The following is a 915265-nucleotide window of genomic DNA, read 5'->3' as shown; positions in this document are numbered from 1 at the left end:
AGTCTATCTCTTTTCCAAATTCCCGACTTTGTATACAGATAACCGATGGGAAAAACGTTTTCTATAAAAGAAACAAAAGCAAGCTTGCTTTTGTTTTATGTCTGTCCTTTTCTCTCACTGCGGACTTCCCTCGGTGTGCTCCCATAGATTTCCCGGAACATTTTAATGAACAGTTTATAATTTTTAAATCCATGCTTCTCAATCAGATCCATGATCCCCTCCTCCGTGTTGCAGATATCATAGTATATGTGCAGCAGACGGACCTGGTTGACATATCTTGAGAAAGACACTCCCATATTCCTTTTAAAAAAGCGGCTGAAATACTCACGGTTTAGGTAAAAATGGGAAGCGATCTCCTCCAGCGGGATCGGATCTCTGTAATGCTCTTCAATATAATCCGTGATCTCACCCAGACGTTTTAAAGCTCCTTCCTTCTCTGCGGTCCTCCCGGTATCCTCTTCCCCAAAATGATTCAGCAGCTCATACAGGATCTCCATAGCGACTGCCTGGCTTTTTAGCTCATATCCCACGGGCTGCCTCACATACAAAAGGGGAAGCTTACGCAAAAGTCCGCAGACCGACTGGTATTCCTTTTCTTTTCCATGCTCCGCGCTCTCCCGGCTGCAGGACAGGCGGAAGCTGTCAATGTCCTTGACGTAGTTCTTCATTCTTTTCCTGGAAAACTGGATTATGATCATCATGGAGACTTCCGCACACTTCATCTCATGGATTTTATTGGAGTCAACGACCAGAAGATCCCCCGCTTTTGTGAGATGCTCTTTCCCGTCAAAGATCACGGATCCCGTGCCGTTCAGCACATAGATCAGCTCGATGGCCGTATGCCAATGGGGAGGGGTATACTGTCCCTTGTTAGTCCAATATTTGATATCTATACCTGTCTTTTCAAGTCTGTAGAGTGTTTCATACATATGTCAGCGCTTTCCTTTCCTATCACCCAGCCTCCTTGTCAATATTGCCCTAAAAACTGGTCAAAAAATCATCTAATCAATCCTTGTATACAATGATATCATAGGAACCGTAAAAGAAAAACATCATTTAAGAAAGGAGGAACCGATATGACAAATACAAAAGCAGTACAGATGAATGCAGCAAACTCTTCTCCAGCCAATACAGCAAAACTGTCCTTGAAGGAGAAAGTGAAAAAATATTTAATTGATAACTGTGACATCATCAGCGCCGGGATCACCGCAATGAACGGCGGTCATTACTATATCCCACCGAAGAAAAGAATGTGAGGTACACGTGCAGAACGATGAAACAACCAATGAACCAATGAAAGAGTAAAACAGCAGGTATGATCCATAGGATACCTGCTGTTTTGCCGTCTATTTATTTTACTTTCTAATAGGGTCTCCCACCATCAGTTTTCTGATCACCCCGAGAAGGCTTTCGTATCCTCCCAGGAACTGGCTGATGGTCTTTACAAAGGCTCCGTAATGTACAAATTCTTCTGGTTTCAGGCCGTCTTCTTCATATGCCATGATAAAATCAGGGATCTTCTTCAGTTCATTTAGATATTTTTCGGGAACCGGGCGGCTCATACGCTCTTTTACTTCCACGTCGCTTCCGTTGATCTTCTCCTGCCAAGGCTGTGTGATGGTGAGCACCACGTCTCCGCCGATAAACTCTGACCAGTGGAAATAATTCCTGTACGCGGCAGCCAGAAGTCTTGTCTTATATCCGCGTTCCTGATAGATCTTATATGCATTCTTGAATGCTGCAACTCCCGCATACTCTAATGCGCATGGATCCAGACACAGATTGTCCCGTTTCACTGCTTCTTTTACCCAGTCATCCGTGCGTCCCACCATGATGGTGCACACCGGTGTTATATTCTCGTTAGAAAGTCCCGCTTCTTCTCTCCGTTTTAATCCGCGCTCTACTGCCTCTGCCACTGCTACGGCCTGTGCCACAGTGAAGGATACAGTGGCGTTGATACTGATACCGGCGAAGGTAGCTTCCTCAAATGCCTTGATTCCCGCTGCGGAAGTCGGCATTTTAACCATGATATTCGGTGCCAGGTCCCCGAATCCGATTGCCTGTTCTGCCATTGCGTCTGCGTTTCTGTATAATTTTGCATTGGTCTGGATGGAGATTTTCCCTTTTTTATGATTTGTCTTTTCATAGACCGGATTAAGAAGTTTTGCTCCGCGCACTGCCATCTGTTCGATCAGGCGCCATGCAACCTCCTCCTCTGTTGCGTCCGGCATTTCATCGATCCACTTTACAAGAGTATCTTCCCAGAGATCCATCTCCTGATTTAATACATTTCCTACGATCACAGGATTGGTGGTAGCCCCGGTTGCTCCACGGTCGATGGCATACTCCAGTTCTTTTACCGCACAAGAATCGTTCCAATATTCGGTCTGTGGGAATTTTTCATTAGTTTCAAACAGTTTTCCTTTTGCATCTGACATAAAGAAGACTCCTTTCATGAGAAAGTCGTTGGTTACATAATGATTATATATTAGTATATTTAGATAATATTTTCAATATTTATTCCGAATTTTAACCAAAATATTATCAGCTCATTCACATGAACCTTTTCTTTTTCTCCAGAAACACAAGAATTCTACACCCGAAGGGTATAGAATACGGGGTGTCCTCTGGGTATAAGATTTGTTTATATTTCATTTAGAATTGTTTATTTTCTATCCATTGTTTCCTACGGTAATCCTGCTATACTAAAAACATACCTCATAAGACATGAAACACAGCATGTCCCTGAGGCAATCGTTTTTCATATATATTTTTAATCCTCTCTTTTCATTAAATATAAGAACCCCGCAGAGTACACTGCGGGGTTCTTATTATGATACCGGGATCTGATTATTTAAAATAGTTCACTCCTGAAAGGAAAATCTTCTGGTTTTTGTTTCCGGCAATGTTATTGGAAACAAAACGTCCCATACGTTCTGAATGGCCCATCTTTCCCAAAACCCTTCCGTCCGGGCTTGTGATACCCTCGATGGCATAATAGGAACCATTCGGGTTAAAGTCCTCATTCATAGTAGGATCTCCATTCAAGTCCACATACTGGGTTGCCACCTGGCCGTTTTCAAACAGCTTTTTGATCACATCGTCATTTGCCACAAAACGTCCTTCTCCGTGTGAAACAGGGATACTGAAAATGTCTCCCGCATTGACTTCATGGAACCATGGTGACAGGTTTGAAGTCACTTTGGTATAGGCTACTTTTGAAATATGACGTCCAATCCGGTTCATCGTCAGCGTCGGAGACTGCTCTGTCTGCTCCACAATCTTTCCTTCCGGTACCAGTCCAAGTTTGATCAGTGCCTGGAACCCGTTACAGATTCCCAGCACGAGACCATCCCGATTGTTCAGCAGGTCCATGACAGACTCTTTGAGCTTTTCATTTCGGAAGGCTGTTGCAAAGAATTTGGCAGAACCCTCCGGCTCATCACCTGCACTGAAGCCTCCCGGGAACATGATCATCTGTGACTCTTTGATTGCTTTTTCAAACTCATCTACAGAGTCACGGATTCCCTGTGCGTCCAGGTTCTTAAATACCTTAGTAATGACCTCTGCCCCTGCGTCTTCAAACGCCCTTGCAGAATCATATTCGCAGTTTGTACCCGGGAATACCGGAATAAATACTTTTGGTTTCGCTATTTTATTCTTGGCAAAATGCGCCTTGCCTTTGGTGTAGTTTCTTGTCTCTACTACATCCTGGCTTCCTTCAGAGCGGGTCGGGAAGACTTCTTCCAAAGGCTTGGTCCACGCATCTGCGGCCTCTTTCAGCGGAACCACTTCATTTCCTAATACAAGTTCCGGTGTTGTGGTGATCTCACCGAGGAGAAGGCTTGGGATCGCAAGTTTTCTGATATCCCTCGTATCCATTTCCACCACGAAAGATCCGTAATGGTTCTCAACAAGATCTTTGATTTCAACTTCCTGGTCAAAAATAACTCCAAGGCCATTTCCGAAGGCCATCTTGGCAACCGCTTCAATGGTTCCTCCGAATCCGATGGCATAGCAGGATTTGATCGCACCTTCTTCTATGAGCCTGTGGATACGTTTGTAAACTTTTTTCGCCTCACTGTAAACCGGAAGGTTATAGACATCCCTCGGAATACAGATCCGCACGAGACGGTTGCCTGCGCGTTTCAGTTCCGGAGTGATCACGTGTTTTCCGTCTGCCACATCTACAGCAAAGGATACGAGCGTCGGAGGCACATCAATGTCGTTGAAGGTTCCGGACATACTGTCCTTTCCTCCGATAGATGCAAGTCCAAATCCGATCTGTGCGTGGTATGCACCGAGCAGTGCCGCGAATGGCTGTCCCCAGCGCTCCGGATCTTCTCCAAGGCGTTTGAAGTACTCCTGGAAGGTCAGACGGATCTTCTTGTAGTCACCGCCAGCTGCCACGATTTTTGCGATGGAATGAGTGATCGCATAAACTGCTCCGTGGAATGGACTCCATTTGGACAAGTATGGGTCAAATCCATAACTCATCATGGTCACGGTATCTGTCTTTCCGTGAAGCACCGGAAGCTTGGCTACCATCGTCTGGACCGGTGTCATCTGATATTTTCCACCGTAAGGCAGAGTGACGCTGCCTGCACCAATGGTGCTGTCAAACATCTCCACAAGTCCTTTCTTGGAGCATACATTCAGATCTTTCAGTGTATTAATACATGCTTCCGTAAAACTCTTTGGAATCTCCTTATCAAAGAAGCTGCTGACGCGGTGCGGAATCTCTACATATACATCATTTTCCTGATGGGCTCCGTTCGTGTCCAAAAATGCACGGGACAGATTTACGATCTCTTTTCCTCTCCAGGAGAGAACTAATCTTGGCTCCTCGGTTACAACGGCAACCGCCACTGCTTCCAGGTTTTCTTCCTCGGAAAAGGCTAAGAACTGATCCACATCTTTTGGGTCCAGGACAACCGCCATACGTTCCTGGGATTCAGAGATGGCAAGCTCTGTTCCATCAAGTCCCGCATACTTTTTCGGCACCTTGTCAAGATCGATCGTAAGTCCGTCTGCGAGTTCTCCGATCGCCACAGAAACACCGCCTGCACCGAAATCATTGCACTTTTTGATCAGCCTGCTGACTTCTTTCCTTCTAAACAGTCTCTGGATCTTTCTCTCTGTCGGAGGATTACCTTTCTGTACTTCCGCGCCGCATGTCTCGATGGACTCTTCTGTGTGGACCTTAGAAGATCCGGTAGCTCCTCCGCAGCCGTCACGTCCGGTTCTTCCGCCGAGCAGAACGATGATATCTCCGGGATCTGAGCTTTCCCTTACGACGTTCTTTCTCGGCGCAGCACCCATGACAGCCCCGATCTCCATACGTTTTGCCACATAATCCGGATGATAGATCTCATCTACAAATCCAGTGGCCAATCCGATCTGGTTGCCGTAAGAACTATATCCATGAGCAGCTCCGGTCACGATCTTCCTCTGCGGAAGCTTTCCTTTTAAAGTATCTTTTAATGGTACAGTAGGATCGCCGGCTCCGGTCACACGCATAGCCTGATACACATAAGAACGCCCGGAAAGCGGATCTCTGATCGCTCCGCCGAGGCAGGTAGCCGCACCACCGAACGGCTCGATCTCAGTAGGATGGTTATGCGTCTCATTCTTAAAGCTTACGAGCCACTCCTCCTCTTTTCCGTCTATGGAGACAGGCACTACGATACTGCACGCGTTGATCTCTTCACTCTCTTCCATGTCATTTAAGGCACCTTCCCGTTTGAGCCGGCGCATAGCCATCAGCGCAAGGTCCATCAGGCAGACAAATTTGTCTTTCCTTCCCTGGAAAATGCTCTTGTGATCCAGCATATACTGCTCATAGGTCGCCTCCAAAGGCGCACGGTAAAAGCCTTCCTGGAACTTAATATTTTTAAGCTCCGTTGAAAAGGTCGTGTGACGGCAGTGATCAGACCAATATGTGTCCAGAACACGGATCTCGGTCATGGACGGGTCTCTCTGTTCCTCTTCTTTAAAATGCTTCTGGATGTGCAGGAAATCCTTAAAGGTCATAGCCAGGTTCAGGGAATCATAAAGTTCCTTAAACGGCTGTTCGTCCATATCCCTGAATCCTTCCACAATCTTTACATCTTCCGGCTCTTCAAACTCCATCACAAGAGTATCCGGTTTTTCTTCAGAGGACTCTCTGGAATCCACCGGATTGATGCAGTAATCTTTGATCTGACCCATCTCATCCTCAGATAATGCTCCCTTTACTACATATGTAGTGGCGCTCCGGATGACCGGTTCTTCACTTTCATTTAACAGCTTCAGACACTGCTGGGCAGAGTCTGCCCTCTGGTCAAACTGCCCCGGGAGGAATTCCACGCTGAAAGCCGTTTCCCCTTCTTCCGCAGGGAACGCTTCCTCATAAACTTCATCCACAGGAGGCTCACTGAACACGGTGCCCAGCGCCTTTTGATAGCTTTCCTCAGAAACATTTTCCACATCATAGCGGATCAGTACGCGGATGTTTTCCACATCCAATCCCAAGTACTGCCTCACTTCCTCCAGCAGTTCCTTTGCTTTGATGGCATAGTCCTGTTTCTTTTCCACATAAACTCTCTTTACTTGTCCCATATGGTCCTCCTCTATTCGTGCAGCTTCTTTATGATTTGAAACGCAGAAGCATTCTCCAAGATCATTGGATCTTTCTTCGCGTAAAAAACGATTCCATCCACGGTGGAATGCACCGCAGAAATAATATCTCCCTCGTAAGGGTCCAGGATCTCTCCTAAGAGCTGTCCCCGGTGCACTTCCTCTCCGACATTGACAAGACGCCGGAAAAATCCCGGTGCCTCCGTCTTAACTTCCGCCATGTCCTCTTCTTCTATAATACTTGCAATATAGCCGTTATGGCAATTATATTTTAAAATTCCCATTCTGGTTAAAAACCGCAAAACAGCAGATACAGCCTGTTTCGCCGAAAACTCATTGATATGTCCCGTATCACCGGAATAGACTGAAAATGCATCTGTCCCGTTGATCTGCCAGTTATAATTTAACGTCTTCACATCAAAGCTTCTCGGCTTGCTTGTGATCACATAAGGCAGTCCGAATAAATTTGCCAGACTTGCACTTTCCTTTCCCGTAGTCTGCATCCGCACATGGGGTATAAAATCTCCCTTCCGGTAAAATGAAGGAAACTGGATTCCATAGCGGTAGCCCTTTACTTTCTCAAATATATTGGCCGCCAGACGGCTGGTTGGCTCTCCCTGCGGATTCCCCGGAAACTCCCGGTTGATGTCACTGTTGTCCGATACCCAATACCGCATCCCTACATTCATTGATGAATTATTCATTGAAGGGATGACCAGGATCTCATGATTTCCCACAATCGAGCCGGATGCTTCCAGCTCCTTCAGTCTTTTTACCAGCAGAGAGCAGATAAAAAGCTGCTGAAATTCATTGCCTCTCATGGAGCCGACAATGCAGGCAGACGGTTCTGAGTCTTCGCCTGTACTGCCGAACCGAAATCCTTTTATTTTAAATTCTTCCCTGAGGTAAGAATCTGTCGTATACAATGTCTCTTTGATCATACCAGGGCACCTCCCACGACTCTGGCGATCAGAGACCCCTCCGTCACGCCCGGGTGTTCTCTGACAGTCATTAAGATACCGTCCACCGGCGCAATGATTTCTTCCTCCACCGCTCCCAGGATGGGACTGGTGATGCTGCCGATGATCTCACCCTTTTTCACATAATCTTTCACCTTCTTGTGAGTGACAAACAGACCGTTCGTCTCGCAGTTCAGATAATGAATCCCGTCATCATGGACGACCGGGGCCCTTTTCGGTTCTGCACACGTTCCCTTCCAGATGCCCAGTTCCTTCATGATGGCAAACACTCCCTCTATGATCTGTCTGCAGAAGTCATATTTAATCCTGAATGCAGCCCCTGATTCTGTGACCATACAAGGCACTCCCCGTTCATTCAGGGCATAGGAAAGGCTTCCCTCATTCACTGTCGTAGACGGATGTATCCAAATCAGATCAGTATTCATATATCCTGCGAGGCGGAGCAGGCGCTCGTCCGCATGGCTGTTTAATCTCACCTGGGGGATCTCCTGAAGGAAAATATTGCTGGAATGAATGTCGATTACACAGTCTGCACTCTCCATATCCTCCAGCAGCTTGGCCGCTGTATATTCCCCGAGTTCCCCTTTTAAGTCTCCCGGAAAAACCGCGCTGTAATCCTCCTGTGTAACTGGGATGCTCCGGCTCCTGGCATCCAGCCCCAAAGGGTTGACCGACGGATATACGTCCACGATTCCTGACAGGGAATCATAGTCCTCTTTGATCCTCTTTATGATTTCTCCGCATATATACTGCCCTCCAAGCTCATCTCCATATAAACCTGAAACGAGGCATATTCTCTTTTCTCTTCCCGTCATCACGTCCGGATGCAGGGAATTCTTCTTAATCCTTAATGTCTCCCGCACCGGGAGCTTTACTGATACTACTGTCTCAATCATCCTGTTATCTCTTTCCTGTCCTGTACGTCAATCCGCTGAACCACTCTGAAAAAAACAGCTTGAGAAGAATCGGCGCCAAAAGGGTTGTCACCAACACCATAATGACCATAGGTGCAAACATCTCTTCCCTGAGCAGCCCGACATGGATTCCTTTTTGTGCAACGATCAGTGCTACCTCTCCCCTGCAAACCATGCCGGCTCCGATCTTTAGGGACTCCTTATAGGAATACCTGCAGACCTTGGCCCCGATGCCGCAGCCGATGATCTTCGTCAGGACAGCGGCAATACTGATAAGTACAGTGAAGATGATCATCGTCTGAGTCATTCCCGCCACTTCGACTTTGAGGCCGATGCTGGCAAAGAAGATCGGGGTGATCAGCATGTATGAGATACACTCCACCTTCCGGTGAATATAGTAAGTCTCCGGTATTCTGCACAGGATGATCCCCGCCAGATATGCCCCGGTGATGTCTGCAATTCCAAATAATTCGGCCAAAAATGCCAGAAACAGGCAGAATGCCAGTGCAAGCACCGGAACCCGCCTTCTGTGGACCTGTTCGTTGTTTACTTTCATCGTGGACATCCTGCGGAAAAACTTGTACACAACAATTCCGCCGGCACCTGAGAGCACAAAAAACAGAGCCATCTTGCCGATTATCAAAAGAACTCCTGTGACCTCAACCGTTCCGGCCCTGCCGATGCTTGTCATCACAGAAAGCAGTATAATACCCAGGATATCGTCAATGATGGCCGCACCGAGTATTGCCGTTCCGACACGGCCCTTAAGCTTTCCCATATCCTGAAGAGTTTCTACCGTTATACTAACAGACGTGGCAGTCAGAATAACCCCCACAAAAATATTTTCCATTAAATTCTTTTCAAACATAAAAGAGATGACCGCTCCGACCGCCAGGGGCACGACAACTCCGCACAGCGCGATCACCATGGCTGCTTTTCCGCTCCGTTTCAGTTCCCTGATGTCGGTCTCCAGCCCTGCCTGAAACATCAGGACAATAACACCGATCTCTGCCAGACTCAGGATAGTATCAGACGGTTTGATCACGTTCAGCATCACCGGTCCCAGTATAATGCCCGCAATCAACGCTCCGACTACAGGAGGCATGTTTACTTTTCTCGAGAACAGGCTGAAAGACTTTGTCAAAACCAGTATCACCGCTATATCCAATAAATATCTGTATTCTTCCATAATAATAGCCTCCGCTGCCAATATTCGATGGTATCGTATCACACAGGAAAACACTTGTCAAACCTGTAACAATCTCTTTGTCCCCTTGCTTTTTCCTTTATTATTTAGTATATTAAGAACAGCCCAAAAATGCAAATAAAATTAGTAGAATTTCTGTGCTCACAAAGCCGGATTCTAAGAAAAGAGGTAGTCTTATGAGTGAAGATATCAACGTAGAAGCTGACGTATTTGAAGAAGAAAATCCAATCATCCATCTGGAAATGGAGGATGGTGTCCAGCTCGACTGCGCCGTGATCTGTATCTTCGGCATCGAAGAACAGGATTATATCGCCCTGGTTCCCGTAAAAGACCTTGAGAACGATGAGGAAGAAAGTGAACTGCTTCTTTACCGCTATAAAGAATTGCCGGATGATGAGGTTCAGCTGGACAATATTGAGGATGACGAGGAATATGAGATGGTTTCTGCTGCTTTTGATGCTATTTTAGACGACGAGGATGATGAAGAAGAATAAAACATTCCTGTTCCTCTGCCAAGCTTTGGCCCATTCCATATAAACAATATAAAAACCTTCGGAAACGGCTTTTTCTCTGCCGCAGCCGAAGGTTTTTTACTATTCAATTCATATACTTCTTAACTCTGCAGATCCAAAAGCCATCTCTTCTTCTGTTCATCATTTGTTGCGGTCCAGATGGATATCCCGGATGATCTTCATATCAATCTTGAGATATTGGGCTGTCACTACAAACACAAGAATCTTGTTAAATTTGTTGGAAAATGAAAACAGCTGATCTGGCTTCCGTTTTTTGCAGCTTTCGGAGTGTACATCTTATTACCGTAAACATCAAAAAAAACAACAGCCAGACTTTACGTCCGGCTGCTGCTTCGCTCATCCCATTTTTTTAATACCTGAAGAAAGCTGGCGACAGGAAATCCTACTACATTGTAGTAGTCTCCTTCGATTCTACGAATGAAACGCGCCGCTCTGCCCTGAATTCCGTAAGCTCCGGCTTTATCCATCGGTTCTCCCGTCTCAATATAGCATCTGATCTCATCTTCTGAAACAGGATAAAAGAAGACGGATGTCTCTTCGTAAAAAACATGTTTCTTTCCCCCGCAGATACACGCAACACCTGTATACACCTGATGTCTGCTTCCGCTGAGCATGCGGAGCATCCGGGCAGCATCATCCTTATTCTCAGGTTTTCCGAGTATACTGCCCTCCATGGCAACTACGGTATCAGCGCCTACAACCATACAGTCTCCGTCAACACGGCCAGCTATATCTTCCGCTTTTTGAAGAGCCAGCTCCATCACCGCATCTTTCGGTTCCTGCTTTGTGATCACTTCCTCTTTTGTGCTCGGGATCACCTCAAAATCGAGTCCTGCCTGCTTCAGTATCTCCCTGCGCCTCGGAGATGCGGATGCCAGTATTAATGTTTTCATTCTTTCTCCTCTTTTCTGATGGACTAAGCGGGCAAGCCCGCTTCATCTTCCCATTCTTTCTCTCTTTGAAGGACTTTGAAGCTTATTATAATGCAGCAGAGCCTGCTTGTCGACCGTTAAGCCTCTTTTATCATACCAAGGAAATACCGGTGGACGGTATTGTCTTCATCCAGTTCGGGATGAAAAGCCGTGACCAGCTGATTATCCTGTCTGGCAGCTGTGATCTTTCCTCCCGATAAGGCCAAAACCTTAACTCCATTTCCCGTCTCTTCAATATAGGGTGCGCGGATAAACGTCACGGGAATTTTTCCTTCTTCCCCAAACTGTTCTTCTGTTCGGAAACTTCCGAGCTGGCGTCCATAGGCATTTCTCCTGGCTGTGATATCCATCGTCGCAAGATAAGCGCTCTCCCCTTTTATCCTTTGAGCCATCAAAATCAGCCCGGCGCAGGTTCCAAAAGCCGGAAGCCCGTTTATGATCATATTTCTAATCTGATCGGCCATCTCAAGATCCCGCAGAAGCTTTCCCATGACCGTGCTCTCTCCTCCCGGAAGGATGATTCCGTCCATCTGGTTTTCTAAGTCTTTCTTCCTCCGTATTTCAAAACTCCGTACACCCAGTCCGTCCAGCTTCCTGCGGTGTTCCGTAAATGCTCCCTGTAAAGCCAGTACTCCGATCCTCATTACCGGCCTCTTTCTGCCATCAAAAGCTGAATCTCATCTTCATTGATGCCCACCATGGCTTCTCCCAGATCCGTGGATAATTCAGCAAGTATCTTCGGGTCACGGAAATTCGTAACGGCCTTTACAATAGACTGTGCACGCTTTCTGGGATCACCCGATTTAAAAATACCGGAGCCAACGAAAACTCCTTCCGCCCCAAGCTGCATCATCAGAGCCGCATCCGCCGGAGTCGCCACCCCGCCCGCCGCAAAATTGACTACGGGAAGCCTGCCGTCTTCGTGCACTTTCAGCACCAATTCGTAAGGTACTCCAAGTTTTTTTGCCTCGTCGAATAATTCGTCTTCCGACATAGAGGCAATCCTTCTGATGTCCCGGTTCATTTTCCGCATATGACGCACAGCCTGGACAACATCTCCGGTTCCCGGCTCTCCTTTGGTCCGTATCATAGATGCACCTTCATTAATCCGCCGGAGCGCTTCGCCAAGATCTTTTGCCCCGCAGACGAACGGCACATGAAACTTCGTCTTATCAATGTGATATACATCGTCGGCCGGCGAAAGCACCTCGCTCTCATCAATATAGTCGATCTCAATCGCCTCCAGTATCTGTGCCTCCGCAAAATGCCCGATTCTAACTTTTGCCATCACGGGGATGGATACCGCTTCCTGAATCCCTCTGATCATTTTCGGATCGCTCATTCTGGACACGCCTCCGGCTGCACGGATGTCTGCCGGAATCCTTTCCAGTGCCATGACCGCACAGGCCCCGGCCTCCTCTGCTGTTTTTGCCTGCTCGGGAGTCGTCACGTCCATAATGACTCCTCCTTTTAACATCTGTGCCAACTGTTTATTTAACTGGTAACGCTCATTATTCATTTCTGAAATCCTCCAAATGCAAACTATTTAAATATGTTATTATATCAGCCTGATATAGTAATTCATTATACAGTTTGCTGGTACTATATAAATATCCAGTTTTTATTTTTTTGACAGGGCCAGTTTTTAATATTATAATTGACCGCTATTCCAGTGCTCCTTTAACTTTCTTTTTGCGCCCGCAGAGCCTGGCTTCCGCATTGTTTACTTGATTTGCGTATGCAGAATTCGTCCATCGACAAAAAGATATCTTCATTAATTATACGAAGATATCTTTTTACAGTTCTTTATTCTTTATTCGATTTTATTTTGTTAAAATAGGCTTTTGTCTCTGCGATAACGACCGGACTTAATGCCGCCAAAGCGATCAAGTTTGGAAGTGCCATCAGCGCGTTAAAGATATCTGCGATCTTCCATACTGCTTCCACCGTCATAAATGGTCCGATAAACACAGCCAGAATATATAGATACCGGTATCCCATAACGATCTTCATTCTGCCGTTTGTGAGGTATTCCAGACACCGTTCCCCGTAATAATTCCACCCGAGAATTGTGGTAAATGCGAAAAACACAAGGCAGAGCATCAAGATGAAGGATGGCACGACCGGTGGAAACGGCATTTCCATCTGGAACGCTTTTGTGGTAACTTCCACTCCCTCAAGCCCTACATTCCATGTACCGGAGATGACAATGCTGAGCCCGGTCATCGTACAGATCACAATTGTGTCGATAAATGTTCCTGTCATGGACACAAGTCCCTGGCGCACCGGCTCTTTTGTCTGGGCTGCAGCTGCCGCGATCGGCGCGCTGCCAAGGCCCGCCTCATTGGAAAAAATACCTCTTGCAATCCCGGACTGCATGGCAGCCAGCATCGTTCCGAGAGCTCCGCCTGCCATTGCCTTGACTCCGAATGCACTTTTTACCACAAGTGCGATCGCCGCAGGTACTTCCTGTATATTAAAAATGATGATACTCAGCGCAGCAAGAACGTAAGCCACCGCCATAAACGGCACGACTACCTGGGAAACAGCCGCGATCCTTTTGATCCCTCCGAGAACTACTGCCGCAACACAGAGCGTAATGATCACGCTGGCAACAAGCACCATATAGGAATAGTCTTTTCCGAACAGGGAGATCACATGGGCATTGTTTGGATCAAAGAAATTTTTGACTGCTCCTGAAATACCGTTCACCTGTGTGAATGTTCCGATTCCGAACAGGCCGACGCCCGCTCCGAAAAAAGCAAAAATCTTGGCCAGCGGCCTCCATTTGCGCCCCATACCATTTTCTATGTAATAGAACGGCCCGCCGAGCACGTGGCCCTTCTCATCGATGGTCCGGTATTTGATCGCCAAAAGGCCTTCCGCATATTTCGTGGCCATGCCGAAAAATGCCGCCAGGATCATCCAGAACAAAGCTCCCGGTCCCCCGGCACAAAGCGCCGTCGCTACTCCAACGATATTTCCGGTACCGATCGTTGCAGAAAGGGCCGTACAGAGAGCACCAAAACTGGTGACTTCCCCGGAGCCTCCCTCCTCATTTTTCACCATATATTTTAATGCTCTGGGGAGATGCCTGATCTGTAAAAGCCTCAGACGCATGGTGAGATAAATACCCACAGATAAAATGAGGACGATCAGCGGTATCCCCCAAACTACATCGTCAAGCCAGATAATAAAATTGTTCAATTGTGTCAGCATGTTTCCTTCTCCTCTTTCGTTTCCTGTATTCTTTTCATTAAAAATTCATGGAGAACTCTTTATGGAAGAACATAGTGGGCAAACCCACTTTAACTCCCCAGCACCTCAATCTTTGAGGGGCTTGCCCACTTTGCGTGCCAGATGCGATTTGACGTAGCCAAATAATTTTCTTACGCATCTGTGTACAACCCGCGGAGCGTTTTTATTTCACAGGGAAGGTCGTAGAACTTTCTTATGGAATAAAAAAAGCCAAACCCAAAGTTTGACTAAGAAAGAGTAAGCAAATATACAGTACACTGAAAACGTGCCACACGATTATGTCTGCTCTGTCCTTTTGCCTGAGAGATAAACAGCTTGCGCTGCCGTACACCTTCGGCGCTCTTTCTTTGAGACTCTCCAGAGTGTATATAGTATCTATACATACGTTAAGATATTAACATACCTTGTTTTGCAAGGCAAGAAAATCTTACCTTGAATCCGTGAAAAAAATCCATTACCATTAGAAATAAAGAAAATCAGAAAGGAAACTCCCCGATGGAACACATGATACATGAAATAAAGCCAGTTTTTAACGACAAATCCAGAATCCTGATCTTAGGAAGCTTCCCCTCTGTAAAATCCAGAGAAGGGCAGTTTTTCTACCATCACCCTCAGAACCGCTTCTGGAAAGTGCTTGCCGCTTCGCTCTCCCAGCCTGTTCCCGCCACCGTAGAGGAGAAAACCCTCTTTCTCCTGTCCAATCACATAGCGGTCTGGGATGTAATCGCATCCTGCGACATCCGGGGTTCCAGCGACAGCTCAATCCGTAACGTGACCCCAAACGATCTGACCAATCTGCTTTCCCTTGCCCCCATCCGCAGCATTTACACCAACGGCGGAACTTCCCACAAGTTATTCTGTAAACACATTGAGTCTTCTCTCGGAAGATCTGCCGTCAAGCTTCCATCTACGAGTCCGGCCAATGCGGCATGGACACTGGAACGTCTTGTCAGTGTGTGGGGACCCGCCATCCGCGAAGGTTTATTTCCCGGAAATATCTGACCGTCGTGGGTATGTCCGGACAGGTCCAGATCGGCGCCAGCCTCCGACAACTGTTTAAACTCTTTCGGCTCATGATCCATGACGATGACCGGTTTTGTCAGGTCGCAATCTTTCAGCAAATCTTTTGCTCCCCTGCGCAGTTCTCCTATTTTCCGTGCTTTTGAAGGATCTTTCCTGCCCGCCAGATAAAACGCCCCGTCAATCAGGATTGTCTTGTCATCCAAAAGTCTGATCCCCGACCGGGATAAAAATTCTTCCATCTGTCTGTCATTATCAGATGCTTTTTTTGTGCCGAACGTAAAGCCTCCGAGGATTTTTTCGCCTATATCGTGATTTCCCCAGCACGCATATGTACCGTAAGTACTCTGTATTTTCCCAAGCTCCTTCTCTATCTTTTCCGGATCTTTTACCGTCCTGTATTCATTGTCAAAAATGTCTCCCGCAATACAGACCAGATCAGGCTTCCCCTGATTAATCTGTTTTACAATCTTTTTCACCTGAGAAAGTCCGCTGTTATAGCCGAGATGCAGATCTGCAACTAAGGCGACTCTGAGCTCCTTTCTGCCTGCACAGGCTTTGTCCACCGTCACTACATAGTCAGTAGTATCAATATGTCTGGCATGGATACTGCCGTAAACCGTAAAAACCAAGACCGCTGCTAAAATCATCACTCCTGCCGCCGCCAATATACTCTGGTCTTTCTTCGGGATGAAAAGTCCGATCAGATCACCGGCCGCTGCCAAAAAAAGGGCACAGAAAAAAATTCCGATCCATTAATTACTCAGGATTTTAAAAATCCTCTGAAGCCGCGACTGGGGCAGCACAAATGCGATCAAAAGGGAAAAAACCGTGATCCAGTACAGGATTCTGTAACAAAAACGAATCTTGTCCGGATGGATAATATGAATACATACGGTAAGCCAGCTAAAGCTCCGCTTATATAGATAATAATTCAGCGCCAGGTAAAACGGCGCCAATATCACTGCCAGCATACCTTTTCCTCAACTTTCTGCAATCTCTCTTACTGCCTCCACTGCCTTTTCTGTCTGTTCTCTTGTATTAAAGCTGGAAAAGCTGAACCGGACCATTCCCTGCTCCTTTGTCCCAAAGGCTTCGTGCATCAGCGGCGCACAGTGTCCTCCGGATCTTGTACAGATCCCGTATTCCTCTGTCAGCCAGCAGCTTACTTCTCCGGAACGCATCTCTTTTATATTCAGGCTCACAATCGGCGCCCTCTCCTCTTTTGTAAAATCACCATACAGAGTAACCCCCGGTATCTCACAGACGCCTTTATAAAACATATCGGCCAGGCACTGTTCTTTCTGCCGAAGCTTTTCCATGCCCTGTGACCTGATATAATCGATGCCGGCTCCCAGCCCGGCGATACCATGGCCGTTTAAAGTACCGGCTTCCAATCTCTCCGGCATCTGCTCCGGCTGTCCTCTGTCAAAGGTTTTGATCCCGCTGCCCCCTGTTTTTAAAGGGGCTATGAGAAGTCCCTGCCGCACTGCCATGCCTCCGGTTCCCTGGGGTCCAAGCAGACTTTTATGCCCTGTAAAACAAAAGACGTCCACATGGTCTTTGACAAGATCAACAGGAAAAACACCTGCGGTCTGTGCACCGTCCACGATCATCAGAATTCCCCTCTCATGAGCCAGTCTTCCGATCTCGCGGATGTCCGTCAGATTGCCGGTCAGATTCGACGCATGGGTGCAGACTACGGCTCTTGTGTTTTTCTGAAACAAGGACTCTATATCCTGGGCACTCACATTTCCCAGTTCATCACATCCCGCAGCGGAGAACTCCACTCCCTGCTGTTCCAGACGGTACAGAGGCCGCAGTACGCTGTTGTGTTCCAGCACGGTTGTCACCGCATGATCTCCTGGCCGGAGCAGTCCGCAGAGGACAGTGTTCAGACTCTCCGTTACATTGGATGTAAATACGATCTGAGAAGTCCCGCATCCAAACATATTTCCAAGCTTTTCCCTCACTTCGTATATAGTTCTGGAAGCATCCAAAGACGCACCATGAAGCCCTCTGGAGCTGTTTCCCATATGCCGGACGGCCTCCGCCACCGCAAGCGCCACGGATTCCGGGCGGTAATAGCTGGTGGCCGCACTGTCAAAATAAATCATAAATACCTCCCGGCTGCCTTTAAGGCTTAATGATCTGCGATGCCTGCATCATTGTCTCCGCAATCATATACATATTTGTCACCTCTCCCACGGCAAGCTGTTCTTCCAGACCGTAGTGGTTCAGACAGGTTCCGCAGGTAAGAATCTCAGTTCCGCCTTCCTCCAGAGTTTTTAAATCCTTTAATGCATCAGACCCCTCGCAGGAAAGCTTCGCGCCATTATTAAACAAGAGCATCCTGTCCGGCTTTTGGTCCAGCTGGGTCAGCGCAAAGACAAACCCTTTCATGAGCATCTTCCCAAGGACCTCATCTCCCTCTCCCATCTTATCTGAAGAAAGTACGACAACCGTGTCCCCTGTTCTTTCCCGAATATTATCAGTTCTTTTCCCGGTTTCTTCCGCAGTTTGTTCCTTGTCTGCGGTTCCCACTGTCATTCTTACTTCATACGTGTTTTTGCCTGTCTCTCTGGACACAAAACCGTATTGCTTCTGCACTGCCAGCTTTGACAGGTTCTGGACTGCAATATCATTGTCTACGACCACCGTGACTGTTCCGCCTTCCGGTGTTTCTTCCAAAGCCTTCTTTGCCAGGATCACCGGCATTGGGCACTGTTTTCCGACAGCATCAATTCTTTTTTCCATCTTTCTTCCTTTCCCTTAGTAAACAAGAATCTTTTTCTCTCTCCGTTTTGTGATCCTGCCCACAGCGGCACACGGCAGGCCGAGTTTTTTTAACTTTCCCAGCGCGCTCTGTGCATCTTCCGGCCGAATGCCTGCCAGAAGCCCTCCTGAAGTCTGAGGATCAAACAGGATTTCCTCCATCCAGAACGGAACATCTGAAAACCACACATCACTTCCGACCGAATTTCTGTTTCTCTGTCCCGCCGCGGTCAGATAAAATTCATCTGCATACCGCGCCGCATCCTCAATATATGGGATTTGGGAAGAGTCGATTTCGGCCGTATACTGTTCTTCGATCATTTCGTCCAGATGTTTTAAAAACCCGAAGCCCGTTACATCTGTACAGCCATGGACCTCATATCCCGAAAGAATTTCTGCCGCATATTTATTCAATGTCGTCATAGAATTCACCGCCTGTTCATACGCCGCAGCAGAAGCCGCCTTCATCTGGTTCGCCGCCAGCACAATGCCGACCCCCAGAGGTTTTGTCAGCAGAAGGATATCCCCTTCCCTGACTCCGTTATTTGCATAGACTCTGCCGGGATGAATGGTCCCCATGACCGACAGGCCGTACTTTACATCCTCATCCGCAATAGAATGACCTACCGCCAGCGTTCCTCCTGCTTCCTGGACCTTGGAATTCCCGCCGAGCAGGATTTCTCCCAAAATGTTTAAATCCATCTTTTCCGGAAAACACACGATATTCAGGGCAGTCTTCACCGTACCGCCCATGGCATAAATATCACTCAGTGCATTGGCAGCGGCGATCTGTCCGAATATATAAGGGTCCTCCACCATAGGCGGAAAAAAATCCAGCGTCTGCACCACGGCCAGATCATCGCTGAGTCTGTAAACCGCCGCATCATCCGCATGGTCAAACCCAATCAGCAGATTGTCATCCTTTTTCTTGGGGAGCCTGCCCAAAACGTGCTCTAACACCCCGGGGCCCAGTTTCGCCGTACAGCCGCCGCTTTTGCAAAACACAATATTCTCTTCACTCATAGAACTCTCCTTACAACAAAATCCGGTAAATTCCTTCCGTCTCAATGGACTGCCCGTTAAGAACTTCTTTCACCGCAGCCTCCTCTTCCGGCTCTGCGCACCAGGCCATTCCGCAGCCCGCTGTAATAGAGGGAGGAACCGCGATCAGCCTTCCTCCCACACCCCGCTGCCTGCAGTACTTCTCCATTGCCATGGCATTGGTAGTATTTGGAAACACAACTACCAGCCTTAAGCTCTTTTCTCTCATAGAATAAACTCTTCCCCGGCCTTTGTGATCTCTCTGACGATGCCCTGATAAGCCCGTCCGTCATCACAGTTCAGATAATGCCTGGAGATCTTATACTCTCCGAATGCGTGCATCGGGAACACAGCTTTCGGATGAATCTCTTTCATGAAATAATTGATCCCTTTACAGTATTTATCCTCCTGTCTAGGATCAAGGAGAAGAAATGCCAGATCGATCTCTCTTCCTCTAAGGCGGGCCACTTCTTCTTTATAGGTCCGGATCATAAATTCATTGTCCTCCTCCGGTTCCCCGTTCCAGTACCACCAGTTTAAATCTCCTGCATGATAAATCGTCCTGCCCTCGGCAGTAACCAGGAATGCAACGCCTTCGTCATTGGACTTCAGCGTCTCGATCCGAACGGAACCGACCATCCGGTCTTCATGTTCTCTGATCTTTGTGATATTTTGAGAAGCTTTTGCCGGGATATCATCGGATAAAATATATCTTACATTCGGGTATTTCTCTTCCAGATCAAAAATCCTGCGGCAAAAATGGTCCGGATGGCTGTGGGAAGCAAACACATAAAGCTCTTTGTCTTTAGGTATCTCCGGAAATGCTCCTTTATAGTAGTCAAACAGCAAAACCGTCCGGTCAAGTTCCACACAAAAACCGCTGTGTTCAATAAATGTAACTTTCATTGCCTATTTACCTCCTGTCTCTAAAATCTTTTCTTTCAGACTCGGATCAAATGTCCCATTTTTGAGCATCTCGATCTCATATTTGTACGGAGGATAAGAATTTTTGGTCCCTTCCTCTTTAATATACGGAGTCTCCAAAATCTTCGGCACCTGTGCGAAATCTTCATGGTGCACAATGTAATTCAGTGCATTGAAACCAATCTCCCCAAAGCCGATGTTTTCATGCCTGTCTTTCGCCGCACCCCGGGGGTTTTTACTGTCATTAATGTGAAACACCGCAATCTGATCTTTTCCTACGGCCTTATCAAAGGAATCCATGACTCCCTCAAAATCACTGACAATATCAAGCCCGCTGTCGCTTGTGTGGCAGGTATCAAAGCATACTCTTAATTTGTCATTATATTTGACCCCGTCGTAGATGCGCTTCAGTTCGTCAAAATTCCTTCCGACTTCACTTCCCTTTCCGGCCATGGTCTCCAGGGCTATAAAAACCGGCGTATCCTTTGTCAGAACCACATTCAGTCCCTCTATGATCCTGGCAATGCCGGCCTCCTCTCCCGCGCCCACATGCGCTCCCGGATGAAGCACGAGGGTACTGCCGCCCATAGCGCAGGTCCGTTCAATCTCCAGGGCTAAAAACTCCACTGCCAGTTCAAATGTCTCCGGCTTTACCGTATTTCCGAGATTAATGATGTACGGTGCATGAACTACAAATGTTTCAATTCCTGACTCCTCCATCAGAGCTTTTGCTTCCTCAATCCTAAGCTCGCTTATATCCTTTCTCCTTGTGTTCTGCGGCGCACCTGTGTACACCATAAATGTATTGGCTCCATAAGACAATGCTTCTTTGACTGACCCAAGAAACATCTCCTTTCCTTTCATTCCCACATGTGATCCTATTAACATCTATTTTCATTCCTTTTCTATTATATTTGTAAAGCATCTCTTATTATAAATGAAACCCTCCGAAATGTAAAAGGCTTCATGTTCAGAAAAAAATACAAATTTTTATTTGCATTTCCATAAAATCCATGATATTATAACTGTGTTGTGCAGTCGTGGCGGAATTGGCATACGCGCTAGACTAAGGATCTAGTCCGGGCTAACTGGGTGCGGGTTCAAGTCCCGCCGACTGCATTCTTTTTATGTAAAAAGCTGCTGTACCATTGATTTTTCATCATCGGTACAGCAGTTTTTTCTATATTTCCGTCTTAAATTTCACCGTTCCAGGCATGAACTAAAATATCCTTTAATACCAAACCCGCGTCTGTGTCATTATATCCATAGTCTCTTTTTAAACTTTCCAGCATCCGTTTCATTTCATCTTCATGACTCTTAAATCTCCTTCTCATTTAGTATAAGACGATAGGAAAACGAATGCCACCAAAGATACTGTTCAATTCTTCACTTTTTCTCTTTTTATTCTATAATAGAAATCCGGCTTCCCGCTTTCAGTTCCGGCATCCTGCTCTTTTCCACACAGATGCTCCCCGGGAGGCATTCTCTGTCTTCGTGAAAGAATACTGTCAAATGCCCGAGTTTCCCAAGATTCTCTGCCGCAATGCTGCCGACTTCTGTAATCCTATACTCGTTTCCGTCAATGACCAGTCTGCTGCCCGGCTTTATTTCTCCCATGACAGGATTCACTTCGACAAAATAACAAAAGTCTTTAAGGCTTACAAGAGCCGGCTCACCGAATGTTATGAAAAATCCTTTTTTAGCAAATGCCGCCACATCACTTCCTGCAGCTTTCACTGTTGTATGGTAGATCATAATTTATCACCCTTTCTTTAGAGAAGCTCCCGCTCAATGCGTTCTCTTGCTTCCGGCGCCTGTTTCTCCATCTTTTCCGGAAACCCGAACATGGATACACATGCGATATTGTCTCCTCCGGCTTTCGGTGCATTTTCTTTCAGCTGTTTATTGGCAAAATCCATCTCTCTCAATGTCTCAAAGATTCCTTCAAAATCCACGTCTCCCTCGCCCATAGCCAAATGCTGGTGGATCGTCACATCGGCCCTTCCACGGCTGTTTAACCATGGCGGGTTGGCGATATAGCGGCAGTCCAGAGTCTGATTGAACGTATCTGCAAACAGTACATGGGTCAGTTCTTCTCCCGCATATTTTAACATTGATCTCACGTCACCTTTTCCCTCGTCATAGAAGAATCCGTGCGGAGAAGAATATACATATCCAAGGTTCGGAGATCGAAAGGATTTTACCAGATCACAGGTCTCATTATTCAGCTCACAGAAATCATACGGATGAGACTGGATCTCTACTCGGAGCCCTTCCCGTTCGATGATCGGGAGCAGTTCTTCGATAGACCGAAACCACATGCCGCTGCAGATCTCCTGCTGATTGGGATCACCGGAGAGTTCGGTGTTGATCACGGGCACGCCCATGTCCACGGCGATCTCGATCATCCGTTTCCAGTTGGCTACTGCTATCTTCCTCTGTTCTTCGGTCGGCCCGGACCAGCGGTACACCACGATAAAAGAGGAGATCTCCACTCCGGTTTCCCGGAGTGCCTTTCTGTATTCCGCCTCACATTCTTTGGAAAACAGAGGATGTTTATAAAACGGATTGATCCTCGGATGTGGAGACTGTTCAATGTATTTGTATCCCCAGTCTGCCACCTGATGTACCATCCGGTTAATATCCATCTGCTTTGCCAGCACATCCACGTCAAATGCTATTTTCATAGAGCAGCTACTCTCCTTTCCGACAACTTATAAACCTGTTTTTTGAGCAATGTATTTTCTTGCCTTCACTGCATATTCCAGCGGATTGGCAACGGCAGGGTCCTGCTCTGCCTCCACTACGACATATCCTTCGTATCCGCTCTTTTCGATGATGTCAAAGATTGGTGTGAAATCCACGTCTCCGTCTCCGGGAACAGTGAAGGTTCCTTTCCTGACTCCTTTTAAGAAGCTCCAGCTTTCTTTTTTTGACTGAGCCACCACATCAGAACGAAGGTCCTTCAGGTGGATATGTCTGGTTCTGTCAATATACTTCTCAAGCACTTTCACCGGGTCCATCCCTGCAAAGGAGCAGTGTCCGCTGTCAAACAGCAGGTATACAAGCTCCGGATCAACTTCTGCCATAAACCGGTCGATCTCTTCTTCCGTCTGTACGACAGTTCCCATGTGATGATGGTAGGTCAGGATCATTCCCTTTTCTTTTGCAATTTTACCTAGTTTGTTCAGTCCCTGCACGAGAAGCTTCCACTCCTCATCGTTCATTACATATTTTCCTTCAAAGATCGGATGGTCCTTTCCCTGAATGCTGTAACTCTGTTCGGACACTCCGATGACTTTTGCTCCCATTGCTTTCAGGAAATCGGTCTGTTCGATAAATTCTTTTTCTGTTTCTTCATATGGTTTGGAGATCAGGAAACTGGAAAACCAGCAGTTACAGATCTCAATTCCTCTTAAGTCCAGGGCTTTTTTCAGTTTGGTGACATTCTTCGGATATTTCCCTCCGACCTCAGACCCCGTAAATCCTGCCAAAGCCATTTCACTGACACACTGTTCAAAAGTATTTTCTTTTCCCAGATCCGGCATATCGTCATTGGTCCATCCGATCGGCGCGATTCCCAGTTTTACTTTCTTTTTATCCAGCATTTCTATCATTACCTTTCTTTATTTTTAAAGCTTCCCTGACAGCTCCCTCACGGTCAGCTCCGCTATCATTTCCTTGTACGTCTTGTCCAGCTTATAGCACAGGGCGATCAGCATCATCACGACCCATACAGCAATCGGTACATAAAGATAAGTCACCTTAATGACTGCAATGGCAGCCGGTGCCTGTTCTGCCGCTGTCTGTGCCATTCCGTTGTATCCCACAAAGGATAATGCCGCTCCTAAAACTGCGTTGGTGATACCCGCTCCAAACTTCTGTCCGAAACTCATGGAAGAGAACATAAGTCCCTCAATCCGTTTTCCAGTCTTCCACTGTCCGTACTCGATCGCATCGCTCGGCAGCGAATACTGCACACCATAGAACGGTGACATTCCGATACCACGGATAATGGATGAAAAGATTGCCAGCGGCACGCTTGTGATATTAAACAGGAAAACAATCTGGCCTGCAATGCCGAGAAGGCATCCGGCTACGATCATATTTCTTTTCCCGTACTTCGGTATCAGCTTCGGCAGAAGAAGGATGACAAAGATCATCGGTACTTTCTCAGCCATGGATAACGGCATGACCAGGTTTACATCATTCAGCACATACTGACAGTAATAGGTGAGATCGATCCCAAGGATGATCTGATAGATCGTATAGAACAGCATAAGACCCAGGGAGATCAGGAAATACCGATTCTTTGCCATCAGCTTCAGCGCTGTGAATATCGGAAGTTTTTCCTCAGATTTTTCAGAAACCTTTACCCTTTCCTTACAGCAGCGGAATGTATTTAACAGAATGAGGACAGAGATGACCGAAAATACTGCTGTTACAATGATCCATGCCAGCTGGGTATTGTCGATCTTTACTGCCACCCAGTTGATGATCGGCAGTGTCAGTGCTGTGACCACCATACTTGCTGTGATGGATAAAGACATACGGATGTTGCTGATGGTTTCCCTCTCATGCTTATCACGGCTCATCAGGGAACCGAGTGTATGGAACGGCTGACTAATTCCGGTATACATTACGGTGTTAAGTAAGTTATATGTAATGAACACATAGGCTGCCTGCACTGTTTTTGTACCCTGCGGGACTGTCATCAGCAGTACCGCAGCAATGGCATAAGGAATGACCAGCCGCAAGATCCATACTCTGGACTTTCCGTACTTGGAATGAGTCCGGTCAATGATCGTTCCCATGATAACATCGGATACACCGTCAAATGCTCTGGACGCCAACATGATCATTCCTATGACTCCTGCTGAGAGTCCGATTACATTTGTATAGAAGTAAACCAGCAGAGTGTTCGCCAGAGTATATACAACCGTCAGCGCAGGATCGCCCACACAGTATGCCAGTTTTTCAGAAAGCTTTACCCTGGCAAACTCCCCTTCCAGCTCCTCAAAATTTTCTTCCACATTCATAGTCATCTTTATTGCTTGTTCACTCATAGACATCTTTGTCCCCCTTATGCTTTATGCAAAGTATTTTGCTACAAAATCCCTTGTCACTTCAGCAGATTTCTTTACGTTCTCGTCATGGGACATTTCATAATACTCCGGACGGAATTCTTCAATAGTACATACTCCGTCAAATCCGATCTTCTTTAAGGCCGCTGCTATCCCCGCATGGTCTACCACGCCTTCTCCGGGCCACAGGCGTTTGTCATCGCCGCAGGAACCAAGAGGCAGGTCTTCACAGTCATTTAAATGATAAGCAAAAATTTTCTTTCCGTCTGCCGCTTCCAAATCTTCTAATTCAGAACACATCTCATGGAAATGGAACGTATCCACTGTAATGCCCACGTTGTCGCGGTCTGTGGCTTTCACTACATCATAAGCAGTTCCGAACTGGTTAATGGAACAGTTCGGCGCACCACAGAATTCCAGTGAAATTTTAATGTCTTCTCCGACTTTGTCTGATAAGTAGCGGAGGCGTTCCACTGCTTCTTCTTTGATCTCTGAAATACTCTTGTCTTTGACATCAAATGAAGGAACCGTGATCAGCATCTTCATGCCGATGGCTTTGCAGACTTCGATGATAAAATCTGTTTCTTCATCAATTTCTTGCACTCCTTTTTCGTCTCTCTGGTTAAAAAAGATCAAGGTATTGTAAGCCCAAGGTTTTAAATGGTGATTTTTAAACCAGTCAGCCAGTTCTTCCAGCGTGTGTTCTTTCAGATAATCCTTTATGCAGTCAAATCTGATCTCTATGTAATCAAATCCGTATTTTTCACAGGCTTCCAGATCAGCCATCAGAGACTGTCCTTTACATTCCAGTGCTGTTGCTTCATTAAATCCAATTTTCATATCTATTTCCTCCTGATTTATGTAATGATCCTATGGCAGATTCTCCGATTTATTTATAGAATTCAGGTTTTTCTGCTGTCACGATCGGTTCAATCTGTCCTGTCTCCTGTGCTTTTACCAATGCGTCTGCTGTCACAGCCGCCAGGTATCCGTCCCATGCAGTAGGTCCGCTGATCACTCCCTGCCCGGCACAGTCTACCCAGTTCTGGACTTCTGTGTCATATGCATCTTCAAATCTTACAAAGCAGTCCGTGTCGATGGCTGTTGAAACTGCCGCATTCTTCCTGATGCTCGGGTAAGAAGGCTCAGCCATCTTGATCGCACCGTCTTCACATACCACTTCGCAGTTGATGTCATATCCGAACTTGCAGTTGACGAATACTTCTACGTCGATGCAGATTCCTCTCTTTGTGCGGAGCAGCATGATCTGAGGATCTTTCAATTCTGAGTGGGAATATTTTGTCACTTTCGGCATGATCACCTGTGCACTCTCATATTCGTCGTCGACTAACCAGTGAAGTGTGTCGATCTCGTGGATTGCTGTGTCATGGACTGCCATCGGCGTATTATAATTGGTTCCCACTTCTGGATTCCTGTGTGTGCAGTGAAGGATCAGCGGTTCACCATACTCTCCGGACTGGAGCGCCTCCTTTACCTGTACATATCCCTTATCATATCTTCTCATAAATCCAAGCTGGATCAGATGTTTTCCTGAAGCAGCTTCTGCATCCACAACCTTTTTGCAGTCCTCTGCCGTCGTTGCCAGCGGTTTTTCACAGAAAACACGTTTTCCCGCTTCAATAGCCTGAAGCAGAGAGTCTGTGTGGGCAAAACCCGGGGATACAATAAATACCGCGTCTACATCAGGATCATTAATCAGATCTTTTCCGTCTGTATATACCTTAGCTCCTCCGGCCAATGCCGCTGCTTCTTTTGCTCCTTCTTCAAAGACATCAGAAACTGCCACTACGTTTGCTCCCTGGATCTTGTTTGTGAGACGTTTGATATGATCTTTTCCCATTCCGCCGCATCCAATTACACCTACATTTAACATTACTCTACCTCCATATGTTCGTTGATTTGTTGTTTTTTATTGTGAACTTATGATAACATTGCGTGCGCGTGCACGCAATCAGCAACATACACAATAATTCCAATTATTTTTTAAATAATTTCACTTATACTATCCTTTTTGCACAAAAAAATACAATATCGCAGTCCGATATTGTATTTTTATTTATACATTCTGTATAAACAGAAAATTTAAAATGATTATATTATGATAATATTATTATTATATTTTTGTAACAATCAAAGATTGCATCTTGTTTTAATTACAATATCTGTGTGCCAAAACTCTCCCTGTCTCGTTGGATTGCCGCAGAGTGTATGGAATAGTTCCATGACAGACTCATACCCCTGAACATAGGAATTTTGTCTCAGGATGAAATTAATGATTCCTTTTTTGAGATTTTCACGGTTTTCTCCCTCATAGTCATGGGCGATCACTTTGATCTTCTTTTCCAGCCTGTATTTTTTTAATGTATCGCAGACCCCGCTCTCCCCCTGCGCCGTGATATAGATGCCTGCCAGATCCGGAGTCTCTTCCAGCTGTTCTTTCAGGAGCTTCCCGGCAACCCAGTCGTCATCATATGCATATCTTGGCTCCAGGACCTTTATCCTTGAATAATGGTGCTCCAGTTCATCCAAAAATCCTCTTGTACGCTCCATAGTGGCTACATTTTCCTGAGAGCCGGACAAGATCATAACCTTCCCGTCTCCGGGGATAATCTCCCCCATGAGTCCTCCGGCCACTCTGCCGCTGGCATAGGAGTCCTGCCCGATGAAGCAGAGCCTCTTTGTATCCTCCAGGTCAGAGTTGATCGTAATGATTGAAATCCTGTCCTTTTCCACAAACTCATTGATCGTCTTTTTGAGCAGTTCATCGTCGGTGGGAACCAAAGCGATCCCCTTCACCCCGGCTTCCCTGAAATCTTTCATTGTCTTGAGCAGCTTCTTTACGTCCCCGCCGTGAATGCACTCCACAAATACATGTCCTCCGAAGCGTTCGACTTCTTCCTTCGCGAATTCCGTGCCTTCCAGCACTGCCTTCATAAACGGAGTCTCTGCGTACTGAATGATAACTCCAATCTGAAGTGCGTGATTGGCGGTGGAAAGTGCCTTTGCCGCCATATTGGGCTGATATCCAAGTTCCTTTGCGATCCCTTTGATCCTTTCTGCCACTTCCGGCCGGATTCTTCCCCGGTTATTTAATGCCCGGTCCACCGTACCCCTGGATACCCCGGCCAGGTCTGCAATCTGCTGAATCGTAACTGCCATACTCTTTCTCCTCTCGCGTTCTCGTGCACGCATTGTTGATATCATTATATCATACTCTGCTGAATATTTAATAATCTCCAGCTTTCTCCCGCCATCGTTTGTCTTTAACGGCTGCTATGACACTATTTTAAATTCCTCTTCTCTTACCTCAAAACAAAAATATTATTAAAAAGGAGAAATGCTCCGGTAAAATAAGCCGGTGCGCTTCTCCTTTTAACAAAATATAATTTGGAATACCTTTACTTGCAGTTAAAGATCTCAATATGACGTTTTACGTTGTCATAGACACCTTTTACCATAGCTTCATTCATGTCAAAATAATTATGTTTTCCTTCAGACCCTATGTATTTTTCTACTTCTTTTGTCAGGCTGTTAAAACTTGCCGTTGCAATGTTGACTTTGCAGATTCCAAGAGAGATAGCTTTTCTGAAGCCGTCATCTGTAATTCCGCTTCCGCCGTGAAGTACCAGAGGTTTCTTGGTAATATTGCGGATTTCTTCTAAAACACCAAATTCCAGCGTCGGCGCCACCGGATAATCACCGTGTGCATTTCCTATGGCCACTGCCAGAGCATCTACACCGGTCTGTTCACAGAATATTTTTGCATCCTGCGGATTGGTACACTGAATCCCGTGATCACTCTTTCCATCTTCGCTTCCGCCTACAAGCCCTAATTCGGCCTCCACAGTTGCTCCATATTGAGCTGCCAGTTCCACTACTTCTTTTGTCTTTCTTATATTTTCTTCAAACGGATCTCGGGAAGCATCCAGCATGACAGAAGTAAATCCTAATTCCAGTGCTTTTTTTACAGTCTCCAGTGTAAGACCGTGATCTAAATGAACCGCCACATCCACCTTTGCTTCCTTTGCGGCCCGGACCATCATCGGGCCCATTAAGTGCAGGGGAGAATGTTCCAAACGCACTTCTGCGATTTGGAGGATGATCGATGTATTCATCTCTTCTGCAGCTTTGACGGCCCCTTTGACCATCTCCATATTTCCAACACTGAACGCGCCGCATCCTCTGTTTTCTTCTTTTGCCTGCTCCAGTAATTGTTTCATTTTCACTAATGCCATAATTGATACTTCCTTTCTCTTAATATCATTTCAACTGTAATTTTATCTGTGGTTCCAGCCTCTGTTTCCCGTTTTCCTGTTTTTCATTCTTAATTTCTTTTTCCAGCCTGGTTAAAAACAGAAATGCCGCTGCTGAAAATACAAAGCCGATTAAAAATGTCGTATTCACCGGATACTGCCCTGCCGCAATTAAGTTTGTAATGCATGGAGACAGTGCCGTCACGACGACAATCCCAAACATAACGATTCCATAATTCTGTCCGGAATGTCTCAGCCCGAAGATAGAGCTTGCCAGGGAAGGAAAACTTCCCATTATCCCTCCGAAGCATCCATAGATCAGGATCACTGCCAGAGTTGTCAATATCTTCTGTCCCGTTATGAGAAACACCATAGCTGCCATAGAGAGCAGGAGCACACCTTTGATGCACTGTATCCTGCCGATTTTATCTGAAAGAGACGGGAGCACCAGCCTCATCCCTGCATTCAATATGGAACCTGCCATGACCGAACCCACTGCGAGGGCTGCGCTGATGCCTCTGTCCGTCTGCAGTGTCTGCGATAACGGCGATGTGAGATAATATGCCATAAGTCCGCACATCATCGTGCATAGCAGGTAATAAAATTTTCTGGTCTTTACCATCTCTGCTGAGGTGTACTGACGTGTTTCCCCGTAAGATACCGGCATCTTCTCTTTTGCTGTTTCCTCTGGTTTCCTGATGAACAATGTTCCCAGAATCCATGAGACTCCAATCAGTAATCCCACGGCCAAAAATGCCAGCTGAGGGCCTCCGGCCTCCAATAGTGTTTTGCTCACCGGTGCCATCAAAAGGCCGCAGATTCCGTTTGCCGTGATCACAACGCCGGATGCAAACCCTGTTCTTCCCGGAAACCACTTTTGAGCCGTTGAAAGGATCGGTGCGTAGATCATTCCTGACCCGATGCCCTGCATGACTCCGAACGTCAGGTACATCCAAACGGGTGACGGCAGGAGCATGTATCTGGACAACAGCACTCCTGAAGTTAAGACTGTTCCCCCGATAAACACAGCGGGAGTCGGCCCCTTTTTATCCTGAAGCCTGCCCCCTAAAATATTTCCCAGTACAAAAAACATGGTCGGCAGATAAAAGCATATGGAGGCCTGCCCCGTGCTCCATCCTGCCGATTTCATCACATATGGCTGGTAGATAGACCAGACATGAGGATATCCGGTAAATAATATGGCAAAGGCTCCAAAAGCCATCATTGTATTGCGTTTTTTTCTGTTCATAGCACACTTCCCAATTTTTATGGTTATATTTTGATTATTTTTTGAGTTTATATTAGCACTTCAATAAAAAATTGTCAATAAAAATATCAAAACTCACCAAATAATAACAAGAGACAAAGTTGTCAAGCGCGTATGTTGTAGTGTTTGCCCGGCATTCGACCGGACCATGTATAGTAAATCGCATCAAATACAAATGGGCGGTTCCTTTATAATCACGATTATGGGAAAGACAGTACTCTACGATTTCCTTGCGTTCTTCAATAGTTATTTTTCTTCTTGCTTCTGCCATATAGACCTCCCTGTTAGGGCAATAACCCCTGAGTTCTCTATTGGCATTATACAACTTTATCCAAAATTCTAAAACTGCTGGCGCTAAATTATACTCATATGTAATATCAGATGGACTTCTTTTTCCTTCTATTACTTTTTTGACACACATAAGTTTAAAGTCCTTTTTATAACTTTTATTTCCTTTGTGCGGAAGAAAAGCTGCTATACCATGAATCTTATATACTCCAACCCATTTTTCAATAGTCCTTCGACCTATTTGATACTTTTGAGCAAGAACAGTATAAGACGCCCTACCTTCTAAAATATTCTTTAGAAACCATTGCTCTAAACTCTGGCGAATGTGGTGATCTAGACATAAAAAATCCCCCTTAAGTAGATTTTGGTTATTTACCTTGTCTACTTAAGAGGAATCATATCAAAGACTGTGTATCTCCCGTTTTGTTCACACGATTGATTACTTAACTTTGATTTCAAACCTTAAGATTGCTTTCATCATCTCTGTATGAATTTGGCTTTTTGATTCTTCCTTATTTAGCCGCAGGTCCGATATGAAATTGCATCCTATTTCAATCTTCATATTTTCAAAAATATCTCTGTCCATAAAATTCCTTGCAGTCTTTATCTGCTCCTACGTGATTTTCTTACTGTGAATACGCCAGCCAGCAAACTAAGAGATACGAACATTAGTGCAAGCCATGTTGTCATATTCGTGCTGTCGCCGGTCTTAGGGTTGTTAGCCGTTGTCTGCTTATCTTTGCTTGCTGGTTTCTTATCCGTATCCGTTGCAGACGGTTTCTTGTTGTCGTCTGTCGTTGGCTTCTGTGCGTCTTTTGCCTTGACAGTAACGGTAATCGTTTTTGTTGTGGAAGCACCTTTGCTGTCTGTAACCTTGTAAGTTACCGTATATATTCCTGCTTTTGATGTATCTACATCACTGCTTAATACTTCAACATCTTTTGTAATGTCTCCGTCTTCTTTATCGGAAGCAGTAACGTCTTTTAGTGGGTCGAATTTGTCGCCTACGGTTAAGGTCTTATCCTCTGCCTTGATTGTAGGAATTGCATTGATTGGTGTAATTGGTGTTGAATTTGACTTAAATCCCCATATACCAGTGAATTTGATATTTCTGCTGTTATCTGCATTTTCAGCATTAGCAACTTTGCTATCGGCGTCATATCCTTTAAACGTCCATACACCGTCTGATACCTTGATTTCTGTTTCATCTGGCTGGATTGCAGTAACCGTTGAACCCTCAGCATATTTTGTTGCGTCACTAGGGAGCAGGTCAGTAATATCATCAATCAGAGCTTTATTTTTTGTTTCACTCTTAAAGGCATAGATTACACGATAACTATCTTTCTTTGCTACTTGCCACATATAATAGCCATTTTCATCAGCTGGATCAACAACTCTTTTTAAATAATATCCATCCAAAATAGCTTCTTCATTTCCAAGTAAAAAACTAGCTTCTATTGGCTTATTTTCACCTATTTTTAATCCAGTAATATAATTATCGCCAAGTTTAGGTTTTGATTTATTTTTCCAATTATCAATATCCACAGTAATTACTGTTGTTTCGCCACTTATTGTACCATCAATATTTAAAGCAATATTACCCCCAGTATCTGTACCATCATAATTATCAATTACAACCGGCAAACGTAATTCACTATTTACTCCTACATAATCTGAAGCAAAATTTGATGGATTCATTAGAGCCATAATACCCTTTGATGTCACATTTCCCTTCAAAGAAGTTGTACCATGAGAAATTAGAATTCCATTTTCTCCAATTTGGGTCGTTCCTTTTACCCATAAATCAAGATAATTCTCTGCTTTTACATAAAGCTGTTCAAATGTACCTTCAATCAATAAATTCCCATATGAATATGCTTGATTTCCATCTGTAGTAAGCTTACATTTTTCATTAACTGTAATGTCTTTTACATTATAAAAAGGCTTTTGTGTTACTGATAATAAATCAGAAAAATTCTTTGACGTAACAATGACGTTCGCATTATTCTTCAGATTAACTTGCTGAAAATAATACAAATATCCTGTTTTTTGTGGATTCGTTTCACTGCCACTGCCATCATATTCGCAAATACTTTTACCAGTATCCGTTTCTACTGTATAGTGATTTTTGTTACCCTGTACTTGAGCAATGTCACTATTTTTAATTTTTATTATGCCTGTTCCGTTAATCGTACAGTTTCCTGCTTCCTCATTATCTAATACCACGAAGTTCATATTTCCGTTCTGAATATCTATTAGCGTATCGCCATTGATAAACGTAGGAACAGAATAATTACTTCCTGCATTGATACCTTCCGATGGAACTTCTGCTGAATATGTGATTTTTAGTGCATATTGTTCATTGTTTTCATTTAAAATCTCAACGCGACCATATTCACTGTCTAGAGAACCAGTTGGATTTATATCTCCACCACCGAAAATTCTATCACGGTCTAAGTCAGCGCCATCAACATGAATTTCTACTGTTCCTCGAATTGTATCACGAAATCCGCACCCATAATAACTTCGCCCAGTATGCCCTCTATCACTCCATGCACCATCTAATATTTGAAATTTTACATTCCCTACAGTTGAATGCCAAGAACCACCATAAGCATAAGTGGCCGTTCCAAATTCAGCCGTGTGAGCTGGAGCGTCTTCATATCCAACACTAATATTAACAGTTCCTGTTACAGTTGCAGGAATCCGGGAATTCACATCACTATATTCATTGCAACCACCACCAAACATACGCCCATTAGTGCCTTGCCTAAATTGAATATTTGTATTTCCATAAACTTTGCCAGATTCTGTGTTTTTTGCATGTCCTCCACCGTAAAGAATTTGTACTTTTACATTCGTTCCATCAATAAGAATTGATGTATCGCCTGTAACATCACTATCAAATCCACCTCCGTATAGATGGTTAATACGAATATTACCTCGTAAAATGATATTTGTATTGCCTACATTATTTTCTTTCTTTCCACCAGCATATAGTTTATCAATTACACATTCTGAATCTTTGCTAAAATTTTCAGTTGTTTCAAATAAATGTCCATTTGCATAAAAAGTATTAGTTTTGGTTCCTTTCAAAGAAACATTGTCAAGGGTAATATCTCCTTCAAGTTTATACTCTATATAAAGACCATACACATTCTCTCCTGCGCTTTTTACTGTGATATGTTTCCCTTTAACACCTGCAAATTTATTGTTTTTCGTTATATCATCTGCAGATAATATAATTGTAGCTTCGTTAGAGGAACTGGCTTCAATCTCAGACAACGCTTGCGTCCATTCGTCTGGTGTTGAAACCGTGTAAGTTTCTCCCTCTATGCTTAATTCTGAGAGTTGATTTTCTTCTTTTTCAGTTTCTTTTGTCTCTGCGGACACTTTCTCATCAACACTTTCCACAAAAGAAGTTACTTCAACGGGTATCTTTTCTTCTTGTGTTTTACCATCCGTTATGTAAGTTACAAGAAATTCATACGAACCATTTTCTGTAACATTGTAACTGATAGCAGATAATTCATCTGTCTGCTCTGTACCGTCAGGCAAAATCACTTTTTCTACCTGTACCGTTTTCATTTCTCCGAACGTCAAAGAAATTGTAGCAGTCAGATTATCTTCGCTGACTTCTTGCTTGATTTCATATTGAAGCGGAGATGTTATTGTTTCCTCGGCAAAGACTGTTTGTGCCACTACTCCTAGAACTAACAGTACTGCCAGAAACAAAGAAGTTATTTTCTTTCCAAGGTTCATTTTTTTGCTCCTTTCTTTCTTCGTTTTTCGAACCCATTTTTGAGAGAATGAGAGCATTGGTAAAAAAAGAAGACTTTTTTTACCAACAATGATAGAATGAAATCGAGTGAATATGTAGTGGTAAAAGGGGTATATTTTACGATAAAAAGTGCTTTTTCTTCATAAAAGCCACTAAAAATAAGTGAGAAAAAAAGTCTACTTTTTCTTGTGCTTTAAAAGGTGTTTTCTTCCATTTTTTCTGTATAACGTTTTATCCAACTGGAAAAGGTGTTATGGTTGGTGTGAAGAAGTCTCGCTCCCTCTCGCTTGCTGATTTTCTTTGCTTTCCACATGAAATAAACCTTTTCAAATTCATCTGGTATTTCAGTGCGTGGTCTACCGAATCGGACACCATTTTCTCTGGCTATCCTTATTCCCTCGGCTTGTCGTTGTCGGGTATTTTCTCTTTCTATCTGTGCTACATAGGAAAGTATCTGCAATACCAAATCTGCAATAAATTTTCCAGTAATACCGTTTATCTGATTATTTGTGTTCAGCAACGGAAAATCTAAGACTGTAATGTCCGCATTTTTTGTTTTTGTAAGATAACGCCACTGCTCCATAATTTCCTCATAATTGCGCCCCAAACGGTCGATTGATTTAATAAATAGTTCATCGTCTGCTTTTATCTTTTTCAATAACCTTTGATAGTTTTTCCGTTCAAAATTCTTTCCTGACTGCTTATCAATGTACATCTGTTTTTGCGTCAAACCAACCTTCCGCATTGCTTCCACCTGTCTTGCGATATTCTGGTCTTTGCTGGATACTCGAATGTATGCGTATTTTGCCATGTTAAATTCCTCCTTTGTTTGTTATCCACAAAGGAAATTATAATCAAGGCAATAGGACAAAAGATGAATGGATAGATTTATAACAGCGTGCATTTCTTTACAGGTTTGCACGCTGTTATAAATCTATCCTACAATCTTCCAGTTACTATCCTTATGTAGCACAAGCTCAAACTGTGATACCTGCGTTGCCTTTGTCTGATTACCCATATATTTCACAGCTTCTTTGACTTCCACATGGCTGTAAATATTCTGCCATTCTATCTCTTTATTTCTCTTAATTATCTCAAGGCAGTAAAGAAAAAGTCCTGTAAAGAAACCCAGAAACAGGACATAGACTTGAAAAACGGAGTTATTCATGTAAACCACCAGCTACTTTACAGCAAGCTTTTCCAATCTGACGAAGAAGTATAACAAATGCCATGAGGACAGCCTGCCAAAGATAACGTCCCATATCCTGCGTCATACTTTCTGTACAAGACTAGCGAATAAGAACATGAACCCTAAGAGTTTACAGTACATCATGGGACATTCAAATATTAGTATCACGTTAAACTTGTATGCTCATGCGTCAGTGGAGAGCGTCAAGGCAGAATTAAAAAACATGATAGCCTAAGCTGTACCACGATATTTACCACGTTTGACCGTGAAGAAGCCGATAAAATAAGGACTTGCGGACAAATAAGATGATATGAAAGGATAATCAAAAATCTATATTTAATTAAATATAAAACACATGAACGTATAAGCCATTTCAAAACTCGGCTGTTATGCCGCCTTTAAAGATAAATTGATAACCGGATACTGCTGGTCATGAGACAAATAAGTTTCTCTGCGGGAAAAGATTTTCAAACCGCCAAATAAATTCCAATAATCCACCATAGCTCCCTCCTGCTCTAATTCTAACTCAAAGGACCTCCGAAACATACTAAGATCCAATGTTTTCCCGAATCGTCGCAGCCTTGTAAACAGGCCTACTTTCGCTGGTGTGTCTGGCAATTCTTTTTTCATCAGGGATTTATCTACGTAATACATATTTTGTTCTATGATTTCTTTCAGGTCTTCATACCCAACTGGAATGACGGCTTTTTTCTTCATCCGGCTTACCTCCTTTCCTTTAGTATATGGTAAGTGGCTTTAAATTACAGTGAGAAAGCCAGCAGGCAAATACCCACTGGCAAAAATATATTGATCCCTATATATCTTATTTAGCTTTCACAGCCTTAACCGCTTCCGTAAGCTTCGGCACGATAGTATTTAAATCTCCTACGATTCCAAGATCCGCAATGTCAAAGATCGGAGCATCTTCATCTCGGTTGATAGCTACGATAAATTCAGAGTTTTCCATGCCTGCTGCGTGCTGGATGGCTCCTGATATACCGCAGGCCAGATATAATTCCGGACGAACAGTCTTTCCTGTCTGCCCTACCTGGCGGTCAGCACTGATCCATCCAGAATCCACACAGGCTCTGGAAGAGGATACTTCGCCTTCCATAACATCGGCAAGTTCTTCTAACATCTTGAACTTATCTGCGCTTCCGATTCCGCGTCCTCCGGAAACAAGAATCTTCGCCTCTGTGATGTCTACAGATTTATGAGCTGTCTTTACAGTCTCGCGTACTTTTACATTCATGTCTGCAGCAGAGAATTCCACCTTGAATTCTTCAACCTCACCACTTCTGGATGCATCGCTTTCCAACGCTTTCATAACACCCGGACGGACCGTTGCCATCTGAGGACGGAAGTCTTCACACACGATCGTTGCCATGATATTTCCGCCAAATGCCGGACGGGTCATCATAAGAAGCTTTGTCTCCTCATCAATCTCGAGTGCAGTACAGTCTGCTGTCAGTCCTGTGTGAATTCTTGCGGATACTCTCGGCGCAAGGTCTCGTCCGATGGAAGATGCCCCATAAAGCACGATCTCGGGATCTTTTGCATTGATCACGGCTGTCAGTGCCTTCGTATACGGCTCTGTGACATACTCTTTCAGCATAACATCATCTACAACAACGACTTTATCTGCTCCGCAGGCAATCAGTTCCTGCGCTTTATCTTTCACGCCTGACCCAAGCAGAACTGCAGCAACCTGCTGTCCAAGGTCGTCTGCCAGTTCTCTTGCTTTGCCAACTAATTCGATTCCGACTTTCTGAAGTTCGCCGTCTCTCTGTTCAGCGAATACGTATACGTCTCTGCTCATTTTTAATTCTCCTCCTTGCTTAAATGATGTGCTTTTCCTGAAGTTTACCAACAATAGATGCCACTGCTTCGTCTGCTGATAAATCTTTTAAAATGGTTCCCGCACCTTTGGCCTGTTTTGTAAAAGATTTCTTTACTCTTGTAGGAGATCCCTTTAATCCAATGTTTGCCTGGTCTATGGTATCTTCTAAGTCTGCAAGCCCCCAGACTTTTACTTCTTTTTCTCTGTAGGCATCAAATGCACCGTGTACCGTCATATATCTGGGATCAGCCAGTTCAGCCAAAGCTGTGATCAGACAAGGAGTCTTTACTTCAATGATCTGATGACGGTCTTCAAACTGTCTCTGAACGATCAGAGTGTCCTCCCCTTCCACATTTAAATCTTCCACATAGCTGACCTGAGGAATACCAAGATGTTCTGCGATCTGAGGACCTACCTGTGCGGTATCTCCGTCGATTGCCTGACGTCCTGTGATAATCACATCAAAATCTAATTTTTTGATAGCCGCTGCGATCGTAGAAGAGGTTGCCCATGTATCTGCTCCTCCGAAAGCTCTGTCAGAAACAAGAACTGCATCATCACATCCCATAGCAAGTGCTTCTCTTAATGCCACATCTGCCTGAGGCGGTCCCATGGAAACAACGGTCACAGTGCTTCCCGGGCATTTTTCTTTTAACTGCAGGGCAGCTTCGATCCCCGCTTTATCATCCGGATTGATGATACTAGGTACACCGTCTCTGATCAGGGTATTTGTCTTTGGATCTAATTTTACTTCAGTTGTATCTGGTACTTGTTTTGCACAAACAACGATTTTCATCTCTTTATTCTCCTTCCGCTTTAAGCTTATCTTAACAATCCGCCGCCTACGATCATCTTCATAGCCTCAGATGTACCTTCGTAGATCTCTGTGATCTTGGCGTCACGGTACATTCTTTCTACCGGATATTCTCTGGAGTATCCATATCCCCCAAGGAGCTGTACAGCCGCTCTTGTCACTTCCACTGCCACATCAGATGCAAACAATTTGCAGGATGCTGCCAGCGGAGCATAATTTTCATGATCGTCTTTGGCCTTTGCCGCTCTCCATACCATAAGGCGGGCAGCGTCAATTTTCACCTGGAGTTCTGCGATCAGGAACTGTGTATTCTGAAATTTAGAAATCGGTTTCCCAAACTGTTTTCTTTCTTTTACATATTTGATCGCCTCATCTAACGCACCCTGTGCAATACCAACAGACTGAGCTCCGATTCCGATACGTCCGCCTGCCAGTGCCGACATCGCGATCTTATATCCTTTTCCTTCACCTGCGATCACATTCTCTTTCGGAACCCTCACATCAACCAGCGCAACTTCACAGTTAGATGCAGCACGGATACCCATACGAGGAATATTTTTGCTGACCTCTAATCCCGGTGTGTTTCTGTCAACAATAAATGCAGACATTCCTCTTGTTCCCGCACTCTTATCTGTCATTGCAAAAATGATAAAAGTATCGGCAAAACCTGAGTTTGTAGTAAATACTTTCTGTCCGTTTAATACATAATGGTCACCGTCCAGCACAGCACTTGTCTTCACACCGCTGGCATCCGTACCCGCTCCAGGCTCTGTAAGGCCGAAGCATCCTACTTTAGATCCGTCAACCAGAGGACGAAGGAATTTCTGTTTCTGCTCTTCGGAAGCAAAGTCATTGATACAGGAACAGCATAGCGATGTATGTACGGAAATCGTGATTCCTGTAGAGGCATCTACTTTAGACATCTCTTCCATACAAAGTGTATATGTTAAGACATCGGCACCCTCTCCGCCGTATTCTTTGGAATATGGAATTCCCATAATACCGAATTTTTTCATTTTTTCAAGCAGATCCATGCTGAATTCTTCTGTTTCATCCATATCCCTGGCAATTGGTTTGATTTCTGTCTCTGCGAAATCTTTGAACATCTGCTGTGCAAGCAGCTGTTCTTTTGTCAATTTAAATTCAACCATTTTCTTTTTCCTCCTGTTTGCTTTTACATAAAACTTATTAGCATCCCTACTATTAGCCTGCCAATACTTTGTAAGCTAAATATTTGTGAGCTAATAGTATCACTTTGTGAAAGTTGTGTCAACAGCTTTCGTTAATTTATTGTCTATTTATATTGTATATTCATCATCTTTGTGCAAACTGTTGAATATATCAAGGTAATCTTGTGAAAAAATGCTATGATACCTCCACACGAATGTAAAATCATGAACTACCGGAAAATCTTTCAATTCCAGTTTTCTCAGTATACCGTCTCTTAATTCTTCTCTTGCGGCTGCCTCATACAGGAAGGTAATCCCGCACCCTTCAGCCACCAGTTTTTTTATCATATGCAGACTGCTGGCCTCATGATTTTTCTTAAAATCTCCGATCTTTAAGTTCCTTCCCTCCAGACTTTTTTCCATAATCTCTCTCGTACCTGATCCCGCCTCCCTCGTTATCAAAGGTTCAGAGAGCAGGTTCTCCAGCACCTCCGGTTCCTTTTGAAAACAATAGTCTCTGCCGCAGACAGCAATATAGGATTCCCTGGAATATATGCGGTAATCATATTCCTTCTTTTCAAAACATCCCTCAACCATGGCAAAATCAATCTCACCCTGATCCAGCTGGTTTAAGAGATCCTCTGTATTTGCAATCCTTATTGAAATTTCTGTGTCGGGATGCATTTTAATAAATTCAGCCGCTGCATGGGGAAGAATAAAATCTCCGATCGTCAAGGTCGCTCCGAAATAAAACCTGCGTTTTCCCTTTTTCATTTCCTGGATTTTATGTTTTAAGTACATCTCATCGTGCTGAAATGTCATAGCCGCATTCCGGAACAGATCTCCTTTTTCGGTAAGACTCAGCTTTTTCCCTTCCATCTCAAACAGCTTTATGCCGTATTCCTTTTCAAGCCATCTTATATGCTGTGACACCGCAGGCTGTGTGATATTCAGTTTTTTAGCTGCCTTTGTAAAATTCATCTGTTTACATACTTCAAGAAATGTAAAAATCCTAAAATCCAGCATATCGTTCTCCTTTGTCTTTTATGTCTGGGACAGAATGGACAAGTTTATATAACGAAAAAGACATCCCTGCAAATCAGAATGTCTCTCCTCTCCCGGCTGAACTTTTCCCGTTTCCAATACTCTGTCAGATCAATCCGCATCCAATTCGTCCAGCAGCTTCTTCAGTTTTTGGTGCTCGTCCCCGGATATTCTCTCGCTGAGAGCACTGATAAAGTTTTTTGCTGATCCGTCAAACCAGATATCCAATACCTCTTCTGCCTTGACTTTCTTGTAGTCATCTTTTTTGACAACCGGCTTCACATAGGAAAATTTTCCCCGTCTCTCAACCACCGCATATCCCTTTGCTTCCAGATCAAAAAGAAATGTACGTACGGTTGTCCTCTTGTAATCCTTACCATACTTATCCTTCAGCTCTTCTATTAATGTCAAAAACGGGATCTCTTCTTTCTCATAATTCCAAATACATCTCATTACTACTGATTCTGCTTCTGTTAGTTTTGCTCCACTCACTTAAATGCATCTCCTTTATATTTTTTGACTAAGCATACAGTTAGATTAACATATATGAATGCTTTATTCAATAGCAATTATGATAAATGTATATATATTTTTTATTTTGAATCAAAAATCATTAAATTATCTTATTATATGATCTATGAAGCCCGGGATTGCCTTTACCTCGAAGAAAATTTTGCAGTATGCGGTCATCCTCCTTGGATTCGGCATGAATCTTACCGATATCCTGGAAAAAGGACAGCAGCCACTGCACCTGTGATCGAAGCCGATGACGAAGAGATCGCACAATCTATCTCCGTCATCTTTCTGTTCAACGTGATTGCTGCCCTTATATTTCCAGCACTCGGAAATATACTTCACCTGTCCAATGGAGGCTTTGGCCTGTTCGCAGGCACAGCCGTCAACGACACATCCTCCGTCACTGCCACCGCTGCAGCATGGGATGGAATTCATGGCAGCAATACTCTGAATGTTGTTACTATTGTGAAACTTACAAGAACTTTAGCAATTATTCCGATCACCCTGGCGCTTGCGATTTTCCGTGCAGAGAAAAAAGAGAAGACTTTGGAAGAAAGCGGCTCCAATTTCAGCCTAAAGCATGTCTTTCCAATATTTGTATTGTTTTTCATCCTTGCCTCTGTCATCACAACTGTGTTTTCCCTGCCTGTAGCTGTGACAGATCCTTTAAAAACTTTAAGCAAATTTTTTATCGTTATGGCAATGTCCGCTATTGGGCTGAATACTCATATCGTCAAACTTGTAAAAACTGGCGGTAAGCCAATCTTTATGGGATTTTGCTGCTGGGTTGCCATCTCTGTGGTAAGCCTTGGGATACAGAGTATTATCGGAATTCTATAAATCGTGAAAAAAAGAAGTCTCAGCCTAAAAGCGAGAGACTTCTTTTATCTTTAAATCTTTATATCATTTCAACTTTATATGACTCAGGAAACAGCCGCAGTGACATAACGTCCTTTCCTCCATCAATATAAATCTCTAAAAATGTATTATCATAATACAGATCAACTTCAACAGATTTATGTGTATCCAGAGGACAGACCCTTCGTGTCCCATATTCCTCACTGATCTTTTGTTTCAGACAGCTCCGGTCAGCAATGAATTGTCCTTTGATTGGGTCCATAACAATCTTCAAATGATCATACGATTCCCCAATATGAATTTCTGTTTTGCATTCTGTATCAGATATGAGATGAAGTCTCCATGCATTTTCTTCCGGGATAATAATTTGACCTCTCTTTATGTCCAATGCAGAAAACTGTGAAATTATTTCCTGTGCAGGCATCTGATACAGTCTGCCGTCTTTAATACAAATTTCTCTTGGCAGAGTCAAAGCATGCTGCCACATATCTTCCCTGAAATACGGCAGTTCCTGTACTCCGCACCCGAACCAGCCAAACATCAGCGGCCTTCCGCCTTTGCCGCAAAACATCTGAGGAGCATAAAAATCAAATCCCTTATCCAGTTCTTCCATAGTTTCCGTTTCAAATGTAAGCTTTTCAAGATCAATTCTGCCAGTAAAACATACTGTGCTGAATTCATTCTGAAAACGTTCTTCCTGGGCTGCGCGGCCGATCAGAGATAAAAGAAGTACATCTTTTCCATCAATTTCCATGTACGCAGGGCATTCAAACATTGTGCCAAGATCCTGCCTACCAAGATCCAGATTTCCCCTATAGTCCCAGCTTAAGAGATCCGCACTTTTATAAATTAAAATCTGTCCGGTTCCGTCAAGATCTGAACCTCCAAGCATCATATAATAACTATCGTCTTTCTCAAATACAAACGGGTCACGGATCTCTCCTGACATTCCTTCCGGTGCTCCGTCTATGACGGGATTACCCGAATATTTATGAATTTTTCCGTCTTTTTCCATTACGGCCAATGCCTGTTTCGGCACCTTTCCCTGTTTGGTCTTATAGTTGGCTGTATAAAACAGATACTGTTTTCCTCCAGCCTCAATAGAATTTCCCGAATAACACCCGTTTTTTTCAAACTCGTGATCCGGCACAAGCATCTCCTCAGACCATTCCCAGTGTACAAGATCTTCAGAAATCACATGGGCCCAGTGTTTCATCCCATGTTTCGGGGCAAACGGAAACCATTGATAAAAAACATGATATTTCCCTTCAAAGTAACAGAGGCCATTGGGATCATTCAGCAACCCGCACGGCGGATGAATATGATATCGTGGAAGACGCGGGCTTTTTTTACAGAAGTCTTTCAGCTGGTCCAAATAACCGCGGTGTTTTTCTTCCAGATATGTATACTTTTCTATATTCAAAAATTCCATAGCTCTACCATTCTCCAATAACATCCGTACCAGCACTTACTTTCTGTCCGGTCTTAAATTTTATCGGCATCGGTGTTCCCTCTTCTGTTGCTACTACGATGACTGTTGGATCAAGCCCGTTTTTCTCAATCTTTTTCTTATCAAATGTCAGCAGTCTCTGTCCTTTTTTGACCTGATCCCCTACCTTCACGTAACAGGTGAACCCATCGCCGTTCATGGATACTGTTTCAATTCCCACGTGGATCAGAAATACAAAGCCATTAGCAAGTCTTATTCCTACCGCATGATTTGTTCCTTCCATAACAGTACAAATCTCACCATCGGCCGGAGCTTTTACCGTTTCTCCCTCAGGACGTATTCCGATTCCGTCACCCAGGATTTTTTCAGAAAACACCCCGTCGTTGACTTCTTCCACCGGAATCACGGTCCCGTCTGTCACTGCAAAAACTGCATGAACTTCCGCCTCTGCAGAGTTCTGTGCGAAAGCAGGCACTTCTTCCTCCGTTTCCTCATTCTCCTCTTCCTGTTCTTCTCTGGGCACCCCTTTACTCTTGTCATAAAGCAGGATTAATCCAATCGGCACAACAAATGCGATCAGGTTGCCTATTACATACATGAGAAGTTTATCCGGCACTACGATCAGCATTCCCAATACTCCGGTCAGTCCCTGTTCGATTGCTCTCACGGACATCAGCTTCATAAAAGCACCTCCCATTCCCGCTCCCAGACAGGAACAGATGAATGGAATGATGGAATACTTCATATTGACCGCGAAGATTGCAGGTTCTGAAATTCCTACCAAAGTCGGTACAAAACTGGACATTGCGATATCACGGTCTTTTGATTTTTTCTTTGCCAGCAAATACATTCCAATAGCTCCGCCGCCCTGAGCAATGATAGAGACAGACCAGATTGCCTGGATATAGTTATATCCGGTGGTGGCTACAAGATTAGCCTCAATTCCCTGGATTGCCTGGTGAGTTCCTGTGACAACCAGCGGCTGGAGCATAGCTGCGAACACAAAAGCTCCCAGAGCGCCTAAACGGTTATAAAGGACATCAATGATTCCTGCCAGCACACTTCCAATCACGTTGCCCACCGGCCCGAATACGGTAAAAAGTGCAATATTTGCCAATAGAATAGTGATTGTCGGTACTAATACAAAAGAAACTACTTCCGGTACATATTTCTGTGCGATCTTTTCAACCTTGGACATAAACCATGCGGTCAGGATTGCCGGGAACACACCTCCCTGGAAAGCCACTCTCGGCACAGAAAGTCCGAGGAAATTCCAATAATCGGCCTTCTCCGGCGTCAATGCAAAGACATTCCGGTTTAACAGCTCCGGATGAACCATAACAATTCCAACCAGGATACCAAGGACCGGATTGCCGCCGAACCGTTTTACTGCACTGTACATAACAAGAATCGGCAGATAATCAAAGGTGGTGGCTATAATTCCAAAGAAATCGGCCATGTTTGCCAGCAACACACTTTTGTCAGCCAGACTTCCTGTTATACCGAATAGACCGTCTGCCAAAAGCAGTGATTTTATTCCAATAATGATCGCTGCCGCCACAAAGGCCGGAATGATGGGGATAAAAATGTCTGAAAAGACTTTGAAGCCCTGCTGAAGTTTTCCCATCTTGCTCACGGCCTGTTTCTTGGCATCCGCCACAGTCACTTCTTTAGCCCCTGTCAGTCTGATAAATTCATCATATACCTTATTCACTGTTCCCGCTCCAAAAATGATCTGCAGCTGACCGCTGTTGAACATGACACCTTTCACCCCTTCAATCTTCTCCAGAGCCTTCCTGTCATATGCTGTGCTATCTTTTAAAATCAGTCTCAATCTTGTCACACAGTGAGTAGCACCATCTATATTCTGCGCACTGCCGATCAGTTCTGCCACATCCCGGGCCGTCTTCTGATAATCCATATCTGTTACCTCTCTTTCTTTACTTTCTTTGAAATCTTTGTATCCTTACAGTAGAATGTACCGTCTGTCACCGTCATTCCCAATGCAGTACCCGGTTTGTCATAAAATCTGGCGTTGAGTGCCGTTCCATTAATATACAAAGTGCCGATCGTATCATCCACGATAAGCCGGATCTTATATTCCTTCTCTGCCTCCAAAAGAATCGGACGCTCCAGGCCAATATTAAAACACTGATACCATGGATAGTTTGGAGACTTATCAAACACCACTCTGTTTTCTTCTATGAGAAATCTATATTCATAAGCAGTTCCGCTTTCCGGATCTTCATAGAATTTCAGCGAAAAAGCTCTGGTGCCTTCCGCAAATCTAATGGTTGTCTCAAAAGCCATCAGATCTCCTGTGTCTTCGATTATGATCTTTTCTGTTTTCGTGTCAATCGTTTTCACACAAAACCCAGAGAAATTTTCCCATTCCTTAAACGCATTCCACAGAGAATCCACTGGTTTTGCTCCCAGTGTCCCATCTTCTCTCTGGTAAAGCTCATGAGGTACAAAGGTCCCTCCCCAGAGGTAAGAGTTCTTATCATTATCTCCTTCAAATGACCACTCCTCCAGATCTCTGGATGTAAACTTTACCAGGCGTCCCGTCTGTTTTCTTTTATCCTCACCCTTTCTGGCACCAAGGATCAGCAGATACTCACCTTTATTTTCATCCCATAGTACAAACGGATCTCTCCAGTTTCTCCTGTCATATCCCTCCTGGGGCGGAAGTTTTAAGATCCCTTTTGATTTTTCCCACGTAACCCGTATAAAACGCATGAAACTTCCGGCCTGAACGAAACACGCTTCCCGCATAGATAAACTGGTCCGGGTCTGTATCAGATCCTCTTTTCAGACTTTCTCCCAAATCTTTATACTTCACAAAGTCCTCAGTCTTTGCCAATGCCCATCCAAACGGCTGACCAAATGGCACCGGATCCCGGGTATCTCTCTGGTGGTAGACAAAAAATTCTCCATCTTCAGCGTATGGCATGATATCACCCACCCATACACCCTCTGGCTGGTAGTAAAGCTTGTGCATGGCTGCTCCTCCTTTTCCCCTTTTTATGACTTATTATATGTCAATCGTTTTCATATGTCAATCGTTACCACGCTGTCACTTTAAATAAAATTTCCATTGCAGATTTGGTGATATCCAACAAAAAAAAAGAAAGTCCCTGAGAACTTTCTTTCGTTTTTTACCATATCTGTTTACGCCGTAGTACCCTCAATCAGCCGAACAGGAAGATCCGTATGACTCTCCACTTCTTTCCCTTCAATCTGATCGATCAGCGTCTGGACCGTCACCCTTGCAATGGCTTCAATAGGCTGCTGGACCGTTGTTAGCTCCGGCACCATACTGAGTGTCTGCTCTGCGCCGTCCACCCCGATCACTTTCATATCCTTGGGTATCTGGATTCCCTTTTCCCTGGCCAGGTTTAATACAAGCACTGCCAGTGTATCATCACCAGCAAAGACTCCGTCGATCTCCGGATGTTTCTCCAACATTTCGCTGACCAGCTTCTTCTTTTCCTCAATTGTTTTTATAAATTCCACTTCCATGATCAGCGGTTCATAGTGATATCTTTTCATCGTTTCCATATATGCGCGGCTTCTGTCGTTTCCAGGCATCTTAAGCCGGCTGTTTCCACGGATACACAAAATATGACGGCAGCCTTTCGCAATGAGCCGTTCAGTAGCGATCTTCCCTGCAATGTAATTGTCGCAGGAAACTGTTGCCACATCTTTTGCAATGTAACGGTCAATGGCCACAATTGGAAGTTTAGCCTCCTCATACTCCTTTAAATTTTCATTATGGGTTCCCACAATGATGCCGTCCACCTGGTTCCGCCTCAGCATACTGACATATTCTTTTTCCGTATCCGACCTGTTTTTGCTGTTGCACAGCAATGTTTTGTAATTGTCCTTTGCAAGAAACTGCTCAACATATTGTACAACCTGGCCGTGGAAAGGACTGGAGATTGATGGAACGATGACACCCACCAGGTACGTTCGGTTATTCAACAGTGCCCTGGCTATTTCATTTGGAGTATAGTCAATCGTTTTCATAGCCCGGTAAACTTTCTTTCTCGTCTCTTCGCTGATATACCCCCGGTCATTCAGCACTCTGGAAACGGTGGTTGGTGAAACTCCCGCAACTTTTGCCACATCTTTTATTCCCGGCTTCATTTTATTTCTCCTTTATCTCTTGGACTCATTCAAAGATATTTTAGATCATTTCCTTAAGATCCGTCAAGAAAACAAATGTGCAGGGATCCTTTCTGTTACTTCACTAAATAATCCACAGTATACATCAATCATCCTGCTGCTTTATTTAGTGATCAGATCCTTGATGACTTCCCCTGCTGCGATCAGTCCTGCCACAGAAGGCACAAACGCCACGCTTCCCGGCACCGCTCTTCTGCCTTCTTCCCCGGACAGATCAACTCCAGGCTGCAGGGCTTTTTCTGTAGAGTATACTACCTTCAGATTTTTTACACCCCGTTTTTTCAATTCCTTTCGCATAACCTTTGCCAGAGGGCAGACGGATGTCTTATAGATATCCGTCACCTCAAATTTTGTCGGGTCCAGCTTATTGCCCGCCCCCATACTGCTTATGATCGGGACTCCGGCTTTCCGGGCCTGCATCACAAGCTCAATCTTTGCAGTTACCGTATCTACTGCATCCACAACATAAGAATAACGGCTGAAATCAAACTCCCCTGCATTTTCCGGCAGAAAGAAGCACTTATGAATGTTCACCTTTGCTTCCGGATTGATCTCCAGGATCCTGTCTTTCATCACTTCCACTTTGACTTTACCGACAGTACTGTGTGTGGCGATGATCTGACGGTTGATATTGGAAACGGAAACCGTATCTCTGTCGATCAGGTCAAAAGTGCCGACACCCGTCCTTGCCAATGCCTCCACCACATAGCCTCCCACTCCCCCGACTCCGAATACAGCCACATGGGACTTTTTTAATTGTTCTACTGCCTCTTCTCCCAAAAGCAGCTCTGTTCTGATCCACTGGTTCTCCATATCATTCTCCAATAATCTTGATCAGTACACGCTTGTCCCGTTTGCCGTCGAACTCAAAATAAAAAATCTGTTCCCATGTGCCAAAATCCAGATCACCTTCAGTAATTGCCACAACAGATTCCCTGCCCATGACCGTCCGTTTCAGATGGGCATCCGCATTGTCCTCAAATCCATTATGCTGATACTGGCTGTATGGTTTTTCAGGGGCCAGTTTTTCCAGCCATTTCTCATAGTCATGGTGAAGCCCGGACTCATCGTCATTAATAAATACACTGGCTGTGATATTCATGGCATTTACTAACACCATGCCTTCTTTTATGCCGCTTTTATCCACAGCAGCCTGGACCTTATCCGTAATATTCACAATCCCCCGCCTGGACGGCAGATGAAAATGCAGTACTTCTCTGTATGATTTCATAAAACCTCCTGGATATTATATGAGTGATACTTTTTGTTTTCTTTCTACAATATCTTAACCCATACAACATCTATCTGCAACAGACATTACATCCTTTTTCCGGCCTTGTTATCCGTATAAAAATTGTCCTTATTTACTTCCAGAAATTGCTGTGCCTGTATGGGAGAAGCAAACCGGATATTCTCCCCTGTCAGATATCTGACAGCCTCATTCCATTCCCTCACGCTGTAACGTTCAGCCTTAACGGAACCGGCAATAAAACATGCCACCGGGAACCAAAAACCGGTGGGCAGATCGGACAAGTCCTGACAGCCCGCCTCCTCTGCCAGATATTCTAAAAGCCTGTTCCTGAAATCTTTTTTCTTCTGTATCATATCTTACCTCCAAAGAACGATAAAGCAGACTTTTTCGTTCGCTTAATGTATACTGTAAGAAATGAATTTATCTCTTAAATATATGAATATTTTTTGCAGTTTTATGTACAAAATGGATTGAATGATAATGTCTACTATTTCTTTTACTTCTGTCCTCTCGCCCACCTAAGAAATGTATCCTGGGCAATCTGAAGCTGTGCAGCGGCTTTCCGTGATGAAATTTCACCGCGTTTCCACTGTTCTTTTAACTCATAAAATTTCTCCGGTATCGGTTTCCTCGGCCTCCCAAAATGAACACCTCTCAGTTTGGCCGCCCTGATTCCTTCCTGTTGGCGTTTCTTTATATTTTCCCGTTCTGTCTGGGCCACATAGCTTAAAATCTGAAGTACCAGATCGGCTATAAATGTGCCTGTGAGATCATCCTGTTTCTTTCTTGTATCCAAAAGCGGCATATCTAGAACGACGATATCGGCTTTGGTCTCTTTCGTGACGACCCTCCACTGCTCCAGAATTTCGCCGTAGTTCCGCCCCAGCCTGTCTATGCTCTGGATCACCAGTACGTCTCCTTCCCTCAGTATTTTTGTCAGTTTCCTGTAGCTGGGCCTGTCAAAGTTTTTTCCGCTCAATTTGTCCAAATAAATATTCTTTCTCTCCACTCCAAACGCTTCCAGTGCAAGAAGCTGTCTGCTCTCATTTTGGTCCTTAGTTGACACACGGGCATAACCATAAATATTTGATGCCATAAAACTCACCTCCATATGAAATAGAGTTTCGTAAACGAAACTTTGCGCCTGCGTTGGCTGCCATAAGGCAGCAATTTCCCTATGCGCCGCAGTGCGATCCCACCGGAGAATTTTTATGGCAGAGGAAGGGTCCCAGAACTTTCCTCTGTTATAAAAATAGTACCCTGCCTCGGCGGGATACTATTTATTATGGAGCTTTTGAAATTTTTTTTACATTTCCTTTATAAACATATGCTGAAGATATTCCCCCTCAAACCGTTTGACAAAATAGTCGCATTTGCATAAGAAAAGATAATATACATTCAGCCCGCATCCGGATAAGGTTTCATAATTTCCCTGTCCTTTCGCTATGATCACGTCGGCTCTGCCAATGATTTCTTTTGCTTCCCTGCTGATCCTGTTTAAGCTGGTCCCTGCGATCCTCGTACCGTTTCCGATCACCCTGGCCTCGTCGGAGAGACCCACCTGTACTGCATCCTCCATGGACGCATCATTTGCCACACCCGCTCCACGAACGATCACTGTGACATCAACCTGAGGATAAAATTTTTTCAGTTCCTGGATCAAAACCTTATCCACCACAATCTCACCGCAGTTATCTGTAATATAGACAAGGTTTTTTGCAGAACTGAGATCTGCCTTAAAAGAATCGTAAACCTCAGGCTTCAGCCCTTTTTCTCCATTTTGAAACAAGAGCTGTTCCAGCTGGTCCCCGTCAATTTCGCCCAGAGCGATATAGTCTATGTAATTCCCCGCCTGTGCCGCCTGAATCGCTGTAGCTACCGGATCTTCAGACGCCTCGATCCTTTTTCTGATCTCCGGCTCTTTTTTAAGCATCAGTTCATTAAAATGCCGTTTGAGCGGATCAAAGGCTGTCTGCGCCCCAAAGTGCCGCTCATACAGTTCTGTAAACTCAGCCAGATATTCCGGCGGAGACAGTTCCAGATCCTCATCTCTTAAAGCTGCCTGCACCTGGTCAAGAAACAGCTGTTTCTTCTCCCAGTTCTGCTCCTGTTCCACTTTCCGCTCTTCGCTCCGAAGCAGACATTCCTTGCAATATTTCCCTGTCCTCATAATTTCCCTTTCCTTATCCCTGAATCACTGACTCATAAAAATCATACCTTTATAATATCATTCAATCCTCTGCCTGCAAAGCATTTCCTTATCAGTTCATCCTCTGACGGCACATATCCTTTTGCACTGTACCGGCCATTTCTCAGGCATTCGCTGCTTTGTGATGAATCTCGGAAGAAATGACCAGCCCGGTTCCTGCTTTTTTCGTGGAAAAATCGAGACAGGGATTGATTGTCCCCATCTCCCATAGATGAAACATATCAGGGACCTGCGCCGCAAGTCCCTGGAAAATAGTGTACGGTTATGATATAATATATCCATAAGAAAGAAATGCTCTGCCGACGCTTCGCCCCAAATGAAGACTGTCTATGAGTGTTTCTTTTTTCTTTCTGTGCTGTATATCCATCATTTTACCCTTTCTGCATATGCTCTTTAAAAAATTCATTCAGCAGTGCACAGATCTGCGCCGGTGAATCCAGAACTTCAAGCTTTGCCATTTCTTCTTCATTGGAGATCAGCAAAACCAGAGTACTCAGCACCTCTACCTGCTGACTCGGCTCTTTGACGCCCAGAACAAAAGCAAATTTTGCGTTCACCTGGATTTCAGGATCTCCCATGTGCGAAAACAAAACCGTCTCTTTAAATCTTACAAAAGATATGGATGCCTCTTTTACATGTTCCACATCCGTATGCGGAATTGCAATCTCAAATGCTTCGGTCTTGAGACCTGTAGGATAAACTGCTTCCCTGCTTTTCAGCCCATCGGCAAAACTTTCTCTGACTTTGCCCTGCTCATAAAGCCTTTCTCCGATCTGTTCAAAAAACTGATTTCTGTCCTCAAATGCTTCGTCCAGCCAGATGAAATCTTCTCTGAAAATCTGCTCCATCCTGTCTCCTCCCTTTATCTGCCGTCAAGATTCTTTTCCACTTCCTCATACAGTTTCCCTGTCCCCATCCATGGATATAAAAGACACAGTCCCTGAAGTACCGGAAGCGATGTATTCAGACTGCCTGTCGCCGTGGAGATCACCATATCATGGCCCTCTTCCAGACTTTTTATGTCCGTCACCTCATATGTATTTACAAATGTCACCTCGGCCTTTATGTCCCTTTCTATTAATCCTTCTTTCAGAAAATCTGCCGCCTTTTGGGCTTTTTCTTTCTTCATGCCCCCGGCCAGCAGTAAAGATGTCTCTCTCATAATATCACGCTCCTATTAGAATTCTTCCAGGATCGCTTTTGTTTTGCTGATGCCGATCCGGTCAGACCCCGCCTCAATCATTGCCACACATTCTGCAAGATTGTTGATCCCTCCGGCGGCTTTTACATGAACCTTCTCAGACACAGTATCTTTCATGAGTTTGATATCTTCAACCGTAGCCCCGGAAGGTGCAAATCCTGTGGATGTCTTTACGTAGGCGGCCCCTGCCTCCTCTGTCAGTTCACAGCCTTTTTTGATCTCTTCTTTGGTAAGAAATGCGGTCTCAAGAATGACTTTTACTATGCCCGGTGTCGCATTGACCACTGCCTCGATGTCCTTTTTTACATCCTCGTATTCACCATTCCTCAGTGCCCCGATGTCAATGACCATATCAAGCTCCACTGCCCCTCTGGCATATGCATCCACTGCCTCCGCTACTTTTGAAAATGTTGTATGTGCCCCTGAGGGAAATCCGATCACCGTTCCGATCTTTACATCGGTACCCTCCAGTACTTCTCTTGCCATATCCAGATTACACGGATTAATGCAGACAGATGCACAGTGATTCTCCTTTGCAAACTGAAGTCCTTCCATGATCTCTTCTCTGGTCAGCTGAGGTTTTAACAATGAGTGGTCCACTTTGCTTAAAAATTCTTGTTTTGTCATTTTCATAATCTTCTTTCTCCTTTAATCAATGAATGTGTTATTTAGCCAAACAGCGAGAATATCTTAACGAACAGCCACGAGATCAGGTTCGCGCGGTCAAGATTTCCGATCTGGGAAGCTCCCGCCGGCATTTTGATTCCTGCAGTCAATGCCATCTGCGTCTCGATCGGTGCCAGATTTGTTGCCATCAATAATACGCATGCCATAACGACTGTTCCCACGATCAGCGCCCGGATGACATTTCCCTTTGACATGGCAGTGATCAGACATACGATGAACGGGATAACCGCCAGATCCGCAAACGGCAGGAGTTTATTGCCCGGCAGTACGATAGCCAGCAGTATCGTGATCGGCACCAGCAGAAGCCCTACAGCAATTACAGAAGGCTCTCCCAGAGAAACTGCGGCATCCAGTCCGATAAAGATTTCTCTGTCCCCGAAATGCTTTGCCATAAACTCCCTGGCAGCCTCTGAGATCGGGATCAGCCCTTCCATCAGAATCGCTACCATCTTTGGCATGAGATACATGACCGCTGCCATGGTGATGGCAAGTTTTAAAACTGCGTCAATCTTCTGTCCTCCCAAAATCCCAAGTGCAAGACCGATGATCAAGCCCATGGACATTGGTTCTCCAAAGATGCCGAACCGTTTTCTGATGGTCTCCGGATTGGCATTCAGCTTATTGAGTCCCGGAATCTTATCGATCAGCCAGTTTAAAGGCACGACCAGCGGCAGAAATCCAAGTGCCGTCAAATGCGGAAATGAAATGCCCGGCATGCCGAAGAACTTTTCCACAAAAGGCTGGGTGTAATCTGCAAGAATCAGCGCGAGGATGGACAGTGCACTGGCTGCAATAATTCCCATCGGCAGGCTTCCGCTCACGGTTGTCACCGCATATCCCACGAAAGCGAACTGCCAGTAGTTCCAAATGTCAACGTTCATGGTCTTCGTAAGTTTCAGCGTCAGCATCACGAAATTAATCACGAGTCCGATCGGTATCATCAGACCTGCCGCTGCCCACGCCCAGGAAATAGATGACATTGCCGGCCATCCGATGTCGATGACCTGAAGATCCAGTCCCAGACGTTCCGTCATGGCCTGTGCCACCGGGCCCAGCTGATCCGTCAACAGTGTAATGACCAGATTGATCCCTGTAAATCCGATTCCTATGGTCACACCGGATTTAAATGATTTTGAAAATCCTGCCCTCATGATGAGCCCGAACACGAAAATAATGATCGGCAGCATAACTGTGGAACCCAATCCCAATATAAAATTTAATATTTCCATACAATTCCTCCCATTGTACCCTCATTCATCTATGGTACTTTGTGGCCCTTGACTGCCGTCCAGACCATAAACCACTGTTCCGGCGTCAGCCGGTATTTCAGCGCTTTGACCGGCCTCTCTGCCAATCCGATTTCTCCTGAACCTGTGATCGGAATCGGCTTTGCCGGATGTGAGAACAGCCATGCGAAGGCCACTTCATCAATCTCCCCCGCACCGATCTCCTCCCGGATGACTTCTAAAACCTCTCTGAGCCTTATTTCCTCTTCTCCCTGCCCGGTAAAGATCCTGCCTCCGGCAAGCGGAGACCAGAGCATCGGGTGAATTCTCTCCTCCAGACAAAGATTCATGACTCCGTTTTCCATATTTCCCATCCTGAGAGGAGAAAGTTCGATCTGATTGGTGATCAAAGGCACGGTGAGATAAGATTTCAGCAGACGGAATTCGTCCGGCAGAAAATTAGATACTCCAAAGGTCCTTACTTTTCCTTCCTTTAAAAGGATTTCAAACGCCCTGCTGATCTCTTCCGGGTCCATAAACGGACTCGGACGGTGCAGGAGCAATGTGTCCAGGTGATCGAGTCCCATATATTTCAAAGATTTCTCCACCTGTCCGATGATATAGTCTGTACCGTAGTTATAATACTTGACACGTGCAGTTTCTGACTTGTAGACAATGCCGCACTTTGAAATGATCTGCATTTTGTCTCTGAGATCCGGCCTTTTTTTCATGGCTTCCCCGAATTTCTCTTCGACCGTGTAGTCCCCGTAAATGTCCGCATGATCCATCGTCGTAATCCCCAAATCCAGACATTCTTCCAGATAGCGGATCAGTTCATCAGTTGAAAGATTCCAGTCTAAAAGTCTCCAAAAACCAAGCACCACCCTGGAAAACTCAAGGCCTTCCGCCATTGTTACATATTCCATGCTTTACCTCCATATACATCGTCATTCTCCCAGGTCCCTCAGGACCTTAAGAATTTGTTCGTCAACAGCTTCCGGTTTGATCCCTGTCAGATAGTTAATGGCAAATACTGACGGTGTCGTTACTGTTTCAGGAACTCTCGTGCTTGCAACAATGAGGTCAAATTCCGAAGCCATCTTTTCTACCTCCACAATTTTCACCTGCTGTACTTTTACTTTAAATCCATTGTCCTCGCAGAGATTCTTTACCCGGTTGGCAATCACCGTGCTGGTAGCAATACCGCTCCCGCAGGCGATCAAAATATGGTATTCCTTCATGTCATCCACCTCCTTTCTTAATTTATTTTTAAAGACCGGTTTTCCGGTCCTTAAAATCATTTGGACAGATACTCCGCGGTATCCTGATCCGTGATCAATATATCAATATATCCTGCCTCCAGTGCGGATCTCACGGAGTCATATTTTTCTTCACTCTCTACCACACAGATTTTGTTGGGAATCCTTTTTAACTGTTCCTCGGTGATCCCTATGCATCTCTCAGTAATATTTTCACAGCATATATGGCTGTTCTTATCCAGAAAAACAACGGAGACAACGTCACAGATGGCATCCTCCTTTTCCAGCTGTCTTAAGTCTGCCTCAGAAATGTAGCCCGACTTTTTGATGCTGCTGTCCTTTGCCAGCGGATTGCCAAGGCTGAAAACCGCATATTCTGCCTGGGCTGTGCGCTCGATTACACGTTTTACCTGGTTGTCATCTGTCAAAAATGCTTTCTCTTCTTTATTTTTCACAAGTGCTGGAGCAATCAGGGACAGCGATCTTCCTCCTGTTCTTTTTGCCAGATTGGAAGCTATGGTCGTGGCGTGCATATCCAGTTCGCTCTGTCCGTGTCCGCCGATGATTGGTGAAAATAACAGCTCCGGATCATCCATCTTCTGTATATAATCCGGGATCAGACGCATCGTGGACCCCCACCCGACGGCGACTGTAGAGCCGGCTTCCAAATGCCGTTCCAGATAATAGGCCGCAGCGGAGGCCACCTGTTCTTTTGAAGAATTTCCGATGGAGGTGTCTACGATGACCACATCCTTTAACTTATATTTTCCTTTGATGTCCTGTTCCAGTTCCGGATAAACGCCGGAGTAATCTATGATAATCCTTACGATGCCTTCTTCCTTTGCCTTCTGGAGAATCCTGGACACTTTCATCCTGGACAATCCGGTCTGCTTTGCGATCTGCTGCTGGGTCATATTTTCTTCATAATACAGCTTGCTGATCATAGTCATAGTTCTTCTCTGCATATCCATGTCATCACCTCTTTTTGTTCATTTGAACATATACTGTTATTTTGTTCATCTTTATAATATAACACTTATGTAAAAAAGTCAATAAAATTTACTGACAGGAAAATTTTCTCAACAGCAAAATGAACAAGCCGCCTCCTCTTCTGGGCCCCTCACTCGTTGAGCGGATTTATAATTTTTCCAAAAAAATCAAAAAAGGATGTAAGTCCTGTTTTCTGTACAGTTCTCACATCCCTTTTCAGTTTTTTAGCGGTTCGTCCGCCGTTTCCAAAAGTTCTCCGGCCACATCTCACCTATAGAACGATACTTTTTTACATGAATCTCTGCCTTGTTTTTCCCTGCCGCTTTTCTGCCCTTGTTGTACGCTGCTCTGCTTTTTATTTTTAGCAGCTCCGTAATGTCTGTTTTTTCTTTTGCTGAAACCGGAACCAAAAGACTTCCCATTGCCAGAACAACAGACATCAAGATTCCTATCAACTGCTTGCATCTTATACTCATAACCATTCCTCCTGTCAACTTGTCTGTCTATTATAACAAAATCCAAGGAGAAATTTGTAACATAACTGTGATGGATCTATTACGAATCACTCTCTGGTGCCGCCGAATGTAAGCAGATAAACACCCTTCTTGACCTGGATGCCGATCCACGCTCCCTGCTCATCTGCATAAAATGTCCGGTACCACTTTGGTTTTCCCTCTTCTTTCACATTCTCTGCCTTAAAATCTGCCATGCTCCAGCCGGCCCCTGTAAGGACAGACCCGATAATCAGAAAAACCGCACTCATTATAAGACATTTCTTTTTTAAATTTCTGATCTTCATAGTTTTTTCCTCCTCATCCCGGTGATTATCCCTGCCAGCCATTTACTGAATCTGACAGTTACTTTCACGAAATATTTTCCTAAAATCCATGTCAGCAGGCCTGCCAGAATAAAAATACCCGCAGATGACATGCCAACGCCCAGCTGTATGACCCCTGCCGCAGAGTTCTGAAAAATGATCACTGCTGCGCCGCCCATACTGACTACCGACAGGATCAGGCCTGCCACTGAAACTGCTCCGGTACATATCGGAATACACCAGATAACAATGTAGGCAGACAGTACCAGCAAAACAGCAGACAGCACGAGACAGAATCCGGCAAGCACCAAAGATCCCCAGAGCGGAAAGCCAAGGACCAGCAGGACTGCGATTAATCCCTTCATCCCGCGGGACATCGGCGTCTTCATCTGTGTCTGCTGTTCCTCCAGAATCTCCTGTGCGATCTGCTCCGGAGAGCCGATCTGCTCCACCGCTTCCTCCTCTGTATATCCGTCTTCCATATAATCGTCAATGATTTCATTGTAATAGGAGAGCGATTTTTCTCTCTCACTCTTCCCAAGACTTTTTAAAAGCCGGTTAAGACTTCCTAAAAACTCTTCTTTACTCATGTTCTGCCGCTCCTTTCACAAACTCATAAATACCCATGATCTGCTGCCACTCATCCAAAAATTCTCTGATATGGTCTCTTCCCTTTTCTGTTATCCTGTAATACTTTCTGAGACGGCTGTTGTGTTCCACCGTGTAAGTATTCAGATGTCCACTGTTTTCCAGACGTTTCAGAATGGGGTACAAAGTTGACTCGGAAATCTTAATACATCCCGATACATCTTTGATGATCTGGTAACCATAGGAGTCATCCTCACAGAGGGCAGCCAAAATACAAAACTCTAAAAACCCTTTTTTCAACTGTACATTCAATCTATCGCCTCCTTATGCATTATACTATATATTACATAGTATAATGTGTCAAGAGGTAATTATAACTTCATTATAGATTAATCGGACAATAAACCGAAAAAAAGCCAGCGAAACCTTTTTCAAAGGCTCATTGGCTTTTCGCTTTTTATGTATTTTAATTACCGCAGATTCTTTCTGAAATCGGCAAACTCCCGGGCATCTGCCATGGCTGCCAGTGCTCCTTCTTTTGTCGTCGTGCAGGCCGCATACGCATTAGCAAAATCCAGATACTTCTTTAAAGTCCCCAAATCCACCGCTTCCAGATCCCTCACTTCATCCCTCAAAAGCTGGTATAAAAACGCTCCGATAAAGGAATCACCCGCTCCGGTCGTATCTCTTACGTCAATGGAATATCCGGGTGCTTCCGTCATTCCATGTTTCGTATAAATCTCCGCGCCGTCTTTTCCTTTTGTATAGATGACATACTTCGTCCTTCCGTTCAGCAGGTCAGGCACTGCCTCCCTTATATCCGTATGTCCTGTGATAAACTCCAGCTCTTCATCCGAGATTTTTATGATATCCGCAAAAGGCAAAAATTCATTGACTGTCTCTTTCAGTTCCTGTAAATCGTCCCACAGGGAAAAACGGAGGTTTGGATCAAATGATACAAGCACGTCTTTGCCGTTAGCCATGTCAATTAATTTTTTATGTGCATCTTTCATCGGCGAATTCACCAAGTCTACGCTGCAGAAATGGATCATCCCGCAGTCATCCAGAACATCCGGCTCGATGTCATAGACACTATAACGCAGATCCGCGCTGTTCTTGCGGTAAAACTTAAAATCCCTGTTCCCGTCTGATGCCAGAGAGACAAAGGCGAGAGCCGTCTCTGCTTCTTTGTCCCTTTTGATATGGCTTGTGTCAATTCCAGCCTCATCAAGTACTTCAACTATATAATCACCAAAGGGATCGTCTCCAAGCTTTGTCAAAAACTTGGACGGAATCCCAAGCTTCGTCACCGCACCGGCTACATTGGCAGGAGCCCCTCCTGCTACCCTGGTAAAAGACGGTACATCCTTTAATCTCTGTCCTTTGACTTCCGGAATAAAATCAATCAGTGCCTCTCCAATTCCGCATAATTTTCTGGTCATTCTCTTTCTCCTATCTCCAGGGGCCGCAGGCAATAGATCTTCATGGTACCCGAACAGTCCCCGTCTATGCCAAGCTTTCCCTGGCTGCTGTATACCCTGGTGGTAAAGACTTCTTCACCGCCGTTTACAAAAATTTCAAGAGAAGTAGTGTCTGCGAAAATCCGCAGGTCTTTTAATTCATCCAATCCGGCACATCTTGTCGTCCTGCCCGCACCAAAATCCCCCAGATCAAGGGTGAGCAGTCCGTCACCATAGGACAAAGTGACACCTTTCTTTAAAGTCAGAACCATATCAGCACAATGTCTGAATCGAATCTCTGCTTCATACAGTTTAAGATTGCTCTCCATCCTGCCCTGTTCAGAAAATGTACAGATCAGTTCTCCTTTTCTCATCTGCTCCATCTCCTTTATGGGCTGCTGAATGATCCTTCCATCCTTTATGTGCAGTTCCCTTGGTATCGTCAGTGCGTGCTGCCATCCATGCTCAACTGTCGGATTCGCGTAACCGGCATCCGGAATCCCCATCCATCCGATCAGGATACGGCGTCCTTTCTCATCCTCAAAGGTCTGGGGCGCGTAAAAATCAAAGCCCCTGTCTAACTGCTGAAACTCCAGGTTATCGCAGATCTCATATGTCTTGTTCTCAAAGTCATAGTCAATCCTCACCGCTGTACACTGATGCACATTCTGATAGTCGATGCCTTTCGATTCTACCCCCTGAGGGCAGGTAATCAGCATCATCTGTCCGTCCAGCTCAAACAAGTCCGGACACTCCCACATATAGCCGAACGGTTCTTTCGGAACGATCCTGTCAAAATACTCCCAATGAGACAGATCCTTTGAATGAAACATCAGGATCAGTCCATGGCTGTCCATATCCCTGGCTCCCTGGACCATGTAGTAATCATCCCCTCGTTGGATGATCTTCGGATCTCGCACATGACAGCTCATATCTCCAGGATAATCGTCCGTGGTCATTAAAAGCTCTTTTTCAGAAAAATGATATCCGTCTTTGCTGGCCACATGAATCGTGTTGCTGCCCCGTCCTGAGTTGACGTAATCGTAATCATCCCTGTCAAAATACTTGATATTTCCTGTATAGAAATAGTGAATCGTATCCTCTTTTACAAAGGCGGAACCGGAGTAGACACCGTGGGCGTCAAACTCCGAATCCGGAAATAATGCCGGTCCTTCATCTATATAAGAAACAAAATCTTTTGTCGTATAATGCCCCCAAAGCTTCAGTTCTCCAGTCGGTTCAAACGGGGTGTACTGATAATAGATATGGTAGGTGCCGTGAAACTGGCACAGTCCGTTGGGATCGTTCAGCCATCCGGTCTTGGGCATCAGATGAAACTTAAGCCGCATCGGATCTTTCGCTGTCTCTTCTCTGTCACTTTCATGTTCAGCATACCACTTTTCATAGTCTTCTTTCAATACTTTATTATACTTCTTAAACATGATTTCCCTCTTATCTAACGATCATAACCTGTGTTTTTGTATCTGCACCAGTCTTTGGAATGACTTCCACCTGGCCGTCTCCCTCTGCCAGCGTCATCATAGTCTGAGCACTGTAGCCTTTTTCTTTCACGAGATCCATATCAAACGTAAGAATCTTGTCTCCCTGTTTTACCTTTGTTCCGGCTTCTACGAATGTCTCAAAGCCTTCCCCTTCCATTTTTACTGTGTCAATTCCCGCGTGAATCAGAAAACTCTTTCCTGTTTCTTCCTGAATCGCAATCGCATGTTTCGTCGGAAAGATCATAGTTACGGTACCGTCACACGGCGCGTACACTGTGCCCTCAGAAGGATTGACGGCCACACCGTCCCCCATGGCTTTCGATGCGAATGCAGCATCCTCAGACTCTGTGATGTAAAGCACTTCCCCTTTCATCGGTGAGTAAAGCACTGTTTCTGCCTGTCCCGGCGCTTTCTCTCTTTCCTCAGAGGTCTGTACCGGTTTTACTGTTTTTTCGTTACCGCCAAGGTTATATTTTTTCCAGAACACAACCGTGAGTCCTGCTGAAATGACCATGGAGAGGATCAATCCGATCCCAAAGTGAAGGAAATGCTCCGGTTTCATTGATATAAATCCGGGAATTCCCGCTGCTCCCAATGCCTGTGCCAGTGTTCTCGTAGCTGCCGCATATGCACTTCCCACTGCGGTACCAATGATCGCCGCATAGAAAGGATATTTTAATTTCAATGTCACACCGAACATGGCCGGCTCCGTGATTCCCAATAATGCGGATACTCCGGATGCAGAACAGATAGACTTCTGTTTCTGATCTTTTGTGAGGAACAGGACTGCTAAAACTGCCGCTCCCTGTGCAACATTGTTCATACTTGCTGTCGTAAAGATGAAGCTTCCTCCGGTCACTGCCTTTGCGGCCAGAAGCTGAGTTTCGATGGCAATAAAGCTGTGGTGAAGTCCTGTCATCGTGATTGGTGCGTATACAAAACCAAAGAGTCCACCTCCCACAGCGCCAAGTGTATTGTAAACCCATGTGATGCCGTCTGCTAATAAGTCACCTGCTTCTCTTAATACCGGTCCCACACAGATGAATGTTAAAAATGCAGTCACGATAATAGAAAGCAATGGTGTCGTAAGATTGTCAAGCCAGGTAGGTGTTACTTTGTGCAGCCTTTTTTCGATCTGGGCCAGGATCCAGGAAACTGCCAGAACAGGAAGTACCGTTCCCTGATAACCGATCGCCTGAATGTTGAATCCGAAGATATCCCATACCGGTGCCTGCCCGATGCCGATCTGGTAAGCATTTAAAAGGTCTGGATGTACCATGATCATACCCATTGCCGCGCCTAAAAACGGATTGCCTCCAAACTTTTTCGTGGCGCTGAATCCGATCAGTACCGGAAGAAATGTAAACGGTGCGTTGGCAAATGTATTGACTGCCTGAGTCAGCCCCTTCCACTGTGGATATAATTCAATGATCGATCTGCCGTCAAACAATCCCGCAGTCAAAATATTGTTCAGTCCCATCAGAAGACCGCCTGCCACGATGGCCGGGATGATCGGGACAAAAATATCACTGAGCATCTTTACAAAACGCTGTACGACAGAGCCCTGCTTTTCTTCTTTCTCCTCTTCTCCTCCGGCTGAGGAGACATCCCCAATCTGTTTCTGTACTTCGTCACAGACCAGATTTACGAGTCCTGATCCAAAAATAATCTGGAACTGTGACTGGGTTAAAAAGACTCCTTTCACCCCTTCTAAGTCACTGATGGCCTCTTCATTTCTCAAGTCATTATTCTTCAGCTGAAAACGAAGCCTGGTCGCACAGTGTGCCACAGATTTGATATTCTCTTTTCCGCCCACGTTAGCGATGACCTGGCCTGCAATCTTTGCATAATCCATAGTTTTTTCTTATCCTCCTTACGATATTTATGGCATCGGTTCCATATTTGTATTATAGGATGATTCTTTCTTTTCGTCAATACTTTTATGGTATCGGTTCCATAAAATTTTGCACAAAATTAAAGACTCCTGATTAGAAGTATTCAACAAAAACTAAATTATTGATGAATACTTTGCCTTGATTTGATCTGTCACTTCCTGATCTTCCAGCTCTCTTTCACTCTCCGGGACTTTTGTTTTTATCTTATTTAAAATACTATAGGTTCCCACTGCATAGAGCAGCCCTTCCTCCCTCCTTTTCTTTATGAAATTTATAAAATTCTTCTCCGTAGCTTTCATAATTTTGTCTCCTGTCCCCTGAACAGTTCCCGCCTTCACTCTATATTTCGTACGCAGACAGACTTTTCTGACAGAAAAAAGGCCATAAGCTCCAGCTAAATCCGGAACTTATGGCCTTTTTGCAGTCTTATGTTCGATTTTTTACGCTCTTTCCTTCTATAAATTCATACTCTACGATCTGTTTTTTGGATACCGGTTCTTCTTTTATCATCTTGAGAATCGTTTCCGCCCCAAGATATCCCATCCCATACGAATCAAATTTCAGTGTCGTAAGCTCCGGCGTTAAAAGACTGCTCTCGTCATATCCACCAAATCCCACGACCGAAATATCTTCCGGAATTCGCAGTCCTTTCTCCTGCAAAACTTTATAGGCCCCGAACGCCAGGCGGTCAGTGGCGCAAACAATAGCGTCCGGCTTCATTTCCTCCAGGATCTCTCTCGTATTTTTCTGTCCTCCGAGAAAACTGTAATCACTCTTTTTTATCAGCGGATCATAAATTCCGAATGACGCAAGTCCGTCCAGAACTCCCTGACGCCTCCGGACACCTACGGCCTCATCGGTCTCATAAACGCCAATATATCCAACTTTCTTATGACCTGTCCTTCCGATATATTCTCCCACACATTTTCCTGCATTGTAATCATCGTCGATGATAGAAATCCCGTCTTCATAATCCTGAGCCAGGATAACAATGGGAATCTGTGTCTGTTCAAAAATATCGTGATGATCCTCTGTGATCGCAATAGAGCTGATCAAAATCCCATCTACATTTAGATGGATCAGCTTTTGTATGTTTAAAAGCTCCAGATCAATATCGTGATCCGAATTCTTGATCAGTGTTGTATAATTCCTGTCCCTTATATACCGGTCAATGCTTGTGATGACACGGCTGGTAACCTTGGAATTCAGAGTGGGCACTACGACCCCGATCACATTGCTTTCCTTTGCCTTTAGCCTTGCGAATGTATTCGGCGCATAATTATATTCTTCGATTACTTTCTGGATCTTTTCCCTTGTAGCCTTTTTGACATATCCCCCATTAAAATAACGGGAAACCGTGCTTTTTGTCACTCCCGCCATCTCTGCCACAACAGCCATTGTTATTTTTTTTGGCATTGTGTATCCTGCCTTTCTCTCATACTTGATTTTATTGTAAGATGATTTTCCGGATTGTGCAACCAGAATCCGGTTTCTTTCTGTTTTCTTTGACATTTTATTATTTGTGTAATATATTACATATAGGAGGTGCTTTGACTATGAAATTGGAAGATTACGACAGCAGACACCTGCTGTTTGCAGCATTATTTACGACCAGCAACCGGCTCCAGTCGATCGGAGACCGCTTTTATGAAGAGATCACGTCAAAACAATGGTTTCTTCTGGCTGCTCTCAATACCTTTGAGTATGCCCCAACCTTTAATGAGCTTTCCTCCCTGATGGGCAGTTCCCACCAGAATGTAAAGCAGATCGCTTTAAAACTTCAGCAGAAGGGTTATGCAGAAATAGAAACAGACCCCGATGACCGCCGCAAAAGCCGGGTTCGCCTTGGCAGAAAGGCCGAGTCACTGCAGTCTGCATATGCCTCAAAGGAAGAAGATTTTATGGATCTTTTATACAAGGGTATCTCAGAATCACAGCTGAAAACTACACTGGAAACCCTGAATACTATGATGAAAAACATGGAGGAATGTAATATATGAAGAAAACCGCAGTTGTCTACGGGTCCGTTTACGGTTCCACAAAGCAGTACGCACAGTGGATTGCCGACGCCTTGTCCGCAGATCTATATGAAAATAAAAGTCTGGACATTTCTGTCCTGGATCCTTATGACATTATTATTTACGGCGGCGGCCTTTATGCCGGAGGAGTCACCGGTATTTCCCTGATCTCCCGCCATCCTGAATTTATTCAGAAGAAAAAAGTGTTTTTATTCACTTGCGGAATTGCCGATCCTGCGAAACCTGAAAACATAGAACATATTTTAAAAAACTTAGATTCAGTTTTCACCGGTAAATTAAAAGAACAGATTTCTTTTTACCATTTCAGAGGAAGAATGGATTATGAACGGCTCAGCACAAAGCACCGGGTCATGATGTGGATGATGAAAAAAATGCTCTCAAAGAAAAAACCTGAGGAGCGGACGGAAGAAGATCAGGGAATCCTTGACACTTATGGGACACTGGTTGACTTTACCGACCGGAGCAGCATCATTCCTCTGGTGCAGGATGCCAGTCAATATATCTAAAAATTCCAAGAAAAGTCGTCAAAAACTCTGAAATTAAGCCATAAAACAGGGATACGCCTGTACAATACAAGTGTATCCCGTAAAATTTTATTCTGTTTCTGCTGCTTCCCGGTTTTTTACCTGTTCTTCCTGCATATTATCTTTTTGTAAATAGATTCCTGCCAAAATAGTTCCTGAAATTGAGTGCCATACACAGGATACAGCACTGGCCATAGCCGCCTGAGGTGCCGCAGCAAAATGGGCTGTCGCCAGATTTGTAGCAAGTCCCGCATTCTGCATTCCGACTTCAATAGAAATTGTGCGTTTCTTTGCTGTGTTCATTCCTGTCAGTTTGCCGACTCCATAGCCAAGGGCATATCCAAGGCTGTTGTGCAGCAAGACTGCAATAAATATCACAGCACCGGATTTAAAGAAATTCGCTCCCTGAAGTGCAATGACGCCTCCGACGATCAATGCCAGTCCGATTACTGATATTCCCGGCATGACCTGCTGTGCTTCTTTGAATGCTTCCTTTTTGCCAAACAACGTATTCAGTATAAATCCGAGCAGGACTGGAAGCAGCACAGATTTCACGATCGAAATGAACATGGAAGCGGCGTTGACTTCGATCCTCGCTCCTGCCAAAAACAGTACCATCATCGGTGTCATGACCGGTGACAAAAGCGTGGAAGCCGTAGTCATTCCCACGGAAAACGGCACATCCCCATGGCATAAGTATGACATGATATTAGATGATACCCCTCCCGGGCAGCACCCGACGAGAATTAATCCGATGGCGATCTCATTGGGCAGGCGCAGGATAGCCGAAATCCCATAAGCAAGGAACGGCATTATCAGATACTGTGCCGCTGCTCCGATAAAGATATCCAGCGGGCGTTTTGCCAACACTTTGAAGTCCTCTGTCGTCAATGTCAATCCCATCGTAAACATGATGACTCCAAGTACAAGGCTCTGATTATTTCCCTGTACCCAGGAGAAAACATCCGGGACAAAGAAGGCTGCGATTGCCACTAAAATGACAAAAACAGACGTTTTGCTGGACAGCATACTGCTGATTTTTTGTAAGGTTTTCATATGTATCCTCCATCTTTCATATATAAGTCTATTGGATATTTTATTCTAATGAACAGAATGTGTCAAGAAAAGGAAATACGTATATTATTGAAAAATCCAGGACTTTCAGCCTCCCATGGAATGTTCTTAGCCTGAGATGCCTGAGCAAGACAAAACAAAATCTCTCCTTCATCCGGGTCCTCAGCATAAAAGCCTGCCTGCCATAATTCGTAGCTTTTTTCAGCCCCTTATTCTCCAGCAGAACTGAAAGAATGGTACGGTCCCCCTCTGTTCTGCCAGCTCGCTTAACGGCTCCACGTAAAATTCCTCATAAAGTCTCTTAATCTGCTCATTTTCATGGCTTATCCGAAGACCTCACCTTATCAATCATTTTTCTGGCATTTCCTGTGCCGTAGATCACTGCCACGTTGACTGTGAGACCGCCGATATCAAGTTTTCCCCTTGTAATATGCAATAAACAGTAAAAATTACTATTATTATATATCATTTTCCAGGAGAGCACAATGTTTATTTGCAATATCCTGTCTGAAAATCAACTACATGAAGCAATTCTTCTCCGCTCAGATATCTTCTGACATTTTCCACTGCGATGTCTGCGATAAAATCCAGTGTCTGCGGAAGATGGAAGTCCCCTGAAATATGAGGTGTGATTACTGCATTTTTAATATTCCACAGGCGGTGTTCCTGGGGCAGAGGTTCCGGATCTGTTACATCCAGTCCCGCGGCATAGATCTCTCCCGTGATCAGAGCATTGCACAGCGCCTCCGTATCCACGGCATTTCCACGGCCTGCATTGAGAAAGACAGCGGTCTTCTTCATTGTCCTGAACTGCTGCTTTCCGAACACACCCCGCGTTACCGGTGTATTTGGCAGAATAGAGACGACAACATCAGCCTTTGGGAGCAGCTCATCGAGTTCCTCCATGGTGTGCAGTTCATCCACTCCCTCCAGACACTCTCCCTTCCTTCTCTTAATCCCGATCACATAGGAATCCAGCCCTTTCATCAATTTAGCAAATGACAGCCCGATATCTCCGAGTCCCGCGATCAGCACCGTATTTCCGGTCAGTGAGAGGACCTGCCCTTCATCGGACCAGTCGCAGCGGTTCTGGTTATCCCGGTATACGTGAAGTTTCTTTTGTATAGACATGAGCACGGCAAACAGATGCTCCCCCACGGCTTTTCCATAGGCGCCGGTAGCGCTGGTCATGATTGTATTGTCATTTAAAATATTCACGCCCATATAAGCATCGGTCCCGGAAGAATTCAGCTGCAAAAGTTCCAGATTTTTTGACATGCCGATCATCCATGCGGGGACATTTCCGATGATGATATTTGCTTCCTGCACCATTTCTCTGTCCACATCCTCATAAGAAGAATACCTAATATCACATCCTTCGGAAACCTCTCTTAACTTCTCTTTATATGTATCACTCATCGGAACAACGGTCAAAATCTTTTTCTTTGTCATAATGATTCTCCTATCCTGTTTTATTTTTAGGGATTTTATTATATCATAAGGCATGGAGGAAAAAATATGAACCCGAAAAAGAAAATTTTGATTATCGGCTCCTCTGTGGCCGATGTAATTATAAATGTCAAAAAGCTCCCGGCACCCGGGGAAGATGTGCATATCTTAGATCAGCATCTCTGTATCGGCGGATGTGCTTTTAATGTATCCGATATCATCCGGCATTTCCAGGTGCCTCACCTGTTGTTTTCTCCGGCCGGCACCGGGATCTATGGAGATTTTGTCAGAGAAGAATGGAGAAAGCGTGGAGTTGTCCCTGTCCTGCCTGTCCCTGATCTTGAAAACGGCTGCTGCTACTGTTTTGTCGACCAGACAGGCGAACGGACTTTTGCTTCATACCACGGAGCCGAATATCTGTTTCAGAAAGAGTGGTTTGATCTGATTGATGCTTCCGACTATGACACAGCCTATATCTGCGGACTGGAAATCGAAGAAAAAACCGGAGAACACATCGTTTCGTTTTTAGAACAGCAGCCGCATATGGACATCTATTATGCGCCGGGTCCAAGGATTGACAAACAGCCGAAAGATCTGATGAAACGCCTTTTTGCACTTCATCCTGTAGTACATTTGAATGAGGCAGAGGCCTTCATGCTGTCCGGCGAAACAACGGCAGAACATGCCGCACAGTCCATCAGCAGATTGACCGGACAGGATATAGTGATCACTCTGGGCAAAGACGGAGCATACTGCCTGGAAAACGGAAACGGATTATTTCTTCCGTCCAGAAGTGCAAAACAAATGGACGCCACCGGAGCCGGTGACGCCCACATAGGAGCTGTAATGGCACTTAGAAAACTCGGAGCTTCACTTTCCGACGCGGTCCGCAGGGCCAATCTGATCTCCGCGGCGGTCGTCGAAAAAAAGGGAGCTTCTTTGGATCATCAGTCATTTTTACAATGCCTCAATAGATAATCGTCCCATAGCTTTCAAATGCTTCTTTCATTTCATCGGACAGCGGTTCATCCAGGATAAAGCCGTCGAAGTCTCCGATTTTTGCATACGAACAAATGGTACGTTTTCCGATCTTGGACGTATCGCATACGAGATAATTCTGATCTGCCGCGGCCATCATTTCCTTTTTGATCTCTGCCTGATCCATATTTGGTGTGGTGACGCCCTTGGTCAGTGACACACCGTCCGATGACATGAATGCCTTTTCTACCGAAATATGTTCAAGAAATTTCATGCCCATGCTGCCCACTGTGCTTTCAAAGGCTGTCCGCACATGCCCTCCGATCAGGATCAGATAGACGCCCTCCATTTTTTGAAGTTCCATGGCAGCAGGCAGGTCATTGGTCACGACCGTAAGCTTTTTTGCATCCTTTAAGAGTTTTGCAAGCTCCAGCATGGTCGTTCCGCTGTCCAGAAGGATCGTGTCTCCATCCTTAATCATGCTCCTGGCCTTTGCCGCTGCTTTCTGCTTTTCTCTCAGACATTTCTGCTTTCTTGCGGCAATGGATTCTTCCACATTTAAAATATCTTCGTTCAGCAGAGCCCCTCCGTGGGTCCTTGTAAGCCTCCCGGCATTTTCCAGTTCCATCAGATAGGTGCGGACCGTCGTTCCGCTCACATGAAACCGCTCAGAAAGTTCGGCGCTGCTCACCCTTTTATTTTCTTTCAAAAGCCTCATGATCTCTTCTTTTCGTTCTTCTGCAAACATACGGTCCTCCTGTCAGTCTCTTTTTATAATTTCACAATCTTTTTGTTTACGATGGATTCATTTCCTGCTTTTACGATCCTTACTGCCATCTTTCCGTCATAACCGCTGCACTCTACAGGCGTATCATTTATAATAGAGCGAATAAAACTCCTGTCTTCGGCTAAATAGGCATCCTTGAACAGGAACTTCCAGCTCCTTGTAGTCGGACGTTTCAGCTCATGGTTCGGGGTACAGGTAAGAATCTTCTTTTCATGGATATCGCCAAGACAGATCACCCCTTTTGTCCCCAGGATCTCTACCCTGGCATCATATCCGTACTGGACATACTGGGCGCCTTCCACGCAGGCATGTATCCCATTGGCAAACTCTCCGGTCATGATGACATTGTCATAGAAATCCGGGTACTGTTCGGCAATCTCTTTATTTCTGAAATTCCCTCCTATGGCGTACACGCTCTCAAGTTCACTCTCCGCGAACCAGCGGACCGTGTCAATATCATGGCTGCTGACCTCTGCCAAAGGCCCGTTGCTCTTCTTGATATCAAACATCCACTCTTTTGGTTTACTGGGCCCTCTGGAATGAGATTTGACCAGGACAATATCGCCGATTTCCCCTTCTGCGATCATCCGTTTTGCTTCCTGGAAGCTCTCGTCGAAACGACGCATAAATCCAATTTGAAGCTTTACATTGTTTTCATCGGCAGCCTTGATCATCTCGTCACATTCTTTCTCGTTCATAGCCATAGGCTTTTCACAGAAAATGTGCTTCTTTGCCTGGGCTGCGGCCACTGCGATCTCTTTGTGGTACTTGGTCGGCGTCACGATGTAAACCGCATTGATCTCGTCATTTTTCAGGACATCTCTGTAATCTGTATAATACTGATCAATCCCCAGTTCTTCTGCCGCATTTTTTGCTGTTTCCTCCACCGGGTCACAGACTGCGATAATCCTTGCATTGGGAACGCTTCCTGTGTAATTATGTGCGTGGACCATTCCTGCCCTCCCGGAGCCGATCAGACATACTTTGACTTCTCTCATCTTCTTTTCCTCCCCTTATTCATGCATTTCTTTTACAATCTCAACACCTGCACTCGTTCCGAGCCGCTCTGCACCGGCTTCTATCATGGCAAGGGCCGTTTTCAGATCTCTGATGCCTCCCGCGGCTTTTACCTTCACCTCATCGCCCACAACAGATTTCATCAGCCGGACGTCTTCCACTGTGGCCCCTCCGGTTCCAAATCCCGTAGAAGTTTTTATAAAATCCGGCTTCACTTGTTTTGCAATTTCAGCAACTTTTTGCTTTTCTTCGTCAGTGAGATAACAGTTTTCGAAGATCACTTTGCTGATGACCCCTGCCTTTCTGCAGACAGCGACGATCTGCTCCATCTCTTCTTTTATGTATCCGTAATGATTGTTTTTTACTTCCGCCACATTGATGACATAATCGATTTCATCGGCTCCTTTTTCTATAGCATCATTGGTCTCGAAGACTTTGCACTCGAGTGTGGTCTGACCCAGAGGAAATCCGATGGCTGCACCCACATGTACCGGGCTTCCATCCAACAGTTCTTTACACAGACTGATCTGTGCCGGATTGATCGCTACCATCTTGAACTGGTACTCTTTCGCCTCGCCGCAAAGCTTTTCAAACATTACTCTGTCTGCAAATGCCTTTAAATTCGTGTGATCCACCATACCTGCCAACTGTTCTGCCGTGATCTTCATCTCTGCACCCTCCATTTCGTTTACCTGCGTTATGCTTCGTTTACTTGTGTTTATGATTTTATATTACCACAGGTAATATAAAAAAGCAATACATAACTGAACAAAAGTAAATAAAAGTTTTCATAAGTATTTTATTATTAAAATTCTCAAATATGTCTATTCATTTGGCACAATTTTTGAAATATTAAATATGCTGCGGTTCTTATTAGATAGTCTCTCAGAAAATCCGGATTATTTGAAACAATCATCATACTCCAGAAAAGGTATGAAATGGATATTACAAACAAAATAAAATTTCCTTTATCTAGATGCCCACTTTTTAGTTGCTTCTCTATAAGTGAAATCACTTTAAACCAATTTGCATCTCTTTTATAAAGATAATAGCCTGCAAATAATAACAGGACCCCTAGATAAGTTATTTCCAACACCTGTTCTATCTCTTCGTTTTCACTGTGGTGGTATCCGAAAATTTTACGAACCATGCTGTTTATTCTCGTTGAACAATATGTTAATGAACCATATAACCAACGATCCAATACCACTTTTCTATAGTTCTCTGTTTCATCAAATGATACAGGCAAAATAAACAAAACAGCAATTACAACCAGAAAATCTTTTATAAGCATAATTTATACCTCCTTCGTTACTATAAACAACTTTGTGTCACTCATAGTATGAAGAAAGAAGAGTCCTGAAAGATTTTCTCTCATAGACTCTTCTTTTATAAAAGATTCTTCAGTTTTCTTATCTTTCTTTCATCCCCATGTAGATCTTCTCTGCTGTAATCGGCAGTTCTCTCACACGCACTCCTGACGCATTGTATACTGCCTCAGCGATTGCCGGACTCGGGGTATTGATGACAATTTCTCCGATGGATTTTGCCCCAAAAGGCCCTGTCGGCTCATAGCTGCTCTGAAATTCTACCCGGATATTTCCGATGTCCTGTCTTGTAGGAATCTTGTACTGCATAAAAGAGTTGGCCGATGTCTTCCCTTTTTCATTGTAAAGGATTTCTTCATACAAGGCCATTCCGATTCCCTGAGCAATGCCTCCCTCGGTCTGGACTTTTGCAAGGTTTGGATTAATGACGGTTCCACAGTCCACCACAGCCGCAAAATCAATCAGTTCCACTGCCCCTGTCTCCAAATCCACTTCCACTTCTGCGGCCCCTGCCATAAACGGAGGCGGAGAAGTCGGGGAGTAATGGGATTCACTTGCCTGAAGCGCTTCCTCATTTCCGCACATCACCTGATTGCCTATATCTTTTAATGATATTTCTTTTCCGCTTTCCGGGTGGAACACTCTCTTTCCGTCAAACTCTGCTTCTTCCGGCGGACAGGACAGGTACTGGGCACCTTTTTTTAAAATCTTTTCTTTCAATACCTCACAAGTCTTCACCACCGCCATCCCGGTCACATAAGTTGTGCTGGATGCGTAGGATCCTGTATCATACGGGGAAACATCTGTATCCACTCCGTGGACAATGATCTGATCCATATCACAGTCCAGACAGTCTGCCGCCATCTGGGCAAGAATCGTGTCACATCCGGTTCCCATATCAGAAGCACCGATGATCAGACTGTAAAATCCATCGTCGTTTACTTTGATCGTCACCGCAGCCGTGTCCACATTGGAAATGCCAGAGCCCTGCATAGCTAACGCCAGGCCGACACCCCTCACTTTTCCGTTGCCCATGTCTTTTCTTGGATATTTCTCATCCCATGAGATCATTTCTTTTACCCGCTCCACACACTTGTCCAGTGCACAGCTTGTTGCTGTCTCTCCATAGTAAGCAGGCATCTTCTGGCCTTTCTTCACCATGTTCAGTTCTTTTAACTTCACCGGGTCCATGCCCATCTTGTGAGCCAGTTCATTTACTGCGGATTCCACGGCAAAAATACCCTGGGTAGCTCCGTATCCCCGGTAAGCCCCGGCAGACATAACATTGGTATAGACTACATCGTAGGCAAAACGGAATGCTTCTGCCTTGCCGTACAGAGGAATGGACTTATGTCCGGAAAGCCCAACGGTCGTCGGACCATGCTCTCCGTATGCCCCTGTATTTGACAGGGTATATACATCAATTCCTTTAATAATTCCATTTTCATCTGCACCGATGCGCACGGTGATTTCCATCTCATGCCGCGGACTGGATGCGATGAAAGATTCTTCTCTTGTGTAGACGATCTTTGCGGGCTTTCCTGTCTTCATGGTCACCAGGGCCGGATAGACTTCCGTGACCACCGTCTGCTTCGCCCCAAAGCCTCCTCCAATCCTTGGCTTTACCACTCGGATTTTTGACTTTGGAATATCCAGGGCGTTGGACAGGATTCTTCTCACATGGAATGTAACCTGCGTGGAGGACACCACATTGAGCCTTCCATATGCGTCCATATGCGTAAACGTACAGAAGTTTTCCATCATAGCCTGCTGGTTTGCTTTCGTGTGATAAGTCTCCTCTACGTAATATTTACAATCTTTCAGTACCTGGTCAATATCGCCTTCCTGTGTCTCACTGCGGGCACAGAGATTTCTCTTATTGTCCGCCCCTACCTCACAGAGAGCTTTCCAGTTTTCCTCCGGATGTACCAGGATCTCATGATCTTTCGCTTTCCTGAAATCCAGGACCGGCTCCAGCACTTCGTAATCAACCTTTACAAGCTTCATGGCCTTTGCCACTGCTTTTTCAGAGACACCTGCGATAACTGCCACCGCATCTCCAACAAAACGCACCCGGTCATCTAAAATCCTGCGGTCATAGGGGCTCGGTTCCGGATAGGTCTGTCCTGCCATGGTAAATCTCTTATCCGAACAGTCTTCATGGGTCAAAACACACTCGATTCCCGGAACTTTCAGTGCTCTTTCCGTTTCTATTTTCCTGATCTTGGCATGGGCATGGGGACTTCTTAAAACCTTTACGATCAGGCAGTCTTTCGGAGCCAGGTCATCCGTATAGACAGGTTTTCCGGTCACCAATGCCATGGAATCTACTTTTGGGACAGAAGTATTGACTAAATTCATGTTACTGTGCTCCTTTTTCTTTCATGTAATTCCGGATAGCGCGCATCTGGCCCTCATATCCGGAACACCGGCAGAGGTTCCCTGCCAGGTACTCTTTTATTTCCTCAATAGACGGATCTTTTAATTCCCTCATCATCGCAATCACGTTCATGATAAATCCCGGAGAACAGTATCCGCACTGTTCTGCCCCTTCTTTTGCGAGGAACCTTCCAAAGTTTACCGCCTCTTCCTGAAGCCCTTCTAAAGTTATGATTTCTTTTCCTTCTGCTCTGGCTGCCGGCATGGCACAGGAAAGACTCGGCTTTCCATTCACCAGAACGGTACACAGGCCACAGTTGGTTGTGTCGCATCCCCGTTTTACACTGTAACATCCCATATCTCTCAATAAATCCAGCAGCATGCAGTCCGGCTCTATATCAGCTGCCGCCGGCTTTCCGTTTAACTGAAATTTCACTTCCATCCCTATGACTCCTCCAATACAGCATTTGCAGCGCGCCTCACGAGAACTTTTGCTACCGCTTCCCGATATTCAGCGCTGCCTCTCATATTGCTTCCAAATTTCATGTCAGCGACTGCCTTTTCGGCTAAAGTATCTGCCGGTTGCCCATGGATCACAGCAAGCTCAGCCTTCGCCGGCCTTGCTCCCACAGAGACATACCAGATATCTTCCTTTTTTGATACAGCACATGCAGCCACAGGGAAATCGGTCTTTGTCGCCCTCTGGGACAGATAAGCGACTCTGCGCCCATCTTTTTTAATGATGATCTTCTCTAAAATATCACGGTCACGCTTCCTGTCAGCAAATTCAGCCAAAGTCATTTTTCCTGCATGGACCAGCACCACTTCCGTGTCAAGGGCAAGCAGACAGGTCAGCACGTCAGAAAATCCAAATCTTCCATAGATACTTCCCCCTACCGTGGCCTGGTTCCTGAACTGGACACCCACGATATGCCGCACACTTTCCTTTATTGCCCCGCAAAAATAAGCCTCCAGCTCCGGATGAGTTTCCAGGCTCCTCAGGGAACACATAGCTCCGATCTCAAATGCTTCTTCTGTTTCCTTAATGTAGTCTAAATCAAGTCCGGACAAATCAATGGCATTTTGTATGCGCGGGGAACAAAGTCTCAGCCACATTATCCCCCCAAGGACCCGGTTTGTCTTTTTTTGATTCAGCTTATATGCATCTGAAAGACTTTCCGGCCTTAAATAATTTGCTATCGTTACCAATTCAATCTCCTCCATCGTCATTCGTTAAAATCACTCTCTGTCCGACACATTTTTTCGTTTCCGGACAGAAAATACTAATTTATACTGTAACATAGAAATAAGAAAGAGCGGAAGAGTTTTTTTAGAAAAACCATATGTATACAAAAATTAGATTAATTTATACCCACAGGGCACCCCGTATTCTATACCCTTCGGGTGCGCGCGCTTTGCGCGATAAGGTTTGACATACAGATAAATACCCTGGTAGTTAATCACAGAATCCTTTTCTGTGCCTAACTATCAGGGTACAACTTATTTCTTCTTCAAATATTCCTTTACTTAAGAATTAAATAATACTCCGATTCTATAAATAGTGTCGTATACAGATGCGGTTAGTTTTCTCTTATCATAGATAACACAATTTACTCTTGTTACTGTTTATCAAGCCGCAAGCAAGTGACCAAGGCATCTACATAGCATTTCAATACAACTCTTGTTACTGTTTATCGATGGCATATACAAAGGAGCAGGGAAAATATAGCATATTTCAATACAACTCTTGTTACTGTTTATCAAGATTTACTGTTAGAAGAATTAGACGGATACTGATTTCAATACAACTCTTGTTACTGTTTATCCCCGAACGGGAAATTCGACAGTATAATAATGCGCTATTTCAATACAACTCTTGTTACTGTTTATCTTCCGAAGTTCATCCATCTGGTTTTCCAGAAAAAATTTCAATACAACTCTTGTTACTGTTTATCACCATGGGCGGAGCTGCCGGAATGCAATTACAGTAATTTCAATACAACTCTTGTTACTGTTTATCTTTATCTCATCCTTGTTAGTCTGGATTTCTTTTGTGATTTCAATACAACTCTTGTTACTGTTTATCTGAAAGGGCTTGCAAGATACGATCAGACAAGTTAATTTCAATACAACTCTTGTTACTGTTTATCAGCCATACTTTTCACTATTATTATACTTTAAATCCATTTCAATACAACTCTTGTTACTGTTTATCATAATGATTATCTTATGCCAGTAGCCGCACATAAATTTCAATACAACTCTTGTTACTGTTTATCCAACACTTTTAAGCCATTCTTCTTTTTCATTATAGTCAGTTTCTCTGATAAAATCAACGTTTCTCTATATTTTTCCCAACCACCGTCAATTTTCTCACATTTTTCTCCAATGTGGCCTCAAATGGCTATTTCCCGTGGTTTACTCACACTTATCGATTTTATCGGTTGGGAAATCAGCAAAATATTGTGACAAATTTTCCGGCTTGCTGTTCCAAAGACGTAAGTCTCCTAAATAGCCAACTTGGACATAGTTTCTTCAGATAAGTATCCATCAATCAAGTCAAGCCATTCAACGATAGTATTTTATCACTATTGGAGGAACGCATTTTAAAGCGTGACGGAAATAGTGATAAAATACTTATGCAGAAAATGGAACTGGCAATACTCACAGTTATTTTATCATTTTTTTATTAAACTACACAAACTTAATAAAGTTTATATTTTTCACATTACAATTATAGTATTCTAAATGCCTTACCGTGAGATCACACTCTCCAAAGTATCTTTAATCAAGGTATCCCTTACGGTGTTTTCTTCACAAAAAAATTTATAATCAAAGGAGGCTCTATATGTTATTTCAAACAACCGAAGCTCATGAAGCCCGCGTGCGAAATTCAGGGAATTTGCAGAAACCGAAATAAAACCTCTCACCTTCCTCTTAGACAAAGAAAATTAATTTCCGACAGAAGCCATCGAAAAGTTTGCCAAAACAGGTATGATGGGACTGCAGTATCCAAAAGAATACGGGGCGCAGGATCTGATGTCCTGAGCTATGCCATTGCTGTAGAAGAACTTTCCAGAGTTGATGGCGATCATTACGTGTTAAACGGAGGCAAGATCTTTATCACCAACGCCGACAAAGCGTATGTAGGAATGTCCTGACAGAAATTTAAGGGCAACCTGTACATCGCCTGCGGCATTTCCGGAGCAGGGCGGCATTTAAGAGGAACCAAAGATGCCACAACCATCGTAGCGATCAATACCAATGCGAACGCACCGATCTTTAAAAATGCAGACTACGGCATTGTCGGGGATGTGGAGGAAAATCCGGCGAACGGAGATCCCGAGGGTGATATCGATCCGGGCACTCTGTTTGAAAAACTTCCGGAAGAGTGGATCTGTCCGGACTGTGGTGAATCAAAAGACATGTTTATTGAAGTTTAAGCGTTCCTGCGTTTGGATGACTGATCAAAAGGAGGTATGATCCATACATTGTGTTAGAAAAGTTACCAAAGATTTATATTGGGTTGGAGGTAATGAACACTGCCTGGTATGGATATATAAGCTGACGGTCTCATAGAATCCATCAAACAGTAAAAATGTTCTAACCCAGAAAAACCAGGTCCGCACTTAATATTGGCGGGTCTGGTTTTTCCCTTAAAGAATTCACTGGGTTCCATTGACAGCTATTTTTTAGTCTGGTATATTTTCACTAAAATAAGGAGGGAGAAATACATGCTGATCTCAAGAGAAACCGATTATGCCCTGCGCATTTTAAGGGCTTTAAGTGACGGAAAGAAACGCTCAATAGAAGAAATATGCTCTCTGGAAGCGACACCAAAACAGTTTGCATACCGTATCATAAAAAAACTGGAGACAGCCGGATGGATCATCATTACCAGAGGAGCAGAAGGCGGATGCCGCCTGACAGCAGACCTGCATGACATAAGCCTCTTTCAGCTAATGCATGGCCTCGGCAGCGGCTTCGGCATCAATGCCTGCTTTAAAGAAGGATATGAGTGCACCAGAGCACCTCTGTGCGATGAACCGTGCCATATCAGAGAAGGACTCTTACAACTGGAAAAAAGTATGGAAAAGGAGTTAAAAGGAACAAATCTATATTTTCTCATTTTCGGAATATCTGACTGAGATCAGTTTCCCGTTTTTGCCGGCATCTAAGTTCCGTTTTCCCCTGCGGTTTCATCGGATGCCAGTAAAAAACTCTCCTGCTCCAGGCCTTTTCCCTCTCTGGACAGAAGTTCTCTAAGCTCCGCCAATTCTGGGCTTCCATTCATTTGCATTTTTTTGAGTTTCTTTAAAGTCTCAGGTTCCATTTTTACCGCATACTTCTCATATTTATGATAGATTTCTCCATCCATTTGAAAAGGCATAAGATCTGGAAATATTTTTTGTTTGATATACCGGTAGATCAGGATACCGCCGTAATCCAAATCTCCGGAATGCAAATACTGTGTCTCCGGACAAAGAACATTTCGCAGGCTGATGAGAAATTCCCGTTCTTTTGGGGTGAAGAACCCATGGCTGTAAATGATGACGGCTTCTTCGTCATAGGGCGTCGCCATATAGTTTGCCTTGTTTTCTATTGTCAGGATTCTTTTTATATTTTGACCTGCCAGCGGCTTCGCATGGACCAGCATCTGTGAATTTAAGACCGCGCCGTAGCAAAACTGCCCGAGATTTATTTCCTGTCCGTTCACTGATATCCGCAGAGGCCCCTTTACGGCCAGCTCCTGAGAATATTCTTCGATCAAAAGCTGTGAAAGAATCTGCGTATTGTTCATTCCCTCTTCTATATCCTCATGATATTTTCTGGCTATGGAAAGCACAATGCTCTCCAGACTATTCTCAAACAGCTTGGAATCCCCCAGACAGTATTTGCTGAAGACCCTTTTATACAGCGGCTCTTTCAGCCCGTCGATCACTTTAAGGCACCGGAACAATGCATCCCTTTTTGAAAATTCCTGCGGGATCTTGCCCTGCTCCAACCGTTTCATGCAGCGAATTAAATATTCTTTTATCCACAGTCCTTTGACCGAATGAAGAAGGTTTTCAACAGCCATCATATTTTCTTCAATCCTCTGAAACTTCGGCCGGATACCGGACATTTCATACATGACTGCAAGATCCTTTAGGGAATACCGGATTCTGCGTATATCAACCCCTATGGCTTCCCATTCAATTTTTAACAGTCCCTGACGCTGAAGCTCTTTGGCTCCGTTTATAAACTCCGTTTTTCCTATCTGATCATAAAGTTCCTGGTGGACCAGAAAGGAACGGTTTCCTTCCGCTCCCTTCTTCCAGTCTGATGCAGACTTCTCGGTCCTGTCGATGATCATTTTAAGCAGTTCCTTCTTCATCCTCTGCTTCCTCCATCAGATGATCAAATTCCCGTTTTTCAAATTCCTGTATGGAAATACTTTTTTTATTTGGGTTGGCATAGACAAAGGTCTTGTCAACGTTTTCCAAATAATTCTGTATCTTATCATTGGTGGCACTTATGATAGCCTGGAATCCGAGTCCCCGGATCAATTCGATGCAGCTGGCTACCTTTTCCGCATCCATCTTGGAAAAGGCCTCGTCAAGGACTACCAGCCGGATCGTAGGGCTTCTCCTTAGCTTTGGCGACAGATTGATCCGGTAGGCCTGGGCAAAGCTCGCAAGAAGGGCTACGTAGAGAGGATTCTGCCCTTCCCCTCCGGAATTTTTCTTGATCATCCTGCCGAGACCGATGGTCAGCTTTTCTTCCCCTTCCACGATCTGTTCCATATCAAAAGAAAGATAGGTCCTGTAATCCGCATATTTTTCCATGTTCCTCTTGGCCTCTTCCAGCTCTTCCGGCGATGCGTTCTCCGGCGGTATGAAAATATCGATCAGATCACTCATGACCTCTCCGTATCGGTTTTCATGTTCCATGGAAAACAGATTCATCTGGTGATCCATGGATGCATCCAGGGTGGACGGATCGATCTGAAGCGATTCATCCATAAACATAGGATAGTAAACACCATCAGGGCCTTTGTTTTTCGTGATGCGGAACTGGTACTTATCTTTTCCGAAGTCCAGCCGGCTGATAATCCGGTTCAATTCGTCTCTTCTCTGATATGCCTCCAATATGGCATACCTGATCTTGGAAATAAAATCGTCCTTAAAATGCTCTGCCGCTGACCTCGCCTGTTCTCTGGCCCTCTCCTGATAATCCGCAAGATGGTCACATTCAAGCTTCAGCAGCAGTTCTTCATATGGTTCATTCGCCTCTATGGCCGGCGAGAAGGTCCGGTTCGGATACTCTCTCAAATATTCAGAGCGCAGTTCCACAAGTGACCTGTAAGCTTCTTCCCTGCCGTTCTCCGCCTGTTTGATCATTCTAAATGTCCCGTTTTTAAGGCTTTCAAGACTTGACGACACCCGCCCCTGCATATAGTCATCAAAAACTTTTTCCAATTCTTCGCTGTAACGAAAACTTCTCTCTTGTTCAGTCAGCTCACTGTTTGCGGAAACATAGAGCTTCTGCCAGTCCTCTATCTGTTTTTCCCTGTTCCAGACGGCTCTTGAAACTTCATTTAACAGCTCCTGCTTCTGTGTCTGAAGCCTTTTATTCTCTCTCTGTCTTTCTTCCAGTTCACCGATGGAGTCTTCCTTCATCTTCAGCATTCTATCCTGCAGGTCTTTTTTAAGCGCAGTTTTTTCTTTTATTTTCTTTAAGGCTTCCTGCTGTTCTATATATTCTTCCTCAGAACGCCCCAGGGCTTCCAGTCTCAAAATATCTTCTGCTTTTTCAAGCATCTTGGCAAATGGTTCTTTTTTGGCTGAAAGCTGTTTCAATTCTTCCTTCAGATCCCTGATCCTTTGTTTCACACTACTCTCACCGATATAGGAACGCTTCGTATAATCTGCCGGATTCAGCCGTTTTAACTGAAAATTCTTGTAGAGCAGACAGTCAGGGGTCACTCCGGTCCTCTGATTTCTCAGTTCTTCGATGGTATGACATTTGATCACCCTTCCGAGAAGCAGGTCCATGAAACTTCTGACATACGGCTTCTTGGCAATCAATTCCTCTGCCAGTGCGTGATCCATGACGGATATCTTTTCTTTTAGGAGCTTTTCCGTGTCCAGAATGGATGCCCTGAAAAACTGCTTTTCATCCATTTCCCGGTAGATCTCCATGGCCGCTTTGACATAATCAGGCTCCACCACCAGTGACAGCTTATTCGATCCTAAATACCCTTCCACAGCCTTATGCCATGTCTCTGACTTCATGTCCAGAAGATCTGAGAGAATGTGTACCTTTACTGCCGTTCCGAATTGAGAGCTTAACCGGGTCTGCAGCTCATACCGGGCATTTTCCAGCTCTCTGGGATAAGCCTTGTTCCCTTTTTTCAGTTCTTTCAGCTCCCCATCGATTTCCTTTTCCCTCTTCTTGATCCTTCTCAGTTCTGAGGCCGCGTCCTGCCGATCGTTTTCCACCTCTTCCCGGATCTCCTTTAAGCTGTGCCGGAGCCTGCGCAGCTCCCCGAGACTGATATTTCCCTTGGAAAAGCTTTCAATATCCCATATGGTCTGGTTCGGTGTTACCTCCAGTTCTGCCCATTGGCTCAGGCCTGCGGACGTCTGCTGCCACGCGGCCTTGCTTTTTTGCAGCTGATCCAGAAGTTCATTGACACCCTGCAGTTCTGTTTTTAAATTCTCATAGCCGCTGTTTGCGATCTGCTTTACCAGACGGTCATACTCCTCCGCGAGATCCGCAAGCTGGGCGGACAGTTCCTTTCTGTTCTCCTCCTGGATTTTCTTGTCTTCCCCCGCCTTCTCTATTTTTTCGTGCAAGTCTCTGATCTGTTCTTTCAGCTGGAGCATTACGAGCTTTTCCATCCGGTACTGACAGACCCGAACCTCCTGCTCTGCCTTGGAAAAACGTTCGTAACCGATTCCTATCTGTTTTAAGCTGCCGATCTCCCTCAGTGTATCCTCGATCTTCTTGCGCATCCTGCCGTATTGAAGCACGCTTTCCTGCATATCTTCGATCTGGATATCCTGTTCCATGCAGATGTATTCCCTCACAAAATCTTCCAGCTTAATGTTCATCTTAAACGGGATCGCTCGTTTGAAAAGCCTCGGAAATTTCTCCGCATCCAGTCCTCCCAGGTAGATGTCGTAGAGCTGTCTCCGAAACCGCTCATTGCTGGAACCAAAATAAAATTCTTCTCTTGGAAAATGTTCCTTTATGTAGTCTCTCACCTCTGTTGTAGCCATGGCACGTTCTTCTTTTCGATAGCGGTTTTCAAGGATTCCTCCTTTATGCCAGAAAAACAGCCTGGAAATCTCGTTGGTAGCAGTCTCCACATCAAAGACGACTCCGACGCATTCCTTTGTTCCGGTGACAATCTGTTCGAGTTCCAGAACGATCGTTGAGGAAAAGTTTCCGTTTCTAATATATTTGCCCTCATTATTGTCTCCCACTGAGATCATGCCTCTCAAATATTCGATCAGGCTCCGGTCCGAGTCATCAGCCGCCGCCTTGTTGAAAAATCCCCTTCCGTCCGTGTTGGCGTACAGAACGATCTGAAGGGCGTCGATGACCGTAGATTTTCCGCTGCCGGAATGTCCGGTAAAGAAATTGATCCCCTCACTGAAAGAAAGCACTTTCCGCTCAATATAATGCCAGTTATTCAGACAGATCTTCGATAGTGCTTTGAATGCCTGTTTGTTCTCCGTCTTCTTCTCCACGTTCGTCCTCCTCCGTAAATGTTTCAATCAATTTCTGTACATCCGCCCCGAGAAGAACCGCATTGATGCACGGATACACCACCATACGACTCTCCTCGTTAAGATCTTGGAGCACATCCATCGGCTCAATAATCTGGTATTTTTTTAATAGAGAAATGGTCTTCCTCATCTCTGTCGCGGAGGACAGATTTTTAAGCAAGCCAAAATCCCCGATTTTTTCATTGATTTCTCCCAGGGACGTATACACATAGCTGCTTGCAGACGCAGTTTCCATCTGCTCATCGTAGATCAGCTTTAAAATCAAAAGGTAAATGGTAGCCAGTCTGGGCAGCTTTTCTCCAAGTACAGTCTCTCCCTGGATATAAAATACTCCCATATGACTGTTATCCCGAAGTTCCAGTCCGGCAATCGAAAAATACTCCCTTAAAAATTCCAGGTGCTGGTTTAAGATCCTGTAATCCTTCTGGAAAGCAAATCTTCCGGTCCTTTTTTCGTATTTCCGTTCCAGCACAAAGGTCTGCCGGAACAAAAGCTGAATGACACGCTTTACATCATCTCTCTCCTCATCACTTAGCTGTTCATAGTATTCAATCATGTCTTTCTCCTCACAAACAACAGATCCGGATAACGGTATTTTCCATTTTCCAGCATCTTATATTCCCGATCGATCACCTGATACCGGCTGTTTTTCCTGGTACAGTAGTCATAGGCCAGGATCAGCTTTTCAAAAGCCTCATCGTCGCCGATGTCGACGTCTCTCATTTCCATGGAGCCGTCTTTCATATGGCTTTCCAGAAACTCCTCGATCTCTTTTTTACTATAACGTGTATGAATCTTATTGAGTCTCAATACTTCTTCTCTGGTAAGCTCCTGCACATCTTCGTCAGGTTCTAACCGGCTGATGAAATCTCTCCTTTTCTTTCTTCTGAAAAGAGATTTTTCCGACAGGACTTCCAGACGTAACAGATTCATTTTTTCCGCCACCTGAGAAAGCCGTTCTTCCCTCTTTTCATCGATTTCCAGGTGCTTTAAAAGACTGACCACCATTCCCTTCATATCTGCCTCGCCGCTGAGCATATAATTAAGTCTTGTGACTGTGGCACGCACATATTTGGAATGTTCTTTGTCCATGTTGGCGATTCGGTGCTCGATGTCGTCAAAACCTCTCTCGATGGCGTCCAGAATATCAAGCACATCTTCCTTTTCATCCCTGCCCTCTGCTCTTGCCTTTGCCCGGACTCTCTCGATCCACTCTGCGTCTTCCCGCATTTCCTGAAGACATTTTTTAATATCCATTTTGTAGAGATAAAAGTTATCGTTGGTCTTCAGCATATGGTACTTTTTCTTGACGATTTCTTCCACATATCCCTCCAAATGCTCCGCCAGGACATCGCCGTAAGACTGCTGTTTCAACAGGCGGCCGAAAAACTTGTCCATGTTGTGGAGCAGATCCTGAAGCGCCTTGTTCAATTTCTTCGTATTGATCAGGGCTGTTTTCAGCATCCCAAGATTGATCCGTTTATCATTTTGAAATGAGAACAATGTTGCATAGACATTTTGGATATAAATCTCCGTATCTTTCATCTGCGGATTCACGAGCTGTTCAAAAGTCTCGAGAAAAATTGCAGCGTAATCAGGGATCACAATATTGGACGTAAGTGTTGAAAAGTCATCCAGTTTTTTCAGCCATCCGGTCCTGATCAGCCAGTTTAGTATCCGGTTTGGGGGAGTCTCCAGTACATCCAGTTCAGATTCAAACTCTTCCCTCTGAAGCCAGATGCGCTTGTCCGCATTCCAGTCGCTTAAGACCTGAATGCAGACCTCCCGGCTTAGAAAGTAGTTGTTATATTCATATTCTTCGCTGATTTTCAACAGCGCTTCTATGTAAAGCTCCCGGTTTACAGAACGGAACAGGCTCCAAAAAGAATCCGGGATGTCGTAACCAAATCTCATAGTTCCTCCTTTGTGTTTTGCTCTCTTATCATAACATAAAAAAGGCAGCTTGTGGACTGGTGCAGCTGAACAGACAAAAGGTAAAAAAATAGAAGATAGGAAATCACTCCTGTCTTCTGAGCATATGTTTACTGGCTAAAATGAATGTGTTACAACGATACAACGTTTGTTTTTATTTATCTCGGTATAGTACCTGAAGAAATCAAAGAACACACCTACTTCCAATATAACCCTTGTTGATGTTTATCCTCCCGCTTTTAAGCCATTCCTATTTTTCATTATAGCCAGTTTTTCTGATAAAATCAACGTTCCCTTTGTTTTTTCCCAACCAACTTCATATTTCCTGTTTTTTCTTTCAAATCGCCTGCAAACCACCAATTTCTGAGGTTCTGCGATACTGTTTAAATATTTGTGGTTGGGAAACTTAATATTTATCAACCAGCCTCAATGTAGTGCTGAAACAACTCTCCATTTCTCAACGACTGCAGTGCCCACCGCAATGTTTGCAGTCATTCCCGCACTGGATCGACTTCCCCTGTTTCTTATCCTTTACCATGCTTCTGACTATCAAACTGACAATGCCAAGGACGGCCAAACCTACTGCTATTGTTCCCATATAAACCTCCTTCATAATGCAGGTCTGCACATTGAGTGCAGACCCGCATGTTTCCGGCATTATCTCACACCGGTTACTCCTTTTATATCAACATTTAACGCCTTGCCTTCCCTGTATGGCCTCACCAGCAGATAGATAAATCCAATAACCAGCAGGAAAGCAACGGCTGTACCGATCCCAAAGGTTCCTGTGGTGATCAATGTTCCAATCTGGTAAACACAAAGGGAGACCACATATGCAAGCGCTGTCTGGTATCCAACGGCGAACCAGAACCATTTCTTGTTATTCATCTCTCTTTTAATTGCTCCCATTGCTGCAAAGCATGGTGCACACAGCAGGTTAAATACGAGGAAGGAATATGCTGCCGCCGCAGTCATGCTTCCGGCAAGAGTTCCCCAGATCTCAGCTCCGTCTTCTGCCACTTCTGCGAAACCAAACAGAATCCCAAAGGTACCTACAACATTTTCTTTTGCTACCAATCCGGTGATAGCAGCTACAGCTGATTTCCAGTTGCCCCAGCCAAGCGGAGCAAAGATCCATGCAACGCCGTTTCCGATCGCGGCAAGAATACTGTGATCAAGTTCCATTTTAGTGAGCATTCTGAACTGTCCGTCAACCCATCCAAAGTAAGTAGTAAACCATACGAAAATGGTGGAGAGCAGGATAATGGTTCCGGCTTTCTTAATAAAGGACCATCCGCGCTCCCACATGCTTCTCAGCACATTGGACACTGTCGGCATATGATATGCAGGAAGTTCCATGACAAACGGCGCCGGATCTCCTGCGAACATGTTTGTTTTCTTTAAAATAATTCCAGAGCAGATAATGGCTGCGATACCCACAAAATAAGCACTCGGGGCCACCCACCATGCACCGTGGAACAGTGCCCCGGCGATCAGTGCGATAATCGGCAGCTTTGCGCCGCACGGAATGAATGTGGTTGTCATGATCGTCATTTTACGGTCCCGGTCATTTTCAATAGTACGGGATGCCATGATACCCGGCACTCCGCATCCGCTTCCGATTAACATCGGTATGAAGGATTTTCCGGAAAGTCCAAACTTGCGGAAAATACGGTCCATGATAAACGCTACTCTTGCCATATATCCACAGGACTCCAAAAACGCAAGGAAAATAAACAGCACCAGCATCTGCGGCACGAACCCTAATACCGCACCTACACCGGCAACCATACCGTCAAGGATCAGTCCCTGCAGCCATCCGGCACATCGGGCTGCGTTCAGTCCGGCTTCGATCACGGAAGGAATACCCGGCACACTGAGTCCAAAAAGGCTCCATCCGTCGCCGAACACTCCGTCGTTTACCCAATTTGTCGCCCATGTTCCTATGGTGCTGACGGAAACATAATAGACAACAAACATAACCGCTGCAAAGATCGGAAGTGCAAGAAATCTGTTTGTGACAATACGGTCGATCTTGTCAGACGTCGTCATCGTTTCTTTTCGGTTTCTCGTAAAACACTGTTCAATGATGGAAGAAATATAAGTATAACGTTCATTGGTGATAATGCTTTCTGTATCATCATCCATTACCTCTTCAATCTTCTTGATGTCATCAGAAACATCCGGAACCAGTTTCATCTGTTCCTGAATCTTATCATCTTTCTCCAGCATCTTGATGGCAAAGAAGCGCTTCTGTTCTGCCGGGATCTCACTGCCCAGCTTTGATTCTACGGAATTCAGAACTTCTTCTACCTGAGGATCAAACGTATGTATCGGAGGAGCTGCTTTTCTGTTATTTGCAAGTGCTGCTGCTTTCTCAGCCGCTTTTTTGATTCCTGTCCCTTTCAGTGCAGAAATCTCTACTACTTCACATCCCAGCTTCTCACCCAGCTGCTTGATATGTATCTGGTCTCCGCTCTTCTCCAGGACGTCCATCATGTTGACTGCCATAATGACCGGAATACCAAGCTCCATCAGCTGTGTGGACAAATAAAGGTTCCTCTCGATATTGGTACCGTCTACGATATTCAAGATAGCATCCGGCCGTTCCCCGATCAGAAAGTTTCTGGCAACAACCTCTTCCAATGTATACGGGGAAAGGGAATAGATACCCGGAAGGTCCATAATCGTTACATCTTTGTAGCCTTTTAGCTTCCCTTCCTTCTTTTCCACCGTAACACCGGGCCAGTTGCCCACAAATTGATTGGAACCCGTCAAAGCATTAAACAGCGTCGTTTTACCACTGTTAGGGTTTCCAGCTAAAGCAATTTTAATTGACATTCTGCATTTACCTCTTTTCTTTCCATACACTCTTGTTTGTTCATGCTTATTTATATTAGCTTTAACTAACTCCTATACAAAAAAAGAAAAAGCTATTCCACCAAAATCATTTCCGAATCCGCTTTTCTCACAGACAGTTCATATCCCCGCACCGTGATTTCCACCGGATCGCCCAAAGGGGCTACCTTTCTTACAAAAACATCCACTCCTTTTGTGATTCCCATATCCATAATACGGCGTTTTACAGGGCCTTCTCCATTCAATTTCTTAACTTTTACAGTCTCGCCGCAGGCAACTTCTTTTAATGTCTTCATTTTCTCTCCTTTTTAGTTCACCATAATCTTATTTGCCATATCTTTGCCAATCGCCACTCTGGAATCTTTGACATTCACAATGACATTTCCACCGATGACAGATACGACAGTAACCATCCCGCCAACAGTAAATCCAAGGTTTTCAAGAAATCTTTTCGTTTCTCCCCTGCCGCCGACTTTACAGATGATATTTTCCTTCCCTTCTCTTACCATTGTTAAAGGCATCATGACTCCTTCTTTCTTAATTGGTTTTGATTATCATTTTCTTTCAGTAATTAGTATATTCTAACATATGTTATCAGTCAATATCTCTTGTTGATTCTTTTTATCAATAAGCCAAATATTTGAAGTATATTATGAGATATGATATACTTTGTAATGCTTTACATAAAAATTATATATTATTAGAAATGAGGTAAATTCATGAGTTTAAATGAATCTGCTGAAAATTATTTAGAAACAATCTTAGTCTTGAGCGAGTCCCGCCCTGTTGTCCGGTCTGTGGATGTAGCAACAGAGTTAGGGTTTAAAAAATCCAGTGTCAGCGTAGCCATGAAAAAGCTCCGCCTGAACGGACATATTACCGTTTCGCCGGAAGGATACATTTATCTCACAGACTCCGGAAAAGAGATTGCGGAGATGATTTATGAGCGGCACAAGCTTCTCTCATCCTGGCTTACCGCGCTGGGAGTTAACAAAGATACCGCGGCAGAAGATGCATGCCGGATCGAGCATGTCATCAGCAAAGAGAGCTTTGAAGCCATAAAAAAACACGTAAAATAACAGAGATGCCAATACAACTTGGCATCTCTATTTTTTTGTACATTTTGCCTTCTCTTTGTATTTTCCTTAATTCTCCAGGAATCCAAGGATCTCTTCCACACTTTTCTTTCCGAAATACACATCTTTTTCATTCACGATCATGCACGGCACGCTCATGATCTGATACTTGTCTTTCAAATAAGGGAAATATGCCATGTCATAAATATCTGCCTCGACATTAGGATTTTCCAGTGCAATCCTCTGTACGGCCATTACCAGTTCCGGGCACATCGTACAGGAGAGAGATATGACAGTCTGAATCCTGATCTCTCTGCGGATGTTCCGAATACGGTCCAGCAGTCCCTCATCGATGGCCTGTCCGGGACCGGCGGCATTATAAATCGCTATAATGAAAGAATTGAATTCATGTCCTCCGGGAACTCCGTGGAATGCAGTGCCCAGATACGTTCCGTCGCCACTGCAGATACAGATTGCAGGAAGTTCGATCTTCTCTGCTCCTTCCGGATTCACTTCACATCGGATATGAGGCGACAGGTCTTTCATCTCTCCGGCAAACTCTTCCACTTCCCGTGAAATTGGACTGTCATCCGTGTAAAATTTCAGCACTACGTCTTTCTCAAGCCTCTCAAATACCGGCACCAGCTGCTGTTTCATTTCTTCTGTCAGAAATCCGCCAGTTTCCGCAGATTCCTGCTTCGGCACATCCGTCGGCTTCCTTCTTTCCGGTGTGGATATCTCACGCTCGGGAAGCTGCAGTTTTTCGTACATTCCGGATAAATATTTTTCCAGTGAGGTGGCGGCCACTGCCCCGTCAGAGACGGCAGTCACTACCTGCCTCAAGTTTTTCACACAGATATCCCCGGCGCCATAAATACCGTCTTTGCTTGTTTTCTGGTTCATATCCGTCACCAGATAACCGTCCTCATTCAGTTCCAGAAATTCTTTAAAAAGCCCCGTAGCCGGTGCATATCCGGCAAAGACAAAGATACCAAAACTTTTTCCTGTCGGCGGCTCGTATCTCCATGTTTCCCCGGTCTCATTGTTTCGGAACATGGCATACTGAAGGGTGCTTTCGCCTCCTGCCTCTACGATCTCGGTCTGATAGTGTACTTCGATCCCAGGATGGTTTTTGACCTGTTCTGCTACGGCTGCCGCACAGGTAAAGTCCTCTTCCCTGACGATGACCGTGACTTTTTTTGCGTACTTTGTAAGGAATACAGACTCTTCCGCCGCGGCAAAGCCTCCGCCTAAGACAAACACATCCAGCCCCGTAAAAAATTCTCCGTCGCATGTGGCGCAGTAAGCAACACCCCGTCCCTGGTATTTGATTTCTCCCTCAAACCCGATCTTTCTGGGACTGGCACCGGTGGCCAGCACAATCCCCAGGGTCTCAAAGATCCCCTTGTCTGTGACAACCTTTTTGACGTCTCCATCCGGATTCAGCTCCTTTACATCTGCCATCATAAATTCCGCACCAAAAAACTCGGCCTGCTGTCTCATATTTTCTGTGAGCCTTCTACCGTCAGTTTCAGGAACCCCCGGATAATTGACGACCTCCGACGTGATTGTGATCTGACCGCCCATCTTTTCTTTTTCTATGACCAGCACACGATATTTTGCCCTTGCGAGATAAATGGCGGCGGAAAGCCCTGCCGGGCCTCCGCCTATAATGATGCCGTCATAGAGTTTACTCATATCAATTCCGTTCAAAGTATCACCTTCCATTTACATCTGTGCTTAGATCAAACCTACCAGATCAAGACTCGGTTTTAAAGTTTCTGCTCCCGGCTGCCATTTTGCAGGACAAACCTCATCTCCGTGTTCTGCTACGAACTGGGATGCCTGTACTCTTCTAAAAAGCTCTTCCGCATTCCTTCCGACATTACCGGCAATGACTTCATAAGCCACGATCTTGCCTTCCGGATTCACAATGAAGCTTCCCCTCTCTGCCAGTCCGCTTTCTTCGATCATCACATCAAAATCTCTTGCGAGCACTCCAGTCGGGTCTGCCAGCATCGGATACTGGATCTTCTGAATTGTCTTAGACACATCATGCCATGCCTTGTGCACAAAATGTGTATCACATGACACAGAATAGATCTCACATCCCGCTTTTTTAAAGTCTTCATATTTATTCGCCAAGTCTTCCAATTCAGTTGGGCATACAAATGTAAAATCTGCCGGATAGAAAAAGAACACGGACCATTTTCCAAGGATATCTTCCTTTGATACCTCTTTAAATTCGTTTCCCTGATAAGACTGTACTTTAAAATCTGTTACTTCCTGACCTATTAATGACATTTTATTGTCCTCCTTAATTTTGTTTGCTTTATTCCAGGTTCTGTTCTTACTGCTTAAACTTTCCGAAAAAACAAGGTTTTATGCACAAAAAAGCAGAAAGAAATCACCTTAAAAGACATGTTCTTTCTGCTTTCCATGATACTCTTCATTTAAAATTGCCACCCTTTCACTTCTGCTTGGCGCACCGGTTTTAATCTGTCCGGTATTTAATGCTACGGCAAGGTCAGCTATGGTCGTGTCTTCCGTCTCACCCGAGCGGTGGGATACTACAGCGGTATATCCTGCCTTGTGTGCCACTTTAACAGCCTCCAGCGTCTCGGATATTGTCCCGATCTGGTTTAGCTTAATCAGGATAGAATTTCCGCATTTTTCTTTCGTACCTTTTTTAAGACGCTCCGTATTTGTTACAAACAGATCGTCTCCTGCCAGCTGAATCTTGTCTCCAAGCTCTCTGGTCATATGTTTCCAGCCTTCCCAGTCCTCTTCATCCAGACCGTCCTCAATGGACACGAAAAAAAATTCCTTGAGCGTTTGCTCAAGGAATTTTTATTTTTATCTGATGATTCAGTTCTATTTATCGTTCAGCGCCGCCTGTGCTGCTGCAAGTCTTGCGATCGGCACACGGTATGGACTGCATGATACATAGTTTAATCCAACTTTATGACAGAACTCAACGGATGCAGGATCTCCTCCGTGCTCTCCGCAGATACCAAGTTTGATATCCGGACGGGTTGATCTGCCCTTTTCAGCTGCCATGGCGATCAGCTGTCCGACTCCGTCCTGATCCAGTTTCGCAAACGGATCTGACTCGTAGATCTTGTTGTCGTAGTAAGCTTCCAGGAACTTACCTGCGTCATCACGTGAGAATCCGAAGGTCATCTGTGTCAGGTCATTGGTACCGAAAGAGAAGAACTCTGCTTCTTCTGCGATTTCATTGGCCAGAAGAGCAGCACGAGGTATTTCAATCATTGTACCAATGTGATAATTGATATCTGACTCATAATAAGCTTTTACCTTCTCTGCTGTTTCTACAACAACATTCTTGACAAACTGGAGCTCTTTCTTCTCTCCTACCAGAGGAATCATGATCTCAGGAACAATGTCGAATCCTTTTTCCTGTTTTACTTCGATAGCAGCTTCCATAACGGCTCTTGTCTGCATCTTGGCGATTTCCGGATAGGTGACAGCCAGACGGCATCCGCGGTGTCCCATCATAGGATTAAACTCATGCAAAGATGCACGTGTCATATTGATCTCTTCTACTGTCACATTCATGTCTTTAGCCAGTGCTGAAATCTCTTCCAGTGTGGTTGGCAGGAACTCATGCAGAGGCGGATCTAAGAAACGGATAGTAACCGGTTTTCCTTCCATAACCTCGTACAGTTCTTTGAAGTCTTTCTTCTGATATGGAATCAGCTGATTCAGAGCGATCTCTCTCGCCTCTTTGGTCCTTGATAAGATCATACGGCGGATCTTCGGAATTCTCTCTGCGTCAAAGAACATATGCTCTGTACGACAAAGTCCGATTCCCTCTGCCCCGAACTTAACTGCGTTCAGTGCATCTGCCGGTGTGTCGGCGTTGGTGCGTACCTTTAATGTACGGATCTCATCTGCCCATGTCATAATGCGGTCAAAGTTTCCGCTGATGGTTGCAGGTATCGTGCGGATCTCTCCATAGTAAACTTTACCGGTAGATCCGTCGATGGAAATATAATCTCCCTCACGGACAGTCTTTCCGCCCAGGGTGAACAGTCCTTTTTCTTCGTCTAACTGAATATCACCGCATCCTGCTACACAGGCTGTACCCATACCGCGGGCAACAACGGCCGCATGGGATGTCATGCCTCCGCGGGCTGTCAGGATGCCTTCAGCCGCATGCATACCTTCGATATCTTCCGGTGATGTCTCTAAGCGGACAAGGATAACTTTCTCTCCCGCTTCATGATGAAGTTTTGCAGTCTCAGCAGTAAAGTAAACCTTACCGGTTGCAGCTCCTGGTGATGCCGGGAGTGCTTCCCCGATTGGGACAGCAGCTTTGATGGCTTCCGGGTCAAAGCGCGGATGTAAGAGCTGATCCAATGCTTTTGCCTCAATCCTTGAAACGGCTTCCTCTTTTGTGATCATGCCTTCATCTACGAGCTCACAGGCAATACGGAGTGCTGCCGGTGCAGTTCTCTTTCCATTTCTGGTCTGTAAGAAGTAAAGTTTGCCTTCCTGAATGGTAAACTCCATATCCTGCATATCGCGGTAATGGTCTTCCAGAGTTTTGGCAATCTGCATGAATTGTTCATAGCAGTCCGGAAGGTCTTCTTTCAGTCTGGTGATCGGCTGCGGAGTACGCACACCTGCTACCACGTCCTCTCCCTGTGCATTGATGAGGTATTCTCCATAAATCTGTTTTTCACCAGTGGATGGATTTCTTGTAAATGCTACACCGGTTCCTGATGTATCTCCCATATTTCCGAATACCATGGTCTGCACGTTTACTGCAGTACCCCAGTCTCCAGGGATGTCGTTCATTCTTCTGTAATAGATAGCACGAGGATTATCCCACGAACGGAACACAGCCTTGATCGCTTCCAACAACTGTTCTTTCGGCTCCTGCGGGAAATCTTCCCCTAACTCGCTCTTATAAATCTCTTTGTATCGCACGATGACTTCTTTCAGGTCATCTGCGGTTAAATCTGTATCAAACTTCGCTCCCTTAGCTTCCTTCATCTCGTCAAGGACCGCTTCAAATTTAGCTTTGTCCACTTCTTTTACAACATCTGCGAACATCTGGATAAATCTGCGGTAAGAATCATAAGCAAACCGTGGGTTGCCGGTCTTCTTTGCAAATCCTTCCACAGCTACGTCATTCAGACCTAGGTTCAAAATCGTGTCCATCATACCAGGCATAGATACTCTGGCCCCGGAACGTACAGAAACCAACAGTGGGTCTTCTAAGTCTCCGAACTCCTTCCCCTGAATATTTTCCAATGCTTTCATCGCATCGAAAATCTGTCCCTGTACCTCATCACTGATGTTTTCGCCGCAGTCATAGTAATTGGTACATGCTTCTGTCGTTACCGTGAACCCCTGAGGAATTGGAAGACCAAGTCCTGTCATCTCTGCCAGGTTTGCTCCTTTGCCGCCCAAGAGGTTTCTCATTTCTGCATTGCCCTCGTTAAATTGATAAACCCATTTTGTTGACATGTCTATACCTCCTAAAATAGTATGTTGTAACAGTGTATGTCGTTGGATTAATTGTACCACAAAACAAATTATTTGTTAATTATTTTTATACGTTTTTAACAATAAATTTTATAAACTATTATAAAAACTATTTATATTCTCTAAATCGACATGTTTTTCTCACTTTTTTTGTTTTATGTTTCGTGAAATATTAATAAAATGGAAAGCCCTGCAATTCTTCCGGTGTAGCAGTCTCGTTCTGAAGCGCCTGTTGGCGATTAACTTTATAAAACTCTGCCCATGTTGCCTGCCGGTAAGGCATCACATAAAACACATCCAAAACCCCGCAGGTAATACTAGATAGAATCCACCATCCGATAAAAGATAAATCCAAAAAGAAAGCGTTCAGCTTCTGTCCGTCCATCATCTTTCTGCTTATCTCAAAAGCTCTTCTCCTTGAAATCGAAGGATTTTCCGCCAGTATATACGGAATCATTGAATAGGAATAAGACTTTACAAGTCCCGGTATCAGCAGCAGTAGACTCCACAGCGCTGTAAACAACTTTCTCAGAAACATTGTCAGCACAACATTCAGATAGTTTCCACTCTGAAAAACAGTTCCTATCAACCCAAATCTAGCCTTTCTGTCACTGTTTTCCAAAAAGAAACGGCTGCATCCTACCAGAAGAGGATTGCCCAGAAAGATTTTAAGCAGCGTAAATCCTATAAAAAGAATCATAAGAATTCCAATCGCTGCCGACACAATCATCAGAAATTGAGTGCTCGTAAAGAAATCCATGTTTTCCCCATTCCATCCGGAATCCCTCAGTTCGGTTTTTAAACTGTTGTAAGATACATTTCCCCCAATTTGTCCATTGATAATACCTGCGATCAGCGCTACCACCACCATAATCCAGTAGTTTCTCCTGATTGATTCTTTTGCCCTCTCTTTTAATTCAGCTCTCGTCCACCACATATTATGTCCTCCTTTTCTTGTCATCTTATGTGAAAGTTACATTAAATAGTATGACATTTTCCACACGATTTCCGTTCGGCTCTTAGAATGCCTCACTCCAATCGTGTAGAAAATGGACATATTATCTCCTGGAGCAGGCTGCTTAGAAATCAAAGTTGCCACCTGCGATAGTTTTTCTCCATTGTCAGAAGGAGGCCTTTCCAGAGCCGACTGGAGATAATGGAGAAAAACTCGTAGAATACAGTATGCCCTGTAGATATATCTTATCACCTTTACCTTGTCTGTTCCAGAAAAAAAGCAGATGCCGTAGTTCTTAACAGCATCTGCTTTTATACTTCTAATTTTCTATATGTTTTTTCAGATCGATTTTATTCCCTATCTTCAGCAGACCGTGGTCAATTCCTTTTTCCTGTACTTGCTTTTCCGGTTCTGTATAGCTGATCTCCCAGAAAGGACCACCGGCATCCGCGCCTTCTTTCCCCTGGCTTACGACCTTCTTTAACGACCATGTCTCGGCTGTATTGGCACGGCTGCCCACATCGGCAACCCTCACCTTATCTTTTCCGACCATCCTGGTCAAAACGATAAAATGTCCGTTTTTTGTGAAATCTCCGGGGCCTACCAGAGCAACCACCGGATGTCCGTTTTTCAAAGCCTTTTTTATAGCATGATAGTCGGTGCCCAGACCTTTGCAGTCCAGTCCGTATTCTTTTGCAAGCCCCGGAATCACCTGATGGACACATCCCTGTCCGTTGATATACCAGCCCTTTTTATAGGCTATTTTGCACATCTTCGGCACACTGACTTTCTTCCCCGTCAGTGAACTGTAACAGACTGCAATGCAGGTCGGCCCGCAGCCTGCAGCCTTGATCGTGCTCTTCCCGATTTTCTTACCGGGATAATCCGCCTGATTATAATAAACTACATTAAGTTCTTTTTTGTCTCCCTCTGCCGCCGGTACATTTGTCACCTGAAATAGCATGCCCAACATAACGCAGCACATCAGTGTACATACGATGCGTTTCAAGTTCAGAATCTTCATTCCCTGTTTCCCTCCGATTCTTTGCGCATTTTTCCCCACAATTCGAAGTATATCAAGGTTTGTTCTAAGAAGCAAGTATTATTTTTAATACTTTTGTAATAATTTTGTGAAATTTCTTCTAAATCAGCTGTCTTTTATCGTCAGACAGCTGTCTTTCTCTGAAAAACCATCTTAATATAAATTAATCTGTTTTTCCGCCAAGAAACGTGGCCCGCTGCACCGCGTCTCTTCCATACCTGTTCCTGATGGCATCGATGGACTGATCCAGTCTGCGGAGTTTCTCTTTTTTCTGATCACCGAAGAGATCCATCTGTGAGAATTCTACACTTGATATGTCTGTAGCCCGCAGCCCGATCAGACGAACAGAAACACCCCGAAAGCATTCTCTGTACAGTTTCTTTGCCGCCTGGACAATCTCATCAGTGATATCCGTGGGCACAGAAAGTTTTCTCTGATGGGAACTCCGTCGGAAATGACAGTCTTTGATCTCCACCGTGATGCATGAAGTCTTAACGCGGTCCGCCCTGAGCCTGGAGGCAACAGACTCTGCCAAAGATAATAAAACCACATCCGACTCCTCTAAAGAATCAACATCTGAGGGTAAAGTAACACTGTTGCCGTACCCCTTGCTGTCCGCCTGTCCGGCTTCAACGGGAGCCCTGTCAATGCCGTTGGCATATTCATAGATCAGCATGCCGTGCTTATTTCCTATATGGGACTTCAACAGTTCCGGATTCATATGTGCCAGTTCACCAATGGTCCGAATGCCCAGGCTGTGAAGCTTCTTTTTTGTGGCAGGACCGACAGAAAACAAATTCTCCACAGGCAGGGGCCACATTTTTGTCGGTATTTCTTCCTGAAACAAGGTATGCACTTTGTTTGGCTTCTCAAAATCGGATGCCATCTTAGCCAGCAGTTTATTCGGCGCCACACCGATATTGACCGTAAAACCAAGCTTTTCATAAATCCGGTCTTTCAGCAGGCAGGCCGCCTCATAAGGACTCTCATACTGCCCCGCCGTCTCGGTCATATCCAAAAACACCTCATCGATACTGAATTTCTCAAGAACCGGTGAAAACTCCAGCGCCTCTTTTAAAAAAGCTTCAGAGTACTTTTCATACAGCCCATGACAAGGAGGGCGAATGATAAGATCCGGACATTTGTTCAATGCTTCACGGACAGTCTCCGCTGTGCGTATTCCCTTTTTCTTGGCGGGTATGGAGGCCGCCAGTACGATCCCGCGGCGCTTAGACTCATCTCCGCCAATGATGGACGGTACTTCCCTCAGATCCACCTCATCTTTCCGTACAGAAATCCCATAGACCGCCTCCCAGCTGAGATAGGCAGAATTGACATCAATATGAAAAATCACCCTGGAATTCATTCTCATCTCTCCTTTTACTCACTGTTGAGATTATAGCACATCCAAACATATGTTTTCAACGAAAAAACTGCTCAGTTCATTAATAAAAAAAGACCCTTTGCATTAAACAAAAGATCTTTTTCATCTTATTAATTATAAATGTTTTTCAATCCACAGCAGCGTGTCGTCAATGACTTCTTCTTTCTCCACTTCATTGTAGATTTCATGAAAAAGTTTTGCATATATCTTTAATGTCTTGTCCTCAGAGCGATATCTCCAAAAAACTCTCTGTAGTCTTTTTCGCTGACCAGTCCGTCGTTGGCCCCGTGAAGGATCAGTACAGGATCGGTGAACTCCCTGCTGTTTTCTTTCAGCCATTCCACTCCCCCGCAAATGCTGTTTAAAAGTGCCGCGGAGATCTCCTTCTCCACCAGGGGATCATTGTTGTATGCCTCCAATCATAGCTGGCTTCCTTATTTGTATTTATTTTAATACAATTCCAAGCCATTGAAAAGGATATTCTTACGCATCTGTGCACAACCCGCGGAGCGTTTTTATTTCACAGAGAAGGTCGCAGAACTTTCCTATGGAATAAGAAAACTTCCCACCTGGTAGATAATTACAGCCACGGCCCACGCAAAGACCATCTGGAAAGCGACCAGCCCCAGCGTCCACCGGGTGGACCCTGTCTCTTTTCTTATGGTCATGACGGTTGCAAGACAAGGTGTATACAGAAGGCAGAACACCAGCAGGCAGTAAGCATTCAGCGAAGTGAAGCCCATTCCGGACAGCATGTGCACAATGTTTGCGTCCGAAGACGATGATACCTGAAACAGGACCATAAAGCTTGATGCCACCACTTCCTTGGCGGCCAGCCCTGAAATCAGCATGACTGCGATCTGCCAGAGTCCAAGACCTGCCGGGGCCAGCAGAGGCACTAAAAATTTTCCGAAAGAAGCACCAAAACTCTGACTCATGTCGCTGACCAGCCCTGTATGATTCAGATTGAGCAGCACCCACATGACGATGGATGCGGCACAGATCGTCGTTCCCGCCTTTGAGAGGAAATCTTTCAGCTTGCTCCACACATAGATGGCAATCGTCCGCTTATTTGGCGTCTTATATTCCGGCAGTTCGATCAGAAGCGGCTGTTTTACACTGCCTTTGAGCATCTTACTGTGGACAAACGCCACAAAAATCCCCAGAACCAGCCCCAGGATATACATGGAATAAGCCACTAACATGGCGGCTTTTCCAAAAAACAGCTGGGAAAACACAAGGTAAATAGGAAGCTTTGCGCTGCATGACATAAACGGGATCAGCATAATCGTCCTCTTCCGGTCCCTTTCATCTTCCAGAGCCCTTGATGCCATGACTGCCGGCACACTGCATCCGAATCCCAGAAGCATCGGGATAAACGCCCTTCCGGAGAGACCCAGTCTGTCCATGACGCTGTCCATGACAAATGCGACTCTGGACATATATCCGCTGTCCTCCAGAAGTCCCAGACTCAAAAACAGAATAAAGATATTCGGTACAAAAGAAAGTACACCTCCCACTCCGGCAAATACTCCGTCCTTCATGAGGGAGATCACCCACGGTCCCGCTCCCAGACTTTCAAGTCCGCCTATTATGTACCCGCTGACATAGTCGATCATCATCTCGACATATCCTTTTAAGAAATCTCCCACGGTAAATGTCAGGAAAAACACCACGGCCATAATGCCAAGAAATATAGGAATTCCCAGGACCGGATGTGTCAGGACATTGTCGATCTTATCGGTAAACGCTTCCTTCTTTTCTTTGTTGACCAGAACTTCAGCCATAACCCGTTCGATAAAGTGATATTTTTCATTGATAATATCATTCTCGTAGGACCTGTCCACGATCCCTTTCACGAGAGTTCCGTACTTTTGTGTAACTTCCTCGTCCTGTTCGAGAAGTTTTATGGCATACCACCGGCTGTTGGGCATATCCGGATATTTCTCCTTCAGCCGCAGCCTGATCTGTGTAATCTTTTCCTCGATCCTGTCCGGATAGTCAAAGACCTGGCGGTCATTGCCCTCTACCTTGTGATGAGCTACCGCATGCATGAGCACTTCCAGTCCGGTCTTTTTCCGGGCTGAAACCGGCACCACCGGAATCCCCAGCACCTCCGGCAGACGGTGAAGGTCCAGCTCCATTCCCCGCTCCTTGACAATATCCATCATATTTAAAGCCAGAATCACAGGCTTTCCAAGCTCAATCAGGCATAAAGTCAAATAAAGATTGCGTTCCAGCGCAGATGCATCTGCCACATCAACGATGACATCCACATCATCCTGAAGAATATATTTCCTGGAAAGCTTTTCTTCCATCGTATAGGATGTCAGGCTGTAAATGCCGGGGAGATCCACCAGCCTGTACATGTGATTGTGGTATTTTAAAGCCCCTTCTTTCTTTTCCACCGTGACACCAGGCCAGTTTGCCACTTTAAGCTTGGCCCCGGTATAGGCGTTAAATAACGTAGTCTTTCCGCAGTTCGGATTTCCCACGAATCCGACCTGCAATTCCTCTGCACTCATGATAAATCCCTCTTTCCTGCACGGTCCCTGACCTTGATCCCCATAACAATCTCTCTTCCGAGAGCAAATCGGGTCCCTCTGATCTTAATGATCACAGCCCCGTTGCGCTTCTTCCGCATCACGTTAATTTTAGAACCTTCCGTCATGCCGAGAGATTCAAGACGGCGTTTCGTTGCAAGTTCCAGCTGGATTTCTTCCACCAGATACTGATTACCTGGATTTGTCTCTGTTAATCTCATCTTTCGCTCCATTTTGATAATTGTTCTCAACAAAATAGTACGTCATATAAAGCTCCGTGTCAAGCTTCTTCTTTCTTTTCCATTCTCATCTCAAAAAATGTTGCGGCCAGCATAATGAGGACCGTTCCAAGGATCATCAGCGTCGAGAGTGCATTTACGTCCGGCGACACTCCTTTTCTCACCATTCCGAGGATCTTGATCGGAAGTGTCATGCTGTCCGGTCCGGTTGTGAAAAAGCTGACTACTACGTCATCCAGGGACATCGTAAGCGCCAGCATGGCTCCGGATAAAACCCCCGGCAGGATCATCGGCAGCGTAACCCTGCGAAAAATTCTCCAGTCATTTGCCCCGAGGTCTCTTGCCGCCTCCTCCACGGAAGGGTCGAAGCCCGCAAGCCTTGACCGCACTGTGATGACTACAAAAGGCATGGAAAATGTCACATGAGAAATGATCAGGGTAGCCATACTCATCTGTATTTTCACCATCGTAAAAAATGCCAGCACCGCAATACCGAGCACGATCTCCGGGATCACAATAGGAATATACAGCAGATTGCTGACAGTTTCCCGTCCTCTGAATTTAAACCGGTACATGCCCACGGCACACAGTGTCCCAAGAATCACGGAGAGCAGGGTGCTGACGGCCGCTACGATCAGAGTGTTGAAAAACGACTGCATCAGCTGGACATTTTCAAACATCCTTCCATACCACTCAAATGTAAAGCCCTGAAAGGTCACATTGAGCTGGGATGTGTTAAAGGAAAATGCAACGACCACCGCGATCGGCAAATATAAAAACAGATAGAAAAGACATGCATAGCACAGTGCCAAAGGGCGGAATCCAATCTTTTTCTTTTTCATTGCTCATTCCTCCTATACCATATCTTCTATACTTCCGACCCGTGTATACAGCTTCATGATAACGATCGTCACTGCGATGAGTGCAATCGCAAGCGCCGCTCCGAGAGGCCAGTTTCTCGCAGTCAGGAATTGGTTCTTGATCACATTTCCAATGTTCATCGTGGTGGCCCCTCCCATCATATCCGTGATAAAGAAGTACCCCAAAGACGGAATGAAGGTCTGAACCGATGCCGCAAAAATCCCGGGCATCGTGAGAGGAAGTATGACTTTTCGGAACACATGTACCTTGGATGCCCCCAGATCGCTGGCCGCCTCCAAAAGGGAATGATCAAGCTTTTCAATGGAAGAATACAGCGGCAGCACTGTAAACGGGATCAGCGCATACACCATACCCAGCAGGACTGCCCCGTCTGTGTAGAGCATCTGAAGCGGCTGGTTTATGATCCCCAGCTGCATCAGGAGTGTATTTAATATCCCCTGCTCGCGCAGGATACTGTTCCATCCGTAAGTACGGATCAGAGAATTGATCCAGAAGGGCAGCATGATCAGCAGGACACAAAACGGTTTCCATTTTTTCTTTGTATTTGAAATAATATAGGCAAACGGATAGCCGAACAGCAGGCAGAGCCCGGTAGTCTTCAGTGACAGCCACAGCGAATCTAAAAGAATCTTCATATACTTCGACTGAAACATCGTCTTATAGGCTGTCAGATCAAAGGTCTGGATCACGCCCCCATAAAGCCCTTTTTTCATGAAACTGATACCAACGATATACAGAAGAGGCAGCACCAGGAACAAAATAAGCCAGATGATGGCCGGCGATACGGTTGACAGAAACGGAATTTTATTGCTCTTCTTTTTCATTTCCGGCCCCCTCTATAATCTCATAGACCCGGTCTTCCCGCGTGTGCATGACCACAGTTTTTTGGGGAAGCCAGTGAAGGTATACGTTGGTACCCACCGGGATCACTTCATCTTCCGGAGGATTTGTCATCTTGACCAGCTGGCTGCTGGGCAGTTCTATGATGGTCTTTATAGTGGAACCAACAAAAATATGTTCCATCACAGTCCCTCTCAGGGTAAATCCATCCCTGGGTTCCATGGACGCTTTCATATTTTCCGGCCGTACACATACATAGACCATCTCATCGTATTCAAAATCCGGAGCGTCAAGTTCCACTTTCCCGGACTCCATCACGAGAGAAATCCTGTTTCCCTTCTTTTCCTCAATGTAGGCTTCAAAAATATTGGACTCCCCGATAAAATCAGCTACAAATTTTGTCTTAGGGTGATTGTAGATCTCGACCGGAGTCCCCAGCTGTTCGATCCTTCCCTCATTCATAACCGCGATCCGGTCGCTCATGGTCAGTGCTTCTTCCTGATCGTGGGTCACGTAAATGAACGTGATCTTCAGCTTTTTCTGCAGTTCTTTCAGTTCAAACTGCATCTGCTTTCTCAATTTTAGATCCAGAGCTCCCAGCGGCTCATCCAGAAGAAGCACCTTTGGCCGGTTCACCAGCGCTCTGGCGATGGCGACTCTCTGTTTCTGTCCCCCTGACATCTGAGATGGCATTCTTTTTTCCATACCCTGAAGCTGCACCAATTCAATCATCTCATCAACCCGTTTTTTGATCTCCGCTTTCGGCACCTTTTTTTCCACAAGGCCAAAAGCCACATTGTCAAAAACGTTCATGTGAGGAAACAGCGCATAGCTCTGAAACACCGTGTTCACATCCCGGTGATTCGGCGCTTTGCCCGCCACATCTTTATCTTCCAGAAAAATTTGTCCGCCGTCCGTATCTTCAAAACCTCCGATCATTCGAAGCGTAGTCGTTTTTCCGCAGCCTGACGGACCGAGGAGCGTCAAAAATTCACCCCGGGCCACATTAAGATTCAGATGATCAATGACAGATTTTCCTCCGTAAATTTTTTCTATGTTTCTTAAGCGTACGATGATATTTTTCAACGAAGTTTCCACCACCCTTCTACAAAGTTTCAGCGCCCCGTTCTCCGGTGCGGATGCGCATCACATCGTCCACCGGGGATATAAAGACCCTTCCGTCTCCCACCTGTCCGGTGGCCAGTTCCTCATGGATCGCCCCCAGCAGATCCTCCACGTCTTCTTCCCACACGACAACCATCACGACAACCTTCGGCAGCAGATTGATCTCAAAATTCATTTCCTCAAATTCAGGGATGAAGCCTTCCTGGTATCCGCATCCCATTGCCGTGAATACAGTCATGCCCGAATAGTCTTTCTTTTCCAGTATCTCTTTTAACTTCTCCAGTTTTTCCGGACGGATGATAATATCCAGACGTTTCATCGCTTTCATACTCATTCCTCCCATATCTTACTCTGTCTTTAATTTCGTATATAGATCGTCATAGATGCTCGCCGAATCCTTTACATCATCAATATATTCTGCCCTTTTTAACTCTTTCTGATCGACATTTGCACCGGGATTTTTCAGATAGTGGTCATCCAGCAGCTTCTTTGTGCCGTTATTGATACATACACCATAGTACTCATCCAGAACTTTTTTGTAGTTTTCAGGCCGTAAAACATAATCGATAAACAGCCTTGCCTCTTTGGCATGCTTTGCCCCCTTGATGATCACAAAATTGTCCAGACATTTCTGCGCGGGTTCTTTTGTATAGATCACGTCCAGGTCTTTATTCTCCTCAATGGCCATAGCCGCATCCATACTGTACATGAGGCCGACTGCCACGTCATTGGAGATCATTACGCTTTTCGGTGCATCAGCATCATAGACCTTCACATTTTTCGCCAGCTTCTTAAGCCACGGCAGTGTGCTCATAATCTCATCTTCCTTTGTGGTACTGGAGCTGTATCCTTTAACTTTCAGCGCCATAGCGGCAATTTCCCTTATATCATCTACAAGCACAATATTATTCTTTAGTTTCGGGTTGGTAAGATCATTAAAACTTTTGATATCCACACCCAGCTCTTTTAACTTCTTTTTGTTTCCACACAGCACTGTAAATGAAGTCATATATGGAATCGTGTATTCATTGTTCTTATCAAATGGCTGGTTCAGCGTGCTTTTGTCCAGATACTTCACATTTTTCACCTGATCCATCTGGATCGGCTCGATCAGGTCCTGTTCTTTCATGGCATCGATCACATAATTGCTGGCGATGGTCATGTCATACTGTCCGGTCCCTCCGGCCGTCAGCTTGGCAAGCATCTCTTCGTTGGACGTAAATGTGGATTCCACAACTTTGATGCCATATTCCTTCTCAAATCCATCCATCACACTCTGCGGGATATATTCTGTCCAATTATACAGGTACAATTTCTTTGCATATCCGTCTTTTGTTTTTTCTTCTTCCTTCCCGCCGCATCCGGCCAGCAAAGATACGGTAAGTGCCATCAGAAGCAGCAGAACTGTTACTTTTGTTTTTCTCATATCACTTCTCCTTTATAATCTTCCATATTTAAAATGCCGTCAGCTTACACTGACGACATTCATTCTTTCTATCCTATTATCTACCATCTTTTTTCATTTGTCTATTATTTTTTAATATAAAATCCGTTTGTTTTTCTCGTAGTCGTATTTCCTGATTTGTCGGTAAACTTCACATAAACGCGGACCCATTTCTTTTTTTTCTTATACGTCACACTGTTTCCTGTTTTCCATTTATACTTTGTATTTTTCTTGCCCCTGGGGACGATCTTATACTGGACTTTGGATTTCCCGCTTGTCCCGTAGGAGGCAGAAAATGTCAGTTTAATGGACTTCTTATACTTCTTGTTATAGCGGTTTTTCGCAGATATCTTATAAGTCTTGATGCCTGACTTGCTGCCCTTGATCTTTGCACTGGACGGCGCAGAAGTATCGACCGTAAATCCCGGAAGCTTGATGACAGTGGAGCCGAGCCATGTATTGTATTTTACATAAATTCTTCCCACCGACCCGTTCCTTACTGCCACCGAGCTTCCGCTGCGGTAAGGAACTGTCCGGTTGTCCACGCCTTTTTTCACAAACTTATACTGGACGCTCTTTACTTTCGTAAACGGCTGAGGCGTCCCTGAAAATTTGACCGTCACATTTTTCTTTTCATAAAGCTTATAGCTGTTAGCCGCACTGTAAGTCGTCGGCACCAGCTTGTTTTTTCCGTTGGTAGATACGATGACGCTCTTCATCGTCGGTGACGATTTCTTTTTCGGGTTATAATCGCCTGCGTAACTCGGTGCATTTTTCCCTTTTTCTGTCTGGACAGACAGGTTTGTTCCGTCAGAGGATACAATGACCGTACCTCGGTTGCTGGTCAGATAGACATCTGAACCCGCCAATTCATTTAACACCCTTGGAAGAGGTGATTCATTGTCATTGTCATAGCCATTGCTGACTACGGAAATTGATGCATTTGCTTTGTCAAATAAATATTTGTGGTCAGACGGATAATCTTTTCCAATTTTATTGTCTTCTGTCACATCCTGCATGCCGTGATGAGGAACTTTCAGCACCTGAGCCGACAGATTGTACCCTTTTCTCACAATTCCATCTATCGTCTGTCTCTGTGCATCTCCTGTCATAAGAAACGTATTGCTGCCATTGGTAATCTTGCATACAATAGATCTCTTATTAATCTCACGGACATCCAGATTCACTTTTCTTCCATACTGAAATGAAGTTTCATCCACCGGGCCATAGAACTGAAGCCGTACTGTTCCGATATTCGCCACACTTCCCATCTGGGGAACTTCATAAAAATCATCGCCCTTTCCGTTTCTCTCTGCATAGGAATCAATGGCTTCCAATGTTTCTGTATAAAATTCTTTATTGAACTCTTTATTGCTGCCGTCTGCTCCTGAATAAGTAAGATTCCGGTTATTTCCGTATATTTTTTCGACCTCAATATCATCATCCCGAAGGATTCTTCCGAGACCTCCGATGTGATCCCTGTGCGGGTGGGTCAGAAGGATAAATTTAAGCTTTTTGACGCCTTTTTTCCTGAGATAATTATATGCCCAGTCTTCTGTGGTAATCTGCTCGCCTTTTGTTGTTGTATAATAGTCAGCCCCGGTGTCTATCATGGCATACTCCGCACTGCTTCCTTCCCCATATTGAAGCAGCGCTCCATCCCCTGCGCCCACATCTATAAAATGGATCTGAAATTTTTCCGCTGCCCGGACCTGCTTTTTCTGCAGTCCTCCCGCTGTCACTGCAGCCGAGATAACAAATACTGCTGTCAGCAAGTAACTGATACATTTTTTCATGCCCGCTTTCATAATAAACCTCATTTCTTCTTGTCTTCTCTGGTAAACTCCCCCAGAACCTTGAAGCATATCTTGTAAGTAATTTACTCTATTTCAATTTTAACATAACATATTTTTAATATATAATCAATATATCGTCATAATTTTGTAACAAATAAATCTCCCCAAACATCTTCGGAGAGATTTATTTCGTCTATATAAATTCTTAAAAACTTCTGCACAATTCCAGAGTGATATCTTTCATAGAAGTCACTACATGGTCGGCCGGTTTTAGTCCCTGATTTGCAACCTCTAAATTCTGGAATCCGATCACACTCATTCCGGCACTCTTGGCAGCCGTGACTCCGTTGTTGGAATCCTCGATCACCAGACACTGTTCCCGGATTTCGTGCGTGCCCTTCAGACATTCCTCTACAGGAACATCCAGTCCCAGCATTTCTGTTGTTGTCTTCCACATGTGCTCCGATGCGCCGCCGAAAAATTGTTCAAAATATTCTTTGGTAATACTCTTTCCATAGCGCTCCAGAAACTTATTAGCCACAATAAAAAAGCCGGGTTCTGTATCTACGATGACTCCGTCCATGTCGAAAATAACTGCTTCCACTCTATTTCCTCTCCATTTATGTATTTTAATTAAATAATCCTTTCAAAGTAGTTACATTCACGTCTTCCAGGGAATGAACAACTTTGTGTGCCTTTTCATGAGCTGGACTTCCATATTCAGGATTGCTGAAACCGAGAACCTTCATACCTGCCCTGCTGCCTGCCAGAACACCATTGACAGAATCCTCCACCACAGCACAATGTTCCGGATTGATTCCAAGCTGTCCAGCGGCCTTTAAAAAGACTTCAGGATCAGGTTTGGAATGTTCGCAGTCTTCTCCTGTCACTAGCGCACGAAAACAGTCAATGACTCCTAAATTCTCTGTGATCCTTACGATGTGATCCATCGGTGAAGAAGATGCAACCGCTGTCGGAATTCCTTCTTTATGGAGAGAATGGATCAGCTCCAATGCTCCTTTGATCGGGGTAAATCCTTCCTCCTCAACCACTTCTTCATAGATCTCGAAAAAACGCCGAACACAATAATCAACGGTCGTATCCAGGTTTAAATATTCAATGGTATCCGTAAATAACTTTTCCATCGTAGTGCCGAAATACCGGGCATTGTATTCTTCATCCACATATGCATCGAATTCATCCAACAGTCTGAGCAAAGCTTTATAATATCCGGGCTCAGAATCTACAATAACTCCGTCCATATCAAAAATAACTGCTTCTAACATAATTCCCCCCTAAGTACTGCCTTTAACACTTTTAATACACCGTCTTCTTTGTTGGAATCTGTCACAAAATTTGCGGCTTCTTTCACCTCTTCCCTGGCATTGGCTACGGCAAAGCTGTGGGCAGCCCGTTTCAGCATCTCAATATCGTTGATATTATCGCCGAAAGCCAGTGTCTCATCCGCAGAAATATTATAATGCTCCTGAAAACGTTTCAAAGAGTTCCCTTTATTTACTCCAAGGTTCATACAGTCTACCCATTTCTCTCCTGCACTCGCAACGTAGATCCTGCCTCCCCATTTATCATAAAAATCTTTTCCTACCGCATCTTCCGCATTCCGGTTGTGGAACACAGACACTTTGCAGACCCCTGCTTCCACTTTGAATAAATCGTCCACCATCACTGCATTGTATCCATAGTCGTCCTTCATATGGCGGTAAAGCATTTCGGAGTCAAAATAGCTGGTCTCCCCGTCGTTCAGAGCGCAGGTACATCCGGGAATCTCCTTTGCATCCTCCATTATGCTTTTGACGATGAATGGGTCCATCACATCTACATGTTTATATTCTCTGGATGTGATACAGGCACCATTTTCGGACAGGAAAATAATATCATCTTTGATCGGTTCAAAAAAACGCTCAATGCTTTTTCTCTGACGTCCGCTGGCTGCTACGAACAAAACTCCCCGTTTTCTGAACTCCCGGATCACATCGAAATATTCAGGATTCAGATTCATAGCTGCTTCTTCTACCAGAGTTCCGTCAATATCTGTTGCAATTAGTCTAATCATGGGCATCCTTTCTATGAACAATAGTTGTCGCTGTAAGATGGTATCTGCCATAAACTCCGCAAAACAAAGTGGGCAATCCCACTTCAATGCCCCAGCCCCTCAAGCTTTGAAGGGCTTGACAACTTTGAGCGCCAAATGCGATTTGACGTAGTCAAATAGGTTCCTTTCGCATTTGTGCGCATCATGCCCGGAGGGCTATATTATTCCATAGGAAGGTTCTTAGGACTTTCCTATGGAATAATATAAAAGCCTTGATACCATAGCTAATGCTATCATATCAAGACTCTAAATTCAACGCCGCCGATTATAAATCTTTCTCTGTCCCAGGGATCTGGTCTCTGACCGCTTTCTCTCTATGGGCAATGGCAAGCATATTTTCAAGATAGACGGAAAAATTCTCATCCTGTAAAAGCATTTCGTTGATGAATCCGCTTCTCAACAAAAGTTCTCCGGCATGGATGATGGCTTCTAGCCTCCCGGAATGATCGTGTAGGCTGCATTCCCTGTACTTCCCTTTCTATTTCTCTCCCACTTTTTCGATGATACCGGGGTCTCGTACACGTTTTCGGGGGTCTCTTAAATGCTCTTCTCCTTTTCCAAAAAACCAGCATGCAATGAGTACTCCGAGTCCCGGTCCCAAGTTGCCTTCGAGGAGGAAGTAGATTGATTTTCCGGCCTCGGCCGCGTCTGCAAGTCCAAGCGGTGTCAGCACGCCATACTGAATGGCGTTGTTTAAGATTACGAGAATTCCTGCTGAAGAATTGTCATAAAGCATCTCAAAGCCTGTCGGAATCTTGTTTTTCAGCAGACTGTCCAGCTTTTTCACAAGCTATCCTCCCTGCAAAAAGATCGCGGTGAAAAATCCCATGCGATCAGAGCACTGATGTTTGGCAGCACCATGCCGCTCAAAAAAAACGTCCGAACTTCTGTACTTGCTGTTTCATAATGTCTCTCTCTTTTCTTAAAAAGATTGTATTGTTGGTATGCTTTTATTATAAAGGATGTTCAGAGCAAATAGTTGCCTAAGCAATTTAACCTTGGCAAGAATGAATCCTGTCAAAATTTATAGGGACATATTGTTCGTGTACGAAAAAAAAGCCAAAAGTGACGTTCTTGAACAAGGTCCTTTGGCATGATACCATTATGAATTGCTGAAAGGAGGCATTCTAATTGAACAATAAGACTAAAAAGATACTGGCTTCCTGCCAGGAAAGTCTGAAGAAGAATTTCAGATTTGCCACTCTGGATTTTATTTTTATTATTACTTTTGTTACAGTATTCCAGAAAGTATTTGGCATGGAGAATTCCATCGTCGGTGTTATTTTTACCATTATGATGGCATCTTCCATGTTAAAGGATATGACCGCTTCACCGGTAAAACATCTGGCAGGCCAGGCTGCTGTCCTTGCAGCCATGGCTGTCTCCGCCTGTGTTGTAAACACACTGCCCCCTGTGTTTTCATTTCCGCTGAACTTCGGAATGATCTTTCTGATCCTTTATGTTTTTACTTATGAGCATTCCAGCCACCTTTACTTCCCGTACATACTGTCCTATTTGTTCCTGATCTTTATATCACCGATTACACCGGATCTGCTGCCAAAGCGTCTGGCCGCCATGATCACAGGTGCTGTCTGCATCATTCTGTATCAGTTCATTATGGGCCGTAAACGGGTTGTTGAGACCACAAGAGATGCGCTGTCTGATATGATTGATGAGACGTGCAATCTGATCGATTATATGATCACCGGAAAAGGCTCCCCTGACACACCGGAAGACGTGAGAAAAAATCTGTTCCGCTTAAGCCGTATGGTTTATGACCGCCGGAAAAGGATTTTGTGCATTTCAGATGCTGATTTTGCAGTAATTGATTCCGGCCGGGGTATGGAACATCTGTTTCTGATCCTTTCCGGTATGGAACAGCCGCTCTCTGTCTTCCAGACTAAAATGCTTTGCTCCGTCTCCGAAAAGCTCTCTGTCTTCCGGCAGTTTGTCCAGGGACAGATCAAAGAGCTCCCTCCGCTCCTTTGGTCTGAATTTCTGTCTCAGAAAGAGGATTCCAAGGCAAATGAACTATTTGACGGGCTTACCTATCTGCGGGAACATCTCCTCCATATGACGGATCCGAAAAAAAAGACCCGGTACCGGAAGACGATGCTCTCTCTTTCCATCCGCCTTAAGGCCGCCCTGGATATCAGTCCCGTCAGAATCGTATATGCCCTGCGCGTCGGTCTGCTCCTGGCATGTTCATGCTTGTTTGTCCAATCCATGCATCTTGTTCACGGGAAATGGCTGCTGTTTACCATCGCTTCTGTTTCTCTGCCGTATGCCGACGACATCGGACAGAAGGCAAAGAAAAGGTTTGCCGCCACAGCAGCCGGCGGTCTCCTCAGCCTGCTTTTGTATGCGGCTGTCCCGTCTATGACAGGCCGCACTGCGATTATGATGTTATCCGGGTACCTTTCCTTTTACTTTACAGATTATACCGGTACTTTCGCCTGTTCCACCATTGGTGCTCTGGGCGCCGCCGTCTTTACCGATGTCTTTGGGTGGAGCAGTGTGGGAGAAATGCTGGCAATCCGTCTGGCGTATATAATAGCCGGAATCCTTGTCTCCCTGATCTTCAACCTCGTAATCTTTCCATTCAGCCGGAGACTTGCAACAGAACAGCTTTGGAATAAATATGCCGCAGCTACAAAACTGCTGACACAAATATGCAGGCAGGAGGATACGGATACACAGCTCTATTACAGCCTGATCATCCAGTCCCATCTGCTGGAAGAAAAGCTGGCAAAAAATGCGGATGATGAAGAATGGGAGAAACTGAAAAATATGCTTCCAAAATGCCGTCAAAGAGTGAGAAATGCCCACAGAAAGAAAACCCGCATTCAGACAGTGTAGGCATCAGAAAAGGGACAGCTGCAGATCCGAAGGCGAAGCCTCTGTTTCACAGTGATTTAACATAGATTTCTCTTTTCCTGTACCTGATCCTAGGCAGATATACTATACCAAAAGAAAAATGTGGGAAGGAGCTGACCATACTGTGATGTCATACAGATACAAGAACAAAAAGGGATTTACCTTAATGGAACTCATTGTAGTTCTCTTGCTCCTGGCAATACTTCTGGCTCTTTTGATTCCTTCCCTGATCGGCTATATTACAAATGCTCAGAAGAAAGCATGCCTGGTCAACAAAGCAGGGCTTCTGAGGGCTCTCACTGCCAATGAGATCTATGAGCTGGAAGGATCAGGCAAGTACGACACCGCATACCTGAAATCTCTTGCCGAGAAATCCGAATACAAATGCCGGATATGTGGCTGTACGGCGAGAGACATTGTCGGCTTCCGATTCTTTTGACGGAAAACCCCCGTACTTATAACGTGCCCGGAAGAAGCGACAGTGATTGGACGGAGTACACTGGAGTGAAGCAGAGTGAGGATGATAAGAAGAATTATACAAAGATATATCAGATATTTAAGAACATGTAAAATTAATGCTCCATTACCACAGGGACGACTCTGAAAAGTCCTCCCTGCGGTAATGGAGCAAAATTATGAAATAACCACAATCTTTTTTCAACAAGCATTATGCCTCTTATTTTTCTTCCGGCTGTTCCTTTTCATCTTTTTTATTATTTTTACTCATAAACTTATGTTTCTCCCTAAAAAATTTTCTGCAGCTGGGAAAATGCTTTTGTTTAGCATCATATGGAATACTGCTTTATTATGTTCTTTTTGTCCCGCTGCTATAATCTGCATATCTTGAAAGTTCTCAGGGATCCCGTCTATAATCTTTTCAACTGATTTTACATCCAAATGCTTTACAAATCTCAACAATGCAGCTGTACAGTCTGGATTTTCAGCGTTTTCAATGAACCGAAACGGATGAATATTTTTATCGTTTTTTAGACAGAGAAAACAGAAAATCGCTATGTCACAGCCTTGGTAGGCCATCGCGCAGCGATTTTGTTCAATTCCAGTTTATATGGCGAGTGATAGATTGGAAGTTGTCAAAATAAAGCATTTCGGCTATGAAAGGAGATATATAATTATGAAATATATTATTAGGATTATTCAGGTTTCTACACTTCTAGGTGGAGCAGAGTTTATGCTAATGTTGCTTTTTGGAGATTTAACCGAAAGTGTAAAGCCAATAGTATTAGGTGCTGTATCTATCAGTCTGATTATATCTGCGGTACTTGACATAATTGACAGAAGATTAGCAAGTAAAAAAAATGGGGTATCTAGTGTTTTATCCTGATATTTTAATGAATTTATCAGGAAATATTAGTTAGCAAAGTATTTATCAAATCCCTGTTTATGCAGGGAATAAGCTTAAAATTTTACAAACCGACAGAGTGATCCAGACACGGTGGCGATCGAAGACATAGAGCCACGCCAGCTATGCTGGCGAGTGTCAGCGAGCCGTTCAAAGCCCCCGTTATCTAACAGGGGGGTACTATTAGAAGAAATAAGAGACAAAGCAAATACAAAAATGCCGATATGCAACGATTTATAAGGTTATAAGAACTTACTGCACTTCACACCCTGTCTTTTCTACCCGACAGGTCAGAAACAGCATATCGGCACAAGAAATTATATGATACAAGGTGTATGCTCCTATGAGTATATGCCTTTTTTGATTGAAAAAAAACAAATACCGGTACCAAGGGCATCCTGATAGATATCTCTTTCATTTGCAATCCTCCTTTCTTTATTTAATTTCACACAAAAAAGAACCATTGATTTTTTCAATGATTCTTTAAATATCCATTATATTAAAGCCTTTTCATAACAGCATGTTACTTTTTTGTTGACACCAATTCTACACAATTTTCCTACAGATCGTAAGGGGTCGCCTGATAAACATAATAATTCAGCCAATTATAATACATGGCATTGGCATGGCATCTCCACGACTTTACAGGCCCCTTTTTCGGGTCGTCATCCAGGTAATAGTTTTTCGGTATCTCAGGGTTTAATCCGCGGTTTATATCCCTTATATATTCCTGATGCAGAGACATGACATCGTACTCCGGATGCCCTGTGACGAAGATCTGGCTCCCGTTCTCGTTTAAAATCAGATATGGCCCCGTCTCCTCGGATTCCGCCACAACCGTCAGCTCCCTGCACTGTTTGATAGCCTCGCCGTCCACACCGGTATTTCTGGAATGAGGGACAAAAAAGTAGTCGTCAAACCCTCTTACCAGCAGCGTCTTTTTGTGAAGCGGATAGTGCCGATACACACCGGAAATCTTTTGGTCCAGAACGTTTTTCTTAACCCCATAGTGATAGTAAAGCCCTGCCTGGGCAGCCCAGCAGATATGTAAGGTGGAAGTGACATTCTCTTTCGTCCATTCCATGATCTCCTCCACTTCCTTCCAGTAATCCACTTCTTCAAATTCTTTCAGCTCCACGGGAGCACCGGTTATGATCATTCCGTCAAATTTTTTGTCCCGTACCTCATCAAAGTACACATAAAATTTCTCCATGTGGGATTCCGGCACATGAGTGGGCTCATAAGAGGCTGTCTTTAAAAATGTAATATCGATCTGCAGCGGAGTGTTGGAGAGACTCCGGAGCAAATGCAGCTCTGTATCCAGCTTATTCGGCATCAGATTCAGGATCGCAATCCTAAGCGGCCGGATATCCTGCGTCACCGCCCGGTCTATATCCATCACAAAGACATTTTCCTCCTCCAGGATGGCCCTGGCCGGCAGGTCTGTATCAATTCTAATCGGCATATTTACACGCTCCTTTGTTCTCTACTTTTTCTTCTTTTTAATTACGAAACCTTTTGTCTTTACAATCGTGCTTCCGGAAGTAGTATTGTATTTTATGTAAAGACATCCTTTAAATCCTTTTTTTACCCTGACCTTCCTTCCGGTCTTCCATCGGTATTTGGCACTGCTTTTCCCCTTTTTGACCAGCTTGTACTGGACATTCTTAGTCCTTGTAAATGACTGGGGTTTGGTCTTAATTGAGATTTTCAAAGGTTTCTTTTCTTTGACCTTATACTTGTTTTTCGCATTGACTGACACGATAGACAGTTTTTTCTTCCCGCTGGACTTCACCGACATCTTTTTCAGGAGCAGTGATGACTTCTTGGAAGAAACATAAGTGCTGGCCCTGGCCGGCTCATTTTTATTTCTGGATGTGCTGACGCTCAGCCTGCTTCCATTGGAAGTAACGATAATATTGCCATTGTCGCCCGTAGTATAAATATTAGACTTGGCAAGTTCCCTCGTGATCAGACCGGACGGCACTCTGTCCTTATTTCGGTATCCATTGCTGATAATCGATATGGCCGGCTGTACTTTGTCAAAAAATTTCTTGTGATTCGATGAAAACTTCCCTTTCGCATCTTTATTGCGCACATCCTCATATCCGTGGTGCGGCACCTTCAGAACCTGGGATTTGAGTTTAAGTCTCTGGTTTATCATATCGTACTCGGACTCCTGCTGAGTATCCCCGGTCATCAGAAATGAATTTTTTCCATAAGTAATTCTGCATACAAGGGAAAATTTATTGACCTGCCGGGAATTAAAATCAACTTCCCGCCCATATTTAAAATTGGTCCGTCCCGGTGAATAAAATGTAAGCTTTGCGTTTCCAAGATATATAGATAATTTCATCCGCGGTACAACAACCGGTATTCCCCGCTTCTCTATCAGTTTATTGACGGCGCGGTAGATTTTTGAGCTGTAAATATCATCCTCGCCCGAATAATGATAATAAACCGGCTGCCGGGTCGCATAGACCCTTCCCACAGAGATCGATCTGTCCTCCAGTATGGAAATAAATCCTCCGATGTGGTCCTTGTGCGGATGAGTCATGATGACAAATTCCAGCCTGCGGATTTTATATTTCTTTAAGTAATTATGTACTCTACGGCTGACATCTATGGTTTTTCCTCCCAGAAGCTGTGTCGTCTGAGGACCTGCATCGATCAGTGCATACTTTGCGTTCTTTCCTGATCCATACTGAAGCAGGGCACCGTCTCCGGTGCCTACCTCGATAAAATGCACTTTAAATGCAGCTGCCGCTTCTGCCTGTTTCTCATTTCCCATCCATACGGCCGCAGATGTCATGACCATCACCGCCGCCAGCATCCATGAAATTAACCTTCGTTTCATTTTCATCATTCCTTACTTTATCATGTCCATAAATTCCTCTTCTGTTATGATCGGTATGGAAAGCTCCATGGCCTTTTTGTTTTTGGATGAAGTGGAATTTTTATTGTTGTTGATTAAATAGTCTGTTTTTTTCGTCACGGAGCCGGTCGCTTTTCCTCCCAGCAGTTCGATCTGCTCCTGGAGCTGCTTTCGGTTTTCGTAGTGCTCTAAAGAACCGGTGATGACAAAAGTCTTGCCGTCCAATATTTTCTCTGTCTTTTCGGGCTGCTTCTTCTCAATCTCCACGTACTGAAGCAGTCCATCCACAGTCTGCCTGTTGTTTTCCAGACGGAAGTATCCGCTGACAGCATCACCGATGACCGGTCCGATACCGTCAATGACTGTGAAATCATCGGCATCCGCATTTCTGATGGCATCCAGGTCATCCTCAAAGTACCGGCAGATCAGCTTTGCATTGGACAGACCTACATTGGCGATGCCAAGGCTGTACAAGAACTTAGGAAGTGTCACTTTTCTGGCTCTTTCAACGGCATCCACCAGGTTATGAAAGGACTTCTCCCCAAAGCCTTCCATCTCTATTATCTCTTCCATGTGATCTTTCAGGGTAAATAAATCGTACAGTTCGTTTAAAAGACCCTTGTTCATCATCTTATGCAGAGATGCCTCTGAAAGTCCGTCCACGTTCATTGCATCCCTGGATACAAAGTGCGAAAACAGCTTAATTTTTTTAGCACTGCAGAATTGATTCGGACAGACCAGGGTGCGGATCCCGTTTTCTTCCTCGATTTCCGTCTTTCCTCCGCAGGCCGGACAGGTATCCGGGATCGGTGCATCGCCGCTTCTGGTCTGATTTTCTGCCAGCTGTGGAATGATCATATTGGCCTTATATACGGAAATCTGATCTCCTACGCCAAGTTCCAGTTCTTCCATCACGCTGATATTATGGAGACTTGCCCTGCTGACCGTAGACCCCTCTAATTCCACAGGATCAAAGATCGCTACAGGATTGATCAGTCCTGTCCTGGACGGGCTCCATTCGATCTCTTTCAGTGTAGTCTCCGCAATCTCATCCGCCCATTTAAAAGCGATGGAATCCCTCGGAAATTTGGCTGTCGTCCCAAGGCTCCTGCCGTATGCAATATCATCATAGATCAGCACCAGTCCGTCGGAAGGCTGATCATTGGTCTCAATGGCCTGCGAGAAGCGTTCCACTTCCTCTGCCACCGTATCTTTCGTCACTGCCACATAATCCACGATATCAAAGCCAAGAGATCTTGCCCAGATGAATTTCTCTTCTACAGAATTATGAAAATCCACATCCGGAACATCCCCCACGGAAAAACCATAAAAGCGGACATTCCGTTTGGCTGTCACTTCATTGTTCAGTTGCCTGACAGAACCGCTGCAAAGATTCCTCGGATTTTTATATCTGCTGTCCAGGTCTTCCATCTCTTCGTTCATCCGCTCAAAATCAGAATAATGGATCACGGCTTCTCCCCGGATTACAAGGGTTCCTTTGTATGCGAGCTTTTTGGGCAGATTTACAAATACCTTTGCATTGTTTGTGACGACCTCTCCCACTTCCCCGTTTCCCCGGGTCACGGCTTTTAATAGTACGCCGTCCTGGTACGTAAGGACAATGGTAAGCCCGTCCAATTTCCATGACAAAAGGCCCTTTTGGTCTCCCAGCCATTCTTCCAGCTGTCCCACCTCTTTTGTCTTGTCCAGGGAAAGCATCGGGGAGGAATGGGGTTCTTTTTCCAGTGAAGTTAAAAGCTCATATCCCACATGGACAGACGGGCTGTTGGCCAGCACCGTATCTGTCTCTTTCTCCAGCTCCAAAAGTTCATCATAAAGCTTGTCATATTCAAAATTACTCATGAGCTCTCTGTTTTCCTGATAATAGGCTTTGGATGCCTCACTCAGGATATGGATCAGCTCTTTCATTCGGTCAAACTTATCTTTCACGGATCAGTTCCTCTTTTAACTTTTTTATTTCCTCCGGCGTAAGCTTCCGGTAGGATCCTTCTTTCAAATTGCCGAGCCTGATATTCATGACCCGGACTCTTCTTAGTTTGGTAACCCTGTATCCAAAATATTCACACATTCTGCGGATCTGCCGGTTTAAGCCCTGGGTCAGGATGATCCTGAAGTTCTCGGGACCTTCTTTTTTGACCGTACATTTCCTTGTGACTGTGTCAAGCTCTGAAAGGGGCACACCGTTTCTCATTCCCTGGATAAAGTCATTGGTGATCCTTTTGCTGACTTTCACTTCATATTCCTTTTCGTGATAATTCCTGGCCTTCATAATCTCATTGGCGGCTTCCCCGTCGTTGGTCAGCAGGATCAGTCCCTGGGAATCCTTGTCCAGCCGTCCCACCGGATAGATCCTGGAGGGATATCCGATGGCATCGATGATGTTATCCGGTTCCTCTTTGCTGGATGTACATACGATCCCTTTCGGTTTATTGTAGGCCAGATATACGGTCTGACTGCTGATCCGAACCGGTTTCCCCTCAAAACAGACCTCCTGGCCTTCAAAAACCTTTGTCCCCGGCAAAGCCGTCTTACCGTCCACCGTCACCTTGCCCTGCTCTACATAAAAATCAGCCTGCCTTCTGGAACACACGCCTGCCTGACTTAAAAACTTATTAATCCTCACGGCGGAGTTTTCATTCCGTCTCTCTTCCTTCATCGTTTCTCCCATATCCTTAAAAATGTCATACTTAATAATTGTATCACGATTGCCTGAAAATTGCACGTCTCTATAGACAGTTCCCGGATCATCCGGGTATTTTATATTTCCTGTGCAAAATACCCCAGCTCCCCCAAAACTTCTTTTGCTTTTTCGATCAGTGTATCATCATCTTCCGGAAGGATGATACTTTTGTCACTCAGTTCAACTTCCGCTTCAATGCCCGCGTCCATAAGACCTATCTTTATCCGGTCCACACAGTGGTCGCACAGCATCTCATCAGACTTTAAAACCTTCATCTGTTTCCTCCTTCATGATCACATCCTATAATGCTCTTATGCTGTCATCGCTCCCATTTGTCACAGAGAGCATTGATCTGATCCGCAAATCTGGCCAGATCCTTGTTGGCCCCGCCTTCACTTTTCCGTATGACAGACATCATGCGCTCACCTGCAGCCAGCAGCCTTGCAAATACAGCATTGGCTCTTCTCGTGCTCTTCCTGCTTTCCGGCACTTTTTTCGGCGCAACTCTGAGCTCCCACTCTCCTGCGGCCAAATCAAAAATATCTCCGCTGTACGGTGCTTCCGCCTTCCTGCCGCATTCACTTTCCAGGTATTGGGCAAAGCTGTCGCAGGTTTCATCCTCTCCGTGAACGATAAAAAATTTTTCAGGCTGGTCTTTAAAAGCCTCCGCCCAAACAGAGAGTCCTTTTTTGTCCGCATGTCCGCTCATTCCTTCCAGGCGCACCACATCGGCTTCTACTTTGATAGTCTCACCGAACAGCCGGACTTCTTTCGTACCTTCCACAAGAGCACGGCCCAATGTGCCGTAAGCCTGGTATCCGACAAACACAATGGTATTTTCAGGCTTCCACAGATTATGCTTTAAATGATGCCGTATCCTTCCCGCCTCACACATACCGGAAGCGGAGATGATCACCTTCCGGTCTTCATCAAAATTGATCGCCTTGGAATCATTGCTTGTGATGGATAATTTCAGATTGGAGAAAGTGATCGGATTGATGCCCTGATTGATCAGTGCCATGGCATCCTCATCAAATGTATCATGTATGTTTTCCTGAAAAACGTTGGTGGCCTCCACTGCAAGAGGACTGTCTACATACACGGCAAAATCTCCGTGGTCCTTCACCCTGCGCTCCTCTTTGATCTGGCGGATATAGTACAGAAGCTCCTGGGTCCTTTCAACCGCAAATGACGGGATAACTACATTTCCGCCCCTGTCAAACGTCTTCTGAATCAAACCTGCAAGTTCACCGACGTAATCGGGATGACTTTCATGAAAACGGTCTCCGTATGTGGATTCCATTACCACATAATCTGCACTCTCCGTATAATGGGGGTCTTTGATCAGAGGCTGGTTGTTATTCCCGATATCACCGGAGAAGACAAGCTTTTTCTGCGTGTCCGCCTCGGTGAGCCATACCTCAATGCTGGCGGAGCCGAGCAGATGTCCTATATCTGTAAAACGGACGCTGATGCCCCGGCTCAGTTCTAATTTCTCGTTATACTGACAGCCTATGAACTGCTCCATAACACTTACCGCGTCATCCATCGTATACAGAGGAGGCTCTTCCGGCTTCCCCGACCGTCTGGCCTTCCGGTTTTTCCACTCCGCCTCAAACTCCTGAATATGGGCGCTGTCACGGAGCATGATGTCACAGAGTTCTTTGGTAGCCTTTGTGGTAATGATACTGCCCCTGAAGCCATTGGCATATAAAAGCGGAAGCAGTCCCGAATGATCAATATGGGCGTGGGTCAGCAGCACAAAGTCAATTTCTGACGGATTCACCGGAAGTTCTGCATTCTCATAAACATTCTTTCCCTGCTCCATTCCATAGTCAACCAAAAAACGCTTCCCACACGCCTCCACGTAATGGCAGCTGCCCGTTACTTCATGGTCTGCTCCGATAAACATTAATTTCATAGTTATACCTCCTCGGTAATATATACGGCGTCCAATGGTATCAGTTCTCTCAGACACGGATGCCTCTCCAATACTTCCTCCCCGCCGTATCCAAATACTGCTTTTGAGAAATCACCGATCGACAGCTCTCCCACAGCTTTTTTGGATGAAGGGCGGATTTCTGTCCCGTCTTTTGAGGCGGAAAACAGGAAAGTTCCGTTATTCTTCCCGATCACAGGGTCCGTTACAGTAAGAATAAATTCTGTTTTTTTTCTGCTCTTCAGGCAGCGGCACAGCGCCTCAAGGGATGTAATTCTGAACATGATCTTCGGGACCTTTTTCCCCTGTTTCAGACAGCCCGCGGATATCTCGATTTTATTGTCCGGAAATGTTCTGCTGATCATCTCTAAAAATCTTTTCTCATCTGTACCGAATCCCAACCGTATATATACTGTATCTTTTTCTTTTCCGTATGCAAAAACTCCGGTTATCTCACCGTGCTCTCTGAACACCATCAAGTCTCCGTCCTGGCTTTTTGCTTCCCTTGCCGCCTGCTGTATATAATCCTGATCTATCACCGTATAAATATCATATGACCGGATCTGCCGGTTTAAGAACCGAAGTACTTCCTGCATATCATCTCCCTGGAACTGTTCCGGAGAACCTGTAACTGCGCCCGCTTCCCCTGTGATCTCTGTCTCTGCCCAGTCCATCACAAACACAAAGTCGAAAGGTTCATAGTAAGCCTTGTCGGCAGGTATCAGATATGTGAACGGCTCACCTCGCTCTGCCATATCATTGAGGACCCTGCAAAGCATTTTTCGCATGACGCCTTTTCTCCTCATTTCTTTCCTTGTGGCCACAGCCACGATATAATGTGCATCAAATTCTTTGTCTGAGATCTTCATGCGGTACGGATTCAGGTGGATCATTCCCTGCAGCCAGACGCCGTCCCATGCCATGAGCACCTGATTTTTAGGATAGATCACATCAAAATAATACTCCGCAAACTTTTCAGGGTCCTTAAAAATATCCTGATACATCTGAAAAATCAGATCCCTGTGGCTTTTGTCGTCATAAACAAGTTCCATCTATTCCCCTTTCCGGCATCCCTGGCATCCCTGGCATCCCTGACATCCGGTCTGTGCGCCCGGCCTCAATACGTCTTCATAGATATAATTATCTACTGCAGTCAGCATGCAGACCGCCTGGGCGCTGATCCCAAGTCCTTCACCGGTAAATCCCAGATGTTCTTCCGTGGTCGCCTTTACGTTGACCTGTCTTCTTCCGACTCCGAGTGTCTCTGCGATCTTCTCTGTCATATCTTCAATATAGGGCGCCAGCCTGGGTCTCTGTGCGATCACAGTGGCATCTACATTTTCAATCAGATAACACTCTTTCTCCACCAGTTCCCTGACCTTCTTTAACAGTTTCATGCTGTCCACACCTTTATATTTGGGGTCTGTATCCGGAAAATGCCGGCCGATGTCCCCCAGAGCCGCGGCTCCGAGCAATGCGTCACAGATGGCATGCAGAAGCACATCTGCATCTGAATGTCCTAACAGTCCTTTTTCGTATGGAATATGCACGCCTCCTAAAATCAAAGGACGGCCCTCTACTAACTTATGCACATCATATCCCATTCCAACTCTCATATCCCATACCTCGCTTTCATATTTTTCTGTCATCTATATAGAATATCTCATTTTCTTTATTATAATATAATTCCATGCAAGATACAAAAAAAAGACATGTTCTAAAAAAACATGCCTTTTTCATAGCGATGAGCAGATTCGAACTGCTGACACTACGGGTATGAACCTGCTGATTACAAATCAGCTGCTCTGCCAATTGAGCCACAACGGCTGACAAAAATGGGACCAATAGGGCTCGAACCTATGACCCTCTGCTTGTATGGCAGATGCTCTCCCAGCTGAGCTATGATCCCTTGTCTCGCGACAAAAATTAGTATATAAAATAATGCGAAAAATGTCAACAATTTTTTAAATTTTTTTTTAAAAAGTTTCCAGATTCACGATTTCCTTGAAAAACAAAGCAGACAAATCCACCTCATCGCCTGAACCCTTTCACTCTTATTATTAAAGAAAAAATACAGCCTGACCGCGTCTGTCCGCGGTTCAGACCGTATTGCTTATTGCTCAGTTTAATCTTTTAAGAAATCAGACAGGGTAGGTCCCTGGCTCTTTTCCATCGGATGGGTCATCTCCCAGAAGGTCTGGCTGATCGCCTTCGTCTGCAGTTCATCCACAACCGTCTTCAAAGAATAATCTTTGATCACCTGTTCTTTTAATTCTACGGATACATGATCCCTGGAATCAATATCCAACAGAGTCACAAAGCTTTCTTCCGTCACAATGGTTCCCCTTTTTAATGGAACAACAACGCTCTGGTGCTGCACCAGAACTGCTTTTAAGTCATTATAGCGGTGCTGTTTCTGCCGCTGTTCCTTTGTCTTTTCCGCATCTTCTCTTGACTTCTTGGCCTTCAGTGCAGCTTTCTCTTTCTTTCCGGGATTATAGATCTCCCAGAATGGCCCTCCTGCGGATGCAGATTTAGACTGCTCGATCACATCTTTTAAACGGTACTTGTATGTACTGCGCTGTCTGCTTCCCACGTCTGCAACCGTGACCTGGTCTTTGTCATCGATCGCCACCAGAGCTATAAAATGTCCTCCTTTGGTAAAATAGCCAGGTCCCATGAGACCGACTACCGGATGCTTCTTTTTAAGCGCATCCCTGATCTTCTTATAGTCCGTTCCGAGTCCATTGCAGCCCAGCTGATAATTTTTAGCCAGGGCCGGCACAACTTCATGAGCAGAACCTGCATTACTGTAATAACCATGCTCATATGCCCAGACAGTCGTGTCAAGCGGGGTTACCCACTTGCCGGTCAGCGAGGTAATACACACTGCCATGGCAGTAGGTCCGCAGCCGCTGCTCTTAATGCAGTAGCCATTCTGGTTCCAGGCGGAATCTCCCTGATTAAAATAGGTAAAACCTGCGATGGTTTCCTTCTTATCCTTCATGCTGAGACGCGTGTCATTGTAGATCTTGGGGATAATATTGGAAACTGTCTTTTCTTCCTTCAGATTCTTGTTCTTTTTCAGCTTTTTGACTTTGTTTTTCTGTTTGATCTTTTTTGTCTTTTTGTTAGAAGCCTTAGATGTCTGTTTCTTCTTTTTTGTCGTTTTCTGGTCCTTATGCGCCGTTGTCGTCTGCTGTTCCGTCGTCTCCTGCGGCTGTGCCGTGGTTGTGGCTTCTGTCTGTGCAGCCGTTGTCGATGTGCTTTCGGACGCTGTTGTCTGATCTGTTGCCGAGCTCTGTTCTGTTGTCTTTGCCGTTGCTGCTGCTTCCTGACCGTATGCAAACGTGTTGCTGCCCACTACAAGGCAGCCGCATAGTACAGCAGAGCAGATGGATTTCATGTGTTTGTTCATTCTGTATTCACTCCTTAGCTCACTCATTTATTCTCCATCCCCCGAAATTTATTATAATCCTTTTCTCACAATTTCTCAATGATACTCCCCATATTTTTCTTACGGACCGTAATTTTTTCTTCAATCCGCTCAGACAGCTCCGGAACATGGGAAATAATGCCGATCATCCTGTTTTTTCCGGAGAGCTCCTGGAGACAGGAAACTGCCTGTTCTAAGGATTCACTGTCCAGGGAACCGAACCCCTCGTCTACAAACAAAACTTCGATCTCAATGCCTCCGGCGCTGTTCCTGACAATATCCGATAGTCCCAATGCCAGGCACAGTGCCGCCTTAAAGGACTCACCGCCCGAGAGGGTTTTTACAGACCTGCGCTTTCCGGTATAATAATCCATTACTTCTATTTCTAAATTATCTTTTTTTCTGGCATCTGTGACTGTCTCACTCCGAAACATCTCATACCGCCCTCCGGTCATTTTCAGAAACCTGATATTTGCGGCCTTTAAAATATCCCGGAAATAAGTAATGAGAATAAACTGTTCAAAGGTCAGACGAAGTGCATTATTTCCGCTCAAAAGCCGGTCCACATCTCCCACAATGCCGTAACTCTCTTCAAGCTTTTCTCTCTTTTTCTGCTTCTCTTTTAAAGAACAAAGTGCCCTCTGTCTCTGATGCACAAGCACGGCAAGCTGTTCTCTTTCCTCCTCTGTTTTTTTGATCTCTTCTTCCAGTTTCTCCAGTTCACCTCTTGAAACCTTCCCGCGTTCAAGCTCAGCCTGCTGTTTCTGCTTTTCCTCAAAATCCGCACGGCGTTCCTCCAGGAGAGTCCGCGTCTTGGAAAGCGCCGTTTCCGACTCGATGCTCTCTGCCGTCAGCCGGTCTTTCCCGGATTCATATTCTTCCAGCTCTTTTGAAAGCATGAGATGCTCCTCCTGGAGTTCCTCCGCTTTGCCCCACGATTTCAGCTGTTCTCTGAACGCCCTCATCTGACCTTCTGCCTTCATCAGCTGTTCTCTGATGTCCGCCAGACATTTTTCTTCCTCCTGTCTGGAAAGCTTTTCCGCTGAACAGGCTTCTTCTCGCGTGATCTCCTCATATTCAGGTTCTTCTCCGAGCTCTTCCTGTTTTCTTTTCCATTGTGTCTCTGCCGTATTCTTCTGTTCTTTCAATTCCAGCATTTTTTCATACCATTTACGGAAAAGTTCTTCTGCCTTTTCTGCCCGGTCTTTTTGTGCCTCCATCTGCTCCCTGTCCGGAGCTTTTGAAGGAACCCTGGCCGGCTTTGGATGCTCCATGGAACCGCAGACAGGACATGGTTTGCCTGCCCTTAAATCTTTTGCCAAAATGCCAATGCTGCCCGCATAAAAAGCGGACTGCATCTCCATATAGGTGCCCTGTTCTTCTTTCCTTAATGTATCTGCCCTCCGGTACTCGCATTCAGCCTGATCAAATTCATCTGAGAGACGCTTAAAAATCTCAGAAGAAGCCTTTGCCTCTTCCTCTGCTTCAAGCCATTCCTGGTAAACTGCCATCCTGGTCCTCTTGATCTGCCCGAACTCTTTCTGACTGGCTTTTTCATATTCTGTTTCCAGCTGTCCCAATCGTTCCAGTTGGTCTTTGATCTCCTTTAATGCGCCGAGACGCTCCTTTTTAAGATCCATCACATCCCTGAGGCTGTAAAGTTCTTGCTTCTTTTTCCGGATATTCTCACGCTTTTCTTTAAGCTTTACTAATTCCTCTTCCAGACTGCGGATCTGGGAAGCCAGAATTTCTGCCTCCTCAGATATTGTCTTCGACTGCTCAAAAATCTGTTTCTTTGAGTCAAACTCTTCTCTCTTATGCCTGCTGTTTATTAAAGCCTCGGCTGCCTGCTGTTTCTTTTCCTTGTAATCGGCCTTAAGATAAGCGATCACAGACGGGAAATCTTTGTTTTCCCTCATTTCTTCGTATGCCGGATCTTCTCCTGACAGTTTGGCCGCCTCTTCCATCTGATTTGTGATCTCACGTATTTCACCAAGCAGAGCTCTGGCTTTTTCACCTGCCAAAGCCTGGATTCTTTTATAGATCTGCGTATGAAAAATAGAGCGGAACACTTCTGCCCGGTCACTGGATTTTGCTATGAGCAGCCTTTGGAATTCCCCCTGTGCCAGCATGGAAATCTGGCGGAACTGGTCATAATCAATAGAGAGGAGGCGGGCTAACTCCTCGTTAACTTTGGACGTTCCCGCTTTTACAGTTCCATCAGGCAAAGTCAGCACAGCATCCTCTTTTTTTACCGTCATTCCCGAACCTTTTCTTTTGGCTCTCCTATATTTCGGATGGCGCTCTACCCGGTACTTCTCATTCCTGTGTGTAAATTCGAGGATCACATAGGTATCTTCCTTTTGTGAAGCGAAATCGCTCCTAAGATTTTCCTTCGTGCGGATGCTTCCGCTGACTTCTCCGTAGAGAGCATAGGTCAGCCCGTCAAATATTGTAGTTTTCCCGGAGCCGGTAGGCCCGGTGATCAAAAACAGTCCTCCCTGAAATTTTGAAAAATCAATCTGGTTTTTGCCCGCATATGGGCCCCATCCGCTGATCTCGAGAAATAATGGCTTCATGAGTCCAATCCTCCTTCTTCCAGAAGTTTTTTAAGAAATTCCATCCTCTTTTCTTCTGCCTCACCGCAGGTCAGCTTAAGAAACGATTCCCCGAGTTCCAGCGGTGTCTTTTCACGGACATCGGCATAAACCTCACCGCCACCGGATCTCTGTTTTTTTTCCAGGTTCAGTTCCATAATATTCGGATAAGAGGCACGGAGCTTTTCCATAGGATCTGCAAGTTCCTCATCATCTGTCAGCACAGCGCTGATATAGTCTTCACAGTCGGCGGCCTCAACCACCTGCGGATCGAGTAGGTCTCCAAGTTTTCCTTTGATCCGGCGCATATCATGTCTGGGCCTGAGCGGGTAGACTGTCAGTGTTATATTGCCTTTTTCTTTCAATTCAACCAGCGTCACAGATTTCTTGTGAAATTCTTCAGAAAAAGAGTATTTAAGTAGGGAACCACTGTATCTCACGGTCTCCCTTCCCGCTTTTTGAGGGCCATGGATATGCCCAAGTGCAGCATAGTCATAGCCTTCAAAAATGGTGTAAGAAATCTGTTCTGTCCCTCCCACACTCAGCAACAGTTCTGAATCAGACTGCCTGACAGGTTCCGTCCCTGTGACAAACTGATGGGTGACCAGCACATTCCGCTCTGTCCTGTCCACCGGATGACGGGCGAGGACGGAGCGCATGGCATCTTCATGTGTGCGGATCTCATCCTCAGGAAACAATGCTCTTGCCTCAGCCGGCTTAAAATACGGAAGCAGGTGCAGGCAGACCGGCCCGTATTCATCTTCCAGCCTGACAGCGGGGAATTCTTCTCTAAGCGTCCCTTCCATATAAATGTTCTGCTGTCCGAAAAGCTTCTGCCCAAACTCCAGCCTCTCGCCCGAATCGTGGTTTCCCGCCACTAAAAAAACAGGCACCATAAGCTTTGCCGTACCTGTCAGAAACCAGTCAAACAAGGTCACAGCCTCAGCCGGAGGAATACTCCGGTCATAAATATCTCCTGCCAAAAGGAGCCCGTCAACGGGCTCCTTCTCCATCAGTTCCAGTACCTGTGTAAGCACATGTCTCTGATCTTCTATAAAATTCATTCCATTTACTGTCTTGCCCAAATGCAGGTCAGCCATATGCAAAAGCTTCATGATCTTTCGTTCCCCTTTAGTTCAGCGCGAACCGCTCGATGGCATAGGCGACTCCGTCTTCCTCATTGGATTTTGTAACAAAGTCTGCTATATTTTTCAGTTCATCTATTCCATTCTCCATCACTACACCGAAGCCCGCTGCCTGAATCATAAATGTATCATTGGCTGCATCCCCGCACGCCATCGTTTCCTCGATCGGTATGGAAAGATGTTTTGCAAGCTGTGTGATTCCGTCTCCTTTGTCACATCCCATCTGAGTAATCTCTATATTATTAAACAGTGCGCTGGAAACGCTGGCAATCCCCAGATCACTCAGTTCCTTCATGACACGTTTTCTCTCTTCCAGATCACCAAAGAAGGCACTGATCTTTTCAATGCCGTCACTGTTTTCTTCCACATAGGCTTCCAGATCATTGATCTCCTGTCTGGTTGTTAAAATAAGGTCTTTCTGCTGGCTCTTAATATCAAAATCTTCTAAATGATGATAGAATTTCCCTTCCATATAGCCCTGGCCGTTCCTGTAAATATCTCTGGTACAATTATATTCAGTAAGTTTCCTGAGCAGAGTCAGAGCTGTCTCTTTCGGAATGTGGTTCTTGTATATAATTTTATCTTCCAAAGCGTCATAGATCGTCGCCCCATTGCAGCAGACGGCATATCGGACTCCCTCTAAATTCCTGATAAAATCTGGGATTGCTTTGTAAATCCGCCCTGTGGCCGGCACAATATGTACGCCTCTCCTCGCTGCTTCCTCAAGTACTTCCCTCGTATGTTCCGAAATCTGCTTCTGGTCATTCAGCAAAGTTCCGTCTAAATCCATGGTTACCAATTTAATCTGGCTCATAACTGTCCTCCCTAGGTAAAAAAGTAATGCTGTATCCGTATCTGCAGGCTCTCATTTCCCCTGTATACGTTAATATCCGGATAGTAGGTGCAAGTGATGTACTGCTTTCCCTCTCCCATCTTTTCACGGAATATATCTTCCTCTTCAAAGATCATGCCCGTCATTCTTGTTCCCCTGTTACTTAAAAGCGACAGCCGGATTACATTTCTATTATCGCCGAATACCTGGATTCTTTCAATGAAAAGTTTTCTGTGGGCAAACAAAGGCCTCTTATTTTCCTTTCCAAACGGCTCCAGCACCGCCATCTGGCGCACCAGTTCTGCAGAAATATAGTCAATCGGCATATCCACATCGATCGAAACCTTTTTTATGAAATCATCCTCTTTAAGATCACAGCAGCCATTGATCCGTCTGCGGAATTCCTCCACTTTCGACTCATCTGACAGAGAACACCCTGCAGCCATGGCGTGTCCCCCGAATCTGGTAAAGACATCCTTCACTTCATTCATGGCTTCAAACATGTGATAGTTCTCGATGGAACGTCCGGAACCTTTGATCCCCTCTCTTCCTTTGGTCAGTACAAAAACCGGCCTGTGCACCTTGTCTTTGACCCGCCCGGCAATGATTCCCGCGATGCTCTCATGGCAGTCCGGAAGATAGATCACGAGGACCTTGTCTTCCCCGTATCCATTTTGTTCTATCTGATCCAGCGCTTTTTTGACTCCCTCGTTGGTCATTCCCTTTCTCTGGTCATTGAGCTCTTTCAATTCCTGAGCTGTCTCTTCTGCGGCGGCCATATCCTTTTCCATGAACAGTCTTAAAACCTTTTCCGCCGATTCCAGTCTTCCGCTGGCGTTGATGCACGGGCCGATGACAAACCCTAAATGATAAGAATTGACAGATGCCTCTTCAAGATTGTGTACCCTTAAAAGCGCCCTCAGACCAGTATTTTCAGTTATACCGATTCGGTTCAGCCCTTCTCTCACAAAAATGCGGTTTTCCTCCGTGAGATCCACCACATCACATACTGTGGCGATGGCCAAAAAACAGAGCAGCGGTTCCAGGTTCTTATCCTCCCTGCCCTCCATTCGGTAAAGTGCTCTCATGAGCTGAAACGCCACCCCGGCCCCGCAGAGCTGTTTATAGGGGTATACGCACGATTCCTGTTTTGGATTCACGACCGCATCCGCCGGCGGCAGGATCTCCCTCTTTCTGCCTTCTTCCATTTGATACGGAACCTCATGATGGTCTGTGACAATGACTTCTATGCCCAGATCTTTTGCTTTTTTTACCGGATCAAAAGCGGCGATCCCATTGTCACAGGTAATGATCAGTCCGACACCGTCTTCTTTGGCATTCACAGCCATCTCCGAATTCATTCCGTAACCGTCCTGGATGCGGTCGGGAATGGTAAAGTCCACACTCCCTCCGAGATCACTGAGGCCTTTCCACAATATATAATTAGATATCACCCCGTCCACATCATAGTCAGAGATGATCCTGATTCTTGTGCCCCCACGGATCGCATGATGGAGCAGTCTGCATGCTTCCGTTGCGTCCTTCATCATGAACGGATCTGAAATATCCGAAAGAGTCCCGGATAAGTACCTGCGTATCTCCTCCTCTCCCGTGATATCCCGGTTCCGGATCAGCCTGGCTATGACCGGATCGATGCCGAATTTCTCTCCGATCCGGATAAAATCTGCTTTCTTCTTGCTGATAAACCATTTTTCCATAAGTAACTTTTTGTCCCCTTCTCGTGATGTAAGAAAACTGCAATCAAACTTCTTGTCTGATCACAGTTTTCAAATGTTCTATCGGATTCCTTTTTTCTTTTTCTTCTTCTTTTTCTTAGGCTTTGGCGCAGCAATGGTCTCCTGCCCGTTTTCGGTCTCTGTTTTATGGTCAGTGACAGCAGCCTTCTGCTCTTTCTTAAACCCTGTCTTCATAAAGTACCAGAGCGGTCCCGTGATGCACACAGAGGAGAATGCCCCGCACACAACGCCGACCATCAGGGTCAAAGCGAACTGGCGGATGGATGACACTCCCATCAGGAACAGTACAAACACCATGATAAACGTAGTGAGCGACGTATTGATGGATCTGGTGAGTGTCTGGATGATACTCCTGTTTACAATGCCTTTCAGCTGTGTATTGTCCGCCTCCTGTATATTCTCCCGGATACGGTCAAATATGACGATGGTAGAGTTGATAGAGTATCCGATGATCGTAAGCATACATGCGATAAAGGTTCCCCCGACGGAGAGCCTTCCGATAGAGTATGCCGCAAAGACGATGAGCACGTCATTCAGCAGTGCGATGATGGCACTGGCTCCGAATTTCACATCTTTAAACCGGATGGCGATATAGATCAGCATACAGATACTTGCGATCACCACGGAAACGATTGCATCCCTCTGCATCTCATTGCTGATAGTAGAGCTTATATTTTCAGTGGCAACGGATTTTGCCTTAAAATCTTTCTTCATGGTATTCTCGATCTGCTTCCTCTGACTAAGGTTCAATTCCACAGACTTGATTACCATCTGATTATTTGCTTTTACTTTCTGTCCCTGGACCGAAGTGGATTTGCTGACTTTTTCGTAGGCAGATACTACCTTCTTCTCAAGGCTGTCGTCTACTTTTACACTCTTATCAAATGTAATCGTAGAAGATGTCCCTCCGGAAAATTCCAAATCAAAATTAAGCGGCGTCCCAATCTTTGATTTATTGACCGGCAGGAATGCCAGACCTACAACGATCACAAGCAGCGCTGCCGCCATGCACCGTCTGCTGACTCCGATGAAATCCCGTTCTTTTAAAGCTCTCGCTTTTCCATAGAGTTTAGGGCTCCTCAGACCGAATTTGTATGCGGCGGTAACCAAAAACCTGCTGATGACCAGGGCTGTAAACATGGAAATCAGGACACTCATACCGAGTGTCTGCGCAAATCCCTTGACCGTTCCGGTCCCCTTAAACCAGAGGACTGCCACCGCGATCAGCGTGGTCACATTTCCGTCGATAATGGCTGAGGCAGCCTTGTGAAATCCCGACTTAATGGCAGTTCCCACATTTTTGCCAAGCGACACTTCTTCCTTGATTCTGGAATAAATGATGACATTGGCATCCACCGCCATACCGATACCGAGTATGATACCGGCCAGACCCGGAAGGGTCAGCGTCACATTGAATCCATTCAGCGCCAGCAGCGTCATGAGCACATAGATGGCCAGCGCAAAACATGCGATCACTCCCGGAAGATAATACAGGGCGATCATCAGTATACAGACTAATGCAAATCCAATGGCACCGGCTTTGACACTTGTCTGGATGGCATCCACTCCTAATTTGGCGGAAACCACATTGGAGCGCAGTTCCTTTAATTTTACAGGGAGCGATCCGATCCGGATGGAAGATGCCAGATTCTCGGCGGCTTCAAAGCTTTCCATTCCTGTTATGCTGCATTCTCCCTTAGTTATGACAGTCTGCACGTTCGGCGCACTGATGATCTGATTGTCATATATGATATAGATCGGTTTTCCGACATTCTTCTTTGTGGCATCTGCAAATGCCTTGGTTCCTTTCTTGTCGAACTCCAGGGCTACGACATAGTCTTTTGCCCCATTGTCTCCCTCGGTTGTCTGTGCTTTTGCGGATTTGACGTTATTTCCGGTCAGAACTGTCTTCATGGACTTGCCGTCCTGGACCATAAATGCCAGAGTTCCTGGCTGTCCCAGTTCATCAAGGATCTTATTGGCATCTGTCACACCCGGGATCTCGATGTTGATTCTGTTTTTACCCTGACGGTAGACTTCGGATTCTGTACTGTATCCTTCCACACGCTTCTGCAGCTTATATACCGTATCGTCAATGTTTTTATCAGATACATTTTTGCCGTCCACTTCATAGGTAATGCTGACTCCTCCGGCCAGATCCAGACCCAGTTCGATGTTTTTTGCACGGCCTATCTTGTTTTTCCCAAGCCCCTTTGCGGTGATAAAAACTCCAAACACACACAACGCGGCCAGCAGGATAATCCCGACAGCGTATCTTCCCTTCTTATTTTTGTTTGTCTTCATAAGTTTTCTGCTCCTTTATTCTTCACTCTGATCAGCCAATGCAGCCTTTATCATCAGTGCACACTCCACTCGCTTTCTCTCCAGCTTACAGCCCACTTCATAGGTACCGTTGATCGTACCGTTCAGTTTATGAGAGTTAGCACTGCATCCCCCGCTGCAGTAAAATCTGGCGAAACACTCCCTGCAGTCTTCTTTCGAGTAAACACTGGTCTTCTTAAACTCAGAGACAATATCACGGCGGGTGACTCCGTCAAACACATTTCCCACACAGAACTCATCTTCCCCCACAAACTGATGACACGGATACAGATCTCCCCACGGTGTCACCGCGAGATATTCGGTTCCCGATCCGCATCCTGAAAGGCGTTTTGCCACACAGGGTCCTCCGGTAAGGTCGATCATGAAGTGGAAGAACGTAAAGCCCTTCCCTTCTTTTTCCCGCCGGATGATTTCTTTTGCCAGAAGGTCATATTCTTCCATGATTTTTGGAAGATCGGCTTCTTTGATCGTGTACCGCTCCTCTTCGGGTCCTACCACAGGTTCCACGGAAATCTGGTCAAAACCTTCGTCTGCAAGGTGCAGCACATCTTTTGAAAAGTCCAGGTTGTCATGGGTGAAAGTACCTCTCACATAATAACTTTTTCCGTTTCGCATCTCTGCAAACTTTTTAAATTTATCAATGATCAGATCGTAGCTGCCTTTACCGTTTCTGGTAGGCCTCATCTTGTCATGAACCTCTTTCCGCCCGTCAATGCTCAGGACCACGTTGGCCATCTCACGGTTTGCAAACTCCATCACATCGTCATCCAGAAGGACGCCGTTGGTCGTCAGAGTAAAACGGAACTTTTTATTGTGTTTCTCCTCCAGAGACCTGCCGTAAGCCACCAGCTGTTTTACAACTTCAAAGTTCATCAGCGGCTCCCCGCCGAAGAAATCCACTTCCAGGTTTCTCCTGCTGCCTGAGTTTTCAACGAGGAAATTCAATGCCTGTTTTCCTACCTCCAAACTCATCATCGAACGGTCCCCGTGATATTCCCCTTCTTCAGCAAAACAGTATCTGCACGCCAAGTTACAGTCATGGGCAATGTGCAGGCAGAGTGCTTTGACCACGGTGGGGCGCCTTTTGAACTCCGTTATGTAATCCTCATACTCGTCCCTTGTAAAGAGTGCCCCTTCGCTCTCCAGACGCCTGATTTCCTCATAGACTTCCTCGATCTCCCCGGCATCGTATCCGGAAAGTTCTTTTTGTATTTCTTTCAAAGTGTGGGTGCCGTAAAGCCCAACAACGTCATAGCTCAGATCATCCACGACGTGGACTGATCCGCTCTCCACATCCAGCACCATATTATATCCGTTATTTTTGTATTGATAAACCACGCTGCTTCTTCTCCTTTATCTGTCCTTAACGAAAAGAGACGGTTCAAAAAGGAACCGCCTCTCATTCTTCTGCTCTTTCCCACCGTGGGTTATTTGCTGTGTTCGCAGCTCTGGTTTCCTACGGTGCAGGATGTCTTGCATGCTGACTGACAGGATGTCTGGCACTCACCGCATCCGCCTTTCTTTACTGTGTTCTGCAATGTTTTATTCGTTAGAGTCTTAATGTGCTTCATGCCAAGTTCCTCCTTCAATATGAATCTCTCTTATTCCCTTTTTAACTTGCCCATTATATCATATTCATTTCGGAATTACAATAAGTTCTTCAGTTCATCGTAGAGGTGATCCGGGACCTTTAAATTGCCCCGTCCCGTCCCGATCTCAATGTCCGGTTTATTGCTCCCATGAAAGTCCGAGCCTCCTGTGGCCAGCATCCCATATTTCCTGCACCATTGCCTGAGCTTCACGATCTGTCCGTGATGATGGGAAGAATGGTAGACCTCTATTCCCCCCAGGCCGTAAGAGATCAGCTCCCTGATCAGTTCCTCAAGATCCGCGTTGGAAAGATGATACTGAAACGGATGCGCCAGGACCGCAGTGCCTCCTGCATCTTTGATCAGCCTGACCGCATCCCCGGGCGCAAAATAAGGCTTTGGAATATAGTATTTGCATCCATCACCCACATATTTCTTAAATGCCTGATCTTTACTGGCACAATATCCTTCCTCGATCAGCACTCTTGCAAAATGTGCCCTGGTGATCACCGTCTCTTCGTTGCCATGCAGAAGTTTTTCGAGCGTCATCGGTATCCCGTCCTCACGGAACTTTTCAATCATGGAGAGATTTCTCTGCCTTCTACCTCTACGCAGCCCCTCCAGTGTTTCGAGGAGTTTCTGATCACAGATATCAATATTATAACCCAGTATGTGGATCTCGTGTTTTTCCGCCTCACATGAAAGCTCGATCCCCGGCATAAAATGAATATCTGTAAGTTCTCCCGAATAAAGGATTGGCGGAATTCCTCCGACTGTATCGTGATCGGTGAGTGCGAACGCATAAAGTCCCTTTTGTTTGGCTGCACGCAGCACCTCTGTCGGCTTCAGTGTTCCGTCCGAAGCATCCGAGTGCAAATGTAAGTCAATCATCGTCTGTCCTTTCTCTCTATGTGTCATAGAATGACCCCCTCCTGCATAAAATCTTACTAAAAGGAGGCATCCCATGGAAAATAAAAATATCGGTATTTCAATCTTAAAAAGCTTAATCTTTTCCTACATATTGACAGGAATTATTCTATGTATTCTGGCTTTTATTATGTATCAGACCGAAGTCAGCACAAAAGTGGCAAACCTTGGTGTAACCTTTACCTATGTGGCTGCGTCTGTATTTGCAGGGTTTATCATCGGCAAAAGGATGGGAAAGAGAAAATTCCTCTGGGGCCTGGCCGTAGGCCTTCTGTACTTTGCCGTACTCTTTCTGATCTCCCTTCTCCTGGATCAGAACCAGGCACTGATGAGCGGAGAGCGCATCACCGCAATGCTTCTGTGCGCAGCCGGAGGAACCCTGGGCGGGGCTCTGGCATAATCTTTTGCCGCCGGCAGCGGGCTCTAAGCCCCTGCCGGTATCTTCCATACTTCCTCCGCAATTCTCTTCATATTCCTGATCTTCTCCCACTGCTGTTCCTCTGTCAAAAATCTCTGTTGTTCTTCTGAGGCAAATCCGCACTGCGGGCTTAAGCAAAGCTGTGTCAGCGGAACATAGGACGATGCTTCCATAATTTTCTTTTGAATTACTTCATCCTTTTCCATCACAGGAGACCTGGTAGAAATCAATCCAAGCGCAACTTTCTGATTCTTTATGTATCTGAGCGGCCTGAAATCTCCGGCCTGCGCACTGTCATTATATTCCAGAAAAAAGCCGTCCACAAGACAATTACCGAATAACTGCTCTGCCACTGCCTCATAGCTTCCTGATATCATACAGGCAGAATGGAACTTTCCCCGGCAGATATGAAGGGTCACCGCCATATCCTCCGGTTTCACTTTCAGCACCTGGTTGATCAGCCAGACATAATGCTCTGACAGGTTCTCTGTGTCAATCCCCCTGTTCCGATAAACCTCCCTCCGTTCCCCGGAACAAAATTCTCCCCAGGAGACATCATCAAACTGAAGGTATCTGCAGCCTGCATTGTAAAAAGCCCTCAGCGCTATTTGATAACTCTTGACGATATCTTCAAACAAAACTTTTTCATTCCTGTAAAGCGGAATCGACTGGTATGACTCAGAGTGTACACAGCAGATTAAATGGAACATAGCCGGTGACGGAATCGTCATCTTAGTCGCCGTATTCCCGGCAATCGACTTTAGAAACCGAAAATGGTTTAAAAACGGATGATTGCCGAAGCTGATCCTGCTGCAGACTGCAAGCGTCTCCGGCTCTGTCTCTTCTTCCCTGAAAATGTCCGGTCTCCGTTTATATTTCTTTCTCTCGATTCCGTTCAAATACCAAAGAAAATCCAGATGCCACCATCTTCTGTGCAGTTCTCCGTCGGTAACTGCCTTAAGTCCTGCTTCTTTCTGCTTCCTGACCAGTTCCCTGACCGCCTGATTTTCAACTCTCTTTAATTTTACTGCACTCATATCACCCTGTTTATACTGTCTTTTGGCAGCTTTCAATGTCTCTGTTCGCAAAAAACTGCCAACGATATCATAATAGTAGGGAAACGATGTCCTGTCCATGATCACTCCTCCTGGATGCTTCTGATAACCAACTTCTTTTGACTCACTCCTTCTTAAAGCGCCCTCTTGGGTACAGAAAAGACGGCGCAAAAAAGCGCCGTCCCTGCATATTAATCTTCTTTTGTTCCCTGATTCGGTTTCTCAACCTGAGAAATGGCAGCACGTTCCATAGGAATACGGCAATGTTTGTCATTTCCGAATTCTACAACGATCGTTTTGTCATCTACGACATCCACGATCACACCATAGAAGCCGCTGATGGTAAGTACACTGTCCCCAACTTCCAGAGAAGCCGCTAATTCCTTCATCTGCTGGTCTTTTTTCTTCTGCGGACGGATCAGTAAGAAATACATACCTCCGAACACAATAATAAGCCACAGAATCATACTAAATTGTGATTGCATTTGTTCTTTTTCCTCCATTTAAAATAATAATATATCAAATTCAATTTCTTGAATCCTGATCACTTATTTTCCATACCAGAAAGCTTTCTCTCCTTGTACTCTCTGTATCGCCCCTGTTCAATGGCCTCCCGAATCTCTTCCATCATTGTATTATAAAAATATAAGTTATGCAAGACACACAGTCTCATACCAAGCATTTCTTTTGCCTTGAGCAGATGTCTGATATAAGCCCTGCTGAAGCTTCTGCACGCCGGACACTGGCATCCTTCTTCTATAGGCCTGTGATCCAGCTCATATTTTTTATTGAACAGGTTCATCTTGCCGTGGTTGGTATAGACATGTCCATGCCTGCCGTTTCTTGTCGGGTAAACGCAGTCAAAAAAGTCTACTCCCCGGTCTACCGCTTCCAAAATATTGGCGGGAGTGCCCACTCCCATCAGATAAGTAGGTTTTGCTTCTGGAAGATACGGGACGGTTTCATCCAGAATACGGTACATCTCCGCGTGGGATTCCCCTACCGCCAGGCCTCCCAGGGCATAGCCGTCAAGGTCAAGCCTGGAAATCTCTTTTGCATGAGAGATACGGATGTCTTCATAGGTTCCGCCCTGATTGATTCCAAACAGCATCTGATGCGGATTCACCGTATCCGGCAGACGGTTCAGACGATCCAGCTCTTTTTTACAGCGGTGCAGCCATCTGGTCGTGCGGTCCACAGAATCCTGCATGTATTTTCTCTCCGCTGGATGGGGCGGACACTCGTCGAAGGCCATAGCGATAGTAGATCCCAGATTAGACTGGATCTGCATACTCTCCTCGGGTCCCATAAAAATCTTCCGTCCATCGATATGGGAAGAAAAAGAAACACCTTCCTCCTTTATCTTACGCAGCTTGGCCAGGGAAAAGACCTGAAATCCCCCTGAATCTGTAAGGATCGGGCGGTCCCAGTTCATAAACTTATGAAGGCCCCCGAATTCCTTGATCAGCCGATCCCCCGGTCTTACATGGAGATGATAGGTATTGGAAAGTTCCACCTGTGTTCTGATCTCTTTTAAATCATCTGTGCTCACTGCCCCCTTGATCGCAGCCACTGTCCCCACATTCATAAAAACCGGGGTTTCTATCGTCCCATGAACGGTCGTAAACCGTCCTCTTTTTGCTCTTCCGTCTTTTTTTATTAACTGATACATATATTCACCATTGTCCGTATATTTTTTTTACAGAGTCCATGCTGGCACTCAGATTCATAAGCAGCCCGTCTGCAATCGTGACCGCTGCCATGGATTCGACCACTACCACAGCTCTTGGAACAATCATCGGATCATGTCTTCCCCCGATGGAAAGGTCGATATCTGCTCCGTTTTTTCCTGCCGTAGGCTGGACCTTTGCGATAGACGGAGTCGGCTTGACTGCCGCCCGGAACACGACCGGGCTGCCGTCACTGATTCCTCCCAGCACTCCTCCTGAGTGATTTGACTTTTTTACAATTCTGCCTTCCCGATACTCATAAGCGTCATTATTCTGGGATCCGCTGGATGAGGCCGCCGCAAAGCCGTCACCGATCTCAAATCCCTTTACGGCACCGATCGAAAGCACTGCTTTGGCCAGATTGGCATCCAGCTTTTCAAACACCGGATCACCGATCCCGGGCTTTAACCCTTGAACGGTACACTCGATAATACCGCCCATAGAATCCTGTTCTCTCATCATGTGGTCCGCATATTCCTGCACTTTCAATGCTGCTTCTCTGTCGGGCATATAAAACGGGTTCCGGAAGATCTCTTCTATATCAAATCGTTTCTCGTCTGCCGTGATGCCGCCGATCTCTTTTGCGTATGCCGTTACCGTAATGCCAAGTTCCTTTAAGAGCTTGACGGCCACTGCCCCGGCAGCCACACGCCCGATGGTCTCTCTTCCGGAAGACCTTCCTCCGCCTCTGTAATCCCTGATTCCATATTTGGCATCATAAGTATAATCCGCATGCCCGGGCCGGTAAACATCTTTGATCTGACTGTAGTCTCTGGATCTCTGGTCCTTGTTATAGACAGCCATGGAAATGGGAGTTCCGGTAGTTTTTCCTTCGAAAACTCCGGACAGGATCTCTGCCTGATCGTCCTCTTTCCGGGGCGTCGTATATTTTGACTGTCCCGGTTTTCTGCGGTTTAAGTACTGCTGAATATCTTCCTTTGAAATAGAAAGTCCGGCCGGGCATCCATCTACGACGACTCCAAGCCCCTCTCCATGGGTCTCTCCCCACGTTGTAATTTTGAATAATGTGCCAATGCTTGAACCTGCCATCTTTTGATTCCTCTCTGAATTATAACTTAAGATTTGCCAGTAAGTCTCCGAGGCTGGTCTGTGCCTTTTCCTCTTCCTTATATTCAATTCCGGTCTCAACTTTTTCCGCCTCTCTGGATTCCTCCAGTACCTTCATGCTGAGACTGATCTTGTTGTCGGCGATTTTTAAAACCTTTACTTTGACCTTTTGTCCTTCTTCTACCATTTCTTTCGGGCTTTTAATTCTTTTTTCGCTGAACTGTGATATATGGATCAAACCGCTAAGTCCATCGCCAAGATCCACAAACGCTCCGTACGGCATGATATTTTCTACAGTACCTTCCAGCACCATGCCCGGACGCATCATGGCCATCTTGTGGTTAAGCTCCTCCTGAGCCTTTGCCTTTTCCACTTCTTTGGCTGAGAGTACAAGTTTATTCCTGCTTTCATCTACGTTAATGATCTTGGCTTCCACTTCTTTTTTGAGCCATGTGTTCAGGTCTTCCACATAATTTAAGGAAAGCTGGGAAGCCGGGATAAACCCGCGGATTCCTTCTACGTAAACGATCACACCTCCGTTGACGACTCCGCCCACAGTGAGACTGAGAACTGCTTCTTCATCCATCAGTTTCTGAAGGCGGTCCCAGGCGAGAACCTGATTGGCCTCTCTCTTGGACAACAGGATATTTCCCTCTCCGTCATCCACGGAAATTACTTTTGCTTTTAGCCTGTCGCCTTCACGGAGTGCTTCTGTCAATGTGATATTCGGATCATCGCTGTATTCAGAAGCTTTCAGAATACCCTGAGCATAATATTTTAAATCGATAACTGCCTCTTCGTCGCTGACGCTCAATACATCCCCCTCAACTATATCTCCCTCATCCATCTTACGGAAGGATGCTTCCAATTCATTCTCATACTGTTCCATTGTTTCTTTCATTTCTTCTGCCATTTTTAAATCTCCTTTCACGAAACCTCTGCATTAAGCCTCATTATAACACAGAATAAAGAAGATTTTAACTTGTTTCTTATGATTTTCGGCTTCGGAAAAAGAAAAACATGAGATAAAGTGCCGTAAGGAAATAGATCCCGGAAATCAGAAACCCGAATGGACGTTTTGAATGTTTTCTCTGTTTCGTACTGATTTTAAACTCCACCGTTCTGCCGGACTTAAGCCCCGACCTTCCCACGGCCTCAGCCTTTAGCCTGTGATTTCCGTCTGTGCCGCACCGGATCACCGTCTGTCCGTCTGAAAACTTTATCTTCCTGCCGTCCATCCATAAACCCGTTATCCGGTCCTGATCATCCTGAACTTTTACCTGGATTTGCTTTTTCTCCCGATAAGTGATTCCGTGTCTGACCCCGGATATGAGGATCACAGGAGGTTCCGCATCATAGTGAAGATTCAATGGCTTTTTCAGTGTACTGACATGGCCGGTTATATCTTTCATCTTCACTTTTATCTGGTTTGACCCATTCTTTAAATACTTATTGCTTATATAGACATAATCTCCCTTTCTCTCATAGGGTACGGTCCGGCCATTCACAACAAATTCTGTCACATAAGAAGGCACTACATTTTTCATCCGAAATCCGAATGATCCCTGATCCTTCATTGAACTGCTTTGGTGTACGGTATTCCCGTCCGGTATGATCTGTGTTCCCTTACAGCTGACAGTAAAAAAAACTTTTTCTGATGCCGTATTTCCGGCACTGTCTCTGGCCCGGGCTTCGGCACAATAGTATCCGTCTTCTGACAGCATCGGGTACGCCGCTTTCCTGTTTTCTCCTGGCTTTACGTTCTCTCTCTTTAACAATTTACCGTTTAAGTATAAAGAAACCTCCGTAGGAGTATCGTCCATACAGCTCACCTTGGCCTCTGGCGCAAAATTATAGATTCCAAGAGAACTGATCCCCGTGATTTTAAGCTGTGGTTTTGTTTTATCTATGAAAAAATGCCCGGCAGAAGCCTCTGCGGAATTTCCGGCCTGATCCTGACATGAGACTGACAGCTTTTGCTCCCCTTCTTTTTCAAAATATATATCTGCTTTCAGCACCCCTTCTTTTGCTGTTTGATTCACAACTTTCCCCGTAGTCTGCCACCGTATGCTCTCTGCATCCAGATAGGAATCTTTTATGGTCACTTTGAGTTTGCAGCCATCCTTCTCATATAGATTCACCGTTTTTCCTTCCAGGCTGATCCGGGGCTTACTGCCGTCTATATAAATATTCTTTTTCCATTCTTTCTTTGAGATATTTCCTGCCTCATCCTTCTGAACCACTCGGATCTGGTATTTCCCTTCTTCAGAAAGCAAAAGACTGTTTTCTTCAATAGTTTTTTTCCTCCCCGTATCCAAATTCTTTGCTGTGATAAAGGTTTTTAGTCTGGGACCCTTTTTCTGCCTTTTCTCTGCACGGATCCTCACCTCTTTTTTGTGCCACTCTCCATCCGCGGAGCCGGGGCAGTTTACCTTTGGTTTTCCGGGCTGTTTATCCCAGAACTTCACAAAGACATCGGCAGCGGCACTCCGGTTCCCTGCTTTGGAAACCGCGCGCACTTTGTATCTGTGTATCCCGTTTGTCTTAACTGTGATACTGTCTCCCTCAGCTTCTTTCCACTCTCCCTGTTCTGATTCCAGGTATTCAAAGCCGGATCGTCCTGAAAAAGAGCTTCCCTGAGACAAATTTATATGCACAGGGCGGTTTGTCCATGTGCCCTGCATATAGGAACCCGTATCCGCCTCCGGCTCCTCCGGTTTTGTTGTTTCCAGACAAAATTCCTGAAGCATACTGGATTCACCATCATATTCCACACTGACTCTGTACCAGCCCTCCCTCTGAAAGATAACCCTGCCTTCTTTGTCTGACAGCCAAGTTATATTTCCTGCATCCCACTTTTCTTTACCATCGTTCCCTTCGGCGCGGCAGATTACTTTGTCCCTGTCTGCTCCTTCCTTCAGCAGAGTAATTTTTAGTTCCCGCTCCTTTGCTGTATAAGTTTCCTGCTCTCCATCCGCAAACTCCGCCCTCAAAGAAGGTTCCTCTTTCTCACCGCCAAAAACCGTGCATCCCGCCGCAGCAAACACGATCATAAAAACTCCTGCTATCTTTTTTCGATTCAGCATCTAATTATTTTCCTCCCCCAAAACAGCTCCGAGTTTATGAAGTTCCGTATCCCCTCCTGCACCGAGGCCCTTTGCCCTGCGGTACATATTCTGTGCCATATCCCTCTTTCCTGCTTCCGCCAAATAAAAACCATATGCTATATATCCCTCAGGCCATCCCGAATACTGTCTGATGACTGCCCGGTACACTTCCTCTGCACTCTTTTTTCTCCCATACCCGGCGAACAGTCTGGCTTTTTTCAGCTGCATCTCTGCCTTTTCCTTTTCCTGCTCCAGCATATCTGTGTACCGGTCTGCGGCCTCTATCCATGCCTCAAGGCCGCGGCTGTCTATCATGCGCTCATAATATGCCGCTTTTTCGCGCAGTGCAGTCCTCCTTTCATCACTGTTCTCAGACAATTTTTCCATGAGATCTGCCAGTTCCTCCTGCTTTTTTTCAACATCCCCGAACTTCTTCAGCTCCTGCTCTTTTTGTCGGCAGATCTGAAATAAAAGATATGTCTGCCGGAAATCTTCTGTCTTTTTCCCGCACCGGTCCAGAATTTCCCACAGCCTGTCTCCCTGATAGCTCTTTCCTGATAAAATCCCCGCGAGTTCTGTATAATCTTTTTCGATATCTGAAGGATGCTCCTGCATCGCCAGATACCGGTATGCCAAAATCGGGTCCGGTGGGAATCCTTCCTTTCCCTCTTTTCCCTGAAGATATAAAAGACCCATCCTGTATAAAAGAGCTTCCTTCCCCACGGCATCAAAGTCTTTAGACTCCACATATTCTGCCAGAACTGTAAGGCCTTCTTTTTCCCTTCCGGCAGACTGATAATATTTCAGCAGTCTCTCATATGCCGGTGCCTGACCCGGGCCCCGATCGATCGCCAGCTCATAATACCGGACTGCTTTCATCGAAAACCTGCTCCCTGCCTTTGACCGTTCTTCTTCGGCTTTGGATAACAGCTCAGCATATGCAGACTGCTCTTGCCCGTCTCCAGTCTTCCAGCAAGTTCCCGCCGCAAGAATCAAAAAAACTGCTGCTCCGGTCCGGATAGCGGCCCGCTTTCTTAAAGCTCTCTTAAGCCCGCGTCTCACTTCTGATACCGTCAGATAACGGTCTTTCTTATCCTTTTGCAGGCACTTGTTCAGCACCTTTGAAAATCCCCTGGAAAACCCATAGTTTTTATCATCTTCCCATGGTTTCTTACCAGGGTGGTGTCCTGTGGCCATGTGATATAAGGTCATGCCAAAACTGTAAATATCACTCTGTTCATCTGCATATCCGAGTCCATCCATCTGCTCCGGTGCAGCATATCCGCAGGTCCCCAGCTTTTGATTCCCATCCTTCCCCAGAATTGCCGTGCCATAGTCGATCAGAAAGAGCCTGCCTCTCTTCGTGATTATCAGATTGGACGGTTTAATATCGCAGTGGATCACCGGCGGAGATCTCCTATGAAGATAGTCTAAAATATCCAGCAGCTGTATGCCCCATACAGCTGTCCGGCGTTCGGGGATCTTCTCATGAATCCTGATATACTCTTTCACTGAGATGCCCGGAATATATTCCATAAAAAGATCTAAGTGTCCGTCTTCCGATCTCCGTCCAAGATACTCCGGTATCCCCGGATGACATAATGACTCCAGTATCCGCGCTTCCCTGATTCCTTCCAAGAGCTGGCTTTCAAACCTTTTAACCGCTGTGTAGCTTGATTTCTCTTCATCCCAGGCTAAATAGATCTCTCCCTGTCCTCCCCTGCCCAACCGCTTTAAAAGTATACAGTTTCCTGTACAGTCTCTGTCCATGTCAGGAAACTTTTACGACAATGCATGATAAGTTGTCCAATTCCCCTCTTTCTTTTACTTTATCAAAACATTTTCTCACCCATCGTCTCATCTCGTCTTTGGAAGCTTCCACTTCGTAAATCTCCTCCTCCCTGAGCATACCGTAGAACCCGTCTGTGCAGAGCAGAAATTCCATCCCCGGTTTAAGTTTCCCATTGTAACAGTCAATGGTGATCTCCTTTGTAACACCAATGCACTGCATCAGAATATGTTTTCTGGCATCGGTCTTCGCTTCCTCTATGGTCAGCAGTCCGCGGCTGACTTCTTCCTGGACCAGGGTATGATCCCTGGTGACATACTTCTGGTCCCGGTCAAACCAATAGGCTCTGGAGTCACCGATGTTCAGTACAAAAAACCGGCGGTCTGCCGCAAAAAGAAGCGTCAGGGTGCTCCCCATCGTGTCCCCGTATTCTTGGCTCAAAAGGATCAGCCGGTGGTTGATCTTCTTGATGGCAGCCACCAGTTCCTTTTGAATCCTCATGATCTTCATCTTTTGTTTGAGGAGGACCGGGAGTGTGTGGGCAAACCACCGGTCCAGCGAACCTACAATGTATCCGCTTGCGATCTCTCCCCTGCTGAGTCCTCCCATGCCGTCGCACATAACCGCCATCAATATCTGCTGTCCGCAGATCTCTTCTTCTTTCAGGAGATAAGAGTCCTGATTGGAATCCCGGCCATTGCCCATATCTGTCATATCTACAATTTGAAACATAATGTAAATCCTCCTTTTATTTCCATTTATTGATCTCATTATACAATTATTTCCAGTCACAGTCAATTTATTTTTAAAAATTAATTGACTTTTTTTCCAGTCTATTATACCATTGTACTAGATACTTAATACAAGAAAGCGAGGTTTATTATGGCATGGGAATTATCCGATGACCGGCCGATTTATCTTCAGCTGATGGAACATATTCAAGGCGATATCCTTTCCGGTGTCTATCCTCTCGGAGGAAAGCTGCCTTCCGTCCGGGATCTGGCCGCCTGTGCTTCTGTGAATCCGAATACAATGCAGAAAGCACTGTCCGAACTGGAGCGCAGCGGCCTGCTCTATTCCCAGAGGACCAGCGGACGCTTTGTCACCGAAGATGAGCAGCTGATTCAGTCACTGCAGGCTTCAATTGCCGAAAAGGAAATTGCAGAGTTCCTGAAGAAGATGGAACGATTTGGTCTGAAAAAAGAAGACATTATCAAACTAATAAGATAGCAATGAGAGGTATCTATATGAACTATATTCTTGAATGTAATAATCTTTCTAAGGTTTACTCAGGTTTTTTAGCCTTAGACAGACTCAACTTAAAAATTCCCTCCGGACGTATCATCGGTCTTTTAGGCCCTAATGGAAGCGGCAAGAGCACACTGATCAAACTGATCAACGGCCTGCTGACGGCAACAGAGGGAGATATCCTGTTTGACAGCCAGCCCCTCGGCATCCATTCCCGGGAGCACATTTCCTATCTTCCGGACCGGATGTATCTGCCGGAGTGGATGAAAATCCATGAAGTATTTACTTACTTTGATGATTTTTATAAAGACTTTAACAAAGAAAAGGCGCTCTATATGCTGAAGGATCTTGGAATTGACGAGAATAAGCGCCTGAAAACACTGTCTAAGGGAACAAAAGAAAAAGTACAGCTCATCTTAGTCATGAGCCGGAATGCAAAATTATATCTTCTGGATGAGCCGATCGCCGGTGTAGATCCCGCTGCCCGTGATTATATTTTAAAAACGATTATTTCAAACTACAATCCGGATGCCAGCCTGATCATTTCCACCCATCTGATCAGTGACATCGAAACCGTCCTGGACGACGTCCTGTTTTTACAGAACGGAAAGATCACTCTGTCTGCAACCGTCGACCAGATCCGGGAGGAGAAACAAAAATCTGTGGACCAGTTATTCAGGGAGGTATTCAAATGCTAGGAAAACTACTGAAATATGAATTGAAAGCCACCGCCCGGTATTTTGTGCCTCTGCTCGCAACATTCGGCGGGATCACACTGTTATTCAAACTGTTTATGATGATGATCGGATTCGGCAATGATCCGCTGCGCATGACTCTCAGCATTTTTATTGTGACCATCTATGTAGTGGCCGTGATCGCTCTGTACCTCATGTGCTTTATTATCTCTTTTTACCGGTTTTATAAGAACTTTTATACCGATGAAGGATACTTAAGCTTTACGCTTCCTGTTTCCATCAACCTTCAGATCCTGAACAAACTTCTGATCAGTATCTTCTGGTTTGTTATCTCCTCCGTCGCATTCATGTTCTCTATTTTTATTTTCCTGGCAGGTACGCCATACTGGACCGATTTCTGTCATGTGCTGTCCCTTTCATTCCAGGAATTTAACAAGATTGACCCAGGAATCAGATTTTTATTTATCACTGAGACTTTGTCTTCATTGATATTGAGTGCCATATCATCACCGCTGTTCGTATACCTCTGTATTACCATCGGAGGTCTTTTACCGAACCACCGCCTGGCGGCATCCATAGGAACTTATTTCCTTGCAACTGCGGCACTTTCACTTGTGACCAACATCTTCTCGTCCATCTTCCCGAACTTTATGAATTTTACTGGACTTGAGAAATTCTGCTACTATCTGCTGCCTATGATGATCATCGGCAGCATCATAGAGATTATCGTCTCCTTCTTCCTGACAAGATATCTCATGGAAAGAAAAACAAATCTCTGATCACACAACACTAAAAAGCCGGCAGGATAAAATTTCCTGCCGGCTTTTATATTTTACTAATCTCAATCTTACGATTCTTCTTCTCTGACCATCTCAAGGTCCGCTTCCATGACTTTGATATCTCCCCGGATCTTTTCGATCAGATTAAACAGATCAATATATTCCGCTTCCGGATAATCCATATGAGACTCAAAATACTGCCGTCCAACCTGCTCATACAAATCATTTAATTCACGCTTCGCAACGCGGATATCATTTTTAATCTTTGCCGTATCTGCTACTTCCCTTGCCTTTTTCGCCGCTGCCTTCCCAGTAGTCGTTATGGTCTGCTCGATCTTATCAAATAAATCCTTTGGCATAATCACCGTCTCCTCACATACTTTTTCTTAAATTATACCTTAACACGCGAAGCGTGTCCACCCGTAGGGTATAAAATACGGGATGCCCTGTGGGTATACCTTAACACGCGATGCGTGTCCGCCCTCAGGGTATGGCATTTTTATCTCTGAGGCATCTTAAAGCCTTCCAATGCTCTGTTCAGATAATCATTAAACGGTTTCATTTTATGAAAAATGTCTGCAGCTCTGTCCAGAAATTGTTCCCCATCCAGGAGTTCCTCGTCTTTTATGAAATATTCCAGATACCAGCTTTTATTCTTCAGATATTTAGCCTGTAGATGATCCTCATCGTAGCCTGCCGGCACATTTTTCAGTGCCGTGCCCTTTACAGCAAAATAGCTCTTAAACTCTTCAGACCCGATGATTTGTTCCCACTCCGCAGGATGTTTTGAAAGATAGTCCCGCACCATCCTTGTAGCGTCTTTAAACATATCCGCAAATAAACCTCCGCCTAAAAAAGACTGATCACCCGGCCGGATCATGATATAATATCCAACGGGAACCGGCAGTTTGCCTTTTGATGAAATGTGAGCGCGGAAACAGGGATTATACGGAGACTTATCACGGCTGAACCTGGTGTCCCTCACCAGTTGCATTGGCCTGCTGATACTCTTCCTTGTGCGCATGATACCACTCCCGGTTATTATTTCGACTGAGTTCCGATAAATAATTTAAAATCAGTTCCATATTCATGTATAATCCCTCCTCACGATTCTTTCACAACAGAAAACGGAGCAGAATCCAGAAATTCCCTGATAAACTGTTTCATTTTCTCCGGTGACCCATAGGATTTACAAAAAGAAAATTTCATTGATAAATCATCAATATCTTCCATTGCATCCTTCACATGAAACAATGTCTGTTCTGAAATTTTATCTGCCGCCGTATAATCCAGCTTGCCCGGGTCCAGGCGGTGATTCTCGATGGCATAGTTGAGCCTGTCTCTGCATCTGCATGTCCCCCGGCCAAATTCACCGCAGTAGCAGTCAAGGAAATCTGCAACTTTGCCGCGTATTCTGGAAAGCCTCTTTCGGTATGCCTCCGGTGTCATTCCCAGGATATCACCTGCGATACGGCTGTCCAGTTTAAACATTGTTCCCAGAATAAAAATACATCTGCTCTCGCTGTCCAGACACTGCAGCAGCACATTGGTACATGACATTTTCAGTTCTTCTTCTAAAATAGAAACCTCTACATTCTGTGTAAGATCAGGGATGTCCCGGATTTGGGCATTCTCAATATCATCCCTGTAAAAATCCAGACTCAGAGGACTATTGGCAAACATGTGCTTTTTATAATCCTTCAAATGGTTTACCGCAATCCTGTAGACCCACGTAGAAAAAGCACTCTCTTTTCTAAACGATGACAAGTGGGTGATGACTTTCACTATGATGTCCTGTGACGCATCCTCTGCATCCGCAAAAGTCCCGAGCATCCTGAGGGAAAGATTGAAGATCAGGTCCTGTACGCTCATGATCACTGTTTCCAGGGATTTTTTGTCTCCGTCTACGGCTTTGCCGATGAGCAGTTCAAGTTGTTGGTTTGTTATCTTATCCATAAATTTTACCTCCTGCAGTATTAGACATCAAATATACTTTTTTGTGACAAAAAAACGGCAGAGAATTCAACTCTGCCGTTTTTAATAATTGGTATCTTAAATATTCAAGATTTTTTTCATTTCTTCTTCCATAGCTGCCGTCTCACAGACTGTATCGTGGAGGATCGGAGCCGTCCTGATCTCTTCGATGGCGCCGGGGACAGTCACGCCGGAAATTCTATGTAACTCATCCACTAATTCAAAATCAGACTTTTCATCATATTTTGGATCGATGGCATTCATTACGCTTCTGGTAAACTTATACGGGCTGGCGGTGGACGCTATGACTGTCGGTGTCTTGTCACCACTGTCTTTGATATATTTGTCATATGCCACGGATGCTACTGCCGTATGGGTATCCAGTACATAATGTTCTGCCTCATAGATCTGTCTGATCTTCTCCATAGTCTCTTCTTCTGTGGCATAAGCCCCGAAGAACTCTGAGAGCTGGTCTCTCATCTCCTGTGTGATCTCATATGCGCCGTCTTCTGTCAGAGCATTCATAAATTTCGCACACTGTTCGGCATCATTTCCAGCAATTCTGTAAATCAAACGCTCCAGATTGCTGGAAATCAAAATGTCCATGGAAGGAGATGATGTCACAACAAACTCACGCTTTCTGTCATATTCTCCAGTCCGGAAGAAATCAAACAAAACTTTATTTTCATTGGACGCACAGACAAACTTTCCGATCGGAATTCCCATCTGTTTTGCATAAAACGCTGCCAAGATATTTCCAAAGTTACCCGTAGGGACTACGACGTTCATCGGATCTCCTGCTTTTACTGCACCTTTTTTCACCAGATCCGCATAGGCTTTTACGTAATATACGATCTGAGGAACCAGACGTCCGATGTTAATTGAGTTTGCAGATGAAAACTGATACCCGTTCCCGTCCATCACTGCTGCCAGTTCCCTGTTGGAGAACATCTTTTTCACGCCGGTCTGGGCATCGTCAAAGTTACCTTTGATGCCGATAACGTAAGTATTTTCACCCTTCTGGGTCAGCATCTGCTTTTCCTGGATCGGGCTGACCCCGGATTTCGGATAAAAGACAATGATCTTCGTTCCCGGCACGTCTGCAAAACCGGCCAGAGCAGCTTTGCCGGTGTCTCCGGAAGTGGCTGTCAGGATCACGATCTCATTTTTCACATGATTCTTTTTTGCGGAAGTAACTAAAAGATGAGGGAGGATGGAGAGAGCCATATCCTTGAATGCGATGGTGGAGCCGTGGAACAGCTCAAGATAATATACATCCCCTGCTTTCACTATCGGAGCGATCTCCTCTGTGTCAAACTTGTCATCATAAGCATTGGCAATACAGGTCTTTAACTCTTCCTCTGTAAAATCTGTGAGAAACTCCTTCATAACCGCATACGCAATTTCCTGATAGGTCATCTCTGTCAGGTCTTCTACGGAAACCTGGAGCTTCGGAATAGAATCCGGCACAAAAAGTCCTCCGTCATCCGTCAGTCCCTTAAGGATCGCTTCAGAAGCAGATGCCGTCTCTTCCCTGTTTCTTGTACTACGATAAACTAAATTCATAATTACCCGCCTTTTCCCTTGTTTATAATCTGTAAGGCCATAAATGAGACCTATTTTTTCTTTGGCTATGATTATAGCATACTTGTGAATTGCGGTCTAGCACGAAATACTGTACATTCTACCGTTTTTTGTACTGCTCATCCCTGCGAACTGCCTACTCTTCCATGACATAAGCAAGCATCAGTTTCACTCCGCTTACCAGTGCCTTTTCATCCATGTCAAATCTGCCGTGGTGATTGGGAAACTGATCTTTACCTCCTCCCACAAATGCAAAGGCTCCCGGAATCGTCTTTAAATAGTTGGAATAATCTTCTCCGAGCATCATCGGAGGCACATGCACAAAGTCCTTCTCGGAAAAAATCTTTCCTGCTCCCCGCATGGCTCTCTCCACCGTCGATTCCCCGTTGATCAGAGGCGGATGACTGGACGGCGGATAATCTACGGCCGCTTCTCCTCCCAGCTGACCGGCTGTTCCCACGGCGATTTCGATGACCCGTTCCTTCACCATTTTTTCAGTCTCCTCCGAAAATGTCCGGACCGTTCCCTCGATTCCGGCAGAGCCGGATATGACATTTCTGGCTGTACCTGAGGTCATCTTTCCCACAGTAACTACAGCTGAGTCCAGAGGATCGGTATTTCTGCTCACGATCGTCTGAAGGTTCATGACCGTGGCGGCAGCGATCACCGATGCGTCCGTACAAAGATGAGGTTTTCCGGCATGACCGGATTTCCCTCTGATGTCTATAGAAAACCAGTCCGTAGCAGCCATTCTCGGCCCTGCCTCCAGAGAAATCTTCCCGGCTTCGATCCCGGAAAAAATATGGAGGCCGAAAATTTCTTTTACACCTTCTAATAGCCCTGACTCCAGGACCAGTTTTGCCCCCTGGGCAGTCTCCTCCGCCGGCTGAAAAACAAGAAATACTTTTTTTGATAATTCCTTTTCATACTTTTTCAGAATACCGGCTGCGCCCAAAAGAATGGCTGCATGCCCGTCATGTCCGCAGGCATGCATATATCCCTGATGTTCTGACGCAAAAGAACACCCTGTCTCCTCTTTTACTTTTAATGCATCAATATCGGCCCTTAGGGCAGCCGCTCCCCTGCCCTTCCCGATCTCCGCCACAATACCTGTGGGATGCAACGGTGTATAGGATATCCCCATGGCATCCAGCTGCCGCTTGATATAGGCTGTAGTCTTATATTCTTCAAAGGCCGTCTCCGGACATCGGTGAAGATCCTGCCTGTACTTTACGATCCTCTCCCTGGCCTGGTTTACTTCCTGAATGATATCCATTTTCTGCCCTTACCTCTTTCCAAAAACATTTTTGATCAGGTAGATAAGAAGAAGGATCATAATGATCGGTCCGATAAAGCGGAGCGCTACGGCGAACACGCTTCCAATCAGTATGATGACAATGATCACCGCTGCCAGACACCCAATCTTCGTCAGAAAAGAATCAAACACAAAAACTTTCGGAGAACCTTCCTCTTCATTCACCTGTTCTTCATAGGTATCTTCATAATAGATCTGCTCCCCGCCCTTTGTCTCGATGATGGATTTTGCGATAAGTCTTGGGCTGCCTAGTTCTTCCAAGATCTCCTGCTCACTCCTTCCATCTGCCTCCTGGCGGCTGAAATAATCTCTGTAATAGGAAATGGAATCCTCAATTTCACTCATCGGCACCTGTCCCTCCAGCGCTTCCCGGAGTTCCTTTAAAAACTCATATTTCGTCATCGTATGTCTCCTTTAGCTTCTTTCTCTTTCTGAATTTCAATAAAGGACCTCTGCCTCACTGAGAACACAGAAACGGCCGTCTTTTAATTCTGCCGTACTTATGGAACAATTCTTCAGCTTCGGCCCCTTCCAAAAGTCTCTCACATCTCTTTTATACATGTTTGTCAGCATTCCGTGAATAAACGCTCCGTGCGTAAATAAGATCACACTTTCTGCTTCCTTTTCCATCGGAAGAATAAATTCCTCCAGAAATATTTTCGACCGCTCTACGACCTGAGCCGGGGTTTCCGCGCCCTCGATCAGTGTCATCTTGTGCGGACGGTCAAAAAAGTCCAGAATAGGTTCTTTTTTTTCGTATAATTCATTCAGGTCAGCCCCTTCATACGGTCCGAAATTGGCCTCTTTCAGGCGTTCGTCTTCGATCAGCGGAATATCTCTTCCTGCAAGTACGATCTCCCCCGTTTCCCTGGCCCTGCTGAGCGGACTCGTATAGGCTGCGTCGAATCTGAAATCTTTCAGAGCCTTACTCGTGAGCCTGGCCGCCTCTCTGCCGGCCTCATTCAGATCAATGTCCGACTGTCCCTGAATCCTGCGTATTTTATTCCATGAAGTTTCTCCATGCCTCATCATGTATAATTTCAATAAGATTCCTCCTCACCTTAATTTTAATATTATATCCGTCAAAAACTATTTTAACGTATTTACCGGCTTTGCACCATAGCCTTTTCAGGACTTTTACAGCCTTACGCTGTGAGAATCATCTTCAGACATATATAGATTACAATAAATTCTTAAAAAACTATGGCATTTTTATCTTATTTTGCTATACTAAGTGTATGAAATGTTACCTATCCTAAAATGATATGGAATAAATCAAGAGAGGACAACTTATGAAGATTGAAATTGGAGACAAGATCACCCTGTCAGAAGAAGTTACTGACGAACTGACTGCCGCCCGCTGGGGGAGCGGAAGTCTTCCTGTGTATGCCACACCTGCCATGACACTCCTGGTAGAAAGGGCTGCCGTAAAATTATTAGAGGGAAAGCTGGATGAGGGCATGACCACAGTCGGCACCAATTTAAACATTTCCCATGTATCTGCCACTCCCGTAGGCTGCAAAGTGACCTGCCAGTGTCATCTGACAGAGATCAACCGCAGGAAATTAGAGTTTCAGGTGGAAATTATGGACAATAAAGGCCGAATCGGTATCGGCACACACGAGCGCTATATCGTAGCCGCCGATTCATTTTTAGATAATGCAAAACAAAAATTAAATTAAACATTCATCAAAAAACGTCAATCCTTAATTTCGGATTGACGTTTTATTATATTCTGTGATAGTTGTCTTAAATCTTAATGTTTTCCTTTCAAGATCGGGGATATCCTCTTATATACCAAAAATGTGATTACAACGCTGAACATTCCTTTTACGAAGGTAAATGGCATGTTAAACCAAATTAATGCATCCCATAAGTTCCTGACATTGTGGTTGATCGCCTGGTAAGCTCCGATGATCGCTTCCATCGGCATGAAGTTTTCATAGACCGGATAGACGATAAAGTAGTTGGAAAACACACTCACGACTGCCATTATAACGGCTCCTGTCAGGGCACCGATCAATGCTCCCTTCTGTGATTTATTTCTCTTATAGATCAAACCTGCCGGAAGTACAAAGCAGACTCCCAGGATGAAGTTGGAAATCTCGCCTACTCCGCCGGACGTGGTGTGCAGAAGATTTACGATATTTTTAATAAAGCACACTGCGATGCCGGATACCGGCCCCATGGAAAACGCGGCGATCAGAGCGGGAAGTTCGGAAAAGTCCATCTTAATGAATCCCGGCATGATAAACGGTACGCTGAATTCAAAAAACATCAGGATTGTGGCCAGCGCTCCAAGCATGGCGGTCACTGTGATCTTTCTTACATTTACTTTACTCACTGCTGCTGTTTCATTCATCATTTTCTTTCTCCTCCATTTAACAATTCTTTTATTCTGAGGGGGCTGTCTGATCCAATCCCGCAAAATAAAAAATGCCCATGTCACCAAAGACAGGGCTGTGCTGAACGATACAAAAATACCGTCCATGGTTACTTCTTTCATCCAGACTATACTGTTGGTTTGAGATTCACACTCAATCGGCCTTTCGGTTCGCGGACTTGCCTTCTAAATAAAGAAGAATCACCGCCAGTCGAGAATTGACGCTTTTAAACGCCTCACTCTGCCCTGAAGTTGGAGAATTATTATTCTCTACTTCGATATGCAATTTTATACTACGTTTATTATAGACAAATTTTTCCCGTTTGTAAAGTCATCTTCAGAATTTTTTCGGGTACACATCGTTTTGTCTTTCCTTCTTTACAGCACTGTGGACATTTGGTAAACTTATAACAATCGGCTTAATGGGCCGTCTACATACAGATTGAGATATAAAGGAGAGGTAAGATTATGGGTATGCATAGAATCAATAAAATGCCGTCTTCTGAGGAACTTCAGCAGGAATTTCCTTTGAGCAAAGAGGCAAAACAGATAAAAATGGCGAGAGATGAAGAGATCAAAAAGGTCTTTACAGGGGAGTCCGAAAAGTTTATCGTGATCATCGGTCCCTGCTCTGCCGACAATGAGACAGCGGTGATGGACTATCTGGGACGACTGGCCGGCGTTCAGAAAAAAGTTTCCGACAAACTTCTGATGATCCCCAGGATCTATACAAATAAACCGAGAACAAACGGCGCCGGATACAAGGGAATGGTTCACCAGCCGGATCCAGAGAAAGCTCCGGATATGGCAGCAGGTCTCCGTTCCGTGAGAAAACTCCACATCGACGCTCTGGAAGCATTCCACATGCCTGCGGCTGATGAGATGCTTTATCCCGGAAACTGGCCTTATATGGAAGATATTTTATCCTACGTAGCCGTAGGTGCCCGTTCCGTAGAAAATCAGCAGCATCGTCTAACTGTCAGCGGGTTCGACATTCCCGCAGGGATGAAAAACCCAACCGGAGGCGATCTCACCGTAATGATGAATTCTATCGTGGCCGGACAGAGTTCCCACAATTTCATTGCCAACGGCTATGAAGTAAATACAGACGGAAATCCTCTGACCCATGCGATCCTCCGCGGCTCTGTCAACAAGCACGGCAACAATGTGCCGAATTACCACTATGAAGATCTGGCAAGAGTTGCTTATATGTATGAAAAATTCGGCCTTGCGAACCCGGCTGTCATCGTGGATGCCAACCACTCTAACTCCGGAAAGCAGTGGGATCAGCAGCCAAGGATTGTCCAGGAAGTTCTCCACAGCCGAAGCTTCCTCCCCGAGATCAATTCTCTCGTTAAAGGCATCATGATCGAAAGCTACATTGAAGACGGCAGCCAGCCGATCGGAAACGGCGTGTACGGCCAATCCATCACAGACCCCTGCCTTGGATGGGAAAAGACCGAGGAATTACTTTATAAGATGGCTGAACATGTTTAAAATTCCCGGATTGACATAGCTCTCTAAAAAGCAGCCCAGCACCAGCAGTATCAGTTCCAGATGAATGGAAAACTTTTTTAAGAAGGAATGACCTGTATCAAAGGTTATTTCTTCTTTTTTTTCATCTCTTACATTCCGCTGGTACAGAAGATACATAGACCCGCCGTAACAGATATAGTGCGGAAACAGGCTCAGTATCACAATCAGCAGGCCTGCAATTCCTAAATTCATCACCTGGAGAGACAGGATAGAGCCCAGAAAAAAAGAAAGGCTGAAAAGTCCGCCGTATAAAAGCACAACCGGCTTCAAAATAAAACCGATCAGAAATAGAATTCCGTACTGTTTTCCCCTCTTAAATAAAATATAGGGCAGAAGGCTGCTGCCTGATATGTATAATCCTTTCCCGCTGAGCACAAGGGAATCCATCTGTCCCCCATACTCCAGATAATCTTTATACACTGCATTTGTAAAAAGGCTTCCCAGCACAAGACCGGTCAGCACGAACACGCCGATGAAAAATTTCTTCCGCTCCATCTAAATTCCCTCCCAGATATCATTTGCTCCGCAGATATAAAAAAAGAGCCACATAAAATTATATGTGCTCTCTTTTTTCTTTATGACACCGGGTATCTCATCCTTACAGCGTATTTAAATATGTCATGATTCCAGAAATCGTCTTGGCATCCACGATCTCTCCTTTTAGGATCATATCCTTCACTTTCTCCGGCGTAAATTCATATACATCGATAAACTCGTCTTCGTCCAGATTCTGCTCTGTCTTATGAAGTCCGGTCCCGACAAAGATCGGGATTTTTTCGTCGCAGAAGCCAATGGCAGTTACAATCGTGATCAGAGGTTCAATCTTTTCTGCCCTGCATCCTGTCTCTTCCTCGATCTCCCTTTTTACACAGTCGTACCCGCTCTCCCCCTGTTCAATTCCTCCAGCCGGTATCTCATAAGTCATTGCATCCAGAGCATTTCTATATTGACGGACCAGCAGGATATTTCCTTCCTCTGTGACCGGAATAATCGCTGCCGCTCCCGGATGCTTTACCAGGTCCCAGGTGACAGTATTGCCATTGGGCAGTGTAATGATATCTTCATAAAAGCCCACTACTTTTCCCTGGTGTACAAGATTCTGTCTGATTTTTTTATATCCATCCATATGATTCCCCGCCTTTTAGCTTACAGACTGATGATAATATTCGATTACACGTTTTGCAATCGGGCTGTCTGCGTCCAGACCAGTATATTCAGATACCGCCTGTTCAATTCCGTTATTTTTAATTTCCTGCTGAAGTTTCTGTGCGTTTGCGTCCCTGGGCTCCGCATATTGGAATCCGGCCGCCATAGCTTTGGCGATCGAATCGAAACTGACGCCGTGTTTCAGACACAGCTCGGCGGCTCCTGTCAGACGGTCTCCTTTTGACAATTTACGAATCGGATCGTATCCTACCCTGTAGATAGAATCCGGAAGCACACCCTTGGCCGGTGCAAAATAAACGAGATTGTGCAGCTCTTCCGGTGTAATCGGATATTCCTTCATAACGGCTGCCGTGATCTCCTCTACCACTCCTTCCACAACTTCCGCGATCTCAGGATCAGCCTCAGATTCCGGAATCGTACTGTACCCCTTTAAATATCCCATATAGGCCAGCGTTGCATGGGGACCGTTGACTGCGGTGACTTTAATGTCTTTGAGCATCTCAATCTTGTCCGTAAGTTCCATCCATTCCACATCACTGAAATCGTTATTGACCGGCTGCTGGATCAAAAGCGAATTAACTGCAACGGTATCAATGTGAACATCGTAATTGCTCTTCGCATCTGTACTTCTGCGGATAATAGAGTCGCGGATCACTACATTCTGATCAAACCACTCCTTTGCTTCTTCGGACAAGTCTTTTCTGAATGCCTCCGTAATTCCCGGGATCAGATAGTTTTTATTTGTAATACAGATCATAGTCAGTCTGCGGTCCGGATGAACCCTGTAAAATTCTTCAAAGCACTTCGCCAGATAACCTGCCGCCTCTTCAAAATCTTCCGGGTAAAGGGGAAGTACGATCACATCCGTCTCCAAGAAAGCTTCCATGCATGAGTATTCTTCATCACAAGTATATGCTTTAAAATTTTTGACAGTACGGTTTTGTATTTCATCCACCCGGTGTACCTTCACATAATAGCATCCGTGTTTTTGTAATTCTTCTGAAACTCTCGGGTCCTTATCCAGGAATGTAATATTCCATCCCGCATTGTCAAAAGTTTCGCCTACAAACCCTTTTCCTAACCGTCCTGCTCCTACAATCAATACATTCTTCATTTTTCCTCCTAATCAGTGTTATGTCTGAAAGACAGCTCTATATTTACTGATCAGAATCTGTAATCAAATATGTAATATCACCTGTCTTGCATATGACATAATTTGACACAGATCCGATCTTTTCCTTCGTCACAAGCGCTGCAGTCTGATAAGAGACAGAAAGCATCTTCTGTTTCAGCTGGCATTCTTCTATGGATGAATGGCTGATGCCCACTTCACTGCTCATACAGTAAATTCCCATAAAATACAAATCCGGATGAAGCAGTTCCAGCTGTTTGATGACTTCATATCCATAAGTGGCCATGGAAGACTTATACAGATTCCCGCCCAGTGTGATCACATCGATGTTTGGATAATCCCTTAAAAGAAGGATGATCGGGATACTGTTTGTAATAACCGTACAGCGCATGTGTTTATCCAGGTGCCTGATCACCTGATAATTGGTTGTTCCGTCATCGATCAAAATCACTGATCCGGGTTTAATCAATTCTGCGCCCTTTTTGGCCAGACGAATCTTTTCTTCCAGATTCAGATCAATCCTTGCATCAAAATCTTCCTTCAAAGGTCCGTTTTTTACCGCTCCGCTGTGCACCTTCTTCAGAAGGCCTCTCTGGTCTAATTCTTTAATATCTCTGCGGATCGTATCCTCAGAAACTTCAAGCCTCACACTTAATTCGCTGGCAATAATTTTATTTTCGAGGGACAGTATCTCCAGGATCTTATCCTGCCTCTCTGCTTTTAACATCTTCATCGCTTTACCTTCTCCTACACATACATTCTGTTGATTAAATTAATATTATTATAACGAATCCGCCGAAAAAGGGAAAGCAAAAGCGGCCATTAAATATTCTTCAATATTTCCATTATCTCTTGTTTGTTTTCAGCGCGCCTCATCTTTTCAATATTTTCTTCCTCAGCACAGATCAATGCTATGTTGCTGAGCATATTCAGATGAGTGCCGTCTTTTCCGGCGATGCCTATGACTACATATGCAATATTTCCATCACCAAAATCAACGCCTTCCGGAACCTGTACTACAGACAGGCCCGATGTATATATTTCCGAATCCGACGATTCTATCCCATGAGGGATCGCCAAATGGTTTCCGATATAGACAGAGAATCTCCTCTGCCTCTCCAGCATATGTTCAATATACTTCGGAGTCGTATACGCGTTTTCCATTAAAATTTTTCCGGCATACCGGATTGCCTCTTCTTTATCTTTTACCTTTACATTTAACGCAATATTTTCTTCTGATAAAATAGGTTTTACTTTTTCTTTGCCGTTTCTGTCTTCGATCACTTCCAGAGCCCGGTCGTAATCAGCTTCTTTCAGGAAGTTGTTGATCGCCAGAAATTCCTTGCCTGTATTATCTACACTGAGTTTGGCCCTCTCAATCAGCCCTTCCAGCGTGATAATCATGTCTGCATCAGGATCGATCCGGCTGGCTGATGAATTCTTTACTTTAATATCTTTGTATCCTTCTTTCTGGAGACGGTTCTTTAAAACCGATGCTCCCATGGCACTGGACCCCATTCCCGAATCACAGGCCACAATGATGTAACGAATGGCACCTCCTAAAGAAGGCTTATGTTTCTTAAAGGCCGCTTCCGGCTTTTCTGCCTTTGTTCCCATATCGACACCGGCCACGGCAAGATCTGCCTCTTCCTCCGGAGAGCCTATGGTCTTCAGAATAAATGAACCGATCAGCAGCGCCACCGCGAATCCCGCTCCGATTGCCAGAACATTTGCCACCGCAGCATCCTTTGGTGTCATAAGGGCTATATTTATCAAACTGCCCGGAGACGGCATGCCGACCAGACCGCCGCCCAACACGACCAGGAGCAGAAGAGAGGTTGCAAGCCCTCCCATCGTGGCAAAAATCATGATCGGATTTGCCAGGACAAAAGGAAAATACACTTCCCCGATACCGGCGATTCCCGCAATAAACATCGCCATGGGAGCTGTCTCTTTTGCTTTTCCCTTTCCAAAAACAGCAATGGAGCATAAGGTGCCCAGCAGCGGACCACAGTTAGAATCGAGCAGGAACATCAGGGATTTACCGGCCTCCTGAGCCTGAGCGAATGCAATCGGTGAGATGATTCCATGATTTACTGAATTGTTCAAAAACAACACCTGGGCAGGACACATGAATACAGCCAAAAGCGGAATCAGTTTCTTCGCGATCAGGAAGTTTATTCCTGCCGTCAAAAATACGATAATTGCATTTACCACCGGCCCGATGATCAAATAACCGAGGATAGCCAAAGCAAATCCAATGATTCCAAGGCTGAAATTATTGATGAGCATTTCAAATCCGGGCTTGATTTTTCCCTCCACTGCACGGTCAAACTTCTTTAGAATCCATGAGGAAAACGGACCCATGATCATGGCTCCGCTGAACATAGTGATATCAGAACCCACAATCACTCCCATGGTAGTAAATGCACCGATAACACCTCCCCGCTGTCCATGGATATTATAGCCTGCCGTATAGCCGATCAGAAGCGGCAGCAGATAATTTAATATCGGACCTACCATCTCATTTAATTTTTCGTTGGGAATCCACCCTGTTGGTATGAACAATGCTGCCAGCAGTCCCCAGCCCACAAATGCACCCAGATTCGGCATGACCATCCCGCTCATATGCCCGCCAAATTTACGAATTCTGTCCAGTGCCCCTGCTTTTGTTTCCATATCTTACACCTCCGGTTCTCATTCTTATACTTTTTACTATTTAAATGCTTTTTAACGTGTAGACTTAGCTCCGCTGATATTTACAGTAGTTCCTGATATGTAACTTGCGCGGTCGGACATCAGGTAGCAGATCAAATCGGCAACTTCATCTAATTTCCCCGGCCTTCCCATAGGAATAACTTTTTCATAATCAGATGAAATATTGTTCTTATCCTGTCCTCTTGTATAAGCAAGTGCTTCAAATGCTGCGTCGTTATTCATAGGAGTTCTCTCGTTAATCGACGGCGCCACACCGACAACACGGATATTATAAGGGCCCAGCTCTTTCGCCCATGACATTGTGTAAGAAAGGACTGCTCCTTTGGTGCCTGAATAGCAGCTCTGGCCTTTAGATCCCTGCATCCCTGCCTCAGATGACATATTTACGATCACTCCGGATTTCTGTTTTATCATGTAACGTGCAACAGCCTGTGAGCACAGGAACACTCCTTTTTGATTTACATTGACCATAAAATCGAAGTCTTCTTCTGAAAGTTCATATTCCGGCCGTTTTCCGTAAAAATCAACCAGCAGTCTCGGACGGCTGACTCCTGCATTGTTAAGAAGGCCATCAATTTTTCCATATTTTTTTATAACCTGCTCAACCATCGCATCCACACTTTTCTTGTCGGCAACGTTGCACTCAACAAAAAAGATATTCTCATCCTTTTCAAATCTCTCATTGTTTCTCAAATCCGCTACTACTACTGCCGCACCGTTTTGTCTCAATGTCTCAACTACATGTTCACCGATCCCCTGGCTTCCGCCTGTTACGATCATAACTTTCCCGCTTAAATCCATCCATTTTTCCATATTTGCTTTCCTTTCTTTCTGCATTTTTTTGCGTCTTCATTTGCATTTTATGCGTCTATTTGCTTGTTTTATTTGCTATATCTTTATAATACCAGCATATTTTTGCATTGTCAATGCTATTTCTTGCAGTTATATGCGTTTTTATATAAAATAACCCGCATTTTTCGTAAAAAAATGCGGTTATCTGCATGTTTTTTGCGGTTCAAATATGTGTAAAAGATTTCTCACAGCAGAAAAAGACAGCAGATGAATAAATTCATCTGCTGTCTCACTTTACATTGATTATTTCGCATAGTCCACAACCCGTGACTCACGGATAATATTGACCTTGATCTGTCCCGGGTAATCCAGGTTATCTTCCACCTGTTTTGAAATATCCCTGGCCAGCAAAATCATATCGTCGTCACTGATCTGTTCCGGAACTACCATTACCCGAATCTCCCGACCTGCCTGAATCGCAAAAGTTTTATCAACACCCTGGAAGGAATCTGCGATCTCTTCCAGCTGTTTCAGCCTTGTCGTATAGCTTTCCAGTGTCTCGCTTCTCGCTCCCGGTCTCGCTGCAGAAATTGCATCTGCAGCCTGAACAAGACAAGCGATTAATGTATCTGGTTCTGCATCCCCATGATGGGACTCCACTGCATTGATTACGATTGGATGTTCCTTGTACTTCTTGCACAAGTTCACTCCAAGTTCTACGTGGGAACCTTCCACTTCGTGGTCGATAGCTTTTCCAATATCATGGAGCAGCCCAGCGCGCTTTGCCATCCTGACATCGACTCCGATCTCAGATGCCAGCAGCCCTGAAAGCTGTGCCACCTCCATAGAGTGCTTCAGTGCGTTCTGTCCATAGCTGGTACGGTATTTCATCTTGCCCAGCAGGCGGACCAGTTCAGGATGGATGCCGTGAACTCCAAGTTCCAGAGTTGCAGCCTCCCCGTCTTCCCGCATCTTCGTCTCCACTTCTTTTGTGGCTTTTTCGACCATCTCTTCGATCCTGGCCGGATGAATCCTTCCGTCCACGATCAGCTTTTCAAGAGCAATCCTTGCAATCTCTCTCCTGACCGGATTAAAACTTGACAATACGACTGCTTCCGGTGTATCGTCGATGATCAATTCTACTCCTGTCATATTCTCAAGGGCACGGATATTTCTGCCCTCCCGGCCGATGATACGTCCTTTCATCTCGTCGTTTGGAAGCTGTACAAGAGAGATCGTCGTCTCAGCCACATGGTCTACCGCGCACTTCTGAATGGCTGTGACCACATATTCCTTAGCTCTCTTTCTCGCATCTTCCTTTGCTCTGGATTCCATCTCTTTTACGAGCATCGCTGTCTCGTGCTTTACGTCTTCCTTAACTGCTGATAATAGTTGTTCTTTTGCCTGATCAGAGGTCAGCCCAGAAATTCTCTCCAATTCCTGTAGGTGTTTGGACTTGAGCTCCTGCACTTTTGCCTTGTCTGCCTCAAAATTCTTTTCTTTGGCAGTCAGAGACTGTTCTCTGCGCTCCAGCATCTCAGCCTTTTTGTCAACAGTTTCTTCCTTGTTGAGAACGCGCTTTTCGTACTTCTGCAGTTCGCCCCTGCGTTCCTTTGTTTCCTTTTCAAAGTCATGTCTCGCTTTTATAGTTTCTTCCTTGATCTCAAGTGAAGCTTCGCGTTTCTTCGCATCCGCTGCTTTTATGGCTTCATCTATAATATCTCTGGCTTTGCTCTCTGCATTTCCAATGGTTACTTCCATGGCCTTCCTGCTTCTTTGATTGGCAACAAGGACGGAAATTGGCGCTACAATGACCAGAGTTGCGATAATGGCAATAATTATACTTACCACAGGCCTCCTCCTTATTCAATTTTTTGTGCATAAAACACTCTTCTAATTTTAAATGTTTTTGCACAAAAAGTCAAGAAAGCCTAATGCTCAGGTTGAATAATTACAGCCTGGTACGGAGGAATCAAAAGCCCTCCCCCAAAATCCTTCTCTTCTCCAGTCAAGAGATCTGTACCTTTTCCCGCTCTGGCGTCAAAATGCAGCGTGTATTCCTCCGGTCCTGCATTCAGGGCAAAGATAATTCTCTCTTCTCCGGCTTCCCTCTCAAAAGCGATGATATCCTGTTCCGTGCGTATTTCTCTGTAACCGCCGTCTTTCAGTGCCTGACTGTCTTTCCTCACCTCTGAAAGCTTTGCGATGTATTTATAGAGTTCTCCCTGCTTAAGATCCTCAGGTCTTACTCTCGGACGAAGTGAATCGTCACTGCCAGGTTCCTTAAATCCTTCGATTCCCCACTCACTTCCGTAGTAGACGGACGGTACCCCCGGCATGGCAAACATGAGTGCATAGATCAGAGGCAGATGCTTTTCATCCGTAAGCTGGGTGGCAATCCGCATCACATCGTGGTTATCCACAAAACTGTACAGAGGGAGCCCCTGGTAAAGCGTCCATGGTTCCGGCCCAAACTGCCGGTTCAGAGAATAACCGATCTCATGCATGTTGTGGGTATTAAAACTGGAGTACAATCCCTTATAACATTCATAATTCGTGACAGAATCAAGCATATGGTGATTGACCAGCGTGCTGTAATCCCCGTGCAGCATTTCTCCTATAAAGACCATCTCGGGATTTCTGTCTCTGGCAAAATCCACCAGAGTCTTCATAAACGTCCGGTTCAGCATATAGGCTACATCCAGGCGGATACCATCGATCTCGAATTCATCCATCCACATACCCACTGCATCCAGAAGGTGGTCTCTGACTGCCGGATTATCCAGATTTAATTTTACCAGTTCAAAATGGCCTTCCCAGCCCTCGTACCAGAATCCGTCGCCGTAGTTGCTGTTCCCGTCAAAATTGATATAGAACCAGTCTCTGTATTCAGAATCCTGTCTCTTTTCCAAAACGTCCTGAAATGCCCAGAACTCTCTGCCCACATGGTTGAATACACCGTCTAAAACAACTTTTATCCCTTCCTCATGCAGGGTGCCGCATACTTCCTTAAAATCCTCGTTGGTTCCAAGCCTTTGATCGATCACTTTATAATCTTTCGTATCGTATCCATGGCTGCTGGACTCAAAAACCGGTGAAAAATAAATGGCATTGGCTCCGAGTCCTTTGATATGGGGTATCCATTTCTTCACTTCCAGTATTCCATGTTCTGCCTCATCATCCACAAAAGCTCCCAGCGGAAAAATGTGATAAAATATCAGGTCCTTCATTGTTAATTCTTTCATAGTCAATCTCCCTTCCTACCTTTGGGGTGTCACTCTGTGCTCTTTAAAGATTCTACCATGTTGATCTTCCGAAGCTGGAAAAACATCATGAAATTGATCAGCGCCGCAAACCCTATGGTGAGCAGAACACTGTATAGATAACTGGCCGGCAGGATCTGTCTTCCAAACATGATCAGATCTACCTCCGCAGTCAAAATCACATATCGGTGGAGGAGGATGCCCAAGCCCGCTCCCACAGCTGTGCCTATGATGGTGAGCAGGATATTTTCCCTGTAGACATAGGCCGCGGTCTCCATGTCAAAAAAGCCCAGGACTTTAAGGGTTGCAAGTTCCGCCTTCCTCTCCGCGATATTAATGTTGTTCAGATTATATAATACTACAAAAGCCAGTAGTCCGGCAGATACAATTAAAACAAACACAACAATATTCAGATTGTTCAGCATGTCGTTCATCTCTTTCTCAAAATCCGAAGTGAAGGAAACAGATGCAGCTCCGTCCTGTTTCAGCAGGCCTTTTCCGAGATTAGTTTCTGTTTTATCAGATCTGTCCTTGTTTTTTAAAAGAATCTGATTGTACTCCGGCTTTTCTTCATATAGCTTCTGGTATAACTTTTTGGACATATAAACATTGTGGCGCATATAATTCTCTGTGATATGCTCTACTTTTGCTCCAACCGACTTTGTTTCTCCTTCCTTGATCGTGACGGTATCTCCTTCTTTTATGCCCAGGAGGGTGCATACTTTTTCCGTAAGGATCACACCGCTGTCAGAAAGCCGATATTTCTCCCCGGACATCCGGTCCTTAAACCGGATATAAGCCGAAAGTTCTTTCGCATCTTCCGGAACAAACAGAGAAGCCGACTTGCGGTCCCCGCCAAACTCCACATCCACAGAGACATTGTGGATTTTGGTGCTGTTCCGTATTGTATGCTGTTTTTGTATCCAAGATGCAATTTCCTGCTCCTTTTTTACAGACAGATTATCTTCCAGGGTAACCGATGCATCATAGGTCATAATATTTTGATACTGATTTTTTGATATGGCAAAAATAGAATCTTTCAATCCAAAACCGACGAGCAGCAGCGCCATACATCCGCCGATCCCGAATATGGTCATAAAAAACCGCTTTTTATACCGGAACAGGTTTCTTAACGTGGATTTCCACGTAAAGTTTAAATGCCTCCACAGAATTCCGATCTGCTCCAGCAAGATCCGTTTGCCCTCCTTCGGCGCCTCCGGGCGCATCAGCTGCGCCGGTTTTTCCCTCAGCTCCTTATAGCAGGCAAATATGGTGGCTCCAAGCGTAATGCACACAGAAGCCGTGGATGCCGTCAGTGCAAACCTGGTCTCAAACGGATGTTGTACCGGACCGATCCCCGTATACATCATAGAATATGCCTCTATAATGATCTTGGGGAGAATTGTCTCTCCCACAAGCACACCCGCGATGCTTCCGCCTGCCGTGGCAAGCAGGGCATACAATCCATACTTCTTTGCCACATAGAAACCTGTGTATCCCAGAGCCTTTAAAATGCCGATCTGGGTCCTCTGTTCCTCCACCATCCTGGTCATAGTCGTCAGACTCACCAGTGCGGCTACCAGGAAGAAAATCACCGGAAATACTTCTCCGATCGCCCCGATTCTTTCGGTATCCCCTCCGTATTCCACGTAAGACTGGATCCTGTTCCGGTCCAGCACATACCATTTAGGCATCTTTATATCATTAATCTCTTTCCGGGCATCGCCGATCTTTTTCTTTGCCTTGGCAAACTTGCGGTCCGCCTTCTTTTTGGAAGATTTATATTCTTTCTCTCCCTTTTCAAGTTTTTTTCTGGCGTTTGAGAGCTCTTCTCTGGCATCCCGAATTTTCTGTTCACCGCTTTTCAGCTCTTTTTCGTTCTGTCTCAGCAGAGCGGCAGAACGATTCAGCTTTTGTTTATTCGCCTTCAGTTCTTTTTTCCCTTTAGCCAGTTCTTTTTTGGAAGCCTTTAGGACAGCCTCCTCTCTGGACAGTTCTTTCTTTGCCTGCTCAAATTTCATCTGCATTTCCGGAGGAATCTGCCCCATGACACCTGCCTGCTGCATCTGTTCTCTCAGCTGTTCTTTCGCTTCAAAGAACTGTTTTTCTGCCCTGGCAAGCTTTTTTTCATTGGCCTTGATCTCTTTCCCGGCCTTTGCAAGCTGCTTCTTCCCGCTGTTATAGCTCTGCCATCCTTTTTTTATTTCTTTTTTACCCCGCGAAATCTCAGTCTCCTGGGTTGTGATCTCCCTCTCCCCGGTGTTTATATCATTTTTGGCGTCTACCAGTTTCTTTTTCGCTTTGACAAGCTCTTTATCCGCCTTTTTCTTTTCTTTTATATATATGTCTTCTGCTTTCTTTACTTCCTTTTTGGCCTCATCCTTTATTTCTTTTTGTCTGGCCTCACAGCGGCTGTCGGAAATACCCCTGATCTTTTTTTCTGTTTTCTCTACGATATTGTCGTAATCGTCCGTATATGCGGTCTTCTCTGCCGCTCCTTTCACAGTGATATACAAATCCGTGTAGACATCCAATTTGAAATTTTCTTTCGGCACCACGGCAAAACCGCTGATCTGCCCATTTCCTATGGTTGCCGTTCCCCTGTCCCTGGAAAGGTAATATGAGGAACTTCCCACTCCGACTACTCTGAGTTCTGATTTTTTTAATGTCTCCCCGATATCATCATCAGTTCCCGAAGACACTGTGATCGTATCGCCGACTTTAATATCCGAATGTTCCATCAGATAAGAATCGATCAGGCACTCGCCATTCGTTTCGGGCATCCTGCCCTCTGTGACTTTGATCTGGTTGAGCCGGCCGGTCGCCGCCATGACTTTTAAGACCATCTCTGTGTCATTCAATTTACAGATCGTATCCACAGAGCAGCTTGGCTCCGCCACGGAAACCCCGGAAATTTCTCTGACCGCCTTTACATCTTTATCTGTGATACCCATGGTGCCAAGGACCCTTAGATCCATGAGCCTGCTCTCGTCAAATTGGGCATCTGCGGTTAACTTCATATCAGGCTCTGTAACCCGGACCCCTGAAAAAAATGCGACTCCCAGGGCTACAATAAAAAAAATGGACAGAAACCTGGGCAGTGTTTTTCGGACCATCATAAAATTGTCTTTATGAAGCGCTTTCTTCATGTGACCCACCTACCATTCTATCGTGTCTACCGATTTAGGTTCCTTATTGATCCACATGTCATGTACTTTTCCGCTCTTGATCTCGATTACACGGTCTGCGATCGGGGCGATCGCAAGATTGTGAGTGATGACGATCACGGTCTTATTTCTCTCCCGGCATGTATCCTGCAAGAGTTTCAAAATAGACTTTCCTGTCTTATAGTCCAGCGCCCCGGTTGGCTCATCGCAGAGCAGGAGCTTTGGATTTTTGGCGAGGGCCCTGGCAATGGAAACCCGCTGCTGTTCTCCTCCGGAAAGCTGGGCAGGGAAATTAGACAGGCGCTCAGAGAGTCCCACATCCGAGAGAATCTGCTCCGCATCCAGCGGATTTTTGCTGATCTGAAGGGCCAGCTCCACATTTTCCAGCGCCGTCAGGTTGGGCACCAGATTGTAAAACTGAAATACAAATCCGATGTCATTTCTCCGGTACTGGGTCAGCTGTCTCCTTGAATACTTTGCGATATCATTTCCATCTACAAAAACAGAACCGGAGGTGACTGTGTCCATCCCTCCCAAAATGTTCAGAATCGTCGTCTTTCCGGCGCCGCTGGCTCCTATGATAACGACAAATTCTCCCTCACTGATGGTAAAATTAATCCCATCCACGGCCTTGGTAACGACCTGTCCCGTCTGATATATTTTCCTCACTTCTTCCAACCGAATAAAACCATCCATATGCAGTTCCCTCCGCTATCCGAGATACATAAATTTTAACATATTTTTGCCCAAATTAATACCTAAATGCGCTGCTGCAGCCCGATGAGGGCGGATTTCTCATGTTTTTAGGATTGTGGGAACACAAAGTGCGGAACAATCCGCAGGTATCCAGGGGTTAAAATATATTTTGACCCCAACATCATTTGATATGTTATGACGAAGTCTATAAAACGTATGTCTGGTATATAAAATTTGAAAGGACTGGCAGCTTATGATCACTAAAGATGACCTGAAATTTTATCGTGAACCTCATCGTGTTCTGGAAAAAGGAGAAGATTATATGTATCTCCTTCCTCATCCGGCACTGCGGGATTGGATTTCAAGTTGCACTGTTACCTTCCCCGGCAATGACATGATCTCAAATCATTACACCGTCATCCCCATGGGTACGCAACTCTGGTATGTTCATGTGATGAGACCAGAATGATCGGCCGGTTTATATGCATTTTTTCCAGCCTGGTCCGCATCAATACAGCATCACCAATGCCTGTAATTTATCCGGATTTTATGATCTGCCTAACTTTATCCACGATTTTAAATCTGTATGCAAAATTTCTCCACAGGAATGCCGTCGTGAGATGTCCCATTTTTACAGCGAGATTGCCAAATTCTGATCTATAATGTAGGTACAAAGCAGAAAGGAGAAAATATGATATACGGCAGTACGTTGATTTAGGTGTCTGACATGGAAAGATCAAAAAATTTTTATGAGAAGGTAATGGACAAACGGTAGAAATGGATCTGGAGGTTCATGTTTCTTTTGAAAATGGCCTGTCTCTGCAGTCCAACTACGAGGAATTGGTCGGAGTGAAACTGGAGTTTCTCCATGGAATCAAAGAATATCCTTGGGGCCAGTATGTTATGCAATTTTACGATTATGACAAATATATCGTAGAGGTAGCATTGAGTATGTAGAGCGTTGCAAAACGTTTTGAGTTTCTTATGAAATTAAAGAAGCTCAATGCCTTATAATGATTTCTATTTATTGTAAAAATAATTCTAGTACAACTCTTGTTTTTATTTTGGTCCTATGTCAAGATTTAGTACAAGTTAAAATGAGAAATTTATCCTCATCTTAACTCGCCAAAAGCAATCCGTCTTTCTAGTAAAAAACACTACATGCGGTTTAAAAAATGGATTTTACCTGCCAATGGTATTATTTGTGATAATATTTATGTTATTACAGGCATTCATACATGCTTTTGATGTCAACAAGATACACGCGTTATTGGCTTTGGAACTGATTCATTTTGGGATTTCACAGATGATGAGGAAAATGGTGAATATTATTGGTCTGATGCATTACACGTAACCTGACTATATATAGGTTTAAATTAACAAATGACTTAATTATTTTATCTCTATAAAGAATGATTTATTTCTGTAAAAAATAAGGAGTATCCAATTTGAATACTCCTGCTTTCTTTTATGATATCACCCTTGAGATGTGAACTGCCAGATACCCTATTTCTTCTTCCGTTATGGTTTTTTGAATGGTGCTTTCGATATATCGTTGTATCTGTCTTGCACAACTTAATTCTTTTGGCAGTTTTTCTTTGATATGTTCGTAAAACATCACGCCCTGGTCATCCAGCATTTTATCTTCAAATAGTCTTTGAAGGAAAAACTGGATATGAATGACCAGACGTGTATAATTCATAGAATTAACATCTAATTTCTTCTGAAAAGTCATCTGGATAATATTAAAAATGTTTTTCTGCATTTTGATTCCCAGAATTGTATTGCCCATATCTTTCTGTCCCGACTGAGCATTTACAAGATGAAAAGCAATATTCCCTGCTTCCTCCTCCGGAAGTTCAATGGACAGCTCCTTATTTAAAAAGGCTAATACTCTTTCACTGACCTGATATTCCTTTGGATAAAACTGTTTAATTTCCCAAAGCATCCTGTTTTGAAGCACAATATGATTGTTATATCTTTCCAGAGCATAAATCAAATGATCAAACAAGGTAACAAAAAGCTGTTCATTTAATTCTTTTTCCGACCACAGATTTGCAAGACGAACTGCTTCCTGAACTGTTTCTACGTACTCCTTCGGTGCTTCTTCCAAAAGACTCATGTAATTTTTTGTATTTTCTTCTTTTAATACATATACTTTCTCTATGTCCGACTCTACCAATTCCTTGCCCACAGTATTGGTAAAGCGAAGCCCTCTGCCCATGACGATATGCTCTCTTCCCTTTTCATCGGATACCAATATCAAATTGTTATTTAATATCTTTTTCACAATCATGTTCTTCGTTCCTTTTATACGTCTTTTTTCCTATTCTACAGGCTTTTCCCGTTTTCGGCAATCACTTTCTGATACCAGAAAAAACTATCTTTCGGATACCGTTTCATCTCCTTTAAGTCAAATTCCTCTCTGTCCACATAGATAAAACCATATCTTTTCTTATATCCCTGATGAGTACTGACGACATCAATCGCTGCCCACGGACAATATCCAATCATTTCTACTCCGTCTGCAATGGCCAGTTTCATCTGAATTAAATGCTTTTTCAGAAAATCAATTCGATAATCATCATGTATTTTCCCATCTTCCAGAATATCCGGTGCTCCGATTCCATTTTCTGTTACCAGAATAGGAAGATGATAACGCTCATATACCTTTCTTAAGGTGTAACGGAAGCCTACAGGATCGATTACCCATCCATATTTTGTTTTATCCACATAGGGATTTTCTTCAGGTCTGTATACCCCCTGTTCTCCCAGCATAATCTGCTGGTCTCCTGCCCGCGCGGCCACATCAGAACTATCATTTCTGCTTGCTCCAATGGTAGCGGTAGAATAATAATTCATAGCAATAAAATCCGGATCTGCGTCTTTTAGAATTTCCATATCTCCTGGCAAAATCTCAGGAGCGATTCCCCGATCTTTCATATAAGAAAACGCCAGTGGATGATAGGTTCCAAACACAGGGACATCAGCGAAGTTCCAGCACCGAATCGACACCCAGTTATGGGCAGCGATTGCGTCTTCCGGTCTGCATGAAGCAGGATACATAGCAGTAAGATTTAAAGCCGGTCCAATTTTTCCATTCCGCACCATTTTATGAAACAGCTTCATAACTCTGGCCTGCGCCAGCATCATATGATGATTTTGCTGGTAAAGCTCCTTTTTGGTAGGAAGAGTGCCTCCTTTTGGCAAGCCGATTGCTCCCGGATGCAAAATCATTGTATTTTGTTCATTAATTGTAAGCCAGTAAGTAACTTCTCTGCCGTAGATTTCAAACAAAACCCTGGCATACTCTACAAAAGCATCTACAGTTTCCCGTTTATTCCATCCACCCTGTTCTTCCAGACAATAGGGCAGATCAAAATGATACATGGTTACAACAGGCTCTATTTTATATTTTCGACATTCGGCAATGATATTTTTATAATAATCCACTCCCGGCTGATTGATTTTCCCTGTACCTTCCGGTAAAATCCGGGTCCAGGCAATGGAGAAACGATATGCCTTAAGCCCCATTTTGGCAAACCACTGAATATCCTCTTTATAGCGGTGATAATGATCACTGGCTATTCGAAAACCCGCTGTATCTTTTGGATGTTCATACATATCAATAATAGAAGGACTTTTTCCATCCTCCAGGACAGCTCCCTCTACCTGATAGGCAGAGGTTGAAGCTCCCCATAAAAAATTTTCAGGAAAATTCGTTTTAGTATTATAAATCATTTTTCTTACACCCTTTATGCTATTACATGAATGAATTCTTCTGTCGGATTAATTTCTCCTTCTCTGATTGGAACAATCTCTTTATAGTTGTCTGTGTTTCCAACCAATACAGGAGTCACTGTCTCATATCCTGCTTTTTTAATCTCTTCTATATTAAATTCCAGCAGTTTTTCTCCCTTTTTGATCCTGTCTCCAGCATCCTTAACTGCAGTAAATGGTTTTCCTTCCAGATTTACAGTATCAATTCCAACATGGATCAAGAGTTCCATTCCATCATCACTTACTAAACAAATAGCATGTTTTGTATCAAAAACAGAAGCAATTTTTCCATCAAAAGGTGCATAAACACATCCTTCCTCCGGTACGATCGCAGCTCCTTTTCCTAAAATGCCATTGGAAAATACTTCATCAGGAACTTCTTCTAATGGAATCACTCTTCCTTTGATTGGCGCGTAGACAATCTCACCTTTTATTTCACTCTTTACAGTAACATCCTGCAATTTTTCTGATTCAGAAGAAATGTTATCCTTCACCGGACTCTCCTCTTCAGGATCATCAAATCCAAGAATCCAGGATGCCGCAAAACCTGCTGCAAAAGAGATAACAATTGTAATCAATGCATGTACCACATTCATTGGATTTTCCCCAATAAATGCCGGAACTGCTGCCAGTCCCGGAGAGACAAAAGAGTATCGAACCAGTCCGGAAAGACCTGCATAGATTCCACCGATTCCACCGCCGATCATAGAAGCAATAAATGGACGTTTTAATTTCAGATTCACTCCATAAAGACAAGGTTCTGTAATACCCATCACACCTGTAAAACCGGAAGAAGATGCCAACTGTTTTAACTGTTTATTTTTTGTTTTTACTGCAACAGCCAGTGCAGCAGCACCCTGTGCAATGTTTGATGCCAGCATACCAGGACCGTTGACTGTCTCAAATCCTACATTTGTAATCTGCACTGTTGCAATTGGTGTCATAGCCCAGGCTGTTCCTGTCAGAACAAGGAATGGTTGGAAAGCACCCATCAGCATTGGAATCAGCCAGCTTGCTTTTCCATTAATAAAATCTGCTCCTGCCTGTACCATATCATTTAACAGATTACCAAATGGCCCAACAATCAATAAACCAATTGGAATTGAGACAAACATAATAATCAACGGTTTTATAAAAAATTTGATTATAGATGGAGAATATTTCTCTGCAAATTTTTCTACATAAGACAGAATCCATACACCTAAAATAATAGGAATCACAGAATAGGAATAATCTACCAGAGTGACCGGAATTCCAAAGAAACTGATTGCTTCCCCTGCTGCCACGAAACCGCTCCAGGTTGGATGAAGCAAGGCACAAGCCATAGTCATAGCGAGAATAGGGCTGCAGTTAAATTTAATTGCAGCTCCATATGCTAAAAGGACCGGCATGAAATAAAATGGAGCATCTGAGATAAAATTAATGATTCCATAAGTAGTGCCAGTTGTATCAACCAGATTCAGCAGTACTAAAATAGAAAGGACTGCTTTCATCATACCTCCTCCGATTAATGCCGGAATGACAGGAGTAAAGGTTGTAGAGATCACACTGATAATTCTGTTAACTATGCTTCCCTTGTCTTCTTTCTTTTCCTCTTTTCCATTAGAAGCTGCCTGATCTCCCATTTCATCTACAATCACGCGAAACGTAGTCTGGACCTCATTTCCGATGACAACCTGAAATTGTCCTCCTTTATCTACGACGTTGATTACTCCAGGTGTATTTTCAATCCTTTTTAAATCTACTTTATTTTTGTCGTAAAATTCAAATCGCAGTCGGGTTGCACAGTGTGTCAGTCTGCTGATATTATCTTTTCCTCCCACTAGCTTAATTAACTCATGGCCTAATGCCTTGTAATCCATAAAAACTCTCCTTTTCTTTTTTCCTCTCTGTATAAACAACCGCGGACTCGTTTATACAAAAAAAGACCAAGCAGCAATAAAGCCTTATCTAAGACTCTATTCCAAACTTGGTCTTGCCTGCATTACCAGTAACAGCCATAGCTATTCTTTTTTCAACAGCGATATAGTAACAAATTTTTTATCCATATGCAAGTATGAATTTATACAAAAATCCCTTAGGTATTTTGGTCACTTTTCACATATTCCTGTCTAACTGATTTTCTTCCCATTATGTCAAGCACTAAATCCTTATTTTTAGGCTTTTTCCTACATTGTTGCTTCTTAAAAACTATATAAATTTTTGATTATCTTTTCATAAGTTGGCAAATGTCGGTTTAGCCTGTATTTATGGGCTTTACCGACGTTTTTTGTTTTTGGAGTTTCAACGTAGTAGCCAACCTGCGAATCTTTCAATAGCTGATGGTCTACATTGATTATCCTGATTTCAAAATCCAGATTGTCAGTCAGTCCTCAGCAGTTAATTTCCAAACGTACACGAATTGCGGTTTACCGTTTGCGTCCATGTATTTGTATGCGTATCTTCCGTCTTTTCTCTGACATGATATAAAGCTCCTTTCCATACTGGAATGAGCCGTAATACGATATATGTATATTATACCATATTTTCGGCTTTTTTCATCATATTACGACCAGAGAATCAATGATTTTTTACTCTGGCAAGCTCCACAGGACTTTCACCTTTCCCATTCTGATGGGTGAACCGTGTCATACGGGTGTATCATTATCCAGATATACAGGTCATAGCTGCAACCTTTCCAACAGTTGCCTGCGGAACATTACAGGAATCGCTCACTTTATCTCAAAAGGTCATGGCGTGCAATTTCCGCTGGCTCGCTGCATATCGAACGTATCTATCTGCTTTATTCAGTTGTCAAAGAACTCTTGACTGTGATTGCCAGTCTATGAAAAACCACTATCTGAATAATGGACTTTCATAGATTGACAAGTGGAGCAAAAAAAGGGGGCTCCGCCCATCAGAATGGTTAAATTACAATAATCTCAAAGTTTGCAATCATATCCATGACCGCCGCCTGTATTCTGCCTTTCAATTCAGAACCCACCACCATGTAGACGTTTTCATATTCGTCATACAACTGGTGTAAGCTCAACTTTGATATGTACCCATCATAGAATTTTAAGATTTTCTGTATGGCAGCTTCATCACCATCGGTAGCCGCCACAATCACAGCAAAGGGTATGTGTCTTTGGTTGTTATCCGCGGTTATTCCTCCATCATTTTTCTTAATTCTTCCAGAATACTTGTCCTGTGACGGTAAACAGTGGTGCGTAACACGTTTATAAGCTCTCCGATTTCTGCGTCAGACATATCCATAAAGTATGACAACAAAATGATATTGCGTTTTTTCTCTGGTAAACATTTGAGTGCTTTGCTTAACTGGTCGTCAGATACTTGGACTTCCATGCCAAGAAGATTGAACGCTGTATAATCGCTGGAATATCTGTCATAAATGCCAGCCTTATTCAATTCCAATGATATTGTCAATATTAGTTGACACATTTTTCTCAAGCATATCACTGACTATGCGGCCAGTTCCAAATCCTCATATTACTGCCTGCGTTTTATCATAGGTGGAAGCCCGCCATTGGCAGAGCATATCCTCCGGTTATTCCAGTAGCTGAGGAAGTATCTCCAAATGAGTACCTTTAATTCCTCTACAGTCATCTGCTTTGTTTCATAGCGGTCGTAGAGAAGTTCTGTCTTCATTCTGGCCCACATGCTCTCGCAACGGGCATTATCATGGCAGCGTCCTCCGGCACTGTTCATGCTTTGATGGATGTGATACTTCCGAATGGCCTGACGGTAGACCTCACTGGTGTACTGTGTTCCACGGTCACTGTGGATGATAGCGCCTTCCAGTGCAGGATAAGCAGTCAGGGCGTTTTCCAGTGTATGGACACACAGATCTGCTTTCATGTTTGTTTCCATTGCCAGACCAAGGACGCTAAGATCAAAGCAGTCGAAAATCACAGATACATACAGTTTCCCATTGGACGCCGGGATTTCCGTGATATCTGTAATACATTTTTCTAATGGGGCATCTGAATGGAAATCCCGTTTCAGCAGATCATCTGATTTCATAGCCTCCCGGTCTGCCTTTGTGATCCCGTTCGGTCTTCGCTTGGGGCGATGGCTCAGGCCAATTTGGTCCATGACCCGGTATACGGTCCGCTCACTGGGAATCGACACTCCCTCCGGCCGCTTCAGGCACAGTGCCTGATACATCCGAATCCGTCCGTAAGTATCGTTACATTCATCCTCGCTGGCGATTTCTTTCATGGCATCCGCCAGGTCTTGGTACTTCCAGGGACGATCTTTGGTTTCAAGATATTTATAGAAGCCTTGCCGGCTAATACCAAGCATTCGGCAATAAAATGAAATTTTCCCGGTAATCCTGCCGTCCTCTGTTTTCAAAGCCAAAAAGATCATTCTCTGGTTTTTACTGACTTCTGATTTTGTCAAGATTAGTTGACACTATTTCCTCAAGGATTTTGCATCCTATGCTGCTTCTTGTAGAGAATCATAGTATTGCTGTCGTTTTACCATTGGGGGAAGTCCTCCATTCGCTGAACAGATTCTCCGGTTATTCCAGTAGCTAATGAAATATCTCCAGATGAGTGTTTTTAGTTCTTCTGTGGTCATCTTCTCGCTATCATAGCGTTCGTACAACAGCTCTGATTTCATTCTGCCCCACATACTTTCACATCGGGCATTGTCGTGGCATCTTCCTCCCGCGCTATTCATGCTTTGTTGAATACCATATCTATAAATTGCCTCCTGGTAAATCTGACTGGTATACTGGCTCCCTCTGTCACTGTGAATGATTGCTCCACGGATATCCGGATATGCCTTGCTGGCATTTTCCAGTGTTTGTACACATAATGGGGCTTTCATGTTGGTATCCATCGCTAAACCAATCACACTGGAATCGAAACAATCAAAAATGGCAGAAACATAAAGTTTTCCATCGCTGGCTTTGATCTCTGTTATATCTGTTACGCATTTTGTCAGTGGTTTCTCCGCAGTGAAATCTCGTTTTAATAGATCTTCTGACTTTCTGGCTTCCCTGTCTGCCTTTGTGATCCCATTCGGCTTGCGTTTTGGATGATGTCTGATCCCAATCTCTTCCATGACGCGGTAAACCGTGCGTTCACTGGGAATATCAACGTTTTCAGGCTGTTTCAGGAGTAACGCCTGGTACATCCGAACCCGCCCATAAGTATCATTGCACTCGTCTTCTTCAACTATTTCCATCATGACATCTGCCAAAGGCTGGTACTTCCACGGACGGTCTATATTTGCAAGATACTGATAAAAGCCCTGTCTGCTGACATGAAGGACTCTGCAATAAAAAGTGATCTCTCCTTTTAATTTGCCGTCTTGCGTTTTTAAAGCAATAAACTTCATTCTTTCGTTTTTGCTGACTTCAGACGGCTCGCGGCGAAAAAAGCGCTGGCTTCCTCCAGAAAATCATTTTCTTTCTTCAAACGGCGGTTTTCTTTTTCCAGCTCTTTCACTTGTTGGCGAAGCCTTATGAGTTCCTCATTCAGTGTCATAGCGCTTTGTGGTGTCTGTGAGCCTGCTCCCAGATCAAGATTCCCAAGCCGGTTGGCCCTTACCCAGCCATACATGGTATTCTTGGGAACTCCCAGCTCTTTGGCGGCCTTAGCTTGTCCGATTTCTTTTGCCAGCTTGACGGCCTGTACTTTGTATTCGTGGTCATATTGCCTGTTTTCTGCCATTTTTGTTCACTCCTTATTCTCTTGATTATATACCCAATCCTTGAGAATGGGGTGTCAACTTTTTTTATACCACATCAATATTATATTTCAATACAACACTTGTTTTTATTTATCGAGCGTATTACAACTGCGAAGACAGAAGTAAGTATGATTTCAATACAACACTTGTTTTTATTTATCCAGTATAAAGGGGCTAAGGCCAAGGCAGAAAATGATTTCAATACAACACTTGTTTTTATTTATCAAGACAATGGTATTATGGATGAATGGGGGACGCTGGTATTTCAATACAACACTTGTTTTTATTTATCCCGGATACTTGATTCCGTAGCGATCTGCAACGCAATTTCAATACAACACTTGTTTTTATTTATCCATTTCCAGGAAAATCCGGATTGATTATAGCAAATAATTTCAATACAACACTTGTTTTTATTTATCGTAAAACATTCTAAGGATATTGGATGGGACTATTTTAATTTCAATACAACACTTGTTTTTATTTATCCCAAAGGCGAAAGAAAGATTTTCATGTCTAGTAGTATTTCAATACAACACTTGTTTTTATTTATCTTTGTGTAGCATCAATTACGGCGTCACATTTGCTAAATTTCAATACAACACTTGTTTTTATTTATCAATAAGCCCGACCAAGAAAAACAGCCCCATTATGTTATTTCAATACAACACTTGTTTTTATTTATCAAGAGCGGTAGTACATGTTAATGGCGGGGTGAGTGATTTCAATACAACACTTGTTTTTATTTATCGACGAGCCGAGTACATCAGAAAGGAGATTTTTAAATTTCAATACAACACTTGTTTTTATTTATCAACCTTTCCTAGTGTCCCGGTAAAGTCTTTATATTGATTTCAATACAACACTTGTTTTTATTTATCGCTCCGATAGTGGAATCCATCTCCATGTTTCTTTTATTTCAATACAACACTTGTTTTTATTTATCACAGTTCCGAAAAGAATTTAGAAAATCCTATTTGATTTCAATACAACACTTGTTTTTATTTATCGAAGTGCAAGGCACACGGCACTGTGCAACTGGAAACATTTCAATACAACACTTGTTTTTATTTATCTTTATGCGGTCTATGAAGCCTTTCCGACAAATTTCATTTCAATACAACACTTGTTTTTATTTATCAAAAGATTAAACCCCTCTTGACATTAATCCTTAAAAATTTCAATACAACACTTGTTTTTATTTATCCAACGTATTTCCGCCATTCCTTATTTCCATTATAGTCATTTTTCCTGATAAATTCAACGTTTCTCTGAATTTTTCCCAACCGTTTCTGTTTTTCCGGTATTTTCTTTCAAACCGGCTACCAACCGCCATTTTAAGCGGTCTCCCGGCATTTCGTATCTTTTTCAGGTTGGGAAAACCAATAAAAGCCGCCCATCCGGCTGCCTTTATTCTCCACTATCTAAATTGATTTGTCTCAGGATGATATTCATAACCGATACCCGAAAGTTTTGCACTGATCTCCCCTGAGTCCACACACAGACTCTTGCACAGTTCCTCGAAACTGTCATAATAGTCCCTGAGCTGTGTGTTGATGTAGCTTAACAGTATCACCGGATCATTCGGCAGCATTTCTTTTCCTCCTTACTTATGTCACAACCAAAAAAAAGCAGTGTTCTTTTCCAAATTCGTAATAAATCTTTTGTTTTTCAATATGATGAATCACATAAATCAGCCCAAAGCCATGTTCCGTCAACCAGCGTTCCATGGCTCTCCATATTTCTTTATCTTCCTGCGCTTCGGCAATCAACGTCTCTGTCCCCTGCTCCCGGTCACAATAATACAGCTTCATAAGCAGGCACCTCCTTTAACTCCTTTTTAAGAAGAATGCATAGGATACCAATATACTGACGGCAAATACGAATAAATCCATGATCAGCATATCTTTCTTTAACACGGCGGTATATGCGTCAAACAATCCTCTGATAGCCACACAGCCCAAACCGGTCCCCACGGCCAGGCGGAGCCAGTAATATCTGATATGCCTGTACATAAACCGAAACATCAGAAGGCCGTAGATCAGATTCGGATAAATTAAAAGCTTATAGTGCTCCTCCACTTTTTCGCTGACCGGAAACAACCACCAGAGAAATTCCGATCTTCCAATCCAGTCATAGATAAAATGCCAGAGGCTGCCCACCACAGCCGTAAACAGAATGCCTCCAAGGATAAACTTTTTGGTTTTAGTCATAACCATCCCTCCTTTGGGATAGTATATGCAAACTTTTGGTTCTCATCCTGCAACGGCCCGTCCAGCAAAAACCACAAGGACAGAAAACAGCACACTCAGTACGACATATAAAATACCTTCACTCACTCTTCCCTCTGAGACAAGGGTCCCTGTCTCAAGAGCAAACGTAGAAAATGTAGTGAATCCTCCGCAGAGTCCAGTCTTTAAAAACAGGATCAGATTGGGATTTTGGGCCGGTATCTTTCCCGTCCACCCGGCGATCATGCCAATCACAAATGCTCCCAGCACATTAATCCCCAAAGTGACCACAGGAATCCTTATCTGCGCCGATACCGGGATCAACCCAAGAAGATAGCGGAAGACTGCGCCGAGAAATCCTCCCAGACCTACAAATACACACTGAATCATGTATTATTCTCCTTTGAATTCTTCTGTTGTCATAATCTCTCCGGTATCCGTATTCATCACATACCCGAATATCTTAATGTCGTCCGGAATCAGCGGATGCGTGCGCAGAAGTTCCACAGTCTCATTGACAGAGTCGGAAACACAGTCAAATCCTGCAAGCCAGGAATCAAAATCAATGCCGCAGTGTCTGATGAAATTAATCTTGTCTTCTTCTATCCCCCGGTCGATCATGTGCTGGATCATGCCATCGCTGTTCATATGCCCAACACCGCAGTCTGTATGGCCGATGACCATGACCTCCTCGATCCCCAATTCATAGACTGCGATTAAAAGACTTCTCACCACACTTCCAAACAAATGATTGGTGACTCCTCCGGCATTTTTAATGATCTTTACATCCCCGTTTTTTAAACCAAGGGCTGCCGGAAGCAGTTCCGTAAGCCTGGTATCCATACAGGTTAAGATCGCAATCTTTTTGTCCGGATATTTGCTTGTCTTGTACTGTTCATACATCTTATTTTTCACAAATACCTTGTTATATTCCAAAATATCTTCAATCATTTTTTCGTCCTCTCTTGTCTTTTATCAAATCCGCCGTGCTTCCCTTACAGGCTCTCAAATAATCTGCAGGATTAAGCTCCACCTGTGTTCCCCGCTTTCCGCCGCTGACGATAAGTGTCTCCAGATTCTTCACGCTCTCATCCACCACAGTGCGGTAGGCCTTTTTCATCCCTATGGCGGTACAGCCGCCTCTTATGTAGCCTGTGACTTTGTTTATATCCTTTACGTGAATCATTTCCACTGATTTTTCGCCCACGGCTTTAGCTGCCTTTTTTAAGTCCAGCTCCTCGGCAATGGGAATGACAAACACAAAATATTGCCTGCTCTTTCCCTCCGTGACCAGCGTCTTAAACACCTTATCATAGGGCTGTCCAAGCATATCCGCAATGGCCACCCCGTCAGTAAATTCTTCACATTCGTAGCGATGGATCTCAAACCTGATTTTTTCTTTCTCCAAAATCCTCATCGCATTGGTCTTCGGCTCTTTTTTTGCCATGTTCCTTCCTCCCAACATTCATAGAATGTATGTTGCTGTCTATTATATCACATTTTTTCAGCAGGACAATAGGGGCCTGAAAGGCGGCATACAGCTCCTGAGCAAAAAAACGTCCCGCAAAAATCTGCGGGACGTTTTCAACTCCGGTTATAATGAGTACTATACTAAAGAAAAATTTAAGCTTCTACAAATACATCTTTTCCAAGGCCGCAGATCGGGCAGACCCAATCTTCCGGAAGATCCTCAAAAGCAGTTCCCGGTTCGATTCCCTGACTCGGATCACCTTCTGCCGGATCGTATTCATAGCCGCATGGTTCGCAAAGATATTTTTTCATTGTTGTTACCTCCATCTATTAACTTATTTATATTGTGATGTAGGGGGCAAAAGGTATTTTGACCCCCAGATACCTACGGATTGTTCCGCATTTTGTGCTCCCACAATCCTAAAAACATTCGAAATCCGCCCTAATCGGGCTACTTTCTGATGTTTTATGGATCCCAAAGTCATGCTTTTTCATGCAAACATGAAACGCATGCCCTTTTGACCCTGGTATCATATTATCTTTCATCTGTGACGTAAGTATACCATGCTGCCCATGATTTTTACTGTTGCATTTGCAACATTTATATGCCATATTTAAAAAAAGGAGGTTTTTTTATGCAGTACAATGAAAATCCGCTGTTCACAGATATCACATCCAGGGACTGCCTGGAAATGCTGAACTGTTTTCACTCAGAGGAAAAACTGTTTTCTTCCGGTGAAATGATCCATCATTTTTCTTCTCAAAAACCTGTCATGGGCATTCTTCTCTCCGGCACTGCTTCCGTCCTGCGCTATGAATTCAACGGAAGCCGGACCATTTTAGAGAAGCTGGAGACAAACAGTGTATTTGGTGAAATTCTGGCTTTTCATTCTGAAGAGTATGAAGATATTCACCTGAAGTGTGATACCGAATGCAGGGTACTCATGATCGATTATGAGTCTCTCATGAAGCCCTGCACTAATGCCTGTGCCTGCCATATCCGGCTGATCCAGAATGTCACCTGGCTGATATCTCAAAAAACTATGAGTCTCAGCCAGAGAGTCGAGGTTTTGAGCAAGCGCACCATCCGTGAAAAGCTATATTGTTATTTCATGCAGGAATCCCTGCGGCAGAAATCCAGTTCTTTTCATATCCCGTTTACCATGTCAGATTTGGCGGATTATCTGTCCGTAGACCGGAGTGCAATGATGCGGGAGCTGAAAAAAATGAAAGAAGACGGCATCCTTTCCTCTGAAAAAAGAATGGTCCGCCTTCTCCCGGAGCATACTGCGGGTGTTTAATCTTCCAGCGCAGTTTCATATGCTTTTTTTGTCTTTTCGTCGAAACAGATGAATTCAATGCAGTCAAAATCATCTTTGTTTCCGCAGAATTCTTTTATGGTCCTCACCGCAATCGGCGCAGCCTTTGAGAGCGGAAACCGGAACAGGCCCGTGCTGATGGACGGAAAGGTCACATGCCTGCATCCATGCTCTGAGGCCAGCTTAAGACAGCTCTCATAACAGCCTGCCAAAAGCTCTTCCTCGCAGTCGTCTCCGCCTCTCCACACCGGTCCCGGCGTATGGATTACGTACCTGGCCGGGAGGCTGTAAGCCTTTGTGATCTTGGCGTCTCCGGTATCACATCCGCCCAAAGTGCGGCACTCCGCCAAAAGTCCGGGTCCGGCCGCCGCATGGATGGCACCGTCCACACCTCCTCCGCCCAAAAGCGTCGGATTGGCGGCATTGACTATGGCATCTGCCGGAACCTTCGTGATATCACCTAGGGTTATCTTTATCTCCATTTTTCATATCCTTTCTAGCGCGCAGATAAACCGTAAAGCATAGCTACATAGCAGGCAAAATCTCCAATCCGTTTTCTCTGGTCACCGAGCTGCTTTCTCCATGAAACATCCAGCCCTCTCTGCTCCATCATGCCGCTCAGAAGATTCAATGTGTGTATGACATTATCATGCTTTCTCGTCCTTCCGTCATTGTCCCGCTGACCTTTCCTGATCTGCTTCCAATTTGCCCGGAGGTCCGCATAGACAGTCATTGCACTCAGAGCCAATTCCCAAAATTCTTCAAACTCTTCGTCATCCTCCGGCGAATTCTGAAGGATTGCCTCATAAATCTCCATAGCTTCCTCAAAAGGGAGTGAATTCGGCTGTGTCAGATAATTCTCATATTTTAAATCTTTGTTCATAAAAAGGCTCCTTTCCTCTGCATAACTGCTGATCTGTTCTGCACTTTCCCGGCTGTCTTCCATTGCTTTATATCTCTAGTTTAACTTGCTTTCAGGTCTTTGTAAATCTAAAATCCTTATCTCACCGCATCTTTGATCTGTTCAAGAATCCCTTCCTGTCTTTCGTCAAAAAGGAGGCCTTTATTATATTTATAATAAGGATCACAGCCGTTTTCTTTAATAAATCGGACACTGTAATAATTCACATTCAGCTCCGTGACAAAGACCACCATTTCCTGTCCGTCCCCGAAGGCTGCCTCCATGAAATCAAAGGCATAAAGAAGGGCATCCGATATCTTCTCCACCAGCTGCTCCCTGCTTTCTGTCTCTGCTTTAAACCAGCTTCGAACCGCTTTCGGCTCATCCTGCGGTTTCTCTTTCTTCAAATTTTCAAGGTAAGTTTCCAGTCTCCCGATGACCTTCTTCCATATATGTTCTTCCTCCTTCGCAATCTGCTCGGCTTTCTTTCTCTTCTGAAATTCTGACTCAGCTTTTTTATGTGTTTCCTGCATAGACTCATGCTCCATGTAGTCTTTCAGCCATGAAAAAAGCTCGCTTACATAGGCATCTGTTTTCGCATATTCCATGAAAAACTCATTTAATTTTCCGTTCAGCAGATGGACAATGCTGAGCCGCTCGTCAAACGGAGCAAATTTCAGTTTCTCCAGCATGTCTTCCGTGAAAGAACCCTCGAGGATCTCGTCAATTTTATAGTCCTTTCTGTATTTTCTGTAAAGTTCCAAATAATTTGCAAACTCTTTGGCAATCCCTAAATGCCGGATATACTGATAAATCACATCCCGATCAACAGTTTTTCCAAGTCCTTCGTACGCCTTCATAAAGTCGGACAAATCCTCCCATCCCCTGGCAGTCACAAAGGCTTTTCCGTCTACTGTTGTCTCCATCCTGTAAAAATGATTTTTCCGGATCTCAAGGTAAGCCATGACAGCAGGATGGATTCCTGCTCTGTATGCATATTCCTTCCAGACATCATAGTCTGCTTCCACATCGATCAGTTTGATCCTGTCCAATGTCACCACATCAAACTCCCTGACAGACTTATTGTATTCCGGTGGATTCCCGGCCGCCACGATGACCCATCCCTCCGGTACCTTCTGATTTCCAAAGGTCTTGCACTGCAAAAACTGCAGCATGGTGGGCGCCAGCGTCTCAGAGACGCAGTTGATCTCATCAATGAATAAGATGCCCTCCTCAAGACCGGTCTGTTCTATTTTTTCATATACCGAAGCTATGATCTCGCTCATAGTATACTCTGTCACGGAATATGTGGCATCTCCATAGGTTTTTTCTTTAATGAACGGAAGCCCAACGGCACTCTGTCTTGTGTGATGGGTGATCGTATAAGCTACCAGCCCAATGCCGCATTCCTTTGCAATCTGTTCCATAATCTGTGTCTTTCCGATCCCGGGAGGCCCCATCAAAAGAATCGGCCTCTGTCTCAACGCCGGTATCCGGTATTCCCCGTACTCATTTTTATTTAAATACGCTTCCACAGAATCTTTAATTTCCTGTTTCGCACGTTTAATGTCCATAATCTTCTCCTTCAAACTCTTCTTCGCAAACAATCAGTTTCATCGCCCACGGCGGTACGTGGGCATCCTCGTATTCTTCTTCCATGAAAATAAAAGCAGTCTCAAACGGCGGCTTTTTCTTCGGATAAATCCCCTGCCCGTCTGTAAAATACAAAACTCCCTTGAGACTGTAAAATTCTCCTTCTTCCATGAGCTTTACTATATACTCAAATGCCGGGCGGAAGTCTGTACCGCCTTCCCCTTTGAGCTCCAAATGTTTCATATATTCTTTCAGCTCTTTTTTATCACGGATCTTTTTATCTTTCTGGATTTTTTCATCACATTGAATGATATGGATGTTGACCTTTTTAAGAAATGTTTCTTCTTCCTTTAAAATGCCATAGGTCTCTTCCAAAAACTTCTTTACCAGTTCACCGGAACAGGACATGGAGGTATCAATGACGATCGCAAATTCTTCTACTTTTTTTACTTCTTTCCACTCCTGTGGCTCCACTAACGGCATGTTTCCGTACATACGAAGCCCGTAGGTGTAGAACACATAGTCAAAAGAATCCTCGTCCACACCGATTTCCTCTTTAAGCACCGCAAATTTTTTCAGAAATTCCCGGTAATCATACCTCTCCCTGTTTTCGATCTGCATCTGCCGGACCATATCTCCCGCGTCCGCAGACATCTCCTGGGAAAATGTCTCCATATCCAGTTCCATCTTTTCACTGATGTCCTGCCACTGGTTCCGGATCTCCTGCTGCATCTTTGGCTGGTCTTTCGTCGGCCAGAAGCTGTGGCTGTCCATGACAAACTCTTCCCCGATGCGCTTTATTTCCTGTTCTGTAAGCTCCCATTCCTTGATCCTTTTGTAGATGCCTTCCGCCGTCAGCACCTTCAGTTCTTTCCTGAGACGTTTATAAATATCTTTTCGGAACATAGTTCCATATAAAGAAACCGACGCGGTCTTCCACTGGTCGATCACGGATTCGACAGCAATATCACAGCTGATGTCCCACAATTCTTTTTCCCTGTTTTTCTGTCCGGTCAGATGATGAAAAAGGCAGTGCAGTACCAAATGGAGATACATCCGGTTCACCATTCTTCTGTCCTGTGCATACAACTTTGCCAGATACCCCTGATGAAAGTATATAACCCTGCCGTCAGAGGCGATTCTCTCTGCGTCTGCATGGCATATATAAAAAAAGCTGCTCAATGCCAGATCCATGAACCTCATGTGCAGATAAAGTTCATCTCTTGAAGCCATGAGGATCTGCTTTCCAGCTTCGGCAAGCCTCTCTGCTTTTTCTGTTTCTTTCTGCATATTTCTCCTAACTATAACTCAAAAATTTTCTTTTTCGGAGGAAACAGGCGCTGCTTTTCATTCATCAGAAAACTCATGATTTCTCCGTCTTTCTGTGAGGATGCCTGCTCTATAGCCGCTTCCATCGCCTTCTCATTCCAGAGACCCTCCTTAGATAAGAACCGCAGTGCTTCCATATCACGTTGTTTGACAAATCCTTTTGCAATATTCTTTGCACGGTCTTTTACATATGTTGTATACTCTTTTCTTGCTTTTTCACTCAGTTCATATGGATATCTGAGCCGTCGGACGGCAATTTCCGATACCAGCTCCGGCCGTTCTTCTATCACTGCAACGGAAAACAGCTGGTCATAGGCCTGATAGTCCACTTCCCTTTTCTGAAAGCACTGACGATACTTATAGCCCGACCCATTAAAATATTTCTCAATGATCCTTGCCGGAGTATTTTCTACCGCCTCTTCATAAAATTCGGGAAAGACCAGCTTTGCTGTCTTTACGGGCCCAGCTTCTGTACAGTAATGCAGGTCGGCATACAGCTCATATCGTATTTCTCCGACGATATCTTTAAGACACGTGCTTTTCCCTTTATTGCAGAAAATCTCCACATGACGGAGCCTGCATCCGTTAAACACTCCGGTTCCGGTGACTTTCAGTGCATCTGAAAAAGTCAGTTTTTTAAGATTGCTGCATCCGTAGAAAGCATATTTACCCAGTTCCTCTATTTCATTAGGTAAATATACCATTTCAATCATGTTCCCGCAGAGCAGTTCACTTTTATCGTCAAAAAATTTGTTATCTGTTACGTCATATATTTCTACATCTTCCTCTTCCTGTTTCTTCCACTGGGAAAATGCATAGTCTCCTAGTATTTTAAAAGGCTGTCCGCCCACAGTGTCCGGAAATGATACAATGCCGTCATTTCCATAACAGCGGATCAGTTTAAGACCTCTCTTTTCTTTCCGGTAATAAAGGGTAAGTCCCATTGCGTCCATCCTTTCCGCAAATTTGTCTGATAATTACAGTCCTATTATACTACATAAGAAAAAAAAGAAAACAGCCTTATTTTGGGGTGATCTGATATGTTATTTACTGAAGTACGGCCTGTCCAGCAATTTCAGTTTTTGACTGAAACAATTTCTCAATTAAAAAGCATTATAAAGATGTACAAAATAAAAATCCGGACATGCCGGATTAAGTAGCTATGGGATATTCATTTCTTACGATATTTTTTCTCTATCACTGTCACATAGACAGCCATAGTCACAATAGCCTCTGCCATGACTTCTAAAATTGAAAACAGAATAAATGAAGAATTTTGCTTTTTTAAAAGGGGCAGCCCCAAAACAATTAGAATTAAACCGAAGACACACCATAATTTACCCATCGCGCGGTTATATGATTTTACATTATTTACAGGAAAAACTTCTGCATTCGCCCAAAAGCCAAACGCAACTTCCTTCTTTGCGTTGAAAGCATAAATGCCAAGAATAATAAATGAAAGACCTATAAATAACCATATTAAAAATGATATCATTGTTGCGCACTTCCCTCCTGTAAACTGTAATTACACTTTGTTCAAGGGCAGTAAGACAAATTCTCTTAACCATAATAGCAGTTATAATGTAAAAGTAAAAAACGAGAGGCTTCAATATTCAACTCTTGTTATTGTTTATCGATGATGGCAAAAATAACAATACCAATACAAACAAATTTCAATACAACTCTTGTTATTGTTTATCAGTATAAGGGCCGCTGCATTCATAAAGTTTTTTCCTATTTCAATACAACTCTTGTTATTGTTTATCGCCGTACTTACCTATCTTGGACTTAAGTAAGGAGATTTCAATACAACTCTTGTTATTGTTTATCTGTCTTGCAGGCTCTTGATCTCATTATATTGTTCCATTTCAATACAACTCTTGTTATTGTTTATCGATGTTGACGAACAAATACGGAAAGGAACGAAAGTAATTTCAATACAACTCTTGTTATTGTTTATCAATCCGGCATCTGGAGAAGACCTTTTGCAATTGATATTTCAATACAACTCTTGTTATTGTTTATCATACAACCATGGCAATTCGGCCATCCATATACAAATTTCAATACAACTCTTGTTATTGTTTATCTTTATGCACAATAGAGAGAAATCTATCGTGTGCAGTAATTTCAATACAACTCTTGTTATTGTTTATCTTTATAGACAGATAGGAAGGTGGTGTTGTGGCAAAATTTCAATACAACTCTTGTTATTGTTTATCTTTCTAGCATCCACATATGAAATTTCATTATTTTTATTTCAATACAACTCTTGTTATTGTTTATCCTCCCTCCATATTAAATAAAATCGAATATGTCCATTATTTCAATACAACTCTTGTTATTGTTTATCCAACGTATTTCCGCCATTCTTTATTTTCATTATAGTCATTTTCCCTGATAAAATCAACGTTTCCCTTATTTTTTCCCAACCGGCAGCAGTTTTTCAGTTTTGTCTTAAAAATGATCTCTAACCCGCAGTTTTATGCGGTTTCTACGTACTCATAGAATTTACCGGTTGGGAAATTGAACAATTCTTTTAGAAAAATTTATGAAACTTCCCTATTGTACTAGAAAGATCATTGCCGCTGAAACTGCCAATGTCAGCAGTCCTGCGCAGACTGCCAGCAGTAATTTCTGATACGGCCGTTTTCCGGACTCCCGGTATTTCTCTATTTCATCGAGTTTTTTTCCTTCCGTAAAAGCCATGATCTCTTTATACGTCTGAATATCATGTGTCTTCTTCTGTTTCTCAACGCGGCTTGCATAATAAATTGCACAGCCGAAAATCACTAACCAGATCACGATTCCGACCACGTCTCCATAGAAAGAAAGCGGTACTGCCAGCACTGCTGTTGCTACGAGAAGCAAACCGAAGATGAAACTGTCACGATTCCATTTTTTAATATCCTCTGCTTTAATCTGTTCTCTCATCTCTTCCAAATCTCCTTTCACTAAGGTATCAAGAGAAATATGAAAAAGAGTGCTCAGCAGAAGCAGACTTTTTACGTCGGGATAGTTCTTACCGTTTTCCCAATTTGAAATTGTCTGCCGTGTGACGTATACCTTCTCTGCCAATTCATCCTGTGAGAGATTTGAATCAAGCCTGTATTTCTTTATTTGTTTGCTGAACTCCATTTTCTGATTCCTCCTGCTTGTGTTTTATGTTGTATCGACATTATATCGATTGAGATTCAGATTTTCTATCAAAAGTGTTTGACATCCTCGTTTTTTCAGCATGTAAAATAGATTTGACATGTCCTTTCCGGGCCAAAAATGGCCCTGCAGCCTTCATCCATTCATCAGGCAGACAGACAGCATAAATCCATTGACCGATTTTGAGAAGACCCCTTTTAATAATTCGGCTCATCAATTTTTATAATCCGGATTTCTTTATCCCCGGCTATTTTTTGAACCAACGATTCCACTCCCAAGATTTCCGTATTCGTATGACTTCCCACAAACAGGTTCATTCCCACATGCTGTGCGTATTGCTGTGAATAGAGCACGTACTCCCCTGTGACATATGTATCACATCCGGCCTCTGCAGCTATTCTCATTTCTGTTGTCATGTTGCCTCCGCCTGCAGCCACTGCCACTTTTCTTACCGGGTTTGCATTATTCTGGTAACAGCGCACTTGTTCCTTAAGAATATCGGTCAGCATTTCACTGAACACATTGAAATCAACGGGCTCGACCTCACCTGTCACCCCGCCGTAATAGATATCTGCATATGGCATCACTTTTTCAAGGCCTCTCATCCCAAGTGCTTTTGCCAGTGACGCACTGGTTCCAAACTCCGCATCATCTAACGGCGCATGAAAATAAGCATGGGTAATTCCGTTTTTTTCTAAGATTTGATTGCAGCTTTCTTTCAGTCCAAAAATAAATTCCCATGAATCATGATGGGTCACGAGAAACTCTATCTGTTTCTGACAGGCTTTTTCTATGAGTGCCTCTGTCAGATTTACTGCATACCCGATAGTTTTAATTTCTCTCTCGAATTCATTAAAAAACCCCCATTCCTGCGGAAGCATCTGCAGTTTTTTTTCGTCAAACATACCCATGAGATCTGCTTTAAGTTCACTGTACTTCATCATATACTACTTTCCCTCCCATCAAAGTTTTAGATATCATTCTATCACCTCACTGTAAGAATTGCAACAATGGCTCTGGGCTCAAAAAAATCCCTGAACGCCGAGTCTGATCTAAACAGCCTCTGCACACAAGGATTTTTCATGGGAATTATTTATTTGCTTTGTATTCTTCTACTTTTTTTGTATCAGTATTTTTCTTATAGATTTTTCCGTTGTCTTTGTCGACGTAGAAATCACCGTATTTTTTACCGGAGTCTTTGGATGTGTCATAAATTTCAAAGTGGTAACCTTTTGCCCCATCTCTGTACTCTATGACATTTTTGTCTTTATTTCTTACTTCATACTGACCGTCTCCATCAGAACTAAGTTTATTGATCAGATAGTCATGGGCATCATCATAATCATCAAATCCATTGGCTACATCGTCCGCCAGGTCTTTTGCTCCGTCTGCCACATCATCAGCCGCATCTTCCACGTCGTCACCCAAATCATTGTTCGTTGCTGTAGTGGATGAACCGCCTTCTGTGGTTTTTTCTGTTGTTGTAGCATCATTTTTGTTTGAGCATCCTGTAAACATCGCAGCGACACTTAATGTGAGGACTGCAACCATTGTAAGCATCCAACATTTCTTTTTCATTATGAACTCTCCTTTTCCTTTGGAATAATTATTTGATACCACTATTGTTTCCAATGAAAAGGAAAATATACCTTAACAAATTTTGTGACAGGTTTTTATCAATATTGGAGGAACGCATTTCAAATCGTGACGAAAATATTGGTAAAAAACTCTTAATCAAAAATTTTATTTGGATTTAAAATATTTTTCGGGTCCAGGGAAAGCTTTACCTGCTTCATCATCTGAAGGTTTAAAGGATCTGCTGCTTTTTTTAAATATTTTTTCTTGCTCAGCCCGATCCCGTGTTCTCCTGACGTCAGGCCGCCAAGCTCACTGCTTTTATCGTAGGCCGAAGCCAGTACTTCTTTCCGGTCTTTTTCCCACTGCTCCTGTGTCCTGCCGCCCCGGACAACACAAAGGTGTACATTCCCGTCTCCCGCATGTCCGAAACTTACCATTTGAACTCCGGTTTTCTGTTCTAAATCATTGATATATTCTATGAATTCAGCTGATTTATTGATGGGAACCACAATGTCCACCGGCTCCTGTTCCGATTTTGCCTCCACGGCTTTTACAAGGGCTCCCCGTATTTTCCACACCGTATCAATCGTCTCTCCGTCTCTCAGCACGAGCGCGTCCTTAGCTCCGCTTTCTTTGGCGATTATTCTCAGTTTTTCGACCCGTTTATAAATTTCCTCCAAGTCGTCTCCGTCAAAGGTCAGAAGAATATATGCCGCTGCATCTTGATAAGGAAAAGCAAGACCAACGTATTCTTCTCCCAATGCAACTACTTTCTTCTCCACAAATTCAATAGCTGTCGGGTCCAGATTACCCCGTATCACGTTTAAGACCGCCCGGATACCCGTATGGAGATCATTAAAAGGCAGAAGAACACTCAATGACTCCTGAGGTTTTGCTATAAGCTTCACAATGGCCTTTGTGATTACTCCGAGGGTTCCCTCTGAGCCGATCATCAGATGTTTCAGGGAAAGACCAGAACTGTCTTTTACGACTTTACCGCCAAGCTCTGCCACACTGCCGTCGGCCAACACTACTTCCAATCCACGGATATAATCTCTGGTGACACCGTATTTTACGGCGCGCATTCCTCCTGCATTGGTGCTGATATTTCCACCGATGGTCGCTGTCTTCTCGCCCGGGTCCGGAGGGTAAAACAAGCCTTCCTGCTCCACCAGCTCCTGAAAATCTTTCAGCACTACACCGGGTTCCACCGTTGCCGTAAAAGTATCCTTATCAATCTCCAGCACCCGATTCATGCGGGACAGATCCAAAACGATCCCTCCGTCCGCCGGTACCGTAGAACCTACAAGATTGGTCCCTGCTCCTCTCGGTGTAACCGGAATCTTATGATCATATGCGTATTTCATAATATCGCTGACCTCTCTTACAGACTCAGGAAATACCAGCGCTTTTGCCCGGCCCTTGAGCCTTCCCAGAGTGTCCGATAAATATTTTTCTTCTATATCAGAGTCAAAGATCACCCGCCTGCTGTCGGGGATCAAACTTTCAAGTCCGTTCAAAGTCATCACCTACCGTTTCGTAAATTTTAATGCTACCTTATCTCCGAGCCACTGCCCGAGCTGGACAATGAAGATCAATACGATTACTGTAAAGGTCAGGACACCGGTCTCATACCGGTTGTATCCGTACCGGATCGCCAAGTCTCCGATCCCGCCTCCTCCGACGCTTCCTGCCATGGCAGAGTAACCGATGATGCTTACAAATGTCACCGTAAGTCCACGGATCAGACTCGGAAGAGCTTCCACAAACAGAACCTTGCGGATGATCAGGGAAACACTTGCCCCCGTAGCCACCGCTGCCTCCACGACTCCTTTGTCCACTTCACTGAAAGATCCTTCCACCAATCTCGCATAAAATGCTACAGATGCGATTGAAAGAGGAACCGCCGCCGCTGCCGCACCAATGCTGGTACCTACTAAGATTCTTGTCAGCGGCAGGAGTACTACGAGCAGAATAATAAACGGCATGGAACGGATAATATTTATAATTGTACCTGCCACCGCATTGACTGCCCGGTTCTTGAAAAACAGGGGATTAGCCGTCAAATGCAGCACCAGCCCGATCAGCATTCCGAATACAACGGCTGCTGCCATGGCGATCAGTACCATCTGTATGGTCTCTACTGTTGCATTTCCAAATTCTAATTTTATAATCTCCATCGTTTCCTTCATCTTACCGTCCTCCCTCTAATTTTTCTACGCGGTACACATTTTCTTTCATATAACGAAGAGCTTTTTCCCGTTCTTCTTTTCTGCCTCTCAAGATCACAATCAGCACACCCAATGGTTTCTTATGAATATAGTCGATCTTTCCGTTGATGATATCGATCACCACGTCAAATTGCTTGGAAACCTGGCTGATCACAGAGGCATAAGCCTTTTCTCCGGTATAACAGAGTTTCACGAGTTCCTCTTCCTCCGACAGCTTCACCTCATCAGGAACGCCCACATTGAGCACCCGCTCCACAAGACTTTTGGTAATCTCTTCTCTCGGCTCTGCAAATGCAGAATAAATATCCCGTACTTCCTTGATTTCTCCGTTCTCCATGAATGCAATCCTGTCAAATAATTTTTTTGCAACTTCCATCTCATGTGTGATGAAAACTATGGTGATATGATATTTTTCATTGATCTCTTTTAACAGAGCCACGATTTCTTCTGTATTCTCCAAATCCAGTGCAGATGTCGCCTCATCACAGAGCAGGATCTTCGGATCGTTTGCCAGCGCTCTCGCGATCGCCACTCTCTGTTTCTGCCCGCCGCTTAAGTTGGCCGGATAGGAATCCGCTTTTTCAGGCAGATGTACCATTTCGAGGAGTTCTTTTACTCTTCCCTGTATTTTCTCTTTCGGATAATGGTTTGCATGGAGAGCAAACGCCACATTTTCTGCGATCGTGGAACCGCTGATCAAATTAAAGTGCTGGAAGATCATTCCGATGTCCAGACGGACCTTACACAGCTCTTTTCTTTTCAGGGAAGTGATTTCATTCCCTTCGATCAGTACCTGTCCGGAGGTAGGCGGCTGAAGCAGATTGATCACCCTGACAAGCGTGCTCTTGCCGGCTCCGCTGGGCCCTACAATACCAAAGATTTCTCCTTCCTCAATGGTCAGATTCACATTTTTAACCGCCTGAAAATCCTTTTTATTCTGCTGAAATGTCACTCCAATATTCTTTAATTCAATCACAGTTTCTCACCTTTCTCTTTTAAGTTTATTTTTCTTTGTATTTTTCTGTCCACCAGTCTGGTTTCTGGAAGGACTTAAAGCTGCTCTTTTTGTCTGACACTGCTTTATAAAAATCTTCTGACTCCACAGCCTCTTTGAGGTCTTTTCCCAGCTGTCCTTTCACATCGTCAGCTTTTACGGCAATGACATTTTTATATTCTTCCGCCAAGGTCTCGACTGCCAATGCCTTGGAAAAGTCCAGTTTTGCCGCATATGCATAATTTCCGGGAACTACACCCGCCGCAAGACTGTCCAAGCTCCTTGATATCTGAGCGGCATCCAAAGTTATAAGCTTTAGTTTTTTAGGATTTTGGGCGATATCCTTTTCCGAAGCCTTTGTCTGATCGATGTTTTTCTTTAAAGTAATGATCTTTTCTTTGTCAAGAATGCCAAGAGCCCTTGCCAGGTTAGAAGGATCGTTCGGTATCCCGATCTTGTCACCCTTTTTCAGTTCTTTCAAAGATTTGATGCTGTCAGAAAAAATTCCTGCTCCTGCAGTCGGCACCGCAATGACTTTGCTGATTCTCAGATCATTATCTGCCGCAAACTTTTCTAAATATGCCGTGTGCTGCATTAAATTTGCATCGATCTCACCGTTTGCCAGGGCCTGATCCGGCAGTACATAATCACTGAACTCTCTCACCGATACTTTGTAGCCCTTTTTCTCCAAAGAAGGCGCGATCGCTTTTTTAACCATGTCCCCGTATGGTCCGGCACATACACCGATGGTGATATCTTTTGCAGCGCTGGCATTTCTTCTCCCGCAGCCGGTCAAAGCACCCAGTGCCAATACTCCAATCATAACGATTCCTGTCAGCTTTTTCAACGATTTTTTCATAATACGTTCCTCCATTTTTATACAAATCCTATTTTTTCAGTATGGAATTATTAATTTCAAACTTCAGCTCAGTCTGCGGCCGTTCAGACATGGAGCGTTTTCATGTTTTAGGGAACCGGCATAATATCTTCAGAAGCACAAAAAAAGGAGGCCATGCATGGGCCTCCTTATAAATCAACCGTTCTATTCTTTTCTCGGCATCTAAGATATCTCCATACAAATATGATGTTCCGGTATTCGATTGTACACAAAAGAACTGCACATGCTCTGCATCTGCATTCCCATACCCATCATATCCATCATGAAATTCTTATATGCCTTGATAAAATTCATAGCGGTATCTCCTTCTTGCTGATTTCCTATCGTACCTATAGGTTATTTGGAATCTTACACGTTTTTTTTCGATTTGTCAATAGGATTTTTATGATTTCATCACTTTTTTCCAAAAGATCCGATCTCGATGAGATTCCCGTCAGGGTCTGCAACGTAGCTTGTCCTCTGTCCCCACGGTTCCGTTACCGGTGCGAGCACCGGCTTCCAGCACTCTCTGATACTCCCGGTCCACATCTTTATAGGAAGGCAGATCAAAGGCAAGCTCCACCGTCCCATTTATTTTTTCCGGATAGCTGACAAATAATCCTGCTGCTGTCATTTTTAACATAGTACTTCCTCCTTCTTTGAATACATTCAGTATATCAGAAGGAACCGGACAGCTTTATGTCATGTTCCTGTATATCTGTTTAAATTCTTCTTCAGTTCCGATACAAGATCATCCGCCAGGCATTTGGGTTCCATGACCATTGCCTGGCTTCCAAAACTCAAAACCCACTGCTTCATGTTATCATAATTTACGAAATCCCATTCAAAAATCAGACGGCCCTGCTTATCTTCTGTATAACATCCGACCCCGTATTCTTCCACAAGCCTGTATTTTGCTTCCTTTTCAAAGACCGCTCTCAGTCTGACTGCATTCTGTCTGAAATAGTCCTGAAAATCCGTCTCCGTTCTACCTGCTTTTCTCACCAAAAAACTGTTTTCTGTCTCTTTGAGCGATCTCTCGGTATTCTTCTCCTTTGCCGTAATAATACAAAAAATTCACCGTATGCCGGCTGGAAACCGCATGTTTTATGATCCCAATCTTTTCTTTCAGCGACTCTTTATAGTGAGAAGCCAGATCGATCAGGATCATTCCTTCTGACAGAACCGAATCTTCCGGTTCTAAAGAGAGCTTTTCCATGAGACTTAACGCAGCGGAAGTCCCCGATACGCTGTCAATTCCTTTCAGCCCTTCAAAAACTGCTCTCAGCTCTTCTTTCGTAAAAACAGTTTTGTCAAGCTTATAGCCTTCTGCGATGCGGATTCCGGCGCCGTAACTCTGTCGTTTCTGAGTAAAAGTGTGATAATTCCGATTAAACGGTCTATTTTCATTGGAATACCTCCTGGTAAAAGAAAAATGTTCAGAAAAAAACAAAGTTGCAAGCCCACTTCAGCTCTTAGGCCCCTCAATCTTTGAGGGGGGCTTGACAACTTTGCATGCCAGATGCGATTTGCCGAAGGCAAATGATTTTCTTATGCATCTGTGTACAGCCCGCGGAGTGTTTTTTATTTCATAGGATTAGGGTGTCAAAAGACATATTAATAAATATCTGATTTTGTTTGTACCTTGAAAATTTAACACGAATTGGTTTGAGAATATTAAATTTAGAACAATCAACAGAAGGTGAGCTTGATGTTTTGAGTATTAATTATGCTATCTCTTTTTCAGAGGCACAATAAACCAAGCTATTTTCATAATCCAATAGCTTTTGAAAATTCAAAGCTGCGACTTTGAATCCGAAATGCAGACGAGTCTGTTTTTTGCCATGTGTTGGGATTTTGTCGGCATGATATTTTCTGCGAAGCAGTGAAGGTAATGATTCTACTCCATTTCGGAAATGTGCATACTGCTTGAATTCTTCTGTTTTCATAAAACGAAGTTGTTTTGCTCGATTGACTGCTTTCCAAGACAGTTCTTTTAACGCATTGTTTTGGCGTAAACGTGGTTTGCATTCTGCCAGGTATGGACAGTCTGCACAGTCACATTTTTTAAACAACGCATCACAACGGTCATTGTGCTCATCATAGCGGAACTGATATGGCTTTTTATGATTGATACACTCCAACAGTTCATGCCCATCTTCGCTAAAAATAAACTCTGCAAAAATATCAGCCGGTTTTCTCCCGGTAAAATTCGTAGTGATAAGTCGGATTCTATGTTTAGCAGCTTCGGCAACATTAACCTCACTGCCGTAAGCACCATCGGCAATCAGTAATACTTCCTGTTTATATATCGGTTCCTTGGCTAAATGATCCTTCATGAATTGGCTGTCTCCGTATATGTTTTGTTCGTACGCATAATCGGTGATCAGGCTTTTGTTTTCCCCTACGGTTTCTGTGAGATTTGCTACGTATCCTAAATGTTTACCTCCTGCTTTTTTTCGGAAAGTGGCTTCCGGATCAGATGGATTTAACAACACTTTTGATGGATCCTCTTTTTCCTTTTTTTCACGCAACCTGCGGGTCCCATCGTCATTGAAGATGGTTTGTTCTTTGAGTAAACGTATCAACAGCTGATATTCGCTGGTATCATCAAAATCTCCTTCGCAGAGTTCCAGAAGTTTTTCGGCATCATGCATTACAACAATTGTTCTTTCGTTAGCATCTAGCTTACGCTGGTGATAGATAAACGCATTGTAATCATCCTTTTCCACATAATGTTTTTGCTTTTCTGGAAGAGTAACCCCTCTGCTAACCATAACTTTTGCTAAATTTGCAGTACAAGTATAGAAAAGCTCTAATAGTGAAAGATTCCGGATATTTGCCGCGATCATCATACTGTCCATTCTCTGCATAGAAGGGGTAAGCCCCATAAATTCAGATATTTCTTTTGATAAAGAGGTAACACATATATGAATCAGGTCAATACCGGTTTCTGTTTCATAAGCAAGGCATCTTGCACGAAATCTACTCAGAGTTCTGTCGCTCAAGGGCTGTTCTTCAAAACTAGTAGTATGAAGAGCATGCTGATACCGTATATCAAACATTAGAGCCTGAACAAGTTCATCATCACTATCACCAAGTGCTTCTTTGAGAATCAATGCACCAACGATGACATTTACGGGAGTATTTGGACGAGAAGCTTTACTACTATACAATACAGAAAATATATCTTCGTTTATGGCAGGAAAAATCCTATCCGAAAAAGTCTTTGCCCATGATTTTTCAAGAAACCTACGTTCTCTTTCTGTCAGGTTAAATGTGCTGTCAGTCAACGACATTTGTTGACTATTATTTGATACAAAACACATGCGAATCACCTCGATATTTGATATTTATATTTTACCAAATGTTCGGATGGATTGATATATCGTGTTAAATTTTCAAGGTACAAATTTATATCAAAGGTCAATGACCTTTTGACACCCTAATCTTCATAGGGAAGGTCGCAGAACTTTCCTATGAAATGAAAAAACTCCGTTTCATCTGAAACGGAGTCCTATGAGCGTGCGGGGATTCGAACCCCGGACAACTTGATTAAAAGTCAAGTGCTCTACCACCTGAGCTACACACCCTGATTATGTTATTTTAATTCTGATGGAACTGGGCTAGCTGGATTCGAACCAGCGGATGCAGGAGTCAGAATCCTGTGCCTTACCACTTGGCGATAGCCCAACAGCTTTATCAATATATCACAGCAAAAATCTTATGTCAACTACTTTTTTACTGATTTTCCAAAAAATATGAGACAGATCTCCGTCTGCGATTTCCTGATTCGGAACTGAGCGTGCGGGGATTCGAACCCCGGACAACTTGATTAAAAGTCAACTATTCTAAACCGCTCTGGACGGCTTATTTACTGTGATCTTGAAAAAATTGTGGAACAAAAATGGAACATTTGCTCAACAACTTTTTATATAATACCACAGCATTTCCACGATTGCAACATGAAATTTTATAAATAGCCCGGCAGGGAACCGGGCCTATACATTATATCAGCTCTATGTCCGTGATCCTAATTACATTATCGAGAGGATCTTCTTTTTCTTCTATTACCTCAAAACAGTAATTGATCCAGTCGGAATCCGTGAGCTGTATGCTCCAAGACTCCTGCGGCACGTCTCCTGTGCCGTCCCAAAGATCACTGAGAGTTAGCTCCCCCCCTGCTCAATGTCAGGGATGTCGTTTCCAAATTGGTCAAGTTCCAGGGCTTTTTCTACTACGTTATTCATATCTCTTACCTCCGTATAAGTTTTTTACTTTACCTTATTTATTGTTATTCAAAATCTATTAAATCGTATATCGTGCAGTCAAGTGCACGTGCAAGTTTTTCTATCTGATATACATCCCTCGGTATCCGGGTACCATCCACCCAGTTCTGTAATGTCCGGTATGGTACCCCGGATAGCTCGGATGCCTGTTTCATATTCATTCCTTTTTTATCTATATATTTTTTGATATTATTTTTCATTTCGCATCACCCAATTTATAACGGACACCAATCCACTGCATATTGAAACCCCAATTAAACACCAGGATGAAACCACGTCCCATCTACTGTATATTGCGATCAATAAACAAAATAACATGAGGATCACACACTTATTTTTCATTGTTTCTTCACTCCTTTTATGTTATGATTGTGGTGAAAGGAAGAGGGATAAACCCTCTATCCTTTAGAAAAGTTGTTTTACTGCGGTTATGATGGTAAGAATTGTTGCGAGCACTTCTAAAATCGTCTTAACCGCTTTTAGTTTTTCTTTTGTATCTCTTTTCATTTATCCACCCCCTTTCTATGATTTAATTATATACTCATATGGGTGTATTGTCAAGTATTTTAATGCGTTAATTTCCCAAAATTTCAATATTTTGTGCACAAAAAAAGACCGGGATTTCTCCCGGCCCTGAAACTGATATTAAGCTGCAATCTTTGCGCTATTATTCTGTTGTATAAACTCTTTGATCTGGTCATATCCCCAGCCGCAGTCGACCAATCCGCTCACTAAACATTCCATAGACTGCACAGCTCTCAGATCCTCCTCTGACAGGTAATCCCTAAGATTTTCTTTCTTATCTATGCCATACTTTTCACGGAGTTGTTTAGCATTCATTCCGAATAATACCTTGTAAATACAATTCGTATATGTGGAATAGGCATGACCATGCATCCTTTCGTTTTCCGTAGACTGCTGTAATGCCTTTGTGAGAGATTGCCGAACCGCAATACCTTTTTCCCTTTCGATTAGTTTCCCTTGTAAAGTACGTTCCATTGCATTGAACTGTTTTATATACGCCTCTTTAAATTTCATTGCTGTTTCGCCGGTGTAACCCATAACCAAAAGAGTGAACCCATCTCGTGTCAAATAGTACATCGGCTGCTTATGCTTCTGTTCGTTTAGATATTTTGACTCCTCAAAATTTAGGAGTCGGAACTCTTCACTACAACCAAGTTCTCGAATATCTTTTAATACATTGTCATGCCTTTTTCCAAAAGTATTTGCAACGTCCAAACTACTAACTACTGTTTTTTCCTGTTTGTCAATTCTTTTTACTTCAACTAACATTTTATAATTCCTTTCCTTGATTATTATTTGCATGTAAGGTAGTTAAAAAAATAAGCATACCGGAGGATTCCAGATGCCCATTCTATTTCTTTCTATTTTTGTACAGAGCCGTGCAGGTCTTTTTCCCGGCATAGCTGCCTTTCTTCCATCCGAGCTGTTTCCAGTATCTTTCCAGCTTTTTCTGTGTTGCTGGTCCCCAATCTCCGTCTACTGCAATGTCTGTACCAGAAGTCAAGGCGTTTAGTTTTCCCTGCATCCACCGTATTGCATTTTTAGAGGAGGTCTTTTTTACGGTCGTGTATTTTACAGCCTGGCCACCGATCTCCTTTTTAAATTCTGTCCAACCATCATTGTCCGCGCCCATCCACGGCGCCGGACAGTCTTTTCCGTTCACATCCCAGTGCCGGATCACACGGGATGCAGGGACGCCATATTTCTTCATAAGGAACTTTACGAGTTCGACCGTCTGGTCCCGGACTTTTCCCGGCACCTTCCCTGCACTGTTGCACATTTCCACGGACAAGCTGTTTGCGTTCGTGCACTTCTTATAGTAGTTTCCTGCAGCCCCTGCCGTGGAATAGCAGCCGCCAACTGCCCAGGCCGCCCGGTTTACTGCTACGGACTTATAGATGTACTTCCCGCCGTCTACAAAGTAGTGTGCAGACGCTCCTCTGGATGCCCCCTGGAAGTATTTGCAGTTGTTCAAGGCCGTATCTCCGCTGTTCCCGGTGTAGTGCAGCACGATATAATCTATATCTTTCGTGCTCCTTGTTCCGCCGTAATTGCTCTTACGTGCAAACTTCTTTTTAAATTTTAATGCCATGTGTTGCCCCTTTCTGAATATAAAAAGAGGACGAATTATTCGCCCTCTTCCTCCTGATCTTTATTTACAATTTTGTCTGCAACCTCAAGCCCTTTAATAAGGATTGTCGGGACGTTAAAGCCTGCCTCCACAAAGTTCTCAACAATGGATCGAATCTCATTTACCAGAAGCGATGCCAAGACAAACCACCCCAGCAATGTAGTTATACCAAGGTCAACTCCAATCACCTTTCCGATTTCTATAAACACTGCACTTGCTCCAAATGCTACCATAATCATTAGCCAGTAGCCTAACTTTTTAAGGACTCCCTTCCATCCCTCCGCAGAGTTCTCTTTGCCCGCCATACGGCTTTTCATCCATCCAGTAAGCCAATCCACCACATTTAGAGCAAAGAACGCCACAAATAGAATCCAGTGCTCTCCTAGAATGTAACTTAAGACTGCTACCGCCGCTCCTGTGATCGCATTGTATGTGTCAATAATGTTGTTTCCCATCTTCTTCATTTACCTCACTTTCCTTTCTTTTTGCAAAATAAAAAGGCCCTATGGCCTCTTACTGCTGTTCTGCTGTGTCTGTTACCCTTGCGTCCTGCGCTGCGTAGAACTGCTCTGTAAACTCTGCAATTTCTTGCCGCACGGCTTCTTTGTTCGCTTCGTAGAGCTTGCTGTCCTGAATATTCTGATTAATACTGTCTTCTCCACCTCCTTCTGAGATTGTGGCGTTTAGATAGACTACTGTGCGGTCAGAATCGGGTACTTTTATTTCCCCGGTAAGGGTGATGCTTCTCTTTGTTTCTAACATGTTTGTTCTCCCTCCTTTTATTTTTTACGAACCCACATGAAGCAAGTGATGTATGGCTGTAGATTGTTATGCGCTTGACCACCTCCACTTTTTTGAGTCCCCATCATATCTGTTGTTGATCCACTATTTCCGGCAATGTGCGAAACATTTCCTGTTGGCGTAACATTTGATCCAAAACCAATGATACCGTGATCATGGGATGGGATTTCTTGTAGCGTCAGGTTGTGTTTTATCTCTCCACCTTTTTTTTCTACTACTGCAAATTCCGTTTCATTTTCGCTGACTCCGACTGGAACTCTGCCGTTTCCCCAACGTTCCCAAACCCCTCCAAACAGCACGGAGGGGTCAACATTCACGGTAGACATATATATAGCCCCTACCGGATAAATTTTGGACGACAGTTCACTTTGATATGCTTCAAATGTCGTTTTCAAATTTAATAATGCATCATCGCCTGTATCAAGTCTGATCTTAAGACTTTGATATGTTGTTCCAGCAGCATTCATTCTCGCATCTACAACCTCTGCCGAAGATGGATCAGATTTCGATAACTCATCCAGCAAATTGTCATATTTTTGATCTAATAAATCCTGCTTAGCTGTGTAGGCCTCTATCACTGCTTGCTTCGCCTCCATGTCGGCCTTGCTTTCCTTATTTATTGCATCTATTCCATCGTGGATGCTCTGTCTTACATCTTTTCCAAATACCGCCTGTAAAATATTCTGTAATGCTTCTTGTATTGTCATATTGCTCCTTTCTATCCTATCCTTTTCCACATATATACCGTTATATATGGCTGTAAATTCCCGGCATTTCCGCCTCCTGCGGAAGTTGTATTTCCGCTGTTTCCGCCCGTGTTTCCACTATTTCCTCCCGTGGTACATGTCCCAGAAGAGTTCATGGTATGCGCATGGTTGCCTGTTGTGTTTGATTTATAAGAGGTACTTCCAGATTCGAAATTGTTGGGCTTGTTATAACTTGTACCTTTCTGTACAGCGCTCTTATTAATACCCAAATAGTGAAAATGATTTCCAGCCCCCTGCATCGTATGAACATGATTCGGAACACTATGTGTATGATTATTTAGGCTATGTACGTGATTATTAAGCCCATGTGCGTGGCTCTGCAACTCCTTATGCCCTCCTGATTTCTCAACGGCATTAAACTCCCCCTGACTTGTATCTACCCCGACGATCGTTCGTCCTGTTGCAAATGCTGTCCAGCTGCCGCCGAAAAAGGACGCCGGATTCGCATTGTTAACAGAGATGTAGATACTGCCCACGGGCCACAGCTTGTTTGTTACTGCGTCCATTTCCACCTTCACCTGCTCCGCAGTATTTGCGGCGTTGTTTGCTGTATTTACCGCGGTGTTCACGCTCCCGGCCATCCCCTGAACAATGTTCGTCAAATTGGAAGTTCCTGCCACCTTATCGGTTAGGCTACTGATCGTCCGGCCCAGCACAATCTTGTTATTAGCCGGGTTTTCCAGATCAATTTCATATTTGCTGACAAGGTAGTATGTAGATACATCGCCCATGGTGCTCAGAAGTCCATGCTGCTGTGACACGCATGGGACCAGATCGCCCAATCTGATAGCGTTTATATCCACGTCTATCATGTGCAGATCTACCGCTGTGAGTTCTATTGTGATTGCAAGATTCACGCAGGTTTTAAGATATTCCTGCGCTTTTGCAAGTAACGTCTGAGCATCCACCACATCGGGAAAATCCACTTTCTCAAAAATCCATCCGTATAAGTCCACGGCCTCTTGGTTATAGACATAATCTTTCCCGCCGTTTATATTCGTGATCTTTGTCTGTCCGTTTGCGCCCAGGGGGATAATTGCAGTCTTGATATTTTCGGCCTTGGTGTACTTTTTAAGGTCCAGCAGATTTTCTCCGAACCGGATCACCTGATTGCTCACTTTTCCATACTGCTTCACATAATCCAGATAGCGGATGCCGTTTTCATGCCGCACACGCAAATATCCAGGATATTTCCCTATAAAATTTGTATTTATAAAATCCCATGTTGTTTCATAATTCGTAGATAATTTTGTAATCGGGACACTATCAATATCTATGGTCCCAATCGTGAATTGCTTTTCTGCTCCCATCTGTGAATTATGTTCTGCAATAAGGGCTTTGAAAATATCTATATTGTTATCTGCCTTATGCACTTCCGAAGATTCGCTTCCGTATGTGTGCGCCCGCTGTACGGAATCTAACAAAAAAGCAAGCTCCCCCTCACAGGAAACTTGCCCGGTCCTCTGAAAATCTATTTCATCCGTTAAGGATCTGCCCGAAAACAATAGTTCTGAATCCTCATAGACTTCAATTTTTGATTTCAGCTTATTGATAACATCTACATTCGGATGCCGTGGGAGAATTGAAAAATCAAAGTTCCCGGTTTTGTTAAGCTCTAAAGCCACTTTTGGCCCCAGTAGCATATAGTCTTCGTCCCGCACATCGTGCAGCACCTTTCCATCACATAGAACTCTATACATCACAAACTTCCTCCTCTGTAATCCACGGATACCGTGCCTGTACCTGTAAAAGTAAGATAGTTGTCTCCTTCACCCAACCAAATTTCAAATACCTTTGACTTTCCAGCCGGGAGACTGTACGTTTTCTCATTGTATGTTACCTGCATTGCTGTAGAACACACGATCACCGGAACGATCTTCTTTCTGCGGCCTGGGATATAGAGTGTATAGCTGCCATCTATCTGCAGATCCTTATACTCACGGATGATGCCCGTTTCAAAATTAAAATCGTCAAAGGTCCAATCCTCCAGACTACTGTACTTTTCATATTTGTACGGATCAACCTCCCCGGAGATAGTGATCTTGCTCTCTGCTTTCTCCGACTTCTCAGTATCCAATTTTAGGCGTCCCATGTAATAGAACGCCGGATCACTGTCCAGAAAAATTTTAAACTTCTGTCCCACCAGGTAGTTTGCAATCTCTGAAATCTTTGCGTTCCAATCAAAATAATCCGCATCCAGCATATCAAACTCCATTGTAATAGACCTGGGTTTATACTTTACATCACCCGGTGTCATTGCCTCTGTCAGATCCAGGGAGCCGTCAGCCCCCGGTATATCCTGCTCATATGTCTTTGCCTCTGGGAATCCCAGTGTGATCGACAACCACCCCAGATTCCAATCTTTCAAGGTGTGCTTTCCTCCAATCTGCACACCTAATGTTCCTCTATCTTCCATCTATACACCCCCTCTTGCTTTCCTATCTGCCATGCTGTTCAATCGGCTGTCCATAAACGGGGCCAGCGTCCTTGCCGCCTCTCGGCCCTCTATGTTTGTTACAACCTCTATTTTTTCCGGCCCGGTATAGACCGTCTTTTCGATTGTCGTTGTCCCGCCGCCTCCGGCATAGACAACCTGCGGCTGCACACTTGCTGTAATCTTGCTCATCTGTTGTGCTACTGCCGCTTGCATGCGGTTTTGCAAATCCGGCAAGTTCAGATTTGCCCTTGCAAAGCGTGCGACCATGGTATCTGCCATCCGGTCGATCTGCTTATATAACTTCGGAGCTTCTTTTCCCTGTCCTTTTTCGGCTCCTTGGATGTTATATTTTCCGATTTCTTCAAATACCCTTGACGGAGATTTGATCTTAAACTTAGTTTTTACAGCCTTTATGATTTGATCGCAAAGTTTCTTTGTACTCTTGTTCAGATTTTTCTTCTGGCCATTCATTCCATTAATGAACCCCTGCCAGACATTTTTCCCGGCTGTATTCATCTGTGTTTTGAGATCTTTTACAACAGCATCAATTTCCTTTGCATAACCCGCCTTTAAGTTTGCAATGTCATCGGAAAAGAAGTTGCTTGAGAAATTCTTTGACATCTCCTGTTGCTTATTCCACTTATCTGTATAAGCTTTTTGTTCCGCAGCCGTGAGGGACTGGAACCAGGCCATATATTGCCGCCCCTCTTCTACATCCATCCCGAGAATCCGGTCCATCATGGATTGCGGAATTTTGTTTTCTAGGGCTTTTAAGCGGCGCTGATAATCCTCTATATCATGTAGGTTCTGGTCCAGATCGTAGAGGCTGCCATAGGTCTGCTGTTTACTAATCAATGCCTCCTGTTTCTGCATGATCTCATCATATTTTTGCTGGTACTTGTCAGAAATCTCATTGATCTTCTGATCTGCCAGTTTTTCTAGGCGGTTTGTTTCCGCAGTGATCGCTTTATTATAGGCTGTTGCAACTGCTTTCCCGGCTTTTTTCGCCGCTGACTTCTGAGCCTTTATATCATCCTTAACATTGTTCAGGCTGTTCTTTGCCTTCTTGGCTTGTTTACTGTTCTTTCCGTGCTTTTTCTGAGCATTTTTGTAAGCCTTTTCAGCGGCTTCAAGGCGTTTCTTCTCAGATTTATCAATCTGTTTTTTCGCCGCCTTGATCTGCGTATCCGTCAGATTCTTGATAGATGTTACGGACTTATCTTTCTGCCCATCCAAAGAGCTTTTGAAGCTGTCAACAAAATTGGAACCTGTGTCCGAAAACTTTGTTGTGGTTTTTGAAGCTTTCAGTAAGTTTTCCATGAGGCTTTTTACGGCACCGATAGCGCCTTTTTGCGCCGACTTAATACCATCTCTAATGCCCTTTGGTATGCTTTCCCCAATGATCTTTTTGAATTTCTTCTGTGGTGATTGTTTTTTAGCTGCGCCTATTGTGACGTTTATCACCCGCATAGACGCTTCTGCAACTTTTCCGGCATTCTTGTCTATACCTACGGCGATACCAAGGGCCAGATAACGTCCAAGTTCGTCTCTAAACAGTACAGACGGAGAATGGGTTTTGGACTTTTTCTTTCCCGCCTCAAGTCCCTGCATAACAGCCCCAGCGGCGGCTCCTGCAATAAGCCCGGCAGATCCCCCGATTCCGGCGGCAATACCAGCAGCGATATTTCCGCCTAAAGTACTGAATCCGCTAGTGTCTACGTCTTGGGCATCGTTTACCGCTCCCTGGGTTGCTGTTTTTATCTGTCCCTTATTTTTATCTACAGCTGTGGCAGTGCTATCGTCGATTTTCTTTCCGGTTTTGCTCCCGGCCTTTTCACCGCCTTTAACGCCTGCGTCTCCCATGAGCTTTGTCAGCTCTTCCATGGCCTTCTTCGGGGATGTTTTGCCAGCGTTCACGGATTTTACAAGCTCTTTTACCGCCTTATCTCCTGCTTTTCCTGATTTATCTACCAGGTCAGCAAACGAAACAAAAGAGTTCATTTGCTTTATAGCCGCATTTGGCTTTGTGTTACCGCTTATAATACCTTCTGCAATTTTGGAAGGTATCTGAACACCAGCTTTCAGACCTTTTGTCTGTAAATCATTGAACTGGACAAGGGCTTTCATTCCATTTACCGTTGTGGGGACTGCATATTGTCCGCTACGGATTCCTTCTGCTAACCCCCTCGGAATCTCCGCACCTTTTCCAAAAGCTTTTTCATATAAATTTTGAAAATTTAAACCATTTTCTAGCTGTGTAACGGCATCTTTGAATGAAATACTTCCGTTTGAGATGCCTGATTTCAAATACTCCGGTATTTTAAGTCCTGCATTTTTGGCATCTTTCATTAGACTATCTAAATTAATAAGCTGTTTTAGATCGTCCCCATTTTTCGGCTTTGCATATTTTCCACTCGCAATGCCTTCAAGCAAAGATTTTTTTATTTCACTTCCTTTTATCTTCGCTTTTTTCGCCATTTCTGTGATATCTTTTGTGATATCCGGAAGATTCATTTTTGTATTGTAGCTTTTAGCAGTTTTGTCGTATTTGCTATTTAACTCATCCAGCTTTTTCTTTTCTTTTTCTAACTCATCGTTGGCCTCACCCTGCAACTTCTTTTTTTCTTTTAGATGATCCCTTGCAACAATGTAATCGTTATACTCTGTAATGAGTTTGCTTCCGCCAGCATCTTTCCACTTTTGTTCAGCCTCGTTTAATTCATCCTGAGCCTTTGCCTGTTCCTTCGTGGCCTTTCCAACGGCTTTCTTTGCAGAAGCCACTTGCTTTTCTTGAGAAACAATATCTCCGGCAAGACTCTCCATATTCTTCTGTTCTGCTTTTGCAAGAAGAAGGTCTTTCTGTGCGTCAATCTGCTTTCTGATTGATTCTGTTGTTTTATCGAGCTTATCCTTTTCCTTGTCGTAATGAAGGTTTAAATCTGGCAGTTTTTCATTCAGCTCATCAACAATCCGAGCCATTTCTTGTTTCTGAGCCGTTGTTTTTCCTTGAATCTTGTTTAGATCTTTCAACCTTGCAAAAAGAAACTGGGTGGTATTTGCTTCATCTTTTGCAGAAGATATATTGCTTTTACGTTCCTTTTCATTTTGCTGATATTCTTTTGAAAGCTCTTTTCTCTTTTGAGTAAGATTCTGTATTGATTGGGCTGCGTCATCGCTTTCCTTTTTACTACCCTTCGTTGCTATTGCATAGGCTATTGTTCCAGCTGCCAAGGCACCAATGGCTATGACTGCCAAGCCTATAGGGCCTCCTAATGCCGTCATAGCTGCATTAAATGCTGTTGTTGCCCCGGTTGCTGCAATCGTTTTTCCTGTGAACAGGTTCAGTGCAGTTCCAAGGAGTATGGTTCCGGTCTTTGCACCTTCCATTGCCGCAGATGCTGTTGTAAATGCTGCCGCAACAGTTGTGACTACTTTAAGAGTTTTGAATCCTACTACAAGGGCTGTGACTGCCGGGAGCACCGTTTTTATGTTGTTTCCGACTGTTGCAATCCCTTTTCCAAGGATAGGTAGTACTGTTTTAGCAATATTTAAAGCAGTTGTGCCAAAGTTTTTTAGTGCTGTAATGGTTTCGGCCGGGATGATCGCTTTGATTCCACCTTTTTTGACCTTTGCTGTCAGGGAGTTTACTGCCTTAATCCCGGCTTTTGCAGCACTTGTTAAAGGTTTCTTCACATTGTCATAGATTTCTATGCCCAGACCTTCAAGAGACGATTTCAGAATCGTAATCTGTCCTTTCAGGTTGTTCTGCATCGTCTTCGCCATCTTCTCGGCGCTTCCGTCAGATTTGTCGATGGCTTTTGTCAACTTATCAAAGTCACTGGGGCTGGCGTTTACAATAGCCAGAAGGCCGGACATAGCCTCCTGCCCTGCGATGCTTGCGGCATACTGCGCTTTCTGACTGTCATTCAAGCCAGCGAATTTCTCCCGGAGATCTCCAATCACCTCACGCAGAGGTTTCATAGTCCCGTCTGAGTTCTTTGCACTTACACCAAGTTCATCTAATGCCGCTGCCGCATCCTTCGGCGGTTTCACCAGTCTGGTCAGGACCGCACGGAGCGTGGTTCCTGCCTGTTCCCCTTTAATCCCGGCGTTTGCCATTAATCCAATAGCGGTTGCTGTATCCTCGATGCTGTATTTCATAGAACCAGCAATAGGAGCCACATACTTAAATGTAGCCCCCATCATTCCGACATTGGTATTACTGCTGCTGGATGCTTTCGCCAACACATCGGCAAAGTGTCCAGCCTCCTTCGCCTGCAAGCCAAACGCCGTCATGGAGTCTGTTACAATATCGGACACTGTAGCAAGATCTTCTCCGGATGCCGCCGCTAGATTCATGATCCCCGGCAGACCAGCCGTCATTTGCTTGGTCTTCCATCCGGCCATAGCCATGTATTTTAGAGCTTCGGCACTTTCTGTGGCACTAAACTTTGTAGCGGCCCCCATTTCTTTTGCTTTCGCTGTGAGTGCTGCCAAGTCCTTTCCGGATGCCCCGGAGATCGCCTGTACCTCGGACATCCCGGCTTCAAAGTCTGCCCCCATCTTAATCGCTGCTACTCCCGCAGCCGCAACACTTGCTGTTGCCACTTTGAAACCTGTCTTAACAAGCCCTTGAAATTTCTTTAGGCCACTTTCCACCCCTTTCGTGTCCAGGCCCGTCTCTATGATTACTTTTCCATCTGCCAAGAGTTTTCACCTACCTTATTTTTAAAAACAAAGTAGGCTTGGACGCTACTCTCTGGTGCGCCTCTGAACTCTTCCCTTTGTACTCATTTCCAGTTTATTTATGTGTTTGCATCGAGGGCACTTTACTTCCCCTTTGATTTGTTCTGCTTTTAAGAGGGTCTGCCCACAGACTTCGCATTTAATCTTTACAATCTTTATCACCCCTTTAAAAGTGAAGATACGTCTCCCCCGTTTAAGAGGGCTTGTGTGATCTGGTCCTGATATTCCCGTTCTTCCTTTGATATGTCGTCATATGGGAGCTTATACGCTTCTTTCATCTGTTTATAGAATTTCTTCTGCTCTCCGTCCATGTCTTTCAGATCTGCCGCACGATACCCCATGATCTTAACGATCATAGAGCTTTCTTTTAAGCACGTGAACAGCGAAAAGAATTTCCACCAATGCAGATATTCTATATCGTATAGATCAATCCCATATTCCAGGAACGCAGCATAGATATACTCCATATCGTATCGAAAAGAATAAATTGGCTTCTGATTCTTGCTACTTTTCCCTTCCACTTCCGGATGATCCCCGCATTGATAAAACCAGATCAGTTTTTCCATTGCTTTTTCAAGATTATCCGGTATCTCCTGATAAAAAAGAGCCAATCCGCTGTTGTATTTTGTCAAAAGTTCAGCTTTCTTTCGATCAAACCCCGGATATTTCAAGAGCTCGTCTGCGAAATCTTTCTGTTCCTTTGTAAGCGTCGGCTCTTTTATCATTTCATCAAACTCAACAAAAATACGAAAATCCGAATTAACAGGATAATCTATGCCATCAATCCGGACAGATGTAGGAAGTTTTGAAAACATCATTTTTTCTTCGCCTTGGCTCTCTTCTGCTGCCGATTCTTATAAACCTTTTTCTTATAGTCCTCCACATCTTTTTCATCAAATCCATAAAGATCAATGACGATCTGGTTATTCTTTTTCATCGCTTCTCCTTGGGCATCGTCGAACTCTCTGAAAGCGATATATGCCTCTAAGTGTTTCCCAAGACTCAGCTTTTCCCCACAAATTTTCTTGCCAAGCCCTTTTTCTTCGGACACATCATCAAAAAAGTTCCTTACACCAAGGCAGAATCTTTTTACATACAGCTCATAATTGGTCTTTTCCAGGCCTAAAATTTCTTCCATCACATTAGATAGTTTGTCATTAGCCTTGCTTGCCCTTTGAATATCATCGTATACGGTTGCATCATACTCGAACTGCGCACCATTGCGCATGAATGTTGTATTTAACATATTCCCTCCTTATGCTCCTGCCGCTTCTGTAACCGTCACCGCACAGACAGCTGTTTTACTCCCATCCATGGTTGTGACCGTAATATCCGCATTTCCTGCGGAGATCCCGGAAACTTCACCAGTAACAGATACAGTTGCCTTTGTTTCATCGCTGCTGGCCCATTCCACGGTTTTGTTTGTGGCATCTTCCGGCAGCACTGTGGCTACAAGTGTCTCTTTCGCCGCAACTGCAAGGGACAGCGTTGTTTTATTCAACGCCACCCCGGTCACGGCTTTAAGAGGGTGTATCGCCTTTCGCCATAAATGTCTTTGTTGTTGTGTTAAATTCTCCCTCAATAATGTCTCCAATCCCTAAAAGTTCACCTTCTACCTGTATTTCCCCATCATTATCATTAAATGTTGATACAGCAACGCATACGCCGATCTTCCTTGCATAAAAAGTATTTTCCTTTGCAGGAATCGGATTGTCAAATTCCACCATGACATTTGTTGTGTTACAATCGGAGCCTGTTTTTAAAAGTTTGCCAATCTCAGAAATAAATTTAATGACAGGCTGGCTTTTAATCATATCTGCTGTGAATGGCTTTTTCCATTCGTATGACTTTACGGATCCAGTAGCAGAAGCGTCATTGATATACTTCTTGCTGTCTGTCTGCGCCCCTACCTCCTCGTTTGCTTCTGTAAAACCTGTACCCATGAGTTCGTAGGTCGGTCCGTCTTCTTTTGTTCTAACGTCCAAATATTCCGCTTTCATGTGGCGTTTTTCAATTCCTGTATCATTTGATGCAAAAAACTGAATATTCATCTTTTCCATTCTTCTACTTCCTTTCTTGAAAATATGTTAATTTGCACTGTATCTGGTACTGTGCAAGGGTTTCTGAGGCATCGAACACATATCCGTGCGTGGTCGCCTCTATTTTTCTTGCTTCTTTTCCTTCTCCAAGGATTGGTAGTTTCTTTTCCATGCTGCACTCTTCCAGCCATTCGGAAAACTTTTCGTAAAACTCGTCTATGTCCAGGTTTTCTGCCAGCTCTCGCCCGAAGTATTCCCGGCTGGCAAAGATAAAGTTGAGTTGCCTCACGGTGCTGCCGTCCATGTACCGTTTTTTAATCGGCCTATCATTAACAGACGGTTCGACCATGTAGCTTTTCTTTCCTTCATCCAAGTAGTTTACGTTTATTAACTTGCCGATCCCCTGGCTAAACTCGTTTAAAAAAGGACATCCGCTTATGAATGTCCTTACATCTCCTATTACGCTCATTCGCGCCTACCTCCTACAAAATTAGCCACCGAATCCACAACATCATCGCCGTGGTCTGCCATCATCCGGCGGTCCCATTCTTTACCCCTCAGTCCGTTTCCTTTGTTTGTACGATATTGAATGTCCGCATACGGCTGTGGATATATTATCCGGGCTACCTGCTCAATCGCAGTTTCTTTTAATGGTCCGTTTTTAAATGGGACATATGAATCGCTGAACCTGCGTACTTCGTGCGTCATATGTCGTTGTGCAGGTCCTCCTTGCTGCATCCCTCTTTCAAGGAGGATCTGTTGCGTAGGATTCATATGCAATTTTATATTCACCTTTTGCCTCCTATCCTGAAATGATGCATCCGTGGAGAACCTCGACGATTATCAGAAAATGACACCACTTTTCCTGCACATGGAAGATTGAGAATGTCAGACTCTTTTCTGATCTCCCCATGCAGTCCCTTCACAAAGATGCTGCCATTGTCGATCGTCCAATAGTTCTCCCTTTCTCCATCCGACAAAAGTAGATACTTGTCAGGATCAATAAAATATTTTCCCTGGGTATCGGCAGTTTCCGGTATTCGGATCTGGTAGCTGTCTTGAGACACAAGCCCTGTCTTTTCTGCTGCCGTTTCCTGCTTCGTATAGAAAGATACACCCCTGATCTGTGTCCCAATCCATTCCTGCTTCTGCGGTGTTTCCACGTAGTTGTAAAGGGTTATATCTGCATTTGTCAGCACTCTTAACACCCCCTATACAGTAGCCCGGTATGGATCAAATATGGATATGCTGCCTTATAGGCTTTCTTTTCGACAGTGATTGGCTTTCCATCAGGTCCCTCTGTGACATAATTCACGGAATAACCATCGTTATTCTCAGATTTAATGTCATATCCCCCGGTTCCCACTTTCATTTCGTCATCTGCATGAAAAACTTCCGCCACAGCACAGGCAGCCATCCGGGCCTCCTCCGGGATCTCTATATCCTCTATTCGTCCAAATGTGATGTACTTTATATAGATGCTCGCCCGCAGGATGACAGAGGAAAAGGCAGCCTCCGGTATGGTGCTGCCATTGAACTGCTCTTTATAAAATGTGTAGTCTGCATACTCTACCATACCGTGACCTCCTTATGCCTTTTCGACCAATACAATCTCCTGTGTTACTGCCGCAGCATCGACATTGATCGTAGTCGTTACCTGAGAATATCCATTCTTCTTTACTTTCGCCGGATAAGTACCCTTTCTCAAGTTATACACCACCTGTCCGGTTGCGTCTGTTTTTTGTCTTGAGCCGTTCACGTCCACAATCGCGCCCTCAATCGGCTGTGCTTCTTCTGCATTATCTTTCACTGTCAGTGTTACTGTCTGCGTTGTTACTGGCACAGTTGGCTCCAAGTAAGCAAAAGGACAACCAAGTCGGTCTTCGTCCATTCTTGTTGCCGGGTTTGGAAGAGCCCATCCCATGCGGAATACAACTCGTAAAGCCACCATGTCCTGCTGTGCAAGGTTATATACGATTTCTTTCGTGGAAGGGTCCTGGATAACTCCCTGGTCTAAGATTTTAACTGTTATATCCTGACGGATAGAATATACTGCCTGTTTAAAGTCTCCTACAACCAGCTGTGCAATAGAAGAATCAAAAGAACCATTCTGAGGGAAATACATCGGTGCGCCGTCAAGTGCATACTGCGTTGTTCCCTGCATATCTGACTTAAAGATCGGGGTTCCGTCTGTTGCTCTAATACCTCTAAGTTTCGCTCTCATTCCCATGGCAGCCAACGCACCAGTTGCCATATATCCAGATTCCTCTATATTTGCAATGACACCGTTTTCCTCCATGATTAACTTGTAATAATCAGGAGATGCCCCGACTGGTACATTATTCCCTGCCTGTCTTGCCAAAGTGATAATATCATTCTGCCATTCTGCCGGACGATTTGAACCGAAGATAATCGCACTGTCCACTTTCTGTCCGATCGCTTCATTAACCCTCGGTGTGATTTCTCCGAAAATATCAAACTCAGCATCATCCAATACGGCCTCCGGGATCGGAACGATTACCGCAAGCTCTCCGGCATTAATATAGACATTATCCCACGCCTGGTTGGATGTCTGTTTCATGCCTGTATCTCCGTTTACCCAGTAAGCGGTCGGTAAGAAGTCAAGAACTCTGATCCTTGTTTGATTGCTTGTCATGTTTGGCAACTTTTTTGCCAACCCCATAAATACAGACTGCTTTGGTGCATCCTGAAAAATGGTACTTACCACCTGTTCCCGGATAATTGCCTCTGCGTCTGCCCTGCTTGTAATATGTACTGCCATATATACCTCCTATTCTTTCCCGAATACACTTCTAAGTGCATCGTTTGCTTTGCTCTTTAAATCATCATTTTCACCAGTTGCCCCAGGAGTGCTTGACACAAACTTTGGAATTTCTTTTTCTGGCTGAAAAAGGTAATCGTTTTCCTCTTTTGCTTTCTTTAAAGCGTCTTCAATGTCATGATCCTGGTTCTTGCTCTCTTTTAAGCTGTCAATGTCAAGGATCGCCATTACTGCCTTTTCATTTTTACCACCAGCCTTTAAGATTGCGTCTTTGATCGCAGAATTAAATTTCATGTCTTGGATCTCTCTGTTGTGGTCTTCATCCTTTTTCTGTAAATCTTTTGTAAGATCTTTGATCTTGGTTTCCAACTCAGAAATGTCCACTCCTTCAAAACTTTTCAACGTTGCCTTTGCGTCTTTTAGCTGAGTCTCAAAACTGTCACGATCTGACTTTAATGGATTTACGACTTTTCCATGTTCAGCCATAACAAAGTCAATCTGTTCCTGTGTTAGTCCCTGTGATTTTAAATCGTCTGTGTTCATTATCTTCTTCCTTTCTTTATCACTATTAAGTTATTTTAGGTGTGTAACTATCCACCAGTGACCGGACTATTTTAGGTCTAATCTCCTGACCGATTAATTTGTTGCATAAAAATAACACGCCATGAGCGTGTCAGTACGGCGTATCCCTGCCGCTGGGAGATGATCGGACCACCGCCTCTCTAATCTTCCTCTTTTAGATAATTTAAGGCCTCCACAAGTGCTGTATTTAGAAATCGGTTCATCGCTTTTAACTGCTTATTTTCATTTTTTAATGTGTCTATCTTCATCATGTATTTATCATGAGTTTCAGCGATCTGCTGGTTATACTCATCTCTTGACATGCAGATTTCACTGTCCTTTTTGTTAATGAAACTTTTTTCTACCAATGTGATTCTCCTTTCAAAATGGGCAAAAATACCACCTGAGATTTTATCAGGTAGTATTTAGTAGGTTTCAAATCTTATCTTGATATTTCCGTCATTTTCAGACCATTCCGCCCAAAAAATAAATTCTGTCCATTTGTCAGATACTTGCCCCTGCTGCCATTCCGTCTCAAATTCTTTGGCTTTCTCTTTTGGAATCAGCCATCCTCGCATATCTTCACATTCCAAATCAGGAGTCTCTAAGATATTCCCTTCTCCACAGTCAGCAAAGAATACCTTGCCTTGGCTTTTTGCCTCCATCTGCACAAGCTCCCAGAACCTATTGAATTTATCGCTTTCTTGCGTTCTTAACCCTAACATTGTCAATTCCTCCTTTCAGTATTGTGACAAATTCTCCACTTTCTTTTGCCACAACAACGTCTTTCCCTTTTATATAGAAGAAAGTCTCCCCTGCCTGGCCTCTCCATTCTCCGCTTCTGACCTCACTGGCATTTTCAACAATGTCTAAAATGGTATGCCGCATAGTCTGTCTGTCCTTGGTACTCTTAGGGTTCAGACCGTATTCTTTGGTATGTTTTCCAATCTTTTTACCGAACTGTTTGTCTGATACCTTTATTATACTACTGTTTTCTACCTTTTGATACCGTTTGTTCGCCCATACAGCTTTTTGTGCCACACTCCGGTTGAATCCCACAATATTGCCGCTATTGTCCATGATCGCATGAACCTGAGTCCTTGCGGATTCTACCCGGCGACCCGTCTGTCTGCAAAACTCTTTTAGCTTCTTTTCCTGCTCTTTGAGCCGCACAGATTCAGATTCAAAACGCTGCTGCAATGTGCCTTTCAACACATCGTCACCGTCTGCTGCTTTGATCCCGGCATCATATCCGGTCAGCTTGCGCTTTGTATTCCTGATCTGCCGCTCACGTAAACGTTGCATCTGCGAAACTTCATATTCTGTGTAGTTCTTTCCATTATATGTATAACTTCTCGCCTGATACTCCTTAAGTATCTGATCCGTGTACGCAGGAACAGATATCTCAGGTATGAATGCATGGAAATTGTGTCGACAGCCCCAGCCACACAGTCCTGGCCCTGTTCCATATCCTGTGCTTTCGTAAAACGGAAGATACTTAGAATCTTTCCCAGAAAGACAGAAGACTTTCCCTTGCCATACTTCATGCTCCGGTCTGGCCCCACTGTGAGCTGTGGTTTCCACATAGTCACAGTCCATTTCTTCGGCATATTGCAGGTTTAATTGCCCAGCCGATTGGTTGACCCCGGCTAGTACACTGCGCCTGACTGCTACGTCCAACTTATCTGTGTGCCCGCTAGGATACAAAACTTCTGTGCCCTGTACTGCCGCCTCTTTGATCGCATCTGCTATGGCCTTATCGTAGCTGAACGCCCCCGTTTGCACTTTTAGCATGGCATTATTGCAGGCGTTTATATATGCACTCTGCGCTTTGTTTGCGGTCGTTAGAGTAAGATTGCTAATCTCTCCTTTGGTCTTCCGGAAGTTTGCATTTAAAATCTTCTGCATTTCTTCCGACTGGTGTAATTCGATCGGTTTTTTTCCTGCACGTTTGTAGATCACGGATTCATTTTTTATATTTTTTACCCCGGATTCTTCAAACAACCGCTTAACTTCCCGGTCTGTATACCCGGACACTTGGCCAATCCGTTTGATTGCGTCCTGATAGACAACTCCTGAGTTCTGTAAAACATACGCCTGATGCTTTGACGTGTCTGTGATCTGCTTTGTCTTTACAATCCGGCGGGAAATGTCTCCGATAATTGCGGTTGTGAGTTCATCTATCAGGGCCAGAAGCTGATCTGAACAACTATCTAAATATTCCGGATCAAGCATAAGCTATCACCTACTCTTCCTGAATGTTAAACCGATCATCTGTCTGCTGCGGCATCATCTTTAACGCTTCTTCTTCGGATACTCCGTATTTTTTTGCGATATAAAGTTCTTTTCTGATGATTCCGGCGGTCACGTCCTGCTGCATTTCCGCCAACTCTTTTTCTCTGTCGGATAGGATGCTGTCACCCCAGTTGAATGTAGTTGTGTATGAACCAGATGGGGCCAGATGATAAATGCTTGCATAAAAATCCATAGCAACCAGCATATCTTCCAGGGCCTCTTGTAAAGCTCCCTGCATGTCTTTTGTCATATCAAAAGATCTTTGCTTGCTGCTTCTGATTTCCTCGGCTGTCTTATCCACATTATTCGGATCAGATAAAGTCCCATATGCAAGGCTACAATTAAATTCCACCAGTCGTAGCTGATGGTTCAAGCCATTATAATAAGAAGAATCTCGAATATCCGGTGAAAATACATCCAGCAAAGGCTTATCCGTAGCTCCTGCGTTGAACTGTAATCCTCTGTATAGCCGATCCTTGCCATCTGGATATATAAACCGATCTTGCGTCTTATCATATTTCAGCATGGATTCACCGATATGGACAGCGGTTTCCTTTGCCTCATACTCCCAGTCTATTTGTGAGTATCTTTTATCTGCTTTTCTGATAGGATCAATCGCTTTTGAGAAAACAGATACACCAAGAGGTGAGGTCGAATCTGAATTGTTTGCCAGCGGAACTTTGAAATACCCAAAAGGCAGTCGGTCCATCCCTGAGAATGTGACAGACCCCGAAAGTTCGGACCATTCCTCCACAGATCCCACAGATATTTCTGATCCAAGGCTAAAGTCATTGGTGCTGACAAATGCACGGTTACTGATTCTTAAAAGTCCATTTGTCAGCTCGTGTATCTCAAGCTTTGTATATATCTTTTGTCCTTTTCTCAGCTGGCTTGCAAAAGCACACATTGTCATTTTCCCTGCACTATCAAAATTGATCGGGAAAAAGGAATCCCCGTGTATATATTCCACGCTGATTCCGGTGCTTGTGACATACGGTTTTAGTACCATTCCGCCCTTTGCAGAGCCATACTCTAACTGCTGCCGTATATATCTTATCGCCTTTTTATATTGCGTATTCAGATAGTCCGCCCTGGTTCCTCCTGTCACTTCGGTTTCTGACTCAAGCAGTGCCAATCTTGCCAATTCTCCCGACACTGCTGCCGGAATCCCCATGGAATATATTTTATCCTTTTCAAGCCATGGGGCTTTATCTTCGTACATACGAGACCATAATTCGATGTCTCGTGCCATCTGGCTTGTCAGACACGCATCTATTTTTGTCTCGGAATCCTTATTCAGAACTTCCGTTATCAGTGTCAGTAATCTTGTAAATTTCATATTTTTGTTCTCACCTCCTATTCATATCGGATCAAGTTTGCAATATCACGCTCAAATGTATATTCAAAGGAATCCAGACTATCAATATCGCTGGTTCCATCGTCCAGTCTTTCATTTTCTGTCAGATTTTTTGGATTCCACACAGCACTACATAAAGCCGTTACCAAACTGTCACACATCAGATCCATGTAACGGAACCTTTGCTGTGCCATCAGCCTTGTAGTCGCTCTGATCCGGTCATTTATTACTGTTTTCAGGGCGTTTTCTACTCGAATCCATCCAAGCCCGGACTTTCTAAGCGCAGCCTTGATACCAAGAATGAGCGTTTGCTCTGCACTGTCACAATACACAACGTCAATGGATCCATAGATATTGATTACCTTTAGGCAGAAATCTACAAATAACTGCCCCAGCTTATCCGGATCTATGTCCTCGGTATCACATCTGTGCCGTTCTGCTGCCAGAGCCACAATACCATTAAATCCCCGTTCAATCCCTGTTGCAGTAAACGCATGGCCTGACCCGCTGCCTCCAAAGTCTATTCCAAGATTGATCCGCATGAGATTCATAGGCTTTTCAGCTTTACGGAAGTGATAGAGTTTTGCACTTGTATCATCTGCAAACTGCCTATAAATCAGCCCTTCTGCAATGACACGCTGTCCTTTTATATCCCTCAAATACCACATACTATTAGGATCATACTGACTCTCGATTTCCCGTTTTCTTTCTTCTGGTATATTGATATTGTCATACAGAGTGCAATGCATGTAATTGAATCCACCCAGGAGCGTGCCGTCTTCATCCAGTGCCGCATATTTGTCTATATAGTCCGTATAGATAAAGGCGTTCGGATTGTCCGGGTTCAGGTCCCAGAAGATTTTTCTGTTTTGGGCCGCAAGCTGACGATTGAACGCCTCACGAATCGTATTAATATGATGCAGGTTGATCTCCGTAGCAATCCAAAACCCATAGGAGTTTCCACGGATCTTTTTATAGCTGTCTTCCTTTGCTGCTCCTGCAAAAATCACAATCCGCTGCCGATTCTTTGTCGCAGGTCCTTTGATAAACAACGCCTCATTGTCCTTATACTTTCCCCAGTGGCACTGTCCACGAAAGATCCACTCTAACCCCATGCCGTTACAGTCTCCAATGTTCAGCTTTGCATTTGCCATGGTAGATCCTGTCGCAAGGTGAATACGATCCTTTGTATCTTTAATCTCGTGAGCAAACGAAAATACATTGTCTACCGTTTTTCCTGCTCTTACCGCCCCCTCTGCTATGTTGAAGGTACAGTTCTCACATTTTCGGATATAGTTTTTATGCTTTTCAGAGAAATTAAAGTGTATCGTCTTTTTCTTTTTATACTTACTTTTCATAGATTTCACCCTCTATGTCGTCCATATCTTCAATTTCTTGATTGTTCCCGGTGATTTTATCTCTCTGTGCAGTCAACAAGGCTACCTTTGCTTTCTGCTCCGCTGTCGCAAGGTCCATATGGTCCGACAGCCACCGCAGGGCCTTTTCCCGGTCCGGCAGCTTTACCTTAACCCCGTCTTTCCCTTTTGAAATCTCGTTTATCAGAGTGCCATCTACTTCCCCGGAATCTTTTAGATTTACATACGACACCGTCATAGGGCCGTTTTCTGTATTGATCTCTACGTTACCAAAGTCCGTGAAGTCCGTAACATCCGCAAAGGCAATATCTATATACTTCTGAAAGATATCCTCTGTGCTGAGCATCTCCCGGTTTAGGCGGTTCTGCTTGAGACGCTGTATTTCCGCTTTGACACGAGGATTTACGAGGAGTTTGTATCCTTCTGCGTTTGCAACCATGTAGCTGCTTCTATATGCTTTCTGATATGCTTTGGTAGCATTAAAGCATCGTACATACTGCAAACAAAAAAGCCGTTGCTTATCGGTCAGATCAGGATTGCTTATTACTTCCTGTACCTCCGGTGCAATGGCTTCTACTTTCTTACTATTCTGTTCTGTTTCCTGTTTCCGAACGTTCGCTTTCTTATCCGAGCGTTCGCTATCCCATCCCTGAGTGCTTTTCCATCGTCTCACGGTCCCAGGGGGCTTTCCGATTTCTTTTGCTATATCTACCAGATTCATACCTTGCTTATACATCTGCTCTGCCTTTATGGAATCCGGACTTCTGCTCCTTGGCACTTTTCTTTCACCCCTTATTATCTTCCCATCTGTCTAATCCATGCCTCTACTTCTTCTTCGTTGTAACTTAGCTGTTCCAGCACTGTTACAAGAGGAACTGTCTGGTTCAGAAATATCTGTTCATATGCATACCGCATACATTTCGCTATTTCCTCGTACATCACAGCTCCCGTTGCCCCTCCGAACGCCGGGATCATGGCTGTTTGTATCCCCAGTCTTTTCAGTTCAATGAGACTGCTTCTCATGCAGTTGTAAATAACAGATTTATCCATTATTATTTCTGGTATTCTCATTGTCGGGGCATATACAAGATGCTTTCCTCCGACTTTGACTGTGGTTGCAATTCCAGGCGGCAGTTCTCTATACCAATCGTTCTTTATTTTCATTTGCAAGTCTTCTTGTGCCTTCATCCCGAGATAATTTCTTATTTCCAGATCCATCCCGCCATCCATGATTCCGAAACTGTTACCAGGGGCCACGATTGCCTCTGGATTATATTTCTTTACAAAGTTTTTAAAAGAGTCGCTTACGATTGTTACATCTTTATAATCAAATTCATTCCGCCATGCATCCGTCATGGCGACATTGAAGTCTAATAGGTATAATTTCATTTCCGTTCCTCCTTTTCTATAACGGAGAATGAAGGACTCGAACCTCCGAACCCCGGAGGGTGTACCGGTTAGCAACCGGGCGCATTTCCAACTCTGCCAATTCTCCAGGTCTGTGTTCTTAGAATAATTTTTTTTGTATAGGACAGAACACAGAAGACCCATTACGGTTTTTAGTTATAAAAGCGGATGTCCCGGAATCGAACCGGGATGAAGGGAGCGACCCTTCCGTCTGCCGTTGACATAACATCCACATAAAAATACCCCGATACCTTAGAGATACCGGAGTAATGCCAAAACAATTAAAGTTTCAATACGCCTTGCGTTGTTGTTTATCCAAGGCATAATCCCCGGCGTTCATGCTTATTAAAAAACAAGGAATCCCGCCAGTTCATATGTCTTATAAAAAAACGTTAAGAGGATTGCAAGAAAAACAACTGTTATAGTTATTCTAGTTGCTCTATTATATTTATACCACACTTTCCCGTGACACGGAGTGACATTATGACGCTTTTTCTAAAAATCTTTTATGTCTTTGCTTGCAGTTATCTTCTGTATATGCGATTCTTCGTCTCGGGAACATTTCATTCATCTGCATCGCTACCTGTGCCCATGTCAGATTGTCGATATAGTAGAACCTGAACATGATTCTTATTTCACTTTTTTCAATACCGTTTATGTAGTCCTCCACCTGACACACAAGTTCTAACAGCTCCCCTTCCATCTTTGCCGCCTTTTCCTTCCTGGCTTTGATCTGCAATGCTTTCCTTCTCAATGCCGGTGCTGGCAGCCCCTCTACAACAAAGTGCTGTGTTCCGCCCATGCCCCCGGTGACAGTATCCTTTACCGTCCCTTCTTCTTCCATTTTATACAATTCCCTCTTTAGCTGCTCTATTCTCCGGTGGAGGTCTTTTATTTCTTCTTTCATATCGCTGTATTGGATAAGTATGTCTTTACTCAGTGCCACTCTTCTAGTCTCCTTTCTACCAGCAAAATATACAATATCCGTCCATAAGACCATATTCCTGGCAATCTCTTAGGACGTATCTAATAATATTTACAAACACTTTGCCTGTATATCCTGTCTCTGGGCTCCACTCTCGCAGCGCAAAGATGTCCCCAACCTTATAATCTCTATCATCTTTTCTGATCTCGAATCGTTTTATTGTGGATTCCACATCCTTATAGTATTCCGGCAATATTTTTAAATCGTGTTTTATATGTTCCACCATGGCCTCCTTTATAAAATCTCAGTTTAGTTCATTGGCATCTCATACAGATCAGTGGTTTTGTTCCACCCACTTGTTGTGATTTCTGAAAAGATTTCACAAACTCTTTTTTTGTCACGGTACTTACCAAGTATATATTTTTGTTCTGGATTCTTATTATCTAAACATTTTATAGTTAGTCCACTTGTCTCAATCTCGTGTACATCGTACACGATGCCTTCTTGCGATTTCACTTTCATACTTTCCTCCTTAAAATCGTAATTATGGTTTTTCCCAAAATGGAAATAACCACTAAATCTTAATTCTCCGGCTTATATGGCTCTGGCAGAGGCATCCCCGCCGTCAGCATAACCATCTCCCTCATAATTAGGTTTCTTCTCTATCTGCTTTTCTGGTGCAGATATTGCCAATGTGATACTCTCTCCAAATTTACTATTTAAGTCATCAAACCTTCCTTCTACCATCTTGCAAGTTTTAGGATAATTATTTCTTAAAATCTCAATTACTTCCTGTTCTTTCATTCTCATTCCTCCTTAACTCTTAATCTTCTATGCTAACATTGCTTCCGTTTGTAGCATACCGCCAACACTTTAAACAAGATCTGTCTCCCATACAGCCTTCAATTTCTTCTAAAAGCATTGACGTCGGACATGTTTCAGCATTAGACATATTTTCTATAAACTTTTCCTTTTCCTCTTCACTCTCAAAAATAATTTTCATATTGCTTATCCTCCATAAAATCTTAATTTACACTAATAATTTTGCAATCTCGTCTGCACAGAAAGTAAACGCTGTGTCTTCGTCAGAAACACTTATTGTCTTTACTTTCTGATCGTTTGTGACCATTACCCTAAATATTCCATTTTTAAAACCTTTTTTCCCACAATATTTGATTCCTTTGACAAAAAGCTCTTTATGTTTACACTTCATATGTACTCCTACTCTATTTTTCCTTTATCCCAATAAGCTGAATTTTCAGCTATTGCCATATCTATTAACCAGAAATCTCCTTTTTCGTCCAGTAAAATGTCTACTGACCAGTTCCCTATTAATTCTACTTCTTTCATTTTTTCTGACACGAGTTTTAAAACCTCGCCTTTATATTTTTCATAATCTCTTTCCAGCCTGACTCTCTCATGTTCAAATATTATTTTATCCGTTGCGTTGTGCATCGACTTAATACAATATTCATAATTCCAGTAATTTTCTATATACAATATTTTTTTTGAGTCAAAATCATAAAAAACACGGAACTCACTCTGTAAAGGCATCCCTTCATAGATACAAGGAATTTTAGATTTGTTACACGGAATTACTTCTCGTAGGACTATTTCTTCAAGTCCGCCTGCTCCAAGGAGTAACGCTGCATAATTAATTTCCATAATGTTGTTTTTTATGTTATCTTTCCTTGATATACAATTTTTAAATGAAAACTTGTTTGAAAATGTAGCATTTTTGCAAAATAAGAGAGGATGCTTATCAAAAATTTTGATCACATTTTTTTCTAAAAAATCAAAAATATTTTTATTCCATTCTTTTTCAGGGAGTCCTGAATCATAACACCAAAATGAGCGTTGCACGATTTCAGGTACTTCAATTATTTTACTTTCCGGAACTTTGATTCCACAATTTTTTACTTTAGGGAACCAGTATGAAAAATTATTTTTATTTTTGTCTAACATAGTTATTTCTCCTTTAAATTCTAACTTTAAATCCCGTGTAGCCGATAGAACAGCTAATTTGTTCGCAGTAGTTTTCTGTCTACTCTCTTTTTTATTTTCTATCAGGTTTTTGCTCCTGAGATTTTTTTACAAGGTCCCCCGTTCGTCCTTGCCCCGTATAGCCGATAGGACAGCTATGTTTCCCATCCTTAGATTCCCCTCAAATATACTCCTTCAAAATTTCCTGTTGATTTTACATCTTTTGATATTTCAAAAGTGTTTTCTATTGCGAAACTATCCTCGACCGGATTATCATTGTGTAAATAAAAAAATACTTCCGTATTTTTGTCTGTTACATTTCTTAAAAATTCTTCAAGTTCTCTTACTTTCATCCCTGCCCTCCTTCCTGCCCGCCGGAGCGGGCTGTAAAACAGGATGCCTAAATGTTTTCTTGTTACGTGTGATATATAAACTCTACTGAGTAAATACCTACCTCTTTTCAATCTTTACTCCAGTCTCCTCGTAGATTGTCCGAATGAGATCCTCAAGTGTAATGTAATCCTTTTCATAACTGTCATACAGTTCAAATACTTCATCCGTGAACTTCTCCATTCGTTTTCGTCCAAATCCAAAGTGATCCCTTAGTACCATTGCAGGAATACCCAGCATTAGGATAAATGCACGTTCTGTTGCCTCCTGTGCTACATCCTCCTTTAGAGTCTGGATCTGCTGTGTATTCATGTTGTAAGTCGGGACCCGGTTCTTTACTCCGGCTTTTCTTCTCTCTGCTCGGTTCATTTAATCCTCCAGTCTATATACGCACTGCTGGAAGTTGGTCGAACGACTTTTAGCTCCCTCCCATTCACGAACCGACGCTTTCGATTTCGTGCCGCTGTGGCTCGGTCCTCTCGTTTTTTCTCCAGCTCTTTTTGCAGTTCGCACTCTTCTTTCTCCCAGTAGCTAGAAATCCATCCCTTGATGGTAGATGCCGGTATTCCATATTCTTTGCTGACTTGTTGCACATCAGCCTTTTCCTGCAAATACGTTGCAACTACCTTTTCTTTCACTTTCTCAGAATATCGATTACTCCACATCGTCCTCATCCTCCACTATCTGATATACAGCCGCCTTTCTTCCGGTTAAGCTGTCTTTCTTTTTCCCGCAGACTTCTACAACCCCTCGTTGCATCATTTCCGTTAAACGTGGTGCTGTTTCATTGCGGTCCGCTGTAAGAGTCAATCCATGCTTATGTAACACTACAGCGATTTCTCTGGCGGTCGCAGGACCATAGGAAAGCTGGTCCAAAATCATACGGTTCTTCTTATCCCGTCGTACTTCCTGATTAGATGCCCTTCGGGTCTGTTTCGTGATCCGACTGCTCCGATACGCTGTCTCACAACCAAATATATTTAACTGTTCCAAGTCTGTCACCTCCCTGATACTCTACAAAACATTGCTTCATTTTTCTCCGCCGATATCGTCTCTCTTACACTTTCTTCCGGGAAGGCGATCAGATAAGAGACCTCCTTCATCCGGTTTGTAATACGGTCGTCGTACTCAAGCTGATCCAATGGATAATTACTGGTAAATATCGTTACCCTCTGGTCCACATAGCGGTTGTTTATAATCTGGTAAAACTTATCATTGATCCATCCTGCCACCTGCTCTGTTCCAAAATCGTCGATTACAAGGATATCTGTTTCCTGGAGCTGGTCTAACAGCTTGCTTTCGGAAAGGTCATTATCCCGGTCCCAGGTCCTTTTGATCTCTTGGATGATCTCCGTGGAAAGAGAAAACTTGACCTGATATCCCATGTCCACAAGTTCATTTGCAATGCTGGCGGCCATGCGGGTCTTCCCGCTCCCTTTTGTCTGAGAGTAAAGATACAGCCCCATCCCGTCCCGGTGTTCATTCTCAAACCCATCCATGTACTGCTTTATGTACTTACATGCGGCCCGGATCACAGCTTTGCTTTTCTCGTCCTTATAGGCAGTCACACTAAAATTCTTTAGCCGCATATGCTTAAAGGTCTCTGGGATATTTGCAAATCTCAGGCGACTTTCTGCAATCTGCTTCTTCCGGCAGACACACTCTGAAAAATACTCTTTTCCGTCTTCCCAGTGTCTAATCCATCCGGTTCCGCCACAGTGCGGACATTTAGAACCCGTCGAAGTCGTCACCGATTCCAAGGTCGATGCCTTTCTTGACAAGGTCATCTGCTGTATTTTGTCCATCAGCGTCATTCTTTCCTTCTCCCTTCTTTGGCAGATAATCTAAAAACGGTCTGGTCGAACTCAGGAAGGTAGACGCATGTTTTATGAATCTTGTCTCCGTTTTATTCTTCCTGCACTCTGCCGCATAATTTTCACATGCCGTGATTAACTCTCTTTCTGCATAACCTTCGTTCAGCCTGGCTTGGAACTTTTTATATGCATTACCCTTATCCACTTTGCGGGGGTAACTTTTCCAGAAGTCGTCAAACGCACATGTATATTTATTATTCTTTTCTTTCTTTCCTTCTTTACTTTCTTTAGTTGTTGTTATTTGAATGTTATCTGTTTGTTGTTTGGTTGTTACTGGCTTGTTATTTTGCTTGTTATCACCTTGGTACAAATCGTAATTATTCACGATAAATACGGTGTTTTTGTTACTACTTTTGCTTGTTATCTCACCTGTTGATTTTAGCTTTTTTATTGCTGTCCTAACCTGCATCACAGATAACCCTGTTTCGGTTGCCAGTTTCTCATAGGAGGATACGATTGAACCACGTTTAATCTCCTGTCCCTTCCATTTCTTATCCGTCCAATTTACAGTAATTAGAAGATGAAGAAACACCCGGCTCACGTTTATGTCATCATACCACTCCCATTCAGTGAACTTCCGATATACTTTAACGAATGTCTCAATCGTTATCACCTCTTATTTCTTGAATCAATATTTCAATTCTTGGATTCCCATTATCCACATAAAATAGGTCCTCAAATCCAGTTACATATTTCTGGCTGTCATCAACCAAGACTCCATACTCCACAAGGGCGTCCAAAATAAACTTTTTCGCGAATGCGATATTATCACAGTCCCTCCGCCGATTCTTCTCATACCAGCAAAAACTAATATAAACCGGATTTTTAATATGTACCCCTCGGAGTTGATGGGCGATGTATGTCTTACATATATGCTCGTTATCTGCTTTCATTTTGGCCCCTTTAAACTGATTTGTACGGTTTGAGGCCGTATATTCGTTTAAGCCAGATAAACGTCCGTAAATCGTCAAATGATAAGTTATAGCCACGACTTTCCAAACTCCTTCCTAAAGTCATCTCTGGTTCCAAGATTCTTTTCAAAATATCTTTGAGCCATCATCTTAACTGCATTATCAAAACAAGTATCGAAATGGATGCCGTAATTTGACATATTGTGATGCCGGCCGCATAGCCAAACTTTAAATCCATACTTTTCAGATTTCTTTCTATTGGCTGTTCCAAAGAATACATGATGACAATGCAAGTCCAATTCAGTTCCACACATTAAACAGGCTTTCTCAGCTTGCAGAACACTTTTCAAATTTCATTCCCCACTTTTCTTCCATCCTTCGTATTTCCTCTGGTGTTGCTGTTTCAATTCCTAATTCCTTTGCTTCTTCTACTGTATTTTCAATCAAATGGGACATCTGGGCTGTATCGTATGTATGGGATCCTGCAATAACAAGATAAGAGCGAAATACAATACCATTACTATTCACTGTCGTCTTAGATGTTGGTGCTAAATGGATATGCTCTAATTCTTCAACCTCAATATCATCTCTCATTGTCATTTCCCATAAATGTCCATTAATGATTTGGTATTGTCCGTATCTCCGCAGTAATAGATTTTTCATGTACGCTATGCTAGTCCCTAGGACCTCTGCCATTTTCCCAACTAAGACATGAAAATATGCATTTGCATCTCTGCTCCGCTTTTTCCTATGCTTCGCCATTTTTATATCTAGCTCTTTGTCCTTGAGCGCCTCATATTCATTTATAACATCCCTTCTAGTTGATACAGTTATAAGAAACTCTCCAGTTGTAATATCCCTTGAAATACTTCTTAATTGACCTGAAAATTCCATAGGCTATTCCTTCTTCTTATTAATGATTTTGATTAACTCCTTATACTGCTTCTCTGTCATATCCTCTATTTTGTCAATCTTGAATTTGTCCAAAACTTCTTGTTTGAATCCAGTATGCCGATCAAATACATTCTCTAGCGATTTAATCTTTATTGCATCGATCTTTTGTTCCGCCAGGCGATTCAGCTCTGCATTGGCAGTCTCTTCAAAACTGCGTACAGCCGTATCTATTCCAAACCCTGACATACCCAAGGCCCTTCCTACGGCGGAAGTCTCACAGTTCTCTATATAAGACAGCTTATTGATAAAGCTAGATCCTTCCTTCTCATAAGCATGCCCCGTTCCCAGCACCATCCCACTTTCATCAAGAATGGTTGCCTTAATCAGGCAAAACCCATTTTCAAGCTTTAAGATCTCTGTCTTTATCTTTCCGTTTGGACACACAGACCGAAATGCCTTGATCCTCTGGCTTACCTCTGCATAGTCCTTTCCCTTAATATCTGTTGTTTGAATTAGCTCATTTGCCTTCTGTAAATCTTCATACGTCATAGTCACATCCTCCTGAGATATTTGGTTTCGCTGTTTATGTACTCCTGCGTCATATCATCAACGGTTTCCATTTCTTCGTCTTCATCATAGTAGTGCCATCCCATTTCCCAGCGATAGAACCAGTCAGTAAACGCGTCCTGCATCAGGATATCACCGTTTTCCACGGCTTCTAAAGCAAAGGTAAATGCATCGTCTTCCGGCACTCTTTTCCCGTTCTTTTCATAAAAACCCATTTTCAAAAACCTCCGGTTGTGCTATAATGCACCTGTAAGTTTTTCTTTGCCCTTTATCGGAGTTGCCGCTCCGAAGGGGCATTTTTATTTGAAACCACGCACATGACGATAGGCCAGAGCAGCAGCGTAACAGTCGTAAAGCGGATTGTGCGTACCGCCATCACAGTCTGGCACTTCGATCCTGTGTTTTGCGTTATATCCGTCCACGCTATCCCAGATTTCCGGGTATGCCGCAATGTCTACCAATGGATATGGTCCATCGAACGGTCCCATGAAGTTATATCTTTCCGCATCAATAAACAACTTTGCCTCCACAGGAACCCCCATGTGCACAATTACGTCTGCGTTTTCTTTATTCTCTTTGAAAAAGTCAATGAAATCTATTAACATGCGTCCGTAATGTAAATGTGTGTTTTCGATTGTTTTCATCTGAGGCAATACGTTTTCTCTTACAAATGGGTCTACATCACCGTAAATATGACACCTCGCCAAGAATCTCTTTTCCTCTTTTCCGGTTTCTTTGTCCATTAGGATTGCTCCAATGGCAAAAGCGTCACCATAAAGACCATTTGTTTCTGCGTCGATTGATAAAATTTTCTTGTTTTCGTTCATAATTCTTCTCCTTTTTTTAAATGTTTGATTTCCATGCTGCCCCTGCCGCCCAGCAACTCACAGCCAGCCAACCATAACCTCTTAAGGCTAATAGGCAGCCAGCGGCGTTTAGGGCTGTTGCCATGTAGTTTTCTGCTTTACTCATCGCATCCCTCCTTTACATAACCCCGTATCCACGCTGCAAAGACCTGTTTTCTGTTTGTATCTGTTTCAGCCGCCACTTCTCAAACTCTACGGTATCAAATACAATGGCGCTGTTCCGCTTCATCGGGCTGATTTTCTGAGCACATGTCTGCCCTTTCTCCCGGTATGCCCTGTCAAGGAGTTCCTCCGGGAATCCTAATTTAAGAAGCTCCGTTCTCCGCATCATCTTATTTGGATACTCCATGTTTATCACCTCATTTCAATGAAAGTCACAGTCAAACCCTTGTGTTATCAGAATTTTTCACAAGTTGACGGTTAATTTCTTTTGCAACGACTTGCGCAATGCCTTGTTTATCTAAAACAATTTCGTGTTTAATTTCCATCACGTGATCTCTTGGACTTTTATAGATTTCATCTTTTGTAATTTCAACAGACCATATTCCGTTCTCATACATGATGTTCAGGAACGAACATTTTTCTAATCGCTTTCCGTTTAATTCAAAAATATTCTTATCTAAATCCACGTGGATTTTTTTAAGTTCTTTACTCATCTTCTATATCACCTACCTTTTATAAAGACATCTGCGCGTTACATCGGTTAATCCTCAATGATTTCTTTAACATCGCATTTTAATGCATCTGCTAAACGACCTGCACACATGGGCGTGATATTTCGACTGTTAAGAATTACATTCATTCTTGCCCTGCTTACGCCGTATTGATCAGCTAGTTTTGTTACGGTCAGCTTTTCTCTTGCCATGGCAATGTCGACTTTGGTTCGTTCTAAATTCATTTAAACCTCCTTTTCAAACTTATTGGTTTCTTCATACTTCGCTTTCCTTTTATTAACATTGATAATCCAGAACATTTGTTCTATTATTGTTTCGTTGTCTCTTCCTCAAGGAAATATTCAAGAGGAACATTGAAATAATCTGATAGTTTTTTTAATTTATCAACCTTTGGATTGCTCCTTCCATTTTTCCAATCTGTAAATGTGGATTTTGTGATATTTGTATCCTTAGATACCCTATAATCTGTCAGATTATTTTTGTCTCTCAACTCCACATATTTTTGATACACCAAAAATCACCTCATTTCTGAACTTTTTATTGATTTTAGTTCGGAAATCAGTTATAATTTGTTTGTAAAGAAAATTATAAAAAAATAATTCGTACTGATTTCTGAACCTTACAACATTATGATAGTACTATTTTCAGTACTTGTCAATACTTTTTGTACAGATTTCCGAATTATTTTTTAGAAAGGATTTGCCATGAACGAAAGCATATATGACAGGTACTGTTCTATTCGCGATAAGCAAAATTTAAAGGATTCTGATATTGCGAAAGGTGCATGCATTACAAAATCTACGTTTTCTGACTGGAAAGCCGGCAGATATACACCAAAGCGGGACAAATTGCAGAAAATAGCTAACTTTTTAGGAGTATCAGTAGAGTATCTTACAACAGGCACAAGTAACGAATACAATCCATACATTAATAAAAAAGATGAAAAAGATATTGAAAAGCGTTTAGAACAGACATTGGAAGATTTAGAAAGAGGCCAGAATGGCCTAATGTTTTCTGGAGAAGCCCTTGACGATGAAACCAGAGAATTATTAAAAGCTAGTCTAAGAAGTAGTTTAGAAATAGCAAAGATCAATGCAAAAAAGAAATTTACACCAAAGAAATACAGAAAATAAGGACGTGATTTATTGAACATTAAGGAAATTGTGGTAGGTTTAAAAAATAAATATAAAACCTCAAATCCGTTTGAAATTGCAAAGTCTATGAATATATGTATTATTTATGAAGATCTTGGAGGAATATATGGATATTACAATAATCCTTTGAGAATGAAACAGATACATATTAATTCCAACTTATCAAATCATTTACAAACCTTGACTTGTGCCCACGAGCTTGGACATGCCGTTTTACATCCAGGATCAAATACTCCGTTTTTGAAGAAGAGTACATTTATTTCTGTAGATAAATTGGAAATACAAGCCAATAAATTTGCCATGGAGCTTTTGATTCCAGATGATTTTTGGGAAGAATATAAACACTTTACAATCGAGCAACTTTCTAGACTTCTCGGATATAATGAAGGGCTTATAAAATTACATTTACAATAAGGAGATTACAATGGGACTATTTGATAAAATCAAAACTCTGATAGCCGATGATCAAACCTCAGCCACGGACAATACTTCCATATCAGCCGCAACAGATATTGAAAAGTCTGGACTTCATATCCATCCAGATTTAATAGATTTAATTTGGATTGGTGATGGAAAACATAAAAATTATAAATCAGAACCCAAATCGACTATGTACTACCCGTATGAAGGATTTACAATCAAAGTTTCTGCTTTCGGCGCAGAAGAACCTAGTTTGCTTTATTTGAAATATCCAATACAGCAGCCTATCCCTTCAGAAATAATCGAAAGGCCACCATATTACCCATTTTATAAGGAACTGACACCGAAGCAAAAATGGTTATACTGGAGCTTTTTGAATAACCCGTATGATGCATCAAATGATATAGGATATGTTTTCATTTTTTATTATGGATTGGAACGTCATCTTTTACATGGTGATTTTGATAATGCATTTAATGTTATTTTGAAATTAAGGGATGTTTACAGCAATCGTTCATTCCAAAACTATTCTGCAAGTGCCCTAATTTTATCTGCTATGATACACAAACGTCCAGATTATGCAAAAAATTTTATAAACTCTCTTGATAAAGAATATGAATTTCAAATGTCTGGAGAACTTTATTTCTTGTGCAAGCTTGGATTGGATCTTCCCATTGATGCTTACGACATAATGAAATTTTATAAATTTTTTGGGTTTTCAAACAACCGTTATATCAAAAAATATCCAGATCTTTTCGTAGAGAAGCTAGTAAAACAAATTGCCGACATAAATAATCACCACGAACTGATTGATGCGAAGCACTATTTTTCAAAATCGGATTTACAGGGCATGACACCGATTTCAATCCCTGTCTTCGCAAATGTGTCAATTCATGAAAAGGAAATTCCTGTCCCAGATATTACAAAGTCATTGAAATTCATGGGAACGATGTACAACCTTTTAGAAAAAGCACATAGCGATGTGAAGCAAGAGTTAGCCATCAAAAGAAAGTCACAAAAAAATACTTCTCAGCATAACCAGCAAAAAACAAATAACATCTCTTATGTTAAAAGAAGTTATTTTGACGACAAAGATTTTCTGAAAAAACAAGAACAATATTATAAAAAACTTGAAGATGTTGAGAATCAATGGTCTGTTTTGCATAATTTAGGCGCATATGAAGGCGCTCCAACAGAAAAATATATAAAACTTTGCTTATCAAATATTAAGCAGTTTATTACAATGAACAATCTTGGAAAACAATATGAAGATTATGTAACTCCACTTTCTGTTCCAGCTTATAAAAGGTTGTCTATGCTTTACGAAAAACAAGGAAAATACAAAGAAGCCTATGAAATATGCATAAAAGCTATTCAAGAAGGAGTTTGCCAAGACGGGACAAAAGCAGGATTTAAGGGACGTGCAGCACGTATGTTGAAAAAATCCGGAATAACCCCAGACAGCGAAATAATAAACCTTTTGCTTCAATAAAAACGACGGGTATCAACTTCCTAATTTAGGATTAACAGCATTAATTCAGCTTTCAAATTGCACTTAAAGAGGGATGTAGCTTATAATTTTCACAATAAGGAGGAAACATCATGGAAACAACCAGAAATTCAAAAAAGAAACTTATTATAATTGGTATTGCTATTATTTTAATTGCAGCCATCGGCGTGTGGTATTTTACATATAAAAAGCCATATGACAGCGCCGTCAGTAAATATAATGCTGCTGCCGAAAAAATACTTAAGGAAAACACCAACCTTGATAAAAGTATAAATGAAGCTCAGAAGCTCATTGATTCAAAAAAGCAGCCGTTGGAAGAATCCGTTTTAGTAAGTACAAAAGAGTCAGTAAAAAAGGCTAAAAAGGTAAAAATGAATGTTCCTGATGCCCCAAAAAAGATAAACGATGTGAAAAAGGAAACTAAAGTTTTAGAAAAGGGGGTCGACTATTCCAAGCAATTAGCTGAATTGCAAAAAAATACACAAATGCTGGACAGAAGCATAAAACAGTTAGTTCAGGTAACGAACCCATCTCAGGAATTTGTGCTAAAAGCATTAAAAAATATAAAATCAATTAACGATGTAAAGGCTGTAACAGAAAAGAATGATCCAAACGGTAATTTAAACAAGGCAGGTGGCTACACCGCAGCAATCTATTTTTCAAGTTCGCAGGTTGACCATTCTTTATTTAGCGGAAAAGATTCAATAGATAACGGAGCCGACGGGGGTGGATGCGTAGAGGTTTATAAAACAAAAAAAGATGCAGAAGCCCGGAACAAATATCTTGCTGCTTTTGATACAGCAGGAATGATGAACTCCGGATCACATAGCGTACTAGGAACTATCGTGGTAAGAACTTCTTCACAATTAACTGCGACACAACAGAAAAAATTAGAAAAGAGCATCATAGATAAACTGATAGAATTATAAACAAAAACCGCCCGGCTGCAACCGGACGGCAACTACATAACTCCGAAGAGATACGCTTATACTTCAAAAATATTGTATCATCTTCGGGCAGCTGTCACAATCGGAACGTTTGTTCACGGATGGCTGTTATTTTTGTACACTTTTTTAAGGAGGATGATAAGATGGCAACAGCAAAATACAAGCGGGGAGCGGACGGATATTTTAGTACGAACGTATGGGACGGGACATACACAACGGGAGGAAAGAAGCATCAGAAGCACTTGCGATCTAAAAAGAGCAGCAAAGACTTAGAAAAAAAGGTTAAAGAATTTGAGGACAAAGTTAAAAAACGAACGTCTATAAGAAAATCTGATGTAGCGTTCCTGGAATACTCCAGGATGTGGAAAGACGTATATAAGAGCCAGCGGGAAAACGCCACAAAGGAAATGTATGAGAATATTATAGAAAAGCATTTTGTCTCGCTTGGAAATGTCCGTCTACAAGACATAGATAGGATACATTTACAGATGCTTTTAAACAATGCAGAGGGAAAAACCAGGACGCAACAGCAGATCTATATGACGTTCCGGCAAGTCCTAAAGTCTGCGGTTGCAGATCACCTGTTTCCAGCAAACGTCTATGAAGATCTCTTTAAGAATATTGAGTCTATAAAATATAAGGCAAAGGAAAAACGTCCACTAACGGAGTACGAACGGAAAGCTGTTTTTAAGGCCGATTTTGACGAACAGGACAAAATATATGTCTATGTTATTTTCGGCTGCGGATTACGGCGTGAGGAAGCCATAGCGCTAACGATATTTGACGTGAATCTGAAACAAAAAGAAATTTCTATCACTAAGGCCCACTCTCTTGCGCATGGATCCCCGGAAGAGAAAAAACCGAAGTCCGACAACGGTTATAGAACTGTTCCCATACCTGCTGCCATATTCCCGGATGTGGAGCGGTACATACAAAAATTAAAGGCATCCGGTAAGACATACATGTTTACGATGCGGAACGGTCGACCCATTACAAAAAGCAGCTATGACAAAATGTGGGCTAGGATCTTAAAGCGGATGCAAGAAGTATCCAAGGAAGAAATATCCGGATTAACTTCACACGTGTTCCGGCATAACTACTGCGCAAATCTCTGTTATCAGATCCCGAAAATCTCGATCAAGAAAATTGCACAGCTTATGGGAGACACGGAGGCAGTTGTTCTTAATGTGTATAACCATATCATCTTGGAAAAAGAGGATGCCGAAGCAGCGGTAAACGATGCCATGGGCAGGTAGAAAAAACGGAACAAAAATGGAACATTGGAACACGGATGGAACATTTATATTCCATTACTTCCCTCTAAAATCGGTTACTTTAAAAACACATAAAAATAGCGCAAACACCGATAAATACAGTGTTTGCGCCACTTTTTTATAATGAGCGTGCGGGGATTCGAACCCCGGACAACTTGATTAAAAGTCAAGTGCTCTACCACCTGAGCTACACACCCTGATTATGTTATTTTTAATTCTGATGGAACTGGGCTAGCTGGATTCGAACCAGCGGATGCAGGAGTCAGAATCCTGTGCCTTACCACTTGGCGATAGCCCAACAGCTTTATTAATATACCACGGAATTTCGACAAGCGCAATGGTTTTTTATATTTTTTTTAATTTCTTTTGTTCTTGTATGCCGAATAAAAAATGTTGTAAAACTGTCCTATTTAGTTTTACAACATTTTCTTTCAGCATTTTTTTATTTTACCGTTACGCTGACCTTTTTATACTTTCCATTTTCACTGATCACATAAATTGTTGCCTTACCGGCTTTCTTTGCCCTGATCTTTCCCTTATTATTTACTGCTGCCACAGAACCTTTTGATGTAATGTAACGTATTTTGCACCGTGATTTTTCGGCTGTTTCCTGCCAGACGGGACTTTGACCTTCGCTTTAATAACGGCTGTCTTTCCCTTTTGAAGTTTCATTGATCTCTTCTTTACAGAGACAGAGGATGCATTTGCATACTGGGAACTAGCCCTCATCAATACATGTGCCGTATTAGATTTTCCAATGTTCTTTTACTTTTTGTTCACATTTTGATATGGTCTTACATAAAACTTATAGGAACCGTTGGATTTCAGTTTCCGTTTTCCGACTTTTAGGGTATTACATACTGCAGGATGCCACAATCTTATAGTTATCTGGTATATTGTATTTATTTTCCACAGGCTCGAGATTCCAGCTGATCTCACATAAGGTCTCCCTCATCACCTTTTTGCAGTAAAGCATGACAATGCCCGCATCGATTTGTTCTTCGTAGAGATTGGTCTCCTCATCGTCCCTGACCGTAAGGATCAGCAGTCCGCCGTCAATAATGAATCTCCACGGCTGGCGGTTCAAAGTAGAAGGCGCCATTCTTGCATAATTTAACGGTTCATAAACAGCCCGGCTCACAAGCTCATCCACTGTTGCCTTATTATCCCATGTATCAATAAAAACGATCTCTTCTAAAGGCATCCTTGGGGATGTAACGCTGTCTTTCACCTGGAAATCCGCATTGGCATATCCTTTTCCCAGTGTGACATTCCCTGTAACCTTTTTAAACCGCTTCTTTCCGTATCCTAATGCCATGATCGCCACCACTTCTTTATCCGTGACAATGTTCAGCTTTTCAATGACTGTATGGCTGTCTTTAAAAGTAATCCAGCAGGAATCCACTCCCAGAGAATGAGCTTTAACAGAGATAGATTCACCCACATATCCGCCGTTTTCAATATAATGATCCTTTTTCTCTGACAAAACGATCATATAATGCGGCGCATTGATCAAAATCCCTTTATACCCTGCATACCCATCCAGCTGGCGGTAAACGGTATCATTATCCATGAACCGAATATCGATCTCAATACTGTCATCCAGACGCTCACAGGACTGGGCAAAATCCCGGATCTTCTTAATTGTACCGGCATCGACTTCCTTCTCTTTATAATCCCTGACGGAGTTCTTGCTTTCAATCAAATCTTTATATTCCATAATCATACAACCTCCCTTATCCAGTAAAAACATCTTCCTGCTACTTGTTATATTATACCTTATCGCGCAAAGCGCGTCCACCCGAGAGACATATTCCACATAATTTCCGTTCGGCTCTTAGAATGCCTCGCTCCAGTCATGTAGAAAATGGATATAGTGTCTGCCGCAGAAGACGGCCTTACAAACTGCCCTCCATCGGCTTAAAAAGGACAGGTGGATCATTTCTCCATCTGCCCTTTATATCTATTCTTCTAAATAAGATTCTATGACTTTTACCGCTTTGTCTATGCCTGTCCGGCCGGTGTTGATGACCAGTTCATAATTGCTCGGATGTCCCCACTTGATTTTTGTGTAGTAGTTGTGGTAAGAAGCCCTCTCCTTATCCACCTTTTTCATGAGACGTTTCGCCTCCCTCTCAGAGACGTTCTCCGTCTCCATGATCCTCTGAATCCGCACTGCCTCAGAGCTGTGGATGAAAAAAGAGTGGCAGCCGGGAATTTTCTGAAGGATAACATCCGCACACCTCCCCACAAAGATGCAGGACTTCTCCTGCTCTGCGATCTGGCGGATGGCAATGGACTGGATGATAAAAAGCTTCTCAGGTGTCAGGATACATTCATCCATCGGTGTCGTGGCTGGGTGCCCAATGGGTACCCCGAAAATATATGCATAGTCACCGGTTTCTTCCCTGCGGCTGATATATTCTTCCGATACGTCCGCCATCTTAGCCACTCTGGCGATCAGCTCTTTGTCAAAAAACTTTATACCCAGATCTTCTGAAAGCTTCTCCGCAATTTCATGGCCTCCGCTCCCGTACTCCCTGGAAATACATATGATCGTATTCGGTCTCATATCATCTCTCCTCTCTGTATCATGTTCAGTGTTCTACATAATAGGAAATTAGATCCACTGCGTTTTCCATACCCAGTTTGCCCATGTTAAGAACCAGGTGATAGTTACTCGGATGTCCCCACTTGATTTTCGTGTAATAGTTGTGATAAGAGGCTCTCTCCCGGTCAGTCCTCTTGATCAGTTTCCCTGCTTCCTTTTCTGTGATCTGCCGCAGTTCCATAATTCTCTGAATCCTGTCTTCGAGCGGACTGTGGACAAAAACTGAAATGCACTCTGCCTGATTCTGCAGGATAACATCCGCGCATCGTCCCACAAAAATACAGGAGCCTTCGTCTTTTGCCATCTGCCGGATGGCAATGGACTGAAGGGCAAACAGCTTCTCCGAAGTGACTACAAAATCCCTTGTAATGTCCGTTGCAACATGTCCAGCCGGCATCACCCCCAGAAACCCCCGGAAGTCTCTGGCCTCTCCCTGTTCTTCCACGAAGTCTTCAGGCACATTGCCAAGTTCAGCTACCTTTGTTATGATCTCGCTGTCGAACAGCTTGATCCCCAGCTTCTCTGACAGATGTTCTCCCAATTCATGGCCTCCGCTTCCGAATTCCCTGGAAATACATATGATCCTGTTCTCTTTCATAAACATCACTCCTTTGCTCATAAACAGTGATTGCTAAGACCAATATCTTATCTACATTATACCATGATAGAGCAAAAAAAACATAAAAAATAGAAGGAATTGTTCTTTTATAAAAACAATCCCTTCTATTCTCTTCCTATATAACAGCGATATGATAAGTTTCCAGCCAGTAGTTGACCTGAAGCATAAACGCCACCATCTGCGGTCCTGCCATCAGCTGTCCATACCACGGCTTTCCGTAGTCCGATGGACTCTCTAAAAATTCTTCCGTTTTCTTTTTATCGATCAAATCCCGGATCGGAGCGTTTGGATCTGCGATCACTTCCCGCAGCCGGTCTCCCAGCATTTTTTCATATTCAGGATGATAAGTTTTCGGATACGGACTCTTCCTCCTGTATAATACTTCATTTGGGAGGTCTCCTTCGCCCGCGGCCCTTAACAGGCCTTTGACCACACCACCCGGACATTTCATTTCCCACGGCACGTTCCACATATATTCCACGATTCTGTGGTCGGCAAACGGTACTCTGGCTTCCAGCCCGGAATACATGCTGGTGCGGTCCATCCGGTCCAGAAGTGTGACCATAAACCATTTAAGATTAAGATAAGAGATCTCTCTCCTCCTGCTTTCTGTTGGATCTTCTCCAAGTAGCCTTGGGGTTTCCCCGATTGTCTTTTCATATGCCCGCCGTGCATGGGCTTTCAGATCCACCGCCTGAAGCACATCGTCGCTTAACAGAGCCTCCCTGGGCTCCATATCCATAGACCACGGAAATGCATGGGCCTCAAAACACTCTTTTTTATGAAACCACGGGTATCCTCCGAAAATCTCATCCGCACATTCTCCGGTCAAAGTAACCTTCTTTGTCTCGGCGACTTTCGAACAGAAATAGAGAAGGGAAGACTCCACATCAGCCATGCAGGGAAGGTCTCTTGCGTCTACGGCGCTGTATAGGTTCTCAATCTGCTGCTCGTTATTACATTCCAGGTAAGTGTGATTCGTTCCCGATGCCTCTACCATGCGGTCTACCCAAGGGCGGTCCTGGGACGGCTGAAAAGAATTGGCCTTAAAATACCGGTCATTGTTTACAAAATCAAAAGAAAAGGTATTCAGCTGTTTCCCCTGTCTGTCAAGCTCTTTGGCACAGATGGCTGTCACAAGACTGCTGTCCACCCCTCCGGATAAGAATGTACAGATTGGGATGTCTGAGAGCATCTGCATCTTTACCGCATCATGGACCAGATAAGACAGTTTCTCTACTGTCTGATCATAAGATTCTTCATGAGGCCGGCTCTCAAGCTTCCAGTAGATGTGATCTTTCAGCCCCTCCGTACTGTACTCAAGAAAATGACCCGGCAATACTTCTGAAATGCCTTTGAATACTCCTTTTCCATAGGATTTTGCCGGTCCCAGTCCAAAAATCTCACCGAGTCCGTCCCCGTCTATGACCGGTTCTATCCCCGGGTACTGAAATATACCCTTGATCTCGGATGAAAATACAAGGGTCTGGCCGGAAAAAGCATAAAACAGCGGTTTGACCCCAAGCCGGTCTCTGAACAAAAACAGCTTCTTTTCCGCAGAATCCCAAATGCTGACCGCAAAAATGCCGTTCAGCTTCTCCACAAAGGCCGGTCCGTGAAGGATGTACCCCTCCAGGATCACTTCCGTATCGCTCGCTGTCCTGAAGATCGCCCCTTCCTTTTTCAGCTCCTGTTTCAATTCCTTCATGTTATAAATTTCACCGTTATACACAATGACAAACTTACGTCCGGATTCCTCTCTGACCATGGGCTGATGACCGGTGTATAAGTCAATGATCGAGAGACGGACATGGGCCAGGCCGCATCCGTTTTCCAAAAACGTTCCCTGATCATCCGGGCCCCGGTGCTTCTGTACCCGATTCATACGGTTCAGAATATCCTCCCACTGCCCTTTCTTTTCCAGATACCTGTTATGAGGATTACAAAATCCCGCAATACCACACATATGTGCCACCTCTTCAACTATTTTTCATGCAGGCCCCGCGGTGAAGCATCACCGGGAGCCTTACGTTCTATCCCCGGATAACCGGCTGATATTGTCTGCCTTCCAGCGCTTTTTCCACCGTCGGGATCAAAAGGCTGGTATCGGCGATCATGGAGTTCGGTTTTTTAACCGGATCATCCTGCCCAAATGGTACAAAATAAATATTTTTCATATTCATCAGGGCTCCGATGTTCTTCATATTTATTCCCAGAGCGTCATTGGTTGATACAGAAATCACCAAAGGTTTATCGTTCCTTAAATGGGCTTTTGCCGCCATCAGGACCGGTGAATCTGTGATCCCGCTGCACAGCTTTGCAAGCGTGTTTCCTGTACACGGGAAGATCACCAGGATATCCAGAAGACTCTTTGGACCGATCGGTTCCGCCTGGGCAATCGTTTTCATCGGGGTAATCCCAGTGATCTTCTCTGCCCTCTCTAAGAAATCCTCTGCCTTTCCAAATCGGCTGTCTATGCTCTGTGCGGCCCCGGAAAAAATGGTCTGCACCTGTGCTCCTTCTTCTGCCAGCTTCTTAAGCTGGATAAAAATTTTTTCATATGTGCAGAATGAGCCAGTTACGGCAATTCCTATTTTCTTTCCTTTTACACTCATCATACATCCCATTCCGTAATCATTGTTTCTGTCAGAATGGCAGCTGCTGAACACGCTGCATACTTGCCGGGAATTCCAAGACATTGTTTTGCATTGATCCCCAATTCGTCTGCCGCCCTGAAATCCACGCCTCCCGGTGCAGATGCAATATCCACGATTAACGCCTCTTTTTTTACCTGTTCCAGACGTTCTCTGTCTAAAATCATGGCCGGAATCGTGTTAAAAATAAAATCAGCCTGAGAAAGCTCTTCCTTCAGCTCATCGAGAGAGACTGCTTTCATTCCAAAGGACTCCGCCAGGGCACGCTGCTCCTTATTTCTTGCGGCTGCCGTTACTTTGGCTGACCAAAGCTTCAGCTTTTCTGCCAGGACGCTGCCGCATCGTCCGAAGCCTGTCACCAGACAGCGGCTTCCCTGTATCTGAACAGGAGAGTCAAAAACAGCTTCTGCCACAGCCCCCTCGGCAGTAGGCACGGCATTTTTTAACGCCACTGAGTCCAATTTCATAAAGTCATGGACAGCAACTCCCGTATTCATGCAATAGTGGCAGAAGTCATCCGGAATACAACCCGCAAAGATCTTCTGCCCTTTCCTCAGATGCCGTTTTACATCCTCTATTCCGAAGTCAGCACAGCATTCCATGGAAACCAGGTTTTCACGGTCTTTGGAAAAAGGAATCGGGCCAACCAGGATTTCTGCATTTTCCACAGCTTCTTTCATGGAAGAAGCCTGCACCTCCCCGGATGCGATCCCATAGGTAATCACAGAATAGCCTTTAAAAGCAAGCTGCTTTGCCATATAAAACTGTCTTAAATCACCGCCAAGCACTGCAAAATCATACATTTTACCGCTCCTTTCTGCTGCCATCTAATGATAGTATATGAAATTTGTCACAGAGTTGCTTCATTTTCTCCAAATTTTACAGACAAATGACGCATGTTCCAGGCACTACCGACGGGGCAACAGAAAAACACGTTCCGGTCGTTTCAGCGGATGACCGCAAGATCAGCGTAAAGGTCGGAGAAGCCGAACACCCTATGATGGAGGCTCACTACATCATGTTCATCTGCATTGAAACCAGCCGTGGCCACCAGATAAAATATCTGAATCCGGGTGAAAAACCGGAGGCAGAATTCCTTCTGGCAGACAGTGAGGAATTTATTGCCGCATATGAATACTGCAATCTCCACGGACTGTGGAAAGCATAAAACCGGACATAATAAAAGAGGCATCTCTGATCTTCTCAGAAATGCCTCTTGCTTTATGTCTCTTAATTTAAGACTACCCTCATATTAATTCTTTATCCTTTGTAATTAGTCCTCAAAACGGACTAGATGACGATTAGAAAGGCCAAGGCCATCTCATGCATGTCATTGTTTTATCCCCCTTTATACTGCTTTGCTTTCAACAATTATCTCTGTAACAATACACACTATAAAAGGTCCTATTCCTTGTTTCAATATATCTGCGGGGAACGACTTGATATTCGAATAACCGTCATCTTTTTTTCCATTAAATAGTATCCAGAAGAATAATTTTTACATGAAATCTTCCGTTTTCAAACCGGAAGGAAACATCTCCGTTATACTTTTCGGCGATCTCGATCATATTGCGGCTTCCGATGCCGTGCTTTTCTTTGTCATGTTTTGTAGTTTTCAGCCGGCCGTCTTCTATGATCACCGGCTTCATGGTCCGGTTGCTCTCTTCCAAAACTAAATGATGCCCGTTGAGTTTGACCGTGACATCAACGGTCTTGTCATCCATATCCCTGACGGCTTCCGCCGCATTTTTGAGAAGATTGGAAAATAAAATACAGATCTCTGCATTGGTCATGTTAAGCCTGCTTGGAATCTTTCCTTTCCAGCTGAGCTCGATCTTCTCACTCTGAATGATGTCATTTACCACAATATCAACCACATCATTTCCCGTGGAAATGAGAATATTCAAACGCTTTATATTTCCGGTCAGTTCACGCAGATAATCTCTCGCACTGCCGTACTCTTCTTTTTCAAGAAATCTGCTCAGGCATGCCAGCTGGCTTTTCATATCATGTCTGATCTTTTTGGTCGTCTCCTCCTTTTGAAGGAGCAGTTCATAATACTTTTTCTGTTCATTTAACAGCCGTTCGTTCCACAGCATCTGCTGTTCAAACTGTTCCTGCTCCTGTCTGACTCTGCAGATCCGGTATATAATACTGCTGATTCCAAACAGCATCAGAAGAAATCCAAGCAGGATCTCCAGTCTCTTGCCGATGGATGTCCAGTTCTCAAACCCTTCCGACAGAAAAGGACCGGTACAGGCGATCACTCCTACCAATACCATGGCTCCCAATGCCACATCGCTGTATGTATATTGGATCTTCCTGACCTCAAATCTCTTCCGGAGCGCAATGATAACAATCAAAAGAAGAAAACTGAAGACTTCCTCTACATCGGCGAAATGATTGCTGTTATAGGCTGTCTGGAAATCCATCTGTGCAAAAAAGATAATAAACAGTCCGATCAAAAAATCCATGATTGAAATTCCAAGCCAGGTAAACACTGACAGGAAAAACTTATTAAAATAAATCCATGCCGACAACATAATGAACAGCACAATAACTATATTCACGGGAAGCTGGTACTTAAAGCTTACCAGCACTCCCAAAACCGCCGGAATCTGAAACATCAGCACCTGCCGTTTCCGCACCGGTTCGATCCCTAAAATCCCCCTCATGATCAAGATCATCTTCCAAAGTTCAATGGCGTACACATACACCCAATATAATCCTTTCACTTTTCACCCTCACTGCCCATTTTCCATATGGGTTCATTAAATCACCTTTGCATATTTGGTTATATACTCAAAATAGTGTTTCTTGACTTCCTTCTGTTTCCTCTTGGAAATCTGAAATTCCTTTCCGCAGAACAGCACAAGCCGTTCTTTATAATAATGCTCTACGAATTGGAAATTAATAATGTATCCCTTGTGGATCCGCTGAAACCTCTCATCCAAACACCCCTCAATCTTTTTCAGAGACAATCTCACGATCAGATGCCCTCCCACAAGAAACACCGCTATTTCATCGCCCAGAGCTTCGATCCATCGAATCTCCCGGAAGAATACGAATCTGCTCTCCTCCTTTCCTTCCAGCACAATCCCTTCATTGTCGTTCATATCTTTGAGCGCATCTTCCAGCGCCTCCAAAAGCTCCTGTCCGCTTCCACTTTTATACAGATACCTGAATGCCTGAACCTTAAAAGCTCTCTGGACCCATTCATCATGGCTCGTTATAAAAATGATCTTTCCGGGTCTCTGAAGGTTCTTCCACTCTTCCGCAACAGAAAATCCATCCATATCCGGCAGTTCCACGTCGAGCAGGATGATATCGAACTCATCCTCCGAAGAAAGCAGAGCTTTTCCCCTTTGAAAACAGAAGATTTGTGCCTTTTGATTTCTGCACTCCAGGAACCGGAGGCATTCATCTTCCAAGATATCCAAATAAGTCTGTTCATCGTCACAGATTGCTATTTTTAACGTTCTCTCCATCCTCAGTCCTTTCTATATTATAAAACGTAAAATATAATCATATTTTACCCCTTTCCCACGCCAAATGCAAAAAAGAACAGGCATGTGCAATAAAAAATGCATCATGCCTGCTTTTTTAATTATGATAAATATTTGTCTGTGCTCCGGCAGATTCTGGGATTACATTCTCTAAGGATGTTGTCTCTGCTGATCAACAACAAAACCCGCCAAGCTTGTGGTCAGTATAGAACAATACCGTATGATCGTCAAGCATATTGGTGGAAATCCAGATATACGTTCTAATTTCCTGATAACCGTTCCATTTTTTACATTATATTACTTGTATTATTTGCTCTGATATCCTTCCGGATGTGTGCTGTGCCACTTCCATGCACTCTCAATGATCTCATGAAGATCCGCATGTTCCGGCTTCCACCCAAGGACTTTCTTTGCCTTCTCACTGGATGCGATCAGCACTGCAGGGTCCCCGGCCCTCCGGCCTTCTTCCACTGCCTTGATCGGTTTTTGCGTTACCTCTTTTGCAGTCTCGATCACCTCTTTGACCGTAAAGCCGATTCCATTTCCGAGATTGAAGATATCACTTTCATTTCCTTCCATCAGATATTTTACCGCGAGGATATGCGCTTGTGCAAGATCCGTCACATGAATATAGTCCCTGACGCAGGTCCCGTCTTTGGTCGGATAATCGGTTCCGAAAATACTGATCGCTTCTCTTTTTCCGTTCGGCACCTGAAGGATCAGCGGAATCAGATGGGTCTCCGGATTGTGGGCCTCGCCGATCTCTCCGCTTTTATGGGCTCCGCATGCATTAAAATAGCGCAGTGATACAAACCGGAGTCCGTGTGCTTTGCCCACCCATTTGAACATCTTTTCCATGGAGAGCTTTGTCTCGCCATAAGTATTGGTCGGCTCTGTCCGGTCTGTCTCCAGGATCGGAGTCTTCTCCGGTTCTCCATAGGTCGCCGCCGTAGAAGAAAAAACAATCTTATCGATGCCGTGTGCCACCATAGATTCCAGCATGGTCTTTGTGCCGCACAGATTGTTGTCATAATATTTCAGCGGATTCGTCATGCTCTCACCTACGAGTGAGTTTGCCGCAAAGTGGATGACCGCATCGATGCCGGTCTCCTGATCCAGAACGCTGTCCACAAATGCCCTGTCTCTTAAATCTCCCTGATAGAATTTGGCTTTCGGGTGAACCGCCTCTTTGTATCCGGTCTCCAGGTTATCAATGATCACAACGTCTTCTCCCGCATCAGTCAGTTCATAAACCGTATGGGACCCGATGTAGCCTGCTCCGCCTAATACTAAAATCTTCATATTTCATTCCGCCTTTCTTACTGCTGATCCAGTGTAAAAATGAATCTCTCAAACTGTTTCCTGCCCTTTTCGGTGCATTTATAAACTCCTGCATCCTCAAGGACTTTTACAAATATCTGTCCGATCTCTTCTTTCAGGATATCCATGACATTCTCTTTGTTGATCTCCTTATATTTTGGCACAAACTGCTCCGCCCAGTCAACATGCTTTCTAAGACATTCATATTCTTCGATCGGAGTTTTACATACAAGGCACTCCGCAAGAAGCTCCATTTCTTTTTTTAATCTGGATGGCAGCACCGCAAGACCCATGACTTCGATCAGACCGATATTTTCTTTCTTAATATGGTGATATTGTTCATGAGGATGAAACAGCCCCAGAGGATGTTTTACAGTCGTGATATTATTTCTCAATACGAGATCCAGCTCATAGGTCTCCCCGGTCTTTCTCGCAATCGGAGTGATGGTATTGTGCGGTTCCCCGCCGGTCTGTGCATAAATATGGGCATCCCCGTCGCTGTATTCCCTCCATACTTTTAGGACATGATCCGCCATATCAATCAGCCGATTCTCGTCCTTTGACCGGATTCGGAGCACTGACAGCGGCCAGTTTAAGATTCCCGTCTCCACATCCTCAAATCCCTTGATCGTATAATGTTTTTCGATCTTCGCATCTGCCATGGCAAATTGATAATGTCCGCCCTGGAAATGGTCGTGTGACAGGATGGAACCTCCCACGATCGGAAGATCTGCATTGGAGCCGAGGAAGTAGTGAGGAAACTGTCTGACAAAATCAAACAGCTTCACAAACGCCGTCCGGTCAATCTTCATAGGCACATGCTCTCCGTTAAATACGATACAGTGCTCATTGTAATAAACATACGGTGAATACTGGAATCCCCATCTGCTGCCGTTGACTGTAACCGGAATGACTCTGTGATTCTGTCTCGCCGGGTGATTCATGTGCCCTGCATACCCTTCATTTTCCATGCACAGCTGGCATTTGGGATAACGGCTCTGCGCCGCATTCTTTGCCGCGGCAATGGCCTTCGGGTCCTTTTCCGGCTTGGAGAGATTCACGGTAATATCAATGATTCCATATGGGCTGTCTACGGTCCACTTCCAGTCCTTCTTCACACGGTATCTGCGGATATAGTCTGTATCCTGACTGAACTTATAGAAAAATTCGGTGGCTGCTTCCGGACTTTTTTGATACTTCTCCCGGAAATCCCGTATCACCTGGCTTGGCCTCGGCACCAAAACACCCATGAGCTTTGTGTCAAACAGATCTCTCGTCACGACATCATTGCTCTTTATAATATAACGGTCATATGCCTCATCCGTCAGTTTTGTCAGGATTTCTTCCAGATTGATCTCCCCGGCAGGTCTTTTGGGCTCCTCGTAATCATCCAGCTTAAAGATCTCCAGATACTGATTGATCGTGTAAATCTTGTCCTCCGGTTCGATCAGTTTTTTATCGAGCCCATACTGTACTAATTTTGCAATATATTCATCAATCATCTTCCTGCACCTCGAATTTAAAAGCGGTAAACACTGCATAACTGCCGCCTTTTCTGAGGATCACCTGTGGCTTTTCCTCAAGATTGACAGCATTTGGCATGAACTGGGTTTCCAGGCAGACACCGTCCCTGTTTACGTTGACTCTTCCCTCTTTCCCCGGCAAGCCTCCTTCCAGAAAGTTTGAAGTGTAAAGCTGTACGGTCGGAAGGTTCGTGGAAACTGTCACTTTTCTCCCTGTTTCTTCATGAAACAGCGTGATCTGGTCTTTCTGCCCGCTGAAAACAAAAGCGTGGTCATACCCTCCTGCAAAGTTAAGCTGTTCATGATCTTCATCGATCCGTTCCCCGATCCTGTGGAATTTTCTGAAATCGAACGGGGTGCCGTCCACGAAGAGTTTTTCGCCGGTAGTACATCCGTCCTGGTCTACACAGGCAATCTGAGCTGCTTTTATTTTCAGCTTATGGTCATAAATCTTTTCTTTTCCTCCGGACAGGTTAAAGTAGGTGTGGTTGGACAGATTTACAATCGTGTCCTTGTCGGTTGTTCCGTAGTAAACCATGGTAAACGTATTTCCTGTCAGTTCATAGGAAACATGTATCTTCAAGTTTCCAGGATATCCTTCTTCCATATCTTTTGACAGATAGGAAAAGATCACTTTATGGTCCCGGATCTCATAATCCCAGACTTTCTTATCGAACCCTTCTGTGCCTCCGTGAAGATGGTTCGGTCCGTTATTGACCGGCAGATGATACTCCTGTCCGTTAAGGGTAAACTTTCCGTCTTTGATCCGGTTCGCCGCCCTTCCTAGGATTCCTCCGATATATTTGTCATCCTCCTTATAGTCTTCTATATTTTGAAGTCCGAGCACAACATCGTCTATATTTTCTTTGTTGTCTTTCATCCAGACCGAAAGAATGTGGCATCCCAGATTTGTAACTCTCACTGTCAGATCCTGATTCTTCATCTCAATGATGTCAATGCCGTCTTGTCGCTGTTCGATCACTTTCATCTCCGCCATTGTCCTGTCTCCCTATAAAACTTTCATTCCGCCGTATTTGCGGACTTTCAAAATATGGCACGCTTCTTCTCCAAATACACTGTCCATGGTTTTCTGATACAGCGGAACGATCTCATCCGGTACAAAAGCCTGAATGGTTCCTGCAAAGCCTCCCCCGTGGACACGGCTTACACCTCTGTCTTTCAGTATCACATCACTGACTGCAAGTCCGATGGAAACACTCTGGTTGTTCACCTGGTGATTGGAATATACGTTTTGTAAATACTTGAAAGAGGAATCTCCTGAATCCTTCACCAGTTTTTTGAAGACCTCGAATTTTCCCTGTTCCAGGGCCTCCGCCTCTTCTTCCACCCTCTTATTTTCCTCAAACAAATGCATGGCGCGGAGCACGGCCCGGTCCCCAAGGATTTCACGGATGGCCGGTATATTCAGATAAAAGTCGGTCTTGTCTACTTTCCGCAGCACATCTTCTTCAAAATAATGGGCCACCTGCTTCATTTCAGACGGAATCATGGCATAGTCCTCTGTCAGATCCGCATGGGACCCTCTCGTATCCACAATGCAGAGGCTGTGTCCAAAACCTTCAAAGTCAACTTTTACCTGCTTTACTTCCGGCTCCTCCGGATTTTCAAAATCAATATAGATCATTCCTCCCACCGAAGACGCCATCTGATCCATCAGGCCGCATGGTTTCCCAAAATATTCATTTTCTGCATACTGGCCCGCCTGGGCTAAGAACACCGGGTCCAGTTTCATCTGATTGTACAGTCCGGACAGGATCGTACCAATCAAGGTTTCGTAGGCTGCGGAGGAAGACATTCCTGCGCCGATCAGCACATCACTGGTGATATATGCCCGGAAACCTCCTATCTTATGACCTTTCTGTTTCAGCCTGGCGGCAACCCCCCTGATTAGTGCCAGAGAGGTTTCTCTTTCATCCTCTTTGGCAGGCAGGTCGTTTAAACCGATTTCCATGCGCTCATATCCGTCAGATACTATCGTGATCTTCTCATCTTCTGTCCTGGCAGTCACTGCAATGGCATCCAGGTTAATAGACGTTGCAAGAACCTTACCATATTGATGGTCCGTGTGATTGCCCCCCACTTCACTTCGTCCCGGTGCAGAATAGATCTCCACTTCCTCTTCCCCGAATATTTCTTCATACTGATTCAGTGCTTTTATGTATCTTTCTCTCTGATATTCCAGCACACTGTCATCTACATAAATATCTTTCAACAGACTCTCATAAGTTCCTTTTTTAAATTCTTTGATCAACACACTTGAATCTTTCATCTTTTCACCTCCGCAGAATGTCAGGCTTCTGCGTTAAATCTCCTTTCCTGTATCGTTTCTATAACCTTTTTCATAAAACTGTCGCTGAGCTTATATGCATTTTTATAAATGACATATGCAGTCAGCATTGAAAGCGCAGGCGCGGCACACATCAGTATCCGTATGGAATTCATGGTCAGCATACTCTGGTCCGGGCTGTTTGGTATGTATCCCGTCTGCTCATGGCAAATCTGTGATACCCGATATAACCTCCTCCCAGAGCCCCAATGATCTACACTCCGAAACCGGCAATGATCAGGGATTGTCCCAGACTGGCAAAAATACGCGGAAGGACGGAAACCACTTCCCTCTCTCTGCCACTATTCGTTTCCATACATCAAGCCTCCTATTTCATATCTTAGTTTCGTTCCTATGTCTATATAGTAATACTGTTTAGTAAATATTTCAACTATATTTTACTTAATTATTTACTAAATTTATTCACTATATTTTAGTAAATTATAATAAAAAGATTTTATTTTCATTTACAGATATGGTATACTTGGAATAAAAAAGAGTTGGAATTAGATGCTAAAGGAGAATTCATATGGCTACCATTAAAGATATCGCTGAAAAAGCAGGCGTATCATCCGCCACAGTCTCCCGTATTTTAAATCAGGATGACACCCTGAGCGTCACTGATGAGACAAGAGCCAGAGTTTTAAAGATTGCAGACGGTCTGAACTACAGAAAAAAGGGGAAAGGAACAACGAAAAGGACTACCATTGGAGTGTTCCAGTGGTACTCCCTGTTTCAGGAATTAGAAGACCCCTACTACCAGAACATCCGCGTAGGGATCGAGAAATACTGTGCAGACCAGAACATTGAAGTCATCCGGGCATTCCAGAGTGATCCGGACTATTTAAAAACATTAAGCGGTGTGGACGGCCTGATCTGTATTGGAAAGTTTGCGCAAAAGGATATCAAAGCCTTTGAGCAGCTTACGGACAATATTATTTTTATTGATATGCGCACTTCCAGGATTTCCTTCAATAACATTGTACTGGATTTACACCAGTCTGTCATAGATGTGATTGATTACTTTGTGGAACTCGGACACACAAGGATCGGTTATCTGGGCGGAAAGGAATACATCGACGAGGATACCGTCTATTTTGAGCAGCGGAAAGAAACGTTTATCAATTACTGCAGGAAACTTGAACTCTGTTATGAACCTTATGTTATAGAGGAAGAATTCAGCGCAGAATCCGGATATCAGATGATGAACAGACTTATAGAATCTGGAAATCTGCCTACTGCAGTTTTTGCCGCCAGCGATCCAATCGCGATCGGCGCCATGCGCTCCCTCTATGAACATGGGTATAAAATTCCCGACGATATTTCGATCATCGGCTTTGATGATATCAGTGTGGCCGAATTTTCCAATCCTCCGCTGACTACGGTCCATGCTCCTTCAGAGTATATGGGGGAATATGCAGCAAACTTTGTGGCGAAACTCTATAACGAAGTGCCAAGCGAATACAAGACACCGGTGCGCCTGACACTGCCGTGTACACTGATTAAAAGGCAGACCTGCGGAAAACCCCGCGGAGAAAAATAAAGAATTTTATTTTAATCACTAAAAAAGACACTGGCAGATGAATGAGGTGACCCCTAAAAGTTAGACTTTATTGCGAAGTGGAAAATCCACTTCGCATGTATCAGTCGTAATCTTCTGGTGTGGGATTTTCGTATCAAAACGTCTCCGTAATCTGTTCGGAGCCACTTTTCCAATCCGTCCTTTATATGAGCTATACTTACGGCTTTTTCTGGTAAAGGAAGTAATTTCCATGCTTTTTCCTCAAGCTCTTTATTAGGATTATCTCTCTGGAATCTTTTTTGCCAGTACATATAGATTGCTTTCGGAAACCCAACAACAGCGAGAATATCTTTTAATTTGAAGTCTCCTCGGAGGCTGTGGATGATTCTCGCTTTTTTTTCAGAAGAGCTTCCTCCTCTAAACGCAGCCTCCTCACATCTTTTAAATAGGCATTCTCTATTCGCAGTTTTAATAATTCATCTTCGAGCTGTTTGATATGTTCAGCACTTGTATCTACAGGAGTAGTATCTAGCACGGACTGCATTTGCTTTTTTCTGGAACGCATCAGGCCTTCACAGCCAAACGCATCATATGAATGAACCCAATTTAAAACCTGACGCTTATTTGTAATTCCATACTTTTGAGCAAGAAAACAATAGCTACCCTCCCGGCGATGATATGCTTCAACTACTTTCTTTTTTAGCTCAAGGCTATATTTTGCCATAATAAAACCGACCTCCAATCGTTAGATTTTTGGTCTAACTTTTGGGGGTCGGTTCAGAATTTTTTCATCCGTCAATGTCTTTGTTAACTATTTTATATGCATCGTCTGTGAGCTCAAAATCTAATCCGTCACTGACATAAACATTTTTTTGTTTATCCACAAAGATCGCTTTTGCTCCGTACTTTTTCAACAGTGAACGGCTTTTTTCCGGCCCCAGCACAAAACATGCGGTGGACAGCCCGTCACTGGCAATACCTGAACTGCACACAATGGTACATGAGGTGATCTCTGTCTGTGCCGGATATCCGGTCTTCTCATCTAAGATGTGGAAATACCGTTTCCCTGTCTTTTTATCAATAAAATATTTTTCATAATCACCGGAGGTAGAGATGAAGGTCCCGCCTTTTACGCTAAGCCCTCCAATTGTCTCCCCCTGCTTTCCGTCAGGGTTCTGTATCCCGACTTTCCAGTCCTCCCCGCCGGGCTTTTCTCCATAAACAGCGATGCTTCCCCCAAGAGCCACCATGGCTCCGGTAATTATCTTTTCTTTTTTGAGAAACCTCATGGCTTCGTCGGTTCCGATCCCCTTCCCGAAAGCTCCCAGATCCATTTTAATCTCTCTCGCTTTTCGCACGGTTTTCTGCTTTTCATTCAGTTTTACATGCTCATATGCATTGCTGACGATACCGTCTTTGATCAGCGCTTTGATCTTATCAGCATCGGGTACCTTTGGATTCTCGGATTCAAAATCCCACATTCGAGTGAGGCTTCCGATGGCCGGGTCCGCAGCGCCTTTGCTGTCTTTGGCAATCTGAAGAGACTTTTTCATCCAGGTAAACAGCGGCTCCGGGACATCCGCCACTCTTTGATTCCCTTGATTAAGCTTTGCCACGGCAGAACTGTCCTTCCTCCAGGACAGCTGCTCTGTCTCCAGCTTCTTCATCTTCTCCATCATCTCTTGTTCAGCCTCAGAAAGATCCGGGCTTCTCCCATATAGTGTCGTATTGGTCACTGTCCCCATGGCATAGTCTACATGGGAATATTTCTGTATCTCTTCTTTCTTCACACAGCCTGATGCCATGACCGCCGTCAGCACAAATACCATGACCGCACATAATTTTTTTTTCACATCTTTCCTCCTGTAGGAGTTTTTTATCACTATTTCCGTCACACTTTAAAATACGTTCCTCCAATAGTGATAAAAAACTATCATTGGATAGCTCCTTTTGCTAAATGGATACTTATTCAGTAAAAATTACGTACATTTTCTACTGAAATAAGTTTGCCGAAACCTTCTTTACCAGCCCCGCCGTCAGCACTCCGATCGCAATGCCGGCAATGGTTCCGGTGACCAGCAGTATCGGCGTATAATAATAAATTCTTACATTCTCCATCAGGCACACTGCAACACTGAGCTGCCCGAGATTGTGTGCTACTCCTCCGGCAACGCTGAGTCCCACTGCCGAAAATCCCCCGGCTTTTTTCAGAAGCGCCATGAGAAAGATACTCAAAATCCCGCCCGCCAGGCTGTAAACAATCGTCATCGGATTCCCAAAAAGCATTCCTGCCAGAAGAATTCTCAAAACGGAGATAAACAGCGCCCGTTTCCACCCGGTAAAAAAGAGAAGAACCATAATGACTCCGTTGGCAAGCCCGATCTTCACTCCGGGAATCCCTACAGGAATCGGAAGGAGTACCTCTATATAAGAAACAACGATGGCCAGTGTCAGAAACATGCCATCCACAGCAATCCGCCTGGTCATTGGTTTTTCTCCTTAGATTGTAATTCCGTCATATTCTTTCTCCTTGGTTCCGTCTTTAATTTCCACTACGAGTTTATGAGGCAGGCAGACAATGGTTTCCCCGGTTTTATCGATGGCTTTATGCTTTCTGCATATCTGATCAGGGCAGTCTGCCTCTGTGACTGAGGCTTTCCCTCCCTGGATGCGGACTACATTGGACCCGTTCCTGCTCTTTACCGTATAGACCGCATCCTCAGAAAGGCTGTGGCTCCAGACTTCCTTTCCGTCCACAGTCACCACTGCCTTTTCCCCGTCCTGCTTCACAAGAGACAGGAATAAAAATCCCACCGCTGCCATAAAAAGAACTACTCCGATCAACACGATATCTCTTCTTTTCATGAATTCACCTTAATCTGCCCAAGGACCTCACCGATTGGATCTGTAATGCAGAGCTCTGCCTGCCGGTCTCTGGATGTGGCATCCCTGTTGATGAGCACCAAATGCTCTCCGCGGAAATAATCGATCATGCCCGCCGCCGGATACACTACGAGAGAAGTTCCACCGATGATCAGCATATCCGCCTTAGAAATCGCATCGATGGCTCCCCTCATCACGGATGCATCCAGTCCTTCTTCATATAGTACAACATCCGGCTTCACCAGTCCTCCGCATTCGTCGCAGTGCGGCACTCCCTGTGCTCCGGCCACATAGTTTACATCAAAAAACTTATGGCATTTCTGACAGTAATTTCTGTGAACACTTCCGTGCAGCTCAAATACCTTCTGGCTTCCGGCTTTCTGGTGCAGACCGTCGATATTCTGAGTGACAACCGCCGTGAGCTTTCCAGCCCTCTCAAGCTCTGCAAGCTTTAAATGGGCAGGATTCGGTTCGGCATCCGGAAATATCATTTTCTTCTTATAAAAATCATAAAATTCCTCTGTCTTCTGCACAAAAAATGTATGGCTGACAATCACCTCCGGAGGGTATTTATAAGTTTGATGATAGAGTCCGTCCGTACTTCTGAAGTCAGGAATATCACTTTCTGTGGATACTCCTGCCCCGCCGAAGAAAACAATCCTGCTGCTCTCATCTATCATATTCTGAAGTTGTTCAATCTGGTCCATGGCAATTATCTCCTTGTATCTTCAAATAGGGTTAAAAGACAAACAAAACGGTAATAAAAAAGCCGCTTATTTTCTGTTCTATTTTACAGTAAATAAGCGGCTCCGTCCAGTTTAACCAATCTCTTTCAATAAATTTACCATTTCAATCGCTGACAGTGCACAGTCATACCCCTTGTTTCCGGCTTTCGTACCGGCGCGCTCAATGGCCTGCTCGATATTTTCCGTGGTCAGTACACCGAACAGCACAGGAATCTGACTCTCCATAGACACGTGAGCGATACCCTTGGATACCTCATTGCACACATAATCATAGTGGCTGGTAGATCCCCGGATCACGGTTCCCAGACAGATTACAGCGTCATATTTCCCTGATCCCGCCATCTTCTGTGCGGCAACAGGAATCTCAAATGCCCCAGGCACCCAGGCAACAGCAATATCGTCTTCCTTCACGTCATGGCGGCGCAGGCCGTCCAATGCCCCAGAAAGCAGCTTGGATACGATAAACTCATTGAATCTGGCGGCGACAATGCCGACTTTCATCCCTTTTGCGACTAATTTTCCTTCTAAAACATTCATCTTTTATCTCCTCTTTCTTATTTATTTGCAGCTTAATAAGTTAAATAATGTCCCATCTTTTTCTGTTTTGTCTTCATATAAAAAGAATCATAATCTGTGAGCTTGATCTGGATGGGCACTCTCTCTACGATTTCCAGCCCGAAATCACCCAGACCTTCGATTTTCGTCGGATTATTTGTCAAAAGTCTCAACTTAGACGCACCCAGGTCTCTCAGAATCTGTGCTCCTATGTAATATTCCCGTTGGTCTTCTTCAAATCCGAGAGCCAGATTTGCCTCTACCGTATCCATTCCCTGGTCCTGCAGAGCATAGGCCTTCAGTTTGTTGATCAAACCAATGCCCCGGCCTTCCTGTCTCAGATAGAGCAGAATTCCCCGGCCTTCCGCTTCGATCTGTCTCATGGCCGTGGTAAGCTGATCTCCGCAGTCGCACCTTAACGAGCCAAAGGTATCTCCCGTCAGGCACTCGGAATGTACCCGGCACAATATCGGCTCCCCGTCATCTACATTTCCTTTTACTAAGGCGACATGATGTTCGCCGTTTAGTTTATTCACATAACCGTAAGCCCGAAACTCTCCATACTTGGTGGGCATCGGCGTCTCCGCCTCCCTGCTCACGAACACTTCATGTTTTTTCCGGTAATCCTGCAGTGCCTTTATGGTGATTATCTTAAGGCCGAACTTCTCTGCCAGTCCCATGAGTTCTGTGGTACGCATCATAGTGCCGTCTTCCCTCATGATCTCACAGCACAGACCGCTTTCTTTTAAACCTGCAAGCTTCATAAGGTCCACTGTTGCCTCTGTGTGACCGTTCCGCTCCATAACACCGCCCGGCTTTGCGATCAGCGGAAACATGTGTCCGGGGCGCCTTAAATCCTCCGGTCTGATGCCGTTCTCCATACATTTCAGCGCTGTGACAGAACGTTCCACTGCTGAAATTCCCGTGGTGGTTTCCACATGATCAATACTCTCTGTAAATGCAGTCTCATGGTTATCTGTATTCTTGGTTACCATTGGAGACAGTCCAAGTTTCTCTCCCATAGCTGCACTCATGGGCATACAGATCAAACCTTTTCCATGGACTGCCATAAAATTAATATTGTTAGTATTCGCAAACTCAGAGGCACAGATAAAATCGCCCTCATTTTCCCTGTCTTCATCATCTGTTGCAATGATGATCTTCCCCTGTCTTAAGTCTTCCAATGCTTCTTTAATCGTGCTGAACTTCATGTTCTTTCCTCCTAAAATCCTGCTTTCATTAACATTTCCTCTGTAATGGCACTGGTTTTTTCATCATGCCCCAAATTCATCAGTTTCTCCACATATTTTCCGATCATATCATTTTCCAGATTCACCAGATCTCCAGTTTTTTTTGCTCCCAGTACCGTTTCCTTTAAGGTGTGGGGAATGACCGAAACCTGAAACCATTGGTCCCCGGTCTTTGCAATGGTCAGACTGATGCCGTCCAGGGCGATGGAACCTTTGCTGACACAGTACCGCATGATCTCTGACGGTGCCGCCACCGTAAACCAAACTGCATTGGCATCCTGTTCCACTGATGTGACCGTTCCGGTTCCATCCACATGGCCGGCAACCATATGTCCGCCAAAACGTCCTCCTGCTTTCATGGCCCGCTCTAAATTGACCGGATCTCCAGGCTTCAAGCTTTTCAGACTGCTCTTTTCAAAGGTCTCGTTCATCACATCCGCCAGAAACCCCTGTCCGTCAAATGTGACCGCGGTAAGGCATACACCGTTGACTGCAATACTGTCTCCTGTATGGATATCTTTCAGGACTTTGGATGCCCCGATCCTGACGGCTGAGGACTGCCCTCCTTTTTTTACTGACAGAACGGTGCCTATTTCTTCAATGATTCCTGTAAACACATTCTCACCTCGCTTCATATTCTAACAGCAGATCTTCGCCGAGCCTGGTAATCTCCGGGCCCTTTAAAAGTATCGCATCGCTGATTTTATCTATCCCTTTTCCTTCCACTGGTGACCTTGCCTGTCTTCCCCCGAAAAGCTTCGGTGCCACAAAAGCATACACTTTGTTTACCGATTTGGTCTGAATAACTGAATCGTTAATATCAGCTCCCCCCTCCACAAGGATACTATCGATCTTTTCTTTCCTCAGTGTCCTCAGAAGTTCCAGCAGATCCGTCTTTCCATCCTTCTCCGGACATATCAGCACCCGGCATCCCAAAGCCTCAAGCCTCTGCGCCTTTTCGTTTCTTTCACATGCCGCAATGATGGTCGGAATTACTTTGGCACTCTGAACAATTTTCGAACTTAAAGGGAGCCTGAGTCTGCTGTCGCAGATCACACGTGTCGGGTTGTTCCCGCCTATGATCCGGGCATTGAGCATCGGATCATCACTTAAGACCGTATCGATTCCCACGAGAATCGCTGCATACCGGTGTCTGAGAAACTGTACATGTTCCCTTGCCTCCCTTCCGGTAATCCATTTGGACTCTCCTGTCTTCACTGCAATTTTCCCATCCAGTGTCATTGCATATTTCAATGCTACATAAGGCGTATCGTGGGCAATGTAGTGGAAAAAGATTTCATTGATCTCTCTGCATTCCGCATCAAGTACTCCTGTTTCTGCCTCAATGCCATGCTCTCTTAAAATATCAATACCCTTACCGGAAACTTTTGGATTCGGATCAATATTTCCAACATAGACTTTCCTGATTCCACTTTTTATGACGGCCTCTGTACAAGGCGGTGTCTTTCCAAAATGGCAGCATGGCTCCAGGGTCACATAAAGTTCCGCACCTTTTGGGTCTTCCGTACAGTTCTTTAACGCATTCCTTTCTGCGTGCAGACCTCCGTATGTCTCATGGAATCCCTCTCCGATTATCCGCCCATCCTTTACGATGACAGCCCCCACCAACGGGTTTGGATTGGTATATCCTGTTCCTTTCCCGGCCAGTTCAATGGCCCTTCTCATATAAAGTTCCTGCAACTGGACAAACCTCCTTTCTCATGTGTGCAGCATCGCGGAACGCTTTGTATTTCATAGGAAAAACTCTCGCGTATAAGCGTGATAAGGTATTTCGCAAGAAATAAAAAAGCCCCAAAATCCTACAATACAGGACTTCAGGGCTTTCTTAAGCTAAAGTTCACTCATAGATAAACTGTCTAAACAAACAGCTAATATGAAAACAAAAAACTGAGATTTATAACAGCACGCCAAATACACCAAATGCATCTGACCTACGCTGTGCGTAAATCCCAGAGTTCTTTTATCACTATCTTCTTTCATCCAGACTATACCTGTCTGGCTTCGGAGTTTCACCGAATCATGCCTTGCGGCTCGTGGGCTGTACCACCGGTAGGAATTTCACCCTGCCCTGAAGATCCTATTCAATTTTTATACATTCCATTATAACCTATCATAAATCCTTGTCAAGACTTAAAAGAATGATATTCAGGCTATTTCATAATTTTTTCTTTCTTCTGTCAATTTGTATATTACTGTAAAACACTGAATTTTTCAAGTGGATTCGGTAAATAAAATCTTTGAAGAATATTCTAAATGGATGCCATTATGATCATTGTGAACACTGATTTTATTACGGAAAAAAATTAGAAACGATTGGATTGGTGAAAGGTAGTACGATCCATTCCAAAAACTTTGGAAAAGATAACGGACAGGGATTTAAGTCTCTTGTTGGTGGGGAGTTGAAATCTTATACAAAAATGATGAACGAAGCCAGAGATCTGGCAACGGAGCGTATGGTTGAAGAAGCCGAAGAACTTGGGGCTGACGCTGTAATCAATGTAAGATATTCCCCTTCTGCTGTTATGCAGGGAGCTGCTGAAATTATTGTTTATGGAACTGCTGTAAAATTCCTGTAAGATTCAAATAAACTACAAAAAGTCTATAGAGTATTCGACTTTTGAATAATTCTATAGACTTTCTGAGACTATGAAAAAAGTCTGTAAATAAGATTCTTCTATGATAATGAAGGGCGAAAGTCTTGAAAAACAGGCTTTTCGCCCTTACTTTATATATAACAGTTACAAAAAAAACATGTCAACAGCAGGCGGTAAATCCGCCCGTTTTAGGCCGTCTTTGAATTACTCTGGAAGTCGTCCCTCGTACATGATGCTTAACTCCCCATATACCTGTGCCCAGTTGCGCATCGTTACCGTCCATTTCTTTGTAGCCTCAAATGTCGCTAAATACAGCGCTTTCAACAGCGCCGTATCACTTGGGAATACGCTTCTCTGGCGGTTCAGCTTCCGATAGGTGGAATTCAGTGATTCTATGGCATTGGTTGTGTATATCACCTTCCTGACGGTTGCTGAAAACTTGAAGATGGGAGAAACAGCATCCCAGTTGTCCTTCCAGCGTTTCATCGAATTCGGATATTTGGGTGTCCATTTCTCTGTCACACGTTCAAGGGCTGCAAGGGCCTTCTTTTCATCCGATGCCTGGTAGATCGTCTTTAAATCTGCTGCAAACGCCTTCCTGTCTTTATCTGGAACATATTTTAAGGTATTTCTCACCTGGTGGACAATGCATCTCTGATATTCTGTTTTGGGGAATGCAGCAGCAATGGCCTCCTTTATGCCTGTAAGACCATCCGCACAGATGATAAGGATGTCCTTTACGCCCCGGTTTTTCAGCTCATTCAAAACAGACAGCCAGTATTTTGAGCTTTCATTCTCTCCAACATGAATCGTAAGTACCTCTTTCTTCCCTTCCGCATTGATCCCAAGAATGACATAGGCGGCAAGTTTACGGATCATTCCATTGTCACGGACAGAATAGTGGATGGCGTCAATATATAGGATTGGATAGACCTCATCCAGTGGCCGGTTTTGCCAATCTTCAATCTGGGGCAGGATCTTGTCTGTGACATCAGAGATAAATCCTTCCGAGGTTTCAACATAGATCTCCTCCATGGTTTCTGATATCTGCCGGGTCGTCATCCTTTTGCATACATGGAAATGATCTTTTGGTCAATATCAGAAATATCTTTCTGCCGTTTTTTCACCACTTGTGGTTCGAAAGTAGATTTCCGATCTTGTGGCACAGGGATCTGCATAGAACCATAACTGCTATTTACCTGTTTTGGTTTGTATCCATTCCGGTAATTCTCATTGTCGGAGCGTTCTGATTTTGCATATCCCAGATGATCATCCAGTTCCGCTTCCATCATTTCCTTGATGGTTCCGCCAAGGAGATCTTTCAGGGCATCTTGAATATCTTCCGCTGTTTGGATATGGTATTCCTCCAGGAGCTGATGGATGATGTTGCGTTTCCCTTCTGTCATTTGTACTTTGTGCACTGGTTTCTTTTCTCTTGCCATAATAAAAGGCCCTCCTATGATTTTTATTTTATCATAGAAGAACCTTCTAAGTTCTATTTTACAGAAAAAGTTTCACACACTCGACTTTCTCCATTTAAATTAATTAAACATTTTGTATATATTTTTTTGCAAGTTCTGTAATCTGTTTATAGTCTTCTTTCATAACTAATTCTTTATTTACCAGATTACCTCCTACTGCTACCATGTTATATCCGGCATCCAACAGAGATTTCATATTGTCTGCATTTACTCCTCCTACTGCAGCATATGGAATAAAATCACATGGTCCCTGAAGTGCTTTAATATAACTTTCACCAAAATTCCCTGCTGGGAAAATCTTTACAACATCTGCTCCTGCATTATATGCTGTTAAAACTTCTGTTGCCGTAAATGCTCCTGGCATTGATCCCTTGCCTAATTCCTTTGTCTTTTTAATAACTTCAACATCCATATTCGGAGAAATCATATATTCCGCACCCATTTCTGCTGCTTTTTCGACTTCTTCAGGACTTAGTACTGTTCCTGCTCCTAAGTAAATTTTATCTCCAAATGTATCATGTACTTTCTTTATTATTTTCAAAGTTTTATCATACGCTTCTTTGGATTTATGACTCAAAGGCAGTTCTACAGCATTAATTCCACCATCAATCAGTGCCTGAATCGTTGGGATGATATGGTCTTCATCTATCCCTCTTGCGATTGCCACAATTTTATGATCTAACAATTTACACATTTCATTTTCTCCCTCTTACCATTCAGCCATGGTTCCATCATAATTTCTCCATTTTGGATTTGTCCAGTGAAGTCCTTCTGCTGAAACCTCTTTCACCATATCCTCATCAATCTCCAGACCAAGTCCTGGTTTTTTAGGTATATCCACATAACCATCTTTATACTGAAAAACCTCTTTGTTCTTAATAAAATCAAGCAGATCGAATCCTTTATTATAATGAATTCCAAGGCTCTGCTCCTGAATAAATACATTAGGAGAGCAGACATCCACCTGTAATGTTGCTGCAAGAGCAATAGGTCCGTATGGTGCATGTGGTGCTGCTGCCATATCATATGCCTCTGCCATAGATACAATTTTTTTGGTTTCCAAAATTCCACCACACAATGCCACATCCGGTTGTATAATATCTACAGCCCCCTGCTGAAACAATCGTTTATACTCCCAGCGACTGACCAGTCTTTCCCCTGTTGCCAATGGTGTTGATACCTGATTTGCAATTGATTGGAAACTTTCTTCATTTTCCGGTAAAACTACTTCTTCAAAGAACATTAATTTATATGGTTCTAATTCATGTGCCAGTACTTTTGCCATTGGTTTGTGAACTCGTCCATGGAAATCTACAGCAATTCCAAAATCATTTCCTAAAACTTCTCTGATAGATGCGACCCTGTCTACAACTGCCTGAACTTTATCAAACATATCAACATAATGTAATTCTTCTGTAGCATTCATTTTTACAGCATCAAATCCCATTTTTTTTCTTTCTAATGCTGCTTTTGCCACATCGTCCGGACGATCTCCTCCAATCCATGAATATACTTTGATACGATCTCTGGCTTTTCCACCTAAAAATTCGTAGATTGGAATTCCATAATATTTTCCTTTAATATCCCATAATGCCATTTCAAATCCTGATACGATTGTACCGTTAATCGGTCCACCTCTAAAAAACGATTTATACATTTCCTGCCATAAACGTTCAATTTCAAAAGGATTCCTTCCCATCAGATATGCACCCATTTCTTTGGCTCCGGCTACTACTGTTTCCGTTTTGGTCCCTGAGATCATCTCACCCCAGCCTTCAATTCCTTCATCTGTACAAACCTTTACAAAAATCCATCTGGGCTTTACTTCATACACAACGACATCTGTAATTTTCATCAATAATCTCCTTTTCTTCCTGCCTTGTCTGCTCTGCGTTATTTAAAATCTGTATCTAGAAAATTCGCGCAATCAAAGATAGAATATAAGATAATAAATGAGTTCCCGCATCCTCTGTTGATACTAAAACTGCTTTTCCTAATTTATATCCACCAGCAACCGCTAATGATGTATGAACCGGTGCCAATGCTGTTGCAATTCCTAACATAATTGTTGTGAAAATAACACAAGAAATATATGCTCTTACTACATTTCCTTTACTAAAAGCTACTGGATATGCAGACAACCACATAGCCTGATATGCAATATCTGAAATTGGAAGTAATCTGTTAAATGGTAAAACCATTGCTAATACAATTGTTGTTGGAACCATTAAAATACCAACTGCAATACAACTGGGATTTGCAATCGTTAATGCTGCATCAATTCCTATATGGAAATTGTTTCCTTCAAATTTTTTATTTAATAGTTCTTTTACAGCATCTGCAAATGGAATTAATCCTTCCATTAAAACCTGCATCATTTTAGGAGTTAATAACATAGTTGCTGCTGTATACATTGCAACACTCATAACACCTGCTACATCATTTCCACCAAGAATTCCAAAAATAACTCCTAAAATCAATCCAATGATCAGAGGTTCTCCAAGAATACCAAATTTTTTTTGAATTGACTCAGGATCAGCTTTCAACTTATTTAATCCAGGAATTTTGTCATATAATTTATTTAATAAATAAGCTAATGGTGCCCAACTGATGCTGTTAGATGTTGGAAATGATACGCCTGGCAAACCAAACGCTTCTTCAACTACCGGCTGCGTCCAGTCTGCAAGTTTAAACGTAACTACCGCACAAACAGCACCACAGATTAATCCAACAATGACACTTCCTGATGCATAATAACAAATTGCTGCACAGAAAATAAAATGATTATAACTCCAGAAATCAACCATGACACAATTTGTTAATTTAAGAACTAACATTAAAATATTTAATCCTAATACTACAAATACTACAACTGCCGCCATTGGATATGCCCATGTCGCTGCTGCACGTGCAGGCCATCCCACATCCATAATATTTGTATGTAAGCCAAATGTTTTTACCATATTTTGCACACTTGGTCCAACCTGAGCAATAAATGCGTTAATAACCAAATTAACCCCACAAAATCCAACACCCGTTGTAATACAGCATTTAATCAGCTTACTAATCTGAACCCTTAAACAAATACCAATTACAAACATAATGATTGGCATCATACACATTGGTCCTAATCCGCAGATCCAGTTTAATGCATCAATAACTACCTGTAATTTCATATCTACTTTCCTCCTGTTTTTTTATTTTTTTAATATTTCAACAATTTTTTCAATTGTATCCTTTTCTCCAACCCCTGTTACAAAACATGTGCCAACTACTACCGGAACATCATCTGTTAATGTATCCTTCAAAGCCCCTGTTGGCACTATTACATCCGGACGTTCTTCCTTTACTTTCCCCTGAACTTCTGCAAATTTGCACTGGATAAATTTTGCACCAATCCCCGCATCCTGCATTGCCTGTTTTAATTTGTTAATTGCCATTGTTGAAGTAATCATTGATGATCCACAGCATACCATAATTTTTTTCATTTTCGTTTCCTCCTAATTAACCTTGGTAGTGTCAAGTTTCACTACCGTTTTTTATTGTTAAACCTTGAGTTTATGGGAGTTTGCAATAAAAAGAGCATTGACCTCCCTTTTTTGGTATAATATCCTCGACCAAAATTCCAAAATACCGAAAGGAGCCAATGCTCATGGACATTATACTTTATTTACTTCACTACATTCAATACCAACAGCGAATGATTCGCTATCTTTTTTCGTTTATCTGCAGATACATTCCTCTCCGGCAGTGGGCTTTTGATGATTCCCACTCTCCAAAGTACCAGAAATTCAAAACTGATGAGCTTCCTCTCATTACAGTTTTCCGTCAAGACTGGACTTATAAGGAGCTGATTCCTTACTTTGAAAAACGTTACGGTAAGAAAATCCGTCCCGTCAACCGCCGATCCGAGTGTGATATCCCAGATGAATACTGTTGCCCCCGCTGTGGAACACACTCGTTCCAAAAAAGAACCGCAAGCACTTCATCATCCATAAATGTGTAAACCCCAAGTGCCCTTACTATCTTCACAATCTTCGTAACGTTGATAAAAAAGATCTGAATGAGGACTATGGCAAGAATAAATACAAACTCCACTACATCTACCGTGAATTCACGATAGATTTTTTTCGCATGGATTTAAACTCTTTACCAAAGAATGCATCTTCCCTGAAATTCAGCAAGTTCGATTCCAACACAATGGCTCTGTGCCTGACTCTCCACATAAATCTTGGATTATCTCTCAGAAAAACATCTCAGGCCTTAAAAGATTTGTACAATATCTCCATCTCCCATCAGCAGATAGCTAATTACTGTAGAACGGCCGCTATCTGCGTTAAACCTTTTGTCGATAACTACGATTATGGCTCCGGCAGTGTCTTCACTGCTGATGAAACCTACATCAAAATCCGTGGTATCAAGACTTACATCTGTTTCATCATGGATGCTGCCAAACGTTCCATCATCGGCTATCAGGTATCTGACAACCGCGGGGTCGGCCCATGTATTCTCGCCATGAGAATGGCTTTTCGTCACTTAAACGTGGAATAATGGAGCAAAGCTCCGTTATTCCGCGAAAGTCACTTGACATAAGGTTCTCGGATTATCCTGTCTGTGCAGAAAACTATCTTAACCTTTGATAATTGAAATAACTTCCTCTGGTGATTCTGCATTTACAATACGTTCCATTTTTTCAGAATTTGAAAAAATTGCCATAATATCTTGCAAAATCTCTATTTGTTTTCCGTCTTTTCCTAGTGCGATATTAAATACTACTTTTACATGGACAAAAGAATCATCATCCATCCGCTTAAATTCGATTGGTTCATCAAGAACTGCAATCGCTACCGTCGAAGCAAGTACATGTTCCGGCGAAACATGAGGAATTGCAACTTCCCACTCTTCAAATTTAAGTCCTGTTGGGTATTCCTTTTCTCGCTCTAAAACTGCATCATAAAAACTTTCTTTTATCCTTCCATTTTGCAACAGTTTTTCATATAACCTCCAGATAACATCTTCTTTTCTGTCAGCTTTTACATGAACTAGTGTACATTCTGGAAATAACATATCTTCTAACTGCATTTTTGTCCCTTTCTTTTACTAGTCACTTCCACTTAAAAACCTTTGTGGATTCTTAATCAACATCTTCCAAAAGTCTTCTTCTGAAATATGCTTTAACAGCGTATTCTTTAAATCTGTTAATATGTATTTGAGTCCCGGCGTTCCTCCATATGCTAAAAGGTAATCCATCTTTCCCATGTCCCCTGATAATACAACATGATCGGCAAATCCATCTTCTACTAAATCTGTAATCATACGAACACAAAATGCATCTTTATCACTTAAACATCTTCCTACATGATCAATGCAGATTGTTGCACCTCTTTTACACAGTTCCTTTGCATAATCAATATCATGTTTACTATCAATATGTCCTAACAAAACTTCTTCTGGAAATACACCATAATGTTCTAACATGTCTAACTGTTCAATTCCCATCGTTCCTTTATCGCAATGGGTACTTATCGGAATTCCAGTATCCCGATGAATTTTTGCAACAATCTCTATGGATTTTTCTTCCTGCTTCGTAATGGTTTCAAAACTTGTTCCCATTTTTATAACTCCCGGTTGTATCAATGTTCCATCCATACCATTGTTAATTTCATCTACAACCAGATCATATAATTCTGAAAGTTTCTTTTCCTTAAACCATGGTGGCATAAACAATTCTTTATGAAACCCTGTACAACATACAACATATATCCCTGCTTCTTTAGCAATCCTTTGGTATGCCAAAACATCTCTTCCATAATATATCGGAGTCATTTCCACAATTGTTTTTCCTCCGGCATTTGCAAATGATTCTGCTTCTTTGAAAGATGCTTTCTCATCTTTCAAAGTATATAGGATATATTGATCTTCTGAAATTTGTGGTTGAACAATCAAATGTTCATGAGCATAAACTGTTCCCAACTGTTCAGCATCCACGAATCCTGATACTGTCATTACCTGACTTTTTCCCATCGCAGCACCTCCTTTATTGTTTTAAATAAAAAACGTTGTATATCTAAAACACATTACATCTTTAACATGTTTTAAATATACAACGTTTCAAAATCAGACACCACAACAGGAATGTCCGTTATCATTACGGACATCCCAACATCCCAAACTATCAATTAAGGACATGTTAACAATTGCCGTAATTCATTATTTCCTTTTTTGTTATTTACATTTCAATTTGAGACAACAAATTTACAAAAGCCGTAAAGTTTCGTTCTTTAATTAATTGTAATACCGCTTTTTCATTTGCAATAAATTCTGAGATTAATTGCAAGAAATTAGTTAAATCTCTTTGCTCATCTTCTGCAACCGTCATTAAAATCACTACCTGCACTTCTTGTCTTGTCCATTGGATTGGATGATCTAACACTGCTATACAGGCAAAACTTATACTAGATGTTGTTTCGTACGGATGTGGAAGTGCTACATGTTTTGCAAGATCAGTTCCTGCAATTTCCTCTCTCCTTAAAAGACCCTCATAAAAATCTGTTGGAATTCCATATTTCTCAGGTATTCTCTGACATATTTCAAATAGAACTTCCTCTTTTGTTTCCCCTTTTATATTATCATAGAATAACTCTTCATTATACACATCTGCAATTGTATTTGAAGCCTTAAATTTCAAAATAGAGCTGATCTTATCAACTTCTTCGTCTTCTAAGAAAGCAGAAATTCCTAATACCGGTTTCGGTAAAACCCTGTTAATCTCCACGGTTGTAAAAATATAATCCACTTTTGAAAAATCAAAAGAATCCAAATTATACATCTCACATGTGTACACTTCATCCACATATTTCTTAAATTTCTTCTTATATTGATACGCCAATAATTTCGATGTACTCATATTGGTTGCACAAATAACTAGAATATTATATTTTTTCTTTTTATCCTTTTCCTGTTCAATAAATAATGCAAAAATACTGGTTATATATGCAATTTCATTTTCTGGAATTTCATGAAAATATGTTTTTTTCAATGGTATGACTGCCTGCGATGCAACATTATATGCAAAAAAGTATTTTTTCTTTGTTGCATCTGCAAATGGATTCTTGGCAATGATGCCATATCTCATTCGTATATCCATAGGAATTAAGAAAATGATCAAATCATATAACAATGTAAGATTTTGACGCATATCTAAATGCATCATATCGTATACACACTCTAACATCTGCGTTGCCTGTTTTCTTGCCTGATTGATAACTCCTGATTCCACTTCTCCTTCTAATACATTATAATCGCTTCTTGCCGCAATATTAATAGCAATATAATACACTTCAGAATCTGGAAGATTAATAACAAAACTCTTATTTATCTCCTCTATAATCTTCTGTGCAACATCAATACATGGTTTATAAATTCTATTAACTACTTCATTTTTGCTAACTGTAATTTTATAATGTTCTTCATATCGTACCTTTGAAATATAAATACAATACATCATTTCTTGAATCATAGATTTTGACAAAACTACTTTTTGATTCTGAATATTATTTAAAAGAATCTCTAAAATTATTTTCAATTCTCGTGTTTTTTCTTCTGAGATTCTCTTCGTCCATTGATTATCTTTAAACTGAGATATCATACAATTACGAATATCAAACTCAATTCCCTGTACATGCAATCCATAATTTGGTCGTCGAATCAATGTTATATGATAATTTTTTAAAATATCTTCAACATTTCTTAAATCGTTTGTGATTGTTGATCTGGATACATACAACATCTCACTCAAATCATCAATTCGAACAAATTTATGCTGTTTCAATAAATAATCCAGCAGCCATTCTTCCCTTTCTTTTGAATTATTCGGAATATCTGTTTTCAACAAAAATGCATCGTCATTTATCAATTTCTGATATTTATTCTTATCATTAATAATCAAATGATACCCTTTTCTTGTTTTAGCCTCAATTTCCACCCCATATTCATCTACAGAATCACGCATTTTAGCTATAGTTGTTCTAACTGTCTTCTCATTCAAATCCAAAATTTTAGCAAGTTCTGAGGCTGTGACATACTTCTTGTCAGATAATTCTATAATAATTTTTTTCATTCTGTAATCTAACATAACCACATCTCTCTTCACAAAGGTATTTTTAACTATTTTTTTATTATAACAATTCCTAAAAAAGATGACAATTAGCAATCTGTATTTCCACTTGAAAATTATGTTTGCAAAAAAGGTACTGAATTCCTCTTTTCTCTGAATTGGAATCCAGTACCTTCTTTTTATTTATTGTATTTTATATATTATTGTTGTAATTATCATAAGTATAGTGTTTGAAGACTAGATGTCTTAAAATTATAATAATGATTTATAAAGTGCAATAATATACTCTACGCTCGCATCTTTTGGATTTCCTGGTGCGCATGCGTCTGCATAAGCGGATTCTGCTAAAAACTGTACATCTTCTTCTTTCACGAATTCTTTTAAATCTGCTGGTATTCCGACATCTGCTGATAATTTTATCACTGCATCAACGGCTGCTTTTCTGTATTCTTTCTGTGTCATATCTTCAACACCTTCAACACCCATTGCTTTTGCAATATATTTGTATTTGTCTCCTGTTGCATCTGCGTTATATTCCATAGCTGTTGGAAGAAGGACCGCATTTGCTACTCCGTGTGGTATGTCATAAACTGCACCTAATGCATGAGCCATAGAATGTACGATTCCAAGTCCTACGTTTGAGAATCCCATTCCTGCAATGTACTGTCCCATTGCCATTCCTTCTCTTCCTTCTGGTGTATTTTCAACAGCTCCTCTTAAGTTTTCAGAGATCAGTTTGATCAGTTCGATCGCTTTGATATGGAACATATCTGTCATTTCCCATGCAGCTTTTGTTGTATATCCTTCGATGGCATGTGTTAATGCATCCATACCTGTTGCTGCTGTTGCGATTTCCTGGATTGCTCCTGCTCCGTGATAAGATGTTCCATTTAATACGATACGCAATTTTTTAACTATTTCCGTTATAAAATTGTTCAAGTAGCAATACAAGTTACACATTTGGTAAAATATAAATAATGTTACATTTCGTTAAAAGTGTAACACCTTATCTTTTCTAAATATCTTTAAATAAATTGTAAATCTTCGGTGGCATCGCATTGATCTACGATCTGTTTTACCGTGATCTTATTTACCGGGGTATGTACGAGTAATTCTTTCATATATAATCTTATTTTACATTATTTTTGATATTTTATAAAGACAAATGATTTCCTTACACATCTGTGCACAAAGCTGACTTACGTCCATTTTGTAATTGATATTTTATTTCTGCGCTTTTCCTGCACTTCCGCAAACTTTTATTTTGCTCATAACATATTTTTTTACTTCTTCACGGCCTGCTGCGCTATATTTCTTAGGATCAATAGTATCAGTATCTGCAGTAAAAACACCCTTTACTCCTTTTGTAAATGCAATACGGAGATCGGTAGCATAATTTACTTTACAGATACCACGTTTAATACACTCTTTTACCGCTTCGTCCGGCACACCGCTTGTTCCGTGAAGAACGAGCGGAATCTCTACAACATCTCTGATCCGGCTTAAGATGTCAAACTGAAGCTTTGGTTCTCCCTTATAAACACCGTGGGCTGTACCAATCCCCACTGCGAGAAAATCAACCCCTGTTCTCTCTGCAAATTCCTTCGCTTCCTGTGGATCTGTATATGGATTATCATCTCCGCCGTCTAAATCATCTTCTTTCCCCCCAACCTTCCCAAGCTCAGCCTCTACCGGAACTTCGGATGGATGGCAGGCATTTGCGACTGCCCTGCTGACAGTCATATTAACTTCAAATGCCTCATGGGAACCATCGATCATGATGGAAGTATAACCCGCTCTGAGTGCCTGCATCGCAAGTTCAAAGCTATTGCCATGATCTAAATGCATCACTACAGGAACCGATGTCCTCTCTGCCGCTGTTTTAACATTTGCAAGATAATAATCAAGTCCCGCATATTTTACTGTAGACGGAGTTGTCTGCATAATAACCGGTGACTGTAATTCCTCTGCAGCTTCTGCAACTGCCTGTACCATTTCCATATTTTCTACATTGAATGCACCGACTGCGTATCCGCCGGCCTGTGCTTTCAGTAATATTTCTTTCGATGTTGTTAACATAACTTTCCCTTTCCGGATATTATAATTTGATTATCTTAACGTTCTGGCTGATCTCGTCTCTCTTTGCAGGATCAAATGTCCCTGTATTGGATGAGAGCGCGTTGGCAGATGCAACTGCCACTGCGAATTTCAGGGCATCTTCCGGCTCCATATTTCTCTCCAATGCGACTGCAAACGCTCCAACCATAGAGTCTCCGCATCCTACCGTATTTACCACTTCTATTCTCGGCGGTTTACCCTGATAAATGCCTTTTTTGCATACGAGTAAAGCCCCTTCGCCTCCAAGAGAAATTACTACATATGGGATCCCCTTTTCGTAGATTTTTTGAGCATATCCTATGACATCTTCCTGGCTGCGGACTTTGATATCAAAAAGCATTTCTATCTCATCTTTATTAGGTTTTACCATAGTTGGCAGGCTCTCAAGACCTCTCTTTAAATATTCTCCGCTGGTATCTAAGATCACTTTTCTTCCCAGCTTCTTAACGATCCGGATCATTTTTTGATAGATATCCCTGCCCATTCCCCTGGGAGCACTTCCTGAAATGGTCACAACATCACTGTTCCGGATGATCCCGGGAAATCTTTCTAAAAATGAAGTTTCTTCTTCCGCTGTAACTTCACACCCGCCTTCCAGATATTCGGTAGAACCATATCCGGGATCTAAAATGTTAATGCAGCTTCTCGTTTCGCCATTGATATGCTCAAATTCATAGGAAATTCCATCTGCGTCCAGAAGTGATTCTAAATATTGACCGTTATATCCTCCCACAAAACCGGCGGCTTTTGTATCAGAACCGCAAAGTTTGACCACCCTTGCCACATTCAGCCCCTTTCCGCCGGCACTGTTATGTGTCTCTGCTACTCGCATTACCGTACCGTTCTCAATTTTTTGGGTCATATGATAGGCTTTATCAATGGAAGCATTTAACGTTACAGTTGTAATCATGCTCTTCCCCTCCCATCATTACAGACTTTTTAAATATTTCACTCCCGCGGCGGCATCTGCCACAAGTCCGTCAATATCATCTGCTGCTTTGATCGTTCTCCAAAGGGATACACTCTTAGCACTTGCGGACGTATCGAGAACGAATGGTTCCATTACCAAAGGTCCTTCAAAACCGATCTCTCTGATCGTTTCTGCAATAGCTACCCAGTCAATATTGGTCTTTCTCTCTCCGGCAGGAATCTTACGGTTGCTTTCTCCAATATGGAGATAGCCCAGATATCCCTTTTCATAGGCCGTACGGATGGCATCCGGAATATAATCTTCTTCAATGTTCATATGAAACGTATCTAAAAGAAGCTTACAATAGTCATTGCCAATTGCTTCGCAGATTGCAATCCCTTCTCCTGCAGTATTCGCTGTATACTGTTCAAAACGGTTTACAATTTCCAAACAAATTGTTACGCCGACTTTTTGGGCATGTTTTGCAACTTCGGTTAATCCTTTGACTGCGTTTGCTGTACGGACCTTCTTGATTTCTGTAATATTTTCTCCTTCCGGACGTGTATTCCACAAACCATACGGGATACCGGAAAAAAGTTTTGCGCCCATCTCCACACAAAGATCCAACATATGACATAAATGTTTGATGCCTGCTTGATGGGATTCTTTATCCGAACTGGAAACATCTCTTTCCGGTCTGAGTCCAGTCCCGTTGATCGTCACTGAAAGCCCTGCATCTTTTATATATTTACTAAGTTTCCCTCTGTCTTGTGCCGTCAAAGGAACAAAATCGCCTGCTTTCAGTTCAATGGTATCCATATTGGCTTTTTTTGTTAAGTCAATTATTTTATAAATATCCAATTCAGGAGTTGTTCCATTCCAATATGCTGTTTGTAACCCGATATTATTCTGCATTTCTATTCTCCTTGTTTTTCTGAAATAGAGTTTCGCTTGCGAAACTCTCGCACTGCGTGCGGTCGCTCTGGCGACATTGTTCCCCTGTGCACGCAATTGCATCCCCCGGAGGGTTTTTTATTCTATAGGAATCATTCCTTTATCACTTTGTTGTAACAATGTCTTTCCTATAGAATGAAAGATTTCTGTCACAAGCTACTCCAGACTTGCGTGTCTCTTTGCCATATCGTCATTACTTCCCGGCTTTTCCCGGCTTATTTCCAATACTGCCGCATCAAACACTATGAGCAGCATCTGTTCGAACAAACTGCCCAGAGGCTGGATGCTTGTGTCAGACACAGCAAATTTTGTTGCAGATTCAATTGTGATATTCGGTGTCTGGATCTTTTTCAAGGTCGATTCCGCTGCTGAAGAAATGACGACTAAATCTGCACCCTGATTCTTTGCCGACTGTGCCGTCATACAAACACTGCCTGTTTCTCCTGAAGCAGAAGCCACGATCAGCAAATCTCCCTTTTCTACAGACGGTGTTGTGGTTTCTCCCACTACATATGCATCCAGGCCAATCTGCATTAGTCTCATAGCAAGGGCTTTTAACATTAATCCTGATCTTCCGGTCCCATAAACAAAGATCCGTTTATGAGACTTAATCTTCTGGATCAGATCTGAAATCTGATATTCAGGAATTCTGTCAGCTGATTGTTCTAATTCTTTTATAATTACTTTCGTTCCCAAAATACCACCTTCTTTACATGATTTCTTCCGGATATAACAGAACTTTTCCGAATCCCTTTGGATCGGCAATGATCTTTTCAAACATCTCCGGGCCTTTGCTTAAATTCACTTTATGCGTAACCATTCCAAGAACATCCACCTTTTTGTTTCCGATATATTCTACCGCATTGTTCCATTCCTCTCCCGGATATGGAGCAGAAATGGTACACCAGGAACCGATGATATTTAATTCGTTTCTCATAATTCTTTCAAAATAAAATCTTGGAACCGGAACATCCGCATATGGAATTCCCATGTATACAACCTCCCCGCCCTTTTTCGGCAGCCCGAGCACTCTTGCAGCAGTAAAAGGATTTCCTGCTGATTCAATGGCCAGATCCACGCCATTTCCATATTTTCTGATCTCATCATGGAAATCGATATCAGCAGAATTAATTAGCACATCAGCGCCAAAATCCTCAGCAGCCTGTAATTGCGCATCATCGATGTCAATGGCAAACACTTTCTTTGCCCCAAATGCTTTGGCCCATTGGATTGCCATCAGTCCAATATTTCCACATCCCACAACGGCAACTTCATATCCCATTTTAATGTTTGTCTGATATAATCCGTGAATCGCAACCGTTGCCGGTTCTACCAATGCACCCTGCTCAAAGGTCATACCTTCCACCATCTTGACAAGATTGACGGCCGGCATTTTAATGTATTCTGCAAATGCACCCGGAACATATGCTCCAATGGTATTTAAAGATTCACATCTTGATGGATATCCGCTTTTGCAGTACTCACATTCATGACAAACCAGGTTTGGGCATCCTACCACCCGGTCACCGACTTTTAATTCTGTAACGGCAGGACCGGCCTCTACAACCTCTCCTGAAAATTCGTGCCCCCAGACATTCCCTTTTACATAAGGTCCCAGATTGCGGTATCTTGCGATATCCGAACCACAAATTCCGCCTACTTTCACTTTTACAATAACATCATCGTCTTTTTCAATTTTAGGATCAGGAACCTCTTCATATCTTAAATCCTGTACATCATAAAATGTTAAAGCTTTCATCCTCTCACTGCCTTTCTTAAAGCCTCTGTATTCTCTTTAATATTTTTGAATAAATATCCCCCGGATACAAAAACATTTGCTCCTGCTTCATAACATGGTTTTATTGTCTTTTGATCAATACTTCCGTCTACTTCAATATCAATATTCCGGTCTCCGATCATTGCCCGGACATTCTTAATTTTCTTCACGGTTGAACTCAGGAAATGCTGTCCGCCTTCCCCGGGATTTACACTCATCAGAAGGATCATATCTACATCATCCAATAAATATTTAATAGTCTCTTCCGGCGTCCCTGGACTCAGCACGATGCCGGCCTTGATGCCCCGGTTACGGATTTTATGCAGACAGCTTAACACCCTTGCGGTCGACTCCTGATGGATCGTTATGATATCTGCCCCTGCGTCAGCAATGCTGTCAATATGTACTTCCGGATGTTCGATCATTAAATGAACATCCAGCGGAATGTCGGTCATTGATTTCAGTGCCTTAATGTGATCTGCTCCAAATGCCATCCGCTCCACAAAATGTCCGTCCATCACGTCCACATGGAGCAGTTCTGTCTGACTGTCTTCTAATTCTTTGATCTGGTTTTTTAATTCTCCTAAGTCTGCTGCAAAGATGGATGGAGATAGTTTTATTTTTCTCACGGTCAAACCTCTTTCTTTTATCTCTTCAGACGCCTTATGATCATGCTTCACTGTCAATTAAAATCTTTCCTTTTACTGCTCCCCGGGTCTTGAACATCTCAAATCCTTCTGCGATCCTGGAAAGCGGAAGCTTCTTATAGATCAGGGATTCTTCCCCCTTTAATTGTCCTGTTGCAAAATAGTGTGCCGCACACTCCCACTCATGTCCCGGAAACGGAGCAGAATAAGATAGCCAGGACCCTGTCATAGTGAACTCTTTACGGTTCATGTTCTCCCATTCTTTCACAGTAAAGGTTAATTCTCTTGTAGGTTTTCCGATATAGCAGATTCCAGCCTTATTTGCCGCCAGTTCATATGCCATCTTCATTGTCACAGTACTTCCTGCCGTTTCAAAAATATAATCGTAGCCTTTTTGATCCGTCAGTTCCATGGCCTTTTCCATAAAACCTTCTTTTAAGGTATTTACGCCATCGGCTGCTCCCAACTGTTTTGCCAGTTCAATTTTTTCATCGTCAATATCAAATACAACAGTCTTTGCAGATCCGAAAATATTTGCCCACTGCATGACAAGCAGTCCGATCGTTCCTCCGCCCAGCACAGCAACAGTCTTTCCTCCCTCATATGGAAGACACTCTAATCCATGGAGCGCAACTGCCGCCGGTTCAAACAGCGCTCCTTGTTCAAAGGATACTGTATCCTTAAAAGGAACCACGTTTTGCTCCGGAAGACAGATATATTCTGCATAGCTTCCTGCTTGTCTTGTCCCGATAAAACTATAGTCTTTACAGAGTGCATAATCACCTTTCATACAGTCTTCACATTTCATGCACGGGACCAATGGAGCTCCGGCGACCCGCTGGCCTTTCTTTACCTTTGTCACTCCATCTCCCACAGCTTCCACAATCCCTGAGAACTCATGTCCGAGAATGATCGGATAGAAGTGGGCTCCGTCTTCATTTACCCGGGGTACATCTGAACCGCAGATCCCGGAATATTTTACTTTTACAAGCACTTCCCCGGCTTTTGGCTCCGGGGTCTGTACTTCCTCATATCTTATGTCATCTCTTGCGAGTAAAACTCCTGCTTTCATCTATAACCACCTGATCCTTTCACATATTCGGGCTTTTATAACTCTTCTGAAATCGTTTTAAGCAATTCTTCAACTTTCTTTTTTGATGCTTCCTTATTCAGTCCGGAGACAAGCCCAAACACACTGAGATGCGGCTTTTCAAGCGGATTTCGGTAATTGGCAGTAGTAAAAACTACATCTACGTCTTTTTGTTTGATGGGAACTTCTGCAATCGTCCCTTTCACCAATCTGATCTTCACCCCTGCATTTTTTGCAATCTCTTTGATTTCTTCCTGGGCAATGGTTGACGTTGCCACACCGCTGCCGCATGCTACTAATACTTTCACTTCTTTTGCCATAATTCTTCTCCTTTACTGTGATTAATTATGATCCTAATTTTTCCTGAAGATAAGCCTCCGTTTCTTTATTTGAAAGTTTTTTACATTTTAATAAGACTTCCGGATCATTCAAAAATGCCATCATTTTTTGCAGCACTGCTAAGTGTTCATTGGCATCTTTGATCGCCAGATTGAAAATCATATCTGTTTTCACTTCTTCTGTATCATCGTCCAGTCGTTTGAAGGTTACCGGACAGTTGAGTTTCAGCAGACAGATTGCGTTCTGTGTAATCCCTTCATCTTTTACATGAGGAATGGCTGTTGGAATTTCTGTAGGAAGCCCTGTTGGGAAATCTTTTTCACGTTGGGCACAAAGAACTCCAAAATTTTTTTCAACAATACCTGCTTTATATAAGGCATCTCCACATAATTTAATTGCTTCTTCACTATTAGCTGCTGTCCCGTGAATTACCAAATATCTAGTTTTCATTTAGAGCCCCCTCATACGAACATCGCCATAATTCTATGAATAATTGATACAACTACATTGCCGGGATTCCATCCAAAATGAGATGCCGTGACACTTTTTCCAAAATCTACATTCGTAACAGACATCATGCTTGTGGCTTCCGGAATAAACATATTCGCCAAAAACAGAGTTATGTACATCAAAATAGTCATTGCAATCAGTGAGCGAAATAGATTTCCCTTGCTGCTCAAAACGACCATAGGTGCCAAATAACAGATCTCAGCTAATAATCCAAGTGGAAAGAATCTCATATCCGGTACAAGAAATACAAGCAGTATGGTAATCGGAATCATAATCGCAGTACATGTAATACAAGTTGGATCACCTAAACCAAGTGCAATATCCATACCAATATAAATATCTGCATCTTCTCCGATTTTTTTATGCATATATTCATTTGCGGACTGTCCCAGCGGAGATAATCCTTCCATCATGATGGATACCATTCTTGGGATCAATACCATAGCTGCCGCAACACCCATTGCCATTGTGAGAGTTTCTCCAGGACTTTGCTTTGTAATGATTGCAAGAAAAGCTCCTACTACAACACCAATGATTGCAGGATCGCCAAACACTCCAAGCTTTTGTCCCACCTTATCCATATTTATATCAATCTTGTTAAGTCCCGGAATTTTGTCTATGATCTTATTTAATCCGTAGCCGATCGGATAAGCCCATGCTACGAAAGACAGGCATGTACATGTTGTCCCTTCCAGTCCAAAAAATTCCTGCCAGGGTTTCGCAGTCCACTGAGCAAAAAACAGAACAATAATACCGCAGACAAAAGCAACTAAAAATCCAATGACAGCATTTCCAAACAAAGCATATGCGAGTGCTCCCGGCACAAGAAAATGCATGAAATTCCAGATATCAACATTTAATACCTTTGTAACCTTTAAGCGGACTAAAATGATATTGACAAGGATAATTGACGGAATTACAAGAACTGCAAATGGTGTGGTCCATGATGCTGCACCCAGTGCTGCAAATCCAACTTCCAATGTGTCATATCCTGATCCTAATTTTTCATAATATTCCATCGCCGGTGTCACTGAAGTAATCAGTAAATTTACCGCTAAACAAAGCCCCTGAAAACCAATCCCTACCAATAAGCCGGCTTTAATCGCCCGTCCTGCTTTCATGCCAAAGAAAACAGCTAATATTGCGATTACGACCGGAAGCAGAACACTTGCCCCCAAATTTACAAATCCCTGAAAAAACTTTAATAGTATTTCCATATGTACCTCCACTTTTTACTTTAGTATTTGTGTTGCTGAGATCTGCCGGCCGGCTTCCCATCTCTCATTTACAAATACATAGTATCATGCATATAAAATCAAAAACAGTGAAAGGTATTTCCCCTTCCGGGAAAAATTTTAGTTTGGTCGAATCCATTTCCGGACCTGGAAATAAAATAAATTGGTCGAATTTATTTCCTCTCCCAGAAATAAATCCGACCAATGCTTTTTTGTTATTTAAACACTGCTGTGTTCATATGTTTCAATCATTCTTGCAATCTCCTCAGAGCTCTTTGCCTCATGCAGAAGCCGCCTGTACTCGTCATCCCTCAGCATATTTACGAGACTGAAAAATGCCTTTAAATAACTCTTATGATCAATGGCGCTCAGACAGCATACAAACTCTATGGGGTCCAGTCCTTCGACCCCGAACGGCACGGGATTCTTTAGACGGATGAAATACATACCAAGGCGGATGCTGCCTTCCTCTACTTTCGCATGCGGCATGGCAAATCCTTCCGACAACACAACATAGGAACCATATTCCTCGATGCTGTGGATCATTGCATCTATATATCTTGGTTCAATATAGCCTCGTTCTACAAGTTTCTCACCAGACTTGCGCACTGCATCTTTCCAGTCTTCACACTCTACATCCACCTCAATGTTTGCTGCGGGCAGCAAATGATGCAGATATGGGGACAAGATCTCCGCCTCACTCTCTACAGACTGTTTAAAATACCCCCGCACCACTCCGCGGAGTTCCTTCATAAACTCCTTTGCTCTATCTTCCGGCTCAATCATTCTGTATACAAGGGGACGGACCTCGTCGATCAGGCCCTTCGCACTTAACCCATCTTCCTCCATTCTGACCGGAAGATTTCTGCCGTTTCTCAGCGCATCAATTCTGTTTCCCACACGTATGTAGTCTGCATCATTGAAGGCTACCGATACTACAACATACTCTAACGAACAGCCTTCCAGCGGAACTGTAGAAATCACAAAATCAGCTGAATTGGGTTCAATACTCATTGCTTCATGGGCAGAGACTACATCCACAACCCGGAATTTAAAATGTCTTTTCAGCTTTTCCAGTAATAGTCTGGATGTTCCGATGCCTGCATGACAGGCTACGATCACACGAAAAGCCACTTCCTTATTCTTCTTTCGTTCAATCGCCGCACACACATGAATCGCAATATACTTTATTTCTATTTCATTTAATTTGCGCTCTGTATATTGGTAGATAACAAACATCTGGTTTATGACCGCCTCAAGTACATCCTGATTATCTTCCAGCACCTCATTTATCACATTAACTTCCTGGTAATCGATCGGCGGTGCAGAAAATATGGATTCCAGGTGATTGGACAGATTCTCAAAAAACTCATAATCTGTATTCAGATCTATTCCCAATTCCGAGGAAATACCGGCAATATATTGTCTTGTGATCATTTGGATAATCACTGTATTCTTATTAATTGTGTTATGTTTCATATACCGCACGCCGTCCAGGAAGCTGCTGAAACACTTTATATCATCCTCTGTTGTAACAACATCGCAGTACTGAGAGATATATTTTAATGTATCCAGGGCAAACATATAATTCTCACTGTTTTCATCCGGCTGCGTCTCCAAAAATTCGCCCGACTGATTGCGATTTATCATAATCCTTAAATAGAGAACAATCTCCTGAAAGGAACTGTCATCCAGATATTTCTTATAGCGTTGTTCCTGTTCCCCCAGGATCTTTTGTATTACACTGGAGTCACCTGCCTGTACACTGACATGTTCAGCAACTACATTTTTATGGTTCTCATAAATAGACACAGACGGACGAAGCAGATTCAAAAGAAATTTTCTCTTTTCGCTCTCCGGACCTTCTATACGAAGTCCCTTATTGGCGTGAGAGATCACCTTCAAGTTCCCTTCCTTTATAAATGCCTTGATATCTTTCAGGTCGTTGATTACCGTTGCCCTGCTCACAAATAAATGGTCGGCGATGGTTGCAAGGGTAATGTAATCGTTAGAATTTACGATCATAGCAGATGCTGCCTGTTTCCGTTCTTCCCTGGATAATTTATAGCTGTAGAAGTCCCCTTCGAGCAATAATGACAGAGATTCCTTAAAATTCTCCGGCGGATTGATCCTGCCCCCGCTGTTTATCACAACTTCCTCCCGCTGGTTTTGACCCAGGATTGTATTGATTTCCTTCAGATCATTGCGGATGGTTTTCTGAGACACCTGAAAATATTCTGCAAATCCTGAGACTGTAATCTCATCCTTCTCTTTACTTAATAACTGCACAATCTCAGTGCTCCGCTGGTTCATTCTAATTACCTCCAATTATTTATCTGGCAAAACAGTAACAATCTATTTCATTGTATCCTAATGGAATAGATTAAAAAAGAATGAATTTCTTCTTAAGTATAGAAATTTTTTATATCATCTGCATGGTACTGCCCCCTGCTCTCAATATCATCAAATTCACTGACAGAATCTTTCCACACATTTGTTGTTCCTAATTCCTGTCCCTGATAAATAAAAGGGGTTCCCCTCAAAAAGAAATACATGCCGGCCATCCGGTCTTCTGAATCTCTTCCTGGCTTTTAAACAGTAACTCTCTGAATTCTTCTGCTGTCCATGCTTTTCTTTTATACCATTTCTCATCTTTCCCTTCCAGATCGAAATTTGTATAACTGAAATCAAACATCATAGAAAAGCATCCCTGCTCCCCGATATAATCCCCAAGCGATGAATATGGTACATCTACGGCCTCCGAGACAGTGATACAGTCTAATGGGTCAAATACTTCGTTTTTAAGTTCTCCCAAAAAAACTTCAATCCCTTTTACATTCCTTGTATACGGAAAACAGCCGGACAGTCCATCCTTTCCATCCACCACCGTATCATTTCATACAGTTCTTTTCTCATGTCTTCATTTTCCCAGTTAAGATCCGGCTGTCTTTTTGAAAAAGAATGAAAATAATACTCCTCCGCTCCCTCAACGGGCTCCCATACCGATCCCCCGAAAACAGACCTTAAATTGCTCGGAGGGCGCCCCTCCCGGGATTTCTTAAATATATAATAATCCCTGTATCTGCTTTTTTGATCCCTCAGCGCATTCTGAAACCACAGATGTTCATCCGATGTATGGTTGAGTACCAGATCCATCATTATTTTCATCCCCCTGATCCCCGCCTCATATATGAGTTTTTCCAAATCCTCCATCGGTGAAGCATAGACCGGACAGATCCACAGCACAGTCACTCCCAGATCATTAAGATAATCAAGACGCTTTAGAATCCCTCTTAAATCTCCGATCCCATCCCCGTTACCGTCGCAAAAACTTTTAGGATATACCTGATATACGATCTCTTGCTTCCCTTTCTGACTGTCCATAACCTACACCTTTCCTGAATAAAAGAATTGCTCCCATTGAAAAAACAATGTAAAATAAAAGAGTGACATTTTTCATATGATAGGAGTGATTTTTTGAATACGAACAACGAAACAGCCCTTGGAACCATGCCTGTGGGCAAATTACTGTTCCAGCTGGCTGTTCCCACCATTGCCGCCCAAATCATAAACGCGCTGTATAATATGGTGGACCGCATTTACATCGGCCGTCTTCCGGGAGGAGAAGGGCCTCTTGCCATTGCAGGGCTTGGAATTGCTTTTCCGATCATTATGATTATCTCTGCATTTGCCTCCATGATCGGTATGGGAGGAAGTCCCAGAGTCTCAATAAAAATGGGACAGCAGGATTATGACGGGGCAGAAAAGATTCTTGGGAATGCCGTCACGGCTTTGATTGCTCTGGCCGTTCCCCTTACCCTGTTTTTTTACCTTGCAAAAGAACCCCTGCTTTCCATATTTGGAGCGACAGACAATATACTGCCTTATGCCAATGACTATCTGAGCATCTATCTGCTCGGCTCCATTTTCGTCATGTTTTCTCTCGGCCTGAACAGCTTTATCACCTGCCAGGGATTTGCCAGGACCAGTATGCTCACAGTGCTGATCGGGGCTGTCTTAAATATCGTGCTGGACCCAATCTTTATTTTTGTAATGGGTCTCGGTGTCAAGGGCTCCGCCTTAGCCACCGTCATTTCCCAGGGTATCTCTGCGGCCTGGGTCCTCGGTTTTTTAACCGGAAAGAAAACGGATCTGAAGATCCGCCGTAAAAATCTCAGGCTGGAAGCAAAAGTTCTTCTCCCTGTCATCGCCCTGGGAATCGCGCCGTTTATTATGCAGTCCACGGAAAGTCTGGTACAGATCACATTAAATTCAGGAATGAAACGCTACGGCGGTGCCAGCGCAGACTCCCTGGTCTCCGTCACGACCATTGCCATAAGCGCCATGCAGTTTCTATCCATGCCCGCCCTTGGACTCGCCCAGGGTGCACAGCCGATCATCAGCTTTAATTATGGAAGCCGGAATATGGACCGGGTAAAAAAGGCCTTTCGGCTGTTATTTGTTATCACTGTGGCCTACACCTTTGGAATCTGGGCCCTCTCCATGGCAGTTCCCCAGATCTATATATATCTGTTTTCCAGCGGTGAGGCGGCCAGGCAGCTTTCTGTGCTCGGCAGACCCATGATCCGCATTTTCATGGGAGGCTTTCTGTTTATCGGGGCACAGTACGCCTGCCAGAATACTTTTATGGCACTGGGCAGGGCAAAAATTTCTCTTGTTATGGCCCTTCTGAGGAAAATCATCCTGCTGATCCCTCTGGCCTTGATCCTGCCGTTATTTCTTGGCACAACGGGAATCTTCACCGCAGAACCGATTGCAGATATTCTGGCCTCTGCCGTCACCACCGGAGTTTTTTATTTTACGTCAAAAAAACTGCTCGTGTATACTCCCGGAGAATCTGAACAGGGCAACCCTGCGGAGGAGGAAATGAAAGCTTAGTTTCTTAAAATCAAGAGGGACTGCTCGATAAGCATCCCTCCTGATATTCATATGGACTTTCCCCGTCACTTCCCGGAGTATCCTGCCGGCAATCTCCCGTATCTTCATTCCTTTTGTATCGAAATTTTTTTACTACACTCCACCAGCAATAAAAAAACCCGGGTCCTGAATTCACATTTACAGGAAATCGGGTTTTCTTCGGTGATAATGTTATTTAACAGCTGCGATCGCTTCTATTTCAAAAAGGGCTCCTTTGGGGAGTGCCGCCACTTCCACACAGGAACGGGCAGGTTTATTGTCTCCGAACCTCTTCTCATAAATTGCATTGATTGCCGCAAAATCATTGATATCGTCTAAAAATACGGTAGTCTTGATCACATCATCCAGCGATAATCCTGCCGCTTTCAGCACTTCGTCCAGGTTGATCAGCGCCTGGTCCGCCTGGGCTTCCACTCCTTCCGGAAGAGTTCCGTTCTCCGGGTCCAGCCCAAGCTGTCCTGAAGTAAACACAAATTCACTCGCTTTTACCGCATGGCAGTACGGTCCCACTGCTGCGGGAGCTTTCTGTGCATTGATGGTTTCACATGTCATACCTGCTTCCTCACTTTCCAAAAAATAATTAGGTTCATACAATTTTTTTGTATCAATATTATAGCACAGACTGTATCCCGCGTCCATGCTTTTAGCTACTTATGCTCACCCTGAGCTTTTTATTTTGCTGATCGGTCTTTTTCATGCTCTTTTCATCCGGGGCATCTTTCGTTGCATAGTAGTCAATATAATAAAATAATTCTTTTTTCAGACCGCTGAACGTATAAGTATTCCTGCCTTCTTTTAATTCCATCATCTGAGGTTCCCCTTTTTCATCGATGTTGTTCAGTGACAGCACCGGTTTCAACGAAAGATCCGCCTTTGAAATATCTTCAAATGAGACCGTAAGCTTTCCGCTCTTTGACTGAAAGACATTTCCGATGACAAGGTCTCCGAATGTACCCTTTGTCCCGCCGGTCTTCTGCATAGCATCCACATCGAAGTAGAGGACTCCGTTTTCGCTGAATTTCATGAAACGGCTGCCTTCAAAGACAAGCTTTGAGGCGTCCGTTTCCTGATCGGTCTTTACAAATCCGTCAAACAGAGGAGTCACAGACTTCTTTTTTGCTTTAACATCGTATTGGATCAGAGAAACATTTTTAAACATCTGATCTTCCTTCATATATACCCCGGATGGATAACCGAGAAAATCTACGGTGCGGTCATTTTGGATCATCGCATTGGAGTCATTTTGTCCTTGCTCCATCAGCTCCCGGATCACTTCTTCCTTCGAGTGTCCGGCAAACTTCTTTTCACCTGTCTTCTGAATATCTCCTTCATAGACATCATCAAAGGCCTGTTTTTGGTCAGACAAAGTCTGTTCCTTCACATCATAGAAATAGTCCTTAACCGTATCTTCCCCTTTTGTTCTTAAAAGCCGTACCACATTTCCGTCGCCGGATACAATAATCTTCGTCTCGGTCTCTCCATCCTCGGAAAATAATTTCATTTTTACCAGATCCAAAGCTGCGGTGACTTTCTTTTCCTTCATGTCAAAGACATAAAAGCCCTGGGAATTATGGAACATCACCCTTTGGTCCGAAGCGTAGTCCAGTTTTGGAAAGTCCGAAACCTCGTCTTTTTTGGTCGTCTCTCCTATGAATGCTTTCAGTTCTTTTTCTGATACAAAAGGCTTTTGCTCTCGTTCAGCTTTTTTTTGACATCCGGACGCTGCCAGAGCAAGCATAACTGCCGCTGCCAGCATAAGAATCCTAATTTTTCTTTTCATGGTCTCACTCCTTTATTTGATCCACTTCGGAGACGGATAATATCGAAAGCTCGCTTTTCCTATGATCTCTTCCCTGGTCACATAGTGGGTCTGCCATTCTCTGGCGTCATTGGAACTGTTCCGGTTGTCTCCCATGACAAAGTACCCGTTCCCGGGCACTTTATACGGTCCAAAATCGTCCACAGGCTCCTCTTTGATATAAGGTTCCTTCAGGGGCTTTTTACTCCCGTTGATATAAACCTTTCCGTCCTTTACCTCGATCGTCTCTCCCGGAAGCGCGATAACTCTCTTAATATACCACTCCGACTCATCATCCGGATACTCAAATATAATCACATCCCCCCGTTCAGGCTCACTGAACAGGTATGCGGTCCTGAATGCAATAAGTTTATCTCCGGTCATGATGGTATTTTCCATGGAACCGCTTGGTATACTGGCATTGACTATGACGAAATTTGTGATAAACAAAGTAATAGCCAGAGTGGCAGCAATACAGACAATCCAGCTTCTGACCTCTTTCCTGAAGTTTTGTTTTTTCTTATTCTCTTGTTCCTGTTCTTTTTCCATAGATGTCTCCTATACCTTTGCAAAAAACCTCTTTGCCGTATCTGCAAAGAGGTTTTTTCATTTTTAGTCTGTGTATCCTCTGCGGATAATCTCATGTCTGCCGGGTCCGTTGGAGATCAGAGTAATCGGATATCCGATCTTCTCCTCGACGAACTCTACGTATTTTCTGCAGTTTTCCGGCAGATCCTCATATTTTGTAATTCCGCGGATGTCACTCTTCCATCCCGGAAGTACTTCGATCACCGGTTTTGCTTTCTCCAGATCACCGGTTGTCGGAAAATCGGTAGTTATTTCCCCATCAATATCATAAGCGACGCAAACCGGAATTTCTTCTAGATAACCGAGGACATCGAGCACAGTAAATGCCACGTCTGTCGTTCCCTGCATCCTGCATCCGTACTTGGAAGCCACGGTGTCGAACCATCCCATCCTTCTCGGACGTCCGGTCGTTGCCCCGAATTCGCCGCCGTCTCCGCCGCGTTTTCTGAGCTCATCGGCTTCTTCCCCGAAAATCTCACTGACGAAGGCACCTGCTCCTACGGCACTTGAGTATGCCTTGACTACGGTGACGATCTTCTTGATCTCGTATGGCGGAATACCTGCACCGATGGCTCCGTATGCCGCTAAAGTAGAAGAGGATGTCACCATCGGGTAAATACCGTGGTCCGGGTCCTTTAACGAGCCCAGCTGGCCTTCCAGGAGAATGGTCTTGTTTTCTTTCATCGCTTTGTGAAGGAACAGGGATACGTCGCAGACATACGGCGCTACCATCTCCTTGTACTCCATCAGTGTTTCATACAGCTCATCCGGGTTGAGAAGCGGTTTGTGGTAGAGATGCTCAAGCAAAACATTTTTCGTCTCACAGATCCTGATCAGTTTTTCTTTTAACGCTTTTCCGTCGAACAGCTCGTTGACCTGGAAGCCGATCTTTGCATATTTGTCTGAATAAAACGGTGCGATCCCCGACTTTGTAGATCCGAAAGACCCTTTCCCCAATCGTTCTTCCTCGTATTCATCAAACAGGATATGGTACGGCATAACGATCTGGGCACGGTCGGAAATGAGGATATTCGGCTTTGGCACACCCTGGGAGACGATTTCCCCAATCTCCTTAAAGAGCACAGGGATATTCAGTGCCACACCGTTTCCAATAATACTGGTTGTATGATCATAGAATACACCGGATGGCAGCGTGTGAAGCGCGAACTTTCCGTAGTCGTTAATGATGGTATGCCCGGCATTCGCTCCTCCCTGGAAACGCACGATAATGTCAGAAGTCTCACCTAACATATCCGTGATCTTACCTTTTCCTTCGTCGCCCCAGTTAGCTCCAACTATTGCTTTAACCATATGTGTATCCTCCTAATTATCAATGACGTGTCCTCGCCATTTTCTTTTGCATAAAGCGAACAACATTTTAATATTATATTGTTTTGTCTCATGTGTCAAGAATCCGCAGGGAGATTCCTACTTTTCTTTCACAGAAAAGAAGGAATCTACGCGGTGTTTATAATCCAGCAGGGAATTGTACTGCAGATACTGATAGTTTGTCAGCCATTTATCTTTATCTTCCTCATCCTGGGTCGCAACATTTTTACCGTCTTTTGTCACATATCCGTTGGCATTGATCGCCGGGATCTGTTTCTCCAGTTCTTCCAGATACTGATTATACGGAGTCAGTTTTAAATTTGTCTGCTTGAGCATCAGCGTGGACAGATAGTTGACACTGGTGAGCTTTACATTTTCCTGTTCTTTGATATCATAGTTTGCCCAGATGACAAACGGAACGGTAAATTTCTTCTGCATCTCCTTGATGCTCAGACTGTTTAAGTCCTTTCCGTAGAGAAGTTCATAAAACTCATCTTCCAGTTTCGGCTGATGGTCCCCGAACATCACAACGATGGTCGGCTCTTTTTGATCCTTAAAATAATCGATCAGCTTTTTAAATGCCCGGTCGGATTCATGGATCAGAGACAGATAGCGCTCTGCAGGCTCTGTCTTCTTCTCGTCTTCAATCGTAATTTCCTGCTTGAAGTTATCGTCCGGAAGCAGATATCCGCCGTGGTTCTGAATCGTTACATTAAACATAAACAGAGGATTATCTGATTTTCTATTCTCAAACGTCTCTATGATCTTATCGTAATCAGACTCATCACTGACCCATCCTCTGATTCTCCTGACTTTGGATTCATCCAAGGATGACTCATCCAGGAAGTTCTCGAATCCTAGCAGCGGATACACGCTCTGTCTGTTCCATGCATTCGGCTTATATGGATGGAATGCGGTCGTGTCATATCCCTGTTCTTTTAACTGGGTGGCGAGACTCGGCACTTCGTGTTTTACAAACTGTGTATAGGCATTTCCGTTCAGCGGAAGAGAAGACACTGAGTTTCCTGTGAGGAACTCATACTCAGAGTTGCTTGTTCCTCCTCCGAATACCGATACAAGCATATCGCCCTTGATCGTATTTTCTTTCATGGAATTGATATAAGGCATCACTTCTTTATTTGTCTTGATCTTGTTGACCACATTCAGATCAGAAAATGTCTCGTTCATGATGACGACCACATTTGGTTTTTGCTTCAGAGCCTTATTCTGTCCGGTTGTCACCTCATAATTTTTGGCAATGTCTTTTACCTTATCTACACTGTATCCTTCCGGTTCCGTTCCGAGGAGATACTGCACATTCAGGAGGAAACTTAACACAAAGCCATTTCTTTTATAGCCCTTTTTCTGATTGAAGAATTCTACCTTTACATTTTTTGATTCCAAAAAATTTACTCTCGTACAGAGAAAGCTCTGTCCTATTGTAACTGCTGCCACTACAATCAGTGCAATCAGCCGCTGTTTCCATCGGAATGCTTTTATAGTATCCAGTTTCCATGCAATGATACAGAGTGCGAGGCAGATGATTGTTGCAACAATGGCTGCTTTATTATAAGACAATGTATAATGATCTGCCACATCCATCGCGGTACCGAACGCCCAAATGTCTGCCGGTGTGATCGGAGTTCCCCGGAACTGCATAACAAAGTAGTTACCGATGGCACATCCGTATAAAAGTAAATCTCCTACAATGACTGCGTATTTTGTCCTGTTAAAGATCAAAAGCAGAATTCCAAAAATAACATAGAACCAGATGATATTCAGCGCATAAGAAAAAACTCCCATAACGCTGATCGGATTGTAGAATACTTTTTCCACCATATAAAAAGCCAGCCACGGATTCACGATGAATAATGCCCATGACATCCATTTATTCAGCTTTTCAGGAATTTTAATCTGTACAAGCAAGAGCACGATCAATCCTAATGCAATTGCAATCGTCAGACCAATGGCCCACATATCAATTTGAGTAGTCCACATTTTTGCACAAAGACGGATCTCTGTTTTCTGTCCGTTTTTTATGAGCGGCTCAAAAATTGATCCCATATCTCTGGACGTATAAATATACAGCGGATCATCTTTCTTAATTCCGACCCCCTTGATCTCGTAAGTATAAGTTTCGCCTTTCTCTAGTTTCTGGTTTACGATTGCCTTATACCAACGATCTTCATCCAGTTCTCTTCTTCTCATCGTGGCTTTTATTTCAGCTCTTCCATCCACTTCTTCCATGGTCGGAGTTACGTGAAAAATAATATTTCCTTTGGAATCCTTAATACTCAGTTCAATCCTTCCAGGCCTTGCATCACCAAAGTTTCTCCCTATACGGAATTCTAATTTTTCTGCCATAGTAAAATTAGCTTTGAATTCCTGCGTGATCGTATCTCCATCTGCAACCGGGATCTTTTCCATACCGCTTTCAGGCACGCCTTTTGCCACCCGCTCCGCGAACTGATCTTTATTCTTGATACACAGAACACAGAATAAGATCAGACACACAATGATAAAATATTTTCCAAACTTATGAATAAAGTTATGAATTTTTCCTAGTTTGTCTTTGAAACCATTTGATTTACTGTTCATGTTTTCTTCCCACCTAATTTTGTATTTTTTTAAGCCTGCCCCTCTCTCTCCTTAAAAATTTCCAAGTATTTTAAAATCTTTTACTTCCGCCCGGATGCCGGTCAGAGCATTGCGTATGCCCGGTTCATTTAAGTTTCCGGCCACATCTATATAAAATCCGTATTCCCACTGCCTGTTCGGAAGCGGCCTGGATTCAATATTCGTCATGCTGACATCATTGAACATAAAATGTGCAAGAATGTTATAAAGAGATCCCGTCTCATGCGGAAGAGAAAAACTGATGCTCACCTTCCCGGCATCTCCCCGGTACTGTTTTTTCTTTGACATGACCACAAAACGGGTGCAGTTATTTCCTTCGTAATTCACATTGCGCTTCAGTACCTCCAGTCCATAGAGCTTTGCCGCCCGCTCGCTGGAAATTGCAACCTTGGTCGGGTCATTGTCATCAGCAACTTTTTTGGCCGCCACCGCCGTATTCCTTATGCGGACCTGATCCCATCCGGTCTCGTCCAGAAATTGTTTGCACTGCATCAGTCCCTGTGGATGTGAATATACCTTGGTCACCTTGGAAAGATCTGTTCCCCTGATGCCTACAAGAGCATGATTGCACTCTACCGTCTCTTCTCCGACTACACATACGTCATGATTCAGGAGAAGATCATAAATGCCGCTCACAGTACCTGCGGAAGTATTCTCGATGGGCAGGATACCATAATCTGCCTTTCCCTCATCCACTGCCACGACCACATCTTTAAACTCATCGGCCGTAAAATGGCTGATATTCTCTCCGAAAAACTGAATCATGGCCTGTTCCTGATACGCTCCGGGAATCCCCTGATATACAACTTTTGTATCACGGTTGATCTCCAGCTTATCTACCTCTTTAAACATTTTGCGCACGTAACTGTCTTCTTCCGACAGGAGACTATACTGGTATCTGCGCCCGATGGACATGAGCTGCAAAAAGAGTTCCTCTGTCCCCTTCTTTAAAAACTCCGGTCCGACTTCGCCGGTGAGTGCCTCTATCTTCTGCTGTTCCCTCTCCCTGTCATAGATCGGCTTGCCTGTTCCCTTTTTATACTCCGCAACCTCTTCGGAACAATGCATCCGCTCTTCAAACAGGCGGACGATCTTTCGGTCAATCCGGTCTATGTCCTTTCTTATGTCAAGTAAATCTCTCATTTTTCTTCCTTTTCCTCCAAAGCATCTTTTAACTCCAGGATCGTTTTGTTCAGAAGTGGATGCCTCTCATAAGGTGCTATCTGTGCAAGAGGCTCCAAAACAAAACTCCGTTTCGGAATCTCTGTATGAGGTATGGTCAAATGCTCCCCATGAATCACTATGTCATCATACAGCAAAATATCCAGATCCAGTGTCCTGGGGCCCCAATGCACGAGCCGTTCTCTGCCCGCATTGTTTTCCAGTCTCTGCAAATATCCGAGGAGTTCCTCAGGCGTCTTCAATGTATCGATACCGATACATCCGTTGATAAATTTATCCTGCTCCGTATATCCGTAAGGTTCTGTCTCCACAAGGTCTGACATACAGGCCATCCTGAGATCATCTTCCTGTTTCATCTGTTTTACCGCTTCGTTTATATACTGCATCCGGTCCCCCATATTTGAACCGATTCCGATATACGCCCGGTGCCACTGCCTCTCGATTTTTACAGAAACACTCTGAATCGGCAGTCCAATCGGAGCCCACGGTTTCTTAACTTCCACCTCTGTCTTCTTTATCAAGTCAAATTCCTTAAGAAGCCGCTCTGCAATTGTTTCCGCCACCCGTTCGATCAGATCAAAGGTATTTCCTTCCATGATCTCCCGAATCCGATGGCATACTTCCCCGTAGTTGACGGAATATTCTATTTTATCACTCTTGCCGGCCCGTTTTGTATCTGTATACAGTACTGCGGACACAAGAAATTTCTGTCCCAGGACTTTTTCTTCTTTATATACGCCGTGATTGCAGTAAATCTCCAGCTCTTTTATAATAATCTGATCCATCTTCCCCGCTCCTTTAATAACGGCAGATTGCCTCGATCATAGTGAGGGCGCGCCTGTTTTCCTTAACGTCATGAACCCGGAACATCCGGCAGCCTTTCATATATCCGCTCACCGTAGTGGCCACAGTACCCTCTGTCCTCTCATCTGCCGGCAGATCCAGAGTAAATCCAATCATAGATTTTCTGGATGTACCGAGCAGTACCGGCACCTGAAACTCAAGAAGAAGTTCCAAATGGTTCATGAGCATCAAATTTTGTTCCAAAGTCTTTGCAAATCCAATGCCCGGGTCCAGCAGTATCTGTTCTTTCCGCATGCCGGCCTCCTCGGCAGTCTGCATAGTCTCCCTGAGATCCTTTATCACATCACTCAAAAAATTTTTGTAATCTGTATTCTTCCGGTTATGCATAAGGCAGGCCGGAAGGCCTTCCCTGGCCAGCAGCGGAGCCATTTTTCCGTCCCACTTGAGCCCCCATATGTCATTAATCATATCAGCGCCTGCACGGATGCCTTCTTTAGCCACCTGCCACTTGTATGTATCCAGGGAAATGACCGGATCAAACTCTCTTCTCAGGGCCTCAATCACCGGAGCTGTCCTCTCGATCTCTTCATCTGCGGTGATCTTTTCATGTCCCGGGCGGGTGGATTCCCCTCCGACATCAATGATATCCGCCCCTTCGCCAAGCATTTGCTCCGCATGCTTCAGAGCTGCATCCAGGCGGGTGTATCTTCCTCCATCCGAAAAAGAGTCCGGAGTCACATTGAGTATCCCCATAATATATCCATGGTTTTTTATATCAAATTGTCTTTTGCCTATCTTCATATCCAGCTCCTAATACCGATATATGTTGTTTTTCTTCTCTTCCGGCCAGTAGCATTCTTCTCTCGCCTTACAGTTGCCGCAGTCCCTGGAGAGCTTGTCTGCCCGGCCAAAAAGGCAGGAAAGCTTATCACTGTCCGGCCTTCTGTGGGACCCTAATAAAAGCAGAATCGTGCTCCGCTCCTCTATATTATAAGGAGACTCAGATAAAATAGCCGAGGCGATCGAAATGCCTGCCTCCTCATGTGGAATTCCCTCGGAATACTGCTTTCCTCTTCCGATATCGTGCAGAAAGCCTGCGGCATAGATCACATCTTTCTTTACGTCAAGCCGTTCTTCAAGCACAAGGATATAAGCAATCCTGGAAACCGCCAGAAAATGCCCGGTGTCGTGGAGACAAAAGGCCCTTCCTTTCTCCGCATCCTGAATCTGCCGGTAAGCACTCTGATATTCCGGATGATTCGTGATATATGAAAGCCGCTTCACTGCTCTAACCTCTCAGTTCTTTTAAAAATGACAGGGTTCCGAACACGACGATAACATCGTCCTGTCCGCATTCCTTCTTAACCTTCTGATAACATTCTCCAAGACTTCCTCCTTCGGTCACTTTCCGGTAAAACGGACGGGCAGCGTCAGCCAGCACCCCCGAAGGCAGGGCACGGTCACCTTCCGGTGTCACCGCGTAAATTTCATCTGACATTGGAGACATAATCTTTAACATCTGCAAATAATCTTTATCCGACAATACTCCCATTATATAGATTATTTTTTTATTTGTAAAATTCTTTTGAAGGAACCGTAAAAGCTTTTCGGCTCCGTCCGGATTATGAGCTCCGTCGCAATAAACCTCAGGAACCGCGCAAATACGCTGTAATCGGCCATCCCATACAGCATTTTTTAATCCTTTTCTTATGGAATCCTGCCGAAAAATATAAGATTTTTTTAAGATTTGGATAGTCTCCAGAGCGACTGCGGCATTACAGATCTGGTGCTCCCCAAGCATACCGATTTCCATATTCGGGTACTCTGTTCCATCTGCGCAGACGTAAGAAAATTCTGCGCCCTTTAAGTTTTCGGATAAGACGTCAAGACGGCTTGCCTCTGCAAAGATGAGAGACACATTTTTTTCTCCTGCGGCCTTCTCTATCACTTCCCTGGCCTCAAAAGTATTATCGTAAGAAACTGCAGGACATCCTTTTTTCAAGATACCTGCCTTCTCACCTGCGATCTCCTGAATAGTGCTGCCGAGATACTGGGTATGGTCATAGCTGATCGACGCAATGACTGTACAGATCGGATGCTTTATCACATTCGTTGCATCCAGTCGTCCCCCAAGTCCTGTTTCCAGAAGGACTGCGTCCACTTTTTTATCGAGAAAATAAAGAAATGACAGGGCAGTCTCCATCTCGAAGACTGTCGGATGCTCTTTTCCGTCTCTGACCATCTCCTCCGCTGTTTTTTTTATTTTCTCCATATAAAAGCAGAGATCTTCCTTTGTGATAATCTCATCGTTAATACGGAACTTTTCTTCATAGCAGAAAGAAGCAGGAGACACATATCGTCCTGCTTCATAACCCTGTTCTTTAAATACAGACGCAAGAAACGCCAGGGTGGAACCTTTTCCGTTGGTGCCTGCTATATGAACGATCTTCAGCCGGTCCTGGGGATTTCCGAGACGGTTTAACAATTCCCTGATATTGTCAAGTCCTAAAATACTTCCAAACTTATTTGCACGTCCGATAAATTCCATTGTCTCCTGATAGTTCATGAAAGCTGCCTCCCTGTCTCATCTTTTTGTCTGTTCAGAAAGAAGAGCCTCTCTTACGACGTCCTCAATCTTCTTTACATATACGATCTCAATATTTTCTGTGATCTCTGTATCAAATTCCCTGACATCCTTTTCATTGGCCTTTGGCACGAGTACTTTTGTCATGCCCGCGCGTTTTGCTGCCAGCATTTTTTCTTTCAGTCCCCCGATTGCCAATACCTGTCCCCTGATCGTCACCTCTCCGGTCATTGCCACAGTCCCCCGGACTTTTCTTCCTGTGATAGCCGAGAGGAGGGCAAGGGTCATGGTGATCCCCGCAGACGGTCCGTCTTTGGGTACTGCACCTTCCGGAATATGGATATGGATATCGTGGTTTTCGAAGAAATCATCCTTGATCTTATATTTGCCGCTCTTGCTCCGGATATAGCTCACTGCGGCCTGGGCCGATTCCTTCATCACATCACCAAGGGACCCTGTGACGATAAATTTTCCCTTCCCCGGCATTGTGTTTACTTCCACGTTGAGCATGACTCCTCCGACACTGGTCCATGCCAGCCCGTGCACGATTCCCACCTCGTCCTTCAAGTTTTCTTTTTCCAGTTCATACGGCGCCGTGCCCAGATAATCCCGGACTGCTTTTCTCGTCACCGTCACCTTTTTCTTCTTCCCCTGATAAATATCCTTTGTAACCTTGCGGGAAACATTTCCAATGGTTCTCTCAAGGCTTCTCACACCCGCTTCTCTCGTATAACTGGCGATCAGCAGTCTCAGGGCATCATCCTTCCAGACAATTTCCTTCGGAGTCAGCCCGTTGGCTTCCATCTGCTTTTTTACCAGATAATTTTTGGCAATGTGGAATTTCTCGTTTTCAGAGTAACTGGAAACTTCTATGACCTCCATCCTGTCTAAAAGCGGCTTGGGGATCGTGGACAGATCATTTGCCGTGGCGATGAACAGTACATCACTTAAATCCAGCGGCACTTCCAGATAATGATCCCGGAAATGTTCGTTCTGCTCTCCGTCCAGAACTTCCAGAAGTGCCGATGCCGTATCTCCTCTCTGGTCCTTTCCCACCTTATCCACTTCATCCAGGAGCATCAGAGGATTGCGTACTTTGGCCTGACGGATCGCTGCCACGATCCTTCCCGGCATAGCTCCCACGTAAGTCTTCCTGTGCCCCCGAATCTCAGACTCGTCTCTGACGCCTCCGAGGGATAGTCTCACATATTCTTTGTGGGTTGCCTTGGCAATCGACCTTGCGATGGATGTTTTTCCCGTTCCCGGAGGTCCCACAAGACAGAGGATGGCCGCGTCCTTTTTCTGGCTCATGGCCCTTGCCGCCAGATATTCCAGAACCCGCTCCTTAACCTTTTTCAGTCCGTAGTGATCCTCTTCCAGAATATTTTCTGCTTCCTCCAGATCCATGGAATCTTCGGAAAGTTTTTCCCATGGCACATCCAGCATAATCTCAATGTAAGTTCTGAGCACCGCGCTCTCGGCGGCACTGTTTCCCATAGCCTGAAACCGGGAGATTTCTTTCTTAATCTTGTCCTTCACTTCTTCGCCTGCTTCCATTTCAGAAAGCTTGCGCAGGAACTCATCGGCTTCGTCTGCGATATTGGTCTCTCCAAGTTCTTCCCGGATCACCTTGAGCTGTTCTCTCAGCATATATTCACGCTGATTGTCATCGATGTTCTCTTTCACTTTCTCCTGGATATCCAGCCTAAGATAAGCCAAACGCAGTTCCTGTTCCAGAAGCACAAGCATCAGCTCACATCTCGGTTTTAAGTCCATTTCTTCCAGGAGCTTCTGTTTGTTCTGCAGAGAAAATGGAAGATGGGTTGCCAGATGGTCCACAAACACTTCCAGATCCGTCTGCATGAGAATATAACTGTATACATTGGGGTCCATCTGATTCCAAACCCCGGTATATTTTTCAAAACTTTCTTTCAAAGCGCGGAATACCGCCTCTTTCTCATCCTGTTCAAATTCCTGCTGCTCCGTGTGCTGATAGGCCGCTTCTACCCGAAATATCGGTTCTTCCTCACAAACTTCAAGAATTTCAGCCCGGAACATACCCTCGGCAAAAACCCGGATAATATTTTGAGGCAGTTTTACTACCTGGCGGATTCTCGCCAATGTCCCGATCTGGTAGAGATCGTAGGATTTGGGATCTTCCATCGCCGGATCGATCTGATTGTCTAAAAAAATCATCTGATCGTTCTGCATGGCTTCCTCGATCGCACGCACCGATTTACTCCGTGAGACATCAAAATGAATCACCGAATTCGGATATATGTATTTCCCCCTCAGCGCAAGCATCGGTAATACTTTTTTCATCTGCTTCTCCTTCGTTATCATATCGTCATTTATGCCAAAAAAACTGCCTCAATAGCAAGAAATTCTTGTATTAAAGCAGTTTGTTGACTTTGGGCCGGATGTCTTATGCTATCTCACCATTACTCTTCTTCGTTCTTTTTTTAACGCCTGACGTTCTCTTCGTTCTGTCATCAGACCTCTCGATCACCGGCTCTTCCGAAGATTCCACAACGCCTCTTGTAATCAGGCATTTGGACACTTTCTCGTCAGAAGGCACCTGATACATTAAGTCCATGATGACACCTTCCATGATGGCCCTTAACCCCCTGGCTCCTGTCTTTCTCTCCATAGCCTTCTCTGCAATCGCTTCCAGAGCACCGTCCTCGAATACCAGGTCTACTCCGTCCAGTTCAAACAGCTTCTGGTACTGTTTCACCAATGCACTCTTCGGCTCTTTCAATATGCGCACAAGCGCCTCTCTGTCCAGAGGATTTAAGGATACATTCACCGGAACTCTTCCAATAAACTCAGGGATCAGTCCGAATTTCACGAAGTCTTCCGGCAGTACCTGCTGGAGCAGTCCCCCGATATCCTCTTTTTTGCCGTTTCCGATCTCTGCATTGAATCCGATAGACTTCTGTCCAATTCTGGATTCAATGATCTTCTCCAGTCCGTCAAAAGCTCCCCCGCAAATAAACAGGATATTGGTTGTATCAATCTGTATAAACTCCTGGTGCGGATGCTTCCGTCCTCCCTGAGGCGGAACAGAGGCTACCGTTCCCTCAATGATCTTTAATAAAGCCTGCTGCACACCTTCACCGGAGACGTCTCTGGTGATAGAGGTGTTTTCTGACTTTCTTGTGATCTTATCGATCTCATCAATATAAATGATACCGCACTGTGCCCGTTCGATGTCATAGTCTGCCGCCTGGATGATCTTTAAGAGAATGTTCTCCACATCCTCTCCCACGTAGCCGGCTTCGGTCAGCGCCGTGGCGTCTGCGATGGCAAACGGAACATTCAGCATCTTTGCCAGTGTCTGGGCAAGCAGTGTTTTCCCTGATCCCGTCGGCCCGAGCATTATGATATTGCTCTTCTGAAGATCAATATCTGAGGAATCTCCCAGAAGAATCCTCTTGTAGTGATTATAAACTGCTACAGACAGCACTTTCTTGGCCTCGTCCTGCCCGATCACATAATCATCCAAAAATGCTTTTATTTCTTTTGGTTTATTTAAATGGATCTCTGCATCATCAATATACTGCTCAAATTCCTCGGCAATGATATCCGCGCAGACTTCAATACATTCATCACATATATAGACGCCTTTTGCCTTCGGCCCTGCAATCAGTTTTCTCACCTGATCCTGGGTCTTATTGCAAAAAGAGCAACGAAGCTGCTTTTTGTCATCGCTGTGATTTACCATAGAATTACCTCGCTCTTTCTAATTATGATTCCCTCTTCTTGTCAAAGACGGCATCAATCAGTCCGTACCCCACAGCTTCCTCTGCAGTCAGCCAGTTGTCACGGTCCGTATCCCGTTCGATGACTTCTAATGGTTTTCCTGTATTTTCACTTAAAATGCGATTTAAGCGCTTCTTCGTCTGTAAAATATGTTCTGCAGCAATCTGGATCTCTGTAGCCTGCCCCTGGGCTCCGCCCATCGGCTGGTGGATCATGATCTCGGCATTAGGCAGCGCCATGCGCTTTCCTTTTGCTCCCCCTGCAAGCAGGAAAGAGCCCATGCTGGCTGCCATGCCCATGCAGATCGTAGATACATCACATTTGATGAAATTCATCGTGTCATAGATTGCCATGCCTGCTGTGACAGATCCCCCCGGACTGTTGATATACAGGCTGATATCCTTTTCCGGGTCTTCTGCTTCCAGAAAAAGAAGCTGGGATACAATCAGGCTTGCAGAAACATCAGTTACTTCTTCTCCCAGGAAAATGATTCTTTCTTTTAATAAGCGGGAATAAATGTCATAAGAACGCTCCCCGCGACTTGTTTGTTCAATGACATAAGGTACTAAACTCATCTTAAACCCCTCCCGGTTTTCTATCTGTCAATTATTTTGTCTGGCAGGAACTGATCAGGAAATCTACTGCCTTCTGAACAGCAATATCATCCATCATCTGTTCCTTCTGGCTTCCCTGTACCATCTTCTCTAACTGTTCTGTTTCCATTTGATACATACCAGCCATTTTTTCTAATTCTTTCTTAAAGTCTTCTTCACTGGCTTCGATACTTTCTGCCGCAGCGATCGCCTCTAATACAAGACGGGTCTGGATTCTCTTTAACGCCTGAGGCTTTAACTCTTCCGCGAACTTCTGGGCATCGCTTCCTGTATACTGAAGGTACTGTTCCATGTTAAGTCCCTGGTAACTGAGTCTCTGTGCGAACTCATCTGCCATCTGCTGTACCTGTTCTTCGATCATGGCATCAGGGATGTCCATGGATGCATTCTCCACTGCCTGGTCAACCAATGCATTTTCTTTTTCTGTCTTGGCAGCTTCTTCTTTCTGTGCCTTGATATTCTTCTTGATTTCTTTCTTGTAGTCTTCCAGAGTCTCAAACTCGGAAACTTCAGATGCAAACTCATCGTCTAATTCCGGAAGTTCTTTTTCTTTAATTCCTTTGATCTTCACTTCAAAAACAGCCGGTTTTCCTGCCAGTTCCGGTGCATGGTACTGTTCCGGGAACGTAACATTGACTTCGATTTCATCGCCGATATTTTTGCCGATCAGCTGCTCTTCAAAACCTTCGATAAAGGTACCTGATCCGATAACCAGAGTCTGATCTTCTGCCGTTCCTCCCTCGAATTTTTCACCATCAACAGATCCTGAGTAATCGATCAGAGTGATATCTCCGTCTTTGACCGGGCGGTCTTCTACTGTAATTTCTCTGGCATTTGCTTCCTGTTCCTTTTTGAGCTGTTTTTCAATTTCTTCTTTTGTTACGCGGATTTTCTTTTCTTCGACTTCCAGTCCTTTATAATCTCCGAGAGTTACTTCCGGTTTGACCGCGATCTCGGCTGTGAAAATAAACGGTTTTCCTTTTTCTAACTGAACCACGTCGATGTCTGGTCTGGAAACAATATCCAGATCAGAATCTTTCATTGATTCACTGTATGCTTCAGGAATCAAAATATTCGCCGCATCTTCATAAAAAACTTCTACTCCGTATGCTTTTTCGATGAAGTTTTGAGGTACTTTTCCTTTTCTGAATCCAGGTACGCTGAACTGTGATTTCTTCTTATTATATGCTTTTTTGATCGCTGCATCTAATTTTTCAGGCTCTACCTCAATCGTCACTTTTACCATATTATTGTCTAACTTTTCAACTTGTAATCCCATTCTTACAAATCCTCCTAAAATATCATTATCTTTGTTGTAGTTTTATACAAACATTAAGTCATTATACCATGACGTTTCCGACCTGTCGACTGAAAATACAGATTTTACGCCATTTCTGTCAAATAAAGCCCTACTGCTGCTTTACTCCCTGATAGACATATTCGCCGGATGTCTGCAGGATTCTCGGAGCCTTGCTTACAATTTTCACCGTGAAAGCATCTCCCTTTTTCAGATCCTTTTTGGACACTTCCAATAGATGTTCATTGTGGAATGTCGTATTGATCTTCGTCTCATCCACATACACCTGACAGAAGTTTGTGAAGTTATTTCCTTCTATAAATATGCTGTTTTCAGTCTCATAAGCTTTTGTCACATTGACCTTTCTAATGCCAAACGAGATATCCGTTGCCTGAAATGGATTTTTTTGATCCCAGACATACTGCTTGCCGTAAAGCATATCATACTGCAGTGCCTTCATGTCCTTCTGGTAATTTTTCGTGCCCTGCCGGGTCTGATGGAAACTGTTCATGACCCCGTTTTTGATGTTAAGCTTGGCGAGGATATCGGAACCGAGCTGATAAGCTTCGATCACCCCGTCCTTCTTTTTCAGCCCCATGTTGTCCCAGATAAAATAGCTTGTCTCATATTTATTCCCGTAGGTCAGATCTTTATCATCTACCTCCAGACTCGGGAGATGGTCTCCATACATCACAAGAACCGTATCTTCACCCCGTTTTTTCAATGCATTCACCAGGTCTCCCACAAACTGATCCATCTGGTATACCTGATTGGCATAGTAGGTATATTTGTTCTTTAAAGCCTCATCTTTGATTCCGCCCAACACCTTGATCTTTGGATTTTCAATAATCTCTGTCTTAGGATAATCTCCGTGCCCCTGGACAGAAATAGTATAAATATAATCTTGTCCCTTTGTGGAGTCCAAAGCGTTCAGAATACAGCCTGTGAGTATAGTATCCTTGGCCCATCCATTTTCTGTCCATTTTTTGATATTCATACATTCTTTTGAGGTGAAGGTGTCAAACCCAAGCTGGGAGAAAACCAGATCCCTGTCATAGAAGGCGGCGCTGTTGTTGTGGATGGCATGCGCGGTATATCCGTCTTCTTTCAGCAATGTAGCCATGCTCTCTGTGGTCGTCGACTGCAGCACAGTCTTGTAAGGGTATTCCGCCGCTCCGAAATGGTCCAGGTTCATACCTGTGATCGCTTCAAATTCGGAATTGGCAGTCCCGGCGCCGTAAGACGGCATGCTCAGCTGTCCGGAGGAGTATTCCTTCATATATTTGTGGAAATTCGGGAGCGGGTCCTGATTGAACTTCACTCCTTTTACCTGGGTGATATCAAAGTGTGACTCCAGCTGCACAAAAATGATATTCGGCTTCCTGACTCTGCCCTTTTTCTTATTTTGTGCCTGCTTGGTCTTTTGCTCAATCTGGTCGATCTTTTCTTCCGAATAGTTGGACGGCTTATCAATCCCGTTTTTCAACGCAGTAATCGAAAAACAATACGGTGTCCCGTAATCTCCATAGGCGATCCGGATGTTGCCGATCCTGTCTGTGAGCATATTGCTCCTGAATCCATATACGGTGGTCACTCCGAATGCTGCAAAAATAACAGCAACCGCAAGGATATTCCTTTTATATTGTAGATTCTGTTTTTTCGGCAGATAGAGAAATCCTACTACGAGCAGCACCAGTACGATTAAAATAAGTGCACCCATAAAGACGATGGCTGACGGCGAATAATAGTTGGTCATGACCGGAAGTACAGATTTCATCAGTGTGACGTCCACGTACGTGAATGGAGTATTTCTGGCACTGAGCATCAGGAAATTGACTATCCCGATGACTGACCAGACCAATGTCACTATAATGTAGGTAAACAGCCTCCGCTTAACGATCAATACCACAGAATAAGTGACAAAAATGATGAATGCGCTGTACAGAAACATCTTGGTCCTGTCATTGACAAACCCGAATACTCCCTGGTCAAATGTCTGGCGTCCTAGAACTTCCAATAAAAATGCCATGCCAAATGCCAGCACAATATTGCACAGAACAGGAACCTTCTCGATCCACTTCCCAATCTGGCTTACTATATTCTTTACCAAAGATTTCATGATACTCTCCTTACTTTGATTCTCTCTTTCAAAAAAGGCTCCGAAAAACTCGGAGATTTCTTATTTGCAAAAAGTCATACAGTGTATTATAACACTGTCATTCCAAAGTATCTATACTTTAATTGTGAAAAATTTCTTAAATGCTCTGCCCAGATTGACAGTTTTCTGTATCCATGATACGATGCTTTAGGAAACTTTTCTTATGGTTTTTTGTAAAGTTTCTAGTTTATATCGAAGAAAGGAGCAGAGCAGTTTTAAGCGCCATGCACCTTCTGGCACGGAACCTGACTTATCGAACAGATAACGAAGAGCAGAAGGTTAACGAGGTGGAAAGTGATCGAAGATTCGGCGGATGCTTTCCCGTGGCTTTGGACGCGTGATGTACAGAGCAAACCTGTGAGTAATTGCAGAACAAAGACTGTACAGCCAAAGATATAAAAACCACACAAAAGAACATTTGAATGAGAGGACACTTCATCGCTTTTTCATTTTAAGCGACGTTTTCTTTGTGTCCGCATAAAATTAAATAAAAAGGAGATTTCAACATGTGTGGAATTATTGGATTTACTGGAAAACTCGAGGCAGCAGATATCTTGGTAGGAGGCCTGACACAGCTTGAATACCGCGGATATGACAGTGCAGGGATCGCAGTCAGTGAAGGCTCATCCACTAAGATCATTAAAACAGCCGGAAAGGTTTCCAATCTCCGCGAAAAAGTAGAGTCATCAGAAGACCGCAGCGGAACATGCGGGATCGGACACACACGATGGGCTACTCACGGAGGGGTTACTACCACCAACGCACATCCCCATGTGGCAGGAAAAATCACGCTGATCCACAATGGAATTATTGAAAACTACAAAGAGATTGCTTTAGCCCTCAAAGCTCAGGGCCGGACTCCTGTTTCTGAGACTGACACCGAGATTGCGGCTCTTTATCTTGACTCCGTGTATGACGGAGATCCGTTTGCCGCGATGAAAAAAGCCGATGAAGCCCTTGAAGGAGCTTACGGTTTCTGTATCATGTTCAGCGATCATCCTGAAGAGATCTACTGTATGCGCAATTCCAGCCCGCTGGTAGCCACTTCCACAGACGACGGCGCCTTCATCGCCTCTGATATGGTGGCACTGCTTCAGTACTCCAAAGATTATTTTGTAGTGCCGGAAGAGCACATCGTAGTCATGAAAAAAGACGGAATCATACTCTATGATATGGATCAGAACATCGTTGCACCAAAAATGCTCCACGTTGACTGGGATACTACCGCTGCTCAAAAGGGCGGATATGATTACTTTATGCAGAAAGAAATCTATGACCAGCCGGAGGCACTGAAAAATACCGTTATGCCAAGACTCCACAACGGCCGTGCAGACTTTGCCACCGACGGGATATCTGACGATCTGTTCAAAGGCATCAACCGGATCATTGTGACTGCATGCGGTACAGCGATGCATGCAGGCCTGGTCGGACGCCATCTGATCGAATCCATGGTACGGATTCCTGTCACCGTAGAACTTTCTTCTGAGTTCCGGTATATGGATCCGATCCTTGACGAACATACATTAGTGGTCATTGTCTCCCAGTCCGGAGAGACAGCCGACTCTTTAGCCGCACTGCGCCTTGCCAATGAACAGGGTGCAAAGACAATTTCTATTGTTAATGTAAAGGGCTCCAGCATTGCAAGAGAAAGTGACCAGGTACTATACACGCATGCCGGTCCGGAAATTGCCGTTGCAAGTACAAAGGCATTCTCTGTACAGTGCGCAGGTTTCTACCTGATCGCCCTAAAATTGGCTGAACTGAGCGGTAAATTTACAGAAGGAGAATTATCAGAGTACTGTACAAAATTTGAGGAGGCGATCTCCACGGTAGCAGAAGTTCTGAAAATGGATGGCTATATCAAAGATATCGCGGAAAAAATCAAGGATACCTTCTCTGCATTCTTCTTAGGCCGCAGTCTTGACTATGCGATTGCCAGTGAGGGCTCACTCAAGCTCAAAGAGATTTCTTATGTCAACTCTGAAGCATACAATGCCGGGGAGTTAAAGCACGGAACCATCTCTCTTGTAACTGAGGGCGTTCCGATCATCGCCATCGCAACACAGGATCATGTCCTTCCTAAGATCATGGCCAATGTAGAAGAAGTGAAAGCCCGCGGAGCCCATGTGATCATGGTGACCGACAAAGACATGTCAGACTACGAGGGCGTCTATGACGACCTGATCCAGGTACCTGCCGTAGATGACAGATTCGGAACCTTCGGCGTCACGGTGGCACTGCAGCTGCTTGCATACCACGTAACCGTCTTCAGAGGAAATGACGTAGACCAGCCAAGAAACCTGGCAAAATCCGTAACCGTAGAGTAGACCGCTGTTTCATGAAGCATAATTTTTATATTATAAAACACCAGTTCAAATTGAGCTGGTGTTTTGCTTTATGCTGTCATAAGTACCAAAGATTATTTTACCTCTTTTAAGTGCTGTATCTCACCACTGTGATTGATGATTACGTCCTTCATCACTAACAGCATATGTGTATTTTTTTCCACTCGGTCGCTTAATCTGCTGAACTCTGCATGCGGAATCCTGTCCTCATAGAGGGCATCCAGCTTTGGAATGATCTCGTTCTCCACACGGAGGCAGGTTCTCTTGATAGGGGATAGGTCCCCCTCCACTGCGATCAGCCTGTCATCTATGGAATGCACTTTTAGCTCTAATGAATTGAATCTTCCTTCTAGTGAGTTGAACCTTCCTTCTAGTGAGTTGAACCTTCCTTCTAATGAATCGAATTTTTCTTCTAATGAATCAAGCCTTCCTTCTAATGAATCGAATCTTCCTTCTAGTTTGCAATCCAGTAACTTTTCTATCTGTATGAGTAATTCATTGTTGTCCATTCGCTGTTCCTCCTTCTTTTGTGTTAATATTATTATACTCCGGCAAGGAAAGAAAAACAACATATTTTTCCATATAAGATAATATTCAGAAACTTCAAATAATATCGACTTCATCCGATGTCGGTATTGACGGTGCCGCTCCCTTTCTGGATACAGTTATGGATGACGCTTTCGCACACCGTTTCAAGTTGTCCGCGGGACTCATCCCTTCTATAATACCTGCGATAAAATAGCCGGTAAAAGTATCTCCTGCGGCAGTGGTGTCCGCCACATCAGCCGGTATACAGTCCTGCCTGACCTTCACAGTTCCCTTCCGGTAAACAGCACCTTTTTCCCCTAAAGTCAGCACGGCTTCTGCCTGAGGAAACCGCTCCGCCATCACATCCAGGATTTTTTCCGGCTCTCTTTCCCCTGTCATCTGAAAACCTTCTACTTCGTTGAGCATAAAAATAGAAATTTTTGAAAAGTCACATTGTTCAAGAGTTCGATTATAAGGAGAAGGGTTGCAGACAATGCGAAGCCCCCGGTCAAATGCACTGTCAATGAGATAGTCTAAAAGATTAATCTCATTCTGGATCAGCAGAAAATCTCCCTGTCCGAATGCATCCAGAGCCTGATTCATCTCATGCTTTGTCTGCCTCACATTCGCTCCTCCGAATAGAAGAATTCCGTTTTGTGCATTCCGGTCTACCTGTATGACCGCATGTCCGGTCTCGCCGTCAATTTTCCGCACAAAGGAGGTGTCCACCCCGTATTTATTCAGTTCATCGAGAAGCATCTGTCCGTCAGCGCCGACCGTTCCGCCCTGAAAAACCTCTGCTCCGGCTTTTGCAAGGGCTATGGACTGGTTCAGCCCTTTTCCTCCACAGAAGGTTTCCCTTTTTTCAGATGCCTGCGTTTCTCCTGCCTCTGTGATGTGATCTACCTGATATACAAAATCATAGTTTAAGGAACCGTAATTTAAAACTTTCATATAAACTGCCTCCCACACCTTTTGATTTTATTATATCATTCTCCGGATATATTTCATACCCTCTCAGAACCCATATGTTATAAGCCTGCTTTCTGCATTGCCAGATATGCGGCTCCGATCAGACCGCAGTCTTCTCCAAGCTGTGCCGGTACGATACAAATATTTTCTTTCAGTGCCGGGTACACCTTCTGTTCAGTTCTTTTCTGAATTTCCTTTATGAAGCCGGGTTCCTGAGCATCTTGATCTTTTCCTCCGTATCGATCAGGGATACATATTCCTTGTAGAATAACTGTATACGGTGGATCTCATCTCTCGTGTTCATTTTAAACCCCAGCAAAAATACAATCTGTATCTGCTCATCATCCCAGATGACCGGTTCTTCTAAAAAAAGCCACCGCGACCTTTGGCTCATTGACGGCAGTCGGCGAGCCATGGGGAAGGCTGATCCCATTTCCGATCGTTGTTGTCGTATTTCTCTCCCGTTCCATGACGGTGCCATAAAAATCATCTTTTACGACTCCCTTTTTTTTCATGGCCTCACACATAACCTGTAAACATTCTTCTTTTGTCTGAACCTTCAGTTCCGCAAAGATCAGTTCCGGAGAAAAAGGATTTTCATTCTCGATCATCTGAGAATTCATATCATCCAAATGATTTCTCAGCCCAACAATACCATTTTTATTTAAAATATTCGGAATCACTGCAACTCTCTTGTCCTTTGTCTTCATATCCTTCGACGAAATGATCAGATCATAGTCCCAATAGTCCTCTGTTTTGTAGTCGTGTGTACTGACAAACACTAATTTCCCTATTTCCGGCACAAACTTCCGTATTCTCTCTTTGATAAAGTCAATCAGGGCATTGTCCTGAGGAGTGCCGTATCTTAACCTGAAAATTGTAGGGCGTAGATGCACGATCAAACTCTCTTTGACCTTCTTATCCGATGTCAGGTCTACTTCCAGAACATCCCCAATCATTTTTAACATTCTGTCTACGAATTCAACCAGCTTATTATCATATTTCCTCACCTGCTCCAGGGTAAGTTCTACTTCTGAAATACCAAGGAATTTAGAACACAGGATTTGAATGGACAAGAATAAGATATCCTCTGACAGGAAGTGTACATGGAACACCTCCTCCCTCGGCTTGCGCTGGATTTCTTCTGCAATAGAAATTCATTCATTCCATCCAGCTTGTTTCTCACAGATTTTTCAGAAAGGCCGACTTCCTGTGTAATCTCCCCGGCTGCAACTACTTTTCCTTCCATGAGGCAGTCAAATATTTGTCTCTTATAGAATTTATCTTTTGAACGTCTCATCTCTTCCAGGCTCCTTTCAATAAAATTGAAATCCTTTCACACCTCCTTTTTGATAATTTAAGTATAGCATAGAAAATTTTCATCAAATTATTGAGTCAGGACATTTTAATGCGGTAGATTTTTTGCCTTCATCGAGGAAAGTTGTATGACATTTTCCACATGATTTTCGTTCGGCTCTTAGAATGCCTCACTCCAATCATGTAGAAAATAGACGTAATATCTACTGGATAAGTACTCATCGAACAAATGGAATTATCTAACAATAGTTTTTTATCACTATTGGAGGAACACATTTTAAAGCGTGCCGGAAATAGTGGTAAAAAACTCAAACATCCTGCACAGAGAACTTTTCGAATAACTATTCGAATAACTAAAAAAGAGACCTCAACTGAGATCTCTTTTTCAATCCTATAAAATATTTTTTTCTATACAAACGCTTTCACGCTCTTGTAAATTCCTTCGCTGTCCAGTCCGAATTCTTTGATCAGTTCCACTGCCGGTCCTGAATGTCCGAATACATCCTGTACCCCAAGTTTCAGTACCGGAGTCGGTGCTTTCTCGCTCAGCACATCGCATACAGCGCTTCCGAGTCCTCCGATCACAGAGTGTTCTTCCACTGTAACCACTTTTCCAGTCTCTTTTGCTGCGGCGATCACCAGCTCATCATCCAGCGGCTTTACCGTTGCCATGTTGATGACTTTTGCATTGATTCCGTCAGCAGCAAGCTTCTCAGCAGCTTCAAGACTCTCACCTACACAAAGTCCGTTTGCAATAATGGTCACATCGGTACCTTCTCTTAACACAGTACCTTTTCCAATCTCAAACTTATAGTCTGCTGTATCATTGATCACAGGCACAGCCAGACGCCCGAATCTCATATATACAGGTCCGTCAAGTTCTGCTGCTGCCTTTACAACTGCCTTTGCTTCCACATCATCGGAAGGCACGATGACCGTCATCCCAGGGATTGTGCGCATTAACGCCACATCCTCGCAGCACTGGTGAGTCGCACCGTCTTCTCCAACGGAGATACCGCCGTGGGTAGCCCCGATTTTTACGTTTAAGTGAGGGTATCCCACACCGTTTCTTACCTGCTCATATGCACGTCCTGCGGCGAACATTGCAAATGTGCTGACAAACGGGATCATACCGCTGGCAGCAAGACCTGCTCCCATTCCCACCATGTTGCACTCTGCGATACCGCAGTCAATATGACGCTCCGGAAATTCCTTCTTAAACACGCCTGTCTTGGTAGCAGCTGCCAGATCGGCATCTAATACTACTACGTTTGGATTTTCTTTTCCTAATTCAGCCAGGGCATTTCCATAGCTTTCTCTGGTTGCGATTTTCTTTACATCTGCCATCTTAACATCCCACCTTCTCTAATTCATTCAATGCCTGTTCACATTGTTCGTCATTCGGAGCAGAACCATGCCATCCGACCTGATTTTCCATGAAGGAAACTCCCTTTCCTTTGACGGTCTTCATGATGATAGCCGTCGGTTTCCCTTTGCACTCTTTTGCTTTTTTCAGTGCGTCGGCAATCTCGTCAAAGTTATGTCCGTCGATATTAATCACATTGAAGTTGAACGCTTCAAATTTTGTATCGATCGGATATGGTGAACACACATCGTCAACTTTTCCGTCGATCTGAAGGCCGTTGTTGTCCACGATGACAACAAGGTTGTCAAGCTTTCTGAACCCTGCGCTCATGGCAGCTTCCCATACCTGTCCTTCCTGGATCTCTCCGTCACCAAGCAGGGTGTAAGTGCGGTAGTCTTTTCCCTGTAATTTTGCAGCCACAGCCATTCCCACTGCCGCGGAGATGCCCTGTCCCAAAGATCCGCTGGACATGTCGACTCCAGGGATTTTCTTCATGTCAGGGTGTCCCTGTAAATAAGAATCAATATGGCGCAGTGTGAGTAAATCTTCTTTAGGGAAGAATCCTCTCTCTGCAAGTGTGGAGTAAAGTCCCGGCGCTACATGTCCCTTGGACAGCACGAAACGGTCTCTGTCTTCCATCTTGGGATTTTCCGGATCAATGTTCATCTCTTCAAAATATAAATATGCAAACATGTCTGCGGATGATAAAGATCCGCCCGGATGTCCGGATTTTGCAGCGTGTGTCGCTTTTATGATCCCTTTACGGATCTCATTGGCTGTTTTTTGTAATTCTGCCACTGTCATTTTTTCTCCCAACCTTTCTTATTCTCCAAATACTGCTTTATAGTCTGCCTGGAATTTTGCGATTCCCTGGTCTGTCAGAGGATGGTTCATCATCTGCTCAATGACATTGTAAGGTACGGTAGCGATGTCTGCGCCCATCTTCGCACACTCGATTACGTGGATCGGATTGCGGACACTTGCACAGATAATCTGTGTATCAATTCCGCCTGCCTCAAAAATCTCAACAATATCGGCAATCAGATCCAGACCATTCTGAGAAATGTCATCTAATCTTCCTAAGAATGGAGAAACATATGTAGCTCCTGCCCTTGCTGCAAGCAGTGCCTGTGTCGGATTAAATACGAGAGTCAGGTTTGTCTTAACTCCCTCAGAAGATAATACTTTTGTAGCCTTTAACCCTTCTATAGTTGTAGGAATTTTAACTACCATGTTCGGGTGGATCTTTGCGATTTCTCTTCCCTCTTTGATCATTCCTTCTGCATCGGTTGTCGTCGCTTTGACTTCCCCGCTGATAGCTCCGTCTACGATAGAAGTGATTTCTTTGATGACATCTTCAAACTGTCTTCCGGATTTAGCGATCAGTGACGGATTTGTTGTTACTCCGCAGATCACACCCATGTCGTTTGCTTTTTTAATGTCTTCTACATTTGCTGTGTCTAAAAAAAATCTCATATTATCTTCCTCCTAAAATGAATTGCTGCACTTTTGCTCTGGTATCATTTAACCATGTATCCCCCCGGTTTGTCAAACTCTTAAACCCCAGTGTTTATGCGATTTAAAGTGAATTTATTAATAATTTTATGGTTTATTAATAGCCGAAAATTTATGGTTATTGTATACCAAATTCACCCATCAAAAAAAACCTAGGTTTTATCTGTTTTTTCTATTCCATTTATGTTATGCTTTTGTCAGGCAATTAATATTTTTTATTTTATTAGTAATATATCTCGTTTTTATTAATGAATATTAATTAATAAATATTTTTTTGATTAGGAGGATTTATGGCTTCAAAAAAAAAGGTTACTACAAAAGATATCGCAAGATATGCAAATGTTTCCCAGTCCGCAGTGTCAATGATTCTGAACAAAAAAAACAATGTATCTTTTTCTGAGGAAACAAGGCTCAAAGTTTTAAATGCGGCAAAGGAACTCGGATATGAAAAAAAGAAAAAGAAGGAAGCTCAGTTGGTCGGGCTTTCCAAAGTGATTGTCATCATGTGTCCTTTCTTATCCAATCACTACTATTCGATTCTTGTCCATTCTATCACAGAGCGCGCTCACGACTACGGATATGTCACTTTCGCGGCCCCTACTCTGAGGAATCCCAACACCGAGCAGTTCTACCTGAATATGATCCAGGATTTTGACGCGGCGGGCATCGTCTACCTGTACCCGACTTCGTGGCTTGAGGATGTAAATGAAATGTCCAAACATATCCCCGTGATCAACATCGGAGACAAAAATGACGACATCATGTTTGACTCCATCCATGTCAGCAGCACCAAACCGGCTTATCTGGTAGCAGAGCACCTGCTCTCTCTCGGACACCGAAAAATCACCTACGTTTCAACGCCCATGAGTACGATCGAGCGTTCCCGGTCCAAGCGCTTTGAGGGACTGAAAAAGGCCTTCTATGAGCATGGCTTTGATCCGGAAAATGTCACCTGCCGCTCTGTGTCGACCGGTGAGTACAACACCCTTTCCCCGAACATGCTGGAGTATTCCTGCGGCTTTAACCTGACCAAAGAAATCCTTACCGAGGGAACAGATTCCACTGCATTTGTGGCCTACAACGACATGGTCGCCCTGGGAATCTTAGATGCCCTTTTTGATATGAAGTACAAGGTTCCGAACGATTTTTCTGTCTGCGGCTTTGACAACATTCCCATGGCAGACATGCGAAGGATCTCCCTCACAACGGTGGAACACTCTATCGAGGCCAAGGGGCGGGAGGCAGTGGATATCATAGTGAGACACAGGGAATCCAAGACAAAAAACAGGCCGAGGAGCTTCGTGACAAAACTTGAGTTTGAGCCGTTCATCGTCAAAAGAAAAAGTACCGGAAAAGCCAGGAACACCTAGCGTTTCCGGTACACAGTCTCTCCCTCCTTCAACGTCTCCGTCACCTTGATGTCTTTCAGTTCTGAGATAGGTGTTTTCAGTGGATTCCGATCGAGGATCACAAGGTCTGCAAATTTTCCTTCGGCTATACTCCCTTTTTTGTCTTCTTCAAAATAAGCATAGGCCCCGTTGATCGTCACGGCTTTCAGCGCCTCATAGACACTGACCCGCTCCTCTTCTCCCAGGCTCTTTCCTTCCCGGGTCATGCGGCTTGCTGCACACCACACCGTATGCAGCATGTCCGGAGGAACCACCGGCGCATCCTGATGAAAATTCACACAAAGCCCCTGCTCAAATGCAGACTTGGCAGGACTTATGGCTTCTGCCCTTTCTTCTCCCAGATTCTTTAAATGAATGTCACCCCAGTAGTAAACATGGTCTACAAACATAGACGGGATCATACCAATGTTTTTCATCCTGAGAAGCTGATCTTTCCGCACTGTCTGACAGTGGATCATGACCGGCCTCAAATCATCGTCTTTTGAGACACCGCACTGTTCCATAGCGTTTTCAAAACTGTCGATCCACTGCTGAGAAGCCGCGTCTCCGTTGCAGTGAGCGAGGATCTGTACACCGCTTTCTATGGCATCCCGGACATATTTCTGTACTTTCTCCCGTTCCATTGCCGGATATCCCCGGTACTTTTCTTCTCCCACATAGGGTTTCGACAGCCACGCGGTCTTTCCCTGTGGAGATCCGTCCAGGATCACTTTCCGTCCGCCCAGTTTCATGTGATTCCAGTATGCTTTTTTAAGCTCTGCATATTCCCGCTCCAGCTTTTCAGGTTCTTCACCGACGAGAACATAAGAAACCACGTCTGCTTTCAGCAGCCCCTCTTTCGCGGCCTCAAATAAAGCCTCCACATCCTGTCCGGATGCCGCACCGTCCTGAACCGTAGTAATTCCATAGGACAGGTAAAGTTCCTGGGCTTTCTCTATCTGTGCTTTCGGGTCCCTTGGAATCTTTGCATATACCTGAGCCAGAAGCAGGTTCAGTGCCTTCGTCTCTTCCGCATACCCGTCCGGTTCCATAGTTCCCGGTATCCTGCCAAATCTGGAGCCTTCCATATCCGGTGTCGACGCGTCGATCCCTGACTCTTTTAATAAAACTGAATTTCCAACCCCCATATGCCCGGACGCATGCAGGACAAATACGGGTACTTGATCTGACACTTCATCCAATATATGTTTATCCGGGTGCTTCTTTTCTTCCAGAAAATTGTGGTCATACCCCACACCTATGACAGCCCCGCCTGCACCAATCTTTTTTTCCTTCTGAAATGCAGCCAGGCGCATTTTGATATCTGAAAAGCTTTCGCATCCGGACAAATCTGCAAACTGTGAAAACTGTGCCACAAGAGAAATATGACTGTGTCCGTCTATAAACGCCGGCATCAGGGTCTTCCCGTTAAGATCTATCATCTCCGGATGCTGCGCAGCCCTCACTGCTTCTTCCAGGCTTCCTGTGAATGCAATGATCCCGTCCGATATCAAAACCGCCTCCGGCTCTGTCTGGGTGTCTTCCATTGTGAGAATATTCCCGTTATAGTATATCCTGTCCATCTGATCCCTTCCTCTCTGTAAATCATTGTCCCTGTTAGGATTTACAGACCGGGACATTTTTACTCCTCCGGTCAGCCCAAAATCTTCAAATCTTCAGAACCGATCCCTGCCGTCACGTGGCAGAACTGCCCAGGCACTTCTCCGTCCATATGAAAGAATTGAGGTTTCTCCATAAAAAATTCTGCCTTCCGGCAGCGGAAGCTGTAAACACCCGGACAGCCAATATGCTTTCCCCCTGGTACTTTGGACAGCAGACGAATCATCTTTGCCTTTGATATGCCTGCCACAATACACAGATTCAGAAAACCGTCATCCGGCCGGGCATCCGGTGAAAATTTCAGGCCCCCGCCCTCATAAGGCAGGTTATGGACCGATGCAAACAGCACATCATGAAATATTTCTTCTCTGGAATCATCAAGAACCAGGCGCACCGCAAACAGTTCAGCCGCAAACAGGCCGCGAAGACCGATCCCCAGATAAGTCAGTTTTCCCATGTGGAGCCGGTTCATCAGCTTTTTTGTCTTTGCGTGATTGACCATATGGCACACCCGTGCGTCATATCCTATCCCGGAGCTGACGAGGAAACACCCGGAGTCATCGGGAGCAAAAGTGTTTCCCACATTGATCACGGCCCCGTTCTCATCTGCTAAAATGCTCCTGAGCCTCTCTTTCGGGTCTTTTGAATACCCCATCCCCCTGGCAAAGTCATTGCCGGACCCTGCATTTGGATTTACAATAAAATAATACATTATCATCCCCTATAAGCAGAGAAAAGCCCCTTTTAAAAGGAGCTTTCCGTCATATGAATACTATACCGTGATCTCGGCTGTCATACCGAGCATTTCTTTATTTTCATCCAGGATCGGCTTTATAACTTCACTGACAAATTCCTCTGTCTGCTGCGGTGCACGTCCCACGAAATTTTTCGGTTCCATAATCGCTTCCAGCTGTTCCATCGTCATTCCGAAGGAAGGATCGTTCGCGATTCTCTCCAACAGGTCGTTTTCTTTTCCTTCTTCTTTGACCATTTTCCCGGCCGCCATAGAATGTACACGGATCTTCTCATGAAGTTCCTGGCGGTCTCCGCCTGCTTTTACTGCGTCCATCATGATATTTTCCGTTGCCATAAACGGAAGTTCTTTCATGAGGCGGCTTTCAATAACCTTAGGATAAACGACCAGACCATCCACGACATTCAGGTACAGATCCAGAATGCCGTCAATAGCAAGGAATCCTTCCGGCACAGAAAGACGCTTATTGGCTGAGTCATCCAGAGTTCTCTCAAACCACTGGGTAGAAGCTACCAGCGCAGGATTCATGGCATCTGAGATCACATAGTCAGCCAGGGAAGCCATACGTTCGCTTCTCATCGGATTTCTCTTGTATGCCATAGCGGAAGATCCGATCTGATTCTTCTCAAACGGCTCCTCTACCTCCTTCAAATGCTGGAGGAGGCGGATATCATTGGAGAACTTATGGGCAGACTGTGCGATGCCGCTTAATATATTCAGTACTCTGGAGTCGATCTTTCTTGAATAGGTCTGTCCGGATACCGGCTGGCACTTGTCAAATCCCATCTTTTCAGCAATCATACCGTCGATCTTTTTGATCGTGCCGTGGTCTCCCTCAAACAGTTCCAAAAAGCTTGCCTGAGTCCCAGTCGTTCCCTTGGACCCGAGAAGACGCATATTATCGATAACATGGTCAAGATCCTCCAGATCATACACAAGATCCATCAGCCAGAGGCTTGCCCGTTTTCCGACTGTTGTCGGCTGTGCAGGCTGGAAATGCGTAAAACCAAGGGTCGGAAGGTCTTTGTATTCTACAGCAAACTTGGAAAGCTCAGCAATCACGTTCACAAGCTTTTTCTTCACAAGCTTTAATGCCTCTGTCATGATGATAATGTCAGTATTGTCTCCAACATAGCAAGAAGTAGCTCCCAGATGGATAATCCCTTTAGCATTAGGGCACTGCTCTCCATAGGCATAAACATGGGACATCACATCATGGCGGACTAACTTCTCACGCTCTTTTGCAACATCATAGTTAATGTCTTCCGCATGTTCTTTCAGCTCGTCGATCTGTTCCTGTGTAATAGAAAGTCCCAGTTCCTTTTCCACTTCGGCCAGTGCGATCCACAGTTTCCTCCATGTTTTGAACTTCATATCCGGTGAAAAGATATACTGCATCTCTTTACTGGCATATCGTTCGGATAAGGGGCTCTGATATTTATTGTTCATGAATTCTTCTCCTTATTTATCATAATCTCCGCGGATATCTTCCTTCGGCGGTTCCATCGGATATTCTCCCGTAAAACAGCCTTTGCAGATCGACAGCCCCTCAGAGAGCTGTTCCAATCTCTCAGTCTTTAAGTATCCCAGGCTGTCCGCTCCAATCAGATCACAAATTTCATCAATACTTCGGTTATACGCTATCAGCTGCTCTCTGGCAGGAACATCGGTCCCAAAATAACACGGCCATAAGAACGGCGGAGAACTGATTCTTACGTGGACCTCACTGGCTCCCGCCTCTCTGAGCATGGAGATGATCCGGTCGCTGGTTGTACCCCGGACGATAGAGTCGTCGATCATGATGACTCTCTTTCCTCTTACAGATTCTTTTAAGACATTCAGCTTAACCTGCACGCTGGACTCCCGGCTGCTCTGCTTCGGTTTGATAAATGTTCGTCCCACATAAGTATTCTTCACGAAAGCTGTTCCATAAGGGATCCCCGATTCCAGAGAGTAGCCCAGTGCAGCGGCATTGCCGGATTCCGGCACTCCCACGACGACGTCCGCATCCACCGGCGAATCGATCGCCAGATATTTTCCCGCCTGAAGTCTTGACTGGTACACGCTGACTCCGTCGATACAGCTGTCCGGCCGCGCAAAATAAATGTATTCAAAGACACATCTGGCAGCTTCGCCCTTTGGAAGGCACATACTGCAGTCCGACTGAATGCCGTCTTTTGTGATCGTAACGATCTCACCCGGCTCCACATCCCGGACAAACTCAGCGCCTACCGTGTCCAGAGCACAGGTCTCCGACGCCAGGATATAGGCATTGTCTCTCTTTCCGATGCAGAGCGGCTTAAAGCCATATGGATCTCTTGCCCCAATGAGCTTCCTCGGAGACATCACCACAAGAGAGTATGCGCCCTTTATCTTGCGGATGGCCTTTGCCACTGCGTCTTCCACACTGTGGGTATTGACCCTCTCCCTGGCAATATGGTAAGCGATCACTTCAGAATCTATGGTCGTCTGAAAAATAGCTCCGGAATATTCCAGTTCATGCCTTAACTCCAGCGCATTAATCAGATTACCGTTGTGGGCCAGACCCAGAGTACCTTTGACATAATTTAATACGAGCGGCTGCGCATTCTCGGGACAGCTCTGTCCTGCAGTAGAATACCTCACATGGCCGACACCGATATCGCCTTTCAGTTCGCCTAAAGACTCCTGGGTAAAGACTTCATTACAGAGTCCCATACCCTTCCTGGAAGAAACCTTCCTTTTCGGACCATTGGTATCGGAAACCGCGATCCCGCAGCTTTCCTGTCCCCGGTGCTGAAGCGCAAATAAACCATAATAAATCGTAGAAGCCACGTCATTGCCGTCAAAATCATAGACTCCGAAGACGCCGCACTCTTCTCCTAACTTGTCAAAACGTTCTATGTCCATTTTCAAGCCTCTCTGTGAATAAATTATAAACCAAGTCTTCTGTATACTTCTTCGTATGCCTCTTCCACGTCTCCTAAATCTCTGCGGAAACGGTCCTTGTCTAATTTCTGGTTTGTCTCTAAATCCCAAAGGCGGCATGTGTCCGGAGAGATCTCATCTGCTAAGATGACTTCATCTTTATAGCGGCCGAATTCGATCTTAAAGTCAACCAGTTTAATGCCGATCTTTTTGAATTCCTCGATCAATGCCTCATTTACTTTAAATGCATACTCAGTGATACGTTCTACTTCTTTGCGGTTGGAGATACCGATGGCATAAGCAAAATATTCGTTGATCAATGGGTCCCCAAGATTATCATCTTTGTAGCTGAATTCAAGGGTAGGCTCTAACAGTTCAAAGCCTTCCTCGATCCCGAGTCTCTTGGAAAAGCTTCCTGCAGCCACATTGCGGACGATCACTTCCAAAGGCACGATCTCCACCTTTTTTACGACTGTTTCACGGTCGCTGAGTTCCTGTACATAGTGTGTCGGAACACCTTTTTCTTCCAGCATCTTGAACATGTAGTTGGACATGCGGTTATTTACAACGCCTTTTCCGATGATGGTTCCTTTTTTCTCTCCGTTGAACGCTGTCGCATCATCTTTATAGTCGACAATTAATAAATCCGGATCTTCTGTTGTAAATACTTTCTTCGCTTTTCCTTCATATAATAATTCCTGTTTCTCCATGTCTTATCTCCTTTATTCTTCTGCTTTCACTGCATTGCCCCGCTTTGGAGGCTTCCTCACAAATAGTATCACATATAAAATACCAGTGCAATATCTTCTATCGCACTGATTTTTATTTTTCGACATCCAAAAAAATTATTGGTTATCCTCTAAAAGAATGGTATCCGGCTGTATCACACCCCGTTTCAGTTTGGTATAGAAGATCCTTCTTACGGCCTTGTCAATGACGGATTCCTCGATCTTTCCATCTTTCACCGCACGCTTCACGGCCTTGAATGCCTGTCCCAGATCCTCAGGCATAACGACAATGTTCACGCCTGCTTTTATGGCTTTCACCGCCGCTTCCCCTGAGGTATAGCTGTCTGTGATGGAATTCATATTCATGGCGTCGGTTAAAATGAGCCCGTCGTACTCAAGCTCGTCTCTCAGGATGTCCGATATCACCCGCTGGCTTAAACTGCACGGCTCTTTCTCATCCGTCACATTGGTGAGAATCAGATGGGAAACCATGACGGCATCCGCGTCTGCCTCCATACCGCTTTTAAATGGAAGAAACTCTTTTTTTCTCAGCTCCTGGATAGACTGTTTGGTCTCCGCCGCTCCCCTGTGGGTATCTCCAAGGGCATCGCCGCTTCCCGGAAAATGCTTTAACGTGGCTGAAATTTGCTGCTTCTGCATATTTTTTACCAGCGTCTTTACAATAGCAGCCACTTCTTTGGCATCAGAGCCGAAAGCCCTATTTCCGACCTCCGTGTTGTTTTGATTGGAGAGCACATCGGCCACCGGCGCCAGATTCATATTGATCCCGAAGGCCTTAAGCTGTCTGCTCTGTTCCTTCCCCATCTCTGCGATCTGCCGGTCCGTATAAGTCTCCCCGATCTCCCTGGCGTCAGGATACTGGCTGACTGCATCCGGAAGCTTGGAGGCGATCCGCGAGACGCTGCCTCCTTCCTCATCTGCCGCTATGAACAGCGGTATGTGGGAAGCACTCTGAAGGTCTTTGATCAGCTGCTTTAACTGCTTTTCGGAATTAACATTCTTTGAAAACAGAACGATCCCTCCCACAGGATACTTCTTCATGGTCTTCTTCATCGTTCCGGTTACTTTGGTCTGGTTCTTGCTGCCCGAACCATCCAGTGAATACATAGATACCATAAAGAGCTGCCCGATCTTTTGTTTCAGTGTCATCTCCTTTGTGATATCCTTTGCCATACCCTGAAGGGTAGCTTCGTCCAGATCTTCTGTTTTTGTATAGTCCTTTTTGCCGTCAATGTTGCACCCGCATAATAAAAGACAGAGTGCCAGCAGCATGCATGTAATACGTCTTCTCATCATAGAAATTCCTTTCTTCAATGAAGTTATTATAGCATGTAATGGCACTTCTGTCATTGTCCTTACTTTTAAAACTTTGTGTCCTACGGAAGAATCGGGAACAGGATCATAGCCTTAAACTGATCTCCGTCGATCCCGATCTTAAATTCTCCCCCGCAGTTTGCAGTAAAGCTGTCTGCGATCGAGAGTCCCAGGCCGTTCCCTTCACTGGTCCTGGATTTTTCTCCTCTGTAAAAGCGTTCCATGATCTCCTCCTCAGTAAAGTTCATCTCATAACCGGAAGTATTCTGGACCGTCAGGCAGACTCTGCTGCCCTGATTTGAGATCGTGGCAAAGATCCTTGTACCTTTGAGGGAATACTTCAGTGCATTTTCCAATATATTCTGCACTACCCGGTACATACGGTTCACATCCCCCTTAAATTTCGTATGCTCTGCTTCACACTGAAACTTCACTTTAAAACCGGACTCTTTGATCTGATCACTCATATCCTCGAGGGTCTGTTCCATCAGTTTCTTGAGATCCATCGGCTCCAATGTGACCTTGGCCTCACCGCTGGTAGATTTCGCAAGTTCAAACAGATCAGCAATCGTATTTTTCAGTCTCTCCGTTTTCTGATTCAGTATGGTCACATAATCCCTTGCCTCCGGAGACAGTGTCCTGTCTCTCGCAAGAAGGTCCACATAGCTGATGATCGACGTAAGCGGCGTTTTCAGGTCATGGGATACATTTGTGATCAGGTCGATCTTCATGCGCTCCCCTTTCATCTGGTCCTGAAGGGATTTGTCCAGGCCACTTCCGATATTGCTCAGCTGTTTCGACGCGTTATAATACAGGGATTCCTTCGGTATGTCTGCATCGGCTTTCAGATCTCCCTCCGAGATTCTCTCGATCTGCCGGATCAGTTTTCCAAGATCCCTCTGCTGCCTCGCAACCTCATCAAAATGTTCTCCCAGATATTTCATTCCAAGGAGACCCACACAGAGGGCGATCACTGCCAGAATAGGCGACCAGTCGATCATAAACAGCCCTGCAAAGAAAATTGCAAGCATGAGGTACTTTCCTTTTCGGTAGATTGAAAGCCGTTCCACGGCCAGACGGTCTGCAAACTCCAGAGCTTCTTTCTCCGCCTCCCGTCTCTGCCTGTTCCTGCGGTACCATCTCCGGGCCGTGCCCACACAAAGTGTGTGTTCTAAAAATGTCCCTTCCTTCAGGCGCCAGACCGTTGTCTGCAGGCAGATGGAGAATACGCTCCCGATCATCAGCAGTACGATCCCTGCAAATGTCATGATCGGTATCAGTTCTTCCTGCCGAAGGGCACCGATGGATGCAGTCGCCACCGTTCCTGCGACCAGGAACAGGCCAAATCCTATGACGCAGAGAATCACTTCGTACCAGATGCGGTCTATATTTTTGAAGAACCTGGCACGGCTTTTCTGAAGTGCAAACAGCACTGACAGAACAAGCAGCCCCAAAACCTCTGCCCCCAATAATATAGACAGTTTGATCATCAGTTCTTTCCTCACATCCGGAAACGTCTTGTAATGTTTATTCAGCGCATTATAATATCCATCGTAGAAACCGACTTCGATCACTGCAGACTCAAGTCTCTGCTGCTTAGCATCGTCAATAAAAAATGTCTGAGGCAGGGAAAGGCTTCCCCTGTTCATAGAGTTTCCGCTGATATTGTAAAAATCCGACGGTGACATAACATTATCTTCGTATTCATCATTATAAGTCTCATCCGTATTTGCATTGCTTGCATATTTTGCTCTTATACTTTTGTTGGGATTCAATCCATACCCCAGCGTATCGTTTCTGTTGATCACAATCTTTTTCTTAAATACAGGTTTTCTTACTGTCCTGGCATCGGCACCGTATTCTTTCGTCACGGCTTTTTTGCCGTAAGGCTGGATCGTAAGTTTTGCCTTTACAAAAATCTCGTTTTCAAGATTGGACGGGAGTTCTGATTCAACATCATCATAATTCTGGTCCATCAGATTATTCTCTTTCACCCATTTGTTTAAAATCCGCTGGACGGCGTGCACATAGTAATCGGAGTCTTCCATCCGCTCACCTTTTTTGATCGTTGTGAAATCCAGTCCGTCATTATAATTATCCATGGTATGCATCTGATAGATGCCGAACAGCACTCCGCCTACCATGGCAATGCTCACCGCAGCAATCAGTCCGCTGTTAATCCATTTTTTCCATTTTGTATCCAATTCCCCATACCACCTTTAAATATTTTGGGTTCTTCGGATCGATCTCGATCTTTTCACGAATCCTCCGAATATGAACCATCACTGTGTTTTCTGTTGCATATGCTGCTTCTTCCCAGACTCTTTCATAGATTTCTTCGGCGGAAAAAACTCTGCCTGGATGCCTCATCAGGAGATTCAGTATCTTAAACTCTGTAGCCGTGACTTTCACCGGTTCCCCATCCACATAAATACACTTACCGTCCAGATCCAGTGTCAGTCCACCAAGGATCAGCCTGTTCTTATCTTCCGGCCCTGCTGCTTTGCTTCCGAGCTGTAAATATCTGCGAAGCTGGGATTTTACCCTTGCAATCAGCTCATCCGGCCGGAAAGGTTTGCTGACATAATCGTCTGCCCCCATGGAAAGTCCTAAGATCTTATCGCTCTCCTCCGTCTTAGCAGACAGGATGATGATCGGAATGTTTTTGCTCTCCCGGATCTTCATGGTAGCAGAAAGTCCGTCCATGCCCGGCATCATAATGTCAATAATCAGAAGCTGGATATCCTGCTCCACGAGCACATCCAGAGCCTCAAGACCGTTATAGGCGGGAACTACATCGTATCCTTCCAGTTCCAGGCGCTTTTTGATCGCTCCTACAATCTCTCTGTCATCATCTACTACTAAAATCTTGGGCTGTGCCATAGTCTTCCTCCTCTTTTTCTTGATAACCACAGTGTATCATCCAATTCTGAGATTTCATTGAATACAATTCTGAAAAAAGTCTTACAATCAGTATTTCTTTTTATTATAACAGAACCTGATGTCCGGATGAAACAAAAAGGATCTGCATATTCTAAAGCCATAACCATTTGGAAAGGAGCCTATATGTCAAAATTTGAACCAAACCTTTTAATCCATGAAAAATCACCTTATCTGCTCCAGCACGCACACAATCCGGTGCGCTGGTACCCATGGGGTCCCAAAGCCTTTAAAAAAGCCAGAGCTGAAGACAAGCCTGTATTTTTGAGTATCGGCTATGCCTCCTGTCACTGGTGTCATGTGATGGAGGAGGAATCTTTCGAGGACCCGGAAGTGGCAGAGCTTTTGAACAAAAATTTTATTTCCGTTAAAGTAGACAGAGAAGAACGCCCGGACATTGATTCCGTCTATATGTCTGTCTGCCAGGTAATGACCGGGTCCGGCGGCTGGCCCATGTCTGTTTTTATGACACCTGACCAGAAACCGTTTTTTGCGGCCACTTATCTGCCCAAGACTTCCCGATACCAGCTGACAGGCCTCATGGACCTGCTGCCCCGAATCTCTCTCTTATGGAAACAGGACCGGGAACGCCTTTTAAAAATCGGAAATGAGATCACTGACCAGCTGAATACAAATCGAAGGCCGTCAGAAAATGTTTCCCTATCAGAAGATGTCCCGGCTCAGGCTTTGGCAGAACTTAAAGCATCCTTTGACAAAGTCAACGGTGGGTTTGGCACAGCGCCCAAATTTCCGACTCCGGCAGTGCTGCTGTTTCTGATTCACCAATACAAACTGTGCGGTGATAAGGACAGTCTGTTTATGGCAAAGCACACACTTCTTTGTATGTATCGGGGAGGAATCTTTGACCATATCGGAGGAGGCTTTTCCCGCTATTCAACTGATGACCGCTGGCTGGTGCCCCATTTTGAGAAGATGCTGTATGACAATGCACTTCTTTTAGAGGCATATGGGGAAGCCTATGCATGCTGTAAAAATTCTCTCTTTCCCGAAATCGTTGATGCGGCCGTCTCCTATGTCTTAGAAGAACTTTCTCATCCCGATGGAGGCTTTTACTGCAGTCAGGATGCAGACAGCGAAGGGGAAGAAGGGAAGTACTACACTTTCACCCAAGATGAAATCCTTCACGTTCTGGGAGAAGAAAAAGGCAGCCTTTTCTGCCGCCGCTATGATATTACGGACCGCGGCAATTTTGAAGGCAAAAACATCCCGAATCTGCTGAACCATTCTGTTCTCCCGGATGACCCGGAGGACTTACAAGAGATGAAGGAGGCCCTTTATCTTTACCGAAAGAAGCGGACCAGTCTTTCCACAGACAAAAAAATACTGACTTCCTGGAATTGCCTGATGATCTCTGCTCTCACAAAAGCATCCCGGATCTTCGGACGAAAGACATTCCTTTATGCCGCACAAAAAGCAGAATCTTTCCTTGACAAACATTTAAGAAAAAACGATGGCCGCCTGTTTCTCCGGTGGTGCGGCGAGGAAGCGGCTTATGACGGCCAGCTGGAGGACTATGCTTTTTATTCCCTGGCCATGCTTTCCCTCTATCGCTCCACTTTTCTGGATGAATACCTTAAAAAGGCAGTTCAGGCGGCAGACCTCATGATCTCTCTGTTTTTTGACCGGGAACACGGCGGGTTTTTCCTCTATTCCAGTGAAAGCGAGGCACTGATCTTAAGACCGAAAGAACTCTATGACGGCGCCCTGCCTTCCGGCAACTCCGCTGCCCTCCATGTGCTCTCGATCTTATCTGAAATAACCGGAAGGTCCATATACAGAGACTGCATGGATCAGACTTTTTCTTATTTTTCTGCAGATCTGTCTGTCCATCCTTCTGCTTACTGTTATGCCCTGACCGTGCTGTCTTCCCAGTTTCATCCGTCCAGACAGCTGGTCATCACGGCAAAAAAAGAGAGCCTTCCCGAAGAATTCCTGGAACTGCTCTCCAGACGTCAGATGACTGACTTAACCGTACTGGTCAAAACAGAGCGAAACAAAGATATGCTGGCTGCCATTGCTCCGTTCACGAAAGAATATCCGGTGCTTCCGGATAAAATATCCTGCTACCTCTGCCGGGGACGGGCCTGTCAGGCTCCGGTCTTTGACGCAGAAAGCCTGGAAGCACTCTTAAAGGAGGCGGATTAACTCGGCCGCCTGTTCCGGCGTCATGTGATGGTGAAGGACCCCATTGATCTTAAGATTGGGGCCTTTGCCGCACTGCCGGGTACATCTGCCTTTCACAATTTTAACGGAGATTCCCTGTTCCCGTTCTTTCTGCTTCCCTGCAGCTTCCACAGCCCTCAATATTTCAAGGGCTTTTCCTGCCCCGCAGGACGGACCGGTGCAGACCTGGATCTCATATTTTTCTGAAACTTCCTTAAATTCAGGATACTTTTTTACAAATGCGGCAAGAAAGGACGGCTTGACCCCAAGCCGCAGGGAAGCTTCTTCCTGCACCGCTTTCGGGATGCATCCCAGCACCTCCTGGATCTCCCGGAGGGCAGAAAGAATCTCTTCCTGTTCTGCCGGCTTCCCCTGCCTCTCATAAAACTTTAGGATCTCACCGACACGTAGATTCATGTTCTCTCCTTCTGACTCTGTTCAAAGCTTCCCCTGTCCGTGATCATATCAAGGACCTTCAGTTTCTGGTCCCAAAAAGTATATCTCACTCTGCAGCACAGACTTTCCTTGATCCTCCGGTCCATTGCCCCGTGTTCCGGCGCAAGAAGCTCATTTCCGTCTCCGGAGAGGAGCTGGGCCCGGAGTTTTAAGTCCCCCTGTCGGATGATGATCCTGGATTTCCAGTCTGTCTTTACTTTAGCGCCCAGGTAAGTACCTATCTTATATTCCTTTCCGTATAAATTCAGCGCCGCAAGCACCCCATCGAAATGAAGGCCTGCAATCGGTATTTTTGCCGCCGCCAGCATCAGGCTGTTCTTTCCGCTGTCGGGAAATATGCTCTGGGACCAGAGGTAGGCATCCGGAAAAGATCCGCCCCAGTCCTTTTCAATGTATCCTGTCCCCTGGTCAAAGTTCATCTTATATCCGTTCAAAGTGACTTCTCCGAAAAGCTGATGCCGCATACTGATGATCCCATGGCGGCACTGCATTCCGGGCACATGCCGGAACGGCCCCATAATATCGGAAGAAAGCGGATGAATATTTTTATAAATGATCCTCCCCTCAAGGCTTAATCCTTCCTCATGGATATTGAGAAGAATGCCCCGCTCAGAAAAAATGCTTACCGGCCCCTCTCCTCTTCCCGTATCCAGGACTACATGAAACTTCTGTCCCGATCCGCAGAAAGCCTCTGCCTTCCAGGAAAAATACCATGACTGCTCCTTTGTGATCACCTGAAGGGATGAAAATGCATTTCCTTCCCGGTCAATATGATAAGCTGGTATGATCGAAAACATCTGATCCCCTTTCTGGTGTTTTAAATACCAGCCCTCAAAATAATTCTTCTTTCTTTTTGTCCCCTGAAATGCATTCGGGTTTTTCATGTGTTAAATCCTCCTTTGCTGGATTGTCAATTAAATTTCCTTTATAGTCAAATCTGGAACCATGGCATGGACAGTCCCAGCTTAATTCCTCCGGATTCCACTGGAGGATGCATCCTAGATGCGGACAGGTCAGAGAAACTACGTGGACAATTCCCTTCTCGTCTCTATATGCCCCGGCCTTTTTCCCTTCGTATTCGATCACACCGCCCTGTCCCTTTTTAAGATGCGCCGCCTCTTCATCTGGAATCTTCATTCTCTCCAGTACAAAGTTCCTGGCAGTCACCATCCCCTCTTTTGCCAGCGATTTGGCTGATGCCTTCAGATGAAGCCTCTGAGGTGAAAATACATGGGCAAAGGCATTCCTCTTTTCTATAATATAATCTGTGATCAAAAGAGCAGATGCCATGGAAGAACTCATCCCCCACTTCTTAAATCCTGTTGCCACATACCATCCCGTCTTTGAAAAAGAGTAATATCCAATATAAGGAATAGAATCAATGGTCATACAGTCCTGTGCGGACCAGGCGCTTTCCACCCGGCAATTTCCCCAGTACTGGCGGGCATTTGACTCAAGCATCTGATACTGCCCTCCCAAAAGATTCTCACCCGTCCTGTGGCCTCCGCCGCCGAATAAGAGATATGGTCCGTAAGGTCGAAAAGACAGGCCGTTGTTTGGATCGACTCCCAGATACATATCTTCTATATGATCAGTCCCCGTGAGAGCCAGAACGTAGCTCCGTTCCTGATGCATTCGAAGAAAATAATATCCGGGCCGGTTCATGATGGGATAATGGGTCGTAAAGACGATATTCTCCGCCTCAACGATTCCCCGGTCCGTGATAATTTTGTTCCTCTCCACATCTGTGACAAGGGTCTGTTCATAAATCTCCAGCCCTTCCGCCGCTGCTTTTAAAAATTTCAGCGGATGAAATCTGGCCTGTCCAGTATACCTGACTGCCCCTTTCACGGAAAAGGGGAGTTCTGTCTGTGACGTATAATCAGCCGGAAGGCCAAGTGACTGTGCCGCGTGTACTTCTTCCTTCAGCGCCTCTTCCTGATAATTGGAGTATAAATAGGAAGAGCATTCTTTAAAATCACAGTCGATCTGATGATCCTTTATCAATTCCCTGTATTTTCTCACCGCAGTCTGGTTCATCAGTGCATATTGCCTTGCCTGTTCCCTTCCGACTTCACGGATCAGCTTTTGGTAGATCAGACCATGGGAAACTGTAATTTTTGCTGTAGTCCCCTTTGTCTGTCCGCTGCCGATTCTGTCTGCCTCCAAAACGAGAACTTCTCTTCCCTCCAGTGCCAGGAGATACGCTGTCAAAATTCCGGCTATGCCCCCGCCGATCACTGCAGTCTCAACTTTTTTTCTCCCCTGAAAAGCCGGGAAAGAAGGCATATCCACAGTCTTTTCCCAAATCGTATCCACAAAAATCCCTCCCTTCAATTATTTTTCTTTTTAGGATGGCTCAAATTAATCCGGACTATTCACGGCAGAATTATCAGCACTCATATGAATTGAGTGCTAATTTTCTCTTGACTTTCCCTTTCTGTGGCTCTACAATATTATGCAGAACGGCAGATTCTTGTCCTGCCGAAGAATTGAAAATTAAACCTGTCAATAGAAAAGCAATGCAAAGGAGTGTGTATATCATGGCACAAAAACATGGTAACCTTTCAATTAACAGTGAGAACATTTTTCCAATTATTAAAAAATGGCTGTATTCCGATCATGATATTTTCGTCAGGGAATTGATCTCAAATGGATGCGATGCCATCACAAAACTCCGGAAACTGGCTTCCATGGGCGAATATGAATTTCCGGAAGGTCACAAAGAGGAAATCCAGGTCATCGTTGATGCTAAAGAAAAAACAATGAAGTTTATCGATACCGGCCTTGGTATGACGGCTGAGGAAGTCGAAGAATACATCACACAGATCGCGTTCTCAGGAGCCACAGAATTTTTAGAGAAATATAAGGATAAGACAGATCAGGACCAGATCATCGGACATTTCGGTCTTGGATTCTATTCTGCATTTATGGTAGCCGATAAGGTTTATATCGACAGCCTCTCTTACAAAGATGGTGCGGTTCCGGTACACTGGGAGTGCGACGGCGGTACAGAATATGACATCGAAGACGGCGTCCGGGAACAGGTCGGAACACAGATCACACTGTTTTTAAATGAAGACAGCCTGATGTTTGCCAACGAATCCAAAGTTGAAGAAGTCATTCAGAAGTACTGTTCTTTCATGCCTGTGGAAATCTTTTTGACCGATGCCAATAAAGAACAGGAATATGAGACGATCGACGAATCAGAACTGACCGAAGAGGATGTGGTTGTCGAGCATATCCATGAGGATGCAAAGACCGAAGAAAAGGAAAATGAAAACGGCGAAAAAGAAACGGTCGAGGTTTCTCCCGCAAAAGATCTGGTAAAGATCAATAAGCGCCCGGTATCTTTAAGCGATACTCATCCGCTTTGGATGAAACACCCGAACGACTGCACGGACGAAGAATACAAGGCATTTTATCATAAAGTATTTGCGGATTTCAAAGAGCCTCTGTTCTGGATTCACTTAAATATGGACTATCCGTTTAATCTGAAGGGAATCTTGTACTTCCCGCAGATCAACACGGAGTATGATTCCATCGAAGGAACCATCAAGCTTTACAACAGCCAGGTGTTCATCGCCGACAACATCAAGGAAGTCATCCCTGAATTCCTGATGCTCTTAAAAGGTGTCATCGACTGTCCGGACCTGCCGCTGAATGTTTCAAGGAGCGCTCTCCAGAACGACGGCTTTGTGAAAAAAATCTCCGACTACATTTCCAAGAAGGTTGCGGATAAACTGAGCGGCATGTGCAAGACCGACCGTGAAACCTATGAAAAATATTGGGATGATATCAGCCCGTTCATTAAATTCGGCTATATCAAGGACCAGAAATTCGGAGAAAAGATCAAAGACTACGTTCTGTTCAAGAACATGGATCAAAAGTATTTAACACTCAGTGACCTGGCTCCGGTCCCTGCCGATGAGAAAGACAAGACAACCATCTACTACATTACGGACGAAGTACAGCAGAGCCAGTATATCAATATGTTCAAAGAACAGGGTCTGGATGCCGTCATCCTGAAACACAACATTGATGCGGCGTTTATCTCTCAGCTGGAACAGCAGAATCCGAACCTGGCGTTCAAACGGATCGACGCCGATGTGGAAGGTGCCCTGAAAGAGGATTCCGAAGAAGATCTCACCGACATCACGACTGCGCTTACGGAATTATTCAGAAAGACTCTTGGAAAGGAAAATCTGGATGTCCATGTGGACAAACTGAAAAATGAAGATGTATCCGCAGTCATCACCTTATCCGAGGAGAGCCGCCGGATGCAGGATATGATGAAAATGTACGGAATGGCAGGCATGGACCCGGCCATGTTCGGAGGAGCGGAATCTCTGACCTTAAATGCCAACAACCAGCTGGTACAGTACCTGTTTAAACACGGGGACGCAGAGAATACACCGATCATCTGTGAACAGCTTTATGACCTGGCAGTTTTAAGCAACAAACAGCTCCCGGCCGATCAGATGACAAAATTCATCGCACGCAGCAATAAGATCATGCAGATGCTGACGAAATAGAGAATGAGCCGCAGACAATATCAGACTGTCTGCGGCTCTCTTTTACCTATGACTCATCCTAAACTTTACAGAACCGAAATATAATCTCAAATCCTTCTGTGTAATCCTCCGGGATTTCGATCTGTATCCCCAGGCTGTCCGCCGTCTGCTTTGCCAGATAAAGCCCCATTCCGGTGGAATTCTTTCTCTTTTCCTTTGTGTCTCCGGTAAATCCTTTCTCAAAAATAAAGGGAAGATCCCAGGGCTTTACTCCGATTCCGTTGTCCCGGACTGCCAGTGTCACATCCCCGCTTTCTGCATCACGCTTTGTATACAGCTTAAGAAAAGTAGTCTTTCCCGACCCGCTGCTGCCCATGATACCGATGAATTCACCATTCATCACCTGAAAGCTTATCCATTTGATGAATATTCTTTATTTTGTGTATCACAAATAAGTCCTTTTTCTTACTTATCAGTTTTTCCTAAGAACACTGCTCCAAAATTAATTCCAGCGCCGCCTCACTGCTGCTGTGCGACCGGACGATTTTGGCCTTGCTCCTTTTCGCCTCGCAGAGGGCACATTTCACCATCTTATGGGAAACTGTATTGGTGAACAGAACAACTAAGTCAGGACTTCCTACCTGTTTTCCCAGTTTTGCACTCATCTGAGTAAACACTTTTGCTTTGCAGTTATATTCTTTGCAGATTCTTTTATACTGACAGACCATCCGGTCGTGTCCTCCAATGATCACAACACTCATAAGCAGCCTCCTCTGTTTAAAATGGAGCCAGTCAAACCGGCTCCCGCACTTGTTATCATTTTTATTGGGCCAGCTTTACCAGGGTTTTCCCAAGGCTTATGCAGGCCGCTTTTGCATCGTCATCCGGAGTTTCATGGGCGATCAGTCCCTCTCCGCCCACAACAGATGCTCCTGCAGATTTCATACGGTCTGTCCAGTCCCGCATCCATTCTCCGTCACCCCATCCGTAGGAACCGAAAAGTGCGATCTGCTTTCCTGAAGCAAAGGCTGCTACTTCCTCAACAAATGGCTCCATTGCCGATTCCTCCAGCTGTTCTACTCCCATTGAAGGGCAGCCGAGTGCAAATGCTTTTGCATCTTTCAGTGTGTCCGCAGAGACTGATTCCACATCCACAAATTCCGCGGTCCCGCCTGCCGCCGTGACTCCCTCTGCGATGGCCTCCGCCATAATTCCTGTGTTGCCTGTGCCGCTCCAAAATGCTATGTATACTTTTGCCATGATAACTCCTTTCTTATGCCGCAACGGTCATCTTCAAAATACCCCTGCCCTGCTGATACAATTTCCAGTAGATTTCTTTACACTTCCTATATTTTTTAAATAATTTCAGTGCCTCACATTGATCGCAGTAAACCTTCCACATTCCGCAGAACCGGCAGTTCATCCCTCTGTTCTCTATAAATCCCCGAACATCCCCCAGTGGGTAATCCAGAAACACACCAATCTCGTGGGGAAAATCATCTGCCAAAAGCCTGCTTTTCAAATGGCTCAGACAGTGTCCGGCCTCTGTTCCGGAATAACCGAAATCAAAAAGCAGCTCAGCAATTCCTTCCTCCCGGAGTCTCTGATCCAGGTCTTTTCTTCGGTATACATAAACCAAGACCGACTCTTCTCTCCATTTCAGCGCTTCCAGATATAGCCCGCATGGATTCAGCCATTGATTCCAGCTGCGGATTTCCTGCCTTGCAGCCGCATTTTCCTGATAACGGTAGTTAAACAGGCTGCCGCATTTCATTCCCGCCAAAGTCGGGGCACAATGCTCTACGATTAAATCTGATAAGGTTTTCTCTCTCATGTCACACCTGCTTCATTCTTACACCGCGCGATGGTTAGTATTAACTAACTACCAACATCATATCACCCTTTTCAAAAAAAGCAAGAGAATAACTGAGAGTCATTCTCAATTATTCCCTTACCAAAAACTCGTATCATTTTAAAAGTCAATGTGGTCACTGTCTCTGTAAGAACCTTCACAGGTGGAAACCGCATCCAGAATCTTCATATCTTCAGGACTGATCGTAAAATCAAGCTTTAAATTATCCTTAATACTTTCCCTGGTCACGCTTTTTACGAGCGGTATCGTTTTATGCTGCAGTGCATACTTCACACAAAGCAGTGCCAGCGCTGTGACACCGATCAGACAAATAACTGTATTCATTCTTCATATCCTCCTTTATGATTAAAAAGCTTATCACAGAGAAAATAAAATTAGTGTCAAGGTAGAGGGTAAGGGCATTAAAACGGTGTAAAGATGTGGTATACTAGATTTTATAAATACGATAGAAAAGAGAGTTATTATGAAATTTTTAGAAAAACATCCGATGACCATGATCGTCATCGGGATCATCGGGATATCCCTTTCTGCAATTTTGGTCAAATATTCTTATGCTCCTTCGTCAGTGACCGCAGCTTACCGTCTGTCTCTGTGCGGTCAGCGGTATTTTCCTGGCCCTGCATTTTACATTCTGGTTTGAATCCCTCTCCCACACCACCGTTGCAAGCTCCACGGCCATCGTTTGTACGGAAGTCATCTGGGTTGCCCTGGGCTTCACAATTTTTATGAAGGGACATCTGTCCCGCACTGCTGTCATAAGCATTATCTTCACTCTGGCCGGAAGCGTCCTGATCGCATTTTCCGACTCTGCCGGCTCCCACGGCAGCCTGTACGGAGACATGCTCGCCCTGGCCGCTGCCGTTTTCGTGGCGGTATATACACTGATCGGAAGGATCGCCCGGACGGAAATGTCCACGGTCAGCTATACATATATCGTATACGGATTCTGCTCCATATCTCTGGTGTTTACGTTACTGGTCCAGGGATATTCGCTTTTCGGGCATGGAAAAAGAGCGGCAGTCGTCGGGCTTTTGTTAAGTATTTTTTCTACTTTATTGGGCCACAGCATCTTCAGCTGGTGCCTGAAATTTTTCTCTCCTGCCTTTGTGTCGGCCTCTAAGCTGTGTGAGCCTGTGGTCGCATCCGTGTTTGCGGTCTTTTTGCTTCAGGAACTTCCTGCTGTCCTTCAGGTTCTGGGAGGACTCATCACGGTCGGAGGCGTGCTTCTTTACTCCAGGGCTGAAGCCAGAGAAGCCGGACAGACATCCGTGGATACTTAATATACCCGGATGACGCTGGAAACTTTCTTTGTCGTCTGCATCTCGGCAATGGTAGCCAGCGCGTCTGAGAAGTTCTGCTCTTTTACTTTTGCGGTAATGACAACCAGCTCGGCTGTCCCTTCTCTGCTGTCTTTCTGAATCACCTGGGATATGCTGACATTATATCTGCCGAGTGTATCCGCGATCTTTGCGAGCACTCCTGCCCTGTCCTCAACTTTAAGCCTCAGAAAATATCTACTCTCGATCTCATTGATCTTCTTGATCGGCAGGTCCTTATAACAGGTACAGCTGATCCTTCCACAGCAGTCAAACCGGATATTCCTTGCCACATCGATCACGTCACCCATGATGGCACTGGCCGTCGGCAGTTCTCCGGCACCTCTTCCATAAAACATAGCATCATCCACCGCGTCTCCGTGGACAAACACCGCATTAAAGGAATCATCTACCTTTGCCAGCGGATGGCCGCTTGGAATCAGCATCGGATGGACACGTACCTCTATTCCATCCGGCGTGTTCTTGGCCACACCCAAAAGCTTGATGGTACAGCCCATCTCTTTGGCATAGGAGATATCTCTGGACGTAATCTTAGTAATCCCTTCCGTATAAACATCTGAAAAAGTAACTCTGGAATTAAATGCGATAGAGGCCATAATGGCAACTTTGCGCCCCGCATCGTACCCTTCAATATCCGCCGTGGGATCTGCCTCTGCATATCCAAGTTCCGTGGCAAGCATGAGAGCATCCGAAAATTCCATTCCCTCCTGTGTCATCTTGGAGAGAATAAAATTTGTGGTGCCGTTTACGATCCCCATGACTTCGGACAGATGGTTCCCCGCCAGGCACTGCTTTAACGGACGCAGGATCGGAATGCCTCCTGCCACTGCCGCCTCGAACAGCAGATCACAGCCGTTGGCGGAAGCTTCATCCAAAAGTTCCTTTCCATGCTCTGCGATCAGGTCCTTGTTGGCAGTGACCACATGCTTTCCCACTTTCAACGCGGCATTTATGTAGGTTCTGGCAGGTTCAATCCCTCCCATCACTTCCACGACGATCCGGATATCATCATCTTCTATAATATCTTCAAAACGGTCTGTGAGCAGGCTCTGGTCGATCCCGTCCCTCTTTTTTGTCTTATCCCTCACAAGGATCTTTGCCACCGAGAGATTGGCTCCGATTTTATGGGGCATCTCTTCCCTCTGGCTCTCCACCAGCTTATAAACTCCGGTTCCCACAGTCCCGGACCCCAAAAGGCCGATCTTCAGTGTCTTTAATTCTTCCATATTCCTACCTCTTTCCTTTGGATTTCTCTTTTCAGACTATCAATTTTGGTTCCTTTAGTATATGCTCACCATCGTTTCTTTGCAAGACCTTTGGCATCATAAAATACTAACGCAGAAGTTCATGTTCGATAATAGTTGCCAGTGCTTTGTTATGAACCACGTAGCTTTCATGGCTCTCCCCCTTTAAGATCCTGAGCCTGGCTCTTGGAATCAGCCTGGCGATCTCTCTCGTCTGGCTCTCTTTGACCAGATCCCTGCTTCCGGCAAGGACCAGGGTCTTTGTCCTTATGCCCTTTAGCTGGCTTCTGGAAATATGGGGTTCTGTGAGCATTAACTTCACCTTCGGGTCCCGGGACCAAAAATAAGAAATCTTCAGCGGAATCCTGAGCTCTGCTTTCAGGCCTTCTGGATTGATATTGGCTCCGCTTATAATCAAATGGGACAAGAGCCCCGGCCTTTTGGATGCCAGCAGAAGCCCCACGATCCCACCGTCACTGAATCCATAAAAAGCCGGACTTTCAATCCTGAGCTTTTTGATAAACTGGACCATATCGGATGCCATGTCCATATAGTGAAACTCCTCTGTGCCCGAGCTTCTCCCATGTCCTCTGGCATCCGGCAGATAAAGCGTAAAATTTTTGGACAGCGGTTTTATGACCTCCCTGAAAATAGTGTGGTCTTCCCCATTGCCGTGCAGCAGGATCAGCGGCCTTCCGCTGCCGTACCTTTTATAATACATTTTGATGCTGTTTAACTGGACAAACATGACTCTCCTCCCTGTTTTTCTAAAGCCCTGACAAGACGCAGGATATTCTCCACCGCAAACGCGATGTGTTCTTCAGTGTAAAAACGGCTCTCGGAAAAATGCATCAGCCCCTGGTCCAAATGTGCCACCTGTTCAGAGTCTGCTCCCTTTTGTCTTTTGCCTCAATCCGCACCCTCACTCCGCCAAAAACCTTCATAAACACATCCACACTGCCCTCCCCTCCGTCTGCCGCAGGGATGGCAATAACTTCACTGTCCGGATATATCTCTGAAATTTTTCGGCTCATGATCCGGCACATTTCGAGGGAACTTGCGGTCCCCCGAAAAGAATCCAGGATACAAATAAACTTTTCCATTTAAAAATCCTTCTTTCTCTTACTTCATCTTACATTGATTTTTCCCGAAATTCTTCGCCTGATACATCGTCCTTACGATTATCATACGCCTTGACAATCTTTTTTTCCAGCGGTATCATAAAGTTATCATTTATTGCGCACGCAACTGTTATAAAGGAGTAGATAAGTGAAAGGCTTTTTAAAATGGATATCGACCATATCCCGGTTTACGAAAATGCAGCTGGATAAAGAATTCAAAGATCTGGGGTTTAACAGCAGCCAGCACATTTATATATTAAAAATCTGTGAAGATCCGGGCATTGCCCAGGAAGACCTGCTGACCGCGTTCAATGTCAATGCCAGCAACGTGACAAGGGCTCTTGCCCACCTGGAAAAAGAAAATTATATTGTTCGGGTGCAGAACAGGGACAACAGACGCTGCTACAACATCTATCCGACCCAAAGAGCAAAAGACGTCTGCCCGGTCATCAAAGACGCCCTGAAGCGCTGGAACTCAAAGATTCTTGAAGGCTTCACCGAAGAAGAAAAACATCTGTTTCTGGAATTCCTCACGCGGGCCGGAAACCATATGTTAGACTTTGTATATCATAGATAAGAAAGAGAGATATGAATTATGGAACAGCAGCATTCAGTTCAGGACAATCCGCTGGCCTTTGAGAGCACCGGCCGGCTCATTGCCAAATATTCCGTGCCGAGCGTGATCGCCATGCTGGTGAGCTCCCTCTACAATATTGTGGACCAGATCTTCATCGGCCAGGGTGTCGGCATGCTCGGCAATGCGGCAACCAACGTGGCGTTTCCCTTCGTCAATGTCTGCATCGCCCTTTCACTTCTCATTGGCATCGGTGGTGCCTCTAATTTTAATCTCAACATGGGGAGAGGAAAAAACGAAAAGGCAAAAAGTTTTGCCGGTACCTCTATATCTCTTCTGATCCTCTCGGGTCTTGCCTTAAGTATTTTTTCCCTTCTTTTCCTGAAACCGATCCTGATCGCCTTCGGTTCCACGAAACAGGTATTTCCCTATGCCCTGACCTACACAAGGATCACTGCACTGGGATTTCCGTTTCTGATCGCCACCAATGGGTTCTGCAATCTGATTCGGTCCGACGGCAGCCCCAGATACTCTATGGTCGTCATAGTGACAGGAGCCGTCATCAACACCTGCCTGGACCCTCTGTTTATCTTTGGATTCCATTGGGGCATCGCAGGTGGAGCCGCGGCCACGGTCATCGGCCAGGCCGTCTCCTGTGTCATGGCCGCTGTCTATCTCACAAGATTCCGGACCATGAAGCTCACAAAAGACTGTCTGAAGATCAAGGCGGATAATCTTAAGGACATTGTGTCCATCGGCATCGCTCAGGGCTGCCAGCCCATCCTTGGCTTCAACTACGGAGCACAGCTGTACAGCCGGGTTCGTGACACCCTGAAAAAAGAGATCATAACCGTAACCGCTATTTTCTCCGCCGCATTTATCTGTTTTCAGCTGATCCCGAGGCAGATCGTCAGCATTTTCGGAGAGGGAAGCGCGGCCTATTTTCACTTTGCCGAGCGCTATTTCCGCATTTATCTTTTTATGGTATTTATAAATGGACTCCAGCCTATCGTGTCCAACTTTTTCAGTTCCATAGGGAAATCCTTGAAAGGGATGTTCTTATCCCTCACCAGGCAGATACTGTTTTTGCTCCCTCTGATCCTGCTGCTCCCTGTATTCCTCGGAATCGACGGAGTCATGTATGCAGGCCCCATCGCTGACGGGATTGCCGCTGTCACCGCCTTCTTCCTTGGCCGTCATGAATTTATTCAGATGCGGAAGCTGGAAACTTCACAGGATTCTTCTTCTGAAGCGGCAGCAGCCGTTCCCCGCTGAGATTAAAATCAGCGCTCTTGCATAGGAATATACTTCTTTTCTTTTGCCACACTCTTGTAGGCAGGGCGTATGATCTTATCCACGTTGGCAAGCTCCTCCAGCCTGTGGGCGCTCCAGCCGACGATTCTCGCCATGGCAAAGATCGGTGTGAACAATTCCAGCGGAATATCCAGCATGCTGTAAACAAATCCGCTGTAAAAGTCTACGTTGGCGCTGACGCCTTTGTAGATCTTCCTCTCCTCCGCAATGGCCTGAGTTGCCAGTTTTTCCACTGACGAATAAAGTGCAAAGTCATCATCCCGGCCCTTTTCTTTCGCAAGTTTCTCCACAAAGCTCTTAAAGATCAGCGCTCTCGGATCGGAGATCGAATACACCGCATGTCCCATGCCGTAGATCAGACCCTTCTTATCGAAAGCTTCTCTGTTCAGCAGCTTCAGCAAATATGCCTTCACCTCATCCTCGTCTTTGACGTCTTTTACATGCTTCCTGAGATCATGCATCATCTGTACGACCTTGATATTGGCGCCGCCGTGTTTCGGTCCTTTCAGAGAAGATAAGGCTGCCGCGATGACGGAATATGTATCAGACCCTGCGGATGTGACCACATGGGTCGTAAATGCGGAGTTATTTCCTCCTCCGTGCTCCATATGCAGCACAAGCGCGATGTCCAGTACCTTGGCTTCCAGTTCTGTATACTTCATGTCCGGACGGAGCATCCTCAAAATATTCTCAGCTGCAGAAAGCCTTTCGTCCGGCCGGTGGATATAAAAACTCTCCTGTTTTACATAATGATTATACGCATGGTAGCCGTAGACTGCCAGCATCGGAAATACGCTGATCAGCATCAGGCTTTGCCGAAGTACATTCGGCATTGAGATATCGGCCGCCTTCGGATCATAGGACGCAAGATTAAGCACACTCTTTGTCAAAGAGTTCATAATGTCAGCGTTGGCCGCTTTCATGATAACGTCGCGGGTAAAATTTCTGGGAAGTGTCCTGCAGAGTGAAAGGACGTTTTTAAATTCTGCCAGCTTAGTTTCGTCTGGAAGCTGCCCGAACAGCAGAAGATATGCAGTCTCCTCAAAACCAAACCTGCGGTTTTGCACAAAATTCTTTGTGAGGTCGATAATATCATAGCCCCGGTACAGGAGCCGCCCGTCGCACGGTACCTTTTTCCCGTCAATCTCTTCATACGCCTGGATCGATGAAATATTGGTGAGTCCCGCCAGGACGCCCGTACCGTTTTCATCTCTCAGTCCCCTCTTTACACCGTATTGGGAATACAGCTTTTTCGGAACCGTACAGCTCTCCGTACACAGCTTAGAATAGGAATCTGTATACTCTCTGATAATGCTGCTCGTCTTCTTGTATTTCATTCTGGATACCTCCTTTACATTTCCTGGTATTTCTTTTCATCATACCTCAATACTTGATTTTTGTCAACGATTGACACTTATCAAAGAACTCACTATACTATAAATATGAGGTTTTTAGCACTATTTCCGTCACGCTTTAAAATGCGTTCCTCCAATAGTGCTAAAAAACGATCGTTGGACAGCTTTTTTTGTTCAAGGAATAAATATAAAAGAAAAATTAAGGAGAGTATAAAACATGAATCAGGCAGAATCAACGGGGATCGCCGTATCTCTGTTTGAAATATTCCCTCTGTGCCGGAAACTGATTTTCAGTTCCCTGGATATGAAGGAGCTGAATCTGACAAAAAGCCAGCTGTCTGTCTTATTTGCGCTGGAAGTTAAACCCGGCCTTACGATGTCCAGGCTGTCCAAATATATCGGATCGTCAAAAGAACAGACTACCCGGGCAGTGGCTCCCCTGGCAAAGGAAGGTCTGGTGGAGCGGTACATGGATGAGGAAAACCGGAGATATGTCTACATCCGGCTTTCCCAAAAGGGCACATGTATGACACAGAAAGCAAAACAGGCTTTTATTAATCATCTGAAGCAGTCCTTTCACCGGCTGCCGGAAGAGGATCTGAACGATTTAAAACAGGCGGCCCAGACAACCTTAAACATCTTAAAAAAGCTGGAACCATAGTGCTGCATGGTTCCGGCTTTGCTTTTTATAAAATCCTGTGATATAATTTCATATACTACATTTGTAAGATTAAAAGGAGAGGACCTATGAAACCGATTCCCCAGATATCAGATGCCGAATACAAAGTGATGAAAACCGTGTGGGCCCATGCGCCGATCAGCACACCCCAGGTGACAAAGCTTCTGGCCGCCCAAAATGACTGGAGTCCGAAGACCGTCCAGACCCTTCTCTCAAGACTGGTCAAAAAAAGAGCCCTGACCTACGAAAAGCATGGCAGAGCCTTTTTCTATACTCCCCTGGTAAAGGAGGAAGAGATCTTAAAGCAGGAGACAGCTTCTTTTCTCAACCGCTTTTATGACGGCTGTTTCAGTTCACTTGTATCGAATTTCTTACAAGAAGACCGGCTGACAGCCCGGGAGATTCGTGAATTAAAAGAGATTTTGGATACGGAACTTGACAAGGAGGATGAATAAAATGTACCAAGCGCTGATGGAGAATTTTCTCTTCCACTGCCTGTTTCTTGCTCTTATCGTCCCTGTGATCCTGGCGGGACAAAAGCTGCTGCGGCACTGTCTGACGGCGCAGTACCGGCATATGACCTGGTATCTTTACTGTTTCTGCGCCCTCCTTTTCTTTCTTCCCGTCCGTTTGCCCGGATCAGCAGATCTCTGCTCTTTTGTCAGCAGTTTTATGAAAAATGCTCCCAGGCAGGCTGTACAGACCTCCACTGTCTCCGCCGCATCAGGCTCTGCCGGACAAATCAGAGACTATGCCGTATCCGCCGGAGCAGCTGTCCCCGGCCCGGTCTTTACTGCCCTGTTTTGGATCTGGGCCGCCGGCGCTGCCGCCATGACAATAATCTTTTTGTATCATTGCGTCCGCTTAAACCGTTTCGGCCGCTCTATCGCCTTTGTTAAAAACATGGATACAGAGCGCCTTTTTCTCCAGTGTAAAGAGGAATTGGGAATCCGCAGAAAAATCCGTTTTGTACTCTCCGAGACTTCAGATACACCCATGGCGTTCGGGATCTTCTTCCCTGTCATCGTATTTCCGAAAAAATTTCTCTCGGTCTTTTCTAAACGTGAACTTTCCTATGTTTTCTATCACGAGCTGAGCCATTACAAGCGGGGTGATCTCGCCGGCAGCCTCATCTGCTGTATCGTAAAGGTGCTGTACTGGTTCCACCCTTTCGTCCTGTATTCACTCAAAAAAATGAGAACAGACCGGGAAATAGCCTGTGATGCGTCCGTGCTGAATCATATAAGACAGCATGAATGGAATTCTTACGGCCACACGATCCTGAATTTTGCAGGATACCTGTCTTCCCGGGAGATATTTTTCGTTTCCTCGGGCATCGGAGGCAGCTATTCCCAGCTAAAACAGCGCATCACGGCCATCGCCTCCTACCGCAGGCCGTCAAAGAAAACGCAGCTTGCAGGTTTTTCTCTCCTGCTGATCCTCTGGCTCCTGTTTTCGCCTTTCGTTCAGAATCATAATTTATTGGCGGACTCCGTATCCGGGAAACCTGACCGGCCATTCGTTCCGGTGGATCTGTCTACTTTCTTTCCCGAAAATGAGGGCTGTTTTGTCCTATATGATAAAAATAAAAACCAGTACAGCATATACAATGAAAAAATGAGCCGGCAGAGAGTCTCCCCGGATTCCACCTATAAAATATACAGCGCCCTGGCCGCATTGGATGCCGGCGTGATCTCCCCCGGCAAATCCGAGATTGCCTGGGACCAAAAGCAGTATCCATTTTCATCCTGGAATAAAGACCAGACTCTTGACAGCGCCATGTCCTCCTCGGTCAACTGGTACTTCCAGACCCTGGATCAAAGACTTGGGAAGACAGCACTGAAAAAAACACTCAGACGCATCCGGTACGGCAATGAGGATATTTCCGGCGGAATCACTTCTTTCTGGCTGGAGTCCTCTCTGAAGATCTCCCCCTTAGAACAGGTCATGCTGCTCAGAGACTTTGATCAAAACCGGCTCGGCTGCTCTGAAAAAACGGCCAGAGCAGTCCGAAATTCCATCCGGCTCAACTGCGGCCCCGGCCGCATCCTGTATGGAAAAACCGGGACTGGATGTATAGACGGCCATGACATAAACGGATGGTTCATCGGTATTCTGAAAACCAAAGATAATACTTACTGCTTTGCCCTGAGGATCAAAGGCCGCGACGGCGCATCGGGGAAGAAAGCGGCTCAGACTGCCTTAAAGATTATTCGTTCTCTTTCGCTTTGATCACCGGAAGAGTCTTCCTCACGACATATCCGCTGCCTCCGCGTTCTTTCACATCTTCTGCCATGGTGATCAAAAGCCATGGCTCTTTTTCTCTCTTTCCGGCAGTAAAAACCCCGAACCAGCCAAGCTCTGTCCCGGAAGTATCGCTCTTGCTCGCTTTAATCTCGGCGGTCCCGGTCTTTCCGGCGAGTTTCACGCCGGGAGTCCTGGCTCCGTGTCCGGTGCCGTCCGGGTGTTCAATGACCTGGATGAGGTCTTTTTTGATGATCTCCGCCGTTTTTTCTGAAAATGCGTCTTTCATCCAGTACTCTGGCTCCGGTTTCTTCTTATACAGCAGATATGGACGTACCATGCTGCCCTTGTTGACAAAGGCCGAATAGATCGATGCCAGATGCACTGGATTGACAAGCACCTGGCCCTGGCCGTACCCGCTGTCAGCCAGCTGGACTTCTGAATCAATGCTTTTTTGATTATTTGAAAACTGAGACACTGCCATCTTAATGTCAAAGGGCAGTTCCTGGCCGAACCCGAGATGTTTTGCCTGTGCCGCATAGTCTTTGGCCCCGATCTTTAACGCTGCCTTCGCAAAATAAATGTTGTCGGAATAAATCAGTGCATTCTCAAGCACTGCATTCTCATATGTATGCAGGGTCGTTACTTTGTAAGATCCCCAGCTGTTGTCTTTCTGCCATGAAAGCCCACTGTATCCGAAATCCTCATTGGGCTTCAGTTTCCCTGTATTCATGCCCATCCCGGCCACCACCGGCTTAAAGGATGATCCCGGAGCCCATTTCTGGCGGAAACGGTTGTAGAGCGGTTTTGCCTTGTCTTTGTTCAGTTCCTCCCACTGATCCGCAGGAATCCCCAGCACAAAGTCATTACTGTCGTAAGCCGGAGTGCTGACCAGGGCCAGGACCTCCCCTGTCTTCGGATTCATCATCACGGAACAGCTCTTATCGTCTTTATATTGGTCATAAATTTTTTCCTGAAGTCTCGCATCGATAGTTGTATAAATATCTTCCCCGTTCTTTTCCCTTTTTACGGCAAGCACCTTCTTCTCTCTGCCGTCCTCATTGAGGATCGATATCTTATATCCGTCCGTCTCATGGAGCCGTTCTTCATACAATACTTCAAGGCCGCTTTTCCCCACCAGCTGTCCCTGCTCATACCCCTGATCTTTCTTTTTTTCCAGCTCTTCTGCACTGATCTCCTGGACATATCCGGTCAGGTGTGATGCCTTCTTCCCGTACGGATATACTCTGCTGTCCTCTGAAGACACCAGCACGCCGGGTATTTTTAACAGCTTCTTCTCTATTTTTGCTTCTCCGGCAGACGTCATTTTCTTTACCGGTACAAAAGAATCTTCTGCAACCCAGGATGCATGAAGCTTCTTATCAATATCCTCTTCCTTCATGCCAAGCAGTTTCGCCAAACCGGATATGGAAGCTTTCCGGTCTTTTATTTTCCCCGGCACGAGTCCCACAGATGCGGCTTTTCCTTTTCCCGCCAGCATTTTCCCATTTCGGTCGTAGATTGCTCCACGGTTCCCTTTTAATTTCGTGACACGAACTTTATCTGTGAATTCCATGTCCGGAAAGATTAAGCTGTCATCCCACTTGAGACGGTAATCTCTTCCCTCTTTCTCAAAATGAGCCTGGTGATCAAAAGAAATCCTGCCTGCGATCGTATCCATGGACATGCGATAGGAAACCTTATCTCCCTCTGAATCTTTATCCACAGTAACCTTCATATTTTTAGCCCCTATCCCCTGATAGATCTTTTGATTTCTCTGTATAAACTCTTTTTTTGAGATCTCCTTTTGACTGCCTTTATCTAACAGTCCATACATCGTCCCATAGTCTTTTTTCTCAATACACGAAACATACTCGGAAAGTACATCTCCTGGACGTCCTGTGCCAAAATAATTCCAGAGAGCATATGCGGCAATGCCAAGTGCCGCTGCCGCTCCGAGTATAAAAATCCCTGTCTTTTTCATAAATACCTCCTGTTCCTGATCTTCAGGTATCAACATCATCTATATCTTACACATGTAGGATATATGTGTCAAGGTAAATCAGTCTGTTCAAAATGTAACGCATATTTCGCGTTTTTTACAGTAAACGACTGAGAATTCGGCAAAATCTGTTGTATAATGACAAGTACAGTATTTGCCGCAGCTGAATATAAAAAGACAGGTTAAGAATAAAAGGGGGCAGAGGAGGACGATCGTGTTTAAATAAATCGATGATATCACAGAAATGATCTATGTTGCAGATATAGATACATACGAACTTCTGTATCTGAACAGTTCCGGCAAGCGCCCTGTTCGGTACAGAAAGCTATAAAGCCCTTTTCTTTTGCGTTATAGCGTAACATCTGTAACTGGTTGGTAATGCTGTTGCTTTCTTTGTCAGTGTCCCCGTTGTCTTTTGATAAACATGCATATAATCTAACTGTTAATTTTGTCTGCTGTTTTAACATTTGTTATACTGTTTTCATATCAATAGTTGCTATTTTTCTGTTCAATTTCTCTTTGTATCAACCTTTTAATCAAGTGCTGTAACTGAACTGTACCATTGATAGTTCTATTATAACATCAAGACAGGCTGGCAGAAACTGATATTTAAGACAACTTTAAGATAACTGATAAAAATATTTTCCTTTCTCATCCACAACAAAGAAATCTGCAACGGACACATGGAACCGCTGCCTGTGCCTGCTTCATAGCATTTGACCAGACTCCTGAGAGTCCTGCCACACTCACCGGATCACAGTCCAGTCTGGTTCCATCTTCTAAAAAACTGCGTCAATTGCCCCTTCACTATTCTTATGTATATCCATGACTTTTGCCCAAGAATAAACTGACAGCCATGTGCCTCAAACTGTTCTTTGTAGACTTTTCCCACCTTTTCAATGAGCTGAATCGGCAGGATGCGGTCCAAACACATTATTGGCTGTTCGCATTTCTCCAATCGGCGGAATAAAGCTATTCGCTCCTGTTGCAATCAAAAGTCTGTCATATCCGATTTTTCTTCCATCTCACAGGATCAGTTTGAAATTATCAAAGCTCTGCAGCGCGAAGGCATACAGGGCTATCTCTTCGGACGTCCTATGCCCCTTTCTGACTTCTGCCGATTCCCTGAAGAAAAGCAAAACAAACCGAAAAATTCCCGCACAGAATAAAACTGACAAATCATATGGCCTCCGCTGCATCAGACAACGGAGGCCATAGAAGGCTCTGTACTTCTTATTCTTCGATGATCTCTTCTGGCGTAAAGCCCCGGCATCTCCACTGCCGGGTGCGTTTCTGCCAGCGGGCGCAGCAGGCCAGAAATTCCTCTTTTTCATGTGTCTCATTCAGAAAAATACCGGCGTTTTTCATCAGACTGAACATTTGAGAGACACCGCCTCCTAAGAGCAGATTGTCTTCCAGCGCTGTCATCAGCTCCGCAAACGACAGAGGATTGTGTTTCCTTTTCTCCAGGAACCTTCTCAGTTCCTTGTACTCAGGTGCATCTACATCCACATACTCTTCATAATACAGACGGATTTCCTCCTGATCGGGTATGTAATACGGCAGGTTTTTCACCTCATTCATAAGGTTTAAGCAGACCCTGGTATCCGAAATCTTGGAGGAGATCACGTAGCGCCCTTCGACACGGTAATCTCCGTAGACTTTTTCGGTAATTTTCAGGAATCTGGAAAGCTCCCCTTTCTTGAGCGGTGTGCTGTGAAACTCTTCCCACACCCTCATCAGCTGTTTTTTTTCATAAACGCCGTACAAATGAGCCAGAGCTCTTGCATACCGGTACAACTCCTGGTTGTGGACGACTGTCTTCCTGTTTTTTGCATTGGACAAAAATCTTACGATCTTTGCTTCTACCCCGGGCGGCACAACAAACTTCCTCCCGCCGTCTTCACCGAATACAAAAAGCCAGCCTCTTTTCTGGTATGTCCAGATGCCGGCGCTTTCCCCATCCGGCCCGTCCGGTTCACTCAAAAGCAGTTTCAGTCCTCTCAAGTCTTCAGAAGAGCTGTATTTTAAAACAGCAGGCATCTGGGCTAAAATCTCGGCTTCCAGTTTCTCCGCCAGTTCATGCTTCCTGTACCGTGTGCCGTCCATTCCATAAAAAGAGGCAATCTCTAAAAGCTGGCTCTTCGTATAACAATGAAGGCAATCCAATAAACCTTGTGCAGAACTTTTCAGAATGGTCCATTTCATTTCATTTTTCTGCTCCATCTTGCACCTCTTTTCTAAACTGTACATCTTTTTTTTATTTTACCATAGAATACGTGACCTTCCTACCTGTATACAATATACTTTTTTCTATGAAAAATCTTCTCCCTCGTTTTTTCTTTCACACATTTTTCCCGGGACCATAAAATATAGAAAGACAAATTATGGATGTGATGTTTTGAATCATTTTACTGTCTCCTGCCAACCCCCGGGAAGCCATCTGCCCTCCTGTGCCCAATATAGTATTGATGCCGATTCTGCCTCCGAAAGTCTCCTTCCCATGTTCCAGGTCTTTGAACAGGGCGGACAGATCAGACAGGCAGATGAACATACAGCCATATTGATGCCGTCTTCGTTTTACTTTGTGAGCTATCATTTTATTGCCGGTCCCGGAAGCTGGAAGTATTTTCGTATCCTTCCGTGCATCAACAGCAAGCCCGCGCTTTTATATGCTTCTTTTTCCCCTGCCGCCTCAGACGGGATCGCATCGGCATCGGCTTGTTTTATCACAGATAAAGCCCTGCACAGCCCGGCTTCCCTGAGTTTCCGGGTGAGCTATCCGGAATCCCCAAAAGCCTTCAGTATTACGGGGGCCGTGAGCATTGCGGCATATAATGCCTGAACACAAGAGAGAACAGCAAGGACCATGTCCCGCTGTTCTCTCTTAGCAATTTCCCACAAATACATATTTCAAATAAGCTCTCGCTGTCTCTGCCAGCCGGTAGACCTGTTCGGCTTCCGTGGCCTTCTTGTCCGCCATTTTCCATCTCGGAAAAAACCTGTTCACGTGAAGCGGAATTTCCGGATTTACAGAGGCCACCCAGGCGGCCATCTCCTTCATCTCTTCCCTCGTATCATTTTCTCCGGGAACGATCAGTGCTGCAAGTTCCACATGACATCTGTCCGCCGCTTTTTTTATAAAATTCTGTACCGTGCCCAGATCTCCTCCCAATTTCCTGTAATATTCTTCTCTTATGCCTTTCAAGTCCACATTCATCGCATCAATGTAAGGGAGCAGCGATTCTTCCACGGCTTCTGAAAAGGCGCCATTGGTCACGAGAACATTTTTCATTCCGTACTGTTTTACTATTTTTGCCGCATCTCTCACATATTCATAACCTGTCAGCGGTTCGTTGTAAGTATATGCGACTCCGATGTTGCCTCTGGCCCTGAGTTCCGAAGCCTTGAGTGCAAGCTTCTCCGGTGCCAGAAAGACCGTCTCCGCCTCATCTGCATTCTCCATGGAAATGTCATAGTTCTGGCAGAAAGGACAGTTTAAGTTGCATCCGAAGCTTCCCACAGACAGTATGACACTCCCAGGATAAAACATGGAAAGCGGTTTCTTTTCGATAGGATCCAGAGCCAGGGCAGTAATCCTGCCATAGTTTTCACACACGATCATACCGTTTACATTTTTCCTGGCCCCGCATCTCCCGAACTGGCCTGGTTTCAGCCTGCAGCGGTGCATGCATACCGTACATGTCTCTTTCATCTTCTCACCTGTGCCTTATGACTTCAAACCGCTCGATCTGTACAGATTCCTCTTCTCCGATCCCGGCTTTTTGTTTTGCAATCTCAATCTGTTCATCCACAGTATCCACACCGGAAAGATTCGGGAGCAAAAGCCCTCTCCGCCCTCCCCGTGTTACGATGACTCCGTATTTTTGGGCATCCAGTTCCTCCATTGATGTTACCTTCTCAGTCTTTCCGAGGACATCCACACTGTATTCCAGCTGATCCAGTTCTTCCTCCCTGACAGGGGAGAATCTCGGGTCTCTGGCTCCGGCGCTGACCGCGTTTTGTATGATTTCCTCAGCAACAGAAGATTTCGTTGCACAAATAGTGCCGATACAGCCTCTCAGCCTTCCCTCTTTCTTCAGAGAGACAAAGACACCTGCCCGGTTGCTCAAAAGTTCTTCCGGAAGCCCTTTCGGAACTCCGATGGCGGTTGCGTTTCTCACATAAGACTCCAGTGACAGTCTCGCCAGACGCACAAAACAGTCTTCTCTGGCCTGCCTTCGCTCCGCCTTCTTTCTCTGAAGCCTCAAATACTCGTCCTTAAACTTCCGGTCCGGATCCTCCCTGAGCGGCTCAAAGGCACAGACCCCGTATCCCACGCCAAACGGCCCCTCATAAGACAGTTTTTCCGTTTTCACGGCCGTGCCGTCCAGGGCTCCGGCCAGCATCACAAAAGTCCTGTGGCCGCACTCTCCTGCTTTCTCAAGAAATTCCTCGTCAAACTCAAAAAGCTCCAGAAAATTTCCGCTTTCCATAGTCTTCATAATCCTGCTGTCATACCGGGGACCTTCCTCACAGTATCCGTAAGGCCCGTCCTCCATCAGTCGGTGGGACAAATCTCCGCTGGCAATAAAAACTGTCTTTCTTCCAAGGCTGTCTGCCGCCTTTTTCACATACTGCCCCATTGTATAATGGTCAGAAAGAGAAAGACCCGAAAGGCCGATCCTGACAGTCTGAAACTCCTGATAATTCTGCTGTATGAAATAGAGAGGAATCATGGACGCGTGATCCAGCTGTTTCTCCTGCTCTCCCGCAGTGCCTGCCATAAATCCGTCTTCTTTCGCCAGCCTCGTGATCAGCTCTGTCATTTCCCGGTCATAGTCGGTACAGATCCGGCTCTCTGCGGCTCCAAACTGTGAGAAATCCCCCCGGGCCCCGTCTCCCGGAGAAATGTGAAAGTAGTCCGTATACATGACAGAGTGGGGTGTGGCGATCACTACTGTCTCCGGGGCAAGACAGGCGATCTTTTTTCCGGCTTCTCTGTAAGCTTTTACGGTGTCTGCCACCGCCTGCTCCTTTCCGCATCCCACCTCGGGAACGATCAACGGGGGATGCGGTACCATAAATGCACCAATTACAGCCATTTTTCATCATCCTTTCTATGTTATTTATACCTGGTAATATCATGGCAGGACAGCATACATGCATCTTTTTCTCCCCACTGGATCAGCGATGCATCTGCCTCCGTCCATACGTTCATGACAGCTTTGTCTGTTCTCTGCCTCAAGAAAATTGTAATCTGCTTCAAACACTCCACGGAGGATGACACGGTTTATCTCCATATCATCAACGATTAAAATAGTGTCTCTTCCTGTCATCACATTTCCCCCGTTACTGCACTCCAAATATTTCCGTTCTTATTTCCAATTTACACTATATTATTAATTATAACACAAAACAAGAAGAGAAACGCAAAAAACAGCCGGATGAACCAGCTGTTTTCATACGATATTTTCCATATAATATCTGCGGCAGAAGGAATTCTTTCAGCAGAAGGGAACCATTCTGTAATAGTGTTCTTTATTCATCTGCTTTCTCTGGCAGATACTGCGTCCAATTTACTTGACAATACTTGTTCGGCAGCCATTATGTCCATTTTCTACATGGTTAGAGTGAGGCATTCTAAGAGCCGAACGGAAATCATGTGGAAGATGTCATACATAGATGATCGTGACTCCCCCAAAGCTGATTCTTCCGGTCAGTCTGATCCGTATCGTACCGTCGCCGTGGTTCCTGTTTTTCTCATCCACAGCCCCGAAGACAGCGCTGGCCTGATTGATCACCGTCCACTCTTTCGGCAGAAAAAGCTCCATCCCTGCAAACGATACGTCCACATTGATTTCGGCATCTCCGCCCTCTACTCCTGCATTGTCGAAGTAAGCCTTGATCTCTCCGAAGCTTACGTCAAACTGTGCGTATTGGAAATGATCAGAATTTACATACTTGACGGCAGAACCGAATGTAGTTCTGTGACAGACAGCAGTTCCGTCCTCCTCGTCAATGACTGACTCAAACGGCTCATCTCTGTGCCATTCCTTCCATCTCTTTTTCCTGGAAGGAAACAGCAGATGACACCCGATGCTTCCCAGGAGTGCAGCTCCTAATACCGGCCATGGCGTGACAGCGGTGATTCCCAGCGGCCCTGCATAAATAATGCAGAGAAATGCAATGGAAAACAGGATTCCCGTGTACTCCAGATGCATCAGGCTTTTGATCAGCATGGCTGCGAAAAATATAGTCAGCATAAGGCTGAATACACTGACTTCTCTCAGGTACCCCAGTCTTCCAAAAATAATGAACACTGCTCCAAAGATAAAAAACAATCCCCAGAAAATCTTTTCTTTTCTCATCTTCCGATCCTCTTTTCTTCTAATTTTTGCTTCAGCGGTTTCAGATAAAGTCTCGACACATACAACTGCTTATGGGTATGTTCAAACTGTATGACGCCGGAAGCTGACATCCCCCTGCTGATGGAATAGATCCTGTTGGTGTTGACAACTGCCGACTTTGAGATCCTCATGAAGGACCCCGGAAGCATCTCCTCTAGTTCATACAGCCTGTACCTGGTCTCGTAGATATCATCCGCCGTATGCACGTTAATGGTGTTTCCGTCTGTCTCAAAAAACAAAACCTTGGAAAGCGGGAAATAGTACTCCTGCTCTCCCTTGGAAAACACGGCCGTCTGTGTCCCGGATGCTGCCTCCGAGACCGCTTTCTGCACTTCCCGGACGATGTCATTTAAACCGGCGCACCGGATGATGACCTCTTCTTCCATTAAATTTTCATCAATTTCAATCCGTATCTTCATCTTTTCATCTCCACGTCTTTATTATAGCAGAGGCCGTGAGGCTGTAAATGAAAAACAGCCAAGTGGTAAAAAACAGAGGGTAAGTGACACATTACTCTGCATATATGGTATAATAACTGCAATCAGAATGGAGGTATCATACTATGTCCAAAAAAATTTTTTTCTTTGATATCGACGGAACCCTTGCGGATCAGGAAGACATCCTTCCCTCGAATCAGAAAGCCCTTCGGGAACTGAGGTTAAAAGGGCACACGGTCATGATCGCATCAGGAAGGCCTGCCGGCTATATCAGGCATATGTTTTCCGGGCTGGCCGACGGATTTATAGCCGCAAACGGCAGACGCATAGAGCACGAGGGAAGCGTCCTGCTGGACAACAGCTTTACCGTCGCCGAACTGAAAGAAATCATTAAGCTGTGCAGGGTTTCCCAGTGCTCCTACTGTCTCCTCGGAGACGGTGTCGTATACCACGGCAATCCGCTGTATCTGTACGGACATACGAGACCATACGAATCCATCGATGTAATCCATGAAGAGAGCTGGGACATCCGGGATGTCAGGGCCTATGCATTTGATATCATCTACAGGGATGCGGAACATCTAAAGACGATCAAGCAGAATTTTGACGGCAAATATATCATCAATGACCACTTTGACGGCTCCGCCGATGTCTCCAGCGTATCCTTCAACAAAGGACATGCTGTTGCCTATGCGACCAGTGCTCTCGGCTTTTCACAGGATGACAGCTATGCATTCGGAGACGGAGACAATGACGTTCACATGTTTGAGGCCGCCGGTACGGCCGTTGCCATGGAAAACGCAACACGGGCAGCGAAAAGAGCCGCAGATTACGTCACCCGGCATTATAAAGAGGATGGGATTTTCCATGCCCTGAAACACTTGAAAGTACTGAACTGCCTGCTTTAATCCAAGCATAAAAATCACCAGACCTGACAAAATACGGCCTGGTGATTTTTTTATGTGGAAAATTGTGAGTGGTAAAGCTGTTCGTAGTATCCTTTTTCTTCTAGCAGTTCCGTGTGTGTGCCGGTCTCCACGATCCGGCCTTCTTTCAGCACAAGAATCAGGTCTGCATTTTTTATGGTTGACAGCCTGTGAGCAATGACAAAGCTGGTCCTTCCGGCCAGCAGCTTATGCATGGCTTCCTGAAGTATCTTTTCGAGCCTTGTATCCACGGAAGATGTAGCTTCATCCAGAATCAATATTTTCGGGTCCTTTAACACTGCCCTCGCAATCGTAAGAAGCTGTTTTTCACCCTGGGAAATATTGCTTCCTTCCTCGTCGATCTCCATATCATATCCTTTCGGCAACGTCCGGATAAAGTGATGGACATTTGCCGTCTTGGCCGCATCGATCACCTCATCCTTTCTGGCATCCAGCCTTCCATACCGGATGTTTTCATAAATTGTTCCGGAAAACAGCCATGTGTCCTGAAGGACCATGCCGAACATGCTTCTTAAGTCTTCTCTTTTCATGGACTTGATATCCACGCCGTCAATCAGGATTCTTCCGCTGTCTGTGTCATAAAAACGCAGCAGCAGGTTGATGATGGTTGTTTTCCCGGCCCCGGTAGGACCCACGATGGCGACCATCTGGCCGCTTTTTATATGAATATCCAAATCCTTTATGACCGGTTTATCTCCGTATCCAAAAGCCACATGCTCAAATGAAACCTCTCCTTTTACATCGGAGATACGGGTTCCCGGTTCCGGATCGGGAATCTCCTCGGGTTCATCGAGGATCTCAAAAATTCTTTTCATCCCTGCAAATGCCGCCTGGATCTGAGCTGAGAGCTGAGCCACCTGAGAGAGGGGTTCATTGCACTGCCAGATATAGCGGATGAAAGCCTGGAGATTGCCCACGGTCAGCATCCCCTGTATTACAAAGACAGTCCCGGATACTGCCACACCTCCGATACAGAGATATACAGTCAGAGAAATCAGCGGACTCATCATGGAAGATACAAACTGTGCTTTCAGAGCATGCTTCTGGAGCCTTCCGTTGATCTCTTTAAACCGCTCCCGGGAAGACTGCTGCCTTCCGAACAGCAGAATCTCATTGTATCCCGTATAGAGCTCTGTTATCGTCCCGTTCAGTTCTCCAAGAGAGTCCTGCTGAGCCTTGAAGTGCTTCTGGCTTTTCCTTACCACAGCCACGCTGATCAAAATACTGACAGGAATGATCAGCACGACCAGCCATGCCATCACTGGCTGGATGGTAAATACCATCACAAGGACCAGGATGAGCGTCAGGACTCCGCTGATGACCTGGGTAAAACTCTGCTGCAAACCGTTGGATACCGAGTCGATATCATTTGTCACCCGGCTTAAAGTATCTCCAAAGCTGTGGGTATCGAAATATTTCACCGGCAGCCTTCGGATCTTATCCTGCACCGCATTTCTCATATCATGCATTGCGCTCTGGATGGAATTGGTCAGCAGGAACATACTAATGACCTGGGATGCCATCTTTATAATATAGACAGCCGCAAGTACTGCAAGGATTCTCACGATCACATCAAACCGGACTCCCGCGCCGGGTACTTTCCCTGCGATCTGTGCCGCGTCTTTGGCCAGCCGGGTAGTGATCATTCCCTCGATCCTTGGTGCCGAGGTCATGGCGGCCACGCTTAAAACCGTCATCACAACCGCTCCGATAAATCCCCATTTATAAGGAGCGATAAACGGCCTGAGTCTGCTGATCACCGCACCCGCCTGTTTTATTTTCTTAATCATCGGCCAGTTCCTCCTTATCCAGCTGGGATGCAGCGATCTCCTGATAAATCCTGCAGCTTTCCAGCAGTTCTCTGTGAGTTCCGGCTCCTGCGACCCGTCCCTCATTGAGCACCATAATCTTATCTGCATCCATGATGCTGGTGATTCTCTGGGCTACGACCATCATGACCGCATCCTTTAAAACCTTTTTCAGTTCTTTTCTGAGCTTTGCATCTGTCTTGAAATCAAGAGCAGAGAAAGAATCATCGAAAATATAGACTTCCGGTTTTCTCACAAGTGCCCGCGCAATGGAAAGCCTCTGCCTCTGTCCGCCGGATACATTGGTTGCATTTTCCGTGATCTGTACGTCAAACCCGCCCTTTTCCATGATAAAATCATATGCCTGGGCAGTTCTTGCCGCCTCCTCCATTTCTTCAAAAGAGGCATCTTCTTTTCCAAACTTGAGATTATCTGCGATGCTTCCGGAGAAAAGCAGTGCCTTCTGCGGTATAAACCCGATAGAATTTCTCAGGGAACTAAGATCTATATCTCTGATGTCTGTCCCATTGACCAAAATCCTTCCGCCGGACACATCATAAGCCCTGGGGACAAGATTGATCAGAGTGCTTTTCCCGGAACCCGTGCTGCCGATAAAGGCGATAGTCTCTCCTTTTTTCACAGTGAAGGACACGTCGGTAAGCACTGCTTCCTCTCCGTCCGGGTATGCGAAGGTCACATGGTCAAACGTGATCTCATCAATGCGGATAGGGCTGCCTCCTTCTCCCGAAGTATTTTCAACTGCCGGCACAGCGTCGAAGATCCTGGTGATCCTCCTGGCACTGACCGCCGCTTTGGGATACATCATGAAAACCAGGCAGAACAGCATGATAGAGAACATCACATGGAACAGATAATCCATGAAGGCTACCAGCTGTCCGATGTTCAGCCCTCCCTGCTCTATCATAATGCTAGAGATCCAGTAAATGAGCATACCGGCTAAATTCATGAGAAAATAGAAGGCCGGCTGGGTGACAGACATGAGTTTAAACAGCTTTTTGGAATATCCCATATAGGCGCTGTTGGCTTCATCAAAGCGCTTCTTTTCATGCCTGTCGTTGGTAAACGCCCGGATGACCCGGATACCGCTGATATTTTCCTTGGAAATGCGGTTGATCCATTCCAGCGAGGACTGCTGGCGTTCACTTAAAAGCTCAGAGCGTTTTGCCACGATGATCACTCCCACAACGATAAAAGGTATAGTTCCCAGGATCACCATAGAAAGACTTAAAGAAGCTTTCAGCACGAGCACGATGCTGCCGACGGTCATCACCGGCGTCATCAGGGCGGTGCGGAACAGGATATTTAAAAACATCTGGATCTGGAAAGCGTCGTTGGTCGTTCTCGTAATAAGGGATGCCGTCCCAAATTCTTTGAATTCCCTGTGTGAAAATTCCTGCGTCTTTTCAAACATGTCATTTCGGATGTCCCTTGTGATGGAGGTAGACAGATAGGAACAGCAGTAGCCCAGCAGGATCGTCCCCGCGGTTCCAAGCAAAGAGACAAGAAGGATCACTCCTCCCATCTCAAAAATAAAAGCCGTGTCCTTTTCCGTTACGCCCCGGTCGATCATCCACGCTACGATGGTCGGTATCCCCAGCTCCACAAGAGCAAAGCCGAATACCGAAAATACATTCAGTGCAAACATTTTTTTATAATGTTTCAAGTAAGATAAAATTAGTTTCATTTTGTCGTTTCCTCGTTCATTCCCCCATCTTCATTCTTGACGGGATTTACGTGTACCATACAATGTTTCACCGGCGCAAACTTTTCCTCGATTTTTAAGTGGACCTTCTCCGCCGTATCGTGAGCCTTCCTGAGCGGAAGATTTCCGTCCATGCAGATCTCCACATCCACATATACCCTGGCCCCGAATTTTCTCGTTCGGATATCGTCAATCCCCCTGACCCCGGGCTGGTCAAGAATCACGCTTCTCATCTGTTCCACCGTCTCCCTGCTGCACGACTCATCGATCATTTTGCGCACGGCGTCTGCAAAAATGTCGTAGGACGCTTTTACAATAAAAATGCAGATCACCACGCTTGCCAGAGGGTCCAGAATTGGAAACCCCATCCTGGCTCCCAGGACACCGATAAGGCTGCCGACGGAAGATAGGGCGTCGGAGCGGTGGTGCCACGCATCCGCCATCAGCGCAGCAGAATCTATTTTCCTGGCTGCATTCCTCGTATACCAGTACATCCCCTCTTTGACGGCTATGGAGATCAGGGCGGCCGCCATGGCCAGGGCTCCAGGGATCACAAGTTTTCCCTGATCCCCCGCAAAAATCTTCTGAAGCCCGGCAGCTCCTATGAAAAGCCCCGTTATGCACAGCACTGCGCCCAGCAGGACCGCCGCCACACATTCCATCCGTTCGTGACCGTACTGATGTTTTTCATCTGCTTCCCTGGAAGCCAGGACAACCCCTGCCATGACAATGATCGTGCTGAACACGTCGGATGCGGAGTGGGCCGCATCCGAGATCATGGCGCCGGATCTTGCCGCAATGCCGGCAAATAATTTAAATGCTGACAGTACCAGGTTTACAAAAATACTGTTGACAGACACTTTCATGGCTATCCGTTCTTTTCTTTGCTGTCTCACCGGTCCCTACACCCTTCAAATCTGAGTACTTATAGAATATGCATATGCCTTTGAAATGTACTATAAAGATTCACCGTCCGGCCGGGCGTGCATATTATAAAAACAACTGAAACAGCAAAGGATTTTTCATATGACATTTTGTGATTCTTACCATCCGGCGGTCACAGATCCCCATCCCTATCCGCCTGTAAAAGCAGCCCGGCGGAACCCCCGGTATGCGGAAATGATACTGCCTGCACTGAGAGCCCAGTCCAGCGAACTGACTGCTGTCACCACATACATTTATCAAAACTGGATCTTCTTCAAAAAGTATTCCTCACTGGCCGATACTCTGATGAAAATAGCAAAGGTGGAAATGCACCACATGCAGATGCTCGGCACACTGGTCTCCCTTCTGGGCGGCGATCCGAGATTCGCCGAAGACCCCTGCCAATGCTGGAGCGGAGACGCCCCTGATTATACAAAGGATCTTCACCAGGCATTGAAAAGCAACATGGAAGCAGAAGAGGCGGCCGCCAGCTTTTATCTGGAGACTGCCTCTAAGATACAGGACCCGTTTGTCTGCGCCGTGCTAAACCGGATCGCCATGGATGAAAAAGTCCATGTACAGATCTTCCGGCATTATCTGAGTGTTCTTGGCTGCTGACATTTTCTGTCACAGCTTCAGTACCTCCAGGTCATCGGGCACATAGACAGTCCCTGAGTACAGCAGTTTCACTTCTCTTGTATACTGCTTCTTCCGGTTCTTTAAATCGGTATCCTCCGTATGGTAAAGCACCAGATTTCTGACTTTGAGTTTTTCGGCCAGATTCCCGGCATCCAACGCTGTGCTGTGGTGCTTTTCATATGGATGGAATATATCCCTCATGCCATATAAACAGAATGCCTCACAAAGCAGCCAGTCCGCTCCTTCCACATAAGGTCTGCAGATGCTGTTGTACGGTTCATCACCAAGACATGCCAGTGAAATGCCTTCCTCCAAATCTGCACGAAATCCAAATTGTTTTGCCTTCGTGGAATGTATGTCAAAAAAGCGGACGTGCATCCCTGAGATATCCATCTCTTCTCCGTCTTCTACTTCCTGTATCCGTATTTTACCGCCCAAAAACTTCAAAAATTTTTCTGCCAATGTGAGCCGGCAGATCTCTTTCAGGATCTTTGCGGCCTCCTCGTGGCAGTAGATGGTAAAATACCCGTGATAAGCTTCCGAAAGCATCATGGACGCCGCTTTCCGGACGATCCAGACGGCGCCTAAGATATGGTCCGTGTGAGCATGGGTCAGGAACATACTGCGGATCTGTTCAAATGGAATCTGAGCTTCGTCAAGCCTTAAAAGGATTCCATTCCCTCCTCCTGCATCCACGAGGAAATATTCCTCGCCGTTGCGGATGGAAAAACATGTATTATAACATTTGGTAACCATTGCATGCCCGGTCCCGAGCATAATCAGTTCTGGCTTCATATGATCAATTCATTCCTTTTTCGTTCACTGCACTCTTTTTTCAGTTTCATAGATGCTGCAAGGAGCATCGGTCTGCTAATGCTCCTTGCATGTTCCGGACAAACGGCAATACACCGCATACAGGAGATGCACATTTTCTTCACTGTCTCTTCCGGATGCTCTGCAGGTATGGCGCCGGCCGGACAGAGACGGGCACAGAGACCGCATTTCTTACACTGTTTTCCGGCAGAAGGCTTCATGGGAACGCCATTGTACTCCCGGTACGGCCGGTTTCCTTTCACGGAAAGCTCTGAGACCCTTTCTGTATCTTCTGTCTGCTCTATCTTTTCCCGAATCTTCACCGCAAAGTCCGTGAGCTCACTCTTATCCCGGCTGTCCGGCCTTCCTTCTGCATATTGGCGCATAATGGAATGTTCCGCCGCTGCAGCCACGGCTGCCGCAGGAACAAATCCCTGCTCCTCTGCCAGGTCTTTCATCTCAAGAAGAGTATCGTCATAGTCCCGGTTTCCGAATGCGGTCAGAAGGATGATTGGTGTCTTTTGTCCCTTTAAGTTTCGAAACCGCTCTGCAGCCGGAGCCGGCACTCTTCCCCCGTAGGACGGGACTCCGAAGATCACCAGGTCCTGTGCTCCAAATTCGTGTACTTCCCCTTCCTTTGGTATTCTGGAAAGGTCGATCTCCTGATGAGTTTCTTCCCACGCTTCACCAATCAGTCTGACAATGCGTTCCGTGCTGTATGTAGGGCTGAAGAATACTTCCGTCACTTTTGATATTTCCATACTCAAAACCTCCTCGTATAATATCTTTTAGATACATTAAATGTACCTTGATAACTGAATAAAAATTGTTCAATAGGCTTAGTAAAGCCCATGGTATAATTGTTCCCTAGTGTCAATCAGGTAATAGTTCTGTTACCTCCTGTTGAACCAAAAATGGTTGCTTCAAAGATAGTCTGTTCCCCTGACATGGAAGTTAGCTTCAAACCAGCTGGCTGTTTGTCTGAGTACATGGACTGCCATTTAGCAGTGTGGTTCGCATCAGCCCATCTCAGACCGGATTCTTATATGCGAGGGTGTTGATGCTCCGTGATCATGGGTTTTACCAAGCCGATTGAACACTCAAATACAACATAGAAAGAAGGTGATATCATGAACCCACTTTACGTCGGTATTGATGTCAGCAGCAAATCCAATGTCATTTATCTAATGCTCCCTGATGGTGCGAAACATAGCTGTTTCTCTGTTGCAAACTCTCAGGATGGCTCATCCCAGATGGTAAAACGGATTCTTTCCGCAGTCACTTCCCGTTCCCTCGATACAGTCGTCATAGGTCTTGAAGCTACATCTGTCTATGGAGACAATCTCGTATATTTCCTGAGGGAAGATGCCTCTCTGGCTCCGTTTAACAGGAAGATCCATGTCCTCAATCCCAAGCAGGTAAAGAACTTCAAGGAAGCCTATAACGACCTGCCAAAGAATGATTATATGGACTCCTTTGTCATTGCTGACTGCCTGCGCTTTGGTAGAATCAACAAAGAGGTCTATCTGGGAGATTACCGCTATAAAGCCCTTCAGAACCTTACAAGGGCTCGTTTCTTCGCCGTACAGAACCTCGTAAAAGAAAAACAGCGATTCATCAATGTCCTGTTCAAGAAGTATTCTACTATGACGCAGGAGAAGGTATTTTCCGATACCTTCAGCACTACTGCCTTAGCTGTCTACGAAGAGTTTGAATCCGCAGAAGCATTGGCGGCGATGGACTTACAAGAACTTACGGACTTCATTATGGAAAAAGGAAAGAACCGCTTTCCCAATCCCGATGCCGTAGCCAAAGCCATCCAGAAAGCTGCCAGGAGTTCCTACCGTTTACCCAAGACGGTGAATGACTCCATAAATCAGGTGCTTTCTATATCCATAACCTCGATAAAGGCGCTGGATGCTCAGATCAAAGAGTTCAATAAAGCTATCGAAGCACAAATGGAACTCCTGCCAAATGTATTGATATCCATCCCCGGCATTGGGCCGGTCATCTCAGCCGGCATCATGGCTGAAATCGGAGATATCAACCGTTTCCCAGGTCAAGCGCAGCTTGGCAAATATGCAGGACTTGCCTGGACTCAGAATCAATCCGGTGACTTCGAGGCGGAGAATACAAAACTCATCCGCTCCGGCAACCGCTTTTTAAAGTATTACCTGTGTGAAGGTGCTTTGTCTCTCGTGAGATGCGACACGGAGTACAGCAGCTTCTATCACTCCAAGTACAAGGAAGTGAACAGGCATCAACACAAACGTGCACTCGCATTAACTGCCCGTAAATTTGTGCGGTTGGTCTTTCGACTGCTGAAAGACAATCGTCTATATCGAGCAGCGGAATAGAATTCTATTCCTGCTGATGAATGCCCTGCTTCCAAAAGCAGATATCGCAGGGCTTGTTAAAGTTACCCTTTTTTCAGCATATGATATGAAAAAGTCTGCAAAAAAGTTTCAATTTATACTTGACATATCACCGCTGGACTGTCTTCACTTTCTGCTATTATAACAGAAAACCTTCCCGTCTGACAGCTTTATCGGTTCCTTTTCTGATAATCTAAAACTCTCTCTTTATCTGAGCTCCTGATCTGATTTTTGATATACCGCACTCTGCCGTCCTCGGATTTTTTTAAGGTCACCTTATGGCGGAACAGGCAGTCCGTCCCCTTTTGTTTTAAAACAGCATCCACGGTGAGGATGATCCTTCCGTCTTTTTTATACTCTGCCCGGATCACCTCAGGAACCGGCATACTCTGGGGAATTAAGTTTCCGCACCTTAAAGGCTCCCACAGATAACGTGTTCCGTCTTCGCCTCTGTCTGCCAGTGCACGGATCTGTCTCTTTGAAAACGGAAGATATTTTTGAAGCAGAAGTTCAAATTCTTCTGACAGTATTCCTTTTGTCCCGTTGTCCCCGTCAAAATATCTGCCGGTCTCTATACGGTACAGATACTCATAGAGATCATTCATATAAAGTTTCCCCGGCTGTTTTTCATCCCAGTCGGTAAGAAACAGATTATTTCCTCTGTAACCCACCGGTTCAATATATCTCCTGCAAAATCTACGGTATTCTTTTGAGAGGGGACGGATGCGGATCATACTGTGGGTGTCCATCTCCTCATTTTCTGTATGTATGGTCTCCCAGATCAGCCAGCCCTTCTCTGTCATTCTAAAAGAGGATACTTTTTCTGTCTTTACATAGGATACCGCCGGATTTCCCTGTTTGTCCCAGTCCAGATAGGCGTCTGTGAATTCTGCTTTCTTTCCTTTCATCCTAAGTTCATATCTGTGGATTCCACCGGATCTGGTGACACCAAAAAACACGGTGGAAGTCTTCCCGCCTTTTTCGGCCTTCCGCAAAGCTTTCTCCACTGTCCGTCCATTCTGCATATCACAGTCATTTTCCATACACGCGGCGGAATATCCGCATGTTCCGAGCCGCCAAACGATTCTGTGGATCTCCTTCTTGGACAATACCGGATTTATGCCTTTCCCTTTGTCTGCGGACGAATAAATCGTCTTATAACAGTCTGCCGCCGCAAAGAGTTCTTTTTTGATCTTTTCTGTACTTCCTTTCGGATTCTTGTTCGTTTCTGTGCCGCAGGCAGAAAGGCAGAAAAGGCATCCCAGCATTGGGATCAAAATCTTTATGATTCTCATAGTCATTTGTCTCCTTTTTTTAAAATCTTACAACCGTAAGAGTTAATTGTCAAGTATAGCTGTCCATGACAAAAGCCATATTAAAAAGTAAATATGATATTTAGAAAGGACGGTACAAACTATGGATGCGATTGTTTATCACGGGGTGAAAGATGTGGGAGTAGAAAAGGTTCCGGACCCCAGGATCGAAAAGGAGAATAATATCATCGTCAAAGTGACCTCCACAGCCATCTGCGCTTCCGATCTCCATCTGATCCAAACGGAGGAGCCGGCGGCCTGTTCGGGTACAGTGACGCCTTCGGCGGATATCCCGGAGGACAGGCACAGTATCTCCGGGTCCCCTATGCCAATGTAGGGCCTGTAAAAGTCCCGGAAGAACTTGAAGATGAACAGGTCTTATTCCTGATGTTGTGGTCTCAGGCTGTGGTCCAGTCGCCTTTTGACAATCAAATGGGCCTTTTTACTGGGTGCAGAACGTGTCATCGACTGCGTGGGTATGACGGAAAAATGTCGGTTGTGGAAAAAGTGGAATCCGCCCTGAAACTCCAGGCCGGCTCCAAGTCTGCCATCGAGATCTCATCCGAAGTGGTGAGAAAATGCGGAACCGTGACAATAATCGGTGTCTACGGTGGAAGATACAATCTATTCCCTCTGGGCAACTTTTTTGACCGGAATATCACACTGAGAATGGAACAGTGCCCTGCACAGAAATATGTGGACCCTATCCTTTCCCAATCCCAGACAGTTCCTTTGACGCCACCGATATCATCACACACCGCCTTCCTCTTAGTAAAGGGAAACACGCATACAAAATCTTCGACAAAAATAGGACGAGTGCATCAAGGTCATCTTAAAACCCTAACTCTTATCTCCTTCATGGTAAACGATCTGACCGTCGATGAATGTATAGAGCGTCTTGGTAAGGGTACTCACCGGATTGTCGGAAAATACTGCGAGATCCGCATCCTTCCCGGGTTTCAGGCTTCCGACCCGGTCATCCACACGGCAGTTCTTTTATTACCTTTCCTTTCGTCTGCACATAGCCGTGTTCTATAGTTTCTCCTTCCATAGGAAGGATTTTCCCGTTTAAGATCAGCATCGTTTTATTCCTCCTCTAATCAATAATTTTTTCTTTTTTTGGCATACTGATTATTATACCAAGTGTTATCAGATATAAAGGAGATAAGGATTATGCCAAAAAAAATTATTGTCATCGGTGCGAATCATGCAGGTACCGCAGCGCTGAATACGATACTCGACAATTATAAGGATGTGGACGTCACCGCCTTTGACGCCAATTCCAATATCAGTTTCTTAGGCTGCGGGATGGCTCTCTGGATCGGGGGACAGATTTCCGGGCCTGACGGGCTGTTTTATTCCAGCAAAGAAATCCTGGAAGGGAAGGGCGCAAAGATCTATATGGAGACCTCGGTCAATTCCGTAGATTTTGACAACAAGGTCGTCTATACGAAAGATGCTGCCGGCAAAGACTGTGAGTACCCTTACGACAAGCTAATTCTTGCCACAGGCTCTACTCCGGTAGGCCCCCAGCTTCCGGGCATGAGTCTTGACAATGTCCAGTTTGTAAAGCTCTATCAGAATGCGGCGGAAGTCATCGAAAAGCTTGGAGATACCTCTATAAAGAAAGTCGCTGTCGTCGGAGCCGGATATATCGGTGTGGAACTTGCCGAGGCTTTTCAGAGAAACGGCAGAGAAGTCACTTTAATTGACTGCGCAGACACCTGTCTCTCCGCCTACTATGACGATATATTCTGCAAACGCATGGAAAAGCAGCTGTCTGACCACGGAATCCGCCTTGCATTTGGAGAGAAAGTAAAACAGCTGGAAGGAAACGGGAAAGTCGATAAAGTAGTCACAGACCAAAACACCTACGACGCCGACATGGTCATATTCTGTGTAGGCTTCCGCCCCAACACGAAGCTCGGAAACGGCCAGCTTAAGCAGTTTCACAACAACGGCGCTTATCTTACAGATCTCATGCAGCAGACCAGCCGCCCGGACGTCTATGCCGTGGGTGACTGTGCCACCGTTTACAACAATGCCATCGAAGATACGGATTATATCGCACTGGCCACCAATGCGGTCCGTTCCGGGATCATTGCCGCCCACAACGCCTGCGGTACAGAGCTGAAATCCCCGGGGGTACAGGGTTCTAACGGGATCAGCATCTGGGGCTTAAACATGGTAAGCACCGGGCTTTCCCTGGAGCGAACAAAAAAACTCGGTTTTGATGCCGCCGCCACAGATTATGAGGACTGGCAGAAAGCCGGGTTTATGGAGAAGGACAACTATAAGGTCGTGATCCGCATCGTTTATGACAAAAAGACGCGACGAATCCTCGGTGCACAGCTTTGTTCCGACTATGATATCTCCATGGCGATCCACCTGTTTTCTATGGCCATCCAGGAAAAAGTCACCATTGATAAGTTAAAACTGTTCGACCTGTTTTTCCTTCCGCATTTTAATCAGCCGTACAATTATATCACTATGGCCGCACTGAATGCAGAATAGGAGTGATTCATATGCCGGAAGTAAAAAAATTAACATCATTCCATGAACTCTACAAAGAATTGCTTCAAAAACAAATGAAAAATGAAGATATCAGCGAGGCTGACTATGATCCTCATCAGCTTGACTGCCTTTTAAATCCGGACCAGTATGCCCCGGTCATCCACACGGAATCATGTGAGAGCTGTGCCTATGACAGGGCATGCAAAAACAGCTGTATTTTTGACGCCATAGAAGAGGTTGACGGAAAGCTGGCTATCGATCCGGATAAATGCAGCGGATGCGGTGTCTGTATTGAGTCATGCAGGCTGGATAAGCTGGCAGAGAGCAAGGATATCTTCCCCGTGTTAAAAGAAGTGCGCAGTAAAGAAAAAGATGTTTATGCCCTGATCGCCCCTGCTTTCGTAGGCCAGTATGAAAATGCTTCCCCAGGACAGCTGAGAAGTGCACTGAAAGCCGCCGGATTCAAAGGAATGGTGGAAGTAGCGGTCTTTGCAGACATTCTGACTCTGAAGGAGGCTCTGGAATTTGACAAGCATATCAATTCAAGAGATGATTTCCAGCTCACCAGCTGCTGCTGTCCGGTCTGGATCGCCATGATCCGCAAAATCTACCATGAACTGATCCCCCACGTGCCGGGAGCAGTCTCCCCGATGATCGCGGCAGGGCGGGCGGTAAAGCATATTCATCCCGATGCGGTTACAGTATTCATCGGCCCGTGTATCGCAAAAAAGAAAGAAGCCAGGGAACCGGACATTGCAGATGCAGTGGACTATGTACTGACATTTCAGGAAGTACAGGATATTTTCGACGCGGCCGAGATACGGCCGGAAGAACTTGCCGACAACGACAGGGAACATTCCTCCAGGGCGGGCAGGATCTATGCCCACACCGGCGGCGTCAGCGAGGCCGTAAGGTCTACTGTGGAAAAACTCAGTCCGGGAAGGGAAGTTCCGGTCCGTGCACAGCAGGCAGACGGCGTCCCTGCATGCAAGGCCATGATCGAACAGATCCAAAAGGGCGAGACAGACGCCAACTTTTTTGAGGGAATGGCATGCAGAGGCGGATGTGTCGGCGGGCCTAAAATCATCATTGATAAGGACAAGGGAAAAAGAAATGTAGAGACCTACGGAAAAGAAGCACCATATAAAACACCCCTTGACAATCCGTATGTGATGGAACTTCTCCACCGCCTTGGTTTTAAAAATATGGAGGAGTTTGTGGAAAAGAGCGACATGTTTACCAGAGATTTTGCAAATAGTTAAAAATACAAAAAATATATATTTCCCATTAAAAATGCATCCGTTACAGAAAAATGAAATCTGTAACAGATGCATTTTTTATTTATTCCAAACTTGTTTCTTTCATTATTATGCCAGGAATCCAAAGTATACAATTACCACGATACCAAGCAGGATCCGGTAAATCCCAAAGACCTTAAAGTCATGTTTTCGGATGTAACTTAGCAGCAGACGGATTGCCAGGATGGACACTAAGAAGGAAACCACGGTTCCCACAGTCAGAAGAAGCCATTCACTGCCTGAAAACATTCCTACCTTCAGAAAATATTTGATCAGTTTCAGACCGCTGGCCCCGGCCATGACCGGAACTGCCAGGAAAAATGAAAATTCACTGGCAACATAACGGGAGCAGCCTAATAACACGGCTCCCAGGATCGTTGCACCGCTTCTGGATGTCCCCGGAATTGCCGCAAGCACCTGAAAACATCCAATAAAAAACGCCGCTTTATAAGTCAGATCCTCCAGTGACCGCATGGATGGACGCCTGTTTCTGCTCTCAATGACAATGAATGCAATACCGTACAAGATCAAAGTTGCCGCTATTACATAGACACCCGATAGATAATCTTCCAATATCATATCCAGCGGAAGCCCTACGATAATAATCGGTATGCACCCTACGATGACCTTTTTCCAAAGGTTATACGTATCCCGTTTTTCTCTTCTGCTCTTTTGCGGAGAAAATGGATTCAGTTTGTGAAAAAACAGAACCAGAACCGCCAGAATAGACCCGAACTGGATGACTACTTTGAATACTTCAAAAAACTCCGGACTTGAAGCCATTGGCCATATGTTGTCAAACAGAATGAGATGGCCCGTACTGCTGATCGGAAGCCACTCTGTGATTCCCTGGATAATACCGAGCACAATCGACTTTACGATTTCTATTACATTCATAATTTATCTCCCTTACATGTTTTTGTTTATTATATTTCACTTCAGGAAGAATTTCAACTTACAATACCGTCATTTATTATCCAGCGGCTGAATGAGATATTTATGACTGATATCCTGTAGTATTATATACGGCATTCCTTCACTAATGCATTTCTGGGGACATACGTCCCTGCACGTCCCGCAGCCGATACATGCTTCAGCTTTCCCCCGGATACACATCGTTCATCATCGGGTTCTCCTCAAAAACGCGGTCAATCTACATCTTTTGATCCGAAAGCTTTTTCACCGGGCCGGAAAGCCTCACCATCTGAAATTCTTTGTTCATCCCTGTGATAGCCGTATATTCATTTGCTATCAGCTGTCGGTAAAAGTCTTTCCCTCTTTCCGTACAAAAATACAGCTTTTCTCCCTCTGCGATCATGACATCGATAATGCGCACCTGGGGATGTCCTTCTTCATCTACCGTTGCAAACGCCGCATCTTTGATCTCTCTTAATAATTTAATACACGCTTCTGCTGTCATCCCTTTATCCTCCTTTGTGAATGCTTAGATTCTAATTTCATGATAATTCCCCGTTCTCCAAACGTAAAGTACGCACAAAAAAGTAGGATGGTTACCGCCAGGAAATCTGGTATCTTTCGGATACCGTAAAATTCGGAAAGGAGCGGCTAACTCTGATTAACCGCTCCTCACTATTCTTCACTGATGATTTCAGCTTTAAAGACATTAATCGTATCCGCGTCCGGACAACAGAACACCGCCGTTCCCTCCGGCTGACCCGGAATGTTTCCGCCATATCTTAAAATATCAACGTACGGAAACGCCACATGCATAGCCATCGGACAAAGCTGTCCCCTCTCCGTATCAAAATCAAAACTGTCTCCGGCCTTATGTCCCCGGTGACAACCGTGATCCCCTTTTCTTTCGATCAGTGTAAGTTTAATCTTCGGACGTCTCAAAATTCAGCACCTCCAGATTTTTCTCGATCGGTATTCCCTTAAACTTATCGGCTGTCTCTCTGTTGAGCAGGATCAGCTCTCTGACGGCGGTCATGGCCCGCTCGGCCGCTTTGTCAAGCTGTGTTCCGTTCAGTACCTGACTTGCCAGAACAGCCGAGAAAATATCTCCGGTTCCCGGAAAACGCACCGGAATCTGTTCAAATGGAAGCTCAGACACCGTATCCGTCTGATGGTCATAGATCAAAACAAAATCTCCGGCCTCCGTCTTTACACTCGTGATGACGATAGATTTTGCACCAAGCTTTCTGAGTTTTTTGAGAAGCTCTCTGCTCTCTCCTTCTGTGATGACTTCCTTTCCCTGATACATTTCCGCTAAAAAGCTTGCTTCCGTCAGGTTCGGCACGATCACATCGGCCAGGGAGCACAGATCTCTCATATAACCTACGGTTTTTCCTTCAATTCCGTTGTAAAGCTTCCCTTCATCTCCCATAATGGGATCTACAAAAATCCATGTTCCATTCTCTTTCTGATCTCTCAGATAGTCTGAGATCAGTTTTACCTGCTCTTCAGATGCGATAAACCCCGTGCAGACAGCGTCAAAAGAAAATCCCAGCTCCTCCCAGACTTTCATCGTCTTCCTCATATACTCTGTGGTCTCTAATATCTCAAACTTTCCATAGTCGAGAGTGTTTGAGACGAGTGCAGTGGGCAGGTTATATAAATTAAGTCCCGCATGGGTCATGACCGGCAGCATGGCAGACAGTGCCACTTTGCCGTAACCGGCCAGATCATTGATCAACAGTATTTGGTCTTTCATGTCATTCCTCATCTTTCTCTACTCTATATTTTTTTCCAAAACTCTTATGAGGCGCTTGTAGTCAATCGGTTTTGAGACATGATCATTCATGCCTGCTGCCAGTGCTTTAGCCATGTCCTCTGCAAAGGCATTGGCTGTCAGAGCGATCACCGGAACCGTAAGAGCCTGGGGATGTGTGCTGTTCCGGATCTCTTTTGCAGCGGTGTATCCGTCCATGACCGGCATCTGCAGATCCATAAGGACTGCCTGATAATGTCCCGGCTCAGATGCCAGGAACCTGTCGAGAGCCTCCTTTCCGTTCTCTGCATTTTCAACCACGAATCCCACTTCAGTGAGTATCGTCTCCGCAATCTCCATATTAAGTTCATTATCTTCTACCAGCAGAAGCCGTTTGCCCCTGAGTCTGTCCGAACACCGGGAATCAGCCCCTGGCACACCTTGTATTTTAAATCCCGTCATCCTGTGCTCCGTAACCTGATCCGAATCGGCGATCTTCAAATTCAGAGTGACGATAAAGCGGCTTCCCTGACCCTTCCGGCTTTCTGCCTGGCATTATTTAGCATAACACGGTTTATTCTCTGTGCCCATTTGCTTATAACAAAACTCAGATGATTTTCACTCCTAAGAAACGCACCAGATCCATAGCCTGCATCGGGCCGATCTTCATCCCGCGCAGTTCCCGAAAAGTATCGGATACCATGATTCCCTCGATGTTGCTGTCCGATAAGTCGATGCCTTCCAGCTGCGTCTTAAAAAAATCGACTCGGGAAAGGTTCACTTTTTCAAACCGGATTTTTTTAAACTTTACTTCCGCAAAAAACGCTTCACTGAAATCAACTCCTTTAAGTCTGCAGCCGTCCCAGAGCGTGCCTTCATAGTTGGCATAGTGATAACATCCTTCTTCAACCATTGTTGTGCGGAACGTGCTCTGACTGAAGTCTCCTCCGTCACCTTTGCATCCCCATATTTCCGTTTCTTTTAAATAGCAGGATTGAAATCTGCAGTTAGAGAAATCACAGTTCAGGAATTTTACATTGTAGAACATAGAACCGCTGAAATCACATGATACAAACCTGCATTTTTTGAAACAAACATGATTAAATTCTACCTTTACAGGCATTTCCAGACACAGTATCTCACCTTCATATTTTTTTTGTATCAGCGGCTCTTCCCCGGCTGCCGCCTTTATCACATCGTCTTCCAGCATTCCGCACCTCCTTTTGTCAATCCTTTTCCGCCGCCACGATCAGCATCATAGGACGGCGCAATCCATTGGCTGATCTTTTCTGCCAACGTTCAAAATCCTTCACGTAATGGAATGCAAGTGAGCTGATGACCACATCAAAAGATTCCTTTGGAAAGTCCAGATCTTCCATGGCATATCTTCGGTACCGGATCTTTTCATGGCTGTTCCTTTCTCCTGCAGTCTCTAACATTTTGCTGAAATATCAATGCCTGTCACAGATTCAGCCCCCTTCTGGGGCCCGTAGACCGCACTGCATCCATGATTCCCGCACAGAGGATTGGTCACGTCATATGCCATCTCAAACTTACATTCACTTAATTCCGGAAGCACGCAGGTGTCCGTAATCCTCTCAAGCTCAGCGAGTCCTCTGGCTCCAAAAGGAACCTGCTTACCCCCGGCATTCAGGAATCCGTATCCCAAAGCCTGAAGCATCTCAATCCCGCCGTCATTGGTTGCACTTCTGCCAATTCCAATGATAAATTTTCGGCAGCCTTTCTGCACAGCATCCCGGATAACTTCTCCAACTCCATAAGTTGTTGTGTACATCGGATTTCTGTCTTTTTCAGAAACCAGCGTTATACCGGCTGCACCAGACATTTCAATAACAGCTGTGCCGCAGCAGCTCATCTTTTTTTCCACAAGTGCTTTCACCTTCCCCCGTTTGCGTTATGTGTGTATCTTATGTTGACATTCGCTGCATTCTGCATCATGCAGGGAAATAATACCGCCGCAGTTCGGGCAGTGTTCCGGTTTTCCCCGGTCACTGTTCAGACATCCGGCACAAGGTTTTTTATGATAACAATGTTTGTAACAAACCATGCAGTTCATCCCACAGGGTGCAAACATGTCTGCTTCAATCTTCTCCGGCATTCTCATCTTCCAGCCTCCTTATGTTTCTTTTCCTTCCAGGAATCCGGCAATAACCTCTGCCGCCTTCTCGGCACAGGAGAGAATTGCGGGATGTACCCCTTCCGGGAAAATACATACTTCTGCATTGGTTTCTTTGGTTATTGCACGATATTCATCCAGAAAATCTGATCTGCACATGTCATCTCCCTTGCTGCCCATCAGCAGGAGAGGATTATTTAGCGCGCTCAGCGGCTTTGTAAATAAGGGCAGCTTCTCTTTGGCACACTGTACCATCGCACTTGTATCCATATCCACGATGCGTTCCCAGTCTTCCCCCTGGCACCACTCGTAAAATGCTGTCCCCATTTCGTCCTTCTTGGCATCTGCCCGCTCCTTAAGCAGATTCTCTGCAAAGTCGTCTGCCAGAGTACGTCCGTCAAAACTGTCCGCCACTACCTTGTCCACCAGATCGGGGCGTTCCAAGGCTGCATTGACTGCCGCCCATGCACCGCCGCTGGTTCCCACAAGGTTTACCTTTCCAAGATCCAGATGCTCAAGCAGAGCTATAGTCTGTCTTGCCTCTTCCATCCAGAGTTCCGCCGGAAATGCTTCCAGCCTGTCTGATTTCCCATGGCCCAAAAAATCAATAAGAATTACATGAAACTTATCTTCATATAAAGGCAGTATAAATTCAAACATCCTGGAAGATGCTGTGTTCCCGTGCAATAACACTACGGGTTTTCCGCTTCCTGTTTCTTTGTAATAAATCTTTTTTGACTGATAATTAAAATATGACATCCTTTGCCTCCTGACCGTTTCTTTGTTTACGCCTCTTATCGATCAGCAAGGCTATGGAAACACCAACGCCCTGCTGTCAGTGCTTCATCATCCAAATTCCCATAATCTCAACCTCCATTCTATGTATATGTTCAGTATAACATAGAACTGTGCAGATTCCATTCAATTTTTTGTCATCCTTCATCTTGACATTTCTTCTTTCTTGAAGCATGATTTGATTTTGTCAAGATTAGTTGACACTATTTCCTCAAGGATTTTGCATCCTATGCTGCTTCTTGTAGAGAATCATAGTATTGCTGTCGTTTTACCATTGGGGGAAGTCCTCCATTCGCTGAACAGATTCTCCGGTTATTCCAGTAGCTAATGAAATATCTCCAGATGAGTGTTTTTAGTTCTTCTGTGGTCATCTTCTCGCTATCATAGCGTTCGTACAACAGCTCTGATTTCATTCTGCCCCACATACTTTCACATCGGGCATTGTCGTGGCATCTTCCTCCCGCGCTATTCATGCTTTGTTGAATACCATATCTATAAATTGCCTCCTGGTAAATCTGACTGGTATACTGGCTCCCTCTGTCACTGTGAATGATTGCTCCACGGATATCCGGATATGCCTTGCTGGCATTTTCCAGTGTTTGTACACATAATGGGGCTTTCATGTTGGTATCCATCGCTAAACCAATCACACTGGAATCGAAACAATCAAAAATGGCAGAAACATAAAGTTTTCCATCGCTGGCTTTGATCTCTGTTATATCTGTTACGCATTTTGTCAGTGGTTTCTCCGCAGTGAAATCTCGTTTTAATAGATCTTCTGACTTTCTGGCTTCCCTGTCTGCCTTTGTGATCCCATTCGGCTTGCGTTTTGGATGATGTCTGATCCCAATCTCTTCCATGACGCGGTAAACCGTGCGTTCACTGGGAATATCAACGTTTTCAGGCTGTTTCAGGAGTAACGCCTGGTACATCCGAACCCGCCCATAAGTATCATTGCACTCGTCTTCTTCAACTATTTCCATCATGACATCTGCCAAAGGCTGGTACTTCCACGGACGGTCTATATTTGCAAGATACTGATAAAAGCCCTGTCTGCTGACATGAAGGACTCTGCAATAAAAAGTGATCTCTCCTTTTAATTTGCCGTCTTGCGTTTTTAAAGCAATAAACTTCATTCTTTCGTTTTTGCTGACTTCAGACGGCTCGCGGCGAAAAAAGCGCTGGCTTCCTCCAGAAAATCATTTTCTTTCTTCAAACGGCGGTTTTCTTTTTCCAGCTCTTTCACTTGTTGGCGAAGCCTTATGAGTTCCTCATTCAGTGTCATAGCGCTTTGTGGTGTCTGTGAGCCTGCTCCCAGATCAAGATTCCCAAGCCGGTTGGCCCTTACCCAGCCATACATGGTATTCTTGGGAACTCCCAGCTCTTTGGCGGCCTTAGCTTGTCCGATTTCTTTTGCCAGCTTGACGGCCTGTACTTTGTATTCGTGGTCATATTGCCTGTTTTCTGCCATTTTTGTTCACTCCTTATTCTCTTGATTATATACCCAATCCTTGAGAATGGGGTGTCAACTTTTTTTATACCACATCAATTTGATTAATATGATCTGTAATACATTTTTGAGGTTGCACATATGAAAAAGATTTTAGATGAGCGTTTAATTTATGAAATCCTCTCTGTAGTGGAAGAAATTCCCCTGGGGAAGGTTGCGACTTACGGCCAGATTGCCCGTCTGATCGGCAGAGAAAAAAACGCAAGACTTGTGGGCAGGGTCCTTGGCATGGCAGAGTACTACGGCAGTTATCCCTGCCACCGTGTGGTCAATCACGCCGGAAGACTGGTCCCGGGCTGGCATGAACAAGGACTGCTTTTATTAGAAGAAGGCGCTGTGTTTAAAGATGATTGGCATGTCGATTTGAAAGCTTGCCAATGGGACGAATAGACAGCTGCTTTATTATTCCTTATATTTGACACCGTTATAAACACAAGTGTCTGTAGAAAAATCACCGCAACTTGTATTAATTTCAAATTCAATTCCATACGCCAAAAGCATACGCAGGATATGCCCGCCTCTTTCAATAAGAGAGACGCCGTCCCCCACGCTCTGCCAGTAACCGCCAGAAATACTTTTCCTGTTTGCTGTGCGGTTCGGATTGCGTCAGCACTTTGTTGCGATATTTTATGTTGTTCATTAAGCAATGTCCCATCCAGATCACTGGCAAACAGTTTTATTTTCATACCGTTATTATTTCTCCTCGATTTTTATCAGATGAATGTCAAATACGTAAAAATCTTCTTTTACAAGAGGCACCGTAATTCCAATTTCCATCAGTTCATCTCCTCCGTATATTCTGCCTGTTGCTTCTTCATAATAGTCCGCATCAGGATCCAGCCCAAGCATCCGGAAACACCCATGAGAGTACAGGGGATTGAAAAATTTCTGATAGATTATCACTTTACACTCTTTTTTCCCCACGCATGACCACATATAATAATTCTGATTAGGAACCTCGTGACGGTAAAAAATGTCGTTACTAAAAAATTCCTGTTCTGACTTATATTGTGAAATCTGCTCTGAAATAATCTTTAATTCTTCTTCGCTGCACTTTGTTACATCCAATTCATACCCAAGATTGAAAAAACGGGCTGTCTGAAATCTTGTACGCAGTGATGTTGTTCTTCCCGTCTGATGGTTCGGCGTAATGCTTACGTGCGCTCCCATTACTTCTTTGGGATACAGAAGGCTGAAACCATTCTGGATTACCGCTCTGTCATAGCCATCTGTATTGTCACTGGCCCAATTTTGAGGCACATAATACAGCATGCCCGGATCAAATCTCGCTCCTCCGCTGGAACATCCTTCTACCAGAACCTTAGGATAAGCAGTTTTCAGCCACTCAAGGATTTCATATAACCCCAGGATGTACCTGTGGCTGGTTTCCTTACTATTTCCATCCCGGTAAGCTTGTGAATACACATCTGTCAGAGGCCGGTTCATATCCCATTTGATATAATCAATAAATCCTTCCCTCAAATAGGAATCTAGAACGTTTTTGATATAATCTCTTATCTCTGTTCTGGTCAGGTCCAGCAGGTACTCATGACGCCCTTCCGTATTTGGATATCCCGGAACGCCAAGGGCCCAGTCCGGATGAAGTTGGTACAGATCGCTTTTGAGGCTTATCGCTTCGGGCTCAAACCAAAGACCAAACTGAAGTCCCTGACTGTGAACCAGGTCTGCCGCCTGCCGGATCCCACCCGGCAGCTTTTTCTCATTGCATATCCAGTCACCCATGGAATCATGACTGTTGTTTCCTCTGCGAAACCATCCGTCATCCAGTACAAAGAGCTCGATTCCCAGTCTCTTGGCAATTATTACCTGCTCCTTTATTTTTTCCAGACTGACATCGTAGTACATAGCCTCCCACGAGTTTAAAAGCACCGGACGTACTTTTCCGGCAAATTCCCCGGGAATCAGATGTTCCCTGTACAAACGGTGAAAATTATGACTCATTTCATTTAATCCGTTGCCACTGTAATTTAACACTGCCTCCGGTGTACAGAAGCTTTCCCCAGGTTTCAGTTCCCAGGAAAACATATCCGGATGAAGCCCCATCTGAGCACGTATGTTACCGAACTGATCCTTTTCTATTTGTGCAAGAAAATTCCCGCTGTAAATAAGCTGAAAACCATATACTGTTCCCGAGGTTTCCGTTGTCTCGTGATCCATCAGAGCAGCAAACGGCTGATATTGAAGGCTGGAGCTGCCTCGCACGCTTTCAATCCGCTGTACACCATGATGAAGCGGAAATCTTTCCATGTTTGCCTCTTTTGCATGTGTTCCATAGAGAATCAGACCATCGTATTCTTTCGCCGGAAGTTCCAGAGACATGCTCTGGATATTCTCAATACATATAGATCGGCTGCCTGTATTTTGCAGCTTTTGATGACGCATCAGGACGCCGATATCCGGTAAAATGGTATAATAAAGATACAATTTTAATTCTGCCATCTCATCCCTGCAGACCACTTCCAGCGTTTCAGCCTCTCCTTTTTTCGCAATAATGCCAGGAAGCCCCGGAAGTGATGGCTTATCCGGTAAAACTCTCCAGTTCTCGAATCTAAAATCCGCATGCCGGATCCCTGAAGCTGTCACGAAAGAAATTGCTGGGATTCTGTAATCGCCACTGTCTCTTACAGGATATTCAAATGGGAAATCGTCAAAAGATACATTCTCCACACTGCAGCTGTGGCTGGTATTATATCCTCTTTTAAAATACAGAGGGATTCCTGTCCCTCTGTACTTCCGGATTGTTTTCCCAAAATACCTGTGTATCAGATATTTCCCGTCAACAACCTCCATCACATAACTGATCTTGTTGTTACTGATATGTACGATGTGATCCTTTAAGACAATACTCATGCCGCATTCTCCATTTTTTTGTTAAATCCAAACAACCACGTAAGAATAAATGCTACCGCAAAAGCTACTACATTTACAAATATATAAATCGGAAGCTGTTCATTCAGGTATAAAAGAGTTCCCGGAATACCAGTGATTGACATTCCAGTTGCTTTTAAGTGGAACAAAGAAGCAAGGAAACCTCCAATTCCTCCACCGATCATGGACATGATAAATGGTTTCACAAATCGCAGATTTACACCAAAAACAGCCGGCTCTGTAATTCCGAGAAGCGCTGACAGACAGGAAGGGTATGCGACCTGTTTTGTCTTATTTGAAGCTGCTTTGATAGCTACTGCAAGAACAGCGCCCGCCTGAGCTACATTTCCGCATGTTCCGATTGGATTTAAGTAATTCCATCCATCATTAGCCAGCATACTGATTTCCAGGAAGTTCAGGATATGGTGTATACCAAATATTCCAAGCAACTGTCCAAAACTACCATAGATAAGTCCCCCGATTCCCATCGGAAGGAACAGCAGGTTCTCTACCACAAATAAAACTCCATTTTCCACATAGTGAAGAATCGGTCCAAGCACAAACAGAGCCATCACAATACCAACAAAAAGTGTGATAAACGGTGTCACGATCAGATCAAGGGCATCCGGTACATGTTTTCGGAGCCATTTTTCAAATTTTGCCGTGATAATACCAGTAGCGAAAGCCGGCAGGACTGATCCCTGATATCCTGCCACTTTGATAAATCCGAAAAATACAAGCGGATCTGCCACTCCTGATCCAACGTCGTAAGAACTTGGAAGGCTCGGGCTTACAAGCATGAGACCAAGTACGATTCCGATGACCGGGCTTCCGCCGAAATTGCGAAATGTAGACCAACAGACGAGCGCAGGCAGGAACGAAAAAGCAGTATCCGTCAAAATCTGTGTAAATGTCAGCAGGGAAGCTGGGATATCTTCCGGTGTCATTCCAAATACTCCCAGCACTGCTTGCTGTGTCAGAAGGCCTCTGAGACCCATGAAAAGACCGGTCGCCACCAGAACCGGAATAATCGGTACGAATACATCTGAAAACATCCGAATGGCTCTCTGAAATTTATTTCCATAAACCACTTCTTTCTTTTCTTCAACCTGCCCCTCATCTGGTCCGCCGGTAATCTTAATAACTTCATCATAAATTCTGTTTACCAATCCTGTGCCCAGAATAATCTGATACTGACCGGAATTGAAAAAAGATCCCTTTACTTTATCCAACGCTTCTACTTCTTTCACCTGGATCTTCTCTTTGTCCGACACAACTATCCTAAGCCTCGTTGCACAGTGCCTTACGGAAACAATGTTTTCTTTGCCGCCAACAAGTTCAACAATCTTTTTTGCCAACTCTTTGTCACTCATTATGCATACCTCCTGTATTGATCTCTTTACACTCAATCTCTGATTTTTCTGTCATTCCTTTAAAAATAACGGTTTGCCCTTCTCCTTTTGAATAGATCCTCGAAGACAGCACATACTCCCCTTCATTTAAAAATATCTCAATACTGGACTGATCCAGCCATAATTCCAATGAATAAAGCATTTCCATTGGAAAACTCTTTTGTTCTTCCGTCTTATTTACCCAGTCATACCTTACAAATGTGAAAACTTTTTCACTTCCATTATAGAATATCTTTGTACCATCTTCTGGAAACCTTATGAATATTCCCTGATCCAAATCTGATCCTGACACTTTAACAAATGCCGCTTTCTGGGGGAATACCGCTTTTATTTCTTTCGTTTTCGGCATCTCTAAAGGAATTTGCTTTCCTTTCAATCGTTCGAATTCTTCCGGGACCCTCTGATATAACCTGCCATTTTTCACATTCAGTTCTCTTGGAAGCGTCAGGCAATGAATGTTTCTCTCTTCAGCCGCAAAAATCTGCTCCTGCATTTCATTCATTCGTGACATCCATCCGAACATAATCCTTCGTCCCTTATCATCACAGAATGTCTGCGGTGCATAGAAGTCAAACCCCTGATCAAAACGACAGTGTTTATCGAGGTCACGGTCACCAACCGTTTCCGTTTTCTCATCAAACTCCATGATCTTATATGCGGAAAAACTAACTCCGCATACATCGTTATCGTTGTCACGTTCCTGAGGATTGAACATTAAAACATGTTTACCGTCCAGTTCAAACAGGTCCGGACATTCCACCATTTCATACATCTCTGTTTCAGCCAGATTTCCCTTTACGCTCCAGTGAACTCCGTCACAGGAACTTGCCAGAGCAACAGCGCCTTTCCCATTACTCTTCTGGGCACCGATTACCATAAAATAGCCCTGGCGGCTTCCCTTAAACACTTTCGGATCCCTGAAATGTTCCGTATAATCTGCCGGAGTCTCCAGCACGCATCCGTGTTTAAGATATTTTCTTCCGTCTGAACTCACCGCCATGCACTGATAAACTTTTCTCCGACCATCCGATTTTGTGTTCCCGGTATAGAACAGGCATAACTTATCTTCTATCACACATGCGCTTCCCGAGTAGACGCCGTCCTGATCATAAATCTGATCTGGAAGCAAGGCGCTTCCTTCAAATGTCCAGTTCAAAAGATCTGATGATTTAAAAAGCCCCCATTCCTTGTATCCATGATCCTTTGCGAATCGGTTCCATTGAAAGAAAACATAGTATTTTCCTTTAAAATAAGCCAATCCGTTTGGGTCATTTAAGAGGCCCCGGTCCGGTTCAAGATGATACTTTTGTCTCATCCCACCCACTTTGTATTACTCTCCTTTCTCCTTTTTTCTACAATCATAATAAAATAAACAGAATTCATTTTATATAGAAATTACATAAAAAAATATGGAAAAACCTAACCTTTTTGTTTATAATAAAACCATGAAAGAATATAAAGAAACTCAACACTCCTTAATTTACAAATCAAATTCCGATCTTTCCTTTTACAGTGCTGGTTACGAAGACTGTTTACCAGGATACCACTATGGACCGAAGTACCGTTCCTACGATTTAATTCATTTCGTGTTAAAAGGTAAGGGAAAACTTCATATCAATGAGCACATATTCCACCTTTCCACTGGAGATGCTTTTATCATTCCTGCGGGTAAAGTTTCCTATTATGAAGCTTCAACAGACGATCCATGGAGTTATGCTTGGATCGGCTACCTCGGAATCAGTTCGCAAACTTACACATACCAGCTTATGACCTCCTCCGAAGATATTTATATCATCCATCAGCTTGATACCGAAAAATACGAAGAAGTCATTTCTCAGATTCTAGGTCTGCAGGGGAATACGACAAGCCAATATTTTAAGGCAAATAGTCTGCTCCTTAATATTATCGGCATGCTCTTTGAAGATGTTTCTTTTAACGAGCGAAGCTGGGGAAAAGTATCCGTTGCAGATGAAGTAAAGTTTTATTTAGATACCAATTATTCAGAAAAAATAGTGATAAAAGATCTGGCAAAATCTTTCGGAGTCCATCCAAATTATCTAAGCAGAATTTTTTCTGAGAAATTTGGATACTCTCCAAAACACTATCTTCTAAAATTAAAGTTAAAAAAAGCCTGCCGTCTGTTGATGACGACAGGACTTCCTGTTTCTGTGATCGCCGGTTCCCTTGGTTTCGAAGATCAGCTGGCTTTTTCAAAACTTTTTAAAAAGGAATTTTCTCTGTCTCCCACTGAATACAGAAAATATAATCGACCTGGCAGTTTGGCGAACGATAAAAGTTAATATTAAAAGAACTAGTATTCTGATGTGGTATTACGGTGTTTATATGCTTTATTAATGTCAGATAATGCCTATTACATCTTTTTTCATGATATTCCTCACTTTCTATGATGGTTAATACAGCAACATTCCGAAATATGTGACGATATTTTCATTCATATACTTTAGGTTTGCAGTTTCTTCCAGCTTGGCAACATTGCTCCCAAAACCTTCTAAAGAAGGAGATAACATTTCTGAATTTCTGCATTTTACTGAAGGATAAGTACAGTTTTTACACCGTTTACATCCTTCGTTTGATAATATGAGAAAAAAATGCAACTGTGGTTTTATCACTGTATATAATCGACTGCACAGATCCTTGAACCCACTGTGTCCTCTTATCATTCCTTCATAATCGAAGGAATTGTCCAAAGGATAAACGGCATTAAATACCAGTGCTCTTGCATATTGGCGTCAGTCATCAACTGTACCCACAGCCGGAGGACAAGCCCAGGACTTCCCGTACAGGCGGCAGACATTATCCTCACATATTTTTCTGATTTCTTGATCAAAAATAATTTCTGTTTTGGAAATGATTCCAAATTGATAAATACCTATTTCTATTATCTCGTTTTTTTTAGCATGTTCGAACCTTCCTCAAAATAAGTTTGTGAAGAAAATGTATAGTAGAATCCGAAATCTAAGAGAAGATCGTGATCTCACGCAAAAACAAATGGGCGAGATCTTAAATTGCAGCCAGCCAGATGACAAGCGCCTTTACCCCCGTAAAAAGGATGGAAATCAATAGATTCTGCCCGGCTTTTCGTTCCTCCACTTCTGGAAATATTCTGTCTTTTTGCAATCTCGGTGTCACTCATTTCCAAGAAATAGTACATCAATAAATTTTCACAGTTACGTTCGGACAGCTTTTTCAAGGCTTGTGCCAATTCATCATCACAAATACGAATATCATTACCGCCTTTCCGTTATGACGTGAAAAGTGTTTGTCCCTCTTTCCGCACCATATAGGGAATTGCAGGTGTGATTTGCTAAGTTGAAACCGAAAAAATTTGAAAAATTATTTGCACTAAAAAAGCCCGCACAAAACATATGGTTTGTACGAGCCTTTAAAGCCGTATTGCATTCAATTTTTTGTAAAGATTTATTAAATTGTATTTGATTGTATAGAATTGTACTCAAAGCTTTCCATAACGTTAGCCCCCTTAAAGCACTTTCTAGTATCTAAAAACATCATTCTACAACATAACAGATTTCAATAAACCTTAATACATCTTGTCGTCCTCGCTATCTTTTGAACGATTGTTAGAATTTCTCCTTTGGTTATACTTCTTCATAATTACAATTTTAAGTAAACCAACGACAATCAAAACCACAACAATGATAATCCACCAGTATTGTTCCATAACCTACTTCCCTCCTTTCCCTTTCAATAGCCTTAAATCATCTTCCCTGTCCTATGCAGAATAGAGAAGTTCATTCGTATTAACATGTACCATACAATGTTTACATTGTGGAAAGTTGTTTTCAATCGTTTGATGGACTCCCTCAGCAATCCTTGTAAACCAGTACATCCACTCTTTTATAACAATGGATAAGACTGCCGCCGTAAGTGCGATTCCACTAGCAGCAGAAAGCGTATTGTACTGTTCTGAAAAGATTTTCTTGATACCTGAATATCCAATTCCAGCACCTGTTATAGCCAATGCGACAGAAAGAATAATGGAAGCCACACATTCCATACGTTCATGCCCATAAGGATGTTCTCTATCAGGCTGTTTTTCTGATATTTTAATTCCAACCATCACAACGATTGTGCTTAATACATCAGAAGCCGAGTGTACAGCGTCCGACAGCATGGCACTTGACTTTCCTATATATCCGGCAGCAAATTTAAGTAGCGATAAACTCAGGTTGATGATTAGTGTGATTTTGGAAACCTGAATAGCCTTATTTATATTTTTGTTTTGCAGAAGTCTACCTTTTTCCATAATATGTCTCCTTATCCTGCCAGCTTCCGAAACAGACGTTTTGTAAGGAAGTAGTACCAGACTAAAGCTACCACCAATCCTATGGAGAAATAAAGAACCGCTTCATTCTGCATGGCTTTCGCTACCCAAAATGATGGAAGGAAGCCAACCGCGAACTGGTAGTAACTATCAATAAAAAAGGGGGCTGGTATTCCGAGTAATGTAAGTGCAGCTAGTTTTGTAACTGCCATACCCTCTAATTTATTGCTTGATAATGTAATAATCATAAGTGAAACAATAATTGCCTGTACTGAGCCGAGAAGCGCCAAACATATTGTCATTCCAATGGACAACTTTTCTAATGAAAAAAGTAACAGTACAATAAAAGCGATGATTGCCGAAATAATTGAGGGTACTCCCAACCTTGTAAAGAGATACCCCGACTTACCAAGAGGGGTAATCGAAAAGTACCGTGACACTTTATCGTCGATTTCCTCTAATGTAATCATTGCAAATGCAAAGCAGAGTAATACAGGAGCCATGATAGAAAGTAGTAAATCAAAAATCGGATAGTATGCTTGCAAAGAAAAATCTGTTATTCTTTCAAGAAAGGGAATACCGAATTTAATCAAAGCTCCCATGACAAAAGGCGTAAAACAAGCTGCAAACATCATAGGGTCGCTCTTGATTTGTCTAAATACCTGTATGGTACTGGATAATATCCTTTTCATAGCTTTACACCTCCTAAACTTTTCCACATATGCTTAACTGTATGTCGCGCAACTATGTAGAGGATAATCAACGTAGCAATTACAAGTACCATATCAAACGATAGTAAAATGCTTTTTCCAGTTATAAGGTTCATGCAAGCTGTGAACGGAAAAAAGCGGAATATATCTGGTAACTTTACAAACAGACCAACGATAGGTGGAACAAAGCAAACAATTTCTATCGGCATAATCACAATGAGAAATTGGTTCAAGTTTGAAATTTTTGTAGCCGCAATAATTCCAAGCATAGTAAAGATTGCTGATGTCAAAGCCGTACCAACTGCGATACTAAGTAACTGATTGCTACCGGAAACTAATCCTAATATCATTGCAATTACCGTAGATATGGCAATCAACGCAACTGTTTTTGAAAGTATATATTCGGACATTTTTACGGGAGACACTACAATAGCATTTAATACCTTTTGACTTTTTTCTAAAAGGACAATCGCTCCCATAAAAAACAATCCCATTGCTGCCGGGTCAGAGTATATCATGATAGAAGCAATATCCGTTTTCCAATGTCCCGGCAAAGAGGCAATCCCACACACATATAAAACTGTTAATATAAAGTAGATAAAATAGAAACCATATTTCCATTGGAAATGTATATCACTACAAATTAAACGTCCCAATCTCATTGAAGTGTCCTCCCTGTAATATCAACAAAAATATCATTTAATGTAGGCTCACTACTATGAATAGAAAGCAAACGGTTTTCGGAAATTAAACTTTTTAACAACTTATCTTCTGTGGTTCTATCAAGCAGACATTCTCCGGTTTTCTCGCCTTTATCATAGTAGGTATATTGTATTTTGGCAGCTCCCCTTGACATAATCAAATTATGCGGGCTATCCAATGCACTGACTTTTCCGGCAACGATAAAGGCTACTTGGTCACATAGCTCTGTTGCGTCAAACATATTGTGAGTAGTAATGATAATCGTTTTTCCGCGTTTCTTTTCCGCAAGAATAATGTCTTTCATTAAACGATTATTTGTAGGGTCAAGACCGCTTGTAGGTTCATCAAGGAATAATATATCAGGGTCATGGACTAACGCTTTAATGAAATTCAAGCGAGAACGCATACCTTTGGAAAAGTCAGCAACTTTTTTGTCCCCGTCATTTTCCAAGCCTACCATATGCAATAATTCATCAATAGACCGAGGTTGCTTTTCATATAGAGAAGCAAAATAGGCGAGATTTTGTCGTGCTGTGAATTTCTCATAGCAGGTTGAAAATTCAAAGTCTACTCCAATATTTTCATAAAACCGATTTGTGCGTTCCTTTATTTCAATACCTGAAACTTTTACACTGCCTTTATATTTTGTGTTAAGCCCAGTCAATACTTTTTGTATGGTTGACTTTCCGGCTCCAGAGGGTCCTAAAAAGCCGAAAATTTCTCCCCTCCCAACATGGAAACTTACATTCTCAACAAACGGTTTGTCAGTATAGCTAAAATACAGTTTTTTTACATCAATCATTATTCTTTCCTCCTTTAACTTTATGACGTTTACAGATATATAGTCATATATACTGTAAAAAATTTGTTTGGCTACCTGCCTGTCAAATAACCAAACAAAATTGTTACTCTGCTACTACTTGCTGAATAATACCATTCACTAAAAGATTTTGTATCATATTCAGTTCTTCGTCCTCTTTGAATTGTTCCAAACAGGATAAAACAGAATACAGGGATTTTATGATAACTGTATGCGGAACCAAAAATATAACCCCTAAATCTTCCAGTATCTCCAATATACGAATATCACTGTACATATGATTTTCAAAAATATCTGACGATATTTTTCTTTGCAGATAGTCCATTAAAGATAAATCAATCTGTGAAAGAATAGGCGAAGTAATCACCCCCGTTAAACTTAGCATAATAACGTCCTTTGCTAAATCTCTATGGTTCTTATACTTTTTCTTTTTAATGGTTGTTTCTATACTTGTAAATAACTCTTTTTGTAAACGAAAATTGATTTCAACATATAGGTGTTCTTTACTGGGATAAAAAGAATAGAAAGACCCCTTTGATATGTTTACAGCGGCTACTAAATCATCAACCGTTACTTTTTTCAAACCGTGTAATGCAAACAGCTTTTCTCCTTCTATCAAAAGTTTACTGCTAATGATCTCTTTCTCTTGTTCTGTAAATCGTGGCAATTCTCATAACCTCCTTACGACTAAATCATTAGTATCATCATGAAAAGTATAGCATTTGCTGCTCATATTATCAATATGCTATCCTAGATATTTATGCAATGTAGGTTCCAATGCGTTTATCGTCGTGTCCGTATCCTCATTAAAAATCATGTGACGATTAAGTTCTAAAGTAAGTAATTCCTTTTGCGGCGCATGGATTAAATCAAATACTTTGCTGGTATAATCAAAGCTAAAAAGCGGGTCGCCTTTGGCTGTAATTAAAATAACTGGACATTGTATTGAGCCGTTCTCCAAGCACGATAAGTCAGCATTAAATAAACTGGCGACAAATCTTAAAGGATAATATGGTAAAAGCATAGGGTCGTTTAAGCAATCTTGTTTTGCCTGTTCGCTATAAAATACTTTGTCATAGTCTAAATAAGCGTCTCCCGGAACCTTGTAGTTAGGCAACAACTTTCCGCCCACACGAAAGCCCCACTGTATCAGCCCCATAAAACGGTGTGTCCATGCAGGATACTTTGTTAAGCTCATAGTTTCTTTTAGTGTAGTCAGCATGATATTATGTGGAAAAACGGCTTTTAATCTTGTATCCCTACCCGCCGCCATTGCTGCTAAAATCCCGCCTTGACTGGAACCCATGACGGCTATGTTAGCTCCGAAATTTTCTATTCCGTAAGTTGTTGCGTCATATACATTATACAGCAAATCTTCCATTGTATAATTTTGTTTGATTTTAGGGCTTTTCCCGTGTGAAAGATAATGAACACCTATTATATTAAATCCTCTTGCACCCAGTCCACATAGAAAATTCTCATACATGAGAGGGTGCGACATAGTACCCGGCAAAAAAACAATGGTAGGACTACCTCTTTCTGTATACCAGATAGAAAGGGTTATCGGAACATTATTTGAAGATATGCTAACTTCTTTATACATACCTCATACCTCCATTATGACTGATTTGATTTTATAGTCATATTATATCTTATTGCAAGCAGGAAGTCAACAGCATTTCATCATAAGAAGCTCGCACATTATCACAATTCCAGCCTAAATGAACACTTAATCTCTGCCAGACAACTAACTGTCTTAAAAGGTAGGCGTGCTTGCTACTAAGCCCTGTGTGGTTTTTTGCATACTGTTTTACATATTCAATGGATAACGCAACGTCGGCAATCTGGTCAGCACTCATGCGGTCGCTTGCATTAGAACGTATTTTATAACCGTTTTTGAAAGCCTGTTGATGTCGATACAATAAGCGTCCTCGTCCTCGACTTTCATGTGTCCCTCGTTAAAGGTTTCTGTAATAGAGCCGTCATTATTGACACGCTCTACGATATCAACACGCTCGGCAGACTCCGTCCAGTATTGCTTTTCCGACGCATGAACGGGTGTACTCGGCAAAGTGGTAACGACAGTTGCAAGAGCTAAGAAGCCCGTACATAATCGTTTCAATATCTTTTTCATAATTTTTAGTTCTCCTTTCATTTGGGTAAAAAAATAGACGCTCATTTCTGAACGCCCTACAATCGAGTAGGGGAGATTAAATCTCCCCTCTCACACCACCGTACATGCCGTTCGGCATACGGCGGTTCAACATAACTTCAAAGCATGACGTTCCATGTAATAATCGTAGCAACTCACAAGCCCTGCCTGTTTCAGCTTTTCTTTTGAGATTGCCCTGACTACACAGGTTTTCGTTACTATCCATTGATAGTGGTCTCCCATGTATGATGTCTGTCTTGCAAGGTCTTTTCCTATACCCAGCTTCTGCAATCCCCACTGCCGTTTCTTCGGTACTTTCCATTGTTTCCAGATTATTACTCGCAGTCTTGTACGCAAATGTGCGTCTATGTCGGTCATTGCTGTTTTCATCCTACCTATTGCAAAGTAGTTTATCCAACCTCGGATTACCCTGTTGAGCTGTTTTACCCTTTCCGCAAACGCCATTGATTTTCTTCTTTCTGTCAGCTTCTTTAACGTCCTCTTAAATTTCTGCACAGAATCCTTGTGTGGTCTGCACTTCCATTCTTTCGTCTTGGAATCTTTCCAGAATCCAAAGCCGAGATATTTGAGGTTCATTGGTCTTGTTATGTGTGTTTTATCTGCTTTTACTTTCAGACCAAGCTTCCTCTCTATCCAGTCCGTTATCGAATACATAACACGTTTGGCACTTGCTTCGCTTCTGACTGCTATTACACAGTCGTCAGCGTACCTCACGAAGCGCAATCCACGTCTTTCCATCTCTTTATCCAGTTCATTCAGCATGATATTAGACAATAGCGGCGACAGATTGCCACCCTGCGGCGTTCCCTGTTCTGTTTTCTCATACCTGCCCTGCACCATGACTCCTGCTTTCAGATATTTCCGTATCAGCGATTCCGTATCTCCGTCATTTATGATGTTGTGGACAAGGCTCATCAACTTATCCTGCGGTACGTTATCGAAGAATTTCTCTAGGTCTATGTCCACTATCCACTCATATCCCTCATTGAGGAACATGAGCATATCTTTGATAGCCATTTCACAGCTCCTGTTTGGACGGAATCCGTAACTGTGGTCTGAAAACAGCGGCTCGCACATAGGGCTGATTATCTGTGCTATACCCTGCTGGATTACCCTGTCCATGACTGTCGGTATTCCAAGTTTTCTTTTGCTTGCGTTAGGCTTCGGGATTTCTACACGCCTCACGGGTTGAGGTTTGTAACTCCTTCCTCTGATTTGCTCCCTGATACTGTTCCAGTTCTTACGGATAAATCCATCAAGTTCTTCCTGTTCCATGCCGTCAACGCCGCCTGCACCCTTATTGGCACAGACTTTCTTATATGCTTCGTTCATGTTCTTTTTCTCCAGTATCTTTTCCAACAATTCCGACATACTTTGTGTGCTTCACTCCTTTCCGCTCCCTGTGATTTGTCCTATGTTTATGCGTTTACAGCTCATATACGTTTCGCCTACATCCGCTTGTCGAATACTCACAGGTACATACATTCGTCTGCACGGTTACATTGTTCAGCCCTTCAGATTTCTCCTACTATGGCTTCTGCTGACTTCTCACAGTTCGTTGTTACTACGGCTGATGAAACCGCCTGTGAGACCTCACGGGATAAGTCCGTGTTCTTTCCTCGTCTACCCTCCCGATTTACGCACATGGGTTACGGCTACCTTTAGGGCTTCGTTGCTTTAAGTCAACTTACCCACCATGTACGCCTTAATATCGGGTTTCTGTCCGTAGGGCTACGATTTCGCTATCCCTTCTTCTCGCCCACACCTCACGATGCAAACCTTGGGAGTCGCTTACAAGTTCGTCGGTAGCTACGCCTATGTGGACTTGCACCACAGAACACGGACATGCCCGTCATACTTAAAAAGGGGTACTTTTTTACAAGTACCCCTCAAATTCAATATTTAATTTGTTGTGTTTCCACACTCTATATCAACTACTACTGAAACATTGATATAGTTTTTAATCTCTTTATTTCGGATTTTATCACCCTCACTTGTAAACACGATATGCTTGAAAAAGTGCCTAAAATTAAGGATTTCTACATAGTTTTTCGTTGTAGCAACACACAAGTCTCCACATGAGTATCAAATTAAAACATATCCCCACAAAATCACGGAAATATGGACAATACTTATACAGTACTAACACTGATTGTGCATCCCTTTTCCCACAAAAAATATATTTAATACTCATTTTTACACCATTTATTATCTTCTGCTGTTTCCTACTTTATAAATTCTGTTTTCCTTTTTCTTCTAATTCCATCAAAAACTTATCGTAATCAGACATAAATAGTCTGTCTTGTACAATACGATATTTTTCAAATTCTGTTTCTGCATGGAGTTTTGCCTGCTCTGCACTAATCTTACCTGCACCTGTAAGTATCTCGTTTCCGTTAAATTCCAGAAAACCATCTAACCGCTTTGCCCAATCTTCCATACTCATCGGAATATGACGTTCTGCCTGCAATTCTGCATAATCAAGATATAAAGATACAATCCTTTCCATATAGGATATTTCTTTGTCATTTAAATAATTCTTTGCGATTGACACATCAGCTTTTACAATTTTTCCATTTGGAGCTGCTTCCCATGTAGATAATCCCATGTGTTCCTTCTCCGCATTAGCCCGTTCAACAATAAGTTCTGCTGCCGTATGTCTATGAACAGCCCAATGCATTTTATTTTGTACGGTCCGGAAAAAACGTCTGGTAGTCCCCGCATCCTTATCATAATCAAAAGCAGTAGCATATAGGTCAGTAATCTTTTGGTAAAATTTACGCTCTGAAAGCCTTATCTCACGAATGTTCTCTAACTGCCGCTCAAAATACTCATCTGTGAACATATGACCTTTTTTTAGACGTTCTTTATCCATTGTCCAGCCCTGGATGGTATAATCTTTAACAATTTGTCCTGACCACTTACGGAAACGCACTGCACGCTCATTGTTTACCTTAAAACCGACTGCGATAATCATCTGCAAATTATAATGGATAACTTCACGGTTTACCTGTCTTGTTCCTTCCGTTTGAACTATTCGGAATTTCCGAATAGTTGCTTCCTCAACAAGCTCACTATCATCATATATTTTCTTAATATGCTCATTTATTGTCGGCAAACTTACGTCATAAAGCTGTGCCATCATTCTCTGCGTCAGCCATATATTCTCATCCTCATAGCGCATTTCCATGCTATGCGCATTATCTCCGATAGATGCGACATACGTCAGATATTCTGCTGCCGAGCTATGGATAGCTATCTCATTTTTCTTTTTTGTCATTATATTTCTCCCAATGCAATTTTTCATCGTTACTCTAACACCAAAACCGCCTTTGTCTAACAAGTTCAAATTTTATTTATATAAATCCTTTCTCAGTCGCATTACCAACACATTAAATTGTTCTTCATTTTGTTGTTGGATAAATTTTTCTACTTCTTTCGTCAAACCGTCATCCTTGGAAATCAGCTTCAGCTTAGGAATTGCCATTTTTAAATCATTTATTGCATTATTTCTATTTTCATCATCCGATAATTCTTGTTATATCTGGCAACTCCTAAAGAAAGCTTGGCTTCAGCAGGAAAAAGTACAATTTGTGCAAATACAATTATTGATTCATACACTCTCTTTTTTTCCTGCATCGGCTGAAAAATGAAGGTAGATAAAATTAATGTAATCAAAGAAGAACCCAATATACTAATAACTATTGATATCACATTATCTATACTCATGTTTCTAACCTCAAAAATACATATTATATAACCTCAAAATGCTTCAAGGCATCTTTGATTGCTTCTACTTTTTCTGGTGTTGGATGCTTCCTCGGCTGTTTCAATTCCTCTACCGCATTTGGAGCATCGTACATCGGCAAACCTAATTTCCTCTTTACCTCTGCAATATATGCGGTATGTACTTTGAAGCCATATTTCGCTTCTATGTACTCCTGTATCATCTTGTAAGTAACTCGCTCTTTCGGCTTGTAGGCTTCTGCTCTTTCAGAAATCGCCTTTAGCGGAACCTTGTCCTCACCCTCGCCAAACTCTACTTTTACGTTGATATGACTATCTGGCTTTTTGTGGGAAAGCAGTACCACCGTCTCAACATGCACCGTCGAAGGAAACATATCCACACATCCCCCTCTCTCAACTTCATACCCGGCCTCCCGAAAGATTTCCAGATCCCTCGCCAAGCTCGTAGGCTTACAGCTGATATAAACCATCTTCTCCACCCCAAAGTCAATGATCTTCTGAATTGCTTTCGGATGTATCCCATCCCGGGGCGGGTCCAGCACAATAAAGTCCGGCTTGTCTTCCAGCTCATCGATCACCTTCAGCACATCCCCTGCGATAAATTCACAGTTATCAAGCCCATTGAAACCGGCATTTTCCCTGGCAGCCTCCACGGCTTCTTCGACGATCTCCACACCGACCACCTTCTTTGCCACCGGCGCCAGCATCTGGGCAATGGTCCCGGTTCCGCTGTACAAGTCAAAGATGACCTTGTCCTTCGTCTCTCCTACATACTCCCTGGCAGTCTCATACAACACTTCCGCCCCCAAAGTATTAGTCTGGAAGAAAGAAAACGGAGAAATCTTAAATTTCAGCCCAAGGATTTCCTCATAGAAAAAGTCCTCCCCGTAAATTGTCTCTATCCGGTCTGCCTGCACCACATCGGCCAGACTGTTGTTCATCGTATGCAGAATCCCCCGGATGCTGCCGTGAAGGGGCAGAGAGAGCATCTCCTCTGCCAGAGGCTTCATATCCACATCAGCCTGGGAAGTTGTGACGATATTGATTAGCAGGTCCCCATTTGCCTCGGAACGGCGGATAACCAAGTGCCTTAGATATCCCTCGTGGCTCATTTTATGATAAAAATCACAGCCTAATCGTGAAAAATAATTTAATGCACAGGAGACGAGCAGATTATAATCATTATCCACAATTTTGCAGTCCGTAATGTTGACAATATCGTGGAATGTATTCTTCTTATGCATGCCCAGGGCCAGCGGGCCTTCTTTGACTTCATCTCCAAAGGAAAACTCCATCTTGTTGCGGTATTCCCACCATTTAGGGCTTCCTTTGATTCCCTCCCATTTTTCATCGGGGATATAATCCTTTAAAAGCTCCCGTACCTGACCCTCTTTGATTCTCAGCTGGTTTTCATAGGAAACCGTCTGATAAAAACAGCCCCCGCAGGTCCCGAAATGAGGACACCTTGGGATACCATCCTCCATCTCAGACGGCTCCAGCACTTCTACCAGTCTGGCGACAGCTTTGTCTTTCCGAAGCTTGGTCACCTGTCCTGCGATTCTTTGGCCCTGGATGACCCCTTTGACTGTGATCTCCCGGTCCTCAAATGCAAATGTCCCTTTATTCGGAAACTCTGTCTTTTCAATCAAGCCTTCTACAAAATCCTTCTTTTTCATCTTTTGACCTCAACTCTAATTTATTTTTCTTTATACGACGAAAAAACTGCCTGTGCCATTGACACTTGGACAGCCTCGCTGTTACTTACAGTATTCATGCCACAAACAGTTTTTTCATGTTAAATGTTCAGTTCTCTGAAATGTTCTTTATAATATCCATGGGCATAATGAGCCTCTCCCATATCGTCGATCTCCATCAGGAGAAACGTCGGCTTTCTGCCGGCCTGTCTTGGATAGGAAATACTCCCGGGGTTCAGAATTGTCATATCGTCCCCGATCTCTATGAACGGCACATGGGTGTGCCCGTACATCACGACGTCTACATCGTGCATCTCTCCATATTCCCGCAGATAATCCACCCCGGAATTCACATAATACGGATGTCCGTGGGTTACCCAGATGCGGTAGCCCTCTACCTCTATGGTCTCCTCGCTGGGGAGGTCAAGATAATAGTCATTATTTCCCGCTACCATGACGACAGGGCATCCGGCAATATCACGGATATACTGGTCACCGCGCTCTACATCGCCGCAGTGAATCAGCATGTCGATCTCGCCGACCTGCTCCAATACCCCTTTTACATCGTCATTACGACCATGAGAGTCACTGATTACTAAAATTCTCACAAGATAACCTCCCTAAAGAATGTCTTTGATTTTCCTCAATGCTTCTCCGCGATGACTTAACCTGTTTTTTTCTTCACTGCAAAGTTCCGCACTGTATCTGCCCAACTCCGGCAGAAAAAAGATCGGATCATAGCCAAATCCATTCTCTCCCTTTATCTCATATCCAATGATACCTTCCATAGTACCACGACTTGTCCGTATTTGTCCATCCGGAAATGCGGCTGCGATCACACAGACAAATCTGGCGGTTCTTTCTTTTTCCGGCACGCCTGCCATCCGGTCCAGAATCTTCTGATTCTTAACGGGATACGGGGTGTCCTCTCCCATATATCTGGCCGAGTACACTCCCGGCTCTTTGTTCAGCGCATCAATCTCCAGCCCGGAGTCATCCGCCATCGTAAGTTCTCCGGTAAGTTCCATGATGGCCTTGGCCTTGATGACTGCATTTTCCTCAAATGTTGTGCCGTCTTCTATAATCTCTGCGTCCACCCCTGCCTCTTTCATGGACACGACCTCATACTCTGTGTCCGCAAGGATTTCCCTGATCTCTTTCATCTTGCCCTGATTTCCTGTTGCAAATATAATTCTTTTCTTCATAATCTTATCTCCTGGGCGGTTTTGGTCCGAGATACTGACAGAACTCGGCACGAATCATTCCGTTGTAGACCTTTCTAACCTTTGCAGCTTTACCAATGTACTTCTGTGCATCTTCGTAAGAGGTGATCACATATTTAGACCATGTATCCATCTTCTGAAAAATGTCTCCAATCTGCCCGTAAAGTTCCGGCAGAGCCTCTTTTTCTTCAAGCCGCTCACCATAGGGCGGATTGGTTATGATAAATCCATAGGGTTTCGGGTGGCTGAAATCTTTTACTTCTCTTTGCTGGAAATGGATCAGATGATCCACTTCAGCGGCAGCCGCATTTTCCCTGGCAAGCTTCAGTACCCTGGAGTCCTTGTCGTAGCCCTGCAGGTCCATGGAAATATCCAGGTCCATCAGGTCTCCGGCTTCATCGGCCGCATCATACCATGTCTTTTTCGGAAGAAAATTAGTCCACGCCTCTGCCTCAAAGGAGCGGTTCATCCCCGGAGCGATTCCGGCTCCCATCATGGCAGCCTCGATCAGAAAGGTTCCGCTTCCGCAGAACGGGTCCACCAAGATGCGGTCCTTCTTCCAGGGTGTCAGCATGATCAGCGCCGCTGCAAGAGTCTCTCTGATCGGAGCTTCACTTGTCAAAGTGCGGTAGCCCCGCTTATGCAGCGGAGTCCCGCTGGTGTCAAGACTGACTGTTACCTCGTCTTTTAATATGAAGACACGCACTGGATACTCGTTCCCTGTTTCCGGAAACCAGGACACGCGGTACCGCTTTTTCAGACGTTCTACCATAGCTTTTTTGACGATCGACTGAATATCCGGAGCACTGTAAAGTTTGCTCTTTGCAGTGGAAGCCTTTTTCACCCAGAACTTTCCGTCCTCAGGAATAAAATCTTCCCAGGCAAGCTCTGCCGTCCTGTCAAACAGCTGCTCGAAGGTCGATGCGCGAAAGGCACCAACCTTGAGCAAAATCCGTTCTGCGGTCCTCAAAAACATATTTGCCCTTGCAATTCCGCCAAGGTCAGAAAAGAAGGTCACCCTTCCGTCCTCAACCTTTGCAATCTCGTATCCTAAATCCTGTATTTCTCTCTTTAATACTGCCTCCAGGCCAAAGTGGCATGGGGCGATCAATTCTATATTATTCATGTTTCTCCTTTGCATTATAATATTCATTCTACAATTTTAGGCCCAGAGATGTCAACTCTCCGCGGTAATAATAAATCCCGCCGACAATATTGTAGACCTCATATCCCTGCTCAGCCAGATGCCTTGCAGCCAGCATGCTCTGTCCGCCGAAGTCACAGTAAACAATGATCTTTTTATCTCTGAAAGCATCCTGATCTTTTATGACACCATAGGGCATGCTGAGAGCCCCTTGGAGATGTCCCTGTTTAAATCTATACGGTTCTCTCACATCAAACATCACATGATCATCCTGTTTCGAACGGTCAATACCTTCCTGCAAAGTTATATTTGTAAATTCCATTTTCAAACACTTTCCTTTTATAATTTAGAATATGCAGGAACATGAAAAGACGTCCAAAGAAAATTTCTTTGGACGTCTCTCCCGCTTTCTTCTTCTAATAACTAACGGTTAGAAGAGTTCTGGCTGCTGTTCTGAGATTTGTTCTGGTTTTTGTTCTGAGATTTGTTCTGAGATCTGTTCTGGCTGTTACTCTCGTTTGAACTGTTGCTGTTGTTACTGTTGTTGCTTTCGTTAGAATAATTTTTTGACATGATAAATTCTCCTTTCTGTTGGTTACACAAATATTGTCTGCAAAAGAGAAAAAAATATTCTTGCAAGATTTACAAAACGCAATTATAAAAAATTTTTGTATTATCCATATTTTCATCTGAAAAAAATTTATTGCTTTTTTTTTAGTGATACCTTATAATGCAGATAGTAGAAGGTATTCATTATATATATTTCTACTATATAACCCCTTATTAATTTATTTATACTCCCCTCAAAAAGACCAGATTTCCCTATCTGGCCTTTTTTTCTGTCTAAAAACAATATTTTTTAATGTAATCCGATTGCCTTTTGGATTCTGTCCTTTACCTGTTCTGCAATCTCCGTAGCCTTCATATTTTTGTAATCACCATAATACAGGGGCTTCAAAAAATGCACCTGGACTGTGACAGGCTTTATCGTATTGGAATCAAAAGGAATAAATGCATCCACGAGGGCTACCGGGACGATCGGACATTTCGCCTTTATGGCAGCCTTGAAGCTTCCTACTTTCAATGTCTGTATCTCATTCTGTTTTTCGAGCGTGTTCCTTCCGCAAATATGTAATATTCCTTTACTATTCTAATATACTTCATCGCAGAAACCGCTACAATGAAAAAGACGTATGAATATTCCACAAAACAGGCTGTCTACTGTTTATTCACTGCCGCAATTCCTCCGCATACAAGGAAAATGGATGCGATATTTACCGCGGTAAAGACGTTTTCTCTTAAAAGCAGGCCGGAAAGCAGGGTTCCGAACACCGGGATCAGCAGATTATAGATGGAAATGGAGCTGACCTGATAATGAAATAAAAGCCAGGTCCAGACGCTGAATGCAACGGCAGAGAGGACTGCCATATAAAGCAGCAGAAGCAGGCCGCTGCTTTGGAACGTCAACGTTCCATTTCCTGCATATCCAAAGATCAGAAGCAGGCTTCCTCCGAGCAGAAGCTGATATCCGGCGATCAGCATCACATTCATCGTCTGTGCCAGCTTCTTGCTGTAAATGGATGCGAGACTCTGTGACAGTGCCGCCAGCACAATGAACCCTTCTCCGTTCCAGGCAAATCCGCCGAGACTCCCTCCCTGGAGATTGATCAGGACGATGCCGGAAAGTCCCACGGCACATCCTATGATTTTCTTTGCCGTCAGCCGGTCGCTCTTAAAAAAGAAAGGTGCCAAAACCACCGGAAAGAATGCCGTAAATGAGTTGATGATCGACCCCTTGGCTCCCGTGGTATGCGCAAGGCCCACATAAAAGAAATAATACTGGATTGTCGTCTGAAGGATTCCTAGGGTCAGAAGCTGTTTGAATGCCCCTTTTTTTGGCAATGGCCGCTGTCTTGTCTGGACTCCTAAGACTGCAAGCACCATGAGCCCTGCCGCCGCAAAACGGATGCCTGCAAACAGCAGCTTGCTCCCGATATCATCTCCCTGTATCTTAAAGATCTCATAGCCCAATTTTACGCTGGGAAAAGCGCTTCCCCATAAAAAAGTGGCAAGCACCGCGAGGGCTACCATCAATGATTTGTTCTTTTTTTCCATAAATTCCTCCGCTCCTGATTGTTCTTCTATTCTATCATGTTTTACAGACAGATTAAGAATGATTTTCATCTGTATTTATTTTTATACAAACCGATTTTTTATTGACAAATGAATCCCCAGGAGTATAATGGGAACCAATCAAGAACAAAGGCGTTCCGATCAAGAGATTGGAATGCCTTTTTTTCTTAAATTAAAAAGAGGAGGAATTATATTATGATGAAGAAAGTTGTAGTTGTCATCAAACCTGAGAAGCTCACGGATGTAAAACATATCCTGGAAGCTCACAAAGTATCCGGACTCATGATCTCCAATATCATGGGCTATGGAAACCAGAAAGGATTTACCCAGAAATACAGAGGGAATGAATTGAATTCCAATCTGCTCCCTAAGATCAAAGTAGAATCTGTGATGCCGGAAGAAGTTGTAGAAAAGGTGACGAAAGATATCGTAAACACCGTCCGCACCGGTAAATTCGGAGACGGCAAGATCTTTGTCTCACCTGTGGAAGAAGCTATCAGAATCCGTACCGGTGAGACCGGAAAAGACGCTTTATAATCTAAGCGGTAAAAATATGAAAACAATAGAATACTTACATCATTATCAAAGGGGATAATGCAGCCAGGCCATAAATGGCAGGCACGCATTGTCCCCTTTTTGTCTTAAAGGAGGATATAAATATGGACGTACAGCAGTTATTAAATATTGTATGGACTTGTATCTCAGCTTTCCTTGTCTTCTTCATGCAGGCAGGCTTCGCAATGGTTGAGACAGGTTTTACAAGAGCAAAAAATTCTAGCAACATCATCATGAAAAACTTGATGGACTTTGTCCTCGGCACCCTTTGTTTCTTTGTCATTGGATTTGCCCTGATGTTCGGAGGCGACAATCCTATCGTCGGCACCACAGGCTTTTTCAATCCAACATCCATTGACTTGCAGCAGTTTAAAGATCTCACTCCGGGTGTCTTCATGATCTTTCAGACTGTATTTTGTGCCACAGCCGCAACCATCGTTTCCGGGGCCATGGCAGAGCGTACAAAGTTTTCTTCCTATCTGGCTTACAGTGCACTGATCAGTCTGATCATCTACCCGATCACCGGACACTGGATCTGGGGCGGCGGATGGCTTGCCGATCTTGGTTTCCATGATTTTGCAGGCTCCACTGCAGTCCATTCTGTCGGCGGATGGCTTGCACTGGTCGGTGCTGCAACCCTCGGTCCCCGTATCGGGAAATATAAAGCAGACGGAACTCCGAGAGCGATACCTGCCCACAACATTGCTTTAGGTGCACTTGGAGTCTTTATCTTATGGTTCTGCTGGTTCGGATTTAACTGCGGTTCCACGACTGCTGCCACCGATACTCTTGGCTCCATCGCCATGACAACAAACCTGGCTGCCGCCGCATCCACCTTAGTGGCATTGATCATCACCTGGGTACGCTATGGAAAGCCTGATGTTTCCATGACTCTGAATGGTTCCCTCGCTGGACTCGTAGGTATCACGGCCGGTTGTGACGTAGTATCCAATTACGGAGCGATTGCCATCGGTGCTATCTGCGGAGTCGTTGTAGTTGCTGTAATCGAACTGCTTGATAAAAAAGCAAAAATAGATGACCCGGTCGGAGCCTGCGGTGTGCATCTGGCCTGCGGCGTGGTTGGAACCCTTCTGACAGCCTTCTTCGCAACCGGAGATTCATTAAAGCTTTTAGATATCACAAGAGGTGCATTTATCAAAGCACAGTTTATCGGTGTCGCTGCCGTTGCCGCTTACTGTATTGTCGGCGGGCTCATCATCTTCCAGGGACTTAAGCATACCATCGGACTTCGCGCTTCCGAGGAAGAAGAAATTGCAGGTATGGACATATCAGAGCATGGTATTTCCGGTTATGCAGATTTCCCACTGAAAAGCGACCATTAATATAAATAATATAACCGGGGTCCTCTCCCCCGTTTATATAAAAGACTAATTTTGCTGAAAAACCCCTGAGGATGTTCTCAGGGGTTTTCTCGTATCTTATCGTTCCAAACGGATGCTCTGACAGGCACATCCTCTGGGACATCTTCTCAAGGATCGGCTTCAGGCGAACCTTATTACCTTTACTTTTTTAAAGCGTATTTTTTCTTCCGGCTTTGTGCTGGACGTATCTGCTTCGGCTTCTTCATAAGGGATTTCCAGACGCATTATTATTCAGATTCTACTCTTTCGCCTTCTTCTCCACAAGTCCCATCATCATCAGCTGATAGCTCACCAGATATCCGATCATGATCCATATGATCCCTGTGAAGAAAGAAATCCCCGCCGTAAGGCCGATGGTACCGATCAGTTCACAGGGTACCCTGGCATAGATAGACATCTGAAAAATCTTCCCGAATGCCATGGGCTGATTTCTGGTTTTCATATTCAGAGACACCAGCCAGGAGATCAGCAGACAGTAAAACAGATACTGAAGTACGATTCCTGCATATACAAAAAGCAGTGAGACAAATATCAGGAAATATACCAATGGAAGCAGATTCGCCATATCCTGATTTGTAAATGTGACATTTTTCATGGTACTGAAATTCTTTGTTATGGTCTGTCCCATGACAGAAGTCTTAATCACCATATTATTCTTTGAAAAATGAACTTCATCGGAATATTTATCATCGAAGTCATCTGCCCCAATGGACTTTTTATTTGAATCTGCCGAGATATGGAGTGCGCCCAGATTAAAGTCAATAGCGCGTTCCAGCTTTAATTGTCCGTCTTTCAGTTCAAAGGCAGGCAGCCGGTTCATGACAAAGTTTCTCGGGCCTCCCACACTCACAGCAAATCCTGCCAGATCCATCACCGGTCCAAGCAGAGTAATGACCAGGCCCATCAGCAATGTAAATATAGCTACCTTCCATTTTTTCACGTTCAGCAGCTTCTTATACTGCCTCGGTTTGGTGCAGGCAATGTAGAACTGCTCCCAAATGCTTATTTTTTCTGTACTTTGCATTCTTATTTTTCCTCGTATATGATGCTTTCCAATAATTTCTCTTTGGCCTCTGTTCCAAGCAGAAGTTCCACCAATTTCCCCGCAAACGGGATGGCAGTTCCCATACCCCGGCTGGTGATCACCTTGCCGTCAGCGACAACGGATTCAGTCACATATTCCGCATTTCCAAGCCCATCCTCCTGTCCGGGATAACAGGTCGCTTTCTTTCCGTCTAAAAATCCATACTTGCCGAGCACTGTCGGCGCGGCGCAGATCGCTGCCAGATATTTTCCATTATCATACGCCTTTTTCAGAAGCTTCGCAAGCCCTTCATGCTCTCTCAGCGCAATGGTGCCCGGCATTCCGCCCGGCAGCACGTACATGGCTCCTTCCGGCTCCAGCACTTCGTGAAACATACAGTCTGCCTCCACTTCGATATGATGGGAGCCTGTGATCATCTTAGAAGGCCCTACAGAAACCATAATGACTTCGATCCCTGCCCGACGGAGCATATCTACGACCGTGAGTCCTTCTATCTCTTCAAAACCATCTGCTAAAAACACAAATACCTTATTCATAAGTTCATCGTCCTTTCTTAATCTGTTCAAAACGAAAACATTCTTTTACTACTACTTTATGTAAAACAAGCAGGCATATCAGGTTTGGTACTGCCATCAGCCCATTCATTGTGTCCGAGAAATTCCATACAAGCTGAAGCGGCACGGTGGCCCCCACAAAGACTACAAAAGAGTATACAACCCGGTATAATTTAATATAAGAAGTCTTTTTCACCAGGTATTCCAGCGCTTTCTCTCCGTAATACTCCCATCCTATGATCGTGGAAAAGGCAAACATGATGATCCCCAGACCGACGCATATCTCCCCGGCCGGGCCAAGAGCCTTTTCAAATGCTTTCATCGTCAGCGCCGCCCCGGTGATCAGTCTGCCGTGGGAATCCACACTTCCGAGCACCCCCGAGGATGCTACAATCAGACCCGTCACACTGCATACGACCAGCGTGTCAAAGAAAGTCCCTGTCATGTTGATATATCCCTGTCTGGAGGGATGATCCGTCTTAGCCGCTGCCGCAACGATCGGAGCAGAACCCAGACCTGCCTCGTTGGAAAATATTCCTCTGGCGATTCCCCACCTCATGGAAGGAAATAATCCTGCTACAATCGTACCTCCGACTCCCCCTGCCATAGCCCTCGGAGAGAGTCCCATTTCAAAAATCATCCTGATTCCCTGTCCTAGATTGGCCCTGTTCATATAGATGACAGCAATGCCCATCACAAAATAAAATACTGCCATCTTGGGTACGAAAAATCCGCACACCCTGCCGATGCTCTTGATCCCTCCGATCAGGATGGACAATGCCAGCAGAGCGATCACGGCTCCGGTCAGCCAGTGGGGAGTGCCCCAAAGGCCTGCCATTGACTCGGCAATGGAATTGGCCTGTGTCATATTCCCGATGCCGAAGGATGCAAATACTGTAAATAAGGAAAAGAAAAATGCCAGCACGAGACCGATCCATTTAATCTTAAAACCATTCTTCATGGCATACATAGGTCCGCCGCACATTTCTCCGTTTTTATTGACTTCCCGGTACTTCACCGCCAGAACACTCTCTGCATATTTCGTAGAAAGCCCGAACAGGGCACTGATCCACATCCACAGAAATGCCCCGGGGCCGCCCATGACCATGGCGGTGCTGACGCCGACGATATTTCCGGTTCCTATGGTAGCTGCCAGAGCTGTCATCAATGACTGGAATCCGGAGATATCCCCGTCCTGTCCCCCGCTCTTATCCCTGACAAACACCATCCTTAAGGCATAGGGGAGATTCCTCCACGGAAGAAATTTAAGGCGTATGGTCAGAAAGATACCTGTCCCCATCAAGAGCACAAGCATGACAGGTCCCCATACAAAATCATTGATCGCTTTCATAAACTACCTCCCTGCATCTTTCCGGCCGAGCGTAGAAAGATTCTATTTAACTACTTTAATGAAAAAATATGAAAAAGTCAACGCCATGCAACTTTTTTCATTGACTTTTCATAAATGAATCGTTACAATAATAGATGTGTTTCACGGGTCTGTAGTTAAATGGATATAACAGCCCCCTCCTAAGGGGCCGTTGTGGGTTCGATTCCCGCCAGGCCTATGTTTAAAAGTTCCGTTTTAACGGAACTTTTTTTGTTTCTCAGGAATATGTTGATAAATTAGTTTATGCTTTCAGGAGGTTATATTATGATAGACGCCATTTTAAAGCGGCGCAGTATCCGGAAATTTAAAAAAACTGATGTATCTCCCATGATTATAGAGGAGATCCTTCAGGCCGGAATTCTGGCCCCGTCCTCAAAAAACAGGCAGCCATGGCGGTTTACCGTCGTCTCAGGCACTGCAAAAGCCGGGATGCTCTCGGCTATGGAACAGGGTATCATAAGAGAAGAAGTGAATCCCCTTCTGCCGTACAGCAGCGCTCATCTGAACGGCGCGCGCTGTACGCTTGAAATCATGAGGCAGGCTCCGGTTACTATATTCATCACCAATGCTTTAGGCCTTGACCTGTCGCGCTCTCTGACAGAAGAAGACCGTATCTCTGAGCTCTGCAATGCCCAGTCGATCGGGGCTGCGATCCAGAATATGACTCTTACCGCCTGTCAACTGGGATTGGGAAGCCTCTGGATCTGTGATATTTTCTTTGCCCTTGAAGAACTGACAACATGGCTTCACGCGGAAGGACAGCTCTTTGCCGCGCTGGCAGTCGGATATGCAGATGAATCCCCTGATCCCCGGCCGAGAAATGACATCAGCTGTATTACCAAATGGATAACGGAATAGTTTGTCTCTTTCCATAAATAAGCCCCTTTACTCTCCCAAAAGAAAAAGTAAAGGGGCTTGATCACTTTGTATACCCATCATAAATGAATAAGCCAACGATAAGCCTGTTTTCTTTGTTATTCAGGAAAACCGCAAGAATGATGAAAACCCTTCTGTCCTGTGCAGTTATAATCAATTCCAGTGAAAGGAGAATCAAAAAATGCATTACACAAAAATAGAAAAGATCGTATCGGTCATTGACTATATTGAATCTCATCTGTCCGAAAAACTGGACCTGGAAATCATCTCCGGAGCAATGCACTATTCAAAATACCACCTGCACCGGATGTTCACTGCTGCTGTGGGCCTGACTCTGCACGATTATATTCAGCGCCGGCGTCTGACTGAAGCCGCTAAACTGCTTGTTTTTTCAGAACAGCCGATTCTTGATATCGCTCTGAAGTCAGGGTATGAAAGCCAGCAGGCCTTTTCAAATATTTTTACGGCAATGTATAAGACATCTCCAGGAAAATACAGAGAAAATGAAAAATTCTATCCCCTTCAGCTTAAATTTGATTTTGGAGGTAACTATCCTATGTTAAACAGCAAAGAAGCTTCGAACTGGAATGTGACATTCGCGGCAGAAGATGACATCCCTTGCTGGATGGAACTGGTACGCCTTGTCATTGACGGGTTTCCCCACCTGCATGAGGATGAATATGAAGCAATTCTGCGCCAAAAGATCAGAACAAAGCAGGCATTGATCTTAAAAGACGGAAACTGCGCTGTGGGTATCATGCTCTTTTCGTACCAAACCGGTGCCATTGATTTCATGGGTGTACATCCTCTGTATAGAAAAAAGGGCATACCAAAAGCCTTTCTTGAGAAAGTCATGACAGAATTGCTGAACGGAAAAGAAATCAGTATTACCACATTCAGAGAAGGAGACAGGGCAGACACAGGGCACCGCAGAGAAATCCAGGACCTGGGATTTGCAGAGGCAGAACTTCTCATTGAGTTCGGCTATCCCACACAAAGGTTTATTCTGAGCAGGGAGGAGCAGGATCATGGAAAATAAAGAATTACAGTTCCCGGATGAATGGGAGCACCTTACATTGATCCGGACCAGGCTTGACGAGGCACTCCGCGAGGCGGAGGAAGCTGTAAGCCGGCTGGACCGGCAGTACACAGATGCCAGACATTATATGTCCGAGGCCCGGGGAGAGATCGATCCCCATGAAATGTTTCAAAATGAGCTGCTATTAAAACAGACAGACCACACAGGCGCATTTGCAGCAGAAATGTATGAAAGGCTCTGCAAATTGAAGGATTCTCCTTATTTTGCCCGAATCGATTTTTGCGAAAAAGGCAGCCTAAGGCCGGAAACATATTATATCGGGCGTTTTTCTTTCCGGCATGGATATGAACTTTTGATCCTTGACTGGCGGGCACCCATATCCGGTATGTTCTACGATTACGAGATCGGGCCGGCCGGATTTGATGCGCCGTCGGGCAGGATCGAGGGGTACCTTGCAAAGAAACGGCAGTTTGGCATCAAAAACGGAGTCCTTGAATATGCCCTTGAGACTTCTGCAAATATACAGGACGATGTCCTTCAAAAAGAGCTGAGCCATACTTCCAGTGAAAAGATGAAAACGATCATTTCTACGATTCAAAAGGAACAAAACCGGATCATACGGGATGAAGAAACTGAAACATTGATCATCCAGGGGGCCGCCGGTTCAGGAAAAACTTCCATTGCACAGGGCCAGTCAAATATTGAAAAAGCTGACTTCCATGCTTTCTGTGAAAAGTACTCTTGCACTATACAAAGATTTTTACAGAAAAGCGGGAGTACCGGAAATGCTGGTGCTGCCAGCAAAAAGCACTCTGGAATGGCCTGATGTATATCCTTTTCTGTACCTGAGCGCTGCCTTTGAAGGATTAAACGTAAGCAGGATCACAAAACATCTGGTGATCGATGAAATGCAGGATTACACTCCGATACAGTATGCTGTCATCAATCTTTTATTTCCATGTTCAAAAACTATTATCGGTGATTTCGGGCAGTCCGTACATCCATATCACCTTCACAGCCTGGAAGATATCAGGACTGTTTATAAGGCTGGAAAGTTTACGGAACTGAAGAAAAGCTACCGCTCTACTTATGAAATCATGACTTTTGCCAAATGTATTCTTGGTACTGACTCCTTAGAGCCGGTGGAGCGCTGCGGTGAACCGCCTGCCTTCTATGCCTGTGCCGATGAAGCGGACCATCTTGACAGACTTAAAACTGCTGTCAGACATTTTATAGAGGGACGCAGTTCTTCTCTTGGGATCATCACAAAAACAAATGCCGGGGCCTCTGCAGTTTTTAATCTGCTTACGAAAGAATTTGAAGTCCATCTTCTCACTCCCGAGAGTACCAGTTTTCAGAACGGCATCACGGTCACTTCCGTCAGGATGTCCAAAGGCCTGGAATTTGATGAAGTCATCCTCCCCGATGCAGACAGCAAAACTTACAAAACCGAACATGACAGAAATCTGCTTTATATTGCGTGCACAAGAGCCATGCACCGGCTGACCCTCCTGTACACCCAAGAAATCTCCTGCTTTGCGGAGCGTGCCATGGAGAAAGATATATGATATAATATGTCTATATTAAAATGAGCACGTGAAAAGGAGGAGGATTTCGTGGATACGTCTTACCGCACAAGCCTGGAACTGAACCAAAAGCAGCAGCTGTCCCAGTCACAGATCCAGTCTTTGAATATACTGGCACTGGATAATGGGGAGCTGTCTGAGTTCCTGCAAAATGAATATATAGAAAATCCAATCCTGGATTATTCACCGCCCTCCTCTTCCTATACCGTTTCTGAAAGCCAGAGTTTTGACATCCCGGCCGAAAACACGGAGGAAGTCAAAACCTTTTTGCTGGATCAGCTGAACCAGAACGATTTTACACCGATGGAATGGCAGACCATGAAGTTCATGATCGACTGCCTGGACTCCGGCGGTTTCTTTAAGATTTCTGTTCATGAACTTTCCGTTCTCTTAACCATCCCGGAACATGAGATCAGGATGTGCTATGACGTGCTCTCCGATCTGGAACCTGCAGGAATCTTTTCTGAAAATCTGTCCCAGTGTCTGCTCAAACAGCTGGAGGTGAAAGGCAAAAAAACCGATATCCTGGAGACGATCATTCTGGATCATCTGGATGACATTGCCCTGGGCCATATCAGCACCATTTCCAGGAAATTAAAGATCAGTACGGCAGAAGTCCGAAAAAACATTGCCGTCATCCGTAACCTGAATTCCAAGCCGCTCCAGGGATTTTCAACGGCGAGGACCGAATATATCACGCCGGATATCATCGTCACATACCAGGAAGGCAAGTGGGATATCCGGCTGAACGACGACTGGGTAGGAAATTATTCTCTGAACGACTATTATGTAAAAATGCTCAGAGACGCAAAAGACCCGGAACTGAAAGAATATTTTCAAAAAAAATATAAGCGGTGCCGTTTTATCATCGCAAGCATTGACCAGCGCAGACAGACCATGTTAAAGATCACAGAAGCCATTCTTGCAAGACAGTCTGATTTCTTTTTAAACCATGGCTGTCTGAAGCCTATGACCATGAACAACGTCGCCGGGGATATCAACACGCACATCTCCACGGTGAGCCGCGGCATCAAAGGCAAATATCTTCAGTTTCCGTGCGGCATCGTCTCCATGAGATCTCTGTTTTCCGGCGCTGCTCCTGCCTCCGGCACATCCATCAGCACAGGAGATATCAAGACGATCTTAAAAAAACTAGTCGCCTCAGAAGACCCGAGGAAGCCGTACAGTGACCAAAAGCTCTGCACCCTTTTAAAAGAGAAGGGAATCTCTATCTCCAGAAGGACTGTCGCAAAGTATCGGGAACAGATGGGGATCAAAGGCACCTACGACAGAAAAGAGACCTAGAGGGCAGGCTGAAAATGCCCCGGGCTGCACCGGCGTCTCAGCCTCTGTGCCGTCTTTACAGAGTGAAACTGATGCTCTCCCAGACTCTCCACAGTCATAACACCCATAAGGGAATTGGTCAGAAACATTTCATCGTACATTTTTATGTCCTCCGGCCGGATGACAGTCTCTTCTGCCTGAAAGGACCGGCATACATATTCTCTCATGATACCAGGAAGCATCCCGCAGGAAACCGGCGGGGTATAAAGCTTCCCGTCCTTTACAAAAAACACATTGGATACGGTCCCCTCTGTGATCTCTCCTTTTCCGTTCAGAAAGACAGCTTCGTCAAATCCCTGTTGTGCTGCCTTCCTCTTTTCCATTAGATTTTCTGCATAGTTTAGTGTCTTATAGTATGTGAGCGGTGATGTTTCGTTTCTTCGGATCTGGCTGTACTCTGTGCGAACCATTGTATCTGAATCCTTTCCCGCATATGGGTTTGGATGCACTGAAACCACAAAATTTTTCTCTGACACCGCAGCCTTCAGGGCATCATGCCCGGAAAGCTTTTCTTTGTTCCGGTCCAGATAATCCCACACCATTCTTTCTACCGGTTCTCTTTGAAAAGGTATTCCGAAATATTTTGCAGCTCCCTCAAGCCTTTCCATATGCCGATCAAAAAACACCGGGACTCCGTCTTCCAGAGCCATTGTCTCAAAAGCCCCGATTCCAAAATAATATCCTTCATCCGGCTGCAATCTCATGATTCCTGTCTCCTCTCTCCTGCCGCGATGGCTTCCAGCACCGCTTTTGCTTTCTGCATCATTTCCTCGTATTCAAACTCCGGGTCTGATTCCCATGTGATGCCGCCGCCCACGCCCAGATGGTATCTTCCGTCCTTATAAACTGCTGTGCGGATCACAATATTGAAGTCACAGTCTCCGTTCAGCGAGAAATATCCGATGGAACCGGTATAGAGTCCCCTTCTGCTCCGCTCCAGCCGGTCAATGATCTCCATCGCCCGGATCTTCGGAGCCCCGGTTACCGATCCCCCCGGAAACATGGCTTTTATCAGCCTGTCCACAGACATATGGTCTTCCAGTTTCCCTGTCACGGTGCTGACTAAATGAAACACGGTGGCATACTCCTCCGGCACACAATGTTCCGGCACCCGGACACTGCCGGGCGTACACACACGGTTTAAGTCATTCCGTTCCAGATCCACGATCATCAGCAGTTCGCTTCTGTCTTTTTCCGACTCTGAAAGCTGCCTTCTCAGCATTGCATCTTCCTCTTCGGTTTCACCCCTTCTTCTGGTTCCCTTGATTGGCCTCGTCACAGCGGTGCCGTCTTGTATTTTCAGAAAACGCTCCGGCGATGCACAGATCACCTGGAATTCCCCATAATTCATATAGGCGCCAAACGGAGACGGATTGCAGGTGCGCAGGTATCGGAATACATCATAACACCTTCCTTTTCCCGGGATTGAAAGCTGCTGTGTCATGTTGGCAATATAAATATCCCCTTCTTCAATATAGGTAATCATCTGTTCCACGGCTCTCTCATACTCTTCCTTCCTGAAATCCGGAAAAAACTGCGTTCTCCCCTCCTGTTTTTGCAAAACCTCCGGGGCCGCATTTTTCAGCAGTGTCTCTTCCATCTCCTGAAAAGCTTCAGCGGCGCCGGTGAGTTCCTCTCTTGAGGCCAGATAAAGCCTTCTCTCTTTCTGGTCCGCTATGATGAGACGGTCATAAAAAGCGAACACAGCATCCGGAATTTTTAAAGTCTTTGCATGTCTGGACGGGATCTTCTCAAATTTCCTTCCGAAGTCGTAAGACAAATACCCAAATGCCCCGGAAACCACAGGCAGTCCTGTGATATTTTCTTCTTTATATAATTTCAGATAATGATCCAGAACTTTCTCGACAGGATCGCCGGAAATGTCTTCGTTTATTTTGCACACTCCATTTTCCTCCTCCAGAATAAGATAAGGTTCCAGGGCGATGACAGAATATCTGCCCTGTTCATTCTTCATGGAAGAGTCAAGAAACACGGCATACTTTTCGTTCCTGTACGGATAAAAAGCCTCTTCCGGCTCTTTATAAAAATTAAGCTTTTTTACTTTTGTCTTCATGCTTTCCACCTCTCACACAGCCTCATATAATTTGCAAGCAGTTCCAGTCCATATTCCGTAAGTACCGCTTCCGGGTGAAACTGAACACCCCAGACCGGCTCTGACCTGTGGCTGACCGCCATCACCTCCCGGTCCGGGGAGACAGCGTCTATCCTGAGTGCCTCTGGAAGGCTTGCTTTGTCCGCGGTCAGAGAGTGATATCTGGTCACAAGAAAATCCTGAGGAAGCCCTGTGAACAGTTCCTCCTGTCTGTGCCTTACAGGCGTCAGTTTCCCATGCATAGGTCTTGACCCTTTGATGATGCAGCAGCCGAAAGCATGACAGATGATCTGATGCCCTAAACATACTCCGAGGATCGGAACCCTGCCTGTAAACCTCCTCACCAGCTCCACGGATTTTACACAGTCCCCGGGACTTCCGGGACCGGGAGAAAGGATCAGCCCCTGAAGTTTCTTCTGCCCGTGCAGCCGCTCCAGAGATTCAAAATCTGCGCAGTCACTCCTTACCGGTTTTATTTCTGCTCCCAGAATCTGAAATTCCCTCACCAGATTATATACATAGGAATCATAATGATCAACCATTACATACATTTTAAAACCTCCTTAAATAAAAAACGACTGCCAAAAGCAGACACAGCCCTCAGGCATATGTCCGCTTCCGGCAGTCTTCCGTTCTGTTTTCTCCTGCAAACAGGATTTCATCCGGGCACACCAGTTTATTTTATTTCTCTCTTCAAATCCTACCACAATTATTTTAAAACTGCAATCATCCCAGATTCACAGTGCCCGGATACGGATTGGAGATTTCCTTTTTCTACAATCTTTTTACTCTTTCGGCGATCTCCCGGATACAGTCTTCCGCCTGGAAAAGTGAACCGATCCGGTCAAAAAATCCGTGATCCAGGCCCTCATACAGGATCACCTCCGTATTTATCCCCGCCTCAGTGAGCCGCTTTACAAATTCGTCATTGCATATTTTAAAATAGTCAAATTCTGCCTCAACCATCAGAGTCTTAGGCATTTTCGATAAATCTTCTGCGTAGAGCGGAGACACCTCCCCGTCCATTGTGGAGTATCCATTCTGCACATACAGATCTTCCATGTAATCTGTCAATTCTTTAAAACGGAACAGACGGTTCATAATATAATCCTTCTGCCCCTCATACATGTCATATAAAGAATAGTCCCAGTGATACGGTGTCCTCTCTGCCGGAGTCAGATCAAGGGCTCCATAAATATAAACCGCCAGCTTGATTCTCTCTTTTTGATCCATAAGACAGCAGTTGGCAGCCAGGGTGCCGCCTGCACTCTCTCCCATGACTGCAATCTTATCCTCATCGATCTTCAGTTTCTCCGCATGTTCTGTAATCCAGTCTAAAGTCCCCATCACATCATCTACCGCTCCCGGAAATGGAGTCTCCGGGGCCAGACGGTATTCCGGTGAGATCACCACTGCGTCTGCCTGTTCTGCCAGATACCGGCACTGGTTGCCTTTTGTCTTTACATCCCCGCCAAAAAATGCGCCCCCATGGATAAACAGCACCGCATTCTTTTTCTTTCCGGTGTCCTTTCCCCTGTATATATGGATATTGATCATATGATCTTTTATTTTAATAATCTTAGAGAGCTCCTGGATTTCACTTGTGGTAATATCCTCTCCTTCCCGTTTCATCTCTGTCCGCAGAAGGGCCAGATCCAGATCCTCCGACGGAACCTGGTTTTTCTGATAGAACATGCCGACCCTGGGCTCCCCTTTTGCCATCTCCCTGTCCAGGACTTTCTTCTCAAATGCATGAGGTGTTTTCTCTTCTAACTTTTCTTTAATACAAATCTCCATTTTTCTGCCTTTCTATATCAAAAGAAAAAATCCCAAAGAAGATGCTTCTTTGGGATTTTATGATTATAATTCTACTTTTGCCAGATACTCTGCCACTTCGTCATCTGTGATGAGCACATTGATCAGCCGGCCTTTCAGGACGCTTAAGATCGCATCCTTTTTCTCCATGCCGTAAGCGACGCCGACACGGATCGGTATTTTCTTCAGGTCATCCAGGCTTAAACTGATCAGCCTTCCTTCAAAATCATCTTCGATGAGTTCTCCGTTCTCATTGACAACATGTGAGAGAATCTCTCCTGTTCCGCCCTTTTCCTGCATTCGATCGAACTCTTCCACCGGAATGATCTCTGCATTGATGATAGCCGAATTCTGGCTGATGGTTCCAATTCCCATCACTGCCACATCTGCGGATCTGGCCAGATCCATGACTTCTTTTACACTGTCTTCATTCAGAAAATGTTCTTTTACTTCCGAGGAGGTCACATACTGCGGCGCCAGCAGCTGATAACCGTTGCCGTTGATGATCCTTGCCACTTCATCGATCAGGTAATTAGAATAGGCCAGGCGGTATGCTTTTTCTGCCGTGGGCGGAATATTGGTCGTCGCCATCAGCGGCACTACGTTGACGTCATCCACTTTGAGGAACCTCAGTCTCACGTCCTTGGCCAGACACTCCACCGTCTTCTGCAGGGTCACCCCTCTTGTGAGGGCCAGAGTCATATGGTTCTTCAGCGTTCTCAGTATATAGTCTGACGCATAAAAGGCAATTTCTTCGCTGAGTTCTTCACCATCTTTTACACAGGCGATCACTGCCTCTTTTAAATGAAACTTTTCTTCCAGGATTGTCTCTGTACTTGTCATGGCCCCGTCCGGATAATTGATTTTAATCTGCACGTATCCTTCTTTTCTGGCCTGAGCCAGGGTCCTCGAGATGGTCGTCCTCGAGACATTCAGCTTTTTCCCTATCTCCAGCTGTGACATTCCCTGTTTATAGTGCATTTCTACTACTTTGATGATGAATCTTTCTTCTCTCAATTTGCCCACGCCTTTCTGTTTTCAATCTATATTTCTAGTATACATAACTCCGGGAGGACACGTCAATCGAAAGAATCAGCTCAATTAAATAATAACTCCCAAGCATCCCAATACTAAAGAGACTATTGTAACTCCCAAAGTGGCCGCAAAATAATTTCTTTTTACTTTTGAAAGATATCCCCATACACAGAGCACAACGATCAGCGGAAGCAGTCCCGGTACGATAGAGTCAAAAATGGACTGGAGTGTCGTAGTGTATGCGCTTGTGGCAAATTTAATCGGTGTGGATACTGTCACATAGGTAGAGGCAAGCCCTCCCATCATAAACAGTCCTAAAATACTTGCTCCTGCAATGATCTTGTTGACTAAGCCTGACTTCAGCATATTTTCTGCAAAAGAGTATCCGAAAGTATAGCATTTCTGTGTCAAAAAATATCCGATTCCAAAGCAGATCACGGTCAGCAGTACAATTGGCCCGATGCCGCCCAATGGATTTCCTTTCTTGGCAAGCGGAAGGAATAAACCGATCAGAAGGTACATCAGGGTTGACCATGAAATCGTATCACCGATACCTGCCAGCGGTCCCATTAAACCGGTTTTCAGATTCATAATAACTTCTCCCGGAATCGCTTCGTAATTGCGTGACTTCTTTTCTTCCAGCGCTAAGGTAAGTCCGAGGATCGGTCCTCCACCCCAGTGTGCTTCTGTGTTAAAGAATGTCATATTTCTTTTTAATGCCTCAATATAGCGCGGTTTGTTTTCCTCTCCGGGATAGAACTTTTTCAGTGCCGGCACTAAAGAGGTACAAAAGCTTGGTGCCTGCATTCTCTCGAAGCTGTGGCAGGTCTCTGCGCTGAACCACCAGATCACCCAGGATTTCAGAATATCTTTTTTGCTCAGCAGCTTCTCTGCCGGTTCTTCTTCCTCATCTTCTTCGTCATCATCCTCGTCTGTCTCCCCCTGGAACTCGTTGGATTTAAATGTGATGTAAAGGAATGTCAGGAATCCTCCCACCATCAGCAGGGGAATGGTTCCGATCTTCGTATACTGGATCAGGAAAAAGCCTGCAAAGAAAAACGGAATATATTTTGGTTTTGAAATCAGGTTCGCAATGATGGCAAAACCAACGGCCGGAAGACAGGCTCCCATTGCAGATAAGCCATTTGTCACTGCTGCAGGTATGTTATCCAGCACACCCTGAAGAGCACCGCTTCCGAAATATAACGCGATAGCAACCGGGACACCAAAGCAGATAATTCTTGCGATGGCACAGTATATAACCGACCATCTGGTCATCCCTGCCGCATTGCCCTTTTCTACGAATGTATCGCCTTTCTGGGCAAAAAATCCGGCCATTAAATAGATCAGATTTGTAATCTGTGCTCCCAGAAGTCCAACCGGCACTGCCAAGGCAACTGCTGCTGTAGTGTTCAGCCCGGAAGCCATAGCAACCGGAATTGCTATATAAGCGGCCAGACAAGGATCTGACGGCTGATTTCCGCCCGCTGAGATGACTCCCAGGTAAATCAGCTGCAGTGATGCTCCTATAATCATCGCCTGCGGCATGTCTCCGAGCACGGCTCCGACAACCACCGCGTTAAAAATGACGGTATTGAACATGAAAGCGCCGGCTGTATAAGGAACACAGCATTTTGCTATCCCGCAGAATAAACCAAGCAGAACAGCCTGTAAAATTGTAATCGTCATAGTTTCTCTCCTCCTATGTAAATAAATTAGTGCAGATCAGGAAATGTTTTCTTCATGATCTCCAACGACTCTTTTTTGTCTGTAGGCTGCATCTGGAAATATAACTTCACTCCGGTCTTTTCAATATCCATTAAAGTCTGTGCCTCACTCTCTGACAAACCTACCTGTTTATAAATCTGCTTTCTGTCATTGATGATCGCCATCTGTCCGATGGTTATCTCTTCAAAGGACACCCCTTTTTCCTGGAGTTCGGCGATCTGATTTACATCCCTGAAAAGTACGAACACATTTTTCGTCCCGAACTGATTTTTCTCCCATTCTTCCACTGCTTTGTCCACAGAGAAAATACTTACTTTGATATCCGGCGGCGCTGCAAACTTTAACACGCTTTTCTGCATCTTATCTTTCGCCACATTGTTGTCTATGACCACGATGTGCTGCGCTTTAAAGACATTGACCCACTGCGTTACCACCTGCCCGTGAATTAACCGATCGTCCACTCTTACTGCTAATTTCTTTGCCATACGCTCTCTCCTTTTTTATATTTATGGTTGTTTACTCATCATCGTCATCATTAAGAAATCCTTCCACATCGATTCTGAAGATTCCTTTTTTTCCATTTTCCACAGTGTCCATGCTGAATTCTTTTCCTTTGAGTTCTTCCCTGGACATTACTGCATTGATCAGCATAGGTAAATTCATCCCTGCCGCAACTTCCAGTGCCTTTCCTGTCTCCTGAATGTATCTCATGACCTGGTTGCACGGTGTTCCGCCGAACAAGTCAACCATAATCAGGCTTCCCTCCGGAAATGCTTCAATCATTTCCGCAAAATCTTCTCTGTACTTGTCAATATCATCTCCCGCTTCCAGAGAAAAGGCTGCGATGTTTTCACTGTCTCCGAAAATCATCTGTGCAGTTTCTACCAGTGAGACTGCAAACGGTCCGTGGCTCAGCAAAATGATCCCCGGCAGATCTTTGTTGAGCTTTTCCTGTCTGTAAACCTTCAAAATAATATCCTCCTGTTTTTGTTTTATACACCTTTGTGTTCATACTTTCATATAAGTGTGATTATGTTCTCTGTAGGTTTATTATATCCACCTAAACCCTCTTTGTCAAGACAAAATGCACATATTTTTATTAAAGTGGTTAAAATCACAAAAAGGACTCTGGTACAATTCCAGAGCCCTTCATGCTAACGGCTGACATCTCTTTTTTTCTAAAAATCCAACACGGTCTTCCTCTCACCGCAGCATCTCTCAAAGTCACGGATGAAGTCTTTCACCGTCTGTTCCTCAGGAATCTCTTTCCCTCCGTCAGTATCAAATGTCACCTTATGATTTCAGGTCAGGATCACTTTCAGGCAGGAAGAACCGATGCCCGGGCTGCCGGTTCAGATGTTCATACGCTGTCTCATCTCCCTGCTTTGCCTTCTCCACATATGAACAAAGATTTTTACAGAAGTTTTCGTCCCTCATCCCTCCTTATCCTTTCGCCTTGGTTCATTCTCACAATAAATAGTTTATTTAGAAATACAAGAGGTACTCATTGTAATGTCAACTTTTTTGAACATTGCGACCCCGGCCTTTCTATGGTAAACTCTAAGTAAAATAATCTTCCGTACATAATTGCGGGGAATGGAATACAACAAGGAGGATCTCATGAAAGCCTTATTTATCATCAATCCCTCTTCGGGGAAACAAAATGTTGAAGCTACACTGCAGGAAATCATGTCGACTTTGATCTTAAAACAAATCACTCCACACATTGATGTTTTTTATACAAAGAAAAAAGATGATGCAAAGCACCGGGCGGCAGCCTTAAAGCCCGGAGAATACGACTATGTTGTCTCTGTGGGTGGTGACGGTACCTTAAACGAAGTGTCCAACGGACTAGTGGTCAGCCAGAGTAATATCCCCCTGGCTATCATCTCCGCAGGAACTGTCAATGACTTTGCCACTTATATGAACCTGCCTCAGACAGCCAAAGAGTTCTGTGGTATGATAAAGAATTTCCAGACAAAAAAAGTGGATATCGGTAAGGTCAACGATGAATATTTTATCAATGTCCTGGCCGGCGGCCTGCTCACCGATATTGCTTATAAAGTTCCGAAAGACAAAAAAGCAGTCCTCGGGAAGATGGCATATTACCTGGAAGGCATCAAAGAACTGCCGAAGCAGTTTTCCAAAAATATGGTATTAAAGTACACCAGCAGCGAATTTTCAGAAACCACGGAGACCATGGTCTTTTTAGTAGCCAACTCAAAAAGTGTGGGAGGTTTCCCGACCGCCGCACCGCTGGCTTCTGTATCAGACGGCTATCTGGACGTCTTGATCCTCAAAAAGATCGAATTTTTAACGACTCCTGATCTGATAGTAAAATGGCTCCAGGGCAGCCACCAAAATCACCCGTCCATCGAGTATTTTCAGACGAAAGAGATCTTTATCGAACAGGCATCCACAGACAGTGAGATCGCCATTGACTATGACGGTGAGATCCTGAGCGAGGGACTCCCGGTAAAGATTTCTATCGTTCCGGAGGCATTAAATATTCTTGTGCAGAGACAAGATCCCCAGTAATCCCATATATAAAAACATATTGCTTGATGAGCCGGCCCCCAAAAGTCAGATCAAAAATCTAACGGTTGGGGGCAGTTTTTTTATTATATATTATTTGACTTAGTCAAATATATGGAGGTAATCATTAATGACCGAATCTTTTGCCTTTTATGTGTCAGTTCTCCGTAAACAATTTACGCAGTATTGTACGGAAAAACTTGCAGAGATCAATGTAACTTACGGACAGCTGTTCATTCTTATTTTTGTCGGCAAGAAAGAAACATGTTCGCCCAAAGAAATATCCCTTGCCTTGAAGCTGGATGCGGGCCATCTGACCAGAACACTTTCAAAACTCTGAACAATATGAAAAGATGAAAAAGAACGGAATTGAATTCCCTTTTGCTGAACACGAAAATACGGTCTGCAATGATAAAATCAGGGATCTGAAACCCTCAGAAAGCATGTTTTCCCCTGTGCTGAAATTCACTTTATTTGAACGCTTTTCAGAAGAATATTTAGAAGTTTCTGAAATTATGAAAGTAAACGGAAAGAGAACTTTTCGATATGACAGCCCTATCGTTTACAAAAGTGTTGAACGGATTTAAAATAATGCCGGAAAAATCTTTATAAAAGGCTTTTCCGGCATTGAAAATTTTTTAATAACTGATCTTGGTTGATCCCAGATCTTCATCTCCATAAGAGGCATAAATTTTATTGTTCTCGGTATATACTTTCAGCTCAGCAGAATCCTGGTCCTTGGTCAGCAGCACAGAAAAGTCACTTAAGCTGCCGCCCAGCGGAAGCTGGTACGGAGAAAGTTTACATGCCATCTGAGTGACCGGATTTTCCCGGCTCTCTGAAAGGTCGCAGTTTAATCCCGCAAAAGGTGCCACGGATTTATAATTCTTAAAACCATAATCAAACAGTTTGATCGTATCCCTGTACAATTCATATCCGTTTCCCCGCAGGATCACGGAGATCAGTTCCGTATCCCCGCGCTTTGCAAAAGTTACGAGAGTACCGCCGGCTCTTGTCGTATAACCGGTCTTTCCGCCCTCCACGCCTTTGTATAAGAACATCGTCTGTTTTACCATCTTGTGGTGATTCCATAACTCTCTGCCCTTTTTCTCCTTGTTGGTTCCGGACATAAAATAATGAGAAGAACATGCGATCTTGCGGAACATCGGATTTTGAAGAGCCGCTTTCGTGATCAACGCCATATCCCTCGCCGTCACATAATGCTTATCATTGTGAAGGCCGTTGGGATTCATAAAATGAGACCCTTTGCAGCCGATTTCTTTCGCTTTTTTATTCATCAGGCCCGCAAATTTTTCGATGCTTCCGCTTGTATGCTCCGCGACACCATTGCAGGCTTCATTTGCGGATTCCAGCATGATCCCGTACAGGACGTCGATGAGCGGAATCTCCTCGCCGGTCTTAATGCCGATGTGAGTGCTTCCAGGCTCAATGCTGTTTACAGCATGTCTGGAGAATTTGACTGTGGAGTACAGATCATCATTGTTCTCTATCGCCACCAAAGTCGTCAGGATCTTGGTGATGCTGGCCGGATAGCTTTTCTTGTCAATGTTTTTTGCATAGAGGATCTTCCCGGTCTTGGCATCCATCAATATTCCGCAGACTCCGTTGATCGACGGCTTCTCTGCATTTGTGTCTTCCTTTGTGGCAAGTCCTCTCTCTGCCGCCTTTGCCGGCACGGTCCCTGCTGTCACCAGTACAGTTGCTGTAAGCATTACCAGTAATCGTTTTACATATTTCTTCATATGTTTTTCCTCATAATTCTTATTTGAAATTAATTGTCATAATGTATAGCTGGCGGTCTGTATAATAAGTCACTTCCATCTTTTTTGCCCCGAATCCGGGCACTCTTTTCAGCAGATCAAAAATCTTTCTGTCGGTGATCAGTTGCCGGCAGGCCTTCTCATATTCTTTCCGGCTGCCCATCTGAAAACTGATCTGCCCCTGATTTTTCTGTTCACAGAGCTGGTTATAGATCTTCCCCAATTCAAACTGCCTGTAGTAATGATTCTGCCTCACATAATAATTGTTCTTCTTTGAACTGCATTTGGGCACCTTGAGTCCCTGATCCAGAGTGTGTCCCCTCAGAAGTTCCTCCTCAGTCATCCCGAAAAACCCCTTGGACATCTTCTGATTATTGCTTCCCCAGGTGGGGTCCACATAACAGTCGGTTCCTTCGATCTGTACCAGATTCCACGCATGATTCTGTCCGTTGGCCCTTCCGTACACCATCCGGCACGGGATGCCCATCTTCTGGTAAATATACTGAAGACTCTTGGCATATCCTGTACAGACAGTCTCTTCATTGACCATGCCGCTGATCAGGTTTTGATTATATCTGCTGCCCTCCCGGTAGGAGATCCTCCTGGTCAGATGCTCATAAACAGTATAGACCTTCTCATATTCCGTCTCTTTTTTGTCTGCATAGGAAAGATACACGGCAAGATTTTTCTTCAATTTCTTATCGTACTGTCTGGTCTGCTTTTCCGTAAAAATATAATGGGGCAGGAACACGACGTTTTTCTTCGTTCCCGATGTCTTCCATTTGATATTTCCGGTAAAATCGAACCAGAACAGTTCAGGGCAGTCGGATTCCATCTGCTTTAAAATATCCTCCATCCGCTTTGTAGTAACCTGCTCAATCTCGATCTCCTTTTTTCTGTTGAAAATCCCATAGTACATGAGGCTGTAAACCCTTTTGCCCTCTTTTGAAAGGCTCTGGTAACCGTACTTGGTCTCAAACAGGTCTTTGTGGGTCTTTTTTACCTCTGTGACAATCTTCTTTTGTTCCTTCTGGTGGATGCGGCTCTGGATCGATGACACCATATTCGGCAGCATAAAGACCAGTACCAGCAGAAGGATTGATGCAAATGCTTTCAGAACTTTTTTCATAGGCAGCTCCTACCCGATCAGCCCCAGGCGTTTCAGTCCCAGTGCCAGGCCGTCCCGGTCTGCAGGCTCCGTTTTGTATTCGGCCTGTTCCAGCAGTTCAGGGACTGCATTTCCCATGGCAACCCCGTATTGTACATAATTTAACATCTCAATGTCATTGGCGCTGTCTCCAAATGCATAGCTGTCTTTCCGGCCGATCCCAAAATGATCCAGCACCATCCTGATGCCGGTGGCTTTATTGACCCCTGAAGGGATAAACTCTACGGAATTCACTTCTTTATGTATGATACCGCTCATAGTTCCCCCGGTCATCTCCTCCACATATTCCTTCTGCGCAAAGTCCATGTGATGGTATGTCCATTTGTTCACTGCCTCTGCCTGGGACAGCGGATATATATAAGGGGTCGTGGTCTCTCTCAGCCTTTCCACCACTTTCAGATAAAAACCGTCCTGATTTTCCGGGTCATAATAGCTCCCTTTCACGCCTTCTAAAACGATCCCGATCCCATGTTTTTGTCCGTAATCAATGACCTTTCGCAGGTTCTCACCGGAAACCTGATCATTGCACAGCTCTCTGCCTTCACAGATCACATGGGCTCCTGCCGCCGCGATCATGCCGTGAAAACCCAGTTCCATATAGGATTCCGGTACCATGCCGTAAGCTCTTCCGGTACAGAGCATCACTTTACACCCTTTGTCTATCAGCTCAGCCACGGCCCTCTGAGCAGACTCCGGAATACCGATCCCGTCACAGTACAAAGTGCCGTCAATGTCTAAAAATACAATTTTATTCATGCTTCGCTCCTATATATTCTCAATCTGCCAGTCCACCGGCTCAATGCCGTGTTCTTTCAGAAACTCGTTGGTCCTGCTGAAATGACGGCATCCGAAAAACCCTCTGGACGCAGAAAAAGGACTCGGGTGAGGGGCTTCAAGTACCAGATGCTTCGGATTGGTAAGCATCCATTTTTTATTCTGGGCATTCCGTCCCCACAGAAGATAGACGATCGGACGGTCCTGCTCATTTAATATGCGGATCGCGGCGTCCGTAAACTCTTCCCATCCGATATCCTTGTGGGAATTGGCCTTGTGCGCCTGGACGGTCAGTACCGTATTTAACAGCAGAACTCCCTGTTCGGCCCATTTGGTCAGATATCCGTTGTTTGGTATGTAGCAGCCCAGATCCTCGTGCAGTTCCTGGTAAATGTTGACCAGGGACGGCGGCGTCTGTACTCCCGGCTTCACAGAAAAAGACAGCCCGTGGGCCTGTCCTACATTGTGGTATGGGTCCTGGCCTAAGATCACCACCTTTACCTTGCTCAAAGGCGTCAGGTGGAACGCGTTAAAAATATCATCCGCCGGCGGAAAGATGTTCTTTTGTGCGTACTCAGCCGTCACTGTCTGATACAGCTTTTTATAATACGGCTTTTTGTATTCTTCTTTCAGATGCTCAGCCCAGTCATTTGTAATCGGTGGCATACTCTGTTCTCCAATCTGTTGCTTAAATTTCTATATAATATACGTGTGTATTATAAACTATCAGGCCCTGTTTTGCAAACTTGAGAAATGCGCAGATTCCTTTTTCTTTGGCACATCTTGTGATAAAATAATCTTGACAAAGGAGGATTGTCGCATATGAAAACTTCAAAAATTGAAAATCCCCACTCTCTGTCCGTCTCTATCGTATTCGACGGACTCATGGTGGGGATAGTTGCCGGCTGTATTGCCGTCATCTACCGTATTTTATTAAATCACGCGGAATCTCTGTTGTTCCGCATTATAGACTTTACAAAAGGAAATGCCTTCTATATCGCAGGCTGGTTTGCCGTCCTGGTAGTCCTCGGCCTGATCGTAGGCAGACTGGTCAGCTGGGATGAAATGTGCTCCGGAAGCGGTATCCCCCAGGTACAGGGGGAGATGAAAGGATACATAAGCCAGAACTGGATCAGCGTACTGATCACAAAGATCACAGGCGGCACACTCTCGATCCTTGGCGGTCTGTCTCTTGGACGTGAAGGCCCCTCTGTCCAACTGGGCGCCATGGCCGCCAAAGGGCTTGCAAAGATCACACGAAAGAGCAAGACAAAGGAAAGGATCATGGAAGTGTGCGGTTCCGGCGCGGGTCTGGCCGCTGCTTTTAACGCACCTCTGGCAGGCATTATGTTTGCTCTGGAAGAAATTCAGAAGAACTTTAACAGTTCCATGCTGGTCTGTGTCACTGCCGGTGCCCTGACCTCGGATTTTATTTCTAAAAATGTATTCGGATTATCTCCGGTGTTTGAATTCAGGCTGAAGTCGGCCCTTCCGCTTAAATATTACGGCCTGCTGATCCTGCTGGGGATCATCCTTGGTGCTGCCGGGGCCATATATAACCGTGTCATGCTGAAAGGACAGGATGTTTACAAAAAACTCTCCTTCCTGAAACCGGAGTACAGGACCGTAATCCCGTTCCTCGTATCGGGTGTGCTGTGCTACTGCCTTCCTTCTGTACTCGCAGGAGGCCATGCCATGATCGAACGCCTGGAGACCGGACATCTTTTGATCGGAACTATGGTGCTTCTGCTCCTTGTCAAGTTTCTGTTTTCGGCTGTCAGCTTTGGCTCCGGAGCACCGGGAGGCATCTTCTTCCCTCTCCTGATACTTGGCGCATACATCGGTTCTATTTATGGAACCTCTGTCACAGGACTTACAGGCATCAGTCAGGATTACATCATTAACTTTATTATCCTTGCTATGGCCGGATTTTTCACTGCCATCGTCAGAGCCCCGATCACCGGCGTCATTCTGATTGCGGAAATGACAGGTACTTTTGAACATTTTCTTTCCCTGGCCGTTGTATCACTGACTGCCTATGTGATTGCCCATCTTCTGAAAAGTGAGCCAATCTACGAAAGTCTTCTGGGCCGCATCCTTGCAAAGAAGGGATTAAAAACAACGGATGCCGCAGAGGGAAAAGTGCTCTCAAGCTTTGTTGCCGGAACAACCTGTCTTGCTGTGGGAAAAAAAATCAAAGATGTGGCCTGGCCGGAACACTGCCTGATCGTCACCATCAGCCGGGGCAAAGAAGAGATTATCGCCAAAGGAAGCACTGTGGTACACTCCGGCGATACGTTAGTTGTCCTGGTTGATGAAGACTACCTGGGAATGGTAACTGAAAGCTTCCAGCTTATCTGCGGGGAGATTACGGCGGGATAACCCCCGCAGCTAGATACGCTTACCCCGTTTGGTCGACAGGGTAGGCATTTTTTATATTTATAATAGAGGGGGATTAAGCCGCCAGGTTGTGTATCCACCTTTTGGAAATGGATGCCTGCCAGAAAGGATAAACTTATGAAATACAAACAAGTTTTTCAGATGCTTGACAGCATCCCTTACCTTTCTGTCGGTCCTGATGTCGGTTCTGACTTTACCTGGATGTCGATCGCTCTTTTGAACGTAGCTTTTATCGGGAAACCTTTCAAGAGCATTGTGAACGCTACACGGCAGCACACCTTTCTGCCTCTGAAAAGGCGGCATAGTCATTTGGAAATCTGCGTTTATGGATTGAAAAGGAGAATCAATGACTAATACGAGATATAATCTGCAATACCTTCCGCAAGTCAAAACCGTGATAACAACTTTATTACTGCAATTCCTCACTCTTTTAAAAACACCTGAAATGTCTGTTATTTTTTCTCTCCCCAATCATCAGCACAGGCAATATATAGATCGCCGACATAAAGATCCCTCGCATGATAAAGATCATATCGTGCATATGGCTTTCCATGTTTTCCAGATAATAATTCGGGAACATTCCCGCCAGCACGCTGGTCTCGTCGAGCATCAGCACAGAGGATATGACCGCTTCCAGCAGGAGGAACAAAAGGCTCATCCCCAGTCCCAATCCCCCGCTTTTAAAGGAAAAACACAGGAGCCCAAAGACCGCTGCATAGACACTCATCAACAGGAATTCAAAGAGCAGTTCGGAGATGAACATCCACACATCCGGTTTTCCCAGCCCAAAGTTAAGCGTCAGCCCTATGACATAGAGGGCCGTCTGAAACAGCAGAAGTCTTGCCATCGTATTTTCTACTTTTATGTATCTCCAGAAGAATGAGGACAGCTCCCTCCGCCTCATCACATCTGCCGTATAGACGGCCACGCACAGTTCCAGTACACCCGAGGACATGGAGGTGAGATGGACCGCGTTGATCCCTTTTGGCAGAAAACCGTAGAGGGCTTCCAGACTCAGCTGGTATCCCTTCGGAGACGGCCCGGTGCTCAGGTAAGAGAGCACTGCCATGTCCATGACTGCATAGCAGGAAAGAGCCGTGACACAGGCCACGATGATCTTTCCGCTGTGATATTTAAAATCCCTCCCCTCTGAATAGACTTTAAAACAGGCCACAAGAATACCGGCCAATGCCGCACACGGAGCTGCGATGGAAAAATTAATCTCCTGAAGGAAAAGAGATACGAACTCATCTTCCATCATCATTTTGACTGCAGTGTAGACAAGGTATCCGGAGCAGATATCATTTAAGACTGGAAACTCTTCCATCCACTCTGCGATGGTTCCGCTGAACCACAAAAGCAGCGGCACACAAAATGCCAGACCGCCGAAGATCAGCAGAAATTCTCTCATATGCAGACCGCCGCCGTCCGCAGACACGACCCCGAGTATAGCCAGTACGTTGTCAAAACTCATGCTCACATCTACTGCCACAATGGAAATGATGGCAAACCAAAAGTTATCCTTCTGTTCTGTCTGTTCACGCTTTTCACTTCCCGTTCCGCTTTCCTTCATCATCGTGAAAGTGACATACAAAAGCATCACACCTCCCAGTATCCTGATGTGAAGCCATGGAATCCTGAACAAAAATCCGATGATCCCCACAAAGATCATCTTAAGAAGGATAGACAGCCAGACGCCCAGATCTCTGGCCGCTTTGGCACGGCGCTTTGAAAGCCCCCTGGTTGCCATGGCGATGACGCCAATATTGTCCAGAGACACGACAAGGTTGATAAAAATAATCTGAAGAAGCGTACCCAAAAGGCCTTCCCCCTGTACAAACTTTATTATTTACCATATATATGCAGAAAGCCGCACATTCATTTCTGAATGTACGGCTTTTTTAACAGTTAATCCCTTACCTTGATGTGTGTTTCCCTGAGCTGAAGCTCCGATACTTCTCCCGGCGCACCGCACATCAAATCCTGTGCAGTTCCGCTCATAGGGAAGGCGATCACTTCGCGGATGTTTTCTTCATTTCTGAGGAGCATGATCATTCGGTCGACTCCCGGGGCCATTCCAGCATGAGGAGGCGCACCGAACTGGAATGCATTATATAACGCTCCGAATTTTTCTTTTAATGCCTCTTCATCATATCCTGCGATCTCAAATGCCTTAACCATGACATCCAGATCATGGTTTCTCACCGCACCGGAAGAAAGTTCCACTCCATTGCAGACGATATCGTACTGGTATGCGAGAATATCCAGAGGATCTTTTTCATTCAGCGCTTCAAGTCCTCCCTGAGGCATAGAGAATGGATTATGTGTAAAGGTCACCTGCCCTGTCTCCTCGTCTGTCTCATACATCGGAAAATCGTTGATGTAACAAAAACGGTACGCATTTTTCTCACAGAGATCCAGGCGGGCGGCAAGTTCGTCCCTGATCTGTCCCGCAAACTGACAGGCAAGTTTTTCACTTGCTGCGATAAAGAAGATTACGTCCCCTGCCTCAAGATGTGCCTTCTTTGCAAGCTCACTCTTCATATCTTCCGGAATAAATTTGTCGATCGGTCCCTTGTAGGACATATCTTCTTTTACTTCCAGGTATCCGAGTCCTGCCATGCCGATGGACTGTGCAAATTTAAGGAGCTTTTCATGGAATCCTTTTGAGAGATTTGCGTGGACTTTCACGGCCCTCACTGTCTTGTCGTGGAACGGCTTGAAAGTACATCTCTGGAAAAAGTCTGTCACGTCCACGATCCTGAGAGGATTCCTTAAATCCGGTTTGTCCGTTCCAAATTCCAGCATCGCCTGCTTATAACTGATAACCGGGAATGGCGTGTCTGTCACAACGGACCCTTCCGGTGCAAATTTCTTAAAGGTCTCTGCCAGCACTTCCTCACCGATTTTAAAGACATCTTCCTGTGTGGCAAAACTCATCTCAAAGTCCAGCTGGTAAAATTCTCCCGGAGAACGGTCGGCGCGGGCATCTTCATCTCTGAAACAAGGCGCAACCTGATAGTATTTGTCGATGCCGGATACCATCAGCAGCTGTTTGTACTGCTGCGGAGCCTGAGGGAGTGCATAAAACTTCCCTTTATATTTTCTGGACGGAACAATATAGTCCCTTGCCCCTTCCGGTGAAGATGCGCAGAGGATCGGTGTCTGGATCTCCATAAATCCAAGATCATTCATCTTTCTTCTCAGGAAACTGATGACTTCGGAGCGGAATTTGATATTGTCCTTTACTTTGCGGTTTCTCAAATCTAAATACCGGTATTTTAAACGGACATCCTCTCGGATCTCTTTGGACCCTGAAACTTCAAACGGAAGGTCGGTATATACCTTTCCGAGCACTGTAATCTTATGGGCTTCCAGTTCGATCGTTCCCGTGGGAATCTTCGGATTATAAGTCTCCTCGTCCCTGTGCTCAATGATCCCTTCGATGGAAAGGCATTCTTCTTTTCTCACTTCATTTAAAAGACTTCCGTCTCTTAACACGACCTGCATAACGCCATACATATCTCTTAAATCAATAAATGACACTCCGCCGTGGTCACGGATATTTTCCACCCACCCGGCGATCTTTAACTGGGACCCGATATCGCTCTCAGAAATCTTATCCATAGTCTTGCTGCGGTACATATCTGACATTTTTTTCTCCTTTTTCTTTCATCATGTTAGACTTTTTTGTAATAAAAAAAGTCGTCTATCCTAAAAAATCATTCAGGACGGACAACTGTACAAGTTCCGCGGTACCACCTGATTTGCTGCTTTTACAGCCTCTCTGGTATGCTGAATAACGCACAGCCTGCGACGCACCTACTGATCCTATGGACGTTCAGATTGCAGCTCCTGAGTGTTCTTCACATGGATTCACTCTGCAGGGTTCCCACTGTCTCCTGCTCACTGTAAGCGATAATCTATGCTACTTTTCTCAATCTACGCTTTTTGGATCATTATAGTTCAGTTTTGTCTGTCTTGTCAATTTATTTTTCTCTTTTTCTTTATTTCCTCTCTTGAGATTGACTGATTTACACAAAAAATACTATATAGTAAATTGGCCTGACAGGAATATACATATGAATACTAATAATTTTACTTCGGAAACGAGCATTTATATCATAGATGATCATTACAGGATCGTGCATTTCAACAGGGAGCTTCAGCAGGTCTTTCCAAAAGGGCAATAAAAACCTGTTTTATAATCTCACGAATCTCTCTGCCTATAATGAATTATTTGAACTGAATCTCACAAAAGATTCCTTCAAAGTTTTATTCCATCTTTCTGACAAATATATTATTCCCCCAGAAGAGGGATCTTTATCCACTTTGATGACCCAAGTTGTTGCCCGTCAGTTAGTCCATCCCGATGATGCCGCGGATTATCCTGACTTCTGGAATCTGGATACGATTATGGAACGACCCAGCAATGCCTCTCCGTCTCCATTTCTTTTAGGCCAGTTCCGGAAAGCATTTTCCTGCTTCGGACAAGAGAAGGGAGAATAGAATTCAGAATTTAAGGCTTCTGTCAAAATACGTCTTCCTCAGGAAGAAACAATCTCTATATCTCTGGATATCAGTCCATCTGATATTCTGCTGACATCTTTCCCCGTTCATACATCTCAATCTTATAATCCAGACGTTCCAGAGTCTCCTGCATATCCTGCATTTTCCGGACCAGACGTTTTCTCTGTTCCATGAGAATTGTTTTCCGTGCGTCAATGGTCTCATCTCCCCGGCGAAACAGCTCCACATATTCAATCAGTGCCTCGATCTGCACCCCGGCTTTCCGCATGCACTTCATCAATTCCACCCACTGGCAGGATGCCTGGTCATAATCCCGAATGCCGTTCGGCTTCCTCGGGACAGCCGGTATCAGTCCGATCCTCTCATAATATCTCAGCGTATCTGCAGTTATGTCATACTTTTTACTTACTTCTGCGATGGTCAAAATACTTTCCTCCATTCATTCCAAAGTCCTGGAAAATGACAGCGGGAGCTCCAGCCCATTGTCTTCCAGAAGTGTTTGATCCCTTAATATTTCCTCCGTGGGTCCGTCTGCCGCAAGTCTTCCGTCTGCGATCAGGATTGTCCTCTCACACGTATCATAGATGAAATCCAGGTCATGGGACGCAATGATCTTAGTCCCGGAAAGTCCGTTCAGGACATGGATCAGGCTGCGCCTGTTTTTGGGGTCCAGAGCCGCCGACGGCTCATCCATAAGGATCACCTCCGGCTCCATGGACAGGATCGATGCGATGGATGCCCTTTTTTTCTCTCCTCCGGACAGCCGGTAGATGTGCCTGTCTTTCATCTGCTCCATATGAACACTCTCCAGTGCTCTCAGCGTCCTCTCTCTTGTTTCCTCCTCAGAGAGTCCGTAATTGCGTGGAGCAAATGCCACGTCTTCATACACAGTAGACATAAACAGCTGGCTGTCTGAATCCTGAAACACATATCCCGTCTTCTTCCGAATATCTGCCAGGGACGCTTTCTCTGCCCGGATTCCTCCGATTCTTAGCTCTCCTTCATAGTCTGTCAGAAGCCCTACCATGAGTTTGAGCAGTGTAGACTTCCCCGCTCCGTTGGCCCCGATCAGTCCGATGCTCTCTCCATCTTCAGCAGTAAAATTTAAACCGGAAAGCACATTTTTTCTGCTTGATGAGGCTCTTTTTTCATAGGAAAAGGTGAGGCCGTTTACTTCAATTTTGTTCATACTTCCTCCGTATTCTATTCTAACAGACTTCCGGCAAGTTTAAAAACAGAAACATACCGCAGCAAAACAACGATACCCAGCCAGCCTGCCAGGTACACTGCACTTCTTCTGTCCATTTTCTGCTTCTTTGACAGACGGAAACTTCCGTCAAATCCCCGGAGCAGCATGCTCTCATAGACCGTCTGGGCCCGGTCGATACTTCTTAGCATCAGCTGTCCCAGTAAGGTTCCCCATGCCCGGTAATGGATTCCCTTCTGATCCGGCGCTCTCATGGAGTACGCCTGGGAGATCCGTTCGGCTTCTTTCAGCAGCACGATCACATACCGATAGATCAGAAGCACCATGGTCACCATAATCTTCGGCACATGCAGGAGACGCAGAGCATAACAAATGCTCTCCATAGACGTTGTCAGGATCAGCAGGTAAGATGCCAGCACCGCAAATGCTCCTTTGAGCATCAGTGTGGCCATGGAGATCATGCCGCCGGTTACCGGTAAAGGCCCGGCCCGGAAGAGTACGGCCCGGTCAAAAAACGGATTGGCAATCCCCACTGCACAGACGAGCAGAAGAACCGGCTTTAATTTTCTTATACTTCTGACCGCAGAGATGCCTCCTGCCCGCATAGTTACTGCGGGATACAGGATCATGCCGAAGATTCCGCCCGGTTCATAGACAGGAAATGACATGGTAAAAGTGATATACCAGACGGTGACGAGAAGCTTGCTCAGAGGATGAATCCTGTTGATCCGCCCCTCTCTTGAAGCCATGGCATCCAGATGGTGTATTTCATGAATTGCCTCATTGATTCTGCTCATGACGTCCTTTCTTTCTAAACAGGCCGAACAGATAACAAACGGCTATACATAATACGATGACTGCCAGTCCGCCGAAGATGCCGGACAGAGAAGTTCCAAGCATCGTCTCCCGGTCCGGGATAGAATAATCCGGCAGAAGGGAGGTCAGACTCTGGATCCTCCCCGCCGCAGCGTGAACCGGACCGGACGCCGCAAGCTCCGCGGACCCTGTTATTTTTTGTATGGACCATTCCAGCCCGTCCGGGTTTGCAGATGCCGCCAGAGATAATGCTCCTCCGATCAGTATAAATGCTCCTGTGAGCGCAAGCAGCACTTTTCGGAAAGAGAGCTTCGGCTTCTTTGCGCCTGCCGCAGATTTCCCGGAGTCCCCGGTCCAGATAAGCTCCGGCCTGGCCTCGTACAAGAAACAGAGCACTGCAGCGGTGATAAGCCCTTCCACCAGTCCGATGACCAGATGGATCGGCTGCATGGCAGCCGCAAATACTGCAAACGGCAGCTCGGTAATGCCCGAAGCAAGAGTCTCTGCTGTCACGGAAAGTGCTCCCAGCTGTAAGGTAAGGATACATCCGATGACGGATGCATATGTAATCTTCTTTTTATCCGGTCCGTTTTTCATGATCCGCCTCCAGAGAAGCCCGGCTCCTATAAAACAGCCATAAAACGCCATGTTCCAAATGTTGCATCCAAGTGCGAGAAGTCCCCCGTCCGCAAAAAGAAGGCACTGGATCAGCAGTACCCCGATCATGGTCAGGAAACCTGCAAATGGTCCCAGTACTGCCGACACGAGCATGCCTCCGCACAGGTGCCCGGAAGAACCGGTGCCAGGGATCGTAAAATTGATCATCTGCCCTGCGAACACAAAGGCTCCCATGACCCCCATCAGCGGAACTTTTTTCGGGTCATCTTCCTCCTGTACTTTTTTTACCGCCCATCCTGCTGCCGCCGCAGAACAGGCATACATGGTGCCTGCCACCGCAGGGGCCACAAGCGCATCTGCCATATGCATATCTTATTTCTCCTTTCTCTGTTTCAAATGAGTGTCCATGCTGCCGGACCGGAATCCCTCCAGATCCGCTGTAACATATGTAAAACCTATTTCCTTGAGCCGCTTTACCGCAGCTTCTCTGTTTTTGATCAGCCGGGGAAGCTCCTTCTCATCTACTTCGATTCTCGCCATGTCTCCGTATATACGGACACGGACGTTATAAAAGCCCATTGCCCTCAGATACTTCTCCCCTTCCTCCGCCATTTTCATTTTCTCCCCGGACAGTCTGGCCCCATATGGAAATCTCGTGGCAAGACAAGGACTTGCCGGGCGCTCTGCCACGGAGATCCCATATTCCGATGCCATCCTGCGGATATCATCCTTGGTCATCCCGGCCTGCACAAGAGGACTCAGAATTGCAAGCTCTTTTACTGCCCGGATTCCGGGACGGTAGGCGTGCAGGTCATCCGCATTAGTTCCTTCCAGTACAGTCTGTATCCCTAACGATTCCGCCGATTTAAGCAGTTCTGTATACAGATATTTCTTGCACAGATAGCATCTGTTCTCCGGATTATCTATGATCCCCGCATGGGAAAGTTCATCTACATGAACGACCTGATGAACGGCTCCCGCTTCCCTGGCAACTCTCTCTGCAATTTTTATATCCCCGGACGGGTGAAGTTTTGTCACCATCGTAAATGCCGCCACCTTTTTCCCGGTTTTCTCCGCTGCCAGGCATAGAAGCTTTAAGAGCAGGCTGCTGTCCACTCCCCCGGAAAAAGCAAGCGCCACATCTTCCTTTACAAAACCTCTGACTGCTTCTTTTAAATTTGCACAGTGTTCCTCATATCTGTCCATGGCATTCCTCTGCGATCTTTTGGTAAGTTTCCTGGAAAGACAGCCCATTCTTTCTGCACAGTTCCCTGACACTCTCATACTCCGGATAGACTCTCATGCCGTTTTCCATAAAGCATACCTTTACCCGGGCTTCTCCCAGAGAAGTCCTGACTGTTTTCACCTGCCGTTTCAGCACACTTCGCTCCATCTTCTGTCTGCGGATACCGATGGTCGTCGTTTCCCGGAAAATGATCTCCTCAAGCTTCTCTATGTCTTCCTCCTTGCAGATGACATTGAGCTGATAGGCCGGTCTGTTCTTTTTCATAAAGACAGGGGTATAATGGACGTCTCTTGCCCCTGCCTTCATCAGCTGCTCCATCACGTATCCCAGAGCTTCCCCGGTACAGTCGTCAATATTGCTCTCCAGCTTGTATATAAAGTCGCCGGCGCTGCTGTTTTCTGTCTCCCGGATCAGCATGGCCCGCAGCAGACTCGGCCGTTCATACTCTCTCTTTCCGGCCCCGATCCCGGTTTTCTCAATCACAAACCGTTCCGGCAGCCGGGAAGAAGTCCGGATGGCAGCTGCGATGGCGGCGCCGGTCGGAGTGACCAGTTCTCCCTGCACATCTGTCATGTGTACAGGAAGTGAATATCTGGATGTGATGGCAGTGACCGCCGGCACCGGGATCGGGATCACACCGTGCTGGCACCGGACAGATCCGCTCCCCTCATAAAGCACCGGAATAATGACCTTGTCAATCTGCAGGTTATCGAGGCAGACAGCCGCTGCCGTAATATCCACAATAGAGTCCACGGCTCCCACCTCATGGAAATGGACCTTTTCTATACTGGTGCCGTGTGCCCTGGCCTCCGCCTCTGCGAGGATCTCAAAAATTCTCACCGCCTTCTCTCTGGCGCCGTCCGTGATCTTTGCCCTGCAAAGTATCTCAAGGATCTCTGTAAGACCCCTGTGTTCGTGATCATGAGAATGATGTCCGTGATCTCCATGAAAATGGTCATGACCGTGGATGTGTCCGTGAAGATATTCCATATCATGGTCATGGTTCTCATGTTTGTGATCCAGAATCACATGAAAGTCACATGCGTCCAGTCCTGCCTTTGATACTCTTCTCACCTCTGTCTGAAATCCCTTTACGGGAAGGCTTTCAAGAGCCTCCAAAAGGACCTTCTCATCGGCCCCGAGATCCAGCAGGGCCGCTGTCATCATGTCGCCGCTGATCCCGGAATAACATTCTAAATAAAGTGTCTGATTCATGATCATTCCCCCAGTCTGTTGATCTGTGATGCCATGTATCCGGCACCGTATCCATTGTCAATATTTACAACCGCAATGCCGTTGGCACATGAGTTAATCATCGTGAGCAAAGCCGCAATGCCGTGCAGATTGGCCCCGTAGCCCACAGAAGTGGGCACTGCGATCACCGGCTTGTCAACAAGTCCTCCGATGACGCTTGCCAGAGCACCCTCCATCCCCGCCGCTGCAACCACACAGTTGGCACTCTGGATCACATCCAGGCGGGACAAAAGCCGGTGGAGTCCGCTGACTCCCACGTCGTAGATGCGCTCCACGTGATTGCCGAAAAATTCCGCTGTCCGGGCCGCTTCCTCGGCCACAGGAATATCCGCCGTGCCTCCCGTACAGACCGCGATCCTCCCAATCCTTTCTTTGTCCGGCTTTTCAATTTTCATAATACGGGAGATCGGATCATATGTAAGTTCCGGAAGTTTTTTCCGGACAAGTTCAAACTGTCTTACAGAGGCTCTCGTGCCGAGTACTTCTCCATTCTGTTCCCAAAGCCTTTGAAAAATGCCGGCCAGATGGTCATCGGACTTGCCGCTGCAGAAAACCACCTCGGCGGCGCCGTTCCTCAATTTTCTGTGGGTATCCAATTTGGCATATCCCATATCCTCAAAGGGCTCCCGGCGGAAAAATGCTTCTGCCTCCCCTACGGACATTTCTCCCCGGCTGACTTTTTCTAATACTTCATGTGCTTCCATCTCTGTGCACTCCTTACTTTTTTATTTGAAGGCCGCTGCATCTTCCTGGCGGCCATTATGTGCTCCCGGACTTACTATATCACCTGGAGCTCACTCTAAGTCAATATTTTTTACAATCCCACTTAATTGGTCCAACCAATCTTGTCATATTTTTTCACCAGTGTGAAGACTGGTGAAAAAATCAACTTTCCTATTCTTCTTTTGCCCATCCGTAAGAATAACGGACCGCCCGTTTCCATCCGGATACCTTTTTCTCTCTTTCTTCCTCACTGATCTGAGGTTCAAAGACACAGTCAATATCCATGTTCTCGGACAGCTCCTCTTTGCTGTCCCAGTAGCCAACTGCAAGACCTGCAAGGTATGCCGCTCCCATGGCAGTCGTCTCCACACAGGCCGGACGGTGTACCGGAGCACCGCTGATGTCTGCCTGCATCTGCATTAAAAGATTGTTCTGGCTGGCGCCTCCGTCCACCTTGAGAGAACTTAAATGAATGCCTCCGTCGGCCTCCATGGCCTTCAGCACATCGTTGACCTGATATGCAATGGACTCGAGTGTCGCCCGTATAATGTGGCACTTGCTGACTCCGCGGGTGATGCCGAGGATCGTTCCTCTGGCGTACTGGTCCCAGTGGGGAGCACCCAGTCCCGTAAACGCCGGCACTACATAACAGCCGTTGCTGTCCTTCACTTTTTGGGCCATATACTCAGAATCCTGGGAAGAATCGATGAGTTTTAACTCATCCCTCAGCCACTGGATGGCAGCTCCCGCCACAAAAATAGATCCTTCCAGCGCATAGTCCACTTTGCCGTCCAGGCCCCATGCGATGGTTGTCAAAAGCCCGTGCTGGGAATTCACCGGCATCCGGCCCGTATTCATGAGAAGGAATCCTCCCGTGCCGTATGTATTCTTGGCTTCGCCCGCCTTGAAACAGGTCTGTCCGAACAGAGCCGCCTGCTGGTCTCCCGCCGCGCCCGCAATAGGAATCGCACCGCCGAAATAAGACGGGTCTGCCTCACCGTATATCTCACTTGACTGGACAGGTTTTGGAAGCATCGCTTCCGGGATATCAAGTATCTCAAGTATCTCCTTATCCCATGTGAGATCTTTGATATTAAAAAGCATGGTTCTGGATGCATTGGAATAATCCGTCACATGGACCTTTCCTTTTGTGAGCTTCCAGATCAGCCAGGTCTCCACGGTTCCAAAGAGAATCTCTCCCTTCTTGGCCCTCTCCCTGGCTCCTTCCACATGGTCCAGAATCCACTTGACCTTCGTCCCGGAAAAATAGGCATCAATAATCAAACCGGTCTTATCCTGTATCTTTTCTTCCAGTCCCTGCTCTTTCAGGGAATCACAGAGCTGTGAGGTCCTGCGGCACTGCCACACAATGGCGTTATAAATCGGCTCCCCCGTCTCCTTGTCCCAAAGGATCGTAGTCTCCCTCTGGTTGGTGATGCCGATGCCCGCGATCTGTTCCGCCGTGACACCGATCTTCTGCATGGCCTCCACCGCCACTCCGAGCTGCGTAGACCAGATCTCTCCCGCATCATGCTCCACCCATCCCGGATTCGGAAATATCTGAGTGAATTCCTTCTGAGCCACACTGCAGATCTTGCCTTCTCTGTTGAACAGGATACATCGGTTGCTCGTTGTGCCCGCATCCAGTGCCATAATGTATCTCTCCATATTGCCCTCCTAGATCTCCGTTAGTTCTCTGTGCTCCCACACGTTATGTCAGATTTATTATAGCATATTGCACAAATATATCCAACAGAACAGCGATTATTTATAAATTTTTCAGCCACACAGAAGGGAGCAGACAGGCCCGCCTTATTTTATGCCCGGTCAAACACTGCCAGGGATGTGACCCCTCCGATAATCAGAGTGAATCCCAGGATATCCATGCCAACAAAAATCTCTCCCAGCAGCAGTGCGGACATGACTGCCGCCACCAGCGGCTCCACACACGCAAACATGCTGGCTCTCACGGGACCCAGCATGCGAACGCCTTCCAGATAACATCCAAACGGAATAACCGTTCCGAAGATGATAACGGCCAGTGTCATGAGGACCGTTTTCATGTCCCATATACCGGGGACATGAAAAAAGCCCGTCACAGGTATCATAAGCAGTCCCCCTATGAACATTCCCCATCCCACTGTCTCCAGGGAGCCAAATTCATTCAGTAGTTTTTCCGGCTGAATATTATAGACAGCCAGAGCAACTGCGGCAGCAAGTCCCCAGAACAAAGCCCTGCCTGTGACGGCCAGACTGCCGGGATCTCCGTGAGTCGCCAACAGAAAAACCCCGGTGATGACGCAGACCAGAACGATCACTTCCAGGCGCTTCGGCTTTCTATTTTCTACTGCCAGACAGAACAGCATGATAAGCGCCGGGGCAATGTATTGGAGCACAGTAGCTGTCCCCGGATTAGAATACTGGATTGCAAGAAAATAAGACATCTGGCAGGCTGTCATCCCGAACAGACAGAACACAAGCTGACTCACTGCCGTTCGTTTCTTTTTCCAGACACGGAATATATCCCCCTTCTTTTGGACTACCGCCAACAAGAGCATGAGCAGTCCTGCCGACAAAAGCCTCAGCGTCACAAGCCAGACGGCCGTGAGCTGCTTTTCGTCAAACAGATATTTCCCGATAATCCCGGAAATCCCCCAGAAGATTCCTCCCAACATTGTAAAGATCACGCCTTTTGTATTTTGATTCATAGGTTTCCAAAATCCTTTCTCGTGTATTTCAGTTTATTATAATATAAAACAGTGTTTTGAGGAATTTGTTTTTACAGTATAATGATGAAAGAAGGATATTGTCTCTGCACGCAAAGGAGCCTGCCTATGTCCACAAATATCTTTGATTATCTCGCCTGGAGGGGAGATGTAAGCTTTCAGGAATGTGGGATGAATGAGGTTGACAGCCTGATTCTGTCCTGTCTTTCCTACATCCGGTTTCCGGGCATTGTCCCCGATATCTCGGAATCCGGCTCGGTGACAATAAAGGAGGCATCCGAAGCATTTTTCTCTCAGGACAAAGAAAACCGCAGTACCAGAACGAAAGAAGACGAAAGACTGCTGGATATTTCTCCGGAAATCGCCGCATGCTTCACCGTACTTTTTTCAGGCTTCTGGATGCGGTGAAAGAAGCATTGCTGAATGATCTCTAAAAGGATATCCCCTTGCGAATTTTTTTAAACTTCCATCACTATTTATACACAATTCGCAGATACTATGAAGACAGACCCGAAAACACTGTTTTTATATAGAGGTATCCTATGGAAACAAAAGATCATTTTGCACTTTCAAAACTGCTGGCCCGCCGAATGTTCCTGAACAATTCCAAAACCTTTGCATTTATCCTGGGAAATGTTCTGCCCGATCTCAATCCTTTCTCCTATCTGGGCGGCTCCAATGCCGCAGAACTGAAAGGACACAGTTATGACTCCCGCAGACATCTGATGGGACAGGCTTATTCGTCAGGCTTTCGGGATACTTTTGCCGGCTGGTTCCGGGCCGGTGAGATGATGCATTATCTCGCTGATTCTTTTACCCGTCCCCATAACAAAGAATTTCGCTATTCTCTGAAAGAGCACATAAAATATGAACGCCGGCTCCACCTGGTCTTCTCAAACTGTCTGAGAACGAATCAGATCAGCCGGCATATAAAATCGTGCTCAGGCATCTGCAGATTTGAACCATGGCTGGAAAACCTGCACCGGCAGTATATTCTCTCCTCCTCAACACCGGAAAGTGACTGCCGGTATATTCTTCACTCAGCCCTTATCGTATGCAAAGGACTGGCACAGAGAAATGGTTTTTTGTCCGGGAGATATCATGCTGTAAAACCGCTTTTATAAATTTCCCAGTCGATGTCTTTAAATACATTGAAAACTATACGCTTTAAGCCGCTTCCTTTGTCCAGATAAGCAAGTACCGTATTCAGCGCGATTTCTGCGGCCTTCCGGTTGGGAAAATGATATTCTCCCGTGGATATGCAGCAGAATACAATACTGTCCAGTTTCTTTTCCTCCGTCAGTTTAAGTCATGACAGATAGCAGCTTTCAATGGCTTTACTTTTCCTCTACGGAAAGCCATATTTCACAATGGAAATTATTATCGTAAATTTCAGCACTCGGATAAACCTCAATGCACATCCCGCCCGCAGGCTGATATTTACTGGTTGGAAAGAATTCTGTATAAATTTTCCGATACAACTCTTGAAACGCTTCTGGCATTCTCCCAGTACAAGGGAAAACTGCCCAAGTATTTGCAGGTACTTTCTCGATCGTCAATCCTGCTACCACATCGCCGCCTGTATAAGCCGCTCCGATTGCATAATCAAAGTCCCCCTCAATCGGATTGTCAAAGCATATCCCAACGATTGCTCCTCCGAAGATGTTTTCTGGATTAATATATTTGCACAAAGTATCAATCGTTCCATCTGCTCCGCAAGCCGCCCATGTTGCATGGATATTCTTCTGGCTGATTTCCTGTCCTCCTCCATATCTGGCTCGTTTGGCAATGACCTCAAACCCTTCTCGTTTCTCAATTCTGTAATCCATTGTTGTTCCTCCTTCTAATATGATTTTTACGGAAACTCTGGAAAAAGATCTGAGTGTAAGTTTTTCATTTTTCGCTTGGACTGGCGTAATTCCATGAAATTTTGTAAATGCCCTACTGAAGCTTTCTGGACTGTTATATCCATATTTTAGGGCTATATCTATGACTTTTTCATTTTCCGAAGATAAATCCGCTCCTGCAAGTGACAACCTCCTGTTGCGGATATACTCACCGATAGAATAGCCGCAGATAATATGAAAAACCCTCTGAAAATGAAAGCTCGAAGAATACGCCTGTTTTGCAACTTCAGCATAATCTATATCTTCGGTAATGTGGTTTTCAATATAGTCTATTGCCTTTTGCAATCCCTTCACCCATTCCATGTTTTTCCTCCTTCCGTAATCATAGTATAGTAAACAAACAATGTCTTTTCCTGATATTCTATGCTTTGCTTTGTTAAGTTTCAATTATCCTCATTTGACACCAATATCATGCAGTCTGTTATCTATCACGAATTTCTTTTTTCTTGGGTCACCCTCTGCACAGTAAATGATTAAACTCCCTAAATCAAAAATGGAACTCCAAACGGTTTCAAAGTCTGGCTCATTATCATATTGGCACATAAAGCCATAATCACCTTTTAAGAGATGTTTGGTGGTTTCAATGTAATCATCTTTTATCTTCCCTGAAGAAAAACTGTCTATGACAACCTCGTACCGTTTGTGGGAATCATAGTCATTCCCATGTACGTCATCATGCATTTTCATATCATCAGACGCAAAACTGTTGACCGTACAAACAATTCTTCCACTATCAAAAGCTTCTGCTTTTCAGATTTTTTTGACAGACGGCGTGCACTCAACCACTACCATTCTGCCGCTTTTATCTGCAAGTAAAATATTACAATTAGAAGCTATGGGTAAATTACAAAGCAATGAAATTGCCTGCTTCGTATCTTTCGCTTTTTCAAGCAAATACCTCACAATGAAGCAAGAATTAAATCCCGCCTGTATCTTTTGAGGAGCAGTCATCACAAATGTCATCGCAACTGCAAGACCATATTCATTCAATCCCTCTTCTCCGTTAATAAAAGATGACGTTGTAATATTAAACCGATTAGAAAGGGAGGCAAATCATTATTTCTCCCATATATCACCCTGTTCAAGCTGAAAATCGTCTAACTGAAGCGGAAAGGATATTTGACCTCTTTTAAAAATCTTTCCACGTTTCACTCCCATTTCATAATGGTCGCCTTTTAAGGTAATACACTAATTCCAATATTCCGCCCGGCTCTTGATTGGATAATCTGTATATTTTCCATAATTGATTTCCCTGCACCGTGGATTTCCAAAAATCAGGAACTGCCCTTAGATTTTCTTCCATATCCTCAACCATTGGAATACGGATACCCACGATACGCAAAGGCTGTTTTTCTGCAATGTGATACGCCATCGAACTTCCTCCTGATATTTTGATTGAAAACTGAATTGACGGATATGCCTGCAAAATGCTGCCCATAGATTTTGCTGCTGTCGGCGTAATACCGTGAATATTTTGGAATGCCCGATTAAAAGAAATCGAAGAAGAATATCCATATTTCAGAGCGATATCTATTACCTTACAGTCCTTCCGCTGCAATTCAAATGCCGCCTGTGTCATTTTTCAGCAACATATGTATTCAGACAGTAACATACCCGAAACATACGAAAAAATACGTTGAAAATAATAGGGAGAACAACACGCAATGCGGGCTGCTTCATCATACGATATTTCCTTATCCAGATTATCTTCTATGTAATCAATGGCTGCTCCAAGTTTTTTCAACCATTCCATCTTGTTACCTCCTTAAAAATAAGATAATCTCTCGGAATCTTCAGCCCAGTAAAATCAAGGCTTGTAGATTCCATTTTATTAAAATCCCCCACTTTTTTGTCAAAAAAGACTTGACAAATCGCTCAAAATTTGCGGCGAAGCCGATTAAATATATTTTATTTTTATCGACTGGAGGGCGATTTTTATGTTACCTGTTCATTCCGGCGGTCATACCGCCTATCAGACTTTTTTACTTGAAAACCTTCGCAAATATTATCCTGATCCCACTGTTTTTTCTAAATCAACATAGGATATCATCGAACGTTTCTGGAATCTTGATCTTTCTTATACCAACGAACTGCTCCGCAACAAATATTCTGTCTTTGGTCCAAAACCAAGGACTCCTTCCTGTATGCAGCGTTCTTATCTTCTCTCCATTGATTTTAAAGTTCATTCACTTACCCACTGGGCTGTTCAATTGAAAATCAATCCACTCTATGCAATCCTCAGTGGGTTTCACTTTGGTGACACTCCTGGAGTCGACACTTTCTATGACTTTCTTAACAGGCTTTGGGATTCCGATTCTGATAATCTTTCTCCCCATATACATCCTTTAAAAAAGAAAAAAATGCAAAAGCCAAAACAGAAGGGAGAAAAAGCAGAATCTATTGAAAAAATCACAGTGGAACAACTTTTTAAATCCATGGAATCTTCTTCTTTTTCTATTGATGACCAACCATATGCTTCTCTTTTCAAGATTTACAACCATGAATTTTTAACCGTTTCCATCTCCAAAGGATTGATTGATACCTCCAATCTTTCCATTGCCGGTGACGGTATGCCTGTTGTTACATCTGCACGTGAACGGAAACACCGTATCTGTAAGTGTTCCGAAAATGGTATCACTTCCTGTGATTGCGACCGCTACTTTTCCCAGCCCGATTGTGATGTCGGATATGATTCTTCTCGAGACTGTTTTTATCATGGCTACGATTTATATATGCTGGTTGCATCCAACTCGGAAAGTGATCTGCCTTTATTCCCTTTACTCAATCCTGCCTCAAAACATGATTCTCATGGTTTTTTGGAAACTTACTTTCGTTTCAGAGCCTTTCTTCCTGATTTTCATATCAGCAAATGGCTTTTGGATTCTGCTCATGATGCCATGCCGTATTATCAGTATTGCCGTGAAAACGGCATACAGCCTTTTATCGACTTAAATGAAAAACGCGGAATCAGCATGAAATATAAGGATGATTTTACCATTGCAAAAGATGGAATTCCTATTTGCAAAGCTGGGCGAAAAATGAACCATGATGGTTCTGAGCCATCGAAAGCAAGGTTAAAATTTCGCTGTCCACTTGCCAGCCGTAAATACGGATGCTCCTGCAGTACCCCCTGCTCAGACTCCAAATATGGGAGAACCGTCCATCTTGCAATGAAAGATAATCCAAGATTCATCAATTTCCCGCCTCGTGACAGTAAAGAATGGAAACTGGAATACAATGCCAGAACTTCAGCTGAACGTTCGAATAAACGTGAGAAAATAGACTTTCAATTAGAAAGCGGCAGGCACCGCTCAACTAAGATGTGGTACTGCCGCCTATATCACATCCTTATGCTGCAGCACTTGGATGCTTGGGATTTGCCCTATGAATCCACCCTGAGAAAGTTGATTTTAGATGTGGCATAATCCTTTAACTATTATACACCATTTTTCGGGCATAGCGACAGTTATGTCTATTTTCTATGTTCTTTTTTCTGTTTTAAATAATATTTACTTTTCAAAGTACGTTTCTCGGCTGTTGCCGATAATAATCACTCAGGATTCCGAGAGATTATTAAGGATATCCTCAGCTCCCTCCGAAAGTAGAGTATTCTCTCACAGAGACCGGCCTGAGCTTAAAACCGATCCTGGGCTCCATGGCGCAGTGGGGAACCGAATACAGAGACAAAACACGCCGTGGTGAAACCTCATTCCTTTGACACCACATCTATGATCACATATTCACAGTGTCCTCCCGTGCGGATCGGATATCCCCATCCCGCCATGCCCGATGTCACCACTGTCTGAAGATTTCCGGTCTTCCGGAAGCCATAGTTGATCTCATTGATTCCAAGAAGCTGCATCAACTGCCCGGTAGGCCAGATCTGTCCCGCATGGGTATGGCCCGACACCTGCAGATCGATGCCCTGCCTGTTATTTTCCTTCAGATCTCCGGGCTGGTGATCCATTAGGATTCTGAAACTGTTTTCCGGTGCATCTTTCATGATCTCTTTCAGACTCTTCCTGTCCTGGTCACCGGCATCCTTTCTCCCGATGATGCAGATATGATTCCCTGTCTTAAACACCTCATCCTCCAGCACATGGACTCCGGCTTTTTCTAAAGTATTCCTGAGATGTCCGGAAGTGTACTCCGGCTTTTCCCTGTATTGATTGGAATCATGATTCCCATATACATAAAAAATTCCGTAAGTACTCTGCATCCGTCCCAAAGCTTTGGCCGCCCGTTCCATCTCTACTCTCCCGGTATCCTCATCGAAGATATCTCCGGCCAAAAGAACCAGATCCGGCTCCTGATTCTGTATTTTACTGCACCAGTTCTCCAGGTCTTCGGCACTCATCGTAACGCCCAGGTGGATGTCCGACATCAGGACTATCCTGAGTGTTTCCTCTTGATGAATCTTAGAAGTCCCGATCCTGTAACCGGTCTTCTCAATCTTCTGCATATTCATATATCCGTAAGAAAAAACAACCGAAATGATGAGAAAAGACAGTACTCCGCTTCTGTAAATCAGATCCCATTTTTTGAAAACAAACGGTGCTCTTTTGATGAGAAAATTGACCAGCTCAATGACCAGGGAGACTCCTGCAAGATGCAGGACGGCTACTCCTCCCCATCCATAGGCCGGCCAGGCAGAAAAAACACAGGCCAATGCCAAAGCCGCACTCAGTCCTTTCGCCAGGCGTACGTCCCTTTTTAAGAAAAGGCTCAGAATCCTGCGGAAGAAAACATATAAATATATTCCTGTCGGTATGAGGATCAGGATCGGCAGTATGAAAAATAACAGATACAATGTGGGGCCTCCTTCTGTTTATTACATAAATATTCAAACATCATTATTGATGTTTTTCCATGATAGCATTTAGACCCCGCTCAAAGTCAACAGTTTCACATAAAATAAAAACATATATTGATATTTTTAGGTACAGCTCTCCCAGGAGAACAAAGTGGGCAAGCCCTGAAATTAAACAGGGCTCTTCTTCGTCATTCTCTCTTACTCTTCCGGTGCTAAAGTGTCGAGTAAATATTCTTCCGCCTCTCTGCACCAAACATTATTGTTTGCCTTGCATATCTCTGCCAGATGTGCAAACATCTCGTTCTCTTTTCCCAATTCCTCAAAATCTTCAATGGCAGTCAGTTCCATCTTGATATGTGGGTAGATCAGTTTTTTGCCTCCCGGAAGCTTCGGCAGATTCAGGATCGTATCCGGTGCCGCGTCAATGCCTCCGATATGTGTAACCATGTAAGACGGATTGATCTTTCCTGCCGCAGACAGTTCCAGAGACTCGATCATATCCACAGGCGCTCCTCCTGAAGTTCCGCAGATGTGGGTTCCTTCGTAGTGGACATTGTAGAAATTATATTTTGCCTTGAAGTTGTTGTCCGTAGGCCCTGCAAAGAAATTCAGGCAGCCGTCGTTTCCTAAAAGATCGTCTCCCATCTCGATGAGGGATTCCACCGGTGCGAATACGAATACTTCATCATATCCCTTCCCACCGTTTAATTCTTTCAGTTCTTCTGTCGCATTTTCTTTTCCTGCGGTGTTCACATAAATGAGTTCCACACCTTTAGAAGCCGCATCCTCCGGAGTAATCAGGGATTTTGCTCTCTCAAGCCTTTCTTCATTGATGTCCGTCACAACGATGCGCTTTGAATGATACGGCCCGTTCAGTGCATAATCAATGGCTCCGATCCCCATCGGACCCGCACATCCCAGAAGAGCCACACTTCCCCCGTCCTTTAATCCCATTCTGTGTTCATACACATACGGTGTTGTGTGGTAGGTAGCGTGAAATGCTCCGATGATACATGACATCGGCTCTGCCAGAGATGCATTTGCAAAATAATCACCGTCATACAGAAGTACACATCCAATGTCGATGGAAACCTTCGGAATAATACAGTAGGTTGCGTTTCCTCCATAGTATTCGTAGCTGTATCCGGCAGAATATCCGCTCGGAAGTCCCATAGCCGGCTGGAGTACGAATTTTTCTCCCGGCTTGAAGCGGTCTTTCAGCTTTTCTCCCACTTCTACGATGTATCCGCCGAACTCATGGCCGGTAATCGTCGGGTGCTCCGGACTCAGATCATCCGGCACCCTCTTGTGCTCCCCGCCCCTCAGTGCCGCCTTATAAGTTGACAGGCAAATGCTGTTTGACACAACCTTTACCAAGAGTTCCTCTTCTCCGATTTCCGGAAGGTCCACTTCCTTTACATAAACCTGATTTTTCCCTGCAAGAACTGCCGCTGTTGATTTCATCCTTTATCCTCCTCGTATAATCTCCGTCTGCTTCTACCTTTAACATCAAATCCCCATCCAGAGAAGTCTCCAAAACCCTTCTCACATTCACGCTGTCGCTGTTTATGTACCAGTCTTCTGCCTCTTCTCTCGTAAGGCCGCCCTTCATCTTCCTTCCGATCAGCCGTTCCTTTAACGTCTCTTCTTCAGAGCGGATTAATATCGTATAATCTGCGGTATCCTTTAATGTCTTCCACGGCTCCTCATCAAGGAGCAGCCAGTTGCCTTCGATCAGCACAATGTCCTTCGTAATTTTTTCCAAATCTTCCACCACATCGTGGATGTTTCTGTCATATATGGGCCAGAGAATATCTTCTTCTTTGATCCTTCCAAGCTTCTCCTCAAGCTTCCCGGTATTATAAGTTTCAGGACATCCCTTTACTTTCTTCATAGGAACTTCTTTTCCCATCACGACCGCATTGTGGGTATTAATGTAATCTGAGTGGTAGTGAAAACCATCCAGTCCTATCGCCTGTATCTCTGTCAGATCTTCCTGCTGCACAGCCAGATATTCCAGAAACTTGGACAGTGTTGTCTTTCCCACTGCCGGCGGCGCCGCCAGAAATACGATCAGTCTCCGGCCCAGTTTTTTCTGCATACCGGTGAATTTTCTCAGCATGGGCAGGAAAATGGTTTCTATGGCTTCCTCGCTGTAAACCGTATTGATCTGAAATCCATTGACATCAAACACATACTCTTTCCAATTTTTCATGATCTACCTCATTAAATTTTGTTTACGTTGTTTTATGTCCGTTTATTTTTGTTTTATGGGTAAATTATATGATTTTTTCCTTGTTATGTCAATACTCTGACATAAATTACGTTTGTTTTTGTTGTTTTGTTTTTGTTTTTGTGGATTTAAATTTGAAATGAATTTGAATTTCTGTTATGATGAGTGTAACAGTAAAAAAGGAGGAACGGACATGGGAAAACTTCTCGCAAAAGAACGGCAGAAGGAAATCGTCGAATATATCAACAGTACAGGAAGTGCTAAGATCGGCGATCTTGCAGATAAATTTGAAGTGACAAAAGAAACCATCAGAAGAGACCTGACTCATCTTCAGGAGATCGGGGCTATAGAGCGCAGCCACGGGGGCGCCACCCTGGTCTCAAGCTTCCGCCCGATCCCCATCGAAACACGGGTCAGCGAAAACAGCTCCGTAAAGTATGCCCTCTGTGAGAAGGGATTGGAATTGATCCCGGAACAGGGTGTCATTTATCTTGACGCCGGAAGCACAATGCAGTGCATGGCACAGCTTTTAAGCCAGAAATCCGGTTATACCATTGTGACCAATGCCATCAACACCACTTACCATTTAAATAACGGCAACAATGTGACCATCTTAACCGGCGGCCAGCTGAACCCGAACAATATGTCCACAGAAGGGTTCCAGACCACCAACTTTATCAACACTATCAAGGTAGATATCTCATTTCTGGGGACCAGCGGATTTGAGCAGCACAACGGGCCGGCAGTCTCAGAATTCACAGATGCACAGATCAAGCAGGCCATCATCCCACAGTCTAAGATCATTGTTGTCATCTCTGACAGCTCCAAGGCCCATATCTGCTCTTTAGTACAGTACGCTAACTGGAAGGATATCGACTACTTTATCACGGATAAAGATCTGCCGTCTGCTGTTTATAAAACACTGAGTGAACTCACGGAAGTTATCTTGGTGTGACATTTTCCACATGATTTCCGTTCGGCTCTTAGAATGCCTCACTCCAATCATGTAGAACACGGACGCAGTATCTGCTAGATAAGCATGTCAAAACAAAAGGTTTCATGCAAAGACAATTTTGCATGAGACCTTTTTTTATTCATAAAATCGTTTTACAAGATGATGAGGTAATTGAAATTTTAGTCAATTATTGGTATAATAATACAGTTACAAGAGAAAAGGGAGGAATTATGTATGAAATACTGTAAATTTTGCGGAAAAAGGTTAGAAGACGGGGAGGTTTGTACTTGTCAGATCAAAGAAGATGAAACAAGTTTCTTTCAAAATATTGATAAAAATAATATTTCAAGCGGAATAAAAAAAGTACTAGTGAAACCTGCCTCCGGAGCAAAACAAATTACTGCATCGTTTTCGCTGAAAGAGAGTGCAGTAACTTGGCTGGGTGAGGGCATTATTACAGGCATTTGTTTGATGATACTTGTATCATCCACTTTAGGATCATCATATTTTGGACGTCAGATGGTCTCTTATCCAAAAATATTTTTCTATGCACTTTTGTTTGTCATTGGAATGAACGCACTGACGACACTTGTGCTTTGGGCATTGGAAAAAATGATAAGCAAGAGTGACGCAGCCTATGTTGATTTTATGACCGTACCGGCAACAACAGCAGCAATTAATATTCTATTTTTAGTACTAGGTATCATCTGCCTGTTATTAAATCCAGGATTCGGTATCCTTGTTTTCATCAGCGGGAAGCTTGCTTCTACTTTTTTGATGGGAAAAGCGGTTGATGAAGTGAAAGGCGCAGATAAAGAAAAAACTATGTATATTCTTGCGGTGGTATTTATTGTTGTGAGTCTTGTTTTATATATTGTTCTTAAAACATCTCTTACCAATATAGTAAGCAGCTATGGAAGAAATATGTTTATGGGATTATAGAGGAGAAGATAAAATTATGATTTGTCCAAATTGTGGAAAAGATGTACCCGACGGAAATTTTTGTGAAGAGTGTGGTTCCTCTTTGCATATAAAAAAAGAAACAAAAAGAAAACCGGCAAAGACAAAAAAGAAAGGGGAAGAATTCTCAAAGAAAGGTAAAACCATTATTGGAATTCTTATTTTCATTTTATGTATCAGTGTTGGTTTTTTTTACATAGAAGGAAGTAAATTTAATACCGCCGAAAAAACAGCGGAGCAATATCGTAAGTATTACAACAATCAACAGTGGGATAAAATCTATGACATGACAAATATCACCGAAACAGAATTTATTACGAAAGCCTCTTATGAAAAAATCATGGCAAATGTAACAGGTGAGTTAGGTGAGATCAATAGCAGTAATGATAAAGACTCAGCAGAAAAACAGGTTTATTTTGGGTCTGATTACTACTGCAATGTTCAAAAGTTAAATAAAAAAAGATATTTTTTCTTTGACCAGTGGGAATTAGCTGACTTAAAGGTTGATACTGTCCAAGTAGAAATTCCATATATTCAACAGTGTCCAGTTTCTATAGACGGAACTAGGATCAAAGATATTTATCTGAAAGAAGAGGAAGATGAAAAATATTATGATATTGAAGTATTAGAAGGCAATCACACTGTAACCTTTGAGGATAAGGATGATTTTTTATCACAAGATACTTATGAGTTAAACACGGGTTCTTTAAAAGAACTTTCACTTAAGTATAGCAATAAGCAAGTTCAGGCAGCAAAAAACACAATGATAAATTTTTTAAAAGAGTGGACCAACTATCTGGGAAAAAAAGATGTTTCTGCTGATGAGATCCAAGATTATTTCTATTCAAAAGAAGATGCGGAAAGCTTTATCTCTTCCTATACTGTTTATGGAGGTACCAAGAACTCCAAAGCAGACATTCAGACTCAGCCTAAAACAGGTGAAATTATGGAAAGTCCGGCAAAGAACTTTAAGGAGCCTTATATTTCATTTAATGCAAGTTGTGAATATACTTATACAAACGAACTCTGGGGACAAGCTACAAAAGATACGCTCTCCATTGATGAAGATTTTTATATGGTGTATGTGGATGGAGCCTGGAAAATAGCCATGTAATCATAATGCTTTTGATAAAACAGTGATACATTTGAGAAAGAAATGGAGATAAATATGAGACAAAAAGAAAAGAAAATCATTCTTGGTTTAAGCATTGCAGTCGCTTTATCCATTATTTTAAATATTGTTTGCTATGTGTCTGCAAATAAAGAACAGACGCCAAGCGCTCCCACAGTTGATAACGTCACAACTGAAAACACAGCTGCAGAGGAAGAAAAAACTACGGCAGCAAAAAAGACTACATCCGAGTCAGCTACAGAAAGAAAAAACAACGATAACACCAATAGTAAAATTGCAGTGGATGTCAACAGTACCAATGACTACAGCAAATGCCTAAATACCCAATTATATAAAAAGGTAACTTGCAATACCAGTGGGGGATATAGCTTTGTGTATCCTAAGAACTTCTTCAACCGTGTAGATATTAATAAAGATGGGAAATATGTTTTTTCGGCAGACGACGGGGTGACTGAATATACTGTATTTTCTCAAAAGGCAACCGCTGGATCCGCGCAGCAGGAAGTAAAAAATCTGGCGGAAGATTATAAAGATGAATTCTCCCACTTTTATTTTAAGTTTCCAACAGAGGGGGTTAAAAAGTCAGGAGCCTTTTGCAGAAAAATTTATGGCGGTCACTTAAATAGTGATAAAACCATAGGTCAATATATGATCATTGCTTCTAATGGAACCTATGATTACATTCTTAAATTTAAATATAAAGCAGATGATAAGAGTGATAATCCAAAGGGCCAGGCAGATTATATGGCTGACTGTTTTTACCGCGGAGCATCTTTCAGCGGTTCAACGAAGGAAATCCGAACATACAATGAATTTCTGTCTGACGAATCATAGAGGCTGCCCATGAAAAAACTAACATTCTTTGTTTTTGTTGTTTGTGGTGTGCTTATCTTTTTAATCTATGCAAAGAAAATAAATGTGCCGAATAAAACGGATAAAAGGACAGCTGCGAAGGCAACCGAAGTGACAGTTTCAAATAAGGATAAGGTTGAGAAAGTGAGAATAGAAATCGATCCCGGACATGGCGGTGTTGATACAGGTGCCCAGATTACAGCAGATGGGACAGTAACCTATGAAAAAACCTTAAATTTAAAATTATCTTTGTACTTGAAAACAGAGTTAGAAAAATATCAGGGAGTTACTGTTTCTATGACTCGCAAGACAGACAAAAATATATCTTTAAAGAAACGAGTAGAAAAAGCAAAAAAAGATCAGGCGGACGCATTGATAAGTATTCATCATAATGCCAAAGGCAGCATTGTTAATGCAAAAGACGGCGCTTACGTTTTGGTTGCCAGCGGAAATGAAAAAGAAAATCTGGCACAAGAGGAAGAGCAATTAGGTGCAAATATATTAAACCGCATCAGTGAACTTGGGCTGAAAAACAGAGGGCTGCTGCGTAGATTGTCTGAGACCAGGAATACCTATAGAAATGGCAGATTATGTGACTATTATGCGATCGTAAAAGGTGGAATTAATGAGGATATGATCGCTATTATTATTGAACACGGATATATGGATAATATAGATGAATTTCAATCATATTTTTCTTCCGATGAAAAAATTCAAGAAATGGCTGAGAAGGATGCCCAAGGGATTGCTGATTATTTTCATCTGCTAAAAGACTCGCATAAGGCAGCTAGAGCAACAATCAAAAAAAATATAAAAATAACAACAGTAAAAGATCCTAAAGGAAAAGACAATACGTATCAAACCAGGTCTTATCAATTAAGTGTAAATCAATAAAATTTTTGAACCTGTAAACGTTCTAAAAAAGCGGCAGAAATAAATTCCGCCGCTTTTCTGATATCTGCTATTATAAAGTCTTTAACACATCCATAACCTCTCCTGCAGTATTGGCTGCCAGAAGCTTCGCTCTGAAGTCTGCTTTAATCAAATTTCTTGAGAGTGTCGCCAGCGCCTGTAGATGCAGATTGCTGTCTGTATCGGTTGCCGCTATCATGAAAATCAGGTGTGCTTTTGTCCCGTCCTCGGCTCCGAAATCAAATCCTTTGTCAGACTTTCCGAAGGCCACCCGTGCAGTTTTTACTGCTGCGGTCTTGGCATGCGGGATCGCAATGTCAAATCCAAGTCCTGTGGAGGACTGTTCTTCTCTGGCATAGATCGCTTTTTTATAGTCGTCCTTATCAGCGAGCACTCCGCCTTCATCTAAAAGTGTTACCATTTCTTCAATGATCTGGTCTTTTGTCTCTCCCTGTAAGTTTAGATTTATTGTTGACTCATCAAATAATTCCATAATATTCATGTCATCACCCTTTCAACTATATTCATAATTAATATAATTTTAAATAACTATACATTATTTTGTAATATTGTTACTATATACTATTATTATGACAAATATATATACTATTTACATTAACTAAAGGAGAATCCGTCTATGAAAAAAATTACAAGCTATCTTTTAACTTTATTAATGGTTTTTACCTTAGCTGTTATACCTTCACAAAACTCTGTTAAAGCAATAGATTCTGATACATATAAAGATAAAACTCACCAATATTGTACTAAAATCAAAATCAAGCAGTACTATAGTTATAGCAAATGCAAAAGTATTGTTAAAAAAGCAAAAAACTACAAAGCAGCTACTCCTTATGCAAAAAACATATTAGCTCAAGGAAGTGCAAAAATTCCACTTAGTATTTTCTTAAAAAGCTTTAGCAATAGTTGTACTCAAATTAAAAATTTTTATCAAAAAGCTGTAAATAAGAAAAAGGGTGTAGAAATTAGTTACACGTATCACATTGGCAATAACTCAGCTGCTCATCATGCAGTAAATTTCACTAAAAAATATAAATAATTAATAATGATATATATATTTGTCTTACAAAGACACAATATACTCTGAGTATATTGTGTCTTTTTTATCTAATTAATTTGCGTCTACATTCTTTGCAGTAATTATATAAAGAAATGCACCAATAACAGATCCTACTAAAATACATCCAACCCATAATAACGGATGGTTTACTAATCTTAAAATTAAGAACCCTCCATGTGGAGCAGGAACCGTAATCTTAGTAATATAGCTTAAAATTGCAGAAATAGAAGATCCAATCATCAGAATTGGAAGTACTCTTACTGGATCTTTCGCAGCAAAAGGAATTGCTCCTTCTGTAATATGAGTACATCCTAATACATAATTTACCAATCCAGCTGCACGGTCAGCCTTTGTAAATTTCTTTGGCGCAACAGTAGCAGCAATTGCAATAATAAGTGGGGGTGTTATACACGCTGCAGATACACCAGCCATAAAATAATAGTTACCCTGTGCTAGAAGCGCTGTTCCTGTTACATAAGCTGCTTTATTAACTGGACCTCCCATGTCAAATGCAGACATACATCCTACCGCAAGTCCTAAGATAATCGGGCTGGAATTCTGCAATCCAGCTAAGAAATCCATCATTCCTTTATTTATACTTGAGACTGGATCTGCTGTTACCTGCATTACTATTCCTACAATTGCTACTGTAATAATCGGAATAAAAAAGATCGATTTTAATCCCTCCAATGCTCTCGGAAGTCCTTTTAAAGCGTTTACAACAAACTTACATAAGTATCCTGCAAAGAAACCTGCGATGATGGCTCCGATAAATCCAGACCCTGTGGTGTTGGCGATCATACCGCCTACAAAACCTGCGATCATACCCGGACGGTCACCGATTGACTGGGCGATGAATGCTGCCAGCACAGGAACCATCATTCCCATAGATGTACCGCCGACGGTCTTGATAGTGGCTGCTATTTCATTATACTGAGCATTTGTAGGGTCTGCTGAATAAATACCCCATAAGAAAGAGATGGCTGTCAATACACCACCGGCTACAACGAACGGAAGCATATGGGAGACACCGTTCATCAGATGCTTATAGATCTGATGTCCAATAGAATCTTTTCCTTCTTCTGCTTTCTTTTCGCTTCCGGCTGCCTTCACTTCCCCGCCTCTTACTGAAACGTTTCCATCAAGCATCTTCTGCACTAATTCTTCCGCTTTGCTGATCCCGTCTGAGACCGGCACTTCTATGACTGGTTTTCCGTTAAAACGGTCCATGTCTACATTTTTATCACAAGCTACAATAATTCCGTCACATTCAGCAATATCCTCAGCAGTCAATTCATTCTCGACACCAACAGCTCCGTTGGTCTCAACTTTCATTTCAGCGCCCAGCTTTTCGGCAGCTTCCTTCAAAGCTTCCTCCGCCATGTAAGTATGGGCGATCCCGGTTGGGCAACCTGTAACACCTAATAGTTTTTTCATATCATTTCTCCACCTTTCTTATTTTGATATTGTGAAAGTAAGTATCTACTTTGGCAAAATCACCGAGTGCGTTGCTCTCCGCCACATTTGCCCCTGTGGCAGCCGAACGCTTCAATGCATCCTCAACATTTTCCGGATGATCGAGCCAAAGGCTTAAAAAGCTTGCCAATGCGGCATCTCCCGCACACGCCGAGCTTAATAACTTAACCGGCTGGGAAGATGAGTAATACACATCTTCTCCGTTACTGAAATACGCTCCTTTGCTTCCGAGCGTCAGCAGTACATTCCTGGCCCCCTGTTCTTTCAGAAAGGTAAGGACATGCAGAATGTCTTCTTCGTCCTTGATCTTGATCCCGAAGATCTCTTCAATCTCTTCATCGTTTGGTTTGATCAGCAAGGGCTGGTATTTTAATAAGTCTTTGAGTTTCGGGGAGCTGATATCCAGCACCACATCAATGCCCCTCTTTTTACAGATTGACATAATACTTTCATAATAACTCGGTTCGATTCCAGGCGGAAGACTGCCGCTGATCACAAGGCAGCTCAGATCTTCGGCTGTCTCAAAAAGATTCAGCATTTCTTCCTGCTGGTCTCTTCCGACAAACGATCCGCTGTTGACAAATTTGAATTCGCCCTCTCCATCATTTAAAAATATATTGATCCTTGTTGTGTCACCGACCCAGACCGGCTTGACCGCCACCTGTCTTTTTTCCAGTTCCTCTACAATATATTTTCCCGAAAATCCTCCAAAAAATCCAGTAACCGTGGAATCAACCCCATAATGCTTTAATGTCAGCGTGACGTTGACACCTTTTCCATTGGGAGTGTAAACCGTATCGAATGTGCGGTTTACTTTTGCACGTTCCATTCCTTTTGTGGAAATGTTCATATCGATGGCAGGATTTGTAGTTAACGTATAAATCATACTGCTCCTCCATAGAATACAATCTCTTTTTACAGTCTTTATTATAGACAAGTATTCCATGAAAATCTTTTCATATCCTGAAAACGCATTCCGGCCGGACAAAACACCTGTATATGAAGGCATTCTGTCCGGCCGGGCTGATATGGTTTCTTTTATTTATTTGATGATCGTCTGCTTCAGAGCGTCAATGGAAGTCAGGACACCTGCCTCAGTACTCATGGTGAGATCTTCCATCTCCAGTGACACATATCCGTCATATCCCATCATTCCGCACACGGAGAAAAATTCTTTCCACCACTGCAGGTCTTTTCCGCATCCCACAGCCACATAATTCCACGTACGGTCAGCGACCTCTGTAACTGCTTTCCACTCCGGCAGGCCGTTGATATCCGCCATCCCTCTTTCAATTCTGGCATCTTTACCGTGAACATGGTAGATCGCGCCTTTAAGCGCCCGTGCAGATGCAATCGGATCGGCTCCCAAGGCAATTAAATGAGATGGGTCCAGATTGATCCCGATGATCGGGTCTACCGCCTCCCTCAGTCTCCAGAGTGTCTCCGGATTATACACCATCTGGCATGGGAACTCCTCGATGGCAATCTGTTCGATCCCATATTTTTTGCAGTGTTCCACAAAATCTTTCCACCAGGCAATGGTTGTTTTCCACTGGTATTCTACTGTGGGCTCCATATAGGCCGTCATGGTCACACTTGAGGTGATCCAGTTAGGCGTTGTGTCATTTTCATTGCCGGCAGGCAGGCCTGACATACACACGATCTTTTTCACACCCAGCCTGCTCGCAAGAATTACACAGTCATACATAGAATCTGAATATTCTTTTCCCAGCTCACAGGGCCATAGCTGGTTGCAGGAAGTGTTAAGCGCTGCGATCTCCATCCCTCTTTTTTCTAACTCTGCCTGATAAGCCTTCAGTTTTGAATCATCCTCCAGCAGTTCTTTCGTAGGACAATGCGTGCGGGCTCCCCAGCCTCCGGCCGTCATTTCCACTGCATCGATGCCCAGGGATCTCACCTTGTCAAGCATCTCCGTATAATTTAATTCTGCAAATACATCTGTACAAATCGCAAGTTTCATCAGCTTTCTCCTTTTTTAAATGATTGATTATCTATTACCTACAGGACATTTTACTTATAGAATTCCGGCATTTCGTCATATTCAATGGTCACAACCGTCTGTGTATCCCGGGCTTTGGATGCGGCCTTTGCAGTTACCTGGCCCACATATCCATCCCAGGCACCCGGTCCATCCACACGCCCTTCCCTGCAGGCATTGATCCACTCCTGGAATTCGATATTATACGCATCAATAAAACGTTCTGACCAATCGTGGCAGATCGGTGTTATCCGGGAATCGTTGCTTCTTACCATCGTGTTGGCCGGCTCCGGAAGATTCAAAGATCCTTCTTCACACACGACTTCACACTTGATGTCATATCCATAACGGCAGTTCACAAAGGATTCCACATCGATCCTGACACCTGATTCGGTTGTGAGATACATAATCTGGGGATCTCTAAGCTCCCCTTCTGCGTTGCGTGTTGTCTTCGGGAAGACCACCTCCGCGGTCTTATAGTTTTCACCAAGCAGCCAGCGGAGAACATCAATTTCATGGATCATAGAATTTTCAACAGGCATGGAAGTGGTAAATCCCGGGGCATCATAATTTCTATGTGCACAGTGGAGCATCAGAGGCATTCCGTATTCTCCGGAGTCAATGAGGCTTTTCAGCTGGCCGTATCCCGGATCATACCGGCGCATAAATCCAACCTGAACCAGCTGTTTTCCTCCTGAGATTTCCGCCTCCACGATCCGCTTGCATGCATCTGCCTCCGGAGCCAGCGGTTTTTCACAAAATACATATTTTCCGGCTTTGATGGCAGCCATCACATACTGTTCATGGAACGGATCCAGTGTTGTGACAATGACTGCATCGATGTCCTCTGAAGCGATCATCTCTTCTCCGCTGTCATAAGCAGCAATGCCGTACTGCTCTGCCACAGATTTGCAAAAGTCCGCATTTACATCGGCGCATGCTGTCACTTTTCCTCCCTGCAGCTTTGTGTTGATCCGCTCAATGTGAGACCTTCCGATGGCTCCTGTTCCTACAAGTCCGATTCTTAATTCTTTCATTTTCTATCTCCTTTTCTTATTCAATAGTTCTTTTCTTCTTACATTTCTCCCCGGGATTCTCTCTCTGCCAGCTCCGCCATGATCTTCGGATAGATTTTATCCAGTTTATAGAAGATGAGGACAACCAGCGCGATGATCCATATAAACTCGGTTCCGTATTTGTAAATGGCCATGATCATGTGTTTCGCCGACTCCGGCTGTACTGCCCCTCCTGTGGAAGAGCTTATGTATCCGCTGGCATTGAGAAGCGCACTGATCAACGCACTCGTACACCCGACTCCCAGCTTAAATCCCAGCGATCCGCCTCCAAAAATAAGGCTTTCCTGGCGGATATGGCTTTTCCACTGTCCATATTCGATCACATCTCCCATCATTCCAAACACAACGGCTGTCAATGGAGCCTCCCCGAGCGCACGCAGGATGCAAGTCCCAAGTGCCAGCTGATAGCTGTGCGGATCAATAAAGAATAGTGCCTGGGAACCCACTGCCAAAACACAGCCTGCCAGGGAGAGATCCCTTTTGCTGAACCGTTTCAGCAGGAGCGGACATATCAGTGCTCCGGCGATCAGCGTAACCGCCTCAGCCATATATAGAGTGCTGTACATCCAGCTGTCATTCCCGAAAATATATTTACAGTAGTATGGAAGCACTGCCCCCACTAACGTCTGATGCACGCATGTCACGGTCCATAGAAGCAATGTCGCCCAGAAATACGGATTGCCCGCCAGGGCTTTTGCTCCTTTTTTAAAGGAAACCTTCGGAGCCTTTCTTTCTGTCTGGATATGGACCTGTTCCTTGCAATTCTTAAAACATATGATCAGCATTATGAATGCGATCACACACCACAGCATCATTGCTTTGATCCATGAGGACTGTGTATCTCCAAAAAACTTCACCACCGGCATTGTAAATGTAACAGCGATCAGCCTTCCCACCGGCGCCATTGACATGCGGACCACTGAGAGCAGGTCTCTTTCATGTGATTTCCTGGTCATCATTGTCGATAAGGTTCCGTAGGGAACATTGATCGCCGTATAGCAGACTGTTGTGCAGAGGTTGTATGTCACAAAAATATACCAAAACTGGATGGTTGCACCGGTCTGAGGCACAGCGAACATGGCGATGGCGCACAATACATAAGGCACAGACATCCAAAGCAGCCATGGTCTGGCCTTCCCCCACTTCGATTTTGTTTTATCCACAAGGATCCCCATGATGATATCCGATGAGCCGTCGAAAACTCTGGAGATCAGCATGACAAGACCCACTGTTGCGATCGGGATTCCTGCATAATCTGTGTAGAACAGAGTCAGCAGAGCATTGATCATCCCACATACAATATTGCATGCAGTATCTCCGCATCCATATGCAATCCGGTTCCGCCAGGTAAGTTTCACAGCTCCGTGTACCTGTGCTGTTTGCTGGTTGTCCAAACTGTCTTTCCTCATATATTCACCTATTCACTTTCCTTCCTTTCTAAATCCTCACAGTGTTTGTTTACTTTGCTTATTATAACTTCAGGTACAGTACATTTATTGTGTATATTGATTAATCCCAGCCATTACCTCAAGCAGTTTAAGTTATCCGTTCATGAACTTTAACTATAATAATCTTATCAATTCCACACAGAATTCGTTATTATTTTCTTGCCCTGTTTTCAGCTTATTTTTAAATGGATAATGGATTTGTTATAAAATCTTGCAAATCCTATGACATAAAAAAGACATCTGCTAAAAAAGCAGATGTCTCTCTCCACGACAAGGTTATTTAAAGTGACTCCGGTATTCTTTTGGTGATATTCCAATATATTTTTTAAACATTGCACTGAAATGGCAGCTGCTCCCGAACCCTAAATGCTCCTCGATCTCATGGATTGGTATGTGTGTATCTATAAGCAGCGTCTGGGCTTCCCCGATCCTTCGGTGGATCACATACTGCATCGGCGAGATCCCTGTTTCTTTTTTAAACATGTGGGAAAGGCCGGAAGGGCTGATATAAAACATTTCACTGATCTCTTTTAATGTCAGTGGCTGTGTATAGTTCTGATCAATATAATCCGTGATCCTCCGAATCAATTCCTCTCTCTTGCTGTTTCCCACTTCCTTGCCGCTGACCGCATCCTGATCGAGTTTTTCCTTGACGATCAAAAAAAGCGCCTGCGCCAGATGCTGGCAGACCTCCTCATGGGAAACATTTTCTGTAAACAGCTCATATAAAGTCTTCATCAGATATTTGATATGGTTCGATGAGCCGCCCATGTGGATCACCGGCTTATATCTGGGATCAAGCAGATAATTGTCTGGAAGGCCCGGAATGGAAATACCATTGAGGGCGCAGCAGTAGGTCTGAATGTTGTGCTGCTGAAACGGTGCCTCACCGTGCAGGATCCCTTCATTACAAATAACAATATCCCCCGGTACCACTGCATACTCTCTCTTTCCTACCATATAACGGCCCTCGCCGCTGTCTATATAAAGGATCTCAAGAATTCCTGAGTGTTTGTGCAGCATGTGGGCGTGGTTCTGGCTGTAATTTTCATCGATGAAATAAGTCTGTATTAAATTCGGCATACTCATAAGAAATCACACTCCAATACCGTATCATTGTGTTTTTCTTATATTATAACATGGTTTACTTCAACAATCGAGTAGGGGAGATTAAATCTCCCCTCTCACACCACCGTACATGCCGTTCGGCATACGGCGGTTCAACATAACTTCAAAGCATGACGTTCCATGTAATAATCGTAGCAACTCACAAGCCCTGCCTGTTTCAGCTTTTCTTTTGAGATTGCCCTGACTACACAGGTTTTCGTTACTATCCATTGATAGTGGTCTCCCATGTATGATGTCTGTCTTGCAAGGTCTTTTCCTATACCCAGCTTCTGCAATCCCCACTGCCGTTTCTTCGGTACTTTCCATTGTTTCCAGATTATTACTCGCAGTCTTGTACGCAAATGTGCGTCTATGTCGGTCATTGCTGTTTTCATCCTACCTATTGCAAAGTAGTTTATCCAACCTCGGATTACCCTGTTGAGCTGTTTTACCCTTTCCGCAAACGCCATTGATTTTCTTCTTTCTGTCAGCTTCTTTAACGTCCTCTTAAATTTCTGCACAGAATCCTTGTGTGGTCTGCACTTCCATTCTTTCGTCTTGGAATCTTTCCAGAATCCAAAGCCGAGATATTTGAGGTTCATTGGTCTTGTTATGTGTGTTTTATCTGCTTTTACTTTCAGACCAAGCTTCCTCTCTATCCAGTCCGTTATCGAATACATAACACGTTTGGCACTTGCTTCGCTTCTGACTGCTATTACACAGTCGTCAGCGTACCTCACGAAGCGCAATCCACGTCTTTCCATCTCTTTATCCAGTTCATTCAGCATGATATTAGACAATAGCGGCGACAGATTGCCACCCTGCGGCGTTCCCTGTTCTGTTTTCTCATACCTGCCCTGCACCATGACTCCTGCTTTCAGATATTTCCGTATCAGCGATTCCGTATCTCCGTCATTTATGATGTTGTGGACAAGGCTCATCAACTTATCCTGCGGTACGTTATCGAAGAATTTCTCTAGGTCTATGTCCACTATCCACTCATATCCCTCATTGAGGAACATGAGCATATCTTTGATAGCCATTTCACAGCTCCTGTTTGGACGGAATCCGTAACTGTGGTCTGAAAACAGCGGCTCGCACATAGGGCTGATTATCTGTGCTATACCCTGCTGGATTACCCTGTCCATGACTGTCGGTATTCCAAGTTTTCTTTTGCTTCCGTTAGGCTTCGGGATTTCTACACGCCTCACGGGTTGAGGTTTGTAACTCCTTCCTCTGATTTGCTCCCTGATACTGTTCCAGTTCTTACGGATAAATCCATCAAGTTCTTCCAGTTCCATGCCGTCAACGCCGCCTGCACCCTTATTGGCACAGACTTTCTTATATGCTTCGTTCATGTTCTTTTTCTCCAGTATCTTTTCCAACAATTCCGACATACTTTGTGTGCTTCGCTCCTTTCCGCTCCCTGTGATTTGTCCTATGTTTATGCGTTTACAGCTCATATACGTTTCGCCTACATCCGCTTGTCGAATACTCACAGGTACATACATTCGTCTGCACGGTTACATTGTTCAGCCCTTCAGATTTCTCCTACTATGGCTTCTGCTGACTTCTCACAGTTCGTTGTTACTACGGCTGATGAAACCGCCTGTGAGACCTCACGGGATAAGTCCGTGTTCTTTCCTCGTCTACCCTCCCGATTTACGCACATGGGTTACGGCTACCTTTAGGGCTTCGTTGCTTTAAGTCAACTTACCCACCATGTACGCCTTAATATCGGGTTTCTGTCCGTAGGGCTACGATTTCGCTATCCCTTCTTCTCGCCCACATCTCACGATGCAAACCTTGGGAGTCGCTTACAAGTTCGTCGGTAGCTACGCCTATGTGGACTTGCACCACAGAACACGGACATGCCCGTCATACGTAAAAACGGCCCCGGATACACTGTCCGGGGCCAATCATTACATTATTTTGTTTTTGTCTTCTTTACCGTACTCCATGCACCGTAGTATGTCTTTCCTGCAATTTTCTTTGTTGCACGGATGCGTACATAATAAGTCTTCTTCTTTGTGAGTCCCTTTAATGTGGTGCTTGCTGTTTTTCCTGATTTGATGGTAGCCTTCTTCACCTTTTTGGTAAAGCCTTTATTCTGTGCAGCATATACCTGATAACCTGTCGCACCGGAAACCTTCTTCCATTTAATTTTCAGCTGGCCCTTCTTGGATGTTTTCTTTGCGCTTGTCAGGGAAGCTTTGGAAACCTTTACTGTGATTTTGAATGTCTTTGATACACTTCCAGCATAATTTCCTTTTCCAGTCACGGTCACTGTTGCCGTTCCCGGGTTTTTGTTGTTTTTGTATGAAAGCGTGTAGTCTGTTCCGGATTTTAAAGTCCTGCTGCCGTCTTTTACTGTGACAGAAGTCGTCAGATTCTTTCCGGTATAGGTCTTATCTGCCGCGGTCACTTTTGCACCTGCGATGGATTTCGCTGAGATCTTAAAGGTCTTTTCTGCTGTTCCTTTGTAATTACCTTTGCCGGTCACTGTCACTTTGGCAGTTCCCGCATTGATATTTCCTGTATAAGCTGTATCATAATCTGTGCCTGCCTTTAGAACTCTTGACCCGTCTGTAACTGTCACAGCAGGTTTTAATTCACCTCCTGTGTAGGTCTGATCCGCAGCTGTGATCTTTGCATCCCTCAGATCCTTTGCAGTGATTTTAAATACAGTCACAAATGTACCTGTATAATTTCCTACTGCATCTGTGTATACAACTGCCATTCCCGTATTTACATTGTCGGCATAACGGTTTACTGATGGATATGTAGATTCATCTTCCTCGTTTATGGCGCTTAAGTTTACAGCCGGTTTGATCTCTGAACCTGTGTACACCTGATCCTCCAGCATATACGGAACCGTCAGCTTTCCAGCGGCATTGGCAGGATTTACTGTAAATGTCTTCTTAATGGTTCCTGTATAGTTGCCGATTCCATTGATCTCGACATCATATGTCTGTGCATTCAGCATCTCAATTCCGGAATTTAATACGACGGTATAATCCTCCTCCGTCAGTCCCGTTACCTCTACTGTTGGTGTCTGCCCGCTTCCGTTATAGGTTACGGCATCCAATCCTGTTACTTTGTCACTGTAGTTTTCAGAAATATCCTGCGGAGTGATGGTAAACTTAATCTCTTTTGTACCTTTATAGTCCGCGCAGGAATCCAGTATTTCTACGGTGACACTTGCATTGTCTCCCGCCTTTGTTGTATTTTTATAAGATCTGATACGGTAGGCATCCTTCGGGATCACACTGCCTTTTCCGTCTGTCAGCTGGATATCTTCTGCAGCCGGTTTCTTGGCTGTTCCGTCATAAATATAGGAAGTGGTGACTTCACCTTTTACAGCTTCATCTGAGATATCCACAGCCGCTGTGATCTCAAATGATTTCACCGCTGAATCTTTATAGTTGCCGCCTTCCTTTGCAGTGATCACGAATTTATATTGTCCTGCATTCTTTAGGTCAGCCGCACCATTTTCTAATTTTGTTCCGTCTTCCGTCTGATATTCCAGAGTGTAGTCAGTATCTAGAACTAATTCTGTATCACCGTCTTTTACCACGACCTCTGGTTCGTCAATTGCTGAACCGTCGTCCTTTTGGCGGTATTTATCCTGGATGCCTTCAATGGAAACATCTGAGATCGATTTTTGAGTAATGTTGTAGGTAAGAGCCTCCGCTGTCTCACCTGCCACGGTTCCTTTATAGTTTCCCGCTCCTTCTACCACAGCCTTGATGCCGTTTTCCGCTTTGGTTCCTTTTAACTCCTCCGGTTTTACTGTGAAATCATCTGAAGTTAATGGTGTGCTGTCATCCCCCTCTTTCACGATGATATCTTTTGCGGCCGGAGCCTGAGCTTTTCCATTATATACAAATGATGTCTCTGCACCTTCTGCGAATGCCACTTTATAGCTGCTGATATCACATGCTTCAATTGTATATTTTACCTCCAGAGGATCACTGCCAGTATATTCATAATTTCCACCCCCGACGGTGACGGCTGCAGTAGGAGCCGCTTCAGCATCTGCTTGCGCAGCATTGACATTATTTTTATATTCTACTGAAAAATCTGCAGCTTCTAATGTCTTTTCTTCTCCGTCTTCATATGTAACCTTAATGCCAGGCTTCTTTTCCGTTCCGTCATAAGTGATATCCTGACTTTCATCCTCCAGCTTTACGGTCATTTCTCCTACTTTTTTCGGAGCAATGGTAAATGTCACGCTTCCCTTTGATCCTTCATAATCGCCGGTTCCGGTGATCTGGGCTGTGTAGGTTCCGGCGTTGATCAACTCTTCCGGCTCTACTGTATCTCCCTCTGCTGTTTCTCCTTTGTGGTAAGTAACAGTGTAATCTGTGTCACCTGACAGCTCCTTATCGCCGGACATGACGTTCAGTACTGGAGTCAGAGCTGATCCGGTATAGGTAAGATCTGCTGTCTGATCGGCTGTCAGACTCTCATCCGCTTTTGCTGAAATCTTAAAGCCGGAAACCTCAACCTGTTCACTGCTGTCAGCATAATTTCCGCCTTCTGCACCTGTGATCACGGCCTTTGGTGTATCTGTTGTTTTTGTATTGTCGGACCACTCCACTGTATAATCTTTATCCCTCAGAATCTGTCCGTTTACTTTTACGGTTACCGAAGACTTGCCGGGCACCACAGGTTCCCCTGTATAAGTGAAATCACCTGAGACACTTACTTCCGGGCTTTTCCCTGTTAAACTTGCTCTCTCTATCTCATAGCTTCCCGCAGCTGTTCCTTCATAATACTTATTGTTCACACCCGCCGTCACCGTCACAGTTCCGGCATTTACTGTATCCTCACTGTATTCCGGTATTACAGTTCCAAACTCTTCCTCAGAAAAATCAAGACCGTCAATCTTTTTGATGGAGAGCTCATGGCTTTTTCCATCATATGTCTGTTTTTCATCGGAAAACGATAATTTTTTGACCTCTTTTTTTCCTACAGTAAAGGATGCCTCTGACGTGGTCTCTCCGTCTTCTGACGTCTCCGTCACTGTATAAGTGTGTCCTACCGTTTCTTTCCCAGAGATATCTATAGAAGACTCCTCACCCTCAATGGCTTCTCCATCCTGTTTCCAGCTGTATGTACTTTCATCTGTAGTTCCCTCCACTTTGACAGTTGCTCCCCAAGGAATGGAAGCCCCATTCTCATAGGCTGCTCCCCCAACGGAGAAGCTCAGTCCTTCCGTCGCTCTTTTCACTGCCTCATTTACTGCCTTATTTGAGACTGGTCCTGCAGCAAAAGCCGGTGCCCCTGTCGAGCACACCATTGCCATTGATAATGCCAGGCTCACTGCCGATTTACGAAGACGTTTCCCCGTAAGCTTCTTTTTCATACTACGTACCTCCTGTTGTTTACATTGTTTTGTTTCAATCCATATCTGTTTATTCGATACAAGAATATATTATTCTTAATAAGAATAAATGTCAAGTTTTTCTACCTCCTCTGAGAAATATTACAATGTAAGAAAACCAAGTGATTCTGTACCCTTAGCCTTAATATTCAATATTGGAATAATTTATATCATCCTATCATAAATTATATATCTTTTTTTTGAGAGAATCATAGTATGGAGGTAACAGAAATGAAGAATATAAAGTTCATCCGGGTTTCCAGGGATATCACCCAATTAAGAGTACAAATGGAGACCGGAATCAGCCAAAGTACTATTTCAAAATATGAGACAGGGGAATCAATCCCTACAGTTGAAAATCTGCTGCTTTTAGCAGATTTTTATAATACCAGCCTGGATTATCTGATGGACCGTACAGATGCTGTCACACCTTATCCGAAGAAGTCGTCTTCCCCTGGATATCATGAATAGAATACAAGAATGGACAAAAAATAAGGCCTCTTTGGGCCTTATTTTTTATGGTCTATATTCTCGACTAAAAAGTCTACGAGGATTCGGCACATAATGTACAGCGGAAGCCTGGACGTTACCTCATAGTTTCTTATTGCAATGTGAGAGTGTTTGTATCCGAGCCATGTATAATCTGAATACTCAAATAGCTCACTGGTACTGCTGCAGCAGAGCGTGATCACCTTGCAGCCTCTGAGTTTTGCGTTCCTGGCTGAGTCGATCAGCTCCTTGGTCTCCCCGTTTAACGACAGGATGATCACAACCTCATCTTCCTGTAAGTTCTTTGACATGATCCTCATGATCTGCGGGTCTTCCACATCCACCACAAAAAAATCCAGCACCTGAAGCTTCATGCTCAGCTCCTGCGCCACCAAGTGTGTAGGCCCTCTGGAAAAGATCAGAACCCTTTTGGCATCCTTCATGGCATGCAGAATATCCAGCACATTGGGAATGGACATATGCTCAATCACGGAAGTCGCCTCGATCAGAGACTTGTTCATGATTTCATTCAAGTCTTTCACTTCTGTATCTTCCGTCTTTGCCGTTAATTTATACCGCAGCTCGTTAAACCCATTGATCCCGCATTTGCGGATGGCTCTGGACACGGTTGCCGGGGAGGAAAATGTTTCAAAAGCAATATCTACTATGGACAGGTCTGAAAGTTTGTCCTCATTGTCATTGATATAGTTGACAACTCCCAATTCGGTCTTGGACAGATTTTCTGCAATCTTGCTGTTTATTTCAATAATCATCACTCGTCCCTCCTGTCTGTGTGAAAGATCTTTTTTATTATACATGATTTTCATCCGTTTTCATAACCTGAAAAGATTTTCACCCCCGGTTTTTTTATAATGTAAATGGTTAAACTAAGACAAAAAGCAGGAAAGCTTTAGGAGGATGAATATGAGTAAGATGGTATCAACCAGACATATGTTATTAGATGCACAGGAAAAACGATATGCCGTGCCGGCATTTAACATTCACAACTTAGAGACGATTCAGGTAGTGGCAGAGACTTCTGCAAAGCTTGGCTCTCCGATCATTCTGGCAGGCACTCCGGGTACATTTTCTTATGCAAACCGTGATTATCTTCAGGCGATCGTCGAGACAACTGCTAAAAAATATAATGTTCCGGTGGCACTTCACCTGGACCACCATGAAGAATTTGACGGTATCAAAGAATCCATCGACCTTGGCACAAAATCTGTTATGATCGACGCTTCCAGCCTTCCATATGAAGAGAATATAGAAAAAGTAAAGAAAGTCGTGGCTTATGCTCATCTCCATGATGTTACCGTAGAGGGAGAACTCGGACGTTTAGGCGGACGCGAGGATGACCTTGTGGTAGACGAAAAGGACTCCATGTACACAAATCCTGCACAGGCTGCCGACTATGTAGCCCGCACGGGCATTGATTCCCTGGCTGTAGCCATCGGTACCGCCCACGGTTTATATAAAGAGGAGCCAAAGCTTGACTTCGACCGTCTGGCAGAGATTCGTGAGGAAGTATCTATACCGCTTGTGCTCCACGGTGCATCCGGTGTCCCGGGCGACGCTGTAAGACGTGCGATCGAGCTTGGAATCTGTAAGGTCAACATTGCTACGGAATTAAAAATTCCTTACTCTCAGGAACTGAGAAAGACCCTGGTTGAAAATCCGGATGCCAACGATCCAAGGATTTACACAAAGGAAGCAAAAGAAGCAATGGCAGCTGTTGTGGAAGAAAAGATCAAGATGTGCAACAGCCAGAACCGTTACTAAATTAAAATAAAGATACTTATACCCGGCCTTAACATTTACAGGCCGGGTATTTTTTTAACATTGGGGAGTCTGATTCCTCTGGGCCAGATCGAGAGCGACCCTTTTTCCGGTCTCTGTGACGGCAAGCCCTGCCTGGCTTGTCTCTTTGAGTCCTCCCGGCATCATTTCTCCGATTTCTCCCATGGCATCGATCACCTCGTCAAATGGCACTCTCGTAAGAATTCCAGCCATCGCCATGTCCGAACAGGCCACTGCGCTGACGGCTCCCGCCACATTTCTTCTGATGCACGGAATTTCCACCAGTCCTCCCAGAGGATCGCAGACCAGTCCGAGCAGGCTTTTCATGGCAAATGCTCCTGCCGAAAGGATCTGTTCATTACTTCCTCCCCGAATGGAGGTCAGCGCCGCCGCGCACATAGCAGACGCGGTCCCAACCTCCGCCTGGCAGCCGCCCTGTGCACCGGAAATACTGGCTCTGCGGGCAATGACCTGACCGGCTCCAGCGGCCATGAAAAGCCCCTCGATCATCGTTCTTTCCGGTATCCGATAAAACTGTTCATACGTCAGAAAGACTGCCGGCACCACGCCGCAGGCTCCTGCCGTGGGCGCAGCCACAATCCGTTTCATGCAGGCGTTGGATTCTCCCATTTTCAATGCTCTTGTGACGACCATCCCCATAAAGCCGCCGGAGACGGCTTCTCCTTCCCGGACAAACCGATGCATGTTTGCACCGTCACCGCCGGACAGGCCGCTGAAAGATTTTAAATTCTGCTCATAGTCCTCATCTGCCTGTTTCATGGCATGATAACGCTCCCTCATCTTATCCATTGTCTCCTGCATTGATACACTGCGCTCTTTCATGTCTTCCTCCATGATCGCTTTCCAGAGAGGAATCCCCGCAGCTGCTGCCGCCTTTTCCATATCCGCCATCGATATAAAGCCCATGTTCCTTCACCTCAATCCATGCCCGCCAGACTGGCGGCTTTTTGGATTCCTTTCATCTTTTCGATCTGTCTCACCGTTTTTTCCGGTATCTCTTGATCACATTCCAGCACCATGACCGCACTGCCGTTTCTCCGATCCCTGGAGAGCCGCATGGACGCTATATTTATTCCTGCGTCTGCAAGCAGAGATGCAGCCGCAGACACATGTCCGGGGCTGTCCTGGTTGTGAACGATCAGTACAGGCATATCACCGGAAAAAGACGTGTAAAGACCATCCATCTGACAGATCTCCACTCTTCCGCCTCCGGGAGAGCTCGCCACGATTTCAAGTTTTCTTCCGCTTTCTCCTGTGAGGCACAGCTTTACACTGTTTGGATGAACATCTTTCAAGTGCGCTCTTCCAAACGTCCATTCCATTCCCTGTTTCCGGGCCAGCTCAAGGCTTTTCGGAATCCTCAGGTCATCCTGTGCCATTCCCAAAAGTCCCGCGATGACTGCCCGGTCTGTGCCGTGTCCGATACCGGTGGCAAAAAAAGAACCGTGAAATAAAATCTCGGCCTTTTGAACTTTCTCTCCTAAAAGCTTCCTGGAAATCAGGCCAATCCTGACAGCTCCTGCCGTGTGGGAACTGGACGGGCCTACCATAACCGGCCCCATAATGTCATACAAATTCATGTGTTTATCTCCATTGTTTGTTTTTTACTTTTCATCAGTATGTTTCGTTTTTCTGATTTTATGAATAATCTCAATCTTTGAGGGGCTTTTAAACTTTGCGTGCCAGATGCGATTTGACGTAGTCAAATGATTTCCTTACGCATCTGTGCACAACCTGCAGAGCGTTTTTATTTCATGGGGAAGGTCGCAGAACTTTCCTACTGAAATGAAAAAGTCTGTATCCTCCTCCGACTATAGGAGTGATACAGACTTTTATTTTTAAGGCCGGCAGACGGCCTTGCATATGGTTATTTCTCTGTTATATATCTGGTCAAACAATTCCTTCAGGTGTTCAAGATCGGCGCTGTGGGTGATCAGGTCGTCTACTTTCAGACTTTTATCGGCGATCCTGTCCGCGGTATACTGCCATTCGTTGAACGGAAGGTCATTATAGTAATTATTCCACACCCCGGTAAGCCGTAACTCTTTCCTCAGTATCTGGCTGTGGCTGTCAAGTTTGAGCACTGTGTCCTGATGAGGATTTCCAAGAAGCACCAGCATTCCAAAAGGTTTTAAACATTCCACTGCCTGATTCCATGCCGGAGAACTTCCGGTCCCTTCGATAACCGCGTCCGCCATGTGTCCTCCGGTCATTGCCCGGATCTGTTCCGGTATCTCTCCGTCCGCAGGACTTATGACTTCCAGTCCTTTTTCCCTGGCAAACTCTGTTTTTTCCTCACTGATCTCCACCAATACGGCCTGGATGCCGAACAGTCCGCACCAGCGGGCCGTCAGGATGCCGATGGGCCCTGCACCGAAGATCACTGCCGTATCTCCGCCTTTGATCTCCCCCTTGCGAATCGCATGGAGGGCCACACAGGCAGGCTCCACAAGAGCCAGCTGTTCGGCAGATACCTTTGTATTTTCAGGGAATATAAGGTGTTTCCTCGAAGGTAGCAGACAGTACTCGGCAAAGCCGCCGTCCGTTCTGGAACCCAAATTCTTGTAGCTCTCACACTGGGCATACTGGCCGATCCGGCAGCTGGGGCATTCCATGCACGGAACCACCGGATAGACTGCTCCGGTTTTCCCAATAAGTTCCTGATCCTCCTCACTTCCGGCACTCACAACCGTGCCCACGTATTCATGTCCGAGGGTAACCGGATAAACCTTTGTTCCCAGCTCATAGACTCTGGGAATGTCGGAGCCGCATATCCCGCAGGCTTCCACCTTCACAAGGATCTCGTGTCCCTGCGGCTTTGGAACTTCCACTTCGTCCAGTGTAAATTTCCCTATTTCATGAAGTCTCATAGCTTTCATCCCTGTATCCCCCATTCTATAAGAGACCGGCGACATCCACAACCTTGTCGGCAGGAATCACCTGAATCTTCACCTGGATTCCCTGATCCAGAAACTTTCTGATGGCATCCCGTTCCTGCGGATCAGCTGCAATATTTTTATACAAAGTCTTTCGTTCGCCGCTGATTCCCATGCCTCCGATGTTGATCTCAGGAATATGAGCCCCCAGGTCCACGATCTTTTCATAGGTCAGCGGTGTCTTTGCCAGTATGATGGACGGGACTTTCAGACCGTCTTTCAGCGCTTTTGCCGTCTCCTCTACAGAATAGACTTTCACCTTTACCCCTGCCGGAGCCGCCATGGTGAGCACCTGTGTCATAAACGGGTCCTTTGCCACCTTATCATCTGCGATTAATATTTCTTTTGCAGGCAGAAGCTTCATCCACGCGGTCATCACCTGTCCGTGAATCAGCCGGTCATCTACCCTTGCAAGCAATAATTGTTCCATCTTTGTATCCTCCTCGTATAATATCTTTTAGATACATTAAATGTACCTTGATAACTGAATAAAAATTGTTCAATAGGCTTAGTAAAGCCCATGGTATAATTGTTCCCTAGTGTCAATCAGGTAATAGTTCTGTTACCTCCTGTTGAACCAAAAATGGTTGCTTCAAAGATAGTCTGTTCCCCTGACATGGAAGTTAGCTTCAAACCAGCTGGCTGTTTGTCTGAGTACATGGACTGCCATTTAGCAGTGTGGTTCGCATCAGCCCATCTCAGACCGGATTCTTATATGCGAGGGTGTTGATGCTCCGTGATCATGGGTTTTACCAAGCCGATTGAACACTCAAATACAACATAGAAAGAAGGTGATATCATGAACCCACTTTACGTCGGTATTGATGTCAGCAGCAAATCCAATGTCATTTATCTAATGCTCCCTGATGGTGCGAAACATAGCTGTTTCTCTGTTGCAAACTCTCAGGATGGCTCATCCCAGATGGTAAAACGGATTCTTTCCGCAGTCACTTCCCGTTCCCTCGATACAGTCGTCATAGGTCTTGAAGCTACATCTGTCTATGGAGACAATCTCGTATATTTCCTGAGGGAAGATGCCTCTCTGGCTCCGTTTAACAGGAAGATCCATGTCCTCAATCCCAAGCAGGTAAAGAACTTCAAGGAAGCCTATAACGACCTGCCAAAGAATGATTATATGGACTCCTTTGTCATTGCTGACTGCCTGCGCTTTGGTAGAATCAACAAAGAGGTCTATCTGGGAGATTACCGCTATAAAGCCCTTCAGAACCTTACAAGGGCTCGTTTCTTCGCCGTACAGAACCTCGTAAAAGAAAAACAGCGATTCATCAATGTCCTGTTCAAGAAGTATTCTACTATGACGCAGGAGAAGGTATTTTCCGATACCTTCAGCACTACTGCCTTAGCTGTCTACGAAGAGTTTGAATCCGCAGAAGCATTGGCGGCGATGGACTTACAAGAACTTACGGACTTCATTATGGAAAAAGGAAAGAACCGCTTTCCCAATCCCGATGCCGTAGCCAAAGCCATCCAGAAAGCTGCCAGGAGTTCCTACCGTTTACCCAAGACGGTGAATGACTCCATAAATCAGGTGCTTTCTATATCCATAACCTCGATAAAGGCGCTGGATGCTCAGATCAAAGAGTTCAATAAAGCTATCGAAGCACAAATGGAACTCCTGCCAAATGTATTGATATCCATCCCCGGCATTGGGCCGGTCATCTCAGCCGGCATCATGGCTGAAATCGGAGATATCAACCGTTTCCCAGGTCAAGCGCAGCTTGGCAAATATGCAGGACTTGCCTGGACTCAGAATCAATCCGGTGACTTCGAGGCGGAGAATACAAAACTCATCCGCTCCGGCAACCGCTTTTTAAAGTATTACCTGTGTGAAGGTGCTTTGTCTCTCGTGAGATGCGACACGGAGTACAGCAGCTTCTATCACTCCAAGTACAAGGAAGTGAACAGGCATCAACACAAACGTGCACTCGCATTAACTGCCCGTAAATTTGTGCGGTTGGTCTTTCGACTGCTGAAAGACAATCGTCTATATCGAGCAGCGGAATAGAATTCTATTCCTGCTGATGAATGCCCTGCTTCCAAAAGCAGATATCGCAGGGCTTGTTAAAGTTACCCTTTTTTCAGCATATGATATGAAAAAGTCTGCAAAAAAGTTTCAATTTATACTTGACATATCACCGCTGGACTATTCTAGATTTGCGTGCTTCTCCCACAGAGAATCCACGTCGTCAATTTGCTCTTCCTGCATGATCATCAGCGCCGCCGCATCCAAGAGCAAAAGAAGACTCTGCTCAAACAGGCTGCTCATGATCTGTGCGGACTCGATCTCGTCCGGCAGATCAAGCTTTGTCCTGCACGGAATCCTCACGAACAGATCCTCATAGGGAGCCATGGAGCTTTTTGCATTGGAACCGATATGGATCACCGACGCGCCGAACTGTTTTGCCTTTTTCACAAGTCCCAGAGGAATCAGACTCTCTCCTGAGCCGGAACCGGCGATTAACACGTCTTTCTCGGTGATCGCGGGCTCATTCACATCTCCCACACAAAATGCATCGATACCCAGATGATTCAGCCTCTTAGCAAAAGCTTCCATCATCATGAAGACTCTTCCGACACCTGTGACAAATATCTTTTCCGCATGAAGTATCATCTCCGTCAGTGCCCGGACCTCCTGTCCGTCTACCGCTGCCAGTGACTGGTCAAGTTCTCCCAGAATCAATTCTTTAAAATCTTTATATTCCACTTTATCCTCCCTGTCACTCCAGAGCTGCTTTATAACTTTCCGTCATTTTCACACAGGCTGTTTTCAGGTCTTTGTCCAGTCCGAACAGCCCGGAGCTTCCGAGAATCAAAATGTCCGCACCTGCCTCGGTGAGTTTTTTAAACGTAGAAGACTTGCAGGACCCGTCGATCTGTATCTGATAGTGGTATCCCTTTTCTTCCCTTATCCGCTTTGCCTCCTGGATCTTGACGAGCATTTCTTCGATAAACGGCTGCCCGGCGAAGCCAACATCCACGGTCATGATGGTCAGCAGGTCAATCCGGTTCAGGTAATGAGCCGCCTCAGAAAGAGGAGTTGCCGGGTTTAAAACAAGCCCTGCTTTTAATCCCAGTTCCTCAATCCTGTTGTACAGCCGGAATGCCTGCCCGTTGATCGTCTCAGCGTGCAGAGATATGATATCCGCACCTGCCTCTGCCACCGGGTCAATCCAGTCCTCCGGATTGGTCGTCATCAGATGTACGTCCAGCGGAACTTTGGAGACCTTCTTAAAACTCTTCACCAGATCCGGTGACAGGGTGATATTTTTGCAGTAATGACCGTCCATGATGTCCACGTGGTACATTCCCACCCAGTCATTTAATATGTTAAGCTGTTCCCCGACATTCAGAAAATCCATACACATCAGGGAGACAGAAAACTTCTCTTTCATAAAATTGTCCCCTTTCTCTCAGGCCTTAGAGCTGTAAATTGCCTTGCAGATCGTGATTTCTTTATGATAAATCTGCTCAAACAGCTCACTCAAATGTTCCAGATCGGACGTATGGGTGATCAGGTCATTCACCTTGAGTCTGCCCGCGTCGATCATCTCTGCCGTATACTGCCATTCATTGAGAGGCATCTGTGCGTAATAGGAATTCCACACGCCTGCGATATCGACTTCTTTTCTCAGGATGCTGCTGTGATTCTTAAGCTTTAAAGAAGTATCTCTGTGGGGATTTCCGAGCATGGCGATCCGTCCGAAAGTTCTTACGATCTCCACTGACTGGTTAAGGGCTGCAGAAGTCCCGGTTCCCTCGATGACTGCATCCACATGATCCGTTCCCAGCACTCTTGCGAGTCCGTCTCCCGGATCTTCTTCCATAGAATTTAAGATGGTCAGTCCCCGCTCTCTGGCAAATTCAATTTTTTCTTCATTTATATCAAACAAGACCACTTTCCCGGCACCGAAAAGTTCTGCCCATCGGGCCGCCATGATACCGATGGGACCTGCCCCGAAGACAGCAATGGTCTGTCCGGCTTTGATCCCTGATCTTCTCACCGCATGCTGTGCCACTGTGGCCGGTTCCACCAGACTCAGTTCTTCCTTTGTAACTTCGGGGTTTTCTGAAAATACCAGATTCCAGCGGGACGGGATGACGCAGTACTCCGCAAATCCGCCGTCACACCTGGACCCCAGGTAGTTATAATTCGCACACTGAGCATAGTGCCCAGTTTTACAAAATTCACACTCTCCGCATGGGATGAGCGGGAAGACGGCCGCCGTCTTCCCTACCAGTTCCTGGTCTTCTTCCCTTGCTGCTTTTACGATCGTCCCCGCGAACTCATGTCCTATGGTAATAGGGTGAACATGTGCTCCCAGCTCAAACACCCTGGGAAGATCGGAGCCGCAAATCCCGCAGGCCTCCACCTTCACGAGGAGTTCTTCTCCCTTTATCTCCGGAAGGGGCATTTCTTCCATCCGGAAATCTCCGATTTTATTTAGTCTCACTGCTTTCATCTTCACGCCGTTCCTTTCTCCTGAATGTCGAGCCTCTTTATGCCGTCATGTCCCGCCTGTTCACAGATCTTCGCAAGTTCTGAGAGCGTCGTGTCCTCCTCCCTCTGAAGCGCCGCGGCGATCCCCATAGCCATATTGGCTCCGGTGATGACTGCTGCCGGATATTCCTGGCACAGCATGGCGATGCTGTTAAACGGAGTCCCTCCTAAAAGATCCGTCAGCACAAGGACCCCCATGCCGGTGTCCAGTTCTTCCACTGCCTGCCTCACCTTTTCCTTAAACTCTCCGGGGTCCTGGCCCGGCTTCAGGGAAATACATTCTGACTGTTCTATGTTTCCTGCTACCATGGAGACACTGTCAGCAAGTCCCCGGCAGAGCAGTCCGTGACTGATTAATAAAACTCCAACCATGTCTCATTCCTCCGTCTGCTATGATGCCACGGCCAGCAGGCCGATCAGTGAAGTGATAACGCCTACTACAAAGATGATAACGATGATATAGGTCGGCTTCACCTTCTTGCTCAGGAGCTTCCACACAAGCAGCGTCGCGATCAGAGGCAGCATTCCAGGCAGCAGAGAATTTAAGATATTTTGAAGATTGATTCCTACTTCCCCGACTTTAAATGCGATCGGAGTCTTGATATTAACTCTGGTAGCCGCCATATTTCCGACAACCATCAGTCCGACGATACTGAATGCTTCAGTGATTCTGTTTAAAGTTCCTGCACTTAAGATTTTTACGATGGCACTTTTTCCCTGCTTATATCCCATCATATACATGGCATATCCCATACCGATCATCAGAACTTTGTACGCAACCTCAAACAGGATCGGTCCGGCTACATTTCCGGCCAGCGCCAGGCTGCAGGCGATTCCGGCTAAGATCGGATAAGCGATACCCTGGGAAACTGTGTCCCCGATTCCCGCCATCGGTCCCATTAATCCTGTACGAACCGCATTGATGTCTTCTGCGTCAATGTCTGCTCCGTTGGCAGACTGTTCTTCCATGGATGCTGTAACTCCGTGAATAACGGTTCCAATCCATGAAGGTTCCGTGTTGAAAAATACCATATACTTCTTTAACGCTTTTGCCTGTTGTTCTTTTGTCTCATAGAGCCTTCTTACAATCGGCACCATGGCATTGGTCGTACCCAGTGCCTGGAGACGCTCGTAGTTATAACAGGTCTCGCTGGAATATCCGAGAAGAAAATGTTTGACCAGATCTTTTTTTAAAAGTTTTTTGCCGCCGGTCTGCACATCGGTCTCCTCCGGGGAGACTGTTTCGATTTGTTCCGCCTCTGCGGCCTGTTCTGATTTTCCCGTAAAGAGATAGATCAGGACTGCTACAGCCGCCGCAAATACAGTCACCGCCATGGTATCAACTTTTGCGTAGATGGTCAGGAAGTAACCGATAAAAAAGAATGCCACGATTTTCTTTTTGCCGAGAAAGCTTAACAGCATTGCGATTCCAAGTGCCGGCATCAGTGCCCCAACCACATTTAACGCTGCGATCATCGGCTCCGGTATTGCCTTTAAGGCGTTGGTTGCAAAATCTCCTCCGAAATACACGAGGGCAAATGCCGGAATTCCGTAGAGAACTGTGGCAGTGATTCCGGACGGCAGGTAGTTCATAAGCCTTAATCCGCGGATATTTCCTTTCTCCAAGTACTGATCTGCCTTATGTACCCAAAAACTGTTGATGGTCATGTAGGCCTGGTTGATCAGAATTCCCAGCAGGCTGAACGGCACCGCAAAGGTTGGTGCCAGATTCGGTGATGCCCCGGAAATGATGGTCAGCGCCGTTCCGAACACTCCCGCTACCATCAGGTTGCCCGGCATGGTACCTCCGGCTGTGATCCATCCAAGGTATGTGAGCTGGATATAGGCTGCGGCCTTCATTCCGAGGACCGGTTCTCCCATAGCTACCGCTACAAGGAATCCCGCCCAGATTGGATACAGCCATGTACGGGTGATTGTGTGGCTGAACCACCACTGGCTTCCAATGGCGATCAGCGCGACTAAGATTGCTGAAATTAACATAATACTTTCCTCCTTTTCTGTTATCTGATAAGTATAGTCTACCGGCATAAGCAAACTGCCGCCATACCAATTAATTTCCTGAAATGCGGAAAAGCGGGAACCTGCCCAACGCAGATCCCCGCTTTTCCCTGTTATTTCTTATTCGTCATTTTTGATTCTTTTAAGATCTCATCGGTGTCAAATGTAAACCATTCGTCCTGGTTTTCTTCCATGTCATCCATCATTTCGGGGATCAGGATCATGATGATTACAATGCCGATCAGGATCGTCAGAGTCCCGTAGCTTCCGATCCGATTCAGCCAGTCTCCCAGAAACACTCCCGCAAAGCCCATATCCGCATCCGGAAATGTGACAGAGGCGTTTACCAGTTCCCCCAAATGCGGCAGAAAAATCACCGGCAGAAAAGAAATCAGCACTCCGTTTAGGAAACCGCCCAGAATGGCTCCCCTTCTTCCTCCCGTGGAATTTCCATAGACTCCTGCCGTGGCGCCGCAGAAAAAATGCGGAACGACCCCCGGAAGGATCACGGTGAGATTACATGCGATCATAATACCGAGGGAAATAAGCCCTCCCAAAAAAGACGAGATGAATCCCACAATCAGGGCATTGGGTGCATACGGAAAGACGACGGGGCTGTCCACTGCCGGTTTGGCATTGGGAATCCAGTTATCCGCAATCCCCTTCACCGCGGGCACGATCTCATTAATAAACCAGCGCACACCGGTGATGACCACAGTAAATCCCACGGCAAAGGTCAGCCCCTGGACGATGGCATAGACCAGATAATCTTTTCCTTCTGACAGATTCTGTTCTACAAATTCACTGCCGCAGGCCAGAGCCGCCACCACATACATGGCAATCATCGTAATGGATACGGTAACCGAAGAATCCCGCAGAAACGCCAGTTTTTTCGGAATGTGCATCTCTTCTGTGGACTTTGAATTTTCTCCGTATATTCCTCCCAGCCACGCAGACAGAAAATAAGCGCTTCCTCCGAAATGTCCCAAAGCCACCGAGTCGTTTTTACAGATCTGCCTCGTATATTTCTGCAGGATGGCAGGCGAAAATACCATCAGAATCCCAAGAGCCAGGGCTCCGATGGCATAAAAAATCCATCCGCTGATCCCCGCGCCTTTCATACATACGACGATCATGCCTGCCATGAATAACGTCTGATGCCCGGTCACGAACACATAGCGGAATCTGGTGATCCTGGCCAGAATCAGGTTGACTGTCATCCCAAGCAGCATGACAACGGAAATCTCCATTCCGAACTTGCCCACGGCAATTCCCGCGGCTCCTTCCACACTCAGGATCACTCCGGATACATGAAATCCGTACTGAAACATCCTTCCAAAAGGTTCCACACTTTCTGTGATGATATTTCCCCCGATCCGGATAACCATAAACCCTATGACCGATTTAAGAGTTCCCTTTACCGTGGCCTCCAGACTTTTTCTCTGCAGCACCAGACCTAAAAAGACGATGCCTCCGACCACGATGGACGGTTCCAGTACCAGGTCTCTCAGCATTTTTAACATATATATATCCCTCTTTTATCTTTAAGACAAGAACGTTGTCAGTTTCTCTCTCAATTCATCTTCGTCAATCAGGGATTCCAGTACGATCAAATGTTCCACAGGAGGAATACTGTCCTTTAAATCGTTTGCCACGATAAAATAGTCTGCGTCCATGGCACTCATCTCATATACTGAGGAATGGCATGTCTCAAACTCCTGCTCTTTCCCAAGCTCTCTCAGAATCTTCTGTATATTCATTTCCACCAGGAAGCTTGACCCGAGGCCGGTGCCGCAGACTGTCATGATCCTTTTCATTGTTCTTTCTCCATCATCATAAGCATTTCCTCACTGCTTCTGCATTCCAGCATCTTTTTCAGGCTCTGCTTTTCCGAACAGATGCCAGCGATCTGCTTCATCAGTACAAAATGGGCCGCCTCATCCCTGGCCGCCAGCGTAAAAAAAATGCGGACTTTCTTCCCTTCAAAATCCACCGGTGTGTTTAGTTTTATGATGCACAGTCCCGTGGACAAAACACCCGTCTCCGGTTTTGCGTGGGGCATGCACACCCCTTCCCCCAGATAGAAATATCCACCGTATTCTCCGATATTGTCAATGATCCCCCGGTAATATTCCCCGGTCACCATGCCATACCGCTCGAGTATCTCACAGCTTTTTCTGATAGCCTGTGTATATTCACTGACTTCCTCCAAGATTTCGGCACAAATCATAGGCTGCCGCCTCCCTCTTCAGATCTAAGAGAAAGAAGTTCCTCATAAGAACTGATATGCTTAATTCTTTCCATGTTGTTCTCCCATGCCAGAATCCGGACCAAATCTGCCAGATTCTCGTTCTCGGTGATATTTCCGAGGACAATGATGACTTTCACATCTACCTTTGCCTTGCTCCCAAAATCAATGGGATGTTTTAGCTTCATCAGGCTGATGCAGTTTTCCCGGACATTGTCTTTCCTCCCGTGGACGAAAGCAATCTCCGGAATAAATACCATATAGTTCCCCAGGTTCTGTACAATGTGGATCATCTCTTCCACATACTCCGGCTTCACAAGGCCGTTTTTGATCAGCGGCTTACAGGCCATGGCGATGGCCTCCTTCCAGTCATCTGTTTCTGCATCAAACCGGCAGTATTCTTCTTTTAAAAGATCCCCGATCCCCCTCTGCATCGTCTGGTGGATTCTGTGGACCAGATACTGGTTCTTTCTGTTGTATGCGAGGACGGAAATAATATTTTTCACCCGGTCAATATCAGGAGAATTTAAGAGTGGATTTACGTGAATGACCTGCTGATTTTTAAGACTCAGCGGAACTGTGCTGATGATAAAGTCCGGCCGGCTTCTTTCAGTTTCCTCCTCCACATCGCTGACCCTGCAGATTTTTCTGACCCGGAGTTCCGGAAAATATTTTGAAATCCGCTGTTTTAACAGCACTGCTGTCGCCGTGCCTCCCCCGCAGACGAGCACGACCTCCGGTGACAGATTCAGGCTGAAGTTTTCCTGGAACAGCACTTCAAAATACATGGTCGTATAGGCGATCTCAGCGTCGGGAAATACCACGCCCAGCATCTCTTCCTGCCCTTTGAGCAGCCGTTCCGTCAGCTCATACATAAAGGAATGGGAATACTTTATATCCTCCAGCAGAGGATTCTTGATCTTTATTTTATTTTTCAGCCGGAACACCGCCACTTTTAAATGCATCATAATCTGTCTTTGAATCTCCGGGTCAATCTCACTGCTGATCTTTAAATCACTGCAAAACTTCCGGATCAGCTGCTCTGTGGCCTGCCTCACCCTGCCGTCCTCATCCCAATTTTCAAGACTCTCCCCGTCCATCCGTTTCGTACTCTGGAACAGCATGACAAAATAGTCCAGATCCCCTTTTGTCACCTGAAAACCGGGGAGTCCGGAAAGGATCGCTTCTCTGTAAATGCCGTCTGCATCGTCCAAGCTGCCTCCCCGGACATGAAACCCCCACCGAATCCGGCACAGTGACGCAAGAATCATGCTTTCCAGTTCCCCGATGGATTCATCCGCAAACCGGATGCCCATGGCTGCCTCCACTCTCCGGATCATGCGCATCCCTTCATCCGGGTCCGCTGCCCCATACTCTTTCAGAATAGGAAGAATGTTCAGGGAGCCCTCACTGACCGTCTTTATGTATAGATTAAACAATGTATTCCGTATCTGTTCTTCGTCACCTTTCAGGGACATCCCGTAGTAGGACTTTTTGATGAGCCGCACTTCGTGCTTTTTCAAAAACTCTTCTGCCGGCCTCAGATCCTGTACAACCGTGTTCTTGCTGACCTGAAGCTTCTCGGCCAGCTGCTCGATGGTCACTTTCTCTGAGATCATCAGCAGCACAGTGATGATGACCACTCTCTCTTCCCTGGAATAGACTTTGATCTCATTGCTGAAATAAAGGCTTGTGATATCAAATCCCTTTTTGACAATGAGACGGACACCGAGCCTAGGTGTGCGTTCGATTTCCACCGGCAGTCCTTTCAAATAATATTGAACCGCATCCAGATCGTTGCGGATCGATCTGCTGCTGACATGAAACACCTCTGCCAGTTTTCCCGCCGTCGTATAACCGTCACATTCCTGAAGGTATTTTACTAATTGCAACTGTCTCTCTGTCAACAATGTCCTCTCTCCTTCTACTGAAGCTTATTAAAATTGTAGCACATCCGCAAGCCTGAAAGCTATGCCAAAAGCTTTCCACATATGAAGAAGTTCTTAAGTTGTTCCAGAAACAGGAAATCCGCCTCATCATATCAATATATTACAATATAATGATTTTATAAGACAAGAAATGCACCTGAAATGATGATATATTGCAATTACAGTGATAAACAATGAAAATACAGGAGATATACTATGAAAAAGATATCATAGAACTGACAAAAGACGGGGTAACATTAGGATGCGCCACGATCTACATCAATCCGGGTTATATTGAACGTTGTACACCATATGTGGAGGGCACTGACACGGGGCTTTGTCCGGTAACCATTTCCACCGAATCCAAGACCACACAGATTGAGATCGCGGCCGGATACGATACCGTAACAGAGATCAATGTGGTCGCAAACTTCGGGCTGATACGGTCAGTGGAATATGAAAAGGTCACTGCGGACCTGACGGCCTGTGCCGATGCTGCACACAAATACGGTCTCACCGGATATGAACCTCGGGGAGCAGCACCGGATGTCGTACAGCATATGATGGATGAAGCAGGTGAAAAGTGTAAGATCAAGGGAAGCGGCTGCATCCGCACGAGAGAACATTTTTTACAGCTGATCTCTATGATCTCTTTCGATGTCTGCGTAAGAAGATAAACCGAATAGTCCAGCCGCTTACTGTTGATATACTCGGTTGGAGTCACGGACATGACAGACTTAAACACTCTGCACAGACAGCACTTGGCATAAAAGGCCGTCTTCTGAATCTTAGGTGTGTCCATGAGAATATTTATTATAATACGGAAGTCATCCGAAAAGTATGTTCACTTCCGTAAACAGGGATATGACCCATGATGACCTCAATCTTTACAAAAAAGCAAGATTGACTGCAATATCTTTTATCAATTCAATAGAATTCAGTTAAGCTGCCGACTTCTGATTCAAATGTGCAACTGCAAGAGAAAGGTTATGCAGATTCGCTGCTGCGGTTTCCGGTTTATTGCATTGAGCCTTTTATATAATTTTCTGTCAGAAGAAAGATTACAGTACAAACCCTTTGTCAAAGGATTATATGTCACGTAATCCACAAAGAGATCGTGACCCCACGTTAAATCTGTTGGTTTTCCTGTTTCTCTGTCGCACATGAAGTAATGATTGTTTTTTTCGTATCCATTGCTGCCAAATACAACTTATCCTCTTTGACAAATATATAATTCAGGACATCACACCAATCAGTCAGCTGTCTTATATTCTTTGTCCTGCAATCATATACAGAAAGCGGATATTGGGAAGTGTACGGAACCGTTGCAATCATTATATCATAAGACTATTGTACTACAAGCTTTTTCCAAAAATTATCCCACATAAAAAGACAGATCCTGTCTGCATACAGAACCTGCCTTCTTTCATCATAGTATTCTTTAGAAGTTAAACCCTTCAATCGTAGCAAAATAATCTTCCGGCGTCTCAGCCCTCCTGATCATCTCCGTGCTTCCGTCTTCTTTCAATAAAATCTCTGCTGATTTTAATTTTCCATTGTAGTTATATCCCATGGCAAACCCATGAGCACCGGTATCATGGATCACCAGCAAGTCTCCGTTCTCAATCTCGGGAAGCTTCCTGTCGATAGCGAATTTGTCGTTATTTTCACAGAGAGATCCGGTGATGTCATACATGTGGTCACACGGCTCGTTCTCTTTTCCCATCACAGTGATATGGTGGTAAGCTCCGTACATCGCCGGGCGCATCAGGTTGACTGCACAGGCATCCACGCCGATATATTCTTTGTGGGTGTGCTTTTCATGGATCGCCTTTGTCACCAGATGGCCGTTCGGCGCCAGCATATAGCGGCCCAGTTCCGTAAAGATCTTCACATCTCCCATGCCCGCAGGGACAAGCACTTCATCAAAAGCCTTGTGTACTCCTTCACCGATCACTGCGATGTCATTGCCCTCCTGGTCCGGAAGGTAAGGGACTCCAACACCGCCTGAGAGATTGATAAATCCGATGTGCACATCGGTCTCTTTCTGAAGTTCTACTGCCAATTCAAACAGCTGTTTTGCGAGCGTCGGATAATATTCATTTGTTACCGTGTTGCTGGCCAGGAAAGAATGAATTCCGAATTCTTTGACGCCCAGTTCTTTGAGTTTCAAAAACGCCTCTGTCATCTGAGCTCTGGTCATGCCGTACTTGGCATCTCCAGGGTTATCCATGATATCTGTCCCCAGAGAGAACACACCGCCCGGATTGTACCGGCAGGAAATGACTTCCGGGATTCCCGCTGCTTCTTTCAGAAAGTCGATATGTGTAATGTCATCCAGATTGATGGTAGCTCCCAATTTTTTCGCAAGCACAAATTCTTCAGCCGGTGTGTCGTTGGAAGAAAACATGATCTCACTTCCGCCGAAACCGCAGCGGTCGGACATCATAAGTTCTGTCAGTGAAGAACAGTCGGTTCCGCAGCCCTCTTCCTTTAAAATCTTTAAGATCGTAGGGTTAGGTGTCGCTTTCACGGCAAAATATTCTTTAAATCCTTTGTTCCAGGAAAATGCCTTATTTAAATTCCGTGCAGTTTCCCGGATTCCTTTTTCATCATATAAATGAAACGGAGTCGGATACTTTTTTACGATTTGATCTAATTGTTCTTTTGCTACAAACGGTCTTTTTGCCATTTTATTGATTCCCTTTCTTGATTTCTAATAGTTTTATCTCGTTGGCCAGAGCGTCTTTGAACACCTCTGCCAGATTATGATTGCTGGAAAACAGACAGGCTGCATTATACCGGTCCACAAGGTCTCCCGTGAGCACATAGGTAGAGTCTGTGATCAGGCGGATCTGTTCTTTCTTATGCTCCGTCAGATAGATGATGGCTCCTTTAAGCTCAAAAGGCTCATTGGTAATGATCACTACCTTGATGCCGCGGTTTACTAAGTCCGTCAGACAATCCCGGAACATGTTCAGCTTTTCGTTGGAGGCAGACACATAGACCCTTTCTTTTGTCTCCCTCAGCATATTCGTAAACTTGTCAAGGATCTGTCTTTCCCCTTTGATGGTCAGATATGCCCCTTTATTGATCCTCTGTTTCGGAAGTTTTACAGCCAGTTCTTTTTTGCTCCTTCTCAAATCCCGGATCTTATTGTCACAGAACTCGTCCACGGGCACTGCCTGATATTTGACGGTGTCTTCCTCGGACATATATGCGGCCCCTTTTTCCACAAGCCCTGCCAGCGCGTTGTAGGTGTTGGACCTGGAGATGCCGCTTTTTTTCGCGGCCTCGTATCCATTCAGTTCTCCCTCCAAAACCAGAAGAACATAGAGGTTCGCTTCCTGCCTGGTCAGTCCGAAATTCATCAGACATTCAACATTTTCCATTCTGCGCCTCCGTTCGTGTTCCTTTATAGGAATACTATAATACGGCGACATTTTTTTGTCAATAAATTATATTAAATTTTATAAGAGTTTTGGAATTATCCGCATAAACACTATATCTATAAGCAATTTCAAAACTAAAAACATTCATTTTACCACGAAATTACCACGATTGAATGAGCCTTGATATGGCAATAAAACCGATAGGGAGATAGCACATGAAAGCTGTGTATCTCCCTTTGTTCTTGCTAAATGATTATGATATTGTCAATATTAGTTGACACATTTTCCTCAAGGATTTTGAATCCTATGCAGCTTCTTTCAGGAAATTATAGTATTGCTGTCGTTTTACCATTGGAGGAAGACCTCCATTAGCTGAACAGATCCTACGATTATTCCAGTAGCTGATGAAATATCTCCAGATAAGTGTTTTCAGTTCATCTGTAGTCATCTTCTCCGTATCATAACGGTCATATAACAGTTCGATTTCATTCTGGCCCACATGCTTTCGCAGCGGGCATTGTCATGGCATCTTCCACCTGCACTGTTCATGCTTTGCCGAATGCCATATTTACAGATCGCTTCCCGGTAAATCCGGCTGGTATACTGGCTTCCTGGCTTCACGGTCTTCTTTCGTAATTCCGTTTGGTTTCCGTCTGGGATGATGGTTCAGACCAATCTCTTCCATGACACGATAAACAGTGCGTTCACTTGAATATCAACATTTTCAGGCTGTTTCAGGATCAATGCCTGGTACATCCGGATTCGCCCATAGGTGTCATTACATTCGTCTTCCTTCTAGATTTCCATCATAGCATCTGCCAGCGGCTGATACTTCCAGGGACAGTCTTTGTTCGCAAGATATTGATAAAATCCCTGTCTGCTGACATGCAGAACCCTGCAGCAAAAGGAGATATCCCCTTCAATTCGCCGTCTTTCGTTTTAAGGCAATAAACTTCATTCTTTCGTTTTGCTGACTTCAGACGGCTCGCAGCGAAAAAAGCACTGGCTTCCTCCAGAAAATCATTTTCCTTCTTTAAACGACGGTTCTCTTTCTCCAGTTCTTTCACCTGCTGGCGAAGTCGGATAAGTTCTTCATTAAGTGTCATGGCGCTTTGTGGGCTCTGTGAACCTGCTCCCAGATCAAGATTGCCAAGCCGACTGGCTCTTACCCAGCCATACATGGTATTCTTGGGAACCCCCAACTCTTTGGCAGCCTTAGCTTGTCCGATTTCCTTTGCAAGTTTCACTGCCTGAACTTTATATTCATGATCATATTGCCTGTTTTCTTCCATTTTTGTTCACTCCTTATTCTCTTGATTATATATCAAATCCTTGAGAATGGGGTGTCAACTTTTTTTATACCACATCAAACACCTTACTATGCTGTAAAAAAGGATAAATCCAAATTTAAAAGAAGATATGGAACTGTTATCGCAGTTACCGTGGATAACAGGCAAATTTGATTTTGGTGATGAGGACGAGTAATTTTTTCCTCTTGCGAGAAGATACAGAAAACAAAAGCCCGATCAAGAGTGCAAAAAGCACCAATGGTGGCAAGCTCTTGACAGAGCTTTTTTTTTCTGTGTTGGGTAATCAAGAGGAAGAAAGGGATAAAATCTGATTTATGGTAAATCAGATCGCATAACCCTCCATATCTCGTTATACGAAGGCAATGCAGGTATCGCAGTTTGAGCTTGTGCTACATAAGGATAGTAACTGGAAGATTGTAGGATAGTCAATAAGGCGTGTATCTCTTTACTGGGGTACACGTTTTCTTGAATTTGACAAACCTCATTTTTATATTATACTTTTCTTGTGAGTATGAAAAGTATAACTAAACCAAAAATAAGATTGGAGATGTGGATATGTCAATGAAAAAGGGACAACATATATTTGGAACAGTTAAGGTGGGCGAAAAAGGACAGATTGTTATTCCCAAAGAAGCAAGACAGATTTTTAATATTAAAGCAGGAGATACCTTATTAGTTTTGGGCGATGAAGAACAAGGGATAGCGATTGTGAAAGCAGACGTTCTGAAAGAATTAGCTGTGAAAATATTGAAAGGGCTTGGCAAATTAAGTAGTGGTATAGAAGATGAAAAATAATATTATGATTATATTACCGATAGTTTTCATTTTCGATTTACTTATTCCTTTTATCTTAGCACCTACATATAAGGGATATAATCATTTAACACAAGTTATGAGCGTTCTTGGAAATAGTAAAGCACCGTTACATAATGTATATAATGCGTGGCTGATAGTCTTTGGAATTATCTTAATAGTAATCAATTTCAAAGTATATACGATTGTTTCGGAGTGTTCAAGTCTGATTGCAATAATCCTTTTTACCATATTACTGATTTATGCAATCGGGGGGGGTGTATTCTTTCTGGGATATTCTCTGTTGGGGAAGTAAAAAGTCTTGCTACTCTTTCAGAAAAAATACATGGTTATGGCTCTGTTATTGGTTTTATGTGCTTAACATTTGCACCACTTTTCGTAGGAATTTATTCATACAAAATAAACAACATTAAATTCTTTTATTTCAGCATAGGGTGCTTCATATTGGCAATATTGTGTTTTTCATGTTTTGTTATGGGAGATAAGCCTAATGCTAAAAATACATTTTTAGCATTTGAAGGCTTATGGCAACGGTTATCATTACTGTTTATGTATTTACCTTTGGGGTGTTTAATATTGCTGAAAAAAATAAATTGTTAGAGTGAAATCTATGATAGGACTTAAAAAACGAGATATAAAAAGGCATTGAAAGCTGGTGCAGAAGCTGGCGGTGTGTCATTGGCTGATGTTCGGGCAAACATTGAAGCAACGATTGATGAAGCTATGAACAGCACCGACCCAGAGGTGCAGGCAAATTTCAAAAAGTATTTTGGAAACAAACGCCCTACCCCAGAAGAATATATTTATACAATTACCAAAAAGACAAAAGCATAATACAAAACAAGTGCTGTAAGGGGGCTTGTACTATGGAAAGTTTTAAGGCATAATTTTATACAGTCATACACTACCTAACGGCATTTTTTCAACAACTGAATATCTCACAGCTTTAAAAGCTCGTACAGACTATATGTTTTGTACGGGCTTTTTATACACCTTTTTTTTTCTGTACTTTTCAAAAGTTATAAACAGTATTTCACTATGAAATATTTCGTTTATATAGTTTTGCTTTGGCAGTAAGGGGTGAAATTATGAGGACATCTTCTTTCGAGCATATCGTCAGATTACAGTTTAATGCTTTCATGATGATTGTTATTAAAGGCACATTATCAAGGCATAGAAGGCAGATTGCTAGGCGTTCTAAGTATGAAGTATTATTTTGTTAATTGCTTGAAATGAAACAGATTGAACATAGTGTGAATGATAACTATTCGCATGAATTTGTATCATTTCAAGTGATGAATTTTGTAATTCATATATCTGATGAAGAATTAAGTGCAGCATTGAAAGAATTAACAGAGAAACAGCGTAATGCTATCTTGTTGCATTTCTTTCAAGACATGAACGACAGAGAAATTTCAGAACTGTATCATGTATCACATTCTGCTATCAATAGCAGACGAGATAGAGGACTAAAGAAATTACAGAAGTTATTAAACGAAAGGAAATAGGAAAAATGAAAAAAGATTATGACTATCCCTCTTACGACCTTATTTGCAGAGTGACTAGCGGAGATGAAAAAGCGGTCAGAGAAATATTAGACTTTTATAATGCTTATATCTCTAAAATATGCTTGCGACCATGTTATTACGCAAATGGTACTGTACATATACAAGTTGATGAAGAACTAAAGGGAGAAATTCATGCGTAAATGATGAAAGCTATTTTAAAGTTTGAAATCAGAGTGAAGTAATCATTTAGCAAGAACAAAGGGAGATACACAGCTTTCATGTGCTATCTCCCTTATCGGTTTTATTGCCATATCAAGGCTCATTCAATCGTGGTAATTTCGTGGTAAAATGAATGTTTTTAGTTTTGAAATTGCTTATAGATATAGTGTTTATGCGGATAATTCCAAAACTCTTATAAAATTTAATATAAATCATTTATATTTTTATAATTTACTACCAAATAGTAAATTATAATAAAATTCAAGATGACATTCAGCGCCAGCACAAGCAGACACAGGACCTTCAGAATCCGGTTTTGGGGATAAGTAAATTGTACATTAAACAATACCATGGTAAAAAACCAGCTGAGACTGAAGATCAGGAAAATATTCTTTGTTCCGTCTTCCATGAACTCCAATGCTCTTACCGGTTTTTTCCTGATCCATGAGACAAAGAAAATACTGCCAGTAACTTTAATTTGGAATTTTTCATACACAAAAAGCGCATCTCATTTAGAGACGCGCTTTCCTAATATATTATTTTTATTCGTCTGCTTTTCCTTCAGATCCGAATAACTTGATCTTTGTGATCACCATGTCTTTGATCGCCTCTGTACCAGGAGCGAGTAATTTACGTGGGTCAAATCCTTTTCCTTCTCTGTCCTTGCCTGCTTCAATGTATCCGCGTGTAGCTTCGGCAAATGCAATCTGGCACTCCGTGTTTACGTTGATCTTTGCAACTCCGAGAGTAATTGCTTTTTTGATCATGTCATCAGGGATTCCTGTACCACCGTGCAGTACTAAAGGCATGTCTCCTGTCAGCTTCTGGATCGCATCCAATGTCTCGAAGCTTAAGCCTTCCCAGTTTTCAGGGTATTTTCCGTGGATGTTTCCGATTCCCGCTGCTAGCATCGTAACACCTAAGTCAGCGACCGCCTTGCACTCTTCAGGATCAGCACATTCACCTTTTCCGATAACTCCGTCTTCTTCTCCGCCGATAGAGCCTACTTCAGCTTCGATAGACATCCCCTTTCCTCTTGTTACCTGAACCAATTCCTTGGTTTTTTCAATATTCTCTTCGATCGGGTAGTGTGATCCGTCGAACATAACAGAAGAAAATCCTGCTTCGATACAAGCATTACATCCTTCATAAGAACCATGGTCTAAGTGAAGGGCAACCGGAACGGAAATATTTAATTCTTCCAACATTCCATTTACCATTCCAACCACTGTCTTATATCCTGTCATATATTTTCCTGCACCTTCAGAAACACCTAAGATCACCGGAGATCTTGTCTCTTCTGCTGCCAATAAGATTGCCTTTGTCCACTCCAGATTGTTGATGTTAAACTGTCCTACAGCGTAGTGTCCGGCTTTTGCCTTATTTAACATCTCTTTTGCTGATACTAACATGATAAATCCTCCATAATTCTTTAATGAATTGTTATTTTTTTCACATCAAACTTATTATATCCTATTTGACCAAGTTGCGCAAGTCACAGGGTCCCCAAAAAAGCCGGGGCTTACAGGCAAAACGTACTGCATTTGTTCCAGCTGTTCCATCTCTTATATCCGTATGAGCAGCATATACAGCACTGTTCCCCCGGCAATGCTGACCAGGGTGTTCCTTTTCCAAAGATGCAGGAGAATGACTGCCGCTCCTGCCGACAGACTCCACAGCTTTTGAAGGGCAGGCTGGATCGTCAGTTCCTTGAAACAATATACCACAAGAGCCCCAATGATGGCCGCAGGCAGTACCTTTCCCAGATATCCGATCATTTTAGGCATACCCTTCTTTCCTCCAAATAATACAAACGGAAGTACTCTCGTAAAAAGTGTCACAAATGCTACTATTGCCATAATAGAAATCGTCTTCATCATTCCTTCAATTCCCCCTTTTGCTCCTCTCTTATAAAACCAAGGCACATGACTGTCGCAAGAACAAGCAGCGATGGCAGTAAAAACCGGTCCGGTCCCAGCAGAATCAAAAAGAATACTGAAACGGCCAGCCCTGCTGCCGCTGCCCCGTGCTTTTTGGAATTTTTCCACTGGTCCAGAAAAATCACCAAAAACAGTGCTGTCATAGAGAATTCGATGCCCTTAAAATCAAACGGAAGCAGCCCTCCGGCCAGCACCCCAATCAGGGAACCAGCTGCCCAATAAGTCTGATCCAGCGCTGAGATCCAGAACATGATCCTGGGTTCCGCCTCTGCTTTTTCGTCCGGAATGGAGCAGAGGACCGAATACGTCTCATCTGTCAGAGAGAATACCATATAAGGATAATATCTGCCCATTTTCCGGAAACGTTCCACGAATGAGAGACCATAAAACATATGTCTGCCATTGATAAACAGTGTTGTCAGCGCCACAAGGCCCAGGGGCGCTCCGGCTGCAAGAAAAGACACTAATACAAACTGCATAGATCCGGCATAAATAAACAGGCTTGCAGCCAGTGTCCAGAACGGCCCGTATCCTGTCTTTGCCATGAGGATGCCGAAAGCAATGCCCAAAAATATATATCCGAAGAATACCGGTATGGATTTTTTGACTGCATATCTGAAATATTCTTTCGTGTTTTTCACTGTTGCTACCCCTCCAGGCATTAAATAATCCTTTCCAGGAGGGCCACAGATGCCATGGCATCCTCCGCATAGTAGTCGGCTCCGATATTTTTTGCAATATCTTCCGTGAGCACTGCTCCTCCCACCCAGATCGGACAGGTACAGTCTTCCTCCCTGAGTCTTTGAATGGTTTTTTCCATAGATACGACCGTGGTTGTCATCAGTGCGCTCAGACCGATGGCTTTCGGCTGATACTTGTTCCATGCCTCCGCCACTTTTTCAATCTTCACATCTTTGCCCAGATCGATAACACGGTATCCGTAGCTTTCCAGAACGACTTTGACAATGTTTTTCCCGATATCGTGGATATCTCCTTCTACGGTAGCCATAAGGACCGGTCCTTTTTCTTCGTTTGCGCCGGCGCTGAAGCACTTCTTTACAACCTCAAAGGCTTTCTTTGTCGTCTCTGCCGACTGGATCAGCTGAGGAAGAAAGATCTTTCCGGTCTCATAATCCTTTCCAACTACATTCAGTGCAGGAATGATCACTTCATTGATCAGTTCCAGCGGTTCTTTCTTTTCCAGTTCTTTTCTCGTCTTTGCCTCCACTTCCTCCTTCAGTCCGTGGATGATAATGTCATGGAGCGGGAATTCCGTCTGAACCGCTGTCTTCGTCTCTGCCGTATTTGACTGATTCCTGATGTAGCTTTCACTGTCGATATCTTTATAAAACAATACATGGAACGCATCAATGGTGCCCATCAGCTCCCTGTCCAGCGGATTGATGATCGGCAGATCCAGTCCGGCCTGCATGGCAAGTGCGAGAAATGTCCGGTTTAAGAGCGGACGGTTCGGAAGGCCGAAGGAGACGTTGGAGACGCCCAAAACAGTATGGACTCCCAGCTTCTTTACCATCTCGATGGCTTTTAACGTTTCCTTTACTTCCTTTTGCTGTGCAGAAGCCGTCAGGGTCAGGCAGTCGATGATGATCTCTTCTTTCCCGATGCCGTATTCAGCCGCCTTCGCAATGATTTTTTGTGCTATCTCAAACCGCTCTTCTGCTTTCAGAGGAATCCCCTCATCTAAAGTCAGACCGATTACAACGCCCCCGTACTTTTTCACAATAGGAAAAACAGCTTCCATGACTTCATCTTTTCCGTTGACAGAATTGATCAGCGGTTTCCCGTTGTAATACCGGCATGCCAGCTCAATGGCCCGGGCATTGGAACTGTCGATCTGAAGCGGAAGGGTGATCACTTCCTGGAGAAGTTTTACCACATGTTTCATCGTCTCCGGTTCGTCGATGCCCGGCAGGCCCACATTTACATCCAGCACATCGGCTCCCGCCTCATCCTGTTTGATCGCCTCCGATACGAGTTCATCATACCGTTCTTCTTTCAGGGCCAGCTTCAATTTTTTCTTTCCCGTCGGATTCAGCCGTTCCCCGCAGACAATGACCCGGTCTCCGAATGTGACGGTTTTTGTCTGACTGGATACTCTTGTCTTCTTTTCAATCTTTCTCGGAGCCGCTTTTTTCGGAGCTGCGGCTTTTAACTTCCTGATAAATTCGGGAGTCGTCCCACAGCATCCTCCCGCAGCGGAAATTCCGTCCTGTAAATATCCCTGCATCAGCCGGGCATATTCATCGCCGGTCACATGATAATGAGTCTCTCCATGTTCCAGACACGGAAGACCTGCGTTGGGCTGGATCATCACAGGCACAGAAGATACACTTAAAATTTCTTCAATGATCGGCCCGAGTTCTGCCGGTCCTAAAGAACAGTTGACACCCAGCATATCCGCTCCCAGCCCCTGCACCGTATTTACAAAGGTGACCGGATCATTTCCGGACAGCGTCCGCCTGTTCTGCTCAAAGGTCATAGTCACAAAGACCGGCAGGGACGTATGCTCTTTCACCGCCAGAATACCTGCCTTCACCTCATACAGATCGCTCATCGTCTCAAAAAGGACTGCATCCACATCGTCCTTCACCGTTTCCACCTGCGAAAGAACAATGTCATAGGCCTCATCAAACGTAAGGGTACCCATGGGTTCCAGAAGCTGTCCGATGGGACCGATGTCGAGTACGATATAGGCATCATGCTCACGTCCTGCATTTTTTCTTGCCTCATTTGCATTGGAAACCGCGGCACGCAGCATATCCCGGTATCCGTACTTTGACTCCTGCATTTTCAGTTCATTGCATCCGAACGTATTGGTCGTGATAAAGTCCGCTCCGGCCTCAAGATATTTTTCATGGATGGAAATGATCAGCTCCGGCCTGTCAATATTTAATTCTTCTGGGATATCTCCGGCACGGAGCCCTGCCTCCTGAAGCTGGGTCCCCATGGCTCCGTCAAATATGAGTAAGTCTTTTCCGATTCTGTCTAGTAACATCTCTGGCCTCTCTTTCTAAATACACAGTCTTCTCTCATCACACACTGTCCGCACTGTTTCTTCCTCTCAGGCGTGCCGATACCCATGAGACCCAGCATGGATTTCTGGGGAATCATCAGATGATCGGGCGTAAGCGTGACCCCAAGAGTTTTCCCGACATCGAGCACTCTTGCGATCTCCCGGTTGAGGGACAGCGGAATATCACCATAGCCCGGACAGAGGCGGTATGATCTGTTTGGATACCCCAGCCCTTCTTCATACTCGTCGCAGTAAGCTTCCAGATAAGCGCTTCCCACCGCATCCATAACAGCCGCTTTTGTCATGTTGCTCTTTTCGTAGTATTTTACCTTCCGCTCCAGGGTGACTCCAAGAGTTGCTCCGATAAAAAGGCAGTGGCTGCACTGCAAAAAAGCCTCCCGGATCTGATCCCCGGGAAGAGACAGTCCCAATTCTTTTATCTGCGGCAGAGCTCCGAACAGTTCAAACCTGCGGGAAACAGCCTTGGGCTGGGAAACCTGTTTCACCTCCCGGATACATTCATCCAGCAGGCTTTCCATCTCATCCGTGATCTGCTGCCCCGTATGCCCTAAGTATTTCAGTGCATTTTCTTTAATCATGATTCAGCTCTTTTAACACCGTCGGAATATTTCCGAAGATCCTCTGCGCGATTTCGGGCTTATTCATCGTGTAAATGTGAATCCCGTCCACCCCGTTCGTGATCAGATCGATGATCTGGTGGGCTGCATAGTTGATCCCGATCTCCTTCATCGCTTCAGGATAATTGTAATAAGTCTCAATCATTGTGGAAAGCTGGAACGGAATGGAGCAGCCGCACAGTTTGGCCGTGCGCAAAAGAGATTTTGCATTCGTCACCGGCATGATCCCTGCAAGGATCGGAACAGTGATTCCTATTTTTCTCGCTTCTTTCACCAGCCGGTAATAATAGCTGTTGTCAAAGAAAATCTGGGTAATCAGGTATTCTGCTCCTGCATCCACCTTTTTTTTCAGTGCCTCCAGATCATCCCGGAAACAGTCCGCTTCCTGATGGACCTCCGGATAACATGCCCCGGAAAGGCAGAAAGATTCCCCGAAATTCTCCCTAATAAATCCGTTCAGTTCGCTGGCATAGTGAAACTCCAGATCCATTCCCCGGTATTTTTCTTCTTCTCCCACAGGATAGTCTCCCCTCAGTGACAGGATATTATCGACATTGTGCTCCTTTAATGCCCTGCATTCCGTGAGAATATCTTCTTTTGTGGATGTGATGCAGCTTAGGTGGGCTACGGACTCGATCTGATACTTATTTTTAATGACCGATGCGATCTCCACGGTCTTTCCCTTGGAAGACCCACCGGCTCCGTATGTAACACTGATAAAATCCGGGTCAAGTTTTGCCAGTTCCTCAATGGTATAATAGATGGAAGAAATATCCCCTTCTTTGCTCTTGGGCGGGAATACTTCAAATGAAATGGTAGCCTTTTCTTTTAGTAATTCTGATATCTTCATCTGCTTCTCCTTTATTCCTGTAATACATTAAAGCAATTTTATCATGTTCGATTTTCTCTGTCTATACAGAAAAAGCGATGCCTGCAGGGCTTTATAAAGCCTGAGCAGACATCGTTTTCTGCAGATTTTTCTATTTTTGAACTGCCTTAAAAGCTTCACTCAAATCTTCAAGGATATCGTCTATATTCTCCGTTCCGATGGAAAGGCGGATAGTATTGGGCTTTAATCCCTGTTCTTTCAATTCTTCCTCATTCAGCTGTGAGTGGGTTGTGGACGCCGGATGGATCACCAGGGATTTCACATCGGCCACATTGGCCAGCAGGGAAAAGATCTCCAGATTGTCGATAAACTCTTTCGCCGTCCTGTCATCCCCCTTGATCTCAAATGTAAAGATTGAACCTCCTCCGTTTGGAAAATATTTTTCATATAATCTCTTTTGTTCTCTGTCCTGTGTGACAGATGGGTGATGCACTGCTTCTACCTGGGGATGCCTGCTCAAAAATTCCACTGTTTTCAACGCGTTTTCCACATGCCGCTCCACCCTCAAAGACAAGGTCTCCAATCCCTGGAGAAACAAAAATGCATGAAACGGAGACAGTGCTGCCCCCATATCTCTAAGCAGAATAGCACGGATCTTTGTGACAAATGCGGCTCTGCCCGCTGCTTTCGTAAAGCTGATGCCGTGATAGCTTGAATTTGGTTCTGTTAGGGAAGGGAATTTCCCGGATGCCTCCCAGTCAAAATTGCCGCTGTCTACAATGACTCCTCCGATGGCAGTCCCATGTCCTCCGATGAACTTGGTTGCCGAATGTATAACGATGTCAGCTCCGTACTCGATAGGCCGGATCAGATAAGGAGTCCCGAATGTATTGTCAATCACAAGTGGGATCCGATGTCTGTGTGCAATCTCTGCCATCTTCTCAATATCCGCCACATCTGAATGGGGATTGCCCAATGTTTCAATAAAGACTGCCTTTGTATTTTCTTTGACGGCGGCTTCCACGGCTCCGTCCTTAAAAATGTCCACAAAGGTTGTTTCCACTCCGAATTCCGGCAGCGTGTGGGCCAAAAGATTATAGCTTCCGCCATAAATATTTTTTGCCGCAACAATATGATCTCCATTTTGTGCAAGGTTCTGGATAGTATATGTAATAGCTGCTGCGCCGGATGCGGTAGCAAGTGCCGCCGTTCCTCCTTCCAGGGCTGCTACACGCTGTTCAAATACATCCTGGGTTGGATTGGTCAGTCTGCCGTAAATGTTTCCCGCATCACTCAGGTTAAACCGGGCCGCCGCATGTTCGCTGTTGTGGAACACATAAGAGGACGTCTGGTAAATGGGAACCACCCTGGCATCAGTGGCCGGATCAGCCTGCTCCTGCCCAACATGCAGCTGCAGTGTTTCAAATTTTAAATTTCTTTCCTCTCTGGATTTCTTCTGATACATGGTTTTGTCTCCTTTTCCTATATGATTGCTATGAATTGTTTTGTTGTATTATAAAAAGCATTTCATATAAAGTCAATAGGAAATTGGAATTTTATTTATTTAATATCTGCTTTATGAAACATTTTGAAAATTCGGGATATTTATTTAGTATAAACAAGGAGATATGAGTACTACGCAACTTTAACTCTAGCTCCTGGTTCTTTAGCTATACCTTCTGTATAATTATATGTTCCTCTTAATCTGACATCCGAATGCTTCTTTGTAATAGTTTCTTGTACATCATCGCCTTCCTGAAAACTATAAGAAGCTTTTTTGGCACTATTTAAATCAATCTCTGCATTTTGATTGCTGGGTACTGCTGTCAACTTCACCATTTCATACTCGCTTAACTGCTCCCCATTATTGTAAGTCTCTATTCTTTCAGGTCTTTTGGGAATAAAAGAATACTCAACTCTATTGTCTTCATACTCCGTAATTTGAATGTCTGCAAATTGACTAAGATCTTTCAGTTTATCAGAAATCACTTTTTGTATTGAATTTACTTCACTTGAAAACCTATCATTCTCAATTCTTTCAACTGAGGCTATTTATGACGTCTCAATATTATCTTTAATTAAGCAATTATCATTGCCATATACAATTGTTGGGAATAACATTCCAACACTTAACATCACTACACACCAACACTTTTTCCTCAATCTCATAATTCCTCCTTTCGGGACAACAGTTTTCTTCTTACAATGAATAATAAAAAAACATATGTTACAGCAATTAACCTTGCAGAACGAAACGGTTTATCTAAAACACGCCCAACCTGAAATCCATAATTCACCAACATATCTCTTACAAATTCGTTTAATACAGTTGTTAAAATTGGAATTTCTACAATAAACATTTCAATCACCATTTGCTTTTTTGAAACGGGTTTTAATATCTCCAAATATAACAAAATCCCAAACATTAACCCTAATATAAGATACATAACCGGTTTAGAAATCATTGCAATTGTAATATATTGTAGTTTCCTTTCTATTAAGAATCCATCTGCAATAAATGAATATAATCTACCAAATGCATAACAAAATATAATAAATACGAAACTCCAACATATATGATTCCCTAAGCTTTTTCTATCCATATTTATCCTCCTAATATATCTGAATATTATCATCTATATATGTAGTTGTAAATATATTTTCTATTTATATTCAATTTTTTATATTTCTGTAATTTAGATAAAACTTCTAAGTTTTATTTCATAATTAAACTTTCTGGAAATTTTAACTTGACCACTTCATTTTTGTCTTTTAGAATATAAAATTGATGATTTTGCCGTCTCTTGTCTATTTCTAAGTATACATCATTCATAAACAAATAAAAAAAGCAGTGCCGGAATCTTTTTCGTATCCGCACTGCTTTCGATATACCACAAGTTTAATTAATAAAAATCTCCCAAATAATCATAATGATAAAAATACAATCCGATATCTCTGAGTATTCCAAATCCAAAAAATATCGCCAGTCCCACATACAGCATCCACATACGGAACCGAAAAATCTCTCCGGTTCCCTTTCCGGTTTTCCTGACCGCTGCCCCGACGGCAAGCCACCCTGCAATTAAGACAAGATAGGTAAACGTTGGATTGCATTTCAGCGATGTCAAAAAATCAAGTCTTAAAAAAGCCAGTGCTGCCCTGGTCCCTCCGCAGGCGGGGCAGTAAAGGTTGGTGGCCAGTTTAAATATGCATGGGAATGTTGGGATGAATCTCCAGATCTTCTGCATCATTTAGATTTCTTCGTCCCAGTTGTCGCTTGTATCTACATCGTCCGTATCATCCCAGATATCATCATCGTCAGAATTGGTGTCATGGGTATCATACTTGTTGATGTAGCTTTCGTAATCGTCGCTTGCAAGATTTACAGCCACAAAGACAGTGATCATGATGGAGAGGACCAGCCCACAGATGCCGCAGATCAGACCTGCCACAGCCTTGCCGTCCTTCTTTCCCATGTATTTCGGGGAAATACAAAATAATACGATCGCAACGATGCCGAGGACAAATGACACCGGGAAACAGCAGCAGGCCAGGGCTATCGCCAAGACTCCAAGTACAAGAGAGACCGTTGCATAGTTGTTTTGAGGCGGCTCTTCCTGACTCTGATATGCGGGTCCGCCGGTCTGGCCTCCCTGATATCGGTAATCAGCCTGCCGGTTCTCCTGATAATAGTATCCGCTCTCACCGACTACAATCGTATCGGATGAAGCAGTCTGATTCTGGTTCTGCTCCGCTTCGGCTGCACTCCCGGCCTCAGTCTCTTCCTGAATGCACTCTTCCTCCGCCGGCTGTTTGATCTCTTCTCCCGTATAAGGGTCATATCTCTTCTCTTCCATATATTTTATGCTCTCCTTTCATTTAGGTATCTTATCATGCCGGGTCCCAGACTCTCGTTGGGTCTGGAAATAAAACCATGGGCCTCATAAAAGGCTTCTCTTCCCTTTGCACACATCAGATCCAGCATCATCTCCGTATCATCCTCCCTGATACTCTCCACGAAAGCAACCAGATTCTCAATCAGTTTGCTCCCCACTCCGGCCTTTTGGTAGTCCGGGTGTATCATGAGATCCTGAATATAGCAGATGACCGCTCCGTCCCCTACGATCCTTCCCATGCCGACGATCCTGTCATCCGCATAGGCCGCCACCACATAAAGACTGTTTTTCAGCGCCTTCACGGCCTGAGTTCTTGAGAGCTTTTTAAAGCCTACAGCTTCCCGGAGCCAAAGGTAGGTATCCACTCCGATGTTATTTGCAACTAGTGTAATCATCTTCATTCCTTCTATCTGTTGTAATTCATTTTGATATTATAACACGAAGCCGGGTTTTGTGATATAATTTAGTAAAAAAGTGAGGAGACTTTATGGATTTTGAAATACTCAACTTTATACAAACACATTTAAGAGCCCCGTTCCTGGATGATTTCTTCTCCAGGATCACACATTTAGGCGACGCGGGCACGATATGGATTCTGATCGCGGTTTTCCTTTCGTTCACAAAAAAATACAGAAAAGCGGGTGTCGGCATGCTCATTGCCATGCTGGTCACTTACATACTGGGAGATCATATCATCAAACCTCTCGCAGGCCGGGCGAGACCTTTTACTCACCGGGATATCGAACTGCTGATCCCGCCTCCGGGCCAGTATTCTTTCCCGTCCGGTCACACGGCTTCTTCTTTCTGTGCCGCCGTATACTTGTTTTTATACAACAAAAAGCTGGGAATCCCAGCTTTTGTCCTGGCAGCACTGATCGCGTTCAGCAGGCTTTATCTGTATGTACATTTTCCAACCGATGTCCTCGGCGGAATCCTACTGGGCACTGTCTGTGCAGTCTCTGTTTTCCGGCTGTTTGGACGCAATGGACACGTCGATGGAGCAGTCTGAAACATGATCTGAGTTGATGGACAGTCCGTAGTCGATGTGCAGCGCCATACTGTCCTCTTTCTCCTCAAAGTCGATCTTGCTTGTGTTAATCCCAAGCAGAAGACTTCCGAAAGGAGTGTCATAATAAGTGAGGTTTTCTTTTCCCCGCTCAAATACCATATGGGAGCTGCTGGCTCCCTTTTTTGTTACTTCCACGATTTTCGGGCTGATCTTGAGACGGTTTTTTACGACCTGGGAATCATCGGTCAGCTCATCATATATGACATAGTGCTTTCCATTTTTCAGATAATAATCCCCTGTCGTCATCAATTCGATGGGTTCTTCCGTGCCGGCATCCAGTTGAAGACCGGAAATATTGATAATCACTTCTTTGTTCATTTGTCTCCTCTAATACCTTTCAATATCTATAGGGTGTACTTTTTCCACATGACAGGGCAGAACCCGGTCCGCAAAACTCAAAAACTGGTCTTCCATATCGCTGACATAATAATGATACTCAGCTGTATGGCCGCTTTCCGCTTCCATCTCCCTTTCTCTCAGCAGTTCCTTCAGGGATTTTGCCGTCTCGTAGGCAGGATTAATCAAAGTCACATCGTCGCCCACAAAATTTTTGATAGGATTTTGAAGCAGAGGATAGTGAGTACATCCAAGGATCAGGGAATCGATCTGATACTGGTCAAACTCCCTCAAATATCTGGATACCATATCTTCTGTGATCCTGTCGTCGATCAGTCCCTCTTCCACGAGAGGCACGAACAGAGGACAGGCTTTTGTCACCACTGTTACATCCGGATTCAGTTCCCTTAAATACTTCCCATATTGGCCGCTCTTTACAGTGGCATTGGTCCCAATGATGCCGATATGGTGATTCTTCGTGGCCCTGGCAGCCGCAACGGCCCCCGGACGCACCATGCCGATCATGGGAACGATATATTCCTGCTGGAGCTTGTGCATGGCAAGGGCGCTGGCCGTATTGCAGGCTATCACGATAGCCTTTACATTTTTGCTCAGCAAGAAATTCACGATCTGCCTGGAATAACGGATGACCGTATCTTTCGACTTCGTACCATAGGGCACCCTGGCCGTATCGCCGAAATAGATCAGGCTCTCATCGGGGAGCTGTCTCATGATCTCCCGGGCTACGGTAAGCCCCCCGACCCCTGAGTCAAACACTCCGATGGGTGCATTGTCATGTACATTGCTCATTTTTATTCAAACCTTTCTTCCGCAAGACGGATCAGTTCGTCTGCAAGGGCCGGAGTTGTGATTCCCTGTGCCGCCCAGAGCATCGGATACATGCTGATGGACGTAAAGCCGGGAAGGGTATTGATTTCATTAAATACTACTTCCCCGTCCTCTGCAATAAAGAAGTCCACACGGGAAAGCCCGTATCCGTCCACCGCCTTAAAAATATCAGCTGCGGATTTCCGGATCTCCTCTCTCGTTTCTTCCGACATCGGAGGATCGATCAGGGTCTTTGATTCTTCGTTGTTATATTTAGCATCATAATCATAGAAATCGGCAGCGGCCAGAATTTCTCCCACACCGGAAGCCTTTATCTCTTTTCCTCCGAGGACTGCACATTCCACTTCCCTTCCCACGATAGTCTCTTCCACTAAAATATTGCGGTCATGTTCAGCGGCCTTTAACAGTGCCTTTGAAAGCCCTTCCCTGTCCTCAGCCTTGGAAACTCCCACAGAAGACCCTGCACGGGAAGGTTTCACAAACATCGGATAAGAAAGCTTTGCCTCCGCCCTGTCAAGAGCATCCTCCATCTGGTCCAGATCGCTCCTGCGGATATGGACAAACCGGGCCTGCCGGATTCCAAGATCCTCCACGATAATCTTTGTATAAACCTTATCCATCGATACTGCAGAAGCCAATACTCCGCATCCCACATACGGAATCCGGGCCATCTCAAACAGTCCCTGGATCGTTCCGTCCTCTCCGTTTAAACCGTGAAGCACCGGGAAAATTACATCCACAGGCTGCAGCCGGTATGTACCCTCTGCGAGGAGTACCAATGCCCTGTCTTCCGTATCCGGAGAGATGATCGCATTCACCCTGGATTCTCTCCAGCTTCCGTCCTCAATATCTTTTAATTTATCCACAAGCAGCCAGCGGCCGTCTTTTGTTATCCCCACTAAAATCACATTATACTTTTCTTCATCCAGGCTTCGTATGACTGTGGCAGCCGAAACACAGGATACTTCATGTTCGGAGGATCTTCCCCCGAAGATCACAGCGATATTTTTCTTCATATCTGACTTACATCTCCTTCCGAGTGCGCAATGTTATCATATTCACGCTCCGCGTACATTATATCATAAACTTTTCAAAAATAAATCCATAAAACTTTCTGCGGTACTTTTCATATTCCTCTCTGCTTCGGAAAGTCCATCCATAGACCGGAATACCGGAAATCTTCCGACACAGCCTCAGGGACGGCTCCTCCCAGTAAATATATTTGTATGCAATAAAATCCGGTTTGGCCGCAAAATTCGTCAAAAGATTCTGCTCTGCCCAGAAGGCAAGCTGATTCCCCCTATGACGATCTTTTCTGAAATTCATGGACAGCTGCCCGCGTATGACTTCCGGACGGTTTAGTCTGAACCAGAACAGTGCAAACGGATGAAAGGACTCCATACAGTAAAGTCCCCGGTACTGATCCAGTGCTTCCGCCGCCAGCCGGCAGAGTTTCCGGTCGCAGTGCTCCATTTTCAGTTCCACCAGGAGCGGCACCTTTCCGTCTACCAAAGCCAGCACATCCGCAAACCGTGGAATCCGTTCTTTTGTCTCCATCAGAGAATATCTCTTAAGCTCCCGATAAGTCAGATCACGGATCTTTTTATTGACGCCGCAGGTTCTTTTCAAATCGTAATCATGATGGACCACCATCACATCATCTTTGGTAAGCTGTACATCCAGTTCAATCCCGTATCCGTAAACGACCGCAATCCTGAAAGCCGCCATGGAGTTTTCCGGTATCCCGTCAAAACCGTGGAGTCCCCGGTGTGCAAAGCATTTTGTTTCCAGCACCGGATGCTTTCTCGGCTTCCCCGGATAGATCATATACAGGTAAAGAAAAATACAAAACGGAATCACAAGTATGATCATAGCTCTCCTCTTTTCTCCCTGACAGCCTGCTCCAATACTTCTCTTTTATTTTGGGCCGGATCTTCCAGCACAAGTTCTAGGAGTCCTGTCAGCATTTCTCCTATTTCTTTGCCGGGTTTCATTCCCAGACTGATCAGATCCTTTCCGTCAAGGGCCAGATCCTTCACCTGAAGACAGTCCTTTTCCTCTTTGATTTCCTCAAACAGCAGTCTCGTACTGTCAAGGATCCGCTGCTTTTCTTCCTGCATAAAAGTGCTCTGGGCTGATATATCTGCCTGCTGGATTTTTACAAGCTTTTCAAACAGCGGCACAGAAATCCTGCTGGCCCAGCGTCTCACAGTCTTTTTATTGACTTCACCCAAAGAAGCGAACCGTACATCATGCCAGTATACAAGTCTGGTCACCTGCTTTATCGTTTGGTTGTCAAATTTCAGCCTTCTCAAAATCTTCCTGGACATCTCTTCTCCGATGATATTATGCCCCTGAAAGCTGTCTTTTACCTTTCCCTCGACTCTGGCTTCAGGCTTTCCCACATCGTGGAGCAGCATAGTCCACCGCAGAATATGGTCAGGCTCAGTATTTTTTAAAGCCTCCACCGTATGAACTCCTACGTTATAGCAGTGATGGGGGTTGTTCTGAGGTGTCTCCATCATCCGGTCAAATTCCGGGAGCACCACTTTTGTAACTCCCAGATCATATGCGTCAAGGATCGTTTCCGGGTGATCGGACAGGAGAAGCTTTGTGAGCTCCGTCTGAATCCTCTCTGCACTGATATCTTTTAAGAACTTCGCCTGTTTTTGTATGGCCTGCTTTGTCTCTTCTTCTATCACAAATCCAAGCTGTGCCTGAAAACGCAGTGCTCTCAAAATCCTGAGCGCATCCTCATCAAAACGTCTGCGGGCATCCCCCACACAGCGGATGGTCTTCTTTTTGAGATCCTCCGCTCCGCCGTAATAATCGATCAGTCCGTCCCTGTCATTGTATGCCATGGCATTGATGGTGAAATCTCTTCTCAGCAGATCTTCTTTCAGGGATTTAGTAAAACAGACTTCCTCCGGCCTTCTATGGTCTTTGTATTCTCCATCCACCCGGTAAGTGGTCACTTCAAATGGTTCTTTTCCCATCATGACTGTCACCGTACCGTGAGCAATTCCCGTATCGATCGTATATGAAAAAATCTCCTTTACTTGGTAAGGAGATGCGGATGTGGTAATGTCCCAGTCCGTAGGACATTTCCCCAAAATGCAGTCCCGGACCGGGCCGCCTACGACATATGCTTCGTAGCCGGCCTGTTCCAGCTGATTTATGATCTGTTTTGCTTTTTCAGGTATCACAATCTTAAACATAAAATTCCTTTAATATGCTTTTCCGAAAAGAACCATCTTCTTAGCCGGTTTTCCGCAGTGCACACACACGTCCCCGAGATGTTCCTGTACAAAAGGCATACATCTGGTTGTAGCTCCTGTCTCGTCCTTGATGGCTTCTTCACACTCGGTTTCCCCGCACCACATTGCTTTAACAAAGCCCTGCTGCTTTTCAATGATCTCCGTAAACTCATTCCAGTTTCCTGCCTCGTGAGTATTCTCCTCTAAATGCTTTTTAGCCCGTTCCAGCATGTCTTTCTGCATCTGGTCAAGCACCTCTGAAAGCTTTGTTTCGATCTCGTCAAGGGAAACAAAGACTTTTTCTCTCGTATCGCGACGCACAATCACTGCCTGGTTCTTTTCGATATCTTTCGGTCCGATCTCAATCCTGGTCGGGATTCCCTGAACTTCCTGTTCACTGAACTTCCATCCCGGACTCTTGTCGGAATCGTCTACTTTTACTTTATAGTTTTTAGAAAGACGTTCTCTGATCTCTTCTGCTTTTTCAAGAACTCCTTCCTTCTTTTGCATGATCGGCACGATCATCGTCTGAACCGGTGCGATTTTCGGAGGCAGCACGAGCCCTGAATCATCACCATGGACCATAATAATAGCCCCGATGATACGCGTGGACATGCCCCATGATGTCTGATGGACATACTGAAGTTTGTTATTCTTATCAGTATACTGAATATCGAATGCCTTTGCAAACCCGTCACCGAAGTTATGGCTTGTCCCTGACTGAAGAGCCTTTCCGTCATGCATCAGTGCTTCGATCGTATAAGTCGCATTGGCTCCTGCGAACTTTTCTTTCTCCGTCTTCTGTCCTTTGACAACCGGAATTGCCAGATATTTTTCACAGAAATCTGCGTACATATTTAGCATTTGGACTGTGCGCTCCTCAGCCTCGTCCGCCGTCGCATGGGCCGTGTGGCCTTCCTGCCAGTAAAATTCAGAGGTGCGCAGGAACGGTCTCGTGCTCTTTTCCCAGCGTACTACGGACACCCACTGATTATATAATTTCGGAAGGTCCCTGTAAGACTGGATGATATTAGAGTAAAAATCACAGAACAGAGTTTCAGAAGTCGGCCTTACACAGAGACGCTCCTCGAGCTTCTTATTCCCTCCGTGAGTTACCCACGCAACTTCCGGCGCAAAGCCTTCCACGTGGTCCTTTTCTCTCTCCAAAAGGCTTTCCGGAATAAACATCGGCATTGCCACATTTTCCACACCTGTCTCTTTAAATTTAGCATCCATTACTTTCTGAATATTTTCCCAAATGGCATATCCGTTGGGGCGAAGGATCATGCATCCTTTTACACTGGAATATTCAATTAATTCTGCCTTTTTAACAACGTCGGTATACCACTGTGCAAAGTCTTCATCCATTGCAGTGATGGCTTCTACCAACTTCTTTTCTTTTGCCATGTGATTGATCTCCTTCTTATCTCTTAATTTATTTAAAATATCTTTTTATTTCTCATGTACTGCCCTGTCTGATGTCATCTTCCGTCTTACTGCGTATTCTTATCTTTTCCTGCTGCTTTAATTCCATATAAAAAGTGGCCAGAGAAACCTGAACCCATGGAGCGACCACCAGAACGCCCACTCCCAGGAGCAGCAGACCGATAAACAGCCGCGGGATAAAAAACAGCCAAAACGTGATTAATCTCAAGTAATTACCATGCATCATTAAAACTTTTCTCAGAAGCAGCCATAAGATTCCTTTTGACTTATTCTGAAATACATAAAAGATATATTCTACGTTCGCTTCCACACCCATCGCTGTCATCATACAAGCAAAAATATTTCCTGTCCAAAAAATGAACATCAGCAGCTGTTTTGAAATTTGTATCAGCAATGCAGGCGCCAGAAAAGGGAACAACATTACTAAGCCTATTTTCCATGTTTGAAGACCCATGACGATCATTATAATAATGACTTCAATTATAACCAAAGTGTAGAGGCTGTCTTTCGCCCTTGTCTTCGTTAATTCCCAAATATCCCTGAATTTCATTCTTTCCTACCACTCGTAGCGGTGCAGCTGTCCTTCTCTCTGGAAATGGCCGAATCCCTGCTGTCTCAGCACCTCATAGGCGACAATCGCCACAGAGTTTGACAGGTTCAGAGAACGGATTTCAGGAAGCATCGGAATCCTGACTGCCGTCTCCTTGTAATCAAGCAGGATTTCTTCCGGTATGCCGGCACTCTCCTTGCCGAACATCAGAAAGACATCTTCATCCGCTCCCTCATAAGTAACATCTCCATAGGTCTGCCTGGATTTCGTAGTTGCCATGTAAATTTTAGGATGATGATTTCTCTCAAGAAAATCTTCAAAATTCACATAGGTCCTCACATCCAGGTGCTCCCAGTAGTCCAGCCCTGCCCTTTTGATCATCTTTTCATTCAGTTTAAATCCCAGTGGTTCGATCAGATGCAGGACCGCGCCGCAGGCAACGCATGTCCTTCCGATATTTCCAGTGTTGGCCGGCATCTCCGGCTCATGCAGAACAATATGCAGCATGATTATCTCCTTAGCTTCTCAATAAATGTGCCAAGCCTGTTCAGGGCTTCTTTCAGCTCGTCGATGGAATACGCATAGGATACTCTCAAATATCCTTCTCCGCAGGCGCCGAAAGCTGTTCCCGGCACGATGGCCACCTTCTGTTCCTTCAGCAGTTCCTCGGCGAACTTCTCCGAACTCATACCGAATTCCTTGATGCACGGAAATGCATAGAATGCCCCTTCCGGCTCAAAGCACTCGAGTCCCAGTTCCCGGAATCGGTGAAGCAGATAGCGTCTCCTCTGGTTATAGGAATTTTTCATCTCCTCCACCTCATCATCACAGGCTCGGAGTGCCTCCACCGCTGCGTACTGGCTCGTAGTCGGCGCCGCCATGATACCGTACTGATGAATCTTCACCATCTGCTCCATGATGACTTTCGGAGCTGCAGCATAGCCCAGCCTCCATCCGGTCATGGCAAATGCTTTGGAGAAACCGTTGATGACGATGGTCCTTTCCTTCATATCCGGAAGCGCACCGATGCTGACATGCCTGTGCCCGTATGTAAGCTCGGAATAGATCTCATCGGAAATCACCAGCAGATCATGTTCTTTCGCAAAATCGGCGATAGGCTCCAGATCTCTTTTCGTCATAATAGCGCCTGTAGGATTATTCGGAAACGACATGATAATGGCTTTTGTCTTATCTGTCACCACCTCCTCAAGCTGTTTTCTCGTCAGCTTGAACTTATCTTCCTCTTTAAGCTCCACAGTGACCGGGATCCCGTCGGACATAATGACACACGGCACATAGCAGACAAATGATGGCTGAGGCACAATCACCTCATCACCCGGGTTTAAAATTGCCCTCAGAGCCACATCGATCCCTTCGCTTCCGCCCACTGAAACAATCACTTCGTCATTGCGGTAGCGCATGTGATATTTTCTTTTTAAATATCTGCAGATCTCATCTCTGAGTTCAACAAGTCCGGCATTGGATGTATAAAATGTCCTGCCCTTCTCAAGAGAATAAATACCTTCTTCCCTGATCCGCCACGGAGTGTCAAAATCCGGCTCTCCAACACCCAGTGAAATCGCTTCCGGCATCTCGCTCACAATATCAAAAAATTTCCGGATGCCGGAGGGTTCCAGCATCACGGCCTTTTTAGACAGCATATCTTTCATTATGGAGTCACCGCCTGTCTTTTATCTGCTTTTTTTGCCTCCAGCACCGTTCCGTGGTCCTTATATTTTTTAAGGACAAAGTGAGTGGCCGTACTTAATACCGCCTCCAGAGGAGCCAGCTTTGATGAAGTAAACATAGAGATCTCCTTCATTGTCTTTCCTTCCAGCATGACCATGAAATCATAGGCCCCCGACATCAGATACAGCGCTTTTACTTCCGGGAAATTGTAGATACGCTCTGCGATCTTGTCAAAGCCTTCTCCCCTCTGAGGTGTCACTTTTACCTCGATCATGGCAGTCAGCTGTTCCCGGCTCGTGTGGTCCCAGTTGATCAGCGTGTGATAACCGCAGATGATGTGTTCCTTTTCCATCTCGGCAATTTCATTGGCTATGTCTACTTCCGTAGAATCAAGAAGAACCGCCAGCTCTTTTAAGTCCAGACGGCTGTTCTTTTCTATTAATTTTAATATTGATTCTCTCAGCTCTTGATCCATGATCTCTCTCCTATCTTATACAATTCGTCTTGTTTCGGAGCTTCCAGGCTTGCCGCCTTACCCTGTCTGTAAATGATCTTATCATTAGAATCTGTGGTACGGCCGATCACCGAGGCCTTGATTCCTTCCTGTTCCAGTTCTCTCACAAGAGCATTCCCGTGATCCGTAACGATCAGCATGGAACCGCTGGAGATCAGCTGGTACGGGTTCAGATCAAAAAACTCACACAGCTCGATCGTATGCTGCCTGACCGGAATATCCTCGATAGAAACTTCCAGTCCCACGCCCGAGGCCTGGGCCACTTCCCAGAGAGCACCGTAAATTCCGCCCTCTGTAATATCGTGCATAGAGGAGGCATACTTCCGCGCAATCTTCCCCTCAGGGACAACCGTAACCTGTTCAAGACAGGCCTTCGCCTCGTCAAGGAACTCTTCCGGAAAACGTTCTTTTAACAGTTCCTCCCGTTCCCTGGCTATGATACCGGTTCCTTCCAGGCCGATGTATTTGGTCACCACGATATCCTGCCCCGGCGCGGCGCCACTGGTGGACACAAGTTCTTCCTCTTTCACCTTGCCGACTCCGGTGACAGAAATAAGGGGCTGCCTGACCGCATCGGTCACCTCTGTGTGCCCCCCGATCACTGCAATGCCAAGCTTTACGCACTCTTCCTGTACCTCGGCCGACAGCTGCCTTAGTTCTTTTTCCTTCGTCTCCGGAGGGAGCAGGACTGTGAGCATGAGTCCCACCGGTTCGGCTCCCGAAGAAATCAGGTCATTGGCGGTGATATGCACTGCCAGCCTGCCCGCTTCTTTGGCCGCTCCTGTGATCGGGTCAGTGGAGAGTACGAATACCTCTCCTTCTTCAAGCTTCAATGCCGCACAGTCTTCTCCAATGCCGGGACCGATCAGGACCTCGTCCCGCTTCGTTCCCAGCTGTTCTAATATAACTTTTTTTAATGTGGCTTCCGGAATTTTTCCTATCTTCATGATTTTCCCCTGATCAATTCTCTTTGGATGTTTGAGTTGCCTGAGTACTCTTCTTCTCTGTTGATTTCTTCGCAGGAGTCTTTTTCTTTGCTGTAGATTTCTCCGTTGATTTTTCAGTCGATTTGCTGTCTTTCTTTTTCTTATCCGCGTCTTTTTTCTTCTTGTCTTTGTCCTTATCCTTCTTTTTGGTTCCTACTCTCACCGTGTTCGGAGTCGCCATATAGCTGGACGTATTAAACAGAATCTTCTGTGTCTTCTTGCCCTTTTCCTTGACGATCTTCCAAAGCTTGGCAGTGTAGCCGGTGTGTCCGACCTGTTCTACGATCCGTTTACCCTCTTCCAGTGTCGGGTCCTTGATCACTTTCTCCCCGGAACTGTTTCTCACAGAAGTCGTCTCAGAGACAAACTCCACGTGTCGGTCCGGATTGGTTTTCTGTCCGTAGACGCTGAAAGTGATATTAGAACCATCGGCAATTCCTTCTATATATACAGGGAAATCATACTGGTTCTCAAACTTCAGATCCTTATAGGTTCCCGCGATGGCTGCATCGGCAGATCTCGGCACATAGGATACCGTCATAGAGTGAGGATGGCGTTCTTTGATCTTTAACTCTGCCCGGATCACCGCATTGTAAAGTGTCGTAGATACCTGGCAGATCCCTCCTCCATAAGTCTGGACTGTCTGACCGTTCTCATAAGAGCCTGCCAGATAATAACCATTCTCACTCGTAAACGGAGAAACCGCTTTGTACACGGAAAAAGTCTCTCCCGGATACACGACCGTTCCATTGATCATCTTTGCGCCGTTGGCAACGTTTCCTTTTCTTCCCGGTGCCGAAGATCCGTAATAGGTCGTCTTTGTCCCCAGCTTATCTTTGACTTTCGCCATGTCTTCGCTGGTATACTCCGCCTTTTTTCTTGTGACTTTCAGAGGTACTTTGAAGCTTTCCGCCTCAACCTGCTTTTTGTATGCCTTAAACGTACTCTTTTTGTCCAGCGCATACCCTGTCTTTTCTTTAATGATGACAAACTTTCCATTCTTTCTCTTTAAAGATGCATTTTTAGGCTCTGAGAGAATCTTTTTCGCGGCAGAATCCAGTTCCTTGTCAAATGTCTTCTGGTCGTATCTGCGCTCGGTCTTTACGACTGTCCTGTCCTTCTTTACCTGGGAATAACGGTTTATAATGCTTCCCGAACGTCCCACGTCATAGGCATCTTTTACTGTTTCCTCCACATCCCATGTAACGCCTGTCTTCGAAAGTTTCGTCACTGCTTTCTTGCCGTCCACATAAAATGTAATATCTTTTGCCTGTTCCTTCTGTATATAATCTTCAATCTCTTTTTTTGCTTCTTCTTTCGTCATTCCTCCAAGGGATTTTCCTTCAAATATAACCCCCCGGACTATTTTATTATCTTTGGTAGCCCCTTTTACCGTCTGACTGATATATACAAATACACCAATGCAGATTACGGCTAAAATCCCGGCAGCAATGCCGGCTTTCATTCTTTTTGACATACCTATCCTTCCTAAAATGTTCGCGTCTGCAAAATTGTTGTCCTTATTATACCATTAAATAACCGGCCACTGTCGTGCCGACCATTACAATCACCAAAAGGATTGCTATGATCCCGGTGATCATTCTTTTCTTTTTCATCGCATCACCCCATATTTTGAAATAATCTCGTCTATTGTCTTGGAAGCTTCACTCATTGTCAGTCCGTCTATGCTGCCGTTATCCTCTATTTTATGATATTTCCTCAGTTCGTTCAAGTACCGTTTTTGCTTTGCCGTGATCATCTGGAGTTTTTTGGGACGGTACTGAAGCGGTTCCGGAACAAAGACCTTCTGGTCCTCTCCGAATTCTCTCTTCATGGACTCAAATACGACTGCTGTTGCCAGTGCATCGTCATAGGCCCTGTGAGCCGCCTGATTGACATAGTGATAATGCTCACAGAGGCTCGAAAGCTTTTTGCTCTCCAGACCGCGAAGCAGCAGTCGGGCGGCCCTGAGGGTATCAACCCCTTCTTTTTCAAAAGCATAATGGAATCTCTTTGCCGCAGTCTTCATGAACCGGTAGTCAAACATCAGATTATGTCCCAGCACCGGATAACCCTCGCTGAATGCGAGGAAGCCCTCCACGCCTTCGCGCATGGGGATTCCGCCGTCCAGCATCTTCCTGGTAATCCCTGTCAGCCGGATAATAAAATCCGACACTTCCCGTTCCGGATAGATAATGCAGTTGTATTTTCCGGCAATCTTACCATTTTTGACCTTCACCGCACCGATCTCGATCACCTGATCTTCCTCCACGGAAAGTCCTGTGGTTTCCAAATCAAAGGCAACGTACTCTTTCATAGGCTATACCTCACATGACGGGCAGACACTCTTAAGGGTACATTCTCCGCATTTCGGCCGTCTGGCGATACAGATGTTTCTTCCGTGGGTAATGATCTGGATATTGTAGAGAATCCACTGCTCTTTCGGCAGCACCTTCATCAAATCATACTCAATCTTCACCGGATCATCGTTCTTCGTCAGATATAATTTTTTGGAGATCCTTTTTACATGGGTATCCACCACGATGCTCGGCTCATGAAAGATATTTCCCCGGATCACATTGGCGGTCTTTCTTCCCACTCCGTCCAGAGCCGTCAGTTCCTCAATGCTCTCCGGCACTTCTCCTCCGTGCCGCTCTATGATCTGACCTGCGGCTCCGATGATGTTTTTTGCTTTATTTTTATAAAATCCTGTGGAATAAATATCTCTCTCCAGTTCTTTGATATCTGCCCGGGCAAATGCCTCCAAACTCGTATATTTTTTAAACAGCTTTTCTGTTACGATATTGACTCTGGCATCTGTACACTGTGCGCTGAGCATCGTCGCGATCAGAAGCTGCCATGCATTTTCATGGTTTAAATAACATTTGTATTCTGTCGTATAAGTCTCGTTCAGAATATCACAGATTTTTCTCACTCGTTCCTTTGTTACTCTTTTGGATACTTTCGCCATAGGTTTCTGCTCCTTATGAGTTTCCTCCGATAGTTTCTTCTGACCGGTATCGGTCATGCAGCGTGAGGATCGTTTTCCTCAGTTCACTGTTCAGCTGTTCTTTTGTGACTCTCCATTCCCAGTTGTCCCCCACAGTGGAAGGCGTATTGATTCTGGCCCGGCTCCCGAGTCCCAGGTAATCCTGAAGCGGAATGATCACCGTATTTCCCCTGCTCTCAAGAGCCAGAGAAATCAGATCCAGGTTCACCTCTCCGGTGCGCACGATCGTGCTGTGGTCTAAATAGTGATGCAGGAAATTCTTATCTGCCTCCGGCATGTCTCCATACCACCCAAGGACCGTATCGTTGTCATGGGTGCCTGTATAAACCACACAGTTTTCTTCATATTTATGCGGCAGATACGCACTGTCATCCCATGCCCCAAAGGCAAATTCCAGTATCTTCATTCCCGGATAGCCGATCTCCTTTTGCAGCTCTCTCACAGAATCTGTGAGAAAACCGAGATCCTCCGCAATGATCTTCACATCCCCAAGCCTCTCTTTCAATGTCTTGAAAAAATCTAGGCCCGGCCCTTTTTCCCAGTTGCCGCCTGCTGCTGTCTCGGCATCTGCCGGAATAACAAAGTATTCGTCAAAGCCCCGGAAATGGTCCAGTCTCAGCACATCATACAATAGGAAATTGTGGCTTAACCGCTTCAGCCACCAGTCAAATCCTGTACTTCTGTGATAGTCCCAGTCATAGACAGGATTTGACCAGAGCTGGCCGTTTTCTGCAAAGGCATCCGGCGGGCATCCTCCCTGGACTCTCGGCTCTCCCTGTTCGTCCAGCTGAAACATTTGCGGATGTGCCTGAAAATCGGCACCTTCCTTTGCCACATAGAACGGCAGGTCGCCAATGATACTGATGCCGTTTGCATTGGCGTACTGTTTCAGCTTCAGCCACTGGCTCAAAAATTTGTACTGGACAAAGCAAAAATACTCTCTCCCTTTTCCCGGCTGTTTTAAATCCATATATCTGCAGAAATCATCCAGCCACTCTTTATGGACATGTTTGAAATCTTCGTAGTCTTTTCCTCCCCGGAACCGACTGTATGCGATCCAAAGCAGGATCTCCCTGGACATAAAGACTCTGTCGTAGTCTACTTTGTCCTCGCCGTCGGCAAAGTCCCAGCTGTCACATTCCTCAGGAGTCAGGAGGCCTTCTGCCTGGAGCTGCTTTAAGTCAATATATAAGACGCTTCCCGCAAAGCTTGAATAGGATAAATATGGAGAATTCCCTTCCCCGATCGTACCCAAAGGCAGGATCTGCCAGTAAGACTGGCCTGTTGATTTCAGAAAGTCTACAAACTGGTAGGCTTCTTTAGAAAAGCACCCGATGCCGTACGAAGACGGCAGGCTGAAGATAGGCAGCAAAATACCACAAGATTTCATTCATTACTCCTTATAACTACTGATGAGGGTTTCATCATCTGATTAACAGTTTTCGTATCCCTCATTATATCATGATTTCCTGTGGTTGTTTGCTTAAAATAACGTACATCGTACTATTTTTGATGATTTTTTATAATACTGCGGATCGTTTTATACAAAAACGGCTTTAATTGCTCCAATGTAACGGGCTGTCCGAACAGAATCGCATTGTAACAGCTTCCGGAAATCAATTCCACGATCAGGTAGATCATTGTTTCCGGCTCCTCAAATTCCCTTCCGGATTCCTTCATCAGATTCATATAAGCTTCATATATATTTTCATAGTCTCCGTCCATTGGTTCATTGATCGCATTTTTAAAGATGCCCCATCCCAGATGTTTGGAGATCAGTTTCAGGAGCGTGGGATTCCGGTACAGCTGATCAATAATATTATCTGCCAAAAACACGATCTTGTCTTCAAACAGCCGGATCTTTGCTCTCTCCAGATCCCTGTAAGCCTTTTTAAAAATCAGTCCGGCCCGGTGTGCGATCAGCTTATACCGGATATCGGTCTTATCCTTAAAATAAAGATAAAATGTCCCCTTGGCGACCCCTGCCTGACTCACGATATCCGAGATCGATGTCTTCTGATAACCATTTTGTGTAAAAAGGTGATATGCCGTGTCAAGAAGCGCTGTTTTCTTTCTCTTTTTATTTTCTTCTACTTTACTCATTGGCTTGTATCCCCCTTTTGCTTATGCCTTCTTATAACATAATTATACTTTAAACTGACTATAAGTCAATATTTTTCAAAAACCGAAAGATTATTCTGGATAATTATTGACTTTTAGTCATTTCTATAGTATACCATTAATAAGAAAAATGACTTTTGGTCATTCATTTAGGAGGACTGATTATGATTAAATTTGGAAAATGGATCGCAAAGCATCGGAAATTGATCGTTCTGCTTTCCGTTCTGCTGTTGATCCCATCACTGATCGGCATTTCCAAAACCAGGATCAACTATGACATCCTGAGCTATCTCCCCAATTCACTGGAGACAGTCAAGGGTCAGGACATCATGGTAGATGAATTTGGAACCGGGGCTTTCTCCATGGTCGTCGTGGAAGACGCCAAGGTAAAAGACGTCCAGAAGATCAAACACAAAATTGAAAAAGTAGACCATGTAAAAAAGGTTCTCTGGTACGACGACCTGGCAGACACCACTTTTCCAAAGGAAATGCTGCCGGAAAAAATCCGGAATGTTTTCTTTAACAAGAATGCGACGATGATGATCGCCCTGTTTGACAACACCACGTCATCCGACGAAACGATGGAAGCGGTCAGCCAGATGCGCCACGTAGTAGGCAAACAGTGTTTTATCAGCGGCATGTCCGGAATTGTCACGGATATTAAAAACCTGGCACTGGAAGAGATGCCAATCTATGTGGTAATCGCTGCGGCGATGTCTCTGCTCGTGCTGTGCCTCACGATGGAATCCCTGCTGACGCCGGTTCTGTTTCTGGCAAGCATCGGCATCGCGATCTTATATAACCTTGGAAGCAACATCTTCCTCGGGGAGATCTCATACATAACGAAAGCACTGACGGCGATCCTTCAGCTGGGGGTGACGATGGATTATTCCATCTTCCTGCTCCACAGCTATGAAGATAACAAGGTACGGTTTGACAATGATAAGCAAAGAGCCATGGCTCATGCGGTTTCCAACACCTTTAAGTCAGTTGCGGGCAGTTCCGTTACGACGATTGCAGGTTTTGCCGCACTTTGTTTTATGACCTTTGCCCTCGGCATGAACATCGGTATTGTCATGGCCAAAGGTGTGGTCATCGGTGTTGTCTGCTGTGTAACGCTTCTGCCGTCCCTGATCCTGATCTTTGATAAATGGATTGACAAGACGACACACAAGTCCATCATCCCGGACCTGTCCAATGCCTCCCACTTTATCACGAAGCATTACAAAGCAGCGGTTTTGATCTTTCTGATCCTTTTGTTTCCTGCCGTTTACGGAAATAACAACACACAGATCTACTATAACATTGATAAATCACTGCCCCAGTCTCTTCCGAGCAACGTTGCAAATAAGAAACTGAGCGACGATTTTCATATGAGCAATATCCATATGGTCATGCTAAAATCCGGCATGTCTGCAAAGGAAAAGTCTCAGATGCAGAAAAAGATCGAACAGGTAGACGGAGTCAAATGGGTCCTGGGCATGGATTCCGTGGTAGGTTCCGCAGTCCCGACCGATATGATCCCGGGCACAGTGAGTGAGAATCTGATCAGCCCCCATTATGAGATGGAGTTCATCTGTTCTGACTACAAAACAGCAACCGATCAGGTCAACCGGCAGATCGCCAGGATCAATACCATCGTAAAAAGTTACAGCAAAGAATCTATGGTGATCGGGGAAGCTCCCCTTACAAAAGATCTTGCCGATGTGACAAATGTGGATCTCCGCAATGTCAACATCGCATCGATCGCAGCCATTTTTATCATTATTATGATCGTATTTAAATCGGCATCTCTTCCGGTTATTCTGGTAGCCGTCATTGAATTTGCCATCTGTGTCAATATGGCGATCCCATATTATACGGGAGAGGAACTGCCCTTCGTGGCAAGCATTGTCATAGGCACCATTCAGCTGGGTGCAACCGTCGATTATGCGATCCTTATGACCAGCCGCTATCAGAAAGAACGCATCCGTGGGAATACCAAACGAAAATCCATCCGTATCGCCCATGAGACATCCATGCTTTCTATTATTACAAGCGGACTCAGCTTTTTTGCAGCAACGTTCGGAGTAGCGCTTTACTCCAAGATCGATATGATCAGTTCTATCTGCACTCTGCTCGCCAGAGGAGCCGTCATCAGTACGGTCAGCGTTGTGTGCATCCTTCCGGCGATGTTTATGATATTTGATAAATTGATTTGCAGGACAACATTTGGCATGGGCCATATTCAGGAAATAAAGGAGGACTAAACATGAGGAAAAAGACATTGAGCAAGGCTTTGGCTATGGCAGCTTCACTGGTTTTGTGCGCTTCAATGGCCGCAGCTCCAGTATATGCGGCTGATTCCCAGGAAAAAGAGGAAACTGTCTATGTAAAAGCAGACGCTGAAGGCAATACACAGACGGTCATTGTCAGCGACTGGCTGAAAAACAAAAAGAAATCGGCAAAAATCAAAGATGCTACCGATTTAAATGACATTGAAAATGTGAAAGGCGACGAGACTTTTCAGAAGGGCAGCAAACACAGCATCACCTGGGACGCCAACGGCAATGACATCTATTATCAGGGAAAGACTGACAAAGAACTTCCGGTCTCCATGCAGGTGACTTATTACCTGGACGGCAAAGAAATCAGCCCGAAGGATTTGGTAGGAAAGAGCGGAAAAGTTCGGGTACGCTATGAGTTTACAAACCATGATGTACATAACGGGATCTATACGCCGTTTACCATGATCACCGCTGTTATTCTGCCCACAGAGCATTTCTCAAACGTAAAAATGGAAAACGCCAGGGATATTTCCGACGGCAGCAAACACATTCTCATGGGCGTAGCCTTCCCCGGACTGTCTGACAGCCTGAAGCTAAAAGACAGTGCCATCGGCCAAAAATTTGATATTCCGGATTCCTTTGAATTCACCGCGGATGTGAAGGACTTTCAGATGACAGTGACCGCAACCGTGGCTTCTGCCGACACTCTCTCAGAGTTCGGCCTGGATAAAGTTGATACGATTGATGAACTGAATGATTCTCTGACCACCCTCTCCAATGCCTCAGAGAAACTGGTAAACGGTTCCGGGGAACTGCTCTCAGGAGTTAAGGAGCTGAGGGATGCTTCCAAAACTCTGAAAAACGGCACCGCAGTCCTCAACAAGAAAACCAAAGAACTGTCCAAAGGCTTAAATACTCTGGATGATAAAAAGGATGATCTTATTTCCGGTGCCAAAAAGCTCAGCAAAGGCACCAAGGATCTAAAGGCAGGGACCAGCGAACTGGAGAAGAAAACAAAGTCTCTTCCATCTATGATGAAGGAGCTCGCCTCCGGACTGGAAAACATAAAGTCTCTGACCGGCAGCCTTCCGAGCCGGCAAAAACTTCAGGAGCTTGCTTCCGGACTGGACTCCATTACTTCCTCTTTTGAAACTATCAAAAGCGCCAACATCCAGTACAGCCAGGCACTTCAGGGACAGATCGACAGCCTCACCGCTATGCTCGGCAGAGGAACAGTTTCTGATTCCGCTGATGTTGGTGATATTAGAACAGCAATTGGAACCATGCAGGCCATCCAGGGCAAAATGAAGGATGAGAATGATACCATCGACCAGCAGAGCAAGGCTTTATCCTCTTCCTTAGCTCCCGCAAAGGCATTGATCCAGAAACTGAGCGATCCGTCCACTCAGGCATCCTTTAAAAAATTAAACAGCCTGGACACCAGAGAACTGACCACTGCTGCATCCAGCCTCCGTTCGGCGGCAGTGAAACTGAATAAAGGCGCCGGAGATCTCTCATCCGGACAGAGTGATCTGGTATCCGGAACAAACCAGCTCGGACAGGGAATCCACACTGCAGCCTCCGGCAGCAAAAAGTTAAGCTCTGCCACTGGCACGCTGGCATCCGGCGGCAGCAAACTTTCCTCCGGCACAGACGCATTGTACACAGGTGCCGACACGCTCAATGCGGGCCTGATTCAGTTTAACCAGGACGGCATCCAGCGTCTGGTAAACATCATGGACCATGACGTCCAAAATACTCTGGACCGGATCAATGACACGGTAAAACAGGGAGATAAATACCAGACTTTCACCAAAAAAGCAAAAGGCACAAAAGGCAGTGTCAAATTTATGATCGAGACAGAAGAAATTGAATAAAAAAGTAATGGAGGAATCGGCTAATGCCGATTTTTCCGATTTAAAAGAGAAATAGGGATACCCTACGGAAATACGTGCCTTTCAGCATCGTCATATTCCGCAGGGTATCCCTATTTCTGAGATCAGTAATTATTTTTGAGCGCACAAAACAAAGGGGCTCTTCCAAATAAGCCACGTTTTCCTTATGCTGCGTTTTCTTCCTGTTTGCCTTCAAACCTCTGGAGTTTATTGCATAAGAACCGATGATATTTATTGATATTTCTACCTATCGCATACAGCATAAACTCTTTGTATACTTTATCTGTTGAACGGTGATTAAAACGCCGGAAATCATCATTTTCTTTGATATCCCCAAAATGTCCTTCGGTTTGGATTGAGCGGATCTGACGATTTAGGATTCCTTTCTCGCTTTGGATATTCGCATGAGATTTTTCTTTCAATTCTTCCCAGCGCTCATTGATCTTCATAACTTTATTTTTGTCGGCATCTTTTTCTGGGTTATATTTATACAGGCATTTCGCTTTATGCTCACAGCCACTGCAATCAGCACATCCATACACTTCCAATGTTTGTGTATATCCTTCCATTTCTTTTTCTTCTGTGCGGATATGTCTCAGTTCCCTGCCATCATGACAAACATAATAACGTTCATCCTCAAATATCTGGGTTGTCATGTTGTAGTATTTTCCTATATTTTCTTTATAGGCACGGGTCTTTCTCTGTTCATGATCCTGCAGTTTGATATAACTTTCTATGTTGTGTTCTTTTAGGAACAGTAAATTCTTTTCACTACAATAACCACTGTCTGCAGTAGTTTCCTTTAATATTTCACCGAAAGTATTGATGTGTTTTTGAATGACTGGGATCAGGGTGTTGTAATCTGTTCTGTCATTACTTACATAACCATGAATGATAAAGTAGTTCTCTACAGCAATCTGAACATTATAAGCCGGTTTGAGCTGGCCATTCATCATGTGATCATCTTTCATTCTCATGAAAGTTGCCTCTAAATCTGTTTTCGAATAACTGTTACGGTCTTTCCCCATGATTTCAAAACTTTCTGCGTATTCCATGAGTTTTTTGCCACATCCTTCGAGTTCTTCGTAAAGCTGCTGGATTTCAGATTTTTTCTTACCTTTTCCGTAAACAAACCCAATGCCTTCACCATCTGCTATCGTTGCTAAATTTTTCTGGAGCTTTAGTAGATCCAATGGAGAACAGTTGTCAATTTCGATAATTTTATTGTTTGGTAATTTTTTGTGTTTTGTAAGTTTTCGCTTGCGGTTCTTTTCAATCACTTCCCGCACTTTATCCATACCCTCAATAATAAACATCTGTGCATTTCCAAAACCGTATTTTGCATCATATCCGTTTTCTTCTAAGAGCTCGTTATACTTTGCATAAAGGGAATCGATGGTATCAAGAAGCCCTGCCAGATGGTAATTGAGTGTTCCACGCCATACAAATGTATAACGGTTTGCATTGGCTTCTATCTTTGTTCCATCTATAAAAAGCGATTCTAATGTGATCAGACCTTCTTTTTTTAATCGTCGCAGCAATTGATAATTCAGGTCATCTAAGATTTCGGGTGTCAGTTTTTTGTTTATGAAATCATAGAAGGCATCCCGTTTGGGCTGTTCGCCCTGCGTGAGCCAGATGAATCCAAGGTCTCTTTTACACAGGTCAACAATACGGTCAATCTCACGAATTCCCCGCATATTTGCGTATGTAAGAACTGCATATTTCATGATTGGGTTATACCCGTGTTTCCCCTTACCAGAATACTGCGCCAATAACGCTGTAAAATCCATTTCCTCCATTACATTTTTAAGGGTAAAGACCGGATCGTCATCAGGTAAACTCAATTCATAAAAGTTAAAGTTCATTTTTAGTTGTCCTAATTCGAAAAATCGGTTATAATAATCTTGTTTATGCATAGTTACATTATAACATGTAACGGAGAGGAGATGGTTATGGTTAGCCATCTTTTTCTCTTTTTATAGGGATAAAGTTAGGGAAGGCAGCGACATCACCGAGTCGCTGCCTTCACTATTCATGACTGTCTATTAACCGACAGCCCCATCTTTTTATGCTTCCGCCTTTTGTAATTCCAGTTCTTTTTCTCTTTCCTTTAATTCTTTTGCTATCTTTATAAACAGCAGAAATGAAACACCCAGTGACGCCAAATCCGCCACAGGCTGGGCAAATATGATCCCCTCAAGTCCAAACAAATAATTTGTGACCAGCAGGACCGGGAAGAATACAAGCCCCTGCCGGCTCAGCGACAGGATCAGGGACGGTATTGCTTTTCCCATCGCCTGGAACCCAAACATAAAAACGAACATAATGCCGATGACCGGGCCGGAGATCATTAAGACTCTCAGCATCCTCACACCATGGGCTACCACCGATCCGTCATTGATAAATGCCTGGATGATCGGCTCCGTAAACAACAGATAGAGCAGCGACAGAACCGTTCCCATGATCACATTGCATGCCATGGAAAACTTCATGGTCTTTTTCATTTTCTCCAGATTGCCTGCTCCGTAGCAGTATCCGATCAGAGGCGCAACACCGGAACCCAGTCCAATCTGCACCAGGATAACCAGCATATTTGCCTTCATGGCCACACCCATGGCCGCCACCGGAATATCGCCGTAGGATGCCAGAAAATTATTCAAAATAATATTTGCAGTGCTCATCAGGATATTATTGATTGATGCGGGAATCCCGATGGCAAATACACCGGACAGGATTTTTTCTTTTGCCGTAAAGTGCTTCGGTGAGATTGAAAGCCCTGTCTTCATCTTCGCAAAAAAGAACAGATAAAACACCACGGTACAAATATTTCCGATGATGGTTGCGATGGCCGCTCCCGCGACTCCCATGTTCATGCCGAGTATCATCACCGGGTCCAGCACGATATTAACGATAGTACCGATCATCATTCCGATCATTGAAACCTTCGCCGCTCCCTCTCCTCTGACCACATTGTTAAAGGCCATGGAGATTACGACAAATACAGCTCCCAGACCGATATAGGTCAGATAGCTCCGTGCATATTCTTCTGTGTTGGGGCTGCATCCGATAAGTTTCAGAATGACCGGCATCCCTCCCAGAAAGACGATCATCATGATGACGCCTGCTATGATACTGCCATAAAAACAAAAACTGCTGATCTTCTTTACCTTTTCTGTCTCTCCCTCTCCAAGCATCCTGGAGATATAGGAACATCCGCCGATGCCAAAAATATTTCCTACCGCCATGAGCAGCATAAATACCGGCGTCGTCAGAGACACTGCCGCAACCTGGTTCGGGTCTCCGGTCTGTCCGACAAAAAAAGTGTCGGCCATATTATAAAAAATAGTTACCAACATACTCAGCACTGTGGGCAGGGCCAGCGTGGCCACTGCCTTTGGCACCGGATATGATTCAAATACTTTATTATCCATTTGTTTCTTCCTCCTTTTATCGTAAATGCAGCCAGCTACATGATAGAATATAATAGAGTTTCTTTTATGAAACTCTCCTCCTGGAATAAAAATGAAAGCGCCGCAGGGCACTTTCATCTGCTGTTTTATATCTTCATTCCAGGCTTTCGAGTACTTTGCCGAGCAATTCACAGAGTCTTTGTGACTCTTCATCAGACAATGCTTTTCTGATGCGCATTTCTTCTTCTCTTAAATGGGCTTCCATCTCACTTTTTAAATCCAGCCCTTTCTGTGTAAGAATAACATTGCGGCATCTCTTATTCTCTTCATCCACAACACAGTACAAAAATCCTTTCGTCTCCAGACGCCTTAAAATACCGATGACCGTGGAATGTTTCACTCTCATGAATTCTCCGATATCTTTCTGGGTTATCTTCCGGTTCTGATGTTCCGCCAGATATAAAAGCAGTTCCATCTGGGAATAAGTCACATTCAGACAGCGCAGTTTCTGATTCATATGCTGAGTAAACTTATCGTGGATATGCTTAAATCTGGCTCCGATTTCCCTATCCTGGTTCATAATCCGCCTCCATATGTAGTGCACTACATATTTTACAAGACTTCGTCAAAAATTACAACCATTAATTTATTTTCTGCTTTCTGCCTTTACCGCATCCGCAACCGCACTGCATACCCGCTTATCGAACACCCCGGGAATAATATAATCCTCGCTGAGCTCCTCTTCTGTTATAATTCCCGCGATAGCCCGGGCCGCCGCCATCTTCATTTCTTCTGTAATCTGAGAAGCTCTGGCATCCAAAGCCCCGCGGAAGATTCCAGGGAACACCAGCACGTTATTGATCTGATTCGGAAAATCGGAACGGCCGGTAGCTACCACCTTTGCCCCGCCTTTTTTCGCCTCATCCGGCATGATTTCAGGCACCGGATTCGCCATAGCAAATACTACCGGGTCCTTTGCCATGGAAGCGACCATTTCTGATGTGACAATATTCGGTGCAGAAACGCCGATAAACACATCTTTTCCCTTCATGATCTCACGAAGTTCTCCTGTCTGCCTGTCCTTATTTGTTTTTTCCGCCATTTCTTTCTGTGCATCGTTCATCCACTCTTCCCCCGGACACAGGGCACCTTTCTGGTCTACAAGCACCGCGTCTTTTACTCTGAACTGAAGCAGAAGCTTACAGATAGAAATCCCGGCAGACCCTGCTCCGTTGATAACTACCTTTGCATCTTCCAGCTTCTTTCCCACAAATTTCAGCGCATTGATCATCCCTGCTGCCACGACGATGGCTGTTCCGTGCTGATCGTCATGGAATACCGGTATATCCAGTTCCTCTTTCAGCCGGCGTTCTATTTCAAAACATCTCGGCGCAGAGATATCTTCCAGATTGATCCCTCCGAATGTAGGCGCCAGATATTTTACTGTCTTTATGATCTCTTCCGTATCTTTCGTATCCAGACAGACCGGAAATGCGTCTATATCGGCAAACTCTTTAAATAAAATAGCCTTTCCTTCCATAACCGGCATAGCCGCCTCCGGTCCGATATCACCAAGACCAAGCACAGCAGTTCCATCAGAAACTACAGCTACCAAATTTCCTTTTGCAGTGTAACGGTACACATCCTCTTTGCAGTCCCTGATTTTTCGGCAAGGTTCTGCCACTCCGGGGGTATAAGCCGTACTCAGATCTTCTCTCGTCTCAACCGTCACTTTTGACCTTACTGCCACTTTTCCTCTGTTTTCTTCGTGCATCTTCAGCGCCAATTCATTGTAATCCATGACCTTCTCCTTTATGAATCTCTTTCATCTATAGTTTTCTTTATTATATTACAGTGTGATGTAAAATAAAATAATGTCTTCGTATCTGCCGTCTGACAAACGGTAGCCTCCGGGCACTGTCCCGAGCCGCTGAAATCCAAGTCTGTCATAAAGTCTCAGCGCACCCTGATTGGACGCTACCACCGCATTAAACTGCAGGACTTTGTATCCCAGCTCTCTGGCTCTTTCCATACAGTCCAAAACCAGCTGCTCTCCGATATGCCGGCCTCTTGCATCCTTGCTGACTGCATAGGACGCATTGGATAAATGTCCGCATCTGCCCACATTATTTGGATGCAGTATATAAAGGCCAAGAATCTTTCCGTCTGATTCAGCCACCCCAGTGTAAGACTGCCCTGCAAAAAAATCTTCTGCTTCCTTTAAAGAAAAAAAATCTTCCTGTGGAAACGCATTGGCCTCTTCTACCACCTGATTCCATATCGCTGTCATCTCTTCTAAATCTTCTTTTTTAAACTGTCTCACCGTAAGTTCCATGAACGATCCTCTCCTTTTCCTCGCTCTTTTGATCCCGCATCTTTTACAGGCCCGGTATAATCTGCCGCGGAAGAAAGAAAAAAGCCATCTTAGAGATATCTCTAAAAGGCTTGCTAAGCGGGTGATGGGAATCGAACCCACGTGATCAGCTTGGAAGGCTGGAGTTCTACCATTGAACTACACCCGCATATATGACAGAGTCTTTTCAATTCTCTGTAATGCCCAGAGCCGGAATCGAACCAGCGACACGAGGATTTTCAGTCCTCTGCTCTACCGACTGAGCTATCTGGGCATGTCTCATTCCTGTGACTTCTATACTTTACCATATCAAAAAGCCCAAATCAAGAACTTTTTTAGATTTTTTGTCATCTTTCAAAAAATAGATTTTCCAGATAATGAATCCCCGTTTTGGTAACAAATATTTTTTTCTTCACATTATGCGCGGCTTTCATTCCGCTCTTATCCTCCTCCAGATTCACAAGGAAGTCGGCTTCCACAAGGATCTGATAATCTATGCCGTCAATCCGGCTGTAAGTATGATGATGCCCGATCAGATAACAGATTCTGTCCATGGTTTCATTTTTCAGACCGAACTCACCCAGAAGCTTTCTGGCTTCGTCCGGTCCTTCTATCTCCTGGTATTTTCCTGAACTGCTATTGTATTTCTCCTCACTTTTTTTAATTCCAATATCATGAGTCACCGCAGCAATCTCCAAGATCTCCTGCAGTTCCGGTTCCAGTTCCTCCTGCTCCCCGATAGCTTTTGCATAGGCATACACTTTCATAAAGTGCTGGACTCTTTTGGAATCTCCCTGATAATACTCTATCATCTTTGTCATTACGTCACTGATCTTCATTCTATCTCTCTCCAATCGCAATTATATTTTTCTCAACAGACAAAACACCTTCCGTCTGGAGTTTCCTCAGTTCCACCATCATTCCGCTCCTGTCCACACACAGATAATCGGCCATATCTTTTTTAGAAAAAGGAAGCTTGATCCGGGACGTTTTCTGCTTATCCTGTTCCTGATTTATATATGCAAGAATCTTCTCCCTTGTAGTCCTCTTTTCAAGACATTCCAGCTTTTGATTCAAACGGACATTCTTTTCAGCCAGAAGAACAACCATATTTTCAATCAGCCGCTGGTGGAATGCACAGCTGGCATTGCAGGTCGTCAGTACCTTATGGTAGTTTAAGAACAACACCGTACAATCTCTGACACATTCAACCGATACAGGCAGCTCTGCATCCGGAAGACAGCCATAGGTCTCCCCGAACACTTCGCCCGGCCCGATATGGGCAAGAATCGCTCTTCTTCCCTCAAAATCATCTCTGACGATCCGGACTTCCCCGTCCACTACGATCCCCACTTCTTCCATCCTGTCTCCATTCAGACAGATGGCATCCCTGGAAGCATACGTTTCTTTTCTGGCCGACAGGCAGCCCAGCATCCCTTCTAAATCCTTCTCTTTAATTCCGCGGAACAGGGGACTGCGGTATAAAATTTGCTCCATTTTTTCACATCTCCTATAAATGTGTTGATTTATCAACAGACAACTTGTGCTCATTATAGTATGATGGGATTACAAACTCAAGGAGGAAATAAGAATGATACGACAAATAATAAAAATAGATGAGGAAAAGTGCAATGGATGCGGTCTCTGCGCTTCTGCCTGTCATGAAGGAGCCATTCAGATGATCGACGGAAAAGCAAAACTGATTCGGGATGATTACTGCGACGGCCTCGGCAACTGCCTTCCAATGTGTCCGACCGGTGCGATCTCCTTTGAAGACAGGGAAGCGCCGGACTATGACAAAGAGGCAGTCCTTAAAAACCAAAGAAAAAATAACAAGAGTGCGTTGCGCCAATGGCCGGTTCAGATCCAACTGGTGCCTGTGAACGCCCCGTACTTTGACAACGCCCACCTTTTGGTTGCCGCCGACTGTACGGCATTCGCACACGGAAACTTCCACGAACAGTTTATGAAAGAGAAAGTCACCTTAGTTGGATGTCCAAAACTGGACCCTGTGAACTACTCGGAAAAGCTGACAGAAATCATTCGTCAAAACAATTTAAAGAGCGTCACCGTAACCCGGATGGAAGTCCCCTGCTGCGGAGGGCTGGAATATGCCGTGCGCACTGCCCTGGAACAGAGTAAAAAATCCATTCCGCTCAATGTCATTACCATTTCTACAGAAGGGATTATCCTGGATTAGGAACTCTGATTTAAAATATACACTGCCTTTTGGGCCAGTTCTCTTGTAAGCCCGCCTTCCATAAAGCTTGTGCGGACCCAGTGCTCTCCCAGGCTGTTCTCTTCCCAATCATAATCCGTATCATCAAGGATCACAAAAGACCGGATGCGTTTCCCGCGCATCCAGTCTTTTACTTCCAGTGAGCGGTTTCCCTTATGGAGATGTTTTGTTTTTGATATAATCTTCATGCCATAGGAAGCCATGGCCTGATCTAATGCTCTCCCCACCCTGATCAACGGCCCTTTCTCATGCCACGCATGGCGCCAGCTTGACGACAGTACAATCTGCGCCCCCGTCTTCTCCACTATATATCTTAGTTGTTCTAAATTATCTTCATCCACATCAATGCCCATGAACGGCTCGATGTTACTTTCTTCCAATTTATCAAACAGTTCCATAGAATTCAGCACACCGTCGATATCTAAAAAAATGATTTTTTGGGGTTTTATCCTAAACCACCATTTATCAAAGGCTCTCATATGCTCCATCCCTTTCTCTTTATATAACTGATATATATTCCATTATACCAAGACGGGGCAGTACTTTCATCCGTTTTCCCTGGCAATTCTGGGATAACACCCGTTTTATTTTGCTCTCACCCTTTTTCTCGGGCTGTAACTTCCAAAATGGCTGTTCTGGCAGCAGATACCGACTTCGACTTAGAGAACTTTTGCCCGCTGACCAGCAGATCTGATAACCGCTTGGCTTCCCGGGACTTTTTCTGACATAGACTTTTGCCTGCTTTTTCCCGGCTTTTATCTTCCTGATTTGTGCTTTCTTTGGAACTATCACAAAATACCGCTTAATCTTTCCTGTATAACTCCCTTTTCCAATGACTTCCATTCTGGCTCACCGATGGTTTCGGCGTAACTAGTTTCCCCATGAATTGTCATTCCGCTTCTAATTACTAAAAATCACTATTACAAATAAACAAGATACTAATATAATTTTATCATAACATCTCCACCTGGTTAATATGATATAGTTTTTAGTATCTTCTCTCTCATAAATATATCATGGCAAAATAAGTAAAAAAATTCTATGTACTAATTTGAGAATTGCAGGGAATAACTCTCGCCATCCCCTGTCTATTTATTTCTTGATTTTAAATTCATATTTTAACACAGCATCTTCCCTTGTTTTTTCCAGCTGGCTTGTGAGCTGAGCGTTTAATTTCCCGTCTTTCTTCCATTTACTCGACTCTTTCAACGTATACAAATATTTCTTATTTATAAATCTTACATTATATTTATATGAGTCTTTAAAAGGATTGTTCTCGGCGATGTATACTGTCGAATCAAGTTTTGTTTTCTTCCCCAAAGAATCTATTGCCTGATAAACAATTTTATGCTCACCTACGGAATTTAACTTTTCAATTTGCATCGGTATCGGATCGACAACAGATACAGGTACTTTCAGGCCGCTTTTGTCATCCTCTAAGTCTTCTACCTGATAGTTTTCAAGTATTTCTTTAAGAACAGTTTGTGGATTGTTATCTAAATCTTTCTGATAAAATGCAAGATTCTGTGAATGTAATTTGGGAGGATTGTTATAAGTTACATATACCGTACCTTCTTTTTCTGCCACATTTCCAACACTGTCCTCAACTTGAAAAATAACTTTGACTTCTACGGTCTCATCTTTTTCAAGCTTCATAAAATAAGTGTCTATTACATCTGTATCATTCATTCCTCCAGAAAAGTTTTGGGGTTCCGGCCGGTATCCTTCCATACTTGTTCCATAATCTAATTTTATAATCTGTACTTTTTCCGTCAAATCTCCGTCTTCATCATCATAACAACCCTTTACAGCTTTTAATAAATCATTCTTTCTTATTTTTTCATTCTCTAAAAAAGTCTTTTTATCATGCAAAATAATGTCTGGCTTACTGTCCCACTGGCCTTCCATAAAAAATATATCCTCAGCATTCAATAAGCTATTTTTATTATCTAAATTCACAGATGCATTTACTTTCTTATAGCTTTTTGCAAATGCCAAGATATGATCTGATTTCCCCCTTTCCCGCTCTTCTTTTAATTCTTTATATCCAACAGGTTCCAATTCTCTTCTCTTACGGGCACTGCTGATATCTTGTTTCCATCCTATAAACTTCCCTTCTGATGACCGGAAACTGTTTTTCCTCAACAGTATATTTTCAGATTTGTTTTGTTCCTGGCTGTCCGTCGTACCAGCGGCACCCTGAATCCCCGGCAGATACTCCACCCTGTAATGGGGCCACAGTGCAAAAAGCGTCGCATCCGCATTTGCTGTATAAACATTCCCCGGCTGATACCCGTCTCCTGTTCCATCTGCATTCGTATTCCATGCAACAAACACGCCCGATCCACCGGAAGGTGTCAAAGCCGACAGCCTTATGTCCTCCTCCCAATACTTAACTGCTGCCGTGGGCATGTTCATGACCTCCTCTTTTGAATTTTTATCATAGCGAATCTGATATGCCTGACTCAAAACAATGCTGTATGGAACACAGCCGGAAGATGATTTTTTTAAATTTCCCGGTCTCATGACATATCCACTGCCTGCATACATAAATCTTCCATTCACAGACTGATTGTTCAGCAATGCATCTCCTGTTTTATAATTACTGTCCGCAGAATTAGATATGTTTCCTTTTACTGCCGCATAGCCATTCCGTATATTGGCAGCATCAAGAGAAATTCTGGCAGTCAGTGAATTGCTGTTGGAAAAGTATCGATTGGAGACCGTAATAAACCGATCCTTTGCGAGATAAATTTCCTGTTGTATCTCCGTATGTCCCTCTATTGAAAACAGGCTTCCTTCATGAAAGATACCCCGTTGTGTACCATTTTTGCACTGATTGTTTAAGATATGGGCGTTGTTGTTCAGGATCGCAGTATTCCTGTTATAAATGCCTGATCCATTTCCCGATGCACTGTTTCCCTGGATGTTCACTGCCTGATTAGCCTGAAACGTTGTAAAAGTACCGCTGGCTATATAAACAGCTCCCCCGTCTCCATAAGATTGATTTCCTGTAAAATTGCTTCCGTTTGCCTTGCAGGTGCCGTCAATGTAAATACCCCCTCCGCCTGCCTTTGAGGTGTTTCCGCTGACATTGCCGCTGCTAAAACTGCACGTGCCGGCAGAACTTACCGAGATACCGCCGCCCTTCCCGGAAGCGCTGTTGGAACTAACCGATACATTTGAAAATGAGACTGCTCCGTCTATCTGAAGTCCTCCACCGTTTACAGATGCAGTATTGTTTTTTATACTTCCTCCGCTCAAAGAGCCTCCTGCATTTTTCAAGATGGCTCCTCCCCCATATGTGGCGGCAGTATTGGAAGAAATCTCTCCGCCTGTCATAGAAAGTTTTCCCTTTGCATAGATCCCGCCCCCAGAATTGCCAGAATGATTATTTCTTACAGTTCCTCCGGTCATGCGGAATTCTGCCTCATGGTAGACACCCGCGCCATATACTGCCGAGTTATCATACATGCTTCCACCTCTCAGGGAGCCCTTCACAGAATCTGCACAGTAAATCCCGCCTCCATAGCCTTTGCTTTCATTTCCATGGATTACTGCTCCTGTCTTTATTTCCAGAGCCGCCCCCTTTTTGTAACTGCCGTTTGACAGACAGATGCCTGCCCCGTTTCCGTTGCTGTGATTTCCATAAATATTGCAGTCCTGTATGGCTCCGTTTGAACCGTTGTTTAAACATACGGCTCCGCCTGCATCCGCCTGATTATTTTTTAATACCACGCCTGTGGTGGATTTCTGCTGATATCCATCCTTTCCATTCACAGCCCATGTACCGGATCTCGTATATTTCCAGACGCCGAGATCACCTTTCGTAGAGTTTACTTTTCCATCTGTTTCGATCGCTCCCTGCACTTTAACTGCCCCTCCGAGAGCGTCCTTCTTTTTGTTGGACGCCGCACAGTCTGAAACTGTACCTCCATACAGCCTCAGGGTTCCATAATTCATAATGCCTCCGCCATGAATCGCCTGGCAGTGTTCTATCGACCCTGCAAACATGTAAAAAGAAGCACCATTGCCGACCAAGACACCGCCTCCATGGGAAGATTTCGGCGAACTGGAAGACACGTCTTTGCTGCTCTTTGCCCGGCAGCTGTCAATCTTCCCTCCGAACATATAACAGGATGTACCGGAATTCATGGCAATTCCTGCCCCTCCTGCAAAGTCTGCCAAAAAATATCCGTCTATGATACGGCTGTATTTATTTAGATACAGCTGTCCTGATGTAACTTCTATCATGGGAGCTGACGCAGCAACGTTTTTCCCGTTAATGTACAGATTATTTTTTGCTCTTCCATCTCCGTCATAGGCTCCTAATGTGAGTGACCCTCCGTTTACTTCTAACATGGCATCTTTATATCCCACAGCCCTGTTGAGATTATGTGCGCTCTCACCATCTGCATAAATCTTCACATGCCGACCGTTCGTCCTGATCGCTGATGTCACATTAAAGCCCTTATCCACACGGACTGCTATTTTCTCGCCTTTCTCTACGGAAGCCACTGCGTCCTTTAAAGCTTTGAGAGAACTCACGGCTTTAAAGTTAGAATATCCATCTGAAACAGCTTTCGCTGCTTTTTTCTGTACCTGAACAGGCAGCGGAGATACTTTGTCTGGCTTAGCAGGAACTTTGTCTTCCTTGAGAAAGCCAAGGTTTTTATATAAATCATTCACTGCACTCTCTATTTCTGATTTCCCGTCCTTCACCCGTTTCAGAGCAGTGTAAAAATCCAGATAATAACCATGTTTCTCCGATACCAGCTGCTTTAAATATTGTTCTAAAGATTCATAATCTTTTCCCTCAATCTGATTTATACACTCAATAACAATCTCTTCATCCGGTTTCTCCTGACTCCCTTTTTTCAGCATCAGAAAATAAGGCTCCAGCCGGTCAAAAAATCTTTCTAACTCCTCTTTTGTCCGTTCACTTTTTATAAGTTCTCTGATGATCTGACAGTTTGTCACTTCCAAAAACACAGACTTTTCCTTAGGACTTAACCTGTCATAAAATTTATTCTGTTCTTCTTGAGTCCAGGAGGTGAATACATCGATGTATCCACCTTCAAGCAGTTTCCCCATAAAACTCGTCTCTGTGCCGGCCTGAACAACTGAAGACACTGTGGCTGTGCCCTGTTCTGATCCCGATATCGCAGCCGCCGTCAGCAGACTTGCTACGATCACACCCGAAATAATTCTTTTCCCCCATTTTTTCATTCTGACATGCCTCCTTATGCTTCTTCCTGAAACTGTTCCAGCACTGCTGTTTTTCTGACCTCTATTATTTTTTTCTTTCCGTCTGAAGTAAGGAAAGTCTCACGGACACTGACATCCAGCAGTCCGTGGATATGGTCGGCTCCGATAATTTCCACTTCTATATCGGCATCTGACGTAATCTGTGTCTTTAAATCCCGGACAAATGCCTCTGCCATCTGCTCTCTGGATTCGTACTGTTCCTCCTTCATATTGTCCAAAGTCTGTTCAACCGCATTGGAGACATCCATCGTAAGTTCTGTTTTTCTGGATGCGAGTCCTGAAATATTTTGTGTTATAAACACAGAGTAGATTAAGATGACAAGTAAAATAATTCCTGTGACTGCCCCTTTCATAAAATTCCTCCTCTGCTTTATCCCTCACTGCGTCATCCCAGAAATATAAATGAGCTGTTCGCACCTGACTTTTCAAAAAATGTTGAAATGGTATCCGTCAGCGCTTTTTGAAACTGGGTCACAAAAGTACCTTTGGCAAAAACACATAAGGCCAGCACTACAATCACTGCTACAATAATTAATCCGTAATCTTCTAAAAAACTTTTCATAAGTAACTCCTTTCAGTCATTCTTCATCCTCTGTTACACTGTTTGCATAGCTTCTGATCTGACAAACCTTTTCTATCCGCAGCAGAGGTACATATAATTTATACTTCAATGTTACAAAAGAGCGTGCCCTGTTCTCGTCGGCCTGTTCCCTGGATACATCCAAAGAAACATACCCGTCCTCCTTTGCCTCCTTCCGGCATTGCTCAACCACTGCTTTTGAAAAACCCGCCGCATCCATCTTATGGACTGCGGCCGACTGGTATTGCTTTGCGTTGGAGACCACCTTCGTATTGACACAATAAACGACATTTAAAAACATTCCTGCGGCTATAATAAAGCAGCATACAAATGTCTCTACGGCCAGCCTCATTTTCTATCCTCCTCATAATGCATACCCTTCAATCTCCTGCCAGCTGGCAATTCCCAGCAGTTTTATCCTCAGATGATAAGCCAGCACTACTTTATACTTTGGCTTTTCATCATAAAAGCCGTCATTTTTTACAGAAAGACTGTATCCCTTTTCAGACGCCTCTTTTTCACACTCTTTAATGATCAAAGAATCAAAGCCGCTGGCCTCAATTCTGCCTATCATTTCCTCATGAACGGCTCTCGCTCCGGCCTCTTCCAAAGCCGCTCCATTATATGAAGCCATAATAAAGGCACCCAGGCAGAGCAGAATCACACTGATGACTAATTCGACAGGCATCTTCATAAACATTCCCCTTTCTTCTTTATCGTCAGGCAGACGGTCCATGCGGAAATAAAAGTAATACAGACGGTAAGACAAAAATGATTCAGACTGATCCAAAGGATCGGTGAAAAGGACAGCAGATTGCTGATCATATGAACTGAAAAAGGTGCTTTTAAGCTGTGATGCTTCTCATATACGAAACAAAAGACGTTCCCCCACAATGCTGCGTAGATACCCTGGATCACATGTCTGTGGCACAGCCCGAAAATGACACTGGAAATCAGAGACGACTTTACTTTCCCCATCGGTTTTAATCCTTCGAACAGAAATCTGCGGAATAAAAGTTCCTCGGCTGCCGGTCCAATGATTCCTGCCGCAGCTGCGTTTACTAAGAGCGGGCTTATCTCGGCCCTCTGATCCATTATAAATTTGCTGTTATGGAAATTTTCAGTAAGATAAATAGAAATGTATTGTGTGAGAAAAAAGAAAGAAATCGTAAATAGAATCAGTCCGCTGCGGATTCTGAACCTTTTCCCTTGATTACTTGTCAAAAAGGGTCTGCAAAGAAGGATCAGACACAGGCCGCTAATCAGATTTGGATACAGGCCAGGAATTCCGATCAAACTGCACAGCTGTCCGCAGATCCTATAAAGCGTGAAATAAATAAGGAATCGTTTTACATCCTCATTCACTGTGATTTTCTCCATAATTCTTTACCAGTATCTTAATTCTTCCTTCCGAAACCAGCCCGATGGAGTTTTTAACCGTATATAAAAGAATAAATTCCTTATCATGGCTCGTATCTAAATATTCTGACTCAAACAAAGACCTCACCTCTTTTCCTCCCTCATTCGTGACAACAAAAATCTTGATCTTTTCCGTCAGGTCACCGTCTTTTTTATCCTCTGCCTTTACAAGCTTTCTCGGATTCAACTGCTCTTCTTTTCTAATAATGAGTCTTCTTGCCGTACCGTCTTCCCCACGAACACCCGATAACTCCGGTCTGCCCTGCTTTTGAAAAAATTCATTGGATGAGATATGATTGGTATCTTGTATAACGCCGTTTGCTTTCAGCTGTGAATAGACTGTATTTCGTATAAGGAAAACTGCTCCAAAAGCTGCTGCTATCAATACAATGATCCTTCCGTAATTTTCAATGATCTGCTTCACCTCATCCTCCTAACACAATACACAGCTGATAGAGTCAAAAAAGGCTGTTCCAAACCGGGCGGCAGCAGATAATAATACCCCCAGAAATGCAAGAACAGCGGTTCCTGCGATCACACACACAATTATGCTGCCATATTCGTCAATGATTGTCTTCATAGGTGTCACCTCCTTTCAGCTTATCAGCTGAACAAAACGAATGTAAACTGCACAGATACCGATGCCTGTAAGCAGCAAAAATAAAACCGCTCCCAGTTCCTCAAAAAAATCCTGCATATGTCCTCCTGTCTATCCCGGAAGTTTCGTCCAAAGCGTAAAGAAACTCCCGAAAATCAATCCCAAATCCATGATCATCTTTAAAGTTGCCAGCACCATGGGCACAAACGTCAATGCCCCTATCCCCGCTACATCGTTCTCATTTTGAATCCATTCTGCCTTGTCCATTAATACATTATTCCGATGGATCAGGGTATTGATCTGTGCCTCGGAATCGTCTTTCCCACAGTTGGTAAGCGAATATAACATCTTGGAGGCAGACTGTATTTCCGGCAGATCAAACTCCGACAGAAAGTTCTGATACGGCAGTATGGATTCCGGATCTTCATCAATGTTATGGAGAAGCATCTCAATCTGCTCCTTTAATACATAAGGTGCTTTATCAAGAGAATCCCTTATTGCAACATAGACGTTTTCTGTCTGAAGACTCAGCGCGATCCCCCTGAGCCAATAAGGAAACTTCTGATTGATCTCTTTTAGAATTCTCCTCCCGGCATTCTTTCTCTTTAACGACGGAGTGAACCACGCCGCGGCTATCAGGGCTGTTACAGCCCCTATAATATAGAGATTCTGCCAGTCAAACCCCAGGAGTAAAACAGGAAAACTCAGTGCAGTAATGATCCACGGCTGTTTTCCGTCCTTTTCCTCCCGCATTATCTTAAAATCTTTTTGAATCTGTTCCGGATTTTCTTCCATCGTATCTTTTAGCCAGGAGCCGGTGAGCAGTTTTTGTGCTCCCAGATATAACATGAGAAACAAAAACAAAAGAAAAAATGTCGTTCTCTGGTAAAGTGGTCCCCTAAGTACCTTTCCAAGCATCTCATCGCTGGCCAGCATCATGACTGTGGTCCCCGCAACTGCCAGCGACGCGGTCAGAGAAAGCACGATCTTAAATTTCATACTTTTTCTCTCTTTCTGAAAGAGATACGTCCGCTCTGTCCATTCTTTAACATCGTCTAATATGATATTTAACGTACTTTGATACTGGCCACCCAGATTTTCCACTTTGACCAGATAATCATGCAGCATCTTCATCCGGTCACAGCGGTACTCCTGCTCAATACAGGAAAGTGCGTGCCGATACAAGTCGTCTGCTGCGACCGGACTGCTGATGGCTTTCTCCGCTTCATCGATAAGTTTCAGAATACGGCCTTCACAGAGCTGTTTTGTCTCCTCCAATGCCACGATAATCTTAGGCTGCTTTTTGAAAGAATATATCATCTGCTCCAAATAATTCACCACATCCCTGAATCTTTGCTCTTCATACATATATTTAAACTGCCGGATGATAATGATCGGAAAAAAGCACAGATATGCCAGGCCCAGACCCATGATATAAGGTATTTGCAGATGAAAAAATCTTCCTGCCAAAAGAATTCCAAGAAAAGATAAAAATAAAGATGCCAGATATTTTTTGAATGAATAAGAGTATCCATAGCCCCGGATCTCTTTTTTTAGATTTGTATATTTGATGTACCAGAATGTTTTCAGGATTGCTCTTTTATTACGTTGTTCCATTGTTCATCCCCTCCCATCGGAACGGATCTTTGACCAGAAATTTTTTCTTCAGCTTCTGCGGAAGCTCTTTATTTATAATCCTCCGGTCCTTCAAGATCATCTGTATCTTTTTCTGTCCATTCTGATCCAGATAGAAACAGGCAATCTGATCAATATAGCGGAGGATTCTGCCATCCAGGCTCTGTTCCTTCCGTATCAGAATTCCCAAGTCCACAAATCCATAGACGTCCCTCTCTATACGTTCCGATGCGATGGGATCGTCCACCATATTTTTCATCCTCTCCGGAATCCTCCGCACATCATCCGTGTGAACGGTTGTCAGCGAATAGTGTCCCGTTGTGAGGGACTGGATTAAATGCTGTACTTCCTCACCCCTGGCTTCCGACAGAAGAATCCACGTAGGCAGCTGCCTTAAAGACGCTTTAATGGCTTCTACGTAGCCAAAAGTATCTTCATTGACCTCAATGGCCACACAGTCTTTTCCCGGATTAATCTCCCTGTAATGTATCTCCAGACTATCTTCAATCGTAATAACTCGCTCCATGTCCGGAATAAACCTGGTCAGATATTTCAAAAGTTCTGTCTTGCCGCTGCCTACCTGACCTGCGATCACAATATTCATATGTCCGAGAACGCTGTTTTTCAGGAAATTCAGGATTTCTCTGCCGCAGTAATCCTCTTTAAAAATCTTATCTTCGCTGAGCCTTACAAGTGCCGGTGACTTTCTTATAGAAATGCTCCGCCCGGTGGCACATACATCTTCATGTATAATGGAAATCCTCAGTCCATCTACTTCTGCCTCCACCAAGGGATCATATTTATTAAACGGAGCAGAGACCGCATTGGCTATCCTTGCACTGAACTGGCTGATAAAGCTTTCCGAAATCTCTGTTCCAACAACGGTATGCCTGCCCCGGTCCAGGTCGTCAATGATCAGCTCTTTTCCATTCCAGTTGATGTCGGTAACCATATAGTCCTGGATAAAAGGCAGCAGCGGTCCAAAATACTTGTCTTCGATTGCAAATTTCTGCATAGTTCCTCCTGATCAATGGGAATCGGTTTATCTTGAAATAGATGTAGAAATGATTAGCTGTATTTTTGATATAAGATATCTTATTTCCATATTTTAACTTATATTTATTTTTTTGTCAATCCGATAATTGATTTTTTCATACAGCAAAAAAATAGTAAAAAAGATGGTTGACATCCTTGCTCTAATATTGTAAAATATATTTTGTTCTCAGCAAAGAACTTCTGAATAATATGCGATAGTAGTACAGTTGGTAGTACGCAACCTTGCCAAGGTTGAGGTCGCGGGTTCGAGTCCCGTCTATCGCTCTCTTTTAAACGGCTTATTTAAGCCGTTTTTTCTTTTCGTTAATTTCTTCACACGTTTTACTTTACGGATTTACTTTACGGCATAGTATTTTAGTAGGAAAAGTAGGATAAAAATAAGCCCGGCTAATTGCCGGGCAATACAGTTCTTTTTATTCTCCATCGTGTTTTATATATTGTTCAACACACATTGAAATAAATGCATTCAGAGACATCCCTCTTTTCTTTGCCTCTTGGGAATAACGTTCCTTATCCCCTTTCTTCACACTATATGAAATCCTATCATAAGCTTTTGCATTATATCTATTCTTTACCTCTGCACTTGTTTTACTCATGCCTCTCTCCCTTTTTATATAATACAATCATAACTGCCAACACACACACTTGACCTATTACTGATACAAGATTCTTGGTTACTATAAACATAGTCCCTAATATAATTTCCAAAGCCAAGAGGATCAATACTATTTGCTTTTTTCTCATAGTCCATTTATAATTGAAGTAGATAGGGGAGCTTATGCTCCCAGCTATCATTCAGAGTTTTCATGGTCGTCATCGTTATCTTTTTTATAAATCTTGTATGCTATGTAGGTAGTGACTACAGTGCATATGGATGAGATAATGGTGGCGACTGCATTTATTATGTCGTTAAACTTCAATTACTTTACCTCCTTTCTGATTATATAATATCATACTTACACAAGTATGTCAATATTACTATAAAATTATTTTATAAAATCAATTTTCACTCTATTTCTACACATTTACAATCACCCTATTAAAAAAGCACCTACTTTGTAGATGCCTTTTAACTTATTCTTCTATTGAATATGTAAATCCATATGCCTCATATACCTTTTCTTCATCCAAAAAATCCATTGCAAAACATGTATCCAAATAATTTAAACGAGCACATTTGTTTCCATTATTCACCGGGCACTCTTCAAAAAACAATGAATTTGCCTCTTTCACCTTCTCTTTATTAAAATATATATGGTGATTAGTATCAAAAAATAAAAACGATAATATATTACCTATTATTTCAATAATAACTCTTACGGCATATCCACTTCCCGGTATCTCGAATTGGTATAGATTATTACCCTCTACGATAGAATTTATTCTACTTTCATTAAAACCATACTTATCAAGGATATTTTTGACTAGTTCTAACCTTTTATTTCCTTTAATCTTATGAAAGTGCATTGCACTTGCTTTTCCATCAGTACCTTCTACTAGATCCTTAATAACTTCAGAGGACAATAACCGTAGTCCTGTAGACAATAATCGAGTTACCACTTTAAGATAATGTTCATTATTTTTATAGTGATTATTAAATCCGTCAATTGTTATAGATTCAAAATGAAAATCACTAAATGAAAACACCGCTTTTGCTTCATTAATATTAATTATTTCTTGAGATTTTACAATATTTTTAGGCCTTGTTGTATTTTGAATCTTACGCATCGTTTCCTCTATGACAATCTTTTACTATAACAATTAAAGATCTCTTCATCATCAATTTGGACATTTCCAGATTCACCAGGCAACAGACCAATTCTAGCCTTAATCCATGGTGATTCCTGATGTGTGATACTTTCTAACTGATTAGCTGAAAATCCCCCATAAACAGTCAATATTTGATCTAAAATTTCTTGCACATCATCACAAAAATGAACGTTTTCATTGATTTCTTCTTGAGGAATATCTTCCCATCCATAACATTTATACTTATCATATAATTCAGGAATTACTGGACCATGGGCCCATGCCTCAATTCTCTCATCAAATAATTTATTAGTAAGTGAGTTTTCTGATTCATTCAGTAACACAAGCGTCCATGAATAGGCATAATAGACTAGTTTCTGAAGCTTCTTAGGCGACAAAGACTCTTGCTTCAAAAACCAGTTTGCGACCTGATAAACATCATACATGGCTTTCATAAAAATTCCTCCTCTATCAACTGTCATCACAACATATTGTGATACAATTCCTACTCTCATTATACTAGATTATTTATAAATCTCAATAAAATATTTACTTTTTAAAATACATTTAATATTTGTAATTGTTTTTATTATTGCACTCTTTTTCTTTATTATGCAAACACTTGTACGGGCTTTTTGGGCAAGTTTCTAATTATTAAAGCTGAAAAATTACAGTGTAAATACATAAAAAGACCGGGATCTCTCCCAGCCTTTTTTTATACATCTCATGTTACTGTTTATCCAACGCAATTACGCCATTTCCTAAATCTAGTTTACCTCTAAAACAGCCATTTTACAAGGTCTTTAGAGCTTCTTCCCAACCATTGAAGCCTACAAAATGCAAAATAGACTATACAAGAAGTTTTGTACTATCTTATTCTCAGCCGACTTTTGAATTAATTTTTCCTTGTAGCTTGCTAACTCATTGACACTCATGTCCTTTAGCTTCTCTAAATAGGGGGTTAGTTTCTCATAAAATTCTTCGTCTGTCATTTAGGCCACCTCCTGTTTTAAAACGTTTTTAATAACAGGAAGCACTGTTTCAAAGTACACCCAGGTATCAACCTCTTTTACAGAATGTTCGCTTTTGCTTCTACGGTACTCACCATACTCATCAGTTTTAAGATTATGTTTATTTGCAATTCTTCCAATCTTATTTGCACTAACACCAAACATCTTTCCGATTTCTCCAGCAGAATACACTTTTCTTTCTGACCTAGGTAACGGAATCAATTCTTCCCCCGATAGCACCTCACTTGCTTTTGACACAAGAACTGTTTTATATGTATCAGATAAAGTGTCCACATTGGCAAGTTTCAAATAAGTTTGGGCCATCCTAGAACGAGCATTCATCATCATAATTTCTGTTCGGTCTGCCTTGTGTTCTTTTGGTATTTCGTATACACCAGTCTTGCGAAGAGATGGAAGGACTTCGTCTGTAACCCAATCTGTAAATACCTCAGCGTTTGGTTTTTGACTTTTAAAGACTAGCTTATATACGCCGCTTTCAGTAATGAACTTTTCCCCAGCATTATTCAATTTTCGGATGTCCTTATTTCGGACATCTGAATTTTTTAATTGCAATGCTTGCTTTTTATTCATTTTGGCAAGATAATTTCTCACAGAACTTTCTGCCAATCCTAAACATTCGCCAACATGATATGGATTAAACAATACCTGTCCATCCAATTCAAACGCTTCTACTTCGTGTCCTTCAAAAATCAATACTTCATGCATATATGTTTTTCCTTTCTTTTATTGAAAGGAACAGTCATCTATGATAAAATATTTCATAGAGGAAGTTCCTCAGTTGTGAAACACTCGATCTGCTTGGTAGGTTGTCGGGTGTTTCTTATTTTTTTAGTTCTTCGTCGATTTTCTCGTTGAGCCATTCTTTTTTTGTCCTATTATTCTTAGACAATTTTGCTTCAAATTCTTCCATTTTTTCTTTATTTATTTCTACATAAAATGCCTTGGAAGTTTTCCTTCGCTCTTTGAAATAATCTGCACGACTTTTATTATCAGCTACTACAATCGCCCCCTTTCTTGTAGCTTGATACAAGTATAGTATATATCTAGCTACAAGTCAAGCGGTATTTACGAATATTTTCCGTCCTACCTACGGAACAAACAATTATCCTCCTTTAAAATAGTATGATAAAAGAGTTGTACCAAAAATGAGTATTATAAAAGCACCCAGATTATTCCAGGTGCTCTTCCACTATGCTTCTATAAATACAGGATGAGGACTTTACGATAATTTTATCGAAAAGTATCTTTACATTCCACTATATTTCTACTATTTTTCTCTCTCATCCATATTAATATCTTTGGCTAATTTGTTTCGCGCTTTTAGGAGCCCTTCATCGCCTTTGCCTTTTGAAATAGCATTAAATATATTATCGATATCTTTTTGTACTTGCTTGCTCATTTTTGTTTCTTTTCCTGGTAAATCTGGATATGCCTTCTTTAAATCATTAAAATCATTTACCATTTCTAATGCCGAGTATGTATCATCAAAATACATATCAACGGTTTCAATAATTACTTTTGCACCTTTATACTGCTCATCCGAAAGTCCATCTGGTTTTCCTTTTTCAGATGACGAACACCCCGCCAACCCAACAACCATGCACATTGCAAACGCAAACACCAATATTTTTTTAACTTTTTTCATGATAAGTCCGCTCCTAATTATTTCTCTCTCTCATCCATATTAATATCTTTGGCTAATTTGTTTCGCGCTTTTAGGAGCCCTTCATCGCCTTTGCCTTTAAATGATTCCATTATTTCGTCGATGTCTTTTTTTATTTTTTGATTTAGTGCTGTGTCTTCTCCTGGTATTTCATTATACAGCCTCTTTAATTTGTTTAATTTCGTTACAATCTCTATTGGCTCATAAACTTCATCAAAATATGCATCTATATGCTCAACTATTGTTTGAGCCCCTGTATACTGATCATCTGATATTCCATCTGGTTTTCCTTTTTCAGATGTCGAACACCCCACCAGCCCAACAACCATGCACATTGCAAACGCAAACACCAATATTTTTTTAACTTTTTTCATGATAAATCCTCCCGACCTTTTTATATTTACAATATATAGCAAGAAGGATAAGAAAGCAATAGCTTAAACCCTTTTTATCACAGATTTTATGACATAAAACATAATCGTGTTTCCTGCCGGCACCGCGCTTTGAAAAGTCACTGTACTTCCACTGATCGTATAGTCCCGTCCCTTGGTAAGAAGCATCCCATTCTTAAATACTTGAAGGATATCTCCATCAGTATAAGATGCTTCTGTTGGTATATCCAGATTGGTTGTCTCTGCTGTGACTGATACTTCCGCCTGATGATCTTCATTTACTGTCGTTACCCCAAGTTCTGTTACTAATGAATTGAACCATTCATCAAAGGCTTCCTTCTTTTGAGTACTCCAGTCAGTATATTCTTTGGTACTATCTGCATAAAACTTGTTGTAAGCAGTGCTCCACTGGTCATACAACTGGCTGGTGTCCAGAAAGTCAATCAATCCTGTCACCCAGCCACACAGTCGGCTGTCTGCCCTTGTATCCGTAATCTCTGCTTGAGTAACAGCCTCCATCAGCTTGTTTACTGCCACATATGCCAGACAAAACTCTGTTATGGTACTGGTCCTCTCCATAACTGGTGCTGATGGTGTCTGTGCTTCAACTCCCTTCTTAATGGACACAGTGATCTCTCTTGCCTCCATGTCCTTCCTTAGTACAACTGCATCTATTCGGTTTAAGGTCGTGCTGGACTGTTCGATGGCCAAAGTCTCTGGTGCTGTCACCTCTGCGTATTTGCCCCCTATGTAAGCCCGGCCCTTACTCACGATCACATTCATGCCTTCCCCTGAAATGACCTGCATACTGTCTTGGTAATGGTTTACTACCCCATCACTGATTAATCCCTGATAATAACTGCTCATGTCATCAGCGTTATATTTCCGATCGCCGCCGACACTATTAAAGAATCCATATTCTAAACTCATTCCCTAACCTCCCATGTATCAAAAGTCGGAACGATCTTGTAACCGCTCTCGTCCTCATTTTCTAATATCTCAATCACCCTGGTGTCCGCCCCAATGCCGTATTCATTTTCTACACTGACGATATCCCCAAGGAAATAGTCTTTGTCCGCCTGATAGGTGGAATTGTTCTCTACCTCTCCGCTGATACCTTCCATGATCTTATACGTCCCCAGCTGTTCTTTCCCATATTCTATAAGCATCTTCTCATAAGTCTGAGCCGTAATGATCTCCCCGTTACTGCTGACTCCGCTCCCATCAATTCTTGCCTCATATCTAAGAAGGCCAGAAGTTTCTCCGATGCTGACTCTCTTCTGGCTCGTTCCTTCACCTTCTCCGACCACAATGGCCGCGTTCCGATACTCATCTCGGTTATAGGTATATTCGCTGGAAATCAGATTATCAAACTCCGGGCTAAAGACCACATAGTTATTCACGTTCTGCCCATAACTCCGGTCCTCCCCACGGTATAAAGAGAACAGAAACTGATTTTCTGGCGTCAATGTGACTTTATAACCGATCTTGTAAGTCTTACAGATGGCTGTAATCGTCTCTAAAAGATTCTCCCCATTAGATTGAAGGTCAAAATCTTTTATGGTTTCAGTAAATCCTACCTTTTCATCTAAAAGAAAGTTTTCAATCTTTCTTTTTGGGTCCGCCGGGGAAATGACATTATCCGTAATCAGCTGGCGTATACATTCCTCTGCATTTCCGCTGATGGTTGTCTGGTTCCAGGCAATCCGCCGGGACAGAATGGATTCTAAGAATCTTCCAGTGATCGTATAATAGTTTCCTTCCTCGGCGCTGGTGGTAATGGTCTTGTTCTCGATAATCCCCACCATCTCATGGTCCAAACGGTAGATATAATGATTCTCTTTTAAGAGGCTTACCGTTTCTTTGTCTGCCCGGAGATAGATTTCAAAATCTCCGCAGTCAAAAAACCTCTGGTTCCAAATGACAGAGCTGGCACTGTCGATGATCCCGATAGTTTCAAATGACTGGTTCATCACATACAGATCCATGTTACACCCCCTCGTATTCATTCCGGTGTTTAAACCGGATGTTAAGGTTCTCTATTCCCTGGTCTGCATCCAATGTATAATAGTTCTCTCCCTGGGACAACTGAAACCATTCTGGGTTCCGATCCAGATACTTAATAAAATTGATTTTTTCTGCATTACTCATCAAGTAGACAGATTTCTTCATGTTCACCGTTGTGACCACGATGCTCTCCCCTTCATTCATTGTCTTTTGAAGTCCAATCTTTCCATGAGTTTTGACCGAATAAATCCTCGGATTTACGACTTCTCCTCTGGCCACAAACTCCACAGTCATACCATTGGCCACATCTCCTTCATTGAGCATCGTAATAAAATCCAAAGCTTTGATCTCTCCTAAAGGGATCCCTTCTTCTTCGATAGAAAAAGGAAACTCAAAGAGAGACTCTGTGACACTGGATTCAATCACATCCTCCCCCATACCTTGAAAGTATGGGGTTGGACATAGGATGCTGATCTGGGCCGATTGCGGATTCTCATGGTGATTCAGCTCAAAATTCTCTACCCGTCCGTCAATGAATACATCCCTGGCATCATTCTTTACATACAGACGTATTGGTTGCTTGACAGTAAATATTCGATACAGACTAATTCTTGAGGCCTCTACGTCATTCACAATCTTGATGGTTAAGACAATGTTTCGATTCTCTACACGGGAGCTGTTAAAGATACTCCCGTCAGATAATCCCACCGTAGACGTGTTGATAGTCGCATTGGGTGGATTTAGACCTGTAACAGTTGTCCGATAAACGTGATTTCCGGTCAGGTCCAGACGGTCACCGTTCTGGTTTTCTGCAATTAATTGGAGCATCTTCTACACCCCCTTACTGAAAGACAAGGCATTTTTGGTCTGACGATAGATTTCCAAACGACTTAGTGCTTTCGGACTCGTATTGTACTGGTTGAACACCTGATTTACATTTTGATTCGTAGTTTTATTCCCTCCATAACTGATCCTTCCGCTGGCCTTTGCTATTGCATCCATAGGAACGCTGGCCGCAAGAGACCGCCTGAGAGAATCCATCTGTTCTTTGAATCCTTCTCCATATCCTTCGGCACTAAAACCTCCAAGTTCGGCAAAGACTTTGGATGGACTATGAATTTTGAGACTACTTTTAAAAGAACTGATGATGCTGTTGGCTACGTCTTGTACCGCTTTACTTAAATAGCTGGTGTCTGATTTCAGACCGTCCACAAAGCCGCTCATACATTGTTTGCCTAATGCTTCTAATTGGCTTCCCAGACCTTTAAATGCATTGTTGATGGCCGCTCCATACTCTTTGGACACTTTATCAAAGTCACTCTGGTATAAATTCTTTGACATCTGTTCGGAGACGTTCATCTTTTCTGTATAGGCATCGTTGTAGGCTTTAAGTTCTGCGTCGCTCATAGAAAGGAGCTGGTCCATAAAGGCTTTCCCCTGATCTACATCATAGGTCGATATCTGATTGAACAGATCTTCGGACACCTTGCCTTTGATTGTGTTTAATCGGTCCATATATGCTTTGATATCCTCTGTCTGCTGTTTAATATCATTCACAGACATAACCCCTGCCCCTGAGACGGTAAACAGCTCTCCAAAGCCCTGGAGCTTCGACACCATGGTATTTTGCAGGTTGGTCAGGTTATCCCATCGTGCTTGATAAGTCTCTGTAATGCCGTTGATAGTGTCGGACACCATCTTTTCCGCTTCACTACCAAATTTACTCATTGCATCGTTAAAACCTTCCAATGCTTTATCAGTTGCAGTTTTATAATCATTTTGCTTACCTTGATAAAAGGAAATTAGTTTCGTGTAATAGTCTTGATTATAATTCTTCACATCCTTATACTTACTTTGTAGGTCTTTCACCATCTTCTTTTTGCTTTTTTTAGATGCCTTTTTATATTTTTTGGAATTTTTTAGAGACTTTAATTTCTCATCATATTGCTTCCTTTTAGAAAGTTTGTTTTCTAAACTTGTAATTTTGGAGTCATACTTCCCCATTTGCTGTTCAAATATATATGTAATTTTATCCTGAGATGTCTTTAATTTATCTTGAATAGCATTAGAAAACAACTCTGCGGCTTGGTTCCCTGCATCTGTAAACCCACCATTAATGACATTTTGAGCGGCTTTTAAGACACCGCCAACCATTCCTTTCATGACATTCACGAGATTTTTTTCTTCACTTGTCATTCCTGCAATAATTCCGGTTACTATATGTTTTCCAACTTCATCCCTCATGACGCGGGAAGGGGACTTTATTTTTAATTTATCTTTGATGTTCTTTACAATTCCACTGGCAAAGCTTTTAACTTTGTCTGCTAGCCATCCAGCGGCTCCACTAATCCCGGACCATATTCCCTGTACGATATTTTTTCCAATAGAAGTAACTTTCCCAGGTATACTTTTAATTCCATTAATCACAGCCGTTGCAAAATTTTTGGCCGCCGCTTTTCCTTTCGACACTAAATTGCTTCCCCAAGTTGCTACTCTAGAAATCGCACCGCTTATAGCTCCATATATCTTACTCGGTAATGACTTTACTCCGCTTACAACTCTGCTTAAAAAGTTTTTAGCGGCGGTAACTCCTTTAGAAACCAGCTTAGCACCCCAAGACACTACTTTGGGAAGGACCTTTGTGATTATATTGTAGTATTGCGTTGGTAAAAATGTAATTGCCTTAATAACTGCTTTTAAAAATCCTTTGGCTACACTTCCTCCTTTGCTTACTAGCTGTGTTCCCCACTTGGTGACCCCTTTTATTATACTAGTAACAAGTTTTAGAAATTTTGCTGGCAGTGAAGCAATACCACTAATCACATTTTTGCCAAAGTTCACAACTGCATTTACTGCGTTCTTAAATCCATTCGGAAGTGTGGTGGTGAAAAATTGGACAACTGTATTTACAAAGCCACCTATAACTGCTTTGGCCGCATTAAAGACTTCCAGCACCTTATTTCTAAACTTTTCATTTGTAGCGATAAGCGCTACAATAGCCGCAACCACAGCCGCAATAGCAGTGATAATTAAGACTAGTGGGTTGGCGTTCAAAACTGCGTTTAAAATTCCCTGTGCCACGGCTTGTGCTTTTGTGGCTAGTTCCCATCCTTTTATAATTCCGACAAGCATCTGGAGATTTCTCACAAACGTTGCAATTTTATTAATTATAAAAATTGCTCCAAATGCTGTTCCGACTCCTGTAATAACGGGAATAAGAGTATCTAGATTTTTTGTGCAATAGTCTACAAAGTTTTTTATACCCGGTAACAGTTTTTGTGCAATAGGATATAGTACATCGATCTGTATACTGCGGCCTATTTTGGTAAACTCGTTTCTTATGTTATCAAATCTTTTATTTTGTAAGTCTTCCATTGAATTTTTAGTTTTATCTATAGCCCCATCTGTATCTTTCATCGCTAAAATAGCTTTTCCGCCTGTATCTTCCCACATACTTCCAAAGAGTTGGACTCCTAACTTATTCTGTTTAATCGGATCTTTTACTTCGCTTAGCCCTGTCATCACTTTTCCAAAAGCTTCTTTTGCACTTTTTCCGCCCTTACCAAATGCTTTCGTTGTTTCTTCCACATCTAGTCCCAGAGCCTTAAACGCATCATTTGCGGTGCCGTCTTTAACATTTATAGAAAAATCATTCATGGCATCACCAAGTTTATCTATGTCAAATACCCCGGCATCTGCTCCTTTTTTCAGCATGTTAAACATATCTGTTGCAGAAAGACCCATTTGTTGAAACTTAGGTCCATATTCATTGATTACATCAAGGAGATTTCCGTTTTTATCAAGGCCTGCTTGAGCTCCCTGGACAAGTAAATTAAATGCTTCCGTAGATTTAATACCGAACTGCGTCATCATTTGGTTAACCGTCCTTACAGACTCACTAACATCGAATCCAAACGTATCCCTTAATGATATAGCTTTATCAGTTAATTCCTTTAACTTGCTCGGATCAGTTTCCTTCAACTGCCTTTTTACCTCTGCCATAGCCTCCGCAACATCCGTAATGGACTCTCCAGCTCCGCTTTTATAAAGGCTAAGAATCTCTTTTTTAAATTTCGCCATGGCTTTTTCAGAAACTCCGGTAGATGCCTGGAATTTGCTCATCGCCTCATCGCCTTCAAGCGTAAAGTCTTTTAAACTATTTAAAACAGTTTTTATTCCCTCCGCCAACACTCCTACAAATGCTCCCGCAACCAATCCAATGGCATCGTCTAAACCCTTTAATCCGCTTTTTATTTTTTTCAAAGAAGATTCATAATCCTTAATCTCTCGTTCTGTCCTGCTAACAGCCGCCTGCTGATTTAACATCGTCACCCGCATCCGGTCTGACGCTTTTTCATTGGCCAACTGCTCCTTCTCTACCCCATTCAGAGCCGTTTTTAATTCCTGGGCCTTCTTGCTATTCTCTCCAAACTGCCGGACTTCCTCCTGGTATTTGGCTTTTAACTCCTCTGCCCGTTTTCCGTTCTCCTGCTGAGCCTGTTCAAGCTGTTGCAACTGTTTTTGATAGTTAGCAAGCTTGCTCTTTTGGGCTCCCAGAACACTGTTTAACTGTGAAAGCTTTGCTTCCACTCCTTGCGTAGTCTTTTGCCAGTCTTCCATCCCAGCCGATGCCGCTTTAAATTGGGCATTGGCCAGCTTGATAGACTGATTTGCTTCACTGATCCCTTTTTTCAGATCAGAGATATCTACTTTAAATTTTGTTGTGATCGGTTCATTCTGCGCCATATCCTCATCCTTTCTTTACCACCAGCCTTCATTGTCCGATGCATAGACTCTCTTTACCTTCTCTGGTTCTTCTTCGTACTCGTTCATCTCATCGTCCACCTTCTTCGTGTCGATATACAGCGTGAACACATCTTCCGCCGGCGCATCGTCGACCATGAAAGGCGTAAAGGCCGGATACTGCTTACATAGATAGTAGTTGATATTAAAAAACAGCATGTTTAAGGACGGCGGTTCCCCGCCGCCCTCCTCTAGTTTTTTTCTTTCGGAAGGCTGTTCACCTTATCCACCACAAACTGGAGGAGTTCTTTGAACAGTGGGACAAAGTCCATGATATCCACCTGGTCCAGTTCGTCATCTGTAAGATCTGGAAAGATGCTCTTTACCAGATCCTCAAACGGTTCAATGCACTGGAGCACCATTCCTGCAATCCCAATCTCATCTCCTCCCTGGATCTTGTCCAGGTCGATGATCTTTACAAACCGGCGGATAATCTTATACGGGATTCTTACCTCTTCTGTCTCATAGGCTTTGATAACGGTTCCTTTTTCATCTCTGATATTTAACTTCATCCTCTGATCCTTTCTATGTAGTCTTTGTATAGGTCACTTCCAACACAGCACTGTCTGCCATTTTGTCTTTCACGGCAAAAGCTTTAATGGTCGTCGTTGCTGTAATCGCGATCGGCGCCGTATACTCTGTGCTGGCGGTAGTTGGGTTGCTTCCATCTGTCGTGTAATAAATCTGCGCTCCTGCCGTCTGACAGTTTAACGTAACATCGACGCTGTCCCCGTTAAAGTTCCTCTCATCCGGGGATGCCGTCGGTGTTGCTACAGGAGCTAGGCTTTTTTTGTCAGTGTATCAATCGTAGTTACCTGGTCAAAGAATGTAGAGAAATCTACTTTATCCATTCTCTCATCTACCACCAGGGCCTTTGCAGTCCTTCCTGTCTTCGTAAATTTGTGAGTTGTATTGATTCCAGTAAAGGTTAATTCCACATCATTAGAATCTGTGGAATCATCTTCTGTTGCCGAGGTTTCTTCTGGGATCGCAAAGGTTCCTTTATAGCGCCATACATAACGTCTCTTTCCATCTGTACCCTTTGTGATGTATCCAATAGCAAAATAGTCATTGTCTCTCTCGCCTTCGACCATGGCCCCTGTGGTCTCGTCATAATACTGACCAGTGATTTCCGCATAAACATCCAAAGATGGCGGTGCTACTCTCAGTGTTACTTCGTCGCTTCCTGTGGAATTGGTTACGATCATCGGCTGGTTGTCATAATAATCTGTTGCACTGTCTGATTCTGTAGATTTTCCGATTTCTCCGACGGGAGATAACGGTTTCACAGGGCCAGTCACATATCCTCCGCCCTCTGCCTCATTGTTATCTGTCGTGACTTTTGCATAAACCAGTCCTTCTACACCACGAAATTTAAAAACTTCACTCATTTTTGTTCCTCCTTATAATTTTCAATAAAATATATCGTCATTACTTTCCCCGTATGTGATGGTTCATCACAGCTTAGGTCAAACGGGGCATGACCTGGGATAAATCCCTGTTCCTTTAATTTCTTTCTTGCCTGCCTTGGTACTGTTTCTGTCAAAGCTGGGTCCGTAGAATAAAAATAGACCCAATATCCAAGATCGCACGAAACCGCATCATTGTCATAATGGTTCTCATCCCCTTGGAACTGCCAGAAGGTAAAGAACGAGGCTGGGTAATCCTCTCCTTCTGTCAGAGATCCTTGCAGATAAACATCATATCCAAGGCTTTCTAATGTCTCTATTAGCTTCTCTCTCAAATCCCCAACCTCCTTATCTCGCTATAAAAAATTTCTTCCACTGTATCGTGGACAAGTTGCTTCGTCTTGTTTCCATACACCGCATTGTATAGTTTTCTGTCTGGAGTCATTTTTGGTGTTCCATACATCAGAAATACAGAAGGCAGGCCTCCATTCGGAATATCGAAACCAATATCGACACTTCCTACGGAACCTGCCCACTCTATATGCGGGGATGTTACAATACTCTCTGCGGTGATCCCCCGATCATTATGCGGCGCCATGGCGCTTTGGATCTTTGGAGTCACCAGCTCAAATGTTTTGGCCAATGCTTTCTCAGAGACCTTTTTCGTGTCTCCTTCCATTTTCTTTAGCCTGTTTATCACATCGTCAAATCCGTCAAACTCTAATCCCATTTTCGCCATGAGCACACCTTCTTTCTATGGACCTCCCTTGATCCTTCGGACTTTAAAGACTGAATACTGATGCCGCTGTTCGATATCTTCCGGCTCTCCAAGGATCTCATAGACCTTGTTTTCTGCATATGCCAAAGCAACTCGCCCGCCGGAGTCAAACATTGGATCATACCATGTCTCTATGCTCGCCGTATCTTCTACGGCATAGACTCCATTCTTTTGTACGTCAGTTCCGCCATAGGTTTTAAAACTCCCGTAGAATAAACACTTATCGCCATACTTTTTTGTGGTGACTCCGTTAATTCGTTCTGTCCCTATAACAGGAAAATAATATAAGGGAGTATTAAATTGTCTGTTTAATTCATACATAAATTACCATCCTATTACCAAATACCTTAAAACATCTGTTTTGTCATAGCTTCGAGTCCCATTATCATCATAGTTAAATCTGTTTCCGGAAATCTTAATAGGTGAGTCAGTTTTCTCTGTTGATGACATATCATATGCCCAAAATGTTACAAATGGCTCATTTGCCCATGTTGTATAAGCAATAATAAATCTTGGTGTATATGGAAATGTAATTGCGCTTGTTACACAGCGCCAGTATTCATACTGACTATTCCATGTTTGCGTTACTGTAAAGTTAGTGTTTTTTGTATATATAATTGGTTTGTAGACCTTGGAAATCAGTTGATCCCACGTCATGCTTGCTGTGGCTCCGTTGCCAATGGCGGCCGCAAGCTTGCTTTTCCCGTCACTGGCATTTTGAAAACACTCGTTCACCGCGGCTACAAGACTTGATTTATCTGTTGTCCTCAAACTTGATAATGTCCCTGTTTCCGTTTTAGGAGGCACTTCAATTTTATTTTTATTTTCGTCAAATCCATAGGTTGCCACAACTATTCACCTCCCTGGCTCTTTAATGCAAGCTGGCTGGCCCGCATCATGAAATAATCACTGAGGCGGGTCCCGCCATTCCCATAGTTCCAAAGATCTGCCACACCTCGGCTCACCAGACCAATAATCTCATCGCCCTTTAAGATGGCCTCAGAGACACCTGCATCATCCAGAAAACACAAAACCTCATAGAGGTAGATCTTTAAAGTTTCATCATGGAAGCTCCCGGTGATTCCAAGACTTGCTTTCACCTTTGTAAGCATTGGCTCTTGTTCTATCACTGCCATAGCCTCCCTCCTTTCTAGGATGCCGACTGATTCCCGCCGGAGGCCGGAGGCTGGTAGGCCTCCGTGACCAGCTCGATACATTCTTCTATGCTATCTGCTCTGATCTCATCCACGGAAGCCGCTCCTCCCATCTTTACAATCAGTTCTTTTAATGCGTCGATTACCATCAGCCTCACCCTTTCTTCTTAATGACCAGCACGCCGTTTGGATCTACCAGTTTTCCATCTGCGATCAGGATGCATTTATTCTTGATCTCATTTGTATCATGGTCAACCCATTTCACTGTCTGCATCTCCATATTGGAGTTGACTGCATAGTTGGAAAGTTTAATGAAGACTGCGATAACGTCTCCTGCCACTGCAGTGTCATATGGCTTTAAGATATCATCCTCAACCGTCTCAATGTTCTTTCCTGCAAAACGGTAAGTCTCTGCCCCATCGATGCCATAGTTCACCCTTCCGATCGGCTGGCCAACACTGTCCACCATTCCATCAATGTATCCGTCAAACGTAGACTGGGCCATAATGAACTCCCCATCACGATATGACTTTTTCATCTTTCCGAATACCTTCTTCTTCCAAACATCCCATTTGGCGATCTCAGCATCTGTAAGCTCAATGACATTCTCTGCCGGGATACGGCTATCCTGTAAGATACCTAACGGCTGGCTGGTTCCATTTCCGTTCATGATTGCCACATCAAGAGCTTTGGCCATTGCTTCCACAGCCAAGGATACAAACAATTCCTGGAACATGGACAATGTCACCACGTTGGCCAGAAGAGTCTGGGCAATCTTACATTCCAGTCCAAAATAGCTAAAGGAGATGGAATCATTTGCCGCGATCTTCTGATCCTCACTTGGTGCGGTCTCGCCAATCCACTTAGCTTCTGGTTTTAAAGAAAGGATCGGGATCTTAACTCCTCCCTGAATATTTAACTTTCTTACTTTTGCGTACAGATTTCCGTAAGATTTCAGCTCGCTGATGATCTCATTTAAGATTGTTGTCGGAATTACTGCACCAGCATCTCCTGTGGTGGTCACGGCATCTGCCCGGTACTCTTCCGGCATTGGAACGTTGCGGCATGCAAACTCCATAAAGGCTTTACGATATTCCTCTGTGTCATAGCGTCCTGCGCTCTTCTTTTCCTGTCCTCTCATAGAGTAAGCTCCTAGGATCTCTCCTCCGCGGACCTGAGTATTCACACCATGATAAGAACGCTGTGGTTCTTCTTCCGGTGCCGGCTCCTTTGCTCCGTCTCCTGGCTCTTCTGGTTTCTTTTCATCCTCTGTCTTAGCAAGCTGTTCTTTGGCCTCTGTAAGTTCCTTTAAAACAGCATCCAGTGTCTCTCCAAGAGCTCTTACCTCATCTGCTGTCTCTGCCTGCTTGATCTGTCTCTTTAAATCTTCTTTCTGTTCTTCCTTGCTTCTGATTAAGTTGTTTAAATAACTGCGAAAATCCATTCTGTTTTCCTCCTAAATTCCATATAAATACTTTGCCTTCAATTGTTCGACCTCAAGATCCCTGCTCACATTATCCAATGTTTGACCGCCGCTCCTTGCATTATCCAATGCTGACCGTGCGTTCTCCAACGCACCCTTACAGCGTGCACTGATCGTTGTCGTCTCATATGCGGGAAAAGTGACAGCAGATACTTCTGCCACCCGATCAATTCCCGTGATATGTCTCGTTGGATAGTCAGACTCTAAGCCTTCCCATTCCTCCGATTGTATCGAAAACATGAAGGACATCCCGGAAATGTCTCCACGTTTGATCGCTGAATATAAATTCCTTGCCTCGGTGTTCTCTTCGATATCTAAATTCACTCGGATAAAGAGTCCCTCCTTATCCGGCATTAACTGCATCGTCGAGTTCCGGTTATTTCTCCGGCTCCTGGCAAGCGGCACCATATTAGTGTCATGATTTACTAAAAACCGGACATCCTCTAAGTTTGTCTCCTTTAGGGCATCCGGTTCGATGATTTCCTGGAAACATCCCAGGTCGGTCATGGAGTTATAGATAATGGGCCGTCCGGTAATGACACCCATTCTTTCTTCATTCTCCTCTGCCCGCATCTCAAATGTATAACTTCTCTGCTCATACTGGCTGTTCTTCATCTTCTCCCCCTCCTGTTCCTTCCTGCTTCATCTGATATTGGTCTGCGATCTCCACGCTAACATAATTTAGGGACTGCATACGCACTCCGTCAAGCTCCTTTAGTGGCTGGAGACCAAACGCCACACGTTTCTCATTCTCATATAGGGAGCCACTGTCTCCCAAGAGCCTTACCATCTCCAATGTCTGGTCCACACTCATAAAAATCAGGTCTTTTGGATAGAACTGAATCTCATTTCCGTGTCCACGCTCTTTCCCGGTAAACAATACTCTGGTAAAAGCTTCCGAAAACTTCACGATTAGAGGCTCCAGCGTCTTCTGGTAGAAAGCAGACAGCTGAGATGGTGTATAATCCCCGCTAAGAATGGAAAGTGGTACCCCAAATGTCCTTAAAATCTTCTCATCGATGAATTTCAAGGTATCATTGTCCACCAATTTAACTTCTTTCTTCAATGGGGTGAACTCATTTTTGATATCCAATCCTAGGAATCCATTCTCTGAGTTTTTTAGCTGATTCTCAAACTTCTTCATATTTTGTTCGATGGTCCCGTCATCCATCATCGTATTGTATTTCACGATTCCATTGACCGCGAATGATGATTTCATCGCATGCAGGACTCCATCTAGCAAAGAATTATTTAACTGTAATGTCTTTAACAATGCCTCGTGATCCGGCTGGCCAAAAATATTGCCTCCCATATAGTCATTACTGGAATACCGGTAGCGGACATGGATTACATCATCATAAGGCAGAGTCGTTTCAAAGCGGTTTGGAAATAAAAATTTCACAAACAGCCTCCCGGTACTGTCCTCAATAAATGTCGTATTGGTTGGACGAATCGGATAGATAGCTTGATATCTCCGTTTCTCACTTCCATCCTTGTCCTTCCATACCTCATACACGGGGACTGCGAAAGAATTATAGTCATAGAACAGATTCCACACCATCCGCTCGATCAATTCACTCTTTGTCATGAATCCATTGGGCTGGTCAAGAATCCTTTGTCGGTCATCCCCCACTGGGAGAAGATCGTTCCCGTTTTTACGCACATGGACTGGATTTAATTTCTGCATCTCTGATACGATGCATTGAATGGCTTGATTCACTACATCAGAAGCAAAAATATCTGTCCCAAAATTCGTAAAGATCGGGGTATTCCCACTCAGCATCCCTGCATAAGTGGATTTCTTCGGTTTATGTGAAAGTATCTTATCGATCCAGTTCATTCCTACCCCTTTCTAAGCATTTGCTTAAAGTCTGTTCGATATCTGCGGTACATCTCATATAAGATGATGTCGGTGACTGCTCCATCGATTCGTTTCGTTGGCTCCTTTTTTACACAAAGCCCCTGTCCTCTGTCATTTACTTTGACAGCGGCATTTGAAAGACACCATCGGTCTACCGCATTATTGTTGTAATTTACTAATCTTGCTTTAAAGTCAGCTTCTAACAATTTCATTGCATTATCCAAGGTTTCTGCATTCTGCAAGATCAATACCAAATCATCATTTTCTTTGGTCCATCCATAATTATTCATTTGATGGATCCATGCCTTGGAAAACCTCTGGTCAAAGCCGCATTTCCATAATTTCAGGTCATACTTTTTATATAATTCGTAAAACCAGTCCGCTACTTTGGCCAAATCTATATCATTGCCTTCACAGATGGTAATAAGCCCTTGTTTGGCCCATTCCGCATACTTTGCTCCGGCATTTTTATCATCTGATTCTGTCAGCTTTCGCTCTGGTATAAAATATTTCGTGTAAATATACTTTGTCTGATCCTCTGGACGCATAAGAAGAACTTTTGCACAGGTTAAATCTGTAGTCTCAGATAAATCCACGGCTCCCAAGCAAATAGCTCCCTCAAACTCTGAAATGCCAAAGTTATTTTCGTAATCATAGTCCTCAAGATTCAGCCAGCTCTCTACACTATTCTGTTTAATATTAAAATCCTTAGACAGAACAAAAATCCTGTCTGACTTAGATATCCTTGCAATATCTACCTGCTCGTCGAGGTACTCCCATTTCTTGATCGTACCTAACGTTGGATTGCTTTTTACCCAGCTGTTCCTGTTCTGCCAAACCTCTTCCTCAGAGTCTTGCGTATATAACCAGGGGAGAAGACGTTCTCCTGCTATGGTATCGTCTTCTCCCCGAATAACTTTTCTGGCCTTGTCTAACTCTTGGTCTAAATATCCATCCAGAACAAACCCCTCCGTAGTAATATTAATGAATTTGGGGTTCTCTTTTAATGATTGGGACTGCTCTATGGACTTCCCTATGGTGTTTTCTTTCATCTCATGCGTTTCATCGATGATTGCAAAGTCAATATTTCGCCCTTCTTTTGATGTTGTGCGGTCTGAAAGTTTAAATACTTTGGAACCATTCTGCTTATTCTCAATAAATCGCTGATTTTTCTTGGTATCTAAGTCATGAGGATCAATCAACTGCCTCATCTTATTAATTGCATCGTATGTAATACTTGCATCTGTATCATTATTAGAACTACATACGATATCCGCACCATCATTTCCAACGATCAGCTCACTTAGGCCCAATGCTGAACACATCTCAGATTTTGTATTCTTTCTGGCAATCAATAAAATGATCTTTTTAAATCGATCCAGTCCAGTATCCGCCATTTTAAAACTATAACAAGTCTCAATAAATGCTTTCTGCCAACTCATCAGAACCATTGGCTTGTTATAATAAGGTGATTTGGTAAGACGCACACAGTTTTCCATGAAATTCATTCGGAGCCTGGCATCTTTTGTATCATAATCGTAGCGGTCATCGTAAAGATCCTCATACAGGTTCTCCAATTCCATATGTAATTCCTGGCCTACTAAAATATCACCGCAGTTGACCTTCTCCCGGTAGAAAAGCAGGGAGGAATTATCTGGTGTCCATGATTTTTTCTCTTTTATCAGCATCATTTCGTCCTTTTCCAGAAAAACACTGTGATATATGGCTGTAAATTTCCAGCGTTCCCTCCGCCGGAAGATGTCGTATTTCCACTGTTCCCACCTGTATTCCCGTTGTTTGCTCCTGTTGTACAATTTCCAGAGGAGTTCATGGTATGTGTATGGTTACCTGTTGTATTTGATTTATAAGATGTACTCCCAGACTCATAATTATTTGGCTTATTGTAACTTGTACCTTTCTGAACGGCACTCTTATTAATACCTAAATAGTGAAAATGATTTCCAGACCCCTGCATCGTATGAACATGGTTTGGAACATTATGTGTATGGTTATTTAGGCTATGCACATGATTATTCAGCCCATGTGCATGACTTTGCAATTCCTTATGCCCTCCTGGTTTCTCTACACTGTTAAACTCTGACTGTCCAGTGTCCACGCCGACTAAAGTTCTCCCTGCTCCAAATGGGACCCATGTCCCTCCAAGCCAAATACTTGGATTACGGTTATTTACACTGGTGTAAACAGAACCGACCGGATAGATCAGATTTATGATATTACTGACTCTAAGGTCCTCCAGCACTCTCTCAAAGTAATAGACTCCATCCTTTTCCTGGACCATCAAATTATCGCTGGCGTTGTAGGTTCCGCCTCCTTGAAAGGTAATAGGGCCATGTGTTTGAGTATCGATCAGATAACAAGTTTTAGCTGATGGCCATGAAAAAATCTGTCCCGATACATCAAGGCTAATGCTTCCATTTACAACTTCCGTGACAGGACCTGTATAACTTCCAAACACAATCTGTGCTGTATTAGCCGTTATATTTTCAAATGTAATCAAACAGGTCGTTTTTCCCGGCTCATTATTATTTGACAGGAGCAATAAACTGTTATCTGCCGCATGAAATTTAATATTTATCACCATTTTCTATTACCTCGTTATCATTTCAGCCATTTGATTTGCCCAATCCCTTAAAGGAGATGTCTCAGTGTCCATTTTCTCTCCACATGTGCTCATCAGAATCTTGATTATATTCGTATATTGTTGTAACAGCTCTTTATATTGTTTACTGGCCGGCGTTGCCTGCTGTCTCATAGAATTTTTCTTGTCAATCCTTAAAAATGGGAGTTTTTTCAGTTCCAGCATTTGATTTTCCAGGTAGATGACTTCATCGACTAGGTTTTTCAGTACCTTTTTATTGTCTTCCCCTGTTTTTTCTATAATTTTCATCAGTTCTTCTTTTCGATTCAAATATTTCCCTCCCTTTTAGCTAATTTCATTTCCAAAAATCTCATTTTTTCTGTTTTGATGAGAGAACTAATCACCCTTAACAGTCCCCTCTCAATTATTTTCTTGATCAGGCGGGGGGATGGTATTTTTCTTTCCAATTCATAATAAATCTCTGATAATCTAAATTTCTTCTTTCATCTTTTATTTGTTCTGCTCTCTCAAGACACTCATGAACTGGTGTATCAATAAATATCTCTCTGGCTCCTAATGAACGAGTCAGCCGCTCTCTTTCGCTTATCATCGGATACCCTCCAATAACATATGCGTTATTCCATCTGCCTCTTCTGAATTTGATATCCTCAATCAATTTATCACGTACTCCAAGTACCGTGCCAATCAGCCGTTTTGGTTTTATATATCGATCTAATCCACTGACACATTCCCATATGCTGTCTACATCAACAATCAAGTCTCCTTCATTCATAACTTCCTTCACATAGGTACTTTTACCACTTAATGGAGGTCCATAAACAAGATAAACATACTTTAGATGATTGTTAAAAGACAACTTCTCATGTATCTTGTTATGACACCGATGATGCACCAAAGCAATATTCTCAGGATTTAAACTGATATTAGTATCATTGACATTCTCCTCAGTCAATACCTGCTTATGATGCCCAATGCAGTCATACTCTCTAATGATTGGCTTACCGCAGTGCTCACAGATATTCCTTCCTTCTGCATCTACTCTCTGCATCCGTATTAGACGAATACACTTTTCCCATTGCTTTGATTTATAAAATGTAGCTAAGGTAAACATCGTCTCTCCTTTACCAATTGTTCTTTGTAAACTCTCCTTCTGCTTTGGCCAAAAGTTCAGCCGCTCTCAGACGATCACTTGGTCTTGCTTCCTTGTCATTCATCATCTCTGTCCAAAACGCCTTGATCTCCTCGATAGTTGCGATCCTCTCACTCTTAGTCTTTTCTGTCAGCTCCTCAAGATATGCCTGAACGCCATCGTTCGCCAGTATCCTATATGCACATCCCCTGGCATACCTTGGACTATACCCAGCTTTTACAGCTGATCTCTCGGCATTGCCTATACATTCGCCAGCATAGTACTGACAGAACAGCTTTTGTCTCTCACTTAATTTCATGACATTCTTTATTCACCTGCCTATTCTTTTCGCTTTGCGTAAAGTGCTCTACATGTCTTCTTACCTGCATAAGAACCTTTTCTCCATCCGAGCTGTTTCCAATATCTCTCTAATTTACTTTGTGTCTTTGGCCCCCATATTCCATCAACTGCAATGTCTGATCCAGCTGTATATTTGTTTAATTCTTTTTGGAGCCATCGGATGGCTTCTTTTCCCGATGTTTTCTTTACAGACGTATATCTCTCGGAACTTGTCCCGATCGCCTTCTTAAAAGATTTCCACCGCTTATTATCCGCCCCAACCCATGGTTCTGGACATTGTTTTCCATTTACATCCCAGTGCCTTAGTACATGGTTTGAAGACACATGGTATTTCTTCATCAGGAACTTTACAAGCTCTTCTGTCTGCTTCTCTACCTTTTCCGGGACAGAGCCAACACTGTTACACATTTCGATGGAAAGACTATTCGTATTGGTGCATACTCCATAATAATCTCCTGCCTTACTGGATAGGTCATATTTCCCTCCTACGGACCATGCAATGCGATTCACCGCAACGGATTTATAGATATAGGCGCCTCCATCTACGAAATAATGGGCGGATGCGTTTCGGCCAGCACCCTGGAAATACTTTGCATTATTGAATGCAGTATCTCTTTTATTTCCGGTATAGTGGATCACTATGTATTCAATGCTTGCAGTGCTCCGTTTGCCGCCGTAATTACTCTTATGTGCAAACTTCTTTTTAAATTTTAATCCCACGGTCTATCGTCTCCTCTTTTATTTATTCTCCGTCTTCTCTATGTGATCGATTCTTGTCTCATGGTTTTCAATGATAAGCTTCATCCCATCGATTTCCTTCCCATGAGTCTCAATCCTATTATCCTGAGTCCTCTGTTCTTCTACCAGCCGGTCTACTGATGCGATTAGTTGAGTAATAGATTTATTTAGATCAATGATCGGTTTAATAATCGCAGTTAAAAATCCTAAGATCGTAACAGATGCTAGCACAATAATCCCTATCATTTCTGCTTCATTCATACTTTTCCTTAATTCCTCACTTATTTTTTTGTTTGATCAATTCGTTAATATTGACGGAAACTCCAGCACATAAAATTCCCTGAGTTAATGCGGTAAACACTGAAACTCCATTAATACCCGTTGTGGCCAAAACATAAATACAGGCCAAAAGCGCCCCAACAAGATCCACAATCATCGGAATATACTTGTTATTGACTGTTTCACTTTTCTTGATGGATTGCCCTAGGAAATATAGTACAGGGATCAAAATCAATAACTCCGGTTTGATATAATCTAAAATCTGCTCCATAATAACTTCCTCCTTGTGTTTATAAATAGTAATTATTTAAATTGTTGTATAATAAAAGCACCTGATTAATATCAGATGCTAAATCTATAATTTTCCTCATTTCTCTTGACTAGCACGTTTAAACGTGCTATAATATATACATAATCAAGAAAGGAGGAAACTATATGGATGATACGATAAGTGAAATAATCAAAGACCTTTCGGAAGCCTTCCTCGCAATCGTTACTGCCATCTGCCTGATAGTAAAAACGAAACGAGATAAGAAAAAATCCAAAAGGTCTAAGAAGAAAAAGAAGTAAGGTCAGGGCTTCGGCCCTTTCCTTCTTCATCCTTATTGTATCATAACCATATATCAAAACAAATATGAAAATTTATCAAATAATTCTTTTCGTTTTATTAATAAAATTGCTTTATGATGGTTTCTCTGGTGAATTTGCATGTCCTACATTCTTTGATTGGATAAAATGGACTGCTTACGTTCTCTTACTTATATGCTATCTAATTATATCTCACAGGAGGAAACGCCCATGAAATTAAAAGAATTAAGACAAAACAAAAACTTATCCGTTCCACAACTGGTAGAAATATCTGGTGTCCCACGGCGCACTATCCAAGATATTGAAAAAAATAATAATTGTAAGGTGGATACTGCTATTAAATTAGCTGATGCTCTTGGTGTGACTTTGGATGAGCTATGTAGGGATTAGGTAGATAATATATCTAATCTTTACCTTTTTGTCCTTACATGAAAAAAGCACCCTTACGGATGCTATATACATTATGCACTTTCATCAACCGAAAATGAAGCAATAGATACAAGGCTACCATCACTTCTAATTTTTTTACTAGCTTCCCTTCTTTTGTTCCTGTCCTTAACTGATACATATTTATCATAATAAAATGCTTCTATATAGTAAACTCCAGCCCCTATGAATGGTATATTATTAAACTTTAAGTTAGTCATTTTTTCACCTAAAGCATCTACATCATCCTTATCGCCTAACTCCAGATATGAGCAACCTAAATATAACTGCTTTCGTTCTTTCATCTGTTTATCCATTTTAACTAAAAAATAGTGTAAACTAAAATTCCTAGAAACACAAACTTGCTCTTTATTATCTGTAAAGATATTCAAAAACGACACTAGTGAGAATGAAGCTCTATTATTATCATCAAGTTCAATCCTATTAAAAATATTATATATACTTTTAGTTTTGGAATCATATTCTTGACATAAAACCATATTTAAGTTCATAAATTTTCTTACATCATTCATATTCTTTCTCCCACTCGATATTATCATTAACAACTGACTCTTTCTTTCCAGTATCTATATAATGAAATCTTATGTCGTCATGCAATTTATTAAAACCAACCTTCATAGTTTCTTTCATATTTGTTATTTCTTGTTTTATATCATCTTTAACATCATTCATTATATTAATTGATTTTTCTTGCGAACTGATTGATTGGTCAACATTATAAAAGCTTAGAAAGAGCGAAATAATTCCAATAATTAAAGCAACTAAACCAAGCACAATGCTCACCCAACTATTAATCTCATTTAGCCCTATTACTTTTTCAAAAAATAGGCTTCCAAAAAATAGTTCAATTATACTAGTTGCAATAACATAGAAGACAAATTTACCCCATAAATCTCTAAAAAAATTTATCTTCCCTTGTAGGTCTGATTTATTATTAAGATTCACCTTTTTAAATAACCAACAAATACAAATAAATTCTAAAATACATATCGTAGATAAAATTCCAATAATTCCTTTCATACTTCCTCCTATGTTTTATTATATTAACACAAGTAAAAGAAATTCTCTACCTGAAAAGAACACCCAGCTATCCAGGTGTTCGAAAAATGTAGATGATTTATGTAACCATGTTATATAAACTATATAGATACGATTAAGTTTATTACCTATTCACTCTATTATAACTATATCATTATAGTCGTGTACTATTCTATACTATTTTGTACTGTTCATTATATAGGGAAATTTTTTAATGCTTCACTGTGCAGTTCATGTGTCCTATTCCAGCTATAACCGATCGTCGTACAAATCTCAACCCATTCTTTAAATTCAATGTATCTCAGCCACAGTATTCTGCTTTGAACTCCATCTTCCATGTCAATAATCTTTTCTTCTATTTCTGCCCTAACGCTATACTTTTCTTTTTTGGCCAACTTGATTTTATCCAAAATCTTTTCAAGCCGTATCATATAATCAGACAGGTCTTGTTTTTTTGCATCCTTGGGCATATCAGTAATACCAGGACTGCCTACGCTTTCTATCTCTAACCTTATTGAATTTTCTTGTTCACATAATGACAACCACTTCAAATAGGCCTTTTTATATCTATTTAGATATTCTTTCTTAGCATCATTCAACTCTTTTTCCGACAACGAGTCTCCTCCTTCCTGCCCGCCGGGCGGGCTGTAAAACAGGATGCCTAAATGTTTTCTTGTTACGTGTGATATATAAACTCTACTGAGTAAATACCTACCTCTTTTCAATCTTTACTCCAGTCTCCTCGTAGATTGTCCGAATGAGATCCTCAAGTGTAATGTAATCCTTTTCATAACTGTCATACAGTTCAAATACTTCATCCGTGAACTTCTCCATTCGTTTTCGTCCAAATCCAAAGTGATCCCTTAGTACCATTGCAGGAATACCCAGCATTAGGATAAATGCACGTTCTGTTGCCTCTGTGCTACATCCTCCTTTAGAGTCTGGATCTGCTGTGTATTCATGTTGTAAGTCGGGACCCGGTTCTTTACTCCGGCTTTTCTTCTCTCTGCTCGGTTCATTTAATCCTCCAGTCTATATACGCACTGCTGGAAGTTGGTCGAACGACTTTTAGCTCCCTCCCATTCACGAACCGACGCTTTCGATTTCGTGCCGCTGTGGCTCGGTCCTCTCGTTTTTTCTCCAGCTCTTTTTGCAGTTCGCACTCTTCTTTCTCCCAGTAGCTAGAAATCCATCCCTTGATGGTAGATGCCGGTATTCCATATTCTTTTGCTGACTTGTTGCACATCAGCCTTTTCCTGCAAATACGTTGCAACTACCTTTTCTTTCACTTTCTCAGAATATCGATTACTCCACATCGTCCTCATCCTCCACTATCTGATATACAGCCGCCTTTCTTCCGGTTAAGCTGTCTTTTTTTTTCCCGCAGACTTCTACAACCCCTCGTTGCATCATTTCCGTTAAACGTGGTGCTGTTTCATTGCGGTCCGCTGTAAGAGTCAATCCATGCTTATGTAACACTACAGCGATTTCTCTGGCGGTCGCAGGACCATAGGGAAAGCTGGTCCAAAATCATACGGTTCTTTCTTATCCCGTCGTACTTCCTGATTAGATGCCCTTCGGGTCTGTTTCGTGATCCGACTGCTCCGATACGCTGTCTCACAACCAAATATATTTAACTGTTCCAAGTCTGTCACCTCCCTGATACTCTACAAAACATTGCTTCATTTTTCTCCGCCGATATCGTCTCTCTTACACTTTCTTCCGGGAAGGCGATCAGATAAGAGACCTCCTTCATCCGGTTTGTAATACGGTCGTCGTACTCAAGCTGATCCAATGGATAATTACTGGTAAATATCGTTACCCTCTGGTCCACATAGCGGTTGTTTATAATCTGGTAAAACTTATCATTGATCCATCCTGCCACCTGCTCTGTTCCAAAATCGTCGATTACAAGGATATCTGTTTCCTGGAGCTGGTCTAACAGCTTGCTTTCGGAAAGGTCATTATCCCGGTCCCCAGGTCCTTTTGATCTCTTGGATGATCTCCGTGGAAAGAGAAAACTTGACCTGATATCCCATGTCCACAAGTTCATTTGCAATGCTGGCGGCCATGCGGGTCTTCCCCTGCCCTTTTGTCTGAGAGTAAAGATACAGCCCCATCCCGTCCCGGTGTTCATTCTCAAACCCATCCATGTACTGCTTTATGTACTTACATGCGGCCCGGATCACAGCTTTGCTTTTTTCTCGTCCTTATAGGCAGTCACACTAAAATTCTTTAGCCGCATATGCTTAAAGGTCTCTGGGATATTTGCAAATCTCAGGCGACTTTCTGCAATCTGCTTCTTCCGGCAGACACACTCTGAAAAATACTCTTTTCCGTCTTCCCAGTGTCTAATCCATCCGGTTTCCGCCACAGTGCGGACATTTAGAACCCGTCGAAGTCGTCACCGATTCCAAGGTCGATGCCTTTCTTGACAAGGTCATCTGCTGTATTTTGTCCATCAGCGTCATTCTTTCCTTCTCCCTTCTTTGGCAGATAATCTAAAAACGGTCTGGTCGAACTCAGGAAGGTAGACGCATGTTTTATGAATCTTGTCTCCGTTTTATTCTTCCTGCACTCTGCCGCATAATTTTCACATGCCGTGATTAACTCTCTTTCTGCATAACCTTCGTTCAGCCTGGCTTGGAACTTTTTATATGCATTACCCTTATCCACTTTGCGGGGGTAACTTTTCCAGAAGTCGTCAAACGCACATGTATATTTATTATTCTTTTCTTTCTTTCCTTCTTTACTTTCTTTAGTTGTTGTTATTTGAATGTTATCTGTTTGTTGTTTGGTTGTTACTGGCTTGTTATTTTGCTTGTTATCACCTTGGTACAAATCGTAATTATTCACGATAAATACGGTGTTTTTGTTACTACTTTTTGCTTGTTATCTCACCTGTTGATTTTAGCTTTTTATTGCTGTCCTAACCTGCATCACAGATAACCCTGTTTCGGTTGCCAGTTTCTCATAGGAGGATACGATTGAACCACGTTTAATCTCCTGTCCCTTCCATTTCTTATCCGTCAATTTACAGTAATTAGAAGATGAAGAAACACCCGGCTCACGTTTATGTCATCATACCACTCCCATTCAGTGAACTTCCGATATACTTTAACGAATGTCTCAATCGTTATCACCTCTTATTTCTTGAATCAATATTTCAATTCTTGGATTCCCATTATCCACATAAAATAGGTCCTCAAATCCAGTTACATATTTCTGGCTGTCATCAACCAAGACTCCATACTCCACAAGGGCGTCCAAAATAAACTTTTTCGCGAATGCGATATTATCAAAACAGTCCCTCCGCCGATTCTTCTCATACCAGCAAAAACTAATATAAACCGGATTTTTTCTATGTACCCCTCGGAGTTGATGGGCGATGTATGTCTTACATATATCTCGTTATCTGCTTTCATTTTGGCCCCTTTAAACTGATTTGTACGGTTTGAGGCCGTATATTCGTTTAAGCCAGATAAACGTCCGTAAATCGTCAAATGATAAGTTATAGCCACGACTTTCCAAACTCCTTCCTAAAGTCATCTCTTCAAATTCTTTTCCAAGATTCTTTTCAAAATATCTTTGAGCCTTTAAATCATCTTTTCAGATTTCTTTCATTATCCAAAACATGAATGCAAGTCCAATTCAGTTCCAAATGGATGCCAGGCTTTTCATTTGAACATTTTGATGCATTCCCGCACTTTTCTTCAATCCTTCGTATTTCCCATTGTGTTTCCCATAAATGTTTCAATTTCTTTCTACTTTTTTTCTGTTCAAAACATCTGGGCTGACCTCGTATTTTGTCAATCTTGAATTTGTCCAAAACTTCTTGTTTGAATCTATGAATTCTTCAAATACATTCTCTGCGATTTCCCATAAATCTTTTATTGTCCATCGATTTTTTGTTGCTAGTCCCAGGCGATTCCTGAAAATTGCACTTTTTTTGGCTAGTCTCTTCAAAATGCGTACATTCAGCCGTATCTATTCCAAACCCTGACATACCCAAGGCCCTGCCTACAGCGGACCTCTTATACTGCTTCTCTGTCATATTCCTCTATTTTGTCAATCTTGAATTTGTCCAAAACTTCTTGTTTGAACCAGTATGCCGATCAAAGTTCTCTATTAAGACAGTTTATTGTCTCATTTAAAGCTCTCGATCCTTCCTTTTCATATGCATGCCTTGTACCTAGCACCATTCCATTTTCATCAAGAATGGTTGCCTTAATCAGGCAAAACCCATTTTCAAGCTTTAAGATCTCTGTCTTTATCTTTCCGTTTGGACACACACAGACCGAAACGCCTTGATCCTCTGGCTTACCTCCGCATAGTCCTTTCCCTTAATATCTGTCGTTTGAATTAGCTCATTTGCCTTCTGTAAATCTTCATACGTCATAGTCACATCCTCCTGAGATATTTGGTTTCGCTGTTTATGTACTCCTGCGTCATGTCATCAACGGTTTCCATTTCTTCGTCTTCATCATAGTAGTGCCATCCCATTTCCCAGCGATAGAACCAGTCAGTAAACGCGTCCTGCATCAGGATATCACCGTTTTCCACGGCTTTCTAAAGCAAAGGTAAATGCATCGTCTTCCGGCACTCTCTTCCCGTTCTTTTCATAAAAACCCATTTTCAAAAACCTCCGGTTGTGCTATAATGCACCTGTAAGTTTTTCTTTGCCCTTTATCGGAGTTGCCGCTCCATAAGGGCTTTTTTATTTGTCTATCCATGCCATACCTCCTATCGCCATAAATAACTCCAGCCACAATGGAATTGTATGTATGCTTGTCAAACATATCGATACTACGATCAGTATCTGTCCCATTTTTCTTTCCATAATCCTCCTATCCGAAAATTGCTTCCTTCATACTTGAAGTTTTCTTTTCTTTTTGTTCTTCATCGAACTGACTCATTGGAATCCTAATACATTCGCCTAAACGTATGACCTTAATCTCACCCCTGGCAATTAGGTTTCTAACATGATTAATCGTAATCCCCATAAACTCTGCAAACTGCTGTGGAGACTTGTATTCTTCTGTCTTCTTTAGCTTTTTTATCTTCTGTACTTCTTTTTCTAGTTGTTCCACTCTTTCTTCTAGATAGGGCATATTTGTCACCTCACTTTGTTTTTTAAACCATTGTAAATTCCTATCATTTTAGAGATTGTCAAAGATATTGCATTAAAACACTTTTTGCTAGTCAACCTTAACTAAGATTTTTATTACAAGTTCAGCATACCCCTTCTGGACTTTAGAGTTTTTTGTCATACTATAAAACTCGACATAAGATAATTTTTTCTCATCAAGATATAAATTTTTTTCTTTATCTATCCTAAATTTCATTGCATTATCTAACAACTATAAATACCTCCTTTCAAAATTACTTTTTTCTGGATTTCATTAACTGTTCTTTCTATTTCTTCTCAGTAGGCCATTGAATCACCTCTTTCCCTTAGATCATCGTTTTGATATAATACTAATGCCTTGAGCTTTTCATCTAGTCATAGTTTTGAAGATGCATATAAATGTGGCACACAGACACTTTTATAGAGAAAGGATAATATTATGCTTGCATATCACCTTGATCGTTCTGAAAAATTAAAGGAAGGTTATGAACTTCACTTGCTAGATACTAGTGCTAATCTAGATGATCAAATAGTAGAACTTTACGGTTTTAATAAAGTCTCACATTGGGGCAAACTTTGCTATGAATATTTATTAAATCCATTTACTTTGACTGATATTAATTCTATGAACTCCTTTCAAATTGATTTGCAGGCAGAAATAATCAGAAAACAATTTTACTCAAATATGCCTTCTCGCTTTAAATCAATCTTTGCTGTAAAGCAAATATCCGATTTTATACCATGGACAAAATATTTTTCTATCAATCAATGTCCTCATATCTTTGAAATAGAATGTGACGCTTCTCAATGTATAGAATTGGATGCAACTTACTTAAAAGGTGGAATTACTTGTAACCCTAATTCTCAAATAGAATCTCTTCATAAATATTGGTCAGGTCAATTATCTAATTCACCTTTATTAGAATTATTAATTCCTTTACCCGTTACTATCGGAAGAAGTATCCGTTCCGAAGAACTTATATTCTAATTCTGGCGTCTCAATATTTAGTTCTTCAAACAAAAACTTCAATAACTCAAAATTATATTGCTCCTTCATTACAGAATTAGTACAAATTTTAACTAACAACCCATTTTTCAGATCTTGAACTTCTTTTTCAAGGTCTGAAATTCTTTTTTCTAAGTCTTTACATTTTTTCTTTGAGATCCACATTTGTATTATCATCTCCTCTCTGTCTCGTAGAAATTAATATGTAATGTTTGGTGATATTGACGATTGATTTTTTAGAACATAAGTTCTATAATTACTATTTAATTACATTAATATTTTTAGGTTCTTTCTTAAATAGTTCTTCTAACTTCATTTTCGGATTTATAAGTTTCCTTATTAATAAAACTTCTGACCAAGTAAAATCAGTAATTCCGTTTATTTTATTCCTGAGCGTCTTTTCTGAGATACCGATTTCATTTGAAAACATATCAATTGAATAACCTTTTCTTTGAATTTCATATTTTAATCTTAAATACAAATCGACTCCTCCCTTCATCCATTAACGGTAAATATCTTAATATAAGATTACTCTTTTGAGTGGTAATTGTCAACCCTTTTTTTGCGTTTTTTTACCCTTAACGGTAAAATTTTGTTGACTTACAAAATAATAAGCGGTAAAATATTACCATAGACGGACGGAAAGGAGATATGATGGGATTAGAGAAAATTTCAGAATATAAGAAAAAATTAGGGATTACCACCGAAGAACTTTCCAAACGTTCCGGTGTCCCTGTTGGTACATTAAATAAAATACTTAGCGGACAAACAAAAGATCCAAAATTGGAAACTCTTAAATCAATTGCAAGAGTATTAAATTGTACCTTGGATGATTTCGATGATGTGGAAAAAAAAGAACCATCTTACGACGAATTAAAAACACTGATAGCCAGAAATGGAAAAGAAATGTCTACAAAAGATAAAATGGAACTTATTAAAATGTTGTCGGAATTATAGATTTATTTTATTTCAATAAGGAGAATTATTATGGGATTATTAAATGGAAAAGACAAAAATGGAAACGACCTTGCCTTAATGTTTCACTATTCAGGACTACCTAACTACCCTACAGATGGAAAGTTTAGAAATGTTCAGGTTACAATTGATAAGACAAACAATGTATTAATATTCCAGGAGGACACTGTATTTGGTATGAAACGTCGCTATAAAGACATTACCTTGTCTCTAGATAAAATTTACAGTACTAAAGATGAAGGAATCGACATGGAACAAATATCAAGTGGTCTAGCTGGTGCTGTCGTAGGTGGTGCATTGTTTGGTGGAGCTGGTGCTGTAACGGGAAGTATATTAGGAAAAGGTTCAAAGAAGACAAAAGTTAAAACCTTTTTTGTAATTCGCTACATTGGATCTGATGGTCAAAGAAAATGTATTTTATTCCGTAGTGGCAATGGTGTCAGACCGGATTTTATCAAACACCTTAAACAGATAGCAGAAAAAAACAGTTCGCTCAGACCAAATGACAAACCGATTGAACTTTAAAATACAAGGAGGAATTTTATGAAGAAGAGAATTTTATCTGTATTTCTAACCATTATTCTTTTAATAACACTAATTCCAACCAATAAGGTGGAGGCAAAACGAAAAAAAATAAATAATATGACCGCTAAACAAATTATGAAAGTACTTGAGAAAGCAGACTTTCCAATAGTAGGTCGAAAATATCGAAAAAGCGGTAATGATGTATATTCAAAATATAAATCGCATGCTTCTATTGCAGGCGATGATGATGTAACTGGTACACTACGAACATACTATTCAGTGTCATCAGCAAAAAAAAGATACAATTATATAAAAGAATATGATGACACTGTTCTTCAACAATATGTTTATAGATGTGGAAAAGTTGTCATTAACATAGATTATGGACTTCCATATAAGCACTGGAAACGCATCAAATCCGCTTTAAAGGCAATGTACAACGGTAAAAAAGTTAAAAATTATCCATTAAAGTTAAGCCGAAAAAAAATAAAAATTGATATTAATAACGAAATTGGAGAAGATTTGTATTTGAATCCTGAGCCTTATGGAAAAGTCAAATGGAGTATAAGCAATAAGAAAATTGCTAAAATACAGAAGAATGACATTATGGGAATAGATATAATTCCAAAAAAAATTGGCACATGTACTATCACCGCAAAATATAAGAAAAAAAAGTATAAATGTAAAATAACAGTGTATCAACGTCCAGATAGAAGTTATTAAATAACCTTTGATAGGAGGTCAATTATGGGATGGTTAAATGGAAAAGATGAATTTGGAAATATGGAGATCAATTCTACTCACCAGGCTGGTCTACCTAATATTAAAGAAAATACCCCAACTAAAATCATTGTAAACGAAGAATCTCGTACCATTACCTTCAAAAAACGATTTTTTAATAAGGATCAGAAGGTAAATGATGTAGTTCTCTCATTTGATAAAATACGCGGTGCTGGATATATAACGCAAGATGAGTTAGTAGAGAAAAGTACCATTGGCCGTGCTGTCGTAGGTGGTGTTTTATTCGGTGGCATTGGAGCTTTAGTCGGTGGAATGTCTGGACAAGGCAAAAAAACCAAAAAAATCAACTATTTTGCTATTGCTTATACTGATTCTTTTGGTAATGATAAAACTCTATTATTTGATGATATCATTAGCCAGCCAAAGGCTCTACCAAAACGTCTCAATGAGATTGCCGCAGAGAACAAACCATCTGTTGTTGAAGATAAAAGGCCTATTGAGTTGTAAACTTTATGATCTAATGACAAAGTAAGACTTATAATATGTTATCAAAATTCTATAAACTAACAATACACTTAAGAGGGATGTAGCAAAAGACTTTACTGATAAGGAGAAACGTATGAAAAAAGAAAAACCTTCAACAAAGATGTGCAAGCATTGTAAAACAGAGATACCCTATAATGCAAAGGTATGCCCGCAATGCAGAAAGAAGCAAGGAATGGGATGCCTAACAAAAATCATATTAATTTTTGTTGTTTTGGGAGTTATTTACGCATTGATGCCAGGTGATGATGAATCTTCTAACAACTCATCTAAATCAGTCACTGAAAAAACCACCGACAATACTACAACAAAAAAATCTGCAACAGCTAAGGCAACAACAGAAAAGCCTGTTCCTACAGAATATATATCTGCATTAAAAAAAGCACAGATCTATGTAGATGAAATGCACATGTCTAAAAAAGGGTTATATGAACAATTGACGTCTGAATACGGAGAACAGTTTGATAAAAAAGCAGCAAGATATGCAGTTAAGCATGTAAAAGCAAATTGGAAGAAAAATGCTTTAGCAAAAGCGAAAGACTATCAAGAAACTATGAGTATGTCAAAAGAAGCGATTCTCGATCAATTAACATCTGATGCCGGAGAAAAGTTTACTAAACAAGAGGCTGACTATGCAATCAAACACTTAGATTAATATTTCTTCATAATTAATTCAAAAAAACCGCCCGGCGGCAACCGGGCGATACACAAAGGAGAGGAAGTATGACTACAGAACAGCAAGATATTATAAAAATTCTCCACGAGATCGAGACTCCTATAATCGACGATGATGTGAATTACTGGTTTATCCGAACTAATGGTGGAGAAAAATTTGAAGATTTTTATTTTGGAAAATATGTAGCAATTGGTTGGGATAAGTGCAATGACATTGAGCATATAAAAGTAACAAAACAAGAAGATTTAAAGTTAGAAATAGAGCGCACTTATACAAAAGAAGAAGAATCTCGTCCTGGATCAATTGCCGCACAACTTAAGAATTTTGTTAATGAAATAAAAATAAACGATATTATTTTAATTCCAAGCAGCAATTGTGATAGAATTGCTTTTGGAAAAATCACTAGTGACGCATATTTGTACGAATTAACAGATGAAGACACAATGGATATGATGTTTGAAGACGCAGAGATTGATTTTTTAAAGCGACGCAATGTAGAATGGATTACTAATGAACCATTAAAAAGATCTAAAATTGATCCATTAATCATACCTATTATATATTCACATGGTGCGGTTGTAAGTGCAAATAATTATTCAAGTTTTATTAACAGGACATTGTTTCCAAATTATTATAGAGGTGGGGCTTTCCATTCTATTTTAAGAATCGAAAAAAAAGATAATGTTTCTGCCTACGAATTTAACAAATTTCTTAACTGCTATTTTGAATTATCTGATATACTCTCTGAAATCACTGGAGAGAGTATTAACAAGGAAGATTTAAAATTTAAAGCATCATTTAATTCACCTGGTCCAGTTGAGTTCATTACATATTCAGCATCTTTCTTCATTGTACTGTCTGCAATAACTTTATTCCTAAATGGGGCTAACGTAAATTTGGATATTAACGTGTTCAACAAATTCCATTTCAAGACTGACATTCAGTCAGATGGGTTATTGAAAAAGTTGTTTGATAAAAAAGGAAAAGACAATGAACACGAGGAAAGAATGAAGGAGATTGAGAATAAAATTAATGATTCAAAAAAAGAGCTTGAAATAAAATAAACTTATTTTATACCAGAAATTTTAACAAATTTGAATAATATTATAATATTAACTATTGATAAAACGATTTCATAAAAATACACCTTTCCAAAGATCGTAATTGTCTTTAAATCAAAAAACTGTAACAAGAGAAAACGTTCTATCAAAAATAAAGAAGAGAATAGAAATATATATATACTATATTTACTTATTAAAAAACTAATATTTTTCATTTCTTTCTCCCCCCTTATAAAAAAATAAGTCAACTACTTCTGTCATAAATTCAAAAGCCAGTTAACTTGTTGTTTCTTTAATTATAATAGTTTATTCAAAATGTGTCAATTTATGTACTGATTTTAGTTCAATATTTAAATAAAAACAGCCTCATTTCTGAGACTGTTTGATGATACTATTACCAGACAAATGTCATGATATAATACCGATTCGCACTCATATTATATCATTCTGGCATCTGTTCTGGCAATAGGTGTTATTTCTATACTCTTTTTTAAGGAAGGTGATATTAATGAGCATTCAAAAGCAAAAATATGTAAGAAAGAAAACTGGCCAGATCAAGATTACATATTACGCAAATGTTTATGACTCTGAATCTGGCCAACGTTTCACTGGTCCTGCCAGAAAGAGCAGAAACCTCGCTGTTCAGGATGAAAGTGATATCATTAGAAATCTAGAAAAGACCAAGGCCGAGAAACGCCGTGCAGAAAAAAAGGCAATCGAAAATAAATTACGTTTTGATACAGTGGCCAAACAATGGTTTGCCGCAAATAAACGTACATACGCAAACTCCACATATAAAATCTATCAGCAATACTATCACGATTACATCCAAGAAGTGTTTGGTGACATTCCAATTACCAGAGTGGAATCCTCTCACATATTAAAATATAAAGAGCTTATGGAAGAACCTACGGAGAGACTGCCCAATGGCTATTCCGCAGAAACTATCAACAAGTGTTTGAATATCCTCTCAAACGTCTTTCAGTTCGCTGTAAGCCCTTTAAAATTAATTGACGCTAATCAGAACCCTATGATTGGTATAAAGCGTAATAAGGTCGTCTACAAGAAGAAAAAGACATGGACCGATGAACAGATCACACAGTTCATCCACTCAGAAGAAGCAAAAAACGATCATTACTATGTTATGTATTGTGTCTCTCTCCTTCTGGGTCCACGGCCGGGCGAAGTCTGTGGTCTGGCTGAATCTGACTTTCTGGGGAACCGTCTTGAATTTAACCGTGGTTATGATAAATTTGGAGAACTATCTGATTTAAAAACCGGCACATCCATCAGAACTGTGTATGTCCCAGAGATTCTTGCAGATATGATCCGCCGGAAACTTCTGTGGAAAAAACAGATGCAGATGCAGTACCCAGATTTCTTTGATAATGATTTTCTATTTGTGACAACAGAAGGCTTACCTGTGAATCCAGATTATTATGGTAAAAAGTTCCGTGGTGCTGTGCGACAATATAACAGAAATCATATAGACAAATTACCAGAAATCTCAGTCTATGGATGTCGTCATTCTTTTGCTACTAATAACTACGAGCGTGGAGAGAGCGACAAACTTTTATCTGAATTGATGGGAAACAGCGTTAAGGTATTTTTACAGAATTATGCTCAGATTAGACGTGCCAAAGCAGAAAAAGCAATCAGTGATTTTGCTGACATTATCTTCGCCGCAGAGTAAAATTACTTTACGGATTACTTTACGGCGGGGGTAAAATGTGTTGTGCTGTGTTACTTTAAATATCATAAAAATGGCTTATTTCGGCGATTTTACAAAATGTATTGTGCTGTATTCTGTATTTAATCGCCTTGCCAAGGTTGAGGTCGCGGGTTCGAGTCCCGTCTATCGCTCTTTTTAATGCTGGAAAATCTAGTATTTCTCATGGTTTCATCGGTTTAAATAGTAAATCTGACTGCTGTCAAAATTAAATTATTGATGTCAAAAAGTTTGGACACTTTTTAAAGAAAAAATGACGATAGTTTTTATAAAACTGCCGCCATTTTTTTTCGTTTCTTTTCCGCTTCTGTTGAAATGATGTAGCATTGTTCCGTGGTTGCGATATCCGAATGACCAAGTATATCTGCAATATCTCTGGTACTCATTCCAGCTTCATGTAATACAGTTGCAACGGTTTTGCGTAGCAGATGAGGATGTACTCTGTCAGGTTCAACCCCGGCTCTTTCACATAAATTCTTTAAATCTTTAGAAAGCTTTGCTGTTTTTTCTATATATTGATGCCCATCATAGCAAAGCAGTTGATTTGGTTTATACCATCCATTTTGCTGATGCAATTCCTTTAAAAGCCTTAATACTAACATAGCTCTCCCGGTCAGTGGCACTTCACGTTTGGAATGTGCAGTCTTTGTTTCACCAATGTCATAAACCTGTTTAATGATATGGTATAAAAAAAGTTGACACCCGCATTACCGAAATGGACACGGTGATTGGATGCGAGGGCAGCCGCAAGGTTCTCCTGACCATGCACTTTTGTTCCTGTGACATTATGGCAGCGTTCCTCCTGGACTCCAAGGAAACCACAGGAGTTGAAAAAGTGTTTGACTCTATCAATAAAGCTTATCGGTACATGGCTTTTCAGCACCGCAATCCCCCTGATACTTACCGGCAGGGGAGGCGAGTTCAGACATCCGGACAAGCTTGAATGCGGCATTGACAATATCATCCGCACAAGGATCTATTATTGTGATCCGATGGCTTCATGGCAGAAACCGCACTGTGAGCGGAACCACGAATACATCCGGAAAATCTGCCCGCAGGGCAAGAGCTCTTTCGATAACATGACACAGGATGACGTGAACCTGATGATGAGCCACATTAACAGTTCCTGCCGGGAAAGTCTCGGCGGTCTGACACCGTTCACACTTGCAAAAATGATATTGCCCGATGAACTCATGGACTTCCTCCATCTGTCTGAAATTCCGGCGGATGAAGTCATCCTTACGCCGGCACTGGTAAACGGCAAGCAGAAACCAATGCGTAACACGCAGGCATAAGACGCTGGTATTTCATGTGTTTACAGTAGGGGCATCCATGCTCGGCTGGCACAACGTGCCAACACTTTAATTACCCTGTGACGAATGCCTAACAATAAAATAAATCTGCGGATACGAGCCACCATAATAACCTATTAGGCAGGTGGAATTCAGTCTTACAGTACACAATCCCAGTTGCTTGCAACCGCATACCCTTTTTTTAGCAGCCAATGGTCAAGGGTAACTAAATTCCACTTTATACCCATTCCTGACATCTGTCAAAGCCTTAAAAATGGAATTTAGTTGTCAATACGGAATTTAAGTTTACAAGCGGATTTTAACTTTTCATTCAGGTATTCTTTAAAAACAGTCTGCCCCGTTTTTTAACCTTCAGGGGACATAAACGACATCCCATTCTGAGGGAGTTGTGTGCCAAAACAGGCACATGCTGTCGCCCCCACATCTGACAATGTTTTTCTTATCCCAAGATCTGTCCCTTCCATCCCCTTTTTATATACGAGCAAAGGGACACATTCTCTTGTATGTTTGCTGTGTCCGATCTCGGGATCATTTCCATGATCCGCCATCACGACCAGGATATCCTGCTTTTTGAGGCACTCCATAAGTTCTCCGATCTTGCGGTCCGCGATCTCCAGGATCTTTTTGTAAGCCGGTGCTGACTGGGAATGTCCGGCCAGGTCTGTTTCCTGTACATTTGTACAGATAAATCCCTTTTTCATCCGCCCCATCTCCCTGATCGTAAGTTCCATGACTTCTTCCGTATCCACGCAGGAAACGCTCTTCCCATACTCATTATTCACGATATCTGCGACTTTTCCAAACAGCGAGACCTCATATCCCGCCCTGCCAAGAATGGACGGAGCCTGTACCTGCGGATCCACGCCATATCCTAAATGCCTGCACTGATACCCATGCTCATAAGATCTTGACTTTGAAGACGCTATCCCGATGAACCTCCCCTGTCTGATCTCTTCGGCATCCCACAGATCCTGCATCGTATTGCCTGTCCCTCCAAATACGATGACCCGACCAACTGTGGCAACCTTCCTCACAAGCTGGCCGATCTCAAGTTCTTTTTCAAAGGGCATATAATCCAGCGGAGCCGTCACATTATAGCACATTCCCAGATCTGCCTCCAGGTTGTCCGCCACAGTGGCATATTCGTCGACAAGAAGATATCTGAGCCCTTTCCTCTCGATCACTTCGACAATATGTCCTGCTTTTTCCAGACAGTCCCGTATCTCCTCGGCTTTCTCCTGAAATGGATGCTGATCCGGCTTTTTGGGGAGGGTCCCCATGATCTCCTGATGTCCTATAAACGTATCTGCCCCAAAATGCATCAGTTCACATTTCCCGAAGTTTGCGCAAGGTGCAAACTTCATGCATGAGCTCTCCTTTCCATAGGCGTTCATCAGTCCCAGCCTCTCCAGATTCCTTAATCTCAGTTCGGGAAACCTCCGCAGCAAAGACCCCAATGTATCCGCCTTCTGGTCAGCCGGCCTGACCATTGCCGTATCTTTCATAGCACCGATGCCGAAGCCGTCTAACACGATCACTACGAATCTTTTGTCCATTTCTGCCTCCCCTGACTGTCATAGACTCCTATGATCTTTTTCTCTCCTCTGTGAAGCCCTTCCACGAGCACGACATCACTTCGCGTCACAAATATCTGAAACCGGAACGCCATAAGCACGGTATCTCCCACCTGGCACATCTGCGAAAGCCCAAAGTGATAGTCGATACTGTCACTGTCCGGTGGGATGACAGAAACCTGTTCCATCTTCTCCATCCCCGTCCCCACAAGAGCGTTTTCCACATGGGAGCGCCTGTAATATCCGCCCCCGTAACAGTAACCTCTGTTCTCAAAATTGTGGGATACTTCCGTTACATATACACAACATGGGATCTCCGGCTCATCACATTCCGCGTGAAGTGGTGTAGTCCCCGTCAGTCCATGGCCGGGTTCCGCGCTGTTGCCCCCATAGACCGCCATTTTTTTCAGGGTCGAACAGCAGCTTGCGGAAGGCGTGTTTACAAGTTCACACGGCATCCCTGCCTTCTCCATGATTGATGCCGCCTCTAACACGGTCTTCAGATTATGGATCGGCCGAATCTTCTTCTCTTCTGAGTCATACAGATAGCACGGGAACGACGTGACCCCTGCCACTTTTACATTTTTACAGTCTTTCTCCACCCAAAGCGCGGTCTCTTTCATCTCTTCCAGGGAAAATCCGGCGGTCTGTCCGGAATACATCATGTCACCGCCTGCAGAGACACGGAGTAATATTTTCTGTATCTTTCCAAGTTCCGCGGCGGCTTTTTGTATCTCTTCGATTTTTTCGTGGGTATAGACGGTCATATATTCCACCCCATAAGCCACAAAACATTTTACTTTATGGCCAGGTATCTGCACCAGATGGCCCGCATTTTTGATGGGGATGCCATGGCGCATCATGACTTCAGCTTCTTTATAGTCAACGGTCACTGCCCCTTCATATCCCATCTCGACAAGTCTTTTTGCCAGGTATGGATTTCTCCCGACTTGTTTGAGCATAAAGAAGAGCCTTATGCCGTATGCTTTGCCCGTCTTCGCGATATTCCGCGCATTTTCAAGGAATGTATCTACATCTATTATGTAAGAATCCGGGCTGACCCGGCCCGTCTGGTGCAGTTCAAACGCCGTGTTTAACAGTGCCGGATTCTTCTTTCTCAACTGGTTCACAAACATATCTTCACACTTTCTACCGCCCTTTTAAGGATACGCAGCACCGTATCAGCGCCTCCCCGCATAGGATTGATACGGATCATCCTCTTCTCGAGAGCGGGATCTGCTTTTCGGAATGTGCCGGAGAGTCTGTAAAACATAGGCACTATCTCATATTTCGATTCTGCCCCCACCGGATTTGGAGCCGCGCCGGATCTTTCTGCCTCTTCTAACACCTGAGCGGCAATATCTTCTTCAAATTCTACAAGTACGATCTTAGATTGCGCATTTGCCAGAAAGGCGTCTTTTATCCCGTCTATCTCGCCGGCTTTCAGTCTTCTGACACACTCCTTCCCCACCTCTGCTTCAATGGCCAGAGACACCGGGGCATATGTCAGCCCGCGCAGGACATCCATGGCCTCGTGGCCCTGTACCTGCATCCCCCCGGAATAATTCCATCCTATGATCTTGTCTGTATATCTTTTCTTCCCGATAACGATCCCCACTCCTTCCGGCCCAAGGAGCTTAAAAGAGGAAAAACACGAAAGATCCGCGCCACACTGCACTCCGGTCCTGCTCATCTTCATCACGGCATAATTGTCATCAGTTAAGATGAGGATATCCGCACATTTTCTGATGGTCCCGATCACAGTCTCCATATCATAGCTGTCTTCTGGCTTCTGTCTCGTATATTGTATCAGGGCCCCCCGGATATCCGGATCCTGCCCCAATGCCCGTTCTATGTCTGCCAGATTGTTAAAATCCGCTTTTTTAAGATCCAGTCCCATCATTTCCATGGAAATGGAAGTCGTACTGTAGACCGGGGCATCATGAATCAATATCTTGCTGCCCGGTGGCATCATGGCAGACAGGCCCAGACGAATGGCGCCGCTTCCTGCGCCCCGTACAAGGACGCAGGATTCCGCATCAAAAAAGTCCGCGATGACCTGTTCTGCCTTATATGTCGTCACAGGCTTATTGAAACCAGGCACGACACCCAGATCTCCTCTGCTCAGCATCTCATGCCCCTGAAATACTTTCGTGATACAATCGATCATCTTAAACTGGGCCGCGACAGCTTCTTTTACATCCATCCCTTCCAACGGATAAGTCAGCAATATATTTCCCTCCTTTACTTCTACATATCAAGGATCCTGGCTGGATTATGGATCAGCATCTTGTCAAGCGTTTCCTGTGACACGCCTCTTTCCCTGAGAAGTGGCACAAATCTTTTCATGACAGTGGTATAGCCGTCGTACTTCCCATATCTCACCATATAGGATCTCCTCGAGATATCCTGGGATAAGAGGATGTGGTCCTCATATCCCTTTTCAAGCAGCCACATCAGATTGTCCGCCCGCTTTTCGTCCGACAGATATGCTGTCTTTCCCACTGTATCGTATGCTATATTCACTCCCGTATCCAGGATCGCTTTCTGATAGGCTCTGTCGTCCGACAGGTCGATATGGCCTAAAATGACCTTATCCGGATCTATCCCCTGTCCTTGCAGCAAGGCAGATTGTTCCAGCCCCAGCTGCCCCAGCTGGCAATGTGTCGTCACGGCACATCCTGTCTTTACCCCTGCTGCCGCAGCCGCTTTCAGTACTTTTTCTTCACTGGGAGCCAGTTCTTTCTCCCCGCCTGCCACTTCTCCTATGATACCTGCTCTTATGTCAGTCCCGTCTATCCCTTCCAGGATATCCCGGCAAAAAATATCACAGATTTCTCCTATTGTCCCCGACCGGACACTTTCAGAGTGATACGCTTCCAGATAAAATCCGGTCGACGCGATGATCTGTATGCCACATTCTCTGCTTATCTGCCTGAGCATGCGCACATTTCTCCCCATGTCATTGCAGGTCACTTCGATCACACTTTTGACCCCCAGGGCTTTCATAAGATCCACTTCACTTTCGATGAGCACCGAATCGTCAAATACGGAGTCTGTATCCTTTCGTACCGGGGACAAGTCCAGGGCAAGATGTTCGTGGCACATGGTGACACCGACAGATCCGGCATCAATACGTCCTTTAACTGTATTTATCATAACTTTTCACCGTCTTTTCTGTCTTATACCAGCGGCGTAAGCCCGATCAGGTAGGTAAGGTTAAACAGGAGCCCTGTCGCGATGGCCGCGATCGGGCCGATAGCCATGCGCATGATCTTCCGCCCCGTCGCCTCATTAATCAGATAGATCACGCCACCGATCAAAAACCCGCCTTCTGCACCTGCGGAAGTAGCCGCCCCCATCGCACCGCATGCTGAGATAGAGCCGATCAGCAGGGCGAACTCGACACAGGTGTTCATCGCGCTCCTGATATTGTCAGAAGCATCACGCATAGACGGAAATCTGCCAAGGAATTTCCCGATCAGGCCTAAAAGCATGACTTCCACAAAAATGATGACAGCACCTGATACTGCGGCAATGATCGGATTCGGCGAGAGATATCCTGCAACATAGATAAATGTAAAGCCCGCAACGCCATATACACCTGTCGTAACTGCTGTCGTAGCTATCAGAGGGATAAAACTCAGGCCTCTCATAAATTCATTTGTGGCGACTGTCTTGATAAGAGCATCTGCCTCCGCCGCATCTGTCATCACATACGCCTTGGAAAGATCGAACATGGAAACGTCGCTCCCGGCAAAGACGTGGATATTACATATGACAGCGATAAGTGCTCCCGCGATCATCAGGAACGGAAGGTTTTTCTTGATCCTTGCAGTCCTTTCCGAAAATACATTTAATGTCTCTCCTTCTTTATTGTCTTGTTTATCCTTTGCATCCCTGTAAATGCACAGTGCGACAAGAAGGACGACACCAACCATCATCGTCCATGCATCCGCGCTGATCGTAGAAAATTTCGGCCCCCCGAAACGGAATACCACTACGACGACTGCGGAGATTATCCCTGTCCTCATCCCAAACTGCATGATGATGGTGATGATCGGGAAGATCGCAAAACCTGTGACCACATATGTACCGACATTGCCCAACGCTCCTATCAGGTCTACCGGCATGCCTGTCAGCACGGTGTTCACGCCCCCTATCGCCGTGATACAGAGAACCCCATATGCCGCCCCCAGGATCGGGGCCAGCCACTTCTTCGGCGAGGCGATCCCGATGATATCCGTGGCAAGGAATAAAAGCCATGGATTAAGAAGATTTGTGGCAAGTGCATTTCCGATCCCTACAGATGCGATGAACCCCACACTCAGCCCAAAAGCGATCGTCGCCATCTCCGTTCTGTGCATGCGCCCTTCAATATATTCCGGTATGACAGGTCTTATCCCATCATGAAATACTGCCATGCCCATATGTGAGATAAACGCTGTCATAGCACAAGTGACCATCACTAAAATAATGTTTATAACGCTAAGCTCCATCCCTGTTTCCTCTCTTTCTCCTAAATCACTTTTCTGTCTCTTTCTTCATAAGTACGTCCATCAGTACCGAAACTGTCCCTTCAATATTGGATACTGTCATCCCAAAACATATCTTTCCCGCCTCGACAAAGCTCTCAATCTCAGATCTGTCCGGCTTTCCACCGTTTTTACAGACAGTACAGCATTTTCCATAACCGATGAGCCCGATCAGGATCGAGATCGCCGATCCCCCGCCACTCTCACATGCTCCAAAATAATAATCTGCCCTTCCGTCCTTGAGCATCGGGACCGCCCCCATATCCGTAGTGACGATCGTTTCCGCCTCCGGGCACGCTTTTAAGATAGCGTCCTTCATCTCATTTTTCTGCATCCCGCCGATTGCGATCTTCAATGTTCCTTCCTCCTTTTCCCTTTCTGTGCATTTCAGCCACCCAATACATTACAGACATGGACGAATATGAACCCTTTTTCCGCATCTGAAAGTTCTACTGGAAGTCTGTCCATCACTTTTCCGAAAAATGCGGATGCTTTCTCATAAACAGGTTCCTCTTTAAGCGCTTCCATGATTTCCGCGTCGATGGGCTCCTCCTTCTCTCCTTCTTTTGTCCTTTTCAGGGCCATCGCCAAATGGGTGATAAAGATCCCTGCTTTTTCTTCATCCACATCCTCCCTCTCCTGTGCGAGGATATCAACTATCTGTCCGCATACAGCGGCATCATCTTTCGTTATGATGTCAGCAGAACATAAAATATCTATCCTCTCATACAGGTTCTCTTTTACTTCCAAAACATCCTCCTTTCTCAATATACAATATTTTGTATATTGGTATGATATATTTTGTCTGCAATGGGACAATGGCACTGTCTTTGCTCCAGCAGACATTTCCCAATACAGACAGTCCAAAGCAATGCTCTTGCTTCTGCTTTGCAGCATCATCTAGTAATCTGCAACGCGCTCCCCTGTCCTTACTTCTTCCAGGACTTTCAGCACACGCTCTTTACTTATATGTTTTTCCAAAAGCGCTTTGATATATTCAGCTCCCTTTTTTACGATGATGACAGCCGCCGAAAACCGCACGTCATACTCTTCTGCGCTGAGAAAGACAACTTTTAGGCCAACCTGCCCATGGGCTATGATATCATCATAGTTCCAGACACCGGCGTCGATCGTCCCTGCCTTTAATCCGGAAATGATATTCTGTGTCTTTATCTCTACAAGTTCTACTTTCTTATCTCTGATGATCCTTTCCGTGATCTTGCTCTGATCCAAAGATGTACTGTCATAACCGACACGCATCCCATCCACGATCCCCGTGCCATCTGTATCCCGCAACATGAGGACATGCCTGGAAAGGAAACTGCCTGCCCCAAAGTTCATGACGATCTCAACCTTGCTGCCCTCCCGCATAGCCTGCTCCGCTGCGTACTGCGAACATACCGCGAACTGATAGGTCCCCGATTCCACGAGCCGGATCCTGCCGACGGCTCCTCTGGAGTACGCCATATTAAAATTCAGTCCTTTCATCGTCTCATAGACCGCTGTGGCAAACCCTTCATATGTCACTGAATATGGCAGGGGCATGATCCCCAGTATCTCCTCCCTGATACAACAATTCTGGAGTCTGGCATAGTCGATCCCCTCGATATATGTCCCCATATGCCCGTGCGCTTTCAGAGATATACCCTGGCTCTCCTTGATATAAGCCAGCGCATTTTGTATCGTCCCCCGTGATACATGAAACTTCTCCTGATATTCTGAAACCGAAGGGATACGGTCTCCTACATTTCTGGTGAGGAAATCCTGAGCCAGCTGTCCTATCGTGACACCGATCTTCTGATATAAATTCTGATCCATACCCTCAACGCCTTTGTACAAAATATTGTATATTGTTAATATAATACCTTTAGACGGTCTTGTCAAGAAAAAACAGCATCAGAGATAGCGTAAATTTACCTTCGGAAATAATGGTGTAGAGTTCACCCACGATGCTCTGATAAAGTATCAGATAAGGACTTGTGGTTTAACTATGCTATTTTTAGGTATAACAAGCAATCCCGATTTATAGTGAGCATTGTACGGCTTATTCCTCTTAGGTATACTCTTTGACCGGGTTTCAACATCTCTGAAAGAGTTTCAAGTTTTGTGTATACTCAAAAATCTAATGTAAGATACGTTGATAGTTACGATTGGGCAGAGCCGATTGTTTTTGGTTCTGCCCATACCTGCATTACACAGGGATTTCCCCAGTCCTGCCGGTGGCCTGTCCATTTTTTTGTGATGTCCATCGTTGCCAGATACAGCATTTTCAGGAGGCTGTCATCTGTTGGGAATACACTCCTGGATTTGGTCACTTTCCGCAGCTGCCGGTTAAAGCCCTCAATGTCATTCGTCGTATAAATAAGCCGTCTGACCACTTCAGGATATTTGAAATAGGTGGAAAGGGTAACCGCGGATTACAGGCTGTCAACGTTTGTCTTGCATAATAGCTATGATCATTCTGAAAAGATGCCCAGCATTCGGTAAACGCCGATAAGGAAGTAGCAGAAACAAACTAATTTAACGGCTGACAAACAGGTGCAAAAAGGGTATCGCTATATTATAAGCGATACCCTTTTCCATTTTTTATTTGTTTATTTCATCTACATAAATATCGAGAAAAGCATTAAACACTCTGTCCTCAACCGCCTTCTTGATATTTCTTAGATTGCTGTATTGAGATAATTCAGATAGTTCCAAACTAATATCTTGAATATTGACTCTTTTCCCAAAGTTCTTTTCCAATTTTTCAATTAAACTAAGTGCTGTAACTTGTATGTATTGCTGTTTTTCCTCTATAGGCAAATCAACAAAATAATAAACCATATCAAACCTAGACTTTAAAGAATCCGGAATTTTCTTTGAATATTCACTTTGGGTCATATTTGAGGTAAAAACTATAATGTATCCATTAAGATTATGCTCAATGCCATGTCGATCCGTAAATATACCATCTTCCAACAATTCATAAGTATCTCAGAAAGCTTTCAGGTTCACGCATTTAGAATAGCGTTTCAAGAGGCAGTGGATACATTTGCCTCCCACCCATCGAAACATACTCGAAAGCATTGCAAAAACTCACCGTTTAACCGGCTAAATGCGTAGAAACGAACTCCATAATATCAAATGGGCGCAAGCGGATTTCTGCTTGCGCCCACTTGATTACCACACAGCAAAGACGGAGGAAGCCGTCAAGGGCGCGGAGCGTTCATCTCGACCCTTGACAACTTCCTTTGACTTTGCTATTTCTTGACTACGATGGCTTCCACCAATTTTGCCTGCAAGCGGTGCCTCATATACTCGTCGATACCGGTATGCGGCAAACCATCTTTGTCATAGATCGTTCGCGTACAAATCTTGTTGACATAACGGTCGCAATACCGCAAAATACGCTCCAATGCCAGCGGATCACCAGCACGGGCTGCTTCGATCACGTCCATGGGCAAAAGCACTCTGCCGTTAAAAGTTGGCTGTTTCATATCCGTTCTTCAATCCTTTAGATTTCAAGTTTTTTCGCAGTTCGTTCAACGTCTTTGTTCTGTGCCGTTGGACGGCGCTGCGGGACACCCCACAAAATTGCCCACTTCTCTGTCTGGAAGTTCCAGCACACAATGCAGAATTAAAATCTGCTGTTCCCGTTCTGGTAGAGCAGTAAAAGCATCTGCCACCAACTCGCTTTGAATATACAGGACATATCCAAACGCCGAAAATACAAATTTATCGCTGGGGTATTCGTCTACGGTACAAAGTTCATCCATTTCCTGTTGGGACAAGGCGCTGAAATGAGTTGCCCGTTTCCGCTGGCGACTTAATTCCCGAAAATAGCTGATGGCCTCATGGCGGAGAACAATTTTGCAGAAAGCGTCAAACTGCTGCCGCGCTCCATATTCATCAAACACACACATCATCTTCTCACCCCCAATCTGCGGGAGAATGAGAAGCCGGGGCCGGTTACGCCGCCCCCTGCGTCTATCTTGCTGCGGCAGCTCCGGCCCGCACCGAAAAACCGCAGAAACCCACAAAATTCGCTTGACAGGTCGTAGACCCACCGGGCGAATGTGAAAGTGTTATGAAGTTTTCTTACATGGTATAGTACATACTCTTGGCCGGAGCTGCCCCCTGTTGGGTACAGGCTTTTTTTGATGTTGTAAACCTTGTCTTATTTTGTCGAAACGCTCTTTGTTTCATGGCGGCTCCCTCCGTGGGCCGCTGATCGTATGGGCATATCAAAGGGCTGCTGAACGACGGCTTTTTTTCTTTTGCCGTCGCCCGGCAGATTCTTTGATATTTATAATCTCTTGTATACCGCCCACCTCCAATGCATGGAACATGAAATAGCAGCCACACATTTAGCAGGTCATAGATTCGGTTGTCTGGTAATGGCGGAACAACTTACAGCGAAAAAACACTTTTTAACGCTTTCCCTAAGAGTTCGATTTTGCCGATCTTCTCCAAATCTTTCCGCATCTTTTCTTCACTGCCATTCTTCCCGGCAACAACCTTAATGATTTTCGTTCCGGGGATAGTGCTTTTTTTCATATACAGCACCTCCTTTCTCCCTCATTATAAAAGCCATGGCTATCAGCGCAAAATAAGTCCGAGTATTCAGACCATTTCCATATAGGTGTGATATAATGTGTATTAGTAGAGAAAGCGGTGAAGATTATGGAAACATATGGTATTACAATTCGTAAGATTAGATTAAGCAAGGGCTTTTCGCATAAAGAAATATATACGGGCATTTTGAGTAAGTCTTTTGCCATTGATTTTGAGAAAGGGATGTATGACATCAAGTTTAATCTCATGTTGAGAATTTTGGATAGGCTAATGATTTCTGTGGATGAACTTCTTCTGATACATAGCCAATACAAAACAACACCTTGTCATGAACCTTTGCTGAATGTTAATCTTGAACGAATGAAAAACGATCCATTATATTCTGCTGATATAGAAAAGAAATTGCATGATGAAATGAAGGCAAATAAAACTTCATCCAGCAGATTACAACACGCAGAAATAGTAGCATTAAGATCTGTATATGGAAATCCTGATTATCAAAATTTATCCGAGTATCAAGCAGCCAAAAGATACATTCAAAAGTATCTATTTGATGTGGAAACTTGGTCATTATCTGAATTTCGTATATTTTCTGATATGAGCTTTATATTTGAGAATGGTGATGTGAAAACCTCGCTTTTTATTACTGCATGGGAAACTTTAGAAAAGTATAAAGCACATCCAGATTATCAGGTATACCTATCTCATTTGTTAGTGAACAATCTTTATCAACTGATTTGCAGCAGGCAATATACCATTGCAAAAAGAGCGATAGAGAAACTGCAAGAATTAACGATTGATCCCAATATGCTATCTTGGAAAGTTCCAATGCTCTATTATGACGGTTTGTTAAACTACGTAACAGGCAATCCGCAATCAGGCTTATCAAAGATCAAAAAAGCAAAGCAGATCTATCATCTATGTGGCAATGATTTTATGGTTGAGCAAATGGAAATTGGTCTAAAACATCTGCAAAATCCATAGAAAGAAGCAATGAAATAATCTATGCCAAGTTTTCATTTAGCGGGCAGTTTCCGTTCTTTCCAACGTATTATTAGCGAAGCAAAAAACAAGGGTTTGGGAAGTTCCCAACAAGCAAAAATCTCCGCTCCGTCAGCAGGCCGGAAACGGAGATTTTGTGGAAGTGTGGCCACATTTCCTATGCTTGCTCTGTTGTGACTTCCCCGGAAAGAATGGGAAAGGAATGGAGCAGAAACGAAGCCCAAAAGAGAACGATTATCTCCCAAAACAGGGAAATCCGCTGCAAGAAACCGTCTGTTATAAGCTCGGCGGGACGGTCTATGAAGTACATACTTCCTGCGGCGGGACGGAACTGCTCTATGACAAAATGGTGCGGCTTATTCGCTCGGAAGCCATTGTGGCATCTGCTGACAAAGAGGACTAACCGCAGTATAATAAAGACAACAACCTGTTTGTCGGGCGTTCATTACAGGATGAATGAACCATGACAGCAAACACCAATTATCCCGACAACATTACCGCTTTATACGCCCGTCTGTCCCAAGAGGACGCGCTGGACGGCGAGAGCAACAGTATTGCCAACCAAAAGAAAATCCTTTTGAAGTACGCAACCGACAACGTTTTCCCCAATCCAACGTTTTTCATTGACGATGGCGTGTCCGGGGTAACGTTTGTTGAGGTAAGATAACGTAACCTTTTTTGCAGGGGCGTTTATCTTACCTCTTTTTGATATATGTTAGATAGCATAACTCTTAACGTCGGCTCCTATCTGTCTGAAATAGGAGATACTTTCGGTTGGCTTGTCGCCTGTATCAACTCTGCCGACAAAGCTATAAAAGATTTCAATTTTTCGGGTGTTCGTTTCCTTATCCAGTTCTTGAATAAGAATACGGTCGATAAATTCATGGACGTTCTCGTAAGTCAATTCCTCAATCGACGTATATTTACGGACAAGGGTAACAAACCTTTTTACATCTGCGCTGCGCTCGGCTGCGGTGTCAAGCTCCTGCGTCAATTCCGCGATACGTCGTGTCAGCGTCTTTTTTTCTTCATCATAGCCGGAAGTCAAGAAAGCAAATTGTTCATCGGAGAGCTTCCCTAAAGCGTTGTCCTCATACAGTTTACGGAATAAGACGTTTAATTCGCTCATTCTGCCCTGTGCCTTGTCAAGCTCCTTGTGCTGCTGCGCCATTGTTTTCTTCATGGCTTGCTCGCTGCACTCATTCGCCGTTTGGATAAATGCCTGTTCGTGGGTCTGCACATAGGACAGTACCCGTTGCAGGTCGGCAAGGACAAGTTCTTTCAATACGCTTTTACGGATATAATGCGTGGTGCAAAGTTCCCCGGTTCTGATACGGTTTCGGTATTTCCCGCAAGTGTAAGCGTGTTTGCGTTCCAATGTTCCGGCTCCTTGCTGCAAATACATTTTGTAGCCGCAATCTCCGCAAAAGAGAAGTCCCGAAAAAATGTCGATTTCGTTTACTTTCGTAGGGCGGTGTTTGGTAGCAATCCGCTTCTGTGCAAGTTCAAAGGTTTCCTCGTCAATCAATGCTTCGTGGGTGTTGGGGAAAAAATACTGCTTTTCCTCCGGGTTCTTCTTCGTCTTTTTTGATTTGTAAGATACCTTGTAGCTCTTTCCAGTAATGGTATGCCCTAAATACTCTTTACGGCTAAGAATGTCATACAGCGTCTTATCCGGCCAGTTGTAAATACAGTTCGGGTGTGGGCGTGGGTGGCGGCAGCTCCCGGAACGACGGTAACGCATTTCGGAAACGGTCAGTATTTCATGTTCCCGCAGCCAGTCCTGTATTTCACAAATACGGTCGCCGCGCACATACATAGCAAAAATCTGTTTTACAACGTGCGCCGTTTCTGGGTCGGGCAATAAATGATTGCGGTCGTTAGGGTCAGCTATGTAGCCATAGGGTACCTCGCCATTGACGCGCTCGCCTTTCTGCGCCTTTGCCTGTTTGACCGCCCGGATTTTCTTTGAAGTATCGCGGGCGTAAAACTGGTGTGGTATAAAAAAAGTTGACAGTTTATTCTCAAGGATTTCATAATAAAACCAAGAGAATAAGGAGGTATTCAAAGTGGCACGTAAATATGACCATGAATACAAAGTACAGGCAGTAAAACTTGCCAAAGAAATCGGAGGCGTCAAAGCGGCTAAAGAACTGGGAATCCCTGAAGGAACCATCCATACATGGCTGAAAGCCGTAAGAGCTGGCAAGTTGGATATTGGGGAAGGTTCCCATACCCCTGCCAGCGCAATGAGCCTGTCAGAAGAGATTACCATGCTGCGTAAGAGGGTTAAGGAGCAGGATAAAGAAATCCGTCGCCTAAAGGAAGAAAACGAATTTTTGGAGGAGGCCAGCGCTTTTTTCGCCGCCAGCCGTCGGAAGTCAGTAAAAACCAGAGAATGATCTTTTTGGCTTTGAAAACAGAGGACGGCAGGATTACCGGGAAAATTTCATTTTATTGCCGAATGCTTGGTATCAGCCGGCAAGGCTTCTATAAATATCTTGAAACCAAAGATCGTCCCTGGAAGTACCAAGACCTGGCGGATGCCATGAAAGAAATCGCCAGCGAGGATGAATGTAACGATACTTACGGACGGATTCGGATGTATCAGGCACTGTGCCTGAAGCGGCCGGAGGGAGTGTCGATTCCCAGTGAGCGGACCGTATACCGGGTCATGGACCAAATTGGCCTGAGCCATCGCCCCAAGCGAAGACCGAACGGGATCACAAAGGCAGACCGGGAGGCTATGAAATCAGATGATCTGCTGAAACGGGATTTCCATTCAGATGCCCCATTAGAAAAATGTATTACAGATATCACGGAAATCCCGGCGTCCAATGGGAAACTGTATGTATCTGTGATTTTCGACTGCTTTGATCTTAGCGTCCTTGGTCTGGCAATGGAAACAAACATGAAAGCAGATCTGTGTGTCCATACACTGGAAAACGCCCTGACTGCTTATCCTGCACTGGAAGGCGCTATCATCCACAGTGACCGTGGAACACAGTACACCAGTGAGGTCTACCGTCAGGCCATTCGGAAGTATCACATCCATCAAAGCATGAACAGTGCCGGAGGACGCTGCCATGATAATGCCCGTTGCGAGAGCATGTGGGCCAGAATGAAGACAGAACTTCTCTACGACCGCTATGAAACAAAGCAGATGACTGTAGAGGAATTAAAGGTACTCATTTGGAGATACTTCCTCAGCTACTGGAATAACCGGAGGATATGCTCTGCCAATGGCGGGCTTCCACCTATGATAAAACGCAGGCAGTATTATGAGGATTTGGAACTGGCCGCATAGTCAGTGATATGCTTGAGAAAAATGTGTCAACTAATATTGACAATATCACTTCCTTATGGGGGCGCGCCATTACGCTGAGCATCTTTTTTTATTATTTAGGAAACTCCATCTTTGGGCAGATTAAACGACTTTTGATAATCATGAAACTTTCTGTCCATAACCCTTTGCACATTTTCCAGCTGTGTTATTTCTTTTGTTATACCTTATCGTGTGAAGCACGTCCACCCGAAGGGTATGACATTGCGTTCGGGAACTATTGCGTCATACAGCTCCTGATGCTTTCCGGGCTTTAAAAATATTTAATCTGTGATAAGGAGAATTTCAAAGACTGCATATGGATAATGGCGTCCAGCACAGCACACTGTTCAATACTGTAATACCGGTACTTATTGTCTTCGTCATAAAACCGGGGTTTTAAAAGACCTATCTGGTCATAGTACCGCAAAGCCTGTGTTGAAATATTATTTAGTTTCGCCATCTGTCCAATGGTCAGCCTCGCATAGTCCATATCAAAAACACTTTCCCGGCAGAGGATTAATCTGCTCTTACGATATCAATGATCTGGTCGAAGGGAACAGCAAATCCTTCATCATCTCTCACCATATGGAGAATATCATCTTCTTCACTGTAACGTGCAAACTCTACAAGCATGAATGTACCTGTCACCGTTTCATCCACAGTTGTCACTTTAACCTTGTCCCCCTGGGAGATAAAAACGTCTTCTTTTACTTCTCCATCCTCTTTTACAATTTTTACGCCCGGCAACAGACTTGTAATTTCCATAAAAACATTCCTCCATAAAAATTTATTATATCAGTAAGTATTATACCTTACCGCGCCGGACGCGCCAAGTCCAAGGAGCGTAAAATATAGAATATCCGGTATTCATAATTCTTTGCCATCCTCCTCTGCCGCTTCTTTCTTTCTCGCTTCATCAAAAATTTTTTTCATCCGCCTGTTCAGTCTGTCAGAAGGCTTATCTTCCGGTATCAATGAAGGGTCCGGCACCTTCCGGTGATCATATTCTTTCTTGTTCCTCCCATCTGTCTGCCCATATCCCATGTTCTCCCTCCTTTTTATGTCTTCATTTTATCACCGGGAATCCCGAATCGTTCATGGTAGTTTATGGTAATTATATGCGATATAAGCTTGCATTCGGAATATAGTTAAACATGCAATTAATTTATGTTATACTTTAATTATTCAGATTAGTATTTTGATTGATTCGTATTCAAAGTACTATTTTTTTTGGCCCAAAACAGTTGTGTATTCAACTTTATTCTAAAAAGGAGGATTCTATGAAAAAAATCAGCAGATTAATCTCTGTTATCCATCGCCACGGAATGAGATTTTTTAATTGTTGCCTGGCTGACACTGAGATTGGTCGGGGACAACAGTTTTTTCTTGTGTGCATTTATGAAAATCCGGGGCGCTGCCGTGGCGACGATTACATCACAGATCATCTCCGCACTGATCCTGTTTCTCTACTTCTGCAAACGGAGCCAGATGAGGCTGCATCTAAAAGAATTAAAGCTGGATGGCTCTGTCTGCAAAAATGTGATCGCGCTGGGCACTTCCTCAGGCATCACCCAGTTTATGGCTAAGTAGATGTAATCAAGAGAAAGGAAAAGCACAATCCAGACGGAACCGGCGGTTCTGTCAAGAAATGTTTGTGAGTTAGCAAGAATTTTGATATAATGGAAGCAGAAACCCCGGAGCCGGGAGAAAGGCAGGAGGATAAATGCACATAAGCTATAAACCCCTCTGGCACACGCTGATTGAGCGCAATATGAGGAAAGAGGACTTGCGGCTTGCCGCCGGTCTTACCACAAATATGATTGCCAACATGGGAAAGGGAAAGAACATCAGCATGGAAACGCTGGTTCGTATCTGCGAAACCCTGAATTGTGGCATTTTAGATGTGATTGAGTTGGAAGATGATAAAATGGAATAACAGTGAGCTACCAGGTAGCAAAGGCGTATTTACCGCTTTTGCTATTTTTTTGTTGACAGGTTCCACACAATCATATATACTGTACTTATCGAACAAGTACACAAAATACAGACAGTACGCACGAGAGGGAAATTATGGAGATTGTCATAAGTAATAGTAGCGATAAGCCGATTTATGAACAGATCAGTTCACAGATAAAAAATAAGATTATGAATGGAACATTGGAAGCTGGAGAAATGCTTCCTTCTATGCGGGCATTAGCGAAAGATTTACATATCAGCGTGATAACTGTCCAACGGGCTTATGAGGATTTAACCCGTGATGGATTTATTGAAACTGTATCAGGGAAAGGTAGTTTTGTTGCTTCCCAAAATAAAGAGTTTATTCAAGAAGAACAGTTACGAAAGGCAGAAGAATTATTACAGCAGGTTGTGGATATTGGACGCTCACATGGCATTTCTTATGAGCAGATGGCAAATATTCTAAAAGTGTTGTATGAGGAATAACAGGAGGTCATAAAATGAGTGAAAACAATATCTCTGTAAAAAATTTGTGTAAATCTTTCGATGGCTTTACGCTGAATAATATATCGTTGCAAGTACCTAAAGGAAGGATTGTTGGATTTATCGGAGAAAATGGGGCTGGAAAAAGTACCACAATCAATCTTCTTCTAAATGAGTTGAAAAGAGATAGTGGAACGATTGAAATATTGGGGACAGATACGCTGAATAGTTCTGTTAAAAAGGAAATTGGCGTTGTATTTGACGAATGTAATTTCCATGATTTTTTCACAGCGCAGAACGTAGCAAAAATTTTTTCCGGCGTTTATCCTACATGGGATAATTCATTGTTTACCTTATACATGAAAAAATTAAATATTCCCTTTTCCAAACCAATTAGCTCTTTTTCAAAAGGTATGAAAATGAAACTATCCATCATATGTGCAATGGCTCACAGACCAAAGCTGCTGATTTTAGACGAGGCCACAACAGGTCTTGACCCGGTAGTACGGGATGAAATTCTGGAAATGTTTTTAGACTTCATACAGGACGAAGAACACTCCATTTTCTTTTCATCTCATATTATATCTGATATAGAAAAGATAGCGGATTATGTCATTTTAATTCATCAGGGAAAGATTGTATTTGAGGAAGAAAAGGATACTCTGATTTATCAGTATGGAATTATCCGATGTGAGAAAAAACAGTTTGCAGATATACAGCCAGAGGATTATATCATTTCAAGGAAAACAAATGTAAGTATGGAATGTCTTGTGCGGGATAAGGAAGCCGCCCGGAGAAAATACAAAAATGTGGTTGTTGATAGTGCTTCGCTAGAGGAAATTATGCTGTTCTATATCAAAGGAGGTTCGACAAAATGAGAGGACTGATTTATAAGGACTTTTCTTTATTTTACAAAAGTATCGACAAAAAGCTGATTATCATAGCAGCCGCAGCGATTATTTTACTTTTAGTAAACGCCGGGGATTTTTCCGGACTTTTAGCAACAATTATGTTTGCAATAACTGTCGGTATGCAAAATGTAATGAGTTTTGCCAGCGATGAACAAGTACGATGGAAAAAATATCAGCTTACTATGCCGGTAAATTCATTCTTTGCGGTAGGGAGCAAATATATTTCTGTTCTGCTAACAATAGGAATAAGCATTGCGGCCAGTATTCTTCTCTACTTTGTATCAAGTGTTATATATCAAAGTTTTGATGGAGCATTGCTATTTGTTTCTGTATCAGTAGCCACCATTATTCCACTAATATGTACAGCAATTTGCTTACCCCTCACTTATTGGTTTGGTTTTCGTTCCGCACAAACAATGGGGCTTCTTGTAACCGTGCCTATTTTCTATCTTATTAAATACTTTGAAGATGGGCCAGGTCTTGTTTCTTTAACTGATACAATATCAGCATACATTTTAGCGGGCTTCCTTATCTCTGCTGTTCTGTTCATCTTCTCTTACGCTGTAAGTGTATTGGGATATTCAAGAAAGAAATAGTATGAGGAACGTTGCTTTATTTGGAGAGAATACCAAGAAGGCAAATGACAAAGATTTATTGTACTTTGCATTAAATAACTCATCAACTATGTAGCACCCTTTATGGAGGAAAGGGGGAATTTCTATGACCTGTACAGAAGAATATAAAGAGCATATCGAATACACATTCCATGCCTTTTGTAAAGTTGTCATACGCAACGCAACAATCAATGCGGCAAGGACAAGGAACAGGAAATACAAAAGAGAAATATCCCTTGAATACCTCACAGATGAAAAGCACTACCCGTTAGGCACAGCAGATAAATATTTCCAAGCGCCAGAGCCGGAGTGCCGCCGTTTTATGAACGGACATTGTATAATGAAGCCAGCTGAAAACAAGGAGATGGATAGACTTCTCTATCTCCTATGCGGACAGGGAGCCGCCCCAGGCGGGAACCCCGGCAGGAAAGCCCGGAGCAGCAATTTAAGCGCATGGAGCGTTACTGCTTCCGGGTACTGTCCGGCTACCACAATCTTTTGCGCCGCTGGAAACAGGACTATGCCCCCAAAACGCCGGACGAGGACTTCCACCCGCTTCTTGTGGCAGCCTTGCAGCGCATGAGCCATGTGGAATATCTGCTGGATGTGCTGCTGTTCTCTGATATAGGGGAACGAGCCGCCCTGATTGCCAGCTATGGAAAGGAAGTGAGAAGCCTTGAGCGAAGAATGGCAGACCTTGCCGTCAGAAATGCGGCAGACCGTGATGGACGCTATCGAAGCCGCCCCGCTGCCCCGGAGCGCCCCTGAAGTCAGAGCCATGCTGGAGGGCACCGAGAAGGGCGGCGTAAGGAACAGTATTCAGAATTCCGTGTTCCAGTATGACCCCGTCCTTTCCGGGGCGGTTGCAAAGAACCTGTTGACCGAGCGCATTGACCTTCTAAAGCCTGTCGGCAGGAAACGCAGAACCGGCGGAAAGGCCATGACCCACACCGACCTTGCGGCACTTTCTGGGAGCCGACACAGACAAGTACACCTACCAGGCCCTGCGACTGTTCCTTCTGGGAGCCATCCGGCGGGCGTTCTGCCCCGGCTGTAAATTTGAGGTCATGCTTTGTCTGGTAGGCGGTCAGGGAGCTGGGAAGTCTGCCTTTTTTCCGTCTGCCGGCGGTAAAGGACGAGTGGTTTTCCGATGATTTGCGGAAGCTGGACGATGAAAACGTATACCGCAAGCTACAAGGCCACTGGATTATTGAAATGTCGGAGATGATTGCCACTGCCAACGCCAAGAGCATTGAGGAAATCAAGTCATTTTTAAGCCGCCAGAAGGAGGTCTATAAAATACCATACGAAACCCACCCGGAGGACAGGCTGCGGCAATGCGTGTTTGGAGGGACTTCCAACGCCCTGGACCTCCTTCCCCTTGACCGTACCGGCAACCGGCGTTTCCAGAGCCTACATCGAACAGGTATGGACGGAAGCCATGACAATATACAAAAGCGGCGATTTTAAGCTGTCTTTCAGCCCCGAAATGGTACGCTATCTGAAAGAACACCAGCGGAATTTTATGCCGGAGGACACTAAGGCCGGGATGATACAGGCATATCTTGACCGCTACACTGGCAGCGCTGTATGTTCCAAGCAGCTTTTCCGGGAAGCATTAAACCAGGACTTTGACGAGCCGAAACAATGGGAAATTCGGGAAATCAACAAGATTATGAACCAGTGCGTCACTGGATGGAAGTATTTTCCCAATCCCCGGATATTTGAAGGGTACGGGGCAGCCTCTAAAGGCGTCTGTCCTCTCAATGCTTCGCCAGCTCCTGCTCCTGGTTCCCCTGATCCTGATTCTTCCGCTCTTTTTGGGGCTCAACGGAATCCTCTTTGCGGGACCCATCGCAGATATGTCATCTGCCGTAATCGTGGCCCTCTTTGTCGTTCCGGAGATGAAAAAACTGAACCGTCATATAAAAGAAAAAGACGAGGAAACCGAAGAAATGGAAACCAGTCCTGCGTGACAAGGTCTTCCTGAACAAAGTGGCATTTTTGTATTATTTTGTATTCTTGAACTCTGTATATCTCATAAGAGCGCCTACTACTAATCCAACTTGAGAAATAATTGCTCCTATCAATATCATTGCAAATTGCGGTACATTGATTTTATCAAAAGTAATCATATTCGCAGCACTAAAAGTTGCATACTCTGCTAGCATATACATAATACCAAATGCAATCGAGGAACCCCACTTCCACTTTCCCATATAATTATTTTTTCCGATTAGTAAAGAAATCACAAATGTTGTTACCGGAAGAAGTACCCATAGATACATAATACTATATCCCATTGCATCCGAACTGTTGATAAAAAACCAGAACACTATAAGCGAAACAGCCCAAATTCCGAGGTAGGTTACAAATAAAATAAGCATAGACAGTTTATTTTTGCTTTTTACTGTATTGGTGCTTTCGTCAAGATAATTCAAATAATTTGACATAGGCTTTTCCTCCTTTAATAGATGGTCAAGACTAATGTTATATAAATTGCTCATTTTAACGACACTCACAATATCAGGGTATGTTTTTTCATTTTCCCAGTTAGAAATTGTTTGTCTACTTACATCGAGTGCTTCCGCAACTTGTTCTTGTGTAAGATTTGCACTTATTCGCGCATTTTTTATTTTTGTCCCTATATCCATAACCACCCTCCTTTTTCTACCTATATCATAAACAGAAATATATATTTCGTCTATCAAATCACTTTTTCATTTATAATTTGCTTTGTCAAAATGCTTTTACATCGTTATCTATTCATCATTCCCACCGTCAAATTCTAATCTGCAAGTATCTTCTCTGTTTCCGCAATATCCCTTTCAATTAGCGGACGCATACTGTCTTTATACTTGGATAAATCAGCACTGCGTAAAGCTGATAGTATCATCGGGATATATTGGCGTTCTGTCTGCCCTATTTGCCTAAGTGCCTTGATACATTGTCTTGCTGTAATTGGCTTTTCGTCTGTAATATGAGATAGGAAGTCAGAAATAATCAAATCAAAGCGCTTTTCATCATCCCATTGGACATTTGCCGCAAGAATATACAGCACTCTATTTCTTACCAACGATTTCGGATGATTGAGCAGGGAGGCAAAATCATCAAAATATTCATACCACTCGTCTGTCTCCTTACTTTCTGATATGATTTTATCTGCAATCGCACAAGCGTACTTATCGTCTTTCGATGTCAGCTTCGCTATAATATCCAATTACATCACCTCCGTAAATTCATATTTGTGTCTTATCAGACTTCAAATTTATTTAACTTTCATTATTCACAATATAACTCTATTTTTAAAAATGCACAAGAAAAAAGGCATGAGAGACTTCCATATCTCTGCATACCCTTTTCTTGCAACAGTTCTTCTGTCCTTAATTCCAAATGTCCATACTTCATGCATATCCCCCGTGCACAAAGTATAATTAATAATTCTTTATGTTATATAGTGAGGTGCTGTAAATTCAACCTTTCTCCTACTTTTACTTAATGCCGTTGACCGGAATCGAACCGGTACGGGAGTATAAGTCCCGCAGGATTTTAAGTCCTGTGCGTCTGCCAGTTCCGCCACAACGGCTGATGGTGGGAGAAGGATTCGAACCTTCGAAGGCGTTGCCAACAGATTTACAGTCTGCCCCTTTGGCCACTCGGGAATCCCACCGCGTTCCTGACAATTTAGAATTATACTGTATGAAATATGAAAATGCAAGTACTTTTTGAGAATTCCGATGAATCCCATTGTTTTTTCCGCCTTTTTCCTTTAAAATATTTCGTGGCTATACTACAAATTTAGGAGAAAAGAAAGTATGAATACAAAAAAACAAAAAAAGAAATTATCCTTGACCGTGATGATCCTGACGGCTCTATTCTTAGGTATCCTGTCCGGTCTTCTGCTTCAGAGTCATCCGAAGATCGCTGAGAATTACATTCAGCCTTTCGGAACTATTTTCCTGAACCTGATCAAAATGATCGTCGTCCCTGTAGTCCTGTTCTCCATCATTCAGGGAGTCGTCTCTCTCCAGGACATTAAAAAGGTAGGTTCCATCGGAGGAAAGACCATCTGCTTTTACATCGTTACCACGGCGTTTGCGGTTACATTCGGTCTGCTGTTCGCAAATGTACTTAACGTGGGAGGCGGCTACGTGATGAACAGTTCTTCTCTGGAGGCATATGAAGGTGCCACCAAGGCCCCTTCCCTTATAGAAACACTTGTAAATATCTTTCCGTCAAATGCAGTCGAGCCTTTAGTCAGTGCCACAATGCTCCAGGTTATTGTCATCGCACTGTTTTTCGGATTCGGCATCATCATTGCCGGTGACAAAGGAAAACCTGCGGCAGACCTTGTGGAGAGTCTCTCAGAAGTCTGCATCAACATCATGGGCCTCATCATCAATCTTTCGCCGATTGGCGTGTTCGCACTGATCACTCCGGTCGTGGCCACAAATGGTCCGTCCGTACTGCTTCCTCTTCTGAAATTGATCGGGGTAGCCTATCTTGCCAGCATCGTGCATATGGTTGTAGTTTATTCAAGCGCGGTCAAAGGATTCAGCGGCATCAGCCCACTCAGATTCTTCAAGGAACAAAGCCCGGCCATGCTCTTTGCATTTTCCAGTGCCAGCAGTGTGGGAACTCTGCCGTTTAACTATGAATGTACAGAAAAGCTTGGTGCCAGAAAAGAGATCGCAAGCTTCGTCCTGCCTCTGGGTGCTACGATCAACATGGACGGAACCGCTATTTACCAGGGGGTCAGCGCTATTTTCATCGCTCAGATTTTTGGAGTGCATCTGACTTTAACCCAGCAGCTGATGGTCATTCTGACTACGACCCTGGCTTCCATAGGCACCGCAGGAGTTCCGGGGTCCGGCGTTATCATGCTTGCCATGGTGCTCCAGAGTGTCGGGCTTCCTTTAGAGGGAATCGCCCTCGTAGCAGGAGTCGACCGTATCCTTGATATGGCAAGAACCACAGTCAATATCACCGGGGATGCAGCCTGCACTATCTGTGTGGATGCCATGGAAAAACGGAAAGAAGCACGGAGAAAAGTAGACATCTCCAACAATCTTTAAATTCCTATCCAGCAGAATTTATCCATATTCGTGCAAAAAAACTGCCACACCTTTTTAGTGCGGCAGTTTTTTTACGCTTCTGTCCCCTCGAACAAGGTTTCAAATTCACTCTGATTGATTCGTTCTTTTTCCAATAACAGTTTTGCACAGCTGTGGAGTACTTCCATATGCTCTTCAATGATCGCCCTGGCTTTCTTATAACAGTCATCCACGATGTCTTTCACTTCCTCATCGATAATGGTTGCCACCCGCTCTCCGTACGGACGGGGCTGGCCGATTTCTTTTCCGAGGAAGACTTCATCCCCTTCACCGCTGTCGTAATTGATCAGACCGAGCCGGTCTGACATGCCGTACTCAGTGACCATAGATCTGGCAAGCTGGGTAACCTGCTTGATATCCTGGGAGGCACCGGTCGTGATATCTTCAAAGATCAGCTCTTCTGCGATCCTTCCTCCGAGACTTACCATGATATTATGCAGCATTTTATTTTTTGTATTAAAGATATTGTCGTTTTCAGGGAGCGGCATCGTATATCCCGCCGCCCCAACGCCGGTCGGTATGATGGAAACCGTATAGACCGGTCCCATATCCGGGAGCACGTGAAACAGGATCGCATGGCCTGCCTCGTGGTAAGCCGTAATCCTCCTCTCGCTCTCAGGGACAACACGGCTCTTTTTCTCTGTGCCGATTCCCACTTTGATAAAGGATTTGTCGATATCTTCTTTTACAATGTATCCGCGGTTATTTTTAGCCGCCTGAATGGCCGCTTCGTTCATCAGGTTTTCCAGATCTGCGCCCACGAATCCCGCCGTCGTCCTGGCGATCTCGTGGAGATCCACATCATCGCCCAGAGGTTTCTTCTTGGCATGGATCTTTAAAATGTCCTCTCTTCCCTTGACATCCGGCCTTCCCACGCCGACCTTCCGGTCAAACCTGCCCGGTCGGAGAATCGCCGGGTCGAGGATATCCACACGGTTCGTAGCTGCGATGACAATAATGCCTTCATTGACGCCGAAACCGTCCATCTCCACAAGCATCTGGTTCAAGGTCTGTTCTCTCTCGTCATGTCCGCCGCCCAGGCCGGAACCTCTCCGTCTGGCCACCGCATCGATCTCGTCGATAAAAATGATACAAGGTGCGTTCTTCTTAGCCTCTGCAAACAGGTCTCTGACCCTGGCAGCCCCGACGCCGACAAACATCTCAACGAAATCAGAACCTGAAATGCTGAAAAACGGGACATTTGCCTCTCCGGCCACGGCTTTTGCTATGAGTGTCTTACCTGTTCCCGGAGGTCCTACTAAGAGGACTCCCTTTGGGATTCTTGCCCCGATACCGATAAACTTCTTCGGATCTTTTAAGAAATCCACCACTTCTTCCAGTTCCTCTTTTTCCTCGGTAAGACCCGCCACATCGTCAAATGTAACTTTCGGGCCGTCCGGATTTGCCATCTTGGCACGGCTCTTTCCGAAATCCATCATTTTTCCGCCGCCGCCATTCTGCTTCATCATCATGATCAGGAAAAATACAAGAATTCCCACCATCAAAAGGTTCGGAAGCAGGGTCGTGATCCAGTCTCCGCTCCGGTCGATCGGCTTCACTACCATTTTTTTATAGAGATTCGGGTATTTATCCTCGATCTCTTTTACCGCCGCGTCAACGTCGGTGATATTACAGTTTTTATACACTTCATTCTTTAATTCTACCGTCATAGTGCCGGTTGGGACCTCTTTATTCTGCTTCATGGTGATCCCCACAACCTGCCCCGCTTTTGCGTCCTGACGGAATTGTGCGTAATTATAATTGTCCTCGGTGCTGTTCATCATTCTGGAAAAATAAATAATCCCCAGACATAAAATGACTGCAAGGAACAAAAAATTGCTGTTTCCTCTTCTTGGGTTCAACTTACTGTCTCCTCTCTGCTATTCTTCTGCGACTCCGATATATGGAAGATTCCTGTAATTTTGTGCAAAATCCAGGCCGTAGCCCACGACAAACTCATCCGGCACGTCAAAACCTGTGTATGCCACTTCCACATCCACCTCCCGGCGCTCCGGTTTATTCAAAAGCGTACAGATACGGAGGCTCCTGGGCTTCCTGCTCAAAAGCATTGGCTTTAAGTGGTTCAGTGTTTTCCCGGAATCAATAATATCTTCCACGATCAGAACTTCTTTATCCTCGATCGGTTCATCCAGATCCTTGGCAATCTTTACGATACCGGAAGACTCTCTGGAATCCCCGTAGCTGGACACGGACATAAAATCAATCGTTACCGGGACTGTGATCCTCTTGGCCAGCTCACACGCAAAAAAGACACCGCCTTTTAAGATCGCGATCAAATGTACTTCCTTTCCCGCATAATCTTTGCTGATCTGGTCCCCCATCTCCTTGATTCTCTTATCCACAGCTTCTTCTGAGATCAACTCTCTAATCTCTGCTTGTTCCATATTTAATGTTTTCCTCCTAATTGTATTCCAATCTTAAATATCTTTTCGTTTTTTCAGAAACCTTATAAAACTCGCTCAGGCGGCGACCGATGATCCATATGATCCGGCTTCCGTCTGCCGCAAGCGGTATCCGGTCCCGCTCTTCTCTCGGAATTTTCTGGTCAATAAAATACCGGCTCAAAGACTTGCTCTTTCCATCTTTTGAAAATACAAAAAAGTCTCCCGGCTTTCTGTACCTCAGTTGGATGTCTTTGTCTATTTTATCATAATCAATGATTTTGGTAAAATCTTTTTCATCCATTTTTTCAAACCGGTTTGTCTCCGTCAGGACCAGCTGTCCCACAGCCGCTTTTTCTGCTGTTGTCTGCTTAGCCTCCACCAAGAGTCCTCCGTATGTTTTCTTTCCAGTAAGTCCATATGGAAGATCAATGGATTTCCCGGTTTCCCTGAAAGCCAGATCACAGAAACTCTGGATATGGATCTTCTCAATATCCTTTTTTCTGCCTGCGGTCTGTTCTATGGCCTGTTTTGCCAAAAGTCTCCTGATCGGCTCCGATTCCTTCAGAAACCGGCCTGTATCGATGAGACATCCCTTTTCATCCTGCTTTACACAGGCTTTCCACGCCTCAGACAACTGCTGTTCCAAATAACGGCTCCACTCTTCTATTTCTTCGGACAGTGAAAATATATGTTCCACAGCCCTTGAATTGACTTCTGTGAGCACCGGAATGACCTGATTGCGGATCTTATTCCTGGCAAACGTATTATCTTCATTACTGGCGTCCTCCATCCAGCTTTGGCCCTTTTCTTTTAAATACTTAAGGATTTCCGTTTTCTTAAGGCACAAAAGCGGCCGGATCACATCTCCCCGGACGGCTTCCATCCCTTTCAGACCCTGTATTCCGGTCCCCCTGGACATCCGGTAAAGAATTGTCTCCGCCTGGTCATTCTGGTGATGAGCCACTGCAATTTTTCCGCCTCCGTGCATATCCAGAACTTTTTGAAAGCATCGGTAGCGGATTATCCGTCCTGCCTCTTCCAGAGACATGGATTCTTTTTCAGCCATGCCTTGCACATCTTCCGAAAAAGTTATCCACGGCACCTTCAGTCTCCGGCATAAGTTTTCCACAAATTCCTGGTCTTTGAAAGCTTCCCTGCGGATACCATGATTGATGTGGACAGCGTGCAATTCAAGTCCATACTCCTGCTTAAGCTCACATAAAAGCAGGAGCAGGCACACAGAGTCTGCTCCTCCGGAGACTCCCACAGCGATGAAATCTCCCTGGCTGATCATATGATGTTTTTTTATAAACCTTAGTACTTTATCCATATCAATACTTTATCATTCCCAATCCAAGGATTCAATACTTATCCCAAATCCCGAGACCAATCATCGTCATGTCATCCTTTTTTTCGTATCCCTCGGTCTTTTCGATCTTCTCCATCAGTTCATCCACAAATCCCTGCGGACGTGTCGTGTGGATCTGCTTCATATACTCCATCAGCAGTTCCACTCCTTTTTCGCCCATGGAGTCGATGATCCCGTCGCTGACCTGTAAAATGAAATCTTCCGCCTCCAGCTTCTTCCGGTGTATAGGCAGTGACTTTTCCTTTAAAACACCTACCGGCAGACTGGGAAGCTGTACCATTTCCACCTGTCCCTTCCGCTTCAGGAAACATGGGCAGGCACCCAGCTTCAGAAAGCTTCCGATCCCCGCGTGCAGGTCAATCTGCAGATAATCAAGGGTCGAATAGCGCTCCTTCTCCGGCCAGAATACAAAAATAGACTGCAGAAGCTGGACGGCTCTTTTCTCATCCAAGCCTACCTCCAGAAGTTCCTCCAGTGTCTCGATAACCGCTTTACTGTCCCTGTTTGCAGCGGTTCCTGTGCCCATGCCGTCGGAGATCATAGAGACAAACCTGTGATTTCCCACAGTCCCCATAGAAAAATTATCCCCATTTTTCATATCTTCTTTCTCTGCCCTGGAAATCACCCCTGTCAGCACATGAAATTTTGTAGCCGCCTGCACCCCCATCATTTCATAGTTCTCCCCGATGGCCTGCTTACCGTTGGGCAGCGGCTGAAGTTTTTCCTGGAGAATGACCGACAGCCACCGGGCTACTTCTTTGGTCGTTACCTCCCTGCCCTTCTGGGCTTTTAAAAACAGGTAAATCTGCTTTCCCCTCATGTCATCTTCATATATATAAACCTTTTTCACTCTCAGATGATGGGCTTTCAGCCCTTTCTCAATAACTTCCTGCATCGGGCGGACTCCGAACAGCTGATATTTCTGGGCCGAGAAGCTTCTGAACATCCTTCCGGCCTCTATGTACTGTTCCCCGATCATCCTGCGCATTTCGATAAACCGCTGTTCACAGGCATACAAAAAAAGCTCCCTTTCATAGATCGTATTGATCTCTTCCACCCACTCCTTCTCTCGCTGGCATTTGCAGACAGAGCGGATATTCTGCACACTGAGGCCTCCCTGCTTCTCCAGAAGTTCCCCCAGCTTGTCCCTGTCATCCAGCGTCAGCCGGCACTTATCTTTTTCCCGGCACAGCATACATTCTTTTAAAATCGTACTCTCTATGATTGTTCTTCCGGTCTTTTTTTCCAAGTCTTCATCCTGCTCTGCACACATCCGCTTTCCGATCGTAGTGAGGCAGTGCTCCATCTGTTTCATATTATATGATATGATATCTTCCAGCTCATTGAAAAATATCTCTTCTACTGGTTCTTTTTTCTTTATAATCGGCATCCTGGACCCTCCTTCAGCTTCTAATTATACAAGGATCTTGTGTCATAATTTGCTGAAACGAATCTAAGGGACCGATTTCCATGCAAACAGCTCTTGTTATTTCTCTTTGGGACAGCTAAAATATATGAAAAGTATTAATTGGAGGTATAGAATGGAGCATGCAGATGAAATCATCCCTATCTTAAAGTCGTCCCTTCCTTTTTGGGAGCACCTGAAAGAAACAGAAAAGAAGACTCTCTCCCAGTGGTCTCAGCTTGTCCGCTACGAAAAAGGAGGGATCATCCGGTGCCAGAACTGTGAGTGTACCGGCGTGCTGATCATCAAAAGCGGAAGTGTGCGGACTTTCATGCTCTCAGAAGAAGGAAAAGAGATCACTCTGTACCGTCTGGAACAGGGAGATGTCTGTGTCCTTTCTGCTTCCTGCGTACTGTCTGCCATCACTTTTGAAGTACAAATGGAGGCGGTAACAGAAAGTGAAATCATACAGATCAGCGCAGGAGCATATTCGGAAATCGTTGACCGGAATATCTATGCGGAAGCATTTACCTATAAGCAGGCCACCGAGCGTTTTTCCGATGTGATGTGGACCATGCAGCAGATTTTGTTCATGAGTTTCGATCAGAGGCTTGCGATCTTTCTCCTGGATGAGAGCGGAAAAACGGGTTCTGACGACATCCATATGACTCACGAACAGATTGCCAAATACACCGGAAGCGCCAGGGAGGTTGTAAGCCGTATGCTGAAATACTTTTCATCGGAAGGTTTGGTAAAACTGTCCAGAGGCGGAGTCACAATCCTTGATAAAAAGGGCATAAAACAGCTGATCAGCTGAAATAAAATGCAGCAAACGGACAGATACCGTTTTGCTGCATTTTGCTGCTTAGATAAAAAGGTTTACATCAGAATTCTCCGCATCTCCCAAATAGGAGGCTACACCTGCGAATTCCACACCGTCGATGATCTCTTCTTTCCTGATACCCATCACATCCATGGACATGGTACAGGCCACCAGCTTCACACCGTTTTCAATGGCCTGTTTCATGAGATTTTCAAGAGTTTCCACATTTTTCTCTCTCATGACCCTCTTCATCATCTTTGTTCCCATACCGCCCATGTTCATTTTTGATAGTTTGAGCTTCCTGCTTCCTCTCGGCATCATGACTCCGAACATCTTTTCCACAACTGATTTTTTTACCCGCTGTTTTTCTGATTTCCTCACAATGTTCAGCCCCCAGAAGGTAAAAAACATTGTGACCGGCCTGCCCATGGCTGCGGCACCGTTGGCGATAATAAAGGAAGCGAGGGCCTTATCCATATCTCCGCTGAACACGACCATCGTTTTGCCCTGCCCGCCGTTTGTGTCAGCGGCTGCCGCACACAGTTCCTGCCCTTCTTTTCCTTTTTTTATAAAGACTACATTTTGTTTTCCGTCCCGCTCCTTCTTTACTAACGTATTTCCTGTTCTCTGGCACCAGGATTCAATATCCCTTGGGAATCCCATGTCTGTGGCCGCCACTTTGACCGTCTCTCCATCCTCCATGGATTCTAAAGTCTCGTGAACCTTCATGATCGGCCCCGGACACTGCAGACCGCAGCAGTCAACAAGCCTTACTTCTTTTGGCTCTGCCTCTGCTGCTTTCAGCTGTTTTTCTTCCCGGCAGGCAGATGGCTCTCCGTCTTTGTAGTGCATAGACTGATAAAAACTCGTTCCTCCTTCCAGCACCTTTACATCTGAAAAACCATTCTGCTTAAGGATTCTGGCTGCGTTGTAGGAACGGACTCCAACTGCACAGTAAGTTACGATAAGCCGGTCCTTCGGCAGTTCAGCCATTCTCTGCCTCAGCTGCCCCAGCGGAATGTGAACAGAGCCCGGAATATGGAATACCATCCGCTCCATCTCTTCGGTTACATCCAAAATGGTTAAGTCCTTCTCCCAGCCTTCTGTTTCGATCCTGTCATCCAGTTCCCGGCAGCTCATGAAGGAGACCATCTTCTCCAAAACATTCTCTGCCGTAAAGCTGAGCATATTTACCGGATCTTTCGCTGAAGAATAAGGAGGAGCATAGGCGAGTTCCAGTTCTTCCAGATCATAGATTGTATTTCCGGAGCGTATGGCGCCTGCGAGCACGTCGATCCGTTTATCCACACCTTCCTGCCCCACTGCCTGTGCGCCAAGAATGTTTCCATCAAGGTCAAACAACAGCTTTAATGTAACCGGAACAGCACCAGGGTAATATCCCGCATGGGATTTTTGATTGATCAGTACAGTTTCATAGTCCTTCCCCCGGACCTTCCCCTTACGGATCAGCGTTTTTTCATTGACCCCTGCTGCCGCGGCTGTCAGGTCAAATACCTGGACAACTGAAGTCCCAAGAGTTCCCTTATATTTCTTCTGTTCTCCTGCAATATTATCCGCACAGATCCTTCCCTGTTTGTTGGCCGGTCCGGCTAAAGGGATCATTGCAGGTTCTTTCAGTACATAGTTTTCAACCTCTATGACATCGCCTACCGCATATATATTCTCTTCGGAAGTCCGGAGCATCTCATCCGTTAAAATACCGCCCCTGGCGTTAAGTTTCAAACCCGCTTTCCTCGCAAGCTCACTGTTTGGACGCACTCCTATGGACAGCAGGACCATATCTGTCTGTAATTCCTTCCCGCTGTTCAGCGCAATAAACGTTTTCCCGTCTTTATATTCAAAAGATGCCACGCCATCTCCCAGTATCAAGCTGACACCGTTCATTTCTATGTTTTCATGAAGAAGCTGGGCCATCTCGAAATCCAGAGGGGCCATGACCTGGTCCTGCATCTCCACAATGCTCACCTCAAGTCCAGCCCTGTTAAGATTCTCCGCCATCTCAAGGCCGATGAATCCGCCGCCGATTACCGCCGCCGATTACCGCTGCTGTCTTCGGCTTTTTTGTCTCTATGACTTTCTTTATTCTGTCTGTGTCCGGAACCGTCCAAAGAGTATAAATATCCGGTCCGTCAATGCCAGGAATCGGAGGCACGACCGGAGAGGAGCCTGTGGCGATCACCAGATAATCGTAGCTCTCCTCATACGCTCTGCCCTCCTTTAAATCTTTTATGGTCACTGTCTGATCTTCCGGGTTAATTTTCACAGCTTCATTCCGCACTCTGACATCTACGTTAAATTTCTTTTTCATGGCCTCCGGAGTCTGAAGAAGCAGAGACTCCCTGTTTTTGATCACATCCCCTACATGATACGGAAGCCCGCAGTTGGCATAGGAAATATATTCACCCCGTTCCAGAAGAACAATTTCCATGCTCTCATCTTTTCTCCGAAGTCGGGCCGCTGTCGTTGCCCCGCCTGCCACACCGCCGATGATCACTGTTTTTTTCCTCATATTTTCCACCTCACATTTTTTAAAATATCATATCTGGTGTTATCATATCTGAAATGAAGTGATCATTCTGTGACCATGTCACACAGGAAAATATTATTCATGTCTGAAATCATAGACATCTTTATGGATGTCCAGTGTTTTTCCGTTAATTATCTATTTTTAACATATGATAGAAATCATCTTTATCATCTGGATAACCACAAAATAACAAGTCATCTACTACAAGCAAAGCATACCAATCATTATTTGGCATTTTAATCTTTTGTTCCTGCTCAGAATCCAAGTGATAGATTTGTATATGCCTTTCCTCTGAGCTATCCCAATGAGTATTATATCCAACAATCATAGAGGAGTTATAAACAAACTCATAAGAATTGTCGGAAAAACCATGTTGTATTTTGTCTTTCTTATGATCTCTATATTGGTATAATCTCACCTTACCATCCTCACCCCAGCAAATATAATATACTTTCCCTTGATTCTCTACAATTCCCTTATATAGAACTATATTATCCTCATACTGCAGTTTATTTTTCCATGCTTGTCCTCGTACAATCTTACCCTTTCGAGTCTTTAAATCAACCTTATTTATTCCTACCTCCCCATGTTCTATATAATATAAATTGTCCCCAGAAAAACATGGCTTTCTTATATCTTCTGCAATCTTTTCCATTTTCTTGTTCTTAGGAAAGAATCGAAAAATAGTATTACCTTCATCACCTTCGGCTAACAAGTATATTTCATTGTTATATAATTTAATTCCATGGATCCACTCTATCTCTTTTTTATCTTTTGCAGAAAGAAGTTTTTAAATGTTTTTTCCATTCAGATCACTTTTAAAAACACAATTATTATGAACGTAATATAAACTGTCTTTTGATAATTCCAATCCACCTTCACTTTGTACTTCCGACTTCTCATCTGGACTTATGATTGTTGTTCTTTTATGATTCTTTTTGTTGATTCTAACGATTTCCTGATTTTCCGTTTCATAAAAAACAAACTGTTCGTTTTGAACGATCGTTGATGAATATTCAGGATCATAGACTCCCGCTAATTTGTCATTTTTTAAATCGAACATATCTGATAAATGTTCTTTTTCCCTCTGACACCCTACAAAAGTTAAACTAATTATTAATGAAAATAAGATATTGCTTTTATATCTTAATCTTTTCATATCAATACCGCTTACTTCTTTTTTCATCATTCACCATTGTTTCAAATACTTTTTACTTAAAATAACTCCATATCTTTCTTATTGTGGGCCCGCCATAGCGAATCTCTGGTTTTAAAACAGCACTTTTTGATGTTTTTCCTTCCATCCAATTTATTTTTAAAATAACTTCAGGAATATCGACACCTCCAAATTCCCACACTAGATAATATTTCTCCTTATTTTCATTAATAAATCGATCTTTTGTTATTGAATCGCCTTTTCCATTAACTCTTGGTTTTATTTTACCTCCGTATTTTTGAGCATCACCATTGTAATTTATTTTTACATCTATGACTCCGATATCTCCTGTTTTATTTCCTTCATAATATAAATCTCCAGTCCAATCTCCCCCTTCATAAACAATGTACCCATACAATCTCCATTTTCCATCGCTGCTTTCCGCATAACAATATGGGTATTTTTTTAAATCCTGTATATATATTACTACGCATGTTCCTAGAATAAAAATTATTCCGATAATCAAAGATTTCTTTTTAATCATATGATTTTAACTCCTTTAAGTTTAAATTAAGCAACTTTCTGCAATTTGAGAAAACATAATTTATCTTATTCTTATAATTCGATATCCATTTTGATTTTTTATACTATTTATTGACTTTGCTTTATGTTTATTAGAATGTCCCGCATATTTCCATTTTCCTTTAGAACCACGTGAAATAATTATAGAATGATGCCAACCGTTCTTACGTTCTCTTAACTGTACAACATCTCCTTTTTTCGCTTTTCTTTGTAATATTTTTTAGAACTACAAAATATAATTTTTGCTCCATGTTTCTTCCAATAAGTATAAAAATCTTTAACCGCTGTCCAAGAACTTGATTCTTTCCAATGGGTTGGTGGACCATAGTTACCATGATACTCTTGGCGCTTTATAGAATACCAATAGCTTGTAGTTCTAGAAATACGACGACGATGAAAAAGAAAAAGTGGTTTCTTCATACTTTTACCACCTGCATGTACACATTGTGAAACAAAATTCGTGCAATCACCTTGTCCAGTATGATTAGCATATTGAGGATTAAATTTCATTCCCCATTTGTATGCATAGTTTGCTGCTTTACTTGGTGAATACTTATGTCCACTGGGATCTACATAATTTATCCGATTGTCTTTACAATATACATACAAATGCTGTGTATCCGGCTGATTCACTTCTCCTCGATAAGTATCCTCAGACAAAAACCTTCCGTCCTCCGGATTATAATACCGTGCATTCAGATAATAAAGCCCCGTCGTCTCATCATATCTTCCGCCAGTATAACATGTCTCGTTTCCGGATGTGTTTTCTCCAACACTTGTTGTCTCCCCAAAGTCCTCATAACGATAAGACACATCCGCTTTTCCATCGTCTTTCACAAGATTGGTCGTACTTCCCTGAACATCCTTGTTATACACATAATACGCAGCATCATTGCCCGTATACCTCTGGGTTCCTATGATATTTCCGTCAGTTCCCAAAAGATCCTGAGACTTCTGCTCTCCTTTTCCATCGGTCGTATAAGAGACCACGCCATCCTGATAATAATAGTTGGTCGTCTGATCTCCTTCCACTCTCTGGATTCTCTGCCCGTCTCCATTGTAACGGTTCTGTTGCACAATGGCATTTTTACCATCTTTGTTGACAGAAACTTCGGTCAGCCGGTTCTCTGCATCATAAGCGCGGTAAAGGATTTCTCCGGTTTTACTATTGGTCTGTCCGATCTCATTTCCATTCTTGTCATAGGCATACTGCTTGTTCTCCTGTGCTGTGCCATCTTTCCAAGTCGTAGAAGCTGTCACCTGATCCAGACCATTATAGTCATAGGTCGTCTTCGACTCCCCTTTGTCTTCGGCTAAACGGTTTCCAACCTTATCATAGGTATAGCGTTTCGTCTCATTGACTTTTTCTTCATTCTTTTGAGGATAGTTGTTTACCTGCGTCTTTTCTACAATGTTGGAATTTTTATCATAGGAGTAGGCATAGGACTCCATAACTGTTTCTGGATGTTCCAAATTTGTGTAGACCATCTTTGCCACACGGTCAAAAGAATCATAGGTATAGGTCTTTTTGACTGTCTTATCACCATCCGATAAGAGATTTCGGTAATCCTTGATCTCTGTTACTTTTCCATAGCTGTCATAAGCATAAGTCCGCACAGTTGCTTCTTTTACATCACTTCCTTTATACACATCCGCTTTGATCAAAGACAGCCAGCCGTCGCTGGTGTAATGATAAGAAAGGCTTCTTACCCCATCTTTTTTCGTTGGATAGGTAACTTTCGTAAGTTTGCCTTCTGCGTCGTAAGTATATTTAATCGCATGGCTTTTGATCTCGTCAGCTGTTGGCCTCTCTGACTGACTCAGTTCCGCATAAGTTGTCTTTCTCTGAAGCCCGTCATACTCACACTCTGTATAGCGGTAAGCTGTTTGCGTGTTTCTTGGCTATTTAATTAGCGATGAATATTATTGAATCAATGGAGATATCTTCACTTTATGTTTCTTCCATTTTCACACTTGCCTTTTGATATTTTGATTTAATAAAATTCTTCATTTTATTTTCAGTTTTACATTTAAATATACATTTTCTCGTTCGTTTATCAATACAATAATATGTCTGTTTTTCTTTTTCATAAACAATGATAAAATCTTTATTACTAAAATATTTTTGAATATTCCCTTCAACTATGCTCTCTCCTTGACCATCCATCGCTGATTTGTTATTCTCAAAATAGCATAGTTGCCAGCATTTTGAACTAGAGGCTATTAGTTGATATCCATCATTTAAGTCATAACTGGGATCTCGTCCTGTATCATCTGTAACTAACACATAAAAACACATTGCACCAAAAATCAAGACAATTACAGCCATTACTTGTACTACTTTTTTCATATATATCCTTTCTGCAATCTTATGCTTGTTCTATATTATATGGCCTTACATCAAAATAGATCATTTTTGATGTAAGGCTCTTTTACAATAACTGTTATTTACGATAAAATTTTGTTGTAAATTTCCATTTGTATGGACGAACCACTTTACCTCTTTGAGGATAATATCCGAAAATATTGTTGACTAATGTTTTTATTATCCCTTGCCTTTTAAAACTAAATTTTGCAAAATCATAAGTGTCTTTTAATGCTAATTTAATCTTATATCCTTTTTTCGTTTTCTTATATACAGTCATCCTTATATTTCGAATGTGACCTACAGAATAAGCTAAATCTCTATCTTCAGAAAATCCAAATGTACCTTTTGGTTTCCAGGTAGCTTTTTTCTTTTTATTAGCTTTCTTTCTTAATCCTTTAAAAATTCTATATAATTTTTCAGAATTTTTCAGCCTGCTCTTAAACACCTTTTTAAAATTAAGATACGAAACATTTGATAAATTAATTCTCTTTGAATGTTTACTCAATGCAAACCAATACATTTTAACTGAAAGTTCCATGGGATAATGTCCACTTGGATCTGCATAGTTAATCGGATTATCTGCACAATACGCATACAAATGCTGTGTATCCGGCTCGTTTGTCTCCCCACGGTAAGTATCCTCAGACAAAAACCTTCCGTCCTCCGGATTATAATACCGTGCATTCAGATAATAAAGCCCCGTTGTCTCATCATATCGTCCGCCAGTATAACATGTCTCGTTTCCGGATGTGTTTTCTCCAACACTTGTTGTCTCCCCAAAGTCCTCATAGCGGTAAGACACATCCGCTTTTCCATCATCTTTCACAAGATTGGTCGTACTGCCCTGAACATCCTTGTTATACACATAATACGCAGCATCATTGCCTGTGTATCTCTGGGTTCCTATCACATTCCCGTCAGTTCCCAAAAGATCCTGAGACGTCTGCTCTCCTTTTCCATCGGTCGTATAAGAGACCACGCCATCCTGATAATAGTAGTTGGTCGTCTTATCTCCTTCCACTCTCTGGATTCTCTGCCCGTCTCCATTGTAACGGTTCTGCTGAACAACCGCATTCTTTCCATCTTTGTTCACAGAGAATTCGGTCAGGCGGTTCTCCGCATCATAGGTACGGTAAAGGATCTCCCCTGTTGTTCCATTGGTCTGTCCGATCTCATTTCCGTTCTTGTCATAGACATACTGCTTATTCTCTTGTACGGTACCATCTTTCCATGTGGTCGAAGTTTTCACCTGATCCAGTCCATTATAATCGTAGGTCGTCTTCGTATCCCCTTTGTCTTCAGCCAGACGATTTCCAACCTTATCATACGTATAGGTCACGGTCTGTTTGCTGTCGTCTTTCCTGTGATCTGTCGTAACCGCCTTTACAAGCCTTCCCAGAGAATCATAAGTATAGTGCTTTGTCTCATTGACCTTTTCTTCATCCTTTTGAGGATAGTTGTTTACCTGCGTCTTTTCTACAATGTTGGAATTTTTATCATAGGAGTAGGCATAGGACTCCATAACTGTTTCTGGATGTTCCAAATCTGTGTAGACCATCTTTGCCACACGGTCAAAAGAATCATAGGTATAGGTCTTTTTGACTGCCTTATCACCATCCGATAAGAGATTTCGGTAATCCTTGATCTCTGTTACTTTTCCATAGCTGTCATAAGCATAAGTCCGCACAGTTGCTTCTTTTACATCACTTCCTTTATACACATCCGCTTTGATCACGGACAGCCAGCCGTCACTGATATCATGATAAGAAATCCATTTTCTAAATCAACATAATAGTTTGAAACATCATCTTTTAAAAGTTCTTCTACCCAGAAACTATTTTCAACATTTAACTCATATTCACTTATAAACAATGTTTCTCTCTTACCTCAAAATCTAGGCTGTTCTTCAAATTTCTCTAATTCTTTCTGTACAAGATTGTTATAAAGAATATGCTGCAATTATTACTTCATCCTCATCAGCATTTTCTTCGTCCTAGTATTAAAACCTTACTTCATAAACATCCATACCCGTATGCCTTTCTGTATTTAATCTCTTCTCATTGTTTTATCGTAATCTTTTTTATTTTCCTTTGGTCATTTTAAATCTATCCCTTTGCTGATATAACTACTTAATATTATATCAGCAAAGAGACATCCTTCCGAAAAATTGGTTAAAGATTTATATATAAATTTTATATCTAATTTTCGATTATCCGCATAAACACTATACTTTCAAGTATTTTGAAGTATAGAAAAAACTCATTTTACCACGAATTTACCACGATTGAATGAGCCTTGATATGACCTATAAAATAACACCCAAAAGACATCATTACACCTAAATGGTGTCTTTTTAAAAAGCAGTCAATCCTAAAACTAACTGCTTTGTGTATATGGATATGAAATTGTAAACTAGAAGCTGTTTATTTTTTCTTTTTAGGTTTTGGCGTTGGTAGTTCATCATACATCACATCAAATAACCCCGTCAGAAAATCTTTATTATCAACTTCTTCCACCAATAACATTTCTTTGGCGTTTTCGTATGGAATTTCATAAGTAACTGTTGGCATATAAGAAATTGCAGACTTTGTTGGTTTTACCAGTAACCTATCATCATATATACCGCCAACGATTTTTCCACGATAATAGATAATAAATTCTCCCATCATTGCACGATATGTTATTTCTTGTAATTCTGATAACTGTTCTAAAACAAATTGTAAATAATCTTTACTTGAAGCCATTTCTAAATCTCCAATCTTGAATTTTATTATTCCAATGCTTTCTTTAAGTCCAGAACAAATTGCTTTTGTTGTTTTTTCAAATAGGTTTTTACAAAAGGTTTCATAAACCACTTTTTAGGTATCACATTTTCTGTAAAGTCTATTTGTGTTTCATTCCCTTTGTCTGTAAAAATACCAATCCAGTGACCTTTCATGTTGCTATTATCCATATCAAATTCCCAGCGTTTATATGGTTCTACAACGGTAACGGTAAATGTAGTAGCATATCCATTTTTTGTGTATTCAATAAATTGTTTGTCATTTATTATTTCTGTTTTGCTCAAATCACTTCGCCATGAGTTATATTTATCAACAGCTAAAACAATGTTCCAAACTTTTTGAATATCATTACTAATAATTGTATTTATATTTGAAATTGCCACTTTTTCATTTCCCCTTTTTAAATTACCGTTTATCGTTTTTTCATATCCACATTATAACATTCTCATATCAGCACTACAATAAAATTTTATGCACCGATAATCTTATTGAACAGCTCTAACAGACACCATTTCATCACTCCAATCTGAAATTTTGATAAGAAAAAAGCAGTCAATCATAAGACTAACTGCTTTGTGTAGATATGAACTTATAAAATATTTAGTTTATGATATTGCAACATCATTTAATGTCCTCTGTGTTTTGCTTTTTTCTTTTGTTGCTTCAACTTAAACTTTTGTTCTGCGTCCATTTGCTTTTTATGTTTGGAATTAGATTTATATTCTTCTTTTTTTAATTCATGTTGTAATTTTAAAGCTTGTTGCGATTTTGTCCCAATTCCATTGTTCTGTAATTGTTTCTTTACATCTCTAAGAACTCTTTTAGGATTTTTCTTATCCTTTTTTACAATCGTTTCAACTGCTGGACTAAATTGTAAATCATAATAATGTTTCAACACAAATTCTTGAATATCGTAATCTTTTGGCTCTGCACCAAATGTTACCTTTGCTACGGAAAGTTTTCCATCACAAATTCTTTCAAAAACTCCAACCCAAAAAGGTTCTGCAAAATACACAGTCAATTTACATTTTATTGTCTTCATATCAATCCCTCCTTGTTTATTTCCAAACAAAGAACGGACAACCCGGAGGGGCAGGTTACTTACCCTATAAACATAGGACGGCTGGGCTACCTACCAGCTCTCACATAATAAAATGCTTTGCGTTTTTATCTTTGTCATTTTAGATAATCATTATTTGATTACCTTTCTTGAAAATTATACCATTCCTATATCAGCACTACAATAAAATTTTATGCACCGATAATCTTATTGAACAGCTCTAACAAACACCATTTCATCACTCCAATCTGAAATTTAGGTATGAAAAAAGCAGTCAATCCTAAGACTAACTGCTTTGTGTATAGAGATATGAAATTGTGAAATAGAATTTGCCTATTTCAAATCAAAAAGAGAATTTTCATAGTCCTTTACATAGTATCGTATATTTTTACGCCCCTTTTGAATAATGGTATGTCCCTCTGCTTCTAATTTTTCTTTCTGTGCTTCAATACCATTTGGATATTTAGCATTTAATTCTCCGTTTGCTTTTAATGTTCTCCAATAGGGTGTTTCATCTTCGGAACGCTGATAACTCGCCCACGCTACAATAGAAACAAATATACCCGCTGTAATCGGCTCTGTAAAATCTGCACCACTCAATTTTGCAAAGTGTTCTCGTATTTTTCCAACCGTAATCACTTTACCATACGGAACTTTTTTCATTACTTTGTCATAGTCAATCGGGGGAGCAAAATACATTTTGTTTCCACCATATTTCTCAATACTTTTCTGGTCTATGATAATTTGAAATTTTGGCATATCCTTACTATCATGCAACATAGCATTAAAATCTTTTTTATCTTCATTTGCCATTTGTGCCACCTCCTACTTTAAGGATAGTCTGTTTCTTATTTCCATGCAATGAGGCTGTTTGAAAATTATTAACACTTTCAAATTTGTCGCTTTCTTCATATCCATATTATAACAGTTCCATATATCCGCCACAATAAAAATCAGCATACCCTTAGCATTTATGGAACAAAAATGCACACTTTTTCTTTCTTCCTCTTGATTACCCCACAACAGAAAAGAAAAAGCCCTGTCAAGAGCCTTGCCACCATTGGTGGTGCTTTGCACTCTTTACTGGGCTTTTTGTTTGCTGTATCTTCCATGCAAGAGGAAATTAAAGACCTCTGTTCCATTTCGCCTTTAGATAATCTTCATAGTCTGCTTCATTGAAGTCTACTTGTGGAGAAGTGTCGGGAATGTTGTTTCTGTTGTCTATATCCGCAAGCTGACGAAATATCCAATCATCATAAGGGTCATGGTATTTATACTCTTTGGGCTGTTCTCTGTATCGGTCTAACCCTCGCATTTCCTTATGTACTTTTATCATGCGTTCCAGTTTTTGACGCTGTATCAACTGCTTGATTTCCATAAGTTCTTCCAACTCCGTAACCTCATTGGTAATGTAGTTATGGATATACTGTATGAGTTTATATGCCTTGTAAAATGTGCATTCTTTTTCATCATCGAAAAATTCATTTTCAGACAGGTAATCTAAGGAAACATTGAAGTCTTGTTCCCGTTTGATAATATCCATGATATAGGGCTCAGTGTGGTCAATATACTTCCATTCTCCCGACAATAATTCATTGGGTGTTACTCCCAGCACGTCCATTATCTTTTCCAGCGTATCAAAGGTAGGATAATTCACGCCACGTTCAATCTTGGAAAGGCTCTGCATATTGATACCGATTTTGTCCGCAAGTTCCTGTTGTTTCATTCCTCTATGCTTTCTTATGGTCTGTATGTTCTCTCCTAAGAAACTGATTTTCTTTTCGTAATGCTCCATGACTTAGTATAAACACTCCTTTCATTGCTTTTCTTGGTATTTATAAGCATATAATACTTAATATATATCTAAAGGTCAAGAAAAATATCTTGGCAAGTAATTCTAATGGCGTTATTATCATATCAGATAGAGTGATTAAGCACGCTAGGGTCAATCACACGCTTGAGTAAGCATAGAAAAGAGTTGTTTTCGCTTTGATAGCATGAATACGCATGGACTATCCGACCGAAAACAGGGTTTCTGACTGGGGCTGTCCCGTTTAGCCACGAGCCTTACAAGGCTCGTGAGCGTTAAGAACGGGGCAGGCACAGGAAGAAAAGGAACGCCGCAGGCGTTCGTACAGGGCGTATAGGTAACACCGCCCTGCGCATACATGTCATAGTACCTAGAAACTGTGATAAATAAAGGACAAAACACGATTTTTACCCCCCCCCGCAAAAAATCGGGGAGTACGAAAGGAGCAATGCACTATCGCAACACATGAAAATGTATCCGTAAAGATTGATTACATCAGTATCGTATTTGATACGGCAACGGCAGAAGATGTTATCCGCTATATTTTACAACTGCCGACCGATATTTTCCATGTCTATCCCGCAACGGTCAAATTCAAGACCTATCAGACACGCTGGGAAATCGGGGACATTTATGTATCGGGAAACGCAAAAAAGACAGAGGACAACCCACAAGGGTTAGGCTGTTATCTTGTTATGACTGGCAGAGGTTGTGATGATATTTTCCGTATTCTCAACAGCAGAAATTATACCTTTGGGGATATGTTCAAACATTGTGAAAGAAGATACGGACTGGATAATTTCCACTTCACAAGACTTGATATTGCCATTGATGATAAGAACGATAAGCCATTCTTTACCATAGAGCAGATAAAGAAGAAATGCGAAAAAGAGGAATTTATTTCCAATAGTGAGGGCTACCACTTTGATGAAAGCAAGTTTGACGATTTCGACACCGCAAAAACGGTTTATATCGGTGCTGGGAAATCGGATTGTCCTACCGCTTTTATGACAAGGATAAGGAAGTCTGTTCAAAATATAATAAGACGCTTGATGAAGTCGGCAGTTGGAAACGCACAGAAATGCAACTGCGTGATGATAAGGCTCATGCCTTTGCCATGACGTTCAAGGACAGACCGCTGGAACTTGGGGAACTGGCTTTCGGACTATTGGCAAACAACCTACGCTTTGTCGTAGCAAATGAAAATGAAAGTAATAAAAGCAGGTGGAAAACGTGTCGGTTTTGGGAACGCTTTTTAGGGGCTGTGGAAGTCTTGAAACTGCAAGTACCCAAACTACATAATTCCCTTGAAGAAACACAGCAATGGCTCACAGAGGGTGGCGTGATTTCTGCTGTCAAAAGTTTTTATTTCTTGGAAGAACATGACGCATTAGGTGGACTGGAACGGGTGGGAACTATGCTTGATAAGGCAAGATACAGCACTTCCCTTTCCAGTAAACTGACCGCTCATTTACAGAGGATAAACCGCACCGACCTTATCCCCTATATCCAGTATGACACGAAACATGGGAAAGGGGGTATCTGATGAATAACAACGATATTCCCGTATGGGAAAAATATGCCCTTACCATTGAAGAAGCGTCAAAGTATTTCCGTATCGGAGAAAACAAGTTAAGACGATTGGCAGAGGAAAACAAGGACGCTGGCTGGCTCATTATGAATGGCAACCGCATACAGATTAAACGCCGACAGTTTGAACAGGTCATTGACAAATTGGACGCTATCTAGTGCAAATGAGCCTTGTATGTGTTATGATGAACACAAGTCATATCAAGGCTCTTTCCAACAAGGAAAGGAGCAGACACCATGAAAGAAAAAAGACGGGATAACAAAGGTCGTATCCTGCATACTGGAGAGAGCCAACGAACAGACGGAAAATACTTATATAAATATGTGGACGCATTTGGAAACACAAAATATGTGTATGCTTGGAGATTGACACCCACAGACCCGACACCAAAGGGAAAACGGGAAAAGCCCTCACTTCGGGAACTGGAACAGCAGATAAGACGGGATATAGAGGACGGTATCGACAGCACAGGCAAGAAAATGACCCTTTGCCAGCTCTACGCCAAACAGAATGCACAGAGGGCAAACGTGAAGAAAAGCACACAGAAACAACGGGAACAGCTCATGCGGTTATTGAAAGAGGACAAGTTAGGTGCTAGGAGCATTGATACGATAAAACCCTCTGACGCTAAGGAATGGGCATTACGCATGAAAGACAAAGGCTTTTCCTATAACACCATTAACAACCATAAACGCTCGTTAAAAGCGTCATTCTATATCGCCATACAAGACGATTGTGTAAGGAAAAACCCTTTTGATTTCAAGTTAAGTGAAGTCCTAGAAAATGATACCAAAGAGAAAGTCGCATTGACAGAGGAACAGGAACAAGCCCTACTCTCATTCATCAAGACGGACAATGTGTATCACAAGTATTATGATGATGTGCTGATACTGTTAAAGACAGGACTTCGTATCTCGGAACTGTGCGGACTGACAGTAGCCGATATTGATTTCAAGAATGAAGTTGTGATTATCGACCACCAGTTATTAAAGAGCAAGGAACAGGGCTATTATATTGAAACGCCTAAGACAAAAAGCGGAACAAGGCAAGTGCCATTAAGCAAAGAAACGATACAGGCATTTCAACGGGTTATGAAGAAACGCCCAAATGCAGAACCATTTGTGATAGACGGACGGGGCAACTTTCTATTTGTCAATCATAAAGGCAAGCCTAAAGTTGCGATTGATTACAATATGCTTTTTGTCCGTATAGTAAAGAAATACAACAAGCACCATAAGGATAACCCTTTGCCACATATCACACCACATACGCTACGCCATACATTCTGCACAAGATTGGCAAGCAAGAACATGAACCCAAAAGATTTACAGTATATCATGGGACATTCAAATATCAGTATCACAATGAACTGGTATGCTCATGCGTCCATAGATACCGCAAAATCAGAGGTTCAGCGTCTAATAGCATAAGAAGTATTTACCACGATTTTAACCACGCTTGATAGTGAAAATATAAGAAGATAGACCTAGATATGTGAGGTTTACCACAAAAGCAAAATGCCCGTAGAGCCGATAAAATAAGGCTTTGCGGACATTTAAGAAGATATAAAAAGATAGTCAAAAAGACATATATAATTTCAATAAAATTACAGAATTTATCTAACATATCCCAGAAATCCAGTTATCTAAAATCGACATCCAGATAAAATAAAAATCTAGATGTCGATTTTCTGCTTTTGTTTATATTACACTAAATACAGTTTGCTCCCCCTGAAATGTCTTTATTTTTCTTTTTTATCGGCTTTCTTCATTTTTTTAATTATATAATATATGGTAAATAAAATAGCACTAATAAAGATTAGACAAAGAATTAATGACATGGCCTGAATAAATACATCAACTATAAGCTCTTTATCAAACTTTACTATTTGAGTATTACAAATTTCTTGATACAAGTTTATGAACTCCTTTCTTAACTGAATATCTATATTTTATTAATCTTAACTTTCTTGTCAAATTTATTGTTCCCCATGGAGTCGGAATACCGCTTGTCAAAATATATCTGCAAGATAAATAAGCTGTTTTTTTATCCTTGCTATATGAAATACTATATTTTTTATTACTTAGCTTAGTGCCAAGGGGCGCTCCTCTTAAATATAGCAATTTATCAATGACTTTTAATTTTTTACTTTTTTCTATTTTGACTTGTGCATAATAAACAATATCACATGTAAGCATATAAATAATTGCTTTAATACTTTTCTTATATGGATATTTCTTATGTCCACTAGGATCCACATAGTTTATCGGATTATCCGCACAATACGCATACAAGTGATGTGTATCCGGCTCGTTTGTCTCCCCACGGTAAGTATCCTCAGACAAAAACCTTCCGTCCTCCGGATTATAATACCGTGCATTCAGATAATAAAGCCCCGTTGTCTCATCATATCGTCCGCCAGTATAACATGTCTCGTTTCCGGATGTGTTTTCTCCAACACTTGTTGTCTCCCCAAAGTCCTCATAGCGGTAAGACACATCCGCTTTTCCATCATCTTTCACAAGATTGGTCGTACTGCCCTGAACATCCTTGTTATACACATAATACGCAGCATCATTGCCTGTGTATCTCTGGGTTCCTATCACATTCCCGTCAGTTCCCAAAAGATCCTGAGACGTCTGCTCTCCTTTTCCATCGGTCGTATAAGAGACCACGCCATCCTGATAATAGTAGTTGGTCGTCTTATCTCCTTCCACTCTCTGGATTCTCTGCCCGTCTCCATTGTAACGGTTCTGCTGAACAACCGCATTCTTTCCATCTTTGTTCACAGAGAATTCGGTCAGGCGGTTCTCCGCATCATAGGTACGGTAAAGGATCTCCCCTGTTGTTCCATTGGTCTGTCCGATCTCATTTCCGTTCTTGTCATAGACATACTGCTTATTCTCTTGTACGGTACCATCTTTCCATGTGGTCGAAGTTTTCACCTGATCCAGTCCATTATAATCGTAGGTCGTCTTCGTATCCCCTTTGTCTTCAGCCAGACGATTTCCAACCTTATCATACGTATAGGTCACGGTCTGTTTGCTGTCGTCTTTCCTGTGATCTGTCGTAACCGCCTTTACAAGCCTTCCCAGAGAATCATAAGTATAGTGCTTTGTCTCATTGACCTTTTCTTCATCCTTTTGAGGATAGTTGTTTACCTGCGTCTTTTCTACAATGTTGGAATTTTTATCATAGGAGTAGGCATAGGACTCCATAACTGTTTCTGGATGTTCCAAATCTGTGTAGACCATCTTTGCCACACGGTCAAAAGAATCATAGGTATAGGTCTTTTTGACTGCCTTGTCACCATCCGATAAGAGATTTCGGTAATCCTTGATCTCTGTTACTTTTCCATAGCTGTCATAAGCATAAGTCCGCACAGTTGCTTCTTTTACATCACTTCCTTTATACTATACACATCCGCTTTGATCAAAGACAGCCAGCCGTCACTGGTGTAATGATAAGAAAGGCTCCTCACCCCATCCTTTTTCGTTGGATAGGTAACTTTCGTAAGTTTGCCTTCTGCGTCGTAAGTATATTTAATCGCATGGCTCTTGATCTCGTCAGCTGTTGGCCTCTCTGACTGACTCAGTTCCGCATAAGTTGTCTTTCTCTGAAGCCCGTCATACTCACACTCTGTATAGCAGTAGGCCGTTTCTGTATTTCCGCTGACCTGATAATCCACCATTTCTATGAGCTGGTTGTTGCCATCGTAGCTATATGTAACAAATGATATTATCTTTATAATAACTTTTGTCAAAAGCAGTCAATTTATTCCCCTAATCTTTAGGCATCACCTCTATATGTGGCTAAATAAAATATTAAATATTTTTTTACTCTCCAGTTTGTTAGAGTTCCTTCTGTATCTTTCTCAACTGGTGGATTGTATAGAACATATACTTTCTCATTTTCCTCTTCCTCAAGAGATCTTTCACGCTTTCCTATTGGATACACCATTGCTTTTAATGGGTATCCATTACAGGCAATGCTAAGCCTTAAAGCACCTAGTGGTGTCATAAAAAAATAAATAACAATTATCAATAACAAAATTTTTACTATCAAACTTTTTTTTACATTCCATACTTTTTTACTCAACTTATTTCATCCTCCTAAATATTTTAATAATCTCTCGGAATCTTCAGCCCAGTAAAATCAAGGCTTGTAGATTCTATTTTATTAAAATCCCCCACTTTTTTGTCAAAAAAGACTTGACAAATTGCTCAAAATTTGCGGCGAAGCCGATTAAAAATATTTTATTTTTATCGACTGGAGGGCGATTTTTATGTTACCTGTTTATTCCGGCGGTCATACCGCCTATCAGACTTTTTTACTTGAAAACCTTCGTAAATATTATCTTGATCCCACTGTTTTTCTAAATCAACGTGGGATATCATCGAACGTTTCTGGAATCTTGATCTTTCTTATACCGACGAACTGCTCCGCAGCAAATATTCTGTCTTTGGTCCAAAACCAAGGACTCCTTCCTGTATGCAGCGTTCTTATCTTCTCTCCATTGATTTTAAAGTTCATTCACTTACCGACTGGGCTGCTCAATTGAAAATCAATCCACTCTATGCAATCCTCAGTGGGTTTCACTTTGGTGACACTCCTGGAGTCGGCACTTTCTATGACTTTCTTAACAGGCTTTGGGATTCCGATTCTGATAATCTTTCTCCCCATATACATCCTTTAAAAAAAGAAAAAAGTGCAAAAGCCAAAACAGAAGGGAGAAAAAGCAGAATCTATTGAAAAATCACAGTGGAACAACTTTTTAAATCCATGGAATCTTCTTCTTTTTCTATTGATGACCAACCATATGCTTCTCTTTTCAAGATTTACAACCATGAATTTTTAACCGTTTCCATCTCCAAAGGATTGATTGATACCTCCAATCTTTCCATTGCCGGTGACGGTATGCCTGTTGTTACATCTGCACGTGAACGGAAACACCGTATCTGTAAGTGTTCCGAAAATGGTATCACTTCCTGTGATTGCGACCGCTACTTTTCCCAGCCCGATTGTGATGTCGGATATGATTCTTCTCGAGACTGTTTTTATCATGGCTACGATTTATATATGCTGGTTGCATCCAACTCGGAAAGTGATCTGCCTTTATTCCCTTTACTCAATCCTGCCTCAAAACATGATTCTCATGGTTTTTGAAACTTACTTTCGTTTCAGAGCCTTTCTTCCTGATTTTCATATCAGCAAATGGCTTTTGATTCTGCTCATGATGCCATGCCGTATTATCAGTATTGCCGTGAAAACGGCATACAGCCTTTTATCGACTTAAATGAAAACGCGGAATCAGCATGAAATATAAGGATGATTTTACCATTGCAAAAGATGGAATTCCTATTTGCAAAGCTGGGCGAAAAATGAACCATGATGGTTCTGAGCCATCGAAAGCAAGGTTAAAATTTCGCTGTCCACTTGCCAGCCGTAAATACGGATGCTCCTGCAGTACCCCCTGCTCAGACTCCAAATATGGGAGAACCGTCCATCTTGCAATGAAAGATAATCCAAGATTCATCAATTTCCCGCCTCGTGACAGTAAAGAATGGAAACTGGAATACAATGCCAGAACTTCAGCTGAACGTTCGAATAAACGTGAGAAAATAGACTTTCAATTAGAAAGCGGCATAGCGCCTGCTCAACTAAGATGTGGTACTGCCGCCTATATCACATCCTTATGCTGCAGCACTTGGATGCTTGGGATTTGCCCTATGAATCCACCCTGAGAAAGTTGATTTTAGATGTGGCATAATCCTTTACTATTATACACCATTTTTCAGGCATAGCGACAGTTATGTCTATTTTCTATGTTCTTTTTCTGTTTTAAATAATATTTACTTTTCAAAGTACGTTTCTCGGCTGTTGCCGATAATAATCACTCAGGATTCCGAGAGATTATTTTATTCTTTATTGATAAACGTAGTATTTTTATCAAGTTTTTCTTTGTTTATTTATATATTTCTCCTCGGTCTATATTTGAATAGAGTTTTATAAAAATTACAGGCTGGTACATACTCTTATTTTTAAATAAATGTTTTATCTAAGATCAAATTTTGCCGAAATTATCTGAGCCAGAACATTCATTAGTCTCTGGCTCAGATATTTACTCTTTAAGACGTTTATTGTTAAGCTGGCATTATAAAAAATAACTTACAAATAATAGCCTCTTTAGTTTTGCAATTCTATAATTTCCTAAAATCCCCTTTGCTATTTAATTCTTATTATTCGATATTTCTTTTCTCCTTTTATATTTTTACTGGTTCGTTTCTCCTTTGCTTAGAATGAGCTGAATATTTCCAGCTTCCCTTTTTCCCTGCTGTAATTATGATAGAATATGTACTTTTTTTGAATTATGTAGTTGAACTACATCTCCTAGTTTTGCTTTTTTCTGTAACTCTTTTATTGATGAACAGAATTGTAATGAAGCATTATGTTTTTCCAATAAGTATAAAAATCATTTACTCCCTATCCAAGATGATGTTTCTTTCCAAGTCGTTACAATTGCTCTAAAACTTTTGACAGCCCAAAATTTTGTAGTGTCTAAAATATATTTTTATCTAGCGGCCAACACTTTGGCTTATTCATCTTCTTGCCACCCGCATTTACACACTGTGATACAAAATTAGTACAATCGTTTCTATGCTTTTTATACTTTTTGTTTCTACTATTGGCCCATTTTAATGCATATTTCACTGCCTGATTAACTGAATATTTATGTCCACTAGGATCCACATAGTTCACCGGATTATCCGCACAATACGCATACAAATGCTGTGTATCCGGCTCGTTTGTCTCCCCACGGTAAGTATCCTCAGACAAAACCTTCCGTCCTCCGGATTATAATACCGTGCATTCAGATAATAAAGCCCGTTGTCTCATCATATCGTCCGCCAGTATAACATGTCTCGTTTCCGGATGTGTTTTCTCCAACACTTGTTGTCTCCCCAAAGTCCTCATAGCGGTAAGACACATCCGCTTTTCCATCATCTTTCACAAGATTGGTCGTACTGCCCTGAACATCCTTGTTATACACATAATACGCAGCATCATTGCCTGTGTATCTCTGGTTCCTATCACATTCCCGTCAGTTCCCAAAAGATCCTGAGACGTCTGCTCTCCTTTTCCATCGGTCGTATAAGAGACCACGCCATCCTGATAATAGTAGTTGGTCGTCTTATCTCCTTCCCTCTCTGGATTCTCTGCCCGTCTCCATTGTAACGGTTCTGCTGAACAACCGCATTCTTTCCATCTTTGTTCACAGAGAATTCGGTCAGGCGGTTCTCCGCATCATAGGTACGGTAAAGGATCTCCCCTGTTGTTCCATTGGTCTGTCCGATCTCATTTCCGTTCTTGTCATAGACATACTGCTTATTCTCTTGTACTGTACCATCTTTCCATGTGGTCGAAGTTTTCACCTGATCCAGTCCATTATAATCGTAGGTCGTCTTCGTATCCCCTTTGTCTTCAGCCAGACGATTTCCAACCTTATCATACGTATAGGTCACGGTCTGTTTGCTGTCGTCTTTCCTGTGATCTGTCGTAACCGCCTTTACAAGCCTTCCCAGAGAATCATAAGTATAGTGCTTTGTCTCATTGACCTTTTCTTCATCCTTTTGAGGATAGTTGTTTACCTGCGTCTTTTCTACAATGTTGGAATTTTATCATCAGGAGTAGGCATAGGACTCCATAACCGTATCCGGATGTTCCAGATCTGTGTAGACCATCTTTTCCACACGGTCAAAAGAATCATAGGTATAGGTCTTTTTGACTGCCTTATCACCATCCGATAAGAGATTTCGGTAATCCTTGATCTCTGTTACTTTTCCATAGCTGTCATAAGCATAAGTCCGCACAGTTGCTTCTTTTGCATCACTTCCTTTATATACATCTGCTTTGATCACAGACAGCCAGCCGTCACTGGTGTAATGATAAGAAAGGCTTCTTACCCCATCTTTTTTCGTTGGATAGGTAACTTTCGTAAGTTTGCCTTCTGCGTCATAGGTATATTTGATTGCATGGCTCTTAATCTCATCCGCCGTTGGCTTTTCTGACTGGCTCAGTTCTGCATAGACTGTCTTCCTCTGAAGCCCGTCATACTCACACTCTGTATAGCGGTAGGCCGTTTCTGTGTTTCCGCTGACCTGATAATCCACCATTTCGATGAGCTGGTCGTTGCCGTCGTAGCTATAAGAAGTTTTGAGAGTCCTCGTACCTGTTTCACTTCCTGCTTCAGGTGCTTCATAGGTATTAGTCTCTGTCAGACGGTTCTTTTTGTCATAATGATACGTCTTGTAAGCCCCGTTTTCATAGGTTTCTTTTGTTTTATTTCCATTGGTATCATAAGTAAACTTGGTGGAAATGCTCTCGCCCAGATTTCCTTTGCTCGTCGTGGTTTCTGTCAGTCCGGCTGCATTGGTCACTTCGATGTTCTCATGACCCATGGCATCTGTGATGCTTGTAGTGTTTACCCCGTCCGTTCCCATAGTATAGGATATGGAAGTGCTGTTATCCCCCTGAGATACTTTGGTCACCCGATTCTGGTCGTCATAAGTGTACGCCACTGTGTTGCCGTTTCCGTCTGTCTTGGCCGTCTCATTTCCCTTGTCATCATAAGCGGTCTGATTGACAATGGACTTCTCCGGATTAATAGAAACATCCTCACCGGCAATCACAGGATTCTGGACTGTATGTGTCTGTTTTCCATTTCGGTCATACAGGTTTAAAGTAATCTTTCCTTTGACATCCGCTCCGGCTTTTGTGCCGAGAAGAATGGACGCTGTCTCCTTGCCGTCTTCTGTAAATACATGGTCCGTATAAATGCCGTTGCTTTTCTCCCGGACGGTATTGCCGGAACCATCGGTATATGTTTCTCCCTGAACCTTTCCGTTCACGGTTGTGGTGACGACAGAAAGATTCTGATAGCTTTTCATTCCAGAGAGTGTGTGAATCTCCCGGTCGGCATACCCATAGTCTGTCTTTGTAGTTTTCGTGATGCCGTCCTTTGACACTTCGACAGCCTCTTTTACCCGGTTGATCGTGTCGTAGCTGTAAGAGGTGGTAACTCCTGTGTCTGAAGTCTCTGATAACAGAGTACCGTTGGCATCGTAGTTCTTTTCCTCTGTCTTTACCACTCCATTCAGCTCTTTTTGGATCTTCACCTGGCGTCCGAGGAAATCATAGGCTGTGGTCGTTGTCTCGGTTGTGTTCTCATCCTGGCTCTTGATCTCTCTTCCCATTGGGTCAAGGACCGTGGTAGATTCTTCTTTTACATTTCCCTGGGTGACCGTGCTGTCTTCTGTGATGATATGGTCTTTTTCATCATAGTCCGTCTCTTCTCTGGATATGAGTTCTCCTTCTTCGTAGCCCTCTTCTAAAATAAGGTCGCCGTCTTCATCATATTCACTAATAGTTTCTGTCTCTGCTATGGAATCAGACTCTTTGATCGTATTTCCGCTCTTGTCATAGGAATAGGAGACATCAGATACCGTTTGATCTCCCTGCTTTGTTACCTCTGTTTTTGGAAGATTGGCTTCTGCGCCTGTTCCGTAGGTGGTCTGCGTCACCTGTCCGGTCTCGTCCTTTTCCATAGTTACATTTTCATTGGAATCATACTGTGTCTTTGTAGTCACTTCTTCAGATGTGAAGTTCACTTTTTCGGAGTCTGTCACTGTCTGGTAGTAAACTTTTGTTACGGTTCCTGTGCAGAGCAGATCATTAGAAGTATTTTCATACTGATATGAAGTCTTATTTCCTGCGGCATTTACAGCCGTCAAGACTTTTCCATTTGACTTGTCGTATGTAATGGAATCTTCCGAAATCTTTTCATCCCCTGCTTTATGGAGAGAAACTGTCGTTTTGCCGTCCTCGTAGGTAAGCTTCTGATATTCTCCATTCGGCTTCTTTACGTTCACCGCCCGGTTGTCTTCATATGTGATCCCATATGAATTCCCTTTAGCGTCTTTTATATCATTTAAGAAGCTTTTTGCATCGTAGCCATATTCATACGTGACAGATTCACTTCCATCGGCGCTGCTGTGTACGGCTTTGATTAAATTTCTTGCGGAGTAGGTGTACTCCATCTTGGTTCCGTCCGGCAGGACAATTTCCTTCAACAGGTCTGCATTGTCTCCTTCACCGTCAAAATATTTCATGGTGAGTGTTTTGATCTTATCCGATGTAACAGTTTTCAGCCGGCCTTTGCTGTCGTATTCATAAAGAATGAAATTATCGTTGGGCTCTTTCATGGCAGTCAGCTGACCATTGCTGTTGAATTGATAAATCGTATTATCCTTAGCCGTAATGGTACATGCATAAGAAATATTTTTTGTGACAGTCTTTTGTTCCGCCTGTCCTTCGGATGAGTCAGAAGACACATTGTGGCTGGCCTCAAAACTGATCTGTTTCGATGTTTTTCTCCCGAATGCGCTGACACTCGAGCTTGCTGCGTTCGCCATATACTGTTTTACAGCCGGTGAGCGTCCAGCGTCAGAAACACTTTTTGTATTTGCGGTTTCTTCATCAAAGCTTAACTTGTAGTCTTTGCTCTCCTTGGAAACATAAGAATCTCCCTGCTTTTCAAATGTAACATAAGTACCGTCGCTGTCCTGGAATATCAGATTCTCTCCCACCTGATAAATTTCCTTGTGGAAGCTGTCATACCAGCCGTTTCCGAGCATTCCCGCTTTGTCAGACTGACTGTTATAAGTTCTCGTAAGACCCATGCTGAGCTGTCCCGCAGGAATCGCAAAATCTTCTGCCTGGTAGTTAAGGTTGCCCCCGGCCTTATCCACAGTTCCGTTTCCGTTCGGTGTACTGAATTCCATGGACTCTCTGTAATCTTTGGAGCCCAGCCACTGTTCATATTCGGATTTAGCATACTGCTCTCCATGGCCTGCAGTCACGTAATCACTTGTTCCGATCACATTTCCTTTTTTCGATAACTTTACAGACCGTACTTTATAGTAATAATCCTTCCCGTCACCAACTCTGGTGTCCGCACAGTAAGAATCCTTTACTGCTGCTCTCACCAGATTGGTAGCATCTGGCGTAAAATCGGCACTCTCTCCTCGGTACACTTCATAATAAATGCTTCCCGGAAGGCTTGCTTTTTTGTCCCATGAAACCATGTTTTTCCCGTAGAGATTATTCAGTTTCGCATTGGCCGGTTTATAATCAGCCGCCTGGGAATTGTCAATATAGTAATAACTCCTTGAAGTCTCGGCCGTATAGCCTGCCTTATCTGTGACCTTCATGGTAATCTGGTAGGTGCCTGCATCTTTAAAATTAGATGCCGGTATGGAAACCTGACCGCTCACTGCACTGCCTGCATTCACATAGCTTCCGTTTCCTACCTTATATTCTACTTTAGATAAGTATTTCTCAGTTACATTCCATTTCAGTGCCGGGGACATGTTGGAAGACGGATTTTCTTCGGAGCCTCCCTTTCCGTCGCCGGCGTCAATGGTCATGCTGTTGATCTTCGGGGCAGTGCCGTCCACGTAGAAAATATATCCTTTTCCAGTACCGTTGATCCCTCCGTTGTCCACACCTCGGATGACGAACTTATAGCATCCCTCCGGCCAGTTCTTACTGTCTGCTACCGATGCACTTCCGCTTCCTGTTGTCCCAAGCTTTGTGCTTCCGGAATAAGCGCGGTAGTTGGAATTCACTTCCGCATTTTTAGCAGGATCAAAGGTTGCAACTCTGTATTCTACCCTGTTTAAGGATTTGGAACTGATGCCTGCCCATTTCGCTGTCAGTGTCTGTCCCTTCTTCATATACTGCGGAGTCACAGAAGCAGAAGTCGGAGTTGTCGGCCCGTCATAATATGTAACACTCATTTTGGGTCTATAACTTGCATTTGAATACCTGGAACTGTAAAACTGCCCGTATTTCTTTGTTTCATCCGCATTTTTCAGCATGACGCCGTAGGAGGTGATAGATCCGTTTGCACACTCCCTGGCATATTTGGTCAGGTTGATGCTCCTTGCTTTATGGGTGGTTCCCGTTGTCGTCACACTTCCATAATTTGTGGAATATCCGGGACGGTTACTCCATGTAAGTCCGGGTCTTGACCAGTTAGAAGTGACTCTCCTTGCCTCAATCGTCTGGCCGCTGGTGCTGTCACCGGTTTCATACATGGTCAATGTGGCAGTGTCCACGTACTTATTTTTAATCTTTGCCGTGAAATCCTTAAATCTCAGGTATGTACGATATATTCCCTTGCTGGCCTTTCCAGCCATCATTGCCGTTATGCCGGAATCATAAAAGTTGGTGTTTTTGTAACTTCCATTGATCACGTACACGTCCCAGAAGTCTGTTGATCCTTTCCATGTGACTGTGGGATCAATCGTAATCGGATATTTGCGGTTTTTGTCTTTCAGATATTCCTCATCCAGTGTCAGTGTCAGTTCATAAGTATCTTTTTCGTCCTTGATCGGTTTAATATCATAGGATAATTTTTCACTGTATGCTTCTTTCGTGTCATCATTCATTGACGGAGCTTCCAGTGAGGCAATGATGTCTTCACTTTCTTTGTCATAGAACGTGATGCCGCCGTCCCCGATGTTTTTCTTTGCTGTCAGGTTTTTGGCATAAAACCGGAACTTCAGCTGATTGCTGTCCGGGATCTCTTTTAATGTGACACTTTCTTTCACTCCCGTGTCCAGTGACTGATATAAAAACGTACAGTTTTTATCTTCTGACTCGTATGCCACACTGACCGACAGCTCTTCTTTTTTGTCTTCTGCCGTCAGGACTTCTTGTCTCTGGAGTTTTGTCCTTTTCAGCTTATCAATAGAAGAAAATGCATTCTCCTCTGTTTTTTCTTTCTGCTGGTCCTGGGTCTTAATGCCGCTTTCTTCTCCTGTGATTGGAGCAAAAGAGATTTCATACTTATCATGCTCCATCAAAACCGGAGTGGATTCCGTCAGCTTCTTGGGCAGATACTGCTTTTTATCCCCGTCTTTGTTTTCGTATTGATAGTCTTTCAGATTATGTCCGTGCCCGCTGGTCTTGTCTTTAATCTCCACAAGGGTCGGATCATAGTCTTTCAGATTTCCATTTTCATCTTCGTACCTTACATCCTGTCCGTAAAACACAGATTCCTTCTTTCCGTTGGACAGGCGGAATGTAGTTGAATTTTTTGTGCTCTCGCTGTCAATGACTTCTTTTACATCTTTTGATGCCTCGGCATTTACCCGCCTTGGTCCGGCAAGAATGCCGCTCCACTGAACAGATGTAAACATCAAAATAAATGACAGAGCCGCACAGATTGTTGGCTTTACCAATTTCTTCATTATAACTCTTCTCCTTTTATCCAGTTGTACTGTCTGTTATAATAAAGACGTCCATGTGATACGCTATCTGCATTTGCAGATATCTGGTTTGGCCGCCATTTGTATTGCATGGATCTTTATTATAAACGCCTTCTTATGTGTCGTTGCTAATGCAAGTCCTGTCTGTTTTTTCTTCGGCATCACCGCCTTTCCATCTATCTCATCACTACCGCCGGTAATTTCCTTTGACAGTAATGGTCTTCCCTGATTTGTTCTCAACAAATACTCTGTATTTTCCTGGCTCTGTAATTGTAAAAGTTCTATTTACAGTACTGGTTGCTTTAGATGGACACTGTACTCCCTGATGTTTTGCTGAATTCTTTTGTCTGTTTTGAAATTTTATTTCCCACAGACCAATTCAGTGCATACGCTGTAGAATATGTAGTCATTAGTACTTCATCCACAGTCTCAACAGTCACATCCGGATCGTCTTCCATTGAAAAATATTCTGTCTCTCCGTCCACTTCTTCTGCGAACACAGACATTGGGGCAGTGATCAATGCACAGGCCGCTGCGATTGCCATAGCTTTTAATAATATTTTTCTCATTCCTGCTCTTCCTTTATCGTTTTTTTGTAATAAGTTCATAATCTCCTGCCAGCTGAATCTTCTTTGTTGTCTGATTTTCTACAAAAAACTGGTATTCTCCGCTTTCCTTTATCAAAAAGCTGTGCTGTAGCTTGTCTTTATCACAGACAAACTTCTGCGTTCCATCCGGTGTTATGACTCCTGCGAGTATTTCATTATTGTTAACATTTGGGTTATCATTCTCCGAACATAACAACATCATCTGGATTCTGTCTCCTTTTTCTGCCTGAAATTTCTTACTCATCAAAAATTCGTTTGCTTTCGGCCACCAGTCTATCCATATATCTTTTTCTTTGCCAGGTACTTCGTCTTCCATCATCCTCTGTTTCGACAATGAGGTCCCCTTCCTCTGCTTTTCCTTCATTAATTTGGGTGCATCCATTTCTTTTAATATTGTTTTGCTGCTGGTCTTATCTTCTAAATATATGTATCCTCTATAATATCCATAAGATATTGCAGAGATCGTTGCCGCTCCCAGAGTGCAAAAACAGATGAAAAATATTTGTGCGCTTTTCCACGGGAATCCCTTCATCTTCCTGATAGAGGCGGTTCTCCGCATCCGCAGTTCCAGCCCTCTGCTGTTTTCATAAAGTGCAGAGGCCAGATACTGCCGGTATCCGCTTTTTCTTGCGGCGATCGAAATGATCGTGCTGAAATACTGTTTCAGGCTTCCGAACACCTTCAGCACATGGACATCACAGGACACCTCACTCCAATCCTCCACCTGACTGCAGATCTGCTTTTTCAGCGGATTAAACCAGTGAACACAGGCCAGGACATTACACATCAGTTTCCAAAAAATATCCCTCTGTTTATAATGTTCCATCTCATGCAGAAGAATGATCTCAAGTTCCTGCTTCGTGTAACGTTCCTCCGGCAGTATAATCTCAGGGCTGATTACCCCGCAGATAAACGGCACGGGAACCTGGTAGCTTTGGTAAACAGTGATTTTTCGCCGTACACACAGTTTTTTTCTGCACTCATCCGCAATTTTCTGAGTCTGTCTGCTGCAAATACAGAAATTCTCAAGTGACTTCCTCAGACGCCTGTATTTCAAAAAATAAAAGCACCCCGAAGCTGCGGCTCCAGCAAGCCATATTACGCCTGTTATCTCCGTAATGTTTCTGATCACAGCAGTAGAAGAAAACAGCCAGGACTTATGTGACAGATCCTCAAATATGACAGAAAGCACTGGAATAAAAAATGCACAAATAATAACCTTTAAAATCGCATAGTTGAGTTTTGCATCCCCTTTTTTCTCCAAATATTTGCTGACAGGTTTCCAGTAAAGAAATAAAACGCTTCCTGTCGCCGAACACAGGAAAATTCCTGTGAATACCCGAATCAGGACCTCAATCGTCTCCCAGCTCATCTAATACCCCCATAAGATGATCCACTGAATCTTCGGTCACTTCATTTGTCAATGCGCTTATCAGCTTTTGACTGGACCCGTCAAACCAGAAATCCAGCATCTTTGCTGTCTGGGTCTTTTTATACTCATCTTCCTCGGCCAGCACCTTTATATAAGAATGCCTCCCCCTCCTTTCGATCGCTATAAATCCTTTTCCTTCCATATCCACAAGAAATGTACGGAGCGTAGAACGCTTTGCATCCCAGCCGAACTGTTCTTTCAGCCTTCCCTGCATCTCCTGCACCGACAATTCTTTTTCTGAGCTCCATGCACACTTCATGATCAGTATTTCCCTGTTTGTTAATTCCCTTTCTCTCATACGTAAAATCTCCTTTTGTTATTCATTTAATGATTTAGCATAATTATAGCACAGCAGAAACGGAATTACAAGAAACCTAATAGACTAATCGCAGTTTTTCACAAAAATTTACTAAAACAAAGTTGTGCACAATCCGCGGAGCTTTTTTTCATGGGGAAGGTCGCAGAACTTCCCCATAAAATAAAAAACCCCATCCTAATTATAGAATGAGGTTTATGGCTGTCTCTAAAGCCACTTTTTCAACTGTCCTAATATTTTATCGTAGTCTATCTTGCTGTAATCGGTCACGTCTACTTCGATGAGTTTCCCCAGACAGAATTCTCCGTAACCCCGGTTCCTGCACCGGTCCATGAAGATATCATAATCCACAAAGCAGTCGCCTTTCGTCCGGTCCAGAAGCACATCCCCTTTGTGATAACGGCTCACCACATGACCCAAGTGACGGCTTGTATCCAGATCTCTCTGCTTTGACCGCCCGAAAAGGACATCCAGATCACCCACCAGGCGGATCGTAACAGGCTGATATCCGTATTCTTCACAGAGTCTTTCGAGCTTTCCTCTCTGTTTTTCGCTGAACGGATAATCCGAGATCAGCCGTTTCCCCTGTTTCATGGCCTCTTCTGTCCGCTCATAATAAAGTGTCCAGCTTTTATTCTCCAGAGCCGTCTTTTCTTCCATGTTGTCAAAGCCAAACTCATCCCAAAGCTGTTCCTTCATGTCATCCTGAGAGATCACCTGAAAATCCTTCTCCTGCTCCAAAATCTTATTGCACATATAAGTCTTTCCGGTGCCTGGATACCCTGCCAGTAAAATCAAAGTCCTTTTCATCTTTCCTGCTCCTTTAGCTTTCGTTCCGTCAAATCCAGAGACGGTATGGAACTCTGCCCTCCCAGACTTTCCACTGAAATAGCAGAGGCCATGGAGCTCAGCTTTAAAATATCTTTAAGAGGCATCTTTCTTGCCAGTCCACAGGCAAATGCCCCGTGAAAGATATCCCCGGCTCCGCTCGTATCAACGGCCCTGGCAGGATAGGCGGGAAGGTGTTTCAGTTCTCCGTCCTCTTCGTACAGCAATCCCTTTTCCCCCAGAGTGATCACCGCTTGCTTCTGGTTGATGCTCTGAATCCGGCCGAAAATCTCTCTGCACAGTCCGGGGTTATTCAGATCCACGACCTTCCCTGTATACTGTCTGGCAAAGTCTTCTGAACAGACAATATAGTCCACATATGGCGCCACCTCCATGGTACTTTCACGGCAGGTTCCCGCATCCAGTACGGACAGTGCCGACGGATATTTCTCAATGGCCCCGATGCTGAGTTTGGGAAGGTGTCCGTCGCTTAAGATCACACTCACATTAAGCTTGGGATAGGTATACTGCCGGTACCGTATTTCTCCTGGGAAATTAAAGATTGTCCTGGCTCCGTTTCCTGTATTGGAAAGGATAATGCTGTAAGGTGTCTCTATCCCGTCTTCCTCTACGAGATGGGACGTATCGACCCCCGCTTCTCTGAGGATTTTTTTAAGCTTTTTTCCATAGTCATCGTCACCGATACGGCTGATGAGGCTGGTTTCCTCTCCCCACAGGGCACAGAGATAAGCCGCATTCATGGCAGGGCCTCCCCCGCACTCCAGCCGGTCTCTGACACGGTACTTCTGATTTTCTGTCAGCTCTCCATCGTATGGAATTACAATATCATAGGCAGACTGCCCTACACAGACTACTGCCATAGGCTATTCCTCCTTCATGATCTTGATCAGCCTGCTGGTTCCAAGGCGGTCTGCGCCCAGTGAAAGAAAGCGTTCTGCATCGTCAAAAGAAGCAATTCCGCCTGCGGCCTTGATCTTTACTCCCTCTCCCACATGCTTTTTAAACAGCTCCACATCCTCAAACGCAGCGCCTCCCGTGGAAAATCCCGTGGATGTCTTGATGAAGTCAGCTCCTGCTTCCGTTACTGCCCGGCACATACGGATCTTTTCTTCTTCCGTCAGCAGACAGGTCTCCACGATCACTTTCAGGATCTTGTCACCGCAGGCTTTCTTCAAAAGACGAATTTCTTCAATAACCTTATCATCATTGCCTTCCTTTACATCTCCCAGATTCACGACCATATCGATCTCATCAGCACCGTTTAAAAGGGCATTCTTTGTCTCAAATTCCTTTACTTCACTGGTGGAATAACCGTTGGGAAAGCCGATGACCGTACAGAGTTTCATCTTGTCCCCCACATATTCTTTGGCTTTTTTAATAAAAGACGGCGGGATACAGACGGAAGCCGTCCCGTAGGCAATGGCATCATCACAGATCACTCTGATCTCGTCCCATACGGCTGTCTGTGCAAGCAGTGTGTGGTCAACAGTTTTTAAGATTTCATTTCTCTTCATAACAAGGCTCCTTCTCTCTGAAACTAAAGCGGCTGTTTAACTGGTTTCTTACTTACTATTGTAACAGATAAAACCGGGAAAGTAAGATGCGTTTTCCCGGTTTTATCTTCTGCCCCTTAGATTCTGAATAAAGATGCTTTCTCTTTTACAACATCTGCGACCTTGTCATTTGCAGGCCCGAGAAGATTTCTCAATGAAGTCAGAGGGGTCACATCCTCTCCGGTAAAAGTTTCTCTCACTACTTCGATATAGGATTTGTTAAGTTCTGTGCCTACATTGATCTTTTTCATTCCTTCTCTGACACAGCGCCTCATATCTTCGTCGGACACTCCGGTGCCTCCGTGAAGAACCAGACCGGTATCCCCAAGTTTCGCTTTCAGTTCGGCCAGCAGTTCATAGTTGATCTTTGCCTTGGATTTGTACTGCCCGTGAGTTGTCCCGATGGAAACAGCCAGTGCGTCCACCCCGGTGTTCTCGGCAAAATAAAGGGCATCTTCCGGTTTCGTATACATGGCGTCATCCTTGGCAACGACCACACCTTCCTCCGCACCGCCGATGGAGCCGACTTCACCTTCCACGGATACATTTCTTTCATGGGCATAGGCAACCACTTCTTTTGTATTTTTGATGTTTTCTTCTAAAGACAGAGAGGACCCGTCATACATGACAGAGGAATATCCCTTGTCAATAGCTTCTTTCAGTGCATCAATATCTTTGCAGTGATCCATATGTAAGGCAACGCTTACAGCAGATTTTTCAGCGATTGCCTTCACTGCGGCGATCAGCGGTTCAAATCCGATGTATCTGGCAGTGCCGAGAGAAGTCTGTAAGATCACAGGCACGCCAAGTTCCTCTGCCGCTCTGACCATAGCCGGAAGCATCTCGAAACAGTGCACATTAAAAGCACCCACAGCCCCCTTTCCTTCATTTTCTTTAAACAAGTCAATTAAATTTCTATACATATCGGTTATCTCCTTTACGCTTTTCCACGAATGACATCCTTAGACAGTTTCATCAGCCCGTCAATTTTATCCATGTATTCTTTCATCTTTGCATCATCTTTTGCCTCCGAAGCTTCTCTTCTTTTTATGTTGTAGAGCTTCAGCAGATCGGTATATGCCTTACCAAGGGCTTTGCTCTCTGAAAGGCTGGTCTCATATGCTCTGATTGCCTTGTCTGTCTCTTCAGCCTCAAAGTACAGGCTCCCAAGCTCGTTCAGCGCCTTGTTCCGCTCCTCCCCGGAAAGATCCGGAAGCTCTTTTTGTATGGCCTCGGCCTTTTTTAAAAGCTCTTCCCGGCTGATTTCAGGTACAGCCTCTTCTTTCGCCGCTTTCTCTTTTTTCTTTTTAAACAAAAACATTTTTATTTCCTCCTGCCGCATCATAAACTATTTATTTACGAACTAAAATATTGCAGCTATTGACTTAAACAGCATGAACAGGAAACCGGTCACTACCGTATCCACGTCCGTACAAGTCGTATTGATAAATCCAATGTCGGCAAGCATCGGTGAGAGCATAGCCGGCAGGAAGGTAATAAAGATTCCGTGAGCAATACATCCGATCATGGCTCCCCGTCTTCCGCCTACCTGGTTTGCAAATATACCTGCTGTTCCGCCTGCGAAGAAGTTGGACAGTACTCCCGGCAGGACCATAGGAAGTCCGAATACCGGAGTCAGGAACATTCCGATAATAGAACCGATCGTTGTAAAGACAAATCCGAAGATGACCGCATTCGGCGCATATGGGAACAATACCGGGCAGTCCAGTGCAGGCACTGAGTTTGGAACCAGCTTCATGGAAATTCCCTGGAATGCAGGAACGATCTCGGCCAAGAGCATGCGGACTCCTGTCATCAGCACATAGACACCTACGACAAACTGCATACCCTGTAAAAATGCATGAACGATAAAGTTCGTATTTCCCGCATATTCTGCACATGCGGCCGGCCCTGCAAATGCAGCTGTAATCACATAAAGCGGTACCATGACAACCATGACAGAAAGGTAAGTATCCTGTAAAAATTCCAGGCTCTTTGGAAGATTGATGTCCTCTGTGGATTTTGATTTTCCGCCGGTCAGTTTTGCAATCAGCGCTGTGAACATATAACCGATTGTGCATAAGTGTCCGAGTGCGATATCTTCACTGCCCGTAATCTTCTTTACAATAGGCTGTGCAAAGGCAGGCATGAAGGTCGCAAAGAATCCTCCCACGATACTTCCGATGATGATCAGAGGTACACCTGTTAATCCACAGTAATAAGCGAATACCACACAGAGTGTCGCCTCCCAGAGCAATGCCTGGCCTGTCAGGAATATGTATTTGAATTTTGTAAATCTTGCAATGATAATATTGACGATAAAGATTCCCGCAAGGGTGATGGCGATCTCGCTTCCCAGCCCCAGCTCATTCATGGCCTGGCCGTTGATTCCCTCGATGGAGGCAACCAGACCCTTCAATCCGAATGCAGCCTTAAATATGTCTCCAAAATAAGTCAGCGATGAAACGATGACAGCAGAACCTGCGGACAGTACAAGAAATCCGAGCATGGTTTTCATTGTTCCTGAGATGACGGCTCCCACCGGTTTTTTCTGCAGGACCAGACCGAGCAGCGCAATCAATGCGATGATGATGGAGGCCTGCGTTAAAATATTATTGATGATAAAATTCAATACTTGCATAGTTTTTCCTCACTTTCTTTTTCCTCTTGTTTTCAAAGTTCTCCCAGTTCTTTTAACACCGGTACAAGCTTCTCCCGGATTTCATTTTTGTCTACCAGGCGCTCTAAAAATACTGTCGGGCAGCTGATCGTATAACGCTCAAACTGCTTTTCAAAATTCTTTGCGGCGATTATGATGTCTGCCTGTGCCCCGGATACACTGGAAATGTCCGTGTGATCCATTTTTGCGTCTACTCCCAGGTCTTTCAATACCGCTTCCGCACTCATCTGGCATGCAAAACTGCTTCCGAGCCCTGCCCCGCACACTGCTAAAATCTTTAACATGTTCTATCCTCCTTTTAAAATGGTTGTCGTGTTTCTTTTTATAGCAGCCTTGTCAGGCATTACTATTCTTATTGAGAAAATCAAACAATTCCTGCTTATCCTTCATTGCGGCGATCTCCGGAATCCATCCCTTTTCCACGAAGCCAACGATCATTTTCAGAATGTCCAGATGGCTTTCGCTGTCCACCGCCGAAAAACAGATCAGGACCCTTACCGGTTCCTTATCCCCGTCAAAGAAGACCGGTTCTTTTAAGGTGATCAGGCTACAGCCGATGCCGGTAGCCCCGCATTCCGGCCTTGTATGCGGCATAGCCAGGCCGTCGGCCACGATGATGTATGGCCCCAGTTCTTTGATGGCACTTATGATTCCTTCCACATAGGACTTTTCAGCACATCCCTGGCTGACCAGCATCTCCGCTCCGATCCTCACTGCCTCTTCCCAGTTTTTTGCTTCTATCTGCAGCTGCACATTGTTTTCGTTTAAGATTAGCTTTTCCACTTCATATCCTCCCTGCTGTTTCTTTAAGCTTCTCTTCCTGTTCTAATAAGTCTTTGATAAACTGCCCATAACAAGGGTGCTTCACCAGTTTCGCCACGCCGGAATTTCCGATCAAAAACTGATATAGGTTTTTAAATACAACTTCCCAGACATCGTATTTGCTCTGGGGAATATTTAACATCAGGACTACCTGGACTTTTTCATTTTCCCAGATGACCGGCTTTTTCAGGACCATGACGGAAACAGCCGCCTCCTCCATATCGTTAAAAAGGGCATGTGGTATGGCCACCAGACTTCCCAGTTCTGTAGTTGACATCTCTTCCCTTTTAAAGATGGATTGCTTGATCTCCTGGTTGATATAGCCCTTTTCGACCATGACGTTGGCCATAAATTCAAGAATTTCCTGTTTGTCCTTAAACTCCATATTGGTGAAGAAGAGGTCTTCCCGGAAGATGCTGCTGTAATCAATGACTTTCATCTGGTTTCCACTGTCTGTGATCACCGTAGCCAGATGGTTCAGGTCATCATCATCCAGAAACAGTTTGATCTTTTTTATTTTTTCAGACTGAAAATCGGGAAGCTCTACCGTGGTCAGCACCAGATCGGCGCTGTCAATCAGTTCTTCGTTCACTTCCTGTACCGGACAGGATTTTACGATCTCTATGTACTGCCCAAACTTATGCTGTAATTTCTCTTTTAGGAGCAGCGCCGTGGCAATGCCTGCGATACAAACCAGAACTACTTTCTTTGGCTCCTGTTTCCGATTCAGCCCTTTTCTCTCCAGTGCCGCTCCGAAATGCATGGCCAGAAATCCGATTTCCGACTCTTTTGCCTTGAGCTTATGTTTTTTTTCAATCACCTCCCCGGCTACGACTGCCAGTTCAAAGGCAAGCGGATACAGGTTTTTGATACTGTCCAGAAACTCATTTCTTATATTCATGTCAAACCGGAGCCTCTGCAAAGCCGCGCTCAAATGCATGGCCAGCCCGTTGATCAGCTGATTGTCGTCGGACAGATCGATCCCTGTCCCCGAGCGGATGGTATTTAAAATGTCCTCAATTTCATCCTTATACTCGTAATCCCCATCCAGATTCTCGATCAGAAAACGCTGGCTGGAGATCAGATGCTGGGTCAGATAATACACTTCATCTCCCAGGGAGATGCCCAATTTCCTGGAAATCTCATTTATAATCTGCTGGGCACAGCGGAACTCCTTTGTTCCCGAAAACAGCTCGATCTCTTCTTCATCGTATTTCACATGCCGTTTTTTCTCGAAACGCTTAAGCATGATCAGGCTATGTACGAGCAGGTTACGGAAAGCGATATCCGTAAGCCGCAGGTTAAAATCTGTGATCGCTTCCATGAGGATGATCCTCAGATTTTCCACCTCATCGGATGAAAAAATGTCCTTGTAAAACTGGTTCCCTATATCTCCTGTATCCTTTTGGCTGTTGAAAATGTATTCCGAAATACAAAACCGAATCTTCGTCTCCTGCCCTACGACTCTCATTCCTTCCTTTTTTGTATCACTGATCCGAAGGTCATGTTTTTTAAGTATCCCGTCGATAGTTCTCAAATCTTTTTTCAGAGTGGAAGTACTCACAAACAATTCTTCCTCCAGATCAAAGAAGTCGATCCTCTCCCCGCTGTTCAGAGAGTTCAGCAAAAGCCTGGAAATAATATAATAAACCCGTTCTTCCGAATCTGACGGAATGATATTTTGAAACGGCTTTGAACTCTCTTCTTTCCGGATCTCTTTTTTCAGGACGTCAAATTTCCGGCTGTCGTTCACAGCAAGCTTATATCCCTGCCCGATCTCTGACGTGATCTCTGCTCCCCTGTCCGCAAGCATCTGATTTAACTCTTTGATGTCATTCCTGACCGTCCTTGTAGAAACGCCCACAGACAATGCAATGCTTGCCCCGGTAATCCTTTTTTCATTTTCCAAAAAGAAGCGAAGGATCTTGATCAGCCTCTTATTGTATCTCTCCATAGTTTCCTCCTCTTTGTTATACATTATAGGTAAATGGTATTTTTGATGATAGTTCGTAAATTTCCGCTTGAAGCGGAAAGAGGAACAACGAATTTATGACAAAAAAGAAAGCCTGACATCCATGTCAGACTTCTTTTTGAATCCATCAATTTGATGGTCTAACTACATACTCATCCGGATAAAACAATCCGAATTTTACACGTGCAGTTTTTTCTATAAATTCTTTGGTCTTAATATACTCCTTCTTATCCTTCAGTTCCTGCTTTTTTTCTTTCGCCTTTTCTATCTGCTGTTCCAGCTGGGCCTCCTCTTTCTGAAGGGCCGCCGACTTTTCCGACAGCCTTCGGTAAGCAATGGACATCACAATGACAAACATAATGACGACAAGTAAGATCACCCTTGTTCGCTGCCTGAGTCCTTTTTTATAACTGCTTATCTTTCTCCCCATGTGTATCACCTCTTTTGTGCCCCTTCCTCATTAAGGCTATTTTAACGTTTTTTCTCTCCTGTTTCAATCTCCATCTCATATTTATTCCGGCTTTGGCAAACGGATGGCGGATAATACGAAATATTTTCCCAAAGACCTTTCTAATATTATGTAACAAAAACACAAGACCTTCTAATACCTTCGGGCTGATGAGCATATAATAGACTGCCATGCCGATGATCAGACCTAAAAAGAAAAATCCACGGAGTTCTCCCCAATTATACCAGCAGAGAAACCGGAAACACAAGAAGCCCACAAAGATCCAGTAGAGCACATCCTCCACTGATACGACCCATAATTTGTGCCGGAATACGACGCGGAAACTCCTGATGCCGTCATAGACAAGCAGCAGGCATGCTCCGAACCAGACAGCCCCCAGGAAGAAATAAAGCTGGCCTAACACTGCTTCCTGCATTATTTTAACAGCCTTCCGAGCAGCCCTTCTTTTTTGCCTCCGTTATGGTCATCCACATCTGAATATAGGAAACTGTCGACTTTACCGTCTATCTCCACCTCGCCTTTTTCTACCAAAAGCTTTTTCACATGCAGATTAAACCCCTTGATCATCAGGAGTCCCTGCTCCGTATCGAGTATGATCTCATTCAGGTCGAAGGACACTACATCCCTCACTCCCGTAATGACACCCAGAGAACGGTTCAGCAGATCCACTTTATGTGTTTTCATAGGTTGTCTATCTTCTATCATGAAAAAATCTCCTTTCATAGTTTATACACTATATGAAAGGAGAACGAAAATCATGTGAAAAATATCAAATGTATTTGTATAATTCTGCCGCCTGGTCTTTTTTTACTGTGTCTTCCACCCGGAGGACTTCCACGGCCGCCTCTTTATTACCGAACGAGATGCGGATCTCGTCCCCCGGTTTTACGTCTGTCCCGGCTTTGGCGGTCTTGCCGTTGACGGTCACTCTCCCGGCGCTGCACGCTTCATTGGCGACGGTCCGACGCTTGATCAGCCTGGATACTTTAAGAAATTTGTCTAGTCTCATTCAATATTACTCCTTTGATGTTGGTTCTCAAAAAACAAAACAGAAATCTGCAGAACTTCCCTGTAATATAATATAAAAGAAGCCGCCCTTATAAAAATTGAAGGGCAGCTTGATTTGTCGTTCTGTGATTATTTTTCGTTTACGATATCTTTCAGAGCTTTTCCGGCTTTGAACTTTGGAGCTTTGGATGCAGGAATGTTCATCACTTCACCGCTTCTTGGATTTCTTCCTTCTCTTGCAGCTCTCTCAGAAACTTCAAAAGTTCCGAAACCAACTAACTGAATTTTCTCACCCTTCTTTAATTCTTCTGCAATGACATCTGTGAAAGCTTTTAAAGCTTTTTCTGCATCTTTTTTAGATAATTCAGTCTTGCTTGCGATAGCCGCAACTAATTCTGTTTTGTTCATTGATTATATTCCTCCTAATTTCGTCATAAGCATTTTCTGCTCTTCGATTACATGAGTTCATTGTATAATTAAGGTGCCTGCATGTCAAGCCAAAATGCGCTTTATTCCTTATTTTCAGCCAATTCACGGGCTTTGCGCTTCTTTTCTATCTTTTCTAATTCCTTAATCTTCCTCCAGCTGGATAATTGTTCCTCCCGAGTGGAAAATGTCTCATCTCCGAACACATGAGGATGCCTCCGAATCATTTTCCTGCACACTCCGTTCACCACATCCGAAAAACTGAAATCTCCCCGTTCCTCGGCGATCCTTGCATGCATCACCACCTGAAGGAGAACGTCTCCAAGCTCCTCTTCCAGATTCTGCATATCATTATGTTCAATGGCCTCCACCACTTCCCCGCTCTCCTCCACGAGACAGGGGATCAGGGATTCATGTGTCTGCTTCCTGTCCCACGGGCATCCGTTTTCTCCCCGCAGTTCTTTTACTACCTGGATAAAATCTTCTATTGTATAGTATTCTTTTTCCTGCATTTTAAGACTCCCTCCGTTTTCTTTTTATGGTATCACATTTTCTGCAAATGAAAAGCGATTTATGCTATAATAATGAAACAAAGAAAGGAAGAACTATGATTAAATTAGGAGAAAACCAAGAACTTTATATTGTAAAATTTGCCGATTTCGGCGCATATTTAAATGACGAGGAAGGTGTGACGGAACAGAGTATCCTTCTGCCAAAAAAACAGGTTCCGGAGGGAGCCCGGGTCGGAGACCGCATTTCCGTCTTCGTCTACAAGGATTCAAAAGACCGTCCGATCGCTACGACTTCCCATCCTCTCATTACGATGGGACATCTGGCCGTCCTCAAGGTTAAGGAGATCACAGATATCGGTGCATTCCTGGACTGGGGACTGGAAAAAGACCTGTTCCTCCCATTCAAAGAACAGACATCCAAGATCAAAACGGATCATTCCTATCTGGTCAGGCTTTATATTGACAAGAGCCGGCGTCTCTGTGCTTCCATGAAGATTTATCAGGCACTGAGCAGTGAACATGACTATGAGAAGGATGACTGGGTCACAGGCACCGTATACAGCATTAACCCTGAGATCGGTACGTTTGTAGCCGTAGACGACCAGTATTTCGGCCTGATCCCGCTCAACGAAGTCCACACCAGACTGTCTGTGGGAGACTCTGTAAATGTCCGGGTACTCCGCGTCCGGGAGGACGGCAAACTGGATCTCTCACCGAGAGATAAAGCATATCTTCAGATAGATGCAGACAGCGAGCTGGTCATGGAAACGATCAAAAGCTATGACGGGGTACTCCCATTCACCGACAAGGCGAGCCCTGCCATGATTGACAAAGAACTGGGACTCAGCAAAAATGCCTTTAAGCGAGCCGTCGGCCGATTACTGAAACAGAATAAGATCGAGATCACCGGCGGAACCATCCGGGCAAAATAAACTTACAAGGAGCTGGATATTATATGAAATATTTTAAGACACCGGGCTGTTTCTGTCTGATGTATTTGTTTGTCTACTTTTTTGTTTCCCCTCTGCTGCAGTTTGCAGTACAGGACCGATATTTGTTTATGATTGTATTTTATCTGGTACTTCTTGGCCTTGGCATCGGTTATCTGAAGATTGGCAAAGAAGATGTGAAAGCGAGACTTCATCTGAAACCTCTGAGACCGGCCGCTGCATTGCTTTCTATCCTTTTAGCATTTACAGTCCTGCCTTTTATCAGCCTGATCAATAATGTAAGCCAGCTGATTTTCCGGGACTTTATTACCTCCAGTGTATCCACGGCCTCGCAGAATCCCTGGCTTTCCGTCCTGGCACTGTCTATTCTTCCGGGGATCGTAGAGGAAGTGCTGTTCCGGGGCGTTATTTATTCCGGTCTCAGAAAAGCACGCCCTATCAAAGGAATCCTGCTGACCGCATTATTTTTCGGCATCGCACACATGAATTTCAACCAGTTCAGTTATGCCTTTGTCCTGGGACTGGTCTTAGGTCTGCTTTTAGAGGCTTCCGACAGTATTTATTCCTGTATGCTGCTCCATGCCACATTTAACGGCGTCAGCGTCATAACCAGCATCATCTATGGGCTGATCGGCAATTCTTCTCTCATGACCCAGACCGTATCCACGGCCCAGAGGCTTCAGGCCATCGCAGTCCTGGTTCCTGTAAGTATTGCCTTTCTGGCGCTGAGTGTTCTGATCCTCATTGCCATTTCACGCCTGTGCGGCCGTTCCGGTTATCTGAAGACATGGCTTGACAAGGATATCCGTCAAAGCTGGCCAAATGAAAAAGCCGCCGGTATCTCATACTATGCGGCTTTGATCATCAGTTTCGGCTATGCAGTATTGCTGGAATTTGTATCCTATGCGTCATCCTGTTTGTGATCCGGCTGGTGGTCATTCCAGGTTTCCAGGGTTTTGATACAGTGATAAAACATTTGATTATAAGGAGTTGGGATACCCAGCTCCTTTCCCATTCTTATGACCGCTCCCGCAAACATCTCCACCTCCGTCTTCCTTCCGGCCTCGATATCCTGAAGAGTCGAAGGTTTCCCATAGAATGGGGCGCTCTCAAAATAGGTCCTGTGTTCCAAAAGATCTTCCTCTGTCAGATGGATACCTTTCTTCCCGGCAATAGCGATGACTTCCCTGGCCGCCTGCTCCCTCAGCTCATTGGCATCTTCACTGATGGTCCAGATGCCGTAAGGGACACGAAGGATAGCAGCGCTCTGATTCTCGCTTACATTTGTCATAAACTTATGCCACATATTTCTCAGCATATCTTTTGGCACTTCATATGGAATTTTGCCCTTTTCAAATACATCCCTCACGGAACACACGGTTTCCGACAATGTATCGTTATACGCCTGGCCGAAAGAAATCTTGCCGGCCCCCACCGGAAAAGAGATTTCATTTCCATGGTGAAGGGCCGGTACACGTATTACGGAATACAGCACCTCATTGTCGGGGTAGGCCGCTTTGATCCGCTCTTCACTCTCCACTCCGTTCAGTAGTGACATGATGACAGTGTGTTCCCCTACCTGGTTCCGGATATCTTCGATGGCCTGGTCAAGCGCCGTATACTTCACACTCAAAATAATAAGATCCGCCGGTCTGCTCTCCCATGAGGGCTCAGCCGTCTGGAATTTCCATTGTTTTCCGTTGATGATGACGCCGTCCCTTTCCAGACGCATTCTGCGCTCTCCTCCTGCGATGACGCAGAAATTCTCGCTGCCGAGCGCTTTGCAAAGCCCGGGTGCCGCGAATCCGCCGATGGCCCCAAGGCCTATCAATGCTGCTTTTTTGATTTCTCTCATAACAGGTTTCCTTCCTTATCTGTTAAATAGTAATTCAGATCGCAGTGGCCGCTTCCCGTATTTGCCCCGGGAACAGAAGCCTGATCCGTAAACTGCCACATGTGGTATTGATATGGGATATCCGGCTCATCCTCTTTTGTATAATGAGCCACCCACATTTTATATTCTTTAATACCGTCATAGTCAAAATAGTGTTTTAAAAAGTAAGCGTTGGAATAGACCATGGGCTCATAGCCCGCCCGTTTGATCTCTTCGCAGAAAGCCCTTGTCAGCGCCGTCACATTCTTTTTCCCGGTTTTCATGACTTCTTCTTCCTCTATGTCAAATACCACGGGAAGCTTCAGATCTTCCGGGTCAATATCATGCTTCTTCAACAGGGAAATACAGTGTTTTGCCTCTTTCACCGCCGCTTTCACGTCCCCGGCATAAGAGTAATAATAAACTCCGCAGTGAATGGATGAGATCTTTGCGTTCCGGTAGTTTGCAATAAACATCGGATCTTCTGTGCCCTTTTTCTTTTTTTTCGCACCGGAGCCGATCTTTAAAACAGCGTGGTTGATCTGGCTGTCCTTTACTTTCTTCCAGTTAACTTTATGGTTGTATTTTGAAACATCGATCACCTTGATATGGCCGTTTTCGACTTTTGTCTCGATCGGCAGTCCGATATTTTGGATGATCCATATAAAAATAAAAGTGACAATAAAAAGAAACGTGCAGATAACTGCAAGTTCCCTTTTATTTTTCTTTGTAAATTTGAACATATAAGTCCTCGTTAATCTTTGCTCTCAATCGCATGTACAAATGTACGGTTATCTTCCTGTTCATAACTGCACGTGACAAACGTATACAGCTTCTTTGTTTTCATCACAGTCTTCTTCGGTATCCTGGACTGGATATCACTCATGGACAAAATCTCCTCCAGATACTTCTTCATGTCCTTCCTGTCCCCAAAAGTGATCGGGATCAGCTTGTCGGCCTTTCTTGCATAAGAGGCAACGACCTTCAGGTCCCTTTTCCCATTCGGAGTATAAAGGGTGATCGTATCCTGTTTCTTGATAAAACTCTGCTCGCGAAACTTCATAAGGTCTGCAAACATCGATCCGTTCCTCATATGATGCCCGTATATGATATTGTGCTCCGCACCGAAATCCTTATCCCCGTGGCAGTCCATGAAAACTGCTCCGGAACTGTTCTTTGTCCCCTCAAATGTTGTGTGCAGATAATAATCGTTATCCTTCCCAAGGACGACCGGGTAATCGATATTGGTTCCCCTGGCATAGACCCAGCCGATGGTATCCGGATTGATCTTCCTGAGTTTCTCAAAATCAATGACTCGTTCTTTTCCTTTTGTTTTGACCACTTCCTGTGCTATCTTATCATATTCGTCATCTGCCTTTTTATATTCCAGATAATACCCCGCGAGTTTCCATCCGCTGAATAAAAAGACCACGATGCACACAGCCAGAAGAAGATTAGAAATTACTTTTTTCATGCAGCTTCCCTCACCTAAACCTTATTTTTATCAGTATAACACAAAAAGAACCGGTCTTCCTTAAAGAAAGCCGATTCTTTTCTTAAAATTTATTTAGCCGGACGAGCAATCATTTTAATGCATTTGGTGTATTTATATTTTGCCTCCACAACGCCTACTCTGCGGTTGGCCGCGTGGATGATCCTGCCGTTTCCTATGTACAATGCCACGTGGGAAATGTTCCGGTACCGCCCGTTTCTTGTGTAGGAATAAAAGATCACATCTCCCGGGAGAAGCTTTTGGGCCTTCACCCTCTTATAAGATACGACTTTTTTATGACGCTTCATGTACTTGGCTTCACTCGCTGCCACCGGAGCATAAGAACGGCTTCCGAAATGTATGCCGTACGGCTTGTAGCAGCGCCAGATCAGAGAACTGCAGTCATAATAGCCCTTCCTCATTCTCTTTGGCTGGCTGTATCGGCATCCCTTTGCTTTTTTAGCCTTCGCGATAGCTTTGACCGCCTTATAGGAAGTGACCTCCGCCTTATAGGTCTTCTGTTTTCCGTCTATCTTGACATAAAACCAGGTAATGCCTTTCTTTTTCGGGTATATGACCAGCTGATTATCCTGAATATAAGCTTTCGCCCTGCTGCCGCTTACTGAGACAGATGATCGGCTGGTAGAACTCAGTCCCCTGATCGGTATTTTCGCAGTCCGGTTCTTTGCCACAGTCCCACTGCTCTTTGACAGATATGGATTTGTGACCTGTACGCCTGCTGTCACAACCTGGCTGCCCACTATGGCCTGTACATAAGTCCTTCCCGCCGCTTTTCCTCTTACGTTTCCGCTGCTGTCCACAGTGGCGATGCGTTCATCCCCTGACTTCCACACAGCCCTGGGCGACGAAGATTCTCTTACTCCCACCTTCGCCTGTGCAGAGACCGCCACAGTCACATGGGGACGGTCAAGCGTATATTCTTTTTCCCACACAGCCGTGAGGATCAGATCTCTCCGAGGCATCTCATCGGCACTGAAATTCCAGTATCCGGTCTGTCCTCCGCTCTGATCACTCCAGCCCTTAAATACATATCCGTTCCTGACAGGCGTCTCCGGCTCGGAAATAAGTTCTCCTGCTTCGATCTGGCGCACGGCCTCCCTCACCGTGCCGCCTGCTCCGTCAAACCTGACCTGATATGATTCTTTCTGTCCTATGTTTTTCTGAATATCTTCAGTGCTGCCGCTCTCTGCCGGCGCCGCTGAAACCGGCACAGATGCTGCTGCCATAGTCAATGCCATGGCCCACACTGTAATATATTTTTTATAGCTCCTCAACTCTCTTCTCCTCCGGCAGCTCATTCTATCGTAAGATTTTTGTAATATTATCGTTAAACCTTATTCATAATATCACAAATATTGTCATAGAACAAGAATATACGGCAGTAAATTCCAAAAAATACAATATAATTTCACAGGACATAACAATGAGGCCTGACAGAAGTTGGCACACCTTTCCTGATGCGGTATACTGAGAGCAAGAGAAAGGAGCAGTGAGATGAAACAGACTTTTTTTGAACACCATTTAAATCACACCGGACGGGAGGATATGATAAAAATCACTTCCTTCCTGGAAGAGGACCTGAGAATTTCGGGGATCAAAGACGGCATCGCCGTCATCCATTCTCCTCACACAACGGCAGGGATTACAATCAATGAAAATGCGGACCCGGATGTGGTCCACGATATGCTCTTCGGGTTTGACAAGGTATATCCTCTGCATGACAAAAATTACCGCCACGCAGAAGGAAACTCCAATGCCCACCTGAAAACATCGACCGTCGGCCCGTCACAGACGGTCATCATCGCTGACGGAAAACCGGTACTTGGAATCTGGCAGGACATCTACTTCTGCGAATTCGACGGGCCCAGAAACCGGAAATTCTATATAAAGATCATTGAATAGTGGTAAAAAACTCATAAAAATGGTGCCGGAATATCTTCCGGCACCAACCTGCTTACAATATGTGCTCTGTTACCGGCAGAGCATTTTAAAAAAGAGAGGATTAAGTATATATGAAAAACTATATTTCATTATAGCAACTTTCCCTTTAAAAACAATATATAGAAAATAAACAATTCTAAACATATTATAAACTATTGGCTGTCTACCCCTCTTTTCTTGTAGACAATATTAAACACTGCAATGCCGATGACAATCCATACAAGGCAGACCGCATAGTGTTTCATGTTGGCTCCGGAGAGAAAGGCGGCTTTGTTTCGGTATTCTCCGTTCATGATCTCCATAAAGGCATTTGTTGGAAGACAAAATGCTATCTTTTCCAGTACCCTGTTCATCCCGGCAAATATCGGCGGCAGCATCAGCAGAAGCATCAGCGGTGTGGAAATCGTTCCTGTTGACATCTGATTTTCAGACAAAATCCCCACAGTTGCACCTAAAAACAGGATACCGATCGAAGCCAAAGTGGAGATGAGCATATAGCCCGCAAAAAACTTCATGTCAAGTCCCACCAGCAGATAATTTGTCACAGAGATTACTTCCATTAATAAGAGTACAACAAACATCTTGCTGGCCAGAAACTCCATAGCCCTGACATCGGACATGATCAAAGTCCGCAGGGTATTTTTCTCTTTTTCCTCCGCCACCATCATGCTCAGCAGTGAGATCGGCGCGCAGATCAGATTCAGCACTTCACAGAGAAGCAGAGGGTATAACATCCCTGTCTCTTTTCCAATCGGCAGTACCTTTGTGTAAAGGACACAGAATAAAATTGGAAGCAGTAAAATAAAAAAAGTATTTTTATTGCCCGCAAGCATTCTGAAATCCTTTTTCATCAGTGCTTTTATTATTCTCGCTCTTAATTTCATGCTAATTCCCTCCCCGTCAAGTCCAAGAATATCGTTTTCAAGTCGGGTTCCACTGAATGGATCGTCACAACCTCTTTGTCTGCACTTAAAAGTTCCTCTGCTATGGCCGTTTTGTCCTTCGGAATTTCTTTTACAGTTCCGTCTGTGTAAAGGATCTTCACCCTGTCTTTTGCATATTTGATCTTCAGTTCTTCCGGTACCCCGACCTCTTTGATGACCCCTTCGTTTAAGAATGCCACTCTGCTGCAGAGTTCATCTGCTTCCTCCATATCATGAGTCGTAAGAAAAACGGTAGTTCCGTCCCTGTTCAGCTGTTTGATAATATCGTGAACATCCTCACTTGTAGATGGATCAAGATTGGCCGTGGGTTCATCCAAAAACAGAAGCTTAGGTTTATGTAAGATCGCCCTGGCAAACAAAAGCCTCTGTTTCATTCCCCTGGAAAGTTTCTCAGCCTTTTTCTTTCCGTCTTCTGTTAAATGAAGCTGCTCAAGCACCTCCGGAATCCTTGTTTTCGGAAGCCTGTAAATCTCAGAAAATATTTTAAGGTTTTCCTCCACCGACATTTTTTCATACAAGCCGCTGTTGTCGGATAAAATTCCAATGTTCTGATACAGCTTGCTGACATCTTCAAACGGTTCCATTCCCATGACAGAAATTTGACCGCAGTCCTGCCGAAGCTGCGCGCTCAATAATTTGATCGTCGTTGTCTTTCCGGCTCCGCTGGGCCCTAAAAATCCAAAGATTTCTCCCTCCGATACCCGGATATTCACATCGTCCAATGCCATTTTCTTCTGAAATGAAATGCCCACATGTTCCATTGTTATGCAGTCTTGATTCATGTAAATACCTCCTCGTAATACTTACATTTTATTGGATTCGCCTGGTTTTGACAAGTAAAAAAGGACGAACGGAGATATAGGGCCATGAAAAGAGCCCCTAAAATCCATAATACTCCTTCAATTCTTCAACTCTTCCTTTGCTGAGAGGGATATTTTCCTCTTCCCCTCCTTTCATCCTGAGGGAATAAGAATTCTTGGTCCATTTCATGACTTCCGAAACTTTTTGCATGTTGACGATGTAAGAACGGTGGCTCCTGAAAAAACCGAATTTTTTCAATTTGCTGCAGAGTTCATCCATAGTCATAGAACACTGGAATCTGGCCCTTCTGACATGCAGATAATTTTTTCCCTGCATGCTTTCAATATAATCGATCTCGTCCGGATCAAAAAGCAGAATTTTATCACCTATTTTGGCCGGAATCTTTTCCGCCATCTCGGGCCCGCTTTGTTCTTGTTTAGAAAAAATATTTTCAGGCAGTTCTTCCGCATACTCCTCATCCATAAAGAAATGTCTCCCCGGAAGCATATACACATGTTTTAAAGACTGAGAGGTGGTAATGACCTTTTTCCCCTGATCACCGCTCGACTCGATCCACTGTATCATTGGCTGCACAGAAGCTCTGTCTGTCCCAAGGACGGGTTCCTGCAGGAATATGATTTCCCGGTCCATGATGATTTCCCTCGCCGCTGAAACACGGTACTTTTGGGAAGGTGTCAGAAATTTTATCTTACAGTGCAGAAATTTATCAAGCTGCATGATGTGGACTGCAGAATCCATTGTGACATCAGAACCGGATAATTCCGCAAATAATTTCAGATAGGAATTCACGGTCATATAGTCATAGTATCCTTCATTCTGGAGGACAGCCCCAACATCTTTAAAGAGACTGACCAATGTTTCCAGCAAAAGTTCACAGATATCACTCCGGCATTCAAAATGCAGAAGAGTATTTCCGTTTGCCGCTGAATTATTTAGTATTTTTTCCAAATTGAATTTCATTTTCCTGTCCTTATGTCATAAAGATCTGTCCGGCGTTTTTTCAATACCGGAACCTGATGTATAATGGCATCTCTCCGGTCAGTGTCTACCGACAGGACAACCAGTTCCTCTCCTGCTCCTCCTTCTGCAAGCTTTCTGCCGGAGGGATCGAAGGCGAGACTTCTGCCCATATAGTGTTCTTCACTGTAATGGCAGCAGCCAATAGTAAACACCGTATTCTCAATGGCCCTGGCTCGAAGCAGCGTCTCCCACTGCATAAATTTATCCGGCCCGTCTGCCCAGGCTGAAGGATAGATCAGAACCTCGGCACCCTTCAGTGCCTGTACCCTGGCCGGTTCCGGAAATCTGAGATCATAGCAGGTTCCCAGGCCTGCCTTTCCAAGCGGTGTATCCTCCGGCTCATGCAGAGCTTCTCCGGGCAGCGTACTGTCCGATTCTTTCCATGAAAATGCATCAAAAAGATGAGTCTTTCTGTAAACAGAGCGGAGAGTTCCCCTGTCATCTAAAAGGACCACCGTATTAAAACATTTCCCTTCTGAATTCCTGCCGGGCTTTTCGTTCATTCCAAATAAAATCCACTGCCCATGTGCTGCGGCCAGTCTTTTCATTCCCTGTACAAAGGGCCCGTCGAGAGGCTGGGCTTTTTCATAGTAGGCACTTCTCTCCATAGGATAGTAGGTCATAAAATACTCCGGGAATATGATAAAACAGGCTCTCTTTTCCCTGGCTTCCCGGCAGAAGTGTTCTGCCTTACAGAGATTTTTTTCCGGTTCTTGTGAAGCTCTGCACTGAGCCATGGCAGCAATGGATTTCATATATATGCCTCCTCGTATAATATCTTTTAGATACATTAAATGTACCTTGATAACTGAATAAAAATTGTTCAATAGGCTTAGTAAAGCCCATGGTATAATTGTTCCCTAGTGTCAATCAGGTAATAGTTCTGTTACCTCCTGTTGAACCAAAAATGGTTGCTTCAAAGATAGTCTGTTCCCCTGACATGGAAGTTAGCTTCAAACCAGCTGGCTGTTTGTCTGAGTACATGGACTGCCATTTAGCAGTGTGGTTCGCATCAGCCCATCTCAGACCGGATTCTTATATGCGAGGGTGTTGATGCTCCGTGATCATGGGTTTTACCAAGCCGATTGAACACTCAAATACAACATAGAAAGAAGGTGATATCATGAACCCACTTTACGTCGGTATTGATGTCAGCAGCAAATCCAATGTCATTTATCTAATGCTCCCTGATGGTGCGAAACATAGCTGTTTCTCTGTTGCAAACTCTCAGGATGGCTCATCCCAGATGGTAAAACGGATTCTTTCCGCAGTCACTTCCCGTTCCCTCGATACAGTCGTCATAGGTCTTGAAGCTACATCTGTCTATGGAGACAATCTCGTATATTTCCTGAGGGAAGATGCCTCTCTGGCTCCGTTTAACAGGAAGATCCATGTCCTCAATCCCAAGCAGGTAAAGAACTTCAAGGAAGCCTATAACGACCTGCCAAAGAATGATTATATGGACTCCTTTGTCATTGCTGACTGCCTGCGCTTTGGTAGAATCAACAAAGAGGTCTATCTGGGAGATTACCGCTATAAAGCCCTTCAGAACCTTACAAGGGCTCGTTTCTTCGCCGTACAGAACCTCGTAAAAGAAAAACAGCGATTCATCAATGTCCTGTTCAAGAAGTATTCTACTATGACGCAGGAGAAGGTATTTTCCGATACCTTCAGCACTACTGCCTTAGCTGTCTACGAAGAGTTTGAATCCGCAGAAGCATTGGCGGCGATGGACTTACAAGAACTTACGGACTTCATTATGGAAAAAGGAAAGAACCGCTTTCCCAATCCCGATGCCGTAGCCAAAGCCATCCAGAAAGCTGCCAGGAGTTCCTACCGTTTACCCAAGACGGTGAATGACTCCATAAATCAGGTGCTTTCTATATCCATAACCTCGATAAAGGCGCTGGATGCTCAGATCAAAGAGTTCAATAAAGCTATCGAAGCACAAATGGAACTCCTGCCAAATGTATTGATATCCATCCCCGGCATTGGGCCGGTCATCTCAGCCGGCATCATGGCTGAAATCGGAGATATCAACCGTTTCCCAGGTCAAGCGCAGCTTGGCAAATATGCAGGACTTGCCTGGACTCAGAATCAATCCGGTGACTTCGAGGCGGAGAATACAAAACTCATCCGCTCCGGCAACCGCTTTTTAAAGTATTACCTGTGTGAAGGTGCTTTGTCTCTCGTGAGATGCGACACGGAGTACAGCAGCTTCTATCACTCCAAGTACAAGGAAGTGAACAGGCATCAACACAAACGTGCACTCGCATTAACTGCCCGTAAATTTGTGCGGTTGGTCTTTCGACTGCTGAAAGACAATCGTCTATATCGAGCAGCGGAATAGAATTCTATTCCTGCTGATGAATGCCCTGCTTCCAAAAGCAGATATCGCAGGGCTTGTTAAAGTTACCCTTTTTTCAGCATATGATATGAAAAAGTCTGCAAAAAAGTTTCAATTTATACTTGACATATCACCGCTGGACTACTCGATATCCAGATTCTTTTTATACAATCTGTAATTGACCCAGTTGTTGACCAGATACTGGACCACTGCAAAAAACGGTACACCTAAAAACATACCCAAAGGTCCGAAATAAGCTCCTCCTACTGTAATAGAGAACAGGATCAGGATCGGCCTGACTCCCGTAGAATTGCCGAGGATCTTCGGTCCCAGCACCAGCCCGTCGAACTGCTGCAGCACCAGGATCATTCCAAGGAAAATCAGTGTTTTATATGGGCTTACAATAAAAAGGATAAATGCACCCGGCACTGCTCCGATAAAAGGTCCGAAATAAGGAATCATATTGGTTACCCCGACGATAACGCTGATCAGCACGGTATACGGCAGGTTTAGAAGGCTCATAAGCAAAAAACAGAGGAATCCGATAATGAGGGAATCCAGCGACTTTCCGATGATATATCCGGAGAAGATATTATGGCACTCCTTCAGTCCGTGAATGACCGGAACCGCTGCGTTATAAGGAAAAACTGCAAAAATAAGCCTTCGGCAGGCACTTTTCAATAACTGCTTATCGGCCGTCATATAGATGGACACTACGAAAGCAATGAACAGGTTAAACAGCCATTTTACAAATGAAACCGAAAAATTATATAGCATCGGAATGGCTTCTGTGAGCATCTGATTGGAAAGCTGTACCAGCTTCGGCAGGCTCTTGGTCTCCAGTGTGTCCATCAGCTCGGCAGGGAATACTCCGGAACCGCTTTCCTTGTAGTGATCCAGCAGTCCCATGATCTGGTCTGAGATCACCGGGATCTGGCTGGACAGTTCTTTGATGCTGTCATAGAGCTGAGGCACGATGAAGATCAGACAGATCGTAAGTGCTCCGACTAATATAATATAAGTAGTGAGGATCGCACCTGCACGGCATAATCTTTTTCGTTTTTCACCGAATAATGAGGAAAAGACTTTTTCGTTAAAAAAGGTAACGACAGGATTCATCACATATGCGATCAGAAAGCCAATAAAAAACGGGAAGATCGTATTCCATAGATCTGTAAGAATCCCGACCGTAGACGCCCAGTTATTGACCAGGCGGAATATAATACACCCGATAAGGATTACAACAATCGAATAGATCGATATGGTAAAATATTTTTTATTGGATTCAAATTTATTGTTTTTCAATTCTTACACTCCTTCTGTTATCCTCAGGCCACAAACAAATTTTGGCTTTATTCTAGCACAAAGACACAGAAAAGTATAGGGTCCGGCGTCTTTTGCACCCGGTCTTTTCAATGACTTTTGCATGACAAATACATTTATTATTGACATCGACAAAAAGATACAAAAAAATTTTCATTTTTTACTTGCAATTATGGAAAACATCATATATAATAATTCTTGCGTTGAAAAAGTAGCGCATCATGAAATAAGCGTGATTAGCTCAGTTGGTAGAGCACCTGACTCTTAATCAGGGTGTCGAGGGTTCGAGCCCCTCATCGCGTATTAAAACACTATTTTTGGCTTACTTGGGGCTGGGGATGGTGTTTTTTTATTTTGTAAAATGAAAACTGAATGAACCGGCACAAAAGAAAAGGAGCCCTTATGAACATTGATCTCACTTCCAGTCAATATGCCCAAAAAGCGATGAATTTATTTAAAGAAGGATACAACTGCTCTCAGTCAGTTTTTCTGGCTTTCAAAGACCTGTACGGCATAGACCGGAGCACTGCCCTCAAGCTCAGTTCTTCTTTTGGCGGAGGCATGGGAAGACTCCGGGAAGTGTGCGGCTCTGTAAGCGGTATGTTTCTCACTGCGGGAGTTTTGTATGGATACGACTCACCGATAGACCGTTCCTCAAAGACAGAGCACTACAAGCGGATTCAGGAACTCGCCCGCTCATTTGAAGAATTAAACGGTTCCATCGTATGCCGCGAGCTGCTGGGGCTTGATCAGAAAAAGGAATCTTACGTCCCGGAAGAGCGCACAAAAGACTATTACAGGAAGCGCCCATGTGAACAGATTGTCGGCTGTGCTGCTTACATCATGGAAGAATATATCAGTAATCACCCGTTCCTTTCATAAGAATCACAAGTTTTCCTTAATATTTGTTTATAGGATGTTTAGAATTGTTTAGTTTCTATACATTGTATTCGCACATAAAGCTGATATACTTAAGACATAGTTTTTCATATATATTTTAATCCTCTCTTTTCATTGAAAGACCTCGCAGGCATGCGGGGTCTTTTATTTCTATAATCCTATATATTTCTTATATAATAGATATAGAATTTAACTGTCTGATTATTGTAATTAGTAGAAACAGTATAATTTCTAATGTAGCATCTCACCCGCCTGTTTGCTTCGTCCACGTATGCATTGAATACGGACAGATTACTGGTAGTGCATGCAAAGCCTCCAAGACCTAAGACCTTATATCCCGACGGCAGATCGTATGCGAATTGATACTCAGGTGTTCCTCCCGCCGGTATACTGATATCGGATCTTTGTAAGATCTGACTTCTCACAAGATCTTTCATTTTTATATTTGTATTATTCAGACCTGACTGAGCCGCTTTTGTATTTAGCTCCTCACGTAATCGGCTGATTTCATTCTTTGTCTCATTGATTGCCGCTGTCAATCCTGCTATATCTTTTGATGTCAGACTTCCAAGATCCTCAACTGTCTTTCCAATCTGTTCGATTGCTTTTGAATGAAGCTCATACTGCTCAACCCCGACCAGTCCCGCCGAGTCCAAAACGACCTCAAAAGGTGCCGTATCTGAATTCTGAAAACAAAAATTCCATGTGATAGAAAATCCCGGACTTTCTGCCGCTGATGGAATTTTCTTTCCCTCAGTAGTCTGCGCAATGCAGTATAAGATTTCCCCTTCATCAGGGTCTTCTGCATAGAATCCTATTTGATGCAGTTCATAGCTTTCCTTCACCTCCGTATTTTCCAGCAGTACAGAAATCACGGCCTTACCGTCCTCTGTCCGCACCGGCTGCAGTGTAATTTCCTGCCGTTCGTCGGTGATCTGTGTCTGCTGCCTCAGATTCACAGGAGGCACCTCTCCTGCTCCGGCCTTTGCCCCTGTAATTTTTAACGTTTGCCCGTCAAACATTTTATTCTGCAGCGCTATACCCTTTTCAGTAAGTACTGTATTTTCCCAAAGTTTCATAATAATCTCCATTCCGCCGCCAAGTCGGCGGCACAAATAGTAATGAAAGTCTTTCACTTTTCCACATTGCTGATAAAATAGTTTTTAAAGAAGCTATACTACAAAGCACGGTGAGGTAAGTCGTAAAGACTTTCTTCGTTTTAGACAGCATAATAATCAGTGTAAGTTCCATCTTTCAAGCACAAATAAGGGGCTCTATAAGACCGTACAGTAAGAATTGTTTTAACTTCTCTGTTAAATGTGTGGTGGAACAGTCAATGGCTTCTTTATCTTATTTTGAAAGGAGTTCTTGATTATGAAAGTTGTTTATCAAACCTGTTGTGGTGTCGATGTTCACAAATCTTTTCTCGTTGCCACAATCATTAAAACCACTTCCGGTGTGGAACCTTCGTATCAAAAGAAGCGTTTCTCCACCTTTAACAATTCTATTCTGCAATTCAAAGAATGGCTTGTTAAAAACCAATGTCGCGATGTCTGTATGGAATCTACTGGAAAATACTGGATTCCCGTCTTTAACCTTTTAGAAGACGAAATAAACGTCACCATCGCTAACCCTAAATGGGTAAAAGCTGTCAAAGGCAATAAAGATGATACGAAAGATTCCAAATGGATTGGGGATTTGTTTCGATTAGGTCTGGTTCCGGGAAGTTATATCCCTTGTAAGCCGATTCGTATTCTGCGTGAATTTACAAGATACCGTTACAAACTGACTTCCTGCCGTACCAGTGAAAAGAACAGATATCAGAATGCGCTCACTGTCTGTAATGTCGCATTAGATTCAGTAGTTTCCGATATCTTCGGGAAATCAGCTACATCTGTTATTGATTACCTAATTGAACAACCTGACAATTCCATCAACCACGAAGAAATAGCTTCCAGACTGCTTCGTTCCCTAAAGAAGAAGTCTGACAGTGTCATTGAATCCATCGAAGGCTATCAGATGACTGATTCCCAAAAATATCGTATGCGCCTCATCCGCGCACATCTGGATTATATCACATCTACGATAAATGATATAGACACGATGCTTGATTCTTTGATTGCTCCATATGAAAATGCTGTCCAGTTACTGTGTACCATTCCAGGTGTTGATCGTAACAGTGCAATCACTGTTATCTCTGAAATTGGTACCGATATGACTCCGTTTTCGAATTCCAAACGTTTATGCTGTTGGGCGGGACTCACTCCCGGCAACAATGAATCTGCTGGTAAGAAGAAATCTGTCAGGATAACACGTGCCGGTGTCTACCTCAAACCTGCATTGGTACAAGTTGCCCATGCAGCCGTGAAATCTGATAAATCTCCTTACTACAAGCAAAAGTATGAACGCATCATGAAACGTCGTGGTAAAAAACGTGCCATTATTGCTATCGCCCGGATGATTCTCACTGCTATCTATCAGATGTTATCTACTGGGGAAGCATGGAATCCGACCGATTTATTTAAAATTGATATGCCAGAACCTATGAAAGAAAAACAAAAGGAAAAGGCAATCAAGCAGGCTATGAAACTTCTTATACGCGAAGGGAAAATTTCCGAATCGCAATTAGCTTCTTAGCTTTTTAAAACAATAATCTTTTTTGCGCTGCCATTAGACAGCTTATTAAAGTGCGCCTTTTATTGGCTGTCCTCTACTTTCTTTCACAGTATATAACCCCTCCTTCAACAATATGTTCTATATTAGAAACCATACCACAGCTCTCCCGGACATTGTGGGCAAAAAAATACTGCCGGATGCCATCCAGCAGTATTTTATAAATTATTTTATTTTTATAATCCGGTTTTCTCTGCAATAAATTTCCTTGCTTTTAGCGCATATTCCAGCGGATTCGCCTTTGCCGGGTCCTGTTCCGCTTCCACAAGCATGTATCCCTCATATCCTGCGTCTTCCAGCACCTTGAAGATCGGATCAAAGTCGATGCATCCGTCTCCCGGCACAGTAAATGCTCCCATGCGCACACCGTCTAAGAAGCTCAGGTTCTCTGCCTTTACTTTTTCTACGATTTCCGGACGGATATCTTTTAAGTGCACGTGCTTGATGCGGTCCACATATGTTTTCACCATCTCCAGAGGATCGGCGCCGCAGTATGTAAAATGTCCGGTGTCAAATAACAGGCTGACATATTCAGGATCTGTATTTGCCATCATCCGCTCAACCTCATCCGGGTCCTGCACCACGGTTCCCATATGATGGTGGAAGGTAAGGCTGATGCCGTATTCTTCTTTTGCGATCTCCCCGAGTTTATTCATACCCGTGCAGAATATCTCCCATTCTTCATCATTCATCACATATTTATGTCCGAAGATCGGCGTGTCAGTCATTCCCTGTACACTGTGGCTCTGTTCGGATGCTCCGATGACCTTTGCTCCCATAGCTTTTAAGAAGGAAAGCTGTGCGCGGAAATCTTTCTCCACTTCTTCAAACGGTTTCGTAATCAGGAAAGACGAAAACCACTGGTTGCAGATTTCAATTCCACGCAGCTCTAAAGCTTTTTTCAGCACTTCAGGGTCTTTCGGATATTTGTTTCCCACCTCTGAGCCGGTAAATCCCGCCAAAGCCATCTCACTGACACACTGCTCAAACGTATTTTCTTTTCCCAAATCCGGAAGGTCATCGTTTGTCCATGCGATCGGGGCAATTCCTAATTTTACTTTTTCTTTGTTAAACATAGCACTTCTCCTTTATCCGTGTTCTTTTTTTATCTGAATAAAGGATAACATGGAAAAAGATCAAAAAAATCGGGAATATTTTTAGCTTTGTTGTTCTAAAAATAGATGTTCCCGATTTGGTGTCTTATTTTTAGGACTTCCTGCGGTACTCTGCCGGGCTGACCCCATTTAACCGCTTAAAAGCCTTTGAGAAATAGTGGTAATCGTTGAATCCCGATTCCACTGCAACATCTTTAATCTTGTAGCTTGTATTTTTGAGAAGATCTTTTGCATACTCTACACGGAGTTCCAGAAGAAATCCCGAAAAGCCGATCCCCATTTCCTGCTTAAACAGATAACTCAGATAAGCAAAATTCAGCCCTACGGCATCTGCAACCTCCTGAAGGCCAATCTGCTCTTTGAAATGTTCGCGGATATACCAGACTGCCTGTCTCGTCTGTGTCCCCGCATTTTCCGGAACTTTTTTCCCTGTACCCAAAAATATCCTGCTTCTGTAACCCTTAAATATATCAGAAAGCTGATCCACATGAGTAAGCTTAAACAGCTCTTCCTGACTGTGCTCTGTCCCCACGGCCGTATCTAATTTCCGAATCCACCGAAAAATGATCTTTGGGTCCGTCCTTGTCTCCCGGCATGCTTCTATCACACGAAAAAACTCTTCTTTCATCTCTTTTTCTTTTCTTCCTGCCGCATAATCCCTTGCATGATTTAAAAGCTCCTGTGCACACTCCGGCATCTTGGTCCCGATGGTCTTCTGGCTGTCAAAATATAAAATATCGCTGTCCTCATAAAAACTAAGCTTAATGGCCTCTCTTGCCTGCTGGTATGCCTGGCGGATGCCGCCCTCTCCGATGCAGATATTGCTGACTGCAATATCGTAGTCAAAGATCTCCTCCTTGCAGCATTTGAAGCAGGCAGAGGCCACACTTGTGAGTTTCTGCCTCATCACACTGCTCCTGCTCAGATCAGAAAGATCCAGAAAACAGCAGAAGATGCCTCCTCCCAGAGAAACTGTCTCGGCCCTGCTGTGCTCCTCTCCCAGGAGCATCTGAAGCTGAGCGGACAGACGCTCTATGAATCCTGCCGCATATTGTTCCGACTCTGCCGGTGACTGGCTGTCTTTGATCGACATCCAGGCAGGGATAAACATATTCACGACCGCACTGTTTATATATTTTCCTTTAATCCCGGCTTCAATGCGCCTTTCTTCCCGCTCCCCGGGACTCATATCTCCCGCCAAAATCTCGTTAAAAAACCGGATCTTCAGGGACTGGCTTCCGGCCTCGATCAGCTTTTTTGTCCGTTCTTCTTCACTGTTTAGTTTCTTTATACTGTTCATATGGTGTTCCGCATTTTTAAGCACCTCAAAAAGAGAATCCTCATCCAGAGAATTCTTCAGTACATATTCATTTGCCCCAAGGCGCATAGCCTCTTTCACATAATTGAAATCATCATGACAGCTCAGAACGATGATATATGTAGAAAGACCCATTTCCCGTACCCTGCGTATCAGCTCGATTCCGTCCATCAGCGGCATGGAAATATCGGTTACGATCATGTCGGGAGCCTGCTCTCTGACTGCATTTAAAGCCTCTTCCCCATCCCTTACATCTGCAGCGATCTCATAGCCCGCTTTCTCCCAGGCATCCAGCTGCTTCAGATAACTGCGCACTAAAAAATCGTCATCGACAATCATTGTTCGGTACATGGCGTTTTCTCCTTTCACACTGCATACTGATTCTGGTCTTTATAAGCCGGCAGATACAGATATGCCGTTGTTCCGTCGGAATTACTGTCATAGCCCAGACCGGCATTGTTTCCGTAATACAGTTCGAGCCTCTCACGGACATTGACAACCCCGATCCCGCTCAGGCCGCTGGTTTTCTTTGTCTTTTTGGTCAGCAGTTCATAAATCTGTTCCTGTGTCATTCCTCTTCCGTTGTCTTTCACGCTGATACATAAATAGTCTTCTTCGATCACGGCCCTGATCTCGATCCGGCTGTTGTCCATCTTCATATCCAGCCCATGTAAAATAGAGTTTTCCACCAGAGGCTGCAGAATCAGCCGCGGGACAAAACAGCTGCCCGCGTCTTTCCCGATCTCATAATCCACATCAAAATAACCGTCATACCTTATTTTCTGCAGATGAATATAATTTTTTAAAATATGGATCTCGTCTGAGACCGTGACGAACGTGCCTTTTTTGTTGACACTTGCCTGCAGAAGCTCGACAAAATCACCGATCAGGCCGCCCAGCTCCTTCTCTCCTTTCAGCAGTGCCGCAAACTTTATGGAATTTAAAGTATTGTACATAAAATGCGGGGTAATCTGGTATTGAAGTGCTTCCAGCTCTGCGTCTTTTTTGAGTCCTTCTTCCTTGATCAGCTTTTCTATCAGCTTTTCAATCTGGTTCAGCATGTTGTTAAAATCATTGGAAAGCCGTCCAATCTCATCCCTGGTGCAGACCTGGACCCTTTTATCCAGTTCTCCGGCGCTGATTTCATCCATCGCCGCCGTCAGATTCCTTAACGGCTCATACATAGCCCTCGTGGCAAAATAGGCGGGAATCAGTGAGATGCCCAGAAAGAGAAATAAAAATGCCAGCAAAAAATATTTCAGCTGATTCAGGTCACTCAATACGACACTCTTCTCAACCGTAATGAAAAAACTACACCCGGTAAATGCCGTTTTATAGCTGATACCTATAACCGCCGGGGTCCTTTTATTAAAAATGCCGTTCTGCTGGATATCGGGAAAATTGCTGTTTCTGTAAATTTTGCCTATGGATTCGACATTCTTCGTAGAGACAATGGCATTTTTCTTATTGAGGAGGACCGCCTCCGAAGATCTGCCGTCATTTAGAATATCCAGATACTTATAATAGACAGCCCGCTCTTCAATATTGCACATGATAAAGCCAAGGACACTTCCGTCTTTCATGACGGGCTCGATAAAAGACAGCACTTTATTCTGTTTTCTCACCGGATCTTTGATAATGACGGGGTGGTCCTCCAGAGAAATCTCTGCAATATGCTTTAATACAGAGTTATTTACTTTCTTTACATAAACCGGATAATCCTCCGACGTAACAATGGTTTTCTGTTCCGGAAGAACCAGATAGACTGATCCGATATCACTGTTTCGTTTCTTGAATCCTCCCAGCATACCGGACATCTTCTCCAGCCGTCCCGCATCTTCTGTCTTTAGATAGCTTTCTGCCTGTCGGGAAAGCCCTTCTGCGTTGGATGCCTGTACCGTAATGTAATAGATCTCTTTCATGGCATCATCGAAAGCATTCCCTACCTGCTCAATGCGGCCATAGAGGTTTGTCCCGTAATTGTCCTCAATCATCTGAGTAGATTTCAAATAAAATATCAGGGTGATGGCCGAGGCAGTCAAAAATGTGATGCTGATGATGGCTAAGAAAACTTTGCTCCGCATACTGCGTATCATATCAGACCTCACTCTCCCTTCCCTGATATTTTCTTCTATTTCTAATTATACGTGACACCCAAAGAGTGTCAAGCTGACCGATTTTTAATATTCGATCTTTACAATGCCTCCCTTTTTCCAGGCTTTTGTAGTTGCGAAGCCAATCTGTGTTGATTTTGTGCCGTCGTATACGGTGACGTCCGGTTTAACGCCTTTCTGGACACAGTTGATGAATTCTGCCATTTCCAGCTGATAAGACTCTGCAAATCTCTCCGGAAAACCGCTGACACATTCTTTCACAGCCCCGTTTTTATCATAGATCATACACAGATTTTTTTCCGGTACCGGACTGATCCTTAAAGAGCCTTCGGTGCCGACAATCTCTGTCTCAACGTGATATCCATGTGCCGCAGTACGTCCGACGTGCACAAATCCCAGTGCACCGTTTTCGCATTTATACATTGCCGCACCGGTCTCGTCATCTCCCGCTTCCTTAAACTCCGGATGTTTGAATGTGGCTCCTGCCGCATATACTTCCACGGGATCGGATTCCAGGAACCAGCGCATCAGATCGATGTCATGGATCGCCATATCAATGAAGATCCCCCCGCTGGTCGCTGCAAATTTAATGGCTCCTTCTACCAGAGCTTCCGGATCGATTCCTGCCGCTTTCACCATATATGGTGTACCGATGGCCCCTTCTTTGATCTTTTCCTTTGCATACGCATAAGACGGATCATAGCGGCGCATGAACCCAAGGAAAAATGTCAGTTCCGGATGGCGTTCCACAGCAGCCTCAGCTGTCCTGCACTCCTCAACCGTTAACCCCAGCGGCTTGTCGGAAAAAACATGCTTTCCCGCATCCAAAGCGGCTTCGATCTGCCAGCAGTGCTCTCCGCTCGTCGTCACTATGGCAACTGCATCGATATCTGCTTTTTTCAGCATTTCACGGTAATCTGCATAGACTTCTCTCCTTTTTATGGTGTTTCGTCTGCCAAAGACTTTCCGATGTGATATCCTATGATCTGTGCCTTTGGTTTTATTTTACCTTCCGGTATCCGAAGTCGTATCCATGGATTTTTTAGATTTGATATTATATTTTTGTAACGCATTCCGGCTGCCATATAATATATGAAAGTAAAGGACCTTTGGTCTGCCAAAGGTCCTCAGCTGTATGTACTTTTTTTATTTTTGTGGTTTTATTTTTAGATCTACTTTAATGATTTTTTGTTCCGGCTGCTTTTTGCCTTCTTTTTGGTTTACGATATAGCGTACCGTCTCATAGCCGATTTCATAGCCCGGCTGATAAGCCAAAGCCCCGATTCTTCCCTTCTTAACCGCATCGAGCGCATCCTCCTGGGCATCCACTGTGGCAATCAGCACCGGACGGTCTTCCATGTACTCCATGATTCCAAGTGCGGTCACGGCGCTCGTAGCAAAAATCCCATTCAACTCCGGATGTTCTCTCATAAGCCTTGAGATTTCTTTCTCCGGCATCCGCAGATTGCTGTATCCGCTCTCGGTAAAGGCAATCTTTATGTCTGTATTTTTCTCTATATAATCCTTAAAGCCTTTCATCCTTGAGGCATGGGAACTCTGTTTCAGGTTTCCGGATATAATTCCTGCAACCCCTTTCTTTTTCATCTGGCCCGCCATATATTCAGCCAGGTCTCTCCCTACTTTTTCATTGTCTATTCCAATATAGGGAACTCCTCTCTCAAGAATCTTTGTGTCAAAGGATACAACCTGTATTCCTTTTTCTTCCGCCTTCTTTAAGTAGTCCTTTGCATTGTGGGAATTGATCGGAGATACTGCCAGGGCATCAATATCTTTTTTCAGAAGGCTGCCGATCATCTGCTGCTGGGTTTTCTCATCTGTCTCCGTATCCGGAGACAGAATAATGACCGATGCTCCCAGATCTGAAGCCGCTTTTTCCATGCCGGAACAGACTGACATCCAATATTCACTGTTCCGTGATTTTGTCACGACGCCGATCACATACTTGGGGTTCTCAGCCTCGGCAGATTCATGCTTTTGGCAGGCAAACAGACTTCCCGCGAGCAAAGCACACAAAAGAACCTCATACAGAGACTTTATCCTGCTATGTTTTTTACTCTTCTTCATCCAAATCCACCTCTCAGGAATTCTGGGCTTGAATTTTTTCTGCCAGGTCGTTCAAGTAAACCCACCGCTCCATCTTTCCGTTCAGCTGTTCTTCCAGTTTTGACTTTTCTTCTGTCAGTTCTGCAAGCTTCGTATACTGGCTGGCGTTTTCCTCCATCTGCTGTCCCACAGATGCAATTTTTTCTTCCAGCCGTTCAATGTCCTCATCTATGGTTTCATATTCTCTCTGTTCTTTATATGAAAATCTCAGTCTGGTATCTTTCTGTTTCCATGATTTCTTATCTGTTTTTTCCTTCGGCTTTGTCTGCTCCGCCGGTTTTACTGCTCTCAGGTAGTCTGTATACCCGCCCTCATACTGCTTTATTTCACCGCCGCCCTCAAATGCAAAAATCCTGCCGGCGATGCGGTCCAGAAAATAGCGGTCATGGGACACAGTCAGAACAATCCCCTGAAAAGAATCCAGGTAATCCTCAAGGACTCTCAATGTCGCTATGTCCAGGTCGTTGGTGGGCTCATCGAGCACCAGCACATTCGGTGCATCCATCAGAACTTTGAGCAGATAGAGCCTCCTCTTTTCTCCTCCCGAAAGTTTGGACAGAGGTGTGTACTGCATGGAAGGCGTGAATAAAAAGCGTTCTAGCATCTGAGACGCGCTGATCTTCCCGCCGGGTGTCTGAATATAATCAGCCACATCCCGGATATAGTCGATAACCCGGATGTCATCCTCCATGTCTTCATTTTCCTGTGCAAAATATCCGATCTTTACCGTGTCTCCGGTCACAACTTCTCCGGAATCAGGGACCAGACGCCCTGTGATGATTTTCATCAGTGTGGATTTGCCGCAGCCATTCGGCCCGATAATCCCCAGCCGGTCATCCCTTAAAATAATATAGGTAAAGTCTTTTATGAGCTTTTTCTCTCCGTATGCCTTGGAAATCCGATGAAGTTCAATGGTCTTCTTGCCGAGTCTCGTTCCGACGGAATCCATCTCTACATTCCGGGCTTCCCCGGGGCCTTCCATGTTTTTCAGCTGTTCATACCGGTCAAGCCTTGCCTTCTGTTTGGTCCCTCTGCCCTGAGGTCCCCGCTTCACCCATTCCAGCTCCGTCCTCAGAAGACTCCGGCGTTTGCGCTCCGCGGCCAGCTCCATCTCTTCTCTCTGTGTCTTTAAAGCCAAAAAGCCTGAATAGTTGGAGTCATAGGTGTACAGTTTTCCCTTGTCAATCTCTGCGATCTTATTGGTTACACGGTCCAGAAAATAACGGTCGTGGGTCACCATGATCAGGACTCCTTTAAACCGTTTCAGATAATCTTCCAGCCACAGGGCCATATCGTTGTCTATATGGTTGGTTGGCTCGTCCAGAATCAGTACATCTGCCGGGTCCACAAGAGTCCGGGCCAGCGCCACTCTTTTTTTCTGCCCGCCGGACAGGTGATCTACAGTCTCCTCAAAATCACAGATCCCAAGCTTTGTAAGGATCGCCTTGGCCTCGCTCACCGGCTCACCCCCGTCCGGATCATGTTTCCCTTCCGTCACATAGGACAGCACCTTTGCCCCGTCCGGAAACTCCGGGTTCTGTGGGAGGAAAGCCGTTCGGATACCTCTGCCGAAGATCACCTCTCCCTCGTCAGCCGTTTCCATTCCTGCAATGATCTTTAATAAAGTTGATTTCCCTGTCCCGTTGACGCCCAGCACTCCGATCTTATCTCCCTGATGCACTCCTAAAGAGACGTCATCAAATATGGTCTTATCTCCAAAAATCTTACTTATATGTTCTATGTTTAATATATTCATGGTTCCACCTTTTCTTCATTGACTATCTGTTTTTTAGTTTAATTGCTGTCTTTCATATTGTCAAACGAAATCCCCGGGGCAGACCCACAGAAAAACGGATGGCCGGTTTACGTTCCGTCCATCCGTTTTTATTCGTTCATTTCTTAGTCTCTAGCGTGCTTTATCCACGGCTTCCTTTAATTCTTCTTTAGGCACAGCTCCTACAACCTTTGCTGCCACCTGGCCGTTCTTAAAGACCAGGAAAGTAGGTACTGACATTACGCCGTACTGCCCTGCGATATCACTGTTCTCATCGATATCCAGCTTTCCGACTTTAACGCTTCCCTCGTACTCCTTTGCCAGTTCTTCCACAACCGGCCCCATCATCCTGCACGGTCCGCACCACGTTGCAAACATATCGACAAGTACCGGCTGCTCTGAGTCTAACACTTCTGCCTGGAAATTTTCCTTCGTAAACGTATACTCCATATTCATTCTCCTTATCTTGACCGGCATAAACAATCTTTTGCTTCTTCCAGCGATGCCAGCAGGCGGCAGAACCATTTCCTGTGCTTTGGATGCTGGTAGAAGAATTGATTTACCTTTACTAGACACTTTTTCTGTTTCATAATTATCTTACCACTTTTTTATTATAGTATGCAACACGGATAAAAATATTAACGGCAGGCTGTGAAACGGCAGATCGGCTTGCCTTTTTCAGAAAATTTTGTCTCATATTCTGTCATGACATTGTCTTTGGCAAACTCACTGTGATGCAGATCGAACGTGCAGTCAAGGAGCTTCCATCCGGCTTCCTCTGTCTGTTCCATGGAAAAGTCGAACAGCCCCCGGTTATCCGTTTTGAAAATAACCTGCCCGTCCTTCGCAAGGATGTGGTCATACCTCTCATAAAATCTCGTAGACGTAAGCCTCCGCTTTGCGTGACGTTCTTTCGGCCACGGATCGGAGAAATTCAGATAGATCCGGTCGATCTCTCCCTCGGCAAATACATCCTGAAGATTCTCCGCGTCCATGCGGATCAGTCTCAAGTTATTCCCCTCAAACTCTTCCGTTTTTTCTACCGCTCTCACGAGAACACTGGAAAACTTTTCGATCCCGATATAGTTGATTTCGGGATTCTTTTCCGCCAATGTCAAAAGAAATTTTCCTTTCCCCATACCGATCTCTATATGAACCGGCCTGTCATTGCCAAACAGTTCCCTCCACTTGCCTTTCCATTCTTCCGGTTGATTGACTGAAAACGGACTGGCCGCTATCATGTCCGCCGCTCCCGGCACATTCCTTAAACGCATTGTATCTTCCTCGCCTTCTCTGTATTCATGTTTCTAAAACATTTTAAAAGCTTTCCGCCCCGTTGTCAATTTCCTTTGCATTCTGTCTCCGCTGCGTATATAATGAGGAAAAAGGAGGAACGCACTATGGAAATAGAACGCAAGTTTATTGTTACCGACCCGCCGAAAGACCTTGATTCCTATCCCCACTCCGAAATCGAGCAGGGATATCTGTGCATGGAACCGGTGATCCGGATCCGCAGACTCGACCATGATTACATCCTGACCTATAAGTCTAAAGGTCTGATGAAACGGGCCGAGCATGAATTTCCTCTGACGAAGCAGGCTTATGAGCACCTGAAAAGCAAGATCGACGGTATTCTCATCTATAAGACACGCTACCAGATTCCTGACTCAGACTCTCTCACCATCGAACTGGATGTATTCCACGGTGACCACGAAGGTCTCATGATGGCTGAAGTTGAATTTGCGTCCGAAGAAGCCGCTCTGGATTACGAGGGGCCTGAGTGGTTTGAAGACGAAGTAACTTTAGATCCCCGGTATCAGAATAACAACTTGGCAAACAGATGAACCTTCTCAGTATGACAGACCCATCCAGTATCACTGCCGGTCCAAGCCTTTGATATATTCTCTTCATATCTTTACAGCCCCTTTCCATAAAACCGAAAAAACATATTTCTGAACGCGGCTCTCATGGCTGCCCGTCCAGAAATATGTTCTGTCTACATCCTTTTTGATAATTCTTCTCTTACCAGAGCTCTCCTTAAAGACATTTCCGCCCTGGTGAGGTCTGTATCACTCTTGTGTTTCAGGCGTTCCTGGGCACGTCTCTTGGCACGCTCCACCCGCTCTAAGTCAATCTCACCCGGCCATTCCGCAACCTCTGCTAAAATGTTGACAGCCTCCTTGGTGATCTCCACAAATCCTTTCATCAGAGCCGCCTGTTTCTTCGTTCCGTCTGCCTCCGTGATGGTCAGGATGCCGGGAGCTATAATCATTGTCATTGGGATATGTTTCGGATAGATTCCCACATCCCCTTCTGTGGTCGTAAACTCAGCCATCCGGACCACTCCCGCATAAAAAGAGCGGTCCGGAGTGGTCACTTCCAGTTTCATCAGATTTTCAGCCATAGGATCACCTGCCTACTTTGCTTTCGCACGTTCCACAACCTCATCAATACTTCCCGCATTCAGGAACATTCCCTCCGGAATGTCATCATGCCTGCCGTCTAATATTTCTTTGAAGCCCTGGATCGTATCATTTAAGGTTACATATTTTCCAACCGTACCCGTAAACTGTTCTGCCACGAAGAACGGCTGGGACAGGAACCGCTGAATCTTTCTTGCCCGGTCTACGATCAGCTTTTCTTCATCAGAAAGCTCATCCATACCGAGGATTGCGATGATATCCTGGAGCTCTTTGTATCTCTGAAGGATCTCCTGCACCCCTCTGGCCACCTGATAGTGTTCTTCCCCGACGATCTTCGGGTCCAGAATCCTGGATGTGGACTCCAGAGGGTCCACTGCCGGGTAAATTCCCTGTTCCACGATGGCACGGGAAAGTACGGTTGTGGCATCCAGATGGGCAAAGGTTGTCGCCGGAGCCGGGTCGGTCAAGTCATCGGCCGGCACATAGACTGCCTGTACGGATGTGATAGAACCGTCTTTGGTCGAAGTGATCCGCTCCTGGAGAGCGCCCATCTCTGTCTGGAGAGTCGGCTGATATCCAACCGCACTCGGCATACGCCCAAGAAGTGCTGACACCTCGGAGCCTGCCTGGGTGAAACGGAAAATATTGTCGATAAATAAAAGGACATCTTTTCCACCCTCGTCACGGAAGTTTTCTGCGATAGTCAATCCTGTAAGGCCGACCCGCATACGCGCTCCCGGCGGCTCATTCATCTGTCCGAATACCATGGCAGTTTTGTCGATGACTCCTGACTCACTCATTTCATGGTAAAGGTCGTTGCCCTCTCTTGTACGTTCTCCGACTCCGGTGAAAACAGAATATCCGCCGTGCTCTGTCGCAATGTTTCGGATCAATTCCTGAATCAGGACCGTCTTTCCTACGCCGGCACCGCCGAACAGTCCGATCTTTCCGCCTTTCTGGTACGGGCATAAAAGGTCTACGACCTTGATGCCTGTCTCCAGGACCTCAGTCTCTGTAGACTGGTCCTTGAAAGCCGGCGCCTTTCTGTGGATCGGCTGTCGTTTTGCATTCTCAGGGGCCGGTTTATTGTCAATAGGATCTCCAAGGACATTAAACATTCTTCCCAGGGTCTGCTCTCCTACCGGAACAGAGATCGGCCCGCCTGTGCAGACCGCCTCCATCCCTCGAACCAGACCGTCTGTCGGTCCCATCGCAATACATCTCACGGTGTCATCGCCCAGATGCTGGGAAACCTCTACAACCAGCTTCCCGCCCTGCTTTGTCATAATATCAATAGCGTCATTGATCTCCGGCAGATGCCCGTCACTGAACTTGATATCTAAAACCGCACCAATAATCTGGGTGATCTTCCCTGTATGATTATCTGCCATTTAATAATTCCTCCTACTTCTATTCCAGCGCCTCCGCTCCTGAAATGATTTCTGTCAATTCCTGCGTGATAGCGCCCTGTCTTGCCCGGTTATAGGCAAGGCTTAAGTTGTCAATTAATTCTTCGGCATTGGTCGTTGCCGAATCCATGGCCTGCATCCTGGCACCGTTTTCGCTGGCAACCGATGTAACAAGCGCACCGAAGATCAGACTGCAGACGTACTTGGGAATCAGCATGGATAAAGCTTCTTCCGGTTCCGGCTCATAGTTCATGAGTGTTTTGGAGTCTTCCCCTTCCTTTTCCTTTGGATCGATCTCCACAGGAAGCAGTTTGATCATCGTGGGCTCATGAACTACCGTATTTTTAAAATTGGTATATGCCAGATATATCTCACCGATTTCACCGTCCTCAAAGGCCTTGAGGACACGGTTTCCCAGATCAACGGCGTCTTCATACTCCGGTTCGTCGATCATTTCAGAGTCATCGGAGACGATATGATATCCCCTGTTTGCCAGACTGTCCATAGCCTTATGTCCGACTCCGTAGATCATCACATCTTCCCTGTTGAGTCCGCTGTCACGGATCATCTTGACAATATTGTTATTGTACCCTCCGGCCAGTCCCCGGTTGGAGGAAACAGCGATCACTGCTTTCTTTTCCGAACCATTGGACTTTAAATACGGGTGGTCGATATTATCTGACTGGGCCAGGATCGAAGATACGGTCCGGTACATCTTGTTGAAGTAAGTCCTGGATTCCTCGGCCCTCACCCTTGCTCTCTGAAGCTTTACCGTTGAGACAAGCTTCATCGCCTTTGTAATCTGTCCGGTGCTCTCGATACTGGCTTTTCTTCTTTTTATATCAACAATTGATGCCATAAAAGCTCACCTCTTTACTTTGCTTCAAACTGCTGCCTGCACTCTTTGATCGCAGTGATCAGCATGTCTTCCGCTTCTTTTCCAAGCTCCTTTGTCTCCCGGATCAAACGGAACACATCCGGATACTTGGTGTCGATCAATTCAAACAGCTCCTTCTGGAAGTCCAGGATATCTTCAACCTTAATCTCCAAAAGATATTTTCTGGTAGCCGCATAGATAATAACCACCTGCTGTTCTACCGGAAGCGGCTGATACTGAGGCTGCTTGAGCACTTCCTTGATCCTCTCACCCTGTGCCAGACGTTCTTTGGTGTCATCATCGAGTTCTGAACCGAACTGTGCAAAGGCAGCGAGCTCCCTGTACTGTGCAAGGTCTGTACGGATCGGGCCTGCAATCTTTTTCATCGCTTTAATCTGTGCCGCACCGCCTACCCTGGATACAGAAAGCCCCGCATTGATCGCAGGACGGAATCCCGCATTGAACATCTCGGTCTCCAGGTAAATCTGTCCGTCCGTGATGGAAATAACGTTGGTCGGAATATAGGCAGATACATCTCCTGCCTGGGTCTCAATGAGTGGAAGGGCTGTCAGAGAACCTCCTCCCAGTTCATCGGATAACTTGGCTGCCCGTTCCAGAAGCCTTGAGTGAAGATAAAAGACGTCTCCCGGATAAGCCTCCCGTCCCGGCGGTCTCCGAAGCAGCAGGGACAGGGTACGGTATGCGGTGGCATGCTTGCTCAAGTCATCATAGATGACAAGAACATCTTCCCCTTTCTCCATCCACTCTTCCCCGATGGCACATCCTGCGTATGGGGCGATATACTGGAGTGGTGCCAGCTCACTTGCGGTGGATGCCACCACTGTGGTGTAATCCATGGCTCCGTACTCTTCCAGTGTCTTTACGATATTGGCTACGGTCGATGACTTCTGTCCGATGGCTACATAAATACAGTGAACCCCCTCACCTTTCTGATTAATAATTGTATCAACCGCGATGGCAGTCTTTCCGGTCTGCCGATCGCCGATGATCAGCTCCCTCTGCCCGCGTCCGATCGGCACCATAGCATCGATCGCTTTGATTCCTGTCTGAAGCGGAGTATCTACGGATTTTCTTGAGATAACTCCTGATGCAACTCTTTCTATTGGACGGTACTTTTCTGTCTCGATCGGACCTTTTCCGTCAATCGGCTGTCCCAGAGAATTCACAACACGTCCGGTCATCGCGTCACCTACCGGCACTTCCACGACTCTTCCGGTCGTCTTTACGACATCCCCTTCACTGATGTTTTTCTGATCTCCCAGCAGTACGGCTCCGACGTTGTCTTCCTCAAGGTTCAGCACCATTCCGTATACTTCCCCCGGGAATTCTAAAAGTTCTCCCTGCATGGCCTCATCAAGACCATGGATTCTTGCAATTCCGTCGGCTACCTGAATCACGGTTCCAATATCAGAGGTTTCAAGCTTGGTAGAGTATTGTTTGATCTGCTCTTTAATGACAGAACTGATCTCTTCTGGCCTTAAATTCATTTTGCTTTTTTGCCTCCTTGCCTATAATCACAACTGTATTTTTGACAGACTCTTTCCCATGGTCTGAAGCTTCGTCCTTATGGAACTGTCGATGACCCTGTCGTCGAGCCGCAGCACCAGCCCTCCGATCAGCCCCTCGTCTATCTCATAGTCCACTTCAAACTCCCTGTAATCTGTCAGTTCTTTCATTCGATCCACAATGTCCTTTTTCTGCCCTTCGGACAGTTCAAAAGCGGAGGCAACCTGAAGGCTCCCTATCCCCTCTTTCTTCTTCATCCGGCCGATCATATAGTCGAGAACAGACATTATGTCACGGTATCGGTCTTTTTTCACAATGACCAACAAAAAGCCCATCATGTCCTCAGAAATCCTGCCTTTAAATGCTGTCTCCAGGATCCGCATTTTTTCTTCTTTTACGATCTTGGGGTGGGAAAGCATCTGATTCAGCTCCCCGCTCTCCAAAAACACCCGGCGCACATTAAGGACTTCTTCTTTGACAGAGTCAAGATTTCCTTTCTCCTCTGCCAGCGAAAGATAGGCATCTCCATATGTTTTGCTGACTAGCTTCGCCATGTCTGATCACCCATCTCCTTTAAGGTCTCTTCCACAAGGGCATCCTGCTTTGCCGGATCGATCTTGTCTGTGATGATCTTGCCTGCCATAGCCACTGCCACCTGGATCATTTCCTGTTTCACCTGATCCCGGACCTTTTTCTTTTCCAGCTCGATCTCATTTTCCGCCCGCTCTGTGATCCTCAGTGCTTCCTGTCTGGCTCCCGAAACGATCTCCTCTTCCCTTTTCAGGGCTTTCTTTCTGGCCTGGCTTAAAATCTCATCGGCTTCTTTTTCTATATCCCTGATCTTTTCTTCATACTCAGCTTTCAGTCTGGCCGCCTCTTCTTTGTCGGCCGCCGCAGTATCCAGATCATGTGCGATTTTATTTTTACGGTCATTTAAAAGCTTCCTGACCGGTTCAAACAATACATAAGATAAAAAAGCAAACATGATAAAAACCGCGATTGCCTGGCATAAAACGTCAAATCCAAGCTGGATATCAAGTCCAAAGATTCTGTCCACGTTCTGTCCTCCTTTCCCTGAATTCTCTCCGGTTTGTCATTTCCCGACGGCTTCTGCCGCCGTTTTATTTCCCGGATTATAATTTAGCGAATAACGGATTAGCGTATAACAGAATCAGGCCGATAACCAAACCATAAAGACCTGTGGTCTCTGCAACTGCCTGTCCAAGAAGCATCGTAGACATGATGTCTCCCTTGGCGCCCGGATTGCGTCCTACGGCTGCCGCACCCTGTCCTGCTGCGTATCCCTGTCCCACACCAGGTCCGATACCTGCGATCAGCGCAAGGCCCGCTCCGATTGCTGAACAACCTAATACAAATGCTTCACTTGAAATATTCATAAGAAAATCCTCCTAAAAATAAAATTATTCTTTTTATTGCTCTTGATAGTTTCTTCCGGTTTACGCGTTCCTCTTGTCTGCGATAAATGTCATGGTCAGCATGGCAAAGACAAAGGTCTGGATCGCACCGGAAAACAAGTCAAAATATACATGCAGAAATGCCGGAAGTCCCAGCTTCGCAAAGATCGGAAGCAGGCCGTACCACAGCGAAAGCATGATGGTCCCTGCCATGATGTTTCCGAACAGACGCAGCGACAGCGACACCGGAGTTGCAAACTCACCGATGACATTGACCGGAAACAGCACCGGAATCGGCTGAAACAGGTCCGTAAACATGCGGAACTTCCTCGTCTTAAATGCGCTGTACTGGATCATCACAAAGGTGATCAGTGCCAGAGACAAAGTAGTCCCATAATCGGCCGTCGGCGCCCGGAGCCCAAAAAGCCCCGATGTGTTGGCAATAAAGATGAAAAACATGATGCTTCCGATATAGTTGGCAAACGGCTTCCAGTGTTTTCCCATGGTGCTCTTCACCAGCTTATCCAGCATTTCCACCACCAGTTCCACTGCATTGGCAAGACCGCTGGGCTTTTCATAATCTTTCATGATACTCCGCCTCGCGATCAGGGCCAGCGCCATGATAAAGAGCATGACGATCAGTGTTGTCACATGTGTGGTGGTGATCCATACCTTATGCCCGAAAAAATTCAATGGTATCAGCCCGTGCACCATGAAGTCCACATCATTTCCCGATGCGGCAGCCAACATGGGGGCCTGAATCATTCCCATAGCATTCCCTCCTTTTTAATCCATTCTACTTTTTACTTCTTCGTTCCTGCCGGATCGTTTTTCCGATACACGGCGGTGGATCAATGGCTGCAGATATGCCGCTATCTTAATCCCCAAAACTCCAAGTATGATCCCTGAAAATGTCAGCATATGGATCTTAATCCCAACGGCTGCCGCAAGGACAGTCAGGAACTTGCGGACCAGAGTCCGCCTTACCATATACTTATTTGCAGATTCAGGATCCAGATCCAGTGCAGTATCAATGGTCAGATACATATTCAGGATCAGACAGGCTGCAAGAAACAGCCCCGCAAGGATCCCTCCCAGAAAATACAGAGATCCCCCTGATGTGACCATGCCGGCTGCACCGGCCGCCGCACCGTAGATCCCCAATCCGGCCAGCAATTCCAAGAGGACAGGATTGATCTCTTTAAGCTCTTCTATTATCATCACCCTCCTCGTCTTCACTGACATTCCTTATGAGTTTCCAGGCACCGCTTAGTCCTCCTCCAATGCCCAGAATCAATAACGGGATAAAAAAATGGGTAGAAAACTTTCGGTCCAGCCAAAGGCCTAAAAACATGCACAGAAATGTCGATGTCAGAATCGTGATTCCCAGCTGTGTTATCAAAGATAATGAGCGGACAATGTCCTTATTGATCTTCATAAAGACCTCCTTGAAAAAGTTTCTATCCACACTTTGTAATTATATCATCCAAAACATATTATGGCTAGGAAAAAAGCTTCGTACAGTAGCTATTATTTCCATATTTATCTGGTATTTATTCTCTTTCTTGTTTTCTGAACAAAAAAGCATACGGCACAGAAGCCGCGCGTGCTGTCCATGCCGTATAATATCTCCTGAAAATTTAATCCTCGATCATATTGATCCTGCGGATATGACGCTCATCGTTAGAAAACTTTGTCTCCAAAAATGTGTCCACGATATCCAGTGCCAGGCCTTCTCCGGTAACTCTTGCCCCCAGCGCCAGAATGTTGGCGTTGTTATGTTCTCTTGTGGCTCTTGCGCTGAATGTATCTGCGCACAGCGCTGCCCGGATGCCTTTGATCTTATTGGCAGTGATGGAAATGCCGATGCCTGTTCCGCAGATCAGAATCCCCTGTTTCACTTCGTCCTTCAGTATACCCTCAGCCACTGCTTTCGCGTATACCGGGTAATCACAAGATTCCTCTGAGTAGCATCCGTAGTCTTTTACCGCGTGCCCCTTTTCCTCCAGGTGCTTAATAACCGCCTGTTTCAGCGCATACCCGCCGTGGTCGCATCCAATACCTATCATTTCATTTCCTCCTAACTTATGGTTCCAGATTTTATGGATTAATTGTGTAATCTGTACAAAGCAATGTTCATAGTCTTCGTCATCCATCCCGTAAGGATCAATGACCGCCCCCTCATGGTTGGCATACTCGTTGATGGTGGCCACTTCCTTATATCCATGATAGTCTTCCAGTACTTTTTCCTTCTGCTTATCATTCATAGTGAGAATCAGATCACTGGTCTCCACATCTTCCTGCGTAAGCTGGGATGCTTTGAAATCTACGATCTCAATCCCGCTCTTCCTGACCAGATCTGCTGCTTTTGTGTGTACCGGCTCCGGAAATAATACGACAAGTCCCTTGGACTCCACCTGGATGTCTCTTCTGTGGGCGTCTTTTAAATATTTCCGCAGCACCGATTCCGCAATAAAACTGCGGCAGGTGTTGTTCGTACTTACAAATATAATTTTTTTCAAACTAATCTCCTTTTAAACACGGATCACCTGATGTCCCGCTGCTTTAGCCAGACGGTTCATCACCGCTTCTTCATACTCTTCACCTTCAAATCCTTCTGAAAAGATCACGTCCACGTCTATGTGGTCAAACTCTCTCAGCACGTCATAGAGGTTTGCCGTCACTGTCTCCATATGGCTGCGGCTTCCCACAGAGATCACCTCATCTGCATCGTAATCGCCCATTGTCTCTTCAGTGGCGATAACTCCGGTCTTCATGCCCTGCTCCCGGCAGTCATGGACCCTTTTGGTGATCTCCTTTACAACTTTCTCTATGTCCTCCCCAAGGATAAGAATCAGCTGAGCTTTCGGCGCATAATGCTTGTACTTCATTCCGGGTGCCTTGGGTACTGTATCCTCTTTGACTGACGGAGTGCTCATCAGCACCTCTGTCAAAAGAGTCTTCTCGAGTTCATCTTTTGTAATCTTTCCCGGCCTTAAAATGACCGGTACTTCTCCGGTAAAATCAACGATCGTCGATTCGACACCGACCTCTACTTTCCCACCGTCCAATACCATCGGGATCTTCCCGTCCAGGTCTTCTACCACATGTTCCGCCTTTGTCGGACTGGGCCTTCCCGAAGTGTTGGCGCTGGGCGCGGCCACAGGAACACCCGTCTCTCTCAGCAGGGCCAATGCCGCAGGATGACTGGGCATCCGGACGGCTACGGAATCGAGTCCCCCGGTAACCCGGTACGGAACCCTGTCGCTTTTGGGCAGGATCACGGTCAGCGGACCCGGCCAGAAAACTTCCATCGCTTTTTTGGCCGGCCCCGGTACGCAGGATGCGATCTCATCGATCATCTCCATGCTCCCGATATGAAGGATGAGAGGATTGTCAGACGGTCTCCCTTTTGCCTCGTAGATTTTGGAAGCAGCCTCTTCCATCCAGCCACTGCCTCCAAGTCCATAGACTGTCTCCGTGGGAAAAGCTACCAGCTTCCCCTCCCGAAGAAGCCCGGCAGCTTCCCGGATCGCTTCCTTATTGTCCTTGTTCTCAACGTTTCTCACAATTGTCTTCATAAAACCCATCCTTCTTCTGAGAAAAACCCATTAATAATTATTATAACAAACTTTTGCTGAAAAATAAAGCAAGGAGTTTTCCGCCATAAATCATAAACCTGCTGCTTGGCTGAATATAATACTTTAATTATCACAAAGAGGTTTGATATATGGTTCAAATATTTTCTCTGATCAGCCGTCTGAATAATGCATTCAATTCCTTTATCTGGGGAACTCCTATGCTGGCCTGTTTTTTAGGTGTCGGTCTGATGTTTACGCTTAGAACAAAATGCTTCCAGTTAAGACATTTTCGATTGTGGATTTCTTCCACGCTCTTGTCCTCTTTGAAAAAATCCGAGGTAAGAAAAACAAAAGATTCCGCTTCTATCTCGCAGTTTCAGTCTCTCTGCACTGCCCTGGCCGGGACCCTGGGAACCGGAAATATCGCCGGGGTTGCCACTGCCATCACTGCCGGAGGGCCCGGAGCCATCTTCTGGATGTGGATTTCTTCCATCCTGGGAATGATGACACATTATGCGGAAATCACACTCGGAATGAAATACCGTTACCGGGACAAAAACGGGAAATGGGCCGGAGGTGCCATGGTCTATATGGAACGGGGTCTCGGCGCAAAATGGCTGGCCGCTCTGTTTGCAGCATTCTGCCTTCTCGCTTCTCTCGGGATCGGAAACATGACACAGGCAAACTCTATGGCATCCGCACTCTCTTCTGCTTTTTCAATCTCCCCAGTAATCACAGGTCTTGTCACCCTGTTCATGGTAGGTTTTGTCATAATGGGAGGAATCAAACGGATCGCCGGCGTGACAGAAAAAATCATCCCGGTAATGGCTGCTTTATTCACACTGGGCTGTATTGTTATTATTTTTGTCCACATAGACCGGCTTCCATCTACCATCCATTCGATCCTTCACGGTGCTTTCTCACCAAAAGCCGCCGGAGGAGGCGTCCTTGGCTACGGGATCACCATTGCCATGAAAAAGGGAATCTCCCGCGGAGTCTTTTCCAATGAGGCAGGATTGGGAAGTTCCGTCACCGTACATACAAATTCCGATGCAAAAGAACCCGTAGTCCAGGGCATGTGGGGTATCTTTGAAGTATTTACCGACACCGTTGTGATGTGTACGATCACAGCCCTTACCATCCTCACTTCCGGCGTCTATGACGAGGGAACTTATCTAAAAGCCATGGCTCTGGACGCGGCCCAGGGCACTACAATCCATTTTGATTCACTGCCCAATGGAGTCCCCCTGACCAGCGCTGCCTTCTCCACAGTCTTCGGCTCCTGGGGCTCTGCCTTCGTATCCATCGCCATCGTATTCTTCGCATTTGCCACCCTCATCGGCTGGTCCTTTTACGGCGAGACGGCGGCTGCCTATTTATTTGGAAAAAAAGCCGTCACAAATTATAAACTTGTCTTTCTTTATTTTATATTTTTAGGCTCCATCCTGCACCTGTCCTTTGTCTGGAACCTCTCGGATACCTTTAACGGCTTGATGGCCATACCGAATCTGATCTCCATCACACTGCTGTCGGACCAAGTCGTAAAAATGACCAACGAATACCTGGGACGTTCCGATTTTAAACGATAGTTTTTACCACTATTGGAGGAACGCATTTTAAAACGTGACAGAAATAATGGTAAAAAAACTCATTCATATATCAGGCCTTTTTCTGAATATAATATTACAAAAGTCCTGAGGTCTCCAAATGAAATATCGCAAACAACTTTTAGGGGGTGCAATCTTTTGTATCATCGTCCTGCTCTATATTTCCTCGATCACCCTTCCCATCTTTGTAAACCAGACGATTGGGAAACAGAATGTCATCATCATCGATCCCGGACACGGCGGCAATGATCCCGGCAAAGTCGGCAGCGGAGATGTGCTGGAAAAAGACATCAATCTGGCCATATCAAAAAAATTAAAAACGATCCTGGAGAAAAAAAAATTCAAGGTAAAAATGACCAGGGACGGCGACTACAATCTGGCCACCAGCACGACCAATGTAAAAGTTTCCGATCTCTCCAACAGGAAGCAGATCATCTTTGATGCCGAGCCGGTCCTTGTGGTGAGTGTTCATCAGAACAGCTATCCCAGCGGTGAAGTGCACGGTGCACAGGTATTTTACTATCAGGGTTCTCAAAAAGGAAAACAGCTTGCCGACTGCGTGCAAAGTTCTCTGGTGGAAAATCTGGATCCAGACAACCACAGAGTGGCAAAAGCAAACAGCGATTACTTCCTTCTTCGGGATAATCCTTATGTGACTGTCATCGCAGAGTGCGGTTTTTTAAGCAATGAAGAAGAAAAGCAGAAACTTGAGGATAAAGCCTATCAGGAAAAAGCAGCACAGGCCATCTATAAGGGAATTCAATCCTATTTAAGCCAAGAGAAATAATCCCTTGGCTTAATTGAGATACTACTGGTATAGATGACGCATTGTTTAATGATTGGTTACTTTTTGATAGTAGACGGCACAGATCTCCCCTTTCTCATCATCAATGAAGTCTTTCATGTAGGAATCATCTTCCTCAAGCATAAGATCCATTTGTTCCTGATTGCTGTTGTCTACGGGTATTCCATCGACCTGGACTGCCAATCCAAGTTCTAAATAATCCAATAAATCACTGCGATGTCCCATGATAATCTCCATTCTGAAATGTTTGTGAAATGAGCCAGAAAAGTGCTATGATATATAAATTTAAGACACTGCCGAAAAGGCAGTGAAGATGCGGCGCCTCAGCGCAGGAAAGAGCTCTTTTCCATATGCTGTAAGTTTATAATATCAAATTCTGTAAATAATTTCAAGTATTTCTGTATATTTTTGTAAGTTGTTCAGAAACACTTTACACATATGCATTCAGATACTATACTATAATATAAAGTAAGGGAGTGATGACTATGAAGATAGAACGAATTAGTGACAATCAAATCCGATGTACTTTGAATAAAGCTGACCTTGCTGGAAAAGAGACACTGCTCAATGAACTGGCATTTGGTTCCGATAAGGCCAAAGGACTGTTCCGCGAACTGATGAAGAAAGCTTCTCAGGAATTAGGTTTTGAGACCAATAACATTCCTCTTATGGTAGAAGCGATCCCGGTCTCCCAGGAATGTCTGATCCTCGTCGTCACGAAAGTGGAAGACGCCGATCAGTTTAACGACCGTTACGAGAAATTAGTCAACTCAAAGCTTTCATCCGGCAATATGAATCTGGAAGATTCCGACGGAGTTCTCAATTTCCTTGACGATGCTTCTGACAGCGATCTGTCCGAACTGGCTGATGCAGTGCACCTGGCCATAATGGATTCCAATTGTGACGTATACTGCTTTTCTTCTCTGGAAGAAGTAGCTAATGCAGCAAAACTGGTGCTTAGCTTTCCGCATGAAAGCCGCTTATATAAAGATACCGAAAATAATTGTTATTATCTCTGCCTGTCTGCCGAGGACAACAAGTATGATTTTACGAAAGTCCGCAGCAGACTTTCAGAGTACAGCAAACGTATCCCAAATACTTATGCGACTAAGGCTTTATTTAATGAACATTTTCAAACCATCCTTTCTGAGGATGCGATCCGGCAGATAGCCGAATTTTAACTTAACATAACGAATAAAAAGGAATCCGCATCGTGTAATGCGGATTTCTTTTTTGTTTTTTGTTCTAAAAAAAAGACACAAAAAGAACTCTCCCATAATTTTCACATAAAAATACTATCAAATCCAAAAATAGTACAGGTTTTGGTTATATCTTTGTCCTGATATGATTAACTCATAGAGAAATCAAACAAGTTCAATATAAGAAAGGAAGTTTTTATTATGGTAAATGTAGGTATTATCGGGGCAGGAAGAATCGGAAGAGTACATGTAGAAAGCATCTGTACACAGGTTGGCAACGCAAAGGTTAAATCACTTGCAGATCCTTTTATGACAGAGGAAACAGCAGTATGGGCAAAAGAGATGGGCGTTGAAAAAACAACCAAGGATTACAAAGATATCTTGAATGATTCTGAAATTGATGCAGTGCTGATCTGTTCTTCCACAGATACACATTCTCCGATCTCCGTGGAAGCTATCAAGGCAGGAAAACATGTCTTCTGTGAAAAACCGATCGATCATGACGTAAAGAAGATTCAGGAAGTAATTGATGCTTTAAAAAACAGCAGTGTGAAATACCAGGTTGGCTTCAACCGCCGGTTTGACCACAACTTTGAAGCGGTCAGAGATGCAGTTGCTGCCGGAAAGATCGGTGAGACACAGATCATTAAAGTGACATCCAGAGATCCGGAACCGCCGAGTGCAGAATATGTAAAGGTATCCGGAGGAATGTTCTTAGACATGACAATCCATGACTTTGACATGGTACGTTTCCTCGCAGGATGCGATGCGGAAGAAGTTTACGTCGAGGCAGCTGTCCTGGTAGATCCGGCCATCGGCGAAGCAGGAGATGTAGACACCGCAGTCATTACCTTAAAAATGAAAAACGGTGCGATCGCAGTCATCGACAACTCCAGAAAAGCAGTTTACGGCTATGATCAGAGAGCTGAAGTATTCGGCTCAAAAGGAATGGTCGCAACAGCGAATGACTCCGCATCTTCAGCGGTCATCAGCAATGCAGAAGGAGTAACCGGAGAAAAACCTCTTTACTTCTTCCTGGAGCGCTACATGGCAGCTTACGCAAAAGAAATCAAATGCTTTATCGATGCCATCGAAAAAGACACAGAAACACCACTCGGAGTTATGGACGGACTTGAGCCGGTACTCATGGGGCTTGCGGCTAAAAAGTCACTGGAAGAACACCGCCCTGTAAAAATTTCTGAAATCACGGTATAAATAGGAATTTTTTCGATATACCAGATGAAATAAGGAGAAAAATAAATGGAAAAAAACTATGTCAAGGGCCACAAATTAAGCTGGGGAACCCGGATCTCTTATGCCGGCGGCGACGTGGCATGTAACGTGATCTTTGGAATGATCGGTACATTACTCACACTTTTTTATACGGATTATGTTGGGATCAATCCGGCTACTGTCGGACTGGTTATGCTTCTTTCCCGGCTGTTTGACGGGGTATCTGACCTGGTCATGGGTATTATCGTAGAGCGCACAAACTCAAAATGGGGAAAGTCAAGGCCGTGGATTCTTTGGATGAGCATACCATATGCGCTCTCCGCCGTCCTTCTTTTCACCGTGCCTCACACGACCGGAATCGTTCAGGCAGTTTACCTGTTTGTTACATATAACTTCTGTACCACAATCTGTTATACAGCCATCAATCTTCCTTACGGAAGTCTCTCTGCCATGATGACGAGAATTTCTTCCGAGAGGGATATGTTGAGTATTGTGAGGATGGGACTATCTCCAATCGGACGTATCGTAGCCGTAACTTTTACTCTCCCATTAGTAAAGCTTTTCGGAGACGATCAGGCCGCGTGGGTAAAGACCATGTCCATCTGGGCAGTTCTTGCATTGATACTGCTCATCAACTGTTTTCTGAAATGTAAAGAAACCGTTGTCATTGCGGCAAAAGAAAAAGTGAAAAGCGTTCCTCTGAAAGAAGGCCTGAAAGCCCTTGTAACAAACCAGTATTTCTGGGCAGTACTTGTGCTCTGGATGCTTCAGAGTGTATCCTTCGGTATCTCAGGGACAATTCTTCCTTACTATTGTAAATATATTTTCCACAATGATACCTGGATGTACAGTGCATTGTTTATGACAGAGACTCTGACTTTAGTAGGCTGTATCTTTGCATGCGCCCCGCTGATCGGGAAATTCGGCAAGAGAAATGTTGCATTTGCCGGAGCATTTATCGCACTGGCAGGACAGCTTCTGTTTTTCCTGAATCCGTACAGTTTTCCATGGATAGTCATGAGCTGTGTAACCCGCGCTATAGGCCTGGCCCCATTGAACGCAGCTGTATTTGGAATGGTCGGTGACGTAGTGGAATTCGGACAGTGGAAAACCCATGTCCGCCAGGAAAGTCTGATCTTCGCAGGCGGTTCCATCGGAACAAAGGTAGGCGCAGGTGTGGCATCCGCCGCCATGACCGGACTGCTCTCTCTGTCAGGCTATGTCAGTTCTGCTGCCGGTTCCGTGACACAGCCAGGTTCCGCACTGAATATGATCATCAACATTTACAAGATCGGCCCGGTACTCGTCGCAGCCCTTGCAGTCGTTACGCTTGCATTTTACAAGTTGGATAAACGATATGATTCTATTATGAAAGAATTGCTTGATCGTGAGGCCAGAGGAGAATTATAGACGAAAAGTTTCATAAAAAAGCACTATTCTTTGAAAGTGTATTCCCGTATTGGCGAATTACAAAGAATAGTGCTTTCTTTTATGAAGTTTTAATTTTATAAACTATGAAAGCTTTAAGGTTTATTTTTTACTCTCTGTAATAATTACTTAATCTCCATACTTTATTTTTTCTGACAAACACTGCCGTGGCCGGATTTGCTTTCCCTGATCCCTCAGGAATAAAAACAAGAAAATAACAAGTTTCTTGTCACGGTTATCTCTTATGCCGATGACAAAGAAGCCCCTATTTGCCTTTATAAGCTTACTTTGTTACCCTCACCTTAATTCTATAAGACTTTCCGGAAGTTCTGAGTTTCACTGTAATAGTGGCTTTCCCTTTTTTCAGCGCCTTGATATTTCCGTACTTACTTACCTTGACAACTTTCTTATTTGAAGAAGTAAATTTTAAAATAGAATAATCTAAATAGCCCTGTTTCTTCTTTTTAGAGACATAGATCCTCGTATAAATTTTTTTCTTCTTTCCCTTTTTTAATTTTATGTTCTTTTTTAAAGTTGTAATTTTTGTGATTTTGGAAGCTCTATATTTTACTTTTTTGTCTTTCCCCTTTCTTGGAATTTTCACCGCTGCGATTGCTCTGTACTCATATCCCCCAAGTTCCAATTTATTTTTCTTTAAATACGATGGTTTTTTTAATTTCGCAGGACATCCTTCAAATGCACATGTCTCTATAAATGTAACACTGTCCGGAATTGTGATTTTCTTTAGTAATTTACAGTTCCTAAACGCCCAAAATCTAATATTTTTTAACTTGGATGGAAGTTTTATGCTGGTAAGAGCCGTACATTCACGAAAAGCCTCATCATCTATATATTTTAAACCTTTACTCAAATTTACTGCTTTAAGTTTTTTACATTTATAAAAGGCCCTTTCTCCAATTCTTTGAATATTCTTGCCCATTTCGATTGTTTTAATATTACTTTCTGCTGCAAAATCATCTGGAATAGCATCCATTAATTTATTGCAAACAATTTTTTCTAAACTTGAGTTATTTGCAAAGGCATCTGATTGTATTTCTTTTACTGTTGACGGAATCGAATAGTTCTTGTTTGTCTTTGCTCTTGGATAACAGACCAACTCACGTTTGTTTTTATCAAATAGAACTCCATCTGAAGAAGTATAATATGGATTCTCTTTTACTGCTTTTAACTCCTCTAAATGATTGATCTCTTTAAAATATCTGCCATACACATCTTTTATATTTTTTGATAATGTTATACTTTTCACCAAATCATTGTTTTTAAATAAGTCTTCTGAAATAGTCGTTACTTTTATATTATTAATTTGACTTGGCAAGACAACATTCACTTCTTTTCCACTATATCCCGTAATATAAATGTACTTTTCTTTACTACCATTTGTCTGGATCTGATATGTATAATCTCCATACCTTAATTGAGCCGCTTTTACAGTAACTATTGGTGTATAAGAAAGCATTGAAAATAATAACACCAGGCTCATGAAAATACTATAAAACTTTTTTCTAATCATTATATATTCCTCCACATTCTTAAAATTTTTTGTTTAGTTTGTTTAAAAAGCACTTTTATTAATTGAGTATATGCATGCAGGGTCTGCCTTACTCTTATCACAAATACCGAAATAGACCAGATTCCCTTTTAACTGGATGCCTTCTGATTCTGTGCTTTTCCCAAAATTCCCATGTGAAATAGTTGCCAGATAAGAATATTTATAGTTAGCTCCACTTCCCGTCATCTTTGCAATTCTAGGTGTCTCCCCAACATTTCCTCCAATAACGTAAATAGAAGTTGCATCAGAAAATTCTAAACCTTGGCATGATCCATTTGGTAATACTCTATTACTGCCTGTTTGGCGAAAAGAACCATAACATGCTGCTTTAATGCTGGCATCTGTACACGGAACATATTTAGATGCTTCTTTTTCCTTCTTATCCAAGGCAGCATTGAGTTTTGCCGTGTTATAGTAACTATATTGAATTTCACCTTTAGACTTCTCCTGTACCCAAAACAATAATTTGGTTTTGTCACTAGATAAAGCAGCGTCTACTCGCTTCACTGAACCAAAAGACTTACCAGATTTATTTGCATAACTTAAGTGAGAAAAACGGCATATAGATGTATAGTCTATTGTTTGTCCCGCTTTATACTCCAATCTTCCAATTTGTGTGCCCCAATAATTGTCATATGCTGTATTTCCTTTGCAAGTCACCCAAAAATAAGGTTTACTTTTATGCTCAAACCACTCCAAAGTCTGCCCATGACCAAAATTTTTTAAAGTCATATAGTCTTTACGTGTAGCTAAATTTCCATTTATCGTACACCTAGATAACAATGAATTGGCCCCTACTCTTTGTATAACATAAATATAAGTAGATCCTATATAAGTCTTCTGTATGGCATTTTTAGATGGTAAATTTTGAATTTTGTAACGTAACGTTGCTGTCGCTTTTACATTATGATTGGCGGACGCTTTTGCAGCATAAGTCTCAACTTGCTGTTCAGGATGCTCCTCTAAATACTTTCTATATTCCTCCGGAGTATCAAAATCATCTTCTTCCATAATTCCTGGCACTCCATCATCAACATGTGTATCAAGATCTTCATTTGTATCTGCAGTTTCTGTATTTTTTGACTCATTCGCTGCCTGACTTGGCATTACATAACAAACAGTAAGCACTATTGCCATCGCCAAACAGAGCATAATTTTTCTCAATTTTGTATATCCCATATAGCTTCCTTCTCCTAATCTTCCTGTATTTCCTTATTGTCCTCTATTGTTTTAAATGTTAGCATATTATTATATCCATGCTGTACGGTTATCTGCATTTGCAGATAAGGTTGGTCGCCTTGTATTGCATGGATTTTTTATCGTTCATAAATACCACCCTCTTTTTATAATTCATATAGTTTTTCATGCTTATTTAGTGTTCTTTCCTATAATTCATCCAGTTCATCTAGTACATTCATCAGATGCTCCCCGCTCTCTTCAGAAATCTCACCATCTACCAGTGTTTTAATCAGGCCATGTTTTGATCCATCATACCAAAAATCAACCATCCGTTCTGTCTGTTCTTGCTTATGTTCTTCTTCGCTGATGAACGGTTTCATAATTAAATTCCTTCCCTTCTTCCCGACTTCTATATATCCTTTTCCTTCTATCGTTGTCAGGTAAGTGTGTATCGTAGATCGTTTTATTTCCCAGTCAAACCTTTCTTTAAGTTCTTGCTGGAGATCTTATAATGTCATTCCCCCGGGATTAGCCCATATACATTTCATGATCCATATTTCTCTGCTCGTTAAATCTCTTTCTATCATTAAAACATTTCTCCACAATATATTTATTTTCTTCAACTTCTAATCGACTGTTTTTACTATTGTATCATGAAATATTCATTTTTTCAAGTAATTGGATTTTAATAAGAAAAATACAAAAAACCGATCCTGCAATATTCCGCAAGACCGGTTTCTCCTTAACACATTCTGATTATTTTGTACTGTTTTCAAATGCCTTCATAATAAGCACCGCCACATAGGCCCCCGGATCCTCGAGGCTTCTGGAAGCCTCTCCCCTAGTAGCAGCCCGTCCATGGACGGCAATCATGGTGGTTGTATTTTTAAATCCATCCTCCGCTGCTTTTACAGCTCCCGCGGCCATCTCTTCCAAAGAGCTGCCTTCTGCCGCCGCAGCATTCAGGCTTTCCACCGCAGGGTGAATACCGTCTATAAACGTCTTTTCTCCCACTTTGGCTTTTCCGCGGTTTGCAACACCTGCTTCATAGGCCTCAAAAATCTTTGCCACATCGGCATTTTCAAGCGTTTCCGTACCCTTCAGGACTTTGCCCGCCTGCATCAGGCCGGACGCCATCAGTGTACCCATCGTAGACGGCACGGCAGATGCCATGGCCTTTCCGGCCTGGTATAAAAGCTTTCCGGCATCTGTAACGGACCCATCCGCAGCTTTCTCATAGGCAGCCTTGAATCCATCTCCCATCGTAAGTCCCAGGTCACCGTCTCCCACAATGCTGTCCATCTCAATCAGGTGATCCCTGTTTTCTGCCATGATGTCACTGATTTCTTTCAAAAGCCTGATTAAATAACTGTTATCCATTCCTAATTCTGCCTCCTCACTTACTGGCGGAAGAACGGTGTCTTCGCATCACTGTCCAGCATTTCTTTGAGCTCATCATCCAGCTTCAGAAGAGAGATTGAAAATCCTGCCATCTCCAGTGCTGTGGCATACTCTCCCACATAATATCTGTGAACACTGATTCCCTTTTCTGAGAGCACCTTATCGATGCGGCGGGTCACAATATACTGTTCATCTAAAGTGGTGGCTCCAAGGCCGTTTACGAGGACAGCCACCTCATCGCCGCTCTCATAAGGAAGATCCGCAACGATCTGGCCTAACATCTCATCTACAATCTGGTCCGCCGGCTCAATTTTTCCCCGTCTGATACCGGTCTCTCCGTGGATGCCCATGCCGATCTCCATCTCATCTTCGCCGATGGAGAATCCTGCTTTACCAACTCTCGGCACCACACAAGGGGTAAGAGCGACTCCCATAGTCCGAACATTGGCATTGGCTTTGTCTGCAATTCTCTTTACATTGTCCAGATCCATCATTTTATCTGCTGCAGCTCCTGCACACTTAAATACAAAGAAAATACCTGCCACTCCCCGGCGGGTGCTCTTCTCCCCCGGTGCGGAAGGACCGGCAGAAGCCACGTCATCGGCTCCGAGAACGGTCTCCACACGGATATCCTCTTCCATGTCTGCCATCTCGGCCGCCATATCAAAGTTAAAGATATCTCCGTTGTAATTTCCGTAAATATAGAGCACGCCTGCCCCGCTGTCAATCTCTTTTGTCACGGCAAGCATCTGATCTGCACTCGGAGATTGAAATACGTCACCCACGCAGCAGCCGTCCAGCATGCCTTCTCCAACATAGCCAAGGAACAGAGGAAGATGACCGGAACCGCCTCCTGTGGCGATGCCGACTTTTCCTTCTTTTTTGTGTTTAGACACAAGGCACTGAAGGTCACCGTCTGTGCAGGTCACCATGTCTTCATGTGCGATATAGATGCCGCTGAGCATCTCCTTTAAATAATTGTCCGGCTCATTGATAATTTTCTTCATCTCTCACACTCCTTATTTATTTGGGAATTTAATCTGTGAAGGATATGCCCAGCTCTGTAATTCTTCCGGAGGGAAGTAATCCGGCTCCTGTCCTCTGTTTGCAACGAGAGAATTGAAGTATAACTGAGCAAGTTCTTCAATATAGGAGGCTTTCAGGTAAGCATCGTAAATTTCTCTGCTGTCTACGGCAACGGCGCCGTGTCCCTGAAGCAGGAAACAATCTGCTTCCTGAACTGGTTCGATAACGCTGTCGGAGAGATCCGTGGAACCTGGGCGTCCGTATGGAGCCACCGGAATTCTGGATTTGCTCACTCCTAAATTGGCAACTTCGTATACAACAGCCGGGATCGGTTTTTTCAGCACCGCAAAGGTGGTAGCATACATTGAATGTGTATGCGCAACTGCATTGACCTCCGGTCTCGTCTTATAAATCTGTAAATGCATTAAAGACTCACTGGTCGGACGCAGCCCTGAAAGGTTCTCGATGACATTGGCATCCAGGTCTAAGACAACCATATCCCTTGCCGTGAGAAGTTCTCTGTCCACCTGAGTCGGTGTGATGACTACATAGCCTGTCTCTTTATCCCTGGCACTGAAGTTTCCGGACAAATGCTTGCACAGTCCGTCCTTCTGAGCTCTTTTTGCAATCTGAACTACATCCTTTTTTAATGATTCTAACATAATGATTTCTCCTTTTCTTTTTGAACAATGGTAAGGATCTCTTCCGGCTGTTTTGCCTGCTTCAGCTTCTTTAATGCAGACGGGTCCTCCAGGATCTCATTCAGCTGGAACAGCACTCCCAAATGATTGGTGGCATCCGGAGTCCCAAGAACTATGACAATATCCGCGTTCAGGTACCCATTGATGTCAATCCTTTCCGGAAGCTTTAACAAAGAGATGCAGATCCTCCCGGCTCCGTCCTCCACTCCCGCATGGGCAATAATGACTCCGTCAGCGATCATAATATATGGCTTATCTTCCCGGATGATCTGGACCATCCGCTCCACATAGCGCTGTTCGATATCTCCCCGTGCAAGCAGCGGAGCCGACGCCGTCCTTACGGCATCTTCCCATTCCATCGGCTTCTCTGATATCCGAATTGTTTCCTTTGTAAGTACATCTGCCAGCATGGGCTGTTCTTTTATCTCCGCTGTTCTTTCTGCAGTTCCCTGGACATTTACAGGGTTTAAGACTCTGTTTATCTCTCTGACCAGCGCGTCCCGGTCCTCAATGACTGCGTGCTGCTCCACAGCCCTTACAATTTCTGTCACATCCACTTCATGGGGCATAATACCGTTAATCTCACTCAGCACCTTTTCCCTGAACTTATGCTTGGAGGCTTCATCGAGAAATGGTTTTACGAGAAACTGAAGTTTATCCGTCTCCAGCCGGACCATAGTAAAGACTAATTCAAATTCTTCTTTGTATTCGGTAAAATCCCTCATAGAAAGGCATGTGAGGAACTCGATCTCCGGAAACAGCTCCCGCAGTGTGAAAAATAAGAAGTTGGAAACCGACACGCCGTTGGCACAGACGATCACAGCTCTTTTTTTCTGATTTTCTATGTCCAGGATTCCTTCTCTCTGAAGCCATGCCCCGAAGAGCGCTGTAATATAAACCAGCTCTTCATCGGGAAATTCACTTCCCGCCAGTTCCTCCAGCGGTTTCATGGATCTCTTTACCATGGCGTGCAGGGAACTGTATCTCGGAAGTACCATGTCTACAATACTCTGTTCAATATGATAGTGGTATTTGACCCGGTAAAACGCCGGCTTCACATGCTGAAAGAGCGCTTCAAGAAGAATGTCCTGCTCCTTGATGTTGACGCATATAATCTTCTCAAAATTGTCGATGACCTGTCTGGCCGCCTCCATGATCTCCACTTCGCTTCTCAAATTATCCGACTGGAAACTGTGATAGTTGGAAATCTGAATCTGCGCGGCAAAAAAGATCTTTTCCGTCTGCCATGCCACGTCGTGCTCTTTTGCAAACTCCACCATGACAGAATACTCTTTTGTTCCGGCGATATGCTGGAAGGACTCGGGAAGATCTTCCAGAATTCTCCCTTTCTTGATGCGAATCAGCACCAGACAGAGGATATACGGAAGTTCCCTCAGCCTTTCATCGGTGAAACGGATCTTTAACTTATTCTCAATCTCACTGATCTGCCCCCGCACCTGCTCCATGAGTTCCGGATCGACCTGGGAAATCTCCATAATGGCTTCCTGCCCGTTCGGCATATTTAAGATCTGCCGCACAATAGGGATCATGGCCTCCCGTTTGCAGAACTCACTTCCGGCCAGATGATATCCGTCCTGTCTGCTGTAATGGATTCCAAGGCCGTACGGCGCCAGCCTTTCCTCCAGTTTTTTAACGTCGATCAAAAATGTATTCTTGCTGATATCCAGCTTTGATGTAAAATGGTAAATTGATAATTCTTCCCTTGTGCACAGAAGGATCAGGAAGATCAGAGCTCCCCGTTCTTTGTCGGAGTACACATAGGTACTGTCTTTGATCCCGATATCCTCGGTCTGGTACTGTTCCAGCACAGGAACCGGTATCACAAATTTCCCGGTGCGCAGTCTTTCTATCTTGGGCAGTCCGTTATCCGCCAGGTACTGGTTAATCTTATCCATCGTATAGCTGACCTGCTTCCTGGACAAATCTAATGACTGCTCCACTTCCTTTCCAGTTATAGACGGATTATTTACAATTGTTTTTAATACTAAATAGCCTCTTTCGTCTAAATACACTAGAATCCCTCTTTCATCGTTCCGGTGCTATCTGGTAACCTCAATGCCCGGTGATTTTGCCTCGTAATCCAGCAGTTCCTTTAATTCATCATCCAGGCGCATGACCGTCAGCGCGGCTCCGTTCATATCAAGGGAAGTCACATAGTCCCCAATAAAAGTCTTATAAACGGAAATTCCCTTTTCTCTCAGGTATCTTTCAATTTCATCGTACAGTACATACAGTTCCATGACCGGTGTCGCCCCGAGACCGGAAAGCAGCACCGCCGCCTCTTCCCCTTCTCTGAGTTCCAGGTCGTTTGCTACTGTTTCAGCCATGTTCTCTGCAATCTTTGCGGCAGGCTCCAGGTCCTGCACATTAATGCCCGGTTCCCCGTGGTGTCCGATCCCCACCTCCATAGTTCCTTCTTCGATATGGAAATTGGGATGTCCAACTGCGGGTATGGCACATGGACTTAATCCTACACAGATACTTCTTGTATTGTCCACTGCTTTTTGGGCAGATGCAATGACCTCATCCAGATCTCCGCCTTTTGCTGCCCTGGCTCCCCCGATCTTCCACATAAAAACGCCGCCTGCGATACCATGGCGTTTTTCCTTCGTTTCCTTCGGAGATGAAGCCACATCATCGTTTGCGGTTACATACTTTACAGTGACACCGGCTTTTTTCGCTTTTCGTACAGCCATTTTTACATTCATGTTGTCTCCGGCATAGTTTCCAAACAGACAGGCCACGCCTTCTCCAGCGTCCGCCTCCATAAATGCGTCATAGAATGCCTGGGCGGACGGCGAAGAGAAAACTTCGCCGACTGCCACAGCATCCACCATATTCTTTCCGACATAGCCAAGAAAAGCAGGTTCATGTCCGCTGCCGCCGCCTGTTACCAGTCCGACTTTTCCTTCCACCGGTGTATTTATGTATTTTACCACACGGTCATTGGCCTCAGACTTCACGACAAGATCTCCGTGGGCTTTTAAAAAGCCTTTGAGCATATCTTCTACGACGTAATCCGGATCATTGACAAACCTCTGCATAATTCTTCCCCTTTTCTATGTCTAAAACGTTTAGTTGTTTGTTTCCTGCTGTGCTTCTTTGCTAAGGCTTCTGTAGTAGAGTACAAAACAGATCACCCAGACGATCAGGATGGCCAGCGGAATAAAGTTTCCGTCCAGTACCTTAAATACATGGGAGAAAGCGTAAGTCTGGATCGGTCCATCAATGGAACTGTTGGAGATCATCTCTCCCACTTTCAGGGATACTGCTCCTGTTGTCCTTGCAAGGTCGGTCATAAACGGCGCGAACGCAGTACCAACCCATAAGAATACCGGCGCGAAGACGGTGCAGAGAATGATCATACGGATCAGGTTTCCTCCAGTAACAAGGAATGCTGGTACGGCAAGTGCAAGGTTGATGATACCTGCAAACGGAAGGATTTCATTTCCCGGCAGGAACATAGAGAATAATAATGTGATTGGCACAGAGTAGATCACTGCCAGCCAGATCTCATTGGATCCTCCGAGGAACGGCCAGTCAAGCCCTACTACGAGAGTTCTTCCTGAGAATTTCTTATTCATGAAGTCACTGACTGCCTCAGAGATCGGAGCCAATGCCTGCATAAAGTATTTTGTGATGACCGGGAACAGAGTCAGCGCTGTCGCTGCCTTAATCGCCAGGGTCAGAGTATCTGCTACACTGTATCTGGCGAGAACTCCGAAAATAATACCAAGAATGAATCCAAGGATATGGTTCTCTGCAAAAATACCAACTTTATCTTTTAATGCCGCTGCGTCAAACTGTTTGTTTAATGCAGGTACTTTCTTTAAAATACAGTCAATCGGATACATGACAGCTGCCAGGAAGGTCATCTTATGGGTACAGGTTACACCCGGAATTCCGGAAAGCTTTTCGATTCTGTGCTGATGCATATCTGCCGCTTTCAGCTCAAAAATGATCTGGATAGCTGCTACCACAAATGCGCAGGCAATGGATCCTGCCCCTCCAAAATGAGGTTTTGTGATGGCTACAACGGCAACGGCAGTAAAAATCTTACCCCATACGTTCCAAAGATCGGCGTTGAATGTATTTGTTTTGTTAATGACCAGCATGATGACATTGATGATGATCAGCAGCGGGAACATTAAAAATGCGTATGGCCAGGACCAGGATATGGTTGACATGGTGGTCCAGCCTCCATCCACGATAGGCAGTGAAATACCGGTTGATTTTAACATGGCCTGAGCCGCTGGGCTGATGGTATCCGTCATGAAGGAAATGAGCATTGTCATTCCTGTAAACGCCACCCCGAGTGTAATACCGGCGGAAACCGCATCTTTCACCTTCATCCTTACGATCAGTCCGGCGATAATGATAATGATAGGAACGAAAATCGCCGCCCCCAAACTTAACAGATAGTTGACAACTGAACTCAATACTTGCATACAATCTCTCCTTTCATCCTCTTACGATGTGTCTTTTGTAGTTTTTCTCCTCTTATTTACATGCTTCGATCAGTTTTTTCAATTCTGCATCCTGACCTACACCGGTTAAGAATGCGATTCCGTTGATGACCGGAATCGGATACTCCTTGTCGATTTTTGTGATCGCGATATATGCCACGCTTGAATCCATATAGCGGTCTACGGATTTTAAATCTACCGCTTCCACCTGAGCGTCTACCTTATTTTCTTTTAATAAACGGTTCACCTTGCTTGCTACTGTCTGAGATGTTGCTACTCCGCTTCCGCATGCTACAATGATCTTTTTCATAATTTTTATTTCCTTTCTTGAGATAAGCCCTTGTTTTCATTTACTTTCACTCTGTGATCAGAGTCCTTCCATGGAAAGAATCGCTTCCATATACTCTTCTTTGGTTTTTGCATCCATCAGGCGTTCCATCAGGGACTCATCCTGGAAGTTTGCCACAAGGATCTGAAGCAGTTCCACGTGCTCGTCGGAACGCTTAAAGCCAAGCATAAAGATAAACTTCACATCATGTTCCACATCGTTTGCCGCCATTTCACACCACTTGACCGGTTCTTTTAATCTGACCGGCGCGATGAAAGGCTTTAAGATGTGTTCCGGATCTGCATGAGGGATCGCCACCGGATACGGCTCTACCGCCAATGCCGTCGGGAAGTTTTTCTCTCTTGTCTTGATCGCATCCACGAATGAGCTCTTTACAAAACCAAGTTCTTCAAGTTTTGCGGCCATCTTGTCAAAAAAGTCATCGGTGTCTGCCGCTTCCATATCCAGCTGGATCAGGTCTTTGTAAATCATGTCGCGTTTCAAACATTATCACTCCTTTTCTTTTTATTTTCATTTCATTCTTAGTACTCTTAAATTGTAACCCTGTAATACCCACTAAAACAATCTGAATTGGGTCCCAAAGTTGCTCATTGAATTGCTCATCACAAGCATGCGCAATCCGATTGCGCAACGCACCGCAAAATATAAATCAGGGCAAAAAAAGAAGACAATCTCCAGAATCTCATCTGAAGGTTGTCCTCTAAATCTTACGGTGACAGGGCGTCAGGCCTGTTTTGTCTCCATATATTCATTCAGTCTGCCGAGAAGTTCATTTACATTCATTCCGTGAACAAAAGCAGCTTCTTCCAGTGTCTCTCCCTGAGAAGACGGGCAGCCCACGCAGTGCATGCCGGATGCCATTAAAATAGCCGCGAAGTTTTCATCGATGGCAAGCAGGTCACCGATCACCATGTCCTTTGTGATTGTATTCATTTATAATACCTCCATTCTTAACAGTCGCCGTTCTTCTCCATAAATCCCTGAAGAAGAATCTTATTTAGTATAATACATTATAATTAAAAATACAATAATTCACCGGAATTCCCTTGATATTGTATATTAAGTATATTAAAATGAAAAGTACCTGGAAGGCGGGTCACCCGCCATTTCATACACAACTTTTTAAAGGAGGAATATAGATATGGCATATGTAATTTCAGACGCTTGTATCTCTTGCGGCGCTTGCGAAGGTACTTGCCCGGCAGGAGCTATCAGCGAAGGGGACGGACAGTACGTAATCGATGCAGATACATGCTTAGACTGCGGAGCTTGCGCAGACGGATGTCCAACCGGCGCTATCAGCCAGGAATAATCGATACATAAAAAGAGATGCCGCCCGGCATCTCTTTTTTGTTTGCGATGATGATTATTCGCGGTTTCTTTTTTTCTTCTTAAAAAAGAAGCCTCTCTCTTTTGTAGCTGCAATTTCTTCCCTGCTCTGCTGCTGCAGGCGGATCAGCTCGTCCAGCTTCTGGAATCTCTTCTCTTCCGACTCCTCCTTCTGACGGAACTGATAATCCATTTCCTTTGCCACCTGCCTGGTAACCTGATCTCCGATTTCCCGGCTCAGCTGATTTTTCTGTTCGTTTAAGGCCCGTCCCATAATCTTAACCATAACATTTTGGAACTGTTCCATTTTATCCTGCGGACCCACACTGCTCCCGCCTGCGGGAAAGGGAATGACATTCTTTGGCAGAGCCTCCTTGATTTCATCCATGCTCATACCCTCATCCCTCATATCACGGATCTTGATAAATGTATGTAGTTCTTTTTCCCCATAGTAACGGTAGCCTTTGTCATTCCGCGGAATATTAAGCTTCAGCTCTTCCTCCCAGGCCCTTAAAGTATAGGTTTCTAACCCTAATTCTTTGGCTGCTTCAGAAATCATTCGTCTTTTTTCCTTCATAAGTCCCTTCCTTTCTTCTTAATTTATTATAAGGTGGGGGCTCTTTGCGGGACAAGAAAAACCGCCCTCTAAAAGACGACGGTTTCTATCATAATCTGCAGGCTACATCCTGACTCTCTCTTTATTTCCAAACTTCGTATACTGTCCTAACCAGACAAGTTCCACGCTTCCTGTGGAACCATTTCTCTGTTTTGCCACAATGATCTCTGCAAGACCCTTTTTTTCAGAGTCTTCGTTGTAATAGTCATCCCTGTAGATGAACATAACGACGTCGGCATCCTGCTCGATGGAACCGGATTCCCTCAAGTCGGAAAGGACCGGCTTGGGCGGTTTCCTCTGCTCTACCATACGGCTCAGCTGTGACAGGGCAATAACCGGCGCATCCATCTCTCTGGCCAGCGCCTTTAAGGAACGAGAGATCTCGGAGATCTCCTGCTGCCTTGACTCTGACTTTTTCCCTCCGGACATCAGCTGCAAATAGTCGATGATGATCAGGCCCAGCCCGTAGGTCTGCTTATAACGGCGGCATTTGGACCTTAATTCCGCCACAGTGATTCCCGGAGTATCATCGATGATCAGAGGGGAACGCCCGATGGTCCCGGCACTCTCCATGATCTTCTCCCACTCGCTCTCCTGAAGCTCTCCGGTACGGATCGCCTGAGAGTCCACCATGGCCTCCATGGAGATCATACGAGTCACCAGCTGTTCCTTGGACATTTCCAGGCTGAATATAGCTGTGGGAACCTGTTTTCTTACCGCAGCATGCTGGGCGATGTTTAAGACAAATGCAGTCTTACCCATGGCAGGCCTTGCAGCCACCATAATGAGCTCCGACGGGTGAAGGCCGGTAAGCTTAAAGTCAAGATCATCAAACCCTGTGGCAACCCCGGTGATCCTTCCATCGGAGGCCGCCGCTTCCTCTATGCTCTCCAGCGTGTTTAATACAACCTGATCGATAGAGACAAAATCCTCACGGCCGCTGGCCTCCTGCAGGAGACCAAACACGTCCTTTTCCGTCTTTTCCAGGATCTGTGGAACCTCTTCCTTTCCAAGATAACAGTCCTTCGTGATCTCCTCCGTAACCCTGATCAACTTTCGCAGGGTGGACTTTTCTTTCACAATCCGGGCATACTGCTTGGCGTTGGCAGAGGTAGGCACCACCTCCAGAAGATCCCTTATAAACTCCAGGCTTTTCATGGATTCCGGCACATCTTTTTCTTTCAGCTTATTCTGGAGGGTGACCAGATCTACGGGTTTCCCCTCCTTATACAGCTCTGTCATCGATTCAAACAGAATCCCGTTCTGCTTCTGATAAAAATCCTCTTTGGTGACAATATCGGAAACATCGGCAATCGCGTCCCTGTCCATGATCATGGCACCTATGACAGACTGCTCTGCCTCCATGCTGTTGGGTTGTATTTTCTTGATAAATGCCTCATCCATTGTCTTTATTTATCCTCTTGTACTTTTACCTTTAATGTGGCAGTCACTTTCGGGTGCACTTTCACTTCAATATTGTGTACCCCGAGTGTTTTGATCGGCTCTGTGTGCATCTTCTTTTTATCCAGTTCATAGCCCAGCTGCTTTTTGGCAGCCTCTGCGATCTCTTTTGTAGATACGGCTCCGAAGGTTCTTCCGCCCTCTCCCACTTTCATCTTTAAGATAACTTCCTTTTCTTTGAGTTCCCCGGCAAATTTCTTTGCCTCCTCTAATTTCTCTTTTGCCACTCTGTCTTCATTGGCCTTCTTAAGCTTCAGATCGTTGACCGCTTTCTTGCTGGCTTCCACGCCGAGTCCCTTGCGCAGGAGCACATTTCTTGCGTATCCGTCATTTACTTCAACGATATCGTCTTTCTTTCCTACATTTTTTACATCCTGCAATAAAATAACTTTCATTTTATATGTCTCCTTCCTCTTTCATAAACTGCAGAGTCCCCTTGATGATCTGTTTTGCGTCATACAGGGAAACATCGACCATCTGGGCACCGGCCACGGTCAGATGGCCTCCTCCTCCGAACTGCTCCATAATCTTCTGTACATTCACCTCGTCAATTGATCTGGCGCTGACATAGACGCGCTCTTCCACGCCGGTCAATACAAAGGATGCCTTGATTCCGTCAATATCTAAAAGTTCATTGGCCACCTGGGCCCCGACCACCGTCGGACTGTCGATGCCGATCCCCACCAGAGTAGCAATGGCAAAGGAACCATACATGATCTCAGCATCGCTGACCGCTTTTGCCCGGATTCTGTATGAGTCCATACTGGTCCTGGACATTTTCCGTACTTTATTTAAGTCTGCTCCGCTCCGTTTCAGAAACGCCGCCGCTTCGAACGTCCGAACCCCTGTCTTGTTGACAAAATTATCCGTATCAATCAGCATGCCGAAGTACATGGCATTGACTTCCACCGGGAGAAGCTTAGGCTTCGTAGTGATATACTGAAGAACCTCCGCCACCAGCTCGCACGTAGAAGAGGCATAAGGCTCGATATAAGAGAGGACCGGATACTTGATCGTCTCTTTTCCTTTCCTGTGGTGGTCCAGTATGACGATCGTATTGGTCTGTTCCAGCAGATCTTCACACTCGGTATAGCTTGCATGATTTACGTCCACAACGATCAGCAGGGTGTTGTCATCCGTGATTTCCCTGGCCGTATCGCTGGAGATAAACATGTCCTCATCGTATTCTTCACACGACAGCAGTTCTTCCATGATCGGGCGCACCGAAATCGTCACCTCATTCATGACGATGTGGGCCTTTCTGCCCAGAGAAAGCCCCAGGCGGTATAATCCCACCGCAGCCCCCATGGCATCCGGGTCCGGTATTTTATGGCTCATAATAACTACATTTTCTTTGGATTCCAGAAGTTCTCTCAATGCGTGGGCCTTGACTCTGGCTTTGACTCTCGTATTTTTCTCAACTACGGCGGCATTCTCCCCGTAGTAGGAAATATCCTCGCCGTCCTTGATCACCGCCTGGTCGCCGCCCCGTCCAAGAGCCAGGTCCATGGCCGTGCATGCAGCCTCGTAGTTTTCCTGGTAGCTCTGACCGTTGATCCCAAGGCTGATGCTCAGCGTCATATTGCCGCTGCTTCCGAGATTGATACTCTTGACTTCCTCCAGAATATGAAACTTCTCGGCTTTGACTTTCTCCAGATACTTCTGCTGAAAGATGATCAAATACTTATCCTTCTCCGTCTTTTTGACAATGCCGGAAATATTCTGGATAAATTTATTGATCTTCTGGTCTGTCAGCGCCAGAAGCATGGACTGTTTTACTTCATCCACGTTGTCCAGAAGTTCATCATAATTATCAATATAGATCAGTCCGACCACCATCCGCTGATTTTCGTTCTGCTCCATATACATCTTGAGCATGGTCTGGTCAAAGATATAGGCGGCAATCATCGACTGGTCTCTGAGCCACTGTTTGGACTTGCTCTCTGTCTCCTCATCGATAAGACTGTCCATCTGGATCCTCACAAACTCGATCTTGTAAAAGCAGGTCATTTCCTGTTCTTTCTCCCTGATCTCTTTTTTCACGTGGGAGACTGCGTGATTCATCTCCGACGGAAGCAGATTCTTGTCCAGTTCGGGGAACATCTGCTGAAGCTTGGAAATGTTCTTCCCGTTCAAAATCTTTTCAAATGCCTGATTATACCACATGATATCCCCGTCCCCGCCAATCAGCACATAGGGCAGGGGCAGCTCTTTGATCAAATGGTTCTGGACCCGGCTCTGCTCGAATAAAAAGTCCATCGTTTCCTGTGTCATCTTCTTCTTATAATACGGATAATAAAGCACGGAAAACAAAAAGAAGATCAGTACAAAACAGGCCAGGATGATCCCGGACTTCACGTCAATGGAAAACACCAGGATGTCTGCCATCAAAAACAACAGTCCGGCCAGAACGGGCCAGACGATATCTTTGCTGACGCTTATACTTGTATTTTTATTTTTCATGATACGGCTCCTTAAACCTCGGATTCAAATATTGTATTTTTCATTATAGCATGACTGGCAGGCAAGGTCAAAAAAACCGCCATATCCATAGGGATACGGCGGCTTGTCTTTTATTAGTCCTGTGTGTAAGGCATTAAAGCGAGATGTCTTGCTCTTTTGATCGCGCTTGTGACAGCTCTCTGATGCTTTGCACATGTTCCTGTGATACGTCTCGGCAGGATCTTGCCTCTCTCAGAAACATATTTCTTTAATGTCGCTACATCTTTGTAATCGATAACGGCATCGGCTTCTGTACAGAATGCACATACTTTTCTTCTTCTGCGTCCGCCTCTTCTCCTGTTTGGAGAATCACCTCTATTATAAGCCATGATTAAACCTCCTAATTTAACTAAATGGCAGTTCCTCTTCCAATCCGTCCGGAATGTTCATAAAACCGTCTCCTGCGGCCTGGCTCGGCTGCGGCGGCTTCGAAGGATTTGCTGTCTGCATTCCTCCTCCGTTGTACTGGTCAGTTGCCGCTTTGCTCTCGCAGAAATCCTGTTCTTCTACAATAACGTCGGTGGTATAGACCTTGATTCCGTCCTTGTTGGTGTAACTACCTGTCTGGATTCTTCCTGAGATGACAATCTTGATTCCCTGGCGAAAATACTTCTCGGCAAATTCGCCGGCACGTCCAAATGCGACACAGTTGATAAAGTCTGCATCCGGTTCGCCATCCCTCTTGAATCTCCTGTTTACAGCTAAAGTATATCTTGCAACTGCCGTCGCTCTCTCACCCTGTGAGTATCTCACATCCGGGTCTCTGGTTAGACGGCCCATCAAAATCACTTTATTCATATTGGATTCCTCCTGCCTATCAAAGTGTTAGGCATCCTGTTTTACGACTAAATAACGTAATACATTTTCTGTAATTCGAAGTTTTTCTTCTAAAACAGCCGGAACTTCTGTCTCTGCGTCGAACTGGATGAAGTAGTAGTATCCTTCTCTCATCTTCTGGATCTCGTAAGCTAAACGCTTCTTTCCCCATTCATCGACATTCGTGATCTCAGCTCCTGCTTCTGTAATCATAGCTTTTGCTTTTTCCACTACTTCCGCTCTTGCTTCGTCTTCGATCTTAGCATTCACGACTAATGCGAGTTCATATTTACTCATGTTATCTGCACCTCCTTCTGGTCTTTTCGGCTCTTGATCTTCTGCCAAGAGCAAGGATAAATTTATATATCACAAGTTGATATGTTACCATAAATTCCTTTTAACCGCAAGCTTTTTTCACAAATCCCCTGAAATTCTTCTCCACGAGCTTCCTTGACACCATTACCTGCCGGCCGCAGCCCGTACATTTCAGCCGGAAATCCATGCCGACCCTCAATATCTCCCACTCATTGCTCCCGCACGGATGAGGTTTCTTCATTTTGATCACATCGCCGATCTGAAATTCCATACACTGCCTCCTTTTCTCTGATCTTTACGAAAAAGGCAGCCGGATCATGGGCTGCCTTTCACAAAGAGCTGTATTACTTTTTCTTCTCTGTCGTTGCTTTCTGCTTTGCTGTGGTTGTGGCTTCTGTGGTCGTTTTTTCGGTAGCTGTAGTCGTTGCCTTATACTTAAATGTGATCTTTTTCCACAGTTCCTGATCGATGCTCTTGTCATCGTCCCACTCCTTGTCTGCATCCTTCGTCCACTTTTTATATACCTTCTGGTATGCTTCCTGCTGTTTTTCCTGCAGAAGCGTACTCTTGGATGTGGCAAGCTCACTCTTTACATTCGGGTTCAGCATCTTGATGATGACATACGCATCGTCTGTCTCGACTACGCCGCTGACCTGATTCTTCTTTAATTTGGAAGCCGCATCTTCAAACTTGGTTCCGAGAGCTGCTTTTCCCTTTGTGTAGCTTTCTTCGTTGTCTGTGTCGACTTTATACTTCTTGGCTACTGCCTTGACGCTCTGACCTTTCCTGATCGCCTTCAACGCTTCTTTGGCTTTCTTCTGCTGAGCTGTCTTTTCTTTTGCAGTCATAGCTACTTCTTTGCCGGTCTTGCTGTCTGTTTTCTTCGTCGTGAAAACGAGCTTGTATACTTTTACGGTCTTCGCTTCGTCGTCTGTCACTTTCACATCTGCCTTTTCAATGATCGCATTCATAACCTTCTGGGCGATCAGATTTTCCTGCTGAATTTCCTTGATGTAATCTTTGTCTGCCCCGGTCACCTTCATCACACGTTTTCCAAGTTCATTTTTTGTAAAAGATTTTACGGATTCGTCCAGCTGTTTCTTCTCATCCGAAGTAAGCTTTACCTTGTAGTCATCTGCGTGGTCGGCCAATACTTTTACAGTCTTGATCTGGTTGATGACATTGTCTTTAATTGAATCCTGCATTGTGATCTTTTTGCCCTTTTTATCGGTACCGACCTGGGTAGACCACAGTTTATCGCCTAAATAGGATGCGTACTGCTGCTCTGCGCTGTACTGCATGATCCTGGCATATACATGGGCTTCCTTATAGGTCACCTTATTTCCTGCATATTCAAACAGCGTCTTGTCATCCTGCTTCTTGCAGCCTGCCAATAAGGCCGCGCACAAAGCCATAACCGCCGCAAGACATACAATCTTCTTCGCTACACGTTTCATTCTTCGTTTCCTCCGTTTAATTTATTTCCATTTTGGATTATACTACATTACGATCTGATAATCAACGCATCCAATGAGTTTACACAATGTTCAATCTTTGAAAGCCATGCGCTTTTCTTCGCGGATGAAAGATCCAGTACAAATACAGGATGCTCCCCGGCACTGACAGAGAGTTCCTTCGGAAATTCGTTCAGCACATCCGGGATCTTCTCCACCTGCACATTTGCCTCCGGATTCATCTCAAAGAATACTTTCTCGCCCTTCTGTTTCACATCCGTCATATAGGCGTGGTGAGCCATAGATTTTAACAGAGCGATATGGAGCAGATTGACCACCGCTGCCGGGAGATCGCCGAAACGGTCCAGGAGCTCATCCTGCATATCTTCCAGCTCATCCTTCGTCTCGATGGCAGATATCCGTTTATAAAGCTCCAGCTTCTCCACTTCGTTTCTGATATAGGCGGATGGAAGAAAGGCATCAATATTCAGATCCAGTGTCGTGTCAAAATCCGTATCCTCTGAAAGTTCTCCTTTGAGTCTCAGCACTGCGTCATTGAGCATCTTACAGTACAGATCATATCCCACCGCTTCCATATGGCCGGACTGTTCTTCCCCCAGCAGATTTCCCGCTCCCCGAATCTCCAGATCCCGCATGGCGATCTTGTATCCCGATCCCAGGTCCGTAAATTCCCGGATCGCCTGGAGCCTTTTCTCCGCTGTCTCTTTTAATAAAGTGTCCCTTTTGTACATTAAAAATGCAAATGCGTTCCGGTTGGAGCGCCCGACGCGTCCCCTGAGCTGATATAACTGGGAAAGTCCCAGCTGGTTGGCGTCATGAATGATCATCGTGTTCACGTTCGGTATATCCAGCCCGGTCTCAATGATAGTCGTGGAGACGAGCACGTCGATCTCCTTTTCCATAAACTGCATCATGATATTTTCAAGTTCCCTCTCCCGCATCTGTCCGTGGGCAAATGCCACTTTTGCATTGGGCAGGAGTTTCTGGAGCTCACTCGTGATCTCCGCAATGTTATTGACCCGGTTATATACATAGTATACCTGACCGCCTCTCGTCATCTCCCGGTGGACTGCTTCTTTTACGAGCTCCTCGTTGTATTCCATCACATAAGTCTGGATCGCTCTTCGGTCGTGGGGAGGTTCCTCTAAAATGCTCATATCCCTGATCCCGATCAGACTCATATGCAGCGTCCTCGGAATCGGTGTTGCGGAGAGAGAAAGCACGTCCACATCTTTCTTCAGTGTCTTGATCTTCTCTTTATGTCCCACGCCGAAACGCTGTTCTTCATCTATGATCAAAAGTCCCAGGTCTTTATACTTCACGTCTTTGGAAAGGAGCCGGTGTGTCCCGATGACCACATCCACGATTCCTTTTTTCAGGCCTTCCATCGTCTCTTTCTGTTCCCTGGGAGTACAGAATCTGGACATCACCCTGACGGTCATCGGATAATTCTGAAAGCGCTCGCAGAATGTATTGTAGTGCTGCTGGGCAAGAATCGTTGTAGGTACCAGATATGCCACCTGTTTTCCGTTGGTCACAGTCTTGAAGGCCGCCCGGATGGCTACTTCCGTCTTTCCGTATCCCACATCCCCGCAGATGAGCCGGTCCATGATTTTCGTACTTTCCATGTCCCGCTTCACGTCCTCTATGGCATTGAGCTGGTCCTGCGTTTCCTCATAAGGAAACATTTCCTCAAACTCTCTCTGCCAAACCGTATCTTTATCATAGACATACCCTTCTTTGGCCTGCCGGACCGCATACAGCTCCACCAGCTCTTTGGCGGTTTCACGCACCTGGCCCCTGACCCGTTTCGTGGTCTTCTTCCACTCATTCCCTCCCAGCTTGTTAAGCCGGGGCTTCTTTGCATTGGCGCTGGCGTATTTTGCGATCTGGTCCAGGGCCGAGGCAAGAATAAACAGATTGTCCCCGCCTTTATACTCGATGCTGATATAGTCCTTCTCGACGTTGTTTACGGTGATTTTTTCAATTCCCCGGTAGATTCCGACGCCGTGCTTTTCATGAACTACATAGTCGCCGATGGAAATATCCGCGAAGTTCTTTATCTTCTCGCCTTTTCCCTTAAAAGCGGCTTTCTTCCTGCGTTTTTCTTTCCTTCCGCTGAAAATATCGCTCTCAGAGATCAGCACCCATTTCGTCTCCGGGTATTCGATGCCGCTCTTTAATTTGCCTGGCGTGATGACGATCTGTCCGGGAACCATATCTTCTGACGGTTTCTTATCGTATGTGACAGTCAGTCCGCTGTCTCTCATATCCTCAGCCAGGCGCTTTGCTCTGGTCACCGAAGGGGAGACAACAAGAATCCGATATTCTTTTTTCTGGTACCTTCTCAGGTCCTTGATCAGCTGCTCAAAGCTGTTGTTGTAGGACTGGACAGACTTTGTCTCCATGAAAAATGTGTCTGCCGCCTTCGCAGCCTTCACCTCAGATGCCAGTGAAGCCAAGAAAACGGCCGGCTGTTTCAGCAGGCGGTTCAGAGCCTCGTCAAAACAAGCTACCGTATCCATCTGCCCCGGCAGCAGATATCCGGCCTCCAAACGGCTTTTCATGCTCTCCGTAAACTCCAGGAAAAAGCCCCGTCCCCTCTCTTCCACATGCTGCGGCTCATCCACATAGACCGCGGTATTTTTCGGGAAATAGTCAAGGAAACACACCAGCCTGTCATAAAAATACGGAAGATATCCTTCTACTCCGATGAGCATGGAAAGTTCCGAGAGCTCTTCTCTGATCCTCTGAAATTCCTTCGTGAGCCTGACCTCTTTGTCCGTCTCAAAGGCTTTGTGGAACGTCTCTTTCAAGTCCTGATACTCGGCCTCGATCTTTTTTAGTCCCTGTGAGATCCGTTCTTCGCTTAAAACAATCTCCGTGGCAGGATAGACCGTCAGACTCTTTACTTCTTCAATGGACCGCTGACTCTGGGCATCAAAACTGCGAATCGAATCGACCTCCTCCCCCCAGAGTTCAATCCTGTACGGGCAGTCCGATGTAAACGGGTAAATGTCGATGATCCCGCCCCTGACCGCAAATTCTCCGGCCGCCTCTACAAATGGAGTCCTCTCATATCCCATAGCGGTAAATTTTTTCGTAATCTCCTGCTCGGAAACCTCTGTCTCCAGGCTGATCATCACCCGGTTTTTCTTGATCTCCGCAAGGGGTACAACCCGGTCCATCAGGGCGTCGACAGAAAGGACGAAGACACCTCCCTGTCCTTTAATGATACTCTCGATCCCCCTGAGCCGTTCTTTTGCAATGGCATTTCCATGGATGTCGGCGCTGTAAAACAGCGGGTCTTTGGCAGGAAAGTAGACGGCGTCTTCCCCGAAGAACCGATAGTTTTCCACCCACTCCTTGGCCTTATTCTCATCTGCTGTCACGATCACCTTATAGTTACCGCGCTTCTTTTTTCCTCTCAGTGCACTGACCAGATGGGCTTTTGCCCCGTCCGTACATCCTGACACTAAAACAGGGCCCTGATTGTTCTCAAGGCCTGTTTTTATCTGTTCAAACACTGCATCATTCTCAAAAATATGATCTAACACGTCTCATTCCTTACTTTCTGCTGCGGTTACTTCCTCGCTTTTTTATTATATTGGTTCATAGCCCCGGATATGTCATCTATCACCATAAGTTTCACCGCATTGTCCACATCCGGAAACACATCATCATAAATTTCCAGTTCATTCTTTAAAAAATGGCCCAGCACGTAGTCTGCCAGATCATATCCCTTGGGCTTTTCTCCGACTCCTATTTTTACCCGCGGAAAATCCATGCTTCCCAGATGGCTGATGATGCTCTTGATCCCGTTATGGCCTCCGGCACTGCCCTTTCTCCTGATCCTGAGCTGCCCTACGTCCAGAGAAATATCATCGAATATTACAATAAAGTCTGAAGGCTCCAGTTTGTAAAAGTCCATGATTCCCCGAAGGCTCTCCCCGCTTAAGTTCATAAAGGTCTGCGGCTTTACGAGCAGTACCCTCTGTCCTCCTAAGTATCCGCTTCCGATGAGCGCCTTATGCTTTTTTGAAGAAATTTCTATCTGGTTTTTCCCGGCAATATAATCAATGGCTTCAAAGCCGATGTTGTGTCTGGTCCGTTCATACTGTCTTCCGGGATTGCCCAGTCCGACGATTACTTTCATTTTGCTGCTCCTTTGTCCTGATTCCTTTTCTTTTCAAATAAGTCTGGAACCAGTATAACAAAAGATTATAAATTTTGAAAGAAGTCTCTTGTTTTCATCACCTTCTGCATCATATGGTCAAATCCTTCCGGTGTCAGTGACTGAGGGCCGTCGCAAAGTGCCTTGGCCGGATTGTTGTGTACCTCTACCATCAGGCCGTCGGCGCCCGCCGCAATGGCGGCAAGGGCCATAGGCTCTACCATGAAACGGATGCCTGTGGCGTGAGAAGGATCTACGATAACCGGGAGATGGGATTTCTTCTTGATCATCGGAATGGCGGACAGATCCAGCGTATTTCTCACCGCGGTCTCGTAAGTCCTGATCCCCCGCTCACACAAGATCACGTTCTCATTCCCGCCTGCCATGATGTACTCGGCGCTCATAAGCCACTCGTCAATGGTACAGGCCATTCCTCTCTTTAAAAGAATTGGTTTATCTATCTTGCCAAGTTCTTTTAACAGTTCAAAGTTCTGCATATTTCTGGTTCCCACCTGGATCAGGTCCACACCCTCAAACAGAGGAAGATGGCCGGCATCCATGATCTCTGTCACCACGGGAAGACCCGTGGCTTTTTTAGCCTCCAGCAGAAGCCTGAGCCCCTCATCGTGGAGCCCCTGGAAAGCGTAAGGTGATGTCCTCGGCTTAAATGCCCCTCCGCGCAGAAGACCTGCTCCTGCTTCTTTTACCTTCTGTGCCACTTCTGTCATCTGCTCTTTCGTCTCAATGGAGCACGGACCGGCGATCACCTGAAACTCTCCTCCGCCTATCTTTACTCCCGCGATATCCACAGCCGTGTCATTCGGATGGAACTTCCTGTTTGCCTTCTTGTATGGTTCCTGAATCCGCTGCACGGTCTCCACAATATCATTTGCCATCACATGGTCGACATCGACCTTGGATGTGTCCCCGATCAGCCCTAAAAGCTGGGTGTTGATCCCTGCAGATTCATGAATGGCAAAGCCCTGGGATACCATCTCCTGCTTTAATTCTTCCACCTGCTGTTTTTCTGCGTCATTCTTTAAAATAATAATCATTGTACTTTTCCTCCTTGAAAATTAAATAGATTTTTGCCTGCGAACAGGAAAGGTTATAACCTTTTCTGTGAAATAAAAAGGACCTGTATTCCACTACAAGAATACAGGTCCTAAAAATGATCTTTACCGATGGATCTTTCTACCGGATTTCAGGAGATGATTCATTGTAGCGCAAAAAGCCGGGATTAAAATAATAACCCCAGAAATAAAATGAAAAACCATATGTATTTGTCATTTTACCTTTTGCTGACATGATAATCTCCGAATATTGCTGCTTTCGTTCTGAATTAATAACTTTTATCTATCAAACCAATAGCTTATGCCTATTAATTTACACGATTGTCTCGTTCTTGTCAAGTTAAATCGTCCTGTACTGCCACTTGCCTTTTATGTACCGGATCAGGAAAAGCACGGCCCGCACCGCCCAGTCCAGTGTCATTGCGACCCATACTCCAAACACTCCCCATCCAAGCCATTTCCCGAGGACAAAGCTGAAAAAGATTCGAAAGATCCACATAGAAATGATTGCGGTGACCATCGTGTACTTTACATCATTGGAAGCCCTGAGAGTATTGGGCAGAGTAAAGGAAACAGGCCAGATCGTCACACAGCACAGTGTGTGGTACAGCAAGATCTTTCTTGTAATGGCCGCGGTCTCCGGCGACAGATGATATGCCCGGATGATCACAGGAAGCATGGCAACAATAAACAGGTTAAACACGATCAGGGAAGCGTAGGCGATCTTTAACAGTTTCTTTGTATAATACCGGGCTGCCTCATAATCATTGGCACCTACACATCTGGATACAACAGTCAGCACCGCAAGCCCTACTGCCATTCCCGGGATGATCTCAAACATAGCCACCATGTTGCTGACTGCATTGGCCGTGATCGATGCAGTCCCAAACCCGGCAACCAGGCTTAAAACAAGAATCTTTCCAAGCTGAAACATGCTGTTTTCCACCCCGTTGGGGACACCGATCTTCAATATTCTGCCGACCAAAAAACCTTTGAACTTGAAATTAAAATTTCTGCTGATATGGACTGCCTGATTCCTGTTTTTCAAAAGCACAAGGATCACTGCCGCAGCGATTACCCGGGATGCCAGCGTAGGAATCGCCGCTCCTTCCACGCCCATTCCCACACCGTAGATCAGGACAGCGTTGCCTATGATATTGACAGCATTCATAAAGAGTGACATCTGCATGGCTGTCTTGGAATTCCCCATAGTCCTGAACAAGGCCGCACATCCGTTGTAAACTGCCAGAAACGGAATCGACGCCGTCACGATCAGAAGATAAACTTCCGCGCTGTGCATAACTGCCGGTTCGATGGCCCCGAAAACTCCGTGGAGGATAAAGCCTCTCATTGCATAAATGCCGGCCATGATCACCGCAGCCAGGGCTGAAATAAATAAGATCAGCTGGTCTGCGGTCTTGCAGGCCATCACGTGCTTTTTCTGGCCCAGATACTGGCCTGCCACCACGGCTCCCCCGGTGGCCAGAGCCGAAAACATGTTGATGAGCAGAATCATGATGCTGTCCACCAGAGACACCCCTGAGACCGCCGCCTCTCCCACGCTGGAGATCATAATGGAGTCGGCAAGACCCACGGTTACCGTCAGAAGCTGTTCGATGATCAGCGGAATGATCAGCTTTTTCAAATCTTTATTGGTAAATAATTCCTTTCTTTTTTCCATTCCCTATTTCTTTTCTCCGTTTTTTCTGTCGATGCTGTCGACCATGTAAGCGATTGCCTGATCGCCCGTAATATTGCAGGCCGTCCCAAAGCTGTCCTGGGAAAAATGAAGAGAAATGATCAGCTGGCTCATCGGGTCTGTAAAATGAAGCATAGATTTGATGAGGCCGAGAGCCGCCATGACTCCGCCTCCCGGAACTCCCGGAGCCGCCACCATGGTAATACCCAGCATAAAAATAAACGGAAGAAACATGGACAATGTCGGCGTCAGTCCGTTGGCGAGCATAATACCCATGGAACCGATTACCAGACAGATCGTGTCTCCGGAGAGATGGATTGTCGCACATAATGGAATGACAAAGTCTGCAATATCTTCTGACACACCGCTGTCCTTACTGCTTTCAAGGTTTACCGGGATCGTCGATGCGGAAGACTGTGTACCCAGTGCCGTAAAATACGCCGGCGCAATGCCTCTTAAATTCTTAAACTTGTTCTCTTTCGTAAACAGTGTGGATATCAAAAACTGAAATGCAATGTAAAGCCACTGAAAGATCAGGATCATCACATACAGTTTAACAAACATCTTTATGGTCGGAAGCAGTTTCCCTTCGGCTGCTATTTTACTGAACAGCCCTGCCACGTAAAACGGGATCATCGGTATGATAATCTTGTTTAATGTCTTGGTGATGATCTCCTGAAGATCCTTTAAACAAAGCAGCAGCGTATCATTTTTACTGTTTGCGATTCCAAGTCCTAAAAGGAACGCCAGGATCAGAGCCGTCATAACTCCGAACACCGGGTCAGCCTGAATCGCAAAGATGGCTTCAAAAGACCTGGTCTGGATCTCGCTGCCGGTGATCCGCTGAATCAGGTAAGGAAGAAGTGCCTTTCCCGCAAAAAATGCACTGATCCCTGCGATCACCGTAGATGCGTATGCGAGCAGCAGAGTCACCCCAAACAGCTTATTGGCCTTCTTCCCCAGGTCGGCCAGTCCTGCGGCCACAAAAGAAAGAATCAGCAGCGGAATAATAAAATTTAAAAATGTACTGAACAATGTAGTAAAAGTAACAAAAAGACGGATTACGCCTTTAAAGATAAACGTATCCCCGACGCCGAATATATCTCCGGCAGAGCCGATCAGCATACCCGCTGTGATACCGATCAGCAGCCGGATCAGCAGGCCTAATTTTTTCTTCTTCATATAAAATAATTCTCCCTATTTTTCTCTGTTCTGAACGGCAGAAAACAGTCTGCCCCACAAAATACTATTATACGACGTGAAAAAAAAGATAACAAGGGGCAACAGGATTTTCAAAAGGACAAAGTGGTCAAGACCACCTCATCTCCCCAACCTCTCATTCTTTGAGGGTCTTGATAACTTTGCGTGCCAGATACGATTTGACGCAGTCAAATAATTTCCTTATGCATCTGTGTACAGCTCGCAGAGCGTTTTTATTTCATAGGGAAGGTCGCAGAACTTTCCTATGAAATGAAAAAACACCAGACTTTCGTCTGATGCTTTCAGCAGTCGGGGCAACAGGATTTGAACCTGCGACCTCGTAGTCCCGAACCACGCGCTCTACCAAGCTGAGCCATGCCCCGCTTTTGCTATTATATTACGTCTGGCCCCAAAATGGAAGAGGAAATTTCATTTTTTTTTAAAATTATTGTATATTTTTCTGTACTTTATTTGTCAGTCTTCAATAAAGCTTGAAAAACAGCGCCCGACATTGGCTTTACAAAATAATATCCCTGGATTTCATCACATTTCAGTTTCCTCAAAAATTTGTACTGCTCCTCTGTCTCGACCTCCTCCGCCGTGAGACGGATACCCAGACCTCTCGACAGATCAATAATGCTCCTTACGATCTTCTCTCCTTTGCTCTCCCCGATATCGTCCACAAACTTTTATCAAGCTTCAGCACATCAATCGGCATGGTGCCAAGCATCGTCATGGAAAAGTAGCCCGTTCCAAAGTCATCCATAAGCACAGAAAAACCGATGCTGTGAAGTTCATCTATAATATTTCTCAGCAGCACCTCAGCCTCTGACATGACGCTTTCCGTAATCTCCAGCGGGACCAGCTCCGGAGAAATTTCATATTCTCTGAGAATATCCTGATATTTTTTAATAAACGAACTATAAAAAGCACAATCTTTATTTTCAGATGCTGAGCTCTGCAAGCTTTTTCTCTGTTTGTTTCCTGCTTTTAAATACGATTCCTTCGTATCCATATAGTTTTGCCGCGGTAATATTTTCCTCCATATCATCGATAAAGACAGGCTCTTCCGGATGCATAAGAATATTCTTCGGTCATCTTGTGAATGCGCTCATAGAGCAGGTCAATCTGCTCTTTATATTCCGGCGCCAGCGAATAAAATGCTTCTCCTTCAAAACCCAGCCTCAAAAATAATCTCTCCTACCCAAAATCTTCAAGAACATTTCTTATATCAAATATCACATTTTTAATTATCCGTTCCTCCCACTATGTATTCAGAAAAAAAATCTCAGGCTCAGCCCTCTTTGTATACTGTTCTTCCAATTCTGTCTTATGGTACAGATACCCTTCATCCTCATAATATTTTGCATGTCTCGGGCATTTCTTGATACAGGCCCCGCATTTAATGCAGATCCCGTCCACTGTCCCAACATCTTCACGCCTTATAGAACCCATGGGGCAGACTTTTGCACAGATTCCGCAGCCGTCACAGTCCCCGGAGGTTAAGGGCTTTACTTTTCTGATATCAATGAATTTTCCTTTTCTGTCTCTGGGCCGGTAATAGCCTCTGTATGGCTTCCGGATCCCTTTTACGTATACCGGACGGCTGTAATCTTCTTTTTCAGTCCTCTTCAAACGTTCGCAGAGCCCGAATGCAAACTCCCTTATAAGGCTCACATCCCTGTTATCCGGCCGCCCCCTGCCCAAGGTATCCGAAAAAGAGTGTTCGCCCACGAAAGCTGCTGCTGCCACAGTATGAAACCTGTTCTGCTCTAAAAGATCCCGAAGCTCGATCAGGGCATCGTCATAGTTTCTGTTGCCGTAAACCGTGACCGGCACCGCACAGGCATGATTTCCCTTGATATACTCTTTCAGAAAGTCAAGCAGAACATTTGGCACTCTCCCCGCATATACCGGCGTCCCGAAGATCACAAGATCCCGGGGTCCAAAAACAAGAAGATCCTTTCTTGAAGCAGGCAGCGTAAAGTCATATTCACAGTACTCTGCACGCAGTGTTCGGGCCGCCTCCCCGGCTAAAACCGTCACAATTTTCTTCGTTGTATCTGTAGCGCTGAAATAAACTGCCCAGACTCTTTCAATTTCCATCGGCTAATCCTCCTTTCATCTATTATAACTTCTCGGAATCTTCAGCCCTGATTTTATAAGGCTTTCAGACCCTATCTCAAAAAAATCACCCACTTTTTTTAAAAACACTTGACAAATCGCTCAAAATTTGCGGCGAAGCCGATTGATTATATTTTATTTCAATCGATTGGAGGCGATTTCTTTGTTACCTACTAATCCCGGCGGACATGCCGCCTATCAGGATACTTTCGTATCCGAGTTTCTGAATTTTTATCCTGATCCCTTTGTGCTTTCCAAAAACACCTGGGATTATATCGTGCAGTTCTGGTATCTCGATCTTTCACCTACTGATTCTATCATGCGGGACTGCTACTCTGTCTTTGGACCGGAACCCCGGCTTCCTTCCTGCATGCTGCGTTCTTACCTGCTTGCCCTGAAACTGAAAGTGACTTCCATTACCGTCTGGTGCCGTATGCTCCGGGAAACTCCCCTTTATGCCATCCTCAGTGGCTTCCCTTTCGGAGATACTCCCGGTGTTGGTACCTTTTACGATTTCTTCTCCCGTATTTGGCAGGATGACTCCAACAACTCTTCTCCGAAAGACCGGTTTCCTAAAATGAAACCCCTTAAGGGAAAAAAGAAAGGCGATAAGACTCCCTGCGATTCTTCCAGTACAGCTTCAAAACTTCTTCCTTTGTTGGAACGCTGGCACTTTAAAGCAGATAATCCTTTTTATCTGATATTCCGTCTTTATCATCAGCAGTTCCTAAGCCTTTCTGTCCGTAAAGGCCTGATTGATCCGGAGCACCTTGCTCTGGCCGGTGACGGAACTCCTGTCCGTACTGCTGCTCAGCAACGGAAAAAAAGGATCTGCGGCTGTAAGGAAAAGGGCCGTTCTTCCTGTAACTGCAAGCATCATTATTCCCAACCGGACTGTAACTGGGGATGGGACTCCCACCGGGAATGCTATTTCTTCGGTTACCACCTCTACATGTATGTGGCTTCTGATTCCTACAGCGATCTCCCTGTATTTCCGCTTTTAGAAAGAGCGTCCCGACATGATATGCTTTCTTTTCTTCACTCCTTTTTTACAATGAAAGCATACCTCCCGGAATTCCGTATTGAGAAACTCCTCCTGGATTCCGCCCATGATGCTTATGCTGTCTATGAATACTGCCGGAAGGAAAAGATCTCTCCTTTTATTGACCTCAATCCTGGCCACACCGGACATTTTACCTATAAGGACGATTTCACTATTGACGGCGATGGTGTCCCTGTCTGTAAGCTGGGCTTACGCATGCACAAAGATGGATATGAGGTTGCCAAACACCGGGCAAAATACCGGTGCCCGAAATCAAACCGCAAATGCGGCTGCTTCTGTGAGCATCCCTGCTCACCGGCGAAATACGGCAGAACCGTACACATCTTCACCGATGATAATCCAAGGTTATTTAACATACCGCCAAGGGACAGTAAAGCATGGGAAAAGGAATATGACAGAAGGACTTCCGTGGAACGCTCCAACAAGCGTGAGAAAGAAGACTATAAACTAGAAGACGGCAGACACCGCTCTACGAAGATGTGGTACTGCCGCCTCTACGGCATCATGATGCTGCAACATCTTGATGCCTGGGAAATGCCGCCAACGGAGGCATTTCAAGAATCATTATTAAGTTTAGCCGCTTAATGATGATATCTTACCCCATACCATAGAATTTTTCAAGGCATAGCTTCCTCTATGTCCAACGTTTATGCCCTTTTTTGCCAAATCTCTATTCCTGCACGATATTCAGTTTTCAAATTTCAGTTAGAATCTAATTCATTGAGATTCCGAGAAGTTATTATTATATCAACTGCCCGCAGTGTTTGCCATTGAAAGAAAAAAAATACTCGGACCAGATTGACTGACCGAATTAATCGTGGGATACTTATGATGACATTTTCCACATGATTTCCCGTTCGGCTCTTAGAATGCCTCACTCCAATCATGCAGAAAATGGACGTAATATCAACTGGATAGGTATCCATCAGACAAGTATCTTTATCCAACGAAAGTATTTTAACGCTATTGGAGGAACGCATTTCAAAGCGTGACGGAAATAGTGGTAAAAAACTCATATTTTGAAAGGTGATAGAACATATGAAGACTTCAGATGATTTAAGATCGCTGTTAGAGCGTATCGATCATAAAGGCTATCCTGCCTATAAAGACACCAGAGGAAGCTACCGGTTCGGCGGCTATACCCTGCATATTGACCATGTACAGGGAGATCCCTTTGCCTCTCCCTCCAAAGTAAGCATCAGTATTCCCGGCAGAAACGCCGGATTTCCTGCCCGGCTTTTTGACCTGTCCCATAAGCGGATCGCACTGCAGGACTATCTGACCCGCATCTTCGGCAGAAAGCTTGAATCCTATAATTTTAAGGCAAAGGGCTCAGGAAAGAGCGGGCTCATTTCCATCAGCAAATGCGGACAGGAGATACTGGAACGGACTGCCCTGCTGATTCATCCGGATTCCGGTGATATTTCCGTCCATTTTGAGATCGGATTTCCTGCCAGGGGCCGGACCATCGCCGCATTTGAACTGATCAAAATCCTGTTTGACTTTCTTCCCGACTGTGTATTGTCTTCCTTCTATTATAAGAAGCTTAACGTAGGCGCCGTCGAAGATGTGATCAGCCTTGCCGAAGATCAAAAATATATTCGTGACCAGCTTCCGAAGCTGAATCTCTGTGCTTTTGTAGCAGATGGTTCTGTCCTCCCAAGGGAGAGCGGGGTATCTCCGCGTCCGATGAGGCAGGCTGTGGCTTTCCATTCGCCGGACTCCCTGAAAGTCACATTAAATCTTCCTCATCACGGTCCCCTCTCCGGCATGGGAATACCAAAAGGCATTACCTTGATCGTAGGCGGGGGCTATCATGGAAAATCAACACTGCTGAAAGCATTGGAATTAGGTGTTTACAACCATATAAGAAATGACGGCCGTGAATATGTCATCACCGATGACACGGCGGTAAAACTCCGCGCAGAGGACGGGCGCAGCATAAAAAACACAGATATTTCCCTGTTTATCAATAATCTTCCAAACGGAAAAGATACGGTTTCTTTCTCCACTGAAGACGCCAGCGGCAGCACCTCCCAGGCGGCCAATGTGATCGAGAGTATGGAGGCCGGAACTTCTCTTTTCCTCATCGATGAAGACACCAGCGCCACCAACTTTATGATTCGTGACGAACTGATGCAGAGAGTGGTCCACAGGGATCATGAGCCTATTACTCCGTTTATTGAACGGGTCCGGGGACTGTATGAAGACCACGGTATTTCTTCCGTCATTGTGGCAGGAAGCTCCGGGGCCTATTTCCAGGTTGCCGACCACATTTTACAGATGGACCGCTATGTGCCGAGGGAGATCACAGACTTTGCAAAAGAGGAGTCCAAAGCCTTTCCGCCGGTAACAATTCCGAAAGAAAAGCCGGACAGCCCTTCTTTTCACCGTGTTGTAAACCCCAGCCGTCCGTCCCTGAAAAACAGCCGGAACAAATTAAAAACCCTCGGAAAAGACGCATTCCAGATCAACAAAGAGACTGTGGACCTGCGGTATGCAGAACAGATCTGTGACTCTGAGCAGACAACAGCTCTCGCCTATGCTCTGCTTTATGCCCAGCTGCATCTGATCGACGGCAGAAAAGACCTGCGCCAAATCGCAGAGGAACTTTTAGCGCTCATCGACGCCAAAGGGCTTGCGGCGATACTGGACAGCGGATATGTGAGATCTAATCTGGCAATGCCGAGACGGCAGGAGATCCATGCGGCGTTCAACCGCTGCAGAAAGCTTTAGACATATTTATGAAGTGCTTGACATAGGAAGCTGAGACCTTTATAGTTATCTTATCAACGAAAAGAAAGGGTGAGTACAATGATATTCGGAAAATTATGTATTGATGAAAGCTCCATACAATTTGATGATTCAAAACATTGTACGGAGCCAAGATTATGAAGAAGTATGCCAAACACTGATGGAGACATCAGGTTTTGTTTGTATGTTTTTCACAGCTGGAAATAAATCATACCTGGGCAGCGGACAATGTTTTGTCTGCTGCCTTTTGTATTTTTTATTTATATGAACAGAGGGCACACCCTTTTAATGATGCCCTCTGCTTTTTTGAAAGGAACATGAAAATGAAAGAAAAACAAAACCTGACCAAAGGAAACATTACAAAAAATCTGGTCCTGTTCGCACTCCCTCTCCTGTCAGCTAATCTGCTGCAATCATTTTACAGCATCGCAGATATGCTGGTGGTCGGAAGGACCGTCGGAAAAGCCGGGCTTGCCGCTGTAAGCAACGCCTCCATGCTCTGTTTTATTATTAATTCTTTCTGCCTGGGAATCACCATGGGCGGGACTGTACTGATCGCCCAATTTAAAGGAGCCGGCGACATAAAAGGCCAGGCGGAAACAACCGGAACGCTTTTTTCAGTTACCTTTATCGCTTCGCTTTTTATAACCATACTTGGACTTCTATTCTGCAGACCGCTTTTTATTTTATTAAAAATTCCTGCCGATGCAATGCAGGATGCCTGTGCATACATGGAAATCATCTGCTGGGGAACTGTTTTTGTATTTGGGTATCATTCCGTTTGCTCGGTTATGAAGGGGCTCGGAGATTCAAAGAGTCCGCTTTACTTTGTCGCGGTGGCTGCTGCCGTTAATATCATACTGGATCTGCTTTTAGTCTCTTATCTGGGAATCGGAACGAGAGGAGCGGCTTACGCGACAGTTTTTTCCCAGGGTATTTCACTTGTAACCGCAGTCATTCATCTGAAACGCAGGAACTTTGTCTTTGATTTTAAAATCAGAAACTTTGCGGTCAAAGCCGATAAGCTGGCAGTCATTATGAAAATTGGTCTGCCGGCGGCCGGCCAGATGATCATCGTCAATATTTCTTATCTATTGATTACAGGTATGCTCAACAATTTCGGTACAGCCGCCGCAGCGGCATCCGGTGTCGGGCTGAAAATCAATACTTTTGCAGGCATGCCGTGCTGGGCTGTGGGGCAGGCAGTCACAGCCATGGCCGGTCAAAATATAGGTGCAAATGATATCCGGCGCGTGAAAAAAACAACCCTGACCGGTCTCCGTCTCAATGTCATGGTGACGCTGTTCTCTGTTCTGATCGTCCAGATCTTTGCTGAGCCCATCATTATGCTGTTTGACCCCTCGAGTCCGGAGGTCCTGAAAAGCGGGATTTTGTACCTCCGAATATGCTGTGGTGCAAACAGTCTGGTCTATGCAGTTATGTATACGTTTGATTCCTTCGCAATCGGTATAGGTTCTTCCCATATTGCCATGGTAAATGCAGTTTTAGATGCCGTCATCGTACGCCTGCCCCTGAGCTGGCTGTTTGCATTTCCTCTTAAACTGGGATTCCCCGGAATCTATCTGGGGCAGGCTCTGTCATCCCTGCTGCCTGCCATCGCCGGTTTTTGCTATTTTAAAAGCAAGAAATGGGAACAAAAAGAATCGGCTGCACAGCAGGGATGAAAAGAACAAAGTGGGCAAGCCCACTTCAACGCCCCAACCCCTCACTCTTTGAGGGGCTTGACAACTTTGCGTGCCAGATGCAATTTGCCGCAGGCAAATAATTTCCTTACGCATCTGTGCACAACCCGCGGAGCGTTTTTATTTCATAGGGAAGGTCGTAGAACTTTCCTATGAAGATTAGGGTGTCAAAAGGTCATTGACCTTTGATATAAATTTGTACCTTGAAAATTTAACACGATATATCAATCCATCCGAACATTTGGTAAAATATAAATATCAAATATCGAGGTGATTCGCATGTGTTTTGTATCAAATAATAGTCAACAAATGTCGTTGACTGACAGCACATTTAACCTGACAGAAAGAGAACGTAGGTTTCTTGAAAAATCATGGGCAAAGACTTTTTCGGATAGGATTTTTCCTGCCATAAACGAAGATATATTTTCTGTATTGTATAGTAGTAAAGCTTCTCGTCCAAATACTCCCGTAAATGTCATCGTTGGTGCATTGATTCTCAAAGAAGCACTTGGTGATAGTGATGATGAACTTGTTCAGGCTCTAATGTTTGATATACGGTATCAGCATGCTCTTCATACTACTAGTTTTGAAGAACAGCCCTTGAGCGACAGAACTCTGAGTAGATTTCGTGCAAGATGCCTTGCTTATGAAACAGAAACCGGTATTGACCTGATTCATATATGTGTTACCTCTTTATCAAAAGAAATATCTGAATTTATGGGGCTTACCCCTTCTATGCAGAGAATGGACAGTATGATGATCGCGGCAAATATCCGGAATCTTTCACTATTAGAGCTTTTCTATACTTGTACTGCAAATTTAGCAAAAGTTATGGTTAGCAGAGGGGTTACTCTTCCAGAAAAGCAAAAACATTATGTGGAAAAGGATGATTACAATGCGTTTATCTATCACCAGCGTAAGCTAGATGCTAACGAAAGAACAATTGTTGTAATGCATGATGCCGAAAAACTTCTGGAACTCTGCGAAGGAGATTTTGATGATACCAGCGAATATCAGCTGTTGATACGTTTACTCAAAGAACAAACCATCTTCAATGACGATGGGACCCGCAGGTTGCGTGAAAAAAAGGAAAAAGAGGATCCATCAAAAGTGTTGTTAAATCCATCTGATCCGGAAGCCACTTTCCGAAAAAAAGCAGGAGGTAAACATTTAGGATACGTAGCAAATCTCACAGAAACCGTAGGGGAAAACAAAAGCCTGATCACCGATTATGCGTACGAACAAAACATATACGGAGACAGCCAATTCATGAAGGATCATTTAGCCAAGGAACCGATATATAAACAGGAAGTATTACTGATTGCCGATGGTGCTTACGGCAGTGAGGTTAATGTTGCCGAAGCTGCTAAACATAGAATCCGACTTATCACTACGAATTTTACCGGGAGAAAACCGGCTGATATTTTTGCAGAGTTTATTTTTAGCGAAGATGGGCATGAACTGTTGGAGTGTATCAATCATAAAAAGCCATATCAGTTCCGCTATGATGAGCACAATGACCGTTGTGATGCGTTGTTTAAAAAATGTGACTGTGCAGACTGTCCATACCTGGCAGAATGCAAACCACGTTTACGCCAAAACAATGCGTTAAAAGAACTGTCTTGGAAAGCAGTCAATCGAGCAAAACAACTTCGTTTTATGAAAACAGAAGAATTCAAGCAGTATGCACATTTCCGAAATGGAGTAGAATCATTACCTTCACTGCTTCGCAGAAAATATCATGCCGACAAAATCCCAACACATGGCAAAAAACAGACTCGTCTGCATTTCGGATTCAAAGTCGCAGCTTTGAATTTTCAAAAGCTATTGGATTATGAAAATAGCTTGGTTTATTGTGCCTCTGAAAAAGAGATAGCATAATTAATACTCAAAACATCAAGCTCACCTTCTGTTGATTGTTCTAAATTTAATATTCTCAAACCAATTCGTGTTAAATTTTCAAGGTACAAACAAAATCAGATATTTATTAATATGTCTTTTGACACCCTAATCCTATGAAATAAAAAACATCCGGGATGGCAGCAAATCAGCTGTTCCCGGATATTTCTTTTTTTACATTTTTCTTTCAAACACTTTATAAGAGATTACATAAGTGAGCAGGAAGATCCACATAAGTATTCCTACGACACTGATCAAGACCGGATACCACAGCCCTCCAATCAGACAGATGAGATAAAGTGCCATGATCGTCCGGTGGAGGCAAATCTGTATGCCTTCTTTCCAATCTCCTGATTTCTCTCGTCGGTATTGCTGAGCCGCATTTCTTTCAGCTTTTTTCGGATTTTTCAATACGAGCTGAAACCGTATCCAAAGGACCACGGTTGCTGTCATGATTCCTGACCCCACTCCTGCATACGTCGATATCATATGTTCATTGATCTTATTTTCTCCTGACTGCCCTCCCATATTCTTCATCATTCCTGGCATTGCCTGCACAAAATAATCCTAACATAAGTTTTCCTCCTCCTGATCAAATATAAAAATATCCTCGATCGTTACTCCAAAAAACTGCGCAATCTTGTGGGCCAGCACCAGCGAGGCTTTGTACCTGCCGTTTTCCAGAGAGATAATGGTCTGCCGGGTCACCCCTACGGATTCGGCCAGCTCCATCTGTGTCACCTTTTGATCCTTTCTCAATTCCTGAATTCTTGTTTTCATATGCACACCCTTTTTTGTATAGTTTGCTTTACAATATCAGTATAGTTCGCTTTACATTTAATGTCAAGCATATTTTACATTCCTCTGTTTACATGCTTTCTGTCCTGTGTTAGAATCTTTACTATCACTGATATTTACTATGAGAATGGAGTCTTATATTATGGATACTTATAAAAAATTCATCAAATATTACGGTCCTTACAAGGCTGTTTTCTTTTTTGATCTGCTCTGCGCGGCCTTCATCAGCATCGTAGATCTGGCATACCCGCAGATACTCCGAACCCTTACAAATACACTGTTTTTAAAGGAATCTTCCGTGATCCTTAAAAATATCTTTGTTATCGGAGGAATTCTGCTGATCTTCTATATCCTCCAGGCATTATGCAAGTATTATGTAAGCTGCCAGGGGCATATCATGGGTGCCCAGATGGAAAGGGATATGCGCAGGGAACTGTTTGAACACTATGAGAATCTCTCATTTTCCTATTATGACCAGAACAACACAGGACAGATGATGAGCCGCTTAGTGTCCGACTTATTTGATATTTCCGAATTTGCGCACCACGGTCCGGAAAACCTGTTCATCTCCGTGGTAAAGATCATCGGATCGTTTATTTTTCTTTTTATCATCCAGTGGAAACTGGCATTGATCCTGTCTGCGGTAGTGCTGATGATGATCCTCTTTTCGGCCCGCCAGAATAAACGGATGCAGGCCACCTTCCTGGATAACCGGAAAAAGATCGGTAACATCAACGCAACCCTTCAGGATTCTCTGGCCGGCATCAGGATCGTACAGTCCTTTGCCAATGAAGATATTGAACGGGAAAAGTTTCATCAGGGGAATGAAGGCTTCCTCATGTCCAAGCGGGATAACTACAAAGCCATGGGAACCTTCCAGGGCGGCAATACGTTCTTTCAGGGTATCATGTATCTGGTAACTCTCGTGGCGGGAGGCTGCTTCATCGCCGCCGGTCAGATGACTCCCGGAGATCTGGCAATGTATGCCCTGTACATCGGTATTTTTATCAGCCCGATCCAGATCCTCGTAGAGCTCACTGAAATGATGCAGAAAGGACTGTCCGGTTTCCGGCGTTTTCTGGATATTATTGAGACAGAGCCTGAGATCGTCGATCTGCCGGGCGCAGAACCTATCGCCGATCCGGACGGCAATATCGCCTATAAGGATGTCAGCTTTGGCTATGAAGACAACGAAGTGGTTCTGGACCATGTTTCATTTGAGATTGAGTCGGGAAAGTCCGTGGCCCTGGTGGGACCGTCCGGAGGAGGAAAAACTACGATCTGTTCCCTTCTCCCAAGGTTTTATAACGTAAGCGGCGGCACCGTTTCCATCGGAGGCCAGGATATACGAAGAATGACTCTTCAGAGCCTGAGAAATTCCATCGGCATCGTCCAGCAGGACGTTTACCTGTTCGGAGGGACCGTCCGGGATAATATTGCATACGGAAAACCGGAGGCCTCCATGGAGGAGATCATCGAGGCAGCCAAAAAAGCTAACATCCACGGCTTTATTGCGGAACTCCCCGACGGTTATGACACCTTTGTGGGAGAGCGGGGTACCCGGCTTTCCGGCGGGCAGAAACAGCGGATCTCTATTGCCCGTGTGTTTTTAAAGAATCCTCCAATCCTGATTCTCGATGAGGCAACAAGTGCATTAGATAATGAAAGTGAACGCCACATTCAAAAAAGTCTGGAAGAGCTGTCCAAAAACAGGACGACGATCACCATCGCCCACCGGCTTTCTACGATTAAACATGCCGATGAGATCCTCGTCATAGATGACCATACCATCCAGGAACGCGGTTCCCACAGAGAGCTGTTAAAACAGGACGGAATGTACGCAAAATATTACAAAATGCAGTTTGAGGGATTGGAAACCTTTGAAATCTAAAACAATGGGGCCGCACGCATCAAACGTTCGGTCCCATTTTATATATCCACATGACAATGAATTGCTATCTCACGACATATTTAAGCTCCGGCAGCGCTTTCATACTGTACAATGAATATATCTGCCCCGGCGCACTGTTCAATCACTTCATCCTCTGTCATCTTTTTATTTTACACATATCATCACTCTAAAATGGCACCTGTGCTGCCTGATGTGACACTCCTGGCATACCTTTTCAGGTATCCGTTTTTTAATTTCTGCTGTCTTGGCATCCACCTGCTTTTTCTGTTTTTGATCTCATTTTCATCCACCAGCAGCCGGATTTTATGATCGGGGATATTAATTTCAATAAGGTCCCCGTCTTCCACCAGGGCGATGGGTCCTCCTACGGCCGCCTCCGGCGAAACATGGCCGATGGCCGCTCCTCTTGTGGCGCCTGAGAATCTGCCGTCCGTGATCAGTGCCACGCTGTCTCCCAGACCGCTGCCCATGATAGCAGATGTAGGATTCAGCATCTCCCGCATGCCCGGTCCCCCTTTTGGGCCCTCATAACGGATGACCACCACATCTCCGGATTCGATCCTGCCGGCATAGATTGCTTCGAGGGCTGCTTCCTCACCGTCAAAGACTCTTGCCCTTCCTCTGTGGCTGAGCATCTCTTCTGCCACCGCAGACCGTTTCACCACACATCCTTCCGGCGCCAGATTTCCCTTCAGCACAGCAATTCCGCCGGTCCTGCTGTAAGGCTCCTCTGCCGGCCGGATAACTGTCTTATCCCTGATTTCTTTTCCTTTGATATTCTCAGCTACTGTCTTTAAAGTACATGTAGGCAGATCATCACCTGCCGTTTCTTTTGCCTGTATAAATTCAAACTACAAATTTTCTATATTTAATTCCTTCATAGCATGCAGGATATGAATTCTCATAGCGCTCCTGGCCCCCTCCGCATTTCTGGCTTCCAGAAACTCCATGATCAGCTGATGATCCTTTAAGGTATCCTGTACCGCCATCTCTTTCTGTCTGGACAGCGTGACTCCCTCTCCGATCCCCTGATAGATCACAGGCATCAGCTGATTCATAAATTCATTGTGGGTTGCCTTTGCAATGGACCTGTGGAACATCTGCTCATCTTTTGTCCGGTCTTCCTCCCTGCGGACCTTCTCTTCCACCCGGCGTCCAAATGCGAGAATACGGTCAAGTTCTTTATCACTTGCCCTAAGCGCCGCATAGTAGGCAGCCTCCGGTTCAAAGATCAGCCTCATCTCATAGAGTTCCCTTACATTTACCTTAACATCTTTCAGAGGCGTGAGCAGCTTCACATCATCCGTGTCAATATCCTGTTTCACAAATGTCCCCCGGCCCCTTTGAATCTCCAGAATACCGTTGGCGACCAAGGCCCGGACCGCTTCCCGCAGCGTCGTCCTGCTGATCTCCATCTCCTGTGAGAGTTCATTTTCATTGGGCAGTTTATCACCGGGCAAAAACCGTTTCTCAACCGTGATCATTGCAAGAATTTCCTCTGCCGCACTGTCTGAAAGCCTTTTTTCTCCCATCTCTTTCTCCTTTTCCGTCTCAGACACATTTTTATCCACAATTCTATCTCAGAAATTTTTCCGCTGTCAACACCCGGGACAATACTTTCCACACCTGTTCATATCCCTCTCTGCTGAGATGAACACCGTCCACCGTATAAGAAAGCGGCAGTTCTCCATCCTCCCCGATCAATTCCCGGTAAACATCCACATATGGAATTTCTTTTTCCCCGCAAAGTCTCTCAATTTCTGAATTAACAGCCTGTATCTCTTCGTTTGACTTCCCTTCTGACCAGAAAGGAAGCGCATTTCCTGTCTTTTTTGTATACATAGGGTACAGTGATTCGATACAAATCCTTGTCCCCGGAAGTTTCTCCAAAATCCGCTCTGCCGTCCTCAACAGCTGACCGGCTACCACCTCTGCGCCCCGGTAAAAAGGAAGCAGATAATCATTGGCCCCGCCCTGCATTAGAACTAAATCCGGTTTCAGCGAAACCACATCCATCTCTGCCCTGGCAGCCATCTCCGGCACTGTATTGCCCTCTTCACCTCTGTTATAAACCTGCGCCTCCACATCTTGAAACAATTCCATAGGAAAGTAGTCGGTGAGAGAGTCACCGAACAATACGAGGACCTTTTCTTTACTCATCGATTCCTACGTATTCATATACTTTATCTATGAATACTTCTCCATCCAAATGATCGATCTCATGGCAGAAACACTTTGCCATCTCACCTTCCACCGTATAAGATACTTCATGTCCGTGTTCATCCAGCGCTTCTACCGTCACTTTGGCCGGGCGAATAGTTTTACCGAAACGGTTTGGAAAACTCAAACAGCCTTCCACACACTCCTGTGACCCGCTGCTCTCAACGATTATAGGATTTACCAGTTTTAAATAATACCCTTCATAGTCAATGACGATCATTCTCCTGAGAATACCGGCCTGGTTCGCAGCCAGTGCCGCCCCGTTCTCTGCACTGTGCAGAGTATCCATGAGATCTTCAAGCTGCTGCCTTGCCTTGTCATCCACCTCAGGCACCGTCTTACACTTCTTCTTTAATATCGGATCATTTCCGGTACGGATCTTTCTGACAGCCATTTCATCTCCTCCTTCAGTTCTCTGTCTTTCTTATTCTTCATACTTTTTAATACTCTCAAGAAACTTCTCCCCGTATTTTTCAAGCTTAAACTGTCCCACTCCGCTTATATTAAGCATCTCATCCAGAGTCTGCGGCCTTGCCTCACTCATGCCTGCCAGCGTCTTATCCGAAAATACCATATACGGTGGTATCTTCTCCTCCTTTGCGATCTCCATACGAAGCTTTCTGAGTTCCTCGAACAGACCCAGATCTTTTTCTTCCAGAGCAGAAGCGGCTCCGGCCTTCTTTTTCCTGGCTTTCGGCGCCTGTTTTTCTTCTCTCTTCGGAACTTTTATGACAAGTTTTTCACCGCTCAAAAGTTCTTCGGACCGGTCTGTCAGTTCCAATACCGGATAGTCGTCATTGCTCAGATTCAGAAATCCCTGCATCATCATCTCATTCATCAGCTGTTTCAGACTCGGAACTGTCATTCCGGCCAATGCCTTATATTCCGGGTTATCCTCCAGGCCCCTCTGACGAATCTTTTGATTGTCTGCCCCTCTCAGGACATCCACAATCAGATTGATTCCGAAATTTCTATGACAGCTTTCGATACATCTGACAACCGCCGCTGCCTGTTCTGTCACATCCGAAAGGTCAAACTCTTCTAAACAATTGCTGCAGTTCTGGCATTCCGTGCCGCTGTCTTCTCCGAAATAATCAAGGATATAATGCCGCAGACAGCCGCTGGACGCACAGTAAAAAGTCATCTGTTTCAGCCGTTCCAGATCCTTTCCCATCACGATCCTGCGGGTCTCCTCATCCAGTTCCTGATTATCCTCTCCATGTTCAATCAAAAAACGATTGGTCCTCTGATCGGCGGCTCCAAAATACAGGATACATTCTGCAGGCTCCCCGTCTCGTCCTGCCCTTCCGGCTTCCTGATAATAGCTTTCCATATTCTTCGGCATATTATAATGAATGACAAAACGCACATCCGGTTTATCAATACCCATGCCGAACGCATTGGTTGCCACCATGATCTGTCTCCGGTCATAAATAAAGTCATCCTGATTCTCACGCCGTTCTGTATCCGACAGTCCCGCATGGTATCTGGTCACCGAAAATCCTGCTTCTCTGAGCTGATAACATACTTCTTCCACACTTTTTCTGGAAAGGCAGTACACAATGCCGCTGCTTCCCGGCATTTTTTCTTCTTTCTCTCTTAAATAGGATTCTAATTCCCGGTATTTATCTCTGGGCTTCTTAACTCCAAAAAACAGATTTGCCCGGTCAAATCCTGTTGTCACGACCAGCGGGTCTCTCAGATTTAGGATATCCAGGACATCCTCTTTTACCTCCACAGTGGCCGTAGCCGTATACGCCCCTAAAACCGGACGCCTCGGCAGCTTCTCCAAAAAGGAGAGAATCTTTAAATAGCTGGGACGGAAATCCTGTCCCCACTGAGATACACAGTGTGCTTCATCCACAGCCAAAAAAGAAATATCCACGCCGGGCGAAAGAGCAAACCGTAAAAATCCCTCTGTCTCCAGCCGCTCCGGAGCCACGTATATGATCTTATACCTGCCTTCCCGTGCCAGATCCAGGGCTTTTCTATACTGTCCCATGCTCAATGAACTGTTCAGAAAAGCTGCATGTATCCCGGCCTGATTCAATGCTCCCACCTGATCCTTCATCAGAGAGATCAAAGGGGAAACAACCAGCGTAATCCCGGGCATCATCAGGGCAGGGATCTGAAAGCAGAGAGACTTCCCGGCGCCCGTGGGCATGATCCCAAGAACATCCCGCCCCTCTAAGACCGCGTCGATTAAAGGCTTCTGGCCTTCCCGGAAGTCATCAAATCCGAAATATTGTTTCAGTAATCCGCGTGCATCCTCCATATGTAACCTTTCATTCTGTAGTCGTTTTTAACTCCGTATACTTTAAATTCTTTCCTTTTACTTTATCCACGGGATACTTCTCTCCGTTTTTTTCAATTTTAGCAAGGAGAGAATCTTTCAAATCAAATTCATACATCTGAGAAAAGCGGAGAAGGAAGAAAAACACATCCGCAAGTTCTTCCGATATGCGTTCCCGTGCTGTATCCCGATCCATCATCTCCCCCATCTGCTCCTCTGATTTGAACCGGAACAGATCCAGAAGCTCATTGGACTCGGTTGACAACCCGATGGCCAGATCCTTTGGCCCGTGAAACTGATCCCAGTCTCTGTCCTCACAAAACTTTTGTACCTCTTTTGTTAAATATTCTAAAGTGTCCATATACCTTCTCCATTAACATCTGGTTTTCATGAATACTGCTATTATATAACAATTTCCCCGGGTGTGGTATACCCTTCTTTAATTTTTAGAAATATTTTACATTTTTGGTTTTAGGAATGCTCCTTACAGGACATCTCACTTACTTCCAGCTTAAAAGTACACACTGCGTCAAACATTTCCTCTGAAAACTCCCACTCTTCTTTCCCGGTGTTTTGATACATAATAGCCAAAAGTGCCTTTCTTTTTTCATTCGTATCTTCCACAAATGATACATTTCCGCTTCCTACAACACTCTGAAACCGGGCGGAATAGCCGCAGGCTTTTGTACTCTCATTCAGCTTATAATTTGTATCCAGTTCAAACCCTGCACAGGGATTTTTGGAGATCAATTCAATTTTTCTGCCCTCACCTGCACTGTGGAAATAAAAAGTCCTCTTTTCGCCATCCTCACAGTATCCAAAACTTAAAGGCACGATATAGACGCTTTCTCCATCCGCAAATCCCAGCCTGCAGCAGCTGCACGCCGAAATAATTGCCCTGATCTTTGCAGGATCTGTGATTTCCCTGTCTTTTCTTCTCATGATCCAGTCCCCCGTAAAATACTTATTTTAAAATCCTTCTGGACAGTTCCTTTACTGAAAGTCCATTTTCTTTGATCTGTTTTCTCCATCCCATCTGGCCAGCCAGCTTATACATGATTCTCGGTATCCCCGGAGAAACAAACCGGTCTTCGGCTTTCCGCCCGGTGCTGATACTGCACGCCATCTCTTTCAGCGCAGCGGAGAAATCTTTCTTGATTCCTTTTCCTTCCGGTATATCAGAAAGCATGGGGATCATTCCTCCACCGCCGATGCCAAGGCCCTGTCCCCATGAGAGACCTGCTTTCTTACACCAGCACTTCATAATGTTTAGGGCAATATGATTTTGATATCCTTCGTAAAATCCACAGTTTACAATCGCATAGACCATCCTGTCAGCCTCAGTTTCCTGAAATAATTTTTCCATTTGCCGCAGCACAGCCGTCAGATGAGAAGGGATACTGTCCACATAAAGAGGAAACGCAAATACAAGACACTCACTGTCCATGACTGCTGCTTTCATTTCTTCAGTTAATTCCGGCTTTCGCACGGAGATCTCTTTGATATCCAACCCCTTCAGCAAATTTTTTAATTCCTTTAAAATCACTCCGGAACTGCTTCCAGAAGGCTTGGGACTTCCGTTGATACATACGATCTTCATGTTACCTTCCTCCTAACTCATCCGGTGTTTTCACAAACCGTATTCCTTCCACCTGTGCATACAAATTGACTGCGTTGGCCTTAACAAGCTCCTCTGCGGTCCGCTTCTCATCTTCTGATATACACTCTCCGTAAAATCCCACTTTTAATTTTAATATTTTCTCGTATCTCTGCCTGTGGTGCATTTCGCCATTCTTAATCTCAAAATACGGATGCAGATAAGGGATACTCCGGTCCAGCACATTTTTCACAAAAGGACTGTAGCCTCCGTAACAGCACCGGCTGATAATCTCAGCCTCCTCACACCGGGCAAGCAGCTCTCCCATGTCACCATACCGGTCTCTTATAATACATTTGCCCGGAGTCCTGATCCAGCATCCGAAACAGCCGATACAATTACGGATTTCCCCTTTATTTCCTATCAGGACCACATCTTCATCCGGTTCAGAAAATAAATTTTTGACTTCTTCTTCGTTCAGATCGTGAATTATTAATTTCATGTTTCCCCCTTTCATAATATAAGCTCTGTCTATTTATACAGCCTCGAAAATTCCATTACCTGTTTTCTCAATGCTTCCAGTGCCTCTTTTACCTTGTCCGGTTGCTGATCATACCGGTTCAGCAGGAAAAAGATCGGGGCATAAAAGTTAACTGCCATGGCTTTTGGGTCTTTGCCATGGAAAACGCCCCTGGCAGTCATCTCCGCAAACAATTCTGTCTGATAGGACACAGCCGCATCCATAAAAAGTCCCCGGTACACTTCAAACACCTCTCTGTCCCGGTACTGCTCAATCACGAGCATCCTGCGGAACTTAGACGCAAATTCGTCTTTCAGATAAAACAGGAAGATCTTTTCGCTGAGCGCAAGAATCCCTTCCTCACTGATACTTCCATAAAGCTCTGCGGCTTTTTCCATATCGTGTTCATCGGGCAGGCCGTACTCCTTTGACATCCGTTCCATCCGAACCGACATCTCCTTAACGATCGTATCAAATATTTCCTTCTTGCTTTTGAAATGCTTGTATAAGGAACTGTCTTTTATGCCTACGGCATCCGCAATGTTTTTCACACTGGTCCCCTGATATCCATATTCAGAAAATAACGTGAGCGCTTCTTCCACAATTCGTTCTTTTGTATTCATTATCCTTCTCCCTGTAATAAATCTTTTACCAGCTGTTCCTGTTCAAACAGGGCACAGCCTCCAGTATGAAATTTCTCAAGGCTTCCGCTTTCCTGCAGTCTCAAAAACAGAGGAGACTGCAATGCCTCTTTAAGGCTTGTATGTACCAAACTTGTATCTGAATAGGGAGAAAACGGACAGGGCTCTGCGCCGCCGGATGCATTGATATGGAAAAATCCCCTGCCGGCCGCCAGACATCCTCCTGAAGCCTTTTCATCTCCCGGAAATGATATGAACACCATATCCTCCTGGTCCTCTCTGAGCTTTCGGAGCCTTTTTCCCAACGCTTCTCTCTCTTCTTCACCCGGAGCTAAATACTCTGTCTTCCCGTCAGCAGGTACATATTCCACATAGACGACTGCCTTACAGCCGTTTCTTCCAAGTTCACCGAGGAATTCTTCCGACGTGACCTCAAAAAGATTTTCCCTTGTCACCGTAACCGATGCGCCGAATAAAAGGTTCCGTTTTTTTAAACTTCCCATGACCTGTCTGAGCTTTTGATAGACTCCGCTGCCCCTTCTGGCATCCGTCTGTTCCTCGCCGCCTTCTACACTCAGCACCGGAAAAAGATTTCTGTTGTCCGAAAACAATTTAAGACAATCTTCCTGCATCATAGTCCCGTTCGTAAACACCGGAAAGATTACCTTTTTATGTCTGCCCGCAAATTCTACCACATCCCTGCGCATCAAAGGTTCCCCTCCGGCCAGCAATATAAAACTTATGCCAAGTTTTTCTGCCTGATCAAAAATATCATCCCACTGTGCACCGGAGAGTTCGCCCTCATGCAGACCTTCGGCACAGGCTCCGTTGGCCCTGGCATAACATCCTTTACAGTGAAGATTGCATTGACTCGTAATACTTGCAATTAAAAACGGCGGAATATGCCCGCCCTTTTCTTCTGCAATTTCTCTTAATCTTCGGGCTCTTTTTTCCGCCGCCATAAATTTCAGCATAAAAAGGCTTCCCCTTGGATCAGAAACTCTCAAAATACCGCGGAGGATACGTTCAACCCCGTCACTTAAATACTTCTCCAACCGAAAATCCTGCATACTCTTGCTCTCCTTTGACACGCCATGTTTGACTAGTATTTACTAGCTTCCGTTATCTTCAGTATAGGATAGTAAACACTAGCCTGTCAAGAGTTTATGAGCTGAATCTATATTTCTTCCCGATGATCAGACATTTTGAATCTGTCCCATGGCCAATTTCCTCCGTCTTTGCAATGGAAACTCCCGGACCGGACATCTTCTTCACAAGCTCTTCCATCCTCGGGAGACATCCCCAGGCCTCCATTGTTGTAAACGTTCCCTTATGACTTGAAAGTCTAAATGCGTCAGAACTTCATTGGCCAGATCTCCTCCCGAAATATCAAAAAGTGCCTTGATCTCGGGATTCCGGTAAAACTCCATAAGTTCCCCGGCACGCTGCCTCCCTGTTCTGTCAAATACTGAGGAACCGGCATAAAGATACCGGCTGAAAACGGGTATGAACCCCAGCTGCTCCAAGGCATTTCCCAGCATCATCACGGCAGACCGGGCCGAGTCTGCAAGTCCGTTGGAACAGCATACAATTCCTGCCTTATCCTGTCTCCCAAGCATCAATGTCCTGTGCCTTTCCTAACAATTCCAACCCGTTTCATATCTTCCTCTAATAATGCACACGGATGATCATACGTCTCAAAACCGGCCGGCGAGCAAATATCGCGGTTCACCCAGCGGCATATGTGCTCCTGATACATCTTATCCATGTTCCAAGGCTCATCTGTATATTCCATGCGTTCTATTGCCTTTTTAAGCCCCGCCACAGGCTTCCGCCCGTGAGTCGATGGGCTCCCCATACGGCGGCTGTTTCACCTTCAGATGCTTTTGTAACGGAATCGTAATTCCCAGCTGCATTTGCTCTCCTCCTTACTTTGGGCTTATTCTAAATCTCTGATCTTTTTCCGCTCCTCCTTGGACATGGAATCCAGCAAATAACTGCGGTCCTTCTGCTGCCTTTCCAAAAACTCTTCCCTGATTGTCCGGTCAGCAAGCTTCACTTCCTCAAGCAGTTCCCTGGCAGAGAGCAGTGCACATCCCTGTCCCCGTATAATGATCTGTTCCATGCCGTCGGAGGTTGCCACCGTAACATCATATTTCCGCCCATGTTCGTGCGCGAACTTCTCGATATACTGATCCGCAGTCTCCGCCTCTTTTGTATAGACCACATGAATGTTCTGGTAATCCAATATTTCCGTATCATGACCCACAACCCGATAGGCATCAAAAACAACGATCAGCTGGCATTTCCTGATGCCCTGATAATTGCTCATGATGTCCAGCAGCTTCCCTCTGGCCGCATCAATATTTACCTCTGCCAGTTCTCTTAAATCTTCCCATGCAAAGATAATATTATAGCCGTCCACCAGCAGATATTTTTCACCCGGCTTTTTCTTCACTGAGGCCCTGGAAGCCGAACTCTTATAATCTTCCATCGTCCTCTCCAGTTTCTTTTTGACCCATCCGGTCTTTTTCTTTCGGTTCGCAAAATAAGTCTGTTCCAGAATCCGGTCGATCTCCTCCGTGTCAATCCATTCCTCTTCCGTATAGGAACGGCGCACCGCGTCCTCTTCTTCCGGCTCTTTTTCCTCTGCCGCAAGCTGGCATTCCACATGCATATAGTCCTTGACTTTGTCCCAGCTCACCGTAAATCCTGCCCCATGTGAACAGAAGACAGAGCCCGTCGGATTTTCTGTATCCCGCTCAGAATCGTAGCCGCTCTTTTCGATCACTTCCTCTGCATTGTAACAGGGCCTATAACCATTAAGGGCACAAAAAAGACGTCCCCTCCCCTTCGTGTAGGCTATGACTTCTTTCTGATAGCCGCTCATCTCTGAGACCGGGGCACTTCCGGTCAGAACTGACATCTCTCCCTCTGTCTGAGGGTTTTCAAACTCCCCGTACATCCGCTCAATATCCGACATAGCCCGTCCCACCATCTGCTGAGGCACTTCCATTCGGAACTCATAGTACGGCTCCAAAAGGACAGACTCCGCCTGTTTCAGACCCTGCCGCACCGCCCGGTAAGTAGCCTGCCGGAAATCACCGCCCTCGGTATGCTTCAAATGAGCCCTCCCTGCTGCCAGCGTAATTTTCATATCAGTTATTGCAGAGCCGGTGAGAACCCCGGGATGCTCCTTTTCCTGCAAATGAGTTAAAATCAGCCGCTGCCAATTCTTATCCAGCATATCCTCGCTGCACTGAGTATCAAACTGAAGGCCGCTTCCCGGCTCCAAAGGCTCCATTAAAAGATGTACTTCCGCATAATGTCTCAGAGGTTCAAAATGTCCCACGCCCTCCACTGTTTTTTTGATGGTCTCTTTGTAAACAATATTTCCTGTTCCGAATTCAACTTCTGCATCAAACCGTTCGGCAATCAGGCTTTTTAGTATTTCCAGCTGAACTTCTCCCATGATCTGCACCTGAATCTCCTGAAGCTGCTCATTCCATAAAATATGAAGCTCGGGCTCTTCCTCCTGAAGCTGCCTTAATTTTGGCAGCATCACTCCTGCACTCATCCCTTCCGGCAGTATGACCTGATAGGTAAGCACCGGTTCCAGAGCCGGCTCATATCCGGTATCCTCGGTACCAAACCCATCTCCCGGACGGGTGTCCGTAAGCCCTGTGACCGCACAGATCATTCCTGCCTGTGCTTCCTCCGCCGTCTGATATTTTTCTCCGGAATAAATTCTGATCTGATTGACCTTTTCCTCTTTCGGTTTTTGTATCAGCGCCGACCTTACTTTCAGAACACCTCCTGTGACCTTTAAATGAGTCAGGCGGCTGCCCTGTTCATCCCTGGAGATTTTGAACACCTTTGCCCCGAATTCTTCGGAATAATCCACCGGACGGGTATAAGTCCCGATTCCCTGCAAAAATTCCCGGACTCCGTCTGCTTTCAATGCGGACCCGAAATAGCAGGGAAATACCCTTCTCTCCGCAATGATTTCTGAAATATCTTCACTGCCGATCATTCCGCTGTCTAAGTATGAGTTGAGCAGTCCTTCGTCACAAACTGCGATATCTTCATAAAAATCCTCACCGCATTCCCGGCTGAAATCAACACATCCCTCATCCAGCCGATTTTTTAATTCTGTCAAAAGCTGTTCTTTGTCAGTCCCCGGCTGATCCATCTTATTAATAAATAAAAAGGTTGGAATTTTGTATTTCTCCAATAAGCGCCACAACGTTTGCGTGTGTCCCTGGACTCCGTCGGCGCCGCTGATCACAAGAACCGCATAATCAAGAACCTGCAGAGTCCGTTCCATCTCGGCAGAAAAATCCACATGCCCCGGCGTATCCAGGAGTGTGATTTCCATTTCTCCGAACCGGAGAACTGCCTGCTTTGAAAATATGGTAATCCCGCGGTTTCTCTCAATCTCATGTGTATCCAGGAACGCATCTTTATTATCAACCCGTCCCATGCTCCGGATGCTGCCGCTCTCATAGAGCAGACCTTCCGACAGGGTTGTCTTTCCTGCATCCACATGGGCTAAAATTCCGATTACTAATCTCTTCATCATCTATAAACTCATTTCTATATTCTTATTTAGCTGTCAGTCCTATTATAGCAAATACGATGGACACAATATAGGGGCTTGATAACTTTGTGTATGCCCTGATGAATTGTTTTTATTTTATCAGAAAAACGAAAAACAGCCCCAGGTTAAAAACCCTGAGACTGTCCGTGTTACTTCTTTTGATAAACAGAATGTCCTAAAAACTCCCACTCCCCATGCCCCGGCCTGATAATTTCTCCATTCCCGAGAAATAAATATCCTCCCGGTTTTAAAGACTGGTACAGACCCTGCAAAATTTCTTTTTTCTTCTGAATGTCCATATACACCATCACATTTCGGCAGAAAATCACATCATACTGCTCATCCGGCCACTGCTGCTCTGCCAGGTTGTGATAACGGAACCGCACCATATCCTTGATCAGCTGAATGACTGCATAGGCAGTTCCATCCTTCTTAAAATATCTCATCTTCCAGTCCACCGGAACTTTTATAAGCTGCCTGGGTAGATATTTTCCTTCCTCACCCTGGGTGAGTTCGTGTTTTGCAATATCTGTCCCGGTAATCTCGATTTTGGGAAGTTTCCATCCCCGTCTTCGGCATTCCTCCGCCGTGATGGCAATAGTGTAGCATTCCTCACCGGTGGCACAGCCTGCACTCCATATGCGAAATACGTTTTCTTTACCTCTTAATCTCTGTAATATTTCATGCTCAAGATACTCAAACTGCCCGCTTTCTCTCATGAAATATGTATAATTGGTGGCCGTAAGATCAATTAAATTCTGTTCTGTCTCCGGATCTTTCTGTACTGCTTTTACATACTCCAAAAAACTCTCCAGCTGCAGCCGCTCCAGCTCATGCTGAATTCTGCATTGAATCAAATTTCTTTTGTTGGAAAGCTTCATCCCATATCTATTCTGAATGTATTCTGTCAGAGCATCAAACTCATCTTGATTCATCTCAATCATTTTCTTTACTCCTAAGTTTTACAGAGATAATTTATTTCAGTTAAGCGCACTCTGCGCGATAAGCTTATGATATAAGACTTTCTTTCAATTCTCTTCCGTAAAAATTTGTTTCTTTCATGCACTGAATAAAACTTTCTTTCGTCACTCCGCTTTTCTTTGGACGGAACTCCCATTCTGTCGTTGTAAGAGCCTTATCGGCCATTACATCAAATTCGTGCTCAGACACTTCGATATCATCAAAACAGACCGGAAGTCCCATACTCAGATTGAATTTTGCAATTTTATCACGTTCTTCAAACTCTGTCGCAAATGTGAGCAGACACAGAACTCCTAAGGCTACTACCTCCCCATGAAGATGACGGTGTCCTCCTTTCGTGACCGTTGACCCATAATATACGCAATGTGCCAGGCTTGAATTATAGTAATAATCAGGCGCACTGCTGACCATATTGGAAACAAGTCCTGTACTGATGATGATATCCAGAGTCACCTGTTCCAGTTCATAGGAGACTCTTTTCTCCCTTAAATCTTCCAGTGCCTTTTTCCCATAGTCAATCAACGGGGCTGTATGATTCAATAAATGTATGGTCCGCTGCTTTGGGATAGTAGTATTCGCGAAAAGAACCATCCGGATGATAGATCACTGAAATCGCTGTCACTGCCGCACAGTTGGATGCAACCGTAGGAAAACAAAACAGCGGTTTGTCCAGTTCATTAGCCAGATATTTACCTGTATCACAGGCACGCCCTCCTCCAACGGCAAAAATCATATCTGCCTGCCTCACCACATCCTGCTCCATCAGAACATTTCCGTTTTCGTATGTAGAATCTCCGCCGTACCAGATAAAGTCCAAAATCTGCACGTCAGAATCCTTCACCCCCTCCAAAAGCTTCTCTTTTGCTTTTGACATTGCCATCTTTCCTCCGATGACAACTGCTGTCTTTCCAAGAAACCGGGCCTTCTCCGGAATTTCCTGATAACAGCCTTCTCCAATTGTATATCTGGGTAAATTTACACTGTAGTAACTCATATGTTATACTTCCTTTCTGATTTTTATGCAGTCTCACAGGGTATTTTTTTATTCCGCCGAGATTTTTCATAACTTTCATAATAGACTAAAAAGTCTCCTTATGTCCGAAAACATAAAGAGACCAAATTATCCGCTATTAATTTCTGGACTGCTGATGATACATTGAAGTCATTATAATCCTGAAAAAAATAATATGCAAGTCCTTTTAACCCTGTCAAATTTCCCCAGATTTATATAGGCGGATAGTATCTTCGATTGCGTGATAGTCCCGCTCAAACAATTCATCACTGATTTGGGTCTTCAATATATCCTGAGGAACCCTCTCTATGATTTTATCAATAACGAATCTCTTGCTCTTTTGTTTGTACTTCGGAAGCTGATTTAATTCCTGTATATGAGCCAATTCCGGCCTCCAAAGTAATTTCATTTTATCTTTCCACACGAGTTTCGGATTTTTGACCGGACTCCGGAGCAGATAGAAATCCACTTGATCTCCTGCCTCTTCTACCGTAATGATTCCCCACCATTCCGGTACCTTTTCTTCTATATGCAGTGCATGTCTGGTGCCTGCGACCACATAATTATAGTCGAAAAACCGGTCATAGTCTCTGACCTGTCTGCTCAGCCGGGTATAAGTATCCGCATCGCTCTTAATCTCTATACCAAAAACAGAATCCTCTGTAACCATGACAATATCTGCTCTGGATCGTCCCATCTGTTTTTCTTCTATTATTCTGATCTTATGATAGCACTCCTCCAAAAAATCAAAGAGAGGACTGCGAATGTCTTTATCGTATAGCATATTTTTTAATCCATTCTCGCTTATATATTAATTTAGTATAAATCTCAAGTTGTGTCTCAAGCTCTCCCAAATCAGAATAGCTCATCTCCTCTATGTGCTAAATCTTATCTAAGTTTATATCCTACTACAGCATCTTTGGTTTTTCCTTTATCAGTTCCAGATTAATATTTTCTGCCACTGATAAGTGACGGTTCAGCAGGTCCTCAAGCTCTATATGATTCTGCTGTTCAAGGGCAGCCATGATCCCTTTGTGTTCCCCGATGGTCTCCTGCATCCTTCCTTCCCGTGTAAAAGAAAGAACATTCTGCCAAAAGATACGGTGCATATATTCTTTATACAAATGCAGCATTGCATCATTTTCCAGAAACTCCACGATACCTTTATGAAACTCATAATCAATCCTGGCAAACTCCTCACTGGAACCGTTTGTATCGATCAAATTCTGCTGCTGTTTAATCATCATTCTCAGATCGATCAGACATTTTTGTGCCTCGGCTGAATCCAAATCTGCGACCAGCTGTTTTAAACAAAAGGTCTCAATGGCATTCCGTATTTGATAGGTTTCCCTGATATCATCCTCCATCATTTCATGAATCATGAATCCTTTGCTTGGATAGACGTCAATATAGCGTTCCTGCTCCAGCCGTAAGACAGCATCCCTCAAAGGAGTTTTTGAGATTCCCAGTTCTTCCGCCACTTTTTTCTGGGAATAGATAACCCCATGTTCCAACTTATCGTTCAGTATCAGATCCTTCAGATAATCATATGCTTTGGACTGCAACAGCTGTGTACTTTTCATGCTACTACCTCATCTTCTAAAAAGCCTCATCATATTGTTAACAATTATCTAATACTATAGCATATCTTTCAGATTCTTTCATCCACTGCAATTTATTATAGAAGAAAAAACATCCTTTTCTCCAATACATTTGAAAAAAAGGATGTCCGTAAATTTACAGATTACTAAAAGATCACTCGATGGAGCATTGCCGCAAGAAATGCTCCGATCAAAGGACCTGCTATGGGAACCCACGCATATCCCCAGTTTGATCCTTCTTTATTCTTTATAGGGACAAGTGTATAGATAATACGGGGCATAAGATCTCTTGCCGGGTTAATGGCATAACCGGTCAGTCCCCCAAAAGACATGACCCCTCCTGCTACTCCGCAGAATACAAAGAACATTGCCACTCCATTTGCCGGATTTTGATGTCCGAGGGAAAGCAGGACAAACATGAGACAAAAGGTTGCCATGATCTCCGACAGACAATTCCGCCAGGAATTCTGAATTGACGGACCTGTGGTAAATACACCCAGCTTGGTACCCGGACACTCTTCTTCATCCAGATGATCTTTATACAGCTGCCAGATGATCAAAGCTCCGATAGATGCCCCTATGCATTGTGAGATGATATATCCCGGAACAAGGCTTCCGCTCAAATTTCCTGCTGCCCAAAAACCCACCGTCACTGCCGGATTGCAGTGCGCTCCGGATACAGGTCCGAAACATACTGCTACCGTCACCATTGAAACACCCCATCCAAGAGCTGCTACAATACCTCCGGCTCCGCACATACCGGATTTACTCAAAGAAATATTTGCACAGACACCCAATCCTAACACCATAAATAATGCAGTTCCAACCAGTTCTGCAAGATACAGATTCATATGTTCCATCTGCCACTCCTTCCTGAACCGCCGTTTTATCTGCGGATCAATTCCTCAACAGCCTCTTTCAGCGTATAAGTCTCTCCTACATTACCCGGAAAAATAATATATGGGATTTTGGGAAATTTACTTTGTTCATCTGTCTGCCAGACAGGAATTCCCGGTTTGATCTGGCCCATAACATTTGCTTTTTTCACTGAAAGTGCTTTTGTACCTATATCACTGGATGTAATACCTCCTTTAGCAACTACAAAGGCAGGAACAATTTTCAGTCTTCCCACCAGAGCCTGAACCCCCTGTGAAATTTTTACAGACCGGAGCAGAGCTTCCGTTTTGCTGTCATTGTCAACTGTCAGCAGTCTGCGTTTTGTATAACATACGGCAGTCTTCCCGGATGCTATGATCTGTTCGCTAAGACTTACCACCCGGCTGATCTCATCCTCAAAAACCTGATCTCCCTTCAGTACCAGATCTGAATTAAACTCAATTCCAGTTACTTTGTCTAATGTCAGAAGTTCCTTTAACTGGGCTGTTGTCTTATTGGTATGAGAGCCTACCACCACAATTCCCCCATTGTTTGTGTCCGCAGTTATCATTTCATTTTTAGTCAAAAGTTCCCTGTCTGTTACCCCTCCGATTACCTTTACCAGGGATGCGGCCGACCGGAATAAAAATGTCTTTCCTTTCTCCATTGTCCGGTAGAGCGCAGTACAGAATACTTTAAGGTCACAATAATCCACTGCATTGACAATCACCTTATTGAAATTTTCAACAGTCATCAGCTTTTGCTCGATTTGTGCATAGTCACAGCTTCTGAGCATTTCAAGAGAAATACAGATGGTATCTTCTCCCTTAAACACCCCTTCATTTTTTTCTTCCACATACTCTCTCAGATCTGAACTCTTGTATCCGAATGTTTTATCTTTGGAAAATTCCGTCTCTCCGGCCGGCACCAGCATTTCATTATCTTTTACATAATGGACGTTATCAATGGTGTATCTTCCGCCTTCTTTAAAAAAGAAACACAGAATTTCCCCGTCAACAGGATGATCGCCCTGTTTTTCCATGACTTGCTTTAAAGTATTTGTCTCTAAAGGATAATGCCCTCTTAGTGTAGAATCACTCCTGCTGATCAACACATATTTCTGATTCAATTCCCGGGAGATTTCTTCCACTGTCCGGGCAATTTCTTCATGCACCTGTCTTGTCTGTTTCGGTGTCATGGACCTGGAATTGGTTAATATGTAAAACAGTCTGTTTTCTTCGATAAACCCTTTTCTCATACTGGCTTTTGACCAGTCTGTAAATACCGAAATATCATGAACAGTCTGTATCCCGGTAGGGTCATCATCCAAAACAACAAACTTTATCTGACTTTTATTAATCTCTTCGTTCAGCAGCCGGCCGATCTTTCTTTCGTCAACAGGACTGTACTGCTTTAAAACTTCTATCGTCATATATTCAGCCATAATCCATCACCTCTCAGTATTCTCTGTTGTACTTTTTACTTCTGTCTGTGCAAGTTTCTCAAAATACTGGACAATCCCTGCATGATCGTCATTCATATGTCCCGATACCTTCAGTGCCTGAAAAACCTCAAAAAGCTGGCTGGTAAAAGGCACCGGCACGTCGATTTCATGGGCTGTCTCAACCACGTTTTTAATGTCCTTGTGATTAATAGAAATCTTCCCTCCCGGCTTAAAATTTCTTTCAAGAATCATCGGCATCTTTGCATCTAAGACAGCACTTCCGGCCAGTCCGCCTCTGATCGCCTTATAAACTTTGGACGGATCTGCGCCGGCCTTTGATGCAAGGACAAAAGCTTCCGAAACGGCAGCAATATTCATATTTACAATCACCTGATTGGCAAGCTTTGTAATGCTGCCGCTTCCGCTTCCGCCGATCAGAAGTGCCGAAGATCCCATAATCTCAAAATACGGAATCAGTCGGTCAAAAGCGTCCTGATCGCCTCCCGCCATGATGGCAAGAGTTCCTGAAACAGCTCCTGGTTCCCCGCCGCTGACAGGCGCATCCACAAAACTGACTCCCAGTTTTTCCAATTCTTCATAACATTCTTTCGACTGGACAGGGGTCACAGAACTCATATCACATATGACCGTTCCTTCCCTGACCGTGGATGCGATCCCCTCTTTCCCGAAAAGAGAGTCCTTTACAATCATTCCATCTGGAAGGATCATAAAAATAATGCCGCATTCCTTTCCAATCTGTGCCTTTGTTCCTTCCAAAGCTCCAAGGTCTGTCATCTGTTTTACTGCCTGATGATTTAGATCATTTACCATCAGCTCTACGTCTGCATTTTTTAAATTAATGGCCATTGGGAGTCCCATGATCCCAAGACCTATAAATCCTACTTTTGTCATTTTTCTGTCTCCTGTCATTTCTCTTCAATCTCTGCCATACATACAACCTGACTAGAATCCAGACCTTCAATCCTCAGTGGCGCATTGATAAAATTAAGTATTTTTGCATCCTTTGGAATTTCTGAGAGATGCATGTCTTCTATTCCTGTCACAAATTTTCCTGTATAGAATCCCAAGATATTTCTGTGGCAATCCGGAGGAAGTTCTCCTTCCGGCACTTTATCAGACGGCGATCCGATGGCCAGAAAATCCATTCCGATTCCTTTTAAGTCCGGAAAATTTTCTGAAAGGTAAATTCCTGCACTTGGCGCGATATATGGCCCTTCCTTTTGGTATCTCTCCGGCTCTGTAAACTTATACTGTTCAAATCCTGTACGGATCAGGGCAAAAGATACTTGTGATAAAACATCCGCAAAAGGTTCCAGATCCTCTTTGGCGATTCCCTGGGCATCGCTCTTTGGTATTTCTAAAAGTGCGGTTTTCTTGTGAAAGAAATATTCTACCGGCAGTTCATTGATACTGATTCCGTTTTTAACAAAGTGTCTTGGAGCATCCATATGGGTTCCGAAATGATTGGGCAATGTGCTTATAAAGGAACAAAATGGACAGTCATCTGATACATCGGTCATCTGCTCCACCTTAATAACCGGCTCCCCCGGCCACGCCAATCCTTCCGGATCTAATTTGTGTGATAAAAATAAATACATTACAGTTACCTCCTTCTCTTTAAAAAACTAAAATGAACCTGTACTTTTGATACGATTAGTATACCGGTATATCGGTATATCAGTCAATCATTTCTTGCTATTTTGTATAATTTATATATCATTTCTGTCAATTTATTGTGCATAATTATATATGAGTTTTATATCACTATCGTTGGATAGCTTCTTTTATTTTTTAGGAAAGTCTTTCACGCGTTAGCGTGACAAGGTCTTTCTTAAGAAAAAATAAAAAAGCCTCTCTACGTTAAAAATCATAGAGAGACTTTTGATATAATTTTCTGTCTAAGGTTCATATTAATAGTTTGATAGATTTTCGATTATCTCTTTAGAAGTTCTTATATGTCGGAAGATGTTCACGTTTCCGCTCATAACCCCTCACATCTTTGCTATGGGAAGTAGTAGGAATGGTAATAAAAATCGCCCGGCAGGTCGCAAACCTACCGGGCGAAAAAAATGCTTTGCTGTGTTGTTGAATTACATGGTATAATACATACCCATGACCGGAATAGCCCTGTGGAGAAACAAGGCTTTTTCTGAGCGGTGGAAATAGATTAGATTATGACAATAGCAAAACTGATCAGCGCCTTGATTACCCTCCTGCAAAGACGGGCGGGGCTGTCAACGGCGGCGCATACGCGCCGTTCATCTTGACCGTTGACTGGCTCGACTGGCTTTGCTATTTTGTCAGAAAACAATTTATTTTAGCATACTATATACACATTCCAATAATGTTAATGCAAGAATAATATTTATAACTCGATAGTATTTAAGATAATATTTTTGTATTAGTATTCCTAATCCAATCCATGTGATTGTTGCGATTGTCCCAATCGTTGCAATTATCATTTCAAATAATAGCAAAATGCTAAGAGATGTGCTGTAATCTGTAATATAGCCTGTCAACGCAGTAATGCCAAACATATATATTTTGATATTTACAAATTGAAGCATAAATCCTTTTGTGAAAGACGCTGATTTGCTGTCGCCACTTATATCTGGCTTACTGGCAGCAATATGAAAGGCCAGCCACAAAATATAGGCGGCACCAACATATTTCAGAATTTTCAAAATATCGGGAAGAAAACTACTTACGCCAAAGACAAATATTGCACAAATAGCCTGAACAATATAATAGCCTGCAAATATCCCTAAAAAAAGCGGTTTTCCTTTTTTCCAACCATAATTTGTTACTGTATTCAGTGCAAGAATATTTCCGGGTCCTGGTGTAAACGCATTGATTATACAATACAGCAAAAAGCTGGTAATAATATAAATTGGCATGAATTTTCCCTCCATGCCAATTAGTATATCACAACATTCTATTCATATAAAATTCTATTTGGAAATGCTTATCCATAGTTTGTAACTATGAAATGATAACCCCATATTTTTTTAAGGCTTCAACATATATTTGCCCCAATTCAGATAAGTCTTGTTTCTCATTCAAAATATATCCGATGTGCATTGCTTCATCTTCCGCAAGAGGAACAGCAATGATTTTGTCCCCTTGTAAATATTTTGGGAAAATACCACTTGAAATTGTGTAAGCGTCCATTCCAATCATAAGATTAACGATGGCTCCTCTATCGCTGACTTTAATATTTTTTTCTACTGAAACTGCACTAAACAATTCTTCTGCAAAATAAGAAGATTCATAACTGCCCTGTATAAAATTAAGCCGGGGATATTCTTCAAGTTCTTTCAAAGTAACAGATTGTTTTTCAGCCAAAGGATGTGTAGAACGCATAAATACATGCGGTTTGGCAGTAAAGAGTTCTATAAAAACTAATTTTGCTTCTTCTAATGCTCTGCGGATAACCGCCTCATTATTTTTGCAAATGTAGATAATGCCTAAATCGCTAAAGCGATTTTTTACATCTTCCATAATTTGATGCGTTTGCGTTTCATTTAAAATAAACTCAAAGCGTTCCTGTCCAAAATGCTCTACCATTTCAACAAAAGCATTTGTTGTAAAAGTATAGTGCTGCGTTGAAACGCTAAAACGTGTTTTAGGGGGTAAATGAGATATATATTTATCCTCTAACAACTCCATTTGTTGTATTACTTGCCGAGCATAACCGACAAATTCTGCGCCTTCCTTTGTTAATGCAATACCTGAACGACTCCGAATAAAGATTGTTATTCCGACTTCATTTTCAATATCTTTGATTGAGTTTGAAAGACTTGGTTGTGAGATATACAATTTTTTAGCTGCTTCTGTAATCGAACCATTTTCAACAACTGAAATGACGTATTTCAACTGTTGTATCGTCATTTTATCATCACCTTTTTGCCGAGCATTTTCTTAATTTTATCATAAAATAAGGTGTTTTTCTATCCTTACATTTCAAAACGGAATAATATAGGGCGGCTGTCTTGGCGTTACTTTATGGCACATGAGCATTGCTAGCCGGGTTATCCTGGCCGTAGCCCTCCAAAAGACTGACGCCGCCCCACACGCAAAAGGCACCGCCCAGACCAACAACGATAGTCTGCAAAACGTCTACTGCGCTATTGAAAAAATTCATATCAAGCGTGTCTTGATTACCCGGCTTCGGTGGGGCGTGTTATATTTTTTCATGGTCGGCTGACCTCCTTTCATGGGTGGATTCATTCAAGCGGCGTAAGCCGCAAAAAGGCGGGCTTGGGGTGGCAACCCCAACAAGATTCCCATAGGACAAAATGAGCGATTGGCGAAATTTAGTACTATGGTAGAATCTTGCTCTTAGAATGTGGCGGCTTTCTCTGTGTGGGCTTGTGCCGATTTTCCCCCGGCTTGCTGTGTGCGGATTCTGCCAAAACGGGCGCAAAAAAAGCAGCAAATCTTTTTCAGACTTACTGCTTGTATGTACCACTGTAATGGGCGGCGGTTATTCAGTTTTTATTTTCATTTACTGCCAAAGCGGAACTGGAACAGGGCAGAGATAAGCCACCGTTTTTTGTGAGAATAATTGTCTGACCGCATCTCGTGATACGGTATTCCTCATAGGGGTCTGCGAAACATTCATCTGATGTACTGAATGGGTAAAATTTTTCTTCTGTGAGGTATTCAAAGGATATTTCCCTTTGCCGCCGTTTGCTCCGTTCCCGCCATGCGTTGATAGCCGCGTAGCGTATGACAACTTTGCAGAAACCGTTGAAAGTATATATGATGTGTTCTTTGTATGCTGCCGTGGCAGATGAATAAAATTTTTAGCATATCTTTTATATCCCTTCATAAGCCTTCAAACCTTGATATTTCAAGCTTTCTGACGCTTTTTTCATTTTTTGTTTTTTGTTCCAAACTCACGCAAATCTATGTAAATCTACGCAAATTCACGGGCAAATGGTGTAGTAAATGATGTATTAAGTCCATTCTTTCTTAACCATATCCAGTGTTTTGACTTCCGGAATACCTATGAGTTTTGTCATCTACTCCGCTGTCCGGTCATAACTTGTATAAATATAAACACTCAGTGTAATACTGCATCAAAATGTCTCCTCAGATATCGCAACGTTTTCACATTCATACCCACATTCACAATATTCGCACAAAGTGTATCTCATAGAAAACGTGAGAGAGCATGTCCGGCAACAAGGAGTGATTGATATAGACCTTCTTGTATTTCTTCATTGTCCAATACATTTCATTCTACAATATATGGCACAATCTTTGGATGTATTTCCTGGGAAATTTATTAATAATCTCCGGCTCTTCGAATTCTGAAAGAGATTTCCAACAAGAAGATCAACAAATAATTTCCATCCTATTTATGATAACGGTAGCAGAGCATCATATGGTCAAAGCAAGCCATCGTCTAATCCGGTGTTCTTGACTATTCAACTACTGTGTCATGTTCGAGTATCTTGGTAAATTTGGAAATCATTTTCTGAGCAAGAGGTTCACAATAACTTTTTTCGGATAAATTTTTCCAGTATGATGCATATAGATTTTGCAATTTTCTAAACAACGATTCTGGATTGCACAAATAATACTCCCCATTATGTTCCACAATACAATCATATTCAAATGTAATGGCAGTATTCTCCTTTGTTTGACCTTGATGAATTATTCCACAACGAATCCCTTTGTAGAACTTTTGAGCATCAGAAGTAGAAATCTCAGAATCTAACTGTGGCAATACTGTTTTATATGCATCTACAATATGATTTCTGCCATCGGTTGACGCATCATACCCATTGATTAATTCAAAATATAATTCAACAAGAATACAATTAATACCCATGACAATAAACCCAAAAGTCTCGCGATTTTCAAATATTTTAGTAGTTCTGATAAATGTATTGATCGGTTTTATATAGTTGCCCTCAACCCGTAATCTCATATTTTTGCAAATCTGATTATAATACCTTACTATATCGGCATTAATTTTCTTTCCCAAAGCATAATTATAATTAGAAAGCAGCTCTTTTGCCTCTTCTGTTTTCATTGTCGTGTTAAAATATGTATGATCATTCTTGAACATGCTTCCCCTCCTACACAAAATCCGCTTCTGAAAGTTCACATAATTCAATACCACGTCCACTTAACTTATACTTCAGCAATTTACTAATACGGTCATCACAGGTGATGAAAAATAACTGTTCCATGGTTGCTTTTGATGACATTTGATACTTAAGCAAATCCATGAACGCAAGCATATTAACATCATCCATACATGCTGTCAGGTCATCAATAAAATATACTTTCATCTTTTCACGGTCATTTCTTGCATTAATACCCGCAAAAAAATGAGCCAACATAAAGACACTGATCTGACCATTACTTAAAACGTTAACGATACTCTTACCTTTATCATCAATTAACGAGATTCCCTCATTCTCCTGAACAATGTTAATTCCGTTACTAGAATTAAATCTTATCAGTTTATTATAGAATTTTCCAAGAGTCGGACCTACCTTTTCGTACTCGTCTTTCGAAAGTTTCTCCACAACTTCCCTGATATCTCTTGCTCTCCAAGATGCAATATCTTTCAGTTTCTGAAGTTCTTCTATCTCTTCATCAAGGCTCTGATTCTTCTTATTATCCTCCTCCAGTTTTTGATTCAAGTCATGTAAAGTATGATTTGCAAGAATACTATCGATGGCATTGAGCTTTGATACAAACAAATCATAAGAGAAATTCGAAATCTCATATGATGTGGTAATGAGATTTTTCACTTTTTCATATGTCTGTTGTACTGTTTCATTTTCAAACTTATACCCTAAAACCGTTAGAATCTTCTGATAAACATCTCTCACATTCTGCTCTTCGGCTTCCTCTAAAAGCATCCCCTCTACAGCATCCAATAATTCTCCTACCTTTTCTGCGTTCAATCCTTCTACATTGATTTCTCGTCTTGATTTCTGCAATATCTTAACCGCATCAAAATATGGCTGTATCTCATCCTTTAGAGCTTTCAGGCCATTAATCTCCACCTCTAACCTTTCCTTTTCTTTCTCCACGACAGTTTTTGTGTAATTAATGATTTTCTGATAAAGAGTTTCAATCTCTGTCTGTAACGACGTTTTCTGTACTTCTTTTACCTTTACAGATTCCCCATTTTGCTTAATATACTCATCGGCTTCTTTAAGAATCAAAGCCTCTTCCATGGTAGAAAATGACTTCGAACCACAAACGGGACATCGGGCAAGACCATTCTCTTTTAAAACAGCATCTCTATGTTCAATCACCACTTGTTTATTCGCCGAAAGAGAAGACAACAACTTAAGCATCTTATTATTCTTGGAAAGCAGCTCAATCTCGGCAGAGAGCTTCTTTAGATTTTCCTCTTTCTCTTTAATTACCTTCTTATCCATATCAAAATCAGACTTCATAAAGCCATCAATTTCGAAGGCAATCATTGCTTCTCCGGCCTGAAAGATTGTATCTTTTGCAAGAGACAACCCCTTCAATTTACTAAGTTTGGTCTCAAGACTTATAATTGCATCCGTATTCTTCGAAAATCCAGCTTTCACCGCACGTTGAATATGCTCTTCTTTCGTCTCCCAGTAAGAAGCAATTTTTTTAATAACAACCTGCTGGGCCTTTAAATTCTCATTTTCTACAAGTTTATAAAGTTCTTCTCTCACCACCTGATAACCACAATTACACACTTCTGCTTTCTGTGCACTTAACTCCTCTTTATTAAGACCAACTATATCTGTCTTTTCATCCGGATAAAAAATGGTCGAAGGATATGAAACCTGCTTTGCATCCTCACGAACTTTCGATAACTGATTCTTGTGGTTTTCAATCACCGTCTGCGGTACCTTCTGCTTTTTCTTATCCTCAATATATCGATCAACATCCTCAGCAAAAAGCTCCAGATTCTCCGCAACCATCTTACGATCTTCATAGTTTGTGATAAACTCATTAAAGAAGTCCTTTAGATCCTTTCTCTTTTTGCTTTGAACATTAAATGACTTCTGAACATCACAAAAATGAAAATTATAGAAACTATCTCCTACATATTCCCGGACAAATGATTTCGCCATTTCTTCATTTCCATCTATCGTAGCCTTAGATGACCTTGGATCTAGTTCATCCTTTGTCTGTTCTCTGCAAAGAATTATCTCTTTATCTCCATCAACTAACCAGAGAACTACCTTGACCTTCGTTTTCGCTCCAGCATAACGATTCTTTAGAATACCATCCGTATTCATCTTGCGTTCAGTATCATTGGTACTTCTAGCATCAAAAGCAGTTTTTAATCTTCCAATGTTGCCAGTCAGACACCACTCAATCGCATCGACAGTTGTCGTCTTACCAATTCCATTTGCAGCTGAAAGAAGCACAACCGGCTTAGCATTAAAATCAATGGTTTTATCGCTAAACCCTCTAAAATTTATCATTCTTATCTTGCGAACTATCATCTTTTCAGCCACTCCTTAATCTGTTCGTAATCCTGCACTTCAAAAGACTTATCCAGTACACCTTCTCTTTCTTTTCTGTTCACTCTTTTCCGTTTCTTTTCCATTAGTGCTAATAGTCCCTCATCTTCAGGAAGTAACTGACTCAATCGTTTCATTTGCTCCGTATCCGGTGCAAATGCATCTGTCGGAATCATATGAAATGGTAATTCGATCACCTCATCATCATCAATTACAATTTGATTCTTATCTGTCATATCGCCCTTAATGAGAATCTTCCTTGATATTAGCAAATTACCCTCCCGGCTCTTATCTAGAATCTCCTTGGAATAAACAATCAACTGCACAACATTATACTTTAGTTTATGAATCATTTCTGCTTTACCATTAATAATCATAAACACACGAATTCGATCATCCCAGCGATCGCATAAGGTATTGATTTCCATCAAGTCTCCATCCAGAAGAAAAAACAAATCATCTCTCTGCTCGCTGATAAAAATACATAACAACTCTTCCGGCTTCTGATCCAAATCAAAGAGATCCTCCAGATTAATTCTATATTCAGAAGCTATATTCCCAACAAGGATATCCTTATAACCGCTCTTTTTAAACTCTTCTTGTAAAATCATAGCTACATTTCCTCTTTAACACATTTCTCTGAAAAGATGCAGCCACCGCAAACGTCCGGTACGCTCCATTCATCCTCATCAATTCCAATACACTCCATACACTCAATATAAAAACTATCCTCACCAAGATCCGCAACCGTAGGATTTTCATTTACGTTTGCCGTACTATAATTATAATAATTTTTACCTTTGGTAATTTTACTATTCTCAAAAAACCATTTTTCTGGCTTCGGTGAAATATTCACCATCCGTTCCACAATCTTTCGTTTTATACCTTTAAACTTTCCGCCCGCCGGAGGTAAAATTACACTATGGCTTACATATTTATCTTCTGGAAAATTCAGACAAACATAGTCAGTAACCGAGGAATCTATGTAATGACACGGATCAAACATTTCTAAGTGAACCGAAATCTCCGTCTCATCATTCACCTTCTCCTGACAAATGTCTAACATAATCTTCCACAGATAATCCAGAAAAACAAGAAAGACTGTTTTACATTCCGTCATATAGCTGAATCTGTCATCTACAATCGCACCTCTGTAAGCAGCAATCTTACTAGCATCGTCCGTACTAAATGTATTCAACAGCTGATACTGACCATCTACAGTTTGAGCAATTTTATTTATCCATTGTAAAGTATTCCGGTATATCCGATTCAACATGCGTGTCTGTAAGGCAGAAAGGTCATTACTGTGAAAGAAAGTAGAGGACAGCCAATAAAAGGCGCACTTTAATAAGCTGTCTAATGGCAGCGCAAAAAAGATTATTGTTTTAAAAAGCTAAGAAGCTAATTGCGATTCGGAAATTTTCCCTTCGCGTATAAGAAGTTTCATAGCCTGCTTGATTGCCTTTTCCTTTTGTTTTTCTTTCATAGGTTCTGGCATATCAATTTTAAATAAATCGGTCGGATTCCATGCTTCCCCAGTAGATAACATCTGATAGATAGCAGTGAGAATCATCCGGGCGATAGCAATAATGGCACGTTTTTTACCACGACGTTTCATGATGCGTTCATACTTTTGCTTGTAGTAAGGAGATTTATCAGATTTCACGGCTGCATGGGCAACTTGTACCAATGCAGGTTTGAGGTAGACACCGGCACGTGTTATCCTGACAGATTTCTTCTTACCAGCAGATTCATTGTTGCCGGGAGTGAGTCCCGCCCAACAGCATAAACGTTTGGAATTCGAAAACGGAGTCATATCGGTACCAATTTCAGAGATAACAGTGATTGCACTGTTACGATCAACACCTGGAATGGTACACAGTAACTGGACAGCATTTTCATATGGAGCAATCAAAGAATCAAGCATCGTGTCTATATCATTTATCGTAGATGTGATATAATCCAGATGTGCGCGGATGAGGCGCATACGATATTTTTGGGAATCAGTCATCTGATAGCCTTCGATGGATTCAATGACACTGTCAGACTTCTTCTTTAGGGAACGAAGCAGTCTGGAAGCTATTTCTTCGTGGTTGATGGAATTGTCAGGTTGTTCAATTAGGTAATCAATAACAGATGTAGCTGATTTCCCGAAGATATCGGAAACTACTGAATCTAATGCGACATTACAGACAGTGAGCGCATTCTGATATCTGTTCTTTTCACTGGTACGGCAGGAAGTCAGTTTGTAACGGTATCTTGTAAATTCACGCAGAATACGAATCGGCTTACAAGGGATATAACTTCCCGGAACCAGACCTAATCGAAACAAATCCCCAATCCATTTGGAATCTTTCGTATCATCTTTATTGCCTTTGACAGCTTTTACCCATTTAGGGTTAGCGATGGTGACGTTTATTTCGTCTTCTAAAAGGTTAAAGACGGGAATCCAGTATTTTCCGGTAGATTCCATACAGACATCGCGACATTGGTTTTTAACAAGCCATTCTTTGAATTGCAGAATAGAATTGTTAAAGGTGGAGAAACGCTTCTTTTGATACGAAGGTTCCACACCGGAAGTGGTTTTAATGATTGTGGCAACGAGAAAAGATTTGTGAACATCGACACCACAACAGGTTTGATAAACAACTTTCATAATCAAGAACTCCTTTCAAAATAAGATAAAGAAGCCATTGACTGTTCCACCACACATTTAACAGAGAAGTTAAAACAATTCTTACTGTACGGTCTTATAGAGCCCCTTATTTGTGCTTGAAAGATGGAACTTACACTGATTATTATGCTGTCTAAAACGAAGAAAGTCTTTACGACTTACCTCACCGTGCTTTGTAGTATAGCTTCTTTAAAAACTATTTTATCAGCAATGTGGAAAAGTGAAAGACTTTCATTACTATTTGTGCCGCCGACTTGGCGGCGGAATGGAGATTATTATTTATAATCTCACCATATTCTTCGCAAACAACACCCGCCAGATAATTTGCAATAGTCTTTTCTATCTTCGTTCTGACGGAATCTGACATATACTGATCAAATTCCTTTTTATCCACTCGCAGATGTTCAAAATTCGAATCAACCAATTCATAACGACGTTGTATATATGAAATCGCAAGACCAAGCAAAATTAACTGCCAGTGCTCCTCATTTCCACCACTATCAGTATTCGGATAATTTCGGGCTAATGCTTTCATCAATTCTACTTTGTACTCATTAATATCCAATTGGTGGGAAATATCATATTCGGCCATAAACCCGTTCAACGAGTCCTCCGAAGCCATGGCCGCAAACAGATTTTGCTTTTGTACGTCTTTCTTATTCGTTGTGTAAATATTCGTCTTAAGCCAGGTAACTGGATCTACAATATTTGAATAATCCATCGACTTGCGCAATGTATTTCCAAGTCCAATATATGCTTTCATCTCATCAAACGTTGGTTTCTTAACCTTTGGCTTTCTATGTATATAAAGTCTCGGAACTGCTTTTAAAGTAGACTGAAGCATCTGAAGGCGTAGATACTGATAATAGAGATCTGTGGAAATTTCCTTTATATTAGGGTTTGTCTTCGGATAATATTTCACCTGAATAAACTCAAATGTACCATCCTCGAAAAATACATCCACATCCTCTAGATATTCTGAACAGACATACTTTACTTGCTTCTGAAGGAGACACATAATTGTAATATAATCCTGAAATAGAAATCCTCTAATCTTACTCGTTGCATCTCTATCCTTATCACCATCATACATGGCTGACAATTTGTCAAATTCTTCTTTCGTATATAGACTCACGAATCATTTCCCCTCTTTATTTGCATCTACATATCCTTTTTCAATTCGTCTACATATAGATCCGGATGCTGCATTGAAAATATTTCTTTCTGCCTCTCAATCTCTGCTTTCAACTGCTCTTTCGTAGGCAAATAAGTCAGATATTTTGACATGAACAATCGATCATTATCATGAAGTACCGAATATCTGGCAAGATCCTCATCTGTTTCTGAACACAACAGAATCCCAATGGTAGGGTTATCTCCCTGCCCTCGCTTTAAATCATCATACATACGCACATACATATCAATCTGTCCCACGTCTTGATGAGTAATTTTGCCCATCTTCAAATCGATTAGAACATAACACTTCAGTTCGATATTGTAAAAAACGAGATCTAAATAGTAGTCCGAAGTTTCCGTTACAATATGCTGCTGACGAGCCACGAATGCAAATCCTCTGCCCAATTCCATTAAAAAATCTCTAATATGCGAAAGAATGGCAGATTCTAAATCTCCCTCTAAGTAGGTATCTTCATTTTTGAAACCAAGAAATTCCGCAATCACCGGACTTTTGATTAGTTCAAACTGATTTTTCTGAAACTCTGCGGTTTTCTGTTTCATTTCTTCAATTACAGCATCTTTTTTGGGTGCCTGAAGCAGTCTATAATAATATTGCGTACTGATATTACGATCTAAGGTTCTTGAACTCCAGTTCTCATCAATAGTCTCTTTCATGTACCAATAGCGCGCATTTTCATCTGCAACGCGAAGAAGACTCCGAATGTGCTTTCCCGATGAACAGATTGTGAACGCATGCGTTCACAATCTGTTCATCGGGAAAGCACTGATAAAATTTGATGTAATAATGCAAATTCCTTTTGGAATAATTTTTGCCAAACTCCTTTGTCAAATCGTCTGCCAATGCAGAAATTAAACCTCTGCCATACTCTGCACGTTCACTGCCGCCCATTTCCTGCTCTACAATTCGTTTGCCAATATTCCAATAAGTAAGCAGCATTGCCTTACTAGAGGCACTATAAGCTGCTTCTTGTCCGGAAGAAATAATGCTTTTAATTTCTGTAATAACTGATTGGTATGGCGTCAAATGATTTTCCATTATGTCACCTCAATTTTCCATAATAATTATATTTTAACTTGCTTTTACTGTCATATCAAGACACTTTCAAAAATGGTGTAGTAGTGGTGTAGTAAGCGCCTTTATCTGTCACAGAACTATTGATTTTACTGGCTTCTCCAAGACTTTTCAAGATACTGCCGTGCAAGACATAGAAAATTCCTCCTTTCTGCCACGTGGGGCGGTGCATAGTTTATGGTTACATCTGTAATTCATAAGGATAGCAGCGCTTTAAGCTGTTACGCCTTGATTACTTGCATATGAGGCTAATTTTTCACCCATTTTAAAAGCGTTTTGGCAATCTATCGGAAACTGCTTTTTTCTGATTTTTCCCTTATGTTCTGCATTGAAATTTGATGCAGCATATTTTGAATAATCGTCAAACTGGTAACAGTCTGCAGAAATGATATATTCAGAATGTCCATTTAAAAGTTTCAAGTAATTTTTGTTGTTTTCAAAAATATAATGATAGCCAAACGATTTTATCATTTCATGTGGCAAGCCCATAGTATAAATAAAACCAGTTTGTATCGTACCCATAAAATTTGTGCGGTTTGCTGAATCATAAGAAAGATTTGCAAATATAAGCCGTTCCATAAAAGATTTCATTTCTCCGGTAATGTTGCCTAAATAGATGGGGGAACCGAATATCAAAATATCACTTGATATAACTTTTTTTAACACCTCTGTCAAATCATCTTTCATTGCACAATGTCCATTAAGATTGCTTTCTTTTTTCTTGCACGCAAAACAGCTACAACAACCTTTAAAATCTAAATCATAAAGATGAATCAAGTCTGTTTCTGCACCAATAGAAGCGACTCCTTCAAGAGATTTCTTTAACAGAGCGACCGTATTCCAATTCTTTCTTGGACTTCCGTTAATTGCTGTTACTTTCATACAAAACTCCCTTTTTATTTACATTCAAAAAACTTTTGTTATAATTAGTATAGCTTTAAGAAACAAAAATACAAGTACGCACACTTTTGTGCCCTAGAATAGTGAGGAATAAATGGCTGATAGAAATTTATATAATGGCTCTTGTGAAATTGTAAGTGCGCTCAATCTTCTCAGTGGTCGTTGGAAGTTACCAATTTTATGGAAATTATCTTATGGAAATATACGATACAATGAACTAAAAAGGCAAGTTCATGGTATCACCAATATTATGCTAACTCGTTCATTACAAGAATTGGAAACACATGGTTTAGTTACTCGTATTCAATATTCGGAAATCCCACCTCATGTAGAGTATTGTTTAACACAAGCCGGATTAAAGTTGGTTCCAGCGTTACAGGAGTTAAAAAAGTGGGGAGAAGAACAGGCGATTCTTGAAAAACAGCTACTTTCAACTTCTAAAAATAAAGTTTCAAATTCAAAATAGTTTTATATTTATCTATCTTTTTGACCATATAAGAATGAGAGGGATTCCGTAGTCGTCGGCATTGTGTGTAATGTGTATAACTGGCTGTCTTATGGAGTTGTGGGTAACTCTGTTTGCAGAATATGGGAAAGCTGCACTTTAGCTTTTCCATGTTCTGTGAACAGAGTTATCCATGACACAATAGCCTGTTATGCACATTTCCACAATGTTTTTTTTGCTTCTCCGGCTCGCTGGATCTGTGTTTCTCCCTCCATTCCTTTTGCCGTTCTCGGTTGTATGCAAGCCGCTTTTCCTACGCTTCCTGTTCCTCCTGCTGGCGGCGGTCATTCCCCCGCCCGATAAGCGGCGGCGGCAAAGATGTTTCGTCCAGTCTTTGCGCGCCTGCGCCTTTTGCTCCTGCACAAGCTGTTTCCGCTTGTTTTCAAGCTGTCTGATTTCCTCCTCGATACCTGCGATTTTTTCAAGTTTGGTCTTTGGCATATCTGAAATGCTCCTTTCATTTCTGGAGTATGGAATGGATTTTTACAAATAAGCGGTTTTCCGTTTTACTCCGTCCTGTCGGCAAGTATCATTTTCAATAGCTTGTCGCGGAATGTTTCTGTGCCGCTGTGGTTGAAAACAACTCCGCAACAATGATCTGCCCGTTCCTCTGCGTCGTGATGATACCGTCGGGTTTCCGGGCGCGAAAAAGGGATTTCCCGTGGTTGGAAAATCCCTCTTTGCTGTCGGTTATTCTGTTTTACTGTGCGGGCGGCGCGGTGGCTTGTGCTTTTTTCCTTTCCCAAATGTCCAGATATCTCCCTTGCATCCCCTGCAAAATCCTCTCCGGATGCGAATACCCTATCTGCACGCCACGACGAAAAATCCTGGTTCCAGTCGGCACCTGTGATGCCGATAAGAATACACTGTTCCTTCATCTGTGCCCGGATATTCTCTGCTTCTCCCGGAAAAGTATGTATCCAGATGACCGGGTCATCTTTCCTTATTTTATCATCAAAAATTGTGATCTCAGATCCCTTAACTTTCAACTCCTTCATTTATTCATCTTCTTTCCCATCAGTTCATAATAAAAAATGTACTGCTGCATGACTCCTTCACATCCATTGTATCTTTCTGCCGGAAACCCGTCAGGATAATGGCCTTCCAGAGCCTGTCTGATGTGAGTGTCTACAGGAAATGCTTCAAAATGATGAAGTGCAAACAGGCAGATACAGTCCGCCACTTTCTCCCCGATGCCATACAGTTTCATCAATTCAGTCTTTGCCTCTTTATAAGGCATTTGTTTTATTGCCTCCAAAGAGACTTCTCCCTCTGTCAGGCTTTTTGCAGTCCGCACCACATACTTGCTCCGGTACCCCAGGTTGCTGTCCTTCAAAGCATCCTCATGAAGTTCCGCCAATTCCTCCGCTTGGGGAAATGTATAGTAAAGCTTCCCTGATCCGTCAAATCTTTTCTCTCCATAACACTCACAAATGTTGTCAATACACCGGCGGATGCGGACAATATTGTTTTGCTGTGATATTAAAAATGAGACGATCATTTCCCATAAATCCTGATTCAAAATACGGATGCCGAAACCAAACTCCGAGGCTTTTTTCAGATATTGGTCTTGTTCATCAATTGATTCTATGTATTTTTTGTAATCTGTATTCAGATCAAAATATTCCCTCCAAAATGTCTCGTACTTCCTTTCATCACAGTGAAATGTGCATTGGTTTCCATTCTGGGTCACTTCCAAATATTCATTTCCTGCAATCACCGAATATGTATTGTCATGCTTCTGCCTCATACGGAAACACTGACCGGAATCACAGATCTGTGCAATGTTAAAACAGTCTAATTCTTTTGTTATCATAATACTCCTTATAATATAGACATATAAACTTTCCTTTTATACTTCATCATTTTCTCTTTGCCTAATATGGAATTATCTTATTTACATCCCTTATATCTGAGTAGCTTGTATCATCTATGATAATTCCAATACCGCTTCTGTCTGATTCTGCACAGTTTCCAGATGTTATCTTGATCACTTATTGTTAATCCTAAGTACACTAAGACTATATTTGTACGCGTTCAATTGGTGTATTTCAAACACTTATAGTTAGCTCTAATACCCATTTCCTTCGCATAAAATAGTCATTCTATTAAAACAACAATTCTCACCAAAAAGCTCACATATCTCTCCATCCCGCATAAACTCGGATTTTTTTAAAACGGTCGATCCCCCATACTTTATACGCTATCATAGGCCGACCTTTATTAAATATCATACTATAATAATTGCCTTTTTCCATATATTTTAAAAATTCATAGAAAATACTGGTACGATCCTCAAAATATTTAATTCATCACATTTTTGCTTCCGTTAAACATTAAAAACAAATTTTTTCACAATTCTGTCTCAATCGATCCAATATCTCATCCACCCGATCCAACACCGCCTCATAATCAACCTTTTCATAATCCGTCACGTTCAGTTCAATCAGACTCCCCAACTGAAACTTATCATAACCTTTATTTAAACACCGGTCTTTAAATATTTCATAAGTCACCAGAGCATCCGCCTTCGTCCGGTCTTCCAGCACATCCCCTTCATGATATCGTGTCACCAGATGTGCCAGGTGTCTGGACAGTTCCAGATCTCTGTTTCTTGACCGCTCATACAACACATCAATGTTTCCGGTAAGGCGGATCGTGAGCACCTGATATCCATAAGTTAAGGAAAGGCTTTCAAGTCTTCCCTTCTGTTTTTCGCTGAACGGATAATCCGAAATTACCGAGTACTCCCCGCTCATGAGTTCCTCCAGCTTTGCATAGTACAACTCCCAGCTTTGATCTTCCAGACGAATCTTTTCTTCTATATTTTCAAATCCAAAACGGTCCCACAGCTTCTCTTTCATTTCATCCTGAGAAACTACAACAAATTCATTGTGCCGATTTAAAATCTGTTTGCAGAAGAACGTCTTCCCCGTTGCCGGATAACCGGCAAGGAGTATCATTGCTTTTTTCATACATCTCTCCCAAATAAACAGACTGCCGCGGCAAAACGGCAGTCTCCTGTTATAATGCTAATTCAACTGTCAGATAATAAGTATCTGCCCGGTAATAAGCTTCTACATACTCTCTTGGAATTTTGTTTTCGTCATAGGAAACACGCTTCACATAGATCAGAGGCGCTCCCACTTCCACCTGAAGCAGCTTGGACCTCCGCTCATCTGCCAAAATAGAATAAATCTTTTCTTCCGCTTTCGCCAGCTTGATGTGACAGTGGTTCACATAATAAACTCTCAGCGATTCCTTGGAAAAGTCTTTCTCCAGCGCTTCCGGAACCCAATCGTAATCCAGATAATTGGTCTCAATATACATGGGCTTTTCATCTGCATACCGGACCCTCTCAATCCTGATCACTTTTGCGCCCTCTTCAAGCTGAAGATTTTCTAAGACTTCCTGATCCGCACGAATGACCGTCTTATCCAGAACCTTTTTGCTCGCCACCCTCTTGCCGTCACTGTGTTCCCGCAAAAAATTGACGATCTTCTGGTTATCACTTTTTGCTTTCATGTTCTTTACATAAGTCCCATGGCCGCGTTTTTTTTCGATCAGTCCTTCATCTGCCAGCATATCCATCGCTTTTCTGACCGTAGCCCTGCTGACCTTATAATAAGCCATCATTTCACTCTCAGCAGGGATCAGATCCCCGATCTGATACTTCCCGGTGACAATGTCCTGATACATATAATCATATATCTGGTAATAAAGCTGTTCCCTTCCGCTGAAATCCAATTCATGTTTCATCGCTTACACCTCTCTGTAACTGTGTTCCTAAAATTATTCCATCAGCTCCCCGCCCACGAGATTGATGGACTGTCCGGTCAGATAGCTTGAGCTGTCCGTAGTCAGGAAGATCGCCGCATCCGTTACATTTTTCAGATCTACCAGCTTATGCATCGGAATATTCTTCTCAAAATACGGGAGCACTTCTTCCGGATCTAAATTTCTTTTCTTTGCATATTCATATTTTAACTTCTGCCACATCTCTGTCGGGACAATTCCCGGACAGATGGTATTTACCCGTATGCCCTTGTCTGCAAATTCTTTTGCTATGGACTGGGACAGTCCCTGGACACCGTATTTGCTTGCGCAGTAAATGGTCTGCCAGGAACTTGGCTTTTTCCCTGAAAGTGAAGACATATTGATGATTGTTCCGCCTCCGTCAAGCATCTGTCTCACTGCCGCCTGACAGCACAAGAACGTGGCTTTCAGATTCACATTGATCGTCGTATCCCAAAGTTCCTCACTGCTTTCCAGAAACGGCGCCATCTTGGAAAATCCGGCAGAGTTGATCCATGAATTGATTCTACCATATCTTTCGGCTGCTTTACATGTATTTTCATCAATTTGCTCTTTCTTCGTCACATCCGTCTTGAAAAAGCAGGCCTCACCGCCTCCGGCCTTTATTTCCTCCACAACCTGCATGGATTTTTCTTCATTCAGGTCAAAGATTACAACTTTGGCTCCCCTCTTTGCAAACTCTTTTGCCATAGCGGCTCCCATGCCGCTTCCGCCTCCGGTGATGACAGTTACCTTATCATCTAATCTCTCCGCATTCATGTTAAAAGCCTCCTTTACTTTTTAATATACTCCGCAACATTGACTTGTTTATCCTGAGGCATAACCTGGACAAAAACATTAACTCCCTTTTGGATCAAATCAAGGAAGTTTTTATTTTCTTCCGGGTTAGTAGAAATATTTTTATACAAAACACTTCTCCCTTCTTTTGCACCCATTCCTCCCACGTCGATCTCATCGATTTCAATTCCTTGATCCACCATGTAATTCAGGATTTCCGGCCCTTTTACAAGAAGGATTGTAGGCGCTTCCAGCCCCTGTTTCATAAATTCCACCGCATCGTCCCGGTTAAATATACCGATGGCAATCTCATCGGGCACTGCCATTTCCAGCACATTGATCATAAAATCGTCTTCTGCCACTTCATCATCGGCAACGACAACCTGTACTGCATTTTTCTGCTTGATCCAGGCTGTCATCACCTGCCCGTGGATCAGCCGGTCGTCAATTCTTGTTAAGACTAAGTTTTCCATTCTTCCTGCCTCCTTTGCTTAAATTCATTCCCTTTACCGCCAATGCCCCCGGAGAGACTGCCTCCTGTATCAGTTCATCCAGCGTGCTCTTTTCGGTTCTGGCAAAAACCAGAGTGATCAGCATCGGCATATTCATACCTGAAACCACACCGATCTTATGGTCTTTCGCCAGGTATCCTGTACTGTTAAAAGGGGTTCCCCCTGTCACATCCGTAAGAACCAAAGTACCTTCCTCTGATTCGTACTCTTTTATCTCACTTTCCAGTCTGTTTCTGTATGCTTCCGGAGACTCTCCGGGCAGGAGAGGGACAGCTGATATCCCCTCCTGTTCCCCTGCCACCATTTGAAGGCTTTCTAAAAGCCCTTCACAGAAACGGCCGTGGCTTACTAACATAATATGTATCATAACGGCATCCCTCTATCCCACAAATCCAAGCAGCCCCAGATAAGATGCCGCAATTCCTACAATGAAGATGCCGATAACGATCCAAGTGACGTTGATCTTCTTTGAAACAAGTTTCCATACAATCAGGGTGATAGCTAAAGGAATGAGTCCTGGAAGAAGGGAGTTTAAAATCTCCTGAAACTTTACCACACCGCTGCCCACGGCAATCTTAAACGGAGTATTCACTGTAATTCTTGTGGAAGCCATGCACCCCACAACCATGAGTCCCACAATGCTGAAGGCATTGGTCACCTTATCAATCACCCCGTTTTTAAGGATTTTCAACAGAGTAGATTTTCCGTATTTGTAGCCATTCATAAACATGAAATATCCGCATGTAAAAATCAGGATCTCAAACAATACTGTAAAAAATACCGGTCCGACATAATTCCGGTCCAGCGCCATCGTACAGCCGATACCCGCTAAAATAGGAAACAGGATTCCCTGCATAACGGTGTCTCCGATACCGGCTACGGGTCCCATGAGTCCGGTGCGGACGGAATTGATGTCTTCTGCCGAAACACTTTCCCCGTTGGCTCTGGCCTCCTCCATAGAAACCGTGATCCCGTTAATGATCGGCCCGATAGTAAAGACTTCTGAGTTATAAAATACCATATACTTTTTCAGCTCTCTGACCCGCTCTTCATTGGATTCGTACAGGCGTTTGACCGGCCCGATCATCAGATTGGCGATTCCCAGGGCCTGCAGCCGTTCATAGTTATAGCATGCCTCTGTGCTGGTGGTGGCCAGCCATGTCTTTACAAGATCTCTTTTTGACAGTTTTTTCTGATAATCCCTCGCTTCTGTTTCCTCTGCATAATCAGTGCGCTCTTCATTTTTCTTCAGCGTGAGGCGCTTCACTTTCTTCGTTTTTTCTTCCTTTTTATTATCGGCCATAAACATGATAATTGCAATGATTGCCGCAAAAATCGCAACGGCCATAATATCCAGTTTTAAGTAGATCGTCAGGAAAAATCCGGCAAAGAAATACGGAACCAGCTTTTTCTTTCCAAGATAGTTTAAAAGCATGGCGATTCCAAGTGCAGGCATGATCCCTCCGACTACCTGCAGCGCAGTTACAAGGCTCTTGGGAATGGTATTAATCAAAGCAGTACCCCATGTTTTCCCGGACATCACGAGCGCAAAGGCAGGAATCCCATACAGCGCAAAGGCCACCAGAAAGGACGGGACAAAATTCATAAGCCGCACTCCTCTGATATTCCCGTTTTCCAGCATAACATCAGCCCTGTGAATCCAGAAAGAGTTCACAGTCATATAAACCTGATTCAGTAAAAGGCCAAACATACTGAACGGGATGGCAAATGTCACTGCCATCGTCGGGCTCGCGCCTGATAGAATCGTCATGGCTGTACCAAAGATCCCTGCAACGATCGTATTGCTAGGCATGGTTCCCCCTGCGGAAATCCATCCCAGATAGATCAGCTGTATGTTAGCACCCGCGAGCATACCTGTCATCGGATCTCCCATAAAAATACCGGTCAGCAGCCCTGTCGTCAGTGGGTACACCAGACATTTTGTCACCGGACCAAAAAACCACCACTGCCCCATTGTTGCCAGCAAAGCTACTAAAATTGCTGAAATTACCATCTTAAATCCTCCTCTTTCCGATTAATGTTTTCCGCTTAAGCGGACCATCACTTTCCCTTTCTTTGCATACCTCTGTGTTTTCAGCTCCTCACCCATCTCTTCCAGATCAAGGCTGGCACTGATGATTGTATCGGTATCAAGCTTTCCGCTTTCTAAAAGCGCCACCGCCCGTTTCGTTGTGTTTGGATTTAAATAAGAAGTATAGATGCTGAGTTCCTTCGTATACGCCTCAAATTGGTTCATGGAAACCGGCTCATCCGGATCTCCGAGTCCAAACAGCAGTACCTTGGCATTTTTTCCCGCAATCTTCAGAGACTGCTCCATGGTTGATTTTAATCCGATACATTCGATAACATAGTCAATATTAAATGTCTCAGCCAGCTTTTCTATTTCTTTGTCATCCACTGCATAATCGGCTCCCAGCTCAAGAGCCAGCTGCTGTTTCTCTTTCTCCCTCTCAACCACGATGATGACAGAGGCCCCCGAGAGTTTCACCATCTGAAGCATCAGGCTTCCGATAGAGCCCAGACCGTAAATTACCACTGCCGAGCCGCTTCGGATCTGAATCAGATCCAGTCCGTGGATCACACAGGACAAAGGCTCTGCGAATGCCGCATTTTTAAGATCCAGCTTCTCCGACACTTTATAGACGTTCTGCTCCGGAGGGTACACATAGTCAGAAAATCCTTTTGCCACACCGTGCCTTTCAAAACAGAAATTCGGAAGCCCCTGCTGGCAGTAAATACATTTCCCGCATCCGTAACTGGGATCTGCCGCCACCCTGTCTCCGGGTTTAAAATACTTAACCTTCGGTCCGACGGCTGTCACAATCCCGGAACACTCATGTCCGAGAATAATCGGCGGTATCACCGGACTGGCCCCGTTTTTCCCTTCAAATTTATGTATGTCTGTGCCGCACAGGCCGCACCATGCCACTTCGATTTTCACTTCATCATCTTCCGGTTCCCGGTCAGGTACTTCTCTCACTTCATAGGTCCGATCCCCTGTATAATATCCTGCTCTCATATGCATCACCCGCCTTAATTGAGATTTTTAAAGAGTTCTATTTTCCTCTGTACTACCTGGTTGACTGCTTCGATACACGGCACTACATTATTTCTCAGAGAACTGCTTTCCGAGGTCTGTCCAAAAAGCTCTTTGGACTTTTTCGTCCAGGTGACCAGAAGTTCTGTTCCCACATTAAATTTCCTGATTCCAAGATCGATTACCCGTCTCACGTCCTCATCCTTTACTCCGGTCCCGCCGTGAATAACCAGAGGAAGATCTACCGCCTCTTTAATTTCTTTCAGCCTTTCAAAGTTAATGTTTGTCTTGGACTTATACTGTCCGTGATTCGTGCCGATTGCCACTGCCAGTGCATCAATCCCTGTCTTCTTCACAAAGTCCACTGCTTCTTTTGGGTCTGTATAGCGCACCTCCGCCTCTGACACTGCTACTCCGTCCTCTGTTCCCCCGACGATCCCCAGTTCCGCCTCCACAGAGACATCAAATTTCCCTGCATATTCAATGATCTGCTGTGTCTTTAAAATATTTTCTTTCAGCGGCAGGGATGATCCGTCAAACATGACAGAACTGTAACCGGCATCAATCGCCTCTTTTATATCATCATACTCTTTTGCATGGTCCAAATGAAGCACCACGTCAATTCCTGCTTCCTCCGACATGGCCCTGCACACAGATACCAGATTCTTGTGCCCCACATATTTGGCCGTTCCGACACTCGTCTGAATGATCACCGGAGTCCCCTGTTCTTTCGCCGCCAGGATAATGGCTGGAAGCATTTCCAGACTGTGGGTATTAAACGCCCCCACTGCCATGTTCAGTTCATCCGCTTTTTTCAGAACCTTCTTCAAATTTGTATACATCTTAACCTCCTCAAATATTGACTTCTGCCTTTTGTTTTAAAATTCTATTTGTTCACCTCCCATCATTTTATCCTAACGTTATAATGTACGGACGTTTGTACTTTCGAATGTATTATACAACTATTTTTACATTTTGTAAACAGTTTTTAAGCCAGAAGATGAAAAATCTTCTGGCTTAAGGTCATTCTCATATTCTGTTGTTTACTTAACAGTACTCTCTCCCGCCCAAATCCTGCACTGCGTAATCTTAGGTTCCGGATCAAATCCCTCTTCCACGCCCATAGCAGAAAGCATCTCACACGGGAAATCCGGACAGACTCCGCAGTGGTCGAATCCTTTTTTCTCACAGCAGGACTTCACCCCGCACTCACCGCCCCAAAACGGCTGTTTCATTTCTGTGCATCCTTTACAGTGAACCTGCTCCTTTCGTTCACATGAATTGCAGCAGACACCGCATCTTGATTCAAACATAACTTACCCTCCTAAATTTTTCTTTCAGTTAAAGAGTTTCTTTCAGTTCCTCAATCCATGTTTCCAGCGCCTGTGCCAAGATAAGCTGCTGCTCTAAAACAGCCATTCCTGTTTTCGGAATCTCCGGCAGATGTTCTTTCAGGCTTACATTTTCTTCGATATATCCTTTTAAAGTCTTCATGTTATTCTCAATCTCTGTCAAACAGGATTTCTGTTTTTCCTTCGGCAGACTGTCCAGATTTACAATGACGGCATTAAAGTCGAGAAATATTCGGACAGGTTTTGAAGCGATCTCCAGCATGAGCTTTTCAAATTGCTTCTCGCCCTGCTCCGTCAAAGAATAAACCGTCTTTTCCGCCATATTTCCTTCTTTTACAATATCGCCTTTCATAAATCCTTTTTTCTCCAGCTGGATGACTTTTTTGTAAATAGAAGGTGTACTGATCTTCACCCATTTGGATATATTGCGGTACTCTACGATCTTTTGAATATCGTAGGCACTTAAAGATTCCTTCTTCAAGATTCCCAGCACGATAAGATCAATGGTTGCCATGATTTCCCCCTTTTGCTTGACAACTACTATAATTTATAGTAGTATGTGATTCACTATTTACTTGCTATAATTTATAGTAGTATATTTTATATTTCATGTCAACAGAAAGGAGAGTTCATTATGAATGAACAAAACAAAAAGATGGAACTGTTAGGAGGTGCTCCGATACCGAAAGCACTTTTAGCCATGGGGCTGCCGACTATGATCGGCATGATGATCAATGCCTTATACAACCTGGTAGATGCTTACTTTGTGGGAGGGCTGGGAACCAGCCAGATGGGCGCAATCTCCGTTGCCTTTCCCCTCGGACAGGCGGTGGTAGGACTGGGCCTGTTATTCGGAAACGGAGCCGCATCCTATGTTTCCAGACTGCTGGGACGCGAAGAAAAAGATACTGCCAACAAAGTCGCCAGTACAGCTCTCTACAGCAGTGTGGCTGCAGGTGCAGTCTTAATTATTTGTACGGTGATTTTTCTGAATCCGATTTTAAAGTTGCTTGGAGCAACCAAAAGCATAATGCCCTATGCAGTCACTTATACAGGCATCTATATTGTCTCATCTATCTTCAACGTTTTTAATGTGACAATGAATAATATTGTCACCAATGAAGGGTCCGCTAAGACAACGATGTGTGCCCTGCTGACAGGTGCTGCTCTGAATATTATTTTAGACCCCATCTTCATTTATGTCCTGGATCTGGGCGTGGCCGGTGCTGCAATCGCTACGGCCATCTCACAAATAGTTTCTACCGCTGTGTATTTATGTTATGTATTCAGAAAGAAAAGTGTATTTGATTTCAAAATAAAAGACTGCTGTTTTTCTAAAAAAATGATATCGGAAATCATGAAAATAGGGATTCCTACCCTGATCTTTCAGCTGCTGACCAGTCTTTCCATCGCACTGATCAACAAACAGACGAAAGTATACGGGGATTCCGTCATCGCCGCTATGGGTGTGGTAACAAGGGTTATTTCTATGGCAAGTCTCATGGTCTTCGGATTTATCAAAGGCTTTCAGCCAATTGCAGGATTCAGCTATGGGGCAAAAAAATATGACCGCTTACATGAAGCGGTCAAAACTTCTATTATATGGTCCACAATATTCTGCGTAATCTTTGGGGCAGCTGCGGCTTCGTTTTCCTCATCTATCATTTCAGGATTCACAGAAGGAGATATGGAAATGATCCGTGCCGGCCAAAAGGCACTGCGGGCAAACGGTTTATCTTTTCTGCTCTTTGGTTTCTATACGGTATATTCATCCCTTTTCCTTGCTCTGGGAAAAGCAAAGGAAGGTTTTATCCTGGGTGCATGCAGGCAGGGAATCTGCTTTGTCCCTGTCATCTTTATTTTCCCGGCACTTTGGGGTATCAGCGGAATTCTTTATGCTCAGCCGATTGCTGATGTTATCTCTGGGGTTATTACAGTATTTATGGCTCTGCACCTTCATAAGGAACTTAAGAGTACAGCAGACGTTACTGCCCAAGTAAACAGGAGTCCCCAGCCAGACAATATAAAATATGAGTCTTAATGCTGTCCGCACAAAATCCCCGTTTCCATGCGGTTTGACGAATTTTTAAAGATTTTCTTTCAAAAAGCTAACCTCTGAAATCAATTGATCTCAAAGGTTAGCTTTGACAAAATATGAAACTAAGCCTTTACAAGCTGTTCACAGTATCTTTCCCATAGTATACCTTAAGAATTAATTCCTTCATCTCTTCTGCCGTTGGCTGAATCGGATTAAATGGCGTTGCCACGTCACTCATTGCTTTTTCTGTTAATTTATCCAAATTCTTAATAAAAGTGTCTTCCTGTACTTTTTCTTTCATTGTTTTTGGAATATCTATTTTCTCGCTCAGCTCGGCAATCGCATCCGCCAATGATTTTTTTCCTATAAATCCTGCAAGTTCGTCGTACATTTTTTTAACTTCATCATTCCGACTGTTATATTCCAATCCGTATGGAAGTACAATCGCATTGGCAAGCCCATGGGGCACTCCATATTCCGCCCCGAAAGAATGAGCAATCCCATGAACAATTCCTAATCCAGAATTAGAGAATGCGATTCCTCCCATGCAGGATGCGGCCAACATCTCTGCCCCTGCATTTTCATCTTCCGGATTTTCGTACACTTTTTCCAGACTCTTATATCCATAAAGAAAAGCGGCCAGGGACATTGCCTTTGAAAATGGATTTGCAGTTGGCGTTACATAAGATTCTATTGCATGTGTCAGGGCATCCATTCCGGAAGCTGCCGTTAAACTCTTAGGCATCGTTGCCGTAAATTCAGGATCTAAAACAGCTGCATCCGGAACCAGTCTTCCATTCATGTCTCTGACAGAATATTTTTTCTTTTGTTCAATATCCTTAATTAAAGCTGCTCTGGTTGCCTCACTTCCTGTTCCGGCAGATGTGGCAATACAGCAGACTTTTGCTTTCACTCTTAAATTCTCTATGATATTCGGAGGCATTGTCTCCTCCAGTGTTCGATAGGCAGGATTCTCATAAAACACCCACATAGCTTTTGCTGCATCCATTGCTGATCCGCCGCCAAATCCTATAATCCAGTCCGGTTCAAAAGTCTTCATCTTTTCTGCACCCTTTAAAATTGTATGAAAACTTGGCTCCGGTTCAACTTCTGTGTAGGCCTCGTATTCAAAACCGGCTTCTTCTAAAACATCCGTAACTTTTTTATAGGAGCCGACATCTATAAGAACATTTCCGCTCATGACAATAAATGCTCTTTTTCTTGGTCCTTCCAGTGTCTTAAGCTGTTGTACAGCGTTCTTCCCCCAGTAAATTTTTTCGCACCCTAATTTTATAGAATACATGTTATCACCATCCTTTTCTGCCTAGTAAACAATACAATTTTTAATTACTTTTTGGGCCGCATGTTCAAGTATCGCCTCTTCCAGTTTCTCAAGCGGATACTCCTTTTGAATAAAATCATCACTTTGGATCACTCCCATTTTTAACAACTCCAACGCAGTTCGAACATGTCTCGGGGTTGTGTGAAATACACCTTTGACCGTTACTTGTGAATAGTGCAGAAGAGTTGCATCAATCGAAAGGATGCTTTTTTCCTTTGTTCCGCCGAATAAAAGAACAAACCCGGCTTTCCTTGCCATCTTAACACTGCTTTCCCATACATTGATCAGGCCGGTAGCCTCAATTACAATATCCGCTCCCCTGCCTCCTTCTGTCATCGCTTTTACTGCATATGCGCTGTCCTCAATATCTGTAATATTTAATATCTCATGAACCCCCAGCTTCTTTGCAAGCTCCAATCGATTTTGTGCCTTATCCGTAACAATAACATGAGCGCCTTTTAACACTGCAAGCCTCGCAAACATCAAACCGATCGGACCCGCACCGTTTACCGCTACTACATCACCTAAGTGAATGGGGCATTCTTCTATTCCATATACAGCACAGGAAAATGGCTCCATCAGGGAAGCACTCTTATGAGAAATCGAATCATCAAGCAAAAACATATTCTGTTCTACAATTCTCTCCGGTACTTTTACATATTCTGCATAGGTCCCTCTGTTAAATAACATGTCTTCGCACATAGAAGGAAATCCCTTTTTACAGAAATAACAATGATTACATGGGGCTGTATTGTGCACAGCTACCCGGTCTCCCTCTTTAAAATTCTTAACCTTTTTCCCCACTGCGGCAATCACTCCCGAGTATTCATGTCCGAATGGATGCGGTGGTTTCAATAAAGGATATCCCCTCTTATATATTTTTACATCCGTCCCACACGTGGCAGAGATCTTGTTTTTTACTAAAACATCTCCTTCTCCGATTTCAGGAACCTCACATTCTTCAATCCGAAGATCCTCCTGTTCATACAAAACTGCTCTTCTCATTTTCATTCCGGGACTCTGCTCCTCCTTAAATTAAATTGGAAATCCCGGCTCCAAAAGCGGAAACCGGGATTGAAACATCAGTAACAATTGGATGTCTGATCTTCTTTGCCTTTTTTTGGCTGTCCATATGATTTGAATTTCTCCATAACCACGTTCATTTCTTCGTCACTTAAAACAACCGGTTCACCGACTGACATTGCCCGATACTGCATTTCCGCACAAAATTCCATATTCACTGCCAGACCAAATGCTTTTTCAATTCCGGGTCCGCAAGTCAAAAGCCCATGATTTGCAAGTAAAACAGCTTTCCCCTTTCCGCAGGCTTTGATCGCTACCTCCGCAAGCTCCGGAGTTCCGAATGTACAGTATGGTGCACACGGTACCATCGACGTTCCCGCACCTCCGATGACATAATGCAAGGCCTTAATCGGCATATTCAGACATGCAAATGTTGTACAATAAGCAGAATGTGTATGTACGACTGCCCTTGCATCCGGTTTATTTACATAAAAAACTGTGTGCAGCCCCCATTCACTGGAAGGCTTTTTATCACCTTCAACGACATTTCCTTCTAAATCCATCACAACGACATCCTCCGGGGCAGTTTCAAAATAACCTACGCCGGATGGACTGATTGCCATCATCTTTTCTTCTGCATTATATATACTGATATTTCCGCTTGTCCCCTTGCTGAGACCGGCTGCACTCATTTTTTTGCCGTACTCGACTACCAATTCTCTTTCTTTTTTTAATAACATATTGTTCCCCTTTTTAAAATGTGATCTCGTTTAAATTGACTATCATATCACTGGTTTTTGTCTCCCAAAAACGATTAATCGTGTCTACCAGTAGTTTTGGAGATTTTGGGAGGGCATCGACAACATTTCCGGCGTTATGCGGCGTTAAAGTAATATTATCCAGTTTCAGAAGCGGATCGTCCTTATCCAGCGGTTCATTCCAATACACATCTAATGCCGCTCCGCCGATCCGTTTATTTTCTAATGCCTCAATAAATGCCCCTTTATCTAAGACCTTCGCTCTGGATGTGTTGATCAGATACGCCGTCGGTTTCATAAGACTGATAACTTCTTCATTAATACTGTTTTCAGTCTCCGGTGTTACCCTTAAATGAAGTGATATAATATCCGCTTCTCTGAACACTTCTTCTTTCTCTTTCATTGTTACAGCAATGCCTTTGGCATTCATGGCATCCTGAGTCACAAATGGATCATAAGCGATGATTTTCATGCCGATCCCGGCGGCTTTTTCCGCCACTAAACGTCCGATATGTCCCAGCCCTATGATCCCTACTGTCATTTCTCTCATTGCAGTGGTATATGCTGAATTAACATACTCTTTTCTCCAGATGCCCTGTTTCATTGCTGCGTGGGCTCTTGCAATGTTTCTTGTCTCAGCAAACATTAAGCCGACCGCAAAATCTGAAGTTGCTTCCGCATTTCTTATCACATGCACCACCGGAATATTTTTTTCAGTTGCGGCTTCCACATCTACATGCTCCAGTCCCCCGCGGCATGTTCCAATCAGCTTTAGATTTTGAGCCCTCTCAATTAATTTTTTCGGAACGGGACAGAAATGTACCAGCAGAATATCTGCATCTTCTATTTCGGTATAAAGTTCTTCTGGAATCTCTTCTGCCTCCGGCCCCTTTGTTTCTATGTTTAAAGCCTTTTTCTGAAAATCCTTTCGGTCATCTGCTTTCCAAACAATTTCTTTAATTTCCGGTTCATCATCAATGTTCAGGCTTTTTGCGGCTTCTGCCAGCAATCCGCTGCTCACGATGATATCCCCTACTACTGCAATCTTCATAATTTCCCCTTTCGTTTCAAAGTATCATCCGCACTGGGTCTTATGCAGTTTCTCCGCCCGATGCTCCGGCGGCTGCCTGTGCTCCTCCCATAGCATTAGATTCTAAATAATCCCATACTCTTTGTTTATTTTTCTTAAATAATACGAAACACAAAAGATAGACAGCTATGACCGCTCCAATAATGATCGGATTCATGGTCAGGAATGCGTATGTAATAAGCCCTGCCGTACAGTTTGACAGAATAAATCCGATAATTAATACAGTTCCTGCAGTCACTTCATATCCGGCATTTACTGCGATGTCTGTAAATACGGCTGCCCAGGAGGATGCCATTAACAGCTTTGCGCAGAACACAATACAGGCTGCAATCCAGGATTTAAAGATGTTGCCGTTTGACAGAGATACCGGAACTTCTACCATATATGGAAGAGAGGGCAATACCATTACCGGAAGAACGATATTTCCAGGCAAAATGAAGGCTAACAGAAGGGCCACCGGGATAACTAACAAGCCTGTTGTCAATGTAGCCGCTTCTCCATATCCCAGTGCATCATTTACTGCGACGATAAACTCCCGGTCCTTTCCATACTTTGATTTCTTTAATGCCTTTCTTGAGTAATCCGTAATGACAGTAAATCCTGAGGCAAACAATCCCGCAATCTTTGGAAAGATTGCCATTACTGCTGAACAGGTCACCGCAACATCTGCAACCTGTCCCCATGAAGTCATCTCATTTAAAGTCGATATATTTCCGACGATTCCAAGAATCAGTCCTACGATCAGGCCTACATACATTGGTTCGCCCAGAAATCCGATTTTCTTCTTAATTGCATCCGGTCTTAAATTAATCTTATCTGCTCCCAGTTTCCCAAGTGCAAAGTCTAAGGCTAAGTACAGAGGTACATCCCCCATATGATGCGGCGCTATCATTGCACAGCCTGGATAATGATAGTATGTAGACCATCGCTTTTGGACAATCTCTGCAAGCAGCAAGACAACCAAATTGACAAAAAGCATAAGAACAAATGCCATCACAAGGTTTCCTTTGATCTGGTATAACAGCGATCCCCACACGATGATTGAGTAATTATTCCACAGATCCGACGGCTGAAAGATATCTGTAATCTTTACCAGGAAAATTACAATCTGGAAGATCAGCCCGACTCCGATAAACATCATCCCAATGTCAGTGGAATAAGCTACCGAAGCAACGGCCTGCCACCCTACATCCAGCGCCGGCAGATTGATTCCCGTCTGCTCGATCAGTTTTGTTACTAACGCTGATAATACGCTGCCAAACGCACTGGTTATAAACGCCATACCTTTCAAACCGACACCGATCAGCACAGCAGACATAAAAGCCTTTTTTACCGGTGCTTTGAATATTAAACAAATAATAAATATGATAATCGGCACTGTTATATAGTTTCCGAATGTATCAAAAAACAGTTTCAGTGTATCCCACATATTTCAACCTCCTCGTATGAATGTTTTCCCGCCTTTCAAAACTACAGTTCCAGACTCTCTACCTCCTGCATTAATTCTTCAATAAATTCTTCTTCATTAATGCCCACAAGGAAACCTGTGGCATTCAAAATGGGAACTCCGTAGTTTCCTTCCACAGGGCTTGTGTAAACGATCAGGTCATAACCGCCTCCCTGCATGGCACCCGGAACTCCTCCGGGACTCACTTCCGTAGCTTCCATCTCATATCCTTTTTCCTCAAATATATCTGCTAATTTTGAAGAAAGCATTGCTGAACTCACTGTTCCTGAACCGCACACTGATAATACTTTTATTGCTCTCATAATTTCTCTTCCTTTCTAATCTTCTAAGATTTTTAAACAATCCAGGATTTCTGATCTGTCTTTAGAATCCCTGATCTTCTTCAACAGCTCTCCGTTTTGAATGATCTTCATCATCTGCTTCAGCATACTGATCTGCATATCCGAATCTTTGATTACCAGAGGAATAATCACTTCACAATCCAGCCACACATCTTTTGTTCCCATTGCACAAAATCTTACAGGTTCTCTGGGTACGATGACACCTACTGCCGGTTTATTTACATATGTATTATTTGTATGAGGAATCGCAATCGCCACTCCTTTTCCGGGCAAACCGGTGGGATATACTTTCTCCCGGTCTATCACTGCCTGTGTATATCCATCTTTTACATACCCTTTTTCATAAAAAATCGTTCCTCCGAGCCGAATACAGTCTTCTGCCGTTTTAACATCTGCATCCAAAATTACAAGTTCTTCATCTAGCAGCCTCAAAAATTGTCACCTCTTTCTATTTTTAGATTTTAATAGAATATTTAGTTACCGATAACTTAATTTCTAAATATACTATAACACTGATGTTTTTTAACAAAAAGAGCAGTTTTTTTCACTTTTTATTTCACTGATTTTACATTTTTTATACCTGTTTTATAAGAAGGACATATCCCATACCGTAATAACTGCTCCAAACACAATAAGCGCCCCTGCTGCAAAACGAACATACTTGAGCGTTTTCCATATTCCAAATCTTTCATAGTTATGAAAATGCATAAATACCAGCGGCCACTTACATAAACAAATCCCTATGATGACCAGCGGTATATGTGTCCACCAGCCTTTCATCGACAAACCGATGTTTATTAAATTGACAGCAGCACATATTCCAATGATTACATATGCTTTAAGCCTTGATGCATTATCCCACTTAATAAATCTGGACGTTTTGTTACAACAGTCCATACTGCAGCACTGGACTTCTTCTTTTTCCCTTTTCAGCCAAACAGCTGCCGGCTTTTTGGTGATCGGCTGTCCACAGTATATGCACCTTTTTTCCATAGAAACCTCCTCTCAAAGGATGTCCGATAACTACTGATCCGGATCTATAATTATCGTGCCTTCACCGCCATCCATATAAATATTAGTTTTAGAACCGGCTTCATCCAATATATTTTTCACACCCACAACAGCCGGTATCCCTAATGCTTTTGCAAGGATCACCGTATGAGATGTGTTCCCTCCTCTTTCAGTTACAAAGCCCTTTACATATGTTGTGTCCATCCGGATCATATCTTCGGGTGTCAGATCTGCAGCGACAATCACAACATCTTCTTTTAATTTTTCAACCTGATCCATCGGAGAATTTAATCCTTCCATCTTCCTGATCAAAGCATTACAGACATTTTCGATGTCAGTCCCCCTCTCCCGCATATATGGATCATCCATACTTTTAAATAGTGCCGCTGCTGCTGTTTTCTCCTCTTCCAAAATATAAACCAGGTTCCGTTTTTCATTTTGTACCCTCTTGATAATTTTCTGAAAAAAAGCATCATCATTTACCATTTCAATATAAGCCAGGAAAATGTTTGCAGGCTCTTCCCCTGCTGAAACCTCCGCCTCTCTATACAGTTGTTTCAGCTCCTCCTTATATTCTTTTCTTACAGTTTCAAAGCGGCTGATTTCATATTCAGCATCGTCAGTCTTTTCAGCTTTAACTTCATATTTCAACTCGTTTAAAACCAGAATGGTGCCCGCAGCTTTTCCTTCAGCACCTCCAACTCCTCTCAGTTTTTTCACTTTTTAACTCCTTTCATAGCATTGATAAAACTTTTCCCCTTTTCACTCTCACAGTAACGATAAATACCTTCCAGCACAGGGAAATGTGTATTCTGATCTACGGTGACAAAGAAAATAAATATCTTCCCTTTTATCTCTTCAGATATTTTTATCCTTTCTTCTGAAACAACAATTTCATAATTTATTTCTACATTTAAATCTCCGCGCATGGGACAATGGAGTATTACAACATCCTGAGAAATTTCATAAAATTTTATTTTGTTATGGTTCATCATATTGCATAACCTGTTATACAGCCGCTTCCACGCTTTTTCTCCAACCGCTTTCTGGCATCCCAGCATGAGCAGCTCTTCTTTGGTGCTGTGTGCAGACAGTACGCTATACCTTTCATTTTGAATATAATCTGCAATGGAATTTAATTTTTTGTCTATCTTTCTGTTATCAGATTCAAATAATATCCGCAGCACGTCAAAATATAGTTCATTTTCATCAACAATACCATTTGTACTCCGAATGGCCGCCGATATAATTCTTTGAATTGTTTTGTTATACTCACCGATGACCCCGCACTGATTCATGACCTGGATAATTTTTTTCTTATCAGTATCCTCCAAAATAACATTGGTGAACACAATATTTTTCCGGTGTGTCAGCAGCTCTGAATATCCCGTGGAAATGATCAGTGCAAAATCGTCCAGATTATATTTTTTAGCTTCAGAAATAATGCCCAATTTAATATCGGCGGTACTGCCAAACAGTGTTTTCAGCTGTTCTTTTACCAAAGTTGAGGTTGCCATTCCATCTGCGCAGAGTACTAAGACCTTAGAGACGCTGCTTTTCTTTTGGATTGTCTGATACTTCTCATCGCTTATAAAATAGATTGTTAAGTATGCGATCTCATCTGATGTTAACATTTTGGCAAGGTCATCTTTCATCTCTCTCACTGCTTTCCCAGTGAAATCATATATTTCGGGATACATTCTCATAACGTCCTGTACCAGCGGATTTGTCGATTGAACTCCATATTTCAATCTATAATACAATGGTCTGATATGCCCTTTTAATCTTGTCATTAAGCGGTCTTTATTATCAAAAGAAATACACGCAATCCGTTCAAAATTTACAACAAGCGCCTTTGTAAAATTAGAAATATACAAATCTTCCTGATCCTGAGACACAAACTGTGCAACCTTTATCCCTAACAAGAGCGTTGCAATATAATATATTTCCGATTCAGGAATTTCTAAGTTATAAACTTTTAATTTTTCAAAACTCTGTTTCAGCGATTGATACGGCTTTGTCTCAACTAAAGTCACCTTTTCTTCTGTATGAAGATTCATCGTGTAACCATCCATGCTTCTGATCCAGGAAATCAGGATCATGCTGCACTCCAGCTCTTCATTTTCCAAAACCAGTTTGATATTTTCGTCTTGTTCATACTGCTTTATCAGACATCTGGCGATCTCCAGATAATCATAGTCCTCCCCGGTTATCGTAACCAAAGATTTCTGCATCCACTTTTTTAAAATATCTTTAGGCTGAAAATTTTTTAGTTTCTTTATTTCCTTTCCAACAATTTTTCTGATCGCAAATTCTTCTCCCTGGAGTACATATCCGAACTTGATTGAACTTGCTATGGAAATGTCCTGGTTCCCCAAAATTTTTTTCCACTCTTTAATGTCCTTTAGGATCGTATTTTTGCTGACATCAAAAAGGTTCTGCATTTTCTCTATGGTTACAACTTCAGCAGACAGCAGTATCATCAAAAGCTCCAGTATTCTTCTCTCTTGTACGGAATAATAATAACTTCCGTTCTTTCTCATCTCAGCTTCCAACATTTCAATTTTCTTTGATTTCACACAGATAACTTTTGACTTTATTTCCAGCTTCCCTAATCCTCTGCTTTGCAGCCAGTCATTGATCAGTTCAATGTCATAGTAAAATGTTCTCTTTGTAATATTTAGTTTCTCAATAATGCGGTCAACAGTATAACCCTTTTTTTGTTCCAGTATAATTTTTAAAATATATGCCGGTCTGCTTTTTAATTCCAAAGCAATCTACTCCTTTAAATTTTCAATAAATTCACTGATTTTTTCTCCTGCTTCTTTTTCATCTGTTCCATTTACTACAAGTTTGATTTTTGTGCCTTTACATATTCCCCCTGACAAAATACTGATAATACTTTTGGCGTCGATTTCCGTGTCTTCTGCCCTGATTTTTATATCACTTTCATAAGCTTGACATAATGTAGATAAGTCTGTTGCCGGCCTGGCATGAAGTCCTGTTTTGTTATTAATGATCATTTCCTTTTCGTACATGTTTGCTCCTCCTGACTGTTTCACTTTTCTCTGTGATTTCATTATATTCTCATTATTATTTTCAGAAAATAGCAATTAATATCACTCTTTTTTTCTTGTTTTGTGCAAATATTGTACTGAAAATGGAACCTTCATACGATAACAAGCTTTCTCCTGAGAAATGAAATACGGATGCAGCCCCAGTGCATCCGTTTACATATGTTATCTCTCTAATTTAGATTATAAAAATGACCCTTGGAAAACAATATATAATATTTTCCAAGGGCCTGTATCAATATAATCATATCTGTCTAAAGTTTTTTTAATATATCTTTCTTATACTCCAAAAATTCTTCCGTCAGATTAAAATCCTTCCTCCGGGGCTTCGGCTCCCGGATCACAATTTCTTCCGTAATCCTCCCAGGCCTTCCGGTCAGCAGATAAATCCTGTCCGAAAGCAAAATTGCTTCATCAATATCATGGGTGATAAACAGCGTAGACAGATGGATCTTATCCATCACATCCAGATACCACCGGTGCATATCACTTTTGGTCAGTGTATCCAATGCACTGAAAGGTTCGTCCAGCAAAGCCACATCTTCAGAAAACATATAGGTCCTCAGCAGTGCGGCCCTCTGACGCATACCTCCTGAAAGCTGTTTTGGATACTTTTCCTGAGTGCCCTCAAGGCCAAACTCCTGAAAGAGTGCCCCGGCTTTTTGCCGGGCAGTTTTTTTGTTCTCACCTTTAATCAAAAGCGGCAGTGCTACATTATCCTCAATCGTCCGGTAAGGAAGCAGTAAATCTTTCTGAAGCATATAACTGATATGCCCCGGCCGCCCGGTAATATCCCTGCCGTTCAGCATAACTTTTCCCTGATCAGGTTTTTTCAGTCCGGAAATTACATTAAACAGAGTCGTCTTCCCTCCGCCGCTGGCTCCCAGCAGACAGACCAGCTCATTGTCATGCAGCTCTATATTGATGTCTTCTATTATATTTGTATTCTCATATGCAAGCGTAACATCCGTTACAGTCAAATCCGACATTTTCTTTACTCCAAATAGTCATTGGTAAATCCGGTGTTTTCCGGAATCTTCGTTTTTGAAAGACCTTTTTCACTGATCCAGTTATAAAATGCATTCCACCTTTTTGGATTGATATAGCCCCATTGCTTCACTTCGGCTTTATACTGGTCTTTCATATATTTCTGGCTGGCCTGTACCATTTTGGAATCCAGTTCCGGTGAGGCTTCACAGAGAATATCTCCTGCATCTTTCGGATGTTCGATGGCATACTCATAGCCCTTTTTTGCGGCTGACAAAAATGCTTTTGCCGTTTCCGGATTCTTTTTCATCCATTCACTGTTCCCAATGATCACCGGCGTATAATAGTCAAAGACCGGATCAATATCTTTAAATGCAAAGTAATCTGTATCAAGTCCGGCCACCTCTGTGGCAATCCCCGCCCATCCATAGTAGATCCAGATGGCATCCACTTTTTTGCTCTTTAATGCAGAGACCTCATCGGTGACAGTGCTCGAGATCATTTCTACCTTGCTGAAATTCCCTTTGTCCTTCTCAACCACCTGTTTTAAGATTGCTTTTTCAATATCCTGATTCCATGTGGCATATTTTTTGCCTTCCAGCCCCTTCGGACGCTTGATCCCTTCCCCCTTCCGGGAAACGATCCCCGATGTATTATGCTGTAAAACTGCTGCCACAGCCTTGATCGGAAGGGCATCATCTCCAACGACAGCAGGCATCATTGTATCCTGAAATGAAATACCGAACTGTGCTTTCCCGGAGCCCACAAGTACTTCTGCTCCGTCCTCCGGCGGCTGTACGATTTCCACGTCCAGGCCGGCCTCTTTAAAATATCCTTTTTCCTTTGCCACATAAATACCTGTGTGGTTAGTATTCGGTGTCCAGTCCAGAACAAATGTAATCTTTTTAAGCTTTCCGTCTCCGGCTTCCTCTTTCTTTGATCCGCATCCAGTCATTGATACAGCTAATAATGCAGAAAGGAATACAGCTAACATTCTCTTTTTCATAATCATCATCCTCTTTTCACTTTTTCGGCTATTCCCGGCTCTCCCATGGCATACATTTCTTCTGCAGAAAATTGACTGCCCACATCAGCAGCAGACTGATCGCAGAAATCATAAAGATCACCGCGAACATTTTGTCAAATGCAAAACCTTTCTTAACCCGGATCATATAGACGCCCAGACCTTCAAATCCTCCCAGCCATTCTGAAATGACGGCTCCCACAACTGCATAGGAAGCTGAAATCCGCAGGCTGGCAAAAAACTGGCCCAGAGATCCCGGAAATTTCACATACCGGAATATCTGCAGCTTTGACGCACCCATGGATCGCATCAGACTGATTGTATCTTTGTCCGCCGAACGAAAGCCGTCCAGCAGGCTCACAGTAATCGGAAAAAATGTCACGATAATAATCAAGATTACCTTTGGAAGCATTTCATATCCAAACCACAATACAAGGAGCGGCGCAATGGCCACTGTGGGCACCGTCTGCGTCAACACGATCAGCGGATAAAATGCCTTATACATTTTATCGAAATGATCCATGAGCACTGCCATAAAAAAACCAATGACAACGCCCATCAGCAGACCGATAAACGATTCAATTATGGTCACTCTCGCATTCGTCATCAGCAGTGAAAAATCATTCACAAATGCCTTGACCACATCCACCGGCGACGGAAGCAGAAATTTTGAAACCATCCCTGTCCCGCTGGCAGTCTGCCATAATGCCAGAAGCACAAGGATCGCCGCTGCCGGCCACAGTTTATTGGTGGTGTTTTGTAACTTTTTTATCAATGGTAAGCACATCCCCTTCTGGCTTATAGGACACTTTAATGTAAGCCGCAACCGACGGTGCACCCGCACGGACAGCGATATGCTGACACTCTTTCACAATGTCCATCAGTTCATCGTAGTCACCCTCAATCGCAGTTTCAAACGGTCCCACATAATAATTCAGTCCCGTACTCTTAATATAATCAATTACCTGATCCACAATACGGATCAATTCTTCGTCATTGGCTGCCTCCGGCAGTGTTTGGATCGCTACGCTTGCATTCATATTTCTTTCCTCCTCATAAATCTGTTTCCTTGACAACTTTGCGTGCCGGATGCAATTTGCCAAAGGCAAATAATTTCCTTGCGCATCTGTGCACAACCTGCGGAGCATTTTTATTTCATTAGGGAAGGTCGTAGAACTTTACTATGAAATAAAAACCCCGCCGGATAAAATCCAACGGGGAAATAGTCTCATGTACAACTGTACTGTTTTATTCCTACGCTGGCATTACCCAGATCAGGTATAAGGGTTAAAGACTTCTTCTCGTCTTACTCTCAGCCGGCAGTCTGCCAGCACCCCTGTATATAAAGTTTTCGTATGTCTCGGTTTAACGGTATGTTTGTATTATAATGAATATATTGAATTAAATCAATTCCCATTTCGAAAGAATACCAATCTTTCCTTGTCCCGTTCCTTCCGTTTGGTTATAATAAATACAGCAATATAATTTTATTTACAAAACGGAGGAATTTATGGGCGGATTTTTTGGTGTCACTTCAAAACAGGATTGTGTTTTTGATTTATATTTTGGGACAGACTATCATTCCCATCTTGGGACAAGACGTGCCGGTATGGCGGTTTACAGTAAAGACGACGGTTTTGACCGGGCCATTCATAACATAGAAAATGCTCCGTTCCGGACAAAATTTGACAAAGACGTCAACAAAATGCACGGATATATGGGCATCGGCTGTATTTCCGATTACGAACCGCAGCCGCTGATCGTTCGCTCCCACCACGGTACTTACGCGATCATGACAGTAGGAAAGATCAATAACACGGATGAAATTATAAAGCAGATGTTTGATTCAGGCCACACACATTTTCTTGAAATGAGCGGCGGAGATATTAACGCAACGGAGCTGGTTGCTGCTATCATCAATCAGAAAGAACATCTCGTGGAAGGAATTCAGCATGCACAGGATGTCATCGACGGTTCCATGACGATCGTGCTTCTGACACCGAAAGGCATCTATGCCGCCAGAGACAAAATGGGCCGCACTCCGATTGCTGTAGGCAAAAAAGACGATGGCTACTGTATTTCCTTTGAGAGTTTTGCCTATTTGAATCTCGGATATGTGGCCGAACGTGAGCTTGGTCCCGGAGAGATCGTGATTCTTACGCCCGAAGGCATTCAGACTCTGGCAAAGCCAGGCGAAGATATGAAGATCTGTACTTTCCTTTGGGTTTATTATGGTTATCCTTCGTCCTCTTATGAAGGAATCAGCGTGGAGGAAATGCGCTATGAGTGCGGAAAGAAGCTGGCTCAGCGTGATGATGCCTCACCGGATACAGTGGCAGGAGTCCCTGATTCAGGAACCGCACATGCTATAGGATATGCCAACGAATCCGGAATCCCATTTTCCAGACCATTTATTAAATATACACCGACCTGGCCTCGTTCCTTTATGCCGACCATACAGAGCAAAAGGAATCTGATCGCCAAGATGAAACTGATCCCGGTCCACGAACTGATCCAGGATAAAAGCCTTTTATTGATTGATGACTCCATCGTAAGGGGAACCCAGCTCCGGGAAACCACAGAATTCCTTTATCAGAGCGGTGCAAAAGAGGTTCATGTCCGCCCGGCCTGTCCGCCGATCATATACGGATGCAAATATTTGAATTTCTCACGGTCTACTTCTGAAATGGATCTGATCACACGCCGGATCATTGAACAGATCAGCGGAGATTACAAGAATGTACATCTGGAGAAGTTTTCAAATCCGGACTCCCCGGAATATCAGGGTATGATAGATGAGATCTGTAAGCAGCTGAATTTTACATCACTCCGGTATCACAGGCTGGATGATATGATTGAGTCTGTCGGATTAGATCCTAAGAAACTTTGTACTTATTGTTGGGATGGGAAAGAGTAGGATATATGTAAGATCGCCTTTGATATTATAAAAACCTCCAAACTGATAAGTTCATCTTATATCAGTTTGGAGGTTTATTAAAAATACTCCTATTAAATCAATTATCTACATTTTTGAATGCTTCTATAAATAGTTCTCTATCTCCTTTTTCAAGTGTTCTGCCGTCAGCCCAAATTCCTCTTGTAAAAATTCCGGCGTTCCGACCTGTCCGAATCTTTCATTTACACCTACTCGCTTAAACGGTACTGGAATATTTTCTTCTGCTATTACTTCAGCAACCGCACTTCCTAAACCTCCATAAATTGAGTGATTTTCAAATGTAATAATTAATTTCTTGTTCTCCGCCTCTTTTTTTATCAATTTTGTATCTAAAGGTTTGATCGTAAACATATCAATTACTTCAATTGAATGGCCTTCCCTTTCTAATTGTTCAGCACAATCCATAGCTTCTGATACTAACTGACCAGATGCAACCAATAATATTTCTTCTCCTTCTTTCAAAACATTTCCTTTTCCAATGGTAAAACCAGAACCTTTTTGATACACGTTTCTGACATCTTTTCGGTTTCCTCTGACATAATGAATTCCGTCCATAGCCGCAAATTCTTTTAAGATCCATTCCATCTGCACGTCATCAGCTGCATCACAAACAACGGCTCCTGGTATTTCTCTCATCAATGCCACATCTTCCCATGTTGTATGGGTTCCTCCGTTTGCCCCGACTGCAAACCCCGGATCAGATCCATAAATATTGATGGTATTTTCTGCATATGCTCCAGACAGATACAATTGATCAAATACTCTTCTTGTTGCGAACGGGCCAAAAGTATGTACAAAAGGTTTAAATCCTGTAACAGATAAACCTGCTGCAACGCCGATCATATTAGCTTCTGCAATTCCACATTGTACAAATCGGTCTGGATTGCTCTGCTGGATCTTTGTAAATCCGCTGGCTCCGCCCAAGTCAGCTTCCATGGCAACCACTTTGTCATCTGAGTCCATGAGCTCTTGTAAAGTTTCAACTACGCAATAGCGTAATTCTCGACCTTTTTCTTGTCTGTTTTCAGCTAATTTAAACATTCCTTTTCACCCCCTTCAATGACTTTTTGCAGTGTTTTCATGGCTTCATGGTTTGCCTCCAGAATTTCTTCATTATTAAACTTGACTGAATGATTCCCTGCAAGCTGTTCAAAATAAGGAACCCCTGCTCCTTTCACAGTATCTAAAACAATACACACTGCCTGATTACCTACTTCTTTTGCCCTGCAGATAGCCTCATTAATTGCTTCTTCATCATCTCCTTTTACTGTTTCTGTATGAAATCCAAAGGCCTTCATCTTATCGGCAATGCTAAAAGGATTCATGATTTCCATTGTTGTTCCATCCAACTGTTTCTTGTTTTCATCGATAATAACAATACAATGATTGAGGCGGTAATGTGCAATATATTGAAATGCCTCCCAACATTGCCCTTCGTTTAATTCACCATCTCCTACAATCAAATAAACATATTGGTCAGATCCTTTCATTCGGAATCCTGTTGCAATCCCTGCTGCCGCAGAAGTTCCTTGTCCCAAAGAACCTGTCGTCATATCAACACCTGGTGTTTTTAAACGGTCAGGATGCGATGGCAGTCTGGTCCCTCCATCATTTAAAGTGCTCAGCCATCCTTTGTCGAAAAAATTTTTTTCTGCTAGTGCAGAATACCATACTGGTCCTGCATGGCCTTTGGATAAAACAACCATATCCCTATCCTCCCAGTTAGGATTTTGGGGATCATATTTCAGCTGTTTTCCGTATAATACACTCATCAATTCCACAATAGATAATGAGCCCCCTATATGTCCATACCCGCGCTTTTCCAGCATCTCCAACACATCCAAGCGGATCCGGGCAGAAAGTACCTTTAACTGCTGCAATTCACTTTTCTCCATAAGTTCTGCCTACTCTTTCTCAATCTCTGCTTTCAATTTTGTTTCTAATTCCGCTTTGTCCATGATATTGTCAAGAATAATAACTCTTGGCAGCTCCTTTACAAAATTAGCAAGGTCTTTTCCGACAACAAATAAATCTGCCGCTCCTTCTGCAGCATCCGATAAAGATGAATGAGATACCGAAATCCCTGAAGCTCCAAGTTTTTTAAGTGCTTTTTCCACATTCATACGAACCAGCATGCTGGAACCTAATCCTGAACCACAACAACACATGATTGAATGTACCATAACGATTACCTCCTAAAATAAATTAGATTATTGTACCTGTTTTTTTGGTGCAACGATATTAAAAATGATTGGAAGCAGGAATAATACGATGCATACTCCAAACAAACCGCCGTCTTTGATAAATTTTGTTATATTTCCTAATATAATTCCCAAGATTGAGAAGTCAGCATCTGAAAATGTACAGTTTGCAAAATTTAAAGATCCCATAACTGGCATACAAATCGCCGGAAGGAATGTGATCAGCAGCCCGTGCAGAAATGATCCCGCCAAGCAGCCTTTTAATCCGCCTTCTGCATTGGCAAAGACACCAGCAGATGCACCGCAAAAGAAGTGAGGAATAACACCAGGTAAAATCAATGCCACCGGAATCAACGCTTTGTTGATCGCTCCAAGTATAAATAATCCTAAAATTCCGCCTACAAATGATGTCAGAAAGCCGATCAGCACTGCATTTGGCGCATATGGGAAAATAACCGGACAGTCAATAGCTGGCTTTGCATTTGGTACAAGTTTTTCTGCAATACCGCGGAATGCAGGTACGATTTCACCAATGATCAAACGGACACCACTTAAGATAATATATACCCCGCCAGAAAAGCTGAATCCTTTTGTGATTGCCCATACCAACCAGTGTGTATTTGTTTCACCCTGGAAGAAAGCCGCGATGGTTGGATCGCTCATTCCATCCCTCACTACAACTGCAACAAATGTAACAATGATAAAGAAGATTACCATAGTCAATCCAATCGCAACGGTTGTATCTCTCAAAAATGAGATTCTCTGAGGAAAATTAACCTCCTCTGTTGATTTGCTTTTTCCTTTAAATAACTTTCCTATCTGTGCCGAAAACCAATACCCTGATCCTCCAAAATGTCCAAATCCCAGCTCACTCGTACCAGTGATTTTTTCCATCGTTGGCTGGCAAAGTGCCGGAGAGATTACCATGATAAGTCCAAGCATCAGACCTCCGCCAATCCATAATAAAGGCCCGCTTAAGTTTCCTACATTTAAGATAACCGCGATCATACAAGCCATGTACAGTGTATGATGACCTGTTAAAAATATGTAGTTCAGTCTCGAAAATCTGGCCAGAACAATATTGGCGATCATGCCTAAACACATAATATAAGCGGTATCCTGTGCAAACTCTTTTAAGCCTAATGATACGATCGCTTCATTATTTGGTACAACTCCCTGCATGTTGAATGCATAATTAAAAATTGTTCCAAAATCATTCAAAGACCCTGTTTGCAGAAAACTTGATCCAGCTGTCAATACTAGAAATCCAACGATTGTTTTTACTGTACCTTTTACTACATCCTCGGCCGGCTTCTTTTGCAAAAGCAATCCAAATAAAGAAATGAAACCCACCAAAATTGCTGGTGTTGATAAAATATTAATAATAAAATCCATTTTAAATCCTCCTATATTTATGAGATGTCTGATATCCTATTTGTCTTCAGTTGCGTGAATGAACAAATCATATATTTCATTTTCTGTTCTGGCATTCAATATATTCTGCACACTGTCCTGCTCAGAAAATAATTGCGACATTGCCTGAAGGATTTCCATATGAGAGTCTGAATCTGTCGCTGCAAGAGTCACCATAACTCTTACATTGTATCCATCCTCTTTAAATTTGATTGGTTCTTCTAACAATGTAATTGCAATCTGCCGTTTTAGTACTCCCTGATCTGTACTTCCATGAACCAATGCTAGATTCTCGCACAGTACATAATAAGGTCCTAATTTTTCAGTGTTCTTAATGATCTCATCAATATATCTTGCTTCACAATACCCACCGTTTACTAATGGCTGCACTGCTACATGGATTGCTTCCCTCCAATCTTTTACTTTCGATATAATCTGGATATTTTCCTTTTTTAGCATGTTATATATTTCTTTCATGTCTCCTCCTGTACAATTTTACAGATGGTATTTCTTATACCCTTGGCACTTTTCAGCTTCCAAATCTTTTCTGCATTTTCGGGTACTTCAAAAATCGTCATAATGTCGTTTAACATTCGGATATGCGTTACCTGATCTTCTGCACATAAAGTCAAAATAATCTTTGCTTTTCGTTCCTGTCCATCCAACGTATGGAATAATACTGGCTGCTTAAATATAGTAAATGATATCCCCAAATGTTTTGAACCATCTTCAATATCTGAATGTGCAAGAAAAACAGAGTCTGTAATAAACATATATGGTCCATACTGCCTTGTTTTATCCACAATACTTTCTAAGTAAGAGGGAAGAATATAACCATCATTGATTAATTTTTCTCCTGACATTCTGACAGCTTCTACCCAACCCATTTTTTCCTCAACGATGCGGATAAAAGGCTCCTCCAACATCTGGCAGATTCCTTTGTGTTGATTTCCCTTTTTTACATATGTCTTAATTGCCGTATTGGAAAAATAATCTGTTAATTCTGTTTTAAATTTGCGCAGATTGTCCTGTGTCATATACTTTGCTGCAAGTCCTGCAATAAAGGAAATATCAGCACTGTTTCTGTTCTCTATCCGCATACATTTTTTTAAGATTAAAATCCTATCATTGTCTGTCAAAATCGGATGAACCAGGATAAGATTCTTTTCTTCGGGAATTGCAATCGTGGAAATTACAACATTATAATTATGCTCTTTGTGATAATTTTTCATTGAGATAATATCAACTGCATGGGCATTTGGAACTAAAGTGTGGATTTCTCCGCATAACATATTGGCTGTACTTAATCCGTTTGGGCAGACAACCAAGACCCTTAATTTCCGTTTTTTTTGCTGCCCTGAGTTAATAAATGCTCCAAAATGCAATGTTATGTACGCAATCTCTCCCTCAGGAATAGGAACACCAATTTCACTTTCCAAATCTTTGCAGGCTCTGCTTGAGACCTCAAACAGATCACCATACTCATTTTTAATATCATGCAGCAGAGGATTTCCCAGTTGTATTCCATACCGGTAACGGTACAACGAAGTCTTTAAGTGGGCCGCTATTGCTTCGACCAATTCCTCTTCTCTTGTAAATTCAATACCCGCAAGTCTTGAAAACGCCTTAACTAAAATCTTTGAAAGCCGCTGATACTCCTGTCCGCTTTCTTCATTTCTGAAATTGACAGAAATATTCTGCGTTCTGGATCCAAGCAGATGTAATGCAAGATATAACTGTTCACTTTCCTCAAAATCAGTAAATTGTTTTGATACAATTTCATACTCTATGCTATGCATAATTTCCAGTTTTTCATTTTCTGTAAATTCAACGATATCGGTTCGGTTTTCAATGGTTGAAAAAAAAACTGCTATGGAATATAACGTTCCTGCAACATACTGGGTATCCAGTGCATCTTCAATGTCTTTTAACTTATCCAGAATCTGTTGTACTTTGTCTGGAGCATCTAATGGAAGAATTCTTTTTTTATAAAAGTCTGCAATGGAGTTAAAATATAAGAAATAAATGCTCCGTTTTCGTACTAAATCTCCTGTAATGTGATAACCTTCTCCATTTTCATAGGTCAGGAGAAGCTGATATTTAGAGATTTCTTTAGTCGCTTCCTTTATGTCATTAATGATTGTATTTCTGCTTACCTGACAAAGTTCCATAAAATCATCGATATGAAGATTTCGGTTTCTCTGCAATATAGAACAAATAATAATTTTTTTTCTTTCCACCGGTGAAAATATGTAAGGAAGTTTGGGTGAGATCTCTCTTAATCTTGTACGGATTAATCCTTTTTTCTGCTCATCAATCAAGATTCCTTTTTTTCTTTCAATTTCTAGTGGAGCTATCCCTTGGGTTTCCATCCACTCACTTATTTTTCGTATATCATAATAAGCACTTCGTTTAGAAATTTCTTTTTCTTCTGCAATTTGCTGTACTGTGATATATTCATCTCTGTACAATAAATACTCCAGTATTTCATAGCATCTTACATCTAAGTTATACGAGATTGACATTTTATACCTCCTTGCATCTTCCATGCTTTAAGATTAACTAATGAAAATACACTCGTAAAGTCCAAGAAATGTTCAATTTCTTTCTACAGAAATGCAAAATTTGCACAGTCCAAAAAATGTTTACTTTCTAATATTTTTTGTGCAGACTTTTATATTCTAAAAGCCAGAGGTTCATACCTATCAGAACAGAAACAGGACGGCAAATGCTTTTCTAATAAACAAAAAAAGCAGCCTTTTCGGCTGCATATATAGATATCTTTACATTTCAATTTCAATCTCTTCTCTAACTGCTCATTCACCCCCCAAAACATAACCTTCTCTCCTCTTCAAAATCATATTCAGCCATATTTCTTCATCTCTCCCCGGTCTTACATCAGACGTAATCCATGTTTCCTCAACAATAAAAACTCCTGTATCATCTACCAATCTGTGCAATCGCTCCTCATTCAAGTCCGTAAAATATCTTCCATTCCGCTCTCCCTCGAAATGTCCATATTTAAATGAAGCATATACAATCCCTTGATGTCTTAATGCCTTTGCCATTTTAGGAAAAACTTCCTTAAGCTCATTTACCGACAAGTGAAGAATAGAGGAACAGGCCCAAATTCCATCATACCTATCTTCCTCATCCAGTTCATGAAAGTACCTGTGCTTCACCTCAATTCCTGTAAAATCCGAAGCCATCCTGCACAGTTCCTCTGATCCGTCCAGCGCCTCCACTTGATAACCCTGACTCATAAAATACTTAGTATCACGCCCGGAGCCGCAGCCAAAGTCAAGCATCAATGCACCTTTCGGAAGCCTCTCACAAAAACGCTTCTGATTATATTCCATGTTGGCTCCAACTGTATTGGAGACAAATTCTTTGGCATTTTCGTTGTAATACCTGATTGTTTTAGTGTGCATAAATCCTCAGCCTTTATCTATTTACTTCAATAATTCCTTCAGTTCTTCTCTGGTAAAGCTTGCGCTTCCCATTCCTTCTCCGCCCAAAATCTGCTCTGCCAATTCTTTTTTCTTTTCCTGGAGCTTCACAATGTTGTCTTCAATGGTTCCCTCAATGATCAGGCGATAGACCATAACCACATGTTCCTGTCCGATCCGGTGTGCCCTGTCTGTGGCCTGATTCTGTACGGCCAGGTTCCACCACGGGTCATAATGAATCACGATATCCGCGGAAGTCAAATTTAACCCGGTACCCCCTGCCTTTAGGGAAATGCAGAAAACCGAAGTATCGTCATGATTAAAGTCTTCCACCATCTGGGCCCGTTTTTCTTTGTTTACCGATCCGGTAAGCGTATAAAACGAGATTTTTTCAGCTTTCAACCGCTCTTCCAATATAGAAAGCATGGATGTAAACTGAGAAAAAAGGAGAATCTTATGCCCTCCGCTGACTGCATTCTTTATAAGATCAATACACAGATCGGATTTTGCAGACCCTCCTGTATAACCTTCAAAAACCAGCTCGGGGCTGCAGCAAAGCTGTCTTAACCGGGTAAGCTCCGAGAGTATCTGGAGCTTAGAGCTTTTAAATTCTTCTTCCGACTGCTTATCGAGCATCAACCGCATCCGTTTTACATAGGCATCATAAAGCTTCTGCTGCTCCCCTTCCATCCTGGCATAATAATTTTTTTCCAGTTTGTTGGGCAGATCTTTTAACACATCCTTTTTTAAGCGCCGCAGCACAAAGGGCCTGATCATCTTTTGAAGACGCTTTATCTCATTCTCACTGTTATCCTGTACGATTGGAAGCTCCAACTCTTCACGAAACCTCTGATAAGAATATAAAAATCCCGGCATGAGATAATCAAAAATACTCCAAAGTTCACTCAAGCGGTTTTCCACTGGAGTTCCTGTAAGAGCCAGCTTAAACCCTGCATTCACCATCTTGACTGCTTTGGCTGCCTGAGTATTATGATTCTTAATATACTGTGCCTCGTCAATGATCTGGTTGCTGAAAGTCATATTTTCATAGAGGTCAATATCCCGCTTCAAGAGATCATAGGAAGTGACGAGGATATCCCGGCTGCCTGCATGTTTGATGATAGACTTTCTGTCTCCGGCCTTTCCCACAACCATCTGGATCGGAAGGTCCGGAGCAAACTTTCGGATCTCGCTCTGCCAGTTAAATACCAGCGATGCAGGGGCCACGATCAGACTTGGACTGTTTCCTTCTTCCTCCAGGTATTCAGATAACAGAAATGCAATCACTTGAAGTGTTTTCCCAAGCCCCATGTCGTCTGCCAGAATTCCGCCGAAACCATTGTATTTTAAAGTCTTGATCCACAAAAATCCTCTTTTTTGATATTCTCTCAGGATAAGTTCCATTTTGGCAGGGATTTCAAAATCATTGTCCTCCACCGTTTTCATATTCCGTATCAGGGCCTTAAACTCTTTATCCTTGTGGGCGGAAACCGACTGCCATTCTTTCAGCTCCTCGTCCAGATAAAGGGCGTGGTATTTCGGAAGGATCACCTGCTCCTGTTCCAGCTGCTTCTTCGTCAGGTGAAGCCCTTCTTTCATTTCCAGGAGGGCATTGATCCCCTCTCCTTCCATATTCACGAAATCACCGCTCTTTAAACGATAAAATTTCTTTTTCCGATTGTATTTTGATAAGATCTCCAAAAGCTCTTTTCTCGGCATATCTCCCGCGGTCATCTTTAACTCCAGCAGATCGCCGGAAAGAGATACTCCCACAGCCACTTTCGGCGCCGGGGCAATGTTGATTTTCTTCAGGGCGTCGGAAATATATACTTCTGCAAACTGCTGCATGGCAGGAATCCCGTAGACCAGCAATTCATAAAGCATCTCCTCATCATTGGCCAGGACCATGGTTTTTTCATCTTCATCATAGGCATTACAGTAACGGGAAACGATCCTGGCGGCTTCTGCTTCTTTTTTCAGATCCCGGCCCCCTGTTTTCTGGTTCTTTTCAAAAACATGGTATTTCTGTTCTCCGTACACCGCATCCAGCTTACATGTAATAAAATCTTTTTGAGGTGCATCCAAATATACTTCAAATGTGGCCGGCACTACCCCATAGTCCTTCTCGTCAAAGCTCTCTCTTGTGCAGTCAAAATACTTTTCCAGCACGGGCAGGGCTTCTCTGCAAAACACAGGCACATCTGCCGTTTCTATAAAAACCTTCCGCTGCGGCAGATTTGCCATACAGGACAAAAAATCATTGATGGGCTCCAAAAACGCTCTGCTTACTTTGTAGATCTTTCCTTTGCAAAAATAAATATTGTGTTTGATGCCCTGGAATCCGAACAAATAGTTAACCTCTACGTCAATTCCCTGTTCCTGACCTGTAATCTTCATGGTCCTGCACAGTGAATCCTTTGTCACATGCCAGAGTTTCTCCGGCATCCTGCTGATTTCCGCCGAAAACTCCCGGTCTCCCACTGCTTCTAAAAACAATTCCAGATCCCCTGTTGTCAAAGGGGCTTTTCTTAATTTCATTGTGGAATCTGTATATGAATACCCATAATAAGAAATCTGCATATACTTAATCCGGTTCTGAGCAGTCCACGACTGTATAAATTCAGCCAGTTTTCTTGATTCACCGTCAAACACTTCCATATCATGAATAAATTCCAGTTTCTGCCCATAAGCGAATTTCTGTTTATTCTGTAAAGCATCTGCAAAGGCAAAGACATCTTTTAATACATACATATAAGACGTTCCGATCTTAAACTCCAAATAGATTTCGTTGTCCGTGCATGTTAAAAATGGTTCCAGATGCACTTTTCCATAAATATCTTCCTGGACGATGGGCAGGGTGCTTTTGAGCTGCTGCTGTGAAAGAAATGCCTTCATAGCCGGAGTCGTCTTTGGTTTCCATCCATCACCGGCCATAAGTTTATTCTTCATGTCTTTCATTATCTGAAGCTTTGCAAGGCTTTCTTCTTTCCTCTGTTCATACTGCCAGACAGCTTCCTGTGTTTCTAAGTAATCTGCATATTCAAACAAGACAGCTACACAGTGCTTGCATAATCCCTCATATTCTCTGAACGCCGGACATGTGCAGTACGCATTTTCCAGCCACCCTTCTTCCATATTATATTCCAAATCGACTTCATACATATTTCTGCCGCTGCCCTGTACGGCGGCGTATATATAATCAATTTGGCCGTCTTCCTCCACGGAATATTCCAGAACAGCGTCTGAACGATACAGGTTTCTTCCTCTTTTATAAGAATTTTGATCTGCCAACGCACGTATTTCTGATTGATCCAACATCTTACCGCAACCGCCCTTCCCTTTTATACAAAAAATGCAAAATGACTCTCAAATTTATTATATGTCATAAGATATTTCCAATCAAATAAAAGTTCCCAAAGACAGACACTCTTTGAGAACTTTTGACCTCACCCTATGAAATTTCTGTATTATACTATTGGTAGCTTATGTTTTTCTTTGATCACAGAGAGAGCCTCCTCATCCGCAAATATGGCAGTATGAGGATGAAGTTTAAGGATTGATGCCGGGACTCTCGGCGTAATTTCACGCAGTGGGTATCAGAAATAAAGGCATCCCCCGGCTCATTGAAACCGATATGTCCATTAGCACCCAGCCCAAGAAGCTGAAGATCAATCCTTCCCTTTTCTGCGATGATCTCCTCATACTCACGGCATGCTTTATCAGAATCCTCTTCTGCCCCGAGTCCTTTATATTCATCCAGATTAATGGTGGTGAGCCCTGAAAAATCAAGCTGTCCCTTCTGATGCCATTCCACCAGCCGGTCATAAACTCCGATCGGTGTAGACCCCGTTGACAGTCCGAGAACTGCCCTGGGATTCATTCTTATTTCGGAAGCAATGATCTCTTCCGCTTTTTGACAAATTTCTTTATAATCTTTTCCTTAATAAATTGTCATAAGATAAACTTCTGTGTTTTAATCTCTTTTAACCTGAACTTTCTGTCCTGTCTTCAGGCTTTCGTGTACAGCCTCCGCTACCAATTCCGCCTGCAGCCCGTCATTCCCGTCTGCAATGAAAGGAATATCTTTTTGCAGACAATAGATGAAGTCGTTAATCGGCTCAATCCCAAATCCGCTCGGCCTGCCGCAGTTATTTAAGATAAAATAAGAGTTGGGCGTGCGCTGTTTCTCATGGTCAAACATTTCCACACCGCGGTTCTGTGAATCAATTCGGAACATAGCATTTTCACAGAGGATCTGTGTCCTTCCGTCATTGTTTTTTGCAAATCCTTTCGGAAGAATCCAGGAATTTTCCACTGTCCAGTAACATCCGTTTTCCATCTTTAATGTGGCTTGGATCGAATCATACGTATCAATCCCCTTTGATTTTAAGACCTTTTTTGTCCCCACGGCGGATACTTCTTCTACTTCGCATCCCATGTACCAGCGGATCTGATCATAGCAGTGAGTGCCGAGGAAATGGACCGGACTCGACTTGTCCGCCCAGCCAAACCATTCCGTCGGGACGTCGATGATGTCGTCCATATTCATATACCCGCGGACAGGAGCTCCTGTTTCCGCTTTCTGCAGTTCATTTCTAACATTGATCGCCGCCGGGTCCCATCTCTTATGATAATCCACCGCAACACGCACCTTATACTTTTCGGCTTCTGCAATAATTTTTTTCGCGTCCTCTGAAGTCGTAGCCAAAGGTTTTTCCACTAGGATTGGTTTCCCATGGCGGATAGCCGCCAACGCCGGCTCCATATGAAAGGCATCGGGGGTCGCAATAGACACCGCATCGATTTCTTCTTTATCCAGCATTTCATTGACATCATTGTAGGTCTTGACCTCATACTGTTTGGCTATTTTATCCGTGATTTCTTTATTCAGATCACACACCGCCACAAGATTTGTATTCGGATTCCATGTATAGGCATTCACATGATTAATTCCATATATTCCGGCTCCCACAACGGCTACATTCATAACTTTCATCTTTATAATCTCCTTTGATTTTTTTCAGCTTATTTATATAGCTTTATTTAAAAAATACCTATTAAGGCACACAATATAGAAACTGCGATGATGCCAATGACAATCTTTCCGGTTCCGATTTTTTTATGTCTGACTAAATAGTAAATCAGGAACAAGGCCGCCAGCGGAAAGACTCCCGGAAAAATCCCGTCCAGTTTTTCCTGAATGACAACACTGCTAATCTTTAACGGAGTTGTGAGTGTGACCATGGACGCGGTCATCGCTCCCATCATAAACATCGCAAGCACATTTGCGCCGGAAATCACGTCCTGCATGAGGCCGGAACCCATAATAGTTTTGATGGAACTTCTGCCCTTTTTATAAGTCAGATTTGTAAAAAATACTAACTCGACGATACAGTACATCACAAAAGCGAGTAACACTGCAATCGCAAACGGATTCCCCGCTGCCGCCAATGTGGCTGCTGCTATTTTAAACAACGTGCCAATGATACCCCAGTCAAAACTGTCTCCCAGAGCCGCCACCGGTCCCATAAGCCCGGTCTTCAAACCTGTGATAGCTTCTGCCGGCATCACTTCCGGTTTTTTGGCCCTCTGTTCTTCCATTGCAATGGTCGTTCCGAGGATCAGTCCGCCAGCAGTCACGTTACAGTTATATAACAGCAGATGGCGTTTTAATGCCTCCGCCAGGTCTTCTTTTTTCGTATACAACTTTTTTAAAATCGGTGCGATACTTCCGCAAAATGCAATCCCCTGCATATTTTCAAAATTCAGTGGCATCTCCGCCGACATATACCAGCGGAACATGGCTTTATTTAAATCTTTTTTTGTCAGTGCAGGGGCTGTATCCGCCGTCGTTACTTCCTTACTCATCGCTGCTTACCTCCTCCATAATCTCTCTCTTCTGGAACACATAAATAAATGCAATGCAGATTCCAATGATTCCGGCCGTCAATGAGTTAATCCCTCCAACCGAGATCACAATGTACCCAAGAAACACATACGGGATCAGTTTTTCTTTTCCAATCATATTCATGATGAGAGCAAATCCCAGGGCCGGCAGGATACCTCCCGCGACTTCTAAACCGTGAGTCACAAATGTCGGAAGAGCATTCATCAGATTTACAACTACATCCTGCCCCACCATGTTGATAATAAACACCGGGAGAAACAGAAGCGGAATTGCCAGGAGCACCGGAAAAAGTGTCGCACATCTCCAAATGCCTCCCGCGTTTCCTTCCTCCGCATAATCATTTGCTTTCTTTACAAAGTATGTATTTACCACTTTTCTTAAGTTGGTCACAAAAGAGCCAAGCAGCCCGACCGGCACAGCCAGTGCGATGGCGGTCGTTGCACTCATGCCTGACCCAATTGCAATAGGAATCACGCAGGTCGCCGCCAGGCACTCATCTGTTGGCAGATTTCCGCCCGGCGCGATAATTCCCGCAAACACAAGGGCAATCCCTCCGCCGATGATCAATCCCTGCATTGGGTGACCCATCAATAATCCTGCCACAAGTCCGACGGTTACCGGACTCGAAATAAACAAAAAACCAAAGTACGAAAAGATCATTCCTCTGCACCACCAGTACATGATCCCCATCGTGACCGCAATTACCACAGTACTCATATTTTTAACCTCCTACATTTTCTTTTTAACTGCATCAAAATTGATGGCAGAAATTTCAGGGATGGGCTGAACCGTAATTTCAACTCCCTCTGCATTCAGTTCTTCTAATTTTTCCAGTTCCCCTGCCGAAATCGCCACGCCGCTTGTAATTAAATTCTTCCCGTCTTCGTTGGGAACTGCCCCTACATTGAGAGAAGAAATTTGAACCCCTTTCCGGATCGTCCGGCAGCAGCTGTCAATATCTTTAAAAATAAGAAACACCGTATCGTTGGTTTTATCCAGAACGCTTTTTGCTTTATTCACAGTTACAATGTCCACAGCGGTACCCTTGGGCACTGCCATTTTGTAAATATCACTCATAAATTCATCGCTGCCCAGCACGTCATCCACAAGCACGATCCTTCTTACCGGGCTTACCTTTAACCATTTTGCGACGACCTGTCCGTGAATCAGACGGTAGTCAATCCTCACCATTTTAATATCCGCCATCTGTACACCTCCACTCTTCAATTGATTTGTTAGGACACAGGATTCCATCCTTGCCTGCCTCTGTACACTCCAAGATCAAATTGTCCAGAGAATTGTTCTCTCTGCATGATACAAACTGAATCAGCATCGGAAGATTGACACCTGTCAAAATCCCTACATTTTTTCTCATAGAAATTTTTAACGCAACGTTTGACGGTGTTCCTCCGAATAAGTCTGTCATGATCATGACGCCGGCACCTTCATCCAGACTTTCCACGTATTGCTCCAGTTTCTTTTCTCCAAGTTCAATGCTGTCTCCCGGGTTTAAAGTCCATGTCTCACAATTTTTCAATGGCCCCGAAAACATCTCGGCACTTTTCACCAGTTCTGCACAAGTATTTCCATGAGTTGCAATAATTAATCCGACCATTTTCTCCTCCTTTCCAGGTCTATTTTAAGGTTTCCTGACACTCGGCATACAATTTCCATATCATGCATCATTTCGCCTCTGCAAATATATACAGCAAAACCTGTGCCAACTTTTATTTTTTGCAATAAAAAAAGCCTGTATTTTTTAAAACCGCATAAATACAAGCTCTTTTAGCACTTTATTTTTTAAATATTTTTTATCAAACTATAAATCATATGAATTTCCATATGGTTAATCGACACATTATACTGGGCTTCTATGACAGAAAAACTTTCCTTTAAGTTTTTTATAAAGCTTTCCCGACACTTTAAACTTTGTGTCGGATTACTCTCTGATAATTGTCCTTTTTCCAGGATCAGTCGTTCCACCATCACACAAATATGAATATAAAGCATTTTTTTCAAATCAATAGGATAATTCTCTCCCTCCAAAATTTCCAGCCTCGTCACTGCTTTTTCCACATCGTCTAAAATCTTGTCCGGATTGAGAATCGTCAGCTGGCCGATCAGGTTTCTTATGGTAAAACTGCGGACAATATTTTCAATAAACTTCTGAACCTTTTCCTTATCAAAATATTTGCCTACTGTTGCATAAATGACCTCTTCTCCCCGTTTGTCTATCAGTTCATTCAAATGAATCGCGGTATAATCCTCCGCCTCCAATTTACTCGTAGTAACAACAAACTGTACATTATACTTCCGGAAAACATCACACTGGCTCCCGTTCCTCTGCAAATCCGGAAACGGCACCTCCACTACCTCCAGTTCGATTCCTTCCAGGCACTCTTTGAGAAGAGTCTTCATTTTCACCGCAGTCCCAAGCCCCGTGATACAGCATAAAACGATGGCTTTCGGTTTCTGTCTGCTGGGCACATACGACTTTTTTGTCACATGGTGAGACAGAATATTGTCCATAATACTCTGAAGATCTTCATGACGCAGGATTCTCTCTCCCGCTTCTAATGCCATTTCCGTAGTAATATTGTTGACAATGCCAAGATCCCCTTCAATATCGTCTTTTAAATCCTTGGATATGCTCAGCAGCGACCCCATATCTACAAAGATCAGCAGGCCTTTTGACGTATTGGTATTTTTCAAATATTTTTTTATCCTCGACACAATTTCACTTTTCGGTGTATCGTATGCCATATCAAACGCCTCAAAGATATAGGTCTCAAACACCCTGTTCACCGTGCTTGCAATGCTGGACGCTGTCGCAGGTCCGTGGGATACAATAATGGCATTGGTATAATCCCCATCCTCCTTTGCCATACTGTAAAAATACAGCATAACAAATAATCTCACAAACCAGGGACTTGTCTCATAATCCATGGTCTGGTGAATCATCTCCGTAAAAATCAATCCCATTTTATAGTAGCGGTACATGACCGGCTGCAGTTTCCTGACGATGATCTCGTATTGACTGTCATCGGGTTTGTCACTCTGATTATTCAGGTCATATAAGATTTTTACAAACACCATCTCCATAACCCCATTGTATTTTAAGCCGTAATTGTCCTGAAGATACACTAAAATATTGTTGACCGCCTGGTTATAGAGATTTTGTATAAATGGGTCCATTTCCCGATAAATGACATCGTCTATCATATGATTGATCTCATCATAAATAATTTTGCGGAACCGAACCTTTGATATCTTCTTTTCCAGATATTCATATACTGCCGTGACAATGGTCTCTGCCGGGAAATACACATGGATCTGCTCCGTTGTCAAAATATACTGAACCGACTCTTTTTCCGATGAAATCTCAACGTCTTGATTTACATAAGGAACTGAACCGATGCCTGTCATAAACTTCTGTGTATCTGATAAATGTCTCAGCTTTAACGGTACTGTCCCCTTTTTATCTTCCGCCTCATTATAAGCCTTTGTACATGACAGCTTAATAATATTGCGCAGGCTCCCGATGTTCCCTTTTCCCTGAAAGGTCAGCAATCGGTTGATCACATTGCTACTCACCAAAAAGCTGCATTCCATGACAAATGTCTCCTGATGAATCAGATAAATGATCAGCTGATATCTTTCCTCCAGAGTCCGCTCGTGAAACGGAGGAAGTGTCACCTCCACCGGAATCCTTCTTAAAAAAGTATCCAACATGGATTCCTTCCCCTCTGTCGTAGCGAAAATCAGCCTGACATTGAGTTCAATGTTATGTCCATTATCACCGACCCGTGACACAACCCCTTTATCCATATAATGAAATAATTTCTCCTGTCCTTCCGGAGAAAGACGGTGTACCTCATCTAAAAATAAATACCCATTATCCGCTTCCTCGATCAGCCCCCTCGTATCTGTGTGGGCCCCAGTGAAAGCACCTTTTTTATATCCAAACAAGACAGAAGACAGCAGTTCCTTATTGTTTGCATAGTCTGCACAGTTTAAAACGACAAACGGGGCATCCTCTGGTATTGTGTGGATATACTTTGCATATTTATAAATGTACTCGGCCAGCAGACTTTTTCCCGCGCCACTTGGGCCAAACAGTAAAATAGGCATATCCCGTTTGAGATATATCGCAGACAGCTTGCACTTTTCCACCGTCTCCTTCAGACTTTTGTCCGCACCAATAAAGGACGCAAACGGATCGTCGGAAAATACCGAATCTTTTTCTATATAAGAAAACATCACCGGACGTGTTTTCTCCTTCCGGACGATTTCATCTCTGGCAAGCTCATTTAAGATAGCACTGGCTGTATTCCTTTGAATCCCCAGACAATCGGCGATTTCTTCTGCAGTCTGCTTATTTCTGTTTTCCTGAAGAAGTTTTATAATGTTGTTTTTGTTTCCTGGTTTTCCCATTAATCTCTCCCATGCCATTGGATTTGTGGTTGGCTTTCCTTATAAGAGAAATATAGCATGGCAGTGGGGTTTTGTCACTTGTGAATGTGTTTTCATATACTGTAGCTGCTTTGCTCTTCCGACCGATTTCCATGAAACTTCTTTTCAGACTCTTGTTTTTAGAAATCGAGGTTGACATTTGTCCCTATATGGGCAGGCATTACATGTCTCTATTTTGAAATATGCAACAGAGCGATCATTTCCAGAATCATATGTGCATTCTTCAGGAGAACTGCCATTCACGCATTCTATCAAAAAGTGTCCATCCTCAAAAGCCTGCCGTTTGTGGACGTATTTTGATGTTGTATGTTAAAAAAAAATCTGGTCTACTTGGCCATAATGGAGTAGACGCTTGATCCTTTAATAAAACTAGGTTTATCAAAGCAAGTAATTCATTAAACAAGATCTCTACATCCTGTGGGTTCATAAGAATCTGCTCATCTTCTGTCTGAGGTATACCCTCTATTTCATACTTTTTCTAACCAATCCATATATAATATTTTTCAGCACAATTTTTATATGCTCTTTCCAAATTTTCAATAAGTGATGTCATTGTATCCTTATTTTGAATTTGAAGTAACATGGTCAAAAAGTCAGCATCTGTAAAATATACTCTACAACCATTCTTTAAGTACAAAAATCTCGTAAGTTTCCCCTTCCTAATTATGTAGTTCTCGTTTATTTTTCTTACGTTCTCTCCAATATCTTTCATCTAAGTCTTCTACAAAATTACTCATCCCTTTTCCTTCAGTGAATTTTGAATCCATAATAACTATTCAAATAATTTTGTAATATCTCGATACCGATTTACCACCCGGTAAATCTCAACATACTTTTCTCCAACTTTATAAAAGATTACATAATTTTCCCATACTGCATACTTATAATTTGTTCGGAAACTGACTCTTTTGGAAAGATCTGCCCCCATCTCGGGAAACAGTTGAATATTCTCAAATTTACTATAGATTTCTTTGATCGTCTTTGCAGCATATTCTGCATTATCCTCGGCAATATAATCACAAATCTCTTTTAAATCCGCTGCAACTAATGGGTTAATTCGTAATTTCAGCATAGTCTAATCCCCCATAAGTGCTTTTAATTCATCCAAACTGAGCCATCCTTCTCCGTCTTTAACTGCCTCCTCTGCCTCCTGTAGCTTCATTAATAGTTTTTTTTCTTCACGATCCCTCTCATAATCTTCTATATCAAGCACTACAAAACGTCCTCTTCCATTCTTTGTCAAAAATACTGGTTCTCCCGTCCGGCAATTTTTTAAAACTTCATTATAATTTCTCAAATCAGATACTGGTAAAATATTTGCCATATAGACCGTCCTCCGTGATTTATCATTATTATTTCTATACTTATTATACGCAAAAGTGCTGTAAAATTCAACTTAAAATTTTACAGCACTTAATTATAGTTATTCTTCGCCTTCCTCACTGTACTCTTTGATTTCAGCAGCTTCAATATCAAAAGCATTCTCCTCTGCTGTTATCTCATGATCCGGATTACACAAAAGCGTATCCTGTAAAGATGCTTTCAATGCATTATTGGCACCTGCAACTCCATACATTACTCCCAGGCAAAGAGTCAAGATATTCAGTGTCTCCGTGTCAAACTTTTTCCCTTTTTCTGTAACGTCAATTTCCGGGAATCCATACAAATACAACAATTTTTGTGTCACTCGTAGCATATAACCATAGTACTGTGCAATATCCGCTGGAATTGTTGCTGCCATGGCAAAATCGCCGGATGTTGATAATGCTGCTGAAATATTTAGGTCAGCAGTTGGGATTCAGTGAAGTGCAGGCTGATGCCCGCATTGCACAGTACGAAAAAAGCTCTCGCAGTCCAAAGGAAAACTATCTAAATGCACTAGTTATGTAGGACTGATGCACACCTTATTTGCATTAGAAGACCTTTATGGGCTTCATATCGGAGAAATTGACAGAGAACTCTGCCTCCGGTTAGATAAATCCAAAGGAACCACCTACCTTTCTATGTTTGATATGTTCCATGCATGGCAGAAACAGGCAGAAAAACTTAAATCCAGGAAAATTACCAAGGAAGAATATGATCAGTGACGGTACAATTACCCGAAAAATACAAAATAAAAGCCGAAGAAAAAAGGCCTTACCAAATTGATTTCTCTCAATTCAGGAAGACCTTTTTTGTTGGTTTCACACATATTACCTGATAACCATCGGATTGATAATAAATAATACCAAAATCTCCAGTGTTATCATTTTGTTATCAAATAGAACCTCTAATGCCCGGGAATGCCCTGTTTATAAGGGTTTCCAGATTTTTTCATTATTCAAACTCAATCGTAGCCGGTGGTTTCCCCGTACAGTCATACATCACTCGATTGACATGTTCCACTTCATTCACGATCCTGGTAGTCACTTTTCCAAGTACTTCCCAAGGGATCTGTGCCGCATCTGCAGTCATAAAGTCTGATGTATTAACAGCTCTCAACGCAATAGCATAGTCATAGGTTCTTCCATCCCCCATAACTCCCACTGACCTCATATTTGTCAATGCTGCAAAGTACTGTCCCAGTCCTTTATCCACTCCAGCTTTTGCAATTTCTTCTCTGTAAATTGCATCGGCATCCTGCACGATCTTAACCTTTTCCGCTGTCACTTCCCCGATGATACGGATTCCAAGTCCCGGTCCCGGGAATGGCTGTCTCATGACAAGATATTCCGGAATACCAAGTTCTCTTCCGGCCTGTCTTACTTCATCTTTGAACAGGTCGCGGAGAGGCTCGATGATTTCCTTGAAATCTACATAGTCAGGAAGTCCTCCCACATTATGATGGGATTTGATGGTGGCAGATTTACCGACACCGCTCTCAACCACATCCGGGTAAATGGTTCCCTGAACAAGGAAGTCCACAGTTCCGATCTTCTTTGCTTCTTCTTCAAATACACGGATGAATTCTTCACCGATGATCTTTCTTTTCTGTTCCGGTTCTTCCACTCCCGCTAATTTCTCATAAAATCTGTCCTGAACGTTCACTCGGATAAAGTTTAAGTCATACGGTCCTTCCGGTCCGAAGACTGCTTCTACTTCATCACCTTCATTTTTGCGGAGCAGTCCATGATCTACAAAGACACAGGTCAGCTGTTTTCCGACTGCTTTCGCCAGCATAACGGCTGCCACAGAGGAGTCCACACCTCCGGACAATGCACAGAGCACTTTTCCGTCTCCAACTTTTTCACGAATGGATTTGATCATGTCATCCACAAAAGAGTCCATATTCCAGTCGCCCTTGCAGCCACATACTTTGTATAAGAAATTATAGATCATTTCTTTTCCCTGTTCTGTATGCATAACTTCTGGATGGAACTGGGTTGCGTAAAGCTTCTTGTCTGCATTTTCCATGGCTGCCACCGGGCATACCGGGGTTGTCGCCGTGATCTTGAAGCCTTCCGGTGCTTCGGCGATGTAGTCGGTATGGCTCATCCAGCAGACTGTTTTATCACCCACACCGTCAAAGAGCTTGGATGAATTGTCCAGCTCCACTTCTGTGCGGCCGTACTCGCTGACAGGTGCAGTCTCCACCTTGCCGCCGAGGACATGGGCCATCAGCTGGGAACCATAGCAGATACCCAGAATCGGGATTCCCAGTTCAAAAATTGCTTTTTCGTATGTCGCGGAATCTTCTCCGTAAACGCTGTTCGGTCCTCCAGTGAAAATGATTCCTTTTGGATTGTATTTTTTTATTTCTTCAAGTGAGGCAGTGTAAGGTTTGATTTCGCAGTAAACGCTGCATTCTCTGACTCTCCTTGCGATTAACTGATTATATTGTCCCCCGAAATCAAGGACAAGAAATTTCTCGTGGTTCACGGGCGTTCCTCCTATATTCCTATATAACTTTATAAAATAACCTATATTCTTATATATTATAAGGTAGGCATGGTGTTTTTACAACTCAATTCTTCCCTGATCTCATTGATTTTGACAGCTTTTGGTGCTAGAATGATAAAAAAGTCGAATGAAATGGAGAATTTTATGAAATTATTAGAGGAACGCATTTTAAAGGATGGAGTATTAAAGGATGGGGGAATCCTTAAAGTTGACAGTTTCTTAAACCACCAGATGGACATCGGGCTGCTTCAGGAAATAGGAAAAGAATTCAGAAGACTGTTTCCGGAAAACATCACCAGAATCTTGACCATTGAAGCCTCAGGGATTGGAATCGCGACGATTGCAGCACAGTATTTTGACAATATCCCGGTTGTATTTGCAAAGAAATCCATGTCCAAAAATCTGGACGGAGACCTGCTGACCTCTAAGGTAATTTCTTATACAAAAGGACTGGAATTTGATATTTTCGTAGAAAAGAAGTTTCTGTCCCCGGATGACAATATTCTGATCATTGACGACTTCCTTGCCAATGGCCAGGCATTAAACGGATTGATCGATCTTGTCAACGGCTCCGGCGCTAATCTGATTGGATGCGGTATCGTGATCGAGAAAGGTTTCCAGGACGGAGGACAGATCATCCGCGATAAAGGTGTACATTTAGAGTCTCTTGCAATCGTGGAAGACCCGAAAGACGGAAAATTATGTTTTAGAAAACAATAAATATGCCTATTTAAAATAAGAGCCGATGTTTTCACTCATCAGCTCTTTTTAAATATTCACTTTCACCACTTTCTCAGGCTTTGCCCCTGCCTCTTTTAACAGCTTTACCTGTTTATCCAGCACATATTTGGCCTGCGCATAGGCGTCTCCCACATAAACAAATGGTCCTGCCTTGACGACTCTGCTGTATCCTGCTTCCTCTTCCAACGGCGCTCCTGATGAGTAGTTTATTCTTGTCAATTTCATAGTACTTTCCTGCATATGCTTCATTCTAAAATAATCAGTCTATTCTTATATTCCGCTTCTTCCAGGCTTTTTATATACCGTACCGGTGTCATATTCGTATATTTCCGAAAATCCTTCATCATATGGGACTGGTCATAATATCCGGCATTCATGGCAATAGCCAGCAGGTCCTTTTCATCCTCTTCCCATTTCAGGCTGTTTAAAATCGTCTGAAACCGGGCGATCTTACAATACGTTTTCGGTGAAATTCCCATATTCTCTTTAAACACTTTATTTACATAGCGGACAGAGTATCCCGTCAATTCACCCAGTTCTTCTATCTTTACATTTCCGGCCCGCCTGGTGATCTCGTCTATCAGGTAATTTCCAAGATTTCTGTCCTCTAAATGCTCCAGCTTTTCCTGATTACAGTTCACATAAAAATTTAAAAAAGCCTGTATCTGTGCCCGGAAGTCACGGCTTTGAATGATCTTATCAAATACCTCTTCTTCCTTCATAAATTCCATCAGCGCTGCTTCCCCTTCGACTAATTCATTCGGATTCACCGTGTCGGGCAGTATCACCTTTCCCGGCATGAACCGGATGCCGAAAAAGTAATCTCCCGGCTTTCCGATCATCGGGGAAGCCTTCAGCCTGGTGCCTATGATGCTGGCATAAGGGTAATTTTTGCTGCAATAAAACAGAAAGTCCACACATCCGTCCGGTACAATGGACAGGATGTCGTGGACGTCCTCTTCGACTTCAAATGCATAAAAATGTGAAATTCCGTAAGCCATCATCACAGCCTTATAGTAATGGGATGTTGTCATGACCAATGACGGCTGTTTGGGCACGATAAGTTTTTTTGGGTGTATTGGCTCCATATCTCTTCCCTGCTCTCTATTTGCTTCTACTATAATACTTCATCGCTGTATTGTACAGAATCCCTGTATATTTTATTTTGTAATTAGATTTTTGCCTGGAAACGGTCATATCTTAAGGCTGTTAAGTCCAGTGCTGTACTGCCGTCCACCACCATCTCAGAGAGTTGTTCGCCCACAGCCGGGGCAATCCCAAAGCCATGGCCGGAAAATCCGCAGGCCAGGATCAGACCGGGTACTTCCTCCACTTTGCTGATGACAGGAACTTTGTCGGCACACAGGTCCATCCATCCGGCCCAGGTGCGAACGATCTTTGCATCCGAAAGGGATGGGAAGTATTTCATGATGCCCCGGCAAATGCAGGATGCCGTGATGCTTGAATTAACCGGAGTACCGTTGTCCTTATTAAAGCCTTCAAAGTTTGAGGAACCGCCGAAGACAAAAGAGCCGTGTTTTGTCTGGTGTCCGTAAAAATCCGCTTCCGCCGTCCCCAGCATTTGTCCGAACATTTCCGGTTCTGCCTCTGTCACCAGACATTCCAGCAGTGCAGGCTGCATAGGGATATCCACGCCTACTGTATCCGCGATCTCTCTGCTTTTAAGCCCCGCTGCCAGTATGATATTCTCTCCTTCATACACGTTTTCTTTCGTGATGACCTGTCTTGCTTTTCCCCTGATCTTCCGGATCGCAGTCACTTCTTCCCCAGTAATGAACCGGACCCCAAGTTCTCTGGCTTTCTTATAAAATCCAAGCGTTGCCAGCATCGGGTTTGCATGACCGTCGGTGGGACACCAGCTGGCTCCTATGACTTCATCGGACAGATATGGACAGATATCCCGGACTTCCTCACCTGAAATCATCCGCACATCCAGGCCGCATGATTGGGCATTTTCAGCCAGTCCGCTTAAAATTTTCATGTGTTCTTCTGTCTTGCCAAGCCGCAGGTTTCCATCCTGACAGTATTCCACATCTGTTTCCAGCTCCTCCGAAAGGGTCGGCCAGAGGTTCTTTATTCCATACATGGCAAGGGGAAGTTCCCGTTTGTCTCGGCCGGACTGGCGGACGCCTCCTCCGTTTCTGCTGGACCCTCCGTCTCCCAGGTGATCGCTCTTTTCCAGTACGATAACGGAACAGCCTCTTTTTGCGAGATAATAAGCCGCTGCATTTCCGATGATTCCTCCTCCGATCACGATCACATCTGCACAACGATTTCCCATATTACCGTACCTCCTTTCCAAGCACTCTCATTTCCGTAGGACGCATCGGCGCCCTGGACGTAGCCGGTTCCAGTTCTGCCGGAGAAACTCCCAGTTCCCTTGCCACGATTCCCCTGACCAATTTAGAACAGGTCTGTCCCTGACAGAGTCCCATGCCGGTTCTTAAGTATCTCCGGATTTCTGTGAGGGTGAACATCCCGTCGTGGACGGCTCTCCGGATTTCTCCTTTCGTAATTTCCTCACACCGGCAGATGATCATATCATCATCGTTGGCCGGAACAAATTCCTTTAATATTTTTGATCTGTCATTTATCGTATTCACAGTTCTTTCCTCCATCTTTTATACTCAGGCTTTAAGAGGCCCGGAAAAACCTTGCCTTCATTGCCATGTCCACAGGCACCTTGATGGTCAGAAGATTGGTGTGATCAAATGCTTTGGATGTCTTTATTTCTACCACTTCTGCCCGGCATACCTCGTTTCCGCTCCGGTCAAGGGCTTTTCCCTCTGCCCCTTTTTCCGGCAGCGGAAGGAATTCATACGGAAGAGTCACGCTTGCATAATCTTTCTCAAACTGCTCATTCACGAGGAAAATCGCCTGTCCGGAACAAGCAGCCACACACATGCCGCATCCAATGCACTGAGCGTCCGGATCTACTGCCGGCAGGGAAGTGATATTTTCTCCGATCTTGATACAATTCTTAGGGCACGCATCCTGACACGGATTACACGGGATGTTCTGGGTACACTCCATCACCGGATGGATTCCTATGGTTTTCGTAACCCCCGGGTACTGTTTTACTTCTTCTTCGCCTAAATAACCATTTTCAAGCAGGTTCATAGAAATATCACAGCCCTCATCTGTCTTCTTTAAAAGCTTCCCTTTATTTTCAGGCCCGAACATTCCCTGCCTCAGACTTTCCAGGGCTTCTTCCAGTGCGGCAAGCTTCTCATCCCGTTCTTTCTCATTCATAAATCCAAGTTCACAGGCAGCGGCGGTACCTGCCATCCTTCCTTCGATCATGGCAGAACTGGCTTCCTCAATTCCTGACACATCTCCCGCCACAAAAATTCCTTTGACGGAAGTCTCTCCGTATTTATCACAGAGCGGCACCTGTCCGCCTTTCTTTGGGTTATCTTCCATTTCACATCCAGCCATTTTTAAAAGCTGGGACATTGGAGACAGTCCCACGGCAAGGCAGATAGTATCTGCATCGAAATATTTCTCTGATCCGGGCACGGTCTGCCAGTTTTGATCCACCTTTGCAATGGTCACTCCGGTGACCCGGTCTTCTCCTTCCGCTTTCACAATCGTGTGGGATAAATAAAACGGTACGCCGCATCTTGCCAGCTTGGCCGCATGGACTCCATAGCCGCCGATTCTTGGCGCCGCGTCTACCAAAGCTGCAACCTCACATCCGGCCTGCATCAGCTGATAACTTACTACCAGTCCTACGTTTCCGCTTCCAAGCATCAGAACCTTTTTCCCCGGCTGTACACCATGCAGGTTCATCATCGTCTGGGCGGCTCCCGCTCCGATCACTCCCGGCAGCGTCCACCCGTCAAAGGTAACCATATTCTCTGAAGCCCCGGTTGCCACAATAATGGCATCTCCCTTATAATGCCGGATCTCATCTCCGATCCGCACAGTGATTTCTTTGTCCAGATAAAGCCCTATGACAGTGGCATTCAATACGACCTGCACTCCCGCATCCTCTGCCTCTTTTAACAGATCTTCTCCAATCTTAAATCCGCGGATCTTTGCTTTGTGTTCTTTGGAACCGAAAAATTTATGTATCTGCTTAAACAGCTGTCCGCCCGGTTTTGCATTTTCGTCAAAGACAATGACATTCATCCCTTTTTTTGCCGCTTCTATGGCCGCAGACAGGCCGGACGGCCCTGCTCCTACGACGATCAAATCATACCGTTTCATATCGTTATCATCCCTTCATCTTAGTTTTTTCTGCGCTGATTCCATACTGAGTCTGAACCCTCATCCCTTCTTTCAAAGGTGTCACACAAGTTCTCACATTGGGCCTGCCGTCCACCACCATGACACAGTCCGTGCAGCGCCCGATGGCACAAAAAATACCCCTGGGCTTTCCGTATTTTTTCGTATGCCGGTGTACCATCACCCCGGCAGCTTTCAAAGCCGCAGCAATTGGCTCACCCTCAAAACCCGTCACAGGTTTGCCATCATAAAAGAAAGAAACCTCCTTCCCTTTCTCCGTCCTGCCCAAAATCGGATGCTCTTCAATTCTCATAGCCAAAACCCTCCTGCCATATCTTTTCTTAATTTATCCGCAGCGAAAAATGCCTTCTCTTTCCACAACTATCATTCAGTATTTTTCAACCAAAAGGTGCCATCCTGCGATAGTTTTTTATCACTATTGGAGGAGCACATTTCAAAAGCGCGACGGAAAGAGTGATAAAAAACTACGCCATTCTTGGGGAATCCCACAAGTTCAATTTCGTCCCAATTCCCTGATCCAGTGCTTTTCGATACAATTCTGTTCCCCATGCCACATCTTCCACCGGCATTCCTCCGATAGAGAACAGAATGATCTCGTCATCGTTTTTCCGTCCGGGTACTTTTCCGTTGATGATATCTCCGATGTCTTCGATTTTCTTCCTCGGCATGATTCCATCGTGATACATATCTACAAATTTTGTTCCTATAATTGGTACGGTCTCAAAAGAAGGATGAGGATATTCTTCGGTCCACGCCTCATATAACCCAAAGTTGTCTACCACTGTCTTTGCCCTGTTCAAGAGAAAATCGTCTTCAAAGTTTGCACATGCAGGAAGACTGAAAAATGCTCCCGGCTTGATCCATTCCTCTTTGACCATAGGGTAATTTTCTGATCCTTCCGGGCATGAGGTAGCCATGCTGATAACGTCCGAATCCCGGACCAGATCTTCCAATGTATCTGTCAACTCAATTGTCTTAAACTGAGGAAATTTCACTTTCACATATTCAATGAAGCTCTCAATAGAACCCCGGCTTCTGCCTTTGATCTTAATGGTATCAAGTTCCAGACAAGTGCAGACAAACGCTTCCAGAGCCGTTTTGTTCATGACACCGGGTCCATAGATCCCAAGCACTTTGGAATCCCTTCTCGCCAAATGCTTTGCACCGACTCCCGGCACTGCCCCTGTACGGTAAGCACTCAGTAAGTTTGCAGACATTAAGGATCTTGGAGCTCCTGTCTCTTTGTCATTCAACATAAGCATCAGAATGGATCTCGGAAGTCCTTTGTCTTTGTTTTCCACATTGGAACCATACCACTTCATCCCAGCCATGTCATATTCTCCGCCCAGGTAGGCGGGCATCGCCATAAATCTGCGGTCCGGCCCATTCACCGGCATATTCGGAAAAGGTGATATATCCGGAAAAGAAACCATGCACCCATGAGAATTTCCATTAGAACCTCCCATAGCATAATCCCCTCTGCTCAAAAGCCGGAACATCTCTTCCATACTCTCCACACAGCCCTTCATATCCGTAACCCCGAGCTTCACCATTTCCTCTTCGTTTAAATATAAAAAATCAACCCTTGAATTACTCATTATTGAAACCTCCTGTATCAGATAATAAATATTTTATTTTTGTGCTCATTTTAGTCTTTCAATGCCTTCTCTTTTCTGCATAATTGGAGTGAGACATTTTACGATAGTTTTTTATCACTATTGGAGGAACGCATTTCAAAGCGTGACGGAAATAGTGATGAAAAACTCATGCCAAAGTATTCACCGTTTGCATTTCCGGACATTCGACCGTACCCATTTTCTTTATTCCCTTTACCCAGATCACTGAGAATGCGATCAGTGCCAGCAGCAGAGTCGCGAATATTTTATAAATCAGGATTCTGGCATCACCCTCGGCAATGTTAAAGATCATATAAATGTCACCGATAATGCAGATCACCTGAGGGATACCGAGAAGAACCAGCTTCTTGTTTCTGCCCTCGGCATCCGGATACCTTCTTCTCAGCGCAAGGACTGTGATATTAACCATAATATAAGAAGTCAGCCAGAAGCAGGACGCCGCAAGGATTATATTTGTAAGCCCTGAAGACTGGGTAAATCCGGTAACGATCAATGCCGTGATTCCTCCGCTCAGCAGGCCGATTCCTGCTGCCGGAACCCCATACTTGTTTTTCTGTTGAAAGGCCTTCGGAAACAGCTGATTTTCTGCCATACCGCTTAAAATATTCGGGATGCCTCCGAGGACGGTATTGACTGTACTGATTCCCGCCAGCAGTGTCACGATGCCCATCCAGTAAACTCCGGCCTGGCCCATGCACCGTTCTGCAAACAGCATATGGGGCATTGGATTCGACGCCAGTTCCTGCAGTGTGACATACTGTGTCATCCCCACACCGAGCAGCGCCTGCACTCCGAACAGGACGACGATGCCAATGATCATAGCCAAAAGTACGTCTCTTTTGGGATTCTTAAGATCCTTTGACACCGGGATTACGAATTCAATTCCGATAAACAGCCAGAATGCCAATGCTGATAAAGAAACGATTCCTCCAATCCCGGTAACCTGCGGCTTCGTCTGCTGAGCAGCCGTCACTATCTCGCCGGTGCCCAGATGGAAAAAACTTATGATTCCCATGAGCAGAAAAGATGCCAGCAGAAGGAATACGACAATGTTCTGGATTCGGGCGAAAAAATCAACCCCTTTATAGTTTACATAGGATAAAACCCCCAATATGATCACACTGATCAACGGTGCCGGAACCTGAGGCAGAAAGATCTGATTCAGTACCGTTCCGCACATGGCGATTTCCACGGAACCGGATAGAATATCAACAATCACATAGGCGGACAAGGTCGATACCATGGAAGCCACTGGCCCCAGTCCCACCAGGGTATACTGTCCCAGGCCTCCTTCCGCTTTCGGCATCATGGAATGCAGTTCTTGAAAGCTTAACGCCAAAAACCCATTCAGTATCAATACGACAAACAGTGGGATAATAAAGCTTTTACCTGCAAGGCCCATACCCTGCCCAAGGGAAAGCAGGCAGCTGGTGGCCACAATCAGCCCTACACAGACAGATACCGCACTTCCGAGTCCCAACTTCTTCGTATTCTCCATACATATCACTCCTTTTCATAAAAGAAAGGCGTCCGCCGGATATATCCGGTGAACGCCTTTGTTCCCATCTCTTAATTTACTTGGTTTCTTGCTGATGGGTTACAGCTTACTCTCTTTCTTTTCATATGAATTGTAAAAATCGGAACCCTTTAATTATTTTCTTCAAAACGGACCAATCCGATATAGTATCTCGCCGAGTCATCCAGCAATACTTTCACAGGGATTTCTTCCCTTTCCCCACAGTTGGACCAGATCAGGATTTCCCGTTCCTCATCATATCCTGTGATAGTCACCCAGTGCCAGTTGTCTTCTCTGAATTCTTTCCTGGAATGACGCCAGATCAGCAGTGCTGTGGGGTGCCCGTGATATAACCCTTCCTTAATAAAATCGAGACAGTCCTGCCTATTCCTGGGCAGAAACATGCTCCTTGCCTTTAATTTTTTTCCCCTGTCGGATGCAAAGCTTAAAAAATCTTTTTTAAACTTTCCGATCAGCGGATAGCCCATGAAGCCGGGCGTCATATACTGATACATGCCTTCCATAAGTTCTAAATATGATTCATGGGGTATCGACTCTGAATTTTCTACTTCTTCCGAAAATAAACCTTCACAGACGGCGATATTCGTGCCGGTGACGCTTCCGCATCCCGCACGGCGCTGGAAAGTGCCTGGAAACCATTCCTGGTTGCCGCCGTAAGCCAGATATTTTCCGTCTCTATATATTTTAGGACACTTTAATTCCATCTCACATCACTCCTTTTCTCATTATAATATCTTTTTTTGTCAAGATATACAACCCTTGCTGCATAGACTATGTAAAAAGCCCCAGGTGTGTGTTATGAAACAATTATCAACGAAGCAGCTTTTAAAACTCTGCATCATTTTTCCCATTTTGGTCAGTCTGCTCTCCAGACTCCTGACACCCCGGATGGATGAGATTTTCCGTCAGCTGAATAAGCCTCCATTCGTTCCTGCCCCGTGGATCTTTTCCGTCGTATGGCTGATCCTCGATATTTTACTAGGACTGAGCCTTTACACCCTGCTGACCTCGGACATCACAGAGCAGGAGAAAAAACAGGGAATCAAGCTTTTTCTCGCCGTGTCCTTCTTTTTGTTCTTCTGGCCCATCATTTTCTTTGAATACGGACTGGTCTTTTTCTCCTTTGTCTGGATTCTGGCTCTGAATCTGCTCAATGCACTAATGTTCTATGTATTCCGAAAGTACAGCAAAAAATCTGCTTTTCTTCTGATCCCGTACATTGTCTGGTGCCTGTTTGCGGCGCTTTTAAACCTTGGATTCCTGATCGTCAACTAAAGCTTAGTCTCCCGCCGGATAAATACATACTTGGCTTCAGAAGACAGGGAAGGTTCATACTCGTATCCGTCCCAGTCAAACTCTTTGATATCCTCCGGCCGGTCAATCCTGTTCTTTACAATATGACGGACCATCTGCCCTCTGGCCATCTTGGCCCATGCCACGATGGTCCGGAGTTTTCCGCCTCTCATGGTGAGAAACTCCACGTCCACAAAACGATCCGGCCCATCCAGATATTTTTTCACAGTTTTGGCATACTCTTCAGAAGCCAGATTAAGGATCAGATCCTGTTCTTTATAAAGCTCCTTATATATCGCATCTCCCCAAAACCGGTACAGACCCTGTCCCGCTGTTTCTACTTTGCATCCCATCTCCAGACGGTACGGATGAATCGCATCTAAAGGCTTCAGCACTCCATACATTCCGCTTAAGATTCTCACATGCTTCTGGGCATATTTCATATCCCACCCGGTAAAATCTCCTGCGCCCACGTTCTGAAATACCAGGCCGTCATAAGTCATGAGGGCCGCACTTCCGTCCCCATTTTCAAAATTCTGTATATCTAAAAAAGCCTGAATTGCAATCTTTTCATTTACCTTCATCAAAGATTCAATCTCCCACGGCTTCAGTTTTTTCAATTCTTCATAAATCTGTCCTGTCTTTTCTGAAAATACAGGCTCTGTCAGCTTTCGCTGTTTTTCTTTCCTGACTTTCATGTTTTTTGCAGGTGAAATAATCGCTATCATGGTACTTCCTTGTGTTATAATGGGTTTCATGAAAGGCGGTGCATCATGAAACAATTTCTGCTTACAGTTTCTTTATCTATTTTCCTGATATCATTTTCGGTCGTATTTACACTGAATTTCCGGCCCCTTTACTATGCCGATATAAAGCTTCTTCATATCAGCCGGGAATCCGGGCTCTCTGAAAAACAGATCAGAGAAAACTATGACCGGCTCATTGATTATAATTCTGTATTGTATAAAAAAGACCTGAAGTTTCCCTCTCTTCCCATGTCTGAGGAAGGAAAGATTCACTTTCAGGATGTAAAGCGTATTTTCTCCGGCCTCCAATACGCCTGTATCATCTCATTTATCATAATCCCTGCAGGCCTTTTATGGAAGCGGGAAAAAAAGGATTTCCATTTCTTAAAAAAGGCATCCGTCTCTGCCGCCGTGCTTCCGCTCCTTTTGGGAGCTCTGGTCTGGGCGGCCGGATGGGACAAGGCCTTCGTGACTTTTCACGAGCTGGCCTTCTCCAATGATTACTGGATCTTCGATGAGGCTTTCGACCCTGTCATCACCATCCTGCCGGATGCCTTCTTTCTTCACTGCGCCCTGCTGATGGCCGCAGTCCTTATTCTGTTATGTGCCGTGTGCTTCCTCGCAGGAAGACATCTGTGCCAAAGGCAGGAAGCTTAATAATATCTTCCCAGCGCGTCCGCCGCAATGATGGCCGCATATACATCCTCCGGTGTCACTTCAAACGGCATGTTGCCGAGAGTGTCATCCGGAGAGCATGCGAGACGCGCTACTTCCATGATCTGTTCTTCTTTTACTTCCTTGATTCCCAAGTCTGCAAGGGTAGTCGGGAGTTCTGCTTCCTGACAGAATCCGAGGACTTCCTGAATCTCATCCTGATCCGCCCCTTCCAGAACCAGCTGTACCAGCGTTCCGAAGGCTACTTTTTCTCCATGGTATAATTCATGGGTTTCCGGAATTGCAGTTAAGCCGTTATGGATCGCATGTGCCCCTGCCAGACCGCCGCTCTCAAATCCGATTCCGGAAAGATAGGTATTTGCCTCTATGATATGTTCTACTGCCTTCGTGCAGATATTTTCACGGACAGCAAGTTTCGCATCAATCCCCTCATCAATCAAAGTTTCATAGCAAAGTTCAGCCAGTGCCATGGCCGCGCGTGTGATCTTTCCTCCCACACAGTTGGATGCGTCAGACTGTTTGCAGGCTCTCGCTTCAAAATAGGTTGCCAGAGCATCTCCCATACCGGCTACTAAAAGGCGTTCCGGAGCTTTGCTGACAATGTCGGTGTCCACCAGCACCATGTTCGGGCTTGCCGGCAGAAACAGGTACTTTTCAAAGACACCGTCATCCGTATAGATCACAGACAGTGCACTGCAAGGCGCATCGGTAGACGCAATGGTCGGCACAATGATGACTGGCTTTTTCATGTAATAAGCCACTGCCTTTGCGGTATCATGGATCTTTCCTCCGCCGATTCCGACGATGACTTCGCTTCCGGCCTTTTCACAAATGTCCATGACACGGTTGATCTCTGTCATACAGCACTCGCCGTTAAAAGCTTCATATGTAATCTTGGCATCTTTTTGCCCTTTTGCTATGGAAGGCTCCACTCTTTTTCTTCCGGACGGACTTGTCAGAACAAAAAGGTTGGTTCCATAGTTTTCCGCATATGTACAAAGGTTTTCCATCTCACCTTTTCCCTGGATATAACGGCTTGGACTTGCGATAATACTTGCCATAGTGATTTCCTCCTTAAATCCTTTGATTCTTCTGAATCATTTGAAAGGTTAACTAGCATCGATACATTTACTATACCATGAAGCTCTGCCGGAAATCCACCTCTGAATGTTAAAACTTTGTCACGCATACTGCTGATATACTTTTGATTTTTTGGTCTTCCTATGGTATAATACTTTTAACATAATTGTTACAATTATATTACATCTTTTTTACAAAGGAAGGTTTCATGCTGAACAAGAAAAAGATAAAAACAAAATCTGTCAAAAACGCCGTTAAAAAAGCAAAGCATCAACCGAGATATATCCGTGCAGTATTTGAACGAATCACACTGCGTCTGTCTTTTCTTTGCTTTCTTGGGATTATGATTTTTACTGGGTTTCATTTTTACCAGGATCGGCAGAAAAAAGTGAATGCCGCAAATGAAGCCAAACATCAGTCTGCTCAGAAAAAAGATTCCGGGCAGGAAAAGAAGAAACCACAGCAGTGGTATGAACACCGCGCGGTTGCCCATGCTCTTGGAGAGATCGATGGTAAGGAGTATACCAACTCTAAAGATGCGTTTTTAAATTCCTATCAAAATGGTTTCAGGGTTTTTGAAGCTGACCTGATGCAGACTGCGGATCATGTCATGGTCGCAAGGCATTATTGGGGAAAAGACTTGAGTGATCCGAAGAGCAAGGGAGGCAAACCTGTTTCCTATGCCAAGTTTAAAAATATTAAGCTGTACGGCAAATACACTCCTGTCTCACTAAAAGAACTCTTTGAACTGATGGACAAATATCCTGATACATATATTATGACGGACACCAAAGACAGTGATGCCGCAGCCGCAAAAAATGACTTCTCTGTCATTGTAAAGACAGCAAAAGAAATGAAGAAAGAATACCTTCTGGACCGGTTAATCGTACAGATTTACAATCAGCCAATGTATCATGCCATAAAACAGGTTCATCCGTTCCGTCACTTCCTTTATACCACTTATCAGCAGACAGATGTGGCATTCAGCAGGATGATCAGGTTCTGCACTGCCAACGGCATTGAAGCTGTCACTGTCCCTGTGAGCAGTGTCAATGATTACCGGATGAAGCTGCTAAATGATGCAGGCCTGTATTCTTTCACACATACTGTCAACAGTGTATATGAAGCCAAAGAATATATGAAACTCGGTGTCTATGGGGTTTATACAGATTTTCTGACAAATGCCGAGGTAGAAAAATGTTCTTTTTCTCTGAAGACAAAAGATTTCTTTGATAAAATTCAAAACGGCAAATAATCTTGCAAAAAGGACTGCCGCACTTTTTTCGTGCGCCAGTCCTTTCATTTCGTTTACGTAAATTCTTAAAGTAAAGATTTATAGATTGCAATAATATCTTTTAAACCTGCGTCTTTTGGATTTCCAGGTGCACACGCATCTGCCGCCGCTGACTCTGAAAGGAACTGAATATCCTCTTCTTTGACGATTTCTTTCAGATCCTGTGGAATTCCCACATCGATGGAAAGCTGTCTCACCGCGTCCACGGCAGCCTTCCTATATTCTTCCTGACTCATGTCTTCTGTGCCTTCCACACCCATGGCCTTGGCGATGTACTTATATTTATCCCCTGTGGCATCAGCATTATATTCCATGACAGCCGGAAGAAGAATGGCATTTGCAACACCGTGAGGTGTGTCATAGACTGCTCCCAGTGAATGAGCCATGGAGTGTACGATTCCCAGTCCTACATTTGAGAATCCCATTCCTGCCACATACTGTCCGAGAGCCATTCCCTCTCTGCCCTCTTCTGTGTTTTCCACTGCGCCCCGCAAATTCTGTGCGATCAGTTCAATCGCCTTCAGATGAAACATATCTGTCATTTCCCATGCATCTTTTGTAGTATATCCTTCGATCGCATGGGTAAGGGCATCCATTCCGGTTGCGGCAGTCAGGCCCTTCGGCATAGAGGACATCATGTCTGGATCGATAACGGCAATGACCGGAATATCATGGGTGTCTACACAGACGAATTTCCGCCTTTTTTCTACATCTGTGATAACGTAGTTGATCGTAACCTCGGCTGCTGTTCCCGCGGTCGTCGGAACTGCAATGATCGGAACAGACGGATTCTTTGTCGGCGCCACGCCTTCCAGACTCCGCACATCTTCAAATTCCGGATTTGCAATGATGATTCCGACAGCCTTGGAAGTATCCATAGAAGATCCGCCTCCAATGGCGATCAGATAATCTGCACCTGACTCCTTAAATGCAGCGACACCTGTCTGAACATTTTCAATAGTAGGATTTGGTTTAATGTTAGAGTAAACCTCATATTCATATCCCGCCTCGTCCAATACATCTGTTACCTTCTTCGTAACGCCGAACTTTACCAGGTCAGGGTCCGAACAGATGAATGCCTTTTTGAAGCCTCTTGCTCCCACTTCTGCTGCGATTTCCCGGACCGCACCTTTTCCGTGATAGGACGTTTCATTCAATACAATACGCTTTGCCATAACAACCTCCTTGAGATACCTTTGATTTATCGTGATTCTTTCATTATCAGTTTACCTCCCGGCGGAACAGGCAGACAAGTGACACATTTCCCATAATGTCAAAAAAGTGACACTTCCTTAAAAGTGTCACTTTTTAAAGTCGTTCAAAAGCTCTGCAAGTTCCGGAGGCAGGGCCCTGACCAGCAGTTCTGCCATATCCTCCGTGCTCCGCTTCATCCCACCGGTTACCCACTGTACAGTCATGGCAATGGACCCCCGGCAGTACATTTCCAGAAGAAACTCGATATCCGGCGGAATCTCTCTCTGATATTTCTTTTTTATAATGTCGGTGTAAAATTCATAGATAAAATCAAAATCATGCTGGAGCAGTGAATTGTGATCCTCAGATTTAAAGGCTGCCGTGAAGAAGCACCGTTCTCCTTTGATAAATTCAAATTTCTTGATCAGTCCTTCCCTGAGTGTAAGGCTCACGCCCATCTGCCGGAAGGATACAATGGCAAGCTTATCAAAATACCAGTTGATTAGATCATACTTGTCCTTAAAATTCCTGTAAAACGTCTGTCTTGTCACATCACATCGCTCTACGATCTGCTTTACCGTAATCCGGTCCACAGGCGTAAAAGCCATCAGCTCCCTGACGGCGCCTGCCAGTTTATATTTTGTTTTTTCCGATGCATCCATGAAACTCACCTCATTTGTCCGCCAGGCTTTCCTCAAAAAAACTCAGCTGTGCAATGGCACAGGATTCGGCTTTTCTTTCCGTTATCTTATCGAATTGATCCGGCTCTCCGCAGAGCATCGGGGTATCCGGCCGGTACTGTGCCGCAGTTTGATTTACAGTTTCTCTGCTGTGGCTGGCATAACAATAAAGACAGTCTGCCGGGCAGGTATCATAACTTCCGATGTCAAAACTCTCTGCACATCCACACTCCGGCCTTTGATTTTTATCTTTGTCCACAGAAATCTTCATTCCAATGAGCTTTTCCACAAGTTCTCTGTCGATACAGCAGCCCTTCCTGATGCCAAAACATGAAAGGTCATAACCTTCTGCACAGGTCACCGTGGTCATACCGTGATTTCTCGCAGAGGTCCCTGCTCTCTGTGCAAATTGAAAGACTTCTTCCTCTGCAGGCCGGCGGATTCCCGCCTGGGCCATCTGTCTTTTTATTTTCCGGTATATATCTAAAAAACTGATCACTGCCTGTTTTGTATATCCCTCCAGGGCTTCTGCCATGGACTCAAATGTATGAATATGCCACTCTATAGAATAGTCTTTGCTGATCAGCACAGGATCATAGCGCCATATAACCCTCTCTTTCCCGATCTTTCCGGACAGCTCCTGAAACAGGGGAATCAATTCTTTTTTCTTATCGGGCATTCCCGGCTCTATATCCTTTCCGTATCCATTGAGTGTAAATTGAAAATAAAACGGATACTCTTTCAGCTCTCCTAAATACTTCATGAAATTTTCAGGGTTCTTTGTCCAGAACACGATACAGTCAATATTTTCTCTGGAAAGCAGAATTTTGCTGACTTGTTTTGGATTCACCGGATTCCTCACGAGCACGGAGCCGTCCCGAAGCCGGTTTATGAACCATTCACCATAAAAAGCCGGAACATCTGTCCTTCTGCTGACACTCAATATCATAAGCAGTCTCCCTGTCACATTCATTATCGCTGGTTCTTTCACTGGGTTCATTGTACCACGGTTTTTCAGCAGATTCCATATTTTCTTCTTGACATTCACAAATGTAACTGATATGATTACAGCATAAACTGTAACTCAAATTATTACATATAGAATAAGACAGAGGGGAAATCAACTTATGAACAGTGAATTTACGATAGCAGTCCACGCACTCGTTTTTTTAAACCATAAAGGAGAAAGCGTATCCAGCGACAAGCTGGCCGCCAATATCTGCACAAACCCGGCAAGAGTCCGGAAGATCATGGGGAAACTCAAGAAAAAGGGACTGATTTCTACAAAAGAAGGGGTAGTAGGAGGATATCTGTTTGACCTGGAGCCATCCAAGGTAACCCTTTATGATATCAGCAGTGCCCTGAATGTTCCGTTTGTCTCGTCTTCCTGGCGGAGCGGCAACAGCGATCTGCCCTGTCTGGTGGCTTCCGGAATGGCAGGCATTATGGATGACATTTACGGCAGCCTGGATCAGTTATGCAAAGATCATTTGAAACAGGTAACCATTCAGACCATCGATCAAAAGATCTTCGGTTCATCCAAATTAAAGGAGAATGACGCTTGCCGCAAATGGAAGGAAAGTCGCTCTTATTGAAAAGGATTCTAACATGTACGGAGGAACCTGCATCAACGTTGGATGTATCCCATCCAAATCATTTGTTGCGAGTGCAGCTTTTTCTGCAAAGCTTGATTCTTCTTTTGAAGAAAAGGCAAGGCTGTACCGGGAAGCTGTTGAAAAAAAGACAAAGCTGACAGATACATTACGGGATAAAAACTACCATAAGGTCGCAGACCTGGAAAATGCAGATGTTTATAACGGAACCGCTTCTTTTATAGACAGCAGGCATGTGGCCGTGGCGTTACAGGCTGAGACACTGGAACTGGAAGCAGATCAGATTTTTATAAATACGGGAGCTCGCCCGTTTATCCCTCCCATTGAGGGTCTCTCTGACAGTCGGCGTGCGTATATCAGTGAGACCATGCTTTCTTTGGAGGAACTGCCGAAACACTTGGTCATCATCGGAGGCGGCTATATCGGCATGGAGTTTGCTTCTATCTACACGAACTTCGGCTCCAGGGTTACTGTCATCCAGGACGGGGAAGTATTCCTTCCGAGGGAGGACCGGGATATTGCCGATGCTGTTGCAGAGAGCTTAAAAGAACGCGGAGTAAAGCTGCTGCTCTCCACAAAAATAAACTCTGTCCGCGATGAAGAAGCTAAAACGATTGTGTCTGTGAAAACACCGGAGGGCGATGAAAAAATTTCAGCAGATGCCGTTCTTGTGGCTACAGGACGCCGCCCTAATGTAAACGATCTGAATCTGGAAGCTGCCGGTGTGGAATTGACTCCCAGCGGTGCTGTCAGGACAGATGAATTTCTTCAGACAAATGTTCCGGGCATCTATGCCATGGGTGATGTGGTCGGAGGTCTTCAGTTCACATATATTTCCCTGGATGATTTCCACATTGTGAAATCACAGATTCTGGGAGATAAAAAACGAAACGTAAATAACCGGGCTTTTAAAAGTCGTAATCGATACGAAGACAAACGAGATTTTAGGTGCTCATCTGTTCTGCGCCGAATCCCACGAAATGATCAACCTGATCAAACTCGCTATGGATGCACATCTTCCATATACCGTGCTGAGAGATACAATCTACACCCATCCGACCATGAGCGAGGCACTCAACGACTTATTTAACATCCAGGAGACTTTATGCAGTATTTAATTTCATTTTTAGAAGGCATCGTAACCTTTATATCCCCCTGTCTGCTGCCGATGCTCCCTATCTATATTTCTTATTTTGCGGGAGAGACAACAGACCGCCCAAGACACAAAGCCTTGCCTAATGCCATAACGTTTGTTGCGGGATTTACCCTGGTTTTTATCCTTCTGGGTGCCTTCGCGGGAACTCTCGGAGGGCTGCTCACTTCACATAAAATGATTGTCAACATAATCACCGGACTGATCGTCATCATCTTTGGTCTGAATTTTACCGGAGCGCTTAACATAAGCTTTTTAAACAGGACAAAACGCAGTTCTATGGAAGTGAAAAAACATACCCATGCATCATCTTTCTTATTTGGAATTGTTTTTTCCATCGGCTGGACCCCATGTGTAGGGGCATTCCTTGGCTCTGCACTGATGATGGCGTCACAGCAGGGCTCCATGGCAGAAGGCATCCTCATGCTGTTTCTCTACTCCATGGGTCTCGGCATCCCGTTCATTCTCAGCGCCGTGCTCATTGAGCGTCTGATGGGGGCTTTCGGCTGGATCAAATCGCACTACGGCATCATCACAAAAGTTTCGGGAATTCTGCTGATTATCGTGGGACTTTTGATGATGTTGGGAATGATGGACCGCTTTTTATCAATCTTGACATTTTAGGAGGGATCTATGAAACAACAAACAAAACTGATAGGGATTATTATCATACTCATCGCACTTTTAGCAGGAGCTTTTGTTCTCTACCAGAACCTGAGCAAAAAATATAAGGCAGATACTGCATCCGAAGAAACATCTTCCGGGGATGCTACAGAAAAACAGGAAGCTGTCACTGCCCCGGACTTCAACGCAGAGGATGCCGGCGGAAAGCCGATAAACTTCTTTTCTCTGACCGGCAAAAAACCCATTGTGTTAAATTTCTGGGCCAGCTGGTGTCCGCCGTGCAAACAGGAGATGCCCGGTTTTGAGGCCATGTATAAGAAATATTCCGGCAAAGTCAATTTTGCCATGGTCAACATGACCGACGGGGCAAGGGAGACAAAGAAAAAAGCGTCCTCCTTTATCAAAGAGCAGGGATATACATTCCCTGTTTATTATGACACGGAACAGGAAGCTGCCTATAACTATCAGGCAGAATCTCTCCCCACAACCTACTTTATCAACCCGGACGGAGAAATTGTCTCCGGAGCCAGGGGCGCTATGGAAGAGAGTGCCCTGGAGGCACAGATCAAAAAGCTGATAAAATAGCAGAACAAAGTGGGCAAGCCCACTTCAGCTCCCCAACCCCTCACTCTTTGAGGGGCTTGACAACTATTACTTAGAAAAGGAGCGGAACTGACTCATCCATTGTCAGTATCGCTCCTCTTATTATTTACACCCCATGAACTCTCCGAGCATCTTGATCTCATCCGCGAAAATACAGTGTCTGATCTCGCCGTTCCGGGCTTTTTCTTCAAATTCTCCGAAGTCCATCCAGAGAACAGAATCCACTTCTTCCTTCTGCAGCCGGAACTGTTCTTCCGCAAGATCTGTCTCATATACGTAAACTGCACTCAGCTCATGGTTATGAAACGGCTTTCCGTGAAAGATATCCTTTACGACGGAATCTCTCATTCCTATAAACTTAAATTCTTCCGGCTCTGTCGTTACTCCCAGTTCTTCGGAAAGTTCCCGCACCGCAGTGTTCAGATAATCATCCCCTGCCGCCATGTGGCCTGCTGATGACACATCATAATACCCAGGAAATGCGTCCTTTTCTTTGCTGCGCTTTTGCAGCAGGACATCAAATCCGTTTTGTTTTCTGCGCACCAGCCAGATATGGGAAGTTCCATGGAGATCACCGCCCGTGTGCACAATTGATCTTTCCTTTACGATCCCTGTAGGTTTCCCGTCCGAAGTCAATATATCAAAAAGTTCCATATCTTCGCCGTTTAGACAAGCCTGTCTAAGGCAGTCCCCCTGATAGACAAGCTTCAGCGAAAAGAAAGGTCCATTCTCAGCCAGCAGCTTAAAAAAGATCTTGTCCCCCTCCCAAAGGTTCAGGTCCAAAATATCCTTCTTATCCACCCATTCTAAGACCCCTTCATTGCAGGCGGTCAACTCCCCCTTAAATCCGTCTGCCGTAAAAAGGCTGATGTATTCCATCGGCCAGTCGTCACAGAGAAACGTAAGAATACCTCTAAACTTCCATGACGTAAGATGAAGCCCCGTCTCTTCTTTTACCTCTCTTAACAGGCAGTCCTCCGGGCTTTCTCCGTATTCAAAATGTCCTCCCACGCCGATCCACTTGTCCTTATTAACATCGTGTTTTTTCACGGTCCGGTGAAGCATTAAATATTTCTCATCTTTTTCTATATAACACAGCGTTGAAAATTTTGTCTTGCTCATCGATCATCCATCCTGTTTTTATTCTCTGTCAATAACGGAATTCTGCTCCGTTTCCTAATTCCCAGTATCCTGTTTTTTCCGTTCCCAGCTCAAAATGAAGCTTTGCGATCCCCATATCAATCTCTTCAAATCCATTTTTGACCTTCACATGGGCTGTAAACTTTCCATCCTTCCACCGAAATTCCACCGGCTGTGCATTCAGGGCAGACGGGGCCTTCTCAACTGCTTCCATCCCCTGCATGATCCAGTCCGGAATCTTTTCTTCTGTCTTGAGCATCTGATCTGCTTTTTTCCCTTTTTTCTTTACAAAAGAAGAGATCATCTTTTCTTTCGTCCTCTTATCCGCCTCTACATATCCAACCGTAATGACCGCCTCAAGGCTCTCTCCCTGTTCTAAATCGCACACACAGCTGTCCTTCTTATATGTACTGCCCACCCAGCATGTGCCGAGTCCGGTAGCAGCAGCCAAAAGGACCAGCTTTTCACCGTAATAGCCCAGCTTTTCTTTTAAATCGGGATCGTCTTTTCTGCCCGCCATTGCAATGAATCCATGCACATTTTTAAACATGCCGTAGCTCATTTTAATCTTGGAAATGTTGCCCTCATCTGTGATGAGCTGCAGATGGAGCCCCTGTTCCTTATTGATTTCCCGGATCATCTGAAACAACGGCTTTGCATCTTTTTCCCTTATATATTCCGGAAGGTACGTCCTTCTGGAACATCTTATGTTGATTGCTTCTCTCGTATTCATTTCTGCCTCCTTATGCCTGCTTGAATCAAATCGTAGCTCTCCCCGATCATGCGTTTGATATCCTCATCCGGCACTGAACCGTCAAGAATGATGGAATTCCAATATTTTTTGTTCATATGAAAGGCCGGCACAACAGAATCATAAGTCTCTCTCCATACCAAGATCCACTCCGGATCACACTTTATATTAACCCAGATATGTCCGTTTCGTTCAAAAATAAAAGCAAATGTCTTTTTATTCATCTCATGTCTCATGAGTGTCCAGTTGCTGTCATGAAACGGATAGTCTTCATAAACCTGCTTCAGTGACATGCAGAATTCAATCACTTCTTTTCTTGTTCTCATACCCCGGGCCTCCTTTCTATAGCCTTTTTATTATAACACTGATTCTTGATTTTTGCCCGGAAAAAGAAGAAACAGACAGAAAAATGCTGTCTGCTTCTTAATATTTGCTAATATTTTTTTATCGTAAATGCGGTCGTCTGAGGCGGAATGCTTGCGGTCATAAAATCAGCATGTTCTACCCGTACCCGGTCGCCCTGTTTTAAGTCCCTAAGCCGTATTCTGCTTCCCTGGCGGTCCAGAATCGGAGTATTCTCTGTGACTACAAAACGGATCTGGCTTTCCGGTTTTCCGGGTATTCCTGTGTACAGGAAACCGTTGTGCAGATCAACCCCTGCCACTCTCCCGTCGGTAACCGCTGTCCCGCAGGGATTGCTTTTCACAATGATCCTGTATGCCCTGGCCTGGGGCGGAATACTTTTTGTCATAGCCTTTGAGATCCAGGCATCGACCGTCATGCCTTCCTTCAGATCCCTGGAAGTAATTCTTTTCCCGTCGCTGCAGTGGATCAATGTATGCTCATCCACAATCATTACAACGACGGACTGAATTCTGCTGTCTTTCTGAAGTCTGCACACTGTTTTGACGTAATCTGCGTCACCCGAATGCATGATATTTTCAATGGTCCCGCCCTGGATATTGATTGTTTCTCCCTGATCCGAATCCCATATATTTTCACAAAAGCTCATGCTTATACAGTTCCTTTTTCTTTTATATTATGCAGAAATATAATTTTGTGAAGTTATTTACTGTATTTTCCTGAAAAATATTCTTCCAAATACGCTTTTGCACTTTTTTTATCCTGAATCTCTTTTTTGACATATGTAAAATATTCCAATGCATCCTGCCAGTCCTTTGTACTGAAGCTTTCCGCATCAATTTTATTCAAAATCCGGCTTATTTCTCTGTCTTTCTGCCTGTCTCTGAGTTCCGAAAGATATGCACATCTGCTTTTCTCTGCCAAAAAATCCAACAGTCCCTGATCTGCCATCTTCTATATCCTCCCATTCTCTGTATCTCCCTGTACTTTTGTCCGTAAAGAACGCCTGGTGATTAAAGCAGACTTTTTTTGAGTATTTTCAGCTTTTCCATGACCACCATCTGCCGGTCAATATTCTGGTCTTTGGCAGACACTCTAACATATCCAAACACACGATGTTTTCCTGATTCCATAAATTCATTCCCCCCTATATACTGTAGGTTAAAAATCTACTCCTATAAAGTATCACAAGAAAGAATCAATCTTATACTCGGAGGGTGTGCCCTGTGGGGATCTTTAAGCTTGTATCTCATACACTGTCTCAAAAATCTGCTGTTTCATCCGTTCAAAATCTTCTTTCGATGACTTCTTTGGATATGTCATATTTTTCAGCAGCAGAGAGGATTGTCCCTGCTGGAGATCCGGCTGTATATAATCAAAATCATTGAGGCAGAACCCGGCTCTTTCGTAAAATCCTATCCTTCTCCTTGCCAAGTCTGTTCCCGGCTCTTCTACTTCCAAAAACACTGTTTTTTCCGTATTATTCAAAAAATCATTCAGGAGCATTCCCCCGATTCCATTTCCCCTTAAGGATGCATCAACCGCAAAATGCTCTATAAAAACGAATGTGTCAAACTCCCACACGGCGAGAAGGCCATGGATTTCGCTTTCTTGTTTCACTGTATAAAGCTGATACGCCGAACGGCCGAGAAGGTTTCTCTGACCTTCTTCATTCCTTATTTCACTTGGCGGAAAAGCCTCTGTCATCAGTTTATAAATTTTTGAAAATTTTTCTGCTTCTGCCTTTTCCCATTGATAGATATGCCTCAAAATAAAACCTCCATAAAAAATTCATTCATTTTTTAATTAAATTTTATTACAAAATCAATCAAATTTATACAGCTGTTTTCATTTCGCATACTATAAAAATTGTTTGGGATACTAAAGAGGTAATAAATTTTAAAGGAGGCATTACAATGGCAAATATATCTATGTTAGATTTACAGAACCTTCGTCACTTAATCGGCGGTTTTGACACCACACACTGCAAAATGCAGGCTTATGCAGACCAGGCGACAGATCCCGCTCTGAAAAAATTCTTTCAGCAATCCGCTCAGTCAGCAATGGACAGTAAACAAAAATTAATGCAGTTTCTTAAGTAAGGAGGAAGCAAAATGTTAGATGATAAGACAATGGTAGCCGATACGCTTGCCGGCGTAAACGGAGAGCTGACAAGGTACGGCGGAATGATCGCCCAGTCGGAAAACCAGGAATTAAAGCAGACATTAAAACAGATGAGGAACCAGTGTGAAATGTCTCAGGAAGAGATTTATAAGCTTGCCAGAGAACGTGAGTATTATGTTCCTGCAGCACCTGCCACTCAGGAAGAAATAGATCATGTAAAATCTCTGTTCCCACAGGATAAAATGTTTTAAGTAAATTTATTTAAGGCGGCATCCAAAATATTAGGTTTGTGATCAGCCCCTTGTCAAGTAGACAGATGAAATATCTAAAATAAAGTGCCGGAAATGGTCATGTACATGCATGGCCATTTCCTATGCACACCATTTTTCTTTATATTTTTCAATGCGCGGACTTTTACATAATATCTTTTTTTGCCTTCAGTTTCTTCAATGGATAATAGAGATTCAGCCTGCTGGATAGGATACCATCATTTGAAAAAACAATAGTTTTATCCTTTCCTTTGATTGCATCAAAGAAAGCCTTCTTTGCGGTATAGCTGCTGTTGGGGAAATTGATCATGGCAACTTTTCCTGTCTGCATGGATTTCAGTTTAGATACAATGTTTGGATTGTTAATGAAATATTGAAAGTCAACATCAAACTCATCTTTTATGTCTATTCTATTATTTCCATTGTTTATGACACATTTTTGATTTAAATCACCGGCCTGATCAGCAATCCTTACACCAGATATCTCATATGCTCCTGAAGGGGCCTTAGATGAAATTGGAATATTAAAAGTATATTTACCTGAAAATTTGGGCGAGTTTGACCATTCCCCTTGCCTGTTATTTCTGCATATACTAAATATAAGATTGAACTGAAAAAAGCAGGTGATATTTTGACTCCAGTCTCCAATCAAACTGAGCTTCTGAACGCTGTGGCTTCCAAAGAAACTCACATTCAGGCAGTCTCAGATTTCACAGTCTCCAAACAGATCACTGTCCGCTGTTCCCTGACACTCACTGGCTGTTCCGATGAATGTCCGGTCTCCCTTTATAAGGATGCTTCCTTTCCCTCTTCTATGTTTCATGTTTTAGAAGGAGGCAGCCTCACCCTTCAAAACATTGTGTTAGACGGTCAAAAGGAACTCCATTCAGGCAGAGATCCTATGAACCGTTCCTTAATATTGATTTCGGGCGGTACGCTCATTCTGAAACACGGTACAGTTCTCCGAAACAACCATTCCTATACAGAAGGGGGAGGCGTTTATTTTTCAGGCATCGCTTCCCTTCCAAACAATTTCCTGATGACCGAAGATTCGCAGATTTCGGGTTGCTCCTCCAGACTCTGCGGAGGAGCTGTTATGGCCGCTGTCAAACATCCCGATGATAAACTTTCAATCCTGGGACGCGCTTTGATCACCCACAATACTGCGGCCCACGGCGCCGGGATCTATCTTCGCTCTTTTGAAAAGCGGGCGGGAAGCATCCTCACCGTTTCTGACTCGTCAGCCATAACTGATAACATTGCCCTGGGATGCGGTGGCGGCATCAATTTCTCAGGCTTCCGTGAAGATGCTGAAATACCTTCTTCCCTCACAGTGTCAGGTAATGTGAGGATCTCCGGAAATGCCTCTGCTTACGGGGGAGGTATTTACTTCTTCGGCTGCAGTGAGGAAGATCAGCTGGATATCGAAAAGGACTCTGTCCTCTCTGAAAACAGTGCAAAAGAAAACGGGGGAGGTCTCTGCCTGGTTTCCCAAACAGGTGCCTCAGTTACAGTAAATGAATGTTCTATTTCCAAAAACAAAGCCGATGGACAGGGCGGAGGCATTTCACTCACTAATCGTTCTTCAAAAAAATCTGTCCGCCTGGCACTGATGAATTCTGATATAAAGGGAAACCGGGCGGCTTCCTGCGGCGGAGGCATTGTTTTTAGTGCAGGCAGCGGAGAATTTTCCTTTCACCTTACAGACAGCAGGATTTTTGAAAATATTTCTTCTTCTGACGGCGGCGGTATTGCCATGAGTTCATCCGGCAGCGGCATTGTCAATGTGTCACAGACTTCATTTTCCAGAAACACCGCAAAAAAATCCGGCGGCGGGCTGGCCTTTCTGTCTGAGTCTTCATCTAAAGCAAAAAATCTCTCCCTGACATCGTCAGAGTTTATCAAAAATCAGGCAGGATCAGGCGGAGGAATCTTTCTTGATTCCAAAGAAGGCGCTGCGGATGCAAACCTATATGACTGTATCATCGAGGACAATACGGCTCGTTTTGGGTGCGGCGGCGGTATCCTGTCCCATGGCTTTGGCAATATTGTAAGTTTAAGAGGCACCACACGGCTTTCACAAAACCTTGCCAAGAAAGCAGGAGTCGGTATCTCTCTTGAATGCGGCAGTTCTCTTATTCTTGAGGAAGGACCAAATTTATATGACGGCTTTTTCCTCAAAGATGCTGATACTCATCTCTACCTGCAGAACACCCTCCATCCCAATGCATGTATCCGTCTTGAGAATTCCGAATATATTTCTCCAAACAAGGAAGGAAATCCAATCGTCATCTGTGCCCCTTTATCCGAATATTTCGGTCTTCAGCCTTCGGACGCCGAAAAATTTCGGATGCCGTCCCACAGGTTTAACGGCTGGGAATTTCGTCTAAATCCTGACCGAACTTTTGTCCTGCTGGCTCCCGTCCGTTTCAGGATACGCTATGAGAACCTGTTGGAATCCTCAAACACCAACCCAGTTTTTTATACGACAGATTCACCTGATCTCATCCTGAATCCTCCGGAAGAACTTCCGGGCCTTGCCTTCCTCGGATGGTATGACGATCCATTCGGCGGAAAACAGATAAATATGATCCCCCACGGAAGCACGGAGCATTACACGCTCTATGCCAGATGGAAACCAGAACCCGTGGGGTTAAAGTCCCTTCCCCTTTTCAGGAAACGATTTCCTCTTTCTCTTCTGAGCAAAAGAAAGCATTAAAATAAGGGAGTAAATCACAGTACGATTTACTCCCTTCTCCATACAGTTTATGATCGGCCAGAAATTGTATATCCGTTTTTTCCTCTCTGCTTTGTCTTGTAGAGAGCCGCATCCGCATGATTATACAGCGAGACAAAGTCTGTTCCGCCCCAGAATATCATTTTCACGGATATGCCCTCGTATAACTGTTATAAACTCTTTAATAGCCATATCCCTAAACACATGGCCGAACCGGCCGTTGGCCTGCTTAAAGTTATCAATATCCAACAGGAAAAAGGCATACATGGCAACCTGATTTTTTGACAAGACCTTCCCGATGCACCTTTCTGCAGCATTGGTTTTGAATAACTTTTGTTTCTTCATGCCGGCTCCTCCTCCCAGTCCTCTGTCCCGACACTATAACCCTTCTTTGGGGCATATATCCTTCAGACAGCATACCTCACAGTGTGGCTTTGTCCTTGCAGTACAGATATCCCTTCCGAGAAATACCAGCCTGTGGCAGAAGTCGCTTCCTTCTTCGGGAGGTATGATCTCCCAGAGTGCCATCTCTACTTTTTTTGGATCTTTGATCTGATCCACCAGTCCCATGCGGTTCACCAGCCGGATGCAGTGAGTATCCGTGACGATTGCAGGTTCTCCGAAAACATCGCCCATCACAAGGTTGGCGCTCTTACGTCCTACCCCCGGAAGTTTCATCAGAGCCTTAAAGTTATCCGGAATTCCGCCGCCGTATTCGTCTCTCAATATTTTCATACAGGCACTGATATCTCTCGCCTTACTTCGTCCAAGCCCACACGGCCTGACGATCGCCTCTATGTCCGCCGGATCTGCTTCTGCCAGAGCATTCACATCCGGATATTTTTCATATAAATCCTGAACAACCACATTGACTCTGGCATCTGTACACTGTGCCGCCAGACGCACGCTCACCAGCAGTTTCCATGCCTGGTCATAATCCAAAGTACACCCTACATCAGGATACTCCTTTTTCAGCCTCTCTATGATCTCCAACGCTAATTTGTCTTTTGTCATATTGTACTCCTCTATTTCTATTATAACAAATAGGCATTTGCGAAACGCCGGAATCCGCATAAATACGGCATTCTTTTTGCTACAAAACAACTCCTCAATGATTTATGGTAAAATTGAGATGTCAAATAACAATTAGCAATATCACCAAAAAAGAAGTTGCACCTATATGATAACATACAAACAGCTTTCTTTGGCAGATATTTTTACCGATTGTTCTCATTCTCACGCTGCTACCAGCAGACCTCGTAAACATCTTCTTTATCCGATGCTCAAGGCCCTGTTATTACAGCTCATTTTCTCTATTCCGAGACATCTCTCTTGATCGAATTTCTCAAATACTCTTGCTCCTTCATCTTCTGCAAATATTCTTCCGTGATCTCGGCATATCCATTCACAAGACTTGGCATCGGCGTAACCGGATGTTCCCGAAACATTTTTACATCCGGTTCACCCATGTAGATTTTGGTTCCGAACATGTTTTTAAAAAAATTTACAGCGCCAAAGTGATCAACATGGCCATGCGATAAAATAATCCATTTTACGTCTGCCGGATTAAAACCCATTTCCCAAATTGACTGTATCAGCACTGCCTGCGCTCCACAATTCCCAGCATCAAACATAAGAAGACCTTCTCCCGTGTCCACAATATGCACGCAGACCCAGCTATCACCAACATAGTATAAATTTCCATAAATTTGAAATGGTTTTACATAGCGCAATTCCTGATTAATAAAAAATTTTCCTGTCTTTTTACCTGCAATTCTGTTCCGATGCTCCTCATAATCCTTATAATCTGATTTTATTGACATTTTACTGTTCCTTCCTGATATAAATTCCATCGGCTGCTGGCCGGCACAAGCCGAAGACCCGTGGGGTGGTCTGCAGCCGTATAATCTTCAAGTATATTTGTATGATGTACTGTTCGCGAAAACAATGCACAACAGGAAGTACAGTTTCATTATAACATCTGCTATAATTCCACTATACTTCCTACTATGCGGTTTATTTTTTAACTTTAGAAGAGGAATGCTACTGAACTTACAGTAACTACTGCGATCAATATGATCAGCAATGGCCCGCCAATCTTGACAAAGTCGGAGAATTTATATCCGGCCGGTAAAATCTGCATGTTGACAGCTGTTCCGTAAGATGTTGCAATTGCCAGATTCGAACACGCCGCAATTACGATAACCCACGGAACCGGACTGATTCCAAGACCAAGCGCCATTGCGATAGCAATTGGGCTGATCATAGCCGCCGTTGCATTGTTCGACATAAAATTCGTCAGTACGCTTGTTAAAACTGCAATTACAATTGTAAGAACTACTACGGAAGCGTTTTTCCCTCCGAAAAGATTCAGTACTGCGTTTGCGATCAAAGCTCCGCCGCCTGATTTATCAAGTCCCGCTCCAAGTCCGCCGATACCGCCGATTGTAATCAGTACATCCCAAGGAAGCTCTTCATAAGCTTTCTTGACCGGAATACATTTTGTTCCAAGAACGATAACTGCACCTAACATACCGATAACGCCGATTGTAAAATGGCTTTTAAATGGTTCAAATCCACTCGCCACGAATAAGAAAATGCACAGAAGCATTGTAAATACTGAAATAGCTCCTTTCTTGCCATCCGCCGGATCATTTGTGCTTTTTTCTTCAACTGCCGGGGCATCTGCATACATGTTTCCCACATTGAAGTCCGGACTTTCCGGTTTCAGAACTTTCTTCAGCAAAGTATATCCGATCGTCCCCCAGAAGACAACCTGCACGATAGCTGCCGGAAGCATGATTTTTGTCATATCAAACATTCCAAGTCCATCTTTATATCCGTCATATCCCTGAAGCACCGCGTTCGCCGCAAGCTGTGATGTAGACCCGACCAGCGTACATGCCCCCCCAATGATTGCTGCAGTTCCCGCCGGGAAAATAACCATCTTAGATCGGATCCGTCCGTTTGATCCAGCCGCTACAACAGCGATCAGAGGCATCCAGATAGCTACTGTTCCGTTATTGCTCATAAACGCTGACATCAAACAGCATACAGCGCTTGCTGTTACGATAAATCTGCGTTCCGTCTTTGCTAAAAATGAATTTCCAATTCTGTCGCCGATTTTCTGAGCCATGCCGGTCTCAAAGAGCGCCGCGCTTACGATACACATCCCGACGACCATTGCCCAGCCAGGAGCGCTGAATCCGGCATATACTTCCGAAAGTTCCATCTGCGGAATCAGAATTCCCATTGCTACGGAACTTCCCATAGCCACAACGCTCATTGGCAATTTATTCCACATGAACAGTACAATTGTAATTGCTGCAATTATAATTGCTATAATACTTGAACTCATAGTTTTTTCTCCGTTTCCCCACATAGTTTTTCTTGTAACTTAACTTTATACACTCAAATATAAGAGTTCAGCCCTTTATTATGGCTTCTTATACTTCTGCATACTCCGTGTCTTTCCACTTCGGATGATCATATACCGACCTGTCTGCTACGAATGGCCATTTCTTTCCCTCTGCTACTGCCAGACAGCCTTTCACACACATTTGAGCCATTTTAATGACCGCTTCTCTTGTCTGTGCCGCCGAATGAGGGCTTACAATCAGATTTGGGCAATTCAAAAGCGGATCATCTGTCTTTGGAGGTTCATTGCAGAATACGTCCGTTGCTGCCCCTGCAATTTCACCTGCTTTCAATGCCTCTGTCAGATCTGCTTCGTTGATGATTCCGCCGCGGCTGCAGTTAATGATCAGTGCCGTTTTCTTCATTTCTGAGAGCTGCTTTCTGGAAATCATATTTCTGGTTTCCTCGGTGAGAGGCACATGAATGGATACTACGTCACTGATTTTCAAAAGCTCTTCATAGTTCTCATAGTACTCTGCGCCGTAACCTTCTACCTGTTCTTTTGACAAAAACGGATCATAGGCTGCTATTTTCATTCCACATCCTTTACAGATCTTTGCAGTTTCACGTCCGATTGCCCCAAGTCCAAGAATCCCAACGTTCTTACCTTCCAGCTCAAATGCTTTTTTAGCTCCACGGATTTCCCAGTTGCCTTTACACATTTCCGTCTGAGCTTCCACCAGATTTTTGGAAAGTGCGAACATCATCGCCACCGCATGCTCTGCAACGCTTCTGTTATTGGCTCCCGGTGTGATAACTACAGGGATCCCATGCGCTGTAGCTGTCTTCACATCTACGGAATCATATCCTACGCCTGTACGCCCGATAACCTTCAGATTCGGGCTGTTCTCGATGGCATGTCCGTCACATTTTGCAATCCTTACGATCAGAGCGTCTGCATTCTTCATTTCATCCAGATAATTGTTTGGATCCTGATTATCTGCAACATAAACATCCGCGATTCCGTCCAGCATCTGAAGCCCTTCCGGGCACACGGCCTGTGTCATTACAAATTTCATCTTCTATTCCTCGCTTCTTTCTAATCTTTTATTTAGTTCATACCCTTATCAGCGTTCTCTTTTAAAACCCTCTTAAGCGCTTCTACGCCTTCATCGCACAGATAGTTGAATGGCCTTCTGCATTCTCCTACCGGATATCCAAGCATCGCAACGGCCTTCTTAACTACTGTGTTCGGATTCCCATATTTGAACACTGCGCGGAAACTTGCGATAGAATCCTGCGCCGCCTGCGCATCTTCCAGTTTCCCTTCTTTGAAAAGATTGTAAATAGAAGAAAGTACATGAGGATATACATTGGAGCATCCGGCGATCCCGCCAGTTCCCCCTTCTTTTAATGCCGGAAGGATCAGGGAATCATTTCCTGATAATACAAAGAAATCTTTGTCAAGATCCTGAGTCTGATGAATGTATGCTTTCAGGTTCTCCCAGTCCCCGCTGGAATCCTTTGCCCCGACAATAATATCTACGTCTCTGGCGAGCCTGGCGACCGTCTGCGGAAGAAGTTTGTTGCCTGTGCGTGCCGGAATGTTATAAAGTACAATCGGCGTGTCCACATGTTTTGCAACTTCTACATAATGGTCATACAGTTCTTTCTGAGATGCGACCGCAAAACTTGGCGTAATAATGGAAAGCACGTCTGCCCCAAGCTCCTCCGCTTTCCTGCTCATACGGATGGTATCTGCTGTGGAAATGCATCCGGAGCCTGCATATACAGGTACACGTCCTTTTACCTGATCGATCGTTGCTTCAAGCACTTCAACCTTCTCATTCTCGCTTAAGATATAACCTTCCCCGTTGGTTCCAAACGGGAAAATACCATGCACACCGCCGTCAATCAGACGTTCAATCTGTGCGCGGAGTTCCTCTGTATTCATACTTTCATCCGCTTTCATCGGTGTTAAAATTGGTGTGATAATTCCCTTCAGTTCAACTTTTTTCATGATGCGTTCTCCTTTCAATTTTGAATTTTTATGAAGCACTTTCTCTGCGATTCGGCACAGGATATCGACTGTTCCGAATCCACCTGATTTTGATATTACCTGTATGGAATGGCCTCCGCATTTAATTTTTGATACAACAACGCCTTGTTCAATTTCGCATATTGGTTCGATCTGCGTACATCCGATTTGCTTCATATATCCCATCAGCGTATCCCCGCCCGTCATCAGGATCGTAAGATCCAGCCCCTGGTTTACCAGTTCGTTGACAATGCAGCCATGCGAATCTGAGATTCTGAATCTGACAGATTCCTGTTCTATCTTGTGGTCTTTCAGAAATTGTTCTTTGCTGTCATCCGAATCAAATGTATCAACAATCACTTTCTTCCTGCGCTGGCAGAGTCCCGCTATTTCGCGTGTAAATGATCTTCCCTGCGCCGTCCCATAATATTCCGGCATCAGTTTCTGATGCATTGTCAGATGGATTCTTGTAAATCCGCCGTTCTTTTCCGCATACGAAACCTGCTGTTCTGTAATCTTGTTCAGACTTCCGCATGCTACATACATCCCGTCAGTCTTGTGAAATGCCATCTCTCCTTGCCGGTTGAAAGATATTTTTTCTACCAGACGATCTGCCAGTCCTGCGCACCCCGCCAACAGCCCGAGAGCGTTCTTCTCAATCAGCTCGTCCAGTCGGTTATCAATGTCTTCTGTACTGACCGTATCACATACGATAATCTCCGGTTGGTCTTTTGCCAGTTCAGGAATCTTCTCGCTTCTCTTTAACACCTCTACGGCAACATCGCTCTCTTTTTTGATGATATCCGGTATGTACGACATATTTACCGGTTCAAATGGATCCTTTCCAAATACACTGTTTTCCAGCAATTCACCGTCTATATAATGAGTCCCGTTCTTTGTAACTCTGTGAATTTCCGGATAACCGGGAAGGAAGAACACTTTGCCGTTTCCCGCTGCATCGGCGACAGCTTTTACCTCGGCCCCTATGTTTCCCCTGAGCGCAGAATCTGTTTTTTTGAAAATAATCTGTACTTCGCGGGCAATCGCCCACTCTGTAATCTTTTTTACTTTCAGATACGCGTCTTCTTTCTGCATTGGCCTTGATTCACTGTCGATCACAAGAACCTCTGTGTCTGGTCTGATTTCACTATTCTCCAACTTTGTTTTTGTGAAAACCTGTGTGCTGATGCCACGTTTTTTAAACTGGATTCCTGTATCCAAAGCACCAGTAAAATCATCGGCTATAATCAACAGTTTTACCACGTCGTTTTCCTCCCGCTATTATTTGTTTTCTGCAAGGCGGATCGCATAATCAATAGAATTTACAAGGCTTAATTCGTTACATTTTCCTGTTCCTGCAAGATCAAATCCGGTTCCATGATCTACAGATACGCGTATGATTGGAATGCCAAGCGTTACATTGACGCCGGATACGGCGTCCCATTTCTTTTGCTCCTTATTGTATTTGAATCCTTCTACCTTAAGCGGTATATGTCCCTGATCGTGATACATTGCAACGACAATATCATACCAGCCCCCGATTGCTTTAGAGAAAATGGAATCCGGAGGCGTCGGCTTCTTCTCCGGAATATGAATCCCTTCTTCCAGCGCCGCATCAATAGCCGGCTGAATCTCTTCAATCTCTTCCGTACCAAACATTCCGTTCTCCCCGCAGTGCGGATTCAGACCTGCCACGCCAATCTTCGGCTCTTTAATTCTGATCGCTTTACATGCATCGTTGGCAATTCTGATGCACTCCAGCACGCGTTCTTTTTTTACCCTCTCGCATGCCTGACGAAGAGAAACATGCGTGGACACATGTACAACTCTCAGATCGCCATGGGCGAGCATCATGGTGTATTTGCCGGTATCTGTATAATCTGCGTAAATCTCTGTATGTCCGGAGTAATGATGCCCTGCCATGTTAATGGCTTCTTTGCAGATCGCATTAGTTACAGTTGCATCAATCTCGTTTTTCATTGCAAGCTCGATCACCTTCACAACATACTGGAATGCGGCTTCCCCACACATTTTTGAAACTTTACCGTATATATGCTTTTTCATATCGACCAGTTTCATATCATAGACGTCGATCGTTCCGTGTTGGAATACCGCATCTTTTACATTTTCTACAGCATGGATCCGGATTTCATTGTCTTTCCCAAGAAACTCCACTGCGTTTTTCATGCAATTCGCATCTCCAATAATGATTGGCTTACATCTTTCGTACACAGCCGGGTCTGAAAGTGCTTTTACGGAGATTTCAGATCCATTTCCCGAGGGATCTCCCATTGTAATTCCGATAATTGGTTTCTTTTCCATTTCTCCTGCCCTTTCTTTGATAATTGTTTTATTTCAGAACTCTCAGGTAAATACCCCTGATATCATCCAGTGATAATTCTTTCATGTTATTTACCAAAAGTCTTTTTTGATCGCTTCCTGCCTTTACAAGGAAATCAAGGTCTTCCATTTTTACTCCGAATTCATTCAGGTCTGTTGGAATGTTTGTCACTCTTACAATGTCTACAATCTGTTCGATCATATAGTCCGCCTTTTCATCCACATTTTTTTCGAAAAGCTCCGGGAACACTCCGTCGCACAATTCCGCAAGTCTTTCCCTGCAGGCGTCTTTGTTGAATTCCATTACATGTGCAAAAAGGATTGCATTGGATACGCCATGCGCAATATGGTATTTTCCGCCCAATGGATATGACAGCGCATGTACAGCCGTTGTACCGCTTCCTGTGATAGCGACTCCGCCATAGAACGCGCCAAGCATCATATTACCCTTTGCTTTCATATGATCTGCATCATTGAAAGCTTCTCTGATATTATGAAAGATCAGTTTTGCACCGGCCATTGCATACGTATCGGAAAACGAAGTCGCTTTTTTTGAGGTAAAGCACTCTACTACATGGGCAAGCGCATCCACGCCCGTTGCTGCAATGATAGATTTTGGAAGCTTTCTGATCATCTGCGGATCCAGAAATACGTAATCCGGAATCATGTTATCGTTCACAATTCCTTTCTTTGACTGCTCTTCCGGAATGGCTACGATAGCGTTGCATGTTGCCTCCGATCCGGTTCCGCAAGTAGTAGGAATCATCAGGGTCTTAATCTGTTTCTCAGCAATTGCAGGATCTCTCAGAAGATCTTTTATCGTATAAGGAGCGTCTTTTAATATACTGCAGAGCTTTGCCGCATCCATAACGCTTCCGCCGCCAATCGCGATAATAAAATCACCATTGTAGCACGCGACCTCATCCATGACTCTTTCTACATCCTGATATGCCGGTTCCGGAGTCAAATTGTCAAATACTTGATATTCGGCCGTTGTTTTATGAAGTATTTTCGTCAGTATATCCAAAAGTCCTGTAAGTCTGATGCCTTTATCTGTAAATACAATAATCTTCTTTGCATGTTCTTTTTCGATGATTGCAGCTACATTTTCAATGCATCCCTCCCCTCCGCAGATATATGACGGAATTTTAATCTGATAACTCATTTTCTTTCCTCCTTTGATTCGTTTTGAAATATTTTGTGTTTCTTTGCTTTTCTTGTTTAACATATTACTTCTTAAAACCTCGTTATTCAATTGCACAATTTCATTTTATCGTTTTATTTTGAAACATCCAGCTTAATTTTTGTTGCATTTTGATACGTTCAAGTATATAATAAATCTATATGAAAGCGAATATCTCAACGATAAAAATTCATTTTTTACAAAGGGGAAATCCATATGCAGAAAACCAAGATACTTGCAGTAGCTCCTTATGAAGGAATGGCGGATGCCATATCTGCAATCGCACAGACAAGAGATGATATCCGCATGACGGTACAGACAGGCGATTTGGATAACGGCAAAAAAATCGCCCTCGAACTGGCACATAATAATTATGACGTTATTATTTCAAGAGGCGGAACTGCCGAATTGATACGTTCTAACGTCGAGCTCCCGGTAATCGATATCCCGATTTCCGTGTATGATGTGCTCCGCACAATTAAACTTGTGGAAAGCTATTCCGGCAAGTTTATAATCGCCGGATTTTCTTCGATCACAAACTGCGCCAAAGTGCTCTGCGACCTACTGCAGTATGATATTGATATTGTAACGTTTACCAACGAATCGGATGCTCTGCCGGCAATCAGGAAGGCGCAGCAGAACGGCTGTACATTGGCTCTTTGTGATATGACAGGTTTAAATGCAGCCAGGAAGCTGGGGATGAATTCTATCCTTCTTTCTTCCGGAAGCGAAAGTATCACTTCTGCAATTGATGAAGCCGTCAAACTCGTGGCGTCTTCTGCTCATGTTCACAAACAGAAAGATCTGTTTCAGGCTCTTCTGACCAATGAAGACCGGGAATTTCTGATTTTTAATCCAGCCGGAGCCTTATGGTTTTCCAGTCTTCCAAATAACGACAGCAATACAGTCCTTATGAATCTTGTACAGACTTATCTTCGGGCTTTTTTGAAAGTTTCGGGTCAGACAGTTACCAGACAGATCCGCGATAAAATCTTCATCCTTACAAACCGGCATTTATTCTATGAAGACCAGAAATATACAGCAATAACCATCCAACAGAAACATGCCGTTTTTTCCGAAGAAGACTCAGTAATTACTATTTACAATCATTTGGATTCGAACTCAGAAGATTTCGCCGATGAATACAACGGCTCTCACCAAGTGGGACGTACGGCCGATATTATCGAAGCGTATGCAAAGAGCACACAGCCGGTACTGATTATAGGAGAATCCGGAACAGGGAAAGATAAAGTTGCAAAGCTTTTATATTCCAACAGCTCCGGGAATTCTTCCCCTTTATATATCATCAATTGTGAACTTATGGGGGAACGAAAATGGAATGCCCTGATCAATAATTCAGATTCGCCATTCGCAAATGTGAATACAAACATCTATATCAAAAATCCGGGAGCGCTTTCGAAAAATCAATTGGACAAGCTTTTTTCTTATATTGATAATTCAGAGCTCGCCAGAAGGAACCGGCTGATTTTTTCGCTGATCCTGAATTCCTCAGAAAAGGATCAGACGGAAATATGTCGAAATTATCTCGAGAACAAATTATCCTGCATGACTTTGAAGCTTTTGCCGCTTCGAGATCGCATTCAGGATCTATCGAGCATTGCCACGCTTTATATTCATCGTATGAATGTCGCTACCGGCAAGCAGATTATCGGCTTTGAGGCGGAAGCTATGGATTTGATGACTGCTTTTTCATGGCCTAACAACCTCGATCAATTGCACCATATAATCAAAGAATTGGTGGTTATAACCCGCACTCCATATATTACTTATGAAAACGTAAAAGAAATTTTGGACAACGAACCCTCCGCCGATCCTTCTGCTGATATTTCCGGTCTGGATCTTACCGGCACACTAAATGAGATCAATGACCAGATCATCCATATGGTGCTTACGGAGGAAGCCGGAAATAAAGAACGAGCCGCTAAGAGGCTTGGAATCAGCCGGAGTACGCTTTGGCGAATGTTAAAGAAGTGATTTACAGATACGGGCATAAATAAGACAGGAAGAATGCATCCCTTATACCTCTTTTTCACAATGATTCAGGCTGATCCAAAGGATCGGTAAAAAGGACAGCAGATTGCTGATCATATGAGCTGAAAAAGGTGCTTTTAAGCTGTGATGCTTCTTTCCCCCACAATGCTGCATAGATCCCCTGGATCACATGTCTGTGACACAGCCCGAAAATAACACTGGAAATCAGAGACGACTTTTCTTTCCCCATCGATTTTAATCCTTTGTACAGAAATCTGCGGAATAAAAGTTCCTCGGTCGCCGGGCCAATGACCCCTGCCGCAGCTGCGTTTACTAAAAGCGGGCTTTTCTCAGCCCTTTGATCCATTATGAATTTGCTGTTATGGAAATTTGCTGTAAGATAAATAGAAATGTATTGTGTGAGAAAAAAGAAAGAAATCGTAAATAAAAGAATAAATTCCTTAATACCTTTACTCTCTGCAAAAACAGTATGCTGGATGGCTATCCCCTTGTCCCGCAGGGCATTCACTCTGTCGGGATCGGACGCGATCGGTACTAACGCATCCAAACCTTCTTTATTTCTCTTCTCCATGACTTCAAACCAATAGTCTCTCATCTGAGGGATCTGTTTTCTTTTTGCAGGGTTGTCTCCATATAGATCGTGACATCTGGAGCAAAGGGGCGCAGCATTCTCAATCGTATCTTCATCTCCCTCATTCTGAGGAATGATATGATGTACTTCAACAAACGGTTCCTGACAGATGACACACCTGAAATCTGATTTTCTCTTTGCTTCTTCCTTTACTTTTTCTGAAAATCCCATCTCAGACAGTCCGTCAACCGCCGCCTGCAAAAGCTGTCTGCCATATCCATTTCCATAGTAATCCGGAAGCAAATAGAGCGAGACGATTTCCCCAAACCCCTTAAGACTGATGAATCTGGAAGCACAGTAGGAGGCCGTGCCGATCATCTTTTCACCATTCATCATGACTAATGAAATCAATTCAGAATTTTGAATTCCCTCACGCCATTTTTCTTTATCAATGTTATCCAGAAACTCCTGAGGGATGATGCCTCTATATGTACTTTTCCAACTGGCCGCATAGATACCACAGACTGCATCGATGTCATCTTCCTCGTTTAATAACCTGATCTCCATTTAATATCCCCATATTTCAAATGCTTTGTATTCATGGTCAAAATGATATCCTAATTTCTCTGCAAGTGCAGCGGATGCTTGATTTTGGGCATCCCAGCTCGGATACAGACCTTTGTTCAGACATTCCAGTATCAGCTTTGCTCCACAAGCATAAGCCAGTCCATTTCGCCGGAACTCTTCCTTCGTGTCAATCTGTATTTCAATTCCTTCTCTGTATCTTGCATAAGAAGAAGCTCCTGCTGCGAGCGATTCTCCTTTTAATACGGCAATTCCTATGCCGAGCTTTTTATATGTCTCATAGTCCTCAAACTGTGAGACCAGATCCTGACACCATGCACTTGATCTGCATAGCGCAAAAAGGTCTGCATCAATCATTCGCAGGGTATATCCCGGCTTTAACGAATTGACGGCAGGCCTTAAAGTATCTTTATCAAAAATATTCTGTTCTTTTTTTATGGCATAACGTGTTACTGGTTTTGCTCTGTCTCCATACTTTTTGACGATCAGTTCTGCCCATTCCTCAGACTGCGGCACCATAATAATAAAGTCCTGGAAACAGTTTTCCGGTTTATAAGAGACTAAATCTTCCTCTGCATTTCCGGCAAAAAAACAGAAATCACCAAGAACAGCCATAGCGGACTGTGGATCTGAAGTATTGTCCACATAGATGTCTCCCATGACCTTTTGAAGACAGGACCAGATTAAAGTTTCCTTCCATTCTCCGAACAGTTTTCTCGCTTTTGTTGTGTCTTCCAATTTGACAGGCATGCCATAATCCTTTCTCTTCTTAAATATTGCTTGTTGTCTGCTCATTCATCCCAGTCTTTTATATTATATTTGACGAGTAATTCTTTTGCTTTCTCCAATCCTTCTTCGTAAATATGTACAGATTTAGAGCGATGGCTTCCCTGATCAATCAGCCCTTCTTCCTCAAGATCATCCAAGGCATGAAAGGGATACCCTTTCCAGGCTTTGTTTTTTTCTAATGAAAATCTATCCTGGTGGCTGAATCTTGTTAGATACATTAAAAGCAGTGATAGTTCGTTGATAGCTTCTTTTGGAGATGTTTTTTCTTCTCTCATCAACCTGATTCCTCCTTACACTAGCGGCTAAATAACTGTTTTTGTCAAATCATACATCATAATAAACTCTTCCTCTGTCTCATCGATAATTTTAAAGCCGAGATTCTGATACATTTTAAATGCATAATTTTCTTTCTGTACTGACAGAGAAGCCTTTTTGTATCCTTTTGATTTTAAAAGAGACAGCATCTCCTGCATCATTTTTGTACCGATTCCTTTTCCTCTATACTTTTTGTAAAGGGAAATTGCAAATTCGGGAGTCACGTCATCTATATTCCCATATCCGGATATGATCCGTGTCCAGACTGCTCCTATGATTCTTCCGTTTGCTTCGGCGCAGAGACAATGATCGTGTTCTTTTCCAAAGTTCTCTATGTATATATTTAAGTCTGGTTCATCGATGATTTCCTTTGGCAGAAGAGTTTCCGTGTCTTTTTGAAAAATTGCCTCATATAAAAACTTTTTTAGATAAGGGTATTCATTTGGATACATTTGTCTGATCTTATATTCCATGGCACTCTCCTTTAATTAAATTCTTTATAGAGTGAAATATGGTCTTTTAATTCAATAAAACCATTTTTCTTATAAAAATTAAAAGCGGGAACAGTTCTCTCTGTCTGTAAAAAAATATGCGTTACCTGTTTGCTTTTGGCATATTGTTCAACGGCTTGTAAAAAGTCCGTACCAATGCATGATGCTTCCCATTGAAAGGCCAATGAGTTCATCATTTTTAAACAGACCCAATGTTAAAGAATTCCTGTTTCCTATTAAATCCATAATATATTCATGCAGTTGTGCCAAGTCACTCCAATCATCATTCCAGGGCTCCTTTGTAAAAATCTCTGCAAATAATGATTTGATTTCTTCTATGCTTTTAATATTTAATTCTTTTAGTTCTTTCATAATAGATTTTCTTCTCCTCTAAAACACTGGAGTTCCCAGGCATGTCTACCGTCCAATGACGAATCAATTTTCTGGCGGAAAACTCTACTGCCCTTTCCTCTTCAATAGTGCCACGGTCTCCACATGCCCCGTATGCCCAAACTGATCCACAACCGCCACTTTCCGAACTTCATATCCTTCTCCCCCCAGCACCTTCAAATCCCGAGCCAATGTCCCAGGATCACAGCTGACATACACAATCCTCTCCGGCCCCATCTTAACCATAGTATCGAGCAATGCCTTATCGCACCCTTTCCGGGGCGGGTCAACAACGATCACATCCGCATAAACCCCATTCTTCTCATACTCTCGTGGCAGTACTTCCTCCGCCTTCCCCACAAAGAACTTCACATTATCCATACGGTTCATCCTGACATTCAATCTGGCATCTTCAATGGCTTCCTTCACAATCTCAACCCCATAGACCTGCTTTGCCTTCTGTGCCAGGAACAGAGAAATCGTTCCGATCCCACAGTAAAGATCCCACACAGTTTCATCCCCGCAGAGCTCGGCATACTCCAAGGCCTTCTCATACAGAACCTTCGTCTGCCTTGGATTCACCTGAAAGAATGACAGCGGCCCGATTTGATACTTCACATTCCCAATATAGTCATAAATATAAGCAGGTCCATAAACCTCTTCTACCTTACTTCCCATAATCCGGTTTGTCCTCTCCCGGTTGCTGTTGACACAAATGCTGGTCATACCCTCAACCTCTTTTAAAGACTCCACCAGTTTAGAAAGATTCGGAAGATCCTTCTTCCTGCCGTTCACCACGAGACATACCATGATTTCCCCTGTGACAAACCCAGCCCGGGTCATGATATGGCGCACCAATCCTCTATGATTTTTTTCGTCATAAGGCTCCACATGGTTCCTCTCCATGTAATCAAGAACCTTTTTAAGAATCTCCTCATTGACCGGATGCTGAATTGAACAGTGGGTACAGTCAATAATAGAATGAGTCCGTCCCGCATAAAACCCGGTGATCAGTTTTCCATCCTTGTTCCGTCCCACAGGAAACTGGGCTTTGTTCCGATAATAATACGGCTCGTCCATTCCATAAATCGGTTCCATGAAAGAGCCTGCATTTTCAATCCCGCCGATTCGTTCCAGACAGTTTTTTACCTTATTAAATTTATACTCCAGCTGCTTTTCATAAGACAGATGCTGGAGAGTACATCCACCGCACGGACGTGCGGAAGGACATTTGGGCTCCACACGGTCAGGAGACGGGACAAGCAGTTTTTCTACTCTTGCAAATCCATAATTTTTCTTTATCTTGATGATGCGGGCAAGGACTTTGTCCCCCGCGACGGCATCTTTTAAAAAGAGGGCATAGCCGTCTGCATGGCCGATGCCCTCTCCTTCATTGCCCATATCATCAATTTCCACTTCCACTAATTGATTCTTTTTAAATTCCATAGGCACCTCTTATTTCATCATCCATGAATGAAAATTAAATGGATGATTCTCTGATCTTTGTGTCAAACAAACGCTGGAAACCGGACCATTCCTGGCCTTCCTGCTTCTTCTCGATCACCTCTGCAAATGTCTCCATCTTAGCATCCAGATTATCAGCCTGGCTCAGTGCAAGTGCTTCTGCCAATGCAGGTTTTTTCGGTGAACCGAATTCCAGTTCCCCGTGATGGGACAGAATACAGTGTTTCACTTCGTTGGCAAGCTTTACAGGGAATCCCGGGATCTCATCCATGAGTTTGGAAAGCTTGATCGTTCCCATGACAATATGTCCCACTAACTGGCCTTCGTCTGTATAATCATTTTCAGGAAATGCTGAGAGCTCCTCTGCCTTTCCGATATCATGGAACAGTGCCGTTGTGACGAGCAGGTCTCTGTTTAACTGCGGATACAGAACTGCATACTGTTCACATAACTTTGCCACGCTGACAGAGTGCTCCAGCAGGCCGCCGATGTATCCGTGATGTACACTTTTTGCAGCAGAATGAATCTTAAACTTCTTTACAAACTCTTTATCTTCTACGAAAACCTTCATGGCAAGTTCTTTTAAATACGGGTTCTGAATTCTCTGGATCATTGTTAAAAGCTCATCAAACATTTCATCGATATCTTTTTTTGTGGATGGCATATAATCGGAAATCTGGTATTCTCCTTCATCTGCCTTCCGGATCATTTCAATATTCAGCTGATTATTTCCCTGGAAGTTTGTGACCTTCCCTTTCACCATGATATAATCCATGGCCTCAAAATGTCCGATGGCATTGTTAAGTTCCCATACTTTTCCGTCGATCATTCCGGTTTTGTCCTGGAGCGAAAGAGAATAATAGGTCTTTCCAAATTTTGATGTGCCGGATGTCTTTGTCTTGCACAAAAATACCTCCGAAACCATATCTCCTTCATGCAGCTCACTTATATATCTCATAATTTAACCTTTCTAGGGCCGCCTTAGAGCCCGCACCTCTTTTACTTTCCCTATTATTACATAAACTGTCCCGAAAATCCACTGGAAAATTGCCGTTTGGCTCGTTTACATGCCACATATTTTATGCTACACTTTTTCTAAATCTAAAAAAGAAAACCTTCTATAAATAATGGTTTTTGAATAATCTGAGGGAAAAATATGAATCAAAAAGTTTTAAATACATTAGAATATGACAAGGTCATCGAAAGGCTTAAAGCGTATGCCACCACAGAGCTTGGAAAAGCCGCCTGTGAAAAATTAGAGCCGATGACGGATGAACCGGAAATATCCCTGGCCCAGGAACAGACACAGGATGCCCTGACCAGACTTTATAAACAGGGAAGTATTTCATTTTTTGGAGTACATGATCTGGGGGCTTCTCTGAAACGCCTGAAAATGAAAGGGACTTTGAGTGCCGGAGAACTTCTGGAGATTGCCGGTCTTTTGGAGGCAGTAAAAAATGCACTGGCCTACGGTGCACAGCGGGATGATATGGCGGATGCCGATTCTCTGGATTCTGTATTTGAGTCTCTGGTACCGATGGACGGCCTGTTAAAGGATATCAGACACTGTATTATTTCACCGCAAGAGATCAGTGATGATGCCTCCTCCGCCTTAAAAGACATCCGCAGAAATATGAAACTGACCAATCAGAAGATCCACAGCCAGCTCACGGCTATGGTCAGTTCTTCCTCCAACAAAGACATGCTTCAGGATGCCCTTGTGACCATGAGAAACGGACGCTATTGTATTCCGGTAAAACAGGAGTACCGCGGACAGTTTAAAGGAATGATACATGACCAGTCTTCCAGCGGTTCTACTCTGTTTATCGAGCCGATGGCGGTGGTGACTCTGAACAATCAGTTAAAAGAGCTGGAGGGACAGGAACAGACAGAGATCGAGCGTATATTATCGCTTTTAAGTGAACAGGCTTCCTACGATATGGATGGTCTGGCACAGAACCAAAAGCTTCTGGTTCTGCTTGATTTTATTTTTGCAAAGGCTAAATATGCCAAAGACTATAACGGCAGCAAACCGATTTTCAGAGAAGACGGCGTGATCAATATCAAACAGGGGCGCCACCCTCTGCTTGACCCTAAAAAAGTGGTTCCGATTAACGTCTCTCTCGGCGATGCATTTTCTATGCTGGTCATTACCGGGCCAAATACAGGGGGTAAAACCGTTTCATTAAAGACCGTGGGCTTATTTACACTGATGGGGCAGGCAGGCCTTCATATTCCTGCATTCCAGGGTTCCAGTCTGGGAATTTATGAAGAGGTATTCGCGGATATCGGAGATGAACAGAGTATTGAACAGAACCTGAGTACTTTCTCCTCCCACATGACCAATATTGTCTCTATCATTCAGAATGCCCATCGTCACTCTCTGGTGCTGCTGGATGAGCTGTGCGGCGGAACCGATCCGGTGGAAGGCGCTGCCCTGGCTATATCCATTCTGACGGACCTGCATGACCGGGGCGTAAAAACTATGGCGACGACTCATTACAGCGAACTGAAAATGTTTGCGCTCTCAACGGACGGAGTTGAAAATGCTTCCTGTGAATTTGATGTAGAGACATTATCCCCGACCTATCGGCTGATGATCGGCATTCCCGGAAAAAGTAATGCATTTGCGATTTCACGGAAGCTGGGACTCGATAACCATATTATTGTGCATGCATCGGATCAGATTGATGAATCAGTAAAAGATTTTGAGACCATACTGGCTGATCTGGAAAAGAGCAAGCAGACGATTGAGCAGGAACAGGAAGAAATCTTTGAATACCGGAAAGAGATCGAAAACCTGAGAAAGAGTCTGAAGGAACGCCAGGAAAATATAAAAGAAAAGCGTGAGAAACTTCTCCGCGAGGCCCGTGAGGAAGCCTACCGGATTATTTCCGAGGCAAAGGAAACTGCCGATGAGACGATCAAGGAATATAACAATTTAAAGAAGCAGTCAGGCAAAGATGCAAACAGGAAAATGGAGCATATGCGAAGTGATCTTCGCGGCAAAATGTCCAGACTGGAAAAAGATATGGCATATCGTTCTAAAAACAGAGCGTCCAAAAAACATGAACCTGGAGATTTTCAGGTTGGAGATGAGGTTTATGTGACCAGCCTTTCCCTGAGCGGCACAGTCCAGACACTTCCCAACTCCAAAGGAGACTTGTATGTACAGATGGGAATGATGCGCTCCAAAGTCAATGTCAAAGACCTGGAGATCACTAAGAGTGTGAAACAGGTGAAACGGGAAAATGCAAGAAATGAAGCCAGAAACAGTGGGCGGACTGCGATCAATAAGTCTTCCAGTATCCGTCCTGAAATCAACGTCCTTGGTATGACAGTGGATGAAGCCGTCTCCCAGCTTGATAAGTTCATTGATGATGCCTGTCTGGCAAACCTTGGACAGATTACCGTCATTCACGGAAAGGGAACAGGAGCCCTGAGAAAAGGAATCCATAACTACTTAAAGACTCTGAAAAAACAAAAACGGATCTCTGGATACCGCGACGGAGAATTCGGTGAGGGAGATATGGGTGTTACGGTTATCATGTTGTAATATCTGACCAAAGTTTGTTTTTGTTTTTATCACATTTATACAAATTCTCAACATCCAGTTGACAGTTTACGGCAGCTGTGATAAATTTGTATCAACAATTCGATAGGGATCGTGACTATTATAGAATAGGCGAGACCTGAATTATAATAAGGCATGAGTTATGTCTTATTATAATTTAGGTCTCTTTTTATATTTGGGGGAGGGATAAAAATGGAGCAGGAGTGCTTTCATGTTAAAAAGGTCTTAAACAATAATGTCATATTTTCAAAAAACCAAGAGGGACAGGACATTATTCTCACAGGCCTTGGACTGGGTTTTCAGAAGAGAAAAGGGGATCCGGTGGAGGCAGAAAAAATTGAACGAATTTTTATACTGAAAGAAGAAGCCACAGGAAACAGACTTTCGGAGCTGTTAAAACAGATTCCTATTGACTACTTTTATCTGGCGGATCAGATTAAACAGCATGCAGAACAAAAGCTTTCTAAGGAATTAAATCAGAATATCTATGTGACTCTATGTGACCATATGTATTATGCAGTAGAACGTTTTAAACAAGGACTTTTGTTCCAAAATCAGTTGATGTGGGAAATCAAACGGTTCTACCCTAAGGAATATCAGATTGCGTTGGAAGCGATCAAACTGATGAATTCCACTCTCAATGTAAAGCTTCCGGAAGATGAAGCCAGTTTTGTTGCCCTGCATATTATTAATGCAGAACTTAACGGTCACGAAATCCAGTCAGTCATCGATATGACAAGGCTGATCAAAGGAATCTGCAGCATTGTACAATATGAGTTTAAAATAGATTTTGATGAAAATTCCTTAAACTATACAAGGTTCATACTGCATTTAAAATTCTTTTCCCAGCGGCTTATGATGAATGAGCCTCCGGCAGAAGAAGCATCCTTTTTATACCCTCAGGTTCAGGAAAACATGCCGGAAGCATTTCAATGTTCCCGGAAGATCGCTTTATATATACAAAAAAGCTATAACTACACCATTACGAAAAGTGAACAGGTCTATCTGACCATTCACATTGAACGGCTGCTGTCAGAGAGCAGAAAGCTGTAAATCATAAGTTGCTAAGATTGTGACTGCTTCGGGCAGGCAAGACTTAAGATAAATTATTTCAATCTTAAGGAGGAAACAACATGACAAACAGACAAATGGCAGAAGAAATTCTGCAAAAAGTAGGCGGGAAGCGGAATGTGATTTCTTATTCCCATTGCTCCACAAGGCTTCGCCTTGACCTGAAAGATTCCGGCAAAATCGACCGGGATAGTCTTGATAAGCTGGATGGTATTCTATCTGTGATGGATGTGGCAGGACAGACCCAGATTGTACTCGGTCCCCAGGTCCAGTACATTTATGAAGAACTCCAGGGGATCTTTCCGCAGAGTTCTTCTGCTTCTTCGGAGGCCGGCAGTCAGAAAAAGAAAGGGTTTTTAGGGTCAGCTCTGGAGATCATCTCCAGCCTGTTTACTCCCCTCATTGACGTTCTGATCGGCGCTGGTATTTTAAAGGGACTTTTGAGCATCCTCACTGCATCCAGTATTTTGACGGACGCCAGCGGAACCTATCAGATTTTAAATGCAGCTGCGGACAGTCTATATTATTTTCTTCCAGTGGTGCTGGCGATCACTTGCGCCAAACGCTTTAAGACAAATATGTTTGTGTCCGTAACAATTGCCGGAGCATTATTATATCCGAATCTGACGGCTCTTTATGATGCCGGAAAGGCTATCAGCTTTTTAGGTATTCCTGTACAGCTGACCACATTTAAGAGCAGCGTATTTCCAATTATATTTGCGATCTTACTGCTCTCATATGTAGAAAAAGGCCTCGCAAAACTGCTTCCTGAGAAGATCAGAAGCCGAATTGCTCCATTTTTCTCTCTCCTAATTGTAGTTCCTGTGACGATAACCGTCTTTGGACCTCTTGGCTCTATGCTCAGTAATACGATAGCAGGATTTTACATGAACCTGTATGGATTTAACCCTATGATTGCGGGAGGTTTCATCGGCGCCATTGCTCAGGTGCTTGTTATTTTCGGAATTCATTGGGGATTATTCCCGATCATTTTCTCCAACATTGAAAAGTTTGGTTTTGATACCATCCTGGCTGTATTTGGTCCCAGCATTATCGCCCAGTCAGGCGCTGCTTTCGGTGTATGGCTGAAAACAAAAGATCAACGGCTGAAACAGATCGCGGCCCCTGCGGCTCTCATGGGATTTTTCGGAATCTCTGAACCCGCGATTTATGGAATTACATTAAAATATCGCAGAGCATTTGCGGCTGCTATCATCGGAGGAGGTATCGGTGGTGCCGTTGCAGGAGCCTGCGGTGCCAGGGCTATGGCTGTAGCCGTCGCTGCCGTTCCAACCTTCCCTGCTTACTTCGGTGCCGGATTTACCGGGTTTGTAATCGCCTATTTTGGTGCTTTCCTGATTTCCGCTGTTCTTACTTATCTTTTCGGTTTTAATGATTCTATGATACCGGAATCAGAACGGGCTGATGTAAATGTCACGGCAGATCATACAGAGCTCAGTACATCCACATCCAAAGCTGTAGCAATCAAAGTACATGCGCCTGCTGACGGTACAGTTCTCCCTTTGAACAAAGTAAAGGATCCTGCATTTTCCTCTGAGGCACTTGGAAAAGGTATTGCCGTCATTCCCGAAAATGGAAAAATTACAGCGCCTGTTGCTGGAACTGTGGCCGCCGTTTATCCGACCCTGCACGCATATGGCATTGTAAGTGAAAACCAGGAAGAATTTTTAATACATATCGGAATCGACACGGTAAAATTAGATGGAAAATACTTTAAGTCTCATGTAAAGACTGGTGATATTGTCATGCCTGGAGATTTAATTGCTGCCATTGAAATAGATGAGATTAAAAAAGCAGGGTTTGACCCTACGGTCATCATTATTGATACATCAGGCGGCTCCGAGAGAAAAATGACCTTACTCCGGGAGGGATCCGTCTCTTCCCAGGAAGATCTGCTGCTCATTGAATCATTATAAGGAGATCTATATGTTTAAAGAAAAAATGATCCCTCTTTATGCTGGAAGTAATGATTGCTGCAGACTGAAACAAATTCCCGGCTGTAACAGGAACCACCTCCTCGATCCTTCTGTGATCGGGAAGGTGGAAAAGTCCGGAGTTTTTCTGACAGACTATGAGAAAGCTCCCTTCACACCTTTTATGGATCTTTCTTCCCTGAGGCTTGAAATGGGATCTGAGAATCTGGACATCACACAAGAGTTGGTAGAAGAAATGCCCTTTTTGATCAGACTTTCTGACCGCTTTATCCCTGTTACCTTTTTTCGTCTTCCAAACGGGCAAATGCAGAAACCGGTGATTTTCTTCCACGGCGGAGGCTTCCTAGGAGGAAGTACGAAGGTCCTTGAACATCAATGCAGATTTCTGGCAGAACAATCTAAAGCCACTGTCATTTCTGTGGATTACCGGCTAATTCCCGAAAATCCTTTTCCCGCAGCCCTCAATGACTGCAAAGAGGTTATCTCTTGGATCTGGGACCATGCGGGAGAATGGAATTTGGACAGAAACAAAATCACTGCTGCCGGCGAAAGTGCCGGCGGCAACCTTGCTGTTTCATGCTCCCTTTCTGAAACAGGAAAAAAAGTGGCGCTGACCATGCCTGTGTACGGTGCACTGGATTTATCTTATGCCGAAGATACGGACTACTGGGACTATCATAAATATGAAGTCATCCCGGAACACTACAATCATGCAATGACAAGACTCAACCGCTTTCGGATTTTAAACAATACCATTCATGATTTGTACGCAGCCAACGGAGAAGACGTGAAGGATCCTTCGATTTCTCCGCTTTATGCAAATGATTTGTCCAACCTAAAAAAAGCAGTAATCATCGAAGCCGAATTTGACTATTTCCGCTTATCCAACGATTTATTTGCTGAAAAATTGTGGGATTCTGGTATACCGTGTGAGGTGATCCGTTACCAGGGTATGGATCACGGTTTTTATGACCGCCTGGGATTTTGCCAGCAGACAAAAGATTGTATTATGGAAATGGCACTACAGATCAGAAAACTATAAAAGAATAAAGGCAGTGGATGGTGTGATGATAGTATTATACCTCACACCCTTTGCACATATAGTCCGCAAAGATCCTCATGGCATCTGTCTGCGCCGTTCCCGCAAGCTTTGCAAGGACAACAGATAATTTCGTAGGCGGATCCAGCGGTACAACCTTCACCTGGCCGGCCTGAAAGATCCGGAAGTTGCTTTTTGCCAGCAGGCTGATACCTTCACCCACTGCAACGCCGCTGATAATGGATTCTACTCTTCCGGTCCGGACAACCTCAGGTGTGATGCCTGCGGATTGTTCTCCTGAGAAGCTTGGATGGAAGCTGTTTGAATGTGCCGGACATCCCATAGAGACAGTGGTGATCCATGGAAAAGCACAGTGCCGGATGATCAAGGTGACGGCTGTGACACACCGGAAAGATCCTATTTTACAAACCTGCATCGGTCCCAGCGAAGAACATGTATCCATGGCGGGTATCCCCACAGAAGCCAGCATTATCGGAATGATTGAAAAGGCCATGCCCGGTGTCCGCTGCCATCCGCTGGATCCGTCCAATGATCCTGACTTCTCACCGAGTATCCGGTATCATGGGATCGCCTGCAAGACCATTTTTGACTGTACTGTTCCTTTTTCCTTAAAAGAGCGGTTCCAGAGAGCACAGCTTTTAGACGTTGATCCCAGCCCGTGGATGTCTGGACAGACAGTGCCGCAAGAACCCTCTCACTGGAAACCAATTTAGCCTTAGAGGATCTCCAGGGCCTTTCCCATACAGTCTATGATAACCGCAATATCGGTGCCGCTCCAGCCAGCGGCAGTTGTCCCATGAAAGGTATGATCGTTGTTCCATGCAGTATGAAAACCTTAGCGGGGATTCACAGCGGGTACAGTGACAGCCTGCTTCTCCGGGACGCCGATGTGACCTTGAAGGAACGCCGGAAGCTTGTGCTTGTGGCCAGGGAGTGTCCTCTTAGCAACATCCACCTGAGAAATATGTATGAAGTTTCCCAGGCTGGCGCCGTCATCCTGCCCCCTGTACTGAGTTATTACAATCATCCTCAGTCTGTGGAGGATATGACAAGACACGTGGCCGGCAAGATTTTAGATCAGTTCGGAGTAGAATTTGAAGGATTTCAGCGATGGGAAGGAAAATGAAATGATAAAGCAGACTTTGCTGAAGACAGAATTGTTCCGGTATGAGATCTGTGCCCATGTAACCCGTCTCGATGAGGGCATCCAGGTTCTTATCGCAGGTGGAAGCCGCACTCATATTGGCATGGTGAGCTTTATGGGGTATAATGGAAATATTCAAACCCTACGGTTTCCGGGACATAAGGACGGATATGTGAGTACACGCCGGGACAATGCCCTCTGGGAAAGCCTGCATGAACCCGTCTGTATCCAATGCGGAATCCATTATGATCGTCTGGAAAACAACCAGATAAAAGAAGTACTTAATAATAGTATTCATAAAATGTAAACAACTTAACGTTTCTTTTAGTCTTGACTAAAAGATTCATCAATGGTATAGTGTACAAAGATTATATACATATAATGGAAGCTATTAATATTTAAAAAAAGGTATTGACAGGAAAAGACTTTTAATTGGTTTATTAATCACAACAACTATATTTTCCTCATCTACTTCTGCCTTCGCCATGGATAAAAGAGTCAAGGCATCAAAACATTGGGTTTCGACTAAGGAAATCACGGCTAAAGAAGCAAAAGCAAACAAGAACTGGAAAAAAGGTTATCTTAAAGGAAACGGCAAGGGGTATGTAACGGCAAACCAGAAGCATTATGTTACAGTCAAATTGTGGGCAGACTATTCAACAGGATGTTGGAAAACTTCAAAAAGAATATGGGGAAAAGGCAAAGTGGAGAATAGTACCGGATGGGCCACAAAAAATTGCTGTCTGATTGATTTGTATTCTTCAAGTGTGTATTATGGATTTTAATAACAGGCTGAAACATTATCTGGTTTTCGTGACCATTATAATCATATTTGTCTTTGGATCATCTGTCTATTCTTATGCCTTATTTGTCGAAAGAAATAATTCTTCAATTTCTCAAAATAGCAGCCAAGGAGATTGGCTGCTGGCTGACAATTACGACAGAAAAGGCTACCGTTATGAAAACTTTCTAAGAAAAAAGGATTCTTTAAAGATTTTAAAACAGGTGTATCAACAGCTTATGAATATAAAAAATATTGATTATTATGAAATATCAAACCAAGATTTTATTTATACAAAAAAATTTCAAGGCAGCAAAAGTGTCATTAACGGGAAAGGAAACCAAAAAATAGATGATGTGCTGATCACACCCTTGAAATCTATGCAGGTTTCAGAACTCTATGCAAAAAGACAAAATCTCGATCAAAGCATACAAACTGGAGAATTTTTTAAACGATCTGCATATAAAAAAACTTCTAATCAGATCGTTCCTGTTGTGGCGGGTGCAAATTATAAACATATTTTTAAGCTAAATTCTATTGTTGAAAACTCGTATCTAGCAACTAAAAATATCCGCTGTAAAATAATAGGTTTTCTAGACAAAAAAACAAATGTCAAGGTTGATGAAGAAATTATCAATTTAGACAATTATTTAATCATGCCTAGCATTAAGCTATCTCCTCAGGATACTCTGGATTTTAAACAGATTCTTTTATCTGACAAGTGTGAAGGGTATCTACATTATGATAATAAAAATGAATATCATCAGGTTGTCCAGCAAGTAAAAAGAATTGTGAAAGAAACCGGCTATGAATATATCATACCGCCCGAAGAAAAACATAATCTATATAACCTTTCCATTGGGCAAACTTTTCTGATTTTTCTTTCATCTGCTTTAGCTTTTCTGTTGGTTATTAGGAAATTATACCGAGATTATATCATTAAAACAGAAAAGGGGCTGTTTTTCGTCACATTTAAGAATCTTACAGTTTATCTCGGTTGGCTGTTTTCAGCTTTTGTCATCAGTCAGGGGATTCTTTTAGCACTATACAAGAAGCACCAGAATATATTTATTCGTACAAGGCTCACTACGGTGCTGTTTTTCCTGGCGGTTGGCTGTTACCTGACATTATTGTCTGTGCTCCGATGGAAGAAAGAGGATTGATCATGAGAGAAAATTTTTCTAAAGGCGCTATACTGCTTGCCCAGGCTCTGATCGCTGGATTGATTATTTATGCATTAATTGCAATCGTATTAAAAGTAATGGGTAAGATAAAAACTTTTAAAAACGGCGATTGGTTTTTGCAGTACCTCTTTACTGTATATCTTATTTTTATTGGTATTGTCACGGGCATGTTTGCTTTTGATGCCTGGAGTCTCAATGGAGCCCATAACTATAATCTGATTCCTTTTATCGGTGAAGACCTTTCTTACATCATATTAAATATCTTGTTGTTCCTGCCCATGGGAGTATTTGTCCCCTTAATGCAGCAGACTGAAAAACGAAGTCTGAGAAAAACAGTGCTAATTATATTGCTTTTGTCCCTTTTCATCGAATGCATTCAGTTTTTCTTCGTGGGAAGGCTGGCAGACATTGATGATCTGATTGCAAATACCCTTGGAGGACTTTTGGGTTATACTTTTTTTAAGGTTTCAGCTTGTCTGGTCAACCGATATAATAGTGGCAGAAAATCTGGCCTTGGAACTTATTCCATTGTCCTCAGTGTCATTACTCTGTTTTTTGGTTTTACTTTTCCACCTATGACCTGTTATGGAGATATGATTCTTGCGCGATTTGGAATTCCGATCTGGTCAGGCAATCAAAATGGAATCATTTCTCTGGACGGACTACATTATAGTTTATTTCTCTATTTGATATTAAGCCTTCTGGGACTTCTTTTAGCTATGAGACATCCCGGTGATCTTGGAGCTAAGACCGGCAAATTCATATCATACATTGCTATTTTATACTTTATAATTAAAATAATTCTAAATCTTATGCAAACCTATCTGTAATGGAATTTAAATGTAAAATAGACTGTTTGGAAAATCATTTTCGATTTTCCAAACAGTCTATTTTAAAATTAATTTTCCTTTCCCATAAGCCTTCTCCGATCCATCTCGATCAGCTCTCTGGCGGAATGAACATCGGTCACCAGCCCGTCCACGATCTTATGTTTGAGAGCCGCATACAGACTTGCCGCTTTCTCTGTCCCCTCTGTCACAGCAATCACTTCCGGAATCCGTTTGATCTCTTCAATATTTAAAGAGATGAGCTGCCTGTTCCATTTACAGTCTATCAGTTCTCCCTCTTTGTCAAAATAATTATAAGAAATGTCACCGACCAGGCGTCTGCTGATGTCATCCTTCTCCCGGTTGATCCCGTGCAGATAAGATTCGGTCAGCTCAAAATACTGAGGTGAGCTGCCGAGTCCCACCACAGCCAGTTCCGCATTTCTGGCTTTTTCCATGACACTTTTAATAAAGTGCTGCTTTAAAAGCATTTCCTTTGCCTCATAGGAATCTAAAACAATGGGGGCATGCAGCTGAAGGCTGTTCCCCCCGCTGTTCTTTGCCATCCGCTCACACACCACATTGGCCTGGATCTCCCACCGTTCTTCCCCCAATCCTCCCGACATAGGTACAAATGTCACATGGTCAAAGGGCACTCCCGATGAAAAGCTCTCAGCGATCTGGCGGGTGGTAGTTCCCGCCGTCATTGCCACATACTTCACAGTGGACAGCTTTCTCGCCACATATTTTGCTGCTGCCGCACCCACTGTTTTTACCGGATTTTCACTGTTTTCCACACTGACGCACACTGCCTCTCTGATCTGAAACCGTTTCTTAAGCTCCTCCTCCAGCTTCCTGTACGGGTGAAACTCCTCGTCATGGATAATGATCTCTACAATCCCGATCCTTCTCGCTTTAGAAAGCAGCTTCGAAACCAGGGACCGGCTCATATTAAACTTTTTAGCGATCCTCTGCTGTGTCCATTCCTCCTCATAATAAAGCCTGGTGATCTCAGCGAGCATCCTGACTTCCTCTGCATCTGCCATCATTCTCCCTCCCACACTGAATGTATTCCCTCTGCTGACACGATTATAGCAGATCTGCAGGTCACTCATCCATTCCAAATATTCTCATGGCAGCCATCACATCCTGCTTCATAGCTTCCGTCGCCGCCAGTGTGAGACAGTCATAGGCCAGATGTTCTCCGGACTGTTTTACAAAGCTTCTAGCCGCGTTCCCTCCCGCTGTATTCATATATGTATAATAGTTAATCTTACAGATTCCCTCTTTTATGGCTCTGCGGTAATTGTCTCCGGATACCCCAGAGCCCCCGTGCATGACCAGGGGAATGCCGGTTTTTTCACTGATCTGAGTTACAATGGAAAGATCCAGCCTTGGCTGCTTTACATAAAGACCATGCACTGTGCCAAAGGCAACGGCCAGGCAGTCCACTCCAGTGCGCTTCACAAACTCCTCAGCCAGAGCAGGATCCGTATAAATGTTGTCCTCCCCGGGATCCTCATTGACATTTGCCACATGCCCAAGTTCTGCTTCCACAGATACTCCCACACTGTGGGCAGCTTTAACAATCTCTGCCGTCTCCATGAGATTCTGCTCAAACGGCTTGGCAGACGCGTCATACATAACAGAAGTAAACCCTGCCCGTATTGCCTCCATGCACCGTTTGAAGGTGCTTCCGTGGTCCAGATGCACTGCCACCGGCACAGAGGCACTCCTTGCATAGTGCAGCATCAGCGGGGCAATCTCATTTAAATCTATGATCGTATCATGACTCTGGGCATGCTGGAGGATCACCGGCCTCTGAAGCTCCTCAGCTGCACCGATTATGGCACGGATTCCTTCCAATGTGGTTCCGTTGAATGCCCCAACCGCCTGTTTTTTGTTCTTAGCATCTTCTAATAATCCCTTTAAAGTAACTAACATTCCCTTCCTCCCTATCGTGTCAGATCCACATTATATTCATCCAGCAAAATCTTTTCAGCCTCCGCATTCCAGCATCCGTTGTGGGCCTCACATGATACTGCCAGCTTTTCAAACAGTGGATTCTCCCTGCCAAGCTCCGCAAAATCTTCAATAGCTGTCAGCGGCAGATCGATCTGTGTATAGATCATTTTTTTCCCGCCCGGGATCTCCGGAACATGCAGAGTAGTCTCAATGGCACTGCTTAAGCCTCCGATATGTGTTACCATCACCGTAGGGCGGATCCTTTTTTGTTCCATCAACTTCAGGGCGTCATGGAGATCTTCATTGGTGCTTCCGGTAAATCCCACCAGATGGGTGTATGAATAATGCACATTGTACATATTGATCCTGGCTGAAAGCGATTGATCCACAGGGCCAGCAAAGAAATTCATGCACCCGTCTTTTCCCAGCACCCGGTCCGCCTGCTCGATCAAAGTTTCCACCGGAGCATAGACAAACACATCATCATATCCTCTGCCACCGTTCAGATTTTTCAGTTCCTCTGCCATATCCCGGCATTCATTTGCGTTCACAAAATACAGCTCTTTTCCGCTTTCCGGGTCAGGAACCAGCATTTTTTCTGCTCTGTTAAGCCGGTCTTTGGACATATCGACGGCGACAATCTTAGAAGGCCCGTTTTCCAGCTGTAGGGCATAGTCAATACACTCTAGTCCCATGGGTCCGCACGCTCCGAAGATCACAAGACTTCCCTGGGGTTTCACACCCATACGGTGTTCATGGTCTTCCTCCGATGTGTGGTACATTCTCCGATACCCGGCAATGATACAGGCCGTGGGCTCTGATAAGGAAGCTTCAAAAAAGGAGTCTCCATTAAATGGGATCAGACAGCCGTGCTCCATAACTTCCCGGGGAAGAATACAGTAGGTGCAGTCTCCCCCATAAGTCTCGTAGTAGTAACCCGCTGTTTTCATCCGGCCGTTTTCAGTGACCGTGGGCAACACCGTAAACTTCTGGCCCTTCTGGTATAGGTCTTTCCATTTCGCGCCTGTTTCTATGATAACTCCTGACATCTCATGCCCGATGACCGAAGGCCTCTCTTTAAGATCCGGCCTGGCTCTCTTGTGGGCTGCCCCCTGCTTAGACAGCTTATAAGTGGACATACAGACGCTGTCAGAAATGATCTTTACCAAAATCTCATCTTCCTTTATAGGCGGCAGTTCAAATGTATCCAGCCTCAAGTCCTCTTTTCCATAAAGTCTGATCGCTCGTGTTTGCATAGTTAGCACCTCTTTCTTATAATTCAGGTTTGTATTGAAATTCAACCCCATCATAATTACCTTCCTTCACCTTCGTCAATCAAAAGTGAAGACATGGAACAAATGTTATGGAACACTCTGGTTTTTTGTATTTATTTTTGTGCAATCGTAAAATATGTTCCAAAACAATCAGATGAATTGACTTCACTTTGAGGGCAGGATAGTATCAACACATGTTAAGAGTTCACGTGAAACTTCTTGTCAATCTATTCATATCAAGGAGGTGCTAACCGCTTTATGTTTACTTATGTTCTTGGGATCTTGATGGTCACAATGGCAGCTCAGGCCGCCTTCGGCTGGTTTCAGATCAAACGAATGTACCAGTCCATTGAAGACCTGAAGAAGGCCTACCGCCATACACCGAATCTTCTGGCCATCGGAACTGCCAAATCCGGCCTGACCTTCCGCCCGGGCGTTATCGTGCTGGTCGTGGTCAATGAATCAGATGAGATTGTAGATTACTATGAAATGAAGGGACGGACTGTATTTTCCAGATTCAATCAAAAAAATGACTATATCGGATGTCCTGCCTGCTCTGTCACTGCCCTGATGAAACGGAAAAATGATAAGGCCGCTTTTGCCTCAGCCTTAGAACAAATTGCCGGTAAACGGAAAACTGCTGTCTGTCCATGTTAAGGAGGATATATTTATGAATGTATTTGTAAAACTAGCCGAAGGATTTACCGGGATCGTATCCGCAGGAGGAGAAAACCTGATGGGCCTGATCACCGGAATTCTTCCCAATCTTCTGATCCTGCTCACCTGTATCAATGCCATTATCACTCTGGTAGGAGAGGACAGGGTCATGAATTTCTCTAAAAAACTGACCCGGTTCCGCCTGCTCCGTTACACCCTGCTGCCTGTAATCTCCCTTTTCTTTTTGACCAATCCCATGTGCTATACTATGGGACGGTTCGTGGAGGAAGACCAGAAACCTGCCTTTATCGATGCCTGTTTCTCCTTTGCGCACCCTATCACCGGCCTGTTTCCACACGGAAATGCCGGAGAACTGTTTGTTTGGACCGGTATCGCAGCCGGCATTACAAAGCTCGGCTACTCCACTATGCCTTTGGCCGTGCGTTACCTGCTGGCCGGCGTCATCGTCATCTTTATTCGTGGAAATGCCACTGAATTCCTCACGAAAAAGATCATGGCAAAAAATAAAGGAGGTGCAGCAAAATGAAACCATCTGTAACGATCACAAAAGGCTCCAGCGGATGGGGCGGGCCATTGACTGTCTATGAAACGGAAACCAGGAAAGTCGTCGCTTCTGTCACCGGAGGCTCCATTCATCCTCTGGCTGAAAAAATTGCGTCGCTGCTTGGTGTCCCGGTAGTGGATGCCTTTAACAATAAAGTGGAACCCGACACCATCATCATCGCAGTGGTAGATTGCGGCGGGACACTCCGGTGCGGTGTTTATCCGAAAATGGGAGTAAAGACCATCGATATCCATCCCATCTCCCCGTCCGGGCCGCTCAGCAAATATATCAAAGAAGATAATTTTGTCTCCGGCACTACACTGGACTGTATTACCCAAAGCGGTGAGGCTGTTCCATCTGAACCTGAAGTATCCGGGCAGGCTGTCCCAGAACCGGCTGAGATAAAAGAATCCTCCCCCGCCCCTGGAGGAAATCAATTTTTTAACTTTATTACCAGCATGGGCCGCGGCATTGGAAGTATTGTGAATGTATTTTATCAGGCCGGCCGGGACACTCTGGATATTGTCCTGAAAAACATTTTGCCGTTCATGATCTTCGTCAGCATCATGGTTGGTATCATCAACTATACCGGCATCGGCGATCTCCTGGCAAATGCCATCAAACCATTGGCCGGAAGTCTTCCAGGCCTTCTGGGGTTGTCCGTTTTCTGTGCCATTCCGTTCCTGTCCCCGGTCCTTGGACCCGGTGCGGTGATCGCACAGGTGGTAGGTGTACTCCTCGGTGTAGAGATCGGGAAAGGAACCATTCCCATCGCTTATTCTCTTCCTGCACTGTTTGCCATCAACTCTCAGGTAGGATGTGATTTTGTACCTGTAGCGCTGACCCTGGCGGAAGCTGAGGACGATACCGTGAGCGCCGGAGTACCCGCCATGCTCTTTACGAGACTTGTCACAGGACCTGCGGCTGTACTTGTAGCCTATCTGTTGAGTTTCGGGCTTTACAGTTAATATCAGATGTTAAACGAAAAAACAATCAAACTGCGAAACCTCCTTCAGCAGTTTGATTGTTTTTAGATTCTGTCATATTTTTTCTTTCCATGCGCTGATAAGCTGCCTGAATTCTGGCTCATCCTGTTTGGACTTTCTCTCAGGAAAACTAAGCAGGCGCTCCATGACCTTTACGGTATCACTATCTCTCATCAGAGCATTGCCAACTACTGTAAATCCGCAGCTCTTTGCATCAAACCCTTTGTCGATCATTACGATTATGGCACCGAATCCGTCTTCACGGCTGATGAAACCTATATCAAAATCCGTGGTCTTAAAGCTTACGTCTGGTTCATTATGGATGCTGCAAAACGTTCCATCATTGGATACCGGATCTCTGATAATCGCGGTGTTGGTCCCTGTATCCTTGCGATGAGAATGGCTTTCCGAAATCTAAAAGAGCTTCCGAAAAACTTTAAATTTATTGCGGATGGATACAGTGCCTATCCATTAGCTGCCCAGCAGTTCTTCCATGAGTTTGGTGATAAATTTAAGTTCAGCATCACTCAGGTAATTGGACTTACCAACGACGATGAAGTGTCAAAAGAATTCCGACCATACAAGCAGATGATTGAAAGGCTCAATCGTACATACAAGGTCTCTTACAGACCTACGAACGGCTTTGACAACATCGACGGCGCCAACTATGACCTTGCTCTATGGGTTGCTTACTACAATTTCCTTCGTCCTCACAAACACACAGGATATAAAGTCCTAAATGAGGTGGAACTGCTAAAAGGAGCGGAACCGTTGTCACGCAAACCGTGGAATACCACAGTGCACCGCACAAGGATATGCCGCGAAAGTTGCTTGACATAAGGGTTCTCGGATTATCCTGTTTAGCAGAAAAGGGGCAACTGCGCCCTTTTCCTGCCTTCCGGCGAGGATGGGTTCGGGCAAAGTCTGATATTAGGTCAAGGGACAAGTCCCTTGCGGGTACTTAGGGCAGCGCCCTAAGCCCTCGGAGAGCTTAACGTTATCAATATCTACAGGTTTCAAGGTTCATCTGAGCCTATTTTTTATGCTCAGCTTTTTCATACATCACTTGACACTATCTTAACCTTCAAAAGCTAAACATGCTGCTCCAATCAGTCCACAATCTTCTCCTAATGCAGCTGGTACAATTTTTACATTATCTTTCAGTGCATCAAATACCTTTTCTTTTGCTCTTTTTTCAATTTCTTCAATAAATCCTGGAATTTTTAATGCAACACTTCCACTTAATACAAACAAATCTGGATCTAAGACTCCATACAAAATCGCAATAAAATTAGACAAATATTCGTATGCATCTTCCATAATCTGTTTTGCAAGTTCATTTCCTTCTTTTGCTAATTCGTAAACTTCTCCAGCATGTGCAACTTCCAATCCAACATTTTGGGCTCTGGTTGTAATTGCTGTTCCACTAGCGATTGACTCAATAGATCCATTTTTCAATGCCCCATGAGATGGTCCGTCTTCCCATAAGATACAATTTGCAACTTCCTGTGCAAATCCTTTGGCCCCTTGATAGATTTTTCCATCAATACACAATCCTGCTCCAACTCCTGTTGAAATTGTTAGAAATTGTACATGACTCTTTCCTGCTCCTGCTCCGATTACCGCTTCAGCAAGTCCCGCAAGATTTGCATCATTTTGTAATTGTACTTTTATTCCTGTAATTTGTTGCAATGCTTCTGTCAGATGAAAATAATTCCATCCTGGTAAATTTGGTGTTTCTAATATAATTCCATTAATTAAATCAAGTGGTCCTGGGCACGAAATTCCAATTCCTTCAATTTTCTGCCCAAATCCAACAATCACATCATTAATTTTTTCTTTCATCTTAAATATGGGTATCAAAAAATGACCAGAAAACACTCTGAATCCCATCATATTTTCTGGTCGCACATAGGAAATAAATAACAATGATCTATTGTTCATCTATTTGAAAAATATATTTTGTTGTAGCTTTATAAATTTCTCCCTTTCGCAGAATCACTTTGGGCTCCTTTTCAATATGTATGGAGTCTGGGAGAAACTGAGGTTCAATTGCTACACCGTCACGATTTTCATATGGTTTTCCTTGTTTTCCATTACATCCTTCATCTAAGAAATTTCCCGTATAAATTTGCATGGCAGGCAATGTTGTAGATACGGTCAATTTGCGTCCAGATTTTTCATCATATAAAGAAAGCTGATTTTCATCTCCTTTAACCATAAAAGAATGATCATAGCCTGATGCTAATTTTAATTGCTCACAATCATCAATTTTCATCAACACATGCTATTTTGTCTGCGTTAATCTTCAAGTAATGATCATAAATTTTTTCTTTCCCTGCAGATAAATTAAAATAAGAATGGTTTGTAATATTGCACAGAGTATCTTCATCACTCCAAGCTTCATACTCCATCGTTAAGTTATTACCTGTCAGTAAATATTTAACTTTTAATTCTAAGGTTCCAGGATACCCTTCTTCCATATCTGGGGAGATACAGGAAAATAATATTCCGTTTTCAATGATTTCATAGCAGAAGATTTTTTGATCAAATCCAATCTCTCCACCATGTAAATGATTTGGTCCATTGTTCACCGCCAGCTTATATGTTTTTCCATTTAATTCAAAGCTTGCTCCTTTGATTCGATTTGCAACTCGGCCAACAATAGCCCCCATATAAGTTCCGTCTTCTTTACAATCTTCGATTTCCTCAAATCCTAAAACAACATCTTCTTGTTTGCCATCCCTGTCCTTGGCAAAGATGGACAGGATATGGCATCCAAGATTTGTTACCCTGATTTGAAGTTCATCGTTTTTCATTTCAAAGAATGTAATATCATTTTCTCTTTCTTCTATTACATTCACTGCAGTTATCATATTTTTTCCCATAACGACTCACCCTTCAGGTTTGATTGATAGATTAAAAGAAATCATAAATATGTTCAAAGTCCTGCATTGTTCCAAGAACTCCTGGAAGATTTTTATATTCTTCTTCTTTTTCTTTTTCGCATACGACAAGAATCTTACCGCATCCTGCTTTATATGCATTTTTGATTCCTGAGAAAGAATCTTCAATTACTAGGATGTCTTTCATCCCAACTCCTATTTTCTTTGAAGCATCTAAAAACATCTGAATTTTATTTTCATATGTTCCATCATCGTATACCAGATTTTTAGGATCAATATATTTATCTAAATGGAAAGACTCCCGGAAAAAGTCAATATTTTCCTTAATTGAGGCACTTGCGATAGTGTAAGGAAACTTATGGTTTGTTAACCATTCAAAATACTCTACTGAGCCTTTTACTAAATGGAAATGTTCTTTATCTTTTTTGCAAAATTCACGATAAAATGCTTCTTTTTTTGAAGAATATTCTTTCACTTCTTCCAACGATGCCTTTCCATCCGTCATATATTTGATAATCTGATCGTTTGGTGTTCCATTAAATTTTCCATGCAATTCTTCATCTGTGATATCACATCCACGAAGCAGTCTAGAAATTTCATTCCAGGCTAATACATGTTTATCATTATCAAAGAACAATGTTCCATTGAAATCAAAAATGACTCCTTTATAATCTACCATACGTTTATACCTCTTTTGTTTCACTGACTTCTTTGTACCAGTATGCTGATTTCTTAGGATAACGTTCCTGTGTTTCAAAATCTATATAGAACAATCCATAACGTTTATTATATCCATTGGACCATGAGAACATATCCATTAAGGACCATACAAAGTATCCTTTAACATTGGCACCTCCTTCAATTGCTTTTGCAATCCACTGTAAATGACGTTTGATGTAATCAATACGTGGTTCGTCATCAACTGTACTATCTTTGAAATCATCTTTATATCCCATTCCATTTTCTGTGATATAGATTGCTTTATAATTTGGATACTGTTTTTTAATTCTCATGATCTGGTCATATAAACCTTCTGGATAAATTAACCAATCCCAGTCTGTTCGATCAATTCCTTCTTTAAACATATGCTCGCTGATTCCTTTTAATCGGTATACAGAAGTTCCTTTTGCCCCTGTACCATTATGATGAATCTGGCTTTCTCCATTGTATTTCTGAACAAAGTGGCTCTGATAATAGTTAATTCCAAGATAATCATTACATGCTGCAGCTTTTTTCAGTAATTCCATATCTTCTTCTTTTGGAGCAAATGTTTTATTTTCTAACTCATATAAGAAATTAATATGTTTTAATGTATTTTCAGAATAATATCCTAAGAATGTTGCATCTAGTAAGAACTGATTTGTCAGTGCATCTTCTCTTTCTGCCGCTAAAACATCTCCCGGTTTTTTCTCATCATAAGGATATTTTGTTTCTAGGGAATGGATAATACCAATCTGACCTTCATATCCACCTTCTTCAAATGCAATGACTGCTCTCGCATGTGCAACCATCATGTTATGCATGGATTCAACAGTTTTAACTACATCATATTTTTCTCCTGGTGGGAATGTACCTGTAATGTACTGGCCAGATGATACTGGCCAGATTTCATTAAATGTAAACCAATAACGGATATCATCTTTGAATTCTTCAAAACAGAATTTTGCATATCTTTCATAGCAATCGATGGTATGTGGATTTAAGAAATCTCCATTTTTATGTAATTCATTTGGTGTATCAAAATGATGTAATGTGATAAATGGCTCTACTCCATTTTCTCTACATTTCTTAAACATTGCATGGTAGAAATCCACACCTTCCTGGTTAACTTCTCCCTCTCCTGTTGGGAAAATTCTTGACCATGCAATAGAAATACGGATTCCATTGACGCCAAACTGTTTACATAAGTCTAAATCCACTGGATATTTATGATAAAAATCACTTGCTGGATCAGGGCTGAACCAGCCCTGTTTTTCCAGATAATCGTCCCAGGCTACTCGTCCTTTTCCATGAGCCTTTGATTCACCTTCACACTGATATGCTGCAGTTGCTCCACCCATGATAAAATCTTTTGGTAATCTCATATTAATTATCTCCTTCTAAAATCTTAAATACGAATTTGATTGCTGCGTCTGGATCTCTTGTCAGTGCAATGTACTGTTTTCCTTCACAAGCTACACATTTAATTCCTAGACGATCTGTATCTTTCTTCAGATTTTCATAGAAAGCTGCTACCTGAGGTGCTAAAACGACAAGATCATAATCCTGCATGATATCTGTATGTGCTCCATAAGCTCCTGCAGCTGCGATTAATGGAATGTTTTTCTCTTCTGCAGCTTTCTTCAGAGCATTTGCTAATAATCCTGATGTTCCACCACCAGCACATAATACTAAGATTCTCTTAGATTTTAATGTATCTGCATCAACTTCAATCTGCTGTTCTTCAGAACCTACTTCTTCTAATCCTTTTTCTTTTTCTTCTTCACATTTCTCATGATCATAAACTTTAAAGAATGGATAGTATACTACAAAGTCTAATACTAGTAATGCAATAGCTAAAATTGCTGCTTTTAACGCCATACCACAACCAAGGAATAGTCCTAATGGACCTGGTGTTGTCCATGGTAAGATATATAAGAATGAGTTCATTCCAATATAATCAACGAAAATCTTAAATAACCATACATTTAAGATTGGTGCACAAATAAATGGTACAAAGAATACTGGGTTTAAGATTAATGGTGCTCCGAATAAGATTGGCTCATTTACTCCGAATAAAACTGGAACGGAAGAAGCTCGTCCAATAGCTCTTAACTCTTTTGATTTTGCTAAAAATGCAAACATCAAAGTGATCATTAATGTTGCTCCAGTACCACCAAAAGTTGCTACGAACTGCTGTACACCTGGTGTTAAAATATTTGCTGCATGATCTCCTGCCTGATATAACTGTAAGTTGTTTGCGATATTTACATAGTAGATAGCAGCTACTGCTGGTTCTACGATGGCTGGTCCCTGAATACCTACGAACCAGAACATTGCCATAGCTCCATAAATGATTGCTAATCCAACATATCCATCAGCTGCTGTAAACAGTGGCTGGAATACCTGAATGACTGCCTGTGCAAAACACATATCAAACTGTTTTCTAAAGAAGAAATCAAAGATTGTTAATAATAATACGCATGCTCCAAAGGGAATAACATCTTTGAATGTCTGAGAGATATTTGGTGGAACTGCATCTGGCATTTTAATTGTAATATTTCTTTTAATAAAGAATTTGTAAAGGTTGGCTGTAAAGAATGCTACTAAGAATGCTGTTAATAATCCTTTAGATCCCATATATCCTGATGCGAATCCATCTTTAATAGAATCTACAGCGACTACCATGAATCCGATCATAGAACACATCATTGTAGAAATGGCGTTGATCTGATTGTCTACTGGCATATCTCGGTTAAACGATTTTGTTAAGTGGTAACACGTTGTTCCTGCTACTACCAGACCTAAAATTCCCATAGAATAGTTATATGGTTTTAACAGGAATGCTTCTACTGTTTTACTCCAATAGAATCCAAAAATATTTGGTACATATGCCAACAGCATAAAGATACTTGAGAATAAAACGATTGGCATTGCGGAAACAAATCCCTCCTTAATCGCTTTTAAGTATCTGTTTCTTGCGATGGCATCAAAATACGGTTTCATTTTTTCAATTGATTTTATCAGTTTATTCATAACTTATATCCTCTCTTCATTTATTTTCTATAAACGTCAATCAATGTTCCAATGATGTCCTTCAATAATAATGATGTCATTAAATGATCCTGTGCGTGTGTCATGATAAATCCCATTGTAACTGTTTCTCCGTTTGCTTCTTCTTTCATGACATCCATTTGTGAGTTATGTGCTTCATTCAAGCAATCATTTGCCTGTTCAATTAAGCTGTCACATTCTTCAAAGTTTCCATTTTTTGCTTTTTCTAGTGCAAGTAATAATTTAGAGCGAGCATCTCCTGAGTAAGAAACAATTTCAAAGCTGATCATGTTTAATTCGTCTTTTGTCATAATAACCTCCTATTCTCGTATAATCGTAATGATCGTTGCAATCTCCGTCTCATTAATATATACGTTAAACTCTTTTTCCATTGGTTCCAGAATTTTTTTCACTTCTGGAACCATTTCCTTGTTCTTGTCAATCACACCTGATGCAATAAAACTAATGGATGGTGTGTATCCCTGTCTGATTCTGTCTAGTAAACAAACGATGTGAATAATCAATCCGATTTTTTTGTTCTCATCCAGTTTTACATTTAACAGATATTCTACTTGTTGCATGAAATCGTCCAGATATATTTCCACTTTGGCCATATCCAGTTCTGGAAAATTTCCCTCTAAATATTCATACGTTTCGGTGATTCCCGTCTTATCCAATTCATTCTGTGTTTGGATATAGTCATTTAGGTTTGTTTTCTCAGATTTCATTAGCTGATTAACGTCAATGAACTGATATTGATAGAGCAGTGGATCATAATCTCCTACAATCCCAACAATTTCTCCTTCATCTGCTATACCATCAATCATGCTATATAGCTGACCTTCATTTGTTAATACAACTCGTCTGATTTTTATATCATTCCAGCTCATATTTTCGTTTATAAATCGTTGTATTTTTTCTGCTTCAGTTTCAGATTTTGATATGATGACTACAATTTTATTGCTTCCATCATAATTTCTACTGTATGCTGCTGTCTTGAAATTTTCCTGAAGATATCCGTAAATATCATCTATTGCCTTTTCTTCACTTGCTTTGTTGCTACATGCTACACCAATTAATGTAATTGGTGCTTCTACAAATCTGATGTCGATATTCGTTTCCGCTGCTATGGATTCTGCCATAGTCCTCAAAGATCCCATGTCATAGATTAGGATGATTCCTTTTCCTTGATCAATTCGAATAATCTCTTTCTTGAAGTCTTCATATGCTTCTTTCATGTTCTTATCTAATGGTAAGTTAAAAGCATATGTATTATTTTCATTAGAAAGTTCATTTACTGTTTTAACAACCGCTTGTGCTGAATAATCCCCATGCATTGCAATTAATGTAACAACCTGCTGTTTCTTTGTGACTCTTTCTTCTAAGAGGAACATCATCACAAACATAATCTCATCCACATTCAATTTTGTGTGAAAGATTTTTTCTGTTTCTAGAACAAATTCCTTTGCCAATTGATATTCCTGTGGATAGGAAACTGTCATTTGCGTGATTTCTTCATTTGATACCCTTTGTTTTGATTCATTTCTAATCAATGCTGAATTCATATGGAGACACAAGGCACACATTATCTTCTCGTCATATTTTATTTGAAACGTCTCTTCTGCTTTTTTCAAAAACATGTCGACATGTTCAATCATCTTGTTGGCAATGATATTTTTCAGCATCGTCCGATTGGAAATTTTCTCACTTAATTCGTTATAATACTTTTGGAAATCCTCTTTTAATGCAACAGATACATATGCGTCAATCTCTTCCTCTTGAATCTCCTGTTTCTTATACTTTTTCTTTCGATCATCGATAGACTGATAAATATCTTTCTTCTCTTCTGCCTTTTGTGCTTGCTTTTTCAGCATAGTAGAATGTGTAAATGCGTAAACATACTGTTCCGAAACTAACTTATCCAGTTCTTCCTTATGTACTTTCAAATATATAAGCCCTTTCCTTACATACGGTGGAAAATCAGAAAGCAATATTTCGATAAATTTATTTTTTGAACTTCCTTTCCGTGCATAACAGTTTACACATCCTGTATGGATATCTTTTTTTAATCCTGTCACATTGTCTACTGATTCATATAGGAGTAATGCAGATAATATCTTTGCATCCATTTCCAGATTCTTACCAATATTTGTAATTTCATCACATAAAAACCTTTGTACCAGTTGAAATCTCTCTTCCAAGGATCTCTCATTTAAGATAGGAAGTTTGATCTCGAAATCTGTTTTTTCTTGTAATGAATGATAAATTTCCTGATCCGCATTTGAATCGGTGCGACAGATTAAAATTCCTCTTTCTTTAGTAGAAAGTAAACGCCTCCTTTCATAGGCTGGAAGCAAATCAATATGATTGATTAACAGCATTCCATTTTCTGATTGATTTAGAATTCCAACTTCATCTTCAGTTCCAAAAAGTAGCTTCTGTTGATAGTCTGGAATTTCTTGATAAGCTTTACAATCAAATGTTAATAAAACTTCTTTGTTTTTAACTACGCCGGATTTCACAGCAAACTGAAAAACCGTTTCTGCAAAATAATGTGCTCCACATCCTCGTTCTGCAGTTATAAGAATACTTGACCTTCCTTTTGGATAAAGGATCGTTGCTTTCGCAACAGCTACTGCATCTTTTAATGATTGATCATAGCCGATCAGTCTCTTAAAAACCTCTTCTGCTTCTTCAGATAAGTTAATGTATTGATACATGACCGGGCGCCCTTTTTGCTTGATCAATTTTCCTTCATTAACTAATTGGTTTAAGATACTGCTTAAATTGGTCCTTTGCATACCTAACTTCCCTGACAAAAAGTTCGTAGTAAATCTTGGATATTCATCATGTTCAAATTCTAATGAATATGTTGTAATGAATTCATATACTCGTTCTTTGTTGTTCTTATTCAGTTTCATATGCAACTCCTATTCTGCGCTGTACTTACCAGCTGCCTATACTATACTCAAATCAATACTTTACTTCAATTTTGCAAAACCACCCATTTTTTATACACATAAGCTGTTTTTTCGAATGTGTATAGGTTTTTTTACATTTTTTGCTATACTATATTACCAATTTTACCATGTGTATAGTTTTTTTTGCTATATTTATTCAAGATTATACACATTTTTTTATCGGCAACAGACGAGAAACGTACTTTGAAAAGTAAATATTATTTAAAACAGAAAAAAGAACATAGAAAATAGACATAGCTGTCGCTATGCCTGAAAAATGGTGTATAATAGTTAAAGGATTATGCCACATCTAAAATCAACTTTCTCAGGGTGGATTCATAGGGCAAATCCCAAGCATCCAAGTGCTGCAGCATAAGGATGTGATATAGGCGGCAGTACCACATCTTAGTTGAGCGGTGCCTGCCGCTTTCTAATTGAAAGTCTATTTTCTCACGTTTATTCGAACGTTCAGCTGAAGTTCTGAATAGGAATTCCATCTTTTGCAATGGTAAAATCATCCTTATATTTCATACTGATTCCGCGTTTTTCATTTAAGTCGATAAAAGGCTGTATGCCGTTTTCACGACAATACCGATAATACGGCATGGTATCATGAGCAGAATCCAAAAGCCATTTGCTGATATGAAAATCAGGAAGAAAGGCAAATCACTTTCCGAGTTGGATGCAACCAGCATATATAAATCGTAGCCATGATAAAAACAGTCTCGAGAAGAATCATATCCGACATCACAATCGGGCTGGGAAAAGTAGCGGTCGCAATCACAGGAAGTGATACCATTTTCGGAACACTTACAGATACGGTGTTTCCGTTCACGTGCAGATGTAACAACAGGCATACCGTCACCGGCAATGGAAAGATTGGAGGTATCAATCAATCCTTTGGAGATGGAAACGGTTAAAAATTCATGGTTGTAAATCTTGAAAAGAAAAGCATATGGTTGGTTACATTCAAGACAACACGCTCTACATAATTCTGTGATTCCATCAATTCTTCATAGTCAGTAGGTGTGAAAGGTTTCTTTTCAGACACCATATGGTAAATGCAGACCATCATCATCCTGGCAATGGCAATGATCGCTTTTTTGTGGCCTCTGCGTTTTTTGATCCGTCCATATTTGATTGAAAAATAAGGCTGTTTTTTGCTCTTGATTGCGGCAAGGGCGCATTGTACCATCATCGGTTTCAGATAATCGCCTGCTTTTGCGATACGGACAGATTTTTTCTTGCCTGCAGATTCATTGTTGGCAGGAGAAAGACCACACCAGGAACAAAGTTGTTTGGCATCGTCAAAGATGCCCATGTTGACACCCGTTTCAGCAAGGACGATGGTGGAACTTAGTTCTGTCATGCCCGGCATCGTGCTTACGAACTCGACAAACTCATAATAAGGTTTTATGCGGACATAGAACTCCACTTCGGTTTGGGTAATCATATCATCCAGATATTCGAGATGTCCGCGGGTAAGTTCCAGCTTTTTAGCCTGGTCTGTTTCAATGTTATAATCTTTAATGGCTTCAATGATTTCATCCGACTTGGCTTTGGCTCCCTTTTTTATAAGTTTGCAAACGGCTTTTTCATCAATGGTATCAGCGTTATGTTCCAACAGATAAGACATGATTTGGGTTGCCGTCCTGCCAAAACCAGGTCAAATTTGTAAAGGTCGGCAATCCATTTGGAATCTTTTTTGTCCGTCTTCTTCCCCTTGATGGCTTTGACATATTTGGGGTGGGTAAGACAGACTTCCATGTCGTTTTCGAGATAATTAAAAATAGGAATCCAGTATTTTCTTGTGGATTCCATACAAACATGATAACAATGATTCTCGATAAGCCAGTTGTGGAACTTTTGAATACCCGAGTTGATGGTTGAAAAAGATTTCTGCTTATATTCAGATATTCCGTCCTTGTTGGTAGTTACGATGGTAGCAACGATAACATTTTTGTGGACGTCAAGCCCACAGCAGATGGAGTGTTTCAGCTTCATCATAAGTATCACCACCTTAATAAAAAAGAATAGCAACATTGACTGTCATCCTGCGACTGAATAAACATGGTTTATTGCCAATGATAAGAGTCCGGGCTCAAAGTCCCACTTGTTTGTGCCTTGAGCGAAGCGAAAGGAATGACAAAATTTATGAATGTATTTGTAAAACTAGCCGAAGGATTTACCGGGATCGTATCCTCAGGAGGAGAAAACCTGATGTTTCTCCCAGGGTTCCTCTTTTTGGTACCCCAGTACCCTCCAGTCTAAGATCAGGTCAATATCTTCGGAAAAACGGCTGATTAGATGAAATGCCTTTGACAAGCTGGTACCACCCTTAAAAGTAATCGACTTTTTCCAGGGAGAATGGTGAAACAGATAATCCAGTGTATAACAAACCCAGAAATCTTTTTCCACAATCGCATCATGTAGTCACATTTTATCTGCTGTATTTCGGAACAGCATCCGTTTATCGTTGTCTGAAAACCTTGCGATATTTTTCATTTCTGCTGTACCTCCCCGGCAATCTTACGTATTGCATTGTAAACCCAGTCCGTAGATTCTGACGCTTCTCTTAACATGGCGGCCTTGTCTTCCTCACTCAATCGGGAGCTAAGCGCCTGAATGGTTTCGGAAGTGACATTTGTTTTTCCCAGAGTTTTTAATGCCTGAATAACGAGCGCAGTCATATAGGAAAGACCTGTAATCTCTTTGTTGGTCCGATGCTTAAATTCAATCTTCGTAGAGTTCCACTCATAGGTTTTATACGGACCGTCACTGATGTAGGACCAGACCGCTGTTACCTGTGTAGAAAGCCCTAACAGATTCAGTGCCGTATTCCCACAGTGAGCAATCGTCCAGTGGTAATTACGAGCCAACGCATTTGCCACTGCCTCTGGATCTGCCGCCACGTATTCTTTTAGCATTTCGCTGTATTCCGGTTTTTCATAAATACCTTTCAAAATTCTCCGAAGGGTACCCGTCTGTGTAAGCCTGTTCAGATTCCGTCTTATGGTTTCTGTATCAGCAATGTCCGCAAAATCTGAGTTGACAAAAACGGTTCCTTCTAAAGCATTTTCTATCCGCCCCTGTATTTGTTTGGAATATCCGTTTGCCATTACACCGACCTCCTTTGTCCCGAATATTATATATTATTCGGGACGATTGGGGCACTCGGCAGATAAATCAGTCGTGCATCAGATACACGCTGTTTTCCGCATCCCTCATCAAATATAAGCCCCAAAATCCACCGGACTGCTAACCATATTTATTTTTTGTCTTTAATTCAACAGCCTCCTTTATTCGACGATTTTTTGTTGTCTTTCAAAGCTGGAAAAGGAATTGAATAAACAACGGTAAACGCTCAAACCCCTTGAAAAATAAGGTTTTTTCTGTTTGTCATTATTATACCGTAAGGGCAGCATCATGGTTGGTATCATCAACTATACCGGCATCGGCGATCTCCTGGCAAATGCCATTAAACCATTGGCCGGAAGTCTTCCAGGCCTTCTGGGGCTGTCCGTTTTCTGTGCCATTCCGTTCCTGTCCCCGGTCCTTGGACCCGGTGCGGTGATCGCACAGGTGGTAGGTGTACTCCTCGGTGTAGAGATCGGGAAAGGAACCATTCCCATCGCTTATTCTCTTCCTGCACTGTTTGCCATCAACTCTCAGGTAGGATGTGATTTTGTACCTGTAGCGCTGACCCTGGCGGAAGCTGAGGACGATACCGTGAGCGCCGGAGTACCCGCCATGCTCTTTACGAGACTTGTCACAGGACCTGCGGCTGTACTTGTAGCCTATCTGTTGAGTTTCGGGCTTTACAGTTAATATCAAATGTTAAACGAAAAAACAATCAAACTGCGAAACCTCCTTCAGCAGTTTGATTGTTTTTAGATTCTGTTATATTTTTTCTTTCCATGCGCTGATAAGCTGCCTGAATTCCGGCTCATCCTGTAGAAAATGAAACTCCTCATTTTCAGGGTCTTCAAATTCGCTTAAGATCTTTGGAAGTATCGACTTTCCAAAATGGTCCGTGCTGGACTTACTGCCTGTGTATCTGTACAGCGGCGATTGGCCCGGCTCCCATTTTTTAAGAATCGCCGGAAACATATCTTTCAGTATGGTGATACACTGACCAATGTCTTTCCTTGCGAATGCAAGCTGAAACTGCGCTGAGTAAGACCCATAGTCCCACAACCCAAACAAACGCACTACCTGCCTTGATATATCAGCGATCTCATCTGCGTCTTTGGGCCTGTTCTCTTCAAAGGCTATGGTCATCAAATCCATCAGCGCAACCTGGATGTCATTTAATCTCTTTAAAAGTCTGCTTTCCAGGACACGGCCCGCATCCTCCCACTGTTTCTGTTTCATATACAGCCTTGTCCGAATCTGGTTCTTATCCATCATGGACTCCTCCGGCAGCTCCTTAAGGAATATTTCTGCTCTGTCATATTCCTCGCGGTCTATATACTTAAAGATCAGCAGAGAACGCGCCCGGTCCCTGACCTCTGCATCGGTGCTCTGGGCTGCCCGTTCATACAGTTTTTCAATATCATTCTTGAAATCAGTACAGTCCTCCTTGGAGTAAATACCCAAAATTCCTTCCAGTGTGACCGCAACATTCAAGATCAACGGATCACAGGATGGATACTCCCGTACTTTTTCCATTCCCATATGAAATGCATGCTCCGCTCCGTTGCTGGAAACATCCGCTGCCAGTTCATTGAGAAAATCTGTGATTTCCTCTTTGGTTGGTTTTTCTTTAAAGGACAGAAGGGTATTCAGGTCTGTCTCCAGTAACCGCGCCAATGCAGGGAGCAGTGTAATATCCGGATAGGACACTGCTTTTTCCCACTTGTTGACCGCAGGGGCGGAAATCCCCAGCAGGGAAGCCATCTGTTCCTGGGTTAAACCTTTTTTTATCCGCAGTTCCCGAATCATTTCATTGATCTTCATAAGCCCATCTCCTTTTCTCTTTTCATTGTATCAGCCCGATGAAACTCCTACAATTGAATCCTTTTTTATTTTTCCTCAGGAGAATTTAACCAATGGTTAAAATGATGATCAATAGAACAAAGTGGGCAAGCCCGCTTCAACGCCCCAACCCCTCCCCTCACTCTTTGAGGGGCTTGACAACTTTGCGTGCCTGATGCAATTTGCCGCAGGCAAAATAATTTCCTTACGCATCTGTGCACAACCCGCGGAGCGTTTTTATTTCATAGGGAAGGTCATAGAACTTTCCTATGGAAGAAAAAAAAAAACTGCCTGTAAAACAGACAGTTTTTCAAAATTCTTATAAGCGGGTGATGGGAATCGAACCCACGTGATCAGCTTGGAAGGCTGGAGTTCTACCATTGAACTACACCCGCATCTTTCAGACAAGTAATAGTATAGCAAAACTAAATACAATATGCAAGAACTTTTTTAAAATTTCTTAATTCTTTTTTATTGCCTGTTTTACAAAACATGCAGTCCCAAGGCTTGCCGCTGATACAAAAAGAAACAACACGGGAACCGAAATACCTGCTTCTAGAATCTGTCCGAACAAAAACTGTCCGGGAGGTATCGTGGCTGTCGCCGCTGCCGTTGAAAACGCACTGGTCTTTCCGATCATAGATCCGGGGACTGCCTGCTGCATGTAAGTCAATGAAATCACATTGGACAGGCCAAGGGAAAGCATGACAGCAAAGCCGCCTGCCCCAAAAGCACATATATTAATGAGCGGGCTTTGGAACGCAAATCCGGTCAGACACATGAAAAGAAACGAAACCGGCATCAGGTAAAGCACTCTGTGGATCACAGCCATGGAAAAACGCTTGGGAAACACACTGATCAGTACTCCCCCCGTGATCATCCCAAGCACTGTGATCCCCTCCACAGATCCATAGACTTCTGAAGAAAGACCCAGCACATTTTTTATAAAATGCGGTGCAGCTACGGAGAAAACCGGAACAATGAACAGGTTGGACAGACCGTAAGAGAAAATAATCTTTAATATGATAGATTGAAATTTTTTTAAGTACAAAAACCCTTGATACATTTCGTTCACACTGCCCAAAAAAGAGAGCTTGTTTCTGGAGCCGTTCTTTTTTTCCGGCAGATGCAGAAATCCTTCCATCAGCGCTGAGACAAAGAAACTGATTGCATTTAAAACCACGATCCAACGGATCCCCAGAAAACCATACAGCATCCCCGCAATGACAGGTCCTGCAAAATTGGCAGCGGATCCGATCTGCTGTACAATGCCATTGGCCCGGTAAAGCTGTTTTGCTGAAACAGACAGAGGGATGGAGGCTGTCACCGCCGGTGAATATATAGTACTTGCAGCTGACAAAAGGATCATTGTGACAGCTATGACAGCTGGCCGGTCATGTCCTGAAAATAAAAAAGCCGCATAGCAGCTTATAACAATGCCGCTGAAGATGTCTGTACAGACCATGATCTTCTTTTTGCTGAAGTAATCTGTGATATTTCCGGCTACCGGCGCGAGCAGAACATATGGAAGCATAGAAATTGAAAGGATCGTAGCAAAAATGCCCGGACTCCCGGTCAGGTCCAGTACATAGAGAGACATACAAAACCGCTGGATGGCACTGCCGAACAGAGAGATCATCTGCCCCGCCGCTATGATAACAAAATTTGCTTTATTCCCCCGTCTGCTCATTCCAGCTCATACTCCGTGCAGACCGGATATGTGCCGTCCTCACTGAGTGTAAGCTTAGCCCGTATACCATAAAGTGTCTTCAAATTCTGTTCTGTTATCACATCCGCAGGTGTTCCCTCAAACACCATCTGCCCCTCCTTCATTCCAATGATATGGTCTGCAAACCTGGATGCATGATTGATTTCATGGATCACCATGACAATGGTTGTTTGGTTCTTTTGGTTTAATTCTTTTAATAGAGAGAGTATTTCCAGCTGGTGAGACATATCCAGATAAGTGGTTGGCTCATCCAGTACAAGAATTTCTGTCTCCTGCGCGAGCGCCATGGCAATCCAGGCCCTCTGCCTCTGTCCGCCTGAAAGAGAATCTGCCCTTCGGTCTTTCAGTGCCAGAATGCCTGTTGCCTCCATCGCCCAGCGGATCACCTGGTGGTCATGTTCTGTCAGTCCGCCTACAGGTTTCTGATAAGGGAACCGCCCGTATGCCACCAGTTCCTTTACTAAAAGTCCCTCCGGTACCTGCGGGCTCTGGGGCAGAACTGCCATCTGTTTTGCGGTCTCCCTGGGAGCCTGCTTTTTAATCTCCGTACCGTTGATAAAGATCTCGCCCTTTTTGGGCTTAAGTATCCCGGCCACAGATTTGATCAGTGTAGACTTTCCGCATCCATTGCCGCCGACTACGATGGTGATCTTCCCGCCGGGGATATTCAGATTCAGCTTTGGTATGACGATGGTCTGCTCATAGGCGACAGTGATATCCCTCACTTGAATCTTTTGTTGTTCCATTTTACACCCTTACCTTTCTTTCATCAGGAGATAAACAAAATATGGCACTCCGATCAGGGAGATCATGATACCCGCTGGTATTTCCAGCGGTGAAAACAGATTCCTCGCAAGTGTATCCGCTCCCAAAACTAAAATACTGCTTAAACATGCTGCCGCAGGAATCTGTCTTTTGTGCACAGGCCCCACGAGACGTTTTGCCAGATGCGGTCCGATCAGTCCGGCAAACGCGATATTCCCGGCCACAGAAGTGGCACAGGCAGCCAGACAGACTGCGAGAACAAGGAAAACCTTTCTTTCCCTCTCCACTTGAACCCCTAATCCCATAGCCAGCTCATCTCCCAGATCCATCACATCCAGCGTTCTGTTTTTGTAAAAGACAATAAGGATCAGCACAATAATAATGGGCGCAGTCATGGCAACATACATCCAGCTGCTGCCCCACAGGCTGCCGCCAATCCATGCCAGAGCCTGATTATAGTCTCCTTTTGACATGTTCAGCTGATAAAGAGTGATCAGGGCATTGACCCCTGTGTTGACACCAATACCTGCCAATATCATTTTTACAGGCCTCACACTCCCATTATCCCTGGCCAGAAGATAAATACACAGAAAGCTTATAAAAGCACCAGCCGCTGCCGCTATGGGCATGAGCAGAACAGTGCCAAAGCCCAGTGCCGTATAATAGCTGGTGCTCTGTACAGAAATCAAAAGCACAACCGCAAGTGCCGCGCCTGCATTGATACCGATGATCCCGGGCTCTGCAAGATCATTTTTGGTGACACTCTGCAAAATACAGCCTGAGACAGATAATGCAGCTCCGGTTAGAACCGCCGTCACTGCTCTTGGGAGCCGCAGATCAAGTACAGCGATATTCTGCATGCCGTCCCCTTTGCCGAAAAGCGTCATTACAACATCTTTTGCCGTCATGGAGTAGCTTCCATACATTAAGGCTCCCACAAACACGGCCAGAAACAAGAACACCACCAGGGCCACTGCTGTACGCTGCCTTTTTTTCATCTGCTTTGCTCCTTTCTGATCAGCCACAGAAATACTGGCACACCTAATATAGAGGTAAACAGCCCTACCGGAGTCTCATATGGCTGGTTTGCCAGACGCGCGGCCAGGTCCGCCCATACCATCAGCACACTTCCGCCTAAGAAAGACAACGGTATCATTCTTCTGTAGTCATTGTCGAATATCTTTCTTATCATGTGGGGAATGACCAATCCAACAAAGGCGATATTTCCTGCGCTGGCCACACAGACGGCACAGACCGGAATCAGCAGAAGAATCGACCAAAGCCTGATCCTTTCGGGACGGACACCCAGTCCTGTGGCTGCCTCATCTCCAAGGCTCAGGATGTTGATGCTGCCTGCCAGAAAGAAAAACAGAATCAGAGAAATCCCTCCTGCAAATAGTAAAAGCCACACATGGCCCCATGTGATGGACTTAAATCCTCCCGCTACCCAAAACGCAAGCTCCTGGGAACGGTTTCCCAGAATCCCGATCAGGGAGGATAACGATAGAAAAAAGGTTCCCAGGGCTGTCCCCGCCAGCAGAAGCCTTGAGACACTTAAATTTGTCGTTCGCAGGCAAAATCCAAGCACAAGAATCCCGCCGAGAAAAGCACCTATGAGGGCCGATGCTGTCAAACCGAAAAGGCCGGATACTGCCGGTATTACACTTGCAGCTGCCACAGCCAGGGAGGCTCCCTGCGTCATTCCCATGATGGACGGCTCGGCCAGGGGATTCCTGGTCACCCCCTGCATCACAGCGCCCGCACTGGCAAGCATCCCTCCTGTCAATACAGCGGCGATGGCCCTAGGCAGCCTGACTTCCCTGATCAATTTTATATCCAGTGAATCCCCGCCTTTAAAGAGCGCCGAGGCCACCGTTTCAAACGGCAGCCTCTTTGCTCCAAGGGAAACAGCCAGCAGCACTCCAGTTATCAAAAGGATAACGGAAACTGCGGCAAACACAGAAACCCTTTTACTCATTCATCTTCTCCATTAAACCGTTCACTTCATCCAAAAATGAGAGACGCCCGATGGAACTGTATCCCTGGTTAAAGTAAGGGCTTGCGGGAAGCTCTGCCACATGTCCCTTCTTCACTGCGGGAAGCTCTTTCCACACAGAGTTTTTCTTTAAAGCTGCCATATCATCTTTGGTTCCCATGGCAAGAATATAATCTGCCTCAATGGACGCCAGCCCTTCATATGATACTACCGGAAGGCTGATATCCTTCTGCTCCGGCAGTCCTTTCGGTCTTTTTAATCCCATATCTTCATATAAGATACTTCCTATCCCGGCCTTGTCATACACAAAGATTTGGCCTCCACTGGCAAGGATGGAAAGGTAGCTTTTATTCTTTCCGTAGGATTTTTTGATTTCTTTTCCCTTTTCACGGGCCTTTTTCTTATAGTCTGCAAGCCATGCTTCGGCTTTCTCTTTTTTCTGCATGATATCGGCTACCTTGAGCACATCTTCTTTCCAGTCTGTCTGAGCCAGCTTCAGCATAACTGTGGGAGCCGCTTTGGAAAGCTGCTGATACATTTTTTCCTGTACTGAGGAAATAATAATCAGGTCAGGCTTTAACGCAAGAATCTTCTCAACGTCCATTTTGTCCTGCATACTGTAGCCCAGGATCTCAGCCCCGGATAGCTTCTTTTCTAAATAGGATGGGAACTTTGTATAGTCATACGCATCTGAGTTGGCGGTTCCGACTACAGAATAACCGAGGATAGAGAGGATATCACTGTTTCCGCTGATATCAACGATTCTCTTTGGATCTGCAGGTATTTTAACCTTTCCTTTGGCATCTGTCACAGTGATGGTTTTTGAATCCTCTTTTTTATCTGTCTGATCTTCTTTTCCTGAGCATCCCGCCAGCAATGCTGCCAGGGCTGCCAGAACTAAAATGACTGTAATGAACTTTAATTTTTGCGTTCTCATTGTACTTTTACCCTTTCTTCCTGTATACTATCCTTAGTTAGTTTTACCTAACGACTTCGCAACGTATTGTACCTAACCCCGACCCGCTTTTCAATTGATTTTTATTTTATTCATCCATTTGAATAAATCTGACACTCAATAAAATAACTCAGAAAGGAATCCATGAAATGACCATAACCTCCAGTAAAGCTTTCCGGGAGGAAGTGCTGAACCAGCTTTCATTTCAGCCGTCCTCCCATGGACACTGTACTTTATATCAAAATGTATCTGCACCGGAAAGCGGGTATTTTTTATTTTATTCCCGTCCTGGTTATTATGAGCTTGGAATCGCAGATTATACGATACCTAAGGATTTTCAGATCCAGTTTGACAATCCGGAATCTCTTTTGAGGTTTGGAACCGTATATAAGGGAAGTACAAAGTTCCAGCTGAAAAATCAACAGGTATCATCCTTTACTCCCTCTTCTTTTTTTGTGGCAGAAAAAAATCTGAAAGGAAAACAGGCCTGGCATCAGGGGCAGCATTTTCACGGGACAGAGATAACCGTCCACAAAGCCTTTTTGGACGAGATTGTTTCCGTGACTTTCCCTGATTCCCTTTCCCTGAGTGACTTTAAACAAAATCATACTTACCGCTATCTGCCCCATACTGTCATTTCCGTTATCCACCAGCTCAACAGCCTGTCTGTCTCCGGCCGTCTGTCTCCTCTTTTTCTGGAGAGCAAGATCCTGGAATGTCTTGCACTTCTGACAGAGGAAGTCAAAAAGCCTAAGGATAATATGTTTCAGCACCAGCTTGATTTCGGGTTGATACAAATTGGAAAAAAACGCAGCTTCAGGCTTACGGCCTCAGATATACAGGCCATTCAGAAGGCCCACGATATTTTGACGGAGCAGGCAGTTCATCCTCCTACCATTGAAGAACTGAGCAAGAAGGTGTTTTTAAACCAGCAAAAGCTGAAGGCTGGTTTTGTGAAGCATTATCATATGACCATCGGGGAATATACCAGCAGCCTGAGAATGGCAATGGCGGCTGGCCTTCTCTCTGCCACAGATCTTTCTGTCAGTCAGATCGCAAAAAGAACAGGCTACCGGTACAGCGGAAACTTTTCTAAGAAGTTTAAAAGTTATTATGGTGTTAGCCCTCTGGAATACCGCCGGTCCCAATAGAACTTGAAATTAATGAGATTTATGTCTATAATATTTCAGGAAAGGAAAATTTCATCATTTATTACACAAAAGAAAAAGAGGAGGATTTAACTATGATAAACGCTTATAAAGCGTATTGGAAACGCTATTTCGATTTTAAAGGAAGGACATCCCGTTCTAATTTCTGGTGGGCTATCCTGGGACAGCTTATTGTATCAATCATTGTCGGTTTTCTTGCAAGGATGTTAGATACAAACGCTGTTAACTCGCTGTGGTCACTGATCACTTTTATCCCCGGACTGTCATTGAATGTACGCCGTCTGCATGACGTAGACCGTTCAGGTTGGTTGGTTTTGCTTGCATATATACCGATCATTTTATTTATGGTCAGCTTAACCTTGACAACCGCATCCTTGCTGATGAATGCGGAAGCTGCTTCCGGCGGGTTTGGACTTGCAACCATTGTATTCGGACTTCTGGCCCTGATTGTTGCAATTTATTTTATTATCCTATTTGTAAAACAAGGGGTGCAGGGAGCTAACCGTTACGGTATGCCGGATGAGAACTAAGGATAATATATATTAACGCTATAGATTAGCAGAAATATTTTTCCTTCAAATATATTGAAATGGAAGTTCACTCGAATGTACCGCAGCATTTACAAATCATTATGCTGATGGGAAAGATTTAAGTACCATCAATTCTGCTTCCGGAACAAGAAAGAGAGAAAAGCTACAAAACTTTTCTCTCTTTCTCTATAATGTCAGATACTTTATGATTGTCCTCCTTATTAATAGGTACATGCTCCTCCGGTCAGATTTAAAGACTGCCCGGTCATATATTCAGAATCTTCCGATGCAAGAAACAAGACCAGATTGGTAACATCCTGGTAAGTACAAAGTCTTCCGAGGGGAATATTTTCCTTGAATCTCGGCATTACTTCTTCCGGTGTTATATGTTTCTTTTTAGCATAATCGTTGACCTGTTTATCCCACATAGGAGTCAGGATAACTCCGGGACAGATACAATTAACCCGTATATTTTCCTCTGCAAACTCTGTTGCTATCGACTGAGTAAGCCCCCGGATACCAAATTTGCTTGCACAGTATGCCGCGTATTGATTTGTTCCCTTTTTTCCCGACTGAGAAGAAAAATTAATAATACTTCCTCCATGCCCCAGCATTCCTTTTACCGCTGCCTGACAGCACAGAAATGTACCTTTTAAATTAACCCTCATTGTTTGATCCCACACCTGTTCACTGTCTTCTGCCAAAAATGGCTGGATTACGGAAATACCCGCACAGTTGACCCAGATATCCAAGGGCCTGAAACATTTTTCCGCTTTCTCCGCTACTGCCATGACTGCTTCTTTCTCTGATATATCTGCCGGCGCCGCATCTGCCGTGCCTCCTGCTTTCCGAATTTGTTCTGCCGTCTTCTCCGCTGATGCTCCGTCCAGATCAATAGCCAGCACATTAGCTCCCTCTTGTGCCAGCCTTAAAGCGCATGCTTTTCCAATTCCGCTCCCCGCTCCAGTAACTGCGGCTGTCTTCCCTTTCAGTCTCATGTTTTTTCTCCTTCCTTCTCAATTACTAAAAATCTGTAATGTGTTTTTCTCCATAGGCTGCCTTCCAGTCAGAATCAAATGTCTCCAGACTTGTATCCGTGAGCGGATGTTTTAACATATCTTCCATAATCTGAAGAGATACGGTAGCACTGTAGCTCCCGCTCAAAGCAATATCAAAAACCTGCTTCGTATTTTTAAAAGATGCAGCCAATATTTTGGCAGATAGATGATGTTCCCTGAAGACCTTTGTCAGATCTGCGGCCGTTTTGATCCCATCTCCCCCATGATGATCAATCCTATTTACATAAGGGGCAACAAAGTCTGCACCTGCCATGGCCGCTATGAGTCCCTGCTTAGCCGACACAACCGCTGTCGCTGTCACTTGAAATTCTCTGGATTTTAATTCCATAATCGCCTTTATTCCTTCTTTTGTTGCTGGAATTTTCACATAGAAATTTTTACCCAGCTCATCCTTCATCCGCTTTGCTTCCTCTATCATACCTTCTGCCTTATGTGCCGTTACCTGAGCATGCAGCATCTGATCTTCTCCTATAATGCTTCTGATTTTTTTTAAAGTCTCAAAAAAATCTGATTCTTCTCTGGAGATGATTGATGGATTCGTTGTCACTCCACAGACAGGATAATACCCTGCCGCTTCTTTAATTTCTGCTACATTTGCTGTATCCAATAATAGTTTCATAAACTGCCTCCTTTATTGATTATCTTGATACATTAATTATAAGAAACTGAAATAGAAAAAGTTTTCTCAACAGTAAGCTTCAAAAATAAAACAAACAATAAAAAACAGCGGGGCTCCTACGTTTTGGACATGGAAATCTCTCTGGAAACAGCTAAACAATATTTTCAAAATATGAATCCATACTGCTAAGTGGTTAACTTCAGTTATTAAGAACAAAGTGGGCAAGCCCACTTCAACGCCCCAACCCCTCACTCTTTGAGGGGCTTGACAACTTTGCGTGCCAGATGCAATTTGCCGCAGGCAAATAATTTCCTTACGCATCTGTGCACAACCCGCGGAGCGTTTTTATTTCATAGGGAAGGTCGTAGAACTTTCCTATGAAAATAAAGAGACAGCGAGGGCAATCGCTGTCTCCTTTTCAACATCTGTTTTTCTGTGGAGAAAAACTATCAGGTGTTTTCATATATAATTAGAATGTGAGAATATTTCGGAATTTATCCCCTTTTATTGACGATTCCAGAGCATCTTTTATATTTTCTGCCGGATAGACTCCACTGATAAACGGTTTTAAGTCAATAACTCCCCCGGATACCATCTGGGCCGCTCTCATGAAATCTCTGTCGTTGGAATTAGCTGTTCCAAGAATCTGCACAGATTTTCCATGTACCCAGTTTGGATCAAACGGAATCGGTTCTGCCGGATGAATAGAACTGTACAGCACAATTTTCCCTGCATTGCTGACACACTTAAACGTATCTTCTACAACTGCCGGTATCGGTGTCGTGTCAAAGATTACCTGGGCTTTGATGCCTCCAGTCAGTTCTTTCACCTTCTGTTCTAAGTCATCCTTTGCCGGATTAATAACGGCTTTTGCTCCAAGGGATTTAGCCATTTCAAGCCTTTCTTCATTTACGTCAGATACAATGACTTTCGCACCTCTTTTTGTACAGACAGCAGTGTGAAGCAGTCCCATAATACCGCAGCCAATAACCAGCACTGTATCTCCGAGTCTTACCTGTGCTGTCTCTACACTGTGCACCACGCAGGATACAGGCTCAATGATACACGCTTCTTCCGGAGTAACGTTACTGTACTTAAACAAACAGTTTGGAGAAACCAGAAGATATTCACTGAATCCGCCCATGCCTCTATAAGGAAGGCCCGGAAGATGTGCACTGTGGTCAAAATGCTCACAGCTCTGTTCATTTCCGGTCTTACAGTAATAACAGCTTCTGCAGGGAAGTGTTACCCCTACAACCACCTTATCCCCAACGCTCCATTCGTCCCGGTTTACTTCGTCTCCCATCTCTTCAATATGTCCTGCAATCTCATGTCCTCCGATGAAAGGGAACTCTACTTTGTTGACTCCTGTATAAACCCTCTGCTCCCATGTGCAGATTGCCGCTGCATCGACTTTAATCAAGACCTTATTTCCTGATGCCGAAGGCCTTTTGCACTCTTCAATTTCCACCTGCTTTTTATCCGTAAATACGGCTGTTTTCATTTTGCTGCTCACAATCATTCCTCCTGTCTTAGCCTAAGATACCTGCCAGCCCTAATACCCCGCCAATGATAACAAGAATCAGCATTACATAGGTAGATTTCAATTTTTTATTTTTTAATAAATATAAGGTCAGCAATGTGATTCCCAAAGGGATCATGCCTTTTAATAATTTATCCAGAACATCTGCCTGAAGAGCCAGCTTGGTAGCTCCAACCTTAATGTTCATATGGGATTCGGCAGTTACGTAATTTGCTGTCAAAGATCCAAGCACCGTAGCTCCCATAATGGATGCCGCTGAGATCAGCTGTTTCATTTTACCTCCGCCGAGGATTGCCTCAACTCCGGTTTTTCCTGTCTTATATCCCCTCATATACATAAAGTAAGCGATGGGAAGCATGATGCCTGCCATTAAAGCTGCAAATGCAAAAGCTCCCATAACATTTCCTCCTGAAGCAATACTGATACCTACTGCCAAAAGTATCGGCTGCAGGGTTCCCTGCCACAGGGTATCACCTATTCCTGCCATGGGTCCCATCAGACCTGTTTTTACACTGTTAATCGCATCATCTGTAACATTTGCACCGTTGGCGCGTTCTTCTTCCATTGCCACGACCATTCCATTAATAATTCCTCCAAAGTGAGGCTCTGTATTATAAAATGACATATGGCGTTCCATAAACTTCTGCTGTTCTTCCTTATTGCCAGGATATAATTTTTCCGGAAGATGGGACATAGACTGAAGAACTCCACTGGCCTGGAGACGTTCATAGTTATAATTTGCGTGTGAAAAAAAGGTCCATTTCCAGAATGCCTTCAGCACGTCTTTTTTACTTAAGTGGATTTTCTTATCTTCTGCCATTTTTATTCCCCTCCTTTATTCGAAATCGTCATCAAGATCATTGCCGAAACCGCCTGCTGTTGCTGCTGCCGTCTGCTTTTCCTCTGCCAGAGCTACTACTCCGGTATAAATATAAGCAACGATACCTGCGATGATGGCAATCGGCATAGTATCCAGATTCAAATAAACGGCAATGATAAATCCAAGCACATACCATAACAGAATTCCCGGTTTGCTGATTGCTCTCAGATTCATGGCGATACCGATGGCCGGTAGCAGCCCTCCAATGACTTCCAATGCTTGAAGTGGCCGCCCGCTCAGCGCGTTGATAATGTTTGTAACCATCTCAGACCCAAAGTAACAGCCCAGGGCTACCGGTATACATCCGATAACAAAAGCAAAAACTTGAGGCGGTACAATATGCAGAAATTTAGCCTTCTTCATATTCCCTTCTTCTGCCGCTTTGTCGATCATATGTACAAAGAATACATCTACCGTCATATGGATGACCCAGATGATTGTTCCCAAAAGACCAATAGGTACTGCCAGTGCGATAGCTGCTGTCGGTTTCACTTCTGCTGCCATGGCCAGAGCCGTTCCCAGTGTACCTGCCAGACCGGGATCAGTGGGAGGTGCCCCTCCTGCTGAAATATAAGCGATGAATGGAAGCTGTATTGCCGCGCCTATGATGGCACCCTGAACCGGATCTCCGAGAATAAATCCCACTATGACACCAGATACCAGCGGCTTTTGAATGATTGTGCTTCCCAGACAAGTCAGCCACGGTGTTCCATTGATTCCAAGGTAATACACGATTCCGATGAGAACCGCCTGAACAACTGAAATACTCATAATTTTTCCACCTTTCTTTTTCTTAATATTTACGAGAGTCTTACCTCTTTTTTCAACACAGAAAATGTCATAATAACTTTGCTACATCAACTTTTGCATCTTCCGCTATAATCTGGATTTCTGTACGGCACCCGCTGTCAACAATCTTCTTTAGAATCTCCCGTTCTTCTTCTGAGGCTGAAATGTTTTTATAAAATTTCTCCCGCCCGCTGCCTGCTCCCATACCGCCGATATTTAAGTGTCCAAACTGGATTCCCCGCTTGATTAACATTAAAACTGTTTTAGGATACTTGACCAGAATAATAACTTTATCATCAGGCTTAAATCCTTTTTTAAGCCTTGCCACTGCCTTCTGTACTGTAAATACTCCAAGACCTACATTTCCGGGAACAGCATTTTTTAATACGGTCTTCATGAACGGATCAGCCGCTGTTTGGTCATCAATCACCATAATTTTGTTGGCACTTGTAAAGTTCAGCCACGATGTCATCACCTGTCCGTGGATCAGCCTGTCATCAATCCTTGTCAATACAACTCCCTGCATTTCTATTCCTCCTAAATTTCATCCATTTCTATGTCATCCAGCATTTCCTCATACTGCTTGTGCAAAAGAACCACCGGCTGATTTCCTGCTTCCTCACATAGGTCAGCCAGCTCATCTAAGCCGCATTGATCTCTCATCATCACAGCCTGTACCACCATTCCCATGCTGACTCCTGCGATCGCTTTAAGATTCTTTGTGTCCGCCATGCATTTCATCACCATATTGGATGGACTCCCGCCTAAGATATCCACAAATCCCAGCACTCCGTCCCCATCCTCCAGCTCTTTTACTGCCGTCCTGATTTTTTGCTCAAGCTCATCTATTCCGTCACCGTGATACAGTCCGATGGTCTTAACCTGGTTTTGTTCTCCAGCGATCAGTTCCACCGCGCTTAACAGTCCTTCTGCAAATCCTCCATGGGCTGCAATCAAAATTCCAACCATTGCCGTTCCTCCTTTTCTTTTATAAATCCATCATAACAGGGCAGGACTGAAAATGTTTTCTTGTTAAGGCTGGCTCTGCTGATGTATATCAGTTGAAATATAGGAGAAATGAATGTTTTTGCATAAAAAAAGAGTGTGGAAACCCAGTATTTCCCTTTTCACACTCTTTTTTATTATCTATTTATTTACTTTTTTTACAATTTATATATACATATCAAAAAATAAAATATATAATGAAATTGCTGTCGATTCTTTCCAGCTGAAAGGAGGTGGCACAGTGGAATACATACTTCGTTTTCTTATGTCAGTCATATCATCTATAGTGAATTACTACATCCATAAATGGCTGGATCATAGAAGAAAAGACAGTTAATAAAAACCCCCGGAGACCAGTCCTCTCCGGGGGTTTTTCTGTCACAGTGGACATACTTCTATTTTCTTACTGCTTTTATGATACCCTTTTTAGTAATTATTGTCAACAGTCATTTTAGTCCATCCTCAAAGATTCAAGTAATCAATCAGCGTTCTTGCAATGATCTGCAATGGAAGCCTGGATACGATATCAAAGTCCTCGATGGTCTTGTTTCTCTGGTTATATCCCAGGACAGACAAGTCTGAATAATCTTCTAAATCTGTCTTTGGCAGGCAGCAGCAGGTCACCACATTTGCACCTACCTTCTTCGCATTCTGGGCAGTCAACAGCAGCTCCGGCGTACTGTTCTTTATAGAAAAAATAATGATCAGGTCACCCTGCCTGAACAGTTTATCCGACTTTTTCATAACCTCTGAATCTGACAGCATATATGCATTATACCCAAGCAGCTGAAGCTGCAGTTCCACATCTTTGGCAATCCATGCGGTAGAACCTCTTGCAATGATATAAATCTTCCGCGCCGTCTTAATAAAACGTACTACCTTGAGGATCGTCTCCGCTTTCAGTATTTCGATGGTTTTCATGCACTCTGTGACAGACTTCTGAAAAATTTCGTTGACAATCTCTCCCTCCACCATATCTTCTATCTTTGCAGAAAGTTTATAGCGCAGCTCCGAGAGACCGTTATAACCACACTTCCTGACAGCCCTTGAGACAGTCGGAGGAGAGGTGAAACTCTTTTCGGCGAGTTCAGTGATCGTCAGCTTTAAAAACTGATCTTCATGTTGATTGATATACTCTATCACCTGCCGTTCGGCTTCTGTAAGCTGATTCTCTAAATCTTCTGTAAACTTAATTATCATATTTGGCTTTTCTCTCTTCCCGATTCTGTATAATAATACTAACTCATTATATCAAAATTTACGTTAGATTAAATTACACAAATTAATTTTTTTGTTTTTTTAATCCACTTATTAAAATTAACAAAGAGGTTAAAAAAATAGCAACACTTATTACAAATGCAACATTAACAGGAAAAAGTGTTATTAAATCTACCACTGATGTTACAGAGACTTCTCCTTGAGATAAAAGTTTAATAGAAAACAAAAAATCTAAGCCATATAATTCTAAAGATAATACGCTTCCACTAATGATCATTCCTAAAAAACCATATTTTATTTTACTACTCATTATTTTCACTCCATTCATTCAATGGACTAAAATATAGACCATCTATTTTTTGTTAATACTACAAAATATGTTTCTATTTATAAATTTAATATAAAATACATATAATTCATGCAATATTCTACATAAATCTTATAATTTTATTTTTTTACTTTAATTATAATATTTTTTATAATTTTTGTCATTTTTTTCTTTTTCATATACTTTATGTTTTATTTTATAATTAAAACCAAACCAAATTATTATTTGGCATTATTACAATTTTATAAATTTCCCCTTTAATCATTTATTTCCAATCTAGTATGCTTTCATAAAATTCTAAACACAAAAATTTTGTTTAAACATTTTGAAAGAGTTTTAGTTATTCGATAAGAAAATACTATAGTTATTTTTCACGTTGTTGAATAAGCTCGATGAACATAGATAAGCTTTATCCATTGGAATCAAAAATTATCCATCCATTTCTAAATAGATCATTGGTTTCTAAATTTCTAGACCTGATACTTCTGAGACCAATAGGAAAATAAACTCTTAATAATTAAAACAACCAGTAGATTATAATTGGAAGAATCTAATTATAAGAGTTTCTGAAACAGTATTTATAGAGAACTGTTGATACAATGAAATACACTGTCTAGTTACAAAATTCTCAAATATGAAAACGAAAACTATAGAAATATACTGAAAATAAATCTAATATTTAAAAGTATTCGAAGGGACAAAAACTGTAATGATACTTCAATAATTGAAAATCTCAGAAAATAATAATTTTAACATGGACTGTGGGTATGTAGATTTCCGTAATGCAGAATTGAAAAAAGTAATTGAGAAGATATATTAAAAATTTAATAATACAAAAGAATCAAGAAGAGTCTTTATTGGTTAAGTCCTGTAAAATACCTGCTAGCCAAATGGCATAAAGAAATAGCGAAGCAGTAAATAACCACTTCGCTATAAATTCTAACTTTTTAGGATCACATATACATAAGGTCCTTTTCCCAATATTTCTAGCAGATCTCCGCCCCTGCCGGCATATCTTTTTCAGGCACAACCAAAGCCAGTTCCCCTTTTTCATTTTCTGCACAGAGCAGCATTCCCTCAGAAAGCACTCCTGCAAGCTTAGCTGGCTTTAAGTTTACTAAGACCATGACTTTTTTGCCGACCATCTCTTCCGGCTTATAATAGGCCTTGATCCCAGAAACGATCTGCTTCACTTCGCTTCCCACACGCACCTGGGAGCAAAGCAGCTTCTTGGACTTTTTGACTTCCTCGCAGGCAATGATCTCACCTACCTGGAACTGCATCTTACCAAATTCGTCAAAGGTGATCTCCTCTTTTGGCTCTATGTCGATCACAGGACCTGCTGCCGCCTGTGCCTGCTTATTCATCAGCTCTTCCGCCTGTTTGAGCACCTCTTCTTCATCAAGCCGCGCAAAAAGGATCTCAGGCTTTTCTGTCACTTTCGTACCGCTCTTATAATGACCAAATGTAGTCAGATCCTCAAACCTTCTGGGTTCTGCATTCAGCTGTTTTAAGATCTTCTCCACAGTCTCAGGCATATATGGCTCCAGCAGGGCCGCTCCGGTTAAGATACCTTCCACCAGGTTATATAATACCGTGGCGAGACGATCTTTCTTTGCCTCGTCCTTTGCCAGCACCCACGGCATGGTTTCATCAATATACTTATTACAGCGCTTGAATACATTAAAAATCTCTGTCATGGCATCTGCCACCTTGAGCACGTCCATCTTTTTCTGGACCTTATCTCTGGCACCGGTAACCACTGCTTTCAGCTGGTCGTCAAACTCATCCACAACACCCTTATCTTCCACGACTCCGTCAAAGTATTTGTTAGACATGGAAATGGTGCGGTTCACAAGATTGCCTAAGGTGTTAGCAAGATCAGAGTTCATACGCTCAACCATCAGCTCCCATGAGATCACACCGTCGTGTTCAAACGGCATCTCGTGGAGGACAAAGTAACGCACTGCGTCCACACTGAACATCTCGGCCAGATCATCTGCATACAAAACATTTCCTTTGGACTTACTCATCTTTCCATCACCCTGCAAAAGCCATGGGTGTCCAAAAACCTGCTTCGGAAGCGGAAGGTCAAGGGCCATCAGGATGATCGGCCAGTAAATCGTATGGAACCGGATGATATCTTTTCCGATCAGATGAAGATCAGCAGGCCAGAGCTTTTTAAACTGATCTGTGCTGTTTCCGTCACAATCGTATCCAATCCCTGTTATATAGTTGGTCAGGGCGTCCAGCCATACATATACTACATGTCCTTCATCAAAATCTACCGGGATTCCCCACTTAAAAGAAGTCCTGGACACGCACAGGTCCTGAAGTCCCGGAAGCAGGAAATTGTTCATCATCTCATTTTTTCTGGACTCCGGCTGGATAAATTCCGGATGAGCGTTGATATAGTCAATGAGCCTGTCCGCATATTTGCTCAGTTTCAGGAAATACGCCTCTTCCTTGGCCGGCTGTACTTCCCGTCCGCAGTCGGGACATTTACCGTCCACCAGCTGGCTTTCTGTAAAGAAGGATTCGCACGGGGTACAGTAAAGTCCCTCATAGTGTCCCTTGTAAATATCTCCCTGTTCATAGAGCTTTTTAAAAATCTTCTGTACCTGAGCTTCGTGGTCCGCGTCCGTTGTGCGGATAAACTTATCGTAAGAAGTATTCATCAGATCCCAGATCCGTTTGATCTCCCCTGCCACGTCGTCCACAAACTCTTTCGGCGTCACACCCTTCTCAGCGGCTTTTAATTCTACCTTCTGTCCGTGCTCGTCGGTTCCGGTCTGAAAAAATACATCATAGCCTTCCATTCTTTTATATCTGGCAATACTGTCTGCCAAGATAATCTCATAAGTATTCCCGATGTGAGGCTTGCCAGATGTATAAGTAATCGCAGTTGTTATATAATATGGTTCCTTGCTCATGTTTCTCCTCCATTTTCGCATTATACTGTGTTTTATTATAGTACATCTTGCAAAGATAGTCTATTTTTTTCCTTTAAAAAATAGTATAATAGTATCTAAGAGATTCTATTCAGAAAGGATTCTTATGCATAAATATACATATCGTAAGTTTCTTGCATTTACCATGGCTGTCATGGTGGCATTCACTGGCTGTTCCAAAGGATCGGACACCGGGAATCCCTCCACAGCGAAAGAATCAGAATCCACCAAAGACAAAGCATCGGACCGGCAGAAGTTTGACTCCTATTTGAACCAGCTTTTCAAGGAACACGTCAATTCCAATACGGTCAATCTGCATTATACCCTTGCACATCCGGAACACTACGGCATCAAAGCCAAAAAGGCCGATCTGGGCAACATCGACTTAAAAGACCTTGACCAGGCAGAAGCCCAATGTAAGAAGGAGTTAAAAAGGCTTGAGAGTTTCAACTACAAAAAACTCTCCAAGAGTCAGAAGCAGTCTTATGATTATCTCATGGATTACTTTAAGCGCCAGCAGAAACTGGCACCTTACCCCTATCTTCAGACGGTTTTAAGCCCTACTCTCGGCTCCCAGGCCCAGCTTCCCGTGACTTTGTGCGAATACCCTTTAAGAACCAGGGAAGATGTAGAAACCTACCTTTCTCTGCTCTCCAAAGTCGGTTCCTATTTCGACACGGTCATCCGCTACGAAAAGGAACAGGTCAAACGGGGATATTTCATGTCAGATGCGGATGCCGATGCCGTCTTAAAACAAATCAATGATTTTACAAGGGCCACCGACCACAATTATATGATCGAAGTGTTCAACACAAATATTGATTCGGTTTCAGACCTCAGCACCAACCAGAAGAGAAATTACCGGAAGGAAAACCGCCGCCTGATCTTAGAAGAAGTGATTCCGGCCTATGAGAATCTGTACAGTGATTTGAAGAACCTGAAAGGAAACGGAAAGAACAAGCAGGGCTATGCCCATTTCAAAAATGGGAAGTCCTATTATTCTGCTCTCGCCTCCTATAAAACCGGCTCTGACAAGACCGTGCCTCAGATGATCAAGGCCACCGAAGCACACCTTCTTTACCTTCAGACAGAGATGACAGAGATCATAAAAGAAGATCCCTCCATCTACCATGCTTTTTTAGATTTAGATCTGAATAAATATTCAAGCAAAAAACCATCGAAGATCCTGTCACAGCTGAAGCAGAAAATAAAAGATAAGTATCCTGCTGCCGCCGAAGTAGAGTGTGACATCAAATATGTCCATTCTTCTCTGGAAGAAAACTCAAGCCCGGCTTTTTACATGATTCCTGCCATCGATGACTATAAGAAAAATGTCATTTATGTCAACAAGGCACAGACCGGACAGGAATCCCTGTACCCGACGCTGGCTCATGAGGGCTATCCCGGGCATCTGTACCAGACCACTTATTTCCACAGCAAAAAGGAACATCCGATACGTTATATTCTGGATTATCCGGGATACAACGAAGGCTGGGCCACCTACGTGGAGATGGACTCTTACAGTTACCTCGATATGAAACAGGAACTTGAGCCTTTAAAGAAGCTTTTGCCGGACAATTATCTGTACAATATGGCTCTGAGTGCCAGAGTGGATATGGGCGTCAACTATGAAGGCTGGAGTGTTGACGAGGCAGTCAAATATATGCAGCAGTACGGAACCATCAGTACCTCCAGCATGAAAGCCCTTTACCGCTATGTCATCCAGAATCCGGCCAATTATTTATGCTACTATATCGGTTATCTGGAGTTCATGGAATTAAAAGATTATTATAAAGAGAAATCTGAAAATGCTTATGATGAAAAAGTTTTTCATAAAATCATATTAGATGCCGGACCTAACAGCTTTCGTATACTCAGACAGCGCATCGACGAAAACCTGTAAATCCGGGTACGATCTTTGTACCTGCAAAACACATAAGTTTAGGAGGAAAGATTATGTCAACAAAAGCACGCTACGCCCATGACGAGATTGGAAAAGGAAAACCGGGTTTTTCAAAGACCCGTTCCATCATTGAGGCCGCATTTTACGGCAACAACGTCATTGAGGTGGTAAACCTGAAGCAGGCATATGAGCTTGCTAAAAATTCTCCGGGAACCATTGTCACCGACATGCCGGTCTACCGAGGAGAAGAGTTCGGCCTGAAAAAAGACACAAAAGTTTTGCTGTTCAATGACGGCTCCGTCACCGGACGCTGTGCGGCAGCCAGAAGGATCGCGGGAAGTCCGAACGTGGATACCAACGATCTGGACTTAAAAGTGATGGACGCGATCTACGATACACGCAAAAAGACCATGTACCACGCAGAAGTCTACATCGGCTTAGACCCGGAATTTATGGTTAAGGCACACCTTCTGATTCCGGAGGGAGAGGAAAATATCCTGTACTCCTGGATGCTTAATTTCCAGTATGAGTCTGATGAATATAACAAGATGTATAAAAGGTCCCGTGCCATCGGCAGCGAGTCTGATATTTATATTTTCTCCGATCCTCAGTGGAGCCACCCGGAACATCCGCTCGGACTTACTTACTTCAACACCCAGACCAACTGCGCAGCTTTGCTTGGAATGCGTTATTTTGGAGAACATAAAAAAGGTACTCTTACCATCGCCTGGGCGATTGCCAACAGAAATGGCTATGCTTCCTGCCACGGCGGACAGAAGGAATACCGTTTAAGTCCGAACCACAGCTATGTTGCATCTTTCTTTGGTCTGTCCGGATCAGGAAAATCAACACTGACCCACGCCGTACACAATAATAAATACGATATCACCGTCCTCCACGACGATGCCTTTATCATCAACACCGAAACCGGTTCTTCCATCGCCATGGAGCCTACTTATTTTGACAAGACCTCCGACTACCCCACCGGGTGCGAAGACAACAGGTATCTCCTCACGGCACAGAACTGTTCTGCAACGAGAGATGACAAGGGCAATGTTGTCCTTGTCACTGAAGACATCCGAAACGGCAACGGCCGGGCAATCAAGTCTAAACTCTGGTCACCAAACCGTGTAGACAAGATTGAATCTCCGGTTAACGGTATTTTCTGGATTATGAAAGATCCTACCATTCCGCCGATCATCAAAGTCAACGGTTCACATTTGGCTGCAGTCATGGGTGCCACCCTTGCCACAAAGCGTACCAACGCAGAACGCCTGGCACCTGGAGTAGACCCGAACCGTCTGGTCGTAGAACCATATGCAAACCCGTTCCGTACTTATCCTCTTGTGGATGATTACAACAAGTTCCGTTCTCTTGTAAAGGACCGCCATGTAGAATGTTATATCTTAAATACCGGCGACTTTATGGGCAAGGATATCACTCCTGGTGTTACATTGTCTGTATTGGAACAGGTTGTGGAGGGCAACGCCCAGTTAAAGCCCTGGGGACCGTTCAGCAACATGGAAACGATCGAAGTTGAAGGATATGTCCCTGATTTCGATGATGAGACCTATGTCAATACACTGAAAGCAAGAATGACGGAACGCCTGAATTTCATCTTTGAGAAAGATACAGAAGACGGAGGATACAATGCCCTTCCTACTGAGGCAAAAGAAGCTCTGGCTAAAGTGATCAGCGAAGCGCACAACCATGTAAAATAAAAGTGAGGTGAATTCTTACCGTGACCAAAGAGCAGCTGAACGACATTGTGGTAAACCTTTTCCATGAAATATCTTACCAGGAGGAAAAAGCGGTCATCACAGAGGAGTTCAAGGACATTTCCAACAAAGAACTGCATATAATCGACGCGATCGGAACCGGCAGTCCGAAGAATATGTCTTCCATCGCAAAAGCCCTGAACATCACGGTAGGAACACTGACCATCGCCATAAACAGCCTTTTGAAAAAAGGCTATGTGATACGCAGGCGCGGGGAGCAGGACCGCAGAATCGTCTATATATCGCTTTCTGACAAAGGGAAGGAAGCCTATGACCATCACAGGCAGTTTCACCGTGCGATGCTGGAAGATGTACTTTCCCGTTTAGACGAAGATGAAGAATGCCTTCTGATACGGATCATGGAATACTTCCGGGATTACTATGAGACGAAAAACAATTAAAAAACGGGAGCTGGAATGATTTCCAGCTCCCGTTTTTTAATGCATCCCGGTGAGAAATACACTCGCCATTACCCCTGCGAAGGTTGCCAGAAGGGCACCTGCCAGGGTGTATCTGGTCTTTTTGATATGTACGGCCGAGAAATAGATAGACATTGTATAAAAACATGTCTCGGTGGAACTTAAAATAATTGATGACATGACACCCTGAGCTGAGTCAGGGCCAAAGTTCTTAAAAATATCCAAAAGGAACCCCGTAGCTGCCGATGAGGAAAACAGCTTTGCAAAGATCACCGGAAGCACGTCCTTAGGAATCTTTAAAAGCTGTCCCACCGGACTCAATACAGATACAAGAAGATCCAGCGCTCCGGACGTCCTGAAAATCTGCACAGCTAAAAACAGTGCGATCAGGGTAGGGGCAATTTCCATGACTACCTTAAATCCATCCTGGACTCCTTCCAGAAACGGCTGATACATTTCCTTTTTTGAGATCATTCCATACAAGAGTATAATGAATAAAATTAAAGGGATAATAATGCCGGACAGCGAAACAATCACAGTCACACCCGCCTTATTACTTTATATTATAATATATATATGCATCCTCGTCCTATATACCAAAAACAAGTAATATTGAAAGAACTCATTATGATACAGAAAAGGATACCAGACACAAATCGTGCTTCACTGGTATCCTTAGATTATTCTTATTTACTTCCTATGTTTTTTCCTGAGAAGCAGCAGAACGGCACCTGCCGCGCACACAGCCACTATAGCGTAAACAGCTGTATGTGAACTGTCTCCGGTTCTGGAAACCCTTGATTCTGTCACTGATTTACTGGAAGCTTCACATCTTCTGCAAGTTCATAGCCAAACGGGGCTTCTGTCTCCCTTAGAACATATTCTTCTCCAGGTACAAGCTTTCCTGTGACCACGTGTGCCTCTTCTTTTGATGTCCACTCCTCAACGATTAATTCTGATCCGTCTTCCTGAATCTTAATGATCTGAAGCTCAGCTCCCGCCAGCGCTTTCTTTGTGGCTGCATCCAGATTGTAGCCTTCCGGCACTTTAGTTTCCTGGAAATAATAGGTTCCAAGCCTCAGATAATCAAATCTGATCTGCCCCTGTGCATCGGTCTTAAGCCCCTGAGCCACTAATTCTCCGTCTGCTTTGTAAAGGCTGAATTCTGCTCCTTCAAGAGCCTGAGCATCTTCACTGCTCGCCTTTTTAAGGAGAACGGAACCTGAACTACGTCAGACTCTTTCTCTCCGATCACTAATTTGTGTTCCGCCGCGTCCAGTACATAATCATCGATAATAGGTGTTGCCGTATTTCAGCCCGGCATCAAACGCAATTCGTCCCTTTTTATCCGTTTTTAAAACACTTCCAACTTCATTTCTGTTATGGTCATAAAGCTGGAATTCTACATTTTCCAGCGGAGCATTATCTTCTGCATCTGTTTTATTTAAGATAAAACGAATGTTGTCACCTGTCAGGCCGCTGTTCATTCTGCTTAAGATCAATGGAACACTGCCGCTGGTTGCCTTGGTCTCTTTGGCACTCGCATCAAAGGTAACTGTGTTTTTAATATTTCCTGTGGCAGATGTAACGTCTGTGATAAAGACTACTTCAAACTGATGAGTTAAATCCAATCCGTCCGGGAATGTAAACACGATCTTGCCTGAAACATCATCATAATCTGTCTCCATTCCGGAAATCAGTTTATTGTTTGCCGTCACATCAATCAGCTTTACAGATCCCTCTCTGTAAGTCAGTCCCGACTGAAGCTGGTCTGTGATCTCAGCCTTCTGTTTTGTAATTACCGCATGGTTTTTGTTGACGTTTACGGTCCACTCTACATAATTTCCTTTTTTATAAGAAGTGGTCTTTTCTACGTCCGGCGTATAGTTTACATTTACTGCAGCTTTCGCTGTCAGCTCCGTTTTAAACTCGTCTGCCCGTACGCTGACTTCATTAACTGCACTTACCTTTTCGGGTTTTGTCTCAACCTTTGTCTCATCAGTAACGGTACTCAGGGTCAGATCATTCTGATCGGTCGGAAGCATCTGTTCCGGAAAATAAATAATAATATTGTTACCGCTTACCTCACAGTAAGGCTGTTCTGCGCTCTTCTCTGTTCCAAGAACTGTCTTTCCGTATTTGAGGCTTCCCTCTACGAGTCTGTGGCCTTCCGGAAGCACATCTTTAAATTGAATGTCTCCATTCACTGTTTTGGTTGGATTGTTATTGACAGTGACTGTCCATTTTATGGTATTATCATCCCCAACTCTTGCAAAAGCTCCTGACTTTGAAAGTCCCAGCTTTCCTTCCTGATATCCAATTCCCCAGCTTGAATCCTCATAATCGGAAATGCTTACGTGATTTCCAACCGTCATGACTGCCGTATTTCTTACACTTCCTTGTTTTACAGCCGCCTGAGTATCCAGCCAGATCTTATAATTTACATATACAAAATCACTGTTGAACTTTGGATCAAGCGTTACTTTAAATTCTCTTGTTGTTTCATCATATGTGTATTCATTTACATCAGGTGTGCTGCTAGCCGCCTTCTTAAGGTTCACCGCCGTTTTTCCGCCGTATTTTACGGTCAGCTGTCCTTCTGCTTCCATCAGAGAGGTTCCTTGCGGAAGCTTATCTGTCACTGTGACAGGAAGTTCCCTGCCTGTACAGAAGCATTTGCCGAAGCTTCGCCTTTGCCGTCCCCTGTCTTAATTGTCACAGCATTGGCTGCACTGGCAGACATATCTTTAGCATAGCTGGATTAATAATCGGTTTCAAAAAATTCATCTGTAAGCTTTGTTTTATAAGTAATCGTGTGGGAACCATTGCTGATCTTTCCGAACTTATAGTTCCATCCATTGTCAGTGAGTTCAGGGTCAGCAGTCTTTGTTCCGTCTAACTCCATAGAGCCTTTTACAAAGACTTGTTTCTTGTCAAATGTATCTGTCAGAATGTATCCTTCCAGATTGTTGTCTCCCTTATCCGGTGTGGCGTTGACCGTCCATGTGATGGTCTGGTCTTCTCTGTTCAGGGCTCCTTTTTTTGTAACTCCGGGATTTTTCTTTGTCACTTCCGGCTCATAGTCGGTCCGATACTCCTGTCCAAATCCTTCAATATTAGACTGTGTCAAAGTTTTCGGAAATTTTATTGTGATGGTTGCGTTGTTATTTACTGTCCAGTTCGGAACTTCCTCCACAGCGCCTGCCTGTTGATTATTCAACTTCTACGCAACGCCGCTAAGACCATCTAAATGGAACACGTTCGGAATCTTAAACTCATATCTGATGATCACATTGCTGTCTTTGGTGACAGGATGAGATTCTGTGAACGCATTTCCTAAATGGTCTGTAAATGCAAATTTAGTTAAGTATTTGGAGAAATCACCGTTTGTCACTGCAGGCTCTGATGCCTGTTTTACGGACTTCACGGCTGTTTTTTTCTGTATTGCTCTCTGTAACGGTCTTTTGCTCTGTTGTAGAAGTAATCTGTTCTGATGCAGTCTCTGTTCCTGCTTCCTGTGCATAGACATTGGTGAACGCATCGTTTCCTGTGATAAATGATATCATCAGCACAAAAGCCGCAAGGACTGCAAGACTTTTTCTTACCTTTTTGCTCATTTTTAATACCCCCATTTATTATTTGAATTTGAAAGAACAAAGTGGGCAAGCCCACTTCAACACCCCAACCCCTCACTCTCTTTGAGGGGCTTGACAACTTTGGGTGCCAGATGCAATTTGCCGCAGGCAAATAATTTCCTTACGCATCTGTGCACAACCCGCGGAGCGTTTTTATTTCATAGGGAAGGTCGTAGAACTTTCCTATGAAACAAAAAAGACTGAGTATCCGACGGATTCTCAATCTACACATAAATAATAATTTATGAGGCAGCTGGCTGGCACGATCGTACTCCTCATACGATATAGCCCCTTTAGCTTTGCGTCACTGCCTTTCGGCAGTTTTGCCTATTTATTTGGTTCTAGCTAAACTATATTTTCATTATAATACAAATTGTCTCTAAAAATCAAATGCTTTTCTGAAATTTCTCAATGATCTTTGCAAAAAGAATCCCTACGATGGTGGAACAGAAAGTCGCAATAATTGCCGGCGCCACAACCGCTGTCGGATTCACGCTTCCGTACTGACTTCGGAATACGATGATATTGACAGGGATCAGCTGTAAAGAAGAAATATTGAGGATCAAAAACATGCACATTTCCCTGGTGGCGACACCCTTGTGCGGATTGATCCTGTCCAGGGCCTTCATTGCCTTGATCCCTGATGGTGTTGCGGCCCATCCAAGCCCCAGGAGATTGGCTACAATATTCGTGCTGATATATTCCTTTGCTTCCTTATCCCTTAATCTCGGAAACAGGAACTTCAAAAATGGCGCTATGAGTCTCTCAAGCTTTTTTACAAGGCCTAAAGAGACCGCTACATTCATAATCCCGGACCATACCCCTACTACCCCAAACATCAGGATACAGAGCTGTACAGCTTCCTTAGAAGAGTCCAAAATCGTATCTGATACGGCATTCAGATTGCCGTTAATACTTCCTATTAATATACCTGTTAAAATTAAGATACTCCATATATAATTGATCAAAGTGAAACTCCTTTTTCGTCCTTAATGTATCCTATTCTCTCCTTCACAAGAATATGCTTCAAAGCCCGGATTTGACAAGCTTTCTGAGGTATGATATTGTTAGGTATAGTAGTTTACTAATTTGCAAGGAGGGAAGCGAATATGAAGAGTACAGGTATTGTAAGGAAGCTTGATGAGCTGGGACGTATTACTTTACCAATTGAGTTAAGACGTAATCTGGATGTGAATGAGAGGGATCCCCTTGAAATCTTCGTTGACGAAGATACGATCATATTGAAGAAGTACAATCCAGCGGACATCTTTACTGGCGAAATGGATGATCTCGTTGAGTACAAAGGCAAGAAAGTTTCAAAGAGTTCTATCATTGAACTGGCGAAACTTGCTGGTTTAAATGTTGCAGAATAAAGCAGTGGGATATAATAAAAGGACATATGCTGAATGATATGTCCTTTTTTGATGTTTTTTATTCTTTATACCGGAGAAGTTCCTGATAGATGTCTCTTTTGCCTACTCCGCGGTCTTTGGCCACCAACTTCATTGCCTCTTTTTGTGAGAGGCCTTTCCCTAAATAGCGTTGCATATGCTCCATCAGATCAAGTTCCTGAAACTGCTCCTGGCTTTCCTTTTTCAGTTCCTCTAATGTTTTCCCATGAATGATCAGAACACACTCACCCTTTGCCGGATGTTCGGTATAATAGGAGATCACCTCTCTCATCTCAGAGACAAACACCGTCTCATGTTTCTTTGTCAGTTCCCTGCAGACTGTCATTTTCCTGTTCCCCATTGTGCTGTAAAGTTCCTCCAAAGTCTTTAAAAGCCTGTGAGGAGCCTCATACAAAATGATCGTCCGTGTTTCGTCCTTCAGCTGTTCTAAGATCATGGCGCGTTCTTTTTTATCTGGCGGCAGAAATGCTTCAAAACAGAATCTCCTGGTCGGCTGTCCTGAAATAACCAGCCCATTGATCAGGGCACATGCACCCGGCAGGGACGTTACCTGAATGCCGTTTTCATGACACTGTCTCACCAGTTCTTCTCCCGGATCTGAAATGCCCGGAGTGCCCGCATCCGTAATCAGTGCAATGTTTTTACCATCCTCCAGAAGCTTTACAAGATAACGGGCTTTTTCCACGCGGTTGTACTCGTGATAGCTCGTCATCTTTGTCTTAATATCAAAGTGATTTAAAAGCTTAATGCTGTGCCGTGTGTCTTCCGCAGCGATCAAATCTACGGCCTTTAACGTTTCCAGTGTCCGGAATGTAATGTCCTCCAGATTGCCGATGGGAGTTGCGCATAAATATAATTTCCCTGCCATTTAAACCTCCTCAGGTTTCCATCCATAAATTTTATAAATTTCTTCGGTATACTGCCCAGGCTTTTCATAGATGATCAAAGGCGGTTCGACCTTCATCCTGGACTTCCCTCCTTTTACTGCTTCCAGCAAAAAAATATTGGATTCTTTTTCCCTGTAAGGATAGACAAACCGGATTCTTTTGGGCTCCAGGCCGTCATTGATCAAACAGTTAAGGATCTCAGAAAGACGGTAGCTTCTGTGAACCAAAAACAGGCTTCCGCTGTGTTTTAAAAGGACTCTGGCAGCACCGGAAATATCCCGGAATCTGCACAGGATCTCATGCCTTGCGATGGCCTTTGCATCATTTGGATTCTTGAAGCCATGATCATCCACCATATAAGGCGGATTTGAAGTAATGACGTCAAAGCTGTCATGTGAAAAAATCGCAGAAGCCTTTGTAATATCGCCTTCTACGATCTCTATCTTTTCTTCCAGCCCGTTTAATGCAGCACTTCTTGCTGCCATCTCGGCCATCTCACTCTGGATTTCCAGCCCGGTAAAATGTCTCCCGGGTGTCTTTGCTTCCATGAGGATCGGAAGAATCCCCGTTCCTGTACCAAGGTCCAGCACATTTCCGTTTTTCTTCACTTTTACAAAAGAGGACAGCAAAACCGCGTCCATACCAAAACAAAAGCCGTCTTTTTTCTGGATGATCTGATATCCCTTTATACCCAGATCATCCAAGCGCTCTCCGTCTCCAGGTTTAATTCTCATGATTCTTTTGACTGCCCTTTCCCCGTCTTTTTCTCCCGTTTTTCGGATGATAGTTCAAATCATCCAGCCTGTACTCCACAATTTCCTTATCACCGTTGTCATCTTCTACGATCAGCTTCACATTCTGTCTGAGAATATTGACCCGCTGCACTTCGCCGGTCCGTCCGTCCGCTGTTTTCACTGCGTCTCCGATGCTCGGCAGTTTCTTGTTCAGGTATTCGTATGTTTCCTGTTCATTTTTCAGACAGCACATCAGGCGTCCGCAGACCCCGGAAATCTTGGTAGGATTTAGAGACAGACTCTGTTCCTTTGCCATCTTGATGGAGACCGGGATGAATTCCGACAGATAAGAACTGCAGCACAGTGCCCGTCCGCAGATTCCAATCCCGCCGAGCATCTTTGCCTCATCTCTCACACCGATCTGGCGCAGTTCAATTCTTGTTCTGAAGATTGATGCCAGGTCTTTCACCAATTCACGGAAATCCACACGCCCGTCTGCGGTAAAGTAAAACAGGACTTTATTGTTGTCAAACGTATACTCGGTAGCTACCAGTTTCATCTCCAGTTTATGTTCCCGGATCTTCTGTGAACAGATGGAGAAAGCTTCCTTCTCTTTCTTGAAATTTTCCAGTGCTGCATCTTTATCTTCCCTGGTTGCGATCCTCAGAACCGGTTTTAACTCGTCAGAGACGGCTTCCTTGTCCACTTTCTTCTTGTCCGTTACGACCCTGCCGTATTCCACACCGCGGGCAGTTTCCACAATCACATGATCTCCCTGCTTTATATCAAACTTCTTTGGATCAAAAAAATATACTTTCCCGGCAGTGCGGAACCGCACCCCAACTACTTCTACCATATCTTTCCATTCTCCTTCATCGTAAGAAGCAACATCTCCATCGTCACTTCAAAATTCACGTTCGCATTCAAGCGTACTCTGGCCTTCTGAATCTCGTCCATGATATGGGTAAGGCCCTCAAATGTAATATAGATTTCCTGCTCTTTAAGCTGGCGGTACTTGTCCTTGAAAATCAGAAGATTCACAGATCCCGTCGTCTTGAGGATCAGCATGTCTCTGTACCAGTCTGTCATAATATCAAGAAAATCATAAATCTGTTCTTTATATTTTGTCAATGTCTTTAAGTAAGAAATCATCTCATGAAGCTCCATATGATGTATATAACCAAGCATTCCCAGCGCCTCGTTCAGCATCTCGTGGAACTCTTTGGTCGTAGCTACATGGATGGCCTTTCCAAGGTTGCCCAGTGAAAACGATACTGCAAATTCGATCATATCCTCATCTGCCTGTATGTGTTCCTTCAGGTAAGCCCTGATCTGATCTTCCGGGACGGTTCCCAGAGACATACATACACATCTGGATAATATAGTCTCCAGCAGACGGTCTTTGTTGTTTGTCAGCAGCAGGATCACTGCATACTCCGGCGGCTCTTCCAATGTCTTTAACAGTGCGTTCTGAGCCCCTACATTCATACGGTCTGCATCATCCACAATGTATATTTTGTAATTGCTGCTGTATGGCTTAATGTCTATGGTCTCATTAATCCCCTGTCTGATCTCATCCACGCGGATCTCGTATTTTTCATGTGTTATATAGATCAGATCCGGATGGTTTCCCGTATCCGCCTGGCGGCACGGGGTACATTGACCGCAGCCTTCGTGTGTCTCACAGAGCAGAGCTTTTGCAAAGGCTTTTGCCAAAGTCATCTTTCCCGATCCGTCTTCTCCATTCAGTAAATATGCATGCGAAATCTGTCCGGTCTGAATGGCTTCTTCAAAATGCTGTATGATCTTCTTATGTCCAACCACGTTATCAAAACTCTTCATCTCATCCTCTTCCATCCCTATGAAATCAATACCCTGCCGGTTCGTCTTTTTATATTACATCCGGTTTGTCTCTCTTGTCAGGGCATCATCAACTGCTACTTTTATCTGACGGTGAATTTCCTCAATGGAGTTTCTCCCGTCGATCTTAACCATCCTGTTTTTATCTCTTTCGGCTAACAGCCTGTATCCTTCCACCACTTTCCTGTGAAATTCCAGCTTTTCTGATTCCATACGGTCCAGCTCTGCCTGCTGTTTCTTTCTTCCAATGCCGGTCTCTGCATCCACATCAAGCAGGATCGTTATATCCGGCATAGCATTTCCCACTGCAAACCGGTTTACTTCATATACCAGATCAACACCCAGTCCCCTTGCAATTCCCTGATATACGGCCGAAGATTCTATGAAGCGGTCACAGATGACTACTTTTCCCTGGTCCAGAGCAGGCTGTATGACTTCCTCCACTAACTGGGCCCTGGCCGCAGCGTATAAAAGAAGTTCTGTCATATGTCCCATGTTTTTATAATCCCTGTTGAGGATCACTTCACGGATCGCTTCGCTTATAACCGTACCTCCTGGTTCCCTGCATACTATTATATCATACCCCTTCTGCAATAAGTAGACTCTTAATAAATCAATCTGTGTAGATTTCCCGGCACCGTCCGGCCCTTCCATCGTTATAAATATTCCCATCTCAAACCCTTTCATCCACTATGTATATCCGGCCTTCCGACAGGCCAATCAGATTCATCTTCTGTTCCTGGTACTCATTAATTTTCTGCACTATTTCTCCTGAAATCCTCTCTCCCGGCACCGCCAGCGGTATGCCCGGAGGATATAAAAATATAAAATCCGCACTGATCCCTCCAAGTGATTCGGCAGGACTCACCAACTTTCTCCCTCTTATCTTTGCCTCGTAAGGTGTCATAACCTGCTCAGTGGCAGGAATAACAGCCAGTCCCGGATTTTGAACATGGTGCAGGCTTTCATCTGTTTCCAGAAATGCCTCACACAATTTATCCAATGCCTCTTTTGTATCACAAATACTCGTCATGGCAGTGACATAGGATATTTCGGACATCTCCAACTCTATCCCATACTCACCCCTCAAAATATGAAACAGCTCTTTGCCGGTAATCTTTGTATCGCCGGTCGAAACAACGATTTTTCCCGGATCATCTGTCTTTAAGAGCTTCAGGTGTCTCATAGCTTTAAGCCTGGCCCGGATATCCATTAGATTCCGAACATAGTCATCAAACAAGTCCGGGCTGTCAGCACATTTCCTGACACAGTAATCAATACTGGCCATCAAAATATAAGACGGGCTGCTGCTCTGAAATGTAGATAAAGCCTGCTGAATCTCCCTGGTGCCTATCCGGGAACTGCAGATGTGCAGAAGTCCGGTCTGAGTAAGGGAAGGCAGCGTCTTATGCAGACTCTGGATCACTGCATCTGCTCCCTGGGATACCGCGCTCTCCGGAAATCCACTGTGAAATACAAAATGTGCTCCGTGAGCCTCATCCACGATCAAGGGAATCCCCTCTTCATGAAGAACCTCAGCAATCTGCCTGATATCAGACACCATCCCTTCATAAGTAGGGGAAACGATAACAGCGGCTTTAATGCCATTTTCCCTGCCCAGTATGTCCTGCACCTGGCTTTTAGTAATCCCCATACAAATATTCTGCTCTATTTTGGGATATAAATAAACCGGCCTTAATCCAAGCATGGAAATTGCATGATATACGGACTTGTGGCAGTTCCTGCTGATAAGAATCTTATCTCCCAGCCGACAGGACGCAGCCACAGAAGCTAAAATGCCTCCGGTGGTGCTGTTGATCAGAAAATAACTTTCCTTACTTCCATATATATGTTGGACATACTCCATTGATTCTTTAATCATCCCCTCGGGATGATGCAGATCGTCAAAGCCGCTGATCTCTGTAGTGTCAAGCGCAAACAGAGATCCCTCTCTCATAATGTCCTGTTTCTGCCTTTTGTGACCAGGCATATGGAACGGATACATCCCTTCTTTATCTAATTGTCTTAATTTTTCAAATATAGGATATTTCATAAATTGTTATTAAGCCTCATTTTATCCTATTTTATCATACACACCGTAGATATTCCACGACATTTTAAAGTGTGACAAGGTATTTTGGGAAAAAGAAAAAAGCCCTGATAAAAATCAGAACTTTTAGATGCCCAGAGCCGGAATCGAACCAGCGACACGAGGATTTTCAGTCCTCTGCTCTACCGACTGAGCTATCTGGGCTTGGGTATTGATTTTACTTTAGTCCGCGTACAAAATCTCAAAAGCTATACTTTTGAGATCACGGCGTTACCGCCTATATAGAAACATTTATCAACAGCTCCGAATATAAATATCCGGCCCTGTTGATAAATATTTCTATGCACGCTCTGAACGCTAATGGAAGTTGCGGGGGCCGGATTTGAACCAACGACCTTCGGGTTATGAGCCCGACGAGCTACCAGACTGCTCCACCCCCGCGCTAAAATGGTGGGAGAAGGATTCGAACCTTCGAAGGCGTTGCCAACAGATTTACAGTCTGCCCCTTTGGCCACTCGGGAATCCCACCATATACATATATATTATACCATTTCAGCATAAAACTCAAACATAAAATTACGTTTATAACATAATTTATGAGAGCCGTTGACCGGACTTGAACCGGTAACCTGCTGATTACAAATCAGCTGCTCTGCCAATTGAGCCACAACGGCTGACAAAAATGGGACCAATAGGGCTCGAACCTATGACCCCTCTGCTTGTAAGGCAGATGCTCTCCCAGCTGAGCTATGATCCCAAATTTATATTATAAATCCTCCTAAAAAGGAAAAAACGACCCGGATGGGAATCGAACCCACGACCTCCGCCGTGACAGGGCGGCGCTCTAACCGGCTGAGCCACCGGGCCAAATCTTTACAAAATAATCTATGTACCTTCAAAACTACATACAGAACCTTTCATCAAACATCTTCCTTACCTTCTTTGGTTAAAGCCTCGACCGATTAGTAACAGTCAGCTCCATACGTTGCCGTACTTCCACCTCTGCCCTATCTACCTCGTCGTCTTCAAGGGGTCTTACTAGATTACTCTATGGGAAATCTTATCTTTAGGGGGCTTCACGCTTAGATGCCTTCAGCGTTTATCCCTTCCAGACTTGGCTACTCTGCTATGCATTTGGTAATACAACAGATCCACCAGTGGTCCGTCCATCCCGGTCCTCTCGTACTAAGGACAGCTCCTATCAAATTTCCTCCGCCTGCGCCGGATGGGGACCGAACTGTCTCACGACGTTCTGAACCCAGCTCGCGTACCGCTTTAATGGGCGAACAGCCCAACCCTTGGAACCTGCTACAGCTCCAGGATGCGATGAGCCGACATCGAGGTGCCAAACCACTCCGTCGATGTGAACTCTTGGGAGTGATAAGCCTGTTATCCCCAGGGTAGCTTTTATCCGTTGAGCGATGGCAATCCCACGTTATACCACCGGATCACTAAGTCCTACTTTCGTACCTGCTCCACCCGTCGGTGTCACAGTCAAGCCTTCTTCTGCCTTTGCACTCTGCGAATGGTTTCCGTCCATTCTGAGAAGACCTTTGAGCGCCTCCGATACCCTTTCGGAGGCGACCGCCCCAGTCAAACTCCCCACCTGACATTGTCCCCCAACCAGATCATGGCTGTTGGTTAGAAATCCAATACTGCAAGGGTGGTATCCCAACAGTGACTCCAAAAGGACTGGCGTCCTTCTTTCTCAGTCTCCCACCTATCCTGTACATGCAGTACCGAATCCCAGTATCAAGCTGGAGTAAAGCTCCATGGGGTCTTTCCGTCCTGGCGCAGGTAACCAGCATCTTCACTGGTATTTCAATTTCACCGGGTGTGTTGTTGAGACAGTGCCCAAATCATTACGCCTTTCGTGCGGGTCGGAACTTACCCGACAAGGAATTTCGCTACCTTAGGACCGTTATAGTTACGGCCGCCGTTTACTGGGGCTTAAGTTCAGACCTTCGCGATCACTCGCTAAGCCCTCCCCTTAACCTTCCAGCACCGGGCAGGCGTCAGCCCATATACTTCACCCTTGCGGTTTTGCATAGACCTGTGTTTTTGCTAAACAGTTGCTTGGGCCAATTCTCTGCGGCCAGTCTTACCTGGCACTCCTTCTCCCGAAGTTACGGAGTCATTTTGCCGAGTTCTTAACAACACTTCTCCCGTCGGCCTTAGGATTCTCCTCATCCACCTGTGTCGGTTTACGGTACGGGCACATAAAAACAATAGCGGCTTTTCTTGACAGCTGGGGCCTGGGCTTCCCTACTTTTGTTCGGTCCGCGTAACGCCTTTGCCTTGCATGGGGATTTGCCTCCCATACGGCTACTTCGCTTGCACCAGTCTTTCCATTCCTGGCTCCCATTTCCCTTCTGTGTCCCCACAGTTCTGTTTTTATGTGGTACTGGAATCTCAACCAGTTATCCATCGACTACGGCTCTCGCCCTCGCCTTAGGTCCCGACTTACCCAGAGCAGATCAGCTTTACTCTGGAAACCTTAGATATTCGGCCGGAAGGATTCTCACCTTCCTCTCGCTACTCATTCCGGCATTCTCTCTTCTAAGCAGTCCACCACTCCTTTCGGTATGGCTTCATCCCGCTTACAATGCTCCTCTACCAATGTATTTCTACATTCCACAGCTTCGGTGTCGTGTTTTAGCCCCGGACATTTTCGGCGCAGGATCTCTCGACTAGTGAGCTATTACGCACTCTTTCAATGTATGGCTGCTTCTAAGCCAACGTCCTAGTTGTCTTTGAAATCCCACATCCTTTTCCACTTAACACGTACTTTGGGGACCTTAGCTGGTGGTCTGGGCTCTTTCCCTTTCGACTGTCCAACTTATCTCGTACAGTCTGACTCCCATCAATCATCTGACTGGCATTCGGAGTTTGATATGTTTTGGTAAGCTTTGACGCCCCTAGACAATTCAGTGCTCTACCTCCAGCAGACTTTGATGAGGCTAGCCCTAAAGCTATTTCGAGGAGAACCAGCTATCTCCGGGTTCGATTGGAATTTCTCCGCTATCCACACCTCATCCCCACCCTTTTCAACGGATGTGGGTTCGGTCCTCCACTTCCTCTTACGGAAGCTTCAACCTGGACATGGATAGGTCACCCGGTTTCGGGTCTGCCCTCACTGACTGTTATGACCACACAAAGTGTGATCATCTACCGCGCTCTTAACGCTTGCTTTCACTTCGGCTCCAGACCTTAAGTCCTTAACCTTGCCAGTACGGGCAACTCGCCGGACCGTTCTACAAAAAGTACGCAGTTCCCCATCTAAAGGGGTTCCACAGCTTGTAAACATAGGGTTTCAGGTTCTCTTTCACTCCCCTCCCGGGTCCTTTTCACCTTTCCTTCACAGTACTATGCGCTATCGGTCACTAAGGAGTATTTAGCCTTACG

General features: G+C 43.8%; 954 protein-coding genes, 23 tRNA genes, 1 rRNA gene, 45 pseudogenes, 3 CRISPR repeat arrays, 5 riboswitches and 1 other annotated feature (1 of these 1032 only partly in view). Of the genes and pseudogenes, 182 read left to right on the top strand and 841 right to left on the bottom strand.

What is annotated here, in order from left to right:
• Window positions 1-95: 95 nt before the first annotated feature.
• On the bottom strand, window positions 96-929 hold the full coding sequence (locus P8F77_RS05660; protein ID WP_024728183.1) for an AraC family transcriptional regulator: 834 nt from the start codon (window positions 927-929) through the stop codon (window positions 96-98).
• A 147-nt stretch (window positions 930-1076) separates the two neighbouring features.
• On the opposite strand from P8F77_RS05660, the gene P8F77_RS05655 reads away from it, so the two are divergent.
• A complete protein-coding gene (locus P8F77_RS05655) occupies window positions 1077-1256 on the top strand; it encodes a hypothetical protein (RefSeq protein WP_024728184.1) in 180 nt (59 codons plus the stop codon).
• Between the two features lie 99 nt (window positions 1257-1355).
• Here the strand turns inward: P8F77_RS05655 and P8F77_RS05650 are convergent, their stop codons facing one another.
• From P8F77_RS05650 to P8F77_RS05630, 5 genes are all read right to left on the bottom strand, one after another.
• On the bottom strand, window positions 1356-2438 hold the full coding sequence (locus P8F77_RS05650) for a transaldolase family protein (RefSeq protein ID WP_024728185.1): 1083 nt from the start codon (window positions 2436-2438) through the stop codon (window positions 1356-1358).
• Window positions 2439-2850: 412 nt separating this feature from the next.
• Complete coding sequence (locus P8F77_RS05645) at window positions 2851-6600, bottom strand: phosphoribosylformylglycinamidine synthase (RefSeq protein WP_270431346.1); 3750 nt, start codon at window positions 6598-6600, stop codon at window positions 2851-2853.
• Window positions 6601-6611: 11 nt separating this feature from the next.
• Window positions 6612-7559, bottom strand: coding sequence for a M14 family metallopeptidase (locus P8F77_RS05640; RefSeq protein WP_024728187.1), 948 nt, complete (start codon window positions 7557-7559; stop codon window positions 6612-6614).
• Window positions 7556-8494, bottom strand: a complete 939-nt coding sequence (locus P8F77_RS05635; protein ID WP_270431345.1) for a M14 family metallopeptidase — start codon at window positions 8492-8494, stop codon at window positions 7556-7558. The genes P8F77_RS05640 and P8F77_RS05635 overlap by 4 nt, the downstream gene beginning before the upstream one ends.
• Before the next feature lie 4 nt (window positions 8495-8498).
• On the bottom strand, window positions 8499-9701 hold the full coding sequence (locus P8F77_RS05630; RefSeq protein WP_287518604.1) for a cation:proton antiporter: 1203 nt from the start codon (window positions 9699-9701) through the stop codon (window positions 8499-8501).
• A 194-nt stretch (window positions 9702-9895) separates the two neighbouring features.
• Here P8F77_RS05630 and P8F77_RS05625 point away from each other — a divergent pair, with 194 nt between their 5' ends.
• A complete protein-coding gene (locus tag P8F77_RS05625; RefSeq protein WP_024728190.1) occupies window positions 9896-10213 on the top strand; it encodes a DUF1292 domain-containing protein in 318 nt (105 codons plus the stop codon).
• 353 nt (window positions 10214-10566) lie between these two features.
• On the opposite strand, the gene P8F77_RS05620 is transcribed toward P8F77_RS05625, so the two are convergent.
• From P8F77_RS05620 to P8F77_RS05605, 4 genes are all read right to left on the bottom strand, one after another.
• Window positions 10567-11145: a Maf family protein gene (locus P8F77_RS05620; protein WP_024728191.1), complete on the bottom strand. Its 579-nt coding sequence runs from the start codon at window positions 11143-11145 to the stop codon at window positions 10567-10569.
• Window positions 11146-11261: 116 nt separating this feature from the next.
• Window positions 11262-11828: a pyridoxal 5'-phosphate synthase glutaminase subunit PdxT gene (gene pdxT / locus P8F77_RS05615; protein ID WP_024728192.1), complete on the bottom strand. Its 567-nt coding sequence runs from the start codon at window positions 11826-11828 to the stop codon at window positions 11262-11264.
• A complete protein-coding gene (pdxS, locus tag P8F77_RS05610; protein ID WP_024728193.1) occupies window positions 11828-12703 on the bottom strand; it encodes a pyridoxal 5'-phosphate synthase lyase subunit PdxS in 876 nt (291 codons plus the stop codon). Before pdxS ends, pdxT begins: the two co-directional genes overlap by 1 nt.
• 287 nt (window positions 12704-12990) lie before the next feature.
• Window positions 12991-14403: a sodium:alanine symporter family protein gene (locus tag P8F77_RS05605; RefSeq protein ID WP_095142875.1), complete on the bottom strand. Its 1413-nt coding sequence runs from the start codon at window positions 14401-14403 to the stop codon at window positions 12991-12993.
• Between the two features lie 316 nt (window positions 14404-14719).
• Window positions 14720-14813: riboswitch (glycine riboswitch) on the bottom strand.
• Between the two features lie 124 nt (window positions 14814-14937).
• Here P8F77_RS05605 and P8F77_RS05600 point away from each other — a divergent pair.
• Window positions 14938-15444 (top strand): DNA-deoxyinosine glycosylase, encoded by a 507-nt coding sequence (locus tag P8F77_RS05600; RefSeq protein WP_081723867.1) that lies wholly within the window; start codon window positions 14938-14940, stop codon window positions 15442-15444.
• A gap of 62 nt (window positions 15445-15506) precedes the next feature.
• Here P8F77_RS05600 and P8F77_RS05595 read toward each other — a convergent pair.
• The 8 genes and pseudogenes from P8F77_RS05595 to P8F77_RS05560 form a co-directional block, all read right to left on the bottom strand.
• Window positions 15507-16112: pseudogene (locus P8F77_RS05595) on the bottom strand (metallophosphoesterase); the annotation flags it as partial.
• Between the two features lie 105 nt (window positions 16113-16217).
• The gene (locus P8F77_RS05590) at window positions 16218-16436 is read right to left on the bottom strand and encodes a hypothetical protein (RefSeq protein WP_287518598.1); all 219 of its coding nucleotides are present in this window, start codon (window positions 16434-16436) and stop codon (window positions 16218-16220) included.
• 9 nt (window positions 16437-16445) lie between these two features.
• Entirely contained in the window at window positions 16446-17579 is a 1134-nt protein-coding gene (locus P8F77_RS05585; protein ID WP_287518595.1) for an aminotransferase class V-fold PLP-dependent enzyme, read from the bottom strand.
• 19 nt (window positions 17580-17598) lie between these two features.
• A complete protein-coding gene (gene yedF / locus P8F77_RS05580; protein WP_024728196.1) occupies window positions 17599-18219 on the bottom strand; it encodes a sulfurtransferase-like selenium metabolism protein YedF in 621 nt (206 codons plus the stop codon).
• A gap of 15 nt (window positions 18220-18234) precedes the next feature.
• Window positions 18235-19260, bottom strand: coding sequence for a selenide, water dikinase SelD (selD, locus tag P8F77_RS05575; protein WP_347256408.1), 1026 nt, complete (start codon window positions 19258-19260; stop codon window positions 18235-18237).
• Window positions 19261-19270: 10 nt separating this feature from the next.
• On the bottom strand, window positions 19271-19507 hold the full coding sequence (locus P8F77_RS05570) for a DUF3343 domain-containing protein (protein WP_287518591.1): 237 nt from the start codon (window positions 19505-19507) through the stop codon (window positions 19271-19273).
• Window positions 19504-20184, bottom strand: coding sequence for an MBL fold metallo-hydrolase (locus P8F77_RS05565; RefSeq protein WP_024728199.1), 681 nt, complete (start codon window positions 20182-20184; stop codon window positions 19504-19506). Before P8F77_RS05565 ends, P8F77_RS05570 begins: the two co-directional genes overlap by 4 nt.
• Window positions 20185-20187: 3 nt before the next feature.
• Complete coding sequence (locus P8F77_RS05560; protein ID WP_287518588.1) at window positions 20188-21090, bottom strand: deoxyribonuclease IV; 903 nt, start codon at window positions 21088-21090, stop codon at window positions 20188-20190.
• 146 nt (window positions 21091-21236) lie between these two features.
• On the opposite strand from P8F77_RS05560, the gene P8F77_RS05555 reads away from it, so the two are divergent.
• A tRNA-Leu gene (locus tag P8F77_RS05555) sits at window positions 21237-21321 on the top strand.
• A 74-nt stretch (window positions 21322-21395) separates the two neighbouring features.
• Here the strand turns inward: P8F77_RS05555 and P8F77_RS05550 are convergent.
• From P8F77_RS05550 to P8F77_RS05480, 15 genes and pseudogenes are all read right to left on the bottom strand, one after another.
• Window positions 21396-21536 (bottom strand): hypothetical protein, encoded by a 141-nt coding sequence (locus P8F77_RS05550; protein ID WP_347256407.1) that lies wholly within the window; start codon window positions 21534-21536, stop codon window positions 21396-21398.
• A 67-nt stretch (window positions 21537-21603) separates the two neighbouring features.
• A complete protein-coding gene (locus P8F77_RS05545) occupies window positions 21604-21960 on the bottom strand; it encodes a PTS glucitol/sorbitol transporter subunit IIA (RefSeq protein WP_081723868.1) in 357 nt (118 codons plus the stop codon).
• A 14-nt stretch (window positions 21961-21974) separates the two neighbouring features.
• Window positions 21975-22889: a sugar phosphate isomerase/epimerase gene (locus tag P8F77_RS05540; protein WP_024728202.1), complete on the bottom strand. Its 915-nt coding sequence runs from the start codon at window positions 22887-22889 to the stop codon at window positions 21975-21977.
• A 27-nt stretch (window positions 22890-22916) separates the two neighbouring features.
• Complete coding sequence (iolE, locus tag P8F77_RS05535) at window positions 22917-23810, bottom strand: myo-inosose-2 dehydratase (RefSeq protein WP_024728203.1); 894 nt, start codon at window positions 23808-23810, stop codon at window positions 22917-22919.
• 24 nt (window positions 23811-23834) lie between these two features.
• Window positions 23835-25268, bottom strand: a complete 1434-nt coding sequence (locus tag P8F77_RS05530) for a glycoside-pentoside-hexuronide (GPH):cation symporter (RefSeq protein WP_148458878.1) — start codon at window positions 25266-25268, stop codon at window positions 23835-23837.
• Window positions 25269-25292: 24 nt separating this feature from the next.
• Window positions 25293-26126, bottom strand: coding sequence for a sugar phosphate isomerase/epimerase (locus P8F77_RS05525; protein ID WP_024728205.1), 834 nt, complete (start codon window positions 26124-26126; stop codon window positions 25293-25295).
• Window positions 26127-26175: 49 nt separating this feature from the next.
• Window positions 26176-27180 (bottom strand): Gfo/Idh/MocA family oxidoreductase, encoded by a 1005-nt coding sequence (locus P8F77_RS05520; RefSeq protein ID WP_024728206.1) that lies wholly within the window; start codon window positions 27178-27180, stop codon window positions 26176-26178.
• A gap of 257 nt (window positions 27181-27437) precedes the next feature.
• Complete coding sequence (locus tag P8F77_RS05515) at window positions 27438-28466, bottom strand: LacI family DNA-binding transcriptional regulator (RefSeq protein WP_024728207.1); 1029 nt, start codon at window positions 28464-28466, stop codon at window positions 27438-27440.
• Window positions 28467-28705: 239 nt separating this feature from the next.
• Window positions 28706-29542, bottom strand: a complete 837-nt coding sequence (locus P8F77_RS05510) for a class II fructose-bisphosphate aldolase (protein WP_024728208.1) — start codon at window positions 29540-29542, stop codon at window positions 28706-28708.
• A 25-nt stretch (window positions 29543-29567) separates the two neighbouring features.
• Window positions 29568-30809 (bottom strand): MFS transporter, encoded by a 1242-nt coding sequence (locus P8F77_RS05505; RefSeq protein ID WP_024728209.1) that lies wholly within the window; start codon window positions 30807-30809, stop codon window positions 29568-29570.
• A 52-nt stretch (window positions 30810-30861) separates the two neighbouring features.
• Entirely contained in the window at window positions 30862-31098 is a 237-nt protein-coding gene (locus P8F77_RS05500) for a hypothetical protein (protein ID WP_287518579.1), read from the bottom strand.
• A 456-nt stretch (window positions 31099-31554) separates the two neighbouring features.
• Window positions 31555-31701: a hypothetical protein gene (locus tag P8F77_RS05495; RefSeq protein WP_347256406.1), complete on the bottom strand. Its 147-nt coding sequence runs from the start codon at window positions 31699-31701 to the stop codon at window positions 31555-31557.
• 17 nt (window positions 31702-31718) lie between these two features.
• Window positions 31719-34877, bottom strand: a complete 3159-nt coding sequence (locus P8F77_RS05490; protein ID WP_347256405.1) for an SHIRT domain-containing protein — start codon at window positions 34875-34877, stop codon at window positions 31719-31721.
• A gap of 212 nt (window positions 34878-35089) precedes the next feature.
• The gene (locus P8F77_RS05485) at window positions 35090-35707 is read right to left on the bottom strand and encodes a recombinase family protein (protein ID WP_287517710.1); all 618 of its coding nucleotides are present in this window, start codon (window positions 35705-35707) and stop codon (window positions 35090-35092) included.
• Window positions 35708-35830: 123 nt separating this feature from the next.
• Window positions 35831-35941 (bottom strand): annotated as a pseudogene (locus P8F77_RS05480) (conjugal transfer protein); the annotation flags it as partial.
• A 160-nt stretch (window positions 35942-36101) separates the two neighbouring features.
• Here P8F77_RS05480 and P8F77_RS05475 point away from each other — a divergent pair.
• Window positions 36102-36320 (top strand): annotated as a pseudogene (locus tag P8F77_RS05475) (tyrosine-type recombinase/integrase); the annotation flags it as partial.
• Window positions 36321-36472: 152 nt separating this feature from the next.
• Here the strand turns inward: P8F77_RS05475 and P8F77_RS05470 are convergent.
• The 6 genes from P8F77_RS05470 to P8F77_RS05445 form a co-directional block, all read right to left on the bottom strand.
• Complete coding sequence (locus P8F77_RS05470) at window positions 36473-36802, bottom strand: AAA family ATPase (RefSeq protein WP_287517707.1); 330 nt, start codon at window positions 36800-36802, stop codon at window positions 36473-36475.
• 106 nt (window positions 36803-36908) lie between these two features.
• Window positions 36909-37904: an electron transfer flavoprotein subunit alpha/FixB family protein gene (locus P8F77_RS05465; RefSeq protein ID WP_270431202.1), complete on the bottom strand. Its 996-nt coding sequence runs from the start codon at window positions 37902-37904 to the stop codon at window positions 36909-36911.
• Between the two features lie 19 nt (window positions 37905-37923).
• The gene (locus P8F77_RS05460; RefSeq protein WP_024728213.1) at window positions 37924-38721 is read right to left on the bottom strand and encodes an electron transfer flavoprotein subunit beta/FixA family protein; all 798 of its coding nucleotides are present in this window, start codon (window positions 38719-38721) and stop codon (window positions 37924-37926) included.
• 26 nt (window positions 38722-38747) lie between these two features.
• Entirely contained in the window at window positions 38748-39890 is a 1143-nt protein-coding gene (locus tag P8F77_RS05455; protein WP_024728214.1) for an acyl-CoA dehydrogenase family protein, read from the bottom strand.
• A gap of 147 nt (window positions 39891-40037) precedes the next feature.
• The gene (locus P8F77_RS05450) at window positions 40038-40934 is read right to left on the bottom strand and encodes a LysR family transcriptional regulator (protein ID WP_287517701.1); all 897 of its coding nucleotides are present in this window, start codon (window positions 40932-40934) and stop codon (window positions 40038-40040) included.
• 129 nt (window positions 40935-41063) lie between these two features.
• The gene (locus P8F77_RS05445) at window positions 41064-41444 is read right to left on the bottom strand and encodes a BlaI/MecI/CopY family transcriptional regulator (protein ID WP_024728216.1); all 381 of its coding nucleotides are present in this window, start codon (window positions 41442-41444) and stop codon (window positions 41064-41066) included.
• Window positions 41445-41589: 145 nt separating this feature from the next.
• Here P8F77_RS05445 and P8F77_RS05440 point away from each other — a divergent pair.
• A pseudogene (locus P8F77_RS05440) lies at window positions 41590-42308 on the top strand (putative sulfate exporter family transporter); the annotation flags it as partial.
• A gap of 58 nt (window positions 42309-42366) precedes the next feature.
• On the opposite strand, the gene P8F77_RS05435 reads toward P8F77_RS05440, so the two are convergent.
• The 25 genes and pseudogenes from P8F77_RS05435 to P8F77_RS05315 form a co-directional block, all read right to left on the bottom strand.
• The gene (locus P8F77_RS05435) at window positions 42367-43758 is read right to left on the bottom strand and encodes a glycoside hydrolase family 32 protein (RefSeq protein ID WP_024728219.1); all 1392 of its coding nucleotides are present in this window, start codon (window positions 43756-43758) and stop codon (window positions 42367-42369) included.
• Between the two features lie 4 nt (window positions 43759-43762).
• Window positions 43763-45697, bottom strand: coding sequence for a glucose PTS transporter subunit IIA (locus P8F77_RS05430; RefSeq protein ID WP_287517698.1), 1935 nt, complete (start codon window positions 45695-45697; stop codon window positions 43763-43765).
• A 5-nt stretch (window positions 45698-45702) separates the two neighbouring features.
• Window positions 45703-46729 (bottom strand): annotated as a pseudogene (locus tag P8F77_RS05425) (glycosyl hydrolase family 32).
• Between the two features lie 218 nt (window positions 46730-46947).
• On the bottom strand, window positions 46948-47925 hold the full coding sequence (locus P8F77_RS05420; RefSeq protein WP_024728221.1) for a LacI family DNA-binding transcriptional regulator: 978 nt from the start codon (window positions 47923-47925) through the stop codon (window positions 46948-46950).
• Window positions 47926-48066: 141 nt separating this feature from the next.
• Entirely contained in the window at window positions 48067-48777 is a 711-nt protein-coding gene (locus tag P8F77_RS05415) for a tRNA threonylcarbamoyladenosine dehydratase (protein ID WP_148458890.1), read from the bottom strand.
• 1 nt (window position 48778) lies between these two features.
• Entirely contained in the window at window positions 48779-49195 is a 417-nt protein-coding gene (locus tag P8F77_RS05410) for a secondary thiamine-phosphate synthase enzyme YjbQ (RefSeq protein ID WP_024728223.1), read from the bottom strand.
• An 86-nt stretch (window positions 49196-49281) separates the two neighbouring features.
• Window positions 49282-49569, bottom strand: a complete 288-nt coding sequence (locus P8F77_RS05405; protein WP_024728224.1) for a hypothetical protein — start codon at window positions 49567-49569, stop codon at window positions 49282-49284.
• Between the two features lie 143 nt (window positions 49570-49712).
• Entirely contained in the window at window positions 49713-50312 is a 600-nt protein-coding gene (locus P8F77_RS05400; protein ID WP_024728225.1) for a recombinase family protein, read from the bottom strand.
• Window positions 50313-50522: 210 nt separating this feature from the next.
• Entirely contained in the window at window positions 50523-51386 is an 864-nt protein-coding gene (locus tag P8F77_RS05395; protein WP_287517692.1) for an ARMT1-like domain-containing protein, read from the bottom strand.
• 410 nt (window positions 51387-51796) lie between these two features.
• Window positions 51797-52273 carry a PTS sugar transporter subunit IIA gene (locus P8F77_RS05390; protein WP_287517689.1) on the bottom strand — a complete coding sequence of 159 codons (477 nt, stop codon included), beginning with the start codon at window positions 52271-52273 and terminating at the stop codon, window positions 51797-51799.
• A gap of 14 nt (window positions 52274-52287) precedes the next feature.
• Entirely contained in the window at window positions 52288-52587 is a 300-nt protein-coding gene (locus P8F77_RS05385) for a hypothetical protein (RefSeq protein ID WP_024728228.1), read from the bottom strand.
• Between the two features lie 15 nt (window positions 52588-52602).
• A complete protein-coding gene (gene deoC, locus P8F77_RS05380) occupies window positions 52603-53259 on the bottom strand; it encodes a deoxyribose-phosphate aldolase (RefSeq protein ID WP_024728229.1) in 657 nt (218 codons plus the stop codon).
• Between the two features lie 35 nt (window positions 53260-53294).
• Complete coding sequence (locus tag P8F77_RS05375; RefSeq protein ID WP_024728230.1) at window positions 53295-54542, bottom strand: PTS transporter subunit IIC; 1248 nt, start codon at window positions 54540-54542, stop codon at window positions 53295-53297.
• A 29-nt stretch (window positions 54543-54571) separates the two neighbouring features.
• Window positions 54572-55465: an aldo/keto reductase gene (locus tag P8F77_RS05370; RefSeq protein ID WP_287517683.1), complete on the bottom strand. Its 894-nt coding sequence runs from the start codon at window positions 55463-55465 to the stop codon at window positions 54572-54574.
• Window positions 55466-55486: 21 nt separating this feature from the next.
• Window positions 55487-55840, bottom strand: a complete 354-nt coding sequence (locus P8F77_RS05365) for a PTS sugar transporter subunit IIB (protein ID WP_347256404.1) — start codon at window positions 55838-55840, stop codon at window positions 55487-55489.
• A complete protein-coding gene (locus P8F77_RS05360) occupies window positions 55837-56769 on the bottom strand; it encodes a sugar-binding transcriptional regulator (protein ID WP_024728233.1) in 933 nt (310 codons plus the stop codon). The genes P8F77_RS05365 and P8F77_RS05360 overlap by 4 nt, the downstream gene beginning before the upstream one ends.
• 243 nt (window positions 56770-57012) lie before the next feature.
• The gene (locus tag P8F77_RS05355; RefSeq protein ID WP_024728234.1) at window positions 57013-57264 is read right to left on the bottom strand and encodes a hypothetical protein; all 252 of its coding nucleotides are present in this window, start codon (window positions 57262-57264) and stop codon (window positions 57013-57015) included.
• A gap of 86 nt (window positions 57265-57350) precedes the next feature.
• On the bottom strand, window positions 57351-57587 hold the full coding sequence (locus tag P8F77_RS05350) for a hypothetical protein (protein ID WP_024728235.1): 237 nt from the start codon (window positions 57585-57587) through the stop codon (window positions 57351-57353).
• Window positions 57584-58195 carry a DUF1700 domain-containing protein gene (locus P8F77_RS05345; RefSeq protein WP_287517677.1) on the bottom strand — a complete coding sequence of 204 codons (612 nt, stop codon included), beginning with the start codon at window positions 58193-58195 and terminating at the stop codon, window positions 57584-57586. The genes P8F77_RS05350 and P8F77_RS05345 overlap by 4 nt, the downstream gene beginning before the upstream one ends.
• Complete coding sequence (locus P8F77_RS05340) at window positions 58188-58505, bottom strand: PadR family transcriptional regulator (RefSeq protein WP_148458896.1); 318 nt, start codon at window positions 58503-58505, stop codon at window positions 58188-58190. Before P8F77_RS05340 ends, P8F77_RS05345 begins: the two co-directional genes overlap by 8 nt.
• Before the next feature lie 158 nt (window positions 58506-58663).
• Window positions 58664-59635, bottom strand: a complete 972-nt coding sequence (locus P8F77_RS05335) for a carbohydrate kinase (protein ID WP_287517673.1) — start codon at window positions 59633-59635, stop codon at window positions 58664-58666.
• The gene (locus P8F77_RS05330; protein WP_270431181.1) at window positions 59632-61095 is read right to left on the bottom strand and encodes a glycoside hydrolase family 32 protein; all 1464 of its coding nucleotides are present in this window, start codon (window positions 61093-61095) and stop codon (window positions 59632-59634) included. The genes P8F77_RS05335 and P8F77_RS05330 overlap by 4 nt, the downstream gene beginning before the upstream one ends.
• A 10-nt stretch (window positions 61096-61105) precedes the next feature.
• Window positions 61106-63010 carry a sucrose-specific PTS transporter subunit IIBC gene (locus P8F77_RS05325; RefSeq protein WP_287517671.1) on the bottom strand — a complete coding sequence of 635 codons (1905 nt, stop codon included), beginning with the start codon at window positions 63008-63010 and terminating at the stop codon, window positions 61106-61108.
• Window positions 63011-63163: 153 nt separating this feature from the next.
• On the bottom strand, window positions 63164-63349 hold the full coding sequence (locus P8F77_RS05320) for a hypothetical protein (protein ID WP_270431178.1): 186 nt from the start codon (window positions 63347-63349) through the stop codon (window positions 63164-63166).
• A gap of 127 nt (window positions 63350-63476) precedes the next feature.
• The gene (locus P8F77_RS05315; RefSeq protein WP_287517666.1) at window positions 63477-64466 is read right to left on the bottom strand and encodes a LacI family DNA-binding transcriptional regulator; all 990 of its coding nucleotides are present in this window, start codon (window positions 64464-64466) and stop codon (window positions 63477-63479) included.
• 140 nt (window positions 64467-64606) lie between these two features.
• Here P8F77_RS05315 and P8F77_RS05310 point away from each other — a divergent pair, with 140 nt between their 5' ends.
• Window positions 64607-65050, top strand: a complete 444-nt coding sequence (locus P8F77_RS05310) for a MarR family transcriptional regulator (protein WP_148458901.1) — start codon at window positions 64607-64609, stop codon at window positions 65048-65050.
• A complete protein-coding gene (locus P8F77_RS05305) occupies window positions 65047-65595 on the top strand; it encodes a flavodoxin domain-containing protein (RefSeq protein ID WP_024728244.1) in 549 nt (182 codons plus the stop codon). The genes P8F77_RS05310 and P8F77_RS05305 overlap by 4 nt, the downstream gene beginning before the upstream one ends.
• A gap of 87 nt (window positions 65596-65682) precedes the next feature.
• Here P8F77_RS05305 and P8F77_RS05300 read toward each other — a convergent pair whose 3' ends face one another.
• The 4 genes from P8F77_RS05300 to P8F77_RS05285 form a co-directional block, all read right to left on the bottom strand.
• On the bottom strand, window positions 65683-66669 hold the full coding sequence (locus P8F77_RS05300) for a bile acid:sodium symporter family protein (protein ID WP_287517662.1): 987 nt from the start codon (window positions 66667-66669) through the stop codon (window positions 65683-65685).
• 219 nt (window positions 66670-66888) lie between these two features.
• A complete protein-coding gene (locus tag P8F77_RS05295) occupies window positions 66889-66993 on the bottom strand; it encodes an iron hydrogenase small subunit (protein ID WP_235824536.1) in 105 nt (34 codons plus the stop codon).
• Between the two features lie 10 nt (window positions 66994-67003).
• Window positions 67004-67156, bottom strand: a complete 153-nt coding sequence (locus P8F77_RS05290) for a hypothetical protein (RefSeq protein WP_347256403.1) — start codon at window positions 67154-67156, stop codon at window positions 67004-67006.
• A 20-nt stretch (window positions 67157-67176) separates the two neighbouring features.
• The gene (locus P8F77_RS05285; RefSeq protein ID WP_287517659.1) at window positions 67177-68139 is read right to left on the bottom strand and encodes a D-2-hydroxyacid dehydrogenase; all 963 of its coding nucleotides are present in this window, start codon (window positions 68137-68139) and stop codon (window positions 67177-67179) included.
• Window positions 68140-68205: 66 nt separating this feature from the next.
• Between P8F77_RS05285 and P8F77_RS05280 the strand changes: the two genes are divergently transcribed.
• Window positions 68206-69114, top strand: coding sequence for a PfkB family carbohydrate kinase (locus P8F77_RS05280; RefSeq protein WP_287517656.1), 909 nt, complete (start codon window positions 68206-68208; stop codon window positions 69112-69114).
• On the opposite strand, the gene P8F77_RS05275 is transcribed toward P8F77_RS05280, so the two are convergent.
• The 7 genes from P8F77_RS05275 to P8F77_RS05245 all read right to left on the bottom strand — a co-directional run bounded on the left by P8F77_RS05275 (window position 69104) and on the right by P8F77_RS05245 (window position 75855).
• A complete protein-coding gene (locus tag P8F77_RS05275) occupies window positions 69104-69862 on the bottom strand; it encodes a DeoR/GlpR family DNA-binding transcription regulator (protein WP_024728248.1) in 759 nt (252 codons plus the stop codon). The two genes, P8F77_RS05280 and P8F77_RS05275, sit on opposite strands and share 11 nt — an antisense overlap.
• 23 nt (window positions 69863-69885) lie before the next feature.
• The gene (locus P8F77_RS05270; RefSeq protein ID WP_024728249.1) at window positions 69886-70899 is read right to left on the bottom strand and encodes a Gfo/Idh/MocA family oxidoreductase; all 1014 of its coding nucleotides are present in this window, start codon (window positions 70897-70899) and stop codon (window positions 69886-69888) included.
• A gap of 15 nt (window positions 70900-70914) precedes the next feature.
• Window positions 70915-71601, bottom strand: a complete 687-nt coding sequence (gene deoC, locus P8F77_RS05265) for a deoxyribose-phosphate aldolase (RefSeq protein WP_024728250.1) — start codon at window positions 71599-71601, stop codon at window positions 70915-70917.
• Between the two features lie 131 nt (window positions 71602-71732).
• On the bottom strand, window positions 71733-72212 hold the full coding sequence (locus tag P8F77_RS05260) for a hypothetical protein (RefSeq protein ID WP_287517652.1): 480 nt from the start codon (window positions 72210-72212) through the stop codon (window positions 71733-71735).
• A 118-nt stretch (window positions 72213-72330) separates the two neighbouring features.
• Window positions 72331-74607, bottom strand: coding sequence for a molybdopterin cofactor-binding domain-containing protein (locus P8F77_RS05255; protein WP_287517649.1), 2277 nt, complete (start codon window positions 74605-74607; stop codon window positions 72331-72333).
• 1 nt (window position 74608) lies between these two features.
• Window positions 74609-75067, bottom strand: coding sequence for a 2Fe-2S iron-sulfur cluster-binding protein (locus P8F77_RS05250; RefSeq protein WP_287517647.1), 459 nt, complete (start codon window positions 75065-75067; stop codon window positions 74609-74611).
• A gap of 2 nt (window positions 75068-75069) precedes the next feature.
• Window positions 75070-75855 carry an FAD binding domain-containing protein gene (locus P8F77_RS05245; RefSeq protein WP_287517645.1) on the bottom strand — a complete coding sequence of 262 codons (786 nt, stop codon included), beginning with the start codon at window positions 75853-75855 and terminating at the stop codon, window positions 75070-75072.
• A 371-nt stretch (window positions 75856-76226) separates the two neighbouring features.
• A CRISPR array of direct repeats spans window positions 76227-76904; the repeat unit is 30 nt; unit sequence ATTTCAATACAACTCTTGTTACTGTTTATC.
• A 594-nt stretch (window positions 76905-77498) separates the two neighbouring features.
• Between P8F77_RS05245 and P8F77_RS05240 the strand changes: the two genes are divergently transcribed.
• The 3 genes from P8F77_RS05240 (at window position 77499) to P8F77_RS05230 (ending at window position 78773) form a co-directional block, all read left to right on the top strand.
• Complete coding sequence (locus P8F77_RS05240; protein WP_347256402.1) at window positions 77499-77786, top strand: hypothetical protein; 288 nt, start codon at window positions 77499-77501, stop codon at window positions 77784-77786.
• 153 nt (window positions 77787-77939) lie between these two features.
• Window positions 77940-78068, top strand: a complete 129-nt coding sequence (locus tag P8F77_RS05235) for a rubredoxin (protein WP_235824531.1) — start codon at window positions 77940-77942, stop codon at window positions 78066-78068.
• A gap of 291 nt (window positions 78069-78359) precedes the next feature.
• Window positions 78360-78773 (top strand): Rrf2 family transcriptional regulator, encoded by a 414-nt coding sequence (locus P8F77_RS05230; protein ID WP_024728256.1) that lies wholly within the window; start codon window positions 78360-78362, stop codon window positions 78771-78773.
• 26 nt (window positions 78774-78799) lie between these two features.
• Here P8F77_RS05230 and P8F77_RS05225 read toward each other — a convergent pair whose 3' ends face one another.
• The 8 genes from P8F77_RS05225 to P8F77_RS05190 form a co-directional block, all read right to left on the bottom strand.
• A complete protein-coding gene (locus P8F77_RS05225; protein WP_235824530.1) occupies window positions 78800-80002 on the bottom strand; it encodes a Wadjet anti-phage system protein JetD domain-containing protein in 1203 nt (400 codons plus the stop codon).
• Window positions 79983-83366, bottom strand: a complete 3384-nt coding sequence (locus P8F77_RS05220) for an SbcC/MukB-like Walker B domain-containing protein (RefSeq protein WP_024728268.1) — start codon at window positions 83364-83366, stop codon at window positions 79983-79985. Before P8F77_RS05220 ends, P8F77_RS05225 begins: the two co-directional genes overlap by 20 nt.
• Window positions 83305-83961: a DUF4194 domain-containing protein gene (locus P8F77_RS05215; RefSeq protein ID WP_024728269.1), complete on the bottom strand. Its 657-nt coding sequence runs from the start codon at window positions 83959-83961 to the stop codon at window positions 83305-83307. The genes P8F77_RS05220 and P8F77_RS05215 overlap by 62 nt, the downstream gene beginning before the upstream one ends.
• Window positions 83958-85319, bottom strand: coding sequence for a Wadjet anti-phage system protein JetA family protein (locus P8F77_RS05210; protein ID WP_024728270.1), 1362 nt, complete (start codon window positions 85317-85319; stop codon window positions 83958-83960). Before P8F77_RS05210 ends, P8F77_RS05215 begins: the two co-directional genes overlap by 4 nt.
• 475 nt (window positions 85320-85794) lie before the next feature.
• Window positions 85795-85935 carry a FeoB-associated Cys-rich membrane protein gene (locus P8F77_RS05205; protein ID WP_034549895.1) on the bottom strand — a complete coding sequence of 47 codons (141 nt, stop codon included), beginning with the start codon at window positions 85933-85935 and terminating at the stop codon, window positions 85795-85797.
• A 59-nt stretch (window positions 85936-85994) separates the two neighbouring features.
• Window positions 85995-88178, bottom strand: a complete 2184-nt coding sequence (gene feoB / locus P8F77_RS05200; protein ID WP_347256401.1) for a ferrous iron transport protein B — start codon at window positions 88176-88178, stop codon at window positions 85995-85997.
• Between the two features lie 92 nt (window positions 88179-88270).
• A complete protein-coding gene (locus P8F77_RS05195) occupies window positions 88271-88492 on the bottom strand; it encodes a FeoA domain-containing protein (protein ID WP_024728273.1) in 222 nt (73 codons plus the stop codon).
• A 12-nt stretch (window positions 88493-88504) separates the two neighbouring features.
• On the bottom strand, window positions 88505-88720 hold the full coding sequence (locus P8F77_RS05190) for a FeoA family protein (RefSeq protein ID WP_024728274.1): 216 nt from the start codon (window positions 88718-88720) through the stop codon (window positions 88505-88507).
• Between the two features lie 195 nt (window positions 88721-88915).
• Between P8F77_RS05190 and P8F77_RS05185 the strand changes: the two genes are divergently transcribed.
• Complete coding sequence (locus P8F77_RS05185) at window positions 88916-89275, top strand: metal-dependent transcriptional regulator (protein ID WP_024728275.1); 360 nt, start codon at window positions 88916-88918, stop codon at window positions 89273-89275.
• 66 nt (window positions 89276-89341) lie between these two features.
• Here P8F77_RS05185 and P8F77_RS05180 read toward each other — a convergent pair whose 3' ends face one another.
• The 21 genes and pseudogenes from P8F77_RS05180 to P8F77_RS05080 all read right to left on the bottom strand — a co-directional run bounded on the left by P8F77_RS05180 (window position 89342) and on the right by P8F77_RS05080 (window position 109939).
• Window positions 89342-90970: an FAD-dependent oxidoreductase gene (locus tag P8F77_RS05180; RefSeq protein WP_347256400.1), complete on the bottom strand. Its 1629-nt coding sequence runs from the start codon at window positions 90968-90970 to the stop codon at window positions 89342-89344.
• Between the two features lie 42 nt (window positions 90971-91012).
• Window positions 91013-91576, bottom strand: a complete 564-nt coding sequence (ahpC, locus tag P8F77_RS05175) for an alkyl hydroperoxide reductase subunit C (protein WP_024728277.1) — start codon at window positions 91574-91576, stop codon at window positions 91013-91015.
• A 156-nt stretch (window positions 91577-91732) separates the two neighbouring features.
• Window positions 91733-92104: pseudogene (gene eno, locus P8F77_RS05170) on the bottom strand (phosphopyruvate hydratase); the annotation flags it as partial.
• Window positions 92105-92146: 42 nt separating this feature from the next.
• Entirely contained in the window at window positions 92147-94771 is a 2625-nt protein-coding gene (gene ppdK / locus P8F77_RS05165) for a pyruvate, phosphate dikinase (RefSeq protein WP_024728279.1), read from the bottom strand.
• A gap of 190 nt (window positions 94772-94961) precedes the next feature.
• On the bottom strand, window positions 94962-95726 hold the full coding sequence (locus P8F77_RS05160) for a DUF975 family protein (protein WP_024728280.1): 765 nt from the start codon (window positions 95724-95726) through the stop codon (window positions 94962-94964).
• A 337-nt stretch (window positions 95727-96063) separates the two neighbouring features.
• Window positions 96064-96768: a C39 family peptidase gene (locus tag P8F77_RS05155; protein ID WP_081723869.1), complete on the bottom strand. Its 705-nt coding sequence runs from the start codon at window positions 96766-96768 to the stop codon at window positions 96064-96066.
• Between the two features lie 181 nt (window positions 96769-96949).
• Window positions 96950-98152, bottom strand: coding sequence for a DNA polymerase IV (locus P8F77_RS05150; RefSeq protein ID WP_347256399.1), 1203 nt, complete (start codon window positions 98150-98152; stop codon window positions 96950-96952).
• Between the two features lie 227 nt (window positions 98153-98379).
• Window positions 98380-98589, bottom strand: a complete 210-nt coding sequence (locus P8F77_RS05145; protein WP_270431133.1) for an alpha/beta hydrolase — start codon at window positions 98587-98589, stop codon at window positions 98380-98382.
• 126 nt (window positions 98590-98715) lie between these two features.
• Complete coding sequence (gene feoB, locus P8F77_RS05140) at window positions 98716-100695, bottom strand: ferrous iron transport protein B (RefSeq protein WP_347256398.1); 1980 nt, start codon at window positions 100693-100695, stop codon at window positions 98716-98718.
• A complete protein-coding gene (locus tag P8F77_RS05135; protein WP_009288955.1) occupies window positions 100692-100934 on the bottom strand; it encodes a FeoA family protein in 243 nt (80 codons plus the stop codon). Before P8F77_RS05135 ends, feoB (P8F77_RS05140) begins: the two co-directional genes overlap by 4 nt.
• Window positions 100935-100993: 59 nt before the next feature.
• The gene (locus tag P8F77_RS05130) at window positions 100994-101794 is read right to left on the bottom strand and encodes an ABC transporter permease (RefSeq protein WP_024728284.1); all 801 of its coding nucleotides are present in this window, start codon (window positions 101792-101794) and stop codon (window positions 100994-100996) included.
• A gap of 12 nt (window positions 101795-101806) precedes the next feature.
• Window positions 101807-102658: an ABC transporter permease gene (locus P8F77_RS05125; protein ID WP_024728285.1), complete on the bottom strand. Its 852-nt coding sequence runs from the start codon at window positions 102656-102658 to the stop codon at window positions 101807-101809.
• A complete protein-coding gene (locus P8F77_RS05120; RefSeq protein WP_024728286.1) occupies window positions 102639-103760 on the bottom strand; it encodes an ABC transporter ATP-binding protein in 1122 nt (373 codons plus the stop codon). Before P8F77_RS05120 ends, P8F77_RS05125 begins: the two co-directional genes overlap by 20 nt.
• 19 nt (window positions 103761-103779) lie before the next feature.
• Complete coding sequence (locus P8F77_RS05115; RefSeq protein WP_009288959.1) at window positions 103780-104127, bottom strand: P-II family nitrogen regulator; 348 nt, start codon at window positions 104125-104127, stop codon at window positions 103780-103782.
• 18 nt (window positions 104128-104145) lie between these two features.
• Window positions 104146-105225 carry a spermidine/putrescine ABC transporter substrate-binding protein gene (locus P8F77_RS05110; protein ID WP_024728288.1) on the bottom strand — a complete coding sequence of 360 codons (1080 nt, stop codon included), beginning with the start codon at window positions 105223-105225 and terminating at the stop codon, window positions 104146-104148.
• A 104-nt stretch (window positions 105226-105329) separates the two neighbouring features.
• The gene (locus P8F77_RS05105; protein ID WP_347256397.1) at window positions 105330-107063 is read right to left on the bottom strand and encodes an MBL fold metallo-hydrolase; all 1734 of its coding nucleotides are present in this window, start codon (window positions 107061-107063) and stop codon (window positions 105330-105332) included.
• A gap of 181 nt (window positions 107064-107244) precedes the next feature.
• The gene (locus P8F77_RS05100) at window positions 107245-107643 is read right to left on the bottom strand and encodes an HAD hydrolase-like protein (protein ID WP_347256396.1); all 399 of its coding nucleotides are present in this window, start codon (window positions 107641-107643) and stop codon (window positions 107245-107247) included.
• A gap of 25 nt (window positions 107644-107668) precedes the next feature.
• Complete coding sequence (locus P8F77_RS05095; protein WP_024728291.1) at window positions 107669-108325, bottom strand: HAD family phosphatase; 657 nt, start codon at window positions 108323-108325, stop codon at window positions 107669-107671.
• Window positions 108319-109113 carry a Cof-type HAD-IIB family hydrolase gene (locus tag P8F77_RS05090; RefSeq protein WP_024728292.1) on the bottom strand — a complete coding sequence of 265 codons (795 nt, stop codon included), beginning with the start codon at window positions 109111-109113 and terminating at the stop codon, window positions 108319-108321. Before P8F77_RS05090 ends, P8F77_RS05095 begins: the two co-directional genes overlap by 7 nt.
• A gap of 304 nt (window positions 109114-109417) precedes the next feature.
• On the bottom strand, window positions 109418-109552 hold the full coding sequence (locus P8F77_RS05085) for a hypothetical protein (protein WP_268876100.1): 135 nt from the start codon (window positions 109550-109552) through the stop codon (window positions 109418-109420).
• A 78-nt stretch (window positions 109553-109630) separates the two neighbouring features.
• Entirely contained in the window at window positions 109631-109939 is a 309-nt protein-coding gene (locus P8F77_RS05080) for a hypothetical protein (RefSeq protein ID WP_347256395.1), read from the bottom strand.
• Window positions 109940-110283: 344 nt separating this feature from the next.
• Here P8F77_RS05080 and P8F77_RS05075 point away from each other — a divergent pair, with 344 nt between their 5' ends.
• Together P8F77_RS05075 and P8F77_RS05070 are read left to right on the top strand one after the other, a co-directional pair.
• Complete coding sequence (locus P8F77_RS05075) at window positions 110284-112011, top strand: FUSC family protein (protein WP_024728294.1); 1728 nt, start codon at window positions 110284-110286, stop codon at window positions 112009-112011.
• Window positions 112012-112153: 142 nt separating this feature from the next.
• On the top strand, window positions 112154-112468 hold the full coding sequence (locus P8F77_RS05070; protein WP_330625581.1) for a prepilin-type N-terminal cleavage/methylation domain-containing protein: 315 nt from the start codon (window positions 112154-112156) through the stop codon (window positions 112466-112468).
• Window positions 112469-112752: 284 nt separating this feature from the next.
• Here P8F77_RS05070 and P8F77_RS05065 read toward each other — a convergent pair whose 3' ends face one another.
• The gene (locus P8F77_RS05065; protein WP_347256394.1) at window positions 112753-112944 is read right to left on the bottom strand and encodes a hypothetical protein; all 192 of its coding nucleotides are present in this window, start codon (window positions 112942-112944) and stop codon (window positions 112753-112755) included.
• 217 nt (window positions 112945-113161) lie between these two features.
• On the opposite strand from P8F77_RS05065, the gene P8F77_RS05060 reads away from it, so the two are divergent.
• Window positions 113162-113371 (top strand): hypothetical protein, encoded by a 210-nt coding sequence (locus P8F77_RS05060; RefSeq protein WP_287517590.1) that lies wholly within the window; start codon window positions 113162-113164, stop codon window positions 113369-113371.
• A 577-nt stretch (window positions 113372-113948) separates the two neighbouring features.
• Here the strand turns inward: P8F77_RS05060 and metA are convergent.
• The 19 genes from metA to P8F77_RS04965 form a co-directional block, all read right to left on the bottom strand.
• Complete coding sequence (metA, locus tag P8F77_RS05055; RefSeq protein WP_287517587.1) at window positions 113949-114854, bottom strand: homoserine O-succinyltransferase; 906 nt, start codon at window positions 114852-114854, stop codon at window positions 113949-113951.
• Window positions 114855-114875: 21 nt separating this feature from the next.
• Window positions 114876-116246, bottom strand: coding sequence for an MBL fold metallo-hydrolase (locus P8F77_RS05050; RefSeq protein ID WP_287517585.1), 1371 nt, complete (start codon window positions 116244-116246; stop codon window positions 114876-114878).
• Between the two features lie 12 nt (window positions 116247-116258).
• A complete protein-coding gene (gene ligA, locus P8F77_RS05045) occupies window positions 116259-118214 on the bottom strand; it encodes an NAD-dependent DNA ligase LigA (protein ID WP_024728299.1) in 1956 nt (651 codons plus the stop codon).
• On the bottom strand, window positions 118204-118941 hold the full coding sequence (locus tag P8F77_RS05040) for a pseudouridine synthase (RefSeq protein WP_287517583.1): 738 nt from the start codon (window positions 118939-118941) through the stop codon (window positions 118204-118206). Before P8F77_RS05040 ends, ligA begins: the two co-directional genes overlap by 11 nt.
• A 101-nt stretch (window positions 118942-119042) precedes the next feature.
• Window positions 119043-119240, bottom strand: a complete 198-nt coding sequence (locus tag P8F77_RS05035) for a heavy-metal-associated domain-containing protein (RefSeq protein ID WP_024728301.1) — start codon at window positions 119238-119240, stop codon at window positions 119043-119045.
• 44 nt (window positions 119241-119284) lie between these two features.
• Window positions 119285-120886: an MBL fold metallo-hydrolase gene (locus tag P8F77_RS05030; protein ID WP_024728302.1), complete on the bottom strand. Its 1602-nt coding sequence runs from the start codon at window positions 120884-120886 to the stop codon at window positions 119285-119287.
• Window positions 120887-120888: 2 nt separating this feature from the next.
• The gene (locus P8F77_RS05025) at window positions 120889-121956 is read right to left on the bottom strand and encodes a GNAT family N-acetyltransferase (RefSeq protein WP_287517577.1); all 1068 of its coding nucleotides are present in this window, start codon (window positions 121954-121956) and stop codon (window positions 120889-120891) included.
• The gene (gene ispF, locus P8F77_RS05020; protein ID WP_287517717.1) at window positions 121957-122520 is read right to left on the bottom strand and encodes a 2-C-methyl-D-erythritol 2,4-cyclodiphosphate synthase; all 564 of its coding nucleotides are present in this window, start codon (window positions 122518-122520) and stop codon (window positions 121957-121959) included. It lies immediately after the preceding gene.
• A gap of 123 nt (window positions 122521-122643) precedes the next feature.
• Window positions 122644-122732, bottom strand: a tRNA-Thr gene (locus P8F77_RS05015).
• 8 nt (window positions 122733-122740) lie between these two features.
• Window positions 122741-122813 (bottom strand) — tRNA-Val (locus tag P8F77_RS05010).
• A 216-nt stretch (window positions 122814-123029) separates the two neighbouring features.
• The gene (locus P8F77_RS05005; protein ID WP_287517575.1) at window positions 123030-124322 is read right to left on the bottom strand and encodes a C39 family peptidase; all 1293 of its coding nucleotides are present in this window, start codon (window positions 124320-124322) and stop codon (window positions 123030-123032) included.
• 65 nt (window positions 124323-124387) lie between these two features.
• On the bottom strand, window positions 124388-126919 hold the full coding sequence (locus P8F77_RS05000) for an SMC family ATPase (RefSeq protein WP_287517572.1): 2532 nt from the start codon (window positions 126917-126919) through the stop codon (window positions 124388-124390).
• A complete protein-coding gene (locus P8F77_RS04995) occupies window positions 126916-128052 on the bottom strand; it encodes an exonuclease SbcCD subunit D (protein WP_287517569.1) in 1137 nt (378 codons plus the stop codon). Before P8F77_RS04995 ends, P8F77_RS05000 begins: the two co-directional genes overlap by 4 nt.
• Window positions 128053-128068: 16 nt before the next feature.
• Window positions 128069-128896: a Cof-type HAD-IIB family hydrolase gene (locus P8F77_RS04990; RefSeq protein WP_287517566.1), complete on the bottom strand. Its 828-nt coding sequence runs from the start codon at window positions 128894-128896 to the stop codon at window positions 128069-128071.
• Window positions 128897-128907: 11 nt separating this feature from the next.
• Window positions 128908-130632: a single-stranded-DNA-specific exonuclease RecJ gene (gene recJ / locus P8F77_RS04985; protein WP_287517563.1), complete on the bottom strand. Its 1725-nt coding sequence runs from the start codon at window positions 130630-130632 to the stop codon at window positions 128908-128910.
• A gap of 78 nt (window positions 130633-130710) precedes the next feature.
• Window positions 130711-132975 (bottom strand): protein translocase subunit SecD, encoded by a 2265-nt coding sequence (gene secD / locus P8F77_RS04980; RefSeq protein WP_270432787.1) that lies wholly within the window; start codon window positions 132973-132975, stop codon window positions 130711-130713.
• Between the two features lie 15 nt (window positions 132976-132990).
• Window positions 132991-134352, bottom strand: coding sequence for a thioether cross-link-forming SCIFF peptide maturase (scfB, locus tag P8F77_RS04975; protein ID WP_024728311.1), 1362 nt, complete (start codon window positions 134350-134352; stop codon window positions 132991-132993).
• Between the two features lie 89 nt (window positions 134353-134441).
• Complete coding sequence (gene scfA / locus P8F77_RS04970; protein ID WP_006566408.1) at window positions 134442-134585, bottom strand: six-cysteine ranthipeptide SCIFF; 144 nt, start codon at window positions 134583-134585, stop codon at window positions 134442-134444.
• A gap of 75 nt (window positions 134586-134660) precedes the next feature.
• Entirely contained in the window at window positions 134661-135521 is an 861-nt protein-coding gene (locus P8F77_RS04965; protein WP_235824527.1) for a PHP domain-containing protein, read from the bottom strand.
• Between the two features lie 46 nt (window positions 135522-135567).
• On the opposite strand from P8F77_RS04965, the gene P8F77_RS04960 reads away from it, so the two are divergent.
• On the top strand, window positions 135568-135930 hold the full coding sequence (locus P8F77_RS04960) for a TIGR04086 family membrane protein (protein WP_006566410.1): 363 nt from the start codon (window positions 135568-135570) through the stop codon (window positions 135928-135930).
• A 23-nt stretch (window positions 135931-135953) separates the two neighbouring features.
• Here P8F77_RS04960 and P8F77_RS04955 read toward each other — a convergent pair whose 3' ends face one another.
• From P8F77_RS04955 to P8F77_RS04920, 8 genes are all read right to left on the bottom strand, one after another.
• Window positions 135954-137084: a 5-methyltetrahydropteroyltriglutamate--homocysteine S-methyltransferase gene (locus tag P8F77_RS04955; RefSeq protein WP_287517551.1), complete on the bottom strand. Its 1131-nt coding sequence runs from the start codon at window positions 137082-137084 to the stop codon at window positions 135954-135956.
• A gap of 110 nt (window positions 137085-137194) precedes the next feature.
• A complete protein-coding gene (gene yajC / locus P8F77_RS04950; protein WP_347256393.1) occupies window positions 137195-137470 on the bottom strand; it encodes a preprotein translocase subunit YajC in 276 nt (91 codons plus the stop codon).
• Window positions 137471-137547: 77 nt separating this feature from the next.
• Window positions 137548-138675, bottom strand: a complete 1128-nt coding sequence (gene tgt, locus P8F77_RS04945; protein ID WP_024728315.1) for a tRNA guanosine(34) transglycosylase Tgt — start codon at window positions 138673-138675, stop codon at window positions 137548-137550.
• 4 nt (window positions 138676-138679) lie between these two features.
• Window positions 138680-139783: a chorismate synthase gene (gene aroC, locus P8F77_RS04940; RefSeq protein ID WP_024728316.1), complete on the bottom strand. Its 1104-nt coding sequence runs from the start codon at window positions 139781-139783 to the stop codon at window positions 138680-138682.
• A gap of 19 nt (window positions 139784-139802) precedes the next feature.
• Window positions 139803-140732, bottom strand: coding sequence for a S1 RNA-binding domain-containing protein (locus tag P8F77_RS04935; RefSeq protein WP_034549782.1), 930 nt, complete (start codon window positions 140730-140732; stop codon window positions 139803-139805).
• Window positions 140733-140790: 58 nt separating this feature from the next.
• On the bottom strand, window positions 140791-142887 hold the full coding sequence (locus P8F77_RS04930) for a hypothetical protein (RefSeq protein ID WP_287517547.1): 2097 nt from the start codon (window positions 142885-142887) through the stop codon (window positions 140791-140793).
• Window positions 142888-144636, bottom strand: coding sequence for a protein kinase (locus tag P8F77_RS04925; protein WP_347256392.1), 1749 nt, complete (start codon window positions 144634-144636; stop codon window positions 142888-142890).
• Between the two features lie 43 nt (window positions 144637-144679).
• Window positions 144680-145429, bottom strand: a complete 750-nt coding sequence (locus P8F77_RS04920) for a protein phosphatase 2C domain-containing protein (protein ID WP_024728320.1) — start codon at window positions 145427-145429, stop codon at window positions 144680-144682.
• A 150-nt stretch (window positions 145430-145579) separates the two neighbouring features.
• Here P8F77_RS04920 and P8F77_RS04915 point away from each other — a divergent pair, with 150 nt between their 5' ends.
• The 3 genes from P8F77_RS04915 to P8F77_RS04905 are packed head-to-tail and all read left to right on the top strand — an operon-like array spanning window position 145580 to window position 147419.
• A complete protein-coding gene (locus P8F77_RS04915) occupies window positions 145580-145927 on the top strand; it encodes a GntR family transcriptional regulator (RefSeq protein ID WP_024728321.1) in 348 nt (115 codons plus the stop codon).
• A gap of 17 nt (window positions 145928-145944) precedes the next feature.
• Window positions 145945-146643 (top strand): ABC transporter ATP-binding protein, encoded by a 699-nt coding sequence (locus P8F77_RS04910; RefSeq protein ID WP_024728322.1) that lies wholly within the window; start codon window positions 145945-145947, stop codon window positions 146641-146643.
• Complete coding sequence (locus tag P8F77_RS04905; RefSeq protein WP_024728323.1) at window positions 146637-147419, top strand: hypothetical protein; 783 nt, start codon at window positions 146637-146639, stop codon at window positions 147417-147419. The genes P8F77_RS04910 and P8F77_RS04905 overlap by 7 nt, the downstream gene beginning before the upstream one ends.
• Window positions 147420-147487: 68 nt before the next feature.
• Here the strand turns inward: P8F77_RS04905 and P8F77_RS04900 are convergent, their stop codons facing one another.
• The 7 genes and pseudogenes from P8F77_RS04900 to P8F77_RS04870 form a co-directional block, all read right to left on the bottom strand.
• On the bottom strand, window positions 147488-147778 hold the full coding sequence (locus P8F77_RS04900; protein ID WP_006566422.1) for a hypothetical protein: 291 nt from the start codon (window positions 147776-147778) through the stop codon (window positions 147488-147490).
• Between the two features lie 140 nt (window positions 147779-147918).
• A pseudogene (locus tag P8F77_RS04895) lies at window positions 147919-148510 on the bottom strand (DUF2461 domain-containing protein).
• A gap of 13 nt (window positions 148511-148523) precedes the next feature.
• On the bottom strand, window positions 148524-149375 hold the full coding sequence (locus P8F77_RS04890; RefSeq protein WP_024728324.1) for an RNA polymerase sigma factor: 852 nt from the start codon (window positions 149373-149375) through the stop codon (window positions 148524-148526).
• A 96-nt stretch (window positions 149376-149471) separates the two neighbouring features.
• A complete protein-coding gene (gene thrC / locus P8F77_RS04885; protein WP_024728325.1) occupies window positions 149472-150959 on the bottom strand; it encodes a threonine synthase in 1488 nt (495 codons plus the stop codon).
• Between the two features lie 154 nt (window positions 150960-151113).
• Window positions 151114-152253 carry an amidohydrolase gene (locus tag P8F77_RS04880; RefSeq protein ID WP_270432825.1) on the bottom strand — a complete coding sequence of 380 codons (1140 nt, stop codon included), beginning with the start codon at window positions 152251-152253 and terminating at the stop codon, window positions 151114-151116.
• 9 nt (window positions 152254-152262) lie between these two features.
• On the bottom strand, window positions 152263-152694 hold the full coding sequence (locus tag P8F77_RS04875; protein WP_129700491.1) for a DUF1700 domain-containing protein: 432 nt from the start codon (window positions 152692-152694) through the stop codon (window positions 152263-152265).
• Between the two features lie 36 nt (window positions 152695-152730).
• Window positions 152731-153336, bottom strand: a complete 606-nt coding sequence (locus P8F77_RS04870; protein ID WP_024728328.1) for a histidine phosphatase family protein — start codon at window positions 153334-153336, stop codon at window positions 152731-152733.
• A 248-nt stretch (window positions 153337-153584) separates the two neighbouring features.
• Here P8F77_RS04870 and P8F77_RS04865 point away from each other — a divergent pair, with 248 nt between their 5' ends.
• On the top strand, window positions 153585-153974 hold the full coding sequence (locus P8F77_RS04865) for a thioesterase family protein (protein ID WP_287517526.1): 390 nt from the start codon (window positions 153585-153587) through the stop codon (window positions 153972-153974).
• Between the two features lie 74 nt (window positions 153975-154048).
• Here P8F77_RS04865 and P8F77_RS04860 read toward each other — a convergent pair whose 3' ends face one another.
• Entirely contained in the window at window positions 154049-154657 is a 609-nt protein-coding gene (locus tag P8F77_RS04860) for an ECF transporter S component (protein ID WP_024728330.1), read from the bottom strand.
• A gap of 125 nt (window positions 154658-154782) precedes the next feature.
• A riboswitch (FMN riboswitch) is annotated at window positions 154783-154933 on the bottom strand.
• Between the two features lie 210 nt (window positions 154934-155143).
• Between P8F77_RS04860 and P8F77_RS04855 the strand changes: the two genes are divergently transcribed.
• On the top strand, window positions 155144-156172 hold the full coding sequence (locus tag P8F77_RS04855) for a 3-deoxy-7-phosphoheptulonate synthase (protein ID WP_287517522.1): 1029 nt from the start codon (window positions 155144-155146) through the stop codon (window positions 156170-156172).
• Here P8F77_RS04855 and P8F77_RS04850 read toward each other — a convergent pair.
• The 10 genes from P8F77_RS04850 to P8F77_RS04805 all read right to left on the bottom strand — a co-directional run bounded on the left by P8F77_RS04850 (window position 156143) and on the right by P8F77_RS04805 (window position 169146).
• Window positions 156143-156706, bottom strand: coding sequence for a hypothetical protein (locus tag P8F77_RS04850; RefSeq protein WP_024728332.1), 564 nt, complete (start codon window positions 156704-156706; stop codon window positions 156143-156145). The two genes, P8F77_RS04855 and P8F77_RS04850, sit on opposite strands and share 30 nt — an antisense overlap.
• Window positions 156707-156809: 103 nt before the next feature.
• The gene (locus P8F77_RS04845) at window positions 156810-157337 is read right to left on the bottom strand and encodes an NUDIX hydrolase (RefSeq protein ID WP_024728333.1); all 528 of its coding nucleotides are present in this window, start codon (window positions 157335-157337) and stop codon (window positions 156810-156812) included.
• Between the two features lie 15 nt (window positions 157338-157352).
• Window positions 157353-158492 carry a mannitol dehydrogenase gene (locus P8F77_RS04840; RefSeq protein ID WP_024728334.1) on the bottom strand — a complete coding sequence of 380 codons (1140 nt, stop codon included), beginning with the start codon at window positions 158490-158492 and terminating at the stop codon, window positions 157353-157355.
• A 43-nt stretch (window positions 158493-158535) separates the two neighbouring features.
• On the bottom strand, window positions 158536-159243 hold the full coding sequence (locus P8F77_RS04835; protein WP_034549974.1) for a DeoR/GlpR family DNA-binding transcription regulator: 708 nt from the start codon (window positions 159241-159243) through the stop codon (window positions 158536-158538).
• A gap of 89 nt (window positions 159244-159332) precedes the next feature.
• Window positions 159333-161189 (bottom strand): PTS mannitol transporter subunit IICBA, encoded by a 1857-nt coding sequence (locus P8F77_RS04830; protein WP_287517513.1) that lies wholly within the window; start codon window positions 161187-161189, stop codon window positions 159333-159335.
• A 51-nt stretch (window positions 161190-161240) separates the two neighbouring features.
• The gene (locus tag P8F77_RS04825) at window positions 161241-162041 is read right to left on the bottom strand and encodes an SDR family oxidoreductase (RefSeq protein WP_024728337.1); all 801 of its coding nucleotides are present in this window, start codon (window positions 162039-162041) and stop codon (window positions 161241-161243) included.
• 282 nt (window positions 162042-162323) lie between these two features.
• Window positions 162324-163820, bottom strand: coding sequence for a ribonuclease Y (gene rny, locus P8F77_RS04820; protein ID WP_235824625.1), 1497 nt, complete (start codon window positions 163818-163820; stop codon window positions 162324-162326).
• 131 nt (window positions 163821-163951) lie between these two features.
• Entirely contained in the window at window positions 163952-165265 is a 1314-nt protein-coding gene (locus P8F77_RS04815) for an alpha-amylase family glycosyl hydrolase (RefSeq protein ID WP_024728339.1), read from the bottom strand.
• A 29-nt stretch (window positions 165266-165294) separates the two neighbouring features.
• Entirely contained in the window at window positions 165295-168432 is a 3138-nt protein-coding gene (locus P8F77_RS04810) for an FtsX-like permease family protein (protein ID WP_287517506.1), read from the bottom strand.
• Window positions 168433-168441: 9 nt separating this feature from the next.
• Window positions 168442-169146, bottom strand: coding sequence for an ABC transporter ATP-binding protein (locus P8F77_RS04805; protein WP_024728341.1), 705 nt, complete (start codon window positions 169144-169146; stop codon window positions 168442-168444).
• A gap of 253 nt (window positions 169147-169399) precedes the next feature.
• Here P8F77_RS04805 and P8F77_RS04800 point away from each other — a divergent pair, with 253 nt between their 5' ends.
• Entirely contained in the window at window positions 169400-169615 is a 216-nt protein-coding gene (locus P8F77_RS04800; protein WP_235824624.1) for a hypothetical protein, read from the top strand.
• Between the two features lie 308 nt (window positions 169616-169923).
• Window positions 169924-170103, top strand: a complete 180-nt coding sequence (locus P8F77_RS04795) for a hypothetical protein (protein ID WP_287517500.1) — start codon at window positions 169924-169926, stop codon at window positions 170101-170103.
• Between the two features lie 511 nt (window positions 170104-170614).
• On the opposite strand, the gene P8F77_RS04790 is transcribed toward P8F77_RS04795, so the two are convergent.
• The 16 genes and pseudogenes from P8F77_RS04790 to rd form a co-directional block, all read right to left on the bottom strand.
• Window positions 170615-171442, bottom strand: coding sequence for a PRD domain-containing protein (locus P8F77_RS04790; RefSeq protein ID WP_148460262.1), 828 nt, complete (start codon window positions 171440-171442; stop codon window positions 170615-170617).
• A gap of 35 nt (window positions 171443-171477) precedes the next feature.
• Window positions 171478-172887: a glycoside hydrolase family 1 protein gene (locus P8F77_RS04785; RefSeq protein WP_148460263.1), complete on the bottom strand. Its 1410-nt coding sequence runs from the start codon at window positions 172885-172887 to the stop codon at window positions 171478-171480.
• Between the two features lie 14 nt (window positions 172888-172901).
• The gene (locus tag P8F77_RS04780; RefSeq protein WP_287517496.1) at window positions 172902-174788 is read right to left on the bottom strand and encodes a beta-glucoside-specific PTS transporter subunit IIABC; all 1887 of its coding nucleotides are present in this window, start codon (window positions 174786-174788) and stop codon (window positions 172902-172904) included.
• Window positions 174789-175306: 518 nt separating this feature from the next.
• A pseudogene (locus tag P8F77_RS04775) lies at window positions 175307-175408 on the bottom strand (integrase DNA-binding domain-containing protein); the annotation flags it as partial.
• A gap of 423 nt (window positions 175409-175831) precedes the next feature.
• Window positions 175832-176074, bottom strand: coding sequence for a helix-turn-helix domain-containing protein (locus P8F77_RS04770; RefSeq protein WP_034549977.1), 243 nt, complete (start codon window positions 176072-176074; stop codon window positions 175832-175834).
• The gene (locus P8F77_RS04765) at window positions 176071-176340 is read right to left on the bottom strand and encodes a sigma-70 family RNA polymerase sigma factor (RefSeq protein WP_347256391.1); all 270 of its coding nucleotides are present in this window, start codon (window positions 176338-176340) and stop codon (window positions 176071-176073) included. The genes P8F77_RS04770 and P8F77_RS04765 overlap by 4 nt, the downstream gene beginning before the upstream one ends.
• A 75-nt stretch (window positions 176341-176415) precedes the next feature.
• Window positions 176416-177297 carry an IS3 family transposase gene (locus P8F77_RS04760; protein WP_347256438.1) on the bottom strand — a complete coding sequence of 294 codons (882 nt, stop codon included), beginning with the start codon at window positions 177295-177297 and terminating at the stop codon, window positions 176416-176418.
• Between the two features lie 69 nt (window positions 177298-177366).
• On the bottom strand, window positions 177367-178275 hold the full coding sequence (locus P8F77_RS04755) for an IS3 family transposase (protein WP_129702286.1): 909 nt from the start codon (window positions 178273-178275) through the stop codon (window positions 177367-177369).
• Complete coding sequence (locus tag P8F77_RS04750; protein ID WP_129702288.1) at window positions 178272-178610, bottom strand: transposase; 339 nt, start codon at window positions 178608-178610, stop codon at window positions 178272-178274. Before P8F77_RS04750 ends, P8F77_RS04755 begins: the two co-directional genes overlap by 4 nt.
• Before the next feature lie 84 nt (window positions 178611-178694).
• Window positions 178695-179836: direct repeats of the CRISPR family, unit length 30 nt; unit sequence ATTTCAATACAACACTTGTTTTTATTTATC.
• Between the two features lie 213 nt (window positions 179837-180049).
• The gene (locus tag P8F77_RS04745) at window positions 180050-180223 is read right to left on the bottom strand and encodes a DUF4250 domain-containing protein (protein WP_081723878.1); all 174 of its coding nucleotides are present in this window, start codon (window positions 180221-180223) and stop codon (window positions 180050-180052) included.
• 16 nt (window positions 180224-180239) lie between these two features.
• Entirely contained in the window at window positions 180240-180443 is a 204-nt protein-coding gene (locus tag P8F77_RS04740; RefSeq protein WP_024728347.1) for a hypothetical protein, read from the bottom strand.
• A gap of 15 nt (window positions 180444-180458) precedes the next feature.
• A complete protein-coding gene (locus tag P8F77_RS04735) occupies window positions 180459-180842 on the bottom strand; it encodes a DUF6512 family protein (RefSeq protein WP_235824623.1) in 384 nt (127 codons plus the stop codon).
• A gap of 42 nt (window positions 180843-180884) precedes the next feature.
• A complete protein-coding gene (crcB, locus tag P8F77_RS04730; RefSeq protein ID WP_024728349.1) occupies window positions 180885-181250 on the bottom strand; it encodes a fluoride efflux transporter CrcB in 366 nt (121 codons plus the stop codon).
• A 3-nt stretch (window positions 181251-181253) separates the two neighbouring features.
• Window positions 181254-181811, bottom strand: a complete 558-nt coding sequence (locus P8F77_RS04725) for a carbonic anhydrase (RefSeq protein WP_024728350.1) — start codon at window positions 181809-181811, stop codon at window positions 181254-181256.
• Window positions 181804-182307: a Cys-tRNA(Pro) deacylase gene (ybaK, locus tag P8F77_RS04720; protein WP_024728351.1), complete on the bottom strand. Its 504-nt coding sequence runs from the start codon at window positions 182305-182307 to the stop codon at window positions 181804-181806. Before ybaK ends, P8F77_RS04725 begins: the two co-directional genes overlap by 8 nt.
• Window positions 182308-182483: 176 nt before the next feature.
• A complete protein-coding gene (rd, locus tag P8F77_RS04715; RefSeq protein WP_009289014.1) occupies window positions 182484-182642 on the bottom strand; it encodes a rubredoxin in 159 nt (52 codons plus the stop codon).
• 323 nt (window positions 182643-182965) lie between these two features.
• On the opposite strand from rd, the gene P8F77_RS04710 reads away from it, so the two are divergent.
• Entirely contained in the window at window positions 182966-183631 is a 666-nt protein-coding gene (locus P8F77_RS04710) for a Crp/Fnr family transcriptional regulator (RefSeq protein ID WP_148460126.1), read from the top strand.
• Here the strand turns inward: P8F77_RS04710 and P8F77_RS04705 are convergent.
• The 70 genes from P8F77_RS04705 to P8F77_RS04360 form a co-directional block, all read right to left on the bottom strand.
• Entirely contained in the window at window positions 183628-184131 is a 504-nt protein-coding gene (locus tag P8F77_RS04705) for an O-acetyl-ADP-ribose deacetylase (RefSeq protein ID WP_287520171.1), read from the bottom strand. The two genes, P8F77_RS04710 and P8F77_RS04705, sit on opposite strands and share 4 nt — an antisense overlap.
• 14 nt (window positions 184132-184145) lie before the next feature.
• A complete protein-coding gene (locus P8F77_RS04700; RefSeq protein WP_347256390.1) occupies window positions 184146-184595 on the bottom strand; it encodes a hypothetical protein in 450 nt (149 codons plus the stop codon).
• Between the two features lie 53 nt (window positions 184596-184648).
• Complete coding sequence (locus P8F77_RS04695; protein WP_270431961.1) at window positions 184649-186124, bottom strand: AAA family ATPase; 1476 nt, start codon at window positions 186122-186124, stop codon at window positions 184649-184651.
• The gene (locus tag P8F77_RS04690; protein ID WP_287520174.1) at window positions 186114-187433 is read right to left on the bottom strand and encodes a VWA-like domain-containing protein; all 1320 of its coding nucleotides are present in this window, start codon (window positions 187431-187433) and stop codon (window positions 186114-186116) included. The genes P8F77_RS04695 and P8F77_RS04690 overlap by 11 nt, the downstream gene beginning before the upstream one ends.
• 11 nt (window positions 187434-187444) lie before the next feature.
• Complete coding sequence (locus P8F77_RS04685) at window positions 187445-188416, bottom strand: leucine-rich repeat domain-containing protein (protein ID WP_270431957.1); 972 nt, start codon at window positions 188414-188416, stop codon at window positions 187445-187447.
• A 227-nt stretch (window positions 188417-188643) separates the two neighbouring features.
• Window positions 188644-188967, bottom strand: a complete 324-nt coding sequence (locus P8F77_RS04680) for a hypothetical protein (RefSeq protein WP_287520177.1) — start codon at window positions 188965-188967, stop codon at window positions 188644-188646.
• 110 nt (window positions 188968-189077) lie between these two features.
• A CRISPR array of direct repeats spans window positions 189078-189825; the repeat unit is 30 nt; unit sequence ATTTCAATACAACTCTTGTTATTGTTTATC.
• A gap of 209 nt (window positions 189826-190034) precedes the next feature.
• Window positions 190035-190610, bottom strand: a complete 576-nt coding sequence (locus P8F77_RS04675; protein WP_024728359.1) for a helix-turn-helix transcriptional regulator — start codon at window positions 190608-190610, stop codon at window positions 190035-190037.
• 215 nt (window positions 190611-190825) lie between these two features.
• Window positions 190826-191572, bottom strand: a complete 747-nt coding sequence (locus tag P8F77_RS04670; protein WP_235824622.1) for a Nif3-like dinuclear metal center hexameric protein — start codon at window positions 191570-191572, stop codon at window positions 190826-190828.
• Between the two features lie 145 nt (window positions 191573-191717).
• Window positions 191718-192206, bottom strand: a complete 489-nt coding sequence (locus P8F77_RS04665) for a hypothetical protein (protein WP_024728361.1) — start codon at window positions 192204-192206, stop codon at window positions 191718-191720.
• Between the two features lie 152 nt (window positions 192207-192358).
• Entirely contained in the window at window positions 192359-193732 is a 1374-nt protein-coding gene (locus P8F77_RS04660) for an FAD-binding oxidoreductase (protein WP_024728362.1), read from the bottom strand.
• 3 nt (window positions 193733-193735) lie between these two features.
• Window positions 193736-194398 carry a methionine ABC transporter permease gene (locus P8F77_RS04655; protein WP_024728363.1) on the bottom strand — a complete coding sequence of 221 codons (663 nt, stop codon included), beginning with the start codon at window positions 194396-194398 and terminating at the stop codon, window positions 193736-193738.
• A gap of 1 nt (window position 194399) precedes the next feature.
• Window positions 194400-195413 (bottom strand): ATP-binding cassette domain-containing protein, encoded by a 1014-nt coding sequence (locus tag P8F77_RS04650; protein ID WP_148460122.1) that lies wholly within the window; start codon window positions 195411-195413, stop codon window positions 194400-194402.
• A gap of 25 nt (window positions 195414-195438) precedes the next feature.
• Window positions 195439-196290: a MetQ/NlpA family ABC transporter substrate-binding protein gene (locus tag P8F77_RS04645; RefSeq protein WP_024728365.1), complete on the bottom strand. Its 852-nt coding sequence runs from the start codon at window positions 196288-196290 to the stop codon at window positions 195439-195441.
• Between the two features lie 201 nt (window positions 196291-196491).
• Complete coding sequence (locus P8F77_RS04640) at window positions 196492-196623, bottom strand: hypothetical protein (protein WP_268876120.1); 132 nt, start codon at window positions 196621-196623, stop codon at window positions 196492-196494.
• 139 nt (window positions 196624-196762) lie between these two features.
• Window positions 196763-196951: a hypothetical protein gene (locus P8F77_RS04635; RefSeq protein ID WP_024728366.1), complete on the bottom strand. Its 189-nt coding sequence runs from the start codon at window positions 196949-196951 to the stop codon at window positions 196763-196765.
• A gap of 59 nt (window positions 196952-197010) precedes the next feature.
• Window positions 197011-197313: a WYL domain-containing protein gene (locus P8F77_RS04630; RefSeq protein WP_235824621.1), complete on the bottom strand. Its 303-nt coding sequence runs from the start codon at window positions 197311-197313 to the stop codon at window positions 197011-197013.
• Window positions 197297-197761: a hypothetical protein gene (locus P8F77_RS04625; protein ID WP_287520186.1), complete on the bottom strand. Its 465-nt coding sequence runs from the start codon at window positions 197759-197761 to the stop codon at window positions 197297-197299. The genes P8F77_RS04630 and P8F77_RS04625 overlap by 17 nt, the downstream gene beginning before the upstream one ends.
• Window positions 197762-198035: 274 nt before the next feature.
• Window positions 198036-199637, bottom strand: coding sequence for a transposase (locus tag P8F77_RS04620; protein WP_347256053.1), 1602 nt, complete (start codon window positions 199635-199637; stop codon window positions 198036-198038).
• Window positions 199638-199828: 191 nt separating this feature from the next.
• Window positions 199829-199901, bottom strand: a tRNA-Lys gene (locus P8F77_RS04615).
• A 28-nt stretch (window positions 199902-199929) separates the two neighbouring features.
• Window positions 199930-200001 (bottom strand) — tRNA-Gln (locus tag P8F77_RS04610).
• A 601-nt stretch (window positions 200002-200602) separates the two neighbouring features.
• Complete coding sequence (locus P8F77_RS04605; protein ID WP_186992449.1) at window positions 200603-200797, bottom strand: helix-turn-helix transcriptional regulator; 195 nt, start codon at window positions 200795-200797, stop codon at window positions 200603-200605.
• A 445-nt stretch (window positions 200798-201242) separates the two neighbouring features.
• Complete coding sequence (locus P8F77_RS04600; RefSeq protein ID WP_287518890.1) at window positions 201243-201890, bottom strand: Rha family transcriptional regulator; 648 nt, start codon at window positions 201888-201890, stop codon at window positions 201243-201245.
• An 82-nt stretch (window positions 201891-201972) separates the two neighbouring features.
• A complete protein-coding gene (locus P8F77_RS04595) occupies window positions 201973-202713 on the bottom strand; it encodes a peptidoglycan recognition family protein (RefSeq protein ID WP_287518893.1) in 741 nt (246 codons plus the stop codon).
• Window positions 202714-202748: 35 nt separating this feature from the next.
• Entirely contained in the window at window positions 202749-203216 is a 468-nt protein-coding gene (locus P8F77_RS04590; protein WP_287518895.1) for a phage holin family protein, read from the bottom strand.
• 49 nt (window positions 203217-203265) lie between these two features.
• Window positions 203266-203514, bottom strand: coding sequence for a hypothetical protein (locus tag P8F77_RS04585; RefSeq protein WP_287518897.1), 249 nt, complete (start codon window positions 203512-203514; stop codon window positions 203266-203268).
• Between the two features lie 17 nt (window positions 203515-203531).
• On the bottom strand, window positions 203532-204260 hold the full coding sequence (locus P8F77_RS04580) for a hypothetical protein (protein WP_347256389.1): 729 nt from the start codon (window positions 204258-204260) through the stop codon (window positions 203532-203534).
• An 11-nt stretch (window positions 204261-204271) separates the two neighbouring features.
• Window positions 204272-206020, bottom strand: a complete 1749-nt coding sequence (locus P8F77_RS04575; RefSeq protein ID WP_347256437.1) for a phage tail spike protein — start codon at window positions 206018-206020, stop codon at window positions 204272-204274.
• Window positions 206020-206736, bottom strand: coding sequence for a phage tail domain-containing protein (locus P8F77_RS04570; RefSeq protein ID WP_347256388.1), 717 nt, complete (start codon window positions 206734-206736; stop codon window positions 206020-206022). The genes P8F77_RS04575 and P8F77_RS04570 overlap by 1 nt, the downstream gene beginning before the upstream one ends.
• Window positions 206737-211464 carry a phage tail tape measure protein gene (locus tag P8F77_RS04565; protein WP_347256387.1) on the bottom strand — a complete coding sequence of 1576 codons (4728 nt, stop codon included), beginning with the start codon at window positions 211462-211464 and terminating at the stop codon, window positions 206737-206739.
• A 197-nt stretch (window positions 211465-211661) separates the two neighbouring features.
• The gene (locus P8F77_RS04560; protein ID WP_347256386.1) at window positions 211662-212321 is read right to left on the bottom strand and encodes a bacteriophage Gp15 family protein; all 660 of its coding nucleotides are present in this window, start codon (window positions 212319-212321) and stop codon (window positions 211662-211664) included.
• Window positions 212318-212749 carry a hypothetical protein gene (locus tag P8F77_RS04555; RefSeq protein ID WP_347256385.1) on the bottom strand — a complete coding sequence of 144 codons (432 nt, stop codon included), beginning with the start codon at window positions 212747-212749 and terminating at the stop codon, window positions 212318-212320. Before P8F77_RS04555 ends, P8F77_RS04560 begins: the two co-directional genes overlap by 4 nt.
• A gap of 9 nt (window positions 212750-212758) precedes the next feature.
• Window positions 212759-213010 (bottom strand): Ig-like domain-containing protein, encoded by a 252-nt coding sequence (locus P8F77_RS04550; protein ID WP_347256384.1) that lies wholly within the window; start codon window positions 213008-213010, stop codon window positions 212759-212761.
• Window positions 213011-213023: 13 nt separating this feature from the next.
• Entirely contained in the window at window positions 213024-213563 is a 540-nt protein-coding gene (locus P8F77_RS04545) for a hypothetical protein (protein ID WP_347256383.1), read from the bottom strand.
• Window positions 213564-213567: 4 nt separating this feature from the next.
• Complete coding sequence (locus P8F77_RS04540; RefSeq protein ID WP_347256382.1) at window positions 213568-214011, bottom strand: hypothetical protein; 444 nt, start codon at window positions 214009-214011, stop codon at window positions 213568-213570.
• Entirely contained in the window at window positions 214008-214250 is a 243-nt protein-coding gene (locus P8F77_RS04535; RefSeq protein WP_347256381.1) for a minor capsid protein, read from the bottom strand. Before P8F77_RS04535 ends, P8F77_RS04540 begins: the two co-directional genes overlap by 4 nt.
• A gap of 80 nt (window positions 214251-214330) precedes the next feature.
• A complete protein-coding gene (locus P8F77_RS04530; protein WP_347256380.1) occupies window positions 214331-214741 on the bottom strand; it encodes a DUF6751 family protein in 411 nt (136 codons plus the stop codon).
• A 2-nt stretch (window positions 214742-214743) separates the two neighbouring features.
• A complete protein-coding gene (locus P8F77_RS04525) occupies window positions 214744-215118 on the bottom strand; it encodes a hypothetical protein (protein WP_347256379.1) in 375 nt (124 codons plus the stop codon).
• A gap of 12 nt (window positions 215119-215130) precedes the next feature.
• The gene (locus P8F77_RS04520; RefSeq protein WP_118476739.1) at window positions 215131-216324 is read right to left on the bottom strand and encodes a phage major capsid protein; all 1194 of its coding nucleotides are present in this window, start codon (window positions 216322-216324) and stop codon (window positions 215131-215133) included.
• 9 nt (window positions 216325-216333) lie between these two features.
• Complete coding sequence (locus tag P8F77_RS04515; RefSeq protein ID WP_347256378.1) at window positions 216334-216867, bottom strand: phage scaffolding protein; 534 nt, start codon at window positions 216865-216867, stop codon at window positions 216334-216336.
• A gap of 179 nt (window positions 216868-217046) precedes the next feature.
• Window positions 217047-217253 carry a hypothetical protein gene (locus tag P8F77_RS04510; protein WP_287518935.1) on the bottom strand — a complete coding sequence of 69 codons (207 nt, stop codon included), beginning with the start codon at window positions 217251-217253 and terminating at the stop codon, window positions 217047-217049.
• A 57-nt stretch (window positions 217254-217310) separates the two neighbouring features.
• Complete coding sequence (locus tag P8F77_RS04505; RefSeq protein ID WP_287518937.1) at window positions 217311-217610, bottom strand: hypothetical protein; 300 nt, start codon at window positions 217608-217610, stop codon at window positions 217311-217313.
• A complete protein-coding gene (locus P8F77_RS04500) occupies window positions 217579-219120 on the bottom strand; it encodes a phage minor capsid protein (RefSeq protein WP_347256377.1) in 1542 nt (513 codons plus the stop codon). Before P8F77_RS04500 ends, P8F77_RS04505 begins: the two co-directional genes overlap by 32 nt.
• Before the next feature lie 10 nt (window positions 219121-219130).
• Window positions 219131-220519 (bottom strand): phage portal protein, encoded by a 1389-nt coding sequence (locus tag P8F77_RS04495; protein ID WP_347256376.1) that lies wholly within the window; start codon window positions 220517-220519, stop codon window positions 219131-219133.
• A gap of 17 nt (window positions 220520-220536) precedes the next feature.
• Window positions 220537-221895, bottom strand: coding sequence for a PBSX family phage terminase large subunit (locus P8F77_RS04490; RefSeq protein ID WP_118476733.1), 1359 nt, complete (start codon window positions 221893-221895; stop codon window positions 220537-220539).
• The gene (locus P8F77_RS04485; protein WP_347256375.1) at window positions 221885-222649 is read right to left on the bottom strand and encodes a terminase small subunit; all 765 of its coding nucleotides are present in this window, start codon (window positions 222647-222649) and stop codon (window positions 221885-221887) included. The genes P8F77_RS04490 and P8F77_RS04485 overlap by 11 nt, the downstream gene beginning before the upstream one ends.
• 59 nt (window positions 222650-222708) lie before the next feature.
• Entirely contained in the window at window positions 222709-223302 is a 594-nt protein-coding gene (locus P8F77_RS04480; protein ID WP_347256374.1) for a macro domain-containing protein, read from the bottom strand.
• A 22-nt stretch (window positions 223303-223324) separates the two neighbouring features.
• Window positions 223325-223408 (bottom strand) — tRNA-Ser (locus P8F77_RS04475).
• Window positions 223409-223801: 393 nt separating this feature from the next.
• Window positions 223802-224266, bottom strand: coding sequence for a hypothetical protein (locus P8F77_RS04470; protein WP_347256373.1), 465 nt, complete (start codon window positions 224264-224266; stop codon window positions 223802-223804).
• Window positions 224267-224282: 16 nt separating this feature from the next.
• Window positions 224283-224531, bottom strand: coding sequence for a DUF3850 domain-containing protein (locus tag P8F77_RS04465; RefSeq protein WP_347256372.1), 249 nt, complete (start codon window positions 224529-224531; stop codon window positions 224283-224285).
• 23 nt (window positions 224532-224554) lie between these two features.
• On the bottom strand, window positions 224555-224767 hold the full coding sequence (locus tag P8F77_RS04460) for a hypothetical protein (RefSeq protein ID WP_347256371.1): 213 nt from the start codon (window positions 224765-224767) through the stop codon (window positions 224555-224557).
• 72 nt (window positions 224768-224839) lie between these two features.
• Entirely contained in the window at window positions 224840-225049 is a 210-nt protein-coding gene (locus P8F77_RS04455; RefSeq protein ID WP_347256370.1) for a hypothetical protein, read from the bottom strand.
• A 19-nt stretch (window positions 225050-225068) separates the two neighbouring features.
• The gene (locus tag P8F77_RS04450) at window positions 225069-225248 is read right to left on the bottom strand and encodes a hypothetical protein (RefSeq protein ID WP_347256369.1); all 180 of its coding nucleotides are present in this window, start codon (window positions 225246-225248) and stop codon (window positions 225069-225071) included.
• Window positions 225249-225275: 27 nt separating this feature from the next.
• Complete coding sequence (locus P8F77_RS04445) at window positions 225276-225458, bottom strand: hypothetical protein (RefSeq protein WP_347256368.1); 183 nt, start codon at window positions 225456-225458, stop codon at window positions 225276-225278.
• 8 nt (window positions 225459-225466) lie between these two features.
• Window positions 225467-226210 carry a hypothetical protein gene (locus tag P8F77_RS04440; RefSeq protein ID WP_347256367.1) on the bottom strand — a complete coding sequence of 248 codons (744 nt, stop codon included), beginning with the start codon at window positions 226208-226210 and terminating at the stop codon, window positions 225467-225469.
• A gap of 188 nt (window positions 226211-226398) precedes the next feature.
• Window positions 226399-226581 (bottom strand): hypothetical protein, encoded by a 183-nt coding sequence (locus tag P8F77_RS04435; RefSeq protein WP_347256366.1) that lies wholly within the window; start codon window positions 226579-226581, stop codon window positions 226399-226401.
• A 97-nt stretch (window positions 226582-226678) separates the two neighbouring features.
• The gene (locus P8F77_RS04430) at window positions 226679-226987 is read right to left on the bottom strand and encodes a hypothetical protein (RefSeq protein WP_347256365.1); all 309 of its coding nucleotides are present in this window, start codon (window positions 226985-226987) and stop codon (window positions 226679-226681) included.
• Window positions 226984-227292 carry a transposase gene (locus P8F77_RS04425; RefSeq protein WP_347256364.1) on the bottom strand — a complete coding sequence of 103 codons (309 nt, stop codon included), beginning with the start codon at window positions 227290-227292 and terminating at the stop codon, window positions 226984-226986. The genes P8F77_RS04430 and P8F77_RS04425 overlap by 4 nt, the downstream gene beginning before the upstream one ends.
• A complete protein-coding gene (locus P8F77_RS04420; protein ID WP_347256363.1) occupies window positions 227273-227611 on the bottom strand; it encodes a hypothetical protein in 339 nt (112 codons plus the stop codon). The genes P8F77_RS04425 and P8F77_RS04420 overlap by 20 nt, the downstream gene beginning before the upstream one ends.
• Window positions 227612-227616: 5 nt before the next feature.
• Window positions 227617-228432 (bottom strand): ATP-binding protein, encoded by an 816-nt coding sequence (locus tag P8F77_RS04415; protein ID WP_347256362.1) that lies wholly within the window; start codon window positions 228430-228432, stop codon window positions 227617-227619.
• The gene (locus P8F77_RS04410) at window positions 228347-229105 is read right to left on the bottom strand and encodes a hypothetical protein (protein WP_347256361.1); all 759 of its coding nucleotides are present in this window, start codon (window positions 229103-229105) and stop codon (window positions 228347-228349) included. The genes P8F77_RS04415 and P8F77_RS04410 overlap by 86 nt, the downstream gene beginning before the upstream one ends.
• A complete protein-coding gene (locus P8F77_RS04405) occupies window positions 229092-229481 on the bottom strand; it encodes a RusA family crossover junction endodeoxyribonuclease (protein ID WP_347256360.1) in 390 nt (129 codons plus the stop codon). Before P8F77_RS04405 ends, P8F77_RS04410 begins: the two co-directional genes overlap by 14 nt.
• 249 nt (window positions 229482-229730) lie before the next feature.
• Window positions 229731-230297, bottom strand: a complete 567-nt coding sequence (locus tag P8F77_RS04400) for a hypothetical protein (protein WP_347256359.1) — start codon at window positions 230295-230297, stop codon at window positions 229731-229733.
• A 3-nt stretch (window positions 230298-230300) separates the two neighbouring features.
• Window positions 230301-230846, bottom strand: a complete 546-nt coding sequence (locus P8F77_RS04395) for a hypothetical protein (RefSeq protein WP_347256358.1) — start codon at window positions 230844-230846, stop codon at window positions 230301-230303.
• Between the two features lie 2 nt (window positions 230847-230848).
• Window positions 230849-231079 carry a hypothetical protein gene (locus tag P8F77_RS04390; RefSeq protein WP_347256357.1) on the bottom strand — a complete coding sequence of 77 codons (231 nt, stop codon included), beginning with the start codon at window positions 231077-231079 and terminating at the stop codon, window positions 230849-230851.
• Between the two features lie 84 nt (window positions 231080-231163).
• A complete protein-coding gene (locus P8F77_RS04385) occupies window positions 231164-231691 on the bottom strand; it encodes a hypothetical protein (protein WP_347256356.1) in 528 nt (175 codons plus the stop codon).
• Window positions 231692-231707: 16 nt separating this feature from the next.
• Window positions 231708-231836 (bottom strand): hypothetical protein, encoded by a 129-nt coding sequence (locus P8F77_RS04380; RefSeq protein ID WP_347256355.1) that lies wholly within the window; start codon window positions 231834-231836, stop codon window positions 231708-231710.
• A gap of 12 nt (window positions 231837-231848) precedes the next feature.
• Complete coding sequence (locus P8F77_RS04375) at window positions 231849-232079, bottom strand: hypothetical protein (protein ID WP_347256354.1); 231 nt, start codon at window positions 232077-232079, stop codon at window positions 231849-231851.
• A 31-nt stretch (window positions 232080-232110) separates the two neighbouring features.
• A complete protein-coding gene (locus P8F77_RS04370; protein WP_347256353.1) occupies window positions 232111-232386 on the bottom strand; it encodes a hypothetical protein in 276 nt (91 codons plus the stop codon).
• Between the two features lie 47 nt (window positions 232387-232433).
• Entirely contained in the window at window positions 232434-232628 is a 195-nt protein-coding gene (locus P8F77_RS04365) for a helix-turn-helix domain-containing protein (protein WP_347256352.1), read from the bottom strand.
• Window positions 232629-232711: 83 nt separating this feature from the next.
• On the bottom strand, window positions 232712-232915 hold the full coding sequence (locus P8F77_RS04360; protein ID WP_347256351.1) for a helix-turn-helix transcriptional regulator: 204 nt from the start codon (window positions 232913-232915) through the stop codon (window positions 232712-232714).
• 193 nt (window positions 232916-233108) lie between these two features.
• Here P8F77_RS04360 and P8F77_RS04355 point away from each other — a divergent pair, with 193 nt between their 5' ends.
• The 5 genes from P8F77_RS04355 (at window position 233109) to P8F77_RS04335 (ending at window position 237691) form a co-directional block, all read left to right on the top strand.
• On the top strand, window positions 233109-233537 hold the full coding sequence (locus P8F77_RS04355) for a helix-turn-helix domain-containing protein (RefSeq protein ID WP_347256350.1): 429 nt from the start codon (window positions 233109-233111) through the stop codon (window positions 233535-233537).
• Window positions 233538-233549: 12 nt separating this feature from the next.
• Complete coding sequence (locus tag P8F77_RS04350; protein ID WP_287519015.1) at window positions 233550-233972, top strand: ImmA/IrrE family metallo-endopeptidase; 423 nt, start codon at window positions 233550-233552, stop codon at window positions 233970-233972.
• A 10-nt stretch (window positions 233973-233982) separates the two neighbouring features.
• Window positions 233983-235470 carry a TerB N-terminal domain-containing protein gene (locus tag P8F77_RS04345; RefSeq protein ID WP_287519018.1) on the top strand — a complete coding sequence of 496 codons (1488 nt, stop codon included), beginning with the start codon at window positions 233983-233985 and terminating at the stop codon, window positions 235468-235470.
• 110 nt (window positions 235471-235580) lie between these two features.
• Window positions 235581-236417, top strand: a complete 837-nt coding sequence (locus tag P8F77_RS04340; protein WP_347256349.1) for a hypothetical protein — start codon at window positions 235581-235583, stop codon at window positions 236415-236417.
• Between the two features lie 161 nt (window positions 236418-236578).
• Window positions 236579-237691, top strand: coding sequence for a tyrosine-type recombinase/integrase (locus P8F77_RS04335; protein ID WP_347256348.1), 1113 nt, complete (start codon window positions 236579-236581; stop codon window positions 237689-237691).
• Between the two features lie 142 nt (window positions 237692-237833).
• On the opposite strand, the gene P8F77_RS04330 is transcribed toward P8F77_RS04335, so the two are convergent.
• The 9 genes from P8F77_RS04330 to dpsA form a co-directional block, all read right to left on the bottom strand.
• Window positions 237834-237906: transfer RNA gene (locus P8F77_RS04330), tRNA-Lys, on the bottom strand.
• Window positions 237907-237935: 29 nt separating this feature from the next.
• Window positions 237936-238007: transfer RNA gene (locus P8F77_RS04325), tRNA-Gln, on the bottom strand.
• 144 nt (window positions 238008-238151) lie between these two features.
• Entirely contained in the window at window positions 238152-238265 is a 114-nt protein-coding gene (locus P8F77_RS04320; protein ID WP_235824619.1) for an Ig-like domain-containing protein, read from the bottom strand.
• A gap of 297 nt (window positions 238266-238562) precedes the next feature.
• A complete protein-coding gene (locus tag P8F77_RS04315; protein ID WP_024728370.1) occupies window positions 238563-239429 on the bottom strand; it encodes a nitroreductase family protein in 867 nt (288 codons plus the stop codon).
• A 243-nt stretch (window positions 239430-239672) separates the two neighbouring features.
• Complete coding sequence (locus P8F77_RS04310; protein WP_024728371.1) at window positions 239673-240281, bottom strand: cytidylate kinase-like family protein; 609 nt, start codon at window positions 240279-240281, stop codon at window positions 239673-239675.
• Window positions 240282-240306: 25 nt separating this feature from the next.
• Window positions 240307-240918 carry a cytidylate kinase-like family protein gene (locus P8F77_RS04305; protein WP_024728372.1) on the bottom strand — a complete coding sequence of 204 codons (612 nt, stop codon included), beginning with the start codon at window positions 240916-240918 and terminating at the stop codon, window positions 240307-240309.
• A 136-nt stretch (window positions 240919-241054) separates the two neighbouring features.
• The gene (gene asnB / locus P8F77_RS04300) at window positions 241055-242905 is read right to left on the bottom strand and encodes an asparagine synthase (glutamine-hydrolyzing) (RefSeq protein WP_024728373.1); all 1851 of its coding nucleotides are present in this window, start codon (window positions 242903-242905) and stop codon (window positions 241055-241057) included.
• A 67-nt stretch (window positions 242906-242972) separates the two neighbouring features.
• Window positions 242973-243554, bottom strand: coding sequence for a dipicolinate synthase subunit B (locus P8F77_RS04295; RefSeq protein WP_024728374.1), 582 nt, complete (start codon window positions 243552-243554; stop codon window positions 242973-242975).
• A complete protein-coding gene (gene dpsA / locus P8F77_RS04290; protein WP_024728375.1) occupies window positions 243554-244396 on the bottom strand; it encodes a dipicolinate synthase subunit DpsA in 843 nt (280 codons plus the stop codon). Before dpsA ends, P8F77_RS04295 begins: the two co-directional genes overlap by 1 nt.
• 104 nt (window positions 244397-244500) lie before the next feature.
• Between dpsA and P8F77_RS04285 the strand changes: the two are divergent.
• Window positions 244501-244761 (top strand): annotated as a pseudogene (locus P8F77_RS04285) (desulfoferrodoxin family protein); the annotation flags it as partial.
• A 304-nt stretch (window positions 244762-245065) separates the two neighbouring features.
• Here P8F77_RS04285 and P8F77_RS04280 read toward each other — a convergent pair.
• The 7 genes from P8F77_RS04280 to P8F77_RS04250 all read right to left on the bottom strand — a co-directional run bounded on the left by P8F77_RS04280 (window position 245066) and on the right by P8F77_RS04250 (window position 252414).
• A complete protein-coding gene (locus tag P8F77_RS04280; RefSeq protein WP_148460117.1) occupies window positions 245066-246328 on the bottom strand; it encodes an ATP-binding protein in 1263 nt (420 codons plus the stop codon).
• A 36-nt stretch (window positions 246329-246364) separates the two neighbouring features.
• Window positions 246365-247081, bottom strand: coding sequence for a LytTR family DNA-binding domain-containing protein (locus P8F77_RS04275; RefSeq protein ID WP_227032333.1), 717 nt, complete (start codon window positions 247079-247081; stop codon window positions 246365-246367).
• 324 nt (window positions 247082-247405) lie between these two features.
• Window positions 247406-248401 (bottom strand): UDP-glucose 4-epimerase GalE, encoded by a 996-nt coding sequence (gene galE / locus P8F77_RS04270; RefSeq protein WP_024728379.1) that lies wholly within the window; start codon window positions 248399-248401, stop codon window positions 247406-247408.
• A 17-nt stretch (window positions 248402-248418) separates the two neighbouring features.
• Window positions 248419-249921, bottom strand: a complete 1503-nt coding sequence (gene galT / locus P8F77_RS04265) for a UDP-glucose--hexose-1-phosphate uridylyltransferase (RefSeq protein WP_024728380.1) — start codon at window positions 249919-249921, stop codon at window positions 248419-248421.
• A complete protein-coding gene (locus P8F77_RS04260) occupies window positions 249914-250939 on the bottom strand; it encodes an aldose epimerase family protein (protein WP_024728381.1) in 1026 nt (341 codons plus the stop codon). The genes galT and P8F77_RS04260 overlap by 8 nt, the downstream gene beginning before the upstream one ends.
• Window positions 250940-250951: 12 nt before the next feature.
• The gene (locus P8F77_RS04255; RefSeq protein WP_024728382.1) at window positions 250952-252232 is read right to left on the bottom strand and encodes a galactokinase family protein; all 1281 of its coding nucleotides are present in this window, start codon (window positions 252230-252232) and stop codon (window positions 250952-250954) included.
• A gap of 20 nt (window positions 252233-252252) precedes the next feature.
• Entirely contained in the window at window positions 252253-252414 is a 162-nt protein-coding gene (locus P8F77_RS04250) for a hypothetical protein (RefSeq protein ID WP_347256347.1), read from the bottom strand.
• 404 nt (window positions 252415-252818) lie between these two features.
• Here P8F77_RS04250 and P8F77_RS04245 point away from each other — a divergent pair, with 404 nt between their 5' ends.
• Window positions 252819-253832 carry a LacI family DNA-binding transcriptional regulator gene (locus tag P8F77_RS04245; protein ID WP_024728383.1) on the top strand — a complete coding sequence of 338 codons (1014 nt, stop codon included), beginning with the start codon at window positions 252819-252821 and terminating at the stop codon, window positions 253830-253832.
• 331 nt (window positions 253833-254163) lie between these two features.
• Here P8F77_RS04245 and P8F77_RS04240 read toward each other — a convergent pair whose 3' ends face one another.
• The 9 genes from P8F77_RS04240 to ribD form a co-directional block, all read right to left on the bottom strand.
• Window positions 254164-254535: a helix-turn-helix domain-containing protein gene (locus tag P8F77_RS04240; RefSeq protein WP_024728385.1), complete on the bottom strand. Its 372-nt coding sequence runs from the start codon at window positions 254533-254535 to the stop codon at window positions 254164-254166.
• Between the two features lie 64 nt (window positions 254536-254599).
• A complete protein-coding gene (locus P8F77_RS04235) occupies window positions 254600-255664 on the bottom strand; it encodes an FAD:protein FMN transferase (protein WP_235824618.1) in 1065 nt (354 codons plus the stop codon).
• A gap of 139 nt (window positions 255665-255803) precedes the next feature.
• Complete coding sequence (locus P8F77_RS04230; RefSeq protein WP_287520048.1) at window positions 255804-256298, bottom strand: Gx transporter family protein; 495 nt, start codon at window positions 256296-256298, stop codon at window positions 255804-255806.
• A 12-nt stretch (window positions 256299-256310) separates the two neighbouring features.
• A complete protein-coding gene (locus P8F77_RS04225) occupies window positions 256311-256676 on the bottom strand; it encodes a NusG domain II-containing protein (RefSeq protein WP_024728388.1) in 366 nt (121 codons plus the stop codon).
• Window positions 256673-257401 (bottom strand): NAD-dependent protein deacylase, encoded by a 729-nt coding sequence (locus P8F77_RS04220; RefSeq protein ID WP_024728389.1) that lies wholly within the window; start codon window positions 257399-257401, stop codon window positions 256673-256675. Before P8F77_RS04220 ends, P8F77_RS04225 begins: the two co-directional genes overlap by 4 nt.
• A gap of 111 nt (window positions 257402-257512) precedes the next feature.
• Complete coding sequence (gene ribE, locus P8F77_RS04215; RefSeq protein WP_024728390.1) at window positions 257513-257977, bottom strand: 6,7-dimethyl-8-ribityllumazine synthase; 465 nt, start codon at window positions 257975-257977, stop codon at window positions 257513-257515.
• 32 nt (window positions 257978-258009) lie between these two features.
• Window positions 258010-259206, bottom strand: coding sequence for a bifunctional 3,4-dihydroxy-2-butanone-4-phosphate synthase/GTP cyclohydrolase II (locus P8F77_RS04210; RefSeq protein ID WP_287520045.1), 1197 nt, complete (start codon window positions 259204-259206; stop codon window positions 258010-258012).
• Window positions 259207-259217: 11 nt separating this feature from the next.
• On the bottom strand, window positions 259218-259862 hold the full coding sequence (gene ribE / locus P8F77_RS04205) for a riboflavin synthase (RefSeq protein WP_024728392.1): 645 nt from the start codon (window positions 259860-259862) through the stop codon (window positions 259218-259220).
• A gap of 4 nt (window positions 259863-259866) precedes the next feature.
• A complete protein-coding gene (gene ribD, locus P8F77_RS04200; RefSeq protein WP_034550001.1) occupies window positions 259867-260931 on the bottom strand; it encodes a bifunctional diaminohydroxyphosphoribosylaminopyrimidine deaminase/5-amino-6-(5-phosphoribosylamino)uracil reductase RibD in 1065 nt (354 codons plus the stop codon).
• A 299-nt stretch (window positions 260932-261230) separates the two neighbouring features.
• A riboswitch (FMN riboswitch) is annotated at window positions 261231-261346 on the bottom strand.
• A gap of 185 nt (window positions 261347-261531) precedes the next feature.
• Between ribD and P8F77_RS04195 the strand changes: the two are divergent.
• Window positions 261532-261842, top strand: a pseudogene (locus P8F77_RS04195) (YbjQ family protein).
• Between the two features lie 222 nt (window positions 261843-262064).
• On the opposite strand, the pseudogene P8F77_RS04190 reads toward P8F77_RS04195, so the two are convergent.
• The 5 genes and pseudogenes from P8F77_RS04190 to P8F77_RS04170 form a co-directional block, all read right to left on the bottom strand.
• Window positions 262065-263302, bottom strand: a pseudogene (locus P8F77_RS04190) (IS256 family transposase).
• Between the two features lie 103 nt (window positions 263303-263405).
• Window positions 263406-264035, bottom strand: a complete 630-nt coding sequence (locus tag P8F77_RS04185) for a bifunctional 4-hydroxy-2-oxoglutarate aldolase/2-dehydro-3-deoxy-phosphogluconate aldolase (protein ID WP_024728394.1) — start codon at window positions 264033-264035, stop codon at window positions 263406-263408.
• A 15-nt stretch (window positions 264036-264050) separates the two neighbouring features.
• The gene (dgoD, locus tag P8F77_RS04180) at window positions 264051-265196 is read right to left on the bottom strand and encodes a galactonate dehydratase (protein WP_024728395.1); all 1146 of its coding nucleotides are present in this window, start codon (window positions 265194-265196) and stop codon (window positions 264051-264053) included.
• 55 nt (window positions 265197-265251) lie between these two features.
• Window positions 265252-266517 carry a PTS transporter subunit IIC gene (locus tag P8F77_RS04175; protein ID WP_024728396.1) on the bottom strand — a complete coding sequence of 422 codons (1266 nt, stop codon included), beginning with the start codon at window positions 266515-266517 and terminating at the stop codon, window positions 265252-265254.
• Window positions 266518-266538: 21 nt separating this feature from the next.
• Complete coding sequence (locus tag P8F77_RS04170; RefSeq protein WP_024728397.1) at window positions 266539-266829, bottom strand: PTS lactose transporter subunit IIB; 291 nt, start codon at window positions 266827-266829, stop codon at window positions 266539-266541.
• Between the two features lie 164 nt (window positions 266830-266993).
• Between P8F77_RS04170 and P8F77_RS04165 the strand changes: the two are divergent.
• A pseudogene (locus tag P8F77_RS04165) lies at window positions 266994-267874 on the top strand (transposase); the annotation flags it as partial.
• A gap of 96 nt (window positions 267875-267970) precedes the next feature.
• Here the strand turns inward: P8F77_RS04165 and P8F77_RS04160 are convergent.
• The 18 genes and pseudogenes from P8F77_RS04160 to P8F77_RS04075 all read right to left on the bottom strand — a co-directional run bounded on the left by P8F77_RS04160 (window position 267971) and on the right by P8F77_RS04075 (window position 284421).
• Window positions 267971-268423: a PTS sugar transporter subunit IIA gene (locus P8F77_RS04160; RefSeq protein WP_024728400.1), complete on the bottom strand. Its 453-nt coding sequence runs from the start codon at window positions 268421-268423 to the stop codon at window positions 267971-267973.
• Between the two features lie 18 nt (window positions 268424-268441).
• Window positions 268442-269365 carry a hypothetical protein gene (locus tag P8F77_RS04155; RefSeq protein ID WP_024728401.1) on the bottom strand — a complete coding sequence of 308 codons (924 nt, stop codon included), beginning with the start codon at window positions 269363-269365 and terminating at the stop codon, window positions 268442-268444.
• A gap of 205 nt (window positions 269366-269570) precedes the next feature.
• Window positions 269571-271475 carry a BglG family transcription antiterminator gene (locus tag P8F77_RS04150; RefSeq protein WP_024728402.1) on the bottom strand — a complete coding sequence of 635 codons (1905 nt, stop codon included), beginning with the start codon at window positions 271473-271475 and terminating at the stop codon, window positions 269571-269573.
• A gap of 234 nt (window positions 271476-271709) precedes the next feature.
• Window positions 271710-272396, bottom strand: a pseudogene (locus P8F77_RS04145) (iron-containing alcohol dehydrogenase); the annotation flags it as partial.
• Window positions 272397-272681: 285 nt separating this feature from the next.
• Complete coding sequence (gene fba, locus P8F77_RS04140) at window positions 272682-273536, bottom strand: class II fructose-1,6-bisphosphate aldolase (RefSeq protein ID WP_095142933.1); 855 nt, start codon at window positions 273534-273536, stop codon at window positions 272682-272684.
• A 19-nt stretch (window positions 273537-273555) separates the two neighbouring features.
• Entirely contained in the window at window positions 273556-274485 is a 930-nt protein-coding gene (gene pfkB / locus P8F77_RS04135) for a 1-phosphofructokinase (RefSeq protein ID WP_024728405.1), read from the bottom strand.
• Window positions 274486-274503: 18 nt separating this feature from the next.
• Window positions 274504-275400, bottom strand: a complete 897-nt coding sequence (locus P8F77_RS04130) for a sugar phosphate isomerase/epimerase family protein (RefSeq protein WP_024728406.1) — start codon at window positions 275398-275400, stop codon at window positions 274504-274506.
• A 195-nt stretch (window positions 275401-275595) separates the two neighbouring features.
• Window positions 275596-276135, bottom strand: coding sequence for a 6-phospho-3-hexuloisomerase (gene hxlB, locus P8F77_RS04125; protein ID WP_024728407.1), 540 nt, complete (start codon window positions 276133-276135; stop codon window positions 275596-275598).
• 13 nt (window positions 276136-276148) lie between these two features.
• Window positions 276149-277198 (bottom strand): galactitol-1-phosphate 5-dehydrogenase, encoded by a 1050-nt coding sequence (locus tag P8F77_RS04120; RefSeq protein WP_024728408.1) that lies wholly within the window; start codon window positions 277196-277198, stop codon window positions 276149-276151.
• A complete protein-coding gene (gene rpe, locus P8F77_RS04115; RefSeq protein ID WP_081723885.1) occupies window positions 277195-277845 on the bottom strand; it encodes a ribulose-phosphate 3-epimerase in 651 nt (216 codons plus the stop codon). Before rpe ends, P8F77_RS04120 begins: the two co-directional genes overlap by 4 nt.
• 40 nt (window positions 277846-277885) lie before the next feature.
• Window positions 277886-278935 carry a galactitol-1-phosphate 5-dehydrogenase gene (locus tag P8F77_RS04110; protein ID WP_024728410.1) on the bottom strand — a complete coding sequence of 350 codons (1050 nt, stop codon included), beginning with the start codon at window positions 278933-278935 and terminating at the stop codon, window positions 277886-277888.
• 35 nt (window positions 278936-278970) lie between these two features.
• Window positions 278971-279273, bottom strand: a complete 303-nt coding sequence (locus P8F77_RS04105) for a PTS sugar transporter subunit IIB (protein WP_024728411.1) — start codon at window positions 279271-279273, stop codon at window positions 278971-278973.
• 25 nt (window positions 279274-279298) lie between these two features.
• Complete coding sequence (locus P8F77_RS04100; RefSeq protein ID WP_024728412.1) at window positions 279299-279742, bottom strand: PTS sugar transporter subunit IIA; 444 nt, start codon at window positions 279740-279742, stop codon at window positions 279299-279301.
• A gap of 11 nt (window positions 279743-279753) precedes the next feature.
• Window positions 279754-281019 carry a PTS transporter subunit IIC gene (locus P8F77_RS04095; protein ID WP_024728413.1) on the bottom strand — a complete coding sequence of 422 codons (1266 nt, stop codon included), beginning with the start codon at window positions 281017-281019 and terminating at the stop codon, window positions 279754-279756.
• A gap of 237 nt (window positions 281020-281256) precedes the next feature.
• Entirely contained in the window at window positions 281257-283350 is a 2094-nt protein-coding gene (locus P8F77_RS04090; RefSeq protein ID WP_024728414.1) for a PTS sugar transporter subunit IIA, read from the bottom strand.
• A gap of 92 nt (window positions 283351-283442) precedes the next feature.
• Entirely contained in the window at window positions 283443-283592 is a 150-nt protein-coding gene (locus P8F77_RS04085; protein ID WP_235824593.1) for an alpha-amylase family glycosyl hydrolase, read from the bottom strand.
• Window positions 283577-283852: a hypothetical protein gene (locus P8F77_RS04080; protein ID WP_235824592.1), complete on the bottom strand. Its 276-nt coding sequence runs from the start codon at window positions 283850-283852 to the stop codon at window positions 283577-283579. The genes P8F77_RS04085 and P8F77_RS04080 overlap by 16 nt, the downstream gene beginning before the upstream one ends.
• A 17-nt stretch (window positions 283853-283869) precedes the next feature.
• A complete protein-coding gene (locus tag P8F77_RS04075; protein ID WP_024728416.1) occupies window positions 283870-284421 on the bottom strand; it encodes an alpha-amylase family glycosyl hydrolase in 552 nt (183 codons plus the stop codon).
• A gap of 93 nt (window positions 284422-284514) precedes the next feature.
• Between P8F77_RS04075 and P8F77_RS04070 the strand changes: the two genes are divergently transcribed.
• The gene (locus tag P8F77_RS04070; RefSeq protein ID WP_024728417.1) at window positions 284515-285936 is read left to right on the top strand and encodes an MATE family efflux transporter; all 1422 of its coding nucleotides are present in this window, start codon (window positions 284515-284517) and stop codon (window positions 285934-285936) included.
• A 210-nt stretch (window positions 285937-286146) separates the two neighbouring features.
• On the opposite strand, the gene P8F77_RS04065 is transcribed toward P8F77_RS04070, so the two are convergent.
• From P8F77_RS04065 to P8F77_RS03995, 15 genes are all read right to left on the bottom strand, one after another.
• Complete coding sequence (locus P8F77_RS04065) at window positions 286147-286527, bottom strand: RidA family protein (RefSeq protein WP_024728418.1); 381 nt, start codon at window positions 286525-286527, stop codon at window positions 286147-286149.
• Between the two features lie 91 nt (window positions 286528-286618).
• Complete coding sequence (locus P8F77_RS04060; RefSeq protein WP_024728419.1) at window positions 286619-287755, bottom strand: hypothetical protein; 1137 nt, start codon at window positions 287753-287755, stop codon at window positions 286619-286621.
• A gap of 12 nt (window positions 287756-287767) precedes the next feature.
• Window positions 287768-288322 carry a signal peptidase I gene (gene lepB / locus P8F77_RS04055; protein WP_024728420.1) on the bottom strand — a complete coding sequence of 185 codons (555 nt, stop codon included), beginning with the start codon at window positions 288320-288322 and terminating at the stop codon, window positions 287768-287770.
• Window positions 288323-288385: 63 nt separating this feature from the next.
• Window positions 288386-289672 (bottom strand): adenylosuccinate synthase, encoded by a 1287-nt coding sequence (locus P8F77_RS04050; protein ID WP_024728421.1) that lies wholly within the window; start codon window positions 289670-289672, stop codon window positions 288386-288388.
• A 117-nt stretch (window positions 289673-289789) separates the two neighbouring features.
• On the bottom strand, window positions 289790-292288 hold the full coding sequence (locus P8F77_RS04045; protein ID WP_024728422.1) for an alkaline phosphatase family protein: 2499 nt from the start codon (window positions 292286-292288) through the stop codon (window positions 289790-289792).
• 51 nt (window positions 292289-292339) lie between these two features.
• Window positions 292340-293470: a chorismate mutase gene (locus tag P8F77_RS04040; RefSeq protein ID WP_148459866.1), complete on the bottom strand. Its 1131-nt coding sequence runs from the start codon at window positions 293468-293470 to the stop codon at window positions 292340-292342.
• On the bottom strand, window positions 293467-294294 hold the full coding sequence (folK, locus tag P8F77_RS04035) for a 2-amino-4-hydroxy-6-hydroxymethyldihydropteridine diphosphokinase (protein ID WP_287518551.1): 828 nt from the start codon (window positions 294292-294294) through the stop codon (window positions 293467-293469). The genes P8F77_RS04040 and folK overlap by 4 nt, the downstream gene beginning before the upstream one ends.
• Before the next feature lie 13 nt (window positions 294295-294307).
• Window positions 294308-295114 (bottom strand): dihydropteroate synthase, encoded by an 807-nt coding sequence (gene folP / locus P8F77_RS04030; RefSeq protein ID WP_270431662.1) that lies wholly within the window; start codon window positions 295112-295114, stop codon window positions 294308-294310.
• Window positions 295115-295123: 9 nt separating this feature from the next.
• Complete coding sequence (locus P8F77_RS04025) at window positions 295124-295597, bottom strand: HD domain-containing protein (protein WP_024728426.1); 474 nt, start codon at window positions 295595-295597, stop codon at window positions 295124-295126.
• 4 nt (window positions 295598-295601) lie between these two features.
• Window positions 295602-296879, bottom strand: a complete 1278-nt coding sequence (locus P8F77_RS04020; RefSeq protein ID WP_024728427.1) for a folylpolyglutamate synthase/dihydrofolate synthase family protein — start codon at window positions 296877-296879, stop codon at window positions 295602-295604.
• Window positions 296880-296897: 18 nt separating this feature from the next.
• On the bottom strand, window positions 296898-299219 hold the full coding sequence (gene lon / locus P8F77_RS04015) for an endopeptidase La (RefSeq protein ID WP_024728428.1): 2322 nt from the start codon (window positions 299217-299219) through the stop codon (window positions 296898-296900).
• A 103-nt stretch (window positions 299220-299322) separates the two neighbouring features.
• Window positions 299323-300624, bottom strand: coding sequence for an ATP-dependent Clp protease ATP-binding subunit ClpX (gene clpX, locus P8F77_RS04010; RefSeq protein ID WP_024728429.1), 1302 nt, complete (start codon window positions 300622-300624; stop codon window positions 299323-299325).
• A gap of 22 nt (window positions 300625-300646) precedes the next feature.
• A complete protein-coding gene (gene clpP / locus P8F77_RS04005; RefSeq protein WP_287518544.1) occupies window positions 300647-301237 on the bottom strand; it encodes an ATP-dependent Clp endopeptidase proteolytic subunit ClpP in 591 nt (196 codons plus the stop codon).
• Between the two features lie 31 nt (window positions 301238-301268).
• The gene (tig, locus tag P8F77_RS04000; RefSeq protein ID WP_148459859.1) at window positions 301269-302555 is read right to left on the bottom strand and encodes a trigger factor; all 1287 of its coding nucleotides are present in this window, start codon (window positions 302553-302555) and stop codon (window positions 301269-301271) included.
• A 130-nt stretch (window positions 302556-302685) separates the two neighbouring features.
• Entirely contained in the window at window positions 302686-304692 is a 2007-nt protein-coding gene (locus P8F77_RS03995) for an LTA synthase family protein (RefSeq protein WP_270431654.1), read from the bottom strand.
• A 545-nt stretch (window positions 304693-305237) separates the two neighbouring features.
• On the opposite strand from P8F77_RS03995, the gene glmS reads away from it, so the two are divergent.
• Window positions 305238-307058 carry a glutamine--fructose-6-phosphate transaminase (isomerizing) gene (gene glmS, locus P8F77_RS03990; protein ID WP_287518539.1) on the top strand — a complete coding sequence of 607 codons (1821 nt, stop codon included), beginning with the start codon at window positions 305238-305240 and terminating at the stop codon, window positions 307056-307058.
• Between the two features lie 92 nt (window positions 307059-307150).
• Here glmS and P8F77_RS03985 read toward each other — a convergent pair whose 3' ends face one another.
• The 7 genes from P8F77_RS03985 to fsa all read right to left on the bottom strand — a co-directional run bounded on the left by P8F77_RS03985 (window position 307151) and on the right by fsa (window position 312735).
• The gene (locus P8F77_RS03985) at window positions 307151-307585 is read right to left on the bottom strand and encodes a hypothetical protein (protein ID WP_287518536.1); all 435 of its coding nucleotides are present in this window, start codon (window positions 307583-307585) and stop codon (window positions 307151-307153) included.
• A 94-nt stretch (window positions 307586-307679) separates the two neighbouring features.
• Complete coding sequence (locus P8F77_RS03980) at window positions 307680-308558, bottom strand: ribokinase (protein ID WP_287518534.1); 879 nt, start codon at window positions 308556-308558, stop codon at window positions 307680-307682.
• A 359-nt stretch (window positions 308559-308917) separates the two neighbouring features.
• The gene (locus P8F77_RS03975) at window positions 308918-309652 is read right to left on the bottom strand and encodes a PTS sugar transporter subunit IIA (protein WP_287518531.1); all 735 of its coding nucleotides are present in this window, start codon (window positions 309650-309652) and stop codon (window positions 308918-308920) included.
• The gene (locus tag P8F77_RS03970) at window positions 309604-309876 is read right to left on the bottom strand and encodes a hypothetical protein (protein ID WP_051405241.1); all 273 of its coding nucleotides are present in this window, start codon (window positions 309874-309876) and stop codon (window positions 309604-309606) included. The genes P8F77_RS03975 and P8F77_RS03970 overlap by 49 nt, the downstream gene beginning before the upstream one ends.
• Window positions 309877-310301: 425 nt before the next feature.
• Window positions 310302-311240: a transketolase family protein gene (locus P8F77_RS03965; protein ID WP_024728436.1), complete on the bottom strand. Its 939-nt coding sequence runs from the start codon at window positions 311238-311240 to the stop codon at window positions 310302-310304.
• A 1-nt stretch (window position 311241) separates the two neighbouring features.
• Entirely contained in the window at window positions 311242-312063 is an 822-nt protein-coding gene (locus P8F77_RS03960; RefSeq protein WP_024728437.1) for a transketolase, read from the bottom strand.
• A gap of 18 nt (window positions 312064-312081) precedes the next feature.
• Window positions 312082-312735: a fructose-6-phosphate aldolase gene (gene fsa / locus P8F77_RS03955; protein WP_024728438.1), complete on the bottom strand. Its 654-nt coding sequence runs from the start codon at window positions 312733-312735 to the stop codon at window positions 312082-312084.
• 329 nt (window positions 312736-313064) lie between these two features.
• Here fsa and P8F77_RS03950 point away from each other — a divergent pair, with 329 nt between their 5' ends.
• Complete coding sequence (locus P8F77_RS03950) at window positions 313065-314144, top strand: LacI family DNA-binding transcriptional regulator (RefSeq protein WP_024728439.1); 1080 nt, start codon at window positions 313065-313067, stop codon at window positions 314142-314144.
• Here P8F77_RS03950 and P8F77_RS03945 read toward each other — a convergent pair.
• From P8F77_RS03945 to P8F77_RS03910, 8 genes are all read right to left on the bottom strand, one after another.
• Window positions 314141-315745, bottom strand: coding sequence for an amidohydrolase (locus P8F77_RS03945; protein ID WP_270432221.1), 1605 nt, complete (start codon window positions 315743-315745; stop codon window positions 314141-314143). The two genes, P8F77_RS03950 and P8F77_RS03945, sit on opposite strands and share 4 nt — an antisense overlap.
• A 71-nt stretch (window positions 315746-315816) precedes the next feature.
• Window positions 315817-316494 (bottom strand): hypothetical protein, encoded by a 678-nt coding sequence (locus P8F77_RS03940; protein ID WP_024728441.1) that lies wholly within the window; start codon window positions 316492-316494, stop codon window positions 315817-315819.
• Window positions 316495-316554: 60 nt separating this feature from the next.
• Entirely contained in the window at window positions 316555-317985 is a 1431-nt protein-coding gene (purB, locus tag P8F77_RS03935) for an adenylosuccinate lyase (protein ID WP_148459626.1), read from the bottom strand.
• Between the two features lie 12 nt (window positions 317986-317997).
• Complete coding sequence (gene purF, locus P8F77_RS03930; protein ID WP_024728443.1) at window positions 317998-319425, bottom strand: amidophosphoribosyltransferase; 1428 nt, start codon at window positions 319423-319425, stop codon at window positions 317998-318000.
• Window positions 319426-319448: 23 nt separating this feature from the next.
• On the bottom strand, window positions 319449-320153 hold the full coding sequence (gene purC, locus P8F77_RS03925; RefSeq protein ID WP_024728444.1) for a phosphoribosylaminoimidazolesuccinocarboxamide synthase: 705 nt from the start codon (window positions 320151-320153) through the stop codon (window positions 319449-319451).
• A 135-nt stretch (window positions 320154-320288) separates the two neighbouring features.
• A complete protein-coding gene (locus P8F77_RS03920; RefSeq protein WP_347256346.1) occupies window positions 320289-321506 on the bottom strand; it encodes a glycoside hydrolase family 3 N-terminal domain-containing protein in 1218 nt (405 codons plus the stop codon).
• A 62-nt stretch (window positions 321507-321568) separates the two neighbouring features.
• Window positions 321569-323710: a HAMP domain-containing sensor histidine kinase gene (locus tag P8F77_RS03915; RefSeq protein ID WP_024728446.1), complete on the bottom strand. Its 2142-nt coding sequence runs from the start codon at window positions 323708-323710 to the stop codon at window positions 321569-321571.
• Window positions 323682-324389, bottom strand: a complete 708-nt coding sequence (locus P8F77_RS03910; RefSeq protein ID WP_024728447.1) for a response regulator transcription factor — start codon at window positions 324387-324389, stop codon at window positions 323682-323684. Before P8F77_RS03910 ends, P8F77_RS03915 begins: the two co-directional genes overlap by 29 nt.
• A gap of 183 nt (window positions 324390-324572) precedes the next feature.
• Between P8F77_RS03910 and P8F77_RS03905 the strand changes: the two genes are divergently transcribed.
• A complete protein-coding gene (locus P8F77_RS03905; RefSeq protein WP_287518521.1) occupies window positions 324573-326612 on the top strand; it encodes a thioredoxin domain-containing protein in 2040 nt (679 codons plus the stop codon).
• Here P8F77_RS03905 and P8F77_RS03900 read toward each other — a convergent pair.
• From P8F77_RS03900 to P8F77_RS03890, 3 genes are read right to left on the bottom strand one after another with little or no spacing between them, the layout of a single operon-like run.
• On the bottom strand, window positions 326595-327047 hold the full coding sequence (locus tag P8F77_RS03900; RefSeq protein WP_024728449.1) for an NAD(P)H-dependent oxidoreductase subunit E: 453 nt from the start codon (window positions 327045-327047) through the stop codon (window positions 326595-326597). The two genes, P8F77_RS03905 and P8F77_RS03900, sit on opposite strands and share 18 nt — an antisense overlap.
• Window positions 327044-327970, bottom strand: a complete 927-nt coding sequence (locus P8F77_RS03895; RefSeq protein WP_024728450.1) for a tocopherol cyclase family protein — start codon at window positions 327968-327970, stop codon at window positions 327044-327046. Before P8F77_RS03895 ends, P8F77_RS03900 begins: the two co-directional genes overlap by 4 nt.
• On the bottom strand, window positions 327918-329405 hold the full coding sequence (locus P8F77_RS03890; protein ID WP_024728451.1) for an FAD-dependent oxidoreductase: 1488 nt from the start codon (window positions 329403-329405) through the stop codon (window positions 327918-327920). The genes P8F77_RS03895 and P8F77_RS03890 overlap by 53 nt, the downstream gene beginning before the upstream one ends.
• Window positions 329406-329629: 224 nt before the next feature.
• Here P8F77_RS03890 and htpG point away from each other — a divergent pair, with 224 nt between their 5' ends.
• Window positions 329630-331621 carry a molecular chaperone HtpG gene (gene htpG, locus P8F77_RS03885; protein ID WP_024728452.1) on the top strand — a complete coding sequence of 664 codons (1992 nt, stop codon included), beginning with the start codon at window positions 329630-329632 and terminating at the stop codon, window positions 331619-331621.
• Window positions 331622-331679: 58 nt separating this feature from the next.
• Here the strand turns inward: htpG and P8F77_RS03880 are convergent, their stop codons facing one another.
• The 5 genes from P8F77_RS03880 to P8F77_RS03860 form a co-directional block, all read right to left on the bottom strand.
• Window positions 331680-332000, bottom strand: a complete 321-nt coding sequence (locus P8F77_RS03880; RefSeq protein ID WP_287518571.1) for an ATP-binding protein — start codon at window positions 331998-332000, stop codon at window positions 331680-331682.
• Window positions 332001-332082: 82 nt separating this feature from the next.
• Window positions 332083-332361 carry a DUF2325 domain-containing protein gene (locus P8F77_RS03875; RefSeq protein WP_287518514.1) on the bottom strand — a complete coding sequence of 93 codons (279 nt, stop codon included), beginning with the start codon at window positions 332359-332361 and terminating at the stop codon, window positions 332083-332085.
• A gap of 61 nt (window positions 332362-332422) precedes the next feature.
• Window positions 332423-332860, bottom strand: a complete 438-nt coding sequence (locus P8F77_RS03870) for a flavodoxin (RefSeq protein ID WP_024728460.1) — start codon at window positions 332858-332860, stop codon at window positions 332423-332425.
• A gap of 13 nt (window positions 332861-332873) precedes the next feature.
• Window positions 332874-333434 (bottom strand): DUF3793 family protein, encoded by a 561-nt coding sequence (locus P8F77_RS03865; RefSeq protein ID WP_024728461.1) that lies wholly within the window; start codon window positions 333432-333434, stop codon window positions 332874-332876.
• A 138-nt stretch (window positions 333435-333572) separates the two neighbouring features.
• On the bottom strand, window positions 333573-333797 hold the full coding sequence (locus P8F77_RS03860) for a hypothetical protein (protein ID WP_024728462.1): 225 nt from the start codon (window positions 333795-333797) through the stop codon (window positions 333573-333575).
• 139 nt (window positions 333798-333936) lie between these two features.
• Here P8F77_RS03860 and P8F77_RS03855 point away from each other — a divergent pair.
• A pseudogene (locus tag P8F77_RS03855) lies at window positions 333937-334753 on the top strand (DMT family transporter).
• Here P8F77_RS03855 and P8F77_RS03850 read toward each other — a convergent pair.
• From P8F77_RS03850 to P8F77_RS03840, 3 genes are all read right to left on the bottom strand, one after another.
• Window positions 334750-336036, bottom strand: coding sequence for a homoserine dehydrogenase (locus tag P8F77_RS03850; RefSeq protein ID WP_024728464.1), 1287 nt, complete (start codon window positions 336034-336036; stop codon window positions 334750-334752). The pseudogene P8F77_RS03855 and the gene P8F77_RS03850 overlap by 4 nt on opposite strands.
• 106 nt (window positions 336037-336142) lie before the next feature.
• Window positions 336143-336802, bottom strand: coding sequence for an alpha/beta fold hydrolase (locus P8F77_RS03845; protein ID WP_024728465.1), 660 nt, complete (start codon window positions 336800-336802; stop codon window positions 336143-336145).
• Window positions 336803-336905: 103 nt separating this feature from the next.
• The gene (locus P8F77_RS03840) at window positions 336906-337157 is read right to left on the bottom strand and encodes a glycerate kinase (RefSeq protein WP_024728466.1); all 252 of its coding nucleotides are present in this window, start codon (window positions 337155-337157) and stop codon (window positions 336906-336908) included.
• Between the two features lie 166 nt (window positions 337158-337323).
• Here P8F77_RS03840 and P8F77_RS03835 point away from each other — a divergent pair, with 166 nt between their 5' ends.
• Both P8F77_RS03835 and P8F77_RS03830 read left to right on the top strand, forming a co-directional pair.
• Window positions 337324-337752, top strand: coding sequence for a MarR family transcriptional regulator (locus P8F77_RS03835; RefSeq protein ID WP_024728467.1), 429 nt, complete (start codon window positions 337324-337326; stop codon window positions 337750-337752).
• 18 nt (window positions 337753-337770) lie between these two features.
• Complete coding sequence (locus P8F77_RS03830; RefSeq protein WP_270432253.1) at window positions 337771-339024, top strand: MATE family efflux transporter; 1254 nt, start codon at window positions 337771-337773, stop codon at window positions 339022-339024.
• 8 nt (window positions 339025-339032) lie between these two features.
• On the opposite strand, the gene P8F77_RS03825 is transcribed toward P8F77_RS03830, so the two are convergent.
• The gene (locus tag P8F77_RS03825) at window positions 339033-340400 is read right to left on the bottom strand and encodes a citrate/2-methylcitrate synthase (RefSeq protein ID WP_024728469.1); all 1368 of its coding nucleotides are present in this window, start codon (window positions 340398-340400) and stop codon (window positions 339033-339035) included.
• Window positions 340401-340635: 235 nt separating this feature from the next.
• Here P8F77_RS03825 and P8F77_RS03820 point away from each other — a divergent pair, with 235 nt between their 5' ends.
• The 3 genes from P8F77_RS03820 to P8F77_RS03810 all read left to right on the top strand — a co-directional run bounded on the left by P8F77_RS03820 (window position 340636) and on the right by P8F77_RS03810 (window position 343329).
• A complete protein-coding gene (locus P8F77_RS03820; RefSeq protein ID WP_024728470.1) occupies window positions 340636-341079 on the top strand; it encodes a MarR family transcriptional regulator in 444 nt (147 codons plus the stop codon).
• Between the two features lie 86 nt (window positions 341080-341165).
• Complete coding sequence (locus P8F77_RS03815; RefSeq protein ID WP_024728471.1) at window positions 341166-341552, top strand: BlaI/MecI/CopY family transcriptional regulator; 387 nt, start codon at window positions 341166-341168, stop codon at window positions 341550-341552.
• A 1-nt stretch (window position 341553) separates the two neighbouring features.
• On the top strand, window positions 341554-343329 hold the full coding sequence (locus P8F77_RS03810) for a BlaR1 family beta-lactam sensor/signal transducer (RefSeq protein WP_024728472.1): 1776 nt from the start codon (window positions 341554-341556) through the stop codon (window positions 343327-343329).
• Here the strand turns inward: P8F77_RS03810 and P8F77_RS03805 are convergent.
• Complete coding sequence (locus P8F77_RS03805; RefSeq protein WP_034550046.1) at window positions 343307-345325, bottom strand: penicillin-binding transpeptidase domain-containing protein; 2019 nt, start codon at window positions 345323-345325, stop codon at window positions 343307-343309. The two genes, P8F77_RS03810 and P8F77_RS03805, sit on opposite strands and share 23 nt — an antisense overlap.
• Before the next feature lie 1251 nt (window positions 345326-346576).
• Window positions 346577-347569 (bottom strand): hypothetical protein, encoded by a 993-nt coding sequence (locus P8F77_RS03800; protein WP_235824589.1) that lies wholly within the window; start codon window positions 347567-347569, stop codon window positions 346577-346579.
• A gap of 175 nt (window positions 347570-347744) precedes the next feature.
• Between P8F77_RS03800 and P8F77_RS03795 the strand changes: the two genes are divergently transcribed.
• Complete coding sequence (locus P8F77_RS03795; RefSeq protein ID WP_186992431.1) at window positions 347745-348188, top strand: hypothetical protein; 444 nt, start codon at window positions 347745-347747, stop codon at window positions 348186-348188.
• Window positions 348189-348230: 42 nt separating this feature from the next.
• Here P8F77_RS03795 and amrS read toward each other — a convergent pair whose 3' ends face one another.
• From amrS to P8F77_RS03775, 4 genes are all read right to left on the bottom strand, one after another.
• Entirely contained in the window at window positions 348231-349058 is an 828-nt protein-coding gene (gene amrS, locus P8F77_RS03790; protein ID WP_270432281.1) for an AmmeMemoRadiSam system radical SAM enzyme, read from the bottom strand.
• Window positions 349059-349062: 4 nt separating this feature from the next.
• Window positions 349063-350448 carry an AmmeMemoRadiSam system protein A gene (gene amrA, locus P8F77_RS03785; RefSeq protein WP_024728479.1) on the bottom strand — a complete coding sequence of 462 codons (1386 nt, stop codon included), beginning with the start codon at window positions 350446-350448 and terminating at the stop codon, window positions 349063-349065.
• 570 nt (window positions 350449-351018) lie between these two features.
• Window positions 351019-351714, bottom strand: coding sequence for a hypothetical protein (locus tag P8F77_RS03780; RefSeq protein WP_287518495.1), 696 nt, complete (start codon window positions 351712-351714; stop codon window positions 351019-351021).
• A complete protein-coding gene (locus P8F77_RS03775) occupies window positions 351711-352172 on the bottom strand; it encodes a LytTR family DNA-binding domain-containing protein (protein ID WP_024728483.1) in 462 nt (153 codons plus the stop codon). Before P8F77_RS03775 ends, P8F77_RS03780 begins: the two co-directional genes overlap by 4 nt.
• Window positions 352173-352315: 143 nt before the next feature.
• Here P8F77_RS03775 and P8F77_RS03770 point away from each other — a divergent pair, with 143 nt between their 5' ends.
• Entirely contained in the window at window positions 352316-353098 is a 783-nt protein-coding gene (locus tag P8F77_RS03770) for a Cof-type HAD-IIB family hydrolase (protein ID WP_024728484.1), read from the top strand.
• Between the two features lie 50 nt (window positions 353099-353148).
• Here the strand turns inward: P8F77_RS03770 and P8F77_RS03765 are convergent, their stop codons facing one another.
• Genes P8F77_RS03765 through P8F77_RS03755 form a run of 3 tightly spaced genes read right to left on the bottom strand, consistent with a single transcriptional unit; the run spans window position 353149 to window position 357534 of the window.
• On the bottom strand, window positions 353149-354927 hold the full coding sequence (locus tag P8F77_RS03765; RefSeq protein ID WP_287518491.1) for an ABC transporter ATP-binding protein: 1779 nt from the start codon (window positions 354925-354927) through the stop codon (window positions 353149-353151).
• A complete protein-coding gene (locus tag P8F77_RS03760; RefSeq protein ID WP_024728486.1) occupies window positions 354920-356650 on the bottom strand; it encodes an ABC transporter ATP-binding protein in 1731 nt (576 codons plus the stop codon). Before P8F77_RS03760 ends, P8F77_RS03765 begins: the two co-directional genes overlap by 8 nt.
• Window positions 356647-357534: a cation diffusion facilitator family transporter gene (locus tag P8F77_RS03755; RefSeq protein WP_034550051.1), complete on the bottom strand. Its 888-nt coding sequence runs from the start codon at window positions 357532-357534 to the stop codon at window positions 356647-356649. The genes P8F77_RS03760 and P8F77_RS03755 overlap by 4 nt, the downstream gene beginning before the upstream one ends.
• 160 nt (window positions 357535-357694) lie before the next feature.
• On the opposite strand from P8F77_RS03755, the gene P8F77_RS03750 reads away from it, so the two are divergent.
• Window positions 357695-358210: a manganese catalase family protein gene (locus P8F77_RS03750; RefSeq protein ID WP_024728488.1), complete on the top strand. Its 516-nt coding sequence runs from the start codon at window positions 357695-357697 to the stop codon at window positions 358208-358210.
• 9 nt (window positions 358211-358219) lie between these two features.
• Here the strand turns inward: P8F77_RS03750 and P8F77_RS03745 are convergent, their stop codons facing one another.
• Window positions 358220-359026 carry an MBL fold metallo-hydrolase gene (locus tag P8F77_RS03745; RefSeq protein WP_024728489.1) on the bottom strand — a complete coding sequence of 269 codons (807 nt, stop codon included), beginning with the start codon at window positions 359024-359026 and terminating at the stop codon, window positions 358220-358222.
• On the bottom strand, window positions 359023-359805 hold the full coding sequence (locus P8F77_RS03740) for a 4Fe-4S dicluster domain-containing protein (RefSeq protein ID WP_024728490.1): 783 nt from the start codon (window positions 359803-359805) through the stop codon (window positions 359023-359025). The genes P8F77_RS03745 and P8F77_RS03740 overlap by 4 nt, the downstream gene beginning before the upstream one ends.
• A 369-nt stretch (window positions 359806-360174) precedes the next feature.
• Between P8F77_RS03740 and P8F77_RS03735 the strand changes: the two genes are divergently transcribed.
• Window positions 360175-361401 carry an IS110 family transposase gene (locus P8F77_RS03735; RefSeq protein WP_347256138.1) on the top strand — a complete coding sequence of 409 codons (1227 nt, stop codon included), beginning with the start codon at window positions 360175-360177 and terminating at the stop codon, window positions 361399-361401.
• Window positions 361402-361589: 188 nt separating this feature from the next.
• Here P8F77_RS03735 and P8F77_RS03730 read toward each other — a convergent pair whose 3' ends face one another.
• A complete protein-coding gene (locus P8F77_RS03730; RefSeq protein ID WP_235824588.1) occupies window positions 361590-362714 on the bottom strand; it encodes a DUF6070 family protein in 1125 nt (374 codons plus the stop codon).
• A 121-nt stretch (window positions 362715-362835) separates the two neighbouring features.
• Here P8F77_RS03730 and P8F77_RS03725 point away from each other — a divergent pair, with 121 nt between their 5' ends.
• Window positions 362836-363069: a hypothetical protein gene (locus P8F77_RS03725; protein ID WP_024728492.1), complete on the top strand. Its 234-nt coding sequence runs from the start codon at window positions 362836-362838 to the stop codon at window positions 363067-363069.
• 503 nt (window positions 363070-363572) lie between these two features.
• On the opposite strand, the gene P8F77_RS03720 is transcribed toward P8F77_RS03725, so the two are convergent.
• Window positions 363573-363716, bottom strand: coding sequence for an amidohydrolase family protein (locus P8F77_RS03720; RefSeq protein ID WP_235824587.1), 144 nt, complete (start codon window positions 363714-363716; stop codon window positions 363573-363575).
• 189 nt (window positions 363717-363905) lie between these two features.
• Here P8F77_RS03720 and P8F77_RS03715 point away from each other — a divergent pair, with 189 nt between their 5' ends.
• Both P8F77_RS03715 and P8F77_RS03710 read left to right on the top strand, forming a co-directional pair.
• Window positions 363906-365246, top strand: coding sequence for an FAD-dependent oxidoreductase (locus P8F77_RS03715; protein ID WP_024728493.1), 1341 nt, complete (start codon window positions 363906-363908; stop codon window positions 365244-365246).
• Between the two features lie 11 nt (window positions 365247-365257).
• Window positions 365258-366508: a [Fe-Fe] hydrogenase large subunit C-terminal domain-containing protein gene (locus tag P8F77_RS03710; RefSeq protein ID WP_024728494.1), complete on the top strand. Its 1251-nt coding sequence runs from the start codon at window positions 365258-365260 to the stop codon at window positions 366506-366508.
• Window positions 366509-366613: 105 nt separating this feature from the next.
• On the opposite strand, the gene P8F77_RS03705 is transcribed toward P8F77_RS03710, so the two are convergent.
• From P8F77_RS03705 to P8F77_RS03645, 13 genes and pseudogenes are all read right to left on the bottom strand, one after another.
• The gene (locus P8F77_RS03705; RefSeq protein ID WP_024728495.1) at window positions 366614-367441 is read right to left on the bottom strand and encodes an undecaprenyl-diphosphate phosphatase; all 828 of its coding nucleotides are present in this window, start codon (window positions 367439-367441) and stop codon (window positions 366614-366616) included.
• Between the two features lie 69 nt (window positions 367442-367510).
• Window positions 367511-367660, bottom strand: coding sequence for a 4Fe-4S binding protein (locus P8F77_RS03700; RefSeq protein ID WP_235824586.1), 150 nt, complete (start codon window positions 367658-367660; stop codon window positions 367511-367513).
• 37 nt (window positions 367661-367697) lie between these two features.
• Window positions 367698-367964 (bottom strand): pyridoxamine 5'-phosphate oxidase family protein, encoded by a 267-nt coding sequence (locus P8F77_RS03695; protein WP_051405242.1) that lies wholly within the window; start codon window positions 367962-367964, stop codon window positions 367698-367700.
• 170 nt (window positions 367965-368134) lie between these two features.
• Window positions 368135-368401, bottom strand: coding sequence for a TIGR04076 family protein (locus tag P8F77_RS03690; RefSeq protein ID WP_024728496.1), 267 nt, complete (start codon window positions 368399-368401; stop codon window positions 368135-368137).
• The gene (locus P8F77_RS03685) at window positions 368382-369218 is read right to left on the bottom strand and encodes a pyridoxamine kinase (RefSeq protein WP_024728497.1); all 837 of its coding nucleotides are present in this window, start codon (window positions 369216-369218) and stop codon (window positions 368382-368384) included. Before P8F77_RS03685 ends, P8F77_RS03690 begins: the two co-directional genes overlap by 20 nt.
• A gap of 18 nt (window positions 369219-369236) precedes the next feature.
• Window positions 369237-369716: a response regulator gene (locus tag P8F77_RS03680; protein WP_347256345.1), complete on the bottom strand. Its 480-nt coding sequence runs from the start codon at window positions 369714-369716 to the stop codon at window positions 369237-369239.
• Between the two features lie 106 nt (window positions 369717-369822).
• Window positions 369823-370425, bottom strand: coding sequence for a pentapeptide repeat-containing protein (locus P8F77_RS03675; protein WP_024728499.1), 603 nt, complete (start codon window positions 370423-370425; stop codon window positions 369823-369825).
• Window positions 370426-370441: 16 nt separating this feature from the next.
• On the bottom strand, window positions 370442-370654 hold the full coding sequence (locus P8F77_RS03670) for a methyltransferase domain-containing protein (protein WP_024728500.1): 213 nt from the start codon (window positions 370652-370654) through the stop codon (window positions 370442-370444).
• Window positions 370655-370686: 32 nt separating this feature from the next.
• Window positions 370687-371079: pseudogene (locus tag P8F77_RS03665) on the bottom strand (glycerate kinase); the annotation flags it as partial.
• A gap of 51 nt (window positions 371080-371130) precedes the next feature.
• Window positions 371131-371340 (bottom strand): hypothetical protein, encoded by a 210-nt coding sequence (locus P8F77_RS03660; RefSeq protein WP_024728502.1) that lies wholly within the window; start codon window positions 371338-371340, stop codon window positions 371131-371133.
• Window positions 371341-371352: 12 nt separating this feature from the next.
• Window positions 371353-372111: an alpha/beta hydrolase gene (locus tag P8F77_RS03655; RefSeq protein ID WP_024728503.1), complete on the bottom strand. Its 759-nt coding sequence runs from the start codon at window positions 372109-372111 to the stop codon at window positions 371353-371355.
• Window positions 372112-372374: 263 nt separating this feature from the next.
• Window positions 372375-373283, bottom strand: coding sequence for an IS3 family transposase (locus P8F77_RS03650; RefSeq protein WP_129702286.1), 909 nt, complete (start codon window positions 373281-373283; stop codon window positions 372375-372377).
• On the bottom strand, window positions 373280-373618 hold the full coding sequence (locus P8F77_RS03645; RefSeq protein ID WP_129702288.1) for a transposase: 339 nt from the start codon (window positions 373616-373618) through the stop codon (window positions 373280-373282). Before P8F77_RS03645 ends, P8F77_RS03650 begins: the two co-directional genes overlap by 4 nt.
• A gap of 120 nt (window positions 373619-373738) precedes the next feature.
• On the opposite strand from P8F77_RS03645, the gene P8F77_RS03640 reads away from it, so the two are divergent.
• Window positions 373739-374047 carry an MGMT family protein gene (locus tag P8F77_RS03640; protein WP_024728504.1) on the top strand — a complete coding sequence of 103 codons (309 nt, stop codon included), beginning with the start codon at window positions 373739-373741 and terminating at the stop codon, window positions 374045-374047.
• Here P8F77_RS03640 and P8F77_RS03635 read toward each other — a convergent pair.
• The 4 genes from P8F77_RS03635 to P8F77_RS03620 are packed head-to-tail and all read right to left on the bottom strand — an operon-like array spanning window position 373930 to window position 379273.
• A complete protein-coding gene (locus P8F77_RS03635; protein ID WP_081723884.1) occupies window positions 373930-374343 on the bottom strand; it encodes an HAD hydrolase family protein in 414 nt (137 codons plus the stop codon). The genes P8F77_RS03640 and P8F77_RS03635 overlap by 118 nt on opposite strands.
• Window positions 374344-374350: 7 nt before the next feature.
• Window positions 374351-376528, bottom strand: a complete 2178-nt coding sequence (locus P8F77_RS03630) for an alpha-galactosidase (RefSeq protein WP_024728505.1) — start codon at window positions 376526-376528, stop codon at window positions 374351-374353.
• Window positions 376525-377919 (bottom strand): sucrose-specific PTS transporter subunit IIBC, encoded by a 1395-nt coding sequence (locus P8F77_RS03625; protein ID WP_024728506.1) that lies wholly within the window; start codon window positions 377917-377919, stop codon window positions 376525-376527. The genes P8F77_RS03630 and P8F77_RS03625 overlap by 4 nt, the downstream gene beginning before the upstream one ends.
• Window positions 377912-379273 carry a glycoside hydrolase family 32 protein gene (locus P8F77_RS03620; RefSeq protein WP_024728507.1) on the bottom strand — a complete coding sequence of 454 codons (1362 nt, stop codon included), beginning with the start codon at window positions 379271-379273 and terminating at the stop codon, window positions 377912-377914. The genes P8F77_RS03625 and P8F77_RS03620 overlap by 8 nt, the downstream gene beginning before the upstream one ends.
• A gap of 94 nt (window positions 379274-379367) precedes the next feature.
• On the opposite strand from P8F77_RS03620, the gene P8F77_RS03615 reads away from it, so the two are divergent.
• A complete protein-coding gene (locus P8F77_RS03615) occupies window positions 379368-380258 on the top strand; it encodes an AraC family transcriptional regulator (RefSeq protein WP_235824585.1) in 891 nt (296 codons plus the stop codon).
• Window positions 380259-380953: 695 nt separating this feature from the next.
• Here P8F77_RS03615 and P8F77_RS03610 read toward each other — a convergent pair.
• The 19 genes and pseudogenes from P8F77_RS03610 to P8F77_RS03520 form a co-directional block, all read right to left on the bottom strand.
• Window positions 380954-381211, bottom strand: a pseudogene (locus P8F77_RS03610) (hypothetical protein); the annotation flags it as partial.
• Between the two features lie 498 nt (window positions 381212-381709).
• Window positions 381710-382243 (bottom strand): cation diffusion facilitator family transporter, encoded by a 534-nt coding sequence (locus tag P8F77_RS03605; RefSeq protein WP_270433053.1) that lies wholly within the window; start codon window positions 382241-382243, stop codon window positions 381710-381712.
• 11 nt (window positions 382244-382254) lie between these two features.
• Window positions 382255-382953, bottom strand: coding sequence for a hypothetical protein (locus tag P8F77_RS03600; protein WP_024728510.1), 699 nt, complete (start codon window positions 382951-382953; stop codon window positions 382255-382257).
• Window positions 382950-383633, bottom strand: a complete 684-nt coding sequence (locus P8F77_RS03595) for a hypothetical protein (RefSeq protein ID WP_024728511.1) — start codon at window positions 383631-383633, stop codon at window positions 382950-382952. Before P8F77_RS03595 ends, P8F77_RS03600 begins: the two co-directional genes overlap by 4 nt.
• On the bottom strand, window positions 383630-384475 hold the full coding sequence (locus P8F77_RS03590) for an ABC transporter ATP-binding protein (protein ID WP_024728512.1): 846 nt from the start codon (window positions 384473-384475) through the stop codon (window positions 383630-383632). The genes P8F77_RS03595 and P8F77_RS03590 overlap by 4 nt, the downstream gene beginning before the upstream one ends.
• A gap of 103 nt (window positions 384476-384578) precedes the next feature.
• Window positions 384579-385160: a TetR/AcrR family transcriptional regulator gene (locus tag P8F77_RS03585; RefSeq protein WP_024728513.1), complete on the bottom strand. Its 582-nt coding sequence runs from the start codon at window positions 385158-385160 to the stop codon at window positions 384579-384581.
• A gap of 78 nt (window positions 385161-385238) precedes the next feature.
• The gene (locus P8F77_RS03580; RefSeq protein WP_347256344.1) at window positions 385239-386096 is read right to left on the bottom strand and encodes an alpha/beta hydrolase; all 858 of its coding nucleotides are present in this window, start codon (window positions 386094-386096) and stop codon (window positions 385239-385241) included.
• A 76-nt stretch (window positions 386097-386172) separates the two neighbouring features.
• A pseudogene (locus P8F77_RS03575) lies at window positions 386173-386627 on the bottom strand (hypothetical protein); the annotation flags it as partial.
• Window positions 386628-386753: 126 nt separating this feature from the next.
• Window positions 386754-388037, bottom strand: coding sequence for a group II intron reverse transcriptase/maturase (ltrA, locus tag P8F77_RS03570; RefSeq protein ID WP_347256343.1), 1284 nt, complete (start codon window positions 388035-388037; stop codon window positions 386754-386756).
• An 859-nt stretch (window positions 388038-388896) separates the two neighbouring features.
• Entirely contained in the window at window positions 388897-389946 is a 1050-nt protein-coding gene (locus tag P8F77_RS03565; RefSeq protein ID WP_024728515.1) for a virulence RhuM family protein, read from the bottom strand.
• 72 nt (window positions 389947-390018) lie between these two features.
• Entirely contained in the window at window positions 390019-390153 is a 135-nt protein-coding gene (locus P8F77_RS03560) for a hypothetical protein (RefSeq protein WP_347256342.1), read from the bottom strand.
• An 11-nt stretch (window positions 390154-390164) separates the two neighbouring features.
• Window positions 390165-390395, bottom strand: coding sequence for a hypothetical protein (locus P8F77_RS03555; RefSeq protein WP_287519549.1), 231 nt, complete (start codon window positions 390393-390395; stop codon window positions 390165-390167).
• Between the two features lie 23 nt (window positions 390396-390418).
• Entirely contained in the window at window positions 390419-392089 is a 1671-nt protein-coding gene (rlmD, locus tag P8F77_RS03550) for a 23S rRNA (uracil(1939)-C(5))-methyltransferase RlmD (protein WP_270432400.1), read from the bottom strand.
• 119 nt (window positions 392090-392208) lie between these two features.
• Window positions 392209-392715 carry a metallophosphoesterase gene (locus P8F77_RS03545; RefSeq protein ID WP_006568650.1) on the bottom strand — a complete coding sequence of 169 codons (507 nt, stop codon included), beginning with the start codon at window positions 392713-392715 and terminating at the stop codon, window positions 392209-392211.
• A gap of 12 nt (window positions 392716-392727) precedes the next feature.
• Window positions 392728-393312: an XTP/dITP diphosphatase gene (locus P8F77_RS03540; protein ID WP_024728518.1), complete on the bottom strand. Its 585-nt coding sequence runs from the start codon at window positions 393310-393312 to the stop codon at window positions 392728-392730.
• 4 nt (window positions 393313-393316) lie between these two features.
• On the bottom strand, window positions 393317-394456 hold the full coding sequence (locus tag P8F77_RS03535; protein ID WP_024728519.1) for a class I SAM-dependent RNA methyltransferase: 1140 nt from the start codon (window positions 394454-394456) through the stop codon (window positions 393317-393319).
• Between the two features lie 28 nt (window positions 394457-394484).
• Entirely contained in the window at window positions 394485-394796 is a 312-nt protein-coding gene (locus P8F77_RS03530) for a rhodanese-like domain-containing protein (protein WP_024728520.1), read from the bottom strand.
• 537 nt (window positions 394797-395333) lie between these two features.
• A pseudogene (locus P8F77_RS03525) lies at window positions 395334-395617 on the bottom strand (lysophospholipid acyltransferase family protein); the annotation flags it as partial.
• Between the two features lie 75 nt (window positions 395618-395692).
• Entirely contained in the window at window positions 395693-396589 is an 897-nt protein-coding gene (locus P8F77_RS03520; protein WP_024728522.1) for a DMT family transporter, read from the bottom strand.
• Window positions 396590-396805: 216 nt separating this feature from the next.
• Here P8F77_RS03520 and P8F77_RS03515 point away from each other — a divergent pair, with 216 nt between their 5' ends.
• A complete protein-coding gene (locus tag P8F77_RS03515) occupies window positions 396806-397144 on the top strand; it encodes a P-II family nitrogen regulator (protein ID WP_024728523.1) in 339 nt (112 codons plus the stop codon).
• Between the two features lie 122 nt (window positions 397145-397266).
• The gene (locus P8F77_RS03510) at window positions 397267-398505 is read left to right on the top strand and encodes an ammonium transporter (protein ID WP_024728524.1); all 1239 of its coding nucleotides are present in this window, start codon (window positions 397267-397269) and stop codon (window positions 398503-398505) included.
• 277 nt (window positions 398506-398782) lie between these two features.
• Here P8F77_RS03510 and P8F77_RS03505 read toward each other — a convergent pair whose 3' ends face one another.
• The 3 genes from P8F77_RS03505 to P8F77_RS03495 are packed head-to-tail and all read right to left on the bottom strand — an operon-like array spanning window position 398783 to window position 401494.
• Window positions 398783-399568, bottom strand: a complete 786-nt coding sequence (locus P8F77_RS03505; protein ID WP_148460356.1) for a DUF1189 family protein — start codon at window positions 399566-399568, stop codon at window positions 398783-398785.
• Window positions 399569-399570: 2 nt separating this feature from the next.
• Window positions 399571-400125 (bottom strand): DJ-1 family glyoxalase III, encoded by a 555-nt coding sequence (locus P8F77_RS03500; RefSeq protein WP_024728526.1) that lies wholly within the window; start codon window positions 400123-400125, stop codon window positions 399571-399573.
• A 4-nt stretch (window positions 400126-400129) separates the two neighbouring features.
• Window positions 400130-401494: a sodium:alanine symporter family protein gene (locus P8F77_RS03495; protein ID WP_287519542.1), complete on the bottom strand. Its 1365-nt coding sequence runs from the start codon at window positions 401492-401494 to the stop codon at window positions 400130-400132.
• A 145-nt stretch (window positions 401495-401639) separates the two neighbouring features.
• Between P8F77_RS03495 and P8F77_RS03490 the strand changes: the two genes are divergently transcribed.
• The 5 genes and pseudogenes from P8F77_RS03490 (at window position 401640) to rpoN (ending at window position 406339) form a co-directional block, all read left to right on the top strand.
• Window positions 401640-401711, top strand: a tRNA-Arg gene (locus tag P8F77_RS03490).
• Window positions 401712-401797: 86 nt separating this feature from the next.
• Window positions 401798-402391 carry a nitroreductase family protein gene (locus P8F77_RS03485; RefSeq protein ID WP_287519540.1) on the top strand — a complete coding sequence of 198 codons (594 nt, stop codon included), beginning with the start codon at window positions 401798-401800 and terminating at the stop codon, window positions 402389-402391.
• Between the two features lie 199 nt (window positions 402392-402590).
• Window positions 402591-403448 carry a GNAT family N-acetyltransferase gene (locus P8F77_RS03480; protein WP_024728529.1) on the top strand — a complete coding sequence of 286 codons (858 nt, stop codon included), beginning with the start codon at window positions 402591-402593 and terminating at the stop codon, window positions 403446-403448.
• Window positions 403438-405016, top strand: a pseudogene (locus tag P8F77_RS03475) (ATP-binding domain-containing protein). The gene P8F77_RS03480 and the pseudogene P8F77_RS03475 overlap by 11 nt, the downstream one beginning before the upstream one ends.
• A gap of 48 nt (window positions 405017-405064) precedes the next feature.
• Entirely contained in the window at window positions 405065-406339 is a 1275-nt protein-coding gene (gene rpoN, locus P8F77_RS03470; RefSeq protein ID WP_287519538.1) for an RNA polymerase factor sigma-54, read from the top strand.
• Here rpoN and P8F77_RS03465 read toward each other — a convergent pair.
• The 8 genes from P8F77_RS03465 to P8F77_RS03430 all read right to left on the bottom strand — a co-directional run bounded on the left by P8F77_RS03465 (window position 406336) and on the right by P8F77_RS03430 (window position 414038).
• Window positions 406336-407082: an aminotransferase class IV gene (locus P8F77_RS03465; RefSeq protein WP_024728532.1), complete on the bottom strand. Its 747-nt coding sequence runs from the start codon at window positions 407080-407082 to the stop codon at window positions 406336-406338. The genes rpoN and P8F77_RS03465 overlap by 4 nt on opposite strands.
• A complete protein-coding gene (gene pabB, locus P8F77_RS03460; RefSeq protein WP_024728533.1) occupies window positions 407079-408452 on the bottom strand; it encodes an aminodeoxychorismate synthase component I in 1374 nt (457 codons plus the stop codon). The genes P8F77_RS03465 and pabB overlap by 4 nt, the downstream gene beginning before the upstream one ends.
• Window positions 408449-409042, bottom strand: coding sequence for an aminodeoxychorismate/anthranilate synthase component II (locus P8F77_RS03455; protein WP_024728534.1), 594 nt, complete (start codon window positions 409040-409042; stop codon window positions 408449-408451). Before P8F77_RS03455 ends, pabB begins: the two co-directional genes overlap by 4 nt.
• A 223-nt stretch (window positions 409043-409265) precedes the next feature.
• Window positions 409266-410288 (bottom strand): alpha/beta hydrolase, encoded by a 1023-nt coding sequence (locus P8F77_RS03450; RefSeq protein ID WP_024728535.1) that lies wholly within the window; start codon window positions 410286-410288, stop codon window positions 409266-409268.
• Between the two features lie 63 nt (window positions 410289-410351).
• Window positions 410352-411332: a sugar-binding domain-containing protein gene (locus P8F77_RS03445; RefSeq protein WP_186992512.1), complete on the bottom strand. Its 981-nt coding sequence runs from the start codon at window positions 411330-411332 to the stop codon at window positions 410352-410354.
• A 75-nt stretch (window positions 411333-411407) separates the two neighbouring features.
• Window positions 411408-413030 (bottom strand): PTS system mannose/fructose/sorbose family transporter subunit IID, encoded by a 1623-nt coding sequence (locus P8F77_RS03440; RefSeq protein ID WP_287519533.1) that lies wholly within the window; start codon window positions 413028-413030, stop codon window positions 411408-411410.
• Between the two features lie 26 nt (window positions 413031-413056).
• Window positions 413057-413554 carry a PTS sugar transporter subunit IIB gene (locus P8F77_RS03435; RefSeq protein ID WP_287519531.1) on the bottom strand — a complete coding sequence of 166 codons (498 nt, stop codon included), beginning with the start codon at window positions 413552-413554 and terminating at the stop codon, window positions 413057-413059.
• A 31-nt stretch (window positions 413555-413585) separates the two neighbouring features.
• The gene (locus P8F77_RS03430) at window positions 413586-414038 is read right to left on the bottom strand and encodes a PTS sugar transporter subunit IIA (protein WP_024728539.1); all 453 of its coding nucleotides are present in this window, start codon (window positions 414036-414038) and stop codon (window positions 413586-413588) included.
• A gap of 651 nt (window positions 414039-414689) precedes the next feature.
• Between P8F77_RS03430 and P8F77_RS03425 the strand changes: the two genes are divergently transcribed.
• From P8F77_RS03425 to P8F77_RS03415, 3 genes and pseudogenes are all read left to right on the top strand, one after another.
• A complete protein-coding gene (locus P8F77_RS03425; protein ID WP_024728540.1) occupies window positions 414690-415607 on the top strand; it encodes a diacylglycerol kinase family protein in 918 nt (305 codons plus the stop codon).
• Between the two features lie 127 nt (window positions 415608-415734).
• Window positions 415735-415944: a hypothetical protein gene (locus tag P8F77_RS03420; protein WP_024728541.1), complete on the top strand. Its 210-nt coding sequence runs from the start codon at window positions 415735-415737 to the stop codon at window positions 415942-415944.
• Window positions 415931-416191 (top strand): annotated as a pseudogene (locus P8F77_RS03415) (hypothetical protein); the annotation flags it as partial. The gene P8F77_RS03420 and the pseudogene P8F77_RS03415, both read left to right, overlap by 14 nt.
• Window positions 416192-416242: 51 nt before the next feature.
• Here the strand turns inward: P8F77_RS03415 and P8F77_RS03410 are convergent.
• From P8F77_RS03410 to ung, 4 genes are read right to left on the bottom strand one after another with little or no spacing between them, the layout of a single operon-like run.
• Complete coding sequence (locus tag P8F77_RS03410) at window positions 416243-417367, bottom strand: D-alanyl-D-alanine carboxypeptidase family protein (protein ID WP_024728543.1); 1125 nt, start codon at window positions 417365-417367, stop codon at window positions 416243-416245.
• A gap of 19 nt (window positions 417368-417386) precedes the next feature.
• Complete coding sequence (locus P8F77_RS03405; RefSeq protein WP_270432362.1) at window positions 417387-418514, bottom strand: transglutaminase domain-containing protein; 1128 nt, start codon at window positions 418512-418514, stop codon at window positions 417387-417389.
• Between the two features lie 9 nt (window positions 418515-418523).
• A complete protein-coding gene (locus P8F77_RS03400) occupies window positions 418524-419309 on the bottom strand; it encodes a Cof-type HAD-IIB family hydrolase (protein WP_024728545.1) in 786 nt (261 codons plus the stop codon).
• A 9-nt stretch (window positions 419310-419318) separates the two neighbouring features.
• Window positions 419319-419993, bottom strand: coding sequence for a uracil-DNA glycosylase (ung, locus tag P8F77_RS03395; RefSeq protein ID WP_270432360.1), 675 nt, complete (start codon window positions 419991-419993; stop codon window positions 419319-419321).
• 156 nt (window positions 419994-420149) lie between these two features.
• Here ung and P8F77_RS03390 point away from each other — a divergent pair, with 156 nt between their 5' ends.
• Together P8F77_RS03390 and P8F77_RS03385 are read left to right on the top strand one after the other, a co-directional pair.
• Window positions 420150-421709: a ClC family H(+)/Cl(-) exchange transporter gene (locus P8F77_RS03390; protein ID WP_270432357.1), complete on the top strand. Its 1560-nt coding sequence runs from the start codon at window positions 420150-420152 to the stop codon at window positions 421707-421709.
• A 135-nt stretch (window positions 421710-421844) separates the two neighbouring features.
• Window positions 421845-421976 (top strand): annotated as a pseudogene (locus tag P8F77_RS03385) (IS110 family transposase); the annotation flags it as partial.
• A 181-nt stretch (window positions 421977-422157) separates the two neighbouring features.
• Here P8F77_RS03385 and P8F77_RS03380 read toward each other — a convergent pair.
• Entirely contained in the window at window positions 422158-423546 is a 1389-nt protein-coding gene (locus tag P8F77_RS03380) for a YjbE family putative metal transport protein (RefSeq protein ID WP_024728549.1), read from the bottom strand.
• Between the two features lie 89 nt (window positions 423547-423635).
• Window positions 423636-425381, bottom strand: a complete 1746-nt coding sequence (gene aspS, locus P8F77_RS03375; RefSeq protein ID WP_024728550.1) for an aspartate--tRNA ligase — start codon at window positions 425379-425381, stop codon at window positions 423636-423638.
• A gap of 70 nt (window positions 425382-425451) precedes the next feature.
• Window positions 425452-425681 (bottom strand) — a binding site (T-box leader).
• A gap of 174 nt (window positions 425682-425855) precedes the next feature.
• Between aspS and P8F77_RS03370 the strand changes: the two genes are divergently transcribed.
• Window positions 425856-426236 carry a hypothetical protein gene (locus tag P8F77_RS03370; protein WP_024728551.1) on the top strand — a complete coding sequence of 127 codons (381 nt, stop codon included), beginning with the start codon at window positions 425856-425858 and terminating at the stop codon, window positions 426234-426236.
• 70 nt (window positions 426237-426306) lie between these two features.
• Here P8F77_RS03370 and P8F77_RS03365 read toward each other — a convergent pair whose 3' ends face one another.
• The 9 genes from P8F77_RS03365 to P8F77_RS03325 form a co-directional block, all read right to left on the bottom strand.
• Window positions 426307-426681 (bottom strand): MerR family transcriptional regulator, encoded by a 375-nt coding sequence (locus tag P8F77_RS03365; RefSeq protein WP_024728552.1) that lies wholly within the window; start codon window positions 426679-426681, stop codon window positions 426307-426309.
• A gap of 15 nt (window positions 426682-426696) precedes the next feature.
• A complete protein-coding gene (locus P8F77_RS03360; RefSeq protein WP_024728553.1) occupies window positions 426697-427446 on the bottom strand; it encodes an ABC transporter ATP-binding protein in 750 nt (249 codons plus the stop codon).
• Window positions 427447-427460: 14 nt separating this feature from the next.
• A complete protein-coding gene (gene cbiQ / locus P8F77_RS03355; protein WP_287519523.1) occupies window positions 427461-428261 on the bottom strand; it encodes a cobalt ECF transporter T component CbiQ in 801 nt (266 codons plus the stop codon).
• Window positions 428245-429267 (bottom strand): energy-coupling factor ABC transporter permease, encoded by a 1023-nt coding sequence (locus tag P8F77_RS03350; protein ID WP_024728555.1) that lies wholly within the window; start codon window positions 429265-429267, stop codon window positions 428245-428247. Before P8F77_RS03350 ends, cbiQ begins: the two co-directional genes overlap by 17 nt.
• A 3-nt stretch (window positions 429268-429270) precedes the next feature.
• Window positions 429271-430104: an ATP-dependent sacrificial sulfur transferase LarE gene (larE, locus tag P8F77_RS03345; protein ID WP_024728556.1), complete on the bottom strand. Its 834-nt coding sequence runs from the start codon at window positions 430102-430104 to the stop codon at window positions 429271-429273.
• Entirely contained in the window at window positions 430091-431359 is a 1269-nt protein-coding gene (gene larC / locus P8F77_RS03340) for a nickel pincer cofactor biosynthesis protein LarC (protein WP_024728557.1), read from the bottom strand. The genes larE and larC overlap by 14 nt, the downstream gene beginning before the upstream one ends.
• Window positions 431360-431361: 2 nt before the next feature.
• Entirely contained in the window at window positions 431362-432102 is a 741-nt protein-coding gene (larB, locus tag P8F77_RS03335) for a nickel pincer cofactor biosynthesis protein LarB (RefSeq protein WP_034550134.1), read from the bottom strand.
• 190 nt (window positions 432103-432292) lie between these two features.
• Complete coding sequence (glpK, locus tag P8F77_RS03330; RefSeq protein WP_148459356.1) at window positions 432293-433789, bottom strand: glycerol kinase GlpK; 1497 nt, start codon at window positions 433787-433789, stop codon at window positions 432293-432295.
• Between the two features lie 149 nt (window positions 433790-433938).
• Window positions 433939-434829: a DMT family transporter gene (locus tag P8F77_RS03325; protein ID WP_148459355.1), complete on the bottom strand. Its 891-nt coding sequence runs from the start codon at window positions 434827-434829 to the stop codon at window positions 433939-433941.
• Between the two features lie 126 nt (window positions 434830-434955).
• On the opposite strand from P8F77_RS03325, the gene P8F77_RS03320 reads away from it, so the two are divergent.
• Both P8F77_RS03320 and P8F77_RS03315 read left to right on the top strand, forming a co-directional pair.
• Window positions 434956-435255, top strand: coding sequence for a hypothetical protein (locus P8F77_RS03320; RefSeq protein WP_287519518.1), 300 nt, complete (start codon window positions 434956-434958; stop codon window positions 435253-435255).
• Between the two features lie 134 nt (window positions 435256-435389).
• Window positions 435390-435971, top strand: coding sequence for a zinc dependent phospholipase C family protein (locus P8F77_RS03315; protein WP_024728561.1), 582 nt, complete (start codon window positions 435390-435392; stop codon window positions 435969-435971).
• Here P8F77_RS03315 and P8F77_RS03310 read toward each other — a convergent pair.
• The 6 genes from P8F77_RS03310 to P8F77_RS03285 form a co-directional block, all read right to left on the bottom strand.
• Window positions 435947-436123, bottom strand: coding sequence for a hypothetical protein (locus P8F77_RS03310; RefSeq protein WP_347256436.1), 177 nt, complete (start codon window positions 436121-436123; stop codon window positions 435947-435949). The two genes, P8F77_RS03315 and P8F77_RS03310, sit on opposite strands and share 25 nt — an antisense overlap.
• 61 nt (window positions 436124-436184) lie before the next feature.
• A complete protein-coding gene (locus P8F77_RS03305) occupies window positions 436185-437057 on the bottom strand; it encodes an AraC family transcriptional regulator (RefSeq protein WP_024728562.1) in 873 nt (290 codons plus the stop codon).
• A gap of 90 nt (window positions 437058-437147) precedes the next feature.
• Window positions 437148-437441: a hypothetical protein gene (locus P8F77_RS03300; protein WP_347256341.1), complete on the bottom strand. Its 294-nt coding sequence runs from the start codon at window positions 437439-437441 to the stop codon at window positions 437148-437150.
• A 63-nt stretch (window positions 437442-437504) separates the two neighbouring features.
• Window positions 437505-437744 carry a carcinine hydrolase/isopenicillin-N N-acyltransferase family protein gene (locus tag P8F77_RS03295; RefSeq protein ID WP_287519513.1) on the bottom strand — a complete coding sequence of 80 codons (240 nt, stop codon included), beginning with the start codon at window positions 437742-437744 and terminating at the stop codon, window positions 437505-437507.
• 169 nt (window positions 437745-437913) lie between these two features.
• Window positions 437914-438333: a hypothetical protein gene (locus P8F77_RS03290; RefSeq protein ID WP_287519511.1), complete on the bottom strand. Its 420-nt coding sequence runs from the start codon at window positions 438331-438333 to the stop codon at window positions 437914-437916.
• A 3-nt stretch (window positions 438334-438336) separates the two neighbouring features.
• Window positions 438337-438507 (bottom strand): AraC family transcriptional regulator, encoded by a 171-nt coding sequence (locus P8F77_RS03285; protein ID WP_287519509.1) that lies wholly within the window; start codon window positions 438505-438507, stop codon window positions 438337-438339.
• A gap of 391 nt (window positions 438508-438898) precedes the next feature.
• Between P8F77_RS03285 and P8F77_RS03280 the strand changes: the two genes are divergently transcribed.
• Window positions 438899-440179 (top strand): hypothetical protein, encoded by a 1281-nt coding sequence (locus tag P8F77_RS03280; protein ID WP_347256340.1) that lies wholly within the window; start codon window positions 438899-438901, stop codon window positions 440177-440179.
• 155 nt (window positions 440180-440334) lie between these two features.
• Window positions 440335-440472, top strand: a pseudogene (locus P8F77_RS03275) (winged helix-turn-helix transcriptional regulator); the annotation flags it as partial.
• On the opposite strand, the gene P8F77_RS03270 reads toward P8F77_RS03275, so the two are convergent.
• The 3 genes from P8F77_RS03270 to P8F77_RS03260 all read right to left on the bottom strand — a co-directional run bounded on the left by P8F77_RS03270 (window position 440461) and on the right by P8F77_RS03260 (window position 443782).
• Window positions 440461-441564: a metallophosphoesterase gene (locus P8F77_RS03270; protein ID WP_024728565.1), complete on the bottom strand. Its 1104-nt coding sequence runs from the start codon at window positions 441562-441564 to the stop codon at window positions 440461-440463. The pseudogene P8F77_RS03275 and the gene P8F77_RS03270 sit on opposite strands and share 12 nt — an antisense overlap.
• A 201-nt stretch (window positions 441565-441765) precedes the next feature.
• Window positions 441766-442977, bottom strand: a complete 1212-nt coding sequence (locus tag P8F77_RS03265) for a zinc-binding dehydrogenase (protein WP_287520287.1) — start codon at window positions 442975-442977, stop codon at window positions 441766-441768.
• The gene (locus P8F77_RS03260) at window positions 442901-443782 is read right to left on the bottom strand and encodes a nucleoside/nucleotide kinase family protein (protein WP_287520261.1); all 882 of its coding nucleotides are present in this window, start codon (window positions 443780-443782) and stop codon (window positions 442901-442903) included. Before P8F77_RS03260 ends, P8F77_RS03265 begins: the two co-directional genes overlap by 77 nt.
• A 211-nt stretch (window positions 443783-443993) precedes the next feature.
• Between P8F77_RS03260 and P8F77_RS03255 the strand changes: the two genes are divergently transcribed.
• From P8F77_RS03255 to P8F77_RS03235, 5 genes are all read left to right on the top strand, one after another.
• Window positions 443994-444755 carry a DeoR/GlpR family DNA-binding transcription regulator gene (locus tag P8F77_RS03255; RefSeq protein WP_024728568.1) on the top strand — a complete coding sequence of 254 codons (762 nt, stop codon included), beginning with the start codon at window positions 443994-443996 and terminating at the stop codon, window positions 444753-444755.
• A gap of 234 nt (window positions 444756-444989) precedes the next feature.
• Complete coding sequence (locus tag P8F77_RS03250) at window positions 444990-445697, top strand: hypothetical protein (RefSeq protein ID WP_287520264.1); 708 nt, start codon at window positions 444990-444992, stop codon at window positions 445695-445697.
• 16 nt (window positions 445698-445713) lie between these two features.
• A complete protein-coding gene (locus tag P8F77_RS03245) occupies window positions 445714-446829 on the top strand; it encodes a zinc ribbon domain-containing protein (protein WP_347256339.1) in 1116 nt (371 codons plus the stop codon).
• A 54-nt stretch (window positions 446830-446883) separates the two neighbouring features.
• The gene (locus P8F77_RS03240; protein WP_287520270.1) at window positions 446884-447681 is read left to right on the top strand and encodes a hypothetical protein; all 798 of its coding nucleotides are present in this window, start codon (window positions 446884-446886) and stop codon (window positions 447679-447681) included.
• 9 nt (window positions 447682-447690) lie between these two features.
• Window positions 447691-448593, top strand: a complete 903-nt coding sequence (locus tag P8F77_RS03235; protein WP_270432316.1) for an N-acetylmuramoyl-L-alanine amidase — start codon at window positions 447691-447693, stop codon at window positions 448591-448593.
• 70 nt (window positions 448594-448663) lie between these two features.
• On the opposite strand, the gene P8F77_RS03230 is transcribed toward P8F77_RS03235, so the two are convergent.
• Window positions 448664-449104, bottom strand: coding sequence for a PTS sugar transporter subunit IIA (locus tag P8F77_RS03230; RefSeq protein ID WP_347256338.1), 441 nt, complete (start codon window positions 449102-449104; stop codon window positions 448664-448666).
• Window positions 449105-449248: 144 nt separating this feature from the next.
• On the opposite strand from P8F77_RS03230, the gene P8F77_RS03225 reads away from it, so the two are divergent.
• Window positions 449249-449668: a hypothetical protein gene (locus P8F77_RS03225; protein ID WP_270432311.1), complete on the top strand. Its 420-nt coding sequence runs from the start codon at window positions 449249-449251 to the stop codon at window positions 449666-449668.
• A gap of 72 nt (window positions 449669-449740) precedes the next feature.
• On the opposite strand, the gene P8F77_RS03220 is transcribed toward P8F77_RS03225, so the two are convergent.
• The 8 genes from P8F77_RS03220 to P8F77_RS03185 form a co-directional block, all read right to left on the bottom strand.
• Complete coding sequence (locus tag P8F77_RS03220) at window positions 449741-451126, bottom strand: PTS fructose transporter subunit IIBC (RefSeq protein ID WP_270432309.1); 1386 nt, start codon at window positions 451124-451126, stop codon at window positions 449741-449743.
• Between the two features lies 1 nt (window position 451127).
• Window positions 451128-452051: a 1-phosphofructokinase family hexose kinase gene (locus P8F77_RS03215; RefSeq protein WP_024728575.1), complete on the bottom strand. Its 924-nt coding sequence runs from the start codon at window positions 452049-452051 to the stop codon at window positions 451128-451130.
• A 156-nt stretch (window positions 452052-452207) separates the two neighbouring features.
• Window positions 452208-453146, bottom strand: coding sequence for a sugar phosphate isomerase/epimerase (locus P8F77_RS03210; protein WP_287520275.1), 939 nt, complete (start codon window positions 453144-453146; stop codon window positions 452208-452210).
• Between the two features lie 50 nt (window positions 453147-453196).
• A complete protein-coding gene (locus P8F77_RS03205; protein WP_287520278.1) occupies window positions 453197-454201 on the bottom strand; it encodes a Gfo/Idh/MocA family oxidoreductase in 1005 nt (334 codons plus the stop codon).
• Window positions 454202-454239: 38 nt separating this feature from the next.
• A complete protein-coding gene (locus tag P8F77_RS03200) occupies window positions 454240-455649 on the bottom strand; it encodes a glycoside-pentoside-hexuronide (GPH):cation symporter (protein WP_287520281.1) in 1410 nt (469 codons plus the stop codon).
• A 315-nt stretch (window positions 455650-455964) separates the two neighbouring features.
• Window positions 455965-456777, bottom strand: coding sequence for an AraC family transcriptional regulator (locus P8F77_RS03195; protein ID WP_287520284.1), 813 nt, complete (start codon window positions 456775-456777; stop codon window positions 455965-455967).
• A 131-nt stretch (window positions 456778-456908) separates the two neighbouring features.
• Window positions 456909-458192 (bottom strand): group II intron reverse transcriptase/maturase, encoded by a 1284-nt coding sequence (gene ltrA / locus P8F77_RS03190; protein WP_347256337.1) that lies wholly within the window; start codon window positions 458190-458192, stop codon window positions 456909-456911.
• A gap of 530 nt (window positions 458193-458722) precedes the next feature.
• On the bottom strand, window positions 458723-462166 hold the full coding sequence (locus P8F77_RS03185; RefSeq protein WP_287520113.1) for a hypothetical protein: 3444 nt from the start codon (window positions 462164-462166) through the stop codon (window positions 458723-458725).
• Window positions 462167-462415: 249 nt separating this feature from the next.
• On the opposite strand from P8F77_RS03185, the gene P8F77_RS03180 reads away from it, so the two are divergent.
• The gene (locus tag P8F77_RS03180) at window positions 462416-462655 is read left to right on the top strand and encodes a helix-turn-helix transcriptional regulator (RefSeq protein ID WP_024728577.1); all 240 of its coding nucleotides are present in this window, start codon (window positions 462416-462418) and stop codon (window positions 462653-462655) included.
• Between the two features lie 38 nt (window positions 462656-462693).
• Here P8F77_RS03180 and P8F77_RS03175 read toward each other — a convergent pair whose 3' ends face one another.
• A complete protein-coding gene (locus tag P8F77_RS03175; protein ID WP_024728578.1) occupies window positions 462694-463446 on the bottom strand; it encodes a MurR/RpiR family transcriptional regulator in 753 nt (250 codons plus the stop codon).
• A gap of 151 nt (window positions 463447-463597) precedes the next feature.
• On the opposite strand from P8F77_RS03175, the gene P8F77_RS03170 reads away from it, so the two are divergent.
• Window positions 463598-464455, top strand: coding sequence for a tagatose bisphosphate family class II aldolase (locus tag P8F77_RS03170; protein ID WP_198959580.1), 858 nt, complete (start codon window positions 463598-463600; stop codon window positions 464453-464455).
• A gap of 54 nt (window positions 464456-464509) precedes the next feature.
• On the opposite strand, the gene sdaAA is transcribed toward P8F77_RS03170, so the two are convergent.
• From sdaAA to P8F77_RS03150, 4 genes are all read right to left on the bottom strand, one after another.
• Window positions 464510-465400: an L-serine ammonia-lyase, iron-sulfur-dependent, subunit alpha gene (gene sdaAA, locus P8F77_RS03165; protein WP_270431105.1), complete on the bottom strand. Its 891-nt coding sequence runs from the start codon at window positions 465398-465400 to the stop codon at window positions 464510-464512.
• Between the two features lie 11 nt (window positions 465401-465411).
• Complete coding sequence (gene sdaAB / locus P8F77_RS03160; RefSeq protein ID WP_024728581.1) at window positions 465412-466074, bottom strand: L-serine ammonia-lyase, iron-sulfur-dependent subunit beta; 663 nt, start codon at window positions 466072-466074, stop codon at window positions 465412-465414.
• A gap of 258 nt (window positions 466075-466332) precedes the next feature.
• The gene (locus tag P8F77_RS03155; RefSeq protein ID WP_347256336.1) at window positions 466333-467364 is read right to left on the bottom strand and encodes a galactitol-1-phosphate 5-dehydrogenase; all 1032 of its coding nucleotides are present in this window, start codon (window positions 467362-467364) and stop codon (window positions 466333-466335) included.
• A 25-nt stretch (window positions 467365-467389) separates the two neighbouring features.
• Window positions 467390-467860 (bottom strand): PTS sugar transporter subunit IIB, encoded by a 471-nt coding sequence (locus tag P8F77_RS03150; RefSeq protein ID WP_270431104.1) that lies wholly within the window; start codon window positions 467858-467860, stop codon window positions 467390-467392.
• 369 nt (window positions 467861-468229) lie between these two features.
• Between P8F77_RS03150 and P8F77_RS03145 the strand changes: the two genes are divergently transcribed.
• Entirely contained in the window at window positions 468230-469456 is a 1227-nt protein-coding gene (locus tag P8F77_RS03145) for an IS110 family transposase (RefSeq protein WP_347256138.1), read from the top strand.
• Between the two features lie 138 nt (window positions 469457-469594).
• Here P8F77_RS03145 and hxlB (P8F77_RS03140) read toward each other — a convergent pair whose 3' ends face one another.
• The 9 genes from hxlB (P8F77_RS03140) to P8F77_RS03100 form a co-directional block, all read right to left on the bottom strand.
• On the bottom strand, window positions 469595-470155 hold the full coding sequence (hxlB, locus tag P8F77_RS03140; RefSeq protein WP_024728583.1) for a 6-phospho-3-hexuloisomerase: 561 nt from the start codon (window positions 470153-470155) through the stop codon (window positions 469595-469597).
• A gap of 13 nt (window positions 470156-470168) precedes the next feature.
• Window positions 470169-470843 (bottom strand): D-allulose 6-phosphate 3-epimerase, encoded by a 675-nt coding sequence (gene alsE / locus P8F77_RS03135; RefSeq protein ID WP_024728584.1) that lies wholly within the window; start codon window positions 470841-470843, stop codon window positions 470169-470171.
• 18 nt (window positions 470844-470861) lie between these two features.
• Window positions 470862-471911 carry a galactitol-1-phosphate 5-dehydrogenase gene (locus P8F77_RS03130; protein ID WP_024728585.1) on the bottom strand — a complete coding sequence of 350 codons (1050 nt, stop codon included), beginning with the start codon at window positions 471909-471911 and terminating at the stop codon, window positions 470862-470864.
• A gap of 2 nt (window positions 471912-471913) precedes the next feature.
• On the bottom strand, window positions 471914-472321 hold the full coding sequence (locus tag P8F77_RS03125; RefSeq protein WP_024728586.1) for a PTS sugar transporter subunit IIA: 408 nt from the start codon (window positions 472319-472321) through the stop codon (window positions 471914-471916).
• A gap of 18 nt (window positions 472322-472339) precedes the next feature.
• The gene (locus P8F77_RS03120; protein WP_024728587.1) at window positions 472340-473950 is read right to left on the bottom strand and encodes a PTS system mannose/fructose/sorbose family transporter subunit IID; all 1611 of its coding nucleotides are present in this window, start codon (window positions 473948-473950) and stop codon (window positions 472340-472342) included.
• Between the two features lie 131 nt (window positions 473951-474081).
• Window positions 474082-475491, bottom strand: a complete 1410-nt coding sequence (locus P8F77_RS03115) for a PTS ascorbate transporter subunit IIC (RefSeq protein WP_024728588.1) — start codon at window positions 475489-475491, stop codon at window positions 474082-474084.
• A 21-nt stretch (window positions 475492-475512) separates the two neighbouring features.
• On the bottom strand, window positions 475513-475785 hold the full coding sequence (locus P8F77_RS03110; RefSeq protein WP_024728589.1) for a PTS sugar transporter subunit IIB: 273 nt from the start codon (window positions 475783-475785) through the stop codon (window positions 475513-475515).
• On the bottom strand, window positions 475782-476198 hold the full coding sequence (locus tag P8F77_RS03105; RefSeq protein WP_024728590.1) for a PTS sugar transporter subunit IIA: 417 nt from the start codon (window positions 476196-476198) through the stop codon (window positions 475782-475784). Before P8F77_RS03105 ends, P8F77_RS03110 begins: the two co-directional genes overlap by 4 nt.
• Window positions 476195-478108: a BglG family transcription antiterminator gene (locus P8F77_RS03100; protein ID WP_347256335.1), complete on the bottom strand. Its 1914-nt coding sequence runs from the start codon at window positions 478106-478108 to the stop codon at window positions 476195-476197. The genes P8F77_RS03105 and P8F77_RS03100 overlap by 4 nt, the downstream gene beginning before the upstream one ends.
• Window positions 478109-478338: 230 nt before the next feature.
• Between P8F77_RS03100 and P8F77_RS03095 the strand changes: the two genes are divergently transcribed.
• Window positions 478339-478821: a hypothetical protein gene (locus P8F77_RS03095; RefSeq protein WP_287520126.1), complete on the top strand. Its 483-nt coding sequence runs from the start codon at window positions 478339-478341 to the stop codon at window positions 478819-478821.
• 764 nt (window positions 478822-479585) lie between these two features.
• On the opposite strand, the gene P8F77_RS03090 is transcribed toward P8F77_RS03095, so the two are convergent.
• The 4 genes and pseudogenes from P8F77_RS03090 to P8F77_RS03075 all read right to left on the bottom strand — a co-directional run.
• Window positions 479586-480836: a diaminopimelate decarboxylase gene (locus P8F77_RS03090; protein WP_287520128.1), complete on the bottom strand. Its 1251-nt coding sequence runs from the start codon at window positions 480834-480836 to the stop codon at window positions 479586-479588.
• A 1-nt stretch (window position 480837) separates the two neighbouring features.
• Window positions 480838-481536 (bottom strand): helix-turn-helix domain-containing protein, encoded by a 699-nt coding sequence (locus P8F77_RS03085; protein ID WP_024728593.1) that lies wholly within the window; start codon window positions 481534-481536, stop codon window positions 480838-480840.
• Between the two features lie 304 nt (window positions 481537-481840).
• Window positions 481841-482494 (bottom strand): annotated as a pseudogene (locus P8F77_RS03080) (integrase core domain-containing protein).
• Window positions 482495-482618: 124 nt separating this feature from the next.
• Window positions 482619-482828: pseudogene (locus P8F77_RS03075) on the bottom strand (transposase); the annotation flags it as partial.
• Between the two features lie 573 nt (window positions 482829-483401).
• Between P8F77_RS03075 and P8F77_RS03070 the strand changes: the two are divergent.
• The 5 genes and pseudogenes from P8F77_RS03070 (at window position 483402) to P8F77_RS03050 (ending at window position 485367) form a co-directional block, all read left to right on the top strand.
• On the top strand, window positions 483402-483641 hold the full coding sequence (locus P8F77_RS03070) for an AbrB/MazE/SpoVT family DNA-binding domain-containing protein (RefSeq protein ID WP_024728596.1): 240 nt from the start codon (window positions 483402-483404) through the stop codon (window positions 483639-483641).
• A 147-nt stretch (window positions 483642-483788) separates the two neighbouring features.
• Window positions 483789-484259 (top strand): DUF998 domain-containing protein, encoded by a 471-nt coding sequence (locus P8F77_RS03065; protein ID WP_347256334.1) that lies wholly within the window; start codon window positions 483789-483791, stop codon window positions 484257-484259.
• 10 nt (window positions 484260-484269) lie between these two features.
• Window positions 484270-484493: pseudogene (locus tag P8F77_RS03060) on the top strand (hypothetical protein).
• A 419-nt stretch (window positions 484494-484912) separates the two neighbouring features.
• A complete protein-coding gene (locus tag P8F77_RS03055; protein WP_347256333.1) occupies window positions 484913-485167 on the top strand; it encodes a sigma-70 family RNA polymerase sigma factor in 255 nt (84 codons plus the stop codon).
• A 5-nt stretch (window positions 485168-485172) separates the two neighbouring features.
• Window positions 485173-485367: a helix-turn-helix domain-containing protein gene (locus tag P8F77_RS03050; RefSeq protein WP_051405248.1), complete on the top strand. Its 195-nt coding sequence runs from the start codon at window positions 485173-485175 to the stop codon at window positions 485365-485367.
• A gap of 221 nt (window positions 485368-485588) precedes the next feature.
• Here P8F77_RS03050 and P8F77_RS03045 read toward each other — a convergent pair whose 3' ends face one another.
• From P8F77_RS03045 to P8F77_RS02985, 13 genes are all read right to left on the bottom strand, one after another.
• Complete coding sequence (locus P8F77_RS03045; RefSeq protein ID WP_287519914.1) at window positions 485589-485882, bottom strand: hypothetical protein; 294 nt, start codon at window positions 485880-485882, stop codon at window positions 485589-485591.
• Between the two features lie 46 nt (window positions 485883-485928).
• The gene (fba, locus tag P8F77_RS03040) at window positions 485929-486798 is read right to left on the bottom strand and encodes a class II fructose-1,6-bisphosphate aldolase (RefSeq protein ID WP_024728599.1); all 870 of its coding nucleotides are present in this window, start codon (window positions 486796-486798) and stop codon (window positions 485929-485931) included.
• Window positions 486799-486951: 153 nt separating this feature from the next.
• Window positions 486952-487266 (bottom strand): AzlD domain-containing protein, encoded by a 315-nt coding sequence (locus tag P8F77_RS03035; protein ID WP_347256332.1) that lies wholly within the window; start codon window positions 487264-487266, stop codon window positions 486952-486954.
• Entirely contained in the window at window positions 487263-487967 is a 705-nt protein-coding gene (locus P8F77_RS03030; protein WP_235824666.1) for an AzlC family ABC transporter permease, read from the bottom strand. Before P8F77_RS03030 ends, P8F77_RS03035 begins: the two co-directional genes overlap by 4 nt.
• Window positions 487968-487987: 20 nt before the next feature.
• Entirely contained in the window at window positions 487988-490342 is a 2355-nt protein-coding gene (locus P8F77_RS03025; RefSeq protein WP_024728602.1) for a homocysteine S-methyltransferase family protein, read from the bottom strand.
• Window positions 490333-490959 (bottom strand): Vitamin B12 dependent methionine synthase, activation domain protein, encoded by a 627-nt coding sequence (locus P8F77_RS03020; RefSeq protein ID WP_347256331.1) that lies wholly within the window; start codon window positions 490957-490959, stop codon window positions 490333-490335. The genes P8F77_RS03025 and P8F77_RS03020 overlap by 10 nt, the downstream gene beginning before the upstream one ends.
• Entirely contained in the window at window positions 490952-491848 is an 897-nt protein-coding gene (gene metF, locus P8F77_RS03015; protein WP_024728604.1) for a methylenetetrahydrofolate reductase [NAD(P)H], read from the bottom strand. The genes P8F77_RS03020 and metF overlap by 8 nt, the downstream gene beginning before the upstream one ends.
• A gap of 130 nt (window positions 491849-491978) precedes the next feature.
• Window positions 491979-493292, bottom strand: coding sequence for an O-acetylhomoserine aminocarboxypropyltransferase/cysteine synthase family protein (locus tag P8F77_RS03010; RefSeq protein ID WP_347256330.1), 1314 nt, complete (start codon window positions 493290-493292; stop codon window positions 491979-491981).
• 170 nt (window positions 493293-493462) lie between these two features.
• Window positions 493463-493816, bottom strand: a complete 354-nt coding sequence (locus P8F77_RS03005; RefSeq protein ID WP_024728606.1) for a hypothetical protein — start codon at window positions 493814-493816, stop codon at window positions 493463-493465.
• 176 nt (window positions 493817-493992) lie between these two features.
• Window positions 493993-494430 (bottom strand): hypothetical protein, encoded by a 438-nt coding sequence (locus P8F77_RS03000; protein ID WP_024728607.1) that lies wholly within the window; start codon window positions 494428-494430, stop codon window positions 493993-493995.
• Window positions 494431-494730: 300 nt separating this feature from the next.
• Window positions 494731-495078, bottom strand: a complete 348-nt coding sequence (locus P8F77_RS02995; RefSeq protein WP_024728616.1) for a DUF2752 domain-containing protein — start codon at window positions 495076-495078, stop codon at window positions 494731-494733.
• Entirely contained in the window at window positions 495079-495684 is a 606-nt protein-coding gene (locus P8F77_RS02990; RefSeq protein WP_024728617.1) for a DUF4190 domain-containing protein, read from the bottom strand. It abuts the gene before it with no gap.
• A gap of 5 nt (window positions 495685-495689) precedes the next feature.
• A complete protein-coding gene (locus P8F77_RS02985; protein WP_330625702.1) occupies window positions 495690-496118 on the bottom strand; it encodes a GNAT family N-acetyltransferase in 429 nt (142 codons plus the stop codon).
• Between the two features lie 92 nt (window positions 496119-496210).
• On the opposite strand from P8F77_RS02985, the gene P8F77_RS02980 reads away from it, so the two are divergent.
• On the top strand, window positions 496211-496732 hold the full coding sequence (locus tag P8F77_RS02980) for a phosphatase PAP2 family protein (RefSeq protein ID WP_148459293.1): 522 nt from the start codon (window positions 496211-496213) through the stop codon (window positions 496730-496732).
• On the opposite strand, the gene P8F77_RS02975 is transcribed toward P8F77_RS02980, so the two are convergent.
• The 16 genes from P8F77_RS02975 to P8F77_RS02900 form a co-directional block, all read right to left on the bottom strand.
• Window positions 496658-497110, bottom strand: coding sequence for a DUF1934 domain-containing protein (locus P8F77_RS02975; protein WP_024728620.1), 453 nt, complete (start codon window positions 497108-497110; stop codon window positions 496658-496660). The two genes, P8F77_RS02980 and P8F77_RS02975, sit on opposite strands and share 75 nt — an antisense overlap.
• Before the next feature lie 9 nt (window positions 497111-497119).
• A complete protein-coding gene (murI, locus tag P8F77_RS02970) occupies window positions 497120-497938 on the bottom strand; it encodes a glutamate racemase (RefSeq protein ID WP_024728621.1) in 819 nt (272 codons plus the stop codon).
• A 2-nt stretch (window positions 497939-497940) separates the two neighbouring features.
• Window positions 497941-498993: a D-alanine--D-alanine ligase family protein gene (locus P8F77_RS02965; protein WP_024728622.1), complete on the bottom strand. Its 1053-nt coding sequence runs from the start codon at window positions 498991-498993 to the stop codon at window positions 497941-497943.
• Between the two features lie 58 nt (window positions 498994-499051).
• The gene (locus tag P8F77_RS02960; RefSeq protein ID WP_287519925.1) at window positions 499052-499849 is read right to left on the bottom strand and encodes a glycerophosphodiester phosphodiesterase family protein; all 798 of its coding nucleotides are present in this window, start codon (window positions 499847-499849) and stop codon (window positions 499052-499054) included.
• Window positions 499846-501195 carry a CCA tRNA nucleotidyltransferase gene (locus P8F77_RS02955; RefSeq protein WP_024728624.1) on the bottom strand — a complete coding sequence of 450 codons (1350 nt, stop codon included), beginning with the start codon at window positions 501193-501195 and terminating at the stop codon, window positions 499846-499848. Before P8F77_RS02955 ends, P8F77_RS02960 begins: the two co-directional genes overlap by 4 nt.
• 9 nt (window positions 501196-501204) lie before the next feature.
• Window positions 501205-502641, bottom strand: coding sequence for a proline--tRNA ligase (proS, locus tag P8F77_RS02950; protein WP_024728625.1), 1437 nt, complete (start codon window positions 502639-502641; stop codon window positions 501205-501207).
• A gap of 52 nt (window positions 502642-502693) precedes the next feature.
• The gene (locus P8F77_RS02945) at window positions 502694-503230 is read right to left on the bottom strand and encodes a hypothetical protein (RefSeq protein ID WP_287519927.1); all 537 of its coding nucleotides are present in this window, start codon (window positions 503228-503230) and stop codon (window positions 502694-502696) included.
• A 6-nt stretch (window positions 503231-503236) separates the two neighbouring features.
• Window positions 503237-503737, bottom strand: coding sequence for a tRNA (cytidine(34)-2'-O)-methyltransferase (locus tag P8F77_RS02940; RefSeq protein ID WP_287519929.1), 501 nt, complete (start codon window positions 503735-503737; stop codon window positions 503237-503239).
• Window positions 503738-503739: 2 nt separating this feature from the next.
• On the bottom strand, window positions 503740-504900 hold the full coding sequence (locus tag P8F77_RS02935) for an aminotransferase class I/II-fold pyridoxal phosphate-dependent enzyme (RefSeq protein ID WP_148459288.1): 1161 nt from the start codon (window positions 504898-504900) through the stop codon (window positions 503740-503742).
• Window positions 504900-505382 carry an Lrp/AsnC family transcriptional regulator gene (locus P8F77_RS02930; protein WP_024728629.1) on the bottom strand — a complete coding sequence of 161 codons (483 nt, stop codon included), beginning with the start codon at window positions 505380-505382 and terminating at the stop codon, window positions 504900-504902. Before P8F77_RS02930 ends, P8F77_RS02935 begins: the two co-directional genes overlap by 1 nt.
• A complete protein-coding gene (locus tag P8F77_RS02925) occupies window positions 505379-506380 on the bottom strand; it encodes an AIR synthase family protein (RefSeq protein WP_024728630.1) in 1002 nt (333 codons plus the stop codon). The genes P8F77_RS02930 and P8F77_RS02925 overlap by 4 nt, the downstream gene beginning before the upstream one ends.
• 13 nt (window positions 506381-506393) lie before the next feature.
• Window positions 506394-507896 carry a VanW family protein gene (locus P8F77_RS02920; protein ID WP_034550194.1) on the bottom strand — a complete coding sequence of 501 codons (1503 nt, stop codon included), beginning with the start codon at window positions 507894-507896 and terminating at the stop codon, window positions 506394-506396.
• Window positions 507897-508031: 135 nt separating this feature from the next.
• Entirely contained in the window at window positions 508032-508736 is a 705-nt protein-coding gene (locus P8F77_RS02915; protein ID WP_024728632.1) for a 3'-5' exonuclease, read from the bottom strand.
• Window positions 508737-508739: 3 nt separating this feature from the next.
• Window positions 508740-509390 carry an endonuclease III gene (gene nth / locus P8F77_RS02910; RefSeq protein WP_024728633.1) on the bottom strand — a complete coding sequence of 217 codons (651 nt, stop codon included), beginning with the start codon at window positions 509388-509390 and terminating at the stop codon, window positions 508740-508742.
• 13 nt (window positions 509391-509403) lie between these two features.
• Window positions 509404-510819 (bottom strand): 4-alpha-glucanotransferase, encoded by a 1416-nt coding sequence (gene malQ / locus P8F77_RS02905; RefSeq protein WP_024728634.1) that lies wholly within the window; start codon window positions 510817-510819, stop codon window positions 509404-509406.
• Window positions 510820-510932: 113 nt separating this feature from the next.
• Entirely contained in the window at window positions 510933-511532 is a 600-nt protein-coding gene (locus P8F77_RS02900) for a TetR/AcrR family transcriptional regulator (protein ID WP_024728635.1), read from the bottom strand.
• A gap of 182 nt (window positions 511533-511714) precedes the next feature.
• Between P8F77_RS02900 and P8F77_RS02895 the strand changes: the two genes are divergently transcribed.
• Together P8F77_RS02895 and P8F77_RS02890 are read left to right on the top strand one after the other, a co-directional pair.
• A complete protein-coding gene (locus P8F77_RS02895) occupies window positions 511715-513799 on the top strand; it encodes an MMPL family transporter (RefSeq protein ID WP_024728636.1) in 2085 nt (694 codons plus the stop codon).
• 2 nt (window positions 513800-513801) lie between these two features.
• Window positions 513802-515694: an X-X-X-Leu-X-X-Gly heptad gene (locus P8F77_RS02890; RefSeq protein WP_287519935.1), complete on the top strand. Its 1893-nt coding sequence runs from the start codon at window positions 513802-513804 to the stop codon at window positions 515692-515694.
• A 182-nt stretch (window positions 515695-515876) separates the two neighbouring features.
• On the opposite strand, the gene P8F77_RS02885 is transcribed toward P8F77_RS02890, so the two are convergent.
• The 9 genes from P8F77_RS02885 to P8F77_RS02845 form a co-directional block, all read right to left on the bottom strand.
• Window positions 515877-517679 (bottom strand): IS1182 family transposase, encoded by a 1803-nt coding sequence (locus P8F77_RS02885; RefSeq protein ID WP_034550782.1) that lies wholly within the window; start codon window positions 517677-517679, stop codon window positions 515877-515879.
• Between the two features lie 102 nt (window positions 517680-517781).
• A complete protein-coding gene (locus P8F77_RS02880) occupies window positions 517782-519146 on the bottom strand; it encodes an MATE family efflux transporter (protein ID WP_287520258.1) in 1365 nt (454 codons plus the stop codon).
• A gap of 133 nt (window positions 519147-519279) precedes the next feature.
• A complete protein-coding gene (locus tag P8F77_RS02875) occupies window positions 519280-519705 on the bottom strand; it encodes a MarR family transcriptional regulator (RefSeq protein ID WP_024728639.1) in 426 nt (141 codons plus the stop codon).
• Window positions 519706-519771: 66 nt separating this feature from the next.
• Window positions 519772-520926, bottom strand: coding sequence for an NADP-dependent malic enzyme (locus tag P8F77_RS02870; protein WP_287520255.1), 1155 nt, complete (start codon window positions 520924-520926; stop codon window positions 519772-519774).
• Window positions 520927-520974: 48 nt separating this feature from the next.
• On the bottom strand, window positions 520975-521460 hold the full coding sequence (locus P8F77_RS02865; RefSeq protein ID WP_024728641.1) for a GNAT family N-acetyltransferase: 486 nt from the start codon (window positions 521458-521460) through the stop codon (window positions 520975-520977).
• Between the two features lie 116 nt (window positions 521461-521576).
• Window positions 521577-521647: transfer RNA gene (locus tag P8F77_RS02860), tRNA-Gly, on the bottom strand.
• Between the two features lie 32 nt (window positions 521648-521679).
• Window positions 521680-521752: transfer RNA gene (locus tag P8F77_RS02855), tRNA-Phe, on the bottom strand.
• A 73-nt stretch (window positions 521753-521825) separates the two neighbouring features.
• Complete coding sequence (locus tag P8F77_RS02850; protein ID WP_024728642.1) at window positions 521826-522317, bottom strand: HD domain-containing protein; 492 nt, start codon at window positions 522315-522317, stop codon at window positions 521826-521828.
• A gap of 1 nt (window position 522318) precedes the next feature.
• Entirely contained in the window at window positions 522319-522975 is a 657-nt protein-coding gene (locus P8F77_RS02845) for a Crp/Fnr family transcriptional regulator (RefSeq protein ID WP_287520251.1), read from the bottom strand.
• 94 nt (window positions 522976-523069) lie between these two features.
• Here P8F77_RS02845 and P8F77_RS02840 point away from each other — a divergent pair, with 94 nt between their 5' ends.
• On the top strand, window positions 523070-523678 hold the full coding sequence (locus P8F77_RS02840; RefSeq protein WP_024728644.1) for a 4Fe-4S binding protein: 609 nt from the start codon (window positions 523070-523072) through the stop codon (window positions 523676-523678).
• Here the strand turns inward: P8F77_RS02840 and P8F77_RS02835 are convergent.
• From P8F77_RS02835 to P8F77_RS02785, 11 genes are all read right to left on the bottom strand, one after another.
• Window positions 523675-524205: an HAD domain-containing protein gene (locus tag P8F77_RS02835; RefSeq protein WP_287520248.1), complete on the bottom strand. Its 531-nt coding sequence runs from the start codon at window positions 524203-524205 to the stop codon at window positions 523675-523677. The two genes, P8F77_RS02840 and P8F77_RS02835, sit on opposite strands and share 4 nt — an antisense overlap.
• A gap of 604 nt (window positions 524206-524809) precedes the next feature.
• Complete coding sequence (locus tag P8F77_RS02830) at window positions 524810-528946, bottom strand: hypothetical protein (protein WP_287520242.1); 4137 nt, start codon at window positions 528944-528946, stop codon at window positions 524810-524812.
• Between the two features lie 14 nt (window positions 528947-528960).
• Window positions 528961-529338, bottom strand: a complete 378-nt coding sequence (locus tag P8F77_RS02825; RefSeq protein WP_287520240.1) for an alpha trans-inducing protein — start codon at window positions 529336-529338, stop codon at window positions 528961-528963.
• Window positions 529339-529370: 32 nt separating this feature from the next.
• Window positions 529371-529547, bottom strand: coding sequence for a hypothetical protein (locus tag P8F77_RS02820; RefSeq protein ID WP_186992513.1), 177 nt, complete (start codon window positions 529545-529547; stop codon window positions 529371-529373).
• A 16-nt stretch (window positions 529548-529563) separates the two neighbouring features.
• Window positions 529564-529917 carry a hypothetical protein gene (locus tag P8F77_RS02815; protein ID WP_024728649.1) on the bottom strand — a complete coding sequence of 118 codons (354 nt, stop codon included), beginning with the start codon at window positions 529915-529917 and terminating at the stop codon, window positions 529564-529566.
• Between the two features lie 12 nt (window positions 529918-529929).
• A complete protein-coding gene (locus P8F77_RS02810; RefSeq protein ID WP_235824648.1) occupies window positions 529930-530259 on the bottom strand; it encodes a hypothetical protein in 330 nt (109 codons plus the stop codon).
• Window positions 530256-530945, bottom strand: a complete 690-nt coding sequence (locus tag P8F77_RS02805; protein ID WP_024728651.1) for a CPBP family intramembrane glutamic endopeptidase — start codon at window positions 530943-530945, stop codon at window positions 530256-530258. The genes P8F77_RS02810 and P8F77_RS02805 overlap by 4 nt, the downstream gene beginning before the upstream one ends.
• The gene (locus P8F77_RS02800; RefSeq protein ID WP_095142997.1) at window positions 530923-531408 is read right to left on the bottom strand and encodes a hypothetical protein; all 486 of its coding nucleotides are present in this window, start codon (window positions 531406-531408) and stop codon (window positions 530923-530925) included. The genes P8F77_RS02805 and P8F77_RS02800 overlap by 23 nt, the downstream gene beginning before the upstream one ends.
• Before the next feature lie 9 nt (window positions 531409-531417).
• Complete coding sequence (locus P8F77_RS02795) at window positions 531418-531564, bottom strand: hypothetical protein (RefSeq protein ID WP_155854036.1); 147 nt, start codon at window positions 531562-531564, stop codon at window positions 531418-531420.
• Window positions 531565-531693: 129 nt separating this feature from the next.
• A complete protein-coding gene (locus tag P8F77_RS02790; protein WP_287520237.1) occupies window positions 531694-533199 on the bottom strand; it encodes a hypothetical protein in 1506 nt (501 codons plus the stop codon).
• A complete protein-coding gene (locus P8F77_RS02785; protein WP_024728654.1) occupies window positions 533186-534232 on the bottom strand; it encodes an ATPase, T2SS/T4P/T4SS family in 1047 nt (348 codons plus the stop codon). The genes P8F77_RS02790 and P8F77_RS02785 overlap by 14 nt, the downstream gene beginning before the upstream one ends.
• 232 nt (window positions 534233-534464) lie before the next feature.
• Between P8F77_RS02785 and P8F77_RS02780 the strand changes: the two genes are divergently transcribed.
• Window positions 534465-534537, top strand: a tRNA-Gly gene (locus P8F77_RS02780).
• A 149-nt stretch (window positions 534538-534686) separates the two neighbouring features.
• Here P8F77_RS02780 and P8F77_RS02775 read toward each other — a convergent pair.
• The 33 genes from P8F77_RS02775 to P8F77_RS02615 form a co-directional block, all read right to left on the bottom strand.
• A complete protein-coding gene (locus P8F77_RS02775; protein WP_347256329.1) occupies window positions 534687-534869 on the bottom strand; it encodes an antitoxin in 183 nt (60 codons plus the stop codon).
• Window positions 534870-535347: 478 nt separating this feature from the next.
• A complete protein-coding gene (locus P8F77_RS02770; RefSeq protein WP_347256328.1) occupies window positions 535348-536001 on the bottom strand; it encodes a hypothetical protein in 654 nt (217 codons plus the stop codon).
• A gap of 8 nt (window positions 536002-536009) precedes the next feature.
• On the bottom strand, window positions 536010-536477 hold the full coding sequence (locus tag P8F77_RS02765; RefSeq protein WP_347256327.1) for a type II toxin-antitoxin system antitoxin SocA domain-containing protein: 468 nt from the start codon (window positions 536475-536477) through the stop codon (window positions 536010-536012).
• A gap of 375 nt (window positions 536478-536852) precedes the next feature.
• Complete coding sequence (locus tag P8F77_RS02760) at window positions 536853-537014, bottom strand: hypothetical protein (protein ID WP_347256326.1); 162 nt, start codon at window positions 537012-537014, stop codon at window positions 536853-536855.
• On the bottom strand, window positions 537015-537758 hold the full coding sequence (locus tag P8F77_RS02755; protein ID WP_347256325.1) for a BRO family protein: 744 nt from the start codon (window positions 537756-537758) through the stop codon (window positions 537015-537017). It abuts the gene before it with no gap.
• A gap of 115 nt (window positions 537759-537873) precedes the next feature.
• Window positions 537874-538083, bottom strand: coding sequence for a hypothetical protein (locus tag P8F77_RS02750; RefSeq protein ID WP_347256324.1), 210 nt, complete (start codon window positions 538081-538083; stop codon window positions 537874-537876).
• Between the two features lie 237 nt (window positions 538084-538320).
• Entirely contained in the window at window positions 538321-538698 is a 378-nt protein-coding gene (locus P8F77_RS02745; protein WP_347256323.1) for a hypothetical protein, read from the bottom strand.
• Between the two features lie 17 nt (window positions 538699-538715).
• Entirely contained in the window at window positions 538716-539090 is a 375-nt protein-coding gene (locus P8F77_RS02740) for a hypothetical protein (RefSeq protein ID WP_347256322.1), read from the bottom strand.
• Window positions 539091-539153: 63 nt separating this feature from the next.
• Window positions 539154-540038, bottom strand: coding sequence for a hypothetical protein (locus P8F77_RS02735; RefSeq protein WP_347256321.1), 885 nt, complete (start codon window positions 540036-540038; stop codon window positions 539154-539156).
• Entirely contained in the window at window positions 540035-541096 is a 1062-nt protein-coding gene (locus P8F77_RS02730) for a siphovirus ReqiPepy6 Gp37-like family protein (RefSeq protein WP_347256320.1), read from the bottom strand. The genes P8F77_RS02735 and P8F77_RS02730 overlap by 4 nt, the downstream gene beginning before the upstream one ends.
• Window position 541097: 1 nt before the next feature.
• A complete protein-coding gene (locus P8F77_RS02725) occupies window positions 541098-541943 on the bottom strand; it encodes a phage tail domain-containing protein (RefSeq protein WP_347256319.1) in 846 nt (281 codons plus the stop codon).
• A gap of 3 nt (window positions 541944-541946) precedes the next feature.
• Window positions 541947-545861, bottom strand: a complete 3915-nt coding sequence (locus tag P8F77_RS02720) for a phage tail tape measure protein (RefSeq protein ID WP_347256318.1) — start codon at window positions 545859-545861, stop codon at window positions 541947-541949.
• Window positions 545862-545876: 15 nt separating this feature from the next.
• Entirely contained in the window at window positions 545877-546077 is a 201-nt protein-coding gene (locus P8F77_RS02715) for a hypothetical protein (protein WP_347256317.1), read from the bottom strand.
• Between the two features lie 32 nt (window positions 546078-546109).
• On the bottom strand, window positions 546110-546430 hold the full coding sequence (locus P8F77_RS02710) for a hypothetical protein (RefSeq protein WP_347256316.1): 321 nt from the start codon (window positions 546428-546430) through the stop codon (window positions 546110-546112).
• A gap of 13 nt (window positions 546431-546443) precedes the next feature.
• Window positions 546444-546602, bottom strand: coding sequence for a chitobiase/beta-hexosaminidase C-terminal domain-containing protein (locus P8F77_RS02705; RefSeq protein ID WP_347256435.1), 159 nt, complete (start codon window positions 546600-546602; stop codon window positions 546444-546446).
• Between the two features lie 95 nt (window positions 546603-546697).
• Window positions 546698-547309, bottom strand: coding sequence for a major tail protein (locus tag P8F77_RS02700; protein WP_347256315.1), 612 nt, complete (start codon window positions 547307-547309; stop codon window positions 546698-546700).
• The gene (locus P8F77_RS02695; protein ID WP_347256314.1) at window positions 547306-547662 is read right to left on the bottom strand and encodes a hypothetical protein; all 357 of its coding nucleotides are present in this window, start codon (window positions 547660-547662) and stop codon (window positions 547306-547308) included. Before P8F77_RS02695 ends, P8F77_RS02700 begins: the two co-directional genes overlap by 4 nt.
• Window positions 547659-548066, bottom strand: coding sequence for a hypothetical protein (locus P8F77_RS02690; RefSeq protein WP_347256313.1), 408 nt, complete (start codon window positions 548064-548066; stop codon window positions 547659-547661). The genes P8F77_RS02695 and P8F77_RS02690 overlap by 4 nt, the downstream gene beginning before the upstream one ends.
• Window positions 548067-548081: 15 nt before the next feature.
• A complete protein-coding gene (locus tag P8F77_RS02685; RefSeq protein ID WP_347256312.1) occupies window positions 548082-548426 on the bottom strand; it encodes a hypothetical protein in 345 nt (114 codons plus the stop codon).
• A 3-nt stretch (window positions 548427-548429) separates the two neighbouring features.
• Window positions 548430-548954 carry a hypothetical protein gene (locus P8F77_RS02680; RefSeq protein WP_347256311.1) on the bottom strand — a complete coding sequence of 175 codons (525 nt, stop codon included), beginning with the start codon at window positions 548952-548954 and terminating at the stop codon, window positions 548430-548432.
• A gap of 2 nt (window positions 548955-548956) precedes the next feature.
• Window positions 548957-549241 carry a hypothetical protein gene (locus P8F77_RS02675; RefSeq protein ID WP_347256310.1) on the bottom strand — a complete coding sequence of 95 codons (285 nt, stop codon included), beginning with the start codon at window positions 549239-549241 and terminating at the stop codon, window positions 548957-548959.
• Between the two features lie 14 nt (window positions 549242-549255).
• Entirely contained in the window at window positions 549256-549417 is a 162-nt protein-coding gene (locus P8F77_RS02670; protein ID WP_347256309.1) for a hypothetical protein, read from the bottom strand.
• Window positions 549414-550703 (bottom strand): phage major capsid protein, encoded by a 1290-nt coding sequence (locus P8F77_RS02665; RefSeq protein ID WP_347256308.1) that lies wholly within the window; start codon window positions 550701-550703, stop codon window positions 549414-549416. Before P8F77_RS02665 ends, P8F77_RS02670 begins: the two co-directional genes overlap by 4 nt.
• Window positions 550704-550715: 12 nt before the next feature.
• Window positions 550716-551357, bottom strand: a complete 642-nt coding sequence (locus tag P8F77_RS02660) for an HK97 family phage prohead protease (RefSeq protein ID WP_347256307.1) — start codon at window positions 551355-551357, stop codon at window positions 550716-550718.
• Window positions 551338-552582, bottom strand: a complete 1245-nt coding sequence (locus tag P8F77_RS02655; RefSeq protein WP_347256306.1) for a phage portal protein — start codon at window positions 552580-552582, stop codon at window positions 551338-551340. The genes P8F77_RS02660 and P8F77_RS02655 overlap by 20 nt, the downstream gene beginning before the upstream one ends.
• Before the next feature lie 2 nt (window positions 552583-552584).
• Complete coding sequence (locus P8F77_RS02650; protein WP_347256305.1) at window positions 552585-554294, bottom strand: terminase TerL endonuclease subunit; 1710 nt, start codon at window positions 554292-554294, stop codon at window positions 552585-552587.
• On the bottom strand, window positions 554291-555205 hold the full coding sequence (locus P8F77_RS02645) for a hypothetical protein (protein ID WP_347256304.1): 915 nt from the start codon (window positions 555203-555205) through the stop codon (window positions 554291-554293). Before P8F77_RS02645 ends, P8F77_RS02650 begins: the two co-directional genes overlap by 4 nt.
• Before the next feature lie 6 nt (window positions 555206-555211).
• Window positions 555212-555532, bottom strand: coding sequence for a hypothetical protein (locus tag P8F77_RS02640; protein WP_347256303.1), 321 nt, complete (start codon window positions 555530-555532; stop codon window positions 555212-555214).
• Between the two features lie 106 nt (window positions 555533-555638).
• Complete coding sequence (locus P8F77_RS02635) at window positions 555639-556334, bottom strand: HNH endonuclease (protein ID WP_347256302.1); 696 nt, start codon at window positions 556332-556334, stop codon at window positions 555639-555641.
• Between the two features lie 10 nt (window positions 556335-556344).
• Window positions 556345-556671, bottom strand: a complete 327-nt coding sequence (locus tag P8F77_RS02630; protein WP_347256301.1) for a terminase small subunit — start codon at window positions 556669-556671, stop codon at window positions 556345-556347.
• A gap of 20 nt (window positions 556672-556691) precedes the next feature.
• Window positions 556692-557432, bottom strand: a complete 741-nt coding sequence (locus P8F77_RS02625; RefSeq protein WP_347256300.1) for a peptidoglycan recognition family protein — start codon at window positions 557430-557432, stop codon at window positions 556692-556694.
• A gap of 18 nt (window positions 557433-557450) precedes the next feature.
• On the bottom strand, window positions 557451-557711 hold the full coding sequence (locus tag P8F77_RS02620) for a hypothetical protein (protein WP_347256299.1): 261 nt from the start codon (window positions 557709-557711) through the stop codon (window positions 557451-557453).
• 16 nt (window positions 557712-557727) lie between these two features.
• Window positions 557728-558000 (bottom strand): phage holin family protein, encoded by a 273-nt coding sequence (locus tag P8F77_RS02615; protein ID WP_347256298.1) that lies wholly within the window; start codon window positions 557998-558000, stop codon window positions 557728-557730.
• Window positions 558001-558164: 164 nt separating this feature from the next.
• Here P8F77_RS02615 and P8F77_RS02610 point away from each other — a divergent pair, with 164 nt between their 5' ends.
• Window positions 558165-558299: a hypothetical protein gene (locus P8F77_RS02610; protein WP_347256297.1), complete on the top strand. Its 135-nt coding sequence runs from the start codon at window positions 558165-558167 to the stop codon at window positions 558297-558299.
• Window positions 558300-558527: 228 nt separating this feature from the next.
• Window positions 558528-558707: a helix-turn-helix transcriptional regulator gene (locus P8F77_RS02605; protein ID WP_347256296.1), complete on the top strand. Its 180-nt coding sequence runs from the start codon at window positions 558528-558530 to the stop codon at window positions 558705-558707.
• A gap of 71 nt (window positions 558708-558778) precedes the next feature.
• Here P8F77_RS02605 and P8F77_RS02600 read toward each other — a convergent pair whose 3' ends face one another.
• The 17 genes from P8F77_RS02600 to P8F77_RS02520 all read right to left on the bottom strand — a co-directional run bounded on the left by P8F77_RS02600 (window position 558779) and on the right by P8F77_RS02520 (window position 565162).
• On the bottom strand, window positions 558779-559276 hold the full coding sequence (locus P8F77_RS02600) for a hypothetical protein (protein ID WP_347256295.1): 498 nt from the start codon (window positions 559274-559276) through the stop codon (window positions 558779-558781).
• On the bottom strand, window positions 559269-559784 hold the full coding sequence (locus P8F77_RS02595) for a hypothetical protein (protein WP_347256294.1): 516 nt from the start codon (window positions 559782-559784) through the stop codon (window positions 559269-559271). Before P8F77_RS02595 ends, P8F77_RS02600 begins: the two co-directional genes overlap by 8 nt.
• Before the next feature lie 212 nt (window positions 559785-559996).
• Window positions 559997-560416 carry a hypothetical protein gene (locus P8F77_RS02590; protein ID WP_347256293.1) on the bottom strand — a complete coding sequence of 140 codons (420 nt, stop codon included), beginning with the start codon at window positions 560414-560416 and terminating at the stop codon, window positions 559997-559999.
• Between the two features lie 97 nt (window positions 560417-560513).
• On the bottom strand, window positions 560514-560693 hold the full coding sequence (locus P8F77_RS02585; protein ID WP_347256292.1) for a hypothetical protein: 180 nt from the start codon (window positions 560691-560693) through the stop codon (window positions 560514-560516).
• Entirely contained in the window at window positions 560693-560821 is a 129-nt protein-coding gene (locus P8F77_RS02580; protein WP_347256291.1) for a hypothetical protein, read from the bottom strand. Before P8F77_RS02580 ends, P8F77_RS02585 begins: the two co-directional genes overlap by 1 nt.
• Complete coding sequence (locus P8F77_RS02575) at window positions 560818-561048, bottom strand: hypothetical protein (RefSeq protein WP_347256290.1); 231 nt, start codon at window positions 561046-561048, stop codon at window positions 560818-560820. Before P8F77_RS02575 ends, P8F77_RS02580 begins: the two co-directional genes overlap by 4 nt.
• Window positions 561049-561107: 59 nt before the next feature.
• Entirely contained in the window at window positions 561108-561263 is a 156-nt protein-coding gene (locus P8F77_RS02570) for a hypothetical protein (protein ID WP_347256289.1), read from the bottom strand.
• Between the two features lie 190 nt (window positions 561264-561453).
• Window positions 561454-561855 carry a hypothetical protein gene (locus P8F77_RS02565; protein WP_347256288.1) on the bottom strand — a complete coding sequence of 134 codons (402 nt, stop codon included), beginning with the start codon at window positions 561853-561855 and terminating at the stop codon, window positions 561454-561456.
• Window positions 561767-561991: a hypothetical protein gene (locus tag P8F77_RS02560; protein ID WP_347256287.1), complete on the bottom strand. Its 225-nt coding sequence runs from the start codon at window positions 561989-561991 to the stop codon at window positions 561767-561769. The genes P8F77_RS02565 and P8F77_RS02560 overlap by 89 nt, the downstream gene beginning before the upstream one ends.
• Window positions 561988-562176, bottom strand: a complete 189-nt coding sequence (locus tag P8F77_RS02555; protein WP_347256286.1) for a hypothetical protein — start codon at window positions 562174-562176, stop codon at window positions 561988-561990. The genes P8F77_RS02560 and P8F77_RS02555 overlap by 4 nt, the downstream gene beginning before the upstream one ends.
• 11 nt (window positions 562177-562187) lie before the next feature.
• Window positions 562188-562478: a hypothetical protein gene (locus tag P8F77_RS02550; protein ID WP_347256285.1), complete on the bottom strand. Its 291-nt coding sequence runs from the start codon at window positions 562476-562478 to the stop codon at window positions 562188-562190.
• A 1077-nt stretch (window positions 562479-563555) separates the two neighbouring features.
• The gene (locus P8F77_RS02545; RefSeq protein ID WP_347256284.1) at window positions 563556-563768 is read right to left on the bottom strand and encodes a hypothetical protein; all 213 of its coding nucleotides are present in this window, start codon (window positions 563766-563768) and stop codon (window positions 563556-563558) included.
• A gap of 304 nt (window positions 563769-564072) precedes the next feature.
• Entirely contained in the window at window positions 564073-564201 is a 129-nt protein-coding gene (locus P8F77_RS02540; protein WP_347256283.1) for a hypothetical protein, read from the bottom strand.
• A 2-nt stretch (window positions 564202-564203) separates the two neighbouring features.
• Entirely contained in the window at window positions 564204-564365 is a 162-nt protein-coding gene (locus P8F77_RS02535; RefSeq protein WP_347256282.1) for a hypothetical protein, read from the bottom strand.
• Window positions 564366-564421: 56 nt separating this feature from the next.
• A complete protein-coding gene (locus P8F77_RS02530; RefSeq protein ID WP_347256281.1) occupies window positions 564422-564601 on the bottom strand; it encodes a hypothetical protein in 180 nt (59 codons plus the stop codon).
• A 48-nt stretch (window positions 564602-564649) separates the two neighbouring features.
• Window positions 564650-564913, bottom strand: coding sequence for a helix-turn-helix domain-containing protein (locus P8F77_RS02525; protein WP_347256280.1), 264 nt, complete (start codon window positions 564911-564913; stop codon window positions 564650-564652).
• Window positions 564914-565000: 87 nt separating this feature from the next.
• Window positions 565001-565162 carry a hypothetical protein gene (locus tag P8F77_RS02520; RefSeq protein ID WP_347256279.1) on the bottom strand — a complete coding sequence of 54 codons (162 nt, stop codon included), beginning with the start codon at window positions 565160-565162 and terminating at the stop codon, window positions 565001-565003.
• Window positions 565163-565369: 207 nt separating this feature from the next.
• Between P8F77_RS02520 and P8F77_RS02515 the strand changes: the two genes are divergently transcribed.
• On the top strand, window positions 565370-565918 hold the full coding sequence (locus P8F77_RS02515; RefSeq protein ID WP_347256278.1) for a DUF2441 domain-containing protein: 549 nt from the start codon (window positions 565370-565372) through the stop codon (window positions 565916-565918).
• Window positions 565919-566195: 277 nt separating this feature from the next.
• On the opposite strand, the gene P8F77_RS02510 is transcribed toward P8F77_RS02515, so the two are convergent.
• Window positions 566196-566417: a transcriptional regulator gene (locus tag P8F77_RS02510; RefSeq protein ID WP_347256277.1), complete on the bottom strand. Its 222-nt coding sequence runs from the start codon at window positions 566415-566417 to the stop codon at window positions 566196-566198.
• Between the two features lie 170 nt (window positions 566418-566587).
• Between P8F77_RS02510 and P8F77_RS02505 the strand changes: the two genes are divergently transcribed.
• From P8F77_RS02505 to P8F77_RS02475, 7 genes are all read left to right on the top strand, one after another.
• Window positions 566588-566893 (top strand): helix-turn-helix transcriptional regulator, encoded by a 306-nt coding sequence (locus P8F77_RS02505; RefSeq protein ID WP_347256276.1) that lies wholly within the window; start codon window positions 566588-566590, stop codon window positions 566891-566893.
• Window positions 566894-566923: 30 nt separating this feature from the next.
• Window positions 566924-567436 carry a hypothetical protein gene (locus P8F77_RS02500; protein ID WP_347256275.1) on the top strand — a complete coding sequence of 171 codons (513 nt, stop codon included), beginning with the start codon at window positions 566924-566926 and terminating at the stop codon, window positions 567434-567436.
• 18 nt (window positions 567437-567454) lie between these two features.
• Window positions 567455-568159 (top strand): hypothetical protein, encoded by a 705-nt coding sequence (locus tag P8F77_RS02495; protein ID WP_270431048.1) that lies wholly within the window; start codon window positions 567455-567457, stop codon window positions 568157-568159.
• 24 nt (window positions 568160-568183) lie between these two features.
• Window positions 568184-568684, top strand: a complete 501-nt coding sequence (locus tag P8F77_RS02490) for a hypothetical protein (protein WP_347256274.1) — start codon at window positions 568184-568186, stop codon at window positions 568682-568684.
• 112 nt (window positions 568685-568796) lie between these two features.
• On the top strand, window positions 568797-569375 hold the full coding sequence (locus P8F77_RS02485) for an Ltp family lipoprotein (protein ID WP_347256273.1): 579 nt from the start codon (window positions 568797-568799) through the stop codon (window positions 569373-569375).
• 68 nt (window positions 569376-569443) lie between these two features.
• Window positions 569444-570460: a hypothetical protein gene (locus P8F77_RS02480; RefSeq protein WP_347256272.1), complete on the top strand. Its 1017-nt coding sequence runs from the start codon at window positions 569444-569446 to the stop codon at window positions 570458-570460.
• A gap of 505 nt (window positions 570461-570965) precedes the next feature.
• A complete protein-coding gene (locus tag P8F77_RS02475; RefSeq protein ID WP_347256271.1) occupies window positions 570966-572150 on the top strand; it encodes a site-specific integrase in 1185 nt (394 codons plus the stop codon).
• Window positions 572151-572452: 302 nt separating this feature from the next.
• Here P8F77_RS02475 and P8F77_RS02470 read toward each other — a convergent pair whose 3' ends face one another.
• Window positions 572453-572809, bottom strand: a complete 357-nt coding sequence (locus tag P8F77_RS02470) for a tyrosine-type recombinase/integrase (RefSeq protein WP_158221723.1) — start codon at window positions 572807-572809, stop codon at window positions 572453-572455.
• Between the two features lie 216 nt (window positions 572810-573025).
• On the opposite strand from P8F77_RS02470, the gene P8F77_RS02465 reads away from it, so the two are divergent.
• A complete protein-coding gene (locus tag P8F77_RS02465) occupies window positions 573026-573481 on the top strand; it encodes a hypothetical protein (RefSeq protein ID WP_143266091.1) in 456 nt (151 codons plus the stop codon).
• 362 nt (window positions 573482-573843) lie between these two features.
• On the opposite strand, the gene P8F77_RS02460 is transcribed toward P8F77_RS02465, so the two are convergent.
• The 13 genes and pseudogenes from P8F77_RS02460 to P8F77_RS02400 form a co-directional block, all read right to left on the bottom strand.
• Window positions 573844-575055 carry a phosphopentomutase gene (locus P8F77_RS02460; RefSeq protein ID WP_270431039.1) on the bottom strand — a complete coding sequence of 404 codons (1212 nt, stop codon included), beginning with the start codon at window positions 575053-575055 and terminating at the stop codon, window positions 573844-573846.
• Entirely contained in the window at window positions 575037-576209 is a 1173-nt protein-coding gene (locus tag P8F77_RS02455; protein WP_270431038.1) for an alanine racemase, read from the bottom strand. Before P8F77_RS02455 ends, P8F77_RS02460 begins: the two co-directional genes overlap by 19 nt.
• Window positions 576200-577303 (bottom strand): aminotransferase class V-fold PLP-dependent enzyme, encoded by a 1104-nt coding sequence (locus P8F77_RS02450; RefSeq protein WP_347256270.1) that lies wholly within the window; start codon window positions 577301-577303, stop codon window positions 576200-576202. Before P8F77_RS02450 ends, P8F77_RS02455 begins: the two co-directional genes overlap by 10 nt.
• Before the next feature lie 20 nt (window positions 577304-577323).
• Entirely contained in the window at window positions 577324-578232 is a 909-nt protein-coding gene (locus P8F77_RS02445; protein WP_347256269.1) for a phosphotriesterase-related protein, read from the bottom strand.
• A gap of 23 nt (window positions 578233-578255) precedes the next feature.
• Complete coding sequence (locus P8F77_RS02440; RefSeq protein WP_347256268.1) at window positions 578256-579572, bottom strand: YhfT family protein; 1317 nt, start codon at window positions 579570-579572, stop codon at window positions 578256-578258.
• A 25-nt stretch (window positions 579573-579597) separates the two neighbouring features.
• A complete protein-coding gene (locus P8F77_RS02435; protein WP_024728662.1) occupies window positions 579598-579963 on the bottom strand; it encodes a DUF2620 family protein in 366 nt (121 codons plus the stop codon).
• Between the two features lie 32 nt (window positions 579964-579995).
• Window positions 579996-580358 carry a PRD domain-containing protein gene (locus tag P8F77_RS02430; RefSeq protein ID WP_347256267.1) on the bottom strand — a complete coding sequence of 121 codons (363 nt, stop codon included), beginning with the start codon at window positions 580356-580358 and terminating at the stop codon, window positions 579996-579998.
• Window positions 580359-580508: 150 nt separating this feature from the next.
• Window positions 580509-581426 (bottom strand): GntR family transcriptional regulator YhfZ, encoded by a 918-nt coding sequence (yhfZ, locus tag P8F77_RS02425; RefSeq protein WP_347256266.1) that lies wholly within the window; start codon window positions 581424-581426, stop codon window positions 580509-580511.
• Window positions 581427-581752: 326 nt separating this feature from the next.
• Window positions 581753-582013: pseudogene (locus tag P8F77_RS02420) on the bottom strand (transposase); the annotation flags it as partial.
• A gap of 181 nt (window positions 582014-582194) precedes the next feature.
• Window positions 582195-582569, bottom strand: coding sequence for a hypothetical protein (locus P8F77_RS02415; protein WP_270431032.1), 375 nt, complete (start codon window positions 582567-582569; stop codon window positions 582195-582197).
• Window positions 582570-582850: 281 nt separating this feature from the next.
• On the bottom strand, window positions 582851-583087 hold the full coding sequence (locus P8F77_RS02410) for a helix-turn-helix domain-containing protein (RefSeq protein WP_270431030.1): 237 nt from the start codon (window positions 583085-583087) through the stop codon (window positions 582851-582853).
• 45 nt (window positions 583088-583132) lie between these two features.
• Window positions 583133-583516, bottom strand: a complete 384-nt coding sequence (locus tag P8F77_RS02405; RefSeq protein ID WP_330675525.1) for a sigma-70 family RNA polymerase sigma factor — start codon at window positions 583514-583516, stop codon at window positions 583133-583135.
• Between the two features lie 484 nt (window positions 583517-584000).
• The gene (locus P8F77_RS02400; protein ID WP_270431029.1) at window positions 584001-584147 is read right to left on the bottom strand and encodes a hypothetical protein; all 147 of its coding nucleotides are present in this window, start codon (window positions 584145-584147) and stop codon (window positions 584001-584003) included.
• Window positions 584148-584273: 126 nt separating this feature from the next.
• On the opposite strand from P8F77_RS02400, the gene P8F77_RS02395 reads away from it, so the two are divergent.
• The 3 genes from P8F77_RS02395 to P8F77_RS02385 all read left to right on the top strand — a co-directional run bounded on the left by P8F77_RS02395 (window position 584274) and on the right by P8F77_RS02385 (window position 585834).
• Window positions 584274-585149: an Rgg/GadR/MutR family transcriptional regulator gene (locus P8F77_RS02395; protein WP_270431028.1), complete on the top strand. Its 876-nt coding sequence runs from the start codon at window positions 584274-584276 to the stop codon at window positions 585147-585149.
• A 220-nt stretch (window positions 585150-585369) separates the two neighbouring features.
• A complete protein-coding gene (locus P8F77_RS02390; RefSeq protein ID WP_303009415.1) occupies window positions 585370-585570 on the top strand; it encodes a hypothetical protein in 201 nt (66 codons plus the stop codon).
• 60 nt (window positions 585571-585630) lie between these two features.
• Window positions 585631-585834: a recombinase family protein gene (locus P8F77_RS02385; RefSeq protein WP_347256265.1), complete on the top strand. Its 204-nt coding sequence runs from the start codon at window positions 585631-585633 to the stop codon at window positions 585832-585834.
• Between the two features lie 48 nt (window positions 585835-585882).
• Here the strand turns inward: P8F77_RS02385 and P8F77_RS02380 are convergent.
• Window positions 585883-587163, bottom strand: a pseudogene (locus tag P8F77_RS02380) (recombinase family protein); the annotation flags it as partial.
• Window positions 587164-587236: 73 nt separating this feature from the next.
• Between P8F77_RS02380 and P8F77_RS02375 the strand changes: the two are divergent.
• Window positions 587237-587569 (top strand): transposase, encoded by a 333-nt coding sequence (locus P8F77_RS02375; RefSeq protein ID WP_289707462.1) that lies wholly within the window; start codon window positions 587237-587239, stop codon window positions 587567-587569.
• Window positions 587566-588474, top strand: a complete 909-nt coding sequence (locus P8F77_RS02370) for an IS3 family transposase (RefSeq protein ID WP_289707463.1) — start codon at window positions 587566-587568, stop codon at window positions 588472-588474. The genes P8F77_RS02375 and P8F77_RS02370 overlap by 4 nt, the downstream gene beginning before the upstream one ends.
• A 289-nt stretch (window positions 588475-588763) precedes the next feature.
• Here P8F77_RS02370 and P8F77_RS02365 read toward each other — a convergent pair whose 3' ends face one another.
• The 3 genes from P8F77_RS02365 to P8F77_RS02355 all read right to left on the bottom strand — a co-directional run bounded on the left by P8F77_RS02365 (window position 588764) and on the right by P8F77_RS02355 (window position 589536).
• Entirely contained in the window at window positions 588764-588982 is a 219-nt protein-coding gene (locus P8F77_RS02365) for a MerR family transcriptional regulator (protein WP_024728666.1), read from the bottom strand.
• Window positions 588983-589008: 26 nt separating this feature from the next.
• Entirely contained in the window at window positions 589009-589257 is a 249-nt protein-coding gene (locus tag P8F77_RS02360; RefSeq protein ID WP_024728667.1) for a hypothetical protein, read from the bottom strand.
• Window positions 589258-589359: 102 nt separating this feature from the next.
• Complete coding sequence (locus P8F77_RS02355) at window positions 589360-589536, bottom strand: hypothetical protein (protein WP_186992514.1); 177 nt, start codon at window positions 589534-589536, stop codon at window positions 589360-589362.
• 354 nt (window positions 589537-589890) lie between these two features.
• Here P8F77_RS02355 and P8F77_RS02350 point away from each other — a divergent pair, with 354 nt between their 5' ends.
• The 9 genes and pseudogenes from P8F77_RS02350 to P8F77_RS02310 all read left to right on the top strand — a co-directional run bounded on the left by P8F77_RS02350 (window position 589891) and on the right by P8F77_RS02310 (window position 594432).
• Window positions 589891-590082 carry a hypothetical protein gene (locus P8F77_RS02350; RefSeq protein ID WP_235824650.1) on the top strand — a complete coding sequence of 64 codons (192 nt, stop codon included), beginning with the start codon at window positions 589891-589893 and terminating at the stop codon, window positions 590080-590082.
• Between the two features lie 133 nt (window positions 590083-590215).
• Window positions 590216-590428, top strand: coding sequence for a helix-turn-helix domain-containing protein (locus tag P8F77_RS02345; protein ID WP_287520158.1), 213 nt, complete (start codon window positions 590216-590218; stop codon window positions 590426-590428).
• A gap of 134 nt (window positions 590429-590562) precedes the next feature.
• Window positions 590563-590934 (top strand): GntR family transcriptional regulator, encoded by a 372-nt coding sequence (locus tag P8F77_RS02340; protein ID WP_024728670.1) that lies wholly within the window; start codon window positions 590563-590565, stop codon window positions 590932-590934.
• Window positions 590935-590948: 14 nt separating this feature from the next.
• Window positions 590949-591809, top strand: a complete 861-nt coding sequence (locus P8F77_RS02335; RefSeq protein WP_024728671.1) for an ABC transporter ATP-binding protein — start codon at window positions 590949-590951, stop codon at window positions 591807-591809.
• On the top strand, window positions 591806-592438 hold the full coding sequence (locus P8F77_RS02330) for an ABC-2 transporter permease (protein ID WP_287520155.1): 633 nt from the start codon (window positions 591806-591808) through the stop codon (window positions 592436-592438). The genes P8F77_RS02335 and P8F77_RS02330 overlap by 4 nt, the downstream gene beginning before the upstream one ends.
• Before the next feature lie 124 nt (window positions 592439-592562).
• A pseudogene (locus tag P8F77_RS02325) lies at window positions 592563-592766 on the top strand (sigma-70 family RNA polymerase sigma factor); the annotation flags it as partial.
• Window positions 592767-592876: 110 nt separating this feature from the next.
• Window positions 592877-593224 (top strand): annotated as a pseudogene (locus tag P8F77_RS02320) (DNA primase); the annotation flags it as partial.
• Between the two features lie 10 nt (window positions 593225-593234).
• A pseudogene (locus P8F77_RS02315) lies at window positions 593235-594194 on the top strand (VapE domain-containing protein); the annotation flags it as partial.
• Window positions 594181-594432 (top strand): hypothetical protein, encoded by a 252-nt coding sequence (locus tag P8F77_RS02310; protein ID WP_347256450.1) that lies wholly within the window; start codon window positions 594181-594183, stop codon window positions 594430-594432. The pseudogene P8F77_RS02315 and the gene P8F77_RS02310, both read left to right, overlap by 14 nt.
• Before the next feature lie 33 nt (window positions 594433-594465).
• On the opposite strand, the gene P8F77_RS02305 is transcribed toward P8F77_RS02310, so the two are convergent.
• The 4 genes from P8F77_RS02305 to P8F77_RS02290 all read right to left on the bottom strand — a co-directional run bounded on the left by P8F77_RS02305 (window position 594466) and on the right by P8F77_RS02290 (window position 596126).
• On the bottom strand, window positions 594466-595110 hold the full coding sequence (locus tag P8F77_RS02305) for a helix-turn-helix transcriptional regulator (RefSeq protein WP_024728676.1): 645 nt from the start codon (window positions 595108-595110) through the stop codon (window positions 594466-594468).
• A 134-nt stretch (window positions 595111-595244) separates the two neighbouring features.
• Complete coding sequence (locus tag P8F77_RS02300) at window positions 595245-595676, bottom strand: hypothetical protein (protein ID WP_034550208.1); 432 nt, start codon at window positions 595674-595676, stop codon at window positions 595245-595247.
• Between the two features lie 279 nt (window positions 595677-595955).
• A tRNA-Leu gene (locus P8F77_RS02295) sits at window positions 595956-596042 on the bottom strand.
• A gap of 3 nt (window positions 596043-596045) precedes the next feature.
• Window positions 596046-596126 (bottom strand) — tRNA-Tyr (locus tag P8F77_RS02290).
• Between the two features lie 145 nt (window positions 596127-596271).
• Between P8F77_RS02290 and P8F77_RS02285 the strand changes: the two genes are divergently transcribed.
• Window positions 596272-597531: a dicarboxylate/amino acid:cation symporter gene (locus tag P8F77_RS02285; protein WP_024728677.1), complete on the top strand. Its 1260-nt coding sequence runs from the start codon at window positions 596272-596274 to the stop codon at window positions 597529-597531.
• A gap of 71 nt (window positions 597532-597602) precedes the next feature.
• On the opposite strand, the gene ftsH is transcribed toward P8F77_RS02285, so the two are convergent.
• From ftsH to P8F77_RS02265, 4 genes are all read right to left on the bottom strand, one after another.
• Entirely contained in the window at window positions 597603-599354 is a 1752-nt protein-coding gene (gene ftsH / locus P8F77_RS02280; protein ID WP_081723897.1) for an ATP-dependent zinc metalloprotease FtsH, read from the bottom strand.
• 96 nt (window positions 599355-599450) lie between these two features.
• Window positions 599451-599975 carry a hypoxanthine phosphoribosyltransferase gene (gene hpt, locus P8F77_RS02275; protein ID WP_024728679.1) on the bottom strand — a complete coding sequence of 175 codons (525 nt, stop codon included), beginning with the start codon at window positions 599973-599975 and terminating at the stop codon, window positions 599451-599453.
• A 16-nt stretch (window positions 599976-599991) separates the two neighbouring features.
• The gene (tilS, locus tag P8F77_RS02270) at window positions 599992-601305 is read right to left on the bottom strand and encodes a tRNA lysidine(34) synthetase TilS (RefSeq protein ID WP_034550212.1); all 1314 of its coding nucleotides are present in this window, start codon (window positions 601303-601305) and stop codon (window positions 599992-599994) included.
• Window positions 601306-601336: 31 nt separating this feature from the next.
• A complete protein-coding gene (locus tag P8F77_RS02265; RefSeq protein WP_024728680.1) occupies window positions 601337-602734 on the bottom strand; it encodes a SpoIIE family protein phosphatase in 1398 nt (465 codons plus the stop codon).
• Window positions 602735-602885: 151 nt separating this feature from the next.
• On the opposite strand from P8F77_RS02265, the gene P8F77_RS02260 reads away from it, so the two are divergent.
• The gene (locus tag P8F77_RS02260; RefSeq protein WP_024728681.1) at window positions 602886-603566 is read left to right on the top strand and encodes a Crp/Fnr family transcriptional regulator; all 681 of its coding nucleotides are present in this window, start codon (window positions 602886-602888) and stop codon (window positions 603564-603566) included.
• 48 nt (window positions 603567-603614) lie between these two features.
• Here the strand turns inward: P8F77_RS02260 and P8F77_RS02255 are convergent.
• From P8F77_RS02255 to P8F77_RS02200, 12 genes and pseudogenes are all read right to left on the bottom strand, one after another.
• A pseudogene (locus P8F77_RS02255) lies at window positions 603615-606102 on the bottom strand (DsrE/DsrF/DrsH-like family protein).
• A gap of 145 nt (window positions 606103-606247) precedes the next feature.
• On the bottom strand, window positions 606248-606775 hold the full coding sequence (locus P8F77_RS02250; protein WP_148460289.1) for a hypothetical protein: 528 nt from the start codon (window positions 606773-606775) through the stop codon (window positions 606248-606250).
• A 135-nt stretch (window positions 606776-606910) separates the two neighbouring features.
• Window positions 606911-607309, bottom strand: a complete 399-nt coding sequence (locus P8F77_RS02245) for a hypothetical protein (protein WP_287520150.1) — start codon at window positions 607307-607309, stop codon at window positions 606911-606913.
• A gap of 22 nt (window positions 607310-607331) precedes the next feature.
• Window positions 607332-607820, bottom strand: coding sequence for a hypothetical protein (locus P8F77_RS02240; protein ID WP_287520147.1), 489 nt, complete (start codon window positions 607818-607820; stop codon window positions 607332-607334).
• 212 nt (window positions 607821-608032) lie between these two features.
• A complete protein-coding gene (locus P8F77_RS02235; protein ID WP_347256264.1) occupies window positions 608033-609508 on the bottom strand; it encodes an RHS repeat-associated core domain-containing protein in 1476 nt (491 codons plus the stop codon).
• Between the two features lie 301 nt (window positions 609509-609809).
• A complete protein-coding gene (locus tag P8F77_RS02230) occupies window positions 609810-610208 on the bottom strand; it encodes a hypothetical protein (RefSeq protein ID WP_024728690.1) in 399 nt (132 codons plus the stop codon).
• A 94-nt stretch (window positions 610209-610302) separates the two neighbouring features.
• A complete protein-coding gene (locus tag P8F77_RS02225; protein WP_347256263.1) occupies window positions 610303-611946 on the bottom strand; it encodes an RHS repeat-associated core domain-containing protein in 1644 nt (547 codons plus the stop codon).
• Between the two features lie 703 nt (window positions 611947-612649).
• On the bottom strand, window positions 612650-612970 hold the full coding sequence (locus P8F77_RS02220; RefSeq protein WP_004612621.1) for a TfoX/Sxy family protein: 321 nt from the start codon (window positions 612968-612970) through the stop codon (window positions 612650-612652).
• A 26-nt stretch (window positions 612971-612996) separates the two neighbouring features.
• Window positions 612997-613392 carry an SRPBCC family protein gene (locus P8F77_RS02215; RefSeq protein ID WP_029575615.1) on the bottom strand — a complete coding sequence of 132 codons (396 nt, stop codon included), beginning with the start codon at window positions 613390-613392 and terminating at the stop codon, window positions 612997-612999.
• 242 nt (window positions 613393-613634) lie between these two features.
• Entirely contained in the window at window positions 613635-614051 is a 417-nt protein-coding gene (locus P8F77_RS02210; protein ID WP_005428613.1) for a YjdF family protein, read from the bottom strand.
• 351 nt (window positions 614052-614402) lie between these two features.
• Window positions 614403-614882: an MGMT family protein gene (locus tag P8F77_RS02205; RefSeq protein WP_002322212.1), complete on the bottom strand. Its 480-nt coding sequence runs from the start codon at window positions 614880-614882 to the stop codon at window positions 614403-614405.
• Window positions 614883-615192: 310 nt separating this feature from the next.
• On the bottom strand, window positions 615193-615864 hold the full coding sequence (locus P8F77_RS02200) for a helix-turn-helix transcriptional regulator (RefSeq protein ID WP_002322214.1): 672 nt from the start codon (window positions 615862-615864) through the stop codon (window positions 615193-615195).
• A 548-nt stretch (window positions 615865-616412) separates the two neighbouring features.
• On the opposite strand from P8F77_RS02200, the pseudogene P8F77_RS02195 reads away from it, so the two are divergent.
• The 3 genes and pseudogenes from P8F77_RS02195 to P8F77_RS02185 all read left to right on the top strand — a co-directional run bounded on the left by P8F77_RS02195 (window position 616413) and on the right by P8F77_RS02185 (window position 618900).
• Window positions 616413-617425, top strand: a pseudogene (locus tag P8F77_RS02195) (replication initiation factor domain-containing protein).
• The gene (locus P8F77_RS02190; protein WP_347256262.1) at window positions 617425-617628 is read left to right on the top strand and encodes an excisionase; all 204 of its coding nucleotides are present in this window, start codon (window positions 617425-617427) and stop codon (window positions 617626-617628) included. The pseudogene P8F77_RS02195 and the gene P8F77_RS02190 overlap by 1 nt, the downstream one beginning before the upstream one ends.
• Before the next feature lie 78 nt (window positions 617629-617706).
• Entirely contained in the window at window positions 617707-618900 is a 1194-nt protein-coding gene (locus P8F77_RS02185) for a site-specific integrase (protein ID WP_347256261.1), read from the top strand.
• Window positions 618901-619365: 465 nt separating this feature from the next.
• On the opposite strand, the gene P8F77_RS02180 is transcribed toward P8F77_RS02185, so the two are convergent.
• The 3 genes from P8F77_RS02180 to P8F77_RS02170 are packed head-to-tail and all read right to left on the bottom strand — an operon-like array spanning window position 619366 to window position 621568.
• The gene (locus P8F77_RS02180; protein WP_347256260.1) at window positions 619366-620853 is read right to left on the bottom strand and encodes an RHS repeat-associated core domain-containing protein; all 1488 of its coding nucleotides are present in this window, start codon (window positions 620851-620853) and stop codon (window positions 619366-619368) included.
• Between the two features lie 11 nt (window positions 620854-620864).
• Window positions 620865-621233, bottom strand: coding sequence for a hypothetical protein (locus P8F77_RS02175; protein WP_347256259.1), 369 nt, complete (start codon window positions 621231-621233; stop codon window positions 620865-620867).
• Between the two features lie 26 nt (window positions 621234-621259).
• Window positions 621260-621568, bottom strand: coding sequence for a hypothetical protein (locus tag P8F77_RS02170; RefSeq protein WP_347256258.1), 309 nt, complete (start codon window positions 621566-621568; stop codon window positions 621260-621262).
• 393 nt (window positions 621569-621961) lie between these two features.
• Here P8F77_RS02170 and P8F77_RS02165 point away from each other — a divergent pair, with 393 nt between their 5' ends.
• Window positions 621962-622222 (top strand): hypothetical protein, encoded by a 261-nt coding sequence (locus P8F77_RS02165; RefSeq protein WP_347256257.1) that lies wholly within the window; start codon window positions 621962-621964, stop codon window positions 622220-622222.
• Between the two features lie 102 nt (window positions 622223-622324).
• On the opposite strand, the gene P8F77_RS02160 is transcribed toward P8F77_RS02165, so the two are convergent.
• Window positions 622325-622534 carry a hypothetical protein gene (locus tag P8F77_RS02160; protein WP_129702248.1) on the bottom strand — a complete coding sequence of 70 codons (210 nt, stop codon included), beginning with the start codon at window positions 622532-622534 and terminating at the stop codon, window positions 622325-622327.
• A gap of 251 nt (window positions 622535-622785) precedes the next feature.
• On the opposite strand from P8F77_RS02160, the gene P8F77_RS02155 reads away from it, so the two are divergent.
• Window positions 622786-623214, top strand: coding sequence for a hypothetical protein (locus P8F77_RS02155; RefSeq protein WP_347256256.1), 429 nt, complete (start codon window positions 622786-622788; stop codon window positions 623212-623214).
• 1127 nt (window positions 623215-624341) lie between these two features.
• Here the strand turns inward: P8F77_RS02155 and P8F77_RS02150 are convergent.
• The 22 genes from P8F77_RS02150 to P8F77_RS02045 form a co-directional block, all read right to left on the bottom strand.
• Window positions 624342-624521, bottom strand: a complete 180-nt coding sequence (locus P8F77_RS02150) for a hypothetical protein (protein ID WP_347256255.1) — start codon at window positions 624519-624521, stop codon at window positions 624342-624344.
• A gap of 40 nt (window positions 624522-624561) precedes the next feature.
• On the bottom strand, window positions 624562-624993 hold the full coding sequence (locus tag P8F77_RS02145) for a hypothetical protein (RefSeq protein WP_347256254.1): 432 nt from the start codon (window positions 624991-624993) through the stop codon (window positions 624562-624564).
• A 159-nt stretch (window positions 624994-625152) separates the two neighbouring features.
• Window positions 625153-630786, bottom strand: a complete 5634-nt coding sequence (locus P8F77_RS02140) for a DNRLRE domain-containing protein (RefSeq protein WP_347256253.1) — start codon at window positions 630784-630786, stop codon at window positions 625153-625155.
• A 63-nt stretch (window positions 630787-630849) separates the two neighbouring features.
• Complete coding sequence (locus tag P8F77_RS02135) at window positions 630850-631044, bottom strand: hypothetical protein (protein WP_148459673.1); 195 nt, start codon at window positions 631042-631044, stop codon at window positions 630850-630852.
• A 62-nt stretch (window positions 631045-631106) separates the two neighbouring features.
• Window positions 631107-631373 carry a hypothetical protein gene (locus P8F77_RS02130; protein WP_287520016.1) on the bottom strand — a complete coding sequence of 89 codons (267 nt, stop codon included), beginning with the start codon at window positions 631371-631373 and terminating at the stop codon, window positions 631107-631109.
• A gap of 13 nt (window positions 631374-631386) precedes the next feature.
• Window positions 631387-632784, bottom strand: coding sequence for a M56 family metallopeptidase (locus P8F77_RS02125; RefSeq protein WP_287520014.1), 1398 nt, complete (start codon window positions 632782-632784; stop codon window positions 631387-631389).
• A complete protein-coding gene (locus tag P8F77_RS02120; RefSeq protein WP_024728696.1) occupies window positions 632765-633142 on the bottom strand; it encodes a BlaI/MecI/CopY family transcriptional regulator in 378 nt (125 codons plus the stop codon). Before P8F77_RS02120 ends, P8F77_RS02125 begins: the two co-directional genes overlap by 20 nt.
• Before the next feature lie 225 nt (window positions 633143-633367).
• Window positions 633368-633970 (bottom strand): AAA family ATPase, encoded by a 603-nt coding sequence (locus tag P8F77_RS02115; protein WP_287519988.1) that lies wholly within the window; start codon window positions 633968-633970, stop codon window positions 633368-633370.
• Complete coding sequence (locus P8F77_RS02110) at window positions 633967-634869, bottom strand: PfkB family carbohydrate kinase (protein ID WP_287519986.1); 903 nt, start codon at window positions 634867-634869, stop codon at window positions 633967-633969. Before P8F77_RS02110 ends, P8F77_RS02115 begins: the two co-directional genes overlap by 4 nt.
• A gap of 3 nt (window positions 634870-634872) precedes the next feature.
• Window positions 634873-635523 (bottom strand): deoxyribose-phosphate aldolase, encoded by a 651-nt coding sequence (gene deoC / locus P8F77_RS02105; protein ID WP_024728699.1) that lies wholly within the window; start codon window positions 635521-635523, stop codon window positions 634873-634875.
• Window positions 635524-635639: 116 nt separating this feature from the next.
• A complete protein-coding gene (locus P8F77_RS02100; RefSeq protein ID WP_024728700.1) occupies window positions 635640-636485 on the bottom strand; it encodes a class II fructose-bisphosphate aldolase in 846 nt (281 codons plus the stop codon).
• 14 nt (window positions 636486-636499) lie between these two features.
• Window positions 636500-636883, bottom strand: coding sequence for a tetratricopeptide repeat protein (locus P8F77_RS02095; RefSeq protein ID WP_287519984.1), 384 nt, complete (start codon window positions 636881-636883; stop codon window positions 636500-636502).
• A 42-nt stretch (window positions 636884-636925) separates the two neighbouring features.
• Complete coding sequence (locus P8F77_RS02090; RefSeq protein WP_024728702.1) at window positions 636926-638203, bottom strand: PTS sugar transporter subunit IIC; 1278 nt, start codon at window positions 638201-638203, stop codon at window positions 636926-636928.
• 32 nt (window positions 638204-638235) lie between these two features.
• Window positions 638236-638526 carry a PTS sugar transporter subunit IIB gene (locus P8F77_RS02085; RefSeq protein WP_006567562.1) on the bottom strand — a complete coding sequence of 97 codons (291 nt, stop codon included), beginning with the start codon at window positions 638524-638526 and terminating at the stop codon, window positions 638236-638238.
• Between the two features lie 52 nt (window positions 638527-638578).
• Window positions 638579-639025 carry a PTS sugar transporter subunit IIA gene (locus P8F77_RS02080; protein WP_024728703.1) on the bottom strand — a complete coding sequence of 149 codons (447 nt, stop codon included), beginning with the start codon at window positions 639023-639025 and terminating at the stop codon, window positions 638579-638581.
• Window position 639026: 1 nt separating this feature from the next.
• The gene (locus P8F77_RS02075) at window positions 639027-641018 is read right to left on the bottom strand and encodes a BglG family transcription antiterminator (RefSeq protein ID WP_148459677.1); all 1992 of its coding nucleotides are present in this window, start codon (window positions 641016-641018) and stop codon (window positions 639027-639029) included.
• Between the two features lie 145 nt (window positions 641019-641163).
• Window positions 641164-641466 (bottom strand): septum formation initiator family protein, encoded by a 303-nt coding sequence (locus P8F77_RS02070; RefSeq protein WP_287519980.1) that lies wholly within the window; start codon window positions 641464-641466, stop codon window positions 641164-641166.
• Entirely contained in the window at window positions 641441-641920 is a 480-nt protein-coding gene (yabQ, locus tag P8F77_RS02065) for a spore cortex biosynthesis protein YabQ (RefSeq protein WP_024728706.1), read from the bottom strand. The genes P8F77_RS02070 and yabQ overlap by 26 nt, the downstream gene beginning before the upstream one ends.
• On the bottom strand, window positions 641920-642210 hold the full coding sequence (yabP, locus tag P8F77_RS02060; protein WP_009289329.1) for a sporulation protein YabP: 291 nt from the start codon (window positions 642208-642210) through the stop codon (window positions 641920-641922). Before yabP ends, yabQ begins: the two co-directional genes overlap by 1 nt.
• A 64-nt stretch (window positions 642211-642274) precedes the next feature.
• A complete protein-coding gene (locus P8F77_RS02055) occupies window positions 642275-642514 on the bottom strand; it encodes an RNA-binding S4 domain-containing protein (protein ID WP_024728707.1) in 240 nt (79 codons plus the stop codon).
• A 128-nt stretch (window positions 642515-642642) separates the two neighbouring features.
• On the bottom strand, window positions 642643-642921 hold the full coding sequence (locus P8F77_RS02050) for an HU family DNA-binding protein (protein ID WP_006567569.1): 279 nt from the start codon (window positions 642919-642921) through the stop codon (window positions 642643-642645).
• Between the two features lie 101 nt (window positions 642922-643022).
• On the bottom strand, window positions 643023-643451 hold the full coding sequence (locus P8F77_RS02045) for a MazG family protein (protein WP_024728708.1): 429 nt from the start codon (window positions 643449-643451) through the stop codon (window positions 643023-643025).
• 95 nt (window positions 643452-643546) lie between these two features.
• On the opposite strand from P8F77_RS02045, the gene P8F77_RS02040 reads away from it, so the two are divergent.
• Together P8F77_RS02040 and P8F77_RS02035 are read left to right on the top strand one after the other, a co-directional pair.
• The gene (locus tag P8F77_RS02040) at window positions 643547-644383 is read left to right on the top strand and encodes a S1-like domain-containing RNA-binding protein (RefSeq protein WP_024728709.1); all 837 of its coding nucleotides are present in this window, start codon (window positions 643547-643549) and stop codon (window positions 644381-644383) included.
• A gap of 23 nt (window positions 644384-644406) precedes the next feature.
• A complete protein-coding gene (locus P8F77_RS02035; protein ID WP_287519973.1) occupies window positions 644407-645324 on the top strand; it encodes a type II CAAX endopeptidase family protein in 918 nt (305 codons plus the stop codon).
• Here the strand turns inward: P8F77_RS02035 and P8F77_RS02030 are convergent.
• From P8F77_RS02030 to P8F77_RS02015, 4 genes are all read right to left on the bottom strand, one after another.
• Window positions 645303-646256 carry a ketopantoate reductase family protein gene (locus P8F77_RS02030; RefSeq protein WP_024728711.1) on the bottom strand — a complete coding sequence of 318 codons (954 nt, stop codon included), beginning with the start codon at window positions 646254-646256 and terminating at the stop codon, window positions 645303-645305. The two genes, P8F77_RS02035 and P8F77_RS02030, sit on opposite strands and share 22 nt — an antisense overlap.
• Window positions 646253-647017 (bottom strand): glycoside hydrolase family 25 protein, encoded by a 765-nt coding sequence (locus P8F77_RS02025; RefSeq protein WP_024728712.1) that lies wholly within the window; start codon window positions 647015-647017, stop codon window positions 646253-646255. The genes P8F77_RS02030 and P8F77_RS02025 overlap by 4 nt, the downstream gene beginning before the upstream one ends.
• Window positions 647018-647028: 11 nt before the next feature.
• The gene (srtB, locus tag P8F77_RS02020) at window positions 647029-647748 is read right to left on the bottom strand and encodes a class B sortase (RefSeq protein WP_024728713.1); all 720 of its coding nucleotides are present in this window, start codon (window positions 647746-647748) and stop codon (window positions 647029-647031) included.
• An 89-nt stretch (window positions 647749-647837) separates the two neighbouring features.
• The gene (locus tag P8F77_RS02015; RefSeq protein WP_270430903.1) at window positions 647838-649061 is read right to left on the bottom strand and encodes an InlB B-repeat-containing protein; all 1224 of its coding nucleotides are present in this window, start codon (window positions 649059-649061) and stop codon (window positions 647838-647840) included.
• 220 nt (window positions 649062-649281) lie between these two features.
• Here P8F77_RS02015 and P8F77_RS02010 point away from each other — a divergent pair, with 220 nt between their 5' ends.
• Window positions 649282-649689 (top strand): secondary thiamine-phosphate synthase enzyme YjbQ, encoded by a 408-nt coding sequence (locus P8F77_RS02010; RefSeq protein ID WP_024728715.1) that lies wholly within the window; start codon window positions 649282-649284, stop codon window positions 649687-649689.
• A gap of 191 nt (window positions 649690-649880) precedes the next feature.
• On the opposite strand, the gene P8F77_RS02005 is transcribed toward P8F77_RS02010, so the two are convergent.
• From P8F77_RS02005 to P8F77_RS01990, 4 genes are all read right to left on the bottom strand, one after another.
• Complete coding sequence (locus P8F77_RS02005; RefSeq protein ID WP_024728716.1) at window positions 649881-650612, bottom strand: ABC transporter permease; 732 nt, start codon at window positions 650610-650612, stop codon at window positions 649881-649883.
• Window positions 650609-651454, bottom strand: a complete 846-nt coding sequence (locus tag P8F77_RS02000; RefSeq protein WP_024728717.1) for an ABC transporter ATP-binding protein — start codon at window positions 651452-651454, stop codon at window positions 650609-650611. The genes P8F77_RS02005 and P8F77_RS02000 overlap by 4 nt, the downstream gene beginning before the upstream one ends.
• A gap of 97 nt (window positions 651455-651551) precedes the next feature.
• Complete coding sequence (locus P8F77_RS01995; RefSeq protein WP_287519969.1) at window positions 651552-652454, bottom strand: LytTR family transcriptional regulator DNA-binding domain-containing protein; 903 nt, start codon at window positions 652452-652454, stop codon at window positions 651552-651554.
• The gene (locus P8F77_RS01990; RefSeq protein WP_287519967.1) at window positions 652451-653269 is read right to left on the bottom strand and encodes a carbon-nitrogen hydrolase family protein; all 819 of its coding nucleotides are present in this window, start codon (window positions 653267-653269) and stop codon (window positions 652451-652453) included. Before P8F77_RS01990 ends, P8F77_RS01995 begins: the two co-directional genes overlap by 4 nt.
• Before the next feature lie 368 nt (window positions 653270-653637).
• On the opposite strand from P8F77_RS01990, the gene P8F77_RS01985 reads away from it, so the two are divergent.
• A complete protein-coding gene (locus tag P8F77_RS01985) occupies window positions 653638-654864 on the top strand; it encodes an IS110 family transposase (RefSeq protein WP_347256138.1) in 1227 nt (408 codons plus the stop codon).
• 138 nt (window positions 654865-655002) lie between these two features.
• Here P8F77_RS01985 and P8F77_RS01980 read toward each other — a convergent pair whose 3' ends face one another.
• On the bottom strand, window positions 655003-656166 hold the full coding sequence (locus tag P8F77_RS01980) for an AI-2E family transporter (RefSeq protein ID WP_024728720.1): 1164 nt from the start codon (window positions 656164-656166) through the stop codon (window positions 655003-655005).
• A gap of 248 nt (window positions 656167-656414) precedes the next feature.
• Between P8F77_RS01980 and P8F77_RS01975 the strand changes: the two genes are divergently transcribed.
• Together P8F77_RS01975 and P8F77_RS01970 are read left to right on the top strand one after the other, a co-directional pair.
• Window positions 656415-656487 (top strand) — tRNA-Lys (locus P8F77_RS01975).
• Window positions 656488-656586: 99 nt separating this feature from the next.
• Window positions 656587-657066: a C-GCAxxG-C-C family protein gene (locus tag P8F77_RS01970; protein WP_024728721.1), complete on the top strand. Its 480-nt coding sequence runs from the start codon at window positions 656587-656589 to the stop codon at window positions 657064-657066.
• Between the two features lie 176 nt (window positions 657067-657242).
• Here the strand turns inward: P8F77_RS01970 and P8F77_RS01965 are convergent, their stop codons facing one another.
• On the bottom strand, window positions 657243-658163 hold the full coding sequence (locus P8F77_RS01965; protein ID WP_024728722.1) for a hypothetical protein: 921 nt from the start codon (window positions 658161-658163) through the stop codon (window positions 657243-657245).
• Between the two features lie 295 nt (window positions 658164-658458).
• Here P8F77_RS01965 and P8F77_RS01960 point away from each other — a divergent pair, with 295 nt between their 5' ends.
• On the top strand, window positions 658459-659721 hold the full coding sequence (locus P8F77_RS01960; protein WP_148460424.1) for an IS110 family transposase: 1263 nt from the start codon (window positions 658459-658461) through the stop codon (window positions 659719-659721).
• 212 nt (window positions 659722-659933) lie between these two features.
• Here the strand turns inward: P8F77_RS01960 and iolE (P8F77_RS01955) are convergent, their stop codons facing one another.
• The 10 genes from iolE (P8F77_RS01955) to trmB all read right to left on the bottom strand — a co-directional run bounded on the left by iolE (P8F77_RS01955) (window position 659934) and on the right by trmB (window position 669476).
• Window positions 659934-660833, bottom strand: coding sequence for a myo-inosose-2 dehydratase (iolE, locus tag P8F77_RS01955; protein ID WP_024728724.1), 900 nt, complete (start codon window positions 660831-660833; stop codon window positions 659934-659936).
• 130 nt (window positions 660834-660963) lie between these two features.
• A complete protein-coding gene (locus tag P8F77_RS01950; RefSeq protein WP_287519457.1) occupies window positions 660964-662541 on the bottom strand; it encodes a response regulator in 1578 nt (525 codons plus the stop codon).
• 14 nt (window positions 662542-662555) lie between these two features.
• Window positions 662556-664286, bottom strand: coding sequence for a histidine kinase (locus P8F77_RS01945; RefSeq protein WP_287519455.1), 1731 nt, complete (start codon window positions 664284-664286; stop codon window positions 662556-662558).
• A gap of 84 nt (window positions 664287-664370) precedes the next feature.
• Window positions 664371-665210: a Gfo/Idh/MocA family oxidoreductase gene (locus tag P8F77_RS01940; protein WP_024728727.1), complete on the bottom strand. Its 840-nt coding sequence runs from the start codon at window positions 665208-665210 to the stop codon at window positions 664371-664373.
• A gap of 32 nt (window positions 665211-665242) precedes the next feature.
• Window positions 665243-665389: a hypothetical protein gene (locus P8F77_RS01935; RefSeq protein ID WP_347256250.1), complete on the bottom strand. Its 147-nt coding sequence runs from the start codon at window positions 665387-665389 to the stop codon at window positions 665243-665245.
• A 61-nt stretch (window positions 665390-665450) separates the two neighbouring features.
• Entirely contained in the window at window positions 665451-666389 is a 939-nt protein-coding gene (locus P8F77_RS01930) for a substrate-binding domain-containing protein (protein WP_024728728.1), read from the bottom strand.
• Window positions 666390-666402: 13 nt separating this feature from the next.
• Window positions 666403-668184: an ABC-F family ATP-binding cassette domain-containing protein gene (locus P8F77_RS01925; protein ID WP_148459685.1), complete on the bottom strand. Its 1782-nt coding sequence runs from the start codon at window positions 668182-668184 to the stop codon at window positions 666403-666405.
• A gap of 150 nt (window positions 668185-668334) precedes the next feature.
• On the bottom strand, window positions 668335-668652 hold the full coding sequence (gene trxA / locus P8F77_RS01920; RefSeq protein WP_024728730.1) for a thioredoxin: 318 nt from the start codon (window positions 668650-668652) through the stop codon (window positions 668335-668337).
• Window positions 668653-668663: 11 nt separating this feature from the next.
• Entirely contained in the window at window positions 668664-668792 is a 129-nt protein-coding gene (locus P8F77_RS01915) for a hypothetical protein (RefSeq protein WP_268876118.1), read from the bottom strand.
• 48 nt (window positions 668793-668840) lie between these two features.
• Window positions 668841-669476, bottom strand: coding sequence for a tRNA (guanosine(46)-N7)-methyltransferase TrmB (trmB, locus tag P8F77_RS01910; RefSeq protein WP_270430916.1), 636 nt, complete (start codon window positions 669474-669476; stop codon window positions 668841-668843).
• 126 nt (window positions 669477-669602) lie between these two features.
• Here trmB and P8F77_RS01905 point away from each other — a divergent pair, with 126 nt between their 5' ends.
• Complete coding sequence (locus P8F77_RS01905) at window positions 669603-670046, top strand: CYTH domain-containing protein (RefSeq protein ID WP_024728732.1); 444 nt, start codon at window positions 669603-669605, stop codon at window positions 670044-670046.
• A 152-nt stretch (window positions 670047-670198) separates the two neighbouring features.
• On the opposite strand, the gene atpC is transcribed toward P8F77_RS01905, so the two are convergent.
• The 12 genes from atpC to P8F77_RS01845 all read right to left on the bottom strand — a co-directional run bounded on the left by atpC (window position 670199) and on the right by P8F77_RS01845 (window position 679443).
• Window positions 670199-670606: an ATP synthase F1 subunit epsilon gene (gene atpC, locus P8F77_RS01900; RefSeq protein ID WP_024728733.1), complete on the bottom strand. Its 408-nt coding sequence runs from the start codon at window positions 670604-670606 to the stop codon at window positions 670199-670201.
• Between the two features lie 12 nt (window positions 670607-670618).
• Window positions 670619-672016: a F0F1 ATP synthase subunit beta gene (gene atpD, locus P8F77_RS01895; protein ID WP_024728734.1), complete on the bottom strand. Its 1398-nt coding sequence runs from the start codon at window positions 672014-672016 to the stop codon at window positions 670619-670621.
• Between the two features lie 19 nt (window positions 672017-672035).
• Window positions 672036-672893 carry an ATP synthase F1 subunit gamma gene (gene atpG, locus P8F77_RS01890; RefSeq protein WP_287519450.1) on the bottom strand — a complete coding sequence of 286 codons (858 nt, stop codon included), beginning with the start codon at window positions 672891-672893 and terminating at the stop codon, window positions 672036-672038.
• 14 nt (window positions 672894-672907) lie between these two features.
• Window positions 672908-674419, bottom strand: coding sequence for a F0F1 ATP synthase subunit alpha (gene atpA / locus P8F77_RS01885; protein ID WP_270430919.1), 1512 nt, complete (start codon window positions 674417-674419; stop codon window positions 672908-672910).
• A gap of 27 nt (window positions 674420-674446) precedes the next feature.
• Complete coding sequence (gene atpH, locus P8F77_RS01880; protein ID WP_024728737.1) at window positions 674447-674992, bottom strand: ATP synthase F1 subunit delta; 546 nt, start codon at window positions 674990-674992, stop codon at window positions 674447-674449.
• A complete protein-coding gene (gene atpF / locus P8F77_RS01875) occupies window positions 674980-675495 on the bottom strand; it encodes a F0F1 ATP synthase subunit B (RefSeq protein ID WP_024728738.1) in 516 nt (171 codons plus the stop codon). Before atpF ends, atpH begins: the two co-directional genes overlap by 13 nt.
• 76 nt (window positions 675496-675571) lie before the next feature.
• On the bottom strand, window positions 675572-675835 hold the full coding sequence (atpE, locus tag P8F77_RS01870) for an ATP synthase F0 subunit C (protein ID WP_006567604.1): 264 nt from the start codon (window positions 675833-675835) through the stop codon (window positions 675572-675574).
• Between the two features lie 60 nt (window positions 675836-675895).
• The gene (gene atpB / locus P8F77_RS01865) at window positions 675896-676624 is read right to left on the bottom strand and encodes a F0F1 ATP synthase subunit A (RefSeq protein ID WP_024728740.1); all 729 of its coding nucleotides are present in this window, start codon (window positions 676622-676624) and stop codon (window positions 675896-675898) included.
• A gap of 15 nt (window positions 676625-676639) precedes the next feature.
• Window positions 676640-677074: a hypothetical protein gene (locus P8F77_RS01860; RefSeq protein WP_024728741.1), complete on the bottom strand. Its 435-nt coding sequence runs from the start codon at window positions 677072-677074 to the stop codon at window positions 676640-676642.
• On the bottom strand, window positions 677055-677291 hold the full coding sequence (locus tag P8F77_RS01855; protein WP_024728742.1) for an AtpZ/AtpI family protein: 237 nt from the start codon (window positions 677289-677291) through the stop codon (window positions 677055-677057). The genes P8F77_RS01860 and P8F77_RS01855 overlap by 20 nt, the downstream gene beginning before the upstream one ends.
• Before the next feature lie 202 nt (window positions 677292-677493).
• Window positions 677494-678375, bottom strand: coding sequence for a ribose 5-phosphate isomerase B (gene rpiB, locus P8F77_RS01850; RefSeq protein ID WP_081723900.1), 882 nt, complete (start codon window positions 678373-678375; stop codon window positions 677494-677496).
• Between the two features lie 12 nt (window positions 678376-678387).
• Window positions 678388-679443 carry an L-threonylcarbamoyladenylate synthase gene (locus P8F77_RS01845; RefSeq protein ID WP_081723901.1) on the bottom strand — a complete coding sequence of 352 codons (1056 nt, stop codon included), beginning with the start codon at window positions 679441-679443 and terminating at the stop codon, window positions 678388-678390.
• A gap of 140 nt (window positions 679444-679583) precedes the next feature.
• On the opposite strand from P8F77_RS01845, the gene P8F77_RS01840 reads away from it, so the two are divergent.
• Both P8F77_RS01840 and P8F77_RS01835 read left to right on the top strand, forming a co-directional pair.
• Entirely contained in the window at window positions 679584-681023 is a 1440-nt protein-coding gene (locus P8F77_RS01840) for a sodium:alanine symporter family protein (protein ID WP_270430930.1), read from the top strand.
• Window positions 681024-681141: 118 nt separating this feature from the next.
• On the top strand, window positions 681142-681828 hold the full coding sequence (locus P8F77_RS01835) for an N-acetylmuramoyl-L-alanine amidase (RefSeq protein WP_024728746.1): 687 nt from the start codon (window positions 681142-681144) through the stop codon (window positions 681826-681828).
• 45 nt (window positions 681829-681873) lie between these two features.
• Here P8F77_RS01835 and P8F77_RS01830 read toward each other — a convergent pair whose 3' ends face one another.
• Window positions 681874-682071, bottom strand: coding sequence for a hypothetical protein (locus tag P8F77_RS01830; RefSeq protein ID WP_022261266.1), 198 nt, complete (start codon window positions 682069-682071; stop codon window positions 681874-681876).
• A gap of 260 nt (window positions 682072-682331) precedes the next feature.
• On the opposite strand from P8F77_RS01830, the gene P8F77_RS01825 reads away from it, so the two are divergent.
• The 3 genes from P8F77_RS01825 to P8F77_RS01815 all read left to right on the top strand — a co-directional run bounded on the left by P8F77_RS01825 (window position 682332) and on the right by P8F77_RS01815 (window position 685688).
• The gene (locus P8F77_RS01825; RefSeq protein WP_235824607.1) at window positions 682332-683027 is read left to right on the top strand and encodes an adaptor protein MecA; all 696 of its coding nucleotides are present in this window, start codon (window positions 682332-682334) and stop codon (window positions 683025-683027) included.
• A gap of 219 nt (window positions 683028-683246) precedes the next feature.
• On the top strand, window positions 683247-684260 hold the full coding sequence (iolG, locus tag P8F77_RS01820; protein WP_024728748.1) for an inositol 2-dehydrogenase: 1014 nt from the start codon (window positions 683247-683249) through the stop codon (window positions 684258-684260).
• A gap of 45 nt (window positions 684261-684305) precedes the next feature.
• Window positions 684306-685688 (top strand): MFS transporter, encoded by a 1383-nt coding sequence (locus P8F77_RS01815; protein WP_024728749.1) that lies wholly within the window; start codon window positions 684306-684308, stop codon window positions 685686-685688.
• Window positions 685689-685989: 301 nt separating this feature from the next.
• On the opposite strand, the gene P8F77_RS01810 is transcribed toward P8F77_RS01815, so the two are convergent.
• From P8F77_RS01810 to P8F77_RS01755, 12 genes are all read right to left on the bottom strand, one after another.
• Complete coding sequence (locus tag P8F77_RS01810) at window positions 685990-687237, bottom strand: leucine-rich repeat protein (protein WP_287519440.1); 1248 nt, start codon at window positions 687235-687237, stop codon at window positions 685990-685992.
• Between the two features lie 42 nt (window positions 687238-687279).
• Window positions 687280-688455: a helveticin J family class III bacteriocin gene (locus P8F77_RS01805; RefSeq protein ID WP_287519438.1), complete on the bottom strand. Its 1176-nt coding sequence runs from the start codon at window positions 688453-688455 to the stop codon at window positions 687280-687282.
• A 206-nt stretch (window positions 688456-688661) separates the two neighbouring features.
• On the bottom strand, window positions 688662-688907 hold the full coding sequence (locus tag P8F77_RS01800) for a BlaI/MecI/CopY family transcriptional regulator (protein ID WP_347256434.1): 246 nt from the start codon (window positions 688905-688907) through the stop codon (window positions 688662-688664).
• A gap of 304 nt (window positions 688908-689211) precedes the next feature.
• Entirely contained in the window at window positions 689212-689835 is a 624-nt protein-coding gene (locus tag P8F77_RS01795) for a DAK2 domain-containing protein (RefSeq protein WP_287519436.1), read from the bottom strand.
• Window positions 689836-689855: 20 nt separating this feature from the next.
• Window positions 689856-690863: a dihydroxyacetone kinase subunit DhaK gene (locus P8F77_RS01790; protein ID WP_024728754.1), complete on the bottom strand. Its 1008-nt coding sequence runs from the start codon at window positions 690861-690863 to the stop codon at window positions 689856-689858.
• 12 nt (window positions 690864-690875) lie between these two features.
• A complete protein-coding gene (locus tag P8F77_RS01785) occupies window positions 690876-691544 on the bottom strand; it encodes a class II aldolase/adducin family protein (RefSeq protein ID WP_024728755.1) in 669 nt (222 codons plus the stop codon).
• Entirely contained in the window at window positions 691538-693616 is a 2079-nt protein-coding gene (locus tag P8F77_RS01780; protein WP_024728756.1) for a BglG family transcription antiterminator, read from the bottom strand. The genes P8F77_RS01785 and P8F77_RS01780 overlap by 7 nt, the downstream gene beginning before the upstream one ends.
• A gap of 27 nt (window positions 693617-693643) precedes the next feature.
• On the bottom strand, window positions 693644-694648 hold the full coding sequence (locus P8F77_RS01775) for a dihydroxyacetone kinase subunit DhaK (RefSeq protein ID WP_024728757.1): 1005 nt from the start codon (window positions 694646-694648) through the stop codon (window positions 693644-693646).
• Window positions 694649-694678: 30 nt separating this feature from the next.
• Entirely contained in the window at window positions 694679-696052 is a 1374-nt protein-coding gene (locus tag P8F77_RS01770; RefSeq protein ID WP_287519432.1) for a PTS transporter subunit IIC, read from the bottom strand.
• Between the two features lie 52 nt (window positions 696053-696104).
• Window positions 696105-696380, bottom strand: a complete 276-nt coding sequence (locus tag P8F77_RS01765) for a PTS sugar transporter subunit IIB (RefSeq protein ID WP_006567625.1) — start codon at window positions 696378-696380, stop codon at window positions 696105-696107.
• Between the two features lie 57 nt (window positions 696381-696437).
• Window positions 696438-696902 (bottom strand): PTS sugar transporter subunit IIA, encoded by a 465-nt coding sequence (locus P8F77_RS01760; protein ID WP_024728759.1) that lies wholly within the window; start codon window positions 696900-696902, stop codon window positions 696438-696440.
• A 240-nt stretch (window positions 696903-697142) separates the two neighbouring features.
• On the bottom strand, window positions 697143-697352 hold the full coding sequence (locus P8F77_RS01755) for a DUF1858 domain-containing protein (protein WP_006567627.1): 210 nt from the start codon (window positions 697350-697352) through the stop codon (window positions 697143-697145).
• 208 nt (window positions 697353-697560) lie between these two features.
• Here P8F77_RS01755 and P8F77_RS01750 point away from each other — a divergent pair, with 208 nt between their 5' ends.
• Window positions 697561-697731, top strand: a complete 171-nt coding sequence (locus P8F77_RS01750) for a 4Fe-4S binding protein (protein WP_006567628.1) — start codon at window positions 697561-697563, stop codon at window positions 697729-697731.
• Between the two features lie 54 nt (window positions 697732-697785).
• On the opposite strand, the gene P8F77_RS01745 is transcribed toward P8F77_RS01750, so the two are convergent.
• The 18 genes and pseudogenes from P8F77_RS01745 to P8F77_RS01660 form a co-directional block, all read right to left on the bottom strand.
• Window positions 697786-698325: a MerR family transcriptional regulator gene (locus tag P8F77_RS01745; RefSeq protein ID WP_148459701.1), complete on the bottom strand. Its 540-nt coding sequence runs from the start codon at window positions 698323-698325 to the stop codon at window positions 697786-697788.
• 102 nt (window positions 698326-698427) lie between these two features.
• A complete protein-coding gene (gene dnaB, locus P8F77_RS01740; protein WP_024728761.1) occupies window positions 698428-699768 on the bottom strand; it encodes a replicative DNA helicase in 1341 nt (446 codons plus the stop codon).
• 5 nt (window positions 699769-699773) lie between these two features.
• Entirely contained in the window at window positions 699774-700220 is a 447-nt protein-coding gene (rplI, locus tag P8F77_RS01735) for a 50S ribosomal protein L9 (protein WP_148459702.1), read from the bottom strand.
• A gap of 1 nt (window position 700221) precedes the next feature.
• Complete coding sequence (locus P8F77_RS01730; RefSeq protein WP_148459703.1) at window positions 700222-702288, bottom strand: DHH family phosphoesterase; 2067 nt, start codon at window positions 702286-702288, stop codon at window positions 700222-700224.
• Between the two features lie 113 nt (window positions 702289-702401).
• Window positions 702402-702656, bottom strand: coding sequence for a 30S ribosomal protein S18 (rpsR, locus tag P8F77_RS01725; RefSeq protein ID WP_006567633.1), 255 nt, complete (start codon window positions 702654-702656; stop codon window positions 702402-702404).
• Between the two features lie 16 nt (window positions 702657-702672).
• Complete coding sequence (ssb, locus tag P8F77_RS01720) at window positions 702673-703125, bottom strand: single-stranded DNA-binding protein (RefSeq protein ID WP_006567634.1); 453 nt, start codon at window positions 703123-703125, stop codon at window positions 702673-702675.
• A gap of 27 nt (window positions 703126-703152) precedes the next feature.
• A complete protein-coding gene (rpsF, locus tag P8F77_RS01715) occupies window positions 703153-703440 on the bottom strand; it encodes a 30S ribosomal protein S6 (RefSeq protein WP_024728764.1) in 288 nt (95 codons plus the stop codon).
• Window positions 703441-703540: 100 nt separating this feature from the next.
• Window positions 703541-703729, bottom strand: a complete 189-nt coding sequence (locus P8F77_RS01710; RefSeq protein ID WP_024728765.1) for a DUF951 domain-containing protein — start codon at window positions 703727-703729, stop codon at window positions 703541-703543.
• A 73-nt stretch (window positions 703730-703802) separates the two neighbouring features.
• A complete protein-coding gene (locus P8F77_RS01705) occupies window positions 703803-704915 on the bottom strand; it encodes a peptidylprolyl isomerase (RefSeq protein WP_287519420.1) in 1113 nt (370 codons plus the stop codon).
• A gap of 47 nt (window positions 704916-704962) precedes the next feature.
• Complete coding sequence (gene mfd / locus P8F77_RS01700; RefSeq protein WP_148459705.1) at window positions 704963-708490, bottom strand: transcription-repair coupling factor; 3528 nt, start codon at window positions 708488-708490, stop codon at window positions 704963-704965.
• A 26-nt stretch (window positions 708491-708516) separates the two neighbouring features.
• On the bottom strand, window positions 708517-709089 hold the full coding sequence (gene pth / locus P8F77_RS01695; protein WP_148459706.1) for an aminoacyl-tRNA hydrolase: 573 nt from the start codon (window positions 709087-709089) through the stop codon (window positions 708517-708519).
• A 65-nt stretch (window positions 709090-709154) separates the two neighbouring features.
• Window positions 709155-710162: a 3-deoxy-7-phosphoheptulonate synthase gene (gene aroF / locus P8F77_RS01690; RefSeq protein WP_287519417.1), complete on the bottom strand. Its 1008-nt coding sequence runs from the start codon at window positions 710160-710162 to the stop codon at window positions 709155-709157.
• 358 nt (window positions 710163-710520) lie between these two features.
• Complete coding sequence (locus P8F77_RS01685; RefSeq protein ID WP_024728770.1) at window positions 710521-711861, bottom strand: MATE family efflux transporter; 1341 nt, start codon at window positions 711859-711861, stop codon at window positions 710521-710523.
• Window positions 711862-711864: 3 nt separating this feature from the next.
• The gene (locus P8F77_RS01680) at window positions 711865-713061 is read right to left on the bottom strand and encodes a dicarboxylate/amino acid:cation symporter (protein ID WP_024728771.1); all 1197 of its coding nucleotides are present in this window, start codon (window positions 713059-713061) and stop codon (window positions 711865-711867) included.
• A gap of 327 nt (window positions 713062-713388) precedes the next feature.
• Window positions 713389-713462: transfer RNA gene (locus P8F77_RS01675), tRNA-Pro, on the bottom strand.
• 84 nt (window positions 713463-713546) lie between these two features.
• Window positions 713547-714043 (bottom strand): annotated as a pseudogene (locus P8F77_RS01670) (EAL domain-containing protein).
• A gap of 83 nt (window positions 714044-714126) precedes the next feature.
• Window positions 714127-714267 carry a hypothetical protein gene (locus tag P8F77_RS01665; protein ID WP_235824606.1) on the bottom strand — a complete coding sequence of 47 codons (141 nt, stop codon included), beginning with the start codon at window positions 714265-714267 and terminating at the stop codon, window positions 714127-714129.
• Between the two features lie 78 nt (window positions 714268-714345).
• Window positions 714346-715185: a 4Fe-4S binding protein gene (locus P8F77_RS01660; protein WP_270433506.1), complete on the bottom strand. Its 840-nt coding sequence runs from the start codon at window positions 715183-715185 to the stop codon at window positions 714346-714348.
• A 181-nt stretch (window positions 715186-715366) separates the two neighbouring features.
• On the opposite strand from P8F77_RS01660, the gene P8F77_RS01655 reads away from it, so the two are divergent.
• From P8F77_RS01655 to P8F77_RS01640, 4 genes are all read left to right on the top strand, one after another.
• The gene (locus P8F77_RS01655; RefSeq protein WP_287518697.1) at window positions 715367-716851 is read left to right on the top strand and encodes a hypothetical protein; all 1485 of its coding nucleotides are present in this window, start codon (window positions 715367-715369) and stop codon (window positions 716849-716851) included.
• Window positions 716852-717304: 453 nt separating this feature from the next.
• Complete coding sequence (locus P8F77_RS01650; RefSeq protein ID WP_148459711.1) at window positions 717305-719002, top strand: ABC-ATPase domain-containing protein; 1698 nt, start codon at window positions 717305-717307, stop codon at window positions 719000-719002.
• A gap of 341 nt (window positions 719003-719343) precedes the next feature.
• Complete coding sequence (locus tag P8F77_RS01645) at window positions 719344-720705, top strand: MATE family efflux transporter (RefSeq protein WP_024728775.1); 1362 nt, start codon at window positions 719344-719346, stop codon at window positions 720703-720705.
• 297 nt (window positions 720706-721002) lie between these two features.
• On the top strand, window positions 721003-722604 hold the full coding sequence (locus tag P8F77_RS01640; protein WP_347256053.1) for a transposase: 1602 nt from the start codon (window positions 721003-721005) through the stop codon (window positions 722602-722604).
• Window positions 722605-722796: 192 nt separating this feature from the next.
• Here P8F77_RS01640 and P8F77_RS01635 read toward each other — a convergent pair whose 3' ends face one another.
• On the bottom strand, window positions 722797-723180 hold the full coding sequence (locus tag P8F77_RS01635; RefSeq protein ID WP_347256247.1) for a hypothetical protein: 384 nt from the start codon (window positions 723178-723180) through the stop codon (window positions 722797-722799).
• Between the two features lie 9 nt (window positions 723181-723189).
• Window positions 723190-723402: a helix-turn-helix transcriptional regulator gene (locus P8F77_RS01630; RefSeq protein ID WP_024728776.1), complete on the bottom strand. Its 213-nt coding sequence runs from the start codon at window positions 723400-723402 to the stop codon at window positions 723190-723192.
• Between the two features lie 160 nt (window positions 723403-723562).
• Here P8F77_RS01630 and P8F77_RS01625 point away from each other — a divergent pair, with 160 nt between their 5' ends.
• Complete coding sequence (locus P8F77_RS01625) at window positions 723563-725311, top strand: ABC transporter ATP-binding protein (protein WP_303008767.1); 1749 nt, start codon at window positions 723563-723565, stop codon at window positions 725309-725311.
• Window positions 725312-725493: 182 nt separating this feature from the next.
• Here the strand turns inward: P8F77_RS01625 and P8F77_RS01620 are convergent.
• From P8F77_RS01620 to P8F77_RS01440, 37 genes and pseudogenes are all read right to left on the bottom strand, one after another.
• Window positions 725494-726138: pseudogene (locus tag P8F77_RS01620) on the bottom strand (dihydroxy-acid dehydratase); the annotation flags it as partial.
• A gap of 45 nt (window positions 726139-726183) precedes the next feature.
• On the bottom strand, window positions 726184-726864 hold the full coding sequence (locus P8F77_RS01615; protein WP_024728779.1) for a FadR/GntR family transcriptional regulator: 681 nt from the start codon (window positions 726862-726864) through the stop codon (window positions 726184-726186).
• A 43-nt stretch (window positions 726865-726907) separates the two neighbouring features.
• Complete coding sequence (locus P8F77_RS01610; protein ID WP_347256245.1) at window positions 726908-727492, bottom strand: GDSL-type esterase/lipase family protein; 585 nt, start codon at window positions 727490-727492, stop codon at window positions 726908-726910.
• A complete protein-coding gene (gene def, locus P8F77_RS01605; protein ID WP_024728781.1) occupies window positions 727485-727946 on the bottom strand; it encodes a peptide deformylase in 462 nt (153 codons plus the stop codon). The genes P8F77_RS01610 and def overlap by 8 nt, the downstream gene beginning before the upstream one ends.
• Window positions 727947-727976: 30 nt before the next feature.
• Complete coding sequence (gene recQ / locus P8F77_RS01600) at window positions 727977-729827, bottom strand: DNA helicase RecQ (protein WP_024728782.1); 1851 nt, start codon at window positions 729825-729827, stop codon at window positions 727977-727979.
• A 10-nt stretch (window positions 729828-729837) separates the two neighbouring features.
• A complete protein-coding gene (locus P8F77_RS01595) occupies window positions 729838-730206 on the bottom strand; it encodes a nucleotide pyrophosphohydrolase (RefSeq protein ID WP_006567666.1) in 369 nt (122 codons plus the stop codon).
• Between the two features lie 110 nt (window positions 730207-730316).
• Window positions 730317-730787 carry a pyridoxamine 5'-phosphate oxidase family protein gene (locus P8F77_RS01590; RefSeq protein WP_006567667.1) on the bottom strand — a complete coding sequence of 157 codons (471 nt, stop codon included), beginning with the start codon at window positions 730785-730787 and terminating at the stop codon, window positions 730317-730319.
• 22 nt (window positions 730788-730809) lie between these two features.
• Window positions 730810-731445: an NAD(P)H-dependent oxidoreductase gene (locus P8F77_RS01585; RefSeq protein ID WP_024728783.1), complete on the bottom strand. Its 636-nt coding sequence runs from the start codon at window positions 731443-731445 to the stop codon at window positions 730810-730812.
• 1 nt (window position 731446) lies between these two features.
• Window positions 731447-731944: a flavodoxin family protein gene (locus P8F77_RS01580; RefSeq protein WP_303008758.1), complete on the bottom strand. Its 498-nt coding sequence runs from the start codon at window positions 731942-731944 to the stop codon at window positions 731447-731449.
• Between the two features lie 29 nt (window positions 731945-731973).
• Window positions 731974-732585, bottom strand: a complete 612-nt coding sequence (locus P8F77_RS01575) for a TetR/AcrR family transcriptional regulator (RefSeq protein ID WP_347256244.1) — start codon at window positions 732583-732585, stop codon at window positions 731974-731976.
• On the bottom strand, window positions 732585-733673 hold the full coding sequence (locus P8F77_RS01570) for a radical SAM protein (RefSeq protein WP_347256243.1): 1089 nt from the start codon (window positions 733671-733673) through the stop codon (window positions 732585-732587). Before P8F77_RS01570 ends, P8F77_RS01575 begins: the two co-directional genes overlap by 1 nt.
• A 94-nt stretch (window positions 733674-733767) precedes the next feature.
• Window positions 733768-733890: a hypothetical protein gene (locus tag P8F77_RS01565; RefSeq protein ID WP_301591489.1), complete on the bottom strand. Its 123-nt coding sequence runs from the start codon at window positions 733888-733890 to the stop codon at window positions 733768-733770.
• Entirely contained in the window at window positions 733875-734222 is a 348-nt protein-coding gene (locus P8F77_RS01560; protein ID WP_347256242.1) for an LD-carboxypeptidase, read from the bottom strand. The genes P8F77_RS01565 and P8F77_RS01560 overlap by 16 nt, the downstream gene beginning before the upstream one ends.
• A complete protein-coding gene (locus tag P8F77_RS01555) occupies window positions 734222-734398 on the bottom strand; it encodes a hypothetical protein (RefSeq protein ID WP_235824667.1) in 177 nt (58 codons plus the stop codon). The genes P8F77_RS01560 and P8F77_RS01555 overlap by 1 nt, the downstream gene beginning before the upstream one ends.
• Before the next feature lie 144 nt (window positions 734399-734542).
• On the bottom strand, window positions 734543-737182 hold the full coding sequence (locus P8F77_RS01550; protein ID WP_347256433.1) for a translation factor GTPase family protein: 2640 nt from the start codon (window positions 737180-737182) through the stop codon (window positions 734543-734545).
• A gap of 170 nt (window positions 737183-737352) precedes the next feature.
• Window positions 737353-738147 (bottom strand): protein-glutamate O-methyltransferase CheR, encoded by a 795-nt coding sequence (locus P8F77_RS01545; protein WP_347256241.1) that lies wholly within the window; start codon window positions 738145-738147, stop codon window positions 737353-737355.
• Window positions 738148-738211: 64 nt separating this feature from the next.
• Complete coding sequence (locus P8F77_RS01540; protein WP_328514497.1) at window positions 738212-738724, bottom strand: hypothetical protein; 513 nt, start codon at window positions 738722-738724, stop codon at window positions 738212-738214.
• Complete coding sequence (locus P8F77_RS01535) at window positions 738699-739178, bottom strand: iron-containing alcohol dehydrogenase (RefSeq protein ID WP_347256240.1); 480 nt, start codon at window positions 739176-739178, stop codon at window positions 738699-738701. Before P8F77_RS01535 ends, P8F77_RS01540 begins: the two co-directional genes overlap by 26 nt.
• Before the next feature lie 214 nt (window positions 739179-739392).
• Window positions 739393-739980, bottom strand: coding sequence for a sce7726 family protein (locus P8F77_RS01530; protein ID WP_024728792.1), 588 nt, complete (start codon window positions 739978-739980; stop codon window positions 739393-739395).
• Between the two features lie 124 nt (window positions 739981-740104).
• Window positions 740105-740779, bottom strand: coding sequence for a GntR family transcriptional regulator (locus P8F77_RS01525; RefSeq protein WP_347256239.1), 675 nt, complete (start codon window positions 740777-740779; stop codon window positions 740105-740107).
• 164 nt (window positions 740780-740943) lie between these two features.
• Window positions 740944-741657 carry an MIP/aquaporin family protein gene (locus tag P8F77_RS01520; protein ID WP_148460239.1) on the bottom strand — a complete coding sequence of 238 codons (714 nt, stop codon included), beginning with the start codon at window positions 741655-741657 and terminating at the stop codon, window positions 740944-740946.
• 26 nt (window positions 741658-741683) lie between these two features.
• Window positions 741684-743105, bottom strand: coding sequence for a four-carbon acid sugar kinase family protein (locus tag P8F77_RS01515; protein ID WP_334293355.1), 1422 nt, complete (start codon window positions 743103-743105; stop codon window positions 741684-741686).
• A gap of 18 nt (window positions 743106-743123) precedes the next feature.
• Entirely contained in the window at window positions 743124-744029 is a 906-nt protein-coding gene (garR, locus tag P8F77_RS01510) for a 2-hydroxy-3-oxopropionate reductase (RefSeq protein WP_235824668.1), read from the bottom strand.
• 14 nt (window positions 744030-744043) lie between these two features.
• Window positions 744044-744736 carry a cyclase family protein gene (locus P8F77_RS01505; RefSeq protein WP_024728797.1) on the bottom strand — a complete coding sequence of 231 codons (693 nt, stop codon included), beginning with the start codon at window positions 744734-744736 and terminating at the stop codon, window positions 744044-744046.
• Between the two features lie 714 nt (window positions 744737-745450).
• Window positions 745451-746035 carry a LysE family transporter gene (locus P8F77_RS01500; RefSeq protein WP_347256238.1) on the bottom strand — a complete coding sequence of 195 codons (585 nt, stop codon included), beginning with the start codon at window positions 746033-746035 and terminating at the stop codon, window positions 745451-745453.
• Between the two features lie 85 nt (window positions 746036-746120).
• Window positions 746121-747029 carry a LysR family transcriptional regulator gene (locus tag P8F77_RS01495; RefSeq protein WP_347256237.1) on the bottom strand — a complete coding sequence of 303 codons (909 nt, stop codon included), beginning with the start codon at window positions 747027-747029 and terminating at the stop codon, window positions 746121-746123.
• Between the two features lie 124 nt (window positions 747030-747153).
• Window positions 747154-747282: pseudogene (locus P8F77_RS01490) on the bottom strand (Maff2 family protein); the annotation flags it as partial.
• Between the two features lie 394 nt (window positions 747283-747676).
• Window positions 747677-747907 (bottom strand): annotated as a pseudogene (locus P8F77_RS01485) (sigma-70 family RNA polymerase sigma factor); the annotation flags it as partial.
• Between the two features lie 662 nt (window positions 747908-748569).
• Window positions 748570-749220 carry a hypothetical protein gene (locus P8F77_RS01480; protein WP_347256236.1) on the bottom strand — a complete coding sequence of 217 codons (651 nt, stop codon included), beginning with the start codon at window positions 749218-749220 and terminating at the stop codon, window positions 748570-748572.
• Window positions 749221-749230: 10 nt separating this feature from the next.
• Window positions 749231-751609 carry an AAA family ATPase gene (locus tag P8F77_RS01475; RefSeq protein WP_347256235.1) on the bottom strand — a complete coding sequence of 793 codons (2379 nt, stop codon included), beginning with the start codon at window positions 751607-751609 and terminating at the stop codon, window positions 749231-749233.
• Complete coding sequence (locus P8F77_RS01470) at window positions 751606-752238, bottom strand: hypothetical protein (RefSeq protein WP_347256234.1); 633 nt, start codon at window positions 752236-752238, stop codon at window positions 751606-751608. Before P8F77_RS01470 ends, P8F77_RS01475 begins: the two co-directional genes overlap by 4 nt.
• Window positions 752239-752240: 2 nt before the next feature.
• Entirely contained in the window at window positions 752241-752825 is a 585-nt protein-coding gene (locus tag P8F77_RS01465) for a hypothetical protein (protein WP_347256233.1), read from the bottom strand.
• A gap of 195 nt (window positions 752826-753020) precedes the next feature.
• Window positions 753021-754283: an IS110 family transposase gene (locus tag P8F77_RS01460; RefSeq protein WP_148460424.1), complete on the bottom strand. Its 1263-nt coding sequence runs from the start codon at window positions 754281-754283 to the stop codon at window positions 753021-753023.
• A 214-nt stretch (window positions 754284-754497) separates the two neighbouring features.
• On the bottom strand, window positions 754498-755436 hold the full coding sequence (locus P8F77_RS01455) for a hypothetical protein (RefSeq protein WP_287518206.1): 939 nt from the start codon (window positions 755434-755436) through the stop codon (window positions 754498-754500).
• 26 nt (window positions 755437-755462) lie between these two features.
• Window positions 755463-756152 (bottom strand): PDDEXK nuclease domain-containing protein, encoded by a 690-nt coding sequence (locus P8F77_RS01450; protein ID WP_347256232.1) that lies wholly within the window; start codon window positions 756150-756152, stop codon window positions 755463-755465.
• 19 nt (window positions 756153-756171) lie between these two features.
• Window positions 756172-756534: a DUF1016 N-terminal domain-containing protein gene (locus P8F77_RS01445; RefSeq protein ID WP_330625608.1), complete on the bottom strand. Its 363-nt coding sequence runs from the start codon at window positions 756532-756534 to the stop codon at window positions 756172-756174.
• A gap of 249 nt (window positions 756535-756783) precedes the next feature.
• Window positions 756784-757452, bottom strand: a complete 669-nt coding sequence (locus P8F77_RS01440) for a flavodoxin family protein (RefSeq protein ID WP_270430455.1) — start codon at window positions 757450-757452, stop codon at window positions 756784-756786.
• Between the two features lie 112 nt (window positions 757453-757564).
• Here P8F77_RS01440 and P8F77_RS01435 point away from each other — a divergent pair, with 112 nt between their 5' ends.
• Window positions 757565-757936: a helix-turn-helix domain-containing protein gene (locus P8F77_RS01435; protein ID WP_024728805.1), complete on the top strand. Its 372-nt coding sequence runs from the start codon at window positions 757565-757567 to the stop codon at window positions 757934-757936.
• Window positions 757937-758074: 138 nt separating this feature from the next.
• Here P8F77_RS01435 and P8F77_RS01430 read toward each other — a convergent pair whose 3' ends face one another.
• The 13 genes and pseudogenes from P8F77_RS01430 to P8F77_RS01370 form a co-directional block, all read right to left on the bottom strand.
• Window positions 758075-758416: a hypothetical protein gene (locus P8F77_RS01430; protein WP_287518199.1), complete on the bottom strand. Its 342-nt coding sequence runs from the start codon at window positions 758414-758416 to the stop codon at window positions 758075-758077.
• Window positions 758417-758481: 65 nt separating this feature from the next.
• Window positions 758482-758669 (bottom strand): annotated as a pseudogene (locus P8F77_RS01425) (transposon-encoded TnpW family protein).
• 300 nt (window positions 758670-758969) lie between these two features.
• Window positions 758970-759791, bottom strand: coding sequence for a DNA glycosylase (locus P8F77_RS01420; protein WP_287518196.1), 822 nt, complete (start codon window positions 759789-759791; stop codon window positions 758970-758972).
• Window positions 759792-760311: 520 nt separating this feature from the next.
• Window positions 760312-760950 carry an AAA family ATPase gene (locus tag P8F77_RS01415; protein WP_287518193.1) on the bottom strand — a complete coding sequence of 213 codons (639 nt, stop codon included), beginning with the start codon at window positions 760948-760950 and terminating at the stop codon, window positions 760312-760314.
• A 49-nt stretch (window positions 760951-760999) separates the two neighbouring features.
• Window positions 761000-761734 (bottom strand): GntR family transcriptional regulator, encoded by a 735-nt coding sequence (locus P8F77_RS01410; RefSeq protein ID WP_024728809.1) that lies wholly within the window; start codon window positions 761732-761734, stop codon window positions 761000-761002.
• Between the two features lie 33 nt (window positions 761735-761767).
• Window positions 761768-762550, bottom strand: a complete 783-nt coding sequence (locus P8F77_RS01405) for an SDR family oxidoreductase (protein WP_024728810.1) — start codon at window positions 762548-762550, stop codon at window positions 761768-761770.
• 14 nt (window positions 762551-762564) lie between these two features.
• A complete protein-coding gene (locus P8F77_RS01400; RefSeq protein ID WP_024728811.1) occupies window positions 762565-763041 on the bottom strand; it encodes a PTS sugar transporter subunit IIB in 477 nt (158 codons plus the stop codon).
• The gene (locus P8F77_RS01395) at window positions 763013-763435 is read right to left on the bottom strand and encodes a PTS sugar transporter subunit IIA (RefSeq protein WP_347256231.1); all 423 of its coding nucleotides are present in this window, start codon (window positions 763433-763435) and stop codon (window positions 763013-763015) included. Before P8F77_RS01395 ends, P8F77_RS01400 begins: the two co-directional genes overlap by 29 nt.
• A gap of 24 nt (window positions 763436-763459) precedes the next feature.
• Entirely contained in the window at window positions 763460-765094 is a 1635-nt protein-coding gene (locus P8F77_RS01390; RefSeq protein WP_024728813.1) for a PTS system mannose/fructose/sorbose family transporter subunit IID, read from the bottom strand.
• 21 nt (window positions 765095-765115) lie between these two features.
• A complete protein-coding gene (locus P8F77_RS01385) occupies window positions 765116-766120 on the bottom strand; it encodes a Zn-dependent alcohol dehydrogenase (RefSeq protein ID WP_024728814.1) in 1005 nt (334 codons plus the stop codon).
• Between the two features lie 14 nt (window positions 766121-766134).
• Window positions 766135-766980, bottom strand: coding sequence for a class II fructose-bisphosphate aldolase (locus P8F77_RS01380; protein WP_024728815.1), 846 nt, complete (start codon window positions 766978-766980; stop codon window positions 766135-766137).
• A gap of 201 nt (window positions 766981-767181) precedes the next feature.
• Window positions 767182-767451, bottom strand: a complete 270-nt coding sequence (locus tag P8F77_RS01375; RefSeq protein ID WP_024728816.1) for a DUF3795 domain-containing protein — start codon at window positions 767449-767451, stop codon at window positions 767182-767184.
• A 28-nt stretch (window positions 767452-767479) separates the two neighbouring features.
• The gene (locus P8F77_RS01370) at window positions 767480-768004 is read right to left on the bottom strand and encodes a PadR family transcriptional regulator (protein WP_024728817.1); all 525 of its coding nucleotides are present in this window, start codon (window positions 768002-768004) and stop codon (window positions 767480-767482) included.
• Window positions 768005-768124: 120 nt separating this feature from the next.
• Here P8F77_RS01370 and P8F77_RS01365 point away from each other — a divergent pair, with 120 nt between their 5' ends.
• Entirely contained in the window at window positions 768125-769531 is a 1407-nt protein-coding gene (locus tag P8F77_RS01365) for an MATE family efflux transporter (protein WP_024728818.1), read from the top strand.
• Between the two features lie 127 nt (window positions 769532-769658).
• On the opposite strand, the gene P8F77_RS01360 is transcribed toward P8F77_RS01365, so the two are convergent.
• The 15 genes from P8F77_RS01360 to P8F77_RS01290 all read right to left on the bottom strand — a co-directional run bounded on the left by P8F77_RS01360 (window position 769659) and on the right by P8F77_RS01290 (window position 782686).
• Window positions 769659-770831 (bottom strand): iron-containing alcohol dehydrogenase, encoded by a 1173-nt coding sequence (locus tag P8F77_RS01360; protein ID WP_024728819.1) that lies wholly within the window; start codon window positions 770829-770831, stop codon window positions 769659-769661.
• A gap of 21 nt (window positions 770832-770852) precedes the next feature.
• Entirely contained in the window at window positions 770853-771881 is a 1029-nt protein-coding gene (locus tag P8F77_RS01355; protein WP_081723905.1) for an alcohol dehydrogenase catalytic domain-containing protein, read from the bottom strand.
• Between the two features lie 71 nt (window positions 771882-771952).
• Window positions 771953-772633, bottom strand: a complete 681-nt coding sequence (locus P8F77_RS01350; protein ID WP_024728821.1) for an L-fuculose-phosphate aldolase — start codon at window positions 772631-772633, stop codon at window positions 771953-771955.
• A gap of 13 nt (window positions 772634-772646) precedes the next feature.
• Entirely contained in the window at window positions 772647-773702 is a 1056-nt protein-coding gene (locus P8F77_RS01345; RefSeq protein WP_024728822.1) for a 2-hydroxyacid dehydrogenase, read from the bottom strand.
• 40 nt (window positions 773703-773742) lie between these two features.
• Window positions 773743-775170: a PTS transporter subunit IIC gene (locus tag P8F77_RS01340; RefSeq protein ID WP_024728823.1), complete on the bottom strand. Its 1428-nt coding sequence runs from the start codon at window positions 775168-775170 to the stop codon at window positions 773743-773745.
• A gap of 41 nt (window positions 775171-775211) precedes the next feature.
• The gene (locus tag P8F77_RS01335; protein ID WP_024728824.1) at window positions 775212-775511 is read right to left on the bottom strand and encodes a PTS sugar transporter subunit IIB; all 300 of its coding nucleotides are present in this window, start codon (window positions 775509-775511) and stop codon (window positions 775212-775214) included.
• A 15-nt stretch (window positions 775512-775526) separates the two neighbouring features.
• A complete protein-coding gene (locus P8F77_RS01330; RefSeq protein WP_024728825.1) occupies window positions 775527-775982 on the bottom strand; it encodes a PTS sugar transporter subunit IIA in 456 nt (151 codons plus the stop codon).
• A gap of 153 nt (window positions 775983-776135) precedes the next feature.
• Complete coding sequence (locus P8F77_RS01325) at window positions 776136-776543, bottom strand: hypothetical protein (protein WP_024728826.1); 408 nt, start codon at window positions 776541-776543, stop codon at window positions 776136-776138.
• A gap of 30 nt (window positions 776544-776573) precedes the next feature.
• A complete protein-coding gene (locus P8F77_RS01320; RefSeq protein WP_024728827.1) occupies window positions 776574-777281 on the bottom strand; it encodes a phosphoenolpyruvate-utilizing N-terminal domain-containing protein in 708 nt (235 codons plus the stop codon).
• Complete coding sequence (locus P8F77_RS01315; RefSeq protein ID WP_024728828.1) at window positions 777278-779332, bottom strand: transcription antiterminator; 2055 nt, start codon at window positions 779330-779332, stop codon at window positions 777278-777280. The genes P8F77_RS01320 and P8F77_RS01315 overlap by 4 nt, the downstream gene beginning before the upstream one ends.
• Window positions 779333-779338: 6 nt before the next feature.
• The gene (locus P8F77_RS01310) at window positions 779339-779599 is read right to left on the bottom strand and encodes an HPr family phosphocarrier protein (RefSeq protein WP_024728829.1); all 261 of its coding nucleotides are present in this window, start codon (window positions 779597-779599) and stop codon (window positions 779339-779341) included.
• Between the two features lie 290 nt (window positions 779600-779889).
• Window positions 779890-780624, bottom strand: coding sequence for an ABC transporter ATP-binding protein (locus tag P8F77_RS01305; protein ID WP_024728830.1), 735 nt, complete (start codon window positions 780622-780624; stop codon window positions 779890-779892).
• Window positions 780625-780629: 5 nt separating this feature from the next.
• Window positions 780630-781628, bottom strand: coding sequence for an ABC transporter substrate-binding protein (locus tag P8F77_RS01300; RefSeq protein ID WP_024728831.1), 999 nt, complete (start codon window positions 781626-781628; stop codon window positions 780630-780632).
• Window positions 781629-781656: 28 nt separating this feature from the next.
• Window positions 781657-782421: an ABC transporter permease gene (locus P8F77_RS01295; protein WP_024728832.1), complete on the bottom strand. Its 765-nt coding sequence runs from the start codon at window positions 782419-782421 to the stop codon at window positions 781657-781659.
• The gene (locus tag P8F77_RS01290) at window positions 782390-782686 is read right to left on the bottom strand and encodes a thiamine-binding protein (protein WP_024728833.1); all 297 of its coding nucleotides are present in this window, start codon (window positions 782684-782686) and stop codon (window positions 782390-782392) included. The genes P8F77_RS01295 and P8F77_RS01290 overlap by 32 nt, the downstream gene beginning before the upstream one ends.
• Window positions 782687-782880: 194 nt before the next feature.
• Window positions 782881-782994: riboswitch (TPP riboswitch) on the bottom strand.
• 162 nt (window positions 782995-783156) lie between these two features.
• On the opposite strand from P8F77_RS01290, the gene P8F77_RS01285 reads away from it, so the two are divergent.
• On the top strand, window positions 783157-784563 hold the full coding sequence (locus P8F77_RS01285; RefSeq protein ID WP_024728834.1) for an amidophosphoribosyltransferase: 1407 nt from the start codon (window positions 783157-783159) through the stop codon (window positions 784561-784563).
• A gap of 123 nt (window positions 784564-784686) precedes the next feature.
• Here the strand turns inward: P8F77_RS01285 and P8F77_RS01280 are convergent, their stop codons facing one another.
• From P8F77_RS01280 to P8F77_RS01190, 19 genes and pseudogenes are all read right to left on the bottom strand, one after another.
• The gene (locus P8F77_RS01280; protein WP_024728835.1) at window positions 784687-785643 is read right to left on the bottom strand and encodes a transketolase C-terminal domain-containing protein; all 957 of its coding nucleotides are present in this window, start codon (window positions 785641-785643) and stop codon (window positions 784687-784689) included.
• Window positions 785631-786431 (bottom strand): transketolase, encoded by an 801-nt coding sequence (locus P8F77_RS01275; protein WP_235824617.1) that lies wholly within the window; start codon window positions 786429-786431, stop codon window positions 785631-785633. The genes P8F77_RS01280 and P8F77_RS01275 overlap by 13 nt, the downstream gene beginning before the upstream one ends.
• 75 nt (window positions 786432-786506) lie before the next feature.
• A complete protein-coding gene (locus P8F77_RS01270) occupies window positions 786507-786785 on the bottom strand; it encodes a PTS sugar transporter subunit IIB (RefSeq protein WP_024728837.1) in 279 nt (92 codons plus the stop codon).
• Window positions 786786-786812: 27 nt separating this feature from the next.
• Complete coding sequence (locus P8F77_RS01265; RefSeq protein WP_024728838.1) at window positions 786813-788198, bottom strand: PTS ascorbate transporter subunit IIC; 1386 nt, start codon at window positions 788196-788198, stop codon at window positions 786813-786815.
• A gap of 36 nt (window positions 788199-788234) precedes the next feature.
• Window positions 788235-788693, bottom strand: a complete 459-nt coding sequence (locus P8F77_RS01260; RefSeq protein ID WP_024728839.1) for a PTS sugar transporter subunit IIA — start codon at window positions 788691-788693, stop codon at window positions 788235-788237.
• Window positions 788690-790741: a BglG family transcription antiterminator gene (locus tag P8F77_RS01255; RefSeq protein WP_024728840.1), complete on the bottom strand. Its 2052-nt coding sequence runs from the start codon at window positions 790739-790741 to the stop codon at window positions 788690-788692. The genes P8F77_RS01260 and P8F77_RS01255 overlap by 4 nt, the downstream gene beginning before the upstream one ends.
• 291 nt (window positions 790742-791032) lie before the next feature.
• Entirely contained in the window at window positions 791033-791647 is a 615-nt protein-coding gene (locus tag P8F77_RS01250) for a class I SAM-dependent methyltransferase (RefSeq protein ID WP_024728841.1), read from the bottom strand.
• A 21-nt stretch (window positions 791648-791668) separates the two neighbouring features.
• Complete coding sequence (locus P8F77_RS01245; RefSeq protein ID WP_287518162.1) at window positions 791669-794983, bottom strand: DEAD/DEAH box helicase; 3315 nt, start codon at window positions 794981-794983, stop codon at window positions 791669-791671.
• Between the two features lie 149 nt (window positions 794984-795132).
• A pseudogene (locus tag P8F77_RS01240) lies at window positions 795133-795587 on the bottom strand (hypothetical protein).
• 51 nt (window positions 795588-795638) lie between these two features.
• Complete coding sequence (locus tag P8F77_RS01235; protein WP_024728843.1) at window positions 795639-796661, bottom strand: Gfo/Idh/MocA family oxidoreductase; 1023 nt, start codon at window positions 796659-796661, stop codon at window positions 795639-795641.
• A 47-nt stretch (window positions 796662-796708) separates the two neighbouring features.
• Complete coding sequence (locus tag P8F77_RS01230) at window positions 796709-797533, bottom strand: PTS system mannose/fructose/sorbose family transporter subunit IID (RefSeq protein WP_024728844.1); 825 nt, start codon at window positions 797531-797533, stop codon at window positions 796709-796711.
• Window positions 797526-798290 (bottom strand): PTS sugar transporter subunit IIC, encoded by a 765-nt coding sequence (locus P8F77_RS01225; RefSeq protein WP_148459537.1) that lies wholly within the window; start codon window positions 798288-798290, stop codon window positions 797526-797528. The genes P8F77_RS01230 and P8F77_RS01225 overlap by 8 nt, the downstream gene beginning before the upstream one ends.
• A 12-nt stretch (window positions 798291-798302) precedes the next feature.
• Window positions 798303-798779, bottom strand: a complete 477-nt coding sequence (locus P8F77_RS01220) for a PTS sugar transporter subunit IIB (protein WP_024728846.1) — start codon at window positions 798777-798779, stop codon at window positions 798303-798305.
• Window positions 798766-799188 carry a PTS sugar transporter subunit IIA gene (locus P8F77_RS01215; protein ID WP_148459538.1) on the bottom strand — a complete coding sequence of 141 codons (423 nt, stop codon included), beginning with the start codon at window positions 799186-799188 and terminating at the stop codon, window positions 798766-798768. Before P8F77_RS01215 ends, P8F77_RS01220 begins: the two co-directional genes overlap by 14 nt.
• 185 nt (window positions 799189-799373) lie before the next feature.
• Entirely contained in the window at window positions 799374-802007 is a 2634-nt protein-coding gene (locus tag P8F77_RS01210) for a sigma 54-interacting transcriptional regulator (RefSeq protein WP_287518154.1), read from the bottom strand.
• A gap of 517 nt (window positions 802008-802524) precedes the next feature.
• Window positions 802525-802758: a hypothetical protein gene (locus P8F77_RS01205; RefSeq protein WP_287518152.1), complete on the bottom strand. Its 234-nt coding sequence runs from the start codon at window positions 802756-802758 to the stop codon at window positions 802525-802527.
• 60 nt (window positions 802759-802818) lie between these two features.
• Window positions 802819-803118 carry a type II toxin-antitoxin system RelE/ParE family toxin gene (locus P8F77_RS01200; RefSeq protein ID WP_024728850.1) on the bottom strand — a complete coding sequence of 100 codons (300 nt, stop codon included), beginning with the start codon at window positions 803116-803118 and terminating at the stop codon, window positions 802819-802821.
• A 3-nt stretch (window positions 803119-803121) separates the two neighbouring features.
• The gene (locus P8F77_RS01195; RefSeq protein ID WP_287518148.1) at window positions 803122-803370 is read right to left on the bottom strand and encodes a type II toxin-antitoxin system Phd/YefM family antitoxin; all 249 of its coding nucleotides are present in this window, start codon (window positions 803368-803370) and stop codon (window positions 803122-803124) included.
• Between the two features lie 99 nt (window positions 803371-803469).
• Window positions 803470-803787, bottom strand: coding sequence for a hypothetical protein (locus tag P8F77_RS01190; protein WP_287518146.1), 318 nt, complete (start codon window positions 803785-803787; stop codon window positions 803470-803472).
• A gap of 154 nt (window positions 803788-803941) precedes the next feature.
• On the opposite strand from P8F77_RS01190, the gene P8F77_RS01185 reads away from it, so the two are divergent.
• Complete coding sequence (locus P8F77_RS01185; protein WP_330607107.1) at window positions 803942-804133, top strand: hypothetical protein; 192 nt, start codon at window positions 803942-803944, stop codon at window positions 804131-804133.
• A 229-nt stretch (window positions 804134-804362) separates the two neighbouring features.
• Here the strand turns inward: P8F77_RS01185 and guaA are convergent, their stop codons facing one another.
• Complete coding sequence (gene guaA, locus P8F77_RS01180; protein WP_024728868.1) at window positions 804363-805904, bottom strand: glutamine-hydrolyzing GMP synthase; 1542 nt, start codon at window positions 805902-805904, stop codon at window positions 804363-804365.
• Window positions 805905-806069: 165 nt separating this feature from the next.
• Between guaA and P8F77_RS01175 the strand changes: the two genes are divergently transcribed.
• Window positions 806070-806645, top strand: coding sequence for a xanthine phosphoribosyltransferase (locus P8F77_RS01175; protein ID WP_024728869.1), 576 nt, complete (start codon window positions 806070-806072; stop codon window positions 806643-806645).
• Between the two features lie 48 nt (window positions 806646-806693).
• Here the strand turns inward: P8F77_RS01175 and P8F77_RS01170 are convergent, their stop codons facing one another.
• The 9 genes from P8F77_RS01170 to P8F77_RS01130 form a co-directional block, all read right to left on the bottom strand.
• Entirely contained in the window at window positions 806694-806891 is a 198-nt protein-coding gene (locus P8F77_RS01170) for a hypothetical protein (RefSeq protein ID WP_024728870.1), read from the bottom strand.
• A gap of 20 nt (window positions 806892-806911) precedes the next feature.
• Complete coding sequence (locus P8F77_RS01165; protein ID WP_024728871.1) at window positions 806912-807754, bottom strand: AraC family transcriptional regulator; 843 nt, start codon at window positions 807752-807754, stop codon at window positions 806912-806914.
• Window positions 807755-807837: 83 nt separating this feature from the next.
• The gene (locus P8F77_RS01160; protein ID WP_287518142.1) at window positions 807838-808968 is read right to left on the bottom strand and encodes an FAD-binding oxidoreductase; all 1131 of its coding nucleotides are present in this window, start codon (window positions 808966-808968) and stop codon (window positions 807838-807840) included.
• Window position 808969: 1 nt separating this feature from the next.
• The gene (locus P8F77_RS01155; RefSeq protein WP_024728873.1) at window positions 808970-809290 is read right to left on the bottom strand and encodes a (2Fe-2S)-binding protein; all 321 of its coding nucleotides are present in this window, start codon (window positions 809288-809290) and stop codon (window positions 808970-808972) included.
• 31 nt (window positions 809291-809321) lie between these two features.
• Window positions 809322-810899 (bottom strand): FAD-dependent oxidoreductase, encoded by a 1578-nt coding sequence (locus P8F77_RS01150; RefSeq protein WP_024728874.1) that lies wholly within the window; start codon window positions 810897-810899, stop codon window positions 809322-809324.
• A 7-nt stretch (window positions 810900-810906) separates the two neighbouring features.
• Complete coding sequence (locus P8F77_RS01145; protein ID WP_024728875.1) at window positions 810907-811230, bottom strand: (2Fe-2S)-binding protein; 324 nt, start codon at window positions 811228-811230, stop codon at window positions 810907-810909.
• A gap of 172 nt (window positions 811231-811402) precedes the next feature.
• Window positions 811403-812536: a tyramine oxidase subunit B gene (locus tag P8F77_RS01140; protein ID WP_024728876.1), complete on the bottom strand. Its 1134-nt coding sequence runs from the start codon at window positions 812534-812536 to the stop codon at window positions 811403-811405.
• Window positions 812537-812702: 166 nt separating this feature from the next.
• Window positions 812703-814073 carry an APC family permease gene (locus P8F77_RS01135; protein ID WP_024728877.1) on the bottom strand — a complete coding sequence of 457 codons (1371 nt, stop codon included), beginning with the start codon at window positions 814071-814073 and terminating at the stop codon, window positions 812703-812705.
• A gap of 149 nt (window positions 814074-814222) precedes the next feature.
• Window positions 814223-814816, bottom strand: a complete 594-nt coding sequence (locus P8F77_RS01130; RefSeq protein ID WP_024728878.1) for a hypothetical protein — start codon at window positions 814814-814816, stop codon at window positions 814223-814225.
• 94 nt (window positions 814817-814910) lie between these two features.
• On the opposite strand from P8F77_RS01130, the gene P8F77_RS01125 reads away from it, so the two are divergent.
• A complete protein-coding gene (locus P8F77_RS01125) occupies window positions 814911-815387 on the top strand; it encodes a TspO/MBR family protein (protein WP_024728879.1) in 477 nt (158 codons plus the stop codon).
• On the opposite strand, the gene yaaA is transcribed toward P8F77_RS01125, so the two are convergent.
• Complete coding sequence (yaaA, locus tag P8F77_RS01120; protein ID WP_024728880.1) at window positions 815384-816133, bottom strand: peroxide stress protein YaaA; 750 nt, start codon at window positions 816131-816133, stop codon at window positions 815384-815386. The genes P8F77_RS01125 and yaaA overlap by 4 nt on opposite strands.
• Before the next feature lie 45 nt (window positions 816134-816178).
• Between yaaA and P8F77_RS01115 the strand changes: the two genes are divergently transcribed.
• Window positions 816179-816808 (top strand): TIGR01906 family membrane protein, encoded by a 630-nt coding sequence (locus P8F77_RS01115; RefSeq protein WP_024728881.1) that lies wholly within the window; start codon window positions 816179-816181, stop codon window positions 816806-816808.
• On the opposite strand, the gene P8F77_RS01110 is transcribed toward P8F77_RS01115, so the two are convergent.
• The gene (locus P8F77_RS01110; RefSeq protein ID WP_024728882.1) at window positions 816805-817887 is read right to left on the bottom strand and encodes a glycerol dehydrogenase; all 1083 of its coding nucleotides are present in this window, start codon (window positions 817885-817887) and stop codon (window positions 816805-816807) included. The two genes, P8F77_RS01115 and P8F77_RS01110, sit on opposite strands and share 4 nt — an antisense overlap.
• Before the next feature lie 227 nt (window positions 817888-818114).
• On the opposite strand from P8F77_RS01110, the gene P8F77_RS01105 reads away from it, so the two are divergent.
• The gene (locus P8F77_RS01105) at window positions 818115-819161 is read left to right on the top strand and encodes a phosphatidylinositol-specific phospholipase C/glycerophosphodiester phosphodiesterase family protein (protein ID WP_024728883.1); all 1047 of its coding nucleotides are present in this window, start codon (window positions 818115-818117) and stop codon (window positions 819159-819161) included.
• Between the two features lie 65 nt (window positions 819162-819226).
• Here P8F77_RS01105 and fucO read toward each other — a convergent pair whose 3' ends face one another.
• The 3 genes from fucO to P8F77_RS01090 all read right to left on the bottom strand — a co-directional run bounded on the left by fucO (window position 819227) and on the right by P8F77_RS01090 (window position 822074).
• Entirely contained in the window at window positions 819227-820375 is a 1149-nt protein-coding gene (gene fucO / locus P8F77_RS01100; RefSeq protein WP_024728884.1) for a lactaldehyde reductase, read from the bottom strand.
• A 126-nt stretch (window positions 820376-820501) separates the two neighbouring features.
• Complete coding sequence (locus P8F77_RS01095; RefSeq protein WP_034550381.1) at window positions 820502-821056, bottom strand: TetR/AcrR family transcriptional regulator C-terminal domain-containing protein; 555 nt, start codon at window positions 821054-821056, stop codon at window positions 820502-820504.
• Between the two features lie 10 nt (window positions 821057-821066).
• Window positions 821067-822074: a DUF1848 domain-containing protein gene (locus tag P8F77_RS01090; protein ID WP_051405256.1), complete on the bottom strand. Its 1008-nt coding sequence runs from the start codon at window positions 822072-822074 to the stop codon at window positions 821067-821069.
• Between the two features lie 127 nt (window positions 822075-822201).
• On the opposite strand from P8F77_RS01090, the gene P8F77_RS01085 reads away from it, so the two are divergent.
• From P8F77_RS01085 to P8F77_RS01065, 5 genes and pseudogenes are all read left to right on the top strand, one after another.
• Window positions 822202-822669 (top strand): Rrf2 family transcriptional regulator, encoded by a 468-nt coding sequence (locus tag P8F77_RS01085; RefSeq protein ID WP_024728887.1) that lies wholly within the window; start codon window positions 822202-822204, stop codon window positions 822667-822669.
• A pseudogene (locus tag P8F77_RS01080) lies at window positions 822629-823459 on the top strand (FAD-dependent oxidoreductase); the annotation flags it as partial. The gene P8F77_RS01085 and the pseudogene P8F77_RS01080, both read left to right, overlap by 41 nt.
• Window positions 823460-823583: 124 nt before the next feature.
• On the top strand, window positions 823584-823805 hold the full coding sequence (locus P8F77_RS01075; protein WP_328514496.1) for a hypothetical protein: 222 nt from the start codon (window positions 823584-823586) through the stop codon (window positions 823803-823805).
• On the top strand, window positions 823793-824464 hold the full coding sequence (locus P8F77_RS01070; protein WP_024728888.1) for a cytochrome c biogenesis CcdA family protein: 672 nt from the start codon (window positions 823793-823795) through the stop codon (window positions 824462-824464). The genes P8F77_RS01075 and P8F77_RS01070 overlap by 13 nt, the downstream gene beginning before the upstream one ends.
• Window positions 824465-824473: 9 nt before the next feature.
• Window positions 824474-825049, top strand: coding sequence for a TlpA disulfide reductase family protein (locus P8F77_RS01065; RefSeq protein WP_129701919.1), 576 nt, complete (start codon window positions 824474-824476; stop codon window positions 825047-825049).
• Between the two features lie 120 nt (window positions 825050-825169).
• Here P8F77_RS01065 and P8F77_RS01060 read toward each other — a convergent pair whose 3' ends face one another.
• The 6 genes from P8F77_RS01060 to P8F77_RS01035 form a co-directional block, all read right to left on the bottom strand.
• Window positions 825170-826189, bottom strand: a complete 1020-nt coding sequence (locus tag P8F77_RS01060; protein ID WP_024728893.1) for an NUDIX domain-containing protein — start codon at window positions 826187-826189, stop codon at window positions 825170-825172.
• A 28-nt stretch (window positions 826190-826217) separates the two neighbouring features.
• Window positions 826218-826940, bottom strand: coding sequence for a nitroreductase family protein (locus tag P8F77_RS01055; RefSeq protein ID WP_024728894.1), 723 nt, complete (start codon window positions 826938-826940; stop codon window positions 826218-826220).
• Entirely contained in the window at window positions 826937-827284 is a 348-nt protein-coding gene (locus P8F77_RS01050) for an MmcQ/YjbR family DNA-binding protein (protein WP_006567901.1), read from the bottom strand. The genes P8F77_RS01055 and P8F77_RS01050 overlap by 4 nt, the downstream gene beginning before the upstream one ends.
• Window positions 827285-827391: 107 nt before the next feature.
• The gene (locus tag P8F77_RS01045) at window positions 827392-827970 is read right to left on the bottom strand and encodes a hypothetical protein (protein WP_006567902.1); all 579 of its coding nucleotides are present in this window, start codon (window positions 827968-827970) and stop codon (window positions 827392-827394) included.
• A 53-nt stretch (window positions 827971-828023) separates the two neighbouring features.
• Window positions 828024-828272, bottom strand: coding sequence for a hypothetical protein (locus tag P8F77_RS01040; protein ID WP_129701921.1), 249 nt, complete (start codon window positions 828270-828272; stop codon window positions 828024-828026).
• A gap of 285 nt (window positions 828273-828557) precedes the next feature.
• A complete protein-coding gene (locus P8F77_RS01035) occupies window positions 828558-829091 on the bottom strand; it encodes a GNAT family N-acetyltransferase (RefSeq protein WP_024728896.1) in 534 nt (177 codons plus the stop codon).
• Between the two features lie 146 nt (window positions 829092-829237).
• Between P8F77_RS01035 and P8F77_RS01030 the strand changes: the two genes are divergently transcribed.
• Window positions 829238-829423, top strand: a complete 186-nt coding sequence (locus tag P8F77_RS01030; RefSeq protein WP_006567906.1) for a hypothetical protein — start codon at window positions 829238-829240, stop codon at window positions 829421-829423.
• A 12-nt stretch (window positions 829424-829435) separates the two neighbouring features.
• Window positions 829436-829696 carry a spore coat protein gene (locus P8F77_RS01025; protein WP_006567907.1) on the top strand — a complete coding sequence of 87 codons (261 nt, stop codon included), beginning with the start codon at window positions 829436-829438 and terminating at the stop codon, window positions 829694-829696.
• 163 nt (window positions 829697-829859) lie between these two features.
• Here P8F77_RS01025 and P8F77_RS01020 read toward each other — a convergent pair whose 3' ends face one another.
• Window positions 829860-830366: a hypothetical protein gene (locus P8F77_RS01020; protein ID WP_095143003.1), complete on the bottom strand. Its 507-nt coding sequence runs from the start codon at window positions 830364-830366 to the stop codon at window positions 829860-829862.
• A 207-nt stretch (window positions 830367-830573) separates the two neighbouring features.
• Between P8F77_RS01020 and P8F77_RS01015 the strand changes: the two genes are divergently transcribed.
• Entirely contained in the window at window positions 830574-832433 is a 1860-nt protein-coding gene (locus P8F77_RS01015; RefSeq protein WP_347256230.1) for a right-handed parallel beta-helix repeat-containing protein, read from the top strand.
• A gap of 120 nt (window positions 832434-832553) precedes the next feature.
• On the opposite strand, the gene P8F77_RS01010 is transcribed toward P8F77_RS01015, so the two are convergent.
• Window positions 832554-832796 (bottom strand): diguanylate cyclase, encoded by a 243-nt coding sequence (locus P8F77_RS01010; RefSeq protein ID WP_006567910.1) that lies wholly within the window; start codon window positions 832794-832796, stop codon window positions 832554-832556.
• 33 nt (window positions 832797-832829) lie between these two features.
• Entirely contained in the window at window positions 832830-833465 is a 636-nt protein-coding gene (nth, locus tag P8F77_RS01005) for an endonuclease III (RefSeq protein WP_024728899.1), read from the bottom strand.
• Between the two features lie 166 nt (window positions 833466-833631).
• Here nth (P8F77_RS01005) and P8F77_RS01000 point away from each other — a divergent pair.
• Window positions 833632-833807, top strand: a pseudogene (locus tag P8F77_RS01000) (ISNCY family transposase); the annotation flags it as partial.
• A gap of 122 nt (window positions 833808-833929) precedes the next feature.
• Here P8F77_RS01000 and P8F77_RS00995 read toward each other — a convergent pair.
• From P8F77_RS00995 to P8F77_RS00965, 7 genes and pseudogenes are all read right to left on the bottom strand, one after another.
• Window positions 833930-834085 (bottom strand): annotated as a pseudogene (locus P8F77_RS00995) (MBL fold metallo-hydrolase); the annotation flags it as partial.
• A gap of 395 nt (window positions 834086-834480) precedes the next feature.
• Entirely contained in the window at window positions 834481-835809 is a 1329-nt protein-coding gene (locus P8F77_RS00990) for an SLC13 family permease (RefSeq protein ID WP_024728901.1), read from the bottom strand.
• Between the two features lie 88 nt (window positions 835810-835897).
• Window positions 835898-836887 (bottom strand): hydroxyacid dehydrogenase, encoded by a 990-nt coding sequence (locus tag P8F77_RS00985; RefSeq protein ID WP_024728902.1) that lies wholly within the window; start codon window positions 836885-836887, stop codon window positions 835898-835900.
• A 32-nt stretch (window positions 836888-836919) separates the two neighbouring features.
• Entirely contained in the window at window positions 836920-837828 is a 909-nt protein-coding gene (gene dapA, locus P8F77_RS00980; RefSeq protein ID WP_024728922.1) for a 4-hydroxy-tetrahydrodipicolinate synthase, read from the bottom strand.
• 117 nt (window positions 837829-837945) lie between these two features.
• Window positions 837946-839109 (bottom strand): annotated as a pseudogene (locus P8F77_RS00975) (four-carbon acid sugar kinase family protein); the annotation flags it as partial.
• An 18-nt stretch (window positions 839110-839127) separates the two neighbouring features.
• Window positions 839128-840168 (bottom strand): 4-hydroxythreonine-4-phosphate dehydrogenase PdxA, encoded by a 1041-nt coding sequence (gene pdxA, locus P8F77_RS00970; RefSeq protein ID WP_024728903.1) that lies wholly within the window; start codon window positions 840166-840168, stop codon window positions 839128-839130.
• A gap of 28 nt (window positions 840169-840196) precedes the next feature.
• Window positions 840197-841351 carry an iron-containing alcohol dehydrogenase gene (locus P8F77_RS00965; RefSeq protein ID WP_129701925.1) on the bottom strand — a complete coding sequence of 385 codons (1155 nt, stop codon included), beginning with the start codon at window positions 841349-841351 and terminating at the stop codon, window positions 840197-840199.
• Between the two features lie 234 nt (window positions 841352-841585).
• Here P8F77_RS00965 and P8F77_RS00960 point away from each other — a divergent pair, with 234 nt between their 5' ends.
• A complete protein-coding gene (locus P8F77_RS00960; protein WP_006567920.1) occupies window positions 841586-843364 on the top strand; it encodes a sigma-54-dependent transcriptional regulator in 1779 nt (592 codons plus the stop codon).
• A 55-nt stretch (window positions 843365-843419) separates the two neighbouring features.
• On the opposite strand, the gene P8F77_RS00955 is transcribed toward P8F77_RS00960, so the two are convergent.
• From P8F77_RS00955 to P8F77_RS00925, 7 genes are all read right to left on the bottom strand, one after another.
• Window positions 843420-844520: a GNAT family N-acetyltransferase gene (locus P8F77_RS00955; protein WP_081723909.1), complete on the bottom strand. Its 1101-nt coding sequence runs from the start codon at window positions 844518-844520 to the stop codon at window positions 843420-843422.
• Window positions 844521-845288 carry a GNAT family N-acetyltransferase gene (locus P8F77_RS00950; protein ID WP_024728905.1) on the bottom strand — a complete coding sequence of 256 codons (768 nt, stop codon included), beginning with the start codon at window positions 845286-845288 and terminating at the stop codon, window positions 844521-844523.
• Window positions 845289-845329: 41 nt separating this feature from the next.
• Window positions 845330-845602 carry a DUF6429 family protein gene (locus tag P8F77_RS00945; RefSeq protein ID WP_024728906.1) on the bottom strand — a complete coding sequence of 91 codons (273 nt, stop codon included), beginning with the start codon at window positions 845600-845602 and terminating at the stop codon, window positions 845330-845332.
• Window positions 845603-845629: 27 nt separating this feature from the next.
• A complete protein-coding gene (locus P8F77_RS00940; protein ID WP_024728907.1) occupies window positions 845630-846115 on the bottom strand; it encodes a GNAT family N-acetyltransferase in 486 nt (161 codons plus the stop codon).
• Window positions 846116-846262: 147 nt separating this feature from the next.
• On the bottom strand, window positions 846263-846505 hold the full coding sequence (locus P8F77_RS00935) for a hypothetical protein (protein ID WP_024728908.1): 243 nt from the start codon (window positions 846503-846505) through the stop codon (window positions 846263-846265).
• Window positions 846506-846589: 84 nt separating this feature from the next.
• On the bottom strand, window positions 846590-847969 hold the full coding sequence (gene rlmD / locus P8F77_RS00930) for a 23S rRNA (uracil(1939)-C(5))-methyltransferase RlmD (RefSeq protein ID WP_024728909.1): 1380 nt from the start codon (window positions 847967-847969) through the stop codon (window positions 846590-846592).
• Window positions 847970-848003: 34 nt separating this feature from the next.
• Complete coding sequence (locus tag P8F77_RS00925) at window positions 848004-848945, bottom strand: HD domain-containing protein (RefSeq protein WP_006567930.1); 942 nt, start codon at window positions 848943-848945, stop codon at window positions 848004-848006.
• Window positions 848946-849143: 198 nt separating this feature from the next.
• Between P8F77_RS00925 and P8F77_RS00920 the strand changes: the two genes are divergently transcribed.
• From P8F77_RS00920 to P8F77_RS00905, 4 genes are all read left to right on the top strand, one after another.
• The gene (locus tag P8F77_RS00920) at window positions 849144-851543 is read left to right on the top strand and encodes an endonuclease MutS2 (RefSeq protein ID WP_024728910.1); all 2400 of its coding nucleotides are present in this window, start codon (window positions 849144-849146) and stop codon (window positions 851541-851543) included.
• A gap of 210 nt (window positions 851544-851753) precedes the next feature.
• Window positions 851754-852614 (top strand): PRD domain-containing protein, encoded by an 861-nt coding sequence (locus P8F77_RS00915; protein WP_006567932.1) that lies wholly within the window; start codon window positions 851754-851756, stop codon window positions 852612-852614.
• An 80-nt stretch (window positions 852615-852694) separates the two neighbouring features.
• Window positions 852695-854569 carry a beta-glucoside-specific PTS transporter subunit IIABC gene (locus P8F77_RS00910; RefSeq protein ID WP_129701931.1) on the top strand — a complete coding sequence of 625 codons (1875 nt, stop codon included), beginning with the start codon at window positions 852695-852697 and terminating at the stop codon, window positions 854567-854569.
• A gap of 10 nt (window positions 854570-854579) precedes the next feature.
• Window positions 854580-855629, top strand: coding sequence for an alpha/beta hydrolase (locus P8F77_RS00905; protein ID WP_233441594.1), 1050 nt, complete (start codon window positions 854580-854582; stop codon window positions 855627-855629).
• Window positions 855630-855663: 34 nt separating this feature from the next.
• On the opposite strand, the gene P8F77_RS00900 is transcribed toward P8F77_RS00905, so the two are convergent.
• Complete coding sequence (locus P8F77_RS00900; protein WP_034550405.1) at window positions 855664-855849, bottom strand: hypothetical protein; 186 nt, start codon at window positions 855847-855849, stop codon at window positions 855664-855666.
• Between the two features lie 148 nt (window positions 855850-855997).
• Here P8F77_RS00900 and P8F77_RS00895 point away from each other — a divergent pair.
• The 6 genes and pseudogenes from P8F77_RS00895 to P8F77_RS00870 form a co-directional block, all read left to right on the top strand.
• A pseudogene (locus P8F77_RS00895) lies at window positions 855998-856360 on the top strand (hypothetical protein); the annotation flags it as partial.
• A complete protein-coding gene (locus tag P8F77_RS00890) occupies window positions 856306-856773 on the top strand; it encodes a UbiX family flavin prenyltransferase (protein ID WP_287520373.1) in 468 nt (155 codons plus the stop codon). The pseudogene P8F77_RS00895 and the gene P8F77_RS00890, both read left to right, overlap by 55 nt.
• 1 nt (window position 856774) lies before the next feature.
• A complete protein-coding gene (locus P8F77_RS00885; RefSeq protein WP_129701936.1) occupies window positions 856775-857098 on the top strand; it encodes a hypothetical protein in 324 nt (107 codons plus the stop codon).
• Between the two features lie 178 nt (window positions 857099-857276).
• A complete protein-coding gene (locus tag P8F77_RS00880; RefSeq protein ID WP_006567940.1) occupies window positions 857277-857576 on the top strand; it encodes a hypothetical protein in 300 nt (99 codons plus the stop codon).
• 28 nt (window positions 857577-857604) lie between these two features.
• Window positions 857605-858735: a hypothetical protein gene (locus P8F77_RS00875; protein WP_347256229.1), complete on the top strand. Its 1131-nt coding sequence runs from the start codon at window positions 857605-857607 to the stop codon at window positions 858733-858735.
• Window positions 858736-858737: 2 nt separating this feature from the next.
• Complete coding sequence (locus P8F77_RS00870; protein ID WP_165353867.1) at window positions 858738-859586, top strand: VanZ family protein; 849 nt, start codon at window positions 858738-858740, stop codon at window positions 859584-859586.
• 68 nt (window positions 859587-859654) lie between these two features.
• Here P8F77_RS00870 and P8F77_RS00865 read toward each other — a convergent pair whose 3' ends face one another.
• Genes P8F77_RS00865 through P8F77_RS00855 form a run of 3 tightly spaced genes read right to left on the bottom strand, consistent with a single transcriptional unit; the run spans window position 859655 to window position 862858 of the window.
• Window positions 859655-860698, bottom strand: coding sequence for a sugar-binding domain-containing protein (locus tag P8F77_RS00865; RefSeq protein ID WP_233441597.1), 1044 nt, complete (start codon window positions 860696-860698; stop codon window positions 859655-859657).
• Window positions 860691-861527, bottom strand: a complete 837-nt coding sequence (locus P8F77_RS00860) for a class II fructose-bisphosphate aldolase (RefSeq protein WP_129701944.1) — start codon at window positions 861525-861527, stop codon at window positions 860691-860693. The genes P8F77_RS00865 and P8F77_RS00860 overlap by 8 nt, the downstream gene beginning before the upstream one ends.
• Before the next feature lie 11 nt (window positions 861528-861538).
• Window positions 861539-862858: a zinc-binding dehydrogenase gene (locus tag P8F77_RS00855; protein ID WP_129701946.1), complete on the bottom strand. Its 1320-nt coding sequence runs from the start codon at window positions 862856-862858 to the stop codon at window positions 861539-861541.
• A gap of 222 nt (window positions 862859-863080) precedes the next feature.
• Between P8F77_RS00855 and P8F77_RS00850 the strand changes: the two genes are divergently transcribed.
• The 4 genes and pseudogenes from P8F77_RS00850 to P8F77_RS00835 all read left to right on the top strand — a co-directional run.
• Entirely contained in the window at window positions 863081-863479 is a 399-nt protein-coding gene (locus P8F77_RS00850) for a transcriptional regulator GutM (RefSeq protein WP_129701948.1), read from the top strand.
• A gap of 13 nt (window positions 863480-863492) precedes the next feature.
• Entirely contained in the window at window positions 863493-864026 is a 534-nt protein-coding gene (locus P8F77_RS00845; protein ID WP_006567948.1) for a PTS glucitol/sorbitol transporter subunit IIC, read from the top strand.
• Window positions 864023-865012, top strand: a complete 990-nt coding sequence (locus tag P8F77_RS00840; RefSeq protein WP_129701950.1) for a PTS glucitol/sorbitol transporter subunit IIB — start codon at window positions 864023-864025, stop codon at window positions 865010-865012. Before P8F77_RS00845 ends, P8F77_RS00840 begins: the two co-directional genes overlap by 4 nt.
• Window positions 865013-865141: 129 nt before the next feature.
• A pseudogene (locus P8F77_RS00835) lies at window positions 865142-865798 on the top strand (DDE-type integrase/transposase/recombinase); the annotation flags it as partial.
• A 309-nt stretch (window positions 865799-866107) separates the two neighbouring features.
• Here the strand turns inward: P8F77_RS00835 and P8F77_RS00830 are convergent.
• From P8F77_RS00830 to P8F77_RS00795, 8 genes are read right to left on the bottom strand one after another with little or no spacing between them, the layout of a single operon-like run.
• Complete coding sequence (locus tag P8F77_RS00830) at window positions 866108-866974, bottom strand: ROK family protein (RefSeq protein WP_129702237.1); 867 nt, start codon at window positions 866972-866974, stop codon at window positions 866108-866110.
• A complete protein-coding gene (locus P8F77_RS00825) occupies window positions 866964-867308 on the bottom strand; it encodes a hypothetical protein (protein ID WP_267898143.1) in 345 nt (114 codons plus the stop codon). The genes P8F77_RS00830 and P8F77_RS00825 overlap by 11 nt, the downstream gene beginning before the upstream one ends.
• On the bottom strand, window positions 867298-867918 hold the full coding sequence (locus P8F77_RS00820) for an aldose epimerase family protein (protein ID WP_267898144.1): 621 nt from the start codon (window positions 867916-867918) through the stop codon (window positions 867298-867300). The genes P8F77_RS00825 and P8F77_RS00820 overlap by 11 nt, the downstream gene beginning before the upstream one ends.
• A gap of 31 nt (window positions 867919-867949) precedes the next feature.
• Window positions 867950-868615, bottom strand: a complete 666-nt coding sequence (locus tag P8F77_RS00815) for an HAD family phosphatase (protein WP_129702239.1) — start codon at window positions 868613-868615, stop codon at window positions 867950-867952.
• Window positions 868616-868619: 4 nt separating this feature from the next.
• A complete protein-coding gene (gene lacG, locus P8F77_RS00810) occupies window positions 868620-870020 on the bottom strand; it encodes a 6-phospho-beta-galactosidase (protein ID WP_347256228.1) in 1401 nt (466 codons plus the stop codon).
• Window position 870021: 1 nt separating this feature from the next.
• Window positions 870022-871671: a PTS lactose transporter subunit IIBC gene (locus tag P8F77_RS00805; protein ID WP_129702241.1), complete on the bottom strand. Its 1650-nt coding sequence runs from the start codon at window positions 871669-871671 to the stop codon at window positions 870022-870024.
• A gap of 20 nt (window positions 871672-871691) precedes the next feature.
• The gene (locus tag P8F77_RS00800) at window positions 871692-872000 is read right to left on the bottom strand and encodes a PTS lactose/cellobiose transporter subunit IIA (protein WP_129702243.1); all 309 of its coding nucleotides are present in this window, start codon (window positions 871998-872000) and stop codon (window positions 871692-871694) included.
• A gap of 9 nt (window positions 872001-872009) precedes the next feature.
• Window positions 872010-874610, bottom strand: a complete 2601-nt coding sequence (locus P8F77_RS00795; RefSeq protein ID WP_347256227.1) for a PRD domain-containing protein — start codon at window positions 874608-874610, stop codon at window positions 872010-872012.
• A 749-nt stretch (window positions 874611-875359) separates the two neighbouring features.
• On the opposite strand from P8F77_RS00795, the gene P8F77_RS00790 reads away from it, so the two are divergent.
• Window positions 875360-875569 (top strand): hypothetical protein, encoded by a 210-nt coding sequence (locus P8F77_RS00790; protein WP_129702248.1) that lies wholly within the window; start codon window positions 875360-875362, stop codon window positions 875567-875569.
• Here P8F77_RS00790 and P8F77_RS00785 read toward each other — a convergent pair.
• From P8F77_RS00785 to P8F77_RS00770, 4 genes and pseudogenes are all read right to left on the bottom strand, one after another.
• A complete protein-coding gene (locus P8F77_RS00785) occupies window positions 875566-876285 on the bottom strand; it encodes a transposase (protein ID WP_233441616.1) in 720 nt (239 codons plus the stop codon). The two genes, P8F77_RS00790 and P8F77_RS00785, sit on opposite strands and share 4 nt — an antisense overlap.
• Window positions 876222-876656 (bottom strand): transposase, encoded by a 435-nt coding sequence (locus P8F77_RS00780; RefSeq protein ID WP_233441617.1) that lies wholly within the window; start codon window positions 876654-876656, stop codon window positions 876222-876224. The genes P8F77_RS00785 and P8F77_RS00780 overlap by 64 nt, the downstream gene beginning before the upstream one ends.
• A 222-nt stretch (window positions 876657-876878) precedes the next feature.
• Window positions 876879-877154, bottom strand: a pseudogene (locus P8F77_RS00775) (nucleotidyl transferase AbiEii/AbiGii toxin family protein); the annotation flags it as partial.
• A complete protein-coding gene (locus tag P8F77_RS00770) occupies window positions 877151-877768 on the bottom strand; it encodes a DUF6088 family protein (protein WP_129702250.1) in 618 nt (205 codons plus the stop codon). The pseudogene P8F77_RS00775 and the gene P8F77_RS00770, both read right to left, overlap by 4 nt.
• A gap of 307 nt (window positions 877769-878075) precedes the next feature.
• Between P8F77_RS00770 and P8F77_RS00765 the strand changes: the two genes are divergently transcribed.
• On the top strand, window positions 878076-878477 hold the full coding sequence (locus P8F77_RS00765; RefSeq protein ID WP_347256226.1) for a hypothetical protein: 402 nt from the start codon (window positions 878076-878078) through the stop codon (window positions 878475-878477).
• Between the two features lie 72 nt (window positions 878478-878549).
• Here the strand turns inward: P8F77_RS00765 and P8F77_RS00760 are convergent, their stop codons facing one another.
• The 7 genes from P8F77_RS00760 to P8F77_RS00730 all read right to left on the bottom strand — a co-directional run bounded on the left by P8F77_RS00760 (window position 878550) and on the right by P8F77_RS00730 (window position 885053).
• Window positions 878550-879608 carry a helix-turn-helix transcriptional regulator gene (locus P8F77_RS00760; RefSeq protein ID WP_129702077.1) on the bottom strand — a complete coding sequence of 353 codons (1059 nt, stop codon included), beginning with the start codon at window positions 879606-879608 and terminating at the stop codon, window positions 878550-878552.
• Between the two features lie 342 nt (window positions 879609-879950).
• A tRNA-Gly gene (locus P8F77_RS00755) sits at window positions 879951-880021 on the bottom strand.
• Between the two features lie 65 nt (window positions 880022-880086).
• Window positions 880087-881316: an MFS transporter gene (locus tag P8F77_RS00750; RefSeq protein ID WP_129702079.1), complete on the bottom strand. Its 1230-nt coding sequence runs from the start codon at window positions 881314-881316 to the stop codon at window positions 880087-880089.
• Window positions 881313-882101: an ABC transporter ATP-binding protein gene (locus tag P8F77_RS00745; RefSeq protein WP_024728935.1), complete on the bottom strand. Its 789-nt coding sequence runs from the start codon at window positions 882099-882101 to the stop codon at window positions 881313-881315. The genes P8F77_RS00750 and P8F77_RS00745 overlap by 4 nt, the downstream gene beginning before the upstream one ends.
• A gap of 9 nt (window positions 882102-882110) precedes the next feature.
• Window positions 882111-883118, bottom strand: coding sequence for an iron ABC transporter permease (locus P8F77_RS00740; protein WP_024728936.1), 1008 nt, complete (start codon window positions 883116-883118; stop codon window positions 882111-882113).
• Window positions 883115-884098 (bottom strand): iron ABC transporter permease, encoded by a 984-nt coding sequence (locus tag P8F77_RS00735; protein WP_006567954.1) that lies wholly within the window; start codon window positions 884096-884098, stop codon window positions 883115-883117. Before P8F77_RS00735 ends, P8F77_RS00740 begins: the two co-directional genes overlap by 4 nt.
• Window positions 884091-885053 (bottom strand): ABC transporter substrate-binding protein, encoded by a 963-nt coding sequence (locus tag P8F77_RS00730; RefSeq protein WP_207211681.1) that lies wholly within the window; start codon window positions 885051-885053, stop codon window positions 884091-884093. The genes P8F77_RS00735 and P8F77_RS00730 overlap by 8 nt, the downstream gene beginning before the upstream one ends.
• A 167-nt stretch (window positions 885054-885220) precedes the next feature.
• Here P8F77_RS00730 and P8F77_RS00725 point away from each other — a divergent pair, with 167 nt between their 5' ends.
• Both P8F77_RS00725 and P8F77_RS00720 read left to right on the top strand, forming a co-directional pair.
• Entirely contained in the window at window positions 885221-886222 is a 1002-nt protein-coding gene (locus tag P8F77_RS00725; protein ID WP_129702081.1) for an AraC family transcriptional regulator, read from the top strand.
• Window positions 886223-886314: 92 nt separating this feature from the next.
• Window positions 886315-886770 carry a DUF805 domain-containing protein gene (locus P8F77_RS00720; RefSeq protein WP_024728939.1) on the top strand — a complete coding sequence of 152 codons (456 nt, stop codon included), beginning with the start codon at window positions 886315-886317 and terminating at the stop codon, window positions 886768-886770.
• A gap of 221 nt (window positions 886771-886991) precedes the next feature.
• Here P8F77_RS00720 and P8F77_RS00715 read toward each other — a convergent pair whose 3' ends face one another.
• The 10 genes from P8F77_RS00715 to metG all read right to left on the bottom strand — a co-directional run bounded on the left by P8F77_RS00715 (window position 886992) and on the right by metG (window position 897164).
• Window positions 886992-887768, bottom strand: a complete 777-nt coding sequence (locus tag P8F77_RS00715; protein WP_024728941.1) for an SDR family NAD(P)-dependent oxidoreductase — start codon at window positions 887766-887768, stop codon at window positions 886992-886994.
• 25 nt (window positions 887769-887793) lie between these two features.
• Window positions 887794-888468: a transaldolase family protein gene (locus P8F77_RS00710; protein WP_129702083.1), complete on the bottom strand. Its 675-nt coding sequence runs from the start codon at window positions 888466-888468 to the stop codon at window positions 887794-887796.
• A gap of 469 nt (window positions 888469-888937) precedes the next feature.
• The gene (locus P8F77_RS00705; RefSeq protein WP_129702085.1) at window positions 888938-889990 is read right to left on the bottom strand and encodes a zinc-binding dehydrogenase; all 1053 of its coding nucleotides are present in this window, start codon (window positions 889988-889990) and stop codon (window positions 888938-888940) included.
• A gap of 10 nt (window positions 889991-890000) precedes the next feature.
• Window positions 890001-890831: a PTS system mannose/fructose/sorbose family transporter subunit IID gene (locus P8F77_RS00700; protein WP_129702087.1), complete on the bottom strand. Its 831-nt coding sequence runs from the start codon at window positions 890829-890831 to the stop codon at window positions 890001-890003.
• Window positions 890832-890846: 15 nt separating this feature from the next.
• On the bottom strand, window positions 890847-891662 hold the full coding sequence (locus P8F77_RS00695) for a PTS sugar transporter subunit IIC (RefSeq protein ID WP_129702089.1): 816 nt from the start codon (window positions 891660-891662) through the stop codon (window positions 890847-890849).
• A 67-nt stretch (window positions 891663-891729) separates the two neighbouring features.
• Window positions 891730-892206: a PTS sugar transporter subunit IIB gene (locus tag P8F77_RS00690; protein ID WP_024728945.1), complete on the bottom strand. Its 477-nt coding sequence runs from the start codon at window positions 892204-892206 to the stop codon at window positions 891730-891732.
• 11 nt (window positions 892207-892217) lie between these two features.
• Entirely contained in the window at window positions 892218-892649 is a 432-nt protein-coding gene (locus P8F77_RS00685) for a PTS sugar transporter subunit IIA (RefSeq protein WP_024728946.1), read from the bottom strand.
• Between the two features lie 498 nt (window positions 892650-893147).
• Window positions 893148-893885 carry a MurR/RpiR family transcriptional regulator gene (locus P8F77_RS00680; protein WP_024728947.1) on the bottom strand — a complete coding sequence of 246 codons (738 nt, stop codon included), beginning with the start codon at window positions 893883-893885 and terminating at the stop codon, window positions 893148-893150.
• Between the two features lie 82 nt (window positions 893886-893967).
• Window positions 893968-894213 (bottom strand): hypothetical protein, encoded by a 246-nt coding sequence (locus tag P8F77_RS00675; protein ID WP_024728948.1) that lies wholly within the window; start codon window positions 894211-894213, stop codon window positions 893968-893970.
• A 1004-nt stretch (window positions 894214-895217) separates the two neighbouring features.
• Window positions 895218-897164, bottom strand: a complete 1947-nt coding sequence (gene metG / locus P8F77_RS00670; RefSeq protein ID WP_024728949.1) for a methionine--tRNA ligase — start codon at window positions 897162-897164, stop codon at window positions 895218-895220.
• Between the two features lie 124 nt (window positions 897165-897288).
• Between metG and P8F77_RS00665 the strand changes: the two genes are divergently transcribed.
• From P8F77_RS00665 to P8F77_RS00655, 3 genes are read left to right on the top strand one after another with little or no spacing between them, the layout of a single operon-like run.
• Entirely contained in the window at window positions 897289-899085 is a 1797-nt protein-coding gene (locus tag P8F77_RS00665) for a DUF885 domain-containing protein (RefSeq protein WP_233441604.1), read from the top strand.
• 53 nt (window positions 899086-899138) lie between these two features.
• Entirely contained in the window at window positions 899139-900806 is a 1668-nt protein-coding gene (locus P8F77_RS00660) for a phosphoenolpyruvate carboxykinase (ATP) (protein ID WP_024728951.1), read from the top strand.
• A 20-nt stretch (window positions 900807-900826) separates the two neighbouring features.
• On the top strand, window positions 900827-901264 hold the full coding sequence (locus tag P8F77_RS00655) for a MarR family transcriptional regulator (protein WP_024728952.1): 438 nt from the start codon (window positions 900827-900829) through the stop codon (window positions 901262-901264).
• 36 nt (window positions 901265-901300) lie between these two features.
• Here the strand turns inward: P8F77_RS00655 and P8F77_RS00650 are convergent, their stop codons facing one another.
• The 7 genes from P8F77_RS00650 to P8F77_RS00620 form a co-directional block, all read right to left on the bottom strand.
• Window positions 901301-901819 carry a nucleoside recognition domain-containing protein gene (locus P8F77_RS00650; protein ID WP_129702094.1) on the bottom strand — a complete coding sequence of 173 codons (519 nt, stop codon included), beginning with the start codon at window positions 901817-901819 and terminating at the stop codon, window positions 901301-901303.
• A gap of 269 nt (window positions 901820-902088) precedes the next feature.
• Window positions 902089-902415 carry a SpaA isopeptide-forming pilin-related protein gene (locus P8F77_RS00645; RefSeq protein WP_129702097.1) on the bottom strand — a complete coding sequence of 109 codons (327 nt, stop codon included), beginning with the start codon at window positions 902413-902415 and terminating at the stop codon, window positions 902089-902091.
• Between the two features lie 153 nt (window positions 902416-902568).
• Window positions 902569-903891, bottom strand: a complete 1323-nt coding sequence (locus tag P8F77_RS00640; protein WP_129702100.1) for a SpaA isopeptide-forming pilin-related protein — start codon at window positions 903889-903891, stop codon at window positions 902569-902571.
• 152 nt (window positions 903892-904043) lie between these two features.
• Entirely contained in the window at window positions 904044-904502 is a 459-nt protein-coding gene (locus tag P8F77_RS00635; RefSeq protein ID WP_129702102.1) for a hypothetical protein, read from the bottom strand.
• 3 nt (window positions 904503-904505) lie between these two features.
• The gene (locus P8F77_RS00630; protein ID WP_165353871.1) at window positions 904506-904676 is read right to left on the bottom strand and encodes a hypothetical protein; all 171 of its coding nucleotides are present in this window, start codon (window positions 904674-904676) and stop codon (window positions 904506-904508) included.
• Complete coding sequence (locus P8F77_RS00625) at window positions 904663-904899, bottom strand: hypothetical protein (RefSeq protein ID WP_129702106.1); 237 nt, start codon at window positions 904897-904899, stop codon at window positions 904663-904665. Before P8F77_RS00625 ends, P8F77_RS00630 begins: the two co-directional genes overlap by 14 nt.
• A 263-nt stretch (window positions 904900-905162) precedes the next feature.
• Window positions 905163-905255, bottom strand: a riboswitch (cyclic di-GMP riboswitch).
• 48 nt (window positions 905256-905303) lie between these two features.
• A complete protein-coding gene (locus P8F77_RS00620) occupies window positions 905304-905885 on the bottom strand; it encodes a nucleoside recognition protein (RefSeq protein ID WP_129702108.1) in 582 nt (193 codons plus the stop codon).
• A 141-nt stretch (window positions 905886-906026) separates the two neighbouring features.
• Between P8F77_RS00620 and P8F77_RS00615 the strand changes: the two genes are divergently transcribed.
• Window positions 906027-906290 (top strand): AbrB/MazE/SpoVT family DNA-binding domain-containing protein, encoded by a 264-nt coding sequence (locus P8F77_RS00615; protein ID WP_006567976.1) that lies wholly within the window; start codon window positions 906027-906029, stop codon window positions 906288-906290.
• Window positions 906291-906348: 58 nt separating this feature from the next.
• Here P8F77_RS00615 and rsmI read toward each other — a convergent pair whose 3' ends face one another.
• The 13 genes from rsmI to P8F77_RS00550 all read right to left on the bottom strand — a co-directional run.
• Entirely contained in the window at window positions 906349-907197 is an 849-nt protein-coding gene (gene rsmI, locus P8F77_RS00610) for a 16S rRNA (cytidine(1402)-2'-O)-methyltransferase (protein WP_129702111.1), read from the bottom strand.
• Window positions 907198-907950, bottom strand: coding sequence for a tRNA1(Val) (adenine(37)-N6)-methyltransferase (locus P8F77_RS00605; protein WP_024728960.1), 753 nt, complete (start codon window positions 907948-907950; stop codon window positions 907198-907200).
• Entirely contained in the window at window positions 907940-908806 is an 867-nt protein-coding gene (locus P8F77_RS00600) for a stage 0 sporulation family protein (protein ID WP_129702113.1), read from the bottom strand. Before P8F77_RS00600 ends, P8F77_RS00605 begins: the two co-directional genes overlap by 11 nt.
• Window positions 908800-909792, bottom strand: a complete 993-nt coding sequence (gene holB, locus P8F77_RS00595) for a DNA polymerase III subunit delta' (RefSeq protein WP_024728962.1) — start codon at window positions 909790-909792, stop codon at window positions 908800-908802. Before holB ends, P8F77_RS00600 begins: the two co-directional genes overlap by 7 nt.
• Window positions 909793-909846: 54 nt before the next feature.
• Window positions 909847-910482 (bottom strand): dTMP kinase, encoded by a 636-nt coding sequence (gene tmk, locus P8F77_RS00590; RefSeq protein WP_330548444.1) that lies wholly within the window; start codon window positions 910480-910482, stop codon window positions 909847-909849.
• 1 nt (window position 910483) lies between these two features.
• Entirely contained in the window at window positions 910484-911863 is a 1380-nt protein-coding gene (locus P8F77_RS00585; RefSeq protein WP_270433483.1) for an aminotransferase class I/II-fold pyridoxal phosphate-dependent enzyme, read from the bottom strand.
• A gap of 128 nt (window positions 911864-911991) precedes the next feature.
• Window positions 911992-912064 (bottom strand) — tRNA-Phe (locus P8F77_RS00580).
• A 163-nt stretch (window positions 912065-912227) separates the two neighbouring features.
• Window positions 912228-912302, bottom strand: a tRNA-Met gene (locus P8F77_RS00575).
• Window positions 912303-912308: 6 nt separating this feature from the next.
• Window positions 912309-912389 (bottom strand) — tRNA-Tyr (locus P8F77_RS00570).
• Window positions 912390-912461: 72 nt separating this feature from the next.
• Window positions 912462-912534 (bottom strand) — tRNA-Thr (locus P8F77_RS00565).
• A gap of 9 nt (window positions 912535-912543) precedes the next feature.
• Window positions 912544-912617: transfer RNA gene (locus P8F77_RS00560), tRNA-Val, on the bottom strand.
• Window positions 912618-912653: 36 nt separating this feature from the next.
• Window positions 912654-912727 (bottom strand) — tRNA-Asp (locus P8F77_RS00555).
• A gap of 75 nt (window positions 912728-912802) precedes the next feature.
• Window positions 912803-915265 (bottom strand): 23S ribosomal RNA (locus tag P8F77_RS00550); it runs 452 nt beyond the window's last position.

The sequence above is a fragment of the Anaerostipes sp. PC18 genome, assembly GCF_039789045.1.
GTDB lineage: Bacteria > Bacillota > Clostridia > Lachnospirales > Lachnospiraceae > Anaerostipes > Anaerostipes hominis.
The sequence above is the reverse complement of the archived record's forward strand: the minus strand, read 5'-3'. Positions and strand labels throughout refer to the sequence as shown.

What these genes read in the sequence shown, in the direction of transcription:
- P8F77_RS05660 (WP_024728183.1), bottom strand. Translation starts at nt 929, where the DNA reads ATGTATGAAACACTCTACAGACTTGAAAAGACAGGTATAGATATCAAA.
- P8F77_RS05655 (WP_024728184.1), top strand. Translation starts at nt 1,077, where the DNA reads ATGACAAATACAAAAGCAGTACAGATGAATGCAGCAAACTCTTCTCCA.
- P8F77_RS05650 (WP_024728185.1), bottom strand. Translation starts at nt 2,438, where the DNA reads ATGTCAGATGCAAAAGGAAAACTGTTTGAAACTAATGAAAAATTCCCA.
- P8F77_RS05645 (WP_270431346.1), bottom strand. Translation starts at nt 6,600, where the DNA reads ATGGGACAAGTAAAGAGAGTTTATGTGGAAAAGAAACAGGACTATGCC.
- P8F77_RS05640 (WP_024728187.1), bottom strand. Translation starts at nt 7,559, where the DNA reads ATGATCAAAGAGACATTGTATACGACAGATTCTTACCTCAGGGAAGAA.
- P8F77_RS05635 (WP_270431345.1), bottom strand. Translation starts at nt 8,494, where the DNA reads ATGATTGAGACAGTAGTATCAGTAAAGCTCCCGGTGCGGGAGACATTA.
- P8F77_RS05630 (WP_287518604.1), bottom strand. Translation starts at nt 9,701, where the DNA reads ATGGAAGAATACAGATATTTATTGGATATAGCGGTGATACTGGTTTTG.
- P8F77_RS05625 (WP_024728190.1), top strand. Translation starts at nt 9,896, where the DNA reads ATGAGTGAAGATATCAACGTAGAAGCTGACGTATTTGAAGAAGAAAAT.
- P8F77_RS05620 (WP_024728191.1), bottom strand. Translation starts at nt 11,145, where the DNA reads ATGAAAACATTAATACTGGCATCCGCATCTCCGAGGCGCAGGGAGATA.
- pdxT (WP_024728192.1), bottom strand. Translation starts at nt 11,828, where the DNA reads ATGAGGATCGGAGTACTGGCTTTACAGGGAGCATTTACGGAACACCGC.
- pdxS (WP_024728193.1), bottom strand. Translation starts at nt 12,703, where the DNA reads ATGAATAATGAGCGTTACCAGTTAAATAAACAGTTGGCACAGATGTTA.
- P8F77_RS05605 (WP_095142875.1), bottom strand. Translation starts at nt 14,403, where the DNA reads ATGCTGACACAATTGAACAATTTTATTATCTGGCTTGACGATGTAGTT.
- P8F77_RS05600 (WP_081723867.1), top strand. Translation starts at nt 14,938, where the DNA reads ATGGAACACATGATACATGAAATAAAGCCAGTTTTTAACGACAAATCC.
- P8F77_RS05590 (WP_287518598.1), bottom strand. Translation starts at nt 16,436, where the DNA reads ATGCTGGCAGTGATATTGGCGCCGTTTTACCTGGCGCTGAATTATTAT.
- P8F77_RS05585 (WP_287518595.1), bottom strand. Translation starts at nt 17,579, where the DNA reads ATGATTTATTTTGACAGTGCGGCCACCAGCTATTACCGCCCGGAATCC.
- yedF (WP_024728196.1), bottom strand. Translation starts at nt 18,219, where the DNA reads ATGGAAAAAAGAATTGATGCTGTCGGAAAACAGTGCCCAATGCCGGTG.
- selD (WP_347256408.1), bottom strand. Translation starts at nt 19,260, where the DNA reads ATGAGTGAAGAGAATATTGTGTTTTGCAAAAGCGGCGGCTGTACGGCG.
- P8F77_RS05570 (WP_287518591.1), bottom strand. Translation starts at nt 19,507, where the DNA reads ATGAGAGAAAAGAGCTTAAGGCTGGTAGTTGTGTTTCCAAATACTACC.
- P8F77_RS05565 (WP_024728199.1), bottom strand. Translation starts at nt 20,184, where the DNA reads ATGAAAGTTACATTTATTGAACACAGCGGTTTTTGTGTGGAACTTGAC.
- P8F77_RS05560 (WP_287518588.1), bottom strand. Translation starts at nt 21,090, where the DNA reads ATGTTAATAGGATCACATGTGGGAATGAAAGGAAAGGAGATGTTTCTT.
- P8F77_RS05550 (WP_347256407.1), bottom strand. Translation starts at nt 21,536, where the DNA reads ATGAGAAGGAGATTTAAGAGTCATGAAGATGAAATGAAACGGATGCTG.
- P8F77_RS05540 (WP_024728202.1), bottom strand. Translation starts at nt 22,889, where the DNA reads ATGAAAATAGCATTTGACGTGGATGTGCTGGCAAAGCAGATGGATATT.
- iolE (WP_024728203.1), bottom strand. Translation starts at nt 23,810, where the DNA reads ATGCTGGATAAAAAGAAAGTAAAACTGGGAATCGCGCCGATCGGATGG.
- P8F77_RS05530 (WP_148458878.1), bottom strand. Translation starts at nt 25,268, where the DNA reads ATGAGTGAACAAGCAATAAAGATGACTATGAATGTGGAAGAAAATTTT.
- P8F77_RS05525 (WP_024728205.1), bottom strand. Translation starts at nt 26,126, where the DNA reads ATGAAAATTGGATTTAATGAAGCAACAGCACTGGAATGTAAAGGACAG.
- P8F77_RS05520 (WP_024728206.1), bottom strand. Translation starts at nt 27,180, where the DNA reads ATGTTAAATGTAGGTGTAATTGGATGCGGCGGAATGGGAAAAGATCAT.
- P8F77_RS05515 (WP_024728207.1), bottom strand. Translation starts at nt 28,466, where the DNA reads ATGGCAGTTACGATTCAGCAGATTGCAGACCTGGCCGGGGTATCCAGG.
- P8F77_RS05510 (WP_024728208.1), bottom strand. Translation starts at nt 29,542, where the DNA reads ATGGCATTAGTGAAAATGAAACAATTACTGGAGCAGGCAAAAGAAGAA.
- P8F77_RS05505 (WP_024728209.1), bottom strand. Translation starts at nt 30,809, where the DNA reads ATGAACAGAAAAAAACGCAATACAATGATGGCTTTTGGAGCCTTTGCC.
- P8F77_RS05500 (WP_287518579.1), bottom strand. Translation starts at nt 31,098, where the DNA reads ATGGCAGAAGCAAGAAGAAAAATAACTATTGAAGAACGCAAGGAAATC.
- P8F77_RS05495 (WP_347256406.1), bottom strand. Translation starts at nt 31,701, where the DNA reads ATGGACAGAGATATTTTTGAAAATATGAAGATTGAAATAGGATGCAAT.
- P8F77_RS05490 (WP_347256405.1), bottom strand. Translation starts at nt 34,877, where the DNA reads ATGAACCTTGGAAAGAAAATAACTTCTTTGTTTCTGGCAGTACTGTTA.
- P8F77_RS05485 (WP_287517710.1), bottom strand. Translation starts at nt 35,707, where the DNA reads ATGGCAAAATACGCATACATTCGAGTATCCAGCAAAGACCAGAATATC.
- P8F77_RS05470 (WP_287517707.1), bottom strand. Translation starts at nt 36,802, where the DNA reads ATGAAGAAAAAAGCCGTCATTCCAGTTGGGTATGAAGACCTGAAAGAA.
- P8F77_RS05465 (WP_270431202.1), bottom strand. Translation starts at nt 37,904, where the DNA reads ATGAGCAGAGACGTATACGTATTCGCTGAACAGAGAGACGGCGAACTT.
- P8F77_RS05460 (WP_024728213.1), bottom strand. Translation starts at nt 38,721, where the DNA reads ATGAAAATCGTTGTTTGTGCAAAACAAGTACCAGATACAACTGAAGTA.
- P8F77_RS05455 (WP_024728214.1), bottom strand. Translation starts at nt 39,890, where the DNA reads ATGGTTGAATTTAAATTGACAAAAGAACAGCTGCTTGCACAGCAGATG.
- P8F77_RS05450 (WP_287517701.1), bottom strand. Translation starts at nt 40,934, where the DNA reads ATGCTGGATTTTAGGATTTTTACATTTCTTGAAGTATGTAAACAGATG.
- P8F77_RS05435 (WP_024728219.1), bottom strand. Translation starts at nt 43,758, where the DNA reads ATGGAATTTTTGAATATAGAAAAGTATACATATCTGGAAGAAAAACAC.
- P8F77_RS05430 (WP_287517698.1), bottom strand. Translation starts at nt 45,697, where the DNA reads ATGGATTATCAGAAGACGGCCCGGGATGTGGCAGAACTGATCGGCAGT.
- P8F77_RS05420 (WP_024728221.1), bottom strand. Translation starts at nt 47,925, where the DNA reads ATGAAGCCGGGAATAAAAGATGTGGCAAAAGTTGCGGGAGTTTCACCA.
- P8F77_RS05415 (WP_148458890.1), bottom strand. Translation starts at nt 48,777, where the DNA reads ATGGAGAACCAGTGGATCAGAACAGAGCTGCTTTTGGGAGAAGAGGCA.
- P8F77_RS05410 (WP_024728223.1), bottom strand. Translation starts at nt 49,195, where the DNA reads ATGAAATCATACAGAGAAGTACTGCATTTTCATCTGCCGTCCAGGCGG.
- P8F77_RS05405 (WP_024728224.1), bottom strand. Translation starts at nt 49,569, where the DNA reads ATGATACAGAAGAAAAAAGATTTCAGGAACAGGCTTTTAGAATATCTG.
- P8F77_RS05400 (WP_024728225.1), bottom strand. Translation starts at nt 50,312, where the DNA reads ATGGCATCAAATATTTATGGTTATGCCCGTGTGTCAACTAAGGACCAA.
- P8F77_RS05395 (WP_287517692.1), bottom strand. Translation starts at nt 51,386, where the DNA reads ATGAGGACAGGGAAATATTGCAAGGAATGTCTGCTTCGGAGCGAAGAG.
- P8F77_RS05390 (WP_287517689.1), bottom strand. Translation starts at nt 52,273, where the DNA reads ATGGAGCAGATTTTCAGAGAAGATTTCATCTGGCTGGACGAAGCATTT.
- P8F77_RS05385 (WP_024728228.1), bottom strand. Translation starts at nt 52,587, where the DNA reads ATGAGAGAGACATCTTTACTGCTGGCCGGGGGCATGAAGAAAGAAAAA.
- deoC (WP_024728229.1), bottom strand. Translation starts at nt 53,259, where the DNA reads ATGAAAATGACAAAACAAGAATTTTTAAGCAAAGTGGACCACTCATTG.
- P8F77_RS05375 (WP_024728230.1), bottom strand. Translation starts at nt 54,542, where the DNA reads ATGGAAATATTAAATTTTATATTGGGATTGGGTTCCACAGTTATGCTG.
- P8F77_RS05370 (WP_287517683.1), bottom strand. Translation starts at nt 55,465, where the DNA reads ATGGAATATGTAACAATGGCGGAAGGCCTTGAGTTTTCCAGGGTGGTG.
- P8F77_RS05365 (WP_347256404.1), bottom strand. Translation starts at nt 55,840, where the DNA reads ATGATTTTAAGGACCGGAAAACCGGTCTTTAAAAATAAATTAAGAAAG.
- P8F77_RS05360 (WP_024728233.1), bottom strand. Translation starts at nt 56,769, where the DNA reads ATGGATATGCAGAGAAGAACTATGACTATGATCAGCAAGCTGTATTAT.
- P8F77_RS05355 (WP_024728234.1), bottom strand. Translation starts at nt 57,264, where the DNA reads ATGAGTATAAGATGCAAGCAGTTGATAGGAATCTTGATGTCTGTTGTT.
- P8F77_RS05350 (WP_024728235.1), bottom strand. Translation starts at nt 57,587, where the DNA reads ATGAAGATCAGAAATTTAAAAAAGAAATGTCTTATAATGAGTGCGGTT.
- P8F77_RS05345 (WP_287517677.1), bottom strand. Translation starts at nt 58,195, where the DNA reads ATGAGTAAAGAAGAGTTTTTAGGAAGTCTTAACCGGCTTTTAAAAAGT.
- P8F77_RS05335 (WP_287517673.1), bottom strand. Translation starts at nt 59,635, where the DNA reads ATGACCAGAAAATTATGCGGAATTGGAGAGGCACTGATTGATTTTATT.
- P8F77_RS05330 (WP_270431181.1), bottom strand. Translation starts at nt 61,095, where the DNA reads ATGTTTAAGAAGTATAATAAAGTATTGAAAGAAGACTATGAAAAGTGG.
- P8F77_RS05325 (WP_287517671.1), bottom strand. Translation starts at nt 63,010, where the DNA reads ATGGATTATGCAAAGATTGCAGGCCAGGTCATCGCTAACGTGGGCGGA.
- P8F77_RS05320 (WP_270431178.1), bottom strand. Translation starts at nt 63,349, where the DNA reads ATGAAAGCTACGGAGAAGAATTTTATAAATTTCATAAAGAAAAGGAGG.
- P8F77_RS05315 (WP_287517666.1), bottom strand. Translation starts at nt 64,466, where the DNA reads ATGCCAAAAAAAATAACAATGGCTGTTGTGGCAGAGATGGCGGGAGTG.
- P8F77_RS05310 (WP_148458901.1), top strand. Translation starts at nt 64,607, where the DNA reads ATGAAATTGGAAGATTACGACAGCAGACACCTGCTGTTTGCAGCATTA.
- P8F77_RS05305 (WP_024728244.1), top strand. Translation starts at nt 65,047, where the DNA reads ATGAAGAAAACCGCAGTTGTCTACGGGTCCGTTTACGGTTCCACAAAG.
- P8F77_RS05300 (WP_287517662.1), bottom strand. Translation starts at nt 66,669, where the DNA reads ATGAAAACCTTACAAAAAATCAGCAGTATGCTGTCCAGCAAAACGTCT.
- P8F77_RS05290 (WP_347256403.1), bottom strand. Translation starts at nt 67,156, where the DNA reads ATGATATATAATAATAGTAATTTTTACTGTTTATTGCATATTACAAGG.
- P8F77_RS05285 (WP_287517659.1), bottom strand. Translation starts at nt 68,139, where the DNA reads ATGACAAAGAAAAAGATTTTGACCGTTGTTCCGATGAGTGATACATAT.
- P8F77_RS05280 (WP_287517656.1), top strand. Translation starts at nt 68,206, where the DNA reads ATGAACCCGAAAAAGAAAATTTTGATTATCGGCTCCTCTGTGGCCGAT.
- P8F77_RS05275 (WP_024728248.1), bottom strand. Translation starts at nt 69,862, where the DNA reads ATGTTTGCAGAAGAACGAAAAGAAGAGATCATGAGGCTTTTGAAAGAA.
- P8F77_RS05270 (WP_024728249.1), bottom strand. Translation starts at nt 70,899, where the DNA reads ATGAGAGAAGTCAAAGTATGTCTGATCGGCTCCGGGAGGGCAGGAATG.
- deoC (WP_024728250.1), bottom strand. Translation starts at nt 71,601, where the DNA reads ATGGAGGGTGCAGAGATGAAGATCACGGCAGAACAGTTGGCAGGTATG.
- P8F77_RS05260 (WP_287517652.1), bottom strand. Translation starts at nt 72,212, where the DNA reads ATGCTTATAAAAGATTTTCTGGTTGTAATTGCTGTTTTGTTTATTTTG.
- P8F77_RS05255 (WP_287517649.1), bottom strand. Translation starts at nt 74,607, where the DNA reads ATGAATTTAGTCAATACTTCTGTCCCAAAAGTAGATTCCATGGCATTG.
- P8F77_RS05250 (WP_287517647.1), bottom strand. Translation starts at nt 75,067, where the DNA reads ATGGAAGTGAAATTTCAGTTAAACGGAAAGCCGGCGGCAGCTGATATA.
- P8F77_RS05245 (WP_287517645.1), bottom strand. Translation starts at nt 75,855, where the DNA reads ATGACGATGGAGGAGATTGAATTGGTAACGATAGCAAATTATTTAAGG.
- P8F77_RS05240 (WP_347256402.1), top strand. Translation starts at nt 77,499, where the DNA reads ATGAAGCCCGCGTGCGAAATTCAGGGAATTTGCAGAAACCGAAATAAA.
- P8F77_RS05230 (WP_024728256.1), top strand. Translation starts at nt 78,360, where the DNA reads ATGCTGATCTCAAGAGAAACCGATTATGCCCTGCGCATTTTAAGGGCT.
- P8F77_RS05225 (WP_235824530.1), bottom strand. Translation starts at nt 80,002, where the DNA reads ATGAAGAAGGAACTGCTTAAAATGATCATCGACAGGACCGAGAAGTCT.
- P8F77_RS05215 (WP_024728269.1), bottom strand. Translation starts at nt 83,961, where the DNA reads ATGATTGAATACTATGAACAGCTAAGTGATGAGGAGAGAGATGATGTA.
- P8F77_RS05210 (WP_024728270.1), bottom strand. Translation starts at nt 85,319, where the DNA reads ATGAGATTTGGTTACGACATCCCGGATTCTTTTTGGAGCCTGTTCCGT.
- P8F77_RS05205 (WP_034549895.1), bottom strand. Translation starts at nt 85,935, where the DNA reads ATGGGAACAATAGCAGTAGGTTTGGCCGTCCTTGGCATTGTCAGTTTG.
- feoB (WP_347256401.1), bottom strand. Translation starts at nt 88,178, where the DNA reads ATGTCAATTAAAATTGCTTTAGCTGGAAACCCTAACAGTGGTAAAACG.
- P8F77_RS05195 (WP_024728273.1), bottom strand. Translation starts at nt 88,492, where the DNA reads ATGAAGACATTAAAAGAAGTTGCCTGCGGCGAGACTGTAAAAGTTAAG.
- P8F77_RS05190 (WP_024728274.1), bottom strand. Translation starts at nt 88,720, where the DNA reads ATGATGCCTTTAACAATGGTAAGAGAAGGGAAGGAAAATATCATCTGT.
- P8F77_RS05185 (WP_024728275.1), top strand. Translation starts at nt 88,916, where the DNA reads ATGAGTTTAAATGAATCTGCTGAAAATTATTTAGAAACAATCTTAGTC.
- P8F77_RS05180 (WP_347256400.1), bottom strand. Translation starts at nt 90,970, where the DNA reads ATGAGTAAACTCTATGACGGCATCATTATAGGCGGAGGCCCGGCAGGG.
- ahpC (WP_024728277.1), bottom strand. Translation starts at nt 91,576, where the DNA reads ATGTCATTAATAGGTCAGGAAGTAACAGATTTTAAAGTACAGTCTTAT.
- ppdK (WP_024728279.1), bottom strand. Translation starts at nt 94,771, where the DNA reads ATGTCAACAAAATGGGTTTATCAATTTAACGAGGGCAATGCAGAAATG.
- P8F77_RS05160 (WP_024728280.1), bottom strand. Translation starts at nt 95,726, where the DNA reads ATGTGGTGGACGAGAGCTGAATTAAAAGAGAGGGCAAAAGAATCAATC.
- P8F77_RS05155 (WP_081723869.1), bottom strand. Translation starts at nt 96,768, where the DNA reads ATGAAGATTCTGAACTTGAAACGCATCGTATGTACACTGATGTGCTGC.
- P8F77_RS05150 (WP_347256399.1), bottom strand. Translation starts at nt 98,152, where the DNA reads ATGAATTCCAGGGTGATTTTTCATATTGATGTCAATTCTGCCTATCTC.
- feoB (WP_347256398.1), bottom strand. Translation starts at nt 100,695, where the DNA reads ATGAGTGCAGAGGAATTGCAGGTCGGATTCGTGGGAAATCCGAACTGC.
- P8F77_RS05135 (WP_009288955.1), bottom strand. Translation starts at nt 100,934, where the DNA reads ATGAGATTAACAGAGACAAATCCAGGTAATCAGTATCTGGTGGAAGAA.
- P8F77_RS05130 (WP_024728284.1), bottom strand. Translation starts at nt 101,794, where the DNA reads ATGAAAAAGAAAAAGATTGGATTCCGCCCTTTGGCACTGTGCTATGCA.
- P8F77_RS05125 (WP_024728285.1), bottom strand. Translation starts at nt 102,658, where the DNA reads ATGAAAAAGAAGAGCAATAAAATTCCGTTTCTGTCAACCGTATCGCCG.
- P8F77_RS05115 (WP_009288959.1), bottom strand. Translation starts at nt 104,127, where the DNA reads ATGAAAGCGATGAAACGTCTGGATATTATCATCCGTCCGGAAAAACTG.
- P8F77_RS05110 (WP_024728288.1), bottom strand. Translation starts at nt 105,225, where the DNA reads ATGAGAAAAACAAAAGTAACAGTTCTGCTGCTTCTGATGGCACTTACC.
- P8F77_RS05105 (WP_347256397.1), bottom strand. Translation starts at nt 107,063, where the DNA reads ATGAGGTTTATTATGAAAGCGGGCATGAAAAAATGTATCAGTTACTTG.
- P8F77_RS05095 (WP_024728291.1), bottom strand. Translation starts at nt 108,325, where the DNA reads ATGTTAGAAGCAGTTATTTTTGATATGGACGGAGTTATTGTAGATTCT.
- P8F77_RS05090 (WP_024728292.1), bottom strand. Translation starts at nt 109,113, where the DNA reads ATGATTAGACTAATTGCAACAGATATTGACGGAACTCTGGTAGAAGAA.
- P8F77_RS05060 (WP_287517590.1), top strand. Translation starts at nt 113,162, where the DNA reads ATGAAATATATTATTAGGATTATTCAGGTTTCTACACTTCTAGGTGGA.
- metA (WP_287517587.1), bottom strand. Translation starts at nt 114,854, where the DNA reads ATGCCGATTAGAATTGATACAGACCTGCCGGCCAGGGCCATCCTGGAG.
- P8F77_RS05050 (WP_287517585.1), bottom strand. Translation starts at nt 116,246, where the DNA reads ATGAAACGAAGGTTAATTTCATGGATGCTGGCGGCGGTGATGGTCATG.
- P8F77_RS05040 (WP_287517583.1), bottom strand. Translation starts at nt 118,941, where the DNA reads ATGAAGGAAGAGAGACGGAATGAAAACTCCGCCGTGAGGATTAATAAG.
- P8F77_RS05035 (WP_024728301.1), bottom strand. Translation starts at nt 119,240, where the DNA reads ATGAAGGTTTTAAAGTCTGATGAGATGCTGTGCGACCACTGTGTGGAC.
- P8F77_RS05030 (WP_024728302.1), bottom strand. Translation starts at nt 120,886, where the DNA reads ATGAAATTAATGTTTATCGGAGCAGACCATGAAGTAACGGGCAGCTGC.
- P8F77_RS05025 (WP_287517577.1), bottom strand. Translation starts at nt 121,956, where the DNA reads ATGGAACTTGTTTATGACGACAAAAGCCACAGGGATCTGATTTTTCAG.
- ispF (WP_287517717.1), bottom strand. Translation starts at nt 122,520, where the DNA reads ATGAGAGTTGGAATGGGATATGATGTGCATAAGTTAGTAGAGGGCCGT.
- P8F77_RS05005 (WP_287517575.1), bottom strand. Translation starts at nt 124,322, where the DNA reads ATGAACAAACACATGAAATCCATCTGCTCTGCTGTACTATGCGGCTGC.
- P8F77_RS05000 (WP_287517572.1), bottom strand. Translation starts at nt 126,919, where the DNA reads ATGAAGCCATTATTTCTCGAGATCAGCGGATGGGGCCCATATGCGGGC.
- P8F77_RS04995 (WP_287517569.1), bottom strand. Translation starts at nt 128,052, where the DNA reads ATGAAGCTTTTGCATATGGCTGACCTGCATTTGGGCAAGACAGTAAAT.
- P8F77_RS04990 (WP_287517566.1), bottom strand. Translation starts at nt 128,896, where the DNA reads ATGAGCCAGATTAAATTGGTAACCATGGATTTAGACGGAACTTTGCTG.
- recJ (WP_287517563.1), bottom strand. Translation starts at nt 130,632, where the DNA reads ATGGAAAAATGGTTTATCAGCAAGAAGAAAGCAGATTTTATCCGGATC.
- secD (WP_270432787.1), bottom strand. Translation starts at nt 132,975, where the DNA reads ATGAAGACAAACAAAAATAAGAAGGGAAGATACGCTGTCGGGATTATC.
- scfA (WP_006566408.1), bottom strand. Translation starts at nt 134,585, where the DNA reads ATGAAGCACATTAAGACTCTAACGAATAAAACATTGCAGAACACAGTA.
- P8F77_RS04965 (WP_235824527.1), bottom strand. Translation starts at nt 135,521, where the DNA reads ATGACACATAGAGAGAAAGGACAGACGATGATTGACTTACATTTGCAC.
- P8F77_RS04960 (WP_006566410.1), top strand. Translation starts at nt 135,568, where the DNA reads ATGGAAAATAAAAATATCGGTATTTCAATCTTAAAAAGCTTAATCTTT.
- P8F77_RS04955 (WP_287517551.1), bottom strand. Translation starts at nt 137,084, where the DNA reads ATGGACAGGACATCGTTTCCCTACTATTATGATATCGTTGGCAGTTTT.
- yajC (WP_347256393.1), bottom strand. Translation starts at nt 137,470, where the DNA reads ATGATTCTGTGGCTTATTATTGTGTTCGGAGGTATGTATTTCTTACTG.
- tgt (WP_024728315.1), bottom strand. Translation starts at nt 138,675, where the DNA reads ATGTATCAGTTAATAAAAAAAGACGGAAGAGCAAAAAGAGGACGGTTT.
- aroC (WP_024728316.1), bottom strand. Translation starts at nt 139,783, where the DNA reads ATGGCAGGTTCAAGCATTGGCACATTATTCAAAATTACAACGTGGGGA.
- P8F77_RS04930 (WP_287517547.1), bottom strand. Translation starts at nt 142,887, where the DNA reads ATGCTGAATCGAAAAAAGATAGCAGGAGTTTTTATGATCGTGTTTGCT.
- P8F77_RS04920 (WP_024728320.1), bottom strand. Translation starts at nt 145,429, where the DNA reads ATGTTTCAAATTGTAGATATGACAGATATGGGCAATGGCCGGGATTCC.
- P8F77_RS04915 (WP_024728321.1), top strand. Translation starts at nt 145,580, where the DNA reads ATGGCATGGGAATTATCCGATGACCGGCCGATTTATCTTCAGCTGATG.
- P8F77_RS04910 (WP_024728322.1), top strand. Translation starts at nt 145,945, where the DNA reads ATGAACTATATTCTTGAATGTAATAATCTTTCTAAGGTTTACTCAGGT.
- P8F77_RS04905 (WP_024728323.1), top strand. Translation starts at nt 146,637, where the DNA reads ATGCTAGGAAAACTACTGAAATATGAATTGAAAGCCACCGCCCGGTAT.
- P8F77_RS04900 (WP_006566422.1), bottom strand. Translation starts at nt 147,778, where the DNA reads ATGCCAAAGGATTTATTTGATAAGATCGAGCAGACCATAACGACTACT.
- P8F77_RS04890 (WP_024728324.1), bottom strand. Translation starts at nt 149,375, where the DNA reads ATGGATAAGATAACAAACCAACAACTTGAACTGCTCATCGGCAAAGCC.
- thrC (WP_024728325.1), bottom strand. Translation starts at nt 150,959, where the DNA reads ATGAATTTAGTTTATCGTAGTACAAGAAACAGGGAAGAGACGGCATCT.
- P8F77_RS04880 (WP_270432825.1), bottom strand. Translation starts at nt 152,253, where the DNA reads ATGGATATCATTCAGGAAGTAAACCAGGCCAGGGAGAGGATCGTAAAG.
- P8F77_RS04875 (WP_129700491.1), bottom strand. Translation starts at nt 152,694, where the DNA reads ATGACGAAATATGAGTTTTTAAAGGAACTCCGGGAAGCGCTGGAGGGA.
- P8F77_RS04865 (WP_287517526.1), top strand. Translation starts at nt 153,585, where the DNA reads ATGAAGATTGAAATTGGAGACAAGATCACCCTGTCAGAAGAAGTTACT.
- P8F77_RS04860 (WP_024728330.1), bottom strand. Translation starts at nt 154,657, where the DNA reads ATGATGAATGAAACAGCAGCAGTGAGTAAAGTAAATGTAAGAAAGATC.
- P8F77_RS04855 (WP_287517522.1), top strand. Translation starts at nt 155,144, where the DNA reads ATGGGTATGCATAGAATCAATAAAATGCCGTCTTCTGAGGAACTTCAG.
- P8F77_RS04850 (WP_024728332.1), bottom strand. Translation starts at nt 156,706, where the DNA reads ATGGAGCGGAAGAAATTTTTCATCGGCGTGTTCGTGCTGACCGGTCTT.
- P8F77_RS04845 (WP_024728333.1), bottom strand. Translation starts at nt 157,337, where the DNA reads ATGGATGGATATAAAAAAATCAGACAGAATCTTGTACACCAGGGAAAA.
- P8F77_RS04840 (WP_024728334.1), bottom strand. Translation starts at nt 158,492, where the DNA reads ATGAAGAATGTATTGATTGTAGGAGCAGGACGGTTAGGAAAAGGGTTT.
- P8F77_RS04835 (WP_034549974.1), bottom strand. Translation starts at nt 159,243, where the DNA reads ATGAAGATGTTAAAAGCAGAGAGGCAGGATAAGATCCTGGAGATACTG.
- P8F77_RS04830 (WP_287517513.1), bottom strand. Translation starts at nt 161,189, where the DNA reads ATGGAAACAAAAGCAGGGGCACTGGACAGAATTCGTAAATTTGGCGGG.
- P8F77_RS04825 (WP_024728337.1), bottom strand. Translation starts at nt 162,041, where the DNA reads ATGGAAAAATGGATGGATTTAAGCGGGAAAGTTATGATCGTAACAGGC.
- P8F77_RS04815 (WP_024728339.1), bottom strand. Translation starts at nt 165,265, where the DNA reads ATGAAAGAATTAACAATGAAGGACCTGATATTTTATCACATTTTTCCG.
- P8F77_RS04810 (WP_287517506.1), bottom strand. Translation starts at nt 168,432, where the DNA reads ATGAAGAAAGCGCTTCATAAAGACAATTTTATGATGGTCCGAAAAACA.
- P8F77_RS04805 (WP_024728341.1), bottom strand. Translation starts at nt 169,146, where the DNA reads ATGGATGGTTTTATTCGGTTGGAAGAAGTGAGGAAAATATATCAGACG.
- P8F77_RS04800 (WP_235824624.1), top strand. Translation starts at nt 169,400, where the DNA reads ATGATCACTAAAGATGACCTGAAATTTTATCGTGAACCTCATCGTGTT.
- P8F77_RS04795 (WP_287517500.1), top strand. Translation starts at nt 169,924, where the DNA reads ATGGATCTGGAGGTTCATGTTTCTTTTGAAAATGGCCTGTCTCTGCAG.
- P8F77_RS04790 (WP_148460262.1), bottom strand. Translation starts at nt 171,442, where the DNA reads ATGATTGTGAAAAAGATATTAAATAACAATTTGATATTGGTATCCGAT.
- P8F77_RS04785 (WP_148460263.1), bottom strand. Translation starts at nt 172,887, where the DNA reads ATGATTTATAATACTAAAACGAATTTTCCTGAAAATTTTTTATGGGGA.
- P8F77_RS04780 (WP_287517496.1), bottom strand. Translation starts at nt 174,788, where the DNA reads ATGGATTACAAGGCATTAGGCCATGAGTTAATTAAGCTAGTGGGAGGA.
- P8F77_RS04760 (WP_347256438.1), bottom strand. Translation starts at nt 177,297, where the DNA reads ATGATCTTTTTGGCTTTGAAAACAGAGGACGGCAGGATTACCGGGAAA.
- P8F77_RS04755 (WP_129702286.1), bottom strand. Translation starts at nt 178,275, where the DNA reads ATGAAGTTTATTGCTTTAAAAACGCAAGACGGCAAATTAAAAGGAGAG.
- P8F77_RS04750 (WP_129702288.1), bottom strand. Translation starts at nt 178,610, where the DNA reads ATGGCAGAAAACAGGCAATATGACCACGAATACAAAGTACAGGCCGTC.
- P8F77_RS04745 (WP_081723878.1), bottom strand. Translation starts at nt 180,223, where the DNA reads ATGCTGCCGAATGATCCGGTGATACTGTTAAGCTACATCAACACACAG.
- P8F77_RS04740 (WP_024728347.1), bottom strand. Translation starts at nt 180,443, where the DNA reads ATGAAGCTGTATTATTGTGACCGGGAGCAGGGGACAGAGACGTTGATT.
- P8F77_RS04735 (WP_235824623.1), bottom strand. Translation starts at nt 180,842, where the DNA reads ATGACTAAAACCAAAAAGTTTATCCTTGGAGGCATTCTGTTTACGGCT.
- crcB (WP_024728349.1), bottom strand. Translation starts at nt 181,250, where the DNA reads ATGATTCAGTGTGTATTTGTAGGTCTGGGAGGATTTCTCGGCGCAGTC.
- P8F77_RS04725 (WP_024728350.1), bottom strand. Translation starts at nt 181,811, where the DNA reads ATGATTGAAGATATTTTGGAATATAACAAGGTATTTGTGAAAAATAAG.
- ybaK (WP_024728351.1), bottom strand. Translation starts at nt 182,307, where the DNA reads ATGGCAAAAAAAGAGCCGAAGACCAATGCGATGAGGATTTTGGAGAAA.
- rd (WP_009289014.1), bottom strand. Translation starts at nt 182,642, where the DNA reads ATGAAAAAATATCTTTGCGAACCATGCGGCTATGAATACGATCCGGCA.
- P8F77_RS04710 (WP_148460126.1), top strand. Translation starts at nt 182,966, where the DNA reads ATGCAGTACAATGAAAATCCGCTGTTCACAGATATCACATCCAGGGAC.
- P8F77_RS04705 (WP_287520171.1), bottom strand. Translation starts at nt 184,131, where the DNA reads ATGGAGATAAAGATAACCCTAGGTGATATCACGAAGGTTCCGGCAGAT.
- P8F77_RS04700 (WP_347256390.1), bottom strand. Translation starts at nt 184,595, where the DNA reads ATGGAAGACAGCCGGGAAAGTGCAGAACAGATCAGCAGTTATGCAGAG.
- P8F77_RS04695 (WP_270431961.1), bottom strand. Translation starts at nt 186,124, where the DNA reads ATGGACATTAAACGTGCGAAACAGGAAATTAAAGATTCTGTGGAAGCG.
- P8F77_RS04690 (WP_287520174.1), bottom strand. Translation starts at nt 187,433, where the DNA reads ATGCAGAAAGAAACAGAAAAAGCAGAGAGGCTTGCCGAAGCTGGAAAG.
- P8F77_RS04685 (WP_270431957.1), bottom strand. Translation starts at nt 188,416, where the DNA reads ATGGGACTTACCCTTTATTACCGGAAAGAAAAGAGAGGTCTTAAACTG.
- P8F77_RS04680 (WP_287520177.1), bottom strand. Translation starts at nt 188,967, where the DNA reads ATGATATCATTTTTAATATGGTTATTTATAGGTCTTTCATTTATTATT.
- P8F77_RS04675 (WP_024728359.1), bottom strand. Translation starts at nt 190,610, where the DNA reads ATGGAGTTCAGCAAACAAATAAAGAAATACAGGCTTGATTCAAATCTC.
- P8F77_RS04670 (WP_235824622.1), bottom strand. Translation starts at nt 191,572, where the DNA reads ATGATGAAGTACAGTGAACTTAAAGCAGATCTCATGGGTATGTTTGAC.
- P8F77_RS04665 (WP_024728361.1), bottom strand. Translation starts at nt 192,206, where the DNA reads ATGAAAAAGAAATGTTGGATGCTTACAATGGTTGCAGTCCTCACATTA.
- P8F77_RS04660 (WP_024728362.1), bottom strand. Translation starts at nt 193,732, where the DNA reads ATGACTTTGAACGGACTTGAAAGTTTGATCCCCGACAGCAGGCGGGTG.
- P8F77_RS04655 (WP_024728363.1), bottom strand. Translation starts at nt 194,398, where the DNA reads ATGAAGGAAACGATGGAGATTATAAAATTAGAATTTGGAAATGCAACA.
- P8F77_RS04645 (WP_024728365.1), bottom strand. Translation starts at nt 196,290, where the DNA reads ATGAAAAAATCGTTGAAAAAGCTGACAGGAATCGTTATGATTGGAGTA.
- P8F77_RS04640 (WP_268876120.1), bottom strand. Translation starts at nt 196,623, where the DNA reads ATGAATTTTATCAAGGCATATAAGAATTTCATGATGGATATGATGGGT.
- P8F77_RS04635 (WP_024728366.1), bottom strand. Translation starts at nt 196,951, where the DNA reads ATGTTAAAAATGACAGCAGCAGGATTATTTGTCAGCTATCCGGAAAAA.
- P8F77_RS04620 (WP_347256053.1), bottom strand. Translation starts at nt 199,637, where the DNA reads ATGTGTTTTGTATCAAATAATAGTCAACAAATGTCGTTGACTGACAGC.
- P8F77_RS04605 (WP_186992449.1), bottom strand. Translation starts at nt 200,797, where the DNA reads ATGAAAAATAATATCAAAAAATATATAGATAAAAAAGGAATGAATATG.
- P8F77_RS04600 (WP_287518890.1), bottom strand. Translation starts at nt 201,890, where the DNA reads ATGTTAGTTGAAGTAAAAAGAATTGACAAACAGGAAAAAACAGTAGTT.
- P8F77_RS04595 (WP_287518893.1), bottom strand. Translation starts at nt 202,713, where the DNA reads ATGGCATTAAAATTTAAAAAGAAGTTTGCACGTAAGAGCAATTACGGC.
- P8F77_RS04590 (WP_287518895.1), bottom strand. Translation starts at nt 203,216, where the DNA reads ATGAAGAAGATGGGAAACAACATTATTGACACATACAATGCGATCACA.
- P8F77_RS04585 (WP_287518897.1), bottom strand. Translation starts at nt 203,514, where the DNA reads ATGTTAGAAACAAAGAGAAGCATCACCCTTACCGGGGAAATAAAAGTA.
- P8F77_RS04580 (WP_347256389.1), bottom strand. Translation starts at nt 204,260, where the DNA reads ATGACAATACAAGAAGCATTACAGAATATTTTACAGGCGGTATTTGGA.
- P8F77_RS04575 (WP_347256437.1), bottom strand. Translation starts at nt 206,020, where the DNA reads ATGTATAGAGTTCTATGTGATGGAAAGGTGCTGCACGATGTGCGGGAC.
- P8F77_RS04570 (WP_347256388.1), bottom strand. Translation starts at nt 206,736, where the DNA reads ATGGAAGATAGAGGAACATTAGGTGTGCAGATTGGAGGAAAGCACACC.
- P8F77_RS04560 (WP_347256386.1), bottom strand. Translation starts at nt 212,321, where the DNA reads ATGATGTTTTCAAAACTTCCTACATCTGTCCGGATTGATGGCATAGAT.
- P8F77_RS04555 (WP_347256385.1), bottom strand. Translation starts at nt 212,749, where the DNA reads ATGTTAAATACAACATTCATGCGCAATGGTGCGCAGTTCGAGTATGAT.
- P8F77_RS04545 (WP_347256383.1), bottom strand. Translation starts at nt 213,563, where the DNA reads ATGGAAAAGATGAATATTCAGTTTTTTGCATCAAATGATACAGGAATT.
- P8F77_RS04540 (WP_347256382.1), bottom strand. Translation starts at nt 214,011, where the DNA reads ATGAGCGTAATAGGAGATGTAAGGACATTCATAAGCGGATGTCCTTTT.
- P8F77_RS04535 (WP_347256381.1), bottom strand. Translation starts at nt 214,250, where the DNA reads ATGACGCACGAAGTACGCAGGTTCAGCGATTCATATGTCCCATTTAAA.
- P8F77_RS04525 (WP_347256379.1), bottom strand. Translation starts at nt 215,118, where the DNA reads ATGGTAGAGTATGCAGACTACACATTTTATAAAGAGCAGTTCAATGGC.
- P8F77_RS04520 (WP_118476739.1), bottom strand. Translation starts at nt 216,324, where the DNA reads ATGGCAGTACATATTACAAGCAGGGCAGACGCAGAGGCAATTATCCGG.
- P8F77_RS04515 (WP_347256378.1), bottom strand. Translation starts at nt 216,867, where the DNA reads ATGAACACAGACGATTTAAAATCACAGGGACTAACACAGGAACAGATT.
- P8F77_RS04505 (WP_287518937.1), bottom strand. Translation starts at nt 217,610, where the DNA reads ATGTTAGGGTTAAGAACGCAAGAAAGCGATAAATTCAATAGGTTCTGG.
- P8F77_RS04500 (WP_347256377.1), bottom strand. Translation starts at nt 219,120, where the DNA reads ATGCTTGATCCGGAATATTTAGATAGTTGTTCAGATCAGCTTCTGGCC.
- P8F77_RS04495 (WP_347256376.1), bottom strand. Translation starts at nt 220,519, where the DNA reads ATGAAATTTACAAGATTACTGACACTGATAACGGAAGTTCTGAATAAG.
- P8F77_RS04490 (WP_118476733.1), bottom strand. Translation starts at nt 221,895, where the DNA reads ATGAAAAGTAAGTATAAAAAGAAAAAGACGATACACTTTAATTTCTCT.
- P8F77_RS04485 (WP_347256375.1), bottom strand. Translation starts at nt 222,649, where the DNA reads ATGTATAAGCAAGGTATGAATCTGGTAGATATAGCAAAAGAAATCGGA.
- P8F77_RS04480 (WP_347256374.1), bottom strand. Translation starts at nt 223,302, where the DNA reads ATGAAATTATACCTATTAGACTTCAATGTCGCCATGACGGATGCATGG.
- P8F77_RS04465 (WP_347256372.1), bottom strand. Translation starts at nt 224,531, where the DNA reads ATGGTGGAACATATAAAACACGATTTAAAAATATTGCCGGAATACTAT.
- P8F77_RS04460 (WP_347256371.1), bottom strand. Translation starts at nt 224,767, where the DNA reads ATGAAAGTGAAATCGCAAGAAGGCATCGTGTACGATGTACACGAGATT.
- P8F77_RS04455 (WP_347256370.1), bottom strand. Translation starts at nt 225,049, where the DNA reads ATGAAAGAACAGGAAGTAATTGAGATTTTAAGAAATAATTATCCTAAA.
- P8F77_RS04450 (WP_347256369.1), bottom strand. Translation starts at nt 225,248, where the DNA reads ATGAAAATTATTTTTGAGAGTGAAGAGGAAAAGGAAAAGTTTATAGAA.
- P8F77_RS04445 (WP_347256368.1), bottom strand. Translation starts at nt 225,458, where the DNA reads ATGAAGTGTAAACATAAAGAGCTTTTTGTCAAAGGAATCAAATATTGT.
- P8F77_RS04440 (WP_347256367.1), bottom strand. Translation starts at nt 226,210, where the DNA reads ATGTTAGACAAAAATAAAAATAATTTTTCATACTGGTTCCCTAAAGTA.
- P8F77_RS04435 (WP_347256366.1), bottom strand. Translation starts at nt 226,581, where the DNA reads ATGAAAGTAAGAGAACTTGAAGAATTTTTAAGAAATGTAACAGACAAA.
- P8F77_RS04430 (WP_347256365.1), bottom strand. Translation starts at nt 226,987, where the DNA reads ATGAACCGAGCAGAGAGAAGAAAAGCCGGAGTAAAGAACCGGGTCCCG.
- P8F77_RS04425 (WP_347256364.1), bottom strand. Translation starts at nt 227,292, where the DNA reads ATGAGGACGATGTGGAGTAATCGATATTCTGAGAAAGTGAAAGAAAAG.
- P8F77_RS04415 (WP_347256362.1), bottom strand. Translation starts at nt 228,432, where the DNA reads ATGACGCTGATGGACAAAATACAGCAGATGACCTTGTCAAGAAAGGCA.
- P8F77_RS04400 (WP_347256359.1), bottom strand. Translation starts at nt 230,297, where the DNA reads ATGGAATTTTCAGGTCAATTAAGAAGTATTTCAAGGGATATTACAACT.
- P8F77_RS04395 (WP_347256358.1), bottom strand. Translation starts at nt 230,846, where the DNA reads ATGACGTATGAAGATTTACAGAAGGCAAATGAGCTAATTCAAACAACA.
- P8F77_RS04390 (WP_347256357.1), bottom strand. Translation starts at nt 231,079, where the DNA reads ATGGGTTTTTATGAAAAGAACGGGAAAAGAGTGCCGGAAGACGATGCA.
- P8F77_RS04385 (WP_347256356.1), bottom strand. Translation starts at nt 231,691, where the DNA reads ATGAACGAAAACAAGAAAATTTTATCAATCGACGCAGAAACAAATGGT.
- P8F77_RS04380 (WP_347256355.1), bottom strand. Translation starts at nt 231,836, where the DNA reads ATGAGTAAAGCAGAAAACTACATGGCAACAGCCCTAAACGCCGCTGGC.
- P8F77_RS04375 (WP_347256354.1), bottom strand. Translation starts at nt 232,079, where the DNA reads ATGGAGTATCCAAATAAGATGATGCGGAGAACGGAGCTTCTTAAATTA.
- P8F77_RS04370 (WP_347256353.1), bottom strand. Translation starts at nt 232,386, where the DNA reads ATGAGTAAAGAACTTAAAAAAATCCACGTGGATTTAGATAAGAATATT.
- P8F77_RS04365 (WP_347256352.1), bottom strand. Translation starts at nt 232,628, where the DNA reads ATGAATTTAGAACGAACCAAAGTCGACATTGCCATGGCAAGAGAAAAG.
- P8F77_RS04355 (WP_347256350.1), top strand. Translation starts at nt 233,109, where the DNA reads ATGAACGAAAGCATATATGACAGGTACTGTTCTATTCGCGATAAGCAA.
- P8F77_RS04345 (WP_287519018.1), top strand. Translation starts at nt 233,983, where the DNA reads ATGGGACTATTTGATAAAATCAAAACTCTGATAGCCGATGATCAAACC.
- P8F77_RS04340 (WP_347256349.1), top strand. Translation starts at nt 235,581, where the DNA reads ATGGAAACAACCAGAAATTCAAAAAAGAAACTTATTATAATTGGTATT.
- P8F77_RS04335 (WP_347256348.1), top strand. Translation starts at nt 236,579, where the DNA reads ATGGCAACAGCAAAATACAAGCGGGGAGCGGACGGATATTTTAGTACG.
- P8F77_RS04315 (WP_024728370.1), bottom strand. Translation starts at nt 239,429, where the DNA reads ATGGAATATAAAGATTTGATTGAAAGCAAGAACTCCGTCAGGGATTAT.
- P8F77_RS04310 (WP_024728371.1), bottom strand. Translation starts at nt 240,281, where the DNA reads ATGAGACCGAATACGATCATATGTATTTCCAGGGAGTACGGGAGCGGA.
- P8F77_RS04305 (WP_024728372.1), bottom strand. Translation starts at nt 240,918, where the DNA reads ATGAAAGAGAACAGGATCATATGTATTTCCAGGGAATTCGGAAGCGGA.
- asnB (WP_024728373.1), bottom strand. Translation starts at nt 242,905, where the DNA reads ATGTGTGGTATTGCGGGATTTTGTAATCCTCATAACAGGTATCTGGAA.
- P8F77_RS04295 (WP_024728374.1), bottom strand. Translation starts at nt 243,554, where the DNA reads ATGAGTGTAAAAGGAAAGAAAATAGGAATTGCCGTAACTGGCTCATTC.
- dpsA (WP_024728375.1), bottom strand. Translation starts at nt 244,396, where the DNA reads ATGTATGATTTTGCAGTGCTTGGCGGTGATTTAAGACAGTTTTATATG.
- P8F77_RS04275 (WP_227032333.1), bottom strand. Translation starts at nt 247,081, where the DNA reads ATGGAGAGAACGTTAAAAATAGCAATCTGTGACGATGAACAGACTTAT.
- galE (WP_024728379.1), bottom strand. Translation starts at nt 248,401, where the DNA reads ATGAAGATTTTAGTATTAGGCGGAGCAGGCTACATCGGGTCCCATACG.
- galT (WP_024728380.1), bottom strand. Translation starts at nt 249,921, where the DNA reads ATGATTGATGAATATATTGCAAAATTAGTACAGTATGGGCTCGATAAA.
- P8F77_RS04260 (WP_024728381.1), bottom strand. Translation starts at nt 250,939, where the DNA reads ATGGCGGAGATGAAAGTGATCGAACAGCGACAAGACGGCATTGACATC.
- P8F77_RS04255 (WP_024728382.1), bottom strand. Translation starts at nt 252,232, where the DNA reads ATGAAAGATTCAAGTGTGTTGATCAAAGAATTTAAAAAAGGAACTTAT.
- P8F77_RS04250 (WP_347256347.1), bottom strand. Translation starts at nt 252,414, where the DNA reads ATGCTGACCATGAATTCCATACGGATACTGATGTGTGCCGCGCCTGCG.
- P8F77_RS04245 (WP_024728383.1), top strand. Translation starts at nt 252,819, where the DNA reads ATGGCTACCATTAAAGATATCGCTGAAAAAGCAGGCGTATCATCCGCC.
- P8F77_RS04240 (WP_024728385.1), bottom strand. Translation starts at nt 254,535, where the DNA reads ATGGCAAAATATAGCCTTGAGCTAAAAAAGAAAGTAGTTGAAGCATAT.
- P8F77_RS04230 (WP_287520048.1), bottom strand. Translation starts at nt 256,298, where the DNA reads ATGACCAGGCGGATTGCTGTGGATGGCATGTTTCTGACACTGGCCATC.
- P8F77_RS04225 (WP_024728388.1), bottom strand. Translation starts at nt 256,676, where the DNA reads ATGAAAAGAAGAGATATCGTGTTGATCGGAGTAGTTCTTTTTATGGCA.
- P8F77_RS04220 (WP_024728389.1), bottom strand. Translation starts at nt 257,401, where the DNA reads ATGGACCAGATTGAACAACTTCAGAATATGATAGATGAGAGCAGCAGG.
- ribE (WP_024728390.1), bottom strand. Translation starts at nt 257,977, where the DNA reads ATGAATGTTTTAGAAGGAAAATTAGTCGCAAAAGGGATGAAAGTCGGC.
- P8F77_RS04210 (WP_287520045.1), bottom strand. Translation starts at nt 259,206, where the DNA reads ATGAAGTTCAGCACGATTAAAGAAGCATTGGAAGACTTAAGACAGGGG.
- ribD (WP_034550001.1), bottom strand. Translation starts at nt 260,931, where the DNA reads ATGAGAAGGGCCATTGAACTGGCCGGGAAAGGAACAGGATATACCAAT.
- P8F77_RS04185 (WP_024728394.1), bottom strand. Translation starts at nt 264,035, where the DNA reads ATGTGTAAATTGTTAGATCATAAAATTGTGGCAATCGCAAGAGGGATA.
- dgoD (WP_024728395.1), bottom strand. Translation starts at nt 265,196, where the DNA reads ATGAAAATTACAGATGTCGTTGTGTATGAAGTAAAGCCCAGATGGATT.
- P8F77_RS04175 (WP_024728396.1), bottom strand. Translation starts at nt 266,517, where the DNA reads ATGAAATTACAGGTAGTTATTGATGCATTAAACTGGATCTGCGGATTA.
- P8F77_RS04170 (WP_024728397.1), bottom strand. Translation starts at nt 266,829, where the DNA reads ATGAAAAAAATTATGGTATGCTGTGGATCATCAATGATTACTTCAACA.
- P8F77_RS04160 (WP_024728400.1), bottom strand. Translation starts at nt 268,423, where the DNA reads ATGCAGTTAGAAGATATGTTATTTCCAGAATGTACACTAGTTCATGTA.
- P8F77_RS04155 (WP_024728401.1), bottom strand. Translation starts at nt 269,365, where the DNA reads ATGGGAAAAAGTCAGGTAATGACAGTATCAGGATTCGTGGATGCTGAA.
- P8F77_RS04150 (WP_024728402.1), bottom strand. Translation starts at nt 271,475, where the DNA reads ATGTTAGATTACAGAATGAAAAAAATTATTATAGAATTATCTGACAAG.
- fba (WP_095142933.1), bottom strand. Translation starts at nt 273,536, where the DNA reads ATGTTAACAACATCGAAAGAAATATTACTGAAAGCACAGGCCGGCGGA.
- pfkB (WP_024728405.1), bottom strand. Translation starts at nt 274,485, where the DNA reads ATGATTACAACTGTAACGTTAAATGCTTCCATTGATAAAGCCTATCAT.
- P8F77_RS04130 (WP_024728406.1), bottom strand. Translation starts at nt 275,400, where the DNA reads ATGCAGAATAATATCGGGTTACAAACAGCATATTGGAATGGAACAACT.
- P8F77_RS04120 (WP_024728408.1), bottom strand. Translation starts at nt 277,198, where the DNA reads ATGAAAGCTTTAACATTTTATGATGTACAGGATTTAAGATATGAAGAG.
- P8F77_RS04110 (WP_024728410.1), bottom strand. Translation starts at nt 278,935, where the DNA reads ATGAAAGCAGGAGTTTTACTCGCAAGAGATGACATAAGATATGAGGAA.
- P8F77_RS04105 (WP_024728411.1), bottom strand. Translation starts at nt 279,273, where the DNA reads ATGGCAAAAGAAGTGAAAGTATTAGTAGCATGCGGCAGCGGTGTGGCA.
- P8F77_RS04100 (WP_024728412.1), bottom strand. Translation starts at nt 279,742, where the DNA reads ATGAAAACTAGATATTTGGTAATTCACGGGACAGCAGCTAATAGTGAA.
- P8F77_RS04095 (WP_024728413.1), bottom strand. Translation starts at nt 281,019, where the DNA reads ATGGAAATACTATTAAAGTTTTTTCAGGGATTTGTAAATTTGGGGGCA.
- P8F77_RS04090 (WP_024728414.1), bottom strand. Translation starts at nt 283,350, where the DNA reads ATGAACCAGCGGAGCACTGAGATTGTGCAGTTATTAAGTAAAGAGAAG.
- P8F77_RS04085 (WP_235824593.1), bottom strand. Translation starts at nt 283,592, where the DNA reads ATGTATTTCTTTTTGAGGGGAACCCCTTTTATTTATCAGGGACAGGAA.
- P8F77_RS04075 (WP_024728416.1), bottom strand. Translation starts at nt 284,421, where the DNA reads ATGGACAGTCAGAAAGGGAAGCAAGAGATCGTATATCAGGTATATCCT.
- P8F77_RS04065 (WP_024728418.1), bottom strand. Translation starts at nt 286,527, where the DNA reads ATGACATGTGAAACCATCAATGCACAGAAAGCTCCCGCAGCAGTGGGA.
- P8F77_RS04060 (WP_024728419.1), bottom strand. Translation starts at nt 287,755, where the DNA reads ATGAAAAGAAAAATTAGGATTCTTATGCTGGCAGCGGCAGTTATGCTT.
- lepB (WP_024728420.1), bottom strand. Translation starts at nt 288,322, where the DNA reads ATGGAAAAAGAACAGGAACAAGAGAATAAGAAAAAACAAAACTTCAGG.
- P8F77_RS04050 (WP_024728421.1), bottom strand. Translation starts at nt 289,672, where the DNA reads ATGGTTAAAGCAATAGTTGGAGCTAACTGGGGCGACGAAGGAAAAGGT.
- P8F77_RS04045 (WP_024728422.1), bottom strand. Translation starts at nt 292,288, where the DNA reads ATGAACAGTAAATCAAATGGTTTCAAAGACAAACTAGGAAAAATTCAT.
- P8F77_RS04040 (WP_148459866.1), bottom strand. Translation starts at nt 293,470, where the DNA reads ATGAGAGATTTACTTGACATAAGAAAGGACATAGACCGGATTGACCGA.
- folK (WP_287518551.1), bottom strand. Translation starts at nt 294,294, where the DNA reads ATGGATCAGATTATTATAAAAGAGCTGGAGATTTACTGCAATCACGGC.
- folP (WP_270431662.1), bottom strand. Translation starts at nt 295,114, where the DNA reads ATGAAGATAGGCAAAAGACAATTTGATATAAAAAACCATGGATATATT.
- P8F77_RS04020 (WP_024728427.1), bottom strand. Translation starts at nt 296,879, where the DNA reads ATGAACTATCAGGAGACAATGGAATTTATCGGACGTGCAAATAAGTTT.
- lon (WP_024728428.1), bottom strand. Translation starts at nt 299,219, where the DNA reads ATGAAAAAAGTATTACCGATGCTTGCGCTGAGGGGGAAATACATATAT.
- clpX (WP_024728429.1), bottom strand. Translation starts at nt 300,624, where the DNA reads ATGGTAAATCACAGCGATGACAAAAAGCAGCTTCGTTGCTCTTTTTGC.
- clpP (WP_287518544.1), bottom strand. Translation starts at nt 301,237, where the DNA reads ATGAGTTTAGTACCTTATGTCATTGAACAAACAAGTCGCGGGGAGCGT.
- tig (WP_148459859.1), bottom strand. Translation starts at nt 302,555, where the DNA reads ATGGGATTACAAGTTGAAAAGTTAGACAATAATATGGTAAAAGTGACG.
- P8F77_RS03995 (WP_270431654.1), bottom strand. Translation starts at nt 304,692, where the DNA reads ATGAAATCTTTGGTAAAGAATATAGTAAGCCAGATTGGGAAGTGGATC.
- glmS (WP_287518539.1), top strand. Translation starts at nt 305,238, where the DNA reads ATGTGTGGAATTATTGGATTTACTGGAAAACTCGAGGCAGCAGATATC.
- P8F77_RS03985 (WP_287518536.1), bottom strand. Translation starts at nt 307,585, where the DNA reads ATGGACAACAATGAATTACTCATACAGATAGAAAAGTTACTGGATTGC.
- P8F77_RS03980 (WP_287518534.1), bottom strand. Translation starts at nt 308,558, where the DNA reads ATGAAAGTTTTAAATTACGGTTCCTTAAACTATGATTTTGTATATCAG.
- P8F77_RS03970 (WP_051405241.1), bottom strand. Translation starts at nt 309,876, where the DNA reads ATGAGACGTTCAAAAGATAAATTCTATAAGAGACAAATATTTGACTGC.
- P8F77_RS03965 (WP_024728436.1), bottom strand. Translation starts at nt 311,240, where the DNA reads ATGGCAGATGTAAAGAAAATCGCAACCAGAGAAAGCTATGGAAATGCC.
- P8F77_RS03960 (WP_024728437.1), bottom strand. Translation starts at nt 312,063, where the DNA reads ATGACAGTGGCAGAATTACAAAAAACAGCCAATGAGATCCGTAAAGGG.
- fsa (WP_024728438.1), bottom strand. Translation starts at nt 312,735, where the DNA reads ATGAGATTTTTTTTAGACACAGCAAATGTAGAAGACATTAAAAAAGCA.
- P8F77_RS03950 (WP_024728439.1), top strand. Translation starts at nt 313,065, where the DNA reads ATGGCTTCAAAAAAAAAGGTTACTACAAAAGATATCGCAAGATATGCA.
- P8F77_RS03945 (WP_270432221.1), bottom strand. Translation starts at nt 315,745, where the DNA reads ATGGACAGGATATACTATAACGGGAATATTCTCACAATGGAAGACACC.
- P8F77_RS03940 (WP_024728441.1), bottom strand. Translation starts at nt 316,494, where the DNA reads ATGTATTATTTTATTGTAAATCCAAATGCAGGGTCCGGCAATGACTTT.
- purB (WP_148459626.1), bottom strand. Translation starts at nt 317,985, where the DNA reads ATGAACAATAAATATCAGAGCCCCTTATCCGAACGATATGCCAGTAAA.
- purF (WP_024728443.1), bottom strand. Translation starts at nt 319,425, where the DNA reads ATGGACATAGAACGTTTTGACAAGTTAGGAGAAGAGTGCGGCGTCTTC.
- purC (WP_024728444.1), bottom strand. Translation starts at nt 320,153, where the DNA reads ATGGAGAAACAGGAATTATTATATGAAGGAAAAGCGAAGAAAGTATTT.
- P8F77_RS03910 (WP_024728447.1), bottom strand. Translation starts at nt 324,389, where the DNA reads ATGGCACAGCCCAAGATTTTAGTAGTAGATGATGACAGAGAGATTGTA.
- P8F77_RS03905 (WP_287518521.1), top strand. Translation starts at nt 324,573, where the DNA reads ATGTCAAAATTTGAACCAAACCTTTTAATCCATGAAAAATCACCTTAT.
- P8F77_RS03900 (WP_024728449.1), bottom strand. Translation starts at nt 327,047, where the DNA reads ATGAATCTACGTGTCGGTGAGATCCTAAAGTTTTATGAGAGGCAGGGG.
- P8F77_RS03895 (WP_024728450.1), bottom strand. Translation starts at nt 327,970, where the DNA reads ATGAAAAACCCGAATGCATTTCAGGGGACAAAAAGAAAGAAGAATTAT.
- htpG (WP_024728452.1), top strand. Translation starts at nt 329,630, where the DNA reads ATGGCACAAAAACATGGTAACCTTTCAATTAACAGTGAGAACATTTTT.
- P8F77_RS03880 (WP_287518571.1), bottom strand. Translation starts at nt 332,000, where the DNA reads ATGAATGGTGAATTCATCGGTATCATGGGCAGCAGCGGGTCGGGAAAG.
- P8F77_RS03875 (WP_287518514.1), bottom strand. Translation starts at nt 332,361, where the DNA reads ATGAGTGTTGTGATCATTGGAGGACACGACCGGATGGTCTGTCAGTAT.
- P8F77_RS03870 (WP_024728460.1), bottom strand. Translation starts at nt 332,860, where the DNA reads ATGGCAAAAGTATACATAGCATTTTGGAGCGGCACAGGCAACACAGGA.
- P8F77_RS03865 (WP_024728461.1), bottom strand. Translation starts at nt 333,434, where the DNA reads ATGAGAGAGAAAACCTTATCAGATTTAATCGTAGAGCATTGTGCCCCG.
- P8F77_RS03860 (WP_024728462.1), bottom strand. Translation starts at nt 333,797, where the DNA reads ATGAATACAGTTATTTGTCTGATCGGTGTCACAGCGCTGGCACTGCTT.
- P8F77_RS03850 (WP_024728464.1), bottom strand. Translation starts at nt 336,036, where the DNA reads ATGGAAGAATTAAAGACACTGAAGATCGGCCTTTTGGGGTCCGGGACT.
- P8F77_RS03845 (WP_024728465.1), bottom strand. Translation starts at nt 336,802, where the DNA reads ATGTTTGTCCAGTTAAACAGCATCAAAATGTATTATAAAAGGTACGGC.
- P8F77_RS03840 (WP_024728466.1), bottom strand. Translation starts at nt 337,157, where the DNA reads ATGGAAAAGTTTATTTGTATCCTGGATTCTTTTCGGGGGACCGCAAGT.
- P8F77_RS03830 (WP_270432253.1), top strand. Translation starts at nt 337,771, where the DNA reads ATGGAACAGCAGCATTCAGTTCAGGACAATCCGCTGGCCTTTGAGAGC.
- P8F77_RS03825 (WP_024728469.1), bottom strand. Translation starts at nt 340,400, where the DNA reads ATGAAATACAAGAAGACGAGCAGCATTATCAGAGAGTATACAGATTCC.
- P8F77_RS03820 (WP_024728470.1), top strand. Translation starts at nt 340,636, where the DNA reads ATGAATCAGGCAGAATCAACGGGGATCGCCGTATCTCTGTTTGAAATA.
- P8F77_RS03815 (WP_024728471.1), top strand. Translation starts at nt 341,166, where the DNA reads ATGAAACCGATTCCCCAGATATCAGATGCCGAATACAAAGTGATGAAA.
- P8F77_RS03810 (WP_024728472.1), top strand. Translation starts at nt 341,554, where the DNA reads ATGTACCAAGCGCTGATGGAGAATTTTCTCTTCCACTGCCTGTTTCTT.
- P8F77_RS03805 (WP_034550046.1), bottom strand. Translation starts at nt 345,325, where the DNA reads ATGAAAAAGACAGGGATTTTTATACTCGGAGCGGCAGCGGCACTTGGC.
- P8F77_RS03800 (WP_235824589.1), bottom strand. Translation starts at nt 347,569, where the DNA reads ATGGAGCAGAAAAATGAAATGAAATGGACCATTCTGAAAAGTTCTGCA.
- amrS (WP_270432281.1), bottom strand. Translation starts at nt 349,058, where the DNA reads ATGAAAGAGACATGTACGGTATGCATGCACCGCTGCAGGCTGAAACCA.
- amrA (WP_024728479.1), bottom strand. Translation starts at nt 350,448, where the DNA reads ATGGCTGTAATTGGTGCATTTATGGTACCGCATCCCCCGTTGATCGTT.
- P8F77_RS03780 (WP_287518495.1), bottom strand. Translation starts at nt 351,714, where the DNA reads ATGAGAAAAGAAAAGATTTTCTGGGGATTGTTTTTTATCTTTGGAGCA.
- P8F77_RS03775 (WP_024728483.1), bottom strand. Translation starts at nt 352,172, where the DNA reads ATGAAGATACGGATTGAAATTGATGAAAATTTAATGGAAGAAGAGGTC.
- P8F77_RS03770 (WP_024728484.1), top strand. Translation starts at nt 352,316, where the DNA reads ATGTCCAAAAAAATTTTTTTCTTTGATATCGACGGAACCCTTGCGGAT.
- P8F77_RS03765 (WP_287518491.1), bottom strand. Translation starts at nt 354,927, where the DNA reads ATGATTAAGAAAATAAAACAGGCGGGTGCGGTGATCAGCAGACTCAGG.
- P8F77_RS03760 (WP_024728486.1), bottom strand. Translation starts at nt 356,650, where the DNA reads ATGAAACTAATTTTATCTTACTTGAAACATTATAAAAAAATGTTTGCA.
- P8F77_RS03755 (WP_034550051.1), bottom strand. Translation starts at nt 357,534, where the DNA reads ATGAAAGTGTCTGTCAACAGTATTTTTGTAAACCTGGTACTGTCAGCA.
- P8F77_RS03750 (WP_024728488.1), top strand. Translation starts at nt 357,695, where the DNA reads ATGACATTTTGTGATTCTTACCATCCGGCGGTCACAGATCCCCATCCC.
- P8F77_RS03745 (WP_024728489.1), bottom strand. Translation starts at nt 359,026, where the DNA reads ATGAAGCCAGAACTGATTATGCTCGGGACCGGGCATGCAATGGTTACC.
- P8F77_RS03740 (WP_024728490.1), bottom strand. Translation starts at nt 359,805, where the DNA reads ATGGAAATATCAAAAGTGACGGAAGTATTCTTCAGCCCTACATACAGC.
- P8F77_RS03735 (WP_347256138.1), top strand. Translation starts at nt 360,175, where the DNA reads ATGAACCCACTTTACGTCGGTATTGATGTCAGCAGCAAATCCAATGTC.
- P8F77_RS03730 (WP_235824588.1), bottom strand. Translation starts at nt 362,714, where the DNA reads ATGAGAATCATAAAGATTTTGATCCCAATGCTGGGATGCCTTTTCTGC.
- P8F77_RS03725 (WP_024728492.1), top strand. Translation starts at nt 362,836, where the DNA reads ATGGATGCGATTGTTTATCACGGGGTGAAAGATGTGGGAGTAGAAAAG.
- P8F77_RS03715 (WP_024728493.1), top strand. Translation starts at nt 363,906, where the DNA reads ATGCCAAAAAAAATTATTGTCATCGGTGCGAATCATGCAGGTACCGCA.
- P8F77_RS03710 (WP_024728494.1), top strand. Translation starts at nt 365,258, where the DNA reads ATGCCGGAAGTAAAAAAATTAACATCATTCCATGAACTCTACAAAGAA.
- P8F77_RS03705 (WP_024728495.1), bottom strand. Translation starts at nt 367,441, where the DNA reads ATGAATGTAATAGAAATCGTAAAGTCGATTGTGCTCGGTATTATCCAG.
- P8F77_RS03700 (WP_235824586.1), bottom strand. Translation starts at nt 367,660, where the DNA reads ATGTGTATCCGGGGGAAAGCTGAAGCATGTATCGGCTGCGGGACGTGC.
- P8F77_RS03695 (WP_051405242.1), bottom strand. Translation starts at nt 367,964, where the DNA reads ATGACAGCAGAAGCGTGTATTAAATTATTAAGAGAGATCAAAGATGCG.
- P8F77_RS03685 (WP_024728497.1), bottom strand. Translation starts at nt 369,218, where the DNA reads ATGAAAGACCAAATACTGTTGATCAATGATCTGGCCGGTTACGGCAAA.
- P8F77_RS03675 (WP_024728499.1), bottom strand. Translation starts at nt 370,425, where the DNA reads ATGCTGGAAGACGATGTGATAAAGGCGGCAGCCGGGGAAGAGCCGCTG.
- P8F77_RS03670 (WP_024728500.1), bottom strand. Translation starts at nt 370,654, where the DNA reads ATGTTAGAGACTGCAGGAGAAAGGAACAGCCATGAAAAGATCCGGTAC.
- P8F77_RS03660 (WP_024728502.1), bottom strand. Translation starts at nt 371,340, where the DNA reads ATGAGAATGCCGGAGAAGATTGAAGCAGACATGTTTGCACCCTGTGGG.
- P8F77_RS03655 (WP_024728503.1), bottom strand. Translation starts at nt 372,111, where the DNA reads ATGTCATATTTTAATTATCAGTCAAAAAAGATTTATTACAAAGAAACA.
- P8F77_RS03650 (WP_129702286.1), bottom strand. Translation starts at nt 373,283, where the DNA reads ATGAAGTTTATTGCTTTAAAAACGCAAGACGGCAAATTAAAAGGAGAG.
- P8F77_RS03645 (WP_129702288.1), bottom strand. Translation starts at nt 373,618, where the DNA reads ATGGCAGAAAACAGGCAATATGACCACGAATACAAAGTACAGGCCGTC.
- P8F77_RS03640 (WP_024728504.1), top strand. Translation starts at nt 373,739, where the DNA reads ATGAAAAAGATTTTAGATGAGCGTTTAATTTATGAAATCCTCTCTGTA.
- P8F77_RS03635 (WP_081723884.1), bottom strand. Translation starts at nt 374,343, where the DNA reads ATGAAAATAAAACTGTTTGCCAGTGATCTGGATGGGACATTGCTTAAT.
- P8F77_RS03630 (WP_024728505.1), bottom strand. Translation starts at nt 376,528, where the DNA reads ATGAGTATTGTCTTAAAGGATCACATCGTACATATCAGTAACAACAAG.
- P8F77_RS03625 (WP_024728506.1), bottom strand. Translation starts at nt 377,919, where the DNA reads ATGAGTGACAAAGAGTTGGCAAAAAAGATTGTTGAACTTGTTGGCGGC.
- P8F77_RS03620 (WP_024728507.1), bottom strand. Translation starts at nt 379,273, where the DNA reads ATGAGACAAAAGTATCATCTTGAACCGGACCGGGGCCTCTTAAATGAC.
- P8F77_RS03615 (WP_235824585.1), top strand. Translation starts at nt 379,368, where the DNA reads ATGGAAAAACCTAACCTTTTTGTTTATAATAAAACCATGAAAGAATAT.
- P8F77_RS03605 (WP_270433053.1), bottom strand. Translation starts at nt 382,243, where the DNA reads ATGGAAAAAGGTAGACTTCTGCAAAACAAAAATATAAATAAGGCTATT.
- P8F77_RS03600 (WP_024728510.1), bottom strand. Translation starts at nt 382,953, where the DNA reads ATGAAAAGGATATTATCCAGTACCATACAGGTATTTAGACAAATCAAG.
- P8F77_RS03595 (WP_024728511.1), bottom strand. Translation starts at nt 383,633, where the DNA reads ATGAGATTGGGACGTTTAATTTGTAGTGATATACATTTCCAATGGAAA.
- P8F77_RS03590 (WP_024728512.1), bottom strand. Translation starts at nt 384,475, where the DNA reads ATGATTGATGTAAAAAAACTGTATTTTAGCTATACTGACAAACCGTTT.
- P8F77_RS03580 (WP_347256344.1), bottom strand. Translation starts at nt 386,096, where the DNA reads ATGTATAAAGAAGTTAGCATATCTTCAAATAATGTTCCGATAACCCTT.
- ltrA (WP_347256343.1), bottom strand. Translation starts at nt 388,037, where the DNA reads ATGTCGGAATTGTTGGAAAAGATACTGGAGAAAAAGAACATGAACGAA.
- P8F77_RS03565 (WP_024728515.1), bottom strand. Translation starts at nt 389,946, where the DNA reads ATGACAAAAAAGAAAAATGAGATAGCTATCCATAGCTCGGCAGCAGAA.
- P8F77_RS03560 (WP_347256342.1), bottom strand. Translation starts at nt 390,153, where the DNA reads ATGGCAATTCCTAAGCTGAAGCTGATTTCCAAGGATGACGGTTTGACG.
- P8F77_RS03555 (WP_287519549.1), bottom strand. Translation starts at nt 390,395, where the DNA reads ATGAGTATAGATAATGTGATATCAATAGTTATTAGTATATTGGGTTCT.
- rlmD (WP_270432400.1), bottom strand. Translation starts at nt 392,089, where the DNA reads ATGAAAAAGAAGGATTTTGTAGAAGGCTTGATTGAAAAGACAGAGTTT.
- P8F77_RS03540 (WP_024728518.1), bottom strand. Translation starts at nt 393,312, where the DNA reads ATGAAGAAAAGAATTATATTTGCAACAGGAAATCAGGGCAAGATGAAA.
- P8F77_RS03535 (WP_024728519.1), bottom strand. Translation starts at nt 394,456, where the DNA reads ATGAATAATATAGAATTGATCGCCCCATGCCACTTTGGCCTGGAGGCA.
- P8F77_RS03530 (WP_024728520.1), bottom strand. Translation starts at nt 394,796, where the DNA reads ATGGAATTTACAAATATAACTTTGCAGGAAGGTATTGACCGTTCGAAA.
- P8F77_RS03520 (WP_024728522.1), bottom strand. Translation starts at nt 396,589, where the DNA reads ATGGAAAAAAAGAACAAATCATTGATGGTAGCCCTCGCGGTGCTTGCC.
- P8F77_RS03515 (WP_024728523.1), top strand. Translation starts at nt 396,806, where the DNA reads ATGAAGAAAGTTGTAGTTGTCATCAAACCTGAGAAGCTCACGGATGTA.
- P8F77_RS03510 (WP_024728524.1), top strand. Translation starts at nt 397,267, where the DNA reads ATGGACGTACAGCAGTTATTAAATATTGTATGGACTTGTATCTCAGCT.
- P8F77_RS03505 (WP_148460356.1), bottom strand. Translation starts at nt 399,568, where the DNA reads ATGCAAAGTACAGAAAAAATAAGCATTTGGGAGCAGTTCTACATTGCC.
- P8F77_RS03500 (WP_024728526.1), bottom strand. Translation starts at nt 400,125, where the DNA reads ATGAATAAGGTATTTGTGTTTTTAGCAGATGGTTTTGAAGAGATAGAA.
- P8F77_RS03495 (WP_287519542.1), bottom strand. Translation starts at nt 401,494, where the DNA reads ATGAAAGCGATCAATGATTTTGTATGGGGACCTGTCATGCTTGTGCTC.
- P8F77_RS03485 (WP_287519540.1), top strand. Translation starts at nt 401,798, where the DNA reads ATGATAGACGCCATTTTAAAGCGGCGCAGTATCCGGAAATTTAAAAAA.
- P8F77_RS03480 (WP_024728529.1), top strand. Translation starts at nt 402,591, where the DNA reads ATGCATTACACAAAAATAGAAAAGATCGTATCGGTCATTGACTATATT.
- P8F77_RS03465 (WP_024728532.1), bottom strand. Translation starts at nt 407,082, where the DNA reads ATGAGATTGCAGCCGGATGAAGGATATTATTTTGGAATCGGGGCTTTT.
- pabB (WP_024728533.1), bottom strand. Translation starts at nt 408,452, where the DNA reads ATGAAGACAAAAGTAAAAAAGCTTAATTTTTATAAAGAGCCGGAAGAG.
- P8F77_RS03455 (WP_024728534.1), bottom strand. Translation starts at nt 409,042, where the DNA reads ATGTATGTAATGGTTGATCATTATGATTCCTATGTATATAATCTGGTG.
- P8F77_RS03450 (WP_024728535.1), bottom strand. Translation starts at nt 410,288, where the DNA reads ATGGAGATTTGTATTAAAGAAAAGTTAGAAGAGAAAACACCTCATGCA.
- P8F77_RS03440 (WP_287519533.1), bottom strand. Translation starts at nt 413,030, where the DNA reads ATGACGATTACAATTTTACAGGCTGTTCTGCTTGGTTTATTCTGCGGG.
- P8F77_RS03435 (WP_287519531.1), bottom strand. Translation starts at nt 413,554, where the DNA reads ATGGCAAAGAAATTAGCAGTAAGAGTGGACGATCGGTTAATTCACGGG.
- P8F77_RS03425 (WP_024728540.1), top strand. Translation starts at nt 414,690, where the DNA reads ATGAAAGCCTTATTTATCATCAATCCCTCTTCGGGGAAACAAAATGTT.
- P8F77_RS03420 (WP_024728541.1), top strand. Translation starts at nt 415,735, where the DNA reads ATGACCGAATCTTTTGCCTTTTATGTGTCAGTTCTCCGTAAACAATTT.
- P8F77_RS03410 (WP_024728543.1), bottom strand. Translation starts at nt 417,367, where the DNA reads ATGAAGAAATATGTAAAACGATTACTGGTAATGCTTACAGCAACTGTA.
- P8F77_RS03405 (WP_270432362.1), bottom strand. Translation starts at nt 418,514, where the DNA reads ATGAAAAAAGTTCTGAAAGCATTTGCATCAATCCTTCTGCTGGTACTG.
- P8F77_RS03400 (WP_024728545.1), bottom strand. Translation starts at nt 419,309, where the DNA reads ATGAATAAAATTGTATTTTTAGACATTGACGGCACTTTGTACTGTGAC.
- ung (WP_270432360.1), bottom strand. Translation starts at nt 419,993, where the DNA reads ATGCCACCGATTACAAATGACTGGGCTGAGCATCTGAAAGAAGAATAC.
- P8F77_RS03390 (WP_270432357.1), top strand. Translation starts at nt 420,150, where the DNA reads ATGAAAACTTCAAAAATTGAAAATCCCCACTCTCTGTCCGTCTCTATC.
- aspS (WP_024728550.1), bottom strand. Translation starts at nt 425,381, where the DNA reads ATGTCAGATATGTACCGCAGCAAGACTATGGATAAGATTTCTGAGAGC.
- P8F77_RS03370 (WP_024728551.1), top strand. Translation starts at nt 425,856, where the DNA reads ATGATCATTACAGGATCGTGCATTTCAACAGGGAGCTTCAGCAGGTCT.
- P8F77_RS03360 (WP_024728553.1), bottom strand. Translation starts at nt 427,446, where the DNA reads ATGAACAAAATTGAAGTAAACGGCCTCACCTTTTCCTATGAAAAAAGA.
- cbiQ (WP_287519523.1), bottom strand. Translation starts at nt 428,261, where the DNA reads ATGAGCAGAATCAATGAGGCAATTCATGAAATACACCATCTGGATGCC.
- P8F77_RS03350 (WP_024728555.1), bottom strand. Translation starts at nt 429,267, where the DNA reads ATGCATATGGCAGATGCGCTTGTGGCCCCTGCGGTGGCAGGCACCATG.
- larE (WP_024728556.1), bottom strand. Translation starts at nt 430,104, where the DNA reads ATGGACAGATATGAGGAACACTGTGCAAATTTAAAAGAAGCAGTCAGA.
- larC (WP_024728557.1), bottom strand. Translation starts at nt 431,359, where the DNA reads ATGAATCAGACACTTTATTTAGAATGTTATTCCGGGATCAGCGGCGAC.
- larB (WP_034550134.1), bottom strand. Translation starts at nt 432,102, where the DNA reads ATGGAAGCACATGAAGTATTAGAAAAAGTCAGCCGGGGAGAAATGTCC.
- glpK (WP_148459356.1), bottom strand. Translation starts at nt 433,789, where the DNA reads ATGGAGAGATACATTATGGCACTGGATGCGGGCACAACGAGCAACCGA.
- P8F77_RS03325 (WP_148459355.1), bottom strand. Translation starts at nt 434,829, where the DNA reads ATGAATCAAAATACAAAAGGCGTGATCTTTACAATGTTGGGAGGAATC.
- P8F77_RS03320 (WP_287519518.1), top strand. Translation starts at nt 434,956, where the DNA reads ATGTCCACAAATATCTTTGATTATCTCGCCTGGAGGGGAGATGTAAGC.
- P8F77_RS03315 (WP_024728561.1), top strand. Translation starts at nt 435,390, where the DNA reads ATGGAAACAAAAGATCATTTTGCACTTTCAAAACTGCTGGCCCGCCGA.
- P8F77_RS03305 (WP_024728562.1), bottom strand. Translation starts at nt 437,057, where the DNA reads ATGGAATGGGTGAAGGGATTGCAAAAGGCAATAGACTATATTGAAAAC.
- P8F77_RS03300 (WP_347256341.1), bottom strand. Translation starts at nt 437,441, where the DNA reads ATGAAAATGCATGATGACGTACATGGGAATGACTATGATTCCCACAAA.
- P8F77_RS03290 (WP_287519511.1), bottom strand. Translation starts at nt 438,333, where the DNA reads ATGACACAGGCGGCATTTGAATTGCAGCGGAAGGACTGTAAGGTAATA.
- P8F77_RS03285 (WP_287519509.1), bottom strand. Translation starts at nt 438,507, where the DNA reads ATGGAATGGTTGAAAAAACTTGGAGCAGCCATTGATTACATAGAAGAT.
- P8F77_RS03280 (WP_347256340.1), top strand. Translation starts at nt 438,899, where the DNA reads ATGCAGCGTTCTTATCTTCTCTCCATTGATTTTAAAGTTCATTCACTT.
- P8F77_RS03260 (WP_287520261.1), bottom strand. Translation starts at nt 443,782, where the DNA reads ATGAAAAATTGGAAAGAGTATGTGTTTGATGTCAATGGATTTCAGATC.
- P8F77_RS03255 (WP_024728568.1), top strand. Translation starts at nt 443,994, where the DNA reads ATGGGAAAACTTCTCGCAAAAGAACGGCAGAAGGAAATCGTCGAATAT.
- P8F77_RS03250 (WP_287520264.1), top strand. Translation starts at nt 444,990, where the DNA reads ATGAAATACTGTAAATTTTGCGGAAAAAGGTTAGAAGACGGGGAGGTT.
- P8F77_RS03245 (WP_347256339.1), top strand. Translation starts at nt 445,714, where the DNA reads ATGATTTGTCCAAATTGTGGAAAAGATGTACCCGACGGAAATTTTTGT.
- P8F77_RS03240 (WP_287520270.1), top strand. Translation starts at nt 446,884, where the DNA reads ATGAGACAAAAAGAAAAGAAAATCATTCTTGGTTTAAGCATTGCAGTC.
- P8F77_RS03235 (WP_270432316.1), top strand. Translation starts at nt 447,691, where the DNA reads ATGAAAAAACTAACATTCTTTGTTTTTGTTGTTTGTGGTGTGCTTATC.
- P8F77_RS03230 (WP_347256338.1), bottom strand. Translation starts at nt 449,104, where the DNA reads ATGGAATTATTTGATGAGTCAACAATAAATCTAAACTTACAGGGAGAG.
- P8F77_RS03225 (WP_270432311.1), top strand. Translation starts at nt 449,249, where the DNA reads ATGAAAAAAATTACAAGCTATCTTTTAACTTTATTAATGGTTTTTACC.
- P8F77_RS03220 (WP_270432309.1), bottom strand. Translation starts at nt 451,126, where the DNA reads ATGAAAAAACTATTAGGTGTTACAGGTTGCCCAACCGGGATCGCCCAT.
- P8F77_RS03215 (WP_024728575.1), bottom strand. Translation starts at nt 452,051, where the DNA reads ATGATTTATACGTTAACTACAAATCCTGCCATCGATATGAACATTTCC.
- P8F77_RS03210 (WP_287520275.1), bottom strand. Translation starts at nt 453,146, where the DNA reads ATGAAACTTGCGATTTGTACAGATGTATTTGCAGAATTAAATTATACG.
- P8F77_RS03205 (WP_287520278.1), bottom strand. Translation starts at nt 454,201, where the DNA reads ATGAAAGAATTAAGAATCGGACTTGTAGGAACAGGAGCCATCGGAAGG.
- P8F77_RS03200 (WP_287520281.1), bottom strand. Translation starts at nt 455,649, where the DNA reads ATGAGGAAAGACAGTTTGGACAACCAGCAAACAGCACAGGTACACGGA.
- P8F77_RS03195 (WP_287520284.1), bottom strand. Translation starts at nt 456,777, where the DNA reads ATGAGTATGCCGAATTTAATACAGACTTATTTCATCGATGAAAATTAC.
- ltrA (WP_347256337.1), bottom strand. Translation starts at nt 458,192, where the DNA reads ATGTCGGAATTGTTGGAAAAGATACTGGAGAAAAAGAACATGAACGAA.
- P8F77_RS03185 (WP_287520113.1), bottom strand. Translation starts at nt 462,166, where the DNA reads ATGAAAAAGAAGCTTACGGGGAAACGTCTTCGTAAATCGGCAGTGAGC.
- P8F77_RS03180 (WP_024728577.1), top strand. Translation starts at nt 462,416, where the DNA reads ATGAAGAATATAAAGTTCATCCGGGTTTCCAGGGATATCACCCAATTA.
- P8F77_RS03175 (WP_024728578.1), bottom strand. Translation starts at nt 463,446, where the DNA reads ATGATTATTGAAATAAACAGCAAGATTGCAGAAAATCTGTCCAAGACC.
- P8F77_RS03170 (WP_198959580.1), top strand. Translation starts at nt 463,598, where the DNA reads ATGAGTAAGATGGTATCAACCAGACATATGTTATTAGATGCACAGGAA.
- sdaAA (WP_270431105.1), bottom strand. Translation starts at nt 465,400, where the DNA reads ATGGGCTTTATATCGATGGCGGATATGGAAAAGGCGGCAGCAGCTGCG.
- sdaAB (WP_024728581.1), bottom strand. Translation starts at nt 466,074, where the DNA reads ATGAATTTGTATGACATTATGGGGCCGGTTATGGTAGGCCCGTCCAGT.
- P8F77_RS03155 (WP_347256336.1), bottom strand. Translation starts at nt 467,364, where the DNA reads ATGAGACTTCATGAAATAGGGAAATTTACACTGGACGAAGTGGAAGTT.
- P8F77_RS03150 (WP_270431104.1), bottom strand. Translation starts at nt 467,860, where the DNA reads ATGGAACAATTATTGCTTGCAAGGGTAGATGACCGGCTGATTCACGGA.
- P8F77_RS03145 (WP_347256138.1), top strand. Translation starts at nt 468,230, where the DNA reads ATGAACCCACTTTACGTCGGTATTGATGTCAGCAGCAAATCCAATGTC.
- alsE (WP_024728584.1), bottom strand. Translation starts at nt 470,843, where the DNA reads ATGAAAGAGAAGTTTTCTGTCTCCCTGATGTGTATGGATTTTCTGAAT.
- P8F77_RS03130 (WP_024728585.1), bottom strand. Translation starts at nt 471,911, where the DNA reads ATGAAAGCAGTGAGACTAAATAAAATCGGAGATTTCCGGATGGAAGAA.
- P8F77_RS03125 (WP_024728586.1), bottom strand. Translation starts at nt 472,321, where the DNA reads ATGGTTGGAGTTTTATTAATCAGTCACGGACTGCTCTGCCGGGGACTT.
- P8F77_RS03120 (WP_024728587.1), bottom strand. Translation starts at nt 473,950, where the DNA reads ATGTTAATTTCAGCAATCTTAGTCGCGCTGATCGCCATTGGAAGCCAG.
- P8F77_RS03115 (WP_024728588.1), bottom strand. Translation starts at nt 475,491, where the DNA reads ATGTTAAAAATGCTGAGAGACCTGGTACTGGAACCGTCCATCGTGGTC.
- P8F77_RS03110 (WP_024728589.1), bottom strand. Translation starts at nt 475,785, where the DNA reads ATGAAAAGGATCATGACAGTCTGCGGCACCGGCCTCGGGTCAAGCTTC.
- P8F77_RS03105 (WP_024728590.1), bottom strand. Translation starts at nt 476,198, where the DNA reads ATGATTTGTGCCGAAATCTTGGAGGAAGTCAGTGAATATACACAGGCT.
- P8F77_RS03095 (WP_287520126.1), top strand. Translation starts at nt 478,339, where the DNA reads ATGAAAATACAGGAGATATACTATGAAAAAGATATCATAGAACTGACA.
- P8F77_RS03090 (WP_287520128.1), bottom strand. Translation starts at nt 480,836, where the DNA reads ATGGCAAAAAGACCGTTTGTAGCAAAAGAACAATTAGATCAAATCGTA.
- P8F77_RS03085 (WP_024728593.1), bottom strand. Translation starts at nt 481,536, where the DNA reads ATGGAAAATGTTGAATGTCTGATGAATTTCGGACTGACCAGGCAGGAA.
- P8F77_RS03070 (WP_024728596.1), top strand. Translation starts at nt 483,402, where the DNA reads ATGTCAATGAAAAAGGGACAACATATATTTGGAACAGTTAAGGTGGGC.
- P8F77_RS03050 (WP_051405248.1), top strand. Translation starts at nt 485,173, where the DNA reads ATGAAAAAAGATTATGACTATCCCTCTTACGACCTTATTTGCAGAGTG.
- fba (WP_024728599.1), bottom strand. Translation starts at nt 486,798, where the DNA reads ATGTTAGTATCAGCAAAAGAGATGTTAAATAAGGCAAAAGCCGGACAC.
- P8F77_RS03035 (WP_347256332.1), bottom strand. Translation starts at nt 487,266, where the DNA reads ATGATGAAGACGATTTCTATTATGGCAATAGTAGCATTTGTGACACTT.
- P8F77_RS03025 (WP_024728602.1), bottom strand. Translation starts at nt 490,342, where the DNA reads ATGTTACTAGACAGAATCGGAAAAGACTTACTCATATTTGACGGAGCC.
- P8F77_RS03020 (WP_347256331.1), bottom strand. Translation starts at nt 490,959, where the DNA reads ATGATTAAAGAAAATGCACTGAAATACTTAGGGCATACGGGGCAGCAG.
- metF (WP_024728604.1), bottom strand. Translation starts at nt 491,848, where the DNA reads ATGAAGATATCAGAATTACTAAAAGAAAAGGCTACCATTTCATTTGAA.
- P8F77_RS03010 (WP_347256330.1), bottom strand. Translation starts at nt 493,292, where the DNA reads ATGTATCAGAAGAAATCCAGAGAGGAAAGAAATTTAAAATTTGAAACA.
- P8F77_RS03000 (WP_024728607.1), bottom strand. Translation starts at nt 494,430, where the DNA reads ATGGATAGAAAAAGCTTAGGGAATCATATATGTTGGAGTTTCGTATTT.
- P8F77_RS02995 (WP_024728616.1), bottom strand. Translation starts at nt 495,078, where the DNA reads ATGATGCAGAAGATCTGGAGATTCATCCCAACATTCCCATGCATATTT.
- P8F77_RS02990 (WP_024728617.1), bottom strand. Translation starts at nt 495,684, where the DNA reads ATGGAAGAGAAGAGATATGACCCTTATACGGGAGAAGAGATCAAACAG.
- P8F77_RS02985 (WP_330625702.1), bottom strand. Translation starts at nt 496,118, where the DNA reads ATGATTACACTAGTTGCAAATAACATCGGAGTGGATACCTACCTTTGG.
- P8F77_RS02980 (WP_148459293.1), top strand. Translation starts at nt 496,211, where the DNA reads ATGGATTTTGAAATACTCAACTTTATACAAACACATTTAAGAGCCCCG.
- P8F77_RS02975 (WP_024728620.1), bottom strand. Translation starts at nt 497,110, where the DNA reads ATGAACAAAGAAGTGATTATCAATATTTCCGGTCTTCAACTGGATGCC.
- murI (WP_024728621.1), bottom strand. Translation starts at nt 497,938, where the DNA reads ATGAGCAATGTACATGACAATGCACCCATCGGAGTGTTTGACTCAGGG.
- P8F77_RS02965 (WP_024728622.1), bottom strand. Translation starts at nt 498,993, where the DNA reads ATGAAGAAAAATATCGCTGTGATCTTCGGGGGAAGATCCTCCGAACAT.
- P8F77_RS02960 (WP_287519925.1), bottom strand. Translation starts at nt 499,849, where the DNA reads ATGATCATACTTGTGATTCCGTTTTGTATTTTTCTTTACCTGTATATG.
- P8F77_RS02955 (WP_024728624.1), bottom strand. Translation starts at nt 501,195, where the DNA reads ATGTTTAAGATTGTGATACCTGAAAAAGCAAAACAGATCATAAATCAG.
- proS (WP_024728625.1), bottom strand. Translation starts at nt 502,641, where the DNA reads ATGGCAAAAGAAAAGAAGTTGGTAGAAGCCATCACTGCAATGGATGAA.
- P8F77_RS02945 (WP_287519927.1), bottom strand. Translation starts at nt 503,230, where the DNA reads ATGAAATTCAGGGATATTTGGGAATTAACGAAGACAAGGGCGAAAGAC.
- P8F77_RS02940 (WP_287519929.1), bottom strand. Translation starts at nt 503,737, where the DNA reads ATGCTGCATATTGTTCTGCATGAGCCGGAGATGCCGGCCAACACTGGA.
- P8F77_RS02935 (WP_148459288.1), bottom strand. Translation starts at nt 504,900, where the DNA reads ATGAAAGATATGCTGTCTAAAAAGGCCGTGATGCTGGAACCCTCCGGC.
- P8F77_RS02925 (WP_024728630.1), bottom strand. Translation starts at nt 506,380, where the DNA reads ATGAAGATAGGAAAAATTCCGGAAGCCACATTAAAAAAAGTTATATTA.
- P8F77_RS02920 (WP_034550194.1), bottom strand. Translation starts at nt 507,896, where the DNA reads ATGTCAAAAAGAATGAAAGCCGGCATTGCTGCCGGGATTTTAGCCGTA.
- P8F77_RS02915 (WP_024728632.1), bottom strand. Translation starts at nt 508,736, where the DNA reads ATGAAAGAGTACGTTGCCTTTGATTTGGAAACCACAGGACTTTCCGTG.
- nth (WP_024728633.1), bottom strand. Translation starts at nt 509,390, where the DNA reads ATGGCGAAAGTATCCAAAAGAGTAACAAAGGAACGAGTGAGAAAAATC.
- malQ (WP_024728634.1), bottom strand. Translation starts at nt 510,819, where the DNA reads ATGAAATCTTGTGGTATTTTGCTGCCTATCTTCAGCCTGCCGTCTTCG.
- P8F77_RS02900 (WP_024728635.1), bottom strand. Translation starts at nt 511,532, where the DNA reads ATGAGTAAAGTAGAAGAAAATAAAAAGAGAAAGAAAACAGCGCTTCTT.
- P8F77_RS02895 (WP_024728636.1), top strand. Translation starts at nt 511,715, where the DNA reads ATGATTAAATTTGGAAAATGGATCGCAAAGCATCGGAAATTGATCGTT.
- P8F77_RS02890 (WP_287519935.1), top strand. Translation starts at nt 513,802, where the DNA reads ATGAGGAAAAAGACATTGAGCAAGGCTTTGGCTATGGCAGCTTCACTG.
- P8F77_RS02885 (WP_034550782.1), bottom strand. Translation starts at nt 517,679, where the DNA reads ATGGCTAACCATAACCATCTCCTCTCCGTTACATGTTATAATGTAACT.
- P8F77_RS02880 (WP_287520258.1), bottom strand. Translation starts at nt 519,146, where the DNA reads ATGGATAATAAAGTATTTGAATCATATCCGGTGCCAAAGGCAGTGGCC.
- P8F77_RS02875 (WP_024728639.1), bottom strand. Translation starts at nt 519,705, where the DNA reads ATGAACCAGGATAGGGAAATCGGAGCCAGATTTAAGCATATCCACGAT.
- P8F77_RS02870 (WP_287520255.1), bottom strand. Translation starts at nt 520,926, where the DNA reads ATGGATTACAATGAATTGGCGCTGAAGATGCACGAAGAAAACAGAGGA.
- P8F77_RS02865 (WP_024728641.1), bottom strand. Translation starts at nt 521,460, where the DNA reads ATGGAACTTACGGTGAGACAGTTTAAAAAAGAAGATTTAGAAGAGATG.
- P8F77_RS02850 (WP_024728642.1), bottom strand. Translation starts at nt 522,317, where the DNA reads ATGAAGATCAGTGACGTAATGACAAAGATGATAGAGTATTATCAGGGA.
- P8F77_RS02845 (WP_287520251.1), bottom strand. Translation starts at nt 522,975, where the DNA reads ATGGAGCAAATTTTATACCGCAGTCCCCTGTTCCGCGGAATTAAAGAG.
- P8F77_RS02840 (WP_024728644.1), top strand. Translation starts at nt 523,070, where the DNA reads ATGATACGACAAATAATAAAAATAGATGAGGAAAAGTGCAATGGATGC.
- P8F77_RS02835 (WP_287520248.1), bottom strand. Translation starts at nt 524,205, where the DNA reads ATGGAGCATATGAGAGCCTTTGATAAATGGTGGTTTAGGATAAAACCC.
- P8F77_RS02830 (WP_287520242.1), bottom strand. Translation starts at nt 528,946, where the DNA reads ATGAAAAAATGGGGGAAAAGAATTATTTCGGGTGTGATCGTAGCAAGT.
- P8F77_RS02825 (WP_287520240.1), bottom strand. Translation starts at nt 529,338, where the DNA reads ATGAAAGGGGCAGTCACAGGAATTATTTTACTTGTCATCTTAATCTAC.
- P8F77_RS02820 (WP_186992513.1), bottom strand. Translation starts at nt 529,547, where the DNA reads ATGAAAAGTTTTTTAGAAGATTACGGATTAATTATTGTAGCAGTGATT.
- P8F77_RS02815 (WP_024728649.1), bottom strand. Translation starts at nt 529,917, where the DNA reads ATGAGGCTGGCCGTAGAGACATTTGTATGCTGCTTTATTATAGCCGCA.
- P8F77_RS02810 (WP_235824648.1), bottom strand. Translation starts at nt 530,259, where the DNA reads ATGAAGATGCCTGTCGAATTAGTCATCAGTGTGATTCTGCTCTGCCTG.
- P8F77_RS02805 (WP_024728651.1), bottom strand. Translation starts at nt 530,945, where the DNA reads ATGGAGAAAATCACAGTGAATGAGGATGTAAAACGATTCCTTATTTAT.
- P8F77_RS02795 (WP_155854036.1), bottom strand. Translation starts at nt 531,564, where the DNA reads ATGAAGACAATCATTGACGAATATGGCAGCATAATTGTGTGTGTGATC.
- P8F77_RS02790 (WP_287520237.1), bottom strand. Translation starts at nt 533,199, where the DNA reads ATGGAACAACGTAATAAAAGAGCAATCCTGAAAACATTCTGGTACATC.
- P8F77_RS02785 (WP_024728654.1), bottom strand. Translation starts at nt 534,232, where the DNA reads ATGCAGAAATTTGCAATCGAAGACAAGTATTTTGGACCGCTGCTGCCT.
- P8F77_RS02775 (WP_347256329.1), bottom strand. Translation starts at nt 534,869, where the DNA reads ATGAGTAAAACAAGTGCAGAGGTAAAGAATAGATATAATGCAAAAGCT.
- P8F77_RS02770 (WP_347256328.1), bottom strand. Translation starts at nt 536,001, where the DNA reads ATGCGTAAGATTCAAAATACAACAAGGCCTAAAAATATTGTAAAATCT.
- P8F77_RS02765 (WP_347256327.1), bottom strand. Translation starts at nt 536,477, where the DNA reads ATGAAAGCCATGTATGATGTTTATCAGGTCGCAAACTGGTTTTTGAAG.
- P8F77_RS02760 (WP_347256326.1), bottom strand. Translation starts at nt 537,014, where the DNA reads ATGACAGACGAAGAATTTTATGAGAAACTAACCCCCTATTTAGAGAAG.
- P8F77_RS02755 (WP_347256325.1), bottom strand. Translation starts at nt 537,758, where the DNA reads ATGCATGAAGTATTGATTTTTGAAGGACACGAAGTAGAAGCGTTTGAA.
- P8F77_RS02745 (WP_347256323.1), bottom strand. Translation starts at nt 538,698, where the DNA reads ATGAAAAAAGTTAAAAAAATATTGGTGTTTGCGTTTGCAATGTGCATG.
- P8F77_RS02740 (WP_347256322.1), bottom strand. Translation starts at nt 539,090, where the DNA reads ATGAAAAAAGTTAAAAAAATATTGGTGTTTGCGTTTGCAATGTGCATG.
- P8F77_RS02735 (WP_347256321.1), bottom strand. Translation starts at nt 540,038, where the DNA reads ATGAGTTTAGAATATGGATTCTTTAATAGTGTCGGCGGCGATCGGAAA.
- P8F77_RS02730 (WP_347256320.1), bottom strand. Translation starts at nt 541,096, where the DNA reads ATGGATCTGTATGTGATGAACCAGTCATTTGAAACTATCGGGATCATC.
- P8F77_RS02725 (WP_347256319.1), bottom strand. Translation starts at nt 541,943, where the DNA reads ATGCTCCAATTAATTGCAGAAAACCAGAACGGTGACCGTCTGGACCTG.
- P8F77_RS02720 (WP_347256318.1), bottom strand. Translation starts at nt 545,861, where the DNA reads ATGGCGCAGAATGAACCGATCACAACAAAATTTAAAGTAGATATCTCT.
- P8F77_RS02715 (WP_347256317.1), bottom strand. Translation starts at nt 546,077, where the DNA reads ATGCTGTTTTTTAATATCAACTACTATCTATGTAAGCAGTATCCGGCC.
- P8F77_RS02710 (WP_347256316.1), bottom strand. Translation starts at nt 546,430, where the DNA reads ATGAAGTTAAATATCAGAGATGAAAAAGGAACCGTTATCAAAGCCTAT.
- P8F77_RS02700 (WP_347256315.1), bottom strand. Translation starts at nt 547,309, where the DNA reads ATGAGTGAAGTTTTTAAATTTCGTGGTGTAGAAGGACTGGTTTATGCA.
- P8F77_RS02690 (WP_347256313.1), bottom strand. Translation starts at nt 548,066, where the DNA reads ATGGCGAAAATGGGATTAGAGTTTGACGGATTTGACGATGTGATAAAC.
- P8F77_RS02685 (WP_347256312.1), bottom strand. Translation starts at nt 548,426, where the DNA reads ATGTATGAATTAAACAGACAATTTAATACTCCCTTATATTATTTTCCT.
- P8F77_RS02675 (WP_347256310.1), bottom strand. Translation starts at nt 549,241, where the DNA reads ATGGCAGTGATAGAACAAGAGCCAATGCTTACAAAGGTGAAAGCAAGT.
- P8F77_RS02665 (WP_347256308.1), bottom strand. Translation starts at nt 550,703, where the DNA reads ATGGATTTTCGCAGTTATTTAAACAACTTAATCAGAAGCAAGGAAGAA.
- P8F77_RS02660 (WP_347256307.1), bottom strand. Translation starts at nt 551,357, where the DNA reads ATGAAGAACAGCCAGTATGAGCAGAGAAGTTATACATTTGAGATGCGG.
- P8F77_RS02655 (WP_347256306.1), bottom strand. Translation starts at nt 552,582, where the DNA reads ATGAACTGGATCGATAAGATACTTTCACATAAACCGAAGAAATCCACT.
- P8F77_RS02650 (WP_347256305.1), bottom strand. Translation starts at nt 554,294, where the DNA reads ATGATGCTGATAAAAGAGAAAAAATCATGGACACCAGATAATTCCTCC.
- P8F77_RS02645 (WP_347256304.1), bottom strand. Translation starts at nt 555,205, where the DNA reads ATGGTGATAAATATTAAATTTCATGCGGCAGATAACAGTTTATTGCTC.
- P8F77_RS02635 (WP_347256302.1), bottom strand. Translation starts at nt 556,334, where the DNA reads ATGTTTACCTTAGCTACATTTTATAAATCAAAGCAATGGGAAAAGTGT.
- P8F77_RS02630 (WP_347256301.1), bottom strand. Translation starts at nt 556,671, where the DNA reads ATGAAATTAAGTGAGAGACAAAAGCTGTTCTGTCAGTACTATGCTGGC.
- P8F77_RS02620 (WP_347256299.1), bottom strand. Translation starts at nt 557,711, where the DNA reads ATGAATGAAGCAGAAATGATAGGGATTATTGTGCTAGCATCTGTTACG.
- P8F77_RS02615 (WP_347256298.1), bottom strand. Translation starts at nt 558,000, where the DNA reads ATGGAGCAGATTTTAGATTATATCAAACCGGAGTTATTGATTTTGATC.
- P8F77_RS02610 (WP_347256297.1), top strand. Translation starts at nt 558,165, where the DNA reads ATGGATGATACGATAAGTGAAATAATCAAAGACCTTTCGGAAGCCTTC.
- P8F77_RS02605 (WP_347256296.1), top strand. Translation starts at nt 558,528, where the DNA reads ATGAAATTAAAAGAATTAAGACAAAACAAAAACTTATCCGTTCCACAA.
- P8F77_RS02600 (WP_347256295.1), bottom strand. Translation starts at nt 559,276, where the DNA reads ATGAATGATGTAAGAAAATTTATGAACTTAAATATGGTTTTATGTCAA.
- P8F77_RS02595 (WP_347256294.1), bottom strand. Translation starts at nt 559,784, where the DNA reads ATGAAAGGAATTATTGGAATTTTATCTACGATATGTATTTTAGAATTT.
- P8F77_RS02585 (WP_347256292.1), bottom strand. Translation starts at nt 560,693, where the DNA reads ATGCTGGGTATTCCTGCAATGGTACTAAGGGATCACTTTGGATTTGGA.
- P8F77_RS02580 (WP_347256291.1), bottom strand. Translation starts at nt 560,821, where the DNA reads ATGAACCGAGCAGAGAGAAGAAAAGCCGGAGTAAAGAACCGGGTCCCG.
- P8F77_RS02575 (WP_347256290.1), bottom strand. Translation starts at nt 561,048, where the DNA reads ATGTGCAACAAGTCAGCAAAAGAATATGGAATACCGGCATCTACCATC.
- P8F77_RS02565 (WP_347256288.1), bottom strand. Translation starts at nt 561,855, where the DNA reads ATGAACTTGTGGACATGGGATATCAGGTCAAGTTTTCTCTTTCCACGG.
- P8F77_RS02540 (WP_347256283.1), bottom strand. Translation starts at nt 564,201, where the DNA reads ATGACGTATGAAGATTTACAGAAGGCAAATGAGCTAATTCAAACGACA.
- P8F77_RS02530 (WP_347256281.1), bottom strand. Translation starts at nt 564,601, where the DNA reads ATGTTTGACAAGCATACATACAATTCCATTGTGGCTGGAGTTATTTAT.
- P8F77_RS02525 (WP_347256280.1), bottom strand. Translation starts at nt 564,913, where the DNA reads ATGCCCTATCTAGAAGAAAGAGTGGAACAACTAGAAAAAGAAGTACAG.
- P8F77_RS02515 (WP_347256278.1), top strand. Translation starts at nt 565,370, where the DNA reads ATGCTTGCATATCACCTTGATCGTTCTGAAAAATTAAAGGAAGGTTAT.
- P8F77_RS02505 (WP_347256276.1), top strand. Translation starts at nt 566,588, where the DNA reads ATGATGGGATTAGAGAAAATTTCAGAATATAAGAAAAAATTAGGGATT.
- P8F77_RS02500 (WP_347256275.1), top strand. Translation starts at nt 566,924, where the DNA reads ATGGGATTATTAAATGGAAAAGACAAAAATGGAAACGACCTTGCCTTA.
- P8F77_RS02495 (WP_270431048.1), top strand. Translation starts at nt 567,455, where the DNA reads ATGAAGAAGAGAATTTTATCTGTATTTCTAACCATTATTCTTTTAATA.
- P8F77_RS02490 (WP_347256274.1), top strand. Translation starts at nt 568,184, where the DNA reads ATGGGATGGTTAAATGGAAAAGATGAATTTGGAAATATGGAGATCAAT.
- P8F77_RS02485 (WP_347256273.1), top strand. Translation starts at nt 568,797, where the DNA reads ATGAAAAAAGAAAAACCTTCAACAAAGATGTGCAAGCATTGTAAAACA.
- P8F77_RS02480 (WP_347256272.1), top strand. Translation starts at nt 569,444, where the DNA reads ATGACTACAGAACAGCAAGATATTATAAAAATTCTCCACGAGATCGAG.
- P8F77_RS02475 (WP_347256271.1), top strand. Translation starts at nt 570,966, where the DNA reads ATGAGCATTCAAAAGCAAAAATATGTAAGAAAGAAAACTGGCCAGATC.
- P8F77_RS02460 (WP_270431039.1), bottom strand. Translation starts at nt 575,055, where the DNA reads ATGGACAAAAGATTCGTAGTGATCGTGTTAGACGGCTTCGGCATCGGT.
- P8F77_RS02455 (WP_270431038.1), bottom strand. Translation starts at nt 576,209, where the DNA reads ATGTTTGTGAACCAGTTGAGAAAGAAGAATCCGGCACTGTTAAACACG.
- P8F77_RS02445 (WP_347256269.1), bottom strand. Translation starts at nt 578,232, where the DNA reads ATGATAAATACAGTTAAAGGACGTATTGATGCCGGATCTGTCGGTGTC.
- P8F77_RS02440 (WP_347256268.1), bottom strand. Translation starts at nt 579,572, where the DNA reads ATGGAGCTTAGCGTTATAAACATTATTTTAGTGATGGTCACTTGTGCT.
- yhfZ (WP_347256266.1), bottom strand. Translation starts at nt 581,426, where the DNA reads ATGGATCAGAATTTATATCAGAAGATCGGTGTCACGATAGGACAGCTG.
- P8F77_RS02410 (WP_270431030.1), bottom strand. Translation starts at nt 583,087, where the DNA reads ATGAAACAGCCAACTTTTAACGGCAGAGTGCTTTTGCCCATGGACGTG.
- P8F77_RS02405 (WP_330675525.1), bottom strand. Translation starts at nt 583,516, where the DNA reads ATGATGTGTGTGTTTGATGAATATGGAGCGCGGCAGCAGTTTGACGCT.
- P8F77_RS02400 (WP_270431029.1), bottom strand. Translation starts at nt 584,147, where the DNA reads ATGAAAAAAAGCACTATCCCCGGAACGAAAATCATTAAGGTTGTTGCC.
- P8F77_RS02395 (WP_270431028.1), top strand. Translation starts at nt 584,274, where the DNA reads ATGGAAACATATGGTATTACAATTCGTAAGATTAGATTAAGCAAGGGC.
- P8F77_RS02390 (WP_303009415.1), top strand. Translation starts at nt 585,370, where the DNA reads ATGGAGCAGAAACGAAGCCCAAAAGAGAACGATTATCTCCCAAAACAG.
- P8F77_RS02385 (WP_347256265.1), top strand. Translation starts at nt 585,631, where the DNA reads ATGACAGCAAACACCAATTATCCCGACAACATTACCGCTTTATACGCC.
- P8F77_RS02370 (WP_289707463.1), top strand. Translation starts at nt 587,566, where the DNA reads ATGATCTTTTTGGCTTTGAAAACAGAGGACGGCAGGATTACCGGGAAA.
- P8F77_RS02365 (WP_024728666.1), bottom strand. Translation starts at nt 588,982, where the DNA reads ATGGACTATGCGAGGCTGACCATTGGACAGATGGCGAAACTAAATAAT.
- P8F77_RS02360 (WP_024728667.1), bottom strand. Translation starts at nt 589,257, where the DNA reads ATGGAAATTACAAGTCTGTTGCCGGGCGTAAAAATTGTAAAAGAGGAT.
- P8F77_RS02355 (WP_186992514.1), bottom strand. Translation starts at nt 589,536, where the DNA reads ATGGGATATGGGCAGACAGATGGGAGGAACAAGAAAGAATATGATCAC.
- P8F77_RS02350 (WP_235824650.1), top strand. Translation starts at nt 589,891, where the DNA reads ATGAAAATCCGGGGCGCTGCCGTGGCGACGATTACATCACAGATCATC.
- P8F77_RS02345 (WP_287520158.1), top strand. Translation starts at nt 590,216, where the DNA reads ATGCACATAAGCTATAAACCCCTCTGGCACACGCTGATTGAGCGCAAT.
- P8F77_RS02340 (WP_024728670.1), top strand. Translation starts at nt 590,563, where the DNA reads ATGGAGATTGTCATAAGTAATAGTAGCGATAAGCCGATTTATGAACAG.
- P8F77_RS02335 (WP_024728671.1), top strand. Translation starts at nt 590,949, where the DNA reads ATGAGTGAAAACAATATCTCTGTAAAAAATTTGTGTAAATCTTTCGAT.
- P8F77_RS02330 (WP_287520155.1), top strand. Translation starts at nt 591,806, where the DNA reads ATGAGAGGACTGATTTATAAGGACTTTTCTTTATTTTACAAAAGTATC.
- P8F77_RS02305 (WP_024728676.1), bottom strand. Translation starts at nt 595,110, where the DNA reads ATGGATATAGGGACAAAAATAAAAAATGCGCGAATAAGTGCAAATCTT.
- P8F77_RS02285 (WP_024728677.1), top strand. Translation starts at nt 596,272, where the DNA reads ATGAATACAAAAAAACAAAAAAAGAAATTATCCTTGACCGTGATGATC.
- ftsH (WP_081723897.1), bottom strand. Translation starts at nt 599,354, where the DNA reads ATGATGAACAGCACCGAGGACAATTATAATTACGCACAATTCCGTCAG.
- hpt (WP_024728679.1), bottom strand. Translation starts at nt 599,975, where the DNA reads ATGGAACAAGCAGAGATTAGAGAGTTGATCTCAGAAGAAGCTGTGGAT.
- tilS (WP_034550212.1), bottom strand. Translation starts at nt 601,305, where the DNA reads ATGGATAAAGTACTAAGGTTTATAAAAAAACATCATATGATCAGCCAG.
- P8F77_RS02265 (WP_024728680.1), bottom strand. Translation starts at nt 602,734, where the DNA reads ATGCCGATTATAAAGAAAAAAGAACCAGTAGAAGAGATATTTTTCAAT.
- P8F77_RS02260 (WP_024728681.1), top strand. Translation starts at nt 602,886, where the DNA reads ATGGAGCATGCAGATGAAATCATCCCTATCTTAAAGTCGTCCCTTCCT.
- P8F77_RS02250 (WP_148460289.1), bottom strand. Translation starts at nt 606,775, where the DNA reads ATGGAAAAGATTGCAGAAGATATAAGAAAGCCATGTTTTTCTGGGGAC.
- P8F77_RS02245 (WP_287520150.1), bottom strand. Translation starts at nt 607,309, where the DNA reads ATGATGAAAAAAGAAGTAAGCGGTATTGATATGAAAAGATTAAGATAT.
- P8F77_RS02240 (WP_287520147.1), bottom strand. Translation starts at nt 607,820, where the DNA reads ATGATTAAAAAGAAATCTTTGATTATCGGAATAATTTTTATTCTAGGA.
- P8F77_RS02230 (WP_024728690.1), bottom strand. Translation starts at nt 610,208, where the DNA reads ATGAAAAAAGTAGTACAAGTAATGGCTGTAATTGTCTTGATTTTTGGT.
- P8F77_RS02220 (WP_004612621.1), bottom strand. Translation starts at nt 612,970, where the DNA reads ATGGCTTCAAGTAAAGATTATTTACAATTTGTTTTAGAACAGTTATCA.
- P8F77_RS02210 (WP_005428613.1), bottom strand. Translation starts at nt 614,051, where the DNA reads ATGAAGACAATAAAATGTAAATTGACTGTGTATTTTGCAGAACCTTTT.
- P8F77_RS02205 (WP_002322212.1), bottom strand. Translation starts at nt 614,882, where the DNA reads ATGGCAAATGAAGATAAAAAAGATTTTAATGCTATGTTGCATGATAGT.
- P8F77_RS02200 (WP_002322214.1), bottom strand. Translation starts at nt 615,864, where the DNA reads ATGGAGCATTACGAAAAGAAAATCAGTTTCTTAGGAGAGAACATACAG.
- P8F77_RS02190 (WP_347256262.1), top strand. Translation starts at nt 617,425, where the DNA reads ATGAATAACAACGATATTCCCGTATGGGAAAAATATGCCCTTACCATT.
- P8F77_RS02185 (WP_347256261.1), top strand. Translation starts at nt 617,707, where the DNA reads ATGAAAGAAAAAAGACGGGATAACAAAGGTCGTATCCTGCATACTGGA.
- P8F77_RS02165 (WP_347256257.1), top strand. Translation starts at nt 621,962, where the DNA reads ATGCAGCGTTCTTATCTTCTCTCCATTGATTTTAAAGTTCATTCACTT.
- P8F77_RS02160 (WP_129702248.1), bottom strand. Translation starts at nt 622,534, where the DNA reads ATGATAAAAACAGTCTCGAGAAGAATCATATCCGACATCACAATCGGG.
- P8F77_RS02155 (WP_347256256.1), top strand. Translation starts at nt 622,786, where the DNA reads ATGAAATATAAGGATGATTTTACCATTGCAAAAGATGGAATTCCTATT.
- P8F77_RS02140 (WP_347256253.1), bottom strand. Translation starts at nt 630,786, where the DNA reads ATGAAGAAATTGGTAAAGCCAACAATCTGTGCGGCTCTGTCATTTATT.
- P8F77_RS02130 (WP_287520016.1), bottom strand. Translation starts at nt 631,373, where the DNA reads ATGAGAAAAATATTATTAAAAGCTATGGCAATCGCAGCGGCCTGTGCA.
- P8F77_RS02125 (WP_287520014.1), bottom strand. Translation starts at nt 632,784, where the DNA reads ATGAGCTGGGAGACGATTGAGGTCCTGATTCGGGTATTCACAGGAATT.
- P8F77_RS02120 (WP_024728696.1), bottom strand. Translation starts at nt 633,142, where the DNA reads ATGAGAGAAAGGGAATTAACAAACAGGGAAATACTGATCATGAAGTGT.
- P8F77_RS02115 (WP_287519988.1), bottom strand. Translation starts at nt 633,970, where the DNA reads ATGAAAAGGACTTTGATTTTACTGGCAGGGTATCCAGGCACCGGAAAG.
- P8F77_RS02110 (WP_287519986.1), bottom strand. Translation starts at nt 634,869, where the DNA reads ATGGCAGTAGTCTGTGTAGGGCAGTCTGCCTATGATATTGTAATTCCA.
- deoC (WP_024728699.1), bottom strand. Translation starts at nt 635,523, where the DNA reads ATGAAGAGAAATGAAATCTTAAAAACTGTTGACCACACACTGCTTGCA.
- P8F77_RS02100 (WP_024728700.1), bottom strand. Translation starts at nt 636,485, where the DNA reads ATGTATAGAAATTTAATTGACTTGTTTAAAGAAAATGAAGGAAAGGGG.
- P8F77_RS02095 (WP_287519984.1), bottom strand. Translation starts at nt 636,883, where the DNA reads ATGTTTTTGTTTAAAAAGAAAAAAGAGAAAGCGGCGAAAGAAGAGGCT.
- P8F77_RS02090 (WP_024728702.1), bottom strand. Translation starts at nt 638,203, where the DNA reads ATGCAAGTATTGAATTTTATCATCAATAATATTTTAACGCAGGCCTCC.
- P8F77_RS02085 (WP_006567562.1), bottom strand. Translation starts at nt 638,526, where the DNA reads ATGTTAAAGATTTTAGCAGTGTGCGGGGCAGGGCTCGGAAGCAGTTTT.
- P8F77_RS02075 (WP_148459677.1), bottom strand. Translation starts at nt 641,018, where the DNA reads ATGGAGAGATACAATAAGAGGCTGATCAAGATCCTTCGCTTCTTTTTG.
- P8F77_RS02070 (WP_287519980.1), bottom strand. Translation starts at nt 641,466, where the DNA reads ATGGGGAGAAAGATAAGCAGTTATAAAAAAGGACTCAGGCAGCGAACA.
- yabQ (WP_024728706.1), bottom strand. Translation starts at nt 641,920, where the DNA reads ATGCAGGAAGCAGTGTTAGGCCAGCTTTATTTCTTCCTGGGGGCTGTC.
- yabP (WP_009289329.1), bottom strand. Translation starts at nt 642,210, where the DNA reads ATGATAGAAGATAGACAACCTATGAAAACACATAAAGTGGATCTGCTG.
- P8F77_RS02055 (WP_024728707.1), bottom strand. Translation starts at nt 642,514, where the DNA reads ATGAGACTAGACAAATTTCTTAAAGTATCCAGGCTGATCAAGCGTCGG.
- P8F77_RS02050 (WP_006567569.1), bottom strand. Translation starts at nt 642,921, where the DNA reads ATGAACAAAACAGAATTAGTTGCGGCTATCGCAAGCAAGACTGAATTA.
- P8F77_RS02045 (WP_024728708.1), bottom strand. Translation starts at nt 643,451, where the DNA reads ATGCAGGAAAAAGAATACTATACAATAGAAGATTTTATCCAGGTAGTA.
- P8F77_RS02040 (WP_024728709.1), top strand. Translation starts at nt 643,547, where the DNA reads ATGATTAAATTAGGAGAAAACCAAGAACTTTATATTGTAAAATTTGCC.
- P8F77_RS02035 (WP_287519973.1), top strand. Translation starts at nt 644,407, where the DNA reads ATGAAATATTTTAAGACACCGGGCTGTTTCTGTCTGATGTATTTGTTT.
- P8F77_RS02030 (WP_024728711.1), bottom strand. Translation starts at nt 646,256, where the DNA reads ATGAGAGAAATCAAAAAAGCAGCATTGATAGGCCTTGGGGCCATCGGC.
- P8F77_RS02025 (WP_024728712.1), bottom strand. Translation starts at nt 647,017, where the DNA reads ATGTTCAAATTTACAAAGAAAAATAAAAGGGAACTTGCAGTTATCTGC.
- srtB (WP_024728713.1), bottom strand. Translation starts at nt 647,748, where the DNA reads ATGAAAAAAGTAATTTCTAATCTTCTTCTGGCTGTGTGCATCGTGGTC.
- P8F77_RS02010 (WP_024728715.1), top strand. Translation starts at nt 649,282, where the DNA reads ATGAAACAGACTTTTTTTGAACACCATTTAAATCACACCGGACGGGAG.
- P8F77_RS02005 (WP_024728716.1), bottom strand. Translation starts at nt 650,612, where the DNA reads ATGAAATTAAGAGCGAGAATAATAAAAGCACTGATGAAAAAGGATTTC.
- P8F77_RS02000 (WP_024728717.1), bottom strand. Translation starts at nt 651,454, where the DNA reads ATGAATCAAGACTGCATAACAATGGAACATGTGGGCATTTCATTTCAG.
- P8F77_RS01995 (WP_287519969.1), bottom strand. Translation starts at nt 652,454, where the DNA reads ATGAAATTCAATTTGGAAAAAATACTAAATAATTCAGCGGCAAACGGA.
- P8F77_RS01990 (WP_287519967.1), bottom strand. Translation starts at nt 653,269, where the DNA reads ATGAAATCCATTGCTGCCATGGCTCAGTGCAGAGCTTCACAAGAACCG.
- P8F77_RS01985 (WP_347256138.1), top strand. Translation starts at nt 653,638, where the DNA reads ATGAACCCACTTTACGTCGGTATTGATGTCAGCAGCAAATCCAATGTC.
- P8F77_RS01970 (WP_024728721.1), top strand. Translation starts at nt 656,587, where the DNA reads ATGAACATTGATCTCACTTCCAGTCAATATGCCCAAAAAGCGATGAAT.
- P8F77_RS01965 (WP_024728722.1), bottom strand. Translation starts at nt 658,163, where the DNA reads ATGAAACTTTGGGAAAATACAGTACTTACTGAAAAGGGTATAGCGCTG.
- P8F77_RS01960 (WP_148460424.1), top strand. Translation starts at nt 658,459, where the DNA reads ATGAAAGTTGTTTATCAAACCTGTTGTGGTGTCGATGTTCACAAATCT.
- iolE (WP_024728724.1), bottom strand. Translation starts at nt 660,833, where the DNA reads ATGTTTAACAAAGAAAAAGTAAAATTAGGAATTGCCCCGATCGCATGG.
- P8F77_RS01950 (WP_287519457.1), bottom strand. Translation starts at nt 662,541, where the DNA reads ATGTACCGAACAATGATTGTCGATGACGATTTTTTAGTGCGCAGTTAT.
- P8F77_RS01945 (WP_287519455.1), bottom strand. Translation starts at nt 664,286, where the DNA reads ATGATACGCAGTATGCGGAGCAAAGTTTTCTTAGCCATCATCAGCATC.
- P8F77_RS01940 (WP_024728727.1), bottom strand. Translation starts at nt 665,210, where the DNA reads ATGCTGAAAAAAGCAGATATCGATGCAGTTGCCATAGTGACGACGAGC.
- P8F77_RS01935 (WP_347256250.1), bottom strand. Translation starts at nt 665,389, where the DNA reads ATGGCAGCCGGAATGCGTTACAAAAATATAATATCAAATCTAAAAAAT.
- P8F77_RS01930 (WP_024728728.1), bottom strand. Translation starts at nt 666,389, where the DNA reads ATGAAGAAGAGTAAAAAACATAGCAGGATAAAGTCTCTGTATGAGGTT.
- P8F77_RS01925 (WP_148459685.1), bottom strand. Translation starts at nt 668,184, where the DNA reads ATGAATATATTAAACATAGAACATATAAGTAAGATTTTTGGAGATAAG.
- trxA (WP_024728730.1), bottom strand. Translation starts at nt 668,652, where the DNA reads ATGGAGTATACGTTTACGAAGGAAAATTTCCAGGCAGAAGTGTTAGAC.
- P8F77_RS01915 (WP_268876118.1), bottom strand. Translation starts at nt 668,792, where the DNA reads ATGAAACAGAAAAAGTGTCTAGTAAAGGTAAATCAATTCTTCTACCAG.
- trmB (WP_270430916.1), bottom strand. Translation starts at nt 669,476, where the DNA reads ATGCGTTTAAGGAATGTGCCGGGAGCGGCGGACATGATAGCGGCCAGT.
- P8F77_RS01905 (WP_024728732.1), top strand. Translation starts at nt 669,603, where the DNA reads ATGGAAATAGAACGCAAGTTTATTGTTACCGACCCGCCGAAAGACCTT.
- atpC (WP_024728733.1), bottom strand. Translation starts at nt 670,606, where the DNA reads ATGGCTGAAAATCTGATGAAACTGGAAGTGACCACTCCGGACCGCTCT.
- atpD (WP_024728734.1), bottom strand. Translation starts at nt 672,016, where the DNA reads ATGGCAGATAATCATACAGGGAAGATCACCCAGATTATTGGTGCGGTT.
- atpG (WP_287519450.1), bottom strand. Translation starts at nt 672,893, where the DNA reads ATGGCATCAATTGTTGATATAAAAAGAAGAAAAGCCAGTATCGAGAGC.
- atpA (WP_270430919.1), bottom strand. Translation starts at nt 674,419, where the DNA reads ATGAATTTAAGGCCAGAAGAGATCAGTTCTGTCATTAAAGAGCAGATC.
- atpH (WP_024728737.1), bottom strand. Translation starts at nt 674,992, where the DNA reads ATGGCGAAGCTAGTCAGCAAAACATATGGAGATGCCTATCTTTCGCTG.
- atpE (WP_006567604.1), bottom strand. Translation starts at nt 675,835, where the DNA reads ATGAATATTTCAAGTGAAGCATTTGTATTAGGTTGTTCAGCAATCGGA.
- atpB (WP_024728740.1), bottom strand. Translation starts at nt 676,624, where the DNA reads ATGGGAATGATTCAGGCCCCCATGTTGGCTGCCGCATCGGGAAATGAT.
- P8F77_RS01860 (WP_024728741.1), bottom strand. Translation starts at nt 677,074, where the DNA reads ATGATAATAGAAGAGCTTAAAGAGATCAATCCTGTCCTCTTGGAATTG.
- P8F77_RS01855 (WP_024728742.1), bottom strand. Translation starts at nt 677,291, where the DNA reads ATGAAGATCAATAAGGACATTGTCCGCTCATTATCTTTGATAACACAG.
- P8F77_RS01845 (WP_081723901.1), bottom strand. Translation starts at nt 679,443, where the DNA reads ATGGGTTTTATGAAGACAATTGTGAGAAACGTTGAGAACAAGGACAAT.
- P8F77_RS01840 (WP_270430930.1), top strand. Translation starts at nt 679,584, where the DNA reads ATGGTTCAAATATTTTCTCTGATCAGCCGTCTGAATAATGCATTCAAT.
- P8F77_RS01835 (WP_024728746.1), top strand. Translation starts at nt 681,142, where the DNA reads ATGAAATATCGCAAACAACTTTTAGGGGGTGCAATCTTTTGTATCATC.
- P8F77_RS01830 (WP_022261266.1), bottom strand. Translation starts at nt 682,071, where the DNA reads ATGGGACATCGCAGTGATTTATTGGATTATTTAGAACTTGGATTGGCA.
- P8F77_RS01825 (WP_235824607.1), top strand. Translation starts at nt 682,332, where the DNA reads ATGAAGATAGAACGAATTAGTGACAATCAAATCCGATGTACTTTGAAT.
- iolG (WP_024728748.1), top strand. Translation starts at nt 683,247, where the DNA reads ATGGTAAATGTAGGTATTATCGGGGCAGGAAGAATCGGAAGAGTACAT.
- P8F77_RS01815 (WP_024728749.1), top strand. Translation starts at nt 684,306, where the DNA reads ATGGAAAAAAACTATGTCAAGGGCCACAAATTAAGCTGGGGAACCCGG.
- P8F77_RS01810 (WP_287519440.1), bottom strand. Translation starts at nt 687,237, where the DNA reads ATGATTAGAAAAAAGTTTTATAGTATTTTCATGAGCCTGGTGTTATTA.
- P8F77_RS01805 (WP_287519438.1), bottom strand. Translation starts at nt 688,455, where the DNA reads ATGGGATATACAAAATTGAGAAAAATTATGCTCTGTTTGGCGATGGCA.
- P8F77_RS01795 (WP_287519436.1), bottom strand. Translation starts at nt 689,835, where the DNA reads ATGGATAACAGTTATTTAATCAGGCTTTTGAAAGAAATCAGTGACATC.
- P8F77_RS01790 (WP_024728754.1), bottom strand. Translation starts at nt 690,863, where the DNA reads ATGAAGAAAATTATCAATGAGCCGGACAATTATTTAAAGGAGATGCTC.
- P8F77_RS01785 (WP_024728755.1), bottom strand. Translation starts at nt 691,544, where the DNA reads ATGTTAGAATCATTAAAAAAGGATGTAGTTCAGATTGCAAAAAGAGCT.
- P8F77_RS01775 (WP_024728757.1), bottom strand. Translation starts at nt 694,648, where the DNA reads ATGCAGAGGTTTGTCAATGATCCGGATTACGTCGTAGAAGATATGCTC.
- P8F77_RS01770 (WP_287519432.1), bottom strand. Translation starts at nt 696,052, where the DNA reads ATGCAAGTATTGAGTTCAGTTGTCAACTATCTGTTAAGTTTGGGGGCG.
- P8F77_RS01765 (WP_006567625.1), bottom strand. Translation starts at nt 696,380, where the DNA reads ATGAAAAAGATCATTGTAGCATGCGGAAGCGGAGTAGCAACATCTCAG.
- P8F77_RS01755 (WP_006567627.1), bottom strand. Translation starts at nt 697,352, where the DNA reads ATGAATACAATCACAAAGGACATGGTGATCGGTGACCTGCTTGCCATC.
- P8F77_RS01750 (WP_006567628.1), top strand. Translation starts at nt 697,561, where the DNA reads ATGGCATATGTAATTTCAGACGCTTGTATCTCTTGCGGCGCTTGCGAA.
- P8F77_RS01745 (WP_148459701.1), bottom strand. Translation starts at nt 698,325, where the DNA reads ATGAAGGAAAAAAGACGAATGATTTCTGAAGCAGCCAAAGAATTAGGG.
- dnaB (WP_024728761.1), bottom strand. Translation starts at nt 699,768, where the DNA reads ATGGATGAGGCATTTATCAAGAAAATACAACCCAACAGCATGGAGGCA.
- rplI (WP_148459702.1), bottom strand. Translation starts at nt 700,220, where the DNA reads ATGAAAGTTATTTTATTGCAGGATGTAAAAAATGTAGGAAAGAAAGAC.
- P8F77_RS01730 (WP_148459703.1), bottom strand. Translation starts at nt 702,288, where the DNA reads ATGAAAAATAAAAATACAAGTATAAGCGTCAGCAAAGATATCGTCTGG.
- rpsR (WP_006567633.1), bottom strand. Translation starts at nt 702,656, where the DNA reads ATGGCTTATAATAGAGGTGATTCTCCAAACAGGAGAAGAGGCGGACGC.
- ssb (WP_006567634.1), bottom strand. Translation starts at nt 703,125, where the DNA reads ATGAATAAAGTGATTTTGATGGGCCGTCTAACCAGAGACCCGGATGTG.
- rpsF (WP_024728764.1), bottom strand. Translation starts at nt 703,440, where the DNA reads ATGAGTAAATATGAACTCGCATTAGTCGTGAATGCTAAGATCGAAGAC.
- P8F77_RS01710 (WP_024728765.1), bottom strand. Translation starts at nt 703,729, where the DNA reads ATGGAATTTCAGATCGGCGATGTGATCAAAATGAAGAAACCTCATCCG.
- P8F77_RS01705 (WP_287519420.1), bottom strand. Translation starts at nt 704,915, where the DNA reads ATGAAACGTGTAGCGAAGAAGATTGTATGTCTTGCGGCGGTTATGGCT.
- pth (WP_148459706.1), bottom strand. Translation starts at nt 709,089, where the DNA reads ATGAAAGTAATCGTCGGACTGGGCAATCCCGGAAGACAGTATGAACGG.
- aroF (WP_287519417.1), bottom strand. Translation starts at nt 710,162, where the DNA reads ATGATTATTATTTTAAAGAATGACGCAGAAAAACAGCAGGTGGAAGAA.
- P8F77_RS01685 (WP_024728770.1), bottom strand. Translation starts at nt 711,861, where the DNA reads ATGGAAAAAAGAAAGGAATTATTTACCAATAAAGATTTGAAAAAGCTG.
- P8F77_RS01680 (WP_024728771.1), bottom strand. Translation starts at nt 713,061, where the DNA reads ATGAAGAAGAAAAAATTAGGCCTGCTGATCCGGCTGCTGATCGGTATC.
- P8F77_RS01660 (WP_270433506.1), bottom strand. Translation starts at nt 715,185, where the DNA reads ATGGAAATTGAAAGAGTCTGGGCAGTTTATTTCAGCGCTACAGATACA.
- P8F77_RS01650 (WP_148459711.1), top strand. Translation starts at nt 717,305, where the DNA reads ATGAAGACTTCAGATGATTTAAGATCGCTGTTAGAGCGTATCGATCAT.
- P8F77_RS01645 (WP_024728775.1), top strand. Translation starts at nt 719,344, where the DNA reads ATGAAAGAAAAACAAAACCTGACCAAAGGAAACATTACAAAAAATCTG.
- P8F77_RS01640 (WP_347256053.1), top strand. Translation starts at nt 721,003, where the DNA reads ATGTGTTTTGTATCAAATAATAGTCAACAAATGTCGTTGACTGACAGC.
- P8F77_RS01630 (WP_024728776.1), bottom strand. Translation starts at nt 723,402, where the DNA reads ATGAAAACAAGAATTCAGGAATTGAGAAAGGATCAAAAGGTGACACAG.
- P8F77_RS01625 (WP_303008767.1), top strand. Translation starts at nt 723,563, where the DNA reads ATGGATACTTATAAAAAATTCATCAAATATTACGGTCCTTACAAGGCT.
- P8F77_RS01615 (WP_024728779.1), bottom strand. Translation starts at nt 726,864, where the DNA reads ATGGGAGAAAAAAGGCTTTCAGACAGTGCGGCAGAGGAAATTCTTGCA.
- P8F77_RS01610 (WP_347256245.1), bottom strand. Translation starts at nt 727,492, where the DNA reads ATGAGTAAAGAAAAGGTCCTCGTATTGTTCGGTGACTCTCTCACCGAC.
- def (WP_024728781.1), bottom strand. Translation starts at nt 727,946, where the DNA reads ATGGCTGTCAGAAAGATCCGTACCGGAAATGATCCGATATTAAAGAAG.
- recQ (WP_024728782.1), bottom strand. Translation starts at nt 729,827, where the DNA reads ATGGAGGATGCACGCGGATTACTGAAACAATATTTCGGATTTGATGAC.
- P8F77_RS01595 (WP_006567666.1), bottom strand. Translation starts at nt 730,206, where the DNA reads ATGGACACTTTAGAATATTTAACAAAAGAGGTACAAAAGTTTTGTGAG.
- P8F77_RS01590 (WP_006567667.1), bottom strand. Translation starts at nt 730,787, where the DNA reads ATGAGAAGAAAAGACAGGGAAATCACAGATCCTGCAAAGATCAGGGCA.
- P8F77_RS01585 (WP_024728783.1), bottom strand. Translation starts at nt 731,445, where the DNA reads ATGAAGATCGTATGTATCAACGGAAGTCCCAAGCCTTCTGGAAGCAGT.
- P8F77_RS01580 (WP_303008758.1), bottom strand. Translation starts at nt 731,944, where the DNA reads ATGAAATTAATAATTCACGATCTGAACGAAGAAGAAGTCAAAAATTTA.
- P8F77_RS01575 (WP_347256244.1), bottom strand. Translation starts at nt 732,585, where the DNA reads ATGAATACAAAAGAACGAATTGTGGAAGAAGCGCTCACGTTATTTTCT.
- P8F77_RS01570 (WP_347256243.1), bottom strand. Translation starts at nt 733,673, where the DNA reads ATGCAGGATTTTCGGTTGGAGAAGTATTTAAGTGACGGGGTTGAACGT.
- P8F77_RS01565 (WP_301591489.1), bottom strand. Translation starts at nt 733,890, where the DNA reads ATGGAAGAGCTTGTGAAGAAGATGTCCGGTCCGGGAGTTTCCATTGCA.
- P8F77_RS01560 (WP_347256242.1), bottom strand. Translation starts at nt 734,222, where the DNA reads ATGCTTGGGAGACAGGATAAGGCAGGAATTGTATGCTGTTCCAACGGA.
- P8F77_RS01555 (WP_235824667.1), bottom strand. Translation starts at nt 734,398, where the DNA reads ATGGAATATACAGATGAGCCTTGGAACATGGATAAGATGTATCAGGAG.
- P8F77_RS01550 (WP_347256433.1), bottom strand. Translation starts at nt 737,182, where the DNA reads ATGAAGAGATTAGTAATCGGAATTTTAGCCCATGTGGATGCAGGAAAG.
- P8F77_RS01545 (WP_347256241.1), bottom strand. Translation starts at nt 738,147, where the DNA reads ATGATTGAGATGAATCAAGATGAGTTTGATGCTCTGACAGAATACATT.
- P8F77_RS01535 (WP_347256240.1), bottom strand. Translation starts at nt 739,178, where the DNA reads ATGAGTTACTACAGTGTAAATTTACCCAGATATACAATTGGAGAAGGC.
- P8F77_RS01530 (WP_024728792.1), bottom strand. Translation starts at nt 739,980, where the DNA reads ATGCTATACGATAAAGACATTCGCAGTCCTCTCTTTGATTTTTTGGAG.
- P8F77_RS01525 (WP_347256239.1), bottom strand. Translation starts at nt 740,779, where the DNA reads ATGAAAAGTACACAGCTGTTGCAGTCCAAAGCATATGATTATCTGAAG.
- P8F77_RS01520 (WP_148460239.1), bottom strand. Translation starts at nt 741,657, where the DNA reads ATGGAACATATGAATCTGTATCTTGCAGAACTGGTTGGAACTGCATTA.
- P8F77_RS01515 (WP_334293355.1), bottom strand. Translation starts at nt 743,105, where the DNA reads ATGACGATAGAAGTTTTAAAGCAGTACAGTCCTGTTGACGAAAGAAAG.
- garR (WP_235824668.1), bottom strand. Translation starts at nt 744,029, where the DNA reads ATGACAAAAGTAGGATTTATAGGTCTTGGGATCATGGGACTCCCAATG.
- P8F77_RS01505 (WP_024728797.1), bottom strand. Translation starts at nt 744,736, where the DNA reads ATGTATTTATTTTTATCACACAAATTAGATCCGGAAGGATTGGCGTGG.
- P8F77_RS01500 (WP_347256238.1), bottom strand. Translation starts at nt 746,035, where the DNA reads ATGCCAATTTATATTATTACCAGCTTTTTGCTGTATTGTATAATCAAT.
- P8F77_RS01495 (WP_347256237.1), bottom strand. Translation starts at nt 747,029, where the DNA reads ATGACGATACAACAGTTGAAATACGTCATTTCAGTTGTTGAAAATGGT.
- P8F77_RS01480 (WP_347256236.1), bottom strand. Translation starts at nt 749,220, where the DNA reads ATGTTCAAGAATGATCATACATATTTTAACACGACAATGAAAACAGAA.
- P8F77_RS01475 (WP_347256235.1), bottom strand. Translation starts at nt 751,609, where the DNA reads ATGATAGTTCGCAAGATAAGAATGATAAATTTTAGAGGGTTTAGCGAT.
- P8F77_RS01470 (WP_347256234.1), bottom strand. Translation starts at nt 752,238, where the DNA reads ATGATTTTACAAGAAGAGTTTAAAAAGAGCGGTTATAAGGATATCCTT.
- P8F77_RS01460 (WP_148460424.1), bottom strand. Translation starts at nt 754,283, where the DNA reads ATGAAAGTTGTTTATCAAACCTGTTGTGGTGTCGATGTTCACAAATCT.
- P8F77_RS01450 (WP_347256232.1), bottom strand. Translation starts at nt 756,152, where the DNA reads ATGAAAGAGACTATTGATGAGAACTGGAGTTCAAGAACCTTAGATCGT.
- P8F77_RS01445 (WP_330625608.1), bottom strand. Translation starts at nt 756,534, where the DNA reads ATGGAAAATCATTTGACGCCATACCAATCAGTTATTACAGAAATTAAA.
- P8F77_RS01440 (WP_270430455.1), bottom strand. Translation starts at nt 757,452, where the DNA reads ATGAAAGTAACAGCAATTAACGGAAGTCCAAGAAAGAATTGGAATACG.
- P8F77_RS01435 (WP_024728805.1), top strand. Translation starts at nt 757,565, where the DNA reads ATGGCTGATAGAAATTTATATAATGGCTCTTGTGAAATTGTAAGTGCG.
- P8F77_RS01430 (WP_287518199.1), bottom strand. Translation starts at nt 758,416, where the DNA reads ATGCCAAAGACCAAACTTGAAAAAATCGCAGGTATCGAGGAGGAAATC.
- P8F77_RS01420 (WP_287518196.1), bottom strand. Translation starts at nt 759,791, where the DNA reads ATGATAACAAAAGAATTAGACTGTTTTAACATTGCACAGATCTGTGAT.
- P8F77_RS01415 (WP_287518193.1), bottom strand. Translation starts at nt 760,950, where the DNA reads ATGAAAAAAGCAATGATACTCCTTGCCGGTTATCCGGCAACGGGGAAG.
- P8F77_RS01410 (WP_024728809.1), bottom strand. Translation starts at nt 761,734, where the DNA reads ATGAAACATGAATTGGATTTCAGCGGAAGGGAACAGCTTTATTACCAG.
- P8F77_RS01405 (WP_024728810.1), bottom strand. Translation starts at nt 762,550, where the DNA reads ATGAATGCGGAGAGATTAGATGATAAGGTAACTGTCATCACCGGAGGC.
- P8F77_RS01400 (WP_024728811.1), bottom strand. Translation starts at nt 763,041, where the DNA reads ATGGAAAACTTAGTCTTAACAAGAATTGACGACCGGCTGATCCACGGG.
- P8F77_RS01395 (WP_347256231.1), bottom strand. Translation starts at nt 763,435, where the DNA reads ATGTTAGTAAGCCACGGCCGTTTCTGTGAAGGGCTTTTAGAAAGCCTT.
- P8F77_RS01390 (WP_024728813.1), bottom strand. Translation starts at nt 765,094, where the DNA reads ATGGTAATTTCAGCAATTTTAGTAGCTTTGCTGGCAACAATGGGGCAG.
- P8F77_RS01385 (WP_024728814.1), bottom strand. Translation starts at nt 766,120, where the DNA reads ATGAGAGCAGGATATTATACAGGGGATCGGACCTATGAAGTGAGAGAA.
- P8F77_RS01380 (WP_024728815.1), bottom strand. Translation starts at nt 766,980, where the DNA reads ATGTATACAAATTTGAAGAAGGTTCTGAAAAAAGCGGATGAACTGAAC.
- P8F77_RS01375 (WP_024728816.1), bottom strand. Translation starts at nt 767,451, where the DNA reads ATGTTTGAATCAAGATGCGGTGTCTGCTGCAATTCATGTGAACGAAAG.
- P8F77_RS01370 (WP_024728817.1), bottom strand. Translation starts at nt 768,004, where the DNA reads ATGGCAACCATTGATCTTATCGTGCTGGGAATCTTGAAGAAGGAATCT.
- P8F77_RS01365 (WP_024728818.1), top strand. Translation starts at nt 768,125, where the DNA reads ATGAATGAACAAAACAAAAAGATGGAACTGTTAGGAGGTGCTCCGATA.
- P8F77_RS01360 (WP_024728819.1), bottom strand. Translation starts at nt 770,831, where the DNA reads ATGTATTCTATAAAATTAGGGTGCGAAAAAATTTACTGGGGGAAGAAC.
- P8F77_RS01355 (WP_081723905.1), bottom strand. Translation starts at nt 771,881, where the DNA reads ATGAAAATGAGAAGAGCAGTTTTGTATGAACAGGAGGATCTTCGGATT.
- P8F77_RS01350 (WP_024728821.1), bottom strand. Translation starts at nt 772,633, where the DNA reads ATGTTATTAAAAAAAGAAAGAGAATTGGTAGTCGAGTACGGCAAAAAA.
- P8F77_RS01345 (WP_024728822.1), bottom strand. Translation starts at nt 773,702, where the DNA reads ATGAAGATTGCAGTAGTAGGGGATATCATCGTGAGCAGCGGATTGCTG.
- P8F77_RS01340 (WP_024728823.1), bottom strand. Translation starts at nt 775,170, where the DNA reads ATGTGGGATACACTGAAACTGTTTTTTGATACATTCGGAAACTATATA.
- P8F77_RS01335 (WP_024728824.1), bottom strand. Translation starts at nt 775,511, where the DNA reads ATGAGAGCAATAAAAGTATTATCAGTGTGCGGTTCAGGAACAGTGAGT.
- P8F77_RS01325 (WP_024728826.1), bottom strand. Translation starts at nt 776,543, where the DNA reads ATGGAAAAAAGGTGCATATACTGTGGACAGCCGATCACCAAAAAGCCG.
- P8F77_RS01310 (WP_024728829.1), bottom strand. Translation starts at nt 779,599, where the DNA reads ATGTACGAAAAGGAAATGATCATTAATAACAAAACAGGACTTCATGCC.
- P8F77_RS01305 (WP_024728830.1), bottom strand. Translation starts at nt 780,624, where the DNA reads ATGTCGGATTTGACTGTAACGGATGTTACGCTTGCATATGAGAATACA.
- P8F77_RS01300 (WP_024728831.1), bottom strand. Translation starts at nt 781,628, where the DNA reads ATGAAAAAGAGAATGTTAGCTGTATTCCTTTCTGCATTATTAGCTGTA.
- P8F77_RS01290 (WP_024728833.1), bottom strand. Translation starts at nt 782,686, where the DNA reads ATGAATGCAAGCGTAGCGATCCAAACACTGCCGGAGGCAGCCAATGAC.
- P8F77_RS01285 (WP_024728834.1), top strand. Translation starts at nt 783,157, where the DNA reads ATGGGCGGATTTTTTGGTGTCACTTCAAAACAGGATTGTGTTTTTGAT.
- P8F77_RS01280 (WP_024728835.1), bottom strand. Translation starts at nt 785,643, where the DNA reads ATGTTTAAATTAGCTGAAAACAGACAAGAAAAAGGTCGAGAATTACGC.
- P8F77_RS01275 (WP_235824617.1), bottom strand. Translation starts at nt 786,431, where the DNA reads ATGCTGGAAAAGCGCGGGTATGGACATATAGGGGGCTCATTATCTATT.
- P8F77_RS01270 (WP_024728837.1), bottom strand. Translation starts at nt 786,785, where the DNA reads ATGGTACATTCAATCATGTGTTGTTGTGGTTCAGGATTAGGTTCCAGC.
- P8F77_RS01265 (WP_024728838.1), bottom strand. Translation starts at nt 788,198, where the DNA reads ATGGATTTTATTATTAATATTTTATCAACACCAGCAATTTTGGTGGGT.
- P8F77_RS01260 (WP_024728839.1), bottom strand. Translation starts at nt 788,693, where the DNA reads ATGAAAGAAATATATAACATGCTAAAAAAGGAAAATATCCAGATTATA.
- P8F77_RS01255 (WP_024728840.1), bottom strand. Translation starts at nt 790,741, where the DNA reads ATGTCAATCTCGTATAACTTAGATGTAAGATGCTATGAAATACTGGAG.
- P8F77_RS01250 (WP_024728841.1), bottom strand. Translation starts at nt 791,647, where the DNA reads ATGCACACTAAAACAATCAGGTATTACAACGAAAATGCCAAAGAATTT.
- P8F77_RS01245 (WP_287518162.1), bottom strand. Translation starts at nt 794,983, where the DNA reads ATGTTGGATCAATCAGAAATACGTGCGTTGGCAGATCAAAATTCTTAT.
- P8F77_RS01235 (WP_024728843.1), bottom strand. Translation starts at nt 796,661, where the DNA reads ATGAAAGTTATGAATGTAGCCGTTGTGGGAGCCGGAATATATGGAATT.
- P8F77_RS01230 (WP_024728844.1), bottom strand. Translation starts at nt 797,533, where the DNA reads ATGAGTAAGGAAGTAACGACGGCGGATACAGCCCCTGCACTGACAAAA.
- P8F77_RS01225 (WP_148459537.1), bottom strand. Translation starts at nt 798,290, where the DNA reads ATGAGTACTGTGGTAATTGCGGTCACGATGGGGATCATGTACTGGTGG.
- P8F77_RS01220 (WP_024728846.1), bottom strand. Translation starts at nt 798,779, where the DNA reads ATGGCGGATATTAAAATGGTGAGGATTGACTACCGTCTGATTCACGGA.
- P8F77_RS01215 (WP_148459538.1), bottom strand. Translation starts at nt 799,188, where the DNA reads ATGGTCGGATTAATTATTGCAACTCATGGAAATACTTGTGCAGAACTG.
- P8F77_RS01210 (WP_287518154.1), bottom strand. Translation starts at nt 802,007, where the DNA reads ATGGGAAAACCAGGAAACAAAAACAACATTATAAAACTTCTTCAGGAA.
- P8F77_RS01205 (WP_287518152.1), bottom strand. Translation starts at nt 802,758, where the DNA reads ATGAAAGATATTGGAGAGAACGTAAGAAAAATAAACGAGAACTACATA.
- P8F77_RS01200 (WP_024728850.1), bottom strand. Translation starts at nt 803,118, where the DNA reads ATGCTGAAATTACGAATTAACCCATTAGTTGCAGCGGATTTAAAAGAG.
- P8F77_RS01195 (WP_287518148.1), bottom strand. Translation starts at nt 803,370, where the DNA reads ATGGCAAATATTTTACCAGTATCTGATTTGAGAAATTATAATGAAGTT.
- P8F77_RS01190 (WP_287518146.1), bottom strand. Translation starts at nt 803,787, where the DNA reads ATGGCAGCAACAATTCCAGCGGATATTGCACAGTACTATGGTTATATG.
- P8F77_RS01185 (WP_330607107.1), top strand. Translation starts at nt 803,942, where the DNA reads ATGCACACCTTATTTGCATTAGAAGACCTTTATGGGCTTCATATCGGA.
- P8F77_RS01175 (WP_024728869.1), top strand. Translation starts at nt 806,070, where the DNA reads ATGAAATTATTAGAGGAACGCATTTTAAAGGATGGAGTATTAAAGGAT.
- P8F77_RS01170 (WP_024728870.1), bottom strand. Translation starts at nt 806,891, where the DNA reads ATGAAATTGACAAGAATAAACTACTCATCAGGAGCGCCGTTGGAAGAG.
- P8F77_RS01165 (WP_024728871.1), bottom strand. Translation starts at nt 807,754, where the DNA reads ATGGAGCCAATACACCCAAAAAAACTTATCGTGCCCAAACAGCCGTCA.
- P8F77_RS01160 (WP_287518142.1), bottom strand. Translation starts at nt 808,968, where the DNA reads ATGGGAAATCGTTGTGCAGATGTGATCGTGATCGGAGGAGGAATCATC.
- P8F77_RS01150 (WP_024728874.1), bottom strand. Translation starts at nt 810,899, where the DNA reads ATGAAACGGTATGATTTGATCGTCGTAGGAGCAGGGCCGTCCGGCCTG.
- P8F77_RS01145 (WP_024728875.1), bottom strand. Translation starts at nt 811,230, where the DNA reads ATGAGAATTGAAGAGCATCCGATTTTGGGCAGGACGGAGAAAGGGAAG.
- P8F77_RS01140 (WP_024728876.1), bottom strand. Translation starts at nt 812,536, where the DNA reads ATGAGTAATTCAAGGGTTGATTTTTTATATTTAAACGAAGAGGAAATG.
- P8F77_RS01135 (WP_024728877.1), bottom strand. Translation starts at nt 814,073, where the DNA reads ATGGAGAATACGAAGAAGTTGGGACTCGGAAGTGCGGTATCTGTCTGT.
- P8F77_RS01130 (WP_024728878.1), bottom strand. Translation starts at nt 814,816, where the DNA reads ATGGAATTAAAGTGTCCTAAAATATATAGAGACGGAAAATATCTGGCT.
- P8F77_RS01125 (WP_024728879.1), top strand. Translation starts at nt 814,911, where the DNA reads ATGAAACAATTATCAACGAAGCAGCTTTTAAAACTCTGCATCATTTTT.
- yaaA (WP_024728880.1), bottom strand. Translation starts at nt 816,133, where the DNA reads ATGATAGCGATTATTTCACCTGCAAAAAACATGAAAGTCAGGAAAGAA.
- P8F77_RS01115 (WP_024728881.1), top strand. Translation starts at nt 816,179, where the DNA reads ATGAAACAATTTCTGCTTACAGTTTCTTTATCTATTTTCCTGATATCA.
- P8F77_RS01110 (WP_024728882.1), bottom strand. Translation starts at nt 817,887, where the DNA reads ATGGCAAGTATTATCGCAAGTCCAAGCCGTTATATCCAGGGAAAAGGT.
- P8F77_RS01105 (WP_024728883.1), top strand. Translation starts at nt 818,115, where the DNA reads ATGCTGAACAAGAAAAAGATAAAAACAAAATCTGTCAAAAACGCCGTT.
- fucO (WP_024728884.1), bottom strand. Translation starts at nt 820,375, where the DNA reads ATGGCAAAGCGTATTGTATTGAATGAAACGTCCTATCACGGAAAAGGT.
- P8F77_RS01095 (WP_034550381.1), bottom strand. Translation starts at nt 821,056, where the DNA reads ATGGATGCATCGGAAAAAACAAAATATAAACTGGCAGGCGCCGTCAGG.
- P8F77_RS01090 (WP_051405256.1), bottom strand. Translation starts at nt 822,074, where the DNA reads ATGAACCCAGTGAAAGAACCAGCGATAATGAATGTGACAGGGAGACTG.
- P8F77_RS01085 (WP_024728887.1), top strand. Translation starts at nt 822,202, where the DNA reads ATGAACAGTGAATTTACGATAGCAGTCCACGCACTCGTTTTTTTAAAC.
- P8F77_RS01070 (WP_024728888.1), top strand. Translation starts at nt 823,793, where the DNA reads ATGCAGTATTTAATTTCATTTTTAGAAGGCATCGTAACCTTTATATCC.
- P8F77_RS01065 (WP_129701919.1), top strand. Translation starts at nt 824,474, where the DNA reads ATGAAACAACAAACAAAACTGATAGGGATTATTATCATACTCATCGCA.
- P8F77_RS01060 (WP_024728893.1), bottom strand. Translation starts at nt 826,189, where the DNA reads ATGAGCAAGACAAAATTTTCAACGCTGTGTTATATAGAAAAAGATGAG.
- P8F77_RS01055 (WP_024728894.1), bottom strand. Translation starts at nt 826,940, where the DNA reads ATGAATACGAGAGAAGCAATCAACATAAGATGTTCCAGAAGGACGTAC.
- P8F77_RS01050 (WP_006567901.1), bottom strand. Translation starts at nt 827,284, where the DNA reads ATGAGAACAAGAAAAGAAGTGATTGAATTCTGCATGTCACTGAAGCAG.
- P8F77_RS01045 (WP_006567902.1), bottom strand. Translation starts at nt 827,970, where the DNA reads ATGAGCTTTTGTGAAAATATATGGGATTCGGATCAGGGAGAAACAATC.
- P8F77_RS01040 (WP_129701921.1), bottom strand. Translation starts at nt 828,272, where the DNA reads ATGGCAGATCAGGGACTGTTGGATTTTTTGGCAGAGAAAAGCAGATGT.
- P8F77_RS01030 (WP_006567906.1), top strand. Translation starts at nt 829,238, where the DNA reads ATGGCAAATATATCTATGTTAGATTTACAGAACCTTCGTCACTTAATC.
- P8F77_RS01025 (WP_006567907.1), top strand. Translation starts at nt 829,436, where the DNA reads ATGTTAGATGATAAGACAATGGTAGCCGATACGCTTGCCGGCGTAAAC.
- P8F77_RS01010 (WP_006567910.1), bottom strand. Translation starts at nt 832,796, where the DNA reads ATGAAGAAACAAAAGTTATTCAAAACCAATGCTGCAGAAAGGTGCATC.
- nth (WP_024728899.1), bottom strand. Translation starts at nt 833,465, where the DNA reads ATGACAAAAGACAAATTAGCGTTGGAGATCATAGAGAGGCTGAAAAAG.
- P8F77_RS00990 (WP_024728901.1), bottom strand. Translation starts at nt 835,809, where the DNA reads ATGAGTTCAAGTATTATAGCAATTATAATTGCAGCAATTACAATTGTA.
- P8F77_RS00985 (WP_024728902.1), bottom strand. Translation starts at nt 836,887, where the DNA reads ATGAAATTTGTAATGACACAGGCCGTGTGCCCGGAAGGGCTTCAGATG.
- dapA (WP_024728922.1), bottom strand. Translation starts at nt 837,828, where the DNA reads ATGAAAAAAGTTGAACTGAAGGGAATTATCACACCAATTTTAACACCG.
- pdxA (WP_024728903.1), bottom strand. Translation starts at nt 840,168, where the DNA reads ATGGAAAAGAAACCAATTATCGGAATTACAATGGGAGATCCCTCGGGA.
- P8F77_RS00965 (WP_129701925.1), bottom strand. Translation starts at nt 841,351, where the DNA reads ATGAGTTATCAGATTAAAATTCCGTCATATATCTGCGGAGGGGAGGGA.
- P8F77_RS00960 (WP_006567920.1), top strand. Translation starts at nt 841,586, where the DNA reads ATGCAGAAAACCAAGATACTTGCAGTAGCTCCTTATGAAGGAATGGCG.
- P8F77_RS00955 (WP_081723909.1), bottom strand. Translation starts at nt 844,520, where the DNA reads ATGGAGATCAGGTTATTAAACGAGGAAGATGACATCGATGCAGTCTGT.
- P8F77_RS00950 (WP_024728905.1), bottom strand. Translation starts at nt 845,288, where the DNA reads ATGCCTGTCAAATTGGAAGACACAACAAAAGCGAGAAAACTGTTCGGA.
- P8F77_RS00945 (WP_024728906.1), bottom strand. Translation starts at nt 845,602, where the DNA reads ATGAGAGAAGAAAAAACATCTCCAAAAGAAGCTATCAACGAACTATCA.
- P8F77_RS00940 (WP_024728907.1), bottom strand. Translation starts at nt 846,115, where the DNA reads ATGGAATATAAGATCAGACAAATGTATCCAAATGAATACCCTTATCTA.
- P8F77_RS00935 (WP_024728908.1), bottom strand. Translation starts at nt 846,505, where the DNA reads ATGAAAGAACTAAAAGAATTAAATATTAAAAGCATAGAAGAAATCAAA.
- rlmD (WP_024728909.1), bottom strand. Translation starts at nt 847,969, where the DNA reads ATGGAATTTAAAAAGAATCAATTAGTGGAAGTGGAAATTGATGATATG.
- P8F77_RS00925 (WP_006567930.1), bottom strand. Translation starts at nt 848,945, where the DNA reads ATGAGATATATAAGTGAGCTGCATGAAGGAGATATGGTTTCGGAGGTA.
- P8F77_RS00920 (WP_024728910.1), top strand. Translation starts at nt 849,144, where the DNA reads ATGAATCAAAAAGTTTTAAATACATTAGAATATGACAAGGTCATCGAA.
- P8F77_RS00915 (WP_006567932.1), top strand. Translation starts at nt 851,754, where the DNA reads ATGGAGCAGGAGTGCTTTCATGTTAAAAAGGTCTTAAACAATAATGTC.
- P8F77_RS00910 (WP_129701931.1), top strand. Translation starts at nt 852,695, where the DNA reads ATGACAAACAGACAAATGGCAGAAGAAATTCTGCAAAAAGTAGGCGGG.
- P8F77_RS00905 (WP_233441594.1), top strand. Translation starts at nt 854,580, where the DNA reads ATGTTTAAAGAAAAAATGATCCCTCTTTATGCTGGAAGTAATGATTGC.
- P8F77_RS00885 (WP_129701936.1), top strand. Translation starts at nt 856,775, where the DNA reads ATGATAAAGCAGACTTTGCTGAAGACAGAATTGTTCCGGTATGAGATC.
- P8F77_RS00880 (WP_006567940.1), top strand. Translation starts at nt 857,277, where the DNA reads ATGGATAAAAGAGTCAAGGCATCAAAACATTGGGTTTCGACTAAGGAA.
- P8F77_RS00870 (WP_165353867.1), top strand. Translation starts at nt 858,738, where the DNA reads ATGAGAGAAAATTTTTCTAAAGGCGCTATACTGCTTGCCCAGGCTCTG.
- P8F77_RS00865 (WP_233441597.1), bottom strand. Translation starts at nt 860,698, where the DNA reads ATGAGTGACCTGCAGATCTGCTATAATCGTGTCAGCAGAGGGAATACA.
- P8F77_RS00860 (WP_129701944.1), bottom strand. Translation starts at nt 861,527, where the DNA reads ATGTTAGTTACTTTAAAGGGATTATTAGAAGATGCTAAGAACAAAAAA.
- P8F77_RS00855 (WP_129701946.1), bottom strand. Translation starts at nt 862,858, where the DNA reads ATGATGGGGTTGAATTTCAATACAAACCTGAATTATAAGAAAGAGGTG.
- P8F77_RS00850 (WP_129701948.1), top strand. Translation starts at nt 863,081, where the DNA reads ATGTTTACTTATGTTCTTGGGATCTTGATGGTCACAATGGCAGCTCAG.
- P8F77_RS00845 (WP_006567948.1), top strand. Translation starts at nt 863,493, where the DNA reads ATGAATGTATTTGTAAAACTAGCCGAAGGATTTACCGGGATCGTATCC.
- P8F77_RS00840 (WP_129701950.1), top strand. Translation starts at nt 864,023, where the DNA reads ATGAAACCATCTGTAACGATCACAAAAGGCTCCAGCGGATGGGGCGGG.
- P8F77_RS00830 (WP_129702237.1), bottom strand. Translation starts at nt 866,974, where the DNA reads ATGAACAATAGATCATTGTTATTTATTTCCTATGTGCGACCAGAAAAT.
- P8F77_RS00825 (WP_267898143.1), bottom strand. Translation starts at nt 867,308, where the DNA reads ATGAAAATTGATGATTGTGAGCAATTAAAATTAGCATCAGGCTATGAT.
- P8F77_RS00820 (WP_267898144.1), bottom strand. Translation starts at nt 867,918, where the DNA reads ATGGGAAAAAATATGATAACTGCAGTGAATGTAATAGAAGAAAGAGAA.
- P8F77_RS00815 (WP_129702239.1), bottom strand. Translation starts at nt 868,615, where the DNA reads ATGGTAGATTATAAAGGAGTCATTTTTGATTTCAATGGAACATTGTTC.
- lacG (WP_347256228.1), bottom strand. Translation starts at nt 870,020, where the DNA reads ATGAGATTACCAAAAGATTTTATCATGGGTGGAGCAACTGCAGCATAT.
- P8F77_RS00805 (WP_129702241.1), bottom strand. Translation starts at nt 871,671, where the DNA reads ATGAATAAACTGATAAAATCAATTGAAAAAATGAAACCGTATTTTGAT.
- P8F77_RS00800 (WP_129702243.1), bottom strand. Translation starts at nt 872,000, where the DNA reads ATGACAAAAGACGAATTAAACATGATCAGCTTTGAAATTGTTTCTTAC.
- P8F77_RS00795 (WP_347256227.1), bottom strand. Translation starts at nt 874,610, where the DNA reads ATGAAACTGAATAAGAACAACAAAGAACGAGTATATGAATTCATTACA.
- P8F77_RS00790 (WP_129702248.1), top strand. Translation starts at nt 875,360, where the DNA reads ATGATAAAAACAGTCTCGAGAAGAATCATATCCGACATCACAATCGGG.
- P8F77_RS00785 (WP_233441616.1), bottom strand. Translation starts at nt 876,285, where the DNA reads ATGTCTTATCTGTTGGAACATAACGCTGATACCATTGATGAAAAAGCC.
- P8F77_RS00780 (WP_233441617.1), bottom strand. Translation starts at nt 876,656, where the DNA reads ATGATGAAGCTGAAACACTCCATCTGCTGTGGGCTTGACGTCCACAAA.
- P8F77_RS00770 (WP_129702250.1), bottom strand. Translation starts at nt 877,768, where the DNA reads ATGGCAAACGGATATTCCAAACAAATACAGGGGCGGATAGAAAATGCT.
- P8F77_RS00765 (WP_347256226.1), top strand. Translation starts at nt 878,076, where the DNA reads ATGGTTGGTATCATCAACTATACCGGCATCGGCGATCTCCTGGCAAAT.
- P8F77_RS00760 (WP_129702077.1), bottom strand. Translation starts at nt 879,608, where the DNA reads ATGAAGATCAATGAAATGATTCGGGAACTGCGGATAAAAAAAGGTTTA.
- P8F77_RS00750 (WP_129702079.1), bottom strand. Translation starts at nt 881,316, where the DNA reads ATGAGCAGACGGGGGAATAAAGCAAATTTTGTTATCATAGCGGCGGGG.
- P8F77_RS00745 (WP_024728935.1), bottom strand. Translation starts at nt 882,101, where the DNA reads ATGGAACAACAAAAGATTCAAGTGAGGGATATCACTGTCGCCTATGAG.
- P8F77_RS00740 (WP_024728936.1), bottom strand. Translation starts at nt 883,118, where the DNA reads ATGAAAAAAAGGCAGCGTACAGCAGTGGCCCTGGTGGTGTTCTTGTTT.
- P8F77_RS00735 (WP_006567954.1), bottom strand. Translation starts at nt 884,098, where the DNA reads ATGAGTAAAAGGGTTTCTGTGTTTGCCGCAGTTTCCGTTATCCTTTTG.
- P8F77_RS00730 (WP_207211681.1), bottom strand. Translation starts at nt 885,053, where the DNA reads ATGAGAACGCAAAAATTAAAGTTCATTACAGTCATTTTAGTTCTGGCA.
- P8F77_RS00725 (WP_129702081.1), top strand. Translation starts at nt 885,221, where the DNA reads ATGACCATAACCTCCAGTAAAGCTTTCCGGGAGGAAGTGCTGAACCAG.
- P8F77_RS00720 (WP_024728939.1), top strand. Translation starts at nt 886,315, where the DNA reads ATGATAAACGCTTATAAAGCGTATTGGAAACGCTATTTCGATTTTAAA.
- P8F77_RS00715 (WP_024728941.1), bottom strand. Translation starts at nt 887,768, where the DNA reads ATGAGACTGAAAGGGAAGACAGCCGCAGTTACTGGAGCGGGGAGCGGA.
- P8F77_RS00710 (WP_129702083.1), bottom strand. Translation starts at nt 888,468, where the DNA reads ATGAAACTATTATTGGATACAGCAAATGTAGCAGAAATTAAAGAAGCG.
- P8F77_RS00705 (WP_129702085.1), bottom strand. Translation starts at nt 889,990, where the DNA reads ATGATTGTGAGCAGCAAAATGAAAACAGCCGTATTTACGGATAAAAAG.
- P8F77_RS00700 (WP_129702087.1), bottom strand. Translation starts at nt 890,831, where the DNA reads ATGGCAGAAGATAAGAAAATCCACTTAAGTAAAAAAGACGTGCTGAAG.
- P8F77_RS00695 (WP_129702089.1), bottom strand. Translation starts at nt 891,662, where the DNA reads ATGAGTATTTCAGTTGTTCAGGCGGTTCTCATCGGAATCGTGTATTAC.
- P8F77_RS00690 (WP_024728945.1), bottom strand. Translation starts at nt 892,206, where the DNA reads ATGCAGGGAGTTGTATTGACAAGGATTGATGACAGGCTGATCCACGGA.
- P8F77_RS00685 (WP_024728946.1), bottom strand. Translation starts at nt 892,649, where the DNA reads ATGGTTGGAATTTTGATTGCAGCCCATGGAGGATTTGCAGAAGGACTG.
- P8F77_RS00680 (WP_024728947.1), bottom strand. Translation starts at nt 893,885, where the DNA reads ATGATAATTAAGTTTACAGAAGATTTAGAGAATCAGCTTACAGAAGCC.
- P8F77_RS00675 (WP_024728948.1), bottom strand. Translation starts at nt 894,213, where the DNA reads ATGAGTAGTAAAATAAAATATGGTTTTTTAGGAATGATCATTAGTGGA.
- metG (WP_024728949.1), bottom strand. Translation starts at nt 897,164, where the DNA reads ATGAGCAAGGAACCATATTATATAACAACTGCGATTACTTATACATCT.
- P8F77_RS00665 (WP_233441604.1), top strand. Translation starts at nt 897,289, where the DNA reads ATGCATAAATATACATATCGTAAGTTTCTTGCATTTACCATGGCTGTC.
- P8F77_RS00660 (WP_024728951.1), top strand. Translation starts at nt 899,139, where the DNA reads ATGTCAACAAAAGCACGCTACGCCCATGACGAGATTGGAAAAGGAAAA.
- P8F77_RS00640 (WP_129702100.1), bottom strand. Translation starts at nt 903,891, where the DNA reads ATGGAAGCAGAAGGACAGCTGACCGTAAAATACGGCGGAAAAACGGCG.
- P8F77_RS00625 (WP_129702106.1), bottom strand. Translation starts at nt 904,899, where the DNA reads ATGAGCAAAAAGGTAAGAAAAAGTCTTGCAGTCCTTGCGGCTTTTGTG.
- P8F77_RS00615 (WP_006567976.1), top strand. Translation starts at nt 906,027, where the DNA reads ATGAAGAGTACAGGTATTGTAAGGAAGCTTGATGAGCTGGGACGTATT.
- rsmI (WP_129702111.1), bottom strand. Translation starts at nt 907,197, where the DNA reads ATGGCAGGGAAATTATATTTATGCGCAACTCCCATCGGCAATCTGGAG.
- P8F77_RS00605 (WP_024728960.1), bottom strand. Translation starts at nt 907,950, where the DNA reads ATGAGAATTAAACCTGGAGACGGAGAGCGCTTGGATGATCTGGGTATA.
- P8F77_RS00600 (WP_129702113.1), bottom strand. Translation starts at nt 908,806, where the DNA reads ATGGTAGAAGTAGTTGGGGTGCGGTTCCGCACTGCCGGGAAAGTATAT.
- holB (WP_024728962.1), bottom strand. Translation starts at nt 909,792, where the DNA reads ATGAAGAGTTTTGATAACGTGGTTGGACATAAGAAGATCATACAGCAT.
- tmk (WP_330548444.1), bottom strand. Translation starts at nt 910,482, where the DNA reads ATGGGAATATTTATAACGATGGAAGGGCCGGACGGTGCCGGGAAATCT.
- P8F77_RS00585 (WP_270433483.1), bottom strand. Translation starts at nt 911,863, where the DNA reads ATGAAATATCCTATATTTGAAAAATTAAGACAATTAGATAAAGAAGGG.